We start from the raw sequence: 922,746 nt of genomic DNA, 5'->3' as shown, positions 1-922,746 counted from the left end.
GACATCAATGCGGCCAGTGAATTGCTGGCGAGTCGGTGCCTGAACGAATTGGTCACGGCGCAGTTGTTGCCGAGCCTGTAAGGGCCTCATCGCGAGCGAGCTCGCTCCCACACTTATTTGGGGTACACCCTGACCCTTGTGGGAGCGAGCTTGCTCGCGATTCGATTTTGAATGCGACGAGGAAACCGGGATGAAAACCCTCTGGCAAAACTGCCACGCCGCCACCATGGCCCAGGGCGTCTACTCGATCATCGAAGACGCCGCCATCGTTACCCTGGGCGAGCACATCCAATGGATCGGCCCGCGTGCCGAATTGCCGACGGGTGACTACCCGGCGGTCAACGACCTCAAGGGCGCCTGGGTCACCCCGGGGCTGATCGACTGTCACACCCACACGGTATTTGGCGGCAACCGTAGCGGTGAGTTCGAGCAGCGCCTGCAAGGCGTCAGCTATGCGCAGATCGCCGCAGCCGGTGGCGGCATCGCCAGCACGGTGCGCGCCACCCGCGCCGCCAGTGAAGACGAACTGTTCGCCAGCGCCGCCAAACGCCTGGGAAACCTGATGCGCGACGGCGTGACCACGGTGGAAATCAAATCCGGCTACGGCCTGGATCTGGCCAGCGAGCGCAAGATCCTGCGGGTCATCCGCCGCCTCGGCGCCGAGTTGCCGGTCAGCGTGCGCAGCACCTGCCTGGCGGCCCACGCCTTGCCACCGGAATACAAGGATCGCGCCGACGACTACATCGAGCACATCTGCACCGAGATGCTTCCGGCCCTGGCGGCCGAAGGACTGGTGGATGCGGTGGATGCCTTTTGCGAATACCTGGCGTTTTCCCCGGCGCAGGTCGAGCGGGTGTTTATCACCGCGCAACAACTGGGGCTGCCAGTGAAGCTGCACGCCGAGCAGTTGTCGTCGCTGCACGGTTCAAGCCTGGCGGCGCGTTACCAGGCGCTGTCGGCCGATCACCTGGAATTCATGACCGAGGACGATGCCAAAGCCATGGCCGAATCCGGCACCGTGGCAGTGCTGTTGCCGGGCGCGTTTTATTTCCTGCGCGAAACCCAATTGCCGCCCATGGAAGCCCTGCGCAAGCACGGTGTGAAAATCGCCGTGGCCAGCGACCTCAACCCCGGCACCTCGCCGGCGTTGTCGTTGCGCCTGATGTTGAACATGGCCTGCACCTGTTTCCGGATGACCCCGGAAGAAGCCCTGGCGGGGGCGACGATTCATGCGGCCCAGGCCTTGGGCATGGCTGACACCCACGGTTCGCTGGAAGCCGGCAAGGTCGCGGATTTTGTCGCCTGGCACATCGACCGCCCGGCCGACCTGGCGTACTGGCTCGGTGGCGATCTGGAAAAACGCGTCGTGCGCCACGGCGTGGAAATCGATTGAGGAGAATGGTTGTGGAGAAGGTCCTGAATTTCAAGCAAGGGCGCGTGCCGCTGTTGATCAGCATGCCTCACGCCGGCCTGCGCCTGACCCCGGCGGTACAGGCCGGGTTGATCCCCGAGGCCCAGAGCCTGCCAGACACCGACTGGCACATCCCAAGGCTCTACGAGTTCGCCGCCGAACTGGGCGCCAGCACCCTGGCCGCGGAGTACTCGCGGTTCGTCGTCGACCTGAACCGCCCCTCCGATGACAAGCCGATGTACGTCGGCGCCACCACCGGTTTGTACCCGGCGACGCTGTTCGATGGCGTGCCGCTGTTTCGCGAAGGGCTGGAACCGTCGGCCGAGGAGCGGGCGATGTATCTGCAACAGGTCTGGATGCCTTACCACCAGGCGCTGCAGCAGGAACTGGCGCGGCTCAAGGCCGAGTTTGGCTATGCCTTGCTGTTCGATGCCCATTCGATCCGTTCGGTGATCCCGCACCTGTTCGACGGCAAGCTGCCGGACTTCAACCTCGGCACGTTCAACGGTGCCAGTTGCGACCCGACCCCGGCCAGCCAGCTCGAAGCCATCTGCGCCCGTCACGGTCAGTTCACTCACGTGCTCAACGGGCGGTTCAAGGGCGGACACATCACCCGGCACTACGGCAACCCGGCCGAAGACATCCACGCGGTGCAACTGGAACTGTGCCAGAGCACCTATATGGAAGAGTTCGAACCGTTCAACTATCGCGCTGATTTGGCGGCGCCGACTCAGGTGGTGCTCAGGGAATTGCTGGAAGGCTTCCTGGCGTGGGGACGGCAGGCTTACAAGAAATAAAGATCTAGCCATGACTTCTGTGGCGAGGGGACTTATCTGTGGGAGCAAAGCTTGCTCGCGATACAGGCGCCGCTGTTTCAGAGAGACCGCGTTGTTTTCATCGCGGGCAAGCCTTGCTCCCACAGTCTCCCTCGCCACAAGTTTATGTACTCTGGTTCCTTGGAATGGGAACTGTCGCCATTGTGCAAAACCGAGTCGCCACAGTTCATCTTCAGCCCCTCGGCGCTGCGTAATGTTTTGGGCACGGTGCAGCAAGACACCGACCTACAATAATCCGCTGCCGCACGAGACCTTCCCGATGAAAAGACTGTTCAAACGCTGTCTGTCGATCCTCTGCGGTACCACCCTCTTGAGCGTCGGGGCGATGGCCGCCGAGCCGGCGTCGTGCCAGACCGTGCGCATGGGCGTGGTCAACTGGACTGACGTGATCGCCACCAGCGGCATGGCCGATGTGTTGCTCACCGGGCTGGGCTACGACAGCAAGCAGACCAGCGCCGTGCAGCAGATCATCTTCGCCGGCATCCGCGATAAGCGTCTCGATATTTTCCTGGGCTACTGGAAGCCGGCGATGGACAAGAACATCGCGCCGTTCCTGGCGGCCAACCAAGTGAAGGTATTGGACAAGCCGAGCCTGGCCGACGCCCAGGCCACCCTGGCTGTTCCAGATTACGTGGCGGCGGCGGGGCTCAAGACCTTCGCCGACATTGCCCGGTTCAAGGATCAACTGGGCGGCAAGATCTACGGGATCGAGCCGGGCAGCGGTGCCAACACCACCATCAAGACCCTGATTGAAACCAACCACTTCGGCCTGAAGGACTTCAAGCTGATCGAATCCGGCGAGGCGGGCATGCTGGCCGCGGTGCAACGGGCGGTGAATCGCAAGGAGTTCGTGGTCTTCGTCGGCTGGACCCCACACCCGATGAACATCAACATGAACATCACCTACCTGACCGGCAGCGAGGATGTCTATGGCCCGAACGAAGGCGCCGCGACCGTCTCCACCGTCACCGCGCCGGACTATGCCCAGCGCTGCCCGAACGTGAACCGCTTGCTGGAAAACCTCACTTTCACCGCCGCCCAGGAAAGCCAGTTGATGGTGCCGATCATGGAGCGCAAGACGCCCCAGGACGTCGCCCGGCAATGGTTGCGCGATCATCCCGAGGATTTGCAGAAGTGGCTGGCCGGAGTCACCAGCTTCGACGGCAAGGATGGCGTGGCGGCGGTGCAGGCCAGTCTCAAGAATTGACCTGCCTGGCTGTGGCGGGGTGATTTATCTGTGGTGGCTCCCACATTTCAATAGGTGGTGTTCTTCATGGCCTCATATCCACTCTCAGAACAGATGTCAGCCTTCATCGACAGAATCCTGAGCTTCACCAGCCCGGACGACAGCCTCGCCAGTTCGCGCCAGGGCTACAGCCAAATGTGCCGGGCGTTCACCCCGGCATGCCCGCCAACACTGGCCATCGAGGATTTCGAGTTGGCCGGTGTGGCTGCGCGCGCCTATCACCCACGGGGCGCCGCGCCACCCACCGGCTGGCCGTGCATCCTTTATCTGCACGGCGGTGGTTGGGTGGTGGGGGACCTGGACTCCCATGACTTCATCTGCATGGAGCTGGCGGCTGCCCTTGGTGCGCTGGTGGTGGCGGTGGATTATCGGCTGGCCCCAGAGCATCCGTTTCCAGCCGGGTTGGACGATTGCCTCGCCGTGTGGCGTCATCTGGCAGCCGCGCCCTTTGCCATCGACCCGCGTCGCCGGCTGGTGGTCGGAGACAGTGCCGGCGGCAATCTCGCCGCTGCGTTATGCCTGGCCTTGCGTGATGCCGGGCAAGCGCTGCCCCGGGCCCAGGTGCTGATCTATCCGGCGCTCGGTGGCCTGGCAACGCTACCCTCGCGCCGCGAATGTGCCGACGCGCCGCTGTTGAGCAGCAGCGATCTGGACAGTTATCACACCCTCTACCTGAACGGCGCCCAACCGTCCCTCCTCGCCATGCCGTTGCTCGCCGATCATCTGGACGGTCTTCCACCAGCGCTGATTGTCGTTGCGCAATGGGACCCGCTGCGCGACGACGGTGTCCTTTATAGCGAGCGGCTGAACGCCGCAGGGGTAGCCTCTGTGTTGTACATGGGCGAAGGGTTGGTCCACGGCTGCCTGCGCGGTCGGGGGCAGGTGCCGGAGGTCGATCGGCTGTATCGCACGCTGCTGGCGTACCTGGCTGACATGCTTTGACTGCGCAGGGGACATGCTCATTAAGGTAATTCGGGTTTATGATGCCGGACGGCAGACTAAATAGACGTCCCTACAGGGATGACTCGACCCCTTACGGAGCGCGCAATGCAGACTTTGTACCCGCAGATCAAACCCCATGCCCGGCACGATCTGGCTGTCGATGACACCCACACGCTCTATGTCGATGAAAGCGGTTCCCCGGAAGGCCTGCCGGTGGTGTTCATTCACGGCGGCCCGGGTGCTGGCTGCGATGCACAGAGCCGCCGCTACTTCGATCCGAACCTGTACCGCATCGTCACTTTCGACCAGCGCGGCTGCGGTCGGTCCACCCCCCATGCGAGCCTTGAGAACAACACCACCTGGGATCTGGTCGAAGACCTGGAGCGCATCCGCAAGCACCTGGGTATCGAGAAGTGGGTGCTGTTTGGCGGTTCCTGGGGCTCGACCCTGGCCCTGGCCTACGCCCAGACTCATCCAGAGCGGGTACACGGCTTGATCCTGCGTGGGATCTTTCTCTGCCGCCCGCAGGAAATCGAATGGTTCTACCAGGCCGGCGCCAGTCGCCTGTTCCCCGACTATTGGCAGGACTACATCGCACCGATCCCGTTGGACGAGCGCGACGACCTGCTCAGCGCTTTCCACAAGCGCCTGACCGGCAACGATCAGATCGCCCAGATGCACGCGGCCAAGGCCTGGTCCACCTGGGAAGGTCGCACCGCGACCCTGCGTCCGAACCCACTGGTGGTCGATCGCTTCTCCGAGCCGCAGCGGGCGCTGTCGATCGCCCGGATCGAATGCCACTACTTCACCAACAACGCTTTCCTCGAACCCAACCAGTTGATTCGCGACATGGGCAAGATCGCCCATTTGCCGGGCGTCATCGTGCATGGCCGCTACGACGTCATCTGCCCGCTGGACAATGCCTGGGAGCTGCATCAGAACTGGCCCAACAGCGAACTGCAGGTGATTCGCGACGCTGGTCACGCCGCTTCGGAGCCGGGGATCACCGACGCACTGGTTCGCGCCGCTGCGCAAATGGCCCGGCGCCTGCTCGACCTGCCGCCTGAAGAAGCATGAAGGGGCTGTTGCAACGAGTTCGCTGCGCGCGGGTCGAAGTATCAGGCGAGATCATTGGCGCCGTGGATCAGGGCTTGCTGGTGTTGGTGGCTGTCGAGCCCGGGGATACCCGGGCCAGCGCCGACAAACTCCTGCATAAGCTGCTTAACTATCGAGTGTTCAGCGACGCCGACGGCAAGATGAACCTGTCCCTGGCGGATGTCGGTGGTGGGTTGCTGCTGGTGTCGCAGTTCACCTTGGCGGCCGACACCAAAAGTGGTTTGCGCCCGAGTTTTTCGACAGCCGCACCTCCGGCCCTGGGAGAAGAGTTGTTCAACTATTTGCTCACCCAGGCGAAACAGGTGCATGGCACTGTGGCATCAGGTAGATTCGGCGCCGACATGCAAGTGCATTTGGTCAATGATGGCCCGGTAACCTTCCTGTTACAGGTCTGAAAGCGTTTGAAACATCTTTTCGGGCCTGTTTCGAGGCAAAACTGGGAGTTTTCTCGATAAATACTTTGCTACCCCTGATGCGTTGTCACGCGGGCTACTAGATAATCGCGCGCTACGGGGGATCAGCGTTCGCTGGTCCATTTGACTTAGGTAGAGACTTGTCCTGGACCGTTTGGGGAATCATTTTGTCCCATCGGAGTCGGAACAATGCTCGCCAACTTGGCAAGAGTGGTCCGCAGGAACGGTTTTTCAGTGCCGTTACCGTGCAGATACTTTATCTGGCCGTTGGTTTTTTGATCAGTTTTCGGCGAGGGTTGCTCGTGATTGTTAGTCCCTGTAATGCACCAAAAATGACTGCCAAACGGTTGAGAAGCGCCCTGGTAACGGGCTCGGCTCTGTTGTGCCTGTTCGGCGCGGGCCAACTGTGGGCATTCAGCCTGGATGATGTATCGGCGAAGGCTCAAGAACTGGCCGGGCAAAAATACGAAGCCCCGCGCAGTAATCTGCCGAACGAATTCCGCGAAATGAAATTCGCTGACTATCAAAAAATCCGTTTCCGCACCGAAAAAGCCGAATGGGCCGACCAGAAGACACCGTTCAGGCTGTCCTTCTATCACCAGGGTATGCATTTCGACACACCGGTGAAGATCAACGAAATCACCGCGACCACCGTCGAAGAGATCAAGTACGACCCGTCGCGCTTTGATTTCGACGATGTGAAATTCGATCCCAAGGCCACTGAACAGCTGGGTTACGCGGGTTTTCGCGTGTTGTACCCGATCAACAAGGCTGACAAGCAGGACGAGATCATGACCATGCTGGGCGCGAGTTATTTCCGCGTCATTGGCAAGGGCCAGACCTACGGTTTGTCCGCCCGCGGCATGGCCATCGACACCGCGTTGCCATCGGGTGAAGAATTCCCGCGCTTTCGCGAGTTCTGGATCCAACGTCCGAAGCCGACCGACAAGCACCTGGTGATCTTCGCCCTGCTGGATTCGCCACGCGCCACTGGCGCTTATCGCCTGACCTTGCGTCCGGGCACCGACACCGTGGTCGACGTGAAGTCGCGCATGTTCCTGCGTGACCGCGTGACCAAGCTGGGTGTGGCTCCATTGACCAGCATGTACCTGTTCGGCGCCAACCAACCGTCCAAAGTGCTGAACTACCGTCGCGAACTGCACGACTCCAGTGGCCTGTCGATCCATGCCGGTAACGGCGAGTGGATCTGGCGTCCGCTGAACAACCCGAAACACCTGGCCGTGAGCAACTTCTCGGTAGAAAACCCGCGTGGTTTCGGCCTGTTGCAACGTGGGCGCGACTTCAGCCATTACGAAGACCTGGACGACCGCTACGACAAGCGTCCAAGTGCCTGGATCGAACCGAAAGGCGATTGGGGCAAGGGCTCCGTGGACCTGGTAGAGATTCCGACCGCCGACGAAACCAACGACAATATCGTTGCCTTCTGGAGCCCGGAAAAACTGCCTGAGCCAGGCCAGCCGCTGGACTTCAGCTATCGCCTGCACTGGACCCTCGACGAAGCCAGCCTGCACTCGCCGGACAGCGCCTGGGTCCAGCAGACCCTGCGTTCCACCGGTGACGTGAAACAGTCCAACCTGATCCGTCAGCCGGACGGCAGCGTGGCCTACCTGGTGGATTTCGAAGGTCCGTCCCTGCAAGCCCTGCCGGAAGACGCCGATGTGCGTAGCCAGGTAAGCGTCGGCGAAAACGGCGAGATCGTCGAGAATAGCGTGCGCTACAACCCTGAAACCAAGGGCTGGCGCTTGACCCTGCGGTTGAAGATCAAGGATTCGAAACAGGCCACCGAAATGCGTGCGGCGCTGGTCCGTCCATTGACGCCTGTCGAAGCCCCGGCCACCGCGCACTCCGTGACCACGACCCTGGCCAAGGCCGACAAAGTCGCCCGCCAGCAGACCGAAAAAGAGCTCGCGAACGAAAAAGCGAAAGACGAAGCCAAGGCCGTCAAGGCGGCAGACGCCGCTGTTGAACCGACCCCAACCCAGCAGGAACCGGAACCGACTGAACAAGTCTTGACCGAGACCTGGAGCTATCAGTTGCCAGCCGATGAGTAATACTTCAGTACAGCCAGAGACGCTCAGCGAGTACCTGGCCCATTTGCCCATGACCGACGAGCAGCGCGCCGAACTGGCGGGCTGCAAGTCCTTCAGCGAATTGCACGAACGCCTGTCGTCTTCGACCTTCGACGAGCCCGCCGAGGCGGCGCACGCCTCGGTGGGCCGCCGGCTGACCCTGAGCACCGCCGAAGAGCTCGAAGACGCCGAGATGCTGGGGCTCGACACCAGCGGTCGGGTGTGCCTGAAAGCCACGCCGCCGATTCGTCGGACCAAGGTCGTACCGGAGCCATGGCGCACCAATATCCTGGTGCGTGGCTGGCGGCGCCTGACCGGTCGTACCAACCCGCCGAAGCCGCCCAAGGATGAGCGCGTGCTGCCGCATGCACGCTGGCGTACCGTGGGCTCGACCCGTCGCTACATCCTGCTGATATTGATGCTCGGCCAGACCATCGTCGCTGGCTGGTACATGAAAGGCATCATGCCGTACCAGGGCTGGTCGTTCGTGGACCTGGAAGAAGTCCTGCACCAACCGCTGTTGCAGACCGCCACGCAAGTGCTGCCGTATGCGCTGCAAACCAGCATCCTGATTCTGTTCGGGATCCTGTTCTGCTGGGTCTCGGCAGGTTTCTGGACAGCGTTGATGGGCTTTCTCGAATTGCTCACCGGTCACGACAAGTACCGCATTTCCGGTGCCAGCGCCGGCAACGAGCCAATTCCCAAGGACGCCCGCACAGCGCTGGTGATGCCGATCTGCAACGAAGACGTGCCACGGGTATTCGCCGGTTTGCGCGCAACCTTCGAGTCGGTGGCCGCCACCGGTGATCTGGATCGTTTCGACTTCTTCGTGCTCAGCGACAGTAACGAAACCGATATCTGCGTGGCCGAACAACAGGCCTGGCTTGACGTCTGCCGTGAAGCCGGTGGCTTCGGCAAGATCTTCTATCGCCGCCGTCGCCGTCGCGTGAAGCGCAAGAGCGGCAACCTCGACGACTTCTGCCGTCGTTGGGGCAGCGACTACAAGTACATGGTCGTGCTCGACGCCGACAGCGTCATGAGCGGTACGTGCCTGACCAGCCTGGTGCGCCTGATGGAAGCCACGCCGGACGCCGGCATCATCCAGACCGCGCCACGGGCCTCGGGCATGGACACGCTGTATGCGCGCATGCAGCAGTTCGCCACCCGGGTATACGGTCCGCTGTTCACCGCCGGCCTGCACTTCTGGCAGTTGGGTGAATCCCACTACTGGGGCCACAACGCGATCATTCGCATGAAACCGTTCATCGAGCACTGCGCCCTGGCGCCGCTGCCCGGTAAAGGCGCGTTCGCCGGTGCCATCCTGTCCCACGACTTCGTCGAAGCTGCGCTGATGCGTCGTGCCGGTTGGGGCGTGTGGATTGCCTATGACTTGCCGGGCAGCTACGAAGAGCTGCCGCCGAACCTGCTGGACGAACTCAAGCGTGACCGTCGCTGGTGCCACGGCAACCTGATGAATTTCCGGCTGTTCCTGGTCAAGGGCATGCACCCGGTGCACCGTGCGGTGTTCCTGACCGGCGTGATGTCCTACCTGTCGGCGCCGCTGTGGTTCTTCTTCCTGGTGCTCTCCACGGCGCTGCTGGCGGTGAACACATTGATGGAGCCGCAGTACTTCCTCGAGCCGCGCCAGCTCTATCCGTTGTGGCCACAATGGCACCCGGAAAAAGCCATCGCCCTGTTCTCCACCACCATCGTGCTGCTGTTCCTGCCCAAGCTGCTGAGTATCGTGTTGATCTGGGCCAAGGGCGCGAAGGAGTTCGGTGGCAAGTTCAAGGTGACGCTGTCGATGCTCCTGGAGATGCTGTTCTCCATGCTGCTGGCGCCGGTGCGGATGATTTTCCACACCCGTTTCGTGCTTGCCGCATTCCTGGGCTGGGCTGCAACCTGGAACTCGCCACAACGTGACGACGACTCCACGCCATGGAGCGAAGCGGTCAAGCGCCACGGTCCGCAAACCTTGCTGGGCTTCTTCTGGGCCTTGCTGGTGATCTGGCTGAACCCGAGCTTCCTGTGGTGGCTGGTGCCGATTGTCGGTTCGCTGATGCTGTCGATTCCGGTATCGGTGATTTCCAGCCGCGTGGGCCTGGGCTTGAAGTCCCGTGATGAAAGCCTGTTCCTGATCCCTGAGGAATACGCACCGCCACAGGAACTGCTGTCGACGGATCAGTACACCCATGAAAACCGTTGGCATGCGCTCAAAGACGGTTTCATCCGGGCGGTGGTCGATCCGCAACAGAACGCCTTGGCGTATGCGTTGGCAACCTCGCGTCACGGCAAGGCCGAGCCGATCGAATGGCTGCGGGTCGAACGTGTTCGTCACGCCTTGAAGGCCGGCCCTGCCGGTCTCAGCAACGCCGAGCGACTGGCTCTGCTGAGCGACCCGGTGGCCCTGTCCCGCCTGCATGAGCAGGTCTGGAGCGAGGGTCATCCCGAGTGGCTGGCGGCGTGGCGCGAATCGATCAACGCTGATCCTCATGCTCCGTTGTTACCGCTTCAGCCGTTGAGCGCACAGCCTCAAGTGGCCTGATACTGATACGCAAAAAGCCCCGCTTCTGGAAGGAAGCGGGGCTTTTTGTTGGGCGCTATTTCAGTATTTGAACGCTGCCCGTGGCGAGGTCAGGACTGTGTATTGACGTTGTCCAGTACCCGATTCGCCAACAAACCACTCAGCTCGATCAGTTGTTGAATACCAAGGGCAATATGGCGTCGCGAGCCTTTCAGGTCGAATGCAAGGTCGCTGACCATGGCATTGGCTGAGGCCAGGTTTTCGCTGAGGTTGGCCAACAGGCTTTCGGTGTCGATGCCGTCGACGACGGTGAAGAGCTGGCCCGGCGGCTGTTTATCTTCGGGGTTGGGCTGTTTGGGCTTCAGGTAGTAATCGAGCGCGCGGTCGGTGGCTTCCTGGAGTTTCTTGGGGTCGGTTTCTGGTTCTGGTGGATTGGGTGTGACCTTGTGCATGGTTGACGCTCCTTGATTGATGGAGCCGCCAGACATCGCTGCTAAACGAAAAGGGTGGCGACTGTGCGCGGGTTAGCAGACCAGGAATCAAGGAACCCGGCGCACCGAAGTGCCCCACGCACAGCCGCCATAAAGCGGACCTGCGTGCCTTGATATTGTGCCGAGCTGCTAAACCCGATCGCTGAACTGACAGCGACCCGCAAACGTTAGAGCCCAGGGCCAAGGCGCACAAGCCGGCGGATTCTGGCGTAGTTGTAGGCAATGGCGCAAGGCTGTGTAGCCCTGTGCTGAAGGGCTGATCTTTGTATGTATATCCGTTATTTAGGTAACGGCTGCTTATGGTTCCGCTCTTACAGCGGGTCACTTTCGAAAAGCCCGGAAGCCGGCCCAGTCGAAAGTAACCAAAGCGCTTATGCCCCACCACTTGGTGCCTCGCTTAGGCTCGGCATGCCCTCACTCCGGCATTGCTCCGTGGGCCCGCCGCGAAGGGCCATCCATGGCCCAGCGCGGCTATCCCGGCATCCATGCCGGGATGCCCACTCCACAATGCCTGCGTTCGGCCAGCGTGGTTAACGGGGCGCCGAGATCAACGTCCACCGCGAGGCGGCCTAGTAGCCGACCTGGCTCTCCCGGTCGTACACCCATCAGATCTGTTTGAGCCGGACCTGTGGGAGCAAAGCTTGCTCGCGAGGCGGCCTTGCAGCCGGCCTATTTCTTCCGGTCGTACTCCGATCCCATTGTTGGAGCGAGCTTGCTCGCGAAGGCGGCAGCACATTCAGCATTGATGCAAGCAGACCACCGCCATCGCGAGCAAGCTCGGCTCCCACAGGGATCGGCGGTGGACGCTGATTTTATAAACGACCAAAAACCTATGTGGGAGCGAGCTTGCTCGCGAAAGCGGCAGCACATTCAGCATGGATGCAAGCAGACCCACCGCCATCGCGAGCAAGCTCGGCTCCCACAGGGATCGGCGGTGGACACTGATCTTATAAACGACCAAAAACCTATGTGGGAGCGAGCTTGCTCGCGAAAGCGGCAGCACATTCAGCATTGATGCAAGCAGACCCACCGCCATCGCGAGCAAGCTCGGCTCCCACAGGGATCGGCGGTGGACACTGATCTTATAAACGACCAAAAACCTATGTGGGAGCGAGCTTGCTCGCGAAAGCGGCGGCACATTCAGCATTGATGCAAGCAGACCCACCGCCATCGCGAGCAAGCTCGGCTCCCACAGGGATCGGCGGTGGACGCTGATTTTATAAACGACCAAAAACCTATGTGGGAGCGAGCTTGCTCGCGAAGGCGGCGGCACATTCAGCATTGATGCAAGCAGACCCAGCGCCATCGCGAGCAAGCTCGGCTCCCACAGGGATCGGCGGTGGACACTGATCTTATAAACGACCAAAAACCTATGTGGGAGCGAGCTTGCTCGCGAAGGCGGCGGGGCAGTCAGTATTGATGTTGCCTGACAGACCGCTATCGCGAGCAAGCTTTGCTCCCACAGATCTAACGGGTGTACGACCGGGAGAGCCAGGTCGGCTGTTAGGCCGCCTCGTGGTGGACGTTGATCTCGGGTGCCCCGTTAACCACGATGGCCGAACGCAGGCATGCCGAGCCTAGGCGAGGCACCGCGTGGTGGGGCAAAAGCGCTTTGGTTACTTTCGACTGGGCCGGCTTCCGGGCTTTTCGAAAGTGACCCGCTGTAAGAGCGGAACCCTAAGCCGCCGTTACCGAAGAAACGGATATTCACACAACCCTAACACCACACCAGGTCAAACCCGGAACCGCCCCACCAACGTCTGCAAATGCACCCCCAACCGCGCCAATTCAGCGCTCGAAGCGGCAGTCTCTTCACTGGACGACGCCGTTTGCTCTGACACATCACGCACATTCAGCACGCTACGGTTGATCTCCTCCGCCACAGCACTCTGCTGCTCCGCCGCAGCGGCGATCTGCTGGTTCATCGCCTGGATCGCCGAGACGGTACGGGTGATGTTTTCCAACGACCCGCCGGCGCGACGGGTCAGCTCGACGCTGCTGTCAGTCAGGCTGCGGCTGTTGTCCAGGGTCGCCGCGACCTGTTCAGTACCCGATTGCAGGCCAAGGATCAGCTCTTCGATTTCTTCGGTGGACTTCTGGGTACGCTGGGCCAGGCTGCGGACTTCATCGGCGACTACCGCAAACCCACGCCCGGCTTCACCGGCCCGGGCTGCCTCGATGGCGGCGTTGAGGGCCAGCAGGTTGGTTTGCTGGGCGACGGACTTGATCACATCCAGCACACTGCCGATCTTGTCGCTTTCTCGCTTCAGCTCGCCCATGGCGGTGGTGGAATTACCCACTTCGAGTGCCAGGCGCTCGATCTGGGCAATCGCTTCGCCGACGACTTTATCGCCCTCGCGTGCCTGGGCATCGGCGGCGGCGGCCGCTTCGGAGGCCTCTTCGGCGTTGCTGGCCACTTCCTGCACCGTGGCGGTCATTTCGTGCATGGCGGTGGCGACCTGGTCGGTTTCCGCTTTCTGGCTGTTGACCCCGGCGCTGGTCTGCTCGGTGACGGACGAGAGCTGTTCGGCGGCGCTGGCGATCTGCGTGACGCCGTCGCTGATGCCACCGATCAATTGCCGTAGACCCACGGTCATGTTCTGCATGGCGCGCTGTAGCTGGCCCAGTTCGTCGCGGCGCTCGGAGGTGAGGTTGTGAGTCAGGTCACCTGCCGCCACACGTTCGGCGATCTTGAGGGTCTGGCCCAGAGGGCCGACGATCTGCCGGGTGATGACCAGGGCAGCGACGACACCGAACAGCAAAGCGAGCACGGCAGCCGCTACCAGGAAGGTCTTGGCCTCGGTTGCGTCACGGTCGCGCACGGCGGTCTGGGAGACGGTCAGTTTTTGGCTGGCATCGATCAATACGTCGCCTTGATCTGCCATGCGCTTGAGTGCCGCGGCGTTGTCGATCTGGGAGTCGCGGAACTGGCTGACCGCTGAGCGATAGACATTGATCGAGTCGCTGGCCTGTTGCAGGTTGGCTGCATGTTCTTCAGGCAATTGCTCTGGCAAACGTGCGAGAAGTTTGAGGGCATTGTCGACGGCCTCAAGGGCCGGTTGCTGGGCTTCGCTCTTGCCGCTGTAGGTGTAGCCGCGAACCTGATAGCGCGCTTGCTGGACCGCCTTGCTCAGGGTCACGATGCTGTTGAACTGGGCGACGCTGTCGCCTTGCAGCAACGACTTCTCTACTTCAGCGACGCGAGCCACGGCATTGTCTGCACTGGCACCGAGTTTGCTGCGGGCATCTTCTCGGCTGGCGGTAGCGCGCGTCATCTCGGCGAAGGCTTTTTTGTACTCGGCCACGGCGGCCAATTGTTTATCGATCAGGGCTACATCGGCCGGTTGCTCGATCAGTTGACGGGCGGTCTTCAGCCCGGCGTCGAGTTTGCCAATCAGGTCGTTGACTTGCTGGGGGCCGTTCTCGCCCCGCGAGGTATCGTAGTTCATGCGTGCCAGGCGCAAGTCCTTGGTCAAATCGTTCAGGCTGGCAATGAACCCCAGCTTGTCGCCACGGCTGATCACGTTACCCAGGCCGGTCCAGCCCGTGAAGGCGATTATCACGGTCAGGAACAGCACCAGGCCGAAGCCGAAACCGAGTTTGCGATTAACGCCTACATTACCTAGCCATCGGAACATGCTGTTACTCCCTGCAGCGCTGAGTTTATGTGCTGGGAGCTATATCGACCGGTTGGAAGGGATCTGTAGAGAATAGATGTCACAGTAGTGGCCGCGTCGCTCCCAAGCGGGAGCAATCTCTGGCCACGGGTTTTATACCTGCCCTCTGGTTAGACCTTGAAGCGACCTACCAGTGTCTGCAAATGAACCCCCAACCGTGCCAGTTCGGCGCTGGAGGCGGCGGTTTCTTCGCTGGAGGAAGCGGTTTGTTCGGAGACATCGCGAACGTTCACGACGCTGCGGTTGATCTCTTCGGCCACGGCGCTCTGCTGCTCGGCCGCAGCGGCGATCTGTTGGTTCATCGACTGGATCGCCGAGACCGTACGGGTGATGTTTTCCAGAGAACCACCGGCACGGCGGGTCAGCTCGACGCTGCTGTCGGTCAGGTTGCGGCTGTTGTCCAGGGTGGTCGCGACCTGTTCGGTGCCCGATTGCAGGCCCAGGATCAGCTCTTCGATTTCTTCGGTGGACTTCTGGGTACGCTGGGCCAGGCTGCGGACTTCATCGGCGACTACCGCAAACCCACGCCCGGCTTCACCGGCCCGGGCTGCCTCGATGGCGGCATTGAGGGCCAGCAGGTTGGTTTGCTGGGCCACGGACTTGATCACGTCCAGCACGCTGCCGATCTTGTCGCTCTCGCGCTTGAGGTGGCCCATGGCTTCGGTGGAGTTGCCCACTTCCTTGGACAGGCGTTCGATCTGGGCGATGGCTTCGCCGACCACTTTTTCGCCTTCGCGAGCCTGCTGGTCAGCGGCAACTGCCGCTTCGGAGGCTTCCTCGGCATTGCGCGCCACTTCCTGCACGGTGGCGGTCATTTCGTGCATCGCAGTGGCGACCTGATCGGTTTCCACTTTCTGGCTGTTGACCCCGGCGCTGGTCTGCTCGGTGACGGCCGAGAGCTGTTCGGCGGCGCTGGCGATTTGCGTGACGCCGTCGCTGATACCCCCGATCAGTTGCCGCAGGCTGATCACCATTCGCTGCAGGCTGCCTTGCAGTTGACCCATGTCGTCGCGGCGGGTGACCACCAGGTTATGGCTCAAGTCGCCGGAGGCGACACGTTCGAGGGCCACCAGGGTCTGTTGCAGTGGTGCGACGATCTGCCGGGTGATGATCCAGGCAGCCAGCAGGCCAAATGCCAGTGCCAGGATGGTGACGATGATCAGCGTTTCTTTCGCTTGAGCCGTTTCCTGGTCGCGTTTCTCGATCTGCGAAGTCGTCAATTGATTATTCAGGGCGTCCAAACGGGTATCTTGATCGGCCATTTTCTTGAGGGCCGAGGCGCTGGCGACCTGTGAGTCGCGGAACTGGCTGACGGCAGCGCGATAAGCCTTCATCGATTCAGAAGCTTGTTGCAGGTTGGCGGCGTGTTCCGGCAGTTTGCCCGGCAGGCTTTCGAGGTTTTTCAATACGTTATCGATGGCCTCCAATGCTGGTTGCTCGGCATCGGCCTTGCCGCTGTAGGTGTAGCCGCGGACTTGGTAGCGGGCTTGCTGGATGGCTTTGCTCAGGCTGACCACACTGTCAAATTGAGCGACGCTGTCGCCTTGGCGCACGGCATTTTCGACTTCGGTCACCTTGGCTACGGCGTTGTCGGCGTTGGCGCCAAGCTTGGAGCGGGCCGATTCGCGATTCTGCGTCGCCTGGGTCAGGTCGACAAAGGCGCGTTTGTACTCATCGAGGATAGCCAGCTGCTGATTGAGCAACTCCTGGTCTGCCGGGCGTATAAACCGTTTGAGGGCCGCTTGTACGCTTTCTTGAAGCTTGCCTACGAACTCATTGACGACTGCTGGCCCTTGTTCGCCGCGCCGCATCTCATAGTCGAGACTGGCGATTCGCAAATCCTTGGCCAACTCATTGAGGCTGGCAATGGACGCCTGTTTATCCGCGCGGCTGATCACGCTGCTCAGGCTGTTCCAGCCCGCGAAGGTGCTCAGGAGAGTCATGAGCAGCACCAGGCCAAAACCGAAACCCAGTTTGCGATTGACACTTACGTTTCCCAGCTTTTCGGTTAGCCAACTGAACATGCTGATACTCCCTCGAACCTTATATAGGCCTTATGAAAAGAGTATCGACCATCTGACCGGGATCTGTAGAAAATAGGCGGGGGTATATCCGTAGCGAGGGCGCTTGTCCGCGCTCGGCGGCGAAGTCGTTGCCAGTCCGAACGCGGTTGATGGCCGATTCGCACCCACGCGGGAGCAAGGCCCTTTGCCACGGAGGCTGTACTCGCCGCTTTTTCGGCGTTTAGACTTTGAAGCGTCCCACCAGTGTCTGCAAATGAACCCCCAGTCGCGCCAGTTCGGCGCTGGAAGCGGCGGTTTCTTCGCTGGAGGAAGCGGTTTGTTCGGAGACATCGCGAACGTTCACTACGCTGCGGTTGATCTCTTCGGCCACGGCGCTCTGTTGCTCGGCCGCAGCGGCGATCTGCTGGTTCATCGACTGGATCGCCGAGACCGTGCGGGTGATGTTTTCCAGTGAGCCGCCGGCACGACGGGTCAGTTCGACGCTGCTGTCGGTCAGGTTGCGGCTGTTGTCCAGGGTGGTGGCGACCTGTTCGGTGCCCGATTGCAGGTTGCCGATCAGTGCTTCGATTTCTTCGGTGGACTTCTGGGTACGTTGGGCCAGGCCACGAACCTCGTCGGCCACTACTGCGAAACCACGCCCGGCTTCACCGGCACGGGCCGCCTCGATGGCCGCATTGAGGGCCAGCAGGTTGGTTTGCTGGGCCACGGACTTGATCACGTCCAGCACGCTGCCGATCTTGTCGCTCTCGCGCTTGAGATGACCCATGGCTTCGGTGGAATTGCCCATTTCCTTGGACAGGCGTTCGATTTGGGCGATGGCTTCACCCACCACTTTTTCGCCTTCGCGAGCCTGCTGGTCCGCGGCGACCGTCGCTTCGCAGGCTTCCTCGGCGTTACGCGCCACTTCCTGCACCGTGGCGGTCATTTCGTGCATGGCGGTGGCGACCTGATCGGTTTCCACTTTCTGTTTGTTGACCCCGGCGCTGGTCTGCTCGGTGACGGCCGAGAGCTGTTCGGCGGCGCTGGCGATTTGCGTGACGCTGTCGCTGATGCCGCCGATCAATTGCCGCAGGCCCACGGTCATGCTTTGCATGGTGCGCTGTAGCTGGCCCAGTTCGTCGCGGCGCTCTGAGGTGAGGTTGTGGGTCAAGTCGCCTGCGGCCACGTATTCGGCAACCTTGAGAGTCTGGTCCAGCGGGGCGACGATCTGCCGGGTGATCGCCAGCGCCGCGATCAAGCCGAACAGAAGGGCCAGTGCGGCGGCCGTTACCAGGACAGTCTCGGCCTGGGCAGCTTCATGATTGCGCACGCTCGTCTGGGACACTGTGAGATTTCTACTGGCCTCGCGTAGCACGACCCCCAGGTCGGACATGCGCTTGATGGCGGCCGCGCTTGCGGTCTGGGCGTCACGGAACTGGCTGACGGTTGCATGATAGGTCTTGAACGATTCGCCGGCCTGCCGCAGCTTGGCGGCGTGTTCTTCTGGCAGTTGGGCCGCAAGACTGTCGAGGATTTTCAAAGCGTTATCGATGGCATCCTGCGCGGGTTGCTCGGCGGCCGCCTGGCCACTGTAGGTGTAGCCGCGAACCTGATAACGAGCCTGCTGGATGGCCTTGCCCAAGGTCACCACACTGTTGAATTGTGTCACGCTATCGCCTTGCAGCAGGGCATTTTCAATGTCGGAGACACGGGTCACGGCGTTATCGGCGCTGGCGCCCAATTTGCTGCGGGCATCCTCACGGCTGGCGGTAGCGCGGATCAAATCGGCGACGGCAGTTCTGTACTCGGCGACGGCCGCCAGTTGCTTGTCGATGATCGCCACGTCGACCGGTTGCTCGATCGATTGGCGCGCGGTCCGTAGTCCAGGCTCCAATTTACCGAGGAGATCATTAAGGTCACCTGGGCCTTTCTCGCCGCGTGTCGCGTCGTAATCCATGCGCGCGGAGCGCAGGTCCTTGGTCACGTCATTCAGGCTGGCGATGAGCTCCAGCGTGTCGCCGTGGCCAATCACCTTACGCAGGCCGGTCCAGCCAGTGAAGGCGATCATTACGGTCAAGAAGAGTACCAAGCCGAAACCGAAGCCGAGTTTGCGATTAACGCCTACGTTACCTAGCCATCGGAACATGCTGATACTCCCTTGAAGGGCGGAACTGCCTTTCATAGTAGCTGTATCGACACATTGTGGGAGGAACTGGAGAAATGAGTTAAATGAGCTTGGGACACGGTGGCAAGCGACAGAGGATCAGAACAGTCGTGCAAGCAGCGCCGTCACCGCAGTCTCGACCCGCAGGATCCGCTCGCCCAGTTGCACCGGTTGCAGGCCGGCCTTGGCCAACAGGTCGATCTCGTAGGGAATCCAGCCGCCTTCCGGGCCGATGGCCAGTGTCACCGGTTCTGTCAGCGCGCGAGGGCAGGGTGGGTAGTTGCCAGGGTGACCGACCAGGCCCAAGGTGCCGTCGGTCATGGCCGGCAGGCGGTCTTCGACGAAGGGCTTGAAGCGTTTTTCGATAATGATTTCCGGCAGCACGCTGTCCCGGGCTTGTTCCAGGCCCAGGATCAGTTGCTCGCGGATGGCCTCGGGTTCGAGAAACGGCGTCTGCCAAAAGCTCTTTTCCACGCGATAGCTGTTGACCAGCACCACGCGCGGCACGCCCATGGTGGCGACGGTCTGGAACACCCGCCGAAGCATTTTCGGACGTGGCAGGGCGAGCACCAGGGTCAGCGGCAACTTGGCCGGTGGAGGCTGGTCGAGGGTCACTTGCAGTTCGGCCTCGCGGGCTTCCAGGCGCAGCACCTGGGCGGTGCCCATCAGCCCCCCGATGCGCCCGACGCGCAGGCTGTCACCGACGGCGCTGCGATGGACTTCCTGCATGTGGGTCAACCGGCGATCGCTCAGGACCACGCGGTCAGGCCCGATGAAGTCGGCCTCTTCGAGCAGCAGCAGGTTCACGCTTGGGTCGCTGGCGGCTGGTCGTTGTGGTCATCGACCGGTTGTTCCTCGGGCTCTTCTTCCCGGCGCTTGCGCACCAGGCCACCGAACAGGATGCCGATCTCGAACAGTAGCCACATCGGCACCGCGAGCAGGGTCTGGGAGAAGATGTCCGGCGGGGTCAGGATCATGCCGACCACGAAGCAGCCGATGATCACGTAGGGGCGGATCTTCTTCAAATAGGCCACGTCGACCACGCCAATCCACACCAGCAGCACCACGGCCACGGGGATTTCGAACGCCACGCCGAAGGCGAAGAACAGCGTCATGACGAAATCCAGGTAGCTGCTGATGTCGGTCATCATTTCCACGCCCGCCGGGGTGGCGGCGGCGAAGAACTTGAAGATCAGCGGGAACACCAGGTAATAGGCGAAGGCCATGCCGGTGTAGAACAGCAGGATACTGGACACCAGCAGCGGCACGGCGATGCGCTTTTCATGCTTGTACAGACCCGGTGCGATGAAGCCCCAGATCTGGTGCAGGATCACCGGAATCGCCAGGAACAGCGAGACCATCATCGTCAGCTTCAGAGGCGTCAGGAACGGCGACGACACGTCGGTGGCGATCATTGTCGCGCCTACCGGCAGGTACTGGCGCAGTGGCGTGGAGACGAAGGTGTAGATCTGCTGGGTGAAGGAAAACAGCCCGGCGAAGATAATGAAAATCGCCGCGACGCAACGCAGCAGACGGGTGCGCAACTCGGTGAGGTGCGATACCAGCGGCATCGGCTGGTCGTTCTCTGGGATATCGCTCATGGGGCTCGCGGCGGCAAAGTAGGGTCGTTAGGCGCAGGGACAGCAGGGGGCGCTGTATCCGCTGCCGTCGGTGTCACTGGCGCCGGTTCTGTCACTGACCTCGCACCATCCACCGGCGCCTGGGGCGCAATCGTCGGTTCGGCCACGGGCGGAACCGGCGTCGGTTCCTGTTGGGTCGGCGTGAAGATTTTCCGCGCTTCCTGCTCCAGGGACAGAATATGTTCGTTGTGAAGTTGCCGACGGATGTCGTCGGCACCGATCTCACGTTCAACTTCCTGTTTGATCGCATTGAAGCTGCGCTTCAGGCGGCCGATCCACAGACCGGCGGTGCGCGCAGCACCCGGCAGGCGCTCGGGGCCCAGTACCAGAAGGGCGACGAGGCCGACGAGCAGCAGTTCAGTGAAGCTGATCCCAAACATTAGTCAGTGCTCACGAGTCTTTGCGGACGGGCTCTTCGACTTTCTGGGCCTGCACGTCGATGGTGTGCGGCGCATTCACAGGCTGGCTGGCCTGGGGGTGTACCGGTTGGGTCGGCTGCGCGGGTTGGCCAGGAGCCGCCGACGGGTCGGCCGGTTTTTCGTCATCGTTCATGGCCTTGCGAAAGCCCTTGATCGACTCACCGACATCGGTGCCGAGGTTTTTCAGTTTCTTGGTACCGAACACCAGCACCACGACGACCAGGATGACGATCCAGTGTTTCCAGTCAAAAATACCCATGGAGCTATTCCTCTCAAAAGTTGATCAGGCGGACGGGCGCGAGGCTTTCTCGACGTGCCCGGACAGACCGAAGCGACGGTCCAGTTCATCCAGTACGGCCTGCGGATGCTGCCCCAGTTGGGCCAGCATGACCAGGCTGTGGAACCACAGGTCGGCGGTCTCGTAGATCACGTCGCTGCAATCGCCACTGATGGCGGCGTCCTTGGCGGCGATGATGGTCTCGACCGACTCTTCGCCGACTTTCTCCAGAATCTTGTTCAAGCCCTTGTGGTACAGGCTGGCGACATAGGAGCTGTCGGCCGCGGCGCCCTTGCGCTCTTCCAGCACCTGGGCCAGGCGGGTCAGGGTGTCACTCATGGGTATGTCCTGAATAAATGGCATGCGGGTCCTTGAGCACCGGGTCGACGGTTTTCCAGTCGCCGTTCTCGAAGACGCGATAGAAGCAGCTTTGACGGCCGGTGTGGCAGGCAATCTCACCGACTTGCTCGACCATCAGGATGATGACGTCGCCGTCGCAGTCCAGGCGCATCTCATGCAGGTGCTGCACGTGCCCGGACTCTTCACCTTTGCGCCACAGCTTGCCACGGGAACGTGACCAATAGATGGCGCGGTTCTCGGCGGCGGTCAGGGCCAGCGCTTCGCGGTTCATCCAGGCCATCATCAATACGCGCCCGGTCTTGTGGTCCTGGGCGATGGCCGGCACCAGGCCGTCAGCGTCCCATTTGATCTCGTCCTGCCAGTTTTTCATCTTTGACTCCGACCATGGGCCGCGCACCTGACGTCGGCGGGCCCAGCGTTGAAACAGTGTGCCAGTGCGAACCGGTGCTGGCTATCGGCGAACGACCAGATACAGACCGACCACCATCATGATACCGGCGGGCCAGTGACCCAGTTGGCTCAGCGGCCCGCCGGTCGCCAGCACTGCGCCGCCTCCCAGGTGAGCGGCGCCCAGCAGGCGCAACAGCCAGTCGTCCTTGCGTCGGTGCCACGGGGGCGCCGGGTCGTGGGCGTGGGGCTGGGACATGCGTTCGAGCAGGTCGCGGGTCATGTTGGCCAGGTGCGGGAGCTGCTCGAACTGGCTCTGCACGTTGCCCAGCAAGGTTTTGGGACTGACGCGCTCGCGCATCCAGCGTTCGAGGAACGGCTGGGCGGTGTTCCACAGGTCGAGCTCCGGGTACAACTGGCGGCCGAGGCCTTCGATGTTCAACAGGGTTTTCTGCAGCAGCACCAGCTGTGGCTGGACTTCCATGTTGAAGCGCCGCGCGGTCTGGAACAGGCGCATCAGTACCTGGCCGAAGGAAATATCTTTTAACGGTTTTTCGAAGATCGGTTCGCACACGGTGCGGATCGCCGCTTCGAACTCGTTGAGCTTGGTCTCGGCCGGCACCCAGCCCGAATCGATGTGCAGTTGCGCGACGCGACGGTAGTCACGCTTGAAGAAGGCGAACAGGTTGCGGGCCAGATAGTCCTGGTCTTCTGGTGTCAGGCTACCGACGATGCCGCAGTCGATGGCGATGTACTGCGGGCTCCACGGCTGCACCGTGCTGACGAAGATGTTGCCCGGGTGCATGTCGGCATGGAAGAAGCTGTCGCGAAACACCTGGGTGAAGAAGATTTCCACGCCGCGTTCGGCGAGCATCTTCATGTCGGTGCGCTGGTCGGCCAGGGTCGCCAGGTCGGTGACCTGGATGCCGTAGATGCGCTCCATCACCAATACTTTCGGCCGGCACCAGTCCCAATAGACTTGCGGCACATACAGCAGCGGCGAACCTTCGAAGTTGCGGCGCAGCTGGCTGGCGTTGGCGGCCTCGCGCAGCAGGTCGAGTTCGTCGTAGATGGTTTTCTCGTAGTCCTGGACCACGTCCACCGGGTGCAGCAGGCGGGCATCGGCCGACAACCGCTCGGCGGCGCGGGCGAGGATGAACAGCCACGCCAGGTCCTGGGCAATGATCGGCTTGAGGCCCGGGCGGATGACCTTGACCACCACTTCTTCGCCGCTCTTGAGTTGTGCGGCGTGAACCTGGGCGACGGAGGCCGAGGCCAGGGGCTCGACGTCGAAGCGGCTGAAGACTTCGCTGATCTTCTTGCCCAGTTGTTCCTCGATCAGCGCCACCGACACCTTGGAATCGAACGGCGGCACGCGGTCTTGCAGGCGCATCAGTTCATCGGCGATGTCTTCGGGCAACAGGTCGCGACGGGTCGAAAGGATCTGCCCGAACTTGATGAAAATCGGCCCCAGGTCCTGCAAGGCCAGGCGCAAGCGCGCACCGCGACTCAGGTCCAGCGTTCGCCGGGGAAACCAGCGCCACGGCAGCACGAAGCGCAGGGCCAGGAGAAACCAGGGCAGCGGCAGGGCGAACAGCAGGTCATCGAGGCGGTAGCGGATCACGACGCGCTGGATGCGCAACAAACGGCGGACGGCAAGCAGCTTCATGCGTTATCGCTTGGTTTCAAGGGATCGGGAAAGGCGCTCGAAACGCGCCTCGAGACGTTCCAGGTCAAGTTTGATCTGGTCCAGTTCATTAAAACGGGCTTGTGCTTCGCGTTGGCCTACGAGGGTACGCGATTCTTCGGCCAGGTATTCACTCAGATTCTGCCCCAGGCTGGCGAACCCCTGCCGATACCAGCGGCTGCGGCTGCGCAAATGGCCGCTGAGCAATTGGGTCGCCACCGGACCGATCCAGCGGGACACTTCGTATTCCCAGTCCAGCTCCAGGTCCTGGAGAATCGCCGCCAGCTCCAGCAGTACGCCGCTGTCGCCGTCGAGCTCCACGTCGGGGCTGTGCAGCACCGCGGTCTTGTCCTTGCCCAGGACCAGGTTCAGCAGGCTCGACGCCGGGGCGCGCAGCGTGCAGTCGGCCTCGGCCTCCCAATGCGCGGCGAGCATCAGGCCTTCGTCGCTGGGCAGGATGAACAACCGCCGCGCCGGGCTGCGACAGTCCACGGCAATCACCTTGCCACTCAAGTGCGCCAGGCGCGCGAGCGCCGTGCTGTCCAGGCGCAGCACCCGGTTGAGGCCGAGTTCGACGCTGGCGAGTAGGCCGGTGAGCAGCATCAGGGTTTGATACCGCGGTGCAGGGCGACGATGCCTGCGGTCATGTTGTGGTAGGTCACGCGGTCGAAACCGGCCTCGACCATCATCGACTTCAGGGTTTCCTGGTTCGGGTGCATGCGGATCGATTCGGCCAGGTAGCGATAGCTTTCCGAGTCGTTGGTGATCAGCTTGCCCATCAGCGGCATGAAGGCGAACGAGTAGGCGTCATAGGCCTTGGACATCAGCGCGTTGGTGGGCTTGGAGAACTCCAGCACCAGCAGGCGGCCACCGGGCTTGAGCACCCGCAGCATCGAGCGCAGGGCATCTTCCTTGTGGGTGACGTTGCGCAGGCCGAAGGCGATGGTCACGCAGTCGAAATGGTTGTCGGGGAACGGCAGCTTTTCAGCGTCGGCCTGGACGAACTCGACGTTGCCGGCCACACCCAGGTCCAGCAGGCGATCGCGACCGACCTTGAGCATGGATTCGTTGATGTCGGCCAGGACCACCTGGCCGGTCGGCCCGACGATGTGGGAAAACTTCTTCGTCAGGTCGCCCGTGCCGCCGGCGATGTCCAGCACGCGATTGCCGCTGCGCACGCCCGACAGTTCGATCGCGAAACGCTTCCACAGGCGGTGCATGCCGCCCGAGAGCAAGTCGTTCATCAAGTCATACTTGGCGGCTACGGAGTGGAAAACCTCAGCGACTTTTTCCGCTTTCTGGCTTTCCGGCACGTTCTTGAAGCCGAAGTGAGTGGTGGGTTCGGCATCGCTGCCTTTGCGCTGATCAGTCATATCGCGGTCACCAAAAAAGAATGCGGGACATTCTAATCCCGGTGGAGGGCTTTGTCTTGGCAAGGCTGAAGGTAAGATGGGCTACCGCCGGGACGTTTTGACGCAGCCAGGGTCTGAAACGTTCAGGCAAGTCCCGATAAAACAGGAGTCACCCGATGGCCCGTATAACTGTTGAGCGTGCCCATGGCCTGGGCAAGGAAGTGGCGCGAGAGAAAGCCGACAAGCTGGCGCAGAAGTTGTCCGACAGCTATGGCCTGGAGCCGCAGTGGGAGGGCGACACCCTGAAACTCAAGCGTTCCGGGGTAAAGGGCGAAGTGCATGTGGGCGACGACTCGATCCGCGTCGACGTGGAGCTGGGCATGTTGATGTCGGCCATGAGCGGCACGATCAAGACGGAAATCGAAAAGGCGTTGGATAAGGCGTTGGCTTGATTGATTGAAAGGGTGGGTGGAATGCATGACTCAAGTTCACCACCTGTCCACCTGTGGGAGCGAGCTTGCTCGCGATAGCGGCGAGTCATTCAACATCAATGTTGCTGGTCCACCGCAATCGCGAGCAAGCTCGCTCCCACATGGGAAGTCATCGCCCTCAGGTTTTGTGTCAGTTGTTAGGGTGCCCTTTCTAATTATTCTCACTACTTTGTGCCTGAGCCCGTCCATGTGCGGGCAGTTCCTCAAACCTTTTTTCGAGTGAGGTGCACCATGGCCAAAGTTATTCTGAAGAAAAAAACCGACGTTGAATCTTCCACGCTCAGCGACGTGAAAACGTATGCGCGCAAGATCTGGCTGGCGGGCCTGGGCGCCTACACGAAGGTCGGCCAGGAAGGCAGCGAGTACTTTCAGGAGTTGGTAAAGGCTGGCGAAGTTATTGAAACCAAAGGCAAAAAGAAAATTGCCGGAAAACTTGAAGCGGCCAACAGCGAATTGATTGAAGCCAAGAGCGACGTCAATACTTTCAAGGCCCGGGTTGAAGTACAACTCGATAAAGTCGAGAAGGTATTCGATGCCCGTGTTGCAAGTGCCTTGAATCGTATCGGCATTCCGTCTAAACATGACGTTGAGACACTCTCTGCTAAGCTCGATGAGCTGACAGCATTGCTCGAACGTGTCGCGCGTAAACATTAAGGAGAACGGGATGGCTGGCAAAAAAATCACAGAAAAAGAGGGCAGCTCGTGGGCCGGGAAGATTGAAAAGTATTCCCGCAAAATCTGGCTTGCTGGTTTAGGCGTGTACTCGAAGATCGACACTGACGGCAGCAAGCTCTTCGAGTCCCTGGTTAAGGACGGCGAAAAGGCCGAAAAACTCACCAAGACGGCAGTCGGCAAACAAGTCGATGCAGCCAAGGACTCTGCCGAGTCCGCCAAGTCGCGAATCGGCGGCGTGAAGGATCGTGCACTGGGCAAATGGGACGAACTGGAAGGGGCTTTCGACAAGCGCCTGAACAGTGCGATCTCGCGCCTGGGTGTGCCGAGCCGTAATGAAGTCAAGGCACTGCACAGCAAGGTCGACACCCTGACCAAGCAGATCGAAAAACTCACCGGCGCCAAGGTCGCACCGGTGGCGACCAAGACTGCAGCGGCCAAGCCGGCTGCTAAAACGGCGGCCAAGCCACTGGTCAAGGCTGCGGCGAAACCCGCTGCCAAACCTGCGGCGAAAGCAGCGGCCAAGCCCGCGGCTAAAACTGCTGCGGCCAAGCCTGCTGCCAAGGCGGCGGCCAAACCGGTAGCGGCCAAACCTGCGGTCAAAGCGGCAGCCAAGCCTGCGGCCAAACCCGCGGTTAAAACGGCAGCTGCCAAACCGGCAGCGAAACCCGCCGCCAAGCCTGCGGCAAAAGCGGCGGCCAAACCTGCTACGGCGAAAAAACCGGCCGTGAAAAAACCGGCCGCGCCGAAAGCCGCTGCACCGAAGGCGCCGACCGCAGCCGCCAAACCGGCGACCCCGACGAGCCCGGCGAACTCCGCCGCCGCTCCGACCCCGGTCGCCACGCCAACTCCAGCGCCGGCTCCATCGACGCCTACCACCCAGTCCTGATTCTGCGGGACATGCAAAAACGCCCGGCCTGTGAAGGTCGGGCGCTCGTTCCCACGCTCCCGCGTGGGAATGCCTCCGGGGACGCTCTGCGTTCCGCTGTTTGGGACGCGGAGCGTCCCGGGCTGCATCCCCACGCGGAGCGTGGGGAGGAGCGTCACACTGGGTTACTCGTGTTCTTCCAGGTAGCGCAACGCCAGTTGCTCAGTCGCGACCTTGGTCGCGGGCGGCAGGTGTGGGGCCACCAGCATCATGATCTGGTAGACCACCAGCCGAACCTCGCCCTCGCGGTCCAGGATCCGCTGGTAGTCCAGGGAGAACAGCAAGGTCATGGTGATCTGCTCCACCAGTTGCCCCAGGGCCTGGGTATCGCTGATCAGCAATCCCTGGGCCTTGAGCTGTGCCAGCAGTGAGGCGAGGGTGCGCTTCAGGGCATTGAGCAACTGACGGATGCCCTTGGCCAGCTTCGGCAGGCGCCCGGCCAGGTTCGACAGGTCCTGGAACAGAAAGCGGTACTGCGCCAGGCGCTCGACGATCAAGTGCAGGAACAGCCAGTAGTCTTCCGGCGCCAACTGCACGTCCGCCGGAGGGTCCAGCAGCGGCGCCAGTTCGCCCTGGAATCGCTCGAACAGCCCGAGGATCAGCGGTTCCTTGCCATGAAAGTGGTAATAGAGGTTGCCCGGGCTGATGCCCATTTCGTTGGCAATTTCCATGGTGGAGACGTTCGGTTCGCCCTTTTCGTTGAACAATTGCAGGGCACATTCAAGGATGCGGTCGCGGGTTTTCATCCGGTCTTCTTAATGATCAAGTCATGCCACGGCCAATCGCCTGGCCGTGGGGTAAGGCCTTCAGCGCACGCGAACATAGGTGCCGGGAGCTGCGTCCAGAGGCGGGTAGTTCGCATTGCCCAAGGTCATCTGGGTTTCGTGCTGGGCGCCGGAACGCTCCTGGATCCAGCCCAGCCATGGGGTCCACCAACTGCCTTCGACGTGCTTGGCGTCGTAGTACCAGGCCCGTGGGTCGCTGCTCAATTTTGCGCTTTCGATGAAGTTGGCCTTGGGGTTGCCCGGCGGGTTGAGGATGCTCTGGACATGGCCGCTGTTGGAAAGCACGAAGCGTTTTTCGCCACCCAGCAACAGGGTCGAGCGATACACCGCGTCCCACGGCGTGATGTGGTCATTGATGCCGCCCACACTGAAGCTGTCTACCGTCACCTTCTGCAGGTCGATGGGCGTGCCGCACACTTCCAGGCCGCCGGGATGGGTCAGCGGGTTGTGCTTGAAGAAGTCCAGCAGGTCGCCGTGGTAAGCCGCCGGCAGGCGGGTGCAGTCGTTGTTCCAGTAGAGGATGTCGAAGGCCGGCGGCTCCTTGCCCAGCAGGTAGTTGTTGATGAAGTAAGTCCAGATCAGATCGTTGGGGCGCATCCAGGCGAACACCCGGGCCAGGTCGCGGCCATCGAGGATGCCTTTCTGATAGGAGCGGCGCTTGGCGGCTTCGAGGGTCTGCTCGTCGATGAACAGCGAGGCCTGGCTGTCGATCTGGCTGTCCAGCAGGCTCACCAGGTACGTGGCACTGGCGACCCGACGCAACTGGCGCTTGGCTTGCAGGTGGCCTTGCAGGGCGGCGATGGTCATGCCCCCGGCACAGGCACCCATCAGGTTGACCTCGCGGGCGCCGGTGATCGCCCGGCAGACGTTCATGGCTTCTTCCACGGCCTCGACATAGCTGGACAGGCCCCATTCTCGGTGGCGTACGTCGGGGTTGCGCCAACTGATGATGAAGACCTGCAAACCGTTTTTCAGGGCGTACTGGACGAAGCTGTTGGAAGGGCTCAGGTCGAAAATGTAGAACTTGTTGATCTGCGGCGGCACGATCAGCAACGGCTTGGCGTATTGCTTTTCACTCATGGACCGGTACTGGATCAGCTCGAGCAATTCGTTGCGAAACACCACCGCGCCGGGAGTGGTCGCCAGGGTCTTGCCGACTTCAAAGGCATGGGGGGTGACTTGTCGCGGCAACCCATCGTTGTGCAGCAGGTCGTCCACCAGATGGCTGAGGCCTCGAACCAGGCTGGTGCCGCCGGAGTTGAACAGTTCCTTGACCGCCAGCGGGTTGAGCAAGGTGTTGGACGGCGAAACGGCGTCGTTGAGCAGGGCGAAGGCGAAGTGGGCGCGGGCGCGGTCATCCTGGCTCATGGTGCTTTCGTCGATCCAACTCGTCACCTGTTTCTGCCAGCTCAGGTAGGCCTGCAGGCTGCGGCGGTAGAACGGATTGAGCTGCCAGGTGGGGTCGGCGAAACGCTGGTCGTTGGGGTTGGTGGGGTGCAGGGTCTCGCCCAGCAGCACTCGGCCCAGTTGACCGCCCAGCTTCAACGCGTGCCGGGCACTGTGCACCGGGTTGCGCAAGCCGTGTACGGCAACGCTGCGCAAGGTGGACAGCAGGTCCCTGCCACGCAGGCCGGTGACCGCACTTTGTGCGTTGATGAAGCTGGCAGGGGCGGGCATGGAACCCTTCGCCGGTTTGTCGCGCATGAGTCAACTCCTTCGTCATCAGGCTAAAAACAAACACACCGAACCAGACAACATAGTCGCTGTTTCGGGTCGCTGCGCGGTCCGGCGTCCTGCCAGGCGCTAATGGGCGGTTTCAGCCGCCCAGTGGTGAGGGGTGCGGATGCATCACCGCACGCTGACGTTCTTCCTCCAGGAATTTCATGATGATCGGCGCCACCGCCTCGGCCCGAGTGATCAGGAACAGATGGCCGTCATCGATGATGTGCAATTGGGCGTTGGGAATGCGCCAGGCCAGCATGCGCATGTTGATCAGCGGGATCAGCGGGTCGTCGTCGCCGGCCAGCACCAGGGTCGGCTGGTGGATCTTGTGCAGCCAGTGGATGCTGGTCCAGCCCAGCCCGGCGAACAGTTGCCAGTAATAACCGAGCTTGCCCGCCGAACGAACCTTGGCCGCATGGCTGGCCGCCAGGCTCGGGTCGCGACGGAACGAACCGCCGTAGATCAGCGGTGCGATACGCATCACATGGGACGGTTGAATGTAGCGCCGGGGGCTGGCCATCATCCACAGCACCTTTGGTTTGCCCGGCACCATCACCGCCCCGGCCGCCGTGGCCGCCAGCACCAGCTTCTTGCAGCGCTCGGGGTAGTCATAGGCAAACTGCTGGGCCAGGGCGCCCCCCCAAGACACGCCGATCACATTGACCTGCCCGTAGTCCAGGTAATCGAGCATTCGCGCGGTGAGTTTGGCCAGGCCAGGAAAGCGATACGGCCGGTTGGGCGTCGATGAACCGCCGACACCGGGTACGTCAAAGGCGATGACTTCCAGATCCGGGTCCAGGGCCTGGATGAACGGGAACACCAGCTCGAGGTTGGCGCCGATGCCGTTGAAAATCAGCAGCGGCGTCAAGTGAGGCTTGCCGGGACGTACCGCGGTGCGCAAGGTCTGGCCATCCAGATCGACGGTACGGAAGATGTACGGTTGCGGCATGCTTCAAGCCCTGTGGGTTGGGTCGCTGTCTTTCATTTTTCCCCTATCCCCTGTGGGAGCGAGCTTGCTCGCGATTGCGATGTGTCAGCACATACAGGTGTTGAATGTGCCGCCGTCATCGCGAGCAAGCTCGCTCCCACATTGGATCCGCTGTGAACATGAGTTTTATGTTCGTCGGCGGTGCGGGCCTTGCATTAATGTCGGCTGGCGGGATGTATTCGTGAGCAAGCCCACTCCCGCGCCAGACGAGTTGCATCCATTACCGCTCATGCACATAAGTGCCGGGCGCCGCTTCACCGGCCGGGTAGGCCTTGTTGCCCAGCACGGTCGGGGCTTTTTTCAGTTTGCCCGAGCGCTCGGCCTGCCAGGCCTGCCAATGCAACCACCAGGAGTCGGTGTGCTTGGTTGAATTCTCCTGCCAGTCCTCGGCCTTGGCCGGCATGTCATCACTGGTCATGTAGCGCGACTTGGGGTTGCCTGGTGGGTTGAGGATGCTCTGGATATGCCCGCTGCTCGACAGCACGAACTCCACCTTGCCGCCAAACAGCTGCGCCGACTTGTAGCAGGACTTCCATGGCGTGATGTGGTCGTTGGTGCCGGCCAGGGAGTAGATGTCGGCGGTGACCTGCTTGAGATCGATGGGCGTGCCGCACACTTCCAGTGCATTGGGACGGATCAGTGGATTGTTCTTGAACATTTCGATGAGGTCGCCGTGGAACGCCGCCGGCAGCCGCGTGGTGTCGTTGTTCCAGAACAGGATGTCGAACACGGGCGGCTCGTTGCCCAACAGGTAATTGTTGACCCAGTAGTTCCAGATCAAGTCGTTGGGGCGCATCCAGGCGAACACCTTGGCCATGTCGCGACCTTCGAGTACACCGGCCTGGTAGGAGTGGCGCTTGGCCGCTTCCAGGGTCTGCTCGTCGACGAACAGCGCCACGTCGGTGTCCAGGGTGGTGTCGAGCACGCTGACCAGCAGGGTCAGCGCATTGACCTTTTTCTCTCCGAGGGCGGCGTAATGGCCCAGCAGCGCGGTGCAGGTGATGCCGCCCGAGCAGGCGCCAAGCATGTTTATGTCCTTGCTGCCGGTGATGGCCGTGACCACGTCCACCGCCTCCTTGAGCGCCTCGATGTAGGTCGACAGGCCCCACTCGCGCTGCTCCTTGGTGGGGTTGCGCCAACTGATGACGAAGGTCTGGACGTTGCTGCGCAGGCAGAAGCGCGCCAGGCTCTTGTCCGGGCTCAGGTCGAATACGTAGAACTTGTTGATCTGTGGCGGCACCACCAGCAGCGGTCGCTCGTGGACCTGCTCGGTGATGGGCCGGTACTGGATCAGCTCCAGCACGTCGTTGCGAAACACCACGGCGCCTTCGGTCACGCCCAGGCTCTTGCCGACTTCGAACGCGCCCATGTTGACCTGGCTCGGCATCCCGCCGTTGTGCACCAGGTCCTTGGCCAGGTGGGACAGGCCATCCAACAGGCTCTTGCCGCCGGTTTCGAAGAAGCGCTTGACTGCCGCCGGGTTGGCCGCCGAGTTGGTCGGGGCCATGGCTTCGGTCATCAGGTTGATCACGAAATGCCCACGGCTGATGTCCGCGGGCGAGAGGTTGCTGTCGTCAATCCAGGCGTGCAGCTCCTTGCGCCACGCCAGGTAGGTTTGCAGGTAACGTTTGTAGAGGGGGTTCTGGCTCCATGCCGGGTCAGCAAAGCGACGGTCGTCGCCGGCCGGTTGCAGTTCGGATTTGCCGAACAGGACATTCTTGAGTTCGACGCCGAAATGGGCGACGTGCTTGACGCTGTGCAGCGGTTGTTTGATGGCCTGGGTCAGCACCATGCGGGCAGAGGCCAGCAGATCTTTTCTGCGCAAGCCGACGACGGGATTCAACCCCAGGGTATTTTCCGAGGCTTGATACTTCAGGTCATCGTTGTTCTTGTTGCTCATCTACGACGCTCCATTGTCCTTCAGACGAGTACCCGGATCGTGTGCCGCAAGCCACACAGCCAATACCAGGTACGCTGCTCGGGTGACCGTTAATTCCGCATCGAGGGCCAATGAGGAAACGTATGCCAGGAACTCGGCGGTTCCTTTGCAGGGAACTTGCCAGCTCCATTGGTTACCCGAGTTTAATTTTTTTCGCAAGCAGGCCAGTCATTGACGTTGCCGCGCGGGCATTCAAGCAGATGAGTCTAGAAAATTCGCCCTAAAGCGCCAGCCCTTGAGCTAGAGCATCAGCCTGACGACGGACTCGTTCGGATCGCGGGTTTTTCCGGCGGCCTTGAGTTCGCCAAGATAATCGTTCCACAAGTCTTCCTGACGCACCGCCAGCTGGTAGAGATAGTCCCAGGTGAACAGCCCGCTGTCGTGGCCGTCGTCGAAGGTCAGTTTCAGTGCGTACTGGCCGGCCGGTTCGACCTTTGTCAGGGCAACGTTGAGCTTGCCATATTGCAGGATGGGTTTGCCGTGGCCCTGGACCTCGGCGGAAGGCGAGTGCACCCGCAGGAACTCGGCGGGCAGGTGATACTCCTCGTCCGGCGCGTATTTGAGCGTCAGGGTCCTGGAGGCTTTGTGCAGGTTGATGGCGGTGGGGAGTTTGGTCATGGCCTGTGATCCGTCTCGGAAGGATGCCTTGATCTGCAAAAACGACACGGTCCATGTGGGAGCGAGCTTGCTCGCGATAGCGGTTCGACAGTCAACACATGGGTTGAATGTTATGCCGCCATCGCGAGCAAGCTCGCTCCCACAGGTCCCGGGAAACCTGTCAGTGATTTACAGGATATACCGCGACAGGTCTTCGTTCTGCGCCAGCTCGCCCAGGTGACTGTTGACGTACTCGGCGTCGATGAGGATCGGCGCTTCGTTGTGGGCGCTCGCCAGGTCGCCGGCGCTGAACGAGACTTCCTCGAGCAGGCGTTCGAGCAGCGTGTGCAGGCGACGGGCACCGATGTTCTCGGTTTTCTCGTTGACCTGCCAGGCAATCTGGGCCAGGCGCTTGATGCCTTCCGGGGTGAACTCGATGTTCAGGCCTTCGGTCTTGAGCAGCGCGCAATACTGTTCGGTCAGGGAGGCGTGGGGCTCGCTGAGGATGCGTTCGAAGTCTTCCGGCGTCAGCGCCTTGAGCTCGACACGGATCGGCAGGCGACCCTGCAGCTCCGGCACCAGGTCGCTCGGCTTGCTCAGGTGGAACGCCCCGGAGGCGATGAACAGGATGTGGTCGGTCTTGACCATGCCCAGCTTGGTGTTGACCGTGCAGCCTTCGATCAGCGGCAGCAGGTCGCGTTGTACACCTTCGCGGGACACATCGGCACCGCCGACATTGCCGCGCTTGGCGACCTTGTCGATTTCGTCGATGAACACGATGCCATGCTGCTCGACTGCCTCCAGCGCCTTGGCCTTCAACTCTTCTTCGTTGACCAGGCGACCGGCTTCCTCATCGCGCACCAGTTTCAGCGCTTCCTTGACCTTGAGCTTGCGGTTTTTCTTCTTGCCCTTGCCCATGTTGGCGAACAGGCTCTGCAGCTGGTTGGTCATCTCTTCCATGCCTGGCGGCGCGGAAATATCGACGCCGGCCATTTCGGCCACTTCGATCTCGATTTCCTTGTCGTCCAGCTGGCCTTCGCGCAGGCGCTTGCGGAACAGTTGACGGGTGTTGGAGTCCTGGGTCGCGGCGGCGTCGGCGTTGAAGCCCATGCGCGCCGGTGGCAGCAGGGCGTCGAGGATGCGCTCTTCGGCGGCGTCTTCGGCGCGATGGCGGACCTTGGTGATTTCCTGTTCGCGCAGCAGCTTGATGGCGGCATCGGCCAGATCACGGATGATCGACTCGACGTCGCGGCCGACATAGCCGACTTCGGTGAACTTGGTGGCTTCGACCTTGATGAACGGCGCGTTGGCGAGTTTGGCCAGGCGACGGGCGATCTCGGTTTTACCGACACCGGTCGGGCCGATCATCAGGATGTTCTTGGGGGTCACTTCGACGCGCAGTTCTTCGGGCAGTTGCATCCGGCGCCAGCGGTTACGCAGGGCGATGGCGACGGCGCGCTTGGCATCGTCCTGGCCGATGATATGGCGGTTGAGTTCGTGGACGATTTCGCGGGGAGTCATGGACATAATAATGGGTGGTCCTCAAGCAAGAATGGGCCGTGGCGTGGTTCGCCTGGACAGGCTTATTCCGCGAGGTCCTGCTCCTCAATGGTCTGGGTGTGGTTGGTGAAGACGCAGATGTCGCCGGCAATGCCCAGGGCTGTCTCGACGATCTCACGGGCCGACAGGTCGGTTTTTTTCAGCAGGGCGCTGGCCGCAGCCTGGGCGTAGGCTCCGCCGGAACCCATGGCGATCAGGCCATCCTCGGGCTCAACGACGTCGCCGTTGCCGGTGATAATCAGGGAGGCGTCCTTGTTGGCGACCGCGAGCATGGCTTCGAGGCGGCTCAGGGAGCGGTCGGTACGCCATTCCTTGGCCAGTTCCACGGCGGCACGGACCAGATGACCCTGGTGCTTCTCAAGCTGGCCTTCGAAACGTTCGAACAAGGTGAAGGCGTCGGCAGTGGCCCCGGCGAAACCGGCGATGACTTCGCCGTGATACAGGCGGCGGACTTTCTTCGCGTTGCCTTTCATCACGGTGTTGCCCAGTGAAACCTGGCCGTCGCCGCCCATGACGACTTTGCCATGACGGCGGACTGAAACGATGGTGGTCAAGGGAGAGTCTCCACGCAGCGGGGCGAAAATGCCCGGATGGAACTCATATGGGGGTGGCGCGGGGTTTTTCAACTGCGGGGGTGCAGAGGGGACGAGCGGCCCCCCGATGATCGTTCCCATGCTCCGCGTGGGAACGCCTCAAGGGACGCTCCGCGTCCAGTGACGCGGAGCGTCACGGGCTGCATTTCCACGCAGAGCATGGGAACGATCGGTGTGCCTAGCGGCTCTGGCGTTGTTGTAACAACAGATTGCTGAAACCGCTGCCAGCCAGTTGCTTCTGGGCCTTGGTCAGTTCCTCGCGGTTGCTGAACGGCCCGACCAGTACCCGGTACCAGGTTTCGTCCTTCACGGTGCCGGACTCCACCGACACGGACTGGCCCAGCAGAATGATCTGCGCCCGGACCTTGTCGGCGTCGGCTTCCTTGCGGAACGAACCGGCCTGCAGGAAGAACTTCGTCACCGGCGCGGCTTTCTGCACCGGAGGGGCCGGCGGTGGCGTGATGCCGGCCAGGGCCGCCTGGGCGCGAGCGGTGTCGATCTTCGCCGCTTCGGCCGGGGTCACCGGCGTGGTGGGCACTTGCGGCGTCGGCAGGGTTTTCTCCGGCACGGCATCGGGCGGCACGATGACTTCCGATTCCGGCAGCAAGGTGTAGAAGTCGTACTTCGGCTTCACCGGTTGCGTCGGGCTCGGCGGGGTCTTGTTGGCCTCGGCGATCCGCGTGGCTTTCTGCTGCTCTTGCCGGACGCGCTTGACGTCATCGCCCTGGCCCGGCTCCAGCTTCATCAGAAACACAATGAAAGCGCCGACGGTCAGGCCGATGGCCATCCACAACCAGCCCGGAATCGGTTTTTTGGCTGGAGGCTGGTAACGACTGGCGCCGCGTTTGGGTGCAGGTTTTTTCTTGGCGGCCAACTTACATGCGCTCCAGGGTTTCCAGGCCCAGCAGTTCCAGGCCTTGCTTGAGCGTACGCCCGGTCAGCGCGGCGAGGCGCAGGCGGCTCTGCATTTGCTCTGGGGTTTGCGCGTTGAGGATCGGGCAGTTCTCGTAGAAGCTGGAGAACAGGCCAGCGACATCGTACAGGTAGGCGCACAGGGTGTGCGGCGTGCCCTTGTCGGCGACGTTATTCAACACTTCACCGAACTGCGCCAGCTTCGCCGCCAGCTCCTGTTCGTGAGGGGCCTCAAGCACAATCTGGCCGTCCACTTCATTGAAGCTCTTGCCGAGCTTGCGGAACACTCCCGCCACGCGGGTGTAGGCGTACAGCAGGTACGGCGCGGTGTTGCCTTCGAAGTTGAGCATCAGGTCGAAGTTGAAGCTGTAGTCGCTGGTGCGGTGCTTGGACAGGTCGGCGTATTTCACCGCGTCGATGCCCACGACCTTGGCGATCTTGCGCAGTTCGTCCTCGGCCAGCTCGGGGTTCTTGCCCTTGACCAGGGTGTAGGCGCGGTCCTGGGCTTCGGTCAGCAGGTCGATCAGCTTCACCGTGCCGCCATCGCGGGTCTTGAACGGGCGGCCGTCGGCGCCGTTCATGGTGCCGAAGCCCATGTGCTCCATCTCCATTGGACGGGTCACGAAACCGGCCAGGCGCGCGACTTCGAACACTTGCTGGAAGTGCAGGGTCTGGCGCTGGTCGACGAAGTACAGCACCCGATCGGCCTTGAGCACGCTGTTACGGTAGCGCACGGCTGCCAGGTCGGTGGTGGCGTAGAGGTAGCCACCGTCGGCCTTGACGATGATCACCGGCAGCGGCTCGCCATCGGCGGTCTTGAACTGGTCGAGGAACACGCACTGGGCGCCGTTGCTTTCCACCAGCATGCCCTTGGCCTTGAGGTCGTTGACCACGTTGATCAGGTCGTCGTTGTAGGCGCTTTCGCCCATCACGTCGGCCATGGTCAATTTGACGTTCAGCAACTCGTAGATTTTCTGGCAGTGGGACAGGGAGATATCCTTGAACTTGCTCCACAGCGCCAGGCACTCGGCATCGCCGGCCTGCAGCTTGACCACCAGGCCCCGGGCGCGGTCGGCGAACTCGGGCGAATCGTCGAAGCGTTGCTTGGCGGCGCGGTAGAAGTTCTCCAGGTCCGACAATTCGTCGCTGGTAATGGGGTTTTCCTGCAGGTAGGCCATCAGCATGCCGAACTGGGTGCCCCAGTCGCCCACGTGGTTCTGGCGGATCACGGTGTCGCCGAGAAACTCCAGGACCCGGGCCACACCGTCGCCGATGATGGTCGAGCGCAGGTGGCCGACGTGCATTTCCTTGGCCAGGTTGGGGGCCGAGAGGTCGACCACGGTGCGCTGCAACGGACCGGCCTTGCGTACGCCAATGCGCTCGTCAGCCAGGGCCGCGTCCAGGCGCGAAGCCAGGGCCTGGGTGTTCTGGAAGAAGTTGATGAACCCGGGGCCGGCAATGTCGGCCTTGCTGACGTTCTCGTCGGTCGGCAGGGCGGCGATGATTTTCTCCGCCAGGTCCCGTGGCTTCATGCCGGCCGGCTTGGCGAGCATCATCGCGATGTTGCTGGCGAAGTCGCCGTGGGTCTTGTCGCGAGTGTTTTCGACCTGAATCGCCGGCGACAGGCCTTCTGGCAGCACACCTTCAGTGACGAGTTGGGCGATGGCTTGCTGGATGAGCTGGCGAATGGTGTCTTTCATGGTCTTCTCTTTCAACCGCAGGCGCGGCGGCGCTTCGATGCGCTGGTGGAAAAACTGGGCATTATCCGTGGCGAAGACGGGCTTGCCAACTGTAGCGGGTCGGTTGGGGATGTGTGGTGACTATTCTTGGCAGTCTGGATGTACACAATCCCCTGTGGGAGCGAGCTTGCTCGCGATGGCGGTGGTTCAGTGACGGAGATGTCGACTGTGCAGTCGCTATCGCGAGCAAGCTCGCTCCCACAGGGGGGCGGGCTTGTGATCCATTCAATACAAATCCACCGGATCCACATCCAGCGACCAGCGCACCGCCCGCCCGCTGGGCATCTGTTCCAGCACCAGCAGCCAGGCGCTCAGCAGTCGATGCAGCGGCGCCCGGGCATTGGCCTGTAATAAAAGCTGCGCGCGATAGCGCCCGGCCCGCCGTTCCATCGGCGCCGGCACCGGGCCCAGGAGTTCGATGCCGGTGAGGTTCTGCTCCGCCAGCAAGCGCTCTGCCTCGCTGCAGGCCTCATCGAGAAAGCCTTCGGCCTGCCCCGGCTTGTGGGCTTCGGCCCGCAACAACGCCAGGTGGGCAAAAGGTGGCAGGCCGGCGCTGCGGCGTTCGCTCAAGGCCTGTTCGGCGAAGGCGAAATAACCTTGTTCGGTCAGTTGGATCAGCAACGGGTGATCGGCCAGGTGGGTCTGGATGATCACTTTGCCCGGCTCCTCGGCCCGCCCGGCCCGGCCTGCGACCTGGACGATCAACTGCGCCATGCGCTCGCTGGCGCGGAAGTCACCGGAAAACAGTCCGCCATCGGCGTCGAGGATCGACACCAGCGTGACCCGTGGGAAGTGGTGTCCCTTGGCGAGCATCTGCGTGCCCACCAGGATGCACGGCTGGCCCTTCTGGATCGTGGCGAACAACTGGTTCATCGCGTCCTTGCGCGAAGTGCTGTCGCGATCCACCCGCAGTACCGGGTAATCGGGGAACAGGATGCCCAGCCGTTCTTCTGCGCGTTCGGTGCCGGCGCCGACCGGGCGCAAGTCCACTTTGCCGCACTGCGGGCAGTGCCTTGGCACGCGCTCGACGTGGCCACAATGGTGGCAACGCAGCTCGCCATGGCGTTGATGCACGGTCATCCGCGCATCGCAGCGTTCGCAGCCGGACATCCAGCCGCAGTCGTGGCACAACAGCGTCGGAGCGAAACCGCGGCGATTGAGGAACACCAGGACCTGTTGCCCGGCAGCCAGGGTCTGGCCGATGGCTTGCTGCATCGGTCCCGAAATACCGCTGTCCAGCGGGCGACTTTTCACGTCCAGGCGCAGGAAACGCGGTTGCTTGGCGCCGCCGGCCCGCTCATTGAGGCGCAGCAGGCCGTAGCGGCCGGTATAGGCGTTGTGCAGGCTTTCCAGCGATGGCGTGGCCGAGCCGAGGACGATCGGGATGTTTTCCTGGCGGGCGCGCACCAATGCCAGGTCGCGGGCGTGATAGCGCAGGCCTTCTTGCTGTTTATAAGAACCGTCGTGTTCTTCGTCGATGATGATAAGGCCAGGGTTCTTCATCGGAGTGAACAGGGCCGACCGGGTGCCGATGATGATGTCGGCCTCGCCGTCACGGGCGGCGAGCCAGGCTTCCAGGCGTTCGCGGTCGTTGACCGCCGAGTGCACCAGGGCGATCCGGGCGTTGAAGCGCTGTTCGAAGCGCGCCAGGGTTTGTGGGCCGAGGTTGATTTCCGGAATCAGTACCAGCGCCTGCTTGCCGGCCTCCAGGGTCTGGCGGATCAGTTGCAGGTAGACCTCGGTCTTGCCGCTGCCGGTGACACCTGCCAGCAGAAAGGCGTGATAACTGTCGAAACCTGCGCGAATCGCTTCGCAAGCGGCCCGCTGTTCGGCGTTGAGCGGCAGTTCCGGCTGGGCCAGCCAATGTTCATGGCGGGCGCCGGGGGCGTGCCTGCGCACTTCCACCTGAACCAGGTCCTTGGCCAGCAACAGGTCGAGGCTGTCCTTGCTGAGCATCAGTTTGCTCAACAATTGATGCGCCACGCCGTGGGGATGTTGGGCCAGGGTCGCCAAGGCCTCGCGCTGGCGCGGGGCGCGGGCGATGCGTGGATCGTCCAGCGAGGCGCCGGGCGCCACCGACCAGAACCGCTCCTGGCGCGCCTCGGCCGGTTCGCCCTGGCGCAGCAGCACCGGCAGCGCCCAACTCAGGGTGTCGCCGAGGCTGTGCTGGTAATACTGGGACGTCCACAGGCACAACTTGAACAGCGCGGCGGGCAGTGGTGGCGTGGCATCGAGCAGGGCCAGGGCTGGTTTGAGCTTGTCGACCGGGACCTCGCTGTGGTCGGTGACCTCCACCAGGATACCGATCATCTCCCGCCGGCCGAACGGCACCCGCAGGCGCATGCCCGGGTGCAACTGGGCGCGCAGGACCCCGGCCGGGGCGCGGTAGTCGAACAGGCGGCGCAGGGGCGAAGGCAGGGCGAGGCGCAGGATGGCGTCGGGCACGCGGGGGATCTCGATAGGCGGACAAATTCGCAAGGCTGAGCACGATTCAATGTGGGAGCGAGCTTGCTCGCGATGGCGGTGGTTCAGTGACGGTGATGTCGACTGTGCTGTCGCAATCGCGAGCAAGCTCGCTCCCACAGGGATTGTGCTTGAGGCCGGGAGCCTAGCAGACGGTTGGTACAAGTCATAGCTTGCGTGATTGATGTTGTCTGGTAGAATCCGCGGCCTAATTACGTGCGGTATTCAACAATAGTGTTGGGTGGCGGCACGCTAGCCTGAGGAAAACAGCATGAAAACCGATATCCATCCGGAATACCCAGTAATTGCCGTAACCTGCAGCTGCGGCAACAAGTTCGAAACGCGTTCGACCTACGGCAAAGCCCTGGCGATCGACGTTTGCAACGAATGCCACCCGTTCTACACCGGCAAGCAAAAGACTCTGGATACCGGCGGCCGTGTTCAGAAGTTCGCCGATCGTTTCGGTGCTTTCGGCAAAGTTACTCCAAAAGCCTGAGGCTGATCATTTTGGATGGTCGTCTCGACCGCTCCAGACTGATGAAAAAGGCGCCCCTTGTGGGCGCCTTTTTTGTGTCTGCGATTTGGCTCTGTGGCGCCCAGGCGTCCTGTCCTTCGCCGGGTAACCTGCCCCAGGTGGCGGTGCAACGGGTGGTGGATGGCGATACCTTGTACTTGGAGGATGGCCGGCGCATTCGGATGATTGGGCTCAATAGTCCGGAACTGGGCAAGCGAGGCCGCGCCGACGAACCATTCGCCGTGGCGGCGCGTCAGCGACTCGAGGCCTTGGTAGCCGCCAGCGATGGTCGAGTGGGCGTGTTGCCTGGCAAGGATGATCGGGATGATTACGGTCGCACGCTGGCCCATGTCTACAACGCCCAGGGCGAGAACCTCGAGGAGCGTTTGATTGCCGAGGGGCTGGGGTTTCTGGTGGCGGTCGCGCCGAACGTCGACCTGGTCAGTTGTCAGCAAGTGGCCGAACGTCATGCGCGGCAAGCTGGATCCGGTCTCTGGAAAAAATCGCCCGTCGTGCGAGCGGAGCAAATCAATGCGCCCGGTTTCGTGCTGATGAGCGCACGTGTCGAAAACGTACAGCGCAATCGCGGTGGCATCTGGATTGAATTGCAGGGGTCGGTTGTCTTGCACATTGCACCTGGTGTGCAGAGGCGCTTCGACGCCTCGGCCCTGAAGCGGCTAAAGGGCCGAAAAATCGAGGCCCGTGGCTGGGTCGTCGACCGCGCCCGGCGTGGTGGCCACAAGGCCGGGCAGGCGCGATGGATGTTGCCGCTGACCGATCCAGCCATGCTGCAAACGGTCTTGTAAGAAAAAATTGTAGACATTTTATCAATGGATTGTATGCATGTGACCCTTGTGTTTCGCGGCTCTTGGCCCAAAGTCGTAGGGCAGGGCGCTTGACAGCAGTGACTGGTCAGTCTTGTGGGGACTTTGCGAGGCGCGTATCCTCGGCGGTCCGTCTGTCCAACACAGTAAAAAGCGGAATGCCCACATGTCTGATCTGAAAACTGCCGCTCTCGAATATCACGCTAATCCTCGTCCAGGGAAGCTGAGTGTCGAGCTCACCAAGGCCACCGCTACTGCTCGCGATTTGTCGCTGGCCTACAGCCCCGGCGTAGCCGAACCAGTCCGCGAAATCGCTCGCGACCCTGAACTGGCCTACAAATACACCGGTAAAGGCAACCTGGTTGCAGTCATTTCCGATGGCACCGCGATTCTCGGCCTGGGTAACCTCGGCCCATTGGCTTCCAAGCCAGTCATGGAAGGCAAGGGCGTTCTGTTCAAGCGCTTCGCCGGTATCGACGTATTCGACATCGAAGTCGATTCCGAGAGCCCGCAAGCCTTCATCGACACCGTCAAGCGCATCTCCATCACTTTCGGCGGCATCAACCTGGAAGACATCAAGGCACCAGAGTGCTTCGAGATCGAGCGCGCCCTGATCGAACAGTGCGACATTCCGGTATTCCACGATGACCAGCACGGCACCGCGATCGTCACCGCGGCCGGCATGATCAACGCCCTGGAAATCGCCGGCAAGACCCTGCCGGAAGCCAAGATCGTCTGCCTCGGCGCTGGCGCTGCGGCCATCTCCTGCATGAAGTTGCTGGTGAGCATGGGTGCCAAGATCGAAAACATCTTCATGGTTGACCGTACCGGCGTGATCCACTCCGGCCGTGACGACCTGAACCAGTACAAGGCCGTGTTTGCCCACACGACCGAGAAGCGCTCCCTGGTGGACGCGCTGGACGGTGCCGACGTGTTTGTTGGCCTGTCGGGTCCGAACCTGCTGAGCGCGGAAAACCTGCTGCGCATGGCGCCGAACCCAATCGTGTTCGCTTGCTCGAACCCGGATCCGGAAATCGCCCCGGAACTGGCTCACGCAACTCGTAACGACGTGATCATGGCCACCGGCCGTTCGGACTACCCGAACCAGGTCAACAACGTACTGGGCTTCCCGTTCATCTTCCGCGGTGCCCTGGACGTTCGCGCCAAGCGCATCAACGAAGAAATGAAAGTCGCGGCCGCCAACGCCCTGCGCGAACTGGCCAAGCTGCCGGTGCCTCAGGAAGTGTGCGACGCCTACGGCGGCATCAAGCTGGAATTCGGTCGTGAGTACATCATCCCGAAACCAATGGACGCCCGCCTGATCACCCTGATCTCCGACGCCGTGGCCAAGGCCGCCATCGAGACTGGCGTGGCCACCCTGCCGTATCCGAAGAACTACCCGCTCAAGAGCGTGGATGATGTGTTCAACGGCTAAGCCGTTGTAGCGCTTCAAAAAAAGCCCCGGCTCCTGTGAGTCGGGGCTTTTTTGTGCCTGCCGGTTTTGTGTGACCACTGCAGAATCCCTGTGGGAGCGAGCTTGCTCGCGATTACGGTCGGGCATTCAACATCGATGCAAGCTGAGCTGCCGCCATCGCGAGCAAGCTCGGCTCCCACAGGGATGTATGTTGATCGTTCCCACGCTCCGCGTGGGAATGTAGCCTGGGACGCTCCGCGTTCCATCAAGAGCCGAACGCGGAGCGTCCGTAGAGGCATTCCCACGCGGAGCGTGGGAACGATCAACACAAAAAAAGCCCCGCACTTCTTCCGAAGGCGGGGCTTTTGGGGTGGGGCCCGGTCAGAACAGATCGATCGGCGCCGCCTCGTCCGCCGGCAGCGGGCTACCCGGTGCGACGCCGTTGCCCAGCTCGTTGGCCGACGGTGGCGTGTCTTCGCTCTTGAACAGTTCGAAGTACGCACCCGGGGTGCCCGGTGTAGCGGCGCGGCCACTGACCGGGTCGACCCGCAGGCTGAGGATGCCTTCCGGTTCCGGCTGGGTGTGAGGCGGTTTGTCCTTGAGGGCGGCGCCCATGTAGCTCATCCAGATCGGCAACGCCACGGTGCCGCCGAACTCGCGGCGACCCAGGCTTTCGGGTTGGTCGAAACCGGTCCAGACGGTGGTCACGTAGTCGGCGTTGTAGCCGGAGAACCAGGCATCCTTGGATTCGTTGGTGGTACCGGTCTTGCCCGCCAGGTCCGTGCGACCCAGGGCCAGGGCGCGCCGGCCGGTGCCGAGCTTGATCACGTCCTGCAGCATGCTGTTGAGGATGTAGGTGGTACGGCCATCGACAATGCGTTCCGCGATGGCGGGCGCCTGGGGCAGGCCCGGGGCCGTGGTGGCTTCGCCCGGTGTCGCATTGACCGTGAACGTCTCGGTGGATGGTGCGGCGACGCCATCGCTGGCCTGCTCGCCCGTAGGGACGCGTGGCGGGTTGGCGACGAACAGCGTCTCGCCGTTGCGGCTTTCGATCTTGTCGATGATGTACGGGGTGATCTTGTACCCGCCGTTGGCGAACGTACTCCAGCCGGTGGCGATTTCCATCGGCGTCAAGGTCGCGGTGCCGAGGGCCAGGGACAGGTTGCGTGGCAGGTCCTGCTTGTTGAAGCCGAACTTGCTGATGTAGTCGATGGTGCGGTCCACGCCCAATGCCTGCAGCAGGCGGATCGAGACCAGGTTGCGGGATTTGTACAGCGCCTCACGCAAGCGAATCGGGCCGAGGAACGTATTGGTGTCGTTCTTCGGTCGCCAGACTTTGTCCAGGTATTCATCGACGAACACGATCGGTGCGTCGTTCACCAGGCTGGCGGCGGTGTAGCCGTTATCCAGGGCGGCGCTGTAGACGAACGGCTTGAAGCTCGAGCCCGGCTGGCGCTTGGCCTGCAACGCGCGGTTGTAGTTGCTTTGCTCAAAGGCGAAGCCACCGACCAGCGAACGGATGGCACCGTCCTGCGGGTCGAGGGACACCAGGGCGCCCTGGGCGGCTGGGATCTGGCTGAACTTGAGGCTGTTGTCCGCCTGGCGCTGGACACGGATCAAGTCACCGACCTGGGCAACGTCGGACGGTTGCCGTGGGTTGGCGCCCATGCTGTTGGTATTGAGGAACGGCCGGGCCCACTTCATGGTGTCCCAGGCCACGTGTTCCTCCAGCTCGCCGTTACGGGTCAGCACCTTGATGCCGTCCTTGTCCACCGACGTGACAATCGCCGGCTCCAGGCTGCTGATGGTGCGCTGCTTGGTCAGCTCCAGGGCCCAGGCTTCCTTGGTCTTGCCCGGCAGGCGTGATTCAGGGCCACGGTAGCCGTGGCGCTGGTCGTAGGTCATCAGGCCCTCGTGCAGCGCGGTGTTGGCCATTTCCTGCAAGTTGCTCGGCACCGTGGTGGTCACGCGGAAACCTTCGGTGTAAGCGTCGCTGCCATAGCGCCCGACCATCTCGGCACGGGCCATCTCGGCGATATACGGGGCGTTCACTTCCGGGGTTGGTACGTGATAGCTGGCGTTCAGCGGTTCATTGATCGCGGCGGTGTAGTCGGCCTCGCTGATCTTGCCGAGCTTGTACATGCGCCCCAGGATCCAGTCGCGACGTTCCTTGCTGCGTGCCGGGTTGGCCAGCGGGTTGAAGCGCGAGGGTGCCTTGGGCAGGCCGGCGATCATCGCCATCTGCGCCAGGCTCACGTCGCGGATCGACTTGCCGTAATACACCTGCGCCGCCGCCTCGATGCCGTAGGCGCGGTTGCCCAGGTAAATCTTGTTCACGTACAGCTCGAGGATTTCATCCTTGGTCAGCTGCCGCTCGATTTGCAGGGCCAGGAGGATCTCGGTGGTCTTGCGCGAGAAGCTGCGCTCGCTGGTCAGGAAGAAGTTCTTGGCCACCTGCATGGTGATGGTGCTGCCGCCGGACTGGATGTGCCCGCTCTTGACCAGTTGGCTGGCGGCGCGCATCAGGCTGCCCGGGTCGACGCCGTAGTGATTGGCGAAGTTATCGTCTTCAGCACTTAGTAACGCATTGATGAAATTGGGGGGAATGTCGGCGAAACGGATCGGCGTGCGGCGCATTTCGCCAAATTCGGCGATCAACTTGTTGTCGCTGCTGTATACCCGCAAAGGAATCTGCAACTGAATACTTCTCAGCGCCTCCACGGACGGCAATCCCGGACTAAGGTAAAGAAAGGCACCGCTCAGGCCCAAGAGCAGTCCGCAGAAAACGGCGACGATGGACCATCCGAAAAATTTCAGCAGACGAATCAAGGCTTTTGGATATCCAGGCAAAGAATGAAAAAGGCGCCAGGTGCAGGGATGGACCCGTGCTTGCAACAAAGCGAAAAAAAACGCTGGGCATTATAAGCATTTTTTTTCGTCGGGAATGCCATCCGGACGTCCGTCGGACCGGTGTGATTGAACGCAATGCATATTAGAGAGTCCGTAACTCACGGATAGTCATAGGGAATTGGTAGTGCTACGACTCTTCAATAAAAAAGCCCATGCGCTTCTGGGGATCGACATCAGTTCGACGTCGGTGAAGCTGCTGGAGTTGAGCCGCCAGGGCGATCGATACCGCGTCGAGTCCTACGCGGTCGAACCGTTGCCAGCCAACGCCGTGGTCGAGAAGAACATCGCCGAGCTCGAAGGGGTGGGGCAGGCGTTGTCGCGCCTGTTGGCCAAGGCCAAGACGCCCTTGCGTAGCGTGGCGGTGGCGGTGGCGGGTTCGGCGGTGATCACCAAGACCATCGAGATGGACGCCGGCCTGTCCGACGATGACATGGAAAACCAGCTCAAGATCGAGGCCGATCAATACATCCCCTATCCCCTGGATGAGGTGGCCATCGATTTCGAAGTGATGGGTGTTTCGCCACGCAGTGCCGAGCGCGTCGAAGTGCTGCTGGCGGCGTGCCGCAAGGAAAACGTCGAGGTCCGCGAGGCCGCATTGGCGCTCGCCGGGCTGACGGCCCGGGTGGTCGATGTGGAGGCTTATGCGCTGGAGCGTGCTTTTGGCCTGCTCGCAACGCAACTGGCTGCCTCCCAGGAACGGCTGACGGTGGCGGTTGTCGACATCGGCGCCACCATGACCACCCTCAGCGTGCTGCACAACGGGCGCATCATCTATACCCGCGAACAGTTGTTTGGCGGCCGCCAACTGACCGAGGAAATTCAGCGTCGCTATGGCCTGACACCCGAGCAGGCTGGCCAGGCAAAGAAGCAGGGTGGCCTGCCGGACGACTATCTCAGCGAAGTGCTGCAACCTTTTCGCGAGGCCCTGGTACAGCAGGTCTCGCGGTCCTTGCAGTTCTTCTTCGCCTCGGGCCAGTACAGTGCGGTGGACCACATTCTGCTGGCCGGGGGCACGGCTTCGGTCGCCGGCCTGGATCGGCTGATCGAGCAGCGCCTGGGCACGCCGACCCAGGTAGCCAACCCGTTTACCAACATGGCCCTGAGCAGCAAGGTCAATGCCGGCGCCCTGGCCGGTGATGCGCCGGCACTGATGATTGCCTGTGGGCTGGCCCTCAGGAGTTTCGACTGATGGCGCGGATCAACCTGCTTCCCTGGCGCGAAGAGTTGCGTGAAGAGCGGCGCAAACGCTTTTTGCTGGCCTTGGTGGGTGTGCTGGTCGGTGCGGTCGGCGTGGTCCTGGTCGCGGTCCGGTACTTCGACAGCGCCATCGACCACCAGGTCGCTCGCAATAGCCATCTCTCCGAGCAGATCGCCGTGCTGGACGAACGCATCAAGCAGATCAGCGAATTGAAGGCCCGTCGCCAGCAATTGCTGGAGCGCATGCGCATCATCCAGGACTTGCAAGGTAACCGGCCGGTCAGCGGGCGCATCTTCGACCAATTGGTGCGGACACTGCCGGACGGGGTGTATTTCACCGAAGTGAAGATGGAAGACCGGACGCTCTCGATCAAGGGGGCCGCGGAATCGAACAACCGGGTCTCGGACCTGATGCGCAACCTGGACTCGTCGGACCTGTTCGACACGCCCAGCCTGACGGAGGTCAAGGCCACCACCGCTGGGCAGCTCGACCAGGCCAATGTCTTCCAGCTGACGGTTCGCCAGACCCGTCCGGCCGATGCGGAGGACGCCCAATGAAACCGGGGGAGTGGTTCGACGCACTGCGCAAGATCGATCTCAGTGACCTGGACACCAACAACATCGGTTCCTGGCCCGCGCCGATCAAATGGCTGGCGGGGGTCCTGCTGGTGGTCCTGGTGCTGGGGCTGGGCTATAACTTTGCCTTGAGTGACCTGGAGAACCAGTTGCAGCAGGTGCGCGAGGAAGAAAACACCCTCAAGGCGCAATTCGCGGGCAAGGCCCACATGGCCGCGAACCTGGAGCGCTACACCGAGCAGATGAAACAGATGGAAACGTCTTTTGGTGTGCTGTTGCGGCAATTGCCCAGCGATACCGAAGTGCCGGGCCTGCTGGAGGACATTACTCGCACCGGCCTGGGCAGCGGCCTGGAGTTCGAGGAAATCAAGCTGCTGCCGGAGGTCACCCAGCCGTTCTACATCGAGTTGCCGATCCAGATCACCGTGACCGGCGGCTACCATGACCTGGCGACGTTCGTCAGTGGGGTGGCGGGGCTGCCGCGGATTGTCACGCTGCACGACTTCGAGATCGCACCGATGGAGCCCGAGGCTGGCGCGAAGCTGCGCATGAGCATCCAGGCCAAGACCTACCGGTACAACGAGCAGGAGGCGCAACCATGAGGCCGGTGTGTCGCATCTGCCTGCTGGCAGGCCTGGTCGCGCTGGCGGGTTGCGGTAACGACAACGGTTTCAGTGATTTGGACGCCTACATGAACGAAGTGCGCCTGCGGCCACCCGGCAAGATCGAGCCGACGCCGACGTTCAGACCCTACGAAACCTTTACCTACAGTGCCGCCAACCTGCGCAGCCCGTTTTCCCGGCAGGTCCGGGTGGACCAGGCCGAACGGCAGCGGGGCTCGCGCAACGTCCGGCCCGACCCGAACCGGGTCAAACAGTATCTGGAAGGCTTCAACATCGAGCAGTTTGAAATGGTCGGTACGATCTCCAACGTCAGTGGCTCCTTCGCGCTCCTGCGGGGCGCGGGCGGGGTGCATCGGCTCAAGGTCGGTGACTATCTGGGGCGCAACGACGGGCGGATCGTCAACATCAGTGCCACCCAGGTCGATGTGGTCGAAATCGTTCCCGATGGCGAGGGTGCCTGGCTGGAGCGACCACGGACCATTCCTTTGAAAGAGCATTCATAGTGGAACTCGAACAATGAACAGGTTTTTTTCAGCCCTCGGTATTTCGCTATGGATAGCGCTGTTGTCGCCGATGGTTCTCGGGGCCAGCCTGAAGACGTTGGATGTGGCGGCGTTGCCGGGGGACCGTGTCGAGTTGAAGCTCTCCTTCGACGGGCCGCCGCCGCCACCGCGGGGCTACACCACCGAACAACCGGCGCGGATTGCACTGGACCTGCCGGGCGTGACCAATCAACTTTCCAGCAAGCGCCGCGACCTGGGCGGGGGCAATGCACGCAGCGCCACTGTGGTCGAGGCTGGGGATCGTACTCGGTTGATCATCGGCCTTACCCAACTGGCGCCGTATGACACCCGGATCGAAGGTAACTACCTGTTCGTGGTGGTTGGCAAGGGCGTAGCCCCGAAGACCGCCGCCCCGAAGAACTCCACCACCCAGCCCCCCCGCCCGGCGGTTGCCAGCGCTGCGCCTGCGAGGGCCAGTGCGCCGGTGGGCAAGGCGATCCGAGGAGTGGATTTCCAGCGCGGGACCCAGGGCGAAGGCAATGTCGTGATCGACCTGTCTGACCCGTCCATCGCCCCGGATATCCAGGAGCGCGAAGGCAAGATCATCCTCAATTTCGCCAGGACCCAGTTGCCCGAGCCGCTGCGGGTGCGCCTGGACGTCAAGGACTTCGCCACCCCGGTGCAATTCGTCAATGCCAGCGCCGGCAGCGACCGGGCGACCATCAGCATCGAACCCAGCGGCACCTTCGACTACTCGACCTACCAGACCGACAACAAGCTCACCGTCAGCGTCCGGCCCATGACCGTCGACGACCTGCAAAAACGCAACGCCGACCGCGCGGCCTACAGTGGCGAGAAGCTCTCGCTCAACTTCCAGGACATCGAGGTGCGTTCGGTCCTGCAACTGATTGCCGATTTTACCAACCTGAACCTCGTGGCCAGCGACACGGTGCAGGGTGGCATCACCCTGCGGTTGCAGAATGTGCCCTGGGACCAGGCGCTCGACCTGGTGCTCAAGACCAAGGGGTTGGACAAGCGCAAGGTCGGCAACGTGCTGTTGGTGGCTCCGGCCGATGAAATTGCCGCCCGTGAGCGCCAGGAACTGGAGTCGCAGAAGCAGATTGCCGACCTGGCGCCGCTGCGGCGTGAGCTGTTGCAGGTCAACTATGCGAAGGCGGCGGACATCGCCAAGTTGTTCCAGTCGGTGACCAGTGCCGAGGCCAAGGCCGATGAGCGCGGCACGATCACGGTCGATGAGCGAACCAACAACATCATTGCCTACCAGACCCAGGACCGCCTCGACGAACTGCGCCGGATCGTGGCGCAACTGGATATTCCGGTGCGCCAGGTGATGATCGAAGCGCGAATTGTCGAAGCTAACGTCGACTACGATAAAAGCCTGGGCGTGCGCTGGGGCGGTTCGGTACAGAACCAGGGCAACTGGAACTCCTCCGGGGTCACCAACGGCACTTCCACCACCATTGGCACCCCGGGCAGCACCAGCACCAACCAACCGTTCGTCGACCTGGGCACCTCGGGCAACACCTCGGGCATCGGCATCGCGTTCATCACCGACAACGTATTGCTGGACCTTGAGCTGACGGCCATGGAGAAAACCGGCAACGGGGAGATCGTCTCCCAGCCCAAGGTGGTGACGTCCGACAAGGAGACGGCAAAGATCCTCAAGGGCACGGAAATTCCTTATCAGGAAGCCAGCTCCAGTGGCGCTACGTCGGTGTCGTTCAAGGAGGCTTCGCTGTCGCTGGAGGTGACCCCGCAGATCACCCCGGACAACCGCATCATCATGGAGGTCAAGGTCACCAAGGATGAACCGGACTACCTGAACAAGGTGCAGGATGTGCCGCCGATCAAGAAAAACGAGGTCAACGCCAAGGTCCTGGTCAATGACGGCGAGACCATTGTGATTGGCGGGGTTTTCTCAAATACTCAGAGCAAGGTTGTAGATAAGGTGCCATTTCTTGGCGATGTGCCGTATCTTGGCCGCCTTTTCCGGCGTGATGTGGTTTCGGAGAAAAAATCCGAGCTGCTGGTGTTCCTCACTCCGCGTATCATGAATAACCAGGCGATTGCTGTGAGTCGTTGATTCTGTGCGAAATTTGATTCTTGTTGGGCCGATGGGCGCTGGAAAAAGCACCATCGGCCGTTTGCTGGCCAAAGAGCTGCGCCTGCCGTTCAAAGATTCCGACAAGGAAATTGAATTGCGCACGGGTGCCAATATCCCATGGATTTTCGACAAGGAAGGCGAACCGGGCTTTCGTGACCGTGAGCAGGCGATGATCGCCGAGCTGTGCGCGTTCGATGGCGTGGTGCTCGCCACCGGTGGCGGCGCGGTGATGCGCGAAGCCAATCGTCGGGCGCTGCATGCCGGCGGACGAGTGGTCTATCTGCATGCTTCTGTCGAGCAGCAGGTGGGTCGCACCGCTCGGGATCGCAACCGCCCGTTGTTGCGCACCGCCGACCCGGCCAAGACCCTGCGCGACCTCCTGGAGCTGCGTGATCCGCTGTATCGGGAGATCGCCGACCTGGTGGTGGAAACCGACGAGCGGCCGCCGCGGATGGTGGTGCTGGACATTCTCGATCGCCTTCAGCAACTGCCTCCCCGTTAATGCGCCTGGCGAAATGCGCTATTCTCGACGTCCCGTCATGGCCCGCCTGGGGCGTGGCGGATGGCCATTAACTGGCGTCAGAACAAGCACCGTGGACTTTCGTTAATTGCAGGCAGGACGCCTGATTCCATCTTCACTGTGGGGACACATGCAGACACTTAAGGTCGACCTGGGCGAGCGCAGCTACCCGATTCATATTGGCGAAGGCTTGCTGGACCAGCCCGAACTGCTGGCGCCGCATATCGCCGGGCGGCAGGTGGCGATCATTTCCAATGAAACCGTCGCGCCCCTGTATCTGGAACGTCTGACCCGCAGCCTGTCGGCCTTCTCGGTCATTTCCGTGGTATTGCCCGACGGCGAAGCCTTCAAGAACTGGGAAACCCTGCAACTTATTTTCGATGGTCTGCTGACTGCGCGCCACGATCGCCGCACCACGGTGGTTGCCTTGGGTGGCGGTGTGATCGGCGACATGGCCGGTTTTGCAGCCGCCTGCTATCAGCGCGGCGTCGATTTCATCCAGATCCCCACCACGCTGCTGTCGCAGGTCGACTCGTCGGTGGGCGGCAAGACCGGGATCAACCATCCGCTGGGCAAGAACATGGTCGGTGCTTTCTATCAGCCCAACGTAGTGCTGATCGACACCGCCACCCTCAATACCTTGCCGGCCCGCGAACTGTCTGCGGGGCTGGCGGAAGTCATCAAGTACGGGCTGATCTGCGACGAGCCGTTCCTGGGCTGGCTCGAGGAGAACGTCGACCGCCTGCGGGCACTGGATCAAGTGGCCCTGACCTACGCCATCGAACGCTCCTGCGCCGCCAAGGCTGCCGTGGTGGGGGCCGATGAGCGTGAGTCGGGGGTGCGCGCCACCCTCAATTTGGGGCACACCTTCGGCCATGCCATCGAAACCCACATGGGCTATGGTGTCTGGCTGCACGGTGAAGCGGTTGCGGCCGGTACGGTCATGGCCCTGGAGATGTCTGCGCGCCTGGGCTGGATCAACGAACAGGAGCGTGATCGCGGTATTCGTCTGTTCCAGCGCGCCGGGTTGCCGGTGGTTCCGCCCGAGGAAATGAGCGAGGCGGATTTTCTTGAACACATGGCAATCGACAAAAAAGTGATCGACGGTCGTCTGCGTCTGGTGCTGCTGCGCCACATGGGCGAAGCGGTGGTGACCGACGATTATCCGAAAGAAGTTCTACAGGCCACGCTGGGAGCGGACTACCGCGCCCTGGCTCAGCTTAAAGGTTAATAAGATCCGATGACTAGTTTGCATGCCGACGAGGCTTTCCTCGGCCATTTCCAATTGAGTCATGACCCTTTTGCACCGCGGGTCCCGGGCTTCAAGTTCTTTCCTGCACAGCGCAAGCCGGTACTGGGCCAGTTGCATCACCTGGCGCGCTACAGCCAGTTGCTGCTGGTGGTCACCGGTCCCCAGGGCAGCGGCAAGACCTTGCTGCGCCAGGCGCTGGTGGCCAGCACCAACAAGCAGTCCGTGCAAAGCGTGGTGGTATCGGCCCGTGGCGCCGGCGATGCAGCCGGTATATTGCGTCAGGTGGCCCAGGCGCTGAACGTCGCGCAGGCCGAAGTCGGTGCAATTCTCGATCAGATCGTGCAACTGGCGCTGACCGGGCAGGAAGTCTATCTGCTGGTGGACGATGCCGAGCAACTCGACGAGTCGGCCCTCGAGGCCCTGCTGGCCTTGGCGGCCGGTGCGCCGGAGGGTCGCCCTCATGTGTTCCTGTTCGGCGAGTCGTCGCTGATCGCTGATCTGGACCAATTGAATCTTGAGGAAGAGCGCTTCCACGTCATCGAGCTGGCGCCCTACACCGAGGAAGAAACGCGTGAATACCTGGCCCAGCGTCTTGAGGGTGCGGGCCGGGGTATCGAACTTTTTACCGCCGATCAGATCTCTGAGATTCACGAAAGCGCCGACGGTTGGCCTGGCAACATCAACCAGGTCGCCCGCGATGCTCTGATCGAAGTCATGATTGCCAGCCGCTCAGCGGTGAAGCGTCCAAGTATGGGGTTCAACATGCCGAAGAAACACGTATTGGCAATTTCCGCCGTCGTCGTGGTCGCGGTTGCCGCCGCCTGGCTGATGCCGGGTCGCACCAAGGCACCCACCACGGGTGCCCCTGCCAACGAACAGGCTCAACTGCCTCTCGGCCAGGGGACGCCGCAACCCAACGGTGGTGCGCCGGCAGTGGAATTCGCCGGCAACACCCAGCCGATGCCACTGCCGCTGGTCGGCCAGTCGCAACCGGTCATGCGCGGTCCGCTGGCTGAAGCGGCCGGTGGCATCACCGAAGGCGACGACGGCGCAGCGCCACCGGTCGACGACAGCAGCGACGTGCCGCCGACCGTGACCACCACCGCACCGCCTGTGGGCGTGCCCGCCGGTCCTGCCCCGACGCCTGCCCCGGCCGCCAAGCCGACTCCGGCGCCCACCCAGGTGGCCACCGCCAAGCCTGCCCCGGTTCCAACGCCTGCCAAGCCGGCGGCGCCAGCACCCGCACCCGCAGCCAAGCCTGCTGCTCCGGCCAAGGCCACGGGCGGTAGCTGGTACGCTGGCCAGGCACCGGGCAACTACGTAGTGCAGATCCTCGGCACCAGTTCCGAAGCCGCGGCACAGAACTTCGTCAAGGAGCAGGGCGGCGAGTACCGCTATTTCAAGAAAGTCCTCAATGGCAAGCCGCTGTATGTCATCACCTATGGCAGCTTTGCCAACCGTGATGCAGCCGTTTCCGCCATCAAGGCCTTGCCAGCGAAGGTTCAGGCTGGTAAACCTTGGCCTCGCACTGTCGCCAGCGTCCAACAGGAACTGGCAGCAACTCGCTGAAGATTCGGCGGCCTTACCCAGGCCGCCTCTCCCGGCAACCTCAAAATTTCCGCAGGGGCGGGCGACCTTTCAGGCCGCGCGCCTTGTGGTGTCTGCGTCACAGTAGTGTTTGAGTCGTAGCGGTCGAACCCAAAAAAGTTTTGACTAGCACAGCATATAGCTTTAAACCTTTCACAAATGCGACATGGATTTGCGACAGTTCGTCGTCAAATTTGTGAGCCTCTGTGTCGGTGTGTACAATGACCTCCCTTTTGCCCCCGCAAAGCTGGCGTACGTTCGGCGCGGCATGCAACTGGTTGAATTGAAAAGAAATTTGCCTCGATTAGAGGCAGCCTGGTGAGAAAGTGTCTATGAAAGCAGGTCTGTACCAACCAGATGAATTCAAGGATAACTGCGGTTTCGGCCTGATAGCTCATATGCAGGGCGAGCCCAGCCACACCCTTTTGCAAACGGCCATTGAGGCCCTGACCTGCATGACCCACCGTGGTGGGATCAACGCCGACGGCAAGACCGGCGACGGTTGTGGCTTGCTGATTCAAAAACCCGACGAGTTCCTGCGTGCCATTGCCCAGGAAACGTTTGGCGTGACCCTGCCCAAGCAGTACGCCGTGGGCATGGTGTTCTTCAACCAGGATCCGGTGAAGGCCCAAGCGGCTCGCGAGAACATGAATCGCGAGATCCTGGCCGCCGGCCTGCAACTGGTAGGCTGGCGCAAAGTGCCGATCGACACCAGTGTCCTCGGCCGTCTGGCGCTCGAGCGCCTGCCGCAGATCGAACAGGTGTTCATCGCCGGCGAAGGCCTGAGCGACCAGGACATGTCGATCAAGCTGTTCAGTTCCCGTCGTCGTTCGTCCGTGGCCAATGCCGCCGACACCGATCACTACATCTGCAGCTTTTCCCACAAGACCATTATCTACAAAGGCCTGATGATGCCGGCGGACCTCACCGCCTTCTATCCGGACCTGAGCGACGAGCGCCTGAAAACCGCGATCTGCGTGTTCCACCAGCGCTTCTCCACCAACACCCTGCCGAAATGGCCGCTGGCCCAGCCATTCCGCTTCCTCGCCCACAACGGCGAGATCAACACCATCACCGGCAACCGCAACTGGGCCGTGGCCCGTCGCACCAAGTTCGCCAACGACCTGATGCCCGACCTTGAAGAACTCGGCCCGCTGGTCAACCGCGTGGGCTCGGACTCCTCGAGCATGGACAACATGCTGGAACTGATGGTGACCGGTGGTATCGACCTGTTCCGTGGTGTGCGCATGCTCGTGCCGCCAGCATGGCAGAACGTCGAGACCATGGACCCGGACCTGCGCGCCTTCTACGAATACAACTCCATGCACATGGAACCGTGGGATGGCCCGGCCGGTATCGTCATGACCGACGGTCGCTACGCTGTGTGCCTGCTGGACCGTAACGGCCTGCGTCCGGCGCGTTGGGTCACCACCACCAACGGGTTCATCACCCTGGCGTCGGAAATCGGCGTCTGGAACTATCAGCCTGAAGACGTCGTCGCCAAGGGCCGCGTAGGCCCGGGCCAGATCTTTGCCGTGGACACCGAGACCGGCCAGATCCTCGACACCGACGCCATCGACAACCGCCTCAAGTCCCGTCATCCGTACAAACAATGGCTGCGCAAGAATGCCCTGCGCATCCAGGCGACCATGGAAGACAACGACCACGGCTCGGCGTTCTACGACGTCGACCAGCTCAAGCAGTACATGAAGATGTACCAGGTGACGTTCGAAGAGCGTGACCAGGTGCTGCGTCCGCTCGGCGAGCAGGGTTACGAAGCGGTCGGCTCCATGGGTGATGACACGCCGATGGCCGTGCTGTCGCAGCGCGTGCGCACGCCGTACGACTATTTCCGCCAGCAGTTCGCCCAGGTGACCAACCCACCGATCGACCCACTGCGCGAAGCGATCGTGATGTCCCTGGAAATCTGCCTCGGTGCCGAGCGCAACATTTTCCAGGAGTCGCCGGAACACGCCTCGCGGGTGATCCTCAGCTCGCCGGTCATTTCCCCGGCCAAGTGGCGCTCGTTGACCAACCTCGACCGCCCAGGCTTTGCGCGCCAGGTCATCGACCTGAACTACGACGAAAGCGTCGGCCTGGAAGCGGCGATCCGCAACGTTGCCGATCAGGCTGAAGAAGCCGCGCGCGCCGGTCGTACCCAGATCGTGCTGAGCGACCGTCACATCGCGCCGGGCAAGCTGCCGATCCATGCCTCGCTGGCCACCGGCGCGGTGCACCATCGCCTGACCGAAAAAGGCCTGCGCTGCGACTCCAACATCCTGGTGGAAACCGCCACCGCCCGCGATCCGCATCACTTCGCGGTGCTGATCGGTTTCGGTGCCTCGGCGGTGTATCCGTTCCTGGCCTATGAAGTGCTGGGCGACCTGATCCGTACCGGTGAAGTGCTGGGCGACCTCTACGAGGTGTTCAAGAACTACCGCAAGGGCATCACCAAGGGCCTGCTCAAGATCCTGTCGAAGATGGGTATCTCGACCATCGCCTCGTACCGTGGCGCGCAACTGTTCGAGGCCATCGGCCTGTCGGAAGAAGTCTGCGAGCTGAGCTTCCGTGGCGTGCCGAGCCGCATCAAAGGTGCGCGTTTCGTCGACATCGAAGCCGAACAGAAAGCCCTGGCTGCCGAAGCCTGGAGCCCGCGCAAGCCGATCCAGCAAGGCGGCCTGTTGAAGTTCGTCCATGGTGGCGAGTACCACGCCTATAACCCGGACGTGGTCAGCACCTTGCAAGCCGCCGTGCAGCAGGGCGACTACAGCAAGTTCAAGGAATACACCTCGCTGGTGGACAACCGTCCGGTGTCGATGATTCGCGACCTGCTCAAGGTCAAGACCCTCGACACGCCGCTGGACATCAGTGAAATAGAGCCGCTGGAATCGGTGCTCAAGCGCTTCGATTCGGCCGGTATTTCCCTGGGCGCCTTGTCCCCGGAAGCCCACGAAGCCCTGGCCGAAGCCATGAACCGCCTCGGTGCGCGTTCCAACTCCGGTGAAGGCGGCGAAGACCCGGCGCGCTACGGCACCATCAAGAGTTCGAAAATCAAGCAGGTGGCAACCGGCCGCTTCGGTGTGACGCCGGAATACCTGGTCAACGCTGAAGTGCTGCAGATCAAGGTTGCCCAGGGCGCCAAGCCCGGCGAAGGCGGCCAGTTGCCCGGCGGCAAGGTCAACGGCCTGATCGCCAAGCTGCGCTACGCGGTACCTGGCGTGACCCTGATCTCGCCACCGCCGCACCACGACATCTACTCGATCGAAGACTTGTCGCAACTGATCTTCGACCTCAAGCAGGTGAACCCGAAGGCGCTGGTCTCGGTGAAACTGGTGGCGGAAGCGGGCGTTGGCACCATCGCGGCCGGCGTGGCCAAGGCCTATGCCGACCTGATCACCATCTCCGGCTACGACGGCGGCACCGGCGCATCGCCGCTGACCTCGATCAAGTACGCTGGCGCGCCGTGGGAACTGGGCCTGGCTGAAACCCACCAGACCCTGCGCGGCAACGATTTGCGCGGCAAGGTCCGGGTGCAGACCGACGGTGGCCTGAAAACCGGCCTGGACGTGATCAAGGCCGCCATCCTCGGCGCCGAGAGCTTCGGCTTCGGTACCGCGCCGATGATCGCCCTGGGCTGCAAATACCTGCGCATCTGCCACCTGAACAACTGCGCCACCGGCGTGGCGACCCAGAACGACAAGCTGCGCAAGGACCACTACATCGGTACCGTCGACATGGTGGTGAACTTCTTCACCTACGTGGCCGAAGAGACCCGTGAGTGGCTGGCGAAGCTGGGCGTGCGCTCGCTTGAAGAGCTGATCGGCCGTACCGATCTGCTGGAAGTGATCGAAGGCCAGACCGCCAAGCAGCAACACCTGGACCTGACCCCGTTGTTGGGCAGCGATCTCATTCCGGCAGACAAGCCACAGTTCTGCCAGGTCGACCGCAACCCGCCGTTCGACAAGGGGGAGCTGGCCGAGAAGATGGTCGACATGGCCGCTGCGGCGATCAACGACCTGAGCGGTGCCGAGTTCGACCTGGACATCTGCAACTGCGACCGTTCCATCGGCGCTCGGATCTCCGGCGAAATCGCGCGCAAGCACGGCAACCAGGGCATGGCCAAGGCGCCGGTCACCTTCCGCTTCAAAGGCACCGCAGGCCAGAGCTTCGGCGTCTGGAACGCCGGTGGCCTGAACATGTACCTGGAAGGCGATGCCAACGACTACGTGGGCAAGGGCATGACCGGTGGCAAGCTGGTCATCGTTCCGCCCAAGGGCAGCGTCTACAAGACCCAGGACAGTGCCATCATCGGCAACACCTGCCTCTACGGCGCCACGGGCGGCAAGCTGTTCGCCGCCGGCACCGCAGGCGAGCGTTTTGCCGTGCGTAACTCCGGGGCCCACACTGTGGTGGAAGGCACCGGCGATCACTGCTGCGAGTACATGACCGGTGGTTTTGTCTGCGTGCTGGGCAAGACCGGTTATAACTTCGGCTCTGGCATGACCGGCGGTTTCGCCTACGTGCTCGACCAGGACAACACCTTCGTTGACCGGGTCAACCACGAACTGGTGGAAATCCAGCGGATCAGCGGCGAGGCGATGGAAGCCTATCGCAGCCACCTGCAAAACGTGCTGAACGAGTACGTCGCGGAAACCGACAGCGAGTGGGGTCGTGAACTCGCCGAGAACCTCGATGACTACTTGCGCCGTTTCTGGCTGGTCAAGCCCAAGGCTGCCAACCTGAAATCGTTGCTTTCCAGCACTCGTGCCAACCCGCAGTGATATGCGCCTGAAGAGTTTGATGAGGTTTTAACAATGGCTGAACGTCTGAATAACGACTTCCAGTTCATCGATGTCGGGCGCAAGGATCCGAAGAAGAAACTGTTGCGTCAACGCAAGAAAGAGTTCGTGGAAATCTACGAACCTTTCAAACCCCAGCAGTCGGCCGACCAGGCCCACCGCTGCCTGGGCTGCGGTAATCCGTATTGCGAGTGGAAGTGCCCGGTGCACAACTTCATTCCCAACTGGCTGAAACTGGTGGCCGAGGGCAACATCCTCCAGGCCGCCGAGCTGTCCCACCAGACCAACACCCTGCCGGAAGTCTGCGGCCGGGTGTGCCCGCAGGATCGTCTGTGCGAAGGTGCGTGCACCCTCAACGACGGTTTTGGCGCGGTGACCATCGGTTCGGTGGAGAAGTACATCACCGACACCGCGTTTGCCATGGGCTGGCGTCCGGACATGTCCAAGGTCAAGCCGACCGGCAAGCGCGTGGCGATCATCGGTGCCGGCCCGGCGGGCCTGGGCTGTGCCGATGTGCTGGTGCGTGGTGGCGTGACCCCGGTGGTGTTCGACAAGAACCCGGAAATCGGCGGTCTGCTGACCTTTGGCATTCCCGAGTTCAAGCTGGAAAAGACTGTGCTGAGCAATCGTCGCGAAGTCTTCACCGGCATGGGCATCGAGTTCCGCCTGAACACCGAGGTGGGCAAGGACGTGACCATGGAGCAACTGCTCGAAGAATACGATGCGGTATTCATGGGCATGGGCACCTACACCTACATGAAGGGCGGCTTTGCCGGTGAGGACCTGCCAGGCGTCTACGACGCACTCGACTTCCTGATCGCCAACGTCAACCGCAACCTGGGCTTTGAAAAGTCGCCGGAAGATTTCGTCGACATGAAAGGCAAGAAGGTCGTGGTACTCGGCGGTGGCGACACGGCGATGGACTGCAACCGCACCTCGATTCGCCAGGGCGCCAAGTCGGTGACCTGTGCCTACCGTCGTGACGAAGCCAACATGCCCGGTTCGCGTAAAGAGGTGAAGAACGCCAAGGAAGAAGGCGTGAAGTTCCTCTACAACCGCCAACCGATCGCCATTGTCGGTGAAGACAAGGTCGAAGGCGTGAAGGTGGTCGAGACCCGTCTCGGCGAACCGGACGCCCGTGGCCGCCGCAGCCCCGAGCCGATTCCCGGTTCCGAAGAGATCATCCCGGCCGACGCCGTGGTCATCGCCTTCGGCTTCCGCCCAAGCCCGGCGCCGTGGTTCGAGCAGTTCAGCATCCAGACCGATAGCCAGGGCCGCGTCGTGGCCCCAGAGCAGGGCCAGTACAAGCACCAGACCAGCAACCCGAAGATCTTCGCCGGTGGCGACATGGTCCGGGGTTCCGACCTGGTGGTGACGGCGATCTTCGAAGGCCGCAATGCGGCGGAAGGGATCCTGGATTACCTGCAAGTCTGATCAAGCGACACAAAAACCTGTGGGCGAGCTTTGTGGGAGCAAAGCTTGCTCGCGATCCAGGCGCCTCGGTACTCAAGAGACCGCGGTGTCTTCATCGCGGGCAAGCCTTGCTCCCACAAAAAAAGCTCCCACAGTTGTTTTGTGGTGCTGCTGAACTTCATTGCACCGCGACAAATTGCCCCGATAGATAAAAGGCACGGCTCTTGCCGTGCCTTTTGCCTCGCGCTCTGAGAAAATGCCCGCACTTTTTTTCCGGATGCCGACATGACTGCCCTGAAGAACGACCGTTTCCTTCGCGCCCTGCTCAAGCAACCCGTAGACGTCACCCCGGTGTGGATGATGCGCCAGGCTGGTCGCTACCTGCCGGAGTACCGCGCCAGCCGCGCCAAGGCCGGTGACTTCATGAGCCTGTGCATGAACCCCCAGTTCGCCTGCGAAGTGACGATGCAGCCGCTGGATCGGTATCCGCAGCTGGACGCGGCCATCCTGTTCTCCGACATCCTGACTATTCCCGATGCCATGGGCCAAGGCCTGTACTTCGAGACCGGCGAAGGCCCGCGCTTCAAGAAAGTCATCAGCACCCTGGCCGACATCGAGGCCCTGCCGATCCCAGATCCGCAGAAAGACCTGGGCTACGTCATGGACGCAGTCAGCACCATTCGCCGCGAGCTCAATGGTCGTGTGCCGCTGATCGGTTTCTCTGGCAGCCCATGGACCCTGGCCACCTACATGGTCGAAGGCGGCTCGTCGAAGGACTTTCGCAAGACCAAGGCAATGCTCTACGACAACCCGCAGGCCATGCACCTGTTGCTGGACAAACTGGCCCAGTCGGTCACGTCCTACCTCAACGGCCAGATCCTGGCCGGTGCGCAAGCGGTACAGATCTTCGACACCTGGGGCGGCAACCTGTCGGCGGCGGCGTACCAGGAATTCTCCCTGGCCTACATGCGCAAGATCGTCAGCGGCCTGATCCGCGAGCACGAGGGGCGCAAAGTCCCGGTGATCCTGTTCACCAAGAACGGTGGCCTGTGGCTGGAAAGCATCGCCGATGTCGGCGCCGACGCCCTGGGCCTGGATTGGACCTGCGACATTGGCAACGCTCGCGAGCGCGTCGGTCACAAGGTCGCCCTGCAAGGCAACATGGACCCGACCGTGCTCTACGCCAAGCCTGACGCCATTCGTGCTGAAGTCGGGCGTATCCTGGCCAGCTATGGCAGCGGCAGCGGCCACGTGTTCAACCTAGGCCATGGCATTACCCCGGAAGTCGACCCCGAACACGCCGGTGCCTTCCTGCGGGCGGTGCATGAGTTGTCGGCGCAATATCACGTCTGATTGCAACCCTGTCACCCAGCCTGTCCGGCCTCGTGTCGGACAGGCTTTTTATTGCCCGGTCGTTGATGTTTCCGGCGCCTGCGCCACCCAGCGGGAGCAAGTTCCCTCGCCACAAAGGGTCCACGCTGTCCCTGGTTGGGTCGTGAAGTCGTGATGGCTTAAACCTGCACATTCCCCGGCAGCAACGGTAATTTCGCCAGCTTCACCGCCACCCACAATGCGACCACCAGCAAGCCACCGATGAACAAGCCGACACCGTTCCACCCGCCCAGGTGCCAGGCCACACCGCCCGCCGTACCCGCAACGCTGGATCCGGCGTAATAGCTGAACAGATAAAGTGACGAAGCCTGGCCCTTGGCCTTGAGGGCGCGGCGGCCGATCCAACTGCTGGCGACCGAGTGGGCGCCGAAGAAACCGAAGGTGAACACCAGCATGCCCAGCACTACCAGCCACAGCGGGGTGGCCATGGTCAGCGTGAGGCCGGCCAGCATCAGTGCAATGGTCGCCCAGAGCATTTTGCGTCGGCCGAGCCTGTCCGCCAGTGCACCGACTTTTGCCGAGCTGTAGATGCCCGACAGGTACACCACCGACAGCAACCCGACAAAGGCCTGGTCCAAGTGATAAGGCTCGGCCAGCAGGCGGTAGCCGATGTAGTTGAACAGCGTCACGAACGCGCCCATCAATACGAAAGCTTCAAGAAACAGCAGCGGCAAGCCGGCGTCGCGAAAGTGCATGGTGAAGCCGTCCAGCAGGCTGCGCGGGTGCAGCGAACGAGGACGGAAGTTGCGTGACTCAGGCAGGATTCTCCAGAACACCGCTGCCGCGATCAGCGCCAGGCCGCCAATCACCAGCATCGCGGTGTGCCAGCTGACAAAGTCGATCAAGACCCCGGTGATCAGGCGTCCGCACATGCCGCCGATGGCGTTGCCGGCGATGTACAACCCCATCGCCAGGCCGATGTGCTTGGGATGGATTTCTTCGCTCAAATACGTCATCGCGACCGCTGCCAACCCGCTCAACGACAGCCCCACCAAGGCACGTAGCAGCAATACACCCTGCCAGGTCGGCATCATGGCGCTGGCAATCGTACACGCCGAGGCGGCGAACAGCGCCGCGACCATCACCGGCTTGCGTCCGATGCGGTCGGAAATCGGGCCGGTGATCAACAGGCCGATGGCGAGCAGGCCGGTCGCCACCGACAGGATCAGGCTGCTCTGCGCCGCGTTGATGGAAAATTCCTTGGACAACAGCGGCATCATCGGTTGCACGCAATACAGCAGGGCAAAGGTCGCAAAGCCACCGCTGAACAGCGCCAGCACCGTGCGCATGAACATCGGCGTGCCCTTCTCGATATAGATGTCCTTGAGTTCGGCGACGACATCATCCTGCACACGCGGCGGGATTTCATGGGTCAGTGGAGCGACAGCAGTTTTCACGGTGGACCTCGCAAGGGCACGTTCTGGCAGGCAATGAAAAAAGCATATAGCCGGCTAATGATTCTATCCAATATATTGTTCGACCTGTTTAAGACGTTATACGACCTATTGGATTGCCCATGGAATTGCGACACCTGCGTTACTTCATCGCCGTTGCCGAAGAACTGCATTTCGGCCGTGCCGCGCTGGCCCTGGGCATCTCCCAGCCGCCCTTGAGCCAGCAGATCCAGGCGCTGGAGCAGGAGATTGGCGCACGGTTGTTCGAGCGTACCAATCGTCGGGTCGAATTGAGCGAGGCCGGACGGTTGTTCCTTGAAGAAGCGCGACGGGTATTGGTCCAGGTCGATAAAGCCGCCGACATCGCCCGCCGCGCCCAACTGGGGGAGTTGGGCGAGCTGAAAATCGGCTTCACCTCCTCGGCGCCTTTCAACTCCACCATCCCCCAGGCGATTTTTTCATTCCGGCAACGCTTCCCTGCGGTGCACCTGAACCTGCGGGAAATGAGCAGTACCCAAGTGGCCGACGCACTGGTGGACGAAGAGATCGAGGTGGGCATCATGCGACCCTTGCCGTTGCCCGATTCCTTGGCGGAAATCGAACTCAGCCGCGAACCGCTGGTAGCCGTGCTCAGTGCCAAGCATCCCCTGGCCCAGGGCAATGAAGATGGACTGTTCCTCTCGGCCTTGGCCCAGGAGCCGTTCGTGTTCTTCCCCCGCAGCTACGGCAGCGGCCTCTACGCCCAGCTCCTGAACCTGGCCCGCGACGCCGGCTTCAGCCCGCACTTCGCCCAGGAAGCCGGCGAAGCCATGACCATCATCGGCTTGGTGGCGGCGGGGCTGGGTGTCTCGGTATTGCCGGCGTCTTACCAGCGCATGCGTATCGATGGGGTGGTCTATAGACCGCTACTCGATCCTGCGGCGGTGTCGGCGGTGTGGCTGGTCCAGCGCAAGGACCAGCGTTCGCCGATGGCGGCGGCGTTTGTGGCGTTGTTGACTGGCAATACCGAGTAGCGGGTCAAGCGGAAAAACGCCTGTGGGAGCGAGCTTGATCGCGATGCAGATATTGGATGTGCCGACGCCATCGCGAGCAAGCTCGCTCCCACCCTTGATCGTCGGTGGTCGCAGAACCTTCAATCACCGCAAATCTCCTGTGGGAGCGAGCTTGCTCGCGATAGCGGTGCATCAGCCACCAAAGATGTTGGACGTGCCTACGCCTTCTGGGCTCTCTATCTCAATCCCCCCAGACGGTCGCCGGTTTGTTTACGTGATAATTATAGAAACCCTGGAGTGTCCACGTATCGCCCTGGCGTTCGAACGCGGCGCGCCACAAGCCCCGGCCACCTCCTGGAACCAGTCGAGCCATGTCGTACCAGTAATACTGATTGATTTTCTTCGTCGTCACCCTGCCAGCACAAATGTCATCCATGATTTCTACTACTTTCGCCCTGGCTGTTTCAGGGAAGTTATCGTAGGACATTTGCGTGTCCGCCAGTGGGCTGGTATCGACCGTGAACTTGTCGGCCGCAGGCGACGGAACCGCTGAAGTAGGTGGGGTGGTTGGAGGTCGGGTGCCGGTCACTCTATTTGTCCGGGCCTGTGTCACGACCTCGATGTCGAACGCGTCATAGCGGGATAAGTTTCGGGTAAATTTTGTAATCTCCTCTTCGGTAACAACCATCATCCTGCGTTGCGACTTGCCTTTGTTGGCGATGATGTAAGGGATTTCATATTGCCTGATTTCTGTCAGTAGCCCGAGTCTGTTTCTGCGGCGCATTTCCGTACTGAAGGCATTGATGAATTTTATTTTGTATTCGTCTTGGCGTTCGGGGGCGTTGACGTATCTTCTCCTGGCGGCCTCTACATCCGGGCCGCTCCCTGGGAACAGCGGCTCCAGCTCGTCGAGGAGTTTGGCTTGTGCGACCTCCAATATTTCGGTGTGGGTGTCTGCAATATTACGGACGGCGTCTCGCTTTTTTCCTCGTTCAGGGGTGATCGCTAGAAATACAGCCCCGGTAACGTTATCTGGCAATATGGTGATGGCCGTATTGAACTCACCTCGGTGATTGAACAGCTTTGGACCAAGTATTTCTATCTTGTCAAATATCAGTATTTGTTGGGCGGCTGTAAGGTTGAAGCCATCACCTCTTGATTCGATGACTTTGGTCGCAGTATCGACGTGCATCCATATGTTGATTTTATGCTTCAAGTTTGCGTGGGGAATTACCTGCGTTTGATAGAGAGAGGTTATTTGTGCGCGATAAGAATCCAAGTCTCGCATGCCAACATCCTCCATGCTCTCATGGAGTATTCGTACAGCCAGCTCATCAGGCATTGAATCAACAAGATTCTTTACGGTGTTGACCAATTCAACGGAGGGCCTGCGTTGGTCCGCCAAAGCACCTTCCAGCAATATGTTGCATCGCTTCTGTTGCAGGGTCTCTGGAGACCGGCCGATCAGGCTCTGTAATGCCCCGCCACCCAACAACCGGTTTTGCGCTTCAACCTGCCATCCGCCATTTCTCCAGGTCACCGTCCGCTGGTTCGTACGGTTGTTAGGCGCGTAGATAATCCGTTCGCCTCCCTGAATCGCCGATTTGTAGAAGTACTTTCCTATGGTCAGGTAACCCTGCCCGCTGGTGTCCCTGTACCGATTGCGGCCATCGGGGATCAACCCCTTGCTGTCAAAGCCCCTGAGGTGAAAAGGCTCCAACTCCGGATCCGGCATGCGGGGCAGGGAGGACAGCGCCGGGCGTGCCTGATGACGCCTTGCACGCGCCATGATCAGATCCTGCCCGGCTTCGGCGATGACCTCGCCCAGTCCGCTGATAAAATCACGTGTCCACTGGCTGAAGTGACCGTCTTCGACATCGATTGCCGCCACCGCCGTCCCTCCGGCCATCGTTGGCAGGATCGCACGTCCCAGTATTCCGCCCAGCCGGCCCGCAGGTGCCATCGACATCGCCCCGGTCAACAACATGACGCCGTTTCTGCGCCCCTCCCGCGCGGCTGCGCTGTCGCGTTCGGCGTTGGTCACCGTCAACATGTCCGCGGTTTTCATCGCGTGGGTTATTTGCGTTTCATACAGTGCTTGGAGCAAGTTCCCTCCAACCACGGGCGAGGAGATTTTCGTCGCAAAGTCGTTCTGTGCCCTGGTCCTCGCCCAGACGAAAGCCGACTGTGTGACTTTTCTTATCTTCTCCTCGAACGTCAGCTTTTCCGAGGCCGGCACCATACTGGCAAGCTGTACGGCCTGCTCCAGCAGCGGCAGTTGCGAAATGAGCCAGCGGGTCATTTGTGGCGTGGCAGTGAGCGTCTGCGCCAAGGTGCTTTCCAACGTTCGACCGCTGGCCGCATCCACGTCCCTGAACACCTTGCCGTCCGGTGCTCCCGGCGTGTACAGCGTCAGCGACGGGCGGCTCGACACGGTTTTCACCCCAAACGCCAGTATCGACCTGAGCACGCTGTTGCCCCACTGCAGTTGACGGACCACCACGTCGTGCCCGTTGACCTTGGCGCGCCGATCCGGTGTCGGACTGTCCAACGCTGCCAGCACCAGGTTCAGTCCGATACTGTCCTTGTCGTGCCTCAGGTCGCCCGAGATATGGGCGGTCCACGCCTGGGCCCGTATCTGTTGCGCTTTCAGGGTCATCCATTGCGCTTGTGATTGGCGGGCGGCGAGTTGCACATCGGTCGCCAGCCGGGTGCCGATGTCTGCCCGCTCGATGGTCTCTATAATCTGCGCAAAGCTCAGCGGCCCGACGACGCTAGGCTGAGCGGCGTTGCGTTCGTCCTGGGTCAGGTTGGACATCGCCCACTCGGTCATGGAACGGCGGTCATCCATGACCCCCCTCACGCCACCTTGCGAAACCCCGGACCCGAACGGTGAGGCGCCCGTTGGTGCATGCGGGTCAGTCAGTTGTTTTCTGATACTCAGCGACACATCTTCAGGGTCGGCTGGCGGGTATTTCTCCCCGATGAAGCCGGCGAGCAGGCGACGGGTCCGCTCCCGAAGCGCCTGCGCGGTGGCCAGCGTCACCGGGTCCGCTGGGGGCGGTGTATCGACCAGGCTGCTGTGCAGGGCCTGCGCCGCCCGCCACCATGCCAGGCGGTCGTCACCGGTGATGTGGGGGAGGTCGTGCAGCCAGTCATTCAAGTTTTTCAGGTTCAGCCGCAGCTCGCGCTCGTCCATGGCGCCCGCCAGGTCCAGCTTATCGCCGATGTCCGCCGCGGCATCCAGCCTGCTCACCCAGGCGGCGATTTCCTCTTCCTCGGTCGGGCCGTTCAACAAGGTATTGCTCACGGCTGCTTTCTGCACCGCCCGCAAATCGCTGACCAAATGAACAAGGAAATTCCCTGCTATGGGTGCGGTGTCCAACCGGTCCTCAACGTTATCGTCCTCCATCAGGCTGGCCTTCAGTTCCGTCAGGCTGCCATGCACCTCCAGCGGATGACCCGGACGGTACAGCACGGCGTCCGCCGAATGATCGGTATGGTCGGGCCGTGTCAGCACGACGGCACCCGGCACCGGCAGGCTGAATCCCCAACCTTGGAGAGTGAGGCTCAGGTTGAAAACCCCGGGTCTGGTGGCCTGCGCCGCCAGATGGTCTGTCACTGCCTTGTGCATTGCCTGGCTCAGCGTTGTATCCAGCAAATGAAGATCTGCTTGTACCTGCAGTTGCGTGCCCAGTTCTTCCGCCAGCCAGTCACCGACGTTGCGGCCTCGGGTGAAATCGGCCGGTTTACTCCAGAAGTCATCCAGGACCCGCGCCAGCAGCCGTTCATAAGACGCTGGCGTGGTGTTCAGCAGGCGTTTGATTTCCTCCTTTGCTTCACGACTGTTCAGGGCGCTGGGCACTTGGGTGAGGTTGTCTTTCGTCACGACAACCTCGAGGTTGTCGATTTCGAGGAAAAACTCACGGGTATTCATCTGGCCGGCAGCGGCGCGCCAGAAAAGGGTCTCGAGGAAAACGATATCTTTCACTGTCCGCCGGGACATCGGCCCGTTGGGGACGCGTTCCGATGGGGCGATAGGCTCCTCTTGCAGCGTGCACACCGACAATGTTTCGACGGCCATGGTGCCCGCCAAGGCGGGGAAGGTTCTTTTGAACCAGTAGTCCAGATGCTGTCTCGTGGCCGTCGAGGGCCAGGGAACGGCACTGTTCAAGCGGATCATGTGCTGCTGCGAGGTCGTGAGCCGGCTTGTCAGTAGGACGCTGGCGTCAGTGACGCTATCGGCCTGCGGAAGGTTGAAAGACGGTATGGGGGCGGTATCTTCCTGCATGTGCTCTTCCTGAGAGTTTTTCGGAAGGGCAACCTATTGAAGGCAGGCGACGATAGGGTGGTAGATAGATACCGCACATACAAAGGAAGGTGCTGTTCGAGCGCCTGTGACAAAGCGAATTTGACTGATTGTTTATTGTGCAAGAAAGGTCAGGATCGCGTCGCGGGTAGCCTGCGGTTGTTCTTCCAATACCCAATGTCCGGTATTGACCAGTATTAATGAGTGCGGTTGCGTAGCAATGTGCAAGGCCTGCTCGGCCAAGGTTTTACCTCTCGAATTGTCGCCGCCGATGGTGAGCAGCGGAACCGTCAACTTATTCTGGGCAAAAGCCAGGTTGTCTTTCACATCATGCTCTACCCAGGCCGAATAAAGCTTGAATGCCGCCTCCATGCGCCCAGGTCGGGAGTAGTCCTCCACCAGCGCCTGGCGCACCTCTTCACGTACCGTACCGTTGCCCGCGAAGACAAAATTATCAAAAAACATGTCCAGGTAGGTTTTCTCCTGCCTCTGGATCATGGACAGGGCCGTTTTACCAAAAAAGCGAAAGTGCCATTTACTTGCCACGCCCGCTTCAATATTGCCGTTGTAAGCGGTTTCCCATCCAGGGATGCCAGGAATGAATCCATCCATCAAGATGATATGTTTGGTTTCATCGGGGTAAAGCGCGCCGTAGGCATAGGCAATGATTAAACCCATGTCGTGACCAATAATATCGACCTGCTTGATGTTCAGGAGGGTTACCAGTTCGTGTAAATCATGCGCCATGCTTTTTTTGTCATAGCCACCTGTTGAAATATCAGTTTCGCCAGCACCGCGATAATCAGGAACGATCGGGGTAAAACCAGCACGCACCAATGGCCCCATCAACGTCTCCCAGCTGCGCCAACTTCCCGGAAACCCATGCACCAGCAAAACCGGGTGTTCGCCATTACCGCTTATAAGATAGTGAAGGCGAATGCCATTCACCTGCGCATAGGCGCGGGTAAATAGCACACCGTCCACAACAATGCCGCCTTGTTCCACGGAGGGCGATGTGGCGTGGCGTTGAGAAGACACGGCTGTGACGCCTGACCAGGCGATCGTATTCATCAATTTTTTATCCATTTCTGAAACCGGGTTTAAACATCTGAAAATGGAAAGGCAATTTTCAAGTGGTTAAAGCCTGATGGGATCCGGAACCCCACCGATACTGTCGAAGATGACAGTTCCGACAAACGGCAAAACAGAATTGGACTGTCAGACTCTTCTTGGCTGTAGGAAAGCGCGCATTTTCTTTTCCGAAATTTCCTGTTCGCTCCTAATACCGTACTGCCGGGATTGCGACTTGCTAGCGCTGCAACGTCTTATTCATTGCTCCGAAATTCGTCCGGCTTAGCGTTCCAAAGGCCAACGGATAACGTCCCTTGAACAGGAGCCTTAGTAATGAATGAACCCTTGCAGTCCCCATACACCAACGAAGTCTCTGCTGAATACCTCCGCCATTTGGACGACTTGTACGTGGAGCAACGGCAACTCGACGATTACAGCGAAGAAGTCGTGGCATGGATTAATCGACAAAAGGCGCACGTCCAAGCTCATCCTCCCATCGCTATTTACCGAGTGGCCACCGAGGGCAGCCAGACGCGTAACGGCGGAACGATCCAGCAAGTGTCATCGTCGTTGACGTTCACCCTGGATAATGGCTGGAAAGTACGAGCTGCGCAGAAAGGCGATCAGGTTGTGTATGCCGATGGCACCACGGCACGGATCATAACCGCCGCCGGGGAAGCCAACAGCAACATCGCACTGGTCGGCAGCCGCCTGAGCAATGGCGACGAGATCATCAATACACTTCAGAGACGTTTCCTGATCATCGTGCGTGAAGGTGTGCCGATGGCAGAGGATTTTTTGCCTGCTCTCAGGCTGGCGTATGTTCATCGCCTGCACTCGAATGCGATGAAGGAGAACATCCAATGAACGAGGGTTACTTCATCGGTCAGGGTGACAAGACCACGTGCGGTGGGAAAGTGCTGGATGGCGACGGCAAGGTGAACATGTTTGGCCTGCAGCATGCCCGCGAAGATGACCGCGTCTCTTGTGGTAAAGACGGGAACACCTATCAGATCAGGGGCGGTATAGGGCACATGGTCAGCCATGGCAGGCATATGGCCGGCACCCTGGATAGCCACAGTACCTGCCCCTGCAAAGCACGACTGATCCCCTCGGTATTCTGGGTCACCTACAAAAATGCAGACCCCGCACCGCAAGCCAGCCGAGTCGCTCAACTGGCTTAATGACCTGTGGGAGCGAGCCTGCTCGCGATGACGGCGGCACAGCCAACATCACCGGTACTGACCCACCGCTATCGAACCCTGCAGGAACTGCCGAAGGCTCGGGCCGCGTTCGGACGATCTCTTGATCTTTCGCTTGGGACTCAAGTGTCTGGGAAAGATCGCAGCCTCGTTGCACTCGACAGCTCCTACACAGTTCCTATATCCCAGCGGGGACTTCAAAAGGTGCTTTTTATTGCACCTTCGCCAAATCCCCCTTTCAACGCAACACCCGCCATGATCGCGCCGGCGTGGCATTCGTAGGTGGTGGAGTCCTTGCGTTCGTTGCTCTTGTAGAAGCTGACGATGTTGGTGACGGCATTGGCGCCGGCGTTCTTGGCGGCTTGGTGCAGGCTGATCAGGGCCGATTGCAGGACCCATTCGCAGGCTACTTCATCGGATTTGTTGAAGGCGTTGGTTTTCTTGTTGGTCACCGCCCCTGGGCTGATCACGGTGATGTTGCCGGCCGGTTTGTTACCCGCCAGGTAGAACTTCACGCTGCCGTCGATCTTGCCGGTGCGGATGGCTTCGGCGACGACTTTGTCGAACGGCAGGAACAGCGCGGTATCACGGGCCTGGCTGAGGCTTGGCAGGGTGCTGAGCAACAGGGCGGCGGTCACGGCGATTTTCTTCAACGACATCATGGTCTCCTTGACGAGGGGTAACAGGGTTTTGAATCCGATTCAGTGCCAGCGGCGGAAAATCAGCGAGGTGTTGACCCCACCAAAGGCGAAGTTGTTGTTCATCACGTATTCGTTGCTCATCGACCTGAACTCGTTACGCAGGTAATCGAGCTTGCCGCATTGGGGATCAACCTCATCGAGGTTGAAGGTGTGCACGTAGAGGTCGCGGTTCATCATTTCGATGCTGAACCAGGACTCCAGCGCGCCGCAGGCACCCAGGGTGTGACCGAGGAAACTCTTCTGCGAGCTGATGGGCATGTGTTCGCCAAACAGGCTGCTGGTGGCCAGGGTTTCGGCGATGTCACCTTGTTCGGTGGCGGTGCCGTGGCCGTTGACGTAGCCGATGGCCGAGGGTTCGAGGCCGGCATCTTCCAGGGCCAGTTCCATGGCCCGGCGCATGGTGAGCAGTTCGGGGCGGGTGGCGTGCTGGCCGTCGGCGTTGCTGCCAAAGCCGACGATCTCGGCATGGATCCGTGCGCCGCGTGCCAACGCATGTTCCAGTTCTTCAAGCACGAGCATGCCGGCGCCTTCACCGATCACCAGGCCGTCGCGGTCCTTGTCGTAGGGGCGCGGGCTGGTTTGCGGTGCTTCGTTTTTCAGGCTGGTGGCGTAGAGCGCATCGAACACCATCGCTTCGGTCGGGCACAGCTCTTCGGCGCCACCGGCAAGCATCAACGGCAGGCGCCCGAATTTGATGGCCTCGTAGGCATAGCCGATGCCATGGCTGCCGCTGGTGCAGGCGCTGGAGGTGGGGATCAGGCGCCCGGTCAAGCCGAAGAAGATGCTGATGTTGGCCGCCGTGGTGTGGGGCATCATTCGCACGTAGGAGTTGGCGTTCAACCCTTCGGCCACGCTGTTGAGCAGCATGTTGCCAAAGGCCTTGATCTCGTCGGTGCTGCCGGTGGACGAACCGCAGGACACGCCCATGCGCCCGTCCTTGATCGATTCGTCGCCCAGCAGGCCGGCGTCGGCCAGGGCCTGTTCCGCCGACGCGACCGCCAGGCGCGAAACCCGGCCCATGCTGCGCAGTTGCTTGCGGGTCCAGTGGGCCGGGACCTGGAAGTCGTCGATGGGCCCGGCCAGGCGGGTGTTCAGTTCGGTGAAACGGTCCCACTCATTCATGCGCCGGATGCCGCTGCGGTTGGCGGCGAAGTTGGCGGCGATGGTTTCCCAGTCGCTGCCTATGGAGGTGATACCGGCCATGCCGGTGACGACGACGCGCTTCATCAGCACAAGCCTCCGTTGACGGCCAGGACCTGCCGGGTGATGTAGCCGGCTTCGGCGGACATCAGGAAGTTCACCGCACCCGCCACTTCTTCCGGGGTGCCCATGCGCTGGGCGGGGATCATTTTCATCAGTTCTTCCACGGGTACGTTTTCATCGAGCATGGCGGTGTCGATCAGGCCTGGCGCGACGCAATTGACGGTGATCTTGCGCTTGCCCAGCTCGATTGCCAACGCCTTGGCCGCGCCGATCAACCCGGCCTTCGAGGCGCTGTAGTTGACCTGGCCGCGATTGCCGATCAGCCCGGAAACCGAGGTGATGCAGACGATCCTCCCGGCGGCGCGACGACGGATCATCGGCATCATCACCGGATGCAGCACGTTATAGAAACCGTCGAGGTTGGTGCGCATCACCACATCCCAGTCGTCTTCGCTCAGGGCCGGGAAGGCACCATCGCGGGTCAGGCCAGCGTTGAGCACCACGCCGTAATAGGCGCCGTGGGTTTCGACATCGGCTTCGAGAATGGCCTTGCACGCGGCCCGGTCGGCCACGTCGAATTGCAGCACCCGGGCGTTGCGGCCCAGGGCCTGGATTTGCGCCTGGACCGTCTCGGCCTCGGCGCGGCCGCTGCGGCAGTGCAGCACGATGTCGTGCCCGGCCCGGGCCAGGCGCAGGGCGATGGCGCGGCCGATGCCACGGCTGGAGCCGGTGACCAATACGGATTCAGTCATGACGGGTTTCCTGTTGCGGACGGTTCATGAAGGTAATGGGCGGCCTGGGGCGGACGGAATACGTTGAGCCGGGCCGTGGCATGGATGCCGGGGGCGTGGATGTGGCATTCGAACACGCCCATGCCGTTGTCGTCTTCCAGGGAGCGCACGCCGTGGATGGTCAGCTCGACGCCGGCGGGAAAACACTCGACGTTGCATTCGAACTTGCGGGTGCCGAGCAAAAAGCCCAGGGCCACGGCATCACCCCGTTGGCGTGCATGGCAACCGGCAAAGGCGGCGACGCTTTGGGCCATCAGCTCGATGCCGACCCAGGCCGGCAGCGCGCCATCGTCGCGGCTGAACAAACCGCCGGGCTTGACGGTGACATGGGTATGGATCTGTTCGTCATCGAACGACAGGATCCGGTCGATGAGGATCATGTCGCCGGCATGGGGCAGCAGTTCGGCGAGCGGCCAGTCAATCATGGGGCGTCTCCGATAATCAGGCTGACGTTGTTGCCGCCGAATGCAAATGAATTGCTCATCAGGCGGCGCGGGGTGGTCGGGTTCAGGTGGGTGCCGGCGGTGACCCAGTCCAGCGCTGGCAGGGCCGGATCGGCCTGGCCGTCCCAGACATGCGGCGGCAGGGCCAGGGCGGTATTTTCTGCGCTCAGGGCCAACCAGCAGAATGCCGCTTCCAGTGCCCCGGCCGCGCCGAGAGTATGGCCGGTCATGGGCTTGGTGGACGAGCAGGGCACGCCCGCTGGAAACAGCCCGGCCACCGCCTGGCTTTCCATGGCGTCATTGTGTTGCGTGGCGGTGCCGTGCAGGTTCAGGTAGTCGATCTGGCTGGCCTCGAGGCCAGCGCAACGCAGGGCTTTTTCCATAGCCTGGCGGGCGCCGCGACCGTTGGGTTCAGGTGCGGAAATATGGTGGGCATCGGAACTGGCGCCGTCGCCGAGCAAGGCAATCGGTATCCCGTCGCCTGGCGTCTTGCTCATGAGGAACAGCACGGCTGCTTCGCCAATGTTGATGCCGCTGCGGTTCACCGAAAACGGATTGCAGCGTTCGTTCGACACCGCTTCCAGTGCGGAAAAACCGTTGAGGGTCAGTTTGCACAGGCTGTCCACGCCACCGCACAGCACGGCATCGCACAGGCCCAGGTCCAGCAGGCGCCGGGCGCTCATCAAGGCGCGGGCGCTGGAGGTGCAAGCCGTGGAAATCACGTAGGACGGACCGCTCAGGCCGAGCCAGTCGGAAAGAAAGTTGGCCGGCGCGCTGAGTTCCTGTTGCTGGTAGTCGTAGCCGTCGGGGAAGTGTTGCTCGCGCAGGTAATGGGCAATGCCCTGGCTGGCCTCATCGATCCCCGAAGTGCTGGTGCCCAACACGATGCCGATGCGGGCGCGACCGTAGGCCTGGATGGCCTGGTCGATCTCGGCGCGAATCTGCAGCCCGGCTTCCAGCAGCAGCTGATTGTTGCGGCTGCGGTGCGCCAACAGGGTTGGGGGGATGGGGGCGAGTTCACCCGGCACCGCGGCAACCGGTAATGCACGTTCGGCGACCCAGCCGTCCTTGATACGAACGCCCGAACAGTCGCCGGCAAACAGGTTGTGCGCGACGGTGTGCTTGTCGCGGCCCAGGGCACAGATCACCCCGAGGGCATTCAAATAGGCGGTCATGGGGCGTTCTCGGTCAACGGTGTGATGCGGTAGCGGGGGCCTTGGGGCAGGCTCATTTCAAAATCCAGCGGCTGCGTGTAGCGCACCTGCCAGCGGGAATCGAGGGTCCGTTGCGACGCTTGTTGCCGGGCGGTCGGGTAGTTGCCCGGCAGTTCGGCTTCGGGGGTCAGGGCGAACAACAGCGCGGCGAACAACTCCCGGGCTTCGGCATTGGGCGGCAGCAGACCGTCGGCCTGCCACTGGCCAGCGACCAGGCGCTGGCGGGCCACGGGAATGCCCAGCGGGTCCATCATCGACCAACGGATGCCGGCGTCTTCGCGCTGGATCACCAGCAGCCAGTCCTGGCGTTGGCCGGCCAATGTCCGCTCGATGTGCAGTTGCATCGGCAAGGCCAGGGTTGGCGTGCGCTCGGGCAGCGGCGCATGGCTGGCGCAGGCACTGAGCAGCAACAGGCAGCCGACAAGCAGGGCACGAATCATCCGATGGCCCCTTCGACGGGCTTGCGAGCCACCACATTGACCAGGGTTTCCTCGCGCTCGCCGAACGGTTTGGCGCGGCGCAGGCCAAAACGCTCCAGCAAGCCGAAGTCCTTGGCGCGGCTCCACCACAGGTACGGGTAGGAGACGTTGCGGGCTTCGAACTGGAAGCCTTGCTCGCGGATCATCTCCAGGTACTGCGCGGCACTTTTCTGTACGTGCATGGGATGGCGGAACAGCCAGCGAATCACCCAGGTGTCGATGTAGGCTTCGGTGGATTCGGCGAACATCAAATAGCCGCCGGGCTTGAGTACGCGATAGAACTCGGCGAGGGCTTTCTCCTGCTCCACCAGGTGATGGAAGGTCTGGTGGCAGAACAACAGGTCGACGCTGGCATCGGGCACCGCCAAGGTCGCGCAGTCGCTGCCGATCAGTTCCACGGCCATGCCTTGGCGTGCGGCTTCCTCCCGGCTCAGGTCCAGGCTGTGAGGGTCGGCATCCACGCCGATCAGGCGCTGTGGCGCGAACACCTGGCGCAGGTACTGGAATGATTTGCCCTGACCGCAGCCAGCGTCGAGCAGCACCGGGTTGCTCGGCAGCGGGGTGCTGAACAGGCTGCACAGGTCGTTGATCGCCACGCGCAACACATGGTGCTGCCAGGTGTGGCTGCGCAGGAACCAGAAGCCGAAGCGGGTCTCTTCGACGTAGTTGTCGCTCAGGTAGCTCATGGTTGCTGACTCATGGCGCCGGGCTCGCGCAGATTTCCGAGAGCATGCGCAGGCGCCGCTTGGGTTCGCTGACAAACGGATTGCGCTGATCCCAGGCGTAGCCTGCCAGGATCGAGCTGATCATGCGGCGGATGTCGTCCGAACCTTCGGTGTAGAAAATCACGTCCTGGAAGGTACCGGCGTACCAGCCCTCGACATAGCAGCGGAAGGTGTCGACGCCGCGCTTGAGCGGCTCGGCGAACTCGCTTTGCCAATCCACGCTTTCACCTTGCAACTGCCGGTGGAGCACAGCGGCGGCCATGCTCGCCGAGCGCATGGCAATGGTCACGCCGGAGGAAAACACCGGGTCGAGGAATTCCGCAGCGTTGCCCAGCAGGGCGAAGCCTTGGCCGTGCAGGGTCTTGACGTTGGCCGAGTAGCCGCCGATGGTCCGCGCCGGGGTATCCCACACGGCGTTCTGCAGCACGCCGGCCAGGCTTGGGGTTTCATCGATGAAACTGCGCAGGCAGGCATCGAGGTCGTCGGTGCGGCCGGCGAAATGTTCCGCCGCCGCGACCACGCCCACCGAGCAGCGCCCGCCGCTGAACGGAATGGTCCAGAACCACACGTCGCGTTTGCTCGGGTGGGTGGTGATCAGGATCTTTTCTCGATCGAACGCCGGGGCGTCGATGCGATCCTCGATGTGCGTGAACACCGCCTGGCGCACCGGGAAATTCGACGGTGCTTCAAGGTCCAGCAGGCGCGGCAGAACACGGCCATAGCCGCTGGCATCGAGCACGAAGTCGGCCTCGACGCAGTACTCGCTGCCATCTTCGCGCTGCACGCCCAGTTGGGGCTTGGCGAGGCTGAAGTCGGCGCTGGTGATCGCTTGGCCGTAGCGGATCTCCACGCCTTGCAGGGCGGCCTGGTCGGCCAGCAACTTGTCGAAGTCGGCGCGTTGTACCTGGAAGGTCGTGGGTTTGCCATTGCTGAAGGTATCGCCGAAATCGAAGGCGCTGTAGCGCTCGCCCCAGGCAAATGCGGCGCCGTTCTTGCGCTGGAACCCGGCGGCATTCACCGCGTCGAGCATGCCGGCTTCTTCGACGAAATCCAGGCAATGGGACAACAGGCTCTCACCGATGGAGAACCGGGGGAAATGCTGGCGCTCGATGACCAGCACATCGTGGCCCTTGCGCTTGAGCAACGCGGCGGCGATGGCGCCGGAAGGGCCTGCGCCGATGATGACGACCTGTCGACGTTCCATTTCAACTGTTGGCACTGGAGCTCCTGGCCGGGACGGCAATCGAGGGAATACGGTGGAAACCGGTCACGGCCGGCAGTAATGTGGCGATCAGTCCCATCAGCATCAGCGTGAAATACAACGCTGGGCTGATGAGCTGTTGTTGCAAGAGCAGATTGAGGAAGACGATTTCACTCAAGCCGCGAATGTTCAGCAGGACACTTTCACGCCAGCGACTGGCGCCGGCGAATGACGCGGCGGCCCAACCCAGGCCCAGCCAGTTGCCCAGCATTTTGCTGGCAATGGGCAACAGCAGCAACGCCGTCAATTGCACCCAGTCGAGGCTGCTCATGGCGCTGTGGACGTCGATCTGCACAATGCCGAACGTGAGGATCAGCGGGATCGCCAGGTATGTCTGCAAGCCCTGCATCCAGGTGATATTGAGCGGCAGCCTCAAGGGCACTTTGAGCGCGGCCATGCACAGCAGATAACCAATGCCGACGATCAGTGCATTGAGCCGGTAGTGCTCGGCCACCACCAGCAGGGCAAAGAACACACCGCTGTACAACAATGGCTGGCGCAGGCCAACCAGGCGCAACAGCAATGGCACACAGGCGCCGGCCAACGGCAACAGCAGGCTGCCCAGGTGGAGGCTGCCCTGGGCCAGGCCGAACAGGCTCCAGCAGGCCAGGTCGATCAGGATCGCCGTTTGCACCAGTCGCCGGGTGGCGGCGGGTGGGTAGTCGATGTGACGCAGGTACAGGTACAGCACCGGGATCGCCGTGATCGCAAACAGCAGTCCCACCGCCAGGGAGCTGATCCAGGGCTGGGGCGGCAGCAGCCAGAACGCTGTCGCCAGACCGCAGGCGAATGGAACGACGAAGCTTGGCAGGGCGATTTTCACGCTCTGGCGGTCCAGGCGCAGGTCGATCACGTCGCTGAGGATGTGCCCCAGCAACAGCGCGAACGCGAGGCTGTAGAGGTTCTTCAGCCACACCGGCGATACCAGTTGTACGCCGCTGAGTTGCCAGCCCGGTTCGATCCAGAAATACATCAGCAGCGGCAGGCCGAAGGTCGCCAGCAGCAACTGGCTGACAATCGGGATCAACCCGAAGCGAGCGCCCAGGCGTGTGGCGACTGCGAACAGCCCCAGGGCCATGAGCCAGAACAGCAGGGTCATCATTGGGCGGGCTCCGCGACCGTCGCCGCGTGGGCTTGATGTCCGGCCCACGGCGCCAACATGAAGCTGAAGGCCAGCCCCAGGCTCACCGCCAGGCCGAAGTTGCTCACCGCCGGTGTACTGGACAGCGCCAGCAGGCCGAACGACAGCCAGGTGGTGACCGCCGCCAGGAACGTGCCCAGCAGACTCACGGCGGCACCGCCGATCTGCTCGCGCATCAGGATCGCGTAGTCGACGCCGATGGCCGTCACCAGCAACAGGCCGAACAGGCTGAACAAGGTCAGTGGCTGCCCCAGCCAGCCTAGGCTCGCCAGGCTGCACAGTGCGGCCAGCAACGGCAATGCCACGATGCGCAAGGCGCCGCCGACACCAAACGGCCAGATCAGCACCAGCACAATCAGCACGCAGGAGGCCAGTTTCAACTCGGCGGCGCTGACCTGCGTGGCGGCGAAGACTCGGTTCAGGTCGCCCAGGCGATCCACCAGTTGTACGCCTGGCAGATCCACCGCTTGTACCCGCAGCAGCGTCGCATCGTTCAAACCTTGCAAGCTGACCACCGCCGCGACGCCTTGCGCTGTTGGTCCGAGCCAGAGTGTGCGATACGGCTCGGCCAACGGACCGACCAGCGCGGCGTCAATGTCGGTCACTGGCAGGGCCTGTAATTGCGCCAGCTCTGCTTGTAGCGCAGCGACCGGGACGCCCAGGTCCAGCAGCGGTTGCCAGAAGGCTGGCAAGCGGGCCAGGGCCTCACGCACTTTCTGCTGTTCGGCTGGCGGGCTGACCAGTTGGTTCAGCGACAGGTAGCCCTGGAGCTTTTCCAGGCCGATCAACTGATCCAGCCGCTCGTTGAGGGCGGTCTGGCGCTCCAGCAGTTGGGATTGATCGTCGGCGCGGATCAGGAAAAACTGACTGGTGGGCTGGAAACCGGTGATGCGCGCGATGTCGCGGGCTTCGTCGGTAAGGTGCTGGGGCGTGCCGATCCACTGGCGGATGTCGTTTTTCGTGGTCAGGTGCCAGAGCCCACCCGCGCAGAACGTCAGCAACAACATCAGCAGGACCGGCGTGCGTACCCGTTTCAGCAGGGCTTCACGGGCCTTGAGCAGGTATTGGCAGACCTGGAGCGGCCATTGGGCGGGGCGCAACTCTGCGCCCTTGAGCAGCGCCGGCAGCAGGCAGACGGCGCTCAGGTAGGCGCCCACCAGCCCGGCGGCGGAAAATATCGCGATCTGGGTCAGGGCCGGGAACGGCGTCCAGGCCAGGGCCAGGTAGCCGATGCAGGTGGTCACAAGGCTCAGGCTCAGCCCCGGCAGGGTCAGGCGCAAGGCCGGCCAGCTGCGCCAGGGCTTCAGGCTCCAGCTCTTGGACAGGTAGTGCAGCGGGTAATCCACGGCTACGCCAATCAGGCTGGAACCCAGGACCAGGGTCATGACATGCATGCGGCCAAACAAGGCCACGCAGGCCACCGCGCCAAACAGCACGCCCACCAGCACCGGCACGAACGCCAGCCATACGCGCAGGCGCCGGAAGGCCAGCAACAGCAGCAGCAAGATGCCGACGGTCGCGCCACCGCCGACCCAGGTGATTTCCCGCGATGCCTGTTGCTGGCCGCTGGCGGCGTACAGCAGGCCGCTGGCCGCCAGCAGTTGACCTTGGGCCTGGCTCGCCTGGTCGCGACTGCGTTGCAGCAGCTCGGCCACTTGCAGCGGCAGATTCATGTCGAAGGCGTTGCCCTGGGCGCGGGCCCGCAGCATCACCCAGCTTTTACCGTCGGCATCGGCGACCAACGCACCGCTGCCGATGTCGAACTTTATCGCGCCGCGCTGTGGCTGGCTGTTCTGGATGCGCCCGGTCAGGCCCAGCCAGTCGTCCTGGTTCGGCACCAGGCTGAAGCCGCTGAACGGATCGAACAGGGCCTGCACCCGTTGTTGGATGAACGCCTGGGGCTGCTCGATCAATTGCTGGCGGTCCGCCGCCGAGAGCATCGCCAGCCGCCCGGTGAGCAATTGCGCGCGCAGCGCCGGCAAGTCGGCCTGCAACGTCCATTGCACCTTGTCGAACAGACCGCTGGCCTGCCATTGCTCGCCGAGTGTTTGCGCCAGGGCGATGGCTTGCTGGCGATCGGTGTGACCGACCAGCACCAGCATCTCGCGATTGAGCGGCTCCTGCATGCGTTGTTCGGCGATGAGCTCCAGGGCATCGGGCGACGTGCCCGGCACCAGTTCCATGAGATTGGCCGACAGCGGCGCGCCGTTACGCCATTGCCAACCGGCGAGCGCGAGCACTGCCAGCAGCAGGATCAGGAACAGCCGGGGCAGCATCCGTTCACTCGGCAAAATCATGTTGCTCCGCTTCGCTCAAGGGTTGTGCGCTGTTGCTGTCCTGCATGCGCAGCACGGTACTGTCGCCTTGGGTTTCCAGCAGTTCGATGCGCTGCACCAGTTCGCCGCCGTCGATGTTGATCTGGTTGAAAACCTGTTTGAGCAGCACCGAGCGCGGGGTCAGGGTGAGCTTCCATTGTTGCGGCTCGCCCGACAGGCTCAGTTCGAAATCCCGTTGCAGGCCTGTGCTGTCTCCTTGCAATACCGCCAGGAACAAGCGGTTCTGCTCGGCGCCGGCGCTCTTGTTCGGCAGCATCTGCCAGGCGTTACCGTCTCGCCGGGCGATGCCCTGGGCGGTGATGCGGTAGTCCTGTTGCAGCGGGGTTTGCAGCAGCCACAGCAGCCCGTGGTTTTTCGCCAGCACGAAGCGTCCCTTGCTGGTGAGGGGCTGGGGCAGGGCGCGCAGGTGCTTTTCCTGGATGAACTGCCCGTGGATCACTTCCGGGCGGGCCAGTTGATCGCTCAACTGTTGCAAGTCGAACGCCTGGGCCACGGGTGCCAGGCAGCACAGCAACAGCCAGGCTGACAGGCGCTTCATGGCAGTTTCCTTTCCACGGCTTCGACAAAGACCCGGGGCGAGGCCAGCAGCATTTCGCGACTGGCGAGGTCCACGGCCACTTGCACCGAACTGGCACGGGTCAAGCGGTCGCCGGTGGTTGCGTCGCTGATCAGGTAATTGATCTTCAGCCGGTTTTCCCACTCCACCAGGCTGGCGCGCACGGTCAGGGCCTGGCCGAACATGGCGCTGCGCACGTAGCGCAGTTGCAGGTCGATGATCGGCCATGCGTGGCCGGATTCGAGCATGTCGTTGTAGTTGTGGCCGATCAGGTCGAGCAAGGCGCAGCGGGCCACTTCCAGGTATTTGACATAGTGGCCGTGCCAGACCACGTTCATCGAATCGACATCGAAAAATGGCACCACGACCTGCGTGTCGACGTGCAAGACACCTTGGTTACGCATGCAGCCTCCAGTGTTGGTTGGCGATGCGTTGCAGGCACAGGCGCAGTTCACCTTCCAGGGCGCGGTCCTCGATCACTGGCGGGAAATCCTCGGCCAGTTGCTCGTGCATGGCGGCCAGGGCCGGCGGCAGTGGGCGGGCGTCTTCGGCACGGCTGCGCAGCCACACGCCCTGGTTGGCCGCCAGCAAGGTGGCGGCGGCGACTTGTTCGGTCAGCTCCAGTACGCGGATGGCGTCGCGGGCGGCGATGGTGCCCATGCTCACCTTGTCCTGGTTGTGGCACTCGGTGGAACGCGAGAACACGCTGGCCGGCATGGTGTTTTTCAGGGCTTCGGCGGTCCAGGCACTGGTGCCGATCTGCACGGCCTTGAAGCCATGGTTGAGCATCGCCCGGTCGGCGCTGGCGCCGGAGAGGTTGCTTGGCAGGCCATGGTTGTAGCGCTCGTCCACCAGCAGCGCGAGCTGGCGGTCCAGCAAGTCGGCGACGTTGGCCACCAGGTTCTTCAGGCTGTCCATGGCGAAGGCGATATGTCCGCCGTAGAAATGCCCGCCGTGCAGCACGCGCTCGGCTTCGGCGTCGATGATCGGGTTGTCGTTGGCACTGTTGAGTTCGGTTTCGATGAACGCGCGCAGCCAACCCAGGCTGTCGGCCAATACCCCAAGCACATGGGGCGCGCAGCGCAGGGAATAGCGGTCCTGCAGGCGATGCAGCGGCGCGGTTGGGGCGTCGATCGCCAGGTCCTTGCGCAGCCATGCGGCGACTTGCATCTGCCCCGGGTGTGGCTTGGCGGCGAACAGGCGTTCGTCGAAGTGTTCCGGGTTGCCTTGCAGGGCGACGACGTTCAGCGCGGTGATGCGCGTCGCCAGTTGCAGCAGGTAGTCGGCGCGGGCGAAGGCCAGGCAGGCCAGGCCGGTCATCACGGCGGTGCCGTTCATCAGCGCCAGGGCCTCCTTGGGCCGCAGCACCAGCGGGGTCCAGCCCAGTTCGCGGTGCACATCGGCGGCCAGGCGCCGTTCGCCACGGAACATCACTTCCCGCTCGCCCGACAGCGTGGCGGCAACGTAGGACAGCGGCGTCAGGTCGCCGCTGGCGCCCACCGAGCCTTCTTCCGGAATCAGCGGCAGGATGTCGTGTTCGAGAAAGGCCTGGAGCCGTTCCAGCAGTTCCACCCGCACCCCCGACACGCCGTGGCACAGCGACTGCAGACGCGCCGCCAGCACCGCACGGGTGGCCTGGGCGTCGAGCAGCTTGCCCAGGCCGCAGCCGTGGAACGTGTACAGGTGACGCGGCAGGGCCTCGACGTGGTGCAACGGCACGGCCACCACGCAGGAGTCGCCGTAACCGGTGGTCACGCCGTAGATAACGCCTTCCTTGTCCAGCAAGGAATCGAGAAATTGCGCACCCTTGGCGATGCGCTGGCGGAACGCCGGATCATCCTGCAACTGCGTCGGTGCCTGACGGTTGGCCAGGGCCAGCACATCTTCGATGCGCAAGGGGCGTTCGCCGAAGGTTACCGGCTCAAGAGTGGGCATCGTCATCGGTCTTCCAGAAAGGGTAAAAGTTGAACCACTGTTGGGGGGCCTGGAGGCAGTATTGCGCCAGGCGCTCGGCGTAGCGGCCGGCCCAGTGGGCGATCACTTGCTCGCGGTCGTTGCGTTTCCACACCACGGCATCGGCGAAAGGTTCGAGGGTGACGCGATAGCGCCCCTCGTGCTTGAGGCACATCAGCAGGTTGACCGGGCATTTCAGCAGGCCGGCCAGTAGCCAGGGGCCCTGGGGAAAGGCGGCCGGGCGTCCCATGAAATCCACGGTCACGCTGCGCCCGCCGTGCAGCGGTACACGGTCGCCGGCAATTGCCAGCCACTCGCCGCGCTCCAGGCGTTCGCTCAACTGCAACATGATCACCGGGTCCAGCTCGCTGACCTGGATCAGCCGCAGATGCGTGGCACCGGCTTCGCCCAGCAAACGGTTGAACTGCTCGGCGTGCTTGGTGTGCACCAGCACGTTCATGGTCACTTTCTCGCCCAGCTCGGCCAGGGCCCGGCACATCTCCAGGTTGCCCAGGTGCGCGCCCACCAGCATTTGCCCACGGGTGTCTCGCAAATGATTGCGCAGCAGCGCCTTATCGACGATTTCGATCTGGTCGATGCTCAGCTTGCCGTTCCAGACGTCGAGCTTGTCCAGCAGGGAGTCGGCAAACGCCATGAACTGCCCGAACACCCGCCAGCGGGTCGGGCGCAGCTCGGGACGTGCGCTCCAGTCGGCCAGGCGCTGCTGATATTGCCGGGCCGCCTGACGGGCACTGCGGCCGAAAATGAAGAAGTACAGGACGATGCCGTACAGCACCGGGGTCAGCAAGCGCCGGCCGAGCACCTTGGCGGCGACTGCGGTGAGTTTCATCAGCCAGAAACTGCCGCGCTCCTGGCGGTCGGCCCAATGTTGCTTGTCTTGCTGAAGGCTCATGCCCGCCACCGTCGCCAGAGAATCAGGGGAAAGCGCACGAGCATGCCGAAGAACAACCGGGTGTGCATGCTGGAAATCAGCACGTTGTCGTGGAACAGGCGAAAGTGCGAGACCCCGTCCTGGGGGTAATGGACCCGCGTGTGCAGCCAGTGCATCGGCTGATTGCGCCAGGCCAGGCGCACGAGGATGTCCGAATCGAAATCCATGCGCTTGCCGATATTGGCCGAGTCGATCAGCGCCAGGGTCGGTGCCAGCGGATAGACCCGAAAGCCACACATGGAGTCGCGGATTTGCAAGGACAGGCTGTTGATCCAGACCATCACGTGGGTCAGGTAGCGCGCGTACAGGCGACCTTTCGGCACGCTGGCGTCGTAGCGCGGATAACCACAGATCACCGCGTCCGGGTGGGCACGGGATTGTTCGATGAAGACTTTCACGTCGCCTAGATCGTGCTGCCCGTCGGCGTCCACCTGCAAGGCGTGGCTGAAACCCAGGCGCGAAGCCTCGCGTAGGCCGGTCATTACCGCGCCGCCCTTGCCCTGGTTGACCGCCAGCCTGACCAGATGAACCCGCTCGCCCTCGGCCAGCCGATCGAGCACGGCGGCACACGCCGGGCTGCTGGCGTCATCCACCAGCACGCAGGGCAGGCCGTTGGCGAGCAACGCCTGGACCACCGCCGAGATGGCGGTTTCGTGGTTGTAGACCGGTATGACGGCGCAGGGGTTATGCATGCTCATCCCTTTCCCCCAGCACAATCCGCCCGCTGGAGCAGGCCGCCGTGTCATTGCGGTAGGCGAAGTACAGCTTGCCGCGCTCGCGGTCGAAGCGCAGGTGCAGTTGGATTTCATCGCCGGGGCGCACCAGTTGCTGGAATTTCAGCACTTCCATGCCGACGAACCGGGGCGGCAGATCCAGCAATTGGCGGCCCAGGCTCAAGGCCCAATCGACCTGCACCACGCCCGGCAGTACCGGCGCGGTGGGGAAGTGACCGCTGAAGTACGCCAGGTCTGGCGGTACGACCAGCTGCAGGCTCCACTCACCGTCGGTTTCGACGCGTTCCAACACTTCGGGAGCCTTGGGCCGTGGCGCCATCAGCAGCGCCTCGACCTCGGCCTGGGGCAGCTTGCCCTGGGCGTTGAGCGGCAACTGCCGCAACCAGCGCCAGCGCCGTGGCAGGGCGAGGGGTTCGCAATGTTCGCTCAGGCGCCGGCGCAGGCCTTCGGTAACGGCGCGCCGGCCCTGGTTGCGCAAGGCACGCAGGCCGACGTCGCTCAGCACCAGCAGCGCGCCGAGGGAGGCACGATTCTCCTGCACCACCCCCAGCCGCGCTTCGCTGACCCAGTCGTGGGCCGCCAGCGCTTGTTCGAGCATCGGCAGGGAGATGCGTTTTTCTTCGAGCTTGACGATACGGTCCAGTCGCCCGAGCAACTCGAAGCGCCCATCTTCGGCGATTCGTGCCGCGTCGGCGGTGTGTTCCACATGCCCGGTCGGCAGATAGGGCGAGGCGATCAGCAAGGCGCCGTCGCTGTCCTGGCTCAGTTCGACGTCGGCAAAGGGTTGCCACAATCCGCTGCCCTGGCGCCAGGCGATGCCGCCGGTTTCCGAACTGCCGAAAATTTCCGTCGGCCATTGCCCCAGGCGCTGCTGCAAGCTTTGCGCTGCCTCGGGGGGCAAGGCACCGCCAGAGGAGAACACCCGGCGCACGCTGCTCAAGGCCGGCCAATCGAGGTTGTCGCCCATGCGCTTGAGCAGTGCCGGGCTGGCGACCCAGGCGAAGGTCGGTTGTTCGCGGCTGGCGCGTTGCAGGTCTTCCGGGAAGGCCAATTGCCGACGCACGAACGCACGCCCGGCGCACAGCGGCCACAGCACCCGGAACAGCAACCCGTAGATGTGCTGGGTAGCAACGCTGCCGATCATGCAGGCCGGGCCCAGGTCGGCGCCCCACAGGTGCTCCAGGGCCTGGACCTCGTTGCTTAACTGGCGCAGGGTTTTCTCGATGCGCTTGGGCTCGCCGCTGGAGCCGGATGTGCACAGGCTCAGCCAGCAGTGATCGAGGTCCAGTTCGGCAGCGTCCATCGGCGCTTGTTGCAGGTCGCCGGGATGTGTATCGCCGGGCTGGTCGGTCAGCCACAGGTCCACGTCCGCCGCCCAGCGCTGGCGTGTCTGCGCTTGCAGGTCGGCGGGAAGCAGGACCCGGACCCCGGCGCGCCAGGCACCGAGCAGGGCGACGACGAGGTCGGCGGCATCTTCCAGATGCACCGCCACATGCCGCACCCCCCGAGCTTGCAGGCCAGCCGCCAGGCGCAACGCCGCGTCCCGCAGTTGCGAGTGATTCAGCGCCGGATCGACCGCAACGGCGCGTTCCGGCTGAGCCTTGAGCAGCACCTGCTCAAGTGTTATCCAATTCATGGGCGGCCTCTTACCCGTTGTCGTATGAGCCATTCAATGGCAAACAGCAGCCCCATCAATCCGTAGGAAATCAGGCCGGTGTACAACATCCACCAGCTCAGCGGCGCCCAGAGGGTCAGGGCGGCGGCGAGCAAACCGTTACATAGGAAAAACACACTCCAGGCCACCGTGACCTGGCGCGTATACACCACCGCCTTGGCCGGCAGCTGCGGTTCGCGCAGGCGGGCCAGGCGTTCGATCATCGGCGGGCCGTATTTCAGGCTCAGCACGAACAACCCGAGCATGAACGCGCTGATCAGCACCGGGTACCAGCGCAGCAGGAGCGGGCTGTCGAACAGCGCGAGCAATATACAGAACACGATTGCCGTGGCCGCCATCCAGCGGCTGCCGGTCCCACCCTTGCCAAGCAACGCCCGGGCCAGCCACAGGCTGCCCAGCAGCAGCCCGAACTGCCACGGGGCGAAGTGCTCCATGCCGAAATACACCGCAAAGGGGTAGAGCAGGCCCGCCAGCAGCAAGCCGAGGCCAATCAGCCGGGTCATGCGGCCGGTTGAACCAGTCGATAAACTGCCTCGACCACGTCATTGACGGTGCGCACCGACTTGAATTCTTCGGCGGCGATTTTCTTGCCGGTCTGGCGCTTGATGTGGTCGATCAGGTCGACCGCGTCGATGCTGTCGATTTCCAGGTCCTGGTACAGGTTCGATTCCAGCGTCACACGCTCAGGGTCCAGCTCGAAAAGCTCGACCAGAGCATCGCGCAGGGTGTGGAAAATATCGTCACGAGTTTGCATGATCCGGTCTCAGGGGCGTTTTGCAGTGACGAAGGCCGCAAGGCTTGCCACATTGCTGAAATGGTTACGGGTGTCCTTGGCGTCGGCGTCTATCTTGATGCCGTACTCCTTCTGGATCGCCAGGCCTAGTTCCAGGGCATCCACCGAGTCCAGGCCCAGGCCTTCGCCGAACAGAGTCTGGTGGTCGCCGATGTCGTCGATGCCGATGTCTTCCAGGCCGAGGGCGTCGATGATCAGCTGTTTGATGTCACGGTGCAGATCGCTCATCTTCGGCGAGCTCCTTGATGTAATGGTGATGCAAAAAATCGTTGAGCCTGCGCGAAGCCTGGGGAGGCGGGCCGAGCGCGGCGAACGCCTGTGGGTCTATATCGGCCCCGACGTGAAAACTGAAGTGCACGCGGCGCTGAGGGATGCGATACCAGGGTTCAGCCTTGGTCAGTGTCGTGGGGCAGACCTTGATCGTGACGGGTGTGAGGATTTTCGCACCCCGCAGGGCGATGGCCGCCGCCCCCCGATGAAAGGCCGGCACCTGGCCTGGCTGGGTGCGCGTCCCTTCGGGGAAGACGATCAGCGTCTGGCCCTCTTGCAGGGCGTCGCTGGCGGCATCGAGCATGTCCATGCTGCCGTCGTTGCTGATGTATTGGGTCGAATGCAGCGGGCCCCGGGTAAAGGGGTTGTCCCAGAGGCTTTGCTTGACCACGCAGTTGGCGTCGCGCACCAGCCCGATCAGGAACACCACGTCGATCAGCGACGGGTGGTTGGCAATGATCATCTGCCCGGGGCGCCCGAGTCGTTCGGCGCCATCGATCTGATAGGTGAGCACGCCGGTGCGGGCCATGAACCGGATAAAGAACCAGAACAACCGCCCGACCGTGCGGCGCGCCCTTAGGCGGTGGGCCTGGGCATCGCCGGGCCACCAGGCCAGCAGCGGGAACACCAGCAAACGCAGGCACAGCCCGCCCAGCCCGAACAGGACGAAGCTTGCGGCGGTCGCGATCAGGCGCCAGTAATAGGCGTCGCGATGTTTACCCGTCACCGGTTGCGTTGCCAGGTCCATACACGATTCTTCCAGGCATGTTGGCAGGTGGTTTTGTCGTCCAGCAGCGTACGCAATAGATCCAGGGCATGGGGCCAGTCGCTGCCCGGTGATTGGCCGGCCTGCGCGCACAGGTCCAGTTGCCAGTCATCGCCCGGGGTCAGCAGCAGGCCCATGGCATAGGGAAACGGCACGTCATCGACCCACGGTGCATAGACTTGCGGAGGTTGTTCTTCGGTGATCACCAGCAGCACCGCAGGCGATCCTTCGTTCAACAGCGCGACGGCCTCCAGCACGCCGTGTTCCAGGCCGTCGCCAGTGGCGGCCAGGGCGGTCATTTCGCTGGTTTCGCCGCGCATGATCGACCACAGGCCAATCACCGCGTTGTGCACCGACAGACTGAATTGGGTCGGCGACAAAGGCTGGTCGGCTGCCAGGTCCTTGAGAATCTCAAAAGTGCGCGGGGTTTCGCCGTGGCGGGAAATAAAGACCAACGGTAGGTCCGGCCGGCCCTCGGCCAGCGGCCAGCCAACACTGAAGGCCATCCGCGCCAGGCGGCTGAGGCGCCGGCGCTGCATGGCCGGCAGGAACGAAACGTCAGGGGCGGCATCGCTGGCCGGCAATACGACCGGCTGTCGGCTCCATGCCTGCCAATCGTCCACGCTTTCGAGCCCAGGGGCCCATGCGCGCCATTGGGCGATATTGAAATTGATCACAAAAATTCATCCCACCCCTGCGGGCTTTTATTGTCACGGTTCAGTGGCTTGACCCGCGTCCATCCCTGCATGGTCTTGAGACCCAAGTGGCGCGCATTATCCCGGTGCGACTGGCTTGTAGCAAATATTGGTTACATTTTGCCCAACGAAATGTACGAGTTGGTCCGATCAAGGCCAGGCTTGGACCATTGTCGCGATCGTCATGAGCCTGTCTGTCGGTTGTTTCTGTCACGGTCTGGTCGAATTGACGCCTGAATCGTTGGAAAAGCCACTGTTGCTTGTAGTCCTTCTACGCAGAAGGTAGCTAAGCGGTGTCGTCGCCTACTACACTCGGGAATCTTTGATACACGGAGGTTTTGACATGCGGCGTGTGGTGTTCAATCAGAAAGGTGGCGTGGGCAAATCCAGTATCGCCTGCAATCTGGCGGCAGTGAGCGCCAGCGAAGGCTATCGCACGCTGTTGGTGGACCTGGATGCCCAGGCCAACTCCACTCAATACCTGACTGGTTTGACCGGCGATGACATTCCCATGGGCATTGCCGACTTCTTCAAGCAAACCCTGTCGTCCGGGCCGTTCTCGAAAAAGAACAAGGTGGATATCTACGAAACGCCGTTCGACAACCTGCACGTGATCACCGCCACGGCGGAGCTGACGGATCTGCAGCCCAAGCTTGAGGCCAAGCACAAGATCAACAAGCTGCGCAAACTGCTTGAAGAGCTGGAGGAAGATTACGACCGGATTTACCTGGACACCCCTCCCGCACTGAATTTCTATGCGGTTTCAGCATTGATCGCCGCCGATCGGGTACTGATCCCCTTCGACTGCGACAGCTTCTCCAGACAGGCGCTGTATGGCCTGCTGGCGGAAATCGAAGAGCTCAAGGACGACCATAACGAAGGCCTGGAAGTCGAAGGCATCGTGGTCAACCAGTTCCAGGCCCGGGCCAGCCTGCCGCAGCAGATTCTCGACGAACTGATCGCCGAAGGGCTGCCGGTATTGCCGGTGTACCTGAGCAGTTCGGTGCGCATGCGCGAATCCCACCAGGCCAGCCTGCCGCTGATCCACCTCGACCCACGGCACAAGCTGACCTTGCAGTTCATGGAGCTGCATAGCCTGCTGGAAAGCGCCTGATCTGGCCTGTGTAAACCAATGTGGGAGCAACTGTGTGGGAGCAAAGCCCGCTCCCGCATGAGCGACTTGATTCAAATCCCCTGGCTGCGCAGCCAAGCCATCAACTGCGGCAACGGCAACGCCCCACTCTGGCGTGCCACTTCCCGGCCGTCCTTGAACAGGATCAGGCTGGGAATCGAGCGGATTCCCAACTGCGCCGATAATTGCTGGTTGGCCTCGCTGTCGAGCTTGGCCAAGCGGCATTTGCCCGCCAGCTGCGCAGTGGCTTGTTCGAACACGGGCGCGAAGGACTTGCACGGCCCACACCAATCGGCCCATACATCCACCAGCAATGGCAGGTCGCCTTTGATCTGGCTGGCGTAGTCGCCTTGCTTGAGTTCGAAAGGCTTGTTCAATAACACCTGGGCCTTGCAGCGCCCGCACTTGGGCTGGTCGCCCAGGCGTTCGGCGGGTATGCGATTGAGCCCGTTGCAATGGGGGCAGGGGATCAGCATCAGGTCAGTCTCCAGAAAATCATTTGCACAGATTGAACACTATATAGAAACCACCACAAAAACCCCTGTGGGAGCGAGCTTGCTCCGGGCGGCGATCCGACGATGGCGGTGTATCAGTCAATTGCATCGACTGTCAGACCGCTATCGTCGGATCGCCGCCCGGAGCAAGCTCGCTCCCACAGGGGTAAATCGGTGTGGCTGTTATTTGGCGTTGGTCAGCGTGTTGTAGCTGGTCATCAGGTTGCGGTAGTCCGGGATGTGGTTGGAGAACAAGGTCGCCAGCCCTTCCACGTCGTTGCGCCAGTCGCGGTGCAGTTCACAAGCCAGGCCGAACCAGGTCATCAACTGAGCACCCGAGGACGACATGCGGTCCCAGGCCGATTGACGGGTCAGTTCGTTGAACGTGCCGGACGCATCGGTAACCACGAACACGTCGAAACCTTCGGCCAGGGCCGACAGTGCCGGGAAGGCCACGCAGACTTCAGTAACCACACCAGCGATGATCAGTTGCTTCTTGCCGGTGGCCTTGATGGCCTTGACGAAATCTTCGTTGTCCCAGGCGTTGATCTGGCCGGGGCGAGCGATGTACGGCGCGTCCGGGAACAGGCTCTTGAGCTCGGGCATCAACGGGCCGTTGGGGCCGGTTTCGAAGCTGGTGGTGAGGATGGTCGGCAGCTGGAAGTACTTCGCCAGATCGGCCAGGGCCAGCACGTTGTTCTTGAAACGGTCCGGGTCGATGTCGCGCACCAGGGACAGCAGGCCGGCTTGATGGTCCACCAGCAGGACGGCGGCGTTATCTTTGTCGAGACGGTTGTAGGAAGTGGTCATGGCGTAGTCCTCATTAAGTTTTGGTTGCCGAAGGTGTCGGCGTGGTTAAGGTTTTCAATGTCGGTGTAGCGATGTTCGGTGACTCATCCGGTCGAAGCGCCCCGGCTTCAACCCGTGTTGCGTTTCGATGGGTGTAGATTAAAACTGGCACCTTTGATGCGCTAGACTGCAAAAATCCGCCTTAGCGTTCTATTTGGAGAACGATCATCGAAGACCTCAACACGCTTTACTACTTCACCCAGGTGGTCGAGCACCGTGGGTTCGCCGCTGCGGGCCGGGCGCTGGACATGCCAAAGTCCAAGCTCAGCCGGCGTATCGCCCAGTTGGAAGATCGGCTCGGGGTACGCTTGCTCCATCGCACCAGCCGCCACTGCACATTGACGGAGATCGGCCAGGCCTATTATCAGCGCTGCCTGGCGATGCGGGTCGAAGCCGAGAGTGCAGCGGAAGTGATCGAGCGCAATCGCTCCGAGCCCCAAGGGCTGGTGCGCATCAGTTGCCCGACGGCACTGCTCAACAGTTGGGTCGGGCCGATGCTGACCCGCTATATGCTCAAGTATCCGCGGGTGGAGTTGTTCATCGAGAGCACCAACCGCCGGGTGGACCTGATCCATGAAGGGTTCGATATCGCCTTGCGGGTACGCTTTCCGCCGCTGGAAAACACCGACATGGTCATGAAAGTGCTGAGCAACAGTACCCAGTGCCTGGTGGGCAGTCCGGCTTACCTGGAACGCTTGTCTTCACCGGCTTCCCCGGCAGACCTCAACGGCTTGCCCAGCGTGCATTGGGGCGCGGCGCAGCGTGAATACCAGTGGGAATTGTTCGGCCCGGACGGCACCCGTGCGCTGATCCGCCATGAACCGCGCATGGTCACCGACGACCTGCTCGCCCTGCGTCACGCCGTGCTGGCCGGCATTGGCATTGCCCATCTGCCCACCGTGGTGGTCCGCGAAGACATAGCGGCCGGCCGGCTGGTGGAGCTGGTGCCGGGCTGGACACCCAAGTGCGGGATCGTCCATGCGATCTTTGCTTCACGACGCGGGTTGCTGCCGTCGGTGCGTACGCTGATTGATTTTCTGGCCGAGGAATTCAGTCAGAGTGATATGGCGTAGGGCAGACTCCCTTGAGTGAGCGTGCTTCTGTGGGAGCTGAGCTTGCTCGCGATGAACGATAACGCGGTCTTCCGGTAGGTCGAGGGTGCCTTCATCGCGAGCAAGCTCAGCTCCCACAGGCTGTTCACCGACCTTCCTTCCGGGGTTCGCCAAAGTTATCCAAGGCTGCCATTCATCAGGTGCGCCGCACTGAAAAGGTGTCACGGCCTCAAAAAGACACCACGTATCTGTTTGCAGACTCAGGAGGTCCCATGAGCCATCCTCAAGACCCAGCCACTCCCCAGGCAGTGGACAACCCCAACGACGACGGCTTCGTCCTCGGCACCGCCGGTCGCGACGAAGACCCCAACGCCGCCCCTTCTTATGCCATCGATCGCCGCCACGACCGGGACGAACTGACCCCTGAAGACGCCCGCGGCATGCCCGGCTATCCCGAGGAAAAGCCAGCGGCCAAACCCAAGGAGAAGGGGGTTGAAGAGGCAGAGCCGGGGATCGAGACGCCTGAGCAGGGGAACGATAAGGTTGGATGAGCAGGACTCATATCTGCTCACATTTCTTACCGAGGCCTAAAGCTTTTGGCGATTAGGCTGGAAACCAGCAAGAGCTAACCATTTGTCTAACTGGCGCTATCGCAATTTGCGATGCGCCAGATTTGTGTTTAACTTCCCCATAGCAAAATGCGATAAGGACGTTGCATGCATGTGATCACTGAGAAACGCATTTGGGAGGCCAAGGATAAATGGCCACATTCAGCGAATGCGTTGGATCAATGGTATCGGCTGATCAAGCGCAATAGTCCGGCTGATTTCGCGGCGATGAAATCCATATTTCCGGCAACCGATAAGGTCGGTCCGCTGCATGTGTTTGACATCGGTGGAAACAAGTTGCGGCTGATTGCGGTGATTCGATACCGAGCGCAGCGTCTGTATATCAAATGCGTGCTTGACCATCGGGAATACGACAGAGGCAAGTGGAAGGAGGAAAAGGGATGAGTGCACTGATCGAACAAGTCGCCGCCCATTGGGAGTTTGTGTCGCCCCTGCTGCGTAAGCCCAGGAGCGAAGAGGATTACGACCGGTTGGTTGCAGCGCTCGATGAATTGTTGGAGTTGGTTGGCGAAGAAGAAGCCCATCCGCTGATGAGCCTGGTGGACATCATCGGTGAATGGATCGAGGCCTGGGATCATCAACACCGGCCGATGCCCAAGGCCACTGGTGTTGAGGCGCTTCGTTATCTGATGCGCGAACACGGTTTGAGCCAGAGCGATTTGCCGGGCATAGGCGCCCAGTCGGTGGTATCGGAGATATTGAGCGGCAAGCGCCAGCTCAATTTAAGGCAGATCCGCTGGTTGGCGGAGCGCTTCGGCGTATCGGTTGAGACCTTTATTTGATGGCTTGGCGCGGCGCACTAACTGCGGCGAGGGAGCTTGCTCCCGCGCCACAGGGGGAGGCGCTATGTCGGCTGGCGGGGCTCGACATTGTCCAGTACCCGGTTCGCCAATAAGTTGCTCAGTTCGATCAACTGCTGAACGCCCATGGCAACGTGCCGCCTGGAGCCTTTCAGATCGAATGCCAGGTCACTGATCATGGCGTTGGCCGAAGCCAGGTTTTCGCTGAGATTGGCGAGCAAGGTTTCGGTGTCGACGCCATTGACGACGGTGAACAGTTGGCTTGGATCAGCCTCGGGTTTGCTGGGTTTTGGGTTGAGGTAGTAGTCGAGGACGCGGTTAGCCGTTTCGTCGAATTCTTTTGAGTTTGGGTGGCCTGGATCGGTATCTGGCGGGTTGGGGGTTGCTTTGAACATGGTGAATCTCCGTGATTGGTTGAGCCACCACGACCTATCGCTAAACAAGTAAAGGTGGCGGCTGTACGCAGGTTAGCGATCCGGGTCACAGAAACCCCGGGTAGACCAGAAGGTCTCCCACGCACAGCCACCATTAAGCGAGTTGCAGACGTAAAGGACTGCAATCGAGACTGGGCATTGTTGCGTCTGTGTTGAGTCGGATCGCTAAACCCGATCGCTGATTTTCAGCGACGGGGAAACGATAAAGCCCGACCCCAAGGCGCACAAGCCGGCGGATTCTGGCGTAGTTGTAGGCAATGGCGCAAGGCGGCGTAGCCTGCTCCTGAATGGTCCTACATCGAAATAAACGTGGTGATCGTCACGGGGAGTGGATTGGCTTCATGTGCAAGTGCTGGACTGAGAAGTCTGTGGTGAATTGAAGATCGCCATCGCGAGCAAGCTCGCTGCCACAGGGGTTGGTTGTTGTCGCAAATATCGCGATAACACGGTTCCCAATGTGGGAGCGAGCTTGCTCGCGATGACTGTCGTTCAGACAACCCTGAACCTTTGGCGAGGGAGGGTTACGACGAGCAACTGATTTCCAGATGCTTGCCCCACTCCGGCGGACGTTGCGCATAGCTGTCCATGCCGGGTTGTTCCTCGAACGGCTTGCTCAGCACCGTGTGCAGGCGGCGGACTTCTTCGTAGTCGCCGGATTCGGCAGCGTCGATGGCTTTCTGCGCCAGGTAGTTGCGCAGCACATACAGCGGGTTCACCGCGTGCATGCGGGCGCGGCGCTGGTCTTGATCGATAGCGCCCTCGCGGTTGACGCGGGCGATATACAGCTCGCCCCAGGCATCGAATCCCTTGAGGTCGACGAAGTCATCGCGCAGGCTGGCGACGGCTTGTTCGGGCGCCTGGTCGCCCAGCCGGCGGAAGAACAGGCTGTAGTCGACGCCGCTGTTCTGCATCAGTTGCAGCAGGCGTTCCAGCAGTTTCTGGTCATCTTCCTCGGCGCTGGTCAGGCCGAGGCGGCGGCGCATCAGGTCCAGGTAGTGGGCCTGGTACAGCGGCAAGTACAGGCCAAGGGTCTCACGCAGGGCTTCGACGCTGATGAGCGGCGTCAAGGCCTGGGCCAGGGCGCTGAGGTTCCACTGGCCGATGGGCACCTGGTTGCTGAACGAGTAGCGGCCCTGGTCATCGGAGTGGTTGCAGATGAAGTTGGCGTCGAAGTCGTCGAGGAAGGCGAATGGCCCGAAGTCGAAGGTGATGCCCAGGATCGACATGTTGTCGGTGTTCATCACGCCGTGGCAGAAACCGTAGGCCTGCCATTTGGCAATCAGCTCGGCGTTGCGCTCGACGATCTCGCGGAACATCGCCAGGTACGGCTCCGGTTGTTCACGGCACTCGGCAAAGTGCAGGTTCAACACGTGCTCGGCGAGGGTCGCATGCAGCTCGGGTTTCTTGGTGTAGTAGAAGTATTCGAAATGCCCGAAGCGTATGTGGCTGGGTGCCAGGCGCAGCACCATGGCGGCGCGCTCCTGCTTTTCGCGCCACACCGGGGTGTCGGAGCCGATCACGCACAAGGCGCGGGTGGTGGGGATGCCCAGGGCGTGCAGGGCTTCGGAGGCGAGGAACTCGCGAATTGAGGAGCGCAGCACCGCGCGCCCGTCGCCCATCCGTGAGAACGGCGTCTGGCCGGCGCCCTTGAGGTGCAGGTCCCAGTGTTCGCCGGCCTCGTTGTACACCTCGTCCAGCAGCAGCCCCCGGCCATCGCCCAGTTGCGGGTTGTAGTGACCGAACTGATGTCCCGAATACACCATCGCCCGTGGCTCGGTTTCGGCCCAGAGCTTGTGGCCGCCAAAGATCTCGGCAAACAGCGGTGCCTCGGCTTCCACCGGGTCCAGGTCCAGCAGCGCCATGGCCGCCGGGCTGGCGACGACCAGTCGCGGATTGTCGATGGGCTCGGGCAGCACGTGGGTCGATAAACCGTCGCCCAGGCGGGCGAAGCGGTTATCGAAGGTCAAGGTTTCCAGCGTTTTCATGGCCGTCTCCGGCGCGCCGCCTTCAGGCAGCGCGCATCAGTCGAGTGTGTCTTGCGGCGGCTCGGGCACCGGTTTGATGTTGGCTACGGTCGAGGGCACGGGCGTGAGGGTCTTCTTATCAGGCTCGGCGGGCACCAGTTTGTATTCCTGGCCTTGCAGATTCTTCAGATAGATTTCCATCTGCCGGAAGGAGATGTTGATGTGCTCCTTCTTGAACTCACGGTTGATGAACCGGTTGATCTCGTCCAGTACCGGGTTGCGGTCGCCGAGGTCGCGCACGTGCATGCGCAGCTCATGGTCCAGGGTGCTTTCACCGAAGTTGAGGAAGTACACGATCGGTTCCGGTTCCTTCAGCACACGTGGGTTCTCGCGGGCGGCCTTGAGCAGCAATTCGCGCACCCGGTCCAGGTCCGAACCGTAGTCCACGCCCAGTTTCAGGGTTACCCGGGTGACGGTGTCGGTCAGCGACCAGTTGATCAGTTGCCCGGTGATGAAGGTCTTGTTCGGGACGATGATGTCCTTGCGGTCGAAGTCGGTGATGGTGGTCGCCCGAATGCGGATCTTGCTGACCGTGCCCGACAGGTTGCCGATGGTGATGGTGTCGCCGATGCGCACCGGACGCTCGAACAGGATCATGATGCCGGAGATGAAGTTGGCGAAGATCTCCTGCATGCCGAAGCCCAGGCCCACCGACAGCGCGGCCACCAGCCATTGCAGTTTGTCCCAGCTCACGCCCAGGGTGGACAGGGTGGTGACGAAACCGACGCCGGCGATCACATAGGACAGCAGCGTGGTGGTGGCATAGGCACTGCCCTGGGCCAGGTTCAGTTTCGACAGCACGAACACTTCCAGCAGGCCCGGCAGGTTGCGCGCCAGGGCGAAGGTGATGCCGATGATGATCAGCGCCCCGAGCATGTCACCGATGCTGATGGGCACCATGCTCATGTTCGCGCCAGTGCCGCTGGTGTATTCGTAGAGGGTGATGTTGTCCAGGTACGAGAACACGCTGATCAGGTCCGACCAGACCCAGTACAGCGCGGCGATGAAACCGCCCAGCAGCGCCAGGCGAATCAGGCGCAGGGACTGCTCGTTGACCTTTTCGATGTCCAGGGTCGGTTCCTCGACCACCGCTTCGCCGTCGCCGGCCTCCTTGGCGGCCTGGCGCTTGGCCAGGGCACGCTGGTAGGCCAGGCGCCGCGCCGCGACCGACAGGCCGCGGACGAAGGTGGCTTCGATCACCAGCCAGAACATCAGCAGGTACAGGGTGTTGATCAACCGGTCGCTGAGCTTCAGCGCGGTGTAGTAGTAGCCGAAGCACACCGCGACGAACAGCGCGATCGGCAGCGCGGTGAACAGCACCCCGACCGCCTTGCGGAACAGCGAAGTGTTCTTGTGCGTCGGGCTGCTCAGCAGCAGACGGCTGAGCAGCCACGCCATCAACGCGTAGCAGGTCAGCACCACTGGCATGCCCAGCACGTCGTCGGCCAGGGCCGAGGGTTGCAGTTCGGCCACGGCTACCACGGCCACCAGCGCCAGCACCACCAGCCCGAGGCGGCGGATCCAGCCCTGGAGGAATTCGACCTGGGGTTTCTCCCAGCGGAAATGCAATTCGGCCACGCCGCCGGGGGCCAGCACTCGATAGGCCGTGTAGAACACCAGCCAGGCTTGGCCGATCTGCAGCAGCGCCGCGCCGAGGTTGGCGTTCTGGCCACGAGCGTCGATCTGCAGGGCGTAGCCGCACAGGGCCAGCGCCAACGCCAACGGCATCGCCAGGAGGATATTGATCAGGATCGCCTGGGGCGTGTGCCACTGGCTGTCGCGCTTGAAGTGGCCAACGTCCTGGTGAACCTTGTTCAGTCGAGCATAGAGACTCTTGCGCCGCCACAGTAGCGCGCCGATCAGCAGTGCCAGGGGCAGGAACAGCAACGGCCGTTGGGTCAGGCCATCGGCCAGTTCACTGAGGCTCGAGGCCCAGGGCAGTGAGTCGACCTGTTTCTCCAGGCGCAGCGGCACGCCGCGCATCCAGTCGAAATCCAGCGGTTTGTTGCTGGGGATCCAGAACATCTGCTCTTCAAGGGTCGCCCGCAGGTTCTGGGCGGTGCTGAGCAGTTGTTTCTGGTTGAGTTGCAAGGTGATGGATTCGTTGAGCACTGCGCTCAATTCGCGATTCAGGCGTTCCAGCAGGTCGACGCGGGTCAGTGCCAGTTCCAGCAAGGTCTTGCGCAGTTGCGGTGTGGCTTGTTCCGACGGCTGGGAGGCCAGCAGGCTGTCGACATAGGCGCTGGGATTGTTCAGCAGCTCGCGCTGTTGGCTGACTTCGAACTGGTACAGGCGGATGTCGGCGATCTGGTCGGCCAGGTTCTGGTCCATCTTCAGGCGCGGCAGGGTCTGGCGTTGCTTATAGAGAATCTTGGAGAGCAGCAGGCTGCCCTTGAGCACGCTGATCTGCTCGTCCAGGGCGGCGTCGGTCTGGGTGACGCTGTCCAGCAGTTGCTTGGTCTGCAGGTTCTGCTGGGTGACCTCGTTGAGGCGGTCGGTGCTCTTGAGCAGGTAGTCGGAGAGCTTCAGGTTGGCCGCGCTTTCGGTCGCCAGCAGGCTGCTGCCACCGGCCTTCTGGGCTTCGATGGATTGCTGGGTCACCGTCTCCTGGGACTGGGCCAGGCGCTTTTGGTTGATCAGGTTTTGCAGGTCCTGGATTTCCTGTTCCATGCGGGCGATTTTTTCCATCAACAAGTCGTGCTGACTGTTGCCCAAGTCCTGCAGTTGGCTGTTGCCGGCCAGCTCCTGGCGCCGCAGTGGAATCAGCGCATTGAGCGCCGCCAGCTCGGCGTTGAGCTGGTCGCGCTGCTCGGCGCTCAGGGTTTTGCCAGCGTCCCTGCCCGCCTTGAGGGTGGCGTTGATCTGTTGGATGCGGCTCTGGCTGTTGGAAATCTCCGCCTGGGCCCGCTCGGGGCGGGTCTGGGCGGTGATGACCAGGCTGTTGGCGTCGGCCAGGGCTTTTTGCAGGTCACCCTGCTGGGTGGAGCGATCCGTGAGCATTTGCTCGAGCTGGGGAATCGGCAGGTTGGCGTAGCGTTGCGCCACCGGCACCACCGTGGTGCCCTTGAGCCGCGCCAGTTCGCGCTGGTTCTCGATGTTCTGCTTGGGCGCAGTGGCCAGTTGCTGTTTGAGCGCCTGCAGCTTCTGTTCGTAGTCGGCCTTGTTGCTGAGCTGGGTCAGCGTGTTCTGCAAGATCGCCTGCAGGGCTTTCTGCTCGGCTTCCGGCAGTTTGCGGTCGGCGATTTTGTCCAGGCTGGACTGCACTGAAGCGCTGGCGGGAAGGTCAGCGGCTTGCAGTGTGCAGACGGAGAGACTCAGGCCCAGCAGGGCGATGGCGAAAAAGGAGCGCAGGGTAGGCATAAAGACCGGTCGAGCAAGTGAGAGTGGGAGCAGTTTAGAGGAACAAGCCGGGACCCGGGCGACTTCCTTCGGGGAATCTGACGCCCACTTTGGCGATCTTGTTCCCGTCCATGACCGCGACGGTCCACAGGGTGTTGTTCCAATCCACCTGGTCGCCGACTACCGGCGCACCGCCGACTTTCTGGGCGATGAAGCGGCCCAGGGACATGTCGGGATCGATGCCGTCCAGTTTCAGTCCGTACAGCGCCGCAACCGCAGCCAGCTGGGCGTCTCCTTCGAGTACGAAGTCGCCGAAGAAACGCAGATCCAGGCCCCGTTGCGGCGCCTGGCTGAACAGTTTTCCCAGGGCCGGCAAGTCGTGTTCATGGCCGATAACACACAGTAAATCACCGACTTCCAGCACGGTACTACCCGACGGATGGAGCAATTGCTGGCCACGGAACAGGGCGGCGATGCGCGTGCCGTTCGGCATTTTCAGGTCCCGCAGGGGCGAGCCGATGCACCATTTTTCCGCGCCCAGGCGATAGATGAACAACTCCCACTCGCTGGTGACATGGACTTCCAGCGCCGCCCGGGAAATCGGCAGCGGCTCGGGCGGGACGGTCACGTGCAGCAACTTGGCGACCCACGGCAGGCTGGTGCCCTGCACCAACAGCGAGACCAGCACGATAAAGAACGCCAGGTTGAAATAGAGCTGGGCGTGGGGCAGGCCAGCCATCAACGGGAACACCGCCAGGATGATCGGCACCGCGCCGCGCAGGCCGACCCAGGAGATAAAAGCTTTTTCGCGACCGTGGAACGCCTTGAATGGCAGCAGGCCGACCACGACCGACAACGGACGTGCAAACAGAATCATCCACAATGCCAGGCCCAGGGCGGGCAGGGCGATGGGCAGCAGGTCGTGGGGGGTGACCAGCAACCCCAGCACCAGGAACATGCCGATCTGTGCCAGCCAGGCCATGCCATCGAGCATATGCAGGATGCCGTGGCGACTGCGCACCGGGCGGTTGCCGATCACCAGGCCGCACAGATACACCGCCAGGAAGCCGCTGCCGTGCAGGGCGTTGGTCAAGGCGAATACCGCCAGGCCGCCGCTGATGACCAGGATCGGGTACAGGCCGTTGGCCAGGTTGATGCGATTGACCAGTTGCAGCATCAGCCAGCCGCCGCCCAGGCCAAGCACCGCGCCGATGCCAAACTCGCGCACCAGATGCCCCAGCAGGCTCCAATGCAGGCCGGTTTCGCCGCTGGCGAGCATACCGATCAGGGTAACGGTCAGGAACACCGCCATGGGGTCGTTGCTGCCGGACTCGATCTCGAGGGTGGCGCTGACCCGTTCGTTCAGGCCCTTGCCGCCCAGCAGCGAGAACACCGCCGCGGCATCGGTGGAACCGACGATGGCGCCGATCAGCAGCCCCTGGATCAGGTTCAGGTTGAACAGCCACGCCGCCGCCAGGCCTGTCAGCCCGGTGGTGATCAATACACCGACGGTGGCCAGCGACAACGCCGGCCACAGTGCGACGCGAAAGCTCGACACCCGCGTGCGCAAGCCACCGTCCAACAGGATGACCGCTAATGCGAGGTTGCCGACCAGGTAGGCCGTGGCGTAGTTGTCGAAAAGAATACCGGCGCCGTCGACACCGGCCACCATGCCCACGGCCAGGATGATCACCAGGATCGGGATGCCCAGGCGGGACGAAAGAGAACTCACCAGAATGCTCGCACCTACCAGCAACGCGCCGATCAAGAACAGGCTGTTGATGGTCGTCGCAGTCAAAGGCGTTACTCCGGGAAAACTGAAGGGCGGGCACAGGCTGACCATGCAGTCTGCGTGCCAGCGATTCTAACCTGTTGAAATGTGATGCTGTCAAAAAAGGTTGGGAGGGAGGGGAGCTGATCGGTCCCACGCTCTGCGCGGGAATGCCTCAACGGACGCTTCGCGTTCGGCTTTAGGAACGCGGAGCGTCCCCGGCTGCATTCCCACGCGGAGCGTGGGAACGATCATCAGGGGTTAAAGGCTGAACCGCCCAACCATGCTGTTCAGATCCACGGCCAGGCGCGACAGTTCGGCACTGGCGGCGCTGGTCTGGTTGGCGCCGGTGGCCGATTGCACCGACAGGTCGCGGATGTTCACCAGGTTACGGTCCACTTCACGGGCCACCTGGGCCTGTTCTTCGGCGGCACTGGCGATCACCAGGTTGCGTTCGTTGATCTCGACGATGGCGGTGTTGATCGTGTCCAGGGACATGCCGGCACCGCGGGCGATGTTTAGCGTCGACTCCGCGCGTTCGGTGCTGTTGCGCATCGAATCCACAGCGTGTTCGGTGCCACTCTGAATGCTGCCGATCATGCGCTCGATCTCGCTGGTCGACTGTTGGGTGCGGTGGGCCAGGGCGCGGACTTCGTCGGCGACCACGGCAAAACCACGACCAGCCTCACCGGCACGGGCGGCTTCGATGGCGGCGTTCAGCGCCAACAGGTTGGTCTGGTCGGCCAGGCCGCGGATCACGTCCAGCACCTTGCCGATGTCACGGGACTCATCGGCCAGGTTGCCGATCAAGGCGGCAGTGCTTTGCACATCGGCGCTCATGCGTTCGATGGCGCTGACGGTTTCCTGTACCAGATCGCGACCATCGCCTGCGGAGGTGGTGGCGTTTTTCGAGGCTTCGGAGGTGCTCACCGCATTGCGCGCGACTTCTTCCACGGCGCTGGTCATTTCGTTGACCGCGGTGGCGGCCTGCTCGATTTCGTTGTTCTGCTGGGTCAGGCCACGAGCACTTTCGTCGGTGACGGCATTGAGCTCTTCGGCCGCCGACGCAAGCTGTGTGGCCGACCCTGAGATCCGCTGCAAGGTGTCGCGCAGTTTTTCCTGCATGGTCGACATCGCCCGCAGCAGGCGACCGGCTTCGTCGCTGCCATCGACGACAATCGGGCGGGTCAGGTTGCCCTTGGCGATTTCCTCGGCGGCATCCAGCGCGTTGGCAATCGGCTTGGTGATGCTGTTGGTCAGCAGCCAGGCGAACAGTAGGGTCAGGCCGGTGGCGATGACCAGCAGTGTGACAACCCAATTGAAGGCTCTTGAATATTGTTGCTCTGCACCCCGATTGAAAGCGTCGGCTTGTTGGTTATTGATCTCCAGCAGGCGGCCGAGTACCGCGTTGACGGCTTCGGAGTTGCTCAACAGCTCGGTGTTGAGCAGAGCCCGCAGATCTTCGATCTGATTGTTGCGCGACAGGGTTTTCATCCGATCTTCAAGCTGACGGTATTGCCCCAGCAGTTGCACGTATTGATCGTAGGCGGCCCGTTCTTCCGGGGCGCTGATCAGCTTTTCATAGGCAGCCTGGGCCGCGCGGATCTGCTGGTTGCGCTGCTCGAACAGATCGTAGGTTTTCTGCTGGATGTCCGGTTCGCGGTTGGTCAACAAGCGATAGGACAGCACCCGCAGGCGCAGGGTGAGCTGCGTGAACTCATCCAGGGCCTTGATGCTGGGCACGCTGTTGCGGGCGATGCTTTCGCCAGATGCGCGGATGGTGCTCATCTGGGTCAGGGCAAATACCCCAAGGGCGAGCATCAGGGCGCCGATCAGGGCAAACCCCAGGAATGCCCGAGGCGCGATGTTCATATTACGTAGGGACATGGAAAGTACCGGAAGTAGACGCGTCCGTGCGGGGCTGTGACTGCTGTTCCCTGACTTATCGGTCATACGACTAAAGTCTTGAGTGACATGCGTGCTTTTGTCACAGAGCAAAGGTGGCGGTGCGACGAAGGGTCGGAACCAGATTCCCCATTCGCAGTCTCTAAAACTCGCCGCAAAGCCCTGCCAGCCCGTAAAGCGTGGCATTGGCAGTGACTTTTCTTTATCGTACGCGCCCCTTGAAAAAGCCTGGAAATCAATATGTTGGAAACATCCCTCAGCCAGCTGGAGCAACTGGTCAATGACCTGGTGCAACAGAACCGTCACCTCACCGGCCTGAACGAAACCCTGGGCGCGGAGCTTGCCAAGGTCAAGGATGAAAACGAAAGCCTGCAACTGAGCCTGATGGAACAGGAAGAACTGCACGGCACCACCGCCGCCCGCATCCAGGCCCTGATCGAGCGCGCCAGCGCCGGGCCTGTCAGCGCATGAAGCACGGCGCCGATGGGGTGACAGTCATCTCGATCCTGGGAGAGGACTATTCAATCAAGGCGCCGGCCGGGCAGGAACAGGCCCTGCTGGACGCCGCGTCGATGCTCAAGGCCGCACTGGCCGACACGAAAAGGAAATACCCGACGCTGATCGGTGATCGCCTGTTGGTATTGGCGGCCATGAACTTGTGTTCGCAGCAGATGGATATGCAGAAACAACATCAAGCGGAACTCGACCGTTACCAAGAGCAAGTCAGCGCCACGGTCGATGTGATTGCCAAGACGATCCAGCAGGCCTGAAACCGCCAGTTAGGGTTGACTGTGGGAGCGAGCTTGCTCGCGAAGGCGGTATGTCAGTTGCAATTGATTTGCCTGATCCACCGCCTTCGCGAGCAAGCCCGCTTGTGGATGGTGGTGAACGCAGATGTCGTGTTCACTTGGAACCCCCTGTGGGAGCGAGCCTGCTCGCGATGGGATTCAGCCCCGCTGCATGATCCGGCTCAGAACCACTCATCCCGCATCCCCAGGCACGTATCATCCCGCGCCTCAAGAATCGCCAGCTCATGATGACAACCCGGCACTTCCCAGGTCAGGAAGTAGCGCGCCGCTTGCAGCTTGCCTTTATAGAAATCGCTATCTGCGGTATTCCCCTTGGCCAGGCCTTCCTCGGCACGAATCGCCTGTTCCAGCCAGCGCCAGCCGATCACCATGTGCCCAAACACCTTCAGGTACAGCGCCGAGTTGGCGAGGCTGCTGTTGACCTTGCCCTGGGCCAGGTCCGTCAGCAGGCCGAGGGTAACCGTTTGCAGGCGCGCCACCAGCGCTTCCAGCGGCTGGCGCAACGGTGTCAGTGATGCGTGCGCCTGGGCGCGTTCAGTGGTGTCGGCCACCAGGCGGATCAATTGCTTGAGCCCGGCACCGCCGTTCTGCGCCAGTTTGCGCCCCAGCAGGTCCAGGGACTGGATGCCGTGGGTGCCTTCATGGATCGGGTTCAGGCGGTTGTCGCGGTAATACTGCTCCACCGGGTATTCGCGGGTGTAGCCGTGGCCCCCCAGAATCTGGATCGCCAGCTCGTTGGCCTTCAGGCAGAACTCCGAGGGCCAGGATTTGACGATAGGGGTCAGCAAATCCAGCAGCTCATGGGCGCGCCGACGCTCGGCTTCGCTTTCCAGGGTGGTGGTGTCGTCGAACAAGCGCGCGGCGTACAGGCCCAGGTCAAACGAGCCTTCAACGTAGGCCTTCTGGGTCAGCAGCATGCGGCGCACGTCGGCGTGCTGGATGATCGCCACGGGGGTGGTGGTCGGGTCCTTGCTGTCGGGCACCCGGCCCTGCGGGCGTTCGCGGGCGTATTCCAGGGAATACAGGTAGCCGGCGTAACCCAGCATCACCGCACCCATGCCGACGCCGATCCGCGCCTCGTTCATCATCTGGAACATATAGCTAAGGCCGTGGTGCGGTTTGCCTACGAGGTAACCGACACATTCGCCGTTGTCGCCGAAGTTCAGCGCGGTGGAGGTGGTGCCGCGCCAGCCCATTTTGTGGAACAGCCCGGCCAACAATACGTCGTTACGCTGGCCGAGACTGCCGTCGTCGTTGACCAGGAACTTGGGCGCGATAAACAGCGAAATGCCCTTCACGCCCGGCGGCGCGTCCGGCAGTTTCGCCAGGACCATGTGCACGATGTTTTCCGACAACGGATGATCGCCGCCGGAAATAAAGATCTTGTTGCCCTTGAGTCGATAGGTGCCGTCGGATGCAGGCTCCGCGCGCGTACGAATATCCGACAGCGAAGAGCCTGCATGGGGCTCGGTCAGGGCCATGGTGCCGAAGAAACGGCCGTCGATCATCGGTTGCAGGAAGCGTTGCTTCTGCTCCTCGCTGCCGAAGCTTTCGATCAGGTTCGCCGCGCCCATGGTCAGGAACGGATAAGAGGTCGAGGCGGCGTTGGCCGATTGGAAATGCGCGAAGCAGGCCTGGGACAGCAACGTCGGCAGTTGCATGCCGCCCGCCTCGAAGCTGCGTGCCGCGTTGAGAAAACCCGCCTCGAGGAAGGCATCCACCGCCGGTTTTACCTCGGGAATCAGAATCGCCTCGCCGTTCTCGTAGCGCGGTTCGTTTTCATCGTTCTTGCGGTTGTGCGGCGCGAAAAATTTCTCGGCGATGCTGCGGGCCGTACCGATGGCGGCGTCGAAGGTTTCGCGATTGTGCTCGGCAAACCGCTCGCGCTGAGTCAGGCCCTCGGCATCGAGGACTTCATACAGCTCGAAAGCCAGATTGCGGGAACTGAGCAGCGTCTCGGACATGGCGGCTTACCTTTTTTTGGGATGGGCCGAGTCTAGGCGTGCTGATAAAGGCTGAACAGGATGATTGATGACAGTGATGCAGAGGTGCGGGCGACACTAATCCCAATGTGGGGCTTTGTGGGAGCAAGGCTTGCCCGCGATGAAAACGCCGCGGTCTCTTGAGGGCCGCAGCGCCTGGATCGCGAGCAAGCCTTGCTCCCACAAAGCTCGCTCCCACAGGGACTTTCTACTACCAGGCACCCATTGCAGGTGCCTGGTTTGCAGCGGTTTAGCCGATAGTCATCAGGCTGGCATTACCACCCGCAGCGGCGGTGTTGACGCTCAAGGCTCGCTCGATCACCAGACGCTCCAGCGCCACGCTGGTTTCGCCCTGGGACAGGCCGTGGACCCCGACGATGGCGCCGGCACGCTTGGCTACCTGCTGGCAGACGCTGCGCAGTTGATCCGAATCGCCGTGGTGCAGGACCGCGTCGAACAGCACCTCGTCCTTGTTCCAGTCGGCAACCCGTTGTATGCGTGCCTGAATCTCCTTCGGCAAGCGTGCGAACAAGGCTTTGCTGGTGTCGGTTTCCGGCCACACGGCCGAGCCGCCCACGGCCAGTACGGCCGCCAGTTGCGTCAGCAGGTCGCCTTCCACGTCGGCCAGGCACAACACGTGCTCGCGCGGCAGGATGGCGTAGCTGTTGCGCTCGCCAGTCGGGCCGGTCAGGGTCCGGGTAATACCGCTCTGCGACTGGGCCGCGAACTGCACGCACAGGGCGCTCAGCTCGGCGAGCTTCTGGCTGTCGGCCCAGGCTTGCAGTGCGGTCAGCGGTTTGCTCATGGCGTCGCGTAAACGCAGGTCTGGCGCTGTCAGGGCGTCGCCACGGACGAAGGATTGCTGGATCGCATCGGTAGGACGTGTCGACAGCAGGCGGTACAGGTACAGCGGACCACCGGCCTTGGGACCGGTGCCCGACAGGCCTTCGCCGCCAAACGGCTGCACGCCGACCACAGCACCGACAATGTTGCGGTTCACGTAGACGTTGCCCGCATGCACATTGTCGATGACCTTGGCGATGGTCTCGTCGATGCGCGTGTGCACGCCCAGGGTCAGGCCGTAGCCGGAAGCGTTGATCTGGTTGATCAACTGATCCAGTTCCTTGCGCTTGTAGCGCACCACGTGCAACACCGGGCCGAAGATTTCGCGCTGCAGCTCGTCGAAGCTTTCCAGCTCGATCAGGGTTGGCATGACAAAGGTGCCGCGCTTGCATTCGTCGCTGTCGGCGATTGCCATCTGGTACACGGTGCGACCTTTGTCGCGCATGGCCTGGATGTGTTTCTCGATGCCGGCCTTGGCTTCGGCGTCGATCACCGGGCCGATGTCCACGGACAGGCGCTCAGGGTTGCCGAGGCGCGATTCGGCCATGGCGCCCTTGAGCATTTCGATGACGCGGTCGGCGGAATCTTCCTGCAGGCACAGGACCCGCAGGGCCGAGCAACGCTGGCCGGCACTGTCGAAGGCCGACGACACCACGTCGATGACCACTTGTTCGGTCAGCGCCGAGGAGTCGACGATCATGGCGTTCTGGCCGCCGGTTTCGGCGATCAGCGGGATCGGACGGCCCTGGTTGTCCAGGCGACCGGCGATGTTGCGTTGCAGCAGGCGAGCGACTTCGGTGGAGCCGGTGAACATTACGCCTTTGACCCGCTCGTCACCCACCAGGCGGGCGCCGACGGTTTCGCCGCGACCCGGCAGCAGTTGCAGCACGCCTTCCGGAATGCCGGCTTCGAGCATCAGGCGCACAGCCTGGGCAGCCACCAATGGCGTCTGCTCGGCGGGCTTGGCCAAGACCGGGTTGCCGGCGGCCAGGGCAGCGGCGACCTGGCCGCTGAAAATCGCCAGCGGGAAGTTCCAGGGGCTGATGCAGACCACTGGGCCCAGTGGGCGGTGGGCATCGTTGGTGAAATCGTTGCGCGCCTGCACCGCGTAGTAGCGCAGGAAATCCACGGCTTCACGCACTTCAGCAATGGCGTTGGCGAAGGTCTTGCCGGCTTCGCGGGCCAGCAGGCCCATCAGCGGCTGGATCTCGCCTTCCATCAGGTCAGCGGCACGCTCGAGGATCGCAGCGCGTTCGGCTGGTGGCGTGGCTTGCCAGATCGGCGCGGCGTTGAGAGCGCACTGGATGGCGTTATCAACGTCGCTGATCGTGGCTTCCTGTACATGGCCGACCACGTCGCGGTGATCGGACGGGTTCAGTACGGGGGCCGGGGTTTCTTCGCTGGCAGCGCAACCGAGCATCGGCACGGCTTTCCAATCGTTATGGGCAGTGGCAAGCAGGGCGCAGGACAGCGACGCCAAACGATGTTCGTTGGCCAGGTCGATGCCGCTGGAGTTGGCACGGTCGCTGCCATACAGGTCGCGCGGCAGTGGGATGCGCGGGTGCGGCAGGCCGAAACCGCCTTCCAGCGTTGCCATTTGCTCGATGCTGGCCACTGGATCGGCCACCAGCTCCTGAATCGAGATGGACTGGTCGGCGATACGGTTGACGAACGAAGTGTTCGCGCCGTTTTCCAGCAGGCGACGTACCAGGTACGCCAGCAGTGTTTCGTGAGTGCCGACCGGAGCGTACACACGGCACGGACGGTTCAGTTTGCCTTCGGAAACCTTGCCTACAACCTGTTCGTACAGTGGTTCACCCATGCCGTGCAGGCACTGGAATTCGTACTGGCCCGGATAATAGTTCTGACCGGCGATGTGGTAGATGGCTGCCAGGGTATGGGCGTTGTGCGTGGCGAACTGCGGGTAGATGACTTCCGGCACCGACAGCAACTTGCGGGCGCAAGCGATGTAGGACACGTCGGTGTACACCTTGCGGGTATAGACCGGATAGCCTTCCAGGCCTTCGACCTGGGCGCGCTTGATCTCGCTGTCCCAGTACGCGCCTTTTACCAGGCGAATCATCAACCGGTGGCGGCTACGGCGGGCCAGGTCGATGACGTAGTCGATCACGTATGGGCAACGCTTCTGGTAGGCCTGGATCACGAAACCGATGCCGTTCCAGCCGGTCAGTTGCGGCTCGAAGCACAGACGCTCCAGCAGATCCAGCGACAGCTCAAGGCGGTCGGCTTCTTCGGCGTCGATGTTCAGGCCGATGTCGTATTGCTTGGCCAGCAGGGTCAGCGACAGCAGGCGCGGGTACAGCTCGTCCATGACGCGCTCGTACTGGGCACGGCTGTAACGTGGGTGCAGGGCGGACAGCTTGATGGAAATGCCCGGGCCTTCATAAATCCCGCGACCATGGGACGCTTTGCCGATCGAATGGATGGCTTGTTCGTACGAGGCCAGGTACTTCTGCGCATCATGTTCGGTGAGTGCGGCTTCACCCAGCATGTCGTAGGAATAGCGGAAGCCTTTGGCTTCGAACTTGCTCGCGTTGGCCAGGGCCTCGGCGATGGTTTCGCCGGTGACGAACTGCTCGCCCATCAGGCGCATGGCCATGTCGACGCCCTTGCGGATCATCGGCTCGCCGCTCTTGCCGATGATGCGGCTCAGGGAGGAGGTCAGGCCCGCTTCGTTATGGGTGGCGACCAGTTTGCCGGTCAGCAGCAGGCCCCAAGTGGCGGCGTTGACGAACAGCGACGGGCTGTTGCCCAAGTGCGGCTGCCAGTTGCCGGTGCTGATCTTGTCGCGGATCAGCGCGTCACGGGTGCCTTTGTCCGGGATGCGCAGCAGTGCCTCAGCCAGGCACATCAGTGCTACACCTTCCTGGGACGACAGGGAAAATTCCTGCAGCAAACCCTGAACGATACCGGCACGGCCGCCGGCACTTTTCTGATTACGCAGTTTTTCCGCAATCGAAGCAGCCAGCTTATTGGTGGCTTCGGTCATTTGCGCCGGCAGGCGGGCCTGCTCGATCAGCATCGGCACCACTTCGGGTTCCGGGCGACGGTAGGCGGCAGTGATGGAGGCGCGCAGGACCGATTGCGGCAGGATGCTCTCGGCAAATTCGAGGAAGCACTGGTGAGCATGGTCGACCTGTACATCGCCGGCATCATCGCTGTCGGTGCGAGGTGAACCGTTCAGCTCGGTCAGGGTTGCACCACCCTCGAGTTTTTCCAGGTAATTGAAAATTGCCTGCTTGATCAGCCAGTGCGGCGTGCGATCAATCGAGGTTGCGGCCGCCTTGAGGCGTTCGCGGGTCGGGTCATCGAGTTTGACCCCAAGGGTGGTGGTAGCCATATTTTTATCCTCATGTTTACCACGTATCGCGTGGCATCAGCTGGCGGCAAGATTAGCTGTGGGATGATTGAGGTGCAACCGGGTGCAACCCTTTTTTTCTCGAAATGACAGACAGCTCATCCGGAAGCAAATGTTGCCCCGTAAATCCTGCACCGGCTTAGTGCTTTAGCTTCTAGCTGAGCGCTGGGAACTGCACTAAAAGGGAGCAAAAAACACAGATTTTGCGATAAAACCGATCAGGTGCAACTTATTCGAGCGAAACTGGTTGCACCTTATTTGATTTGTTGAATAGCATTCGCGGCCAAGGTGCAACCGGTTAAAAACCGAGGGGCATCGGCTGATGGCTTTCCTGGGGAAACATCAGTCATAAATTCGCGGGACTGCAAATCGTCGCTACAACGTCTGTGTTGTCGACGCTTTAAACTGCCACCGCTACATAAAAACAAAGCCAGGGCGTAACTCATGAGTGTAAGTAATCCCACCTTGATCACTTTCGTGATCTACATCGCAGCCATGGTCCTGATCGGTCTGATGGCTTACCGCTCCACCAACAACCTTTCCGATTACATCCTGGGCGGTCGTAGCCTGGGCAGCGTCGTGACGGCACTGTCTGCCGGTGCTTCCGACATGAGCGGCTGGTTGTTGATGGGTTTGCCCGGTGCAATCTACATGTCCGGCCTGTCGGAAAGCTGGATCGCCATCGGCCTGATCGCCGGTGCCTACCTGAACTGGTTGTTCGTGGCTGGTCGCCTGCGGGTACAGACCGAGCACAACGGTGACGCACTGACGCTGCCGGACTACTTCTCCAGCCGTTTCGAAGACAAGAGCGGCGTGCTGCGGATCATCTCTGCTGTGGTGATCCTGGTGTTCTTCACCATCTACTGCGCTTCCGGCATCGTGGCCGGCGCCCGTCTGTTCGAAAGCACCTTCGGCATGTCCTATGAGACCGCGCTGTGGGCCGGTGCTGCAGCGACCATCGCCTACACTTTCGTCGGTGGTTTCCTGGCCGTGAGCTGGACCGACACCGTACAAGCCACCCTGATGATCTTTGCGTTGATCCTCACGCCGATCATTGTGCTGCTGGCTACCGGTGGTGTGGACACCACGTTCCTGGCCATTGAAGCAAAAGATCCTACTTCGTTCGATATGCTGAAAAACACCACCTTCATCGGCGTGATCTCGCTGATGGGCTGGGGCCTGGGTTACTTCGGGCAACCGCACATCCTGGCGCGCTTCATGGCGGCGGATTCGGTCAAGTCAATCGCCAAGGCGCGGCGCATTTCCATGACCTGGATGATCCTCTGCCTGGGCGGCACCGTGGCTGTCGGCTTCTTCGGTATCGCTTACTTCTCGGCACACCCAGACGTGGCTGGTCCGGTGACCGAAAACCCTGAGCGCGTATTCATCGAGCTGGCGAAGATCCTGTTCAACCCATGGGTTGCCGGTGTGTTGCTGTCGGCGATCCTGGCGGCGGTCATGAGTACCCTGAGCTGCCAGTTGCTGGTGTGCTCCAGCGCCCTGACCGAAGACTTCTACAAGACTTTCCTGCGCAAGGGCGCTTCCCAGTTGGAACTGGTCTGGGTCGGCCGCGCCATGGTGCTGTTGGTGGCGTTGATCGCCATCGCCCTGGCCGCCAACCCGGAAAACCGTGTGCTGGGCCTGGTGAGCTACGCCTGGGCCGGTTTCGGTGCCGCCTTCGGCCCGGTTGTCCTGATCTCCGTGATCTGGAAGAACATGACCCGCAATGGCGCGCTCGCCGGCATCCTGGTGGGTGCGATCACCGTGATCGTCTGGAAGCATTTCGCCTTGCTGGGCCTGTACGAAATCATCCCGGGCTTCATCTTCGCCAGCCTGGCCATCTACATTGTCAGCAAGATGGGCTCGCCTACCGCGGGTATGCTGCAGCGCTTCGACGCGGCGGAAAAAGATTTTCGCCTGAACCAGTAAGGCCTTCGGCGCGGCCTTGATGGCTCGCAGGGCGACTTGCATAAAAACGGCCCGTCTCCAATGGAGGCGGGCCGTTTTTTTTCATGGGCTCAGTCCGGGTTGGCGTCAGGCTGGTTGAGAAAGATCAACACGCCCAGGATCGCCATGTAGAACCTGAACGCAGCGTCCTGGCCATTCCAGATTTCTGATTGCCACATCAGGAACCACTCGCCACCGACGACCATGAAACCAAAGAACCAGACGAAGAAGCCCACCGTCAGGCCGGCAACGGCCCAGCGCTTGGCGCGGGAGAAAACCGCGGCCTCGGCCTGGCGTGCCAGCCACAGTTCCAGTGCTCCGTAGCCCAGCAACCCGGCCGTCATCGCTTCGCCGAGGATAATCAGCCAATAGGCCCCGTGCCACATCCACGGTTGATCGATGGCTCGATACCGGGCGGCATTGTCGGGAAAGGTGGTATCCATACTCAGTACGTGATGGACGAAATTGAAGTTGGAGCTGTAGTCCGTGATGTTATTGAACACGGTCAGGAAGGCGAATGCGGCGAGCGCCAGGGTCATTGCGATCTTTGCGTAACGTGTCGTCATCTCGTGCGTCCTTTGCTTTTTTGCGACCAGCGCACGTTATCACGGCTGTCACGGCGCCAAGATCCGTCGTGTTGCAGGAAACGGCTGATTCATTCGTGGGACGGTTGCGGTTGGCTACGATGCCACGAATGTCTATCGGAAAATGCATCACGTCTTGCCGCTTTTGGCTCATCGGCTGTAAGGCAAATCTGTTTTTCCTGACCTCCAATCCACTTCCCCTATCGCTCGTGCAGAATCGCCCGCTTCCATTTCGCAGAGGCACATCGGATGTTCCCGCCTGCCAACCAACCGCGTTTCACGCTGACGCTCGACAGCGGGCCGAATGAACTCAAGGTGCTCGAGTTCAAGGGTAAGGAAGCCATCAGCCAGCCCTATCGCTTTGACCTGGAACTGGTCAGCGAGCGGTCTGACCTGGCGCTGGAAGAGCTCCTGCATCGCCAGGCATTTCTAGGGTTCGATGATTGGGGCAGTGGCGTACACGGTCAGGTCCATAGCGTGGCCCAGGGGGATTCGGGCAAACGCCTGACCCGTTATCAGATCAGCCTGGTGCCTCGCCTGGCCTACTTGCGCCATCGCATCAACCAGCGGATTTTCCAGCAACTGAGCGTGCCCGATATCGTCGCCCAGGTGTTGAAGGAACACGGGATCCTGGCGAATGCCTGCCAGTTCACGCTTGGCGGGCAATACCCCGAGCGTGAGTATTGTGTGCAGTATGGCGAAAGCGACCTGGCCTTCATCGAGCGGATCTGCGCCGAAGTCGGCATCCATTATCACTTCAGGCATCGCCCTGACGGTCATCTGCTGGTGTTCGGTGACGACCAGACGGTGTTTCCCCGCCTGCCTGAGTCGACGCTGTACCTGCCGGACAGCGGCATGGCCGCCGACGAACCGGCCATCAAGCGCCTGGCGGTGCGGCTCCAGACCCGTACCACTGCCGTGACGTTGCGCGATTACGACTTCCGCAGGCCCGGCTTGTTACTGCAAACCCAACTCGACAATCGACAGCGCCCTGTGCTCGAGGACTATCACTATCCCGGTGGTTTCTGTACCCGTGACGACGGCAAGCATCTGACCCGACGCGCCCTTGAGCGCCACGGCGCCGACCACTGCGTGGCAGAAGGCGGCAGCGATGAAAGCGCCCTGGTCAGCGGACACTTCATGCGGATCAAGGAACATCCGCGGGAACCGTGGAATGATCTCTGGCTCCTGACGCAGATCGACCATCATGGCCGCCAACCGCAGGTGCTGGAAGAAACGGCCGGCGCCGGCCCGGATGAATTCCAGGGCTATAAAAACACCTTTCTCGCCACGCCCTGGGACGTGTTCTTTCGGCCACCCCTGAATCACGAAAAGCCCCGTGCCCATGGTTATCAGTCGGCGGTGGTGACCGGGCCGGTGGACAGCGAGATCCATTGCGATGAATTCGGCCGGGTCAAGGTGCAACTGGTCTGGGATCGCGACGGTCAATGCGACGAGCATTCCAGCTGCTGGCTGCGCGTGGCCTCCGGTTGGGCCCACGATCGCTATGGCGCAGTGATGATCCCCCGGGTCGGGATGGAAGTCCTGGTGGGGTTCATCGATGGCGACGTGGACAAGCCATTGGTCGTCGGGTGCCTGCCCAACGGCGCCAACCCGGTGCCGCTGGACCTGCCTGCGGACAAGACCCGCAGCGTGTTGCGCAGCCAGAGCAGCCCGGGCGGGGGAGGCTACAACGAATTGCGCATCGAGGATCGCAAGGGCGCCGAGGAGATCTACCTGCGGGCCCAGCGCAACTGGACCCAGCATGTGCTGCATGACCAGCAGGTGCAGGTCGATCACGAGCGCAGCATCGTTGTCGCCGGTACGGCACGGCACGAGCTCAAGGCCGATGAGCAGCGCCTTACCCATGGTCAACGCCGGGCAGAAGTGCGGCAGGACGATCATCTGCTGGTGAGCGGCGAGCGGCATATTCGTGTCACCAGCCAGGTCCTGAGTGCCAGCCAGCAGTTTCATGTCAGCGCCGGCCAGCAAGTGGTCTTGGACGCGGGCGCGAGCGTGACCCTTCAGGCCGGCGGCCATTGGATCAACATCGGCGCTGGCGGGATTTCCAGTAGTGTACCCATCGAGGTCGGTGGTGCGCCGATGGCGGTCATGAGCGCGGCGTCCGGCTCTCCAGGCGGCGCCGAGAAGCTGGTCGCTGCGACGGCGCCTGCGCTTTCCCTTGCGCAGATCCTCAGTTTCCAAGGTTCGGCGCCGTTCTGCGAGGAGTGTGAGCGTTGCAGAAACGGTGCCTGCGCAGCGCCGCCGGTCTTTCATAAACCCGTCGATCTCCGGGGGCGTGCATGAACAGCGATCAATCTCCTCGCGCCTGGCTTGAAGATCACCCCTTGCAGGCCTCCGAGCAACTTTTCGCCATTTTCAGCAATGCCAGTAGCGCCGGGGCGTTGTCGGCCTGGAGGCGCTCGATGAACTCGACAGCCAGCCCGATCTGGGCCGATACACCGTACACCGAGTGGCAGGCGGTCATGCCCTATGTAGGGCTGGTCAGCGCAGACAGTGAGTTGCTTGATTGGATCGCCGCCACCGACGCCCTCGATTGGGGCTGGCTGGCGGTTTCGTGTGTGAGCCAGGAAACCCTTGCGGAACACTTGCGAGGGCTCACACAGGTGCTGTTGCCCGATGGCAAGCCGGTCTTCCTGCGTTTTTGGGATGGGCGGTTCATGCGGCCTATCCTGCAATCGACGGCGGTGGAGGCCGGGCAGCTCTTGCCGGTCATCAAGCGCTGCCTGATCAACGGGCAATCCCTTGAAGTCGTGGGAAATGCCCAGCGGCCGGCCCAGGCTTTTCCCTGGTGGCAAGTTCCCGTCGTGCTGTTGGACGCAATGGCCGAGGGCCCGACGGACTGTCTGCTGGACAACGTGCTCACTTGGCTGGGTGAAGAGCATCCGCATGTGTTCGAGCGGGTCGACGGCAGCGTCCTACGCTGCAAGATTGCCCACTTTCTTGAGCGATCGGCGGCGGTTGAGGCGAAAATGGCGCCATTGCAGGCGTATTTGCTGCGAGAGCTGGGCTGATGACGGCCTGTCCGCCGGGCTGCGAACCCCTGACGTCCGACGCGCTTCAAGGTAAACTCGTCGCCCTTCGCAGGAGCCGCCATGAATTATCGCCACGCCTTCCACGCCGGCAATCACGCCGATGTGTTCAAACACCTGACCTTGACCCGCCTCATCGCATTGATGTCGCGCAAGGAGCAGCCCTTCGCCTACCTCGATACCCATGCAGGTATCGGGTTGTACGACTTGCAGGGTGACCAGGCCAACCGTACCGGTGAGTACCTGGAAGGCATTGCGCGGTTGTGGGGCGAGAGCGATCTGCCGCCGCTGACCGCCGATTACATGAAGGTGCTGCACGAGATGAACCCGGACGGGCAGTTGCGCTACTACCCGGGCTCGCCGGAGTTGGCGCGGCGCCTGACCCGTTCGCAGGACCGTGTGCTGCTCAATGAGAAACACCCTGAAGACGGCGTGTTGCTCAAGGACAACATGAAAGGCGACCGTCGCGTGGCGGTCCACCTGGGTGAGGGCTGGCATGTGCCGCGGGCGCTGCTGCCGGTGGCAGAAAAGCGTGCCCTGATGCTGATCGATCCGCCTTTCGAACAGCTGGACGAGATGCAGCGCTGCGCCGCCTCCCTCAAGGAGGCCATTGGCCGGATGCGCCAGACGGTGGCGGCGATCTGGTACCCGGTGAAGGACCAGCGGATGTTGCGCCGCTTCTACCAGGACCTGGCCGGCACGGGCGCGCCGAAGCTGTTGCGGGTGGAACTGTTGGTGCACCCATTGGCGACGCCCAACAGCCTGAACGGCTCCGGCCTGGCGATTGCCAACCCGCCGTGGGGGCTGGAGGAAGAGTTGCATGAACTGCTGCCGTGGCTGTCGAAAAAGCTGGGGCAGACCCAGGGTGGGTGGCAGATGGATTGGTTGATCGCTGAGAGCTGAGTTTACTGGCGCCTGGAAGGGCGCTATCGCGAGCAAGCTCGCTCCCACACTGGATCTGAGGCGTACGCACGAATTGTGTACGCCGCCAGATCCGTGGGAGCGAGCTTGCTCGCGAAGCTTTTCAGGGCCCGACAGTCAGATCGGGCAGGTCACGCCCGTACCGCCAATCCCGCAATAGCCTTCAGGGTTTTTCGCCAGGTACTGCTGGTGGTAGGCCTCGGCGAAATAAAACGTCGGTGCTTCTTCGATTTCGGTCGTGATGGTGCCTTTGCCTGCCTTGGTCAACTCGGCCTGGAATACTTGCTCGCTGTGTTTGGCCGCCGCCAGTTGAGCCGGGTTGGTGGCATAGATCACCGAACGGTACTGGGTACCAATGTCATTCCCCTGGCGCATGCCCTGGGTCGGGTTATGCAGTTCCCAGAACATTTTCAGAAGCTGCTCGTAACTGACTTTTGCCGGTTCATAGACCACCAGTACCACTTCACTGTGGCCGGTCAGACCCGAACAGACTTCTTCATACGTCGGGTTCGGCGTGAAGCCGCCGGCGTAACCCACCGCTGTACTGACCACGCCTTCGCGCTGCCAGAACTTGCGCTCTGCACCCCAGAAGCAGCCGAGGCCGAAGATCGCGAAATCCACGTCCATGGCAAACGGGCCCAGCAGCGGCGCGTCGTGGACGAAGTGTCTTTCCGGCACGGTCATTGGGGTTTCACGGCCAGGCAGGGCTTGTTCTTGAGTAGGGAGCACGTTTTTGTTCACCAGGATTTCCGAGCGCAAGACCATCATCAGTCCTCTCAGTCAGATTGAGTTGAGCGAAATAGACCGTCAGTGTGCCCAATGCCGATTCGTTAAGAAAGCGACAACCGTGGCGAGGGGATGGACGTAGGGGGGGCTACGTCCGTCAGACGAGCGGCCCGCGGGGGTAGCGCTTGAGCTTTTCGATCAGTTCGGCGCCGGGGATCGGTCGGTCGAACAGGTAGCCCTGGCCGACATCACAGCGGTGGCGCCGCAGAAACGCCAGTTGCTGGGCGGTTTCGATGCCTTCGGCCACGACCTTGAGTTTCAGGTTGTGGGCCATGGCGATCACCGCCGAGGTGATTTCCATGTCGTCCTGGTTGTCCGGGATTTCGTGGATGAAGCTGCGATCGATCTTGATGATGTCGATCGGGAATTTCTTCAGGTAACTGAGCGACGAATAACCGGTGCCGAAGTCGTCCATGGCCAGGGTCAACCCCAGGCGCTTGAGCTGGTCGAGCTGCAAGTGGGTGTCTTCGGTGGCTTCCAGCAACAGGCCTTCGGTCAGCTCCAGTTCCAGCAGCCGGGCCGGCAATTGTTCCTCCTTGAGGATGCTGGCGATGGAGGCGACCAGGTCCGGGTCGGAAAACTGCTTGGGTGACAGATTGATCGCCACTTGCAGGTTACCCAGGCCGGCTGCGGTCAGCTGTTTGCTCATGCGGCAAGCCTGGCGGGCGATCCATTTGCCGATGGGAATGATCAGGCCGGTTTCTTCGGCCACGCTGATGAACTGGTCCGGGCGGATCATGCCCTTTTCCGGATGGTTCCAGCGCAGCAACGCCTCCATGCCCAGCAGGCGACCGCTGCGCAGGCACAACTTGGGCTGGTAGAACACGTCCAGTTCGTTCTGGGTCAAGGCGCGGCGCAGGTTGTTTTCCACGAACAGCTTGTAGCTGGCCTCGGCATTCAGTGCTTCGGTGAACACCTGGACCTGGTGCTTGCCGTTGGCCTTGGCCTTGTGCAGGGCGAGGCCGGCGTTGCGCATCAGGGTCTGCGGATCGCGGCCGTGCAGCGGCGCGCAGGCCAGGCCGACGGAGCCGGTCACGCTGATCAACTGGTTATCGACGAACATCGGCTTGTCGAGGGTCATCAGCAACTGACTGGCGATCTGCTGCCCGGCTTCCAGGCTGGTGTCGTCCAGCAGGACCGCGAATTCGTTACTGGCGAATCGCGCCAGGCTGCCGCTGGGGCTCAAGCTGTTGCGCAGGCGCCGGGCCAGGCTGATCAGCAGTTTGTCACCGGTCTGGTGGCCGAGGCTGTCGTTGATCCGCTTGAAGTTGTCGATGTCCACCAGCAGCAAGCTGATGGGCGAATCACTGTCCCGGGCGAAGCGTTCATCGAGGTTGCGAATGAACGCCGGACGATTGCCCAGGTTGGTCAGGTTGTCGGTGTACGCCAGGCGCTCGATGCGCTGCTGGGCCAGCTTGGTCTGGGTGATGTCTTCGTAGATGCCGATGTAGTGGGTCAGCTCGCGGTTATCGCCGTAGACCTTGGAAATCGACAACTGGCCCCAGTAGGGCTCCAGGTTCTTGCGCCGACTCTTGAACTCACCCTGCCAACTGTTGCTCTGGGCCAGCGCCGAGGGTGCGTCGAACAGCAGCTCGCTGAGATTCTCCAGGGCTGGCAGTTCGGAGAGGCGCTGGCCGTGGACCTCCTCGGTGGTGTACTGGGTGATCGCGGTGAAGCTCGGGTTGACGTATTCCACCACACCGTCGCAATTGACCAGCAGGAACGCGTTGGCGCTCTGTTCCACGGCGCGCTGGAACAAGTGCAGGGCGCTGGTGGCGGTGCGTCGGTTGTGGTTGTTGATGACCTGGGCGAACTGGTCCGCCAGCTCGCCGGCAAAGGCGATTTCATCCGACTGCCAGGCGCGGGTGACGCCCACTTGCTCCAGGCACAGCACGCCCACCACCTGGCCGTCGATACGCACGCTGGCGTCGAGAATGGCATTGACGTCACGGGCGCGCAGGCTCTCGGCCATTTCCCGGGTGCGCGGGTCGCGCATCGCATTGTGGGCGTCAATGGCGCGGCAGGTCTGCAGCGCCTCCATGTAGTCGGGAAAGTCGTTGGCATCGATCACCGCAGGCAGGAAATACGCCTGGGACGCGCGGTTGTAGGCGGAAATCGGTACCAGTTTGCCATCGTCCAGGTTCCAGAGGCTGGCGCAGTCGATCTGGTAAATGTCGCAGGCGCTGCGGGTGATGAGTTCGGCGGCTTCGAGCAGGGAGTTGTTGGCGCTGTAGCGTTGACGGGTCAGCAGCAGGATCAGGTCCTGTTGGGCGCGTACCCGGTCCAGGTGCTGGAGTTGCTCTTGCTGGGCGCGCTGGTTCAGTTCCAGGGCTATCTGCAGGCGTGAATTCTGGGTTTCCAGGTCCAGGGCCGGCATAGAGGGTTCGCCCTGCAAAAAATTGTCCACCGCCAGCAGGTAGCCGCGCAACAGATGACGATTGTGTTGCTTATAGGCTTCACCCGTCTCCAGCACGTTCATCGGGCCCTTGGCGGTGTGGAGCGTGTAGCGAATCTGGTAATGCGCGGCCTGGGCCAATTGTTGCTGGATGGCGTCGTGCAACTGATAGCGTGCTTCGGGTTCCATCAAGCTGGCGTAGGGCGAACTGACCAGCGAGCACAGCTCTACCGCCGGCAGGCCGAAGTATCGCTCGCAGTTGGGATCGAGGAACAACAGCGCCCAGCTTGCTTCATTCAGCCGTTCGAAACGCAGCATACCGAGCCGCGAGGGCACCGGTAACTGCGTCACTACCTCGGCCGCCATACGGCTGGCGGCATCGGGTTGGCTTTTCATGGGGAAACTCGCTTCGAAAATGCTGATCGCGCCGGGCTGACGCCCTCGTTATTACGGATTGGCGCAAGGTTGCATCATTGCGGCACTGGCTGACAAGAGACATGAAGGCCAAGTGCTATAAACCTTTTATCGGCCGACGAGAGGATTTCTCCAGTCGCCGACCGATCAGAGGGCGTGGAAGATCATTGCAGTGGGATATCGACGGTCTGCAAAGGGTTGCCGTCCCGGTCGTGGAAGGTGACTTGAAGGCTCTGGGCCGTGACCTGCAGATGGGCGAAGTTGTCCTGGCTCACCACTTTGCTGGTCAGTTCATAGCGGTACTCACCGCTTTGGGTGCGGGCCATGGGCCAGTGGAAAATAAAATCCGAGGCTTTCGCAAAAGGCAGCAGTTTGCTGTTGTAGAACGGCGAGGAAACCACGGTGTTGACCTCGAAATCAGGATCCTCGCTGTGACGCAGGCGGCTGGTCATGGAGCCGTGGACATCGCCCGAGACGAAAACCACGTTTTTGATCCGATGGCGACGTATGGTTTCCAGCAGGCGCAGGCGTTGTTCCGGGAAGGCCTGCCAGGCGTCACCGTCATCGTGCTTGCTGTCAGGGAAGAACATGACGCTGGTCACGACGAGTTTGACCCGGGCGGGGCTGTCGATGAGCCATTGGAGCAGGGACTGTTCCTGCTCCTCGTCGAGGATGCGCCGGTCATTCGCCGACAGGTTGCGTTGTGTCCGGCTGTCGGTGACGAACCATTGGATATCGCCGTGGGTGAAGATGTACCAGTAGCGGGTTAACGACTTGTTCAATGTCCCGTCGCTCGACAGTTCATGGGCGGGTCCGTGGCTGGCCTGATAAAGCCCATAAGCGGCCATCGCATTGGCGTATAGAACATCGTCGTTAGCGGTTTTCCTGGCAGGCCAGTTGTCTTCGATCTCATGGTCGTCAAGGATCATGTAGGTCGGGATGCCGGACATCAGTTTCCGGATATGTGGCTGGCTAAATACCGATCGGTATCTGAAAAGGATGTTCTGATAGGTTTGGTCCGGTCCGATGACATTCAGGTCATCCAGATAAACCTGGTCGCCGGTCATCAATATCGCGCTGATCGGTGGGTCGGCCTGCGCCACGATGCGGTTGATGCCGGCAAAGGTGCGGTCCCCAAGCCCCGGTAGCAACGGGGTGCCGGCGGCAATTCGCAAGTAGCGGCAAGAGCCCACGATATAAGCGCGTGGTACGTCGGTTTTGCTGGCCGGCGTGCGTAAGCAGTAGGTGTTCCCGGGCCATTGCAGCGGCAGTTCCTGGGCGGTTTCCACGGTATGGGTCGGGCTCAAGGGGCTGAACCAGCCGGCCTGGTACTCGTAGGCGGTATCGGGTTGAAGGCCTTTCAACACGATGACATCGGACATGTCGCGGTAGGCCTTCAAATGGACAAAATGCCCTTTCGACCAGCGTGTATCGCCTTGGCGCCGGTGGCGAATACCGGCGAATACCCGGTTGTTGCCGCGATCGCCGCGCAGGAATATCCGGGCGTGGTCCGTTGTCGTGTGGCCGACGATGGGGCCAACGGTAGGTTTGAACATATTCGAATCCATTCGAAGTTTTAGTAATGGGGGCAAGCATCAAGTTGCCTTGGCGGTCTTGATGCTAAAGCCCGGCGCACCATAAATATCGATAGGGAAGGGGGCGCAAGTTGTGGGTAATGACTAACAGGGGGTGTAGTCATTTAAAACTTGCGGGGTAGGAAAATGCCGGGGTTGCCTGACAGACCGCCATCGCGAGCAGGCTCGCTCCCACAGGGGGAGAGGTGCAAGTTTAAAGTGCTGTGCAGCGCCAGAAATCTATTGTGGGAGCGAGCCTGCTCGCGATGGGGCCGGCACAGCCAACATCCATGCACCTGACCTGAATTCCAGGCAAAAAAAAGCCCCGCCAAACGGACGGGGTTGAGGTACGAGCGTGGCGCTCGGAAAACAGTGCTCCGAATGGCCCTCCGCAAGGGAGGGCCGCCCGGTGTTACAGCAGGATGGTGCGGATGTCGCCCAGCAGGTCGCTCAGACGCTTGGTGAAGCGTGCAGCGGCGGCGCCGTTGATCACACGGTGATCGTAGGACAGCGACAGTGGCAGCATCAGCTTCGGCTGGAAGGCTTTACCGTCCCAGACTGGCTGGATGGTGGCCTTGGAAACACCCAGGATCGCCACTTCCGGCGCGTTGACGATCGGCGTGAAGCCGGTGCCGCCAATGTGGCCGAGACTGGAGATGGTGAAGCAGGCGCCTTGCATGTCGTCGGCGGTGAGCTTCTTGTTCCGGGCTTTTTCGGCCAGGGCAGCGGCTTCGGCAGCCAGTTGCAGCAGGCTCTTCTGGTCGACGTTGCGGATGACCGGTACAAGCAGACCTTCCGGGGTGTCGACGGCAAAGCCGATGTGCACGTATTTCTTGCGGATCACAGCCTTGCCACTCGGGGCCAGGGAGGCGTTGAAGTCCGGCAATTCCTTGAGCAGGTGCGCACAGGCCTTGAGCAGCAGCGGCAGCACGGTCAGCTTGACGCCGGCCTTTTCCGCCACGGCCTTCTGCGCAACGCGGAAAGCTTCCAGCTCGGTGATGTCGGCCTGGTCGAACTGAGTCACGTGCGGAATGTTCAGCCAGCTGCGATGCAGGCTCGACGCGCCGATCTGCATCAGGCGAGTCATGGCCACTTCTTCGGTTTCGCCGAAGCGGCTGAAGTCCACCGCCGGGATCGGCGGAATGCCTGCGCCGCCAGCGGCGCCTTCGGCCGGTGCGTTCTTGGCCTTCTGCATCATGGCCTTGACGTAGGCTTGCACGTCTTCTTTCAGCACGCGACCGTGAGGGCCGCTTGGGCCGACGGCGGACAACTCGACACCGAATTCACGGGCCAGCTGACGCACCGCAGGGCCGGCGTGCACCTTGGCACCGCTTGGCGCAGGCGCGGCGACCGGGGCTGGGGCAGCCTCGGCCTTGGCGGCAGGCGCGGCGGCTGGAGCCGGGGCCGCTTCGGCCTTGGCAGCAGGTGCAGCGGCTTGCGCGGGTGCGGCAGGTGCCGCAGCGCCAGCGACCTTGAGCTTCAGGATCAGGTCACCGGTGCCGACTTCGTCTTCCAGCTTGATCTCGACGCTTTCCACCACACCGGCGGCTGGCGATGGGATTTCCATGCTGGCCTTGTCGGATTCCAGGGTGATCAGCGACTGGTCGGCTTCGACGGTGTCGCCAACCTTGACCAGCACTTCGATGATCTTGGCCTTGCCCGACGAGCCGATGTCCGGGACATGAATGTCCTGGACCGTGGCAGCGGCAGGCGCAGCAGCCGGCGCGGGAGCCGCTTCGGCAGCCGGTGCGGCGGCAGGCTTTTCAGCCGCGGCCGGGGCAGCAGGGGCGGGCGCTTCAGGCGCCGCAGCGGCGCCCTCGACTTCCAGCTCCAGCAGTTCGTCGCCTTCTTTCAGGCGGTCGCCCAGCTTCACTTTCAGGCTCTTGATGACACCGGCCTTCGGCGCAGGCACTTCCATGCTGGCCTTGTCCGATTCAAGCGTCAGGATGCTCTGGTCGGCTTCGATACGGTCGCCGACCTTCACAAACAGTTCAATTACTTCACCTTCACCGCTGCCGATGTCAGGTACGCGAATGAGTTCGCTCACGAAAATTCTCCTCAGCAGTCCAGTGGGTTGCGTTTTTCCGGATCGATGCCGAACTTGGCGATGGCTTCGGCCACCACTTTAGGTTCGATATCGCCACGGTCAGCCAGGGCTTCCAGGGCTGCCAACACAACGAACTTACGGTCGACTTCGAAGAAGTGACGCAGCTTCTTGCGGCTGTCGCTACGGCCGAAGCCGTCGGTGCCCAGCACTTTGAATTCCTTGGAAGGAACCCACTGGCGGATCTGCTCGGCGAACAGCTTCATGTAGTCGGTGGACGCGATGACCGGACCTTTGCGGCCGTTCAGGCATTCTTCGACGTAGCTCAGCTTTGGCTTCTGGCCTGGGTGCAAGCGGTTGCTGCGCTCTACGGCCAGGCCGTCGCGACGCAGTTCGTTGAAGCTGGTGACGCTCCAGACGTCGGCGCCGACGTTGAACTCTTCACGCAGGATCTTCGCGGCCTCACGCACTTCGCGCAGGATGGTGCCCGAGCCCATCAGTTGGACGTGGTGCGCCGCTTCGCGGGTGTCTTCCTCGAGCAGGTACATGCCCTTGACGATGCCTGCCTCGACACCGGCCGGCATGGCTGGCTGCTGGTAGGACTCGTTCATCACGGTGATGTAGTAGAAGACGTCCTGTTGCTCTTCGGTCATCTTCTTCATGCCGTCCTGGATGATCACCGCCAGCTCGTAGCCGTAGGTCGGATCATAGGTGCGGCAGTTCGGGATGGTCCCGGCCAGCATGTGGCTGTGGCCGTCTTCGTGCTGCAGGCCTTCACCGTTGAGCGTGGTCCGGCCCGCGGTACCGCCGATCAGGAAGCCGCGGGTACGGCTGTCGCCGGCCGCCCAGGCCAGGTCGCCGATACGCTGGAAGCCGAACATCGAGTAGAAGATGTAGAACGGCAGCATCGGCTGGTTGTGGCTGGAGTACGAAGTACCGGCGGCAATGAAGGAGCTCATGGCGCCAGCTTCGTTGATGCCTTCTTCGAGGATCTGGCCCTTCTTGTCTTCGCGGTAGAACATCACCTGGTCTTTATCGACTGGCTCGTAGAGCTGGCCGACGGACGAGTAGATGCCCAACTGACGGAACATGCCTTCCATACCGAAGGTACGGGCTTCGTCCGGGATGATCGGAACGATGCGCTGGCCAATTTCCTTGTCCTTGACCAGTTGCGCGAGGATCCGCACGAAGGCCATGGTGGTGGAGATTTCACGGTCGCCCGAGCCGTCCAGGATCGCCTTGAGGGTTTCCAGTGGCGGGGTCGGAACGCTGAAGCTCTTGGCGCGACGCTGCGGCACGAAACCGCCCAGTGCGGCACGGCGCTCGGCCAGGTAACGGGCTTCGGCGCTGCCTTCTTCGGGCTTGAAGAACGGCAGGTTTTCCAGCTCGCTGTCCTTGACCGGAATGTCGAAGCGGTCGCGGAACAACTTCAGGCTGTCGACATCGACTTTCTTGGTGTTGTGCGCGGTGTTCTTCGCTTCGCCGGCGCCGGTGCCATAACCCTTGATGGTCTTGGCCAGGATGACGGTTGGCTGCTCTTTGTGGTTGACCGCCTGGTGGTACGCCGCGTAGACCTTGTACGGGTCGTGGCCGCCACGGTTGAGCTTCCAGATCTCGTCGTCGGACAAGTCGGCAACCATGGCCTTGAGTTCAGGCGAGTTGAAGAAGTGCTCGCGGACGAACGCGCCGTCCTTGGCCTTGTAGTTCTGGTATTCGCCGTCGATGACTTCGTCCATGCGGCGTTGCAGGATGCCGTCGACGTCCTTGGCCAGCAGTGGGTCCCAGAAACGGCCCCAGATGACTTTGTTGACGTTCCATTGGGCGCCACGGAACACGCCTTCGAGTTCCTGGATGATCTTGGCGTTGCCGCGAACCGGGCCGTCGAGGCGCTGCAGGTTGCAGTTGATGACGAAGATCAGGTTGTCCAGTTTCTCGCGGCCGGCCAGGGAGATTGCGCCCAGGGATTCCGGCTCGTCGCACTCGCCGTCACCCATGAAGCACCAGACTTTCTGCTTGCCAGGCTGGATGAAGCCACGGGCTTCCAGGTACTTCATGAAGCGTGCCTGGTAGATCGCCTGGATCGGGCCCAGGCCCATGGAAACGGTCGGGAACTGCCAGAAGTCCGGCATCAGCCAAGGGTGCGGGTACGAAGACAGGCCGTTGCCGTCCACTTCCTGGCGGAAGTTGTTCATCTGGTCTTCGGAAATACGGCCTTCCATGAACGCACGGGCGTAGACGCCTGGCGATGCGTGACCCTGGAAGTAGATCAGGTCGCCGCCGTGTTCGTCGGTCGGGGCCTGGAAGAAGTAGTTGAAGCCGATGTCATACAGCGTCGCGCTGGAGGCGAAGCTGGAGATGTGACCGCCCAGGTCAGAATCTTTCAGGTTGGTACGCATGACCATGGCCAACGCGTTCCAGCGTACCAGCGAGCGAATGCGGCGTTCCATGAACAGGTCGCCAGGCATGCGTGCTTCGTGGGTAACGGGGATCGTGTTGCGGTACGGCGTGGTGATGGCGTAGGGCAGTTGCGAACCGCTGCGGGTTGCGAGTTCGCCCATACGGGTCATCAGATAATGAGCACGGTCTTCGCCTTCTTTGTCGAGAACCGATTCCAGGGCGTCCAGCCATTCCTGGGTTTCGACGGGATCGAGGTCTTGCATGGCTTGCTCCAGGGCGGAAAGGCTACCAGAATCGGTTGCCTGAGTTTGCGACTGGCCTTGTGGGCAGACGATATAAATTCTTGGATTGCCGAAGGTTGTTTCGGCGGCGTGTAGTTTTACTACAAATCGTCGGCCGTTTCAGCCTTTCGAATGTATAGACGAGTAGTAAAACTACACATGAGCGGCTTATGGCCCCTCGTTTCGTTGTGAGAATAATCGTTACTGTTGGTCTTTAGCCAACTCGAACAGGTAAAAACTTGATGCCGGCTGCCAATAAAATCAGATTTTCAGCTATTTATCATCTTTGTTCGACAGTCGATCAGGTAGTGTCTTTCGAAAAAACACTACATCCAGCCTTCCCCGCGCCGATCAAGGATAGACCATGAGCCTGCCCTCGCTTGCCCCAATACCGGAAACGGTGCCGGCCATTCTCCAGTCATTGGTCAGTCGTGCCGAGCAGTCGTTCCGTGCGGTGGTCGCCTTGTTCGACGACGATCACGGGCTATCGGCCTGGACCCCGCAGCGCTGGGAGGCGTTCAACCGTATTGCCGCCGCCAGCGACTTTGTCATCGAGCAGAGTCTCCGTGACCCGGTGATGCTGCTGGAGCTGGTGCGCAGCGGCGAACTGGACCGCAGCCTGGCGCCCGGAGAAATGTGCGCGCAGATCGGTGCCGCCGTGCAGGCCGCCGAGACTGAAGAAGAACTGGGCCGCGTCCTGCGCCGCCAGCGCACCCGCCAGCAGGTACGGATCATCTGGCGCGACCTGACCCGCCAGGCCGACCTGGTCCAGACCTGCCGCGACCTCTCGGACATGGCCGACACCTGCATCGACCAGGCGTATCAATGGTTGTACCAGCGCCTCAGCCAGCAATTCGGCGTACCCACCGGACGGCGCAGCGGCGAGCCGCAGCAGATGGTCATCCTGGGCATGGGCAAGCTGGGTGCCGTGGAGCTGAACCTGTCGTCGGACATCGACCTGATCTTCGCCTACCCCGAGGGCGGCGAAACCGTTGGCGTCAAGCGACCGCTGGATAACCAGGAGTTTTTCATCCGTGTCGGCCAGCGCCTGATCAAGGCCCTGGACCCTATGACCGTCGACGGTTTTGTGTTCCGCGTCGACATGCGCCTGCGCCCCTACGGCTCGGCCGGGGCTCTGGTGCTGAGCTTCAATGCCCTGGAGCAGTATTACCAGGACCAGGGCCGCGACTGGGAACGCTACGCCATGATCAAGGCGCGTGTGGTGGCGGGAGACCAGGTGGCGGGTGCGCAATTGCTCGACATGCTGCGCCCGTTCGTCTATCGCCGTTACCTGGATTTTTCCGCCATCGAAGCGCTGCGCACCATGAAACAACTGATCCAGCAGGAGGTGCGGCGCAAGGGCATGGCCGACAACATCAAGCTGGGCTCAGGCGGCATTCGTGAGGTGGAGTTCATTGCCCAGGCGTTCCAGTTGATCCATGGCGGCCGCGACCTGAGCTTGCAGCAGCGTCCGCTGCTCAAGGTGCTGGGGACCCTGGAAGGCCAGGGCTATCTGCCGGCCAAGGTGATCGACGAGCTGCGCCAGGGTTATGAGTTCCTGCGTTATACCGAACATGCGATCCAGGCGATTGCCGACCGCCAGACCCAGATGTTGCCGGACAACCCGCAGGACCAGGCGCGCATTGCGTTCATGCTGGGGTTTGCCGACTGGTCGGCCTTTCACGAGCAATTGATGTACTGGCGGGGGCGTGTGGCCTGGCATTTCGGCCAGGTCATCGCCGACCCTGATGAAGAGGCGGGTGGCGAAAGCGAAGTGGTGGTGGGTGGCGAATGGTTGCCATTGTGGGAAGACAGCCAGGATGAAGAGGCGGCGTGTCGTCAGTTGGAAGAGGGCGGCTTCGTCGATGCACCCAAAGCCCTCAAGGCCTTGGCCGCCCTGCGCGGCAGTCCGCAACTGCGCGCCATGCAGCGCCTGGGGCGCGAGCGTCTGGACGCCTTCATCCCACGTCTGCTGGCCCAGGCCGTGGAACATGCCGATCCGGACCTGGTGCTGGAGCGGGTGCTGCCTTTGGTGGAGGCGGTGGCCCGCCGTTCGGCCTACCTGGTGCTGTTGACGGAAAACCCCGGCGCCCTGCGTCGTTTGCTGACGTTGTGCGCGGCGAGCCCGTGGATTGCCGAACAAATCACCCGTTTCCCCTTGCTGCTCGATGAATTGCTCAATGAGGGCCGGCTGTTCAAGCCGCCCTTGGCGCCGGAGTTGGCGGCGGAGTTGCGAGAGCGCCTGACGCGCATCCCCGAGGATGACCTTGAGCAACAAATGGAGGCGCTGCGGCATTTCAAGCTGGCGCACCGCCTGCGGGTGGCCGCCTCGGAAATCGCCGGCAGCCTGCCGCTGATGAAAGTCAGCGATTACCTGACCTGGCTGGCCGAGGCGATTCTCGAACAAGTGCTGGCCCTGGCCTGGCGCCAGACGGCCGCCAAGCACGGCGTGCCATTGCGCACCGATGGCAGCTTGTGCGATCCGGGCTTCATTATTGTCGGTTATGGGAAAGTCGGCGGCCTGGAATTGGGGCATGGTTCCGACCTGGACCTGGTGTTCATCCACGATGGCGATCCTCAGGCGGAAACCGACGGCCCTAAACCCATCGACGGTGCACAGTTCTTCACCCGGCTCGGCCAGCGGATCATTCACCTGCTGACTGCCCAGACCAACTCCGGGCAGCTGTATGAAGTGGATATGCGCCTGCGGCCATCCGGGGCGTCGGGGTTGCTGGTCAGTTCACTCGGGGCGTTTGCCCGTTACCAGGAGAACGAAGCCTGGACCTGGGAGCATCAGGCGTTGGTGCGGGCGCGGGTGTTGGTGGGCAGCCAGGACGTGGGCCAGGCGTTCGAGAAGGTCCGCGCCCAGGTGTTGGGACGCAAGCGTGACTTGCCGACCCTGCGTCAGGAGGTCAGCGAGATGCGTGCCAAGATGCGCGACAACCTTGGCAGCAAGGCCACCGCCGCCGGGACCGCGCCGAATGCCTTCGAGGCGACGGCGCCCTTCGACCTCAAGCAGGATGCCGGAGGTATCGTCGATATTGAATTTATGGTGCAATACGCGGCCCTGGCGTGGTCCGAGGAACACCCGTCGCTGGTGCGCTACACCGATAACATCCGCATTCTGGACGGGTTGCAGGAGGTCGGGCTGATGCCGGCCGAAGATGCCACGCTGTTGCGCGAAGCCTACAAAGCCTACCGCTCCGCCGCCCACCGCCAGGCCTTGCAGAAAGATGCCGGGGTGATCGCAGGCGACCAGTTCGTGGATGAGCGTCGGCAGGTACTGCGGATCTGGCGGAAGCTGGGGCTGAGCTGAAGATTTGAATGTGGGAGCGAGCTTGCTCGCGATGACGGAGTGTCAGGCGACATTGATGTTGAGTGTGCCGGCCTCATCGCGAGCAAGCTCGCTCCCACAGTGGATTTGCGGTGTTGCACCGTGCTGAAGACATATACAGACCCATTGTGGGAGCGAGCTTGCTCGCGATAGCGGAGTGTCAGGCAACATTGATGCTGGATGTGCCGGCCTCTTCGCGAGCAAGCCCGCTTCCACAGTAGATGGGTGGTGTGTTGTAGATTAGGGCAACAGGCAACGACCTAAGCCACAGTGATTCTCGAGGCGGGGAGGCGTAGGCCTCCCCGTATCGTTTTTGGAAAGCACATGAATATTCTGATCGTTGGGCCCAGCTGGGTCGGTGACATGGTGATGGCGCAGACACTGTTCCAGTGTCTGAAGCAGCGTCATCCGCAGTGCGAAATCGACGTCCTGGCCCCCGAGTGGAGCCGGCCGATCCTTGAGCGCATGCCCGAGGTACGCAAGGCCTTGAGCTTCCCGCTCGGCCACGGCGTGCTGGAGCTGGCGACCCGCCGACGCATTGGCAAATCCCTGGCCGGTCAGTACGACCAGGCGATCCTGTTGCCCAATTCGTTGAAATCGGCACTGGTGCCGTTCTTCGCTGGCATCCCCAAGCGCACCGGCTGGCGTGGCGAGTTTCGCTACGGCCTGCTCAACGACGTGCGCACGCTGGACAAAGAACGTTATCCGCTGATGATCGAGCGCTTCATGGCCCTGGCCTGCGAGCCTGGGACCGAGTTGCCCAAGCCGTATCCACGACCGAGCCTGCAGATCGACCCGGTGACCCGCGAAGCAGCGCTGGCCAAGTTCGGCCTGAGCCTGGACCGTCCGGTATTGGCCCTGTGTCCGGGCGCCGAGTTCGGTGAGTCCAAGCGCTGGCCGGCCGAGCATTACGCCCAGGTTGCCGAGGCGAAGATTCGCGAAGGCTGGCAGGTCTGGCTGTTCGGCTCGAAAAAGATCACCCGGTGGGGGAAGACATCCGCTCGCGGCTGATCCCGGGCCTTCGGGAAGAGTCGGTAAACCTCAGCGGCGACACCTCCCTGGCCGAGGCCATCGACCTGCTGTCCTGCGCCGATTCGGTGGTCTCCAACGACTCCGGCCTGATGCACGTGGCCGCGGCCCTGAACCGCCCATTGGTGGCGGTCTACGGTTCCACCTCGCCGGGCTTTACGCCACCGCTGGCCGACAAGGTCGAAGTCGTGCGCCTGGGCATCGAGTGCAGTCCGTGCTTCGACCGCACCTGTCGCTTCGGTCATTACAATTGCTTGCGCCAGCTCATGCCGTCGTCGGTGAACGAGGCCCTGGAGCGTCTGCAGGGCACACCCGTGGAGGTTCGGTAACTTGCGGGTATTGCTGATCAAGACCTCTTCGCTGGGGGATGTGGTCCACACCTTGCCGGCGCTGACCGACGCGGCGCGGGCGATTCCTGGCATCAAGTTCGATTGGGTGGTGGAAGAAGGCTTCGCCGAAATCCCCACCTGGCACCCGGCCGTGGGCAAAGTCATTCCGGTAGCGATCCGTCGCTGGCGCAAGAACCTCTGGCAAACCATCAAGAGTGGCGAATGGCGACGCTTCAAGCAGAGCGTGCGCGCCGAAAAGTACGACCTGGTCATCGACGCCCAGGGCCTGCTGAAAAGTGCCTGGCTGACCCGTTACGTCAAGGCCCCGGTGGCCGGTCTGGATAAAAATTCGGCGCGTGAGCCCCTGGCGGCGCGCTTTTATTCTCGGCGCCTGGCGGTGGCTCGCGGTCAGCATGCGGTCGAGCGCGTACGGCAGCTATTTGCCCTGGCGCTGGGCTATGACTTGCCGCAGACGCTAGGTAGCTATGGCCTCAACGTCGACCGATTGGTGGAATTGCCACGCCCCTATCCCTACGTGGTGTTCCTGCACGGCACGACCTGGGAGTCCAAGCATTGGCCCGAGCTCTACTGGCGCCAGCTCACCGAACGCATGGGGCAGTTCGGCGTGGTGGTAAAACTGCCGTGGGGCAACCCCGCCGAGAAGGCCCGGGCCGAACGCATCGCCAACGGGTTGCGCAACGCCCTGGTGCTGCCGAAGCTGAACCTCGGCGGGATGGGCAAGGTACTTGCCGGTGCCCAGGCCTGCGTGGCGGTGGACACCGGTCTCGGTCATCTGGCCGCAGCCCTGGACGTACCGACCATTTCGCTGCTCGGCCCGACCAATCCGGTGCTGACCGGCGCCTACGGCAAGGGCCAGATTCACCTTGCCAGTGATTTCCCTTGTGCGCCGTGCATGCAGAAACAATGCACTTACCCGCCGACTGTCGAAGATGCCCGGCGGTTTGACCTGAAACGCGAGCAGCCCCTGTGCTTCACGCGTCTGAACCCCGAGCGTGTTGCCAGCCACCTGAGCACGTTATTGGCTGAGGAGCCGCGCTGATGCAATTGGCTTTTGTCCTTTATAAGTACTTCCCCTTCGGTGGCCTGCAGCGTGACTTCATGCGCATCGCCCTGGAGTGCCAGCGACGCGGTCACCAGATCCGCGTCTACACGCTGATCTGGGAAGGCGACGTGCCGCCCGGCTTCGAAGTGCTGGTGGCGCCGGTCAAGGCGCTGTTCAATCATCGCCGCAACGAGAAGCTCAGTGCATGGATGGAGGCCGACCTGGCCAAGCGCCCGGTGGACCGTTTGATCGGCTTCAACAAAATGCCCGGCCTGGACGTGTACTACGCCGCCGACGGCTGCTTCGAAGACAAGGCGCAGAACCTGCGCAATTCGCTGTACCGGCGCTGGGGCCGCTACCGGCATTTCGCCGAGTACGAGCGGGCAGTGTTCGCCAAGGATGCCAAGACCGACGTGCTGATGATTTCCGAAGTCCAGCAGCCACTGTTCATCAAGCACTACGGCACGCCGCTTGAGCGCTTTCACCTGCTGCCGCCGGGTATCGCCCAGGATCGGCGTCGGCCCGCCGACGCCGACCAGATCCGCGCGGCGTTCCGGGCCGAATTCGAGCTGGCCGATGACGACCTGCTGCTGGTGCAGATCGGTTCCGGGTTCAAGACCAAGGGCGTGGATCGCAGTCTCAAGGCCCTGGCCGCGCTGCCCGCCGAATTGAGAAAACGCACTCGGCTGTTTGTAATCGGCCAGGACGACCCCAAGGTATTCCAACTGCAGAGCGCCGCACTGGGGCTCGGTGACAACGTGCGGTTCCTCAAGGGCCGCAGTGACATCCCGCGTTTCCTGCTGGGCGCCGACCTGTTGATCCATCCGGCGTACAACGAGAACACCGGCACCGTACTGCTCGAAGCGCTGGTGGCCGGGTTGCCGGTGCTGGTCAGCGCGGTGTGTGGGTACGCCCATTACATCGCGGAGGCCGACAGTGGCCTGGTGCTGGACGAGCCGTTTGAACAAGCGCAACTCACCGAGTACCTAGGTCGCATGTTGAACGATGCCGATGCCCGGGCGGCCTGGAGCCGCAACGGTCTGGCCTTCGCCGAGACGGCCGACCTCTACAGCATGCCGCAGCACGCGGCCGATGTGATTTTGGCGGAGCACGCACAATGAAGTTGATGCTGGCCGAACCGTTCAAGAGCCTTTGGGCCGGGGGCGATGCGTTCGCCGAAGTCGAGGCGCTCAAGGGCGAGGTCTATCGCGAACTGGAAGCCCGGCGCACCTTGCGCACGGAGGTGGACGGTCGTGGATTTTTCGTGAAGATCCATCGCGGCATCGGTTGGGGCGAGATCTTCAAGAACCTGTTCACCGCCAAGCTGCCGGTACTCGGCGCAGGTCAGGAATGGAAAGCGATCCAGCGTTTGCAGGAAGTCGGCGTGCCGACCATGACCGCTGTTGCGTACGGCGAGAAGGGCAGCAACCCGGCAGACCAGCACTCGTTCATCGTCACCGAAGAGCTGGCGCCGACCGTCAGCCTCGAAGACTTCAGCATCGACTGGGTCAAGCAGCCGCCGCAACCGGCACTCAAGCGTGCCCTGATCGCCGAAGTGGCGCGCATGACCGGCATGATGCACCGCGCCGGGGTCAACCATCGTGACTGCTACATCTGCCACTTCCTGCTGCACACCGACAAGCCGGTGACACCTGCCGATTTCAAACTTTCGGTGATCGACCTGCACCGCGCCCAGACCCGTCCAGCCATTACCACTCGCTGGCGCAACAAGGACCTGGCGGCGCTGTATTTCTCGGCGTTGGACATCGGCCTGACCCGCCGCGACAAGCTGCGTTTCCTCAAGGGCTATTTCCAGCAGCCATTGCGCCGGATCCTCGCCGAAGAGGCGTCGTTGCTGGCCTGGCTCGAAGGCAAGGCCAACAAGCTGTATGCCCGCAAGCAGCGATACGGGGACGCGCTCTGATGTCAGGCTGGAAACTGGAACCGGCCTACGCCGATCTGGCGCAGGATTTCGGCAGCCTCGAGGCGGTGTTCGCGTTACAAGGGGAGCGTTTGACCCGTGATCCGTTGTCGGAGGTGATCCGGGTGCAGCGCAACGGCGTGAATTACTACGTCAAGCGCTACGTCGGGGCCGGCAAAGGCTTGCGGCGTTACCTGGGCAAACCCCGGGTCAAGTCCGAATGGCAGAACCTCAAGCGCTTCGCCAAATGGGGCATTCCCACCGCCGAAGTCGTGGGCTGGGGCTTGGAGCGAAGCGGCGCGACCTATGCCCGTGGCGCGATGATCACCCGCGAACTGCCGCATACCGAAGACCTCTCGGCCCTGGCCGAGCGTCGCGATCCAAGGCTGGCCGACCGCGCCTGGGTCGAAGACGTGAGCCGGCAACTGGCCGGTTACACACGGACCATGCACGCCCACCGTTTCACCCATAACGACCTGAAGTGGCGCAACCTGCTGGTCGATGACCAGGCGAAGCTGTTCCTGATCGACTGCCCGAACGGCGACTTCTGGCGCGGCTTCTGGCTCAAGTACCGTATCACCAAGGATTTGGCATGCCTGGACAAGGTGGCCAAGTATCACTTGTCGGCCACGCAGCGCCTGCGGTTCTACCTGCAATATCGCCAGCGCGACCGGCTCGATGCGTGTGACAAGAAACGCATCCGTCACGTGGTGAGATTTTTCGAGGGGCGTGAATGACTGATTTTCTGGCCGCTGAAGACCAGGCGTTGTTGCAACGTCATGGCCTGGACAGCTTCGAGGCCTTGTGGGCGCGGCAACTGGACGCGGTGGACGAACCCAACACCTCGGGTGACGGTTGGAGCAGTGTGTTCCGGTTGGACCTGGAGGGGCAGGGTTATTACCTCAAGCGCCAGAGCAATTACCTGACCCGGACTTTGTCCCATCCGTTTGGCGAGCCAAGCTTCTCCCGGGAGTTTCGCAACATCAGCCGCTATCGCCAGCTGGGCATTCCGGCCCTGCAAGCGGTGTTCTATGGTCAGCGCAAGGTGAACGGCGAGGTGCGGGCGGTCCTGCTGACCCGTGCCCTGGACGGCTGGGATGACCTGGATTCACTGGTGCAGCGTTGGTCGAGCCTGATGGCGGCGCAGCGCACCACCATCCTCAACGCCTGCGGTTTGCTGGCGCGGCGCCTGCACGGCATGCATCAGGTGCACGGTTGCTTCTATCCAAAACACATCTTCCTGCAAGCCACCGCCGACGGCTATCAGGCGCAATTGATCGACCTGGAAAAGACCCGGCCGCTGTTGTTCGGCCTGCGTGATCGGGTCAAGGACCTGGAGCCTTTGCTGCGGCGCGCCTCCGTCTGGAGTGAGGCCGATGTGCGCCAGTTGCTGTCCAGTTATCTGGACCGGCCGCTCGACAGTGGGCAGGTCGACCGCTGGATGACCCGTCTGAACGCTCGGCGCAGCCACAAGGAAGCCCGTTGATGCATCTGTCCGAATTGAAGAATGCCGGCCGCAGCCCCAGCCTGCCCATGAGCCTGGAACTGGCCGATGCCGCCGGCCCGGCGAAGTTGCAACTGCTTTCGCTGTTACGGGTGTTGCCGGGGCAACGTTACGTCGGCGCGGGCGTCTGGCGTGGCCGGCCGGTATTGGCCAAATTATTGGTGGGCAACAAGGCCGCCCGGCATTTCCAGCGGGAGCTGCAAGGCGTTCGCCTGCTGGCAGAGCAGGGGCTGACCACGCCGTTGTTGCTGGCCGATGGACTGAAAGAGGGTGAAGGCGGCTGGTTGTTGTTCGAATTGCTCGAAGACGCCGAGAGCCTGGGGGATGCCTGGAAACAGGTCGAACACCTGCCATTGCTGGCTGACGAGCAGACGGCGGTGCTGGCCGAAGCCCTGGGCGCTATCGCGCAATTGCACAGCAAAGGCCTGTGGCAGGAAGACCTGCACCTGGACAATCTGCTGCGTCACGACGGCAAACTCTATTTGATCGACGGCGCCGGCATCCGCGCTGAAACCCCAGGGCAGCCGCTGTCGCGGCAGAAAGTATTGGAGAACCTTGGGGTGTTTTTCGCCCAGCTTCCCAAAGCCCTCCAGCCGTTCAATGAAGAACTGTTGGTGTATTACCTGCTGGGCAACGCCGAACACGCGCTGCCCATGGAAGCGCTGCAAAAACAGATCGACAAGGTGCAAGCCTGGCGCCTCAAGGATTTCCTCGCGAAAGTCGGGCGCGAGTGCAGCCTGTTCAGCGTGCAACGCGGGGCGTTTGGCTTGCGGGCGATCCGCCGTGATGAAGAAGCGGCCATGATGCCGGTGCTGGAGCAGGCCGATGCATTGCTCGACCAGGGCCACCTGTACAAGACCGGCGGCGCGGCCAGTGTCGGCAAAATCGAGGCGAACGGTCGCACCTTGGTGATCAAGCGCTACAACATCAAGAACTTCGCCCATTGGCTCAAGCGCTTCTGGCGCCCGAGTCGCGCCTGGCATTCCTGGCGCGAAGGCCATCGCCTGGCCTTTCTTGGCATCGCTACGCCCAAGCCCCTGGCGCTGCTGGAAAAGCGTTTTCTGTGGCTGCGCCGCGGCGCTTACCTGGTCACCGAATACCTGGCGGGGCCGGATATCATCGAGCGCTTCGGCCCTTACGTGCAAAACGGTGACGCCCCCGAGACGGAATTGCTGGCCCTGGATCGCATGTTCGCCGACCTCATCCGTGAACGTATCAGCCACGGCGACTTCAAGGGCCACAACCTGTTCTGGCAGCACGACCGCTGGGCGCTGATCGACCTCGACTCGATGTGCCAACACCGCACCCACGCCAGCTTCGCCCAGGCCTACGCCCGGGATCGCGCGCGGTTCATGCGCAATTGGCCGCAGGACAGTGCACTGTATCGGGTGATTGATCAGCGGGTGCCCAAAACAGTCGATAGCGCCTCGTCCACCCTATGAACCACAAGTGAAGACCCTGCTGTTCAGTTGAGGTCGCCGATGCGCCCTCGCCACGGACTGCATGGACCTTCAGGTCGAGAAGAGGGGCGGATTCAAGTGTGAAATGCGCTGCCGCCTTCGCGGCGGGCCCACGGAGCAATGCCTTCGTTCGGGCACACCGAGCCTAGGCGAGGTGCCGAGTGTTGGGGGCAGAAGCGTTTTGCTTACTTTTGACTGGGCCGGCTTCCGGGCTTCTCAAAAGTGACCCGCCGTAAGAGCGGAATCGTAAGCCGCCGTTACCGAAGAACCGGATATACACCCCATCTCACCCCCACCCCATTCCGGCCAAAAAATACCATCGCAAGGCACTTCAATGTATTTCAAAAAATGTAGGAGTCTTCTACTTCATGAAAATCAAAGATCTACAGTAAAAGAATAGTACCCGTTCCCTCCGTCGCGCTGAGTCAATCTTTGGTAGGGGCTGTTGGGGTCCCATTGAACGGTTTTAACGTCATAAGCGGTAAGTTGCACCCATAAGTTATAGTATCCCGCTTTAATTCTTACTGTTCCGTCCCCATGATTTTGCACTTCAAAACTAATCGCCGAGCTGCCGTCTGCGGCGCCTCGTGATGACATTACACCCCCGTCACCTGTGGTGGCCAATAGAAAGCCGTCCGGATTGATGAGATGAGTTGAGCCGTCACTCGAGGGTTGTATCATAAATAGTTGCGCCCGATGGCCGGGCTCATAGGTACGAGATTCGGTTCCGTTAGCGCCAATGGTGATCGCGTAAGTGGTCATGAGTGTGCATCCCTGGTTTATCCATGAAGTATTACGCGTTCAATTGCATTGGTTTTTTAAAGGGCTCGCTACTGTCAATGTTGACAGTGGCGACAAGCGGTTGCATGAGTTATATAGATAGTTGTTGGTGTTGTTTCGTTGATTCTTTGGCTCTATTTTTTTGTATGCCCAGCTCTATCTGTCGGAATGGATCATCTGGCCGTATAGGCTGTTTTTTATTTGTCTTTTACGGATGTTCAGATACTGCATGGGGGGCAGGCATCGCTCGTTGTCGAAAGTGTGTACAAGCGTTTACGTGCCCACAAAACACGACCGGTCGATGTGTCCAAGGTTAAAAATCTTTAGCGCCGTGAGCGTCAATGAGTGCCCGAGCGACAGTGCTCAACAAGCTCCCACTCACTGCTAGAGGTTTAAGGGCGCTTTTAAGCTATAATCCCGCCCTTTAGCTGCCCCGTGCCCCAGGTGCGCGGCACATCAATTTTTCGAGGCGCTTGTCGCCCGTATGCAGACATAAGAGGCTAGACCCTGTGGCATTGACGATTCTTGGCCTGTCCGGCGCCCTTAGCCATGATCCTTCCGCAGCGCTGTACATTGACGGCAAGCTGATCGCGGCGGCCGAGGAAGAGCGCTTCGTACGCGATAAACATGCAAAGAACCGCATGCCCTACGAATCGGCGAAGTTCTGCCTGGAGCAGGCCGGCATCAAGCCTTCCGACGTCGATGTGGTGGCGATCCCCTTCGCCCCGATCAGCCTGTTCGGCGAGGCGCGCTGGCACTACGCCAAGCGCTACTGGTATGCCCCGGATCGGGCCCTCGACGCGATCCTGATGGGCAACCGCCGCTACAAGCGCTATCGCCGCAAGATCGTCTGGTGCCTGGAGCAACTGGGCTTCGATCCGAAAAAGATCAAGATCGAGCCGGTCGAGCATCACCTGGCCCACGCCTCCAGCGCCTACCACTGCTCGGGCTTCCAGGAGAAAACCGCAATCCTGGGCATCGACGGCAAGGGCGAATACGCCACGACCTTCTTTGGCTATGGCGAAAACGGCAAGATCCACAAGATCAAGGAATTCTTCGACCCGGACTCCCTGGGCGGCCTGTACGGCGCGATCACCGAGTTCCTGGGCTTTGAGATGCTCGACGGTGAGTTCAAGGTCATGGGCATGGCGCCCTACGGTGATGCCACCAAGTACGATTTCTCGCGCCTGGCTTCTTTTGAAAACGGCGAGCTGGTGATCAACACCGACTACGCCAACGTGATCGGCCTGCGTCGCTATAAAGAGAAGGGCAAGGGTTTCTACTTCTCGCCGAAGCTGATCGAATGGCTCGGCCCGAAACGTGAAGGCGACATCGCCGACGAGCCGTACATTCACTACGCGGCGAGCATGCAAGCGCTGTTCGAGAAGCTCGCGTTGCAAATGATCGACCACTACCTGGGCGACGTGCTCAAGGAAACCGGCAAGCTGGCTTTCGCTGGCGGCTGCGCGTTGAACGTCAAGTTGAACCAGAAAATCATCGCCCGTGACGACGTCAAGGAGCTGTTCGTGCAACCGGCTTCCGGCGACGCCGGTACTGCCGTGGGTGCGGCGGCTTATGTGTCCCATGCCCGTGGCGTGCCGGTAGAGAAGATGGAACACGTCTACCTCGGCCCGGCCTACAGCAACGAAGACGTGATCGCTGCGTGCGCCCGTCATCCGAGCAAGCCTGCGTGGCGCAAGATCGACAACACACCTGAGCGCATCGCCAAGATCATGGTCGACGGCAACCCGGTGGCCTGGTTCCAGGGGCGCATGGAGTTTGGCCCGCGCGCCTTGGGCGGTCGTTCGATCATCGGTTGCCCAAGCGCCAGCGGCGTGGCCGATCGGATCAACGAGCAGATCAAGTTCCGCGAACGCTGGAGGCCTTTCTGCCCCTCGATGCTCGACACCGTTGCGCCGCAGATGATCAAGGTCGACCACCCGGCGCCATTCATGACCTTCACCTTCGAGGTGGCCGAAGAATGGAAAACCCGCGTGCCTGAAGTCGTCCATGAAGACGGCACTTCCCGGGCCCAGGTGCTCAAACGCGAATACAACCCGCGTTACTACGACATGATGAAGGCCCTGGAAGTCCTGACCGGCAACGGCGTGTCGTTGAACACCTCGCTCAACCGTCGTGGCGAACCGATGATCTGTTCGCCGACCGACGCGCTGAACATGTTCTTCGGTTCCGACCTGCAGTACCTGATCATGGAAGACATCCTGGTGGTCAAAGACGGCGTGGACGCTTATGACACGCTCGGCTGAGCGACATGTGCTGCAGTTCTGCCACGGTTATGACGGGCCGTTCCTGGACTGCGCCCGTCAGTACGCCAGCCTGTTCGCGGGCACTGGCTATCGCGTGACCACGGTGTTTCTCACCGGGGCGGCGGATGCGCAAGTCGCCTCCGCTTGTGCCTCGGACGAGGTGCTGTTCATGGAGTACAGCTCCAGTGCCATTCGTGGCCTGAAGCTGGGCGCCATTGGCGATCTGCGCAAGATTGCCGCCTCACGCAATTTCAGTTTCTGCATTGCCCATCGCTTCAAGCCGATCTACATCGCCCTGCTCGGCACCCGCTTGCCGGTGATTGGCGTGCATCATGCCTTCGGTGACTATCAACGGCGTACCCGCCGGCTGTTCGCCCAGTTTTTTCGTAAACGCCTGAGCCTGCTCGGGGTTTCCGATGCGGTGCGTGACGACATGCGCCGCTGCCTGTCGAAATGGCCGGCTGCCCGGATCCAGACGCTCTACAACCGCATCGACCTCGACGCCACACAGGCCAGCCTGGTCTCCCGCGAGGAGGCACGACAGACCCTGGGGCTGGATGCGCACGCCTGGATTGTCGGCAATGTCGGCCGTCTGCACCCGGACAAGGACCAGGTCACGCTGTTGCGCGGTTTTGCTGCGGCGCTGAAGTATTTACCGGCCAACAGTCAGCTGGCGATTCTTGGCAAGGGCCGCCTGGAGCAGGACCTCCGGGCATTGGCGCTGGAATTGGGCATCGCCGATCGCGTGCTGTTGCTCGGCCAGGTGCCCGAGGCGCGCCGTTATTTCCGCGCGTTTGATGTGTTTGCCCTGAGTTCCGACCATGAGCCGTTTGGCATGGTGCTGCTCGAAGCCATGGCCGCCGGTGTACCGTTGCTGGCCACTGCTTGCGGTGGTGCCAAGGAAGTGGTCGAAGGCGTCGGCATCCTGTTTCCGCTTGGTGACGCCGAGCACATGGCTCAGGGGCTGCAACACCTGGCGGCCATGGACGATCTGCAGCGTCGCCAATGCGCCGAGCTGATGCTCGACCGCTTGCGCGAGCGCTTCTCGGATCGCGCCGTACGCGAGGCATTCTGGCGTTTGCCCCAAGTCATCGAACTGGCGCCGAGGGCCTGAATGTTCAATCGATTCCAAGGCTGGCGTGAGCGCGGCTGGACAGCCGTAGACGCGTCGATTTATGCCCAGGCCTGGCAGCGTTTTGGCGGCAGTGTGGCGACTCATCCCCTGGTGGTCGAGCGCCTGGCGGCCCTGGCCGGGATTCCCGTGCGTTATCTGGCGTTCGAGCAGGACGGTGAACTCAAGGCGGCCATACCGACCTGGGGCCGCGACCTGGCGTTGTCCAAGGACGTGCTCAAGCGCAGCGGCAAGAAGGGCTTGTTCGACCTGGGTAATGCCGAGCTGATCCTGCCGGCGGCGCCCGATGCACAAGCCCCTTTGCGTCATCGCGGGCGTTACCTGTCGGCCCTCAACGAGGGGCGCTTCAGTGGCTTGAAGTTGCAGCAGGAACAATTGGCCATGGCCCGCACGCCAGAAGAGCTATCCAAGAAGTTTCGCTACAACCAGCGCCGTGAGCTGCGCTTGCTGGAAGAGGCGGGCGGGGTGGTGCGGCCGGTCGGCGAATTTTCCAGTGCCGAGCTGGCTTCGATCTACTGCGACCTGTTCCTGCGTCGCTGGGGCTTTGCGGCCACCGGTGCCGAGCGCATGGGCGAGGTGATCGAGTTGCTGCGCGAATGGCTGATCGGTTCGGTGATCTTCCTCAACGATGCGCCGATTGCCATCCAGTTGGTGTATCGCGTCGAAGCGTCCGAGTGGATCAGCGTCGAGTACATAAACGGTGGCGTCGACCCACAGACTCGCGAATTCAGCCCCGGCAGTGTGTTGAGTTTTCTCAACACCCAAAGCGCCTGGGAACATGCCCGTGCCGCTGGCAAGCCGTTGCGTTTTTCGTTCGGTCGGGCGGACCGGGAATACAAGGACCGTTGGTGCAACCCCGTGCCGGTGTTTACCGTATGAACCCACCGATCAGTCGCAAGCAACAGTTGCTCAAGCGCCACCGTCGCAACAAGCGCGTGGGGCTGCTGCTCGCCCTCATCGTGCTGGTCTTGCTGGGGGTGGCAGTGGCCTGGTGGTTGCCCCTGGTGCTGGCGGTGCTGGGATGGATCGCCCATGAGGCGTGGTTCGCCGATCACCTGTTCTATTCGCCCAGGGATGATTACCAGTACAGCTTCCCGCCGTTCACCCAGCAACCCAAGGTGCACCTCAATGCCGGGCGGCTGCGGCTGGACGAAGGCGTGATTCTGGACGATGGCGCGACGTTGATTCTCGCGTTGCGGGTCAAGAGCACCTGGCTGGGGCGCTTCATCGATCCGGTTGTCGAATTGTTGGGCGGTGAAAGGGACCTGCAAACTTTCGAGCGCGGGGTCAACGGCCTGCGCTATCTCAATCTCAGCGAGCAGGGCCCGGCGTTGTCCCGAGGTGAGCTGCGCCTGCGCGGGCGCCATTGCCGTTTGCTGGGCGAGCCGACGCTATGGTCCTTCACGTCGCCGCAAGTGCAGCGCCAGCGGGTGATGGTCATCGCTCCCCATGCCGACGATGCGGAGCTGGCCGCCTACGGCTTGTACAGCCAGGCTGACGAAGCCTGGATCGTCACGCTGACCGCCGGTGAAATCGAAGCCGAACATTATCGACAGATGGGCTTGGATCGCGTTGAAGCTGCGCGGCTCAAGGGCCGTTTGCGCGCCTGGGACAGCATTGCCGTACCGCGTTGGGCGGGAGTGCCTGAAGCGCATTGTGTGCAGTTGGGTTACTTCTGCCTGCAACTGGCCGCCATGCAAGCGGCGCCGAGCCACCCCCAAGGTTCTCGCGAGGCTGACCTGAGCGATACCCGGCTGTTCCGCCAGTTGAACCCGTTCCTGCTGCCCGGCGATGCCGACGGCGCGCCGACCTGGAACAACCTGCTGGCAGACCTGCGCGAACTGCTGCTCAAGGCGCGTCCCGAGGTCATTGTGTTGCCGCATCCAACCCTTGATCCGCACCCCGACCATCTCTGCGCCCATCATGCCGTCCTGCAAGCCCTCGAAGGCCTGGAGTGGCAGCCGACCACGCTGTTGGGCTACGCCAATCACTTGCACGACAACGACCGTTGGCCTATGGGGAATGCGGGAGCGGGCATTGCGTTGCCGCCGTATTTCGATCCGGCCCTGCCAATGCATCCTGTCAGCCTGCCACTGGCAGTGCCTGGACAGCGCGACAAGGCCATGGCGCTGGGCATGATGCACGATCTGCAACCGCGTGCGCCGTTCAAGCGTCGTCTGCGCCGTGGCCTCCAGCGCCTGCTGGCCGGGCGCGCCTGCTCAGCGTATGGCGAGAACGAATTTTTTCGCAAGGCTGTACGTCGCCATGAATTGTTCTGGCGGCTGTAAGGGCCCTAGGCGGGGCGTCTTTGCGCTGCGGCGCAAAAAGGCCCCCGGTTATTTATCAAGTCGTTCGGTGCCGCAAGGAAGACGATGAAAGTTCTATTTCTGGTGCAGAAAGAACAGCGGGCCATCCTGGACCGACTCTACGAAGGCGTGGCCGCTCATTGCGAGTGCGACTTGCGCTGGCTCGACAGCAAGGAACAACGCAACCTGCGGGGATACTTCCGCCGCCATGTGGACGTCTCGCGTTATGATCGGATCGTATTTTTCCTGCGTTTCAAGCAGGAGATCCGCCAGGCCGGCTTCATCCGCACGATCCCCAACCTGGTGATCCTCGAGCACGATGCCTACCAGAATTACATCCCGTGCAAATACACCGGCAAATTCAGTGCGCATTACCGGCGCCTGCCGTGGGTGCGGGTGATCAGTTCCGGCTTCATGGTGGCCGAACGTCTGCGTGGCGAAGGTTTCGATGCGGTTTTCGTGCCCAAAGGCTACGATCAATCGTTATTGCAGGATCGGGGTCGTGAGCGGGACATCGAGCTGGCCTTCGTTGGTAGCACCAACAGTGTTGCCTATAGCGGTCGCAAGGCGCTGCTGGATGAGCTGGGACGCGTTGAACCGCTGGTCGTGACCCGGACCAAGTCCGGTGAAGAGTATTGCGAGACTCTGAACCGTATCCGCTTTTTCGTCAGTGCCGACGTGGGCATGGGCGAGTTCATGATCAAGAATTTCGAAGCCATGGCCTGCGGCTGTGTCCTGTTGGCGTTTGACCAGGGCATCGACGAGGCGCGTGCGTTGGGGTTGCAGGACATGCACAACGTGGTGTTGTACCGTGACATCCCGCAACTCCAGGAAAAGCTTTCCCGGCTGCGTGCCGACTCCGAGCTGGCGCGTAGAGTGGCGCACAACGGCCAGGAGCTGGCGCTGGAACAGTTCAGTTTCGCGCGCATCGGGCAGAAGATCGTTGAAGCACTGGAGCCGCCCTTGCGGCCTCGGGCTCCGTTGAGTTTGCTGGAGACATTGCGCCTGAAGCTGGGCGTTTGACACGAACCGTTCAGTCATCCGATTCAGGGATGGCGTTTGACTAGATGGTATTTCAGTGCAGTTTTCCGACGAGAGTGACATTACCCTGGTGGTAACCAGTTGCGGCCGGTTCGATCTGCTCAAGCGGACCCTGGAGAGCTTCGACCGCTTCAATACCGCGCCGATTCGTGAAGTCTTCATTACGGAAGATGCCGGTGACGAAGGCGTATATGCCGCCATTCCCGCTCACTGGAAGGACCGCACGAGGGTTTTTGTCAATCGGCCGAAGTTGGGGCAGTTGGCCTCGATCGACCTGGCGTACGAGCATGTCAAGACGCCTTATGTCTTTCACTGCGAGGATGACTGGGAGTTCTATCGTCCGGCCTTCGTGGAGGATTCGCACACGATCCTGGAGCTGCGGCCGGATATTCTCCAAGTGTGGTTGCGCAACTATGTCTACGACTTGTCCGTACACAGCCCCTACATTCACCTCGGCGAACGTGACGTCATTGGTGGCGTGCCCTGTTATCCGTTGATTTCAGACAAGCCCGAATGGCAAAGCTTTTCTCTCAACCCAGGCCTGCGACGGTTGAAAGAGTATGGCCTCTGCGCACCCTTTGCCGGTTTCGGTGGCGAAAAGGCTCTGTCTATGCGCTATGCCCAGCTGAACTTGACGGCGGTTGCGCTGGAAGGGGATGCTATTTTGCACACCGGATTCGGGGTTCATGTAGAAGTGCCCGTGGAGCGCGAGCGAAAGGCACGCCGAAAGCGCCGCGAGCAGGTCAAGTTGTCCTTGGTTTTCTTGCTCGGAGTCTGCATCGGCTGGCTTATCAACTATTAATGCCGCCAAGCACGGATCCTGGTCCGCGATAAAAGGTTTGCTGCTCGATGAGCATTATCAATGTCATGTGGGCGGGCGGTTCGCCGTTCGCTTCGGTACACAAGGTTCATAATCAGATTCTCTCGCGGATGGAGCCTGCGATGCCTGTCAAGACATGGCTCTTGCAGGGGGAGGCGGCTGCGTGTCGGGTTGATGTCGGGGCGGCGCTTGAGTGGAATATGACCTCAGCCCAGCTCAAGGGCCGACATGTCTGGCGCCTGCTCAAGCCCTTGATGCACAGCCGTTTCCGCCAGGCATTTCTCGAAAGCGATGCCCGTGTAGTGTTGCTTGATGGCGTTGGCGTGGCGCGTACCTTGTTGCCGGTCCTCGAGGATCTGCCGCAGATCCGCGTGGTGGTGATTTTCCATGGTGCGACACGACTCAATCCCGCGGGCCGTGAACTGTTGCGTGGCTTCCCAGCTTCACGCCTGACCCTGGCCGCGGTCTCCGAGACCCTGGCGATGTCGCTCCAGGATGAGTTGGGCATCCAGGTAAGGGCGCTGCGTAGCGCGTTCGATCCGGCAGCCTTCCAGTCTGCACTGTTGTCTCGCGAAGAGGCACGTGCCCGTTTGGGATTGCCTGGCACAGAGGCGCGGGTTTTTGGCGCCGTAGGTCGGTTGGTGGACAGCAAGGGATTCGCCAGTTTGCTGGAGGCGTTTGGCCGGGCCGCGGCCAGCCATTCCGACTGGCGCCTGGTGATTGTTGGCGAGGGGCCGAGACGCGAGGCGTTGCAAGCGCGGATCGCCCAGCCGGATCTGGTCGACAAGGTATTGCTGACGGGGCATCTGGAAGATGTCGCGAAGCTCTACAGGGCGTTTGATTGGGTGCTGATCCCGTCCCTGGACGAGGGCCTCGGGTTGATTCTCCAGGAGGCTGTCCTGGCTGGTGTCCCGGTGCTGGCCAGCGAACTTGCGGTCTTTCGTGAGCAGTTGGGCGACACTGGTTGGTACGCTCCGCTCAACGATGAAGGGCGCTGGAGCGAGGCGATCGGGCGGGCGGCACAGGCGCCGGCCAGTGCGGTCGCGGAGGCCCAGTACCAGGCGCTGGCACCTGACAAGGCCTGGTCGAGTTTCAGTCAGACCGCCCGGCAGTTGATCTCAGGCAGTCAATAGGGCACTTTCCAATGCCTGCATTGGAAAGCTCCCGTTCAGGTTCTCCCTGGCAATATAACGAGCGAAATGTTGCAAGTTTCGGCGTGCCAGGTAGCGTGGCAGCGGCGAGCGCAGGAAGCGCATGTCAGCCACATCGATCAACCCAAGTTTATTTTCAGGCGTGACGACGATGTTGCCCAGGTGCAGTGAGCGGAAATAAATGCCGCTGGCGTGCAGGCTGCGGATCAACTCGACCAGCGCAGGAAGGGTATGCTGCCAGCTGAAATTTTCCTGACTCGATAATTGGCGCAGGGTTTTTCCCGGAAGAGGTCGATACAGTACGGCGGTCATGCCGGGCTTCTGCAATTTGTAGACGGCCAGCACTTCGAGGGTCGGTACACCGAGCTTCTGCAGGCGGGCTGCATTATTGATGAATCGCGTTGAATAGGGCTTTAGAAGGGCCGAAGAAAAAAACCGTTTGCGGCGAAACAGCTTGAGGATATTGCCATCCTGCAGCAGATAGACTTTTGGGCCGTAGCTGTCGGCCTCCAGAATGCTGGCGCCTTCAATCAATTGATTCAGGGCGGCTTGGGGAAGCCGTGAGGATTGCATCGTAGGGAAACCTTGTTGAAAGAACCGGTGCCGTGGCGGGCCATGATGCCCAAAAGTTTTTGTTTTCACCATGCCGGTTTGGCAGGTACACCGTTTAGGAGCGATAGATGCAGGCGACACGTTGGGCGCAGGGGTGGATGGCCTTTGGCTTGTTATGGTTTTTGCTGGCGATAGCCCTGGCGCCGACGAACAAAGTCTATCAGCAGGGGTTGGTTGCATTCGCCTGGTTGCCGGTAATCCTCCTCGCGTGGCCTGCCCGGCATCGGCTGTTGGAGTTGTGGCGCGCCCAAAGGGTGATCTACACGGCATTGCTGGCGTTGATGCTCTGGGCGTTGGTCACATTGTTGTGGGCCGAGGTGGCAGAGCCTACCCGTGAAGCCAAGCGACTGCTCTACATCCTGGTGTTCCTGATGTTTTTCCCGATCTTTGCCGACGGCCAGCCCGAGCGTGTGATTCGTATCATGCAATGGGGTGGCCTGGGGCTCGCGCTGACGGCCTTGATGGCCATCGTCCATTTCTACGGGTATGCGAACCATCGCTGGGATGCTCGCCTGGAAGGGCTGGGGGAATTGTCCCATCCGATCCTCGGCGGCTACGTGATCGGATTGGCGGCTATCTGGTTGCTGCACTGGATGCCGCGTCATATCGGGCTGCAAGTGCTTTGGGCGGTAGCGCTGGGCGTGTTGGCCGTCTTCGTGGTCGCGAGCCAGAGCCGCGGAGCTGCACTGGCCTTGCTGCTTAGCGTGCTGGCCATGCCAATTTACTGTCGGGACCAGCGTGCCCGGATTATCGCCGCCATGGCCCTGGTGCTGGCGATGCTGACCTTCTGGCTGCTCGAGCCGTTGGTCATGGCGCGCGGTGCTTCCTATCGTCCCGAGATTTTCATGTCGAGCCTGCACATGATTGCCGAACGCCCATGGGGCGGTCTTGGCTTGGCGGCCGACTACCGGATTACCAGTCACGGTATCAAGTTCGATCATGCCCACAATCTGTTCAGCCACGTCACCATCCAACTCGGGCTGCCGGGGTTGTTGTTGTGGTGCATCGTCTGGTTCGCCGTGTTGCGCGAAGCCTGGCGTGCCCGTGACAGCCTGCTGGGCCGGGGCGTGCTTGGTATGTGGGTGTTTTCGTTCCTGGCGATGCAGTTCGACGCTGCGAGCCTGACCGGAACCCCCCGCGCAGAATGGTTCATTACCTGGTTGCCGATTGGCCTGGCCGGCGTTTTGACCTGGGCGCGGGCCAATTCCGGTGGCTGTGATAAAATTCCGCGTTCTTCCTAACCAGTGAGCCCGACGATGAGTGACGCACCGCCCAAAGCGGAACAGGATTCCAGCCTGAAGATCTATTTTCGGTTGCTGGGATACGTCAAACCCTACGCGGGCATTTTCCTGCTGAGTATCGTGGGTTTCGTGATATTTGCTTCGACCCAGCCCATGTTGGCCGGGATTCTCAAATATTTCGTCGACGGCTTGAGCAACCCCGATGCGGTGCTCTTTCCCAACGTGCCGTATCTCAAAGACTTGAAATTGCTGATGGCAGTGCCGCTGCTGATCGTCCTGATCGCTGCCTGGCAGGGTCTGGGGTCGTTCCTGGGCAACTATTACCTGGCCAAGGTTTCCCTGGGGCTGGTGCACGACCTGCGGGTCGAGTTGTTCAAGAAGTTGCTGGTGCTGCCAAATCGCTATTTCGACACCCACAATTCCGGCCACCTGATTTCCCGGATCACCTTCAACGTGACCATGGTCACCGGTGCCGCCACCGATGCCATCAAGGTGGTGATCCGCGAAGGTCTCTCCGTGGTCTTCCTCTTTGCCTACCTTGTGTGGATGAACTGGAAGCTGACCCTGGTGATGTTGGCGATCCTGCCGCTGATCGCGGTCATGGTCAGCAGCACCAGCAAGAAATTCCGCAAGCAGAGCAAAAAGATCCAGGTGGCCATGGGCGACGTGACCCACGTTGCTTCCGAGACCATCCAGGGCTACCGCGTGGTGCGCAGCTTCGGCGGCGAGGCCTATGAAGAGCAACGTTTTACCAACGCCAGCCAGGGCAATACCGACAAGCAATTGCGCATGACTCGCACCGGCGCGGTCTATACGCCGATGCTGCAACTGGTGATCTACACCGCCATGGCCGCCCTGATGTTCCTGGTGCTGTTCCTGCGCGGCGACGCGACGGCGGGTGACCTTGTGGCCTACATCACGGCCGCTGGTTTGCTGCCCAAGCCGATTCGGCAGCTTTCGGAAGTCAGCTCCACCATCCAGAAAGGCGTGGCCGGTGCCGAAAGCATCTTCGAACAACTGGATGTCGAGCCGGAGGTCGACAGTGGGACGGTCGAGCAGGAGCGGGTCAGCGGTCGTCTCGATGTGCGCAACCTGAGCTTTACCTACCCCGGCGCTGATCGCGAGGTGCTCAAGGACATCAGCTTCACCGCGGCACCCGGGCAGATGATTGCACTGGTGGGCCGTTCGGGCAGCGGCAAGTCGACCCTGGCGAGCCTTATCCCGCGCTTCTATCACCATGAGGTCGGCCAGATCCTGCTCGACGACGTGGAAATCGAAGACTACCGCCTGCGCAACCTGCGTCGTCATGTCGCCCAGGTGACCCAGCATGTCACGCTGTTCAATGACACGGTGGCCAACAATATCGCCTACGGCGACCTGGCCGGTGCGCCACGGGCGGATATTGAAAAGGCGGCCCGGGATGCCTATGCCATGGACTTCATTGAGCAATTGCCCAATGGCCTGGACACCGAGGTGGGCGAAAACGGCGTACTGCTGTCCGGCGGCCAGCGCCAGCGCCTGGCCATTGCAAGGGCGTTGTTGAAGAACGCGCCGCTGCTGATCCTCGACGAGGCCACCTCGGCGCTGGACACCGAGTCCGAACGGCATATCCAGGCCGCGCTGGACCAGGTCATGAAAGGTCGTACGACCCTGGTCATCGCGCATCGTCTGTCGACCATCGAAAAAGCCGACATGATCCTGGTGATGGACCAGGGCCGTATCGTTGAGCGGGGTTCCCATGGCGAACTCCTGGCGCAGAATGGCTACTACTCGCGTCTTCATGCCATGGGACTGGACGCCCCTGCCCAGAATATCGCCTGAGTTCGGACACCAGGTTGTGATAGCTGTGTGCTTGGGCCGGTGATGTTGAATGTGCCTGTGTCATCGCGAGCAGGCCCCGCCCCACAGGGTTTGTATCGAAATCCTTACCTGCCTTGACCAACCCACAATAAATCTGCGCCCCGTGACTGCTAAAATCTGGCCACAGGATTTTCCTGGACCAACTTCAATCATCGAGGGGGCCATCCCTCTCGCGCGGGGACGTGCATGCTGCAACGTTATCTGTGGAAGCTACTGCCCAAATCGCAGCGCTCCTTTCTGTTGGGGCGCCTGTCGGTTGTCGATCGGCAGGTCGTGAACAAATCGATGTCGGCCAATTGCCGTTTCCCCGAAGCTTTCGCCCAGCGCGGCTGCCTGTTCATCCATGTGCCCAAATGCGCCGGCAGCAGTATTTGCGTGGGGCTTTTCGACGGCTACAGCCCGGGCCACCTGCCGTTGTATTGGTACGAAGAGCAGTTCGCGCGGCAGTACGCCGCCAGTTTCAAGTTTGCCTTTGTTCGTGATCCGCTGGAACGTGCATATTCGGCCTATGCTTTTCTGCGGGGCAACACGTTGGGGTTGCGCGATCATGCGGCTCAGAAACTGGTCGGCCAATACCGCGACTTCGATGATTTCGTTGCGCGCTGGCTGCACCCGGAGAACATCACCCGGCAATTGCATTTCGCTGCCCAGACAGATTTCCTCACCGATTCCCTCGGCCATCTGGCGATGGACTTCATCGGTTATCAGGAGTACCTGGACAGGGACTATGAGCGGGTGTGCGAGCATCTGGGACTGGCTGCGACGTTGCCCCATGTGAACCGCACCCAGCAGCGCGCTACGGTGCCGGTAAGGGAAATCTGCTCGGTACGGACCCGTCGGCTGGTACGGCGGGTGTACCAACGTGACTACGAGATGCTTGGTTATGAATGAAACGTCAAAGGTATCGATGCAACAGATTCAGATTCGTCCTTGTACGCAGGCGCTCACGTCCGAGGATCGGGCCGCCATCAAAGCCCAGCGCCCCCGCTGCGTCTGGCTGACCGGGCTGTCGGGGGCGGGCAAGTCGACGCTGGCCAATGCCCTGGAAGTGCAGCTCAACCAGATGGGGCTGCACACCGCCCTGCTCGACGGCGACAACCTGCGCCAGGGGTTGTGCCGGGGCCTGGGCATGGATGCCGAGGCCCGCAAGGAAAATATCCGCCGCATTGCCGAGGTGGCGCGCTTGATGGTCGACGCCGGCCTGATCGTCATCGTTGCGGCCATTTCGCCGTTTCGTGCTGACCGGGAAGCGGCCCGACAGCTGTTCCCCGAGGGCACCTTCGTGGAGGTTTATGTGAGTACCCCTTTCGACGTCTGTGCCCAGCGTGACCCAAAGGGGTTGTACCGCGAGGCCCGTGCCGGGCGGATCAAGAACTTCACCGGGCTCGACAGTCCCTACGAGGCGCCGCTTGCGCCGGACTGTGAGATCAACACCAGTGAGGTGGAGCTGGCCCAGGCTTGTTCGCGACTATCGGCGTTGCTGCAAATCTGATCGAGCACACATCCTGGCTTCGCGTTGCAGCCATGGACAAGCCTTCGTTCGCCCTGTGCTAATATCCCCGCCCTGTTCATTTTGTATGTGGGATGCTCCATGAAGTTGTCCATGCCGCGATTCGATCAAGCCCCTGTATTGGTGGTCGGCGATGTCATGCTCGACCGCTATTGGCATGGCGGTACCTCACGGATTTCCCCTGAGGCGCCGGTACCGGTGGTCAAGGTCGAGCACATCGAGGATCGCCCCGGTGGTGCCGCCAACGTTGCCCTGAACATCGCCGCCCTCGGCGCTCCGGCTTCCCTGGTGGGCGTGACCGGCGACGACGAGGCTGCCGACAGCCTGACCAACAGCCTCAAGGGCGCGGGCGTGCGTGCGATATTCCAGCGCATTGCGCACCAGCCGACCATCGTCAAGCTGCGGGTCATGAGCCGTCACCAACAACTGCTGCGCATCGACTTCGAAGAACCTTTCGCCACCGATCCGCTGGCCCTCGGTGCCGAGGTCGACAACCTGCTTGAAGGCATCAAGGTGCTGGTGTTGTCGGACTACGGCAAAGGCGCGTTGAAAAACCACCAGTCGCTGATCCAGGCCGCGCGTGCCCGTGGCATTCCGGTCCTGGCCGATCCCAAGGGCAAGGATTTCTCCATCTACCGTGGTGCCAGCCTGATCACGCCGAATCTCAGTGAATTCGAAACCATCGTTGGTGGTTGTGCCGATGAGCACGAACTGGTGAGCAAAGGCGCGCAACTGATGCAAGACCTCGACCTCGGCGCCTTGCTGGTGACCCGTGGCGAGCATGGCATGACCCTGTTGCGCCCCGATCACCCTGCGTTGCACCTGCCGGCCCGTGCCCGTGAAGTGTTCGACGTGACGGGCGCTGGCGACACCGTGATTTCCACCCTGGCCGCGGCGATTGCTGCCGGCGAGGAATTGCCCCATGCGGTCGCCCTGGCGAACCTGGCGGCAGGCATTGTCGTCGGCAAGCTCGGCACGGCGGCTATCAGCGCCCCCGAGTTGCGTCGCGCCATCCAGCGCGAGGAAGGCTCCGAGCGCGGCGTTCTGGGCCTGGAGCAACTGCTGCTGGCCGTTGACGACGCCCGTGCCCACAATGAACGAATCGTCTTCACCAACGGCTGCTTCGACATTCTGCACGCGGGCCACGTGACCTACCTCGAGCAGGCCAGGGCCCAGGGCGATCGCCTGATCGTGGCGGTCAATGACGATGCGTCCGTGAGCCGTCTCAAAGGGCCTGGGCGTCCGATCAACAGCGTCGACCGGCGCATGGCGGTCCTGGCCGGCCTGGGCGCGGTGGACTGGGTGATCAGCTTCAGCGAGGGCACGCCGGAAAACCTGCTGCGCCAGGTCAAGCCGGATGTGCTGGTCAAGGGCGGGGACTACGGGATTGATCAGGTCGTGGGTGCGGACATCGTCACCGCCTACGGCGGCACCGTGAAGGTGTTGGGGCTGGTGGAAAACAGCTCGACGACGGCGATTGTGGAAAAGATCCGCAATCACTGAGCTGTTTCACGGTCGAGCGGACCTCTGTGGTTGGGGAGCTTTTGTGGCGAGGGGATTTAGCGAAACGTCGCACCGCCCCGCGGGGATAAATTCCCTCGCCACAGTTCTATATCTGGAACATTTGCCCAATTGCTGTAACTAGCGAGCCGCCTTGCGCGGCACGATCTTCTTGAGCAATTGCCGGGCCTTGCCCTTGAGTCGGGTCAGGCCTGACTCCTTGCCCGGTGGCGTCAGCCCTTGTTGGCGCAGCCAGTCCTTCCAGCGAATCCGCTCGTCTCGCACCAGCCAGCCGTCCTGCTTGGCAAAGCTCTCCGCCAGGTAGAGCCCGCGCGTGCTGGCCGGGTACAGCTGGTCCTTTTTCAAGGTATACAGCTCGGGCATGGGTTGGCCGTCCTGTAGCGGCATCAAGTAAAGATCAGGTCGCTTGCGGTCCAGGCGCGCGACCAACTGGTCGCCTTCCAGACGCTCATCGACGTGAAACAGGCTCAGGGACTTGGCTTCCTTGGGCACATCCAGGCGCAAGTCATAAATCAGTTGCAGCGATGCCGTCGGCAGGTGCACGTAGGCCCGTGGTCGCTCGATCAGTTGCAGGTTGGCGCTGCGCACCGGGCGGGCCGAGCCCGAGAGTGGCGTCAGCCGAAACGGCAAGGCTTCGCGGTAATGCAGGGCCGTGGCGTAGGGGGCCGGCAGCCAGGTGTCGTTGAAACGCCCTCCGAGCCAGCCTTCCGGGGTTTCCAGCAGGCATTCTTCGGCAATTTCGCTGATGGCGGTGAGCAGCGGCAGGTTCAGCTCGTGGGCCGGGACGTAGCCGGAAATCAGCTTGAGCACCACATCGCCGCGATCCTGCCGACGTTGGCGCACCAGTACCCAATAGTCGCGGTTCTGCCAATGCAGGGTCAGGCGCACGGATACGCCCAGGTTTGCCAACTCCAGGGAAAAACGCTCGGTATCGGCCACGGCTACCGGGCGGCGGCGCTGCAGGGTCTGGGCGAAATTCAGCGGCATCCCGACGCTCTGGTAAGTCAGGCCTTCGGGTGTCGCTTCGACGAACAGGGGCAGGGTCTTGAAGTTGCTGGGATTCTTTCTGATGAGCGTACGCGGCATGTCGGCTCCTTCCTTAAGGCCGCGTAGGGCGGCGTCAGTTTTTACGCAGGACCTTGGCTACGGTCGCGACGTTATGGGCGAGGTGCAGCGGATTGATGGTGCCGACAATAGCACTGGCGACACCAGGATGCTCAAACAACAGTTCGAAGCTGGCGCGAACCGGGTCTACCCCGGGGCTCAGGCAGACGTGACCACTGGCCAGGGCTTTCTTCACCAGGATCGCTTTGCCGTGTTCGCTGGCGTAGTCAATGACAGCCTTTTCGTTTCGTTCGTTCAGATTGTAGGTGACCATCGCACAATCGCCTTGCTCCAGGGCTTTCAAGCCACCGTCGACGGTCTTGCCGGAAAAACCGAAGCCGCCGATCTTGCCCTCGCGCTTGAGCGCCGCCAGGGTCGGGTAGACCTCGCTGTCGTTGAGGATCGCCAGGTCGTTGCCATCCGAATGTACCAGGACCAGGTCGATATAGTCGGTTTCCAGGCGCTTGAGGCTGCGTTCCACCGAAAATCGGGTATGGGCGGCACTGAAGTCGTGGCGCGATTGGCCGTTGCTGAATTCTTCGCCGACCTTGCTGACAATCACCCAGTCCTGGCGTTGGCCGCGCAGCAGCGGGCCGAGGCGCTCTTCGCTGCGGCCATAGGCCGGCGCGGTGTCGATCAGGTTGATACCCAGGTCGCGCGCCAGTTTGAGCAACATGCGCGCTTCGTCGTCATCGGGGATCTGAAAGCCGTTGGGGTATTTGACGCCTTGGTCGCGACCGAGCTTGACGGTGCCCAGGCCCAGGGGGGAGACCCGCGGGCCGTCATGGCCCAGGGGGCGATAGAGGTCATGCAGGGTCGGTTGGCTCATGGCAGCAGTTGCTCCCAGGCAGGGACGCCCATGGGCGGCTTCGGCAGGTCCGGCAGTGGGGCCGGGTGGCTTGGCTGGATACCATCGCGTTGCAGGGCATTGACCACCCGATCGGCGAAGTCCGGCGCCAGGGCCAATTTAGTCGGCCAGCCCACCAGCAGGCGATCCTGTTCGGCGAGGAAGGCGTTGTCCGGGCGGGTCAGGCCTGACTGCAACGGTTCGGCGCGGTCAACCCGCAGCGTGGCCCAGTGCGCGGTGCTCAGGTCAATCCAAGGCAACAATTGGCCGAGTTCTTTCTGGGCGGCGGCGATCTGCGCGGCAGGCTCGCGGGTCACGCCATCACCTTCGGCCAGATCGCCACCCACGTACCAGACCCATTGGCCATCGGCCGCCGGGTGGGTGGTCACGGTGACGCGCGGCTTCGGTCCGCCGCCCAGACAATGGGCGTAGAGGGGCTTGAGGCTGGGGCCCTTGACCAGGACCATGTGCAACGGTCGGCGCTGCATGGCTGGCTGGTCCAGGCCCAGGGCGCTGAGCAGGTCGGCGGTGCCGCCCCCGGCGCTGAGGACAATGCGCTGGGCACGAATCTCGCGGCCATCGACCTTGAGTCCGATCAGCTCGCCACCTTCGCGCAGCGGTTCGATGTGCTGCCCGGCCAGCAAGCTGTCGCCGGCCAGTTCCGCCAGGCGCGCGATCACGCTCGGCACGTCCACCACCAGCTCGGCCAGGCGATAGACCTTGCCCTTGAAGCGCTTGTCTTGCAGGGCCGGTGGCAACTGATCGCCCTTGACCTGATCGACCCGCCCGCGCACGGCCTTGCTGGCAAAGAAACTGGTGAGGTTGCCGGCCAGGGTGCCGGGGGACCAGAGGTAATGGGCATCGGACAGCATGCGCACGCCGGACAGGTCCAGCTCACCTTCACCTTTCAGGGCCTCACGCCAGCGACGCGGCATGTCGGCGATGGCTTCCGAGGCACCGGTCAGGGCGCCGTGCAGGGCGTACTTGGCGCCGCCATGGATGATGCCCTGGGATTTGACACTCTGCCCGCCGCCGAGGCTGGCGCTTTCCACCAGCACGGTCGAAAAACCCTGGCGACGCAGGCGTGCATTCAGCCAGAGGCCGGCGACGCCTGCGCCGACAATCAGAATGTCGGTGGAAATAACGGATGGCATGAGCGACCTCAATGTTCAAGACGAGGGCGCAGTATACAGACTCGATGCAGAGGGAATTTGTTGGCGATCAACCTGTGGGAGCAAAGCTTGCTCGCGATACAGGCAACTCGATTTCTTCAAGACCGCAGAGCCGTCATCGCGGGCAAGCCTTGCTCCCACACAAGCCTTGTTCCCATAGTTTCTGACTCTTGTTAGTGCCCGGCAGTCTTGGAAAAGAGTTGGATCACGACAACCCCGAGAACAATCAACGCCATCCCCAGCATCGCCGGCACGTCCAGTTTCTGCCCGTAGATGAACAGCGCCGCCACACTGACCATGACGATCCCCAGCCCGGCCCAGACCGCATAGGCCACGCCCACCGGTACGGTGCGCACCACCAGCGTCAGCATCCAGAATGCGGTGCCGTAGCCGACGATGACCAGCAGCAAAGGCAGAGGTGTGCTCAGGCCCTTGATCGCTTTCATTGAAACGGTGGCGATGACTTCGGCGCAGATGGCGATGGCCAGGTAGTAGTAGGCGTTCATGAGCGGTTCCTCTTCGACGGTTGCGTCTTTCGATGGGGCCATTCTAGAGATGGGGCAGATGCGGTAAAGTCATTACCTATCTGTAATGGAGATAGGTTGAGCCATGAACGTACAGTGGAACCTGGAGCAATTGCGGCTATTTGTCGGGGTCGCCGAGAAACGTTCGTTTTCAGCCGTGGCCCGGGATCAGCGCAAGGCCCAATCGGCCATCAGCAGTGCGATTGCGTTGCTGGAGACGGATTTGGGCGTGAGCCTGTTCGAGCGCAGCAGCGGTCGTCAGCCCAGGCTCACCGACGCTGGCGAAGCCTTGCTTGAAGAGGCCAGGGAAGTGCTGCGTCAGTGCGAGCGTCTCAATGGCCGGGCCCTGGCCCTGATGCGCGGGCAGGAAGCGTCGCTGCGCCTGGCCCAGGACGAAGCCATGCCCTATCAGCCGGTCATCGACAGCCTGGCGGCCCTGGCCGAGCAATTCCCCACCCTCGAAGTGCAACTGGCCAGCGCCGCCCAAGGCGATGTGGCGCGCAAACTGGTGGAGCGCCGCGCCGACCTCGGCTTGCTGTTCTATCACGACCAGATCCCCGAGGCGCTGGAGCGCCGGGTGCTGGGCAGCGTCGAGATGGTGACGGTGTGCGGCAGGGGCCACCCACTGGCGAACCATGCTTATGTGACCTGCCGGGAAATGGCCCGGCATCGCCAGTTGTTGATGGCGACCCAGTCCAGTGTCTATCCCGGCAGTGAGCAGGCCAGCCCGCAGGTCTGGCGGGCCGACAGTTTCTATGTGCTGGCCGAATGGCTGAGGAGTGGCCTGGGCTGGGCCTGGTTGCCTCGGCATGTGGTGCAATACCCGGCGTACCTGGGCGACATGGTCGAACTCAGCAGCGAATGGACCCCGCCGGCCCTGGTGGTGGAACTGGTCTGGCGCCGCGACGAACCCCTGGGCCCGGCCGCGCGTTGGCTGGCGGAACGTTTTGCCGTGCAGTTGCAGGCGATTGGCTGAAAAACCGATAAACTCCGCCGCCATGAACAGAACTCTCTATAGCGCGTTGTTTTACCTGGGGCTGCCACTGGTAGCGATTCGGCTGTGGTTGCGGGCCCGCAAGGCGCCGGCTTATGCCCGGCGCATTGGCGAGCGGTTCTCCTGGGGGCTGCCGGTCATGGTGCCGGGGGGCATCTGGGTTCACGCGGTGTCGGTGGGCGAGAGCATCGCCGCCGCGCCAATGATCCGCGCCTTGCTGCAACGTTATCCACAGCTGCCGATCACCGTCACTTGCATGACGCCCACCGGTTCTGAGCGGATCCAGGCGTTGTTCGCCAACGAGCCGCGCATCCAGCATTGCTATTTGCCTTACGACTTGCCCTGCGCCGCCAAGCGTTTTCTTGACCGGGTCCAACCGTCCCTGGCGGTGATCATGGAAACCGAACTGTGGCCCAACCACATTCACCAGTGCGCCAGGCGCGGCATTCCCGTGGCCCTGGCCAACGCGCGGTTGTCGGAGCGCTCGGCGCGGGGCTATGGGCGCTTTCCCAAGCTCACCCGGCCCATGCTCGCCGAGATGAGCCTGTTCGCCGTCCAGACCGAAGCCGAAGCCGAGCGTTTTCGCCAGTTGGGCGCCCGGGCGGAAACCGTCGAGGTCACCGGTTCCATCAAGTTCGACCTGACCATCGCCGCGCAACTGCTCGAAGACGCCAGCGCCTTGCGCCGCCAGTGGCAGGCAACCGAGCGCCCGGTGTGGATCGCCGCCAGTACCCATGAAGGCGAGGACGAAGTGGTGCTGGCCGCCCACCGTCGGTTGCTCGAGAGTTATCCCGATGCGTTGCTGATCCTGGTGCCGCGTCATCCCGAGCGCTTCGACGCAGTGCACCAACTGTGTGTAAGCGAAGGGTTGGCCACGGTGCGGCGCTCCAGCGGACAGCCAGTGACCGCGCAGGCTTCGGTGTTGCTTGGTGACACCATGGGTGAACTGCTGTTTCTCTACGCGTTGGCCGACAGCGCGTTTGTCGGTGGCAGCCTGGTGCCCAACGGTGGGCACAACCTGCTCGAGCCGGCGGCACTGGCGAAACCGGTGCTCAGCGGGCCGCACTTGTTCAACTTCCTCGAAATAGCCGCGCAACTGCGCGCTGCCGGTGCGCTGGCGGAAGTGGACGATGCCGAAAGCCTGGCCCTGGCGGTACAGCGCCTGTTCGAACTGCCCCGCGATGCCCAGCGTATGGCTGAGGCGGGGTTGAAGGTGATGCGCCGCAACCAGGGTGCGTTGCAGCGGTTGCTGGAGGGGTTGGGGCGGTTGCTCGCCAGACAGTGATCGTTCCCACGCAGAGCGTGGGAACGATCGGCACTTGATTACTGCGCCGGCCGTGAGCGCAATTGCGCCGCTGCCGCCTGGGCCAGGTCCGGCGGCAGGAAGTCGCGGTCCGGGTTGTAGTCGGGCTTGAGGTAGCGCGACAGGTCCTGCAAGTCCGCTGGGCTCAACGTCCCGGCTGCCTGCTTGAGACGCAGGTTGTCGAGGATGTAGTCGTAGCGGGCGTTGTTGTAGTTGCGCACCGAGGTGTACAGCTGACGCTGGGCGTCGAGCACGTCGACGATGTTGCGGGTGCCCACCTGGTAGCCGATTTCCGTGGCTTCCACCGCGCTCTGGTTGGAGATGATCGACTGGCGTCGGGCCTGGACCTGTTCCACGTCGGTGTTTACCGCGCGGTGCAGGTTACGGGTGTTTTCCACCACCTGCCGGCGCAGGCCTTCGCGTTGCTGCTCGGTCTGGGTGAGCTGCGAGTAGGACTCACGCACTTGGGAGCTGGTCAGTCCGCCGCTGTAGATCGGGATGCTCAGTTGCAGGCCGATGGTGCGTTGCTCGGCATCGCCGCCATAACGCTGGCCTGTGGGGTTCGGGTTGGTGAAACCGAGGCCGTCGTTGTCGCCTTTTTTGTACTGGGCTATCGCATCGAGGGTCGGCGCATGGCCAGCCTTGCGTTGGCGCAGGGTGTCCTCGGCGGCATCGACGGCGTAGTTGCTGGCCAGCAGGTTCAGGTTCTGCTTGGCTGCCGTGTCGACCCAGGCCTTGGCATCGTTCGGCGTTGGCGGCAGGATCGGCAGGGTGTGGACGATGCCCTGGAGCGAGTTGTACTGGCGGTTGGTCAGGGTGATCAAGGCTTCGAAGGCATCGTCGACCTGGCGCTGGGCGAGGATCCGGTTGGCCCGGGCAGTGTCGTAGCTGGCCTGGGATTGCAGCACGTCGGTCTTGTCCGACAGGCCTACGTCGAAGCGTTCGTTGGATTGGTCGAGCTGGCGCTTGAACGCGGCCTCCTCGGCCTTGGTCGAGGCCAGGTTGTCCTGGCTGCGCAGCACGTTGAAGTAGCTCTCGGCGCTTTGCAGGATCATGTTCTGTTCAGTGGCCGACAGTTGCAGCGACGCTTGTTCGTCGACGGACTTTGCCGCCTGGAGCTGGAACCAGCGGTCGGCGCGGAAAATCGGCTGGGACAGCGTCGCCTGGTAAACCGTGGAGCTGCGGGTGGCGGTCATCGCCGGCTGGTCAAGCTCGGTACGCGTGTTGTTCAGGTCGGCGCCGGCCGAAAGGTTGGGCAACAACCCGGCGCGAGCCTGGGGTACCACTTCCTTCTGGGCGCCATACTGGGCGCGGGCCGCGGCCAGGTCGGCGTTGTTGTCCACCGCTTCCTGATACACGCTCACCAGATCGGTTTTGGTGGTCAGGGGCGCTTCGGCAGCCCATGCCATTGCGTTGGACGCACAAGACACGGCAAGGGCCAGTGAAAGTTTGCGCAGCATGAGGCTATCCCTGCTTTATAAAATGAGAGTTCACGAATGAGAGTGCGCATATCGATGTGCGCGGCGTAGCGAGTGTAGTTGCGCCTGCGCGCGGCAACAATCCTGTATATGCGCCATTCATCACGCCTTTTGCCCTGGTGATGGCGTTCTCTCGTGGTTGTGTCTAGACTGGCCGGGTTCTTGTCGGGGTGCCTTGCTATGAGGCTGAGATCGAATAATTTCGGATCCCGTTGAACCTGATCAGGTTAGCGCCTGCGTAGGGAACAAGATTTCTCGTCACCCGGCGAGTCCTCTTGTGCTTCGTCCGGGATGTTGTTCGACCATCGACTTTCGATCTTCGAACATGCTCGAGCAGCAAGCACAGCGTCCGCACTTTCGTGCTGGGACGCGTCCATTCGTTACAGGTTCGCTCCGACAAAAATCCACTGCCTGGATGTGTGTCTGGAGAGCCCGTGATGACGACAAAATCAAAAAACGCGACCAACCTGAGTGAATCGGCCCAGGTCGATCAGCAATCGGTTCAGCCCTTTACCCGCTCGCAAAAAATCTATGTCCAGGGCAGCCGCCCGGATATCCGCGTGCCCATGCGCGAAATCAGCCTCGACGTGACCCCCACCGACTTCGGCGGCGAAATCAACGCGCCGGTCGTGGTGTACGACACCTCGGGCCCCTACACCGACCCGAACGTGATCATCGACGTGCGCAAAGGCCTGGCCGATGTGCGCTCTTCGTGGATCGAAGCCCGTGGCGACACCGAGCGCCTGGCGGGCCTGAGCTCCAGCTTCGGCCAGGAACGCCTGGCCGATCCCGAGCTGACCAAGCTACGCTTCGCCCACGTGAACAACCCGCGTCGCGCCAAGCCGGGTGCCAACGTCAGCCAGATGCACTACGCGCGCAAAGGCATCATCACCGCCGAGATGGAATACGTCGCCATCCGCGAAAACATGAAGCTGGAAGTCGCCCGCGCCGCTGGCCTGCTGGACCAGCAACACGCCGGCCACAGCTTCGGCGCCAGCGTGCCGAAAGTCATTACCCCGGAATTCGTGCGTGACGAAATCGCCCGTGGTCGCGCGATCATCCCGGCCAACATCAACCACACCGAACTGGAACCGATGATCATCGGCCGTAACTTCCTGGTGAAGATCAACGGCAACATCGGCAACAGCGCGTTGGGTTCGTCCATCGAAGAAGAAGTGGCGAAGCTGACCTGGGGCATCCGTTGGGGTTCGGACACGGTCATGGACCTGTCCACCGGCAAGCACATCCATGAAACCCGCGAGTGGATCATCCGCAACTCGCCGGTACCGATCGGCACTGTGCCAATCTACCAGGCCCTGGAAAAAGTCGGCGGCGCGGCCGAAGACCTGACTTGGGAGCTGTTTCGCGACACGCTGATCGAACAGGCCGAGCAGGGCGTCGATTACTTCACCATCCACGCCGGCGTGTTGCTGCGCTATGTGCCGATGACCGCCAAGCGCGTCACCGGTATCGTCAGCCGTGGTGGTTCGATCATGGCCAAGTGGTGCCTGGCGCACCACAAAGAGAACTTCCTCTACACCCACTTCGAAGACATCTGCGAAATCATGAAGGCCTACGACGTCAGCTTCTCGCTGGGCGATGGCCTGCGTCCGGGCTCGATTGCCGACGCCAACGACGAAGCGCAGTTCGGTGAGCTGGAAACCCTCGGCGAGCTGACCAAGATCGCCTGGAAGCACGACGTGCAATGCATGATCGAAGGCCCCGGCCACGTGCCGATGCAACTGATCAAAGAGAACATGGACAAGCAGCTCGAGTGCTGCGACGAGGCGCCGTTCTACACCCTCGGCCCGCTGACCACCGACATTGCGCCGGGCTACGACCACATCACCTCCGGCATCGGTGCGGCGATGATCGGCTGGTTCGGTTGCGCGATGCTCTGCTACGTCACGCCGAAGGAACACCTCGGCTTGCCGAACAAGGATGACGTGAAGACCGGGATCATCACCTACAAGATTGCTGCCCACGCCGCCGACCTTGCCAAGGGCCACCCGGGCGCGCAGATCCGTGACAACGCCTTGAGCAAGGCGCGTTTCGAGTTCCGTTGGGAGGACCAGTTCAACCTCGGCCTGGACCCGGACACCGCCCGCTCGTACCACGACGAAACCCTGCCGAAGGACTCGGCCAAGGTCGCGCATTTCTGCTCGATGTGCGGGCCGAAGTTCTGCTCGATGAAAATCACCCAGGAAGTGCGCGAGTACGCGGCCAACCAACGCATCGAGGCTGTGGACGTGGACGTTGCCCAGGGCTTGGCGGAGCAGGCAGAGCGGTTCAAGAAGGAAGGTAGTCAGCTTTACAAGAAAGTCTGATTTGAGCTGATGGGGGCGGTGTTTTCACCGCCCCCTCGCGAGCAAGCTCGCTCCCACAGTGGGTTTCTGTTGTTCACAAGATTTGTGTTCGCAGCAGGCCCCCTGTGGGAGCGAGCTTGCTCGCGATAGCGGCCCCCAAAACAACAAATATCCCTCTGAGACAACAACCCTTGAACATCCAACCCAGCACCTACTCCCCAGACACCGCAGTCCCCCTGGACAAGCGCGTCTTCGGCGCCCGCGATCTGTTTTCCCTGTGGTTCTCCCTGGGCATCGGCCTGATGGTCTTGCAGGTCGGCGCCTTGCTCGCGCCGGGCCTGGGCTTGAGCGGTTCGTTGCTGGCGATTTTCCTCGGCACACTGGTGGGCGTCCTGCTGCTGGCGGCCGTCGGCGTGATCGGCAGCGACACCGGCCTGTCGGCCATGGCGGCCCTCAAGCTCAGCCTTGGCGGCAAGGGCGCGAGTGTGCCGGCGGTGTTGAACCTGCTGCAGCTGATCGGCTGGGGCTCGTTCGAAATCATCGTCATGCGTGATGCCGCCAGCCTGCTCGGTGCCCGAGCCTTCAGCGAAGGCAGCCTGGGCTCCAACCCACTGCTGTGGGCGCTGTTCTTCGGCGCCCTGGCGACCCTGCTCGCGGTCAGCGGGCCGTTGACGTTCGTGCGCAAGGTCCTGCGCAAGTGGGGCATCTGGCTGCTGCTGGCGGCGTGTATCTGGTTGACCTGGAATCTGTTTGCCAAGGCCGACCTGGCAGCGCTGTGGGCCCAGGCGGGCGACGGCTCGATGCCGTTGGCGGTGGGGTTTGATATCGCCATTGCGATGCCGCTGTCGTGGTTGCCGCTGATCGCCGACTACTCGCGTTTCGGCAAACGCGCCAAAAATGTGTTTGGCGGCACCGCGTTGGGGTTTTTCATCGGTAACTTCTGGCTGATGAGCCTGGGCGTGGCCTACACCCTGGCGTTCGCGCCAAGCGGTGAAGTCAATGCGCTGCTGCTGGCCCTGGCGGGCGCCGGGTTGGGCATTCCGTTGCTGCTGATTCTGCTGGATGAGTCGGAAAACGCCTTCGCCGACATTCACTCGGCGGCGGTCTCCAGTGGCATGTTGTCGGGGCTGAAGGTCGAGCACCTGGCCTTGGCGATCGGCGTACTCTGCACCTTGATCGCCTGCTTCGCGCCGTTGGCGCAATACCAGAACTTCCTGTTGCTGATCGGCTCGGTGTTCGCACCGCTGTTCGGCGTGGTGCTGGTGGACCACTTCATCCTGCGCAAACGCAGCAGCCAAGTGGTGTCAGCCGCGTTGCGCTGGTCGGCCCTGTTGGCCTGGTTGGGTGGGGTGAGCACTTATCACTTGCTGGCCAACTTCTATCCGGACATCGGCGCAACCCTGCCGTCGCTGATCCTGGCAGGGTTGCTGCAACTGTTGCTGGGCCGGGCTTTCAGCTACGGCCGGGGAACAGCTCGGGCTTGAGGATGCCATTGAGGCGAGGGTAAGCGATCTTCAATTCGATGTGGCCCAGGGCGTATGGCGCGATGGTGCTCACTTCGTACTTGAGGATCACCCCGCCGTAGGTCAACGCCACGTGTGGGGTTTTCTGGAAGGACCACTGTTTCAGGAACTCGGGTTCCTGATCCAGCTTGGTGCTGATCAGCCAACTGTTGTGGGCGACCTGGGCGGCTTTCCAGAACGCTTCTTCCTGGCCCGGCAGCAGCATGTCCGACAGTGTCAGCACCTTGTGTTGCTGGCGCGAATAGTTGATGAAGCCACGGCCCGGCGTACCGTGGGCGCCGCCGGTGTCCAGGTAGCTGGACAATTCGATGATCACCAGGCCGTCATGTTGCTCACGTACCTTGGCCTGCAAATAGCTGCTGTTGCGGGGCGCGGCGTTGCGCAGGAACTGCTCGCGATAAGCGGCAAGCGTCGGCGCAACCGGGGCGTCCGGGGTGGTGCGGGTCATTTGCAGCAGGCGTTTTTCGACGATGCCGTCCAGGGCCGGCTCGGTGGGGAAGTGCAGGGTATCGATGTTCACCAACGGGCAGTCGGCACTGGCGCAACCTTGTTGCAGTTGTTCCGAGGCATCGCGGGTGGTTTCCAGCGGTGCGCGGTAGTTGGGTTGGAACAGGCTTTGGCAAGCGCCCAGGGTCAGGGCAATGGCGGCCACGGAGGCAGTTTTGAAAAGCGACATGGGCGTCCTTCATGGAACAGGGAAAGGCGAAAAGTTACCCGCTTCGACTGCCAGCAGGACAATCAGTTCGCCACTAAGCTCATTAGAGTTCTTTCACCTTCTGCCGTCCATCCCGATGAGTGGAAAGGGGCTGCATCAAAGGGTACGGGCGCGTTAGGATGGCGCGAAGCCGAGGTTGGAACCTCGTATTGATCCATTGCACACGAGGATTGTCATGACCGATTTCGCCAACGCCGCACCGAGCACCGTGGACATCGTCAAGCGCGAGAGCTGCTTCCAGGGTTTCTACAAACTCGACCGTGTGCACTTGCGTCACGAATTGTTTGCCGGTGGCATGAGCCGCGAAATCAGCCGTGAATTGTTCGTGCGCCATGACGCGGTGTGCGTGTTGCCCTACGACCCGCAGCGCGATGAAGTGGTGTTGATCGAGCAGTTTCGCGTCGGCGCCATGGACAAGATCGCCAACCCTTGGCTGGTGGAATTGGTGGCCGGCCTGATCGACAAGGACGAACAACCGGAAGAAGTTGCTCATCGTGAAGCGCAGGAGGAAGCTGGGCTTGCCTTCGCTGCGCTTTGGCCGATGACCAAGTATTTTCCATCCCCGGGCGGCAGCGATGAATTCGTCCATTTGTACCTGGGGCGTTGCGACAGCACGGGGGCGGGCGGGCTGCATGGCCTGGTGGAAGAGGCGGAAGATATCCGCGTCAAGGTCTGGTCTTTCGAAGATGCCCTGCAAGCTGTGCGCGACGGACAAATCTGCAATGCACCGAGCATCATCGCCCTGCAATGGCTGGCCTTGAACCGCGAGGAAGTGAGGGGGCTATGGTCCTGAACAAGCTGCGCGATCGCTATCGCGTCGATCTGGTGGGGTTGCAGGCCGCCTGCGAGGCCAACTACGCCCGCCTGATGCGCTTGTTGCCGGACATGCGCAACGATCCGGCGCCGCGGCGTATCGCCGTGACCCACGGCGACCAGATGCTGGGCGTGCTGGCTCTGGAAGTGTTGCAGACTTGCCCCTACACCACCACGCTGCAGGTGCGCCAGGAGCACAGCCTGCCCTGGCTGCCGGTGCCGCAGCTGGAGGTCCAGGTCTATCACGATGCGCGCATGGCCGAAGTCGTCAGCGCCGAACATGCACGACGCTTTCGCGGCATCTATCCTTACCCCAATGCGTCAATGCACCAGCCGGATGAAAAAGCCCAGTTGAACCTGTTCCTGGGCGAGTGGCTGAGTCATTGCCTGGCGCTGGGCCACGAGTTCGAAGTCGTTCGGTAGTTGTGAACCGGTTCCGGTTCGCGGGTTTCCCCTTTCGATCATCCCCCAGCATAATTGCGGCTTCATGCAACGGCGTGACTGCGCCTGGGAGAGAGCGATTTGCCGAGCGTATCCAGCTTGACCACTGCCGATGCGGCGTTGCTGGTCCAACTGTCTGACAGCCATTTGTTCGCCGAGGCCGATGCCTCGTTGCTGGGCATGAATACCCGTGACAGTTTGCGGGCGGTCATCGATTTGGTGCTCAAGCAGCAGCCGGACATTGATCTGATGCTCGCCACCGGGGATCTGTCCCAGGACGGCACGCTGGAGTCCTACGCGGCGTTTCGGCAATTGACTGCGCGAGTCGATGCGCCGGCGCGGTGGATTCCCGGCAACCATGATGAGCCGCAGGTGATGCTTGAGGCGGCGGTCAATAGCACGTTGCTCGATCCGGTGGTGGACATTGGCAACTGGCGGGTGACGATGCTGGATTCCGCCGTGCCTGGTTCGGTGCCGGGTTTTTTGGCCGAGGAGCAGTTGATTCTGTTGGCCAATGCCTTGAGCGAGGCGCCGGAGCGGCATCACTTGGTGTGCCTGCATCATCATCCTGTGTCGATTGGGTGTGTGTGGATGGAGCCGATTGGGTTGCGTAATCCTGAGGCGCTGTTTGCGGTGTTGGATCGGTTTCCCCAGGTGCGGGCGGTGTTGTGGGGGCATGTGCATCAGGAGGTTGACCGGATGCGCGAGGGGGTTCGTTTGTTGGCTTCGCCTTCGACCTGTATTCAGTTTGAGCCGGGGAGTGAGGATTTTGCGGTGGGCTCGCAGGCGCCGGGGTATCGGTGGTTGCGGTTGTTGCCGGATGGGCGGTTGGAGACAGGGGTTGAGCGGGTGGTTGGGTTTGCGTTTACCCCCGACTATGGCTCCAACGGGTACTGAGGACGAGGCGGCCTGACAGCCGGCCTGTCTCTCCCGGGTGTACATCTTTCAGATCTGTGGGAGCAAAGCTTGCTCGCGATGGCGGCCTGACTGAGTACATATCCATTGCTGCGGTAACGGCCGCTTAGGGTTCCGCCCTGACGGCGGCTCACTTTTGAAAAGCGCAAAAGTAACCAAAACGCTTCTGCCCCACCACTCGGCACCTCGCTAAGGCTCGGTGTGCCCTCACTCCGGCATTGCTCCGTGGGCCCGCCGCGAAGGGCCATCCATGGCCCAGCGCGGCTATCCCGGCATCCATGCCGGGATGCCCACTGCGCAATGCCTGCGTTCGGCCATCGTGGTTAACGGGGCGCCCGAGATCAACGTCCACGCCGAGGCGGCCTAGTAGTCGACCTGGCTCTTCCGGTCGTACACCCATCAGATCTGTTTGAGCAGGACCTGTGGGAGCAAAGCTTGCTCGCGAGGCGGCCTGATAGCCGACCTAGCTCTTCCGGTCGTACTCCTATCCCATTGTGGGAGCGAGCCTGCTCGCGAATGCGGCGGCACATTCAGCATGGATGCAAGCAGACCCACCGCTATCGCGAGCAAGCTCGGCTCCCACAGGGATCGGCGGTGGACACTGATCTTATAAACAACCAAAAACCTGTGTGGGAGCGAGCTTGCTCGCGATGGCGGCCTGACAGCCGACCAGGATTGTGGGAATGGTCGGACACACTTCCTGGTTCAAGCAGATTTTTCCGACGAGCTCTGGCGGTTGCCGGGTGGGAAGGGCTATCGCTAGTCTTTTCCCGTCGCTGCAAATTCAGCGACCGGGCCTGGAAACCCGAAAGTAGAAGGGCGTTATTTCAATCCTAGTGGAGCGCCAACATGTCTGAAGATAACTCTGGGCCAACAAAAAAAGATTCCATTTCTCCCGAAGCCAGCCAGATTCCCCCGATACTCGATGAAGCCGCCAAGCGCGCCATCGACCTCTATCTCGACCCCAAACCTCAAGCCAAAAAGAAAAAGCCCTCAGGTCAACTGTTCACCGTCGTGGACGGCGTCGACACCGAAAGCCTGCTGGCCAACCTCAGCGAAACCCTGGCCTCAGCCGATGCCATGGTCAGTGACTTTGCCTTCGACCTGAAAGGCTCGCGACGCCATGTTGCCCTTGGCATTCAGCAACTGATCGAGCTGGGCGCTTTATTGGCGAATCGGATGCTGGACAACGTCAATACACAACCCTGACCACTCCGCGCGCAGAAGCGAGCAAGCTCGCTCCCACAATGGGATCTGAGTACGACCGGGAGAGCCAGGTCGGCTGTCAGGCCGCCTCGCGAGCAAGCTTTGCTCCCACAGGTCCTGCTCAAACAAGTCTGACGGGTGTACGACCGGGAGAGCCAGGTCGGCTACTAGGCCGCCTCGCGGTGGACGTTGATCTCGGACGCCCCGTTAACCACGATGGCCGAACGCAGGCATTGTGCAGTGGGCAACCCGGCATGGATGCCGGGTTAGCCGCGCTGGGCCATGGATGGCCCTTCGCGGCGGCCCACGGAGCAATGCCGGAGTGAGGGCATGCCGAGCCTAGGCGAGGCACCGAGTGGTGGGGCAGGAGCGTTTTGCTTACTTTTGCGCTTTTCAAAAGTGAGCCGCCGTCAGGGCGGAACCCTAAGTGGCCGTTACCGCAGCAATGGATATGCACCCGGTCAACAAAATCCTGCCCGGCTGTCAGGCCGCCATCGCGAGCAGGCTCGCTCCCACAGTTTGATCAAAGTACAACTGGGAGAACCTGGTCGGACACCAAACCGCCATCGCGAGCAAGCTCGCTCCCACAGTTGATCGGAGTACAATCGGGGAAACAGGTCGGCTACAAGGCCGCCTCGCGAGCAAGCTTTGCTCCCACAGGTGCTGTGATCGACGATTCATAGGCGGCGACAACACGGTCAAATCCCCCCAACCACCGCAATCTCCCTGTAAACTCCGGCCTTTGCCCAACACCCAGGGAGTCGGCAATGTCGGGTTCGATCCTTTATATCCATGGCTTCAACAGCGCCCCAGCGTCGACCAAAGCCTGTCAGCTGGTCGACGTGATGGCACGCCTGGGCCTGAGCGACCAGTTGCAGGTGCCCGCCTTGCATCACCACCCCCGCCAGGCCATCGGTCAGTTGGAGCAGGCGATTACAGAACTGGGGCGCCCGCTGCTGGTCGGCAGCTCGCTCGGCGGCTACTATGCGACTCACTTGGCCGAGCGCCACGGCCTCAAGGCCCTGTTGGTCAACCCTGCCGTCAGCCCGCATCGGATGTTCGACGGTTACCTGGGCACGCAGAAGAATTTGTACACAGATGAAACCTGGGAATTGACCCACGACCACGTCACGGCCCTGGCCGAACTGCAAGTGCCGGCGCCCCGGGATCCGCAGCGGTTTCAGGTATGGTTGCAAACCGGTGACGAAACGCTGGATTATCGCCACGCCCAACAGTATTACCGCGCCTGTGCCTTGCGCATCCAGGCCGGCGGCGACCACAGTTTCCAAGGGTTTGCCCAGCAGTTGCCGGCGCTGTTGAGTTTTGCCGGCATTGGCGCCGATTTGTACCAGGCGATCGACTTCACGTCGCTGTGAGCCCATCGCCCCTTTTTCATTGAACACTGACGACGAGACCCCATGGCCACTCCCAGCGCTAGCTCTTATAACGCAGACGCCATCGAAGTCCTCTCGGGCCTCGACCCGGTGCGCAAGCGCCCCGGCATGTACACCGACACCAGTCGGCCGAACCACCTCGCCCAGGAAGTCATCGACAACAGTGTCGACGAAGCCTTGGCCGGGCACGCTCGTTCGGTGCAGGTCATCCTGCACGCCGATCACTCGCTGGAAGTCAGCGATGATGGCCGCGGCATGCCGGTGGACATTCACCCCGAAGAGGGTGTGTCGGGCGTCGAGCTGATCCTCACCAAGCTCCACGCCGGCGGCAAGTTTTCCAACAAGAACTACCAGTTCTCCGGCGGTCTGCACGGGGTGGGTATTTCCGTGGTCAACGCCTTGTCGACCCAGGTGCGGGTGCGGGTCAAGCGTGACGGCAACGAATACCAGATGACCTTCGCCGACGGCTACAAGGCCACCGAGCTGGAAGTGGTCGGCACCGTCGGCAAGCGCAACACCGGGACCAGCGTGTATTTCGCTCCGGACCCGAAGTATTTCGATTCGCCGAAGTTTTCCGTCAGCCGCCTCAAGCATGTGCTCAAGGCCAAGGCCGTGTTGTGCCCGGGGTTGCTGGTCAGTTTCGAGGACAAGGCCACTGGCGAGAAAGTCGAGTGGCATTACGAAGACGGCTTGCGTTCTTACCTGGTGGACGCGGTCAACGATTTCGAGCGCCTGCCCAACGAGCCGTTTTGCGGCAGCCTGGCCGGTAACAAGGAAGCCGTGGACTGGGCGCTGTTATGGCTGCCCGAAGGCGGCGAAAGCGTTCAGGAAAGCTACGTCAACCTGATCCCCACGGCCCAGGGCGGCACCCACGTCAACGGCCTGCGTCAAGGCTTGCTCGATGCCATGCGCGAGTTCTGCGAGTTCCGCAATCTGCTGCCCCGTGGCGTGAAGCTGGCGCCGGAAGACGTCTGGGAACGCATCGCCTTCGTGCTATCGATGAAGATGCAGGAGCCGCAGTTCTCCGGCCAGACCAAGGAGCGCCTGTCGTCCCGCGAAGCAGCGGCGTTTGTCTCCGGGGTGGTCAAGGACGCGTTCAGCCTGTGGCTCAACGCCAACCCGGAAACCGGCCTGGCCCTGGCCGAGCTGGCAATCAATAACGCCGGCCGTCGTCTCAAGGCCAGCAAGAAGGTCGAGCGCAAGCGCATCACCCAGGGCCCGGCATTGCCGGGCAAGCTCGCCGATTGCGCCGGGCAGGACCCGATGCGTTCCGAGCTGTTCCTGGTGGAAGGTGACTCCGCCGGCGGCTCGGCCAAGCAGGCGCGGGACAAGGAGTTCCAGGCGATCCTGCCGCTGCGGGGCAAGATCCTCAACACCTGGGAAGTGGACGGCAGCGAAGTGCTGGCCAGCCAGGAAGTGCATAACATCGCGGTGGCCATCGGTGTCGACCCGGGCGCCGCGGATATGAGCCAGCTGCGCTACGGCAAGATCTGCATCCTCGCCGACGCCGACTCCGACGGCCTGCACATCGCCACGTTGCTCTGCGCTTTGTTCGTCCAGCATTTCCGCCCGCTGGTGGACGCCGGTCACGTTTATGTGGCGATGCCGCCGCTGTACCGCATCGACCTGGGCAAGGAAATCTACTACGCCCTGGATGAAGCCGAGCGCGACGGCATTCTGGATCGCCTGGTGGCCGAGAAGAAACGCGGCAAGCCGCAGGTCACTCGATTCAAAGGCCTGGGCGAGATGAACCCGCCGCAACTGCGTGAAACCACCATGGACCCGAACACCCGTCGTCTGGTGCAGTTGACCCTGGATGATTTCGAAGCGACCTCGGAGATGATGGACATGTTGCTGGCGAAGAAACGCGCCGGCGATCGCAAGTCCTGGCTCGAATCCAAAGGGGACCTGGCCGAGGTGCTGGCCTGATGCGCAACGGTTTCGCCCTGGCATTGTTGCTGTGGGCGGGGGTTGTGGTCGCAGGGCCTGCACCGGAGCTGAAGTTGCTGTCCGAGCATGCCGTCGATGGCATGCGCGGCGGCAATCTGTCCGGGTTGGCGCTGTGCGGCAGCGAAATGTGGACAGTATCTGATCGCGACGACGATCGGATCTATCGCCTCGCGCCCTCCGAGTCTCCGCTCTGGCAAGCCGAGGTGGTTGAAATCGAGGTGCCGGCGGTTCCCGACAGCGGTTTGCCCTGGGGTTTGAAGTCCCGAACCTGGGCAGCGTCGTTCCTGCGCGGTGGCGAGCTGGATTTCGAAGGCATCAGCTGCGACAGCGCTGGCAATCGCTATGTGGTCAGCGAGTCCCAAGCCGCCGTGTTGCAGGTACCGCCTGTTGGGCCGGCGTCGTGGTTGAAAATTGCACCAACAATGATCCGCCAGGCCCGCGCCAGCGGCATGTTGTTGCATTTCAATGCGCTATTCGAAGGCTTGGCGGTCAACCCGGCCGGTGACCAACTGTGGTTGGCGGCCGAGCGTGAGCGTCGCGGGCTTTTGTTGGTCAAGCGTCAGCAAACGGTGTGGGACTGCGATGGCAACTGTGTGTTGCTGAGCGAAGCGGGGCTGGAGATGCAGCCGGCGCAGTTCCCCAAGGCCAAGGCGGTTTCGCGGGATTTTGCTGATTTGTCATTGTTCAATGGCAAGCTGTTTACCCTGGAGCGCAACGCCTTTCAGATCTGCCGGCGTGACCCGCAGACCGCCCAAGTGGAGCGGTGCTGGTCGTTCGCCGCCGAGGCGTTGCAGGACGGTCGGCGTTATTCCCAGGATTATGGGCTGGCCGAAGCGTTGGTGGTGGACACCGAGGGCGCCTGGATCGGCCTGGACAACAACGACGGTGCTCGCGCCGACGGCGAAACGCGGCCGATCATCTGGCGCTTCGCCGCGCCGGACGGTGGCTGGGGCGCCTCGCCATGAGTCAGTCGCCGCCGGGCAGGCGTGCTGGCCGGGTGTTGATGATATTGGCCTGGTGCGCGGCGCTGTTCCTGGCAACGCGGTTTTTTGCTCAATGGGAGCAGCGCCAGCAAAACCCCAATGCCCAGGTGTATTCGCAAAGAGGCGAAGGGTTTATCGAGGTGAAGTTGGTCGGCAATAGACAGGGCCATTTCGTCGCCAGCGGCCAGATCAACGGTCAGCCGGTGGATTTCATGCTCGACACGGGCGCCACCGATGTGGCGATTCCGGTGGAGTTGGCCGAGCGCCTCAAGCTGGAAAAAGGTTTCGGCGTGACGTTGAGTACCGCCAACGGTTTGAGCGAGGGCTATCGCACCCGCATCGACCGGTTGCAATTGGGTGACATCGTGTTGCGCGATGTCCGTGCCCTGGTGGCGCCAGGCCTGGGTGGCACGCAAGTGCTGCTGGGCATGAGCGCCCTGAACAAACTTGAATTTACCCAGCGCGACGGCACCATGCTGCTGCGCCAGACAACGAACTGATGAGGCCCGCATGAGCGACATTCTTGCAGACAGCTTAGACGGCGTAGAACGCCGATCGCTGGCTGACTTCACCGAAAATGCCTACCTCAATTACTCCATGTACGTGATCATGGACCGTGCCTTGCCGCACATCGGCGATGGTTTGAAGCCGGTTCAGCGGCGGATCATCTATGCCATGAGTGAACTGGGGCTGGATGCGGATTCCAAGCACAAGAAATCGGCGCGTACCGTCGGTGACGTGCTCGGTAAGTTCCACCCCCACGGCGACTCGGCCTGCTATGAAGCCATGGTGCTGATGGCCCAGCCATTCAGCTATCGCTACACGCTGGTGGACGGGCAGGGTAACTGGGGGGCGCCGGACGATCCCAAGTCTTTCGCGGCCATGCGTTACACCGAGGCGCGGTTGTCGCGCTATTCCGAAGTGCTGCTCAGCGAGCTGGGCCAGGGCACCGCGGACTGGGGGCCGAACTTCGACGGCACCCTCGATGAACCCCTGGTTTTGCCAGCGCGTTTGCCGAATATTCTCCTCAATGGCACCACCGGCATTGCCGTGGGCATGGCCACCGACGTGCCGCCTCACAACCTGCGGGAAGTGGCCACGGCGTGCGTGCGTCTGCTGGACGAGCCCAAAGCCACGGTGGAACAACTCTGCGAGCACATCCAGGGCCCGGACTATCCGACCGAAGCGGAAATCATCACCCCGCGTGCCGACCTGCTGAAAATCTATGAGACCGGCCGTGGTTCGGTGCGCATGCGCGCCGTGTATCACGTTGAAGACGGCGACATCATTGTCACGGCGCTGCCGCACCAGGTTTCCGGGGCCAAGGTCTTGGAGCAAATTGCCGCGATGATGCAGGCAAAACCGTCGAAAGCACCGCAAGTGGCTGACTTGCGCGACGAATCCGACCACGAAAACCCGTGCCGCATCGTGATCATCCCGGTCAACAGCCGAGTCGACCACGACGCGCTGATGCAGCACCTGTTCGCCAGCACCGACCTGGAGTCCAGCTACCGGGTCAACATCAACATCATCGGCCTGGACGGCAAGCCGCAGTTGAAAAACCTGCGGGCATTGCTGGTGGAGTGGCTGGAGTTCCGGGTCAAGACCGTGCGTCGGCGCCTGCAATTCCGCCTGGACAAGGTCGAGCGTCGCCTGCACCTGTTGGACGGTTTGCTGATCGCCTACCTCAACCTGGATGAAGTGATCCACATCATCCGTACCGAGGAGCACCCCAAGGCCAGCCTGATCGCCCGTTTTGCCCTGAGTGAAATCCAGGCCGACTACATCCTCGACACCCGCCTGCGGCAGTTGGCGCGGTTGGAAGAGATGAAGCTGCGTGCCGAACAGGATGAACTCCTCAAGGAACAGGCCAAGCTGCAAGCCTTGCTGGGCAGCGAAGCCAAGCTCAAGAAACTGGTGCGCACCGAACTGCTCAAGGACGCCGAAACCTACGGCGACGACCGTCGCTCGCCAATCGTCGAGCGTGCCGAAGCCAAGGCGCTGAGCGAGCACGATCTGCTGCCGAACGAGAAAGTGACCGTCGTACTGTCAGAAAAAGGTTGGGTGCGTTCCGCCAAAGGTCATGATATTGACGCGACGGGGCTTTCCTACAAGGCCGGGGACGGCTTCAAGGCCTTGGCGGCCGGGCGTTCCAACCAGTTTGCGGTGTTCGTTGACTCCACCGGGCGCAGCTATTCGGTGCCGGCCCACACCCTGCCGTCGGCTCGTGGCCAGGGCGAACCGCTGACCGGTCGTTTGACGCCGCCGCCGGGTGCAACTTTTGAATGCGTGCTGATGCCTGATGATGATGGACTGTACGTAATTGCATCGGACGCGGGCTACGGGTTCGTGGTCAAGGGCGAGGATCTGCAAGCCAAGAACAAGGCGGGCAAGGCGTTGTTGAGCCTGCCGAACAACGCCAAGGTGATTGCGCCGCGGCCGGTGGCCGATCGGGAGAGCAACTGGCTGGCTTCGGTCACCACCGAAGGCCGGTTGCTGGTGTTCAAGATCAGCGATCTGCCACAGCTGGGTAAAGGCAAGGGCAACAAGATTATTGGGATTTCCGGCGAACGGGTTGCCAGTCGTGAGGAATATGTCACGGATATTGCAGTGTTGCCGGAAGGCGCCACGCTTGTGCTACAGGCAGGCAAGCGCACGCTTTCGTTAAAGGCGGACGATCTTGAGCATTACAAGGGTGAACGTGGTCGGCGGGGCAACAAGCTCCCAAGGGGGTTTCAGCGAGTCGATGCGCTGCTCGTCGAAAACCTCAATTAGGCGTACTAGAGGGCTCGGTCTGCGATTAAATGCCGCAGATCGATACTTTCGCGCTGGAGTCGGCGCGCATATTCACGGATGATAGGCCCTTTCAAGCGCCGGCGTGGCCGAGCGTTCTTCATAATGACCGAGTATTTTTTCACTGTGGTAAGCCTTGTGGCTGCCACCTGGACGGAACGATGACTGCTCTGCGCCTCCCTATTTTGTGGCTCGCCGGCCTGCTTGGCCTGGCGGGCTGCAGCATGAACCAGCCGGTGTCGCTGTACCAACTGGACAGCGGAACCCCGGCCCAGCCTGCGCAAAGCACAGGCATGGCTGTATTGCTGGGGCCGGTCCTGATCGCCGACTACCTGCAACGCGAAACCTTATTGCAACGCCAACCGGACGGCAGCCTGCAGGCCGCCACTGACGGTCGTTGGGCTGGCAGCCTGTCTTCCGACATCGATCAGTTGCTGCTGCGCCAGGTCGCCGGGCATCTGGACAGCCAGCGTGTAGTGCTGGCACCCGCGACCCAAGGCTTCACCCCGGATGTACAGGTGCTGCTGTCGATTACCCGCCTGGACTCGGGTAAAGCCCAGCCGGCAGTGCTCGATGCCCAATGGCGGTTGATCGACCGTCGTGGCAAGGTGCGTGAGAACCGCATCGTTCATCTGCAAGAGCAACATGCCGGCACCACGGCGGCACAGGTCCAGGCCCAGGGCGTGCTCCTGCAACGCCTGGCCGAACAGCTGTCCGTGTCGCTCAAGCCCCTGGCCAACCAGCCACCTGTCGCAGAAGTCCCACGCAAGGCCGCTCCCGCCCCGGCCAAGCCGGTAGAAAAGGATAAGGACAAGATCCCCATGGCCTTGCCGATTCGTACGGACATGGAAGTGTTCAGGTTCTGACGCCAGGACTGGATGCAAAACAAAGCCCGCGTTGAAGCGGGCTTTGTTGTTTCTGCCGGTTGGGTTTTCCGGTGCCTGTACCGGCCTCATCGCGAGCAAGCTCGCTCCCACAGGAGGATCCTGCAGCCACATATCCAATGTGGGAGCGAGCTTGCTCGCGATGGCGGCGCTAAAGGCAACAAAAAAGCCCGCAGACAATCACTCATCTGCGGGCTTCGTCATTTCAAGTCCTGAGGCTCAGGCCTGGCGCTCATGCATCCGCGCCAACTGCCGCTCCAGCATTGATGGATAAGGTTCCATCAAGCGTTCCACGCAGCACGCGCCTTCGGGGCTGGCGATGGGGCGGATGCGAGCGCGCTGGCGGATCAGGGCGTCATCGTTGATCTTGCGCTCCACCAGCAGCAGGTTGCGGCTGTGTTGCGACAGTGCCAGGGCGTCCTGGGCGGTTTCGGTCAGCAGCAGGTCGATCTGGCTCAGGCCAAACAAGCCATCGCCCAGGGTCAGGCCCAATTGTAGTTGCAGGGTGATGCCGCTGTCGGCGACTTCGATCTGCAACTGGTGGCCCAAGGCGCGCAGCAACTCACCGCAGCAAATGGCGTTGGTCAGGTAGTCGTCACCGCTGTCTTCGGTGTGAAACAGCATTAGCGTGCTGCCATCGTTCAGGGTGTGCAGTTCGCCCTGATAGAGCGATGCGGCCTGGTCGAGGCAGTCGCGGTAGCGCTCGAGCAATTCCTTCAGGCGCGCCTGGGGCAGGCGGCGCAGTTGGTCCTGGGCGCCCAGTTGCACGGCCAGTACGGCACTGTGCTGGGGCAGGTTCGAGGCGACTGGCCTGACGACCGGTTGAGGTGTTCCATCGACTGACTCGTCCCGCAGGTCGGCAAACGCGTCGTCGTCTTCATCGTCTTCAACCGTGCGTACCACGTGGCGTGGAGCCGGTTTGGAAGCAGGCATTGGCTGGCTTTCATCGAAGCCCGGGTCGCGCAGGTTACGCACTTCGAAGCCCGGCTCGGCATCGTCGTCGTCCACGTAGTCGATGTCTTCAGGTTCCGGCACGGGCTCAGGCTCCGGCGCGAAGCTGGCGTGCAGTTGCCGGGCCAGATCGCCGATTTCGTCCTGGCGCTGGGTGGCTGGCGTGTGTTCGTCGATGTCCCGCAGCCAGACGCGCAATTGCAACAGCGGCGTGGAGATGTGCCGCCCCAGGCGCAGGCTCAAGGCCAGTGCCAGTGCCAGCAGGATCGCGCTGAGGATACCCATGCTTTGCAGGCTGATGGTCATCGGTTGCTGGAACTGGTCCATGTCCAGGCTGATGCGCAGCTGCCCGGCGGTCACGTCCTGGAAGGTGATCTTGCTCTGGTACATGCCGCCGGACTCGCCCAGCAGGCCTGGCTTGGGACGCTGGCCGGCCTCGGCGAGGATGCGGTTGTCCACGCTGTAGATGGCGGCGTGGGCCACCAGTTTGTTCTTGGTCAGGTTGTTGAGCAGCACGTTGAGGCTGAGGATGTCGTTGGACACCAGCAGCTCGGTGGCGGACGTGGCGGTCTGGGTGGTCAGGCTTTCACCCAGGGCGTCGGCCTGCTCGTGCATCGCCTGCTTGAACTGCAAGCCCATCACGCAGGCGTAGATGACCAGGGCCAGGGCGACCAAGATCACGTTATGGCTGGCAATGCGCAATGCTATCGGCACACGACGGTGACGCAGTGCACGGAAGATCAGCAGGAAGAAGTTGTCGGTTTTGACTGGCGTGGGCCGGTTCACTGAGCTCGGCTCTTTGTCCGTGAAATTGACGCGCAGTATAGCGACAGCCCCATGACCGGCAAAGCACTGGCGGTGCCCGATGGTCACTGAATGTGGGTAGAATGCGGTTTTTTTCCACCTGCGGGGGTGCGCCTTGCGCGAAATCGTCCTGATAAACATCACTGGCAGCGACCGTCCGGGTCTGACTGCGGCCATTACCGGCGTTCTGGCCCAGGGTGGTGTGAACATTCTCGACATCGGTCAGGCGGTGATCCACGACACGTTGTCGTTCGGCATCCTGGTTGAAATCCCGGACGCCGAACAAGGCAAGTCGGTGCTCAAGGACATCCTGTTCACCGCCTACAAGCTCGACCAACAGGTGCGCTTCACCCCGGTGTCCGAGGACGATTACCGACATTGGGTGGCCGGCCAGGGCAAGAAGCGCCACATCGTTACCCTGTTGACCCGCAAGGTTACCGCCGAGCAGTTGCAGCGTGTCAGTTCGATCACCGCCAAATATGACCTGAACATCGACCATATCGACCGATTGTCCGGGCGCATGCCGCTGGACACCCCGGACGACAAGGGCAAGGGTTGCATCGAGTTTTCGGTGCGCGGCGAGCCGGCGGATCCCCAGGCGTTGCGTGCCGAGTTCCTCAGCGTGGCCCAGGAACTGAACGTCGACATCGCCTTCCAGGAAGATTCGCTGTTCCGCCGTAACCGCCGCCTGGCGGTGTTCGACATGGACTCGACGCTGATCGAAGCCGAAGTCATCGACGAACTGGCCAAGGCGGCCGGCGTGGGCGACAAGGTCTCGGCCATCACTGAGCGAGCCATGGCTGGCGAATTGGATTTTCGCGCCAGCTTCAAGGAGCGCCTGGCGCTGCTCAAGGGGCTGGACGTCAGCGTGCTGGATTCCATTGGAGCTTCGCTGCGCCTGACCGAAGGCGCCGAGACGCTGTTCGCCGAACTCAAGCGCCTGGGCTACAAGACCGCCATCCTGTCCGGCGGCTTCACCTACTTCGCCAAGCAGCTGCAGGCCAAGCTCGGCATCGACTACGTGTTCGCCAACGAACTGGAAGTGGTGGATGGCAAGGTGACCGGCGTGGCCGTCGAGCCGATCGTCGATGCCCAGCGCAAGGCGGACCTGCTGCGTGAACTGGCAGAAAAAGAAGGCCTGCGCCTGGAACAGACCATCGCCGTGGGCGACGGTGCCAACGACTTGCCGATGCTGGCGATAGCGGGCCTGGGCGTGGCGTTTCGCGCCAAGCCGCTGGTCAAGCAATCGGCCAGGCAGGCGATTTCAACCTTGGGGCTGGATGGGGTGTTGTACCTGTTGGGCTTCAGGGATCGTGACGGGCAGCTCTGAGTCTGTCGCAATCTTTGTGGCGAGGAGATCTAGCTGTGGGAGCAAGGCTTGCCCGCGATAAACGATAACGCGGTCTATAAAAGAACCGCGGTGCCAGCATCGCGAGCAAGCTTTGCTCCCACAGAGAATTCTCTCTTCACAAAGGGTTACGCGTTGGCTGCCTACAGTGACTTCCACAACGAATCAAAATTCCCTTCTTGTTCGCCGCCATCCCCGTTGGTGGTTGAGTCTTCCGGGTGATAAGCAAACTGATTGAAGCTGTGGGTGCTGGTGACCCGGCGGTCGAGGCCGGCGCGGCGTTCCTGGCCGTTGGTATTGATCAGCACGTGCTGGCCCTCCTGGAACGGCAGGCGCGGGGCGATCATGGTGGGGGGGAGATCAATGGCGCTGATCTCGGGGAGTAACAGCCCGCGCAGGTAGTGACCGTGCTCATTTTCTTCCCGGACCAGTTGCAGCCCGCAAGGCTGGGCATGCGGTGCGACCAGCTCGATGCCCATTTGCATGGCGCCGTTGCGCACTTGTCGGATCCAGCGCACCACGGCAACGCTCCAGGCTTGGTCGCTGGTGTCCCGGATGCCGATCATTTCCCCGGCTTGCAGTTGTTCCGGCACTTCCTTGGGCCAGCCGAGGCAGTAGCCGCCGGGGCTGTGGTTGATGATTGGCAGGTCGTAGGTGGGGAAGTGATGCTGGTTGTCGGAGCTGGTGCCATCGTCATCGGCCGGGTTGACCGGGTACTCGATTTCTTCATAGGGCAGCAGGTCGCTGTCGCCGGCGGGGGCGGCGTCGAACGCTTGCTTCCAAGTGTCGCTTGTCTTGCTTGGCGAGGCTTCGAAGCGGGCCTTGCGGGTGCCGGGGCTTTTCAGTATCTCGTTGAAAGAGCGCTCGCCGCCGAGGTAGTAGTGCAGCGCGCTCATGCCCACGCACAGGGTCAGCGCGCCGTTGCCCTCGGTGCGCTGGAAGCTGCGTTCGGCCGCTTCGCCCCAGGCGGCTTGCAGGTGATGCAAGGTGTCGACGCTCATGCCGCCCGGTACTGGCAGGCTATGCTCGGCGGGTTGTTCCAGGTGCGTGGCGATTGCGCGCACCAGGGGCTGTGGATCGAAGCCCTGCAAGGTCGGCTGCTGTTCTGCGCGGAACTTGGAGCGGTAGCGTGGCCCGACATCCAGCTCCGGAGCGACCGCGAACAGGCTGGCAGCGCTGGAGGTGGGATCGAGCTTGACCCACTGACTCCAGGACTCCAGCGCCTGGGTCAGCCACCCGATTTGGCTCTGGCGCAGCTGATTGCTGCGTGACGCTCCCAGCAACAAGGCAACGACATAGGTCTGTTCGGGGTTCAATTGATGAACCTGGCTCGCCAGTTCGTCACTCACGCTCAGGTGCTGCAACCGGTGCAGGCAGGCGATCCGGTACAACTGATGCAAATCGAGCCACAGTCCTTCAGGCACTGGGCTGTACAACTGACTGGCGCGCAGCAGCGGGCCATTGAGGGCATGCATCGCCCGTTGCAGCGCGGTGCTCAGCAAACGGGCCCGGTCCTTGGTGTATTTCGACGCGATACGCGCCACGATCTGTTTGTAGCCCATCGCCAGCTGGGTTTGCAGCGCCTGGCACAGATTGACGATCTTGCGCGAGCGTTCATCCAGCACGATGGCCTGTTGCAGGAAGTGCCGCTCCAGGTGCTTGCAGACGTAATACACCTCGGGCCGCAGCAGCTCGAGCAGTTGCAGGCGATTGTCGCTGGGCGTGAGCAGTTGATTGAGTTCGCCAAGGGCTTGGTACAAAAGGCGAGCTGTTTCGCCGATGTTGGCCTTGGGCAGGTTGGCGATCCAGCGCTTGAGGTCCCGTGGCGTGGCGTCGCAGAACGACAAGCGTGCTTGCGTCGGGGTCATGACGCGCAATAGCTGGAGAGGGCTGGTCTCATTCATGCCGTGTACGGGCTCCGGCGGGAAATAAACGTGATGTTTCCAACTCTAGCAGTTGTGGCTGAAAGAAGTGCCCTATCTATTTGGATACCTGTGGGAGCGAGCTTGCTCGCGATGGCGATGTATCAGTCGCATCGGTATCGACTGTCCTGGCGTCATCGCGAGCAAGCTCGCTCCCACAGGGGATGATTTTGTACTCAGGCCTTTGGCAGTGCCAGGCCCTGGCCCATCTGTACGGGCGAACCGGCCACCAGGCCTTCGGCCCATTTCACCTGGTCCGGACCGAACAGCACGATGGCTGTCGAACCCAGCTTGAAACGACCCAGTTCGGCGCCTTTTTCCAGATGAATCGGCGCGCGGGCGGCTTCGTCATAACGGAAGGTTTTCAGCTGGCGCTTGGGTGGAGTGACCAGTCCGGCCCAGACGGTTTCGATGGACGCTACGATCATCGCGCCCACCAGCACCACGGCCATCGGCCCGCGTTCGGTGTCGAAAATGCACGCCACGCGCTCGTTGCGGGCGAACAGCTCCGGAACGTTTTCGGCGGTGGTCTGGTTGACCGAGAAAATCCGCCCAGGGATGTAGACCATCTCCCGCAGGGTGCCGGCCAGTGGCATGTGCACGCGGTGATAGTCCTTGGGGGAGAGGTAGATGGTGGCGAAATCGCCGCCCATGAACGGCGCCGCGTTGGCCGCATCACCGCCGAGCAGCTCCAGCACGCTGAAGCTGTGGCCCTTGGCCTGGAAGACCCGGCCGTGCTCGATCGGGCCGAGCTGGCTGACGGCACCGTCGGCGGGGCTGAGGATCGCGCCCGGGGTATCGTCCAGCGGGCGTGCGCCGTCTTTCAGGGCGCGGGTGAAGAAGGCGTTGAAGTGCTCGTAGGCAGTCAGGTCTTCCACCAGTGCCTGGGACATGTCCACTTGGTAGCGCTTGGCAAACCATGCGGTGAAGGCGTTCTTGAACCAGCGCACGCGGCATTCGGCAATGCAGCCGGCCAACCGCGACAGCAGGTGGTGGGGCAGCAGGTATTGAGTGAGGATGAACAAACGGTTTTTCATTAACTGTCCTTAAGAACCTTCAAAGCTCGATGGGTGTGTCAGGGTGGTTGCCCCATTCACCCCAGGAACCGGCATAGCCTTTGACTCGTGGATAACCGAGCGCCTTGGCCACCAGGTAGGTGAAGCCGGAGCGGTGGTGAGTCTGGCAGTGGGTGATGATTTCTTTGTCAGGCGTGATGCCCAATTGTTCGAGGATTTGCGGCATGTCCTTGCGGATGCGCAGGTTGCGCGCTTGGTCCATGCCGGCAGTCCATTCGAAATTGACCGCGCCGGGAATGTGTCCGCCTCGGGCTGCGACGACTTTCTCGCCGGAATACTCCAGCGGGCCGCGAGCGTCCCAGATCGCCAGGTCGGCAGCACCGAGGCGGCTTTGCAGGTACTCGCGGGTGGCGGTGGGGGCTTCGTGCAGCGTCAGGCTGACCGGGCCTGCGACGGGCGCAGGCACTTCGACGGACACCGGCAGGCCTTCGTCCAGCCACGACAGCAAGCCGCCGTCGAGGTAGTGGTAGTTTGAATGGCCGATCACGTCCAGCAGCCAGATAAACCGCCCGGCCCAGCCGCCGCCTTCATCGTCATAGACCACGTAGACCGCATCGGGGTTGTGTCCGAGCTCGCCGAACAGGGCTTCGAGGTCGGCTTTGGCCGGCAGCAGGCCCGGCGCCGGCGGTTGACCGAGCTGGGTACGCTTGGGGTCGACGAAGCGTGCGCCAGGGATATGGCCGGTGCTGTAGCGGGCGGCGCTGGTCAGGTCCACCAGAATCAGTTCGCGGGCGTCGAGGCGCGGCAGCAGCTCGCTCGGCTCGATCACCAGCGGCAAGCCAGAGAAGTCAGGCATGTGAGGTCTCCAGGGGCGCAAAGGGAAAAGATTGTAGCAAGTTCAGCGGCCGCGGTTGGTAAAGGTATGCAGGGCCCGTTCGATGCATTGCACGGTTTTGCCGAAGGCTTGTACGGTCACGTCCGAGAACGGCCCGCCGCCCTGGTCCACCACCACCAGCATGATTACCCGGCCATTGCAGGTCAGCGAGCGCAGCAGCAGGTGCTCCCCGCGGAACAGGCTGCGCAGGCCCGGTGGCAGCAGCGCCGAAAACTGCGCGTTGTTGTCCGGGTTCAGGCGAACCTGGGCCTGCTGGGCCAGCAACCGCTGTACTATTTTGCTCTGGCTGATGGTAAAGCTCATGGCCGCGGCTTCTTTGGGCAGGCCGGCGGTCTGGTGTACGCGCACGCTGGTCTGGTTGCGGTCGGCCATCAGGATCATCACCCGGCGCATGCCGCAGGCCACCAACACGTCCCGTGCCGAGGTGGTCAGGTGCATGGCATTGCTGAAGGGGCTCGGTTCCACCAGCAGTGCGGAACATTGCTTGCGCCACTGGCTCAGGTCCTCGGCGCTGGGTGGGGGGGCAGGTAGCAAGCCGGGGTGGATGCGACGGCTGCCCCAGGGCCAGAGCAACGCCACGGCCGGATGCCAGAGGTCTGGCATGGCGTCATGACGGGCGCTGGTGACGGCTTGTTGGTGCAGCTGTTGCTGAACCTCATCCATCGGCATCTGCAGGTACAAACTGGTGAGGTATTGCCAGCGAGCACTGTGGGGGCCGTCCCAGGCCTGTTGCGCTGAGAGTGCCAGGCCGTTGGCCAGCAACACGGTGTTGGCCGGTTGATTGAGCCAGCGCCGCAGGGTTGGGTCGTCGTCCAGGCGATTCTGCTGGCGCAGCGGGTGCTCGCTGTCCCGGGCGATGCGCAGAACCTGCACCAGCTCGCGGCGTTCATTGAGCAGCAGGCGATAACCTTGCGTCACCCAGATCGGCAGGCGCCAGGTCTCTGCCAGCGCCAGGCAGATTTTCATCAGGCTGACGCCGAACAATTCGCGCTCTACCTTGCGCGCGGGCTCGCCTTTGTGGACGACCCGCAATTCCCACTCCCCCAGCAACCGCGGGTGAGTCAGGGCCAGTGGCCAGAGCGGCGAGAGAAACAACAGGCTGCCCCAGTGAATGTCCTGCCACAGTCGCGCCAGGCGGCTGGCAAAAAAGCCATTGGCCTGCTGCGTGGCGTGTTGGCTGATCAATTGCAGCTGGCGCAAGGCGATGGGGATTTCGTGCCCTGGCAACGACGGCAGACGAGCGAGCAGTTCCTCGGTACGCTTGAGACCGAGGCGGTTGATGGCCACTTCGAGATTTTCCGCAGGTTCCGCAAGGCTGCCATGGGTGTGATGGTTGGCCTCGCGGATAACGCTCAGGGCCAGCGCGGGGCTGTCCTGCATCAATTCGGCGATGTCACGCAACGAGCGGCGGCTGTCGGCAATGGCCTTGCAGACCAGGTCATGGCTGGCCTGGGGCACCGGCAGGTGCACGCCATCGAGCAGCTTCACCCAGCCTTCGAGGGTGGTCGGTCGTGGCGTTGGAACCTTCGTTTCGTTAGTCATGGCTGGACGTGATCATCGTATGAATTCTCTACGCCCGGAACGGGGCAAATTGGCTTTTCGCCAGAACAGCCTATAGTCTGGCGCAGTTTTGCCGATAAGTAGAAGAAGAGATTTTTCAGCTTCCGAATATGACCTTGAACCCGACTTAAATAAGTACTTTCTATCTATGGCTAAAATTATCGGCATCATCGTCGTGTTCGCGAGCGTGCTCGGCGGATACGTGCTTTCCCATGGCAAGATTGCCGCCCTGATCCAACCTTTCGAGGTGATGATCATCGGTGGCGCGGCCCTCGGTGCATTCCTGCAGGCCAACCCCGGCTACATGACGATGCACGTGCTCAAGAAATCCCTGGGCATGTTCAGTTCGCGTTTCAGCCACACCTTCTACCTCGAAGTGCTGGGCCTGATCTACGAGATCCTCAACAAGAGCCGCCGTGAAGGCATGATGGCGATCGAAGGCGATATCGAAGACGCTGCCGCCAGCCCGATTTTCGCCAAGTACCCTGCGGTACTCAAGGACGCTCGCATGACGGCGTTCATTTGTGATTACCTGCGCATCATGTCGTCCGGCAACATGGCGCCCCATGAACTCGAAGGCCTCTTCGACATGGAGCTGTACAGCCTCAAGGAAGATCTGGAGCATCCATCCCACGCGGTCACCGGTATCGCCGACGCCATGCCTGGCTTCGGTATCGTCGCGGCGGTATTGGGTATCGTGGTGACCATGGCGTCCCTGGGCGACGGCGACCAGAAGTCCATCGGCTTGCACGTTGGTGCGGCACTGGTGGGTACCTTCTTCGGTATTTTGGCCGCATACGGTTTCTTCGGCCCGCTGGCCCACTCCCTGGCCCACGACGCCAAGGAAGAACTCAACGTCTACGAAGCCATCAAGGCTTCCCTGGTGGCCTCGGCCTCCGGCATGCCGCCATCGCTGGCGGTGGAGTTCGGTCGCAAGGTCCTGTACCCGGCGCACCGTCCAAGCTTCGCCGAGCTGGAACAAGCGGTTCGCGGTCGTTAGTGCTTTGCTTTGCAAATACGTTCCTTTTTTGGCGAGTGGCTGTTGCTGCCAGACAAGGCGCCGCGACGAGTCATAGCCCGCTATGGCGAGGAGCGGCAACGCCGTATGGCAGCAACAGGCACCGTCAAAATGGAACAGTATTTGTGAAGCAGAGCACCTAGGTCATGGAAAATAACCAGCCGATTATAATCAAGCGCGTCAAGCGCATCGCCGCGGGGCATCACGGGGGCGCCTGGAAAATCGCCTTCGCCGACTTCGCGACGGCGATGATGGCGTTCTTCCTGGTGCTGTGGCTGCTGTCCACGGCAACCCCGGAACAGAAGATCGCCATCGCCGGTTACTTCAAGGACCCGGTCGGTTTTACTGAAAGCGGCACGCCTTACATCATCGACCTGGGCGGATCACCGACCCTGGCACCGGATACGACCCTCAACCCCGAAGTCAAATCCCAGCCCCAGCCCGACAAGGTGACGACGGACACCGAGCAGGTCGAAGGCATGGCCGAGCAGATCGAGCGCGAACGCCTGGAATTGTTGCTGCAGGAATTGCAGAACAAGGTCGAAGAGAACCCGCAACTGCAGAAATTCAAGGACCAGATCCTGTTCGAGATCACGCCGAACGGCTTGCGCATCCAGATCATGGACGCCGAGAACCGGCCGATGTTCGACTCGGGTAGTGCGCGCCTGAAACCTTATTTCGAAGACATCCTGCTGGCCATGGCCGACACCATCAAGGCGGTGCCGAACAAGATCAGCATCAGCGGTCATACCGATGCCAAGCCCTACGTCGGCAAAGGTGATTTCGGCAACTGGGAGCTGTCCGCCAACCGTGCCAACGCGGCACGTCGCGCCCTGGTGGCTGGCAGTTATCCGGACGAGCAGGTGGCGCGGGTGGTGGGTTACGCATCCTCGGCGTTGTTCGATCGCAAGGACCCGTTCAACCCGGTCAACCGACGTATCGATATCGTGGTGTTGACCAAGAAGGCCCAGCAAGCCATCGAAGGTTCGCAAACCGATGACCCTGCACCGGATCCGGCCCAGGGCCTGGGCGCGCCGGGTGAAGTGCCGGCCACGCCTGGGGCTGCGGTTGATCCGAACGCCTTGCCAGCGGATCAGCAACCCGTGCCGGCCCATGAGCTGCGCGAACGCCTGAACCTGTTCGACGCGGCGCCCAAGCCGGTCGAGCCGCCGGCACAGTGACCCACAAAAAAAGCCGACATCATTGTCGGCTTTTTTGTCTGATCGTTCCCATGCTCTGCGTGGGAATGTCGCCCGGGACGCAGAGCGTCCCTTGTGACGCAGAGCGTCACCGGATGCGTTACCACGCAGAGCGTGGGAACGATTTTCCAACCGGGGTCAGTAACTGCTTTCCGGCAGGCTGGCGATGATCGAGCGGTAGCTGTTCATCCGCTGCTGATGCACGCGACCTTCTTCCAGCGCCTTGAGCAGGGCACACCCGGGCTCGCGGTCGTGCTTGCAGTCGCGGAAGCGGCAGGTGCCGATCAGCTCATTGAACTCGATGAACCCGGCTTCCACATCGGCCCGGCTGACGTGGCCCAGGCCGAACTCGCGGATGCCCGGTGAGTCGATCAATTCACCGCCGCCGGGGAAGTGGAACAGCCGCGCGGTGGTGGTGGTGTGGGTGCCCTGGCCGGACAGCTCGGACAACGGCCCGACGCGCGTCTCGACGTCCGGCAGCAGGCTGTTGACCAGCGATGACTTGCCGACGCCGGACTGGCCGACGAACACACTGATGCGCCCGTCCAGTTGCTGTTGCAATTGCTCCATGCCGTTGCCGTGGTGGGCCGAGACTTCCAGCACCGGGTAACCCAGATCCCGATAGACCGACAGCAGGGCGTTCAGCGCCGGGGCGTTGTGCTCGTCGATCAGGTCGAATTTGTTGAGCAGCAACAACGGACGGATGCCGGCGTGTTCGGCGGCCACCAGATAACGGTCGATCAGGTTGGCGTGGGGTTCGGGCAGCGGGGCGAACACGATGACGATCATGTCGACGTTGGCGGCCACGGGCTTGAGCTGGCCCCGGCTGTCTGGACGGCACAGTTCGGTGTGGCGCGGCAATTGCGCGACGATCACGCCGATGCCCTGGTTGCCGGCACGCCAGACGACCTGATCGCCCGTCACCAGCGCCGGCAGGTTGGCGCGCAAGTGGCAGCGGAACACTTGGCCGGCCAGTTCGCCTTCCCGGGCCTCGACCTCGACCTGCACGCCGAAGTGGGCGATCACCAGGCCAGTCTGTTCAGGGCCCAGGTCGCCACCCTCCAGGGCTTCGACAGCACTGGATTCGCGTTTGGCGGCGCGGGCGGCGCGCTCGCCCTGGATCTTTTCGATGCGCCAGTTTTGACGACGATTGAGTTGGCGTTTGGCCATGGGTGTTCCGTATGAAGAAATGCAGCGAATAGGGTAAAACGGCCGCGAGTTTAGCACGCCCAAGGGGCGGCCTAGGCTAAACTGCGTGGCTACGCCGAGGAGCTTCCCTATGCAAAACCCGCAGAACCTGATCTGGATCGACCTGGAAATGACCGGTCTGAACCCGGACACCGACGTCATCATCGAAATGGCCACCATCGTCACCGACAGCGACCTCAACACCTTGGCCGAAGGCCCGGTCATCGCGATCCATCACAGCGACGAGATCCTGGCCGGCATGGACGAGTGGAACACTCGCCAGCACGGCGGCTCGGGCCTGACCCAGCGGGTGCGCGAGAGCAAGATCAGCATGGCCGAGGCCGAAGCCCAGACCATCGCCTTCCTGGAGCAGTGGGTGCCCAAGGGCAAGTCGCCGATCTGCGGCAACAGCATCTGCCAGGATCGTCGCTTCCTGTACACCCACATGAAATCCCTGGAAAGCTACTTCCACTACCGCAACCTGGACGTCTCCACCCTCAAGGAACTGGCCGCCCGCTGGGCACCGCAAGTACGCGACAGTTTCCAGAAGGGCGGCAGCCACCTGGCCCTGGACGACATCCGCGAGTCCATTGCCGAGTTGCAGCATTACCGTAAGCACTTCATCAAGTTCTGATTGAAGCGCACGGCGCTCTTGTGGCGCGGGGATTTGTGGGAGCAAAGCTTGCTCGCGAAACAGGCGACTCGGTCCCTGGAAGACCGCATCGCCTTCATCGCGGGCAAGCCTTGCTCCCACGGATATCCTGACCACAGATTCCTTGTTTGGCTTGGTCGATGGCTGCCCTCTTTTGGTGCCTGCCCGAAATGGCTAGACTGCGCGCCTTCTCGTAAGGACCGCCATCATGTTGCTGATGCTTTATCTGATCGCCATCACCGCTGAAGCCATGACTGGCGCCTTGTCTGCCGGGCGTCGGGGTATGGACTGGTTCGGCGTGGTGCTGATCGCCTGTGTCACGGCGCTGGGTGGCGGTTCGGTGCGTGACGTGCTGCTCGGGCATTACCCGCTCACGTGGGTCAAGCACCCCGAATATCTGGTGCTGACCACTGCCGCAGCGATGTTGACGGTGTTCCTGGCGCGCTGGATGCGCCATCTGCGTTCATTGTTCCTGGTGCTCGACGCCGCGGGGCTGGTGGCGTTCACCCTGATCGGCTGCATGACGGCCCTGGAAATGGGCCATGGCATGCTGGTGGCGTCGGTCAGCGGAGTGATCACTGGGGTGTTCGGCGGCATTCTGCGGGACATCTTCTGCAACGATATTCCGTTGATCTTCCGTCGGGAGCTCTACGCCAGCGTTTCGTTTGCCGCTGCGTGGTGTTATCTGCTGTGCGTCTTCCTGCAACTGCCAAGCGAACAGGCGATCCTCATCACTTTGTTCGGCGGTTTCCTGCTGCGGCTCCTGGCGATCCGTTTTCACTGGGAAATGCCGAAGTTCGTCTACAACGACGAGGCTTGACGCTCGGCATGTTGCCGCAACGCCCACTCCACGTGCTCGCGCACCAGCTCCGACGGGTAGTCGCGCCGCGCCTCCAGCGCTTGCAGCACGGGAATCGTTGACGGCGCATTACCCAGGCCCACTGCCAGGTTGCGCAGCCAGCGCTCGTAACCGGCGCGGCGCAGCGGCGAGCCTTCGGTGCTGCTCAGGAACGTCGTTTCGTCCCACATGAACAGCTCGGCCAGCCCGGCATTGTCCAGGTTGTGCCGTGGCTTGAAGTCGCTTTCCCCGGACGGCCGGGCGAAGCGGTTCCATGGGCAGACGATCTGGCAGTCATCGCAGCCGAACACCCGGTTGCCGATCAACGGCCGCAGTTCTTCGGGGATGGCGCTTTTCAGCTCGATGGTCAGGTAGGAAATGCAGCGGCGGGCATCGAGTACGTAGGGCCCGACGAAGGCATTCGTAGGACAGATGTCCAGGCACGCGGTGCATTTTCCGCAATGTTCGCTGGCATGGGGTGGATCCACCGGTAGCGGCAGGTCGACAAACAGCTCGCTCAGGAAGAAATAGCTGCCGGCCTTGCGGTTCAACACCAGGGTGTTTTTACCGATCCAGCCCAGGCCGGCCTGTTCGGCGATGGCTTTTTCCAGGACCGGTGCGCTGTCGACGAAGGCGCGATAACCAAAGGGACCGATCACCGCCTGAATTTTTTCTGCCAGTTGCTGCACACGTTTACGGATCAATTTGTGGTAATCGCGGCCCAATGCATAACGCGAGACGTAGGCTTTCTCCGGTTGGCCGAGCATCTGCGCCATGTGCGTGTCGCCCGACAGGTAGTCCATGCGCAGGGAAACCACCCGTAGCGTACCCGGCACCAGTTCCTCGGGATGCGAGCGTTTGCTGCCGTGGGCGCCCATGTAGTCCATTTCGCCATGGTAGCCGGCATCGAGCCAGCGTTGCAGGTGTTGCTCATGCTCGGCAAGGTCCAGGCCGCTGATGCCGACCTGCTGGAAGCCCAGCTCGCGGCCCCACTCCTTGATGGATTGGGCGAGGGCGGGGAGGTCTGTGGGAATGGCAGGCATGAGGCGAGAGAAACCCAGAGCTGAGATGCGTATAATTCTGCCAGACATCGGAGCCCGAAGACGCATGCCGCACACTAAAGATGATTTTCCCGACGCGCTGTACAGCGCCGCGCAGGTCCGGGCCCTCGACGCACAACTGATCGCGGCCGGCACCACCGGTTTCGAATTGATGCAGCGCGCCGCCCGCGCCACCTGGCGAGCGATCGTCCGGCGCTGGCCTGACGCCCAGGAGCTGACGGTGCTGGCCGGGCATGGCAACAACGCTGGCGATGGCTACCTGGTCGCGACCCTGGCCCGGCGCGCCGGCTGGTCGGTGCGGGTGCTGACGGTGGGCGAACCCCGGCGCTTGCAGGGTGACGCCGCCAATGCCCACGCCGAGGCGGTGGCGGTGGGCGTGCCGATGGAGCCGTGGTCGGATGAGGCTGAATTGCGCGGTGTGTTGCTGGATGCGCTGCTCGGTACGGGCTTGAGTGGTGATGTGCGCGAGCCTTATGTGCGGGCTATCGATACGATCAATGTCAGCGGTCTGCCGGTCGCAGCGGTGGATATCCCCTCGGGGTTGTGCGCCGACACCGGTCGGGTACTGGGCACGGCAGTGGTGGCCGACCTCACCGTGACCTTTATTGGCTTGAAGCTTGGTCTGTTTACCGGCGAAGCGGCGGACCGGGTCGGTGAACTGGTGTTCAACGACCTGCACGCCGATCCAGATATTGTTGACGCGGCACCGGCCAGTGCCCGATTGCTCTCACCCCATAATCTGCCACGTCTGACGCCTCGCGCCGCCACGTCCCACAAAGGCAAGTTCGGTCACGTGCTGTTGATTGGTGGCGACCGGGGCTTTGGCGGCGCGATCCAGATGAGCGCCGAAAGCGCCCTGCGCTGCGGCGCGGGGATGGTTTCGATGGCGACCCGCAGCGAGCATGTATCCGCCGCGCTGACGCGTTTGCCGGAAGTGATGGTGCAAGGCACCCATTCGGCGAACCAATTGATGGGCTTGCTCCAGCAGGCCAGCGTGCTGGTGGTCGGGCCGGGCCTGGGCCAGGCCGCGTGGGGGCGCAGCCTGTTGTCGGCGGCGGCCAATGCGCCGCTGCCGCAAGTATGGGATGCCGATGCGCTGAACCTGCTGAGCAGCGGCGAGGTTCGCTTGCCTGAACAGTGTGTCATCACCCCGCACCCGGGCGAGGCGGCGCGATTGTTGGAGTTATCCACAGCCCAGGTGCAGGCCGACCGTCCGGCGGCGGCCCATGCATTGAGCCTGAAATACACCGCCACGGTGATCCTCAAGGGCGCCGGCAGCCTGATTGCCAGCCCGGACGGTCGCCTGGCGGTTTGCAGTCAGGGTCATCCGGCCATGGCCACGGCAGGCCTGGGGGATGTGCTGGCCGGCGTGGTCGGCGCCTTGCTGGCCCAGGGCATGGAGGGGTTCGAGGCCGCGTGCCTGGCGGTCTGGCTGCATGCCAACGCAGGTGCCCAGGCCGGTCGCTCGGGGCGGGGGCTGGCGGCCACCGATCTGATTCCGGCCATTCGTCAGTTGTTGGAGGAGCATTCACCGTGTCTGAAGTAACCCTGTACGTGGCGGACGAACAAGCCATGACACAATTTGGCGCCCGCATCGCGCAGATCACCGCCGGCCACGGCCTGATTTTTCTCGAAGGCGACCTCGGCGCGGGAAAAACCACTCTGTCCCGTGGCATCATTCGCGGCCTCGGGCACGTCGGCTCCGTCAAGAGCCCTACGTTCACCCTGGTCGAGCCCTACGAGATCGGCGACATTCGCGCCTTCCATTTCGACCTGTATCGACTGGTGGATCCTGAAGAGCTGGAATTCCTCGGTATCCGCGATTATTTCGAAGATGACGCCTTGTGCCTGATCGAATGGCCCCAGAAGGGTGCAGGCTTTTTGCCAAAGCCCGACCTGACCATTACCATTGGCGCGCAGAACGGCGGGCGTTCGCTGAAACTGACGCCGCAAGGCTCGCGTGGCGAGTCGTGGTGTGCCGCTTTGGCATTGGAAAACTAATTGATGATGGGGTTTGGTATGCGCTTTCGCGCGGTGGTTGCTGTCGTAGGACTGTTGCTTACGGCACTGGCCGTCGATGCTGTGGCCGAGACAAAGGTCAACAGCGTTCGCCTCTGGCGGGCGCCGGACAACACACGGCTGGTGTTCGACCTGACGGGCCCGGTGCAGCACAGCGTATTCACCCTGACCGCCCCGGATCGCCTGGTGATCGACATCAACGGTGCGTCCCTGGGCGCGCCATTGAACGTGGCGACCGCCAACACGCCGATTACCGCGATGCGCTCGGCCCAGCGTACGCCGACCGACCTGCGGGTGGTCATCGACCTGAAAAAAGCCGTGACCCCGAAAAGCTTCACCCTGGCCCCCAATGCCCAATACGGCAACCGGCTGGTGGTGGACCTGTTCGACAACCCGGCCGATGCGGCGCCACCTCCGCCGCCGCCGACCAATGTCGCCACGGTACCGGCAGTGCCGGTGACCCCGACCGAACCTGCGCTCAAGCTGCCACCGGCGCCGGCCGGCAAGCGCGACATCATCGTGGTGATCGACGCCGGTCACGGCGGCGAAGACCCGGGCGCCTCGGGCTCGCGCGGGCAGCGGGAAAAAGACGTGGTGCTGTCCATCGCCCGCGAATTGCAGCGCCAGGTCAACGGCATGAAAGGCTTCCGCGCCGAACTGACCCGTACTGGCGACTACTTCATCCCCTTGCGCGGACGTACCGAAATCGCTCGCAAGAAAGGCGCCGATCTGTTCGTCTCCATTCACGCCGACGCCGCACCTTCGGCGGCGGCGTTCGGGGCCTCGGTGTTTGCCCTGTCCGACCGCGGTGCCACGTCCGAGACCGCCCGTTGGCTGGCCGACAGCGAAAACCGTTCCGACCTGATCGGCGGTGCCGGCAACGTCAGTCTCGACGACAAGGACCGGATGCTCGCCGGTGTATTGCTCGATTTGTCGATGACAGCCTCGTTGACCTCCAGCCTGAACGTCGGCCAGAAAGTCCTGAGCAACATCGGTCGCGTCACGCCGCTGCACAAGCAGCGCGTCGAGCAGGCCGGGTTCATGGTGCTCAAGTCGCCGGATATCCCGTCGATCCTGGTGGAAACCGGCTTCATCTCCAACGCCAACGAAGCGTCCAAGCTGTCGTCTTCCAACCACCAGCAGGCGCTGGCCCGTTCCATCAGCAGCGGCGTGCGGCAGTTCTTCCAGCAGAACCCACCGCCAGGCACTTACATTGCCTGGCTGCGCGACTCCGGCAAGATCGCCCAGGGCCCGCGGGACCATAGGGTCAGCCCCGGCGAAACCCTGGCGATGATCGCCGTGCGTTACCAGGTGTCGCCCGCGACCTTGCGCAGCGCCAACAACCTCAAGAGCGACGAGCTCAAGATCGGCCAGACCCTGACCATTCCCGGCAATGACGTGGCGGTCCAGCAATGAGTGATGAAGTGATCGGCAGCAACGCTCGCATCGAACTGCTCAGCCCCCGGCTGGCGAACCAGATCGCCGCCGGTGAAGTGGTCGAGCGCCCGGCGTCGGTCATCAAGGAACTGCTGGAAAACAGCCTCGACTCCGGAGCCAAGCGCATCGACGTGGATGTCGAGCAGGGCGGCGTCAAGCTGCTGCGGGTCCGCGATGACGGTGGCGGTATTTCTTCCGACGACCTGCCGCTGGCCCTGGCGCGTCACGCCACCAGCAAGATCCGCGACCTGGAAGACCTCGAGCGGGTCATGAGCCTGGGGTTTCGGGGCGAGGCGCTGGCATCCATCAGTTCGGTGTCGCGCCTGACCCTCACCTCCCGCGCCCGCGACGCCGAGCAGGCCTGGCAGGTCGAGACCGAGGGCCGGGACATGGCTTCCCGTGTGCAGCCTGCGGCTCATCCGGTCGGCACCTCGGTGGAAGTGCGCGACCTGTTCTTCAACACCCCGGCCCGACGCAAATTCCTCAAGGCCGAGAAGACTGAATTCGATCATCTGCAAGAAGTCATCAAGCGCCTGGCCCTGGCGCGTTTTGACGTAGCGTTCCATTTGCGCCACAACGGCAAGACCATCCTCAGCCTGCACGAGGCCCACGATGATGCGGCCCGCGCCCGCCGTGTCGGCGCGGTGTGCGGCGCAGGTTTCCTGGAGCAGGCATTGCCCATCGAGGTGGAGCGCAATGGCCTGCACCTGTGGGGTTGGGTCGGGTTGCCGACCTTCTCGCGCAGTCAGGCGGACTTGCAGTATTTCTACGTGAACGGTCGGGCGGTACGCGACAAGCTGGTGGCCCACGCGGTGCGCCAGGCGTATCGCGATGTGCTGTTCAATGGCCGGCATCCGACCTTCGTGCTGTTTTTCGAAGTCGATCCGGCCGTGGTGGACGTCAACGTGCACCCGACCAAGCATGAGGTGCGTTTCCGTGACGGGCGCATGGTCCACGATTTTCTCTACGGCACCTTGCACCGCGCCTTGGGCGATGTGCGCCCGGAAGATCAACTGGCGGCGCCGGCGGCGGTGGGCGGCATGGTCCGGCCAACGGGGTTGGAAGCTGGCGAATTCGGGCCCCAGGGCGAAATGCGCCTGGCGGCCAATGCACTGCTGGAGCAGCCCCAGCCTCAGCCGAGCTACAACACGGCCGGGAGCGGTGCCGGCAGCGGCTATCAGTATCAATATACCCCGCGTCCGCAATCCAACGTACCGGCAGCCGAGGCCCAGGCGGCCTATCGCGAGTTCTTCAAACCCTTGCCGGAAGCCGGAGCCGCGGCGATGCCCGACGGCCAGGGCGATATCCCGCCGCTGGGCTATGCCCTGGCGCAACTCAAAGGCATTTATATCCTCTCGGAAAATGCCCAGGGCCTGGTCCTGGTGGACATGCACGCCGCTCATGAGCGGATCATGTACGAGCGGCTGAAAATCGCCATGGCCAGCGAAGGCTTGAGCGGCCAGCCGCTGTTGGTGCCCGAATCCCTGGCGGTCAGCCAGCGCGAAGCCGATTGCGCCGAAGAACATGTGGCCTGGTTCCAGCGCCTGGGCTTCGAATTGCAGCGTCTGGGCCCGGAAACCCTGGCGATCCGTCAGATCCCGGCCTTGTTGAAGCAGGCCGAGGCCAATCGCCTGGTCAGCGACGTGCTGGCGGACTTGATGGAATACGGCACCAGCGACCGGATCCAGGCGCACCTGAACGAACTGCTCGGCACCATGGCCTGCCACGGCGCGATCCGCGCCAACCGGCGCCTGGCCCTGCCGGAGATGAACGGCCTGCTACGGGACATGGAAAACACCGAGCGCAGCGGTCAATGCAACCATGGCCGGCCGACCTGGACCCAACTGGGCCTGGACGACCTGGACAAACTGTTCCTGCGCGGTCGTTGATGAGCCAGTTGCCACCCGCGATTTTCCTGATGGGACCGACCGCCGCCGGCAAGACCGACCTGGCCATCGAATTGACCAAGGTCCTGCCCTGCGAGTTGATCAGTGTCGATTCGGCCCTGGTCTACCGGGGCATGGACATCGGCACCGCCAAGCCGTCGAAAGAACTGCTGGCCGAATTTCCCCATCGCCTGATCGACATCCTCGACCCGGCCGAGGCTTATTCGGCGGCCGATTTCCGCCGTGACGCGCTCCAGGCCATGGCCGAGATCACCGCGCGGGGCAAGATTCCGCTGCTGGTGGGTGGCACGATGCTGTATTACAAGGCCTTGGTCGACGGGTTGGCGGACATGCCGGCAGCCGATCCCGAAGTACGCGCGCAGATTGAAGAAGAGGCCGCGCGCCTTGGCTGGCAAGCCCTGCACGAGCAATTGGCGATCATCGATCCGGAATCGGCGGCGCGTATTCACCCCAATGACCCGCAGCGGCTCAGTCGGGCCCTGGAGGTTTATCGGGTCAGCGGCCAGAGCATGACGGCCCTGCGCCAGCGACAATCTGCGCAAAGTACTGAAGCAGCCGCTTCGGGACTGCAACAATTGCCCTATACTGTCGCGAATCTGGCCATCGCTCCGGCGAACCGGCAAGTGCTGCATCGGCGAATTGAACAAAGATTCACATTAATGTTGGAACAGGGGTTCATAGACGAGGTCGTAGCCCTGCGTGAGCGAAGTGACCTGCATGCCGGGTTGCCGTCTATACGTGCGGTAGGTTATCGACAAGTCTGGGATTACCTGGACGGCAAGCTGACGTCAGCCGAGATGCAGGAGCGTGGGATCATTGCCACGCGCCAATTGGCGAAACGCCAGTTCACCTGGCTGCGCAGCTGGACTGACTTGCATTGGCTCGACAGTCTCGATTGCGACAATCTGCCACGCGCCTTGAAATACCTTGGGACCATCTCCATATTGAGCTGAGTCCTTGCAATTGCCGTCTATCCTTGGGGGTGTGACGGCCCAAGCCATCTGATTCCGATTTTTATTATTGATCCTTAAAGGAGTGCGGCACATGTCAAAAGGGCATTCGCTACAAGACCCTTACTTGAACACTTTACGTAAAGAGAAAGTTGGGGTGTCCATCTATCTGGTCAACGGGATCAAACTGCAAGGCACGATCGAGTCTTTCGACCAGTTCGTCATCCTTCTGAAAAACACCGTCAGCCAAATGGTCTACAAACACGCGATCTCGACAGTCGTGCCAGTTCGTCCAATTCGTCTGCCTAGCGCAACCGAATCCGAAGGCGGTGACGCTGAACCGGGTAACGCCTGATAGGAGCCTCCTTTGTTCTTTGAGCGCCACGGTGGTGGTGAACGGGCCATTCTCGTTCACTTGGATGGACAGGACCCTGAGGCGCGCGAAGATCCGCAGGAGTTTCAGGAATTGGCACTTTCGGCTGGCGCCGAGACCGTCGCGTTTTTCAACGTGCCGCGTCATCGGCCAACCGCCAAGTTCCTGATCGGCAGTGGCAAGGTCGAGGAGTTGCGCGACCTGGTCAAGGCCGAACAGGTCGATCTGGTGATTTTCAATCACATCCTCACGCCCAGTCAGGAACGTAACCTCGAACGTGTCTTCGAGTGTCGCGTGATCGACCGTACGGGGCTGATTCTCGATATTTTCGCCCAGCGCGCCCGCACCCATGAGGGCAAGCTCCAGGTCGAACTGGCCCAGCTTGAGCACATGAGTACGCGGCTGGTTCGCGGCTGGACTCACCTTGAGCGGCAGAAGGGCGGTATCGGCCTGCGCGGCCCGGGTGAAACCCAGCTGGAAACCGACCGGCGCCTGTTGCGGGTGCGCCTGCGCCAGATCAAGGGGCGGCTGGAAAAGGTCCGTAGCCAGCGCGAGCAGTCGCGACGCGGCCGCAAGCGCGCGGATATCCCGACGGTTTCACTGGTGGGTTATACCAACGCCGGCAAATCGACCCTGTTCAATAATGTCACCCAATCCGACGTCTACGCCGCCGACCAATTGTTCGCCACGCTCGACCCGACCCTGCGCCGGCTCGACCTGGACGACCTGGGGCCGATCGTGCTGGCCGACACCGTGGGCTTCATCCGTCACCTGCCGCACAAGCTGGTCGAGGCTTTCCGGGCTACGCTCGAAGAGTCGAGCAACTCCGACCTGCTGCTGCACGTGATCGATGCCGCCGAACCGGACCGCATGCTGCAGATCGAGCAGGTGATGGTGGTGCTGGGCGAGATCGGGGCCCAGGACTTGCCGATCCTCGAGGTATACAACAAACTCGATTTGCTCGAAGGCGTGGAGCCGCAGATCCAGCGCGATGCCGACGGCAAGCCGCAACGGGTCTGGCTGTCGGCCCGCGATGGCACCGGCCTGGACCTGCTCAAGCAGGCGGTGGCCGAGCTGTTGGGCAACGATCTGTTTGTTGGCACCCTGAAGTTGCCGCAACGTTTCGCCCGGCTGCGAGCTCAGTTCTTTGAGCTGGGGGCCGTGCAAAAAGAAGAACACGACGACGAAGGCGTCTGCCTGCTGGCTGTTCGCCTGCCTCGGGCGGAGCTCAATCGGCTGGTCAGCCGCGAAGGGCTGCAACCGATGGAATTCATCGAGCAACACACTTTGCAATAAAAGCCTGAGAAAGCTGTGTCAGGCATTCTGTAGCATTGGTCGGCGCGCCGTGGGTGCGTCTTTGCTTTATCAGATGGAGAGCGCTATGGCTTGGAATGAGCCGGGTGGCAACTCGAATAATCAGGATCCTTGGGGTGGCAAGCGTCGTAACAACGGCGACCGCAAGGGGCCGCCGGATCTCGACGAGGCCTTCCGAAAGCTGCAGGAAAGCCTGAACGGTTTGTTCGGTGGTGGTAAAAAACGCGGTGACGAGGGTGGCGGTCGTCCGGGCAAGGGCGGCGGTTTCGGCCTGCTCGGCATCGGTCTGGTCGTGCTGGCGGCTGTCTGGCTGTACAGCGCGGTCTATGTCGTGGACGAGCAGGAGCAGGCCGTGGTGCTGCGCTTCGGCAAGTACTACGAGACGGTTGGGCCGGGCCTGAATATCTATTTCCCGCCGATCGACCAGAAGTACCTGGAAAACGTCACGCGTGAGCGGGCGTACACCAAGCAGGGCCAGATGCTGACCGAAGACGAGAACATCGTCGAAGTGCCGCTGACCGTGCAATACAAGATCACCAACCTGCAGGACTTCGTGCTGAACGTCGACCAGCCGGAAACCAGCCTGCAGCACGCGACCGAAAGTGCCTTGCGCCATGTGGTGGGTTCCACCGCCATGGACCAGGTGCTGACCGAAGGTCGTGAACTGATGGCCAGCGAAATCAAGGAGCGCCTGCAGCGGTTCCTCGATACCTATCGCACCGGTATCACCGTCACCCAGGTCAACGTCCAGAGCGCGGCAGCCCCGCGTGAGGTCCAGGAAGCCTTCGACGACGTGATCCGTGCCCGTGAAGACGAGCAGCGTTCGCGCAACCAGGCCGAAACCTATGCCAACGGCGTCGTGCCGGAAGCCCGTGGTCAGGCCCAGCGCATCATCGAGGATGCCAACGGTTACCGTGACGAAGTGGTCTCCCGTGCCAAGGGTGAGGCTGATCGCTTCACCAAGCTGGTGGCCGAATATCGCAAGGCTCCAGAAGTCACCCGCGAGCGTCTGTACCTGGACACCATGCAGGAAGTCTTCAGCAACACCAGCAAGGTCCTCGTGACCGGCAACAAGAACGGCCAGAGCAATCTGCTGTACCTGCCGCTGGACAAGATGGTCGAGAGCGGGCGCAACACCAGCGCGCCGGCGACCAGTTCGGCGGCCGCCAGCAATGAAGCCAACGCTCGTGCGGCGGCGGACCTGCAGCAACAGCAAGCACGTACCAGGGAGAGTCGCTGATGAGCAATAAATCGCTGATCGCCCTTATTGTCGGTGTCGTCGTGGCGATCGCTGCCTGGAACTGCTTCTACATCGTGGCTCAGACCGAGCGTGCGGTGTTGCTGCAATTCGGTCGCGTGGTCCAGGCTGATGTCCAGCCGGGGCTGCATGTGAAGGTGCCGTACGTCAACAAGGTGCGCAAGTTCGACGGCCGCCTGATGACGCTGGATGCGCCGACGCAACGCTTCCTGACGCTGGAAAAGAAAGCCGTGATGGTGGATGCCTATGCCAAGTGGCGCGTGAAGGATGCCGAGCGCTTCTACACCGCGACCTCGGGCCTGAAGCAGATCGCCGACGAGCGCCTGTCCCGTCGTCTGGAGTCGGGCCTGCGTGACCAGTTCGGTAAGCGCACGCTGCATGAAGTGGTGTCCGGCGAGCGTGATGCGCTCATGGCCGACATCACCCGTTCGCTGAACACGATGGCGGAAAAAGAGCTGGGTATCGAAGTGGTCGATGTCCGGGTCAAGGCCATCGACCTGCCGAAGGAAGTGAACCGCAGCGTATTCGAGCGGATGAGCACCGAGCGTGAGCGTGAAGCCCGCGAGCACCGCGCCAAGGGTAACGAACTGGCCGAAGGCATCCGTGCCGACGCCGATCGTCAACGCCGTGTGCTGCTGGCCGAAGCCTATCGTGAATCGGAAGAGGTCCGTGGTGATGGTGATGCCCAGGCCGCTGCGATCTACTCCAAGGCTTATGGCCAGGATCAGGAGTTCTACGGGTTCTACCGTAGCCTGCGTGCCTACCGCGAAAGCTTTGCGAACAAATCCGACGTCATGGTCCTGGACCCAAGCAGTGACTTCTTCCGCTACCTGGAAAAGGCCAAGCCTTGATGCGGCGTTGACCTGAGGCACTCCGCCTGGCGGCTAAAGCGTCGGGCGGGGTGATCCTTTGGGAAAACGTGTGTATGATGCGGCAGCCGGGAAATTCCCGGCTTTTTTGCGTCTGCACGTTCGATTGCGGTTCACAGGTGCAGGCGTCGAGTTGGACGACTCGACAGGTTTTTCGAGGGAAGTGCTGGGCGAGGCCGATTGCTGGCCATTCGTCACGTCGCTCTTGCGCGTTTTTTGCCTAGGATGCGCGCCTGGCGCAGGCATTTTCTGCTTCACTCAAGGCCAGCCCGAAAGCTGGCCGCCCGGACCATAGGGGAATGGCGTAATGGCAACGGTAGACCGCTGGCTGCTGCCAGATGGCATCGAAGAAGTACTGCCACCGGAAGCTGCGCGTATCGAAGTAGCGCGTCGGCAGGTGTTGGATCTGTTCCAGAGTTGGGGTTACGAGTTCGTCGTCACCCCGCATATCGAGTACCTGGAATCCCTGCTCACCGGCGCGGGCCAGGACCTGGACCTGCGCACCTTCAAGGTTATCGACCCGCAGTCGGGCCGGCAGATGGGCTTTCGTGCCGACATCACGCCGCAAGTGGCGCGCATCGACGCCCACACCCTGCGCCGTGAAGGTCCGAGCCGCCTGTGCTACGCCGGCAGTGTGCTGCATGCCCAGCCGCGTGCCTTGTCGTCTTCGCGCAGCCCGATCCAGTTGGGCGCCGAGTTGTATGGCGACGCCAGCCCGAGCAGCGACGTAGAAGTCATCAGCCTGATGTTGGCCATGCTGCAACTGGCTGACGTGCCGGATGTCCACATGGACCTGGGGCATGTCGGCATCTATCGCGGCCTGGCCCGTGCGGCCGGTTTGTCCGGCGAAGTGGAGCAACAGCTGTTCGATGCCCTGCAGCGCAAGGCCATCGACGAAGTCATCAGCCTGACCGAGGGCCTGCCGACCGATCTGTCGGACATGCTGCGGGCGCTGGTGGGCCTGTGTGGCGGACGTGAAGTATTGGCCGCTGCCCGTGAACGCCTGGCTCATGCGCCGGCGCCTGTGTTGGCGGCGCTGGACGACTTGCTGGCGATTGCCGAGCGTCTGTCGGTGCGTTTCCCCGAGTTGCCGTTGTATTTCGACCTGGGTGAGTTGCGCGGTTATCACTACCACACGGGTGTCGTGTTCGCCGTGTTCGTCCCGGGCGTGGGCCAGTCCATCGCACAGGGCGGCCGTTATGACGACATCGGTGCCGACTTTGGTCGTGCCCGTCCGGCGACCGGTTTCTCTACCGATTTGAAAACCCTGGTGACCCTGGGGCGTGCTGAAGTCGAGCTACCGTCTGGCGGTATCTGGATGCCTGACAGTACGGATGCGGCACTCTGGCAAGCAGTCTGCCAGTTGCGCAGTGAGGGTCAGCGTGTCGTCCAGGCCTTGCCTGGGCAACCTTTGGCCGCCGCCCGTGAAGCGGACTGCGACCGGCAATTGATTCAGCAGAACGGGCTTTGGCAAGTATTGCCGCTGGCTTCTTGAGTTTTCCTGCCGGCTGCGGCCGGCACCAAGTTTGCGCGAATGAGGACAAGTGTTATGGGTAAGAATGTCGTAGTCCTGGGCACCCAGTGGGGTGATGAGGGCAAAGGCAAGATCGTTGATCTGCTGACCGAACATGCTGCCGCCGTAGTGCGCTACCAGGGTGGCCACAACGCAGGTCACACCTTGGTGATCGACGGTGAAAAAACCGTTCTGCACCTGATTCCGTCGGGCGTACTGCGCGAAGGCGTCCAATGCCTGATCGGCAACGGTGTGGTGGTTGCTCCCGACGCCTTGCTGCGGGAAATCATCAAGCTGGAAGAAAAAGGCGTACCGGTGCGCGAGCGCCTGCGTATCAGCCCGTCCTGCCCGCTGATCCTGTCCTATCACGTCGCGCTGGACCAGGCCCGTGAAAAGGCCCGTGGCGAGCTGAAGATCGGCACCACCGGTCGCGGCATCGGCCCGGCCTACGAAGATAAAGTAGCCCGTCGTGGCCTGCGCATCGGTGACCTGTTCCACCGTGAGCGTTTCGCCGCCAAGCTGGGCGAGTTGCTGGACTACCACAACTTTGTCCTGGTCAATTACTACAAAGAACCAGCCATCGACTTCCAGAAAACCCTGGACGAGTGCATGGAGTACGCCGAGCTGCTCAAGCCGATGATGCTCGACGTCACTGCCGAGCTGCACGAGCTGCGTCGCGCAGGCAAGGACATCATGTTCGAAGGTGCCCAGGGTTCGTTGCTGGACATCGACCACGGTACCTACCCGTACGTCACCAGCTCCAACACCACCGCCGGCGGCATCGCCACCGGTTCGGGTTTCGGTCCGATGTACCTGGACTACATCCTGGGTATCACCAAGGCCTACACCACTCGCGTGGGTTCGGGTCCGTTCCCGACTGAGCTGTTCGACGACGTCGGCGCCTTCCTGGCCAAGCGTGGCCATGAGTTCGGTGCTACCACCGGCCGTGCCCGTCGTTGTGGCTGGTTCGATGCCGTCATCCTGCGTCGCGCCATCGACGTCAACAGCATCTCGGGCCTGTGCCTGACCAAGCTGGACGTGCTGGACGGCCTGGAAACCATCAACATCTGCGTGGGCTACAAGAACCAGGACGGCGCCGTCATCGACGCACCGACCGACGCCGACAGCTACATCGGCCTGGAGCCGGTGTACGAGCAGATGCCGGGCTGGACCGAATCGACCGTGGGCGCCAAGACCCTGGAAGAGCTGCCATTGGCGGCCCGCAACTACATCAAGCGCGTCGAAGAGTTGGTCGGTGCGCCGATCGACATTATTTCGACGGGGCCGGACCGCAACGAAACCATCGTTCTGCGTCACCCGTTTGCCTGATAAGTCGTTGATGTAAAAAACAAAGGCCCCTCGTTTGGGGCCTTTGTCGTATCTGCCTGCCGAACGGCACGACCTTTGCTATGCATCGTTAACAATAAGTACTTCTTTGAAGTGCCATCAATTTAATGGCGTTTAGTAGAGGGATTCCCCTGTGTCGGCCGTTCTCTCACTGTTACAAAGCCGTCTATTGCGGCCTGTGTTCGTTACCCTGGGTATCGCCCTTTTGGTGCAAGTGCTCGTGGCCGTCGCGCTGACCCGAAGCACGGTCACCGCGCTGGAGGCCGACCTAGGGGGCCGGCTGGGGGTGGATAGTCAGAAATTGTCTGGCGAACTGGAGCAGGCCGGACGCGAGGTCACTTCAAGCCTGGACAGTTTGTCTGCCAGCACTCGTCAGCGCCTCACCGCCGGTTTGTCGACGCGCCTGAAGGACGAGCAGGCGCAGTTGCGCACGACACTCGAGAAATCGCTCAAGGATTCCGCCAACGATATGGCGCAACTCCTGGCCTCGGTCGCGCCACGCGCCATGTGGGACAGCGACATACCGACCCTTTCCGAATTCGCCCGCCGGGCCCAGCGCAACCCCAATGTGTTGTTCGTTATTTATGACGACGCCAGTGGTGAGCACCTGACTCGCTACCTGAACCGGGAAAACCCGATCAACAAGGCGCTGCTGGAGAAAGGCAAGGGCGAGCGAGCATTGGATAAAGTGCTGGATGCGGCGAAGAGCGACCCCTCGGTGTATTACCTTGAAGCCTCGATCAGCCCCAACGGCGTAGAGATTGGCAAAGTATTGATGGGCGTTTCCACGGCTTCCGTTGAAGCTGACCTGAAGGCGCTGGACCAACGCTTCTTGGCCTTGATCGCCAGCAGCGACCAGTTGGTCGGTGACAGCCTCAAGGGGGCGGCGGCCGACAGCGCCACCGCCATGCGCGGTCGTCTGGAGTCGGCCCAGGCCACCGCCACACAGATGCAGACCAATACCTCTAGCACTGTGCAGGAAGCCGCAGGCACCTTGCGCTGGCGCATCGGCCTGGGCCTGGCGCTGGTGGGCTTCGGCGTGCTGGTGCTGCTGGCCGTGGTGCTGGGGCGTCGGGTGGTCAATCGCTTGAAGTTGCTGATCGCGGCCATGAACGACTTGGCGGCGGGCGAGGGTGACCTGACCAAGCGTGTGCAAATCAACAGCAAGGACGAAATCGGCGACATGGCCTCAGCGGTCAACCGCTTTGTGGATAAGTTGCAACCCATCGTGCGCGAGGCGGGCGATGTGGCCCAGCGTACCGGTGTGGAAATCGGTGCGATGACCTTGCGCAACTCCGGTGCCGACGCGGCGGCCGGGATGCAGCGTGATGAGGTGGCCGAGAGCCTGCGTGCGCTGTCGCAAATGGCGGATGAGGCTCAATCGGAAAGCCAGGCGATGCAGGCGGCTTTGCAGCAGGTGGTGGAGATCCGCCAGGCCACCGATGAAAACACTCGCACTTCGGCCAAGGTCAGTAGCTTGATCGAGGCGTTGGCCGGGCAGGTAGACACCGGGGCGAAAGTGATCGAGCGGCTGGCGCAGCAGAGCGAACAGATCGAAGTGGTGCTGACGGTGATTCACGGCATCGCCGAGCAGACTAACTTGTTGGCCTTGAACGCGGCCATCGAGGCGGCGCGGGCCGGGGAGACCGGGCGCGGGTTTGCCGTGGTGGCGGATGAGGTGCGGGCCCTGGCGAGCAAGACCCAAAGCTCAACGGGCGATATCCAGGCGCATATCGTGGCCTTGCAGCAGGGGGCTCGCGAGGCGGTGGCCGCTATCGGCCAGGCCGGGCGCCAGGCCAGCGAAGGCTTGTTGGTGCTGCGAGACAGTGCGCGGTTGCAGCAGTCGGTGCAGGCATCCGTGGAGCAGGTGCATGCGGCCATCGGCCTGGCGACTCAGGCAGCGGCTCATCAGGCCCAGGGTGCGCAAGCGGTGCGCGGGCGGGTGGAAACCATCCATGCCCAGGCCGAGAAGGCGGCCCAGGCCGTGGTCGAGACCACCGCCAGCGGCAAGGTGCTCGACAACCTGGCGGCGCAGTTGAAGGCAAGCCTGGGGCAGTTCCGGGCCTGATCAGGCTGCTAGGCTGGCCTCATCGCGAGCAAGCTCGCTCCCACAGGTGATTTTTAGTGGATACAGATTTTGTGTCCGGCATGAATCCCTTGTGAGAGCGAGCTTGCTCGCGATAGCGATGTCAGCGGCTCAGATATATTCCCAGAGGCCAGAAACGCAAAAACCCGCTTTCGCGGGTTTTTGTGAGATTCAAGGCCGTAACCTTGAAGCTTGAATTGGTGCCCAGAAGAAGACTCGAACTTCCACGACCTTGCGGTCACCAGCACCTGAAGCTGGCGTGTCTACCAATTTCACCATCTGGGCAGCATCTTCAGCGTTGCCGCTGTTGATGTGGCGCACTATACGGAGCGCATTTTGATCTGTAAACCCCTGTTTTTGTTTTAGTAATTGCCAAACGCAATTGCAGGGGCAAAAATGCAAAAACCCGCTTTCGCGGGTTTTTGTTGAGCATGCAGGTCATTGACCTGTTGCTCGAAATTGGTGCCCAGAAGAAGACTCGAACTTCCACGACCTTGCGGTCACCAGCACCTGAAGCTGGCGTGTCTACCAATTTCACCATCTGGGCAATATCGACATCGTGTGTACGTCGTCGATGGCGCGCACTATACGGAGCGTCTTTTTAACTGTAAACCCCTCCTGAGAAAAAAACCGCTAAATTTCACGAGCGGTGCTTTTCCGGGCTTCCAAGGCGGGCCAAATGACTTTAGAAAAGCGATCGGATGCTTGAAATTTCCCGTTTCATTAAGCCTATGCCAAACTAACCCGCATATAGACAAGGTGAAAACTCTCTAATGGCCGATTGGCAGTCCCTCGATCCCGAGGCCGCTCGTGAAGCGGAAAAATATGAAAACCCTATTCCTAGCCGCGAACTGATCCTGGCGCATCTCGCCGATCGGGGGTCGCCTGCTAGCCGCGAGCAGTTGGTCGAAGAGTTCGGTCTGACCACCGAGGACCAACTCGAAGCCCTGCGCCGCCGTCTGCGCGCCATGGAGCGCGACGCTCAACTGATCTACACCCGGCGCGGCACCTATGCGCCGGTGGACAAGCTCGACCTGATCCTGGGCCGCATCGCCGGTCACCGTGACGGCTTCGGTTTCCTGATCCCGGACGACGGCAGCGACGACCTGTTCATGAGCCCGGCGCAAATGCGCCTGGTGTTCGACGGTGACCGGGCCCTGGCCCGTGTTTCCGGCCTGGACCGTCGTGGTCGCCGTGAGGGCGTGATCGTCGAAGTGGTGTCCCGTGCCCACGAGTCCATCGTCGGCCGTTACTTCGAAGAAGGCGGTATCGGTTTTGTTGTGCCGGATAACCCGAAGGTCCAGCAGGAGGTGCTGATTACCCCGGGCCGTAATGGCGCCGCCAAGGTGGGTCAGTTCGTCGAGGTGAAAATCACCCACTGGCCAACTGCGCGCTTCCAGCCACAGGGCGATATCGTTGAAGTGGTCGGCAACTACATGGCGCCGGGCATGGAGATCGACGTCGCGCTGCGCACCTACGACATCCCTCACGTCTGGCCCGAGGCTGTGCTCAAGGAAGCCGCCAAGCTCAAGCCGGAAGTTGAAGAGAAAGATAAAGAAAAACGCATCGACCTGCGCCATCTGCCGTTCGTCACCATCGACGGCGAAGATGCCCGCGACTTCGACGATGCGGTCTACTGCGAAGCCAAGCCTGGCAAGCTGCGCCTGTTCTCCGGCGGCTGGAAGTTGTTCGTCGCGATTGCCGACGTGTCCAGCTACGTGAAGATCGGTTCGGCCCTGGATAACGAAGCCCAGGTGCGCGGCAACTCCGTGTATTTCCCTGAGCGCGTGATCCCGATGCTGCCTGAGCAGTTGTCCAACGGGCTGTGCTCGCTGAATCCGAAAGTCGACCGTTTGGCCATGGTGTGCGAGATGACCATCTCCAAGACCGGCGAAATGACCGACTACCAATTCTACGAAGCGGTGATCCACTCCCAGGCGCGCCTGACCTACAACAAGGTCAGCACCATCCTGGAAACGCCGAAGACCAGTGAAGCCAAGACCCTGCGTACCGAATACGCTGGCGTGGTGCCGCATCTCAAGCAGCTGTACTCGCTGTACAAGGTATTGCTGGGTGCCCGTCACGTGCGTGGCGCAATCGATTTCGAGACCCAGGAAACCCGGATTGTCTTCGGTTCCGAGCGCAAGATCGCCGCAATCACCCCGACGACCCGTAACGATGCGCACAAGCTGATCGAAGAGTGCATGCTGGCGGCCAACGTGGCCACCGCGGAATTCCTCAAGAAGCACGAGATTCCTGCGTTGTACCGCGTGCACGACGGCCCGCCGCCGGAGCGTCTGGAAAAGCTGCGCGCCTTCCTCGGCGAGCTCGGCCTGTCCCTGCACAAAGGCAAGGACGGCCCGACGCCGAAGGACTACCAGGCACTGCTGGCCAGCATCAAGGACCGTCCGGATTACCATGTGATCCAGACCGTGATGCTGCGCTCCCTGAGCCAGGCGGTGTACAGCGCCGACAACCAGGGTCACTTTGGCCTGAATTACGAGGCGTACACCCACTTCACCTCGCCGATCCGCCGTTACCCGGACCTGCTCACGCACCGCGCGATCCGCAGCGTGATCCATTCCAAGCAGAACACCCCGCACGTCAAGCGCGCCGGTGCCATGACCATTCCGAAGGCACGGATCTATCCGTACGACGAAGCGGCCCTGGAACAGTTGGGCGAGCAGTGCTCCATGAGCGAGCGCCGCGCCGACGAAGCCACTCGCGACGTGGTGAACTGGCTCAAGTGCGAGTTCATGAAAGACCGCGTGGGCGAGTCGTTCCCGGGTGTGATCACTGCAGTGACCGGCTTCGGTTTGTTTGTCGAGCTGACCGACATCTACGTCGAGGGCTTGGTGCACGTCACCGCCTTGCCGGGTGATTACTACCACTTCGATCCTGTGCACCACCGCCTGGCGGGCGAGCGCACCGGTCGCAGCTTCCGTCTGGGCGACACCGTGGAAGTGCAGGTCATGCGCGTCGACCTCGATGAGCGCAAGATCGACTTCGGAATGTCTGACAAGCCCGCCGAAGCACCGACTGGCCGTAAAAAGCGTGGCAACGAGACCGCAGCGCCTGCGACCAAAGGTAAGGGTAAAGGTGCTCCTGCAAAAACCGCGGAGCCTGAGCCAGCCAGGGCCGGTCGCCGTTCGTCTGTCAAGGATAAGGCTCCCGAGGCCTACCGCCCCAGCGACGCTGCGGCGAAAAACGCCGAACTGCGCAAGAGCCGCGAGTTGAAGCAGCAGTTGCTCAACGAAGCCAAAAGCGGTGGTAAAGCGGCGTCTGGGGGAAAGTCCCACGGGGCGGAAAAACCGTCGAGCAAGCCAAGTAAACACCGTAAAGGCCCGCCAAAAGCGGGTTCGGCCCCCGCGAAAAGCGGCGGGTCGCGCAAACCTAAGGCCAAGTCATGAGTCTGGAAAAAATCTACGGCGTGCACGCCGTAGAAGCACTGCTGCGTCACCACCCTAAACGTGTCAAGCAAGTATGGTTGGCGGAAGGTCGCAGCGAGCCGCGTGTGCAGGCGCTGGTCGAACTGGCCACCCAAAACAAGGTTGCCATCGGCCAGGCCGAGCGTCGTGAAATGGACGTGTGGGTCGAAGGCGTTCACCAGGGTGTGGTTGCGGACGTAAGCCCGAGCCAGGTCTGGGGCGAGGCGATGCTCGACGAACTGCTCGATCGCACCGAAGGCGCGCCCCTGCTGCTGGTGCTGGACGGCGTGACCGACCCGCATAACCTCGGCGCCTGCCTGCGTTCGGCGGATGCGGCGGGTGCGTTGGCGGTGATCGTGCCTAAAGACAAGTCGGCAACCTTGACGCCGGCTGTGCGTAAGGTCGCCTGCGGCGCGGCGGAAGTGATTCCACTGGTGGCGGTGACCAACCTGGCGCGTACCCTGGAAAAACTCCAGCAGCGCGGCTTGTGGGTGGTTGGCACGGCGGGTGAGGCCGAGGTCAGCATTTATGACCAGGACCTGACGGGCCCGACGATCCTGATCATGGGCGCCGAAGGCAAGGGCATGCGCCGCCTGACCCGCGAGCACTGCGATTACCTGGTCAAGCTGCCGATGGCCGGCAGCGTCAGTAGCCTCAACGTTTCGGTCGCGACCGGCGTGTGCCTGTTCGAAGCGCTGCGCCAGCGCAGCGTCAAGGCTTCCGCCAAAAAATCCTGAGCCAGACGCGTATCAAATGTGGGAGCGAGCTTGCTCGCGATGACGGTGTATCAGTGCCAGAAATGTCGACTGGCACGCCGCTATCGCGAGCAAGCTCGCTCCCACAGTGTTTTGTGTGGGGCAGGATCGGCGGTTGTTCAAATAATCACCAATTGCCTTGCACCTCCCTCGACCCTTCTCTACAATTGCGCCCCTTGCTGTGATGGCAGGCACTCATGTGTCTAGCGTCCACAAGTCCATAAGTGTCATTCACTCCTTGTCTGACCGTTTTTGAGCGGCAGGCTACAACCCGTAAGGAGCATTCATGCGTCATTACGAAATCATCTTTTTGGTCCACCCGGATCAAAGCGAGCAAGTCGGCGGCATGGTTGAGCGTTACACCAAGCTGATCGAAGAAGACGGCGGCAAAATCCACCGTCTGGAAGATTGGGGCCGTCGTCAACTGGCCTACGCAATCAACAATGTTCACAAGGCTCACTACGTGATGCTGAACGTTGAGTGCACTGGCAAGGCCCTGGCCGAGCTGGAAGACAACTTCCGCTACAACGATGCAGTGATCCGTAACCTGGTCATCCGTCGCGAAGAAGCCGTCACCGGCCAATCCGAGATGCTCAAGGCTGAAGAAAACCGCAGTGAGCGCCGTGAGCGTCGCGACCGTCCTGAGCACTCTGACAGCGCCGATGGCGATGACAGCGATAGCGACAGCGACAACAGCGATAACGCTGACGAGTAATCCACGGACCTTTTAAGGAGCCAATCACATGGCACGTTTCTTCCGTCGTCGTAAATTCTGCCGCTTCACCGCTGAAGACGTGAAAGAGATCGATTACAAAGATCTCAACACTCTGAAAGCCTACGTATCCGAGACCGGCAAAATCGTTCCAAGCCGTATCACCGGTACCAAAGCTCGTTATCAGCGTCAGCTGGCCACCGCTATCAAGCGCGCCCGCTTCCTGGCCCTGCTGGCCTACACCGACAGCCACGGCCGCTGAGACCGGGCAGTCGACGAGTAGTAAGGGATTGAATGCATGCGCGCCTTAGCTGACTTCATCATGCGGGGACGTGTGCAGGCCACGTTGGTTGTGGCCGGATCCGCGGCATTGCCGCTGTTGTTCTGGTTGAGTGCCGCCGCTGGGTGCCTTGTGCTCCTGCGGCGCGGTTCGGACGCCTTGAGCGTCCTGGGTATCGGGTTATTGTCAGCGTTGGTGAGCTGGTATTTCCTGAAGGACCCGACAACACTCCTGGTGTTGCTCGGGGCCGGTGGCCTGGCGTTGGTTCTGCGCGCCGGTCATACCTGGAACCGCGTGCTGCTGTGCAGCGTGGCCGTGGGGTTGTTGTGTGCGGTGAGCCTGGGAACTGTCTTCAGTTCCTTCATCGAGTCACTGGCGCAGACGTTCGAAGACGTCCTGCCGCTGGCGATGGGTGGGGTCTACGAGACATTCTCGGCAGACCAGAAGGCGCTTTTCACCGCTATGAGCGCTCCGCTGCTGATCATTTCGATAGCGTTATCGTCGCAGATCTTTAGCGTGCTGTGCCTGATTCTTGGGCGCTATTGGCAGGCGTCGTTGTATAACCCCGGTGGTTTCGGTCGCGAATTTCGCGCCATCCGATTCCCCAAAAGCGTGGCGCTGTCACTACTGGCCGTCATGTGTGTGGCTCCGTTTTTCGGGCTGCATGCACTGATCCTGTCGCCGTTGTGCAGTGTACCGCTGGTCTTCGCCGGCCTGGCCCTGATTCATGGGCTGGTGGCGCAGAAACGACTGGCCACGTTCTGGCTGGTGGGGATGTACGTGACGTTGTTGCCTTTCATGCACTTGCTCGGTCCGTTGCTCGTGGTCATGGCCATCGTCGACAGCCTGATTGATTTTCGCGGTCGTATGGCGCCGAAAGACGCCGACAACGCGAACGGTGAAGGTTAAAAGTTAGAGGATTTTCACATGCAACTGATCCTTCTGGAAAAAGTCACCAACCTGGGCAACCTGGGTGACAAAGTAAACGTTAAGGCCGGTTACGGTCGTAACTACCTGCTGCCTTACGGCAAAGCCACCGCTGCGACCGCTGCCAACCTGGCTGCGTTCGAAGAGCGTCGTGCTGAGCTGGAAAAAGCTGCCGCAGACCGTAAAACCTCGGCTGAAAGCCGTGCTGCCCAACTGGCCGAGCTGGAAGTGACCATCACTGCCACCGCTGGCGACGAAGGCAAGCTGTTCGGTTCGATCGGTACTCACGACATCGCTGACGCACTGACCGCCTCCGGCGTTGAAGTTGCGAAAAGTGAAGTTCGTCTGCCGAACGGCACCATCCGCAACGTAGGCGAATTCGACGTAGCCGTGCACCTGCACGCCGAAGTTGAAGCCACCGTACGCGTTGTCGTGGTAGCAGCCTAAGCAACACCTGTCGGTTGGCACCCTCGGGTGCTTGCCGGTAACATCGGGCACGATCCTGTTTACAGGTCGTGCCCTTTGTCTTTCTGCAATTCCTGATTTTCATAACCAGAAGTGGCCATGAACGAAATCACCGCTCCCGAGCAATACGATCTGCAAACCGCTGCCCTGAAGGTGCCTCCGCATTCCATCGAGGCCGAACAGGCCGTGCTCGGTGGTCTGATGCTGGACAACAACGCCTGGGAACGCGTGCTCGATCAAGTCTCCGATGGCGATTTCTACCGGCATGACCACCGGCTGATTTTCCGTGCGATCGCCAAGCTGGCCGATCAGAACATGCCGATCGACGTCGTGACCCTGGCCGAGCAATTGGACAAGGAAGGGCAGACGTCTCAGGTCGGTGGCCTCGGTTACCTGGGCGAACTGGCGAAAAACACGCCGTCGGTCGCCAACATCAAGGCTTACGCGCAGATCGTGCGCGAGCGGGCGACCTTGCGCCAATTGATCGGCATCAGCACCGAAATCGCCGACAGCGCCTTCAACCCGGAAGGCCGCACCGCCGCCGAGATCCTTGACGAAGCCGAACGGCAGATCTTCCAGATCGCCGAGGCCCGCCCGAAAACCGGCGGCCCGGTCAGCGTCAACGACCTGTTGACCAAGGCGATCGACCGTATCGACACCTTGTTCAATACTGACAACGCCATCACCGGCCTGTCCACCGGCTACACCGACCTCGACGAGAAGACCAGCGGCCTGCAGCCGTCCGATCTGATTATCGTCGCCGGCCGTCCGTCCATGGGGAAAACCACCTTTGCGATGAACCTGGTGGAAAACGCCGTGCTGCGCAGCGAAAAGGCTGTCCTGGTGTACTCCCTCGAGATGCCAGGCGAATCGCTGATCATGCGTATGCTCTCGTCTCTGGGGCGTATCGACCAGACCAAGGTTCGTTCCGGCCAACTGGAAGACGACGACTGGCCGCGCCTCACCTCGGCGGTCAACCTGCTCAACGACCGCAAGCTGTTCATCGACGATACGGCTGGTATCAGCCCATCGGAAATGCGCGCCCGGACCCGTCGCCTGGTGCGTGAGCACGGTGAGGTAGGGTTGATCATGATCGACTACCTGCAACTGATGCAGATCCCCGGTTCCAGCGGCGACAACCGGACCAACGAGATTTCCGAAATCTCCCGTTCCCTCAAGGCCCTGGCCAAGGAATTCAACTGCCCGGTGGTGGCTCTTTCCCAGTTGAACCGCTCCTTGGAACAGCGCCCCAACAAGCGTCCGGTGAACTCCGACTTGCGGGAATCCGGAGCGATCGAGCAGGACGCCGACGTCATCATGTTCGTGTATCGCGACGAGGTGTATCACCCCGAGACGGAGCACAAGGGCATCGCCGAAATCATCATCGGCAAGCAGCGGAACGGCCCGATCGGCTTCATCCGCCTGGCGTTCATCGGTAAATACACCCGGTTCGAGAACCTGGCGCCGGGTAGCTACAATTTTGATGACGACGAGTAAGCTCTTCATCGTCTGATCCGGCCTCATCGTCGGAACGCCGCCCGGAGCAGGCTCGCTCCCACCTTGGAATACATTCCTCTGTGGGAGCGAGCTTGCTCGCGAAAGGTGCGCCACCAATTTCCGACCATAGCCGTCGGAATTGGTTATTTTTTGTGCTATATTCCGCGCCCGCGATTTTTCATCTTTTATACCGGTTATCGACATGCAAGCAGCCAAGCCGTTATTTGACTATCCCAAGTACTGGGCCGAATGTTTCGGTCCGGCGCCATTCCTGCCCATGAGCAGGGAGGAGATGGATCAGCTCGGCTGGGATTCGTGCGACATCATCATCGTGACCGGTGATGCCTACGTCGATCACCCGTCGTTCGGCATGGCGATCATTGGCCGTTTGCTGGAAGCCCAGGGCTTTCGCGTCGGGATCATTGCCCAGCCGAACTGGCAGTCCAAAGACGACTTCATGAAGCTTGGCGAGCCCAACCTGTTTTTCGGTGTCGCGGCCGGCAACATGGACTCGATGATCAACCGCTACACCGCCGACAAGAAAATTCGCTCCGATGACGCCTACACCCCGGGCGGCATGGCGGGCAAACGGCCGGACCGCGCGAGCCTGGTCTACAGCCAGCGCTGCAAGGAAGCCTACAAACATGTGCCGATCGTGCTGGGTGGCATCGAAGCGTCGCTGCGCCGTATCGCTCACTACGATTACTGGCAGGACCGTGTCCGCAACTCGATCCTGATCGACGCCTGCGCCGACATCCTGCTCTACGGCAATGCCGAGCGGGCGATTGTCGAAGTCGCCCAGCGCCTGTCCTACGGCCACAAGATCGAAGACATCACCGACGTGCGCGGCACGGCCTTCATCCGTCGTGATACGCCGAAAGACTGGTACGAAGTCGACTCCACGCGCATCGACCGTCCGGGCAAGATCGACAAGATCATCAACCCGTATGTGAACACCCAGGACACGCAAGCCTGCGCCATCGAGCAGGAGAAGGGTCCGGTCGAGGACCCGAGCGAAGCCAAGGTCGTGCAGATCCTGGCGAGCCCGAAAATGACCCGCGACAAGACCGTGATCCGTCTGCCATCGGTGGAGAAGGTTCGTGGCGACGCGGTGCTCTACGCTCACGCCAACCGCGTGCTTCACCTGGAAACCAACCCAGGCAATGCCCGCGCCCTGGTGCAGAAGCACGGCGAAGTCGACGTCTGGTTCAACCCGCCACCCATTCCGATGACCACCGAAGAAATGGACTACGTGTTTGGCATGCCTTACGCACGCGTCCCCCATCCGGCGTATGGCAAGGAGAAGATCCCGGCCTACGAGATGATCCGTTTCTCGGTGAACATCATGCGTGGCTGCTTCGGTGGCTGCACGTTCTGCTCGATCACCGAGCACGAAGGCCGGATCATCCAGAACCGTTCCGAAGAGTCGATCATTCGCGAGATCGAAGAGATCCGCGACAAGGTCCCGGGTTTCACCGGCGTCATTTCCGACCTCGGCGGCCCGACCGCGAACATGTATCGCATTGCCTGCAAGAGCCCGGAAATCGAATCCGCGTGCCGCAAGCCGTCGTGCGTGTTCCCCGGCATCTGCCCGAACCTGAACACTGACCATTCTTCGTTGATCCAGCTGTACCGCAGCGCCCGGGCCTTGCCTGGGGTGAAGAAGATCCTGATTGCCTCTGGCCTGCGTTACGACCTGGCGGTCGAGTCGCCGGAATATGTCAAGGAGCTGGTGACCCACCACGTCGGCGGTTACCTGAAGATCGCTCCGGAGCACACCGAGGAAGGCCCGCTCAACCAGATGATGAAGCCGGGCATCGGCAGCTATGACAAATTCAAGCGGATGTTCGAGAAGTACACCAAGGAAGCCGGGAAAGAGCAGTACCTGATTCCGTACTTCATCGCCGCCCACCCGGGCACCACCGACGAAGACATGATGAACCTGGCGCTGTGGCTCAAGGGCAATGGTTTCCGCGCCGATCAGGTGCAGGCGTTCTATCCGTCGCCAATGGCCACGGCGACCGCCATGTACCACTCGGGCAAGAACCCGCTGCGCAAGGTCACCTACAAGAGCGACGCGGTGACCATCGTCAAGAGCGAGGAGCAGCGCCGCCTGCACAAGGCCTTCCTGCGCTATCACGACCCCAAGGGCTGGCCGATGCTGCGCGAAGCGCTGACCCGCATGGGCCGCGCCGACCTGATCGGGCCGGGCAAGAACCAATTGATTCCGTTGCACCAGCCGGCCACCGACAGCTACCAGAGCGCCCGTCGCAAGAACTCGACGCCAGCCGGCAGCCACAAGGTAGGCAAGGAAACCACCAAGATCCTGACCCAGCACACCGGCCTGCCACCGCGCGCCAGCGATGGCGGCAACCCATGGGACAAGCGCGAGCAGGCCAAGGCTGCGGCATTCGCCCGCAACCAGCAGGCCGCCAAGGAACGCAAGGACGCCGCCAAGGGCAAAGGACCGAAACCGGCGCGCAAGCCTGTCGTGCCGCGCTGATCGCCCTGCCACCTCGCAAAACGCCAGCCTAAGTGCTGGCGTTTTGCTTTCTGGCGGCGGTGCTGGCCGTTTGTTATCGTGGCGCCCGCCAATGTCAGTCAATTAAGTGCAGTCAAGCTGGACACAGCCCTTGTGGCGAGGGAGCTTGCTCCCGCTCGGCGGCGAAGCCGTCGTAAACCGGCTGGCACGGTCTGTCTGGGAAAGCTGCATGGGTTTGTTTGGGGCTGCTCCCTCGCCACAGGGTTCAGTGTGGATAAAGTCTCACCCTCCGATTCTCAAGGACGATTCATATGAGCACTCCGTTACCCGGCATCGGCATGGACAACAGCATCTCCCAGTTGATGGCCCGTCGCCGCATAGAAAGTCAAATCAACCTGCCACGGTTGTTCGCCGCCATTGATGCCGATCCAAGCATCGTCGGCGCGGGTGTGGTGTATATCGATGCTGAGTTCAATGTATTGACTTTGCGTGAGTTCAAGCCGATTTGCAGCATCAAGCCTAAACGGATCATCTTGCGCGAGGCGCAGAAATATATAGCGCCGGAGCAATTTGCCCAGCAGGTACAGAGCAATCCACGTGAGTCGCGTCTAGTTATTGAGGCGGTGAACACGACACTTTCTTGTGCGGGAGCGGTAATCAGTTGGGTCGTGATTGCCAGTGGAACCATCCTGGTCCCTTTCAGTGCCGGAGCCAGTGGTGTGATGGTGGCAATTGCCTGGACAGCTGCGGGAGCGAGCAGCCTCCAGTGCGTCAATGGACTTGTTCGCACCAGCCTCGAAGTTGCCAGCCCCCAAACGAATGACTGGCTGGACAGTGAGGCATGGTATCAAAACGCCTCAATAGGCTTGGATGCCGCTTCGTTGGTCGGCGTGGGGGCCTCTGCTTTGACGACAATCAAAATGGTCAGGGTTGCCAAGGCTTCGACCGGTAAAACTCTGCGCGAGGTCCTGCGGGGCTTGAACCGACAGGAGAGGGCTAAGCTGACCAAGGAATTGTTGAGTATCAATGATCCTCGTTTGACGTCAAAAATGCTCAAGTTGAAGCAACTTGCCGGTGAGTTACCCAAGCGCTTCACGGCCGCCGAACTCAAGCACGGCACTATTACCCAAATCAAGGATTCGCTTGGCGCAGCTATCGGGCTGAGCGGGAGCGCCCTATCAGGCAATGTCAAGACTATCGCTATTGGTCTGTACGAAGAGCTTGATGAATGAACAACGAACTTACACTTCGAGGCTTCTTCCAAAGGCATTTTCTTGGGTTTATTGCCGGTATCTTCGCGGCTTACATTTCAATTGCCTTGGCTATCTCACTGGCTTTCATAACCTATTTTCGATCATTGCCCCTAGCTGAAAGCGGCGTTTACATCATGCTGGGGGGCGCAGCGGTTACGCTGTTAGTGGCGCACGGTAACCTGATGGTCCTTTGGGGGCGACCGCGCTGGGTATGGTTGTTGGTTGGGGTATTCGTCTCCTGCCTGGTATTTGTCCTTCCGATGGTTGGTTACGCCCCTCATCGGGCGCTCTACGCTATGGCGGTATTATTCCCGGTGCTTGGCCTGTTGCTGCTGCAAAGCCAAAGGCAACGGGATATGCGTGACAAACTTGTCGCTATCCGCAGAAAGCGGGAGGCTCTGCGTGGCCCTCGATCATGAATGCGTAACGCTGCAAGCGTTTCGCTCCGTCAGGGCGTGCGCTGTCGTTGATGGCTTTAAGGAGATTGCGCCATGATCGGTGGTGGATCGCTGAAGCCATTCCTCGCCCGTTATTTTCCGGTTTTCATGGGGACGATCCTGCTGGGCTGCTTTTCCGGGCCCACGCTGCTTGTGTTGGCCGGGACCACTTATTGGCGTGCCCTGGAGCCGTCAGCCAGGACCGACTATGTCGGGCTCGGCACTTTGGCCCTGGTGATCGTTCTGGTCTTGGGCAACCTCTTGATCGCTCGCGGGCGCGCCTGGGCGGTCTGGTGGGTGGCGGGGTATTTCCTGGCCTGCCTGGCGGCGGTGCTGCCGACGTTCGCTTATCGACCGCATCAGGGTGTGTACCTATTCGCGGTGTTGTTGCCGCTGCTGGGGCTCTTGCTGCTCAACAGCAAGCGCCATCGGGAGATGCGCAGCAAACTCGTCGACATCCGCCGCCAACGCGCGCTGATCATCCAGGCCGCCAAGGCATCACGCCCGCGTCGCTGAGTCGATTTGCGCTGTCGGCGCCGCATTTATGTGCATTGCTTTGCAGATGAATTCGGGCAGCGCGCGTTTTTAGTGCTCTACTGCCTTGAGTAGACAAAGAAAGTGTCCGGCCTGCCTGCATGGCATAAGTCTTGCGCCGCTTTCGATAACGCCCAGGCTCGCAGGAGGCACGTCGTGTCGATTCATGTCGCATTGCATCACGTCACGCATTACCGCTACGACCGCGCCGTCGAGCTCGGCCCGCAGATCGTTCGCCTGCGCCCGGCGGCCCACAGCCGCACGCGGATTCTTTCCTATTCGCTGAAGGTTTCGCCCGAGCAGCATTTCATCAACTGGCAGCAGGACCCCCAGGGCAACTACCTGGCGCGGCTGGTGTTTCCCGAGAAAACCCGGGAGATGCGCATCGAAGTCGATCTGCTGGCGGAAATGGCGGTGTTCAATCCGTTCGACTTCTTTCTCGAGCCCTACGCCGAAAAGATCCCGTTCGCCTACGCGGCCGACGAGCGCAAGGAGTTGGCGCCTTACCTGGAAACCCTGCCGCTGACGCCGAAATTCCAGGCCTATCTGGACGGCATCGACCGCACGCCGTTGCCTGCGGTGGATTTTTTGGTGGCGCTCAACCAGCGCCTGAGCGAAGACATCAACTACCTGATTCGCATGGAGCCGGGCGTGCAGACCCCGGAGCACACCCTTGAGCACGCATCCGGCTCTTGCCGCGACTCGGCCTGGCTGTTGGTGCAGCTGTTGCGCAACCTTGGCTTGGCCGCGCGTTTCGTTTCCGGTTACCTGATCCAGTTGACTGCCGATGTGAAAAGCCTTGATGGCCCGTCCGGCACCGACGTGGACTTCACCGACCTGCATGCCTGGTGCGAGGTCTACCTGCCCGGTGCTGGCTGGATCGGCCTGGATGCGACATCCGGGTTGTTCGCCGGTGAAGGCCACATCCCGTTGGCCTGTAGTCCCGATCCGTCCTCGGCGGCCCCGATCAGTGGCTTGGTGGAGCCTTGCGAGTGTGAGTTCAGCCACGAAATGTCCGTCGAGCGGGTCTGGGAAGCACCGCGGGTGACCAAGCCTTACACCGACGCACAGTGGCTGGCGATCCAGGCACTGGGGCGCCAGATCGATGCCGACCTGTTGGAAGGCGACGTGCGCCTGACCATGGGGGGCGAACCGACCTTTGTCTCCATCGATGACCCGGATGGCGCCGAGTGGAACACCGCGGCACTCGGGCCGGACAAGCGCCGGCTCTCCGCCGAGCTGTTCCAGCGCATGCGCAAGCACTATGCGCCCAAGGGGCTGGTGCATTTCGGCCAGGGCAAGTGGTACCCCGGCGAGCAATTGCCGCGCTGGTCGCTCAATTGCTATTGGCGGCGCGACGGGGTGCCGATCTGGCACAACAGCGCGTTGATCGCCGATGAGCAGGAGGACTACGGCGCCGATGGCGAACTGGCCGGACGTTTCCTGGCGAGCGTTGCCGAGCGTTTGAAAATTCCTGCGCGCTTCGTGTTTCCGGCCTACGAAGACAACTTCTATTACCTCTGGCGCGAAGGTGCATTGCCTTCGAATGTCACGGCCGAGGACCCACGCCTGGAGGACGCCCTGGAGCGTGCACGGTTGCGCAAGGTCTTCAACCAAGGCCTGGACAAGGTCATCGGCCAGGTCCTGCCGCTGGCCCGCACCGCCAAGGGCGATCAATGGCAAAGCGGTCGCTGGTACCTGCGTGACAGTCACTGCCGCCTGGTGCCGGGGGATTCGCCCCTGGGCTATCGCTTGCCACTGGCGTCCCAGCCTTGGGTGACGGCGGCCGAGTACCCGTTCATCCACCCCACCGACCCGAACCAGGACTTGCCCGTGCTGCCCGGCACCGAGCAACTGGCGCGTCACGGCGAGCCGGCGACCGAGCAGGAGCATGTCCCGGAGATCGACAAATCCGCCGACTGGCTGACCCGCACGGCTTTCTGCGCCGAGGCCCGCGAAGGTCGGCTGTACCTGTTCATGCCGCCACTGGAGCGGGTCGAGGATTACCTGGAACTGGTCAGCGCCATCGAGGCGACGGCTGAGGAGCTGCACTGTCCGGTGCTGTTGGAGGGCTACGAGCCGCCGAGCGACCCGCGCCTGGGCAATTTCCGCATCACCCCCGACCCCGGTGTGATCGAGGTCAACGTGCAGCCTTCGGCGACCTGGGATGAGTTGGTCGAGCGCACTGAATTTTTATACGAAGAAGCGCGACAGACCCGGCTGACCACCGAGAAATTCATGATCGATGGCCGGCACACAGGCACCGGCGGCGGTAACCATTTCGTACTGGGTGGCGCGACACCGGCTGACTCTCCGTTTCTGCGGCGTCCCGACCTGCTGCGCAGCCTGATCAGTTACTGGCATAACCATCCGTCGTTGTCCTACCTGTTTTCCGGATTGTTCATCGGCCCGACCTCCCAGGCACCTCGCGTGGACGAGGCGCGCAACGACGCGTTGTACGAGCTGGAAATCGCTTTCGCGCAAATGCCACAGCCCGGCGAGGAATGCCCGCCGTGGTTGGTCGATCGCCTGTTGCGCAACCTGTTGATCGACGTGACCGGCAATACCCACCGTGCCGAATTCTGCATAGACAAGCTCTATTCGCCGGACGGCGCCACCGGGCGTCTCGGCCTGTTGGAGTTGCGTGCTTTCGAGATGCCACCCCACGCCCGCATGAGCCTGGCCCAGCAATTACTGCTGCGGGCGCTGGTGGCGCGGTTCTGGCGCGAGCCTTATGCGCCGGCGAAACTGGCGCGCTGGGGCACCGAGCTGCATGACCGGTTCCTGTTGCCGCACTTTATCGAGCAGGATTTTGCCGACGTCATCCATGAGCTGAATGCCGCCGGCTACCCGCTGCGGGCCGAGTGGTTCGCTGCGCACCTGGAGTTCCGCTTCCCCAAGGTGGGCGATTACGCGGTCAGCGGTATCGAGCTGCAATTGCGCCAGGCCCTCGAGCCTTGGCATGTGCTGGGGGAAGAGGGCGCGGTGGGCGGCACCGTGCGTTATGTGGATTCCTCCCTGGAGCGCTTGCAGGTCAAGCTCAGCGGCCTGGCGCCGCAACGCTACCTGCTGACCTGCAATGGCGTACCGGTGCCTTTGCAACCCACCGGCCGGGTCGGCGAGTTCGTCGCCGGGGTGCGTTTCCGCGCCTGGCAACCGGCCAACTGCCTGCAACCGACCATCCCGGTGCATGCGCCGCTGGTCTTCGATTTGCTCGACACCTGGATGCAACGTTCCGTGGGCGGCTGCCAGTATCACGTGGCCCATCCGGGCGGGCGTAACTACGACAGCTTGCCGGTGAATGCCAACGAGGCCGAAAGCCGGCGGATGGCGCGTTTCTTCCGTATCGGACATACGCCAGGGAAACTTCCGATACCCAGCCTGGCCATGGATGACGAGTTTCCGCTCACACTCGATCTGCGACGCTTTCCAGGGGCTTCAATGTAGGAGCTGTGTAGGAGCTGTCGAGTGCAACGAGGCTGCGATCTTTCCCCGGACACTTGAGTCCCAAGCGAAAGATCAAAAGATCGCAGCCTCCGGCAGCTCCTACAGGGCACGACCCAGCGTCTGGTCACACTCTTCCACCTATCCGGGCGTCATGCGCTTGCGCTAGTCTCACCTTTTATTGCCGTCTGCCGAGCTTTCCATGCCTGACCTGCTTGACCGTTACCCGCTGACGACGGGCACCTATCACGAACTGTTGGACGACAACGGTGCGGTGCGTCCGCACTGGCGGCGGTTGTTCGATCAGTTGCAGCGCAGCACGCCGGCTCACCTGATCCAGCGTCAGGCGCTGCTGGCTCGGCAGATCCAGGAAAACGGTGTCACCTATAACGTCTACGCCGATCCGAAGGGCGCCGACCGGCCGTGGGAGCTGGACCTGCTGCCCCACGTGATCGACCCGCAGGAATGGAAACATCTGTCGGCCGGGATCGCCCAGCGTGCGCGGCTGCTCAATGCGGTTCTGGCCGACCTGTATGGGCCACAGCGGCTGATCAGCGAAGGGCTGCTGCCGGCGGAGCTGGTATTCGGGCACAACAATTTTCTTTGGCCCTGCCAGGGCATTGCCCCACCGGATGGCAGCTTCCTGCACTTGTATGCGGTGGATCTGGCGCGCACGCCCGATGGCCGATGGTGGGTCACGGCGGATCGGACCCAGGCGCCTTCGGGGGCCGGTTATGCGCTGGAAAATCGCATGATCGTTTCCCGCGCGTTCCCCGAGCTGTATCGCGACCTGAGGGTGCGCCACCTGTCCGGGTTCTTCCGCACCTTGCAGGAAACCCTGGCACGACAGGCGCCCAGCGACGGTGAGTCGCCACTGGTGGTGCTGTTGACGCCGGGGCGGTTCAACGAAAGTTATTTCGAGCATCTTTATCTGGCACGCCAGCTTGGCTATCCGCTGGTGGAGGGGGGCGACCTGACCGTGCGGGACGCCACGGTCTACCTCAAGACCCTCAGCGGCCTGCGCCGGGTTCACGCCATCATGCGCCGGCTCGACGACGATTTCTGCGATCCCCTGGAGCTGCGTACCGATTCAGCCCTCGGCGTGCCGGGACTGCTGGAAGCGGTGCGCCAGGGCCGTGTGCTGGTGGCCAATGCCTTGGGCAGCGGCGTGCTGGAGTCACCGGGCCTGTTGGGGTTCCTGCCGAAGATCAACCAGTATCTGTTCGGCGAGGAATTGATACTACCGTCCATCGCCACCTGGTGGTGCGGTGAGCCGCCGGTGCTGGCCCAGGCCCTGGAAAAGCTGCCGCAACTGTTGATCAAGCCGGCGTTTCCTTCCCAAAGCTTCACCCCGGTGTTCGGCCGGGACCTGAACGAGGCGCAGCGCGGCCAACTGGCGGCGCGCATGCAGGCTCGGCCCTATGCCTATGTCGCCCAGGAGCTGGCGCAACTGTCCCAGGCCCCGGTCTGGCAGGCCGAAGACGGGCACATCCAGCCTCGGGCCATTGGCATGCGCGTGTATGCCGTGTCCGGGAAGGATGATTATCGGGTGCTGTCGGGTGGCCTGACCCGCGTGGCTGCCGAGGCCGACGCCGAAGTGGTGTCGATGCAGCGCGGCGGCGCCAGCAAGGACACTTGGGTGTTGGGCGAGCAGGCCCCCGGTGGTGAACAATGGACGGCCCAGCGAACCGTAGGCGTCCACGACCTGGTTCGACGCGATCCGTACCTGCCGTCGCGGGTGGTGGAAAACCTGTTCTGGTTCGGCCGTTACTGCGAACGCTGCGACGACAGCGCGCGGCTGCTGCGGATCATGTTGGGGCGTTACGTCGATGGCGACGACCCGCAGGCCCTGCAGTCGGCGGTGTCCCTGGGCGAAAGCCTGATGCTGCTGCCTGAGGAGGGCGAGCTGCACGAGCGTTTGCTGGCGGCGCTGTTGGGGGACGACTGGTCGTTCAGCCTGCGCTCCAACCTGCAGCGCTTGCAGTGGGCGGCCTCGCAGGTTCGCGGCAAGCTGTCCCGGGAGAACTGGCAGGCGCTGGTGGAGTTGCAGCGCGAAGCGATGGAGCTGGAAACCGAGGAACCGGATTTCGGTGAGTTGCTGGATTTCCTCAATCGGCTGGTGATGTCCCTGGCGGCGTTGTCCGGATTTGCCTTGGACGACATGACCCGCGACGAGGGCTGGCGCTTCTTGATGATTGGCCGGCGCCTGGAACGCTTGCAGTTCCTCAGCAGCAGCCTGGCGGCGTTTTTGCGCAGCGATGCAGTGTTCGACCAGGCTGGGCTTGAGTGGCTGCTGGAACTGGGCAACAGCAGCATCACCTACCGGTCGCGCTACCTGGCGGTGGCGCAACTGATCCCGGTGCTGGATCTGTTGTTGCTGGACGAACAGAACCCCCACGCGGTGCTTTTCCAGTTAAAGCTGGTGGCCCGCACGCTCAAACGCCTGAACGACGATTTTGGCGCACCGAAGGAAACGGCCTTGCCAGAATTGGTGACGCGTCTTTCTCGCTTTGACTTGCGTTGCCTGGAAAATCCCCTGTTTGGTGAGGCCAGCCTGCGCGCAGCACTTGATGGGCTGGCCGACCTATTGCAGGAAGTGGCCGATGTCGGTGGCCAGGTATCCGATCGCCTGGCCTTGCGTCATTTCGCCCACGTCGATGACGTCAGCCAACGCACGGTGTCCGTCTGATGAGCGCTCGTTACCAGATCCTCCACGACACCCATTACCACTATGACAGCCCGGTGTCCCTGGCCCAGCAGCTTGCCCATCTGTGGCCGCGCGCCTGTGACTGGCAGCGTTGCACCGAACAGCAGTTGCTGATCAGCCCGGAGCCGACGACCCGTCGCGATGAGCAGGATGTGTTCGGCAACCCGCTGACCCGCCTGGCCTTCGAACGCCCCCACGACGAGCTGCTGGTCAATGCTCGCCTCAGCGTTGAGGTGCTGTCTCGCCCCGCGCTGGACTTCAACCTGTCCCCGGCCTGGGAGTCGACCTGCAACGCGCTGACCTACAGCGGCCGGCCACTGGCGGCGCCATTGCTGGAGGCGTGCCGTTTTCGTTTCGAGTCGCCGTATGTGCACCTCAAGCGCAGCTTCGTCGAGTTTTCCGAAAGTTGCTTCCCGCCGGGGCGACCGTTGATGGTTGGCGTGCGGGCGCTGATGGAAAAGATTTTCGATGAGTTCACCTTCGATGCCGAGGCCACCCAGGTGGCCACGCCGCTGGTGGAGGTGCTGGAGCGGCGGCGGGGCGTGTGCCAGGACTTCGCCCACTTGATGCTGGCCTGCGTGCGTTCTCGCGGGCTGGCGGCGCGTTACGTCAGTGGCTACCTGCTGACCCAGCCGCCACCCGGCCAACCAAGGCTGATTGGCGCCGATGCGTCCCATGCCTGGGTCTCGGTGTATTGCCCGGTATTGGGTTGGGTGGACTTCGACCCGACCAACAACGTCCAGCCGGCCTTGGAACACATCACGCTGGCCTGGGGCCGGGATTTTTCCGATGTGTCGCCGTTGCGGGGAGTGATCCTGGGCGGCGGCAATCATGATCCCGAGGTACGGGTGACGGTGATGCCGCTGGAGTCATGATCGCTGTGTGGAAAATGTGGGAGCAAGCTCGGCTCCCACAGATTGTGTGTCCTATGGATGATGAGGTTTTCCCATGTTCCCGGTTTCCATCAAAGGCGTGCTGCAATCCCCCGAAGGCCTGGTCGTGCTGATGCTCAACGAACGGGACGAATGGGAACTGCCAGGTGGACGGATCGAGCTGGGCGAAACGGCGCCGCAGTGCCTGGCACGGGAGATCGATGAGGAGCTGGCGGTTGAGGTAAGTGTGGGGGAGCCGCTGGATTCGTACTTGTTCGAGGTCATTCCCGGCAAGCATGTCTTCATCTCCACGTACCGCTGCCAGTTGCTGGGCGGTTTCGTGCCGATGATCAGCCATGAGCACAAGCAGATCGGGTTGTTCGAGCCTGGCCAATTGCCGGCCAATCTACCTGCAGGCTATCGCCTGTCGATTATCAAGGCGCTGGGATTGTGAGGGCCGGCAGTGGGACTGCCGGCCCTGGACACAGAACCGGGGGGCCGGATCGAATCATCGGGCCCAGGGGGTATCAGGCGTCGGGCGCCTGATCTTTCGGTGCATCAACATCATCTTCTGCCGCCACTTCGCCTTCGGCATCCGGGGTCAGTGCGGCTTCTTCTTCAGCTGTGGCTTTCTTGCGCTGCAGCTTTTCCTCTTTCTTCTGCTCCTTGGCCAAGTCTCTTTGACGTTTGGCGAAGGAATAATTGGGTTTGGCCATGGGCGATCCTCTGGGGTCGAAGGTGAGGTTGAGCGGCGCATATTCTGCCCTGTATCGGGGCCGAGCCGTTAGCTGGGTTTTTGTTCGGCCCACTTTGGCTGCACTGACGGTTGCCATTCGTCCAGCGCATCGAGCAGGTTCTGCGCTGATTCGCTCACTTGCAGCATGTCACGATGGGGCGCGCGCACGAAGCCTTCGCCGACGATATGATCGAGAAAACCGGTGAGCTTGCTGTAGAAACCGTTCACTTCCAGCAGCCCCAGCGGTTTGCCGTGGTAGCCGAGCTGGCCCCAGGTCCAGACTTCGAACAACTCCTCCAGCGTGCCGAGGCCGCCGGGCAGGGCGATGAAGGCATCGCTGAGTTCGGCCATGCGTGCCTTGCGGGCGTGCATGCCGTCCACCACTTCCAGGCGGGTCAGGCCGCTGTGGCCGATTTCCTTGTCCTTGAGGCTTTGCGGGATGATGCCGACGACCTCGCCGCCGGCCGCCAGGGCCGCGTCAGCGACGATCCCCATCAGGCCGACGGCACCGCCGCCGTAGACCAGGGTCAATTTTCGTTCCGCCAATGCCCGGCCCAGGGCCTGCGCCGCTTCACGATACGCTGGATCGGTGCCGGTGCTGGCGCCGCAAAATACACAAACAGACGCGATGGACATGCTTTACTCCATGATCAGTAACCGACCCAGAGTAAAGCCTGGTCTTGGTCGCGCAAAGCGATTAAACCTCGCGTTGAGGTTTTTCGTAGGTGCCACTGGCGCCGCAGGCGTAGGCGGCGAGCAAGCTGCATAACAGGCTGTTGACGTTCATGATGGGCGCTCCCGAGAGGTGGTGAGGCCGATCATAGAGCGGTGTCATCCCTCTGGCTGGTTGATTGTGTCCATCAGGCTGATAGCCTTAAGTTGTATACAATCTTTGATTCAGGTCATAGGAACTTGTCTGAAATTCAGGCAGTCTTCCCCTTTGACGGATTTTTGTTAACCATGCCTTGGAGATTCACGATGTTTGCCAAACTTGTTGCAGTATCTCTGTTGACGCTGGCCAGCAGCCAACTGATGGCAGCGGAGTGCAAGACCACCATCGACTCGACCGACCAGATGTCCTTCAACACCAAGGCCATCGAGATCGACAAGAGCTGCAAGACGTTCACCGTAGAATTGACGCATTCGGGCAGTTTGCCGAAAAACGTCATGGGCCATAACTGGGTGCTGAGCAAAGAGGCTGACATGCAGCCGATCGCCACCGATGGCCTGGGCGCTGGCATCGACAAGAATTACCTGAAGGAAGGTGATACTCGCATCATCGCCCACACCAAGGTCATCGGAGCCGGGGAAAAAGACTCGGTGACCTTCGACGTGTCTAAACTGACTGCCGGTGAGGCATACGGTTTCTTCTGCTCGTTCCCGGGCCACATCTCGATGATGAAAGGCACCGTTACCCTGAAATAATCAGCTTCAGGCACAAAAAAGCGGCGCTTCTTTCAGAAATGGGAAGCGCCGTTTTTTTGGGTTTTTTTCGGTGGGTGTCTGGTTGTTTTGGGGTGTATATCCGTTTTTTGCGTAACGGATATACACACCAACCCACGCCTCTCAGCCAAGCCCGCTCCCACGGTGATTACCCGTTACGGAGCGTAAGGCATCACCCGCTTGTGCTCAGTCTTGCGATAAGTTTCGCAAATGATCCTGAACGCCTCGTCCCGCACAGGCTCGCCGTGCAGGAACGCATCGATCTCGGCATAGGTCACGCCGTGGGAGGCTTCGTCCGGCTTGCCTGGGGACAGGTCCTCAAGGTCGGCCGTGGGGATTTTTTCCACCAGCGACTCCGGCGCACCAAAGTCACGGGCAATGGCCCGGACCTGGTTTTTCACCAGGCCACTCAACGGCGCCAGGTCGCAGGCGCCATCACCGAACTTGGTGAAGAAACCCATCACCGCTTCGGCGGCATGGTCGGTGCCGATCACCAGGCCGTGCTCGGTGCCCGCGATGGTGTATTGCGCCACCATGCGCATCCGCGCCTTGGTATTGCCCAGCACGAAATCCCGCGAGACCGCTGCCTTGCCTTCGAACGCCGCGACTTGATCGGCCAAGGCCTTGACCGCCGGGCCGATGTTGACGGTATGGCGCTCGTCCGGGTCGATGAAGTCCACACAGGCTTGGGCTTCATGCTCGTCGAACTGGGTTTCGTACGGCAGGCGCACGGCGATGAACTTGTAGGCGGCGTTACCGGTTTTCTCCCGCAGTTCGCGCATGGCACGTTGGGCCAGCAGCCCGGCGGTCAACGAGTCAACGCCACCGCTGATGCCCAGCACGAGGGACTTGAGTCCGGAGTTGACCAGGCAATCCTGAATAAAGCTCACCCGACGGGCGATTTCGGCCTTGAGGGCCGCGTCATCGGTGAACGGCGGCTGGACCTTGAGCTGTTCAGCAATCTCACGCTGTACGGCTTGCATGAATTCACTCCTTGCTTGATGTGTCAGAAAGGGCGGCAGGTACTTGGAAAACATGTCGCATGTAGGCGACGAAATTCGGGTCTTTGCAGTGGGTCTTGCCGGGCTCGTCTGAAATCTTGGCCACGGGTTGCCCGTCACAGCTGATCATTTTAAGCACGATGCTCATCGGCTCTACACCTGGAATGTCACACGTCAGGTTGGTGCCAATACCGAAGCTGACATTAATGCGACCACGCAATGCCCGAAAAATCTCCAGGCATTTGGGCAATGTCAGGCTATCGGAGAACACCAGGGTCTTGCTCATCGGGTCGATGCCGAGCTTGTGATAGTGGGCAATGGCTTTTTCGGCCCAGATCACCGGGTCGCCCGAGTCATGGCGCAAACCGTCGAACAGCTTGGCGAAGAACAGATCGAAATCCTTGAGGAAGGCGTCCATGGTGATGCAATCGGTCAGGGCGATCCCCAGCAGGCCCCGGTACTCGCGCACCCAGCAATCGAGGGCGGCGATCTGACTGTCGATCAGTCGCGGGCCCAGTTGCTGGTGGGCCATGATCCACTCATGGGCCATGGTGCCCAGGGGCTTCATGTCCAGTTCCCGGGACAGGTGCACGTTACTGGTGCCGACGAAGCGCCCGGGGAAATCGTGCTTGAGCACGTTGACCACTTCTTCCTGGACGCGGAAGGAAAAACGACGACGGGTGCCGAAGTCCGCGACTTGCAGTTCGGACAGTTCTTCGGCGCTGGCGTTGGCGCTCAGCCAGTCGAACTTGCGATAAAGCTGTTCCCGCGCCTGTTCCAGGACGATTTCACGATAGCGATAACGATTGCGTACCTCGCTGACGATGGCCAGCAGCGGCACTTCGAACAGAATGACGTGCAGCCACGGCCCGCGCAGGCGGATGAACAACTCGCCGTTTTCGATACCGGTGTGCACGTAGCGCAGGTTGAAGCGAAACAGGCCCAGGAAACGCAGGAAGTCCGGCTTCATAAAGCTGATGCGCTCCAGGAAACCCAACTGGTCGGCGCTCAGGCTCAACTCGGCCAGGCGCTCGATCTGAAAGCGGATCTCCGCCAGGTACGGGCGCAGGTCTTCGCTGTTGCGGCAGCGAAATTCCCATTCGACTTCGACGTTGGGGTAGTTGTGCAACACCGCCTGCATCATCGTCAGTTTGTAGAAGTCGGTGTCGAGCAGGTTCTGCACGATACGATCGGCAAATACGCTCTCGCTCATAGGGTTCTCCAGACAGGCCGCAGCCGTGGGCAGCGAGGTTCGGCGGTTTGTAGTGAAAGGGCTAGTGGCGCATAACCGTGGTGGGTATTGCCAGTGTTTTGTGTCAGCTGCCGCTATTGCGGTGCATCCGGGTTGTCGATCTGCTCCAGCATCCACTCCACAAAAAGCCGCACCTTGGGCACTTCCGCCGAATGTTCCGGATAGGCCAGGTAATAGGCATTGGTGCTGGGCATCGCGTGTTGCCAGGGGATGACCAGTTTGCCGTCGGCCAGTTCTTCTTCCACCAGAAACCGCGGCAGCAGGGCGACGCCGCAGCCGACCTGGGCGGCGCGGATGCACATGTAGAAAGTTTCGAAACGCGGCCCGTGGTAGCTGTGTTCGGTGTGATAGCCCTGATTGTCGAACCAATCGTGCCAGGCCTGGGGCCGTGAGGCGTTTTGCAGCAGCACCAGCTCGGCCAGTTGGGTCGGGTCGGTGAAGGGCTGGTCAGGCAGGCTGCCGGGCGCGCAGACCGGTACCAGTTCTTCGCCAAACAGCTTCAGGGATTCGGTGCCGGGGCGCGAGCCTTGGCCGAAATAGAACGCCAGGTCGCTGCGCCCTTGCAGCAAATCGTCGGCCTCCTGCTCGCTGCACAGATCCAGATGAATCTTCGGATGCCGCAATCGCCAGCCCTTCAAGCGTGGGACCAACCAGCGGGCGCCGAAGGTCGGGGGCGTGGAAACGCGCAGGACTTCGGTGTCGCCGCCGTAGGAGCGCAGGTAATGGGTAGACATTTCCACCTGCGTGAGGATTTTTCGCACTTCCCCCAGGTACAAATCACCGGCTGGCGTCAGCTGCAAGCGTCGGCGCACGCGCCGGAACAGCAAGTGCTGCAGCAACTCTTCCAGTTGCGCGACCTGTTTGCTGACGGCGCTCTGGGTCAGGTTCAGCTCTTCGGCGGCACGGGTGAAGCTCAAGTGGCGGGTCACCGCTTCGAAGCATTGCAGCGCCGTGATCGACGGCAAGTAGCGTTTATTGAGCATGATGAGGCCTTATTTCTTGTGGCTCTGCTTATCCGGTCATGGCCAGCATGAATAAACGGAATGATATCTCGCTTAAAGGTCGTTTGTTGGCAAGTCTCGAGCCAGCTACAACTACAGGTCTGATCAGTCGCATTCGTCCGGCTGCCAATCCTTTGTCTTTCGTGTGAGGAAATTTTCCATGGTTGCTGCATTGCTTGATCGCTTGGGCGTCGACTCGGCCCTGTACCAGAACGGCACACAACCGGTGCATTCGCCCATCGATGGCAGCCGTATCGGCGCCGTGAACTGGGAAGGCGCGGCTGAAGTCGAGCAGCAGGTCAGTCGTGCCGAACACGCCTTCGACCTGTGGCGCCAGGTGCCGGCCCCGCGTCGCGGCGAGCTGGTGCGTCAATTTGGCGACCTGTTGCGTGAATACAAGGCCGACCTTGGCGAGCTGGTGTCGTGGGAAGCCGGCAAGATCACCCAGGAAGGCCTGGGTGAAGTGCAAGAGATGATCGACATCTGCGACTTCGCCGTCGGCCTGTCTCGCCAGCTGTACGGCCTGACCATCGCCTCCGAGCGTCCGGGCCACCACATGCGTGAGTCCTGGCATCCGCTGGGCGTGGTCGGGGTGATCAGTGCCTTCAACTTCCCCGTGGCGGTCTGGGCCTGGAACACCACGCTGGCCCTGGTGTGCGGCAACGCGGTGATCTGGAAACCGTCGGAAAAGACCCCGCTCACCGCCCTGGCGTGCCAGGCGCTGTTCGAGCGCGTGCTGAAGAACTTCAGCGATGCACCGCCGTACCTGAGCCAGGTGATCATTGGTGGTCGCGATGCCGGTGAAGCGCTGGTGGATGACCCGCGCGTGGCCTTGATCAGCGCCACCGGCAGCACCCGCATGGGCCGCGAAGTGGCGCCGAAAGTCGCCGCGCGTTTCGCCCGCAGCATTCTGGAACTGGGCGGCAACAACGCCATGATCCTGGCCCCGAGCGCCGATCTGGACATGGCCGTGCGCGCCATCCTGTTCAGCGCCGTCGGCACCGCCGGCCAGCGTTGCACCACCCTGCGCCGGCTGATTGCCCATGAATCGGTGAAGGATGAAATCGTCACCCGCCTCAAGGCCGCCTATTCGAAAGTGCGCATCGGCCATCCGCTGGAAGGCAACCTGGTCGGGCCGCTGATCGACAAGCACAGCTTCGACAGCATGCAGGATGCGCTGGAGCAGGCCTTGAGCGAAGGCGGGCGAGTCTTTGGTGGCAAGCGCCAGCTTGAAGACCAGTTCCCGAATGCCTATTACGTCTCGCCAGCCATCGTCGAGATGCCCGAGCAGAGCGATGTGGTGCGCCACGAAACCTTCGCACCGATCCTGTACGTGGTCGGCTACAAGGACTTTGCCGAGGCCTTGCACCTGAACAACTCCGTGCCCCAGGGCCTGTCGTCCTGCATCTTCACCACCGACGTGCGTGAAGCCGAGCAATTCATGTCGGCCGTGGGCAGCGACTGCGGCATCGCCAACGTCAACATCGGCCCGAGCGGCGCGGAGATCGGCGGCGCATTCGGGGGCGAAAAAGAAACCGGTGGCGGTCGCGAATCCGGCTCCGACGCCTGGCGCGGCTACATGCGCCGCCAGACCAACACCGTGAACTACTCGCTGGAGTTGCCATTGGCGCAGGGGATTACCTTCGACTGAGGTCGAGTCAACAAAGTCCCCTGTGGGAGCGAGCTTGCTCGCGATAGCGGTCTGTCAGTCACATAGTTATTGAATGTGCCGCCGCCATCGCGAGCTAGCTCGCTCCCACAATGAATTTGTGTGTAGTGGTTAGGTTTCTTTTTCGGAGTCTGGCAATGCCGTTACGCGAAGAATGTCTGTGGGAAAAACTGACGCCGCAAAGGCCTGAAAATAGCGCGCTCACCGGCGAAGTCACGGCTGACGTCTGTGTGATCGGCGCGGGTTTTACCGGGCTGTCGGCGGCGGTGCATTTGCTCGAGCAAGGCAAACGCGTGGTTGTGCTGGAAGCTCATCGGGCCGGGCACGGCGGATCGGGGCGTAACGTCGGGTTAGTCAACGCCGGCCTGTGGATCCCGCCGGATGACATCGAGGCCGGGTTCGGCGAGGCGGTGGGCAGCCAGCTCAATCGCATGCTGGGGGCGGCGCCGGCCCTGGTGTTCAGCCTCATCGATAAATACAACATCGATTGCCAACTGCGCCGCGAAGGCACCCTGCACATGGCTCATAACGCCCGGGGCGAGGCCGACCTGCGCAGTCGCGAAGAGCAATGGAAGCGCCGTGGTGCCCCGGTGGAATTGCTCACCGGCCAGGCCTGTGTCGATGCCACCGGCACGTCGAAAATCGCCGCGGCACTGCTCGACCATCGTGCCGGCACGCTCAACCCGATGGCCTACACCAGCGGGTTGGCCAAGGCGGCCACGGACCTTGGCGGCCAGTTGTTCGACCACTCGCCGGTGACACGCCTGGAACGCCAAGGCCAGCGCTGGTCGGTGCAGACCGCCCAGGGTTCGGTGCTGGCCGAGCAGGTGGTGATCGCCTCCAACGCCTACACCGAGGGCGACTGGACCGAACTGCGGCGCAATTTCTTCCCCGGTTATTACTATCAGGTCGCCTCGGTCCCGCTGACCGACGAGGCCGCCCGCCGCATTCTGCCGGGCGGGCAGGGCTCGTGGGATACCCGCCAGGTATTGAGCAGCATCCGCCGGGACAAGGATGGCCGTTTGCTGCTGGGCAGCCTGGGCAATGGCAACCGCAAGCCGACCTGGTTCCTCAAGGCCTGGGCCGACCGGGTGCAGCAGCACTATTTTCCTTACCTCAAGTCGGTGGAGTGGGAGTGCACCTGGACCGGTTGCATTGCCTTCACCCCCGATCACCTGATGCGTCTGTTCGAGCCCGCTCCCGGGCTGGTGGCCGTTACCGGCTACAACGGTCGGGGCGTGACCACCGGCACGGTGGTCGGCAAGGCGTTCGCCGATTACCTGTGTCACGGTAATGCCCAGGCCCTGCCGATCCCGTTCGCACCCATGCAGCCATTGGCCGGGGTGGGATTGCGCAGTTGCCTGTATGAGGCGGGCTTTTCCCTGTATCACGCGGGCCAGTGCCTGCGGATCGTCATTTGAGTGTTGAAAATTGTTGCTGGAAGCCGCGTTTTCCGGCGTAGCGTCTAGCCTGTTATGGTGCGGGTTGTAGCAATCGCGCACCGACAGTGTGCAGTTCGGTGACGTGGGTTGTTACACAGTGGTTGCACGCCGTTTCGTGCGATGGTTGCAATGATGGCTCACGGAGGGTTTTACCCATTTAAATAAAAGGTTGCACCTCGTGCGGTTTAGACGGTTGCACGCCCTATGAAAAAGGGCTCGAAACAGTCGAAATAACAATAAAGCAGCGACTTTTTTCAGAATAAAAAACCGATGGCACGGCCCTTGCTCTGAGCTTTTCAGTGAAATGAAGTCGCAGTGCCAACTAAAAAAAACCTTGGAGCACCACCTCATGTCCCAGACGTTTTACAAGAAAGGTTTCCTGGCCCTCGCAGTGGCAACTGCGTTGGGTGTTTCTGCGTTTGCTCAAGCTGATGTGAAATTTGGTGTGGCGGGGCCGATGACCGGCGCCAACGCTGCATTTGGCGAGCAGTACATGAAGGGTGCCCAGGCGGCAGCCGATGCCATCAACAAGGCAGGTGGCGTCAACGGTGAGAAGATCGTACTGGTCGCTGGCGACGACGCCTGCGAACCCAAGCAGGCCGTGGCCGTGGCCAACCGCCTGGTTGACCAGGACAAGGTGATCGGCGTGGTCGGGCACTTCTGCTCGTCCAACACCATCCCGGCCTCGGAGGTCTACGACGAAGCCGGCATCATCGCCATTACCCCGGGCTCCACCAACCCTGCAGTCACCGAGCGCGGCCTGAACGCCATGTTCCGCATGTGCGGTCGTGACGACCAGCAGGGCATCGTGGCGGGCGACTACATCGTCGACGTGCTCAAGGGCAAGAAAGTGGCCGTGCTGCACGACAAGGACACCTACGGCCAAGGCCTGGCGGATGCCACCAAGGCACAACTGGCCAAGCGTGGCGTGAAGGAGGTGCTGTACGAAGGCCTGACCCGCGGCGAGAAAGACTTCAGCGCCGTGGTGACCAAGATCCGTGCGGCGGGTGCCGACGTGGTCTACTTCGGTGGCCTGCATCCGGAAGCCGGCCCGCTGGTTCGCCAGTTGCGCGAGCAAGGCCTCAAGGACGTGAAGTTCATGTCTGACGATGGCATCGTCACCGACGAACTGGTCACCACCGCCGGCGGCGCGCAATACGTCGATGGCGTGTACATGACCTTTGGCGCCGACCCGCGCCTGCTGCCAGACAGCAAGGCCGTGGTTGAAGAGTTCCGCAAGAACGGCACCGAGCCTGAAGGCTACACCCTGTACGCCTACGCTTCGGTCCAGGCCCTGGCCGCCGGCTTCAATGGCGCCAAGTCCAATAAGGGCGAAGACGCGGCCAAGTGGCTCAAGGCCAACTCGGTCCAGACCGTGATGGGCAAGAAGGAATGGGACACCAAGGGCGACTTGAAAGTCTCCGACTACGTGGTTTACCAGTGGGACAAGGACGGCAAGTATCACCAGCTGGAAAAACAGAAGTAAGGGCCGAAGCGACCGTCCACGCCTTCTTTGGAACCGGGCAAGCCCCGGCTTCCAAGGGCCGCGCGTCGGTCGTGGCTGACATTGCTCCGACGTAAATCTGTATTTTCCTTAGAAGAACCGCACATCCCAGGGTGTGCAGGTTCTCACTGCGTGAGATTGCGTTATGGATGGTATTTTCCTGCAGCAACTGATCAATGGCCTGACCCTCGGGTCGGTCTATGGTCTGATCGCCATCGGCTACACAATGGTCTACGGCATCATCGGCATGATCAACTTCGCCCACGGCGAGGTTTACATGATTTCCGCTTACCTCGCGGCAATCAGTCTGGCTCTGCTGGCTTACTTCGGTATTGAATCCTTTCCGCTTATGATCCTCGGCACCCTCGTGTTCACGGTCGTGGTCACCGGAGTATATGGCTGGGTCATCGAACGCGTCGCCTATAAACCCCTGCGCAACTCAACCCGGCTGGCACCGCTGATCAGTGCCATCGGCATCTCGCTGATCCTGCAGAACTACGCGCAGATCAGCCAGGGCGCCCGCCAACAGGGAGTCCCGACACTGCTTGAAGGCGCCATGCGCGTCGATATCGGCAGCGGTTTCGTCCAGCTCACCTACACCAAGATTTTCATCCTGATCGCCGCGTTCGCCGGGATGGGCTTGCTGACCTACATCATCAAGTACACCAAGCTCGGACGCATGTGCCGCGCCACCCAGCAAGACCGCAAGATGGCCTCGATCCTGGGGATCAACACCGACCGGGTGATTTCCTACGTGTTCATCATCGGTGCGGCGATGGCGGCCCTGGCCGGCGTGCTGATCACCATGAACTACGGTACGTTCGACTTCTATGCCGGCTTCATCATCGGCATCAAGGCGTTCACCGCGGCGGTACTTGGCGGCATCGGCTCCCTGCCTGGGGCGATGCTCGGCGGGATCATCCTCGGCATCTCCGAGTCGCTGTTCTCCGGTCTGATCAACTCTGACTACAAAGACGTGTTCAGTTTCTCGCTGCTGGTGCTGATTCTGATTTTCCGTCCCCAAGGCCTGTTGGGTCGCCCACTCGTGGCGAAGGTATAAGTATGTCTGCTGCCAATAAATCGATTGATATCAAAAAGAGCGTCATCGACGCGATCCTGGCCGGCCTGATCTCGCTGATCGTGTTCGGGCCGATCGTCGGCGTGGTGCTCGACGGCTACAGCTTCAACCTGCAACCGGCTCGCGTTGGCTGGCTGGTGGCGATCGTGATGATCGGGCGCTTTGCCTTGAGCCTGTTCCTGCAAACCCCCAAGGGGCTGAAGATTCTCCAGGGTTTCGAGAGTACCGGCTCCGGCGTGCATGTGCTGCCACCGGACTACAAGTCGCGCCTGCGCTGGGTCATCCCGGCGTTGATCGTGATTGCCATCGTGTTTCCGTTCTTCGCCAACAAATACGTACTCACTGTGGTCATCCTCGGGCTGATCTATGTGCTGTTGGGCCTGGGCCTGAACATCGTTGTCGGCCTGGCGGGGCTGCTCGACCTGGGTTACGTGGCGTTCTACGCCATCGGTGCCTATGGCCTGGCGCTGGGCTATCAATACCTGGGGCTGGGGTTCTGGACGGTACTGCCACTGGCGGCCATCGCGGCGGCGATGGCGGGGTGCATATTGGGCTTCCCGGTGTTGCGAATGCACGGTGACTACCTGGCCATCGTGACCCTGGGTTTTGGCGAGATCATTCGCCTGATACTCAACAACTGGCTGTCGTTCACCGGCGGGCCGAATGGCATGCCCGTGCCGTCGCCGACCTTTTTCGGCCTGGAGTTTGGTCGAAGGGCCAAGGATGGTGGGGTGCCGTTCCATGAGTTCTTCGGCATCGACTACAACCCCAATATCAAATTCCTGTTCATCTACATCGTGCTGTTCATCACGGTACTGCTGGTGCTCTATATCAAGCATCGCCTGACCCGCATGCCAGTCGGGCGTGCCTGGGAAGCCCTGCGCGAGGATGAAATCGCCTGCCGCTCCATGGGCCTGAACCATGTGCTGGTCAAGCTCTCGGCCTTCACCATTGGCGCCTCCACAGCGGGCCTGGCAGGGGTGTTCTTTGCCAGTTACCAGGGCTTCGTCAACCCGTCTTCGTTCACCTTCTTCGAGTCGGCGCTGATCCTGGCCATCGTGGTGCTGGGCGGCATGGGCTCGACGGTCGGCGTGGTGATTGCCGCCTTCGTACTCACTGTGGCGCCGGAGCTGCTGCGCAGTTTCTCCGAATACCGGGTGCTGCTGTTCGGCGTATTGATGGTGTTGATGATGATCTGGCGTCCGCGCGGCCTGATCCGTATCAGCCGTACCGGGGTGACGCCGCGCAAGGGGGTAGCGCCATGAGCGAAGTCGTACTCAAAGTTGAAAACCTGATGATGCAGTTCGGTGGCATCAGGGCCCTCAGCGACGTCAGCCTGCAAGTCAAACGCAACTCGATCTTTGCCCTGATCGGCCCCAATGGTGCGGGCAAGACCACGGTGTTCAACTGCCTGACCGGTTTCTACAAGGCCACGGGCGGGAAGATCGAACTCAACGTGCGTGGCGAGCAAACCAACGTCATCAAGCTGTTGGGCGAGGCGTTTCGCCCGACTGATTTCGTGTCGCCGAAGTCCTTCGCCAGCCGGCTGTACTACAAGATGTTTGGCGGCACCCACCTGGTGAACCGCGCCGGCCTGGCGCGCACCTTCCAGAACATTCGCCTGTTCAAGGAAATGTCGGTGCTGGAAAACCTGCTGGTGGCCCAGCACATGTGGGTCAACCGCAGCATGGTGGCGGGTATCCTCAACACCAAGGGCTACCGCAAGGCCGAAAGCGACGCCCTGGACCATGCCTTCTACTGGCTGGAAGTGGTGGACCTGGTGGATTGCGCCAACCGCCTGGCGGGCGAGCTTTCCTACGGTCAGCAACGCCGCCTGGAAATCGCCCGGGCCATGTGCACGCGCCCGCAGATCATCTGCCTCGACGAACCGGCCGCCGGCCTCAACCCTCAGGAAACCGAAGCGCTGAGCGCGATGATCCGGCTGCTGCGCGACGAGCATGATCTGACCGTGGTGCTGATCGAACACGACATGGGCATGGTAATGAGCATTTCCGACCACATCGTGGTGCTGGACCACGGCAACGTGATCGCCGAGGGCGGTCCGGAGGCGATTCGCAACGATCCGAAGGTGATCGCGGCCTACCTGGGTGCCGATGAAGAGGAACTGGTATGAGTGGACCTATCCTCGAGCTCAAGGAGCTGGACGTGTTCTACGGGCCGATCCAGGCCCTGAAAAAAGTCTCGATGCACATTGGCGAAGGTGAAACCGTGAGCCTGATCGGCTCCAACGGTGCCGGCAAGTCCACGTTGCTCATGTCGATCTTCGGCCAGCCGCGTGCAGCAGGCGGGCAGATCATCTACCAGGGTGTGGACATCACCCACAAGTCGTCCCATTACATCGCCTCCCATGGCATCGCGCAGTCGCCGGAAGGGCGGCGGGTATTCCCGGACATGACCGTCGAGGAAAACCTGCTGATGGGCACCATCCCCATCGGTGACAAGCACGCCAGTGAAGACATGCAGCGCATGTTCGAGCTGTTTCCACGGCTCAAGGAGCGCCGCAACCAGCGGGCCATGACCATGTCCGGCGGCGAGCAGCAGATGCTCGCCATTGCCCGGGCATTGATGAGCCGGCCAAAGTTGTTGCTGCTCGATGAGCCGAGCCTGGGGCTGGCGCCTATCGTGGTGAAGCAGATCTTCGCCACCCTGCGTGAACTGGCGTCCACCGGGATGACCATCTTCCTGGTGGAGCAGAACGCCAACCATGCCCTCAAGCTGTCGGACCGGGCCTATGTGATGGTCAACGGTGAAATCCGCCTGACCGGCACGGGCAAGGAGCTGCTCGCCAACGAGGAAGTGCGCAACGCGTACCTGGGCGGGCATTGAGGCGGTTGTTGCAATGAAAAAAACCGGCGAGTGATCGCCGGTTTTTTTATCCCTCCAAAACACCACCAACCCCTGTGGGAGCGAGCTTGCTCGCGAAAGCGGTGGGTCAGTCGACACGCCATGTGGCTGATACACCGCCTTCGCGAGCAAGCTCGCTCCCACAGGTTTTTTATGCGTTTTTGCAATTGTGGACAACAATCCTGAGCCCCTGCGAAACCGCGACATAAAGTCGCCGCAAACAGTTGTTTTGTCACGGTTTTGACTTGTCCCCGTTTGCTGTGGAGCTGGCTGTGGGTAACGTGGGAGTAGCTGGCTGCGAGCCTTTGAATACGTGGCTTCCAGGGCTGTGGTCGTTTTTTGATCAGGCGTTTTTGCTCAAGCGGGAGTGGCGGCTGTCAACACTTTTATGAGCGCTGCAATGGGCTCGAAAATCGGTGGGCAAGCCTGTGGATAAGTCTGTGATTAAACTCTGGAAAGACCGCGCTGAGCACCGTCGTTACTGGCTTGGAGCCATCGCCCATCTCGCGTTGGCTTATAGCAGATAACTTGCGCTGCACAACCTCACTTGCAGGGTCAAGCGAAAAAATTTTCCAAATACCCCGCAAAGCCTTATGCACAGCGGCTTGCAGGTTTTGCACTTGCCCCCGATTACTGTGGACGTGCCTGTGGATAAGGTGCGGGCAACCGGCTGCGGCCCTTGTTTGGCAAGGCCTGGCGTTGATTGGTTGTTTTATGAGCAGTCGTGGGGCAAAAGCCGTGTGCAAGTCTTGCCCCTACCGTGCCAGGGCGGGCATGCTGTGGGCCGATTTCCATTTAATGGCTGTTGAAGTTCAAACAAGGAGAACACGATGTCTGACACCCTGTTTATTACCGGCGCGACGTCCGGTTTTGGTGAAGCCTGTGCCCGTCGTTTTGCCGAGGCCGGTTGGAAACTGGTGCTGACCGGTCGTCGTGAAGAGCGCCTCAATGCCCTCTGTGCCGAGCTGTCGAAGCAGACTGAAGTCCATGGCTTGGTATTGGACGTGCGTGATCGCAAGGCCATGGAAGAGGCAATCGCCAACCTGCCGCCATCCTTCGCCAAATTGCGCGGGCTGATCAACAACGCCGGCCTGGCCCTGGGCGTCGACCCTGCACCCAAGTGCGACCTCGATGACTGGGACACCATGGTCGACACCAATGTGAAAGGCCTGATCTACAGCACTCGCCTGCTGTTGCCGCGCCTGATCGCCCACGGCCGTGGGGCCGGGATCGTCAACCTGGGCTCCATCGCCGGCAACTACCCGTACCCGGGCAGCCACGTGTATGGCGCGAGCAAGGCGTTCGTCAAACAGTTCTCCCTGAACCTGCGTTGCGACCTGCAAGGCACGGGCGTGCGGGTGAGCAATATTGAGCCGGGCCTGTGCGAGAGCGAGTTCTCCCTGGTGCGCTTCGGTGGCGACCAGGAGCGCTACAACGCGACCTACGCCGGCGCCGAGCCGATCCAGCCACAGGACATCGCCGATACGATTTTCTGGGTGCTCAATGCGCCAGCGCACATCAACATCAACAGCCTGGAGCTGATGCCGGTGAGCCAGACCTGGGCCGGGTTTGCCATTGAGCGCAACAAAACATAAGACCGCGATAGCGGTTTGCCAATCAGCCTAGATAATCGGCCAGCCCGCGATAGCAGGTCAGCAGGTGATACGGCGTGGTGGACGGCATGTCCCGGCGGCTGACGATGCCGTCGGCGTCCAGGCATTCGTTCCAGCCCTTGGCATGCAGGAAATGCTGCTGCAGCGCCTGCAATTGACGCAGCAGCAACCCTTGGCTGCCCGGGCGCAAGCTGAGTGCCCGCAAGTATTCCGCCTGGGCCCAGATGCGTTGGGTGGCATCGCGTGGGCCTGCCTGGGACCCCAAGGCCAGCATTGCACACACAGCGCCGGAGTCCGGGGCGACGCCGCGCTGTTCGGTATGGCCGAAGCTGTGTTCCAGGGCTGTGTGCAACTTGCCGTTGCGCAACAGGGGCGATGAGGCCAGCAAGTAATACCATTCGAACTGGTGTCCCGGTTCGAACCAGTTATCCACAGCCTTGAGCGGCTTCTCCATCATCACGCGTTGCTGCGGCTCGATGAACTGTTTGGACATCCCGTCGCAAAGGCTCAGCAACGCCTGGCGGACGTTGGCGTCTTCGCGGACCGACAGGGTGGCGAGGAACGCTTCGGCCAGGTGCATCAAGGGGTTCTGCAACGGGCCGGATCCGGTCGTCGACCAGTCGCGCTTGAGGCTGGCTTCGTAGAGCCCATCTGCGCTGGCAAAGCGCTGGGCAATGACCTCCAGGCTCGCGTTGAGCACCGATTCCACCAGTGGTTCGCGGACCTTGCCCCAGTAATGGGCGCAGGCGAACAGGATAAAGGCGTGGGTGTAGAGGTCTTTGCCGGTGTCCAGCGGCGCGCCTTGCGGGTCGATGCTGTAGAACCAGCCGCCGTGTTCGGCATCGTGGAAATGACGCTGCAGCGAGCGGAACAGTGCACTGGCTCGCTCCTCGGCCTGGGGCACTTCGCCGATCAGGCTGGCGAACACATACAACTGCCGCGCACAGGCCATGGCGCGGTAACGCTGGGGTGGCAGCGGCACATGCTCGGCATCCAGGGATTCATAGGGCAACGCCAGTTCGGCATTCCAGCCCGGGCCTTGCCACATCGGCACGATCACGTCGTGAAAATGCTGACGCACCGTTGCAAACAGGGCAGTCAATTCAGGCTGGGGAGCGGGGCGGGAAGCATGAGGCATTGGCGGATGTCGTCACGGCTGGGGGCGATTGCGCGACATGGTAGCAGAGTGACCGACTTCAGAGAGATCGCGCCTGCAAGTCCGTCATCGCGAGCAAGCTCGCTCCCACAGGGGGCGGTGTACACCGATTAAAGTGTGGAAGCAGGCTGGCTCCCACGGGGGGCGGTGTACTCGATCAAACTGTGGGAGCGAGCTTGCTCGCGATAGCGGCCTGGCAGGCGCTAAAGAATCAGCCCGCCAGCAACCAGACCCCAGCCGCCGCCGAAGCTGCCCCGGCCAATCGAACCAATGGCGCCGCCGCTCGTGGCAACACCCGCACCAGGGCAAACCCGGCGCCATGCAACGCCGCCGTGGCCGCGACGAACCCTGCCGCATAGGCCCACGGGCTCGACATGTCCGGCAGTTCCAAGCCATGGGCCACGCCATGGAACAGCGCAAACAGTGCCGTCGCACCGACTGCCAGGCTCAACGGCGGACGCACCGCCAGTGCCACCGCCAGGCCCAGGGCGAGTACCGAGGCGGCGATCCCGCTTTCCAACGCTGGCAGGTCCAGGCCTTCAAAACCCAGCAGGCCGCCGAGCAGCATCGTACCGACGAAGGTGCATGGCAGCGCCCAGCGCGCGGCACCTTGTTGTTGTGCGGCCCACAAACCGACCGCCAGCATCGCCAGCAAGTGGTCGAGCCCGCCGATAGGGTGGCCGAGGCCGGCGATCAGGCCATTGTCGCCATGGCCGGGATGGGCGAAGGCCAGGGCTGGGGTCAGCAGCAGGGCGAGGGCGCCGAGAATGCGTTTGAAGGTCATCGATAAGCTTCCTTGTGGTCAGTCGGAAAAAATCAGGCGGCGGTCAGCAGGCCCTGGCGCTCGATGAACGCAATGATGTCGTCCAGGCCCTGGCCGGTCTTCTGGTTGCTGAACACGAAGGGCTTGCCGTTGCGCATCCGCCGGGTGTCGCTGTCCATCATTTCCAGGGACGCCCCCACCAGCGGTGCCAGGTCGATTTTATTGATCACCAGCAAGTCGGATTTGCAGATGCCCGGCCCGCCCTTGCGCGGCAGCTTGTCACCGGCCGAGACGTCGATCACATAGATGGTCAGGTCCGACAGCTCCGGGCTGAAGGTCGCCGACAGGTTGTCGCCGCCCGACTCCACCAGAATCAGGTCCAAGCCCGGGAAGCGCCGGTTCAACTGGTCCACCGCCTCCAGGTTGATCGACGCATCTTCGCGAATCGCCGTGTGCGGGCAGCCACCGGTTTCCACGCCGATGATCCGCTCCGGCGCCAGGGCCTCGTTGCGCACCAGGAAGTCGGCGTCTTCGCGGGTATAGATGTCGTTGGTGACCACTGCCAGGTTGTAGCGTTCACGTAGAGCCAGGCACAGGGCCAGGGTCAGGGCGGTCTTGCCGGAACCTACCGGGCCGCCGATACCGACGCGCAGAGGTTGTGTATTCATGAGTGTCTCCTAGGAACGGAACAGGCGGCTGTACTGGCGCTCATGGGCCATGCACGCCAGGGACAGGCCAAAGGCGGCGCTGCCGTAATGGTCGGGGTCGATGTTCGAGGCGTCGTGCTGGGTCTGTTGCAGCAGCGGCAGCAGTTCGCTGGTCAGGCGCTGGGCGGCTTGCTGGCCCAGGGGTAGGGTTTTCATCAGCACCGCCAGTTGGTTTTCCAGCCAGCTCCACAGCCAGGCGGCAAGAGCGTCCCGGGGGGCGATATGCCAGGCGCGCGCCGCCAGAGCCCAGCACAGCGCCAGGTGCGGCTCGCTGCGTTGTTGGAGACTGAGCTGTTCGAGAAAACCGCGCGCGGCACCGTCGAGTTCCGGCAGGCCGGCAAGCAGTTGTTGCAACGAGTAGCCCATCTGCCGGCTCTCCTGATACAGCTCACGGGTTTCCCGGCTGGCGCGATGTTCTTCGCAATGCAGCAGCAGGGCGTCCCAATCGTCAGCGGCGGCTGCGCTGCAGTGCGCCAGCAATAAGGGCGCTTCGAAGCGCGCCAGGTTCAGCAGCAGTTGATCGCTGATCCAGCGACGGGCGTCATCGGGATTCTTCACCTGGCCGTTGTCCACCGCCATCTCCAGCCCCTGGGAATAGCTGTAGCCGCCAATCGGCAACTGCGGGCTGGCCAGACGCAGCAGCGCCCAGGCCGGGTTCATGTACGCACGCCAAACTGATGCAGGCGCGGCGCGTAGTTGAAATCTTCGTCGCCGTGCCGGGAGTGATGGTGACCGCCGCCATAGGCGCCATGTTCCGGCTGGAACGGGGCTTCGATAGGTTCGGCGCGGGCGCCCAGTTGTTCGAGCATCGCCTTGAGCACGTAATCGTCCAGCAGGCGCAACCAGCCATCGCCCACTTGCAGGGCGACATGGCGATTGCCCAGGTGATAGGCGGCGCGGGTCAGTTCGAAGGCGTTGGCGCAGGTGACATGCAGCAGTTGTTCGGCGCGGGCGCAAACGCGCACGATGCGCCCGTCTTCAGCTTGCAGGCATTCGCCGTCGTACAGCGGCGGCTGGCCTCGCTCCAGGAACAACCCCACGTCTTCACCCTCGGCACTGAAACAGCGCAGGCGGCTTTTGCTGCGGGCGTCAAAGGTCAGGTGCAGCTCGGCGTCCCAGCGCGGTTGAGTGTCGATTCTGCGATGAATCACCAGCATCGGAGTGCTTCCAGCAATGAACAGTGCTGTGTTTAGAGCAAGGGGCTTGCCAACCGAAAGAGATGTAGGAAATAGCTGGGGATGGCGTTTCAGGATGGGGCGGGTTGCGTCCCATATTGGTGCGAGATTGGCTATCGCGCACCATTTTGCGGCTTGCACAAAAAACCTGTTGGAGCGGGGTTATTCGGTACTGCCCAGCCCTTGCCAATGCTTGAGGCCAATAAAGATGAACCGCAGTTGCTGGGTAATCTTCGCCTGGGGCGTGAGGTGTTCGGGGAGGGCTTGGGCGGGTGGGTCGATGATGTCCGGCAGGGTGGCGAACACGCTTTTGACGATGAGATCGGCCATCACGCCCAGGGCTGCCAGGTCCAGGTGCTGCAACTTGGGCATCAAGGCCAGGTCGGCTGCCAGGTCCGAGCTGATGTCTTCGCGCAGTTGGGCGATGGCCTGGCGCACCGGGAGGGAGCCGCCGTATTGCTCGCGGGCCAGGAACAGGAACTGCGATCGGTTGGCCTGCACCACATCGAGAAAGATCCGCACCGACGCGTCGATAATGCCGCCCATGACGAATTCGTTGTGGCGTACCAGGCGGATGGTTTCGCGAAAGGTCTGGCCGACTTCGCTGACCAGTGCCAGGCCCAGTTGGTCCATGTCGTCGAAGTGCCGGTAGAACCCGGTGGGCACGATGCCGGCTGTCCGGGCGACTTCCCGCAGGCTCAGGCTGCCGAACCCCCGGCCGCACTCCATCAAATGGCGGGCTGCGTCCATCAGGGCAATTCGGGTCTGTTGTTTCTGTTCGGCGCGGGGCAGCATCGCAAGGCTGGCTTCTGATTCACGGGAGCGACGCACTCTAGCAAATCGGCTTTGCCGACGTCGAACGGTAGAGAGGGATCAGGCGGGGAAAACGAGGGGTTTGAAAAGTCAAAAGCCCGATTGCAGGAATCGGGCTTTTTTCAGGGCCGCCATGCTTCAGCTCACTTCGCCGTTGCGTTCAATCACGCGATCACCACCGCCTTCGGCAAGGGTCTCGCCCAGTTTGGTGCGGGAAGAGCCGTCTTCAGCAAGAGTCTGGCCAGGGGTACGGTCAGAACCGTCTGCGGCAAGGGTCTGGCCAGGGGTACGGTCAGAACCGTCTGCGGCAAGGGTCTGGCCAGGGGTGCGGTCAGAACCGTCTGCGGCCAAGGTATCACTCTGTTTGGTACGGTCATAACCGTCCTCAGCGAGACCTTTTTCTTCCAGTTTGTCACGACCACCTTCGGCAACAGTCTGGCTGTAGACAGAATGGCTGTCCTTGACCTGTGGCGTGGCTTGTTCGGAAGCTGGCAATGCAAAGGCAGTCGAGGCCAGCAGTGAAAGGGACAGGCTCATCAGTAATTGGCGTTTCATGATCGTTGCTCCTTGGGAGGGCGATAAAGTGGGTACGAGGGCAATGCTACTCTCGATAAGTCGATATAAAAGTTCATAAACGCAATGGTAATAATCAACGGAATTGATTGTTCTGGGCGAAGGCTCTAGAACGGGCGTTTCCGAGGTGTGGTTTTGCACCGAGGTGGGTATTTTGTACCCATCTCCGCCTCGCAAATGTGCGGACGCGGTAACGGTTTGTTGGCTGATCGGTCAGGATTGTTGCTTTTTTTTTTGTGCCGTTCATCGGCACCTGTGGGCCGCTTTACCAGTCCAACCCTTCATAACGAACCGACTGCAGGGTCGTGTTCCCAGTGGCGTCGCGGTTGCGGACGCTGACTTGTCATCAGGAGCCTTGTGCATGACGCGCACCTCGAAAATCCTCGCCTGGAGCTTTGCCAGCCTTGTTGTCCTGCTGGCCGTGCTGGTCCTGGTCATCGCCTTCTTCGACTGGAACCGCATCAAGCCCATGCTCAATGCCAAGGTTTCCGAGGAGTTGCATCGCCCCTTTGCCATTAACGGCAACCTGGCGGTGGCCTGGCAGCGTGAGCCGGAGGAAGGGGGCTGGCGAGCCTGGTTGCCGTGGCCCCATGTGGTGGCCGAGGACTTGAGCCTGGGCAACCCGGAGTGGTCGAAAACTCCGCAAATGGTCACGCTAAAACGTGTTGAGTTGCGCGTGTCGCCCTTGGCCTTGCTGGCCCGGCGGGTAGCGATTCCGCGCATCGACCTGACGGAGCCCGACGCCAACCTGCAACGTCTGGCTGATGGGCGCGCCAACTGGACCTTCCAGTTCGATCCGAAAGACCCGGACACCGAGCCGTCCAGCTGGGTGGTGGACATCGGTGCCATCGGCTTCGACAAAGGCCACGTCACCCTTGACGACCAGACGCTCAAGACCCGGCTCGACCTGTTGATCGACCCGTTGGGCAAACCCATCCCGTTCAGCGATATCGTCGGTGACAAGGCTGCCAAAAAAGCCCAGGACCAGGGCGCGATACCGCAGGACTACGCGTTCGCCTTCAAGGTCGACGGGCAGTATCATGGGCAAGCCCTGGCCGGCTCCGGCAAGGTTGGTGGTTTGCTGGCATTGCAGGATGCGTCACGACCCTTTCCGCTCCAGGCCCAGGCGAAGATCGCCGAGACCCGCGTCGAACTGGCCGGCACCCTCACCGACCCGATGAACCTCGGGGCCCTGGACTTGCGCTTGAAACTGGCTGGCAACAGCCTGGCCCATCTCTACCCGCTGACAGGCGTGACCCTGCCGGATTCGCCGCCTTATGCCACCGATGGCCGCTTGATTGCCAAGCTGCATGAGCCGGGTGGGGCGCTGTTTCGCTATGAGGCGTTCAACGGCAAGATCGGCGACAGCGATATCCATGGCGACCTGGCCTATGTCGCCAGCCAGCCTCGGCCGAAACTCAGTGGCGCGCTGGTCTCCAATCAACTGCTGTTCAGTGATCTGGCGCCGCTGATCGGTGCTGACTCCAATACCGAGCAAAAAGCCCGGGGCGGCGCCAGCAAGCAGCCGACCGGCAAGGTCTTGCCCGTGGAAGAGTTTCGCACCGAGCGCTGGAGCGTGATGGACGCCGATGTGGAGTTCACCGGCAAGCGCATCGTCCATAGCGAGCAGTTGCCGTTCACCGACCTTTACACCCATCTGGTGCTCAACGATGGGCAGTTGAGCCTCGAGCCCCTGCGCTTCGGCGTAGCCGGTGGCCGCCTCGATGCGCAGATCCGCCTCAACGGCCATACCCAGCCCCTTGAGGGCCAGGCCAAGCTGACGGCGCGCGGTTTCAAGCTCAAGCAGCTGTTCCCCGGTTTTGAGCCGATGAAAACCAGCTTCGGCGAATTGAACGGCGATGCCGATATCACCGGGCGCGGCAATTCGGTGGCGGCGTTGCTGGGCACCTCCAATGGCACGTTGAAAATGCTCATCAACGATGGCGCCATCAGTCGTGAGCTGATGGAGCTGGCAGGGCTGAACGTCGGCAACTACGTGGTGGGAAAAATCTTTGGCGACAAGGAAGTGAAGATCAACTGCGCGGCGGCGGACTTCGACATCAAGACGGGCCTGGCGACCACGCGCCTGTTCGTGTTCGACACCGAGAACGCGATCATCTACATCGACGGCACGGCGAACATGGCAAATGAACAGCTGGACCTGACCATCACCCCCGAGTCCAAGGGCTGGCGCCTGATTTCCCTGCGCTCGCCGTTGTACGTCCGCGGCCCGTTCGCCAAGCCCGCCGCCGGGGTCAAGGCGGTGCCGCTGATGCTGCGCGGCGCCGGGATGGTGGCGTTGGGTGTGATCGCTGCACCGGCCGCCGGCCTGCTCGCGCTGGTAGCGCCAAGCGGCGGTGAGCCGAACCAGTGCGCGCCGCTGCTGGAGCAGATGAAGGCGGGCAAGGCGCCGGTGACGGTCAAGCCGACCCGGTAGCCGAGCCTTGCAATGATACTGCCGGCCCCATCGCGAGCAGGCTCGCTCCCACATTCGACCGAGTTTCTTCAGGAAGAGTGCGGTCCCCTGTGGGAGCGAGCCTGCTCGCGATGGCGGTACTAGAGATCAGCCAGGATATCGGCCATGTCATCGGCATGCTCTTCTTCCTGGGCCAGGATGTCTTCGAAGATGCGCCGGGTGGTTGGGTCTTTTTCGCCGATGTACTGGATGATTTCCCGATAGCTGTCGATGGCGATCCGCTCGGCCACCAGGTCCTCGTACACCATTTCCTTGAGGGTGTTGCCCGCCACGTACTGGGCGTGGGAATTGCGGGTCAACAGGTCGGGGTTGAACTCCGGCTCGCCGCCCAATTGCACGATGCGTTCGGCGAGTTTGTCGGCGTGTTCGGCTTCCTGGTTCGCGTGCTCGAGGAATTCACTGGCCGCCACGCTGGCCTTGAGGCCGGTGGCCATGAAGTAGTGGCGCTTGTAGCGCAGCACGCAGACCAGTTCGGTGGCCAGCGCTTCGTTGAGCAGGCGGACAACTTCCTGCCGATCGGCGCCGTAGCCTTCGGTCACTGCGCCGTTCTGCACGTTCTGCCGTGCACGTTCGCGCAGGGTGGTTACATCGGATAAGTGCATGTCGCTCATCTCGTTCTCCTGGAGGCTGATCCGGTGGGAGCGTCACGCTCTGATGGCGCGATCACTCTAAGTCTGAGTGACACGGTCCTGAAAAAGTTTTACCGAGTTTTTCAGCGCATAGCCGGACAGCCGGGCTTCCTCCCCTAGCCACTGGAAGAACGCCCGTACCGGCGGATGGCGTTCGCGGCCCGGGACGCACAGGGCGCTGTAGCCGGCGCCATTGACCTGGACGTCCGGGCGATAGCCCACCAGCAAGCCGCTGGCGATGCTTTCAGAGGCCAGGATATTGCTCGCCAGCACCAGGCCCTGCCCGGCAATCGCCGCTTGCAAGGCGTAATGCTCCTCGTCGTACTCGCGCATGCATGGCTGCCGGGTGAGCCAGTTCTCCCCGGCCTGGGCGCACCAGGCATCCCAGCCGTGGGCGTACAGCTTGGAGTTGTGCCAATGCACGCTGATCAGCGTCGGCACCTGCCGTGCCGCCAGGGCCACCTGTTCAGGCGAGCCATAGACCCCGAAGCTTTCATCGAACAGGCACATGCCGTACAGGTTCGGGTAGGCGTCCAGGCTGTAGCGCACCACCAGGTCGACGCTGGCGTCCTGGTGCAGGTCGATCACTTCGCAGTGGGTGTCCAGGCGCACGTTGATGTTCGGGTGACGCGCATAAAAACGTCCCAGGCGAGGCACCAGCCACAGGGCGGCAAACGCTGCGGTGGTGGACAGTGTCAGGTGGCTGTTGCTGCGTTGCGGGCGCAGGGTGTCGACGCTTTGCGCCACCTCCAGCAATGCCCCGTGCAGGCTGTGGAACAAGCGTTGCCCGCCGTCGGTGAGGCGTACCTGGCGTGGCAGGCGCTCGAACAGCACCAGCCCCAGCCAGGTCTCCAGGGATCGAATCTGATGGGAGACCGCCGTAGGCGTCACCGACAGCTCCGCCGCAGCCGCCTTGAAACTGAGCAGCCGCGCGGCTGCCTCGAAGGCACGCAGGGCGTTGAGCGGCAGGTTGGCGAACATTCTAATTCTCCTGAAATGCGATGGATGAAATTAACTCATCCAGATGAACTAACGCTCATTTGTCCGCCAGCGGCGACGAGCTTCAAGCTGCAAGGCACAAGCAGTGTTGATTGTAGCCGCATAAAAGGAGATTCAGATGAGTAAGATTCTTGTGGTACATGGCAGTCCCCGTGGCGAGCGCTCTCATTCCCGGCGCTTGGCCGAGGCCTTCGTTTCGGCGTGGCAGGCTGACCATCCGCAATCCCAATTGACCCGCCGCGAAGTCGGGCGGGCAGTGATTGCGCCGGTCAACGAAGCGTTCATCGCTGCGGCGTTCTACCCCGAGCCTCAGGCTCGACCGTTGATCATGCAAGCGGACCTGGCCCTGAGCGATGCCTTGGTCGAGGAGTTGCAAGCCCATGACCGATTGGTGATCTCCGCGCCGATGCACAACTTCAGCGTGCCCAGCGGCGTGAAGGCCTGGATCGACCAGATCGTGCGCATCGGGCTGACGTTCAACCACAGCCTGGATAACGGCGTGTCGCACTACGAGCCGCTGTTGCTGGGCAAGAAGGCGCTGATCGTGACCAGTCGCGGCGATTTCGGTTTCGGCCCCGGCGGCCAGCTGGAAAGCATGAACCACGCCGACACGCTGTTGCGCACCGTCCTGGGGTTTATCGGCATCACCGATGTGACGGTGGTGGCGGCCGAAGGCGAGGAGTCGGCCGAGCGCAGCTTTGCGTTGTCCTGCGCCGAGGCCGAGGAGCGTTTGCTGGCGCTGGCGCGGACTTTTTGAAAAAGGGCTGCTGCACAGCCTAACGGGAGCAAGCTCCCTCGCCACGGATTCATCTGGGTGTCATAGACTGGTCATCATCGGTACCGATGCTGAGCCCTCTTGATCACAAGGATGTCGCCATGTCGCAACGCTGCGCCACTCGTTATCCGCTGGTACTGGTCCCGGGCATGCTCGGGTTCATACGCCTGGTGTTGTATCCGTACTGGTATGGGATCGTCTCGGCGTTGCGTCGCGGCGGGGCCGTGGTCGTGGCGGTGAAGGTTTCGCCGCTGCATTCTTCCGAGGTGCGCGGCGAGCAATTGCTGGCGCGGATCGAGGAGGTCCTGCGGCAAACCGGTGCGCAGAAAGTCAACCTGATCGGCCACAGCCAGGGCAGCCTCACCGCCCGCTATGCAGCCGCCAAACGCCCGGACCTGGTGGCGTCGGTCACGTCGGTGGCCGGCACCAACCACGGCTCCGAGCTGGCGGATTACCTGCAAGCCCATTACCCCGCCGACAGTGCCAAGGGGCGCGTGCTCAGTGCCGTGCTGCGCCTGATCAACGCCCTGATGAGCCTGCTGGAAACCGGTTATCGCGGGCCCAAGCTGCCGGTGGACATTCATGCGTCCCATGCCTCCCTGACCACCGCCGGGGTAGCGCTGTTCAACCAACGTTATCCACAGGGCTTGCCGCAAACCTGGGGCGGGAATGGACCGGAAGAGGTCAATGGCGTGCGTTATTACTCGTGGTCCGGCACCTTGCAGCCGGGCAAGACCGACAAGGGGCGCAACCTGTTCGACGGCACCAACCGCAGCTGCCGTTTATTTGCGCGTACGTTTGTGAGGGAAGCGGGGCAATGCGACGGCATGGTCGGACGCTACAGCTCGCACCTGGGCACCGTCATCGGCGATGACTATCCGCTGGACCACTTCGATATCGTCAACCAATCGCTGGGGTTGGTGGGCAAGGGGGCCGAGCCGATCCGGTTGTTTGTCGAGCATGCCGAGCGGTTGAAGGCTGCCGGGGTGTAACCCGCTGGACCGCGTTATCGTTCATCGCGAGCAAGCTCGCTCCCACATTGATGGTGTACACACTCCCTGTGGGAGCGAGCTTGCTCGCGATGGCGGTAGCTCAGGCACAGAGGAGCAACCTGGTGAAGGTGTAACAGGCTTTGTCTACACTGCACCTCATCGCCACACCCTCGTGTGGCAGCCAGGAGAAACATCATGAAGATGCTGCGTGTCCCTTTGTTGATGATCGGTTTGCTACTGTGTTCCCAGGGCTTCGCCGCGACGGCGCAGCAGACCAAGATGACCACCTGCAACGTCGACGCCACCGCCAAGGCGCTCAAGGGCGACGAGCGCAAGGCCTTCATGAGCACCTGTCTCAAGGCTACCGCCGCACCGAGCACCCCGCAGGAGCGTATGAAAACCTGCAATGCCACGGCCACCACCCAGGCGTTGAAGGGCGATGCTCGCAAGGCGTTCATGAGTGAGTGCCTGAAGAAAAAATAAGCAGAGGATTTTCTGAAGCCTGTGCCGACGATAGGGTCGGCACAGCCACCGAAAAAAAACCCTGAACTGCGACCAAGGTCGGCCGATACAATCCTAGTGCTGCTAGTGGAAGGCTGGCAGACTGCCGATCCTTTCACGCCGTTTTGTCCTGAGGCTGTATGCCAACGTTTTCTCAGCGTCATGTATTGTTGGTGATCAGTTGGGTGATCATTTTTGGTGGGCTGTTGCTGGTGCTGCCGCTGCGCCTGTTGCCGAGCCTGCTGGCCGGGCTGCTGGTGTTCGAACTGGTCAACATGCTCACCCCGCAGCTGCAGCGACTGATCGAAGGCCGCCGCGCTCGCTGGTTGGCGGTAGCGTTGCTGGGCACGCTGGTGGTCAGTGTGCTGACGTTGATCTTCGCCGGCGCTTTCAGTTTCCTGCTGCATGAAGCGGAAAACCCGGGCGCGTCCCTGGACAAGTTCATGACCGTGGTCGACCGTGCCCGTGGGCAATTGCCGCCGTTCATCGACGCTTACCTGCCGGCCAGCGCTGCCGAGTTCCGGGTGGCGATCGGTGATTGGGTGAGCAAGCACCTGAGCGACCTGCAACTGGTGGGCAAGGACGCGGCCCATATGTTCGTGACGCTGCTGATCGGCATGGTGCTGGGGGCTATCGTTGCCCTGCAGCGCATCCCCGACCTGACCAAGCGCAAGCCCCTGGCCGCCGCGCTGTTCGATCGCCTGAACCTGCTGGTCAAGGCGTTTCGCAACATCGTCTTCGCCCAGATCAAGATTTCCCTGCTCAACACCTTCTTCACCGGGATTTTCCTGGCGGTGGTGCTGCCGCTGTTCGGCATCAAGCTACCGCTGACCAAGACCCTGATCGTGATGACCTTCCTGCTGGGGCTGCTACCGGTCATCGGCAACCTGATGTCCAACACACTGATCACCATTGTCGGCCTGTCGCTGTCGATCTGGGTGGCGGTGGCGGCGCTGGGTTACCTGATCGTGATCCACAAGCTCGAATACTTCCTCAACGCCCGCATCGTCGGCGGGCAGATCAGCGCCAAGTCCTGGGAATTGCTCATGGCGATGCTGGTGTTCGAAGCCGCATTCGGCCTGCCGGGGGTGGTGGCGGGGCCGATTTATTATGCGTATCTCAAGAGTGAGTTGAAGCAGGTGGGGATGGTCTGATCCGGTAGGCGTCGCCTGTTCTGACGTCATCGCGAGCAGAACTGGATCAGACCTGTGTGCCGTACCGCTTCATCGCCTCGATCGCCAACCCGCTGCCGATACTGCCGAAGATATTGCCTTCCACATGCCGCGCCTGGGGCAGCATCGCCGAGACGCTGTTGCGCAGCGCCGGGATGCCGCTGGAACCGCCGGTAAAGAACACCGTGTCCACCTGATCGACCCGCACGTTGGCATCGCTGAGCAACTGCGTGACGCTGCCGCGCACTCGCTCCAGCAAGCCGTCGATGGCCGACTCGAACAGTGCCCGACTCAGGTCCACGCTCAGGCCCGGCTCGATCCGGTCCAGGAGCAAATGGCGCTGGTCGGCGTGGGTCAGCTCGATCTTGGTTTCTTCCACTTCCATCGCCAGCCAGTGCCCGGCGCGCTGTTCGATCAGTTTGAACAGCCGGTCGATGCCGCCAGTGTCTTCGATGTCGTAGCGCATGCTGCCCAGGGCGAGGGTGGATTTTTGCGAGTACACCGCGTTGATGGTGTGCCAGGTCGCCAGGTTCATGTGGTGACTGGTGGGCATGTAGGCACCACTCTTCATGCGGCTGCCGTAGCCGAACAGCGGCATCAGGCCGGCCAGCGAGAGCTGCTTGTCGAAATCGGTCCCGCCGATGTGCACGCCACCGGTGGCGAGGATGTCGTCGTGGCGGTTGTTGTGGGTGCGGCGCTCGGGGGACAGGCGCACCAGGGAGAAGTCCGAAGTACCGCCGCCGATGTCGACGATCAGCACCAGTTCTTCTTTCTCGATGGTCGATTCATAGTCGAATGCCGCCGCGATAGGTTCGTACTGGAACGAAACCTCCTTGAAACCGATGGCGCGGGCGACGTCGACCAAAGTGTTTTCCGCTTCCTGGTCGGCCATTTCATCGTCGTCGACGAAAAACACCGGGCGCCCCAGCACCACTTCTTCGAATTCCCGACCGGCGGTGGCTTCGGCGCGTTTCTTCAACTGGCCGATGAACAGCCCCAGCAGATCCTTGAACGGCATGGCCGTGCCCAACACGCTGGTGTCGTGCTTGATCAGCTTGGAGCCCAGCAGGCTCTTGAGCGAGCGCATCAGCCGGCCTTCGTAGCCTTCCAGGTATTCGTGCAGGGCCAGGCGGCCATACACCGGGCGACGTTCCTCGAGATTGAAAAAGACCACCGAAGGCAGGGTGATCTTGTCGTCCTCCAGCGCGATCAACGTTTCCATGCCGGGGCGCAGCCAGCCGACAGTGGAGTTGGACGTGCCAAAGTCGATGCCGCAGGCACGGGCCGGGGATGCGTTTTTCATGTCTTTCGGGTTCCAGTTGAAAAAACGGCCGCGCAGTGTATGTCAGTGTGGCGCGGATTCGAAGGCCGGTTATCTGCTAATTCGCAAACACCGGCCTTGAAAGACTGGCTTATACCCCCAAACTTGCTGGCATGGGCCTGGTAGCACACGGCGGTACAAGAACCGCCACCGGCTGCCGATAAACTTCTGACGCGCCGCCCGGTCACAAACCTTGAGATTGGTCAAACTCCGGGGCTTGTACCACGAGCATGCTGTGCATGGCGGTGCTATATCGATAACGGATGGTGATCCTTCAATGGACTTCAAAGACTATTACAAGATCCTGGGTGTCGAGCCGACGGCCGACGACGCCACGATCAAGGCCGCCTATCGCAAACTGGCGCGCAAGTACCACCCGGATGTGAGCAAGGAAAAGGACGCCGAGACCAAATTCAAGGACGTCTCCGAAGCCTATGAAGCGCTGAAAAGCGCCGACAAGCGCGCCGAATACGACGAACTGCGCCGCTACGGCCAGCACGGCCAGCCGTTCCAGGGACCACCGGGCTGGCAGAGCCGTGGTGGTTTTGGCGGCCAGGACACCGGGGACTTCTCGGACTTCTTCAGTTCGATCTTCGGCAATCGCGGGCCGGGTTTCGGTGGTGGGCAGTCAGGTCGCAGTGCCGGCCGTCGAGGACAAGACGTGGAAATGGAATTACCGATCTTCCTGGAAGAGACCCTGTCGAGCGAGTCGAAAAAGGTCAGCTTCCAGGTGCCGCAGTACAACGCGGCCGGCCAGCATGTGAGCAACACCAGTAAAAGCCTGAACGTGAAGATTCCGCTGGGGGTGACCGACGGCGAACGCATCCGCCTCAAGGGCCAGGGGGCGCCGGGTATCGGTGGCGGTGCCAATGGCGATTTGTACCTGACCATTCGTTTCGCGCCGCACCCCAAGTTCGACGTCGAAGGCCAGGACCTGATCATCACCTTGCCCCTGGCGCCGTGGGAACTGGCGCTGGGCACGGAAGTGGCGGTGCCGACCCTCACCGGCAAGATCAACCTCAAGGTCCCGGCCGGCAGCCAGAACGGCCAGCGCATGCGCGCCAAGGGCCACGGCCTGCGCAACAAGGCCGGCGAGCGCGGCTACCTGTTCGTGCAGCTCAAGGCCGTGATGCCAAAGACTGGCGATGAGGCGGTCAAGGCGTTGTGGGCGGAACTGGCGAAGAAAGCCGCGTTCGATCCGCGGGAGAACTTCTGAATACATCGCATGTGGGAGCAAGGCTTGCCCGCGATGAATGCAACTCGATCTCCAGGAGTTGAGGCGCCTCTGTCGCGAGCAAGCTTTGCTCCCACAGATTGGGTGTTCACAAGGGTAGACGGGGCTAGACTCGACAGTTAAAGCATTGGGAGAAGCAGACCATGAGCAACCCGATCATTGAACTGAATCTGAGGGAGTTCTGCGAGGCCGCTTCGTTGGCGGACATCCATGTCATCGAAATCGTCGAGCATGGGATCCTCGAGCCCGAAGGCACGGTGCCGACAGACTGGCGTTTCACCGATTACGAACTGCTCCTGGCCAAGCGTGCCGCCAAGCTGCATCACGACCTGGACCTGGAGTGGGAAGGCGTCGCCCTGGCCCTGGATTTGCTGGAAGAGGTCCAACAGTTGCGCACCGAGAATCGCCGGCTGCGACAGCAATTGAAACGCTGGGTGGGATAACGGCGGCGGGTCATATCCCGTCGAAAATAGATAGATAGCGATAACCATAAATAGTTACCGCATCCAGCGCTGTGGCACTGAGTAGGCTCGGGTTTTCCAACAACAAGGATGACCCGATATGCCAGAACCGATTCTTGGCCCTGTGCGCCCGGAAAGCCGCGGCATGCACTTGGACCTGCTCAAGACCCGAATTCCCGGCTGGTACAGCGGCGCTATCGTGCAACGCCAGCAGGAACTGAGCGACCATGTGCTGGACCTTCCAGATTGGTACGTGAAGGCCTCCCACGAAACCAGGGCCCGCCTCAAGCACAGTCACGCCCGCTACCGCGAAACCCTGAACCAGATCGACAATGTGCTGGGCAATGTCCAGGACATTCGCGCCTTTGCGGAGCCGTTGCTCAACCAGGCGATCCAGGATGAGTTCAAGCGCACGCAGAACGTCAATCAGGTTTATTTCGTCCGCAAGTACGGGCGCCAGGCGCGCGGTGATTTTTTTGGCGCGTTGGTGCTCGACAGCGAGGGCAGCCATTTCGATCGCTACGAATACCACGGCACTTCGTTGCTGGAGGCCGCGCTGGCCAATTTCGACGCCGACGAAGAGCGCAAGCCTGGCTGTGACGACTGCAGCCTCATTACTACGGTGCGGCCGTTTTATACGGGCGAGGTTGTTCCGGCCATCAACGCCTTTCGCGCCGGGGCGTTGCCGATCACGCCCGAGGCTTTTGCCAGGCTGTGCCGCAAGCTGGACCTGGGGCGCCGCTATCAGGAACACATCAACGCCATCGTACGGCCGATCGACCACGAGGCGCGTGGCCAGTTGGATCGCCAACTGCGCGCGCATCACCAAGAGGGATTGGCGCTTTGTGTCGAGGTCGCCTGGGCCAAGGGCGACATCAGCCTGGCCGCTTATCGAATGTTGCAGCAGGTGGTCAGCGACCAGCGTGAGGTCATGCTCGATGGGCGGGCGGTGACGTTCACCTCATTGAGCATTTTCGGCATCGGCTTGGTTGGCCCGGTACTGATCGGGCCCGACCGGGAGAGCAGTCGGCGGGTGGAACGGGTGGTGGCCTACCTGCCGGGCGATCCTGAGCAACCCCTCAAGGAATATGCGTCCAGCGGCGAATTCATGGTCGATCTGCGCCGGCGTTTGCATCGCGTCGCCTACCGGCGCTTCTTCAGCCGCTTTGTACCGTTGCGCCAATTGGGCGGATTTTTCCAGCGGTTCAACCGCCTCTATCAGCCCGGCGCGCCAGCGGATGATCAGGCCGATTACCCGCTCAAGTCGAAATTACCGGTACTGCCCATGGAGACGTCCTCCCTGCCTGACCCCTTGTGGGAATCGCTGCGTCTCAGGCAGATCCAGAAGATCCAGGTCGATGCCCGGGCGGTGGCGGTGCCCACCGGTGATGAAGACAAAAAAAACCGTCTGGCGCGGCTGGACAGTTACCTGGATGCCGTGATCGATGTCTTCAACCTGGCAGCGTTCGTGGTGCCAGGGCTTGGGCCGCTGATGCTGACGGTGGGCGCTGTGCAGATGTTCAACGAAGCGTTCGAGGGCATCGAAGCGTTCGAGCGCGGCGAGACCCGGGAAATGTGGGCGCATTTCTCCAGCGTGGCCCTCAACACGGCATTCGTCGCCACCGGTGCGGCGGTGCTACCGCACATTCAGTGGTCGAGCACGGTGGAGCAGTTGGAACCGGTCCAACTGGCCAATGGCGATTCACGCCTCTGGCGCCCCGACATGGTGCCTTACCGGAGTACGCTGGAGCCGCCGGCGACCTTGGTCCCGGATACTCAAGGGCTGTACCGGGTCGAGGGTCGAGACGTTGTGTCGTTGGACGACCAGAATTACCAGGTGCAACAGGACCCGACGACCCAGCGCTATCGCATTCGTCATCCTTCCCGCGGGCCGGACGCCTATCAGCCTGGGCTGACGGACAACGGTAGCGGTGCCTGGAGCCATGAACTGGAACGGCCGCGCAGTTGGGAAGGGGCTACGCTGATGCGCCGGCTCGGCCATTGCGTCAAGAGGTTCAGCGACGCAGAGCTGGAGCAGATCCGTACGGCCAGTGGCACCAGCGAGCAGGTGTTGCGGCGGCTGCATGTCGAGGGTGAACCGATGCCGGCCTTGCTGGCCGACACGATCAAGCGCTTCGACCTGTGCCGGCAAGTCGACGATTTCATCGGGCAACTGCAAAGCGAAGATCCGCTGCAGTATGAACACGCCGATCCGATGACCCAGTTGCATCTACTCACGGGCTACGGTCCGTGGCCAAAAGGGCTCAAGCTCAAAGTGGTCGACGGCGGGGGCAGGACGCTTTGGGAGTACGTTCGCCCATCGGAAGAAGGGGACCGGGTTCGCGACGTCATCATCCCCGAGAGGAAAGTCCGCACACCCTGGGTGTTGAAGAATCTGATCGAGACGGTGGACGCTGCGGGGGGCGATCTGTTGGCGGGCACGAGCCCGGCAATTGCGAAAACCAATATGGACGCTCGGATCCAGCAGCTGCGCAAGACACTCGCCGCCGTGGTGGTGCGGGAAAAAATGCACGTGTTCAACGATTACTACGCCAAGGAAGACGTGTCGAGCGAGCCGCGTGCAGCACTGATCAAGTCGCGGTTTCCCTCGGTTCCAGCGGCGGCCATCGAACAGGTGGTGGCGTTTGCCAACCCGGCCGAGCAACAGCAAATGGCCGCTTGGGACTTCGCGGATACGACCCAGACCAAACCCATTCCACTGCGTATCGCCGAAGAGCTGCGGGACTACCAGCGAGCGCTGCGTTTGAACCGGGCCTACGAAGGGCTCTATCGCGAGGCGTTGGTTACGGCCGACACCCCCCGACTGGTGTTGGCGACCTTGAAGAGCTTGCCCGGATGGAACGACGCGGTGCGCATCGAGCTGCGCGACGAGGTGTTTTCAGGCGCCTTGATCGACAGCGTCGGCGCCCAGGACGCAATGCAGACCAAGGTCGTGGTCAAGGACGGTGAGCGCTACAAGGCCTTCGACGACAACGGCAATGAACTGAGCCACTGGGATAGCCTCTACGATGCCGTGCAGCATGCGCTCCCCGATGCGGAGCGGCGGGCCATGGGCCGCCCTTCGGTTAATCACGGCGCCCTCTTGCAGAAGGCTGTCGGTGCAACACCATTGAGTCGAGCTTCGCTGGCGAAGCACCTGCAGATGCAACCGCGCAAGTCATCCTTCAAATCACCGATGCGCCTGGCCTCGGGCAAGGTTGGCTACCCCATGAGTGGCGTGCGGGGGGTGTTGGGCCTGGGGCGGTCACCCGAGCGTCGGGTGCTGGACTTGTACCCGGATTATACGAGCGAGCAAGTCCAGGCCTTGTTGCGGTCCCTGGGAGATGAGGCCGTTCCCGAGCTCAAGCGACGCAAAGTCGAGCTGGATACGCTGATCCGCGATCTGGATCGCTGGGCCAGCACCCCCGTATGGTTTGATGCGGGTAATGATCGTGCCGAGCAATTGCTGCCGGCGATCAAGCGGGGTGCGGCTAATCGAATCGAATGGTGCTGGCGACGCCAAGGCCCGATCGTTGCGGCGGTGGATGGCAGCAGGGGCGGCTATGAGCTTAATCTGAGCGGGGTGGCGTTAGGGACGCTGCCAGGCCTGTCGGCCGACTTCAGCCATGTGGTCTCGCTGAAGCTGCGTAGCATGTACTTGGCCGAACCCTCCTGCGACACGTTCCTCAAGAGCTTCTCCGCGCTCCGTCGGCTGGACTTGTCGTTCAACAGACTGAACGATCTTCCCCCTTCGGTGGAATTGATGGAGGGGTTGACCCGGCTGCACTTGGCGATGAATGAAATCACCCTGTCAGCGCGCAGCATTCAGATCCTTGAAGGGCGTACCCAGCTGAAAATCCTCGACCTGAAATGGAACCCCCTGGGCCAATTACCGGATTTCAGCCGGTTGCCCGACCTGCGTGGGCTGAATCTGAACGGTACCGATATCAGCACTTGGCCGACTGGCCTGCGCGACCTGCCGCTGGAAGAACTCGATTTGCGCAACAACGAGCTGACCGAAGTACCGACCGAACTGACGGATCCACCGGCCGAGCGTGCTCACGCCACGGCACGGGTCAATGGCGTGACCTTCGTGCAGAACAATCCACTGAACGAGGCGACCCAGCAGCGCTTGCGTGATTATTGGGCGAACCTCGCAACGTCGCATCCCGAATGGGTGACCTTTCGTTCGCCTGGCGCGTTTGAACATGTCCCAGGGGGAAGGCTATCGGATGTGGATCGATGGCTGCTAGACCTGCCCAGGGAGCAACAGCAGGACAAAAATACACTGTGGCGGAGCCTGGAGGCTGAAACGCAGTCCAGGGAGTTTTTTCAGCTGTTGAACCGATTGGCCGGCTCTTACCAGGACGTGGAAAATTATCCGGACCTCCAGGCGCGTGTCTGGCAGATGCTTGAAGCGATCAGGGACTCCACCGACTTGCGCCGTGAGCTGTTCGACCTGGCTGGCGCGCAGGCGTGTGAGGATCGCGCCGCGTTGTCCTTCAGCTACCTGGAAATCAAATTGATGATCCACAACGCCAAGGCCCTGACGGTGGGAGAACAGGAGGCTGTGGCGCTGATCCGGCTGGCCAAGGGGCTGTTTCGCCTCGATGAGGTGGAGCGTATTGCCCTGCAGGATATCCAGCAGCGGCGTGACACGATCAATGCCCGTGAGGATCTCACCGCCGCGCAAAAGAACCGGCTCATCAGGCAGATCGAAGAGGTGGAGGTGCGCCTGGCCTATCGTGTCGGTCTCAAGAGTCGACTGGAACTGCCGGGACAGCCCAAGGGTGGGCGCTTTATCCAGATGGCCGGCGTTACGGCAGAGATGCTCAATGCGGCGGCGGCCGAGATCCTGGCGCTGGATGATTCACCGAAGCAATTGCAGTCGCTGGTTGGCCGGGACTTCTGGATCGATTACGTGAAGCAAAAACGCGCGAGCCTTTTCCAGGCGATGAATGATGGCCTCATCGCCAATCAGCTTGCGCTGGATGAGGCGAAAGCGGCCGGAACCCTGGAGGAGCCTGACTATGTCAGCCAATCCGAGACACTGGGCTTGCAACACAAGGTCAAGGAAGCGGAACTTATCCAGTTATTGACCGAAGAGGAGCTGGACGCCCTGGTGGAAAGCACGGACCTGTAAGACGACCCCGAAAAAATGTGGGAGCGAGCTTGCTCGCGATAGCGGTGGTTCAGCTTGCATACGTGTTGAATGTGCCGCCGCCATCGCGAGCAAGCTCGCTCCCACAGGATCAAAACAGGAAATAGCGCTGCGCCATCGGCAGCACTTCAGCCGGTTCGCACCACAGCAACACGCCGTCGGCCTTGACCTGGTAGGTCTGTGGGTCAACGTCGATGCTCGGCAGGTAGTCGTTGTGGATCAGGTCGGTCTTCTGCACGTCGCGGCAGCCTTTGACCACGGCGATTTTCTTCTTCAGCCCAAGCTGTTCCGGCAACCCGGCGTCGGCGGCGGCCTGGCTGATGAAGGTCAGGCTGGTGGCATGCCGTGAGCCGCCGTAGCTTGCGAACATCGGCCGGTAGTGCACCGGTTGTGGCGTCGGGATCGAGGCGTTGGCGTCACCCATCAGGCTGGCGGCAATCGCCCCGCCCTTGAGGATCAACGTCGGCTTGACGCCGAAGAACGCCGGGCGCCACAGCACCAGGTCGGCCCACTTGCCCACTTCGATGGAACCCACTTCATGGCTGATGCCGTGGGTGATCGCCGGGTTGATGGTGTACTTGGCGATGTAGCGCTTGATGCGGAAGTTGTCGTTGCCTTCGCCGTCGCCGGGCAGGGCGCCGCGTTGCTTCTTCATCTTGTCGGCGGTCTGCCAGGTGCGCGTGATGACTTCGCCGACGCGGCCCATGGCCTGGCTGTCGGAGCTGATCATCGAGAACGCGCCGAGGTCGTGGAGAATGTCTTCGGCGGCGATGGTCTCGCGGCGGATGCGGCTTTCGGCGAAGGCCACGTCTTCGGCAATGCTCGGGTCCAGGTGATGGCAGACCATCAGCATGTCCAGGTGTTCGTCGATGGTGTTGCGGGTGAACGGCCGGGTCGGGTTGGTGGAACTGGGCAGCACGTTGGCGAAGCCACAGGCCTTGATGATGTCCGGCGCGTGACCACCACCGGCGCCTTCGGTGTGGTAGGTGTGGATGGTGCGGCCCTTGAAGGCGGCGAGGGTGGTTTCGACGAAGCCCGATTCGTTGAGGGTGTCGGTGTGGATCGCCACCTGCACGTCGTACTGGTCGGCCACGCTCAAGCAGTTGTCGATGGCTGCTGGTGTGGTGCCCCAGTCTTCGTGCAGCTTCAGGCCGATGGCGCCGGCCTTGACCTGCTCGATCAACGGCTCCGGCAGGCTGGCGTTGCCCTTGCCGGTGAAGCCGATGTTCATCGGGAAGGCGTCGGCGGCCTGGAGCATGCGCGCCAGGTGCCATGGGCCGGAGGTGCAGGTGGTGGCGTTGGTCCCGGTGGCGGGACCGGTGCCGCCGCCGATCATGGTGGTGACGCCGCTCATCAGCGCTTCTTCGATCTGCTGGGGACAGATGAAATGGATGTGGGTGTCGATGCCGCCGGCAGTGAGGATCATGCCTTCGCCGGCGATCACTTCGGTGCTGGCGCCGATGGCGATGGTCACGTCGGGCTGGATGTCCGGGTTGCCGGCCTTGCCGACGGCCGCGATGCGTCCGTCCTTGAGGCCGACATCGGCCTTGACGATGCCCCAGTGGTCGATGATCAGCGCGTTGGTGATCAAGGTGTCGACGACCTCGGCGGCCAGCAGCTGGCTTTGGCCCATGCCGTCGCGAATCACCTTGCCGCCGCCGAATTTCACTTCTTCGCCGTAGGTGGTGAAGTCTTTTTCCACTTCGATCCACAACTCGGTGTCGGCCAGGCGGACCTTGTCACCGACGGTGGGGCCGAACATGTCGGCGTAGGCTTGTCTCGAAATCTTCATGTGCTCGCCTTGAAACTCAATTGATAGTAAGGCCGTTCGCTGCGCTCACTTTTCGCGAGCAGGCTCGCTCCCACAGTTGACCGCATTCCCCTGTGGGAGCGAGCCTGCTCGCGAAGGGGCCAACGCAAATGCCGTGACCTAAAGGTTGCCCATGACCCGCCCGGCAAACCCGAACACCCGGCGATGCCCGGCCAGGTCCACCAGTTCCACCTCGCGGCTCTGGCCCGGTTCGAAGCGCACCGCGGTGCCGGCCGGGATGTTCAGGCGCATGCCACGGCTGGCGGCGCGGTCGAAGGTCAGGGCGTCGTTGGTTTCGAAAAAGTGATAGTGCGAACCGACCTGGATCGGCCGGTCGCCGCTGTTGGCGACGTTCAGCGTGAGCGTGCGGCGGCCGACGTTGAGTTCGATGTCGCCAGGCTGGACCTGGTATTGCCCTGGAATCATTGCGGTTGCCCCAAAGTCTTGTAGTAAATGGCGGTCGGTGTGTAGGTCCCGTCCGGGCTCTGGCAGTAGTCGGGCAGTTCGCCGACGCGGGTGTAGCCCATGGCCCGGTAGAACGCCTCGGCCTCGGAGCCGGCCTCGGTGTCGAGGTACAGCAGGCCGCGCTTGTGCTGACGGGCGCCGAGTTCCAGGGCACTCATCAATTGCTGGCCCAGGCCACGACGGCGGGCCTCGCCGCGGACCAGCAGCTTCTGCACTTCGGCGCGATTGAGTCCGTTGGGCTTCTGGCACAGGGCAAGCTGGACGCTGGCCTGCACCTGTTCATCCTTGACCACCACCCACAGCAGCAGGTGGCCCTGGTTGAGGCTGGCCTGGACCTCGTCGAAATAGGCGCGGGCCTGGACGGCATCGAGATCGGCCATGAACCCCACGCTGGCGCCGTACCCGACGGCGTCGAGCAACAGATCGATCAGGCCCTGGCGATAATGCGCAAAGCTTTCAGCGTGGACTCGACGTAACTGGGCGGGGTTCATAGGCATCACTCCTTGTCGAAGACGGGCGGTTGCGCCCCGGGATTGAGGACCAACTGCATGAAAGTCAGATCCAGCCAGCGGCCGAACTTGGTACCCACCTGGGGCATCTGCCCGGTGGTGACGAAACCGGCGCGCTCGTGCAGTCGAATCGAGGCGACGTTGCCGCTCTCGATGGCGGCGACCATCACGTGTTTGCCGCAGGCCCTGGCGCGCTCGATCAGTGCGCTCATCAACAACGGGCCGAGGCCATTGCCGCGCTGGTCGCTACGTACGTAGACCGAATGCTCCACGGTGTGCCGGAAACCATCGAAAGGCCGCCAGTCGCCGAATGAAGCGTAGCCGAGCACGTTCTCCTCGGCGTCGACCACCACCAGCACCGGATAGCCTTGGGATTGTCGTGTACTGAACCACGCCTGGCGATTGCCCAGGTCCACTGACTGTTCGTTCCAGATCGCGGTGGTGTTCAGTACCGCGTCGTTGTAGATATCGCGGATCGCTGGCAGGTCCGGGTGTTGGGCGTCACGAACGTGGTGAGTCATTGCGTGGCCTCAGGCGATGGGCTGGTGGACGGTGACCAGTTTGGTGCCGTCGGGAAACGTCGCCTCGACCTGGATCTCGGGGATCATTTCCGGGATGCCTTCCATCACCTGTTCGCGACTCAGCAGCGTGGTGCCGTAGTGCATCAGCTCGGCGACGGTCTGGCCGTCACGGGCGCCTTCGAGCAGGGCCGCGGAAATATAGGCCATGGCCTCCGGGTAGTTGAGCTTCAGGCCACGGGCCAACCGTCGTTCGGCGACGAGGCCGGCGGTGAAGATCAACAGCTTGTCTTTTTCGCGTGGGGTCAGGTCCATGTGCAATCCATAAAGGCAGATAAAAAATTTTCGCGGTAAACCCATTCCACTGTGGGAGGAGCCTGTGGGAGCTAAATCTGTGGGAGCAAAGCTTGCTCGCGATAGCAGCGCCTCGGTCGATCAGAAGGACCGCGTTATCGTTCATCGCGAGCAAGCTTTGCTCCCACAGAGTTTCATTGCTTCCACTCCATTGCTCCCACAGAAAAACAGATTCATGTGCTCCAGATCCGGGGTGGCACGGCCTCTCTTCCAAGCAATGCAGGCCTGAGCAAGCGCCACAACTCAATCAACCACCCGCGCGCCAGCAACGCCTCGCTCGCCAGGCAGCGGGCCACGACCAGGCCGGGCAATTGGGTCAGGTCGCCACGTACGTCATGGCCCAGGGATCGGCACTGCTCCAACAGCTCGCTGTCGATCTCGCCGGTCACCAATAACGTGGCAAACACTGGATCGCCGCCCAGCCCGATGGGTGAGTCGAGCAACCCATCACCGCCCACAATGCGCTGGCGCTCGTGCCACAGCAACTGGCCGTCGCGGCGAATGTCCAACCGTGACTGGAAATGCCCCAGGTCGAACCGCTCGCCGCTGGCCGGTCGGCCGAGGGCAACCATGTCCCAGTAGAACAGGCACCCGTCGCCCTGCAGGTCGATGCAGGTGCTGAGTTCGGCCTGGGCCGCGCTGAAGACGATGGTCTCCTGGGGCAGCCATTCCAGGGTCGCGCCGGGAGCCACGCTCAGGGTCAATTGCTGATACGCAGGACCCGCGGCGCGATACCACTTGGCCGCGCCGGGGCTGGTCAACTGCGCCCAGGCGCCCGGGCCGACGTGGGCCGAGATGTCCAGTCGGTCACCGCCGGCAATCCCGCCGGGCGGGTGGACAATGATGTGCTGGCACACCTCAGGGCCTTCGGCATACAAGTGCTTCTGCACCCGCAGCGGGCCTTTATGACGGCGCTGTACCGGACGCGTGCAATCGCCGAATCGGGCGTAACCCAGTTCCAGCTCGGCATGCCAGCTGGGGGTGAAGATGGCCGAAGGCGCCAATGAACAGACAGGTAGATTCATGATTTCTGATTATCTTCAGGACGCTACAGACTAGATCGTAACCAGCCCGCGCACACCCTCGGCTTCCATATTTTCTCCGCGCCCCTGCTGCACGATCTCGCCCCGGGACATCACCAGGTACTGATCTGCCAGCTCGGCGGCGAAGTCGTAGAACTGCTCCACCAGCAAAATCGCCATGTCGCCCCGGGCCGCCAGTTTCTTGATCACCGCTCCGATCTCCTTGATCACCGAGGGCTGGATGCCTTCGGTGGGCTCGTCGAGAATCAGCAGGCGTGGACGGCTGGCCAGGGCCCGGCCAATGGCGAGCTGCTGTTGCTGGCCGCCGGACAAATCACCGCCACGGCGTTGTTTCATCTGCAGCAGCACCGGGAACAATTCGTAGATGAATGCCGGCACTTCCTTGGCTTCGGAGCCGGGAAAGCGCGACAGGCCCATCAGCAGGTTTTCTTCCACCGTCAGCCGCCCGAAAATCTCCCGGCCCTGGGGCACGTAGGCGATGCCGGCATGCACTCGTTGGTGTGGCTTGAACGTGGTGATGGCTTTGCCTTCCCAATTCACCGCGCCTTCCTTGGCCGGCAACAGGCCCATCAGGCATTTGAGCAGGGTGGTCTTGCCCACGCCGTTACGCCCCAACAGGCAAGTCACCTCGCCGACCTTGGCGTCGAACGACAGGCCGCGCAGGATGTGGCTACCGCCGTAGTACTGGTGCAGTTTGTCGACTTGCAGCATGTCTTGAATTCCCCTCAAGTCCTCTGTGGGAGCAAAGCTTGCTCCCACAGGGAACAGTGTTTGCAGGTCTACCGACCGAGATACACCTCGATCACCCGCTCATTTTCCTGCACCTGTTCCAGCGACCCTTCGGCCAGCACGCTGCCCTGGTGCAACACGGTGACGTGGTCGGCAATCGCGCCGACGAAGCCCATGTCGTGTTCCACCACCATCAGCGAATGCTTGCCCGCCAAGGACTTGAACAGCTCGGCGGTGAACTCGGTCTCGGCGTCGGTCATGCCCGCCACCGGCTCGTCGAGCAGCAGCAATTGCGGGTCTTGTACCAGCAGCATGCCGATCTCCAGGAACTGCTTCTGCCCGTGGGACAGCAGCCCGGCAGCGCGGTTGACCGAGGTCGTGAGACGAATGGTCTCGAGTACTTCGCCGATGCGATCGTGCTGCTCGCCGCTCAGTTTCGCCCGCAGGCTGGCCCACACCGATTTGTCGGTCTTGAGCGCCAGCTCCAGGTTCTCGAACACGCTCAACGCTTCGAACACCGTGGGCTTCTGGAACTTGCGACCGATGCCGGCCTGGGCGATCGCCACTTCGCTCATGCTGGTCAGGTCCAGGGTTTCGCCGAACCAGGCCTTGCCATGGCTGGGGCGGGTCTTGCCGGTGATCACGTCCATCAGCGTGGTCTTGCCGGCGCCGTTGGGGCCGATGATGCAGCGCAATTCGCCGACGCCGATGTACAGGTTCAAATCGTTCAAGGCCTTGAAGCCGTCGAAACTGACGCTGATGTCTTCCAGGGTCAGGATGGTGCCGTGGCGGGTGTTCAGGCCCTGGCCGGCTGCTTGGCCGAGGCCGATGGCGTCGCGGCTGCTGCCGGCGTCCTGGCTGGGTTGCGGTGGAAAGAAGGCGGGTTCGAGCATGAATTCGGCACTCGCTGTGATTCTCATTGTTCACCTCTTTTCTTCAGCAGACCGATCACGCCCTTGGGCAGATACAGGGTCACGACGATGAACAGCGCACCGAGGAAAAACAGCCAGTACTCAGGAAACGCCACGGTGAACCAGCTCTTCATGCCGTTGACCACCCCGGCGCCCAGCAGCGGCCCGATCAGCGTGCCACGCCCGCCGAGGGCGACCCACACGGCGGCCTCAATGGAGTTGGTCGGCGACATTTCGCTGGGGTTGATGATGCCCACCTGCGGCACGTACAACGCCCCGGCCAGGCCGCACAACACCGCGCTCAACACCCAGACGAACAGCTTGAAACCACGGGGATCGTAGCCGCAGAACATCAGGCGGTTTTCCGCGTCACGCAGGGCGGTCAGCACCCGGCCAAACTTGCTGCGGGCCAGGCGCCAGCCGATGAACAGGCTCGCCACCAGCAACAACACCGTGGCGAAAAACAGCACCGCCCGGGTGCCCGGCTCGGTGATGCCAAAGCCCAGGATCGAGCGGAAATTGGTGAAGCCGTTGTTGCCGCCAAACCCGGTTTCGTTGCGGAAAAACAGCAGCATCCCGGCGAAGGTCAGGGCCTGGGTCATGATCGAGAAATACACGCCCTTGATCCGCGAACGGAAGGCAAAAAAGCCGAACACCAGCGCCAGCAAACCCGGCGCCAGTACCACCAGGCACATCGCCCAGAGGAAACTGTCGGTGCCGGCCCAGTACCAGGGCAACTCGGTCCACGACAAGAAGGTCATGAACGCCGGCAAGCCATCGCCGGCGGCCTGGCGCATCAGGTACATGCCCATGGCGTAGCCGCCCAGGGCGAAGAACAGGCCGTGGCCCAGGGAGAGCAAGCCGGCATAACCCCAGACCAGGTCCAGGGCCAGGGCGACGATGGCGTAGCAGAGAATCTTGCCCACCAGGGTCAGGGTATACGCCGAGACGTGCAGCGGGTTGTCTGCCGCCAGCAGCGACAGCAGCGGCAGGCTCAACAGCACGGCCAGGATCACCGCGCCGACGGCGAGGGTAACTTTGGGACCGGCCTTTTGCGTGGCCGTGAGCATCAGGGGCTGGTTCATCAGTCGATTACCCGTCCTTTGAGCGCGAAGAGGCCTTGCGGACGCTTCTGGATGAACAGAATGATCAGCGCGAGGATCAGGATCTTGCCGAGCACGGCGCCGATCTGCGGTTCGAGGATCTTGTTGGCGATGCCGAGGCCGAACGCAGCGGACACGCTACCGGCCAACTGGCCGACGCCGCCGAGCACCACCACCAGGAACGAGTCGATGATGTAGCTCTGGCCCAGGTCCGGACCGACGTTGCCGATCTGGCTCAGGGCCACGCCACCGAGCCCGGCGATGCCCGAGCCGAGGCCGAAGGCAAGCATGTCCACGCGGCCGGTGTGCACGCCACAGCAGGCGGCCATGTTGCGGTTCTGGGTCACCGCGCGCACGTTCAGGCCCAGGCGCGTCTTGTTCAGCAGCAGCCAGGTCAGCACCACCACGAACAGTGCGAAGGCGATGATGACGATGCGGTTGTACGGCAGCACCAGGTTCGGCAATACCTGAATCCCACCCGAGAGCCAGGCCGGGTTGGCAACTTCGACGTTCTGCGCGCCGAACACCAGGCGCACCAGTTGGATCAGCATCAGGCTGATGCCCCAGGTGGCGAGCAGGGTTTCCAGCGGCCGCCCGTAGAGGTGGCGAATCACCGTGCGCTCCAGGGCCATGCCGATGGCGGCGGTAATGAAAAATGCCACCGGCAGGGCGATCAGCGGATAGAACTCGATGGCGTTCGGGGCGAAGCGCTGGAACAGCATCTGCACCACATAAGTGGAGTAGGCACCCAGCATCAGCATCTCGCCGTGGGCCATGTTGATCACCCCCAGCAGGCCGAAGGTGATGGCCAGGCCGAGGGCGGCGAGCAGCAGGATCGAGCCCAGGGACATGCCGCTGAAGGCTTGGCCCAGCAATTCGCCCACCAGGAGTTTGCGTTTGACCTGGCTGAGGCTGGTTTCAGCCGCGGTGCGCACAGCGGCATCGGTTTCGACGCCGGGTTCGAGCAAACCTTCCAGGCGCGTGCGGGCCAGCGGATCGCCGGTTTCCCCCAGCAGCCGGACGGCGGCCAGGCGCACACTCGGGTTGGCATCCACCAGTTGCAGGTTCGCCAGGGCCAGACTCAGAGCAGCATGCACATCTTCGTCCTGCTCGCCGGCCAGTTGCCGATCGAGAAACGCCAGTTGCGCCGGGCGCGCGCTTTTTTGCAGTTGCTGCGCCGCGCCCAGGCGTACGCGGGCATCGACGGCGAGCAGTTGATGACTGGCGAGGGCGGTTTCGATCAGCCCGCGCAAGCGGTTGTTCAGGCGCAGGGTCTTGGGTTGGCCGTCGACGGTCAACTGGCCCTGTTGCAGGGCATTGATCAGTTCGACGCGCTCAGGCTCCGGCTGCGCGGCCCAGCTTTCCAGGAGTTTGGCCTGCTGGGTCGGGTTGGCGGCGACGAAGTCTTCGGCTTCCCCGGCGTGGGCGGCCATTGGTAGCAGCAAACATGCTAGGAGGAACAAACGATAAAGGGACATAGCTACGTCCTGTAAGGCGACGACGGACCCTGTGGGAGCAAAGCTTGCTCGCGATGGCGGTGTGTCTGGATGACCGCGATCGCGAGCAAGCTTTGCTCCCACAGAGTTAGGGGCTTGTTCCCAGGCTCAGTTGCTCTTCACCGCATAGTCAGGCTTCTTGTCGTTGCCGGCGATGAACGGGCTCCACGGTTGCGCGCGGATCGGGCCTTCGGTCTGCCAGACCACGTTGAACTGACCGTCGGCCTGGATCTCGCCGATCATCACTGGCTTGTGCAGGTGATGGTTGGTCTTGTCCATGGTCAGGGTGTAGCCCGACGGTGCGGCGAAGGTCTGGCCGGCCAGGGCTTCGCGGACTTTGTCGACGTCGGTGGACTTGGCTTTTTCCACGGCTTGCGCCCACATGTGGATGCCGACGTAGGTGGCTTCCATCGGGTCGTTGGTCACTGCTTTGTCGGCGCCTGGCAGGTTCTTGGCCTTGGCGTAGGCTTTCCATGAATCAACGAATTTCTTGTTCGCCGGGTTATCCACGGATTCGAAGTAGTTCCACGCCGCCAGGTTGCCTACCAGTGGCTTGGTGTCGATGCCGCGCAGTTCCTCTTCGCCCACCGAGAACGCCACGACCGGTACGTCGGTGGCTTTCAGGCCCTGGTTCGCCAGTTCTTTATAGAACGGCACGTTGGAGTCGCCGTTGACCGTGGAAATGACTGCGGTCTTGCCACCGGCCGAGAACTTCTTGATGTTGGCCACGATGGTCTGGTAATCGCTGTGGCCGAACGGGGTGTAGACCTCTTCGATGTCCTTGTCCGCCACACCTTTGGAATGCAGGAACGAGCGCAGGATCTTGTTGGTGGTGCGCGGGTAGACGTAGTCGGTGCCCAGCAGGAAATAACGCTTGGCACTGCCGCCTTCTTCGCTCATCAGGTATTCCACCGCCGGAATCGCCTGCTGGTTCGGCGCTGCGCCGGTGTAGAACACGTTTGGCGACATCTCTTCGCCTTCGTACTGCACCGGGTAGAACAGCAGCCCATTGAGCTCTTCGAACACCGGCAGCACGGATTTACGCGACACCGACGTCCAGCAGCCGAACACCACGGCGACCTTGTCCTGGGTCAGCAACTGCCGACCCTTTTCGGCGAACAGCGGCCAGTTCGACGCCGGGTCCACGACCACCGCTTCAAGCTTCTTGCCGTTCACACCACCCTTGGCGTTGATCTCATCAATGGTCATCAGCGCCATGTCCTTGAGGGACGTCTCGGAGATCGCCATGGTGCCGGACAGCGAATGCAGGATGCCGACCTTGATGGTCTCGGCGGCCTGGACGGTCCAGGCCATGCCCATCGCGGCAATGCTTGCCGAGAGTGTAAAAACCTTGATCAAGCTACGACGCTTCATTGTGCGATCTCCATGGACTTATGAATTTTTTTGAGGGCAGATGCAAACGCTGAAAGCGCTTTTGCAAGGGGTGTGCCCGGTCGGGGGAAGGCTTTGAAATGCGGGGGTAGGGCGGCTGGAAAGGAGAGTGATGCACCATGAGCGAACGCGTCATGGGTGCTGGTGCGAAGAGGTGCGCCACATTGGGGCGAGAGAATTGCGATGCCCCTGTGGGAGCGAGCTTGCTCGCGATAGGGGAGTGTCAGTCACCGCTAATTTGACTGATCCATCGCCATCGCGAGCAAGCTCGCTCCCACAGGTGATTTTTGTGATCAGGAAAAGACGCCGCTCAGCGACGCCGCATGAGTCCGATGAAAAACAATCCGCCGATAGCGGCTGTCGCGACCCCAATCGGCAAGTCTTCCGGCGCGATCAACGTCCGCGCCGCCACGTCCACCCACACCAGGAACAGGCTGCCGAGCAACACGCAGGCCGGCAGCAACCGACGATGCTCGGCGCCCACCAGGCGCCGGGCAATGTGCGGGACCATCAGCCCGACAAAACCAATCGAGCCGCTGATGGACACCAGCACGCCGGTCATCAGCGAGGCGATCAAGAAGATCCACAACCGCACCTTCGCCGCGTTCAGGCCCAGGGTCACGGCGGTCTGTTCGCCGGCCATCAGCGCGTTCAGCGGCCGGGCCATGCCCAGCAGCAACACCAGTCCCAGCACCACACTGGCCGCCGGCACCGCCAGCAGTTCCCAGCGGGCCAGGCCCAGGCCGCCGAGCATCCAGAACATCACTGCCGAACTGGCGCGATGGTCACCGAGGAACAACAACAGATTGGCCGCCGCCATCATCACGAAGGACACCGCCACGCCGCACAACAACAGCCGATCACTTTCCAGGCGGCCCTGCCGGGCAGCAATGGTCAGCACCAGCAGCATGCTAAGCAGCGCACCGATGAACGCCGCCAGCGGCAGGGTCAGCAGGCCGACAATCTCGCCGACATGCAGCACCACGATGACCGCTCCCAGCGTCGCGCCGGACGTGACGCCCAGCAGGTGCGGATCGGCCAGCGGGTTGCGCGTGACCGCTTGCAGCACCGCACCGATCAACGCCAACCCGGCGCCGACCAAGGCACCGAGCAGCAGCCGCGGGACGCGGATCAGCCAGACGATATGCTCCTGGCCGGGCGTCCAATGGACGTCACCCACCCCGAAGGCCTTGTTCAGCAGGATGTCCCAGACCACGGCCACCGGCACCCGCGCCGGCCCGAAGCCCAGGGACACCACGCACGACACCAACAGCAGTGCGCCGAGGACCATCAGCAGGGCGCCGTAGCGACGACCGTTCATTGGCTGTGAAAACCCCGCGCCAGGGTTTGCACCGCCAGCACGTTATCGATGCCCGGCGTGGCCTGCACGTAAGGGATCACGATGAAGCGCCGTTGCTGGATCGCCTCTACCGATTGCAGGGCCGGGTTATTCAACAGGAATTGCTGTTTCTGCTCGGCGCTGACTTCGCCGTAGTCGACGATCACGATGACCTGCGGGTTGCGCTCGACCACGTTCTCCCAGTTCACCCGGGTCCAACTGGTTTCCACGTCATCGAGGATATTGCGCCCACCGGCTGCGTCGATCAGGGCCTGGGGCATGCCCAGGCGCCCGGAGGTCATGGCGCGGTCTTCGCCGCTGTCGTACAGGAACACCCGCGGTTGCTGGGTGGGCAGGTGCTTGCGCACTTCGGCCACCTGGGCCTGCATCGTGGCGATCAGCGCGTTGGCGCGATCCTGCACGTCGAAGATCTTCCCGAGGTTGCGCAGGTCGTTGTAGGTGTCCTCCAGCGAGGCCGCCGGACGCTTCATCACGAACGCGCAGGATTCGGTCAGTTCGTAGACATTGATGCCCAGCGGTTCCAGAGTCTGCGGGGTCAGGTCGCCGCCCACCCGCATGCCGTAGTCCCAACCGGCGAAGAAGAAATCGACGTTGGCATTGAGCAGGTTTTCCACCGAAGGGTATTTGGCGGCCAGTTCCGGCAGGCCATCGAGGATCTTCGCCATCTCGGGCGTCACCGATTTCCAGCCGCTGATGCCGCTGTAGCCGACCATGTGCGGCTTGAGGCCCAGGGCGAGCATCATCTGGGTCATGTTGATGTCATGGCTGACAGCGTGCCGAGGTGCCTCGTTGAACACCACCTGACGATTGCAGCTCTGGATCGTCAACGGGTAGTGGGTGGCTTCGGCCAAGGCGTGGGCACTGCCCAGCAGCAGGGGCAGCAACAGCAGGGAACGCAAGGTCATGGTTGGGTTATCCAGGTGATTCGTGGGTAGCCGGACAGCGGGTGTTCATCCACCAGGGCTTCGATGCCGAACACCTCGCGCAACAGCTTGACGCTGAGGACGTCCTTGGGCGTACCGCTGGCGACGATGCGCCCGTGTTCGATCACGTACAGGCGGTCGCAGAAGGCGGCGGCCAGGTTCAGGTCGTGGAGGCTGGCGAGGGTGCCGATGCCCAGGCCCTTGATCAGTTGCAGCAATTGCAATTGATAGTGGGGGTCGAGGTGATTGGTCGGCTCGTCGAGGATCAGTAACTGCGGTTGCTGGGCCAGGGCCCGGGCGAGGATCACCCGTTGCTTCTCACCGCCCGAGAGGGTGGCGAATGCATGGTCGCCAAAGCCTGCGAGCCCGGCCGATTCCAGTGCCTGGCGCACCAGCCGGCGGTCGTCGTGATTGTCGCCGTCGAACAGACCTTTGTGGGGCGTGCGGCCCATGGCGACCACTTCCTCGACCGTCAGGCCGAAGGCGTCGGGAAACTCCTGCAGGACCACGGCGATGCGTTGGGCGCACCAGCGCGAGGACTGTTTCCAGACGTTGTGATGCTCGAGTTTCACCTCGCCATGTTCCGGCCGGCTGAAGCGATAGGCGCAGCGCAACAGGCTGGTCTTGCCACTGCCGTTGGGCCCGATCAACCCGACAAACTCCCCGGCCGCCACCTGCAACGTCACGTCACGCAGCTGGAACTGGTGATGACAATGGCCATGGCCCAGGGGCGTCCAGGCGAGGTGGGAGAGGGTTAGGGAGGTCATGCATTCACTCAAGTTTTGGATCGGACCCCCAATCCCTTGTGGGAGCGAGCTTGCTCGCGATAGCGGTGTGTCAGCCGATAGAGATGTGACTGACCGACTACAATCGCGAGCAAGCTCGCTCCCACAAGGGATGGTGTTCACATTTTGGAAAGCGGGCGTGATTGTAGAGGTTTCGCGCCGCCTTCCGTTAACGCACTGTCTTCAGCTTGAAGATGAAGCAATCTCAGGCTGGCGATTGAAGCGGGTGACGAGGCGATCCAGCAACCACACCACCACCAGCGACGCCGCCACCAACGGAAACACCACCGCCAGGGCCAGCATGATGAACACCCCGGCCTTCCAGGTCGGCAGGTCGTGACGCAGCGGCGGTACGCCGAACTTGCCCGCTGGCCGGCGCTTCCACCAGATCACCATGCCACTCACGGCGCTGAGCAGGATCATCAGGCAAATCAGCAGCACGATGATCTGGTTCAGCGGGCCGAACATCTTGCCTTCGTGCAGCATTACCCCGGTTTCGGTGGCGCGGGCCACGACGCCGTAGTGCTCCCAGCGCACATCGGCCAGGACCTTGCCGGTGTATTGGTCCACGTGCAGGGTGGCGTCGTTGCGCGGGTCGTCGGCAAACACGGCGACGGTGAACACGCCGGTGGACGTGGTCGGCAGGGTGATGCTGTAGCCGGGCGTGACCTGGCGTTCGGTGGCGATATCCTGCACCGCTTGCAGGCTGACGGTCGGGGCGGCGGGGCCTTCGTGCATGCCGCCGTGGCCCATGTGCTCGGCATGGTCGCCGGACATCGGCATCGGGGTATTTTCCACGGCCCAGGGCACGGTTTGACGATGGGCGTTGTTGAGGCTGCCGGCCTCGACGTCGGACTTGGGCACGTCATTCCACATCGCCGCCGGGAAGCGGTTCCAGAGGTTGGCGTATTGTTTGCCCCAGAAGCCGGTCCAGGTCATGCCGCTGAGCAGCATCACCAGCAGCAATGCAGCGCCCCAGAAACCGACGACCACGTGCAGGTCACGCCAGAACAGCCGCCCGCGCGCGCTCCAGCGCGGCCACAGCACTCCGGCTGATGATTGCCCGCGCGGCCACCACAGGTACAGCCCGGACACCACCAACACCACGCCCCAACCAGCGGCCATTTCCACCAACCGGTCACCAACGGTGCCGATCAGCAGTTCGCCGTGAATGGCCCGGGCCATGGCTTGCAGGTTGTTCTTTGCATCCTGCTCGCCGAGGACATCGCCGTGGTATGGGTCGATGAACACATTCAGTTCCCGGCCCTGGTCGATCACCACGAATTGCGCGCTGCGTTCGGCATTGACCGGTGGCAGGTACTGTTTGACCTGGCCTTGGGGGTAGGCCTGGCGGACCTGCTTGAGCAGGTCGTCCGCCGCCAGGGTGTGATGCCCGGCCGGCACGTTCAGCAGGCTGCCATACATCAGTGGATCGAGTTGCGGCTTGAACAGGTAAATGATCCCGGTCAGGGCCAGCATCACCATGAACGGCGCCACGAACAGCCCGGCATAAAAATGCCAGCGCCAGGCCAGGTTGTAGAAATTGGGTTTCGGTTGGCTCATCGGAAAGCGCTCCGCAGGGCAAATTGGGTTGTTATGTTTTTGTCGGTTGCTGCGCAACCGATCGCGGGCAAGCCTTGCTCCCACAGGTATTCCCATTGCTGAGGGAGCACAATTTGTCCCGCAGCCATGACAAATACTGTGGGAGCAAGGCTTGCCCGCGATGCTTTTAGAAACTCATATCCACCTTGGTCCAGAGCGTGCGCCCCGGTTCGTTGATGGCTTGCGGGTCGCTCGCCGGATAGCCGAACCCGGCGTTGCCGGCCAGGTTCAAGTGCTCGGCGTAGGCTTTGCCGAACAGGTTGTCGACGCCGCTGCTGACCTTCCAGTGCTTGTTGATGCGGTAGGCACCGTTGAGCGAGAACACGCCGAAGCCGGAGCTTTTGCCGTAGTCCTTGCCGACCACGTTGCCCTTGTTCTCGTCGACCCGGTGCTGCGCCGCCACCACCCGCCACAGGGCGCCGGCGCTCCAGCGATCTTCGCTGTAGGTCAGGCCCAGGCGTGCGTCCAGCGGCGGCATTTGCGCCAGGGCGCTGCCGTCGCTGCTGTTCTTGCCCCAGGCATAGGCCAGGGTGGCGTCGGCTTTCCAGCGCTCGCTCAGCTTGTAGGCCGCACCCAATTCACCACCCATGATCCGTGCATCGATGTTCTCGGCCCGCGAGGTGGTGCCCATCATCCCAGGGGTGTAATCGAACAGGATGTAGTCGCGCACCTGCCCGACATAACCCGATGCCCAGGCTTCGAGGGTTTCGGTCTTGTACTGCAGGCCGAAGTCGAGCTGGGTGGTTTTCTCCGGCTTGATCGCGTCGAAGGCATTCAGTGAACCGCTGGGGCCGACGTTCGTCGAGAACAGCTCCCAGTAGTCCGGGAAGCGTTGTGCGTGACCCACGCCTGCATAGAGGGTGGTGGGGCTGTCGTCCAGGTCGTGTTCGTAGCGGACGAAACCGCTGGGCAGCGTGTCGGCACGGGTGTCATCGGCGGTGGGGTTGGGCCGGGCCGACATGCCGGAACCGATGCTCTGGCGGTAGTCCTTGGCCGAGGCACGGTCGAGCCGGGCGCCGGTGATCACCCTGTCGCGGTCGGCGGCGTACCAGGTCAGTTCGCCGAACACCCCGTAATTGTGGAAATCGGCGTCCTTGCTGTACGGCAGGTCCTTGTAGGTATCCACGCCCATGCTGCTGCGTTGGCGATGCTCGTTGGTCTGCGCGTCCAGGCCGCTGATCAACTGCACATCGGCCCAGCGCCAGGTGGCCTTGATGCGGGCGCCGAGGGTGCGGCGGTCGACGTTGGAGGCCATGGGCCCGGCCATCATCCCGGTGCCGGACGGCGTGCGCAGCGTGTAGTTGTCCATCACGTGGTCGGCGTAGTTGTAGTAGACCTGGGCCTCGACCTTGTCCAGCACCTCGCCGATGTTCGAACGCTCGAAACGCAGCCCGAGGCTTTCACGCTTGAACTGCGAGCCGTCCATGCCGCGCCCGGCGTAGCGTGCTTCACCGTCGCCCTTGCCGGCGGTCAGCTCCAGCAGGGTATCGGCGTCCGGCGTCCAGCCGAGGGTGACGTCGCCATTCCACTTGTCATAGCGCGACGGCATAGTGTCGTTATTGCCGTCGCGGTAATCGTCCGAATGCGCGGTGTTGCCGATCACCCGTACATACCCCTGCGGCCCACCGGCGGCGGCATCCACCACTTTGTCGAAACGGCCGTTGGAGCCGGCCAGCACACTGGCATTGACCCGGGTGCCGAGTTCGCCGAACTGTTCCGGCTCGCGCTCGAACAGCACGGTCCCGGCCGATGCGCCGGGGCCCCAGAGCACGGTTTGTGGGCCTTTGATGACGGTGAGCTTGTCGTAGGTTTCTGGCGATATGTAGGACGTCGGTGCGTCCATCCGACCCGGGCAAGCACCCAACAGCATGCTGCCGTTGGTGAGGATGTTCAGCCGCGAGCCGAACATGCCGCGCAACACCGGGTCGCCATTGGTGCCGCCGTTGCGTACCAGGGCGAAGCCCGGAATGGTCTTGAGGTAGTCGCCGCCGTCACTGGCCGGCACCGGTTGGCGCGGGTCCTTGGGGTTGGTGACGACGGTCAGGGGTGAACTGGGGGCGATGGCGGTGATGACCGTCGGGCTCAGTTCTTCGACCTGATTGTCGTGATGCTCGTGCTCATCGGCGAGTACGAGTGGAGTGAGCAGCAGGCCGCACAGGGCGGCGATGGTCTGGCGTAAACGAACCCGTGGTTCGTTCAGGGAGCAGCGAACCTGGGCAGCGCCCAAAGCGATGTCAGCAGAAAACCTGGACATGATGATTCCATCGAACAGACGTAGACGACACGGTCGGGCAGCATGAAGCTGTCTTGTACGACCGGGGTGAGGTAAGTGTCGGGTTTACGCGTCGAGGGGCGGTGCGCGGGTGCGGGCACCCGGGAAGAACGCTGGCCGGGCATGGGCCAGGCGTGGGGAAAGGCTGGTGTAGGTGTTGGTGTGGGGTGTGTCGAAGACCGCGAAGGTGTGACCGCCAGGCAGTGCGGGGCAATTGAACAGCAGGCTGCAATAGCCGCATTTTTCCCACAACGCATGGTGCTCGCTCTGGGGCGGGCAGTGTTCGGCTGCCGGCGCTTCGTGCGCCGACATGTCCATGCTCATCTCCATGTTCATGTCCATGGACACAGGCATGGACATGCCCTGACCCATCGGCATCGACTGGGAAATCAGCGGGCCGATAAAGATCATCAGCATGGCGAACAGGCTGATCCAACTGCCGCGGGTCAGGCTCATGGGCTGACGGCGGGGCATGGACGGCCTGGCGCGAAGTGGTTGCACGGGCGGCTACGTCTACTGGGCGTGCATGTGTGTCTTGGTGCCGTCGGGGGCTTTTTTCTGCACCGCAACGTCGACCGTGACATTCCCGGCTTTTTCGAAATGCAGGGTCATGGCAAAGCGTTTGCCATCGCTGAGCAGGCTGCGGTCCTTCAGGTCCAGCAGCATCACGTGATACGCCATCGGCGCGAAGGTGACGGTCGCACCGGGGGCGATATCCACGACAGGCACCGGTTGCATCTTCATCAGGTCGTTTTGCATCACATGCTCATGGAGCTCGGCCTTGCCGGCGATCGGCGAGTCGACGCTGAGCAGCTTGTCGGCGGTCGTGCCGCCGTTGTGGATCACGAAATACGCGGCCACGGTCGGTGCGTTGGGCGGCAACTCCTGGGACCACGGATGGGCGATCTCAAGCTCGCCCACCTTGTACTGGTGAGCGTGGGCGAAGCCGACGGGAAGCAATAGGGCAGCCAGCAGGATAAGTCTGTTCAACATGGCAATTCTCCGGAACGATTCAGGGCGCAGTTTTATGCGGGAAGAATCAGACCAGAGGCGAGGCGCGGGGATTGAGGCTGGGCCACTGCTGGCGTGGCGTGGGGCTGTCGAGCTTCGAATGGACTGCACTGCGATGGGCCAGCTGTGCATCCAGATACAACTGCGGAACATGCCCGGCGAGCGCCACCAAAGGCGCTGAGCCTGAGCAGCACCAGCAATGCTGCATCGTTGAGTGATTGTCTTTCTGTTGCGTGCTTTGTTCGAGTTTGCCCAGGGAAATCGCCAGCATCTTCGTGCCGCTGGAGGAGCAGAAACTGCCCCACAGCAGTTGCTCGGCTGGCGAATTGGCCTGCGCATTCGCCATCGTGCCACCGCTGCCGGAAAGCGGCATGGCAAGCATGTTGAACAGCACTGCGAAGCAGGCGATCCAGGCAAATGCAAGCCGTTGTCGGGACATGGGGCAATCCGCTCGATGGGCGATCAGGTGGCGGTATTTAGCCTGATCGGGGTTGAGAAGTAAAAAGGCCACGTGCGGTATAGGGTCGCAGGGCTGGTGTTAACAGTAGCAACAGATCTTCAAGTGAGTGCTTTTGTGGCGAGGGAGCAAGTTCCCTCGTCGTGTGTTTTTGATCAATCGGTATTCAATCACTCCAATACAGGAGGGAAGGGAACCTCTGTCAAATGGCCGTCGCATGTAACCTCAAGCCCAAAGCTTTCATGACTTTCATGATAGTTGTGAACTCTGGATTGCCCGTACTCCCCAGTGCTTTGTAAAGACTCTCTCGCCCCAGGCCCGCATCACGAGCAATCTGCGTCATGCCCTTTGCCCTGGCAATATCGTTAAGAGCTGCTCGAACCAGTACGCCGTCACCCGCATCCTCTTCAAAACAGGCATCCAGATAAGCGGCCATTTCCTCAGGCGTCTTGAGGTAAGTGGCTGCATCGAAACGTGTGAATTCTTCAGTCATGATTCACTCCTCATTACCCATGGTTTGCGCCATTTGAACAGCGCGTGCGATATCCCGTTTCTGAGTCGATTTGTCACCTCCCACAAGCAGCAAATAAAGCACGGAGCCTTGACGGGAGAAGTACACTCTGTAGCCCGGACCCGAGTGAATACGCATCTCATACACTGCGTTACCCACCGGTTCGCAATCACCAAAATTTCCATGCTCTGCCGATCGGAGCCTAGCAATGATGCGAGCTTTCCCAGCAATGTCCTTCAGCCCGTTAAGCCAGCTTGAGAATACTCGGGACTGTTCAAATTCGATCATTCGGATCGTATTCCTTGGGATACACATTGGCAAGCAGCACTTTCCTCGGCACGAGACGGGTCGCTCATGCTTAATGACTGCCAGGTGCTGCGGTGGGTATTAAGGAGCGGAACTATAGAATCGAACGTCTTGGACGAAAAAGCCGGCTTCGTCTTGAAAACTTGTCAGAAATGTCGCGCGAATGTGCTGAATTCAGAACCCGTTTTGTACGGATAAAGCGTCCAGCATTTCATTGATCGCTCCAAACTCCCGATCCACCCCCGCCAACACCGGCCGCTTCAACACCAACACCGGCACCCCCCGCTCCCGCGCCACCTCCAGTTTCGGCTCGGTGGCCGTGCTGCCGCTGTTCTTGCTCACCAGCACATCGATCTGTCGCCGTTCGAACAGCTCGCGCTCGCCCTCGATGTGAAACGGCCCACGAGCTCCAATGACTTCGCAGCGCTCATTACCGGGGTAAGCGTCCAGGGCACGCAAGGTCCAGAATTGCTCGGGCGGAATTTCATGCAGATGTTGCAGGGGTTCGCGACCTAGGGTGAAGAGGGGGCGGTGGAAGGGTTGCAGGGCCTGGATCAGTTCGGCCCAGTCGGCCACTTCGCGCCAGTCATCGCCGGCCTGGGGCTGCCATGCCGGGCGGCGCAGGGCCCAGCAGGGGATAGCGCAGGCGCGGGCTGCCTGGGCGGCGTTGTGGCTGATTTGTGCTGCGTAGGGGTGGGTGGCGTCCAGCAGCAGGTCGATGCCCTCGGCGCGGATGAATTGCGCCAACCCTTCGGCGCCGCCGTAGCCGCCGACGCGCACCTGGCAGGTCAGGTCGATGGGAATGCGACCGATGCCGGCCAGGCTGTAGATGTGCTGGGGCCCGAGGGTGCGGGCGATGGCCAGGGCTTCGGTGACGCCGCCGAGCAGCAGGATGCGTTTCATTTCAAGGCTCTTCATGACAAGGCTCCCGCGTGGCCGACAATCCCGCCTTGGCGGTCGATGGCGAAGACTTCGACCTGGACCTGGGCCGGCACCACGCTGCGGGCGAAGGCCAACGCGTGCTCGCACACCGCGTCGCCGAGGGCGATGCCGGCGGCGCTGGCCATTGCCAGGGCTTGCTGGCTGGTGTTGGCCGCGCGGATGCCTTGCTGCAACGCCTCATCGGCACCGATGGCAGCGGCCCACTCGGCCAGTTGTGGCAGGTCGATGCTCGAGTGACGGCTGTGCAGGTCCATGTGGCCGGCGGCGAGTTTGCTGATTTTGCCAAAGCCGCCGCAAAGGCTGAGCTTTTCCACGGGGACCTTGCGCACATGTTTGAGCACGGCGCCGACGAAGTCGCCCATTTCGATCAGGGCGATTTCCGGCAGGTTGTAGACCCGGCGCATGGTGTCTTCACTGGCGTTGCCGGTGCAGGCGGCGATGTGCAGGTAACCGTTGGTTTTTGCCACGTCGATACCCTGGTGGATCGAGGCAATGTAGGCCGCGCAGGAGAACGGCCGGACGATACCGCTGGTGCCGAGGATCGACAGGCCGCCAAGAATTCCCAGGCGTGGATTCATGGTTTTCAGCGCCAGGGCTTCGCCGCCCTCGACGTTGACCGTGACTTCGAAACCACCGGCGTAACTGCTTTCCTCGGCCAGCCGACCCAGGTGGTCGTTGATCATTTTGCGCGGCACCGGGTTGATCGCCGGTTCACCGACGTTCAGCACCAACCCCGGTCGCGTCACCGTGCCGACGCCGCGACCCGCGACGAAACGTACACCGGGCTCGGCGATCAAGCGCACCTGGGAAAACAACAGGGCACCGTGGGTTACGTCCGGGTCATCGCCCGCGTCCTTGATTGTCCCGGCTTCGGCGCCTTGTTCGGTCAGCCGGCAGAACTCCAGGCGCATCTGCACTTGCTTGCCCTTGGGCAGTACGATTTCCACGGCATCGGCTTCGGTGCCGCGCAGCAGTAATCGAGCGGCCGCCAGGCTGGTGGCCGTGGCGCAACTGCCGGTGGTCAGGCCGCTGCGCAGGGGGGCGGGTTGTTCGGCGGTTTCGTCACGCATCGAGAGGCTTGACCAGGTCGAGCAAGGTGATCGGCAAGGCCTGGCGCCAGGTGTCGAACTCGCCCAAGGGCTGGGCCTGGGCGATGTGGATGCGGGTCAGCTCACCGCCGTGACGTTCGCGCCAGTGCATCAGGGTCGTTTCGCTTTGCAGGGTCACGGCGTTGGCGACGAGTCGACCGCCGGGTTTGAGTTGGGCCCAGCAGGCCTCGAGCACGCCTTCGCGGGTGACGCCGCCGCCGATGAACACCGCGTCCGGCCGCTCCAGGTTCTCCAGCGCCTGGGGGGCTTTGCCGCGAATCAGTTGCAGGCCAGGCACGCCGAGGGTGTCGCAGTTGCGTTCGATCAAGCCTTGGCGGCCTTCGTCGGCTTCGATGGCCAGGGCCCGGCAACTGGGGTGGGCGCGCATCCATTCGATGCCGATGGAGCCGCTGCCGGCGCCGACATCCCAGAGCAGTTCGCCGGGCATCGGGGCGAGGCGTGCGAGGGTGATGGCGCGCACGTCGCGTTTGGTCAACTGGCCGTCATGCTCGAAAGCGGTGTCCGGCAAACCGGCCAGGCGTGACAAGCGCGGTGTCGACGGTTCGGCCCGGCATTCGATGGCGATCAGGTTCAGGTCGGCGACGGTGTCATCGGACCATTGCGCGGCGCAACCGTCGATCCGACGTTCTGCCGCACCGCCCAAATGCTCCAGCACGGTCATGGTGCTCGGGCCGAATCCCCGCTCGCGCAATAACGTCGCCACGGCGGCGGGACTGTGGCGATCGTTGCTCAGCAGCAACAGCCTGACACCGGTGGATAGGTGGACATTGAGCGCCGCCAGGGGCCGGGCCACCAACGACAGCGTGACCACATCTTGCAACGGCCAGCCCATGCGTGCCGCCGCCAGCGAACAGGAGGAGGGCGCGGGGATGACCAGCATCTGATCACTCGGCACCTGTTTCGCCAGGCTGGCACCCACGCCGTAGAACATCGGATCGCCGCTGGCCAGCACGCACACCGGCTCACCCTGCCGAGCAAGCAGCGGTTCCAGGGAGAACGGGCTGGGCCACAGCTCCCGTTGGCCGCGGATGCACAGCGGCAGCAGATCCAACTGACGCTGCGCGCCAACGATCCGCGAGGCACCGAGCAGCGCGCGGCGAGCAACCTTGCCCAGGCCCTTGAAGCCCTCTTCGCCGATGCCCACTACGGTCAGCCAGGGTGTCATCTCTGTTCCTCGAATAGATCTGTTTGATCGGCGGGCCTGTTTCCCCGCGAACCGGGTCGCCATCATACCGTGCCCCGGCGGATCAGGCGCCTGGCGCAACATCATCTTCACAGCCAGACCGCTATCGCGAGCAAGCTCGCTCCCACAGTTTGGAATGGGGGCGTTCGGAAATTGTGTGTCCGCCGTCAGCAATCCGACCGGCAAGCTTTTCATGACCCCCGGCAAAGCAGGCATAATGGCGGTCCTTCGCCGATGTGGCGTTTCTTATTTGTCGGTTTTCCCTTGAACGAACGTCCATCCTCCAGCGTCGTACGCCCCTCCGGTTGCCCGGGGTTGCTGCGTGTCGTCCAGGCGCTGGACGGTGGGATCTGTCGGATCAAGCTCGATGGCGGTGCCATCCAGGCGGATCAGGCCGAAGTCGTGGCGTCGGTGGCCGAGCGGTTCGCCGGGGGCGTGATCGAGGCGACCAACCGGGCCAACCTGCAAATCCGTGGGATCGGTCCCGGGCACGACGCGCTGATCCAGCCATTGCTGGCCGCCGGGCTTGGCCCGCGCAAGCCGGCCGGCGATGACGTGCGCAACCTGATGCTCAGCCCCGCGGCCGGGATCGATCGGCAGATGCTGTTCGACACCCGGCCGTTGGCGGCGCAGATCCTCTTCACCCTGCAAACCCACGAACGCTTCCCTGAGTTGTCGGCCAAGTTCGCCGTGCAACTGGACGGTGGCGAAGCGTTGGCGATGCTCGAACATCACCACGACCTGTGGCTGTCGGCCCTGGTCCGTGATGGCGAGCCTTGGCTGGCCTTCGGCTTGGCCGGTTCCCCATTGGATAAACCGGCGGGCAGGGTGCCCCTGGCCCAGGGGCATGCCTTGGTGATGGCGGTGCTGGAGCTGTTCCTCGACCTGGCTCGCCCGGACCAGATCCGCATGCGCCACTTGCTGGCTGAAATTCCCACCGATGAATTCATGAGCCGATTGGCCCGCCGCGTGCCGCTGCAAGCTTGCCTGGATTGGCAGCGGGACGGCTCCATCGACGGACTGCACATCGGCGTTCATCCCCAGCACGACGACCGCGTCTACGTCGGCGCGGCGGCGCCTCTTGGTCGACTCGACGCCCGCATGCTGCGGGGGGCGGCGCAATTGGCGCGGGAGAAGGGCGACGCAAGCCTTCGTTTCACCCCTTGGCAAAGCCTGCTGCTGCCCAACGTGCGCAGCGAGGACGCCGACGAAGTGCTGGCGCGGCTTGAGGGGTTGGGCCTGTTGTGCTCGGTCGATCAGCCCCTGGCACAACTCATTGCCTGCACCGGCTCCAGTGGCTGCGGTAAAGCCCTGGCCGACACCAAGGCCGACGCCCACCAACTGGCCGAGCTGCTGCAACGCCAGGGCCAGACCCTGAAAGTCCATCTGTCGGGCTGCCCGCGTTCCTGCGCGGCAGCCCATATCGCGCCCGCCACCCTGCTGGCGGTCGCCCCCGGTCGTTACGACCTGTATTTTCGCGATGCCACGCTGCCGGGTTTCGGCGCGTTGCAGGCACACAATCTGACTATTGAAGCGCTCGGCCACTGGCTCGACGCTCGCCCCCGGAGCCCCCTTGATGCTTGATTACATCCGCGACGGTCAGGAGATCTATCGCAACTCCTTCGCGATCATCCGCGCCGAAGCCAACCTGGCGCGCATTCCGGCCGACCTGGAAAAACTCGCGGTGCGGGTGATCCACGCCTGCGGCATGGTCGAGGCCATCGATGGCTTGCAGTTTTCCGAGGGCGCGGGCACGGCCGGGCGCCAGGCGCTGGCCGCCGGGGCGCCGATCCTGTGCGATGCGCGGATGGTCTCCGAAGGCGTGACCCGGGCTCGCCTGCCGGCCAACAATCCGGTGATTTGCACCTTGCGCGACGAAAGCGTGCCGACATTGGCCCGGGAGCTGGGCAACACCCGTTCGGCGGCGGCGCTGGAGCTGTGGCGCCCGCACCTGGAAGGCAGCGTCGTGGTCATCGGCAACGCGCCGACCGCGCTGTTCTACCTGCTGGAGATGCTCGATGCCGGCGCGCCGAAACCGGCACTGATCCTCGGTTTCCCGGTGGGCTTCGTCGGCGCCGCCGAGTCCAAGGCGATGCTGGCGGCCAACAGCCGCGGCGTGCCGTTCGTGATCATGCAAGGCCGCCTGGGCGGTAGCGCCATGGCCGCCGCCGCCGTCAACGCCCTCGCTACGGAGATTGAATGATGCAGCAGCCTGGACGTCTGATCGGCCTCGGCGTGGGCCCCGGTGACCCGGAACTGATTACGGTCAAGGCCCTGCGCCTGCTGCGCGAATCGCCCGTGGTGGCGTACTTCGTCGCCAAGGGCAAGAAGGGCAACGCCTTCGGCATCATCGAGGCCCATTTGCAGGACGCGCAAACCTTGCTGCCGCTGGTCTACCCGGTCACCACCGAAGCGCTGCCGGCGCCGCTTTCCTATGAACAGGTGATCGCCGACTTCTACGACACCGCCGCCGAACAGTTGGCCGTGCACCTGGATGCCGGTCGTGATGTGGCGGTGATCTGCGAGGGCGATCCGTTCTTCTACGGCTCCTACATGTACCTGCACGATCGCCTGGCCGAGCGCTATGAGGCCGAGGTCATTCCCGGTGTGTGCTCGATGCTGGGCGGGGCCTCGGTGCTCGGTGCGCCGCTGGTCTATCGCAACCAGAGCCTGTCGGTGCTCTCCGGCGTCTTGCCCCACGACGATCTCAAGCGTCGCCTGGCCGACGCCGATGCGGCGGTGATCATGAAGCTGGGGCGCAATTTCCCCAAGGTTCGCCAAGTGCTTCAGGAATTGGGCATGGACGGACGGGCGCTGTATGTCGAACGGGCGACCATGGCCAACCAGAAAATCGTGCCATTGGATGAAGTCGAGCCGATGTCTTCGCCGTACTTTTCGCTGATCATCGTCCCGGGCGAACGGTGGCAGGGTTGATGACTTCTACCGCGCCTGCCATCGTCATCCTCGGCCCGGGCAGCCTCGCCACGGCCCGGCGGATCCAGCAACGCTATCCCGACGCCTTGATCCACGGCCTGGCCGCAAGGGTCGAGGGCGCGGATCGCCAATACCTCGAGTTCGGCGCGACGTTGCGCGAGCTATACCAACAGAACACACCGATCATCGCCCTGTGCGCGGCCGGCATCGTCATCCGCACCCTGGCGCCGCTATTGCTGGAAAAAGGCGCCGAGCCGCCGGTACTGGCGGTGGCCGAGGATGGCAGCGCCGTGGTGCCGCTGCTGGGCGGTCTGGGCGGGGTCAACGTCATGGCCCGGGACATCGCGGCAACGCTGCAAGTGGCGCCGGCGATCACCACCAGCGGCGAATTGCGTTTCGGCACCTGCCTGCTCAATCCGCCAAGCGGCTACAGCCTCGGCGACCTGGAGCAGGGCAAGCGCTTCGTCTCCGACCTGTTGGCCGGTGAACCGGTGCGCATCGAAGGCGCGGCGCCATGGCTGGATCAGGCGCAGTTGCCGCAAGATCCGCAGGCGCGGCGCACGATCCGCGTCGGCTATGCCGAGCGTGAGGCGAGCACTCACGAACTGCTGATTTATCCGCGCAGTGTCGCGGTGGTGGTGAGCGCCGAGGTGGCTGATCTGCCGGGTGCCATTCGTGCCGCTTTGCAGCAAGCGAAAGTAGCGCTTCAGAGTCTGGCGTGCCTGGTGGCGGCGGATACGCTGATGGCCAGTGTGGCCTTGCGTGAAGCGGCGCTGGAACTCAGGGTGGCGCTGCGCTTTGTGGCGATTACCGGCGACGCCGCCACCTTGGCGCGCAGTTCGGTGCCGGCGGCGAACATCCTTTCGGCGACGGGCAACCTGGCCATCGCCGTTGCCGCGCAACCCTTGGAGGTGGCCAAAATCGGTCGCCCGCGCGGACGCCTGGCGGTGATCGGCCTGGGGCCGGGCGCGGCCGAACTGATGGTGCCGGCGGTGAAAGCCGAACTAGCGCGGGCCACCGATGTGCTCGGCTACGAAACCTATGTGCGCATGGCCGGCCCGTTTCGCGACGATCAAGTGCTGCACTGCACCGACAACCGCGAAGAAATGCAGCGTGCGCGACACGCCTTTGAATTGGCAGCGCAAGGCCGTTCGGTGATCGTGGTGTCGTCCGGCGACCCGGGTGTATTCGCCATGGCGGCGGCGGTGCTTGAAGCGTTGCACGAGTCCAGCGATCCAGCCTGGCATCAGGTTGACCTGGAGATCCTGCCCGGTGTGTCCGCCTCCCTCGCCACCGCCGCCCAGGCCGGTGCGCCGTTGGGGCATGACTTCTGCGTGATGTCGCTGTCGGACAATCTCAAGCCATGGTCGATCATCGAGAAGCGCCTGGATCTGGCGGCCGAAGCCGACCTGGCGTTGGCTTTCTACAACCCGATTTCCCGTGCGCGGCCATGGCAATTGGGGCGTGCGCTGGAGATCGTCGGCCAGCACCGCACGCCGGAGACGCCGGTGGTGTTGGGGCGTGACATCGGTCGTCCGGGCCAGACCCTGCGTGTCACCACGTTGGGGCAACTCACGGCCGAGCAGGTGGATATGCGCACCATGGTCCTGATCGGCTCCTCCACGACCTGTGTGTTCCCGCGCGCATCGGGTGGAAACTGGGTGTATACGCCACGCTGGTATGGGGCCAAACCTGCCTGAACCGCGACATTGAGGGCATGGTTTTTGTGGCGAGGGGATAAATCCCCTCGCCACAAAAACCATGCAGACTTGAAGTGAACGGGAGTCTTTTTTTGTTTGTCGTTCGTATAAATAAAAGAGCAAGCAGTTATCTTGATCCTCCTTTGAAATGCATTGAAAGCCTTCCCGTTTGAATTGCCGGATTTTAAGCGTTAGTTTGCGTGCCTGATAAGTTTCCGGTGTGCGCTTGTCAGTGCTTGGTATAGGCTTCAGTTGTCGCCAAGTTAAAAAATATCAATGGAATTAACGTTCGCCAGAGCACCTTCTGGCGACAATGCTTTTATATGCCTGTTCTTTTTCTAGCGGACAGGCCGGGAGTGTCTTTTTTATGCAGGAAGCAAACGTCCAGACGCGTGATGGTGCGCTCGGATTCATCAGCCTTTTCAAACTGGCCGACCTCGAAAGGGCACTGTTGCCCTACAAAAACAATGAACAATATGACGCGGTCATCCGTTATTACTTTGCCTGTATCGGTATGCCGGACTCCCACAGGCTGCTCGAGCCGCTGGGGCTCTTGAAACAGACGCTCGCCCAGGTCCTGGGCAACCGCAGGGTGAAGCGCAGCCTGGAGGGGCGTATGTCCGGCCCTGGCGAGACAGCGATGGATTTGCCGCGAATCTATGACAAAGTCGAACGTCATGAAGCACGCCTTCAGTTCAGCACCGAACAGATGAAGCGAGTGCCAACGGAGGTGCCCAAGACGTTGCACTTTGTCTGGCTCGGCGGCGGACTTGGCAACATTCAGCGCGACTATCTAAATGTGTGGAAAGAAGTGTTGGCCAGGCAGGGTTATAGCCTGAATCTCTGGTATGACAGCGATGCACTACTGGCCTGGCAAACCAACAGGTTGATTGTCGAAGCCGCCAAGGCCGATGTTTTTCTACAAGGGGTTGATGAGCGTATCTCCGAAGTTGAATTGGGCGGCTTATACAACGAGCGGACCATTGTTCTGAAACAACAGATGCATGCACATATCAGTGCGGCAGTGGCGGGCGGAGGGTCAGCCGACGAGGCCCGAATGGATTTATTGTCCCGCGCCTACGGCCAGGATGTGCAAGTACTGCGCAAACAGTTGGAAGACAATCGTCGCAGTGTCTTGGATATGGACGGTTTCAAGTTGCGTGATATCGCGGCAGGGGACGTTTCGTTGCAGTTGCAGGATGTCTATGAGCGGGAGATGTGTTTGCGCGGCAATATGGCGGCGGCCTCTGATGTTGTGCGCGCCGAGGTCCTGTATGCCGAAGGCGGTAGCTATACCGATGTCGACCACCTTCCGCCGTTGTCGCAAACCCTCGGCGCTGTTGATATCAGCGGTTTTGACCGTAATGCCCGCCTTGGAGTCCTGCAACTGCTGCTGAACAACAACCCCGAATGGATGCCGGGGCGCCAGGCCTCTTCCAGCCATTACACACACATTGGCACCGAGCATTTTCCAGCGCTGCAAGCCTTCGCGCAAAGCTGGCCAAGCCTGAGCGAGGTCTTCGCGCAACCGGCGGATCGGCTTGCGCGTCCCTTCGCGCTGCGGGCCTTGGCCATGCAGCAATCGTTATCCAATGCGTTTCTGATGGCCCATCCGGGCTGTGCGGTCCTCAACAGTGTGATCGAGCGTTTGCGCGCCAACTACGCGTTGATCGATGCTTCGACCCGGTTGGCCGCTCAGCGCGATATTGCGTTGAGTGATGTTGCTGGCATGTTGAGGCTGGTGGAGGAAGTGTTCGAAAAAGCCAATGGACCGCTGACTGGACTGTCGATGGAAGACGTGCCGAGAGCGATAGCGCTGATTGCGGCCATTGCGACCCACTTTGGCGATGGTATTCGGTTCGAAAGCGAGGGCACCATTTACCTGACGGGCCCCGGCGCCATGCGCGATGGCATGGTCGACTATGCGAAAGCGCACTTGAGCGCCGCCATTGCCGAGAGCCTGAGCAAAGAGGCGGCCATTGCGCCCAATGGGACGGTGAACGGTGCCACCGAAGAGGAGCAGGATCACTCCTGGAAAGAAAATGAAACCGATCACGAGAAATGGGTCAGCAACGAACAGACGAGTTGGCGTGAGGGGCAGTACTCCACGCGCTACAGCGGTGATATGGCGCAGTTGCTCAAGCACTCGACCATCGAGTTCCAACAGGGCTGGCCGCTGATCGAAGGGCGAGCGGTGCTGCTGACCGATGTGTTGGAGCAATTGGCCGAGAGGCTCGGCGAGCCGTTCATCGAGGCGATGAGTCAGGGGCATGACGGTGAAATCCGCTTCGAGAAACCACTGCCGCTGAGTTTCGATGATCGCCAGCGTATCCGGCATCAGGCTGCCGATGCGCTGGTTCCGGTGTTCCTGAGCGATGCAAGGATGCAAAGCCTGGGGATCGATGAAGTGCTGAGCGATATCGCCAGTGGCGCCCGCCGTCTCATCGAAGCCAGCCCTTTGCAAAGGGTTTCGCTGGGCCTGTTGCTAGGCTTGGATGCGCTGGATAACCAGCGTTTCAACGCGGCCACCAGTGAGCTGGAGAACCTGGCCAACAGCGTTGCCGAGCAGGGCGTGTCCGGCCGTTATGCAGTCATCGAGCGGCAATTGTTCAAGCGCAAGGCGGCCGGATTCATGAACGGTCTGTCGAGCGATCCGGCGTATGCGCCGATGCCGGCCGACAGCACGCTGGACCTGAAGAAAGCGGCCTTGAAAGAGGCGCGAACGCTGTTCCAGTGGGGCCGCCATGTTGCACGGATCCAGAAAGCGGCGACCCTTGAACATCGTGTCCAGATCGTTGAACGCTCCGCGCAGGTGCTGGATGGCTTCGGTCACAACGGCGTCCAGATGGTCCCCCAGGATTTGCTGCTCGGCAGCGATGGCGAGACGATTGGTGGGCGTTGCTATCCGTTGGCGCTGGCGATGAGCGCGGCGCTGGCCCAGGGCGATGTAGCCTCCGGGCAGTTGCGCGAGCGTTTCTTCCTGACGGTGCTCGAACCCGGGCAAGCCGACTCCCAGGCCTTTCTGCAAACCCTGGAAGCCCTGCGAGACGTGTCGCTGGGTGACGTTGGCACGCGGCTTGGCCAGGCCGACCTGGATCAGGTCACGGCCGCACTCGAAAGACACGCCGCCCCCCGTACGCTGATGCTCAACTCGGACAACCATTCGATGCTGGTGGCCAAGACCGTCAGCGGGGAACGCGCCACCTATCATTTTTTCGACCCGAACTTTGGCCTGTGCAAATTCGACCATCCGGACGGGCTGCAACGTGCGCTGGAGCACTTTTTCCAGACCGAGGGCATGGCCCGCTATTACGCTGCCTATGGTTCTGAAGCGCGACCGCAATTCGATCTGATCGACCTGCACAGCGCCAAGATCTCGGCCTTGGAGCTTTCTGACGGATTCACGGTGGAGCACCTGCTCAAGCCCGATCCTTTGCCAGGAAAACCGGAGCTTGCGATTCGCCAGCGCCTGAACCGTGCCTACGGAAGGTCCCTGGTCGACAATTCGCACCTGGGCAGTAGCTTGCTGGCGTTGGACAGCCATTGGTGGGGTCAGCAGATCGCCCAGGCAACGGTCGATTTGCAGGCGCTGCATGACTCGCCGAAGCCGCTGGTGCCCTTGTTCGATACGCTGGAGATCACGCCCGAAGGCCAATACCGAGTGAGCCTGATCGATCCCGCGCAACCGCAACGGCAGGTCCGCGTGCTCAGTGACGATCATCGCCTGTTACGCATCAAGAACTGGCTGTCGGAACAGTTTTCGACCCTGGCGCGCCAACCTGTGCAGAGCGGTGGTGTCGTGGATCCGACCGAGGCCGGCAGCGTCCATACCCTAAACGCTGGCTTCACCATCCAGGCCTTGATGAACGCCTTGCGCGGGCGCGAAGGGGATGACCGAACGTTGACCACCGCCGTGCGCCTGCATGCCTACGTCAACTATGCGCAGTTGGTGCACGGCAATGTCATGGACGTGACGGGGTTGGTACAGTTGGCCCGTACCGCCCTGGCGGAAGAACGGCTCATTGCCCGCACGTGTGCGCCGGTCGTTGGCCAGGCGCTGGGGCATGCGGCTAACGAGGGCGTCGGCGCGGTGTTGGGGCTGGCCAATGTCGGCTTTGATATCTATCAACTGAAGACGGCGCGAACCGGCATCGAGAAAGCGCAATTCGGTACCCAGCTGACATTCGACTCTGCCAGCCTGGCCTTGACGGCGGGCGGCGTTGGCGCGGGGTTGGCCGGGGCGTCGACCGCCGCGGCGGTGCTCGGCGGTGCGGGTGTGATTCTTGGTGGGGTGGCGGTCGGGGTGGCCGCCCTGGCCCAGGGGTTCGCCAGCATCGCGCGGCAGGCGCGGGACGTCGGTCAGTTTTTCGATGAGCTGGAGCAGGCCTATCGTGGTGACGGCTACCACTACGATCACACGCTGGCCGCGTGGGTGGCACGGCCTTCACTGATCGTCAGAAGCATGGACCTGGAGGAGGGGACGTTGCAGCTCGACAGTCCAAAGCTGTATCCCCTGCATGATCATTTCGGTGTGCCGGGCTTCGATCCCGATGAGGCTCGGGCGATCGACATCCGTCGGGAACTGGGGCTGCCCGGACGGATCGGATTCGTCCCGCCGGCAGGACAACCCATCGTGCTGCCCTGCACGCCGCAAACCACTTACGGCTATGAATACAAGGCGCTGCCCTTCGCCCGCTGGCGCCATGATCGCGGCTTCGACACGGCCCGGCGGCTGGAGAAAAGGCAAGCGGACGGGACCTGGCTGTTTTTGTTCTCGTTCTATTCGTTTCCGTCCGACTACATTCTCAATCGCCTGAGTCCGGTGTACGGCGAAACGGTCATCCGGGTGTACCTGGATGCGGTAGAGCGGACACTGGTGGTTCCCGTGATGCCAGAAGCCTGGCAAGGAAAGTTGTCCTATTGGCTCCGAGGGGCCGACTCGCGTTGTACCGTGACGCTCAATCCCGGGGTCGATATCAGCCTTGTTTCACCGAACCTCATGTATTGCCGCTGGGTGTTGCAGGCCACCTGGGCCAATGACCAGGATATCCGGATCGAGCCTTCCGGCGAGCTGTACATCGGCACCGTTCATGTGAGCCGTGTCGGCCAGCAGGAGGTGCTGATTCGCACGGCCGACCAGCTGTTCAGAGTCCCCCAGGGTAAACGCCAGCTGGACATCCTCGAACAGACGGCGCCGGAAGGGCTCGATGAGCAGGCGCTGCTTGACCACCACAAGAGCCTGGCGCGCGAGCATCGATTGGCGCTGCCGTATACGCCGGTCCATCACTATCTGATCCCGTTCGAAGATCCCCGGCAACCGCGCTACACCACGGCCTGGTATGACGCGGGCGCAGACCGCTTCCTCTACATTCGTGACGACATGGAGGTGCTCGGCGAGCCGCAGCTGTCGCTCGTCCTGGGGGCGTCTGCCTATTTCTACGATCCCGACGGGTTCCAGATCTGGCAGACGGATTGCGCCACGGGTTTGCTCAAGTGTCGCTACCTTTTGCTGCTTCAAGAGGGGCAAGGCACGATTCGCAGGCTGGAAGCGGATGCGCAAGGGGTGATTCATGTCGTGCAGGAATACGTCCTCGACAACCAAACCGTCCGGCAATATCGCTACCTGATTCATGACGGGCAATTGCTATTGAGTTCCGTCACCTACGACACGGCGCCGCAACTGCAGGCGCTGCTGTTGACCAGCGATACCCTGGCCGGGTGGTCGTCCGTGCTGGGCGACTTTCTGCGGCTGCCCCTCGGGCCTTCGCATAACGGGGCGACGACCGTCGATTGGCAGCCGGCTTCGTACGTTTCGATCTGCTGGACGATTGCGCCCGATTCCCGAGACCTGGCATGGGTACGCCGCAGCGATCGACGTCTGATCCTGGCGCCACCCGCCAGGCATCATTTCCGTGGCTGGGATAACTCGATCAAGAACCTGGACGGGCTGATGCTATTGCCCATGGCCGACGACAGCGAGGTGTTCTTCGTTTACCAGCGAGTCACCGCCAACCAGACGCTCTGCCGACTGCAACGCAGCGTGAACGACGGCAAGGCGCAATGGACCCAGCTATGGGTGCAGCCGGAGGGGCTCAAGCAGATCCTGGCCGTCGACGGGGGTATGTGGCGCTCGATGAAAACGGGCTGTTTTTCAACCTGGGCGCGCAAGAAACGTTGCAGTTTGCCGGCGTGAGCGAACAGTGGCTCAAGGGGCGTAGTCGGTGGTGGCAGGCGCTTGAGCCGTTGGCCAAGCGCTACCCGGGCAGGGATTTTGCCATTGCCGGTCTGCGCAATGTCGCTGGTGACGGCAACCTGTGTGCCTGGTACGTGAATAACCGCTTGCTGTTGTGCGATCCGGGACTCGACAAGGAAGTTCGCTTGCTCGGCATGACGCCCGATAATCAGTCGGTCTGGCTGTTCGATCGGTCGAGTGGTGAAGTATTGAGCCAGGCATTCTTCGACCCGCAGCGGCTTGACCAGGCTTTCGGCGCCGGCTCGCAATTGCTGGCGGGCGACAGCCTGCCGGCGTATCAGCGGGAGTGGGCGAGCTGGCGCTTCGCCGATGTCACGCTCGAAGGCAGCGGCTTGCGCGGGATAAGCGTGGACGGCCTGTCGCTGGCGCTGCGTCATCAGGAAGCGGGGACCATCACTGGGGTCAATCACGACTGGGTGAGCGCCCAGGGCGAACACCTGATCGAAGCTCTCCAGCGGTTGCTGGAGCAAGCGCAGCATGCCGAGTTCGTGTCGGTGGAATCCGAGCCTGGGAGCCTGCAATGGTATGACGTGCAAAGTGCCCGGCTGCTGCGGGTGACCGGCAAGAACCTGCCCAGGAACTTTACCCTGCTCGGCACTCAGGCTCAGGTCAACGTGCTGCTGCACAAGCATCAGGATGGGCGGGTGCTCATCTATCCCGACAAGCGCAGCATCGGGCCGTTCGATTATGTCCAGCGCAACGCCCAGGTGCTGGTCGTCGAAGGGGCGAAGGTCGGCCGCGATCTCCTGCCGCTGATCCCCGATGAGGTCAATACGTTGATTCTGCGCTTGGGCCAGGGCGCGGTGACGTGTCATTTGACGAAGAAGGAGTGGCTGAAACTGGACTCGGTCATTGTCGACTGTCGACATGCCCTGGATGAACCACCCGCCATGGCAAGCACATTGATCTGGGCATTCGATGAGCCTGGAAAACTCGTGTTCGAGATCGTCCAGGCGCATCTGGTCATTGTCGATCCGGACAGTGAACACTGCCTGATCCTGCGTGATGTGTGTTCCGCCGACCCGCTCTTGCGCGGTGAAATATGCCTGGGCTTCAACGCTGCGCATGCCCGCCCGGTGTCGACATTCGTGGCACGGCTACGGGACCTGGGTGGGGTTGGCAGTGCAACCCTGAAAGAGCTGCTGGCGCCGGCGCCGGTCGAAGGCCAGGTGGTCCCCCTTCAGGGCACCAGGTAGCCCTTCACCCCGGTAAAAATGATCTGCGCCGCCAAGGCGCAGACAAACAACCCCATCAGGCGGCTGACGATCTGCAAGCCCTGGTCGCCCAGGATCCGTTCGATACGGCTGGACAGGTAGAGCACGACGCCGACGGTGAAGCTCGCCAGGGCGATGCTGATGATGGCCATGAGTTTGTCGTCCCAGTGCGGCTGGCTCACGCCCATCACCAGCAGGGCACCGATGGTGCCGGGGCCGACGGTCAATGGAATGGTCAGCGGGACGATGGTCACGTCCTGCTGCACGTTGTCGGTCTGTACGGCCGACTTGCCCTGGGCCATGCCCAGTGCCGAAATGAACAGCACACTGCCGGCGCCGATACGGAAGGCGTCCACGGTGATGCCGAACACGCTGAAAATCACCCGCCCGAACAAATAGAGCAACACGCTGGAGACCAGCGTCGCGGTCGCGACTTTCCAGGCCAGGCGGCGTTGTTCCTTGCGCGAATAGCCGCGAGTCAGCCCGATAAAACACGACAGCACGAAGAAGGGGCTATAGAGCACCAGCATCTTGAGGTACACGCTGAATAGCACGTGGAGCATGGTTCAGACTCATTGCGAAAGACATCGCCGGAGTCTATCAGCCTCTGAATCGACTGTCGGCATTTGATTGGTTGAAGTGGAAGGAGTGGTGTTTTATTCGAGCGTTTTTTTTTGACTTTATTTGATGGCTGTTAATGGGCGGTTTTATTTTGAAGTTACAAGTAGAGAGTTGTTGAGTCTGGTTCGGTTGATTAATGTGGCTCTGCAAGTCATGGAGTGGCTTGCTTAATAATTTAAGGAATAAGTGATGAGTTTTGAAATGTGTGATAGCGCTGTAGCCGCCTGTGTGGCGCGGTTGGAAAGTTATGATATTTACCCTGATGTCAGTCCTCGTTCGTTGTATGTGGGCGATGTTGAGCCACCGGCGAAGGGATCGGTTGTCGGTGAAGGCATCCTGGCGTTCGCCGGTGGTCTTTCTCCACAGCATCAAGAGGATGCGCAGCATGCTTTTCTCTTTGCTTCCCTGGTCGCCAACAGGCAATACCCTCTCGAATCCCAAGGACGAGAGTGGTACTACAAGTTTGTTGAAGTCATGACGAACGCCGGTTGGGTCGCTACGCAGCGCTTCTATGATGACCTGAGCGTCGGCGGTAACACCGTGCGGATGGACAAGCTGGTGTTGGACATCCTCGCCTCCGTAGTGTCGGGTATTGCCCTTGGAAGCGCGACTTCGGCGTTGCTGTTGAAGGTCGCCGACAGTGCAATCACTGCCTTGCAGAAGAAGGAAGAGACCCTGACCCTTTTTGAGCGAAACCTGTTGGAACATGGGGTGGGCGGAATGGCAGCGGGTACCTGTGTCGAAATTGACGGTGAAGTCAGCATGATGCTTGGCACCGTGCGCTTTATCCGGCGCAACAGCGCAACCCAGGTCTTGTTTGCGGATTGGAGCAGTCGCGAAGTGAAGTTGTATAAAGGTGAGTCGGTTTTTCGAAAAGTTCCAAGTATTGTCGAGCGAACTCGAGACATCATTATTGGGCGGCTGGGTAATCATGCCGTAAGCAAGATCGAAGAGTACGAAATCTAAGTTCTGTTTCAATGAGGCAATCGACTATCGGTTGCCTTTTTTTAGAAGGAGTCAGGTATGGATAAGGAATATTCGGTTTTTGTTAACGCTGCGGCGATTGTTTTAGCGCCCTGCGCACTACGGCGCACGGAAGTTGACGACCTGATGAATTCGGTCTTGCTCGCACAACTGGTTGCTAATAAGAGTCTGCAGCGTGCACCTGCGGTTGATTGGTACGCCACTTATTTGGAGGTCTTGAGTGTCGCCTGGATATCAGCTGCCAAAAGGCGAAAGGATCTGCAGCCGCAAAAAGAAGATACCCATTCGCCATTGGAGTGGGTGGCGGCCATCCCCTTGGATGATCAGGTGGATCAGCAACAGCGGATCATGGCGGTGATGGAGCGTATCGCAGCGTTACCCGGCTCGCTGCCTGCGATGGGGATTGTGCGCAAGCATGTGCAAAAACAATACGAGCCTGACGCGGCACAGAGCCCGTCATCTTCCAGCCCCGTGCGCTTGCTGGTGATCGTGGCGCAAAGCCCTGTTTCGATGGCTGGTGTCTATTTGCAATTCAACACAGCGAAAGTGATCGAGGCCAATCCTTGGAGGCAGTGCTTTGATGGCAAAGACATCGACGGTTGTGTGACGGCACGTTATTTCCGCACGCAACTGAGCGAAACATTGTTCGCGCCTGCCCGTGAGGTTATCGCCCGTAGGGTCGCGGCTGCCGTGGGTGACAACATTGTCGATATCACCAAGGCTATCGATGATTCAGGTGTTCTTCCTGCCGAAGAGGTCTGCAGATGAGGGGGCCGATTCCATCTGCCGCAGTCGTTGGCGGCAGTGTCGTTTCGTTCGCCGCCGGTCTACCTGCGTCCCATCGGGAAGATGTGTACTTGAGCACGATGTATGCGCAACGGGCCACCTGGTCAGCCTATCGCGACGGGTTGTCCGGTCACTGGTTCGACTATTTTTGCAGCCAGCTCAGATTCCTGGGCTGGGACGTACCGCGCCCGCAGACGCTGTCGACCATTGAAGGTCCGATGGGGGTGGGAGCGACACAACATATCGAGGCTCGTCTTGGCGAAGCTTTTCACGCCCCGGCCAGTGGTGCGTTGGTGGCATTGGAGAGCAATCCCAAAGCGCTGGAGCTGTTCGAATCAACCAGCCTGTCGCGCGACACAGGCATTTTCCAGATGATGCCCTGTGTGCCGAACGGCACCCATCGAATTGAAATGGGCGTTTATCACTGCCAGTTCCAGCTGCGTCGACAGGCGTCTCGATTCTTGTTCATCGAGCGAGGCGACTGGGTGCGCAACAGCGTCGAGCAAATGACCGTCATCAACTTCAATACGCTGTACTACGCCACCTTCAGGGAAAAGGTAAAACGTTCAGTGCTGTCCCAAGCGTCCACCTACCTCAGTGCCCTGGAACTCTGAAGCGTGTTTGCTCGCAGGCTTGGATCGGTTCAATAAGTCGATGCAGTCGGTTTTTGCTGATCGCGCTGGGCCACCCAGTGCTCGATCAGCTCACGCAGCTGCGACAGCTCCACCGGCTTGGCCATGTGACCGTCCATCCCGGCCTGGCGGGCGCGTTCCTTGTGCTCGGCCAGGATGTGCGCGGTGAGCGCCACCACGGGGGTGCGGGTGCGCTGGTTACCCATTTCCCAGGCACGCAATTGCTGGGTGGCGGAAAACCCATCGAGGATCGGCATTTCGCAGTCCATCAGGACCAGGTCGTAACGCTGCTCCTTCATGGCCTTGAGGGCTTCTTCGCCGTTGCTGGCGGTGTCGGGTTGCAGGTTGAGCTTGCCGAGCATGCCGCGGATGACCTTGGTGGAGATGCTGTTGTCCTCGGCCACCAGGATGCGGAAATCGCTCGGCACCTTCACCGGAATGGGAGGGCCGGCGTTTACCTGCACATTCGTTGCCTGGCCCCGGTTGCGCTGGTTCAGCTCGTCCGCCAGGGTGGTCTTGAGGGTATAACCGGCCACCGGTTTGGCGAGGATGCGCTTGACCCCGCTGTTGCGCGCCACGATCTTGCTCGGCGCGTTGCTGATACCGGTGAGCATGATCAACAGGATGTCGTGGTTCAGGCTCGGGTCTTCCTTGATCTTGGCCGCCAGTTGCATGCCGGTCATGCCCGGCATGTTCTGGTCCAGCAACACCACGTCGAAATAATCGCGCAGGTGCGCCTTGGTGCGCAGCAGCGCCAGGGCTTCCTTGCCCGATGGCACCGCACTGACGTTCAGGCCCCAGGCGCTGCACTGTTGCACCAGTACTTTGCGGCAGGTGTCGTTGTCGTCGACGATCAATACCCGCGCCCCTTGCAGCGGGCCATCGAGGTCGGAAGTTGGATGTTCGAGGCGATCCGGGTCCAGCGGCAAGGTCAGCCACAAGGTACTACCCTGGTTGCTACCGCTTTTGATACCGAATTCTCCGTGCATCAGGATGATCAACTGACGGGCGATGACCAGGCCCAGGTTGCCCCCCAGGCGCGTGGCCGACAGGAAATTCTTGCTGTGCAGTTCGGCGTGCATCAGCGTGTCGCGCTCTTCGGCGTCCATCGGCGTCCCGCTGTCCTGCACGGCGATGCGCAGGCGCGGCTGATTGCTGCGCTCGTCGAGGGCGACGACGATCAGCACTTCGCCCTCGTCGGTTTTCTTCAGGGCGTTTTCCAGCAGGCTCAGCAGCGCCTGGCGCAGCCGCGTAGGGTCACCGCTGATCACGCGCGGCACCTGGGGCTGGATGAAGCTGATCAGCTCGACATTCTGCTGTTCGGCCTTGGCACGGAAGATACTCAGGCAATCCTCGATCAGGGCATTGAGGTCGAACTGCACGTCGTCCAGTTCGATCTGCCCGGATTCGAGCCGGGAGATGTCGAGGATCTCGTTGATCAGGGTCAGCAGCTCATTGCCGGCGCTGTGGATCGTCTGCACATAGTCGCGTTGCTTGACCGACAGCGGCGTACCCAGCAGCAGCTCGGTCATGCCCAGCACGCCGTTCATCGGGGTGCGGATCTCGTGGCTGATCTTGGCCAGGAACTCGGCCTTGGCATTGATCTCGGCATTGCTCGCCGCCAGGTCGCGGCTGATGCTGAACCGGCTTTCGTTGATCGAGCGCTGGCGCTCGCCCAGGGCGACACTCATCAACAGGCCGCTGATGCAGATGAAGATCAGCAGGGTGATGATCAGGCCTTGGGGAGGAACCTCCGTGAGCCCTTGCAGTGCCGGGAGGATGATCAGCGTGCCCAGGTTGAAGACCAGCATGGCCGCGACGAACAGCCGGGCCGGGCGGTAGCCCTTTTGCCAATGCCAGGCGCTGACGAGCAGCATGCTCAGGCCGGCCAGGGCCACGAGGGCGTAGGTCATGATATTGAGCGGCAGCGTGTTGACGAACAACAGCAACAGGCTGCACAGCATGACGAGCACGATGTCCCCCAGTAGCAGCCGATTCAACGGGTGCGGCCCCAGGGGCGCAAAGAAACGGTAGGCGAACATCAGGCCGCAGGGCGCCGTCAGCAACAAGGCAAGGTAGGCCCCGGGCGTCTGGACGGCTGGCCAGTCGGGCAGCCAGGGCCCGGCCAGGTTCAGCAACAGCACCAGGCTGAGCATCAGCAACCCTTCACAGGCTGCCAGCCACAGGCAACTGCGTGAACGGGTGTAGGCATAGCGGGTGAGGTTGTGCAGGACCAGCATGGCGATGCAGCCGAACAGCAACCCGTAGATCAGCGTCTGGTTCTGATCGGCCGCAGCCACGACTGCCGATTGCAAGGTGATGTAGGGGCGCAGTTCATGGCGCGAGGACAGTCGCAGGTAGACGTCCAGCGATTTGTCGCTGCGTGGAAGGGGCAGCATGAAATCGCTGCTGGGTACCACCGGTTCGGTATGCGGCGTGGCATTGCCGCTGATTTGTTGGTCAACCAGGGCATCGCCGTCCAGCACATAGAGGTTCAGGCGTGACAGGTCGGGGGCGAAGATGCGCAGGATCTGTTCATGCCGGTCGGGGGCCAGGCGGAAACGCAACCACAATGCCCCGCCGGGCTCGGCGGCCTTGAGGCGGTCCAGGTCGATGGGGCTGAATTGATTGGTGTAGCGGGCAGAACGGATGTCGCTCAGTGTGAGGTCGCCCTGTTCGTCGAGCAATACCGCCCAGCCACTGCCTGGCGCGGCCTGGGCCGGGAGCATGCAGAGCATCGTCAGCAGGGTGACGGTAAGGCCTATGGCAATCCTGAGCCAGCGCACGGCGAAATCCCTTCGTAGGTTGATGCCAGATTATAACTATGCGCGGCGCCGGAACAGTCAGGCAAGGGCCGTAGACCCTTGCCTGGCTGAATGGCTGGGTTATTCCAGATTTTCGCCACGCTCGCGGGCAATGGCGCGGTAGCCAATGTCCTTGCGGTAGAAGCAACCTTCCCAGTCGATCTCGGCGGCAAGCTTGTAGGCCTGCTGCTGAGCTTCGTCGACACTGGCGCCCATGGCGGTGGCGCACAGCACACGACCACCGGCGGTGACCACTTGCCCATCCTTCAACGCCGTGCCTGCATGGAAGACCTTGCCTTCCAGGCGGGCCGCGGCGTCCAGGCCCTGGATCGCGCTACCTTTGGCGTAGTCGCCTGGGTAACCGCCAGCCGCCAATACGACACCGACGCTTGGGCGCGGATCCCACTGGGCTTCGACCTTGTCCAGTGCCTGGGCCAGTGCGGCCTCGACCAGCAGGACCAGGCTCGATTGCAGGCGCAGCATTACCGGCTGAGTCTCAGGATCGCCGAAACGGCAGTTGAATTCGATGACTTTTGGGTTACCAGCCTTGTCGATCATTAGGCCGGCATAGAGGAAACCGGTGTAGACGTTGCCTTCTTCGGCCATGCCACGCACGGTCGGCCAGATCACCAGGTCCATGACGCGCTGGTGCACTTGGGCAGTCACCACCGGGGCCGGGGAGTAGGCGCCCATGCCGCCGGTGTTCGGGCCGCTGTCGCCGTCGCCGACACGCTTGTGGTCCTGGCTGGTGGCCATTGGCAGGACGTTCTTGCCATCGACCATGACGATGAAGCTGGCTTCCTCGCCGTCGAGGAACTCTTCGATCACCACGCGGGAACCGGCGTCACCGAAGGCATTGCCGGCGAGCATGTCGCGCACGGCGTCTTCGGCTTCGGCCAGGGTCATGGCAACGATCACGCCTTTACCGGCCGCGAGGCCGTCGGCCTTGATCACGATCGGTGCGCCTTTCTCGCGCAGGTACGCCAGGGCCGGTTCGATTTCGGTGAAGTTCTGGTAGTCGGCGGTCGGGATCTTGTGACGCGCCAGGAAATCCTTGGTGAACGCTTTCGAGCCTTCCAACTGCGCGGCACCGGCAGTCGGGCCGAAGCAGTCCAGGCCACGGGCGCGGAACAGATCGACCACGCCGGCGACCAGCGGCACTTCCGGGCCGACGATGGTCAGCGAGACGTTCTTCTCGGCGAAGTCGGCCAGTTGCTCCAGGGCCAGCACGTCGATGGCGACGTTTTCGCATTTGGCTTCGATGGCGGTGCCGGCATTGCCCGGCGCCACGAAAACCTTCTGCACACGTGGATCCTGGGCTACTTTCCAGGCCAGGGCGTGTTCGCGGCCACCGCTGCCAATGATCAAAACATTCATTTCAAAAACCTCGGATGACGCTGATTCTGGATGCAGCGCTAAAGCTGCCTTTCTGTGGGAGCGAGCTTGTGTGGGAGCAAGGCTTGCCCGCGATAGCATCACCTCGGTTTGCCTGATGGACCGAGTTGCCTGCATCGCGGGCAAGCCTTGCTCCCACACCAACCCAGCTCCCACAGTGGGTCGGTGTATCAGTGACGGAAGTGACGCATGCCCGTAAAGACCATTGCGATGCCGGCCTCGTCAGCGGCAGCAATCACTTCATTGTCACGCATCGAACCACCCGGCTGGATCACGGCGGTGATGCCGACCTTCGCCGCGTTGTCGATGCCGTCGCGGAACGGGAAGAACGCATCGGAGGCCATGACCGCGCCCTGTACCTGCAAGCCGGCGTGTTCAGCCTTGATGGCTGCGATGCGGGCCGAGTTCACACGGCTCATCTGGCCTGCGCCGACACCGATGGTCTGGCGGTTCTTGGCGTAGACGATGGCGTTGGATTTTACGTACTTGGCGACTTTCCAGGCGAAGATCAGGTCGTTGATTTCCTGCTCGCTCGGGGCGCGCTTGGTCACCACTTTCAGGTCTTCGCTGCCGATCATGCCAATGTCGCGGCTCTGGACCAGCAGGCCGCCATTGACGCGCTTGTAGTCCCAGGCCGGCGCACGGTCGGCCGACCATTGGCCGCAGGCCAGCAGGCGGACGTTGGCCTTGGCGGCAACGATGGCGCGGGCTTCTTCGGTGACCGAAGGGGCGATGATCACTTCGACGAACTGACGCTCGACGATGGCCTTGGCGGTCGCGGCGTCCAGTTCACGGTTGAAGGCGATGATGCCGCCGAAAGCCGATTCGGTATCGGTGGCGTAGGCCAGTTCGTAGGCCTGGCGGATACCGCCCTCGGCGTCCGGGCTTACGGCCACGCCGCACGGGTTGGCGTGCTTGACGATCACGCAGGCGGGCTTGACGAAGCTCTTCACGCATTCCAGCGCGGCGTCGGTGTCGGCCACGTTGTTGAACGACAGTTCCTTGCCTTGCAGCTGGGTGGCGGTGGCAATGCCGACTTCGGCGGGCTTGGCTTCCACGTAGAACGCCGCGCTCTGGTGCGGGTTCTCGCCGTAGCGCATTTCCTGGGCCTTGACGAACTGGGTGTTGAAGGTGCGCGGGAATTCGCTGCGGCCTTCGGTCGACAGGGTTTCAGCGGCCTGGTTCACGGTGCCCATGTAGTTGGCGATCATGCCGTCGTAGGCGGCGGTGTGTTCGAAGGCCTTGAGCATCAGGTCGAAACGCTGGGCGTAGGTCAGGCCACCGGCCTTGAGGTTTTCCAATACGCTGGCGTAGTCGCTGGCGTTGACCACGATGGCCACGTCCTTGTGGTTCTTGGCCGCCGAGCGGACCATGGTCGGGCCGCCGATGTCGATGTTCTCGATGGCGGTCGGCAGGTCGCAGCCGGGCTTGTTGATGGTGGCTTCGAACGGGTAGAGGTTGACCGCTACCAGGTCGATCGGCTTGATGCCGTGTTCGTTCATGATGGCGTCGTCGATGCCGCGACGGCCCAGGATCCCGCCGTGGATTTTCGGGTGCAGGGTCTTGACCCGACCGTCCATCATTTCTGCAAAACCGGTGTAGTCCGCGACTTCCACTGCGGCGACGCCGTTGTCCTGCAGCAGCTTGAAGGTCCCGCCGGTGGAGAGAATCTCGACGCCCAGCTGTTGCAGCTCGCGGGCGAATTCGAGGATCCCGGTCTTGTCGGAGACGCTGATCAAGGCGCGGCGGATCGGCAGGCGGGTGGTCTGGTCGGTCATTTCAATTTCCATCAAAAGCAAGGGAAGTCAGCAAAAAAGGCGACCGTTTTTTACGCGGGCGCCTTTCTGGTTTGATTGAATGCTTACAGCAGATCGTACTGCTTGAGTTTCTTGCGCAGGGTGCCGCGGTTCAGGCCCAGCAGCTCACTGGCTTTGGTCTGGTTGCCCTTGACGTAGTTCATCACGCTTTCGAGCAGAGGCGCCTCGACTTCGGAAAGCACCAGGTTGTACACATCCGTGACGGCAGCGCCCTCAAGGTGGGCGAAATAATTGTGCAGCGCCTTCTCGACACTCCCGCGAAGGGTCTGGCCTTCTTCGCTGGGCGTATTGAGGTGCTGTTTCAAATTCACGTTGTCGCTCACGGGTGTTGTTCCACTCACTAAAGTCTCGGTCATCATCGTCATGCGGCCACCCCTTCGTCCCCTGTCAGGCTCTTGTAACGCTCAGCGAAGAACGCCTGAACGTCGGCGCATTGTGCTTGCGTACCATCCAAACGATTGAAACGGGCGCGAAACTCCCTGGCGCCCGGCAGGGTTGCGAGATACCAGCCCACATGCTTGCGAGCAATGCGTACACCCATGACTTCTCCGTAGAAGGCATGTAGCGCGGCCAGATGCTCTAGCAGAATACGTTCCACCTCGGACAACTGCGGCGCCGCGAGCTTTTCGCCCGTGCGCAGGAAGTGTTCGATCTCACGAAAAATCCATGGCCGCCCCTGGGCGGCCCGGCCGATCAACAGGCCATCGGCACCGGTCGCGTCCAGCACGTACCGGGCCTTCTCGGGCGAATCGACGTCGCCATTGGCAAACACCGGAATCGACACCGCCTGCTTGATCGCGGCGATGGTGTCGTACTCGGCTTCGCCGGTGTACAGGTCGGCACGGGTGCGTCCATGGACCGCCAGCGCCGTGATGCCCGCCTGTTCGGCGATCTTCGCCACCACCAGGCCATTCTTGTTCTCCCGGTCCCAGCCGGTGCGTATCTTCAGGGTCACCGGCACATCCACTGCGGCGACGACCGCCTGCAGGATCTCGGTGACCAGCGCTTCATCTTTCAACAGTGCCGAGCCTGCGGCCTTGTTGCAGACCTTCTTCGCCGGGCAGCCCATGTTGATGTCGATGATCTGCGCCCCCAGCTCGACGTTCGCCCGGGCCGCCTCCGCCAGCATCTGTGCATCGCCACCGGCGATCTGTACCGAGCGGGGCTCGGGATCACCTTCGTGGATCATGCGCAGACGCGATTTGCGGGTGTTCCACAAACTCATGTCGCTGGTGACCATTTCCGAAACCACCAGACCAGCGCCCAGTCGTTTGCACAGCTGACGAAAGGGCTGGTCGGTGACCCCCGCCATAGGGGCGAGAATCAGGCCGTTCTGCAATGTATATGGGCCGATGCGTACCGCCGACATAGGACTTCCCTGAAGTGGGGCCGGATCATGAGACTTCGAAAAAGGGTTGGCATGATACCCGCTCTCGATGACTGGATAAAGATCGAATTGGATAAAATCTGAACAGCTATTTTGTTATCGCCAGCGGTTTGGTCTGGGTGGGGTCAGTCAGAAAGCTGCCGTCAATTGGCCGACCCTGGTCGGCTTCATTCAGGGGAATGGAAGCTCAGACTGTAGTTCACCGCTTTGGGGCCAGGGTCCAGGATATCCAGCGCGATGTGAATGGGCGTCTGGGGCGGCATTTCGCCGCGGTCCTCGAGGTCGCCACCCAGGTACTCGCCGGGCTTGAAGCGACGGCTGGCGATCAGGTGTCCGTTGAGGTCGGCAAAACGCAGCTCCAGCAACGGAAAAGGTTGGGAGAAGGGCGCACGGTTGTAGATGATCGCGTCCACCACCAGGGCTCCGCTGAACTCCGGATGGCTGCGAACCACCAGGTTGCTGCTCTTGATCTTGGCGATGTCGACCTTGGACGGTACTTCGCAGCCGATGGTCGGACAGATTTGCAGGAACCACGGCCGGTACTGGTCCTGGCGGGCCAGTTCTTCGAAATGGTAGGCGATGTACTGGCCGCCCAGGGCCGCGCTGGCGAGCAGTATCAACAGGCCCCACAACAAGCGTCGGCCCCAGGGCGAGCGGCGTTTGCGCCAGTCCAGTTGCAGCGGGTCGTCGTCCAGGTCGTGGAGGGCTTCGGCGCGTATCCCCGGCTCCTGGCGCTCCCGTGACTTGCGCAATGGCGCCAGTTGCTCGGGTTCGTCGTCGTGGTCGTCGGTGGCAGACAGGCGCTCGAGGTGTTCGTCGGGCTCGTCGTCCGGCGCCAGGTGGAGCGGTGCGACCGGTTCGTCGTCCGATTCCAGTGGTTCAAGGGCCAGGGACAGGGACGGCTCGGTGCGCGGTGGCCGGGCCGGTTCATGGGGTTCGAACGGTTCGATGGGGTCCTGGAGGACGGCTTCGGCGCGCTCGCTGGAAGATTCGCTGTACAGGCTGTCGGGCCAGGCTTGCTGTTCGCTGGAGAGCGAGTCGCGTTGCGCGCTGAGGTTGTCTTCCCGGCGCCGGCCGGTATTGCCTGGCGCGCGATTGTCGCGCCGCTCCAGGCGCGCCAGCTCCTTGTCCAGGTCATCCAGATCCAGCTCGGCGGCGCTCCATTGTTTCTGGCTGATCGCCCGGGGTGGGGCTTCGACCGCAGGTTTGGCAGTCGGCGCGACGGCAGGCGCCGGTTGCTTGGCAGTGCGTTGTTCCAGCAACTGTCGTGCGGCATTGAACACTTGCAGGCACGAGCCGCAACGAACCACCCCGCGTGCCACGCTCAATTGAGCATGGCTGACGCGAAAACGGGTATGGCAATGCGGGCACTGGGTGACGAAGCTGTCAGTCATGCGGCAATCCGGTGGATACAGGCGCTCATTCTAGCGCCGACGTCCGGTGATGCGCACCCAGCCATCGCGATTGGCGATCGGGTCCAGGTCAAAGTCTGCGGCATAAGCGGCGGCGACTTCTTCACCCTGTTCAGCCAAGATGCCCGACAGCGCCAGGCGTCCGCCCGGCTTGACCAGGCTCGACAGTTGCGGCGCCAGGGACACCAGCGGGCCGGCGAGGATGTTGGCCACCAGCACGTCGGCCTGGACCTGTGGCAAGTCCTGCGGCAAGTACAGTGGGAACAGGGCTTCGGCAATGTTGTTGCGCCCGGCGTTGTCGCGGGAAGCTTCCAGGGCCTGGACGTCGATGTCGGTGCCGACGGCTTCCCGGGCACCCAGCAGGAGCGCGGCAATCGCCAGGATCCCCGAGCCGCAGCCGAAGTCGAGTACGTTGTAGCCCTTCAGGTCCTGGCCGTCGAGCCATTCCAGGCACAGTGCGGTGGTCGGGTGGGTGCCGGTGCCGAACGCCAGGCCCGGGTCCAGCAGCAGGTTGACCGCGTCCGGCTCTGGCGCGGCGTGCCAGCTCGGGACAATCCACAGGCGCTGGCCGAAACGCATCGGCTGGAAATTGTCCATCCAGCTGCGTTCCCAGTCCTGGTCCTCGATCACTTCGCTGTGATGCTCGGGCAGCGGGCTGCCGGTCAGCAGCTCGAGATGGGCCAGTACGCTGGCCGCCTCGGTGCCGCCTTCGAACAGGGCCAGCAGGTGGGTATGGGACCACAGCGGGGTGGTGTTGAGCTCCGGCTCGAAGATCGGCTGGTCTTCGGCGTCCATGAAGGTTACCGATACGGCGCCTACTTCAAGAAACGCGTCTTCGTAGGTTTCGGCTTGTTCCGGGCTGATGGCCAGACGTACTTGCAGCCAAGGCATGGCGGGCACCTTTGGAAAAAAATCTACAGGGGGCAGCGCAGGGCTGCAAAGGCGCGCAGTGTACGCCAGGTCGCGGGCAAAGTGGATAAGCGAGTCTCGCGCCGTCCGGGTGGGTGTTTCGATATATATATGTATGCCATGGGCGTATCGCCGGGCGGATAAGGTGCCGGTCCACACAGCAGGGAGGAATGTGAATGGACATCACTGCCGAACGGCAAAGCAACATGGTGCGCACGGGGCCGGTCTCTTCCCCGCAGGCGGCGACTGCACAAATGACCCTGGAGAAGTTGACGCGTTGGCAGGTGATTATCGACGCGCGACTGCAAACCCAGATGAGTTTGCTGGAGGTGCTGGAAGAGTACCTGCTGGTCGAGCTGCGCACCCACTATCACCAAGGCAACATCGATCCGCACTTCATCGACACCCTGCTCGACACGGTGTTGCAGCGCATGATCGACCAGGCGCCTGTGGTTTATGACGAAGCGCAGGACTTGCCCTACCGTTGGCCCGAAGGGGGAGACCTGGGGTTTGCTCCCGAGCGCCGGGAGTGCGTTGCCCAGGCGGTGGAAAGCGCGGCGTCGAGGTTTGTCAGTCACTACAAGGATTATCTGCGGCGGCATTGGCGAATGGTGTCGCAGGATGTCTCGCTCGAAGCACTGGTCAGGCAAAAGCTTGACGAGCATCGGGTCGCGGTCGACGGGCTTTTCCAGCCTGGCCGTCTGGCCGGCATGGACGTCGATCAGTTGCGAGAGCAGATCGAAGAACTCCAGGACGCCTGGTGCCAGACGAGTCGCTTGACGGCGTTGGCAACAACCCGTGAGCGGCGGGATCTTGGAGCGGTCGCGCGATTGCAGTTGCCGCATTGGCTGCGAGGGTTGAGCAATCCAGATCGTGAACGGCTACGGGCTTTTGAAAACCAGACCGTGCTGGCGCAGGCACAAGTCGATGAACTGGTCGATGGCCTGGGTTCGCTGCGGGCCTTCGCTCTGCAATTGGCCAGGGACTATGTCAGGGATGAATTGGACATGCTGGTCGAGCCTGACAGCATTCGCGTGCAGTTACAGTGGCGAACGGTGATGGGCCAGCCGGTGCACACCTACAGCCTGAGTGAGCTGGTGGCGGTAGGCCCGGTACGACCGGACGCGGTGTCGGTGTTCCTGGTGGAAAATGGCGGCATGCTGCGTAACCAGTCCCTTTCGCCAGCCTTCATCGGTCGATTGTTGGCAGACGTCGATGCGCCTGCCGGGTACCTGCAAGCACTGGCCGACCGATATGAACGAGCGGACCTTAAAGAGGCCATGTTCGATTGGTTTTTGGCGCGGCTGCAGCACAGTGCATTTATCGCGCGTTGCGCGGGCCAGTTGTCGGCGACCGGTCATGACTCGCTCAGTGCCCTATGGGAGAGCGACGTTGCGACGCCAACCGCCAGCGTGTGGCGTGTCGCCGACCTTGTGCTTCCCAATGGCCTGAAGTGTGCCGATCTTCTTCTGTTCTACCGCGAAGATGTGGGCGACGACGTCAGCGGTCTGCTGCTGTATGCCCCGGGCAAACCCGATGGCCATGAGTGGGTCGAATTGACCTCGCTTCGGGCGTTGAGCGGGGAGGTCGGTGCCTGGACCCAACATGAAGCTGGTCGCGAGTATCTGCTGCAGCAACTCTCTGTGATCGATCAAGGGCGGGCCCGGGAATACTTTGCCGGCGTGGCGCAGAAACCTGCCTCGTGGGACCTGGGCAGAGACCTCAGGGGAGCGGTCAGCGATTTCAGGGCTGGTCTTCGCAACGCGGTCTTGACCGGCCTGGCCAATAACCTGATGCAGGTGGAGCTGAACGAGTCGCCTCGCTGGTACTCGGCGCTGCCGCTTGAGTCTCGGCGCAACATCAGCGGCTTGAACCAGGAGTTTCTGGTTCAGCGGCAGGTGTTCGATGAGCAGATGGTCGACTATGAAGTCTTCATCGACTTCGCCAAGCGCACCTTCGCCCATTTGATTGCGCCGTACCTGCGCAGCAAAGGGGTGCTTGAAGCGGTCGATCCAGCCACCGTGCTCATCGACTACAGCACAGGGCTGGCAACCGAGAAAAAAACCGCCAGCCTGTTGGACCTGGCCATTTTTGGATACGAGCACAGCTCGGATATCGACGACCCCGCAAAAGGCGTGCGTTCTTCTGTCGGGCAGGACTTGAAGCAGGTTCGCAGCGCCGAATTGGCGTCGTACATTCGCGTGGCTTACCTGGGGGAACGATATGCCAAGCACATCCGCGCCACCTTTCTCGATGCCAAGGACCCTGAGTATCTGAAACGCCGCGAGGCATGCCGCTACATGCTGTTGGCCCGGATGGATCGCGACCTGCGTGTGGCCCATGGCAAGTCGATGTTGAACACCGACGAATTCCAGTGGCTCACCCGGCAAGTCACGCTGCTAAGCGATGGGAGGCCGGTGAGCAGCGCCACGCACCCCAGCGCCGCCGTGACGCGCGAAGGCGTGATCAAGTTGACCGTCGGCGGTCATGTCGTGCAAGGGGTCTACGTTTTCACCTACTTCGACCCTAAGGTTTTTTACTGGTTGTATACACCCGACGCTCCGGACGGGATCCTGTTTCGCAAGTACCTGGACTTCTCCGGGAGCATCGCGGCGCAACTGCATCATTACGTACTGGAGCGGATCGCACTGAGCGCGCGAGCCTCTGCAGGACGTTCGCTGGTGGCTTTGGCGAGCGGGAGCGCGCGGGTCGATACAGTGCGCGAATTCAATCGGGTCATGGACATCAGCGCTGAATTCGATGCCTGCATCGAGCGCGCTGTCACCGATGTGGAGGACATCACCACAAGCCGTGCCGAAATGATCAGGGATCAGGTGTTCAAAGGGTTGATCTTCGCGGCGGCTCCTGTGTGCATGGTCTACCCCCCGTTTGCCTTGTTGCTGGACATTGGCTTGGTGGCTGTCAGCGCCGGGCAGGCAGTCGAGGCGCATGGGCAGGGCGACACGGAAGGCGCGCTTGGCCACTGGCTGGTCGCGACCTGGGGGACGCTGTTCGCCACGCTCGGTGCCACAAGCATGGCCAGGCTGCTAGGACGTGCGGCCAGGAACCTGAAGCTCGCGGTGAAACCTCTGTCATTGTCCGCTCAACGCTTGAGGCGCGCGACATCGGGCATCGTCAAAGAAGCCGGGCCGGTGATCCCACCCATACGCCTGAAGCCGCAGCAGGCGGTCAGCAGAGTACCGGAGCACTTGCAGCCGGTGACCGAAGAGGGGATTTTTTTGGCACCTATCGCAACCCACCCAGCGCAACGCAACCGCGAAGCGCCCACTACATACGGAGCAGGGGGCGGTACTACCAGGTGATGGAGGATCCCTACTTCGGCGGGTTGTGCCTGGTGGATGCCAGGCGTCCCGGCGCGTTGTACAAGCTGCCCATCCGCAGGCTGGCGAATGGCAAATGGACCCATAACAAGGTCGGCTTGAGAGGCGGCAATGACCATGTGCGCAACCTTGGGCGAGTAGGGGAGTTGCGGGAAGCGTTTCCCGGGCATGTCCTCCCGGACGCGACGAGGGGCGCGTTGCAGGGCGAGGCTGTGGTGGCAAGGTTCAGCGAGGCGGCGGACAACTATCTGTTCTCGCTGAATGCGCAAACGTGCGTGATCGCTTCGTTGTACAACCCTGCCACCAGGATCGGGGCGGTCATTCATTTCGATCACAATATCCGTGCGCTGATCGAGCGCAGCGTCCGGGATGTGACGCGGCGCCTGGGGGGATCGCCCAAGGATATTCGTGCCACGCTGGTGGGTGGGGATTGGCTGACGGGGGCTGACATTGGCGAGCCGGTCCGGTTGGTGATGAGGCGCCAGGGTCTGCAACCCACCTGGGATCACTGGTCGTATTCTTCCTGCTTCGGGAATAACTATGGTGTTGCGCTGGATCTGCGCAGTGGTATCACCTCTGTGTTCAAGACCTCGCAGAGTCAGGTCGAACGCTACTACGTACCCGTGCTGGCGAGGGCGAAGCGGGGTTCTGATCCGGTATCGGTACGTGCGCGGGTTCATGACGCGCTTGCGCAGCGAACCTTTGGTGGCCAATGCCAACGGCGCCGTTCGCACCCATCAGGGCCGGTCGGCGACTGCGGCGCAACTTGCCTTGCAGGAATTCTCTACGGTGATGCTGGGCTGATGCCGTTGCCCGCATCGTGAGCGACAGGCAAAAAAAGACCCCGGCCAATGGACCGGGGTCTTTTTACATCACTTGAAGCATCAGTGCTGGTTGCCCAGCTTGTGTTCCAGGTAATGGATGTTGACGCCACCTTTGCAGAAGCCTTCGTCACGTACGAGGTCGCGGTGCAGCGGGATGTTGGTCTTGATCCCGTCGACCACGATTTCGTCCAGCGCATTGCGCATGCGCGCCATGGCTTCGTCACGGGTCGCCCCGTAGGTGATCAGCTTGCCGATCAACGAATCGTAGTTCGGTGGAACGGCATAACCGCTGTACAGGTGCGAATCGACGCGAACGCCATTGCCGCCCGGGGCATGGAAATGCTTGACCGTGCCTGGGCTTGGCATGAAGGTTTTCGGGTCTTCGGCGTTGATCCGGCATTCCAGCGCGTGACCGCGGATGACCACGTCATCCTGGGTGAACGACAGCTTGTTGCCGGCGGCGATGCTGAGCATCTCCTTGACGATGTCGATACCGGTGACCATTTCCGAAACCGGGTGCTCCACCTGAACACGGGTGTTCATTTCGATGAAGTAGAAACGACCGTTCTCGTACAGGAACTCGAAGGTACCGGCGCCGCGATAGCCGATGTCGATGCAGGCCTTGACGCAACGCGCCAGGACTTCCTCGCGAGCCTGCTCGTCGATGCCCGGTGCCGGCGCTTCTTCGAGGACCTTCTGGTGACGACGTTGCAGCGAGCAATCGCGGTCGCCCAGATGGATTGCGTGGCCCTGGCCGTCGGACAGTACCTGGACTTCGACGTGACGTGGGTTGGTCAGGAATTTTTCCAGGTAGACCATCGGGTTGCCGAACGCCGCGCCAGCTTCGGAGCGGGTCAGTTTCGCCGAGGAGATCAGGTCTTCTTCCTTGTGTACCACGCGCATGCCGCGACCACCGCCGCCGCCAGCGGCCTTGATGATCACCGGATAACCGACTTCGCGACCGATGCGCAAAGCGGTTTCTTCGTCTTCAGGCAGTGGGCCGTCGGAACCCGGAACGGTCGGCACACCCGCCGCGATCATGGCGTGCTTGGCCGAGACCTTGTCGCCCATCAGGCGGATGGTGTCGGCTTTCGGGCCAATGAAGGCAAAACCGGAATTTTCGACCTGTTCGGCGAAGTCGGCGTTTTCCGCCAGGAAGCCGTAGCCAGGGTGAATGGCGGTAGCGCCGGTCACTTCGGCAGCGGCGATGATCGCCGGGATGTGCAGGTAGGAGTGCGCAGCCGACGCCGGACCGATGCAGACGGATTCGTCCGCCAGGCCCAGGTGCATCAGTTCTTTGTCGGCCTTGGAGTAAACGGCGACGGTCTTGATGCCCATCTCTTTGCAGGCACGCAGAATCCGCAGGGCGATCTCACCGCGGTTAGCGATCAGAACTTTTTCCAACTTCGCAGTCATCAAAGGCTCTCCGCGGTTCAAACGATGGTGAACAGCGGTTGGTCGTACTCAACCGGCTGGCCGTCTTCGACGAGGATGGACTCGATCACACCGCTGGTTTCAGCTTCGATGTGGTTCATCATCTTCATGGCTTCGACGATGCACAGGGTGTCGCCTTTCTTCACGGTCTGGCCGACTTCAACGAAGGACGGCGAGGATGGCGAAGACTTGCGATAGAACGTGCCCACCATTGGCGAACGGGCGACAGTGCCGTTGAGCGCTGGCGCAGCCGGTGCGGCTGGCGCTGCTGCTGCAACCGGGGCTGCTGCTGGAGCAGGCGCGGCGGCTGGAGCATGCATCGGTGCCGGTGCATAGAACTGCTGAGCCGGGGTCTTGCTGTGGCGGCTGATGCGTACGGACTCTTCGCCTTCCTTGATCTCAAGCTCGTCGATGCCGGACTCTTCCAGCAATTCGATCAATTTCTTAACTTTACGGATATCCATGAATCATCAACTCCCAAGGGTCGGTCAGGGGCGTTTAACGCTTGTTGTTCAAGCTGTTGCCTGTTTTTCAAGCTGCTCTAGGGCGGCCTCCAGGGCCAGCCGGTAACCGCTGGCGCCAAGGCCGCAGATCACTCCCACCGCTACATCCGAGAAGTAGGAGTGATGGCGGAAAGGTTCGCGTTTGTGCACGTTGGACAAATGCACTTCGATGAATGGGATGCTCACCGCCAGCAGCGCGTCACGTAATGCGACGCTTGTGTGTGTAAAAGCTGCTGGATTGATCAAAATGAAATCCACGCCTTCGCCACGTGCGGCATGGATACGGTCGATCAATTCATATTCGGCATTGCTTTGCAGATAGAGCAAATGATGGCCGGCGGTGCGGGCCCGCTGCTCCAGGTCCTGGTTGATCTGCGCCAGTGTCACGGCGCCGTAGACGCCCGGCTCGCGGGTGCCCAGCAGGTTCAGGTTGGGTCCGTGCAGGACCAATAGGGTCGCCATCTGCTGTTCCTTGTTATCTGTGAGCAGGTATCAGAACCTGGCGACTATGCCGCAAAGCCTTTGTGACTGTCCAGTTCTCTGCAATAGCCAGCACGATGACCGATGTTTGCGCGAAATTTGTGACCCAGGTCCCTGATCCGGTCATACGGTTGGAGCCGAGCCCCTGTGGGAGCGAGCCTGCTCGCGATGACGGCGGCCCATTCAACATCAATGCAAGCTGACCCAGCACTATCGCGAGCAGGCTCGCTCCCACACTGGATCTGAGGTCTAAACCCGAAACGCCTGTACTGCCGTATGCAACCGCCCGCCCAGTACCAACAGGTTGTCGCCTTGTTCGCGCCCCTGGCCGATGCGCAGCAGGTTGTCTCCGCCCAGTTGGTGAATCCGCTCGCTGTGATCGCGGATTTCGCTGACGGCGCCGCTTTGTTGGGCGGTGACGTCGGCGATGCGTACCGCCGTATCGGAGATGGTCTGGATGGCACCGACGATCTCATCCAGCGCGCCATCAGCCGCTTGCGCCTGGTTGGCGGTGGCTTCGGCGTGTTCGACCTGGGCGCGCATGCCGTCCACCGATTGGCGCGCGGCCTGTTGCAAGCCGGCGATCAGCGTCTGGATTTCGGCGGTGGCGCCGGCCGTGCGTTGGGCCAGGGAGCGGACTTCCTCGGCCACCACCGCGAAGCCCCGGCCCATTTCCCCGGCGCGGGCGGCTTCGATGGCAGCGTTGAGGGCCAGCAGGTTGGTCTGGTCGGCAATCGAGCGAATCACCGTCAACACGCCGCCGATGGTGGCGGACTCCTCGGCCAGTTGTTCGATCATCTGCGCGTTGCCTTGTACTTCTCCCACTAACGCATGCAAGCCTGTAAGGCTCAGGCCGATGACTTTCTGTCCTTGCTCCACCGCCTGCCCGGCGCTGCGGCTGGCGTCTGCGGCCTGGCTGGCATCACCGGCCACTTGCTGGATCGTCGCTTCCAGTTCGCTGAGGGAATCGCGGATCAGCGCCGTGTCGCCAGCCTGATGCTCGGCGCCACTGTGCAGCTCGCCGCTCAGTTCGGCCAGGGTTCGGCTGCTACCCGCGACCTGTTCGGCGTTTACTCGAATGGTGCCCACCAGGTCCACCAGGTAAGCGCGCAGGCGATTGAGCGAAGCCTCGATATCTTGCAATTCGCGGTTGCTGGCGCCCACGTGGATATCACGGCTGAAGTCGCCCTCGGCCCAGGTCGACAGGGCTGGAGCCAGGTGCGTCAAGGTGCGGGCCAGGCGCCGCTGCAAGGTGTCGATGAGCAGCGCAATCAGCAGGATCAAGCCAATCATCACCCCCTGGATCAAGCGAACCTCTCCCTGGATCTGCCCATGCTGGGCACGTACCGCCGGCTCCATGGCATCGATCGCCTGTTGCACGTCGGCGATTTTCAGGTGCGTGGCGCTGCTCAGTTCAGTGCGTTTCTGGATCAGTTCACGGGTGCGGGCCAATTCTGCCGGGTAGCGGCCGAGCAGGCTGTTGAGTTCGCGCTTGAGGGCGATGCCGGCATCTTCGGCGGCGGTTTTTTCCTGGGTTTCCAAACCCATCAGCGCGGCGAAATCATCGCTGCCCGATTCGCTGCTGGCGGTGACGCCCAGCAGGGGCAGGCTGTCGAGGTGTTCGGCCTCCACACGGATGCTCGCCAGTTCCCGCTCGACGTCGGCGGCCAATTCGCTACGGCCACTGCTGACCAGTTTGTCCCGGGCGAGGGATAGGCGGCCCAGGTGCTGTGACGCGGCAAACAGCGCGGGCAAGTAGGCCGGGGCGCCATTGGCGTATTGGGCCAGTTGGTCGAGGCTGGCACTCAGTTCACGCTCGGCCTGCAGCAGCAAGGCCTGCGGATCGCCGGCCAGTTTGCCGGCGGCCAGCAGATCGGTCTTGCTGAAGCTATCGAGGTTCGACAGGCTCGGGCGCAGGGGCTTGGCCAGTGCCGGGGGAAATTGATCGAGGTCTTTTTGCAGGGTCTCCAGGGCCTGGGTGGCAGCACTCAGGCGCAAGGCGTCGCCGCTGGCCAGGTAGTCCTCGATATTGCGCGCCACTTCGCTCTGGAACTGCCGCGACAATCCCAGGTAGCGCTCCATCAGCAGATAGGGGCGCTCCAGGGCAATCTGCGACCACCACAGCGTGACCCCAAGGCCCAGGCACACGGCAACTAAAAGAAGGGTGTTGAGATTGGTCAGCAACTTCAGGCGCATTAAAGGTCTACCAGGGGCAGAATCGTAAGTGCCTGAAGTTATTGCGTTTGCGTTACAGGTTTATGACCGAATCGGTCGATTCCGATGAAAAGGTGGCACTTTGCTTTGATTGGCGGGCGCTCTGCACCCGGTTGCGCCCGGCGTGCTTGGCGCGGTACAGCGCTTCGTCCGCCTGGCTGGCCATCATCAGGCTGTCGAAGTCATCGCTCATCTCCACTACACCGGCGCTGAAGGTACACCACAAGTCATGGGGCTGGGCCGGGTAGTGGATTTCGGCAAAGCGCTGGCGAATTTCATCCAGCACTTTGCAGGCGGCGTCGATGTCGGTGTCGGGCATGACGATGGCGAACTCTTCGCCGCCGTAACGGCCGATGAAGTCGGTCTTGCGCAGGCGCTGCTTGAGAAACAGCGCCAGGCTCTTGATCACCCGGTCCCCCATGGGGTGGCCGTGGCTGTCATTGACCCGTTTGAAATGGTCGATGTCGAGCATGGCGAAGCTCAGGGGCTTGCCTTCGCGGCGGGCGCGGAAGCTGCAGTCCTCGAGCAGTTGCAGGATATGGGTGTGGTTGTAGAGCCCGGTGAGGCTGTCGCGCACCATCCGCGCCTTGAGGTTGCGCGCCCGGGCGGCACGGTTGCGCACCGTGGTGATCAGGTGCCGGGGCTTGATCGGTTTGGTCAGGAAGTCGTCGCCACCTTCGCTCATGGCGTCGAGTTGCTTGTCCAGGTCGTCTTCGGCGGACAGGTAGATGATCGGCACGCTGACGTAGCGGTCGTTGTGGCGTATCACCTTGGCCAGTTCCGTGCCGGTGCAGGCGGGCATATACATGTCGAGGATGATCAGGTCGGGCTGGAAGTCCGCCAGTTCGGCCATGGCCTGGATCGGCTCGATCAGCGTGCGGGTGATGATGCCGGCGCTGTTGAGCAGGCGTTCGGTGTGCATGGCCTGGGCACGGGAGTCGTCGATGATCAGCACTTTGTACGGATCGTACTGGGCAACGCAGGTCAGCACTTCGATCTTTTCCAGCAGGCTCGAGGCTTCGAGGGTGCCGGTGAGAAATTCCTGCCCACCGGCGCGCACCGCGGCCAGGCGTGTCGGCGTGTCGGTTTCCATCAAACTGAAGAACAACAGTGGCAGCGGTTGCTCCAGGCCTTCCTGGGCTTCGGCGGCCAGTTTCAGGCCGGCGCCGGGGCCGCTGAAATCCACATCCATGACGATCGCCGCCGGCAGGCGCTCGACCATCGAGGCGCGGAACGCCACGACACTGTTCAGCGCCTGGGCGCTGAGGCCGAAGAACTCCAACTGCTTGGCCAGGCGCTCGGCGCGGTCATGGTCCTGCAGCAACACGTAGATGGGTTTGCGCAGCGGCGGCAGGAAGGTTTGTTCGAGCTGGTCGCCATGGCGCAGGCCAGTACGAGACAAGCGCTGCATCAGGCGGTTGATTTCGGTGATCAGGTGGCTGCTCAGGCGCCCGCGATTGGCGTCCACCGCTTGCAGCGACTGGCTGATGCCTTGGGCCAGTTGGGAGTGTTCGGGCTGTTCGAAGCGCTCGGCAAAGCGCAGCAGGCGCAGGTTGGCTTCGCTGAGCTCCGACAGGTCGGTGCTTGACCACTCACTGCGTTGCAGGCGCTGCCAAATCTCCAGGATCTGACGAGCCTGATGAATTACCCGCTGGGCAAAGTGGTGCTTGAGGCGCTCACGGCTGGGGTCTTCTGGCTCGGTCATATCCTGACTACTAGTTAGGGTGCATGCTGAGATCGACTGGTGGCTCTATGCTAGCACCTCTTTTCCTTCGCATGAGTGTCATACGTCAATATTCTGTCCAGTCGCGAAATTCAGTTTGTGACTGACCGGTCTCGTAGGCCGATGGCAACGCTTCCTTTATAGTGCTGTTCGATTGCCCTGTCGCGCCCGGCATGATTGGCGCCGCATTATCGCGTTTCAAATCAGGCACGATGGCGTAGGGTTGTGGTCGAACCGAGAACTCAAGTGATTGAAGGGATATCACCATGCTGGACTGGAAAAATCGCGCGGGCAGCGCGCCTGAACGTGCCGCCGAGCCGAAATCGGACACCCGCAGCTACCTGGGTGGGCTTTTTTTCAGCCGCGCACTGGCGACGCTGATCGGCCTTTACCTGCTGGTGACCATTGCCGTCGGCTGGTATTGGAGCCAGGAGCCCGCGCTGTTCCCTGTGCAGCAGAACGCCCAGGCCGCAGCGGAGAAAGATGGCCGGCAGATGGTGGTGGGCTACACCACGGTCGAGACGCTCAAGACGGTGGCCGGAACCCTGCTGAGCAAGCCGGGTGGCTACATCTCCAACGACCGCTTCCCGCCTGGCCTGTGGATGGACAACATGCCGAGCTGGGAATACGGCGTGCTGGTGCAGGTCCGCGACCTGAGCCGCGCCCTGCGCAAGGACTTCGCCCGTTCCCAGTCGCAGTCCGCCGAGGACGCCGACCTGGCCAAGGCCGAGCCGCGCTTCAACTTCGACAACCGCAGTTGGGTGCTGCCCTCCAGCGAGTCTGAATACCAGGAGGGCATCAATTCCCTGAGTCGCTACCAGGCGCGCCTGTCCGACCCGAGCCAGAAAAGCGCACTGTTCTACGCCCGCGCCGACAACCTGAACAACTGGCTGGGGGATGTCGGCACTCGCCTGGGTTCGTTGTCCCAGCGCCTGTCGGCCAGCGTTGGCCGGGTCAAGCTCAACACCTCGCTGAAAACCGAAGTCCCGGCCCCGGGCCAGGTACCACAGGTGGATGAAGAGGTAGTCGAGACCCCGTGGCTGCAAATCGATAACGTGTTCTATGAAGCTCGTGGCCAGGCGTGGGCGTTGTCGCACCTGCTGCGCGCCATCGAAGTGGACTTCGCCGATGTCCTGGCGAAAAAGAACGCCACGGTCAGCGTGCGGCAGATCATTCGTGAACTGGAAGCGTCCCAGGAACCGGTCTGGAGCCCGATGATCCTCAACGGCAGCGGCTTCGGTGTATTGGCGAACCACTCGCTGGTCATGGCCAACTACATTTCCCGAGCCAACGCAGCGGTCATCGACTTGCGGCAACTGCTGAACCAGGGTTGATTCATGAGCGAAAGCCCCCGGGAGGTCGCTCATCGAGTGGCCTCGGATGCCGAGCTGATTGCGTGGGTCGATGAGCACGACAATCTGCTCGGCAGCGTGGTGCGCTCAGAGCTGCGTGAGCGTGGCCTGATCGGACGCGGCACCTACATCATGCTGTTCAATTCGTCCGGTGAGCTGTGTGTACATCGGCGCACCCTGAGCAAGGCCATCTACCCAGGTTTCTGGGACGTGGCGGCGGGGGGCATGGTGCAGGCCGATGAGACCTACGCCGAATCGGCTGCCCGTGAGCTGGCGGAAGAGTTGGGCGTGAGCGGCGTGGAACTGACCGCCCACGACCATTTCTATTTCGAAGACCCTGGCAGTCGCCTGTGGTGCTCGGCGTTCTCGGCGGTATGGGACGGCCCGTTGGTCCTGCAGCCCGAAGAAGTCCTCGAGGCGCGTTTCCTGCCCCTCGAGCAGGTGCTCGATGAAATCCAGCGCAAGCCTTACTGCCCGGACTCCCTGGCGGCGCTTGAACGCTATTTGCGCGTCCATGGCAGCGGCGTCGCAAAGAAGCTATAAATTGGCGCTGATTGGCCCTTAGCAAGTCGGCTTTTTGCCGTTACACTGCGCGACTTTTCAAGCTGAACCGTGTCTGCGGTCCAGTAGCGCTGCCCCTGCCTGAGTGGGGTTTCGCGGTCGAGGCATGTTCCCCCTCGACCAGTCTTTGTCCTCCCGAGAGGATTGCCGGTGGCCAAAAAAGCCGCATCCTTCGCCGCCCTGGGCGGCCTGGTATTTTCTACCGACGCCGGTCGTCATTGTCCTGATTGCCGTCAGCCGGTGGATGCCTGCATCTGCAAACAGACCGCCATCCCTGCCGGTGACGGCATTGCGCGCGTGCGCCGTGAAAGCAAAGGTCGCGGCGGCAAGACGGTGACCACGATCACTGGCGTGCCGTTGGCCGAAGACGCGCTCAAGGAGCTGGCCACCACGTTGAAGAAGCGCTGTGGCACCGGTGGTGCGTTGAAAGACGGCATCATCGAGATCCAGGGCGATCACGTCGAGCTGCTGCTGGCGGAACTGGTCAAGCACGGCTTCAAGGCAAAGAAATCCGGCGGCTAGCAGCCTCTGTGAAAACCACCCTCGGCTTGACCCGAACCCAACGTTCGAGGTCGCCCGCATGGTTTTCACAGAGCCTGTTCTGAACGGGTTTCTAAACTCATCGCTGGGAGCAGGGTCTACCTTGCTAACAGGCAATTCGTCATTTTCACTCTCTAGACTGCCCCAGCCTCCGACCGGATGGTGCATTTTGACTTCTTTATAGGGGACTTCGATGTCCGTACGACGCACACGCAAAGACGATGGCAGCCAATGGACAGTTGCGGACAGCCGCAGTGTTTACGGGATTCGCCATTGGGGGGCCGGGTATTTCGCGATCAATGAAGCCGGTCGCGTCGAAGTCCGTCCGAACGGTCCCGACAGCTCGCCCATCGACCTGTTCGAGCAAGTCGACCAGTTGCGCCAGAGCGGCCTGTCGCTGCCCTTGCTGGTGCGCTTCCCCGATATCCTGCAAGACCGTGTGCGCCAGCTCACCGGCGCCTTCGACAGCAACATCGCGCGCCTGGAATACCAGAGCAAGTACACCGCGCTCTACCCGATCAAGGTCAACCAGCAGGAAGCGGTGATCGAGAACATCATCGCCACCCAGAACGTCTCCATCGGCCTGGAAGCCGGTTCCAAGCCGGAGCTGCTGGCGGTCCTGGCCCTGGCGCCGAAGGGCGGCACCATCGTCTGCAACGGCTACAAGGACCGCGAATTCATCCGTCTGGCGCTGATGGGCCAGAAGCTCGGTCACAACGTCTTCATCGTTATCGAGAAAGAGTCCGAAGTCGGCCTGGTGATCGAAGAGGCGGCAACGCTCAAGGTCAAGCCGCAGGTCGGCTTGCGCGTGCGCCTGTCGTCCCTGGCGTCGAGCAAGTGGGCCGATACCGGTGGCGAGAAGTCCAAGTTCGGCTTGTCGGCCGCGCAACTGCTGTCGGTGGTCGAGCGCTTCCGGGCTGCCGGCCTGGACCAGGGTATTCGCCTGCTGCACTTCCACATGGGCTCGCAGATCGCCAACCTGGCGGACTACCAGCACGGCTTCAAGGAAGCGATCCGTTACTACGGTGAGCTGCGCAACCTCGGCCTGCCGGTGGATCACATCGACGTCGGCGGTGGCTTGGGTGTGGACTACGACGGCACGCACTCGCGCAATGCCAGTTCGATCAACTACGACATGGACGATTACGCCGGTGTCGTGGTCGGCATGCTCAAGGAGTTCTGCGATGCCCAGAGCCTGCCGCATCCGAACATCTTCTCCGAAAGCGGCCGCTCGCTGACCGCTCACCACGCCATGCTGGTGGTGCAGGTGACCGACGTCGAGAAACACAACGACGACGTGCCGGCGATCGACAACAAGCAGGAACTGCCGGAAACCGTGCAATGGCTGGTCGACCTGCTGGGCCCGACCGATATCGAGATGGTCACCGAGACTTACTGGCGCGCCACCCACTACATGAGCGACGTGGCGACCCAATATGCCGACGGCAAGCTGACCCTGGCCGAAAAAGCCTTGGCCGAGCAGTGCTACTTTGCGGTGTGCCGTCGCCTGCACAACTCGTTGAAGGCGCGCCAGCGCTCGCACCGCCAGGTGCTGGATGAGCTCAACGACAAGTTGGCCGACAAATACATCTGCAACTTCTCGGTGTTCCAGAGCCTGCCGGACACCTGGGCCATCGGCCAGGTGTTGCCGATCCTGCCGCTGCATCGCCTGGACGAAGAGCCGCTGCGCCGCGCCGTGCTACAAGACCTGACCTGTGACTCCGACGGCAAGATCAAGCAGTACGTCGACGAGCAGAGCATCGAGACCAGCCTGCCGGTTCACGCACTCAAGCCGGATGAAGACTATCTGCTGGGCATCTTCCTGGTGGGCGCCTACCAGGAAATCCTCGGTGACATGCACAACCTGTTCGGTGACACCGACTCGGTGAACATCTACCAGAACGCCGATGGCAGCGTGTACCACGCCGGTATCGAAACCCACGACACCATCGAGGACATGCTGCGCTACGTGCACCTGTCGCCGGAGGAGTTGATGACTCACTACCGCGACAAGTGCGCCAGCGCCCGCATCAGCGCCGCTGAACGTACCCAGTTCCTCGATGCCTTGCGCCTGGGGCTGACGCGTTCGTCCTATCTGTCTTCCTGATAGAACCCTGTGGCGGGAGCAAGCTCCCTCGCCACAGGTTTATTTAACTGATCGGCAATGCCCTCCCGGGCTGTCAGAAAATGCACCGCACGCTGCGGGTTTTTTCGGACAGTCCCGGAGGGCGTTTTTATTTGTGCCGTCGTTATTTCTGAACGTCGGTGCATTTAACCGGCGATGTCCTTATTTCGTGTAGTCCCTTTCCTAACTTGTACTTGGCCCCTCTACTCGGCCATGGCTCTCGGCGAGAATCCCCGACCGCCCCTCCTGTAGAGAAACGCCGATGTCCGATCCAGCCAGCGAACCAGCCTTTCGTCTGGAGATAGCCGGTCTGCCCGAGCCTGTTGACGTCGTGGCTTTCACGGGTAGCGAAGCGATCAGCGAACCCTTCGTCTATGAAGCACAGCTGTTGTTGCGCGACGCGGACCTGGACCTGGCGGGCCTGTTGTACCGCAGCGTCTGGTTGAGTTTCGGGACCCCAGGCCGAGGCATTCATGGGCAGCTTCATGAGTTGGTCCAACACCGTCATGGCGCCGGCTGCCGGGTGCGTATCGGGCCGAAGCTGGCCTGTCTGGCGCAGCGTTTCAGCCAGCGGGTCTTCAGCGCCCGTTCGGTGCCGCAGATCATTCGCCAGGTGCTCAAGGCCCATGGCATCAGTGGCCGCAGTCTGTGCCTGGACTTGAGTGGCGATTATCCGCTGCAGGATTTCTGTACCCAGTATCGAGAGTCGGACCTGCAGTTCCTGCAGCGCCTATGCGCCCAGGCGGGTATCCACTTTCATTTCGAACACACTCGGGACGGGCATTGCCTGGTGTTCGCTGATAATCCGCACAGTTTTCCCCCAGGCGGTAAGGCGGGTTATGCGGACGACGAGCCGATTGCCGCGGTGCGCTCCTTCAGCGTGCAAACCGATGTGTCGGGGGCGCAGGTCGCCCAGGGCCGCAGCGATTTGATGAACCTGCAGAGTGGTCAGGTGCTGACGCTGACGGCCCATCCGTTTGCCGGCTGGAACCGGCGCTGGCTGCTGACGAAGGTCGAGCATCGCGCACAGGCGGGGGTGTACGGCAATCATTTCAAGGCGATTCCCCGGGGCGTGCTGTTCGTGCCGGACGAGGTCCCTGCAAAACCACGCATGGTGAGCCGGCAACGTGGCTGGGTCGTGGCGGTGGATGAACCGCCGGAGCTGGGAGCGGGGCGCGTGGCGGTGCAGTTTGACTGGGTCTACCAGGGCGAAGGTTCCAGCCCCAGTCATTGCTGGCTGCCTTTGGCGCCCGAACTGGCCATGGGCGGGGCGGACGCCTTGAGTGACGGCACCGAGGTGCTGGTGAGCTTTATCGAAGGCGATCCGGATCGGCCATTGATCAGTGCATTTCTGAATGCGCCTGCCCCAGTAGAGGTTGTGGATGAATCATCCACAGGCGAAACATATGGGCCGTCGGTTGCCGATCCGCGCCTGTTGTCCGCAATCCGGGACGCCGAGCCGCTGATCTTGTTGTGCTTGTTGCCCGAAGGCGGGCCTTTCAACCCCTGCGCCCAGCCACTGTGCACCTGCCGTATGCTCATGCGGCGCGGTGCGGGCATTGCTCGATGAACGCCGCGGCCCTGTCTGGATCAACGCCGCAATGGCTGCTGCTCGACGTACCGAGTGCGCCTGGCGCTGGGCGGCTTGTGCGCGCGCAGTTCGCCAAGGCCCGGTGCTTTGCCTTGTTTGAAAACACCGAGCTGCATGGGCTGCGAGAGCACGGTCCGCTGTTGGTGGATTTGCGCCATTCGCCTGCGCTGGTCAGCCTCTGTCATCTGGACCCACGTTCCTGGCCGGGGCTGTTGTTGGTCAGCCCATCGCCCGCTGCGCAATTGCTGGCGCATCTGCGACGCATGCTGACGGTGACCCTGGGCCTGCATCACAAAGCGTTGTTGAGCTATTACAACCCGCACATCGCCAGCTACTTCTTCGACGGTTGCGACCCTCGGGAGCTCAGTTGTTGGCTGGGGCCGATCAGTTTGTTGCGCTGGTTTGGCGGCACCTGGGCCGACCGGGCGATCGGCAGCCAGGGTTGGCAACAACTGTCCAACCCGGGGCTGTCGGTGGCGGCGCTGGAGAAGGAGCACGGCCTCAGCGACCGACAACAGGGCCAGTTGCAACGATGCCTGCTGGAGCATCACGCCTGGCAATGGTCCCGTGCTACCGGATGTGATTACCAGCGGCTCTGGGGGAATTTGCAGCAGGGCCTGGCGCTGGGGTTTACCGAGCGGGCGGTGCTCGATGACTGGCTGTGGCTGCGCCTGCAATACCCCGATGCGCGGCCAGTATCTGGCCTGGTGGGCGGTTCGCAGCGCGAGCGGTTCGAGCATCTGCGTCGGCGGTGGCAGGGCCGCCAGGATTGAGCGTTAGTGGGCAGATGCGCCGAGCCAGCGATCGTGTCGCTGCAAGTACCAGGCGAAAGCACCGAGGGTCAGGCTGCGCAGGGCCATGAACAGCAGGAAGGTGATCCACAGCCCATGGTTGCCCAACCCTTGCAGCGCCCAGGCGATGGGCAGCACCAGCAGCAGGGTCAGTAGCATGCCGTTGCGCATTTCCCGGGCACGGGTGGCGCCGATGAACAGTCCGTCGAGCAAGTAACTCCAGACCGCAATCAGTGGCAGGGCTGCCAGGTATGGCAGGTAGTGATAAGCGGTGGCGCGCACGTCGGGAATGTTGGTCTGCATGTCGATGAACAGGTGGCCGACGAGCAGGAACAGCAGTGCAAAGCCCAGGCTGGCAATCAACGACCAGCCGCACGCCACCACCAGCGAGCGACGCAGGGCCAGGCGGTCGCGGGCGCCAATGGCATGACCGCACAGCGCTTCGACGGCATGGGCCAGGCCGTCCAGGGCATGGGCTGTCAGCAACAGGCCGTTGAGCAGCAGGGCATTGGCCGCGACGGTCGCATCCCCCAGGCGTGCGCCTTGCACGGTGATCAGGAAAAACACCGCTTGCAGCGCCAGGCTGCGGATGAAAATGTCCCGGTTCACCGCCAGCAACGGGCGCCAGCTGTGCCACAGTCCCAGGGCGGCCCAGGCGATTTGCCCGGGCCAGGCGCGCAGTGTGTTGCGGGCCAGGGCCAGGCCGACCAGCGCGCCGGTCCACTCGGCGATTACCGACGCCCGGGCCGAGCCGGTCACGCCCCAGTCCAGGCCGATCACGAACCACAGGTTCAGGGCGATGTTGACCAGGTTGGTTACCAGCAGGATCGCCAGCGGGGCCCGGGCATTCTGGGCGCCGAGGAACCAGCCTACCAGCGCATAGCTGGCCAGCGCCGCCGGCAAGCCGAAGAGTCGGGTGTGGAAGAAGTCACGGGTCAACTGGTTGAGCTCGGCGGACGGCTGCATGAAGTGCAACGCCACGTCGCTCAATGGCACGCCGACGGCACCGAGCAGTACCGCCAACCCCATCGCCAACAGCAGTCCTTGCAACAACACTTGTCGCAACGCCGCCCCGTCACCACGTCCGGCGGCCTGGGCGGCGAACCCGGTGGTGCCCATGCGCAAGAAGCCCATGGCCCACGCCAGTACCGTATACAAACTCGCCCCGACCGCCACGGCGCCCAACTGATGAGCATGGGGCAAATGGCCGATGACGGTGCTGTCCACCAAGGCCACCAGCGGTACGGAAATGTTCGAGAGAATCATCGGCGCAGCCAGCGCCCAGACCCGGCGATGGGTAAGGCGGTCGCGCCAGTCGGTGGTCAGGTTGGACATGCGGGCTCCTTGATGGAGCGCGATTGTAGCGGGTTCTCGCATTGATCGTTCCCACGCTCCGCGTGTGAATGCCCCTAGGGACGCTCTGCGTTCGATCTCAAGAAAATCTGTGGGAGCAAGGCTTGCCCGCGATGAAGATGACGCGGTCTTTCAGGGAACCGAGGCGCCTGTATCGCGAGCAAGCTTTGCTCCCACCCAGTGCTCTGGGCCCTAGTGAATGATCCAACTCAACAACCACAACCCCAGCACCAGCCAGATGATGCCCATGACGATCGAGGCCCGCATGAACGCGCGGATCGCCGAGTAGAGCAGCATCAGCCCGAGGATCAGCGCGATGATGCTGATGATCGAGGTGTCCATGCCCAGGGTGCGTGATAGCCCATCGACGAAGTTGCCGCCAGCATTGGCCAGGGTGTTGAACAAGCCGCTGAGCAGGTCGACGATGAAACGGATCACCGAACCGAGCGCCTGGCCGAGCCATTCGAAAAAGCTTTCTACCTGCATATGTGCATCCTGATGGGAGGGGATCCGAGCTGAGCCGTTGGCTCCTGATTGTAGGAGCTGTGGCGGCCGAGTTGGTTCGATTATGGGGCAAACCGTCGCTTCGTACCGAGACTCTTGCCTTCCCTGGTCATCCCCCTGAAGCTATGCGCATTCAGGAGAACCCGATGAACCTTGTTGAACTGACCGAACGCCTGCATGCCATTCGTGACCGTAACGATTGGCGGCAATTCCACAGCCCGAAAAACCTCGCCATGGCCGCCAGTGTGGAAATGGCCGAACTGGTGGAGATTTTCCAGTGGCTGACCGAGGACCAGTCGCGCCAGTTGCCGGCGGACAAACTGGCCCACGCCGGGCAGGAGGTCGGTGACATCGTGTTGTACCTGTTGCTGCTTTGCAGCGAACTGGGCCTGGACATGGACGCCGTGGTGCGCAGCAAGCTCGCCGACAGCGAACGGCGGTTCGGCCAATGAGCGACCGTCATTTCGATCAGCTCGCCACGCGCTTTGCGGAAAAAATCTACGGCGGGGCCAAGGGTGCGATCCGCCTGGCGGTGCTTCAGGCCGATCTGCTGGAAAGCTTGCCACAGCGTCCGTTGCGCGTGCTGGACATCGGCGCGGGCCTGGGCCACATGTCGTTGTGGCTGGCCGAGCGCGGTCACCAGGTGACCCTGGCCGAGCCGGCCGAGCCCATGCTCGAAGGCGCCCGCCAGCGCTTTGCCGAGGCGGGCCAGAGCGCCACGTTCATCCAGGCACCGTGGCAGGACCTGCTCGGCCAGCTCACCGAGCCTTACGACCTGGTGTTGTGTCACGCGGTGCTGGAGTGGCTGGCTGAGCCCTATGCGATCCTGCCGGTGCTGCATCAACTCACAGTCCCGGGCGGCTGGCTGTCCCTGGCGTTCTACAACCGCGACGCGCTGGTCTATCGCAACCTGCTCAAGGGGCATTTTCGCAAGTTGCGCAAAAACGACATGGCCGGCGAAAAACAGAGCCTGACGCCGCAACAACCCCTTGATCCGCGAGAATTGGCGGCGCAACTTGAAGGCCTGTGGCAGGTCGAAAACCAGAGTGGTGTGCGGGTTTTCCATGACTACATGCCGGTGGAGTTCCAGGGCCGCGTGGAGCTTGCGCAGTTGCTGGAAATGGAACTGGCCCACCGTCGCCATCCGGCGTTTGCCGGGTTGGGACGTTATCTGCACTGGATCTGCCGTTCAGTGTGACCGGAGAGCGAAATGAAAGGTCGTTCAGGGTTGTTGATGCTGTGTCTGGGACTGGCGGCTTGCCAGGGCAGCAACCCCTATGTCGCCACGTCCAATCCGCTGCCGCCGGCGCCGCCCGAGGCCGCCACGGTGTTTGACCGCAGTGCTTATCCTGCGCCGCCCCGTGACTACGGGCGCTACCGCAGTTGGGCCTGGCGCGACGGGCGCCTGCCGTCGGGTACCGCCTGGGCGGATTCGGCCCAGGTGGCCGAAGCGGTGAGCAATGCCCTGGACCAGCGTGGCCTGCGCCCGCTGCATGACAACCGTCCCGCCGACCTGTTCGTCAGCGCCGACCTGCGCCTGGAAACCCGCGTGCGCCAGGTCCGGGATGACTACGATGCCGGCTACTACGGCGGCTATAACCGTTATGACCGCTATGGTCCGGGTTATGGCATGTACCATCCGGTGCCGATGGTGCGCACGTATCAGGAGCAGGTCGTGGTGGTGCGGGTAGACCTGTTCGATGCCCGTACGGGGCAACCGGTGTGGAGCGCCAGCGCCGAGACCGGCCAGCGGGGCAGTCAGAGCGAGCGCACCGATGCCATTCGTGCGGCGGTGGAAAAAGCCATGTCGGCGTATCCTCCAAGTTGATTACGCAACGGAGATAAACCATGTTTCGCCGTCTTGCTCTACTGGCCTTCACCCTGTTGCTGGGCGCTTGTGCCTCTAACCAGGTCAACCATGACTTCGACACCAGCCGCGATTTCGCGGCGTATCGCAGTTGGAGCTGGAAAGAGCCGGCGCTGCAATATCGCCCCGATGACCCTCGCATCAAGAGCGACCTGACCGAACAGCGGATCCGCCAGGCGGTTGCCGATCAACTCGACCAGCGCGGCCTGCGTCCGGCGGCTGGCGGGCATGGCGATGTACTGGTCCAGGCCTATTTGATCGTCGAGGACCGCCAGCAGCAGATCACCACCAACTACGGCGGCGGCGGTTGGGGCGGCCCTTGGAATGGCTATTGGGGCGGACCGATGTACAACGAAACCCGCAACATCAGCTACAAGGTCGCCACCGTGCAGATCGACCTGCTCGATGGCAAGGACGGCAAGCTGGTGTGGCGTGGCAGTGACGAACAACTGCTCAGCAACTCCCCCAACCCGACTGACCGCAACACGGCCGTGCGCGAGACGGTGGGACGGATCCTGTCCAACTACCCGCCGCGTTGACCACGACGTATTCAAGATGGATGTGAGCTGACCCACCGCCATCGCGAGCAAGCTCGCTCCCACAGGGATTTTGTGGCGGCCACCTGTTCTGTGAACACCCCGGAACAAACTGTGGGAGCGAGCTTGCTCGCGATGACGGCAATACATTCAACCTGGATGTAAGCAGACCCACCGCCTTCGCGAGCAGGCTCGCTCCCACAGGGGAAGGGTGTGGAGACCATCATGGTGCTCAGGCAACCGGCCGCCACTCTCCTACCATATGCTCCAAACCCCCAGCCCCTACCAGTTGCAGTTGCCCACTGGACCCCTCCGCGCTCGACAGCAGTATCACCTCACTGGGCAGGCGCACCGGTTTCTTGAAGGTCACATCGATCTCGATGTTGGCCTCGGGCAGGTGGTCATCCAGCGCCGCCAAGGTCCGGGCCTTGTTCCACAGGCCATGGGCGATGGCGGTGGGGAAGCCGAACAACCGGGCGCTGATGCCGCTCAGGTGAATCGGGTTGTAGTCGCCGGACACCTTGGCGTATTGCCGGCCGATGTCCGTTGGTGCGGTCCAGCGTGCGACTTCAATCAAGGACAGGCTGGCCTGCGGCGAGTCCTCCACGAGTGCCCCGTCGAGCTGGACGCCTTTGCACAGCATCTGGCTCTGGGCCTCCCATAGCGGCCCCAACTGATCATCGAGGCGGGTCACCAGGTCGAATACCACGCCCTTGGGGTGGGCTTGAAGATTCTCGACATTGACGCTGGCCCGCACCTGGCCAACCCCGCCCATGGGCCGCAATACACGAATGCGGTTGCTCAAGTGGATCAGCCCCAGCAGTGGGAATGGAAAATTCCGTGCGGTGAGCAATTGCATTTGCAGGGCAAACGCCAAGACGTGGGGATAGGTCGACGGCAGCAGTCCGTTATCGACGAAACCGCAGACTTTGCGATAGGCCGCCAGGCGTTGCGGGTCGACTTGAAGCACTTGACGCAGTCCTTCCTCGGGCAGGGTCGTTCCGGTGACCTTGCGCCGTGTCACCGCTTTCCAGTAAAGCCCGGACATGGAGGACGGGCTGCTGACTTCCTGCCATTGGATCGTCATGGTCACGCTCCCAGAAGGCTTTGCCCGCATACCCGCAGCGCCTGCCCGGTCACGGCGCCCGTGCCCGGTTGCGCGAGCCAGGCCACGGCTTCGGCGACATCCTGGGGCAGGCCGCCCTGGCCCAGGGAGCTCATGCGCCGCCCGGCTTCGCGCAAGGCGAAGGGGATGTCGGCGGTCATGCGGGTTTCAATGAAGCCCGGCGCCACGGCGTTGATGCTGATACCGCGTGGCTGCAGCACCGGCGCCCAGGCCTGAGCCAGGCCGATCAGTCCGGCCTTGCTCGCCGCATAGTTGGTCTGCCCACGGTTGCCGGCAATGCCGCTGATGGACGCCAGTAGAATCACCCGGCCATTGTCGCGCAGGGTGCCGCTGTCGAGCAGGGCCTTGGTCAGCACTTGCGGGGCGTTGAGGTTGACGGCCAGCACTGCGTCCCAGAATTCCGGGGTCATGTTGGCGAGGGTCTTGTCCCGGGTGATGCCGGCGTTGTGCACCACGATATCCACGCCGTCGGGGAGGTGCCCGATCAACTGTGCGGCGGCGTCTTCGGCGCAGATATCCAGCGTGACGCTGCGTCCGCTCAGGCGTGCCGCCAGGGCGTCGAGGTCGGTCTTGGCTTGCGGGACGTCCAGGAGGATCACGTCGGCGCCATCGCGGGCCAGGGTTTCGGCGATGGAGGCGCCGATCCCGCGGGCTGCGCCAGTGACCAGCGCCTTGAGCCCCGTGAGCGGTCGGGTCCAGTCCTGGACCTGGGTGTCACAGGCGTTGAGACGAATGACCTGCCCGGAGATGAAGGCGCTCTTGGGCGACAGGAAAAACCGCAGCGCACCTTCCAGCTGGGCTTCGGCGCCGTCGCCGACGTACAGCAGTTGCAGCGTCCCGCCGTGGCGCAGCTCTTTGGCCAGGGAACGGCTGAAACCCTCCAGCGCTCGCTGGGCACTGGCGGCGAACGGGTCGGCAAGTTTTTCCGGTGCGCGACCGAGGATGACGACATGGGCGCTGTGGTCGAGGTTTTTCATCAGCGGCTGGAAAAATTCCCGCAGCTGCTTGAGCTGGTCGGCCTGCACCAAATGGCTGGCGTCGTACACCACCGCCTTGATTTTCGGGCCATGGCCGGGGATCCATTCGGTGGCCAGGGTCGGTTCGCCGCCGTAGATGAAGATGGTATCGGTCAGGCGCTTGGCAAACGTACCGATCTGCTCGGTCAACGGCCCGCCGCCCAGTAGCAATGCGCCTTCGATCGGCCGCAGGCGCCCGGCCTGCCAGCGTTCCAGGCGTACCGGCGATGGCAGGCCGAGGGACCCGACCATGCGCCGGCCAATGGGCGAGTTGGCAAAGTCGATATAACGGTCAGACATGGAACACACTCCGGCTGATGAGGTTCCAAGTGTGGACCATGATTGGCAATCAGTCGTTCGATTGGCGAGATAAAGCCTAAGCTTGAGCGGGAGCGCTTTTTCCAGGGCACCGCCCCCCTGTGGGAGCAAAGTTTGCTCGCGATGCAGACACCGCGTTTTTTCAGGTACGTCGCGTCATCGTTCATCGCGAGCAAGCTTTGCTCCCACAGGGTGCGGTTGAGTGTTCTTAGTGCATTAGACCTACAGGGGAGTTCTTCATGACACAACTACGCCGCGTCGCGATCATCGGTGGTAACCGCATTCCGTTCGCCCGCTCCAACGGGGCCTATGCCACCGCCAGCAACCAGGCGATGTTGACGGCAGCCCTCGAGGGGCTGATCGAACGCTACAGCCTGCATGGCTTGCACATCGGTGAAGTGGCTGCCGGTGCGGTGCTCAAGCACTCCCGCGATATGAACATGACCCGCGAATGCGTGCTTGGCTCGCGGCTGTCACCGATGACGCCGGCCTATGACGTACAACAGGCCTGTGGCACCGGATTGGAGACAGTGCTGCTGGTGGCCAACAAGATTGCCCTGGGGCAGATCGACAGCGGCATTGCCGGCGGCGTCGACACCACCTCGGATGCGCCGATCGCGGTCAATGAAGGGCTGCGCAGGATCCTGCTGCAAGCCAATCGCGCCAAGACCACCGCGGACAAGATCAAGACCTTCCTGCAACTGCGTCCCCAGCACCTGGTCCCCGACCTGCCGCGCATCAACGAACCGCGCACCGGCCTGAACATGGGTGAGCATTGCGAGTTGATGGCCCAGACCTGGCAGATCCCCCGGGAGGCGCAAGACCAACTGGCCCTGGAAAGCCATCAGAAAATGGCCGCGTCCTATGCCGAAGGTTGGCAGAACGACTTGATGACACCGTTCCTTGGCCTGACCCGGGACAACAACCTGCGCCCGGACCTGACCCCGGAAAAACTCGCCTCCCTCAAGCCGGCCTTCGAAAAAAGCGCCAAGGGCACGATGACCGCTGGTAATTCCACGCCATTGACCGATGGCGCTTCGTTGGTGCTGCTGGGCAGCGAAGAGTGGGCCAAGGCCCGAGGCCTGCCGATTCTGGCGTATCTGCGCGACGGTGAAACGGCGGCGGTGGATTTCGTCAATGGCGCCGAAGGGCTGTTGATGGCCCCGGTCTACGCCGTGCCGCGATTGCTGGCGCGCAACGGTTTGACCTTGCAGGACTTTGATTACTACGAGATCCATGAAGCGTTCGCCGCCCAGGTGTTGTGCACATTGAAGGCCTGGGAAGACCCGGACTACTGCAAGACCCGCCTGGGGCTCGACGCACCGCTAGGGTCCATCGACCGCAGCCGGTTGAACGTCAAGGGCAGTTCCCTGGCCGCCGGGCACCCGTTTGCCGCCACGGGCGGGCGCATTGTCGCCAACCTCGCCAAGTTGCTCGATGCCGCCGGGCGAGGTCGCGGCTTGATTTCCATCTGCGCCGCAGCGGGCCAGGGGGTGACGGCGATTATCGAGCGCTGAGGACGGCGCCGTCCTGGCGGGACGCCAGTTCCCGGTGATGGCTGGCGTAGCGCTCGGCGAGGATCGAGCAGACGATCAACTGCAGCGGGTGATAGATCATGATCGGCAGCAGGATCAGCCCCAGGCCGGGATGGTTGCCAAAAATCAACGCCGCCATGGGCACCCCGGCGGCGAGGGATTTCTTGCTGGCACAGAACACCGCGGCAACTTCATCGGCGCTGCGCAATTGCAGGGCGCGGGCGGTACGGGTGGTCGCCCACAAGATGATCGCCAGCAGCACGGCACTACCAAGCACTGCGCTCAATAGCACGCCGTGGCCTTGCTGTTGCCAGATGCCGGACACCATCGAGTTGCAGAACGCGGCATAGACCAGCAGCAGGATCACCAGTTTGTCGATGATGCTGGTGTAGCGCTTGTACCTGCCGAAAAAGCCAGCCAACCAACGCCGCAGGAACTGCCCCAGCACCAGTGGCAGCAGCAACATCATGCACAGGTCGAGCAAGGTGGACCCCAGGTCGATGCCACCGGCGCCGCTGCCGACCACGAAACTGACCAGCAACGGTGTCAGGAAAATCCCCAGTACGCTGGACAGGCTCGCGTTGAGAATCGCCGCCGGCACGTTACCGCCGGCACTGCCGGTCAGCGCCACCGAGGAAGAAATGGTCGAGGGCAGGGCGCACAGGTAGAAGAACCCCAGCATCAACAGCGCCGGCACGTGGCTGCCGACTAGCCAGTGGCTGATCAGCCAGAGCAACGGAAACACGCCAAAGGTGAAACCCTGCACCATCACGTGCAGGCGGATGTTCTTCAAACCGTGGCGGATCTGTTCGCCGGACAGGTTGACCCCGTGCAGGAAGAACACCACGAAGATGCCGATGTTGACCACCCATTCGGCATGCATGGCACCGCCCGTGGCACCAAAGGTTGGAAAGAAGTACGCCAGCAGCGTGGCGAGCAACATGCCGCACAGGAACCAGTCGGTCACCATGCGTTTGAGGTGTCTGAGGATATGCATAGGGCACCGCAAGTTGTAAGAAAAGTCGACTTAGCCTAACGTCGTCCCTACCAGTCGTCTTGCGACATAAGGCCAATCAATGCCGCCTAACGGACACCAACAGCTCGAACGCCGCATCCCCGACCTGGCGCAATTGCCGAGGCCGCTGTACGCCCGTGCCGAAAGTTTGAGCGCCGGTTCCTGGACGCAAGCCCATCGTCATGACTGGGTGCAGTTTTCCTACGCCATCAGCGGTGTTCTCGGCGTACACACCGCAGCGGGTAGCTTCTTTGCCCCGCCACAACGGGGCATCTGGATCCCGGCCGATCTGGAACACCATGTGGTGACCTCCACCCGAGCGGAAATGCGCAGCTTGTATGTGCATCGTCACGCCTGCCCCTGGGCCGATGAACGCTGTCGGGTGCTGGAAGTCACGCCACTGGCCCGCGAGTTGATCAAGGTGTTCTGTCAACTTCCGGTCGATTACCCGCAAGGCGACACCCAGGAGCAACGGTTGGTGCAGGTGTTGCTGGACCAGTTGGCGACTTTGCCGGAGGTGGGATTCTCCCTGCCGCTGCCGCGACATGCCCGTCTGTTGGGGCTGTGTAACGAGGTGATCGAACAGCCTGAGCAGAGCGTTACCTTGCACGCCTGGGCTGAGCGCCTGGGCACGTCGGAAAAAACCCTGATGCGCCTGTTCCAGCGCGAGACCGGCCTGAGCTTTCGCGCCTGGCGCCAGCGCATGCGCTTGTTGTCGTCCCTGGGCTCGCTGGAGCAGGGCGACAGCGTCACCAGCGCTGCGTTGTCCTGCGGATATGATTCAACGTCCGCGTTCATTGCGGCGTTCAAGGGGATGTTCGGGTTTACGCCGGGGGAACTGTTCAAGCATTGAGTCGTCGCACTCTCCTACAGCCGACGGTAGACATGACTGTCAGCTCTTGTCGCAAATGCCCGGGCATTCAGTTAGCAATGCCAGGTTCGGTCTCGGCTATGATTCGGCTCGGTCGATTGATCCGGCACATTGTGTGCATCACAGGTTCATAGGTCGGCAACCCCTCCCCGTGGAGGAAGGATTGCCGTATAACGACTGTCATTCGCGTGTTTGGTAATAAAGGACCCACAATAAAAGCTGATGAAGACTCCAAAACGCATTGAACCCCTGATCGAGGACGGTCTGGTCGACGAGGTGCTGCGCCCACTCATGAGTGGTAAAGAAGCAGCTGTTTATGTGGTGCGCTGCGGTAACGAGCTACGTTGCGCGAAGGTCTACAAGGAGGCGAACAAGCGAAGTTTTCGTCAGGCGGCCGAATATCAGGAAGGCCGCAAGGTCCGCAACAGCCGTCAGGCCCGGGCCATGGCCAAGGGCTCGAAGTTCGGGCGCAAGGAAACCGAGGACGCCTGGCAGAATGCTGAAGTGGCGGCGCTGTTCCGCTTGGCTGGCGCGGGTGTGCGCGTGCCCAAGCCGTACGACTTCCTTGAAGGCGTGCTGCTGATGGAGTTGGTGGCCGACGAGTATGGCGATGCGGCACCGCGTCTGAACGACGTGGTGCTGGAGCCGGACCAGGCCCGTGAATATCACGCCTATCTGATTTCCCAGATCGTGCTGATGCTGTGTACCGGTCTGGTGCACGGCGACCTGTCGGAGTTCAACGTCCTGCTCACGCCAACCGGGCCGGTGATCATCGACCTGCCGCAGGCCGTGGATGCTGCGGGTAACAACCATGCCTTCAGCATGCTGGAGCGGGACGTGGGCAACATGGCGTCCTACTTCGGCCGGTTCGCTCCGGAGCTCAAGCGCACCAAGTACGCGAAGGAAATGTGGGCGCTGTATGAAGCCGGCACCTTGCACCCGGCCAGCGTGCTGACCGGCGAGTTCGACGAGCCGGAAGAGCTGGCGGATGTCGGCGGGATCATGCGCGAGATCGAAGCCGCGCGCCTGGACGAGGAACGCCGCCAGGCCGTACGCGCCGCTGACGATGCCCCGCCCGGCAAGACCGAAGAACCACCACCGCCATGGATGCAATGATCGGTTGAACAGAAACCCGGCCAAGGCCGGGTCTTTTGTGGGCACTCCAAAATCCCATACCCACCGCAGTCCCCTGTGGGAGCCTGCTCGCGATAGCGGTGGGTCAGCTTGCATCGATGCTGAATGTACGGCCGTCATCGCGAGCAGGCTCGCTCCCACAGTTTTACTTCGGCTGGCAACACCCCGACGCCAGTTCCTTGAGGATCGGGCAGTCCGGGCGGTGGTCGCCGTGGCAGTGTTCCACCAGATCCTGGAGGGTGTCGCGAAGCTCGGCCAGTTCGCGGATTTTCTGGTTCAGTTCTTCGATGTGCTGGCGGGCCAGGGCCTTGACGTCGGCGCTGGCGCGTTGGCGGTCTTGCCAGAGGGTCAGCAGTTTGCCGACTTCTTCCAGGGAGAATCCCAGGTCGCGGGAGCGCTTGATAAACGCCAGGGTGTGCAGGTCATCGGCGCCGTAGATCCGGTAGCCGCTGTCAGTACGATGGGCGGCCTTGAGCAGGCCGATGGACTCGTAATAGCGGATCATCTTCGCGCTCAGGCCGCTCTGGCGGGCCGCTTGGCCGATGTTCATCGCTTGTCCTCCAGCTGCTTGGGTGTCCAGAACTTCAACAGTAACGCGTTGCTCACCACGCTGACGCTCGATAGTGCCATGGCCGCGCCGGCCAGCACCGGGTTGAGAAAACCGAACGCCGCCAGGGGGATGCCGATCAAGTTATAGACGAACGCCCAGAACAGGTTCTGGCGGATCTTGGCGTAGGTCTTGCGGCTGATGTCCAGCGCCGCCGGCACCAGTCGCGGATCGCCGCGCATGAGGGTGATGCCCGCGGCATGCATCGCCACGTCGGTGCCGCCGCCCATGGCAATGCCGATATCGGCGGCGGCCAGGGCGGGGGCGTCGTTGATGCCGTCGCCCACCATCGCCACCACCGAATGGCGCTTCAACTGTTGGACGATGGCGGATTTATCCGCTGGCAATACCTCGGCATGGACATTGGAGATCCCCAGCGCCTGGGCCACCACTCGGGCGCTGCCTTGGTTGTCGCCGGTGAGCAAGTGGCTGGCGATGTGCTGTTCATTCAAGGCCTGTACGGCGGCGAGGGCGCCGGGCTTGAGCGTGTCACCGAAGGCGAACAGGCCCAGCACCCGAGGCGTCGCGCCTTGTTCGATCAGCCAGGACAACGTGCGGCCTTCGGTTTCCCAAGCCAGTGCCGACTCGGCCAGCGAACCGGGCTCCAGGCCCAGTTCGTCCAGCAGGCGTCGATTGCCCAGGGCCAGGCGGCGCCCGTCGAGGCTGCCGGCGATACCGCGTCCAGCCAGGGACTGGCTGTCGCTGACATCCGCCACGTCCAGGCCGCGCTCGGCGCAGGTGTCCAACACGGCTTTGGCAAGAGGGTGCTCACTGCCGCGTTGCAGGGCGCCAGCCATTTTCAGCAGCGCGTCTTCATCTCCCTCCAGAGCCGTCAAGTGGGCGATACGCGGCGTGCCGGAGGTCAGGGTGCCAGTCTTGTCGAACACCACGGTGTCGACTTCATGGGCGCGCTCCAGGGCCTCGGCGTCCTTGATCAGAATCCCATGGCGCGCGGCCACGCCGGTGCCGGCCATGATCGCCGTGGGCGTCGCCAGGCCCAGGGCGCAGGGACAGGCAATCACCAGCACGGCGACGGCGTTGATCAGCGCGGTTTCCAACGGCGCGCCGTACAACCACCAGCCGATCAACGTCGCCAGGGCCAGCACCAGCACCACCGGTACGAAGACCTGGCTGACTTTATCCACCAGTTTCTGGATCGGGGCCTTGGCGGCCTGGGCGTCTTCTACCAGGCGGATGATGCGCGCCAGGACGGTTTCGGTACCCAGGGCCAGCGTGCGTACCAGCAGCCGGCCTTCGCCGTTGATGGCGCCGCCAGTGACTTTGTCGCCGGGCTGCTTGGGCACCGGCAGGCTTTCGCCGCTGATCAGCGCTTCGTCGGCATGGCTCTGGCCTTCCAGTACTTCGCCGTCCACCGGGAAGCGTTCGCCGGGCTTGACCAGCACCAGGTCATTCAAGCGCAGGGCGCTGATGGCAACGTCCCGCTCCTGGCCATCGATCACCTGGATCGCCCGTTCCGGGCGCAAGGCTTCGAGGGCGCGGATGGCGCTGGCGGTTTGTCGCTTGGCGCGGCTTTCCAGGTATTTGCCGAGCAGTACCAGGGCAATCACTACGGCCGAGGCTTCGAAGTACAGGTGCGGCATGCCGCCAGGGCGGGCGATCACCCATTCATAAAGGCTCAAGCCGTAGCCGGCGCTGGTGCCCAGGGCCACCAGCAGGTCCATGTTCCCGGCACCGGCACGCACGGCCTTGAAGGCGGCGACGTAGAAACGCGCACCGAAGATGAATTGCACCGGCGTGGCCAGGGCGAACTGCACCCAGGCCGGGAGCATCCAGTGCACGCCGAACGGCTGCAGCAGCATCGGCAGCACCAGCGGCACGGACAGCGCAATCGCCAGCACCAATATCAGGCGTTCACGGTTCAGACGGTTGGCCTGCGTGTCAGTGGGTTGTTCGGTCTGCCAGACTGTGGCGTCGTAGCCGGCGCGCTTGACCGCATCGATCAGGGATTGCGGATCCACCTGGCCGAGCAGTTCGAGGTGGGCCCGCTCATTGGCAAGGTTGACGCTGACGCTGTTCACACCGTCGACCTTGCCCAGGGCGCGTTCGACCCGGCCGACACAGGAGGCGCAGGTCATCCCTTCAATGTTCAGCTCCAGGGTTTGCACGGGGACGCTATAGCCGGCCTGTTCGACGGCCTGCATCAAGGCCGGCAGGCTGCCTTCGGGGGCCTGCACGCGCGCCAGTTCAGTCGCCAGGTTCACACTGACGGCGCGGGTGCCGGTGACTTTGCTCAAGGCCCGCTCGACCCGCCCGGCGCAGCTGGCGCAGGTCATGCCGGCAATCGGTAGATCGAACGTGGTGGATTCAGACATCGGTCAGGCTCCCTGTAGTGAATGACTACAGGATCAACCTTGCCATGTTGGCAAGGTCAAGCGCTAATCCAAAAAGCGATGTCGACTCCTAATATGGGATCTGGCTCTGTGGGAGCAAGGCTTGCCCGCGATGAAAGCACCGCAGCTTTCTGAATGACCGCGGCGCCTGGATCGCGGGCAAGCTTTGCTCCCACAAAGCTTGCCCACAGGGGCAAGAGGAGTGTCAGTAACCGAGCCCGGCCTGCTTGAGGTACATGCCTTGTTCATTCATGGCGATGCGGAACTTCAGAATGTCACCAGCCCTGAGCGTGATGTTCTGCGACCCTGGCGCGAGCATGCCCGGGTTGCACCCCGGTGCCTGGCCTGGCAGCAACTTCAGGCGCAAGGAAAACTGGCCCGGCGGCAGATTGAACGAGGTGCTTTGCTCCTGGAACAGCCTGGCCGAGAGCTGATCCTGGATGTAGATGCCGATTTCGCAACTGGTCGCCACTTCCAGGCGCTCGCGAGAAATGATCAACACGCCATAGTCTTCGCTGGCGGCCGGTGCCTGGGGCGCCACCGCTGAAAAACCGAGCATGCAAAACAGGCTGAACGCTGACCAGCGCATGGCTGAACCTCCGGTGTTAAATCCTTGATGTGTGCAGCTTGGCTGAGCGCGATGCCGATTGCCAGCCCGGCAGTTTTCGTCAGAACTTGACCTTGCCATGATGGCAAGCTTGAGACTGCTGGCAACCTCAATTCCAAGGAGTCATCTCATGCAAACTTTCAATGTTCAGGGCATGTCCTGTGGTCATTGCGTCAAGGCCATCACCCAGGCTGTCCAGGCCAAGGACCCGACGGCCGATGTGCAAGTCGACCTGGGTGCCAAGACTGTCCAGGTCCAGAGTTCGTTGCCGGCCGATGCTGTGCTCGCGGCCATCAAGGAGGAGGGCTATGAGGCCAGCCCTGCTTGAAGTTTTTTAATCGTTAGCGACCTACCGGAATGTTCAAGAGCGTCCGGCACGGCTAGACTGTCGGGCTGTCGAACGACGCCTGAGCTGGACGCCCGATGAACCTCCGTACGATTCTGATTCTTGGCGCCTTGAGCGCTTTCGGTCCCTTGGCGATCGACTTCTACCTGCCTGCCTTTCCGGCGATGGCCACGGCCTTCGGCACCGACGAAAAACACATCCAGCTGACCCTGGCGGCCTATTTCCTCGGCTTGTCCATCGGGCAACTGGCCTATGGGCCGGTGGCGGATCGCTTCGGACGGCGCATTCCATTGTTGACCGGCGTCGGTTTGTTCACGTTGGCGTCCCTGGCCTGCGCCTACGCGCCGAACCTCGAATGGCTGATCGGCGCCCGCTTCGTCCAGGCCCTGGGTGGATGCGCCGGGATGGTGATCTCGCGGGCGGTGGTCAGCGACAAATGCGACGCGGTGGGTTCGGCCAAGGTGTTTTCACAGTTGATGCTGGTGATGGGCCTGGCGCCGATTCTCGCGCCGATGCTGGGCGGGTTGCTGGTGAACCTGCATGGCTGGCAATCGATCTTCATTGCCCTGACCGTGTTCAGTGCATTGGCGTCAACGGCTGTGGCCTTGTGGCTGCCGGAAAGCTTGCCGGACTATGTGCCTCGGCAACCGTTGTCGGGGGCGTTGCGCCAATATGGCCGGTTGTTGACCGACGCTGTCTTCCTCGGCCATGCGCTGACGGGGGGCATCGCTATCGCTGGGATGTTTGCCTACATCGCCGGTTCGCCTTTTGTCTTCATCAAGCTCTACGGGGTACCGGCCGAACATTTCGGTTGGCTGTTCGGCACCAACGCGGCGGGCTTCACCCTGGTTGCCCAGGTCAACGCCCGGCTGCTGTCCAAGCGCGGCCCGGCGTTCCTGCTGAGCCGCGCGGTATGGGTCTACCTGGGCGCTGGGCTGAGCCTGCTGGCCGTCAGTTCATTGCAACCTGCGCACTTGTGGCCGCTGTTGGTTCCGCTGTTTGTCTGCATCGCCAGCCTGGGGTGCATCCTTCCCAACGCCTCGGCTTGCGCCATGAATGGGCAGGGTGCCCGGGCCGGCAGTGCTTCGGCGATGCTGGGATGCCTGCAGTTTTCCGTGGCCGCCGGGGCAGCCTCGTTGGTGGCGGCGCTGCATGACGGCACCGCCGTGCCAATGGCGCTGGTCATCAGCCTTTGCGGGCTGTTGGTGGTGAGCGCAGCGATGCTGACCCGTCGCCTGCAAAATGCCCGGGCGCTGGCCCAGGCCAGTCGCGAGGGTTGACTCAGCCGGCCGCGCGCTGCTGTTGTTCGGGGAAATGATGGGGCGCGAGGATCCGCGCTTGCAGGGTGTTGGCGAAGGTCTGGGCTTCGGCCTCGGTACGGAAGGTGACGACGTGCTGGTCAAGGCGCACTTGCCATTGGGATTTTGCCACTTCTTTTATCAGGATCTTCATTGCTGACCTCCTCACGAAAAGATTGCGTTGCAAAGGCCTCGAGTGTAGACCCGAATGCGATCGCAATTGTGACAAGGATCAATTCTCGGACTGACGGTGCAGTTCCAGATTGATGCAACACCTGTGGGAGCGAGCTTGCTCGCGATAGCGGTAGACCCGCCGACATCAATGTTGCCTGACCTGGCCCCATCGCGAGCAAGCTCGCTCCCACAGGATTGTTTGCAGGGCGACTGCCCAGTGCTGTCAGAAACCCTCGAGCACAATCTTGCCCTTGGACTTGCCACTTTCCAGCAAGGCATGCGCCCGGCGCAGGTTCTCGGCATTGATGGTGCCGAAATGCTCGCCTACCGTGGTCTTCAGGGTGCCAGCGTCGATCAGGGCGGCCACGCGGTTGAGCAGTTTGTGCTGTTCAAGCATGTCGGCCGTCTCGAACAGCGAGCGGGTGTACATGAATTCCCAATGCAACGACAGGCTCTTGCGCTTGAGCTTGGTCACGTCCAGCGCCTTGGGATCGTCGATCAGCGCCAGTTTGCCTTGGGGCGCGAGCGCTTCGACCAACTGGTCCAGATGCTGGTCGGTCTGGGTCAGGCTGGCGACGTGAGTCACTTGGGGTTGGCCTGCTTCTTTCAACACTTCACTCAATGGTTGGCTGTGGTCGATCACCAGGTCGGCTCCCAGGTTGCGCACCCAGTCCTGGGTCTGCGCACGGGACGCGGTGCCAATCACCTTCAGCCCGGTGAGCTGGCTGGCCAGTTGCGTCAGGATCGAACCCACGCCGCCCGCAGCGCCGACGATCAACAGGCTCTGGCCCAGGTCGTCCTCGCCTTCCCGGATTTGCAGGCGCTCGAACAACAATTCCCAGGCGGTAATGGCCGTCAGCGGCAGCGCCGCCGCTTCGGCGAAACCGAGGGTCTTGGGCATGTGACCGACGATGCGCTCATCCACCACGTGCAGCTCGCTGTTACCGCCGGCCCGGGCAATGGAGCCGGCATAAAACACCTTGTCCCCGGCCTTGAACAGCGTGACCTCGCTGCCCACTGCCTTGACCACGCCGGCCACGTCCCAGCCCAGCACCTTGGCTACGCCGTCTTCGGGCTGGACGTTCTGGCGGACCTTGGTGTCCACCGGGTTGACCGAGATGGCCTTGACCTCCACCAGCAGGTCCCTGGGGCCGGCGACCGGTTCTGGTAGCACGATGTCCTGGAGCGATTGCGGGTCGGTGATGGGCAACGAGTGGTAGTAGGCGATGGCTTTCATGAAGCAGCTCCGTGAGATGAGTTCGATGAAGGTCATGGTTAGCTATTTATCGCCGAGATAAAACCGGCTAAAAGAATAGGCTCTTTCAATAATTCTTTGATAATGGAGTCGTCATGCTTCGCTTCGATGACTTGCAGTTGTTTGTCCGGGCGGCGGACCTGGGCAGTCTTTCGGCTGCGGCCAGGGGCATGGATCTGTCGGCGGCGGTGGCCAGTGCCGCGTTGAAACGGATCGAGCAGCACCTCGGCGCGCGGCTGTTGGCCCGTTCCACCCGTAGCTTGCGCCTGACGGCCGAAGGCGAGGGCTTTCTCGAATATGCCCGTGCCGCATTGAGCAGCCTTGACGAAGGCCGGCGGTTGTTGACCAGTGGCCAGGATCAGGTCAGTGGGGTGTTGCAGTTGTCCGCGCCGTCGGACTTGGGACGCAACCTGCTGCTGCCCTGGCTGGACGCGTTCCAGCGCGAGCACCCCGGGCTGACGGTGCGGCTGTTGCTGGGCGATCGCATGGCCGATCTGTTCAAGCAGCCGGTGGACATCGCCTTGCGTTATGGCGAGCCGGAAGATTCGAGCCTGGTCGCCCTGCCCATTGCCGCGGATAACCGCCGGGTGTTGTGCGCATCGCCGGACTATCTGGCTCGCCAGGGTGAACCCCATCAGTTGGAACAACTGGCCCAGCACAACTGCCTGTTGTACATGCTTGGCAGTCGGGTCCATGACCGATGGGGTTTTCATGACGGTAAACGGGAAGTGAGCCTTACCGTCAGTGGCGACCGCTTCAGTGACGACGCCGATGTGGTGCGGCGCTGGGCGGTGGCGGGTGCCGGGATTGCCTACAAATCGTGGCTGGATGTGTCCACCGACGTGCTGGCCGGGCGCTTGAAAATCCTCTTGCCGCACCTGCGATGCGAACGCGCGCCCCTCAATCTGCTGTGTGCCCATCGGGCGCAATTGAGCAAGCCCATCAACCTTTTGCGGGACATGCTCCAGGTCCGCTGCGGTGAGTTGACGGCTCGTTTTCCTCTCTCGACGGGGGCCGGCCATTAGTCGCGGGCAAATAGAGAATTTTCCCTCAGGAACAATCGCCTCCAAAGGTTTCCGGAGGACAGGAAAGCTCGACCGCCCCGCTTATACTAGCGGCCGCCTGCGCCAGAGCAGTAGACGAATGATTCAACAGGGAGTGAATACATGGAACATGCACCTTGCATCAGCCAGATCGCCGCGCTGCTGGCTGACCCCAAGCGCAGCGCAATGATGTGGGCCTTGATGGACGGCACGGCCCGCCAGGCCGAGGAGTTGGCGTTGCTCGCCGGGTTGTCGCCGTCCTCGGCCAACGCGCATCTGGGACGCCTGTCCTCCGGAGGCCTGTTGAAAGTCGAAGCCCGCGGCCGCAAGCGGTTTTTCCGCCTGGCAGCACCTGAAATCGGCGCTGCCGTCGAAGCGCTGGCCAGCGCGACGCTGGTCAGTACGCCGCGGCAGATCCCGGATATCTTCAAGCGCCGAGTCATGCCGACCAAAGCGCCGTCGGCTCCCGCGTCGTTGATGCGGGCCAGGCTTTGCGACGATCACCTGGGGGGCACCCTGGCGGCGGACCTGTATCAGCGCCTGCTGGACGCCGGGTGGATCGAGCAGTTCGAGCCGCGGGTGATCGTCACCCACAAAGGCTCCAATCAGTTGGCCGAACGTGGCCTGTTCATCCAGGCCCTGGCCCATCGCAACGCCCGCATTGCCTGTGCCTGCCCGGACTGGAGCGAGCGTCGTCCACACCTGGGGGGCGCGCTGGGGGCGGCCCTGCTGCAACTGTTCATGCAGTCGGGTTGGCTGAGCTTGCCCAACGATTCGCGAGCCCTGCAGGTGACGATGCTCGGCCAGCAGGAAATCCACCGGTTCGCCCGGCAGGACGCGGTGGAGATGGCAATCTAGGAAACGCTCCTGGCGCGTCGCTCTGGGCTGTCGGCAGGTCGTATTCAGCAATAGCCACCTGCAAGGTTCGCGCACACTCGGTCCGGGGAATTATCGGATTGGGGAGGCAGCATGGACACTCACGGCTACAGCGCGGCGGAACGATTGGAACGGTTACCCATCAGCGGTTACCACCGGGTCATCTTCATCATCATCGCCCTGGCGTTTTTCTTTGACTCCATGGACCTGGCGATGATGACGTTCCTGTTGGGGTCGATCAAAGCCGAGTTTGGCCTGAGCACCGCCCAGGCCGGTTTGCTCGCCAGCTCGAGTTTCTTCGGCATGGTGGTGGGGGCGTCGCTGTCGGGCATGCTGGCCGATCGTTTCGGGCGCAAGCCGGTGTTCCAGTGGAGCATCGTGTTGTGGGGCATTGCCAGTTACTTGTGCTCCACGGCCCAGGACATCGAGACCTTGACGCTGTTTCGCATCCTGCTGGGCATCGGCATGGGCATGGAGTTTCCGATTGCCCAGTCGATGCTTTCGGAACTGATCCCGGCCAAACGTCGGGGCCGCTACATCGCCTTGATGGACGGCTTCTGGCCGCTGGGTTTCGTGGCGGCGGGGGTGCTGTCGTATTTCCTGCTGCCGGTGGTCGGCTGGCGCGACATCTTTCTGGTGCTGGCGGTGCCGGCAGTGTTTGTCCTGGCGATTCGTTTCTTCATTCCCGAGTCACCGCGCTGGCTGGAACAGGCCGGTCGGGGTGACGAAGCGGACGCGGTGCTCAAGCGAATCGAAGACAAGGTCCGGACCTCGCTGGGGCATCAGAACCTGCCGGAGCCGATCCGTTTGCCAAGGGTTGAGAGTACGCCGGGCAGTTTCTTTTCCGCCTTGGCGCAGATCTGGTCACCGCTGTATCGCCAGCGCACGATGATGATCTGGAGCGTCTGGTTCTTTGCCTTGCTCGGTTTCTACGGCCTGACCTCCTGGCTCAGCGCGTTGTTGCAGCAGTCGGGGTTCGCGGTGACCCAGTCGGTGTATTACACCGTGCTGATTTCCCTGGGCGGGATTCCCGGCTTCTTGATGGCGGCCTGGCTGGTGGAGCGCTGGGGGCGTAAACCGGTGTGCGTCATCACGCTGCTGGGTGGCGGGGCGATGGCATTTCTGTATGGGCAGAGCGCGGTGTTTGGCGGCAACGTCGGCCTGTTGATCGGCACCGGGTTGCTGATGCAGTTTTTCCTGTTCGGCATGTGGGCGGTGCTCTACACCTACACGCCGGAGCTGTACCCCACCTCGGCCCGGGCTACGGGCTCGGGCTTTGCTTCGGCGGTGGGACGCGTCGGTTCGTTGCTCGGCCCGCTGGTAACCGGGCTGGTATTCCCCATCACCGGCCAGGGTGGCGTGTTCGCCCTGGGCGCGCTGTGCTTCGCCGTGGCGGCAGGGGTGGTCTGGTTGTTCGGGATGGAGACGCGGGGCAAGACGTTGGAGGAGTTGAGCGAAGCGACCGTCACCGATTAACACCATCTCCCTTGTGGGAGCGAGCTTGCTCGCGATAGCGATCCGACATTCAACATCGATGTTGACTGACACTCCGCCTTCGCGAGCAAGCTCGCTCCCATAGGGATTTCGGTGAGGCTTAAGGTTTTACCAGGCGCGCATCCAGGCTGTTCTGGGCCAGGCGCTTGGCCTGGTCCTGGGTCATGCCCAGATGGGTATACAGCGCGTGGAAGTTCTCGGTGACGTAGCCGCCGAAGTACGCCGGGTCATCGGAGTTCACCGTCACTTTCACGCCGCGCTCGAGCATGTCGAGGATGTTGTGCTGCGACATGTCGTCGAACACGCACAGCTTGGTGTTGGACAACGGGCACACCGTCAACGGAATCTGCTCGTCGATGATCCGCTGCATCAGGCGCTCATCTTCAATGGCTCGCACACCATGGTCGATGCGCTGGATCTTCAGCAGGTCCAAGGCTTCCCAGATGTACTCGGGCGGGCCTTCTTCACCGGCGTGGGCGACGGTCAGGAAGCCTTCGTTGCGCGCACGGTCGAATACGCGCTGGAACTTGCTCGGTGGATGGCCCATTTCCGAACTGTCCAGTCCCACGGCCACGAAGGCCTCGCGGAACGGCAGCGCCTGGTCGAGGGTTTTCTCGGCTTGTTCTTCGCTCAGGTGGCGCAGGAAACTCAGGATCAGGCCGCTGGTGATGCCCAGTTGCTGCTCACCGTCCTTGAGGGCGGCGGCGATGCCGTTGAGTACCACTTCGAACGGGATGCCACGGTCGGTGTGGGTCTGCGGGTCGAAGAACGGTTCGGTATGGATCACGTTCTGCGCCTTGCAACGCAACAGGTAGGCCCAGGTCAGGTCGTAGAAATCCTGGGAGGTGCGCAGCACATCGGCGCCCTGGTAATACAGGTCGAGGAATTCCTGCAGGTTGTTGAAGGCATAGGCCTTGCGCAGGGTCTCGACGTCGCTCCACGGCAGGGCAATTTTGTTGCGTTCGGCCAGGGCGAACAGCAGCTCGGGCTCCAGCGAGCCTTCCAGGTGCAGGTGCAGTTCAGCCTTGGGCAGGGCGTTCAGCCAGTCGTACATGGTCTTTTCTCATCAGCGAATCGATGGCGGGCATTCTACAGGCGCTGGCCGCATTGTCGGGTAAAACCTGACCGGCTGATCCACTACACGGCGAGCGACTCACGCCGGTAAGCATAGGTGTCGGCGAAGCGCGACAGCAGGAATTCGGCGCAGGTAGTCGTTGGGTACTTTGGCGGGTGGGCGTCATCCTGGCAACCGGGCAGGCATTGGATCAGCGTGTCGGGGTGCGGCTCGGCAAAGAACGGCATCGAGTACCGGTCCACTCCCAGCGGGCTGATCACCCGATGCGGCGTGGACAGGTAACGGTCGTTGCTCCAGCGCGCCATCATGTCACCGAGGTTGACCACGAAGGTGCCGTCGATGGGCGGCGCGTCGACCCACTGGCCGTCGACGTTGCGCACTTGCAGGCCGCCGGCGGCGTCCTGATAGAGCAGGGTGATGCAACCATAATCGGTATGGGCGCCAGCACCTTGCTGCTCGGCGCTACTGGCGGTGTCGCGGGGCGGGTAGTGGATCAGGCGCAGTACGCTGACCGGCTCGTTGAAGCGCGTGTCGAAAAAGTCCCGTTCGATACCCAGGGCAAGGGTCATGGCCCGCAGCAGGGTTTGCGCAAGCGCTTGCATGTCTCGGTAATGCTGCTCCATCAAGCTTTCCCAGCCAATCAGGTCCGGGTGGCGGTTGGGGCCACGCAGGGGTTTTTCCGCCAGCACGTCGGGGTGATCGGCCGGCAAGTGCAGGCCCATGTCGAAGGTTTCTTTCAGGTCGCTGGGCTTGGTCGGGTCCAATTGTTCGGTGGCGACGGCGCCATAGCCGCGGTGATGGCGGGTCTGGGTGATGTCGATCTTGAGTTTTTCTTCGACGGGCAGGGCGAAGAAGCGGTGGGCGCTGTCCAGCACCTCGGCGATGCGCGCCGGGCTGATGGGATGACCCTTGATGTAGAAAAAGCCCCATTGACGGCAGGCGCGGTCGATCTGCTTGGCGACGGTTTGCCAGGCGCCGGGGTCATCGCCGTAGAGTGGGCTGATGTCGATGATGGGAAGGCTGTTCATACTGCTTTCCTGACTTGAGATAGGAACCCCATGTGGGAGCGAGCTTGCTCGCGATCGCGGTGGGTCAGCCAATATAGATATTGAAGGTCAGTCCGCAATCGCGAGCAAGCTCGCTCCCACAGGGGTTTGGGTTGGTCTTGGGTTATTTGGGAATCTCAGCCTTCATGCCTTCGACGTAATAATTCATCGACGCCAGTTCCGCGTTGGTGGCGCTCACGCCCGCCGGGATTTTCTCGACGCCGGCCTGGTCCTTGATCGGGCCGGTGAACGGGTGGAAGGCGCCGCTCTCGATGTCGGCGATGATCTGCTCGGCTTCGCTCTTGACCGCTGCCGGCACCAGGTCGCTGATCGGCAGTTTCACCGTGCCTTCCTTCAGGCCGCCCCAGTAGTCCTGGGATTTCCAGCTGTGGTCGAGCACGCTTTGGGTCGCCTGGATGTAATGCGGGCCCCAGTCGTTGACTATGGACGTCAGCACCGCCTTGGGACCGAAGTGGGCCATGTCCGAAGCGTAGCCCACCGCATAGACGCCGCGTCGCTCGGCGGCCTGGATCGGCGCCGGGCTGTCGGTGTGCTGGAACACCACGTCCACGCCCTGGTCGATCAGCGCGTTGGCGGCGTCGGCTTCCTTGCCCGGGTCGAACCAAGAGTTGACCCATACCACTTTGATCTCGCTGCCGGGGTTGTACTTGTTCAGGGCCAATTGGATGGCGTTGATGTCGCGGATGACTTCCGGGATCGGGAAGGAGGCGACGTAGCCGATCTTCTTGGTCTTGGTCATCTTGGCCGCGAGGAAACCACCGACGTAGCGACCTTCGTAGGTGCGAGCCAGGTACGTGCCCAGGTTCTTGTCCTGCTTGTAGCCGGTGGCGTGTTCGAAGATCACCTTGGGAAATTGCTTGGCGACCTTGAGCGTCGGGTTCATGTAGCCGAAGGAGGTGGTGAAGATCAGGTCGTACTTGTCCTTGGCCATGTTGCGGATCACCCGCTCGGCGTCGGCACCCTCCGGCACGTTTTCCACGTAGTTGGTGGTGATCTGCTCACCGAATTTCGCCGCCAGCTCCTTGCGCCCTTGCTCATGCTGATAGGTCCAGCCGTGGTCGCCGATCGGGCCGATGTAGACGAAGCCGACCTTCAGCGGGTCGGCGGCACTGGCATTCAGGCCGGCGCCCAGGCCGACGGCGGCGACGACGGCGCAAAGCAACTTCTTCAAGGGGCGTTTGTGCATGAACTCGAACTCCATTTTGTTGTGAGGTTGGCTGTGCAGCACCAATGCAAAATGCTGACCAACAAGACAACAAAATCTGCGACACCTTGATGCCGTCATCGCGGGCAAGCCTTGCTCCCACAAGTGCAAGGCCAAACAATGTGGAATAAGGCCTTGCCCCAGCAGATGGGCAGCCCAACCTCATGGGAGGGCAAGCTCGCTTCACAAGTGCGACGCAATATCTGTGGGAGCAAGGCTTGCCCGCGATGAGGCTCATGAGAACAATAAAGGTGCACCCTGCCTGCAGACGCCATCCCCTGGTGCATCACACCGAACGAAACGTTCACCGCCTCCTATAGTCAGTAACTCATGACCCCGCCCACGGTGACAGGCCCGCGATGCTCACTTTGCTCAAGCAAGAAAAACTGCTGTTGCTGGCGCTGATCGCCGCGTGTATCGCCTATCCGCTGGAGCACTGGCTGCTGGGCAGCGGGCAAGTGGTGGCGTTGGCTGGCGGCCTGGTCCTGATCTGTTTCATCGTCGCGGCGTCCATGCGCGTGGCCCATCACGCCGAACTGCTGGCGGAAAAGGTCGGTGATCCTTACGGCACCATGATTCTGACGCTGTCGGCGGTACTGGTGGAGGTGGTGATCCTGGCGATCATGATGAGCAACGAGGCTTCGTCGACGTTGGTGCGGGACACGATCTACTCGGCGGTGATGCTCGACATCAACGGCATCCTCGGGCTCGCGGCGCTGATGGGCGGGATCAAGCATGGCGAGCAGGCTTACAACGACGATTCGGCGCGCACTTACAGCGTGATGATTCTCACCGCCATGGGGGTATCGATGGTGGTGCCGGAGTTCATTCCCCGCGAGAGCTGGAAAATGTATTCGGCCTTTACCATCGGCGCGATGATCGTGCTGTACACCTTGTTCCTGCGCATGCAGGTCGGGCCTCACAGTTACTTCTTCAGCTACAGCTATCCAGAAAAACGCCGCAAGAAAGAGCCGGTGGAAAACGAGCCGGAACCCATCAGCCTGACGCTTTCCATCGGCGCGTTGGTGTTTGGCGTGGTGGTGATCGGCGCCCTGGCCGAAGTCATGTCCAAGGCCCTCGACCTGGGGTTGGAAGGCTCGGGTGCGCCGCCGGTGGTCACGGCGATCCTGGTGGCCGCCATCTCCGCCGCACCGGAAATCCTCACCGCCCTGCGCGCGGCCCTCGCCAATCGCATGCAGTCGGTGGTGAACATCGCGCTGGGCGCTTCGCTGTCCACCGTGATCCTGACCGTGCCGGTGATGGAGGCCATGGCCCTCTACACCGGCCAGCCGTTCCAGATGGCAATGACCCCGGTGCAGACGGTGATGATCTTCATCACCCTGATCGTCAGCGCGATCAACCTCAACGACGGCGAAACCAATGCCATCGAAGGCATGACCCATTTTGTGTTGTTTGCGACGTTCATCATGTTGTCCCTGCTGGGCCTCTAAGCTCAACACCGTCCCCCTGTGGGAGCGAGCTTGCTCGCGATAGCACCAGATCAATCAACATCGATGTTGAATGTCAGGCCGCTATCGCGAGCAAGCTCGCTCCCACAGGGGATTTGGGTTGAGTCAGGTGCCTGCGATCAGTTCCCGCGCCGCCTGGCTGTGGTCAGCAATCAAGCCCTTCAAGTCCAACCCCTCGACCTGCCCGTCGATGACCCGCCATTGCCCACCGATCATCACCCGATCCGCCCGATCCGCGCCGCACAGCAGCAGTGCGGAAATCGGATCGTGGCTGCCGGAGAAACGCAGCTCATCGAGCTTGAATAGCGCCAGGTCGGCCTGCTTGCCCACCGCCAACTCACCGATATCACTGCGCCCGAGCAGTTGCGCCGAGCCCCGGGTCGCCCAGCCCAGCACGCGCTCCGGCGTGATCGCTTGCGCGCCGTAGCGCAGGCGCTGGATGTACAGCGCCTGGCGGGTTTCGAGGATCATGTTCGAGGCATCGTTGGATGCCGAACCGTCTACCCCCAGGCCCACGGGAGCGCCGGCGGCGGTCAGGTCCAGGGTCGGGCAAATGCCCGAGGCCAGGCGCATGTTCGAACTCGGGCAGTGACAGATACCGGTGCCGGCGGCGCCGAGACGGGCGATTTCATCCGGGTTGAAATGAATGCCGTGGGCCAGCCAGGTACGCGGGCCAAGCCAGCCGACGCTGTCCAGGTAATCCACGGTGCGCAGGCCGAAGCGTTGCAGGCAAAACGCTTCTTCATCGAGGGTTTCGGCCAGGTGCGTGTGCAGGCGTACGTCGAGTTTTTCCGCCAGCTCGGCGCTGGCGCTCATGATCTGCGGCGTGACCGAAAACGGTGAGCAGGGCGCCAGGGCAATCTGGATCTGCGCGCCGTCGCCGCGCTCGTGGTACTCGGCGATCAAGCGCTGGCTGTCGTCGAGAATCACTTGGCCCTGCTGCACGGTCTGCTGCGGCGGCAAGCCACCGTCGGCCTCGCCCAGGCTCATGGAACCGCGGGTCAGCATCGCGCGCATGCCCAGTTCACGAACACTCTGCACTTGCACGTCGATGGCATTTTCCAGGCCTTCGGGAAACAGGTAATGGTGGTCGGCCGCGGTGGTGCAGCCCGACAGCAGCAACTCGGCCAAGGCCACTTTGCTGGCCAGGGCAAGTTTTTCCGGGGTCAGCCGCGCCCACACAGGGTAGAGGGTCGTCAGCCAGGGAAACAACGGCTGGTTCACCACTGGCGCCCAGGCACGGGTCAGGGTCTGGTAGAAATGATGGTGGGTATTGATCAACCCCGGCAGGATCACATGCTCGCGCGCATCGAAGATGTCGTCACAGGGCTGGGCGGGTTGCTGGCCGGCGCTTAGCAGTTCGACGATCACACCGTCCTGCAGGACGAGGCCGCCACGGGCATCGAGGTCGTTGGCCGTGAAAATGGCGAAGGGATTTTTTAACCAGGTACGGGTCGCAGGCATGGTGGCCGGCTCCTCTGAAAGTGGGTTCAGGTTAGCCAGCTCAGTGATGCCCTGTCTGCTGATCCAGGGTCGCCGTGGGGGGCGAGGGTCGGAGTTTACTCAGGTTGCCGGACACATTTCCAGTGCCCAACTCAGGTTCCTATTAGGAGAGGGCTTGGTGGGAGTGAGCTTGCTCGCGATGGCAGTCTCACATCCAACATCGATGTCGACTGACCTGCCGCCATCGCGAGCAAGCTCGCTCCCACAGGGGATTAGCGGAGTTACCAAGGGATTGTTTCGCCCCGGTAGTTGACGAAATGATGCCCACCCTTGCCGGAAAAGGCATCGACCTGGTCGATCAGCCCGCGAGTGCTGGTCTCGACATCGATGTCCGCTCCTTCGCCGCCCATGTCGGTCTTCACCCAGCCCGGGTGCAGCGACAGCACGGTCAGTGACTGCTCGCCCAGTTGGCTGACAAAGCTATTGGTCATGGAGTTGAGCGCCGCCTTGCTGGCCTTGTACAGCGCCAGTTCCGGCGCGTCGGGCATGGTCACGCTGCCCAGCACCGAACTCATGAAGGCGAGCACGCCGCTGCCGTCGCGGATCTGGCCAACGAAGCGTTGGGCCAGGTTGATCGGCGCCACCGCGTTGGTGAAGAACAACTGGCCGACTTCGGCCAGCGTCGCACCGCCCGGGCTCTGGTTGTCCGGGCCCTTGACGCCGGCATTGACGAACAACAGATCGAAGGTCTCGCCCTTGAGCTGTTGGCTCAGGGCGATGACCGCTTGCTGGTCGTCCATGTCGAGTTTTTCGATCCGCACCGGGCCCAGCGCCTTCAAAGCCTCTGCGTTCTGCGGGTTGCGCACGGTGGCGGTCACGTTCCAGCCATCGCTGAGCAGCGTCTTCACCAGACCGAGGCCCAGGCCCCGGGAGGCGCCGATGATCAATGCGTTTCTTGCCGAATTCATGAGAGGCATCCTTGAAAGAAAAAGGTCATGGATTTAATGGACAGCGTTGTCCGAGCCGTTGTTTCAGCTCGTGACGCAACGCGTCGAGTTCGGTGATGCGGGTTTCGATCAGGTTCAGTTTGTCTTGCAGCAATTGCGTCACGGCGCAGTCCGGGTCGGGGGCGTTCCACAGGGCGGCGACGCTGGCGCCGATCTCGCCCAGGGTAAAGCCCAGGCGCTGGGCTGTCTTGATATAGAGCACCAGTTGGACCACGTCGGCGGGGTAGTCGCGATAGCCGTTGGCGCTGCGCGTCGCCGCGATCAGGCCCCGCTGCTCGTAGAAGCGCAGTGTGTCTCGACTGACGGCGCAGGCCTGGGCTAATTCACCGATGCGCATTGTGGAACTCCAGAGGACTTGACCTTGGAGCATACCCCAGGCTTTAGCCTTTTCGCTCCCCAATTATCTGGAGCAAAGTGTATGTGGACTTCGATGCAATACCGCCGGGTGGTGCTTGGCAGCGCCTGGTACGACCTGATCGTGTCGGCCGCGCTGGTCACGCCGTGGAGCTTTGCGGCACTGCATGGCGTGTTGGTGAGCATGACTCAGCTATTTGACCTGCCTGGGGACCTGCCGCCATTTGCGCCGGCGCATGTGTTGATGGTGAATTTGATGGGCTCGATTGTCTGCGTGTGGGCGGTGCTGCGGATTCGGGATCCGCAGGCGCTGTACGGGCGTTATGACGCGACGGGGCGGTTTCTGTTTTCGGCCTGGATGCTGTATGCGCTGCTTCATGGGGCCAGTGCGGTGTTGTGGGTTTTCCTGTTTTTCGAGGTGGTGTGGGGCTTGGTTCAGGTGTTGCCTGTTCGGGACTCATCGCGAGCAAGCTCGCTCCCACAGGGGGCCTGAGTCGAGCCTGCCGGCCGTGTGTGGGAGCGAGCTTGCTCGCGATAGAGGCGCCGCGGTCTATCTCAGTGCCCCGCCTGCCAAGGCTGCCCCAGGGACACCGGCGCATACAGCCGGGTGCGCACGGCGTCCCGGGACAACAGCACCAGCACCACAATGGTCGCGGCATACGGCAGCATCGCCAGCAGACTCGATGGAATCGCCAGGCCCAGCCCCTGGGCCACCAGGTGCAGGATGCTGGCGAGGCCGAACAGGTAGGCGCCCAGCAGCAGGCGCCACACCCGCCAACTGGCGAACACCACCAGCGCCAGGGCGATCCAGCCGCGTCCGGCGCTCATGTTCTCGGCCCACATCGGCGTGTAGGCCAGCGACAGATAGGCGCCGGCCAACCCGGCCATGGCGCCGCCAAACAGTACCGCCAGGGTCCTCACCCGCAACACCGGCAGGCCCATGGCACTGGCGGCATCGGGATTTTCCCCGACGGCCTGGATGATCAACCCGACGCGGCTTTTCACTATCATCCACGCCACCAGGGTAAACAGGGCGAAGGACAGGTAAACCAGCAGATCCTGGGCAAACAGCATCCGCCCGATCAGTGGAATGTCACTCAAGTAAGGAATCGCCAGCGGCTCGAATCCCGCCAGCGGTTTGCCGACCCAGGCCGCTCCGACAAAGCTCGACAGGCCCACACCGAAAATCGTCAGCGCCAGCCCGGTGGCCACCTGATTGGCGTTGAATACCAGCGCCACCAGCGCGAACAACGCCGACAACAGCATGCCGGCAGCCATCGCCAGCAGCACGCCGAGCCACAGGTTGCCGCTGTTGAATGCGACGATAAAACCGATCACCGCACCGAACAGCATCATGCCTTCCTGGCCCAGGTTGAGGACGCCGCTTTTTTCGCAGACCAATTCACCCAGGGCCACCAGCAGCAACGGCGTACCGCAGCGGACCATGGCGTAGAAAATATTGCTCAACAGGTCGATATCCATCACAGCGCTCCTGCCTGTACGGCGGTGGTTCGGGTGCGGCGGGCCCAGCGCAGGTTGAGGCGTGGCCGGTACAGAATCAGCACGTCGCAGGCCAACAGGAAAAACAGCATCATTCCCTGGAACAGTTGGGTGATTGCCTGGGGAAGGTTCAGCGACATCTGCGCGCTCTCGCCGCCGATGTACAGCAGGGCCATCAACAGGCTGGCAAACAGAATGCCAATGGGATTGAGCCGCCCCAGGAAGGCCACGGTAATTGCCGCATAGCCGTAGCCCGGCGACACCTGCGGCACCAGTTGACCGATCGGCCCGGTCACTTCGCAGACGCCGGCCAGCCCGGCCAGTGCCCCGCTGATCAACAACGCCAGCCACACCAACGGTTTCTGGCGAAAACCGGCGAAACCGGCGGCGCGGGCATCGAGGCCCAGTACCTTGATCTGAAAGCCAACGAAGCTTTTTTGCAGCAAAACCCACACCGCCACCAGTGCCAGCAGGGCGAAATACAGCCCGGCGTGGACCCGGCCGTCCTCCAGCAGCAACGGCAGGCGACTGGCCTCGCCGAACATCGCCGACTCGGGGAAGTTGAAACCCGCCGGGTCTTTCAACGGTCCGTGAACGCAAAACAGCAACAGGTTCAGGGCGATGTAATTGAGCATGATGCTGGTGAGGATTTCATTGGCATTGAAGCGCGTGCGCAGCCACGCCGTGAGCCCGGCCCAGGCGGCACCGGCCAGGGTGCCGGTCAGCAGGATCAGCACCAGTGCCCAGCGGCTTTGCATGTCGATGATATTCACCGCCAAGGCGCTGCCGGCCAGGGCGCCGAGCAGCAGTTGGCCTTCAGCTCCGATGTTCCAGATTCGCGCCTGATAGGCCACGGCCAGGCCGAGGGCACACAGCAGGATCGGCAGGGTCTTGACCAGCCACTCGGACACGCCGTACAGATCGCTGATCGGGGCGATCAACAGGGTGTACAGCGTTTGCAGCGGATCGTGCCCCAGGGCGATGAACAGCAGCGAGCCACAGGCCAGGGTCAACACGGCGGCCAGTAGCGGCGAGCACCAGAGCATCAGGCGCGATTGCTGGCCGCGAGGTTCGAGAGAAAGCAGCATGTAGAACTCCGTTTAGACCGGTGCGGGGGCAGGGGATTGAGGGGCGTCGAACTGGCCGGCCATCCAGCCGCCGACGTCACTGAGCCGGGTCTCGACGGTGGGCCTCAAGGCCGACAGACGCCCGCCGCACAAGGCGCCGAGGCGGTCGCTGATCTGGAACAGTTCGTCGAGGTCTTCGGAGATCACCAGAATCGCCGCGCCTGCATCGCGCAGGGTAATCAGGGCGCGATGGATGGTCGCGGCCGCGCCGACGTCCACGCCCCAGGTCGGGTGAGCGGCCACCAGCAGCTTCGGCTGTTGCAGGATTTCCCGGCCGAGAATGAATTTCTGCAGGTTGCCTCCCGAGAGGCTGCGCGCCGGGGTTCTGGTGTCGGGTGTCTTCACGCCAAAGCGGCGGATGATCTCTTCGGCCAAGTGTTCGACCTTGCTGCGGCGAATCAGTCCGTGGCTGACCAGGCCCTGTTGGAACGCACTGAGCAAGGCGTTATCCGCCAGGCTCAATTGCGGCACGGCGCCGTGGCCCAGGCGCTCGGCGGGGACAAAGGCCAGCCCGAGCCGGCGACGGGCGTCGGGGCGCAGATGAGCCACGGGTTGCCCGTCGAATCGGATCGTTTCGCCTTGCAGGCGGGCAAGCGGAGTTTCTCCGCTGAGCAACGCCAGCCATTCATCCTGACCGTTGCCCGCCACCCCGGCGATGCCGACGATTTCGCCGCTGCGCACCTCCAGGTCAATCTCCCGCAACGAGCAGCCGAACGGGTCCGGGTTGTGCCAGGACAGCTTGTTGATTTGCAGGAAGGCTTTGTCTGCGTTGACCTTGGGGTAGTCCGTGATCAGTCCGGCCGCTTCGCCAACCATCAGTTGCGCCAACTCCCGGTCCGAGCAGTGCGCCGGCGTGCAATGCCCCGACACCCGCCCGCCGCGCAGCACCGTGGCGCTGTGGCACAACGCTCGCACTTCCCCGAGCTTGTGGCTGATAAACAGGATGCTGCAACCCTCGCTCGCCAGGCGGCGCAGGGTCACGAACAGTTCTTCGGCTTCAACGGGCGTGAGCACCGAGGTCGGCTCGTCGAGAATCAGCAGGCGAATGTCTTGCATCAGGCAGCGAATGATCTCCACCCGTTGCCGCTCGCCAATCGACAGGCTGTGGACCAGCCGCTGCGGCTCCAGCGCCATGCCGTAGCGCCGGGAAACCTCGCGGATCCGGGGTTCCAGCTGCGCCGGCGTACCGGCTGCCGCGCCCATTGCCAGGGCAATGTTCTGCGCAACGGTGAGGGTTTCGAACAGCGAGAAATGCTGGAATACCATGCCGATTCCCAGGCCGCGGGCCTGGGCCGGGTTGCGCAGGTTGACGCGCTGGCCTTGCCAGATCACCTCGCCCGAATCGGCAGGGGTGACGCCGTAGATAATCTTCATCAGGGTGCTTTTACCCGCACCGTTTTCCCCGAGCAGGGCGTGGATCTCCCCGGGTTGGATGCTCAGGTCGATGGCGTCGTTGGCCAGGCAACCGGGGTAGCGTTTGCTGATGTTGCGCAATTGCAGGCGCGCGATGGAATCGGGGTTGGACATGACAGGCTCGGGCCGATGGACAGGAATGCCTGTGGATAAAGCAATTTCCTGGCCATCAGGTCAGGAAATTGCCTCGACCCGCGTCGCCAAGGCTTTCTGCACGTGGGCTGGGCATCTGCCGCAGGAAAATTCTGCACCGGCTTGGAGCGCGCAGGTTTTGCGCAGGCATCGGTTTGCCCTGAAATGGGTGGTTAAAAATTGAGCAAGCGGCTGCGAGCCATGCCCTTCTTGGGGTGGCAGGAGCCATGAACGGGTTATCCACAGGTTGCTCCACAGTTATTGTGTGCAAGCGGGAAACTCGGGCATAAGCACTGCGGGGCTTTCTTCTAAAGGTGATAAACCGCCGCAAGCGTTTGTTTAGTGGATGGATTTGTCTGTTCGGCGGGACTTTGGCTGAAAAATGAGCAACCCTCTGAAACCCGCATGACAGAAGGGTTACAGAGGGATGTGCTCAGGTTATCCACAGTCGGGTACACAGTGGATGTGGGCAAGTTGAACGATTGCGAGGCGCCCTGAAAGGTCGCAGGTTGATCTCAACGTGCCAGCAGAATCCGGCCACGGCTCAGGTCCGCCAGGTGCGTTTGCAAGGTTTCGATCTGCGCTTCGCCCACGGCCAGTTGAAGATCGACGCCATTGGCCGTAAAGCGCTCTTCATTGACCAACCCGGCGCATTCGGCGACGCGCAGTTTCACCAGGGCCAGTTCGGCGAACCCGCAGGAACAGCGCAGCGCCACGCGACTGATCAATTCGATTTTCTCGGCGTTTTGCAGGCATTTGTTCGCGCCGCCGCCATAAGCCCGGGCCAGCCCGCCCGTGCCCAGTTGAATCCCGCCGTACCAGCGAATCACCAGCACCGCGACCTGATCGCAGGCTTGTGCTTCGATCGCGGCCAGGATTGGCCGCCCGGCGGTGCCTCCCGGTTCGCCATCGTCGTTGCTGCGGTATTGGTCGCCGAGTTTCCAGGCCCAGCAATTGTGCGAGGCATTCAGGTCGCTGTGCTGGTCGATAAAGGCCTGGGCGTCGGCGGGGCTGGTGATGGGCGCGGCGAACGTGATGAAGCGGCTTTTGCGAATTTCTTCGCGGTGTTCGCAAAAGCCGGCAAGGGTAAAGGGCATGGCGATCTTAGAGGGCAGGTGTCAGGCCGCAGCCTTTGAGAATGATGCGGATCAGGTTGTCGCCAGCCTCGACCATGTCCTGCTTGGTCAACTTGCTGCGCCCGGTCACGCGACAGATCTGGGTGGCGAAGTCGGCGTAATGCTGGGTGCTGCCCCATAACAGGAAAATGAGGTGAACCGGGTCGATCGGGTCCATCTTGCCGGCATCGATCCAGGCCTGGAATACGGCCGCCCGACCATTGAACCAGGCGCGATAATCCTGGTTGAAATACTCGGTCAGGCATTCGCCACCGCTGATCACTTCCATGGCAAACAATCGCGATGCCTGGGGTTGGCGACGAGAGAACTCCATCTTGGCGCGGATATAGCGGGTCAGGGCTTCGGCCGGATCATCCTCGGCTGTGAGGGTATTGAAGGTGCTGTCCCACAATTCGATGATGTTGCTCAGCACCGCCACGTACAAACCGAGTTTATTGGTGAAGTAATAATGCAGATTTGCCTTGGGCAGCCCGGCCTTCAGGGCGATGGCATTCATGCTGGTGCCTTTGAACCCGTGACGGGCGAATTCATCTTCGGCAGCCTTGAGAATCGTCTCTTCGTTCTTTTGACGAATGCGACTGGTGGGCTTGCCACCGTGGGCAGGGACTTCAAAGGTCATGGGCGTTTCCGGGCTGGGTCTGTGGGCAAGCAAGTGCGTTGATAGCGCACCGGCATCGATCCGACAAGTGCCATCACACTAAAAGCCTGACTAAACACCTGTGGGAGCGAGCTTGCTCGCGATAGCAGTGGAACCGTCACATCTTTATTGACTGAATATCCGCTATCGCGAGCAAAAGGGTTAACGGGTGGCCGCCAGGCTTTCGAGAAAACTCTCCAGCACCAGGTGAGGCCGACGCCCCTTGCGCGTGACCGACGCCAGGCTCAGGTCATAGAACCGTGCGGAGGGCTTCAGGGCGCGCAGCCGACCTTGCTGGACCCAGAGGCTGGCGTAATGATCGGGCAGGTAACCGATGTAGCGTCCGGTGAGGATCAGGAACGCCATGCCTTCGCGGTCCGATGCGCTCGCGGTGCAATTGAGCGCCTGGTAATGGGCCTGTATTTCGGCAGGCAGGCGGAAGGTTGGCGCGATGGCGTCCTGGCTGTTGAGGCGAGCGTCCTCAAGTTGCTGGTCATCGACATAAAACAGCGGATGCCCGACCGCGCAGTACAGCAGTGATCGTTCACTGTACAGCGGTTGATATTCCAGCCCGGACAGGGCACTGGCCTGGGGGACTACGCCAACATGCAGGCGCCCGTCGAGCACGCCTTGCTCGACTTCGTTGGGGGCGATCATGCGAATCTGGATCTGCACGTCGGGCCCGCGTTCTTTCAATTGCGCCAAGGCGTGGGTGATGCGCATGTGGGGCAGGGTGACCAGGTTGTCGGTCAGGCCGATGGTCAATTCACCGCGCAAATGCTGGTGCAGGCCGTTGACCTCGGTGCGAAAGCTTTCCAGTGCGCTCAATAGCTGCAACGCCGATTGATACACCTCGCGACCTTCCTCGGTCAGGGAAAAGCCCGCGCGCCCACGCTGGCAGAGGCGCAGGCCGAGGCGTTGCTCTAGATCGCTCATCTGCTGGCTGATGGCCGAGCGGCCGATGCCAAGCACGGTTTCTGCGGCGGAAAATCCACCACATTCCACTACGCTGCGGAAAATGCGCAGCAGGCGAATATCAAAGTCGCTGACCTGGGCCAGTGGATCGGGACGACGAGCGCTCATAGTTTAGTGATCCACAGACTGAAGGTTACAAAAGTTGGATTTCACCGACTTTATCGACGTGGCAACTTAGCTGCAAGAACGCTTTCGATTCCCTGTCGCTTATGACCTGCGAGGTTTTGTCGATGAACATGCCCGAACACGCTGCCGGTTCCCTGGCCAGCCAGCTCAAGCTGGATGCCCACTGGATGCCTTACACCGCCAACCGCAATTTCCAGCGCGATCCGCGCCTGATCGTCGCTGCCGAAGGCAGTTGGCTGGTGGATGACAAGGGGCGCAAGGTGTACGACTCGCTGTCGGGCCTGTGGACATGTGGCGCCGGGCACACCCGCAAGGAAATCCAGGAAGCGGTCGCCAAGCAACTGGGCACCCTCGATTACTCGCCGGGGTTCCAGTACGGCCATCCGCTGTCGTTCCAACTGGCGGAAAAAATCACCAGTCTGACCCCGGGCAATCTCAATCATGTGTTCTTTACCGACTCCGGCTCCGAGTGCGCCGATACCGCGGTGAAGATGGTCCGCGCCTACTGGCGTCTCAAGGGCCAGGCGACCAAGACCAAGATGATTGGTCGTGCCCGTGGCTATCACGGCGTGAACATCGCCGGCACCAGCCTCGGCGGTGTCAACGGCAACCGCAAGCTGTTCGGCCAAGCCATGATGGACGTCGACCATTTGCCTCACACCTTGCTGGCCAGCAATGCCTATTCCCGTGGCATGCCGAAAGAGGGTGGCATCGCCTTGGCCGATGAGCTGCTGAAGTTGATCGAGCTGCACGATGCTTCCAACATCGCTGCGGTATTCGTCGAACCGATGGCGGGGTCGGCTGGCGTGCTGGTGCCGCCAGAGGGTTACCTCAAGCGCCTGCGGGAAATCTGCGACCAGCACAGCATTCTCCTGGTGTTCGACGAAGTGATCACCGGTTTCGGCCGCACCGGTTCGATGTTCGGTGCCGACAGCTTTGGCGTGACCCCGGACCTGATGTGCATCGCCAAGCAAGTCACCAATGGCGCGATCCCCATGGGTGCGGTGATTGCCAGCTCCGAGATCTACCAGACGTTCATGAACCAGCCGACGCCCGAGTACGCGGTGGAATTTCCCCACGGCTACACCTACTCGGCGCACCCGGTGGCCTGCGCAGCTGGCCTGGCGGCGCTTGACCTGTTGCAGAAGGAAAACCTGGTGCAGAGCGTGGCCGAGATCGCCCCGCATTTCGAGAATGCACTGCACGGCTTGAAGGGCGCGAAAAACGTCATCGACATTCGCAACTATGGCCTGGCCGGCGCGATCCAGATCGCCGGGCGCGACGGCGACGCAATCGTGCGTCCGTTCGAGGCCGGCATGGCGTTGTGGAAAGCCGGGTTCTATGTGCGGTTTGGCGGCGACACCCTGCAGTTCGGTCCAACGTTCAACAGCAAGCCGCAGGATCTGGATCGCCTGTTCGATGCGGTCGGTGAAGTGCTGAACAAGCTCGACTGATACGTCCTTCTATATAGCTTTCGATAACGGGCGTCCGGTCACGGGCGCCTGTGGATAAATTCTGGAGTCCCCATGAGCCTAATCCCGCATTTGATCAATGGCGAACTGCTGAGCGACAGCGCTCGCACCGCCGATGTGTTCAACCCATCTACTGGCCAGGCCATCCATAAAGTGCCGTTGGCTGATCGCGCAACCATCCAGCAGGCCATCGACGCCGCGAAGGCGGCTTTCCCGGCCTGGCGTAATACACCGGCGGCCAAGCGCGCGCAGGTGATGTTTCGTTTCAAGCAATTGCTGGAGCAGAACGAATCGCGCATCGCGCAGTTGATCAGTGAAGAACACGGCAAGACGTTGGAAGACGCGGCCGGTGAGCTCAAGCGCGGCATCGAAAACGTCGAGTTTGCCTGCGCGGCACCAGAAATTCTGAAAGGCGAATACAGCCGTAACGTAGGACCGAACATCGACGCATGGTCAGACTTCCAGCCTCTGGGTGTGGTAGCTGGTATTACACCGTTCAACTTTCCGGCGATGGTGCCGCTGTGGATGTATCCGCTGGCGATCGTCTGCGGTAACTGCTTCATCCTCAAACCGTCCGAGCGTGACCCGAGTTCGACGCTGCTGATCGCACAGCTGTTGTTGGAAGCCGGTTTGCCCAAGGGCGTATTGAGCGTGGTGCACGGCGACAAGGCTGCGGTGGACGCGCTGATCGAAGCGCCAGAAGTGAAGGCGCTGAGTTTTGTCGGTTCAACGCCGATTGCCGAATACATCTATGCCGAGGGCACTCGGCGCGGCAAACGCGTCCAGGCGTTGGGTGGGGCGAAGAACCATGCGGTGCTGATGCCGGACGCGGACCTGGACAATGCCGTCAGCGCACTGATGGGTGCGGCGTACGGTTCGTGCGGTGAACGCTGCATGGCGATTTCGGTAGCGGTGTGTGTCGGCGACCAGGTGGCGGATGCGCTGGTGGCCAAGCTGGTGCCGCAGATCAAGGCGTTGAAGATTGGCGCAGGTACGTCCTGTGGGCTGGACATGGGGCCGTTGGTGACGGGGCAGCATCGCGACAAGGTCAGCGGCTATATAGAAGACGGTGTGGCGGCGGGTGCTTCGCTGGTGGTCGATGGCCGTGGCTTGAGTGTGACCGGGCATGAGGAAGGTTTCTTCCTGGGTGGCTGCCTGTTTGATCGCGTGACACCTGAGATGCGCATCTATAAGGAAGAGATCTTCGGGCCGGTGCTGTGCATCGTCCGGGTCAATAGCCTGGAAGAGGCGATGCAGTTGATCAACGATCACGAGTATGGCAACGGCACCTGCATCTTCACTCGTGATGGCGAGGCGGCGCGGTTGTTCTGCGATGAGATCGAAGTCGGCATGGTGGGCGTCAACGTTCCATTGCCGGTGCCGGTTGCCTATCACAGCTTTGGTGGTTGGAAGCGCTCGCTGTTCGGTGACCTGCACGCCTACGGCCCGGACGGCGTGCGTTTCTATACCCGTCGCAAGGCCATTACCCAGCGCTGGCCGCAGCGTGCCAGCCATGAGGCTTCGCAGTTCGCTTTCCCCAGCTTGTAACCGGTAAACACAGAGGCCGGCGCCCTTGGGCGCCGGCCTCTGTGTTTACGGGGCTTTTTGACTGATGTGACAGAATTATGAAAATAGGTGTTGACGGCAGATTCTGGAAGTCTATAATTCGCCCCACTTCCGGCGCAGTCGGAACGGAAAACTCCTTGAGATTCAATGAGTTAAGTAAGTTTCGAAGGTGTTGGGCTTCAGTTCATCGAAGCACGGAAGGAGCAGGTAGAGCGGTGTTGTTTGGCTCTATCAGCGGTTCGATCTTCTCGGTCGAAAGCGGTGAAAAAGAGGTGTTGACAGCAGCGAGTAACGCTGTAGAATTCGCCTCCCGCTAACGAGAGATCGGAAGCGCAAGTGGTTGAAGTTGCAAAGGAAACTTTGAAAACTTCTGAAAATAACCGCTTGACAGATACACGGGGCGCTGTAGAATGCGCGCCTCGGTTGAGACGAAAGACTCAGCCAACCGCTCTTTAACAACTGAATCAAGCAATTCGTGTGGGTGCTTGTGGAGTCAGACTGCTAGTCAACAGATTATCAGCATCACAAGTTACTCCGCGAGAAATCAAAGATGTAACCAACGATTGCTGAGCCAAGTTTAGGGTTTTCTCAAAACCCAAAGATGTTTGAACTGAAGAGTTTGATCATGGCTCAGATTGAACGCTGGCGGCAGGCCTAACACATGCAAGTCGAGCGGTAGAGAGGTGCTTGCACCTCTTGAGAGCGGCGGACGGGTGAGTAATGCCTAGGAATCTGCCTGGTAGTGGGGGATAACGCTCGGAAACGGACGCTAATACCGCATACGTCCTACGGGAGAAAGCAGGGGACCTTCGGGCCTTGCGCTATCAGATGAGCCTAGGTCGGATTAGCTAGTTGGTGGGGTAATGGCTCACCAAGGCGACGATCCGTAACTGGTCTGAGAGGATGATCAGTCACACTGGAACTGAGACACGGTCCAGACTCCTACGGGAGGCAGCAGTGGGGAATATTGGACAATGGGCGAAAGCCTGATCCAGCCATGCCGCGTGTGTGAAGAAGGTCTTCGGATTGTAAAGCACTTTAAGTTGGGAGGAAGGGCATTAACCTAATACGTTAGTGTTTTGACGTTACCGACAGAATAAGCACCGGCTAACTCTGTGCCAGCAGCCGCGGTAATACAGAGGGTGCAAGCGTTAATCGGAATTACTGGGCGTAAAGCGCGCGTAGGTGGTTCGTTAAGTTGGATGTGAAATCCCCGGGCTCAACCTGGGAACTGCATTCAAAACTGTCGAGCTAGAGTATGGTAGAGGGTGGTGGAATTTCCTGTGTAGCGGTGAAATGCGTAGATATAGGAAGGAACACCAGTGGCGAAGGCGACCACCTGGACTGATACTGACACTGAGGTGCGAAAGCGTGGGGAGCAAACAGGATTAGATACCCTGGTAGTCCACGCCGTAAACGATGTCAACTAGCCGTTGGGAGCCTTGAGCTCTTAGTGGCGCAGCTAACGCATTAAGTTGACCGCCTGGGGAGTACGGCCGCAAGGTTAAAACTCAAATGAATTGACGGGGGCCCGCACAAGCGGTGGAGCATGTGGTTTAATTCGAAGCAACGCGAAGAACCTTACCAGGCCTTGACATCCAATGAACTTTCCAGAGATGGATTGGTGCCTTCGGGAACATTGAGACAGGTGCTGCATGGCTGTCGTCAGCTCGTGTCGTGAGATGTTGGGTTAAGTCCCGTAACGAGCGCAACCCTTGTCCTTAGTTACCAGCACGTTATGGTGGGCACTCTAAGGAGACTGCCGGTGACAAACCGGAGGAAGGTGGGGATGACGTCAAGTCATCATGGCCCTTACGGCCTGGGCTACACACGTGCTACAATGGTCGGTACAGAGGGTTGCCAAGCCGCGAGGTGGAGCTAATCCCACAAAACCGATCGTAGTCCGGATCGCAGTCTGCAACTCGACTGCGTGAAGTCGGAATCGCTAGTAATCGCGAATCAGAATGTCGCGGTGAATACGTTCCCGGGCCTTGTACACACCGCCCGTCACACCATGGGAGTGGGTTGCACCAGAAGTAGCTAGTCTAACCTTCGGGAGGACGGTTACCACGGTGTGATTCATGACTGGGGTGAAGTCGTAACAAGGTAGCCGTAGGGGAACCTGCGGCTGGATCACCTCCTTAATCGACGACCGCAGCTGCTTCATGAGCTCCCACACGAATTGCTTGATTCATTGAAGAAGACGATAGAAGCAGCTTTAAGCTCCAAGCTGATAGCTCATAGCTAACAGTTACAAGCTCGAAATTGGGTCTGTAGCTCAGTTGGTTAGAGCGCACCCCTGATAAGGGTGAGGTCGGCAGTTCGAATCTGCCCAGACCCACCAATTTTGTAATGGGGCCATAGCTCAGCTGGGAGAGCGCCTGCCTTGCACGCAGGAGGTCAGCGGTTCGATCCCGCTTGGCTCCACCATAAACTGCTTCTGAAAGCTTAGAAATGAGCATTCCATCAAAGTGATGGTGAATGTTGATTTCTAGTCTTTTGATTAGATCGTTCTTTAAAAATTTGGGTATGTGATAGAAAGATAGACTGAACGTTACTTTCACTGGTAACGGATCAGGCTAAGGTAAAATTTGTGAGTTGCTCTCATGAGCAAGATCGAATTTTCGGCGAATGTCGTCTTCACAGTATAACCAGATTGCTTGGGGTTATATGGTCAAGTGAAGAAGCGCATACGGTGGATGCCTTGGCAGTCAGAGGCGATGAAAGACGTGGTAGCCTGCGAAAAGCTTCGGGGAGTCGGCAAACAGACTTTGATCCGGAGATGTCTGAATGGGGGAACCCAGCCATCATAAGATGGTTATCTTGTACTGAATACATAGGTGCAAGAGGCGAACCAGGGGAACTGAAACATCTAAGTACCCTGAGGAAAAGAAATCAACCGAGATTCCCTTAGTAGTGGCGAGCGAACGGGGACTAGCCCTTAAGCTTCTTTGATTTTAGCGGAACGCTCTGGAAAGTGCGGCCATAGTGGGTGATAGCCCTGTACGCGAAAGGATCTTAGAAGTGAAATCGAGTAGGACGGAGCACGAGAAACTTTGTCTGAATATGGGGGGACCATCCTCCAAGGCTAAATACTACTGACTGACCGATAGTGAACTAGTACCGTGAGGGAAAGGCGAAAAGAACCCCGGAGAGGGGAGTGAAATAGATCCTGAAACCGTATGCGTACAAGCAGTGGGAGCCCACTTTGTTGGGTGACTGCGTACCTTTTGTATAATGGGTCAGCGACTTATTTTCAGTGGCGAGCTTAACCGAATAGGGGAGGCGTAGCGAAAGCGAGTCTTAATAGGGCGTCTAGTCGCTGGGAATAGACCCGAAACCGGGCGATCTATCCATGGGCAGGTTGAAGGTTGGGTAACACTAACTGGAGGACCGAACCGACTACCGTTGAAAAGTTAGCGGATGACCTGTGGATCGGAGTGAAAGGCTAATCAAGCTCGGAGATAGCTGGTTCTCCTCGAAAGCTATTTAGGTAGCGCCTCATGTATCACTGTAGGGGGTAGAGCACTGTTTCGGCTAGGGGGTCATCCCGACTTACCAAACCGATGCAAACTCCGAATACCTACAAGTGCCGAGCATGGGAGACACACGGCGGGTGCTAACGTCCGTCGTGAAAAGGGAAACAACCCAGACCGTCAGCTAAGGTCCCAAAGTTATGGTTAAGTGGGAAACGATGTGGGAAGGCTTAGACAGCTAGGAGGTTGGCTTAGAAGCAGCCACCCTTTAAAGAAAGCGTAATAGCTCACTAGTCGAGTCGGCCTGCGCGGAAGATGTAACGGGGCTCAAACCATACACCGAAGCTACGGGTATCACGTAAGTGATGCGGTAGAGGAGCGTTCTGTAAGCCTGTGAAGGTGAGTTGAGAAGCTTGCTGGAGGTATCAGAAGTGCGAATGCTGACATGAGTAACGACAATGGGTGTGAAAAACACCCACGCCGAAAGACCAAGGTTTCCTGCGCAACGTTAATCGACGCAGGGTTAGTCGGTCCCTAAGGCGAGGCTGAAAAGCGTAGTCGATGGAAAACAGGTTAATATTCCTGTACTTCTGGTTATTGCGATGGAGGGACGGAGAAGGCTAGGCCAGCTTGGCGTTGGTTGTCCAAGTTTAAGGTGGTAGGCTGGAATCTTAGGTAAATCCGGGATTCCAAGGCCGAGAGCTGATGACGAGTTACCCTTTGGGTGACGAAGTGGTTGATGCCATGCTTCCAAGAAAAGCTTCTAAGCTTCAGGTAACCAGGAACCGTACCCCAAACCGACACAGGTGGTTGGGTAGAGAATACCAAGGCGCTTGAGAGAACTCGGGTGAAGGAACTAGGCAAAATGGCACCGTAACTTCGGGAGAAGGTGCGCCGGTGAGGGTGAAGCACTTGCTGCGTAAGCCCACGCCGGTCGAAGATACCAGGCCGCTGCGACTGTTTATTAAAAACACAGCACTCTGCAAACACGAAAGTGGACGTATAGGGTGTGACGCCTGCCCGGTGCCGGAAGGTTAATTGATGGGGTTAGCTAACGCGAAGCTCTTGATCGAAGCCCCGGTAAACGGCGGCCGTAACTATAACGGTCCTAAGGTAGCGAAATTCCTTGTCGGGTAAGTTCCGACCTGCACGAATGGCGTAACGATGGCGGCGCTGTCTCCACCCGAGACTCAGTGAAATTGAAATCGCTGTGAAGATGCAGTGTATCCGCGGCTAGACGGAAAGACCCCGTGAACCTTTACTATAGCTTTGCACTGGACTTTGAATTTGCTTGTGTAGGATAGGTGGGAGGCTTTGAAGCGTGGACGCCAGTTCGCGTGGAGCCATCCTTGAAATACCACCCTGGCAACTTTGAGGTTCTAACTCAGGTCCGTTATCCGGATCGAGGACAGTGTATGGTGGGTAGTTTGACTGGGGCGGTCTCCTCCTAAAGAGTAACGGAGGAGTACGAAGGTGCGCTCAGACCGGTCGGAAATCGGTCGTAGAGTATAAAGGCAAAAGCGCGCTTGACTGCGAGACAGACACGTCGAGCAGGTACGAAAGTAGGTCTTAGTGATCCGGTGGTTCTGTATGGAAGGGCCATCGCTCAACGGATAAAAGGTACTCCGGGGATAACAGGCTGATACCGCCCAAGAGTTCATATCGACGGCGGTGTTTGGCACCTCGATGTCGGCTCATCACATCCTGGGGCTGAAGCCGGTCCCAAGGGTATGGCTGTTCGCCATTTAAAGTGGTACGCGAGCTGGGTTTAGAACGTCGTGAGACAGTTCGGTCCCTATCTGCCGTGGACGTTTGAGATTTGAGAGGGGCTGCTCCTAGTACGAGAGGACCGGAGTGGACGAACCTCTGGTGTTCCGGTTGTCACGCCAGTGGCATTGCCGGGTAGCTATGTTCGGGAAAGATAACCGCTGAAAGCATCTAAGCGGGAAACTTGCCTCAAGATGAGATCTCACTGGGACCTTGAGTCCCCTGAAGGGCCGTCGAAGACTACGACGTTGATAGGCAGGGTGTGTAAGCGCTGTGAGGCGTTGAGCTAACCTGTACTAATTGCCCGTGAGGCTTGACCATATAACACCCAAGCAATTTGTAACTCCAAGCCCAAGGCAAAGAGACCAGATTGCGGTGTGTGAAGACGAAACGAACCGAAAGTTCGAATCTCACAAAACACCGAAGCTATCACATACCCAATTTGCTGAAGCGAGGCCAACTGGCCACGACTCAGTACCCGAATTTCTTGACGACCATAGAGCATTGGAACCACCTGATCCCATCCCGAACTCAGCAGTGAAACGATGCATCGCCGATGGTAGTGTGGGGTTTCCCCATGTGAGAGTAGGTCATCGTCAAGATTAAATTCCGAAACCCCTATCTGCTGATGCAGGTAGGGGTTTTGTTTTGCCCGCGGGAAAGTTCTTACGACAAGCGCGGAAAGCTCCCGGCTGTCACAACCCCCCGACAGTGCTAAGGTTCTGCCCCTAGCTTTTGCATTTTCAAGGATGCCTTTCATGCCGGACGCAACGTCCCTTAACCCAGCTTTCATGGTGGTTCACGGGAATCGCCTTGATGAATTGCGCAGCCTGGTAATCAGCTTGATGCGGCGCTATCCGCTGGCCCCCCTTGAAAATGAAATCGCCCTGGTACAGAGCAACGGCATTGCCCAATGGCTCAAGCTCGCGCTGGCTGAAGACCCGGAAGACGATGATTCCGGCGGCTGCGGTATTGCGGCTGCCATTGATGTGCAACTGCCGGGCAGTTTCATGTGGCAACTTTATCGAACAGTCCTGGGACGCGACGAAATTCCGGCCAAGTCCCTGCTGGATAAGGCTCCGTTAACCTGGCGCCTGATGCGTCTGCTGCCGCAGTTGATCGAGCAGCCTCATTTCGAACCTCTGCGACGATTCCTTACCCAAGACACCGACTTGCGCAAGCGCTATCAACTGTCCGAGCGTCTTGCCGATCTGTTCGACCAGTACCAGGTCTACCGGGCCGACTGGCTTGAGGATTGGGCGGAAGGTCGACACCAGACCAGAAATGTCCGAGGTGAAATCAAGCCGCTTGCACCGGCAAATTGCTGGCAAGCGGAGCTGTGGCGAGCCTTGCTGCTGGATGTGGGAGAGCAAGGCATGGCGCAAAGCCGTGCCGGCGTTCATCAGCGCTACATCGAGCGTATCAACAGCCTGGAAGTCGCTCCGAAAGGCCTGCCCGCACGGGTCATCGTGTTTGGTATTTCGTCGTTGCCTGCCCAGGTACTGGAGGCGCTCGCCGGCCTTTCCCGGTTCAGCCAGGTTCTGCTCTGCGTGCATAACCCGTGTCGCCATCATTGGGCGGACATCGTCGCCGACAAGGATTTGCTGCGTCACCAATACAAGCGCCAGGCACGCAAGGCTGGCATGCCCGTCGTCCTCGATCCGCAAACCCTGCATCAACATGCCCATCCGTTATTGGCCGCCTGGGGCAAGCAAGGGCGCGACTATATCAACCTGCTCGACAGCTACGATGACCCGAACAGCTATCGCTCGGTATTTCGCGATGGGCGAATCGACCTGTTCACCGATGGGACCCCCACGACCCTTCTCAGCCAGTTGCAGGATGACATCCTGGAGCTGCGCCCCCTGGACGAAACCCGGGAACACTGGCCTGTCGTCGATACAGAGCGAGACGGCTCGATTCGCTTTCATGTGGCCCATGGCGCCCAGCGTGAAGTCGAAATTCTCCACGACCAATTGCTGGCCCACTTCAGTGCGGATCCGACCCTGCGCCCACGGGATATCATCGTCATGGTCCCGGACATCGACAGTTATGCACCGCACATTCGCGCAGTGTTCGGCCAGCTCGACAGGAGCGACCCGCGGTTCATTCCCTTCACGCTGACCGACCAGGGCCAGCGTGGACGTGATCCACTGCTGATCGCCGTCGAGCATTTGCTCAAGCTGCCGGACAGTCGTTTCCCGGTCAGCGAAATCCTCGATCTGCTGGATGTCCCGGCGTTACGCGAACGGTTTGGCATCGATGAGGCCGACCTGCCGACACTGCACCGCTGGATCGAAGGAGCAGGCATTCGCTGGGGGATGAGCGCCGAACACCGTGCCGGGTTGGGTCTGCCTGCCGAGCTTGAGCAGAACAGTTGGCATTTCGGCTTGCGTCGCATGTTGCTGGGGTATGCCGTCGGCAGTTCGAGCGCTTATGAGGGCATTGAGCCCTATGACGAAATCGGGGGCCTGGATGCGGCGTTGATCGGTCCCCTGGTTGCTTTGCTGGATGCCCTGGAAGTTGCCCATCAGGAACTCACCCGGCCGGCATCGCCGCAGCAATGGGGTTCACGCCTGCAAGATCTGATGCAGCTGTTTTTCCAGGCAAGCAACGAGCATGACGACTATTTGCTGGCCCAACTCGAAGACTTGCGTGAAACCTGGCTGGAAACCTGTGAGTCGGTGGGGCTGCACGATGAATTGCCGCTGACGGTGGTGCGAGAGGCGTGGTTGGCCGGACTGGATCAGGGGCGACTGTCCCAGCGTTTCCTGGCCGGCGCAGTCAACTTCTGTACCTTGATGCCGATGCGCGCGATCCCCTTCAAGCTGGTGTGCCTGCTGGGAATGAATGATGGTGATTACCCACGAGCCCAGCCGCCGTTGGACTTCGACCTGATGGGCGGCGATTATCGTCCGGGTGATCGTTCCCGCCGTGAGGACGACCGCTACCTGCTGTTGGAAGCGCTGCTTTCTGCTCGGGAAAAGCTGTACATCAGTTGGGTGGGGCGCAGTATTCGCGACAACAGCGAGCGCCCGGCATCGGTGTTGATCGGCCAACTGCGCGATCATCTCGCCAGTGGCTGGCGGTTGGCAGATGACGGCAAGCCTCTTCTCGATGCCCTGACCCAGGAGCATCCGTTGCAACCGTTCAGTGCACGTTATTTCCATCAAGGTGACGAACTGTTCAGTTACGCCAGCGAATGGCGGATGCTCCATGGCGCTTGCGATCAAACCGATAAAAACCGGATGCTGGAGCCCTATGTTCAGGAAGAGCCCTTGGGCCTCGGGCAGTTGCAGGACTTCCTGCGCAATCCTGTCCGCCATTTCTTCAGTCAGCGGTTGAAGGTGTTCTTCGAGGCCATCGAAGCGCCTTTGGCCGATGACGAACCTTTTGTGCTCGATGCGCTGCAACGCTACAGCCTGAGTGACAGTCTGCTCGAGGCCGCCCTGGTGCGCCTGGACCAGCCGGATCTTGCCCTCACCGCCCACGCCAAAAGACTGCAGAACAGTGGTCTGTTACCCATGGCCGGTTTCGGTGAGTGCATGCAGCGTGAATTGATTGAACCCCTGCCGGATCTGCTCCAGCGTTACCAACAGCTTCTGGCGTTATGGCCGACACCGTCGGTCAGCGCTGTGCCAGTCAGCCTGCAATTGCAGGGAGTGAATGTCGAGGGCTGGCTCAGTGGTTTGCATCAGCGTTCCGACGGTGCGGTCCTCGCCATCACGGCCATACCCAACAGCATTGGCTCCACCAAGACCCGTAAGTGGCATCGCTTGATACGGCCTTGGGTCAACCATCTCGTGGCCTGCGCTAATGGCTTGTCGTTGACGACGGCGCTGGTGGCCAGTGATGACAGCTTGCTGCTGGCACCTTTTGACGAGCCTGTCGCACAAAGGCTACTGGGCGACATGCTGCTGGCTTGGCAGACCGGTATGCGCCAGCCGCTACCAATCGCGGTGAAGACGGCTTTCGCCTGGCTCGGCCAGACTGATCCGGACAAGGCCGAAGCGGCGGCTCGCAAAGCCTATGAGGGCGATGGACAGACGTTTGAAGGCGAACGGCGGGAAAGTCCGGCGTTGGCTCGACAGTTTCCTGATTTCGATGCCTTGATGGCTGACGAAACATTCCCCGATTGGTGCGATGCGCTTTACCGGCCGTTGCTCGAAGCCCCATGGCGTTCATTGGTCGGCGAGGAAGCCCGTTCATGAGTCGACAGACACCATTGGCCCTGGCTTTCCCGCTACGTGGCAGCCAACTGATCGAGGCCAGCGCCGGTACCGGCAAGACCTTCACCATCTCGGCGTTGTACCTGCGTCTGGTGCTGGGGCATGGTGATTCGGCGTCCGGCTTTGGCCGCGAGTTGCTTCCACCGCAAATCCTGGTAGTGACCTTCACGGACGCTGCCACCAAAGAGTTGCGTGAACGAATTCGCACCCGTCTGGCCGAAGCCGCGCGTTTCTTCCGCGACGAAATTCCCGCCCCGGATTCGCTGATCGCTGCGTTGCGCGATGAGTTCAACGCTGACCAATGGCCTGGCTGCGCGAACCGGCTGGACATCGCTGCGCAGTGGATGGACGAAGCGGCCGTCTCGACCATCCACAGTTGGTGCCAGCGCATGTTGCGTGAGCACGCCTTCGACAGCGGTAGCTTGTTCACCCAGACCTTGGAAACCGACCACAGCGAATTGCTGGGCGAGGTGCTGCGCGATTATTGGCGGTTGTTCTGCTATTCGATGCAAGGCGAGGCGCTGAACTGGGTGCGTACCCATTGGGGAGGGCCTGCTGCGCTGTTGCCGCGGGTACGAGGCTTGTTTTCCAGCGAGCGTGGCGATGGTGACGGGCTTGAGCCTGCCGAACTCATCGCCGCGGCCTTGCAGGAGCGCAGTGCCGCCTTGCTCGATCTCAAGGCGCCGTGGCGGCAATGGGCGGTGGAACTGTTGCAGATCTGCCAGCAAGGCGTGGCCAGCAAGTCTGTCGACGGGCGCAAGATGCAGGCGCGTTACTTCGAACCGTGGTTTCAGAAAATCACTGCCTGGGTCGATGACGAAAGCCTTGAGCTGTTGGACATCGGCACCGGGTTCTCGCGGTTGACGCCCGAGGGCATGGCCGAAGCCTGGAAAGGTGAAGTGCCCAACCATCCCGGGCTGGACGCCATGGCCAGTCTCAAGGCCAGCCTGGATGCGTTGCCCACGCCAGATGCCGCCGTATTGCAGCATGCCGCGCAATGGGTCGGGGCGCGCTTCGAGGCAGAGAAGCGTCGCCGCGCCGAGATGGGCTTCGATGACATGCTGCTGCGCCTCGACGCGGCCCTGCAGGCCGACGGAGGCGAGCGTCTGGCGAGCCTGATTCGCGAGCAGTTTCCGGTAGCGCTGATCGATGAGTTCCAGGACACCGACCCGGTTCAATACCGGATCTTCGAAAGCATCTACCGTATCGAAGATAACGACCCCGGGACCGGACTTTTCCTGATCGGCGATCCGAAGCAGGCGATCTACGCGTTTCGCGGTGCCGACATCTATACCTACCTGCGCGCTCGCGAAGCCACTGCTGGCAGGCTGCACACGCTGGGCACGAATTTCCGTTCCAGCCATGCCATGGTCGGTGCGGTAAACCATGTTTTCCAGAATGCCGAGTCCCGCCCGAAGGGGCGTGGGGCCTTTCTGTTCCGTGAACCTTCGGGCGAGAACCCGGTGCCGTTCCTGTCCGTTGAATCCCAGGGACGCAAGGAGTCCTTGCGGGTCGCAGGGCAGGTGGTCGCGGCGCTGAACATCTGGCACCTGTCGTCGGAGCAGCCGCTTTCCGGTGCGGTGTATCGACAATCCATGGCGGCCGCTTGCGCCAGTGAGATCACGGCGTTGCTCAACGGCGGCCAGTCGGGACGCGACGGCTTCACGGTCGATGGAAAAGTGCTGCGAGGCGTGCGCCCGGCAGATATCGCCATCCTGGTGCGCGATGGTAAAGAAGCGCAGGCGGTGCGAGACGCGTTGTCCGCGCGAGGCGTGCGCAGTGTCTATCTGTCCGACAAGGATTCGGTCTTTGCCTCGCAGGAAGCGCGTGATTTGCTTGTCTGGCTCAAGGCCTGTGCCGAGCCGGATGCCGAACGACCGCTACGGGCGGCCCTGGCCAGCATCACGTTGAATCTGTCGCTGACGGAACTGGAGCGTCTCAATCAGGATGAGCTGGCCTGGGAAGCCCGGGTCATGCAATTCCGCGGTTATCGTACGGTCTGGCGCAGCCAGGGCGTGCTGCCGATGTTGCGGCGCCTGCTGCATGATTTCGAACTGCCCCAGGCCTTGATGGTGCGCAGCGATGGCGAGCGGGTGCTGACCAACTTGTTGCACCTTTGCGAACTGTTGCAGCAGGCAGCCGGTGAACTGGATGGCGAACAAGCCTTGATCCGGCATTTGTCCGAGCACCTGGCCTTGTCCGGGCAGGCGGGAGAAGAGCAGATCCTGCGCCTGGAAAGCGATGAGCAACTGGTCAAGGTGGTCACGATCCACAAGTCCAAGGGCCTCGAATATCCGTTGGTCTTCTTGCCCTTCATCTGCTCGACGAAACTGGTGGACGGCAGTCGACTGCCATTGCACTACCACGATGAGGCCAACAAGGCGCAGATCAGCCTCAAGCCCACTGCCGAATTGATCGCCAAGGCCGATGACGAGCGTCTGGCTGAGGATCTGCGGCTTCTCTACGTGGCTCTGACCCGTGCACAACATGCCTGCTGGCTAGGTGTCGCGGATCTCAAGCGGGGCAGCAACAATCGCTCGATCCTCCATGTGTCCGCGCTGGGGTATCTATTGGGCGGTGGTGCACCGCTGACCGAGTCGGTGGAGTTGAGGCGTTGGCTGGAAGACCTGCAACAAGGCAGCGACGCGGTGAGCTACCAGCCAATGCCCGAAGCCACCGACGAGCACTACCGGCCCCCGCGCAACGAAGCCGTGTTGCTTGAGCCCTTGGTGCCCTTGCGAAAAGCCAGCGAGAACTGGTGGATCGCGTCCTACAGTGCCTTACGCATCAGCGAAAGCCTGAGCGAAGGCAGCGATACCGCGCCAGAGAGTCCGCAGGCCCAGAAACTGTTCGACGATGAACGACTGGATCCGGACGCTCCCAGGGAGACTATCGCTATCGGTGGCGACATCCACCGCTTTCCCCGTGGTCCCAATCCCGGCACTTTCCTGCATGGCCTGCTGGAGTGGGCCGCAGGGGAGGGCTTTTCATCGGCGCCAGCGGATATCGAGGATGCCATTGCCCGACGCTGCAATCGCCGAGGCTGGAAAGGCTGGATCACCACGCTGAGCGATTGGCTGCAGCACCTGATCAAGATGCCCATGCACGTCGGCAATGACCAGGCGCCAGTGGTGCTCGAAGAACTGAGCCAATTCCAGGTCGAGATGGAGTTCTGGTTCGCCAGTCATAAGGTCGATGTGCAAAAACTCGACCAGCTGGTTTGCCGGTTCACCCATGGCGGTGTGGCCCGCGTCGCGGCGGAGCCGGTGCTGCTCAACGGCATGTTCAAGGGCTTCATCGATTTGACGTTCGAGCACGACGGTCGGTACTACGTGGCCGATTACAAATCCAACTGGCTGGGTGTCGATGACATGGCCTACACCGTACCGGCCATGGAACAGTCGATCCTGGACCATCGCTACGACCTGCAATACGTGCTGTACCTGTTGGCCCTGCATCGCCAGCTCAAGGCACGGCTCCCCGATTACGACTACGACCGGCATGTCGGCGGCGCGTTGTACCTGTTCCTTCGCGGAACCCGCTCAGCCAGTCAGGGTGTGTATTTCGTCAAGCCGCCACGGGCATTGATCGAACAATTGGATCGTCTGTTCCAAGGGGCGCCCGAACCCAAGGCCGAGCCGGCGTGGGTACAGGGAGAATTGCTATGAGTCGTTCTTTTGCCGACCTGCTGCCCAAGTCGTCCGACGACGAAAGCCTGGTGGAGTTGGCGCCCTTGAGCCGTGCGCAGGACCTGCTGTTGTTACTGACGCGCTGGGTCGAGCGCGGCTGGTTGCGCGCCCTGGACAAGGCCTTCGTGGCGTTCCTCCATGAACTGGCACCCGACGATGATCCATTGGTCCTGCTCGCCGCTGCGTTGACCAGTCATCAACTGGGTCACGGGCATGTTTGCCTGGATGTGTTCGAGACCCTCAAGGAACCGGATTTTGCTCTGTCCCTGCCTCCCGAGGGTGACCTGCAGACGGGTGTGATGCTGCTGCCATCGCAAATATTGGCGACACTGGACGGCGTCCATTGGTGCAAGGTTCTGGCGTCCAGTCGTCTGGTGGCCCTGGCCGTGGATGGGAGCGAAGAGGCGCAGCAACGTCCGTTGGTGCTGTCTGGCAAACGTCTTTATCTGCGCCGCTACTGGGGTTATGAACGGCGGATCGATGAAGCGTTGCGTCAACGGCTTATCGAGCATGAAGCGGCGCCCGGCGACCTGCGCGAGCGTTTGGACGGGTTGTTCGGGCCGGCCAATGCCAGCGGCCCGATCGATTGGCAGAAACTGGCCTGCGCGCTGGCAACCCGCGGGGCCTTCAGCATCGTGACCGGCGGCCCGGGCACCGGCAAGACCACGACCGTTGTGCGCCTGCTGGCCCTGCTCCAGGCACCGGCCGTCGAGGCCGGGAAGCCGCTGCGGATTCGCCTGGCCGCGCCCACTGGCAAGGCGGCGGCGCGCCTGACCGAGTCCATCAGCCAGCAGGTCCGAACCCTGGATGTGGACGACGCGGTGCGCGAACGGATTCCCTGCGACGTCACGACAGTCCATCGTTTGCTGGGCAGCCGCCCTGGCACCCGGCATTTTCGCCACCATGCAGGCAATCGCTTGCCACTGGATGTGTTGGTGGTCGATGAAGCGTCGATGATCGACCTGGAGATGATGGCCAATCTGCTGGATGCTCTGCCGGCCCATGCACGGTTGGTATTGCTGGGGGACAAGGACCAGTTGGCCTCTGTAGAGGCCGGTGCGGTGCTCGGGGATTTGTGTCGAGACGCCGAGGAGGGCTGGTACAGCCCCCGGACCCGAGCCTGGCTTGAGTCGGTCAGCGGTGAAAACCTGGCGGCCGGTGACCTGCAACAGGACCTCGACGGCACTCATCCCCTGGCACAGCAAGTGGTCATGCTCAGGCATTCCCGGCGCTTCGGCGAAGGCAGCGGGATCGGTCAGCTGGCTCGTTGGGTCAACCAGCAGCAGCCTGAAAAAGCCCGTCAGTTGCTGGAGCAAGGGCAGCATGCCGATCTGTCTTCCCTGAAGTTGGCGAATGAACACGACACGAAACTGGAGAAGCTGTTACTCGACGGCAAGCCAGATGGGTCCCAGGGGTATCGGCATTACCTGAACCTGCTACGGCAGCGACGCCCGGCCATTTCTCGCCCGCTGGAAGACCGTTGCTGGACCGATTGGGCCCGGGAAGTCCTGGCGGCCTTCGACGAATTCCAATTGCTTTGCGCGGTGCGCAAAGGTCCGTGGGGCGTCGAAGGACTGAACCTGCGAATCACCGCCGCCTTGCTCAAGGCACGCCTTATCGATAGCGATCATCAGTGGTACGAAGGACGCCCGGTGCTGATGACCCGCAACGACTATGGGCTGGGGCTGATGAACGGCGATATCGGTATCGCCCTCAAGTTGCCCGAGCGTGACGGGCCTGATGCTGGAAAACAGGTTCTGCGGGTCGCTTTCCCGCGCAACGACGGTCAGGGCGGTGTGCGTTTCGTCCTGCCCAGCCGCCTGAATGATGTGGAAACCGTGTATGCCATGACGGTGCACAAATCCCAGGGCTCGGAATTCACCCATACCGCGTTGATCCTCCCGGATGCGCTGAACCCGGTATTGACCAAGGAGTTGGTGTACACCGCCATTACCCGGGGCAAGCAATGGTTCAGCCTGATAGAGCCGCGAGCGGGGGTGTTTGAGGAGGCGGTGCGGCGCAAGGTCAAGCGCTTGAGCGGGCTGATGTTGGAACTGGAGGGTGATGACTGAATGATCAGCTTTCGTGATTCAATGCTGGAGTCACGATTTTGGCTGTTTTCTGTCAGATATGTCCGTAGGGCGCCGGCTCGCTGGCTTTTTGGCACTGTGCTATCGTTCCGACACTTATCGTATTACCTAGAGATTTTCCATGAAAGTGGCGGTTCGGGAGGCTGTGCGCAGCAAGGACTGGGGGCATTATCTGCTTGCCGGTCTTCTGTGGTTGCTGTCGCCTATGGTGCTTGCCGAAGACCCGTCCTCCACGAGTCGGGCTGAACAGCGGGCCGAATCGGTCACTCAAGTCGTCTTGGGCATTCTCAGCTACGCGCGCTGGCCAGTAGAGCCTGCGCAGTTGCAACTGTGCATCGTCGGCCCGACTCAATACACCGACGACCTGGTCAAGGGCACCACTCAGGCCACCGGTCGACCGGTGACCGTGCAGCGATTGCTGGCCGATCACCCCAACATCGCCACGGACTGCAACGCCGTCTACATCGGCAGGCTGACCAGCGACGAGCGTACTCGTCTGTTTGACTCCCTGATCGGCAAGCCCGTGTTGAGCATCAGCGAAGGCGGTGACCAGTGCACCGTGGGGAGCCTGTTCTGTCTGCGGGTCGGTGATGAGCAGGTATCGTTCGAGGTCAACCTCGACTCGGTAGCGCGCAGTGGCGTGCGTATCCATCCCAGCGTTCTGCAGCTTTCCCGTCGCAGGCCGGCAGTACCATGAGCCTGTCCAAATCGCGGGTCCGTCCCACCCTGGGCTCGGTCATCGGGCGCGGCCACCTGATTGTCGCGTTGGTGGCGATCACCATGGCCAGTGTTTCCCTGACGTTGCTGGGTGTGCTTGCGTTGCGGGTCTACGCCGATCACAACCTGCACCTGATCGCCCGCTCGATCAACTACACCGTGGAAGCGGCCGTGGTATTCGATGACGCGGCGGCGGCCACCGAGGCGCTGGCGTTGATTGCCTCCACCGAGGAGGTCGCCGATGCCCAAGTGTTCAATGAGCACGGCCGCCTGTTGGCGCGCTGGAAACGTCCGGATACCGGTTTATTGTCGGAACTGGAAATGCACATTGCCAAGGCGTTTTTGGAAAAGCCCATCAGTCTGCCGATCGTTCATCAAGGGCGGAACATCGGCAGCATTCTATTGGCAGGGCATGGCGGCAGCCTGTTGCGCTTTTTGCTCAGCGGTCTGGCGGGGATCATTTTGTGCACGGCGGTGAGTGCCTGGGTAGCGTTGTACCTGGCGCGACGTCAGCTGCGGGCGATCACCGGACCATTGCGCAGCCTGGCCGAAGTGGCCCACGCGGCACGCAGCGAGCGGGCCCTGGATCGGCGCGTGCCGCCGGCCGCCATCGCCGAACTGGATAACCTGGCCAATGACTTCAATGCACTGCTCGACGAACTGGAGTCCTGGCAGACTCACCTGCAAAGCGAAAACGAAACCCTGGCACACCAGGCCAGTCACGACAGCTTGACCGGCTTGCCGAACCGGGCGTTTTTCGAGGGCCGGCTGATCCGCGCCTTGCGCAACGCCAGCAAGCTCAACGAGCAAGTGGCCGTGTTGTACCTCGACAGCGACCGGTTCAAGGGCATCAACGACAATTTCGGTCATGCTGCCGGTGACGCGGTGCTGACGGCCGTGGCGACCCGGGTGCGGGCACAGTTGCGTGAAGACGACTTGGTCGCACGCCTGGGAGGCGATGAATTCGCCGTGCTGCTGGCACCTCTGCACAAGGCCGAGGACGCCGAGCGGATCGCTGAAAAAATCATCGCCAGCATGGAAATGCCGATTCAACTGCCTGGCAATGCTTCAGTGCTGACGTCCCTCAGTATCGGCATTGCCGTTTACCCCGATGATGGTGCGACACCGGGCACCCTTCTCCATGCCGCCGATGCGGCGATGTACCAAGCCAAACGCCTCGCCCGAGGCGGTCAACATACGGCGGAGTCGGATCACTCCGTCGCTGATCTTCAAACCAGGAGCTGACTCGTGCGTTCATATCCTTCATTTTCCCTGCGCTGGTTCGCGGCGTTTTTGTTGCTGGCCGTCCTGGCCATGAGCGGTTGCCAGACGGCACCGCAGAAGGGCCTGACCCCGGCGCAAATCGCCGTACTCAAGCAACAAGGGTTCGAATTGACTGACGATGGCTGGGCGTTCGGCCTGTCGGGCAAGGTCCTGTTCGGCAGCGACGTGGAAAACCTCAACCCGGCCAGCACCGAAATCGTCGAGCGTATCGGCAAGGCACTGCTGGGGGCGGGAATCCAGCGGGTACGCGTCGATGGTCATACCGACGCATCGGGCTCCCAGGCCTACAACGAACAACTGTCGATGCGGCGGGCCGCCAGCGTGAGCAAGGTGCTGACAGCCGTTGGCATGCGCGAAGAGAACGTCCAACTGCGCGGCCTGGGCAGCAGCAAACCAGTCGCCTCCAACGACACCGCCAGCGGCCGCACCGAAAACCGCCGTGTCGCCATTGTGGTCATCGCCGACTAGTCGGCGAACACCATCTCCCGGCTGTCGCCCATCAGCAGTGGCTGGTTCTGTTCAGTCACTTCGCGAATGTAATCCCACAACAACGTAATCCGCTTCAGCTTCCTCAGGTCCTCCCGGCAGTACATCCAGAACTGCCGGGTGACGGTGATGTCCTCCGGCAGGACCGGCAACAGCCGTGGGTCCTGGGCGGCGAGGAAGCAGGGCAGGATTGCCAGCGAGCGTCCTTGCTGCGCTGCCACGAATTGCGCGATCACGCTGGTGCTGCGCAGGTGGGCATTGGCGCCGGGTAGTACGTTGGCCAGGTAGAGCAACTCGGAACTGAACGCCAGGTCATCCACGTAGCTGATGAACGAGTGCTTGCTCAAGTCGGCCGGGCGCCGGATGGGTGGGTGGTTGTCCAGGTATTGCTGGGTGGCATAGAGCTGCAGCCGGTAGTCGCACAATTTGCAGCATACATATGGGCCATGTTCGGGGCGTTCGAGGGCGATGACGATGTCGGCTTCGCGCTTGGAGAGGCTGATGAAGTGCGGCAGCGGGAGGATGTCTACCGAAATGGCCGGGTAGGCGTCGACGAAGTGGCTCAGTTGCGGGGTGATGAAGAAGCTGCCGAAGCCTTCGGTGCAGCCCATGCGCACGTGGCCGGACAACGCGACGCCAGAGCCTGAAACCTGCTCGCAGGCCATGTGCAGGGTGCTTTCGATCGATTCGGCGTAACCCAGCAGGCGTTGGCCTTCGGCCGTCAGGACAAAACCGTTGGTCCGGGATTTCTCGAACAGCAGCGTGCCCAACGAGGCTTCCAGCGAGCTGATGCGTCGCGACACCGTGGTGTAGTCGACGGCCAGGCGCTTGGCGGCAGTGCTGGCCTTGCGGGTGCGGGCCACTTCGAGGAAAAACTTGAGGTCGTCCCAATTCAGCGACCCCAGGGAGGTGATGTTTTTTTGCATGTTGGACCGGCTTTTATGTGCATTCTTATTAGAAGTTTGCACATCTATACTCCAAAAACCGTCTCATCACCAAGGTGTCTATGTACCTTGGTCCCAGCGCTCTCTATAAGAACAATCCCGGAGGCCAGCATGAACGTTTCCCTTACGCCCAGCGACACCACCCTGCAAACCGTCAGACTGTTGATCGATGGCGAGTGGGTTGAATCCCAATCCAGCGAATGGCACGACATCGTCAACCCGGCCACCCAGCAGGTGTTGGCAAAGGTTCCGTTCGCCACGGCCTCGGAAGTCGATGCCGCCATCGCCGCTGCCCAGCGTGCTTTCCAGACCTGGAAACTGACGCCCATCGGCGCGCGGATGCGCATCATGCTCAAGCTCCAGGCATTGATCCGCGAGCACTCCAAGCGCATCGCCGCGGTGCTCAGCGCCGAACAGGGCAAGACCATCGCTGATGCCGAGGGCGATATTTTCCGTGGCCTGGAAGTGGTCGAGCACGCCTGTTCCATCGGCACCCTGCAGATGGGTGAATTTGCCGAGAACGTCGCCGGTGGCGTTGATACCTACACGCTGCGCCAGCCGATTGGTGTGTGCGCGGGCATTACCCCGTTCAACTTCCCGGCAATGATTCCGCTGTGGATGTTCCCGATGGCCATCGCCTGCGGCAATACCTTTGTGCTCAAGCCATCGGAACAGGATCCGCTTTCGACCATGCTTCTGGTGGAACTGGCTATCGAGGCCGGCGTGCCGGCGGGTGTGCTCAATGTGGTGCACGGCGGCAAGGACGTGGTGGACGCGCTCTGCACCCACAAGGACATCAAGGCGGTTTCGTTCGTCGGTTCGACGGCGGTCGGCACCCACGTGTATGACCTGGCGGGTCGTCACGGCAAGCGCGTGCAGTCGATGATGGGCGCCAAGAACCACGCGGTGGTGTTGCCCGATGCCAATCGTGAGCAAACCCTCAACGCCTTGGTCGGCGCCGGTTTCGGCGCGGCGGGCCAGCGTTGCATGGCCACCTCCGTGGTGGTGCTGGTGGGCGCGGCCAAGCAGTGGTTGCCGGAGCTCAAGGCCTTGGCACAGAAGCTCAAGGTCAATGCCGGCAGCGAGCCGGGCACTGACGTCGGCCCGGTGATTTCCAAGCGCGCCAAGGCGCGGATCCTCGAATTGATCGAGAGTGGCGTGCAGCAAGGGGCGAAGCTGGAGCTCGATGGTCGTGGCATCAGCGTGCCGGGCTTCGAGCAGGGCAATTTCGTCGGCCCGACCCTGTTTTCCGGCGTGACCACCGACATGCGTATCTACACCGAAGAAATCTTCGGCCCTGTGCTGGTGGTGCTGGAAGTCGACACCCTGGATCAGGCGATTGCCCTGGTCAACGCCAACCCATTCGGCAACGGCACTGGCCTGTTCACCCAGAGCGGTGCGGCGGCGCGCAAATTCCAGAGTGAAATCGACGTCGGCCAGGTGGGCATCAACATTCCGATCCCGGTGCCGGTGCCGTTCTTCAGCTTCACCGGTTCCCGCGGTTCGAAACTCGGCGACCTCGGTCCGTACGGCAAACAAGTGGTGCAGTTCTACACTCAGACCAAGACCGTGACCGCGCGCTGGTTCGATGATGACAGCGTCAATGACGGTGTGAACACCACCATCAATTTGCGTTAAGGAGCCGGACATGAACATCGCATTTATCGGCCTGGGCAACATGGGCGCCCCCATGGCGCGCAACCTGCTCAAGGCTGGCCATTCGCTGAACTTGTTCGACCTGAACCAGACGGTGCTGGCTGAACTGGCGGCGTTGGGCGGCACGATCAGCGCCTCGCCTCGCGACGCGGCCCAGGGCACTGCGCTGGTGATCACCATGCTGCCGGCCGCCGCTCATGTGCGCAGTGTCTGGCTGGGTGAAGACGGTGTGCTGGCTGGCATCGCCGCCGGCACACCGGCGGTGGATTGCAGCACCATCGATCCACAAACTGCCCGCGACGTGGCGGCTGCCGCGGCGAAACAAGGGGTGGCGATGGCCGATGCGCCGGTCTCGGGCGGCACCGGCGGTGCGGCGGCGGGCACGTTGACCTTCATGGTTGGTGCCTCGGCCGAGTTGTTCGCCACCTTGCAACCGGTGTTGGCGCAAATGGGCCGTAACATCGTGCACTGTGGCGAAGTCGGCACCGGGCAGATCGCCAAGATCTGCAACAACCTGCTGCTGGGGATTTCCATGGTGGGCGTCAGCGAAGCCATGGCGTTGGGCGATGCCTTGGGGATCGACACCCAGGTGTTGGCCGGCATCATCAACAGTTCAACGGGCCGTTGCTGGAGTTCGGACACCTACAACCCATGGCCCGGCGTGATCGAAACGGCACCGGCGTCCCGTGGCTACACGGGGGGCTTTGGCGCCGACCTGATGCTCAAGGACCTGGGCCTGGCGACCGAAGCCGCGCGGCAGGCCCATCAGCCGGTGGTGCTGGGGGCGGTGGCGCAGCAGTTGTATCAGGCGATGAGCCAGCGGGGCGAGGGCGGCAAGGACTTTTCGGCGATTGTTAACAGCTATCGCAAGCCGCAGTAAGAGCGACGATATCGACGGGCTTTTGTGGCAAGGGCAATTATCTGTGGGAGCAAGGCTTGCTCCGTCGCCACAGAGGCTGCGCAATCTACAAAGTTGTTTTCCGAGAGACCACGTCGGGTGGTCTCTCGGTTTTTTGTTTCAGGCAAAGACGAAATATTTGCGCACGGTCTCGACCACTTCCCACGTGCCTTTCATGCCTGGCTCGACGACGAAGATGTCACCGGCGCGCAGATGGATCGGCGCCATGCCGTCCGGGGTGATGATGCAGTAGCCCTCCTGGAAATGGCAGTACTCCCACTTCACGTAATCCACACGCCATTTGCCGGGTGTGCAGATCCAGGTGCCCATGATCTTGCTGCCGTCTTCGCTGGTGTAGGCGTTGAGGTTGACGGTGTGCGGGTCGCCTTCGAGTTTTTCCCATTTGCAGGCGTCGAGTACGGGCAGCGGATGGGTGTCGCGCAGGACGGTGATGGGTGCGGTCATGTGAGCTCCGAAAGGGGCAGAAGAGAACAGGCACCCTAACGCGCGGCATGAGCGGGTAGATGTCTGTGGTCGACACCGGGCTATCCAGAAGCGCGCATCAATCGGCCAGATGCCGAGCCAGGGCCGTGGCGTAGGCCGGCAAACCGTCGAAGTTGCGGGCGCACAGCAGCAACGCCCGGTGCGCCCAGGCTTCTTGCAACGTGACACATTGATACGAAGGCTCGGGTGGGCGCCGGTCGATGGTAGCCTTCGGCACGATGGCAATGCCTGCACCATGGGCCACCATGCGAATCATCCCGTCGAAACCATCGGCACGAATGCGCACTTGCATGCGTGAGCCGATGTGCAGGGCCTGCTCTTCCAGGTGGATCGCCAAGGCGCTGGATGCGTTCAGGCCGACATAATCGTGGCTGAGGGTCTCGCTGAAACGTACGGCGCGACCGTCAGCCAGGGGGTGTCCGGTCGGTAGGATCAATACCAGTGGATCGTCGCGAAAAGGCCAGGTCTGAAGGCCCTCGGTGTCCACTGCGTCGGAAACGATCCCCAGGTCCGCCGCGCCTTGGCGCAGCGCATGGGTGATCCGAGAGCTGGGCAATTCCTGCAGGTCAATGTCGAGGTTGGGATGGGCCTGGAGAAAGCCGGCCAGCAGCTCGGGCAGGTATTCGGTCATGGCGCTGGTGTTGCACAGCAGCCGCACCCGGCCTTTGACGCCCTTGGCGTATTCGGCCAGGTCCTGTTGCAGGCGTTCGGCCTGTTGCAGCAGGATCCGGGCGTGCTCGGCCAGGGCTTTGCCCGCGGGAGTGGGCGTTACACCACGCCGCCCCCGTTCAAGCAGGTCGATGCCCAGGGACGCTTCCATGGCTCGCACTCGTGCGCTGGCCGCGGCCAGGGACAAATGGCTGCGAGCCGCACCGGCGGTGATGTTGCCGGTGTCGAGAATGTTCAGGTAGAGGCGCAGGTCGGTGAGGTCGAAGTGCATGGGCGGGGATCCTGTCTCAAGTGCTGTGGCGCCTGGTTTATCGTCATCGCGAGCAAGCTCGCTCCCACATGGGATTGCATTTCAACTGTGGGAGCGAGCTGGCTCGCGATGGCGTCGGCCGCATCAGCGAGTTCACAGCCTCTTGCCGCAAGAGAGGCAGTCTCAGTATATGACAGATTTTAAAGCCGAGGCCTCGGGTGCAGGATACCCCCATGGACACACTCATCGCTTTCTATCAAAACCTCGGCCTGGCCCTTTCCCTGCTGGTTATCGGCACCTTCCTGCTGGCCGGCACCATCAAGGGTGTGATCGGCCTTGGCCTGCCGACCATCTCCATGGGCTTGCTTGGGTTGGCTATGGCTCCGGCGCAGGCTGCGGCGCTGCTCATCATCCCAGCGACCCTGACCAATCTCTGGCAACTGGCGTTTGGCGGTCATCTGCAAGCCCTGCTCCGGCGACTGTGGCCGCTGTTGCTGGCGATTTTCATTGGCACCGGGCTCGGTACGCTGTGGCTCGGCATGACGGGCGGGGCCTGGGTGGTGCGGGCCTTGGGCGCGGCGCTAGTGCTGTATGCGCTGAGCGGGTTATTGCTGCCAACGCTGCGGGTCGGCGCCCGTGTCGAGCCGTGGATCGCTCCGCTCTGCGGGCTGCTCACCGGCCTCATCACTTGCGCCACTGGCGTATTCGTCATTCCGGCGGTGCCCTATCTGCAAGCGCTGGGCCTGAGCAAGGACGAACTGGTACAGGCCTTGGGCCTGTCATTCACCGTTTCTACCCTGGCCCTGGCCGCCGGCCTGTTGTGGCGCGGCGCACTGGGCGGGGGCGAATTGAGCGCTTCGTTGCTGGCGCTGGCACCGGCGCTGCTGGGGATGTGGCTGGGGCAATGGTTGCGCCAGCGGATCAGCGCCGTGTTGTTCAAGCGGGTGTTTTTCATCGGCCTCGGCGTGCTCGGCGGCCATCTGCTGATCAGCGGCTAGCCGAGGACGGGCTGAGCATGTCGACGCGGCGGATTTCGAAGTCTCGCTCCAGATAATCCATGCGTTGTTCGAAGAACTGCTGCATGTGCGGCAGGTTCGAGTGCACCTCCAGGTGCGCCTGGGATGCCCAGATCTCATAGAAGATAAACAGCGTCGGATCCTGCTGGTCCCGCAGCATGTGATATTCGACGCAGCCGGGCTCGGCACGGCTTGGCTCGACGTAGGCGCGGAACAACGCTTCGAAGGCTTCGGCTTTTTCCGGACGGGTCTTGGCGTGCAGGATGAAACCGTGCAGTTCGCTCATCGAGGTGGCTCCTGAGATAAAAGAGGTCTCGAAGTCTAAGGCAATAATCGGCCGTTCATTTGTGCGTATAGGTCAAATCAGTTTTGCCGTCGGGTGGCTTATTCCCCATGAAGCTCATCGTTATTCTGCCGCCATCATTTTCAACCTTTCCATGCGGCGGCCTTTGCCGGCCCATGCCGTGGAACCCGATGAGATTCCCCATGAAAAAAGTCCTGTTGCTCAATGGCGGCAAACAATTCGCTCACTCCGACGGTCGCTACAACGCCACCCTCCACGACACGGCGCTCAGCGTGTTGGACCGTGGTGGTTTTGATGTGAAAACCACTTTCATCGACGGCGGCTACGACATCAAGGAAGAAGTCGCCAAGTTCCTGTGGGCCGACGTGATCATTTACCAGATGCCGGGTTGGTGGATGGGCGCACCCTGGACCGTGAAGAAATACATCGACGAAGTCTTCACCGAAGGCCACGGCAGCCTCTACGCCAGCGACGGCCGGACCCGTTCCGATGCCTCGCAGAAATACGGCAGCGGTGGCCTGGTCCAGGGCAAGCAGTACATGTTGTCGCTGACCTGGAACGCTCCGCAGCAAGCCTTCGACGACCCGACCGACTTCTTCGAGGCCAAGGGCGTGGACGCGGTGTACTTCCCGTTCCACAAGACCAATCAGTTCCTCGGCATGACCGGCCTGCCGACCTTCCTGTGCGTGGATGTGATGAAGCGCCCGAACATCGAAGAAGATGTGGAGCGGTATGAGCGGCATTTGGTTGAGGTGTTCGGTCTGAAGGTGTGACCTTTCTTTTGCTGCGCATCCCGATACTATCCTGTGGCGGGTGGGTGAACCTGCACTGTGGGAGCAAAGCTTGCTCGCGAAACAGACACCTCGATTCCCGAAAGACCGCGGCGTCTTCATCGCGAGCAAGCTTTGCTCCCACATAGCGAGGATAAATCCCCTCGCCACAAGAGAGATCAGTCGACAGGGGGATACGTGAAAGCCAGATCCGACGAATTGCAGATTTTCGTCTGCGTGATCGAGTGCGGATCCATCTCCGCCGCCGCCGAGCAGGTCGGGCAGACGCCGTCGGCGGTCAGCCGCACGTTGTCGCGGCTGGAGGCCAAGCTCGATACCACGCTGATCAACCGCACCACGCGGCGCATGGACCTGACCGAGGAGGGCAAGTATTTCTTTGAGCAGGCCAAAGGCATCCTCGACCAGATGGATGAGCTGGAAGAGCGCCTGTCATCCCGCCAGAAAAATCCTGCAGGCCGGTTACGGATCAACGCGGCCTCGCCGTTCATGCTGCATGCCATCGTTCCACACATCGACGAGTTCCGCAGGCGTTACCCGGACATCCAGCTCGAACTCAACAGCAACGACTTGATCATCGACCTGCTGGAGCAAAGCACCGACATCGCCATCCGCATCGGCACCCTCACCGACTCGACGCTCCACGCCCGCGCCCTGGGTTGCAGCCCGTTGCACATCCTGGCCAGCCCCGCTTATCTGAAGCAGCACGGCACGCCGTCAAGCGTCGCCGAGCTGGCAGGCCATGCGCTGCTGGGGTTTGCCCAGAACGAGGGACTCAACCAGTGGCCGCTGCGCCACGTACACGGTGATCGTTGGCTGATCCAGCCAGCCATCAGCGCGTCCAGTGGCGAGACCGTGCGCCACTTGGCGCTGCAGGGGCAGGGCATTGCCTGCCTGTCGGACTTCATGACCCGCGAAGACATCCGTGCCGGTCGGCTGAAGGTGCTGCTGGCCGATGCCAACAGTGGATATCGCCAGCCGATCAATGCCGTGTACTACCGCAACTCGCAATTGGCCTTGCGGATCCAGTGCTTCCTGGACTTCATCCAGGACAAGCTCGCCGGCTACGCCTCGCGGGAATTCAAGGGCTGATTCGTGACTTCAAGGCAAGAGTGATTTGGGCAATGTGGACTGTTTCGTCAGGGATGGGGCCTCGATACTTGCGCCATCACTGATCTGGCCAAGGAGTTTGTCCATGAACGTATTTGTCACCGGCGCTGCCGGTTTTATCGGCGGTTCCATCGCCACCGGCCTGGTACGCGCCGGGCATCGAGTCATCGGTCTGGTGCGCAGCGCCGAACAGGCGAACGAACTGACGGCGCTGGGCATCGAGCCGGTTATCGGCACCCTCGAAGACAGCGCGCTGCTGACCGAGCAGGCCCGTGCCGCCGATGCGGTGATCAATGCCGCCAGCAGCGACCACCGCGGTGCGGTCCAAGCGTTGATCGAAGGGCTCAAGGGCTCGAACAAAGTGCTGCTGCACACCAGCGGTTCGAGCATCGTCGGCGACGCTTCGGGCGGTCGTTCCAGCGATGCGATCTACTACGAAAATGACCTGCCGGCGCCCACCGCCGACAAGGCTGCCCGTGTCGCCATTGACAACCTGGTCCTGGATGCGGCGAAGCAAGGCGTGAACTCGGCGGTGATCTGCAACACCTTGATCTATGGCCACAGCCTGGGCGTCAAGCGTGACAGCGTGCAACTGCCGCGCCTGCTCAAGCAGGCCGGTAAAAGTGGCGTGGTGCGGCATGTCGGGCCGGGACAGAACATCTGGTCCAATGTGCACATCGAGGACGTGGTCGAGTTGTACAAACTGGCCCTGACCCGCAACCAGCCGGGCACCTTCTACTTCGTCGAAAGCGGCGAAGCCTCGTTCATCGACATGACCACCGCCATTGCCCGGGAGTTGAACCTTGGCGAACCGCAGGACTGGTCATTGGCCGATGCCGAAGCGGAGTGGGGTTACGAAATGGCCAACTATGGCCTGGGTTCCAACAGCCGTGTACGAGGCAAGAACGCCCGTGAGCTGCTGGGTTGGACGCCGAAGCGGACCTCGGTGCTAGAGTGGATTCTTGATGAGATGGTGTGAGTGACACCGGTAGTGCCAGCAAAATAAGCACCCCTGTGGGAGCGAGCTTGCTCGCGATGGCGTCGTGTCAGTCAGTGTTGGAGTGGGCTGACCCACCGCTATCGCGAGCAAGCTCGCTCCCACAGGGTGTGTGTTGGCATGTCGTCAGTCGTGGTGCACGCCCGCGCGCTTGAGCATTTGCTTGCAGCGCTCGGACAGGTGGAACACACGCAGGTGCTTGCCGGCTTTGCTGTAGCGTTCGCGCAGGGTCTTGAGTGCGGCGACGGCCGAGTAGTCGACGAAGCTCAAATGCCGGCAGTCCAGGGTGACCTGGGCCGGGTCATTGGCCGGGTCGAACTGGTTGAGGAACGGCGTCGTCGAGGCGAAGAACAGCGTGCCGTGCAGGCGATAGAGTTTGCTGCCGTCGGCTTCCTGGTGCGTGTCGGCGTACAGCTCCCGGGCCTGTTGCCAGGCGAAGTTGAGCGCCGCGATGACGATGCCGCAGAGCACGGCCACGGCCAGGTCGGTGAACACCGTAATGACGGTCACCGCGATGATCACCAACACATCATTCTTCGGCACCTTGTTGATCACCCGCAGCGAGGCCCAGGCGAAGGTCTGCTGTGCAACCACGAACATCACGCCCACCAGCGCAGCCAGCGGGATGCGCTCGATCAGCGGCGACAGGAACAACACGAACAGCAACACCATCACCCCGGCCACCACGCCCGATAAGCGTCCGCGCCCACCCGAGCTGAGGTTGATCACCGTCTGGCCGATCATGGCGCAACCGCCCATGCCGCCGAACAGCCCGGAGGCGATATTGGCTGCGCCCAGCGCCACGCATTCACGGTCCGGATAACCGCGGCTCTGGGTGATTTCATCCGTCAGGTTCAGGGTCAGCAGGGTTTCCAGCAAACCGACCATCGCCATGATCACCGCGTAGGGCACGACGATCTGCAGGGTCTCCAGGTTCCAGGGAAGATCGGGCCAGGCGAAAGCGGGCAAGCCGCCGGCGATATGGGCCATGTCGCCCAGCGTTCGGGTGGACAGGCCGAGCAGGTAGACCGCCAGGCCGACACCGAGGATCGCCACCAGGGCCGGCGGCACGCTGCGGGTCAGGCGTGGCAGCAGGTAGACGATGGCCATGGTCAGTGCCACCAGGCCGGCCATCAGATACAGCGGATCGCCGCTGAGCCAGGTTTCACCCTGCTTGAAATGCTCCAGTTGGGCGAGCGCAATGACAATCGCCAGGCCGTTGACGAAGCCGAGCATCACCGGGTGCGGGACCATGCGCACCAGCTTGCCCAACCGCAACAGCCCGAAGGCCATCATGATCAGCCCGCCCAGCAGCACGGTGGCCAACAGGTATTGCACGCCGTGCTGCACCACCAGCGCGATGATGACCACGGCCATCGACCCCGCCGCCCCCGACACCATGCCTGGTCGACCGCCGAACAACGCGGTCAGCGTGCAGATGATGAACGCGCCGTAGAGCCCCATCAGCGGGTTGAGGTGGGCCACCAGGGCGAAGGCGATGCATTCGGGGAGCAAGGCGAAAGAAGTGGTGAGGCCGGCGAGGGCGTCGGCGCGAAGACGTGCTGATTTCATGATTTACCTGACTGGGCGCCGGTGGAGAGTCGGCTGCCGGGGAGTGGTGCAAAAAACAGGTGCGGATGGTACGGAATTGAGTGCGGGGCGGCCAGCCGTTGGTCGGTTGTGTTGATCGTTCCCACGCGGGAGCGTGGGAGCGATCAACAAGTCAGGGCGATGAAAGTCTTGCGCTGAATTTTCATCAACGCCGTGTCGCGATGTCCGTCAGCGACAAATTTTATCTGTGCGCGAAAATTACTTTCAGTGGGTTTGAAGATTATTCGTCGAAATGATTTATGAGTTTCACAACACATCGACGTGACCCCATTCGAGGAGTAACGCATGGCCCCTGCTTTCGGTTATTGGCTACTGGTCTACGCGGCCATCGCGATCATTGCGCTGATCGTGCTGATCGCCCGTTATCGGCTCAATCCGTTCATTGTGATTACCCTGGTGTCCATTGGCCTGGCGCTGCTGGCCGGGATGCCGCCGTCGGGTGTGGTGGGGGCGTACGAGGCGGGTGTCGGCAAGACGCTGGGGCACATCGCGCTGGTGGTGGCCTTGGGCACGATGCTCGGCAAAATGATGGCCGAATCTGGCGGCGCCGAGCGGATGGCGCAGACGCTGATCGAACGCTTCGGCGAGCGCAACGCCCACTGGGCAATGGTGTGCATCGCCTTCCTGGTCGGGCTGCCGTTGTTCTTCGAAGTCGGTTTTGTGCTGCTGGTGCCCATCGCCTTCACCATCGCCCGGCGTGTGGGCGTGTCGATCCTGATGGTGGGGCTGCCGATGGTCGCCGGGCTGTCGGTGGTGCATGCGCTGGTGCCGCCGCATCCGGCGGCGATGCTGGCGGTGCAGGCGTTCCAGGCTTCGGTGGGGCAAACCTTGTTGTACGCGATCCTGATCGGCATTCCCACGGCGATCATCGCCGGCCCGCTGTACGCCAAATTCATCGTGCCGCGCATCCAGCTGCCGGCTGAAAACCCGTTGGAGCGACAATTCCTCGACCGTGAGCCGCGCGCAAACCTGCCGGGTTTCGGCGTGACCTTGGGGACGATTCTGCTGCCGGTGATCCTGATGCTGATCGGCGGCTGGGCCAACCTGATTTCCACCCCGGGCAGCGGTTTCAATCAATTCCTGCTGTTCATCGGCAACTCGGTGATTGCCTTGCTGCTGGCGACCATCCTCAGCTTCTGGACCCTTGGCCTGGCCCAGGGCTTCAACCGTGAGTCGATCCTCAAATTCACCAACGAATGCCTGGCACCGACGGCCAGCATCACTTTGCTGGTGGGCGCTGGCGGCGGTTTGAACCGGATCCTGGTGGACGCCGGGGTCACGCAACAGATCGTGGGCCTGGCCCAGGAGTTCCAGCTGTCACCGCTGGTCATGGGCTGGCTGTTTGCCGCACTGATGCGCGTCGCCACGGGGTCGGCCACCGTGGCAATGACCACGGCATCCGGCATCGTCGCGCCTGTGGCGATTGGCCTGGGTTATCCCCACCCCGAACTGTTGGTGCTGGCGACCGGCGCCGGGTCGGTTATCTTTTCCCACGTCAACGACGGCGGCTTCTGGCTGATCAAGGAATACTTCAATATGACCGTCGCGCAAACCTTCAAGACCTGGACCGTGCTCGAAACGCTGATCTCCGTGGTCGCGTTCGCCTTGACCCTCGGGCTTTCACGCTTGCTTTGAGCGCAACGCCACCCAACAGGAGCCGCCATGGACATCCTCTACCAGATCCGCTCCCGCCAGGATTCCTTCAGCGCCGGCGAAGGCAGAATCGCCCGGCTGATGCTCGACGACGTAGGCTTTGCCGCCTCTGCCAGCCTCGAGGAACTGGCCCAACGGGCGGAAGTCAGCAGCGCTACGCTGTCGCGCTTCGCCCGCACCGTCGGGTGCCGCGACCTGCGGGACTTGCGCCTGCAACTGGCCCAGGCCAGCGGTGTCGGCAGCCGTTTCCTCGACCCGGCTGGCGCGCCTGAGCAATCGGCGTTTTATGGACAGATCGTTGGCGATATCGAGGCGACCCTGCGCCAGCATTTGTCGGCGTTCGAAGAGTCGCGGTTCGGCGATGCGGTGCGGATGATCGGCAAGGCGCGGATGATCCATGCGTTCGGCCTCGGTGGCTGGTCGGCGCTGTGCGGTGAGGAATTGCAGGTGCGCCTGGTGCGTTTCGGCTACCCGATTGCCGCCTGTCGCGACTCGGTGATGATGCGCATCACGGCCACTTCGTTGAGCGACCAACATCTGCTCATTGCCTGTTCGCTTACAGGTATCACGCCGGAGCTGTTGAGCGCGGTCGAACTGGCTCGCAGCTACGGTGCGGCGATCCTGGCCATCACTCGCGCCGACTCGCCACTGGCCCAATTGGCCGACTGCGTGCTGCCCCTGCAAGGCGCCGAAACCTCGTTCATCTACAAACCCACGGCGGCACGCTACGGCATGCTGCTGGCCATCGACGTGCTCGCCACCGAGCTGGCGCTGGCCCACCCCGAAGACAATCAAGAGCGCCTGCGGCGGGTCAAACTCGCCCTGGACGATTACCGCGGCGGCGACGATCACTTGCCGCTGGGAGACTGACATGCTGTACGACACGCTTATCCGCAATGCGCTGGTCATCGATGGCAGCGACACGCCTGGCTACCGCGCCGACGTCGCCATTCGCGCCGGTCGCATCGAACGCATCGGCGACTTGCGCGATGCCCGCGCGGTTGAAGACATCGACGCCGCCGGCCGCGTGCTCGCGCCAGGCTTCATCGATGTGCATACCCACGACGACACGGTGGTCATTCGCCAACCGCAGATGCTGCCCAAGCTCAGCCAGGGCGTGACCACCGTCATCGTCGGCAACTGCGGCATCAGCGCTTCGCCGGTGAGCCTGCGAGGCGATCCTCCGGACCCGATGAACCTGCTCGGCACGGCCCAGGCGTTCGCCTACCCGCGCTTTACGGATTATCGCGCAGCCGTAGAGGCCGCCACACCGGCGGTCAACGTGGCTGCGTTGGTCGGGCACACGGCGTTGCGCAGCAATCACATGGACGATTTGTTGCGCACGGCCTCGGTGGGAGAAATCGCCGCCATGCGTCGGCAATTGCGCGAAAGCCTGGAGGCCGGTGCGCTGGGTTTGTCCACCGGACTGGCCTACGCCAATGCGTTTTCGGCGTCCACCGACGAAGTCATGCAACTGACCGAAGAGTTGGCCGCGTTCGGTGCGGTCTACACCACCCACCTGCGCAGCGAATTCGAACCGGTGCTTGAAGCCATGGACGAGGCCTTCCAGATTGGCCGGCACGCCCAAAGCCCGGTGATCATTTCCCACCTCAAATGCGCGGGCGCCGGTAATTGGGGACGAAGCCCGCAGGTGCTCGCGGCGTTGGAAACCGCAGCGAAATCCCACCCGGTCGGCTGTGATTGCTACCCCTATGCGGCCAGCTCCTCGACCCTGGATCTCAAACAGGTGACCGATGCCCATCGCATCACCATCACCTGGTCGACAGCGCATCCGCACATGGGCGGTCGCGACCTGGCCGACATCGCCAACGAATGGAACTTGTCGCTGCTGGAGGCGGCCCGGCGCCTGCAACCGGCCGGCGCGGTGTACTACGGCATGGACGAGGGCGACGTACGACGGATCCTCGCCCATCCGTTGTCCATGGTCGGCTCCGACGGTTTGCCCGAAGACCCGTTTCCCCATCCGCGCTTGTGGGGCGCTTTCCCACGGGTACTGGGACATTTCAGTCGTGACGTCGGGCTTTTTCCGTTGCACACCGCCGTGCACAAAATGACCGGCCTTTCTGCGGCGCGCTTTGGCTTGAAGCACCGGGGTGAAATTCGTGAAGGGCATTGGGCGGACCTGGTGTTGTTCAATCCCCAAACCATTCGCGACGTGGCTGATTTCAACGAACCCCAACGGGCTGCCGACGGTATCGATGGCGTGTGGGTCAATGGTGTCTTGAGCTATCGCGAAGGGCAGGCAAACGGGCGACGGGAAGGTCGATTCCTGGCGCGCGAAGGCGATCTGCGCCAGGGATTCAGTCCATCGGGCAGCGTTTGATGGCGTGTAAGCGGCTGAAATAACGTTAATTGGCGCCACAATAATGGCACTGCGACACTCAAGAAGCCGGGTTCAAGGCCGAAGCATTGAGGTCAACCCATCTACACTGGGTATTTTCAGCCAGGGAGCAACCCATGAGCTTCGGTAAAACCACCCCAATCCTGCGGATCTTCGATGAAGCCAAGGCGTTGGCGTTCTATGTCGACTTCCTGGGCTTTACCGTCGATTGGCAACATCGCTTCGGTGACGACTTCCCGCTGTACCTGCAAGTCTCCCGCGGCGACTGCGTGCTGCATCTGTCCGAGCACCATGGCGATTGCACACCGGGCTCGGCGTTGCGGATCGAGACCGATGAATTGGAAGCGTTCCAGCAGCAATTGCTGGCCAAGCAATACCGCTACGCCCACCCCCAGATCCAGGCCATGCCCTGGGGTAGCCAGGACATGGCGATCAGTGATCCGTTCGGGAATCGGTTGGTGTTTACCAATGCGATTAATGTCTAGAGCCAGATACCCATGTTCTTTCCGGGCCGTGCTCCAGGTTCAGGGCATGGCTGTTTCAACGTCTCGGCTCGTTATTTGATTTCCGATACATGAAAGTTGTACACCAAATAGTCCCTGGGGTTGCGGCCGGTCGAGATACGGACGTTTTCGGGAATGATGCCGCTGCAGTTGAAGCAGGCAACAAATGGCTCCGGCTGGGTCAACTGCCCCGTCAGTTTTTCGGTGAACAGCGTCGTATCCGAAAGCACCCGTTCAGCTTGGCCCGGATACAGCGCTACAACTGAGTTCAACACGCCAACTTCTCCATGGGCTCCCGGTCCTCCGGCTCGTATGGGAATGATTGCGTTGCAGGCATCGATATGCTTTTCGATGAGCTCGCGGGTCGGGCCTTGCAGTTCATACAGGTTGTCGATTGTCCTGCTCAGCGTTGGGTCGAGCTTCAGCGCTTCAGGGTCGACTTGAAATTGATGGTTTGGGTCTTTTTTCCGGTCGCGGTAATTGTCGGCCAAGTGTTCGATGTAATCAGGCGTATTGCTGATCTTGTAGCTGCCGAAGTTCAAGTAGAACTTCTCGCTGGTGGCGGAGCCGTCGTAATCCTGGTCTACCCCGCGATATCCCGTTGGGCCGGATCTGGGCGCTGGCAGGTTGTAATGCTCGTTGAGGACCATATCGTTATCGCCCGTGCGGTCCTGAATAACGCCATAGGCGTGAACGACCAGTTCCTTGCGCTTTGTCTTGCTGAAGCTGGGGCTGCTATCGAAACCTTCTCCATGCATTTGCGCGGATTGTTTCGTACGCTTTGTCGGCGGGGGCAACATCATTTTTTTCGAGCGTTCGTGACCATCGCGCTGGGTCCATTCGAATGGGTCAATGTCCCGCCCTTGAGCGTCAACGAGCACCAGCCCTTGATGGTCGACGAATCGCAGCGGGTTATTCCCGACCATGCAATACAGGTTCAACCCGTCCACCGCTCCCGCCGGATCCGGGCTGATCCAGCGTTGCAGCCAGGGTGCGTAATACCGGTGTCCGTAGTAATACAAGCCGCTGGCATCGCGCTCCTTGCCGCAATAGCGAAGGGTCCGATAATCGGCTTCCACGGCCGAGCGGGAGGCTATCCAGGCAGTCCCTCCAAAGGGCAGGTAGCTTTCCTGGCTGATCAGAGCGGCCTGGTCGTCGAGTTCCAGTGAGCTGGAGCCCAGATGATCGTCCAGGCTGTAGCGCATCTGATTGGCGGCAATGCCAGAGGGGCGGCCTTCAGTCCAATGCAAGTAACGCACGTTGCAACGGCCGGCTTGCAGGTTGATGACTTCCAGGCGCTCGCCATGACGGGTGCGAATCTCGAGGCCCGGCAAGTAACGGACTTCTCGAGTCTGCGTCGTTGATGAGGTGTAGGTGGTTTGTATCTTGCGCACCCGCAGGCCGCTGCTGTCGTAGCCATAGCGTTCAATGTCAGGGAGACGGTCTTCGCGCTGGACCAGTAACACGCTGTCGAGTTGATTGCGGCTGTTCCATTGCAACACCCGACCAAGGTCCAGGCTCTGTTGGTTACCGTTGGCATCGAAGTCCATTGCCGTGGCGGGCATCGAGTGGCCTGTGCGCCAGGACAGGAGCCGATTGCTTGTGGCAGCGATGTTCAGTGTCCGGGTGTAGTGGTTGCCTTCGCGAGCATGGCGCAGTTTGGTCAGGTTGCCTCCGGCGTCGTATTCATAGTGCTCGGTAAAGTTGAACAGCTGCCCGGGGTCGACCGGTGTCTTGCTGAGCGCCGCAACGCTCAATCCCGCCGCTTCACGGCCCGTCGCGCGGATCAACTGGTAGAGGCTGTCGTAGGCGAATGTGCTGATGGCTTCGACCCGCTGGTTATGGCCGAACCGCGCAGGTTGGACCTTGTCCTCGATTCGCGTCACGTTGCCCACCGCGTCGTAGCTGTAGTGCAGGTCTTGCAAGGTGCGGCCAGAGACCGATGCGCAGAACGAGGTCAGTCGACCATTGGCTGGATCGAAAACGGCGCGGCTGATGACACCATTGCCGAGGGTCTGGGATTCAACCTGGCCAAACGCGTTGTAGACGAAATCCTCCACGATGGTTTTTTCGGTGGCCGTGTTGTTTATTTTCAAACTCACGGACATCAGTTGGCCTGCAACATCAAACGCGTAACGCTGCTGATGCTGGGCTGCATCGGACTGTTGGATGGGCTGTGCGAGGGCGTCATAGCGCCAACTCGTCTTGTGGCCTTTTCCCTCTTCAAGCAGTGAGTCGCGGTCTTTCTCATCGGCAGGCCAGTCGGGTGGCGTGATGTCAGCCAGCAAGTGCCTGGTCTGACTGAGCGGCTTGCCACAAAGCGCATGTTCGTCGATGAGCAAGGTGCCGGCGCTGTCATCGTGACGGATGAGCGCACCGCAGAGGTTGCGCGTCGCCGCCTCTGGCGAACTGTCGCCGTAGCGCAGGCACTCGACTCTGCGCGGGGCTTGTCCTGCTGCTCGCTCCAGTACTGCCGTCGGCCTGAGTTGGTTGTCGTAGGTCGTTCGCCAATGCTGTTCGTTTTGCTCCCAGCGGTGCACGATCTGCCCGGCATCGCCAGGCAGGTTCAGTCGCCAGCCGGCGTCGACACTGTTCACCAGCAGAGCCTTGCCGGACAGACTGTAGACGGTGACCAGATTGGCGTCGGTTGCCGTGGCAAACAGGCGAGGGTCTCGCTGCGCAACCTGTCGTCCGGCCAGGTCATGGTCTCGCTGGGTGATACGCGCCTGGGCGGGCTCATCCATTTGGCATCGATGGTAAGCGACGTGCCGTACCGGCAGGCCTCGGCTGTCGATGGCGTTGACCGTGGGTGTCTTGCGATGAAGGCGTACGTTCATGCCGCACCTCCTGCGGTCGAGGGATATTCGGTCATGACGTCTTCCAGCGTGTCGTTCTCGTCCTCGTCCACGCTGTACCAGGGGTGGCGGGTAAGTCGTCGCAGATAGCAAAGGCCGTCTCGTTTGGCGAGACGGGTGTGGGTCGCACGCCCCAGCGCGTCGTAGAACTGCTGGTCGTAGTGGCCGAACTGCCGCAAGGACGCATCGTTGATGTAGCGATGCTGATCGGCAAAGTAAGGGCGGTAGATGCGGATCGCCAAGCCCTTGCTGTTGTATTCCACTCGTTCGCTGATGCGCCAGCGGGTGGCTGCGATCTGCTCCTGCGGTTTGCCGTCCTTGAGCGTCAGTTCACCGTTGGCGTCCACGACGTAGGCCATGCCCGACTCCACCCATTGCTTGCTTTGCAAGGTGCGACCAAAGCCGTCGAAGCACGTCACGGTGACGCGGATTTGCTTCTGGTGATCATCGGGGTAACGATCGGCAACCAGCGTGGTGATGTGCATCGGCTCACGTACCGAGGCGTGAAGTTCACCTTTCAGTTTTTCATCGTCGACAGAAAGTACCAAGAGGTTCGACAGTCGGGTTCGAGCCGAAGCGCAGATATGCCCGGTGGGGAGCAGGTCACGGTTTGCCACACAGCGCGCGAGCCAGTCGGCGTCCATCAATGCCGCCTTCGATACGCGACCCATCCAACTGAAGGGGGCGTAATAGGTGGCCGTGGCGGCCTGCTGTAGAGCCTCCCTGCGCGATTGGATGGCTTCTGCCGGGTCTTTGAAGAGCGCTCGGTCGAACTGCTCGAGCGGTTTGAAACCCACACGGGTGGCGTTCTCGTCGCCATAAACGCTGGTGGCCAACACTTGGCCGAACGCGTCCGCGAGGCATTCCTGTACGTTACCGTTGGGGTCGGTAATGCTCACGGGCAAAAGTGAGCGGTAATCGTAGCGGGCCCGAGTGGTACAGCCATCGGGCAGCTGTAACGCGGTGACAAAGCAGTTGTACGTGTCATAGCTGATCTCGGTCACGCCGTGGCTGCTGCTCGGCTGTATCCCCTTGGCGTTATGGAAACCCTCCAGCCCGGCATAGGTCGTGAAGCCACTTTTGACTGACCAGAGGGTTCTTGATGGCGTGCTCGCGGGAAGAAAGTCGGCCATGCGATGGTAGCCACATCGTTCAAGCAGTCTTCCCTTGGGGCGAGAGCTCGGTGGCAATAGTTGAAAGGCTTGCAGGGAGACTTCGTCCAGCTCGGCGGTTTCCAGATGATCGACCAGGGCCTCGAAATGAGCGACGCCGTCCGGCAAGGTTTCTGCGCGGGTGCTGTCTTTGTAGCGTTGTACGCAAAGGCCGGTCAGGACGCCCTGGGTCATCCAGGCCGTTTCCTTGCTGAGCCCGATGAACTTTTCATACGTCAGGTCTTGTGGGGTCAAGCCTTCGGCCTCGGGTGCCTTGGGTCGTTTCCAGGCGTTGGTGCGTTGACGATAGGGCAGGCCCAGTCGCCATCCTTGAGAGGCTTGCAGATGGATGAACTCGGCGCGGGTTTCGCTCAAGTAGTAGAACTGTTGCGCCGGATCATGAGCGTCTCGCCACCATTGTTGCTGGTCAACATCGCTGAAGGGCGGGGTATCGCTGGCGGTTTTGCGTCGAGCGTAATGGACGTTCACGCTGTGAGTCAGGGCGCCGTAGCGGTCATGCTGCAAGTTGAGGGTGTGCTGGCACTGTGGGTCGTCGCTCAGACCTTCGTACAGGAAACTGATGGACTCAAGCAGCAAGGGCAGCAGGCGCGCATAACGCCGATCACCTTCGGGCGCTTGTAGCAGACGTACCCGGTAACGGTTTTCCTGGACCGAATACAACTGGCGGCGTTTATCCCTTGTGTAGGTCTCGCAGCGCAGTAAATGGCCACTCAGGGCGCGGCACATTTCAAGGGTGGTCGCTGCGTCTGGCGGATCAATCAGTACGTCGCTATTGCTGCCAGCATCGTATTGGCACAGCAACGCCTTGCCCAGCGCCACGGCTGCCCGGTCAGCGTCGTGATAGCCGGTTCGGGCCATGTCCACCGACTGTCCGGTATGAAACCAGCTTTTTTCAAGCAGGGTGCGGTGAAACCTGGTGAGTCAGCATCGTCGGGATGGGCTTCGTTGTCGGTTTGCAGCAGCAAGCCGAAGCCGCGAAATTCCCGTTCGATGCCATCGTAATAACCCTGGCGATAGGAGAATCTCTGGCTCAGGCGATTACCGCTGATCTCATCCATCTGGGTCTGGCGCGACACCAGGTGCAGAGGCAACGGCAGATGACAGGCAAGGGGGGCGCGGGCTTTTACTCTTGCCGCCTTTTCGTCCAGCCATTCCTGGGCCGAGCTGCGGTAGGTGATGCTGTGGGCGGCGCCCATATTGTTGTGGGTGCCGGTCAGCAGATACGGTTTTTCACGAACAAAGTCGTAGCGCCAATGTTGCGCCGGGGTCAGGTACGGCACGCTCAGTATCAGGCTGGAGCAGCCGAGCCCTTGCAGGTCGGCGATGTTCACCTGGCATAAGCGGTCGTAGCGCAGGCCTTCCGGCCAGGGCAGCGCAACCGCAGGCGCGAAGCCGTTGCCACAGCGGTTCATGAAGACCAGTGCTTGATCCGCTTGCAGGTAGATCAGGTCGGTGGCACCGGAACCATCCAGGTCCGCAAAACGGATGCGCGAGGCATCGAAGGTCTGGTGGGCAAGGCCCGGAAAGTCCAACACGATGCCTTTGCCGAAACGTCCGCGACCCAGGTTTGGCCAACACTTCACTTCGTTGTGACGAATGCGCACCAGATGCTGTTGGCCGCTGCCGAGCAGATCACTGAACGCCACCAGCTCGGAGGGTGACGCGGTGAGTACCGGCAAGGCATCGTCATCGCCGTCGTGAGGGACTTCTCGGGCCGCGGCGAAGCCCTTTTCGCGCTGATTGGCATACAGGCGAATGCTGCGTGGGCCTATCAAGGCCAGGTCGCCGAGCCCTTCGCCCATCAGGTCGGCCAGTTGCCCTTGTGGATGGAAAAATTCTGCAGGGAACGCGTGAAACACAGCGAAATCCGACCAGCTTCGATCAGCGCCGAGGGAAAAAAACCGTTGAGCCCCGGTTGGGCAACGACCCAGTCCAGCCGACCATCGCCGGTGAGGTCGCCTAGCGTCTGGCGCAGCGGCTTTGCCGTATCGGCGACGGGGATGCCGGGCAGCGCTTGCCACTGCTCGTAATCCACTTCGTCCGTCTTGGTTTTGGTTCGAATGGGTTCGCGGTAATACCAGCCTGCGTCGCTTTGATAGAGCACACCGGGCAAACCTTCACCGTACAGATCCACCAGTTGAAAACCCAGGTCGCCGCTCAAGCCTGGCATGTCTTGGAAACGTTGCCAGGCGGGAGGATCTGGCAAGCGCTTGAACTCGCTGTAGCTGAACTCGAGGGGAGGGCGGTTCTGCGCCATTGCGCGATCGTCGAACGCCTGATCATGGGCTGTGCTCAGGAGGTGATATCCCAACGGCGTCTGGCGGTAATCAAGCAGCAGGCGACGAACGAGGGCGGGGGCGGCGCCCAGTTCCTCGGGAAAATAGTGGAACACCAACACCTGGCGACACAGGCGCTCGGTGCGTAGTTCAAAACCGTAGGCAAAGGTGGAAAAAACATCGCTACGGGGTTGCCATCGCTGGCCTTCATAGCGCGGTCGCTGGTCGTACCCGGTGCTTCGTTCGCCATAGTCGAACACCAATTCGAAATGCCATTGCACAGCCGTGGGTTGACTCACTTTCCACAGGTAGAGGTCGGCGTCGGCCTTGAAATTGCCATAGCGCACATGGCTCAAATAGCGTTGGGCCGACGTATCCCCCGTGTATTGATAAAGAATGTGCTCGCCGCGAGTGTTCAGGCTTTCCTCCAGCAGCCATTCACCGACACGGCTTGCTTGCTGGGGATCTGCCCGGCGCGACTGGGGATTCTTGCCGAACAGATGGAGGCTGCCATCGGCACCGTGCACGAGCCAGAAACCTGGTTTGTCGTTGTTCGACGACCAATGTTCAATCCGGTCGAAGCCGCTTTCGACTCTTGGAAAATGGCGCGTCACTGTGTAGGTCGTGCCCAGGGCCAGCGTGTTGTAGCGATCGATGAGGGTTGAACGGATGACGCCGTTTGCGTCGCGTTCGGGCAACCAGACCACACCGCTGGGGCCGATGATTTCGTCATCCTCGGCATAAGCCGGGACGCCCTTGTTGGTGCGTCGTGCCACGCAGGGTAACGACAGTCCCCAGCCGATACCGAACACGCTGTTGCCGACCGAGCTGTCGTAACGCAGAGACAAGTGCGGAGCAAAACCGCGCCCTGGCGAAATCGGCAACGCAATCTCGTAGGACGCGGTGCCGTGGGCGCCGACGTTTCCCCAACCTTTGCCGATGCTCTGGATGGCGCCGCCGCCCTTGGGCAGGGTCGGCGCGGTAACCGGCAATGCGGGTTGCTCGTTCATTGCGCACCCCCGGCGGCCCTGGCCGTATAGCTCACGTGCACGATGACGTCGCTCAGCGATTCCAACAGGTCTTTTTGTGCCTGAGGATTGGGGAAGGTCAGTTGCCACGTGGAGACAGCACCGGTGTATTCGAACGGCAGGTAGCGTTCATCGTTGAAGTTCAGGGTGAACAAGCCGTTGTCGTCGACACCAGTGGAAAGGGCGATCTGTTGGTTGGCGCGCCGGTCCTCCATGACCTGTCGCGGGTCATCAGGGGCCATGAACACTTTGCTGGAGGTCTGGGTCAGCGTGGCCCGGATGTTTTCATAAGGAGCGACGACGACCGGCAGGGAAACGCCGATGGTTTTGATCCGCCGCAGGTAATGTTTCTGATCCTTGTAATCAGCGTCGAACAGTTCGTGGGGCAGCTCGAACGTGCATTGGCCTTTCTTCAGGTCGGCATGCATGTCCAGCCATGGCTTGTTGATCGTCGAGGTTGGGGTCTGGTTCTTCAATTGACGCAGTGAAATCGTCTTGCGGATCTCCAACTCTCGCTCGCTACAGCGCAGATAGCTGGCCTGCATGTTCAACAGGCTGAGTTTCAATTGCTCGCCTGCTCCTAGCCCTCGATAGGTGGTATTCCATGCGCCGGGTTGGATGAATCGCGTCGCGAAATCGGCAATTTCGTATTGCCAGCAGGTCTCGGCGGCGAGGCACAGGGCGAGCGTTGTGTCGTAGGCCTGGCGGTAGAACTGCGCGAGCCGGCTGTTCAGCCATTGATACAGTTGCGTCTTTGTAAAGCGCTTGCTGAGAAAGTCGTAGTGGGACTTGGCTTGGCTCAGGCCGGTTTCAGCCAGGTGTAACTGCAGGCGGGTGGCGGTTTGCTGCTCGTTGAAGTGCGCCAGTTGGGCGTCGATCTGCGCAAGTTCGAGCTGCGCCTGGTTGTGTCCCTGTATCCATTCATCCCGGCGGCGATTGAACGACTCCGTGCGGTCGATGTTTTCTGCGGCCATACGGCTGGTAATGGCGGCGCTGTGGGCTGATGCGCTGGCAGAGAGCATCGGACCTTCCCAGCGGCTGCCGCCAAAGGAGAAGCCGGCAATGTTCGGAATCACCATCAGGCCCCCTGCCGCGATCTGGCACGCCGTTGCCACGATCTCGGCCGTGCCACTGGCCAGTTGAAACTGGGTGGCCAGTCTCTCGTTTGGACTGACGTCCTTTTCCAGCAACATTTTGTAGTGGTCGATTCGGCCCTGGACAATCGCCTGGCTGGCCAGCAGCGCCTGGTATTGCTGACGGTCGATGTTCAAGGCCTGGCGTTGCAGGTCGACCGAGATTTTCGCCAGGTCCCACGCTTGCTGCTGCTGTAGCTCCTGCAACTGGGCCTGTTCTTTGTGCTCGATCAGCGACAACAGCGAAGCGCCAAATTGGCTGAGGCTTTCCACTGCACTCAACGCCTGGCTGTGCATGATCGAGAACCGATAGTGTGGGATCGATGCACTCGGCAGCCCTCGAACCGTATTGTCGGAAGTATTCAGTACAGGGCTACCGAGCAACGCGCGAGGGCCCAGCGGCACTGTAAATACCGGCAGATGCAGCGGCTTGCCGGCAATGTCGAGGTTGTGCCGCAAGTTGTACAGGCGGCTTTCAGCGATGTCCCAGCACTGGAGCAACTGCGGGTTGAACGGCAGACGCAAGTGCGGGCTGTCGATGGCTGGCCAGGACGCGTGCAGACTGCCCCCGCGAACGGGCAATGAGGGCTGGGAGCGGGCGAGTGATCGTTCAAATGTGCGTAAGTCGTCACTGGTGGTTTCGCCCAGCGTTTGCAGGCTGAGGCTTACCCAATGATCGACCGATTGAACGGTCGGACGTGGCCCCAACAGATCCAGCACCCGCACGTACCACAGCTTTGCCTCGCTGAGGCCGTCTGGGGTCAGTTGGCGGTAGGCGGCGTCACCTCGATTGATCAGGATGTCCAGGTACAGGAAGTACAGCGCCTTGCGAAAGTGCACCGGATGACTGAGCGCGATCTGATGAGGGTCGTGGGGCACCCGGTCGGCATACGAAGGCGTGGTGCTATCGATTAAAGAAACGGCCCTCCAGCAATTTTTCTGGCCGCGACCTGGATCGAAGAGGCGACGCAACCAGCGTTCGGCCTCTTCATAGCGCTGTTCGGCGTTCAAGCGCTGGGCAACCAGCCATGGCACGTAGAGGAACAGTTCGGTGAAGTAACGACCGTAAGGGCCGTGGAAGTCCATCCTGTCGTGAGTGCTGTCTGGTATGGCGGGTTCCGGCAGGTGTTGTGTGGACCAGACGAACAGCTTATCCAAACCGTTCTCGGTACGGCGGATCAGTTCTGCGGCGAAGGTGGTGTTCAACCTGATCGGTTGGCGCGCTTTGCCGCGCCGGGCGGATTCGGAAAAGTCGATAAATTGGACAATGCCCTGGCCGCGTATCGATTGTTCAGTAATTTTTATAGGAGAGTCAGTCAGGGGGAGGACAAAAAGGGTCGCAGGCAGAAAGGCACCGATTCTATCGTTCTCATGGACGACCTCAAGGTCGAGGGTTGCTTTGGTTTGAATACGTTGATCGTTAGAGTCAAAAAGCCTTTTTCGGAGCTCTTTATCGAGGTGTTTCAGTTCTATTTCCGCTTTTTCTGGAGGTGATTTTGACAAGTAAGGTTGGACGCTAAGGTCTTTGTTAATGCGAGTGGTTCCAAGAAAAATGCAGTTGTCGGCTGATGCCGGTTGCGTGTTGGCCTTGGCCCCCAAAGCCAGGAAAAGGAGGTCTTGCGAGGCGTTGCGATGATGCTCTGCAACGGTACACAGCAATGGCTTGATAGCATTGATGTTCTTGCCGTGAAGGGCTTTGTCGTCGCAGTAACCCAGCAAGCCAACTCGCGGCGTACTCCAGCTTCCATCCTGTTTTCTGAAGCAAAAACTCAAGCGTAATAGCGGATGACTGGTGCCTGATTGCCCGGTGGAGGCATGAGCAGAGTCAATGCTGAAAGCCTGCGAATCTTGCTGTATGCATTCTGCCCATACGATAAACAGACGGTTGTTGAACCAGACGGGGCGGATCGAGTGTTCAACCGCGTTTTCGGGAATGGGCACATCGGCCTTTTCCCAAGCCGACCAGGCAAAAGGGGCCGGCTGATCGATGGCTGGACGTTGCGCCATGTCCAGCGAGCGCCAGAAATAAGTATTCTCCGATCGTGATTTGGCAATGAAATAGTAAGTGCTGTTGGCAAAGTCTTCGCCGTCGATGTAGCCGTTGAGAATATTCAGGTTGGCGATTTCTTCGAATCGGGTCAGGTAGGCCATGACCGCCGATTGAACCGCATCGGCCTGGATCCGGCTCTGGTTGAGGTCGTTTTCCAATTGCTGGAAGTTGCCGCTCTTGTTATTCCTCAGGGCCGGGTCCAGGTAACTTGCGGGGAAATACAGCAGCTTTTGATGAGCCGCCCAGATGGGGTACTGATGTATCTCGTTGCGCCACGTCTGCAGGTGCTCGGGCGTGATGCTTGCCTGGTCGTAGCCAGGCTCCATATTCATCAGGATGCGATTGATGTATTGCTGAAGGCTGGCGATGGCGCACGCCACAGGCGTGGTGGGCACATCCTGGCTGACCAGTACGTCCAGTAGCCAATATTCATAGAGGTCCTGGGCCGTCCTGAGCCGCACCGTCCCGGTCGGGCCATCGTCGGGCGCTACTTTGTCCAGATAGAGCGCCAACTGTGCATCGCGCAGGCTTTCATCCAGCTGCTTTTTCATGGCAACGGTCATATTCAATCCTTGAATAAAAAAATGTACGCCTCAATGGCACGCAGCGATCAGCCCTTCACCGACGATTTTCCAGTCCTGTGTCAGGCTGTCGCTATTGAGTGCGGCGGCCTTGAGCAGCTGGTTTGCCGACAGGCCTGTGCTCAAGCAACACGCCTGGCAACGCATGACCCAATCCACGGCTTGCATGGTGGTGGCGCGTTTGGGCGTCAGCAGCGCGGTCAGGCAACTCACTTGCTCGGTGCTCCAGCCCAGCAGGTGGGCCAGCAGGCCGTTGACTGTCTCTGCTGAATGTTGCGGTAGGTCTTGGTTGGCGAGTTGCAAGTAATGCAACAGGTTTTCTTCTGACTGCGCCTGATGGCGCGCGCAATAATTGAACCGTTCGAGCAAATACAGCGTTTGAGGTGTAAGCGTTCCTGAACTGTTCGAGGCTAACCGCGTGGGATGATCCATTAACACCTGTAGCGTGCTGCTGCTCAGATGCAATTTCTGGCAGGCGTCAGCGGTGCGAAGCACGTGCGCCAGCAATGGCGGTGTTTTGCCGACAGTGGTCATGATGGCCTGGACTATTTCCGTGGCATTCGTGCCGGCCATTTTCATCACGCTGGGAAGATATTCGGCGGACACGTCGGCCTTGTCGTGCAGCAGTGTTTCTACCAGGCGTTGAGGATCGTTGGTGGATTGTGTGTGCTCCCGAAGTGCGGCCAATCGCTTTTCCAGGTTCTGATCCAACGGCAAGTCATGCCTGGCACTCTCGAACAGGCGACACCACTGCAACACATCGAGATCGTTTTGCTTGAGCCAGTCCAGGGCCCAATCCATCGCCATCAGTACGTCGAGAATGTCAGGGCCGGTGGTGGTCAGCGCTCCGGTCACCAGCGCCCGACAGAACGTATCCCCTCCCAGTAACCGGGCCAGTTCCGTGCACGCCAGCGGCGACAGGCCAAACATCCGGGCGATACGGGCCTGGCGGTAGAGTGAGGAGACTGTAGGCAAATCCTTTTTTAGCGCCAGGTACTTCCCGGTCTGTTTCACCAGCAACAACAACGCGTCTTCCGTGAGGGCGAGTCCCAGGCCCGCGCCGAGATAGCTGAGGGTTTCAAGATCCGCGGGATCGAGGTCCGTCGCTTGCTTTTCCCATGCCGGGCTTTTCAGTAAACGGGTGCGATTGAATACTTGGTCGAACAACGGAACACGTTCTGCGCAAGCGCAGGTCGGCATTTCGTGCACCAGCGAGGCAAACTCCTCAGGGGTGATGCCATGGCGCCGCTTCATGTACTGATAGACCCCAAGCGCGCGCAAGGTGTTGGCGCTGAGTGTCATTGCGGTGTTGCCTTCCGAATGCAGGCTATTGACGATCAGCGTATCCAGTTCGGCAAAGGCAATACCGGTCCATCGTTGCAGTCGGACCATGCGCTGCATGCGGTCGAAACGTTCGTAGGACTTGTTGCCAAACCCTCGCTGGTTCGTTCTGGTTTCAAGCACCAACGCGGGGGCGGTGTCGGGGCCGTTGATGTAAGCGGCGCCCTGGAGGTTACGCGTCGGGGGCCGGTTATGGGGCGAGATGCAAGGGCTGTATCGGCCATGCGCCAGTAGCTGCTCAACCTGTTCCGTCGTCAGCCCGGTGCGCTCCTTGAAGAATGTGAAATCACCCAGGCGCTCGACATCTTCAGTGCCATAGGCTTTTTTCAAGGCATCGAAATCGGAGGTCGAAGCGAGCGGTGCGAGCAAGAGTGCCTGTTGCGCCGGACTGAGCCCTGAAAGCAGTTTTTGCGCTTCGACAGGCGATTGCAAAACGTGTCCATACGTTGAGCCTTGCTGGCAAAACGGCAATTTCAGGCTGATCCGATAATTGACTTCACCCAGGGCGGGTTTACCTGCACCCAAGCCAAGCAGGCATTGGTGGTGGTGAAGATCATAGGGCAGTGAAAAGGGATAGTGTGCGTCGGCCAAGGCCTGGTGGACGGTTGTGCCGTCATCGAGACTGGCCTCGATATGGCTGCGCAACGTGTCGTTGACGATGTTGAGCATCGGGCGTGCAACCAAGGCACTGTGTGGGTCGAGCATCAGAGTGTTGAGGTCCGGTCGACGTTTCTCCAGGGGGATCTTGCGGGCGTGGGTGGAGCTGTTTTCCAACTGCCTGGCAAACAGGTACAGCGCACGCAGGTAGGCCACGGGCGAGTCGATCGCGGCGATGTCACCGTCCTTGCAAAACCGATCCCAGTTTTCCTGGAACAGTGCTTGATAGCTGATCGGCCCGGATGTCGGGTCTGAGTCCAGGCTGCGTCGCACACGGAGCTTGGTGTCGCTGGAGCAGAGTTGATGCTCCAGGTACAAGCGGCTGATCTGCCGGGCGTGGCTCGACGCATTGTCGTAGGCCTGCCCGGCATCTGCATCGCAGTGCTTGACGAGCGCCTGGGCGAACTGCGTCTTGCCCAGGCGCAGGATGTCGAATACCGACGTCAGTCCCATTCGCTGCAGGGCGGTCTTGAAATCGGTTTTGGCAATGCCCTCGTCCATTGGCGGGGCAACGAGCTTGTGCAACAGAGAGTCGTTGTCTGCGTCCATGTAGGTGCCTCTCCTGTTCGAACGGAATGTTCTTGTCAGGAGAAAACCGTACAGCAGTACGCAAAAAAAGACGGTAGGACGTGGTCGGGAGATGTGTACGAAAGGGCGATTCGTGGGGCTGCGCTGATGCAAACCCTGTGGGAGCGAGCTTGCTCGCGATGGCTTCGGATCAGTCAGCATTGAAGTTGACTGACCCACCGCCTTCGCGAGCAAGCTCGCTACCACAGTGGGCGGACGTTAGACGCGGAAGTGGCTGACCAGCATCTGCAACTGATTACCCAACCGTGCCAGTTCCACGCTGGAAGCGGCGGTTTCTTCGCTGGCGGCGGCGGTCTGTTCGGACACGTCGCGCACGTTGATGATGCTGCGGCTGATCTCCTCGGCCACGGCGCTTTGCTGCTCGGCGGCCGCGGCGATCTGCTGGTTCATCGACTGGATGTTCGACACCGTGCGGGTGATGTTTTCCAGTGACACGCCGGCCTTGCGGGTCAGGGCCACGCTGCTGTCGGTGAGGCTGCGGCTGTTGTTCATTACGGCCGCCACTTGTTGCGTGCCGTTCTGCAGCCCGGCCACCAGGCCTTCGATTTCTTCGGTGGATTTCTGCGTGCGCTGGGCCAGGCCGCGGACTTCGTCGGCCACCACGGCAAAACCACGTCCGGCTTCACCGGCGCGTGCCGCTTCGATGGCCGCGTTGAGCGCCAGCAGGTTGGTCTGCTCGGCTACGGCCTTGATCACGTCCATGACGCTGCCGATCTTGTCGCTTTCCTGTTGCAGCACGGTCATGGCGTCGGTGGAACGCACCACCTCGCTGGCCAGGCGTTCGATCTGGGCGATGGCTTCGCTGACCACTTGGTCGCCGGCACGGGCTTCGCCGTCGGCGGCGGCTGCGGCTTGGGAGGCCTCTTCGGCGTTGCGGGCCACTTCCTGCACCGTGGCGGTCATTTCGTGCATGGCGGTCGCGACCTGATCGGTCTCGACTTTCTGGCTGTTGACCCCGGCGCTGGTCTGCTCGGTCACGGCGGACAGTTCTTCGGCGGCGCTGGCGATCTGGGTCACGCCATCGCGGATGCCGCTGATCAGGTCGCGCAGGGTCACCCCCATGCGCGCGATGCCTTGTTGCAGCACGCCCAGTTCATCGCGGCGAGTGACGATGACCGTGTGCGACAGGTCGCCACCGGCAATGCGCTCGACCACGGCCAGGGTATCGCGCAGCGGGCCGGTGATCTGGCGAGTGATGATCACGGCTGCAATGACGCCAACCAGCAGCGCCAACAGGGTGCTGACCAGTTGCAGGGTGCGCGCCTGGGCACTTTCGGCGTCGCGGCGGTCGAGTTGGATCTGGTACAGCTGTTCGCTCAGCGTCACGATTGACGCGCCCTGGTCGGTCATTTCCTTGCGTGCCTGTACCGCGTCGGTGGTGGCCAGCTTGAAGGCCTGTACGGCGCTGCGGTATTGGGCCAGGGCGTTTTCCAGTTGGCGCAGTTCATCCTGGCGGGTACTGGAGAAATGCTCGTTCAGCGGCTTGAGCGAGGCGATGGCGGCGTCCAGCTGGGTGACGGCCTTGCGTTCGGTGTCGGCGTTGCTGTTGGCGGTGTAGCCGCGCACTTCATAGCGGGCCAGCATGAAGTCCTGCTTGGCCTGGGTGATGGCCTGGAACTGGGCGAAACGCTCGTCGCCGGCGCCCATTTTCCGCACGTCCGAATCCAGGGTCTCGATCAGCTTATAGGCGATCTCGGCGTTAGCGCCCATGGCATCGCGGGCGGTGTTGCCCGTGCGGTAGGCGCTGCGCATTTTGTTCAGGGACACCTGGTAGGCGCTGATGACCGCGCTCTGCTCCTTGAGCAACTTGACGTTTTCCGGGCTCTTGAAGCTGCTGAGCAGGGCGTTCTGTTGTGCCACGAAACCATCGAGGGTGGTCTGCACGTTTTGGGCGGCGGTCTCGTCACCGTTGGTCAGCATGTATTGCAGGCGCGTGACTCGAAGCTTGGTCAGGCCGGCGTTGAGCTGGGTGATGTCGCTCATCCAGTTGCTGCGGTCGATCAGCCCGCCCAGGCTGGTCCAACTGGTCAGGGCCAGCAGGCAGGTCAGTACCAGCACCAGGCCGAAGCCCAGGCCCAATTTCATGTTGACGCTAATGTTGCCAAACCAGCGGTTCATCAAATTCCTCCAGGAACGTTGTGCTGCTTGATCGTCGGTACGCTGGAAGATTGTTGTTGTTAAGAGCCAGCAAGAGCATGTAACCGGGCTGTATCGGCGAGGGGGCCTGGATCTAAAGCTTTTTTTCACATCTGTTTCACCGACTGCCTACGTCGGCCTCTCTACTGTCGCGCCAACGAATGACTGGGTGGATGCCGTTGGGGCGGCTTGATGTGGAACTGAGACTGAGCCTTTTCGGCCTGAGGCGCTCGATCAATACGCGCCGCTTTGCCCGTTACCGAAACGCTTTGGTCGTGCTGGCTTCGGCGCTGCTGGTCATCCCGTTGACCCTCTGGCTGCTCAGCCCGGCGGCGATACCGGACCTGGCCCACGGCAACGTCGCCGGCGCCCGGGCCTTGGCCGCTGGCTGGGCCAAGGGCGAGATGATCGTGCTGGTGCGTCATGTCGAGCGTTGCGATCACTCCAAGGCCGCGTGCCTGAATGATCGCGAAGGCATCACTGACCGGGCCCGTGCCGTTGCGGTGGAGTTGGGCGCGCGGTTCGAGCAACTGGGCCTGGGCAACGCCGACCTCTACAACAGCCCTCTGGTGCGTGCAGTCCAGACGGCGGGCTACATGTTCAACAAGGTGAGTGCTGGTGATGACTGGCTGAGCAATTGCCGCCACGACCTTCTGCGCAATGCCCTGGCCCACAAGGTCGCCGGGCGCAATCTGATCCTGGTCACCCACAGCGAATGCATGCAGGCATTGGAAACCACGCTCCAGCGGCCTACCTCGACGTTTGGCTACGGCGCTTCGCTGTTCGTCTCCACCGCCCAGCCACAAGCCCCGCAGTTGCTCGGTTTTATCGAAGCCTCTGACTGGCGCTCGGTGGCGTTTCAGTAAATTTTCCCACGATTAGGACCGCCCATGCTGACGTCTGCTCGCGCCCGTTTCTACGGGCTCAATCTCGGAATTCCCCTGGTCTGCGCCGCGGTGGTGTTCTTGCTGTTCGACTTGACCCGCATCGACATCGCCTTCAGCAATTTATTCTATGACCCAGTGCACCAGGTCTTTCCGTTGGAGCACGTGCGGCTGTTCGAGAAAATCACCCATAAATGGGCCAGGATCATCCCGAACTGGACCGGCGAGGCGGCGATTATCGGGGCGCTGCTGTCGTTTGTCTGGACGGTCTTCCAGCCGCAAAAGCGCCCGGGATTACTTCGCTTGTTGGAGAAAACCCGGTTGGCCGCACCGTTGCGTTTTACGCACAAACATCGGCGCGATTTTCTCTACGTGGTCTTCGCCTTTTCCCTCAGCACCGGGGTAATCCATTATCTCAAGGGCCACACCAGTGTGTACTGCCCGGTGGAAACCACCCAATACGCCGGCAAGATCGAGCACAAGGAATGGTTCCAGAATTTCGACCTGCTGAAAGTCGCCGGTGACGGTCGCTGCTGGCCCGGCGGTCATGCGTCCGGCGGCTTCACGATGCTGGCGCTGTATTTCGTCGCCCGCCGCTACCGCTGGCGTCATTCGAAAGCCTTGATGCACGGAGCGCTGGTCTTGGGGTTTGTCTACGGAACGACACGGGTCCTGCAGGGCTGGCATTACATGTCACACACGTTCTGGGCGGGGATTTTTGTCTGGTTGAGTTGTTTGCTGATGGCGTTGCTGTTTTATGGGCGGGCGGCCTTGGAGCAGCCAGTGTTGAAACCACAGCGAGCGACGGCAACGGCTGCCTTGCCTGCGTCGGGCAGCGCACATTCGTCAGCCTGAATGCAGGGCAAAAAAAAGCCCGCTGGGAGAGCGGGCTAAAACCTTAGTTTCTTGAATGAGCGAGGCGACTGTACCCAATCACGCGGGGGCGTGGGGTGAAGAAAAGTTCATGAGGTCGCCTCCTTGCACGACCTCATGCCTGCGGACTCTTCTCACCGCAGATCAAACCGATCCAGGTTCATCACCTTGACCCACGCCGCGATGAAGTCCTTGACGAACTGCTCTTGCGCATCCGGGCTGGCATAGACTTCGGCCAAGGCCCGTAGCTGGGCGTTGGAGCCGAAGACCAGATCGACACGGGTGCCGGTCCATTTGACCTGGCCGGTCTTGCGATCGCGGGCCTCGAAGGTTTCCTGGGTGTCGGAAAGGGGTTTCCATTCCACGCCCGTGTCGAGCAGGTTGACGAAAAAGTCGTTGGTCAACGTCCCGGGCCGTTGGGTAAAGACACCGTGCGCAGTGTGGCCAGCGTTGGTGTCCAGTACCCGCAGACCGCCGATCAATGCCGTCATTTGCGGGGCGCTGAGGGTCAGCAGTTGGGCCTTGTCGATCAGCAACGCCTCGGCGGACACGCGGTACCGGCCCTTGAGGTAGTTGCGAAAGCCATCGGCGATAGGCTCGAGGAAACCGAACGACTCGACGTCCGTCTGCTCCTGGCTCGCGTCCATGCGTCCCGGCGCGAACGGTACCGTCACGCTGAGCCCGGCATTTTTCGCGGCTTGTTCAATACCGGCGCTGCCGGCCAGCACGATCAGGTCTGCCAGGGAAATTTTCTTGCCGTCGGATTGGGCGGCGTTGAACTCGCCCCGAACCTTGTCGAGGGTCGCCAGCACCTGGGCCAGTTGCTCTGGCTGGTTGGCCGGCCAATCTTTCTGCGGGGCCAGGCGCAGGCGGCCACCGTTGGCGCCGCCGCGTTTGTCGGAACCACGGAAGGTGGAAGCCGCGGCCCATGCTGTAGACACAAGCTGTGAAACCGTGAGGCCCGAGGCCAGTAGCTTGCCTTTGAGGGCGGCGATGTCACTGTCGTTGACCAGCGGATGATCGACCGCCGGGATAGGGTCTTGCCACAGCAGTTCTTCGTTGGGCAGTTCCGGGCCGAGGTAGCGTGAGAGCGGGCCCATGTCGCGGTGGATCAGCTTGAACCAGGCGCGGGCAAAGGCGTCGGACAACTGGTCCGGGTTTTCCAGGAAGCGCCGGGATATTTTTTCGTAGATCGGGTCGAAGCGCAGCGCCAGGTCGGTGGTCAGCATCGTGGGGTTACGCCGTTTGGACGGGTCATGGGCATCGGGGATGATGCCCGCGCCTGCCCCGTTTTTCGGCGTCCATTGGTGCGCGCCTGCCGGGCTCTTGGTCAGTTCCCACTCGAAGCCGAACAGGTTCTCCAGGTAGTTATTGCTCCAACGAGTGGGGGTGGTGGTCCAGGTGACTTCCAGGCCACTGGTGATGGTGTCGGGCCCCTTGCCGGTGCCGAAGGTGCTCTTCCAGCCCAGGCCTTGCAGCTCCAGGCCAGCGGCTTCGGGCTCGGCGCCGACATTGTCCGCAGGGCCTGCGCCGTGGGTCTTGCCGAAGGCGTGGCCGCCGGCAATCAACGCCACGGTTTCTTCGTCGTTCATGGCCATGCGGGCGAAGGTTTCGCGGATGTCCACCCCAGCGGCGACCGGGTCCGGCTGACCCTCGGGGCCTTCCGGGTTGACGTAGATCAGCCCCATCTGCACGGCGGCCAGCGGGTTCTCCAGGTTGCGTCCATCGTCAGTGCGGCTTTCTTCGTTGCCAGGCTCGGCCACCAGTTGGCCTTCGCCGGGGTCTTGCATGGCGGCTTTGTCGGGCTTGCCGTAGCGAACATCGCCCCCCAGCCATTTGTTTTCCGAACCCCAGTAGACGTCCTCATCCGGCTCCCAGACATCGGCGCGGCCACCGGAAAAACCGAAGGTCTTGAAGCCCATGGATTCCAGCGCGACGTTGCCGGTGAGGACGATCAGGTCGGCCCAGGAGATATAGCGGCCATACTTCTGCTTGATCGGCCACAGCAGCCGACGCGCCTTGTCGAGGCTGACGTTGTCTGGCCAGCTGTTGAGCGGTGCAAACCGCTGCTGGCCGGAACCCGCGCCACCGCGCCCATCACCGGTGCGGTAGGTGCCTGCACTGTGCCAGGCCATGCGGACAAACAGCGGTCCATAGTGGCCGAAGTCTGCCGGCCACCAGTCTTGCGAGTCGGTCATCAGTGCATTCAGGTCTTGTTTCAGGGCCTGGAAGTCCAGGCGCTTGAACGCTTGGGCATAGTCGAAATCCTCGCCCATGGGGTCGGACAGCGAGGAGTGCTGGTGCAGGATCTTCAGATTCAGCTGGTTCGGCCACCAGTCGCGGTTCGTCGTACCACTGCCAGCGGCGTGATTGAACGGGCATTTCGATTCGTTTGCCATGAGAAGCTACCTTTGGTCGTATTCATCCAGCTATCCAGCCCGGCCGGGCTTCGAATAGCGACAGGCGAAATAAATGACACAGGGCGCAGGGCTCACAGTTCGCTCAACTGATCATGTGCGGCCACACGGCAACGCGCGAGAGGTCTGGTTACCCATTCGCTGGCCCACGGCAAGCCCAGTACGGTTCTGAACGCTTCGTATCTCTTTGTCAGGTTTCACGGGCCGGATTGCACCAGCCTGAATTCAGGCTAGTCCTCCTTTGCCAGATAGCTAATAGGCGCAGTATTAACGGTTGATAGGGATAATCTTTTATCGAAGCCAAGCGGCGAGGCAGATGATATGAATGGCGCCTGCCGTGACGGACCCAACAATGAACAAATGCCCGCGCAGCACGGCCTTCCACGAAGCCGGCCATGCCCTGGCTTTCTGGTGGAACGGCCAACCGATAAAACGCATCACCGTGCGTACCAAGGCTGAAGCCTGCACGGGTCCTCTGTTCGACCTGCGCGGCAACCCTCAATACGCAGAAGGGTGGGTGGAAGCGGACTACCTTGTCCCGCGCCCGGCATTCGACGCCCCGGGGATCGCTGAATTCCTGCCCTCGATGGTCGATGCCATTGAACGTGACCTGCTCCATTGCTTCGCGGGGCCAGTGGCCGAAGCAGTCTACCGGCACCGCCGGTCCGACCGGTTGATCAGGGGCAGCGGCCGCGGTGACCTGGACCGGGGACACGAATTGATCAGCCTGCTGCCACCGCGCAAATTGCTCGACGCCCAATCCCAGGCCATCGCCCGCTGCAGTTGCCTGGTGCACCGTTACTGGCCGGCTGTCAGCGCCGTTGCGGGCTTTCTGCAAGAACGCGGCACGGTTGAGGGGAGCGCCGTCACAGCGCTGCTGTGCGAGATGACCGGGGAGCGGCCGATGTTGCTTGGCCATCAAGTGGCAAGCCTCGATTCGTGATCAAGGCGTGCCACTGGCCCTATCCGACTCGGATGAAGCCACTACTCGCTAGCGCTTCACTGTTTCCTCAAGAGAGAAGCGTCCCAGTGGGTTTTGTTGGAAGTGCTCGATGTTCTTGCGCGAAATATTGATGTACGGGCTGTAGTAGAGATCGATCCAGTTGACGTCCTGCTTGGCGATCACCTGAAGGTCGGTATACATCTGCTTGCGCTTGGTCGGGTCCACTTCTACCCGCGCGGCCGCGACCAGATCCTTGACCTTGTCGTTCTTGTAGCGGGTCATGTAATTCATGTTGGTGTCATGTCCCAGCACGAATGTGGTCTTCTGGTCCGGGTCGAGGATGTCGTTGGTCCAGTACATCACGGACAGATCGTAATCGCCGTCGATCAACATTTGCCAACTCTGGGTTGGGTCGACTTTCTGCAAGGTGGCTGTCACGCCGACCGCTGCGAGCTGTTGCTGGACCAGCACGGCGATCTGCTCGTCGGCTTCATTGCCCGCATTGACTACATAGTTGAGCTTCAGGCCTGAGGCGCCTGCATCCGCCAGCATTTTCTTGGCTTTTTCCGGATCGTACGGGCGCTGCAGATTATCGGCATAGTGATAAAGCGCGCCTTTAGGAATGTAGGAATAAGCCACCTGGCCATGGCCGAATGTCACGGTATCGACCAGGGATTTTTTGTTGATCGCAAGGTCCAGGGCCTGGCGTACTTCAGGCTTGCCCAGCAGTCCGTGCGCATGGTTGATCAGCAGATGATCCTCGCGGGTGGAGGGATCCATGTGTACGACCAGGTTGGGATCCTTCTTCAGGGTTTCGACGCGCGAGAAGGGCACGAAGATCGCCGAATCCAGTTCACCGGCCTGTACCTTCAACATCCGCGTATTGTCATCGGGGATGGAGATCCATTCCACGCCATCCAGGCTCACCTTGTCGGCCTGCCAGAAGTTGGGGTTCTTCTCCAGCACCACGCGATCGCCGCGTAGCCACTCCTTGACGATAAAGGCGCCAGAGGCAACGGGGTCCTGGGCATAGGCTTCCTCACCCATTTTCTCCATGGCCTTTTGCGACAGGATGGAGACGTTGGGCAACGCCAGCTGCGCGAGGAAGGGCACTGAAGGGCTCGTGAGTGTCACCACCAGAGTCTGCGGGTCGGGTGCCTGGGCCTTGTCGATAATCTTGTAGGAGTCGCTCCACAGCGACCCTTTGTTGTCGCGAATGCGCAACAGACTGAACGCTGCATCGCTGGCGGTAATCGGTGAGCCGTCGGAGAACTTGGCCGAGCGTAGTTTGAAGGTATAGGTCAGGCCATCGTCGGAAACCTGCCAGCTTTCGGCCAGCCCCGGTACCAGCTTGGTGCCGGTGTTGTCGACGCGCACCAACACGTCGTAGACATTGGAGAACACCCAGTTATCACGGTTCTGCGCGCTTTTGATCGGGTCGAACGTCGTACTTTCTTCACGGCAACCGATGGTCAGCACGCCTGCTGCCTGGGCGACACCGGCCGCCAGTGTGCAAACGGTCAACGTCGCGGCGGTCAGCAACTTCAAATGTTTCGATCGCATGGTCAAACTCCCTATTGATGAATGTTTTTTAGAGCAATGGCTCTCCGAGCACACAGCTATAACGATGTCCATTGATGTCATGGATGGGGGGCGGCGTTTTCGCGCAGATGGGTTGTGCATACCGGCAGCGCGGGTGAAAAGCGCAGCCGGATGGAAGGTTCAGGGGGCTGGGTGGCTCGCCAGGCAGGGGGTCGCCCAGCAACGGTCGAGTCGGGTCGATGTGTGGAATGGACTGGATCAGCGCGACGGTATAAGGATGCCGAGGGCTGCTGAACACGGCCTCCGTGGGGCCTTGCTCGACGATCTCGCCGAGGTACATCACGGCGACCCGATCACATAACCGCCGAACGATCGCCAGGTCGTGAGCAATGAACAGAATCGCCAGGTTCATGCGCTGTCGCAGTTCCAGCAGCAGGTTGATGATCTGTCCCTGGATGGAAACGTCCAGCGCGGCCACGCATTCATCGGCGATGATCAACCGCGGCTCGATGGCCAGTGCCCGAGCGATCCCCACACGCTGGCATTGACCGCCACTCAATGAACCTGGCTTGCGGTGGGCCAGCTCCGGTCGCAGGCCGACCAGGTTCAGCAGTTCATCGACCCGCTGGCGAATCAGCGGTGCAGGGATCGCACAGCGCACTCGCAACACTTCAGCCAGGGTGTCGCCGATGCTCATTCGCGGATTGAGGGCGGTATAAGGATCCTGGAAAATCATCGCGGTTTCGTGGCGCAGTCGCTCGATGTCGATCCGCTTGCCTTGAGCCATATCCACGCCATCGAACAGGATTTGTCCGGCGCTGACCTCAGTGAGGCGCAAGATGGCCCGACCCAGGGTGCTCTTGCCGCTGCCCGACTCACCCACCAACCCAAGCACCTCCCCGGTGGCCAGACTCAGCGACACACCGTTGACGGCTTTCACCCATTGCCGGTTGATTCCGAACGGACCACTGCCAGGGGCGGCGAAGCGCACCTGTAGATCCTTAACGTGCAGCAGGGTCATGACGAAGCTCCCACCGGCAGCGGGTAATGGCAGGCGACTCGGTGTGCCTCGGTCGTGATTTGCATCTGTGGCAACAGCCGCGTGCACTGGCTGCCCTGCTGAAGGCAGCGTGGATTGAAGCGGCAACCGGTGGGCAGCGCATCCAGCAGAGGAGGCTGGCCGGCGATGGTCTTGAGCATGGCATGGCCGGCGCTGGTCGCCGGTTGGCAGTCGATCAGGGCCGCCGTATAGGGATGTCTTGGATGAGCCAGCAAATCAAGCTTGTTGCCGTGCTCGCAGAGCCGACCGGCGTACATCACCGCGATGGAATCACAGGTCTGGGCGACGATCCCCAGGTCGTGGGTGATCATGATGATTGACAGCCCACGCTGGTCGCGCAAATCCAGGAGCAGGCGCAGGATCTGTGCCTGTACCGTGACATCCAGGGCGGTGGTCGGCTCATCGGCGATCAGCACCTGGGGGTTGCAACCCAACGCCACGGCGATCATGGCACGTTGACGCATGCCACCGGAAAACTCATGGGGATAACTGTCGACCCGCCTTAGCGGATCGGGAATGCCCACCTGGCGTAACACATCAATGGCCTTCGCCCGTGCTTCACGTTTGGACGCCCCCTGATGCAGGCGTATGCCCTCGCCGATCTGTTCGCCGATACGCATCAACGGGTCAAGATGACTGCCGGGATTCTGAAAAATCATCCCCAGCCGCCGACCCCGTATGCCCCGCATGCCGGCTTCATCCAGCGACAGCAGGTCCTCACCGGCAAGGCGCACGGCCTTGCCCTGGACGCGGAGGTTTGCAGAGGGCAGCAAGCGCATCAAGGCCCGGCAGGCCATCGTCTTGCCTGAGCCGCTTTCACCCACCAGACCGAGGATTTCGCCTTCGGCCAAGTCAAATGACACACGATCCACCAGCGTGACTTCGCCCTCACCGTGGCCGGCGATCACGCTGAGGTCCTCGACGTGCAACACCGGTGTGCTCATGGGCGCTCTCCGAGGTGCTCGGCGACACCGTCGGCCAGCAGACTGAAGCCCATGGCCAGGGTGACGATCGCCAGTCCCGGGAAGGTGCAGATCCACCAGGCGTTGGTGATAAAACTCTGGCCCTCGGCGACCATCGTGCCCCACTCGGCGGTGGGTGGCTGGACCCCCAGGCCGAGGTAGCTGACCGCCGCCCCATTGAGCAGTACCAGCACCGCGTCGGACATGGCAAACACGATCGAACCGAACATGGCATTGGGCAACAGGTGCCGAAACAGAATGCGTCCATGACCGAAGCCCAGGCTTTTCGCCGCCAAGGCGAAATCGCTTTCCTTGAGTACCAGAATCTGCGAACGGATCAGCCGTGCATAGGACACCCAACCCACCAAAGCCATCGCAATATAAAAGCTGCCCAGGCCGGGGCCGAGGATGGCCATGATTGCCAACATCAGCACCAGGAAGGGGAAGGCCAGAATAATATCGATCAGGCGCATGCAGATCGTGTCGAACCGGCCACCGATATAGCCGGCCAAGGCGCCGACGCAAGTGCCGATCAAGAATGGGAAAACCACCCCGATCACGGAAATCTGCAAGTCGATGCGTGCGCCCCAGATCACTCGGGAAAGAACGTCGCGGCCGAAATTGTCCGTGCCGAACGGATGGGCCAGGCTCGGCCCCAGCAGGCGGATATCGGTGTTCTGGGCAATCGGATCGAAGGGCGCGACCCAGGGTGCGAAGAGTGCGAGCAACAGCCAGCCAAACAGAATCGCCAGGCCCAGCACGGTGGCCAGGCGCCGGTTGCGCAAGCCCAAACGCAGCGCAAGACGCCAGGTGGGACTGAGGGCCTGGCCGCTCATCGCATGTTCACCCGCGGATCGATCATCACAGTCAGCACATCGGCGAGGAAATTGACCGTGACGGTGGCGAGGGCCAGCACCATGGCCACGCCTTGGACCACCATGTAGTCGCGGGTAAAGATGCCGCGTACCAGCAATTGGCCGATGCCGGGAATGGCAAACAGACTTTCGATGACCACCGTGCCGCTGATCAACCAGCCGATGTTCACCGCCAGCAGGTTGACCGCCGGTACCAGGGAGTTGGGCAGCACATGCCGACGAAATATCGCCCGCTCGGACAAGCCCCGGGCCCGTGCGGCAGTGGCATGATCGGCTTGTAGCTCCATGAGCATGCTGGCGCGCAGATTGCGCACCAGCACGGCGGAGAGCGCCAAGGCAATGGTCAGGCACGGCAAGACCATGTGATGCAGTTTGTCCCACCCTGTACGTCCATAGCCTGAGACCGGGAACAGCCCTAACTGCACACTGAGCAGCAGGATCAACATGATGCCTAGCCAGAACGCCGGCATGCCGAGCCCTGCCGTGGTGAACAGGCGAATCAGGTGATCCTGCCAACCGCCCTTGTTGCGCGCCGCCACCGTTGCCAGTGGCACGGCAATCAGCAGCGCCAGCAGTACGCTGCCGAGCACCAGGAACAGGGTAGGCTCAATGCGGGTACTGATCAGCTTCAAGGCATCGACTTTGTAGAGCAGCGATTGGCCGAGATCGCCTTTGAGCAGGTTCTTGAGAAAGTAGAAGTACTGCATCCACAAGGGCTGGTCGAGACCGTACTGGGCACGAATTCTGATCAGCGCCTCCGGCGTGCTGCGCGAACCCAGCAGGGCCCGGGCGGGGTCCCCGGGGATTGAGCGCACGAGCACAAAGGTGATCATGCTGATGCCAAACAGCACCGGCAATAGCTGTAGCGGGCGCGACAGTATGAAACGGTAGCGCGCCAGGTTCATGGGCTAGTTCCGATGGCGGTGCAGAAAATCCAGCAGGACTGGGAAATAGGCGTGGGGCTCTTCGTAGAAGGGCATGTGGCTGCTGTTGGGGAACACATTCAGTTGTACATCCTTGAGCGCCATTTTCATGCGCATTGCACAGGCTGGCGTCAGTTCATCATGTTGACCGGTGGTGATCAGCACGGGCATTTCGAAGCCGGCCATCTGCTCGATGCGATTCCAGTCCTTGAGATTGCCGGTATAGAGAAATTCGTTGGGGCCCTGCATGGTCATGTAGGGCCCCATGTTCCAGTCGCCCAGGGAACGTGTCACCGGCGCTGGCCACTCGTCCAGACGGCAGACATGGCGATAGTTGAGCAGGGTGATGGCCGCCTGGTATTGCGGATGATCCAGGGTGCCCATGGCTTCATGGCGCTGCATCATCGCGACGGTCTCACTGCCCAGGGCGGCCCGCAGACGCTCCAGCTCCAGGGACAGGTGAGGGATATCGCCCGCGGTATTTTCCAGGATCAGGGTTTTCAGCGCTTGGGGATGATGAATGGCGTACTCGATCGCCAGCCAGCCACCCCAGGAGTGCCCCAGCAGGTGCACTTTGCCCAGGTCGAGGGCTTGGCGGATGGTCTCTACCTCCGCCACATAACGGGTGATGTCCCACAGGGATTCGTCAGTGGGCCTGGCCGAGGCGCCGGTTCCCAACTGATCGAAAGCGATGATCCGCAAGCCCTTTTCCTTGAGCCAGCCATGGCTGTCACGCAGATAATCGCAAGGCAATCCCGGGCCGCCATTGAGGCACAACAGCACCTCGTCGCCGTCGCCAAAGCCATAGGCCACCAGAGGATGACCATCGACTTCCACGTCGTACCGCTGGTCTGGCTCGATCTCACGCCACATCATTGCTCTCCTGCTCAGGTACCGCCCGTTGGCTAAACCTTACCGAGGAAGCTACGCGCCCATAAGCTAGCAATTCTTATAGGTTTGATCTGGCATTCCCTCGCTCAGGCGTGGCATTCTACTTGCACGATTTCAGGATTGAAATTAATAAGGGAGCTGAATGGATGCAGGCCAAGCTGTCTGACTTCAATACCCGTCTTTTGTCTGGCAGGAGCCTGGACGAACAGATGGATAACACCCTGGGGATGGTCCAGGCGTTAGGCTTTGAAGCCTTGGTGTACGACTACAGTCCGGTGCCACTGGATCATGATGGGGCACTGATCACCCCGACTGTGCTGAAGTTGCGCAATACTCCCCGTGATTGGCACTCGCTCTGGTGTGAAGAAGGTTATTACCAGATCGACCCCGTCCAGCATCTGGCAATCAATGCCATATCTCCTTTTGTCTGGTCCTATCGACCGGAGGCCGACACGGTGCTGCAGCCGTTCATCGGCCAGAGTCATGCACCGGTCGTGAGCTACCTGCAGGATTCGCGCATGACCTGCGGCGTGACGGTGCCGATGCATTTGCCCAAAGGCGGCTTTGCGACATTGACCGGGCTGCGCGCCGATACGAAGGGGAGCACCCTGCAGGATGTCCGGCAAACGCTGGGCGACTTCAGCCTGATTTCCCATGCCCTGCAAGAGGCGGCTTTTCCGCTGCTCGGCAAGGAAGCCCGCGCATGCCCGGTTCGCCTGACCAAACGCGAGCGTGAGTGCTTGAGATTGGCCGCTGAAGGCTTGACGGCGGCGGACATCGCCAGGCAACTGAATCGTTCCTTGGCCACCATCACCCTCCACCTGACTTCTGCAATGCATAAGCTCGGCGCCAGGAACCGGGTCCAGGCCGTGGTCAGGGCAGTGCATTATCGGTTGCTCGATAGCTGAAATCGGGCAAAAACCTATCTGTTTCTCTAGTTATTCCGCCGGTCAGTCCCCGGTATCGTGTGCCGCAGGATTCCTAGGGAGCGGCACGAAATGGATTTTCCCGTAACGCACGAAGGCTTTGCGCCTTTTGGTCCGTATCAGACCTGGTATCGCATCACTGGCGATTTCAGCAGTGGCCGTACGCCGCTGCTGATCCTGCATGGCGGCCCGGGCTGCACACACGATTATGTCGATGCCTTCAAGGATATAGCCACCAGTGGCTATCCGGTGATTCATTACGACCAACTGGGCAATGGGCGTTCCACCCATCTTCCGGAAAAAGACCCCTCGTTCTGGAACGTGGCGCTCTTTCTCGATGAGTTGGAGAACCTGCTGGATCATCTGGGCATTCGCGACAATTACGCACTGTTGGGGCAATCCTGGGGCGGCATGTTGGCCAGCGAACATGCGGTGCTCCAGCCCGCGGGCTTGCGCGGGTTGATCATCGCCAACTCCCCGGCGGACATGTCCACTTGGCTCCTTGAAGTCAATCGCTTGCGCCAGCTTCTACCCATTGAGGTGCAGCAAACACTGCTCAAGCACGAGCGGGCTGGAACCTTGACGTCTGCCGAGTATTTTGAGGCCGCTCGGGTTTTCTACGATCGCCATGTCTGCCGTGTCACGCCCTGGCCCGATGAAGTCGCCCGTACTTTTGCCCAGATCGATGCCGATCCTACGGTTTATCACGCCATGAATGGCCCCACTGAATTCCATGTGATCGGCAGCATGAAGGACTGGTCCATCACTGATCGCTTGCCGCGGATCAGCGTGCCGACCCTGCTGGTTTCAGGCCGATACGATGAGGCGACGCCGTTGGTGGTCAAACCCTATGTGGATCATGTTCCCGACATTCGCTGGGCGTTGTTCGAACACTCCAGCCATATGCCCCATATCGAGGAGCGGATGGCTTGCATGGGAACGGTGGTGAGTTTCCTGGATGAGTGTTTGTAGGCGTCTGCGCAATCTGAGCCGTCGTTTTTGTTGTGTTTCTCGACGCGTCCTGTGAGACGCGTCTCTTTTTTGAGTGGAAAATTCCCGCTCTCTTGAACCGAAAGCGATATGCAGGGTCTGGTGTGCGCGCTTTGCTGTGCATGCCTGCTGTCATTTCTGTATCGAGGGATCGAACATGTCCGTATTTGCCTTAGGGACGAGGCTAGTTGTTGCGTCGCTGTGTTTTTTGGCGATGAACATTGCTGTCGCCGCGCCAACCCCCGGCGACACGGATCTGATCCGTGAACGTCAGGACCGGCTGCTCGAAGAGCAGCGCCGACGCCTTGAAGAACTCAAGGACCTGCCCGGCAAGGAAGCGAAGCCGGCCCAGCCCACGGCCCCTGTCGATACCCGTTGCTTCCCGATCAAGACCATCGAGCTCAAGGGCGCCGATGCTTTGTCCGATGCGGAGCGCGAACGCCTGCTCAAGCCCTACATCGGCCAATGCCTGGGCGTGCCGCAGCTGAACGAGCTGCTCAAAGTCATTACCGACCATTATCTCGACAAAGGCCTAGTCACCAGTCGCGCCTATTTGCCGCAACAGGACCTGTCCAGCGGTCACCTGCAAGTGCTGGTCGTTGAGGGCCGCCTGGAAGGCTTGAAAGGTGCCGAGAACAGTAAGCTGTCGGATCGCGAGTTGGCGATGGCGTTTCCCGGCAAGACCGGCGACTTGGTCAACTTGCGGGAGATCGAGCAGATGGTCGATCAACTGAACCGTTTGCCGTCCAACCGTGCACAAATGGAACTGACCCCGGGGCAAAACATCGGCGGCAGTGAAGTGCGGGTCAATAACACCCCACAAAAACCTTGGCGCGCCGGCCTGTCACGGCATAACGATGGGCAGAAAAGCACGGGCGAGCAGCAATGGGGCGCCTCCCTGGACTGGGACAGCCCCCTGGGTCTGGCTGACCAATTGGCCCTGCGCGGCGGCCACGATGCCGTCAGCGATCACCAGAAAACCTCGCGCAACGGCATGCTCTATTACAACCTGCCGTTTGGCTGGTGGAACCTGAGCTACACCTACAGCCAGAGCGAGTACCGCGCGCTGGGCCAGGCCAACGGCTTCAATTTCAAGCAGAGCGGCGACAGCCAGAACCATCAGCTGCGCCTGGAGCGTGTGGTCCATCGCGACGCGGTGAGCAAGACTTCCCTCAATACTGGCCTGGCGTACTTGCGTACCAACAACTTCATCGAAGACAGCAAGCTCGCCGAGAGCAGCAATCGCATCAGCGAGGCGCAGTTCGGCATCAACCATGGCCGGCGAGTGGGCAATGCCTTCGTCAACCTCGACTTGGGCCTGCAACAAGGTATCGGTGCCCTCGATGCCCAGGGCGATCATGAGCCGGGCCCTGGAGTGCCAGATGCGCGCTATCGCAAATACACCGCGACCCTCAGCTATTTGCAGCCCTTCATGCTGGGCGGCGAGTCCTTCAGCTTCAGCAGCCTGATGACCGGCCAGCGTAGCGAAGACGTGCTGTTCAGCCCCCAGCGCATGAGCCTGGGCGGCCTGTCGTCGATTCGTGGCTACAAGGACCAGACATTGTCCGGCGACAGCGGCGGCTACTGGCGCAACGACTTGCGTTGGAGCCGCCCGGTGACCCTGGAATGGCTGCGCCCGGTATTCGCCGAATACGGCACCAGCCTCGGTTATGACCAGGGCGTGATTAGCGGTAATCGCTACAACGGCGATCAGCACGGGCGCATGTCGAGCAACTCGCTGGAGTTGTTCGCCCGCGGTGAGCATCTGAGCGCCAGCGTCACCTTCGCCCATTCCCTGGAACGTCCGGATGCCCTGACCGAGCGCGAAGCGCCGATCTACTTCCGCGTGGATGTATCCATCTAATTTCTGCTGTAACGAGACCTGTTCATGGACGACCGCCAATACGCCTTCCTGGCCCGCCAGCCTTCTGCTGCCCTGCAAACCCGCGACGCCTTCTGGGGCATGCCCAAGCGCGGCCTGGCGTTCCTGTTGGCCAACGTCATGTTCTGGCAACCGATGTGGGCCCAGGCGGACGGCATCGTGGTCAGCGCCCCGGGCACCAGCCTCGGCCAGGCCGGCAATGGCGTGCCGGTGGTCAACATCGCCAAGCCCAACGGCAGCGGCCTGTCCCACAACCAGTTCAAGGACTACAACGTCGGCAGCAACGGCGTGATCCTCAACAACGCCACCAACGCCGCCCAGTCCACGCAACTGGGTGGGATCATCCTCGGCAACCCGAACCTCCAGGGCACGGCCGCGAAGGTCATCCTCAACGAAGTCAACGGCGGCAACCCGAGCCAATTGCGCGGCTACACCGAAGTGGCGGGGCAGTCGGCCCATGTCATCGTCGCCAACCCCTACGGCATCACCTGCAATGGCTGCGGGTTTATCAATACCCCAAAGGCGACCCTGACCACGGGCAAGCCGATCATCGAAAACGGCCAGGTGGGTCGCTATCAGGTGGACCAGGGCAGCGTCGCCATTGAAGGCGCGGGCCTGAACGCGAACAACGTCGACCGCTTCGAAATCATTACTCGCAGCGCCAAGATCAACGCCGAGATCCAGGCCAAGAACCTGACCATCGTGGCCGGGCGCAACGACGTTAATGCCAATACCCTGAACGCCACTGCCCGGGCCGATGATGGCAGTGCGAAACCGGAGCTGGCGATCGACTCTTCGGCGCTGGGTGGTATGTACGCTGGCGCGATCAAACTGGTGGGGACCGAGGCCGGGGTTGGGGTGAAGCTGGACGGCAAGATGGTTGCCAGTGGGGGGGATATTCAGCTGGATGCCAATGGGCATTTGAGTCTGGCGCAGACGGCGGCTGCCGGTGCCGTCGACATCGACGCCAAAAGCTTGGAAACCCGCGGCCAGGTGTACGCCGGTAGCCGACTGAGGGTGAAGACCCAGGGCGACCTGACCAGCCAGAACAACCTGGTGGCGCGCGACAGCATTCACCTCGAGAGCGGTGGCACGCTGAGCAACAACGGCATTATCGAAGCCGGGGTCAACGCCGATAACAGCCGCAATACCACGGGTGATGTCACCCTCACCGCCAAGCAGTTGAACAACGCTGGCAAAACCGTCATCGCCAGTCGCGACCTGAATGTCACCACCACCGCAGCGTTGAACAACCAGGGCGGCACGCTCAGTGGGCAGGGCAAGACCACCGTCACCGGCAACGTTGTGGATAACCGCAATAAAGGCCGGATCCTGGGTAACACCGAACTGCACCTGAGCGCCGATCAAGTCCTCAACAGCCAGGGCGGCCTGATCAATAGCCAGGGCCTGCTGACGGCCAACCTGGGCCATTTGGAAAACAATGCAGGTGAACTGTCGAGCCTGAACAGCGCGACCCTGGTCCTCGACAGCCTGGACAACCTGACCGGCCTGGTCATGGCCGGTAAAAATCTCGACATCACTAACACCGGCGCGATCAATAACCGGGGCGGCGAACTGTCCAGCCAAGGCGTCATGACCGTGCGCACCGCCAGCCTGGACAACAGCAACAAAGGCACCGTCGCCGCCAATGGCAAGTTGCTGGTCAGCGCCACCGGCGCGGTCAACAACGCCGATAAAGGCCTGCTCGCCAGCCGTGCTGCCGAGGTCGAGCTCGATGCCGCCAGCCTGAATAACGCCAAGGGCACGCTGCAAGGCGAGGGCCTGGTCACCGTGGATGTATCCGGCGACATCGATAACCAGGGCGGCAGCATCATCGCCAAGGACGCCAAGCTGAGTGTCTTCGCCACCAACCTGGACAACCGTGGCGGCGTGCTGTCCAGCGTCAAGGCCGCGCTGGAGGCGCGCACCATCGGCGTGCTGAAAAATGGCTATGACGTGAATCGCCAGGGCGGCACGATCCAGGCTCAAGGACTCAGCATCCGAGCCTTGGCTGGGCTGTTCAACGACGGCGGACGCATCGCTGCGCAAGCCGGCGATGTCGTGGTCACCAACGCGACGGCGGATATCAACAATCGCAACGGCGGGATATACGCCACGGGCAAGGTCTGGATCTCTGGCCGGGACATGGACAACAGCGGCGGCGGGCAGGTCAGCGCCAGTGGTATCGACTTTGACCTTTCGGGTGCGCTGAACAACAACGCCGGCATCATCGAAAGCCAGGACAGCCAGGACATTCTGGCCGCCAGCCTGAGCAACCAGAAAGGCCAACTGCGCACCCTGGGCCAGAACAGCACCACGGTGTTCAAGATCGGTGGTCTGTTCGATAACAACGACGGCACCCTGGAAACCGCCAGTAATGACGTGGGCTTCAACACCGGCAGCGTCCAGAACGTGGGTGGCAAGCTGCTGCACACTGGCCTGGGATTGTTCGGCATCAGCCAAGCCAACCTGGGGCAGGCCGGTGGTCAGCTGGTGACTTACGGCAACCTGACGGTGACGGCTGATCGCTGGACCAACAACACGGCGATCCAGGCCGGGCACCTGGTCCTGAATGTCGACCAATTGACCCAGACCGCTACCGGCCAACTGCTCAGTACCGACAGCATGGTGGGCCGCGGCAGCAACTGGCGGGTTGACGGCCTGATCGGCAGCGATGGGGCGATCGACCTGCAACTGACCGGCGCCTATACAGGCAACGGCCGCTTGAGCAGTCTCGGCACCTTGGGCCTCAAGGCCGCGCTGATCAGTCTGGAGCAAAACGGCAGTATCGCTGGCGGTGGCAACACAACCGTCGTGGTCGATGGCGTCCTCAACAGCTACGGTCGCCTGACCTCGGCGGCGGGCCTGAGCGTCACGGCCGCCACGCTCAACAACTACGGCACGTTGGGCAGTGCCGGCGCGCTCGGCGTATCGACCGACGACCTGCTCAACGAGCACGGATTGATCTTCAGCGGCGGCAACACCAGCCTGCGCGTCAATAGCCTGACCAACCGCTATGCCGATATCTACAGCCTGGGTGATCTGAGCATCGATCGCGACGGCCTCGGCACGCGTGCCAGCCGCATTCTCAACAGCTCCGGCTCGCTGCAGAGCGACGGCAACATGCGCCTGGCGGCCAGCACGATCGACAACGTCCGCGAGATCTTGACCACCAACGATGCAGGCATCTACACCGCCTCGATCAGGGAAGTGGCCTGCGTCCCAGGTGATTGCGACGGTCCCAAGCAAAACCACGTCTGGCAGATCATCCAGCGCGATAAGTTCGAAGTCACCGCGGCCAGCGCTGCCTCCAGCATCACCACCGGCGGCAACCTGAATATCCAGGGCGACACCCTGACCAACCGGAGCAGCAGCATCGGCGTCGGCGGTGCATTGACCGCCAACCTCGTCAGCCTGAACAACATCGGCATCGAGACTGGCGAGACCGAAACCTCGCGCACCTTCAGGTCCCAACGCACGCGCCACCCGAGTGGCTGGCGCGTCGCCGCGAATGACTTCACCAACAAATATTGGCTGCAGAGCCCGGGCTACAACGCCAACGACCTGGGTGGCCTTGAAGCAGCGATGAGCCGCTTCATCGGTATGACCGAGCGTGAGCTGCTGGAGTTTCGCACCCAGACCAGTACTACCGATAACCAGACCTATGCCGCGATTATCCAGGCCGGTGGTGCCGTCGACATTCCTACCCAGGGCGACCTCAACAGCGGCGTCGTGCGTGGCGGCTACAACTACGTTGGCGCCGGCCCGCGCACCGACACCCAGGCTGACAACGCCTTCTCGACCCGCATCAGCGTCAATCGGCAACTACCCCCGAACCTGACCCAGCAACAAGTCGATCCGCTGACCTTGCCGGGGTTTGACTTGCCCACCGGGCAAAACGGCCTGTTCCGCATGAGCGGCGACGGCTCGGCCACGCCAACCCAGAGCACGGGCTTGACGCAAGTGCGTGGCCTGCCAGACCGTTCGTTCCAGGCCAACCCGCAAAAATACCTGATCGAGACCAATCCGGCGCTGACCGACATGCGCCGGTTCATGAGCTCCGATTACCTGCTGACGAACCTGGGCTACGACCCCGACGTTGCCGCCAAGCGTTTGGGCGACGGCTTCTACGAACAACGCCTGATCCAACAGGCGGTGATTGCCCGCACCGGCCAACGCTTCCTTGACGGCCAGAACTCCGACGACGGCATGTTCAAGTACCTGATGAACAACGCCATCGCCAGCAAGGACAGTCTCAACCTGTCCCTGGGCGTGAGCCTGACCGCCGAACAGGTTGCGGCCCTGACCCATGACATCGTCTGGATGGAAAACCGGACGGTGAATAATCAACAGGTGCTGGTGCCGGTGCTTTATCTGGCCCAGGCCAATAATCGTCTGGCGCCGAATGGTGCGCTGATTCAGGGCTCAGACGTCAGCCTGATTGCGGGTAAGAACCTGAACAATGCGGGCACCTTGCGTGCGTCCAGCAACCTGAGGGCGACGGCGGGCGACAGCTTGGTCAACAGTGGGTTGATGGAAGCGGGTGGTCGGCTGGATGCGTTGGCGAGTAATAACCTGACTAACAGGGCTGGCGGGGTTATTGCTGGGCGGGATGTCAGTGTTGTTGCCGTGGCGGGTGATTTGACCAATGAGCGAACCATCACTCGGCATGCCAGCAGCACTGGCTACAAGACTGAGCAACGCGAATTTGCCGACAGTGCGGCGCGGATTGAGGCGAGTCATGACCTGAACGCGGGTGCTGGGCGGGATATCGCCAATGTTGGTGGTGTGCTCAAGAGTGGTAATGACACCACATTGCGCGCTGCCCGAAATATGAACATCACCGCCGCCGAGCAATCGGACAGCAATACGCGGGGGGCCAATCATGGTGATTCGAACATCATCCAGCATGGTTCCAGTGTAACCGTAGGGCGTGATCTTCAGGCCGCTGCGGGCGGTGACCTCAACGTGATCGCCAGCCAGGTCGAAGCCAAGCGGAACTTGGCCATTGTCGCTACCAAGAACTTGACCTTGGGGCCCGCGGCGAATGAACAGCATTCGTATGGCCAGAGCAAGAAGGTCAAGAGCATCGAGGATCATGTCCAGCAGGTGTCCACCACGCTCAAGGCGGGCGGGGATGCGACGCTGAGCGCGGGGCAGGATCTCACGCTGGTAGCGAGTACGGTCAACGCGGGGAATGAGGCGTACCTGGTGGCGGGTAACAACCTCGCCCTGAAGGCTGCTGCGGATCAGGACTATAGCTTCTACAGCAAGACCAAGAAGTCTTCTTCCGGGAAGAAATTCCGGCTGGATGAAACGGACAGCACCACCCAGGTGGGCAGCCTGGTCAGTTCCGGTGGCGACAGTACGCTGGTGGCGGGTGAAAACCTGCTGTTGGCAGGTAGCGCCGTGACTTCCGAGAAAGGCGCGACGAAATTGGTCGCAAGCAAGGACGTACAGATTCTTGCCGTGACCGACTCCGACAGCGCCCGCCATGAGCGCAAGGAAAGCAAAAGCAGTTGGGGCGGGTTCAAGTCGAGCAAAGTCCAGGACAAGGTCGACGAGAAACGCACGACTGCCGTGGGCAGCATGGTCTCAGGCGAGACGGTCACCGTCGCGGGCGGCCAAGATGTGAAAGTGACGGGCTCGTCCCTGGTCAGTACCGGTGATTTGGCGGTCCAGGCCGGGCGCGACCTGACCATCGATGCGGCGCAGAACACCTTTTCGCGCACCGATATGCACAAGGAAAAGAATCGCGACCTGACAGGTGTGCTGACCGGTAACAAGCTGGGCCTGGATGACATGACGGGCAATCAGCATCTGTTTATCAACAGTCAGAAGCACAACGGCACGGCTACAGAAACCACGCTTACCGGCAGCACAGTTGGCTCCAGTGCCGGCAATGTAACGCTTACGGCTGGGCGTGAGTTGAGTGTGGTGGCCAGTGATTTGGTCAGTACCAAGGACACCAACCTCTCGGGTTCCAACGTCACCTTGGCTGCCGGTATGGAAAGTGCCAGCCAGAGCAGCACGGACAAATCCAGCGGTCTCGCCGTAGGGCGCGTGGTGGGTGGGGCGATTGTCGATACGGTGAAGAGCATCCGGGACAACGCGAAGGCTGCGCGGAACGCCGATGATGGTCGTCTGAAAGCCGTGAAGGGGGCACAAGCCCTGATGGCGCTCAACGGCATGGGCGATCGGGTTGACGATCTTGCTGCGGCCGCCAGTGGCAGCCCAAATAGTAGTGGTGCCGTGTTCAAGGTCGGGACGGAGCTGGCCAGTACCCACAGCAAGAGCACTATGCAATACGACAGCACCACCGCCAAGCAGACCACCGTCAACAGCGGCGGCAGCCTGCTGATCGTTGCGTCGGGCCAGGCTGCCGGGACCGCCGGGGATATCCGTGTTCTCGGTAGTAAGCTGAAGGCGGCCGATACGCTGCTGCTGGCCAAGAACGACATCACGTTCGAGAGTGCACAAAACACCGAAGATCGTGAGAACCATAGCAGCAACAACAAGACCGCCATCGGGGCCAGCTTCAACATCGGCTCGCAGAACGGTTTCACCCTCGACCTGGGTGCCCAGCTCGCCAAAGGCAAGGGGAGCGGTCACGACGTCACACAGGTCAACAGCACCCTGGATACGGGCTCGCTGAAACTGCAGAGCGGAAATGACACGACCCTGGCTGGCGCACAGATCCATGCCGACAGCATCCAGGCATTGGTTGGCGGTGACCTGAACATCGCTTCGCGGCAAGACACGTCCGAGCACAAGAACAAGCAAACCAGCGGCGGCTTTGGCGCCAGCATCTGTGTACCGCCGTTCTGTTACGGCGAAACGGTGACGGCGACCGCCAACATCGCCGCTAGCAACATGAACAGCAAGTACGAGGCGGTGACTGATCAAAGCGGTCTGTTCGCCGGCAAGGACGGCTACAACATCACCGTGGGCAAGAACACCGTGCTGCAAGGCTCGGTGATTGCCAGCGAGGCCACGGCCGATAAGAACAGCTTGAGCACGGACAGGCTGATCGTCAGTGACATCAAGAACGTCAGTGAGATCAAGAGCCAGTCTGCGGGCTTCAACGTCTCTTATGGCAGTGGTTATGGCGACTTGAAGCCAGGTACCACCTTTGGTGGCAGCGTTCCGCTGTCGCTCAAGGATTCCGACCACAGCACCACGCGCAGTGCTGTCAGCGAAGGCACGATCACGGTCCGCAATGCGGCAGGGGCCAATGATCTTGTGGGGCTGAGCCGGGACACCGACAACGCCAATTCGCGGTTGGACCGTCCAGATGAAAAGGCAATGGAGGAGCGGATCGAGCTGATCCAAAGCACCGTTGCCTTATCCAAGACGGTCATCTCCGAAGTCGCCAGTACGCAGCAACAGGCTGCTAGTGAAAGAGCTCGAAACGCTTCGACCGAGCAAGAACGCAATGCTGCAATCGCCGATGCCAAGAGCTGGGACGTGGGCGGTGACAAACGTTTCATGGCTGATATTGCCGCGGGCTTGATTGCGGCGGGTCTGGGCAGCGTTGGGGGCACCACGGCGGTGGGGCTGGTGGCGAACACCACGGCCGCCGACACGTATAAGAAAATTGGCGATTACGCCGACCAACAGTTGGCAGAGGCGACGCGCCAGAAAGACAAAACGCTTCAGGCCACATGGGGCGAGGGCGGTGCTGCGCGCGTCTTGCTCCACAGCCTGGCCGGCGCTGCGCAAGGCTTATCCAGCGGCACGGCCGCCGGGGGCGCGCTGAGCGCGGGAGCCTCGGCGACAATCATGCCGGCCATGGACAAAGTGCTTAAAGACGGCGGTATCGGTATCGACAGCCGGGATGCCTTTAATGCCTTGCTGGCAGCAGGTTTGGGGGCGGCGGTAGGCAAAGGCGGCATCGCACAGGCGAGCGGCGCGACCATTGCGAGCAACGTAGAAAAATACAACCGCCAGGCCCACCCCACCGAAGCTCGCTTGATTGAGCAGCAAGCACCGATGCTGGCTACCCGCCTGGGCATCACCCAGGCCGAGGCCGAGCAGCAGATGGCGCGGGCGTTTGCGTTTTATACCGATGCAGATTGGAACAAGAAGATTGGTGGGACTGATAGTCAGTTTGATGACGTGACATTGGAATATCTGGGGGCGGCGTTAGCACCGTTGGCTGGACGGTATGCTGTCAACGATGCATCCGGGGATGTACCTAAGTTTGCCGATGATACAAAAAATTATACGGCTGATGAAACAAAGGAGCTGCTTCAGAATTATCGTAATAATCATCCTGGCTCATTCAATGATCCCTTGGAGAATGGCGAATATCTAGTTAATGGGAACCTGTTTGGATATCCGAACCCAGATGTCATTGCGCAAACTAGGTACTATGATAAAAACTTACGTGTTGGCGGACCGACCTTGGGTCAGGCCGGCTTGGGTTTGATTGCCTTTGGCGCCGGAGTTGGGGCAGGCTTCTACGACGCTGGAAAAGGTCTACTCGTGCTCGGGAACGGGCTTTGGAACGACTTCCCCGGAACCAGCTCTCAAGTTGCAAATGGAACGCTTGGGTTTTTGGCTGGGGCTGATTGGGACAGTTCACGAGAAAAAAGTAATCAGACAAAGCTACTTGGCTATCTCGCCGGCTTGCAAGGAGGATCGACAGCCTATGACGAGCTGCTAGGGAAGCAGGCTGCGGAAGATTCGCTTCTGTTGATTCCGGCGGGGCGGATTGGTGGCCTTAGCCAAGATCTGGCTCTCGTGTATCGAGGTGCTGAGAAAGGGGCGGAAAATTTCGGTGCAAAAGCGACAATTGGGGCCGTCGATACAGCCTCAGTGGAGATGGGGCCTTTTGTACCTCAACTCAGTCGGTATGAAGACAGAATTAAATTAACACCAGTCAACGGAGGGGCGTGGTCAGGAGTTAGAGGCGAATCAAACTTTGTGTTCGATAATCCAGAGTTAAAGACTATCTTGCCTGATGGTATCTCATACAAAAATGGCTACCCAGATTTCTCTCCAGTTGCAGTTCAAGAGGTAAGACTTCCTGGCTTGATATCTACAAATCGAGACTCTAACTTTCGCGCTGCTAACCAGATGCTGGCGAGTGAGTTGGGAGTTAAAGAAGCGGATGTGGTTCGGTTCATGAGAGAACAGAAATATACATGGCATGAGGTTGAAGATATGCGGACACTACAGTTGGTGCCATCGTTTATCCATACTGGAAAGGTTGGCTCTATGGATTTTGGTGTAAAATATGGTCACCTGGGAGGGGTCGCTGAGAGAACTTTGTTGGAGACGCTTAAAAAATGATTGGTAAATCAGATAAAGATTTTGGTGAGTTACACTTTGACGGGGCTTGGACAGGAGTATGTGAAATATTAATTTTTGGAAGGGCGTATGAGGTGATGCTTGTTGTTCAAACTTTTGATGGTGCTTCTATCTCTGAAGATCAGAGGCTTGCGTTTAGAGAGTTTAATTTAAATAAAACTGCTATTTCTTCGGATGTAGAGAAAGCAGTGTTTGGCTATTACCTTTGTAGGGTTGATGAATACCGAGAGAGCTTTGATGCTGATGAGGCTGAAATAAAAGCACCCAAGGTCAATGCGATTGATGATATGCAGGATTTGGTTTCTCTGAGGTGTATTAAGGTGATGTCTCCTTTTGATGCAGGATCGCGTCAAATTGGTTTTATTTTTGACGCGACCTTCGACCCTCAGCTTGGCCTGGGTGTTCTAATTACTAACGGTTCCGTGGAGACCGTAGATACGCAGGATATCTTGCTAGGTTGATGTTCTAAGGTGCAAAAGCGACAAAAAAAAGGGGACAGATTTATTTTTTTGCTAAGTACTTAAATAAATCTGTCCCCTTTTTTCATTTTTCTTTTTTAAGCGTCAATGATGCGCTTGGAGCATTCATGAAGAAAACAACGCTGCTAATTTTTGGCTTGATTCTGACGTTATCCGGCTGCAAATCCAACGTCCGGGACTCTTCTCCTAACCTGCTTCGCGACGGTATCCAATTCCAGCAGAAAAAGGTTGTCGTCGATGCGCAGCACGCCAAGGTGATCATGAGAGCGACGGGCAATGTCGTCCCTGTGGAATTTGCAATCAGGCGAGCGACGGACCCAGACCAGCGTATGGATGTGCAGGGGACAGTGGTGGATTCCGGTCGCGGCAAAGTGTTCGGCTGGATTGCCAAACTCAACGAAACGGCCCACAGCGCGACCTTGAAGCATTTCCCTCAGTTGGAAGTGCAAGCTGATCCCGATCAGCCATTCGAGGTATCGGGTTACGCCACTGGCGAAAGTATCAACCGCGGCTATCGTTGCGGTCCGATCAGCACCATTTTCACACCGGAGAAGGGTAAGGTTTATCTGGCGGAACTCCAGTTTGTGGGTGGAGGCTGTGAACTGCATGCCTATGACATCACGCAGCCTCAGGAGCGTATTCCTGTCGTAGATAGCGCGCAAAGCGGTGGCTTCGCCAACGCTGTCCCGGGCTGCAAGTCGGCAACGGCCTCGGTGAATAATCAGCCGGTCACAACACAGTTTTGCATCAAGTCCATCATGCTCCAGCCTTCGCAGTATCGCGTTAGCGTCAACGACCAGACTGTTTTCAGCGGTACCGATTACGAGCGCGTTGCTTTCGTAAAAACCGTTAAGGAAGGGGCCGTAACCGGTGGTTGCAATGAAATGATCGAGGCGCAGGCGGGCACTACTCAAAAGCCTGTCGCCTTTAAAGACCTGCCAGCTGATTTAGTAGCGGGCTGCCACATTACTGCGGACGCTGAGGGCAGAGCCCAACCGTTTAGTAAAGATGAAGCCTGTGACAAGGTGTTCTACAAGGCCATGATGCCTGTTTTAGGCAAGGTAGTACCCGTCGAGGTGGCACGGCAATGTGTCGTCAGAATAGGGGGGCAGACAGTATTTGAGGACCGTTTCAGTTTCTGACTTAAGATTTGAGATGCGTTTATATGAGGATGTGGTCCTCCATAATATTTTCATTTGTTTTCGTTGCTAATTCTGTATCTATATACCTAAGTAGTAGTAATTCATGTGGAAAAAAGGGGGCGGATTTATTTGCTTGCTCAGTTATTAAATAAATCCGTCCCCTTTTTCATATACGGCTGATGAAACAAAGGAGCTGCTTCAGAATTATCGTAATAATCATCCTGGCTCATTCAATGATCCCTTGGAGAATGGCGAATATCTAGTTAATGGGAGCCTGTTTGGATATCCGAACTTAGATGTCGATGCGCAAACTAGGTACTATGATAAAAACTTACGTGTTGGCGGACCGACCTGGGGTCAGGTCGGCTCGAGTTTGATTGCCTTTGGCGCCGGATTTGGGGCAGGCTTCTACGACGCTGGAAAAGGTCTACTCGTGCTCGGGAGCGGGCTTTGGAACGACTTCCCCGGAACCAGCTCTCAAGTTGCAAATGAAACGCTTGGGTTTTTGGCTGGGGCTGATTGGGACAGTTCACGAGAAAAAAGTAATCAGACAAAGCTACTTGGCTATCTCGCCGGCTTGCAAGGAGGATCGACAGCCTATGACGAGCTGCTAGGGAAGCAGGCTGCGGAAGATTCGCTTCTGTTGATTCCGGCGGGGCGGATTGGTGGCCTTAGCCAAGATCTGGTTCTCGTGTATCGAGGTGCTGAGAAAGGGGCGGAAAATTTCGTCTACAAAGAGTCAGGACATCTCCTCAGTGATGCCGCGTTGCGAGCGTATTATGAAACTGGCTCCATTGAGGGCGCTTATGCATCGTCAAAGGCGTCACATCAAGAGTGGTTAAAAATTTGGGGGACTGAAAATCAGTATGCTCAAGCTCACGGTGCTTTTGGGCTGGAACTGCCAGCGTCGTTTAATCTGGAGAGAACTCTTATCTCGGTTACGACTAACCCTGAAATGGCCAAATTTTTTGCTGGCACTGGTGAGGTTTATAGTGGATATGTACCCCGTTCGTGGCTGATTGAGCAGAGTTTGTCAGGTGCTGGAGAGAGCGAATTTTTGCTAAAGCATGGCTCTGATCTTCTGAAACCAATAGCTCCAACTGGAAAATAAATTTCTGAAGAGGTCTATGTGAAAGAATATACAGAGTTGGTGGTTGATGGTCAGCTTGTAATTGCTCCCAGTGTCAGTGAATGGGAGGAGATCTTGAAAATAGGCAAATATAAAGATGGAACTATCTTCAATGGCAATCTTGAAATTATTGTGCGCAATATGCTTGATTTTGTATCTGGGCGCGACGGTGAATTCTGTTTGGGGCTGCATTTAACTAAATCGTTGAAACCTTGGGTGCCATTACATTTATATCGTATGGGTGAACGATGGCAGCGAGTGCTCATTGAACGGGTGGCTTGCGATCAATGTAATTGGGTTGGGAAAGTTGCTAATCCCTCAGATCCAACTTTATATTTCGGAGTTGATGGTGAGTTGGGAGTTGCTTATAAGGCATTATCGCTTCCTCGCTGTAATTGCCCGAAGTGTGGAGTGGCGCTACCTCGGATAGCTGTGTGGGTCGAAGATATTGAAACAGGGCAGGAGTAATTTTGTTGCAGGTACAGAGGATCGAAAGGGGACGATCGAAAGGGGACAGATTTATTTTATAAAAAAAGGGGACAAAAAAGGGGGCAGATTTATTTTGTGAAATGCAGAGGGGCACAAAAAGGGGACAGATTTGAATGGCACTTACTTAACCTTCTTCGGGTGTCCATTCTTCCTGACCTCAGTCCTTGCTGATCGACGTGTTTTCATCAACATGGGGTAAGGCTTGGGTCTTCGTTTTATCGCGCGCGGCTCAATCCTGCCAGGACGCTTTCCGACCCGTTTCAGGGCAATCAGCGCAAGCAGATTCAGCAGCCGATCCTCTTGCTCCTGAGCCCCGTACTGCCTCAACGCTAGGCACAGCTGAAGGCTATGCTTGAAGCTCAGTTCGCGAGGCAGACAGTCGGCTAGCAGAGCTGATTGCGCCATGAGCCTCCGTATCAGGTTGTGGGCCAGCAAGTAGATCCACAACTCTTTGACGGCCATGCTCGGTGTCTTGCAGCTCAGAGCTTCAAGCCCCAGCGTAGTCTTGAGGTTGCGCAGATCCAACTCCACATGCCATCGGTCCTTGAACAGTGATTTGAGGGCAGCTTTTGGCACCTGCTGTGCACAATTCAAAGTGGTGACCAGGGTTTTTCCACCGGCCTTCAACTCACGTACTGTCAGCGTTTCAGGTGCCTCGTCGTAATAGGCCTGACTCATCCAGGACGGCTTTGCCTTGGGCTTTTTCAACTCAACCAAATGATCTTCCGACCCCAAGGACTTTCCCAACTGAAAGTCCGTGCTACGCCGTCGAGCGCCGTATTGTTCGAACACCCCGTCCACGCCTCGATGTTGCAATTCACACAACAAAAAGTAGGTTGCGTAGTAGGCATCGCCCAGCACAATGTCACCTCGTTCCAAGGTATCGAGCATGGTTCTGAGCAGCGTCTGCTCATCACCGCCTTTACCACGAAAACGTCCCAACGAGGCATCCAAAACAGCGCCGCTGGCGAGGCAAACGATTCCCACCAACCGGCAGATGGGAAAGCCCAGTCCGGCCTTCTGCCTACGAGATTGCGGATAGGCCTCTTGGTTCGCCGGCGTATCCGGCAGGGTGACCGTAGTGCCATCGACGAGGCGCACTGGTCGCCCCATCCAACGCCATGCTGACGGAGCCCGGTTGCTCATCGATGACCCCGTGGAGCGCAACAAGGTTGAAACCATCTCCACCGGCAACCGCGTTCTGGCTTTGCAGTAAGCACCGGTATGAACGCTGTTGGGTTTCAATCCTTCGCAGGAGCGTTTGATAGACAAATCATTCACGGCATTCTGACAGGAGCGATCGGCGCTCATCGCCTGGGACAAAAACATGGACAGTGTTTCGGTCGGCGGGAATAGCCGCTGACGATGCTTGGGTATCGACGACTCGATACCCCGCAATAGCTCTGGATCGGTGAGCAGCTTGAAGAAAGCATGGGCATTGCTGTTCGTGGCGTGCTGGCGCATACGGTGCTGTTGATGTCGGACGATTTGGCGTCTACGATTCACTCGGGCTGTGTCCTTGCTTGATCGGTGTGTGTTCGCAACTATCACCGTAGACCAAGGCCAGCCTTTTTTAATTTTTTGCAGCCGTATCAGCTAGTTAGCCGTTAAGTAAGTGCCATTCAAATCCGTCCCCTTTTCTGTAGTCCCCTTTTTCTGTAGGAGGGGGTGCAAAAGAAATTGGAACGATTACTACCAGAACAACAAAGAACACCACTCGACTGGGTGGTGAGGCTGGTGAGCCGGGAGTAAAAATAACCTATAAAGATGGTACGGAATTCGATATGGCTAGTACTCGAGTTAAAGAAACAGAAGCCAACCCTTATGTACCTGGAGCAACACGTCCGATTAGATATGAAGACGCTCTAGATAATAAAGGCATCAAACGAGCTCCTACTCAGCAGGAGCTGGACTGGTTTAACAGCATTAAGTGGTAGGTGGGCTATGATTGATTCGAAAATCGGAGAGAGAGTGATGGTGTCTATTCATTCGGAGTATGGGCCGTTCATTAGAGTTTCAACATATGATGATGCAGGCGCACTAGAGGATTTGTTGGACGAAAAATATTTCGTGCTATATTGGAAGTCGGCACCCCCTGAACTGGTCGGTGATGGAGGGAATGAATATTATTTTGGGAATGCTGCGGATCCTGTGAAACTACAGTTTATTTTGGACTCAATTATTTTGTGATTGAACTGTTGGCTCAAAAGGGACAGAGAAGGTTCCAGGTTTTGGCGAAGTAGATGACTTCTTTGCATCACAATCGGCTAATCTCAACACAAAGCTGGGAACAAAGATTGGTAAAGGTCGCTTGCCGTATGAAAAGAGTAAGGACGGTGTAGAGCAAGCTAAGGCAACGGTAAAAGAAACCTTAAATAATGTTACGTCTGTGAGCCCAGTAATCCCTGGCTCAGTTGTTCGAGGAAATTATGATCTTGTTCATGTATATGGCTCGAAAATCAATAGCACTGTGAGTTTGAGAGTGTTGCCAAATGGCAAGTATGAATTCGATACATTGATTCCTGAGAAGTCATCAAAGTTTTGAGGTGGGGGTTTTATGTTGATTAATGAGTCTTTGCGTGAGATCAGGTTTCGCTCGTTTTATATTGGAGGGGATCTGGTGTGTGAGGTCTTGGTGTTATTTTTTAATATGTCAATCTCAGGATGGGTATCGCTAACGGTTGGTGAAGGTGTATCAGAGTTTACGTTGCTAGCATCAAGCCCGGATTTGCGTGGTCTGACAGAGATTGACGACGAGTTTGCGTATCCGATTAGGTCGTTAAATGGTTTGGATAAGTTTCTAGGGTGAGAGGTTTTAGCCGTATACGAATACAGGCTTGAGGGGGTGGATGAAGGTTGTGTTGGAGTGTACTTTGATTTTGGCGAGTGCGGGCTTAGTGTTGTTGAATTCGATGAGTGTCTGGAAGTTATAGAGGGTGTAATGCAGTACTCGGATGGTGAGGTCTCTCTTGTTAGGGTGGATGTGCGTTGTTGAATAATAATAGACGCAGAAATCTATACTGCTAATTCGAACCTTGAAGGGCCATTGATGCGACACGATGTTGTTTTACGCTTTGTAGTGATGACTTTATTCTGCTTCACACTGACGGGCTGCATTCATTACGAACATAAAAGCGCAGAAGGAAAACCCTGGGGCGAAGTCGCGACAATTCGGCAGTTCGACAAGCATCTGTCGATAGACGAGATCGATGACGATACGTCGCTATATTGGCTAGCCCGCCAAACCGAGTATCGACTCGGCGCAGGAAGGCATAAACTTTCCGTTAAGTACGCTATTGGAACCGGATACTCACGTCCAATTGAAATGACCGTGGATTTGGTCGGTGGCCGTACCTATGGGCTTTATGGCGTTTCTTCGATGAAATGGTGGTATTACGAAGTTCGTGATGTCGAGACAGGGCGTTCCGCGAAAGTTATAGAGCCGGCGGTCACAACGACGCCTTCTGAATCAGCCGGGCAGGCGGTCCAATAATATTATCGTGTAAAGGGCGTTTGCTCTCTGTCGGTTGGCGTAGCCGTTGGCGATGAATAGCGAGGGCTGCTTCGCAGCCCAGCGGGAGCAAGCTCCCTCGCCACAGAAGCCGGATTGTTGATCGCTCGCCCATGACGCAGTTTTATTTTGCTATCCCTTTCTTTTGTGGTTACAGCGGGCACCACGGGTCTTCCCCCTTCGCGCTTTCCAGAATCTTCGGAAAGTTTCGCTCAAAGGCCCAGCCTGAGGCCACGGCAGTCATGGTGGTTTTGCAGGCGGGGTTCTTTTCCGAGACGATCACGTTCATATAGAACTGGCTGCCGTAGATTGTCGGCGCCCATAGCACCATGTCGCTTCTGTCGGCATTGCTGTCGACTTTCAATTGGATGGTATTGACGAGTCTCCCACCCGTTGTGAGCTCGGTCACTTGCGGGTGAAAGCAGTGGTTCAGGTAGCCTTGCACCCGCTCTTCGACCACCGCCCGCTCTTGCGTCAGGCAGTACTCGGGGCTGGTTACGCCAGTGTTCAGCAGCTCGTCCTTCGTATACGGATGCAGTGAGCAGCCGCTCAATAGCAGAAAAACGATCCCTGTAAATTTCTTGTACAAAACTCATGCTCCATCTGAAAAAGGAAATATTTTCCATCTATTTAAGAGGTGGATGGCCGTGTGGCTGGATAGGTGACTGGCCCAAGGGCCGTCAGCTTGTCTATCGTGAACGTGCTCATCAACACTTTGATGAGTACACCGATGGTGGCGTTCAGCGCGGCGATGCAGAGGGCAAACATCACCTCAGTGATCATCCATCAGTGGCCATGGAGCGACTTCCAGGACATGAACTCCGATGGTCGTAACCCGTAGCGTGCGAGCACCCCTTCGTGCAGTCGACGGAGTTCTTCGACGATCAGTGCTTGCACCTCCGGCTGCTCTCTTTCCGAAACATATTCCGCTACCGAGCGTTGAATACAGAACAACGGGTCAAGCTCTGGGTGAGTGACGATTTCCCGAATGGTCTTCTTGATGAGGTCTCGCCATGCCAGGCGTAAAGGGTCCGGCTCCGCAAGGTCTTGCTTGATTGCCAGATATTCCTGTGTTGAGCGTTCGTAGGCCCAGATATACAGGTCGCGAAGCAGCTCTACACGGGTCATTTCGTACACGCCCAATGTGGCTTGGCTGTAGGCCTGCTCCGGTACATCCAGAAAGGTCAGCGGACAAAGGTTGGCCCGGAACAAAGGGAGATTCGCTGCCAGTCGGGAGGTGCGTTTATTGATGTCGGCAAAAGGCTGCAAATAGGGCAGGTGCACCATCATGAAGAAAGACTGCTCGAACGGATCAGCGATCTGATTGGCTTTGCCAAGCAGGACGTCCAGTGCATCTTCAATTTGCTGTGGCGTTGAGAGCGGGCGATAGGTACTTTTCCCGATGTCGACGGCGTGCTGGCGAATTCGGCCCTCGTCTGCTGGGTTGGGCAGCAGGTTTTCGGCCAAGGCGCTATGCAGGTTCATCAATGTGTAGCGGTTGAACTCGGCACTCTCGATGTTCTCGACCAAAAGCTCGATAGCTGTCTTATGGTTCAAGATCATCTGCGTTTCTATAGCGGCCTTGCCCTGTGCTGCCTTACCTTGCTCGATGAGTTGTCGTGTGTCGAGCCGTGAGTAGGTGTTCCCTTCCAGATGGCTTGATGCCCACGACAGATCAATCAACAAGCGATTCAGGACCGCCCGGCTGTAAGTGCCTGCTGGCTCCGTCGCATCTGCGGTTTTGCCCATCCTGTGCAATTGGCGCCGCAACGACTCAGGTAAGTACCCTGTCTCGTTAGGACGATAGGCGTCCAGAAAGTCACGTTGGTAGCCCACCGGCTTGCGCGCTTCTGTGGGCTGGTTGATATAGGCGAGTATGTCCCGGCTGTCTGCAGATAATGGAATGAAGGCGGGGAAGGCATCGGTGTCAGTATTCAGGGCGTGGGTTTCGGCCTGGTGTTCTATTGCGAAATAACGTCGTGCCCTGCCTTCTCCCTGTGCAGTGATTTGGCTGCTTTCGACCAGGTTTGCAAGGATGCGCTGCGCCGTTCGCCGGGCGATTTCCGGGTGCTTGGTCAAAAGCTCTGAGAGGCTCGCCCCGCTCCTGGATGCCAGGATACTGTTCAGTATGTCGGTGGTCGAAGGCATGGTTATGTTGGCGCTGTTAGAGAAGATTTGGCGCGATTATGGCGCAGTTCTCAGAATCGCGCCATTTTGGATTGAAAATGTGGCGCAGTTCTTAACGAACTGCGCCACAGCTCATCGGAGTAGATAGATGTAGTTGCTCCCGACGGTGGGGGCTACGTTATGGCCATAGTCGCCCGTCTTCACTTACTCCGCCGCCTGCGCCCGCAATCGCCTGCCAATCACATCCATCACATCACACCCGTCGCGCAGCGCTATCGTCAGCATTTTGCAAAAGTCGGAAAGCACCAACGTGTCGGAACTGATCTCTGAACGGAACGCGATATTTTCCAGCAGTTGGGTCACGGTTCGGATGCGGTAGTCAGCGGTTTCGAAGAGGACATCAAGCGGGGCTTCGGTGTCGATCAGCAGGGTAGCGGGGGTGCAGTCGACGCCGGTGATGGGCATGTATCGATTCATGAGTTGTAACCTCGTTTTAAGTGAGAGCTACCAACTAATCGTCGCCAAACGAATGGTGGCAGCTGTACGCAGGTTGGCGAACCGGAACGAGGTACCGGCAGACCCGGAGATCTCCCGCGTACAACTGCCATTGTGGTGGCAGTATCACTGATGCGGGGACGCCTGCAAACAAGCAGATCGCTCTCGCACCTCGTTGCCGGGTCGCCAAACCCGAGTCGCCATTGGGGCGACGAGGAACTATAGGCCGCCCCGCTCAAGCGCCACAAGACACCGCTTTCCGAGCTTCATGTAGGAGCTTTGGCCTTTCTGTGGCGGTATTTCCCTACATCGCTTTGTGGCTATCAACAAGGTCGAAACCAGCCGTCCATTAGGCACATCCTCATGGCTAGAGAGAGGACTGTGGCGAGGGAGCTTGCTCCCGCTGGGCTGCGCAGCGGCCCCGAGATTTTGCGGTCGCTGCGCAACCGAGCGGGAGCAAGCTCCCTCGCCACAGGGTGAAAGCATATGGCGCTACCCAGCCCTGACAGCCTCTTTAGCAAGACTCCTTTTTATGCTTCCCTAACAGTCTTATCTCCCTTCAATCCCTCGCGCAGACTCCTAGACCGTGCACACCCCCAACCGCAACGCTCTGATCACCCAGCTCGCCGCCAACCCCGATGACACCACCACGCGCGCATCGCTCTATCGCGATCTGCTCGATACCGGGGAGGCATCACTGGAAGGTTTGCGCATCGCGGCAGGCCTGTGCGATCCGGCTGCCAACGTGCTGATGGTTCAACTGAACGACACACCCCATACAAACCGCCCCGGCCCTTTGCTGCCGCAACTGCGCGGCCTGCCGGTCGACCATCTGGAGTTGGACAACGCCGAGCCGCAGTGGTGTGACGCCCTGGCCGGGCTGCCCTTGCGCACGTTGGTGCTCAACAGCCCGAGGTTTATCTGCGGCCCGGAAACGTGGCAGCGTTTGCCCGCCAATGCCCTCGAAACCTTGGAGGTCAGTAATTTTTCCCGCGACGATAACGCCAATTGCCTCCCGTCGCCCGCACGCTTGCGCCGGCTGAAATTGCAAACCTACGGCGAAGACTTCGACGACAGTTTCCTCCGTCAACTGAGCGACAGCCCGTTGCAGGAATTGTCGTTGAACCGTTGCGATGAGATGACCGACGACGGCCTTCCTGCACTGTCGCGCCTCAAGCTGCGCTCCCTGACCTTGCAGCGCGTGGGCGAGCTGACGTCTCGTGGCATGGCGCACTTGGCAAGTCATCCCCTTGAGCAGTTGTCCCTCAGTGGCAGCGGCGCGATCCTCGACGATCCGTCCTGGCTTGGCGACCTGACGGGGTTGCGCTCGTTGAGTCTGGATGACTGTTATGCAAGCGAGAGCGTGTTGCAGGCGATTCGGGGGCTGCCCCTGGAAAAGCTTTCGCTGCACTCTGCGTTCATCTGCGAAGACGATCTTGAAGTGCTGGAGGGAATGCCGCTCATGGAGCTGGACCTCAAGTGTCTACGCCAAGTGATCGAACGGCTCGACGTGCTGCACGAGTTTCCGCTCAAGCGATTGGGACTCTCCGATGTGCAGGGCGTCTGCGCCAGTACGTTGAGTGATCTGCGCGGGTTGGCGTTGGAGTCCCTGGACCTGTCCTTGAACGACATCACGTGGAAGGAGCTGGAACAACTCGCTGGCCTGCCGCTGAAGCGGCTCAATCTGAGTTTTTGCCAGGACGTCGACGGTAAGGTCTTGCGCAAACTCGTCGAGTTGGGATTGCCATTGGAGCAACTTGAAATAAGTGGCCTGAACCTGCGCGATGCCGACCTGGCGTGTTTGCGGGACCTGCCCCTGCAGCGCCTGGGTTTGTATGACAGCCCTTGGCTGACTGACGCCGGGGTGGCCCATCTCGCAGGTATGCCGCTGCGGGACCTGACGCTTGGGGCTGATCCAGGGGAATCGCGGATCACGTCGGCCGTGGTGCCTGTGTTGGAGCAACTGCCGCTGCAAACACTGTGGTTGCCCAACTGCGCCGGGATCGATGCAAACGGTTGGGATCGTTTGGCCAGGTTGCCAGCCCACGTGACCGGTCCGGGAATCTGACGCGCTGATAGGAATAGGCAATGCCCCAAGGCAAACCGGCATAGGTGGGCCATTTTTCGATCGTTACCATGGCCTCCTGTTTATCCATTGGAGTTCACCATGCACGACAGAAAAACCCTCTTCATCACCGGCGTGAGCAGCGGCTTGGGCAACGCCCTGGCGCAAGAGGCGCTTGCAGCGGGCCACCGTGTCATCGGCACCGTACGCAGTGAGGCGGCGTTGCAGGCCTTCGAAGCGCTCTCCACGGAACGTGCCCATGGCGTGATTCTGGATGTCACCGAGTTCGACCGAATCGATAGCGCAGTAGCGGAGATCGAAGCCGCTCACGGCCCGGTCGATGTGCTGGTCAACAATGCCGGCTACGGTCATGAAGGCATCTTCGAAGAATCGCCGCTGGAGGAGATGCGTCGCCAGTTCGACGTCAATGTGTTTGGCGCGGTGGCGGTGACCAAGGCCTTCGTGCCGTATTTTCGCCAGCGCCGTGCCGGTCATATTCTCAATATCACCTCCATGGGCGGCACGATTACGATGCCGGGCATTTCCTATTACTGCGCGAGCAAGTTTGCCCTCGAAGGCCTCTCCGATACGCTGAGCAAGGAGCTGCTACCGTTCAACATCTTCGTGACCGCGGTCGCGCCGGGCTCGTTTCGCACCGACTGGGCGGGGCGTTCGATGCAGCGCACGGCGCGGAGCATTGCCGACTACGACGCCAGTTTCGATCCGATACGTAAAGCGCGCGTGGAGAAAAGCGGCAAGCAACTGGGCGCCCCTCGGAAAGCGGCGCAAGCGATGTTGCAGATCATTGCCAGCCCGACGCCACCCGCGCATTTGCTGTTGGGCAGCGATGCACTGAACCTGGTGCGCGACAAACTCAGTCGTGCGGCCAGTGAGATCGATCAATGGGAAGCGCTGAGCCGTTCGACCGACGGTTGAGCAGCCAGCAAAGGGGCATCAATGACTCAGGCCTCAAACACCTCGCGCATGGTGCAGTTGATGGAACAGCTTGCGCCGGTCGAGGGCTACAACCTCAGCGCGCTGGAGGACATCCGTTTTCTGCGTTCGAACCGGCCGCTGACGCGCACGCCGGTGTTGTATGAGCCCGGTATCGTGATCCTGTGCCAGGGGCGCAAGCGCGGTTATCTGGGGGAGGACGTCTACGTGTATGACGCCCAGCACTATCTGGTGGTGTCTGTCCCTGTTCCATTCACCATGGAGACCGACGCCACCGAAGCTGAGCCCATGCTGGCGGTCTACATGCGCCTCGACTTACAGCTGGCCAGCGAGTTGATGCTGCAAGTCGACGAGACCCTCGGCCCCAGTGATGCCCAACCCAAAGGCATGTACGCCTCGCCCATGGACGATTTGCTGCGCAGCTCGACGCTGCGTCTGCTGGAAGCCATGAGTCGCCCGGGTGAAGCGCAAATACTGGGGCCGTCGCTGGTACGGGAAATCTACTACCGGATCCTGACCGGCGAGCAGGGCGGCTCGATGCGCGCCGCGCTCAGTCGCCAGGGGCACTTCGGCAAGATCACCCGGGCGATCCGCAAGATCCACAGCTGCTACCACGAGCATCTGGACGTCGAAACGCTCGCTCACGAAGCCAGCATGAGCATCCCCAACTTTCACCTGCACTTTCGCAGCGTGACGGACTCCACGCCCATGCAGTACTTGAAATCGACACGCCTGCACCAGGCGCGCTTATTGATGCTGCGCAACACCATGAGCGCCTCGACGGCGGCGTTCAACGTCGGCTACGAAAGCGCCTCGCAATTCAGCCGCGAGTTCAAGCGGATGTTCGGGCGAACGCCTCAGGCGGAGATTGAATGGATGAAGGCGACTTATGCGTTGCCGGCACCTGCTGAGCCGTCTGTTTATGTTTCGTCGCATTAGGGGTGGGCTGGATCCTGCTAGAGCTTAAATTGTTCAAATATTTATAGTTTGAGCATAAATAACCAAGGTGTTAAATTTTATTGGTTATTTTTTGTTGTTTTATCCTTTTGTTGATGTGAAAACGCAATTTGCATCAAGTTATGTTCATTTATGATTGGATCCAATGTTCGGTGGCGTCAGATGCCGAGCCTGCCCACCTATGGACGTATCAAAAGGATAAGCGCCATGATGCTGAAGGATCCTTCCCGCAAATATCGACATTTCACCACCGTGGATCTGCCGGACCGCACATGGCCCGGCCGGGTCCAGTCCGTTGCGCCCAGCTGGTGTAGCGTCGATATGCGCGATGGCAATCAGGCCTTGATCGAGCCGATGAATGCCGAACGCAAGCGTCGTTTCTTCGACCTGTTGGTCAAGGTCGGTTTCAAGGAAATCGAAGTAGGCTTTCCAGCCGCTTCGCAGACCGATTTCGATTACGTGCGCGAACTTATCGAAACCGGTGCGATTCCCGATGACGTGACGATTCAGGTCATGACGCAAGCCCGCAGCCATCTCATCGAGCGCACGTTTGAGGCATTGAAGGGCGCTCCCCGCGCTATCGTGCATGTGTACAACGCGACCGCACCGGTGTTTCGAGACGTGGTATTCGGTGTTGACCGCGCCGGGTGCATGGATATTGCCACCCAGGCCACTCGCGAAATCAAACAGCACATGGACAACAATCCCGAGACGCAGTGGACGTTCCAGTATTCCCCCGAGACCTTTTGTTTCACCGAGTTGGATTTTGCATTGCAAGTCTGCGAGGCGGTGACGGATGTCTTTGCACCAACGCCTTCCAACAAGATGATCCTGAACCTGCCGACTACCGTCGAAGTCTCCACGGCCAATGTCTTCGCCGATCAGATCGAATGGTTCTGCCGGCATTTCAGCCGTCGTGACAGCGTGATCATCAGCGTCCATCCGCACAATGACCGGGGCACCGGGGTTTCCACCGCCGAGCAGGCCTGCCTGGCCGGTGCCGAACGGGTCGAGGGCACGCTGTTCGGTAACGGCGAGCGAACCGGCAATGTCGATATCCTCACCCTGGCCATGAATCTCTACACCAGCGGTATCGATCCGCAGCTGGATTTCTCGGACATCATCCACGTCCAGCGCGAGGTGGAATACTGTAATCAGCTGCCCACGCATCCTCGCCATCCTTACGCGGGCGAGCTGGTGTTCACGGCCTTTTCAGGGTCCCATCAGGACGCGATCAAGAAAGGGTTTGCAGTGCGCCAGGCCAATCCCGATGGCTTCTGGGAAGTGCCTTATCTGCCTATTGATCCGGCGGATATGGGGCGCAGTTATGAGGCGGTCATCCGCGTCAATAGCCAATCGGGCAAAGGCGGCGTGGCCTATCTGCTTGAACAGCATGGGGTCGTGATGCCGCGCCGGTTGCAGATGGAGTTCAGCAACCTGGTCCAGCAAGAGGCGGATGGATCGGGCCAGGAGATCAGTAGCGAGATGATCCTTGCGTGCTTTACCCGGCACTATCTGGAGGAGGGCAATCCCTACACATTGTTGCAGCCTAAATTGGTCAGTGAAGGCGCTGTGACTTACCTGGAGGGCGTGCTCGACATGGGGGGCACCAAGTTCGACCTCAGCGGTGAGGGCAACGGTCCGCTGGCGGCGCTGGTCGATGCATTTGCCCAGCGTGGCATTCACTTCGATATCGCCGATTATCATGAGCACGCTGCTCGCGATGGGGCTCAGGCCGAAGCACTTGCCTATGTCGAGATTCGCGTGAATAACCGGCTGCTATTTGGCGCCGCGCGCGACGGCAGTAGTTTGCTGGCGTCCCTCAAGGCGGTGACAAGCGCCGTCAATCACGCATCGCGCCTGGGGCTGCTCAGCGTGATGAACGCTGGGGTGCCTTGCTGAGATGGCTGCGTGTACAGCCCTGGCGACGTTGGCCGGTAACTACGGTCATGGGGACATAGTGGCTTCACATCGGCATGCCGAAGGGCAACTGGTGTATGCCATCAATGGCGTGATGTCGGTCTCGGTGGCCGGTACGACGTGGGTCGTTCCCTCCGGCCATACTCTTGGGTTGGAGACGCGCAGGGGCGGGAGCAGGCGTGGGAGAGTTTTGGTATGGCACAAAAAAAGACGTCCGTGGACGTCTTTAGATGAAGCCGGGGTAATCTGAACTTGGCTTTTATCTTATTGTTTTTAATGAATAATATTCTTTTATTTTTTTAGTTGGAATACCAATTGGAATACCTTCGAAATAGCATGTTACCAGACCGCCCGCTTGCACTTGAGCGAGTATAACAATTGGCGCAGGGATCGCTGTGATAGCGTGTGCTGACATGGCCAAAACCTACAAGGCTACGTCACTTACATAGTGGTTCTCCCGAACTGAGATGAGTATCCGATGACTCGCAGAGTCACGGAGTTGTGATGGATGCCGAGTGCCCAAATTCATCCTGCCCTGGATTGCCGGTCTCGCCTATTTTTCCATGCAGCAACCTCACCCTTCGGCAAACTTCGCTGCGCCAGACTAGCCACGCCTGCAACACACGCCTGACCAGACTCTGCGGCAATAAAAAACCTATGCGACACCTGGCGAATTACAGCTGGCGCCGGGCTGCTACCCAGAAAAGGCTGCATCTGATCGACAGTCAAGCGTCCCCCCGCTCGCAACGATGATGCTTAGTCCAGGCCGCGATCTAGTGGTAACAGCCAAAACTCCGTGCGCAAACGCAGCCACCACACGCTGGCCCTATTGCCGAGTTGATCACTCATCTGCCCCATGTTTCGACTCAATGAGGCCCAGCACAATGAGCTGGCCGAGGCTAAAAACGTGATCAGTTGTCGCCAGCACGGTCGCCACGGTTTTGTCCCGAGCAAAAACGAGATACAAGGCCTTTCGCCACTATCGTCGCGGCGATGAGAAGTACATACAGCTCATTCAGGAAATCGTTCGTCAAGCTCGGGAACCCCTATGCAACCATGGACTAAAGGGATTTCATGAGTTGCTAACGCGTGCGAGCGCTCTGAGCAAAATCACTGGGCATGCTGCTCACGTGAAATTTGGTAATCATTAACAACAAGTTTACAAACTTACCCAAGCAGTCCGGCGAAAGTCAGCATCAAGCTCGGACACAACTGAATGGATGTGGCGTCTGCTTACAGCGAAAGCAGTAAACGACTAGACTAATCGGCATGGAGCTGTTTCTGATTAGCGGCCTCCCCAGTTCAACAGCCAGCCCTACTACGATACACCTGGCAAGCGATTGCTTCGCAAAAAACTGTTCTGCAACGGCGGAACCGCAACCATGCATGTATAATGACAAAGAAAAATGTATATAGACCGGTTCCTCTCAATGGGAATCAAAAAACGCGCGGGTCCAGCTAAATACCGCTGTTAACTGACTTTAGAGTAACCGCACTTAAAACTTACCTTAATTATAAATTTAAATCAGACTAAACTCACATCAGATAACCATGAATAGTCAGCAACAGAAACATGAACCGCGCAGCGCTTAGCTCCTGCAAACTCAGACTCATCTGACAGCTCTGCTTTGATCGCGGCCACCTGGTCATCAAACATTTTTTTTGCAACCAGATTTTGAATAGATCTACCCCACAAAATGTAATAAGTGTTAGCGGTTTTTAGTCGCTGCAAAATGTCATCTATATATCTTGCCCTTTTGGCTTTGGTCTCTTTTTTATTCAGATGATATAGCCATACTGTCATGTTAACCCTTTTTACATCATGATCAGTCACGCTACTCAGATACTTTGAGCAGGATGGGGTTCCATCTGTATCGAACCATAGCAATTTGACATCGCTAATTGAGCATGGATCTAGAGCTAGAATAGCTTCCATACAAGTTGAAAAAGGTGTTCCTACTTCAGAGCGTTTACCAACAACAGGAAAAAAATCCCACTTGCCACCATTAGTGTCTTTATCTACTCTTCGTTGATTAGAGTGCATTGAAGATAAACGATAATTTTCATAATCAAATGCTAGCCACCAATAACCATCAAATATACTTTTTGATACAGTGAATTTTTCATCAACCTCCTTCACTTTCCCTTTAGGTCGAAAGTGGTCGACGTTCGGATCTGCCCCCTCTAGCATTAATTCAGAATACCAACATTTATTTCCTACGACCTTTCGAAGAGCTGTTAATAAAGAATCGTCTCCCCAGGTTTTAAGTCTGTTGGCGTCAATAAAGTCGGATCTATCCTCCTTCGGCTTTTTGAGCAATATCGTAGTTAAGTCCTTCGCACTATCTACCCATGCTTGTGGAACTTTAACTTTCGCTGGATCAATAAATATCATTGCCCATCACCTATAAAAGATCTTGTATAAAGCATCGAAGCTAAACGCTCTACGGCTAAAACTTTTTTATCTATACTTTCATCCGATGAGACTATTTTTTCTAGAGATAGTTGATAAGCGTCTCGGGCGATATCCCTATATGGGTCGGGAGATCCATTCGCCATTTCCACCGCTGGAACCAAGCTTCTCAACCGTCGAATATGCCTGACGCGATGTTCGTTGCTGTCTAAGACAGAAATTTCATAAATTCTTTTTAATACCTTCAGGCTGAAAGAATCGAGTTGACTCGGTAATCCATAGAGCGGACTAGTTAGTACTCCTGCAACACCCATTCCTCTAGGGCTTTCTTCGGGAATAAATGCTCTTATTTGGCCTCCTGCACTTCTTGAGAGTACCCTGATTTCTTCTCGAAGAAGGCCAGCAACTAGTAATGGATGATGCGTTGCTAGGATAGTGTGACTGTCGCGGTGAATCCCTCCAATCCTCCTGAGATGCTGTAAGTAATCTACACCCCACATCGGATTTAAGTGAGTGTCAGGCTCGTCCAATATATAGAGGGATGCCTCATTGCGCGTAAAACGCATCAATCCGAGAACGGTAAGTAGTTGCTGCTCGCCCTCGCTCAACTGTCGGGTATGAATCGGCAATTTAGATCCTTTAACTTTTACTCTAACTCTAAAATCCTCAATTAGATCACTCAATCGCATAGTGTCGAGTGCTTGAAAAAGTGCTCGCGGCTCCCTACCGTACTCTTGAGCCAATGACCTTAAAGAGTTGATGTCCGGGAGATAAAGATAAAGAAGCTCGCGCTTTCCGAGTCTTCTAAGGTCGCGCTTCCCTGAAAGTGTGCGAGAAAATGGAACTAAGGAGTACTTCTGAATTCGCTCCAGTAGATCTCGCACTGGGCCTTTTGCACCCCAGAAATCGCTAGCTTTCGAGTCTTTTTTTGCCCAGTATGGTTTCCGGACGACTAGAAGTGCAGAGTCAAATCCTTCGATCCTAGGGTGTCGCTTTAAAAAGTCGACAACTAACTTATCATCTGAAAAGTAAAAAGCCAGTAGTGCGAACAAGCCATGTACTGGCCGAGCACAAATAAAGCGCCTAAGATTTAAAACTTGAGGTGAGGAAGTTAGCTCTGTAGAGACCAAAGTTTCATCTAACGCTTTCCTATCATGTTTCAAAAATAATTCTTCAAAGCGATCACTTACGCCGGAGTAATACCCTACTACATACCTAGGTGTCCAACTTGCTCTTAACTCCGCAAGTGAAACCAATTTACCATCTAGTTCGCTCTTGGGGTGCTTTCCTTGCTCAGAAACAACCCGTACGCTTCGACCATAAATGGTGTATATCATCATGTATGCGAAGGCAGAAACCTCATTTAAATCGATATTGATAAATACAGTAATTATTGCCTCTAATAAATTGCTCTTGGCGGCACCATTTTGACCGATTACCACAGTCACCTCACGGTCAGCATCGAAATCAAGTTTAAGGCCGTCAAGATTTTTCCAAACACTACGAACCTCGAATGAATTAATTCGCATTATTGCTCCTTGAAATAATTTTATCTTTCCCTGTTGGTACAAGAAGCGATCCGAGATTACGCCCCTCTCTCAGCAAATCAAAGAATTTTTCTATATCGGAAATTCCCGATTCATGCAAAAGTTTTGCAGGCGTGGCCTCACCACCAAGTAGTTCTAAAATGTTTAAGAGTTCGTCTACACTTTCTACTACTTTGAAAGATGTTGTTTTAGTATGCGGACTTGCTAATCTATGGGGTGTAGGATTTTTCACTAGTACATTTTCATCCCTCACCAAGGGGGTCTCATCTGCGCTAGTTACTAATTCAGCCCGCTGGCCAATGACGTCTTGCACTACTGACTTAAGAAATCTTTGTTTTTCTTCATCTCGAGTAATAATTTGTTCTTCAAGCTGATTGCAAATTTCTGTCAAGTGATCAACTTTTTTGATAATTCTACTCTGTTCATCAATCGAAGGAAGCGGCACAGGAATTCTGTTCATGTTTTTTTGATTAAGCTTGGGTTGAGCAGACCCAGTAACGTAAGGAGCAAGATCTATTGAGTTTATGTAAATTTCTAAATACTTAAGAAGTGTTTCTGACTCGGCATCCAACACATGCGCATGATTATTAACCCAATAGTTCCCTCTTGCTATGAACGCAATAGGACTGGAGCGGCTTAACAAATTCGCACCATCCTCTCCAATTAAAAGAAGAGGTTTATCAAAAATATAATTATCAACCTTGTCAATGACGCCAGAGGCGCCATAGTAGTCGTAGATTTTTGATAACTCATTCCTGTTTTCTTTCGAAACAGGCACACGTTCGCCGTCTCGAGAAACTACTACTTCTCCAAAACTTTTCCATGTCCAATGAGAGGGTGTATAAAAATGTGCGACTCGGGACTCTGGTGAACTGTCATTATGCGCCGAGTCATTGAGCGCTTTGGAAAAGTTTTCTCTGTATTCCTTAATTCTTTGTAGAAGAAAAGATACAGGTTCATCAGAATCCTGTTCTCTTGTCAGTTCGCCTCGAACCGCCATGCATAAAATTATTTTCTTAATAATTTTAATATGCTTTACTGTTGTGACAAATCTATTCAAGTTTGAAATTGACGACAGGCTTTCTTTCAGGTGAGCCAGATTTGAATCATTATTTTTTTCATTTTGCGATATTATTTGTTGATATATCGAAAATAAAAGTGCATCAGCGGTTTCTTCTTTTTTTATCTTTGCTAGCTGCAATTCATTACAGGATTGTAGAAGTGACTTAACCGTATTGACTATTTGAATCTGCTCATCAATAGGCGGGACGGGAAAAACCTGGTTTTCAAACTCATCGAACTTGAGACTTTGAACCGTGGTTCCGGTCTTTACAAGGTGTTCCAAAACATATTCAGTCATGCCTCTGAGCATCAACTGAATATAGTTTTCCATATCGGCTACAAAAGGTCGTAATACTTTTATATCCTGATTAACTGTCGCGTATTCCTTCAGTATCGCTACAGGTAATGTCCTTTTTAGAATCCCACTTCTTGCAACTATGACTATGCTATTTGGGGGGTACATTTGTAAACTTGTTTCTGATACCGCCAGTCTTGTTATTTTTAATTCCGAGCTGAAAAGCTCATCTGACTTAATATCTTTTGGCGAGAACCAATTAACATTCCCATCCCAATACTCGCTCTTAGCTTTCGATGGCGTCATTCCACCGCTCAAGGTTCCGATATCCTTCAGTCGCATCCACCGCCAGTGACTAGGGATAGGGAAAGGTGAATTATCACTGCCTTTTAAATTTTGCTCAGGCCATTCGCTAGGTGTTAACTGGTCAACCGAAAAAGCGCCTCGAACAGCAAGTTCAAAAATCAATTGCTTTAAACGAGGAAGCGCGCCAGGAACGTCAAGAAGTTTTTCTATATTTTCTAAAAAATACTTTGCATTCATTTGCCAAGTGCTTCCATAAGGGCGGATTTTAGTTTCTCACTTAACAAGAGCACTCTATGTTCTTCGATTTCAAGAGCTTTAAGTATTGAATAAGGAGACGCCGAAGTATTCTTTATGGATATTTTTCTAAAATCTAAATTGAATCCCCTTTGCTCAATTTCAGCATAAGTAACTCGCCATGAAACGTCGCTTTCGACTCGACCCTCTCTATTTGGCCCACCCCACCAGACCTCACACTCATGAAAATCTTCAAGCCTTATAGGCTTGGTCATAGAGTATGCTTTTTTTCCAGCGGGGACACGATGTTCATAAAACCAAACATCTTCCGTCTTTTTACCATTCTCAAAAAATAAGATATTCGTACCAATCGACGCATATGGTCGAAAAACACTGTTGGGAAGTCTAACTATCGTGTGCAAGTTGCACGTACTCAATAGCTTCTCTTTTATTCTAGATTTGTTACCTTCGCCAGCTAAAAAGCCGTCAGGTAAGACGACGGCTGCCCGACCGTTAGTCTTCAACAGCTTCAAAATCAAGATCATAAATAGATCTGCTGTTTCCTTGCTCCTGAGGAGCGAAGGAAAGTTGTTTTCTATTCCATCTTCAATTCGACCTCCAAAAGGAGGATTGGAAAGTATTACATCTACCTTACTACTGGAGGTATACGATTCGAGCTCTCGGGAAAGCGAATTTCCGTGGGTAACAAAAGAAGGGTCTTCCACACCATGCAAAAGCATATTAGTCGTGCAGAGCATATGAGGTAGTTGCTTGAGCTCAACAGCTCTCAGCGACTTCATCAGTAACTCTTCATCTTCATGATTTTTCACATGAGCTTCTCTAACACTTTTTATAGCGCAAGTTAGGAAACCACCCGTCCCACATGACGGATCAAGGATAATTTCACCTAATCTTGGTGCTATACGCCCAACCATAAATGCAGTTACAGCACGAGGCGTATAAAATTCTCCTGAATTGCCAGCGGCCTGCAAGTCGTTCAAGAGTTGCTCGTAGATTTCGCCGAAGTGTTTTCGTTCAGATAACTCCCCGAGATTTATTCCACTGATTTTATTTATTACTTGGCGCATTAATGAGCCGGATTTCATGTAGTTGTGTACGTCGCTTAGGACAGACTCAACCACCTCTTTACGGCGCAACGATTTTCCTGTGATAGGAAGATTCTTAAGTCCAGGAAGTAACTCTAGGTTCACAAAGCTTATTAGCTCTTCACCAGTTACAGTATTCTTATTTTCAGCCCAATTTCTCCATTTGAACTTATCCGGTACGGGGGAACGGTATCGAGGCCGAAGGGATTCAAGTTTTCGATCTTGATCATCAATTATTTTTAGAAATAACATCCAACTCAACTGCGACAGGCGCTGCGCATCACCGTCCACCCCTGAATCTTGACGCATAATATCTTGAATGGATTTGACAATATTTCGAGCTGACATAAAAACTTTCCAAGGGTGAGGAATTTGTTGCCGCAGTTAAGATGTGCACCTTCAAGCTCGGTACCCTAAGCTCGAAACACCAACCGCATCCAGACCGAAGCCCAGGAAAGGCGATTGTAGCAACCAATTGATGTTAAAGCCGCTACGGACACACTCAAGAATCTCCGTCGCTGCGATTTTTATGTATCTGTTCATAATCAAGATCACAAATTAGTCATCATAGCCACAAAAAGAATAAAAAAGCCAATTTATATTCAATTTGGATATATGTCTGGATTGAAGATTGTTGACGCCTACGTCGAATTGACCCAAATGCTAAGGCAAGAATGACCCTTCTTCAAATCTGCACGGACCCAGCACCGATAATGATTTGCGATGAGTCAGATTGGGTAAATGAAATCTCGGCAACTGGGTCAATTCGGCGTCAATACGCTGGGGACTATTACTCAAAAAATCCTCCTTTTACCCAAAATAGATGGCCGATTCAAAGGAAATTTTATAGATAAGTCTGGGAAAATATAAGCGGATTCAACGTCGGAAAGACGCGTATACCGTTGTGCATGACTTCAGCGATGTGATGATTTTCGGTATCGGGAGCCTTAAAGAAGGCTATCACCGAGAACTATATCGAATTTACGAAAAGCTTGATCATGTCTTGGGATATGATCTGGCTAGTTTAGCAGTCCATAAAAATATAAAGTATTTTCTATAACGGTGATTTAACCCCATGGGGCCAAGTCGCGGTAATGAACAATCGAAAACTGGTTCGTCTGGGGGCTGGGAAAATGACTGATTTCTTCACGAGCACATGGGCGTTCATCGCGGTGCTGCCTGTAGGCGCATGGGGCGTGATTGGCGCTTTACTCGCTGCTCTTATTACGGCACGGGTTAGCCTTTGGAATACGCGCAGAACGCTTGAGGTTCAAGGCAGATCGCTAGACGTCCAGCGTCTAACGAATGCGCGTTCAGCGTCAACCTTCATTGCAGACAAGCGTCAAAAATGGATAGATGACCTGCGCAATGACGCGTCCAAATACCTGTCGCTGTCTTTAGAAACCGCGGACGCATGGAAGCAGCTCTACTGGAAATGTGGGAGTGAATACGACGAGAACCCAAATAGTAATCCCTTGGATATACTCAAGACGTGCGAGGCTTTGCGCATCAGCTTTCTCAGTGAGAATGCTACGCGTGATAGCGAGCACCACCAGCTTTACATGCGCATCATTTTGCGCTTGAATAACGATGAAACTGCCCATCAGGAACTAACTTCTACGCTGGTTCAGTTGCGCACGCAGATGGCTGCTCTTGCGAACGCCGCACTCAAAGGGCATTACTCCAATCAGGAACTGCTCGATTCCATAGCGGCGACTCTGAGCTTAGCTGCGCAAAATACCAAGATCATCCTTAAGGAAGAATGGCAACGCCTTAAACGTGAGGTGGCAGACCCCGATAGGTTGATACACGAAATTCTCTCGGTCCCCGAGCCTAAAGTGATAGTTGCGGAAGCTACGCCGCGTGGCATCTCGACGGGCGTCGCTTCATCGTTATCTTTAGACGTTCCACAACAGATAAAGTCCAATGGTTGATATATGCCAGCTGAGGAAGACTGGCTGAGCCTAAGAATTCACAGAAAATTTGTGCAGCCTTAACGGCAAATTCTTTAATGAAGCCCCGGTGCGCGGGGCTCACTGAGATAATCTTTTCTAGTTATTCAGTGCTAGGCACCTTAAAGGTGATAGCGCTTTCTACGTTAATAAGATGCACCTTGTCTCCTTTTTCATTCCAGACTGGGCTATTCAACTGCCAGTGAAAATAGTTTGCAGGATCCCCTTGCTTTGTTTTTCCCTTTCTATTTGTCCCAACTCTTGTGCGCAGGAAAATATAATCGTTCTGTTTTACTTCCCAGCTGGGGAAAATGAAAACATGGCGATGCACATTGCTGGTGCTGCCATCACTCTTAAATGTTTCATCAAAAATCATGTAACTCTTGAGATTACAGTCCTTTAAGGCTCGAATGACAACAACCTCTTTCGTTTCATCACCTTGCGCTCTCACTTCACCAATTTTTAAATCCATTATAAATTCTCTTCCTATACAATATTTCGCCATATCTAGGCAGAATGCCATCATAGATCCTAGGCTAGCTGGAAGAGGGCGCGAAGGGAAGGTGTTTTTGGATCCTAAATTGGAATGTCTAGGACATCAGGTAAGGGAGGCATAACAGCCACAGTGTGGTTGTCAGCGGAGAAGTACAGGCTTTTGAAAGTTTCTTTTTCTTCGCTACCATTACCGGCTCTTGCGCGTGTGAATTAATTAACAATGCAGGGCATCAGACTCACGGAATAGCGCCCGACGTATTTCTTCTTTCGTCAATTTCGTATTCATACCTTTCTCAGAAGGGCAGTATGTAAAGTTACCGGTTCTGTCAGCGTGGCCAAAATTTTTAGTAAAGAGTGGCTGTGTCAGACCTTGAACGGTAGCGCTGCCAGATACCGGCGAGCAATAGCGGCTAGCTGGTAGCTTGCACACGGACGCAGAGCTTATTGATAATGCATGCTTGTGTTGTCGCGGCTTCACATTTACGCTTTGCTCCGTCGTGGTCAATCCCACGACCGGGTGTCGCAACCTGAATCGAAACCAAGGCGCGGTATGTGCCATATCGCACAGTTATCACTTCAAGTGGTAGCTGCTGCTTTTCTATGGCGCACCGTGCAGGGCAGGCTCCTGCCTGGCCGGGTTCCTTGGTTTCCGGTTTGCGACCCCTGTACGGTGTGCCACCCATTCGTGTCGCAACGGTGGATGGCATTCCTTAATCCAAACCAAGGAGATAAGGAAAATGGCATGTCCCCCTTTTAAGCTCGTGCGCCGCCTTGGCGATTTGATTCAAGCTGAAAATCATTTCGGAGGATTGCGCGATGTTTGATCTTTCGCTTCTAATCGGCCTCCCCAAACCCGATACCATCGACACTGCATCGCTTAGTCCTGAAGGTGCCGCAATTAAACTACGGCAGGCTGCCACTCTTCGACTAAATGGAGCCCAGAGTATTCTGCTTCATTTTCCTCAAGACGTTGAGCTGGCAGTAGAGCTGTTAGATGACGCCGCTGTGTTGTACGACAAAGCGTTCCGGAGTTTGGCTGGCATCCCAGCTCAAAGCGTTCATCAACAGATCCATGAGTATGTCTCTGTCCCACCTGCTGAAGGCTCACCTGCGATCCAAACCCCGTGGGGCGATGAGTTCGCTCCGGCAATAAAGGCGGGCGTTCGTTGCGCAGAGACTTGGCTTGAAGGCTCATCATTACCATTATGGTGGGTGCTGTCTCAGAATCGAAAACGTCATCGTCCAGGTGATCCACAAGAGGCATTTGAAGCAGGCTTTCTGCTGCGGTTGCAGCAGACATTGATCATGCGACGTGAGGCAGTCACCTCCCAATCTACCCGCTTTGATGCCTGAGTCTGTAATTGACGTTTAAGATTTGCTTTTCCCGCCAAACCCTCCGATCAAGCGATCTTTGATCGCGCCGATCGGAGGGTTCATTCGGTTTTTCTCGCAGCGACCTCGCTCTACCCTCCCGTCTTCAAATTTGATTAGCACCGCGTTTGCTTTCCCCCGTCAGTAATTCCCTGCAACCTTTATCAAACGCAGCGCCATTTCAGTGTATGTGCGAATCTTTTCGTTGGGCATGGATGTAGGTGTGGCGACAGCGGCGACGCCGGCGACAACCCACGTAGAACATGGCCTGGAGCATGGCGACAAAACCGGCGACAGTCGCCACTTTCTGAGCACTTCGGCAGTGACGCTTGACCGCTTTTTCGAGTGGGTATAAAAATTGGCGCACGGATCGCTGTCGTTGACAGCACCTGCCCAGGTAGCCAGAACCTTTAAGGCTACGCCACTTACGTGGTGGTTCTTCCGAAGTGCGATTAGCGTCCGGCGGCTCGCACGGTCACTCCCCAAGAGTGATGGATGCCTACTCGACTGATCTGTCCATTGCGGCAGACGATGGACCTACCTCGCTGCGTTGCAGCAACCTCTCCTCTCGGCACACCTCGCTGCGCCAAACCGCGCCCGTCTCTTTCTTCTGTAAAGAGACGGGCGCTCGTACCACTGCTGCAAGCCACGTCGTACAGGGCATTGCCGCAACTCTCCTCGTGACAATCGGCCTGACAAATCCGATTCGTCGCCATCCGCAACGACACAGGCACCGGTGACGCAGCCAATGGAAAGGCTGCCCCTGACTGACAGTCAGGCATGCCCCAGGTGTCTAGATCTTTGCCTTCTCCCACCCATGATCTCCAGGCGCCGAACTCGTCAGCCGGCACAGCCTCCACCCGCCCGCATCTTCGGATGCGTCTAAGGAGGCCAGATTCATGGGTTTATGCCCTTGCTCCCGGTCGTAAGGAGCCGTTCGTTCCGCGTCAGTGAACACCTCACAGGCCGCAGGGGCCTTGATCCCTGATAACACTCAACAGCCGTGGCGGGACTACGTGAGGACAACCAGTAATGATCGAGGAGAGGGCCCATGCAGCAGTTAGATCCGAAGCTTGAACTACCACGACCACCTCGACCGTTGATTGAGTCGAACCCCGTACCCCAGCCTTATCCGGTGCAGGCACTGGGTGGGATTCTTGGGCCTGCGGTTGAGCGCATGGCCGACGTCATCGGCGTGCCCCAAGCACTGGCCGCGCAATCGGTGTTGGCCGCCTCGGCCCTGGCCACTCAAGGTCATGCGGGCTTACAACTCGACGGGAGACATTATCCCCTGTCGTTGTACCTGATCACGGTGGCTGCGTCCGGTGATCGCAAGACCGCGTCAGACCGATCCGCACTGCTGCCAGCGCGCCAATGGGAGCGTCAGCAGTGGCAACACTATCGTGAGCAGCTCTCTCGGTACCGTGCCGCACAGCGACAAGCGCAGCGTATCAATCCTGCCGATCCCGCCCCCACAAACAGCGTACCGCTCGAAGCGGAGCCTTCGGCCCCTCGGCTGATCACCACCGACCCGACTATCGAGGCCCTGATCAAGGGGCTCTGCCATGACTTGCCGAGCATGGGGCTGTTCTGTGACGAGGGCGGACAATTCCTTGGCAGCAGCACCATGAGTCGGGACAACCGTTTGAAAGCGGTCACGACCTTGTCGTCACTCTGGGACGGTAGCCCGATTGATCGTGCTCGCTCTATGGCAGGCGAAAGCCTAAGAGCCTATGACCGACGCCTGAGCCTGCACCTGATGCTGCAACCGTATTTGGCCATGCAGTTACTCAGTGACCCGTTGCTGCAGGGCCAAGGCATTCTAGGGCGCTGCTTGATGACCTGGCCCACCAGTCTAGCCGGGCAACGTAGCTACCAGGCTGTCGACTTGTCCAAAGACGCCGCCCTCAAGCGCTATCATCACCGCCTTTCGGCTCTGTTTTATCAGCCTTGGTCACTTTCCGCTGACGGAGCCTTGCAGCTGTCAAAGCTGAGCCTCAGTCCGCTGGCGCGTCGTCGCTGGATTGATTTGCATGATGCTATCGAAGCTCAGCTGGGGGAGTTTGGCGAGCTGGCCAGCGTGCGGCCCAGCGGATCAAAGGCTGCCGATAACCTGCTGCGCATCGCCGGCATTCTTGCAGTCTTGGAGGAGAGCAGCGTCGTGGAGGTCGACCATATCCAACGGGCCTCCGCTTTAGTCGGCTACTACCTCACCGAGATCCAGCGCCTGACTGAGCAGGAGCCAGTGTGTCGAGTAAAAGAAGAGGCAGACCGGCTGCTGCGATGGCTACAGGTCAAAGATTGGAAGCGTTTCAGTATTCGTGAATTGAATCGCAACGGTCCCCGCTTTGCCCGCAAAAGCAGTCGTCATGCCGCCAAGCTGCTGGTCGAGTTGATTGATCATCAGTGGTTGATCACCGATGGCCACACCTTCGAGGTGCGCCATGTTTAATCTTGATGAAGCGCTACGCAACCATCTGGCTCAGCGTCAAAAAAAGGAGCCCCAAGCACGATTTGTCGCCGCTACTGTCGCCACTTTGTCGCCACGCTCAAAGCCAGGCAGGACAAGGGTTGTCGCCACTGTCGCCGGTGTCACCACTACCCACAAAACTATTGCCTCGACGACAGCCATCATCCAATGGTTGGAAGAGCAGGGCGCGCATCTCTACGTCGCCAACAACACGCTTTGTTTCCGTCCGACTGATTGGGCCCAGTTCGCTATTGTGAGTGCACACTGGCAAGCCCTTCTACATGAGGTTGCTGTAGTCAATCAGGAACAGAAAAATGGCTCGCGTCGGTAAGCGATCTGGGCGCAATTTTGGCTTCGGTCGCCAGCTCAGCTATGCCGGACCGCAAGCACTGAAAGATCTATTTGGCGATGGCCATTTTGCTACCGTCAAAGCCCATAGCGATCGGTGGCAGACCTTCGTGAATTGGTGTCGATCCGATGAGGGTCCGGGACTCAATGACGCGCGACATATCGACCGTGAGATCCTCATGCGGTACGCCACGTATGTGCGTGAGCAGGTTGATCAGGGCAACATCAGCATTGCCACCGCGCAGAACCGACTGTCCAGCGTGAACCGAACGATGGCTGCGCTGCGCGGTGATCAGTACGTCAAAATCTCCAGTCCGAGCAAGGCGCTGGGTCTGCAGCGCTCAAGCGTACGGGGGGAGGCACCGCAAGGCCAAGATCGTGCTCAGATAGAATTGATCGCACGCGCGCTGTCAGAGCGAAGTCAACGAGTGGCCGCAATTGTGCATCTGGCCCGGGAGGCTGGTATGCGTCTGCGTGAAGCGATCTTGGCGGACCTGCCCCGACTGCAACGTGAGGCGCGGCAACTGGGCAAGATCAACATCCAAGACGGCACCAAAGGCGGCCGATCAGGCGCGTCAGCACCACGTTGGATTCCGGTTACTGATCAAATCCGTGGCGCCTTGGAGAGGGCCTGGGAGGCTTCGCCCAGTCGCAGTCGGAACCTGCTGGCCCCCAACGAGAGCTACAAAGAGTTTGTGCAATCAGTTGTGCGGCCGGCACGGGACCTCCTGCATGAACATGGATTGAAAGGCTTTCATGAGCTGCGGGCGGCTTATGCCTGTGAGCGCTATGAGCAGATGACCGGCTTTCCTGCACCTGTAAATGGCGTTCGTGTTCATCGCGAAGATCGAGAGCTTGATCTGCGGGCGCGACAGCAGATCAGCCACGAGTTGGGGCATAACCGCATCGATGTGGTGAGTGCCTACATCGGAGGTCGGCGATGACTTCTGAGTTCGACATAGCGTTGTTTTTGCGCCCCGTACTCAAGGGTGCGCATGCCACGCAGCAGCGGCACATCAGGCAAGCAGAAAGGATGCACGAGGTGATTCGTGAGCGCTGGGGTTGCGCGACTCCCTGGTCCTGGAGAGAAAAGCACGTGAGATGGTTTCTGGCGCACTACCTGCGATGCTCAGCTCCAGCTACCGTCTACTACTACGAGTTAACAGCAGGGTTGATCCGCCGTAGAAAGGCAAAAGCCGTGGTTGTCTGATTGGCCTTTAAGCGTGAGCCCCTGAGCATGGGAATGCGGAGCCTTCCCATGCTCAGGGGCTTGGCCGAAGAAGCGCTGGCAAGCTCCACTACACGGATGGTGTGAACTGTCGCCGTGATGTCAGCGTATCGGCACCACCTTGCGGTCCCTGGTTTGATTGATGGCCGACGCTGACAGGCTGCCGGTAGCCGCTTTCTGGATATGTTCACTCCACCAGGCCATCATCGGACGCCGGCGTTCGATGTAATCCGCCCGGTTGTAGGCGCTTCGAACTTCGTCTTTATCGACATGCGCCAGCGCGACTTCGATTAGTTCCGGATCCCATCCATGCTCATTCAGAATTGTGCTGGCCATGGAACGCATGCCGTGGCTGACTAAGCGGTCCTGAAAGCCCATTCGTTTCAATGCCATGTTGGCTGTCTGGCTATTCGCGTGGGTGCGCGGATTTCTATCTGACGGGAACACATATTCCCTGTGGCCGCTATGGGGCTTAAGCGTCTCCAATAACGAGAGTGCATGTTCGGTCAGCGGGATTGTGTGCGGACGACGCTTTTTCATTCGCTCCGGAGGGATGGTCCAGATGCGTTTTTCGAAGTCTATGTCTTCCCATCGGGTAGTCGCCGCTTCGGCAGGGCGGGTCATAGTGTGTAGCTGCCATTCGATCAGGCAGCGGGTCGTCCGCTTGATGCTGGCGTTCGCGATTTCCATCATGAGCTCCGGAAGCTCATCTGGTGGTAGCGCTGCCATGTTCTCTTTCTTAGGTTTCTTGAACACCGCTCGAATGCCGCTGAGAGGGTTGGCAAAGATCATTCCGGAATTGACCCCGTAGGTCATGATCTCGTTAAGGCGCTGGCTCACTCGCTTAACTGTCTCGAGGCTGCCTTTGGCCTCAATCGGACGAAGGAGCTTGATGACCATTGGGGCGCTGACTTCGGAGAGAGGCGTTGATTTCATGCTCGGAAAAACATGCAGTGTGAGGGAGCGCCAAATGTCTTCGGCATACGCCGGCGTGACGGAATCCTTCTTCAGCTCGAACCAGGCGGTGGCCACGTTCTCGAAGGTGTGTTCCGTTTCCGCTCGTTTGGCTTCCTGTAGCTCATTGCGCTGAGCTTTTGGATCGATGCCCTGTGCAAGCAGCTCTCTGGCCTCAACGGTTTTCTTCCTCGCTTGCGCAAGAGAAACCTCGGGATAAGAGCCGAGTGCCATGTTGATTCGATTTTTGGTGACGGGATGCCGGTAGTTGAAATTCCACTGCATCGAGCGATTGACCCTGACTCGCAGTTGGAGCCCGTCGCCATCCGTGAGGACGTAATCCTTGTCTTTCGGTTTGACCGCCTTGAGCTGGCGGTCGGAGAGGCGGGTGGTTTGAGCGCACATGAGAAGTACTCCATGACACCTTTTGGTATTCCCAAGATTAGCGCCGGGGAGCTGGGAATACCATTGGGAATACCAAACTGCCTGGAACTCAAAAAGCCTGGAAAGCCTCACGTGGCCCTGAAACTCCCGTATTTACTGGATTTCAGGCACAAAAAAAGACGTCCGTGGACGTCTTTAGATGATCAAGTGGTGGAGCCGGGGGGATTTGAACCCCCGTCCGCCAGTACTCCGCTGTCGGTACTACATGCGTAGCCGTGTCTATTAAGTTAACCCTCAGCGACCCGACGGGCAGGGTGCTTTGGGCGAGTTGTGTAAGTTTTAGCCGCTTCGTCCACAACGTACTGCACGGCGATTCCGTTCTATATGACAATCATTTTGGGTTTACGGACATCCCCTAATGATTGCTGGACCCGAAGGTACCAGAAGCTCAGGATCTAAGGCTGCTTACGCAGCGATAGCGAATTCCTGGCCGTAGTTTTCGTCATTGGCAACTATAGAAGTTGCAACAGTGGATTTACGAGTTCTGTTACCAACTCGGCATGCACCTAAAGTTTCGCAACCGGCGTCGAATCCTAAACGGCCCCGAACCTGTCGCTCCATGAAGCTGGAGGAGCGGCAGGCATTTGCAGTGTACGCCAATCCGCGTCTGAGGCCAACCCGAAGGTTGGCCGGATGCGACATTACTGCTGATCGCCTTTGGTTTTGTTCTGCACTTTCTGAAGAGCTTGGGTGGTCAGCGAGATGCATTCCTTCGTGCCTTGCTCGGTACCTTTGGCCTTGGCAGCGGTGGCCTGTTGGACAGTGGCATCGATGTCAGATTTCATGCTTTCACTCATTTGCTCGCTGCTGACCTTGGCGTCCTTGATTTTTTGCAGATTGATCTGGCAAAGGTCTGCCTGGCTATCTGCAAACACCGGAGAGGCCAACATCGCAGCGGAAATGAACAAGCCAGCAAGTGCGGTGCGCTTCATGTGTATCTCCTTGAACGTATGGTCTCGGTGCCGCTGGATGGTGGCGGCCAGGCCGAGTCAGTGGATGGCCCAGCGCAGCCGGGCCTATTCAAGTGACTACAGCGACGCGCAGGAATTCGATTTTTCTTCGAGTCCCCTGGCAAGGTCTTCACCGCTGACGGGCTTGGAGCGGGTGACACGGTCCACCAGATACACCAGCCCGTGGTAGTCAATTGCGCCGTGTTGGGTAAGACCGATCTCACAGGTGCGGCTGGTGGAAATCCCTTCGCTGCAATGCTGTACCGCGTCCTTCAGTGAGCGCAGCGAGTGGGCGTTCAGCTCTGGCGTGGAGAAGCCCTTGTCGCCGGCGAAACCGCAACAATGGATGCCTTCCGGGATGACCACGTTTTTACTGCACTTGCGCGCCAGGTCGATCAGCGCCTGGCTTTCGCCAAGGTGCTGCGTGCTGCACGTGACGTGCACGGCGATGGGCGCCTCCTGGGGAATGAAGTCGAGCCGATCCATCAAGTGGGTACGGATGAAGCGCACCGGGTCATACAGGTCCAGGCGCACGTCGCCAAGGTCTTGGACTAGCCGCAATGTGCAGGGGCTGGTGTCACAGTAGATGGGGTCGAGCCCGCCGCGACTGGCGTGCAGCAGGGCGCCGATCAGTTCCTGGCGCTTGTGCTCGGCCTGTTCGGCGTAGCCTTTGGAGGCAAAGGGTTGGCCGCAGCAGAGGCTGTCCACATTGTCTGGAAAGACCACCTGATAACCGGCCTTTTCCAGCAGGCCGCGGGTCTTGTCGTACAGCGACATCTGCTCCTTGTCCGCTGCCGCCGGGCCCATGACCCGCGACACGCACGCCGCCAGGTACACGACTCTCGGCCGTTCGTCCGACACGGCGGGGCTGAAACGGATGGCCTTTTCCGGCTGGGGCATGGCGTTGGTCCACTGTGGGACCTGGCCTTTGGACAGCCGCGTCAACGAGGCCGACAGTTTCGCCAGGCGGGGCGCGCCCAGCAGCATGCGCGCACCGTTGGCGACGTGGAGGGCGAAGCGTGCGCCTTGCAATGTGGTGGCGAAATTTCCTTCAATCCAGTTGGCGGTTTTCGTCTTTGTTGCGTCACGGCTGCGCAGTTTTTTCACCAGTTCGCCGGTATTGATGCCTACCGGGCAACGTTGTGCACACAGGCCCGTGGCGGCACAGGTATCGATGCCCTGGTATTGGTAGGCACGCTCCAGTTCGGTGGTGTCCGTGCCGGCGCGTTTCTTGGCTTGGATATCTCGCCAGATCACGATGCGCTGGCGCGGGCTCAAGGTCAGGTCCTTGGACGGACACACCGGCTCGCAGAAACCGCACTCGATGCACTTATCCACAATCTCATCGGCGGCCGGCAGCGGTTTGAGGTGTTTGAGGTGGATCTGCGGGTCTTCGCTGAGCACCACGTCCGGGTTGAGGATGCCGTTGGGATCGAGCAGGCGTTTGAGCTGCCACATCAATTGATAGGCGTCACTGCCCCATTCCAGTTCGACGAACGGTGCCATGTTGCGCCCGGTGCCGTGTTCGGCTTTCAGCGAGCCGCCGAACTCCACCGCCACCAACTGCGCCACGTCATCCATGAACGCCTGGTAGCGTGCGACTTCTTCAGGGTTGTTGAAGCCTTGGGTGAAGACGAAGTGCAGATTGCCTTCCAGCGCGTGTCCGAAAAGGATCGCTTCGTCGTAGTGATGTTTGTCGAACAACTCGATCAGGCGGTTTACGCCAATGGCCAGTTGTTCCACCGGAAAGGTCACGTCTTCGATGATCACCGTGGTCCCGGTTTTGCGCACCGCACCCACGGCCGGGAAGGTGTCTTTGCGGATCGCCCAGAGCCGGGCGTTTTCCCTTGGGTCCTCGGTAAAGTCGACCTGTTTTTCCACCGGGAAACCGGCCAGCGAGGCCATGATCCGGGCCAGTTGCTCTTGCAGTAAAGATGAAGAGGCAGCGCGGGATTCGATCAGCAAGGCGCAGGCATTGATCGACAGATGCTGTACGAAATCCGGCATGCCCGGTTTGTCCTGCACCGAGCGCAGGCTGCGGCGGTCCAGCAGCTCCACGGCCGAGACTGGCTGGCTTTTCAGCACGGTGACGGCGTTGCAGCAGGTTTCCACATCGGGAAAGACGATCAGGGCCGAGGCTTTGTGAGGGTGGTCGATGACGGTGTTGTAGGTCACCGCGCTGATGAAACCGAGAGTGCCTTCGGAGCCGACCAGCAGGTGGCTCAAGATATCCACAGGCTCATCGAAGTCCACCAGGGCATTGAGTGACAGGCCGGTGGTATTTTTCAGACGATATTTATGCCGAATTCGCGCAGCTAATTCAGTGTTGGCGCGGGTCTCGCGGCCCAGAGTCGCGAGGCGTTCCAGCAGTTCGCCATGGCTTGTACGAAAAGCCGCCACGCTGCTGTCGTCTTCGGTATCCAGGCGCGTGCCGTCGGCCAGTACCAGGCGAATGCCGGCCAGGGTGTGATAGGTGTTCTGCGCCGTGCCGCAGCACATGCCGCTGGCGTTGTTGGCGACGATGCCGCCGATTTTGCAGGCGTTGATCGACGCCGGATCTGGGCCGATCTTGCGCCCGAACGGCGCCAGCCAGGCGTTGGCCTGGGCGCCGATCACGCCGGGCTGCAAACGGATCTGCGTGCCCTGTTCACGAATCTCGCGCCCGTTCCAGTTATCCCCGAGCACAATCAGCACCGAGTCGCTGATGGCTTGCCCGGACAGGCTGGTGCCGGCGGCGCGGAACGTGACTGGAACCTGGTCGCGTTGGGCCAGTTTCAGCAGGGCAATCACTTCATCTTCGGATTCGACGCGTACCACCAGTTTCGGAATCAGCCGATAGAAACTGGCGTCGGTGCCGAAGGCCAAAGTCGACAGCGGATCGTCGAAACGGCGTTTCTGCGGGATCAGTTGTTGGACGTCGTGTAGGAAAGGGGCCGGAAGGGTCATTGGTCCTCCAGAATCAAAACCACCAGATCCTTCGGACCATGGGCGCCATAGGCCAGGACTTGCTCGATGTCGGCGGTTTTCGACGGGCCCGATACCAGCAGGGCGTTGGTGGGCATGCCTTGGGCCCACTCGAATTCCTGCTGCACTTCATAGAAGTTGTCACGTATCTCGCTGGCCTTGAGCAAGGCGAAATGCACCGGTGGCACCAGGCTCATCAGTCGCGGCTCTTCCCGGGTTGGCCAGAGAATCAGGCTGCCGGTGGCGGCGATGGCGCCGAGGGTGCCGGTCAGGCTGGCGGGGGTGTCATTGAACAACTCGGCTTTCCACTCTTCTACCGGGCGGTCGTAGGCCTTGAGGGTTGGCAGGTCCGGATTGTTCGCCCAGAACTGTGTGATTTTTTCCCCATGCGCGGTGGTCGGGGCGATGAGCAGGCTCGGCAATTGACGGTCGCGCAGCAATTGCGCGAGCAGGGTCGGCCAGCCTTCGTCGGACGTCAGGTGGATTTCGGTGTGCACCGCCTCCATCAATTTGCGCAGTTGTGGGATGCGCTCCTCGGGCGCATAGCGGTAGGTCTGCGTCACCAGCTCGACGTCGAAGTTGTCGGTAACGGGCGTGGCGCCGGTCAGGCTTTTACGCAGCTTGGCGAGGATATTGTCCTTGGCGCTCATCGGCGGTCTCCCTGCTGGTTCAGGTGTTCGCGGGCCAGGTCATGCAATGAGCGGGCGGCGGGTTTGGGGGCGCTGTGGTTCTGGGTCCATGGCCCGACGTTGTTGGGCGTCAGGGCGCGCAGGCGCGTGGCGAGGAACCCGAACAGCCGATACAACCGTGGCGAACTGTTGAGTCGAGCCCAGGCGTTCCAGATGAAGCGTTCCTTGGGCGAGTATTTGCTGCCCTGGCCGCGCATCACCTGATGGGGGCTGTCCGGCGCCTTGACGTTTTCTTCCCGCAGCCGCCGCAGCAAAGCCGGGATCGGAATCTTCACCGGACACACTTCACCGCAGGCACCGCACAGCGAAGAGGCGCTCGGATGGTCCGGCACCTTGGCCAGGCCGACCATGTGCGGCGTGATGATTTTTCCGATAGGTCCCGGGTAAACCTCGCCGTAGGCATGACCGCCGATTCGGGTATAGACCGGGCAATGATTCATACAGGCGCCACAGCGGATGCAGTTCAGCGTCTGGCGCAATTCGCTGTCGGCAAACGCCTGGCTGCGACCGTTGTCGAGCAGGACCAGATGGACTTCCCGGGGGCCGTCCAGTTCGTCAGGCTTGCGCGGGCCGGAGATCATGTTGACGTAGGTGGTGATCGGCTGGCCAAGGGCCGAGCGGGTCAGCAGCGACAGCAGCGGCACGACGTCGCGCAGGTTCTCGACGACTTTTTCGATGCCGGTCACGGCAATGTGCACCGGCGGCACGGTGGTGGACATCCGCCCGTTGCCTTCGTTTTCCACCAGCAGCAGCGTGCCGGTTTCAGCGACGGCGAAGTTGACGCCGGAGACGCCGATGTCGGCCTCGAAGAATTTCTGCCGCAATACCTTGCGACCGATCTGAATGAGTTGGTCAACGTCCTTGGTGTACTCCACGCCGAGTTTGTCGTGGAACAAGGACGCGACCTGACCGGCATTCTTGTGGATCGCCGGCATAATGATGTGTGAAGGCTTCTCGTGGTCGAGCTGGACGATGTATTCCCCCATGTCGGACTCAAGACATTCAATGTCCCGAGCCTCGAGGAAATGGTTCATCTCCATCTCTTCGCTGACCATCGATTTGCCCTTGATCACTTGCCGCGCCTCGTGAGCGCGGATGATCGAGAGGACGATGCCATTGGCTTCGTCCACCGTTTCCGCCCAGTGCACGTTCACACCGTTGCGGGTCAGGTTGCTTTCAAGTTGCTCGAGCAGGTCGGGCAGCTTCGATAACGCACGGGCGCGGACGGCATTGCCCAGCACACGCAGGTGTTCTCTTTCGTGGGCATCGCTGAAGGACGTTGCCCGCTTGGTCATCAGTGAATCCATCGCGCTGCGAAAGTTGTTTCGCAGTTGCGTGTCGGCCAGGGCCTTGTGGGCTCGGGCGCGAAAATCTTCCTGCACCTCAACGGTCGGAATCAGCGTCGGCGTGCTCATGCGACACCTCCGCTACGCTGCCAGAGGAAGCTCGCCAGGTGCTGGCCGCGTAACGCCTCCTGCTGTTTTTCCAGTGCGCCGTTGATGTTCATCAGGCAGCCACAATCGGCACTGATGACCTTGTGCGCGCCGGATTCCTTCAGCGCTCGGGTCTTGTCGGCCACCATCGCGCCGGAAATATCCGGCATGCGAACGCTGAACGTCCCACCAAAGCCACAGCATTCGCTTTCGTGGCTGTGGTCGACTCGTTCCACATTGCGCAACTGCGCCAACAACGCGCGGCCGTGCAGGTGGGTGTTCATTTCACGCCGTGCTGAGCAGGACGTGTGCAGCGCAACCTTCACCGGCTCACCGCTGTCGTTCAACTGCACCTTGCAGACAAACAGCAGGAATTCAGCCAGTTCATAGGTCCGGGCCGCCAGGGCCTGGACCTGTTTGAGCGTGTCGGGCTCATCCTTGAACAGGTCGGCGTAATGCTCGCGCAGCATGCCGGCGCAGGAGCCCGAAGGCACCACCACCGGATAGTCTTCGGCAAACAAGGCCAACTGCGCCCGTGCCACCGTCCGCGCCTGCTCGGTGTAGCCCGAGGTGTAGGCCGGTTGGCCGCAGCAGCTTTGCCCTTGCGGGTAGACCACCCGGACTCCTTCGCGCTCCAGCAGATGAATCGCATCCATCCCGGCTTCGGGATAGAACAGGTCCACCACGCAAGTGCCGAACAGGTAGACCCTTTGCGGTTTCTCGCTGGGGTACTGCCGAGGCTCGGGCAATGGCGGGGCGACACGGGTCGCGTTCGGCACGGCGTTGTAAAAAAGCTCGCTCATCAGGCGTGTCTCCGGGTGGTCCCGGTTATCCGTCCGCTGAGGCTGCTGAATATAGACAGGAAATCTTTCAGCAGCCTTGCAGACCCGGTGGTGAATAGCAGACGCCGAATCACGGTTCGGCGTCGGTTTTTTCAGTATTGCGTGTAGGACTTAATGAACCAGCATGCCGGTAAACCAGTAGGCCTGGGCCAACGTGATCAGGCCGACAATCGTTGCAAAGAATAGGCTGTGTTTGAGGGTGAAACGGAACAGATCCGATTCCTTGCCCACCAGCCCGGTCGCCGCGCAGGCCACCGCGATCGATTGTGGCGAAATCATCTTGCCGGTCACGCCGCCGCTGGTGTTGGCCGCGACGAGCAAGGTGTCATTGACGCCGAGCTGGTGCGCGGTGGTGGCTTGCAGCGAGCTGAACAGGGCGTTGGACGACGTATCGGAACCGGTCAGGAACACACCCAGCCAACCCAGGAACGGCGAGAAGAACGGGAACGCCGCGCCCGTGCCGGCCAGCACCAGGGCCATGGTCGACGACATGCCCGAGTAGTTGGTGACGAACGCGAATGCCAACACCATGCCGATGGACAGGATCGGCCAGCGCAGCTCGAAAAGCGTCTCTTTAAAAGTGGTAAGACCAGTTTTGATATTGATCTTCAGCACCAGCATCGAGATCAATGCGGAGAAGAAAATCGCCGTGCCGGTGGCGGAAATCGGATCAAGCTTGAACACGGCCGGAATGGCAGTGGGGTTGATCACGATGGGCGCGACCTTGATCACCATCTGGTCCAGGTGCGGGATGGCGAAGTTGAACACCCAGCCGTACATCGAGCCGCCAGCGGCGAACATCGCCTTGAACGGCTTGAGGGTCCAGATCGTCACCAATACGGTCAGGATCAGGAACGGCGACCAGGCCTTGATGATTTCCCCCAGGCTGTAGGGCGAAGCGACGGTGCTGCGCGGTTGGCTGAAACCACCGGCGCTGGCGGTGACCGTGGTGCTGGAGGTGGCGCCGGCAATCTGGGCGCCAGCGGTACGCTTGGGCTGCCAGACTTTCAGGAACAGCGTCAGGGAAATCAGGCTGGCCAGGGCGGAGGTGATGTCCGGCAGTTCCGGGCCAATGAAGTTGGAGGTGAAGTACTGGGTGATGGCGAAGCTCAGGCCTGCCACCAGTGCTGCTGGCCAGGTTTCCCGCACGCCGCGCAGGCCGTCCATCATGAACACCAGCCAGAACGGCACGAACAGCGACAGCAATGGCAGCTGGCGACCGGTCATGGCGCCGATCTTGAAGGCGTCGATCCCGGTGACCTGACCGGCCACGATGATCGGAATGCCCAACGCACCGAACGCGACCGGGGCGGTGTTGGCGATCAGGCACAGGCCGGCGGCGTACAGGGGATTGAAGCCCAGGCCGACCAGCAGGGCGGCAGTGATCGCCACCGGGGCACCGAAACCGGCGGCACCTTCCAAAAATGCGCCGAAGCAAAAGCCGATCAACAGCACTTGCAGGCGTTGGTCATCGGTAATCGACAGCACCGAGCTGCGAATCACCTCGAACTGGCCGCTCTTGACTGTCAGTTTGTAGAGGAATACGGCGGCGACGATGATCCAGGCGATGGGCCACAGACCGTAGGCAAAACCATAGCCGGCGGCTGCGAAGGCCATGTCGGCGGGCATATTGAAAGCGAAAATCGCCACGGCAATCGCCAGGGCCAGGGTGATGCTGCCGGCCACATGCCCCTTGAGGCGAAACACCGCCAGGGCCAGGAAGAAAAATACGATGGGAATGACGGCCGCGAGTGCGGACAAGCCGAGGCTGCCGAGCGGGCTGTAGAGCTGTTGCCAGGTTTGCATAATGGGTGGGCCCCTAATTGTTGTTGGTCAGGCACTGCCAGCGGGTTTGGTTAATTGGTAATACCAATTTACAATCGCTGTTGGCTAGGGTAAAAGCCTTGGTTGTCATGTGTCAATTTGCCGCCCTGAAACTTTCGTCGAATAAGCGGTGCAGAGCGCATCTGATCCGGTTGTGCAAAACGGCTTTGATGGGTGTGGACAAGGCCCGGATGGTCCAGAATAGAGAGCCCGGCGAGCCGTCGGGATCGTGGAGAATTGAGTTATGGGGTTTGATCAGATTCGTCAGCGCCGTTTGTCTGACGATATTGTCGAGCGGCTTGAAGGCATGATCCTTGAGGGCACGCTCAAGTCCGGTGAGCGGCTGCCGGCCGAGCGGACCCTGGCTGAGCAGTTCGGTGTGTCACGCCCTTCGTTGCGCGAGGCGATCCAGAAGCTGGCGGCCAAAGGCTTGTTGGTCAGTCGCCAGGGCGGCGGCAACTATGTGGTGGAGTCGCTGGGCTCGACGTTCAGTGATCCACTGCTGCAATTGTTGGAAAGCAATCCCGAAGCGCAGCGCGACTTGCTTGAGTTTCGTCACACCCTGGAAGCTTCCTGTGCTTATTACGCGGCGCAGCGGGCCACGGATGTAGACCGCGAGCGGCTGACGGCGGCATTCGACGAGCTGCAGGACTGTTACTCGCGTCACGAAGAGGTGAGCCGGGCGGAGGAGGGCGCGGCGGATGCCCGGTTTCACTTGGCGATTGCCGAGGCCAGTCATAACGCGGTGTTGCTGCATACCATCCGCGGCTTGTTCGACCTGCTCAAGCGCAATGTGGTGACCAACATCGGCGGCATGTACAAGCAACGCAGTGAAACCCGCGACATGTTGATCAGCCAGCACCGGGAGTTGTACCAGGCGATCATGGGCGGGCACGCCGAACAGGCGCGGGAAGTGTCAAGCCGGCACATCTTGTATGTGCAGGAGGTTCTGGAAGAGGTGCGTCAGGAAGTGCAGCGCGTGGCGCGGGCGGAGCGGCGTAAAGGGATGTAATCGCGCCTGTGGACCCTGTGGGAGCGAGCTTGCTCGCGAAAGCGGTCTGTCTGACACATCGCTGCCGGATGTGTCGACGCCATCGCGAGCAAGCTCGGCTCCCACAGTTGATCCCGGGCTAGTCTTCCTTGCCCTTGTTGCGCACCGCGCGCTGCAGCTCGCGGCCGGCATCGCGTTCGCGTTCGGTATCGCGCTTGTCGTATTCCTTCTTGCCCTTGCCCAGGGCAATCTCGCACTTGATCAAGTGCTTGCTCCAGTACAACGACGTGCAGACGCAGGTGTAACCCTTCTGCTGCACGGAGGCGAAGAGTTTTTCCAGCTCGCGCTTGTTGAGCAGCAGCTTGCGCGAGCGCGTCGGGTCGGCGATCACGTGGGTGCTGGCGGTGGTCAGTGGCGTGAAATGGCTGCCCAGCAGCCAAGCCTCGCCGTCCTTGAGCAGCACGTAGCTGTCGACCAGTTGCGCCTTGCCGGCACGCAGGCTCTTTACTTCCCAGCCGGCCAGGACCATGCCAGCCTCGAAACGTTGTTCGATGAAGTAATCGTGTCGCGCCTTTTTATTTTGCGCGATGGTCCCTGTGGGGTGTTTCTTCTGTTTAGCCATAGGGGCGGCATTATAGGCAGTTGCGTGCGTGTCGGCTACGGTGAAGCAGCGTGCTTGAGCACGTTGAGTGAATCCCGGACAATGCGGCCTCTTTTTTGAATGCTTGGGCGTGATCACGATGTCGACAGACAAGGTTTCTGTCCACGGCAGTTGGGCTAGCCGCTGGGTTTTTATATTCGCTGCAACCGGTTCTGCGGTGGGGTTGGGCAGTATCTGGAAATTCCCCTACATGGTCGGCGTCTACGGTGGCGGTGCCTTCGTACTGATGTTCCTGGCGTGCATTGCGCTGATCGGCGCGCCGGTAATGCTGGCCGAAACCCTGATCGGTCGTCGGGCCCGGCAAAGCCCGGCCAATGCCTTGAAGGTGTTGGCGGTGGCGGCGGGGCACTCGCCCAAGTGGTCGTGGGGCGCCTTCGCCGGGATGATCACGGCGCTGTTGATTCTGTCTTTCTATAGCGTGGTCGGCGGTTGGTCGCTGGACTACATCATCGACATGGGGCGTGGGGATTTTCAGGGTGTGACGCCTGATCAGGTAGGCGCCTACTTCGGCAATGTGATTGCCGATCCCTGGAGGCTGACCCTCTGGCACACGATTTTCATGGTGCTCTCGGCGGTGGTGATTGCCCGGGGAGTGGTTGCCGGGCTTGAGCGCAGCCTGCGGATCATGATGCCGTTGCTGTTCGTGATGATCCTGGTGCTGCTGGGCTACAGCATGACCACCGGGCATTTCATGGAAGGCGTGCATTTCATGTTCGACTTCCAGCCGGAGAAAGTCCTGGATGGCCTGCTGCCGGCCATGGGGCATGCGTTTTTCTCCCTGAGCGTCGGGGTCGGTTCGATCATGATCTATGGCGCCTACATGCCCAAGAATGCATCCCTGACCCGGACCGTTGTCGGTGTCGCGCTGTTGGATACCTTCGTGTCACTGTTGGCGGGGGTGGCATTGTTTCCGATTGTGTTCGCCGCCGGCCTGAACCCCAGTGAGGGGCCGGGGCTGATGTTTGTCAGCCTGCCTTTTGCCTTCGGCAGCATGGCGTTCGGCCAAGTGATGGGCGTGGTGTTCTTTCTCCTGGTGGCCATCGCAGCCTGGAGTTCGGCCATCTCCCTGTTGGAACCCATGGTGGCTTACCTGGTTGAACGGACCCGGCTCAGCCGCGCCTGGGTAACCTTCTGGTTGGCCTTCACCTGCTGGTTTGTCGGCCTGGGCACGGTGTTTTCCTTCAATATATGGAAGCAAGCGAAGTTTTTCGTGAACGAAGACGGGCTGTTCCATCTCTACCAATGGGGCGCAACCGGAGGGCTGGATTTCTTCGGCGTGATTGATTTCTTCACCTCACGGATCATGCTGCCATTGGGTGGTTTGTGTTTCGTAGTGTTTGCAGGATGGATCATGGGGCGTGAAGCGGTGCGTGATGAATTGTCGCTGCGCAGCCCGGTATTGTTTGGTTTGAGCCTGTTCTTGATGCGCTACGTGGCGCCCATCGGCATTCTTGTAGTGTTTGCCGCCCAGCTGTGGAAGTGACGCTTACATGACGACACATATTCAACGCTCGGCCTTGCTGCCCTACCCGGCGCAGGCGCTGTATGACCTGGTCAACGATGTGGCGAGCTACCCGCAGTTCTTGCCGTGGTGCTCGTCGGCCGAGGTGCTGGAGAGCTCTGAAACCCATATGCGCGCCAGCCTCCACATTGCCAAGAGCGGCTTGAGCCAGCGCTTCGTCACGCGCAATACGCTGGTGCCGGGGCAGTCCATCGAGATGAATCTGGAAGAAGGGCCTTTCAACCAGCTCCACGGTGTCTGGGTGTTCAAGCCGCTGGGTGAAAAGGCCTGCAAGATCAGCCTGGACCTATCGTTCGACTACGCCGGTCCTCTGGTGCGGGCGACGTTGGGGCCGCTGTTCAATCAGGCCGCCAATACCCTGGTCGATGCGTTCTGCCAACGGGCCAAGCAGAATGCAGAGTTCAAGCGTTGATTGAGATAGAAGTGGTGTACGCCTCGGCGGAGCGTCAGGTCTTGCGCACTTGCGTGGTGCAAGAGGGCGCGAGTGTTCGCGCCGCACTGGCGGCATCGGGCATTGCCGATGTGTTTCCGGAGCTGGATCTGGCGACTTGCCCGGTGGGGATTTTTGGCAAGCTGGTTGCCGATCCAGAGCATCAGGTGGTGCAGGCGGCCGATCGACTGGAGATCTATCGCCCGTTGTTGGCCGATCCAAAGGAAATTCGTCGCTTGCGCGCGGCGAAGGCTGCCCAGGCACGCCAATCGGAGCAATAACCTGGCTTGAATGGCAGGCAATAAAAAACCCGGCATGCCGGGTTTTTTTATGTCGCAATTTATTGCGGCGAGGTGTCCAGGGGTTCTGGCGTCGGCACGGGTACGGTCTCGACTTTGTCCACGTCCTTCTGGATCTGGTCCAGCAACGAACCAGGCTTGGCCGGTTTTTCCGGTTTCGGCTGTTCGGCCTTCTGGGTCGGGTCAGTAACGGTGTTGTCGCTGTCCTTGCCCAAGATGGCCTCGTCACGGCTCACGCCAGGCATGAAATCGCCCGACAGGCTGACGAGTTGGTCGTTGGGGCTAAAGATAACGCTGATGCGTTCCTGCTGGCGCTCACCGCCGCCTGGCTGCAAGCTGTACAGGTAATCCCAGCGATCGGCATGGAACGTGTCGGTCAGCAGGGGGTTACCCATGATAAACCGTACTTGCCGGCGGGTCATTCCCGGGCGCAACTGGTCTATCATGTCCTGCGTGACGACATTGCCCTGCTGGATGTCGATTTTGTAAACCCCGGGGAATGAACAACCGGCGAGTGCGAGCAGTCCCACAAAGGTGAAACTGGTTAGCAAGAGCTTGGTGTTTTGCATCGGTGGGCGACTTCCACTATCTTGGCTGGGACAACGTAAACGCCGATCATACCCGCATTAAGAGAAGCTGCGAAGCAGCATCGCGAGAAAGCTGACCATGGTTGAAAATAGCGAACTACGCAAAGCCGGCCTCAAAGTGACCCTGCCACGGGTCAAGATTCTACAAATGCTCGATTCCGCCGAGCAACGCCACATGAGTGCTGAAGATGTCTATAAGGCGCTTATGGAGGCTGGTGAGGACGTCGGTCTGGCCACGGTTTACCGTGTTCTGACCCAGTTCGAGGCAGCTGGCTTGGTGGTGCGGCACAACTTCGACGGAGGCCATGCGGTCTTCGAACTGGACGACGGCAAGCATCACGACCATATGGTCAACGTCGAGACGAGCGAAGTGATCGAATTCTTCGACGAAGAAATCGAGCGGCTGCAGAAAGCAATCGTCGACAAGTATGGCTTCGAGATGGTTGATCACAATCTCGTGCTGTACGTACGCAAGAAAAAGTAAGCATGTCGCGCGGACTATTACGGTTCGTGAAACGAACGAAGGCGACCCCAGGGTCGCCTTCGTGCTGTCTGCCGTTCTCAGATTTTCGCGGTAACGACCATTTTTTTCGCGTGGGCCAGGGATTCCTTGGTGAGGTCGATGCCCCCGAGCATTCGCGCCACTTCTTCCACACGCTCGTTTTTGTTGAGTTTGGACACGGCGGTGCGAGTGGCATCCTCGCCGCGTACCTTGTGCACAAATAGATGCTGGTGTCCCTGGGCGGCGACCTGGGGTAGGTGAGTCACCGTCAGCACCTGGCCGCGTTCCCCCAGCCGGCGCAGCAACTGGCCGACAATTTCCGCGGTTGGGCCACCGATGCCCACGTCAACTTCGTCGAATACCAGCGTTGGCACGCGAGAGGTCTGCGCGGTGATGACCTGGATGGCCAGGCTGATTCGTGACAGCTCGCCGCCGGACGCGACTTTGGCCAGGGCCTTGAGCGGTTGCCCGGGGTTGGCGCTGACCAGCAGTTCCACTTGCTCCAGGCCATTGGGCTGGAGCTCGTCGCCAGCGTTGGGGCGCAATTCGATGGTGAAGCGTCCGCCCGGCATGCCCAGGCGCTGGATTTCCTGTTCCACGGCGCTGGCCAGCCCTGTTGCGGCGTGCTGCCGCAGTCCGCTGAGCTCCTTGGCCTTTTCCTGGTAATGACGGGCGTAAGAAGCCAGTTCGTCCCCCAGGCGCTCGATGGACTCATCGTTGGCGTTCAGGGTTTCCAGTTCTTCCAGCAGGCGCTGCTGAAGTTCGGCAACATCGGTCGGCTGGATGCGATGCTTGCGCGCCAGTGTATAGATAGTGTCCAGGCGCTCTTCCAGGTACTGCAGGCGGGCCGGGTCGGCATCGAAATGATCGAGGAACCGATTCAGCTCCCCTACGGCTTCTTCGACCTGGATCTGCGCACTCGTCAGCAGGTTGGTCGCTTCGTTCAGGGCGCCCACCGAATTGTTCACGCTGGAGAGTCGGTTCAAGCTCGCTGTCAGTGCATTGAGCACATTGCCTGAATCGCTCTCGCTGCATTGTTCGACCACTTGCCGGCAAATGCCCAGCAGGGTTTCGGCGTTGGTCAGGTTCTTGTGTTCCTGCTCCAGCTCTTCCAGTTCATTTTCACCCAGGGCCAGGTTCTCCAGCTCTTCGAGCTGGTAGCTCAATAACTGGTGACGGGCACGCTGTTCGTCGCCGGAATTGGAGAGTCGATCCAGTTCCTGGCGGGTCTGACGCCAGCGTTGGGCCGCCAGTTGGACCTGTCGGGCCAGATCGGTGGCGCCAGCGTATTCATCCAGCAAGCGGCGATGGGTGTCGGTCTTGAGCAGGGATTGGTGTTCATGCTGGCTGTGAATGTCGATCAGCAGCTCGCCGAGGGCCTTGAGGTCGCCCAAGGGGCAGGGCGTGCCGTTGATGTAGCCTCGGGAGCGGCCTTCAGCGGTGATGACTCGGCGCAGGATGCACAAACCGTCGGTGTCCAGGTCGCGTTCGGCCAGCCAGGCGCTGGCCTCGGGGATGTCGACCAGGTCGAATGTCGCCAGGATGTCGGCCTTGTCCGCTCCGGGGCGCACCACGCCACTGTCGGCGCGGTCGCCCAGCGTCAGGCCCAGGGCATCGAGCATGATCGACTTGCCTGCGCCGGTTTCACCGGTGATCACGCTCATGCCTCGATCAAGTTCGAGGTCGAGGTGTTCGACGATGGCGTAGTTGTGTACGGACAGGTGCACCAGCATAAGGCCGCTCCCAGGCTTTAGGTCTGGTTATTTATACAGTGTTTTGTTTTGGCCTGACAATGCCCACGCTTAGCTCGATTTGCTTGGACAAATGATTTTCTTAGCGCTGCGGGGAATGGTTATGCAGCTGCTTTTTGTAAGGTTAATTCGTCAGATGGCCCTTGAAGCTGCAAAACCCGACCCCATATACCGGGGCAGAAGCGCGAGTTGAGCTCGCGGACGAAGTTGAGAGGAGAAATCTATGGCTGACGAACAGACGCAGGACACGCAAAATCTAGACGCCAATCAGGCTTCCCAGGATTCCGGTGAAGACCTGGCGGCACGTGTACAAGTGCTCGAGGAGCAACTGGCCGGTGCGCAGGATCAGGCGTTGCGTGTAGCAGCCGACCTGCAGAATGTCCGCCGTCGCGCCGAGCAAGATGTAGAGAAGGCTCATAAATTCGCCTTGGAGCGTTTCGCCGGCGACCTGCTGCCGATCATCGACAGCCTGGAGCGTGGCCTGGAGCTGTCCAACCCGGATGACGAAAACATCCGTCCGATGCGTGAAGGCATCGAGCTGACCCTGAAGATGTTCCAGGACACCCTCAAGCGTTATCAGCTCGAAACCCTTGATCCGCATGGCGAACCCTTCAACGCCGAGCACCACCAGGCCATGGCGATGCAGGAAAGTGCCGACGTCGAGCCAAACAGTGTGCTGAAGGTTTTCCAGAAGGGCTATCTGCTCAATGGTCGCCTGCTGCGCCCGGCCATGGTCGTGGTCAGCAAGACGCCAGCGCCGGTTTCGCCTTCTATTGATGAGCAGGCTTGAAATCGGTCGTAGCGGCCCCATCTATATGTCAAGCGTTTAAGTGCTACCGCAGTTAGCCACCACTGCTGCGGCAACAAAATCCAAGTTCCGGGAGAGTTAACATGGGCAAGATTATCGGTATCGACCTGGGGACGACCAACTCGTGCGTCTCCGTGCTGGAAAACGGCAAGGCCAAAGTCATCGAAAACGCTGAAGGCGCGCGTACCACGCCGTCGATCATCGCTTACGCCAATGATGGCGAGATTCTGGTTGGCCAGTCGGCCAAGCGTCAGGCAGTGACCAATCCGCATAACACCCTGTACGCGGTGAAGCGTCTGATCGGTCGCAAGTTCGACGAAGAAGTCGTCCAGAAAGACATCAAGATGGTTCCTTACAAAATCGCCAAGGCTGACAACGGCGACGCCTGGGTTGAAGTGAACGGCCAGAAAATGGCGCCGCCACAGATCTCGGCTGAAATCCTCAAGAAAATGAAGAAAACCGCCGAAGATTACCTCGGCGAAGCGGTGACTGAGGCGGTCATTACTGTTCCTGCCTATTTCAACGACAGCCAGCGCCAGGCGACCAAAGATGCCGGCCGCATCGCGGGCCTGGACGTAAAACGTATCATCAACGAACCGACTGCGGCCGCTCTGGCCTACGGTATGGACAAGGCCAAGGGCGATCACACCGTGATCGTTTACGACCTGGGTGGCGGTACCTTCGACGTCTCCGTGATCGAGATCGCTGAAGTCGACGGCGAGCACCAGTTCGAAGTGCTGGCAACCAACGGTGACACGTTCCTCGGTGGTGAAGACTTCGACATCCGCCTGATCGACTACCTCGTCGACGAGTTCAAGAAAGAAAGCGGCATGAACCTCAAGGGTGACCCGCTGGCCATGCAGCGCCTGAAAGAAGCCGCTGAAAAAGCCAAGATCGAACTGTCCTCGAGCCAGTCGACCGACGTGAACCTGCCGTACATCACTGCAGATGCCACAGGTCCTAAGCACCTGAACGTAAAAATCTCCCGCGCCAAGCTCGAAGCGCTGGTGGAAGACCTGGTTCAGCGCACCATCGAACCTTGCCGCATCGCCATGAAAGACGCCGGTATCGACGTTGGTTCGATCAACGACGTGATCCTGGTTGGCGGTCAGACTCGTATGCCACTGGTTCAGAAGCTGGTCACCGATTTCTTCGGTAAAGAGGCACGTAAAGACGTCAACCCTGACGAAGCTGTTGCCATGGGTGCTGCTATCCAGGGCGCGGTGTTGGCTGGTGACGTGAAAGACGTTCTGCTGCTCGACGTCAGCCCGCTGACGCTGGGTATCGAAACCATGGGCGGCGTAATGACCGCGCTGATCGAGAAAAACACCACGATTCCTACCAAGAAATCGCAAGTGTTCTCGACTGCCGATGACAACCAGGGCGCAGTGACCATTCACGTACTGCAAGGTGAGCGTAAGCAAGCCGCACAGAACAAGTCCCTGGGCAAGTTCGACCTGGCCGAGATTCCACCAGCACCACGTGGCGTGCCACAAATCGAAGTGACCTTCGACATCGACGCCAACGGCATCCTGCACGTCGGCGCGAAAGACAAGGCCACTGGCAAGACCCAGTCGATCGTGATCAAGGCCAACTCCGGTCTGTCCGAGGAAGAAATTCAGCAGATGGTTCGCGATGCTGAAGTCAACGCCGAGGAAGACCGCAAGTTCGAAGAGCTGGCCAGCGCTCGCAACCAGGGCGATGCCTTGGTGCACTCGACTCGCAAAATGATCGCTGATGCTGGCGAAAAAGTGACCGCGGAAGAGAAAGCTGCCATCGAAGCGGCCGTGGTTGCCCTGGAAGCTGCCGTCAAAGGCGACGACAAGGCCGCCATCGAAGCGAAGATCGAAGAGCTGTCCAAGGTCTCCGCGCCAGTGGCTCAGAAGATGTACGCCGAACAGGCTCAGCCTGCAGAAGGCGCGGCTGCGCAGGGCGAATCGGCCGAGAAAGCCGACGACGTCGTTGACGCCGAGTTCGAAGAAGTGAAAGACCACAAGTAATCGCTTGTTGGTCGGCCGGTTGACTGCATTTGTGCGGTGGCTGGTAGGATGTCGCCGCGCGGGAGCTTGCTCCCGCGTTGGCGTGTCTGGAGCCAATGAATTTTTACAGCATGCGACAACGCTCGGATGCTGGCGGTGCGTTCGGGAATGCTCCTGCTTTCCGGCGATGGGCACTGCGTTTTGGCCGGGGCCCTGGCTGAAATATTTAAAGACCAGGATCGTTGATGAATTGACGTGAGTTGGGTCCGGGCCTGTATTGGGGCTCAACGAGTTTGGCAAGGTTCAGGAGAGGTTTGCCGGACGTCCTATAAGAGTGCAAAGACTAATGGCAAAGCGTGACTTTTACGAAGTATTGGGTGTCGAGCGGGGGGCCAGCGAGGCAGACCTGAAAAAGGCCTATCGTCGCCTGGCGATGAAGCACCACCCGGACCGTAACCCCGGCGATAAAGCGTCGGAAGAGATGTTCAAGGAGGCCAACGAGGCCTACGAAGTACTGTCCGATTCGAGCAAGCGCGCGGCTTACGACCAGTACGGTCATGCCGGCGTCGACCCAAGCATGGGTGGCGGCGGTGCCGGTTTCGGCGGTCAGAACTTTTCCGATATTTTCGGTGATGTGTTCAGCGATTTCTTCGGTGGCGGTCGCGGCGGTGCCCGTGGCGGCGCCCAGCGTGGCAGCGATTTGCGCTACACGCTGGAGTTGAACCTGGAAGAGGCGGTGCGCGGTACTACCGTCAATATCCGCGTTCCAACGCTGGTCAATTGCAAGCCGTGCGATGGCTCGGGTGCCAAGAAGGGCTCCTCGCCCGTTACGTGCCCAACCTGCGGCGGCATCGGCCAGGTCCGCATGCAGCAGGGCTTCTTCTCGGTGCAGCAGACCTGCCCGCGTTGCCATGGCCAAGGCAAGATCATTTCCGATCCGTGCGACTCCTGCCACGGTGAAGGGCGTGTCGAAGAGTACAAGACGCTGTCGGTCAAAGTGCCGGCCGGTGTCGACACCGGTGACCGCATTCGCCTGTCCGGCGAAGGCGAGGCGGGTGCCCAGGGCGGCCCGACTGGTGACCTGTATGTGGTCATCAACGTGCGCGAGCATGCGATTTTCCAGCGCGACGGCAAGCACCTGTTCTGCGAAGTGCCGATCAGCTTCGTCGATGCGGCCTTGGGTGGTGAGCTTGAGATCCCGACCCTCGACGGTCGCGTCAAGCTGAAAATCCCCGAGGGCACGCAGACCGGCAAGCAGTTCCGGATTCGTGGCAAAGGCGTCGCGCCAGTGCGTGGCGGCGGTGCGGGCGACCTGATGTGCCGTGTGGCGGTGGAGACTCCGGTCAATCTGGGTCGGCGTCAGCGTGAGCTGTTGGAAGAATTCCGCAACTCGTTGGCGGATGACAACAGCCACTCCCCGAAAACCACTGGTTGGTTCGAAGGCGTGAAGCGCTTCTTCGGCGACCTGTAAGGAGTTCGCATGCGACGTATAGCTGTGATGGGCGCTGCGGGGCGCATGGGCAAGGCGCTGGTCGAGGCGGTGCAGCAACGCTCGCCGCTTTCCGGCCTGACGGCGGCCATCGTTCGGCCCGACAGTACGCTGGTAGGCGCCGATGCGGGCGAGTTGGCCTCGTTGGGGCGTATCGGCGTGCCGATGTCCGGCGGCCTGGAGAAAGTGCTCGACGAGTTCGATGTGCTGATCGATTTCACCCTGCCGGAAGTGATGCTGAAAAATCTCGCGATCTGCCGCAAGCACGGCAAGGCCATGGTGATCGGTACGACGGGGCTGGACGCTGCGCAAAAGCAATTGCTGGCCGATGCGGGCAAGGACATTCCGATCGTGTTCGCCGCGAATTTCAGCGTGGGCGTGAACCTGTCGCTGAAGCTGCTGGACATGGCTGCCCGGGTCTTGGGTGACGATGCGGATATCGAAATCATCGAGGCGCATCACCGGCACAAGATCGACGCGCCTTCGGGAACGGCCTTGCGCATGGGTGAGGTGATTGCCGATGCGCTGGGTCGCGATCTGCAGGAAGTGGCCGTGTATGGGCGCCAGGGGCACACCGGCGCGCGTGAGCGCAGCACCATCGGTTTCGCCACTGTGCGCGGCGGTGATGTGGTGGGCGACCACACCGTGCTGTTCGCCACTGAGGGTGAGCGCCTGGAGATCACCCACAAGGCGTCGAGCCGGATGACTTTCGCCAAGGGTGCTGTACGTGCCGCGCTGTGGCTGGATGGCCGCGAGCCTGGTTTGTACGACATGCAGGACGTTCTCGACCTGCGTTGATGCCCTTAAGTGCGGGGTTCAGGTTATACTGAGCCCCGTTTTACACCGCTTCGCGACGGCCTGTCGCATTCCCCTGCCTTTAAGGCTCATTAGCGGTGGACCAAAAATGCCTTTTTCTGTAAGCTACAGCTTTAGTGTGTCCACTAAAAGCGCGCAGAATAATTCAGTGAACAAGCGGGGTGACGTGTCCATACGTCACTCCGCTTTTTTACAACCTGCGATCGCCCTTTCAGGCTTTATTTACGGGAGGTCTTCTTGACTAAGCCAGCCATACTCGCCCTTGCTGATGGCAGCATTTTTCGCGGCGAAGCCATTGGAGCCGACGGTCAGACCGTTGGTGAGGTGGTGTTTAACACCGCAATGACCGGCTATCAGGAAATTCTTACCGATCCTTCCTACGCCCAACAAATCGTTACCCTGACTTACCCGCACATCGGCAACACCGGCACCACGCCGGAAGACGCCGAGTCTGATCGTGTCTGGTCCGCCGGCCTGGTCATCCGTGACTTGCCGCTGGTGGCGAGCAACTGGCGTAACACGATGTCCCTGTCCGATTACCTGAAAGCCAACAACGTTGTGGCGATTGCCGGTATCGACACCCGTCGCCTGACCCGCATCCTTCGGGAAAAAGGCGCACAAAACGGCTGCATCATGGCCGGCGACAACATTTCCGAAGAAGCCGCCATCGCCGCTGCCCAGGGCTTCCCTGGCCTCAAGGGCATGGACCTGGCGAAAGTCGTCAGCACCAAGAAGCAGTACGAATGGCGCTCCACGGTCTGGGACCTGAAGACCGACAGTCACGCGACGATCGAGGCTTCCGAGCTGCCTTACCACGTGGTGGCCTACGACTACGGCGTCAAGCTGAACATCCTGCGCATGCTGGTCGAGCGTGGTTGCCGCGTCACCGTGGTGCCGGCCCAAACCCCGGCCGCCGACGTCCTGGCCCTCAAGCCCGATGGCGTGTTCCTGTCCAACGGCCCGGGTGACCCTGAGCCTTGCGACTACGCGATCCAGGCGATCAAGGACGTGCTGGAAACCGAGATCCCGGTATTCGGTATCTGCCTCGGTCACCAGTTGCTGGCCCTCGCTTCGGGCGCCAAGACCTTGAAGATGGGTCACGGCCACCACGGTGCCAACCACCCCGTGCAGGACCTGGATACCGGCGTGGTGATGATCACCAGCCAGAACCACGGTTTCGCGGTGGACGAAGCCACCCTGCCGGTCAACGTGCGCGCGATTCACAAGTCGCTGTTCGACGGCACGCTGCAAGGTATCGAGCGTACCGACAAGAGCGCGTTCAGCTTCCAGGGCCACCCTGAAGCCAGCCCGGGCCCGAACGATGTGGCGCCGCTGTTCGATCGCTTCATCAATGAGATGGCCAAGCGACGCTGACTGCGTGAAGCCCGAAGGCGGCCCCGAATACGGCGGCCCCTTCGGGCGCTACAAAGATTGTTCGACGGCCTAGCCGACTGACCTGCGGATTTGAGTGACAAACCCATGCCAAAACGTACAGACATAAAAAGCATCCTGATTCTCGGCGCTGGCCCGATCGTGATCGGCCAGGCCTGCGAATTCGACTACTCCGGCGCCCAGGCCTGTAAAGCCCTGCGCGAAGAGGGCTACCGCGTCATTCTGGTGAACTCCAACCCGGCCACCATCATGACCGACCCGGCCATGGCCGACGCCACCTACATCGAGCCGATCAAGTGGCAGACCGTTGCCAAGATCATCGAGAAGGAACGCCCGGACGCGCTGCTGCCGACCATGGGTGGCCAGACCGCGCTGAACTGCGCCCTGGACCTGGAGCGCGAAGGCGTCCTGGAGAAGTTCGGTGTGGAAATGATCGGCGCCAACGCCGACACCATCGACAAGGCCGAAGATCGTTCGCGCTTCGACAAGGCGATGAAATCCATCGGCCTGGACTGCCCACGCTCGGGCATCGCCCACAGCATGGAAGAGGCCAACGCCGTCCTGGAACGCCTTGGCTTCCCCTGCATCATCCGTCCGTCCTTCACCATGGGCGGCACCGGTGGCGGCATCGCCTACAACCGTGAAGAATTCGAAGAAATCTGCGCCCGTGGTCTCGACTTGTCGCCGACCAAGGAACTGCTGATCGACGAATCCCTGATCGGCTGGAAAGAATATGAAATGGAAGTTGTCCGCGACAAAAAGGACAACTGCATCATCGTCTGCTCCATCGAGAACTTCGACCCGATGGGCGTGCACACCGGTGACTCGATCACCGTCGCACCAGCCCAGACCCTGACCGACAAGGAATACCAGATCCTGCGTAACGCCTCCCTGGCGGTACTGCGCGAGATCGGCGTGGAAACCGGCGGCTCCAACGTCCAGTTCGGCATCTGCCCGAACACCGGTCGCATGGTGGTCATCGAGATGAACCCGCGGGTATCCCGTTCGTCGGCCCTGGCTTCCAAGGCCACTGGTTTCCCGATTGCCAAGGTCGCTGCCAAGCTGGCCGTGGGCTACACCCTGGACGAGCTGTCGAACGACATCACCGGCGGCAAGACCCCGGCGTCCTTCGAACCGTCCATCGACTACGTCGTCACCAAGCTGCCACGCTTTGCCTTCGAGAAGTTCGCCAAGGCTGACGCCCGCCTGACCACCCAAATGAAGTCGGTCGGTGAAGTCATGGCCATCGGCCGGACCTTCCAGGAGTCCTTGCAGAAAGCCCTTCGCGGCCTGGAAGTGGGCGTCTGCGGTCTCGATCCGAAGCTGGACCTGGCCGACCCGGAAAGCATGAGCGTGCTCAAGCGCGAGCTGACCGTGCCGGGCGCCGAGCGTATCTGGTACGTGGCCGACGCCTTCCGTGCCGGCATGACCGTCGAGCAGATCTTCGGCATGAACATGATCGACCCTTGGTTCCTGGTGCAGATCGAAGATCTGATTAAGGAAGAAGAGAAGGTCAAGACCCTGGGCATGTCCAGCATCGACCGCGACATGATGTTCCGCCTCAAGCGCAAAGGCTTCTCCGATATGCGCCTGGCCAAGTTGCTGGGTGTGACCGAGAAGAGCCTGCGTGCGCATCGCCACAAGTTGGAAGTGTTCCCGGTCTACAAGCGCGTCGACACCTGCGCGGCCGAGTTCGCCACCGATACCGCCTACCTGTACTCCACGTACGAAGAAGAGTGCGAAGCCGCGCCATCGACGCGCGACAAGATCATGATCCTGGGTGGCGGTCCTAACCGGATCGGCCAGGGCATCGAGTTCGACTACTGCTGCGTACACGCGGCACTGGCCCTGCGCGACGACGGTTACGAGACCATTATGGTCAACTGCAACCCGGAAACCGTGTCCACCGACTACGACACCTCCGATCGCCTGTACTTCGAGCCAGTGACCCTGGAAGACGTGCTGGAAATTGTCCGCGTCGAGAAGCCGAAAGGCGTGATTGTCCAGTACGGCGGCCAGACTCCGCTGAAACTGGCGCGCGCCCTTGAAGCCGCTGGCGTGCCGATCATCGGCACCAGCCCGGATGCGATCGACCGCGCCGAAGACCGTGAGCGTTTCCAGCAGATGGTCGAGCGCCTGAACCTGCGCCAGCCGCCAAACGCCACCGTGCGCAGCGAAGACGAAGCGATTCGTGCCGCCGCCAAGATCGGTTATCCGCTGGTGGTGCGTCCGTCCTATGTACTGGGCGGCCGTGCGATGGAAATCGTCTATCAAGAAGACGAGCTCAAGCGCTACCTGCGTGAAGCGGTCCAGGTCTCCAACGACAGCCCGGTGCTGCTGGATCACTTCCTCAACTGCGCCATCGAAATGGACGTGGATGCGGTCAGCGACGGCAAGGACGTGGTGATTGGCGCGATCATGCAGCACATCGAACAAGCGGGCGTTCACTCCGGTGACTCCGCTTGCTCGCTGCCGCCTTACTCGCTGCCGGCGCACATCCAGGACGAGATGCGCGAGCAGGTCAAGAAAATGGCCCTGGAACTGGGCGTTATCGGCCTGATGAACGTGCAACTGGCCCTGCAGGGCGAAGACATCTACGTCATCGAAGTCAATCCGCGCGCTTCCCGGACGGTGCCGTTCGTCTCCAAGTGCATCGGTGTTTCCCTGGCGATGATCGCTGCCCGGGTCATGGCTGGCAAAACCCTGAAGGAACTGAATTTCACCAAGGAAATCATTCCGAACTTCTACAGCGTGAAAGAGGCGGTGTTCCCGTTCGCCAAGTTCCCTGGCGTCGACCCGATCCTCGGTCCTGAGATGAAGTCCACCGGTGAAGTGATGGGTGTGGGCGATACCTTCGGTGAAGCCTTCGCCAAGGCCCAGATGGGCGCCAGCGAAGTGCTGCCGACTGGCGGCACGGCGTTCATCAGCGTGCGTGATGACGACAAGCCACTGGTTGCAGGCGTAGCCCGTGATCTGATCAACTTGGGCTTCGAAGTGGTCGCCACTGCCGGTACTGCCAGGCTGATCGAAGCGGCAGGCCTGAAAGTGCGCCGCGTGAACAAGGTGACCGAGGGGCGTCCGCACGTGGTCGACATGATCAAGAATGACGAAGTCACGCTGATCATCAACACCACCGAAGGTCGTCAGTCGATCGCCGATTCCTACTCCATTCGTCGCAATGCGCTGCAGCACAAGATCTACTGCACCACGACCATTGCTGCGGGCGAAGCGATCTGCGAAGCGCTCAAGTTCGGTCCCGAGAAGACCGTGCGTCGCTTGCAGGATCTACATGCAGGATTGAAGGCATGAGCATAACCAAGTACCCGATGACAGTTCAGGGCGCGAAGGCTCTGGAAGAAGAACACGCTTTCCTGACCAAGGTCGAGCGCCCGCGCTTGAGCCAGGCTATTGGTGAAGCGCGTGAGCTGGGCGATCTCAAGGAGAACGCCGAATACCACGCTGCCCGAGAGGAGCAGGGGATGGTCGAGGCGCGTGTCCGTGATATCGAAGGTCGCATGCAGAATGCTGTGATCATCGATGTCACGACGATCCCGCACACTGGCAAGGTGATCTTTGGCACTACCGTGGAAATCGCCAACGTCGAGACCGATGAAAGCGTCACTTACCAGATCGTTGGTGAGGACGAGGCAGACATCAAGCTCGGCAAGATCTCCGTTGGTTCGCCCATCGCTCGCGCCTTGATTGCCAAGGAAGAGGGCGATGTGGTGGTGGTGAAGACGCCAGGTGGTGTCATCGAGTATGAGATTGTCGAAGTCCGTCACATCTGAACGAAGGCGCCCGCTGCGAGCGGGCGCCATGATCTGGCAGCTCACCCAGATGTTGTGGGTGGGCGGCGTCTGGTTGTTGCACATCGGTTTGCTGCCGGTGCTGGGTCGAGTCGGCCTGGCACCGCTGCTCATCGATGAAATCGCAGGCATGCTGACGGCGCTGCTGGTGGGTTTTTCCGCGGCGTGCGTAATGTTTCAGGCTTTGGTGCTGGTTCAGGCCGAGGGCCTTGCCAGTCTATGGCGCGACATTCGTGGGCAATTGTTGCTCATGTCGTTGTACGCGTGCGGGATGTTCTTCGCGGTGCGTCTCGGCTGGCCGGATGCGAGCCAGTGGCAGGCATTCAGTTACCTGGTGCTGGGTTTTTCCGGATTGGTGCTGGTGTTGCAACCGGTTCCCGGGTGGAGCGGCAGGGTGTGCGAGGCACACCCTTGACCCTTTGACATCACTTGAAGCGGTGAACGTTCGACAGTTGCTTGTTGACGCTGAAATTCTTGCGATAAATCAGCGCCATCTTGCCGATGACCTGTACCAGGTCTGCCTTGCCGGTCTTGCACAGTTCGGCAACGGCAGCCAGGCGGGCTTCGCGGTCGAGGATGTTGAGCTTGATCTTGATCAGTTCGTGATCGCTCAAGGCGCGTTCCAGTTCGGCGAGTACACCTTCAGTCAAACCGTTGTCAGCCACAGTCAAAACCGGTTTCAGATGGTGGCCAATGGATTTGTATTGTTTCTTCTGCTCTTGAGTGAGCGGCATAATCTGACCCCTGCGTCTGATCTTGTAAAAAGCGGCGGCCAGTTTACCCGAGCAAGTCCGGGACCGCCCACTTAATCACGACCCGTTTTATTTTTGAGGTGGCCCGTGGCCCGTTCCAAGACAAGTCTTAAATGGCTGCAAGAGCATTTCAACGACCCATTCGTGAAAATGGCGCAAAAAGACGGGTATCGTTCCCGTGCCAGCTACAAGCTGCTGGAGATTCAGGAAAGAGACCGTTTGATCCGTCCAGGCATGAGCGTGATCGACTTGGGCGCCGCCCCGGGTGGCTGGTCCCAAGTGACCAGTCGTCTGATTGGTGGGCAAGGCACGCTGATAGCTTCCGATATCCTGGAAATGGACAGCATTCCGGATGTGACCTTCATTCAGGGCGACTTTACCGAGGACGCCGTACTGGCGCAGATCCTTGAGGCGGTTGGAAAAAACGAGGTGGACCTTGTGATTTCCGATATGGCCCCCAATATGAGTGGATTGGCATCTGTTGATATGCCGCGATCGATGTTCCTGTGCGAGTTGGCACTGGATCTTGCGACTCGGGTGTTGAAGCCAGGTGGTGATTTTTTGATCAAGGTCTTCCAGGGTGAAGGCTTCGACGAATACCACAAAAGCGTGCGCAAGCAGTTCGAGAAGGTCACGACGCGCAAGCCGAAATCATCGCGTGATCGCTCCCGTGAGCAGTACCTGCTGGGCCGTGGTTTCCGTGGTCGCAGTGAGGAATAAGAGGTTTTTCGACCGGGGCGATAGGTTTTTCGTATTTCGTCCCGTGAGCATTAGCGAATATTGTGTAGAAAGTGTTTCACAAAGGGTTACAGACGGCGCCTGCCAGAGTCGTAGGTAATGTAGTAAGTTAGGCCGGTGAATATCATGCGAAGCGCGCGCCAGTAGCGGAGCTTGCTTCAGAGGGTAGTTAATTGAACGATATGGCAAAGAATCTGATCCTGTGGTTGATCATCGCCGCTGTCCTTGTGACCGTGATGAACAACTTCTCCAGCCCTAACGAGCCGCAGACCCTCAACTATTCCGACTTCATCCAGCAGGTCAAGGATGGCAAGGTCGAGCGCGTAGCCGTTGATGGCTATGTGATTACCGGTAAGCGCACCGATGGCGACAGCTTCAAGACCATTCGTCCGGCAATCCAGGACAATGGCCTGATTGGCGACCTGGTGGACAACCATGTCGTGGTCGAAGGCAAGCAGCCTGAGCAGCAAAGCATCTGGACCCAGCTCCTGGTCGCCAGCTTCCCGATCCTGGTGATCATCGCCGTGTTCATGTTCTTCATGCGCCAGATGCAGGGCGGCGGTGGAGGCAAGGGCGGGCCGATGAGCTTTGGCAAGAGCAAGGCCCGGCTGCTTTCCGAAGACCAGGTGAAAACCACCCTGGCCGACGTCGCGGGTTGCGACGAAGCCAAGGAAGAGGTCGGCGAGCTGGTTGAGTTCCTGCGTGATCCGGGCAAGTTCCAACGCCTGGGCGGCCGTATCCCGCGTGGCGTACTGATGGTGGGCCCGCCAGGTACTGGTAAAACCTTGCTGGCCAAGGCGATTGCCGGTGAAGCCAAGGTGCCGTTCTTTACGATTTCCGGTTCCGACTTCGTCGAGATGTTCGTCGGCGTGGGCGCCAGTCGTGTTCGCGACATGTTCGAGCAGGCCAAGAAACACGCGCCATGCATCATCTTCATCGACGAAATCGACGCCGTCGGTCGCCACCGTGGTGCCGGCATGGGTGGCGGTCACGATGAGCGTGAACAGACCCTCAACCAGTTGCTGGTCGAGATGGACGGTTTCGAAATGAACGACGGCATCATCGTGATTGCCGCCACCAACCGTCCTGACGTACTCGACCCCGCGCTGTTGCGTCCAGGTCGTTTCGACCGCCAGGTCGTGGTGGGGCTGCCGGACATTCGTGGTCGCGAGCAGATCCTCAAGGTTCATATGCGCAAGGTGCCAATGGGTGACGACGTCGCCCCGGCAGTCATCGCGCGTGGTACGCCAGGCTTTTCCGGTGCCGACCTTGCGAACCTGGTCAACGAAGCGTCGCTGTTCGCTGCTCGCACCGGCAAGCGTGTCGTGGAAATGAAGGAATTCGAGCTGGCCAAGGACAAGATCATGATGGGCGCAGAGCGCAAATCCATGGTCATGTCGGAGAAAGAAAAGCAGAACACTGCATATCACGAGGCGGGTCACGCGATCGTCGGTCGTGTCGTGCCTGAGCATGATCCGGTCTACAAGGTCTCGATCATTCCACGCGGTCGTGCCCTGGGCGTGACCATGTTCCTGCCGGAAGAGGATCGCTACAGCCTGTCCAAGCGTGCATTGATCAGCCAGATCTGTTCGTTGTACGGCGGCCGTATCGCCGAAGAGATGACGCTGGGCTTCGACGGTGTGACCACTGGGGCGTCCAACGACATCATGCGGGCCAGTCAGATCGCCCGGAATATGGTCACCAAGTGGGGCCTGTCCGAGAAGTTGGGGCCGCTGATGTATGCCGAAGAAGAGGGGGAGGTATTCCTCGGTCGTGGTGGCGGTGGCCAGCATGCAAGCTTCTCTGGCGAAACGGCCAAGCTGATCGATTCCGAAGTGCGCAGCATCATCGACCAGTGCTACGGCACAGCCCGGCAGATTCTCACGGACAACCGTGACAAGCTCGATGCCATGGCCGATGCCCTGATGAAGTACGAAACCATCGATGCCGAGCAGATCGACGACATCATGGCGGGTCGTGTACCTCGCGAGCCTCGTGACTGGTCGGGTGGTACTGGCACCTCCGGTACACCTCCGGCTGTACAGGGTGAGCGTCCGGAAACACCGATTGGCGGCCCGGCCGCTGATGTCTAAGGCTTGAAATGACTTCTGTTCTGTCCTCGACCCGGTTGCCTTGCGGCAACCGGGTTCTTGATTTGGCCTGTGCGCATGTCATGGGCATTCTCAATGTCACGCCTGATTCCTTTTCCGATGGTGGTCGATTCAGCCAGCTCGATGCTGCGCTGCGGCATGCCGAGGCCATGGTGGCTGCGGGCGCAACGCTGATCGATGTGGGTGGTGAATCGACCCGGCCGGGCGCACGTGCGGTCTCGCCTACTGAAGAGCTGGAGCGAGTGGCGCCGATTGTCGAGCGCATCCATCGCGAACTTGATGTCATTATCTCTGTCGATACGTCCACGCCTGCGGTCATGCGTGAGACTGCGCGGCTGGGGGCGGGCCTGATCAATGACGTTCGGTCCTTGCGGCGCGATGGTGCCTTGGATGCGGCGGCGGCCACCGGGTTGCCGGTGTGCCTGATGCATATGCTCGGCGAGCCGGGGACCATGCAGAATGACCCGCACTATGATGATGTGACCAGGGAGGTAGGTGAATTCCTTGTGGAGCGTCTGGACCAGTGCGCCGCCGCGGGCATCCCCGCCGAGCGGATCATTCTTGACCCCGGGTTCGGCTTTGCCAAGACCCTGGCTCACAACCTGAGCCTGTTCAAGCATATGGAAGCCTTGCATGCCCTGGGGCGGCCCCTGTTGGTTGGGGTCTCGCGAAAGAGCATGATAGGTAATGCCTTGGGCCGCCCGGTAGGTGAGCGCCTGTATGGCGGTCTCGCCCTTGCGGCCTTGGCCCTTGCCAAAGGTGCGCGCATATTGCGCGTGCACGATGTAGCCGAAACGATGGATGTCGTGCGGATGATCGCAGCTGTGGATTCAGCCGAATAAGAATGACGGAGCACTTATGAGCAAGAAATATTTTGGCACCGACGGTATTCGTGGTCGGGTCGGCGAATACCCTATTACCCCTGATTTCATGCTCAAGCTCGGCTGGGCGGCCGGTATGGCGTTCCGCAAAATGGGCGCGTGCAAGGTGCTGGTCGGCAAGGACACGCGAATTTCCGGCTACATGTTCGAATCGGCACTCGAAGCCGGCCTGACATCAGCGGGTGCCGATGTGATGCTGCTGGGCCCGATGCCGACGCCAGCCATTGCCTACCTGACGCGTACGTTCCAGGCGCAGGCGGGCATCGTGATCAGTGCCTCGCACAACCCTCATGATGACAACGGCATCAAGTTCTTCTCCGGCCAGGGGACCAAGCTGCCGGATGATATCGAGCTGATGATCGAAGAGCTGCTGGACACGCCGATGACTGTGGTTGAGTCGAGCAAGATCGGCAAAGTGTCGCGGATCAACGATGCGTCGGGTCGCTACATCGAGTTCTGCAAAGGCAGTGTGCCGACCGGTACCAGTTTTTCCGGCCTGAAAATCGTCGTCGATTGCGCCCACGGGGCAACCTATAAAGTTGCGCCGAGCGTCTTTCGCGAGCTGGGCGCCGAGGTGGTGGTGCTTTCCGCCCAGCCTAATGGTCTGAACATCAACCATAACTGTGGCTCCACCCATACCGAGGCATTGCAGGCTGCGGTGCTGGCTGAGCATGCCGATCTCGGGATCGCCTTCGATGGCGACGGTGATCGGGTCCTGATGGTCGATCACACCGGTACGGTTGTCGATGGTGACGAGCTGCTGTTCATCATTGCCCGTGACCTGCATGGGCGCGGCAAGCTGCAGGGCGGTGTGGTCGGTACGTTGATGAGCAACCTCGGGCTTGAGCTGGCCCTGGCGGACCTGGATATCCCGTTCGTGCGGGCTAACGTGGGTGACCGCTACGTGATCTCGGAGCTGCAGGAACGCAACTGGATGGTCGGGGGCGAGAACTCCGGCCACATCGTGTGCTTTGACCATACCACCACGGGTGATGCGATCATTGCGGCGCTGCAAGTGCTGATGGCACTCAAGGCGCGTAACGAAGGGCTCGCACAGTCGCGCCAGGCATTGCGCAAATGCCCGCAAGTGTTGATCAACGTGCGTTTCGGCGGTGGTGTAAATCCTCTCGAGCATGCGAAGGTCAAGCAGGCCAGTGAGCGTGTGACAGAGGCGATGGCGGGGCGTGGACGCGTGTTGTTGCGCAAGTCTGGCACAGAGCCTTTGGTGCGCGTCATGGTCGAAGGAGAGGATGAAGCGCAAGTTCGCGGTTATGCCGAAGAGCTGGCAAAGCTGGTTACTGAAGTTTCTGCCTGAATTCGGCTTGCCAGTCATGAATCGGTTGGGTAACATCTGCGCCCACTTTGACCGACGAGGTACAGCATGCGTCGCCCTATGGTAGCTGGTAACTGGAAGATGCACGGTACCCGCGCCAGCGTCGCTGAGCTGATCAATGGCCTTCGTCATCTGGCCTTGCCTAGCGGTGTTGATGTCGCGGTATTCCCGCCTTGCCTGTATATCAACCAAGTGGTTGATGGCTTGAAAGGCAAATCGATTTCGGTCGGTGCGCAGAATTCTGCGGTGGAATCCATGCAAGGTGCGCTGACCGGCGAGATTGCGCCGAGTCAGTTGGTGGACGCAGGTTGCTCCCTGGTCCTGGTCGGGCACTCCGAGCGTCGCCAGATCATGGGCGAGCAGGACAAGACCTTGATCCGCAAGTTTGCTGCGGCCCAGGCCTGTGGTCTGATTCCGGTGTTGTGCGTAGGGGAGACTCTCGAGCAGCGTGAAGCCGGCAAGACCCTTGAGGTTGTCGGGCGTCAGCTGGGCAGCATCATCGAAGATCTGGGTGTCGGTGCTTTTGCAAAGGCAGTCATTGCTTACGAGCCAGTCTGGGCCATTGGCACCGGGCTGACTGCTTCGCCGCAACAGGCGCAGGATGTGCACGCAGCCATCCGTGCACAGTTGGCGGCAGAGAATTCTGAAGTGGCACGAGGTGTGCGGCTTCTATACGGCGGCAGCGTGAAGGCGGCCAATGCGGCCGAACTGTTCGGCATGCCGGATATCGATGGGGGGCTCATTGGTGGAGCGTCCCTGAATGCAGATGAGTTCGGTGCGATTTGTCGCGCCGCGGGAAACTGAAAAAATGCTGGAAACAGTCGTAGTCGTTTTTCATCTGCTGGGTGCACTGGGCGTAGTTGCTCTGGTATTGCTGCAGCAGGGTAAAGGTGCGGATGCTGGTGCGTCTTTCGGTGCAGGTGCTTCAAATACTGTGTTCGGAAGCCAAGGTTCCTCTACCTTTCTTAGTAAGTTTACTGCTATACTTGCCGCCGGTTTCTTCATGACCAGCTTAGGGTTAGGTTACTTTGCTAAAGAGAAAGCTCATGAGCTGACTCAAGTAGGTTTGCCAAACCCAGCGGTACTGGAAGCGCCAAAGCAACAGCCGGCTTCTGATGATGTCCCGGTGCTTCAAGAGCAAAAGTCGGCCAACCCGGCGACTGACGTACCTCCAGCTCAAGAGCAGAAGTAAGAAGGTTTCAAACGCTGTATTGCCGAGGTGGTGGAATTGGTAGACACGCAACCTTGAGGTGGTTGTGCCCATAGGGTGTAGGGGTTCGAGTCCCCTTCTCGGTACCAATTATCAGGAGAGCCCGCGATTGCGGGCTTTCTTGTAGGTGGAAGGGTTACATTGACCCTGTAAAGGATCGGTCGTATACTTCCGCCCCAGCTTTGTCGCGGGATGGAGCAGTCTGGTAGCTCGTCGGGCTCATAACCCGAAGGTCGTCGGTTCAAATCCGGCTCCCGCAACCAGTTTCAGGGGCCCCTTCCAAGGGGCTTTTTGTTAGCTGGACACTTTATAACGCCGCTGTTCGACGGCGTTTCAGGGATGGGCGATTCGCCCATTTTTTTTTATTTGCACAGCATGCACAAACATGCACGAGGGGGTTCAGGTGTCGAGCAAGCTAGAACAGTTGCAGGCCTTGTTGGCCCCGGTGGTCGTGGCCCTTGGCTATGAATGCTGGGGTATTGAGTTCTCGGCTCAAGGTCGCCACTCACTGTTGCGCGTTTATATCGATAAGGAAGGCGGCGTGTTGGTGGATGATTGCGCCATCGTCAGCCGTCAGATCAGCGGTGTACTGGATGTTGAAGATCCAATCACCTCCGAATACACCCTTGAAGTTTCCTCGCCTGGCATGGAGCGCCCCCTGTTCACACTTGAACAGTTCGCTTCGTTTGCCGGTGAACAAGTGAAGATCAAGCTGCGCTCGCCTTTCGAAGGTCGACGCAACTTCCAAGGCCTTCTGCGCGGTGTAGAAGAGCAGGACGTCGTGGTGCAGGTAGATGACCATGAGTTCCTGTTGCCGATCGATATGATCGACAAGGCCAACATTATTCCCAGTTTTGACTGATACGTGCCAGATACTGCGGATCCCGCGGATCCAATGGCTTGCGAAAGGCGAGGCGTACGATGAGCAAAGAAGTACTGCTGGTTGTTGAGTCGGTATCCAATGAAAAGGGCGTACCGGCTAACGTTATTTTTGAAGCGCTGGAGCTGGCTCTGGCCACTGCTACCAAGAAGCGGTTTGAAGACGAAGTTGATTTGCGTGTGGAAATCAATCGCCACACCGGTGCCTACGAGACTTTCCGTCGCTGGACGGTAGTCGAGGAAGCCGACCTGGACGATCCGGCTATCGAAACCTGGCCGAGCAAGGTTGCAGAAACGCACCCGGGCGCCAAGGTTGGTGATGTAGTAGAAGAAAAAATCGAGTCCATCGAGTTCGGTCGCATCGCTGCACAGACTGCCAAGCAGGTCATTGTGCAGAAAGTTCGCGAAGCCGAGCGCGCGCAAGTCGTCGACGCTTATCGCGAGCGCCTGGGGGAAATCATCTCCGGCACCGTGAAAAAAGTGACCCGCGACAATGTGATCGTCGACCTGGGCAACAACGCCGAAGCGTTGCTGGCTCGCGAAGACATCATCTCTCGCGAAACTTTCCGGGTTGGCGTGCGTTTGCGTGCGCTGCTCAAGGAAATCCGCACCGAGAACCGCGGCCCGCAGCTGATCCTGTCGCGTACCGCGCCGGAAATGCTGATCGAGTTGTTCCGCATCGAAGTGCCGGAAATTGCTGAAGGCCTGATCGAAGTCATGGCCGCCTCCCGTGATCCGGGATCGCGTGCCAAGATCGCGGTCCGCTCCAAGGACAAGCGCATCGACCCGCAAGGTGCCTGCATCGGCATGCGTGGTTCGCGTGTCCAGGCCGTATCCGGCGAGTTGGGCGGCGAGCGCGTGGACATCGTCCTGTGGGACGACAACCCGGCGCAGTTCGTGATCAATGCCATGTCGCCCGCTGAAGTGGCGGCAATTATCGTCGACGAAGATGCCCACGCCATGGACATCGCCGTTGGCGCAGACAATCTGGCTCAGGCCATCGGTCGCGGTGGTCAGAACGTGCGTCTGGCCAGCCAGTTGACTGGCTGGACCCTGAACGTGATGACCGAATCGGACATCCAGGCTAAACAGCAAGCTGAAACCGGCGACATCCTGCGCAACTTCATCGACGAGCTTGAAGTCGATGAAGAGCTGGCGCAGGTGCTGGTGGATGAAGGCTTTACCAGCCTGGAAGAGATTGCCTACGTACCGGTGGAGGAAATGCTCAACATCGACGGCTTTGACGAGGAGATCGTCAACGAGCTTCGCGCTCGGGCCAAGGATCGTTTGTTGACCAAAGCCATCGCTACTGAGGAAAAGCTGGCAGACGCCCATCCGGCCGAAGACCTGCTCTCGCTTGAGGGCATGGACAAGGATTTGGCGATGGAACTGGCGGTGCGCGGCGTAATTACCCGCGAAGACCTGGCCGAGCAGTCTATTGACGATCTGCTCGACATCGACGGCATTGACGATGATCGTGCCGGCAAGTTGATCATGGCCGCCCGAGCCCACTGGTTCGAGTAATTAGGCGCGGCCTGAGGAGAGAAGTGCATGACGCAAGTCACGGTGAAACAACTGGCCGATGAGGTCAAAACACCGGTAGAGCGCCTGTTGCAGCAGATGCGTGAGGCAGGTCTGCCGCACACCGCCGCCGAGGAACATGTGACCGACAGTGAGAAGCAGTCCCTGCTGACTCACCTGAAGAGCAGTCACAAGGCGAAAGTGGAAGAACCGCGCAAGATCACTCTGCAGCGTAAAACCACCAGCACCCTGCGTGTTGCCGGTAGCAAAAGCATCAGCGTTGAAGTACGCAAGAAGAAAGTCTTCGTACAGCGCAGCCCGGAAGAAATCGAAGCCGAGCGCAAACGCGAACAGGAAGAACGTCGCGCAGTAGAAAATGCTGCTCGTCAGAAGGCTGAAGAAGAAGCCAAGCGTCGCGCCGAAGAAGAAGCGCGTCGCCAGCCTGCTGCTGCGCAAGCCGCTCCGGTAGAAGCCGTCGAGGCTGTTGCCCCGGTAGCCGAACCTGTGCGCGAAGCCGCTCCAGTCGTGGCTGCGGCTGCGGCTCCGGCCGATACTCGCAAGCGCGACGAACAGCGTCGTCCGGACAAACCACGTGCCGACGACAACCGTCGTGGCAGTGGCGATGGCGAGCGCAAGAACGCTCCTCATCGTGCTTCGGTCAAGGAAAAGGCGCCAGCGCCACGCGTTGCGCCACGTACCACCGATGAGGAAAGCGATGGCTTCCGTCGCGGCGGTCGCGGCAAGGCCAAGCTGAAGAAGCGCAACGCCCACGGTTTCCAGAGCCCTACCGGCCCTGTCGTGCGTGAAGTGAAGATCGGCGAGACCATCACTGTGGGCGATCTGGCCCAGCAGATGTCGGTCAAGGCTGCTGAAATCATCAAGTTCATGTTCAAGCTGGGTACGCCAGCCACCATCAACCAGGTACTGGACCAGGAAACTGCCCAACTGGTTGCTGAAGAGCTGGGCCACAAAGTGACCCTGGTCAGCGACACCGCCCTGGAAGATTCCCTGGCCGAGTCCCTGAAGTTTGAAGGTGAGGCGGTTTCCCGTGCTCCGGTTGTGACCGTCATGGGTCACGTTGACCACGGTAAAACGTCCCTGCTCGACTATATTCGTCGTGCGAAGGTTGCGGCAGGTGAGGCTGGCGGCATTACCCAGCACATCGGCGCCTACCACGTTGAAACCGACCGCGGCATGGTGACGTTCCTCGACACCCCAGGTCACGCCGCGTTTACCGCGATGCGTGCTCGTGGTGCCAAGGCGACCGACATCGTGATCCTGGTGGTTGCAGCGGACGACGGCGTGATGCCGCAAACCATCGAAGCCGTTCAGCATGCCAAGGCAGCTGGCGTGCCGCTGGTGGTTGCGGTGAACAAGATCGACAAGCCGGGCGCCGATCTCGATCGCATCCGCAGCGAACTGTCGGTCCACGGCGTGACCTCTGAAGAGTGGGGTGGCGACACTCCATTCGTTCCGGTCTCGGCGAAGATGGGTACCGGCGTTGACGAACTGCTCGAAGCCGTTCTGTTGCAAGCCGAGGTTCTGGAACTGACCGCTACGCCTTCGGCTCCTGGCCGTGGTGTGGTCGTTGAATCGCGTCTCGACAAGGGCCGTGGCCCGGTTGCGACCGTCCTGGTTCAAGACGGTACCCTGCGTCAAGGCGACATGGTGCTGGTCGGTTCGAACTACGGCCGTGTACGTGCCATGCTCGACGAGAACGGCAAGTCCATCAAGGAAGCAGGTCCCGCTATCCCGGTCGAGATTCTCGGCCTGGACGGCACCCCGGATGCTGGCGACGAGATGAGCGTTGTGGCTGACGAGAAGAAAGCCCGTGAAGTGGCTCTGTTCCGTCAAGGCAAGTTCCGCGAAGTCAAACTGGCTCGTGCTCACGCTGGCAAGCTGGAAAACATCTTCGAGAACATGGGGCAGGAAGAGAAGAAGACGCTCAACATCGTCCTCAAATCCGACGTCCGTGGTTCGCTGGAAGCGTTGAACGGCGCCTTGAATGGCCTGGGTAACGACGAAGTGCAAGTGCGTGTGGTCGGTGGCGGTGTCGGTGGTATCACCGAATCCGACGCCAACCTGGCACTGGCCTCCAACGCTGTACTGTTCGGCTTCAACGTGCGTGCCGATGCCGGCGCTCGCAAGATCGTCGAGCAGGAAGGCCTGGATATGCGTTACTACAACGTAATCTACGACATCATCGAAGACGTCAAGAAAGCGTTGACCGGTATGCTGGGCAGCGACGTCCGGGAGAACATCCTGGGTGTGGCCGAAGTTCGCGATGTGTTCCGTTCGCCGAAGTTTGGTGCCATCGCCGGTTGCATGGTGATCGAGGGTGTTGTTCACCGTAACCGTCCGATCCGTGTACTGCGTGAAGACATCGTGATCTTCGAAGGCGAGCTGGAATCCCTGCGCCGCTTCAAGGATGACGCTTCCGAAGTACGTGCCGGCATGGAATGCGGTATTGGCGTCAAGAGCTACAACGACGTCAAGGTCGGCGACAAGATCGAAGTCTTCGAGAAGGTCCAGGTTGCTCGCAGCCTCTGACTCGCGCACTTCAAGAGCTGCACCGGGTAGCCGCATGAACATGCGCTGCTTCGTTGGCGGACTCTAAACGCAACGCCCGGTCTGGCTTTTGCCAGGCCGGGCGTTTGCCGCTTTCAGACCTCGCGGGTTTCACCGTGGGGCAGTAACAGGTAACAAGACATGGCAAAAGAATACAGCCGTACCCAACGAATCGGCGATCAGATGCAGCGTGAGCTGGCCCAACTGATCCGTCGCGAAGTCAAAGACCCGCGCGTCGGCCTGGTCACCATTACCGCAGTGGAAGTCAGTCGTGACGTCGGTCATGCCAAGATTTTCATCACCGTGATGGGCCAGGACAGCGCCGAAGAAATCGCCCAGAGCATCAAGGTGCTCAACTCGGCCGCTGGCTTCCTGCGTATGCAGCTGGCTCGGGAAATGAAGCTGCGCAGCGTCCCACAGCTGCACTTCCACTACGACGAAAGCGTCGTGCGTGGTGCGCATCTGTCGGCCCTGATCGAACGCGCCGTGGCTGAAGACAGCCAGCATCCGGTTGCGGCTGAACCCGAAGACACCAAGGAGTAATCGGTGGCTCAGGTCAAACGTATCCGTCGTAACGTCAGCGGTATCATCCTGCTCGACAAGCCGCTGGGGTTCACGTCCAACGCGGCGTTGCAGAAGGTTCGCTGGCTGCTCAATGCCGAAAAGGCCGGGCATACCGGTAGCCTCGATCCGCTGGCCACCGGCGTGCTGCCGCTGTGCTTTGGCGAGGCGACCAAGTTTTCCCAGTACCTGCTCGATTCCGACAAGGGCTATGAAACCCTGGCGCAACTGGGCAAGACCACCACCACGGCGGATGCCGAAGGTGAGGTTTTGCTCGAGCGCCCGGTGACCGTTGGTCAGGCTGATATCGAAGCCGTGCTGCCAGCTTTTCGTGGGCAAATCAGTCAGATACCGCCGATGTACTCGGCTCTGAAGCGTGATGGCCAGCCCTTGTATAAACTGGCCCGGGCAGGCGAAGTAGTGGAGCGTGAGCCGCGTTCTGTTACTATTGCGCGCTTGGAATTGCTGGCCTTTGACGGTGATACTGCGCGGCTGGCCGTGGATTGCAGCAAGGGCACCTATATCCGGACCCTGGTGGAGGATATTGGTGAACAGCTCGGCTGTGGCGCGTACGTGGCAGAATTGCGACGGACCCAGGCCGGGCCTTTCACGTTGGCCCAGACGGTCACGCTGGAAGAGCTTGAAGCGGTACATGCCGAAGGCGGCAACGAAGCGGTCGACCGTTTCCTGATGCCATCGGACAGCGGGTTGCTGGATTGGCCGCTGTTGCAGTTCTCGGAACACAGTGCGTTCTACTGGCTCAACGGCCAGCCGGTACGTGCCCCGGATGCGCCGAAGTTCGGCATGGTCCGGGTGCAGGATCACAACGGTCGCTTCATCGGTATCGGTGAAGTGAGCGAAGACGGGCGTATTGCGCCGCGTCGACTGATTCGGTCGGAATGACCGGAACCAGCCTGTGTAACAGCAGGTTGGCGAGTGTGGCTGTTAACAGGCACGGTCACTACTCATTTATAGATACAGGGATTTGTCCCTGGCCTGTTGAAGCTGTTTCCTTGAAACAGTTTCCTGACTAAAAGGATTGCCTCATGGCTCTCGACGTTCAAGAAAAAGCTCAAATCGTAGCTGACTACCAGCAAGCTGTTGGTGACACTGGTTCGCCAGAAGTGCAAGTTGCACTGCTGACCCACAACATCAACAAACTGCAAGGTCACTTCAAGGCCAACGGTAAAGATCACCACTCCCGTCGTGGTCTGATCCGCATGGTAAACCAGCGTCGTAAGCTGCTGGACTACCTGAAAGGCAAGGACGTGAGCCGTTACAGCGCTCTGATCGCTCGCCTGGGTCTGCGTCGCTAATCAGCGATTGCGCTAGAGGTTGGTGGTCTGTCGTACGTCAGTGGGTTTCCCGCTGGCGCATGGCAGGCTCCCAGCCTCAAGTTTTATCTGGATACACGTTTACCCTGGACAGGCGTCGGGCCGATTCCCGCCATTGCCCAAGAATTTCGCAAGAAGACAAGTTCCCCAAGAGCCACAAAGAAGGTAGGACACCGTGAACCCGGTAATCAAAAAATTCCAGTTCGGTCAGTCGACCGTTACCCTCGAGACTGGCCGTATCGCCCGTCAGGCCTCCGGCGCAGTGCTGGTCACCGTTGACGACGACGTCAGCGTATTGGTGACCGTTGTCGGTGCCAAGCAAGCCGATCCAGGCAAGGGCTTCTTCCCTCTGTCTGTTCACTACCAGGAAAAGACTTACGCTGCCGGTAAGATCCCTGGCGGTTTCTTCAAGCGCGAAGGCCGTCCTTCCGAGAAAGAAACCCTGACTTCCCGACTGATCGACCGTCCGATCCGTCCGCTGTTCCCAGAAGGCTTCATGAACGAAGTGCAGGTTGTCTGCACCGTCGTCTCCACCAGCAAGAAAACCGATCCGGACATCGCTGCGATGATCGGTACCTCGGCTGCCCTGGCGATCTCCGGCATTCCTTTCGATGGCCCGATCGGTGCTGCCCGCGTTGCGTTCCACGAAAGCACCGGCTACCTGCTGAACCCGACCTACGAGCAACTGAAGGCTTCGAGCCTGGACATGGTCGTGGCCGGTACTTCCGAAGCCGTGCTGATGGTTGAATCCGAAGCCAAAGAGCTGACCGAAGACCAGATGCTGGGCGCCGTGCTGTTCGCCCACGACGAGTTCCAGGTGGTGATCAACGCCGTCAAGGAACTGGCCGCCGAAGCCGCCAAGCCAACCTGGACCTGGGCTCCGCAAGCCGAAGCCACCGAGCTGCTGGGCGCGATCCGTGCCGAGTTCGGCGAAGCGATCTCCCAGGCCTACACCATCACCGTCAAGGCCGACCGTTATGCGCGCCTGGGCGAGTTGAAAGACCAGGTCGTTGCCAAGCTGTCCGGCGAAGAAGGCCAGCCATCGGCCAGCGACGTCAAGGCCGCTTTCGGTGAAATCGAATACCGCACCGTTCGCGAAAACATCGTCAACGGCAAGCCGCGTATCGACGGTCGCGACACCCGTACCGTACGTCCGCTGAACATCGAAGTCGGCGTTCTGCCAAAGACCCACGGTTCGGCACTGTTCACCCGTGGCGAAACCCAGGCGCTGGTCGTTGCAACACTGGGCACCGCCCGTGACGCGCAACTGCTGGACACCCTGGAAGGCGAGAAGAAAGACCCGTTCATGCTGCACTACAACTTCCCTCCGTTCTCGGTGGGCGAGTGTGGTCGCATGGGTGGCGCCGGTCGCCGCGAAATCGGTCACGGCCGTCTGGCCCGTCGTTCGGTCCAGGCCATGCTGCCTGCCGCTGACGTGTTCCCGTACACCATCCGCGTGGTATCGGAAATCACCGAGTCCAACGGTTCGAGCTCGATGGCTTCGGTCTGCGGCGCTTCCCTGGCCCTGATGGACGCCGGTGTGCCGATGAAGGCTCCGGTTGCCGGTATCGCCATGGGTCTGGTCAAAGAGGGCGAGAAATTCGCCGTCCTGACCGACATCCTGGGTGACGAAGATCACTTGGGCGACATGGACTTCAAAGTGGCCGGTACCGCCAAAGGCGTCACCGCACTGCAGATGGACATCAAGATCAAGGGCATCACCGAAGAGATCATGGAAATCGCCCTGGGCCAGGCCCTGGAAGCGCGCCTGAACATCCTCGGTCAGATGAACCAGATCATCGGTCAGTCCCGTACCGAACTGTCGGAAAACGCTCCGACCATGATCGCGATGAAAATCGACACCGACAAAATCCGTGATGTCATCGGTAAAGGCGGCGCGACCATCCGTGCTATCTGTGAAGAAACCAAGGCTTCGATCGACATCGAAGACGACGGTTCGATCAAGATCTTCGGCGAAACCAAGGAAGCGGCAGAAGCAGCACGCCAGCGCGTCCTGGGTATCACCGCAGAAGCCGAGATCGGCAAGATCTACGTCGGCAAGGTTGAGCGCATCGTCGACTTCGGCGCGTTCGTCAACATCCTGCCGGGCAAGGACGGTCTGGTTCACATCTCCATGCTGAGCGATGCTCGCGTCGAGAAAGTGACCGACATCCTCAAAGAAGGCCAGGAAGTGGAAGTGCTGGTACTGGACGTGGACAACCGCGGCCGTATCAAGCTGTCCATCAAGGACGTCGCAGCAGCCAAGGCATCGGGCGTTTAATCACCCCTTCGCCTGACCGCTGAACAAGCAAACGCCCCGACTGGTTCGGGGCGTTTTGCTGTGTGGTGAAAATCCCTGTGTCGCGGGTTGCCTGGCCACAGGGGACGATGCTAGGTTTAGCCACCGCCCGTGTAGCTCAGTCGGTAGAGCAGCGCACTCGTAACGCGAAGGTCGCAGGTTCGATTCCTGTCTCGGGCACCATTCCCCTCGTTATTTCACTTTCCTGCTCAGATCCTCGACCGTGCGTTTGAGCTGATCCATCTCGCGATCCTGATCGCTGAGCTCCCGTTTCAGGGATGAAATCTCGCTGTTGCTCGAACTCGAACTGGAGCCGCTATTGCGCTTGAGTTCTTCCACTTGCTTGCCCAGATCGTTCAGGTCGCGTTCCTGTTCCTTGGTGGTGCGCTTGAGCTCGTCGATTTCCTTGCTGCTGGAGGTGGAGCTGGAGCCACTGTTGCGCTTGAGTTCTTCGATCTGACGGGCCTGCTCGCTGAGGACGCGTTTCTGGTTTTCCAGTTCGTCAGCATTGTTCTTTACGGTTTTTGGCAGGTTTTCCAAGGCGCTGACGCTGACATTGGTCTTGACGAGTACGTACTTATCAAATCGGTCATAACGAAGGGCAGGAATAGCGTCGTCGGAAGACGGCCCATCAGAGGAGACTTCAACAGCTGCTTGGGCAACGCCGACCAAAGTCAGGCTGCCGAGCAGCAAGGCCGCGGTAGCAAGCCGAGTCAACGAACGTTTCGAAAAGCTGCGCATCACTGGGGTTCCTTGTGAAGTGCCGGCATGGCACATGGCTATGACTGGTTATTTTGACAGATGTTCCCAAGCTCCCCTGGTTTCTCAGGCGCATGTTTTTTTGTGGGATAGATGTAAAGAACCGTGTAAATCGTCGGCAAAACGTCCTATATTCAGTGCCTGCATGTGCATCGCCCAGCAGTTTTCAGATGATCCCCGAATGGTTCTGAAGGCCAGATAAACCGGGCTTCACACGGTTTTTTTGCGTCAGAGAGATCCTTGATGATCCAGATCCATCTTCCATTCCCCAGATCAACGAGAACGCCATGACTGTTAAAGAATTGACCCAGGAAGCCAGGCACGAAGAAGCGCTGAAGAAGTACGTGTTGGATGCGCCCCAGTTGCTGGAAGAGATCAAGGACTTGTCTGCCGACGATCAAAAAGACCAGATCCAATGGGCGTTCGAGGACGAGGCCGAGGCCCAGGGTCTGCAGCCTTGGGAGTTGACGCTCAAGTACACCAGCACACCTGAAGAATTCGAGACGCAGCGCCTTGCGTTGCACAAGGAAGCGGCCGAGGTGCTGGGTGTGGAATGGGATGAGTACTGCGAGATGAACAATCTGGTGGTCTGAAAAAAAACGCCAGCCTTGAAGGCTGGCGTTTTTTGTTGTCAGAGGCTCAAGCGCATCGACAGATCCACTGCCTTCACATCCTTGGTCATCGCGCCGATCGAGATGTAGTCCACCCCGGTCTCGGCAATCGGGCGCAACGTGCTTTCGTTGATCCCGCCGCTGGCTTCCAGCTTCGCCTTGCCGCCATTGAGGCGTACGGCTTCACGCATGTCGTCCAGGCTCAGTTCGTCGAGCATGATGATGTCGGCGTTGGCCGCCAGCGCTTCCTTCAATTCCGCCAGGCTTTCCACTTCGACTTCCACCGGTTTGCCCGGTGCGATCTTGTGGGCGGCCGCGATGGCCTGGGCGATCCCGCCGCAGGCGGCGATGTGGTTTTCCTTGATCAGGAAGGCATCGTACAGGCCGATGCGGTGGTTGTGGCAGCCACCGCAGGTGACCGCGTACTTCTGGGCCAGGCGCAGCCCCGGCAGGGTCTTGCGGGTGTCCAGCAGCTTGACCTGGGTACCGGCGACAAAGTCGGCCAGGTAACGGGCCCGCGTGGCAACGCCGGAAAGCATTTGCAGGAAGTTCAGCGCGCTGCGTTCGCCGGTCAGCAGCGAGCGGGCCGGGCCTTCCAGGTGGAACAGCGCTTGATCGGGGTTGACCCGGTCGCCGTCGCGCACTTGCCAATGCACCGCGACACGCGGGTCCAGTTGCCGGAACACGGTGTCGACCCAGGCCGTGCCACTGATGATCGCCGCGTCGCGGGTAATGATGGTGGCCTTGGCCAGGCGTTCGGCGGGGATCAGTTGCGCGGTGATGTCGCCGCTGCCGATGTCTTCAAGCAACGCACGGCGCACGTTGGCTTCGATTTCGGCGGTCAGATCGGCGAGACGTAGATTCGGCATAACGGGCTCCACAAACAAAGTGGCCTGATTATAGGGTGTCGAAACCTGCATTTGGTCGCGTCCTCGCAACATTTCCTCATTTCCCGGGTCACTTATTGCGCCGTATTTCGAGATGGATCACAGAGTGTGCTGGTACGACAGGGTTGTTTTATCCGATAATCCGCCTTTCGATTGACGTCATAGCTTTGACGTTGCGAGCCGCAGAAAGCCGTTTCAGGAGGCCAGGATGCACAACGACGGGAATGTAGTGCCTTTGCACAAGGTCGCTACCGATCAGGCGAATCCTTCGCCGCTCGCCCGCCTGCCTGTGATTCTGCTTCAGGTTCGCGACAAGGCCGCCCAGCAGTTGCGCCTGGGCTTGCAGGGGCTGTTCGATAACGCCGACGACACCTTGTTTGAAATGGCCGACCGGGCACGCGACGACGTCGAGCAAAACCTGTACTTCGAGGCCATGCGGGACCTGCGCCTGAAGCGTAAAAGCATCGAACGTGAATTTATCGAGCAGTTTTTCGAGACCTTCGTCAGCCTCGCCCAATACGACCTGACCCATACCAGCTTGGTGCCAGACAGCCCAATCCAGCGCTCCCAGGACGACCAGGAGCGGCAACTGGCGGTCGAGGCGATGGTCACTCGGGTGCTCAGACGCGATGGTGTGTCGCTGGAACAACTGACGGCCCGACTCAGTGTGCTGCTGGCCCGCCCGCTGGCCAATCAGCACAATCCCTTGAGTCCGGCATTGCTGTGCGAAAAGTTCCTGCAGGCCGGGCGCAACCTGGGCGTGGGAATCAAGGTCAAGCTGATCCTGCTCAAGCTGTTTGAGCGTTATGTGCTCAGCGATTGCGACCAACTCTATACCGAGGCCAACCAGTTGCTGGCCGCTACAGGCATCCTGCCAGAGCTCAAGGTTACGCTGGCGCGCCGGGCGTCGGATCGCACCGAGGATAACCCCAGGCCCGCCGCCGAGATGGCCGCCAAGCCCAGCGATGCCGAGGTCGATGACAGCGTGCAGGAAGTGTTCGCCGCCTTGCAGAAACTGTTGATGCAGGTGCGTGGCACTGTGGCGCCGACCCTGGAACCCAGCGCACCGCCCCAGCCGATTTCAACCCGTGACCTGCTGCGGCTGCTCTCTCATTTGCAGCAATACGTGCCGGCACCTACCGTTTACGACGAGTTCGATTTGCGTAGCCAGCTCGAACAGCTGTTGACCCGGGTCAGCGTCAGGAGTGGCAAGTCTCGCGTGGTCGAAGGCGCCGATGAAGACGTGATCAACCTGATCTCGATGATGTTCGAATTCATCCTCGACGATCACAACCTGCCAGACTCCTTCAAGGCCCTGATCGGCCGCCTGCAAATCCCGATGCTCAAGGTCGCGGTGCAGGACAAGAGTTTCTTCAGCCGTGGCAATCATCCGGCCCGGCGACTGCTTAACGAAATTGCGGCCGCGGCCATGGGCTGGGGTGATTGCGACGATCATCAGCGCGACAGCCTCTACCTGCGCATCGAACAGGTGGTGCAGCGCTTGTTGAATGATTTTGTCGATGACCCGGCGATTTTCTCCGAGCTGCTGGCCGACTTTCTGGCCTTCACCAGTGACGAGCGGCGCCGCAGTGAGCTGCTCGAACAGCGCATCCGCGATGCCGAAGAGGGCCGGGCCAAGGCCGAACTGGCGCGCCAGCGCGTCGAAGGGGCGCTGAACCAGGTGATGTTGGGCAAAGTCCTGCCGCAAGCCGTGGTGGAGTTCGTGCAACACGCCTGGAGCCAGGTGTTGCTGCTGACGTGCTTCAAGCATGGCAAGTATTCCGCCGAGTGGCAGGCCGACGTCTTGACCCTGGAGCAATTGATCTGGAGCGTCCAGCCTCACGACGAACCCGATGCCGGCCTGCGTTTGCTGGCGATAGTGCCCGAACTGCTCAAGGCCCTGCGTGAAGGCTTGAGTCGCTCGGCGTTCGACCCGTTCGCCACCAGCGAGTTTTTCAGTGAGCTGGAAGCCCTGCATGTGCAGGCGCTCGAACGCACGGGCCAAGCGACGGAACAGGCCCAGTCGTTCGATTCGTCGGCCATGGTCGAGGTGCTGGAAAAAATCGTCTTGCGGCCCCCTCAAAAGTCGGCGGGGGAGAGCGTGGCGGTGCATTTGCCGGCCGATGACGTTGGGCTGCTGCAGGTCGACCAGTTGCACCTGGGAAGCTGGGTCGAGTTCCAGGAGGACGATGACAACACCTTGCGTTGCAAGCTGGCGGCGATCATCGAGGCCACCGGCAAATATGTCTTCGTCAATCGCACCGGCCTCAAGGTACTGGAGCACAGCCGCACCAGCCTGGCCCTGGAGTTTCGCCGTGGCGCGGCGCGGCTGTTGGACGACACCCTGTTGTTCGACCGCGCGCTGGAGTCGGTGCTGGGCAATCTGCGCCAGCTCAATCGCGGCAAGTGATCGCGCAGCCCGGTCCGATCACGGCATACTGGCGGCATTCACCGTCGTCATCGAAGGAACCTGTATGCATTTGGACTCCGCGAGCGGTTGGTGCGAGGGGATACGTCATTGCCCATCGCCCAACTTCAATGCGCGCCCCGAAGGCGAAATCTCCCTGCTGGTGATCCACAACATCAGCCTGCCACCGGCACAATTCGCCACGGGCAAGGTGCAGGAATTCTTCCAGAATCGTCTGGATGTCACGGAACATCCCTACTTTGTCGGTATCGCCGACCTGCGCGTCTCTGCGCATTTTCTGATCGAGCGTGACGGCGCCGTGACCCAGTTTGTCTCTTGTCTGGATCGTGCGTGGCATGCGGGTGTCTCGTGCTTCGAGGGGCGTGAGACCTGTAACGATTTTTCCCTGGGCATCGAGCTTGAGGGCACGGATGATCTGCCGTTCACCGATGCGCAATATGCCGCGTTGGTGGACCTGACCCGGCAGTTGCAAGCGGCGTTCAGGGCGATCACTGTGCAGCGTATCTGCGGGCACAGCGACATCGCACCGGGGCGCAAGACCGATCCGGGACCGGCATTCGACTGGGTGCGCTATCGCGCGGCCCTGACAGAAGGGGAAGGACAATGAGTTTTCTGGTGTTGCTGCTGGCCGTCTGGATCGAGAAGTTCTCGGCCTTGCGCCAGCGGGTCCAGCGCGACGGCGGTTGGCTGCACGAGCTGAGCAAGCTCGAGGCGAGCCCACGTTGGGTCAACCGACCCTGGCTGGTGCTGACGGTGATGGTTTTGCTGCCCGTGGCGCTGCTGGCGTTGCTGCTGTGGGTGCTGGAGCCGGTGGCCTACGGTCTGTTGGCGCTGCCGGTGCATTTGCTGGTGGTGATTTACAGCCTGGGGCGCGGTGATCTGCTGGCCGGCCTCGGGCCGTTTCGCGACGCGTGGCGTCGGGAAGACCTGCAAGCGGCGGCCCATGTCGCCAAGCGCGACCTGGACATTGAAGCCGATGACGGTGAGCAGTTGCTGGAGCGGGTCCAGGGGCATTTGTTGTGGCAGGCCTACCAGAGCTTCTTCGCGGTGATTTTCTGGTACTTCGTGTTGGGCCCGGTCGCCGCCCTGAGTTATCGACTGCTGGCGCTGGCCGCCGAGCACAGCCAGAACCCCGGCGTGGCCGAGCGGGCCGCGCAAATGCGCCATGCCTTCGATTGGGTGCCGGTGCGGTTGCTGGCGGCGAGCTTCGCCCTGGTGGGCAATTTCGTCGCGGTCAGCCGGGTCATGCTGCATGAGCTGCTGAACTGGAACATCAGCGCCGCCGACCTTATCGACAAGGTCGGCCTGGTGGCAGGCGAGATCCCCCGGCCCGTCGCCGGACCGGACGGTATCAACAGCCTGGACCGTCTCTGGGAACTGCTGCTGCGTGCGGCGCTGCTCTGGTATGCCGGGTTTGCGTTGTGGACGGTGTTGGCCTGAAAGCAACCAACACATTTCCTTGTGGCGAGGGATACGGTGGGAGCAAGGCTTGCCCGCGATACAAGCGATGCGGTCTTTCAGAAATCGAGGCGCCTGCATCGCGGGCAAGCCTTGCTCCCACAGATAAATCCCCCTCCCACAGCTGAACCGTGTCAGTCCTTCTCGTTAACCTTAAGTTACAAATCTCCCCGCCGATTTAGGCTATACAGGGACAGCGCCCGAATAGTGGCTTTCTGCTGTCTCCGTGCGCGAACTCATAACAATAAGAACACTACCGGGAGACTTCCTTGTGAAGAGTTTGCTCTGGCCCGCCGTCGCGCTGATGAACCGCCTGAGCTTCGGCATGAAGTTCAGCCTGATCAGCGTGCTGTTCCTGTTGCCAATGCTGGTAACCAACTTCTTTCTGGTGCGCGATTCCTATCGGGAATTCCAGGGCACGCAAGTGGAGCTGCAAAGCCTCGACCTGCTGGGCAGCAGCCTGACCCTGCGCCGGGACCTGGAAACCCTGAATAACCTGGTGCAGATCAACGCCAGCCTGGGCCAGTCCGGCAAGGCCGGTGATGTCGAAGCGAAGATCGGCAGCCTGGAACAACAGGTCCTCGTGCGGCTGCAAGGCATGACTCCCGTGGCCATCGAGCCAGAGCAGGTCAGTGCCTTCGAGGCCAAGCGCGACGAAATGATCGGAGCTTTCAAGGCCCAGCAGGCCGAAAGCTCGCTGCAGAGCAAAAGTGCGCTGATCGGCAAGTTGCTCAACAGCGCCCAGATGTTCGGCCAGCTCATCGCCAGCCAGGCGGGGCTGAGCCGCGACAACCAGAGCGACATCCGTCAGCTTAGCGAGTTGATCATCGGCACGACCCCCAAGGTCACCCAGATTCTCGGCGAAGGCCGGGCGCTGGGCGCGTCCTCGTTGGGGCTGGGGTTTCTCAACTCGGCGTCGAGCACCCGCTTCGACGAGTTGCTGGCGCAGATCGAAAAGCTCCAGGGCGAATATGACTTGAAACTGCAGGATGCCTTGGGTTCCAGCAAGGCCGCCGGGCAGGCCCTTGCCGATCAGGCCAATGGCAGCAAGAGCACCCTCAAGAAGGCCAGTGAACTGATTGAAGAGCAGGTAGTGATGGCCGACACGCTCGATGCGCCGTGGCCGGCATTTTATGAGCAAGTCAGTGGCCTGATGGAGCAGACCTATCGGCTGAACGAGGCGACCCAGGGCTTCCTGGGTGTGCAGTTGCAGCAGCGTCTGGAGCAGAACCGCAGCCACATGGTGCTGCAAGCCGTGGCGCTGGTGCTGGTGTTCCTGTTGATTTTTTACCTGTACGCCGGTTTCTACGCCTCGACCCGCACCACGCTCCAGCACCTGGGCCAGATGATGGACAAGGTGGCGGCGGGGGACATGACGGTCAATTTTGTTGCCTGCAGCAAGGATGAGCTGGGCGAATTGGGTGAAGTGTTCAACGGTACGGTGGCGAAGATCCATGACCTGATCGAACAGGTCGGTCGCACCGTCGCCGAAGTCGAACGCCAGGCCGGGCAGGTGGAAACGGTATCGGCCCAGAGCAACCAGGCCGTCGCCGGCCAGCGCAGCCAGATCGAACTGGTGGCCACGGCGATGAACCAGATGTCGGCCACGGCCCAGGAGGTTGCCCGCAGTGCCGCTGCAGCTGTGAGCAGTGCCCACAGCGTGAACGACGAAACCCTCAGTGGGCGCGGGTTGGTGGAATCCCAGCAGGGCAGCATCGCCCGCTTGGCCAGCGAGATCGACCAGTCCGTGCAGGTGATCAATCAACTGGCGACCGACAGCCAGGCCATCAGTCGCGTGCTGGATGTGATCAAGAGCATCGCCGAGCAGACCAATCTGCTGGCCCTCAATGCCGCCATTGAAGCGGCCCGGGCCGGTGAGCAGGGGCGCGGCTTTGCGGTGGTGGCCGATGAGGTGCGGACCCTGGCCAAGCGAACCCAGCAATCGACCGAAGAAATCGAAGCGATGATCACCCGTCTGCATGGTGGTGTCGGCGCTGCGGTCAAGGCGATGGGCACCAGCCATGAGATGGCCAGTGGCACGGTCAGCCAATCGGAAAAGGTCCAGCAGGCCCTGGAGAATATCCTCGGCGCCGTCGGCATGATCGTCGACCAGAACCAGCAGATCGCCGCCGCGGTAGAGCAGCAGACGGCGGTGGCCCATGACATCGACCAGAACATCGTCGAGATCAACCGCGCCGGCGAACGCACCGCCGAAGGTGCCCACCAGACCGAAGACGCCAGCCGCGAATTGTCTGCCCAGGTGGTGCAGCTCAAGCAGTTGATCAATGCGTTTCGGGTGTGATTCCCAGGGCCCACCACCGATCCAATGTGGGAGCGAGCTTGCTCGCGATAGCGGAGTGTCAGGCAACCTATTTGTCGACTGATGGGACGCTATCGCGAGCAAGCTCGCTCCCACAAGGGATCACCAGTTGAACAGTCGGCGCGCGTTGGCCGTGCTGGCCTCGGCCAGTTGCTCGGCGCTGATCGCCATGATCCCGGCCAACGCCTCACAAATCGCCGGCAAATGCGCCGGGCTGTTCCGTTGGCCGGGGAACATCGCCGGGGCCATGTCCGGGGAATCGGTTTCCAGCACCACCGCGTCCAGCGGCAATTTCGCCAGCACCCGGTGCATGCGCAAGGCCTGGGGCCAGGTCGCGGCGCCGCCCAGGCCGAGCTTGAAGCCGAGCTTGATGTACTCGCGGGCCTCTTCAAAACTGCCGGCGAAGGCGTGGATGATTCCTGCGCGTTTGGGGCCCATGCGCTTGAGCGTTGCGATCACGTCGGCATGGCTGCGGCGTACATGGATCAGCGCCGGCAGCTCGAACTCCACCGCCAGTTGCAGTTGTGCTTCAAACAGCGCCTGCTGGCGTTCGCGGTCCAGGGTCGGGATGTAGTAATCCAGGCCGATTTCCCCCACCGCACACAATTGCCGGTGTCCGGCCAGGCGGCTCAGCCACTCGCGCAGTAGCGCCACGTCGTCGGGTCGGTGCTGATCGAGATACACCGGGTGCAGGCCCAGTGCGGCATGCAGGTCCGGGTCGCTTTGCACCAGGTCCCAGACCCGCTGCCAGTTGTCCCGGTACACGCCCAGTACCACCATTTGCCGCACGCCCACGGCGCGGCTTTCGGCCAGCAGTGCCGGGCGGTCCGCGTCAAAGTCTGGAAAATCCAGGTGGGTATGGGTATCGATCAACTCCATGCATCAATCCTGAAGAAGCTTCAGCCCTGGTGAATACGCTGCTTGAACGTCCGCGCGATGGCCTGCACGCCTGGCTGGTAGTCATCGTTTTCGATGGCCGCCAGGGCCAGCTCCAAGGCTTTTTCGGCGATCAGTTGGTGCTGCTGGGACATGGCATTGACCGGTAGCGGCAGGAAGTCCAGCAACTGCGTGTCACCAAACGTGCCCAGGCGCAGCGGCCGCGACTTGAGCGGGAAATCGTGGAGGGCGTCGAACACCCCTTGCAGCAGCACGTAGGACGTGGTGATCAGCGCATCAGGCAGATGCCCCAGGCGTGCGAGCATTTCATCCATCAACTGGCGACCGCATTCACGGCTGAACGACTCGCCATGCTCGATCAGTACCTGGCCCTCGAACCCGGCCAAGGCTTCGCGAAAACCGGCGGTCCGTTCCTGGCTGATGCTCAACTCGGGACGAGCGCTGATCAGCGCGATTTGCCGAGGGTGGGTCTGCAGCAGGCTGCGCGTCAGTTGCAGGCTGGCCTGGCGGTCGTCGCTGATCACCGAGCAGAACCGCGCAGGGTCCATGACCCGGTCGATGGCGATGATCGGAATGCCCTTGGCCTGCAACTGCAGGTAGCTGTCGTCGCCGGCCGGCAGGCAACTGGCGACGATCAGCGCATCGCAGCGCCGGGCGCGGAACAACTGCAACAGTTGCCGTTCACTGTCGGGTGCGTCGTCGGAACTGGCGATCAGCAACTGGTAGCCCCGCGCTCGTGCCCCTTGTTCCAGCAGCTTGGCGATGCGTGCGTAACTGGGGTTTTCCAGGTCTGGCAGGATAAAACCCAGGGTGCGGGTGTGGCGACTGCGCAGCCCGGCGGCCTGGGGATTGGGCGTGAAGCCGTGTTCCAGGACCACCGCCCGCACCCGTTCGACGGTGGCGCTGCTGATGCGTTGCTGTTCGGCCTTGCCGTTGATGACATAGCTGGCGGTGGTCACGGACACACCGGCCAGTTGGGCAATATCACTGAGTTTCAACCCGGTTTTCCTTGTTTTTTCGAGTTAGCCCCGACAATAAGGGCCATCCTACCCGATTCAAGCCGACGGTCACCGTCCAAGCGCTTACGACAAGTTGCACTTCAAGGATGAGAGATTATCGAGTAACGTGCCAATCTTTCTAGATTAAACGTTTCAGCAAGCGTATTTTCAAGGCTAGCAGGATTTTTGGCCCTTCTGCCGTGATCACGCCAAAAATCATCCTGCAACGCTAAGCTGATTCATTCAAAACAATACCTGGCGCCAACCGGACGCCAAAAAGGAGAAAGCATGCTCGAGCTCACTCTAGAGCAGATATCCATGGCTCAGACGGCTGTGGATAAAGACGCTGCACTGCAACTGCTCGCCGACAAACTGGTGGCCGATGGCTTGGTGGCTGAGGGTTACCTCGCCGGCTTGCAGGCTCGCGAAGCCCAGGGCTCGACCTTTCTTGGCCAAGGTATTGCCATCCCCCATGGCACTCCGCAGACCCGCGACCTGGTTCATTCGACCGGTGTGCGCCTGCTGCAATTCCCCGAGGGTGTGGATTGGGGCGATGGTCAGATCGTCTACCTGGCGATCGGTATCGCGGCCAAGTCCGACGAACACCTGCGCCTGCTGCAACTGCTGACCCGCGCCCTCGGCGAGACCGACCTGGGCCAGGCCCTGCGCCGTGCCGGTTCCGCCGAAGCGTTGCTGAAGCTGCTGCAAGGCGCGCCGCAGGAGCTGGCGCTGGATGCCCAGATGATCGGCCTCGGTGTGTCGGCTGACGATTTTGAAGAACTGGTATGGCGCGGCGCCCGCTTGCTGCGCCAGGCCGATTGCGTGAGCAATGGCTTTGCCGGGGTGTTGCAGCAAGTCGATGCGCTGCCCCTGGGCGATGGCTTGTGGTGGCTGCACAGCGAACAGACCGTCAAGCGTCCGGGCCTGGCGTTCGTCACGCCGGACAAACCCATCCGCTACCTGGGTCAACCGTTGAGCGGGCTGTTCTGCCTCGCCAGCCTCGGCGAAGCTCACCAGGCCTTGCTGGAAAGACTCTGCGCCTTGCTGATCGAGGGTCGTGGCCACGAACTGGGTCGCGCCACCAGCAGCCGCAAGGTGCTGGAAGTGCTCGGCGGCGAATTGCCCGCCGACTGGCCCAGCGCGCGCATCGGCCTGGCCAATGCCCATGGCCTGCATGCACGCCCGGCGAAGATCCTCGCCCAGTTGGCGAAAAGCTTCGAAGGCGAGATCCGCGTGCGCATCGTCGATGGCCAGGACAGCGCCGTGTCGGCCAAGAGCCTGAGCAAACTGTTGAGCCTGGGCGCCCGTCGCGGCCAGGTCCTGGAGTTCATCGCCGAGCCGAGCATTGCCGCCGATGCGTTGCCGGCCCTGCTGGCGGCCATCGAAGAAGGCCTTGGCGAAGAAGTCGAACCGCTGCCGCCACCGAGTGCGCCGCGGGAAACCGTGATAGCCGAAGTGGCGACTGTCGTGTTGGCGCCCGAATCCGGCAGCCTGATCCAGGCCGTCGCCGCCGCCCCGGGCATCGCCATCGGCCCGGCCCACATCCAGGTATTGCAGGCCATCGATTACCCGTTGCGCGGTGAGTCGGCGGCCATCGAGCGCGAGCGCCTGCAAAACGCCTTGAGCCAGGTGCGCCGTGATATCCAAGGGTTGATTGAGCGCGCCAAGGCCAAGGCCATCCGCGAGATCTTCATCACCCACCAGGAAATGCTCGACGACCCGGAGCTGAGCGACGAAGTCGACACCCGCTTGAAGCTGGGCGAGAGTGCGCAAGCGGCGTGGATGGGGGTGGTTGAAGCCGCCGCGAAAGAACAGGAAGCCTTGCAGGACGCCTTGCTGGCCGAACGTGCCGCCGATCTGCGAGACGTCGGCCGTCGTGTGCTGGCGCAACTGTGCGGTGTCGAAACCCCGAACGAACCCGATCAACCCTACATCCTGGTGATGGACGAAGTCGGTCCGTCCGACGTGGCCCGCCTGGACCCGACGCGGGTGGCGGGGATTCTCACCGCCCGTGGCGGCGCCACCGCCCACAGCGCCATTGTTGCCCGGGCCTTGGGCATTCCAGCGCTGGTGGGTGCCGGTGCCGCGGTGTTGCTGCTGGCGCCGGGCACGTCCTTGTTGCTGGATGGCCAGCGCGGTCGCCTGCACGTGGACCCTGACGCCGCTACCTTGCAACGGGCAGCAGAGGAACGCGACACCCGCGAGCAGCGCCTCAAGGTCGCCGCCGAGCAGCGCCACGAACCGGCGCAGACCCGTGACGGTCATGCCGTGGAAGTGTTTGCCAACATCGGCGAAAGCGCTGGTGTTGCCAGCGCGGTGGAGCAGGGCGCCGAAGGCATTGGCCTGTTGCGCACCGAACTGATTTTCATGGCCCATACCCAGGCGCCGGACGAAGCGACCCAGGAAGCCGAATACCGCAAGGTGCTCGACGGTCTGGCCGGTCGACCGCTGGTGGTGCGCACCCTCGATGTCGGCGGCGACAAGCCGCTGCCGTACTGGCCGATCGCGAAAGAAGAAAACCCGTTCCTCGGCGTGCGCGGCATCCGCCTGACCTTGCAGCGTCCGCAGGTCATGGAAGCGCAACTGCGTGCCCTGTTGCGCTCGGCGGACAACCGTCCGTTGCGGATCATGTTCCCGATGGTGGGCAGCGTCGATGAATGGCGCCAGGCCCGGGACATGACCGAGCGCCTGCGCCAGGAAATCCCCGTGGCGGACCTGCAACTGGGGATCATGATCGAAGTGCCGTCCGCCGCGTTGCTGGCGCCGGTGCTCGCCAAGGAAGTCGATTTCTTCAGCGTCGGCACCAACGATCTGACGCAATACACCCTGGCGATCGACCGTGGTCACCCGACCCTTTCGGCCCAGGCCGATGGCCTGCACCCGGCGGTGCTGCAACTGATCGACATCACCGTGCGCGCTGCCCATGCCCATGGCAAATGGGTCGGTGTGTGTGGCGAACTGGCGGCCGACCCGCTGGCGGTGCCAGTGCTGGTGGGCCTGGGTGTGGACGAACTGAGTGTATCGGCCCGCAGCATTGCCGAGGTCAAGGCGCGGGTCCGCGAATTGAGCCTGGCGCAAGTACAAACCCTGGCCCAAGAGGCTTTGGCCGTGGGCAGCGCCGATGACGTGCGCGCATTAGTGGAGGCGCTGTAATGGCGAAGATTCTTACCCTGACCCTCAACCCGGCGCTCGACCTCACGGTGGAGTTGGCGCGCCTGGAGCCGGGGCAGGTCAACCGCAGCGACGCCATGCACGCCCACGCCGCCGGCAAGGGTGTGAACGTGGCTCAGGTGTTGGCCGATCTCGGCCATACGCTGACGGTCAGTGGTTTTCTGGGCGAAGACAATGCCCAGGTGTTCGAGACGCTGTTTGCCCAGCGTGGTTTTGTCGATGCTTTTATCCGTGTCCCCGGCGAAACTCGCAGCAATATCAAACTGGCCGAGCAGGACGGACGCATCACTGACCTCAACGGCCCCGGCCCGGTGGTTGATGAAGCCGCACAGCACGCCTTGCTTGCGCGTCTTGAGCAAATCGCCCCCGGTCACGACGTTGTCGTGGTGGCGGGCAGCTTGCCCCGGGGCGTCAGCCCGCAGTGGTTGCAGGCCTTGATCACGCGCTTGAAAACACTCGGCCTGAACGTGGCCCTCGACACCAGTGGCGAAGCCTTGCGCGTCGCCCTGGCGGCGGGGCCGTGGCTGATCAAGCCGAACACCGAGGAACTGGCCGACGCGCTGGGTTGCGAGGTGGTGAGCGAAGCGGCCCAGGCGCAAGCGGCGCAGCGCCTGCATGCCCAGGGCGTCGAACATGTGGTGATTTCCCACGGCGCCGATGGCGTGAACTGGTTCAGTGTCGGTACGGCGCTGCATGCTTCGCCACCCAAGGTCAGCGTCGCCAGCACCGTGGGTGCCGGGGATTCGCTGCTGGCGGGCATGCTGCACGGTCTGCTCAGCGCCGACACCCCGGAACAGACGCTGCGCACCGCCACGGCCATCGCCGCCATGGCGGTCACGCAGATCGGTTTTGGCATCCACGACACCGCGTTGCTGGCGTCGCTTGAACAGGGCGTGCGCGTGCGCCCCCTGACAGAACAATAAGAGGGTTAGCAAGAATGAAACTAGCCATTGTGACGGCCTGCCCCAACGGCATGGTCACCAGTGTGTTGTGCGCCCGCCTGCTGGACGCCGCGGCGCAGCGCCAGGGTTGGAGCACCAGTGTTGAAGTCCATGACACGGCCCACCCGGAAAGCCAGTTGTCGGCGGCGACCCTCGAAGCGGCCGAATGGGTCCTGCTGGTTGCCAGCGGCCCGATGGACATGTCGCGCTTCGTCGGCAAACGCCTGTTCCGCAGCACCCCGGCCCAGGCCCTGCAAGACGTCGATTCGGTGCTGCGTCGCGGCGCCGAAGAGGCCGAGGTTTTTCTCGCCTCGGATGTCGTGGAGGAGGTACCTGCGGTGTCGACCGAGCGTGCGCCGCGCCTGGTTGCCATCACCGCATGCCCAACGGGCGTTGCTCATACCTTCATGGCCGCCGAAGCATTGCAGCAGGCAGCGAAGAAGCTCGGCTACGACCTGCAAGTGGAAACCCAGGGTTCGGTCGGTGCGCGCAATCCGTTGAGCGCCGAGGCCATCGCCGAGGCGGACGTGGTGCTGCTGGCGACTGACATCGAGGTCGCCACCGAGCGTTTTGCCGGCAAGAAGATCTACCGCTGCAGCACGGGCATCGCCTTGAAACAGGCCGAAGCGACGCTGAACAAAGCGCTGGTCGAAGGTCGTCAGGAAAGCGCGTCGAGCGGTGCCAGCGCCCCGGCCAAATCGGAGAAGACCGGCGTCTACAAGCACCTGCTGACGGGCGTGTCGTTCATGCTGCCGATGGTGGTGGCCGGTGGTCTGTTGATCGCCTTGTCGTTTGTGTTCGGCATTACCGCCTTCAAGGAGCCCGGCACGCTGGCGGCCGCGCTGATGCAGATCGGCGGCGACACCGCGTTCAAATTGATGGTGCCGCTGCTGGCTGGCTACATCGCCTATTCCATCGCCGACCGTCCGGGCCTGGCGCCGGGGATGATCGGCGGGATGCTGGCGAGCACCCTGGGCGCCGGTTTCATTGGCGGGATCATCGCCGGTTTCCTGGCCGGTTACGTGGCCAAGGCGATCAACCGCTACGCGCGCCTGCCCCAGAGCCTGGAAGCGCTCAAGCCGATCCTGATCATCCCGCTGCTGGCGAGCCTGGTCACCGGCCTGGTGATGATCTACATCGTCGGCAAACCGGTGGCGGGCATGCTCGAAGGCCTGACTCATTTCCTCGACAGCATGGGCACCACCAACGCGATTCTGCTGGGCGTGCTGCTGGGGGCGATGATGTGTGTCGACCTCGGTGGGCCGATCAACAAGGCCGCCTACGCGTTTTCGGTGGGACTGCTGGCTTCCCAGAGTTATGCACCGATGGCCGCGACCATGGCCGCCGGCATGGTGCCGCCGATTGGCCTGGGTATCGCCACCTTCATCGCCCGGCGCAAATTCGCCCAGACCGAGCGCGAGGCCGGTAAAGCCGCGCTGGTGCTGGGGCTGTGCTTCATCTCCGAAGGGGCGATTCCGTTCGCGGCCAAGGACCCGCTGCGGGTGATCCCGGCCAGCATCGCCGGCGGCGCGCTGACCGGTGCGCTGTCGATGTACTTCGGCTGCAAGCTCATGGCCCCCCACGGCGGCCTGTTCGTGATGCTGATCCCCAACGCCATCAACCATGCATTGTTGTACCTGCTGGCGATCGTGGCGGGGAGCCTGCTGACGGGGGTGGCGTATGCGCTGCTCAAGCGGCCGGAAGTGGTGGAGATGGCGTTGGAGCCGGCCAAGGCCTGATCACTGCTGTGCCTACTGTGGGAGCGAGCCTGCTCGCGATAACGGAGTGTCAGACAGCCTGTTTGTCGACTGATACACCGCTTTCGCGATCAGGCTCGCTCCCACATTTCGTTCTGCTGAGTTCATGAGGTCCTGTCACACCCACTTCACAGAGCCATGCTTAAGTTTCCCCATTTCAAGGGAGAACACCATGAGCGAATTCGACCTGGGCCGCCGTCGTGTGATGCAAGCCGTGGGGGCGGGGTTGTTGTTGCCGGGGCTGGCGCCGGCGGTGATGGCTTCGGTCAAGGATCGGCCGGTGCTCACCGACGGTGTGCAGTCTGGCGACTTGCAGGGCGACCGGGCGATGATCTGGAGCCGCAGCGACCGTCCGGCGCGGATGGTGGTGGAGTGGGACACCCGCAGCAAGTTCAGCAATCCCCGCCGCTTCGTCTCGCCCATGGTCGACGCCCGCAGCGATTTCACTGCCCGGGTCGAACTCACCGGGCTGCCCCGCGACCAGGCGATTTTCTACCGGGTGCATTTCGAAGACGCCCAGAGCGGTGTCGCCAGCGAACCCTGGCTGGGTCACCTGCGCAGCGTGCCGCAGTTCAAGCGCAACATCCGTTTTGTCTGGAGCGGCGATACCGTCGGCCAGGGCTTCGGCATCAACCCGGACATCGGCGGCATGCGCATCTACGAAGCCATGCGCCTGCGTCTGCCGGATTTCTTTATCCACAGCGGCGACACCATCTACGCCGACGGCCCGGTGCCGGCGCAAATCACCACCGAGGGTGGACGCATCTGGCGCAACCTCACCACCGAAGCCAAGAGCAAGGTCGCCGAGACCCTGGATGAGTATCGCGGCAACTATCGCTACAACCTGATGGACGAAAACGTTCGTCGCTTCAACGCCGAAGTGCCGCAGATCTGGCAGTGGGACGACCATGAGGTGGTCAACAACTGGTCGCCGGGCAAGCAACTGGACGAGCGCTACCAGACCAAGGATATCCACAGCCTCGTGGGGCGCGCGCGACAAGCCTGGCTGGAATACGCGCCGATGCGTCTGCAGAAGGCCGACGGCGGCGGACGGATCTACCGCAAGCTCGGTTACGGGCCGCTGCTGGATGTGTTCGTGCTGGACATGCGCAGCTACCGCGAAGCCAACGACGCCAACCTCGGCGCGGCCAAGCCGTTCCTGGGGCGTGAGCAGTTGAATTGGCTCAAGCGTGAATTGAAGCAATCCCGTGCCCAATGGAAAGTCATCGCCGCCGACATGCCCATCGGCCTCGGTGTGCCGGATGGCGAGGTCAGCCCCGGCGTGCCGCGCTGGGAAGCGGTCGCCAACGGTGACCCGGGCGCGGCCCAGGGGCGTGAACTGGAGATCGCCGAACTGCTCGGCTACCTGCGCAAGCATCAGGTGCGCAACTACGTCTGGCTCACCGCCGATGTCCACTATTGCGCCGCCCATCATTACCATCCTGAACAAGCCGCGTTCCAGGATTTCGAACCGTTCTGGGAGTTTGTCGCCGGGCCGTTGAACGCCGGCAGCTTCGGGCCCAATGCCCTGGACAAGACCTTCGGCCCCGAAGTGGTGTTCCAGAAAGCTCCGCCGGCCCAGAACACCTCGCCGTTTGCCGGGTATCAGTTCTTTGGCGAGGTGAACATCGACGGGCCAAGCGGGGAGATGAGCGTGGTGCTGCGGGATCTGGAAGGTGTGGCGGTGTTCGAGAAGAAGTTGCAGCCGGTTTGACTGTCAGTCGCGCCAGGAACCTCTGTGGGAAAAGCCACTGTGGGAGCAAAGCTTGCTCGCGATAACGGTACATCTGTCAATAAATGGCTGGCTGACAGTCCGCTATCGCGAGCAAGCTTTGCTCCCACAAGGGGTACTTAAGATGGGTGTCTGTCAGTAGACATCCCGTCGATACCGCCCCTGCTCGATCAGCCGCTCCACTTCCTCGCGCCCCAGCACGTTGTTGAGCACATGATCCACCCCGGATGCCATGCCCTGCAAGCTGCCGCAGACATAGATCACCGCGCCGTCGGCCAGCCATTGCTTGAGCAGCGCGGCCGATTCCAGCAGGCGGTCCTGGACGTAGACTTTCTGCTTCTGATCCCGGGAGAAGGCCAGGTCAAGGCGTTCCAGGTCGCCTGAGGTCACCCATTCCTGCAACTCATCGCGGCAGTGGAAATCGTGTTCGCGGTTGCGCTCGCCAAACAGCAGCCAGTTGCGCTGCATGCCCTCGGTGACGCGTGCCTTGAGCAGGCTGCGCAGGCCGGCCAGACCAGTGCCGTTGCCCAGCAGTATCATCGGCACACCTTGGGCCGGCAGATGGAAGCTGCTGTTGCGGCGCAGCCGCAGGCTGACGGCGCTGCCCAGTGGTGCGTGTTCGGTCAGCCAGCCGGAACCGACGCCCAGGCTGCCGTCGGCGTGACGTTCCTGGCGCACGATCAGCTCCAGCATACCGTCGGCCGGGATCGAGGCGATGGAGTACTCGCGTATCGCCAGCGGTGCCAGGGCATCCACCAGCGCCTGGGCATGCAGGCCGACCAGATGGGCGCGGTTTTCCGGCAGTTGTCGGGTCGCCAGGGCCTGGTCGAGGCTCTGGGACAGGCCATCGACTTGCACGCGCGCGTGGCCGGAGAGGCCGAGCCCGTCGAGGAAATGCTCGATGGCCAGCAGGTCATTGCGCGGCAGGATTTCCACCAGGTCACCGGCTAGCCAACTGCTCGGGCCGGGGGCGGTGAGGCCCAGCAGGTATACGCCCGAGCCGCTGCTGTCGGGGTTGAGCAGGGTGCGCTGGCTGAGGGTCCAGTTTTCGAAGCTTGGTGCCTGCCAAGTGTCCAGCGGGGCTTGGCCGGTCAGCTCTGCCAATTGTTGTTGCCAGTGCCGCAGGGCGTAAGGATCGCCGCTGTCGACTTCCACCGGCGCGAACAGGGTCTTGCCGCCGTGTTCCGCCAGCCAGGCGTGCAGGCGCCGGGCGAAGCCGCAGAAGTGTTCATATTGCCGGTCGCCCAGGCCCAGCACCGAATACTGCAGGCGCTCCAGGCTCAGGGCCTGGCCCAGCACCTTGCGTTCGAAACCGCGGGCACTGTCCGGCCCTTCGCCGTCGCCAAAGGTGCTGACGACAAACAGCGCATGGGTGGCGTCGTTCAGGTCCTGCTCACGCACACCGGCCAGTGGCTGGACCTTCACGGGCAAGCCGGCGGCCTGGAGTTGACCGGCGGTCTGCCAGGCCAGTCGCTCGGCGAAACCGCTTTGGCTGGCGAAGCCGATCAGCCAGGCCGGGGCATTGCCCGGGTTGGCGATAATGGCCTGGCGGGCGTTTCTGACGTGGCGTTTCTTGCGGCGGCGGTCCAGGTACAGCAACCAGCCGGTGATGAAGAACAGCGGCATGGTCAGCGCGGCGACGGTCACCAGGATCCGTCCGACGAGGCCGAAGTAACTGCCGACATGCAAGGCATAGACACTGGTCAGCAACTGCGCCTTGAGGCTCTTGTCGCTGTAGCGGCTGTGCCGGCTGATGACGCCGGTGGCCGGGTCGAGGGTGAGCTGGTTCAGCGCCCGGTCGTGGGGCGAGTTTTTCAGCAGGTAGAACACCGTCGCCGGCTGCCCGGCCACGGGCGGCATGCGCACGTTATAGGCCGACAGCCCCGGGCCGGCGGCGCTGTAGATGCTGCTCCACATGGCCCGGTAATCGGCCGCGGGAAGTGGACCGCTCGGCGCCGGGCCGCGATTGCGCACCCGTTCCTCTTTCGGTGAATCGGAGAGCAGGCGGGTCACGCCTTTGTTGTACCACTCGTAGGACCAGGTCAGCCCGGTCAGCGCCGCCAGCAGATAGAACGCCAGGCACCAGGTGCCCGCCACCGAGTGCAGGTCCCAATTGAAGCTCCGGCCTTTTTTCCCCCAGTCGAGGGTCAGCCAGGCGCGCCAGTTTTTCCATTGGCGCGGCCAACGCAGGTACAGCCCGGACAGGCAGAAAAACACCAGGATCAGCGTACAGGCACCGGTGATTTGCCGACCGACATCATCCAGGGTCAGGACGCGGTGCAACCTGAGCATCAAGCCGAAGAAGTCCTGGCCCGTCACATCGCCCATGAACTGGGCGTTGTAAGGGTTGAAATAGCGCATGGCGCCACGTTTTTCCCCAGGAGGCGCCGCAAAGATCACCCGCGCGGCGTTGCCGCTGTCGGTCTCGACCCAGAGCATGGCGACGGTCTTGCCGGAGGTGGCCTCGATCTGTTCCACCAACTCGGCGGGCGGCAGGACGCCGGCCGGCTGCTTCTCGACCATCAGCACCTGTGGATTCAAGGCCCGCAGGATTTCATCCTGGAACGACACCACCGCCCCGGTAACGCCCATCAACGCCAGGACCAGCCCGGCACTGATGCCGAAAAACCAGTGCAACTGGAACAGGGATTTCTTCAACACGTCGCTCGCCTTGTTCATTTACTGTTCATCACGGCGTGCATTATGCCGTGTGTTATCGAGAAGCATTCATAAACACACTCAAAAGGCCTGATCATTTGCATGAGCGGGCCTTTTGCCCGCCGCCGACGACGAAATCCTGTGGGAGCGAGCTTGCTCGCGAAGAGGCCGGCACATCCAACATCTTCATCGACTGGGACACCGCTATCGCGAGCAAGCTCGCTCCCACATTGGATCTTCAGTAGACACAATATTTGTGTGCATCCAGAGCCCCCCAGTGGGAGCGAGCTTGCTCGCGAAGGGGTCGGCACATCCAATATCTTCATTGACTGGAACACCGCTTTCGCGAGCAAGCTCGCTCCCACAGGGGAAACGCGGTCTCATCGAGAGCCAGGTCGGCTGTTAGGCCGCCTCGTGGTGGACGTTGATCTCGGCGCCCCGTTAACCACGCTGGCTGAACGGAGGCGTTGTGGAGTGGGCAACCCGGCATGGATGCCGGGTTAGCCGGCCATGGATGGCCCTTCGCGGCGGCCCACGGAGCAATGCCTTCGTTCAGGCACACCGAGCCTAGGCGAGGTGCCGAGTGGTGGGGCATACAGCGTTTTGCTTACTTTTGCGCTTCTCAAAAGTGAGCCGCTGTAAGAGCGGAACCGCCTGCGGCCGTTACCGCAGCAACGGATATACACACCAACCCATCCAAAAAAAACGGTGCTTCCCATTTCTGAAAGAAGCACCGTTTTTAACTGAACAACCTTACGCGACAGGGCGAGAACTATAGGGTTCAAGCCCCAAACACATCACACGTAAAACGATTTCAGCGGCGGAAAGCCATTGAATTCCACCGCGCTATAGCTAGTGGTATAGGCCCCGGTCGACAGCCAATACAGACGATCCCCAATAGCCAGGTTCAACGGCAACCCGTACTTGTAGTTCTCATACATGATGTCGGCGCTGTCACAGGTAGGACCGGCGATGACCACTTCTTCCATCTCGCCTTTCTTCTCGGTCCAGATCGGAAACTTGATGGCTTCGTCCATGGTTTCGATCAGGCCGGAGAACTTGCCCACATCCGTGTACACCCAACGCTCGACGGCGGTACGGGACTTGCGCGCCACCAGCACCACTTCGCTGACCAGGATACCCGCGTTGGCGATCAACGAACGGCCCGGCTCCAGGATGATTTCCGGCAGGTCGTCGCCGAAGTCTTCCTTGAGGAAACGGATGATTTCCTCGGCGTATGTTTCCAGGCTATTGGTGCGGGTGATGTAGTTGGCCGGGAAGCCACCACCCATGTTGATCAGCTTCAGGACGATGCCGTCTTCTTCCTTCAGACGCTCGAAGATCACCTTGACCTTGGCGATCGCCGCGTCCCAGACGCTGATGTCGCGCTGTTGCGAGCCGACGTGGAACGAAATGCCGTACGGCACCAGGCCCAGGTCGCGGGCCAGGATCAGCAGGTCCATGGCCATGTCGGTCTGGCAGCCGAACTTGCGCGACAACGGCCAGTCAGCGGTGGTCGAGCCTTCGGTGAGGATCCGTACATAGACTTTCGAGCCCGGCGCGGCCTTGGCGATGTTGCGCAGGTCGGCTTCGGAGTCGGTGGCATACAAGCGCACGCCCTTCTCGTAGAAGTAGCGAATGTCGCGGGATTTCTTGATGGTGTTGCCGTAGCTGATCCGGTCCGGGCCGACGCCACGGCTCATGACCTTGTCCAGCTCATAGATCGAGGCGATGTCGAAGTTCGAGCCTTTATCCTTGAGCAGGTCGATGATTTCCACCGCCGGGTTGGCCTTGACGGCGTAGTAGACCTTGGCGAACTCGAAACCGGCGCGCAGGTCGTCATAGGCCTGGGAGATCATCGCGGTGTCGATCACCACGAACGGGGTTTCCTGCTTGTCGGCGAACGCTTTCATTTTCTGGAAGGTTTCGCGCGCGAAATAATCTTCGACCTGGATCGACATACTTGGGACTCCTACTGGCAAACATCAGGATCAATGGGTGTGAGGGCAAGCAGCCCTCGTGAACGTCCTCCGTATCCCCACTTTGGTTCGCCTACTTCCCAAGGCATGTCGCCGAAAGCAAAAAGGCCACGGGATGCGTGATTCCCTTGGCCTTGCTGTCTCGTCGTCAGTACTTGAGCCGGATGGATCGTTTCCAGCATGGACGTTCGGCGCGAACTTTAGGGCGTGAGGGGCCTGAGATCAACTAAAAATGTCGCGTTTTTGCACACATCCGTCGTGCGGCCCGCGACAGCTCATGATGTAACCGACCTGCGTGACAGATTGATGTTCCCTTGGATTGGTTTTTCAAGGCGGCTGATGATCGTTCCCACGCTCTGCGTGGGCATGCAGCCCGGGACGCTCCGCGTCCCCAGAGCCGAACGCGGAGCGTCCGTGGAGGCGTTCCCACGCAGAGCGTGGGAACGATCAGTCAAAGGCTGCTGTGCTCGATCAGGCCAACGCAGTCTCGGCCGGCGAGACAATGCTGGTCTTGCCCCCGCGAGAGCGTCCGGAGCTCAGGTACTCGGCAATCGATTCCTGGGTCACTTCCCCGAGGAACACCCGCTCGGCATCCATCACCGGCAGCCACGAGCGGTTGAACTCGTACATGCGCGACAGCAGGATCCGCAGGTGTTCGTCATACGCGGCAGTGGCGTTGAATTCGCGCAGGTATTGTCCGCAGGTGCCGGTCTGGCGGTACAGGTCGCGACGGCGCACATACCCCAGGGCCTTGTTCTCGGCACAGGTGACCACCACGTAGCGACGGTCATGTTCGTCCATCAACTCCAGTGCCTCACCCACTGGCGTCTCGGGGCTGACCGACGGGGCGTTGTCCGCCGCGTCTTCGGCCTTGACCAGCAACAGGCGCTTGAGCGTGCTGTCCTGGCCGACGAAGCTGCTGACGAACTCGTCGGCCGGATGGGCCAGCAGTGTGTCCGGGTGATCGAACTGGACCAGCTTGCCAGCGCGGAAGATCGCAATCTTGTCCCCCAGCTTGATCGCTTCGTCGATGTCGTGGCTGACCATGATCACGGTCTTGTTCAACGCCCGCTGCATCTCGAAGAACTCATTCTGGATCATCTCGCGGTTGATCGGGTCCACCGCGCCGAAGGGTTCGTCCATCAGCAGCAGCGGCGCATCGGCCGCCAGGGCCCGGATCACGCCGATCCGTTGCTGCTGGCCGCCGGACAGTTCACGGGGGTAGCGATGCAGGTATTGCTTGGGTTCGAGCTTGATCATGCTCATCAGCTCGCGGGCGCGGTCGTGGCATTTCTGCTTGTCCCAGCCGAGCAGGCGCGGGACCACGGTGATGTTTTCCTCGATGGTCATGTTCGGGAACAGGCCGATCTGCTGGATCACATAGCCGATGTTGCGGCGCAGGGTCACTTCGTCCAGGCCGGTGGTGTCTTCACCGTTGATCAACACCTTGCCGGAGGTGGGCGGGATCAGGCGATTGATCATCTTCAGCGTGGTGCTTTTGCCACAGCCCGACGGCCCGAGGAATACGCAGATCTCGCCTTCGTTGACGGTCAGGTTCACCGAGTCCACGGCTTTCACATCCTTGCCGTTGCTCTTGAAGGTTTTGCTGAGGTTTTGAAGTTCGATCATTTCAGTAATCCTTTTGGGGTCAGCGAGCGTTGCAGCCATTGCAGAAGCAGGTCGGCGAAGATGGCCAGGAGACTGACCAGCACGGCGCCGACGATCAGCATCGACATGTCGCTGCGGCTGATGGAAGCGAGGATGAGCACGCCCAGGCCACCGGCGCCGATGGTGGCGGCGATGGTCATGACGCCGATGTTCATGACCACGGCGGTGCGCACGCCGGCCAGGATCACCGGCACGGCGATGGGCAGTTCGACCATGCGCAGGCGCTGGCCGAAGGTCATGCCGATGCCACGGGCGGCCTCACGGATGCCCGGTTCGACGCCGGTCAAGGCCAGGTAGGTGTTGCGCATGATCGGCAACAGCGAATAGAGAAACACTGCGGTGATCGCTGGCATTGGGCCCAGGCCTTGGCCGAACTTGGAGTAGAACGGCAACAGCAGGCCGAACAGCGCAATCGACGGAATCGTCAGCAGCACCGTGGCGCTGGCCTGCAATGGGCCGGCGAGCGTCGGGAAGCGGGTCATGAAGATGCCCAGCGGCACACCGACGACAATGGCCAGGGTCACGGCGATGCCCACCAGGGTGATGTGCTGCCAGGTCAGGTGCAGTACCAGCGGCCAGTCCAGATGGGAAAAGGCGTCAAGAAAATCCATGGCTTTTCCTCCAGGTCATTGGGTTGAGAGCAGCGAATGCTGGCGCAGGAAATCAGCGGCAACGGTGGAAGGGCTTTCATGGTTGACGTCCACGCGGGCGTTGAGCTGGCGCATGGTCGCGTCGTCGAACAGCTCGGCCAGGGGCTTGAGCTGCGCGGCCAGTTGCGGGTGCGCGTCGAGGTATGCCTGGCGCACCACTGGTGCGGCGGTGTAGTCGGGGAAGTAATGCTTGTCGTCTTCCAGCAACTTCAGCTTGAACGCGTTCAACCGGCCGTCGGTGGTGTACACCAGACCGGCGAACACCTGGCCGTTGCGCAGGGCGGTGTAGACCAGCCCCGCGTCCATCTGCCGGATGTTCTTGCGGGTCAGGTTCATGCCGTACTGCTCGACCATGCCCGCCAGGCCGTCGGAGCGGTTGGCGAACTCGGTGTCCAGGGCCACCAGATGATTGTCATCGGCTTCGGCCTGCAGCACCGTGTTCAACTGGCTGATGCTGTTGATCTGCGGGTACTGGCGGGCGATTTTTTCCGGCAGGGCCAGGGCGTAGGTGTTGCTGAATTTCGACGGTGTCAGCCAGACCAGGCCTTTTTTCGCGTCGAGTTCTTTCACCCGGGCGTAGGACTGGGCGCTGTCGAGTTTTTCCGTGACGTGGTTGTAGGCCACCAGCGACACGCCGGTGTATTCCCAGAGCATGTCCAGTTGCCCGGTTTCATGGGCGCTGCGGGCCAGGTTGCTGCCCAGGCCGCCGGTGATCTGCGCGTCGTAGCCCTTGCTGCGCAGGTATTGCGCGGTGATTTCCGCCAGCAGCGTCTGTTCGGTGAACACTCGGGCGCCAAGGCGGATCAACGGTTTTTCAGCGGCTTGGGCGAATCCTGCGAACAGCAGGACGCAGCCCAGTATCAAGCTCAACTTCTTCATAAACGATTTCCTTTATCCAGCCGGCTTATGACGGTCGCAGACCGCGTTCCAGCCAGAGGCGGCTGGCCATTGTCACCAGGCCGTCGAGCAGCAGCGCCAGCAGGGCGGTGCAGGCCGCGCCGAGCAACAGCTGCGGCTGGTTGTTCAAGGCGATGCCGGGGAAGATCAGGCTGCCGAGACTGTTGGCGCCGATCAGGAACGCCAGGGGCGCGGTGCCGACGTTGATCGCCAGTGCTACGCGCACGCCACCGACGATGATCGGCACGGCGTTGGGCAACTCGACTTTCCACAGCACCTGGCGCGGGGTCATGCCGATGCCGACGGCGGCTTCCTTGAGGGAGCCCTGGACGTTTTTCAGGCCTTCATAGGTATTGCGCACAATGGGCAACAGTGAGGCGAGGAACAGAGCGAAGATGGCAGGACCGCTACCGATGCCCAGGATGCCCAGGGCGATGGCCAGCACGGCCAGGGGCGGCACGGTGTTGCCGATGTTGAACACTTGCATGAAGCGTTCGGCGCGCCCGACCATGCCGGGGCGGCTGAGGGCGATGCCGGCGGGAATGCCCACGAGCAGGGCCGCCAGCATGGAGGCCAGTACCAGCAGCAGGTGCGCTTGCAGGTAGAACAGCAGATCGTCGTGGTAGCGTTGGATCGTATCGATGCCGATCCAGTGGACCAACAGGGCCAGGAGCGCGACGACGACCGCCCCCCCGATAAGCCCTTTGCCATAGCGGATAGCCACAGGCGGACTCCTTTGTCTTTCAGTCGGCGCACGCTTTCCCGGGCGGCAAACCATCACTGGTTGCCGGGAAAACGTTCGCGAGAAGCAGCTCTTTTCCATGCCGGTAAAACGGCAGGTAAATCGAGCCATGAGCGCAGCCTCGTCAGGCTAACTTGCTGATTTTTCAGACCCTGACGAATAGCCGTAACAGGGTGGTGGACGCCTCCACGCTGCTAAAGGTTCCCATGCCGGGGAAGATCTGGCCACCCTGGATGTGCTCAACGGTTCGGTTCCTGGCACAAGTTGAGCTATAATCGCCGCCCTTTTTTGAATCACCTGCCAGGCGATTTCCCATGACCAACCAGGCCGCCGAAGTCGCGAAACGCCGCACTTTCGCCATTATTTCCCACCCCGATGCCGGTAAGACCACCATCACCGAGAAGCTCTTGCTGATGGGCAAGGCGATTGCGGTCGCCGGCACGGTGAAATCTCGCAAATCCGACCGCCATGCCACCTCCGACTGGATGGAAATGGAAAAGCAACGGGGTATTTCCATTACCACGTCGGTCATGCAGTTCCCGTATCGCGATCACATGATCAACCTGCTCGACACCCCGGGCCACGAAGACTTCTCCGAAGACACCTACCGCACCCTGACGGCAGTGGACTCGGCGCTGATGGTCCTCGACGGCGGTAAAGGCGTCGAGCCACGGACCATCGCGCTGATGGACGTCTGCCGTCTGCGGGACACGCCGATTGTCAGCTTCATCAACAAACTCGACCGCGACATCCGCGACCCGATCGAACTGCTCGACGAGATCGAAGCAGTCCTGAAGATCAAGGCCGCGCCGATCACCTGGCCGATCGGTTGCTACCGCGACTTCAAGGGCGTGTACCACCTGGCCGACGACTACATCATCGTCTACACCGCCGGTCACGGGCACGAGCGCACCGACGTCAAGATCATCGAGAAGCTCGACTCCGACGAGGCGCGCGCGCACCTGGGCGACGAGTACGATCGTTTCGTCGAGCAACTGGAACTGGTGCAGGGCGCCTGCCATGAGTTCAATCAGCAGGAGTTCCTCGACGGTCAACTGACCCCGGTGTTCTTCGGTACCGCCCTGGGCAACTTCGGTGTGGACCATGTGCTCGACGCCGTGGTCGATTGGGCCCCGCGCCCGCTGGCCCGTGTCGCCAACGAGCGCACCGTGGAGCCGGTGGAAGAGAAGTTCTCCGGCTTCGTGTTCAAGATCCAGGCGAACATGGACCCCAAGCACCGCGACCGTATCGCCTTCATGCGCATCTGCTCCGGCAAATACGAAAAGGGCATGAAGATGCGCCACGTGCGCACCGGCAAGGACGTGCGCATCGGCGACGCCTTGACGTTCTTCTCCTCGGAACGCGAGCAACTGGAAGAGGCCTTCGCCGGTGACATCATCGGCCTGCACAACCACGGCACCATCCAGATCGGCGACACCTTCACCGAAGGCGAAACCCTGGGCTTCACCGGCATCCCGCACTTCGCCCCGGAACTGTTCCGCCGCGTACGCCTGAAGGATCCGCTCAAGTCCAAGCAACTGCGCCAGGGTCTCCAGCAACTGGCCGAAGAGGGCGCCACCCAGGTGTTCTTCCCGACCCGCAGCAATGACATCATCCTCGGTGCCGTCGGTGTGCTGCAGTTCGACGTCGTCGCCAGCCGCTTGAAAGAGGAATACAAGGTCGAGTGCTCCTACGAGCCGATCACCGTGTACTCCGCTCGTTGGATCGAATGCGGCGACAAAAAGAAACTCGAGGAATTCTCCAACAAGGCCGTGGAAAACCTCGCGCTGGACGGCGGCGGTCACCTGACCTACCTGGCCCCGACCCGAGTCAACCTGGCACTGATGGATGAGCGCTGGCCGGACGTGAAATTCCGCGCGACGCGTGAGCATCACTAAGCGCTGAGTGTTGAAACCGAAACCCCGTTGCGAAAGCTGCGGGGTTTTTTATGGCTTGTCCCGTGTCCTGAACATGAATAATTCACTGTGGGAGCGAGCTTGCTCGCGATAGCGGTGGGTCAGCTTGCCCGGATGTTGGATGTACCGCCGCCATCGCGGGCAAGCCTTGCTCCCACACTGGATCTTCAGTGGACAAGAAACTTGTGTTCGGCACAGTTTCCTCTGTGGGAGCAAAGCTTGCTCGCGATAGCGGTGGGTCAGCTTGCATTGATGTTGGATGTACCGGCCTCTTCGCGGGCAAGCCCGCTCCCACACTGGATCTTCAGTGGACAAGAAACTTGTGTTCGGCACAGTTCCCTCTGTGGGAGCAAAGCTTGCTCGCGATAGCGGCGTGTCAGCTGGAATTGATGTTGGATATGCCGGCCTCTTCGCGGGCGAGCCTTGCTCCCACACTGGATCTTCAGTGGACAAGAAACTTGTGCTCGGCACAGTTCCCTCTGTGGGAGCAAAGCTTGCTCGCGATAGCGGTGGGTCAGCTTGCCTGGATGTTGGATGTGCCGGCCTCTTCGCGGGCAAGCCTTGCTCCCACACTGGATCTTCAGTGGACAAGAAACTTGTGTTTGGCACAGTTTCCTCTGTGGGAGCAAAGCTTGCTCGCGATGGCGGTGGGTCGGCTTGCCTGGATATTGGATGTACCGGCCTCTTCGCGGGCAAGCCCGCTCCCACACTGGATCTTCAGTGGGCAAGAAATTTATGTTTGGCACAGTTTCCTCTGTGGGAGCAAAGCTTGCTCGCGATAGCGGTGGGTCGGCTTGCCTGGATATTGGATGTGCCGGCCTCTTCGCGGGCAAGCCTTGCTCCCACACTGGATCTTCAGTGGACAAGAAACTTGTGTTCGGCACAGATCCCTCTGTGGGAGCGAGCTTGCTCGCGATAGCGGTGGGTCAGCTTGCATTGATGTTGGATGTACCGGCCTCTTCGCGGGCAAGCCCGCTCCCACACTGGATCTTCAGTGGACAAGAAACTTGTGTTTGGCACAGTTTCCTCTGTGGGAGCAAAGCTTGCTCGCGATAGCGGTGGGTCAGCTTGCCTGGATGTTGGATGTGCCGGCCTCTTCGCGGGCAAGCCTTGCTCCCACACTGGATCTTCAGTGGGCAAGAAACTTGTGCTCGGCACAGTTCCCTCTGTGGGAGCAAAGCTTGCTCGCGATAGTGGTGGGTCAGCTTGCCTGGATGTTGGATGTACCGGCCTCTTCGCGGGCAAGCCCGCTCCCACACTGGATCTTCAATGGGCAAGAAACTTGTGTTCGGCACAGTTCCCTCTGTGGGAGCAAAGCTTGCTCGCGATAGCGGTGGGTCAGCTTGCATTGATGTTGGATGTACCGGCCTCTTCACGGGCAAGCCCGCTCCCACATAGGTTCCTGGCGTTAGTAGGTTTGGAGATAACGCTTATTCGAAACCAATCTGTCGGGCTATGGCATTTCTGTCTGTTCTGGAGCGTCCTATCTGGTGAACCGGCCTGTTCAGAACTAGATTTTCTTGAGCGCCGTCAGGTCCCGGCTTTATCCGGAAAAGAAGGAATTGGCTATGAACAAGCTGCTACGCATGATGTTTTTGCTGAAGGTCTTGGTGATGCTGTCCCTGGGCTCCACCGCCGCTTGGGCGGAATGCGATGAGCACGAGCAGCACGCATCGAGTGGCTCGGTGGCGCAGGGTGAGTTGATGTTTGCTGCGTCCGATTCGGATGCCGGTGATCCGGATAATGGCGAGGACGATGATGGCGCGCCAATCGATACGCCGGACGGTGACGAAGATGAAAATGAAGAGGGTGATAGCCAGACGTAGGTCTCTAACCTAAAGAAAACCCCTCCAGCCCAACTGATACTCAGTCGGGACTGGAGGGGTTTTTCATGCCTGATGCATTACCCAGTGCATGGGTTGAACCTGTGGATGATCAGGCCTTGCTCATGCCGCGCCATCGAGGAACTGCTCGGCGTAGTGACACGCCACCAGGCGGTTATCGAGCGGCCGCAACGCCGGTTCTTCGGTCTTACAGCGCTCGGTGGCGTACGGGCAGCGCTTGTGGAAGGCGCAGCCGGATGGTGGGTTGAGCGGGTTGGGCAGTTCGCCGACGATCTTGATCTTCGGCTTGTTCGGGTCCGGGTGGATGGTCGGGGTGGCCGACAGCAGCGCCTGGGTGTACGGGTGCAGCGGGCGGCTGTAGATGGACTCGTTGGGGCCCATTTCCACCGGGCGACCGAGGTACATCACCATCACGTCGTCAGCCACGTGCTGCACCACCGCCAGGTTGTGGGAAATGAACACGTAGGCGGTGTTGAATTCCTGCTGCAGGTCCATGAACAGGTTCAGCACCTGGGCCTGGATCGACACGTCCAGCGCCGACGTCGGTTCGTCCGCCACCAGCACCTTGGGTTGCAGCATCATGGCGCGGGCCAGGGCGATGCGTTGGCGCTGGCCGCCGGAGAACATGTGCGGGTAGCGCTGGTAATGCTCGGGGCGCAAGCCCACCTGCTTCATCATCGCCTGGACTTTCTCCCGCCGCTCGGTGGCCGACAGGTTGGTGTTGATGAGCAACGGCTCGGCCAGTTGATCACCGATCTTCTGCCGTGGATTGAGTGACGCATAAGGGCTCTGGAAGACCATCTGCACGTCTTTGCGCAATTGCTTGCGTTCGGCCTTGTTGGCGCCGGTCACTTCCTGGCCAGCGATTTTCAAGGAGCCGGAGGACGGTTCTTCGATCAGCGTCAGGGCCCGGGCGAGGGTGGATTTGCCGCAACCGGATTCACCCACCACGGCCAGGGTCTTGCCGGCTTCCAGTTCGAATGACACACCGTTGAGGGCGCGCACGGTCGCATGGCCCTTGAACATGCCACGGGACACTTCGTAATGACGGGTCAGGTCACGGGCGGTAAGTACGACGGCCATCACGCCACCTCCTGGTTCAACGGGTAGAAGCAGCGGGCGAGGCTGTTGGATTTCGGATCGAGGGCGGGGCGTTGTTGACGGCAGTTGTCCTGCACGTACGGACAGCGCGGCGACAGCAGGCAACCTTGCGGACGGTCATAGCGACCGGGCACGATGCCGGGCAAGGTCGCCAGGCGCTCGGCGCCCATGCTGTGCTCGGGAATCGCCGCCAGCAGCGCTTCGCTGTAGGGGTGGGCCGGAATGTCGAACAACTGCGGCACTTGGCCCACTTCTACGGCCTGGCCGGCGTACATCACGCACACGCGCTGGGCGGTTTCAGCCACCACGGCCAGGTCGTGCGTGATCAGCACCAGGCCCATGTCCTGCTCTTTTTGCAGGGCCAGCAGCAGGTCCATGATCTGTGCCTGGATGGTCACGTCCAAGGCGGTGGTCGGTTCATCGGCGATCAGCAGTTTCGGCTCGCCGGCAATCGCCATGGCAATTGCCACGCGCTGGCTCATGCCGCCGGATAGTTGATGCGGGTAGGCGTCCATGCGGCTGGCGGCGCCGGGGATCTCAACTTTTTCCAGCAATTCGATGGCGCGCTTGCGAGCGGCCTTACCGGACATTTTCAGGTGCAGGCGCAGCACTTCTTCGATCTGGAAACCCACGGTGTAGCTGGGGTTGAGGGCGGTCATCGGGTCCTGGAAGACCATCGCCAGGTCCTTGCCGACGATCTGCCGGCGCTGGCGGTTGCTCAGCTTGAGCATGTTCTTGCCATCGAAGTTCAGCGCATCGGCGGTGACGATGCCGGGGTGCTCGATCAGCCCCATCAGCGCCATCATGGTCACGGATTTACCCGAGCCCGATTCGCCGACGATGGCCAGGACTTCGCCTTTTTCCACGCTCAGGTCGAGGCCGTCGACCACCGGCACAGCGGTGGCGTCGCCGAAGCGAACGTTGAGATTCTTGATTTCTAGCAGTGACATGGGAATCTCCTCAGGCGGCATTCTTGAGTTTCGGGTCCAGCGCATCGCGCAGCCCGTCGCCCATCAGGTTGATTGCCAGCACGCTGAGCAAAATGGTCAAGCCAGGCAGGCTCACGACCCACCAGGCGCGTTCGATGTAGTCGCGGGCCGAGGCCAGCATGGTGCCCCACTCCGGGGTGGGCGGCTGCACGCCGAGGCCGAGGAAGCCCAGGGCGGCGGCGTCGAGGATGGCCGAGGAAAAGCTCAGCGTCGCCTGGACGATCAGCGGTGCCATGCAGTTGGGCAGCACGGTGATGAACATCAGGCGCGGCAGGCCGGCACCGGCCAGGCGGGCGGCGGTCACGTAGTCGCGGTTCAGTTCGCCCATCACGGCGGCGCGGGTCAGGCGCACGTAGGACGGCAGCGAGACGATGGCGATGGCGATCACGGTGTTGATCAGGCCAGGGCCGAGGATGGCGACGATCGCCACGGCCAGCAGCAGCGAAGGCAGGGCGAGCATGATGTCCATCAGGCGCATGATGGTCGGGCCGAGGATGCGCGGGAAAAAGCCGGCGAACAGCCCCAGCAGGATGCCTGGGATCAGCGACATCACCACCGACGACAAACCGATCAGCAGCGACAGGCGCGAACCCTGGATCAGGCGCGACAGCAAATCGCGGCCCAGCTCGTCGGTGCCCAGCAGGAACTGGATCTGCCCGCCTTCAAGCCAGGCCGGTGGCGTCAGCAGGAAGTCGCGGTATTGCTCGCTTGGGTCGTGGGGCGCGACCCACGGCGCGAAGAGCGCGCAGAACACCACCAGGATCATGAACAGCAGCCCGGCCACGGCGCCCTTGTTGCGGGAAAACGCCTGCCAGAATTCTTTGTACGGGGACGGGTACAGCAGGCTTTGATCGACTGCTACCGCGGTAGTTGGAGTACTCATGGTTTTGATCTCAGCGCTGGTGACGGATGCGTGGGTTGGCAAAGCCGTAGAGGATGTCCACGACGAAGTTGACCAGAATCACCAGGCAGGCGATTAACAGGATGCCGTTCTGCACCACGGGATAGTCCCGGGCGCCGATGGCTTCGATCAGCCACTTGCCGATGCCCGGCCAGGAGAAGATCGTTTCGGTCAGGACCGCACCGGCCAGCAGCGTGCCGACTTGCAGGCCGACCACGGTCAGCACCGGGATCAGCGCGTTGCGCAGGCCATGCACGAACACCACGCGCGACGGCGACAGGCCCTTGGCGCGGGCGGTGCGGATGTAGTCTTCACGCAGCACTTCGAGCATCGAAGAACGGGTCATGCGGGCGATCACCGCCAGCGGAATGGTGCCCAGCACGATGGCCGGCAGGATCAGGTGGTGCAGGGCATCGAGGAACGCGCCCGGCTCGTCGGCCAGCAGCGTGTCGATCAGCATGAAGCCGGTTTTCGGCTCGATGTCGTAGAGCAGGTCGATCCGTCCCGACACCGGCGTCCAGCCCAGGGACACCGAGAAGAACATGATCAGGATCAGGCCCCACCAGAAGATCGGCATCGAATACCCCGCCAGGGAGATGCCCATCACCCCATGGTCGAACAGGGATCCTCGCTTGAGTGCCGCGATCACCCCGGCCAGCAGGCCCAGGATACCGGCGAACAACAGGGCGGCCATGGACAGTTCCAGGGTCGCGGGAAACAGTGAGCTGAACTCGGTCCATACGCTTTCACGGGTACGCAGCGATTCGCCGAGGTCGCCGTGGGCCAGTTTGCCGATGTAGTCCAGGTACTGGGCATACAGCGGTTTGTTGAGGCCAAGGCGTTCCATTGCCTGTGCATGCATTTCGGGATCGACCCGACGTTCGCCCATCATCACTTCCACGGGGTCGCCGGGGATCATGCGAATCAACGCGAAGGTCAGCAAGGTGATGCCGAAGAACGTGGGGATCAGTAATCCCAGTCGGCGGGCAATAAAACTAAACATCTTCAGGTGTACCTCATCAGCCGGTTAGGCATGCCCGGCAATCCCTGGGTTAGGGTTGCCGGGCGTCTTCTTATCTACTTCACCTGGGTGGTGGCGAAGTTGTTGGTGGTGAGCGGGCTAATCACATAGCCCTCTACGTTGTTGCGCATTGCGGTGAACATGCGGGTGTGGGCCATGCTGATCCACGGTTGGTCCTGGTTGAAAATCACCTGGGCCTGTTCATAGAGCTTGGCGCGCTCCTCGGGGTTCACGGTGGCGCGTGCCTGGTCGATCAGTGCCTGGAATTTCTCGCTGCACCAGCGCGCGTAGTTTTCGCCGTTCTTGGCTGCCTCGCAACTGAGCATAGGCGTCAGGAAGTTATCCGGGTCGCCGTTGTCGCCCGCCCATCCGGCGGAAACCATGTCGTGTTCGCCGTTTTTCGCGCGCTTGAGCATTTCGCCCCATTCCATCACGCGGATGTCGACCTTGATCCCGACCTTCGCCAGGTCCGCCTGCATCATCTGCGCGCCGAGCATCGGGTTGGGGTTGGTCGGGCCGCCGCCGTTGCGGGTGAACAGGGTGAACACGGTGCCTTCCGGCACGCCGGCTTCCTTGAGCAACTGGCGGGCTTTGTCCAGGTCGCGGGTCGGGTTTTTCAGATCGTGGTTGAAGCCCAGCAGGGTCGGCGGGTACGGGTTGACCGCCACGGTGGCGTTGCCCTTGCCGAACAGCGCGTTGACGTAGGCTTCCTTGTCGAAGGCCAGGTCGATGGCTTTGCGCACCCGCACGTCGCTCATGTATTTGTGGCTGGTATTCAGGGCGGTGTAGGAGACGGTCATCGCGTCCAGCTCGGTGACCTTCAGGTTCGGGTCTTTCTTGATGCTGGGGATGTCATCGGGTTTGGGGTACAGCGCGATCTGGCACTCGTTGGTCTTGAGCTTCTGCATGCGCACGTTGTTGTCGGTGGCGATGGCCAGTACCAGCGCATCGGCCGGTGGCTTGCCACGGAAGTAGTCCGGGTTGGCCTTGAAGCGAACCTGGGCGTCCTTGTTGTAGCGCTGGAAGACGAACGGCCCGGTGCCGACCGGCTTGCTGTTGAGGTCGCCGGCCTTGCCTGCCTTGAGCAACTGGTCGGCGTATTCGGCCGGGTAGATCGAGGAGAAGGCCATGGCGATGTCGGCCAGGAACGGCGCTTCGCGGCGGGTCAGGCTGAACTTGACCGTGTGCTCGTCGACTTTCTCGACGCTTTTGAGCAGTTCCTTGAAGCCCATGCTTTCGAAGTAGGGGAAGCCCACGCTCGACAGTTTGTGCCACGGGTGGTTCGGGTCCAGCTGGCGCTGGAAGCTCCAGACCACGTCGTCGGCGTTCATGTCGCGGGTCGGCTTGAAGTAGTCGGTGGTGTGGAACTTGACGCCCTTGCGCAGGTGGAAGGTGTACGTCAGGCCATCGTCACTGATGTCCCAGGATTCGGCCAGGGCCGGAATCACCTCGGTGGTGCCGGGCTTGAAGTCGGCCAGGCGATTGAAAATGGTTTCCGCCACGGCATCGGCGGTGACTGCAGTCGTGTACTGGACCATGTCGAAGCCTTCCGGACTGGCTTCTGTGCAAACCACCAAGGGTTTGGCCGTGGCGCCAACGGCGACGCTCAGCAATGCGGCGGCGATGGCGGCGCGTAGGGGAATCATGTTCATCGTCAATCCTCTGCAATCGGGTCAATGGCAAAAGACCGGGCGGGCGACCTTGTGAGTCGACCGCCCGGTGGCAGTTTAGAGAATGTTGAACGGGATGGTGGTGACCAGGCGGAACTCGTTGAGGCTGCCGTCGGCCTGGTTTTCGCTGGCGCGGTGTGCGGTGTAGGTCGCACGGATCGCGGTGGCTTTCAGTGGGCCGCTCTGTACGGCATAGGATGCGCCGATGCCGTATTCGTAATGGTGTTCACCGTCCATCGACTGCACGCTGGCATATTCGCCACCTTTGTAATGAGTACCGTCGATGCCCCAGCCGCGCGCCTGGTAGATGTTGAACTTCAGCCCCGGCACACCATATTCGGCCATGTTCAGGCCGTAGGCGATCTGGAAGGATTTTTCGTTCGGGCCGTTGAAGTCCGACAGCAGGGAGTTGGCCAGGTAGATGCCGTTGGTTTCGTGCAGGTAGTCGAAGTACTCGTTACCGTTCACTTCCTGGTACGAGAAGGTCAGGCTGTGAGCTTGGTGCGTCAGGCCAAACGATAGGGAGTAGGTGTCGTTGTCAATGTCACCCAGGACGGCTTTGCCTTCGTCCACGGTTTTGTAGTAGTTCAGACCCGTGGTCAGGCTTAGCACGGAGCTGTCACCCAAAACATGGCTAGCGCCGAAGTAGTATTGGTTCCACATGTCCTCGGCCTGAGTTGCCCACAGACTGGTGGTCAGGCTGGCGAGAGGTTGGTAACTGATGCCGGCGGTGTATACGTGATCGATTTCAACAAGGTGATCAGCATATTCTGCACGGAACTTACGCTGGCTTTCCTCTGTACGTGGGGAGTTTCTATCGAACGTGGCCAGGTCGAATGACAGATTTTCCAGCTCTTCGCTATGCAGGCTCACACCTTGGAAGCTGGAGGGCAGAGCACGGTTGCCGATCACATCGACCATTGGGCTGCTGAAATTCTGCCGTCCCGCGGTGAGGGTGGTGTTAGAAATACGGGCCTTAACGTTTGCCAGACCCAATTTGCTCCATTGGTCCTGAGCGTCGCCGCCATTCTCAGTCAGGGTGCGGTTGTTGCCTCGGCCGCCAACACCTGGAATTGGAGCTCCGCCATTCCCGGATGCGAGGTTCTTTCGGTCTCGCTCCAGGGCGATGGCATTGTAGGCGGCTACCTCGGTGCTGAAGCCTACCGTGCCCTCAGTGAAACCCGAGTTGTACTTGATGATAGTGCCCTGCAGCCAGTTGATACGGCGGTCGGTTTGACGCGTTTCACCGTTTTGACGGTAGGACAGTTTGGCACCACGCTTGAATTGCTCATTGGCGTACCAGTTACGGGTGGACCCCGTCACCGATTGGCCTTCGATGAAACCTTTGGCTTCGCTTTGCTCGCTAGTGGTCTTGAGGGTCACCGGGGTGACCGCCTGGCTTTGGGATTCTGCAAACGCCGTTGCGCTAATGCTGCTGATGGCCAAGGCCAGTATCGCGGTGCTGCTCAGTTTCATCGGTAACGCTCCTTTCTTTCTTTTTTATGCCGATCTTTTTGGGTGATTCGGCTATCGGTTTACAACTCATTCACAGCTGGCAAACGTTTGCTGGGTGCCTGATTGGCGAATTACGGCAAGACGTCGGCGTGGGGCTTCCAAAGGAAGCCCGCGCTGTGTGGCTAACGGTTATGGGTTCAGGCTGACGCCCGAAAAGACATTGCGACCGAAGGGGCTGACTTTGAACCCTTCGACTTTGGCACTCAGCGGCTGGTTGACCGTCGAGTGGGCAACAGGGGTGATCGGCACTTGCTGTTTGAGCAACTGCTGGGCCTGTTTGTAGAGCACGGTGCGCTGGTCGCGGTCGGTGACGACCTTGGCCTGCTTGATCAGCTTGTCGTAGTCCTGGTCACACCACATGGAGTAGTTGTTGCCACCAATGGCATCGCAGCTGTACAGCGTGCCCAGCCAGTTGTCCGGATCCCCGTTGTCACCGGTCCAACCGATCAGGCTGATGTCGTGCTCGCCGTTCTTGGTGCGCTTGATGTACTCGCCCCATTCGTAGCTGACGATCTTCACCTTCAGGCCGATCTTCGCCCAGTCGGCCTGGAGCATCTCGGCCATCAGCTTGGCGTTGGGGTTGTACGGGCGTTGCACGGGCATGGCCCAGAGGGTGATTTCGGTGCCTTCCTTGACGCCGGCGGCCTTGAGCAATTCCTTGGCTTTTTCCGGGTTGTAGGGAGCGTCCTTGATGGTGTCGTCGTAGGACCACTGCGTTGGCGGCATGGCGTTCTGCGCCAGTTGCCCCGCGCCCTGGTACACGGCATTGAGAATGCCTTGCTTGTTCACCGCCATGTCCAGCGCCTGGCGCACTTCGACCTGGTCGAACGGCTTGTGGCGGGTGTTATAGGCGATGTAGCCCAGGTTGAAGCCCGGTTTTTCGATCAGTTGCAGCTTGGGGTCGTTCTTCAAGGCCGGCACGTCGGCGGGACGTGGATGCAGGGTGATCTGGCATTCGTTGGCCTTGAGCTTCTGCACCCGCACCGAGGCGTCGGTGTTGATGGAGAAGATCAGGTTGTTCAGTTTCACCCGTTCCGGCGCCCAGTACTGCTTGTTGGCGACGTAGCGGATGTTGGAGTCTTTCTGGTAGCTCTTGAACTCGAACGGCCCGGTGCCGATCGGCTTCTGGTTGATGTCGCTCGGTTTGCCGCTCTTGAGCAACTGGTCGGCGTATTCGGCCGACAGGATCGCGGCGAAGCTCATGGCGATGTTCTGGATGAACGCGGCGTCCACGCTGTTGAGGGTCATGACCACGGTCAGTGGCCCGGTCGCTTCTACCTTGGCGATGTTCTTGTTCAGGCTCATGCCGTTGAAGTAGGGGAACTCGGTGGGGTAGGCCTTGCGGAACGGATGCTGCGGGTCGAGCATGCGGTTGAAGGTGAACAACACGTCGTCGGCGTTGAAATCTCGGGTTGGCGTGAAGTAGTCGGTGGTGTGAAATTTCACGCCTTCGCGCAGGTGGAAGGTGTACTTCAAGCCGTCTTCGGAAATATCCCAGCTGGTCGCCAGGCCCGGGACGACGTTGGTCGCGCCTTTTTCGAACTCGGCCAGGCGGTTGTACAGCGGCTCGGCGGCATCGTTGTCGGTGGCCGTGGTGTATTGCGCGGTGTCGAAACCGGCGGGGCTGCCTTCGGAACAGAACACCAGGCTGCCGGCGGCGGCCTGGGCTGCGGATGTCGCGGCCAACAGGCCGGTGCCCAGCAATGCGGATAAAACCAAGGTATGGCGCATGACGCTCCCTCTCTCGTTCGGGGTGTTTTAACAGTGAACCGGTGTCCTTCCGGGGACAGGTCCGGGGCACTGAGCTCATTCCAATGCGTAGCGATGCCGCAGGGCTGGCAAATCGTCCAAGTGCCGACGGTATGAGCCGTAGGCCGGGCGGTAAATGCGTAATACCTGAAAGACTTGTGGGAAAAGGCGATACGTCCTAAACCAACTGCTGTGGTACGCAGTGCTTTTGGATGTAGGCGTTTTCCTGGGTCTTAGTCTCGGCAGATAAAGCAACGGCGACGTTGAGAACGCCGCCGTTGCCTGTCTTTATTTGCTGACGCTGACGCCGTAGAAGGAGTTCAAGCCAAAGGGGCTGATCTTGAAGTCCTGCACGTTGGCGCGCATGGGTTGATACACCGTCGAGTGAGCGATGGGTGTCATTGGCACAGCATCCTTGAGGACGTGTTGTGCCTGTTTGTACAGTTCGGTGCGTTTGGACTGGTCGGTGGTGCGCTTGGCTTCCTTGACCAGGCCGTCGAATTTCTTGTCGCACCATTTGGAGAAGTTGTTGCCGGCCAGCGAGTCGCAGCCGAACAGCACGTTGAGCCAGTTGTCCGGGTCACCGTTGTCACCGCTCCAGCCGATGATCATCGCCTGGTTCTCGCCGCCTTTGGAACGCTTGATGTACTCGCCCCATTCGTAGCTGACGATGTTGACGTTCAGGCCGATCTTCTTCCAGTCGGACTGCAGCATTTCAGCCATCAGCTTGGCGTTCGGGTTGTACGGACGCTGGACCGGCATCGCCCACAGGGTGATGTTGGTGCCTTCCTTGACGCCGGCTTCCTTGAGCAGCTCCTTGGCTTTCTCAGGGTCGTACTTGGCGTCCTTGATGGTGGTGTCGTAGGACCATTGGGTCGGTGGCATGGCGTTGACCGCCAGTTGGCCGGCGCCCTGGTAGACCGAGTCGATGATCTGCGGCTTGTTGACCGCCATGTCCAGCGCCTGGCGGACTTTCAGGTTGGCGAGCACGTTCGGCTCGTTGCTGCCCTTGATCTTGTCCATCACGTTATAGGCGATGTAGCCCAGGTTGAAACCCGCCTGGTCAGGCATCTTCAGTGTCTTGTCTTCCTTCAGGGCCTTGAGGTCGGCCGGGCGTGGGAAGAGGGTGATCTGGCATTCGTTTTTCTTGAGTTTCTGCATGCGCACCGACGGGTCGGTGGTGATGGCGAAGATCAGGTTGTCGATCTTCACGTCGTCAGGCTTCCAGTAGTCCTTGTTCCCGGTGTAGCGGATGTTGGAGTCTTTCTGGTAGCTCTTGAACACGAACGGGCCGGTGCCGACCGGCTTCTGGTTGATGTCGGGGGCCTTGCCTTCCTTGAGCAACTGGGCGGCGTATTCGGCGGACTGGATCGAGGCGAAGCTCATGGCCATGTTCTGGATGAACGCGGCGTCGACATCCTTGAGGGTGAACTTGACGGTGTGGTCGTCGACTTTATCGATCTTGGTGATGTTGGTGTCCATCCCCATGTCGGTGAAGTACGGGAATTCGGTCGGGTAGGCCTTACGGAACGGGTCGTCCTTGTTGATCATCCGATTGAAGGTGAACAGCACGTCGTCGGCGTTGAATTCACGGGTCGGCTTGAAGTACGGGGTGGTATGGAACTTGACGCCTTCACGCAGGTGGAAGGTGTAGGTCAGGCCGTCCTCGGAAATGTCCCACTTGGTCGCCAGGCCAGGAATCACAGCGGTGCCGCCGCGTTCGAACTGGGTCAGGCGGTTGAACATGGTCTCTGCAGAGGCGTCGAAGTCGGTTCCGGTGGTGTACTGACCCGGGTCAAAACCGGCCGGGCTCCCTTCGGAGCAGAACACCAGGTTAGTCGCGGCTTGGGCGAAAGGTGCGCTGGCTAATAAGCTTGCGCCGACTAAAAACGGAATGACCGCTTGTTTAAGCATGTTGGCCTCATGATTTGTTGTCATTTTTGGATTTGAGGGCGACCTCGTGAGTCGTCCTGCGGATACTTATGCAGGCCCCATACCCAATGCAAGATCCAGAGCGGTCACAAGTCCGAAACAGTGGCACGAACGTACCTTAATGTCGCATCTGTGTAACTTCCGGCGCATTTGATCGTTTGCGCGTGTTTTTTCGGGGCAAATCGCGCCCTTTCCCGGTGCGCCGCAGGGCTGTAGCGCACCGGAAATGGGCAGGTGTTACTTCTTCAAACCCACGCCGTAGAAGGGTGTGAGGCCGAATGGGCTGAGTTTGAAATCCACCACCTGCCTGTTTATCGGCTGAAATACCGTGGAGTTGGCGATCGGGGTGATCGGGACCTGTTGCTTGAGGATTTTCTGCGCTTGTTGATACAAATCGATCCGTTTCTGGCGGTCTGTCGAGACCTTGGCCTGCTGGATCAAGCGGTCATACGCCGGGTCGCACCACTTGGCGTAGTTGCTGCCCTTGACTGCCGCGCAGCTATACAGCACCCCCAGCCAGTTGTCGGGGTCGCCGTTGTCACCGGTCCAGCCGTAGATCATTGCATCATGTTCGCCATTTTTTGCACGCTTGATGTACTCGCCCCATTCATAGCTGACGATGTTGGCCTTGATGCCGATCTTGGCCCAATCCTGCTGGATCATCTGTGCAGACATTCGCGCATTGGGGTTGGACGCGCGCTGCACCGTCATCGCCCATAAATCGAGGGTGGTACCGGGCGCAACCCCGGCTTCCTTGAGTAGCGCCTTGGCCTTGGTCACGTCGTGGGGCGCGTCCTGGATGCTCGGGTCGAACGACCACTGGGCCGGTGGCAAGGCGTTCTGCGCCAGCTGCCCGGCGCTCTGGTACACGGCCTTGATAATCGCCGGCTTGTCGATGGCCATGTCCAGCGCCTGGCGGACCTTGAGCTGGTCCAGGGGCGGGTGCGTCACGTTGTAGGCCAGGAAACCCAGGTTGAAACCCGGCTGCTTGAGCACTTGCAGGTTCGGATCCTGTTCGATCACCTCGATGTCGGCCGGGCGTGGGTAGCCACTGACCTGGCATTCACCGCGCTTGAGTTTTTGCAGGCGCACGGCGGCGTCCGGGGTGATGGAGAAAATCAGGTTGTCGAGCTTCACGTCCTCGGGTTTCCAGTACGCGGTGTTGGCGGTGTAGCGGATCTGCGAGTCCTTCTGGTAGCGCTTGAACACGAACGGCCCGGTGCCGACGGGCTTTTGGTTAAGGTCGCCGGCCTTGCCTTCCTTCAACAACTGAGCCGCGTATTCGGCTGACTGCACGGAGGCGAAACTCATCGCCAGGTTTTGCACGAAGGCGGCGTCGACGTTGTTCAGGTTGAAACGCACGGTGTGCTCATCGACTTTCTCGACGCTTTTGATCGTGGTGTTCAGGCCCATGTCGGTGAAGTACGGCGATTCGGTGGGGTAGGCCTGGCGGAACGGGTGTTGTGGGTCGAGTAGGCGCTGGAAGGTGAACAGCACGTCGTCGGCGTTGAAGTCGCGGGTGGGGGTGAAGGTGTCGGTGGTGTGGAATTTCACGCCGTCGCGCAGGTGGAAGGTGTAGGCCAGGCCATCGGGCGACACGTTCCAGCTTGTGGCTAATCCGGGTTCGACCTCGGTGCCGCCGCGCTTGAATTGGGTGAGGCGGTTGAAGACGGTTTCGGCCGAGGCGTCGAAGTCGGTGCCGCTGGTGTATTGGCTGGGGTCGAATCCGGCGGGGCTGGCTTCGGAGCAGTAGACCAGGGTGGTGGCGGCTTGGGCCAATGGCGCTGCGCTGATCAACGCGAATGCGAGCAAGAGGGGTTTTAAAGTGGTTCTGTCCATGAAATCCCTTGGGGCGTGACGAAGGTTTTTCCGAAGACTAGCGGTTGGGACAAGGGTGTAGGAAATATCCAAAAGTAAGGGGCACCCCTGGGTTTGGGCATACCTGAATTTTTCAGCAATATTTAATTGACGCCGGAATAATGGCTATCTAGTATCGCGCCACTATTTTGATATTGCTTTCTGGGTGGAGGATGACGAGCGTCTTCCTTGCCTTGGGGACGAGGTCGCGCCTGGCTTTCCGGCCACCGACCTCGCACGGATGACCTTCTTAAATTGCGCTGCAACGAGACCCGATCATGGACGACCGCCAACACGCCTTCCTGGCCCGCCAACCTTCTGCTGCCCTGAAAAACCGTGAGCGGTTTCTCGGCATGCCCAAGCGCGGCCTGGCGTTCCTGTTGGCCAACGTCATGTTCTGGCAACCCATGTGGGCCCAGGCCGACGGCATCGTGGTCAGCGCACCGGGCACCGGCCTGGATCGGGCGGGCAACGGCGTGCCCATCGTCAACATCGCCAAGCCCAACGGCAACGGCTTGTCCCACAACCAGTTCACCGATTACAACGTCGGCAGCAACGGCGTGATCCTCAACAACGCCACGTCCCGCACCCAGTCCACACAGTTAGGCGGGATCATCCTCGGCAACCCGAACCTCCAGGGTTCAGCCGCCACCACCATCCTCAACGAGGTCAACGGCGGCAACCCCAGCCAGTTGCGCGGCTACACCGAAGTGGCGGGGCAGTCGGCCCACGTCATCGTCGCCAACCCGTATGGCATCACCTGCAATGGCTGCGGATTCATTAACAGCCCGAAAGTGACCCTGAGCACCGGCAAACCGATCGTGGAAAACGGCCAGTTGAACCGCTACCAAGTGGATCAGGGCAGCGTCGCGATTGAAGGCGCGGGCCTCAATGCCAACAATGTCGATCATTTTGAAATCATCACCCGCAGCGCCAAGATCAACGCCGAGATCCAGGCCAAGAACCTGGCCATCGTGGCCGGTCGCAACGACGTCAACGCCGACACCCTCAACGCCACCGCCCGTGCCGACGACGGCAGCGCCAAACCGCAACTGGCCATCGACTCCTCGGCCCTGGGCGGCATGTACGCAGGCGCTATCAAGCTGGTGGGCACCGAAGCCGGCGTTGGCGTGAAGCTGGACGGCAAACTCATCGCCAGTGGTGGTGATATTCAGCTCGATGCCATGGGTCACTTGAGCCTGGCCGAGACCTCGGCCAGCGGCGCCATCAACGTCAAGGCCGCCAGCCTCGACGCCCAAGGGGCGGTCTACGCCGGCACCAGCCTGAACGCCCAGACCCAAGGCAACCTGAGCAACCAGCAAACCCTCGCGGCGCGGGACGGCATCACGCTGAATGCGGGTGGGCAACTGAGCAATAACGGGATTATTGAAGCGGGGGTCAATGCTGACACTACGCGCAATGCGACGGGTGATGTGAGCCTCACGGCGCAGACGCTCAATAACAACGGCAAGAGCGTGATCGCGAGTCGGAATCTGACGGTCAACGTCGCACAGACTTTGAGCAACCAAGGCGGGACGCTCAACGGATCAGCCGCCGTAATCAACGTCGGAACGTTGGATAACCGCAATACCGGACGCGTTCTGAGCAACAACACCTTGAACCTCAACGCCGGTCAGGTCCTGAACAATAGCGGTGTCATCAGCAGCGGTAATATCGGTGGTAACGTCGGGCAGCTCATTAACAGGAACGGCGAACTCTCCAGCCAAACCAATACCGTACTGACGGTCACGTCGCTGGATAACGTCTCAGGCTTGATGACGGCTGGGCGTCTCCTGGATCTCACCGCGCTCGTCACGATCAATAACAGCAACGGCAAGATCGGCGCAAAACAGGCTCTGGCCGTTCGGGCGCAGCAGCTCGACAACAGTCAGCAGGGTCAGCTGACCAGTGAGGGAGCGCTGACCACCCGTGTCGGCGCTCAGCTCAACAATCAGAAAGGCCTGATCCAGGCCAATGGTGCGATGGATCTGCAAGCCACTCGCTTGGATAACCGCACCGGCAAAATTTCCAGCCTCAATACCCTGGCCATCAACAGCGCCAGTGTCGATAACCGTGGAGGACTCATTCGCGCCGATCAGGCCGCGAAACTGTTGATCGATGAACTGGACAACCGAGCCAAGGGCCGCGTCGAAAGCAAGGCCGCGTTGGCGTTCGAAGGTAACTCGCTGGATAACAGTGATGGGGGGCTGCTCACTTCGACAGGGGCGATGAACCTGAAGGCCAAAGAAGTGGCGAACGATGCCGGGCGGATTTCCGGCAAGGGCGATATCGAAGCGACCGTCGACACCTTGAACCAACAGGGCGGCGAGCTGGTGGCCGAGGGCAATTTGCTCTTGACCGGTAAGCGTCTGGACAACCGCCAGGATGGCTTGGTTGGATCACTCAAGACGCTGACAATGAACGTCGATCAAATCGACAATCGCGGTGGCTCGCTGTCCAGCCAACTGGATCTGCACATCCAGGGCACTCGCATGGACAACAGTGAGGGCGGCAAGGTGTTGTCCGATACCACGCTGGGCCTGAAGGTCGAGCAGATCATCAACGCCACCAATGGTCTGATCTTCAGCAAAGGTGCGAGCACGCTTAGCGGCGTCGGACTGAGCAATATCGGCGGACGGATTGTCACCCAGGGCAGCCTGGGGCTGAACTTCGATGGCACCCTCGACAACCAGCTAGGCCTGCTCAGCAGTGAAGGTCAAATGACTTTAAACGCTGGCCGCCTCGACAATCGCCTTGGCAAATTGTCGAGCCTTGAGGCGATGGCACTCACATCCGTCGGCGCAGTGTTTAACCAGGGCGGCCTGATCGCATCGCAAAAAGGCCTGGCGTTCAACAGCGCCAGCCTCGACAACAGTGACCAGGGCCTCATCAGCGCGAAGGCCAATTCAACACTGACCACCGGTGAATTGAAGAATCGTCAGGGCGGCAGTCTCGCCACCGACGGCACGCTATTGCTAACAGCGGCGCATCTCGACAACTCGGGTGGGAAAATCGGTAGCCAACAACAGCTTCAGGTGTCGGTCACCTCGTTGGAGCAGGATGGCGGCGAGCTTTTCAGCAACAGCGACCTGACCCTGGATCTCAACCATGGTCTGCTGAACAACCAGCGCGGCAATCTTCATACACCGGGTCAATTGCTTCTTAAAAATCTCAATGAGGTGAACAATAGCGGTGGGGAAATTTCCGGCGCAAAAGCCTGGCGCATCAATGCGCAGAGCCTGAACAACGATGGCGGAAAATTACTGAGCAATGAAAAGCTCACCTTCGTCATCGATCAGGCACTCAGCAACATAAAAGGATTGATCGCCTCCGCCGGCCTCGACAGCCGCAGCACCACTCTGAACAACGCTAACGGTGACATTCGTAGTCGTGGAGATGTCGATCTCACCATCGCCAGTTTTTTTGACAATCAGGCAGGCGTGGTCATCGCTGATAACGGTCTCACGATCAAAGCGGCCGAGTTGGATAACCGCCAAGAGGGCTTGGTGGGTGCGACAAAAGCACTGGCGCTGACCGTTGATCGTCTCGATAACCGCACCGGCGAACTGTCGAGCAAGGCCGACGTGACCCTGACGGGGGCCTGGCTTGATAACAGCGACAGCGGCTACATCCTGGCTGGCGGAAACCTTGCCTTGACCGTGGGGCAGATCATCAACCGCAACAAGGGGCTCGTGTCCGGCGACACGGGGCTGACGCTGACGGGGAAAACGCTGGAAAACAGCGGCAGGCTCATCACTCAGCGTGACCTTGCGATCAATCTCTCCTCGGATCTGAACAATGATCAAGGCGGCCTCCTCAGCGAAGGCTTGCTAACGATCAATGCCCAAAGCCTGAGCAACAACGGCGGCACAGCCTCCAGCGCCAAGGCCTTGGCTATCGAAACCCGCGATACCGTCAGTAACCGGGCCGGCCAACTGCTGACCGACACGACGCTCACGATCACCAGCAGTGCGCTGGACAACCAGTACAAAGGCACCCTGAGCAGCAAGGGCAAACTGAACATCACCACCGGTGCGCTGAACAATAGCCAAGGCAGTATGTATTCCGGCGACCAGTTGGAAATAAGCGCCGGTCAGGTGACTAATGCCGCTGGTAGCTTAGGCGCTGCCAATTCGTTGGTGGCCACTATCCAGGGTCTCGATCAGCAGGGCGGTCAGTTGTTCAGCAAGGGCAACTTGAGTGTCGACTTGAACGGTGGCGGGCTAAATAACCAGGGCGGCTTCATCGGTGCGCCGGGCCAGTTGTTGCTGAAAAATCTAGGTGAGGTAAACAACCGCGGCGGTGAAATTTCCAGCGACCTGGCTTTCGATCTGGTCGCCAAATCGCTGGACAACAGCGGCGGACAGTTGCTCAGCAATCAAAAGCTCACCCTGACTATCGACAACGCGCTGACGTCGGTGAAAGGCAAGATCGCGGCTGCCGCGCTGCAAATCCGCGCAGCCAGCCTGGATAACAGCGGTGGCGGTGTATTGCTCAGTGACAGCGATCTTGGCGTGACCGTTAGTGGATTGCTAACTAACGACAAAGGCACGATCAAGGCTGAGCAACAACTGAATCTCGACAGCATCAGTCTGAGCAACGTCGGCGGCACGCTGTTGGGCGGCTCGGGCATCGACATTGATCTGGGGCCGGCAACGGGAGATCTGGATAATCGCAATGGTTTGATCAACACCAAAGGCGTGTTGAACATCGCTCATCTGCGTGACCTCAATAACCGGATAGGCGAAATCTCCAGCGTCAACAGCTATAGCCTGACCGGTCACCGCCTGGATAACCGCGGCGGTAACCTGATCAGTAATGATCGATTAAGCCTCACCGCCGTCGAAATGAAAAACCAAGGCGGCTTGGTGTCCGGCTGGAATGGGCTGACGGTCGGCGGCGGCTCGCTCGATAACAGTCAGGAAGGTACGGTTTCCAGTTTGCTCGGTAACCTGACCATTGACCTCAGCGGCGCGTTGATCAACCACAGCAAAGGCGGTCTGGCGGGTAAGGGCGAGCTGAGCATCACGGCGGCCAGCCTCGACAATAGCAGCGGTATCGTGACCAGCGGCGGCAAACAGACGCTGACTTTCGCCGGTGGCACCCTTACCAACACCTTGGGCGGCCTGATCGAAAGCGGTGACACCCTGAATATCCGTGCGGCCGGTTTGGATAATACATCTGGCCGTGTCACCGCCAGCAAAGCCTTGGCCTTCACGGGGTCTGAACTGAATAACACCAGCGGCAGCCTGGTGGGGGCAGACAGCGTCACCCTCGACTTGCTTGGTGCCCTGACGAACGTCAATGGCGCACTTGGCAGTACCGGCCCACTGGTCATCAAGCGCGCCAGTGGCGTCGATAACCAGGGCGGCCAGTTGATCAGCCAGTCCCTATTGAGCTTGCTGACTTCTGGCGACTTGAACAACAGCAAAAGCGGGACAGTTTCGGCCATCGGCCAATTGAATCTCACCGTTGGCGGCATTGCTCATAACAATGCCGATGGCCTGATTTCCAGTCGTGACGCTGACGTGACCCTTACCGCCGCGGGATTGAACAATGCCAATGGCGCGGTGCAGAGCTACAGCGCCCTGAGCGTGAACGCGGGTAACGGCGCCATCGACAACCAGGGCGGTAAAATCATCGCCCAGACCGGCGACTTGAACCTTACTGCCGCCAGCCTCGACAGTCGGAGCGGCGTGCTGTCCAGTTTGAAGGGCCTGTTAAAAACTCGCCTGACCGGAGTGCTACGCAACGGCCAGGGCGGCAAGCTCGAAGGCAGCCGCCTTGACCTGCGAGCATTGGGCGGCATTTACACTGACGCCGGCCGTATCGCGGCCAACACTGGCGACATCCTGCTCGATGCGGGTGCTAATGTTTTGGACAATGGCGGCGGCGGAATCTACGCCAAGGGACGGGTGAGTGTCGCGGCCGGGTCGCTGAACAATAACGCCGGTCAAATCAGCGGTAGCAATATCGAACTTGGCGTCAATGGCAGCCTTACCAACAATGGCGGCCTGGTAGAAAGCGCCACCACTCTGGCAGTGCGAGCCGCCAATCTCGACAACCAGGGTGGGAAGTTGCGGGCGTTGGGTAACAGCGGCAAGACCGATTTTCAGATCGGTAGCTTGTTCGATAACCGTAACGGTCTGCTGGAATCCGCCAATACGGACCTTACCCTCGCAGCACCGAGCTTGCTCAACGCAGGAGGGACCGTCACACACGTTGGCCAGGGTGAGTTCGGCATTTCCACGGCCAACGTCATGAATGCCGGTGGTTCGTTATTGACCCGGGGTGGGTTGACGCTGAACGCAAGCAGTTGGACCAACAGCAGCGTGATCCAGGCCGGACGCCTGACGGTCAACGTCAACAACTTCACCCAGACTGCCAGCGGACAATTGTTAGCCGCGAACCAACTTGTGGGCAAAGGGGGAAACTGGATTAACGACGGGTTGATTGCCAGCGATGGTGGCCTGGATATCCAGTTGACTGGCGGCTACAGCGGCAATGGTCGCGTGAGCAGCCTGGGCAATTTGACGTTGAAAGCAGCACAACTCGGTTTGACGAGCGTTTCGAGCATCGGCTCAGGTGGACTCGGCACCATCAACGTGGATGGTTTGCTGAATAACGTCGGTGGTCGCCTGACGTCCAATGGCGACTTGATACTCAACGCTGGAGCGGTGAGCAACACCGGTACGCTCGGCGCCGCCCAGGAACTCACGATCAAGACGGCCAGCCTGGCCAATAACACTGGGCTGATCTTCAGCCGTGGCAACATGAATCTCTTCGCCAACGACCTCACCAACCAGACTGGCGATATTTACAGCATTGGCAATCTGACGATCGCTGGAAGGGATGGTGGTCGTGCCAATAACGTCAACAACCTCGCCGCATCTATTAATGTTGATGGTGATTTTTCGTTATCGGCGAATAGTTTCAACAATAAAACCGAAGGCGTGGTTGGCGAAGAGAAATTCATCTCCGGCGACATCACGTTCGATGGGGCGGGAACGTTCTATGTTAACGAGAGCTTTGAGTCGACATCGACTATTTCCGGTCCGCAAGCGTCTCTCACCGTAGCCGGTAACTTGACCGGAAACGTCGGAGCCTTCACCAATACCGCATCGCTGATTTCTGCGGGCAAAAATATCAAGCTTGATGTCGATACCTTCGATAATTTTGGACTTCAGTCTGGCAGCTTCACCCGTTCACGAATCTACAAACTGGGTGGATTGCCTGGTAAGCGAATAAGTTGGATTAGTGAAGATCTGCAACGTTACGCCGATCAAAACTCAAGAAATCAATATGATTACATCATAAGTTGGCATGAGCCGGACAAGGGCGGAACGCATTGGGATTACGCCGTGCTTAGCCAACAAAAGCTCAACACAGTCAACACCAAGTTCGGAATTGGCTCTGAAGTCGCGATACCTACCCAAATCTTGTCTGGCGAGCTGAAAAAAGATGACCGTATTTTCACCAACGGCGGCGGCAGCGTTTCGTCCATCGTGCAGGCTGGACAAGCTGTAGAAATCAACGCTAAAACCACCATCAACAACGGTAACCTCAACCCCTACACCAACTTTGATGGCACGGCCAAGGCCTCGGCTGATACAGGCGTCAACAGCGCCGTCAAACCGACCATCGTGTTCTTGAACCCGCAATTGCCACCGGACTTGGCTCAACAGCAAGTCAACCCGCTGGCGCTGCCAGGCTTCACCCTGCCGGTAGGCAACAATGGCCTGTTCCGCCTCAACGGGAAGGGCGCAAGCGAGCAGGGGAATGTGCCAGGCGAAGGCCGAACCATTGGTTCGGTTGCCGGCACGACCGCCGAGCGCTCTGTCGAGTATCCAGCGAGACCCGCCACTGCTTTGCAGTTCGATCAGAACAATCCAGTTGCAATAAACAAGCGCGACCTGATCCTGGCCGCTCGTCCGTCGTTGAACCTTGACGACAAGGCAGCCCTGATCAATGTCAACGCGAGCGCCAGCGATGGCCCGGTGGGCGTGCTGTTGCCCAATCGTGACAAGGGCGCGTTCGACGTGCCGCGCGTCCAGGGGCTTCCCGACACCAGCGTGCGCTCCAACCCGCAAAAATACCTGATCGAAACCAACCCGGCGCTGACCGACCTCAAGCAGTTCATGAGTTCGGACTACCTGCTGGACAAACTGGGTTACGACCCGGACACCAGCGCCAAGCGTCTTGGCGATGGCCTGTTCGAACAGCGGTTGGTGCAACAAGCGGTAGTCGCCCGCACCGGCCAGCGCTGGATTGATGGCCAGACCTCTGACGAAGCGATGTTCAAATATCTGATGAACAACGCTGTGGCCAGCAAGGAGCAGCTCAACCTGTCCTTGGGTGTGACCTTGACCTCCCAGCAAGTGGCGGCCTTGACGCATGACATCGTCTGGCTCGAAGAGCATGAGGTGAATGGAGAGAAAGTGCTGGTGCCGGTGCTGTACATGGCCCAGGCCAACAATCGCCTGGCACCCAACGGTGCGTTGGTCCAGGGCGGTGATGTAACCCTGATTGCCGGTGCGGATCTAAACAACGCCGGCACGCTACGAGCTTCGAACAATCTATCGGCCGAAGCGGGCAACAACCTCACCAATAGCGGTTTGATCGAGGCCGGCGAGCGTCTGACGCTCAAGGCTGGTAACAACATCATCAACAGTGGCGGAGGTATTATTTCCGGCCGTGACGTCAGCTTGACCGCCACCAAAGGCGACGTGATCAATCAGCGGGACGTATATGGTTTTGACACCAACTACGGCGGGACGCTTCAGCACCGGGATGTCTTGAACAGCGCCGCGCGGATCGAGGCGGCCAATGATCTGAAGATCGATGCAGGGCGCAACATCAACAATATTGGTGGGGTATTGCGAAGCGGGGAAGACCTCAAGCTAATCGCTGGCCAGGATGTGAATATCACCTCGGTTCAGGATCGTCGCACGGACGCTCGTGGCAGCAACTTCCTCAACCAGACCATTACCCAACATGCAGCCGAAGTGACTTCCGGACGGGACCTGTCGATCAGTGCCGACCGTGATGTCGCGGTTGTCGCCAGTCGATTGGATGCCAAGCGTGATCTCATCGTCGATTCCGGTAATGACATTGTCATCACCTCGGCCGCCAACGAAAGCGATTACGTCTCGCGCAGCAAAAGACGGGCGAATGAAACGCATAGCATCACCCAGCAGTCGTCGGTATTAAATGCAGGCCGCGACATCGCACTGAATGCGGGTAATGACCTCGGCATCATCGCTAGCCGGATCAAGGCCACGGATGATGTCAGCCTGAATGCCGATCAAGACGTCGTCATCGCCTCCGCGCAAGACGAGGCTTCCTCTTATTACTACAAGAAGAAGAAAGGTTCGTTCGGACGTAGCAAAACGACTGAGAGGCAAAGTTACAGCAGTACTAATGTGGCGTCTGTCATCGAGGCAGGAAGAGATCTCACCGTCAATACAGCTATGGACGGAGACGGCAACGTCAGTCTGAATGGTGGGCGAAATGTCACGGTCATGGGCAGCGAATTGAAGGCTGGGAGTGACTTGATCGTCGGCGCCACCAATGACGTGGCGGTGCTCTCCGCTACCGAAGAAAGCGGGGCATACAGTAAAAAGACAAAGACTGGTTTGTTTGGCCTGTCCAAAAGTGGCAAGAGCCAACTGCAAACCAATGTGACTCAAGTGGGCAGCGAGCTGAGCGCTGCTAACGATGTAGTCCTCGTTGCCGGCCATGACATCGCAATGCAGGCCAGTGAAATCACCGCGAAAAACAATGCTGAGCTGCACGCCGGTCTGATCGATAAAACAGGCGATATCGATCTCACCGCAGCAGATGACAGGGCTTATAGCCGAACCGAGGAATACAAGAAAAAGGTTGGCCTGTCCCTCAAGGACACGGTCGGTCTGTTCGCCGGTACGCCGGGGGCGGGGGCGGATATCACCCTGAGTTCATCGCAGAAAAAAGGCCGAGAAGTTGTCAGCAGCACCAGCGTGGGGAGTCAGATCAACGCAGGGAACGATGCCGTACTGGACGCGGCCCGAGACATCAATATCGTTGGCAGCGGCGTCAGCGCCGGCCGAAATGCGACGCTTGATGCCGGACGTGACGTGAACATACTCGCAGGTACCAATCAGCGCAGAAGCAATGAATGGAAAACTGATAAAAGCTACGGCATCAAGCAGGACGTCGACAACAACGGTTACACCACGTTCGTCGGCAATGAAACGATCAAGAAAGGCCGTGATACCGACGGCAATACGGCGGCAGGTAGCCTTGTCGAAGCAGGGCATGATGTACGGATTGATGCCAAACGCGATATCAATCAACTGGGGTCCGACCTCCAGGCTGACAATGACATCAAGTTGAAAGCGGCACGCGACATCAACATCCTTGCCGTCAACGAGCGCAATCAAGTTACCACCACTGAAAGTGTAAAGCGTAACGGCACCACGACTACTGTCGCCTATAACATAGGAAATACGATAGATGCCCTGGGCGGAACGGGTAAAGGCGAAGATGGCGTCAGTAAAACATCGAGCGTTTTGAAAACCGTTGATGCCCTCGATCAATTCTTCAGCGGTCCTAAATTCGATGGACACATCGGCGGTTCAAGTACCAGCCAGAGCCAGACCCAAACATCGGTGAGCAATCGTTCTTCCAGTCTTTCGGCAGGCAACGACATCAGCCTTGAGGCTGGTAATGATGTGAGCGCAAGTGGCGGCCGGCTCGACGCCGGGCGTGATATCAACGTGAGTGGGCGCAATATCACACTCGACGTGGCTCACGGTGCGCAAAGTACAGATAGTCATCAAACCCAAAGCAAAGGCGGTGTGAAGGGCGGAACCACCGGTGGCTTCAAACTGGGCGTAGGTCTGAGCGCCGCCGGCGGCGAAGATGAGTCGATGCAGGGCACGTCCACCGCGACGCGGCTCAATGCCGGCGGTGATATCAACCTGGACGCCAAAAATGACCTGACCTTGATTGGTACCGAGGCGACTGCCGAGCGGGATATCAAGCTCAAGGCAGGCAACGACCTGAAAATTTTGTCTGCACAGAATGCCTCTAGCAGTGATAGCAATCGACGCAGCTGGGGCGCCGAAGGCGGCCTCATCCTCGGGCAAGACGGTATCGGTGTTTATGGCAGCGCCAACATCGGCCTGGGTAACCTTGAGCGCGAAGGAGTCCAGCAACAGGAGGCGTACCTCTACGCCGGTAACCAACTGAACTTCGAAAGTGCTCGCGACACCACCGTCGCCGGTGCCACCCTGCGTGGAGATGAAGTCATCGGCGATGTCGGTCGCAACCTCACCGTAACTTCCGTACCGAATACGGGCAAAGCCGAGGGTAAAGAGTTCGACGCCAGCCTCACGGTGGCGGTGAGTTATGGCGTCACCGTCAGCGGCTCGGTGGGCTACGGCCAGACCAACGGCAAAACCAATTGGGTCGAGAACCAGACCGTCATCAGCGGCGCGAACAAAGTCGATATTCGCACAGAGAACCACACCCAACTGGACGGGGCGGTATTGGCGGCGGACAACGGCAATCTGAAACTCGATACCGGTACCCTGGCCTCTCGCGATATCACCGGTAAAGACAATGAGCATGGCTATTACCTTAATGTCGGCGGTAGCTACAACATGGGCAGCGGCTCGCAAGCCGATAAGCCCAACAAAGGTATGGAGGGTAAGGAAAAGAACAGCTGGTCGGTCGAGGGTTACAACTACAACAAGGACCGTGAACAGATTCTTCGTGCCACGGTGGGAGAAGGCGAGATTGTGGTGCGTGACGACAAGGTCACGGGTGCCGACTCAACCGCCGGGCTAAATCGGGATGTAAGCAAGGCGTACGAGGTGACTCGGGATGAGGAGCATCGGACGGAACTGTATGCGTCCAGTACTTCTGTCGACGCTGTACTCAATCCGAAAAAGACACTCGATAGATGGGAAAAAAGCGTTGAAAACTACGGCGAAAACAGTCTTGAGTCGTTAAATGTTTTAACGGACCTGCTTTTCGGTGCGGCGAATATTGCGGTGGGCAATAGTTTTGACGATGCAAACAAAGTCACTGTCGTCCGAGCCTTTAAACGGCAGTTAGGCAGTCGTGATGCCGAGCGTAGGGAAGCAGCCGCGGGCGATGCATTACGCGGCATTACTAAAGGTGCTGAAACGGCTGAGGTGCAGGCCCTTGCTAAAAAGATAGCCGATATTGCAGGTCAAAATCCCGATCAGGCGTACGGGATGTTGGTGTTGCTTCAGCGGTTACAGAACCCTCATCCTGAAGTATCGAGTTTCGTACCAATACCCCTGCTGGCCGGCGGTGCCGTTGCTGCTTTAGGGGCGGCGTTGGTGTCAACTGAAAGCTCGCCACAAAACCAAGAAAACATGCGGGTGGCGGCGAATTCAGTCATATCATCTCTAGATGAGGCAGGTTACACCGGGCAACAACAGTTGAGCTTGTCGGCAGAGTTGTGGTTGTTTATTTTTAAAACTACTTTTCCGGTCCATTTGCTTGATCCTAAATATGGTTTACTGGATTTTCCGGCAGAAAATAACGACTCGCTTCATCCTGTTAGCGCGGGTGGGTCCATCGTACTGCCTTCAGGGCCTAATAGTACCGGGGGGAGTACGATCGAGAGTAACGGTGGCTGGAGCACCACTTCGCCTGCGGTGGATGGGGACTTGTCACCCGGGAATATGTATAGCAGCCCAGTGGATTACGACCATATTATTGGAGCGGACTATAAAACGAACGGCACACCTACCGGTGGTCATACTTTGTTGAATGGTGACGTGAGGATAGTGCCGGGGACTCAAACGGCACCTGATCCCTACGGCGTCTACGAGGCTACCGTCGAAGTACCTGACCTAAGAAATCCAGGACAGTGGATTGTGAAGCCCGCTAATAATGAGGTGAATACTATGTTTCCTGCTGCTTGGGATAAGGAAAGGCTGGTTCATGAAGTGGATGCCGCGTGGAACAGTCCTCGTAAAGTAGTTACGGGTACAATGTGGCGATCTGTAACACCGTCGGGAGTGTCGGTTCAAGGGTATATTTCACCCAGAACAACAGTCTATCCTGTGTACAAGCCTTAAATGTGAGGGACGTAACGTGGAATTGAAGTTTTATCATGCGGCAATGGGATTCCATCCGGTAGCTGGAGATGTATTTCATCCGGTAGCCGAAGTTACTCCAGGACAGGAAAATATGGAGCGCTATGAGCTTTATATCTGTAGTGTCCTTGGTGCTATCGCCCAAACCCCGAAACGTTGTGACCAGTTACTGGCCTATCTCGCTTCGGTTGAAGAGGGTTCGCAGGAGTCGACAAGTATAGGGGGAAATGATGTCCTATTAAACATGGACGCCTCAGGTGTACAGGTTGATATTTTGGTCAACGAAGAATGGACCGGTCAGCCAGAAAGCAGGTTTACCTTGCAAGAGTGGCGCAAGATCTTAGAAAAATGGAAGTACCTTCTAGAACTGCCCAAAGGTTCTGATGAGGTCGTTATAGTGAAATTGCCGTAGGCGGAGGACGAGCAGAATGAGTTTCGAGTTGGTGGGTTTTGGTGATTTTGGTTCGGCGCATCCCGGCATGCACCGTCGCCCATCGAGAGCGGTATTGGGCAGTGAAAATTCGGCGAACTCTTGAGGAAGAAGGATGCGACTCATAGACGCTTCAGGTCGAGGACGCTTCATGAGGACGCCGATGAGGAGCAACTCTTATTTTCTACTGGTCTAAAAGACGGGAAAGCACATTGGCGAGTTTTATTTTGATTCGGTGACTGTCCCTGACTCAAGGTGGAAGGCTAGAGAGCATGATTTGAGGGGTAAGTAATGAACGGTATTAAATTAGTCGATAGTTTGGCTCCAGCGATAAGCCGAGGGCAGATATTCCGACTCCCTGCCCGTTGGCCGTATGAAGAAATTGTAGATTTTATGGTTCTTGATATTCCCGATGAACAATATGGGCATTCTATTGCCGTTGCCTCAGGTAATAAGTCGGGGCTTTTAGTGGTGTGTCTGCCAGTTGAAAGTTGCTTGCCTCAAACACGCGGGCTTTCAAGGGAGTGGATAGTAAAAAACTGGGCTAAATGGGTGTACCCCGACTGCCCTGTTGAAAATGTTTACTTGTTCGATCGGGCGGAGGTCCCATCTGATTTGACAGAGCGTTAATTGGTTTTGATTGTTGGGGTGGGAAGGTCGATGTTCCTTGATCATCTAAACCCCCGACTCGAACACCGGTACCTACTATTTCTGCACTTATGCGCTGACCGTCAATGATCTGTATGTGCAGGGAGGGGACGCCAAGGCTCTAAAATATGTCGAAATCGCTCACGTGGATCTATCAGCGCTCAGAACAGCTTTCGCACTAGCCAGCTCCAGCTAACCGAGGACGGCGTCAGTTGGCGCTGAGCGCGTCAATTGATGAGGGTGGTTATATTGATTCAGCGGCCACGGAGCGTTTGTTCGAAGCGATTAAAAATAAAGGTGTATCGGTGGTGAAAAGCGAAGGCATTATCAATCCACCCGCACCGCCTTCGCCGATGATCATTCCAATAATTATTAAGAGATAGTGACCTGCAATGATAAGCAGGGAACCATCGCGATGATGGCCTAAATGAGATGATGGCTAAGCCGGGATCTGCGCAACTATCCAGGAGACGTCGTCATCGACATGGATGGGATCAAGCATCTCGACTTCCAGTAATCGGGCCTGCGTCACATCGCTTAAGTCAGCCCAAAAGCCATCAGTTGCAAAAACCAGTTTTTCACCTTCAATGATCGTCCTTGTGACTATCTCGGGATCTGGTTTATTCCGTGCTTTGAAACACCGGTTTATTCGGTGTCGGCCTGGATCTGCTGCCAATTGTCTATGGTTACGATCGCGCTTCCAGTTGGCAAGACAGTGAGGTGCTGTGAACCAGGTGACCGGGCTGTTTGAAGAAGCTATGCCAGCGCAGCAGTCGCCTTCGTAAGCGATTGTGAGGAGCCCTGCAGCGGCTACACCGACCAGATAGCTCGCTGATCCTGCGAAGGTTGTCGAAAAAAGCCGGTCGTGTACGTCATTCAATATCTCCTTGAGTAACGCCGCCGCTTCTTCATGGCTGTTATCCGAACAACCCTGCGCGACTTTCTCGCAATACAGTGTGAGTATTTGGTTGACCAGCGCCTGTGCGAGCAGGCCACTGCCTGGTCTTGACGTGCCGTCCACGACGACAAACAGCCCTCGTGCTCCGTCGAACCTTGCTCCTACAGCGTCTCGGTTCTCATCTCTTGCCCGACCTTTAATAGACCTGGCTGAGTGGATCATTGGATGTCGCCCAACTGTTTCAGGCGCTGATAAATCAGTTTGTCTCGGCCTGGGTTTGCGCTGACGGAATGGAAGCTTTGTATTACATAATCCAGTGAATTGAGTGCCAGCAGCCCGGTGATGCCGGTCGCAATATACGTTCGTAGTGCCTGATCTGCCTGGCTAACCTCCTCTAGCAAACTCTCTCGGCCGTCTACAACGAGAACGATATCCTCGACATCTTTATGGTAGGCATCGCCGTTGCCGCGGCCTTTGAATGCTTCGAGCTTTGTCGCGACAAAGTAGGCGGGTTTGAAAATTTTGATCGCAATCCCGCAGGGCAGGGTGAGCGTGTCTGCGTTCGCCAGGCCATCCACAAACCAGCGGTTTTCATAGCCGAGCACCTCTTTCACTGAGGGCATCACGTCGACAATCACATCGTTGAACTTGAACCTGCATGTTACGTCGCTGTACTCGGCGGTAATCTTGAAACCCTTATCGGCCAAGCGCTCTGTCAGTCTTTGCCAGTCAGCGATGCCACCTAGCTCAATCACCAAGTCAACGTCGTCAGTGCTGCGGATATCGTCCAGCACAATCTCGTCAGTGCACAGAAGCCAGGTGGTCGAGCCGCCAACGAAGGCGACCTCTTTTAAAAGCTCGTCGCTCAACCCTTGCGCGACGGCGCTCAATATCTCGTAATTGTGATCAGAGGCGATGCTCAAAGACCCATCCCTTTTTTAAGCAGTTGGATGGCGACGCTGGTTTCGCGAGGTCCGCCCAACCGTATTGAGTCAACCAAGGCCAAGTAGTGATAGAGGGTCCGATCGTTCTTCACGGCCTCAGGCACTGTCTTGTAGATCGGCTCGACGGTCTGGCCACGCTCGGTGCCGTGCGGGTCCGGCCAGACATGAATATTTCCTCCTGCGCTTTTGAGGTGTTTGGAAAGCACCGGAGATGCAAACCCGGTTGGAATTCCTCGTGCCAGGGCGCCAGGCTTGACGGGGAAAAAGTACTTCAATGCGTGTTCGGTGATCTTTAAAAGAGCAGGGCGGTTCACTTTGGGCAAGGACGTTTCATAGTCGTTTGTCACCAGTCCAGCCTCCCGGCACCGGGCGATCGAGTTTGATATTTCACTTTTGCTCAAGCCCAAGGATTCAGCCAGGGCCCTGAGGGTGTAGCGGTCTTCCCATTTGGCTGCGGTCCTTTTCTGGGGGGCGTCATCGTCGGCGTCCCAACCTTCCCACTGGAACGAGTCTGCGTCGATGATGCGTTTTATGGCGACCTCTAAGTTGTCCCAGGATCTTTCAGGCGGCGGGGAGGTGATGAATCTGGGTTCAGGGCTGTAGTCATCCGGCAGCAAGTCAATCTGGGATAAGCCGCCCCACGCCACTGTTTGGCTGCCCGTCGGAGACACTTCCTCCTGTGCGTGAAGGCTCGCCATTTTGTACATGAGCAAAATATCTTGACTTTTCACGGCGGTTAAATCTCTGCTTGTCCACATTCCATAATATGTGGACAAGTGTTGCTCGATGTTTTTTATGATGTCAAATATTATTTTAGGGCGAGAAGCGGAAAAGTAACCAAAACGCTACATGCCCCCACTGCTCGGCACTTCGCCTAGGCTCGGTGTGCCCGAGCGCAGGCATGGTTAACGGGGCGCTCGAGATCAACGTCCACCGCGAGGAGGCCTTATAGCCGACCTGGCTCTCCTGGTCGTACACCCATCAGATTTGTTTGAGCAGGACCTGTGGGAGCAAAGCTTGCTCGCGAGGCGGCCTTACAGCCGGCCTGTTTCTTCGGCTGTCCCCAATCAAAATTGTGGGAGCGAGCTTGCTCGCGATGAGGCCAGCAAGCTCAACATCCATGTGACTGAACCACCGCCATCGCGAGCAAGCTCGCTCCCACAGGAGAAACGCGGTCTCACCAAGAGCCAGGTCGGCTACTAGGCCGCCTCGCGGTGGACGTTGATCTCGGGCGCCCCGTTAACCACGATGGCCGAACGCAGGCATTGATCCGTGGGCACCTCGGCATGGATGCCGAGGTAGCCGCGCTGGGCCATGGATGGCCCTTCGCGGCGGCCCACGGAGCAATGCCGGAGTGAGGGCACACCGAGCCTAAGCGAGGTGCCGAGTGGTGGGGCAGAAGCGCTTTGGTTACTTTCGCGCTTTTCGAAAGTGACCCGCCGTAATTAGATGGACTCGCCCACGCCGAGGCGTCAATGCGCCGCGGTGGCAGTCTAAGAAGCCAACGACAGCGAGGGCGAGTCCATGAAAAAGAATACGACGCTTAAACAGTCCCTGTCTTCAACCGATCTGTCGACCTGTACGACAGTGGCAGTCGATCTAGCCAAGCAGGTATTTCAGGTCGTAGGCGAAGATGCTCTTGGCCAGGTGCTTTATGAAGAACGCATCAAGTCGCGTGAGTCCTTCCACGCATTCTTGCGCAAGCTGCCGGCAAACATCGTTGTACTGATGGAAACCGGCCCCGGCGCTCAAGCATGGGCACGACAGCTGCAGGCGCAGGGTAATCTGGCGCGAGTTCTTCCGGCGCAGCTGGTGGCCGACCACCGCAGTGGCGCAAAAAATGATCGCAACGATGCGCTGGCCATTTTACGGGCGGGACGGGACACCAAAATCACAGCGGTGCCCATCAAAAGTGCTGCAGCACTGGCCATGCAGGCATTACACCGTGCCCGGCAGGGTTATGTGCGTCGGCGTACAGCTACGAGTAACCAGATGCGCGGGCTATTGATGGAACACGGTGTTGCCTTGGCACAAGGTGATGTTGCTATCAGTCAAACCCTACCTCGGATACTGGAGGATGCCACCCAACCATTGCCAGACATATTGCGCGAACTCATCGACGAGCTGCTGGGCGAATGGCGCCAGTTAGGCGAGCGGATCAACGTATTGACCGGTCGCCTGGAGATCGCTGCGAACCAGGATCAAACCGCCAGACGGTTAATGACGGTACGCGGTGTCGGTCCGATCATCGCCACAGCGATGCTAGCCAAGCAGACCGAACCCGAACGTTTTGCCGATGCACGCCAGTTCGCCGCCTACTTTGGCATGGTGCCCGATCAGAACAGCAGTGGGCAGAAGGTTCGCCTGGGCAAGATGAGCAAACGAGGCGATGGTTACATACGTAGCCTGATGGTTCAGGGTGCTCACGCCGTATTGAGGCACCTACGTCCTGATTCTGAGCAGCCCGACGATCGTCGCTTGCAACGTTGGCTGAGTCGGCTAGGACGTAAGGAAGCGGCGGTACGACTAGCGAATCGCAACCTACGAATCATCTGGGTGCTGCTACAGAATGACCAGACTTATCACAGCCAACCGGCCTAAGGCCGGCCGGCTGCGACAAGTTACAGATCACCAGAGTTCTGCCACCGGGGCGTAAAGCGCTCCAGCCCCTGCTAGAAAACATTGACCCCAGGTCAGACCGTCGCGGAACGATGCCTGCGCCCTTACCGGCCTTCGAGGCCTGAACGTAATCGGCATACCGCGAGCTCAACCAATGTTGGCCAGAAGCCAAAGATGGGCTTCCTCGAATAGGCCTTATACATAGATGCAGCCGGGTAGCAGTGTTGAAAAGCGGGTAGACAGTGGAGGCGAGTCCATACATAAGGACGGAACCATTAGTCGCCGTCATCAAAAAAACGGATATACACACAACGCTGAAAAGGGCCGCTTCGCAGCCCAGCGGGAGCAAGCTCCCTCGCCACGGCGGTTGCAGCGCCAGGAGGTGTGATGAGTCATTCATTTGTGTCGGAAGGATCACCTGCCACGAAACGAAACATCCCACAGCTTTTTAGGGTTGCCGCTCGGAAGTGGGCTCTCTAACCTTTGGACGTCGCTGCCATTCAGCGACCGGGTGTGGAAACCTGAACCTTTTAACAGTGCATGGCTGAACATCGTGTTGCCGACGTCTCATTTCGTCTGCAAACTGCGTCTTGGCGGCTGTGCGTGGGCAGACTTCGGTCTGGCCGGGTCCTGTTAACCGGTATTTCCACCCCGCGTACCGCTGCCACCTATTGTCGCGTGGAAACGACACAAGGATGGCTCCAATTTTATACAGGAGTATTACATATGGATAAGTCAGTCCCCGACCCACCCTTCAACAAAACCAACCCCCTTTCCGGTTTCGACGCCATCGAAGACCTACTCAAAGACCGCGCCGCCGCCGAGCGAGCCCTCAATCATTACCTCAACCCAAAGCCTCCAGAGCCAAGCACCGACCAGCGCATCGACAGCCTGTTTTCCGTCACCGCCAAGGCCGACGCCGACACACTACTGACCAGCACCTCCGAAACCCTGGCCTCCATCAAGGCCATGGCCGAGGACCTGGCTTTCGAAGTAGAGGGCACGCGGCGCAGCGTGGCGTTGGGGATTCATCAGTTGGTGGAGTTGTGCCAGTTGCTGGTGGACAAGGCGTTGGATCAGCTTGAAGCGCCAGTCAGCCCAGCACCTTAGTCATGATCGTTCCCACGCTCCGCGTGGGAATGCCTCCACGGACGCTCCGCGTTCGGCTTTGGAAAGGGACGCAGAGCGTCCCGGGCTGCATTCCCACGCGGAGCGTGGGAACGATCGGGCGGGTTACTGCATCAACACCTCAACCACCCCATCCGCCGTCATCGTCACCTGGCTGGTGCCCGCTTCAACTTCCGGCGTCACCGACTCAGCATCCATGGACGCGGCTTTCATCATCATCTGCGGGCGCATGTACGGTTGTGGATAACCGTTGGTATTGAAGTTCAGGTTGACGATTTTGTAACCCTTGCCGCCCAGGGCGTCGGTGGCCAGTTGGGCGCGGGCCTTGAAGGCGTTGACGGCGTCCTTGAGCAGGGCGTCTTCGCTGGTTTTGCGGGTGGCGGTGGCGATGGCGAAGTCCATGCCGGCCATTTTCATGTCACCCAGCAGTTCGCCGGTGAGTTTGGACAGGGCGGCGAAGTCGGCGCTTTCCAGGCGCAGTTCCGCGCGCTCACGCCAGCCGGTGATTTTCCCGCCTTTGTTGTCGTAGATCGGGTAGCTGTTGCGGCTGCCCTGGCGCAGATTGATGTCCTTGACCTCTTTGGCCTGGCCGATGGCTTTGTTCAGCGTGGTGCTGACGGCGGCGGCGAGTTTGGCCGGGTCGGTGTTCTGCTCCTCGGTGTAGAGGGTGACGATCATCAGGTCGCGGGCCACTTCCTGGCTGGCTTCGGCGCGCAGGGAAATCTGGTTGTAGTGCAGCTCATCGGCGGCCAGGGCCGGCAGGCTGGCGGCGGTGCCGAGGCTGAGGGCGAGCAGGGCGGCGGGGCGACGGAACGTGTGCATGAAAGCTCCTTGGGATGGTGCGCAGGGGTGAGGTCCGGGCCTGCGTGAACGTTAAGACTCTAGCTTTTATGGGTGGGTTCGCACAGTTACAACTTCTATACAGATGTGCATGAGTCCAATTGACAGGGGGTGTGTCATTTCGAGGCTGTGGCGCTTTGCCGCATATCTGCCGCTGCAAGCCGCGCCTTGGTTATACTCCGTGCGATTCGCCTGGAGCGCTCATCAGGAGAGCTCATGCTCGCCCCTTTGCAAATGACATCCGCCTCTCGCCAGAACCTCTGGCGCCTGACATTCATCCGCATCCTGGTCCTGGCGGCCCAGGCCGGCTCGGTGGGGCTCGCCTATTGGTTCAACCTGCTGCCGCTGCCCTGGCTGCAATTGGCGATCACCCTGGTCTGTTCCAGCGTGCTCTGCGCGCTGACGGCGATTCGCCTGCGCACCTCGTGGCCGGTAACTGAGCTGGAATACGCCGTACAGCTGGCCGGCGACCTGTTTATCCACAGCGCGCTGCTGTATTTCTCCGGCGGTTCCACCAACCCTTTCGTCTCTTATTACCTGGTGCCGCTGACCATCGCCGCGGTGACGTTGCCGTGGCGCTTTTCGTTGATCCTGTCTGGTATCGCCCTGGCGCTGTACACCTTGCTGCTGGCGCGGTTCTACCCGCTGGAAACCTTCCCCATCGCCCGGGAAAACCTGCAGATCTACGGCATGTGGCTGAGTTTCGCCCTGGCCGCGGCGGTCATCACGTTTTTTGCCGCGCGCATGGCCGAGGAGCTGCGTCGCCAGGAAGAATTGCGGGCCATCCGCCGTGAAGAGGGCCTGCGCGACGAGCAATTGCTGGCCGTGGCGACCCAGGCCGCTGGCGCCGCCCATGAGTTGGGCACGCCGCTGGCGACCATGAGTGTGCTGCTCAAGGAGATGCGCCAGGATCACCACGACCCGGCGTTGCAGGAGGACCTCAGCGTGCTGCAGGACCAGGTCAAGCTGTGCAAGGAGACCCTGCAGTACCTGGTGCGCGCCGCCGAGGCCAATCGTCGGCTGGCCATCGACATGCAAGATGTCACCGACTGGCTCGATGAGGCGTTGAACCGCTGGCACCTGATGCGCCCGGAAGCCAGTTATCGCTTCCAGCGCCTGGGCCAGGGCCCGGTGCCACGCATGGCACCGCCGCCGGACCTGACCCAGGCGCTGCTGAACCTGCTGAACAACGCCGCCGACGCTTGCCCCGAAGGGCTGGAAGTGGCGTTGGACTGGAATGCCTATGAGCTGACCATCAGTATTCGCGACCACGGCGCCGGTGTGCCGCTGGCGATTGCCGAGCAGATCGGCAAGCCGTTCTATACCACCAAGGGCAAAGGTTTCGGCCTGGGCCTGTTTTTGAGCAAAGCCAGCGTGACACGCGCCGGCGGCTCGGTGAAACTCTACCCCCATGAGGAAGGCGGCACGCTCACCGAGCTGCGCCTGCCCCATGCCGACCGAGGAGACGAAACATGAGTGACGAGATCCAAGTCGACGGCGAAGAGCTGCCGCACCTGTTGCTGGTAGATGACGACGCCACGTTTACCCGCGTCATGGCCCGCGCCATGTCCCGCCGCGGTTTTCGCGTCAGCACCGCAGGTTCTGCCGAAGAAGGCCTGACCATTGCCCAGGCCGATCTGCCGGACTACGCCGCCCTGGACCTGAAAATGGACGGCGATTCGGGCTTGGTACTGCTGCCCAAGCTGCTGGAGCTGGATCCGGAGATGCGCGTGGTGATCCTCACCGGTTATTCGAGCATCGCCACCGCAGTCGAGGCTATCAAGCGCGGTGCCTGCAATTACCTGTGCAAACCGGCGGACGCCGATGATGTACTGGCGGCGCTGTTGTCCGAGCACGCTGACCTCGACACCCTGGTGCCGGAAAACCCCATGTCGGTGGATCGCCTGCAATGGGAGCACATCCAGCGGGTGCTGACCGAACACGAAGGCAATATCTCCGCCACGGCTCGCGCCTTGGGCATGCACCGGCGGACTTTGCAGCGCAAATTGCAAAAGCGTCCCGTGCGTCGCTGAACCTGCGCTGAACAGGTGTTGTCCACCCCCGCGACACATCGGGTCGTTGCTCTATATGATCGGCCCGAGTCTGTTCTTTTTTTATAGAGCCTTAACCATGAATCAGAACGCTGAATATTCCGCGGTCAATGACGCGGTGCGCGGGCAGTTTTTCCGCCGTGTCTGGCAAATGACCACGCCGTACTGGCGCAGTGAGGAGAAGGGCAAGGCCTGGACGCTGTTGATCGCCGTCATCGCACTCTCGCTGTTCAGCGTGGCGATCTCGGTGTGGATCAACAGTTGGTACAAGGATTTCTACAACGCCCTGCAAGAGAAGGACAGCGCGGCGTTCTGGCAGTTGATCCTGTATTTCTGCGGCATCGCGGCGGTGGCGATCCTGGGCGCGGTATACCGCTTGTACCTCACGCAGATGCTCACCATCCGCTGGCGGGCCTGGCTCACCGAGCAGCATTTCGCCCGCTGGCTCGGTGACAAGAATTACTACCGGCTGGAGCAGGGCGGTTATACCGATAACCCGGACCAGCGGATTTCCGAAGACCTCAACAGTTTCACTACCAACACCCTGAGCCTGGGCTTGGGATTGCTGCGCACTGTGGTCAGCCTGGTGTCGTTCTCGATCATTTTGTGGGGCGTGTCAGGCAGCATCGAAGTGTTCGGCTACACCATCCCGGGCTACATGTTCTGGTGCGCGCTGGTGTATGCGGCGGTGGGCAGTTGGCTGACGCACTTGATCGGCCGACGCCTGATCGGTCTGAACAACAACCAGCAACGCTTCGAAGCCGACCTGCGTTTTTCCATGGTACGGGTGCGTGAAAACGCCGAGAGCATTGCGCTGTACAACGGTGAACCGAACGAGAACCGTCGCCTGAGCGGGCGTTTCGGCCTGGTCTGGCATAATTTCTGGGACATCATGCGAGTGTCCAAGCGCCTGACGTTCTTCACCTCCGGCTACGGCCAGATCGCGATCATCTTCCCGTTCATCGTCGCTGCACCGCGCTACTTTGCCGGCAAGATCCAGCTGGGCGAGCTCATGCAGATCAACTCGGCGTTCGGCAATGTGCAGGAGAATTTCAGCTGGTTCATCAGTGCTTATGCCGACCTCGCCGCGTGGCGCGCCACCTGCGATCGTCTGCTGAGTTTCCGCCAGGCCATGAGCGACAACGAAGACCGTGTGCCGGCCATCGATGTGCAAAACCAGGGCGATGGGTTGAAGGTTCATCACTTGGGGCTGGACCTGGCCGACGGTCGCCATCTGCTCGATAACGCCGACATGACCGTGGAGCCGGGCGAACGGGTGATGCTCAGTGGCCGTTCAGGCAGCGGCAAATCGACCCTGCTGCGGGCGATGGGGCATTTGTGGCCGGCAGGGCACGGGACGATCCGGCTTCCGGCCGCGCGTTACCTGTTCCTGCCGCAGAAGCCTTATCTACCGATTGGCAGCCTGCGTGAGGTATTGAGTTATCCACAGGCCGGCGATATCTATCCCAACGAACGTTATGCCCAGGTGCTGGAAACCTGCCGCCTGCCGCACCTGATCCCGCGGCTGGATGAAAGCAACCACTGGCAGCGCATGCTCTCGCCCGGCGAGCAACAACGCCTGGCCTTTGCCCGCGCATTGCTTTATGCACCGCAATGGTTGTACATGGACGAAGCCACGTCGGCGATGGACGAAGAAGACGAGGCGACGCTGTACCAGGCGTTGATCGACCAGTTGCCGGGCCTGAGCATTGTCAGCGTCGGCCACCGAAGCAGTTTGAAACGTTTCCATCCGCGACATGTGCGTATCGAAAATGGCCAACTGGTGGAGCGCACCGTGACAGCATAAACACCCAAAACCTGTGGGAGCGAGCTTGCTCGCGATAGCGGTGTATCAGTTGATATTGATGTGGCTGACCCACCGCCATCGCGAGCAAGCTCGCTCCCTCAGGGGGTTTGTGGTGAGCCGGATGCAAATGCACGCAACCGCTCTAGTGTGGGAGCGAGCCTGCTCGCGATGGAGGCGACGCGGTTCCTGTCCAAGACTCATCGCTGCACCCACGGTGATCGTACAACCACGTTGCGCTATGATGTTGCCATTCAGCCGTTTACCGAGACACAACCCCATGGAAAACCCGATCGAAGTACCACGCTTTCCCCGCAAGCGCCGCAGCCTGGCGCAGGAGCTGGTGACGGTGTTGACCGAGCAGATTCGCGACGGCCTGCTCAAGCGTGGCGATAAATTGCCCACCGAGTCGGCGATCATGGAAGCCCATGGCGTCAGCCGTACCGTGGTGCGCGAGGCGATTTCCCGTTTGCAGGCGGCCGGCCAGGTGGAAACCCGCCATGGCATCGGCACTTTCGTGCTGGACACGCCGAGCCCGAGCGGTTTTCGCATCGACCCGGCCACCGTGGTCACCTTGCGTGACGTGCTGGCGATCCTGGAGTTGCGCATCAGCCTGGAAGTGGAATCCGCCGGGCTGGCGGCGCAGCGCCGCAGCGACGAGCAACTGGCCGCCATGCGCGCCGCCCTCGACGCCTTGAACGAAAGCGCCGCCCACGCCAGCGATGCGGTGGCCTCGGACTTCGCCTTCCACCTGGAAATCGCCCTGTCCACCGGCAACCGCTACTTCACCGACATCATGACTCACCTGGGTACCAGCATCATTCCGCGTACCCGGGTGAACTCGGCGCGTTTGGCCCACGATGACCAGCAGCGCTACATGAACCGCCTGAGCCGCGAGCACGAGGAGATCTACGACGCCATCGCCCGCCAGGACTCCGAGGCGGCCCGTGCGGCCATGCGTTTGCATCTGACCAACAGCCGCGAGCGGCTGCGCCAGGCCCATGAAGAGGCGCAGGCGCAGGGCTAGCTGCTGTCAGTTGAGATGAGGTGAGTCACTGTTCCTGTGGCGAGGGGATTTATCCCCGCTGGGTTGCGCAGCAACCCCTTGAGGCGACAATTCATTCAATCAGACACGCCGGGGTGTCGGTTTCAGGGCTGCTGCGCACCCCAGCGGGATAAATCCCCTCGCCACACAGATACTGCGTTGCTGCTCGCTTACCAGCCGACAAACGCAAGGAGATGGCTACTACGCCTTGATCCGCAACATTTGCGGCTCGGATATATCGGGATCCCAGCTCTCGTAGCTAACCTCGTAACGAAGCTCAACCAATTTGTCGATGTAAGCTGTCAAGTCGGCATTGGTTAGCGTCATTGTCACATCCTTGCAGGGCGTACCTTCCTCGCCCTCGGTCAGCGGTGTAAACGCACCTACCGGAGTTGGAGACGTCGAGCCGACGCCCAGAGTCAGTCGGGCGTTCGAGTACGGTTCAAAAGCTGCATCCGGAATCTTCACGCTCAACGTCTTTACCTTTGACAAGCTGATCGTGACTTCCCCAGTGGCTGGAAAGTCCTTGAGCGTCGGTTTTGCATAGCTCTTCGCCATGATGTCACTCCCTGTGAGGCAGCCCTGATCGTTGCGTACGGGCGACTCACTTAAAAGATTGAGAAAAGGACTACAGCCGGGCATGACACGGCCATGCCTGGGTTATGCCCCCTTGTCGTGACGACGCCTACTGACAGAGTTGACAGTGGCGATGAGCGGTCCTAGTGCTCGGTCGGCAACTTTTATCTGTCTTTTCCATCCTGCTCAAAGGCCCGATTTACAAGGTCCTGCGACAAGCGCCTCAACCTCGACACCCGACAAAAGACGAAATGCAGTTGACGTTCATATTTTAAGTTGTACGATGACCTACAACTTCACGTGAAGCTGAACCGTTTCCTACAACACATCATTTTGCGTCCAGGGTGTTCGAATAATGAATCCACAAGAACTGAAGTCCATCCTCTCGTCTGGCCTGCTGTCGTTCCCGGTCACCGATTTCACTGCTCAAGGCGATTTCAATCGCGACAGCTACATCAAGCGCCTCGAGTGGCTGGCCCCGTATGGCGCCTCTGCATTGTTCGCAGCGGGCGGCACCGGTGAATTCTTCTCCCTGGCCGCCAGCGAGTATTCCCAGGTCATCAAGACCGCCGTCGATACCTGCGCCACCAGCGTGCCAATTCTTGCCGGTGTTGGCGGTGCCACTCGCCAGGCCATCGAATACGCTCAAGAAGCCGAGCGTCTGGGTGCCAAGGGTCTGTTGCTGTTGCCGCATTACCTGACCGAAGCCAGCCAGGACGGTGTTGCCGCTCACGTTGAAGCCGTGTGCAAATCGGTGAAGATCGGCGTGGTGGTGTACAACCGCAACGTCTGCCGCCTGAATGCCACTTTGCTGGAACAACTGGCCGAGCGCTGCCCGAACCTGATCGGCTACAAGGATGGCCTGGGCGATATCGAACTGATGGTGTCGATCCGTCGCCGCCTCGGCGATCGCTTCAGCTACCTGGGCGGGCTGCCGACCGCTGAAGTCTATGCCGCGGCCTACAAGGCCCTGGGCGTGCCGGTCTACTCCTCGGCGGTGTTCAACTTCATTCCGAAAACCGCGATGGATTTCTACCACGCCATTGCCCGCGACGATCACGAAACCGTCGGCAAGATCATCGACGACTTCTTCCTGCCATACCTGGACATCCGCAACCGCAAGGCCGGTTACGCAGTGAGCATCGTCAAGGCCGGCGCGAAGATCGTGGGCTATGACGCAGGTCCTGTGCGCACGCCGCTGACCGACCTGTTGCCAGAAGAATACGAAGCACTGGCCGCGCTGATCGACAAGCAAGGCAAGCAGTAACAGACCCGATAAGGCCGCTGAGCAATCAGCGGCTTTTTGCGTATGGCTTGATCGCTCCCACGCATCGCGTGGGAATGCAGCCAGGGACGCTCTGCGTTCCTAGACAGCTTTTGTAGAAGGAGTAGCTCCGTGGCAGATTCAAAGCGTTTCGATAACTACATCAACGGTCAGTGGGTGGCCGGTGCTGACTATTGCACCAACATCAACCCGTCTGACTTGTCCGATGTCATCGGTGAATACGCCAAGGCTGACGCAGCGCAAGTCAATGCCGCCATCGAAGCCGCGCGCGCCGCGTTCCCGGCCTGGTCGACCTCGGGCATCCAGGCCCGTCATGATGCGCTGGACAAAGTCGGCAGCGAAATCCTCGCCCGCCGTGAAGAACTTGGCCAACTGCTGGCCCGGGAAGAGGGCAAGACCCTGCCCGAAGCCATCGGTGAAGTGACCCGAGCCGGTAACATTTTCAAGTTCTTCGCCGGTGAATGCCTGCGCCTGTCGGGTGATTACGTGCCGTCGGTGCGCCCAGGCGTCAACGTTGAAGTCACCCGTGAAGCCCTCGGTGTGGTCGGCCTGATCACCCCGTGGAACTTCCCGATCGCCATTCCCGCGTGGAAAATTGCCCCGGCCCTGGCCTACGGCAACTGCGTGGTGATCAAACCCGCCGAGTTGGTACCGGGCTGCGCCTGGGCCCTGGCCGAGATCATTTCCCGCGCCGGTTTCCCGGCCGGTGCGTTCAACCTGGTGATGGGCAGCGGCCGTGTGGTCGGCGAAGTCCTGGTCAACAGCCCGAAAGTCGACGGCATCAGCTTTACCGGTTCGGTGGGCGTGGGGCGGCAGATCGCCGTCAACTGCGTGTCGCGCCAGGCCAAGGTGCAGTTGGAAATGGGCGGCAAGAACCCGCAGATCATCCTCGACGACGCCGACCTCAAGCAGGCCGTCGAACTGGCGGTGCAGAGTGCGTTCTACTCCACCGGCCAGCGCTGCACGGCCTCGAGTCGCCTGATCGTCACCGCCGGCATCCATGACAAGTTCGTCGAGGCCATGGCCGAGCGCATGCAGTCGATCAAGGTTGGCCATGCATTGAAGGCCGGCACCGATATCGGTCCGGTGGTTTCCGAAGCCCAGCTCAGCCAGGACTTGAAGTACATCGACATCGGCCAGAGCGAAGGTGCTCGGTTGGTCAGTGGCGGTGGCCTGGTGACGTGCGACACGGAAGGTTACTTCCTGGCGCCGACCCTGTTCGCCGACAGCGAAGCCTCGATGCGCATCAGCCGCGAAGAGATCTTCGGCCCGGTGGCCAACGTCGTGCGCGTGGCCGACTACGATGCGGCGCTGGCGATGGCCAACGACACCGAGTTCGGTCTGTCCGCCGGTATCGCCACCACCTCGTTGAAGTATGCCAACCACTTCAAGCGCCATTCCCAGGCGGGCATGGTGATGGTCAACCTGCCGACGGCTGGCGTGGATTACCACGTGCCGTTCGGCGGACGCAAAGGCTCGTCCTATGGTTCGCGTGAGCAAGGTCGCTACGCGCAAGAGTTCTACACCGTGGTGAAGACCTCTTACATCGGTTCGTAAACGCAACACCGGCCGGGGCTGGATTTCCAGCCCCGGTCGTACAATCTGCTGACCCGCATAAAAATAAATAGTGGGAGTACCTCTACATGCAAGCGACCAAGCCGACTCACGTCCGCTATTTGATCCTGCTCATGCTGTTCCTGGTGACGACGATCAACTATGCCGACCGCGCTACTATCGCCATCGCAGGCTCCAGCCTGCAAAAAGACCTCGGCATCGACGCCGTCACCCTCGGTTATATCTTCTCCGCTTTCGGTTGGGCCTACGTGGCCGGGCAGATTCCTGGCGGCTGGCTACTCGACCGTTTCGGCTCGAAAAAAATCTATGCCTTGAGCATTTTCACCTGGTCGCTGTTCACCGTGCTGCAAGGCTATGTCGGTGAATTCGGCATGTCCACGGCCGTGGTTGCACTGTTCATGCTGCGCTTTATGGTCGGTCTGGCCGAGGCGCCGTCCTTCCCGGGCAACGCACGTATCGTCGCCGCCTGGTTCCCCACCGCAGAACGCGGCACCGCCTCGGCGATTTTCAACTCGGCGCAATACTTCGCCACGGTGCTGTTCGCGCCGCTGATGGGTTGGATCGTCTATCGCTTCGGCTGGCAGCATGTGTTCATCGTGATGGGCGTGATCGGCATCGTGTTCTCGCTGATCTGGCTGAAAGTGATCCACAGCCCGCGTCAGCACCCGATGATCAACGAGGCCGAGTTCAATCACATCGCCGCCAATGGTGCGATGGTCGATATGGACCAGGACAAGGGCAAGGACAAGAAAACCGACGGTCCGAAGTGGGATTACATCCGCCAACTGCTGACCAACCGCATGATGCTCGGCGTTTACCTGGGCCAGTACTGCATCAACGGCATCACCTACTTCTTCCTGACCTGGTTCCCGGTATACCTGGTGCAGGAACGCGGCATGACCATCCTCAAGGCCGGTTTCATCGCGTCCTTGCCAGCGATCTGCGGTTTCATCGGCGGCGTCCTCGGCGGGGTGATTTCCGATTACCTGCTGCGCAAGGGCCACTCGCTGACCTTCGCCCGCAAGGCACCGATCATCGCCGGCCTGCTGGTGTCCAGCAGCATCGTGGCGTGCAACTACGTCGACATCGAATGGATGGTGGTGGGCTTCATGGCCCTGGCCTTCTTCGGTAAAGGCGTCGGCGCACTGGGCTGGGCCGTGGTCTCCGATACGTCGCCAAAACAGATCGCCGGCTTGAGCGGTGGCCTGTTCAACACCTTCGGCAACCTGGCATCGATCACCACGCCAATCGTCATCGGCTACATCATCAGCGCCACCGGTTCGTTCAAATGGGCGCTGGTGTTTGTCGGTTGCAACGCGCTGGTGGCGGTGTTCAGCTACCTGGTCATTGTGGGGCCGATCAAGCGTGTCGTGCTCAAGGAACCAACGGCCAAGGATGCCGACATCTCCAGCCTGTCTGAAGCAAAATCCTGAAGGAGCGGCGTCAATGCAACTGATTGAACATGCCGATTCGCCGCGTTACATCCGCTTGCATGAGCGGGACAACGTAGTGATCGTCGTCAATGACCAGGGTGTACCGGCCGGGACCGAGTTCCCGGACGGCCTGGTCACTGTGGACTTTGTGCCGCAGAGCCACAAGGTCACCCTGGTGGACATTCCCGAGGGAGGCGAGGTGATTCGCTATGGCCAGGTCATCGGCTATGCGCTGCAACCGATCCCTCGTGGCAGCTGGGTCAAGGAAGACCAGTTGCGCATGCCGACCGCGCCGCCGCTGGACAGCCTGCCGCTGTCCACTGATGTGCCGGTGGCCGATGCGCCGCTGGAGGGCTACACCTTCGAGGGTTATCGCAACGCCGACGGTACCGTCGGCACGCGCAATATCCTGGGCATCACCACCACGGTGCAGTGCGTGACCGGGGTGCTGGACCATGCAGTCAAGCGCATCAAGGACGAGTTGCTGCCCAAGTACCCGAACGTCGATGACGTGGTGGCGCTGACCCACAGCTACGGCTGCGGCGTGGCGATCACTGCCACCGATGCCTACATCCCGATCCGTACCGTGCGCAACCTGGCACGTAACCCGAACCTGGGGGGCGAGGCGCTGGTGATCAGCCTGGGTTGCGAGAAATTGCAGGCCGGGCAGGTGATGCATGAGGGCGACAGCTCGGTGGACCTCAGCGAGCCTTGGTTGTATCGCTTGCAGGATTCCAGTCACGGTTTCACCGAAATGATCGAGCAGATCATGGAACTGGCCGAGACCCGCCTGAAGAAACTCGACCAGCGCCGCCGCGAAACCGTACCGGCTTCGGAGCTGATCCTGGGCATGCAATGTGGTGGCAGCGATGCGTTTTCAGGCATCACCGCCAACCCGGCGCTGGGCTACGCCTCGGACCTGCTGCTACGGGCCGGGGCGACGGTGATGTTCTCCGAGGTCACCGAAGTGCGCGATGCGATCTACTTGCTGACCTCTCGGGCACAAACCCAGGAGGTCGCCCAGGAACTGGTGCGTGAAATGGACTGGTACGACCGCTACCTGGCCAAGGGCGAGGCCGATCGCAGTGCCAACACCACGCCGGGCAACAAGAAGGGCGGGCTGTCGAACATCGTCGAAAAATCCCTGGGCTCGATCGTCAAATCCGGCAGCAGCGCGATCAATGGCGTGCTGGGTCCGGGCGAGCGCTTCAAGCAAAAGGGCCTGATCTTCTGCGCCACGCCGGCCAGTGACTTTGTCTGCGGTACGTTGCAACTGGCGGCGGGGATGAACCTGCACGTGTTCACCACCGGTCGTGGCACGCCGTACGGCTTGGCGATGGCTCCGGTGGTGAAGGTCTCGACCCGCACCGAACTGGCCCAACGCTGGCCGGACCTGATCGACATCGACGCCGGCCGGATCGCCACCGGACGCGCGACCATCGAAGAGTTGGGTTGGGAGCTGTTCCACTACTACCTGGACGTGGCCAGCGGCAAGAAACAGACCTGGGCCGAGCGGCACAAGTTGTACAACGACATCACGTTGTTCAACCCTGCACCGATCACCTGATGATTTCGTGATCGCCGGAGATTGATCGTTCCCACGTTCCGCGTGGGAATGCCTCTGCGGACGCTCCGCGTTCGGATCTTGGGACGCGGAGCGTCCCTGGCTGCATTCCCACGCAGAGCGTGGGAACGATCAGTGGGAAAGTGGCTTATCATTAGCCACCTAACGACACCCTCTCAAGGTCCCCCGGCATGCTGGCAATTTTCCTCGAAACCCTGAACATCACCGCGCCGGTGTTTGCCATGCTGTTTTTGGGGGTGTTGCTCAAGCGCATCAACTGGATCAACGATAACTTCATCCACATCGCCTCGTCCCTGGTGTTCAACGTCACCATGCCGGCGCTGTTGTTTCTCGGCATCCTCCATGCCGACCTGCATGCGGCGTTGCAGCCCGACCTGCTGATCTATTTCTCCGTCGCCACCCTGGCAAGTTTCGCCATGGCCTGGGGCTGGGCGATCTGGCGCTGCCCGCGCGAGGATCGCGGTATCTATACCCAGGGTGCGTTTCGCGGCAACAACGGGGTCATTGGCCTGGCGCTGGCGGCGAGCATGTATGGCGACTACGGGATTTCCCTGGGGGCGATTCTCGCGGCGCTGGTGATCCTGTTCTACAACACCTTGTCGACCATCGTGCTGGCGGTCTACAGCCCGGTGATCAAGTCTGACCCGTGGAGCATCTGCAAGAGTGTGATCAGCAACCCGCTGATCATCAGCGTGATCGTCGCCGCGCCGTTCGCCTATTGGCACATCGGCCTGCCAAACTGGTTCGAGACCTCGGCCAAATACCTGTCGCAAATGACCTTGCCCCTGGCGTTGATCTGCATTGGCGGCACGCTGTCGCTGGCGGCCTTGCGCAAGAGCGGCAAGATGGCCCTGAGTTCGAGCCTGGTGAAGATGGTCGGGCTGCCGCTGCTGGCCACTCTCGGTGCGTGGCTCTGGGGCTTTCGCGGGGCGGAGTTGGGGATCCTGTTCCTGTACTTCGGCAGCCCCACCGCCGCCGCCAGTTACGTCATGGCCCGGGCGGCCGATGGCAACCATGAACTGGCGGCGGCGATCATCGTCATCACCACGCTGATGGCGGCGATTACCACCAACCTGGGGATCTTTGTGTTGCAGTGGGGTGGGTGGATCTAGCCTTGGGTTTGCGCTGTTCTTGAGGTCCAAATCGCGAGCAGGCTCGCTCCCACAGGTGTATCGCAATCATCTGTGGGAGCGAGCTTGCTCGCGATAGCGATCCAATGGTCACTCAGGTTTCTGATAGCTATCGATCACTTCCTGCGCCGCCCGAAACGCGTCGATCGCCGCCGGCACGCCCGCGTATACCGCGCAATGCAGCAATGCCTCTCGAATCTCTTCCACCGTGCAGCCATTATTCAGCGCGCCGCGCACATGGCCTTTGAGTTCCTGCGGGCACTTGAGGGCGGTGAGGGCCGCCAGGGTGATCAGGCTGCGGGTCTTCAGCGGCAGGCCTTCGCGGCTCCAGACGCTGCCCCAGGCATGTTCGTTGACGAAGTCCTGCAATGGCTGGGTGAACTCGGTGGCGTTGCCCAGGGCGCGGTCGACGAATGTGTCGCCCATGACCTGGCGACGCATGTCCAGGCCGGTCTTTGGAATGTCGGTCATGACAAATCCCTCTTGTGGTGTTGGCGGCGCCAGGCGCGCAGGGAGGTGAACAGTAAAAACGCGAGCAGGGCTGGCAGCACATAAAACAGCATCAGCCGTTCCAGTTGGCCGGCCAGGGGCATGCCGGTGGTGAAGGACATCACGTGCAGCCCATAGGCCAGGTACAACCCCAGCAACAGCAGGCCCTCGGCGCGGGTGACACGATAACCGGAATAGAACACCGGCAGGCACAGCACCGCCACGCCGAGCATCACCGGCAGGTCGAAATCCAGGGCATTCGGTGAGACCGACAGTGGCGTGGGGGCGGCGAGGGCGGTTATCCCCAATACCCCGAGCAGGTTGAACAGGTTGCTGCCGATGACGTTACCCACCGCAATGTCCCGTTGGCCGCGCAGGGCGGCGATCAACGAGGTGGCGAGCTCCGGCAGCGAGGTGCTGACGGCGACGATGGTCAGGCCGATGATGCGCTCCGAAAGCCCCAGGTCCGTCGCCACTTCCACCGCCGCGCCCAGCAACAGGTGCCCGGCGAAAATCAGCATTGCCAAGCCCAGCACGATCATCGCCAGGCTCCTGGGCCACGACCCCTGGGTCACCTCCATACCCACCGTGTGCGGCCGTCCCGAGTGCCGCGACTGACGCAACAACAGGCCCAGGTACACCGCCAGGCCCACCAGCAGCCATACTCCGTCCAGCCGGGTCAGTTCCTCATTCCAGGCCAGCACGAACACCAGCAGGCTGGCACCGATCATCAACGGAATGTCCAGGCGCACCAATTGGCGCGAGACGCGCAATGGAATGATCAGCGCCGACAGCCCGAGGGTGACGAGGATGTTGAAGATGCTGCTGCCGATCACGCTGCCCACGGCGATGTCGGCGTTTTGCGCCAGGGTTGCCTGCAGGCTGACGGCCATTTGTGGGGCGCTGCTGCCGAACGCGACGACGCTCAGGCCGATGATCAGTGGTCGTACCTGCAAGCGTGCCGCCAGGCCCACGGCGGCGCGCACCAGCAGTTCGGCGCCGCCGATCAGCAACAGCAGGGCGCCGAACAATTCGATCAGGCTGAGCAGCGGTAGGGCGGTGAGTAGGGAAATGGCCGGGCTCCGTCTATCAATCGTCGAGGGCTTGCACGCGCACGCGTGCGGTGCCGCTGCGCAACATGCCCAGTTGCTCGGCGGCTTCGCGGGACACGTCGATCAAGCGGCCTCGGGAGTATGGGCCACGGTCGTTGATGCGCACCACTACGCTGTCATTGTTGCTCAGGTTGGTGACTTTCACCCGGGTGCCGAACGGCAACTGGCGATGGGCGGCGGTCAGGCTGTGCTGGTCGAAACGCTCGCCGCTGGCGGTGCGCTTGCCGTGGTGCCTGGCACCGTAATAAGAGGCGACGCCGGTCTGGTCGTAGCCGTGTGGATCGACCGTCCCGCTCTGGCTGGCGCAACCGGCCAACAGGGACAGCAGGGCGCAGGCGCCGAGGAGACGCTTCATTCGATGACCCCATGATCGTTCCCACGCTCTGCGTGGGAATGCAGCCCGTGACGCTCTGCGTCACAAAAAGCGGACGCGGAGCGTCCAGTGAGGCGTTCCCACGCGGAGCGTGGGAACGATCACCGTCGATAAGTCAGCCCTCGAGCTTGCTTTTGAGCAGTTCGTTGACCTGTTGCGGGTTGGCCTTGCCCTTGGAGGCTTTCATGGCCTGGCCGACGAAGAAGCCGAACATCTTGCCGCGCTTGGCTTCGTCTGCCGCACGGTACTGTTCGACCTGCTCGGCGTTGGCCGCGAGCATTTCATCGAGCACGGCGGAAATGGCGCCGGTATCGGTGACCTGCTTCAAGCCGCGCTTCTCGATGATCTCGTCGGCGCTGCCCTCGCCATTGGCCATGGCTTCGAACACCATCTTGGCGATCTTGCCGGAAATGGTGTTGTCCTTGATCCGCACCAGCATGCCGCCCAGTTGCTCGGCCGAGACCGGCGACTGGTCGATTTCCAGGCCTTGTTTGTTCAACAGGCTGCCCAGTTCCACCATCACCCAGTTGGCCGCCAGCTTGGCGTCGCCGCCGATGCTCACGACTTTCTCGAAGTAATCGGCCTGTTCGCGACTGGTGGCCAGGACGTTGGCGTCATAGCTCGACAGCCCGAATTGCGCCTGGAAGCGCTCGCGTTTTTGCGGCGGCAGTTCCGGCAGGGTGGCGCGCACCTCGTCGAGGAACGAGTTCTCGATAACCACCGGCAGCAGGTCCGGGTCGGGGAAGTAACGGTAGTCGTTGGCTTCTTCCTTGCTGCGCATCGGACGGGTCTCGTCCTTGTTCGGGTCGTACAGGCGGGTCTGCTGGATGACCTTGCCACCGTCCTCGATCAGTTCGATCTGGCGCTGGATCTCGCTGTTGATCGCCTTCTCGATGAAGCGGAACGAGTTGACGTTCTTGATCTCGCAGCGGGTGCCGAATTCGACCTGGCCCTTGGGCCGGATCGACACGTTGCAGTCGCAGCGCAGCGAGCCTTCGGCCATGTTGCCGTCGCAGATGCCCAGGTAGCGCACCAATGCGTGGATCGCCTTGACGTAGGCCACGGCTTCCTTGGCGCTGCGCATGTCCGGCTCGGAAACGATTTCCAGCAGCGGCGTGCCGGCACGGTTCAGGTCGATGCCGGTGGCGCCGTTGAATTCTTCGTGCAGGCTCTTGCCGGCGTCTTCTTCCAGGTGCGCCCGGGTGATGCCGACGCGTTTGACCGTGCCGTCTTCCAGGGCGATGTCCAGGTGGCCCTTGCCAACGATCGGCAATTCCATCTGGCTGATCTGGTAACCCTTGGGCAGGTCCGGGTAGAAGTAGTTCTTGCGGGCGAACACGTTGTGCTGGCCGATCTCGGCGTCAATCGCCAGGCCGAACATCACCGCCATGCGCACTGCTTCGGCGTTGAGCACCGGCAGTACGCCGGGCATGCCCAGGTCGACCAGGCTGGCCTGGGTGTTGGGCTCGGAGCCGAACGTGGTGGAGCTACCGGAAAAGATTTTCGACCGGGTGGTGAGCTGGGTATGAATCTCCAGCCCGATCACGACTTCCCATTGCATGTGTTTCTCCTCAGAAGCCGGTTGGGGTGCGGGTGTGCCAGTCAGTGTTCAACTGATACTGGTGGGCAACGTTCAACAGGCGGCCTTCCTGGAAATACGGCGCGAGCAACTGCACGCCCACTGGCAGGCCATCGACGAAACCGGCCGGCATGGACAGGCCCGGCAAGCCGGCGAGGTTCGCGGTGATGGTGTAGACGTCTTCCAGGTACTCGGCGACCGGGTCACTGTTCTTGGCACCGAGTTTCCAGGCCGGGTTCGGCGTGGTTGGACCGAGGATGATGTCGACCTCGTTGAAGGCGGCCATGAAGTCGTTCTTCACCAGGCGGCGGATTTTCTGCGCCTTGAGGTAGTAGGCGTCGTAGTAGCCGGCGGACAGCGCGTAGGCGCCGACCATGATCCGGCGCTGCACTTCGGCACCGAAGCCTTCGCCACGGGAGCGCTTGTACAGGTCGATCAGGTTTTCCGGGTTCTCGCAGCGATAGCCGAAGCGCACGCCGTCGAAACGCGACAGGTTCGAGGACGCTTCCGCCGGGGCGATCACGTAGTACGCCGGAATCGCGTGCTGCATGTTCGGCAGGCTGATTTCCTTGATGACCGCACCGAGCTTCTCCAGCTCCTTGACGCTGTTGTGGACCAGTTCGGCGATGCGTGGGTCGAGGCCGGCGCTGAAGTACTCCTTCGGCACACCGATGCGCAGGCCCTGCAGCGAGCCGTTGAGGCTGGCGCTGTAGTCCGGCACTGGCTCATCGATGCTGGTGGAGTCGTTCGGGTCGAAGCCGGCCATGCCTTGCAGCAGGATTGCGCAGTCTTCGGCGGTGCGGGCCAGCGGGCCACCCTGGTCGAGGCTGGAGGCGTAGGCGATCATGCCCCAGCGCGAGACACGGCCGTAGGTCGGCTTGAGGCCTGTGAGGTTGGTGAACGCCGCCGGTTGGCGAATCGAGCCGCCGGTGTCGGTGGCGGTGGCGGCCGGCAACAGGCGTGCGGCCACGGCGGCGGCGGAACCACCGGACGAGCCGCCCGGTACGTGTTCCAGGTTCCACGGGTTTTTCACCGCGCCGTAGTAGCTCGACTCGTTGGCCGAGCCCATGGCGAATTCGTCCATGTTGGTCTTGCCCAGGGTCACGGTGCCGGCGGCGGCCAGCTTGGCGACCACGGTGGCATCGTACGGCGCCTTGAAGTTGTCGAGCATCTTCGAGCCGCAGCTGGTGCGGATGCCCTGGGTGCAGAACAAGTCCTTGTGGGCGATCGGCGCACCGAGCAGGGCGCCGGTTTCACCGTTGGCGCGCCGGGCGTCGGCGGCCTTGGCCTGGCTCAGGGCCAGCTCCTGGGTGAGGCTGATGAAGCTGTTGAGCTGCGGATCGAGCTGGGCGATGCGCGCCAGCAGGACCTGGGTCAGCTCTTCGGAAGAAAACTTTTTATCGGCGAGTCCGCGGGCGATCTCGGCCAGGGTCATGTGATGCATGAGAGGCTCTTTCCCTTTAGTCGATGACTTTCGGAACCAGGTACAGGCCGTTTTCGACCGCTGGTGCGATGGACTGGTAGGCCTCGCGGTGATTGGACTCGGTCACGACGTCGGCGCGCAGGCGCTGGCTGGCTTCCAGTGGGTGTGCCAGTGGTTCGATACCGTCGGTATTGACCGCCTGCATCTCGTCGACCAGCCCCAGAATGCTGTTCAGGGCAGAAGTGATGTGTGGAAGATCGGCTTCATTGAGGCCCAGACAGGCCAGATGAGCGATTTTTTCCACGTCGGAGCGTTCAAGCGCCATGGGATTCTCCAGTGGAAAACAAAACGGACGTAGTCTGTCCGTGTGTTAGATTGTCGGAACACTACCGCATTTCTACGGTCTTACGGCCGCGATTTCGGGGTTTGGTGCACAGAAAAGCGGCCAATTTAACATATTGGCGCCTTGCCCAAAATCCCTGTCGTTGTTAGAGTTTGCCGCACTTTTTTACCCACGCGTTGCCTAGGGTCCCTTTCCCATGTTCAAGAAACTGCGTGGCATGTTTTCCAGCGATCTTTCCATTGACCTGGGCACTGCCAACACCCTTATTTACGTGCGCGAGCGCGGTATCGTCCTGAATGAACCCTCGGTCGTGGCCATCCGCACCCACGGTAACCAGAAAAGTGTCGTGGCTGTCGGTACGGAAGCCAAGCGCATGCTGGGCCGTACACCGGGCAACATCGCGGCCATTCGCCCAATGAAGGACGGCGTGATCGCCGACTTCAGCGTCTGCGAAAAGATGCTGCAGTACTTCATCAACAAGGTTCACGAAAACAGCTTCCTGCAGCCCAGCCCTCGTGTGCTGATCTGCGTTCCATGCAAGTCCACCCAGGTAGAGCGACGCGCTATCCGTGAATCGGCCCTCGGCGCCGGTGCCCGTGAAGTGTTCCTGATCGAAGAGCCAATGGCTGCTGCCATCGGTGCCGGCCTGCCGGTGGAAGAGGCCCGCGGCTCGATGGTCGTCGACATCGGTGGTGGTACCACTGAAATCGCGCTGATCTCCCTCAACGGTGTGGTCTACGCCGAATCCGTACGTGTGGGCGGCGACCGTTTCGACGAAGCGATCATCACTTATGTGCGTCGCAACTACGGCAGCCTGATCGGCGAATCCACCGCCGAGCGCATCAAGCAGGAAATCGGCACGGCCTATCCGGGCGGTGAAGTGCGTGAAGTCGACGTGCGCGGTCGCAACCTGGCCGAAGGCGTTCCACGGGCCTTTACCCTCAACTCCAACGAAGTGCTCGAAGCGCTGCAAGAATCGTTGGCGACCATCGTCCAGGCCGTCAAGAGCGCCCTGGAGCAGTCTCCGCCGGAGCTGGCGTCGGACATCGCCGAGCGCGGCCTGGTGCTGACCGGTGGTGGCGCGCTGCTGCGTGACCTCGACAAGCTGCTGGCCCAGGAAACCGGGCTGCCGGTGATCGTTGCCGAAGACCCGTTGACCTGCGTTGCCCGCGGCGGTGGCCGTGCATTGGAAATGATGGACAAGCACACCATGGACCTGCTCTCCAGCGAATAAGTTGGCTGGATCGTCTATGTTGTTCGCTCCCGGGCAGCACTTTGCAGTGCTGCCCGTTGGCGTTTATCTTCTGTCATTCGTATCCAGGCCGGTTTGATGCCGTATGAATAAAGAAAACATTTGCCTGGGAGGAGCGGCCTATTAAACCGCTTTTCGCCAAAGGCCCCTCATTGGGTGTGCGCCTGCTGGTGCTGACCGTGCTCTCGGTCGCGCTGATGGTGGTCGATGCCCGCTTCACGCTGCTCAAGCCTGTACGCAGCCAGATGTCGCTGGTGTTGATGGAGTCCTACTGGATCACCGACCTGCCGCAGCGCTTGTGGCAAGGTGTGGCCAGCCAGTTTGGCAGCCGCACCGAGCTGGTCGCCGAAAACGAAAAACTCAAGACCGAAAACCTGCTGTTGCAGGGGCGCATGCAGAAGCTGGCGGCCCTCACCGAGCAGAACGTGCGGCTGCGCGAGTTGCTCAACTCTTCGGCGCTGGTCAACGAGAAAGTCGAAGTGGCCGAGTTGATCGGCATGGACCCCAACCCCTTCACCCACCGCATCATCATCAACAAGGGGGAGCGCGATGGCGTGGTCCTCGGCCAGCCGGTGCTCGACGCCCGGGGCCTGATGGGCCAGGTGGTGGAGTTGATGCCCTACACCTCCCGCGTGCTGCTGCTGACCGATACCACCCACAGCATTCCCGTGCAGGTCAATCGCAACGGCTTGCGCGCGATTGCCAGCGGCACCGGCAACCCGGAACGCCTGGAACTGCGGCATGTGGCCGATACCGCCGATATCAAGGAAGGCGACCTGCTGGTCAGCTCCGGTCTTGGCCAGCGCTTCCCCGCCGGTTATCCGGTGGCAACGGTCAAGGAAGTCATCCATGACTCCGGCCAGCCGTTTGCCATCGTTCGCGCGGTGCCGACGGCTGCATTGAATCGCAGCCGCTACCTGCTGCTGGTATTCAGCGACAACCGTACGCCTGAAGAGCGTGCCAACGACGCCGCCGTGGCCCAGGAAGCCCAGGACCGCCAGGGCGGCGAATCGGCCGCCCCAGCGACAGCAGCGCCTGCGCCGGTCCCTGCCACGGTGCCAAAACCAGCAGTGCCTGCACCTGCGACGGCGGCTCCGGCCACCACGCCGGCGGCCACCGCACCTGTCGCGCCCGCTGTGAAACCGACCCGCTCGGCCACCCACGCGCCCGCCGCGCAGCCTGCTCAGCCAGCCCGGCCCGCCGCCAAACCGCCAGCCTCCACGCCGGCCACCGCGCCAGCCCCCAGGGGAGCACGAGAAGAATGAGCAGTACCCAATCCGGTAACGGCTGGATGGTCTGGCTGACCTTCGCCATCGGCCTGTTGCTCAGCGTTTCGCCGCTGCCGCAGTTCATGGAAATCCTGCGCCCACTGTGGCTGGCCCTGTTGCTGGCCTTCTGGGCGCTGGCCTTGCCGCACAAGGTCGGCATGGTCACCGCCTGGTGCCTGGGCCTGGCCGAGGACGTGCTTTACGGCACGTTGCTGGGACAGAACGCGCTGATCCTGACGCTGATCACCTTCCTGGTGCTGTCGTTGCAACAACGCCTGCGGATGTTCCCCATGTGGCAGCAGTGCCTGGTGATCCTGGTGATCTTCGGCCTGGCGCAACTGGTGCAATTGTGGCTCAGCGCGCTGACCGGCAACCGCCAGCCGACCCTGGCATTGGTGTTGCCAGCCCTGGTCAGCGCCTTGCTCTGGCCCTGGGTCAGCTTCGGTTTGCGTGGCCTGCGCCTGCGTTTCAAAATCAACTGATTCGGTCAGGCATTGGCCTTGATAGGGAGATGTCTTGATGAAACCGCTTTACCTCGCCTCAGGCTCGCCGCGTCGGCGTGAACTGCTCACGCAGATCGGCGTGCCCTTTACCGCCATCGGCGCGGACATCGACGAAACTCCCCTGTACCACGAAACCCCTTCGACCTATGTCGAGCGCCTGGCGCGCGGCAAGGCCGAGGCGGGTCGGCGAGCCCTGGACGCCGGCGTGGATGGCTGCGTGCTGGGCGCCGATACGGCTGTGGTACTGGACGGACGAATTCTCGGCAAACCCGTGGACCAGGCCAACTCCATGACGATGCTCTTGAGCCTGTCCGATCGCGAACATGAAGTATTGACCGCCATTGCCCTACTGGATGGGCAGCGTTGCCAATCCCGCGTTGTGCGCAGCCTGGTGCGTTTTCGTTCGATCACGGAACAGGAAGCGGCGGCCTACTGGGCCAGCGGTGAACCCCGGGACAAGGCCGGTGGCTATGGTATTCAAGGGCTGGGCGCGGTGTTCGTCGCCGGGCTTGAAGGCAGTTATTCAGCCGTCGTTGGCCTGCCGCTGTGCGAAACCGCAGAACTACTGGGCCATTTCGGCATACCCTGTTGGCAAACTTTGAACGCGCGCTGAGCGCCGTCTGACTTGATGCGGCCATAATCGTGAACATGCCTGAACGAGACCCTGCCATGAGTGAAGAGATCCTGATCAACATCACGCCGATGGAATCGCGCGTGGCGGTGGTTGAAAACGGTGTTCTGCAAGAGGTCCACGTCGAGCGCACGCAAAAGCGTGGCATCGTCGGCAATATCTACAAAGGCAAGGTGGTACGGGTGCTGCCGGGCATGCAGGCGGCCTTCGTCGACATCGGCCTGGACCGCGCGGCATTCATCCACGCGTCGGAAATTTCCATGCGCGAAGGGCCGGCCGTGGAGAGCATCAGCGCGCTGGTGCATGAAGGCCAGAGCCTGGTGGTGCAGGTCACCAAGGACCCCATCGGCTCCAAGGGGGCGCGCCTGACCACGCAACTGTCGATTCCGTCGCGCTACCTGGTGTACATGCCGCGCACCGCCCATGTCGGCATTTCCCTGAAGATCGAAGACGAAGCCGAGCGCGAGCGCCTCAAGCAGGTGGTCAGCGACTGCGTGGAAAAAGAAGGTATCAAGGAAGCCGGTGGGTTCATCCTGCGCACCGCCGCCGAAGGGGCCGGGGCCGATGAGATCCTCATGGACATCCGCTACCTGCGCAGGCTTTGGGACCAGATCGCAGCGCAGATCAAGACCATCGCCACCCCCAGCGTGATCTACGAAGACCTGGGCCTGGCGCTGCGGACCTTGCGCGACCTGGTCAGCCCCAAGATCGAAAAAATCCGCATCGACTCCCGGGAAACCTTCCAGAAAACCACGCAGTTCGTCGCCGAACTGATGCCGGAAATCGCCGACCGCCTCGAGCATTACCCTGGCGAACGGCCAATTTTCGACCTGTACGGCGTCGAAGATGAAATCCAGAAAGCCCTGGAGCGCAAGGTGCCGCTCAAGTCCGGCGGCTACCTGGTGGTGGACCCGGCCGAGGCCATGAGCACCATCGATGTCAACACCGGGGCGTTCGTCGGCCATCGCAACCTGGAAGAAACCATCTTCAAGACCAACCTGGAAGCCGCCACCGCCATCGCCCGGCAACTGCGCCTGCGCAACCTGGGTGGGATCATCATCATCGACTTCATCGACATGGAAGATGAAGAGCACCAGCGCCAGGTGCTGCGGACCCTGGAAAAACAACTCGAACGCGACCATGCCAAGACCAACATCATCGGTATCACCGAGCTGGGCCTGGTGCAGATGACCCGCAAGCGCACCCGCGAAAGCCTCGAACAGGTACTGTGCGAGCCGTGCAGCAGTTGCCAGGGCCGTGGCAAGCTCAAGACCCCGGAAACCGTGTGTTACGAAATCTTCCGGGAAATCCTCCGGGAGGCGCGCGCCTACCAGGCGACTGGCTATAGAGTGTTGGCGAACCAGAAAGTGGTGGATCGCCTGCTCGACGAGGAGTCAGGCAATGTCGCGGAGCTGGAAGCGTTTATCGGACGCACGATTCGCTTCCAGGTGGAAACCATGTATTCCCAGGAACAATACGACGTGGTGTTGCTCTGAAGAGCTTCGGAAGCGGCGGGCCCGCGGATTTGATTGTCTTTGCCAGGGGAGCCCACTGACATGGAGCGTCTGACACGTATTTTGGCGGCGCTGACTCGCTGGGGGCTGGGGCTGTGTGCGCTGCTGCTGGTGTTGCTGGCGTTGTACGTCAGCCTCGGTCGTGAGCTGGTCCCGCTGGTGGCCGAATACCGCGCCGAGGTCGAGACCCGGGCCAGCGCTGCCTTGGGCATGCCTGTGCACATTGGAAGTCTCGACGGTAGCTGGAGCGCCCTGGCGCCAATCCTGGCAGCGCGCGACGTGGTGGTCGGCGAAGGCCCCAACGCCTTGCACCTGGACCAGGTGCGAGCCGTGCCTGACCTGTGGGACAGCCTGCTGGCACGTCAGGTGCGCATTGCCCACCTGGAAGTCAGCGGCCTGAAGATCAGCCTCAAGGAAGGCGCCGACGGCAAATGGGCCCTGGAAGGCCTGCCGGTGAAGGACGACCAGCCCCTCGATCCGCAGCAATTGCTCGAACGCATGCAGGTGGTTTCCAAGTTCTCGCTGCTCGACAGCCAGGTGACTTTGCAACCTGTCGAGCAACCACCGCTGACCCTCACCTACGTCGGTTTGAGCCTGCGCACCGGCGCCACCCGCCAACGGCTGGACGTGCGCTTGACCCTGCCTGACGGTCAGCCCGTGGCGATCAACCTGCGCACCCGTATCCGCGCCAGTGATTGGAAGAATGGCCAGGCCGATGCGTACCTGAGCCTGCCGCAAAGCGACTGGTCCAAATGGCTGCCCAAACGCCTGACCCAGCAATGGAGTTTTCCCCGGATCAAGGCCGGTGGCGAGTTCTGGCTGAGTTGGGGGGACGGTACGGTGCAAAGCGCGGCCATGCGCTTGAACGCTCCTGACATCCTGGGTGCCTACGCCGAGCGCAAGCCGGTGCAGATCCATAACCTGGCGCTCAATGGATATTTCCAGCGTGGCGACCAGGGATTTACCGCGACCTTCGATTCCCTGGCGATGAACCTTGGCGAAACCCGCTGGGAATCGCGCCTGCAACTGCAACAGAGTGCTGCCACCGAAAAGGCCGAGGAGCGCTGGCACCTGCAGGCCGACCGCCTCGACTTGACCCCCCTGACGCCTTTGCTCAATGCCCTGGCACCGTTGCCCGAAGGCCTGGCGACGACCATCGACCGTCTCAAGGTGACCGGTGGCCTGCGCAACGTGCTGCTGGACTACCGGCCGCAGAACACTGGTGACCAGAAAATCAGCTTCGCCACCAACCTGGACACCGTGGGCTTTGATGCCTATCGCGGCGCCCCGGCTGCGCGCAACGTATCGGGGAGCCTGAGCGGCGACCTCGGTGGCGGCGAGCTGCGCATGGACAGCAAGGATTTTTCCTTGCACCTGGACCCGATTTTCGCCAAGCCCTGGCAGTACCTGCAGGCCAACGCCCGGTTGACCTGGAAGCTCGACAAGCAAGGCTTCACCCTGATCGCGCCGTATTTGAAGGTGCTGGGCGAGGAGGGCCGGATTGCCGGCGACTTCCTGATCCGCCTGCATTTCGACCACAGCCAGGAAGACTACATGGACCTGCGGGTCGGCCTGGTGGACGGTGACGGACGCTATACCGCCAAGTACCTGCCAGCGGTCCTCAGCCCGGCGCTGGATGAGTGGCTGCGCACGGCCATCGTCAAGGGCGCGGTGGACGAAGGCTTTTTCCAGTATCAAGGCTCGCTCAATCACGGTGCCGAGGATGCGGCGCGCAGCATCAGCCTGTTTTTCAAGGTGCATGACGCCGAATTGGCGTTCCAGCCGGGCTGGCCTTCGGTCAGCAAGGTCAGCGGCGATGTCTTCGTCGAAGACAGTGGCGTGCGCATCTTCGCCAGCCAGGGACAATTGCTCGATACCCAGGTCAAGGATGTTTCGGTGAACATTCCCCATGTACCCAGCGGGCAGAGTGTTCATCTGTTTCTGGACGGCGGGTTCGCTGGAGGACTGGGCGACGGTCTGAAAATCCTCCAGACCGCGCCGATCGGGACCGCCGAGACATTCGCCGGCTGGGAGGGCGAGGGCGACCTGCAAGGCAGTGTGAAGCTCGACATTCCCCTGGTCAAAGGCGAGCAACCGAAGATCCTGGTGGACTTCGCCACCGACAAGGCCCGTCTCAAGCTCAGCGAGCCGGTATTGGAACTGACCCAACTCAAGGGCGATTTCCGCTTCGACAGCAACAAGGGCTTGAGCGGCAAGGGCATCAGTGCCCGGGCATTCGACCGGCCCGTGACCGCGCAGATTTTCGCCGAGGGCCGCGCCGGAGCGCTCAACACACGGGTCGCGGCGTCCGGGCAGGTGGAGATCAAGAAACTCACCAGTTGGCTGAATGTCACCCAGCCGTTGCCGGTATCCGGTGTCGTGCCCTACCAGTTGCAAGTGATCCTCGACGGCGCCGACAGCCAATTGTCGGTCAGTTCCAACCTCAAGGGCGTGGCGGTGGACCTGCCAGCACCCTTTGGCAAGACCGCCGATGTCGGGCGCGACACGGTGTTTCGCATGACCCTGCAAGGGCCGGAGCGTCGTTACTGGGTCAATTATGGCGACCTGGCCAGTTTCACTTACGCCGCGCCGAGCGGGAAAATCGCCGACGGTCGTGGCGAATTATTGCTGGGTACCGGCGATGCCGTTCTGCCCGGGGCCAAGGGGCTGCGACTGCGTGGCAAACTGTCGGAACTGGACGTAAGTCCCTGGCAGGATCTGGTGAACAAGTACGCGGGCCAGGATCCGGGCGGCAGTGCCAAGCAACTGCTCAACAGCGTCGATCTGACCATCGGCAAGCTCACTGCCATGGGCACGACCCTGGACCAGGCGTCTGTGCAATTGGACCGCAAGCCGGACGCCTGGGCCTTGCGGCTGGACAGCCAGCAGGCCAAGGGCAATGTCAGCCTGCCGGACGCAAAGGCCGCCCCGATTGGTATCAAGCTCGATTATGTGCGCCTGCCGGCCACAGACCCGACGGTCCAAGCGGATGAAAACTCTCCGGACCCGTTGGCGTCGGTTGATCCCGGCAAAATCCCGGCCATGGATATTGCCATCGACAAACTGTTCCAGGGCCCTGATCTCATCGGTGCGTGGTCGCTGAAAGTGCGACCGACCGCCAAGGGCATCGCGTTGAACGATCTGGACATGGGCCTCAAGGGCATGGTGTTGAACGGCAGTGGTGGTTGGGAAGGCACGCCCGGTTCCACCAGCAGTTGGTACAAGGGCCGTATCGGCGGCAAGAACCTGGGCGACGTGCTCAAGGGCTGGGGTTATGCCCCGAGCGTGACCAGCCAGACATTTCGCCTGGATGTCGACGGCCGCTGGCCCGGCTCGCCGGCGTGGGTCGCCACCAAGCGTTTTTCCGGCAGCCTCGACGCGTCGCTGAGCAAAGGCCAGTTTGTCGAAGTGGAAGGCAGCGCCCAGGCGTTGCGGGTTTTTGGCCTGCTGAACTTCAACTCCATCGGTCGACGCTTGCGCCTGGACTTCTCCGACCTGTTCGGCAAGGGCCTGAGCTACGACCGGGTCAAGGGACTGTTGGTGGCGAGCGACGGTGTGTACGTGACCCGCGAACCCATTACCCTGACCGGGCCGTCGAGCAACCTGGAGCTCAACGGTACGCTGGACATGGTGGCCGATCGGGTCGACGCCAAGCTGCTGGTGACGCTGCCGGTGACCAATAACCTGCCGATCGCCGCGTTGATCGTTGGCGCACCGGCGGTGGGTGGGGCGCTGTTTCTGATCGACAAACTGATCGGTGACCGCGTGGCGCGCTTTGCCAGCGTAAGATACGACGTCAAGGGGCCGTGGAAAGAGCCGAAGATCACCTTCGACAAGCCGTTTTGACAGTTCGACGCCAACTCCCTTGTGGGAGGGGGCCTGTGGGAGCAAAGCTTGCTCGCGATTACGGTGTATCAGTCAGCCTATATGTTGGATGTACCTGCCTCATCGCGAGCAAGCTTTGCTCCCACTGCCGCCTTGGGCGAGGATAGAAAAGAGGGAGGAGCCATGCCAGTCGCAGTGATTCAAATGGTCAGCCAAAGCGATGTGCTCGCCAACCTGGCTCGTGCCCGTGTGCTGCTGGAGCAGGCTGCCGCAGGCGGTGCCAGGCTGGCCGTGCTGCCGGAGAATTTCGCCGCGATGGGACGGCGGGACATTGCCGATATCGGTCGAGCCGAAGCCTTTGGTCAGGGACCGATCCTGCCCTGGTTGAAACAGGTCGCCCGAGACCTCAAATTATGGATTGTGGCCGGCACGTTGCCGTTGCCACCGGTGGACCAGCCCGAGGCCAGGTCCCATGCCTGTTCGTTGCTGGTCGACGATCAGGGGCAGATCGTGGCGCGCTACGACAAGCTGCACCTGTTCGATGTGGATGTGGCGGACAATCGCGGGCGCTACCGCGAGTCGGATGACTATGCTTATGGCGCTAACGTGGTGGTTGCCGATACCCCCGTGGGCCGGGTGGGCCTGACGGTCTGTTATGACTTGCGGTTCCCGGAGCTCTACAGCGAGCTGCGGGCTGCCGGGGCCGAACTGATCACGGCGCCGTCAGCGTTTACCGCGGTGACCGGTGCGGCCCATTGGGAGGTGCTGATTCGCTCCCGGGCCATCGAGACCCAGTGCTACATGCTGGCGGCCGCCCAGGGCGGCGTGCATCCGGGGCCGCGGGAAACCTTTGGCCATGCCGCGATTGTCGACCCGTGGGGCCGTATGCTGGCACAACAGGATCAAGGCGAGGCCGTGCTGCTGGCCGAGCGCGACAGCAGTGAACAGGCGTCCATCCGGGCGCGCATGCCGGTGGCCAGCCATCGGCGCTTTTTCTCGCAGGGCGCTCGACAGCGGCCTGTCCAAGACGACGAATTCAAGGCGTAAATCATATGAGCGGGTTGTTGTCCTCAGTCAGTGAACACCTTCTAGCCCCCGGCGGCGTGACCCTCGAAAGCCTGCAAGGCGTGCTAGGCGACCTGGCCGGCCCGGGCATCGATGCGGCCGACCTGTATTTCCAGGGGCAGATCTCCGAGTCCTGGTCCTTGGAAGACGGCATCGTCAAGGAAGGCAGTTTCAACCTCGACCAGGGCGTGGGCGTGCGCGCCCAGTCCGGGGAAAAGACCGGTTTTGCCTACAGCAACGCCATCACCCTCGAAGCCCTCGGCGCTGCTGCCCGTGCGGCCCGCTCGATCTCCCGCGCCGGGCAGAACGGCACGGTCCAGGCGTTCAGCAGCCAGGACGTGGCGCAGTTGTATGCGCCGGATAACCCGTTGGAAGTCATGAGCCGCGCCGAAAAAGTCGAGCTGCTCAAGCGCATCGACGTCGCCACCCGTGCCCTCGACCCGCGCATCCAGCAAGTGTCGGTCAGCATGGCCGGGGTCTGGGAACGGATCCTGGTGGCGTCCACCGACGGCGGCCTGGCGGCGGACGTGCGGCCGCTGGTGCGGTTCAACGTCAGCGTGATCGTCGAGCAGAACGGTCGCCGTGAGCGCGGCGGCCATGGCGGTGGCGGGCGCACCGACTACCGTTATTTCCTCAGCGAAGACCGCGCCATGGGCTACGCCCGCGAAGCGTTGCGTCAGGCGCTGGTCAACCTGGAGGCCATTCCGGCCCCGGCCGGTACGTTGCCGGTGGTGCTGGGGTCCGGTTGGTCCGGCGTGCTGCTGCACGAAGCAGTCGGCCACGGCCTGGAAGGCGATTTCAACCGCAAGGGCAGCTCGGCCTACAGTGGGCGCATGGGGGAAATGGTCGCCTCGAAACTCTGCACCATTGTCGATGACGGCACCCTGGCCGGGCGTCGTGGCTCCCTGAGCGTCGACGATGAAGGCACCCCGACCGAATGCACCACGCTGATCGAGAACGGCGTGCTCAAGGGCTACATGCAGGACAAGCTCAACGCCAGGCTGATGGGCGTGGCCCGCACTGGCAACGGTCGCCGTGAATCCTACGCGCACCTGCCGATGCCGCGCATGACCAACACCTACATGCTGGGTGGTCAAAGCGATCCGGCGGAAATCATCGCCTCGGTGAAAAAAGGCATCTATTGCGCCAACCTCGGCGGCGGCCAGGTGGACATCACCAGCGGCAAGTTCGTGTTCTCCACCAGCGAGGCCTACCTGATCGAAGACGGCAAGATCACCGCACCGGTCAAGGGCGCGACCCTGATCGGCAACGGGCCGGAGGCGATGAGCAAGGTGTCGATGGTCGGTAACGACCTGGCGCTGGACAGCGGTGTGGGCACGTGCGGCAAGGATGGGCAATCGGTGCCAGTGGGCGTCGGCCAGCCGACCCTGAAGATCGATGCGATTACCGTGGGTGGCACGGGCGCATGACCGGAGCATCGGGTGGAGTGCAAGGGCCTCCACCCGTGGGCGTTACTCAGCGCAGGCCGCGTTGGGTTTCGTCCAGCTCACGGATGTACTTGAAGATTTTACGGCTCGAGGCCGGTGGCTTGTTCTGTGCCAGTTCGTGCTGGGCCTGACGGATCAGGGAGCGCAATTGCTGACGGTCAGCCTCCGGGTAGTCGATGACGAATTTTTCCAGCACGCCGTCGTCGCCTGCGATCAAGCGATCGCGCCAGCGCTCCAGGTTGTGGAAACGTTCGTTGTACTGCCGGGTGGAGGCATCGAGTTGATCGAGCAGGACCAGGATGGCGTCAGTGTCCTGATCGCGCATCAGTTTGCCGATGAATTGCAGGTGCCGTTTACGCGCGATATTCGCGGTGTGCTTGGGCGCATCGGCCAGGGCCCGGCGCAAGGCGTCGGTCAAAGGCAGTTTGGCCAGCAAGTCAGGCTTGAGTGTTGTCAGGCGCTCGCCGAGGTCAACCAGAGCATGCAGCTCGCGTTTGACCTGGGATTTGCTTTTTTCACCCTCGTAGAGGGAGTCGTCGTAAGAATCAACCATGGTGGCAGTCCGCAAAGAAACGCCGCCATGATAACCAGTCGGGGGCCGCTTGTCCGGCCCGGTCGCTCGAAGGCCAAGGGTTTGTACGAAAAGTCGCCGAGCGGCGATCAGGCAAGGCGAAAACAGGCGAGGAAGCGGAGTTTACTGGTTGTAAATGAGCATTCCGAGCCTGTTTTCAACGCAGCATGATCGTCGCGCAGGCACTTTACGTACAAAGCCTTAACCGAAAGAAGAATTTGAGTGGAGAACACCATGAGTGCAGTTCAAAGCGTCGGCCCGCAGGCATTGCCGGCACTGCAGGAACAAGTCGAGCAGATCCTCGCCGAAGCCAAGCGCCAGGGCGCCAGTGCCTGTGAAGTGGCGGTGTCCCTGGAACAGGGCCTGTCGACATCGGTGCGCCAGCGTGAGGTGGAAACCGTCGAATTCAATCGCGACCAGGGCTTTGGCATCACCTTGTACGTGGGCCAGCGCAAGGGCTCGGCCAGCACTTCGGCGAGCGGCCCGGAGGCCATTCGCGAAACCGTCGCCGCGGCACTGGCGATTGCCCAGCACACCTCCGAAGACGAAGCCTCGGGCCTGGCCGATGCCGCGCTGATGTGCAAGGAACTGCGCGACTTCGACCTGTTCCACGCCTGGGACATCACCCCCGAGCAGGCCATCGAACAGGCACTGCGTTGCGAAGCCGCGGCATTCGAGGCCGACAGTCGGATCAAGAATGCCGACGGCACGACGCTCAATACCCACCAGGGCTGCCGGGTCTACGGCAACAGTCACGGTTTCATCGGCGGTTATGCATCGACCCGCCACAGTCTCAGTTGCGTGATGATCGCTGAGGCGAACGGCCAGATGCAGCGTGATTACTGGTACGACGTGAACCGCCAGGGCACCCTGCTGGCGGACCCGGTGAGCATTGGCCAGAAAGCCGCGCAACGGGCGGCCAGCCGCCTGGGCGCGCGGCCGGTGCCGACCTGCGAAGTGCCGGTGCTGTTTTCGGCCGAGCTGGCCGGTGGCCTGTTCGGCAGCTTCCTGTCGGCGGTGTCCGGCGGCAACCTGTACCGCAAGTCGTCGTTCCTCGAGGGCGCGCTGGGCCAGAAACTGTTCCCGGAATGGATGACCATCGACGAGCGTCCGCACCTGATGCAGGCCATGGGCAGCTCGGCGTTCGATGGCGACGGCCTGGCCACCTACGCCAAACCGTTCGTGGAAAACGGCGAGTTGGTGTCCTACATCCTCGGCACCTATTCGGGCCGCAAGCTCGGTATGCCGAGCACCGCCAATGCCGGTGGCGTGCATAACCTGTTCGTGACCCATGGCGAAGAAGACCAGGCGGCCCTGCTGCGGCGCATGGGGCGGGGCCTGCTGGTGACCGAACTGATGGGCCACGGCCTGAACATGGTTACCGGGGACTATTCCCGTGGCGCGGCGGGTTTCTGGGTCGAGAACGGCGAGATCCAGTTCCCGGTCCAGGAAGTGACCATCGCCGGGAACATGCGTGACATGTTCAAGCAGATCGTGGCCGTGGGCAACGATCTGGAACTGCGCAGCAACATCCGCACCGGTTCGGTGTTGGTCGAGCGGATGACCGTGGCGGGTAGCTAACGCTCACCGCTTGAAAAAGGCGCGTCACCCGTTGGGGTGACGCGCCTTTTTTGTGTCCGCAGAATTCTTTTGTGGCGAGGGGATTTATCCCCGCTGGGGCGCAAAGCGCCCCCCAAAATCTGACCCCGCGTTGTGTCTTGTTAATTGTCGAGGGCTGCTTCACGCCCAACGGGGATAGATCCCCTCGCCACAATGTGATCTTCATTAGACTTGTGTTGCTTCTTATTATCATCTAATAATGAATCTCATTCGCCGAGTGAGCCCCGGTCATGAGTTCTGCCCTGCACGAACAACCCTACCTTGAAAGCTGGCGCTGGATGAGCCGCCAGATCCGTTGCGCGATGAACCCGGACGAGCCGCGGTTGATCGAGCACTACCTGGCCGAGGGCCGCTATCTGGCCTGCTGCACCGTCACTTCGCCATGGATGATCTCCGAGACCGCGTTCCGGCTGCTGCTCGATACCGCCTCGGATGTCGCGCTGCCCTGGCATTGGCGCAATCTCTGCCTCGACCAGGCCTGGCGCCCTCTGCGTGAGCTCGAACAACAATCACTGTGCCGCTGCCGCCTCAAGCGCTGGCAGAGCCACGCCTGGGCGCTGGCGACCTGCGCCCTGGAGCCGTCGATTCCTCTTATTGAACTGGTGCAAGGATCTCCCGATGAGTAATACCCGTATCGAACGCGACAGCATGGGCGAGCTGCAAGTCCCGGTGGATGCCCTCTATGGCGCCCAGACCCAGCGCGCAGTGGATAACTTTCCGGTCAGTGGCCAGCGTATGCCGGCACAGTTCATCCGCGCCCTGATCCTGGCCAAGGCTGCTGCCGCCCGGGCCAACGTAGAGCTGGAACAAATCAGCGCAGCCCAGGGCAAGGCCATCGTCGATGCGTCCCTGGGGCTGCTCGAAGGCCGTTTCATGGACCATTTCCCAGTGGATATCTTCCAGACCGGCTCCGGCACCAGCTCCAACATGAACGCCAACGAAGTGATCGCCACCCTCGCCAGTCGTCTGCTGGGGGAAACGGTCAATCCGAACGACCACGTCAATTGCGGTCAGAGCAGCAACGACATCATCCCCACCAGCATTCATGTCAGCGCGGCGCTGGCCTTGCATGAGCAGCTGCTGCCGGCGCTGTCGCACCTGGTGCAGGTGATCGAGCGCAAGGCCGAAGAGGTCCACCCATTCATCAAGACGGGTCGCACCCATCTGATGGATGCCATGCCGGTGCGCCTGAGCCAGGTGCTCGACGGTTGGGCGCAGCAGCTCAAGGCCAATATCGGCCACTTGCAGGATTTGCTGCCGAGCCTGCAATCCCTGGCCCAAGGCGGTACGGCGGTCGGCACCGGGGTCAATGCCCATCCACGTTTCGCCGAGCTGTTCAGCCAACAACTGACGCAATTGACCCAGGTGCAATTCACCCCGGGCAAGAATCTGTTCGCGCTGATTGGCTCCCAGGACACCGCCGTAGCGGTTTCCGGACAGCTCAAGACCACCGCCGTGTCGCTGATGAAAATCGCCAACGACCTGCGCTGGATGAATTCCGGGCCGCTGGCAGGCCTGGGCGAGATCGAGCTCGAAGGCTTGCAACCGGGCTCCTCGATCATGCCCGGCAAGGTCAACCCGGTCATTCCTGAAGCCACCGCGATGGTGGCGGCCCAAGTGATTGGCAACGACACGGTGATCACTATCGCCGGTCAATCGGGCAACTTCGAATTGAACGTGATGCTACCGATCATCGCCCAGAACCTGCTGAGCAGCATCGCCTTGATGTCCACCGCCAGCCGCTTGCTGGCGGACAAGGCTATCGCCACCTTCAAGGTCAACGAGGCACGGCTCAAGGAAGCGTTGTCGCGCAACCCGATCCTGGTGACCGCGCTCAATCCCATCATCGGTTACCAGAAGGCCGCTGAAATCGCCAAGAAGGCTTACCAGCAAGGCCGGCCGGTCATCGATGTCGCCCTGGAGCACACCGACCTGACACGCAGCGAACTCGAAGTCCTGCTGGACCCGGAGAAGCTCACCGCTGGCGGCGTGTAACCCCGACACCTGTGTGGAGGACTCATCATGGAACACTGGAAACGTACGATCGAACGGGCCAATCGCTGTTTCATGCTGGGCGAACTGGTAGACGCCCGCGAAGCCTACCTGCAAGCCCTGGCGCTGGCCCTGGTGCTGTTCGAGCGTTGGGCGGATGCCGACGAAGCCGTGGCCGCGTGCGTCGTCTCCCATCACAACCTGGCAGACCTGCACTTGCGCCTGAACCAGCCGGAGGAGAGCGCCGAGTATTTGTGCGCGATCCACCAACGGTTGTTGCAGACGATGCAGGACGAACGCCTGGCACCGGCCCTGCGCACCGCCGCACTGCGTCAGAGCCACAAGACCTATGTCGAACTGCTGAGTTTCATCAGCGAGCACGGTGAATACCCACGGACCCAACGCCTGCTGCACTGCAATGCCGCTACGCCCCGGCAGCGCAATGCCCCTCTTCATCATGGAGCTCATTGAACATGGCTTTTACCTTGCCTGCATTGCCCTACGCCTACGACGCCCTGGAACCGCACATCGATGCGCAAACCATGGAGATCCACTACACCAAGCATCACCAGACCTACATCAATAACCTCAACGCAGCGGTGGACGGCACCGAATACGCCGGGTGGCCTGTCGAAAAACTGGTGTCCAGTGTCGAGCAGTTGCCGGCAAGCCTGCAGGCCGCAGTGATCAACCAGGGCGGTGGTCATGCCAACCATTCGCTGTTCTGGGAAGTGATGACGCCCCGGGGCGGCGGCCAGCCCGATGGCGCCCTGGCGGCAGCGATCGAAGCGCAACTGGGCGGTATCGAGGGTTTCAAGGAAGCCTTCACCAAGGCAGCGCTGAGCCGTTTCGGCAGCGGCTGGGCCTGGTTGAGCGTGACCCCGCAAAAGACCCTGGTGGTGGAAAGCAGCGGCAACCAGGACAGCCCGCTGATGAAGGGCAACACGCCGATTCTTGGCCTGGACGTCTGGGAGCACGCCTATTACCTGCGCTACCAGAACCGCCGTCCGGAATACATCAGCGCCTTCTACAACGTGATCAACTGGCCCGAGGTCGCCCGGCGCTACCAGGTTGCGCTGACTTCGAGTCCTTCATGAAAGCAACCCAAGGCTGACTATGGATACTCAAACACTGGCGATTGGAAGCGGACGGATGTTCCGCTATGCCTTGGGGTCGTTGTTGCTGTTGGCCGGGATGACATTGTTGGTAGCCAAGGGCCTGGCATGGCTGGACCTGGAGCCCAGGCTGCTGCGGGCGCTCGAGGGCGGCGGGCTCTGCGCCTTGGGCACCGCGCTGGGGGCCGTGCCGGTGCTGGTCATCCGGCGCATGCCCCAGGCCGTCAGCGATTCGCTGCTGGGCTTCGGTGCCGGGGTGATGCTTGCGGCCACGGCGTTTTCGCTGATCGTGCCGGGCATTGCTGCGGCCGAGCAGTTGGGACTGACGCCTTGGGCGGCCAGCGGCCTCATCAGTTTCGGCATTCTATTGGGCGCGTTCGGGCTGTATCTGGTGGACCGCAAGATCTGCGCCTGTCCCGAAAGGTTGGTCGCGGCGCCAGGTCGTCCGATCATTGCGCCGCGAATCTGGTTGTTTGTGTTTGCCATCATTGCCCACAACATTCCCGAAGGCATGGCAGTGGGAGTGTCGGCGGGCGGCGGCATGCCGGATGCCGACAGCCTGGCGATGGGCATCGCCTTGCAGGATGTACCCGAAGGGCTGGTGATCGCGCTGGTGCTGGCTACGGCGGGGATGTCGCGGGCCAAGGCGTTCCTGATTGGCGCGGCGTCAGGGCTGGTCGAACCAGTGTTCGCGCTGCTGTGCGCCTGGTTGGTGAGCCTGGCCGAGATGCTCTTACCCCTGGGGCTCGCGCTGGCGGCTGGGGCGATGTTGCTGGTGGTGACTCACGAGGTCATTCCCGAATCCCGTCGCAATGGTCACGAGAAACTGGCGAGCCTGGGCCTGTTGGTGGGGTTTTGTCTGATGATGGTGCTGGATACGGCGTTGGCGTGACAAACGGCAGGCATTTAGGGTGATGTGATTTATCTGTGGCGAGGGAATCTGTGGGAGCAAAGCTTGCTCGCGATCCAGGCACCTCGGTTTTCTGAGTTACCGAGTCGCCTTCATCGCGAGCAAGCTTTGCTCCCACAAATGAATTCCCTTGCCACAATAAATCCGCCTTGGGATTTGGTCAGTTATTCGCCTTCGTCGAAGTATCTGTTGATCAGATCCACCAGGGCATCCATCGCCTCCTGTGCCTGTTCACCTTCGGTGTGCAGGTGGATCTTGGTGCCCTTGCCAGCGGCGAGCATCATCATCGCCATGATGCTTTTACCGTCGACCGCAGTCTCGGGTGTGCGGCCAACCCTGATGGTGGTGTCCTTGAACTGGCCTGCGACTCCGACGAACTTGGCCGACGCTCGGGCATGCAAACCCAGCTTGTTGATGATTTCAATTTCCTGAGCAGGCATCGCGATGTGAATCCTTTAGCTGAGGTCGCGGTGGCGAACCTGGACGTTCTTCAGGGATTGTTGCAGGAGTTGACCCAGGCGTTCGGTCAGGTAGACGGAGCGGTGATGGCCGCCGGTACAACCGATGGCGATCGTGACATAGGCACGGTTGCTCGCGGCAAAGCGGGGCAGCCATTTGAGCAGGTAGCTGGAGATGTCCTGGTACATTTCCTCGACATCCGGCTGGGCGGCCAGGTAGTCGATCACCGGTTGATCAAGCCCGGACTGCTCACGCAATTCCGGTTTCCAATAAGGATTGGGCAGGCAGCGCACATCGAACACCAGGTCGGCGTCTATGGGCATGCCACGCTTGAAACCGAACGACTCCACCAGGAACGCCGTGCCTGGCTCGGGTTGGTTGAGCAGGCGCAGCTTGATCGTGTCACGCAACTGATACAGGTTCAGATGCGTGGTGTTGACCTTCAGGTCCGCCAGGTCGGCGATCGGCCCCAGTAGCAGGCTTTCATCCTCGATGGCTTCGGCCAGGGAGCGGTTGGCATTGCTCAGTGGGTGGCGCCGGCGGGTTTCGGAGAAACGCTTGAGCAGTGTCTCTTCATCGGCATCCAGGTACAGCACGTCGCACTGGATATGCCGGCTGCGCACTTCCTCGAGCAGTTCAGGAAAACGCGACAGGTGGCTTGGCAGGTTGCGCGCATCGATGGACACCGCCACCAGCGGCTGCGCCAGCTCGGTGTGGATCAGGGCGCGCTCGGCCAGTTCCGGCAGCAGGCCGGCGGGCAAATTGTCGATGCAATAGTAGCCGCTGTCCTCAAGCACGTTGAGGGCCGTGCTTTTACCGGAGCCGGAGCGGCCACTGACAATGATCATGCGCATTTTTAATGACCGTTCTGCTCGTCCAGGACAACCTGGTACAACGCTTCATTGCTCGGTGCGCTGCGCAGTTTTTCGCGCACTTCCTTGCGGTCCAGCATGCTGGCAATCTGGCGCAGCAGCTCGAGGTGCGCATCGGTCGCCGCTTCCGGGACCAGCAATACAAACAGCAGGTCCACCGGGGCGCCGTCGATGGCGTCGAAATCTATAGCGGTTTCAAGGTGCAACAGCGCGCTGATCGGCGCGGCACAACCCTTGAGACGGCAGTGGGGAATGGCGATGCCGTTGCCAAAACCGGTGGAACCGAGTTTTTCACGGGCAACCAATGCCTCGAAGACGTCCTGCATTTCCAGATCCGGTACCTCGCGGTGGATCAGGTTGGCAATGTGTTCGAGGGCTTTCTTCTTACTGCCGCCCGGCGCGTTCACCTGGGAACGGCCGGGGGTCAGGATGGTTTCTAGTCGGATCATGGATTGGGGGGTTAACGACCGGTTGCGCCCTGGAGGAGGCTCTGGGTCTTTTCCTTATGCTTTTTGAGTTGGCGATCCAGCTTGTCGGTCAGCAGGTCAATCGCGGCATACATGTCTGTGTGCTCTGCGTTGGCAACCACTTCTCCGCCGGGGATATGCAGCGTGGCTTCGATTTTCTGCAGCAGCTTCTCGACGTTCATCGTGACTTGCACGTTGGTGATCTTGTCGAAATGCCTCTCCAATCGGTCGAGCTTTTCGCCGATGTAGGTGCGCAGGGGTTCGGTCACTTCCAGTTGGTGTCCACTGATGTTGACTTGCATACAGCTTCTCCTTCGTTGCCAGTGCATAAAGCGGCAGGCAGAAATGCCTGCCACTGGAACGCTGTGGCGTGGCCTGTTACATCAACCGCTTGCGTTCGCTCGAAGGCGCGATCCCGAGGGATTCGCGGTATTTGGCGACGGTACGGCGGGCCACCTGAATGCCTTGTGCCTCCAGTAAACCAGCGATCTTGCTGTCACTCAACGGCTTTTTCTGATTTTCCGCGGCCACCAGTTTTTTGATGATCGCGCGGATGGCCGTGGACGAGCATTCGCCGCCTTCGGAGGTGCTGACATGGCTGGAGAAAAAATATTTCAATTCATAGATACCCCGAGGGGTATGCATGAATTTCTGGGTGGTTACCCGGGAAATCGTCGACTCGTGCATACCCACTGCCTCGGCAATGTCATGCAGGACCAACGGTTTCATCGCTTCATCGCCGTACTCCAGGAAGCCGCGCTGATGCTCGACGATCTGGGTGGCAACTTTCATCAGGGTTTCGTTGCGGCTTTGCAGGCTCTTGATGAACCAGCGGGCTTCCTGCAACTGGTTGCGCATGAAGGTGTTGTCGGCGCTGGTGTCGGCGCGCTTCACAAAGCCGGCGTACTGGGCGTTGACCCGCAGCTTGGGCACCGACTCCTGGTTGAGCTCCACCAGCCAGCGATCATTGTGCTTGCGCACGATCACGTCGGGGACCACATATTCGGGCTCGGTGGATTCGATCTGCGAGCCGGGGCGCGGGTTGAGGCTCTGCACCAGTTCGATGACCTGGCGCAGCTCATCTTCCTTGAGCTTCATGCGGCGCATCAGTTGGCTGTAGTCGCGGCCGCCCAACAGGTCGATGTAATCGGTGACCAGTCGCTTGGCTTCGGCCAGCCATGGTGTCTTGGCGGACAACTGGCGCAGTTGCAGCAACAGGCACTCGCCCAGGTTGCGGGCACCGATGCCGGCCGGTTCGAACTGCTGGATGCGATGCAGGACGGCTTCGATCTCGTCCAGCTCGATGTCGAGCTCGGGATCGAAGGCTTCCAGGATTTCTTCGAGGGTCTCGTCCAGGTAGCCCTGGTTGTTGATGCAATCGATCAGGGTCACGGCGATCAGGCGATCGGTGTCGGACATCGGCGCCAGGTTCAACTGCCACAGCAGGTGGCTTTGCAGGCTTTCGCCAGCAGAGGTACGGGTGGTGAAGTCCCACTCGTCGTCATCGCTGCTCGGCAGGCTGCTGGCGCTGGTCTGGTAGACGTCTTCCCAGGCCGTGTCCACAGGCAGTTCGTTGGGGATGCGTTCGTTCCATTCGCCATCCTCGAGGTTGTCCACCGTCGGGGCGGTTTCCTGGTAGGCCGGTTCCGGGATTTCGGTGTTGGTCTTCTGCTCGACGTTGTCGGCCAGCGGATCGGTGTTGTCGAAGTCGTCGCCTTCTTCCTGGCGTTCGAGCATCGGATTGGACTCCAGGGCCTCCTGGATTTCCTGTTGCAGGTCCAGGGTCGACAATTGGAGCAGGCGGATGGCCTGTTGCAGCTGCGGTGTCATCGTCAGCTGCTGGCCCATTCTCAAGACTAGCGATGGTTTCATGGCAGGGGCTTAACACCTTATTCGCCGGCGCACATGCGCCATCCACTACAGGGCGCCGAGGCGCCAAACTTAAGCAAATTATATGCCTGAAACTGAAGTGTTTGCCTAGAGCGTCGCCATAATAAAATTAAACGACGCTCGGACAATTCGCCAGACACTTGTGCTTACAGGCGGAACTCATGGCCCAGATACACTTCCTTGACCAGGTCATTGGCCAGGATGGCTGCGGAGTCGCCTTCGGCGATCAGCTGGCCGTCGTTGACAATGTAGGCGGTTTCACAGATATCCAGCGTCTCGCGCACGTTGTGGTCGGTGATCAGCACGCCGATCCCCTTGGCCTTGAGGTGATGGATGATCTGCTTGATGTCGCCTACCGAGATCGGGTCCACGCCGGCGAACGGTTCGTCGAGCAGGATGAACTTCGGTGCGGTGGCCAGGGCGCGGGCGATTTCCACGCGCCGCCGCTCGCCGCCGGACAGGCTCATGCCCAGGTTGTCGCGAATGTGGCTGATGTGGAATTCCTGCAGCAGGCTTTCCAGCTCCTGGCGACGACCGGCCTTGTCGAGTTCCTTGCGGGTCTCGAGGATCGCCATGATGTTGTCGGCAACCGACAGTTTGCGGAAGATCGACGCTTCTTGCGGCAAATAGCCGATACCTGCCTTCGCCCGGCCGTGCATTGGCTGGTGGCTGACGTCCACGTCGTCGATCAGCACGCGACCCTGATCGGCCTGGACCAGGCCGACGATCATGTAGAAGCAGGTGGTCTTGCCCGCGCCGTTGGGGCCGAGCAGGCCGACGATCTGGCCGCTGTCGATGGACAGGCTGACATCACGCACGACTTGACGGCTCTTGTAGCTCTTGGCCAGGTGCTGAGCTTTCAGAGTTGCCATTACTGGGCCTTCTGCTCGTCGGTTTTCTTTTTCGGTTGGATCACCATGTCGATCCGCGGACGCGACTCGGTCACCTTGCTGCCGGTGGCGCGACCGGCGCTGGCCAGCTTCTTGACTGTGTCGTAGACGATTTTCTCGCCCTGGGTGACGTTGTTGTCCTTGTCGACGACCTTGGCGCGGTCGATCAGGACCACGCGATCCTGGGAGGCGTGGTACTGGATGGTTACCCCATAGCCCTGCACTGGCTTGGTATCGCCTGCGGTTTGCAGTTGCTCGAAATAGGCCAGGTTACCCACCGAGGTCACCACGTCGATGTCGCCGGACGGGGTGCGGGTGATGGTCACGGTATTGCCGGTGACCTTCATCGAGCCCTGGGTGATGATCACGTCGCCTTTATAGGTGGCAACGCCATTCTTGTCGTCGAGCTGGGCGTCGTCGGCCTGGATGCGGATAGGTTGGTCGCGGTCGTTGGGAAGAGCCCAGGCGCTCGCGCTTCCCAGTGCTGCGCCCAGACTGAGCAAAATAGGGAGGGTTTTAGCGAGCTTCATACTGTCCTCTTACGTTCGATAGCAGGTGTATCCTGCTTTCCTTCAAATACGCTTTCATTCCCGTGCCGGTCGATACACCCCCGGCGCCGTCGATTCTAACGGGTTGCTCGGTCTGCGCATATTCTTGCTGTGGGAACACGGTCATGCGCGTGCTGGTGATGATGGTCGTACGGTTTTTTTCGTCGGTTCGGGCGACGCGCACCGAGTCGATCAGTTCCACTTCGGTGCCGCCGGAATTGACTTCGGCGTGCTCGCTCTGCACGTGCCACGGAAACTCGGTGCCGCGGAACATGTTCAGATCGGGCTTGGTAACCAGCGTAATGTCAGTGGCTTTTACGTGGTCGACCTTGTCGGACGTCATCTCGTATTGCACCTTGCCGTCGGGCAGGTACTGCAGGGTATGCGTGTTGGTCGCGTACCAGTCGATCTTTTCCTCGACCTGGGCCGCAGGCTGGTCGAGAAACCGTTCGGGGCTGATGTTCCAGTAGCCCACCGCAGCAAAAATCGCCGCGATACAGCCGAACACCACGATGGTGCGAATCTTCTTGCTCAGCATAAATGGCTCACAGGTACGCGGCGTTGGCCGCTTCGAGGCGGCCCTGGGCGCGCAGGATCAGTTCACAGAATTCGCGGGCCGCACCTTCGCCGCCTCGCGCCGTGGTGACGCCGTGGGCATGCTCGCGGACGAAACTGGCCGCGTTGGCGACTGCCATGCCCAGGCCGACCCGGCGAATCACCGGCAGGTCTGGCAAGTCGTCACCGAGGTAGGCCACCTGTTCATAGCTTAGGTTGAGTTGACCGAGAAGCTCGTCCAGCACCACCAGTTTGTCTTCGCGCCCCTGGTAAAGGTGCGGGATGCCGAGGTTCTTCGCGCGCCGCTCGACCACCGGGGTCTTGCGGCCGCTGATGATAGCGGTCTGCACGCCGGCGGCCATCAACATCTTGATGCCTTGGCCGTCGAGGGTGTTGAACGTCTTGAACTCGCTGCCGTCTTCGAGGAAGTACAGGCGACCGTCGGTCAGCACGCCGTCCACGTCGAAAACCGCCAGCTTGATGGCTTGGCCACGTTGCAACAGGTCTGTGTTCATTTACATGACTCCCGCACGCAGCAGATCGTGCATGTTCAGGGCGCCCACCGGACGGTCTTCGTCGTCGACGACCACCAGGGCGCTGATCTTGTGGTCTTCCATGATTTTCAGGGCCTCGGCGGCGAGCATCTCGGCGCGGGCGGTCTTGCCGTGGGGCGTCATGACTTGCTCGATGGTGGCACTGTGGATGTCGATGGTGCGGTCCAGGGTGCGGCGCAGATCGCCGTCGGTGAAGATCCCGGCGAGCTTGCCGTCGACCTCCAGGACCACCGTCATGCCCAGCCCCTTGCGGGTCATTTCCATGAGCGCGTCCTTGAGCAGCGTGCCGCGCAGCACTTGTGGCAACTCCTGGCCAGCGTGCATTACGTTTTCGACTTTCAGCAGCAGGCGACGGCCGAGGGCGCCACCGGGATGGGAAAAGGCGAAATCTTCCGCGGTGAAGCCCCGGGCTTCCAGCAGCGCCACGGCCAGGGCGTCGCCCATGACCAGGGCAGCGGTGGTGGAGGAGGTCGGTGCCAGGTTCAGCGGGCAGGCTTCGTGTTCGACATGAACATTGAGGTTCACTTCGGCAGCCTTGGCCAGCGGCGAGTCCGGGTTGCCGGTCATGCTGATCAACTGGATGCCCAAGCGCTTGATCAGCGGCAGCAGCGTGATGATCTCATTGGTGGAGCCGGAGTTGGACAGGGCCAGGATGACGTCGTCCCGGGTGATCATGCCCATGTCCCCGTGGCTGGCTTCGGCCGGATGGACAAAAAAGGCCGTGGTGCCGGTGCTGGCGAGGGTGGCTGCGATCTTGTTGCCGATGTGCCCGGACTTGCCCATGCCGACCACGACCACGCGGCCTTTGCTGGCCAGAATCATCTCGCAGGCGCGTACGAAATCAGCGTCGATATGGGGCAGCAAGCCTTGCACGGCTTCGAGCTCGAGGCGGATGGTACGTTGTGCCGATTGAATCAGGTCGCTGGATTGGCTCATGTCAGAAATCGTATAGCCCGATGAAAAGGCGGCGATTATAGCGGCAATGAACAATTCCCTCACGTAAGTTCGTCATGCTTTGTTCGAGGGGCCGCAAGGTTCGACATAAAATGTGGCTTTTTACCTTAAACCAGGCTTAACAGGCGGGGCGTTGGCCTTGGGCGCTTGGCTGTTGCAGTGATATAGTTCGCCGCCGGTTCGTGTGCCCGGCGGTACCGGCGCTTGTCGGCTGCCCTGGGCATTCGAATGTGAGGCTGCATCGCAAGGAGTTTAGATGAGTGCCGACAACGCCTACGCGGTCGAGCTGAAGGGACTGTCCTTCAAGCGAGGGACGCGCAGCATTTTCAATGACATCGATATTCGCATTCCGCGCGGCAAGGTCACCGGCATCATGGGGCCTTCCGGGTGTGGCAAGACCACGCTGCTGCGGCTGATCGGGGCACAATTGCGCCCCAGCGCCGGCGAAGTCTGGGTCAATGGTCAGAACCTTCCCGAGTTGTCTCGCAGTGACCTGTTCGATGCGCGCAAGCACATGGGTGTGCTGTTCCAGAGTGGTGCGCTGTTTACCGATCTCGATGTGTTCGAGAACGTGGCGTTCCCGCTGCGGGTCCATACCGAGCTGCCGGAAGAGATGATCCGCGACATCGTCCTGCTCAAGTTGCAGGCCGTTGGGCTGCGGGGCGCCCTCGACCTGATGCCCGACGAGCTGTCCGGCGGCATGAAGCGCCGGGTCGCGTTGGCGCGGGCGATTGCCCTCGATCCGAAGATCCTCATGTACGACGAGCCCTTCGTCGGCCAGGACCCGATCGCCATGGGCGTGCTCGTGCGCCTGATCCGCCTGCTCAACGATGCGCTGGGCATCACCAGCATCGTGGTCTCCCACGACCTGGCCGAAACCGCGAGCATTGCCGACTACATCTATGTGGTTGGCGATAGCCAGGTGCTGGGGCAGGGCACGCCCCAGGAACTGGCGGATTCGGACAATCCGCGCATCCGCCAATTCATGAAGGGTGATCCGGACGGGCCGGTGGCGTTCCATTTTCCGGCCACGGATTACCGTACCGATCTGCTGGGGAAGCGCTGATGCGCAAGAAATCACTATTGGAAAGAATTCGCCTGTTCGGCCGTTCCGGCATCGATGTGGTGGCGGTACTGGGCCGTTCCTCGCTGTTCCTGATGCACGCCTTGCTCGGTCGCAACTCCACCGGCGGTGGTTTCGGCCTGCTGGTCAAGCAGTTGCACTCGGTGGGCGTGATGTCCCTGGTGATCATCGTGGTCTCCGGGATCTTCATCGGCATGGTCCTGGCGCTGCAAGGCTTCAGCATTTTGTCCAGCTATGGCTCGGAGCAGGCGGTCGGGCAGATGGTTGCGTTGACGCTGCTGCGTGAGCTCGGTCCCGTGGTAACGGCGCTGCTGTTCGCGGGGCGTGCGGGTTCGGCGCTGACCGCCGAAATCGGTAACATGAAGTCCACCGAGCAGTTGTCCAGCCTGGAAATGATCGGTGTCGACCCGCTCAAGTACATCATCGCCCCGCGCTTGTGGGCCGGTTTCATTTCCCTGCCGGTGCTGGCGATGATTTTCAGCGTCGTGGGGATCTGGGGCGGCTCGTGGGTGGCGGTAGACTGGCTGGGCGTCTATGAAGGTTCCTACTGGTCGAACATGCAAAACAGCGTCGACTTCCTCGACGATGTCCTCAATGGCGTGATCAAAAGTGCCGTATTCGCTTTCGTCGTGACCTGGATCGCCGTGTTTCAAGGCTATGACTGTGAGCCCACGTCAGAGGGGATCAGCCGTGCCACAACCAAGACCGTGGTGTACGCCTCGCTGGCGGTCCTGGGCCTTGACTTTATTCTGACCGCCTTGATGTTTGGAGATTTCTGATGCAAAACCGCACCCTGGAAATCGGTGTCGGCCTTTTCTTGCTGGCTGGCATCCTGGCTTTGCTGCTGCTGGCCCTGCGGGTCAGTGGGCTGGCGCCGACGGCAAGCACCGATACTTATAAACTTTATGCAAACTTTGACAATATCGCCGGTTTGACGGTCAGAGCCAAAGTGACCATGGCCGGTGTCACCATCGGCAAGGTCACGGCAATCGATCTGAATCGCGAGGATTTCACCGGTCGGGTGACGCTGCAGTTGGAAAAACGCGTGGATAACCTGCCGACTGATTCCACTGCATCTATCCTCACGGCTGGGCTGCTGGGTGAGAAGTACATTGGCATCAGCGTGGGTGGGGAAGATACCGTGCTCAAGGACGGTGGCGTTATCCACGACACGCAATCATCCCTGGTGCTCGAGGACCTGATCGGTAAATTCCTGCTCAATACCGTTAGCAAAGACGCCAAATGAGGAGCTTTTGAATGATCTCTATCTTGCGACGTGGCTTGTTGGTGCTGCTCGCCGCGCTGCCGTTGATGGCTAACGCCGTGGCTGCGCCTTCGGCCCATGACATCATCCAGGACACGACGACCCGGCTGTTGGCGGACCTTTCCGCCAACAAAGAGAAATACAAGCAGGACCCCAGCGCGTTCTATGACGCACTGAACGGCATTGTCGGCCCCGTGGTGGACGCCGATGGCATCTCCAAGAGCATCATGACCGTCAAGTACTCGCGCAAGGCCAGCCCGGCGCAGATGACCCGGTTCCAGGAGAACTTCAAGCGCAGCCTGATGCAGTTCTATGGCAACGCCTTGCTTGAATACAACAACCAGGGCATCACCGTTTCGCCGGCCAAGGACGAAAGCGGCACCCGCACCAGCGTCGACATGCAGGTCAAAGGCAACAACGGCGCGATCTATCCTGTGTCCTACACACTCGAGAAAATCAACGACGAGTGGAAGGTGCGCAACGTGATCATCAATGGCATCAACATCGGCAAGCTGTTCCGTGATCAGTTCGCCGACGCGATGCAGCGCAATGGCAACGACCTGGACAAGACCATCAACGGTTGGGCCGGTGAGGTCGCCAAGGCCAAGGAAGTGGCCGAAGATGCCAAAGAGAAGCAGGCACAATGATCGAGTCGGTGAGTGAGTCCGCCGTTCGTCTGGGTGAGGCTGGCGTGCTGATGCTCAGCGGCGTGCTGGATTACCGCACCGGCCCGGCCCTGCGCAAGGAGGGCCAGGCACTGATCAAGTCCGTCAGTGCCGCCGAGGTGGTCATTGACTGCTCGGCGGTGCAGAAGTCCAGCAGCGTCGGCCTGTCGCTGCTGCTGTGCTTCATGCGGGACGCCAAGGCTGCCGGCAAAACGTGGAGCATCCGTGGGATGCCCGAAGACATGCGCGAAATAGCCCAGGTCAGCGAACTGACCGAGTTGTTGGCGCACCCCTGACCCACATTGTTGGAAAAGTCCCCCCGTCAGAGTCCTGCTTCGCGGGGTTCGCAGGCGCGGGGCTTTTTTGTATGATGTGCGACCCGCGCGCACAGGGCGCCGATTGAGGTTGAGCATGCAGGCTGTAGAAGTGAAGAGCTTCCTAGAAGGAAAGCTGCCTGGTACGCAGGTGGAAGTTGAAGGCGAAGGCTGCAACTTCCAGTTGAACGTGATCAGCGATGAACTGGCGACGTTGAGCCCAGTGAAGCGTCAGCAGAGCATCTATGCCCATTTGAACCCATGGATCGCCGATGGCAGCATCCACGCGGTCACGATGAAATTTTTCAGCCGCGCGGCCTGGGCCGAGCGCACCTGAGCCCAAGGGCCTCGAGATTCTTATGGATAAACTGATTATTACCGGCGGCGTTCGTCTTGATGGCGAAATCCGTATTTCCGGGGCAAAGAACTCCGCCCTGCCGATCCTCGCCGCGACCCTGCTGTGCGATGGCCCGGTGACCGTGGCCAACCTGCCGCACCTGCACGACATCACCACGATGATCGAGCTGTTCGGCCGCATGGGCATTGAGCCTGTGATCGACGAGAAGCTCAGCGTCGAAATCGACCCACGCACCATCAAGACCTTGATCGCCCCGTACGAACTGGTTAAGACCATGCGTGCGTCGATCCTGGTACTGGGTCCGATGGTCGCCCGTTTCGGTGAAGCCGAAGTCGCCTTGCCTGGCGGTTGCGCCATTGGCTCGCGTCCGGTGGACCTGCACATCCGCGGCCTGGAAGCCATGGGCGCGGTGATCGACGTCGAAGGCGGCTACATCAAGGCCAAGGCGCCGGAGGGCGGTTTGCGCGGCGCGCACTTCTTCTTCGATACCGTCAGCGTGACCGGCACCGAGAACATCATGATGGCCGCCGCACTGGCCAAGGGCCGCAGCGTGCTGCAAAACGCCGCGCGCGAGCCTGAAGTGGTCGACCTGGCGAACTTTCTGATCGCCATGGGCGCCAAGATCAGCGGCGCTGGCACCGATACCATCACCATCGATGGCGTCGAGCGCCTGCATTCGGCCACCTACAAAGTGATGCCGGACCGGATCGAAACCGGCACCTACCTGGTGGCCGCTGCGGTCACCGGTGGTCGCGTCAAGGTCAAGGATACCGATCCGACCATCCTTGAAGCCGTCCTGGAGAAACTCAAGGAAGCCGGTGCCGAAGTCACCTGCGGCGAAGACTGGATCGAAGTGAACATGCACGGCAAGCGGCCAAAAGCCGTCAACGTGCGGACCGCTCCGTACCCGGCGTTCCCGACCGACATGCAGGCGCAGTTCATCTCCCTCAACGCCATTGCCGAAGGCACGGGCGCTGTGATCGAGACGATCTTCGAAAACCGTTTCATGCACGTCTACGAACTGCACCGCATGGGCGCCAAGATCCAGGTCGAAGGCAACACGGCCATTGTTACCGGCACCGAGAAGCTCAAGGGCGCGCCAGTGATGGCCACCGACCTGCGGGCCTCGGCCAGCCTGGTCATCTCGGCCCTGGTTGCCGAAGGCGATACCCTGATCGATCGCATCTACCACATCGACCGTGGCTATGAGTGCATCGAAGAAAAACTGCAGATGCTCGGCGCCAAGATCCGCCGCGTACCGGGCTAATTGGAAAGTGACTGCGCGGCGATCAGGCAAGGCGAAAACAGGCGAGGAAGCGGAGTTGACTGATTGTCAATGAGCATTCCGAGCCTGTTTTCACGCAGTATGATCGTCGCGCAGGCACTTTCCGTGGGCACAAGGATGTGTCCGTTGATTTTGTTTCACATCGAGGGTGTTTGCACCCTCGATGTGTGTCCGGCGCCGCTTGCGACCGGGCATGAGTACCTTGATAAGGACTGACGTTTCCCATGTTGACCATCGCACTGTCCAAGGGCCGCATCCTTGACGACACCCTGCCGCTTCTGGCTGAAGCGGGCATCGTGCCGACCGAGAATCCGGACAAAAGCCGCAAGCTGATCATCCCCACGACCCAGGCCGACGTGCGCTTGCTGATCGTGCGTGCCACCGATGTGCCGACCTACGTGGAACATGGCGCCGCCGACCTGGGCGTTGCCGGCAAGGACGTTCTGATGGAATACGGCGGCCAGGGCCTGTACGAGCCCCTGGACCTGCAGATCGCCCGCTGCAAGCTGATGACCGCTGGTAGAGTTGGCGCGCCGGAGCCCAAGGGGCGTTTGCGCGTGGCGACCAAGTTCGTCAATATTGCCAAGCGTTATTACGCCGAGCAGGGCCGTCAGGTCGATATCATCAAGTTGTACGGTTCGATGGAGCTGGCGCCGCTGATCGGCCTGGCGGACAAGATCATCGACGTGGTCGACACCGGCAACACCCTGCGGGCCAATGGCCTGGAACCCCAGGATTTCATCGCCGACATCACCTCCCGGCTGATCGTCAACAAGGCTTCGATGAAAATGCAGCACGCCCGTATCCAGGCTCTGATCGATACCCTGCGCAAGGCAGTGGAATCGCGACACCGCGGCTGATTCACCTGCGCGACCTTGAGTCGCGCCCGTCTATCCGTGTCATAGCCAATTTTCTCAGGTGCCCACGCGAATGGACTGGTAGCTTAGGGCGCCTGAGCATTTGCCATTAATGAGGCCCTCGCTATGACCGCTCCCACTTCGATTCGCCGACTCAACGCTGCCGACCCGGATTTCGCACATCATCTGGATCATCTGCTGAGCTGGGAAAGCGTGTCTGACGACTCGGTCAATCAGCGGGTGCTGGACATCATCAAGGCTGTGCGCGAGCGTGGCGATGCTGCCCTGGTGGAATTCACCCAGAAGTTCGACGGCCTGCAAGTGGCGTCCATGGCCGACCTGATCCTGCCGCGCGAGCGCCTGGAACTGGCCCTGACCCGGATCACCGTGCCCCAGCGCGAAGCCTTGGAAAAGGCCGCGTCCCGGGTGCGCGACTATCACGAAAGGCAGAAACAGGACTCCTGGAGCTACACCGAAGCCGACGGCACGGTGCTGGGACAGAAGGTCACGCCGCTGGACCGCGCCGGCCTGTACGTGCCGGGCGGCAAGGCGTCCTATCCGTCCTCGGTGCTGATGAACGCCATCCCGGCCAAGGTCGCCGGCGTGACCGAAGTGGTCATGGTCGTCCCGACCCCGCGCGGTGAAATCAACGAACTGGTGCTGGCCGCCGCCTGCATCGCCGGTGTGGACCGGGTGTTCACCATCGGCGGTGCCCAGGCCGTGGCTGCGCTGGCCTATGGCACCGAAAGCGTGCCGCGGGTCGACAAGGTGGTCGGGCCGGGCAACATCTATGTCGCCACCGCCAAGCGCCACGTGTTTGGCCAGGTTGGCATCGACATGATCGCCGGCCCTTCGGAAATCCTCGTGGTGTGCGACGGCCAGACCGACCCGGACTGGATCGCCATGGACCTGTTTTCCCAGGCTGAGCACGACGAAGACGCCCAGGCGATCCTGGTCAGCCCGGACGCCGAGTTCCTCGACAAGGTCGCGGCCAGCATCGACAAGCTGCTGCCGACCATGGACCGCGCCGAGATCATCAATACGTCGATCAATGGCCGTGGCGCGCTGATCAAGGTCCGCGACATGGAGCAGGCCATCGAAGTCGCCAACCGTATCGCGCCGGAACACCTGGAATTGTCGGTCGCCGACCCGCAGGCCTGGTTGCCGCAGATCCGTCACGCCGGTGCGATCTTCATGGGACGCCACACCAGTGAGGCCCTGGGTGACTACTGCGCAGGCCCCAACCACGTGCTGCCGACTTCCGGTACCGCGCGCTTCTCGTCGCCGCTGGGGGTGTATGACTTCCAGAAACGTTCGTCGATCATCTTCTGCTCTGAGCAGGGCGCCTCCGAACTGGGCAAGACCGCTTCGGTGCTGGCCCGTGGCGAATCGCTGAGCGCCCACGCGCGCAGTGCCGAGTACCGCATTCTTGATGAGCCATCCATTGACGAGCCATCCGTTGAACGGCAGGGGAACTGAAATGAGTAAATTCTGGAGCCCGTTCGTCAAGAACCTGGTGCCCTACGTGCCGGGTGAACAGCCGAAGCTGACCCGGCTGGTCAAGCTCAATACCAACGAGAACCCCTACGGCCCATCGCCCAAGGCCTTGGCGGCCATGCAGACCGAGTTGAACGACAACCTGCGCCTGTACCCGGATCCCAACAGTGACCTGCTGAAAGGCGCCGTGGCCCGATATTACGGCGTGCAGAGCAACCAGGTGTTCCTGGGTAATGGCTCGGATGAAGTGCTGGCGCACATTTTTCACGGCCTGTTGCAGCACGACCAGCCGCTGTTGTTCCCGGACATCAGCTACAGCTTCTATCCCGTGTATTGCGGACTGTACGGCATCCAGTTCGATGCGGTGCCGCTGGATGAGCAATTCCGGATCGACCCGGCAGACTACGCCAAACCCAATGGCGGGATCATTTTCCCCAACCCGAACGCGCCGACCGGCTGCCTGCTGGCGCTGGAAGCGGTCGAGCAGATCCTCAAGGCCAGCCCGGATTCGGTGGTGGTGGTCGACGAGGCCTATATCGACTTCGGCGGCGAGACGGCCATCAGCCTGGTGGATCGCTATCCGAACCTGCTGGTGACCCAGACCCTGTCCAAGTCCCGCTCCCTGGCGGGGCTGCGCGTGGGCCTGGCGGTGGGCCATCCGGACCTGATCGAAGCGCTGGAGCGGATCAAGAACAGCTTCAACTCCTATCCGCTGGATCGCCTGGCGAATGTCGGCGGCGCGGCGGCGTTCGACGACCGCGAGCATTTCGACCGGACCTGCCAGTTGGTCATCGAGCACCGTGAATGGGTCGTGGCCCAACTGCAAGCCAAGGGCTTTGAAGTGCTGCCCTCTGCGGCCAACTTCATCTTCGCCCGCCACCCTCGGCACGATGCGGCAGGGTTGGCGGCGAAACTGCGGGAGCAGGGGGTGATCGTGCGGCACTTCAAACAGGAGCGGATTGCCCAGTTCCTGCGGATCAGCATCGGCACACCGGAGCAGAACCAAGCGCTGGTAGAAGCCCTCGGCGAACTCTAAACCCCTGCATTGAACCTGTGGGAGTCTGTGGGAGCAAAGCTTGCTCGCGATAGCGGTTTTGTTGTCCGTGACGACGCCATCGCGAGCAAGCTTTGCTCCCACAGTTGTTCTGCTGCGTTCACAAATCGGCATGCCACCGCCCATCCCCCTGTGGGAGCGAGCTTGCTCGCGATGGGGCCTTTGGATCAGACCCTGAACTGATTGATCAACCGCCGCTGCTGCTCCGCCAGTTTGGTCAACCCGGCGCTGGCCGCGCTGGACTCGTCGGCGCCGCTGGCGATCTGGGTGTTCATGTCGTTGATCACCGACACGGCCTGGGTGATCGTTTCCAGGGCCTGGGCCGCTTTCGCCGCATGCTGCACGCTTTCGTCGGTACGGTTCTGGCTGTCTTCCATCACCCGCACCACATCCCGAGTGCCTTGTTGCAATTGTTGGATCATCGTCTGGATTTCTTCGGTCGCCTGCTGCGTCTTTTGCGCCAGGTTGCGCACTTCATCGGCGACTACCGCGAAACCACGGCCCTGTTCACCGGCCCGGGCGGCTTCGATGGCGGCGTTGAGGGCCAGCAGGTTGGTCTGCTCGGCGATCCCGCGGATGGCGGTGAGGATCGCGTTGATGTTCTCGCTGTCCTTGGCCAGGGTCTGCACCACGCCCACCGCCTTGCCGATTTCCACGGTCAGGGCACCGATGGAGGTGGCGGTGTCCCGCACGATCTGCATGCCCTGGCTGGCAGCCTGGTCTGCATGGCTGGCGGCCTGGGCGGCTTGGGTCGCGTTGCGGGCCACGTCCTGGGCGGTGGCGGTCATTTCGTGCACGGCAGTGGCGACCTGATCGATCTCCGACATCTGCTTGTGCACACCCAGCGGGCGTTGGTCTCGCCGATGCCGAATGGCATGTACACCTCGATATGCCCGTGTTCTTCGTCGATGTCATAGCGCACTTCGCCGTCGTACAACTTGCCATCGGCGGCCACGAGCATGTCCTGGATGAAGTTCACTGACAGGTCGGCGCCGACGATGCCCTGGAACTTGCCATCGATCATGATCGGTTCGATGAACGAGGCGAGCATGTGCGTGGGTGTCGCAAATGAACTGTGTAGGGTCTGTCCGAAAAATCTGTAATCCCTCGTTCTGTATCTGGCGCCGATACAAATCAAGGCCTAGGATACGCCCACGTTTCCAGGGAGCTTCTTTTACATGAACAAGACATTGATGGTGAGTGCTCTGAGCGCGGCTCTGCTGCTCACCGGTTGCCAGTCGGTCAATACCACCAGCGGCGGAGCCGTGGGCGTGGAACGCAAGCAGTACATGTTCAGCATGCTGTCGACCGATGAGGTCAACCAGATGTACGCCCAGTCCTACCAGAAAACCATGGGTGAGGCGAAAGCCCAGGGCGCGCTGGACAAGACCAGTAACGATGCCAAGCGCATCCAGGTCATTGCCGACCGCTTGATCGCCCAGGCACCTGTGTTCCGCCCGGATTCGGCGCAGTGGAACTGGGAAGTGAACCTGATCAAGAGCGATGAGCTCAACGCCAATTGCGGTCCTGGCGGCAAGATCATGTTCTACACCGGCCTGATCGACCAGTTGAAGCTGACCGACGCTGAAATCGCCGCGATCATGGGCCACGAAATCGCCCACGCCCTGCGCGAGCACGGGCGCGAAGCGATGTCCAAGGCCTATGGCATCGAGATGGCCAAGCAGGGCGCTGGCGCCTTGTTCGGCCTGGGCCAGGACAGCCTGGCGTTGGCCGACACCGTCGCCAACTACGGCATGACCTTGCCCAACAGCCGCGGCAACGAGAACGAAGCCGACCTGATCGGCCTCGAACTGGCCGCCCGCGCCGGCTACGACCCGAACGCGGCGATCACCTTGTGGAACAAGATGGCCAAGGCCTCGGAAGGCGCACCGCCGGAGTTCATGAGCACCCACCCGTCCTCGAGCAGCCGTATCGCTTCGTTGCAGGCGGCGATTCCGAAGGTGATGCCGCTTTATCAGCAGGCCAAGAAGTAAGCATCGTTGTGGGAGCAAAGCTTGCTCGCGACAGGGGCGACGCAGACTTCAATCGGACCGCGTCATCGTTTATCGCGAGCAAGCTATGCTCCCACGGCTATCCTCTGCCCAAGGTGTGACACAGGGTCAAACCCACCCACTACTCTGCATCGCCTTGTACACCGCCACGATCGCCAGGACGAAGAATGCCGAGGCGGCCAGGCGACGGATCAGGGTCAGGGGCAGCTTCTCGGCGGCGAAATTGCCCGCCAGGACCACCGGCACGTTGGCAATCAACATGCCCACGGTGGTGCCGATGATTACCAACCACAACTCCGGGTATTGCGCGGCGAGCATTACTGTGGCGATCTGCGTCTTGTCGCCGATTTCCGCCAGGAAGAACGCAATCAGCGTGGTCAGGAACGGTCCGAACTTGCGGGCCGTGTTTGCTTCCTCATCGTCCAGTTTGTCCGGGACCAGGGTCCACAGCGCCGTGGCCGTGAAGCTTGCCGCCAGTATCCAGTGCAACACCGCATTGGAGAAAAATCCGCTGACCCAGGCCCCTACCGCCCCGGCGGCGGCGTGGTTGGCGAGTGTTGCGGCAATGATGCCGGCGATGATCGGCCAGGGTTTTCGAAAGCGAGCGGCCAGTATAAGCGCGAGCAATTGCGTCTTGTCGCCGATTTCGGCCAGCGCAACGATAGCAGTAGGTACGAGGAGTGAGTCCAGCATCAGGAATTCCTAAAGGGGCGGGTCGACACGGCTATGACACGTACAGCCTTCCCGCCCCGGGTAAGGTGTGCGTGTCATAGGTCTTGTCAAACCCAGCGACCATCTGCGTGGACGCTTGGGCCGCATACGCCATGGTCTGCTGACCAAGTATGTTGACGTATGCCGGGCGAGCATGGCGCTCGCGGGAGACTACTCCCCTAGGACGGAGCGGATTCTGCCTAGGCAAATCCGATTGAGCAAGTGCTGTTGCCTAAAAGATTTCAACCGCGCTTGGCCCGATAGATGCGAAAGCCCTGGCCTTCGGCCTTGATGGCGCAGACGCCCAGATGCTCCTCGATCAGTGGCTGGTATTTGAGGAAGCTATTGGCAACAAGCCGCAGTTCGCCGCCGTTTTTCAGATGTTTGGCTGCTTTTCGCAGCAGGTTTTCCGTGGCGTGGTAATCGGTATGCACGCCGACATGGAACGGTGGGTTGCTCAGGATCGCGCTCAAGCCCATCGGTGCGGCGTCGATGCCGTCACCGGTCAGCACGTCGGCCTCCAGGCCGTTGGCGGCCAGGGTCAGGCGACTGCTGGCGGCGGCAAATGCGTCCACGTCCAACAGGGTGACGGTGTTGTGCGGATAGCGCCGCTTGACCGCCGCCCCCAGCACCCCGGCACCGCAGCCGAAGTCCAGCAAATGCCCGCTGGGCAGTTTATCCAGGTGTTCCAACAGCAGCGCACTGCCGCGGTCCAGGCGACCGTGGCTGAACACCCCCGGCAGGCTGATGACCTTCAACGGGCCTTCGGCCAGGGGTAATTCGTAGGTCTGGGCCAGGCTTTCCAGTGGCGTGGCCTCGGGCGCGTTGGCGACGGTGACCTGCCACAGTTGGCAATGCCGCGCGCTGTCGAGCTTGCGTGGCTTGCCGAACGGGTTGAGCTGTTTGGACGCGCCTTCGATGCCGCTGCGTTTTTCCCCCACAAGGTACACCTCGCGACCGGCCAGGCGCGCCGCCACGGCATTGAGGATGTAGTCGGTCAGGTCCTTGGCCTTGGGCAGGAACACCACGGCTGTGTCGAACCCACGCTCGGGTACGTTCACGCCAAAGTGGCTGCGCTCGGGGAAGCGAGCCTCCAGCGCTGCCTGATCTCCAGCATGCCAGCACCAGCCATGGGCCTCGGGCAAACGGCCGAGCAGGTCATCGGCGGGCAGGCCGGCCAACAACACCGAGCCCTGGAATAACTCGGCCTGACGAAGCAGTACTTCACTGCGCGGATCCATGGTCTGCTCCTTGAAAAAAGTGCGGCAGTTTATCAACTGACGACACGCCGCGCTGTACCGCTGAAAAAGCCCTGGGCGTTTTCGCTCATTTGCCCGACGATCCGTTGCCGCGCCTCGCGGCTGCCCCAGGCGTTATGTGGCGTGACGATCAACCGTGGAATATCGCCGGCCAGCAGCGGGTTGCCTTGGGCCGGCGGCTCCACGCTGAGCACGTCGGTGGCGGCGCCCCCCAAGTGACCGCTGCGCAGGGCTTCGGCCAGGGCCTGTTCGTCAATCAGGCCGCCACGGGCAGTGTTGACCACGAATGCACCGGGCTTGAGCTGCGCCAGTTCGCGGGCGCCGATGAAGTTCCGGGTGTGCTCGTTGAGCGGGCAGTGCAGGGTCAACGCATCGACTTGCGGCAACAACTGTTCCAGCGGCAAGCGGTCGGGGCGGGCCGGGCGCCCGGGGATCTGCCCCAGCAGCACACGCATGCCAAAGGCTTCGGCCAGCCGCCCGACGGCACTGCCCAATTCACCATGGCCCAGCAAGCCCAGGGTCTTGCCTTCCAGTTCGACAATCGGATAGTCCAGCAGGCAGAACTGCGAAGCCTGTTGCCAGCGACCGTCACCCACCGCTTTTTGATAATCGGCCAGGCGCGTCGCCAGGTTCAGCAACAGCATGATCGTATGTTGGGCCACTGACGGTGTGCCATAGCCCTGGCAATTGCACACGGTGATGCCGTGGCTGCGGGCGGCGGCCAGGTCGACATTGTTGGTGCCGGTGGCGCTGATCAGGATCAGCTTCAGTTCGGGGCTGGCCGCCATGGCCTGTGCATCGATCACGATCTTGTTGGTGATCGCCACGGTGGCGCCCTTGAGCCGCTCGATGACCTGGTCCGGCGTGGTCCGGGCGAACAGTTGCAGGTCGCTGAAGCAGTTGCGCAGCGGGCCCAGGTCCAGATCGCCGAGGTCCAGGGAAGGGTGGTCGAGGAAGACTGCGCGGGCGGTGTTCGTCATCAGCTGTACCTTTTATGTGAAGAACCGAAGGCGTAATGTGGCGAGCCTATCAGATGTGTGTGGGAGCAAGCTTTGCTCCCACACAGCCCCCTCACTGCACAGTTGATGTTTGTTTCGAGATTGCGTTAGCCAAGGAGCTCCACCATGTACCTCACCGAATTCCTCACCGTCGCCCTGATCCACCTGTTGGCCGTTGCCAGCCCCGGGCCGGATTTTGCCGTGGTGGTGCGTGAAAGCGTGACCCATGGCCGGCGTGCCGGGACCTGGACGGCGCTGGGCGTCGGCACGGCGATTTTCCTGCATGTGGGGTACTCGCTGTTGGGTATCGGCCTGATCGTGTCGCAATCGATCGTGCTGTTCAACGCGCTGAAATGGGCCGCCGCCGCGTATCTGCTGTACATCGGCTTCAAGGCACTGCGGGCACAACCGGCCAAGCCCGCCGAGGACAACCTGCACAAGGAGGCCGGTGAACGTACCCCTCGCGGCGCGTTCACCTCGGGCTTCGTCACCAATGGCCTGAATCCCAAGGCCACCCTGTTTTTCCTGTCGCTGTTCACCGTGGTGATCAACCCACACACCCCACTGGCTGTCCAGGCCGGTTACGGCGTGTATCTGGCGGTTGCGACGGCTGCCTGGTTCTGCCTGGTGGCGCTGCTGTTCAGCCAGCAACGGGTGCGCGCCGGTTTTGCGCGCATGGGCCACTGGTTCGACCGGACCATGGGTGCGGTGCTTATCGCCATTGGGGTGAAGCTGGCGTTTACCGAGGCGCATTGACCGTTTCGCCTTTCCTGCGATCGCACCCACGCGAATGTGGAGCGATCAATGCCGTTGGCGGACGTAATCCATGAAGGCGTCGATGTTGTCATTGCATAGCAGTGGCGACACCGCCTTGACTTCCGCCATCGGCCACTCCCACCAGGCCGACTCAAGCAGGGCCTGACGCACGGGTTCCTCGAAGCGCCAGCGAATGAACCGGCACGGGTTGCCACCCACCATGGCATAAGGCTCGACATCGCGTGTCACTACCGCTCCGGCCGCGACCACGGCACCATGGCCGATGGTCACGCCCGACAGGATCATTGCTTCAGCGCAGATCCAGCAGTCGCTGCCAATCACCACGTCGCCCTTGGTCGGATTGCTGTCGGGAATGTCCCGGGCTTCGTCGATCATCAATGGAAATGGAAACGTGCTGACCCAGTCGGTACGATGTCCACCGCCTAAAAGGATCTTCACCCCTTGGGCGATCGACGTGTAAGAGCCTATCCTGAGCGTCGTGTCATTGCCGAACTCAATCACCTCGGGAATGCCATAAGTGCCCACCCCGACCTGGTATTTCGGATAGCGCAGACGGATTTTTTCCGGCGCCCTTTCGAGTTTCTCCAGGCGCTTGAGGTGCTTTCGCTCCTTTCGTTCCTTGAGTTTCTGCAAGAACTTCATGATCGGAACCTTGTCATCGGCAATTGCAAGACCAGTCGCTTGAGGCGCTTGAAACTGGTCTTGTTCCAGTGACGCCACGGGATGCTGCGCAACAGTTGCCAGGCTTCTTTCCGGTCCTCGACTACGGCGTACTTCAGCGCTTTGTGCACCAGCACCGTGCGGGCCAACTCGTAGGCGGGGTGGTCCCGATAGGGCTCGATGGCCTGCAAGTCCGACTTGAGCATCAAGCGGTATTTCCTTGATAGGTTATTGGGGTGGCGTCGATAGCGCGTGACGCTGATCGGTAATTCATGGATTTCATAGCCCAGGCGGGCGATCCGCAGGGTGATCTGGAAATCCTGGACCCGCAGCAACGGATCATAAAAACCGGCGTGCTGCAGGGTGCTCATGCGATACAGGGCCGTGGGTGCGCCGATGACCGTGGCGTCGCGCAGCAGATCATCGAAGGTATACACCTGGATGTGATCGCGCCGTTGCTCCTTGATAGTCCGGCCTTCGCTGTCCATGTAGATGACCAGCGCGCCGACGAAGCCCACCTGCGGATGCTCGTCCAGGTATTGGGCACGGACCCGGATCGAGTGGGGCAACATCACATCGTCAAGGTCCGGGGTTGCTACATAAGTGCCCTTGGCATGCTTCAGCCCGTGGTTGAGTGCCGCACTGACGCCCTGGTTCTCCTGAGAGTAGAGCTGGAAATCGTAGGTTTGCTGCAACTGCCGGAGCATGGCGAGGCTGTTGTCGGTGGAGCCGTCGTCCACCACGATGACCTCAAGGTGCCGGTAATCCTGGGCAAAGATGCTGTGGATCGCTTCTTCCAGGTATTTCCCGGCGTTGTAGCAAGGGGCCACGATCGACACAAGCGGCGCACCCTGAGGCTCGGTGGCCTGGGAAGAGGCCGGTTCGTTGTTCATTATTCTCTGCCCAAAAGTGGTGGCATGCTGGAAACCTGCCAGGGCATTTTTCCCACTGGCTTTTGTAACTAGCGTGATACCTATGCTCGCTGTTGGATCCCGATCTGACAAGGTTTGGCTCCACAAGGCTTGCGAAACCTGGTGCGGGATGGCCCAAGGCTAGTATTTACGTGCCAATCAAATCATTCCTTCGGCTGATTTGATCAGTGTATAAGCGCTCTAGAGTGCTTACTTCCAGCCAAGACCGTGCAGTCAGAAAAGGGACTCTTATGTTGCAGACTCGCGTTATTCCTCCAGCCGAAGGCGCCTATCAATACCCGCTGCTGATCAAGCGGCTGCTGATGTCCGGCACGCGTTACGAGAAAACCCGCGAGATCATCTACCGTGACCAGTTGCGCTACAGCTATCCGACGCTGATAGAGCGGGTCGCGCGCCTGGCCAACGTGTTGACCGAGGCGGGGGTCAAGGCCGGCGATACCGTGGCGGTGATGGACTGGGACAGCCATCGCTACCTGGAGTGCATGTTCGCGATCCCGATGATCGGTGCGGTGATCCACACCATCAATGTGCGCCTGTCACCGGAACAGATCCTCTACACCATGAACCACGCCGAGGACCGCTTCGTGCTGGTCAACAGCGAGTTCGTCGGCTTGTACCAGGCGATTGCCGGGCACCTGACCACGGTGGACAAGACCCTGCTGCTGACCGACCTGCCGGAGAAAACCGCCGACCTGCCGAACCTGGTGGGTGAATACGAGCAACTGCTGGCCGCCGCCGCCCCCACCTACGAGTTCCAGGATTTCGACGAAAACTCCGTCGCCACCACGTTCTATACCACCGGCACCACGGGCAACCCCAAGGGCGTGTACTTCACCCATCGGCAACTGGTGCTGCACACCATGGGCGTGGCGACCATCATGGGGTCTATCGACAGCGTGCGGCTGCTGGGCACCAACGACGTGTACATGCCCATCACGCCGATGTTCCATGTCCACGCCTGGGGCCTGCCCTATGTCGCGACCATGCTCGGGCTCAAGCAGGTTTACCCGGGGCGCTACGACCCCGAATTCCTGGTCCAGTTGTGGCGCAAGGAAAAGGTCACCTTTTCCCATTGCGTGCCGACCATCCTGCAAATGGTCCTCAACGCCAAAGGGGCCCAGGACACCGATTTCGGCGGTTGGAAAATCGTCATCGGTGGCAGTGCCCTGAATCGCAGCCTCTACGAAGCGGCCAAGGCCCGGGGTATCCAGCTCACCGCTGCCTACGGCATGTCGGAAACCGGCCCGCTGGTGTCCTGCGCCCACCTCAACGATGAACTGATGGCCGGCAGCGAAGACGAACGCACCACCTACCGGATCAAGGCCGGTGTGCCGGGCCCGCTGGTGGAGGCGGCGATCGTCGACACCGAAGGGCGCTTCCTGCCGGCCGACGGCGAGACCCAGGGCGAACTGGTGCTGCGCGCGCCGTGGCTCACCGAGGGCTATTTCAACGAGCCGCAGAAGGGCGCCGAGCTCTGGGCCGGCGGCTGGCTGCACACTGGTGACGTCGCCACGCTCGACAACATGGGCTTCATCGACATCCGTGACCGCATCAAGGATGTGATCAAGACCGGTGGCGAATGGATCTCCTCCCTGGACCTGGAAGATCTCATCAGCCGTCACGCGGCGGTACGCGAAGTAGCAGTGGTCGGCATTCCCGATCCGCAGTGGGGTGAGCGGCCGTTTGCCCTGCTGGTGATTCGCGAAGGGCATCAGATCGGGGCTCGCGAACTCAAGGAACACCTCAAGCCGTTCGTCGAGCTGGGCCACTTGAGCAAGTGGGCGATCCCGAGCCAGATCGCCCTTGTTACGGAAATTCCCAAGACCAGCGTCGGCAAGCTCGACAAGAAGCGCATCCGCGTCGACATCACCGAATGGCAGAGCAACAACAGCACCTTCCTGTCCACGCTTTAGGCCTTTTTGCCGTGCCCGAAAGGGCACGGCAGCCCCACCAAGCAAGCGCTTGCCTTGTCAAACCGAAAATTTCAGCCATCCTTGCCGTGCCGACATCTGTCGGCCTGGCGAAAGGACTGTTCCAGAGTGGTTGAGGGCTGCAAATCACACTTTAGAGGGATCAAGCCGTACTACCTGCTGGCTATAGTCCGCTCACGGATTCTCAGGAACGGGGCGCACGCACGAAAGGGCGATGCGACTTCGACGGATGTCGGGACGCTGCCGATCCCAGCCATCGAGGTGTTCTTGAAATGTCCACTGCCATAACAATAATGCACATGGAGTAGCGTCGATGACCTCAGCAACCACGTTCTGGCGCCGGGCAAAACTGCCTCTGGCGGTCAGTCTCGCCTCTTCGCTCGCCGGGCCAGCATTCGGCGTCAGTTTCAACATCGGTGAAATCGAAGGCCAGTTCGACTCGTCCCTGTCGGTCGGCGCGAGCTGGTCCACGGCCAACGCCAACAAGGACCTGATCGGTGTCAACAATGGCGGCAAGGGCTTGTCGCAGACCTCCGATGACGGCCACTTGAACTTCAAGCGAGGGGAAACCTTCTCGAAGATATTCAAGGGCATCCATGACCTGGAACTGAAGTACGGCGATACCGGCGTGTTCGTGCGCGGCAAGTACTGGTACGACTTCGAACTCAAGGATGAAAACCGCCTGTACAAGGACATCAGCGACAACAACCGCAAGGAAGGCGCCAAGTCCTCCGGCGGGCAGATCCTCGATGCATTCGTCTACCACAACTACGCCATCGCCGATCAGCCGGGTTCGGTCCGCCTGGGCAAACAGGTGGTCAGCTGGGGTGAAAGTACCTTCATCCAGGGCGGCATCAACTCCATCAACCCGGTCGACGTGTCCGCCTTCCGTCGCCCTGGTGCCGAGGTCAAGGAAGGCCTGATCCCGGTCAACATGTTCTACGTCTCCCAGAGCCTGACCGACAACCTGTCGGCCGAGGCTTTCTACCAGTTGGAGTGGGACCAGACCGTGGTGGATAACTGCGGTACGTTCTTCTCCCAGCCGGATGTGATTGCCGATGGGTGTACCGATAACCTGCGGGTGCTGAACAAGCGTTCGGCCGTTCCGCTGCCGGGAGTCGTTCTCCCGCTATTGGCGGGCCAGGGCGTCGATATCAACGAAGAAGGCGTGCTGGTACGTCGTGGCCCGGACCGCGATGCCCGCGACAGCGGCCAGTGGGGCGCGTCCCTGAAGTACATGTTCGAGCCGCTGGACACCGAGTTCGGTGCCTACTTCATGAACTACCACAGCCGTGCGCCGATTTTCAGTGCCCAGGGGGCTGCGCAGCAGTTCTATACCGCGGGACCAATCGCGGCACTGCGTCCTCTGATCGTGGCAGGTAACTCCAACTACTTCGTCGAATACCCGGAAGATATCCGTCTCTATGGCCTGAGTTTCTCCACGACACTGCCTACCGGCACGGCGTGGAGCGGTGAGATCAGCTATCGTCCGAATGCGCCAGTGCAACTGAGCACCACTGACATTCTCTTCGCCGGTGTGACGCCGCTTCCCGGTTTTGGCAATGCATCGGTGCTTCAGGGCACTCCAGGCCAAGACCTGCATGGTTATCGCCGTAAAGAGATCACTCAGTTCCAGACCACGTTCACTCACTTCCTGGACCAGGTCATGGGCGCCAGTCGCCTGACCCTGGTGGGCGAAGTCGGGGTGACCCATGTCGGTGGCCTGGAAAGCAAATCCGACGCTCGCTACGGCCGCGATCCGGTGTTCGGGCCGGGTGAGCTGCCCAACGGCTTCTGTAACTCGCTCAATACCTCTACTGCGGCGGGGGGCGGCCAGACCATCAACGACGTGAACAGCAATTGCAACAACGACGGCTTCACCACCGCCACCTCCTGGGGCTACCGTGCGCGTGCCATCTGGGAATACCCGGACGTCTTCGCTGGCGTGAACCTCAAGCCCAACGTGGCCTGGTCCCATGACGTCAAAGGCTACTCGCCAGGCCCTGGCGGCAACTTCGAAGAAGGCCGCAAAGCCGTCAGCCTCGGGCTGGATGCCGAGTACCAGAACACCTACAACGCCAGCCTGGCCTACACCAACTTCTTTGGTGGCGACTTCAGTACCGTGGACGATCGTGACTTCCTGGCGCTCAGCGTCGGCGTGACCTTCTAAGCACCGAATTTCAGGACGACACACTATGAAAATAACAAAGAATCTGTTGCAGGCCGGTGTTCTGGGGCTCTCCCTGCTGGCCGCCAGCGTCATGGCGGCAGTGCCTGCGGCCGAGGCCGATAAACTCGGCAAGAGCCTGACGCCGATGGGCGCCGAGATGGCCGGCAATGCCGACGGCTCGATCTCGGCCTGGAAACCCATGGCCAAGAATGCCGGTTCCGTGGACAGCAAGGGCTTCCTCGCCGATCCATACGCCAGTGAAAAACCGCTGTTCACCATCACCGCGCAGAACGTCGACCAGTACAAGGACAAGCTCGCGCCGGGCCAGTACGCGATGTTCAAGCGTTACCCGGAAACCTTCAAGATGCCGGTCTATCCGACCCATCGCGGTGCCACCGTGCCGGACGAGGTGTTCGCCTCCATCAAGAAAAACGCGGTCAACACCAAGCTGGTCTCCGGCGGCAACGGCCTGGAGAACTTCGAGACGGCCGTGCCGTTCCCGATTCCCCAGAGCGGCGTGGAAGTCATCTGGAACCACATCACCCGCTATCGTGGCGGCAGCGTGACGCGCCTGGTCACCCAGGCCACCCCACAGCCCAACGGTTCGTACAGCCTGGTGTACTTCCGCGACCAGTTCGTGTTCCGCGACAAGATGAAGGACTTCGATCCGGCCAACCCCGGCAACATCCTGTTCTACTTCAAGCAGCAAGTGACCGCGCCGGCGCGCCTGGCCGGTGGCGTGCTGTTGGTGCACGAAACCCTTGACCAAGTGAAGGAGCCGCGTTCGGCGTGGGTCTACAACGCCGGCCAGCGCCGTGTGCGCCGTGCCCCGCAAGTGTCCTACGACGGCCCGGGTACCGCCGCCGACGGCCTGCGTACCTCCGACAACCTGGACATGTACAACGGCGCGCCGGACCGCTACGACTGGAAGCTGGAAGGCAAGAAAGAGCTGTACATCGCCTCCAACAGCTACAAGATCGATTCGCCGCAACTCAAGTACGCCGACATCCTCAAGGCCGGCCACATCAACCAGGACCTGGCACGCTACGAGCTGCGTCGTGTCTGGCACGTGACCGCGACGCTGAAGGAAGGCCAGCGCCACATCTACGCCAAGCGTGACTTCTTCATCGATGAAGACACCTGGCAAGCTGCGGTGATCGACCACTACGACGGCCGTGGCCAACTGTGGCGCGTGGCCGAGGCTCATGCCGAGAACTACTACGACAAGCAAGTGCCGTGGTACGCCCTGGAAACCCTCTACGACCTGCAGTCCGGCCGCTACCTGGCACTGGGCATGAAGAACGAAGAGAAATCGGCCTACGATTTCGGCTTCACCGCCACCACCGCCGATTTCACCCCGAATGCCCTGCGCCAGGACGGCATCCGCTAAACCGCTTTACCCGAGGCCGCATCCTCGAAGAAACGCCCCGACTGGTTCGGGGCTTTTTTTTGCCCAACACAAATCTCCTCGCCACAAAAGCGGCGCCTTCAAGGGCAATCACTTTTGTAGTCTTTTTGTAGCCATTTGTAGCACTCCCTTCAATACCTCATCGTTTACCGCTAGTCTGCGGACATCTGCAACGCCGCCACCCGCATTCCAACAAGAGCCGGCCATGACTGATTTGTCTTCACTTCCGGATTCTGCCCGCGCAGCCATCGCGGTACAGGACGGGCGTTTCTACCGCCCGCCCTTGCCCGACGGCCATGTCGTGCGGCCGCGGTTGTGCGAACGCTTGAGTGCAGGGCTCGGAGGCAGGTTGCTGTTGGTCAGTGCCCCGGCGGGGTTCGGTAAAAGCTCCCTGGCGGTGGAGTTCTGCCAGAGCCTGCCGGCCCATTGGCAAAGCCTCTGGCTGGGGCTCAGTGCCCGGGACAACGATCCCGGCCGCTTCCTGGAGCGGTTGCTCGAAGGGCTCCAGGCTTTTTTCCCGCAACTGGGCGGTCGCGCCCTGGGGCTGCTGAAAATGCGCCAGCGTCATCAACCCTTTGCCTTCGAAGAATGGCTCGATGGCCTGTTGGACGAACTGTCCACGCACTTATCGCCCCATGAGCCCTTGCTACTGGTGCTCGACGATTACCACTTGGCCCAAAGCCCGGTGCTGGACCGCTGCCTGCAATTTTTCCTCAATCACCTACCCGACGGGTTGCTGGTCCTCGTCACCAGCCGCCAGCGCCCGGACTGGCATTTGGCGCGCCTGCGCCTGTCGCGGCAACTGCTCGAACTCAATGAACAGGACCTGCGCCTGACCCATGACGAAGCCTTGACCCTGCTCCAGCACCACAGCAGTTCGTTGCGCGGTGAGGCGCTGGAAAATCTTATCCAGCGCAGCGAAGGTTGGGTGGCCGGGCTGCGTTTCTGGTTGCTTGCCGCCTCCGAAGCCGGTACCGAAGGCCTGCTGCCCCAGGCCTTGCACGGCGGCGAAGGGCTGATTCGCGATTATCTGCTCGAAGAGGTCATCGACTGCCTGCCCGCCGAGGTGCAGGCATTTCTCTACGACACGGCCCCTCAGGAACGCTTTTGCAGCGAACTGTGCGACGCCGTGCGCGAGGCCCATGACAGCGCCGAAATCCTGCGTTACCTGGCGGCCCACCAGGTGTTCCTGGTGCCGCTGGACGAGCACGGCCATTGGTACCGATACCACCACCTGTTCTCCGACCTGCTGCGCAGTCGTCCCAGCGCACCGGCCATGGTCCCGGCGGCTACCCTGCACCTGCGAGCCTGCCGCTGGTTCAACGCTCAGGGCCTGATCGACGAAGCTGTGGAGCAGGCGCTGCGGGCCGGGCATCTGGACGTGGCGGCGAACCTGGTGCAGAACCTCTCGGAGGAGCAACTGCTGGCCGAGCAGAACGTCGGCATGTTGCTGCGCTGGAAAATGGACTTGCCCGACAGCCTGCTCATCAGCACCCCGCGGCTGATCGTGCTCTACAGCTGGGCGTTGGGGCTGGCCTGCCAGTTGGACGCTGCCGAAGAGCTGGCGGCGCACTTGAGTCGTTTCCTGCCGGCTCCCTCGGCCACAGCGCAAAAATCCATGCTCGCCCAATGGCTGGCCCTGAGCGGGATCGTCGCCCGTGGCCGGGGCGACCGCGAGACCACCGTGCGGTATTGCAGCGAAGCTTTGGAGAGCCTGCCGCAAAAACGCTACGGCCAGCGCCTGATGTGCCTGTCCACACTGTCGAACCTGGCGATTGCCGACGGCGACCTGTGGCGCGCCCGGAACCTGAACCGCGATTCCCTGGAGCTGGCGCAGCGGGTCGGTAATCCACTGTTCGAGGCCCTGGCCCATTACGATCGTGCCCGGGTCCTGCAGGCACGGGGAGAGATCCTGCGGGCGCTGGATGAAGTGCACCAGGGCCTGCAACGTTTGCACAAGCTGTCGCCCCAGCGGCTTTATGCGGTACGGGCGCGCTTGATCATGTACGAAGGTTTTTTGCTGACCTTGCGCATGCAGCCCCAGGCCGGCCTTGCGCGGCTGCAGGCGGGCCTCACCGAGGCCCGTGCCTGCCGCGACATCAGCGTGCTGATCGGCCATTGCGTGATCGCGCGTATCGAAGGCTACAGCGGCGAGTTCGCCCGGGCCTTCGCCGAACTGGCGGAAGCCGAGCGCCTGATGCATATCTGGGATGTTCCGCCGATCTACTATCTGGCGATGATCACCCTGGTCAAGTGCGAACTCTGGTTGGCCCAGGGCCGCACCGACCTGGCCGAAGCCTGGTTGGCCCGGCTGGGCCAGACCTACACGGGCGAACGGGCCGCCGCACCACCGGAATTCCACCCGCAACTGCCGCTGCATGTCGAGTTGCAACAGGCGGTGCTGGAGTCCATCCGGGGCCAACCTATACTCGCGCAAGGGCGGCTCGATGCCTTGCTTGAACACGGTCAGCAGAGTGGCCGGCAGATGCTCAGCGTGATGGCGCTCAACCAGAAAGTCGCCTTGCTGCTGAGCATCGGGCGTGAACCCGAAGCCCGTCGCACCCTGGCCCAGGCTTTCGAAGCCGCCAGCGGCGGGGTATTGCAGCCTTTCGAGTGGTTGTTCGGCGAGCACCGTGAATGGTTGCGCGAACAGCTGCTGCAGGCACCGCCCAGTACCTTGCGCGAGCACCTGCTCGAACGCCTGCCCTCGACGGTGGCCCAGCCTGCCGACCCAGCGGCGCCGGTCGAAACCCTCAGCAGTCGCGAGCGGGCGGTGTTGCAGTTGATTGCCCAAGGCTGCTCGAACCAGGAAATCAGCGAGCAGTTGTTTATCTCGCTGCACACCGTCAAGACCCACGCCAGCCACATCAACAGCAAACTCGGCGTCGAGCGCCGCACCCAGGCGGTGGCGCGGGCGAAGGCGTTGGGGTTGTTGGGTTGAGCGAGATTTTGGGAGCGGTGAGAACCCCCTGTGGCGAGGGAGCAAGCTCCCTCGCCACAAAGGCTTTGACAAGGAATCCTTCGATGTTGCCCCGCTACAAAACCATCCAATCCCCCGTCGGCCAACTGATCCTCGTCGCCCGGGAGACACGGCTGGCGGCCATCCTCTGGGAAAACGAGCGGCTCAATCGGGTGCGGCTGGGGCCTTTGGAGGAGGACACCCAGCACCCGGTCCTCAAGGAAACCGAGCGTCAGTTGCTGGAATACTTCGCCGGCCAGCGCCGTCGTTTCGAGCTGAAGCTGGACTTCGCAGGGACTGATTTCCAGATCCGCGTCTGGCAAGCCCTGTTGACCATCCCCTTCGGCGAAACCCGCAGCTACCGCGACATCGCCATCCAGATTGGCCAACCGACGGCGGTTCGGGCGGTTGGCGCCGCCAATGGCCGCAACCCCATCTCGATCATCGCCCCATGCCACCGCGTCATCGGCAGCTCCGGCAGCCTTACCGGCTTCGCTGGCGGCCTGGCGGCGAAGCAGCTGCTGCTCAGCCTTGAAGGTCAGCAGAGCCTGCAATTGGCGTTCTGACCTGCCGACTTCCCTGTGGGAGCGACCTTGCTCGCGATAGCGGAGTGTCAGCTTGCGAAAATACTGATCATGCCGCCGTCATCGCGAGCAAGCTCGCTCCCACAGGTGTTTTTGCATCCGCTCCCACAGGTTTCAGGCTGGTGGGGATTTGGGAGGCCGCATGCGCGTCGGCGGTTGGCCGTTGGCGTTGTGCTGGTAGATCTTCGTGGGCTGGCCCTGTTCATTGAAGAACACCTGGCCAATGCCTGCGCTGTTCCACAGCCGCTCACCGGCTTCGGCGTGTTCCGGGGTGTGGGGGACGATGCGCATGCTGCGGCGCTTGGTGAACCAATTCAAGGGCGAGCGCGGCGAGTAGAGCCAGCGGTTCAGGCGGTCGAACCATTCCAGCAGCGCAGGGGGAAATTCATTCTTGATGCCGCTGCTGGTGATCTGCCAGATGCGTGGGCCACCCTTGCGGTGCGGGATCAATACTTCGTAAACGAAGGAATAATGCACGTCCCCGGACAGCACCACGTAATTACCGGGCGTACGCGAGTGGCGGAAAATATTCAGGATCACCTGGGCAGCACCGCGATGGGCCATCCAGTTTTCCGCGTCCACCAGCAGCGGATAACCGCACCAACTGAACACCCGCTGCACAGTCTCGATCAGCTTCACACCGAAGATCGGCGCCGGTGAGACGATGATCGCCGACGGGTGATCCAACAACTCCTGCTGCAACTCGCTCAGGGCTTCCCAATCCAGCAGGCCGGAAGGCTGCTTGGGGTTGTTCTCGCTGCGCCAGCGGCGGGTGCGGGTGTCGAGCACCACCAGGGCCGGGGTGCTCGGCAGCACGTAATGCCATTGCTGGAAAGCCAGCAGGGTGTCGATCAGTTGGTCCTGGGGTTCGCTGTCGAGGTAACGGTCCCGGGCGGTGTCGCTCAGGGCCAAGGTTTGCGGGAGCACGTCAGCGAAGGCATCCGGGTTGTTGCCCCAGCCCTGGCAGAGCATGTAGGCGATCAACGCATTGCCGATGATGCGTTTGGAGAACGGATGGCCGTAGGCCGTTTCCTCCCACTGCGCAGACAGGTTCCAGTCATCGGTAATGTCGTGGTCGTCGAAAATCATCAGGCACGACAGGTGCGCAAACACCCGCGCCACACCGCCCAGCCCGGTCTTGAACGCATCGATGCGCTGCTGTTCCAGGTCGTAGCGCTGGCGCCGTTCGACGGTCAGTTCGGGCGGCTGCACCGTGATCAACGTCCAAGGCACGGGCGACCACACCAGCAGGTACATCGCCATGACCTCGGCGAAGGTCACCAGGTGATTGTCGGCGCTGCTGCTGGTGAAAATCGGCTTGCGGGCCCCGCCGAAAAATCGCTCGCGCAGGGTTTCGTTGCTCTCAAGTGCCGGCAACAAATCGGCACGATGGTAATAACTGGCCGGGTGCTGATAGAGCTTGGCGCTGTCTTCCACCACGGCACCGTCCAGGCATTCCTCGAACAGCCCCAAGCGTTCGATCAGCGCATGAATCGCCCGCAACATGGGCCCGGCGACATCGTCGGCATAGACCTGGTCGCCGCTCATCATCAGCAATGCCGGGCGCTGCTCCGGGGTTTGCGCCAGCAGCCGGTCGACGCAGAGCAGGCCGTCGTTGGCTGGGTAGTGGGGTTTGCGGCAAGAGCCGTGGACCAGTTGCTCGATGCGCGAATGCAACATGAAATTCGGGCACGGAGCGCCGTCATACAGCAGATGCGGCGCCCATTCGGCGATGGGCGCGCCGTCCACCAGCAAGTCGTAGTCAATCGTCACGTCCCGGGGCAGGGGGCTGTCGAGCCGTACATCGATCAGGTGTACAAAAGCCTGCTGCCCCACCGGCACCACGGTGCAGCACGTCGCATCCAGTGCACGATCGCCCACGCCGGCCACGCGCAACGTCAACGCCAATGCTCGCGTACCCAACAGCCACATCACCAGCCGCGAGGGCTCCAGCCGTCGCAACAGTGGGCCGACCAGGACGGCGGGCAGGGCGGTGGTATCGGCGGTGGACGGCAGCATTCGCGAGTAAAAGCTCTGTTCAGGGAGAGGCGGGGATCATAACGCAATGTGCCGGGTTGCTGGGGACGGTGGATTCAACGTGGATGACCGCTTTTGTGACGAGGGAGCCTGCTCCCTCGTCACAGGGCCGTGCTATACCTTGTTACATCACTGGGCCTTGTTGGAAGCCTCAGCCGCCTTGATCAGGTCCGGCCCGATCTCCTGTTCAAACTGCGCCCACACCGGCTTCATTTTTTCGCGCCAGGCATTACGCTGCTCCGGTGTGAGAGTAATGATCTCGGTGGTCTTGGCGTCCAGCACATGCTGCTTGTCCTGCTGGTTGAATCGCTCCGCTTCCTTGTTGGCGTAATCGGTGGACTCGACCACGATCTTGTCCAGTTCGCTGCGGATATCCGGCGGCAGGCCGTTCCAGAAGTCCGAGGTGGTGATCAGCATGTAGTCGAGTATGCCGTGGTTGGACTCGGTGACGTATTTCTGCACTTCATTGAGTTTCTGGTTGTAGAAGTTCGAATAGGTGTTTTCCGTGCCGTTGACCAGACCGGTGCGCAAAGCCTGGTACACCACCGAGAAGATCATCGGTTGCGCCTTGGCGCCCACGGCCTGGAACTGTTCCTGCAGCACCGCGGAGGTCTGTATCCGGAACGCCAGGCCGCGGGCATCCTCGGGGGTGCGCAGCGGCTTGTTGGCCGATAGCTGCTTCATGCCGTTGTGCCAATAGGCAAGGCCGGTGATGTTCTTGCTTTCCATGGACTTGAGCAGCTTCTGGCCCTCGGGGCTGCGCTGGAAACGGTCCACGGCGGCGATGTCGTTGAACAGGAAGGGCAAGTCGAACAACTGCACCGACTTGGTGTACTGATCGAACTTGGCCAGCGACCGCGCAATGATCTGCACTTCCCCGAGGAGCAAGGCTTCCAGCTCCTTGTCATCGCCATACAGCGTGGAGTTTGGGTACACCTCCACCTTCACTTTGCCCGCCAGTCGTTCATCCGCGAGCTTCTTGAACATCAACGCGCCCTGGCCCTTGGGCGTTTGTTCGGCCACGACATGGGAAAACTTGATCACGATCGGTTCTGCCGCCGTGGCCGTGCCCAATGCACTGAAGGCCAGGGTACAGGCGAGCGTTATCCACATAGGTTTGAGCATTGCCGGATTTCCTTATGCATGTGTCGACGGTGCATTAACCACACCAGGAGCTGCACCTGCGGAGTGATGAGCCAGTGCCTTCGCTCCGCAGGTCTGTGTTCGGTTGGGCTTAACTCATCCCCAACCAGTTCGGTAGCACCAGCGAGATCCACGGCACATAGGTAATCAGCACCAGGAACGCCAGCAGAATCATCAACCATGGCATGGCGGCGCGGATGGTGGCGGGCAGGGACATGCCGGTCACCGCCGAGGTGACGAACAGGTTCAATCCCACCGGTGGCGTGATCAGGCCGATCTCCAGGTTCACCACCATGATGATGCCCAGGTGGATCGGGTCGATGCCCAGCTTCATGGCGATGGGGAACAGAATCGGCGCCAGGATCAGGATGATCGCCGAAGGCTCCATGAACGCGCCCGCGACCAGCAGTACGATGTTCACCACCAGCAGGAAGGTCACCGGCGTCAACCCGGCATCGATCACCCATGCGGTGATTTGCTGCGGCAGTTGCTCGGTGGTCAGTACGTGGGCGAAGAGCATGGCGTTGGCGATGATGAACATCAGCATGATGCTCAGCTTGGCCGACTCCAGCAGCACTTTCGGCGTCTCACGGAACGTCAGGTCCTTGTAGACGAACAACGCAATGAACGCCGAATACACCGCCGCCACCGCCGCTGCTTCGGTGGGGGTGAACATCCCGGAGTAAATCCCGCCGAGGATGATGAACATCAGCAGCAGGCCCCAGATGGCCTTGCGCGCGGTGGTCAACCATTCACGGAACGTTGCCCGGGGCAGGGCTGGCAGGTTCTTCTTCACGGCGACGATGTAGATCGCCACCATCAATGAAATTCCCAGCAGCAGGCCCGGCACGACACCGGCCATGAACAACTTGCCCACCGAGGTTTCGGTCGCCGCGGCATACACCACCATCACGATCGAGGGCGGAATCAGGATGCCCAGGGTCCCCGCGTTGCACACGATGCCTGCGCCAAACGCCTGTGGATAACCCGAGCGCACCATCCCGGCAATGGCGATGGAACCGACCGCTGCCACTGTCGCGGGGCTTGAGCCCGACAACGCCGCAAACAGCATGCAAGCCAGCACCGCCGCAATCGCCAGGCCGCCACGGATATGCCCGACGCAGGCGTTGGCAAAGTCGATCAGCCGTCGTGCCACACCGCCGGTAGTCATGAACGCACCGGCCAGCAGGAAGAACGGAATCGCCAGCAACGTGTAGTGCTCGGACGTTTCGAACAGCTTGATCGCCAGTGAGCGCACCGAGTCGGGGCTGAAGAAAATGATGGTCAGCGAACCGGCCAACCCCAGCGATATGGCAATGGGCACGCCGATGAACATCAGCACGAACAGCGCTATGAACAGGAAGGCAATGGTCATGGCTTGTCTTCCTCATGTTCGGTCAATTTGATGGCTTCGGCCGCTTCATCGGCCAGGCCCAGACCGGTCTGGCGGTTGCGCAGGATCCGTACGAGAATTTCCGCGAAACGGATAAACACCAGGGCAAAACCGACTGGCACGATCAACCCGACATGCCACTGCATGATGCCGAAATGGCCGAGATCCTCGGCGCCGATCTGGGCAATCATCAACGTGTTGATCCATTCGAAACTCGCCACCGCCAGCAGCCCGGCATAGCCAAGGCAGCACAGGCAAGCAATGACGCCGATGAAGCGCTGCACCGGTTTGCTCGCCAGTTTCACCAGCGCATCGACGCCGATGTGCCCGGCCGTGCGCACGCCGTACGACAACCCGAAAAAGATCAGCCAGCCAAACAGGGCCTTGGTCAGCGAATTGCTCCAGGTCATTGCCTGGGCCATGGACATGATGCTGTCGCCCGCGGCGAACAGCGGCTCGCTGGCGGCTGACCAGTGGTCGCCAAGGCTGTAGAACACGCTGTAGAGGTTGTTGAGCACCACGTAGACGAATGTAACCAGCGTCATGGCGGCCAGAAGGAAGGCGATGAAACCTTCCTCGAAGTGTTCCCAAATGCGCCGAAGGGCGTTCATGGACGACATCTCCTGTAGGGGACGACTGGCCGGTGCTACCAGGACAGCGGCACCGGCCAACCCATCACTGGGCCTTGTTGGAGGCTTCGGCGGCTTTGATCAGGTCAGTGCCGATATCATCTTCGAACTTACTCCAGACGGGCTTCATCTTGTCGCGCCATGCGTTACGCTCTTCAGGCGTGAGGGTCATGATCTCGGTGGTCTTGGCGTCGAGGATGCGTTGCTTGTCGTGCTGGTTCAGCTGTGCCGCTTCCTGGTTTACATGGGTGGTGACTTGCGCGACGATCTTTTCCAGTTCGCTGCGAATATCCGGCGGCAGGCCGTTCCAGAAGGTGGTGTTGGTGATCAGCATGTAGTCGAGTACACCGTGGTTGGATTCGGTGATGTACTTCTGCACTTCATGCAACTTCTGGCTGTAGATGTTCGAGTAGGGGTTTTCCGCACCGTTGACCACGCCGGTCTGCAAGCCCTGATAAACCTCGGCGAAACTCATCTTGCGCGGGTTGGCGTTCACCGCCTTGAATTGCTCTTCCAGTACCGCCGATGCCTGTACGCGGAACTTCAGGCCACGAGCATCCTTGGGTTCACGCAGGGGTTTGTTCGCCGACAGCTGCTTCATGCCGTTGTGCCAATAAGCCAGGCCGGTGATGTTCTTGCTTTCCATGGATTTGAGCAGCTTCTGGCCTTCAGGGCTCAACTGGAAACGGTCCACGGCGGAGATATCATCGAACAGGAACGGCAAGTCAAACAACTGTACGGTCTTGGTGTATTGCTCGAACTTGGCCAGTGACGGCGCGATCATCTGCACGTCGCCCAATAGCAGGGCTTCCATTTCCTTGCCATCGCCGAACAGTGAAGAGTTGGGGTAGACCTCGACCTTCACTTTGCCTGGCAACCGTTCTTCCACGAGTTTCTTGAACAGCAGCGCGCCTTGGCCTTTTGGTGTTTGTTCGGCGACCACATGGGAGAACTTGATCACCACCGGATCTGCCGCCATGGCCGTGCTCATCGCACTAAGGGCCAATGTGCAAGCGAGCGCTTTCCAGATAGGTTTGAACATTACGGGCTTTCCTCTTGTTTTTAGTATTTTCGTGCGGGCTCATTCAAAACACAGCGCACGGCGGAACAGTGATGAGTCTAGGCAGAAAAACAACTTGTCGGGGACGGTTAACGGGAAAACTGTCATTCGGAGGTACGTCTCGACAGGTTGCGCTAGAGCCTTCCTTGCGCCGGGCTGAAACATCACAAACGGTGATTTCGAAAGGTTTCAGCCAATAACCGTGCCTGGGACAGGAAACCGTAAAGGGTCGGTGATGGCTACTGGCTTTCAATCTTGCGCCAGCGCTTATTGGATCCATGGTGCGAGCAGGTCTGCTAGGCTATTCGTCCAGGATAAAAACCTCATGGAGAGGGCAGAATGTTTACATTCGACACGTTGTGGAAAAGCCATCCGCAGATATTTGGTGATGCCGCGCCTTGCAGAACCAATGGAGCCAAGAACTTCAGTGACCAATGCGCGATCAACCTCGGCGTGGCCCTGCGTCGCGCTGGTGCAGACATGAGTCAGCTCAAAAGCGTGCGACATTGCTGGCAACACCCCAAGAGCGACGGGCACATATTGGCCGCCGAAGAGCTCGCCAAGGCCTTGAGCCGCGCCAAGATTCCTGGCTTGCAGGCCATGAAGACCATTAAAAGCGAAGAATTCGAAGAGACCCTGAGCGGGCAGCAGGGCGTTATTTTCTTCAAGGACTTCTGGCGTCGGGCAAACGAAACCACGACCAACCGCAGCGGCGATCACATCGACCTGTGGAATGGCCGTCGCCTGACGGATTGGCTGAGCTACCCACGTATACAAATGGGTTTTTCGATCGAAGGCACGTTCTCGGACTTTCACGATTCCAAGGACATCTGGTTCTGGAAAGTCATATGAACGTCATCAAGGAAACTTTGTTTGTTCTCCTGATCATCGTGTTGGCGGTCGGTACATTTAATTTGGCATTCATGGCCGTTGGTAGTTATTTCGGGCCGTTCTATGAGAGCGAAGCAGACCAGAGCCGCAACTTTGCGATCTGGTTGTTTGGCAATGTCGGGGTGGTGGTCGTGGCTGCGACGGTGGGCATTGTCTGGAGTCGACGGCGCAAACCTCGAATCTAGCCAGGCAGCCAAAGTCAGCACAAAATCTGTGACAGGGAGTCCACCCTCCGCAGCCACCGCCTCCCACAGTTTTTGATTGCGGCTGTTCACAAGTTCGGCGTCCGCCAGAGATCCCTGTGGGAGCGAGCCTGCTCGCGATGACGGCGGCACAGTCAGCATCACCGCCGCTGACACACCTCTATCGCGAGCAAGCTCGCTCCCACAGTTTTGATCCCTGGTGTTCACGAATTCTGCGCTCACCACAGCCCCCCTGTGGGAGCGAGCTTGCTCGCGATGCCGGCGGCACAGCCAACATCACCGTCTCAGACAGACCGCTATCGCGAGCAAGCTCGCTCCACAGTCGCGCATCTCCTGGCCCACGTCTTCAGCCTTCAAGGCACTACGTCGTCTGCGGCAAGTGGTCTCACTTCGCGCTGTGTGGTATGACGACATTTTAAGATTTTTCTCGTGGAAATAACCTCTTCTCCGCGAAAAACCTCGTTCATGCGCAGGTTTTATTGCATTTGAGGGGTTGACAGTCCACCAGGAACGTCAGAATAATCCGCATCGTTGTATGACGACATACAAATAAACAATAACAACATTGGTGTTCCTCCCCATGAGAATCACAGGCGTTCACGTCGACGTTTTTTCCACCCCTTCGCGCCGTGCCCAGGACAGCGCCGGCCATGCCCATCCCGGCGATGAGGTCATGATCAAGATGGCTTTGCTGCGAATCGGTTGCGACGATGGCTCCGAGGGCTATGCCTTCGGCCCGCCTGAGTTGATTCGTCCGCACATCATCGAGTCCTTCGTGCGCAAAGTGCTGATCGGTCGCGACCCGATGGATCGCGAGAGCATCTGGCAAGACCTGGCACACTGGCAGCGCGGCAGTGCCGGGCAGTTCACCGACCGGGCGCTGGCGCTGGTGGAGCAAGCCTTGTGGGACTTGGCCGGGCGTGCGCTCAAGCTGCCGGTGCACAAGTTGATTGGCGGCTATCGTGACAAGGTTCCGGCGTACGGCTCGACGATGTGCGGCGACGATTTGCCGGGTGGGTTGTCGACGCCGGACGAGTACGCTCAGTTCGCCGAGAAGCTGGTCCAGCGCGGCTACAAGGCCATCAAGTTGCACACCTGGATGCCGCCGATTTCCTTCGCCCCCAACCCGCAGATGGACATCCAGGCCTGCGCCGCCGTGCGTGAGGCGGTCGGCCCCAACATCGCGTTGATGCTCGACGGTTACCACTGGTACAGCCGCATGGACGCGCTGACCATCGGCAAGGCACTGCAGGAACTGAATTTTGCCTGGTTCGAAGAACCGATGATGGAAGACTCGGCCGAGTCCTATGCCTGGCTGGCGGCCAACCTGGATATTCCAGTGCTGGGCCCGGAAAGCATCGCCGGCAAGTTTCACAGCCGCGCCAGTTGGGTCACCCACAAGTCCTGTGACATCCTGCGTGCCGGCGTGGCCGGGGTCGGTGGTATCGGGCCGTGCCTGAAGGTGGCGCACTTGGCTGAGTCGTTCGGCATGGATTGCGAAGTCCACGGCAATGGCGCGGCGAACCTGGCGGTGGTCGGTGCCATCAGCAACTGTCGTTGGTACGAGCGTGGCCTGCTGCACCCGTTCCTCGACTATGAAGAAGTCCCGGCGCACCTCAACAGCATCGTCGACCCGATGGATGCCAACGGTTTTGTGCATCTCTCCGATCGGCCAGGGTTGGGCGAAGACATCAACTTCGCGTATATCGAGGCCAACACCCTGTCTCGACATTGATCCTGTTCCACGCCTGAGGCTGATGGCTGCCCGGGCGACAAAGTCTTTATAAATATAAGAAAGGACTGAACCATGAATCTCTGGCCCAAGCGCCTGACCAGGCTGCTATGTGTCGCCGTGGCCCTGTGCGCAGTGCAGGTGCCCGTCAGCCTGGCCCAAGGCGAAACGCCCCCCGACCAATTGGTGGTGGGCATGAGCATGATCAACCTGCTGTCTCTGGACCCCGCTGCGGCCACCGGCCTGGAGGTCGCCGAAGTCAACGCCAACGTCTATGACATGCTCCTGGAGCAGGACGCGGCGCAGCCGGACACGCTGATTCCGGCCCTGGCGAAAACCTGGGAAGTCAGCCCCGACCGCATGCGCCTGACGTTCCAGTTGCGCGACGACGTGCGTTTTCACTCCGGTGCGCCACTGACCGCGCAAGACGTCGCCTGGTCATTGCAACGGGTGGTCACCCTCAACCGCGCCCTGGCTTCAACCTGGAAAGCCTACGGCTTCACCGCCGACAACGTCGTCAAACTGATGCGTGCCGAAGGGCCGCACACCTTTGTCATGGAGCTGCCCCGCATTACCGACCCGATGCTGGTGCTCAATACCCTGGCGACCTCTCCCAGTGCCTTCATCATCGATCGCTCGGTCGCCTTGCAACATCAGGTCGGCGACGACCAGGGCGCCGCATGGCTGGCGACGCACACGGCCGGGTCCGGCGCGTTCAAGCTCGACATCTGGCGGGCCAACGACGTGATCCTGATGAGTCGTCATGACGACTATTGGCGCGGCCCCGCGAAGTTGCGCCGGGTGATCATGCGCAACATGACCGAGTCCCAGGCACTGCGCCTGATGGTCGAGCGCGGTGACCTGGACGTCGCCCGGGGCATGGCCGCCACCGACATCAAGGCGCTGGGCAAGGTCGATGAAGTGCGCATCCAGAGCATCGCACGGGGCACGCTGTATTACGTGGCGATGAGCATGCAGCAACCGTTGTTCCAAGACATCCGCGTGCGCCAGGCCATCCGCCTGCTGATCGACTACCAGGGCATCAACGATGTGGTGATGCCGCACTACGGCGTGATCAATCAGCGGCCGTTGCAGTTGGGACTGCCTGCACGCCTGGAGGATCCGGGCTATCGCCTGGACGTGGCCGAGGCCAAGCGCCTGCTGGCGGCGGCCGGACATGCCGAAGGCTTCAAGGTGACCATCCGTTCGCTGACCGATCCGCCGTTCATCAACATCGCCACCAGCCTGCAAGCGACACTGGCCCAGGCGGGCATCCAGGCGACGATCATCACCGGCACCGGCAACCAGATCTATGGGGCGATGCGCGACCGCCAGTTCGACATCCTCGTCGGTCGTGGCGGCGGCGGGGCGGAGCGTCATCCGCACTCGAGCCTGCGGGCCCTGGTGTACAACCCGGACAACCGCACCGAAGCCAAGCTGAGCAACTTCCAGGGCTGGCGCACCTCGTTTTTCAACCCGCAGCTCAATCAATTGATCGAGCAAGCCGAGCGCGAGCGTGACCCCGAGCACCAGCGCGAAATCTACGCGCAGATCCAGACCCTCTACGACCAACAGGCCGGGGCGATCATGCCGGTCTCACAGATGGTGGACGAAGTGGTGATCCATGCGGATGTGCGCAACTACATTGGCCACACCGCCGCCACCACGCGTCTTCGGGACGTCTACAAGCAGCGCTGAAATCGACGGCCACAGGGCCAAGGCAGGAATGAACATGTCGACTGCATCCTTTTCAATCTGGACCACCCGGGCCGCTTCGGCGACCCGACGCGGCGGCTCGGTGGCGGTGACGTTGCTGGGGTTGCTGCTACTGACTTTTTTCATCGGACGAGTGATGCCCCTGGACCCGGTGCTGGCCATCGTCGGCCCGGACGCCGACGCCTCGGCCTACGCCCAGGTGTACAAAGAGCTGGGCCTGGACAAACCGTTGTGGACCCAGTTCGCGATCTACCTCGGCGACCTGTTGCACGGTGATTTCGGCATGGCCTTGCTGACCGGCAACCCGGTCATCACCGACATCGCCCGGGTCTTCCCGGCTACGTTGGAACTGGCGACCCTGGCCATTCTGTTCGGCGTGTTGGCGGGCCTGCCGCTGGGTGTCTACGCCGCGACTCATCAGGGACGTGCCGGTGACCATATCGCGCGTCTGATTACCCTGTTCGGTTATTCCACACCGATTTTCTGGATCGGCATGATGGCTTTCCTGGTGTTCTACGCCTGGCTGGGTTGGGCCGGTGGCGTCGGGCGCATCGGCCTGGCCTATGACGGGCTGATCCCGAGACACACCGGGCTGTTGTTGATCGACACCGCCTGGTCCGGCGACTGGGAGGCCTTTCGCAGTGCGTTGCGCCACATCCTGCTGCCGGCGGTAATCCTCAGCTTCAACTCGGTCGCCTACATCAGCCGCATGACCCGCAGCTTCATGCTCGAGCAGCTGTCCCAGGAATACATCATCACCGCCCGGGTCAAGGGTTTGTCCCAGCGACGCATCGTCTGGGGTCATGCGTTCGGCAACATCCGCGTGCAGTTGCTGACCATCGTCGCGCTGGCCTACGGCGGCCTGCTGGAGGGCGCGGTGCTGATCGAAACCGTGTTCGCCTGGCCGGGCTTCGGCCAGTACCTGACCAGCAGTTTGCTGCTCGGTGACATGAACGCGGTGATGGCCTGCGTGCTGTTGATCGGCCTCATCTTCGTGACGCTGAACCTGATCAGCGACGCGCTGTACAAGATCTTCGACCCGAGGACTCGCTAATGAACCTGCCCCTGGCTTCCAGCGCACCCGCCGCCGCGCTGCCCGCTTCCAGTACCGCAGCGATGGCCGCCAGCGCCTTGCGCCTGCTGCGTTTCCTGCTGCGCAACCCGATGACCTTCGCCGGCCTGGTCGTTGTCTCGACCCTGATGCTGGTCGCGGCTTTTGCTCCCTGGATCGCCGGCCACGATCCGTTGCTGCAGAACCTCGCCGGCGCGTTGCAGGCACCCAGTAGCGCGCACTGGTTCGGCACTGACGAATACGGTCGCGATGTGTTCGCCCGGCTCGTGTATGGCTCGCGCATCACCTTGTACATCGTCTTGCTGGTGACGGTGATTGTCGGCCCCATCGGCCTGCTGGTCGGCACGGTTTCCGGTTACTTCGGTGGCTGGGTCGACAGCCTGTTCATGCGCATCACCGACATATTCATCTCGTTCCCCAGCCTGGTCCTGGCGCTGGCGTTCATCGCCGCCCTCGGCCCGGGGCTGGAGCACGCAGTAATCGCCATCGCACTCACCGCATGGCCGCCGATTGCCCGACTTGCCCGCGCCGAAACACTGCCGTTGCGCAACGCCGACTTCGTCGTCGCGGTACAGCTCCAGGGTGCATCCAGTACCCGGGTCATCCTGCGGCACATCATTCCAATGTGCCTGTCGTCGGTGATCATCCGCCTGACCATGAACATGGCGAGCATCATCCTCACCGCCGCCGCCCTGGGCTTTCTCGGTCTCGGCGCCCAGGCACCGTTGCCGGAGTGGGGCGCGATGATCTCCACCGGGCGGCGCTACATGCTCGAAAGCTGGTGGCTGGTGGCGGCGCCCGGTGCGGCAATCATGCTGGTCAGCCTGGCTTTCAACCTGTTGGGCGACGGCTTGCGCGACGTCCTTGACCCCCGCAGCCAATCCTGAGGACAGCCCCATGACTGAGATAAAACTTGCGGTACAGGACTTGTGCGTGGAGTTTCGCAACGCCGGCAAAACCTCCCTGGCGGTGCGTGACGTGTCGTTCACCCTGGGCCGGGAAAAACTCGCCATCGTTGGTGAATCCGGCTCGGGCAAATCCACCGTCGGCCGCAGCCTTTTGCGTCTGCATCCGCCGACCGCGCGGGTCACCGCCAAGACGTTGCGCTTCGCCGACATCGACCTGTTGGCCGCCAGCGAAAAGCAGATCCAGGCGATTCGCGGCGCGCGCATGTCGATGATCATGCAAGACCCAAAGTACTCGCTGAACCCCGTGGTGCGGGTCGGCGAACAAATCGCCGAGGCCTATCTGGCCCATCACAAAGTGCCCCATCGCGAGGCCCGCGAACGCGCCCTGGACATGCTCGCCAAGGTGCACATTCGCGACCCTCGGCGGGTCTATGAACTGTACCCCCACGAGGTCTCGGGCGGCATGGGCCAGCGGATCATGATCGCCATGATGGTGATCACCGATCCCCAGGTGATCATCGCCGACGAACCGACTTCGGCGCTGGACGTGTCGGTGCGCCGCCAGGTGCTCAACGTGCTGGAAGAGTTGGTCAGCGAGCGTGACCTGGGGCTGATTTTCATCAGTCACGATTTGAATCTGGTGCGGCATTTCTGTGACCGCGTGCTGGTGATGTACGCCGGTCGCGTGGTCGAGTCGATTGCCGCCGCCGACCTGGGTAACGCCACCCATCCTTACACCCAGGGCCTGTTGGCCGCATTGCCGAGCCTGGACCATCCACGCGCCACGCTGCCGGTGCTGCAGCGCGACCCACACTGGTTGAATGCTTGAGGAGCCTGTCATGAGCATGATTGAAATCGCCGGCCTGAACCTCAGTTTTGGCTCCGGCGCGGCACTGAACGCGGTACTGCACGACGTCGATTTGAGTGTCGCCGAAGGCGAGGCATTCGGCCTGGTGGGGGAGTCCGGTTCGGGCAAGACCACCGTGCTGCGCTGCCTGGCCGGGCAGTACCAGCATTGGAACGGACAACTGCGGGTCGCAGGGCAAGCCGTGACCCGCAACCTGCCGCTGAATCACTACCGCACCGTGCAGATGGTGTTCCAGGACCCGTATGCCTCGTTGCATCCGCGCTACACCGTCGATGCCGCGTTGCAGGAACCGCTGCGCATCCACGGCATCGACGGGCGTGCGCAGAAGGTCAGCGAGATCCTGCGCAAGGTCGGCTTGAACGACAGCTTCCGCTTTCGTTATCCGCACCAGTTGTCCGGCGGTCAGCGCCAACGGGTGGCGATTGCCCGTGCGCTGATCCTGCGTCCCCGGGTGCTGTTGCTGGACGAGCCGACCTCGGCGCTGGATGTCTCGGTGCAGGCGGAGATCCTCAACCTGCTGGCCGACTTGCGTCGCCAGGAAGGGCTGACCTACCTGATGGTCACCCATGATCTGGCGGTGGTGGCGCACCTGTGTGATCGGCTGGCAGTGATGCAGCAGGGCAGGGTGGTGGAGACGCTCGACAGTCACCTGCTGGCGAGCGACGGCGCTGTCCATGCGTACACCCGTTTGCTGGTGCAAGCCAGTCGCGACATACAGCGTGTACCCATCGCTGTCTGAGTTTTTTAACTGACGAGTTGTACTTGTTTTAACCCGTAAAAGACGTTGAGCCCCAGGTATCAATGCCGCGCACGCGCTCGCCTGTGATTTGGCGTTTACCCCAACTAACTATTAAACCAACAAGAATAAAAAACATGAAAAAGTCCCTCGTAGTTCTGTCCATCGCTTCGTTGTTCACGTCGGTTGTTGCACAGGCCGATACCGGTTATATCAACGTACGCCATCAATATGCGGAACAGTCGCGCATGCATGCCGACCGCGCCAAGTTCGGCATGCGGCTGGACAACGGCATTGGGTTGGAAGGTGAACTCAAATACAAGACCGCCGGTGATCGCGAAGACGTCGCCTTCGACAACACCGTTGGCAGCGGCCATGAATTCACCGTCAACTACCAGCACAAGATCGATGACCGCTGGACGCTGACGCCCTCGTTCGCCATGGAGAGCGATGAGGAATCCACCACCTACAAATTGGGCATGCGCCTGGGCTACAAGATCACCAAGGAACTGAGCATCGCCGGTCGCTACCGCTACGATTCGTCCAAGCTGGACCGTGACAAGGTTGATCATGACGTGCCGGACAACGGCCAGGACGATCAGAAAATCAATCGCTACGACGTCTACGTCAACTACGCCGATCAAGGGCCGTGGGCTTATGAGTATCAACTGACGTACTTCGATGCCAACTACATCCGTTATAACGGCGGCACCGATGACTATGAACAGAATGCCGTGGTCAAGTACAAGTGGGATAAGCGCTGGGCACCGTTCTTTGAAGTGGGCGATATCAAGGTCAACTCGGTCGACAGTGATCGCCAACTGCGCCTGCGGGTCGGCATTCAATACAACTTTTTCTAAGTTGTGGTAGCACTGGGATCAACTTGTGGGAGCCGAGCGTTCACAGATCAGGCGTTCACCATAGATCCCCTGTGGGAGCTGAGCTTGCTCGCGATGGCGGTGTGTCTGTGCCAATGATGTTGGATGTATCGCCGTCATCGCGAGCAAGCTCGGCTCCCACACTGGTTTTCGAGCGTTCACAGATCAGGCGCTCACCCTAGATCCCCTGTGGGAGCTGAGCTCGCTCGCGATAGCGGTCTGCCTGTGCCAATGATGTTGAATGTCTCGCCGTCATCGCGAGCAAGCTCGGCTCCCACACTGGTTTTCGAGCGTTCACAGATCAGGCGCTCACCATAGCTCCTCTGTGGGAGCTGAGCTCGCTCGCGATAGCGGTCTGCCTGTGCCGATGATGTTGAATGTCTCGCCGTCATCGCGAGCAAGCTCGGCTCCCACACTGGTTTTCGAGCGTTCACAGATCAGGCGCTCACCATAGCTCCTCTGTGGGAGCTGAGCTCGCTCGCGATAGCGGTCTGCCTGTGCCGATGATGTTGAATGTATCGCCGTCATCGCGAGCAAGCTCGGCTCCCACACTGGTTTTCGAGCGTTCACAGATCAGGCGCTCACCATAGCTCCTCTGTGGGAGCTGAGCTCGCTCGCGATAGCGGTCTGCCTGTGCCAATGATGTTGAATGTATCGCCGTCATCGCGAGCAAGCTCGGCTCCCACACTGATTTTCGAGCGTTCACAGATCAGGCGCTCACCATAGCTCCCCTGTGGGAGCTGAGCTCGCTCGCGATAGCGGTCTGCCTGTGCCGATGATGTTGAATGTATCGCCGTCATCGCGAGCAAGCTCGGCTCCCACACTGGTTTTCGAGCGTTCACAGATCAGGCGCTCACCATAGCTCCCCTGTGGGAGCTGAGCTCGCTCGCGATAGCGGTCTGTCTGTGCCGATGATGTTGGATGTATCGCCGTCATCGCGAGCAAGCTCGGCTCCCACACTGGTTTTCGAGCGTTCACAGATCAGGCGCTCACCATAGCTCCCCTGTGGGAGCCGAGCTTGCTCGCGATAGCGGTCTGCCTGTGCCGATGATGTTGGATGTATCGCCGTCATCGCGAGCAAGCTCGGCTCCCACAGAAGGGGTGTGGGTTATTCGTTGTAGAACGCCTGGCGTTGTTGGGTTTCACACAGGCGCATGCGGCTGTTGCTCAAATGCAGGTACATGGCCGCCCGCGCTGCATCGATGTTCCCACTGACGATCGCGTCGAAAATCTGCTGGTGTTCGGCGTTGATCCCCTGAAGATAAGCACTTCGATCACTTTGCCCGGAGTAGGCAGAGTTCATGCGCGTACGCGGGATCAGCTTCGTGCCCAGGTGCTTCATGATGTCGATCAGGTAGTAATTGCCGGCGGCCTTGGCGATTTTCAGATGGAACTGGAAATCGGCATTGATGGTGGTGCCGGATTTTTCCGGGCCTTGCAGCAACGCCTCCAGGGCCTGGGCCAGTTCGGCCAGGGCTTCAGGCGTTGCGCGCTCGGCGGCCATGCCAGCGGCCTGGACTTCCAGGCTCAGGCGAAACTCCAACAGGTTGAGCACATCCGACAACGTCGCAATCGTCGCCGGCCCCAAGGTGAAGCCCTCCGGCGCCGGCATGTCGAGGACAAAGGTGCCGACGCCATGCCGCGTCTCCACCAACCCCGCCGCCTGCAAGCGCGACAGCGCCTCACGCACCACCGAACGACTGACGCCTTCGGCCTCCATGATATGCACTTCGGTGGGGAGCTTTTCGCCGCACTTGAGAATGCCATCGCGCATGCGCTGGGCAAAGCGGTCGACCAGGGTTTCGGCGAGGCGGCGCGGCTTGTTCAGTGGAGATAACGCTTGATCCGTCATCGGCTTGCTCTTGAGTGATCAGCGGGCATTATAGTGCGTTTCGCCGCGAGGTCGCGGCTATAATGCCGCGATCGTCTGGCTTTAATGGATAGGTGCAATGGACCGTGTCACACCCGATCGACGCCTGAGCATGACTCAGCAACTGGTGGTCGACCTGACGCAGCAGATACTGGCCGGCGAACTGCCCGCGGGCAGCAAACTGCCGACCGAACAGGTCATCATCAAGGAACGCGGCGTCAGTCGGACGGTGGTTCGCGAAGCCATGTCGCGGCTCCAGGCCGAAGGCTTGGTGGAGACGCGCCACGGCATTGGCACCTTCGTGGTCGACACCGCTCGCCCGGGGGATTTCCAGGGCAGCAAGCACGTCAAGGGCGGCGCCTACGATGCGTTGGCCGTCATCGAACTGCGCCTGAGCCTGGAAGTTGAAGCGGCCGGCATTGCCGCGCAACGGGCCACGCCGGAGCAACTGGTGGCGATGCGTGAAGCGCTGGATGCAGCGAGTGCCTTTAGCGCAACGGATGACGAAAGCGCACGGGTCGATTTCGCGTTTCATCTGCAGATTGCCCAGTGCACAGGCAACAGTTTTTTCATCGACGCCATGGCCCATGTGGGCAATAGCCTGATCGCGGTCGTGCAACAGGCCGGGCCGGCGGTGACGGGTGAAAATCGGGCGTCGGTGGTGCGTGAGCGCGAGCAGGTCTACGCGGCGTTGGCGCGGCGTGATGCCGAAGCGGCGCGGGCGTCGATGCGTTTGCACTTGATCAATATGCTGCAGCGGGTTCGGGGTGTGGTCGAGTCGACGGCGCAATAACCTCCCACCGCAGAACCCTGTGGGAGCGAGCCTGCTCGCGATGACGGTGGCCCATTCGCTTGCTAGTTGCGCTTCCAGCACTCCGCAAACCGCGCACATACCCCGTAACGCTCATCCATCTGCGCCATCCTCTCCAGGTGATGACCTACCGCTTCGACCGTCACCCCATTCCCGATCCGGAAGTACTCCACCATCATCGCGACGTCCAGGTCGATCTCGGCTTTTTCCGGCTTGGCATTGGCGGTTTTGGGCAACGCCCACTGTTCCAACTGCTCATCCTTCAACTGCCGCAGGCGCGTCTGGTATTCGTCCTTGAAGCGTTCCATCGAGTGCGCCTTGTTCTGAGCCATATCATCGCCAAACGTCTTCAGGTTTTCCCGGTACAGCGTCCAGTAGTCAGCCGGCAGGTCGAAGCCGAGCTTGGCCTTGCGTTCGCTGATCAGGGTGTCCAGCTTCTCTGGCGAATAACTCTCGACTTTTTCCTTGGCCGGATCGGTCTTCACCGTGACGACCAGGCTTTTATCGATGACCCGGCTCATCAGCTCCAGGCGATGGGGCGTGTCCGGGTAGGTCTTGGGGAACAGCGCATTGCGACCGGCGCAGGCGGGAAAGTCTTTTTTCAGGATCGGGATCGGTGTGCGCACGTCCTTGCCGTCGACCCGTTGCAAGCGTTGCAACTGAGTCAGGCAGAAGTTCTTCTCGGACTTGAACGTCACCTCGTATTCGGCATTGGCCTCGGGCGTAAAGTTGAAGCCCTTGCCGCACACGGCATAACCGCTGTTCATGTTGGTGCGCAGGTGAATCTGCTCACCCGGCTTGAGCTTGACCTCCAAATAACCCCTGGCATCCTTGGGCGCCGGAACGCTCATCCCCACCCGCCGCGCGGTATCGCTCAGCAGCATATTGTTGAGAATGCCGGTGGTTTGCCCGTCGCAATGGGCCGCGTCGAAATAATCCAGCGTGGCGTTGCTGGTATTGGCGACGAACCGCAACTTGGCGGCGTCCGGTTCGATGGCATCGGGGTAACTGCCATTGACGCTGCAACCGCCGAGCAATACAAACAACGCGGACAATGCTAATAACGGGGCAGGACGGCGAGGCAGGGCGAGCATGGGTCATCCTTGAAGGATCGATAAAGTTGGCGAATGCTACTGAAGTGCCACTATTGCGTCCATCACCTGCCGCAGGGCTGTAGGCAATACTATTTTCTTCTCGACAAGGACTTATCGATGATCGACTTCAACAACAAAGGCTTCTTCAAGCTCAAGCAAAACGACGAATATGCCGAGCGCGTCACGGCGCTGCTGCTGGACGGTGAACAGGTCATCGACGCTTACAAATCGATGCGCGACGGTGTGGTCTTCACCAACAAACGCATCATCGCGGTGAACGTGCAAGGCATCACCGGCAGCAAAAAAGACTTCACTTCCTTACCCTACAAAAACATCGTCGCCTACTCGGTCGAAACCTCCGGCACCTTCGACCTGGACTCTGAACTGGAGATCTACTTTTCATCCCTGGGCAAAGTGAAATTCGAATTCACCGGCAAGACCGGCATTGTGGAAATATCCAAGGTAATCTCCAAACACCTCCTGACCTGATCGGCAAACTCAGTATCCACCGCCAACCCCCTGTGGAACGCTCGCCAGTTGCTGCTCAAGGCTCCAACGCCGGCCCCTTCAACTCGATCTGGTTGCCGTCCGGATCGAAGCAGTAGATCGACCAACCCTTGCCCTCCGCGCCATAGCGCTTCTGCGCTTTCTCAACCTCCAGGCCAGCTGAAGCCAGATGCGCGAGGAGGGCTTGTTCATCAAACGGCTCGATACGCAGGCAGAGGTGATCGACGTTGTGCCCTTGCTTCCCGGCCGCCGGCCCGCCCTGGCGACCGAGAGGCCCGTCGACGGCTACCAGGTCAATCATCGAAACACCGGTGCCCAGATGAATCATGCCAAGATCGTCCCGGCGCTTCTTGAGCTCGCAACCAAGCACCGACGTGTAGAAAGCGAGGCTGCGCTCGATGTCTTTTACGCGCAGGACGATGTGGTCAATACGTTGAATCGTGAAGTTCTTCATACGGGCCTCATGTGCTCAGTGATGGACGCTACGGGTTACTTCACCTTAGCTAACCGTGCTGGAATGTCATCGCAGAATTCACCGCGCCTGTCGACCCGTGGTCGGTATCCTGCTGGTTAAAGTTAACCGACATGAAGTCGATAGTGTCTTTCTGGAAGAGTGCGCACCCATCAGTGCCTCTCGTTATTGTTTAATTTGGAATGACAGGGATAGGGCAATGGAGCAAGGAGTCGGTACAACGGAAGGGAAACAGAAACCTGTCTCATTCCAACAGGATATCTACGCGGCTCTCAAATTGATGGCCGAGCACTGGGGTCTGATAGGAAGTTTGGGGGCCTTACTCAGTGCGGTGGTCAGCTTCGGGATCTTGATGACCTATGCAAAGGCGATCAACCGCATCGACCTTTTACCCTTGGTGTTCGACAAACAGCTCTCCGCATTGCTTCCGTGGATGGGGATGGTGGCCTTTGTCCTGTTTCTTTACATGGTGGTGATGGGCGTCACCACGATGTTTTACGCATTAGCCGTGTCTATGTTCAACCAAACGCCGAACCTCAGACCGACGGTTGCCAGGTTCTTTTTCTGGGCGGCGGTGGTTGGATCATTGATCATCGTCACCTTCGCGTTTCAGGGCCCCAAGGTTGACCATCGCATTGTCGCTTGCGTGATTGTTCTAGGCATGAGCGCTGTCATGGGGGTGTCGTTGAAATCGAAAAAATTCCGAATGGCCCTGGAATTGGTGTCCCTCTTCAATAACCTGAAAGGGCTTGGGGTTTGGTGGCATCAGGCTGGCGTGTTCCTGTTTGCCTACTTCGTTTTGATGGTTGCCGTTTTCGCTGCTGTCTACCCGATGTTGATCTTGCTGAAGTCCTACACCGGCAAAGACACCCCGGAAGCCATCACGACACTGATGATCATTTCCATGGTGGCGGTGGTCCTCTTGTTCTTGCCGGCCCTGATCTTTTTTGTGAGCAAAAAACACATCGTTACGCGGGGACTATTGTCGGTCGGATCGGCGTTGCTGGTGACCTTGGCCGTTGTCGCCACGTATCCGGGCGCAAGTTCTACCGTAGTGTTCAAGGCCGCCGGGATGATGGGCGTGCGCGAGACGAACCCGGTCAAATATCGGTTGTTGAAGAACTTCGAGGCCAAAGACTTTGATCTGGCGAGCTGGGGAGAGGTGGAGGTGAGCCGGGATCTTCCGGTTGTGAAAGCCTTCCCGCTCTTCTCGCTTGGTGACGTCCTGCTGCTTTGCCCCAGTGGTTTGAGTGGCAAACGATTGGGCGAATGGCCGGAACATTCACATGCCTGCATCCTCACCCAGCGCAGTGATGTCGTGATACTGCCTGATGCGGTAGTTGTGCCTAAGCAAGCGTAGGGTCGACAAGCACTTCAGAATAAAGCGCCCGGCCGAATCTCCAGTGGGTTGGTTAGGCAGAGTTGCCAATCAAGGACGTAGAGATGCCAATTACCGAAGAACAGGCAAATGCAATCGGGCGATTTTATGCGTCGGTTGACGAGCTGAAAAACCAGAACATCGTGCGCTCGGACAAGTATCTCGGCGACATCGCCGAGTTCCTGGCTATGTCAGCATTTGGTATGGCGCTCGCTGAAAGCCAGCGTCAAGAAGGTTACGATGGTTACATCGGCAACAAGAAAGTCCAAGTCAAATATAGCGGTGGTCGCAGCACAACCGTCGATTGCGGTGATCCCGGTACCTACGATGAACTCATCATCATTCTTGGCCCTGGAAGTGTGCTGCGTCCCGAAGGGATGACCGACCCATACCTTTATTACCGGATACCTGGCGAAGTGGTGCGTCAGCGTGTGCCGCATGGTGATGGCAAGATTCGCTTCAGCATTGGCAATCTGCCCCAGGCTCACCGAGTGCTTATTACCCATTCAGGAACAACGGTGGAAGAAGGGGGATCCGGGAGGTGATCACGCCTTCCCGCAGAGCTGATTTGTCACAGAAGCTCACGGCGTTTGGCGAGGTCATCGATCTGGTTAAACCTGAGGTTGCCATCCCCGCACTCAAGCCGAACGAAGCCATGATCGACCTGGCGCTCAAGCAGGCATCGAGCATTGCCGTGCTCGCGATGTTCGAGCCCGCCATTACTTCGATGATGCCACCATCTGGCTCAACACAGCCTGCCGTTGATTCAATTCGCGGCACCGGCTGGCGTCACCAAAGGCATTGCTGCTTTACAGGGCAAGGAAGACGAGTTCGCAACGGACTGCTCCAGAGTGTTCGCTAGGGCAGGGTATCGCACGTTAATTTCAGTCGGAACGTGCACAGATGGGGAGGAGCGTCTACTTTCCGTCCACGAGATGGCGTTTTGCCCTCTGACGTAGATGTTCAGCGTTTCATCAGGTTTGGAGTCAGCACCATGCCCAAAAAGCGAGTTCTTCTGGTCGGTCTTGTCACGTGCATGGTCGCTGGGTGTGTAGCGCCTCCTTCACCCGCCGTTCGGGCCTTTGGTGACAACAAGTTTTGGATGACGCTCGAGGACATGCCTTACGTCATCGGGAGTACGAAGGAGCGCATTGTCGTGCCCAAGGGCTTCGTCACTGACTATGCGTCAATCCCGCAAACGCTGTGGTCATTAGGGCTCTCGCAACATGGTCAATACAGCCGTGCGGCTCTGATCCATGATTATCTTTATTGGTCTCAAGGCTGCAAGCGCGAACAAGCTGACAGGTTACTGGTTCTCGCCATGAAGGAAAGTAAGGTCGGACAGTTCGATGAGTTTCTGGTCTATCAAGGGGTCAACCTTGGTGGGGGTGGCCCCTGGAATGACAATGCGAAAGAGCGAAAGGCGAACCTGCCACGGGTGGTACCTGAACGGTACTTGAAACCGTCGGATCCGAACGTAACTTGGCCAACGTATAGAGCCATGCTCGTGGAGCAAGGTGTGAAAGACCCCTCATTTAAACAAGACCCTTCATATTGCAGATACGGCGACTCCACCAAGGTGCCATAAAGGGCTAACGTCAGTATTTAATGGCTTCTAACAGGTTTTTTACACACTATCAATATGTCTGATAGCGTGCGAAAAATCTGATTCAAGCGAGACTGAAAGCTTCTTGAATGGTCTTGATCAAACGGTCGCCGTTCACACCTTTGTAGGCTTGGGGATTTGACGCGAGCTCAGCGGGTACTTGATTTAGAAACGCCTTCAAATCGAGCGCCAATCGTTCAGGTAGCTGGGCCATTCCTTCAGTCAGACCGACAGCCAGTACGATCACATCCCTGAAGTGCTTTTTGATATCGCGACTGTCCACGGCAATGCCTTGTTCAAGCAGCGCCTTCTTGTTCAGCCACGCATGGGCCTTGAGGGGAACGAGCCGATCAGCACCGATGTGGCTGATCTCCTGGGTGTGATCGACGCCGGCCAGGAGAAAGGCGTAGTACTCATCATCAAGAATGATCGCAGACAGGCTGGCGGCTTGCTCCTCAACGGGGACCTTGGTCATTCTGGCCGCTTCTTCATGCTCCAGGCCATCCGGCACTCGGGAAAACAGCTCGACCTGAACGGGAAAGGATTTGTCCTCAGGATTCTGGAAACGATAAAAAACCGGCGAGTCCCCACTGCTGTCACCATTCTGGCGGATGGCATAGCCGCCGTCCTTGATGAACTTCCAGAACTGCCCGACGAACGCACGATCCAGTGCCTCGACGACCAGGACGATATCCAGATCCTTGGTCAGTCGAAACTCTGCGCCCAGTTCCTCCATGGCAATTGAAGCGGCCACCCCGCCGATCAGAACGTAGCTGTCCTGGAAGTCCCTGAAATATTCTCGAAACCGGTCTACACCCACTACCATTTCACGTTCTCCATCATTTCATCGAGACACATTTGCACGCGCTCGTCATGGTCATCCTTGAGGCTCAGACAGAGCGAAAAGGGGTCTACCGTCCTCGTGGCGATGTTGCTGCGTGGTGGTTCATAACTCCAAAACTGAATGCAGCATGCGGCGTGGTTTGGCGGTACTTCGAGGTAGGGCGCGGTGGTCTCGAGTTTCGACTTGGCTGTTTTCGACGTTGAGCCCCAAGCTCCGAATTCTTCCCCGTAGGCTGCATTCTTTTCAGTTTGAGCAAGCTCCCGGACATGCTCGAACTGCGCTGCGGTCATTGCAAAGCAAGGGACTTTTGGGCCGGCGAGAAGACTCATTTCAGCCAGGGCCGTTTCTCCGGCCAGCAACATTGGGGTGTCGTCAAAAACCTGAGGAATTGCATTGAGCCAAAGTGTTTTTTTGACCGGCGTGCGCATGGATTCCTTGGCCATCTCCCAAGTCTGCTTGGGGGACAAGTGAAACAGGATCGCGGCCTCACCCATTTCCTTTCCAGGCTTAACAATGTCCAAGTCGGTCAGTTCCTTGATTGCTCTGCTGACGGTCATTTTCGCGTAGGTAAAGGACTTCTCGAAGGTAGCGCGAGAGGTCAGGAGCTGGTGGTGCCATCCCTTGATCAGGAATTGAATCAGCATGGCTTGGGTGGCGGGGCTCAGGACCTGAGGTTTTTCCAGGCGCTGGCGGTAATACTCACGCAAGTCCATGCCAAAGGCCGGAAGGAAAAGCTGATTGCCCGGCACGATGAACTGGACGCCTTTCTCCACCAGCCGCTTGCGGTCATAACTCGGAAGCGTGTCTGTGACGAAAATCATCAAGTCGCCGGTCTCGGGCAGCTTTTTATATGCCTGAAAGTTGTGGATGGCCTGAATATGCTTGGCGACATCCGCAACGCTGGCTTCACGCTGTGGACGTTCCTTGAGAATGAGGCAGCCGGACCCGAAGATTTCCGTGACGAAAAATTCGTAGCGGTCACGCAACGCATACGGAAGGATCTTGACGTGCTCCCACGGTTTTAAGCGCAGCTTCAGGCCCAGCACGTTCTCTACGTAGACTTTGAGCTCGATCAGATCACGCCTTTCGGGGAGATCGTGGTCTTGGTGGGAGGCGGGCATAGCCATTCTTCCGTATCAGGATTTCAGCACGGTATCAGAGGTTTTGATAGCGTGCAAAATTCTTGATCTTTCTAGATGGATATTGGTTTCTGACCTCACGCCTCAATGGGGTTGCTACGCTGGTACTGCCAAGATTTGGAACCGGCCACCAACGGACCCAAAACCATGAAAAAACAACACCAGGAAAACCTTCTCCAAACTTTGAAAGCCCGCTTCGAACAAAACCCCCATCGCCACCCGGGTATCCCATGGGCCGACGTCCAGGCCAGGTTGGAAGGCAACCTTAACGTCCTGAAATCCCTTCAGGCCATGGAAGCCACCGGCGGCGAGCCAGACGTGATCGGTCTCGACCCGAAGACCGGCGTTGTCACCTTCTGCGATTGCGCCAAAGAAAGCCCGACCGGTCGCAGAAGCCTCTGCTACGACCGCGCGGCCCTGGACGCTCGCAAGGAGAACAAGCCAACGGGCAGCGCGGTTGAAATAGCCGAAGCGATGGGCATCGCCCTGTTGACGGAAGACCAGTACCGAGCGCTGCAGGAACTGGGGGAATTCGATGCCAAGACTTCCAGCTGGCTGGCAACCCCCCCTGAGCTTCGCGCCCTCGGCGGGGCGATTTTCGGTGACTTTCGTTATGGCCGGGTGTTCGTTTACCACAATGGCGTGCAGTCGTATTACGCGGCGCGAGGGTTTCGCGGGTTGCTGCGGGTTTGAGCCCTCAAAAACACCGCTAACCCCGTGGCGAGGGAGCAAGCTCCCTCGCCACGGGGTTAGCGTACGGTCGAAGGAAATGCAGCAGAAGCCCCTCACTCAAAAACCAAAACCTCACCCCCCTTGGCCTCAACCATCTCACTGAACACCGGCAACCGCGCGACAAACTCCGTCTCGAACGCCAGATACCGATCCTGCGCCGCCAAGTAACGAATCTCCGGCTTCACCCGCGCAATATCCTTGGAAGACAGCTTCACCACCTCATGGCTGCGCTGATTCCAGAACCAGGCCAGGGTGTGTGTGCCAAACGTATTGCTGCTGTAATTCCACACCCACCAATCCCCATGCCCCCGGGACACATGAAGCTGCCCGTGAAACGTGCGCAAGGTAATGACCTGCTTGGGCTGCGTGACGAGCAGGCGCGTGTCCTGGCGCAGTTCGCTGCCGAAACCATCCAATGTCGCCTTTGTCGCAGTGCCAGTCATGAAGTTGAGGCGCCACGCCAACAGCACCGTCTCCTGATAACCCGAGTGCTCGACGTTCTGCCGCGCGCCTTCGCTGAACAGCAGGATCTCGTCACCCCCCAGGTACGCGGTTGAGGCCCGCAGCTTATAGGCCTCAGCGGGCATCGGTTTGGCGACGATGGCCTGGTGCGGCGGGTCTTGATTCCAGACCCAGCACTTCGGGCCGTTGTGCTGCATGAACAGTAAACGGCGAGGGCCGATGGGCAGGATTGTCAGTTCATCCGCGTACTCGAAAATCACCTCGCTGCTGTCCGCCGTGATCCGCCAGATCCGCGTCACATGCTCGGGTTCGTAAATACGCTGGCGTTCGAATATCTCCGAGCCCACCACCACGCAGGGCTGTTCAAACTCCGGCCACTGCTCCCCGGCAGGCCCGAACGTCGCGATCTCATCACCTTGCCGAACTTCGTATTGATAACGGTCATCCGCACTGTAATCGCCGCGTACGACCCGACGTTTCCACAGGCTGCGCTGGGCATCGGCATCGATGAGCTGCAAGTCCGCGCCGTCCACGCCATCGGTCCGGTGTTCGAGCATGTCCTGCTCGGTGGGCGGCCACTGGTTGTAATCGATCAGGAAGCACAACCACTGGTCTTCGTCCTGCTCGGTGATGGCGGCCCAACCGTTGCGGTAGTTGTATTCATGCACATAGGTGGCGCCGGGATAGTCATGGACTTCCTGCAGCCACTTCACCTTGCCGCGCTTGGGTTTGACCTGTTTGCGTTCGACGGCGGCGGGCTCCGGCGAAGCGATCAAACTCGCCGTGAACCCCACCTCGCCGCGCTGGCCTTGCCAGTGCTTGGCAAACGCCTCACGCTGATCGGCCCGGACAATCACCGGCCGATAATCATCGCCACCGGCATCCAGGTTCCACAAGTCATACCCCTGACCCGCCAACACCGGCGCCAGCGCCTCGAAGCAGACCTCGGGCATCTCGTTGGACAGCTCATCCAACAACGCCTCGAACCCCGGGCCGGCAAACACACCGATGTCGGGATAGTAATGCTGCAACAGCCCGAGCAAGTCGCTGCCCGGTGTTTTCCAATCGATATGAACCAATGGATCAAATGGCGATGGCGTCACGGCTGTCTTCCTTGTGGTTTCTCTGCGCGCCATCTTAGCCGCACGCCGCCGAACTTAAGCAAACCAATTACCCCGTGGAGAGCTCTGTGCAGTGCATTGATTGTTCCCACACTCTGCGTCACCTCGCAGAAGCGGAACGCGGAGCGTCCCTGGCGGCGTTCCCACGCGGAGCGTGAGGAACGATCTTCCACCGCCGCCGCACCCTGATCGTGCCCACGCTCTGCGTGGGCATGCATCCCGTGACGCTCTGCGTCACCTCGCAGAAGCGGAACGCGGAGCGTCCCTGGCGGCGTTCCCATGCGGGAGCGGGGGAACGATCAACTCAAAGCTCCGGAAACTCAGAAAAATAACAAACCGGCGAACTCCCCTCCGCCCGTTTCTCCACCTCATCCTCCAACCACTGCGCCAACACCACCGCATTATTCTCAACCGTCGACTTGGCCGCATACACCAACGTCAGCGTCCCATCCCGCGCAATATCCACCAGCTTCCACCAATGCTCTGGCCGCGCCGCCAGCTCACGCCGATACGCCACGCTGAACTCGGCAAACGAAACCGCCCCCGCCTTGAACGCCTTGCGCAACTCATGGGAAGGCCCGACCTCCGGCAGCCACTGCGCAATCGCCAACGCATCCTTGCGGCAATTGCGCGGCCACAAGCGGTCCACCAGAACCCGTACGCCATCCTCGGCGCTGGCTGTTTCATAGGCGCGTTTGCACTGGATCATCAAAGCCTGCCTGTCGAAGTAGGATCGCCTCAGCATAGCGGCCATGGACATATCGGCGCCTTCAAGTCTTCGCCGCACCTGCCGCTATTGGTGTAACGATTTTTACCGATCCATCGATTTTGCGTTGCGATACCGTTGCTTTCCGGCAATTAATTGGCAAACGCACGATAAGAGAACGTAGCGAATGGACGACGGACGATACGAAAGGCGGGCGGCTCTGGAGGCAAGCGCGGCGGTGTCGTCCGAGCCGCCGCATATTCTGCTGATCGACGACGTCCCGGAGGATATCCGTGCGACGCTCATCTTGCTCAAGGCCCAACCCTGGCGCATTTCCCTGGCCAGCGATGCTCACCAGGGTTATCAGCGGGCACTGGCCTTGCGTCCGGATTTGATCGTGCTGGACGTGCACATGCCGCACATGAACGGTTTCAGCCTGTGCCGGCTGTTGCGCGAGGCGCCGTCGACCCGGCACACGCCCATCCTGTTCCTGTCGTCGGCCAACAGCTCCATCGAACGCCTGGAAGGGCTCACCGTGGGCGGGGTGGATTACATCCCCAAGTCCTGCGCACCCGAGGAAGTGCTGGCGCGTATCAAGATCCACCTGCAATTGACCTGGCGCGCGCCGCCCACCCACCAACAGAACCCGGCGGATCCGGAGCCGGAAGGCGATGAGATCGTCCTGCGCGCCGCGATGCGGTTGATCGAAGACCACCTCGATGACATGCCGTCCCTGGTCCAACTGGCGCAAAAAGTCGGCACTCACGAGAAACGTCTCTCGCGAATCTTTCGCGAGCACCTGGGGCTGACCGTGTTCGCCTACATTCGCGACGCACGACTGCGGCGCGGCCAGGATCTGCTTTCCGAAAGCGCCATGAGCGTGCAAGACGTTGCCGAACTGGTGGGCTTTCGCAACGCCTGCAACTTCACCACGGCCTTCCGCCAGCGAATCGGCATGACGCCCAGCCAGTTTCGCCAGCAAGCCCTGGGCATCACCGAAACCGAGTTGGCCGGGCGCGCCTGATGCGGCTCCTACAGGTTTTATTGCTGACGATAGCGTTGTTATCCACAGGCTTGCTGCGCGCCGCGCCTGTGGATATCTGCCGGGCTGACCACCTGGACCTGATGCCCGCGATGCAAATTTTCGAGGACACCCAGGCCAGCCTGAGCCTGGAAGAAGTCACTCAACTACCCAACACGTATTTCAAGCACGTGACCCCAGGCTGGCCGACCCAAGGCTACAGCCGCTCCGCCTTCTGGTTGAAAGTGCAGCTCAGCAACTCAAGTACTGCGGCGTGTTCGCGCCTGCTGGTGGTCGGCGCGCCGCGCCTGGAAGACATCCGCGTCTATCAACCGGGTCAGGATGCCCATGCCGGCGGCGCCTATCCCTTGGCCGAATGGCCGCAGCCGGCGACACGTCAGCCGGCGTTCCCGGTCTCGCTGGCGGCAGGGGAGAGCGCCACGCTGTTCATCCGCGTGGCGAGCAATTTCCAGATGTTGCTGGAGCCGGAACTGTGGTCCGAACCGGCGCTGCTGCGCAGTCAGCAACAGACTTACCTGAGCGACGGACTCACCCTCGGTATTGTCCTGCTGGTGGTCCCGTTCGGTTTCATCGTCGGCTGGATCCTGCGCTCCCAACTGCTGACCGTGAACGCGGGCGCGATATTTAGCTACATCCTGCTGACCTGCATCCTCAACGGCTACCTGATCTATTGGCCCACCGCACTCGGCTGGACACGCGAGCTGCTGACCTGCGCCAGCGCGTTCTCGTTCGTACTCTTCCTGGCCTACATACGCGTCCTGTTGCAGGTTGCCCGTCTGCCCGGAATCATCGGCTGGAGCTATTGGGTGCCGCTGCTGGGCTGCATCCTCGGCCGACTCTGGTGGCTGAAGATCGATCCAGTCCAAGGCGCGCAGATCGTCCAGATATCCTTGATGAGTTTCTATGGCGTACTGCTTGCCACGCTGTTCATGGCTTGGCGCGCACGACTGAGCTACAACTGGATGGCCTGGCTGGTGCCGGCGCTGTTGCTTGGGCAATTGCTAATGCGGCTGTTCTTCCCCCAGGAGCAATTGCCCTGGCAGTCGCCGCAAAGCAAATACAGCCTATCGTCCACCCTGGCGGGCGTGGCGTTGCTGGTGTGTACGTTGATCATGGAAGTCGCCCGCAGTCGCAACCGTGAAAAAAACGCCCTGTCCACCCTCGACCTACAACGCCAAGCCGAACAGGAACGCCTGGAAAGCACCGTGGCCCTGCGCACGTCGCAGTTGCGCGAATCCCTGGCGGCGCGCAGTGCGTTGATGGCGCGGATCAGCCACGACCTGCGCTCGCCGCTGGTACGCATCATCGACTACGCGCGGCTGCTGCACGCCGGCCCCAACCGCGACTATCAAGCCACCATCGAGCGCAACGCCCGCCAGCAACTGGAGCTGATCGACGAGATGCTCGAGTTCTCCCATGGCGAGCTGGAGCAGATGCAATTGACCCTCGCACCGGGTTATCTGTACGGCTTCCTCAACGAGATCGCAGACGAAGCGGGCTTTCTCGCCGCACGCCAGGGCAACACCTTTGAGGCGGTGCTGGCGGATGACCTGCCGCCACTGGTAGAGGCCGATTTCAAACGCCTTCGGCAGATCCTCATGAACCTCCTGGCGAACGCGGCGAAATTCACTCGCAACGGCCAGATCCGTTTCGAAGTGAGCGCTTCTTCAGGTGCGAGCACCAATACCGTGGAACTGCGCTTCAGCGTGATCGACACCGGCATCGGCATCGACCCGCAGGAATTCGAACAACTCCTGCAACCATTCCGCCGCGGCCGCAATGCCCAGCGCTACGAAGGCAGCGGGCTGGGCCTGTCCATCGTCACGCAACTGCTGGAGCGCATGGACAGCCGCCTCGAACCCCAAACCACAGGGCAGGGCAGCCACTTCAGTTTTCGCCTGCAACTGAACTGCGCTCAAGAACACGACCTGGAAAACGGCATCGTCGACAACAACGCCACGCCATTTGACGGCCAGGGCAAACACGTCCTGCTGGTGGACGACATCGAACAAAACAGCGAATGGCTCTACGACCTGCTGGCCGGTTACGGCTTCGACGTGAGCATGGCGGCGAACGGCGAAGACGCCTTGGCCTGCCTGGCTGAACAATCGATTGACCTGCTGATCAGCGACCAGATGATGCCCGGCATGGACGGCTGGGAACTGCTGCGCCAAGTGCGCGACGGTCCGCGCGATCTACCCGTGATGCTTTATTCCGCAGTGCCGCCACGCAGACCGGAGAACTATCCACAGGACCTGGCCTTCGACGCAGTACTGCTCAAGCCCGCCGACAGCCGCGAATTGCTGGCGTGCGTCAAGGCTCTGGCCTGCGCGGACACGGCGGGTCCGGCGATGGCTCGGGAGCAATAGCGTGCAGGGTTGGGGTTACCGACTGCTTTTGCTCGGCAGCCTTTCGACGTTGCCCTGGGCGAAGGTCCAGGCCGAACAAACGGTGCCCAGCGTCCTCACGCTCGACGAAACCACCGTCACCGCCCGCCGCCGCGAAGAAGATCCGCAAAACGTACCGATCCCGATCAACGTCCTCTACGGCGATCAACTGGACGAGGCCGGCCTGCACCGGCTGCAAGACATTCAACAACGCGTGCCGGGCCTGATAGTGTCCGGCCACGACGCCCGCTACGCCGGCTTCGGCCTGCGCGGCTTCGGCGCGACCGCCTACAACGATGGCCTGGAAGGCAGCGTCGGCACCTACGTCGATGGCGTCTATCAGGCGCGCCAGGGCATGGCCTTCACCGAGTTGATGGACATCGAACGCATCGAAGTTTTGCGCGGGCCCCAAGGCACCTTGTTCGGCAAGAACACCACCGCCGGCGCGCTGAACATCGTCACCCGCCAACCGACCTTCCAGCCCGAAGCCAACCTCGAAGCCAGCTACGGTGAGCGTGGCCTGCGGGAATATCGCGGGACGGTTTCCGGGCCACTGCAAGACGACGTGCTGGCCGGGCGACTCAACGTTTTCGACAGCGCCTCCGATGGCGCCGTGGAAAACCTGCAAGACGGCAGCCGCCTCGGCGATGCTGACAGCCAAGGCCTGCGCGGCCAATTGCTGTGGACGCCGAACCCGGACTTCAGCGCCCGCCTGATCGCCGACTATGCCGAGCAAAACGAAGCCGGCAACGTCCTGCTGGTCAATCATTACGGCGAGCAAACCCGCAAACGCGCCAAGTTCCTCGGCTATCCACTGACCGAGCCCGACCCCTACAAACGCGAGTCCCGCATCGACGCGCCGGGCCATCCGCAAACCCTGCAGAACGGCGTCTCACTGGAGTTGAACTGGGACCTCGACGAGGCAATGCGCTTCACCAGCATCACCGCCTACCGCGACTGGGACTACCGCGCCACCCGCGACAGCGACAGCACCGCGCTGTCGGTGATCCAGTCCGAAACCGAGCTGGGCCACCGGCAGTTCAGCCAGGAATGGCGCCTGTCCGGCACAGCCGGCTCGTCCGTCGACTACGTCGCCGGCCTTTACTACCTGCGCCAGCAGCTCGACCGGCAGATCGACGCCGAGTTCGGCAAGGACGCCGCGCCCTGGTTCGTCGGCGATCAACTGGAGCAACTGAAGAAACTGGGCATCAACATCACCGATCCGAGCCAGGTGCCGGCCATGCTGCTGGACGGCGCCCGGCAACGGTATGACGGCGAGCAGAAGGGCGACAGCCGGGCGATTTTCGGCCAGCTCTCCTGGCGCCCGATTGACCCGCTGGAACTCACCGGCGGCCTGCGCTACAGCCAGGAGCGCAAGGACGGCTGGATCTCCCGCGACGTCAGCAACCTCGCCCCGCTGACCGGTTTGCCCCCGGTGTTCCAGGCCGGTGGGCAATTGCTGCGCGACATTGCCCTCGGTGGTGCTTATCACCGCGAAAATTCGATTGAAGAACACAACGTCTCCAGCCTCCTCAGCGCCAGCTACCGTTTCAGCGAGGCGGTGATGGGCTACGTCAGCTGGTCGCGGGGCTACAAGGCCGGCGGCATCAACTTCGACGTGGTCGGCCCGTTCACCGCGCCGACCTTCGAACCGGAGCGCGCTACGTCGTTGGAACTGGGCATGAAAACGCGGTTCTGGGATGAACGCGCGCTGCTCGACCTCGCCGTCTACCAGACCGACGTCGACAACTACCAAGCGCTCACCTACAGCCCGCCGACGTCGCTGTTCGCACCACCGCTGCGGGACAACCTGATCAACGTCGGCAAAGTCCGTCTGCGCGGCATCGAACTCGATTCCGCCTGGCAACTCACCCCCCAACTCACCGGGCGCCTGGGTGTGGCCTGGAGCGATGCGCGCTACCGCAGCTTCCCCAACGCCCCGTGCCCACCGGCCTCGGGTCAATGGACCTGCGACCTCAGCGGCGAGCGCCTCTACAACGCGCCGGAATGGACCCTCAGCAGCGGCCTCGACCACACCCACCCGCTGTCCTACGGCTTGGAAGCCTTCAGCGGCATCGACTACAGCTTCCGCACCGGCTACTCCGGCACCCTCGAAGGCGGCGAAGGCAGCGATCAACCCAGCTACGGCCTCACCAATTTGCGCCTGGGCCTGCGCAGCCAGGACCGCGCCTGGGAAGTCGAAGGCTGGGTGCGCAACGTCTTCGACCGAAACTACATCACCGCCGTCTATTCACTGCTCGGCACCGGCGACTACGGCGTCATAACCGGCAGCGAACGCACCCTCGGCACCACCGTCAGACTTCGTTATTGACCGAAATAAACCGCGTCGGACAAAACGCCAAACGATTACCGCCAGCCTTTTTCGACAGGTACATGGCCTGATCCGCCTTACTGATCAGCCCATCCACCTCATGCCCATGCTCAGGGTAAAACGCCACCCCGATACTCGCGGCAATCTCCACCGTTTGCGCACCAATCAAAATCGGCGCATTCGCCGCCGCCAGCATCCGCTTGAGCAACGGCTCGCTGTCCTCCACCGCCTGCAACCCCACCAGCCCCGCGACAAACTCATCGCCACCCAACCGCGCCAACGTATCCCCTTCACGCAACGTCGCATTGATCCGCGCCGCAACAATCTGCAACACCCGGTCCCCCCAGTCATGCCCATAACTGTCGTTCAGCGCCTTGAACCCATCCAGATCAATAAACGCAATCGCCACCTTCTGCTGATAAATACGCGCCTTGCCCAACGCCTGACGCATCCGCTCGGCCAACAACAACCGATTGGGCAACTGCGTGAGCGCGTCATACCGGGCATCGCGCTCCAGCAACTGCAGACGCTGCTTCATCTGCGTCATGTCGCTGAACAGCGCCACGTAGTGCTGAACATTGCCGTGACGGTCATGCACCGCACTGATGCTGATCCGCGACGTCATCTCCCGGCCATCCTTGTGGTTGCTCTGAATCTCACCGGACCAATGCCCGTGGAAATCCAATGCGTTTTTCATTGGCGCGTAAAAAGCGGTGAGGCGGCGGACCATACGGTGGGAGTTCAACTCGCGGCCTTCTATCTCTTCTTGTCCGTAGCCGGTGAGGCGGGTGAAGGCCTCGTTCACGGTGATGACCCGGCCGAAGGGGTCGACAAGGATGATGCCTTCGCGGGCGTGGCTGAACACGGTGGCGGCCAGTTCTGGGCACACGGTGTTGAGGCGACGGTCCAGCGTGGCTTCGTCACGGGTGGCCGGCCATATGTTGGAATCGAAGCCTTGCTGGGCCAGGTAGGCGGCCAGGGATGACAGCGCTCGGTGCAGCCGGGTCAGGGCATGCGTGGCGAGCCTGGAGTTGAGGCAATAGCTCCGGATGAAGGTGCGTAGGGTCATGGGGGGGACACGGTGCTCGGTTGCAACGCTGGGGTGTGTGAAGCGGGGATTATCGACGCGGGGGATTGGAGGGGCGTTTGCTGGAGCGGATGGGAGCTTTGCGGGAAGGGATGGAGTGGAAAGATTTTCGGGGCGTTACTGCGCACCATAGCGACTTACAGTGCGCAGGTTTTATCAAGGCCTTGCGTCAAGCGGGAGTCAGCGAAGTCGTAGGGTTTTCACCACGGCTTCGCCTTGTGAGCCACCAGGCCAACAGAGATCGACAGATGCCGAGGCTCCACCCGCTACGTGGAATATTGCAAAGTTCTTATCTTCCGAGTGACTGAAAAGGTGCTCGAAATAGATGGAATCATGACCGTTGATCTTTCCAGAATTTGCGATCCCGGTTCCGGCGAACTGCCCGGCGGGCATTCGGGAAATAGCGCTGGAGGTCACCTGATAAATACTGGCTTTACGATATTTATCATGACTCAGTCGAAACGCAGCGGCACAGTGAACATCGCCACTGATGAACACCAATGTCTTGCCGCTTTTGTCCAGCGCTGGAAAGATGGAATCCAGCAGGATGTTTCGCTCTGCATGGTTGCTGCTATGGTCCCACTCATCCATGCAATCATCTTTGGCGGAGTCAAGCCAGGATCCAGCCGTCAAGAGCACCGATTTCCAGTGAACGAATGGCACCGGGCTAACCACAAATAACAAGGGAGAGGATGAGTTCGCGCTACTTTTCAACCATCCTTGGAATCGTTCGATTTGTTTTGTGCCGAGAAGAAAGTTCTTCTTTTCCGGGGTTTCGACGTCGTGATGTCCACGCATGTCAAGCATATAAAATGGAATGCCGCCTTTTTCAAAACCGTAATCCCAGATACAGGTCTCTGGTTTTTTCAAGGAGCCTTTGGAAACGCCAGTCTCGGGATTGTGACTGTGCGCATATTCAAAATAAGCCGTCCGCGCAGCCGTCCACATTGAGTTAACCAATTTTCTATCTATTACCTTGTCATCGCGTTCGAAATACCTGGAAATTATTGCGATTCGCTCTTCGTCGGTACGAGAACCCCAGCCATCCATGATTTCATGATCATCCCACATCATGTATTGCGGGTATTTGGAGAACGCTTCCTGGAGGTGTGGAAATTTCCAATACACTCGATAGTACCAGCGATACAGATTGAGCAGGTACGCGTCGAGCTTTTTAAGGTCAAGCTTACCTTTTGTGGAACACTCTGCGATCAAGTCGTCCTTGTTGTCTTTCAACCACTCCCAGATGTCAGGAAAGTGCTTGCTTTCCTGGCAATCAACATACACCTGATCGCCACCCCCTATAGCGAATCTGGCGTTTGAAACATCCATTTTTTCCAGAAAAAGAGGCCAGGCGCCATAACTTCCATTTGCGTTGAACGGATCATGGCAACTATAGAATCCAAAGCTGAAATCAAGCATCTCGTCTGCCATGGTCCGGAAGGCGAGTGACTTATGACAACCGATTTCGGTCCTGCGAAAGGTTTCCGTACCGTCCGTCTCGTCGGTCATTAAATAGTAGAAATAAGTCGTGTCTTGATCCAGGCCCTGAAGGTCGAAGGTATGGGTCAGATCATCTTCCCAGCTGAATGCATATGAGTCATAAGCACAGTTATACGGTTTCAAAAACTCGGCCAGCGGTTTGCCATCCAGCTTTACCAAATCGCCTTCGATTGCATTCTTTGACCAAACCAAACTCCAGTTTCCTGGTGTATAGACGCGAATCCAAATGCGTGCAGACTGGGTGGTGACGTGTCCGATAATACTTGCACTTTGTAGTTTGGAAACGTCGTACTCATTATTTCTAGGGTCGACCAAGGCCATGGGGAATTCCTTTGTCCGAGCATAGTTATCTCAGAACAGGAGATGAGTCCGGTTCGGATGCTTACGTCCCTCCGGCAGGATCTACAGCGAAGGATTCAAATCCAATCAGGATGGAGGCATTGTGAATATAGCCGTACCGCTTCGCTTGTCGAATCGACTCGCCTGTTTTTGGCGATAATTGAAAGTGTTGACGGCGTGCTGTTAAGTAAATGAAACACTTGGCAGGATAACGATCCGTTGAACCCTGCTTATCGACAGGCCGACAGCAACGAACGGGCCGTGGCCTCTATAAAAACTCAAGTTGCCCGGTCGCTCGCCGATAGGTTGCGCAGCAATCCCGTTCGAAGGACCGGAGCATGTTTTACCCGCGAAGCTGAAAAAGACCACCTGTATAACCGAATCGTCCTGCTTACCGTTGCTTGCTGTGTACTGCTATTTCTAGCCTCCCTGGCAAAACACTCAGGGTCCATTTATGGGGCCATTCGGTGGAGCGCTGTCGAGGTAAACGGCACCGTGACGCAACTGGAAAGCATCCCGATGAATGAAAACGGCATCATCATTCGTTACCAATATGCCGACGGTGATCAGCAAGTCCATGAAGACGAATACGTGGACCAACGCTATAACGAACATGATCATTACGAGGTAGGGGGGGACGTTCCCCTGCTGTATTCACGTTGGTTTCCCCAAATCAGCAGCATCGCCACCGAGCTACACACTTATCGCGCCAGCTTCTTCGTCATGGCTGGCGGGGTATTGCTAACATTGGTGTTCTTCGGAATTTCCTTCATGACGTTCGGTCGCATTTACCGCATGAAAGAAGAAGACCGCTTCTATTGAGCGGTCTGGCAACAACCGCTCAGGCAAACCGGAGTGCTGCGAGCCTCCCCATGGATAAGGAGTTATGGATGACCGCTGTCTCGACACTCAAGCAGTACTCGATAAAAAGCTGGGCCGCGATCGTGGCGATTGTTGGCTTGTTGGCCGGGTTCCCCAGCATTTCATCCTGGTTGGCCGAAATGAGGGCCGACTACTACAAAAGCCACTTCATTGGTCGTTGGACCGAAGCGTTCAGCTATCCCAACGGCGACGGCATGAAGTTCGAGTTCAAGGGCACCATCGAATACTTCGCCAACAATCATTACAACGTCAGCGGCGTCGTCGCGCTGGTTGGGACAGAGCCTTCGAAGCCGTTCAGGCTCGAATACAGCGCCAATGGCGCCGGCACCTGGAGCGCAGACAGCGAAAACCTGTCGTTCACGCTGCAGCAGATGAAGACGTTACCCAAGACCTACTCGGTTGACGGCAAAGATATTTCGCCTTTGACAGTGGCGCAATTTATCGGCCCCAGCATGCCCAACCTCAGTGATATCTACCCCGAAGGGGGATCGGGGCAGGCGCGCATCAAGGAGGTGGATAAGAACAGGATGGTCCTGGAGCAAATGGATCTTGAGGGCAGGCCCTTTATCGTGACTGCGGATCGTCAGGTAGCAGGGCAATCCGAGCCGTAGCTTTACCATTTGCGAAAAGCGCACCGGCTGAGACAGAATCCCGCCTTCACAGACTCGATAAGGATGCGAGCATTGAAGTTTGAAACAGGCCAATTTTCTGGCAACCATGGAATTATCTTCAGCGTATCGCGCTTCACCCTGTCAGCCGATGAGCGGGGTAGCCTCAGAACACTGCACTTTGGCGAAGCGAAATCCGCCCACTATGAAGTGAGCAACCAGGTGGTGGAGCTCTACGACAAAATGCTCGCCAAGGATTTACCCTGCCAAATGATGATCGGGATTTCAAAACCCCTGACCCGGCAACAAGGTGATTTACTCAACGCCCAACGAATGAGTATCGCCAACCTCACCACTGGCGTTTTCGCCACGGCGGCCGGCAAATTAATGCCCGGCGCAGCCCTTCCTGTGGGATGGGCGGTCCGCGAGTTCACACTGGGCAAGTTGCCGACCTATCACGCCGGTGATGTCATCGTTAGCCTGGATGCACAAGTTAGCGGTGGCATAGGTCCGCAACGCTCCGGATCCTCCATGATCATCAAGGCTCAAGGAGGTTAGGACTATGAGCGAATATGGCCTGTACGCCTTGGCATACGCGGTGTTCCTGCTGCTGTTCTTCTATATGAAATCCTACGACCTCAGGAAATGGCTCGGCATAACCCTGCTTGCGCTGGGATTCGCGAGTATTTTTGCGCTGCCATCCTTCATCTCGGGCTTTGATGTGGGTATCGCTTCAACCAGTGCTATTGCTATCGGTGCGGCACTGTTTTTTAGCCGAGCACGGTATGTGGCGTGAGTCTGTATTTCTCTTTGATTGACCACTCACTCCGTGGCTACCAGCTGTCTCGATAGTCGAAAGCAATCTGATAGTCGTAGCGGCTCGAATCAATTGAGTGTTGAAAGTGAGGCTGGAGGGTTTTTACCCATTCTTGGGGGACATCAAACCCTCCGTTATTTACATTGTTTTCGACTGGAATCCCTAGGGCTTCAATGACAAAGCCGTCATCACCCAAGTCTTCGGAATACTCCTCCCCCTCGTAGGATTCGGTTCCGATGTAATACTCCAGCCCGTCGGGAAATTTATATCTAGAACTTTTTCTATTTTTCTGAGCTGCTCCTCTGTTATCTCCAGTTCTCCTGGTTCAACTTCGTTGGAGGGCTTGGCTTCAGTTATTTGCGCCAGCGCTTCATTTTGTTTGGTGTCCTTTATATAAGTCTCGAGCTGTAATGAGTCGTCATTTTTGTCGTCTGGGTAAAAGCCTGTTATTGAGAAATAAGGCATGATATTCCTCTTTTAATGTTTTTCTCGAGGTTAGTTGCTGCTGGTTAAAAAAAGCAACAGGTTTCGGGGTAGCTCTATTGAGCACGCTTCTTCCAATGCTGCAATTTGAGACGTGCTCAACTCATAATCGTAAAAATAGCTTTCCTCTTTGGTCCAGTTCATTATTTTTGCTAGAGCCTGAGTGTCAATGCAGAGCTCTTTTTCGAACGAGGCAAAGTCGTCACCGTCAATTACGCCCATTATTTTGTGTTTCATGGTTCTATCCACCTCGTTGGGTTGGCGGGTTTGGTTTGGGCTCCCGTAATATGGTCGAATTCGCCCAAGTGTTTTCCTCGCTTGTTATATTTTTCTACGGCGCCATGCTGGAAATCCCATTCATATATGAATTTCTCATTATCCTTCCAGCGAGGACGCAACCCTCCTCCTTTCATGCGGGTTTTGGGTGGCGCCCATTTGGCACTTGGAAAAGCAGGTAAAAAATCTGGTTTCGGGTGGTAGTCATGATGAGCCGTACTCACCACAACATAAACCGGCCGAACCCCCGAGTCCGCCGGAAACACCAGAATGAAATCCTTGTACTCCGGCGGATAGATCGGATTGACGATGATGCTGTCGGCCATCGGCGTCGGCGGGTAGATCCAAATAGGCGGTGCCTGGGGCGCAGCTTCCAGGGCAGGAATGCCGAGGGTGTCAGCCGGATTGGTAGCCGGCGTCCAGATCAGCTCGATTCCATCACCCAGGTCGGCGATGAACTGATCGGCTCGCGACGTGAACTGGACAACGTCGACCATTTCCCAGTCGCGATTCTGGCCGGTGTAGAAGCCGTAACCCTTGAGACTGCCGTCGGCCTGCTGCTCGACGCTCAGGCGCATGCGGCTGCGGGCCTGCTTGAGGTCGCGTAGCTGGTCTTCGCTGTAAAGCGCGCTGTCGCCCAGGTTGGAAGGCCAGAGCAGGGCAACGATGCCTGTCAGCAGGGCCGCGCCGACGGTGCCGCCGGCAGCTGCAGCCGAGGAAGTCGCCGAACCACCCAGCGCGAGCCTGCCCAAGGTAACGGGAGCCGTACCCGCACCGATCCGCTTGAGGGGGATCGTGCCGGATGGATCGGCGCTCCTGCCACCAAGCCACATGAGTTCGCCGTACTGCTTGACCAGATCTGCCGGGACGTAGCCATTGGGGTTGCTGTAATCGATGATGCCGTTGGGGAGCTTGCAGCTCTTGGCAAACACGCTCCCGGTTACGCTGAATACGGGCTTTTTATCCACCGTGGCCCAGCGCTCTCGTTCATAGGTTGCCTGCCGGGCAAGCATGGCTTCGTAAGCCAACTGCCGGGCTTCGCGCTGGGCCAGTTCGCTGGCGGTCATGTCCCGATAAGTGACGTGATGCCCGTCGCCGCCGGGCGGGTTTCGGACCTGGGGGATGTCTTTTTTGCGTGTCGCCACGTAGTGAATCTCGTCCGCTAAATGCAGCGCAGACGCTAACGCGGGAAGAGAGGGGCGCGATGTAGGAGGTTTCTTGAAGTGGTTGTTCCGGTTTCCTCAAAACAGGTAGGGCTGGCTATGAGGGGCCGGAACAATTTGAAGTGTCAGATGGGGCTGTCAGTCATTGGGCAACCGCAACTCGCGAGCCGACGTCGCCTTGCGCCTTTGCCTACAACTACGCCAGAATCCACCGGCTTGTTCGCCTTGGGTTGCGTCGGTAGTTTGAGACCTGTCACTGCTCATCAGTGATCGGGTTTAGCAGCTCGTGGTGAAACAGGTTATGCAAGGCGTCATCCAGTCGGGACTCCCATCCTGCACTTGATGGTGGCTGTGCGCAGGGCGTCCCCGGACGCGCCGGCTTCTTGTTTCCCCGGTCTGCTAACCTGCGTACAGCTGCCTCCCATCGTTTAGCAGCGAGTGGGTGATGGCTCCAATGACAGGAAGCAAGATAATGGCAAAAGATACTCCGAATCCTCCTGATACGAACGAACACGTCTCCGGTGCTCAGTCTGCCCGCAACAAGAAAATCGACGACGCTGCCACGCGAGCGTTGGATTACTACCTGAAACCCAAGCCTAAGAGCGAAACGTCTGACAAGACCGATTCCATTTTACGGATTGATCCGAGTGTGGATTCTGAGTGTTTGCTTGCGAATCTCAGTGAGAATTTGGCCTCGGCGAACGCGATGATCAGTGATTTGGCGTTTGATCTGGATGGGTCGAGGCGGCGTGTTGCGATGGGGATTTTGCAGGTGATTGAGGTGAGTGAGTTGTTGGCAAATCGGGCTTTGGATATTGTTGAGGTGAGGTAGGGGCAGCAGCGCTACATGCCGCCCGGATCGGAAAAAGGTCTTGCCTAGCAAGGCCTTTTTTTGTGCCCGAGGGAGACTGTAGGGTTCCATATATTCTGTGGCTTGCAGGCAGATTTTACAGTAGGGGATACAAGCAGGGATACAAGGTTGTAAGCGCTGGTAGCGCGCAGATTTTGTCGACCTACACGACCTGGTAACCATGCGGGCCTTCCGACTGGCCGCTGAAAGCTGCTCCAGGAAGAACCCCATCTTACCGAATGAGAACACCCTTTCATGCAGGTGAATGGACAGACTACTAGCGAGGAACTAGTGTTTTGGTGCACTAGGTGAAAATAGGAAATCGCTCATCAATATTTTTTGCACCAGCTAGGAAAGGAGATTCACACGATAAAACTGAAGTTTCCCCAAGCCGATTCTGCTGTGCTTTTTTCTGGAGGTTTAGATTCAACGGTTCTACTTCATTTGGTAAAAGCGAGGGTGACAAAGGCTCGCGTAGCAGCTTTCTTTCAGGATTTTGGGCAGGAGTCAGCTCAGCGACAGCGGTCCTTTGTGCAGTCTACATGCAATAGATTAGGTGTTCCGCTGCATGTTTTAGATGCTCCACATCTTGTCGATGTTGTTCTTGGTACAGAAGGCCCACCACATATAATGCAGACGGAACATGCAGTTGGAGGTGTTCATATAATGGGCTCTGTCGGTGGAAAAATTCTGGCAGCGACCATTGCTATTCGCTTGGGATATACAAATATTTACCACGGATTGACTAGTTCGGACTCGCTGCGATGGCCAGGTATTGACCAATTAGCACGCTTGAAGGCTGAGAATGCTCTTATTAATGCCGCTAGCTCTAAGTCAATTGCAGTGTCCTCAGAGCCTTTTTTAGAAAATGGGTTGACCGATAGCGATGTAGTTGCGCTGGGTATTTCTGAGAGGGTAGATGTAAGTTCAACTTGGAGTTGCTTGTGGGGTAGTAGGTTTCACTGTGGGCAATGTGCATCTTGCTTAAAGAGAATAGGTGTTTTTAAAAATCTAAATATTTCGGATAAGACGGTATACCTTTCTACCCAAGAAGACTTCAGTACGGCGTTTCTTATGCCTAAGTCTGCAGTCAAACGTAGTCGTACCAAAAAAATATAGCTTGGCATGTCGCGGCTGGAGTTCCTGAATCGCCCATCCGGAAACACAAGACCTGTCCCCTGTAAAATTTTTAAAGGTGGTGTGCGGCCCGCGCCACCGATCTGCTTGACGCAAGCCTGTTTGGTCTGTCCTGCCGTGTTACTGAAGTCAGCTGTTTGAGACCGCCGGGGCCCCTGGGTAATAGGTTGTGACACGGGGTCGGAAACCCGCGGGATCTTGGTAGCGACAGAGATTGCAGCTTACTGAAATTTCAACGTTGAAATTGAAAGGATCCTGACGAAAAAAGGGGATCGTTACCGCAACGGTAAAGGTGAGCCATTGTGTTGTTGATAGCGAACGGTTGAAGCCGGTCAACCTTGGGGATGGTGTCAACCACGTCAACCTGTCAACCGACGTAGAAAGCTCAGTCGCTAACAAGATGCTGCGGGTTCTTTGCCCCGTACCCATTCGAAATGCCCAGGGTCCCCGGCGAGCTACCAAGCGATAGGGCAAATGCAAAGGTGAACCACCAGTTCACCAGGTTCACCTGTTCACTAAGCTGTGCACTTTTTCGCTAACACGATCACGCGGGTTTCCGACCCCGTGTCTCCTCAATATCGTCAGGGACCCTAGCAATTTCTGTTTTTTCCCGGTGCGATGATTGATCACCTATCCAAAGGAGTCATGAAGATGTTCGCTCGCTGACGGCATTCCCATGCTAGGGGGCGGGGGAGCTGTTAAAGGAGTGTTACAGAGGTTACAAGTGTAACGGATATACATAACGATATGATTTTATTCGGTTTTTTCTCCGTTACATCATGCTAGCAGCAAGTCTGTTTCGAGTGTTACGCAAGTTTATGTGTTACGCCTCGATAGACATGTTTCGATTGCAAGCTGTCGGCCAAAGCGGATGTTTAGGAAAGGCAAGAAATGACCCGAACCAGCCTGTGGAGAAGGCAGCACCTAGCCGACCACAGCCTATCGCAATGCCGTGGCTAGCTTCCAGGAAGCGGCTCGATGGCCGCATAAACACGCGGTATGAGACTGAACCAGACTAACCACAACGACGCATAGACAGACTGCTGGCAAAACGATAGTGTCGATCTCTCGCAATACCTTCAAACTGGAGGAATGGATATGGATCTCTTAGACATTAAACTAGAGAATTGTTACGGGATACAAAAGCTCGACGCAACACTCACGTTTAAAGGAAGTGCGAAGGTTCCAGCTGGTTCTGTTTTCTCTGTATACGCACCAAACGGTTTCATGAAGACTTCGCTAGCGCGAACTTTTCTGGATGTCCAAGAGGGACGGGACAGTCAAGATCTGATATTTCCCGAGCGTCCAACCAGCAGATTAATTACTTCTGCCCCAGCTACGCCGATCACTCCTGAGTCCTTATTTGTTATAAAACCATACGTTGAACGATATGCCGGGGTGGGGACTTCAACTCTTCTAGTAAACCAAAAGTTAAGGGATGAATACGAAGAGGCCGTTCGAAATATCGAATCCACTCAAGAAAGTCTCTTGAAGACGCTGAAGGAAATCTCAGGCTGGCCAGGAAAAGCATCGCCAGCCAATGAAATTAAAGATATCTTTCAATTTAAAAACCCGTATGACTTTTTTGCAGATCTAGCTGACAGCTTAGATGGTGATACTCGATTTTCGGACTTGGCATATGCCGAAATATTTAATGATAAGACAATCGCGGCGTTCAAGGCTGGGACTTTGCACGAGCAACTTCAAGAATATATGTCGAAGTATCAAGAGTTGGTTGAGAAATCTCCATTGCTCAGCAAAAAGTTCAATCATACCGGAGCGACCGATGTCTCCAAAAACCTTCAAAGCAACGGTTTTTTTGATGCGCACCACACCCTTAATATTTCAAATGGTGGCGAAAAGTTAGAGGTCGCCTCAGCGAAAGAATTGGAGGACCTTGTTGTTGCAGAGAAACATAGAATTTTAGGTGATAAAGAGCTATCCGCAAAATTTGAAGCCGTAGATAAGCAGCTTCAAAAAAACTCGGAGCTCAAGAAGTTTCGCGAGTATTTAACTGTGCATCCGGAAATTTTAGCCGAGCTTGGGGATTTTAACGGATTCAGGAAAAAGCTGTGGAATTCCTATTTTAATTCCGTCAAACCCGCTTTGATTTTATTTGCTGCGGCCTATGTTTCAGCAAAGGATATAATCGCAGAGACGGCACATCAAGCGGAGGCAGAAAAGACGAAGTGGGCTGCCGTCGTTACCCAGTTCAATGAAAGATTTTACGTGCCGTTTAAGTTGATCGTTCAAAATCAACAAGATGTTATTCTCAAGGGGGAAACTCCGAAAGTCGCTTTTGAATTTCAGGATGAACAAGGAACGTGTGGCGTAGAAGAGGAGAAACTTCTTCAGGTTCTCAGTCAAGGGGAAAAGCGTGCTTTATATATACTCAACGTGTTGTTTGAGATTCAAGCGCGGCGTGAGTCAAATCAACAGACATTGTTAATTATTGACGATATAGCAGATTCGTTTGATTATAAAAATAAATACGCAATAATTGAATACTTTAACGAAATTGCAAAAATTCCATTTTTTAGACTGGTTTTTTTAACGCATAATTTCGATTTTCATCGAACGATTAGTAGCAGGCTTCAAATTGCTAGGAGTCGGAGGTTATTTGCTAAAAAAACTCAGGGGGCTCTGGCTTTTGTAGAGGAAAAATATCAGAAAAATCCTTTCACGACGTGGAAAGGTAGCCTAGCAACAAACCCGGCCTTTCTTGTAGCAAGTATCCCATTCGTGCGCAATTTAGCTGAATACTGCCATGGTATTACGAGTCCGCACTATCTTATGCTTACGTCGCTGTTGCACGTCAAGGCAGATAGCGCGACACTGACCATCGGAGATTTAGAAGCATCATTCAAAGCTACATTGCTGGATCAGGCCAATCTGTCACTTCCCAATCCGGCGACCTCTGTCATGCAGCTTATTTACGATGAGGCAGAAGCTTTAGCCGTTAAGGCGGATGATGATGCTGAGTTGGAATCCAAGGTGATTTTATCAATCGGAATTCGGCTCAAAGCTGAAGAGTTTATGATTTCAAAAATCAATGATTCAAAGTTTGTCAATGACATCAGCAGTAACCAGACTTTTGAGCTATATAGTAAGTTTTCTTTGATGTTTCCTGGAGCCGGCGACCAAATAATGGTGCTATCTCAGGTCAACCTCATGACCCCGGAAAATATCCATTTGAATTCGTTTATGTATGAGCCCATTTTGGATATGTCGGCGCTGCATCTCTACGATTTATATGGCAAAGTTAAAACTCTGATTTGAGGTGGGTGTGAATAGTCACCCAATATCCGTCGAATGTTTAGCTGGCTTGCGCGATCTATATTGATTGCTACTTAGCGCATGGTCTCTTGGTCAAAAATATTAGGAGTCATATGAATTCTGAAGAGCTTGAATCGGTGCGGCAAGCCGCGTTGCGCGCTCTCGGACCAATTCGTCCCACCGACTCAAAAACGAAAGCGGACAAAAACTTTTTACTGAATGGAAAGAAAACAGAAGCAGGGAGGCAGTTGCCACCATACTATCTTGTGTATTTTCTTTTGGTTGATCTTTTAGGCTTCAGAAACCTTGGCCGATTTGAAAAAATTGATTGGTCAGTGCCAATAGACTTTAATGGACAAGCATATCTAGTTGAGCATGGTAAATTCGGATTAAGTCTTTTTGCACATGATCCTGAAAAGGAGGAGGCTGCAACAAAAAAAATCGTAGCGCGTATCAACAAAGCGGTGAAATCGGCTCGGCACTATTTTGACTTTCTTGCTTTGCAAGCCGTTGAACAATCTAAGATCAATGTTAAAAATAATAGTATTCCACTACGCGATCGGTACGACTTTTTAAGAAGTGAATACGATTCTAAGCTGGGCGAAATCAAGCTTTTGGATGAAGAGTACGCATTCGATGTAAAGCAACGAAAACTGCCATTTGGAATGTATCTTTTTTTTCCATCCTATAGCAAAAAAGAAGAAGCAAATTGGTTGGCTATCTCAGCTATTGAAGCATTTTTTAGTTGGACAGAGCATGTGATGATTCACGTCGCCATACTCGGAGGAGTAGTGAGTTCTGCAAGAGAAGTTGCAGACCTTGCTGCAGATGACTGGCCAAAAAAATTTAAGGCTGCTTTTAACCTCAAGGATCCAACAGAGAAAATTTTATTTGACCGCGCTTTGTCACTACGACAGGATCTTAGGAATTTCATTGCTCATGGAGCATTTGGAAAGCAAGGAGAAGCGTTTTCTTTTCACTCTACCGCAGGAGCTGTACCGGTCCTTCTTCCACATAAACGAGGCAGTAAAAAATTCTCCCTAAGTGAACAACTTGATTTTGACACACATGCAGCATTCGATGTAGTCGAGGATTTTACAAGTTTACTGTGGGCCGGAGATCGTGCCCCAGCTCGTCTTTATGTGCAAGAAAGTCGCTTGCCGACGATATTGACGTTTGCTGCTGATGGGACGTATACGACTGCAATGGTATCGTTGGAGTCCATGAAAGAGTTTATCGATCAGTTAACCTACCAGGTCGATCAAGCAGCTAATATGGATTGGTGAAGCGTAAAATTTTATCTGGTTGCTATTTTGCAAGTACGAACAAACTAGGTTGGACAAAAATGCTCGTGCGCAGCGTCCGCTTTTAGCCGTTTTCTGCCTCTCACCAAGGACAGCAAACGGCCAGTAGCAATTATTAAGTAAGTGGTGGAGTAATACATCTACGTCTTTGGCACCTGAATTACTTTGCCACTCCGAACGTGTTCCCATTTTTCAATCCGGAAGATCTCCAACCCTCGAGATCCATCCATGACGAACACCTCTATCTCTGTATCCGCGAGAGGCTTAAACAATTTAGCGTAATCAACATTATCATACGAGGCTGTGCCAATGCTGCCATTAGCTGATATGCAAATAGCAGGATAGAGTAGTCCTCTTTTGTACATGCCATCGATTCCCTGCTTGAGCGTATCCCAGTCGACATGCATTGGCGGTAACTCCTCATATAAATGAGTTATTGCTGGAATGGTTAAGTCTGCAATGAAAAATGTATCTTTTATTGCGTGGCATAGTTGATCAATATCTATATGTGAAAAATCTAGGTTCCCACTTTTTAATTTGGTCGAGGATGTGTCGAGTATTTTCAATACGTTTTCGGTGTGCCTAAGCTTCTCAGTTTCATTGTATGACTGATTTTCGAGAGAGTTTTCAAGTATGAATTTCATTGTCAGTTTTAAGTTTTTTAACGTCTCATCTTCAGTTGGTAAGGCTCTAAAGTTAGATGGCCGCAGATCCTCTGCAGTAATAGCGTGTGAAAGGTTTAAACCTAGGTAGAAAAATTTGACGTGGAGACTGTCAGATTGGAGAATTTCAAGCGTGACCCATTCTATAAATGGATCGTGGTCGATTTCATGATCTACGTCGGGAGAAATTTTGATTGGCGATGTCGGGGCAGCTATAGTTTTCGCAGTTCGATAGAGGATAGAGATTTCATCCATATAGCTCTCTAACGTCGAAAAATTCCAAAACATAGCAGCCTCTATATTTTTTGGCCGTTTCGGAGAGTTTCGAGCTACATAGCGTAAGTAGTTATCATGGCCTAGAGCAAGGCCTAAACGAAAAGCGTCTGAAGGTCGAACAAAACCGTCTCCGCAAAACGTAGGTTCGAATAAGTTACGGATCAACCACAAACCTGTAGTAGGGTATCGCCAGTCGGTCATTCCAGGGGTGAATAGTGCTGAGCGCGCGTTCTGCACAGCCGGATTGTTTATGTAATCTCTAGCGTAGTCTCCCGGCAACCCCCAAAATTCAACAAAGGTAGGTAAGCCTCGATCTTTTAACAGGTGTCTCGTTATATCCCATGCAAAATAACCACCGAATTCAACGTTGTCGAATATATCTAAACGGGGTTCAACAATTTTCGTTATTAGATCATCTAAAGATGAAATTCCTGACTCGACACCGTGCTTTTCTTTGTAGCTTTCGATTTGCCTAACCAAATGTCCATCGCGAGATGTTATCTGGCCGGAAGAAAGCATGTTATCAAAGAAAGCCAAAGGACTAACCGCACAAAATATAATTTGATAACCCTTTTCGTTGTAAGGGCCCAGATCCGTAGTGACGATAGCAAAGCCATGTAGGCCAATCCTGTCTGCTTCTCTGGCAAAAAAACCTAACAAAAGGTCTAAACGATAAGCAGTTTCCGATTCTTCCATAGACGGATTTGCTTCGAAAGACACAGTAAAGCTCGCGACGCTCTCGGGCGGAAAAAATGCGTTACCTGTTATGCTCCATGAGTTTAAGTTATGAATTTTGAACGTAAAATTGGGGTTGTCTGTGTTAACCTTTAAGCATAATAAATTCTTGTTTGCCCATGAAATCGCACTCCCTGCAGCGTGCTCTAGCAATACAGACCACTCTGTTGATACTAAGACGAAAGTTAAGTCATAACTTGAAAGGAAGGGAAGAAGGTTTTTTATTTCATGCTCGTATGCGAGCAATTCGGTCAATGCTTGACGTTCAGTCTGAGTTGATTTTTTTATTTCGAATATGATGATCTGTTGGCTTTCAGGGTTTATGCATACCAAGTCTGGACGTAATATTTGATTTGACTGAGTTGAGACGTTATTGTCAGATGTCAAGACTTCTAGGTTTTCAATGGATCGTAATGTATTGTCTGTGGCGGAGGCGTATTTTCTTCGGATGTATTCATCTATGGAGAATGCTGGAAGTAGATTTTCGTCGATATTTGTCAGATTTTTTATTCGCTGAATATCTTCGAAGTCTATTGCTTTGTAAAACTCTCCATTTCGTATCAGTCGTTCTAGTTCTATGTGGATCAATTCTTCTGTGAACATGGTGGGCCCGTTGTCTTGAAAGTAGTTATCTTTAGTAGCACAAGGTTAGCTATAGCGCTAATTTTGGTACGAAAACATCTCATCGCCTTAAGCAGCGGGGGTTGATTAGGCGCTGAAGGCCCCCCTCGTGGTGATGGCAGCGACCTATTCAGGATTTGCAGAATGAGCGGCAACAGCAAAGCGGCCCTGATTTCCTAGACATCCGGCTGGTTAGTTTTAAGCGGGAAGTGCTAGGACTGACCGACTGCTTCTGGCCGAGGCTGTGTAAAAACGTTCTAGGACAAGTTCAGCGGTCAAAACCAGAACGAAAATTGCGTTCCTAACGCAAACTTTAGGTCAGCTGACTAACCAAGCACAGGCAGATTTTACGTAGCAACGCAGACTTCAAAACGGCGCCTGTGTTTTTACACAGCCCGGGCCGAAAGCTGTCTTTTAAATCAATGTGAGGGGTGGGACTGACCAGTTAAACCTGTAGGCTCAGTCAACTACCGAAAGAGCAGGCAGCGGAATCCGGCTAAGTCCTCCACCGCACTCTAGCTTCGGCGCTTCAATTGCTGATCGATGAGGCTCAGCTCTGCTTTGATCGCGTTTGCGGTGAGGTTCTGTATCGCTGTGCTTTTCCCCCAGCGAGAGCCCATGAGCTTGAGCAGGCTGCTCAGATGGGTTTTCCTTGCCTTCAGCGTTTCGGTACGACTGGGGCTGTTCTGCATGGCAGTGTTCATAGTGCTGATCCTTGGGCAGTGTTTAAACAGCCCACACACGTGGGCTGTTTCAGGTGGGGCAGGTCGCTACAAAGCCAGCACGTCTTGCACCTTGTACCGCACTGAGCGCTCCGACAGGTCACTCCAGTCCCAACTGCTGAAATTTTCGCCTTGCTCTGGAACGTTGAGCTTGAGCAGCGCAACAGGATCCCGGTCGATCATTCGACGCGCCGCGCAAAGTTGCCCGCCAACATCAAGTAATGCCTGAGCCGCCTCATTCCACTTCTCTTCAAGCACCGCGTTTGCGAGGTGCAGCGCCTTGTTCTCAATTTTTTGATGTTCTTGCTGCGCTTCAGCGATGTGCTGATCGATGGTGGTCAGCTCTTGTTCCAGAGCGCTGATCATCAGTTGCTGACGGCGGTTTTGTTCGGCTACCGCCGCGAGGTTTTTGGCGGCTTTTTGAGCATCAGCGTTAGCGGTCTTCTCGCCATCGGTGTCGCCCCACGCGACAGCCTGGGCATAGGCCGTCGCCGCTTCTGTCTCGGCCTGACGTGCCTTCGCCATTTCGTCTGTGGCTTGCTGACGGATTTCATTCAGGCGGGTGCTGACACTCTGCCGCTTTTCGTTGAGCTCGTGCTCATCGGCTTTCCACGTCGCCATGGCGTCGCGGTAGCCCGCCATCAGGGTTTCGTGATTGGCAATGTTTTCGCGTCGAACAATTTTTTGATTTAACTGATTGATTTCAAAGTCCAGTGAATCACATTTTCTTTTCCGGTCGGCGTACTGATCCTGCACGTCCCGCTCCCGGCCTCGCTGGATAGACTCGGGGGCGGCTAGAGCGGTCTCATAGTGCAAGAGTTCGGCTCGCAGGCGTTCCACTTCGGAGGTCAGTCGTTCACGGCGGTCTTTCAGTTTTTGGATGTCGTTCATTGTTTCGTCTCTGTGTAATTCGATTGGGTTGGGTTGAGCGGCTGGCGAGGCCGGGAATGAGCCGGCGCTACCTCGATTAGAGGGATGCCGTCAGGCAGCCCGAGCCTCGCTCTCATCCGTTCCCGGTATCGTCTTCACGATGTGGCAGCGTTGCGGGCCTAAACCGGGCAACCGGACCAAACTCGATGCCTTGCCGTCGCTATCAGGTTCCAGTACACCCCGGTGCAGCAGCTCCTTGTTCACGGCATTGATGTTCATGCCCCGAAATATCTCGGATCGCCATGCCTCGGGCAGCACGTAGTAAGTGTGGGTGGTGTGCATGGTGTCGCCCATGCCGTGCTCCAGGGTCTTGCGAAAGCCCAGGCGGTCGATGGTGCGCGGCCCGTGCTCATCGATCTTCGCGGCGGCGGTCTCCCAGCGCGTGAAGCGGCTTTCACCAAAGCGCTCGATGATCTGGCGCAGGCGGGCCAAAATCGCATCACCTTCAAGGTTTCCGGCGCCGCCACGCTCATTCAGCCACGCGCTCAGGCATACGCGTGCGGCCGTGGTTGCGGTGCCGTCGGGCCAGCCAGTGATACCGAGCGCGGTGGCCTGCTCTCCGGCTGCTGCGGCTAGACCAAAGCGTGCAGCGGCTCGATGCGCCTGCCCGCTAGCCGATGCGGGGAGGGCTTTGGCGACGAAGCCTTCCAGAGTTCGCCGGAGGATGGTGGACCATCCGTGCATTTTCCCGGGCTCGCATAGGGCCGCCAGGAACGCGGTGAGGGGCGTGCCGTAGTATTTGGCTACGCGAGCCTTGAGCGCGTCAGAGAGGGCCGCTGCGTCGTCGAAGCCACTCAACACGTCGAACATGCCGAGGCCTCTACTGGCGTCCGCCGGTACGGCGAGCATGCGCACTTCCATGCCGGCTTTCAGCTCCTTGTTTGCCTCGGCCATGTGCTGCACCAACGTCTTCTCGCCCGTCGAGAGAAACAGCAAGCGCCAGTCCTGTAGCTGTCGGCCTGCTTGTCCTCGATCATTGGCGCGAGCCTTACCGGTGCCATTGCCCAGCATGTACACCGTTTCGCCGATGATGCGCGGGTCGCACATGCCGATTTCATCCAGCACGAGGAGTTGAGTGGAGTTAGGGGCAGATGTATTTCTCCTGACCCCCCGGCATTTCGAATCGATAGCTACTACCGACCACCCAACCGCAGCTATCCAACACCGCCCACGCTAGCCACAACCCCAATTCACGCTTACCATTTCTCCAACTCGTACTACCGCGGCTGCTGAACCCGGTACTCACGAGGAAATGACCATGAAAAGAACCCGTAGCTGGAGACGCGCACAGTCCCGCAAACACGGTGGGTGCGAAGCGATTAGTCCGCAGGACTTCAAGCCAGAAAAGAACTGGAAGCTGATCTACACCCGTGCCGATAAGCTGCACCGGGCGCGTCAGCTCGGTATGAGTTATCCCATTTGCACGACTCGCCAACTGTTGGATCAAGAGTGACCAATCTCCTGTTCGTTTGCAGTCGTAACCAATGGCGTAGTCCTACCGGGGAGGCGATCTGGCGTCGGCGTCCTGGTTTCGGGGCTCGTTCGGCGGGCACCAGCCCGAATGCACGCAAGCCTATCGGCCCAGCGGATATCCGTTGGGCCGATGTCATTTTTGTAATGGAGCGCAAGCACGAGCATCGTCTACGGGCAGAGTACGCCCGGCTGCTTGAATACAAGCGGCTGTATGTTCTGGATATTCCCGATGACTATCGCTTCATGGATCCTGAGCTGGTGGACATGCTTGAGCGAGCGGTGACGTCGTACCTGTGTAATTTGAGCATTTAGGGCAATCTCCACGAGCGGCCCTCTCCTAATGGCTAGGCGAAACGATCAGGCTGACAGGTAACTCACCTGCAATTTCCGATAGCTCCGTTTGCAATGCCACAGAGTTTTTAACAAGGCCGCGAGGGTCATAAACGAAGAAAATGATTGCATGGCATTCGGGATGGGCCCGGTAGCGTGCGATATCCAGAATAAGCTCGTCGGCTAGCGATCTTGCAGTCATACCATCGCGCGTCATCTTGAGCTCCAGAAAGAGCCCATGTTCAGGCAGGAGGAAGTCTGCGCGGGTGGCGCCTGCTGCCATGCTCGGGGACGGCTCTTCAGGTTTTACATTGTCAAACTGCAATCTTAGCAATGCATTGACCAGGAACTGGACGTCGTATTCATCGTCGAGCTGAATTCCCTTTCGGCTGCGTGGGCGGTGTTCCAGATCTTTCGCAAAACGATGAAAACGCAGCAGCATGCGCTCGATGATCTGATCGGCTTGCTCTACGGTTGCGGGTAGCACAGGCGTATCAAGGGAGAAGTGATCTTGTAATATCTGTTCTTCAAGCCGGCGTTGCGCTTTTGGTGGTCCTTGGAAAATTGCGCAGGTTGCTATCCCGATCAGAAGCAATTCGATGGTCAGAAACAAAACCAGATAGCCTATAGCGACTGTAACTTTGTACTGGCCATCAAGCTTGTATTTACTGCCTCCTCCCTGCCTAGGCTCGTCTCGTGGTACCAGTTTCAGGTTAAAAGTGACCATTACCCCGCCAATTCGGTGAACGCCCTGTAAACCATGTAGCGAATCCAGGCCAATCTCCCCCCGGTTATAGAGGTCGAGCAGAGCAAAAATCTCCTGGGTTGCCTGCTGATACTCCTCGCTATTGATCACCTCAAGCACTGCGGGATTGGTAACGCCCGAGTCCTCAAAGCGAGGGGCTATCCATGAGCAGTATGTGAGTATGGGCATCAACGTCAGTATCGTGAACCCGACCTTGGCGAACATGCGCCAGCGTCGATTCTCCATCACTAACTCACCCAGAGTGTCGTACTCTTTGCTTCTATCAAACAGTGCAGAGATCCATTTCAGCAAAGCGTTCTTCTCCAATATGTTCGGTTGCGCCAGGCGCGCATTATGTGGGAGAAGAAACTGACTTTTCCCCCAACGCCCCACAGGTTCACTGGATATCTTTCAGGTAATCCCTAAGTTTGAGAAGCGGACCCTGAAGCTCCTCCATCGTCTGGGTAGCGCCAAATTCAGTCGCCAACCGCCCCAGTTCCCGCCCCAAAATCGTATTCCTGCCCCCAATTGCCTCCAGTGCCAAGTCCAGGCAGCGCTGCACTTTCGCCTGAATACCTTGAATATCCTCCCTACGCACCAACAACCCAAAAACCTCCCGATCACAACCCCCCATCAACGGATCATCCCGCAGAATCGGGCTGTGACCCTCTGTCTCATAAGCCAGCTTGAGGGAGTAAAGAGCGACCGTTTCCAGCAGCAATTCCATGGGGTGAAATCCTTGGTGATTGGGTGAGGAGGGTGGGGTGATGGTTTATGCCTTGGCGGTGGCAACTCGGAGTATCGGTGAGGGTGGTGACTGCTTTGTGAGCGCTTCGCGCTCAAGCGGGAGCAAGCTCCCTCGCCACAGGTTCTTCTCCTACCACCGGTTCTTCCTTGTCCCCAGGTTCTTCCTCACCATGGGGTTGGGTATTTGGGGCCGCTTCGCGACCCAGCGGGGATAAATCCCCTCGCCACAAAAGCGGATCGGGGTTTGGCTTGGATCTGCTTGGGCCCCGGCCAAACCACTTTCCGGCAGACGAAAAAAAAGACCTTGAATTTCAAGGTCTTTCTTTAAGATGGTGCCCCGAGGGAGACTCGAACTCCCACTCCTTTCGAAAACGGATTTTGAATCCGCCGCGTCTACCAATTCCGCCATCAGGGCTCAATGGCGGCGAAGTATAGAGAGGTGCCTACCGTTGGTCAATCACGTTTCATGGTGAATTTTTGATATTTCCGCTAGACTTTCCGGCCCTGCTAGACGAACCCCATCATGCGTGTTGCTGACTTTACCTTCGAACTCCCGGATTCGCTGATCGCTCGCCACCCTCTGGCCGAGCGTCGCGCCAGTCGACTGTTGACCCTGGACGGGGTCAGCGGTGCCATGGCTCACCGTCAATTCACTGATTTGCTTGAGCATTTGCGCCCGGGCGATTTGATGGTGTTCAACAATACCCGTGTCATTCCCGCGCGTTTGTTTGGCCAGAAAGCCTCCGGCGGCAAGCTGGAGATTCTGGTGGAGCGGGTGCTGGACAGCCACCGCGTGCTGGCCCATGTGCGGTCGAGCAAGTCGCCCAAGCCCGGTTCGTCGATCTTGATCGACGGCGGCGGTGAGGCGCGGATGGTGGCGCGGCATGATGCGTTGTTCGAGCTGGAATTTGCCGAAGAGGTGTTGCCGCTGCTCGACCGTGTCGGGCACATGCCGTTGCCTCCTTATATAGACCGCCCGGACGAAGGTTCGGACCGCGAGCGTTATCAGACCGTGTACGCCGAGCGCCTGGGGGCGGTGGCGGCGCCGACGGCGGGGCTGCATTTTGATCAGCCGTTGCTGGAGGCCATTGCGTCCAAGGGCGTGGAGACGGCGTTCGTGACGCTGCACGTCGGCGCTGGCACGTTCCAGCCGGTGCGCGTCGAGCGTATCGAAGACCACCACATGCACAACGAATGGCTGGAAGTCAGCCAGGAAGTGGTCGATGCCGTGGCGGCCTGTCGCGCGCGCGGCGGGCGGGTGGTGGCGGTGGGGACCACCAGCGTGCGCTCCCTGGAAAGCGCCGCGCGCGATGGCGTGCTCAAGCCGTTCAGTGGCGACACCGATATCTTTATCTACCCGGGCCGGCCGTTTCATGTGGTCGATGCCCTGGTCACCAACTTTCATTTGCCTGAATCCACGCTGTTGATGCTGGTTTCGGCGTTCGCCGGTTATCCCGAAGCCATGGCCGCCTACAAGGCCGCCGTCGAGCATGGATACCGCTTTTTCAGCTACGGTGATGCGATGTTCATCACCCGTAACCCCGCGCCACGCGGACCCGAGGAAACAGTATGAGTCGCACCTGTCGCATGTCCTTCGAGTTGCTCGCCACCGATGGCAAGGCTCGTCGCGGTCGTCTGACCTTCCCCCGCGGTACCGTGGAAACCCCCGCGTTCATGCCGGTGGGCACCTACGGCACGGTCAAGGGCATGCTGCCGCGTGACATCGAGGCGATTGGCGCGGAGATCATCCTCGGTAACACCTTCCACCTGTGGCTGCGCCCGGGCATGGAAGTGATCAAGGCCCACGGCGACTTGCACGATTTCATGCAGTGGAAAGGCCCGATCCTGACCGACTCCGGCGGCTTCCAGGTGTTCAGCCTGGGCGCGATGCGCAAGATCAAGGAGGAGGGCGTGACCTTCGCTTCTCCGGTGGACGGTTCCAAGGTGTTCATGGGGCCGGAAGAGTCGATGCAGGTGCAACGCGACCTGGGCTCGGACATCGTGATGATCTTCGACGAATGCACGCCGTACCCGGCCGATGAAGACGTGGCGCGGGTGTCCATGGAGCTGTCGTTGCGCTGGGCCCAGCGGTCGAAGAACGCCCATGGCGATAATACCGCCGCGCTGTTCGGCATCGTCCAGGGCGGCATGCACCGCGACCTGCGCATGCGCTCGCTCGAAGGCCTGGACAAGATCGGCTTCGACGGCCTGGCGATTGGCGGCCTGTCGGTGGGCGAGCCCAAGCAAGAGATGATCAAGGTGCTCGATTACCTGCCGGGTGAAATGCCCGCTGACAAACCTCGTTACCTTATGGGCGTTGGCAAACCGGAAGATCTGGTTGAGGGTGTGCGCCGCGGTGTGGACATGTTCGATTGCGTGATGCCAACCCGTAATGCCCGCAATGGGCATCTGTTCATCGACACTGGTGTGCTGAAGATCCGTAACGCGTTTCATCGCCATGATAATTCGCCGCTGGATCCGACGTGCGATTGCTACACCTGCCAGAACTTCTCTCGCGCTTATCTGCATCATTTGGACAAGTGCGGCGAAATGCTCGGCAGTATGCTCAATACCATCCACAATTTGCGCCATTACCAGGTGCTTATGGCTGGTTTGCGCGAGGCTATTCAACAGGGTACATTGGCCGCCTTTGTCGAGGCCTTCTATGCCAAGCGCGGGTTGCCTGTACCGCCCTTGGACTGAGTTTTCCGATCCCTAGATTCAATACTTGCAACTGGAGTGCTAAATGAGCTTTTTTATCTCTAATGCCATGGCTGACGCGGCTGCACCTGCTGCTGCCGGCCCTATGGGCGGCGGTTTCGAGTGGATTTTCCTGGTCGGCTTCCTGGTCATCTTCTACCTGATGATCTGGCGCCCACAGGCCAAGCGCGCCAAAGAGCAGAAGAACCTGCTGAGCAACTTGCAGAAGGGCGATGAAGTGGTCACCACCGGCGGTATCGCTGGCAAGATCACCAAAGTGGCTGATGACTTCGTGGTTCTGGAAGTGTCCGACACTGTTGAAATGAAGTTCCAGAAGGGCGCTATCGCGGCCACGCTGCCAAAGGGCACGCTGAAAGCGATCTAAGTAACAACTTCTATTCAATCGACGGGGCGCGCAAGGCGCCCCGCGTCATAAGCGGGCGGCGTGATGCTGAACAAATACCCTCTGTGGAAATATGTACTGATCCTGGCGGTGCTGGCGGTCGGTCTGATTTATTCCGCTCCCAATCTATACCCGGATGACCCGGCCATTCAGGTCAGTGGCGCAAGCACTGCGCTGCAGGTCACCCAGGCCGATCTGGACCGTGCGAGCGCTGCGCTCAAAGCGTCCAATATCGAGGTCAAGGCTGCGTCCATCGCCGAAAACGGCAAGGGCGGCCTGTTGCGTCTGGCCAAGGCCGAAGACCAACTGCCAGCCAAGGACGTGGTGCGCAAGGCGTTGGGCGACGATTACGTTGTGGCCCTGAACCTGGCCCAGACCACCCCGCAATGGCTGCGCAAGCTCGGCGCGCATCCGATGAAGCTGGGTCTGGACTTGTCCGGCGGTGTGCACTTCCTGCTGGAAGTGGACATGGAAAAAGCCCTCGACGCGCGACTGAAAGTCTACGAAGGCGACGTCAAGAGCTTGCTGCGTAAAGAGCGCGTGCGTTATCGCAGCCTGCCGCAACTCGACGGTGCCATTCAGTTGGGCTTCAGCGATACCGATACCCGCGAGCAGGCCCGTAGCCTGATCCGCAAGAACTTCAATGATTTCGACGTTGTGCCGGCCGACCTCAATGGTCAGCCAGTGCTGCGTCTGGCGATGACCCCGGCCAAGCTGGCGGAAATCCGCGAATACTCCATCAAGCAGAACTTGACCACGGTGCGTAACCGCGTCAACGAGCTGGGTGTGGCCGAGCCGATCGTGCAGCGCCAGGGCGCCAACCGCATCGTCGTTGAGCTGCCAGGCGTGCAGGACACTGCCGAAGCCAAGCGTATCCTCGGCAAGACCGCCAACCTGGAATTCCGTCTGGCCGCTGAGCCGGGTGCTTCCAAGGCGACTTCCGAGAGCTTCGAGTTCCGTGAGGGCAACCGTCCGGCGGCGCAGATCGAGCGTGGCCTGATCATCACCGGTGACCAGGTGACTGACGCCAAGGCGGGCTTCGACGAGCAGGGTCGCCCACAGGTGAACATTCGCCTCGACGGCCATGGCGGCGAACTGATGAGCCGCGCTACGCGCAGCAACGTCGGTCGCAGCATGGCGGTGATCTTCATCGAGCAGAAGCCGACCACCACTTACACCAAGCAAGTGGTCAACGGCGTCGAGAAAGACGTCGCGGTGCAGACCTTCAAGGAAGAGAAGAAGATCATCAGCCTGGCGACCATCCAGTCGCCACTGGGCAGCCAGTTCCGCATCACCGGCCTGAACGGCCAGGGTGAATCCTCGGAACTGGCCCTGCTGCTGCGTGCCGGTGGTCTGGCCGCGCCAATGTACTTCGCTGAAGAGCGCACCATTGGCCCGAGCCTGGGTGCCGACAACATCACCAAGGGTATCGATGCTTCGCTGTGGGGCATGCTGTTCGTGTCGCTGTTCATCATCGCCATCTACCGCTTCTTCGGCATCATCGCCACCGTCGCGCTGGCAGTGAACATGGTGATGCTGCTGGCCTTGATGTCGCTGCTGGGGGCCACGCTGACCCTGCCGGGTATCGCCGGTATCGTGTTGACCATGGGTATGGCGGTGGACGCCAACGTGCTGATCTTCTCGCGGATACGTGAAGAGATCGCTGCGGGCATGACGATTCAACGGGCAATCAACGAAGGCTTCGGCCGGGCATTCACCGCGATTCTCGACGCCAACCTGACCACGTTGCTGGTCGGCGGGATTCTCTTCGCCATGGGCACCGGCCCGGTCAAGGGCTTCGCAGTGACCATGTCCCTCGGGATCTTTACCTCGATGTTCACAGCCATCATGGTGACCCGCGCAATGGTCAACCTGATCTTTGGCGGTCGTGACTTCAAGAAGTTGTGGATTTAAGGGGCTGCCATGTTACGTACAATCAACTTCATGGGCGTTCGCAACGTTGCGTTCGGCGTCACATTGTTCCTTACCGTACTGGCGTTGTTCAGCTGGTTCCACAAGGGCCTGAACTACGGCCTGGACTTCACCGGCGGTACGCTCATCGAGCTGACCTACGAGCGTCCGGCCGACGTCACCAAGGTACGTGAGCAGTTGGTGACCTCGGGCTACAGCGATGCCATCGTGCAGAGCTTTGGTGCGACCACCGACCTGCTGGTGCGTATGCCGGGTGCAGACCCGCAGTTGGGTCACCAGGTGGCTGAAGCCTTGCAGAAGGCCGGCGGTGACAACCCGGCCCAGGTCAAGCGTGTCGAGTTCGTTGGCCCGCAAGTGGGTGAAGAGCTGCGCGACCAGGGCGGCCTCGGCATGCTCATGGCCCTGGGCGGCATCCTGCTCTACCTGGCCTTCCGCTTTCAGTGGAAGTTCGCGGTAGGCGCGATTGTCTCGCTGATCCACGACGTGATCGTGACCGTGGGCATCCTGTCGTTCTTCCAGATCACCTTCGACCTGACGGTGCTGGCGGCGGTGCTGGCGATCATCGGTTACTCGCTCAACGACACCATCGTGGTGTTCGACCGGGTGCGTGAGAACTTCCGTGTGCTGCGCAAGGCCTCGCTGATCGAGAACATCAACATCTCGACCACCCAGACCCTGCTGCGGACCATGGCGACGTCGATCTCCACCTTGCTGGCGATTGCTGCGCTGTTGTTCTTTGGTGGCGACAACTTGTTCGGTTTCTCCATCGCGCTGTTCATCGGCGTGTTGGCGGGTACTTACTCGTCGATCTACATCGCCAACGTGGTGCTGATCTGGCTGAACCTGAGCACCGAGGACCTGATTCCTCCGGCTGCTGCTGAAACGGAAGTGGACGACCGCCCGTAAGGCTCCGGTTTCCATCCGTCACCACTGAAAAGGCGCGAGTTGAACTCGCGCCTTTTTTTGTGCTCCAAGGCTGGGAGAAGCGCGGATTAATCCGCTTGTGATGGTCAGGAGGTTCAAGTGAACAAATCGATGCTGGTTGGTGCGGTATTGGGTGCTGTCGGTGTAACAGCCGGTGGTGCGGTCGCCACCTACAGCTTGGTAAAAAGTGGCCCTGAGTATGCGCAAGTATTGGCCGTGGAGCCGGTCAATACCCAAATCAAGACCCCGCGTGAAGTGTGCAAGGACGTCACCGTGACTCGGCAGAAGCCAGTCCAGGACCAGCACCAGATCGCCGGTACCGTCCTGGGCGCCGTAGCCGGTGGCCTGCTGGGCAACCAGATCGGCGGCGGCACCGGTAAGAAGATCGCCACCGTGGCGGGTGCGGCCGGTGGTGGTTATGCCGGTAACAAGATTCAGGAAGGCATGCAGGAGCGCGACACCTACACCACCACCCAGACTCGCTGCAACACGGTCAATGACATCAGCGACAAGGTTGTAGGCTACGACGTTCGCTACATGCTCGACGGCAAAGAAGGCAAAGTCCGCATGGACCGCGACCCGGGCAACCAGATCCCGGTGAACAAGGAAGGCCAACTGATCCTGGGCCAGAACGAACCGGCTCAGTGATCCAACCGCTATGAAAGAAGCACCCTTCGGGGTGCTTTTTTTTCGCCCGCATTTACTACTCCACCTCAAACCCCCTGTGGGAGCGAGCTTGCTCGCGATAGCGGTGGTTAAGCTTGCGTGGATGTCTGATGTTGTAACCGATCGTTCCCACGCTCTGCGTGGGCATGCATCCCGTGACGCTCTGCGTCACCTTCCAGAAGCGGAACGCGGAGCGTCCCTGGCGGCATTCCCACGCGGAGCGTGAGGAACGATCGGCGTATGAGGCAGGCATAAAAAAAGCACCCCGAAGGGTGCTTTTTTGTAGCCGGTTGCTTAGCGCTTCAGCGAAGCCGGCAGGTGCGGCTGGATGGCGGTGAGCACAGCCTTGAAGCATTTGGTGTTGCCGGCAACGATGTGGCCTTTTTCAAGGAAGTCGTGGCCGCCGGTGAAGTCGCTCACCAAACCACCGGCTTCCTGGATCAGCAGGGCGCCAGCAGCCATGTCCCATTCGGACAGGCCCGATTCCCAGAACGCATCGAAACGGCCAGCGGCCACATAAGCCAGGTCCAGGCTCGCAGCGCCGGCGCGGCGGATGCCGGCGGTCTGGCCGACCAGGGCGCGGAACATGCCCAGGTAGTTGTCCAGGTTGTCCATCTGGTCATCGCGGAACGGGAAGCCGGTACCCAGCAGGGCGCCGTCCAGGCTGGTGCGGCCGCTGACGCGCAGGCGACGACCGTTCAGTTGGGCGCCACGGCCACGGCTGGCGGTGAATTCTTCCTGGCGAACCGGGTCCAGCACGACGGCGTGTTCCAGGCGACCACGGTATTTGCAGGCGATGCTGACAGCGAAGTGAGGAATGCCGCGCAGGAAGTTGGTGGTGCCGTCCAGCGGATCGATGATCCACAGGTACTCTTCGCCTTCGATGCCAGTACCGGCGTGCATGCCGGTCTCTTCACCGAGGATGGAGTGGTTCGGGTAAGCCTTGCGCAGGGCGTCGACGATCTTTTGCTCGGCGGCGCGATCAACCTCGGACACGTAGTCCTTGGCGTCTTTTTCATCGACCTTGATGGTATCCAGGCGCTCGATGGAGCGGAAGATCAGTTCACTGGCGCTGCGGGCGGCGCGCAGCGCGATATTCAGCATGGGCTGCATGGATGTGTCACCTAAGGTTGTTAAAGAAAGCCGCGCATTCTATCAGAAAGTTTTCTCAGGAGAAGGTTGGTGTTCGCTTTCATAGCTTAACGGTAGGTGCTTATGTAAGATTTGCTCCCTTTATCGTGTTCGAGAGCGCCTCCCTTGTTGCAGAACATTCGTGTCGTCCTGGTCAATACCAGCCATCCGGGTAACATCGGCGGAGCTGCGCGGGCCATGAAGAACATGGGCCTGTCGCGCCTGGTGCTGGTCGAACCGCGCTTGTTTCCCCATCACGAAGCTGACGCCCGGGCCTCTGGCGCTGGTGACATCCTCGCCAACGCGCAGGTCGTCGCTACTCTGGAAGACGCCCTGGTGGGATGCAACCTGGTGCTCGGCACCAGCGCCCGCGACCGGCGTATCCCCTGGCCACTGCTCGACCCCCGCGAATGCGGCACCAAAGTGGTCGAGGAAGCCGCGCAAGGCTTTGAGATTGCCCTGGTGTTCGGCCGTGAAGACTCCGGCCTGACCAACGACGAGCTGCAGCGATGTCACTTTCACGTGCATATCCCTTCCGACCCCGAGTTCAGTTCCTTGAACCTGGGGGCGGCGGTGCAGGTGTTGAGCTATGAAGTGCGCATGGCTTGGCTGGCAGCCGAAGGCAAGCCCAGCAAAATCGAAAAAACCGAGGTCACGTCGCCGCGCAGTGAGACACTGGCGACCATGGACGAACTGGAACGGTTCTATGAACACCTGGAACAGACCCTGGTGGACATCGAGTTCCTCGACCCGGAAAAGCCGCGACACTTGATGGCGCGCCTGCGTCGGTTGTACGGACGAAGCTCGGTCAGCCGGGCGGAGATGAATATATTGCGCGGCATCCTCACGGAAACCCAGAAAGCGGCCCGTGGCGAGCTGATTAAGCGGAAGAAATAAAATGTTCGAACGTTTGCGTGAAGATATCCAAAGTGTTTTCCATCGTGACCCGGCGGCGCGCAATGCCTTTGAAGTGCTGACCTGCTACCCGGGGATGCACGCGATCTGGATCCACCGCCTGTCCGGCGCCTTGTGGAACATGGGCTGGAAGTGGCTGGCGCGGCTGGTCTCGAACTTCGGCCGCTGGCTGACCGGGATCGAGATCCACCCGGGCGCCAAGGTCGGTCGCCGGTTCTTCATCGACCACGGCATGGGCATCGTCATCGGCGAAACCGCCGAGATCGGCGACGACGTGACGCTGTACCAGGGCGTGACACTCGGCGGCACCAGCTGGAACAAAGGCAAACGCCACCCGACCCTGGAAGACGGCGTGGTAGTGGGTGCCGGCGCCAAGGTGCTCGGGCCGTTCACGGTTGGGGCGGGGGCGAAAGTCGGCTCCAATGCCGTGGTCACCAAGGCCGTGCCGCCTGGCGCGACCGTGGTGGGCATCCCTGGGCGGATCATCGTCAAGTCCGATGACGAGCAGGACGCCCGCCGCAAGGCCATGGCCGAGAAGATCGGTTTCGACGCCTACGGTGTCGGCGAAGACATGCCCGACCCGGTCGCCCGCGCCATCAACCAGTTGCTCGATCACCTGCAGGCCGTCGATGGGCGCCTGGAGGGGATGTGCGGCGCCCTGAAGGACCTGGGCAGTAATTACTGTGCCAAGGACCTGCCTGAACTGCGCGAGGAAGATTTTGCGTGTGTGAAGGACAAGGATGAGACCCAGGCCAGCTGAAACCCTACTGGCCTCATCGCGAGCAAGCTCGCTCCCACAGGGGGCTTTGGTGGATGCACAATTCGTGTACGCCGCAGATCCCATGTGGGAGCGAGCTTGCTCGCGATAAACGATAACGCGGTATCACTGGTCGCCGCCGGCCAGCCTTTGCTATGATGCGCGCGCTCTTTCGCGGGTAAACCTGAGTAAAGCACTAGGTCTTATACTTGACTTAAATACTCGGGAATTGCATACTCGCCCCCATTCCGAACTCCGTGGTAATTGTCCATGCGACTGACTACAAAAGGCCGATACGCCGTGACCGCAATGCTGGATCTGGCATTGCATGCGCAGCACGGGCCGGTGTCCCTGGCCGATATCTCCGAGCGCCAGGGCATTTCCCTGTCTTATCTTGAACAGCTGTTCGCCAAGCTGCGCCGTAGCAACCTGGTTTCCAGCGTTCGCGGCCCCGGCGGCGGCTACCAGCTGTCGCGCGACATGCAGGGCATCCAGGTCGCCCAGGTGATCGATGCGGTGAACGAATCGGTCGATGCGACCAAATGCCAGGGCCTTGGCGACTGCCATGGCGGCGATACTTGCCTGACCCACCACTTGTGGTGCGATCTCAGCCTGCAGATTCACGAATTTCTAAGCGGTATCAGCTTGGCTGACCTTGTAACTCGTCGTGAGGTGCAAGAAGTAGCCCAGCGTCAGGACCAGCGTCGTTGCAATAGCAAGGCGCCGCACCTGGACAAGATTGAAGCGTCCGCCGTCGAATGACTGCCGCAGAGCACGCGGAACGCCAGCCAGCCTGATTTAGGAGAGAGTCCATGAAATTGCCGATTTACCTTGATTACTCAGCGACCACCCCGGTTGACCCGCGTGTTGCGCAAAAAATGAGTGAATGCCTGCTGGTCGACGGAAACTTCGGTAACCCGGCGTCCCGTTCCCACGTGTTCGGCTGGAAGGCCGAAGAGTCGGTCGAAAACGCCCGTCGCCAGGTCGCTGACCTGGTCAACGCCGACCCGCGTGAAATCGTCTGGACCTCCGGTGCCACTGAATCCGACAACCTGGCAATCAAGGGCGTCGCGCATTTCTATCACACCAAGGGCAAGCACCTGATCACCTCCAAGATCGAGCACAAGGCTGTCCTGGACACCATGCGCCAACTGGAGCGTGAAGGCTTCGAAGTCACCTACATCGAGCCAGGTGAAGACGGCATCATCACTCCAGCCATGGTCGAAGCCGCCCTGCGCGACGACACCATCCTGGTTTCGATCATGCACGTGAACAACGAAATCGGCACCGTCAACGACATCGCGGCCATCGGCGAGCTGACCCGTTCCAAGGGCATCCTGTTCCACGTCGACGCGGCCCAGTCCACCGGCAAGGTCGACATCGACCTGTCCAAGCTGAAAGTCGACCTGATGTCGTTCTCGGCCCACAAGACCTACGGCCCTAAAGGCATTGGCGCGCTGTACGTCAGCCGCAAGCCGCGTGTTCGCCTCGAAGCGACCATGCACGGCGGCGGTCACGAGCGTGGCATGCGTTCCGGCACCCTGGCGACCCACCAGATCGTCGGCATGGGCGAAGCCTTCCGTGTAGCCAAGGAAGACATGGCTGCCGAGAACGTGCGCATCAAGGCCCTGAGCGACCGCTTCTTCAAGCAGGTCGAGGACCTCGAAGAACTCTACGTCAACGGCAGCATGACCGCCCGCGTACCGCACAACCTGAACCTGAGCTTCAACTATGTTGAAGGCGAGTCGCTGATCATGGCGCTCAAGGATCTGGCCGTGTCGTCCGGTTCGGCCTGCACCTCGGCATCGCTCGAGCCTTCGTACGTACTGCGCGCCCTGGGCCGCAACGACGAACTGGCCCACAGCTCGATCCGCTTCACCTTCGGCCGCTTCACCACCGAAGAAGAAATCGATTACGCCGCGCAGAAAGTCTGCGAGGCCGTTACCAAGCTGCGCGCTCTGTCGCCGCTGTGGGACATGTACAAAGACGGCGTCGACATTTCGAAAATCGAGTGGGCGGCGCACTGAAGAAGTCGCCACCAGAGCGACTCACTGATGAGGATTAAAGCAAATGGCATATAGCGAAAAGGTCATCGACCACTACGAGAACCCGCGCAACGTCGGCAAGATGGACGCGCAGGATCCTGATGTCGGCACCGGCATGGTCGGCGCCCCAGCGTGCGGCGACGTCATGCGCCTGCAGATCAAGGTCAACGAGCAAGGCATCATCGAAGATGCCAAGTTCAAGACCTACGGCTGCGGTTCCGCGATCGCGTCCAGCTCCCTGGCCACCGAGTGGATGAAGGGCAAGACCCTTGATGAAGCCGAAACCATCAAGAACACCCAGCTGGCCGAAGAACTGGCCCTGCCGCCAGTGAAGATCCACTGCTCGGTACTCGCCGAAGACGCCATCAAGGCCGCCGTTCGCGATTACAAGCAGAAGAAAGGCTTGATCTGATCCGCGTTACGGTAAGGAGTTTTCCATGGCTATCCAGATGACAGAAGCGGCAGCTAACCATATCCAGCGCTCACTTGCGGGGCGCGGCAAGGGCGAGGGTATCCGCCTGGGTGTTCGCACCACGGGCTGTTCTGGCCTCGCCTATGTACTGGAATTCGTCGACGAAGTGGGCGAAGACGATCAGGTGTTCGAGAGTCATGGTCAGAAAGTGATCATCGACCCGAAAAGCCTGACGTACCTGGACGGCACCGAACTGGATTTCGTCAAGGAAGGGTTGAACGAAGGCTTCAAGTTCAACAACCCCAACGTGCGCGGTGAATGTGGCTGCGGCGAAAGCTTCAACATCTGAGGCAGCTTGTGGGTACTCCTTGTCATTTTGCGTTGTTCCAGATGCAGCCTGCGTTCCAGCTGGATCTCGACCAGTTGTCCGCGCGTTATCTGGAATTGGCCCGTGGTGTCCACCCGGACCGCTTTGCTGACGCCTCCGAAGCCGAGCAGCGCCGGGCGCTTGAGCAGTCTGCGAACCTCAACGAGGCGTACCAGACACTCAAGAGTCCAGCCAAGCGCGCGCGTTACCTGCTCGCCATCAGCGGCCATGAGTTGCCGCTGGAGGTCACGGTCCACGATCCCGAGTTTCTTTTGCAGCAGATGCAATGGCGCGAAGAGCTCGAAGACCTGCAGGACAGCGCCGACCTGGCCGGTGTCGCGGTATTCAAGCGCCGCTTGAAAGACGCCCAGCACACATTGAACGAAAGCTTCGCAGCCTGCTGGAACGATGCCGCGCAGCGCGAACAGGCCGAACGCCTGATGCGGCGCATGCAGTTCCTCGACAAGCTCACCTACGAAGTGCGCCAGCTCGAAGAGCGCCTCGACGATTAACCCAGTGCCGCTCCGGTCGCACGCCTGATTACAGATAAGTCCTGATTACGATGGCCCTACTGCAGATCGCCGAACCCGGCCAAAGTCCACAACCGCACCAGCGTCGCCTGGCTGTCGGGATCGACTTGGGTACCACCAATTCCCTGGTCGCTGCCTTGCGCAGCGGTCTTTCCGAACCGCTGGCCGATGAGCAGGGGCAGGTGATCCTGCCGTCCGCCGTGCGCTATCACGCCGATCACGTCGAAGTGGGCGAGTCGGCCAAGCTGGCCGCCGCCACCGATCCGTTGAACACCATCGTCTCGGTCAAACGCTTGATGGGCCGTGGTCTGTCCGACGTCAAGCAACTGGGCGACCAACTGCCGTACCGCTTCGTCGGCGGTGAATCCCACATGCCGTTCATCGAAACCGTACAGGGCCCGAAAAGCCCGGTAGAGGTTTCCGCCGACATCCTCAAGGTCCTGCGCCAGCGCGCCGAAGCGGCACTGGGCGGTGAATTGGTGGGCGCGGTCATTACCGTCCCGGCTTATTTCGACGATGCCCAGCGCCAAGCCACCAAGGATGCCGCCAAGCTTGCCGGCCTGAACGTGCTGCGCCTGCTCAACGAGCCGACGGCCGCTGCGGTGGCGTATGGCCTGGACCGGCATGCCGAAGGCCTGGTCGCCATCTACGACTTGGGTGGCGGTACTTTCGATATTTCGATCCTGCGCCTGACTGGCGGTGTCTTCGAAGTCCTGGCCACCGGCGGCGACAGCGCCCTGGGCGGCGATGACTTCGACCACGCCATCGCCGGCTGGATCATCGAGCAAGCCGGTTTGTCCGCTGACCTCGACCCGGGTGCGCAACGCCATCTGCTGCAAACCGCCTGCGCCGCCAAGGAAGCCTTGACCGACGCCGCCACGGTTGAAGTCGCTTATGGCGACTGGAAAGCCGCGCTGACCCGCGAAGCCTTCGATGCCCTGATCGAACCCATGGTCGCCCGCAGCCTCAAGGCCTGCCGCCGTGCCGTGCGCGATTCCGGCGTAGAGCTCGAAGACGTCAAGGCCGTGGTCATGGTCGGTGGTTCGACCCGCGTGCCTCGAGTTCGCGAAGCCGTGGCCGAGGCCTTTGGCCGCCAGCCGCTGACTGAAATCGACCCGGACCAGGTGGTTGCCATCGGCGCCGCGATCCAGGCCGATACCCTGGCCGGCAACAAGCGCGATGGCGGCGAACTGCTGCTGCTCGACGTGATTCCGTTGTCCCTGGGCCTGGAGACCATGGGTGGCCTGATGGAGAAGGTGATTCCGCGTAACACCACCATCCCCGTTGCCCGCGCCCAGGACTTCACCACCTATAAAGACGGCCAGTCGGCCATGATGGTCCACGTGCTGCAAGGCGAGCGTGAGCTGATCAGCGACTGCCGCTCCCTGGCTCGCTTCGAATTGCGTGGCATCCCACCGATGGTGGCGGGTGCGGCGAAGATCCGCGTGACCTTCCAGGTCGATGCCGACGGCTTGCTCAATGTCTCCGCCCGCGAACTGGGTTCGGGCGTGGAGGCGAGCATCCAGGTCAAGCCGTCCTATGGCCTGACCGACGGCGAAATCGCCAAGATGCTCAAGGATTCCTTCCAGCATGCCAGCGACGACAAAGTCGCCCGTGTGCTGCGCGAGCAGCAGGTCGACGCCCAGCGCCTGATCGAAGCCGTGCAAGGTGCCCTTGAGGCTGACGGCGACCGTTTGTTGGATGCCGAAGAGCGCATGGTCATCGAGCTGCAGATGCAGGAATTGTCCGAATTGATCAAAGGCACCGATGGCTATGCCATCGAGCAGCAGACCAAGCGTCTGTCGCACGTCACCGACGCCTTTGCTGCCCGCCGCCTGGACTCGACGGTGAAAGCCGCCCTGGCGGGGCGCAACCTGAATGAAATCGAGGAATAACTGATGCCGCAGATCATTTTTCTGCCACACGCCGAGCATTGCCCGGACGGTATGGTGGTAGAGGCCGAAACCGGCAAGTCCATTCTTGAAGTGGCCCACGACAACCACATCGAGATCGAGAGCGCCTGCGGCGGTGTCTGTGCCTGCACCACGTGCCATTGCATCATTCGCGAAGGTTTCGACTCGCTGAATGAGGCTGATGAGCTGGAAGAAGACTACCTTGATAGGGCCTGGGGCCTGGAACCGACGTCGCGCCTGACCTGTCAGGCCAAGGTCGGTACCGAAGACCTGGTGGTCGAAATCCCGAAATATTCGCTTAACCATGCGGCCGAAGCGCCGCACTGATGGTGACACTGTCATGAGCTATGGTTGGAATGATGTACAACGCATCGCAGAAGAACTGGCCGAAGCCAAGCCGGACGTGGATCCGCTGAAGGTCAATTTCGTCGATCTGCAGCACTGGATCATGGAGCTTCCCGGTTTCGACAGCACCTCTGGCCGTTGTGGCGAGAAGGTCTTGGAAGCGGTCCAGGCGCTCTGGATCGAAGAAATCGACTGATCGACCTGGCAGGTTAGGCAATACCCCTGAACCCGCGTATAATTCGCGGGTTTAATTTTTCGCAAATTACCGTTTCTGGAGTTACACCATGGCTGTTCAACGTACTTTCTCCATCATCAAGCCTGACGCCGTTGCTAAAAACGTGATCGGCAAGATCGTTACCCGCTTCGAAGACGCTGGCCTGCGCGTTGTAGCTTCGAAAATGAAGCAGCTGTCCAAAGCCGAAGCCGAAGGCTTCTACGCTGAGCACAGCGAGCGCGGTTTCTTCGGTGAGCTGGTTGCTTTCATGACTTCCGGTCCGGTTGTCGTTCAGGTGCTGGAAGGCGAAAACGCTATCGCTCGCAACCGTGAGTTGATGGGCGCTACCAACCCTAAAGAAGCTGCTGCCGGCACCATCCGTGCTGACTTCGCCGAGTCCATCGACGCCAACGCCGTTCACGGTTCGGACTCCGAAGCCGCTGCTGCTCGCGAAATCGCTTACTTTTTCGCTGCTACTGAAGTAACCGCTCGCTAAGCATTGGCTTGAGAGTGAAGGTGAATCCATGACTACATCGACTGTTAAAACCAATCTGCTGGGGCTGACCCAGCCGGAAATGGAGAAATTCTTCGACTCGATCGGGGAGAAGCGTTTCCGTGCCGGTCAGGTGATGAAATGGATTCACCACTTTGGCGTCGACGACTTCGACGCCATGACGAATGTCGGCAAGGCCCTGCGCGAAAAGCTCAAGGCTGTTGCCGAGATTCGCGGCCCCGAAGTGGTCAGCCAGGACATTTCCAGCGACGGCACCCGCAAGTGGGTGGTGCGCGTGGCGTCCGGCAGCTGCGTCGAGACCGTCTACATTCCCCAGGGCAAACGCGGCACCTTGTGCGTTTCGTCCCAGGCAGGCTGTGCCCTGGACTGCAGTTTCTGCTCCACCGGCAAGCAAGGCTTCAATAGCAACCTCACCGCCGCCGAAGTGATCGGCCAGGTGTGGATTGCCAACAAATCCTTTGGCAGCGTCCCGGCGACCGTCGACCGTGCCATCACCAACGTGGTGATGATGGGCATGGGTGAGCCGCTGCTGAACTTCGACAACGTCGTTTCCGCCATGCACCTGATGATGGACGACCTGGGCTACGGCATCTCCAAGCGCCGCGTGACCCTGTCCACTTCCGGCGTGGTGCCGATGATCGATGAGCTGGCCAAGCACATCGACGTCTCCCTGGCGTTGTCGCTGCACGCACCCAATGACGCATTGCGTAATCAATTGGTGCCGATCAACAAGAAATATCCGCTTAAGATGCTGCTCGAGTCGTGCCAGCGCTACATGTCGTCCCTGGGCGAAAAGCGCGTGCTGACCATCGAGTACACACTGCTCAAGGATGTGAACGACAAGGTCGAACACGCGGTCGAGATGATCGAGCTGCTCAAGAACATCCCGTGCAAGATCAACCTGATTCCGTTCAACCCGTTCCCGCATTCCGGTTACGAGCGTCCGAGCAACAACGCGATTCGTCGCTTCCAGGATCAGCTTCACCACGCTGGCTTCAACGTCACCGTGCGCACCACCCGCGGCGAAGACATCGACGCCGCCTGTGGCCAATTGGTAGGACAGGTGCTGGATCGCACCCGTCGCAGCGAACGCTACATTGCCGTGCGTGAGTTGAACGCCGCGGACGATGCGGTGCAAAACGCTGCGAACAGTCACTAAGAGAGGAACTCTATGTCCCTGCGCTTCGCGCTCGTTTTGCTGTTGGCCGGCCTTTGTTCCGGTTGTGTCCTGTCGGGTGACTACAACCCGATGAGGACCAGCAAAGGGCGCGACGAGGCGCGTGTGGCCTACGTGCAACTGGGCATTGGCTACCTGCAGCAGGGCATGACCGAACGGGCCAAGGTGCCGCTCAAGAAAGCCCTGGAGCTGGACGATTCCGACCCGGACGCCAACGCGGCCCTGGCGCTGGTGTTCCAGGCCGAGATGGAGCCGGAGCTGGCCGACCAGCATTTTCGCAAGGCGCTGTCTGCCCGCCCGCAAGACGCCCGGATCCTGAACAACTACGGCAGCTTTCTTTTCGAGCAGAAACGCTACAAGGACGCCTACGAGCGCTTCGAGCAGGCTGCCGCCGACACCCTTTACCCTGAGCGTTCGCGGGTTTTCGAAAACCTCGGCATGACGGCCGCGCAGCTGGGCCAGCGTGACCTGGCCCGCCAGCAGCTGGAAAAGGCGCTGCGGCTCAACCGCCAGCAACCGCGGGCGCTGCTGGAAATGGCTGAGTTGTCCTACGAAGACAGGCATTATGTGCCCGCGCGTGACTACTACGAGCGTTTTAGCCTGCTGAGCGAGCAAAATGCACGTAGTCTATTGCTCGGCGTTCGGCTGGCACATGTGTTTGAAGATCGCGACAAGGCTGCAAGTTACGGCCTGCAACTCAAAAGACTCTATCCCGGTACGCCGGAATATCAGCAATACCTGTCGGAGCAATGATGAAAGCGGCGCATCCCGAAGTTGTAGCAGCGACTCGCGTAAATCCTGGTGAGACCCTGCGTCAAGCCCGCGAAAGCAATGGTTGGTCGCTGGCCGAAGTGGCCCTCAAGCTCAATCTCACCGTGGCCTCCTTGGGCAATCTGGAAGCGGGCGCGTTCGACAAGCTGCCTGGGCATACCTTCGCCCGCGGCTATATCCGCGCCTATGCCAAGTTGCTCGGCATGGACCAGACCGTGCTGGTCCAGCAATTCGATCAATACACCGGTTCCGATGCCCAGGGCAGCAACGTGCACAGCCTGGGTCGCATCGAGGAGCCGGTTCGCGTTTCCCACACCATTTTGCGAATCGTCAGCCTGTTGCTGCTGATCGCGGTGATTGGTGGCGGTTTTGTCTGGTGGCAGGATCAGGCTTCCTTGCGCAACAAGGAGCCGGTCGCCATGAACCCTGAGCACGTTGAGGTCGAAGGCGCCGACGGCACCACCCAGATCCATCCGCTGGACGAGCCGGAAGACCAGGCTGTCGTCGAAGGCCAGGCCGAAGGCGAAACCGCCCTGGCGTTGCCACAGGGCCAGGACGCCGCCGATGCCGAAGCGGGTGCCGAGCCGGCTGTTCCAGCCCCTGTGCCAGCTGCACCAACAGCGCCGACTGCACCGATTGCCACCGCCCCTGCCGCACCGAGCACGCCAGCGCCAACCGCGGCTGCGCCTGCGACCCACGCGGCTCCAGCCGCGCCAGTTGTTCCGGCAGCTCCGGCGGCCCCGACCCCGGCTCCAGCGGCAGGTGAAGGCCAGGTACAGATTCAGTTTGTCGCCGACTGCTGGACGCAGATCACCGATGGCAACGGCAAGGTGTTGTTCAGTGGCCTCAAGCGCAAGGGCGACAGCACCGCCATCAACGGCAAGCCACCCTTTGCCGTACGCCTGGGTTATGCCCGTGGCGCGCAGGTCAGCTACAACGGCCAGCCGGTCGACATCGCTCCGTTCACCAGTGGCGAGACCGCTCGCCTGAAGTTGGGTCAATAAGTCATGCACGGCGAATCTCCAATCAAGCGTCGCGAATCCCGAAAAATCTGGGTCGGCAACGTGCCCGTGGGCGGCGATGCGCCTATCGCTGTGCAGAGCATGACCAACAGCGACACCAATGACGTGGCCGCCACGGTCGCCCAGATCAACCGCCTGGAAGCCGCCGGTGTCGACATCGTGCGGGTATCGGTGCCGGACATGGACGCCGCCGAGGCGTTCGGCAAGATCAAGCAACTGGTCAAGGTGCCCTTGGTGGCCGACATCCACTTCGACTACCGCATCGCCTTGCGTGTTGCCGAGCTGGGTGTGGATTGCCTGCGCATCAACCCGGGCAACATCGGTCGCGAAGACCGTGTCCGTGCCGTGGTGGATGCCGCCCGCGACCGGGGCATCCCGATCCGCATCGGCGTGAACGCCGGTTCCCTGGAAAAAGACCTGCAAAAGAAATACGGCGAACCGACCCCGGCGGCACTGGTGGAGTCGGCCCTGCGCCACGTCGAGCACCTCGAACGCCTGAATTTCCAGGACTTCAAGGTCAGTGTGAAGGCGTCCGACGTGTTCATGGCCGTCGAAGCCTACCGCCTGCTGGCCAAGGAAATCGTCCAGCCGCTGCACCTGGGCATCACCGAAGCCGGTGGGTTGCGTTCGGGCACGGTGAAATCCGCCGTCGGCCTCGGTATGCTGCTCGCCGAAGGGATTGGCGATACCATCCGCATCTCGTTGGCGGCTGACCCGGTCGAGGAAGTGAAAGTCGGCTACGACATTCTCAAGTCCCTGCACCTGCGTTCCCGTGGCATCAACTTCATCGCCTGCCCGAGCTGCTCGCGGCAGAATTTCGATGTGGTCAAGACCATGAACGAGCTGGAAGGGCGCCTTGAAGACCTGCTGGTGCCGCTGGATGTCGCGGTGATCGGTTGCGTGGTCAACGGGCCGGGCGAAGCCAAGGAGGCCCATATCGGCCTGACTGGCGGTACACCGAACCTGATTTACATCGACGGCAAGCCGTCGCAGAAACTGACGAATGACAATCTGGTGGATGAGCTGGAACGGCTGATCCGCCAGAAAGCGGCCGAAAAGGTCGAAGCCGACGCAGCGGTCATCGCGCGCGGTTAAGTCGAAAGATTAAGGAATACACGTGAGCAAGTCCCTGCAAGCCATTCGTGGCATGAACGACATCCTGCCCGAGCAGACGCCGCTGTGGCGCTATTTCGAGGGCACCGTGGCGCGTCTGCTGGATAACTACGGCTATCGGCAGATCCGCATGCCGATCGTCGAGTTCACCGAGCTGTTCAAGCGCTCCATCGGTGAAGTGACCGACATCGTCGAAAAAGAGATGTACACCTTCGACGACCGCAACGGCGATTCCCTGACCCTGCGCCCCGAAGGCACGGCGGCCTGCGTGCGTGCGGTGCTCGAGCACGGCATCACCGGCGGCGGTCAGGTACAGAAACTCTGGTACGTCGGCCCGATGTTCCGTCACGAGCGTCCGCAGAAAGGCCGTTATCGCCAGTTCCACCAGATTGGCCTGGAGGTGTTCAACCTCGAGGGTCCGGACATCGATGCCGAGCTGATCGTCATGACCTGGCGCCTGTGGGGCGAGCTGGGGCTTCGCGATGCGGTCAAGCTTGAGCTCAACAGCCTGGGCACCAGCGAGTCCCGTGGCCGCTACCGTGAAGCGTTGGTGGAGTTTCTTTCCGCCCACCTGGACAAGCTCGACGAAGACAGCCAGCGCCGTCTGAAGACCAACCCGCTGCGTGTGCTCGACACCAAGAATGCCGAGACCCAAGCGGTCCTGGTCGACGCGCCGAAAATGGCCGACTACCTCGACGACGAATCCCGTGCACACTTCGAAGGGCTGAAGGCGCGCCTCGACGCCGTGGGCATTCCTTACGTGATCAACCCCAAGTTGGTCCGTGGCCTGGACTACTACAGCAAGACCGTCTTCGAGTGGGTCACCGACAAACTCGGCGCCCAGGGCACCGTGTGTGCCGGCGGCCGCTACGACGGGCTGGTTGAGCAGATGGGCGGCAAGCCGACCCCGGGCGTGGGCTTTGCCATGGGCATCGAGCGCCTGGTGCTGATGCTTGAAGCCTTGGACAAGGTCCCGGAAGAACTGTCCCGTCAGGTCGACGTCTACCTGTGCGCCTTTGGCGAGGCCGCCGAGCTGGCAGCCCTGTCGTTGAGCGAGCGGATCCGCGACCAGTTGCCCAACCTGCGCCTGCAGATCAACGCCGGTGCTGGCAGCTTCAAGAGCCAATTCAAGAAGGCCGACAAGAGCGGTGCGCTGTACGCACTGATCCTCGGTGACGACGAACTGGCCCAACAAGTGGTAGGTTTCAAACCCCTGCGTGGCCAGGGCGAACAACAAAGCATTGCCTGGGATGCGCTTGCTGCACACCTGGCCACCTGCGTCGTGCAGGGTTGAAGCTGTCAAACAGCCGATTTAGCGATTAAGGAGTATTGGGGTGTCGAGTACCGAAGATGAACAGCTGGCGGATTTGAAGGACTGGTGGACGCGCAACGGCAAGCCGCTGGTCACTGGCGGCCTGTTGGCGCTGGTCATCGTGTTCGGCTGGCAGGCCTACCAGAAATACCAGAGCAACCAGTCGCAAGGCGCCTCGGTGCTCTACCAGCAATTGCTGGAAACCACCCTGACCCCGGACGGCAAGCCTGACGCGGCCCGCGTGGCGGACCTGGCCGGCAAGCTGGACAAGGAATTCGGCGGCACCGCCTACGCCCAATACGGTCGCCTGTTCGTGGCCAAGGTGGCGGTGGACAGCGGCAAGCTGGACGACGCGGCCACCGAGCTCAAGGGTATCGTCGACAAACCGGCCAACCCGACCCTGGGCGAAGTGGCGCGTCAGCGCCTGGCGCAGGTGCTGGCGGCACAGAACAAGGCCGAAGACGCCTTGAAGCTGCTCGACGGTGATGCCGACAAGGCATTCCTGGCGACCCGCGAAGAACTCAAGGGCGACCTGCTGGTACAGCTGGGCCGTGCCGATGAGGCCCATGCGGCCTACCAAAAAGCCAAGGCTGCGCTGTCGGATGAAGCCGCAGTCGGTGGCCTGCAAATCAAGCTGGACGACCTGGCCAAAGGGGATGCGTGACGTGATCCGTTGGAAACATGCAGCATTGCTGGCTCTGGCCATTCTGGCCGCGGGTTGCAGCAGCAACAGCAAGAAAGAACTGCCTCCGGCCGAACTGACCGACTTCAAAGAAGAAGTCGTGCTGCAGAAGCAGTGGAGCCGTTCCATCGGCGATGGCCAGGGCGAAACCTACAACATGCTGGTGCCGGCCATTGACGGCGACACCATCTATGCAGGTGATGTCACGGGCGTGGTGATGGCGATGGACCGCACCAACGGCGACGTCAAATGGAAGAAAGATCTTGAACTGCCTGTTTCCGGCGCCGTTGGCGTGGGTTACGGCCTGGTCATGATCGGCACGCTCAAGGGCGAGATCGTCGCCCTGGACGCGAGCAGCGGTGAAGAGAAATGGCGCGCCCGCGTGACCAGTGAAGTGCTCGCACCGCCGGCCACCAACGGTGACGTGGTGGTGGTCCAGACCCAGGACGACCGTCTGATCGGCCTGGATGCCGCGACCGGCAACCAACGCTGGTTGTACGACAGCACCCCGGCGGTACTGACCCTGCGCGGCACCAGCGCGCCAGTCGTCACCAACCGCCTGGCGGTGGCTGGTTTGTCGACCGGTAAAGTGGTGGCCCTGGATATTTCCAACGGCGTGCCGGTCTGGGAACAGCGCGTAGCGATCCCGCAAGGTCGTTCGGAGCTGGAGCGTGTGGTCGACATCGACGGCGGCTTGCTGCTGTCTGGCGGCACACTGTACGTCGCCAGCTACCAGGGCCGCGTTGCAGCATTGGACCTGGAAAGCGGTCGTCCGCTGTGGCAGCGCGATGCGTCCAGCTACGCCGGTGTCGCCCAAGGCTTTGGCAGCGTCTACGTGAGCCTGTCCTCGGGCACCGTCGAAGGTGTTGACGAGCGTTCCACCACCGCCTTGTGGAGCAACGACTCCCTGGCCCGTCGTCAACTGTCGGCCCCGGAAGTGTTCTCCAGCTACGTCGCAGTGGGTGACCTGGAAGGTTACCTGCACCTGCTCAGCCAGGTGGACGGTCGTTTCGTCGGCCGTGAGCGCATCGACAGCGACGGCCTGCGTGCCCGTCCGCTGGTGGTGGGCAACATGATCTATGTGTATGGCAACAGCGGCAAACTGGAAGCCCTGACCATCAAGTAAGACTATGCTTGGGGCTAATCCCCCAAGCGGCCTTGTTCACAAGGTTTGCAGGGCTTGCACAGACTGCCCCGAGCACCAGCCGCTGCCTCGCAGCGGCTTTTGTATTTTCTGAAATAACGAAGTGGAGAGCCGCATGGTTCCCGTAATCGCCCTGGTGGGCCGACCGAACGTCGGCAAGTCCACCTTGTTCAACCGCCTGACCAGGACTCGCGACGCCATTGTCGGCGACTTGTCCGGTCTGACCCGTGATCGCCAATACGGTGAGGCCAAGTGGCAAGGGCGTACCTATATTCTGGTCGACACCGGCGGCATCTCCGGTGATGAACACGGCATGGACGAAAAAATGGCCGAGCAGTCGCTGCTCGCCATTGAAGAAGCCGATGTGGTGCTGTTCCTGGTAGACGCCAAGGCCGGTTTTACCGCCGCCGACCAGATGATCGCCGAGCATTTGCGCAAGCGTAACAAGCGTTCCTACGTGGTCGCCAACAAGGTCGACAATATCGACCCGGACATGGCCCGCGCCGAATTCGCACCGTTGGGCATGGGCCAGGCGATCCCGATCGCCGGCGCCCACGGTCGTGGCATCACCCAGATGCTGGAAATCGCTCTGGAGAGTTTCCCGAAAGACGACGTGGAAGAGCCGGAAGAGGGCGAGGAAGAGATCGTTGCCGAAGGCGAGGAAGCCAAGCGCATTCCTGGCCCGAGCGAAAAGGACGGGATCAAGATCGCCATCATCGGCCGCCCGAACGTGGGCAAGTCGACGCTGGTCAACCGCATGCTCGGCGAAGACCGGGTCATCGTCTACGACCAGCCCGGCACCACCCGCGACAGCATCTACATTCCCTTCGAGCGTAACGAAGAGAAGTACACGCTGATCGACACCGCCGGTGTGCGCAAGCGCGGCAAGATCCACGAAGAAGTAGAAAAGTTCTCCGTGGTCAAGACCCTGCAGGCGATCAAAGACGCCAACGTGGTGATCTTCGTGATGGACGCCCGCGAAGGCGTGGTCGATCACGACTTGAACCTGCTGGGGTTCGCCCTGGAAGCCGGTCGTGCGTTGGTCATCGCGATCAACAAGTGGGACGGCATGACGCCGAGCGAACGGGATTTCGTGAAGATCGAATTGCAGCGTCGCCTGTTCTTCGTCGACTTCGCCGATATCCACTTCATCTCGGCTCTGCACGGCACGGGCGTGGGCAACCTCTACGCTTCGGTGCAGAACTCGTTCAAGTCGGCGGTGACCCGCTGGCCGACCAACCGCCTGACCCAGATCCTCGAAGATGCGGTAGGCGAGCACGCGCCACCGATGGTCAACAACCGTCGGATCAAGCTGCGCTACGCCCACTTGGGCGGCGCCAACCCGCCGATTATCGTGATCCACGGTAACCAGATCGAGAAGGTGCCCAAGTCGTACGTTCGTTACCTGGAGAACACCTACCGTCGCGTCCTGAAGCTGGTCGGCACGCCGATCCGCATCGAGTTCAAGGGCGGCGAGAACCCGTACGAAGGCAACAAGAACACGCTCACCGACCGCCAGGTCAACAAGAAGCGCCGCTTGATGTCGCACCACAAGAAGGCCGACAAGAAGCGCCGCGACAAGCGCTGATCCAGTCTGGATCTGGATCTGGATCTGGATCTGGGATCTGGACCTGTGGACCTATGGAACTGTGGGAGCAAGGCTTGGCCTCACAGTCTTGCCTACCACAGCTCTGGCTCCCACAGGGCATGAGTCTTCAGCATGAGAAGGGTGCCCTGGGTGGCGCCCTTTTTCATGCCCGGCGATTGGGCTATCCTCGAGCTCTCCCGCGCCGCACCAGAGCCGGGTGCAGAGCAGGGACCCTCCATGATCACCAGCAAGTTGCCGAATGTCGGCATCACTATTTTCACCCAGATGTCCCAGCTCGCCGCGCAGACGGGCGCGCTGAACCTGTCCCAGGGCTTTCCCGATTTCGATGGCCCGCAGGCCCTGCGCGATGCGGTCGGCCGGCACATTGCCCAAGGCCATAACCAGTATTCGCCCATGACCGGCCTGCCGGCGCTGCGCCAGCAAATCGCGGCGAAGATCGCCCGCAGCTACGGCGCCAGTGTCGATGCCGATCAGGAAGTCACCGTGACCCCAGGCGCGACCCAGGCGATTTTCTGTGCCATTGCGGCGGTGGTCCACAGCGGCGACGAAGTGATCGTCTTCGACCCCAGCTACGACAGCTACGAGCCCGCCGTGCTATTGGCCGGGGGGCGTTGCGTGCACGTGCCATTGGGCCTGGATGATTTCGCCATCGACTTCGAGAAGCTCGGCGAAGCCCTGAGCCCGCGTACACGCATGATCATCCTCAACTCGCCGCACAACCCCAGCGGCGCCCTGATCAGCCGCGCCGAACTGGATCAATTGGCGACGCTGATTCGCGACCGTGACATCTACCTGGTCAGCGACGAGGTCTACGAACACCTGGTGTTCGATGGCGTCGCCCACGCCAGTGTCCTGGCCCATGAAGAGCTATACCGCCGCGCCTTCGTGGTCAGTTCGTTCGGCAAGACCTACCACGTCACCGGCTGGAAAACCGGCTACGTGGTGGCGCCAGCGGCCCTGACGGCGGAACTGCGCAAGGTGCACCAGTACGTCAGCTTCTGCGGCGTGACGCCCTTGCAGTACGCCCTGGCCGACTATATGGCCGAGCATCCGGAACACGTCGATGAGCTGCCGGACTTCTACCAGGCCAAGCGCGACCTGTTCTGCGATTTGCTGGCCCCGTCGCGGTTCAGCTTCAAGCGCGTGACCGGCACTTATTTCCAGTTGGTGGACTATTCGCAGATTCGCCCGGACCTGAATGACGTCGACATGGCGGTGTGGATGACCCGCGAGCATGGCGTGGCGACGATTCCGATCTCGGTGTTCTACCAGCACCCACCACAAGGCCAGCGCCTGGTGCGCCTGTGCTTTGCCAAACGCGAGGAGACGCTGCGCGAAGCGGCGCAAAAGCTATGCGTGATTTGAGTACATTGCCAGACCTCGACATTGCCCTGGTCCAGACCACCCTGGCCTGGCACGACCGCCGGGCCAACCTGGAACATTTCGAAGCGCTGCTTGAGCAGGCGCGCGGGGCTGACCTGATCATCCTGCCGGAGATGTTCACCACCGGTTTCTCCATGGAATCCGAGGCCCTGGCGGAGCCGGAGAACGGCCCGACGCGCCAATGGCTCAAGGCCCAGGCTGCGAAGCTGGACGCGGTGATCACCGGCAGTGTGATCATCCAGGCCGCTGACGGCAGCCATCGCAATCGCCTGCTCTGGGCGCGGCCGGATGGAGAGGTGCTGCATTACGACAAGCGCCATCTGTTTCGCATGGCGGGGGAGCACAACCACTACACCCCGGGGGAGCGACAGGTGCTGTTCGAACTCAAGGGCTGGCGGATTCGTCCGCTGATTTGCTACGACCTGCGCTTCCCGGTCTGGAGCCGCGACGCCGAGGACACCGACCTGCTGCTGTACACCGCCAACTGGCCCGGGGCGCGGCGTCTGCACTGGAATCGGCTGTTGCCGGCCCGGGCGATCGAGAACCTGTGCTACGTGGCGGCGGTAAACCGTGTTGGCACCGACGGCAAGGGCTTCGCCTACACCGGTGACAGCCAGGTGCTGGATTTCCAGGGCGAGAGCTTGCTCAGCGCCGGCGAGGCGGATGGTGTGTTCAAGGTGTGCTTGAACGCAGCGGACCTGGCGGCGTATCGCACGCGGTTTCCGGCGAACCTGGATGCCGACTCGTTCGAATTCATCTAACTGAAACGTTTCAACCCTTCAGGAACGGTGTTGCGTGCCGATAACCGGTCAGCCAAGGAGAAGTCCCTATGACCAGTATCAGCGCAACCACCGTCAACCCTTATCCATTGTCAGCCCCTAAAGTCTCCATCCGTGGGGCTGAAGAAGAGAAAGCGGTCAGTCCAGTGGCATCGACTGACAGCAGCGAAGACAAAGACAAGAAATTGGAAGTCGACACCAGCGGCGCGAATATCGCAGGTGCGGGTGGCAGCAGCGGCAGCGGCGATGTCATCGAACAACTGAAGAAGCAGATCGAACAGACCGAGAAGTTGCTGGCCGAACAGCAAGCCCAGCTAGCTCGGGTGCAAAAAAGCCGGGCTGATGAGGAGCAGAAAGCTCAGGAAACCATGGCGATCCAGACTCAGATCATGGCGACCCAAGCCACATTGCAGACCCTGCAGGCCGCTCTGTTGCAGGCAATGACTGTCTCGATCGATACCCATGCCTGACATTTTGGTTGTCTGACAGACCGCCATCGCGAGCAAGCTCGCTCCCACAGGTGGGCAGCGCCGCTATCCAAATGTGGGAGCGAGCTTGCTCGCGATGAGGCCCTACCAGACCACACAAAACCATCAGCCAAACAAAAAGGCCCCAGGGTTCACACCCCGGGGCCTTTTTGATTTTTCAGCGACCGATCAGGCCGCTTTGGCTTCCGGCTGGCTCAGGGAACGGTTCAGTGCGCTGAACAGCGCCTTGAAGCTGGCAGTGGTGATGTTTTCATCGATGCCCACGCCGTGCACCGCACGCTCGCCGTTGACCCGCAGTTCGATGTACGCCGCCGCCTTGGCATTGGTGCCGGCGCCGATGGCGTGTTCGTTGTAGTCCATGATCTCCACCGGAATTGGCAGGCCGGCCACCAGGGCTTCCAGCGCGCCGTTGCCCTTGCCGCGCCAGTGCAGGTTGGTCTCGCCCTGGCCCTTGCTCGCCACTTCCACTTCCACGGCGCTGTTGCCGTTTTCTTCCTGCAGGCGATGGCTGACCAGCGCGTACGGGGTGTTGGCTTGCAGGTATTCACGCTGCAGCAGGGCGTGGATCTGCTGGGCAGTCATTTCCAGGCCCAGACGATCGGTTTCGCGCTGTACCACCTGGCTGAACTCGATCTGCATGCGACGCGGCAGGCTGATGCCGTATTCCTGTTCCAGCAGGTAGGCGATGCCGCCCTTGCCCGACTGACTGTTGACGCGAATCACCGCCTCGTAGCTGCGGCCAATGTCGGCCGGGTCGATCGGCAGGTAAGGCACTTCCCACAGACCGTCCGATTTCTGCTGGGCGAAGCCCTTGCGGATGGCGTCCTGGTGCGAGCCGGAGAACGCGGTGTGGACCAGGTCGCCAACGTACGGATGACGCGGGTGTACCGGGATCTGGTTGCATTCCTCGACCACTTTGCGCACGCCGTCGATGTCGGAGAAGTCCAGCTCAGGGTTGATACCCTGGGTGTAGAGGTTCAGCGCCACGGTCACCAGGTCGACGTTACCGGTGCGTTCGCCGTTGCCGAACAGGCAGCCTTCGACACGGTCGGCGCCGGCCATCAGGCCCAGCTCGGTAGCGGCTACGCCGGTGCCACGGTCGTTGTGGGTGTGCAGGCTGATGAGCACGCTGTCACGACGGGTGATGTTGCGGTGGAACCACTCGATCTGGTCGGCGTAGATGTTCGGCGTGGCGACTTCCACGGTAGCGGGCAGGTTGAGGATCACCTTGCGCTCTGGCGTCGGATTCCAGACTTCGATCACCGCGTCGCAGACTTCCTTGGCGAACTCCAGCTCAGTGGCGCTGAAAGTCTCTGGCGAGTATTCGAACTGCCATTGGGTTTCCGGTTGCTGCGCGGCGTATTTGACGAACAGCTTGGCCGCGTTCACCGCGATTTCCTTCACGCCTTCCTTGTCCTGGTTGAACACGATGCGGCGGAACGACGGGCAGGTGGCGTTGTACAGGTGAACGATGGCCTTTTTCGCGCCGCGCAGGGATTCGAACGTACGGGCGATCAGGTCTTCACGGGCCTGGGTCAGCACCTGGATGGTGGTGTCGTCCGGGATGTGGCCTTCTTCGATGAGGGTACGCACGAAGTCGAAGTCGGTCTGCGAAGCGGCTGGGAACGAAGCTTCGATTTCCTTCACGCCCACCGCGACGAGGGTTTTCCAGAAGCGCAGCTTCTTGACCGCGTCCATCGGCTCGATCAGCGACTGGTTGCCGTCGCGCAGGTCGGAGCTGCACCAGATCGGCGCGGCGGTGATGGTCTTCGACGGCCAAGTGCGATCCGGCAGGTTGATGGTCGGGAAGGCGCGGTATTTGGAAGACGGGTCTTTGAGCATGCTCATGGGGAAATCCTTATTGTCGTGGCCGGAAAAAGGCGGCCTGCCGGTGGTTCGATGGGGGTGGCTTCACAGCCGGGACGAGGTGCCGCGATTCAGCCCGGCAGTCGTGCGCTGACGAGGCACAGGCTGCGGTGCTGGCGAAGCTGAATGAGGGTGTGAGAGGTTTTCATGCCTTCAACCCTAACCGCGTGAGGAGAGGATCGCAAGCAGTCGGAAAAAATTGAGATAAGTTCTGCTTTTAGGCGGGTTTGCGAGATTTAATCGCGTGAATATGAGGTATTTGTAGTTTTATTGCGTCGATGCTTGTCACTCGGCAATCCATGACGAAGAGTTGCGATGCCGCTGGCCCTTTCGCGAGCAAGCCCGCTCCCACAGGGGAATGTTGGCGATCTCAAAATCAACGCTGTACCTGTGCAAGCGGGCTTGCTCGCGAAGAGGCCAGTGGCCTCACCGAAAATATTCAGGGTTGAAACGCCCCGATAAAAATCGCCGGATCCACCCGCGCATCGTTCAGGCTGATGTTCCAGTGCATGTGCGGCCCCGTCGCGCGGCCGGTGGCGCCGACCTTGCCCACCACGGTGCCCCGGGCCAGTTGCTGGCCGACCTTCACGTCGATCTTCGACATGTGGCAGAACATGCTGATGAAGCCCTGGCCATGGTCGACGAACACGGTGTTGCCATTGAAGAAGTAGTTGCCGGTGAGGATCACCTTGCCGGCGGCCGGGGTCTTGATCGGCGTGCCGGCGGGCACGGCGAAGTCCAGGCCGGCGTGGGGGTTGCGCTCTTCGCCGTTGAAGAAGCGGCGCACGCCGAACTTGCTCGACAGCGGGCCGTCGACCGGTTTGTCCAGCAGCAGGTTGCTGGGGATGTTCGGGCTGAAGCTGCGATAAGCCTTCAGTTGCACCGCCAGCTCGGCGTCGATGCGCTTGAGGTCCGCCGGGTTCGGGTTGACCTGGCGCTTATTCTTCAGGGTGATGTGTTGCTCGGGGTACTTCTTGTAGCCGACCACGAACGGCTGGGTGCCGCCGCCACTGCTGATTTGCTGCGTGCCGGGCTGGACCGTCAGCGGGATGCCGACAATCGCCAGCCAGTTGTCCTGTTCCTTGACCACCAGCACCGGCTTGCCCTGGTAACTGGCTTTCGGTGCCTTGGCGGCGCTGCCCAGGTCCACCACGGCCACGCCGCCGGGCACTGGTTTGTTCAGCAGGCGGGTGATGTAACTGTCGGCGTGGGCGTTGAAGGTCAGGCACAGCAAGAGCAAGGGGGCGAGATATCGCGGCATGAATCAATCCAGTAAAGAAAGGGTGACCGGCGTCAGGTGATTGTCTTCGACCCGTACCAGCAATTCGCCTTCGCCGAGCTTGGCGGTCAGGCGCTGGCCGGTCTGGGTTTGCCCGGCACTGCGGATCGCCTGGCCGCGTTCGTCGAGCAAAATGCTGTAGCCGCGGCCGAGGGTCGCCAGGGGGCTGACAATGTGCAGCGTCTGCATCTGGTTGTGCAATTGCACGCGGCGCGTCTTGAGGCCTTCGCGCATGGCCCGGGGCAGGCGTTCGGCCAGGCTGTCCAGGCGCTGGCGCAGCAATGCCAGTTGTCGGCCCGGGTGTTGCCCGGCCAGGCGGGTTTCCAGGCGGATCAGGCGTTCGCGGCGGGTATTGAGGCTGCGCTCGAACGCCCGGCGCATGCGCATGTCCAGGTCGTCGAGGCGCTGGGCTTGCTGGCGCAGGCGTTCGCCGGGGTGACGCAGGCGTCGGGTGAGGCCTTCGAGACGCAGTTGATCGCGCATCAGCCGGTCACGCATGCGCATCACCAGCCGGCGATGCAGGCTTTCGACCCGACGCACCAGGTCGCCGGCATCCGGGGCCAGCAGTTCGGCGGCGGCGGACGGGGTCGGGGCGCGTACGTCGGCGACGAAATCGCTGATGGACACGTCGGTCTCATGGCCCACGGCGCTGACGATCGGCGTGACGCAGGCATCCACCGCCCGGGCCACGGCTTCTTCGTTGAAGCACCACAAGTCTTCCAGCGAACCGCCGCCCCGGGCCAGGATCAGCGCATCGAAACCACGGGCGTCGGCCAGCTTCAGGGCGCGGACGATTTGTGCGGTGGCTTCGCGGCCTTGCACGGCAGTGGGAATCAGGGTCAGGGCAATCTGCGGCGCGCGGCGGCGGAATACGCTGATGATGTCGCGGATCACCGCTCCCGTGGGTGAACTGATAATGCCGATGCGTTGCGGATGGGCCGGCAACGGCACCTTGCGCTCGGCGCTGAACAGGCCTTCGGCGCTGAGCTTTTCCTTCAAGGCATCGAAGGCCAGGCGCAGTGCGCCATCGCCGGCCGGCTCGACGGTGTCGAGGATCAGTTGATAGTCGCCACGGCCTTCGAACAGCGAGACCTTGCCGCGCACTTTCACCGCCAGCCCGTCCTTCAAGGCCTGGCGCACCCGCGCGGCATTCTGCCGGAACAGCGCGCAACGCACTTGGGCGCCACTGTCCTTGAGGGTGAAGTACACATGGCCGGAAGCCGGACGGGCGAGGTTGGAGATTTCGCCCTCGACCCAGATGTTGCTGAACACGTCTTCGAGCAACACCCGCGCACGGCCGTTGAGCTGGCTGACAGTCAGGACCTCGCGGTCCAGGCCCAGTCGGGCAAAGGGATCTTTAATCATGGGCGGCATGATAAGGGGATTCGCCGGTGGTGTGCAGACAATTAGACCGGGTTGCCTGCATCGCGAGCAAGCTCGCTCCTACAGGAGATCTATGTCGCACTGAAGATCAAATGTGGGAGCGAGCCTGCTCGCGATAGCGATAGGCCAATCACCACAAATGCTGGAAGTAACCCCCCGCATCTGGCTAAAGTCGCCGCTTTCGCCATCAAGGAAGTACCGGATGAGTCTTCTCCCATGGTTGGGCCAATGGGCATTTGCCCCCACGCAATGGCTGGTGATCGGCGCGGCCATTGCCTTGGCCTACATCGTCTTCGGCATCGCCGGGTTCGGCACGGCGCTGGTGGCCGCGCCTATCCTGCTGCTGTTCATGCCCCTGTCGAAAATCGTCCCGCTGCTGGTCTTGCTGGATTTCGTCGCAGCCTTCGGCAACTTGCTGCCGTCGCGCCGGGACGTGTCCCGGCCGGAGCTGCTGCGGTTGTTGCCGTGCATGGCGCTGGGCTGCACCCTCGGGGTGATTTTCCTGCTCAACCTCAAGTCCGACCTGTTGCTGCTGCTGATGGGGGTGTTCATCAGTTGCTATGCGATCTACAGCCTGCTGATCAAGACCCGGCCGACGCAGTTGTCATCGCTGTGGGCGGTTCCGATGGGCACGGTGGGCGGGATGTTCGGCGCGTTGTTTGGCAGTGGCGGCTTTTTATATGCCATCTACCTGAACAGTCGCTTGCCCAAGGACCCGGCCCGAGCCACGCAAAGTGCCCTGATCAGTTGCAGCACCGTGGTGCGCCTGAGTCTGTTTATCGTGGCCGGGGTCTATGCCGAGCTACCCTTGTTGGTACTGGCGCTGTGTTTGTTGCCGGCCATGGCGCTGGGGTTGTGGGTAGGGCGTCGCTTGACCATGAAGATGTCGCGAGAGGCATTCGTGCAGCTGGTCACCTGGCTGGTGCTTGCCAGCGGCCTCGCGTTGATCGGGCGCTACCTGAGTGCTTGACCTGGCCCCGCCAGGGATTAAGCTGCCGGCCTTTGATCAGACCCTGCCAGGGAAACAGCCAGGCCTCGCCATGAACTCGCAAAGCATCATCGTTCCGAAAATTTCCACCCTGCCGGTCCACGAGCCTCGGGCCCGGGCGATCGTGCGCTGGCTGGTGCGCAAGAATATCGTCGAAGAACAACTGACCACCTGCGGGCGCACCGGCAATCGCATGGCCCACGCCATCGCCCCTGGAGCCCGCGAGGTGGTCCTGCATCCCGAAGCCTTGCCGTTCGGTGAAGCGATCAATGGCCTGGAGATCATCACCAAGCGCTGCATTTATACACCGGCCAAGGGCTTTCTCGAAGAAGCCGGTTGCGCCGAGTGCCGCAAGGAAGTCGGCGAAGCGCTGTTCGAAAGCCTGGAAGACTGGATGCCGGCGCGCACCGACAACTTCACTTGCCCAGAATGCGCTCATGAAGACGACATCAACGGCTTCCTGTTCCTGCAGCCCTGCGGTTTTTCCAACCTGGGGTTCATCTTCAACAATTGGCTGGAGGCGGGGTTCAAGCAGGACTTTCTCGATGAATTCGCCGATTGGCTCGATCAGCCGGTGAGTTGGGTGAAGGTGGAGTTGTAAGGACACCGATGAGCGAGTGTGGGAGCGAGCTTGCTCGCGATGGCGTCGGGTCAGTTGGTGCGGTGTTGACTGATACGCCGCCATCGCGAGCAAGCTCGCTCCCACAGGGAATGTGTTGGCAATCGGGCAGTGATTTAGCCCGTCAATCAGCCCGGCAATAATAGACAGAGTTTTACATTGAGCCAGACGGGGTCCATGAGTATAATGGCGCGCTTCCATTTTCCCGCTCGGGAGCCCCCGCGATGCTGCGTATCAGCCAAGAAGCTCTGACCTTCGACGACATTCTCCTAGTGCCCGGTTATTCCGAAGTACTGCCTAACGAAGTCAGTCTCAAAACCCGTCTCACCCGTGGCATCGAACTGAATATCCCCCTGGTTTCCGCCGCCATGGACACCGTGACCGAAGCCCGTCTGGCCATTGCCATGGCCCAGGAAGGCGGTATCGGTATCATCCACAAGAACATGACCATCGAACAGCAGGCCGCCGAAGTGCGCAAGGTCAAGCGGTTCGAGGCAGGCGTGGTCAAGGATCCGATCACCATCGAGGCTGACGCCACGGTCCGGGATCTGTTCGAACTGACCCGCATGCACAACATCTCCGGCGTTCCGGTGCTGCACGATGGCGACCTGGTCGGCATCGTCACCTCCCGCGACGTGCGTTTCGAGAATCGCCTGGATGCCACCGTCCGCCAAGTGATGACGCCTAAAGAGCGCCTGGTCACGGTCAAGGAAGGCACCAACAAGGACGAAGTCCGCGAGTTGCTGCACAAGCACCGCATCGAGCGCGTGCTGATCGTCGACGACAAATTCGCCCTCAAGGGCATGATGACCGTCAACGACATCGAAAAAGCCAAGGCCTACCCGCTGGCGAGCAAGGACGACCAAGGTCGTCTGCGCGTCGGCGCTGCGGTCGGCACCGGCAAGGACACCGGTGACCGTGTCGCCGCCCTGGTCAGTGCCGGTGTTGACGTGGTAGTGGTCGACACCGCCCACGGCCACTCCAAAGGCGTGATCGACCGTGTTCGCTGGGTCAAGCAGAACTTCCCTGAAGTGCAGGTGATCGGCGGCAACATCGCCACCGGCGCTGCCGCCAAGGCCCTGGCCGAAGCCGGCGCCGACGCGGTCAAGGTCGGTATCGGCCCAGGCTCGATCTGCACCACCCGCATCGTTGCCGGTGTCGGCGTGCCGCAGATCAGCGCCATCGCCAACGTCGCCGCCGCCCTTGAAGGCACTGGCGTGCCGTTGATCGCCGACGGCGGTATCCGGTTCTCCGGTGACCTGTCCAAGGCCATCGTGGCCGGTGCCTCCTGCGTGATGATGGGTTCGATGTTCGCCGGTACCGAAGAAGCTCCGGGCGAGATCGAGCTGTTCCAGGGCCGTAGCTACAAGGCTTATCGCGGCATGGGTTCGCTGGGCGCCATGTCCCAGGCCCAGGGCTCTTCCGACCGTTACTTCCAGGACTCCTCCGCGGGTGCCGAGAAGCTGGTGCCGGAAGGCATCGAAGGTCGCGTGCCGTACAAAGGCACCCTGAGCGCCATCATCCATCAACTGATGGGCGGCCTGCGTTCTTCCATGGGCTACACCGGCAGCGCCAACATCGAAGAGATGCGCACCAAGCCGGAATTCGTGCGTATCACCGGCGCTGGCATGGCCGAGTCCCATGTCCACGACGTGCAGATCACCAAGGAAGCGCCAAACTACCGCGTAGGTTAAGGCTTCCAGCAAAACGTTAATCACCGGGGCTGTTCATTCAGCCCCGAGTTGTTTCTGATTCACTACATGAGAATGAGTCATGGCCCTCGACATTCACGCTCACCGCATCCTGATCCTCGACTTCGGTTCCCAGTACACTCAGCTGATCGCCCGCCGCGTGCGTGAAATCGGCGTGTACTGCGAATTGCATCCGTTCGACATGGATGATGAAGCGATTCGCGAATTCGCGCCTAAAGGCGTCATCCTCGCCGGCGGCCCCGAGTCCGTGCACGAAGCCGACAGCCCGCGCTGCCCGCAAGCCGTGTTCGACCTGGGCGTGCCCGTCTTCGGTATCTGCTACGGCATGCAGACCATGGCTGAACAGCTGGGCGGCAAGGTCGAAGGTTCGGACCTGCGTGAGTTCGGTTATGCCCGCGTTGACGTAGTCGGCAAGAGCCGCCTGTTGGACGGCATAGAGGACCACGTCGACGCCGACGGCCTGTTCGGCCTGGACGTGTGGATGAGCCACGGTGACAAGGTCACCAGGATGCCGGAAGACTTCCACATCCTGGCCAGCACCCCGAGCTGCCCGATTGCCGGCATGTTCAACGATGATCGCCGTTACTACGGCGTGCAGTTCCACCCTGAAGTGACCCACACCAAGCAGGGCGGCCGCATCCTTTCGCGCTTCATCCTCGACATCTGCGAGTGCGAAGCCCTGTGGACCCCGTCGAAAATCGCTGAAGATGCCATCGCCCAGGTGCGCGCCCAGGTTGGCACCGACAACGTGCTGCTGGGCCTGTCTGGCGGTGTCGATTCCTCGGTGGTTGCCGCGCTGCTGCACAAGGCCATTGGCGACCAACTGACCTGCGTCTTCGTTGACAACGGCCTGCTGCGCCTGCACGAAGGCGAGCAAGTGATGGCCATGTTCGCCGAGAACATGGGCGTCAAAGTGATCCGCGCCAACGCCGAAGAGCAGTTCCTGAACAACCTGGCCGGCGAGTCCGACCCGGAGAAGAAGCGCAAGATCATCGGCCGCACCTTCATCGACGTGTTCGATGCCCAGTCCAACAAGCTGGACAACATCAAGTACCTGGCCCAGGGCACCATCTACCCCGACGTGATCGAGTCGGCCGGCGCCAAGAGCGGCAAGGCCCACGTGATCAAGTCCCACCACAACGTCGGTGGCCTGCCGGAAGAGATGAACCTCAAGCTGGTCGAGCCGTTGCGCGAACTGTTCAAGGACGAAGTGCGTCGCCTCGGCCTGGAGCTGGGCCTGCCGTACGACATGGTCTACCGTCACCCATTCCCGGGCCCGGGCCTGGGCGTGCGGATCCTCGGTGAAGTGAAGAAGGAATACGCCGACCTGCTGCGTCGCGCCGACCACATCTTCATCGAAGAACTGCGCAAGGCCGACTGGTACCACAAGGTCAGCCAGGCGTTCGTGGTGTTCCAGCCAGTGAAATCGGTGGGCGTGGTCGGCGATGGCCGTCGTTACGCCTGGGTCGTGGCCCTGCGTGCCGTGGAAACCATCGACTTCATGACCGCGCGCTGGGCACACCTGCCGTACGAGCTGCTGGAAACCGTTTCCGGGCGCATCATCAATGAAATCGAAGGTATCTCGCGCGTGACGTATGACGTGTCGAGCAAGCCGCCGGCGACGATTGAGTGGGAGTGAGGTTTGTCTGCACGCTCTGTTCCCTGTTCGGTAGAGTAGTGCCGACAGGGTATCGATAGCGCTTTTCTGCGCAGAGGCAGTTACGGTCTGGGGCGGTTTTGATTCAGCGACGCCAGGCGCTTACGGGCTTTACCCTCAGCCTGAAACAACAAAACCCGCATTGGCGGGTTTTGTTGTTTCAGGCGAAGGCGTTGATCAGAAGTCGTAACGCACGTTCGCAGTGAAGGTGTCTGCGTTGAAACCACTGCTGGTCAGGTAGTTGTACGTCCCTCCCACGCTCCACGCGCTCATGCGGTAGTTCGCGCCCAGTCCCAGCTCGTAGCTGTCGCGTGCCGGTGTTGCGCCTGTGGTGGTGAACGGGGTACCGCCGAGCACGAAGGTGGAGGTGGTGCCGGCCTTGTCGCCGATGAAATCGTGCCAGGCCATCAGCTTGGCTTCCGGTTCCAGGCTGCCCACACCTACGTCAAAAGCGGCCGCCAGACGAGCGCCCAGGCCCATTTCGCCGATTTCATAGCGCTGGCTGCCGACGTTGAGGGCGGCTGAGCTACCTTTTTCACGGTACGAATCCATCGATACGTTGGCATAGCGCGCACCGATCTGTGGCTCCAGCAGCCACTGCTTGTCGAGATGGAATGTATAGCCAGCCAGTGCGTTGACGCCGAAGATCTCACTGTCGTAGTCAGCCTTGGCGCGGGTACCGGCGATGTAGCGTTTGGACTCGTTGTCGTTCCAGCCATACATCAGCGAGGTATCGACAAAGAAGTTGTCACGGGACCAGTTGCCGTACAGGGTCAGTGCATGGCCGCTGACGTCGGTTTTGTTGCCCTGGTCGGATTTGACGTCGCTGGTCAGGTAGCTGTAAGCCAAGCCTACAGTGGTATCTGCATTGAGCTTGCCGTCAGCACCCACGGCGATGCCGTTGGTGTTGGCGTCATAGCCGTCGATACCGTGGCGGCGGTCCTGGTTGGCATCGCTGGACAGCGCTTGCAGCCATACACCTTGTTCTGCCAGGACGTCACCAGAGGACAGACCGCTACGCGCTTTGCTGGCGCGGTGGTTGATGGCACCTGCGACCAGGTTCTGACTGTTGGTGGCGGCGTTGATCGCCCCACGGCTGACGTCCGGGGTCAGTGTTTCGGCAAGTTTGGCCAGGTCTTCACTGGTGGCGGCGTTGGCGAAACGCTGGAATACCGGGTCGCTTTCGTCCAGCTGGCCCATGACCGTATTCTTGAACGGATTGATGGCGTTCACCGCGTTGCGCGAACCACGGGCACCCAGCAGGTCTTGCGTGATCACCTCATCACTGCGGGTGGCAACCAGTGCTTTTACGTCCTGGCCTTCAATACCGAAATTTCTCACCTCAAGCAGCGCCGAGGAGGAGACCACGGACAGGTTCTGCGGTTCTTCCCAAGTGCCAGAGTTGATGAGGGTGTAGCGGGTGCCCTGGGCCGAGGTGCGGAAGTCGTCGGAGCGAGCCTGCAGTTCGATCTGGCTGCCTGGAGAGAAGTAGGTATTGCCGGTGACTTTCAGGATCGGCGTGTTGGGCTGTGTGTTGTTATCCAGCAGCAGGCGCAAGCGCGCAGTTTCGCTGTCCATGTCGAGGTCGCCCGCAATCGTAGTCTGCGGACGAAGCAGAGTCAGGCGACCATCGCCGATATCGACGTAACCGGCGCGGATGGTCGAGCCATCGAACATCGCGTCCCCTTGCACCAGCACACCACTGAGGCCCAGCACGTCACCCTTTACTTGCCCTCCTTGCCAGTAAAAATACGAGAAAGATGCATTGTCGTCCGCCAGAATCGCTGCGGTACCGCCCTCGATCAGGCCATTTGTCTGCGTGATGGAGAACATATTGCCGGGGGGGGCCAGGCTGAGAAAATGGATACCGACTCCGTCGGCGGAGATAGTTCCGCTGTTGTTGATATCACTCTTGAAGGGGGCACCTGTCATCTGACCGGTAAAGTGAGCGTTCTCGATCTCGATCCCCGCAGAGTCGATGCCGCGAGCGGTGATAGTGCCCGAGTTATTGATGCGCGCCTGGGTCGAGGTGATCATCATGCCATTGGCATTTTCGCCAGTCACAGTGATGTTGCCGTTGTTGTTCACTTCACCGGCGATATTCGCCAGATACAGGTCCAGCCCCATGGCGCCGTTGCCGCTCACCGTAATGTCGCCATTATTGACCAGATCGCCAGCGACGGTGGAATTGAGGGTCATGGAGATACCGGCCGGGATGTCGCTGGGGTTCGCAGCCGTCAGGTTGATTTTGCCCTGGTTGACCAGGTTGCCCGCCAGGGTCACGTCGGTCAACTCTACACCAGCGTTTTGCGACGTCCCGGTGAAGGTGGCGTTATTGAAAACATCATCGGAGCTGCTGTAAGCCCCTGTGCTCAGGTCGTGGTTGAGGTCGAGTGCGGGGGCGGCATGGACCGTGGCAGTGGTAGCCGCGACGGACAGCGCCAACAACGAGCGGCGCAGGTGGGAAATGTTCAAGGCAGTATCCTTACAGGGCAGAAACTGACAGGGAACAACCCACGCGTCAGCGTCCGTTTTAGGCATCCCTGCCAGCTTGTCAGTGAAGTGCTGATTCAAGCGCGGGCAAATTTACACGATGCTTGTAGGACAATTCATCATAAAAAGAATCAATGACGAAGAAAAAGCTGAAAAATGCGACGCTACAGTTGTTTTTTGCGGCTTTACGGGATTATTCAACAATAAGCGGAACTTCAGGGTCGCCGTTGCGGTCCCGCCCGGGCCAGGCACTAGGGGAAATGGTATTCGGATGTTTTTAAACGGACCTGCCCACCCTTAATCTGAGGATTCTCATGTGCCAACGGAATTCTAACCCATTGGTTCCATGTCGCTTCCCAGCCCTTATCATGGCTTGCTCCTGATACATGGACGCATTGGGAGAGGGGCGAGCCAAGCGCCTGTTGGTACCTATCAGCCAAACTACCTGGAATAATCTGGTCTGCTTCTGCGATGAGATGACGCTGGGGTAATAAGGCGAGTCGATTACGAAAGTCCAGCGGATCCAGTGAACCGTCGAGTGGCGACAGTCCTTTCATCGTCGCCCATAGACGAGGACTGAGATTGCCAGCAAGGGTTTGCACCTGGGTAACATCATTGCGCTGCGCCGCTAACAATAATGCGAGAGCGGCGCCACCTGAATACCCCACCAGTTCGAACTCCCTGTTGCCATATCGCTGTTTTAATTGGTCCAGCGCCTGGCTGAGGCGGGTGACCACTTCCTGGGAGAATCGTCGATTGGTCCAGAGTGCTGATTGACAGTTTGCGGCCACGACGAACTGGCAGGGGCGTGCCAGGTACGCATTCGGTGTCGGATCATCGACCGCCAGCCGTGGCACTAACAGATTGTGCGGGCTCGGATCCAGGCTGGGTTGAGTGGCCGTCGCCCAGGAATGGCCATCGCCTTCCAGATAGACACGCAGGCGAGTTATCTTTTCTGTAGTTTGCGGCGCAAGTATGAGAAGGGGGAAGGCGTGTCCCGGCAGGACCTCCAATTGTCGGCCGTGCTCTTCAGCCAGTTGTTGCAGTGCCTCGCGCGGCGATTGGCAGGCGATGAGAAGCGCGCTGATCATCACCATCCAGATTTTATAGAAGCAGGCCGATGTCCGGCGACAGGGAAAGCATCTACTCATCGTATGTCACAACACGTCTTGGCAATGGGTGAAATTGTCTGGTGATGACAGAGTAGCGATGATTGGGCATCCGGCACTCATCGGCAGTCACTAGCATGAAACACCCTGAAGCCCGCTGGATTGCGGGCTTTTTTGTTTTTGGGTTCAGGCAGTTTCTAGGGCAAAGCGTCGCGTTTGGCGAAGATGCTCGCCATTTGCTCCGCATTCTCGGTCCCCCAAGTACATAGCGGGACGATTGCCTCGGCCAGGCTGCGACCGAGCGGAGTCAGTGCGTAGTCCACGCGCGGCGGCACCTCCTTGTAGTCGGTCCGCGCCAGCACGTGATCGGCTTCCAGGTCTTTCAACTGCTGGATCAGCACCTTGTCGCTGACGCCGGGGATCAAGCGCTTGAGCTCGCCGTAGCGCTTCGGGCCGTCGCGCAGAAAAAACAGGACCAGCGGTTTCCACTTGCCCGAGATGATGCGAAGCGTGGCGTTGAGCCCGCAGCCGGTGTCGCAGATTTCAGTAGATTGGGTCATTTTTTGGATACTTACCAAAAGGTGCATACTTGTCCTTAGGTTATCAGGGCTGCATCCTCGTTCTCAAGCAAACAGTTCCCTGCTTGCATATCACTCCAACGAAGGATGCACGACATGACCAGACTGAATGGAAAGACTGCGGTGATCACTGGCGGCGCTACCGGCATCGGCCGCGCCGCAGCAAAGCGCTTCATCGAGGAGGGCGCGTTTGTCTTTATCTTCGGCCGCCGACAGGAAGCGCTTGACGCCGCTGTGGCTGAGCTTGGGCCCAATGCCCGTGCGGTGAAGGGCTCGGTCTCCGACCAGGCCGACCTCGACCGACTCTACGCGGCGGTGAAGGCCGAGCGCGGAACCCTCGACGTCGTCTTCGCCAATGCCGGGGCGGGAAGCCCGCTTGCCCTTGGCGAGATCACCGCTGAGCACATCGACGAAATCTTCGAGACGAATGTGAAGGGCTTGATATTCACGGTGCAGAAGGTCCTGCCGCTGATGGGCGAGGGCGGTTCGATCATCCTGACCGGATCCAGTGCGGGCACCACGGGCGCCCCGGCATTCAGCGTCTACAGCGCGAGCAAGGCGGCAGTGCGCAATCTGGCGCGGACCTGGGCAGAGGACCTGAAGGGCAGCGGCATCCGAGTGAACGTGCTGTCGCCTGGGCCGACGGCGACCGAACTGGCGAAGGCGGCGCTGGGTGAGGACGGCATGAAGGTCTTCGCCTCGATGAATCCGCTCCAGCGTATGGCCGATCCGGCGGAGATCGGAGCGGTGGCCGCCTTTCTTGCATCGCCGGACAGCAGCTTCATGACCGCCAGCGAGGTCGCCGTCGACGGTGGCCTGGCGCAAATCTGACTCGTTGCGCCCGGGCGGTCACTCGGTTCGATCATTCGGAGCCCGTAGGGCGTGGTAAACCTGAGGAAAATATATGAGCTACGCAATTATTGGCTTCGGCAAGATCGGCCAGGCGCTCGCCAAGGCGTTCGCCCGAAGCGGCATCGAAGTCTGCGTTGCAACCACTCGCGAGCCGGAAAGCTTTGCCGCCGATGCGGCCGCGATCGGCCCCGAGATCATTCCCCAAACATTGGCGCAAGCCGTCAAGGTGGACGTTATCTTTTTGGCCGTCCGTTTCGAGTCGCACCGGGATGTCGCCAGGGCGCTTCCGACCTGGGAGGGCAAGACCCTCATCGATGTGACCAATGCCTACGGCGTGTCCCCTGAGGAGCTTAGAGGGCAACCGTCCTCCAAGGTCGTCGCGCAGACCTTCGTCGGTGCAAGACTGGTCAAGGGCTTCAACCATTTGGCCGCTGCCGTGCTTGGCCAGGATCCGGCCGTACAGGGTGGCAGGCGCGTCGTATTCCTGGCGAGCGACGATGACGATGCCGCAGCGGAGGTTGGCGCGCTTGCGGAAAATCTCGGTTTTTCGCCGATCAAGCTGGGCGGGCTTTCGGAAGGTGGGCTGCTTGTGCAGGCTCGCGGCAATAGCTGGGGTCAACTGATCTTCAAGGACTTGGTCAAGTTCGACTGATAAATCGTGAACGCAACCGTGGCGAGGGAGCGTGCTCTCTCGCCACAGCGTGGCTGTGTCACCAGGCGGTTCAGTCATCTTTCGCTACGATTCCCCGCCTCAACGGGCGTCGAGAAATACTTATCATCGAACGGCGAGATCCAAACGGGAGCTTCGCCGGCATGCCTCGCGAAACGCTGTCGCATAACGATGCTGAGGAACAGAACAATGGAATATACCTTTACCTTGAAATATCAGTTTGTTGAAGATAACCGTGACTCGGATGAGCTGGTCGAGCGATTGGGTGAAGCTGGCTGCGACGATGCTCTGGTAGGCATTGGTCAGTCTGGTCGGCTGGCGCTTGAATACACTCGTGATGCTCCAGATGCGGCGAAGGCAGTGCTTAGCGCTCTGGGTGACGTCCGTCGCGCGGTGCCGTCGGCCAAACTGATGCATTCGTGACGCAGTGGGCAACCAACGTCCCAACGGAAACTACGGCTTAGTCGAATCATTGAAGCATGTCGTCGCCGCCATTCAGGGCACCGCCGACTTCACCGCCGCGCCACATCCGAAAAATAAAACTTGTCCAGCGTATGCCGCGATTCGGTGTACTCGAACTGCCGGCCGTCCTGAAGAAAGGTCTGGTTACTCACCACGATCACATGGCTCTGGCCGTCGAGGTCCAGGTGTTGCTGGTCGTCCTTGCCGCAGCGGACTGCTTCGATAGTGCGCTGGGCGTAGGCGATTTGCAGGTGCAGGGTCTGTTCGATGAAGGCGTAGATCGACTGCACGGCGATGTCGCGGGTCAGGCCGGGGATCACGTCGCTGACGAAGTGGTTGATGTCCAGGATCACGCGCTTGCCGTCGATTCGCCGGACCCGCTTGATGCGGGTGATCGGGCTCCCGGCGGGGGCCTTGATGTGTTCGAGCAGCGCTCCTTCCAACGGCAACTGGCTGAACTCGACCACTTCGGTACTGACATCGTTGCCCAGGCGCGGGTAGGTCTCCTGGAAGCTGACGATGCCGCCGAGCTGGAATTCGATGGGCTGGGTCGACAGCACGAAGGTGCCCTTGCCATGGATCTTCTGGGCGAAGCCGCGCTCCTGGAGTTGTTCGATGGCCTTGCGCACCGTGCCACGGCTGGCCTGATAGCTGTCCATCAGTTCGGTTTCGGAGGGCAGACGAGCGCCTCGCTCCAGGCGTTCGGTGGTAATGCTGGTCAGCAGATCGTTGTAGATCTGGTTGTATTTGCTCATGGAGAGGGCTCTGTACCGCGCTGTTCACCGGGGCGGAACCTTACGGGCCAAGAGGGGGAGTTGTCCATTCGGCTGTCGTCATTTGACGACAGGAGCGTAGGACGTTTCCCGGTTTTCGGAGGCTTATCATAAACAAAAACAAAACTCGTCTGTACGAGTTGTTGATTTAACTCGTACAGACGAGTAATTTCTCTTCCACGTGCTGTCGACTCTCAATAACAAGAATGACGCGGAAGAAAAAAGCATGAGCCACGATTACTCCAAAATCGCCAGCGAGCTGCTGCAAAGCTTGGGTGGCGTCGACAATATCGAGCAGGCTGCCCATTGCGTGACGCGCCTGCGCCTGTCCCTCAAGGACGCGGCCCGGGTGGACAGTGCCACGCTGAACCAGATCGACCTGGTCAAGGGTTCGTTTTTTACCGGTGGCCTGTTCCAGGTGGTCATCGGCCCGGGCGAGGTGGAAAAGGTCTATGCCGCCCTGCGCGAGCTGACGGGCCTGGCCGCCGCGACCATTGCCGACGTCAAGCGCCAGGGCGCGCAGAAGGGCAACGGCATGCAGCGCCTGGTGCGGGTACTGTCCGATGTCTTCATGCCCATCCTGCCTGCGCTGGTGATCGCCGGCCTGCTGATGGGCGTCAACAACCTGTTGGGCGCCAAGGGCATGTTCATTGCCGGGCAGACGTTGCTCGATGCCTATCCGAACCTGGATGGCGTCTGGAGCCTGATCAACCTCATGGCCAATACCTCCTTCGTCTTTCTCCCGGCCCTGGTGGGCTGGTCGGCGGCCAAGCGTTTCGGCGGCAGTGAGATCCTTGGCATCGTGCTGGGCCTGATGCTCGTCCACCCGGACCTGCTCAACGCCTGGAACTACGGCAAGGCCGTGGCGGGGCTGGAAGGCCAGAGCCTGCCGTACTTCGACATCTTCGGCTGGTTCCGGATCGAGAAAGTCGGCTACCAGGGGCAGATCCTGCCGATCCTGCTGGCGGCCTATGTCATGAGCGTGATCGAGCGATGGTTGCGGGCCAGGGTGCCCAACGCCATCCAGTTGCTCGTGATCCCCATCACCACCATCGTAATCACCGGTGTACTGGCCCTTGCCATCATCGGTCCGGTCACCCGGCACCTGGGCATCCTGATTACCGAAGGCATGGTGGCGCTGTTCGACCTGGCGCCGGTGATTGGCGGGGCGATTTTCGGCCTGCTCTATGCGCCGCTGGTGGTGACCGGCATGCACCACATGTTCCTGGCGGTGGACCTGCAATTGATCTCGACCCAGGGTGGCACCTTCATCTGGCCGATGATCGTCATGTCCAACCTGGCCCAGGGCAGCGCGGCGCTGGCGGTGTTCTACATGACCCGTAATGCGCGGGACAAGAGCATGGCGTCCACGTCGGCGATTTCCGCTTATTTCGGCATCACCGAGCCGGCAATGTTCGGCGTCAACCTGCGCTACAAATTCCCTTTCTATTGCGCGCTGGCCGGCTCGGCCCTGGGCTGCATTTTCCTGTCGCTGAACAAGATCAAGGCCTCGGCGATTGGCGTCGGGGGCCTGCCGGGTTTCATTTCGATCGTGCCCGATTACATACCGATGTTCGTGGTCGGCATGGTCATCGCCATGAGCGTGCCCTTTGCCCTGACCTGCGCGTTGAGCATGAAGATCGTCCGGCCAGGGTATCGGGTGGCCTGACACCTGTGGGAGCCGGGCTTGCCCGCGATAAGGCCCGCAGGGCCAGTACCAAACAGAACGAAGGAATTTCGCCATGCAAGACTGGCAACGCTCAGTGATCTACCAGATTTATCCAAAAAGTTTCTACAGCCATGGCGGCCAGGCCACCGGTGATTTGCGAGGGGTGGTGGACAAGCTCGACTACCTGCACTGGCTGGGTGTGGATTTCCTGTGGCTGACACCGTTCCTGCGTTCGCCGCAACGGGACAACGGCTATGACATCAGCGACTACTACGCCATCGACCCCAGCTACGGCACCATGGCCGATTGCGAATTATTGATTACCGAAGCGAGCAAGCGCGGTATCAAGCTGATGCTCGACATCGTGGTCAATCACACCTCCATCGAGCATCCCTGGTTCCAGGCCGCCCGCAGCAGCCTCGACAACCCGTACCGCGATTTCTATATCTGGCGGGACCAGCCGAACAACTGGGAATCCAAGTTCGGCGGCTCGGCCTGGGAGTACGAAGCGCAGACCGGCCAGTATTACCTGCACCTGTTCGACCACACCCAGGCCGACCTGAACTGGGACAACCCCCAGGTGCGCGCCGAAGTGTTCAAGATGATGCGTTTCTGGCGGGACAAGGGGGTGGGGGGCTTTCGTCTCGATGTGATCAACCTGATCTCCAAGCCGGCCGACTTCCCTGACGATCATACCGATGGCCGGCGTTTTTATACCGACGGTCCCAACGTGCATCGCTACCTGCAGGAAATGCATCGGGAAGTCTTCGAGGGGTTCGACCTGATCAACGTCGGCGAGATGTCGTCCACCAGCCTTGAACACTGTGTTCGTTATTCGTGTCCGGCGTCCCGTGAACTGTCGATGACGTTCAATTTCCATCACTTGAAGGTGGACTACCCGAACCTGCAAAAGTGGGTGCGGGCCGACTTCGATTTTCTCGAACTCAAACGCATCCTGTCCGACTGGCAAGTCGGCATGCAGGCCGGTGACGGTTGGAATGCGCTGTTCTGGTGTAACCATGACCAGCCGCGGGTGGTGTCGCGGTTCGGTGATGACGGCGAGTACCGCGAGCCTTCGGCGAAGATGCTCGCCACGGCGTTGCACTTTCTCCAGGGCACCCCGTTCGTGTACCAGGGCGAGGAGTTGGGGATGACCAATCCGGGCTTCGAGCACATCGAGCAGTATCGCGATGTGGAAACCCTGAACATCTATCGTCTCAAGCGCAACGCCGGGGTGTCGGAGGCCGACGCCATGGCGCCGATCATGCAGAAATCCCGTGACAACGGGCGCACGCCGATGCAGTGGAATGCCGGGCCGAACGCGGGTTTCAGCCGGGCCGAACCCTGGATCGGCGTGCCCGCCAACGCCGCGTTCATCAACGTCGAGCAGCAACAGCAAGACCCGACCTCGGTGCTGCATTACTACCGTCAATTGATCGCCCTGCGCCGCAGCGAAGCCTTGATCCAGGACGGCGTCTACCGCCTGCTATTGCCCGAACATCCACACGTGTGGGCGTACCTGCGCGAAGGGCAAGGCGAGCGCCTGTTGGTGGTCAGCCATTTTTCTGGAGGCGACTGCGAGGTGGAACTGCCCGAAGGGGTCCTCACCCATGATACGAAACAACGCTGGGTGATCGGCAACTACGAGGCCGGCGAACACCGATACCGACGGCTGCGCTTGCGGCCTTACGAGTCGTTTGTGTTGCACCTGAGCGACTGAATAAAAACTTCCCCCTGACCCAGGCAATGCCTGACAGCGAACACGTTGCGCCAGACGCATCGTGGGCCCTTTGCCGTCAGCCAAATGGCGGCTAAGGGGGGGAAGTCATGGAGCAAAAAAAACAATAAGAAATAATGGAGAGGCATATGAAAACAATAATAAACCGTGGCCTTGCCGCGTCCTGTATCTGCCTGGCGCTGCCGTTCCCGGTTCAGGCCCTGGAGTTTTCCGGTTATCTGCGCAGCGGCGTCGGCAGCGCGACCAATGGCCGTTCACAATCCTGCTTCCAGTTGCCCGGGGCGCAGACTAAATATCGGTTGGGCAATGAATGCGAGCAGTACGGGGAACTGGAACTGCGCCAGGATCTTTTCACCCTCGACGATGGCTCGGTGTTGAGCGTGGACGGCATGGCGTCGCTGTACAACCGCTATGACCGCACGCCGACTTTCCAGGGTGAAAACGGCTCGGCACGCATGCCGCAGATGTATGCCCAATGGTCGAACATGCCCAGCCTGAACGGCGGGTCGCTGTGGGCCGGTCGGCGTTACTACAAACGTAACGACATCCATATCTCGGATTTCTACTACTGGAACCAGAGTGCTACCGGTGGCGGGATCGAGGACGTGCTGATCGGCGGGTTGAAATACAGCTACGCCTTCTCGCGCAAGGACAACCTCTACCAGAAAGACCCGGTCAACCGGCATGACTTCAACGTCGCCGGTTTCAAGGCCAACCCCGGTGGCGAGTTGGAGTTTGGCCTGAGCTTCATCGACCGGGCGGACCGTCGCGACGCCCATCGCGGCTGGGCCTTGACCGCCCAGCATGTGCAACAGGACTTCCTGGGTGGGAAGAATAAACTGGCCTTGCAATATGGCGAGGGGCCCGGCACCGGGCTGGGTTATACCGGCGACACTGGATTGGACGACAGCAACAAGAGTTATCGTCTGGTGGAGTTTTTCGATTGGCAGGTCACGCCACGTTTCGGCGGGCAGGTGCAAGCGGTGTACCAGAAGGACATCCGCCCCGATGATGCTGACCAGGACTGGCTGTCGTTGGGGGTTCGCCCGGCATACGCCATCACCGATCAGTTCAAGCTGGTGGCCGAACTGGGCCATGACCAGGTTCAGGCCAGCGATGGAACTCGCAAGCTGAGCAAATTCACCTTTGCGCCCACCTGGTCGCCCAAGGGCCCGGAATTCTGGGCTCGCCCGGAAATACGCCTCTACTACACCTACGCCAGTTGGAACGAGGCGGCCAAGCGTGCTGCCAATGAACTGGCAGCCGGTTCGGCGCTGTCGGACACCGGTGTATTTGGCGGTGCGCGGCATGGTTCCAACGTGGGCCTGCAAGTCGAATACTGGTGGAAATGACCCGTCTAGCGCGGGTCGCTGATCTCTGCGTGCTCGCGATGCCAAAAAGAACAGACAGCAGCAGGTGAGGTCTCATGAACACAACGCAACCTTTGCAATTGCTCGCACCGCTGTCCGGGGTCTTGATGCCCTTGGACAGCGTGCCGGATCCAGTCTTCTCCAGCCGAGTAGTGGGGGATGGCATCTGCATCGATCCGACCTCGCAGACCCTTTGCGCACCGCTGTCCGGTGTCATCGGCACGCTTCAGGACAGCGCCCATGCGGTGAGTGTTACCGCTGATAACGGCGTCCAGGTGCTGATGCATATTGGCCTGGACACGGTCAATCTGGCGGGCAAGGGGTTCACCTCGCGGGTGACCATGGGGCAACGGGTCGAGGCCGGCCAGCCGCTGATCGATTTCGATGCCGATTACATCGCCCTGCATGCGCGCAGCCTGTTGACGCTGATGCTGGTGGTCAGCGGTGAACCCTTCAGCCTGCTCGGGGACGGGGCGAGCTGTATCGAGAGTGGTGCTCCGTTGTTGCGTGTGTGCCCAGCGGAACAGGGGCCTGTCGACGAGGCGCAGCAGGGCTCGGTGCTGTTTTCCAAGCCGCTGATCGTGCCCAATGAAAGTGGCCTGCATGCCCGTCCTGCCGCGGTGTTCGCCCAGGTGGCCAAGGGGTTTGATGCCAATATCCAACTGCATAAGCAGCAAGCCGGCGCCAATGCCAAATCACTGGTCGCGATCATGGCGTTGCAGACGGCCAAGGGCGACAGTGTGCAGATCAGCGCCGCCGGCCCTCAGGCCGGACAGGCCATCGAAGCGTTGGAACATTTGCTGTTGTCGGGGTGCGGCGAAACGGTGCAAGCGCCGCTGACGCCGGCGCCGACCGTCACCGACGAGCCATCGATACCTGGCCGGCTGCGGGGTGTCTGTGCGTCGCCCGGTTCGGCGTTTGGTGAAGTGGTCCAGGTCGCCTCCCAAGTGTTGGAAATCGAGGAGAAGGGGGCCGGCATCGAGGTTGAGCAGGCCGCCCTGGATCAAGGGCTGGAGCAAGCGACGCAAGCCTTGAAGGCGTTGCAGGACGAGGCGGCGGGCAGCGTTCAGGCGCAGATTTTTCGCGCCCATCAAGAGTTGCTGGAAGACCCCACCTTGCTGGAGCAGGCCCAAGCCTTGATCACCGAGGGCAAGAGCGCGGCATTCGCCTGGAGGACCGCTACCGAGGCGAGCGCTGCGCTGTTCCAGCAATTGGGTAGCGCTTTGCTGGCCGAGCGCGCAGCGGACCTGGCCGACGTCGGGCAACGGGTGCTCAAGCTGATCCTGGGGGTTCAGGACAACGCCTGGAACCTGCCCGAACGGGCGATCCTGGTGGCCGAGCAACTGACGCCCTCCCAGACCGCCAGCCTCGACACTTCACGCATCGCCGGTTTCGTCACCGTGGGTGGCGGCGCCACCAGCCATGTCGCGATCCTCGCCCGTGCGCTGGGCCTGCCCTCGCTGTGTGGCGTGGCGCACTCCGTGTTGGCCCTGGAGAACGGTACCCGGGTGTTGCTGGACGCCGACAATGGCAAACTGCACGTGAACCCGGATCAAGCCCTGGTCGAGCAATTCCAGGCCACTCGTGACCGGCAGCACGAGCGGCATCAGCGTGACCTCGAACAATCGGCCCTGGCGGCTCGCACCCTTGATGGTCATCGAGTCGAGGTCAGTGCCAATGTCGGGTCGCTGCGGGACGTGGAGCAGGCCATGAGCCTGGGCGGCGAAGGTGTCGGGCTGTTGCGCTCCGAACTGCTTTACCTGGATCGCGCACACCCTCCTGGCCATGACGAGCAAGCGGCCCTGTACAGCGCCGTCGCCCGGACCCTGGGGCCGGAGCGCAATCTGGTGGTACGTACCCTGGATGTGGGCGGGGACAAACCGCTGGCCTATGTGCCGATGGCTCATGAGGCCAATCCATTCCTCGGCATGCGCGGTATTCGCCTGTGCCTGGAGCGCCCCCAGTTGTTGCGTGAACAGTTCCGGGCCATTCTCGCCTGTTCGGGGCTGGCGCGGCTGCACATCATGCTGCCCATGGTCACGCAACTGGCAGAGCTGCGCCTTGCGCGACAGATGCTGGACGAAGAGGTCCGCCATCTGGGACTCAAACAGGCGCCGAAGCTGGGCATCATGATCGAAGTGCCGGCGGCGGCGCTGATGGCTGACCTGTTTGCCCCAGAAGTCGATTTCTTCTCCATCGGCACCAACGACCTGACCCAATACACCCTGGCCATGGACCGTGATCACCCACGCCTGGCCAGCCAGGCCGACAGCCTGCATCCCTCTGTGTTGCGCCTGATCGCCCGTACGGCCGAGGCCGCCCGTGCCCATGGCAAATGGGTCGGGGTGTGTGGTGCGCTGGCATCGGAACCCCTGGCGGTGCCGGTGTTGCTGGGGTTGGGCGTGGATGAGCTATCGGTCAGTGTGCCGCTGATTCCAGCGATCAAGGCCAGCGTGCGTGAATGGAACCTTAGCGAGTGCCGTACGCTGGCCCAACAGGCCCTGGGCCAGGAAAGCGCCGAGCAGGTGCGTGACCTCCTGCGTACTCATTCATCCACGGCCACCCCGGCCACCCTGGCCATGGAGCATTGAACATGTTAGACAAACTGCAACAGGCATTCTGGAAAGCCCTGACCCCGGACCTGGTGCCGGAAGAGCCCAAGCGACCGGCCTCGGTAGATGGGCTGGCGCCGGCCATCATCGCTGCGTTGGGCGGTGCGGAAAACCTCAAGACCCATCAGCCCGTGGCACTGACGCGGCTGCGGGTGGAACTGCGGGATGTGGCGCGGATCGATCAGATGGGCTTGAGTGCCGCCGGTGTGGCAGGCGTGATGACGCTGGACAACGGTGTGGTGCATCTGATCACTGGCTTGCGAGGCTGAACCGAAGCTGGCACACCGCGAAAACGATTCTGGGGCTGCTGCGCAGCCCAACGGGATAAATCCCCTCGCCACGGGGGAACGATCGACGCCCAGGCTCTGCACAAAGTCGGGTTTTAAATTGTGCTTAAATGCCAACTTCCCCATCGTTGCTCTTGGCTTGTCCACGTTTGTCCGTCGCTCTCTGCAAGTGAATGCGCAAAGCTGTCGGCCGCTCACAACAAGACTGCAAACTTCCATCCCAAGAACACCGTGCCGACAAACTCAGAAACGGTGTCACTGCCCTTATGTTCAAACGCATCCTGTCCGCTCTGAGCGGCAAGAAATCCAGCACGTCGACACCGGTTTCTTCCGCGCACACTGACGCGCCACCGCCCCAGCCGGACGAGAGTGAGTTGATCACGGTCTACGACAGCTACGGCCGTGAGATGCAGATCACCCGCAACGAGTGGCGCAACAATGTCTTCCTGCCAAACCTGCGAGAGAAATGGAATTCTGCCGACGAACTCTACAGCCTGATTATCTCGGGTTTGAATGATGGTTTTGTCGCTGACTTGATCCCGGCCGCGGCACAACTGGTCGAGATCGACAGCAATCCCGAGCGCAGCCATGTCATCCAGGGCATTGTGCTGCTGGAGAACGGCCAACTCGCTGCCGCCGAGAACGCGCTGCGCACGGGGATGGCGAAAGTGGGCGCGACAGGCACCTTGCTGACCAACCTGGCCAAGGTCTTCAGCGACCGAGGCGAGCAGGCGCTTGCCGACGAAACGCTTTGGCACGCGGTTCAAGCCGACCCGAATCAAGAGAATGGCCTGTTGTGGTGGGCGGCCATTCAGCGGGAAAAGGCCGGCGAGGCGGGTTATCTCGAGGCGCTGCGTACCGTGGCTGCGTTGCCCGGCAGTTGGCGTGCGCCCTTGTGGTTGGCGCGTCATTGCCTGGAACAGAAGGACGTCGAATCGGCACGTGTGTTTTACACGCAGGTGCTGACGGCGGGCACGTTCGACGGCAGCGCGCTGATGATGATCTCGGGCGACTTGGGTAACAACGGCCAGATTCCACTGATCATCGAGTTGGTCGAGCCCGCCTACGATGAGCACAAACACGACCCCATGGCCGGTATCAACTTGCTGCGCGCCTATCAGGAACTTGGCCAAGCGGCCGAAGGCGAGGCGCTGCTCGCCCGCCTGTATGCCCTGGGTTTTGCGCCGATCAAAAGCCAGCTCGACCAGTTTGCCCAAGCCTTCCAGCAAATGCACAAGCAGGACGCCCAAGGCGTGCCGGTGGATCCTGAAAGCCTGCAGTTCGCGACGTTGGCATTGAGCCAGCCGATCTGGCACTACGGTTTGCGCAACGCCGATTGGTTCTTCGCGCAGAAACTGGAAGGGGCATCGGAAATCGGTTTCTTCGCGCTGTCCAAAAGCACAGACGGGGCAGAACGCGCCGAATCGCAACGGGAGGATGAACTGGGACGCTTCTCGCGCGCGATTCCTCTATACCTGGCCGAAGCCGTGCACTACTGGAGCGACCATGTAGGCACTTGCTATATCCAAATCGTGGAAGGCGGCGGCCCGGTGCTATCGGGGTGTGAGGCCGACGGCCAAGCGCTTTTCGATATCGTGCCGCCGACGATGAAGTCCTTCATCACCGGCGAGATCGGCTGTTCGGGTGAGGGTGATCAAGCCCAATGGCAGCTTTCCCTGAGCCTCTGGGACTGCGCGACCCGCACCAGGCAAACTACCGAAAGCGGCAGCGCGGTGAAGGCTGATATCGGTGCGCTGGTACTCGACCTTGAGCAGCGCTTGCTTGCGCGCATTGGCCTGAGGCGCGAGACGCCCGTGGATTCGTTCTACCTGCATCCCACCGCCGAGGTCCTGCCGGTCTACCTGACCGAACTGGGCCAGGCCTTCATGTTGACGCTGCTGGCGAACGGCCGCATGCCTAAATCCGCGATGTGGGGGGAGCGTGCCATGCTCGATTGGCCGCTCAACATGGCCCTTCATTGGCCCACGGTGGAAGTCGCCAAGCTGATGTACATCTCCGGGCTGGGTAAGGCCCACGATTACCAGTCGGACGTACTCGCCGAATACAAGGAGCGCAGCCTGCAGTGGCTGCGCGAGTTGGAGCAGGCGGGCAACCCTGCATCGCGCTTGGCGCCGTTGATATGGAAGGTGTTCGGTATGCAGGTGGAGCTACAGGCTTACCTGCGCCACCTGCCTGACGATACCAGTGCTGCGCACAAGGCCTGGCTGGAGCGGGTGAGCGAGGCTGGATGATCGACAAGTCGCTCGGAGACGGCCCAGGCGACTGACGGCATGGGTTGGCCGGTGTGCATTACAGGCGCGTTCTATACTCCTGGCACCCATTACGGCGACAGCCACGCCGCAACAAGGAGCCAGCCATGAACGACACCCAACGACTCGCCGCCTTGCGCATGGTTTTGATCGTTGTCGGCCTGATCGCCATCTTCGCGTTCTGGCCGCTGATGAACCTGTGGCCGTCTGGCTGGGCGTGGCACAGCGGCCATTCCCACTATCCGCTGATGATTGCCGGAATCTACGCCACCCTCGGTGTGTTCCTGCTGATGGCGTCGCGCGATCCGATGAAACACCTGAGCCTGATCTGGTTCACGGTATGGTCGAGCATCGTGCACGGCGCGATCATGGCCGTGCAGTCCTTCGACGTCGAGATGGATGGGACCCGGCATATGGGGCATTTACTCGGCGATGTGCCGGCGCTGTTCATTGCCGCGGCGGCGCTGGCTTTTTTCATGCCACGCGGTAACCCGACGCACTAGCGGCTTCGAGTGGGGCGATGGTGCTCTCTTCCGGATCTCGAGCATTTCGGCACAATTGTCGAGCGTTTCGGCACACTGACCATTTGGCGTTCAACCTAGACTCTGGCTTCATTTTCAGCCTCAAACGGAGTCGCGATGAACATCAGATCAATCCTGCCTGCACTTTCCTTGGCTGTGACATTCAGTGGATACGCCGCCGACTTTTCACTGTCCAGCCAGGACATTGCCGACAATCGCCCATTGACCCAGCGGGAAGTGTTTCAAGGCTTCGGTTGCGAAGGCGGCAACACCTCGCCGCAGCTTTCCTGGATAAACGCCCCCACCGGCACTAAAAGCTACGCGATCACGGTCTACGATCCCGATGCGCCGACGGGGAGCGGTTGGTGGCATTGGACGGTCTTTAACCTGCCCGCTTCTGTCCATAGCCTGCCAAGAGGGGCAGGGCCAAGTTTGCCTGCCGGTGCAGTTCAAGGGCGAACTGACTTTGGTCAATCCGAGTTTGGCGGCGCCTGTCCTCCAGTAGGGGATAAACCCCATCGCTATCAATTCACCGTATGGGCATTGAAAGTCGATAAGCTAGCGCTCGACAACCAGGCCAGCGGGGCGTTGGTAGGGTACATGCTCAATGCCAACGCCTTGGCCAAAGCGACCATTACTTCAACTTACGGACGTTAAACACGATGCACCCTTGTGAGGGCATACAGCACCGGGAGAGCATTATCGATGCGTGTGTCATTCGGGCGCGCCAGCCCCTGACCTTGTCAAGGGTGCCGGTGTTCGTGACGACTTTGTGTCGAGTGCGCCAAGGGGAAAAGCTGTTGCAGTGGGATGGCCGGGAGATGCGCGCCGGGCCGCAACATCTGATACTGATGCCGGCCGGGCGCGAGTTGGGTCTCTCAAACCTGCCCGGTCCCCAGGGTCACTACATCGCCGATGCGGTGACCTTTCCCGCCTCGACATTGCGCAGCTTCAGCAGCCGTTATAGCCAGCAGATCATGAGCCGTCGCGGTGTACTGAAGAGCGATCTATGCGTCCGCCTGGACAGGCACACGACCCAGGCATGGGATCAGTTGCTGACTGCCATCAGGGATGACGCCCCCCAGGTATTACGCACACATTATGGGGAAGCGGTTCTCCTGGGCCTGTGCCTTGGCGGCCAACTCGGCCCCTTGCTGATGGGGCGCAACGATCCACTTTGCGAGCGTGTGCAGCAGTTGGTAATGGGCAGCCCGGAGAGAGACTGGACGGTGGCGGACGTCGCACAACACCTGAACCTGGGGGAGTCGACGTTGCGTCGCCAGTTGGCGAATGAGGAGGACAGTTTCCGCAATATTCTGGAGGGCGTTCGATTGGCGACCGCGTTGCAATGGCTGCAGACCACTTCTCGGCCGATCGGTGAAATTGCCGGGGCCTGTGGTTACGCCTCGGCCTCACGTTTTGCAGTGCGCTTCCGCTCACGCTATGGGCTGTCGCCACGTGAATTGCGGGACGGGATTTAAGCTTTCCGGAGGTCACCTTTGGAACACAGGGGTGGTACCAACATCAAGCGCCCGAGATGTCGAAACCCTGAAAGTTGAGCTGATAGGGACTGAGAAGACCTGTGGATAATTTCTATAGGTTTTTTCATTTTTGCAGCCCTTACCGTTTCTCATCTGCGGGTGTATCGTATTCGCCTTTTGCGGGCCCAACGGTTCGCCGCGGATTCAATAGGTGGTTGCGTTCATGTCCTTTACCCGTCGCCAAATACTCGGTGGCCTGGCCGGTCTTGTTGTCGTTGGCGTGGGTGCGGGAGGTGCGTCACGGTATTGGTTGGGCAAGCGCGCCGATGCCGAGGCCGGTCATGACTATGAATTGATCGCCGCACCGCTGGACGTCGAGCTGGTAGCCGGGCACAAGACCCAGGCCTGGGCGTTTGGCCCCTCGGCGCCGGGCACCGAGCTGCGAGTGCGCCAGGGCGAATGGTTGCGGGTACGCTTCATCAATCACCTGCCGGTCGCCACCACCATTCATTGGCACGGGATCCGTTTGCCGCTGGAGATGGACGGCGTGCCGTACGTCTCGCAATTGCCGGTGCTGCCGGGCGAGTATTTCGATTACAAGTTCCGTGTGCCAGACGCCGGCAGCTATTGGTATCACCCTCACGTCAACAGCAGCGAAGAGCTTGGGCGTGGGCTGGTGGGACCGTTGATCATCGAAGAGCGTGAGCCCACCGGCTTCAAATACGAGCAGACCCTGAGTCTCAAGAGCTGGCATGTGGACGAGCAGGGCGAGTTCGTCGCATTCAGCATTCCCCGTGAAGCGGCGCGTGGTGGCACGGCCGGCCGGCTGGCGACCATCAACGGCGTGGCGCAAGCGGTGATTGACCTGCCGGCCGGGCAGATCACCCGGTTGCGCTTGCTCAACCTGGACAACACCCTGACGTATCGCATCAACATCCCAGGCGTAGAAGCGCAGATCTATGCGCTGGACGGCAACCCCATCGAACCGCGCCCGTTGGGCAAGGAATACTGGCTCGGCCCGGGCATGCGCATTTGCCTGGCGATCAAGGCACCGCCAGCCGGTGAAGAGTTGTCGTTGCGCAATGGCCCGGTGCGCCTGGGCACCCTGCGTTCGGTGCCTAACAGTGACGCGCCGAGCCAATGGCCGCCGGCGCTGCCGCCCAACCCGGTGTCGGAGCCGGACCTGGCCAATGCGGAAAAACTCAACTTCAATTTCGAATGGGTCGGCTCGGTGTCGGTCAATGTCGACAATGGCAAGCCGCCGAGCCTGTGGCAGATCAACGGCAAGGCCTGGGACATCACCGACAAGACCTGCGCCGACCGGCCGATCGCCACGCTGAAGAAAGGCCAGAGCTACATTTTCGAATTGAAGAACATGACCCAGTACCAGCACCCGATCCATTTGCACGGCATGAGTTTCAAGGTTATCGCGTCGAACCGGCACAAGGTCGTGCCGTATTTCACCGACACTTACCTGCTGGGCAAGAACGAGCGGGCGCAGGTGGCGCTGGTGGCGGATAATCCAGGCGTGTGGATGTTCCACTGCCATGTGATCGACCACATGGAAACCGGCCTGATGGCCGCCATCGAGGTGGCTTGATGCGCCAGATTCGCCCTGCCAGGATCATCGACCGCAGCCGTGACCAGGACTTCATGCGCGAAGCCTTGGCCCTCGCCGCACAAGGCGCAGTCCTGGGCGAAGTGCCGGTGGGCGCAGTGCTGGTGCAGGACGGCGAGATCATCGGGCGCGGCTTCAACTGCCCCATCAGCGGCCACGACCCCAGTGCCCATGCGGAAATGGTCGCCATCCGCGCCGCCGCCCAGGCGGTGAGCAACTATCGCCTGCCCGGCAGCACGCTGTATGTGACACTGGAACCGTGCAGCATGTGCGCCGGCCTGATCGTCCATTCGCGTATCGCCCGGGTCGTCTACGGCGCCCTGGAGCCCAAGGCTGGCATCGTGCAGAGCCAGGGGCAGTTCTTCAGCCAGGGTTTCCTGAACCATCGGGTGATGTTCGAGGGCGGGGTGTTGGCCGAGGAATGCAGCACGGTGTTGAGTGAGTTCTTCAAGGCCCGAAGAGCCAAGCCCTCAGACTGACACCGTCCCCCCTGTGGGAGTGAACCTTTGTGGGAGCAAGGGCTTGCTCCCACAAAGGAGTTTTGTGGTGCTTGGGCGATTTACTTGCGCGCCACAATCACCGCCCGCATCGGCGCCGGCAGCCCTTCGATGGTTTTGCTGTGGTCGGCGGGGTCGAGGAAGTCGCTCAGCGACTGATACTTCATCCACTCGGTACTGCGCTGTTCCTCTACGGTGGTCAGGCTCACGTCCACGCAACGCACATCGCTGAACCCGGCGCGGCGCAGCCAGCGCTCCAGGGCCGGGACCGACGGCAGGAACCACACGTTGCGCATCTGCGCGTAGCGGTCCTCGGGCACCAGCACCTGGTGTTCGTCGCCCTCGATCACCAGGGTTTCCAGCACCAGTTCGCCGCCCTTGACCAGGCAGTCCTTCAAGGCCAGCAGGTGCTCGATCGGCGAGCGCCGGTGGTAGAACACGCCCATGGAGAACACCGTGTCGAAACCTTCCAGCTCCGCTGGCAGGGCCTCGAACGGGAACGGCAGGTGCCAGGCGTTGGGCTGCGACAGGTAGCGCTGCACCGCCTGGAACTGGCAGAAGAACAGCCAGTTGGGGTCGACGCCGATCACCGTGTCAGCTCCGGCGCCGAGCATTCGCCACATGTAATAGCCGTTGCCGCAGCCCACATCGAGGATGCGCTTGCCTTTCAGGTCCAGGTGCGGGGCCACCCGTGACCACTTCCAGTCCGAGCGCCATTCGGTGTCCACGTGCACGCCAAACAGGTCGAAAGGTCCTTTGCGCCATGGCGACAGGCCCATCAACGCGGTACGCATTTGCGCACGGGTTTCGTCGGAACACTCGGTGTCGAGCGTCAGGCCGTTCAGCAGGTCGACCGTGGTGGGTTGCAAGGCCGGTAGCGCATCGAGTGCGCTTTGCCAACGCTCCAGATCGCCATGGCCCTTTTCCATCTTGTTGTCGAGTTGCGTCTGCAGCGTCGCGGCCCAATCGGCCAGGGGCGTGCCGGCCAGATGGCGGGCGAGGGGGGACAGATCAATCATGGCAGGGCAATCAACGAGGCGAAGTTAAGACACTGGAACCACGGCACGACTTTCGAGAACCCGGCCGCCAGCAGGCGTTCGCGGTGTTCTTCGAGGCTGTCGGGCTTCATGACGTTTTCGATGGCGCTGCGTTTCTGGGCAATTTCCAGCTCGCTATAGCCGTTGGCGCGCTTGAACGCCACGTGCAGGTCGGTGAGCAGGGCGTGTTCCTCGGCATCGTTGAAACGCAACTTTTCCGACAGGATCAGGGCGCCACCGGGCAGCAAGGACTGGCGAATGCGGCTCAACAGCGCGGTGCGCTGGTCCGGCGCGATGAATTGCAGGGTGAAGTTCAGTGCCACCACCGAGGCCGGCTGGAACGTCAGGGCGAGGATGTCGCCTTCGATCACTTCCACCGGCAGCAGCTCCTGGAACATCGAGTCCTGGCCGTTGAGGTATTCGCGGCAGCGCTCGACCATGGCCGCCGAGTTATCCACAGCGATTACCCGGCAACCGTCGGTGCGCACGTGGCGGCGCAGGGCCTGGGTCACGGCGCCCAGGGACGAGCCCAGGTCGTAGAGCACGCTATTGGGCTGGGCGAATTGCGCGGCGAGCACGCCGAGGTTTTCGACGATGGTCGGGTAGCCCGGCACCGAACGCTTGATCATGTCCGGAAACACCCTCACCACGTCCTCGTTGAAGGCGAAGTCCGGCACTTGGGCCAGGGGTTGGGCGAATAGGCGATCGGGGTCTTTGCTCACGGCGGTTCCAGCGGCATGGGTGGTGAAAAGGCCGGCATTTTAACCAAAAAAACTGTGGGAGCGAGCTTTGTGGGAGCAAGCCTTGCTCCCACAGACCTTGCTCCCACATTTATCTTTGTTCAGTGCCGCTTTTGGATAAACGCCGACGCCGTAATCCCCCATTGGCCCAGCCAATAACTGACGATGATCAGGTAAGGCGCGGCATGGAAGGGCTGCACGAACCGGTTGATGCCGATCAGGCTGTCGGAGAACACAAACGCCAGTGCCCCGGCGGCGGCCAGCCAGGCCGAGCGTTTCGGCACGCCGCTGCCCAGCCGCGCCAACGCTCGCCAAAGCATGGCGCTGATGGCCAGGCCGTAGACAATCACCGGCACCAGCAACGGCCCGAGGCCGTTCGAGACCAGAATCCCCAATAGCACCGCGCCGATGCCCAAGGCCAGGGCCAATGGCAGCAGTGCCGGGCGGCGGCAGTCGCTGAGGTAGGCTTTCAGGTAGGCCAGGTGCGCCAGCAGAAACGCGCCGAGGCCGAACACGAACAGATCCCCCGGCCAGGCCAGCAACACATCACCCACCAGCGAAAAAATCAGCCCGAGGCTGATCCAGCGCCGATAGTCACTGGGCGGCGCATCGTGCAGCCAGCCGAGCAGGGCCAGGACCGGCATGGGCTTGACCAGCAGGCACAAGAGTGTGGCGTGCACGCTCAGGCCGTACAGGTAGGTGGCTGCGCCCATCAGTGCAAGGATCAGCCAGCCCACGGTCAATTCACCGAAATGGCGCAGTCAAAGGTTTCCACGGGCGGCACTTCCGGGGCCCAGGGCTGTTGATAAGTCAGGCGCAAGCGCCCGGTGCCGGTACTGAACGCTTGGAAGCGCCAGGTCGAGACACCCGCGGCGCCAACAATGCCGGCGTCTTCAGGATTGCGATAAACCTCCGGACCCAAGCCTTTGAGCACGCCACCGGCCGAATCCTGGATCGCCCAGCGATAACCGGTGGTGGGGTTGCTGGGCAAGCTCAGGATCAGGTTCTGCCCGTTATTGAGCCTTACCGGGCACTGGCTCAGTTTTTCCACGGTCACGTTGTTGCCGGTTTGCGTGGCGCAGGCGCTCAGCAGGGCGAGGCTGAGGGGGACGAGCAGGCGGGTGAGGGACATAAGGGTGGTGGCTCCGGCATTTACGACGAACGGCGAGCATAACCGAAGATGCTACTGGGTGTGTCAGCTGGGCATATGTTGTTGCTGATGCCGCTATCGCGAGCAAGCTCGCTCCCACAGGGGATTTGTGGTGTTCACAGCATTTGTGATCCACACCAAACCCTGTGGGAGCGAGCTTGCTCGCGATGAGGCCGGTACAAGCCGCTAGAGGAACATCAGAACAACACCTTGGCCACATCCGCAAACCGCTTGGCAAAGTGCACCGTAACGCCTTCCTTGAGGTAGTCCGGCAGTTCTTCGAAGTTGCCCCGGTTGGCTTCCGGCAGGATCAGCTCGTTGATTTTCTGCCGCCGCGCCGCGATGACCTTCTCGCGCACCCCGCCAATCGGCAGGACGTGCCCGGTGAGGGTCAGTTCGCCGGTCATGGCCACGCCTTTTTTCGGCGGCTGGTTGCGGGCCAGGGACAGCAAGGCGCTGGCCATGGTCACGCCGGCGCTCGGTCCGTCCTTGGGCGTGGCGCCTTCCGGGACGTGCAGGTGAACGAAGGCCTCGTCAAAGAACTTCGGATCGCCACCAAATTGCTTCAGGTGCGAACTGACATAGCTATGGGCGATTTCCGCCGACTCCTTCATCACGTCCCCCAGTTGCCCGGTCAGCTTGAAGCCGCGATTGAGGGTGTGGATGCGCGTCGCCTCGATCGGCAAGGTCGCGCCGCCCATGCTGGTCCAGGCCAGGCCGGTGATCACGCCGATGCCGGACAACACCTGCTCGTTGCGAAATACCGGTTTGCCCAGGGAGGCTTCGAGGTCCTTCGGCCCGAGCTTGATCACGGCCTTGGGGTCGTCGATCAGCTTCATCACCGCCTTGCGCACCAGTTTGCCCAGCTGTTTCTCCAGCTGTCGCACCCCGGCTTCACGGGCATAACCGTCGATCAGGGCCTTGAGGGCGTTGTCGTTGATACTCAGGCTGCCCTTGGACACGCCAGCCTTGGCCAGTTGCTTGGGCCACAAGTGACGCTTGGCGATGGCGACTTTTTCTTCGGTGATGTAGCCCGACAGGCGGATCACTTCCATCCGGTCCAGCAGCGGGCCGGGGATCGAGTCCAGGGTGTTGGCGGTGCAGACGAAGAGCACTTTCGACAGGTCCAGGCGCAGGTCCAGGTAGTGGTCGAGGAATTCGACGTTCTGCTCCGGGTCGAGGGTCTCCAGCAGGGCCGAGGCCGGGTCGCCCTGGTAGCTCTGGCCCATCTTGTCGATCTCGTCGAGCATGATCACCGGGTTCATCACTTCGACATCTTTCAGCGCCTGCACCAGCTTGCCCGGCTGGGCGCCGATGTAGGTGCGCCGATGGCCCTTGATCTCGGCTTCGTCGCGCATGCCGCCGAGGCTGAAGCGGTAGAACGGCCGCCCCAGGGATTCGGCGATGGATTTGCCGACGCTGGTCTTGCCCACGCCCGGCGGGCCGACCAGCAGTACGATGGAGCCGCTGATCTCGCCTTTGTAGGCGCCGACGGCGAGGAACTCCAGGATGCGGTCCTTGATGTCGTCCAGGCCGGCGTGGTGCTGGTCGAGCACCTTGCGCGCGTGCTTGAGGTCAAGCTTGTCCTGGCCATACACGCCCCACGGCACCGAGGTTGCCCAATCCAGGTAATTGCGGGTGACGGCATATTCCGGCGAACCGGTTTCCAGGATCGAGAGTTTGTTCATTTCCTCTTCGATGCGCTTCTGTGCCTGGGCCGGCAGCACCTTGCCTTCGAGCCGCTGCTCGAACTGTTCGATATCGGCGCTGCGGTCGTCCTTGGTCAGCCCCAGCTCCTGCTGGATGACCTTGAGCTGCTCCTTGAGGAAGAACTCGCGCTGATGTTCGCCGATCTTGTTGTTGACCTCGGCGGAAATCTCTTTCTGCAGCCGCGCCACTTCGACTTCCTTGCGCAGCATCGGCAGGACTTTTTCCATGCGCTTGAGCATGGGCACGCAGTCGAGCACTTCCTGCAGCTCATTGCCGGTAGCGGAGGTGAGCGCAGCGGCAAAGTCGGTCAGTGGCGAAGGGTCGTTGGGGCTGAAGCGGTTGAGGTAGTTCTTCAGCTCTTCGCTGTACAGCGGGTTGAGCGGCAGCAGTTCCTTGATCGCGTTGATCAGCGCCATGCCGTAGGCCTTGACCTCGTCGGTCGGCTCACTCGGCTGGTGTGGATATTCGACTTCCACCAGGTACGGTGGGCGATGGTGCTTGAGCCAGGTGCGGATACGCACGCGGGTCAGGCCCTGGGCGACGAATTGCAGTTTGCCGCCTTCCCGGCTGGCGTGGTGCACCTTCACCAGCGTGCCATACAGCGGCAGTTTCGAGGTGTCGAAATGACGCGGGTCTTCCTGGGGCGAGTCCATGAAGAACAGCGCCAGGGAGTGATGGTCGGACTTGGCCACCAGCTCCAGGGTCTCGGCCCACGGTTCTTCGTTGACGATGACCGGCAACACCTGGGCTGGGAAGAACGGACGATTGTGGATCGGGATGATGTAGACCTTGTCCGGCAAGTTCTGGCCAGGCAGGGCCAGGCCGGTGCCGGAGGAGGTGTGTTCGATGTGTTCGGAGTCAGCGTATTCGTTGGTGGCTTCGGTAGAGTGCTGGTCGCTCATGGGGCACCTGCGCAATGGAGTATGGGTCTTAGATGGGGCAGGTGGGGGGTGGTTTCAATGGCGGGTGATTGTTAGCGGTTATTTCATTGACCGGTTTTGCCCCGTAGGAACTGCCGAGCGAAGCCAGGCTGCGATCTTTCCCCTGACGCTTGAATCTCAAGCGAAAGCTCAAAAGATCGCAGCCAGCAGCCGCGCCTGCGGGTTCGCGTCAGGCAACCCGGTTCAAGTCGTTATGACGCGTTTCCTTCAAGCACAGCACGGCGATCACGCTGAGCAGCGCGGCCGCTGAAACGTAGCCCCCGACATAACTCAAACCACCCATTGCCACCAGTTTCTGGGCGAAGAACGGCGCGGCCGAGGCGCCGACGATGCCGCCCAGGTTGTAGGCCGCCGAGGCGCCGGTGTAGCGCACGTGGGTGGGAAACAGTTCCGGCAGCAAGGCGCCCATGGGGGCGAAGGTCACGCCCATCAGGAACAGCTCGATGCACAGGAACAGCGCCACGCCGCCGGTCGAGCCGTGGGTCAGCAAAGGTTCCATGAGGAAACCCGAGGCAATCGCCAACACGCCGCCGACGATCAGCACCGGTTTGCGCCCGTAGCGGTCGCTGGCCCAGGCCGACAGGGGCGTAGCGGCGGCCATGAACAGCACGGCAAAGCACAGCAGGCCCAGGAAGGTCTCGCGGCTGTAGCCGAGGGTGGACACGCCGTAGCTCAGGGAAAACACCGTCGAGATATAGAACAGCGCGTAACACACCACCATCGCCGCCGCGCCCAGCAAGGTTGGCGCCCAGTACTGGCTGAACAGCTCGACCAACGGCACTTTCACCCGCTCCTGGCGGGCCATGGCATTGGCGAACACCGGGGTTTCATGGAGCTTGAGTCGAACATAGAGGCCGACGATCACCAGTACTGCACTGAGCAGGAACGGAATCCGCCAACCCCAGGCGCGAAATTGCTCATCGTCCAGGCTCATGGCCAGGGTCAGGAACAGCCCGTTGGCCGCCAGGAAGCCGATGGAGGGCCCCAGTTGGGGGAACATGCCGAACCAGGCGCGCTTGCCCTTGGGCGCGTTCTCGGTGGCGAGCAGCGCCGCGCCGCCCCATTCACCGCCCAACCCCAGGCCCTGGCCGAAACGCAGCACGCACAGCAGGATCGGCGCCCAGGCGCCAATGCTGGCGTAGCCGGGCAGCACGCCGATGAGGGTGGTGCACACGCCCATCAGCAGCAGGGACGCCACCAGCGTCGACTTGCGCCCGATCCGGTCGCCGAAATGGCCGAACAGCGCAGAGCCCAGCGGGCGGGCAAGGAAGGCGATGCCGAACGTCAGGAAGGACGACAGCATCTGTGCCGTGCCTGAGGTTTGCGGGAAGAACACCGGCCCGATCACCAGGGCCGCAGCCGTGGCGTAGACGTAGAAATCGTAGAACTCGATGGCGGTGCCGATGAAACTCGCGGTGGCCACGCGTGTGGTCGAGTTTGTCGGCTGGGCAGACACAGCCTCGTTGCAGGTAGCGGTCGTCATGCGGTTATCCCTGACAGTCATGTGCTCCATTGGAGCGAATTATTATGGTCGAACACCCAGGGATATGGGCGGGTATCCTTTCGCTGTTTCGGGTAGGAACAGTCGCAGGACTGATGCGGATTTTGCCGATGAACCGGCTGGGTGCGGGTAAGCACGAGGTTCGGGCGGGGCTGGGTAAGCGGATTGAGTATAGGAAGGAGGCTAACGATTCAACAAGTGAGCTGGCCCACAATATTGAAGCGTGCGCTGGGCTTTTTGTGGCGAGGGGATAAATCCCCTCGGCACAACTGTGTTTTACCTTGAGCCTGGGGGGATTCAGGAAGCCGTGGGCACCGAACTGTTATGCCACGCCAGCACCTGGCTGACACGGTTGTCCACGGTCTCGATGATTTCCAGTCGATAACGACCGATCTTCAGGCACACCGGGCTTTCGGGGATGGTTTCCAGGGCTTCGGTCACCAGCCCGTTGAGGGTCTTGGGGCCGTCGCAAGGCAGATGCCAGCCCAGGGTCCTGTTCAGTTCGCGGATCGACGCCGCGCCATCGATCATCAGGCGACCATCGGGCTGGGGGTGCACGTGCGGGTTGTCGAGGCTGTGCTCGCTTTCGAATTCACCGACGATTTCTTCGAGGATGTCTTCCAGGGTGACGATGCCCAGCACTTCGCCGTATTCGTCCACCACCATGCCCAGGCGCCGCTGTTGCTTGTGGAAATTCAGCAATTGCAGTTGCAGTGGCGTGCTTTCAGGGACGAAGTAAGGTTCGTGGGAGGCGGCCAGTAGCGCTTCCTGGGTCAGGCTCGCATCCGCCAGCAAATGACGGATCTGGCGCGTGTTGAGCACCGCTTCGACCTGGTTGATGTCGCTGTGGAACACCGGCAGGCGGGTGCGACGGTTCAGGCGCAGCTGTTCGATGATCTCGCCGATGGGGTCGTCGAGGTTGATTCCGTCGACCTCGCTGCGGGGCACGAGGATATCGTTGACGGTGATGTTGTCCAGGGCATGGATGCCGGAAATCGGATGCAGTCGGCTGTTGCCGTGCTCAGATTCGTGTTCGCTGCGCGGTGGCGCGGGCATCTCGTCGTCGCTCTGCTGCACCATGCTGGCTTTGCGCGCAAAGGGGCGCAGCAACAATTGGCTGGCACCATTCAACAGCCAGGCAAACGGATAGAGGATCTTCAACGGTATGCCAAGCAAGGCGTTGCCCAGCGCCAACACCGCTTCGGGCTTGCGGGTGGCCAAAGTGCGCGGCAGGTAGTCGGCAAACACCAGCAGGGCGGCGCTGGTGCCGAGCCAGGCCACCCAAGGGCCGTTTTCCAGCCAGGTAAAAATCGCCAGCAAGGTGCCGATGACCACGGCCAGGGTGCGACAGAGGGTATTGCACAGGATCAGGCTGGCCAGCGGGAATGTCAGCGTTGCCAGCGGTTTGTCACTGGCGCGTGAGGCCGTGCGCTGGGCCAGCAGGTGTTGCTGGGCGGCTTCGATGGCGGTGAACAGGGCCGACCAGAGGATCAACACCACCAGCACGGCAAGCAGCGGCGCCACGGGCAACGTATCCATCAGGGCCGTCCGTCACACATGCAGGATGTATTCGCGAACCAGCTTGCTGCCGAAGTACGCGAGCATCAGCAGGCAGAAACCGGCCAGGGTCCAGCGAATCGCCTTGTGGCCGCGCCAGCCGAGGCGGTTGCGGCCCCACAGCAGCACGCTGAAGACTATCCAGGCCAGGCAGGCCAGCAGGGTCTTGTGCACCAGGTGCTGGGCGAACAGGTTCTCGACGAACAGCCAGCCGGAAATCAGCGACAGCGACAGCAGGCTCCAGCCGGCCCAGAGGAAGCCGAACAGCAGGCTTTCCATGGTTTGCAATGGCGGGAAGTTGCGAATCAGCCCGGACGGGTGCTTGTTTTTGAGCTGGTGGTCCTGCACCAGCAGCAGCAAGGCCTGGAACACTGCGATGGTGAACAGGCCGTAGGCAAGGATCGACAGCAGGATGTGGGCAAGGATGCCCGGCTCTTCGTCGATGATCTGCACCGTGCCCGACGGCGCGAATTGCGCCAGCAGCACCGTGGCCAGCCCCAGCGGAAACAGCAGCACCAGCAGGTTTTCCACCGGGATGCGCGAGCAGGCCAGCAGCGTCAGGGCGATCACGGCGACGGCGATCAGGCTGGCGGCGTTGAAAAAGTCCAGGCCCAGGCCGATCGGCGTCATCAGGTGGGTATAAAGGCTGGCCGCGTGGCCGAGCACCGCCAGCACGCCAAGCGTGACCAGCAGGCGTTTGTTCGCCTTGGCACCGGTGGCCAGGCGGGTGCCTTGATAGAGGGTCGCAGCGGCATAAAGGCAGGCGGCGGCGAGCGTGGCAAGCAAGCTGGGTGACAAGGGGAGCATAAATCCTGTTAGGCAAGCCCGAAAGGCGCTGAGTTTGGCATAGAACCCCCTCCGCACGAAAGACCACAGCAACTGACAGTAAGGTGTACGTAGCCCGCTTCTTCGCTATAATCCGCGACCTGCCCACGCCGCAGGCTCGCCGAGCACATTTTTCACGGTCTGGGCCGCCATTATCCCGGTCTCATCTGGGCCTGAAAGGATCGCGCATGTTTGAAAACCTAACCGACCGTCTCTCGCAGACGCTGCGCCATGTCACCGGCAAGGCGAAACTGACCGAGGACAACATCAAAGACACCCTGCGCGAAGTGCGCATGGCGTTGCTCGAAGCCGACGTCGCCCTGCCGGTGGTCAAGGACTTCGTCAATTCGGTCAAGGAACGCGCCGTCGGCACCGAGGTGTCGCGCAGCCTGACACCGGGCCAGGCGTTCGTGAAGATCGTCCAGGCCGAACTCGAAAGCCTGATGGGCGCCGCCAACGAAGACCTGAACCTGAGCGCCGTACCGCCAGCAGTCGTGCTGATGGCTGGTCTGCAGGGCGCGGGCAAGACCACGACAGCCGGCAAGCTGGCGCGCTTCCTTAAAGAGCGCAAGAAGAAGTCGGTGATGGTGGTGTCGGCGGACATCTACCGTCCGGCGGCGATCAAGCAACTGGAAACCCTGGCCAACGACATCGGCGTGACGTTCTTCCCGTCCGACCTGAGCCAGAAGCCGGTGGACATCGCCCAGGCGGCTATTAAAGAAGCAAAACTGAAATTCATCGACGTGGTCATCGTCGATACCGCCGGTCGCCTGCACATCGATGAAGAAATGATGGGCGAGATCAAGGCGCTGCATGCCGCGATCAACCCGGTGGAAACCCTGTTCGTGGTCGATGCCATGACCGGCCAGGACGCGGCCAACACCGCCAAGGCGTTCGGTGATGCACTGCCGTTGACCGGCGTGATCCTGACCAAGGTCGACGGTGACGCCCGTGGCGGTGCCGCGCTGTCGGTACGCGCCATCACCGGCAAGCCGATCAAGTTCATCGGTATGGGCGAGAAGAGCGAAGCGCTCGAGCCGTTCCACCCCGAGCGTATCGCTTCGCGCATCCTCGGCATGGGCGACGTGCTCAGCCTGATCGAGCAGGCCGAACAGACCCTCGACAAGGACAAGGCCGACAAACTGGCCAAGAAGCTGAAGAAGGGCAAGGGCTTCGACCTCGAAGACTTCCGCGACCAGCTGCAACAAATGAAGAACATGGGCGGCCTTGGCGGCCTCATGGACAAACTGCCGAACATCGGTGGCGTGAACCTGGCGCAGATGGGCAATGCCCAGGGTGCGGCTGAAAAGCAGTTCAAGCAGATGGAAGCCATCATCAACTCCATGACCCCGGCCGAGCGCCGCGACCCTGAGCTGATCAGCGGTTCGCGCAAACGCCGTATCGCCATGGGTTCCGGCACCCAGGTGCAGGACATCGGTCGCTTGATCAAGCAGCACAAGCAGATGCAGAAGATGATGAAGAAATTCTCCGCCAAGGGCGGAATGGCCAAGATGATGCGCGGCATGGGCGGTATGTTGCCCGGCGGCGGCATGCCGAAAATGTAAAGAATCTGCGCCGGCTGTCATGTCGGCGTTGCCCCGCACGGATGCGGGGATCTCCAGCAAACCCGCGCTACGCGGGAGCTGACTTGCCGTTTTTCATGACGGCTCTATGGCAAATCTTGATCGCATGGCGCCAGGCGCCGGAAAAAGACATTTGCAAAAGTCCGGATATTCCTTAGAATATGCGGCCTTTCGGGCACCTATGCCCGCTGTGCATTTAGATTTGCAGCACCGACTACAGGAACGATGTTCACATGCTAACAATCCGTCTTGCCCTTGGCGGCTCCAAAAAGCGCCCGTTTTACCACCTGACCGTAACCGACAGCCGCAACCCGCGTGACGGTTCCCACAAGGAACAGGTTGGTTTCTTCAACCCTGTTGCCCGTGGTCAGGAAGTACGTCTGTCCGTGAACCAAGAGCGCGTAGCCTACTGGCTGAGCGTTGGTGCACAACCTTCTGAGCGCGTTGCTCAGTTGTTGAAGGAATCGGCTAAGGCTGCGGCCTGAGCAATATGAACGCGACGCCAAAAGATGCTGATGATTTGATCGTTGTCGGCAAGATCTACTCTGTACATGGCGTTCGCGGCGAAGTGAAGGTGTATTCCTTTACTGATCCGATCAAGAACCTGTTGGACTACAAAACCTGGACGCTCAAGCGCGAAGGTAGCGTGAAACAGGTGGAGCTGGTCAGCGGACGCGGGAACGACAAGTTCCTGGTCGCGAAGCTCAAGGATCTCGATGATCGTGAAGAAGCGCGTCTTCTGGCCGGTTATGAGATCTGCGTGCCGCGCAACCTGTTCCCTGAGCTGACCGACGGCGAGTACTACTGGTACCAGCTGGTGGGTCTGAAGGTCATCGACCACCTCGGGCAATTGCTCGGGAAAATCGATCACCTGCTCGAGACTGGTTCGAACGATGTCATGGTGGTCAAGCCTTGCGTCGGCAGCCTGGATGATCGCGAACGCCTGTTGCCCTATACCGAGCAATGCGTGTTGGCCGTCGACCTTGCCGCAGGCGAGATGAAGGTGGAATGGGATGCGGATTTCTAAACGTGGCTAACTTGCGCGTTGAAGTCATCACATTGTTTCCCGAGATGTTTTCCGCCATCAGCGAGTACGGCATAACCAGCCGCGCGGTGAAACAGGAGCTGTTGCAGCTCACCTGTTGGAATCCGCGGGACTACACCACGGATCGACATCACACTGTGGACGATCGCCCGTTTGGCGGTGGTCCGGGCATGGTGATGAAGATCAAGCCCCTGGAAGATGCGCTGGTTCAGGCCAGGACGGCAGCCGGGGAGGGTGCGAAGGTGATCTACCTGTCGCCCCAAGGCCGCCAACTGACTCAGTCGGCGGTACGCGAGCTGGCGAATTCGGATGCATTGATCCTGATTGCCGGCCGTTATGAAGGCATTGACGAGCGTTTCATTGAAGCTCATGTCGATGAAGAGTGGTCGATTGGCGACTATGTTCTGTCTGGCGGCGAGCTGCCGGCGATGGTCCTGATCGATGCGGTTACACGACTGCTGCCTGGAGCTTTAGGGCATGCAGATTCCGCTGAGGAAGATTCCTTTACGGATGGTCTGCTGGATTGCCCGCACTACACCCGACCGGAGGTGTATGCGGATCAGCGTGTTCCCGACGTGTTGCTAAGTGGCAACCACGCGCACATCCGGCGTTGGCGTTTACAGCAGTCCCTTGGTCGGACCTATGAACGACGCGCCGATCTTCTGGAAAGCCGCTCGCTTTCTGGAGAAGAGAAGAAGCTGCTCGAGGAATACATCCGCGAGCGGGACGATAGTTAACAACGTATCGATGGTGAGTCCGACGACTTGCCTTAGGAGCACAGCATGACTAACAAAATCATCCTTGCACTCGAAGCAGAGCAGATGACCAAAGAAATCCCTACCTTTGCCCCAGGCGACACCATTGTCGTTCAGGTGAAAGTGAAGGAAGGCGACCGTTCCCGTCTGCAAGCGTTCGAAGGCGTCGTTATCGCCAAGCGTAACCGTGGCGTGAACAGTGCATTCACCGTTCGTAAAATCTCCAACGGTGTTGGCGTAGAGCGTACTTTCCAGACCTACAGCCCGCAAATCGACAGCATGGCTGTCAAGCGTCGCGGTGACGTACGTAAAGCCAAGCTGTACTACCTGCGTGACCTGTCGGGTAAAGCAGCTCGCATCAAGGAAAAACTGGCTTAAGTCCAGCTTCCGATGCAAAAAAAGCAGCCTGCGGGCTGCTTTTTTGTTGCCTGCGATTTGCTCTTTGAGCACCCTGCATAGCTTCATTTGCCATTTTGATGCTGTGTGTGCCCGCATCCTTCAAGAGTTTTTATGCCAGCCATCGATCATCCGCTGATAGACCAGTTTCTCGACGCCCTGTGGCTGGAGAAGGGCCTGTCCGATAACACCCGCGATGCCTATCGCAGTGACCTGGCGCTGTTCAACGGTTGGCTGCAGGAAAACCACCTGGAACTGATCAATGCCGGCCGGGAGCTGATCCTCGATCACTTGGCATGGCGCCTGGAGCAGAACTACAAACCGCGCTCGACGGCTCGGTTTCTCTCCGGCCTGCGTGGGTTCTATCGCTATTTGCTGCGGGAAAAGCTGATCGCGGTGGACCCGACCTTGCGCGTGGAAATGCCGCAATTGGGACGTCCATTGCCCAAGTCCCTCTCGGAAGCCGATGTGGAAGCGCTGCTGGCGGCGCCCGACCTCAGCGAAGCCATCGGTCAGCGCGACCGGGCCATGCTGGAAGTCTTGTACGCCTGCGGCCTGCGGGTCACCGAGTTGATCAGCTTGACGCTGGAGCAGGTCAACCTGCGCCAGGGCGTGCTGCGGGTGATGGGCAAAGGCAGCAAGGAGCGCCTGGTGCCGATGGGTGAGGAAGCGATCGTCTGGGTCGAGCGCTACATGCGCGATGCCCGCCACGAACTGCTGGGCGGGCGCCCCAGCGACGTGCTGTTCCCCAGCCTGCGCGGCGAGCAGATGACCCGCCAGACCTTTTGGCACCGCATCAAGCACCAGGCCAAGGTGGCCGGGATCAACAAATCCCTCTCGCCCCACACCCTGCGCCATGCCTTCGCCACGCACCTGCTCAACCACGGCGCCGACCTGCGGGTGGTACAGATGCTGCTCGGCCATAGCGACCTGTCCACCACCCAGATCTACACCCACGTCGCCCGGGCGCGGCTGCAGGACCTGCATGCCAAACACCATCCGCGCGGCTGAAACCTGCCGCGATGTTGTCAGTGCTGCCGCCATCGCGAGCAAGCTCGCTCCCACAGGGATTGGGTGGTGGATGCGCAATTGCTGTCTTGCACCGACCAAAGTGTGGGAGCGAGCTTGCTCGCGATGGCTGTGTGTCAGCCAGCATTGATCTTCAAAGCGTCTTGCATCAGCGGCATTCGGTCACGCGGGCCTTATGTGGTAGGCTTTCCCGGTTTGCACAGTGGGCGGTTGGAACCCGAATCTGCGGGTCGGCGTTTCCCGTCTCATTTGTTCGCCTCAGGAGTCCCCATGCGTTTGATCCAGATGTTCACCGCCGCCGCTATTGCGCTGGCCAGTACCTTTGCCATCGCCGACGACGCGGCCGACAAGGCTATCCGCAAGAGCCTGGAAAACCTTCAGCTCGAAGTGCCGATCGAAACCATCTCGGCCAGCCCCATGGCCGGCCTGTATGAGGTCAAGCTCAAGGGCAGCCGCGTGCTTTACGCCAGCGCCGACGGTCAGTACATCGTCCAGGGCAACCTGTTCGAGCTCAAGGACGGCAAGCCGGTCAATCTCACCGAGATGACCGAGCGCCAGGGCATTTCCAAGTTGATCAACGGCATTCCAGTCGCTGAAACCGTGGTCTATCCGGCGATTGGCGAAACCAAGTCGCACATCACCGTGTTCACTGACACCACCTGCCCGTATTGCCACAAGCTGCACGCCGAAGTACCGGAGCTGAACAAGCGCGGCATCGAAGTGCGCTATGTTGCGTTCCCGCGCCAGGGCCTGGGCTCGCCGGGCGATGAGCAGTTGCAGGCGGTCTGGTGCTCCAAGGACAAGAAAGCGGCCATGGACAAAATGGTCGATGGCAAGGAAATCAAGGCCGCCAAGTGCGAGAACCCGGTTTCCAAGCAGTTCGCCCTTGGCCAGTCCATTGGTGTGAACGGCACGCCGGCCATCGTTTTGGCCGACGGCCAGGTGATTCCGGGCTACCAGCCGGCGCCACAAGTCGCCAAACTGGCCCTGGGCGCAAAATGATCATGGGCGATCCGCTTCTGAAGATCACGGCTCGGCGAAAACCTTCGTCGGGCCGTTAAACACAAAGTCGCGTTGCTGCGCGGCTGTATTTCACGGCCGACCTTGCGTCGGCCGTTTCATGGGGAGTCAAGAGTGAATCCGGTCAAAGTAGGCATCTGTGGGTTAGGTACCGTCGGTGGCGGCACCTTCAACGTACTTCAGCGCAACGCCGAGGAAATTGCTCGTCGTGCCGGGCGTGGGATCGAAGTGGCACAAATTGCCATGCGCACGCCAAAGCCTCAGTTCCAGACGACCGGTATTGCGATTACCAACGATGTCTTCGAAGTGGCCACGAACCCTGAGATCGACATCGTCATAGAGCTGGTCGGCGGCTACACCGTTGCCCGTGAGCTGGTACTCAAGGCCATCGAGAATGGCAAGCATGTGGTCACCGCGAACAAGGCGCTTATCGCTGTTCACGGTAATGAAATTTTCGCCAAGGCCCGCGAGAAGGGCGTGATCGTGGCTTTCGAAGCCGCCGTGGCCGGTGGCATCCCGGTGATCAAGGCGATCCGCGAAGGCCTGTCGGCCAACCGCATCAACTGGGTCGCGGGGATCATCAACGGCACCGGCAACTTCATCCTCACCGAGATGCGCGAGAAGGGTCGCACCTTCGAAGACGTGCTCGCCGAAGCCCAGGCCCTGGGCTACGCAGAGGCTGATCCGACGTTCGACGTGGAAGGCATCGACGCAGCGCACAAGCTGACGATCCTGGCCTCCATTGCGTTCGGCATTCCGTTGCAGTTCGACAAGGCCTACACCGAAGGCATCACCAAGCTGACCACCGCTGACGTGAACTACGCCGAAGCCTTGGGCTATCGCATCAAGCACCTGGGCGTGGCACGCAGCACCGCCAATGGCATCGAGCTGCGCGTGCACCCGACCTTGATCCCGGCCGATCGCCTGATCGCCAACGTCAACGGCGTGATGAACGCGGTGATGGTCAACGGCGACGCCTCCGGCTCGACGCTGTTCTACGGCGCCGGTGCGGGCATGGAGCCGACTGCCTCTTCGGTGATCGCCGACCTGGTGGACGTGGTTCGCGCCATGACCTCGGACCCGGAAAACCGTGTGCCGCACCTGGCCTTCCAGCCAGACTCGCTGTCGGCTCACCCGATTCTTCCGATCGAGGCATGCGAAAGCTCCTACTACCTGCGCATCCAGGCCAAGGACCATCCAGGTGTGCTGGCCCAAGTGGCGAGCATCCTTTCGGAACGCGGCATCAACATCGAGTCGATCATGCAGAAGGAAGTCGAGGAACACGATGGCCTGGTGCCGATGATCCTGCTGACCCACCGTGTGGTCGAGCAGCGCATCAACGACGCGATTGCGGCGCTGGAAGCGCTCCAGGGTGTCGTTGGCCCGGTGGTCCGTATCCGCGTCGAACATTTGAATTAATTTAGCGGCAAGCGGTAAGTTGCAGGCTGCGAACGAAGGCAAACTTGCCTTTGAGTGTGTCGCCTGCAGCTTCAACGCTTGAAGCCCAAACCGAAGGTTTGCCCCATGCGCTATATCAGCACCCGCGGCCAGGCACCGGCCCTGAATTTCGAAGATGTCCTCCTGGCCGGCCTGGCCACGGACGGCGGTCTCTATGTGCCGGAAAACCTGCCGCGCTTCACCCAGGAAGAAATCGCTTCCTGGGCCTGCCTGCCGTATCACGAGCTGGCGTTCCGGGTCATGCGCCCGTTCGTCACCGGCAGCATCCCGGACGCCGATTTCAAGAAAATCCTCGAAGAGACCTATGGCGTCTTTTCCCACAACGCCATCGCACCGCTGCGTCAGCTCAACGGGAACGAATGGGTCATGGAGCTGTTCCACGGTCCCACCCTGGCGTTCAAGGACTTCGCCCTGCAGTTGCTCGGTCGCCTGCTGGACTACGTGCTGCAAAAGCGTGGCGAGCGTGTGGTGATCGTCGGTGCGACTTCTGGCGACACCGGTTCGGCGGCCATCGAAGGCTGCAAGCATTGCGAGAACGTCGACATTTTCATCCTGCACCCGCACAACCGGGTCTCGGAAGTGCAACGTCGGCAGATGACGACGATTTTCGGCGATAACATCCACAACATCGCCATCGAAGGCAACTTCGATGACTGCCAGGAAATGGTCAAGGCCAGTTTCGCCGACCAGAGTTTCCTCAAGGGCACGCGGCTGGTGGCGGTAAACTCGATCAACTGGGCGCGGATCATGGCCCAGATCGTTTATTACTTCCATGCGGCCCTGCAATTGGGCGGCCCAGCTCGCTCCGTATCGTTCTCGGTACCGACCGGCAACTTCGGCGATATCTTCGCCGGCTACCTGGCGCGCAACATGGGCCTGCCGATCAATCAATTGATCGTCGCCACCAACCGCAACGACATCCTGCACCGCTTCATGAGCGGCAACCAGTACGTCAAGGAAACCCTGCACGCCACCCTGTCGCCGTCGATGGATATCATGGTGTCGTCGAACTTCGAACGCCTGCTGTTCGACCTGCACGGTCGCAATGGTGCGGCGATTGCCGGCCTGATGGACAGCTTCCGCCAGGGCGGCGGTTTCAGCGTCGAGCCTGAGCGCTGGACCGAAGCCCGCAAGTTGTTCGACTCCCTGGCCGTGGACGATGAGCAGACTTGCGAAACCATCGCCGAGGTGTTCGAGCAGAGCGGTGAGTTGCTCGATCCGCACACGGCCATCGGTGTCAGGGCCGCTCGTGAGTGCCGTCGTAGCCTGGACATCCCGATGGTGATCCTGGGCACGGCGCATCCGGTCAAGTTCCCGGAAGCCGTGGAGAAAGCCGGTGTAGGAAAAGCGCTTGAACTACCTGCACATCTTTCTGATTTGTTTGAGCGAGATGAGCGTTGCACCGTGTTGCCCAACGACTTGAAGGCTGTGCAGGCCTTTGTCAGCCAGCATGGCAACCGCGGCAAGCCGCTCTGAGCGCGTAAACCTGTCACATTTTGAAGCCCGTCTCCTGACGGGCTTTCTTGTTTCTGCATGCCAAACTGGTCGGGTTTTCGCCCTTGGAGGAACGGGCGAGTCATCTCGAAGGAAATGCAGATGTCGTTTTTTAGCAAAGGCAAGCCAGCCTTGGGCTGGGTAATGGGCCTGGCCCTGATGTACTGGGCGCAAGGGGGCAATGCGGCGCAGTTGGCGGCTTTCGAAACGCCGCCCTTCAATCCTGGTGAGCGGCTGGTATTGGATGCGCAGGAATTGAAGTGGGTCAAGGAGAACCCTCGCGTCATCGTGGCCACTATGCAGTTTCCGTTGTACCTGTTCAAGGATGAACTGGGGCAGTGGAGCGGCCTGAACCACGACATTCTCCAGCGCATTACGCAAATGACGGGCCTCGAGTTCGTGCATCGGGAGTCGTTCTCCCCCGGCGAGTTGCTGACGCTGCTGGAAAACAGCGAAGCCGACATGACGACCCTCCTGGCGATGAATGACGAACGCAGGGATTTCCTGAGTTTCAGCCATGCATTTGGTGGCTCGGGCTGGGTATTTGTTGGCCGTGACGGAGAGTCGATCCTCCATTCGCTGGAGCAGCTGGAAGGGAAGGTCCTGGCGTTGCCGGCGCGGCATGCCTTGGAAGCGGAGATCAGGCGCGACTACCCGGCCATCAAATTGCGCACGACCAAGACCTATGGCGAAGCGCGGGCATTGGTCGAGAGCCGGGAAGCCTATGCCACCATCGAAAATGAAACCGGGGTGCATCTCTATCCGGCGGGTCAATTGCAAGTAGGCAGGGGCCTGGAGGGCAAGTGGGAACCCGATTACCTCGCGGTACGCCAAGACCTGACCGTGCTGCTGGGTATCTTGAATAAAGCGCTGGAAGCCTTCCCGGCCAAGGACATGCGCGCGCTGCGTTCCAAATGGGTGGCCGGTATCACACCCGTCCGGGCGCCATCGATCTGGGAGCGGGTGTCCCGCTGGGGTTACTGGTGCGTGGTCGTGGTCGTGGTGTTCGGCCTCCTGTCCCTGCTATGGAACCGCCGCCTGCAGATACAGATCGACCAGCGCCTCAAGGCCGAGGCGATCCTCAAGGACCAGTTGATGCTCCAGCGGGCCTTGATGGATGCCATTCCCGACCCGATTTTCATCCGGGATCTGGAAGGGCGCCTGATCATGTGCAACAAAAGCTACGAGGACCAGTTTGCGACCCGCTTCGAAAAGCTGCGGGGCACGCGGCTGACAGATTCGGCGGCATTCCCACCGGCCACCGCCGAGTTGCTCCATGGGGAGGTGATGGAGCAATTGCGCACCGGCCAGCCTCGGTTCGTCGACCGGCAATTGATGTTCAGCAGCGGCTTGCGGGAAATCTATCATTGGTCGGTGCCCTTCTATGGAGCCGACGGGCAGTTGCGCGGCATTCTGGGGGGCTGGACCGATGCCGGGCGTCGGTGGCGCCGTTGTGACAAGTTGATGGCCTGACGCCGACCGTCACCACGCCAAGGCTTCAAGAAAAGGCTGTTGTTTGCCTGTCATATTGGGCGCGCATGCTCGGTTGAACAGGTTGAAGGCGTGCCGGTTCGGTGCGCTGACGAACTTTCTGCTGCGGCTCACGGTCACTTACTGTGAACATGCAGTTGTTTTCGGACTATTGAAGGGTGAGCGAATGGAAAGTATCAGCCTATTGCTGGGTGAGGCTTTGAGCCCGTATCAGGTCACGCTGACTCCCTCCGGCGCCAAGGGCGAATGCCTGGTGACGCTGAAGAATGCCTCCGGGGCCATCATGGTCGAGCGAGTGTTCAATCAGGCCCAATTGACCGACAAGCGTCAGTTGACGGATGTGGTCGATGGCCTGCATCGCGATGTGCTGATTGCCGAGGGGCGCCTGGAGCCCTGTGTGATTGCGGCGCTGCGCAATCTGGCGCGCGACAAGGTCATGGTCGGGGCGAATTGACTGGGGTTTTGTGGGAACCTTCCTACGTTCTGATGAGTCAGACTCTTTACCAACAAGAGCGAGCATTGTGCTCCGGTGCTTGTCGCTTGTTGTACGGACCATGAGTGGTCACGTTTAACCCCGAGTCGTCTCCCCACTTCTCGGGGTTTCTTTTTGCCTGGCTTTTGTGGTTTTAGCGTGGTTTGTCAGGTGTTGGCGCCGTTGTGGGAGCAAAGCTTGCTCGCGAGGCGGCCCGACAGCCGGCCTGATTCTCCCGGATGAAACCAAGTTTAATGTGGGAGCGAGCTTGCTCGCGATAGCGGTGTGCCAGTCAACATCAAGTCGACTGAACGGACGCTATCGCGAGCAAGCTCGCTCCCACAGTTTGATCTTCGGTGACTGGCCCCTACAGAGTGTCAAATGGCGCCGTCGGTGCGCAGCTTGGCGATCTGCTGTGCATCGTAGCCAAGTTCGCCGAGCACTTGTGCGTTGTGTTCACCCAGCGCCGGCCCGACCCATTCGGAGGTGCCCGGGGTGTCGGAGAGTTTCGGTACGATCCCCGGCATCTTGAATGCCTTGCCGTCGGGCAACTTGGCCTGCAGGAACATTTCACGGGCCAGGAACTGCGGGTCGCTGAACATATCCTCGGCGCTGAAGATCCGACTGGCCGGCACTCCGGCCTGGTTCAGTTGGTCGATAACGCTGTCGAGCGGCAGCGAGTTGACCCAGCGATCGATGACGCCGTACAGCTCGTCACGGCGGCTGTCACGGCCATCGTTGCTGGCCAGTTGTGGGTCATTGGCCAGGTCGTCACGGCCGATGATCTGCATGAAGCGCTTGAAGATCGCGTCGCCGTTGGCCCCAATCTGCACGTGCTTGCCGTCAGCGCTGGTGTGGATGGACGAGGGGGTGATGCCGGGCATGATATTGCCGGTGCGCTCGCGGATGAAGCCGAACACGTCGAACTCCGGCACCATGCTTTCCATCATGGCGAAAATCGCCTCGTACAAGGCCACGTCCACCACTTGCCCGGTTCCGCCATTGATCTCGCGGTGACGCAGGGCCATCAATGCGCCGATCACGCCCCAGAGCGCGGCGATGGAGTCGCCGATGGAAATCCCGGTGCGCACCGGCGGGCGGTCTTCGAAGCCGGTGATGTAGCGCAGGCCGCCCATGGACTCGCCCACCGCACCAAACCCCGGTTGATCTTTCATCGGCCCGGTCTGGCCGAAGCCCGAAAGCCGCACCATCACCAGTTTCGGGTTCAGTGCGTGCAATACATCCCAGCCCAGGCCGAGCTTTTCCAGTACGCCGGGGCGGAAATTCTCGATCAGGATATCGGCTTCGCCAATCAGTTTTTTCAGGATCGCCAGGCCTTCAGGGTGCTTGAGGTTCAAGGTCAGGGACTTCTTGTTGCGAGCCTGGACGAACCACCACAGCGAGGTGCCTTCGTACAGCTTGCGCCACTTGCGCAGGGGGTCGCCGCCGTCGGGCGATTCGACCTTGATGACTTCGGCACCGAATTCACCGCAGATGCGCGAGGCGAAGGGCCCGGCGATCAAGGTGCCGAGTTCGATGACTTTGACACCGGCAAGGGGTTTGGCAGTAAGCGACATGACAGATCCTGTAGGACAAAGGCAGAACGAATAGAGCGTTTTATCATAGGCCAAGGTCAGTCGCCGCAGGTTGATGGTCGGCAATTCGTGGATTGCCCGCGTCATCGGTTAGACTTGCCGCCTTTCCTCGTATCAAGAAGCCCGTTCATGGCCCAGCCGTCCACGACTTACAAGTTTGAACTGAACCTCACCGATCTCGACCGCAATGTGTATGAGAATGTGAAGCAGACAATCGCCCGCCACCCTTCGGAAACCGAAGAGCGCATGACCGTGCGTCTGCTGGCCTACGCGTTCTGGTACAACGAGCTGCTGGCGTTTGGTCGTGGTCTGTCAGACGTCGACGAGCCTGCGCTGTGGGAAAAAAGCCTGGATGACCGTGTGCTGCACTGGATCGAAGTCGGCCAGCCGGATGCCGATCGCCTGACCTGGTGCTCGCGCCGGACCGAGCGCACCAGCCTGCTGGCTTACGGCAGCCTGCGGGTCTGGGAAGGCAAGGTGATCCCGGCGGTCAAGAACCTGAAAAACGTCAACATCGCCGCGGTGCCCCAGGAAGTGCTAGAAACCCTGGCCCAGGACATGCCCCGGGTGATCAAGTGGGATGTGATGATCAGCGAGGGCACGATTTTCGTGACCGACGACCGTGGCCAGCATGAAGTCCAGCTGCAATGGTTGCTGGGCGAGCGTGGTTGAGCCATTGACCCGGTATTGAATGAGCCATTGTGGGAGCGAGCTCTCCTTGCCACAATCTTCACGATTTCCAGAGAAAACTTTGTCACCCCATGCGCATAGAACCCCGCCAACTGCCCGACACCCTGCCATTCCTCGGTGACCTGCCGCCCCTGTTGACCCGCCTGTACGCAGCGCGTGGCGTGCAGTCCGAGGCTGAACTGGACAAGAGTCTGGCGCGCTTGATTCCCTTCCAGCAGCTCAAGGGGATCGACGCCGCGGTGGATCTGCTGGTGACGGCGCTGGAGCAACGCCAGCGCATCCTGATCGTGGGCGACTTCGATGCCGATGGCGCGACCGCCAGCACCGTGGGCATGCTCGGGCTGCGCCTGCTCGGTGCGGCCCATGTCGATTACCTGGTGCCCAATCGCTTCGAATATGGCTACGGGCTGACCCCGGAAATCGTCGAAGTCGCCCTGGCTCGCGAACCGCAGTTGCTGATCACTGTGGATAACGGTATTTCCAGCGTGGAAGGCGTGGCGGCGGCGAAAGCGGCGGGACTTCAGGTGCTGGTCACCGACCACCACTTGCCCGGCCTCGAGCTGCCGGCAGCCGATGCCATTGTCAATCCGAACCAGCCGGGCTGCGAGTTTCCGAGCAAGGCCTTGGCCGGTGTCGGCGTCATTTTTTATGTGCTGATGGCCCTGCGGGCGCGTCTGCGCAGCCTGGGCTGGTATGCCAGCACACCTCAGCCGAACATCGGCGAATTGCTCGACCTGGTGGCCCTGGGCAGCGTGGCCGACGTGGTGCCCCTGGACGCGAATAACCGGATCCTGGTGCACCAGGGCCTGGAACGGATTCGCGCCGGACGTGCCCGGCCCGGCATCAAGGCAATCCTGGAAGTGGCCAAGCGCGATGCTTCACGGATTACCTCCACCGACCTTGGTTTTATCCTCGGGCCGCGTCTGAATGCGGCAGGGCGCCTGGACGACATGAGCCTGGGCATCGAATGCCTGTTCACCGACGATCCGGCCCTGGCGCGGGAGATGGCGGCGCAACTGGACGGCATGAACCAGGACCGCAAGTCCATCGAGCAGGGCATGCAGCGCGAAGCCCTGGCCCAGCTCAAGGACCTGCCGGTGGAGTCGATGCCATTCGGTTTGTGCCTGTTCGATCCGCAGTGGCACCAAGGGGTCATCGGCATTCTCGCCTCGCGGATGAAAGAGCGCTATTTTCGTCCGACCATTGCTTTTGCCGATGCCGGGGACGGCTTGCTCAAGGGCTCGGGTCGCTCGGTGCCAGGCTTTCACATTCGCGATGCGCTGAGCGTGGTGGCGGCGCAGCATCCCACCCTGATCAGCAAGTACGGCGGTCACGCCATGGCGGCGGGGCTGACGCTGCCGGAGGCTAATTTTCCGTTGTTCGCCGAAGCGTTCGACGCGGAAGTGCGCCGGCAATTGCGCGAAGAAGACCTGACCGGCCGGCTATTGTCGGATGGCACCCTGGCGGTGGAGGAGTTCCACCTGGAACTGGCCCGGGCACTGCGCCACGCCGGCCCCTGGGGCCAGCATTTTCCTGAGCCGATGTTCCACGGCCTGTTCCAGTTGGTCGAACAGCGCGTGGTGGGCGAACGGCACCTGAAGGTCATCCTCAAGAGCGAGTGCGGTTCGGTGAAGCTCGATGGCATCGCCTTTGGCATCGACCGCGAGATCTGGCCCAACCCTACGGTGCGCTGGGTGGAACTGGCCTACAAGCTCGACCTCAACGAGTTCCGCGGCCAGGAAACGGTGCAGTTGATGATTGCCCATATCGAGCCGCGGTAGTCGATACGCCGTCGGCCTTTGTGGCGAGGGTCGCCTTAAGTGAACTGCAGTGCGCCACACCGTCGGTTTTTAAGTTCTGAACCCTCCGTCCTTGCGGGTTGTCGACTAGGCTCTAAGCACTGCTTGATAGCCCTTGTGACGTCTTGTCGAATTTTTTGCCCGCGGGGGCGGGTGTTGCACCTTTTGTCACTCGTCGACTTTTCAAACAGAACCCTGGAGCCTGCCCACTGATTCGAGAGGTGCCCCATGAGTCTGCTGCTGGAACCCTATACCCTTCGCCAATTGACCCTGCCCAATCGCATCGCGGTATCGCCGATGTGCCAGTATTCGAGCACCGATGGCCTGGCCAACGATTGGCATCTGGTGCATTTGGGCAGCCGTGCCGTGGGCGGTGCCGGCCTGGTGTTCACCGAAGCCACCGCCGTCACCGCCGACGGTCGCATCACTGCCCAGGACCTGGGGCTGTGGAATGATGAACAGATCGAACCCTTGCAACGCATCACCCGGTTCATCACCGCCCAAGGGGCCGTGCCGGGCATACAACTGGCCCATGCCGGACGCAAGGCCAGCACCTGGCGACCCTGGCTGGGCAAGCATGGCAGCGTAAAACCGGCGGACGGCGGCTGGGTTCCGGTCGGCCCGTCGCCGATTGCCTTCGACCCGCAACACACCCCGCCGGTGCAGTTGGACGAAGGACAGATCGCCGGTGTGATCCAGGCCTTCGTGGATTCGGCCAAGCGCGCCCTCACGGCCGGCTTCAAAGTGGTCGAGGTCCACGCGGCCCATGGTTATCTGCTGCATCAGTTCCTGTCGCCGTTGAGCAATCAGCGCCGCGATCAATACGGCGGCTCGTTCGAGAATCGCATCCGCCTGGTGCTGCAAGTCACCGAGGCGGTGCGGGCCGTATGGCCTGAAGAGCTGCCGGTGTTCGTTCGCGTCTCCGCCACCGATTGGGTCGAGGACGGGTGGAACCCGGACGAAACCGTGGAGCTGGCGCGGCGATTCAGGGCCCTGGGGGTGGATTTGATCGACGTGTCATCGGGTGGCACGGCCGCCAATGCGGAAATCCCCACCGGCCCGGGTTACCAGACGCGCTTTGCCGAGCGAGTGCGCAAGGAGTCGGAAATCGCCACCGGCACCGTCGGCATGATCACCGAACCGGCCCAGGCCGAACACATCCTGCGCACCTGCCAGGCCGATATCATCTTCCTGGCCCGCGAATTGTTGCGCGATCCGTACTGGGCCCTGCATGCCGATGATGACCTGGGCGGCCGCAAGGCCACGTGGCCGGCGCAGTACCAGCGGGCAACGCATCGGGACCAGCCGATTCATGAGTCGGATTTGCGCGATTGAGTGCTTGGTAAAACAAAAAGCCCCGGTCGTCATTGGCCGGGGCTTTTTGTTTGTTTGAAAAAAATTGGTGCTTGTACCGGCCTCATCGCGAGCAGGCTCGCTCCCACAGTGGATCTGTTGTGTGGCGTGGATAGCGTTCACAACAAGGCTCAATGTGGGAGCGAGCCTGCTCGCGAAGGCGTCATCCCTGACGCAGCAGGGCTCAGGGATATTTGCGCTTATCCGGCGCTGGCGGGAAGTACTGGTACAACCAGGTCTCGCTCAAGGTGCGGTCCTTGGTGCGAATGAACAGGCGCATCTGCACCGGCTCCACACTGTCGTCGGTCGGGTACCAGTCGAAGGTGATGCGGTAGCCCTTGATTGCATCCATCACCAGCACGTTGAAGTCTTTCACTTCACCGTGGGAACAGGTCACCACCGGTTCGATGCCGGTGCCCGGCGGCAGTTGGTCGAGGCCGCCGCCGCTGAAGTCCACGGCAAAACGACGGGCCCAGACGGTCGGGTAATGCTCGCCCGGGGCCCAGCCTTCGATGAAACCGCCCATGCCTGAGCGGGTGGCGTCGACGTGGGCCAGGTCCGTGCTGACTGGCGGCAGCGCGCTCCAGTAGAGCTTGTAGCCATAGTTCAGCGAGTCGCCGGCGGCCACCGGTTTTTTCGGCGTCCAGAACGCGACAATGTTGTCCAGGGTTTCGCCGGTGGTAGGAATCTCCAGCAGGTCGACCGAGCCTTCGCCCCAGGCCGTCGTCGGTTCGACCCACAGGCTTGGGCGCTTGCTGTACCAGTCCACGGTGTCCTGGTAGCTGGCAAAGTCGTGGTCGGTCTGTACCAGGCCGAAACCTTTCGGGTCCTTGTCGGCGAAGGCGTTGAATTGCAGGGTGGCGGGGTTGTTCAACGGACGGCACACCCATTCGCCATTGCCGCGCCACATGGCCAGCCGGTCGGAATCGTGGATTTGCGGGTGAATGGTGTCGCACATGCGCCGTTCGACGGTGCCACAGCTGAACATGCTGGTCATGGGCGCGATACCCAGTTGATCGATGGCGGTACGGGCATTGATGTGCGCGTCGATCTCCATCACCACCCGGGTCGGCTGGCAATCGATGTCAAACCGATAGGCACCGGTGGCGCTGGGGGAGTCGAGCAGGGCATAGACCACGAACCGGGTGCTGTTCTTTTCCGGGGTTTCGAACCAGAACTTGGTGAAGTCCGGGAACTCCTCACGCTTCTTCGCATAGGTGTCGATGGCCAGGCCGCGGGCTGACAGCCCGTACTGGCCGCTGGCATCCACGGCGCGGAAGTAGCTGGCCCCCAGAAACGAAACGATGTCGTGCCGGTCCAGCTCCGGCGCCTTGAAGACGCGGAAGCCGGCGAAACCCAGGTCACCCTTCAATTGCGCGGTGTTGACCGTGGTTTTCTGATAGTTGAACAGTTCCGGGCGGAAGTGCACCTCACGGGCCATACGCGTCTTCGGATCGACGCTGTACATGCGCACCGGCTGCTTGAAGCCCATGCCAACATGGAAGAACTGCGCGTCCAGTTGCCTCCCGTCGAGGTCATTCCACAGCGAGTGGTTGACGTCGTACTGGATGGCGTTGAACTGCAACGGCGACATCTGGGCCAAGGTTTCTGGCAGGACTTGCTTGGTGTCGACATAGCGGCTCTCGGCCAGCCGCCGGGCTTGATCTTTCAAACCGTTGAAGTCGAAAGGACGGGCTTCGCCGTCGGCGGTCTGATCGGCGGCCCAGGCGCGTGCGGCCATGAGTCCGGAGGCCGATAGCCCAGTGTAGGCGGCGAAGGCCATGGAGGCCTTGAGCAGATTCCTGCGGTGCATAAATACAACCTTTCTCGAAACAGTCCCGAGCCGATCCTGGCAACAGAGACTGATAAGGGAGTTCGGACATGCCATTGGCCAAACGCGACGAACGTTAGAACAGATGCCTGAGAGCTGGATCGGTTCACCGAGGGGCAAAATCATAGGGGAAATAAGGGCTTTGAGAGAAAGGAAAGCATGGCTTGGTCAAATTTTCTTACAGTTATTTCTTTTTTTATGTCGATTCCGACTTTTTTTGACTAATTACTCTAAAACTCCCTTTTCACGCTTTGAATCCTCCCTATTCTTTAGCGTGATAGGCGATCTGGCCCGGATTCAGACGGCGCTATCAGGTCAACCTCGACGTAAAGAAGGACAACTCATGACAAAAATACAGGGCATTACCGAAATGCTGGGGATCTTTCCAGGCCTGACCAACCCGCGCAGGACACGCCGGCTCAGCCTGGAAGAATTGAGACTGGTGGAGCGCTATCGGGAGTTGTCGGAAAACGACCGCATCGCCATGCGCTATCTGGTGGATGCGATGCGCAGTGTTTCGCGGTTTTGAAGCGTGGCGCAGGTGAGCGGCCGGGGCGGGGAGCACCGGCCTACATCACTCCACCGACCAGTCCTGGAGGCGTTCGGTGCGCTGGTGCAGTATCCGCAGGACCTGCAGTTGTCCATGCTTGAGCCGGTAGGGGGCTACGAATGGGTGGCGCGTCAGTACCAGCTCTCGAATATCAGGAGCGACTGACGGACGCCCCGAGCCGGGAAAGCGTTGCAGTTGGCGCAGTGTCTCCAGGATGGCGCTGATGACATCATCGGCGCCTTCTGCACCGATGGCGCTTTGGTAATGTTCGTGGATCGAGTCGAGGTCACTCTGTGCTTTGTCGGTCAGTACGATGCTCGGCACGTTTTGCCCACTTAGCCTTCACGGCGTCCAGATCGGTCAGGTTTCCAGCGTCGGCATCGGCTATGCCTTCGCTGATGGCTTGCAGATGCCAGGATTCGGCCTCCACATATCGGACCAATGCACGCTTGAGGTGATACTGACGGTCGCGGTCGGTGGCGGCAGCCAGCAAGTCCAGCTGTTGGGCCAGACCTTCTTCCACACGAAAGGACAAAACGGGCGAGGCCATGGCTGATCTCCAGGGTGTATACGTTGTAGACACCCTAGGTGCTGCCAGGATTTCCGTCAACCGGCGAGCGTGCACCGATCGACGAAAACCTTAGCAGGACGAACGCAGGGCAAGCGCAGGCATGTGTTGCCAAGGTTGTCTTGTCGTCAATGCTTGAACATCACATGCCGCACTACCGTGTAATCCTCCAGTCCATACATGGACATGTCCTTGCCATAGCCGGAACGTTTCTGACCGCCATGGGGCATTTCGCTGACGAGCATGAAGTGGGTATTCACCCAGGTGCAGCCATATTGCAGGCGTGCCGACAGACGATGGGCTCGGCCGATGTCGGCGGTCCATACCGATGAGGCCAGGCCGTAGTCCGAATCGTTGGCCCACGCCAGCACTTGTGCCTCGTCGAGGAACGGCGTGACGGACACCACAGGCCCGAAGACTTCCCGACGGACGATTTCGTCATCCTGCTGGGCGTCGGCCAACACCGTCGGCTCGAAGAAGAACCCGTTGCCGTCCACGGCCTTACCGCCGGTGATCAGGCGAATATGCGGCTGGGCAATGGCTCGTTCGACAAAACCGGCCACGCGGTCGCGGTGCTGGGCGGTGATCAGTGGGCCCATCTCGGTGTCTGGCGCGGTTTGCGTGCCGTACTTGATACTGCCCACCGCGGCGCCGAGCTTCTCGACGAACTGGTCGTAGATGCCTTGCTGGGCATAGATGCGGCAGGCGGCGGTGCAGTCCTGGCCGGCGTTGTAGAAACCGAAGGTACGGATGCCTTCCACGGCCGCGTCAATGTCGGCGTCGTCGAAAATGATCACCGGGGCCTTGCCGCCCAGCTCCATATGCATGCGCTTGACGCTGTCGGACGTGCTGGAAATGATGTTCGAGCCGGTGGCGATGGAGCCGGTCAGCGACACCATGCGCACTTTCGGGTGGGTGACCAGCGGGTTGCCGACGGTTTGCCCACGACCGAATATCACGTTGAGCACGCCTGCTGGGAAAATTTCCGACGCCAGTTCTGCCAGGCGCAGCGCGGTCAGCGGAGTCTGCTCCGATGGCTTGAGCACCACGGTATTACCGGCGGCCAGGGCCGGGGCGATTTTCCAGGCGACCATCATCAACGGGTAGTTCCACGGCGCGATGGAGGCGATGACGCCCACCGGGTCGCGGCGGATCATCGAGGTATGCCCCGGCAGGTATTCACCGCCCGCCGAACCACTCATGCAGCGGCTGGCGCCGGCAAAGAAACGGAACACGTCAGCAATCGCCGGGATCTCGTCATTCAGTGCGGCGCTCAAGGGTTTGCCGCAGTTGTCCGACTCCAGCTTCGCCAGTTCCTCGCCGTGGGCTTCGATGGCATCGGCCAGCTTGAGCAGCAACAGCGAACGGTCCTTGGGCGGCACTTGCGACCAAGACTCGAAGGCGGTGTCGGCGGCGCGCACGGCGGCATCGACCTGGGCCTCGCTGGCTTCATTGATTTCCACCAGCACCCGGCCCAGCGCCGGGTTGAACACCGCTTGGCCAGGGCCTTCGCCGTTCACCAGGTGGCCGTTGATCAGCAGTTTGGTTTGCATAGCATTGTCCTCATCGAAGCAGTCTTGTGTCTGCTGGAACCGATCCCTGTGGGAGCGAGCTTGCTCGCGATAACGGTCTTACAGTCGACATCTGTGTTGAATATTTGTCAGTCATCGCGAGCAAGCTCGCTCCCACAAAAAGCCCTTCTACTTCCCGCCGCTACCGGCCACGCTCTCACCGCCTCGGGTCAGGTAATACGCGCCCAATATAGGCAACATCGTGACCATCATCACCAGCATTGCCACCACGTTGGTCACTGGTACATCGCGAGGGCGGCTGAGTTGGTTGAGCAGCCACAGCGGCAGCGTGCGTTCGTGGCCGGCGGTGAAGGTGGTGACGATGATCTCGTCGAATGACAGCGCAAACGCCAGCATCCCGCCGGCCAGCAACGCCGAGCCGAGGTTGGGCAAGATGATGTAGCGAAAGGTCTGCCAACCGTCGGCCCCCAGGTCCATCGAAGCCTCGATCAGGCTGTGGGAGGTACGGCGCAGGCGGGCGATGACGTTGTTGTAGACGATCACCACGCAGAACGTTGCATGGCCCACGACGATGGTGAACATGCCGGGCTCGATGCCAAGGGTCTTGAAGGTCGCCAGCAGCGCAATGCCGGTGATGATGCCCGGCAAGGCAATCGGCAGGATCAGCATCAGCGAAATGCCTTGCTTGCCGAAGAAATCCCGACGGTACAGCGCCGCCGAGGCCAGGGTGCCAAGCACCATGGCGATCAGCGTGGCGATGGCTGCGATCTGCAACGACAGCTTGATCGCCTCCAGCACATCCGGGCGCGCGAAGGCGACGCTGAACCACTTCAGGGTCAGGCCCTTGGGCGGGAAGCTGAACGCGGCGTCCTCGGTATTGAAGGCGTAGAGGAAGATGATCAGGATCGGGAAATGCAGGAACACCAGCCCGCCCCACGCCGCGATCCGCAAGCCCCACGAGGCCCGGTCTTGAGAGTCAGAGTGCATCGAAAGCCCCCAGGCGCTTGACGATAGACAGGTAGATGGCGATCAGCACGATGGGCACCAGGGTGAACGCCGCGGCCATGGGCATGTTGCCGATGGCGCCTTGCTGGGCGTAGACCATGCTGCCGACGAAGTAGCCCGGCGGGCCCACCAGTTGCGGCACGATGAAATCCCCCAGGGTCAGCGAGAAGGTGAAGATCGAGCCGGCGGCGATGCCGGGGATCGACAGTGGCAGGATCACCTGCATGAACGTCTGGTGTGGCCTGGCGCCCAGGTCTGCCGAGGCTTGCAGCAGCGATGGCGGCAGACGCTCCAGGGACGCCTGGATCGGCAGGATCATGAACGGCAGCCAGATGTAGACGAATACCAGAAAACGCCCCAGGTGTGAGGTGGACAAGGTGCTGCCACCCACGCCCGGGATTCCCAGCACGAACTGCAACACCGGCCCCAGGCCCAGGTGCTGGACGAACCACTGCGCCACGCCACCCTTGGCCAGCAGCAGCGTCCAGGCATAGGCCTTGACGATATAGCTGGCCCACATCGGCAGCATCACCGCGATGTAGAAAAACGCCTTGGTCTTGCCACTGGTGTAGCGCGCCATGTAGTAGGCAATCGGGAATGCGACGATGGCGCTGGCGATGGACACCGCTATCGCCATGCTCAGGGTGCGCAAAATGATGTCGAAGTTCGACGGCTGGAACAGCGCCGCGAAATTCGCCAGGGTCAGGTCCGGCGTGACCGCCATGGTGAAGTCGTCGAAGGTGTAGAAACCCTGCCACAGCAAGGTCAGCAGCGAGCCCAGGTAGATCGCGCCGAACCAGATCAGCGGTGGCACCAGCAACATCGACAGGTACAGGTTGGGGCGCCGGTACAGCAGGTTGGAAAATCGTCGCAACGGTGAACCGGGTGTGGGCGTTTGAGCGATGGCCAAGGTGTTCATCTCACACCTCGCCACTGACAGTGTCGTGCAGCGCGACCATCGCCTCCCGCGCCCAGCGTACGCTCAGGTGCTGGCCGGTCTGGTGCTGGGCTGTGTTGTCGAGCCACTGGGTGTTGGCCTGGCTGAGGTTCAGGGTCTGGCCGTTGGCAAGTTTCAACTCGTAGCGTGTGGCGCTGCCCTGGTACTGGATGTCGTGCAGCAGGCCGTGGACTTCGATCTCACCACTGGCCAACGGACCTTCGGCGAAACGCACGTGTTCCGGGCGAATCGAGAACGGTTGTGGATAACCGATCAGTTCCCGGGCCAGCTCGCCACGGATCACGTTGGAGGTGCCGACGAATTCGGCGACGAAGGTGGTCGCCGGTTTCATGTACAGGTTGCGTGGGGTATCGACTTGTTCGATGCGGCCCTTGTTGAACACCGCCACGCGGTCGGACATCGACAGCGCTTCGGTCTGGTCGTGGGTGACGAAAATGAAGGTGATGCCCAACTGGCGTTGCAGCTTCTTCAATTCGCCCTGCATTTGCTCACGCAGCTTCAGGTCGAGGGCGCCCAAGGGTTCATCGAGCAGCAACACCCGCGGGCGATTGACCAGCGCGCGGGCCAAGGCCACGCGTTGGCGCTGGCCGCCGGAGAGCTGCACCGGCTTGCGTTCGCCGTAGCCGCCCAGGGCAACCATCTCCAGCGCTTCGTCAGCGCGCTGGATGCGCTCGGCCTTGGCGACGCCTTTGACTTTCAGACCGTAGGCCACGTTGTCGCGCACGTTCATATGGGGGAAGAGGGCGTAATCCTGGAACACCGTGTTGACGTCCCGTTGGTACGGCGCAAGCCCGGTGGCCTCTTCGCCGTGGATGCGGATCGATCCGGCACTGGGTTGTTCGAACCCGGCGATCAGTCGCAGGCAGGTGGTCTTGCCCGAACCGGACGGGCCCAGCATGGAAAAGAACTCGCCGTCCTGGATGTCGATGCAAACCCGGTCAACGGCCTTCACATCGCCGAACTGACGGGATACCTGGGTGAATTGGACTGCAAGCGTCATGGTGCGGGGCTCCAAAAAGTGCGACTTCTATTGGATCGTGGGTGGGTTGCCGTGCACCAGACCTGTGAGAGCAACGCTATGGGAGCAAAGCTTGCTCGCGATACAGGCGCCTCGGTTCCCCAGGAGACCGCATCATCTTCATCGCGGGCAAGCCTTGCTCCCACACAGTGAACTACACCGACTGATTGGGCTTAGCGCCCGCCCATGATCGCAATGTAGTCCTGGGTCCAGCGGCTGTACGGCACGAACTTGCCGCCCTCGGCCTGTGGGGTTTTCCAGAAGGCGATCTTGTCGAACTGATCGAAACCGTTGGTCTTGCAGCCTTCGGCGCCCAGCAGTTCGCTGCCCTTGCACGCCGCGGGCACCGCCGGCAACGAGCCGAACCACGCCGCCACGTCACCCTGGACTTTCGGTTGCAGCGACCAGTCCATCCACTTGTACGCGCAGTTGGGGTGCTTGGCCTCGGCGTGCAACATCGTGGTGTCGGCCCAGCCGGTGGCGCCTTCTTTCGGAATGGTCGAGGCGATCGGTTGCTTCTCGTTCATCAGGCCGTTGACCTGATATGGCCAGGCGCCGGAGGCCACCACGCCTTCGTTCTTGAAATCGCTCATCTGCACGGTGGTGTCGTGCCAGTAGCGGTGGATCAGCGGCTGCTGGGCCCGCAGCAATTCCAACACGGCCTTGTACTGGGCTTCGTCGAGTTGGTATGGGTCCTTGATGCCCAGCTCAGGCTTGGCGGTCTTGAGGTAGAGCGCCGCGTCGGCGATGTAGATCGGGCCATCGTAGGCTTGCACGCGGCCTTTGTTCGGCTTGCCGTCGGGCAGGTTCTGGGCGCTGAACAGCACGCTCCAACTGGCGGGCGCCTGCTTGAACACGTCGGTGTTGTACATCAGCACGTTCGGGCCCCACTGGTACGGGGTGCCGTAGGTCTGCTGGTTGACCACGTACCACGGTGCATCCTTGAGGCGCGGGTCGAGGTTTTTCCAGTTGGGGATCAGCGCGGTGTTGATCGGCTGCACGCGCTTGCCGGCAATCAGCCGCAACGAGGCGTCGCCCGAGGCGGTGACCAGGTCGTAGCCGCCCTTGGTCATCAGGCTGACCATTTCGTCGGACGTAGCAGCAGTTTTCACATTGACCTTGCAACCGGTTTCCTTCTCGAAACCGGTGACCCAATCGTAGGCCTTGTCGCTTTCGCCGCGTTCGATGTAACCCGGCCAGGCGACGATATCCAGTTGGCCCTCACCGGCGCCAACGGCCTTGAGCGGTTCGGCGGCCTGGAGGCTGACGCTGGTCAGCAGCGCCGTGGTGATTGCACTGAGCAATACGGTCTTGTGCGCGTACATGGAAATCCCTCTTGCTTTAATTATGGTCGGGGCAGTGTTCGAACAGGGTGAAGCGCCATGGATGGCCTGTTATTAGAGTAGTGCTGTTATCTACAGATGCTGGCCGTGGCGGGCCATGATGTGGCGCACCACGCTGTAGTCCTGGAGCGAATCGCTGGATAGGTCTTTGCCGTAGCCCGAACGTTTCAGGCCGCCGTGGGGCATTTCGCTGACCAGCATGAAATGGCTGTTGATCCAGGTGCAGCCGTATTGCAGCCGCGCCGCCACTTGCATGGCCTTGTCGAGGTTCTGGGTCCATACCGAAGAAGCCAGGCCGTATTCGGAATCGTTGGCCCAGTCCACCGCCTGGCTGAGTTCGTCGAAGCGGGTCACGGTGACGACCGGGCCGAACACTTCGCGCTGGACGATTTCATCGCTTTGCTTGCAGCCGGCCAGCAGCGTGGGTTGGTAGTAGAAACCGGCGCCGGAATGCACCGCCGCGCCGGTAATGCGTTCGATGTGTGGCTGGCCGAGGGCGCGCTCGACAAAACTGGCGACCCGGTCGCGCTGGCGGGTGCTGATCAGCGGGCCGATCTCATTGTCGGCGTCGCGCTTGCCGGCAAAGCGCAGGCTGCTGACCGCCGCGCCGAGTTCGGCCACCAGGCGGTCGTGAATCGCGCCTTGGGCGTAGATCCGACACGCCGCCGTGCAATCCTGCCCGGCGTTGTAATAACCATAGGTGCGCACGCCTTCGACCACGGCCTGGATGTCGGCGTCGTTGCACACGATCACCGGCGCCTTGCCGCCCAGTTCCAGGTGCGTGCGCTTGAGGGTTTTCGCCGCTGCCTGGAGGATCTTCTGCCCGGTGACGATATCGCCGGTCAACGAGACCATGCGCACTTTGGGATGGCTGACCAGATGGCTGCCCACACCTTCGCCGCCCCCGCAGAGGATGTTGATCACGCCCCGTGGCAGGATCTGGGCCAGTGTCGGCGCCAGGGCCAGGATCGACAGCGGTGTGTGTTCCGACGGCTTGAACACCAGCGTATTACCGGCAGCCAGGGCCGGGGCGATTTTCCACGCGGCCATCATGATCGGGTAATTCCACGGTGCAATGGACGCCACCACGCCAATCGGGTCGCGGCGCACCATGCTGGTGTAGCCGGGCAGGTATTCGCCACTGAGCTGGCCGGTCTGGCAGCGCACGGCGCCAGCGAAGAAACGGAATACATCCACCGTCGCACTGAGGTCGTCCTGGCGCGCCAGGTGCAGCGGCTTGCCGCAGTTCAGGGATTCGAGGCGGGCCAGCTCATCGGCGTTCTTTTCGATGGCGCTGGCGATGTCCAGTAGCAGGTTAGAGCGTTGTTGCGGTGTGGTGCGCGACCAGCCGTCGAAGGCCTGGTGGGCGGCGAGGATCGCGGCTTCGACCTGCTCGGTACTGGCCTCGGCGATGTGAGCCACCACTTCGCCAGTGGCCGGGTTGAGGATCGGCTCGACAATGCCTTCACCGGGAACCAGTTCCCCGTCGATCAGCAACGCGGTGCACAACGGGGTTTGCGTACCAGCCATTTTTATAGGTCTCAGTTGAAACAAAGAACCTGTGGGAGCGAGCTTGCTCGCGATAGCGGTTTGTCAGTCGAATCTATGTTGCCTGACCCACCGCTATCGCGAGCAAGCTCGCTCCCACAGGAAAGAGGCGTGCAGTCAGATTAGTGCTCAGATCCGAGGCCGACAAATTCGAAATACTCAAGGCTGTATTCGATTAAATAGATGGCTTTCGTCCGCCATGGGGTTGTTCCCGGGCGACGGCCAGGAACGGGTCGACCGACGCCGGTCGCGCCGTGCCCCGGCGCCAGGCCAGGCCGACGTCGAGGGTCTGGTTGAGGTCGGCAATCGGTCGCGCTTCGATGATGTCGCCTTCCAGCGACCAAGGGCGGTAGGTCATGTCCGGCTGGATCGACACCCCCAAGCCTGCCGCCACCAGGCTGCGCACCGCTTCGGTCGAGGCGGTGCGCAGGGTGACCCTGGGTTGCAGACCGGCACCGCGCCACAGGCGCTGGGCGTTGCGGTCCATTTCATCGACGTTCAGCTGGATCAGCGGCTCGCGGGCCACGTCGGCCAGGTTGATGCTGTCGTGTTCCAGCAGCGGGTGCTGCGCTGGCAGCCACAAACGGTGTGGTGAATGCGTCAGCACTTCGGTCTGCAAGGCGTGGCGGTCTTCCAGGTTGGACAGGATCAACACCCCGACGTCGATTTCGCCGCTGACCAGCAAATGCTCGATATACGGCCGCTCGTCCTCCATCACCCGGATCTCCACGTTGGGATAGGCGCGCTGGAAACGGGTCAGCAGGTCCGCCAGGTAATAGCCGGCGACCAGGCTGGTGACGCCGATGGTGACCTGGCCGGCGACCTGGTCGGTGCTCTGTTGCAGGCTGCGCTTGGCGTTGTCGACGGTGGCCAGGATCAAATGGGCCTGGCGCAGGAATTGATGACCCTGATGGGTCAGGGTCATGCCCTTGGCGTGGCGGTTGAACAGGCTGACGCCGATTTCCTGCTCCAGTTGCTGGATGGCCAGGGTCAAGGTCGACTGGGAAATGAACGCCGTTTGCGCAGCGGCAGAGATGGAGCCGGTTTCGGCCACGGCGATGAAATGGCGGATCTGGCGCAGGGTCATCATGGTCGAATATCCGGTGGGCGGTTTTATCGATGTACTGGAGTGTATATCGTTTTTTTAGAATGGAAGGGGAGTGTGTCTTGGAATGAGCCAGGCAACATCTGGAAGCAATCTCGCCAACGGCGCCGGGGCACTTTCGATCTAGGCTGGTGGCCTTACGTTGACCCGAAATGTGGAGACAACAAATGAACACCCGTGGATTGCTCGATCAGCTTCTCAAGTCCGGCCAGGAAATGTTGCAGAACAAGGCTGGCGGGTCCCAAGGCAAGTCCTCCGGCGGTCTGGGCGGTTTGCTCGGCGGCTCCGGCAACCTTGGCGGGATGCTTTCCGGTGCGGGCGGCGGCGCTCTGGCCGCCGGGGCCATGGGCCTGTTGCTGGGCAACAAGAAAGCCCGCAGCTTCGGTGGCAAGGCCCTGGCCTATGGTGGTCTCGCGGCCTTGGGCGTGATCGCCTACAAGGCCTACGGCAATTGGCAGGCCCAGCAAGGCACCGCGCCGAAAACCGAACCGCAGACCCTCGACCGCGTGCCCCCGGCGCAGGTCGAGCAGCACAGCCAGGCGATCCTCAAGGCGCTGGTGGCGGCGGCCAAGGCCGACGGCCATGTGGACGAGCGCGAGCGGCAGTTGATCGAAGGCGAATTCACCAAGCTCGACAACGACCAGGAACTGCAACACTGGCTGCACGCCGAACTCAACAAGCCCCTGGACCCCACCGACGTCGCCCGCGCTGCCAGCACCCCGGAAATGGCAGCGGAAATGTACATCGCCAGCGTGATGCTGGTGGACGAGGAAAACTTCATGGAGAAGTCCTACCTCGATGAACTGGCGCGCCAACTCAAGCTGGAGCCGGGGCTAAAGGTGGAGTTGGAGAAACAGGTGCGCCAGGCGACTGTATAGATCAGTCCCACCTCATTCCCTGTGGGAGCGAGCTTGCTCGCGATGGGGTTCGGTCAGTCACAGCCGCGTGGTCTGACACGCCGCTATCGCGAGCAAGCTCGCTCCCACGGGGGCATTGCTCATCTTGAGAAAACTACGAGCCTCGCCTTCGTCAAAAATCCCCTCAAACCGCCATACAGGCCCGGTGCCGCCCTCGGCTATACTCCCCAGCATTTCAAATGCCCGAGGTTTTACCGTGAAGAATTGGACATTGCGCCAACGCATCCTGGCGAGTTTTGCGGTGATCATCGCCATCATGCTGTTGATGGTGGTTGTCTCGTATTCACGGTTGTTGAAGATCGAGGACAGTGAAGAAAACGTCCGGGTCGATGCGGTGCCAGGGGTGTATTACAGCTCCATGATTCGCGGTGGCTGGGTTGACAGCTACGTCTTGACCCAACAAATCGTCGGCCTTTCGGGCAACCGGGAAATCACCGCTGAGGATAAGGCCCGCTACCAGGGCTTCGAGCAGCACCTGCGCGAAGAGATGCAGAACTATCAAAAACTGATCCAGAACCCCGCCGACCAAGCCTCTTTCGACGAGTTCGAGGCCAATCACCTGGCGTTCAACCAGGCCATGGCAAAGGTCCTGGACTTGTACCAGCGCAAGGACTACGAAGGGGCGCGGCAGGCTTTGGACAAAGAGCTGACGCCAGAATGGATCGGCGGCCGCGGGCATTTGAATCACATCATCGAGCGCAATCGTGAGCTGGCGGAAAACGCCACCCAGACCATCGGCGATGCGGTAACGGCGGCCAAGGTCGCCATGGGCCTGTCGTTCCTGGTCGCGTTGATCGTCGCCGTACTCTGTGGCCTGCTGTTGATGCGGGCGATCATGGGACCGATGAACCGCATCGTCGAGATCCTCGAGATCATGCGCAGCGGCGACCTGAGCGGGCGCCTGAACCTGGCGCGCAAAGACGAATTCGGTGCAGTGGAAACCGGCTTCAACGACATGATGGCCGAGCTGACCTCACTGGTGTCCCAGGCCCAACGCTCCTCCGTGCAGGTCACCACCTCGGTGACCGAGATCGCCGCCACCTCGCGCCAGCAACAGGCCACGGCCACCGAAACCGCCGCCACCACCACCGAGATCGGCGCGACGTCCCGGGAAATCGCCGCCACCTCCCGAGACCTGGTGCGCACCATGACCGAAGTGTCCACCGCCGCCGACCAGGCTTCGGTGGCCGCCGGCTCCGGTCAGCAAGGCCTGGCGCGCATGGAGGAAACCATGCATTCGGTGATGGGCGCCGCCGACCTGGTGAACGCCAAGCTGGCGATCCTCAACGAGAAGGCCGGCAACATCAACCAGGTGGTGGTGACCATCGTCAAAGTGGCCGACCAGACCAACCTGTTGTCCCTCAACGCGGCCATCGAGGCCGAAAAGGCCGGCGAGTACGGTCGTGGTTTCGCCGTGGTCGCCACTGAAGTACGACGCTTGGCTGACCAGACCGCCGTAGCGACCTATGACATCGAGCAGATGGTGCGCGAGATCCAGTCCGCGGTATCGGCCGGGGTGATGGGCATGGACAAGTTTTCCGAAGAAGTGCGTCGAGGCATGGCCGAAGTGCAGCAGGTGGGTGAGCAACTGTCGCAGATCATCCATCAGGTCCAGGCCCTGGCGCCGCGGGTGTTGATGGTCAACGAAGGCATGCAGGCCCAGGCCACCGGTGCCGAGCAGATCAACCACGCCCTGGTGCAGTTGGGCGATGCCAGCAGCCAGACCGTGGATTCCCTGCGCCAGGCCAGTTCCGCCATCGACGAGCTGAGCCAGGTAGCCGTAGGGCTGCGCAGCGGCGTCTCGCGTTTCAAAGTCTGATGAGCGAACTCGAGACCCGGCGTGGCGCTGCACCGACGGCCCGCCAGTCGTTGTTCCTGGTGTTCTGCATCGGCAACGAACGTTACGCCCTGCAGGCCATCGATGTGGTGGAAGTGCTGCCGCGCCTGCCCCTCAAGCCGATTGCCCGGGCGCCGTCCTGGGTGGCGGGGGTGTTTGCCTGGCGTGGCACGGTGGTGCCGGTGATCGACCTGTGCGCCCTGACCTTTGGCCAGAGCGCACAGGCCCGGACCAGTACGCGACTGGTGCTGGTGCGCTATCAGGGCGACGCGCAACAAACGGGACAGGTGCTGGGCCTGATCCTGGAACAGGCGACCGACACCGTGCGCTGTGACCCGGCCGATTTCAAACCCTATGGCCTGGACAACCGGCAGGCGCCGTACCTCGGCCCGGTGCGCGAAGATGCCCACGGGTTGCTGCAATGGGTGCGGGTCAATGACCTGCTCGATGAATCCGTTCGGGCGCTGCTGTTTCCTGCGCCGCCGCTGAACCTCGACGACCTCGAGGCAACGCCATGAACAACGACCAGCGTTTTTTCGATTTTCTCAAGGAGCGCATCGGCCTGGATGTGACCTCCGTCGGCACCGCGATCATTGAGCGTGCCGTGCGCCAACGCATCATTGCCGTGCCCGGGCGAACCGCCGATGAGTACTGGCAAGGCCTGCAGCATTCGGCCCAGGAGCAGCAAGCGCTGATCGAAGCGGTGATCGTCCCGGAGACCTGGTTCTTCCGCTACCCCGAATCCTTCGCGACCCTCGCCAGGCTGGCCGTCAAGCGCCTGGCCGAGATCAAGCACCTGCGCGCGCTGCGTATCCTCAGCTTGCCGTGTTCCACCGGCGAAGAACCTTATTCGATTGCCATGGCCTTGCTCGACGCAGGCCTGGGGCCACATCAGTTCAAGGTGGACGGCCTGGACGTCAGCCCGCTGTCGGTGGCGCGGGCCAAGGAAGCGCGTTACGGCAGGAATTCCTTCCGTGGCGCGGAGCTGGGTTTTCGCGAGCGTTACTTCGACGCCGAAGACGAGGGCTACCGCCTCAGCGAGCGGGTGCGCGAACAGGTGCGTTTGCAAGTGGGCAACCTGCTGGATCCGGCTTTGTTGGCGAACGAGGCACCTTACGACTTTGTGTTCTGTCGCAACCTGTTGATCTATTTCGACCAGCCGACCCAGCAGCAGGTGTTCGAGGTGCTCAAGCGCCTGACCCATCAGGACGGTGTGCTGTTTATCGGCCCCGCCGAGGGCAGCTTGCTCGGCCGACTGGGCATGCGCTCGATCGGGGTCGCCCAATCGTTCGCCTTCAGCCGCCAGGGGGCACCCGAGCCGCAACCGTTACCGGCCTTGATGCCGACCCCGCTGCCGGTTCGTCAGCCTCCGCCCCGTGTCGTTGCGCCGGTGATTCGGCCGCGACCGTTTGCGGCGAGCGTGACGCCGATTGTCGAGCCCAAAAGCAGCGACGCCGCGACCTTGCTGGCCAATATCGCTGCCCTGGCCAACGGTGGTAAAAGCGCCGAGGCCCGCGTGGCTTGCGAAGCCTACTTGCGCAGCCACGCGCCAAACGCCCAGGTGTTCTATTGGTTGGGCCTGCTCAGCGACATGGCTGGCAGCGCGCTTGAAGCCCAGGGTTTTTATCGCAAGGCGCTTTATCTTGAACCGCAACACGCCGAGGCCCTGGTGCATCTGGCGGCGCTGCTGGCTTCCCAGGGAGACGCGGCCGGAGCCCGTCGATTGCAGGAACGCGCCGCCCGTAGCGGGCGCGCGGCAGACAGTGAGCACAAACGATGAGCGGTTCGGCTTCTTATTCCGTCACCCATGACGATGCTCAGGCTATCGACGACTGCTGGAATCGCATCGGGGTGCATGGCGACAAATCCTGTCCTTTGCTGGTCGAGCATATCCATTGCCGCAATTGCTCGGTGTATTCGGCGGCCGCCACCCGGCTGCTCGACCGTTATGCCTTGCCGCAGGATCAGCGGGATCTGTCCCTTGCCCCCGCGGACACCGATGTGGTCACGCGCTCGCTGCTGATGTTCCGCCTCGGCGAGGAATGGCTGGGCCTGACGACGCGCAGCCTGGTGGAAGTGGCGCCATTGCAGCCGATCCATTCCTTGCCCCACCAGCGCTCGCGGGCCTTGTTGGGCGTGGCGAATGTACGCGGGGCGCTGGTGGCCTGCCTGTCGCTGGTGGAGCTGTTGGACCTGGAGCCCGGCGCGGCGGTGGTTTCCGGCGCACGGGTGATGCCGCGCATGTTGATTGTCGCGGCCAAGGGCGGGCCGGTGGTGGTGCCGGTGGATGAGGTGGACGGCATCCACGCCATCGATGAGCGCATCCTGGCGAGCGCTTCGCAATCGACGGGCAAGTACACCCGTGGTGTGCTGCCCTTCAAGGGCCGCAGCCTGCGCTGGCTGGATGAAGAACAACTGCTGTCCGCCGTGGCTCGGAGCCTGTCATGACCCCTGATCAGATGCGCGACGCCTCGTTGCTGGAGCTGTTCAGCCTGGAAGCCGAAGCCCAGGTCCAGGTGTTGAGTGCCGGCCTGCTGGCCCTGGAGCGCGATCCGACCCAGGCCGATTACCTGGAGTCGTGCATGCGCGCGGCGCATTCCCTCAAGGGTGCGGCACGCATAGTCGGGGTGGACGCCGGGGTTAGCGTGGCCCATGTGATGGAAGATTGCCTGGTCAGCGCCCAGGAGCGGCGCCTGGTGCTGGGCGCTGAACACATCGATGCCTTGCTGCAAGGTACTGACCTGCTGACGCGCATCGCCACCCCGGGCAACAGCGTCGGCGCCCCGGACATCGACGCCTATGTGGCGTTGATGGGGCGTCTGCTTGATCCCAACGCGCCACAGGCCCCGGCAGTGGTCTTACCAAGCGTCGAGACACCGGTCGAGCCGCTACGCATCGAGCTGCCGGAAGTGGAACCGCTCCCGGCAACGGAGCCGGCCCCCAAGCGCAAACGGGTCACCGAAGGCGGCGAGCGGGTCTTGCGGGTCACGGCCGAACGCCTCAACAGCTTGCTCGATCTGTCGAGCAAGTCCCTGGTGGAGACCCAGCGCCTCAAGCCCTGGCTGGCGACGATGCAGCGGCTCAAGCGCCAGCAAAGCAGCGGTTTGCGCGCCCTTGAAGAGCTGAACGTGCACCTCAAGGACCATGCCCTGAGCCTGCAAGCCCAGGAAGCCCTTGGCGATGCTCGCCGTTTGCTCGCCGAAACCCAGCAATTGCTGGCGCAGAAAACCGCCGAGCTGGATGAATTCGCCTGGCAGGCCAGTCAGCGGGCGCAGGTGCTGTATGACACGGCGCTGGCCTGTCGCATGCGCCCGTTCGCCGATGTGCTTTCGGGTCAGGCACGCATGGTCCGTGACCTGGGCCGCAGCCTGGGCAAACAGGTGCGCCTGGAGATTGAAGGCGAGAAGACCCAGGTCGACCGCGATGTGCTGGAAAAGCTCGAAGCGCCGCTGACGCATTTGCTGCGCAATGCCGTGGACCATGGCATCGAATCCCCGGAGCAACGAATACTGGCCGGCAAGCCCGCCGAAGGCCTGATCCGCCTGCGGGCTTCCCATCAGGCTGGCCTGTTGGTGCTGGAGCTGGCGGACGACGGCGCCGGGGTGGACCTGGAACGGGTGCGCCGCAGCATCGTCGAGCGTGGCCTTTCCCCTGAGCAAACCGCCGCCAGCCTCAGCGAGGAGGAACTGCTGACCTTCCTGTTCCTGCCCGGTTTCAGCCTGCGCGACAAGGTCACCGAAGTGTCCGGGCGCGGCGTCGGCCTGGACGCGGTCCAGCACATGGTCCGGCAGTTGCGCGGTGCGGTGGTGCTGGAGCAGACGGCGGGCGAGGGCAGTCGTTTCCATCTTGAGGTGCCGCTGACGCTGTCGGTGGTGCGCAGCCTGGTGGTGGAAGTCGGCGATGAAGCGTACGCCTTTCCCCTGGCCCACATCGAACGCATGTGCGACCTGGCGCCGGAAGACATCGTCCAGGTCGAAGGTCGCCAGCATTTCTGGCACGAGGGCCGGCATATCGGGCTGGTCGCCGCCAGCCAATTGCTCAATCGCCCGGCGACGCAAGGCAGCAGCCAGACCCTCAAGGTCGTGGTGATCCGCGAGCGCGAGACGATCTACGGCGTGGCGGTGGAGCGCTTCATTGGCGAGCGGACCCTGGTGGTCCTGCCCCTGGACGAACGCCTGGGCAAGGTCCAGGACATTTCCGCCGGGGCCTTGCTCGACGATGGCTCAGTGGTGTTGATTGTCGATGTCGAAGACCTGTTGCGTTCGGTGGACAAGTTGCTCGATACCGGACGCCTGGAGCGCATCGCCCGGCAGAACCAGGCCCAGGCCCCGCGCAAGCGGATCCTGGTGGTGGACGATTCCCTCACCGTGCGCGAGCTGCAACGCAAGTTGTTGCTCAATCGCGGCTACGACGTGGCAGTGGCGGTGGATGGCATGGACGGTTGGAACGCCTTGCGTTCGGAGGATTTCGACTTGCTGATCACCGACATCGACATGCCGCGCATGGACGGCATTGAGTTGGTGTCGCTGCTGCGGCGTGACAACCGCTTGCAATCGCTGCCGGTGATGGTGGTGTCCTACAAGGACCGCGAAGAGGATCGCCGCCGTGGCCTGGACGCTGGCGCCGACTATTATCTGGCCAAGGCGAGCTTCCACGACGACGCCTTGCTCGACGCCGTGGTCGAATTGATCGGAGGGGCCCGCGCTTGAAGATCGCCATCGTCAATGACATGCCCCTGGCAGTCGAGGCCCTGCGCCGCGCCCTGGCGTTCGAGCCGGCGCATCAACTGGTCTGGGTGGCCGCCAACGGCGCCGAGGCGGTGCAACGCTGCGCCGAATACACCCCGGACCTGATCCTCATGGACTTGTTCATGCCGATCATGGATGGCGTGGAGGCCACCCGAAGGATCATGGCCGACAGTCCCTGCGCTGTTGTGATCGTCACCGGTGACAGCCAGCAGAACGTCCACCGGGTGTTCGAGGCTATGGGCCATGGCGCGCTGGATGTGGTCGATACCCCGGCCCTGGGCGTCGGTAACCCGGCAGATGCGGCGGCGCCGTTGCTGCGCAAGATCACCAACATCGGCTGGCTGATCGGTGAGCGCAACAAGCGTGAACGACCGGTGCCGACGGCGCAGCGTGCGGCAGTGTCGCGCAAGAGCCTGGTGGCCATCGGGTCGTCGGCGGGCGGTCCGGCGGCGCTGGAGGTGCTGCTCAAGGCGCTGCCGCGTAACTTTGCCCCGGCCATCGTGCTGGTCCAGCATGTGGACGAGGTGTTTGCCGCGGGCATGGCCGAGTGGCTGGGCAGTGTCTCGGGCCACACGGTGCGCCTGGCCCGGCACGGCGAGACGCCGCAGAGCGGCACGGTGTTGCTGGCCGGGACCAACCATCATCTGCGTTTGTTGAAGGACGGTACCCTGGCCTACACCGCCGAGCCGGTGAACGAGATCTACCGGCCCTCCATCGACGTGTTTTTTGAAAGTGTCGCCCAGTACTGGAGCGGTGACGCGGTGGGCGTATTGCTCACCGGCATGGGTCGCGACGGTGCACAAGGGCTTAAGCTCCTGCGCGAACAGGGCTATGTGACCATCGCCCAGGACCAGCGCAGCAGTGCGGTGTACGGGATGCCCAAAGCGGCGGCCGCCATCGACGCCGCCGCCCATATTCTCGCCCTGGACGCTATCGCGCCTCGGCTGTTGGAGATTTTTACCCCATGAAGAACCCCGCCAGTGTTGCCCCAGGGCGTACTCAGGTAAGCCACCATGAATGATCTGCAGCTAGACGATTTCAAGCGCGATGAGAACGCGGCCATGGTCTTGCTCATCGACGATCAGGCGATGATCGGCGAGGCGGTGCGGCGCGGGCTATCGAACGAAGACAACATCGACTTCCATTTCTGCTCCGATCCTCACCAGGCCATCGCCCATGCGGTTCGCATCAAGCCGACGGTGATTCTCCAGGACCTGGTGATGCCCGGCCTGGATGGCCTGAGCCTGGTGCGCGAGTACCGTAACCATCCGGCCACCCGCGATATCCCGATCATTGTCCTGTCCACCAAGGAGGACCCGCTGGTCAAGAGCGCGGCGTTCGCCGCCGGCGCCAACGACTACCTGGTCAAGTTGCCGGACAACATCGAACTGGTGGCACGCATCCGCTATCACTCGCGTTCCTACATGATGCTGTTGCAACGCGACGCGGCCTATCGGGCACTGCGAGTCAGCCAGCAGCAACTGCTCGACACCAATCTGGTGCTGCAACGCTTGATGAACTCCGACGGCCTGACCGGGTTGTCCAATCGTCGGCACTTCGACGAATACCTGGAGTTGGAATGGCGCAGGGCGATGCGCGACCAGAGCCAACTGTCGCTGCTGATGATCGATGTGGACTACTTCAAGTCCTACAACGACAACTTCGGTCACCTGGAGGGTGATGAAGCCTTGCGCAAGGTTGCCACGGCGATCCGCGATGCGTGCAGCCGTCCATCCGACTTGCCGGCCCGCTACGGCGGCGAGGAGTTCGCCCTGGTCCTGCCCGGCACCTCGCCGGGCGGCGCCCGGCTGATGGCCGAGAAACTGCGCCAGGGCGTCGTCTCCCTGAAAATCCCCCACGCCACGCCCGACGGCGGCGAGAACCTGACCATCAGCATCGGCGTCTCGACCTTCACCCCCCAGCAGGGTAGCGATTGCCGGCAACTGATCTCGGCGGCGGACAAGGGGTTATACCTGGCCAAGCACAATGGGCGTAATCGGGTGGGGGTTGAATAAATCCCTGCTTGGCGAAGAGGCTTTTTGTGGTGAGGGGGATTGTGCTGATCAATCCCTGAACCTCATTACCCCTAAAGCCGCCAGGCGGGCTGCCGCTGGCGCTTGATTACGTTATACTCGCCGGCTTTCAAAAGTTCGCCAACGAGTGCTGCCCGCCATGGAAATCAACCCGATCCTTAACACCATCAAGGACCTGTCCGAGCGCTCCGAAACTATTCGGGGGTATCTTTGACTACGATCAAAAGCATGAGCGTCTGACCGAAGTCAATCGCGAGCTTGAAGATCCGAATGTCTGGAACAACCCTTCGTACGCCCAGGAACTGGGCCGCGAGCGTTCTGCGCTGGCGCAGATCGTCGAGACCCTGGACGAGTTGTCCAGCGGCCTGGCCGATTGCCGCGACCTGCTGGACATGGCTGTCGAAGAGAACGATGAGGGCGCGGTCGGCGATGTCGTCGCCGAGCTGACACGCCTCGACGAGAACCTCGCCAAGCTGGAATTCCGTCGCATGTTCAGCGGCGAGATGGACATGAACAACGCCTACCTGGACATCCAGGCCGGCTCCGGCGGCACCGAAGCCCAGGACTGGGCCAACATCCTGCTGCGCATGTACCTGCGCTGGGCTGACAAACGCGGTTTCGACGCCACCATCATGGAACTGTCGGCCGGTGAAGTCGCCGGGATCAAGGGCGCCACCGTGCACATCAAGGGCGAATACGCCTTTGGCTGGCTGCGGACCGAGATCGGCGTGCACCGCCTGGTGCGCAAGAGCCCGTTCGACTCCGGCAACCGCCGCCACACCTCGTTCTCGGCCGTATTCGTTTCGCCGGAAATCGATGACAACATCGAGATCGAGATCAACCCGGCGGACTTGCGCATCGACACCTACCGTTCCTCCGGGGCCGGTGGCCAGCACGTTAACACCACCGACTCGGCCGTACGGATTACCCACGTACCGACCAACACCGTGGTCAGCTGCCAGAACGAGCGTTCCCAGCACGCCAACAAAGACACCGCGATGAAGATGCTCCGGGCTCGCCTGTACGAGCAGGAAGTGCAGAAGCGCAACGCGGCGTCCCAGGCGCTGGAAGACACCAAGTCGGACATCGGCTGGGGTCACCAGATCCGTTCGTACGTGCTCGATGCCTCGCGGATCAAGGATCTGCGGACCAGCATCGAACGCAGCGATTGCGACAAGGTGCTCGATGGCGATATCGATGAATACCTGATCGCCAGCCTCAAACAAGGGCTGTAACGCGACACCCATGCGGCGGGCAGACATGCTTCCATCAAGGAGCATGACTCGCCCGCAAACTCCGGCCCGGGGCCGGGGGCAACGAACCTGTGATGGAATCCTTAAAGACATGAGCGACCTAGAACTCGACCCGCAAGCCCTGCAACAGGAAGAAAACTCCCTGATCGCCCTGCGCAAGGAAAAGCTTGCTGCCGAGCGCGCCAAGGGCCAGGCCTTCCCCAACGACTTCCGCCGCGACGCCTACTGCGACGTCTTGCAGAAGCAGTATGCGGACAAGACCAAGGAAGAGCTGGCCGAGGCGGCGATTCCAGTCAAGGTGGCCGGTCGTATCGTGCTCGATCGTGGTTCGTTCATGGTGATCCAGGACATGACCGGGCGCCTCCAGGTCTACGTCAACCGCAAGACCCTGCCGGAAGAAACCCTGGCCGCCGTCAAGACCTGGGACCTGGGCGACATCATTGCCGCCGAAGGCACCCTGGCCCGTTCCGGCAAGGGCGACCTGTACGTCGAGATGACCAGCGTGCGCCTGCTGACCAAGTCCCTGCGCCCGCTGCCGGACAAGCACCACGGCCTGACCGACACAGAGCAGCGCTATCGCCAGCGCTATGTCGACCTGATCGTCAACGAAGACGTGCGCCAGACGTTCCGCGTGCGCTCGCAAGTCATCGCCCACATCCGCAGCTTCCTGATGAAGCGTGACTTCCTGGAAGTCGAGACGCCGATGCTGCAGACCATCCCTGGCGGTGCGGCGGCCAAGCCGTTCGAAACCCACCACAACGCCCTGGACATGGAAATGTTCCTGCGTATCGCGCCGGAGCTGTACCTCAAGCGTCTGGTTGTGGGTGGCTTCGAAAAGGTCTTCGAGATCAACCGCAACTTCCGTAACGAAGGCGTTTCGACCCGGCACAACCCCGAGTTCACCATGCTCGAGTTCTACCAGGCCTACGCCGACTACGAAGACAACATGGACCTGACCGAGGAACTGTTCCGCGAGCTGGCCCAGCTTGTTCTCGGGACGACCGACGTGCCGTACGGCGACAAGGTGTTCCACTTCGGCGAGCCGTTCGTGCGCCTGTCGGTGTTCGACTCGATCCTCAAGTACAACCCTGAACTGACTGCCGATGATTTGAACGACATCGAGAAGGCCCGCGCCATCGCCAAGAAGGCCGGCGCCAAGGTGCTCGGCTTCGAAGGCCTGGGCAAGCTGCAAGTGATGATTTTCGAGGAGCTGGTCGAGCACAAGCTGGAACAGCCGCACTTCATCACCCAGTACCCGTTCGAAGTGTCGCCGCTGGCCCGTCGCAACGACGAGAACCCAAGCGTGACCGATCGTTTCGAGCTGTTCATCGGTGGCCGTGAAATCGCCAACGCCTATTCCGAGCTCAACGATGCAGAAGACCAGGCCGAGCGTTTCATGGCCCAGGTGGCTGACAAGGACGCCGGCGACGACGAAGCCATGCACTACGATGCCGACTTCGTGCGTGCCCTGGAGTACGGCATGCCGCCGACCGCTGGCGAAGGCATCGGTATCGATCGCCTGGTGATGTTGTTGACCAACTCACCGTCGATCCGGGATGTGATTCTCTTCCCGCACATGCGGCCTCAAGCGTAAGTGCTTCAACTAAAAAAGCCGCCTGGAAGGGCGGCTTTTTATTGCCTGTCTGGTACAAACGTATCAATTGGTTACTTTTTCAAAGAGCGAGGAAGACCTGTCGTGAATCGTGCAATGGCTTCAGAAGGTGCAGCGGGCGTCGCCACGGCTGTCGCTGAAAGTGTTAAGTACCAGGGCCGCAAGGCCAGCCGACAGGGCAGTGAGCAGCGTCGCCAGGAGATTCTCGACGCGGCCATGCGCATTGTGGTGCGCGACGGCGTGCGAGCCGTGCGTCACCGCGCCGTGGCCGCCGAAGCGGGCGTGCCGCTGTCGGCCACCACGTATTATTTCAAGGACATCGATGACTTGCTCACCGATACCTTCGCCCAGTATGTGGAACGCAGCGCGGCGTTCATGGCCAAGCTGTGGACCAACAACGAAGGCCTGCTGCGGGAAATGGTCGCTTACGGTGACGGCAGCGCCCAATCGCGCTCGCAGCTGGCGGACGACATTGCCCGGATGACCGCCGACTACGTGCAACACCAATTGGACAGTCGCCGTGAATACCTGATGGCCGAACAGGCCTTCCGCCAGGAAGCGCTGCTCAACCCGCGCCTGGCGGTGTTGGTGCGTTCCCACCAGCAGATTTTGCTGCACGGCACCTGTCAGTTTTTCCAGGTATTGGGCTCCCGTGAGCCGCAACAGGATGCCAAAGTGTTGACGGCGATTATCGGACGGATGGAATATCAGGGCTTGCTCAATGGCGCCGAGCCGGTAGCCGATGAAGATATGCTCGGCATCCTGACCCGCTACATGCACCTGGTACTGGCGTCGGTGTAACCCCGAACTGATCGTTCCCACGCTCCGCGTGGGAATGAATCCTGTGACGCTCTGCGTCACAGTGGACGCGGAGCGTCCATGGCTGCATTCCCACGCAGAGCGTGGGAACGATCAACGCGTTGTGTGCCATAGGGAGTTCAAATGAAAGCCTGGCGTGCCGTTGTACTGGCCGTGTCGTTGCTGCTGCTCAGTGGTTGCCTGGTGTCGTTCAAGACGCCGTTGCCTGACAGCGAAGCGGCGCCCGAAGGCCTGCTCGGTCACTGGACCAGCACCAATGCCTGGGGTGAGCCGTTGAACCTGGAGCTGACGAAGGTCGGCAAGCACCGCTACCAGGCCATCAGCTACTTCAGGGGCAGGCCCCATGAGCGCGAAGCCATCCCGCTGACTGTTTCCCGTCATGGCAGCCGCTGGTACGTGTCAGCCAAGGTGCCGGCCCGGTTTGGCGGCCATTATTTGATCGCCGGTTTCGAGTTGACCGACAAGCAAGAATTGGTGGTCTACAACCTGGACCTGGATCAGATCAACCAGGCCATCGCCCAGAAACGCCTCAGCGGCCAGCCGAACCAGAGCGAGGAAGGCGATGGTGTGCTAGTGGACAGCGACATGAACAAGGTTTTCAGTTACCTCGACGACCCGGCCAATTCCGATGTGTTCTCGGAGGCCGTGCGCTACCAGCGGCTGGTCAAATCCCAATAACAGCAACAAGCGGACGTTTTTTCACAGGAGTTCCGGGTGGACGATTACCAGCAGACGATACGCACCTTGTCCGATCGCATTGTGCTGGCGCAAACGCCGATTCGCATCCTCGACGCGGTGAAGTGGGACGAGAACATCCGCAAGGGCTTTCTCAAGGCCAAGGGCAAGGAAATGCCCGCGGTGGATCGCGACTATTACCTCAACCGGCCACTGTCCTTCGATTCGAGCAAGGTGAAGCTGGAGTTCCAGAACATCGAGCGCGACATCACCCGCCAGCTTGGGCAGTTCAACCCGGTTGGCCAGATCATGCGCCGCATGTGCAAGGAATACCGCATGGTGGTGCGCATGCTCGAGGCGCGTGGCACCGAGGATTTCGGGTTGATCTCCCAGGAGCTCTATGGCGCCGCCTCCGATGCTTTCCACGCCGGCGACCCGACCCTGGCCGACCTGGGCCTGATGCTCTCCGATTACCTGAACAACATCGATGGCCGTGGCGACCTCAAGGACGAGCCGAAAGTCCTCAGCGCCAAGGAAGCCGTCAGCCTGCTGCAACACCGCCTCAACCGGGTGTTTGGCGAAGCCGAGGAAACCATCCGGGTGTTCGAGTCCGATGGCATCGTGGCCGACGCAGCGGCGGGCGCGGACTACATCAAGATCCGCACCGATGCGATGTTCAACGAGCGCGACGTACGAGCGCTGGAAGTCCACGAAGGGTTGGTGCACGTCGGCACCACCCTCAACGGCCTCAACCAGCCGATCTGCACCTTCCTGTCCAAGGGCCCACCCTCGTCCACGGTGACTCAGGAAGGCCTGGCGATCCTGATGGAAATCATCACCTTCGCCTCCTACCCGAGCCGCCTGCGCAAACTGACCAACCGCACCCGGGCCATTCACATGGTGGAGGAGGGCGCCGATTTCCTGCAGGTCTTCGAGTTCTTCCGCGAGCAGGGTTTTGAAATGGCCGAAAGTTACGGCAACGCCAGTCGGGTTTTCCGAGGGTCGGTGCCGACGGGGCTGCCATTCACCAAAGACTTGTCCTACCTCAAAGGCTTCATCATGGTTTACAACTACATTCAGTTGGCCGTGCGCAAGGGCAAGCTGGAACAGGTGCCGCTGCTGTTCTGCGGCAAGACCACCCTCGAGGACATGCGCACGTTGCGGCAACTGGTGGACGAAGGCCTGGTCGTACCGCCCAAGTACCTGCCCGAGCAGTTCCGCGACATGAACGCCCTGTCGGCCTGGATGTGTTTCTCCAACTTCCTGAACCACCTGAGCCTGGACCGGATCGAAGCGGATTATTCCAATATCCTCTAATCGCACCACCAATCCCTGTGGGAGCGAGCTTGCTCGCGATAGCGTCAGCACAGTCAGTACGGCTGTGACTGACCCGCCGCTATCGCGAGCGAGCTCGCTCCCACAGGGGGACTGCGTTTACTTCTGACTTGCGAGGCTTCACCGGATGCGAACCCTCGGCATCATTTGCCTGCTGCTGGCCCTGAGCGGTTGCAGCTCCCTGCTGTTCTACCCCGAGCACGGCCTGCCGTTCACCCCGGAGCGGGCCAGGCTCGAATACCGCGACGTCACCCTGACCACCGCCGACGGTCTCAAGCTCCACGGCTGGTGGCTGCCGGTCAAACCGGGTGTGGAGGTCAAGGGCACGGTCCTGCATTTGCACGGCAACGGTGGCAACCTGGCCTGGCACCTGGGCGGGAGCTGGTGGTTGCCGGAGCAGGGCTACCAGGTGTTGATGGTCGACTACCGGGGTTATGGCCTGTCCGAAGGCGAGCCGAGCCTGCCGGCGATTTACCAGGACATTGACGCCGCGTTCCAATGGCTCGACCAGGCGCCCGAGGTGCAGGGCAAGCCTCTGGTGCTGCTCGGCCAGAGCCTGGGCGGTGCGCTGGCGGTGCATTACCTGGTCGAGCACCCGCAGCGCCAACGGCAGCTCAAGGCCCTGGTGCTCGATGGCGTGCCTGCCAGCTATCGTGACGTCGGCCGGTTTGCCCTGAGCACCTCGTGGTTGACCTGGCCGTTCCAGGTGCCATTGTCCTGGCTGGTACCGGACGGTGACAGCGCGATCAGTTCCGTGGCGCAATTGAATGGCGTGCCGAAATTGATCTACCACAGCCTGGACGACCCCATCGTGCCCCTTTCCAATGGCATCCGCCTGTATCAAGCTGCGCCGCCGCCGCGGGTCTTGCAGTTGACACGCGGCGGCCATGTGCAGACATTCGCCGACCCAACCTGGCGCACCGTGATGCTGCGCTACCTCGACGACCCCCAGCACTTCGACGGCCTGCGCCGCCTGGGCGAGGTCCCGAATTACCCGAAATCACCCGTTGAATCACCAGAGAGTCCGCAATGAGCGAAGAACGTAACGCCATCCCCCTGATCATCACCGGTATCTGCAGCATCCTCGGCACCGTTGCGACGCTGTGGTACTACGGCTACCTGCACTTCGCCAAGCCCGAGGACGCGTTGCTGCTCAACCAGTTCACCATGCTCAAGACCGTACCGGGCGAGGACTACAAGGTTTCCCTGGAGCCGGCCCCCCAGGTCGCCCAATGCATCGATGGTGTGCTGGTGTTGTTCGACACCGAGCAGAAAGGCCTGACCGGCGTGCTGATCAACGAGAAGAAACGCGCGGTGCGCTGCATGGGCCAGGAAACGCCGCAGAAGCTTCAGCCATAAGCGAGACCCCTGTGGGAGCGAGCTTGCTCGCGATAGCGGTGGTTCAGCAGCATAAATAGTGCCTGACACGCCGCCATCGCGAGCAAGCTCGCTCCCACAGGGGTTGTGTACAGCCAAACCTATTCGGCCATGAAAAAAGCCCCGCCTGACTAGAAATCAGGCGGGGCTTTTTTGTTGCTCTCAGCCGATCAGTTGGCGCTCATGGTCGAACGTGGGGCCACTGGCTGGTTGTCGTTGGAGATGGTCACTTCCACGCGCCGGTTCATGGCACGGCCCGAGACGCTGGTGTTGTCAGCCACCGGGAATTCCTTGCCGTAGCCCTGGGTCACGATGCGAGCCGGGTCGACGCCCATCTTCACCAGCGCGAGTTGCACAGAGCTGGCGCGGCGCTCGGACAGGGACTGGTTATAGGAATCCGAACCGGTGCTGTCGGTGTAGCCTTCGATGATCACCTTGCGGTCCGGGTTTTCCTGGAGGAACTGCGCCAGTTTGCTCACATTCGTCATGCCGCTGGCGCGCAGGTCGGACTTGTTGGTGGCGAACAGCACGTCGCCGAAGGTCACCAGCGTACCGCGTTCGGTCTGCTTGGCGTTGAGGCTGTCCTGCAGTTGCTTGATCTGCGCATTACGCGCATCGAGCAGGGCACGGGCACGTTCGTCACCGGCGTTTTTCAGCTCGGCTTCGGCGTTGCGCAGGGCGATGGTCTGCTTGGCCACTTCGACGCGCTGGTTGGTCAGGTAGGCCAACTGGTCGACCTTGGCTTCGTCTTCCTTGTCCATGTAGGCCTTGTCAGCCTTGGCCAGGAAGTCGGCGGCGTCCTTGGTTTCCAATGCAGCCACTTTGGTCGCCGCTGGATCAGCCTGCAGGCCGTTGTAGTTGGTCCGTGCCTGTTCCAGGTTCGCGTTAGGGTCGTGGGAGCAAGCGGCCAGGGCTACGCAGGCAGCGAGCAGGGCGGGCATCATCAAGTGTTTGTGCATCATAGTCTGTCGTCCTTTTATCAATGAGAAGTACGTCGTGGCGTGAACGGCTTACTGAACCTTGTTCATGCCTTCCTGACGCAGTTCCTGAACCCCTTTCTGAGAGTCCTTGAGTGCTTGTTCGGCCTTGGCGGCCTGAGCCTTGCGCTCGGCGACGCGGGCGTCCCACTCGGCCTGTTCGGCCAGACGCTTGGCTTCGTCGTATTTCTTGTCATGCATGGCGATTTCGGCCTGCTTGAGTTTGTCCTGGGCCGATTTCATTTCCACAGCCGCGAATTCGGTACCGCCGGCGCTGACGGCGCTATTGACCGCCGATTGGGTCACCGCGTACTGCTCCGAAGGTGGATTACCGGCGCAACCGGCGAGAATGAAGCTGCTACCGATCGCCAGGGCAGCCAACTTCAAGCCGCGCAGGCCAGTGGACGAGGGTTTGGCAGTGCAGGTATTCATAGGCTTCAACTCCATTGGAAAACTCCTGAAAAAACTACAAATCCATGCTGGGACCGAAGCCGTGACGTCTGGTTTGGTGCTGGCGCCAAGGCGCGTTTATTTAAACAACCGTTCCAGTATGGTTACTCGGTGTGACCCGAGGCGTTTTTCAAAAGTTCAGCGAAGATGGCCATTCGCCAAAAGAATTACTGACTGATCGGTCAGTCGCAGAAAAGCTGAACTTTCAAGGCGCGCAGCGGTATTCCGGCGCGGGTGGGAAAGCATCGCGCCGGAAAGTCGCAACCAGGAATGAAAGCGGTCAGTGTTTGGATTTGTCGTTCTGCGAGGAAAGTTCGTGCAGATGCCGCCGGGACAAGGCGAGGAATCGCGGGGTCGGACCCACGTCTTCGTACAGCGGGTCGCCTTCTTCATCGGTCGCGACGACTTGCGAACCCTTGATGTAGGGGAAGCTTGCTTCCAGCTCTTCCAGTGCCGCCCCGATCAGCTCGCCGAGCAGCTCCTCGGGCTGGCGCTTGGGGTACATGTCGCAGATCGCCGCCAGCCGTGCGGCGGCTTCCACGTCCAGATGAATCGTGTAGCCAGTCTGGGTCAGACGGCCCTTGGCGTTTTCTTCCCAATGCTGGGCAAGCTCACGAATTTTCATGATGACCTCAATAAGCCTGCTCGTGGCAGGCGCGGTGAGTGACAAGCCGTGGTGTGGCTTAATCATGAGACTAGCTTTGTCCTGCAAGGTTTAAAGTCCCTTCGTCGCTTGTCAGAAACGGTGGGCATCGGCACTCTCTAATCCAAGAGCTGTCCGGACTTTTTTGCTGGAGAAATGCTGATGACCGATATCGATGCACGCTTGCGCGAAGACGTTCACCTGCTCGGTGAGCTATTGGGCAACACCATCCGTGAACAATACGGGGACACGTTTCTCGACAAGATCGAGCAGATCCGCAAGGGTGCCAAGGCTGATCGACGCGGTTCCGTGGACGCCGAACTCAGCGCCAGCCTCAACCAGTTGAGCGAGGACGAACTGCTGCCGGTGGCGCGGGCGTTCAACCAGTTTCTCAACCTGGCCAACATCGCCGAGCAATACCAACTTATCCACCGCCGCGAAGAATCGCAGCCGGAACCCTTCGAGGCGCGGGTGTTGCCCGAGTTGCTCGCCCGGTTGCGGGCCGAAGGCCATGGCGCAGAGGCCCTGGCCCGGCAATTGGGGCGGCTGGAGATCGAATTGGTCCTCACGGCCCACCCCACGGAAGTGGCTCGCCGTACGCTGATCCAGAAATACGACGCCATTGCCGCGCAATTGGCCGCCCAGGATCACCGCGACCTGACCAGCGCCGAGCGCGCGCAGATTCACGAACGCCTGCAACGCTTGATCGCCGAAGCCTGGCACACCGAAGAAATCCGCCGCACCCGGCCGACCCCGGTGGACGAGGCCAAGTGGGGGTTCGCGGTAATCGAGCACTCGCTGTGGCAGGCCATTCCCAATTACCTGCGCAAGGCTGACCAGGCGCTGCATGCCGCCACCGGCTTGCGCCTGCCGCTGGAGGCCGCGCCGATCCGTTTTGCCTCGTGGATGGGCGGCGACCGTGACGGCAACCCGAATGTCACCGCCGCCGTGACCCGCGAGGTGCTGTTGCTGGCGCGGTGGATGGCGGCGGACCTGTACCTGCGTGACGTCGATCAACTGGCGGCCGAGCTGTCGATGCAACACGCCAGCGAGGCCTTGCGTGCCCAGGCCGGCGACAGCGCCGAACCTTATCGCGCCGTGCTCAAGCAACTGCGTGAACGCCTGCGCGCCACCCGCAACTGGGCCCACGCCTCCCTGAGCGCCGCCACGCCGCCAAGCGCCGATGTGTTGCAGCACAACCGCGAGCTGCTGGACCCCCTGGAGCTGTGCTACCACTCGTTGCACGAATGCGGCATGGGCGTGATTGCCGACGGGCCGCTGCTAGATTGCCTGCGCCGGGCAGTGACCTTCGGCCTGTTCCTGGTGCGCCTCGACGTGCGCCAGGACTCGACGCGCCATACCGCTGCCATGACGGAAATAACCGACTACCTGGGCCTGGGGCGCTATGAGGATTGGAACGAGGAGCAGCGCATCAGCTTCTTGCTGGCGGAACTGAGCAACCGGCGTCCGCTGCTGCCGGCCCATTTCAAGCCATCGGCTGACACGGCGGAAGTTTTGGCGACGTGCCGGGAAGTGGCTGCGGCGCCAGCGGCATCCCTGGGTTCCTACGTGATCTCCATGGCCGGTGCGGCTTCCGATGTCCTCGCGGTGCAGCTGTTATTGAAGGACGCCGGCGTGTTGCGGCCAATGCGGGTGGTGCCGCTGTTCGAGACCCTGGCCGACCTGGACAACGCCGGGCCGGTGATCGAGCGGCTGTTGCTGCTGCCCGGCTATCGCTCGCGGCTGCAAGGTCCTCAGGAAGTGATGATCGGCTATTCCGATTCGGCCAAGGACGCCGGGACCACCGCGGCGGCCTGGGCGCAGTATCGGGCCCAGGAGCGGTTGGTGGACATCTGCCGCGAGCAGCAAGTCGAACTGCTGTTGTTCCATGGTCGCGGCGGCACCGTGGGCCGTGGTGGTGGTCCGGCGCACGCGGCGATCCTGTCCCAGCCGCCGGGTTCGGTGGCCGGGCGTTTCCGTACCACTGAGCAAGGTGAAATGATTCGTTTCAAATTCGGCCTGCCGGACATCGCCGAACAGAACCTCAACCTTTATCTCGCTGCGGTGCTTGAAGCTACGCTGCTGCCACCGCCGCCGCCCACGCCGCAGTGGCGGCACCTGATGGACGAACTGGCGGCCGATGGCGTCAAGGCCTACCGCGCCGTGGTGCGGGAAAACCCGCAATTTGTCGAGTACTTCCGCCAGTCCACCCCCGAGCAGGAACTGGGGCGCCTGCCCCTGGGCAGCCGTCCGGCCAAGCGTCGGGCCGGTGGCATCGAAAGCCTGCGGGCTATCCCGTGGATCTTCGGCTGGACCCAGACCCGCCTGATGCTGCCGGCCTGGCTCGGCTGGGAAACCGCACTGAGCAAGGCCCTGGAGCGTGGCGAAGGTGAGTTGCTGGGGCAGATGCGCGACCAATGGCCGTTCTTCCGGACCCGCATCGACATGCTGGAGATGGTGCTGGCCAAGGCCGACGCCGATATTGCCCGCTCCTACGACGAGCGTTTGGTGGAACCTGGGCTGCTGCCTTTGGGTGCGCATTTACGCGACCTATTGTCGCAGGCCTGCTCGGTGGTCCTTGGGTTGACCGGTCAGTCGCAGCTACTGGCACATAGCCCAGCCACGCTGGAATTCATTCGTCTGCGCAACACTTACCTTGACCCGCTGCACCTGTTGCAGGCCGAACTGTTGGCGCGCTCGCGGCAGCAGGATGTAGCCCAGGGCAGCCCCGTGGAACAGGCGTTGCTGGTGTCTGTGGCGGGGATTGCCGCCGGTTTGCGCAATACCGGCTAAGGTTAGGCAGCGCACCGAAACGGCTCGCCCGGCGTTCCCGGGCGTTGTCCGTCGGGGGAGGGAACAGGTTGGCCAGGCGACAGTTCGTTGCCCGGTTGCGACTCTCGCCACCCCCTCCGAAGGTCGTATCGGGCGCGGGTTCCTCCGACTTTCGGCGGCTTGTGTGGGTCGGGCCTGCTGTGTATCTTGATCAGCCTTTGGCCGTTTGGGCGGTCACGATCCTGTTTTTCGAAGATTGGCCCCACGAGGCGAATCCGAGCGTTTTACATAAAAAAATTGAGGAGCACATCGATGCGCGTCATTCTGCTGGGAGCTCCCGGGGCCGGTAAAGGTACTCAGGCAAAGTTCATCACCGAAAAATTCGGTATCCCGCAAATTTCCACTGGCGACATGCTGCGTGCCGCAGTCAAGGCGGGCACCGAGCTGGGCGTCAAGGCCAAGAGCATCATGGATGCCGGCGGCCTGGTGTCGGATGACCTGATCATCGCCCTGGTCAAGGATCGTATCGCTCAAGCCGATTGCGCCAACGGCTTCCTGTTCGACGGCTTCCCACGCACCATTCCCCAGGCTGAAGCCCTGGTGACTGCCGGTGTTGAGCTCGATCACGTGGTCGAAATCGCGGTCGACGACGAAGAGATCGTCCAGCGCATTGCCGGTCGTCGTGTCCACGAGCCGTCCGGCCGTGTCTACCACACCGTCTACAACCCGCCGAAAGTCGCGGGCAAGGACGACGTCACCGGTGAAGAGCTGGTGCAGCGCAAGGACGACACCGAAGAAACCGTGCGTCATCGCCTGTCGGTCTACCATTCCCAGACCAAGCCGCTGGTGGCGTTCTACCAGAATCTGTCGGCTGCCCAGGGCAAGCCGAAGTACAGCCACATCCCGGGCGTTGGCACGGTCGATGCGATCACCGGCAAGGTGCTCGAAGCGCTGAGCTGAAAAGTCTGATCAGTTGCATCAACTACGGCCCGCTTGCGGGCCGTAGTTGTTTATACTGGCGCACTTTTTTCCACCTGATTTACGGACACATCGATGAGCACCTTGCTGGCCCTGGACACCGCGACTGAAGCTTGCTCCGTTGCCTTGCTGCACGACGGCAAGGTCACGAGCCATTACGAGGTGATCCCGCGCCTGCATGCGCAGAAGCTGTTGCCGATGATCCAGAAACTGCTGAGCGATGCCGGGACGACCTTGCAGGCAGTGGACGCGATTGCCTTCGGTCGCGGGCCGGGGGCTTTTACCGGCGTGCGCATCGCCATCGGCGTGGTGCAAGGACTGGCGTTTGCCTTGGAGCGGCCGGTGTTGCCGGTGTCGAACCTGGCGGTGCTGGCCCAGCGCGCTTTACGCGAACAAGGCGCCCGCCAAGTCGCAGCGGCCATCGATGCGCGCATGGACGAGGTGTACTGGGGCTGCTATCGCGAAACCGACGGCGAGATGCGTCTGGTGGGTGCCGAAGCGGTATTGCCGCCCGAAGCGGCGGCGTTGCCGAGCGGGGCCGACGGTGATTGGTTCGGTGCCGGTACCGGCTGGGGCTACGGCGAGCGCATCGCCGTCAGCCTGACCGGCCAGGACGCCACCTTGCTGCCTCACGCCGAAGACCTGCTGGCCCTGGCGCGCTTCGCCTGGGCCCGTGGTGAAGCCATCCCGGCCGATGATGCGCAACCCGTTTACCTGCGGGACAAAGTCGCAACGCCAAAATCCGAGCGATAAACCCAGCCTCCAGAAGCGGAACGCGGAGCGTCCCTGGCGGCATTCCCACGCGGAGCGTGAGGAACGATCTTCCACCGCCACCGCAGCCTGATCGTTCCCACGCTCTGCGTGGTAATGCATCCCGTGACGCTCTGCGTCACCTTCCAGAAGCGGAACGCGGAGCGTCCCTGGCGGCATTCCCACGCGGAGTGTGAGGAACGATCTTCCACCGCCGCCGCAGCCTGATCGTTCCCACGCTCTGCGTGGTAATGCATCCCGTGACGCTCTGCGTCACCTTCCAGAAGCGGAACGCGGAGCGTCCCTGGCGGCATTCCCACGTGGAGTGTGAGGAACGATCAAAAGTCATTCCTCTTCTCAAAGTTATTTACGCCCCCAAAAGTCACACCCGATATTGCCAGTCGTCACTTTTTCAGCCCGTTTTTAAACCTTTTGGGCTTTATGTGTTCTAGTTATCACTTGCGCATTTGCGCGGCTGCGAAAGTGCCGCTAAATTGCCATCATTGATACCGAGCATTCTGTTATGCGTATAGACGGCTTTTCATCCCAGTCCTATCCCATCAAGCGCAAGCCTCGTGCAGGCAAAATCGCTGAGCAAGAATCCTTCGATGATGATATCGATGGCGAACTGGAGTTCCCGTCTGAAGAGCAATTGGCCGCCCGTGCCGCCAAAGCCTCCGCGCAACGCCTGAGCAATCTTCCCGCCCGCCAGCAAGACATGCTCTATCACCGTGCAATGAGCCGCAGTGTCGCCACGGCCCTGGCGAGCTACCTGAGCACCGCCGGTTTCGTCGATTGGGATATGGAAGTGCTGGGACTCGATCTCTACATCTGATGGTCTTGCCTTACTACCTGGGCTGCCCTTCCTGGAGCGAAAACGCCTGGCGTGATTATCTTTATCCCCAGGACGCCAAAAGCACCGACTTCCTGAATCTCTATTCCCAAGTGTTCAATGCCGTGGAAGGCAATACGACCTTCTACGCCAGCCCGTCTGCGGCCACGGTCCAGCGCTGGGCCGAAATCATGCCCGAGCACTTTCGCTTCACCGCCAAGTTTCCCGGTGACATCAGCCACAACGGCGACTTGCGCGAGCGCCTGACGGCCACCGAAACCTTCCTGCAACTGCTCAGTCCCTTGGGTGAGCGCGTCTCGCCGTACTGGCTGCAACTGTCCAAGGCCTTCACCCCGAATCGGTTGCCGGAACTGGCGGGGTTCATCGACGCCTTGCGGCGCCCCTTGGCCGTGGAGGTCCGTCACGATGAGTTCTTCGCCAAGGGCGATGCCGAACGGCGCCTCAATCGCCTGTTGCTCGATCGTGGTGTCGAACGCATCTGTCTCGATCCCCGGGCCTTGTTCAGTTGCACCTCGCTTGATCCTGCGGTGCTCCACGCGCAATCGAAAAAGCCCCGCGTGCCGCCCCGGCCTGCGGCGTTCACCCAATGTCCGCAAGTGCGCTTCATCGGCCATCCGTTGCTGGAAGCCAATGAACCGTTCCTGACGCCGTGGGTGGAGAAAATCGCCGGATGGATCGAAGAGGGGCGCACGCCCTATATCTTCCTGCACACCGCCGACAACCTGCTGGCGGCCAAACTCGCGCAACGCTTCCACACTCGCCTGATGAGTCGTTTGCCTGGCTTGCCGGCCCTGCCTGAGCTATATAGAGAGCCCGCCGCCGAGCAACTGGGTTTGCTCTGAGGCCCATTCCTTCTCTGCTCAGGAGCGAACTACATGGATGCGCAAACTCGTCGAGCCCAGGCGTTCAAGGCCTTGCACGAACGTGAAGGGGCTTTTGTCATTCCCAACCCGTGGGATGCCGGTTCCGCCAAGATGCTGGCCAGCCTCGGCTTTGAAACCCTGGCGACCACCAGCGCCGGCCACGCCTTTTCCTTGGGCCGGCCCGATGGCGCGCTGGGCCTGGAGGACACGCTGGCCAATGTGCGGGCGATTGTGGCGGCCACCGACCTGCCCGTGGCTGTAGACCTGGAGAACGGTTTTGCCGATGCCCCCGACGATTGCGCGCGTAACCTGCTCCGTGCGGCGCAGGCCGGTGCGGTGGGTGGTTCGATCGAAGATGCCACGGGGCGCGAAGACAGCCCGATCTATTGCTTCGACCATGCCGTGGCGCGGGTCAAGGCCGCCGCCGACGCGGTGCGCAGCCTGCCGTATCCCTTCCTGCTGACGGCCCGGGCGGAGAACTTCCTGCACGGCAATCCGGACCTGGACGACACCATTCGCCGCTTGAAGGCTTTCGCAGACGCAGGTGCCGACGTGTTGTACGCCCCGGGGCTGAGCAGCGCCGAGCAAGTGCTTGCAGTGGTGCGGGCCGTGGCGCCGAAACCGGTGAATGTGCTGATGTCCGGGGCGCTGGACCTGACTGTCGCGCAGTTGAGCGAGTTGGGCGTCAAGCGCATCAGCGTCGGATCGGCGTTGGCCCTGGCCGCGCTTGGCGAGTTCTTCCGCGCCGCCGAGGAAATCCAGCAGCAGGGCACGTTCACCTTCACGCGCCGCTCGATGCCGTTCAAGCAGGCCAACCAATTATTCAAGGGTTGATGCCCGAGGCAACATCGTGCGGTTTTTGAAAGTTCTTGCAGTCGTGGCACTGCTCGTTGGCGTCGCAGTGCTGGGGGTATGGCGCGGCTGGGTGGCGGTGCCGCCCCAATGGAATCCCTGGGCGCCCCTGGACGTCAATCTTGTGCCGAACCTGCTGACCCGTTTCAAGCTCATGGCCCTGCGCAACGACCCACAGCTGTGCGACCAGGCCCTCGCCACGTCGGGGCTGCGCACCGCTCGCCAGGCTGACAGCGGTGCCAATACCGATTGCCCGCTGACCAACGTACTGAGGGTGCAGGGCGGTGAGGTAGCGCTGAGCAGCAGTTTCCTCGCCAGTTGTCCGCTGGCCGTGGCTTTCGCGCTGTTCGAGCGCCATGGGTTGCAGCCGGCGGCAGCGGCGGTCTATGGGCAGAAAGTGACGCGAGTCGATCACCTCGGCAGTTTCGCCTGTCGCAACATGTACGGTCGTGAGAACGGCTCGCGTAGCCAGCACGCCACTGCCAGTGCGCTGGACATCGCCGGGTTTCGCCTGGCCGATGGGCGCACGGTCAGCGTGCTCAAGGACTGGCCCAAGGACAATGCCGATGCGCGCTTTCTACGTCAGGCCCGCGACGGTGCCTGCGATATGTTCAGTGTGGTCTTGAGCCCGGATTACAACGCGGCGCACCGCAACCATTTTCATCTGGATGTGGGGCCTTGGTGGATCTGTCGCTGATTTAAGCGGCGATGCGCAGGTTCTGCAGCACGATCGGACGTGCCCAGCGGGTGTCGAAGTCCAGTTGTTTCTGCTGCGCCACCAATTCCTCTTCCGGGAAGGGCGGGAACGGCTTGTCCAGCAGGTCGAGTTCGAACTCGGCAATCGGCAGGTGCAGTGGGCGCGGTTGCGGTGCAGGGCCGGGCTCCGGCAGTGGTTGGCCGGCGGTGAGGACGAGTGGGCGAACCCAATTGCTTTCGAAGGTCTGCTGTTTTTGCTGGGCGGCAATTTCTTCCGCTGGGAAAGGCGGGAACGGCTTGTCCAGCAGGTCGAGTTCGAATTCAGCGATGGGCAGGAACAGCGGCTCAGGCGGCTTGACCGGTGTTTCGGTCACTTCGCAGGTGCGCTGGCTGACGATGTGCTCCAGCAGTTCGGCGCCGAGGGTCGGTTCAACCGCTTCATCGAGGGCCACTGGCTGGTAGCTGCCAGGTGCCGGTGCGTTATCACCCAGTTGATCGGCCAGGGCCCGGGCAAAAAAATCCTGCCACAGGTGACTGACGCCGCTCAGCGCTTGGGTGTTACGCAGGCTGTAATCGCCGTAAGGGGAGATAACGCCTATCGATGTGGATTGAATGCCTGACATTTTTCTCGGTCGACGCTCAGCTCTGGCAAAATGCCGTTCACCGTTGTTATCGGCCGTTTTTGCCGATCCTTAATTTTTTGAGCATGTTTCCATGAGTGAGCAACCCGCGGCCTGCCGCATCCATGTCGAGGCCCTGGCCCCGGCCTTCCAACCGCAGGCCGAGCACTGGGCCGAGCGGCTTGGCCTGCCTTTGCAAGTGGACGATGGCGAGTTTGCCTTGCAGATCGGCGAGCAGGGATTGCAGTTGCAGCAACTGGGCCCGGACGCGCCAGGACCGGTGCGGGTGGACTTTGTCGAGGGCGGAGCAGCCCATCGGCGTTTGTACGGTGGCGGCAGCGGCCAGATGATCGCCAAGGCGGTCGGTATCGCCCAAGGTGTGCGTCCGCGGGTGCTGGATGCCACGGCCGGGTTGGGCAAGGATGCGTTTGTGCTGGCCAGCCTGGGCTGCGAAATGAGCCTGATCGAGCGTCAACCGTTGATTGGGGCCCTGCTGGAGGATGGCCTGGCCCGCGCGGCGGAGGATTTCGACGTGGCGCCGATCGTGGCGCGCATGCGTTTGCTCAAGGGCAATTCCATCGAAGTGATGCGCAACTGGGAAGGCGAACCGCCCCAGGTGATCTACCTGGACCCGATGTTTCCCCACCGGGAGAAAACCGCCCTGGTGAAGAAGGAAATGCGCCTGTTCCGCCCTCTGGTGGGCGATGACCCGGACGCCCCGGCGCTGCTCGCTGCGGCCCTGGCCCTGGCGTCCCACCGGGTAGTGGTCAAGCGCCCACGCAAGGCTCCGTGCATCGAAGGGCCGAAGCCGAGTCATGGGCTCGATGGCAAATCCAGTCGCTACGATATCTACCCGAAGAAAGCGCTCAAGGCCTGAGACCGAGGCGCCTGCATCGCGAGCAAGCTCGCTCCCACAGGGGGCGGTGGTGGGCGCAGTTTTTGTGAGTGCTCTCGATCAAACTGTGGGAGCGGGCTTGCTCGCGAAAGCGGTGGGTCAGTCGGTGAAGGTGTTGAATATGCCGCCGCCTTCGCGAGCAGGCTCGCTTGCACATTGGATCTGTGTGTTCATCAAACCCCTGTGGGAGCGAGCTTGCTCGCGATGGGGCCCTTCCAGCCAGCGAAAGGCTATCGGTCGAGCTAAGGCCGATAAGCCCGCATAAACAACTCCACCACTTCCTGCACATGGGCCTCGGCCGCTTCAGGTTCCAGTGGCGCGCCGCAGCCATACAACAGGCGGAAGTTCGCTGCGCCCTTGATCAGGCAGAAGAAATGCTCGGCGGCGTTGCGCGGTTTGTCGATGCTCAGGGCGCCGTGCTGGTTGACCTTGGTCAGCAGGCGTTCCATGCCTGAGAGTATCCGTTGCGGGCCGGCTTCGAAGAAAATCGACGACAGCTTCGGGTCCTGGCTACCCAAGGCCATGATCAACCGATGCAGATTCAGCGATTCGTCGCTGTTGATCAGTTGGTTGAAACCGCGAGCGATGTTCAACAACACATTTTCGATCGGAACGCCGTCAGGCCATTCAAAAAAAAGCGTTGGTACCTGTTCCTCACACTTGGCGATCACGGCGGAGGAAAATAGCGTCTCCTTGTCCTTGAAATGGCTGTAGACCGTAAGTTTCGACACGCCCGCCTCAGTGGCGACGGCGTCCATACTGGTGCTGGCATAACCCAGATGCATGAACAGTTTCTTCGCCGCGTCGAGAATGGCCTGGCGCTTGGCCAAGTCCTTGGGACGGCCGGGGCCGGAAGGGATTGGAGGATTGTTCGACATTTCTTCGCTTTAATACTGGACTGGTGAGTTTGCTATTAATAACATACTCGCCAGTATAATTATTCCAAGCACCATTAGCGAAAGGTCACTCGCCATGTTCCGCTATGCCTTGCCCCTCGCCGTGCCAGTCACCCTGGCTTTTTTATTGTCTGCGTGCGGTCATGACGAGCCGGTCCCGGTCGCCGTGCGCCCGGCCCTGGTGGTGAAACCACAACCTTCAACCCAGGCGATGGACAGTTACCCCGGTGAAGTGCGAGCACGGTTCGAGCCCGACCTGGCCTTTCGCATTGGCGGCAAGGTGAGCCGACGACTGGTCGAAGAGGGCCAGCGGGTCAAGGCCAATCAACCACTGGCCGAACTCGATCCCGAAGATGTGCGCCTGCAACTGGAGGCCTCCCGTGCCCAGGTCGCTGCCGCCGAGGCCAACCTGAATCTGGTGCGCGCCGAGCGTGACCGCTACAAAACCTTGATGGAACGGCAGATGGTCAGCCGCTCCCAGTACGACAATGCCGAAAACCTTTACCGCTCCGGCACCGCGCGGCTCAAGCAGATCAAGGCCGAGTTCGACGTCGCCAACAACCAGGCCAGCTATTCGGTGCTGCGTGCGCCTCAGGATGGCGTGGTTGCGCGGCGTTCGGTGGAGGTCGGGCAGGTGGTGGCGGCCGGTCAAACGGTGTTCACCCTGGCGACCGACGGCGAGCGTGAAGTGCTGATCAGCCTGCCGGAACAGGGTTTTGGCCGGTTCAAGATCGGCCAGCCGGTTTCGGTCGAACTGTGGAGCCAGCCCGACCAGCGTTTCAGCGGACGTATTCGCGAGCTCTCGCCGGCCGCCGACCCCAAGTCCCGTACCTTCGCCGCCCGTGTGGCCTTCACCGCTGGCAGTGTCCCGGCCGAGCTGGGCCAGAGCGCCCGGGTGTTTATCCAGACTGCCGACAAGGTGCCGCTGTCGGTGCCCTTGTCGGCCCTGACGGCTGAAAATGGCGCGACGTACGTTTGGGTGGTCAACGCCAACAACACCCTGAAAAAAGTCCCGGTGCGGGTCGGCGCCTTCGGCGAAAAGACCGTTCCGGTGCTTGAAGGCCTCAACCCAGATGACTGGGTGGTGGCGGCCGGCGTGCATGTGCTCCTCGACGGCCAGCAGGTGCGGCCGGTGGATCGCTCCAACCGCGTGGTCAACCTGACGGCCAAGGAGTAATCCCCGATGGGTTTCAATCTTTCCGAATGGGCGCTGCGCAACCGCCAGATTGTACTGTTCCTGATGCTGTTGCTGGCGATCGTTGGCGCGCTTTCCTACACCAAGCTCGGCCAGAGCGAAGACCCACCGTTCACCTTCAAGGCCATGGTCATCCGCACCAACTGGCCGGGCGCCACGGCCGAGGAAGTCTCGCGTCAGGTCACTGAGCGCATTGAAAAGAAGCTGATGGAAACCGGCGATTACGAACGGATCGTCTCGTTCTCCCGTCCGGGCGAGTCCCAGGTGACCTTCGTGGCCCGCGACTCCCTGCATTCGGTGCAGATTCCCGAGCTGTGGTACCAGATACGCAAGAAGATCAGTGACATCCGCCACACCTTGCCGCCGGGTATCCAAGGGCCATTTTTCAACGATGAATTCGGCACCACCTTCGGCAACATCTATGCGCTGACCGGTGACGGCTTCGACTACGCCGTGCTCAAGGACTACGCCGATCGCGTCCAGATCCAGCTGCAACGGGTCAAGGACGTGGGCAAGGTCGAGCTGCTCGGTTTGCAGGACGAGAAGATCTGGATCGAGCTGTCGAACGTCAAGCTGGCGACCCTCGGCCTGCCCTTGGCGGCGGTCCAGCAGGCTCTGGAAGAGCAGAACGCCGTATCGACCGCCGGCTTCTTCGAAACCGGCAGCGAGCGATTGCAGCTACGGGTTTCCGGGAATTTTCAGTCCGTGGAAGAGATCCGCAACTTCCCGATCCGGGTTGCCGATCGTACGTTCCGCATCAGCGATCTGGCCGATGTGCGCCGGGGGTTCAACGATCCACCGGCGCCACGCATGCGTTTCATGGGCGAAGACGCCATTGGCCTGGCCGTGGCCATGAAGGAAGGTGGTGACATCCTGGTGTTGGGCAAGGCCCTCGAGGTCGATTTTGCCCGGATCCAGAACACGCTCCCGGCCGGCATGCAATTGCGCAAGGTGTCGGACCAACCGGCGGCGGTGAAGACCGGGGTTGGTGAGTTCGTCCAGGTGCTGGTGGAAGCTCTGACGATTGTGTTGCTGGTGAGCTTCTTCTCCTTGGGGCTGCGCACTGGGATGGTGGTGGCCCTGGCGATCCCGCTGGTGCTGGCAATGACGTTTGCCGCGATGTATTACCTGGGTATCGGCCTGCACAAGATTTCCCTCGGTGCGCTGGTATTGGCACTGGGGCTGCTGGTGGACGACGCGATCATCGCGGTGGAGATGATGGCGATCAAGATGGAGCAGGGCTTCGACCGGATCAAGGCCGCCAGTTTCGCGTGGACCAGCACGGCATTCCCGATGCTCACCGGTACGTTGATCACCGCGGCTGGCTTCCTGCCAATCGCCACTGCGCAATCGGGCACCGGCGAATACACCCGTTCGATTTTCCAGGTCGTGACCCTGGCGCTGCTGGCGTCCTGGGTGGCTGCCGTGGTGTTCGTGCCTTACCTGGGGGAAAAGCTCCTGCCGGACCTGGCGAAAATTCACGCGGCCAAACATGGCACGGCTGACGGCCAGACCGACCCGTACGGCACGCCGTTCTATCAGCGTGTCCGGCGGATGGTGGAGTGGTGCGTGCGTCGTCGCAAAACCGTCATCATCCTGACCGTGCTGTTGTTCGTCGGCTCGGTGGTGTTGTTCCGTTTCGTGCCGCAGCAGTTCTTCCCGGCATCGGGGCGGCTGGAACTGATGGTCGACCTGAAGCTGCAGGAAGGCGCCTCCCTGAGCAACACCGCCGAGCAGGTCAAGCGCCTTGAAGCGCTGCTCAAGGACCACGTGGGCATCGACAATTACGTGGCCTACGTCGGCACCGGTTCGCCGCGTTTCTACCTGCCGCTGGATCAACAATTGCCAGCGTCCAGCTTCGCCCAGTTCGTGGTGCTGGCCAAGACCATCGAAGACCGCGAGCCTTTGCGCAGTTGGTTGATCTCGACCCTGAACGAACAATTCCCGACCCTGCGCTCGCGGGTCACCCGTCTGGAAAACGGCCCTCCAGTCGGCTACCCGGTGCAGTTCCGCGTCACGGGCGAACACATCGAAAAGGTTCGCGCCCTGGCGCGCAAAGTGGCGGAGAAAGTTCGCGAAAACCCTTACGTGACCAATGTGCACCTGGACTGGGAAGAGCCGAGCAAGGTGGTGTACCTGAACGTCGACCAGGACCGCGCCCGAGCCCTGGGCGTGAGCACGGCCAACCTGGCGAGTTTCCTGCGCAGCTCCCTCACTGGCTCCAGCGTCAGTCAGTATCGGGAAGACAACGAGCTGATCGAAATCCTGCTGCGTGGCACGGTGCATGAGCGCACCGAACTGTCGTTGCTGCCGAGCCTGGCGGTGCCGACCGACAACGGCAAGAGCGTTGCCCTGTCGCAGGTCGCGACCCTGGAATACGGTTTCGAAGAAGGCGTGATCTGGCACCGCAACCGCCTGCCGAGCGTGACCGTACGGGCCGATATCTATGGCAAGGAACAACCGGCGACCTTGGTGCAGCAGATCTTCCCGACCCTGGACCCGATTCGTGCAGAACTGCCGGACGGATACCTGCTGGAGGTGGGCGGTACGGTAGAGGATTCGGCCCGCGGCCAGAAATCGGTGAACGCCGGGGTGCCGTTGTTCATCGTGGTGGTGCTGACCTTGCTGATGCTGCAACTGCGCAGTTTCTCACGCACCGTCATGGTGTTTCTCACCGCACCGCTGGGGTTGATCGGTGTCACGCTGTTCCTGTTGATGTTCCGCCAGCCGTTTGGTTTCGTCGCCATGCTCGGCACGATCGCGCTGTCGGGGATGATCATGCGCAACTCGGTGATCCTGGTGGACCAGATCGAACAGGACATCAAGGCGGGGCTGTCGCCCTGGCAGGCGATCATCGAAGCGACGGTACGCCGCTTCCGCCCGATTGTGCTCACCGCGCTGGCGGCGGTGCTGGCGATGATCCCGCTGTCACGCAGCCTGTTCTTCGGCCCGATGGCCGTGGCGATAATGGGCGGGTTGATTGTGGCGACGGCGTTGACGCTGTTGTTCCTGCCGGCGTTGTATGCGGCGTGGTTCAGGGTCAAGAAAACCTGAGGCGTTCAGAGGCCAGAACAGATCCAATGTGGGAGCGAGCTTGCTCGCGATAGCGGTGTAACAGTCAACCAAGATGTTGAAGCCAATACCGCCATCGCGAGCAAGCTCGCTCCCACAGTTGTTTCGGATTGAGACTCAGAGCGTACCGAAAACCTTCTTCGCCAAGCTGGTCGCCGCAGCCGCCGGGTTCTGGCGAATGGTGGCTTCCTGCTTGCCGATCATCTCGAACAACCCGTCCAGCGCCTGCTCGGTCACGTAGTTTTCGATGTTGGCGCTCTTGGCGTCCAGCACGCCGAAGGTCGCGGCCTGGCCGGCGAAGGCATTGTATTTCTGCGCCAGGCCGACCTTGTCGGTGGCTTGCTTGACGATGGGCAGGAACTTGGCGCGGATCTGCTCGCGGCTGCTCTTGTTCAGGTATTGCGTGGCGGAGTCTTGGCCGCCGCTGAGAATGCCCTTGGCATCGTCCACGCTCATGTTCTTCACGGCATTGACCAGGATCGGCTGGGCCTGGACCACCGCGGCTTCGGCGGCCTGGTTCATGCTGGTTTCCAGTTGATCGACCTGATCACCCATGCCGAAGGCTTTCATCTTGCTGGCGACTTTGCCGAGCTTGCCTGGCAGTTCGATCTTCACATCCGGGTTGTTGCTGAAGCCGCCGGGTGTGCCCAGTTGCTTGACCGCTACCTGCGCGCCTTGGGTCAAGGCGTCCTTGAGTCCGCCCGTGGCGTCTTTTTGCGACAGGTCGCCCAGGGACAGGGCCATGGCATTGGCGCAGATCAGCAGGCCAGCGCACAGGCCAGTAAAACGGAGGGTTGAGCGAAGCATGATGGCGTCCTTGATGAAAGTTGGAAAAAAGAATCAGCGTGCGGCGTTGACGCGGATCCTCAACGGCTGCGGATCCTTGCCATCGAGTTGCACGGCGTGTTGTTCAGTGGTGATGAACATCAACTGGCCGTCCACTTCGATGCGGGCGCTCACGGCATAACGATGCCCGGGCTTGACCTGGGCCGGATCATAACTGAGGTGGAACGGCAGCGGGACCTGGCCTTTGATCGGGCCGCTCTGCTCATCGAGTACCACCGCAGGGGCGTCGGCCAGGGAAACGTCCTGCAGGCTCACGCTCAAGGTAGCGTTGGGCGGCAGGGCAATGCGTTGCAGATAGAAGACTTCGCCATCGAGGGACGCGGAGGGTGGGGTTGTCGATTGGCAAGCGGCCAGTAGCGTCATGGATGCAAGCAGAGCGAGTTTTTTCATTGGAAGCACCTGGCTCATTGACGCCAGCCACGCGGGCGTCAATGAGCATTTAGCGGATTTGCGTCCAAGCATCCATTCGTAACGTCGCGGTTCAGGAACCGAACGCGGGCGCTTGAACAGTTTCAGCCAGCGATGCTGGCGCCAGGCTCAGCAGGATGTCAACGTGTTGATTGCCGCCATCCCAGGTGAAGGCCTGTTCGGTTTCAAGAAAAAGCGCGGTGTCACCTTCGTACGCTTGTGCCTTGACCGAGAGTTCCTCCCCTACGGGCGTCGTCTTGGGGTCGAGGAGAAAGCGATATTGCCAAGGCTGCTGGGCCACTGGCTCCTTAGGCGCCATGTTGGAACCCTGGCCACCGCTGGCGCTGATCTGAGCGCCGGCAGTATTTTGCACACTGACTTCGGTGCGAGCGGCTTCCGGGAGTTGAAAGCCTTCGGGCAGTTGCAGGGTTAACGTGATGATGTTCATGCTGAATTCCTTTTCAGTACGTCGACATTGACGTGAGCCCATCCTAAAGGTCTGCTCCAAAGTTCTCTGTAGGTCTTTTCTTGGTTTGACGTCGCCTTAGCCGCTGCGCAGCGTCGGAGTAAGCTGGTTGACTGTCCCATCAACTCACCGCAAGCGCTCCATGCTTCTCGGTGAGTGATCGACAACCTTCAACTGTCGGGGCTGATGGCGACCTCTGCGGCATCTTCACTGCGATGCAGCGCCACCTGGCGGATCGACAGGCGAATTTCCGCCGGCAGCACTCGCTTGGCCGCGCCTTCGGCCAGTTCGCCCAGCAGTTCGTGGTAGCTGAGTTTGCCGGCCTCGTCGCGGCGCAGTACGTCGAGGTCGAGCATGGTCTGGATGAAGTGGCGGAACAGGCTCTTGTCGAAGAACTCCGGCGCATTCAGGCCATGCAGGATCGACAGGCGCTGGGCCATGACGGTGCAGAGGTCTTCCAGTTCTTCGGCGCTGATGGTGTTCTGGCCGCTGTTGAGCAGCAGCGAAACAGTCATGTAGAAGCGCTGCAAGGTCTGGGCGATGCTTTTTGACAGCAGGGTCAGCAGCACGAAGTGCCGCGAACTCGGCGCCGGACGCAGGTACAGGTCATTTTCGAAACGCAGCAGGCCCTGTTCGACGAATGCTTCGAGCCACTGGTCGACCACGCCATCCAGTTCTTCCAGCGACCAGCGAATGAACAGCTCCGATTGCAGGTACGGGTACAACGCATGGGTGTAGCGCAGGATCTGCTCGCGGCTCATGCGCGAGCTGCTCTGGAAGAAGCTCGCCAGCAACGCCGGCAGGGCGAAGATGTGCAGGACGTTGTTGCGGTAGTAGGTCATCAGTACCGCGTTCTGCTCATCCAGGTACAGAATCTTGCCCAGGGCATCGCTCTGTTCCGACAGCAGGTCCATGCCTTTTACATGTTCGATCAGCGCCCGGCCATCGCCTTCGGGCAGGGTGGTGTGGGGCGAGTACGGGACCTTGCGCAGCAACGCCAGGTACAGGTCGAGCACCCGGGCCATGGCGCGGTCGTCCAGGGCCAGGCGGCTGGTGGACAGCAGCGCCAGGGCGACGAGGTTGACCGGGTTGATCGCCGCGGCTTCGTTCAGGTGCCGGGCTACGCGCTCGCCGAGGCGGTTGGTGGTCGCGTTGAGCCAGGCCGGTTTGAATTGCGGGCCCAGTTCCTGTTGGCGCCAATCCGGTTGTTCGCCGTCGAGGAATTCCGCCAGCTTGATCGGTTCGCCGAAGTTCACCGCCACCTGGCCGAAGCGTTGCTTGAGGGCGCCGATGACCTTGAAGATGTCGAAGATCGATTCCTTTTTCTTGCTGGCCCCGCGCAGTTCGCCCAGGTAGGTGCGGCCTTCCAGTACGCGCTCATAACCGATGTAGACCGGCACGAACACGATGGGCATGCGCGACGAGCGCAGGAAGCTGCGCAGGGTGATGGCGAGCATGCCGGTCTTGGGTTGCAGCATGCGCCCGGTGCGCGAACGCCCGCCCTCGACGAAGTACTCCACCGGAAAACCTTTGGTGAACAGCGTGTGCAGGTATTCGTTGAACACGGCGGTGTAGAGCGGGTTGCCCTTGAAGGTGCGACGCATGAAAAACGCCCCGCCACGGCGCAGCAGGCCGCCGATCACCGGCATGTTGAGGTTGATGCCGGCGGCGATGTGCGGTGGCGTCAGGCCGTTGCGAAACAGCAGGTACGACAGCAGCAGGTAGTCGATGTGGCTGCGGTGGCACGGCACGTAGATGACTTCGTGGCCTTGGGCGACGTTCTGCACGCCTTCGATGTGGTTGACCTTGATGCCGTCGTAGATCTTGTTCCAGAACCAGCTCAGCACCACTTCCAGGAAACGGATCGCGGTGTAGGTGTAGTCCGAGGCGATCTCGTTGCCGTAGCGCAGGGCCTGGGCCTTGGCTTTCTCGGCGGAGATTTTTTCCCGCTCGGCTTCCTCGGCAATCGCCTGCTTGACCAGCGGCTGGTTCAACAGACCCTTGACCAGGTTGCGTCGGTGGGAAATGTCGGGGCCGATGACCGCTGCTTTCAGATTGCGGAAGTGCACCCGCAGGATCCGCTGGGCCATGCGCACGGTGCGTTCGTGGCCCTTGTCGTGTTCGATCAGCTCGCGCAGGTGGATCGGCGCGGAAAATTGCACGCGGGTCTTGCGCCCCAGAATCATGATGCTCAACAGGCGGCGCAGGCGCCCGGTGACGGCCCAACTGTCGGCGAACAACAGCTTCCAGGGGCTGGATTCGCTGTCGGGCGACTGCCCCCAGAACACGCTGACCGGGATGATCTGGGCGTCTTCGGCGGCATTGTGGGTCAAGGCGTTGACCAGCCGAGTCAGGGTGGGCGGCGCACCGCGCTTGTCCTGGCGGCCGATCCAGTCCGGCGCTGGCGTCAGGTAGAAAAACGCCGCCGGTTCCAGCAGGTTGCCCACCGAGACCGGCAGCACCGGACGGGGCAGGCCGGCCTTGGTGCATTCGGTGTCGAGCACCGCCAGGTCGGTGAGCGAAGGATCTTGCAGGACGTAGAACACCGGACGACTGCGGTCGAGGTTGAGGGTGAAGGACGACTGGTTGATCGTCTCTGAGCGAACCCAGAGGTACAACAGTCGGCGCAGGGTGCCAAACACAAGACGGCGGAACGGGGAGCGGGTCATACGGCTTCTGCATGAGTGAATGGGATGGGGCGGGCGCCAGTGTGCCGGATTCGCCGAAAATCGGCAAAAAAGCGCCGAAGTAAAGTCAGTTGAGAGTTTTCTCGTGTGTCATATACTCGGCCAGTGACTGCCACGGCCTCCCTTATGGATGGCCGGAGGGTGGCTAAAGTTCGTACGGCTTTGCCTTTTGCGGTTGGGCGGGAAAAGCCGACTCAAAAAATAAAAATGGGAGTGAGCATCATGGCAGCACGGGAAACCGGCAGTGTGAAGTGGTTCAACGACGCGAAGGGCTACGGCTTCATCCAGCGTGAAGGCGGGGCGGATGTGTTCGTGCACTACCGCGCCATCCGCGGCGAAGGCCACCGTTCACTGACCGAAGGCCAGCAGGTCGAGTACGCGGTCGTGGAAGGGCAGAAGGGCTTGCAGGCTGAGGATGTGGTGGGGTTGTAACCCGCATTCACTGCCTACACAAAACCATTGTGGGAGCGAGCTTGCTCGCGATAGCGGTGTGTCAGTCACTTCTAATCTGGCTGATCTACCGCTATCGCGAGCAAGCTCGCTCCCACATTGGCTCTTCGGTGGGCTGGAAGTCAGCGTCACGCCGTCTTCCAGGTAATCTCTTCTTCCCCATCGGCGCTGATGCGAATCCAGCGATCCGCCGACTCCTCGCCTTCTTCCTCGACCCATGACCCAGGCGCGCAGCGCACTTCGACATTCAGTGCGGCGAAGGCGGCGCGGGCGCAGGCGATGTCGTCTTCCCACGGGGTCTGGTCACTTTCCAGGTACAGGCTGTTCCATTTGCCCACGGCCTTGGGCAGCCAGGTCACCGGGATGTTGCCGGCCTTGCACTTGTAGGTCTGGCCTTTCTGCACCCAGTCGCTGCACGGGCCCAGGGCCTGGCCGAGCCAGGCGGCGATGGCCTTGTGGTCGACGTCGGCGTCTTTGAGGTAAATCTCGATATCGGGTTGGCGCATGGATGTCCTCGCTGCGGTCTTGAAAAATCCATTCGCGGATTTAACGGGGCCCGAGCGGTTGCCCGGGACCGGAATCAAAAGGTTATTGAAGAACGAAATAATCGTAGCGCATCGACACCGTGACCTGGAACGGCTCGGCCTGCTCGATCACGCTGGCACGGCGTTCGGCACTGGCGCGCCAGCCGTGGGGCGTCATGGCCAGCAGGTTGGCGCGGTCCTGGCCACTGTCGAGGGTCAGCTTGAATTCGAGGGTTTCGCTGTGATCCAGCACCATGCCCGGCGGCACCAGGGCCAGGTGCTTGTCGTCGGTGTACTCGCGCACTTCGTCGTACAGGCGCTCGCGCAACTCCATCAAGTGGCCGGCGGTGGGGCCGACTTTCATCAGGCCGCCGCCGGGGCTGAGCAAGCGCTTGGCCTCCTGCCAGTCCAGCGGGCTGAACACGCTGGCCAGGAACTGGCAGCAGCCGTCCGCCAGCGGCACCCGGGCCATGCTGGCGATCAACCAGGTCAGCTGCGGGTTGCGTTTGCAGGCGCGCTTGACCGCCTCGCGGGAAATGTCCAGGGCATAGCCATCGGCGTTGGGCAACGCTTCGGCGATCTGCGCGGTGTAGTAGCCCTCGCCACAGCCGATGTCCAGCCAGCGCCCGGGCGCGCGTTCGGCGGCCAGTTCCGCCAGGCGCCGGGCGACCGGGGCGTAATGCCCGGCGTTGAGGAAGTCGCGGCGGGCTTCGACCATCGCCTGGTTGTCACCGGGGTCGCGGCTGTTCTTGTGCTGCACCGGCAGCAGGTTCAGGTAACCCTGCCGCGCGCGGTCGAAGCGGTGGCCGGCCGGGCACACCACGCCGTTGTCCACCGCGTTCAGCGGTTCACTGCAGATCGGGCAGGCGAGCATCAGGCGAGCAACTTGATCAGCGTCTTGTAGTAGATCTCGGTCAGCACATCGAGATCGGCGGCCAGCACGCGTTCGTTGACCTGGTGGATGGTCGCGTTGACCGGCCCCAGTTCCACCACTTGCGTGCCCATGGTGGCGATGAAGCGCCCGTCGGACGTGCCGCCGCTGGTGGACGCCTGGGTCTCGCGCCCGGTGACGTCCTTGATGCTCGACGATACGGCGTCGAGCAGCGCACCGGGTTCGGTGAGGAACGGCAGGCCGGACAGCGCCCAGTCGATGTGCCAATCCAGCTGATGCTTGTCGAGAATGTCGGCAACGCGCTGTTGCAGGCCTTCGACGGTGGATTCGGTGGAGAAGCGGAAGTTGAACACCGCCACCAGGTCACCGGGGATCACGTTGGTCGCACCGGTGCCGGAATTGAGGTTGGATATCTGGAAACTGGTCGGCGGGAAGAAGTCGTTGCCGTGGTCCCAATGCTCGGCGGCCAGTTCAGCCAAGGCGGGCGCGGCCAGGTGGATCGGGTTCTTCGCCAGGTGTGGATAAGCCACGTGGCCTTGCTTGCCGCGCACGGTCAACTTCGCGCCGAGGGAACCGCGCCGGCCATTCTTGACCACATCGCCCACCAACGTGGTGCTCGACGGTTCGCCGACGATGCACCAGTCCAGTCGTTCCTGACGGGCCTTGAGACGCTCGACCACGGCTTTGGTGCCGTGGTGGGCCGGGCCTTCTTCATCGCTGGTGATCAGGAAGGTCAGCGAGCCCTTGTGGTCCGGGTAGTCGGAGACGAACCGTTCGGCCGCCACGACCATCGCCGCCAGGCTGCCTTTCATGTCTGCCGCGCCACGGCCGCAGAGCATGCCCTGTTCGTCGATGACCGCATCGAACGGGTCGAGCTGCCAGGCCTGCACCGGACCGGTCGGCACCACGTCGGTGTGCCCGGCGAAGCACAGCACCGGACCGTCATGCTTGCCATGGCTGGCCCAGAAGTTATCCACATCCTCGATACGCATCGGTTCGAGCGTAAAGCCCGCGTTGCCCAGGCGCTGCATCATCAGTTTCTGGCAATCGGCATCCACCGGCGTCACGGACGGACGGCGGATCAGGTCGCAGGCGAGTTGCAGGGTCGGCGAGAGGTCGGCGTGGGCCGTCATGAAAGCTCCGGGAATATAGTGTGAACGCAAGGCTTATGCAGGCGCGGGCTGGCTCGCGCAAAATGGCGGTTATCTTATAGCAAAACGACCACCATGGGCCCCTGGTGCGGGACAGGTGGAGCACAAAACCTGTGGGAGCAAGCTCGCTCCCACAGAGGTTTTGCTTAAATTGCCGAGACAAAGCCCTATAATGCGCGCCGGTTTTTGGGGTAATGGTCATGAGTACAGAAGATCCACGGTTTGCCGGTATCGCCCGTTTGTATGGCATCGAAGGCCTGGAGCGCCTGCGGGCGGCCCATGTGGCGATTGTCGGGGTTGGCGGTGTCGGCTCCTGGGCGGCGGAAGCCATTGCCCGTTGCGGCGTGGGCGAGATCTCGCTGTTTGACCTGGACGATGTCTGCGTCAGCAACGCCAACCGTCAGTTACACGCCCTGGACAGTACCGTCGGCAAACCCAAGGTGGAGGTGATGGCCGAGCGGCTGCGCGGGATCAACCCCGACTGCACCGTGCACGCGGTGGCCGACTTCGTCACCCGCGACACCATGGCCGAATACATCACGCCGAACATCGATTGCGTGATCGACTGCATCGACAGCGTCAACGCCAAGGCTGCGCTGATCGCCTGGTGCAAGCGCCGCAAGATCCAGATCATCACCACCGGCGGCGCGGGCGGGCAGATCGACCCGACGCTGATCCAGGTTTGCGACTTGAACCGTACGTTCAACGATCCGCTGGCCTCCAAGGTGCGCTCCACCTTGCGCCGCGACTACGGCTTTTCCCGCACCGTGACCCGTCACTACAGCGTGCCTTGCGTGTTCTCCACCGAACAACTGCGCTACCCGAAACCGGACGGCAGCATTTGCTTGCAGAAGAGTTTTGTCGGCGACGGCGTCAAGCTCGACTGCGCTGGCGGGTTCGGTGCGGTGATGATGGTGACGGCGACGTTCGGCATGGTCGCGGCGACCAAGGCTGTGGATAAGATCGTGGCGGGCGTGCGGCGGCCGGCGGACAGGGTCAAGCCTCAGGTTTGAGCACTGGAGCTGATGCCCTCATCGCGAGCAGGCTCGCTCCCACATTGGATCTCAAGGAACACAAATTTTGTGTACGACACGGATCCCCTGTGGGAGCGAGCCTGCTCGCGATGGCGATCATTCAGTCAGCTCAAGCATCCGCTTCAACACTGCATTCAAGCCATTGCTACGCGACGGCGACAACTGCCGCGACAATCCCAACTGATTGAACCAGCCCGGCAAATCCACCTGCTGCAACTCTTCAGCGGACAATCCGTTGACCCGCGCCAACAGCAACGCCACCAGCCCACGGATCAACCGCGCATCGCTGCTGGCGCAAAACTGCCAATGCCCGTCGTGCAACTGACCCACCAGCCACACCTGGCTTTCACAGCCGTGGACGAGGTTGGCCTCGCACTTGTCTTCGTCGCTCAGGGGCGGCAGGTGCTCGCCCCATTGCATCAGCAGTCGGGCGCGTTGTTCCCAACCTGACGCGTCCTGGAAAATCTGCAGCGCGGTGGCGGCCTCGGCGGGCAGGTTCATCGGAGCATCTCCAGGGCCTGGTCCAGCGCCTCGAAGAAACGCTCGAGATCAGCGGAGTCGTTGTACAGCGCCAGCGACACCCGAATCGCCCCCGACAGATTCAAATGCTTGAACAACGGCATTGCGCAGTGATGCCCGGCGCGCACCGCGATGCCTTGCTCGGTCAGCAGGTGGGCCAGGTCGGCGTTGTGAATGCCTTCGACCACGAAGCTGACCAGCGCCAGGCGCGGGTTGCCCACCAGGCGAACGCCGTTGCGGGCCAACAGGCCATGGAGCAGGTAGTCATGCAGCGCTGCCTCATGCTCGATGACCGCCTGCGGGTCGAGGTCGGACAGGTAATCCAGGGTCGCCCCCAGGCCGATCACGCTGGCAATCGGCGGCGTGCCCGCTTCGAAACCCAGCGGCGCCGGGCGGAAGCTGGCGCTGTGGTAATCGGCCTGTTGCACCATTTCGCCGCCGAACTGCCAATGACGCAAGTTGCCGAGGGCTTCGGTACGGCCAAACAGCACGCCCAGCCCATCGGGGCCGTAGAGTTTGTGGCTGGAAAACACGTAAAAGTCGCAACCCAGCGCCTCCACGTCGTGGCGACCGTGAACCACGCCTTGGGCGCCATCGATCACCGTCAGCGCGCCCTGGGCCTTGGCCAGCGCCAGCAGCGCCGGCACCGGCTGCCAGGCCCCGAGCACATTGGATAACTGGCTCACCGCCAGCAAGCGCGTACGCGGGCCGATCAGTTCGGCGGCGGCGCCAGGGTCGATCACCCCGTCGGCATCCAGTGGCAACACCACCAGGGTCAATGAACGGCGTTCGGCCAGTTGCTGCCACGGCAGCAGGTTGGCGTGGTGTTCCAGGGCGCTGATGACGATCTCATCGCCCGGGTTGAATAGATATTCCAGCCCATAGGCCAGTAGGTTCAGCGCCGAAGTGGCGCCGTGGGTGAAGACTACTTGTCCGCAGTTTCCGGCATTGAGCCACTGCGAAACCTTGAGGCGGCTGTCCTCGAACGCCTGTGTGGCATGGGCGCCCGGCAAATGTTGCGCACGGTGCACGTTGGCCGCGCCATTGACGTAGTAATGCGTCAGGGCATCCAGCAGTGCTTGGGGTTTTTGCGTGGTGGCGGCGCTGTCCAGGTAGGTCTGGCCTTGCCGTTGCAGGGCGGCGATGGCCGGGAAATCGGCACGCCAGGGGGATTGGATCAACATGCTTTCGGGCCCTGCTCGAATGACGCCGGACCCTGTGGGAGCGGGCTTTTTTTGTGGGAGCCAAGCTTGGCTCCCACAAAAAGGCTCGCTCCCACAGGTGGTGGTGTGAAGCTTAGTTGTGGGCGTGCAGCGCTTCGTTCAGCTCGATGGCCGATTTGTGCGTCTTGCATTCCACCGCACCGGTCTCGGAGTTGCGGCGGAACAACAGGTCAGGCTGGCCGGCCAGGTCGCGGGCCTTGACCACTTTGACCAGTTGGTTGTTTTCGTCCAGCAGCTTCACTTTGGTGCCGGCGGTCACGTACAGGCCCGACTCCACGGTGTTGCGGTCGCCCAGTGGGATACCGATACCGGCGTTGGCGCCGATCAGGCAGCCTTCGCCGACCTTGATCACGATGTTGCCGCCGCCCGACAGGGTGCCCATGGTCGAGCAACCGCCGCCCAGGTCCGAGCCCTTGCCGACGAATACGCCCGCCGAAACACGGCCTTCGATCATGCCCGGGCCTTCGGTGCCAGCGTTGAAGTTGACGAAACCTTCGTGCATCACGGTGGTGCCTTCGCCCACGTAGGCGCCCAGGCGGACCCGTGCGGCATCGGCGATACGCACGCCGGCCGGAACCACGTAGTCGGTCATTTTCGGGAACTTGTCCACCGAGAACACTTCCAGCAGCTCGCCACGCAGGCGGGCTTCGAGCTGATGCTCAGCCAGTTCGCTCAAGTCGATCGCGCCCTGGCTGGTCCAGGCCACGTTCGGCAGCAGCGGGAAGATGCCGGCCAGGTTCAGGCCATGAGGCTTGACCAGGCGATGGGACAGCAGGTGCAGCTTGAGGTAGGCCTCAGGGGTGGAAGACAGTTGGGCGTCTTCGGCCAGCAGCGTGGCGACCAGCGGCTTGTGGCTTTCGGCCAGGCGGGTCAGCAGCGCGGCTTGCGCGGCATCGACACCCTTGAGTGCTTCTGCCAGTTGCGAGGCCTGGGCGGTGGTGAAGGTGATGGCCTGGTTGCCTTCGCTGTAGCCGAGAATCGGCGCGATGGCTGCGACGATGTCAGCCGACGGGTTGAGCAGCGGCTGTGCGTAGAACACTTCCAGCCAGGCGCCTTGACGGTTTTGAGTGCCGACACCGAAGGCCAGGCTGAACAGGGTAGTGGACATGAAATTACCTCTACAAATGGACTGGGCAGGCTTACTTGATCTCTGCCGCATAAATATCTGGCTTGAAGCCAATCAGGGTTCGGTCACCGAGGTCAAGAACCGGGCGCTTGATCATCGAGGGTTGGGCGAGCATCAGTTCGATGGCTTTCGGCTGGTCGAGATCGGCTTTGCGTTCGTCGTCGAGTTTGCGAAAGGTCGTACCGGCACGATTCAACACCACTTGCCAGCCATGCTCGTTGCACCATTGGGTCAGGTGCTCACGGTCGATGCCTGCAGTTTTGTAATCGTGAAAGTCATAGCGCACCGCGTGCTCATCGAGCCAGGTACGCGCTTTTTTCATCGTATCGCAGGCTTTGATGCCGAAAAGGTGCAACGTTTTGCTTGAATCGGTCAAGGAACTGCCCCCTTTGCAGGTGCTGAAAATAAAAGGTGAAGGATTATGCCATGACCGGACGGTTTCGCGACGGTCCAGATCGGTATGCACTCAAACCTGTGGGAGCGAGCTTGCTCGCGATACAGACGACACGGTTCAACTGCAAGACCGGGCCACCGTTCATCGCGAGCAAGCTTTGCTCCCACAGGCTCATTGCCACAGGGCAGGGCTGCGACATAGGTACAACGGCCAGACCCATGCTAAGCGGCTAATATGGCACTTCAACGGCAAGCTGTTGCCGGATGTGTGTTGCTGTCATTGGAAAACCGTCATGCAAAGCGCCTATACCGTCCTGATCCTGTTAATGCTGGTGGGCGTGTCGCGCCTGATCGGGCGGTTGATCCCCCTGCCGTTGCCCCTGGTGCAGATCGGCGCCGGTGCCTTGTTGGCCTGGCCGTCCCTGGGCCTGCACGTAGCTCTCGATCCCGAACTGTTCCTGTTTCTCTTCTTGCCTCCGCTGCTGTTTTCCGATGGCTGGCGCATGCCCAAGCGCGAGTTGTGGCGCCTGCGAGGGCCGATCCTGACGCTGGCGGTGGGGCTGGTGTTGTTCACGGTGGTGGGTGCCGGTTATTTCATTCATTGGCTGCTGCCGAGTATCCCGCTGCCGGTGGCCTTCGCCCTGGCTGCCGTGCTGTCGCCTACCGACGCGGTGGCGGTGTCGGCGATTACCCGGGACCGCTTGCCCGCGCCGCTGATGCACGTGCTGCAGGGCGAGGCGCTGATGAACGATGCGTCGGGCCTGGTGACCTTCAAGTTCGCCTTGGCCGCGGCGATCACCGGCGTGTTTTCCCTGGCGAATGCCAGCCTGACCTTCGTCCTGGTGGCGGTTGGCGGCCTGTTGGTGGGCGTGGGCTTGAGCTGGCTGGTGGGGCGTCTGCGGGCCTGGATGATTGCTCGGGGTTGGGACGACCCGGCCACCCACGTGGTGTTCATGCTGCTGCTGCCGTTCGCGGCCTATGTGCTGGCCGAACGCTTGGGCGCTTCGGGCATTCTCTCGGCGGTGGCGGCGGGGATGATGCAGAGTTGGCTCGACCTGCTGCCGCGCCAGACCGGTACGCGGCTGCTCAATCGCAGCGTCTGGTCGCTGCTGGAATTCGCCTTCAACGGCTTGATCTTCCTGCTGCTGGGCCTGCAATTACCGGACATCATCAAGGCAGTGACCAGCCACGAGACGACGCTGTGGCCAACGCTGTTCTACCGCTGCCTGGATGTGGTGGCGATTTTCCTGGTGTTGCTAGTGCTGCGATTTGTCTGGGTGCAAAGCACCTGGCGCCTGTCCGGGCTGTTGCGGCGCTGGCGCGGTGAGCGCGAACTGACCCTGGTGCCGACCGCACGCTCCTGCTGGTTGCTGACCTTCGGCGGAGTGCGCGGCGCGGTGACACTGGCGGGAGTGCTGTCGGTGCCGTTGCTGTTGGCCGCGGGTGAGCAGTTTCCCGAGCGCGACTTGCTGATCTTCATTGCCGCCGGGGTGATTCTGTTGTCGTTGATTGCGGCCTGCATCGCCTTGCCATTGCTGCTGCGGGGCATCGAGAGGAGCCCCGACGACAAACGTCGTACCGAAGTGCGTGATGCCTGGCGCAAAACCGCTGAAGCGGCGATTCATGCACTGGAAGTGGAGGAGCCGACCGAAGCGACCAGTACGCCGGATGCGGCCCAGGCGGCGCTGGCGACCGAGGTCAAGGCGCGGCTGATGTCTGAGTATCGCCATCAGTTGGAGGTGTTCAACGACTCCGCCGAAGCCCAGGCGCTGGCGTTCGAAATGGACCTGCTGGAACGCCGGCTGCGCTTGAAGGCCTATCGGGCGCAGCGGTTGGAGTTGTATCGCCTCAGTCGTCATCATCAGATTGGGGATGATGTGTTGCGTGAGGTGCTGGGGGAGTTGGATTTGGCTGAGGCGAATTTGGGGTTGGGTAAATAACGGCAGGGTCAGAGCGGAAGGTAGGCCTTCACACCGGCGATTACGCCTTGCTTGTCTTCAGAGCCCAGGCGAGGAACGAAGTACTCTCGACCCTTGGATCGAGTCTTTCTGTGCAGCTTGTCCAGACGTTCAAAGCTCACGGTATAGATCATGTCGCACTTTACCCACAGTTCTTTGTAGCCATCGGACTGGAGGGGATTGCTGCGGAGCAGGTAGTGCCAGTCCTGCTGAGTCTGTGGCGTTGTGGAGGAAATCGGCACCACGGTACAGAGCTTGCGACTGTGTGTGGCAGTAGGGGAGATCACCACCACCTTGCGGATCTTCAGCATTTCAGGTGCAACAAAGCCCCGCGTGAAGTCGCAAAGAAGAACATCGCCTTGCTTGGGATGGTAATAAAGAGGCATTCCTTATCCTCATAAAAAAGCAAAGCCGCCCGAAGGCGGCTTCAATCGACACGCAGTTGAGCTTGCTTCGCCCTTTCTGCGCCGCTGGGTCAACCCCGAGAGGGACCCAGACTCCTGCCAACTCTCGCTGGTGACGGGGTCGATTATGGCTACCGGCAATAGCGAATTCAAGCCAGCTTGAACCCTCGTCACAGGGTTAAATGAGGTCTTTCGGTGTACAACTTTAGCGAAATCAAAGGCTTGGCGTCTGCGGTACGTTTTATGTCTTTTCTTGTCTGAGCAGACAGATTGTCGTCTGTCAGACGCACCGAAGTTTCCGACAAGTTTTTAAGGTTGTCCGTCGGAAGCGAGGGCTCTAGCCTCTGGGTGTCGCTGCCAATTCAGCGACCGGACGTGAGAATCCGAACACCCACTATGCGCATAGGCGCCCGCCATATAAAGTGCAGGCGCGTTTCGTCCATGCATCATGTTATGGCGGCTGTGCGCGGGCATGTTTCGACATGGCCGGGTTCGGTGGTGTTGACCCGGATTCTCACCCCGCGTACGGCTGCCACTCTATAGGTCCGTGAGAAGACTTTGTGGTAGCTCCAACACCTTAGGAGCATCACATGATCAAAGAAACTCCAAATCCACCAAAACCTGCCTCCACTTTCCCCTACGGCGATTACGCACCCGAAAAGCTGCAAGAGGCCGCTGACCGTGTGCTGGATCATTACCTCAAACCTGGCGACAGCAAGTCAGAACCCAAACCCTCGGTACAATTATTCACTGTGGCTGACGGTATCGACACCGAAGTGTTGCTGGCCAACCTCAGCGAAACCCTGGCTTCGGCCAATGCAATGCTCAATGACCTTGCCTTCGATCAGGACGGATCGCGACGACATGTAGCATTGGGAGTGGCCCAGATGATTGAGTTGGGGATGTTGTTGGCGAACAAGTGCATGGACCGGGTAGAGCTTCGGACTTGATGTAATAGGTGCCGGCCTCATCGCGAGCAAGCTCGCTCCCACAGGGGGGCAGTGTCGATGGATCGTTCCCACGCTCTGCGTGGGAATGCCGCCAGGGACGCTCCGCGTTCCGCTTCAGGGAGGCGACGCAGAGCGTCACGGGATGCATTCCCACGCAGAGCGTGGGAACGATCGATGGGGGGATTAACCCCGACGCTGGATGAACGCGCGGATTCGCTCCGCCGCTTCCACGCATTCAGCCAGCGGCGCGACCAGGGCCATGCGCACGCGTCCGGCGCCTGGGTTGACGCCTTCCACTTCGCGGGACAGGTAGGAGCCCGGTACGACCGTCACGTGTTCCTGTTCGAACAGGTCCCGGCAGAACGTCGCATCGTCGCCCGCTACGTTCGGCCACAGGTAGAAGCTGCCATCGGGGCGTTGCACGTCCAGCACCGGGCTGAGGATCTCCAGCACCGCGTCGAATTTCTCCCGGTACAGCGCGCGGTTGGCGCGTACGTGCACTTCGTCGTTCCACGCGGCAATGCTCGCCAGTTGGGTCTGAACCGGCATCGCGCAGCCATGGTAGGTGCGGTACAGCAGGAAACCCTTGAGGATGTCCGCGTCGCCAGCGACGAAACCGGAACGCAGGCCCGGCAGGTTGGAGCGTTTGGACAGGCTGTGGAACACCACACAGCGCTTGAAATCCTTGCGACCGAGTTCGACGCAGGCGCTGAGCAGCCCCGGCGGTGGGGTTTGTTCGTCGAAGTACAGTTCGCTGTAGCACTCGTCCGCGGCGATGACGAAGTCATATTCGTCAGCCAGGGCGATGAGTTTCTTCAGTACATCCACCGGGATCAGCGCGCCGGTCGGGTTGCCAGGGGAGCACAGGAACAGGATCTGGCAGCGTTTCCAGATGTCCGGCGATACCGCATCGAAATCCGGATTGAAGCCGTTCGCGTCCAGGCACGGCAGGTAGTGCGGCTTGGCCCCGGCCAGGAACGCCGCGCCTTCGTAGATCTGATAGAACGGGTTCGGGCTGACCACCAGGGCGTCGTCGCCACGGTTGACTACGGTCTGGGTGAAAGCGAACAGGGCTTCACGGGTGCCATTGACCGGCAGCACATGGCGCGCCGGGTCCAGCCAGCCGTTTGGCACGTCGAAGCGGCGCTCGCACCAACCGGTGATGGCCTCACGCAACTCGGGGATGCCGAGGGTGGTCGGGTACACCGCCATCTTTTCCAGATTGCTGGCCAGGGCCTCAGCCACGAAGCTGGGCGAGCGATGCTTGGGTTCGCCGATGGACAGGGCGATCGGGCGTTTGTCCGGGTTGGGCGTGACGCTGCCAAGCAAGGCGCGGAGCTTTTCGAAAGGGTAGGGCTGGAGTTGGTTCAGAGCGTTGTTCATCAAGGGCCTCGTCAATGTGGGCGCGGTCCTTGTGGGAGCGAGCTTGCTCGCGATGGCGGTGAGTCAGGCAGCATCAATGCTGGATGCTCCGTCGCTATCGCGAGCAAGCTCGCTCCCACAGAGGGAGATTGTTCGTTCAGATGCTGATACGTGTCATGTGAGCATCGGGTTCCTGGTTGACGCTCAAATGCTGCACGATCGCTTCCTGCAAGCGGCTGCACAGCTGCGGATCGGACAGCGGCTGGTTATGTGCGTCGGTGATGAAGAAGACGTCTTCCACCCGTTCGCCGAGGGTGGCGATCTTGGCGTTTTGCAGCGACAGGTCGAACTCCAGGAAAATATGGCCGATCCGCGCCAGCAGGCCCGGGCGGTCCGGAGCGCTGAGCTCCAGCACGGTGACCTGGCGCTGGGCGTCGTTGTGGATCGTCACCTGGGGCGCGAAGGCGAAGTGCTTGAGCTGGCGCGGCACCCGGCGCTGGATGATGGTCGGGTAGTCCGCCGGGTTGCGCAGGGCTTCGGTCAGGCCGTCGCGGATCTGCTTGACCCGCGCCGGGTTATCGCCAATCGAGTCGCCGTCGGTGTCGAGCACGATGTAGGTGTCGAGGGTGAACTGGCTGCTGGAGGTAATGACCCGGGCGTCGTGAATGTTGAGGTTGAGCTGGTCCATCGCCGCCACGGTCACGGCGAAGAAGTCGTGCTGGTCCGGGGCGTAGATGAAGATCTGCGTGCCACCTTCGAACTCGCGCTGGGTGGTTTCTTTGATCAGCACCAGCGGCCCGCCATCGGCCGGTTGCTGGAGGATCGCGTCGCTGTGCCAGGCCACGTCGCCGGCGGTATGGCGCAGGAAATAGTCATCGCCCAGTTGCGACCAGAGCTGCTCGACGTCGTCCGGATCGGTGCCGCCGCGCACCAGGATGTCCAGGGCTGCGCTTTGGGTGCGACGGATCTGCTCTTCGCGGTCCACCGGGTTTTCCAGGCCGCGGCGCAAGGCGCGCTTGGTCTCGGTGTAGAGCTGGCGCAACAGGCTGGCGCGCCAGGAATTCCACAGGGTCGGATTGGTGGCGTTGATGTCGGCCACGGTCAGCACGTAGAGGTAATCCAGACGTGTTTCATCGCCGACGTTCTGGGCGAAGTCGTGGATCACCTGCGGGTCGGACAAGTCCTTGCGCTGGGCGGTGGTGGACATCATCAGGTGGTTCTGCACCAGCCAGACGATCAGCCGGCTGTCCCACAGGGGCAGTTGATGGCGCTGGCAGAACGCCTCGGCATCCACCGCACCAATCTCGGAGTGATCGCCTTGGCGGCCCTTGCCGATGTCGTGATACAGCCCTGCCATGTAGATCAGTTCGGGCTTGGGCAACTTGGCCATGAGCTTGCTGGCCAGCGGGAATTTTTCCGACACCTGGGTGTACTGCAGCTTACGCAGGTGCTTGATCAGGTTCAGGGTGTGGGCATCGACCGTGTAGATGTGGAACAGGTCATGTTGCATCTGCCCGACAATGAAGCCGAACTCCGGCAGATAACGCCCGAGGATCCCGTAGCGGTTCATGCGCCGCAGGTTGCGGTGCACGCCGATCTTGCACTTGAACAACTCGATGAACAGGCTGGTGTTGCGGATATCGTGGCGGAAATCTTCATCGATCAGATGACGGTTTTCCCGCAGCAGGCGAATGGTGTCGGCGCGTACACCCTTGATTTCCGGCTGCTGGGCCATGAGCACGAAGATTTCCAGCATGGCGAACGGCGTGCGGCGGAATACATTGGCGTTGCGCGCCTCGATGTAGCCGTCGTGCAGTTGGAAACGAGAGTTGATCGGCTGCGGCGGTTCTTCGTCTTCGGGGGCGAGGATGACTTCCTCGAAGTGCTGGATGATCAATTCGCTGAGCTGGGCAATGCTCATCACCACGCGGTAGTACTGCTGCATGAAGTTTTCGATGGTTTGCTTGGCATCCTGCCCTTCGAAACCCAACAGGCTGGCGATGGAGCGCTGATGGTCGAACAGCAGGCGGTCCTCGGAGCGCCCGGCCAGCATGTGCAGGGCGTAGCGGACCTTCCACAGAAATTCCTGGGACGAGGCCAGCAAGGCGTTTTCGCTTTCCACCAGGAAACCTTCACCGGCCAGGGCGCGCAGGTTCAGCGTGCCGTACTGGCGACGGGCGACCCACAGGATCGTCTGGATGTCCCGCAGCCCGCCGGGCGAGCCCTTGACGTTGGGCTCCAGGTTGTATTCGGTGTCGTTGTACTTGTGGTGGCGGGCCTTCTGCTCGGCGCGCTTGGCCAGGAAAAAGTCCTTGCTGGGCCACATGTGCGCCGTGCTGGTGACATCGAGCATGCGCTGGCGCAGGTGCTCGGGGCCGGCAATGGTGCGGCTTTCCATCAGGTTGGTGATCACCGTCAGGTCGGCGCGGGCCTCGTCGGCGCATTCCTGCACCGAACGCACGCTCTGGCCGACTTCCAGGCCGATGTCCCACAGCAGCGTCAGGAACCGTTCGATGGAGTCACGGAAAACTTCATGATCGGCGCTGTCGAGCAGGATCAGCAGATCGATGTCGGAGTAGGGGTGCAGTTCGCCGCGCCCGTAGCCGCCGACCGCGACCAGGGCGATGTCGGCATCCTCGCTCCAGTTGAACTGCTCCCAGGCCTTCTGCAGGATGTTATCGACGAACCAGGCACGGTCCTCTATCAGCCGCCGAATGTCCCGGCCATTGCGAAAGCGCTGGTCGAGCACTTCGTGGGCCTGGCGGATCGCCTTCTTGAACGCCGAGATGGGGCTTGCCTTCAGGGCCAGTTCAGCCTGGAACTGGCCGCGGTCGAAGAGTTCGGGATCCACCTGCGGCATTGAATGACTTTCCTTTCTATCTATATCTATAGGCTGGGTTCGGATCAGGCGGAAACGCGAGGGATGGTGTCATCGCTGCGCAGGGTGAAGATCTCGTATCCGGTCTCGGTGACCAGCAAGGTGTGTTCCCACTGGGCCGACAGCTTGCGATCCTTGGTGATGGCAGTCCAACCGTCGCCCAGCACCTTGGTGTCGGCGCGCCCCTGGTTGATCATCGGCTCGATGGTGAAGGTCATGCCCGCCTGCAGTTCCATGCCCGTGCCGGCACGGCCGTAGTGCAGGATCTGCGGTTCTTCGTGGAACACCTTGCCGATGCCATGGCCGCAGAACTCGCGAACCACCGAGAAGCCGTTTTTCTGCGCGTGCTTCTGGATCACTTCGCCGATATCCCCCAGGCGGCAGCCCGGCTTCACCAGTTCGATGGCCATGTACATGCATTCCTGGGTGACCTTGGACAGGCGCTGGGCCCACTCCGGCACGTTGCCGACATGGAACATGCGGCTGGTGTCGCCGTGAAAGCCGTCCTTGATGACGGTGACGTCGATGTTCAGGGTATCGCCATCCTTCAACGGTTTTTCGTTGGGGATGCCGTGGCAGACCACGTGGTTGATCGAGGTGCAGATCGACTTCGGGAAGCCTTTGTAGTTGAGCGGGGCCGGGATGGCTTTCTGCTCGTTGACGATGTAGTCATGGCAGATGCGGTCCAGCTCTTCGGTGGTCACGCCAGGCTTTACGTAGTCGGCGATCATCTCCAGCACATCGGCGGCGAGTTTGCCGGCGACACGCATTTTGGCGATGTCCTCGGGAGTCTTGAGGGTAACGGTCATACAGGCTCTCTCTGCGCCTGACGGCGCTGTTCAAAACGAAATGGGCGGCGGATGATGATTCACGTGGCCCTGAAAGAGACGATTCTAACAGACGATCAGCGCAAATCCGCGTCCACATGCATCGCTTCTCTCTATAAGGGTGTGCATCCATGGCCCATGAAAGGGCTGTGGGAGGGGCACTTCGCCAGGATTTCAGAATCCGTGTTCCGTTTTCGCCCTTGCTGTGGTATAAAATGCGCCGCTTTCCGGGGATGACCCCGTAAGCTTAAATCCACACACGTGTCGACACGATGACCTGGGTGCCTTTGGCTTTTATAGCCGCTGGTTGGTCATTGGGATACGTGGAGGCCAAACCCGACTTATCAAGGAACTATCATGTCCCAAGTCAACATGCGCGATATGCTGAAGGCCGGTGTGCACTTCGGTCACCAGACCCGTTACTGGAACCCGAAAATGGGCAAGTACATTTTCGGCGCGCGTAACAAGATCCACATTATCAACCTTGAAAAAACCCTGCCGATGTTCAACGAAGCACTGACCTTCGTAGAGCGCCTGGCCCAGGGCAAAAACAAGATTCTGTTCGTCGGCACCAAGCGTTCCGCTGGCAAGATCGTTGCTGAAGAAGCAGCACGTTGCGGTTCGCCGTACGTCGATCACCGCTGGTTGGGCGGCATGCTGACCAACTTCAAGACCATTCGCGCTTCCATCAAGCGTCTGCGTGACCTTGAAGTCCAGTCCGAAGACGGTACTTTCGCCAAGCTGACCAAGAAAGAAGCGCTGATGCGCACTCGCGATCTTGAGAAGCTGGACCGCTCCCTGGGCGGTATCAAGGACATGGGCGGTCTGCCTGACGCACTGTTCGTGATCGACGTTGATCACGAGCGCATCGCGATCACCGAAGCCAACAAGCTGGGTATCCCGGTCATCGGCGTTGTCGATACCAACAGCAGCCCGGAAGGCGTTGACTACATCATCCCAGGCAACGATGACGCCATCCGCGCCATCCAGCTGTACATGGGTTCGATGGCTGACGCTGTTATCCGTGGTCGCAACAACGTGAATGGCGGCACCGAAGTCTTCGCTGAAGAAGCTCCGGCAGCAGCCGCTGAGTAATTGACGCCCTGGCGTTGACTCAGTAAGCAAAAAGGGGGCTTGGCCCCCTTTTTGCCACCTCGAAAACCATTTGCCGCCAGCGCAGTGACCTGTTTGTAACCTGCCGCGGCCTATAAGCAGTGGTTTTCCAGGAAGAATTGATCGCCCGTTCGATCGGGTGGAATGGTTGAAAACCTATCCAAGAGGATTTTGAAATGGCAGAGATTACTGCAGCGTTGGTCAAAGAACTGCGCGAGCGTACCGGCGAAGGCATGATGGACTGCAAGAAAGCCTTGACCAAGGCTGGCGGCGACATCGAAAAAGCCATTGATGACATGCGTGCTTCGGGCGCCATCAAGGCTGCCAAGAAAGCGGGCAACGTTGCCGCTGAAGGCGCGATCGGCATCAAGGATGACGGTAAGGCTGCCGTTATCATCGAAGTCAACTCGCAGACTGACTTCCTGGCTCTGCAAGACGACTTCAAGGCATTCGTTGCTGCCAGCGTAGAAAAAGCATTCGCCGACAAACTGACCGACGCAGCTCCGCTGATCGCCGCTCAGGAATCGGCTCGTGAAGCCCTGGTTGCCAAAGTAGGCGAAAACGTCAACATCCGTCGTCTGGTTCGCGTCGAAGGTGATGTTGTCGGTTCCTACCTGCACGGCAACAAGATCGGCGTCGTTGTAGCCCTCAAAGGCGGCAGCATCGAGCTGGCCAAGGACATCGCGATGCACGTCGCTGCCAGCAACCCTGAGTTCCTGTTGCCGTCGGAAGTTTCCGCTGATGCCATCGAGCGCGAGAAAGCCGTGTTCATGCAGCTCAACGAAGACAAGATCAAAGGCAAACCAGCCGAAATCGTTGAAAAAATGGTTGCCGGTCGTATCACCAAGTTCCTGGCTGAAGCCAGCCTGGTTGAGCAGGCGTTCGTCAAGAACCCTGAAATCAAGGTCGGTGAACTGGCCAAGAAAGGCGGCGCTGAAATCGTTTCCTTCACCTACTTCAAAGTGGGCGAAGGCATCGAGAAGCCAGTAGACAACTTCGCTGAAGAAGTTGCTGCTCAGCTGGCTGCCAGCAAGCAATAAGACAGTTTTTATAACTGTCGCCCTGAAGAGGCTGCCCGCTCACGCGCGCAGCCTCTTTTCGGATGGGGATGCCGATTTTTATTGGTTTCCTGTCGGAACTGGCTTACAAAGCCGTGTTCCGATGGCGCTGTGTCAGCGTCAAGCTAGAGTGAACGCAGGCTGAAAACAGCTTGCAAAGAATTTTCGAAAATACGCCGCAGGAGAGATTCGCAATGGCTCAGCAGGGCAGTGGTTATCAGGCTCGCTATAAACGCATTCTACTCAAGCTTAGCGGCGAGGCCCTGATGGGCTCGGAAGAGTTCGGGATCGATCCGAAAGTGCTGGATCGCATGGCCCTGGAAGTCGGCCAGCTGGTCGGGATCGGCGTTCAGGTCGGCCTGGTCATCGGCGGCGGCAACCTGTTCCGCGGCGCAGCGCTGAGCGCGGCCGGCATGGATCGGGTCACGGGCGACCACATGGGCATGCTGGCCACTGTGATGAACGCCCTGGCTATGCGTGACGCGCTGGAGCGTGCCAATATCTCGGCCATCGTGATGTCGGCCATTTCCATGGTTGGCGTGACCGATCACTACGACCGCCGCAAAGCCATGCGCCACCTCAACTCCAAGGAAGTGGTGATTTTTGCCGCCGGTACCGGTAATCCGTTCTTCACCACGGATTCGGCCGCCTGCCTGCGAGCGATCGAGATCGATGCCGATGTCGTGCTCAAGGCAACCAAGGTCGATGGCGTCTATACCGCTGACCCGTTCAAGGACCCGCATGCCGAGAAGTTCGATCATCTGACCTACGATGAAGTGCTGGATCGCAAGCTGGGTGTAATGGATCTGACGGCTATCTGCCTGTGCCGCGACCACAAGATGCCGCTGCGCGTCTTTAACATGAACAAGCCCGGTGCCCTGCTGAATATCGTCCATGGCGGCGCCGAAGGAACACTGATCGAGGAAGTTCAACAATGATCAACGAAATCAAGAAAGACGCTGAACAGCGCATGCAGAAATCCCTGGAGTCCCTGGCGCACAACTTCGGTCGCATCCGCACCGGCCAGGCGCACCCGAGCATCCTTGAGGGCGTGATGGTGCCGTACTACGGCTCCGATACCCCGATCAAGCAAGTGGCCAACATCACCGTCAAGGACGCTCGCACCCTGCAGGTCGTGGCCTTTGAGCGCAACATGCTGGGCGCAGTCGACAAGGCCATCGGCAGTGCCGGTCTGAACCTGAACCCGACCAACCTGGGCGAGCTGCTGCTGATCTCCATGCCGGCCCTGACCGAGGAGACCCGCAAGGGCTTCACCAAGCAGGCTCGTGATGTGGCTGAAGACGCCCGTGTTGCCGTGCGCAACATCCGTCGTGATGCCAATAGCCAGCTCAAGGACCTGGTCAAGGAAAAGGAAATCAGCGAAGACGAAGAGCGTCGTGCCACTGGCGAGATCGACGACCTGACCAAGAAGTACGTGGCTAAGATCGACGCGGATTTGGCGCAGAAAGAAAAAGACCTGATGGCCGTATAAGGGTCTCGTTTTCATGGAAAAGACCAAACAGGCCGTGCCGTTCGCGGTGCCGCGCCACGTGGCGATCATCATGGACGGCAATAACCGCTGGGCCAAGAAACGCTTTATGCCTGGCGTTGCCGGGCACAAGGCGGGGGTCGACGCGGTTCGTGCGGTCATCGAGGTGTGCGCCGAGGCAGGGGTCGAGGTGCTGACCCTGTTCGCCTTCTCCAGTGAGAACTGGCAGCGTCCGGCCGATGAAGTCAGTGCCTTGATGGACTTGTTCCTCAAGGCCCTGCGTCGTGAGGCCAAGCGCCTCAACGAGAACAAGATCAGCCTGCGGATCATCGGTGATCGCTCGCGCTTCCATCCTGAATTGCAGGCTGCGATGCGCGAAGCCGAATCCGCGACGGCGGGCCCTGATCGGTTTGTCCTGCAGATCGCTGCCAACTATGGTGGTCAGTGGGACATTGCCCAGGCTGCCCAACGGCTGGCGCGGGAAGTCCAGGCCGGGCACTTGCGCCCGGAAGACATCACGCCGGAACTGTTGCAGACCTGCCTGGCGACCGGCGACCTGCCGTTGCCGGACCTGTGCATCCGTACCGGTGGCGAACATCGCATCAGCAACTTCCTGCTCTGGCAGTTGGCGTATGCCGAGTTGTACTTCTCCGACCTGTTCTGGCCGGACTTCAAACACGAAGCCATGCGCACCGCACTGGCCGATTTCGCTTCCCGTCAGCGTCGCTTCGGTAAAACGAGCGAGCAGATCGAAGCTGGAGCCCGGGTTTAATGCTTAAACAACGAATCATCACTGCCTTGATCCTGTTGCCCATCGCCCTGGGTGGTTTCTTCCTGCTTGAAGGCGCCAGTTTTGCGCTGTTCATCGGGCTGGTCGTGACCTTGGGTGCGTGGGAATGGGCGCGGCTGGCGGGTTTTCCTGCGCAGTCGGCGCGCGTGGCCTACGCGGCGGCCGTGGCGGCCATGCTGTTTATCATGTACGTGGTGCCTGGTCTCGCGCCTTGGGTGCTGGGCGCCGCAGTGCTGTGGTGGGCGACGGCGACCTTCCTGGTACTGACCTATCCGCAGACTACCCATCATTGGGCCAATGCGGCGACCAAGCTGGTGATCGGCCTGTTGATCCTGCTGCCGGCCTGGCAGGGGCTGATCTGGATCAAGCAAGGCCCGCTGGGCAACTGGCAAATCATGGCTGTGATGGTGCTGGTGTGGGGTGCCGACGTCGGCGCCTACTTCTCCGGCAAGGCCTTCGGCAAGCGCAAGCTGGCGCCGAAGGTCAGCCCTGGCAAGAGCTGGGAAGGGGTCTATGGTGGCCTGGCCTTGAGCCTGGTGATCACGACCGTGGTCGGCTTTGTGCGGGACTGGACCGTCGCGCAGTTGCTGATGGGCCTTATTGGCGCCGCCTTGATCGTATTTGTATCCGTGGTCGGCGACCTGACCGAAAGCATGTTCAAGCGTCAATCGGGGATCAAGGACAGCAGTAACCTGCTGCCCGGTCACGGTGGCGTGCTGGATCGCATCGACAGCCTTACTGCCGCGATCCCGATCTTTGCCGTGCTGTTGTGGATGGCGGCGTCGTGAGTCGCCCCCAGCAGATCACTGTTCTCGGCGCGACCGGTTCGATCGGCCTGAGTACGCTTGACGTCATCGGGCGGCATCCGGAGCGGTACCAGGTGTTCGCCCTCAGTGGCTTCACGCGCATGAGTGAATTGCTGGCCCTGTGCATACGCCACACGCCGCGGTTTGCCGTGGTGCCTGAGGCCACTGTGGCGCGGGCGCTGCAGGACGATCTGCGCGCCGCTGGTTTGCAAACCCGTGTGTTGGTGGGGGAGGAGGGCCTCTGCCAAGTGGCGTCCGACCCAGAAGTCGACGCCGTGATGGCGGCAATTGTCGGTGCGGCGGGCTTGCGTCCGACGCTGGCGGCGGTGGAAGCCGGCAAGAAGATCCTGCTGGCCAACAAGGAAGCGCTGGTGATGTCCGGCGCCCTGTTCATGCAGGCTGTGCGCAAAAGCGGTTCGGTGTTGCTGCCCATCGACAGCGAGCACAATGCGATTTTTCAATGCATGCCGCGGGATTTTTCCCGTGGCCTCGGCGCGGTGGGTGTCCGGCGGATTTTGCTGACAGCCTCCGGTGGTCCGTTCCGGCAGACGCCGCTGGAAGAATTGGTGCATGTTTCACCCGAGCAGGCCTGTGCGCACCCGAACTGGTCCATGGGGCGCAAGATTTCCGTGGATTCGGCCAGCATGATGAACAAGGGGCTGGAGCTGATCGAGGCCTGTTGGCTGTTCGATGCCAAGCCGTCCCAGGTCGAGGTGGTGATTCATCCCCAGAGCGTGATTCACTCCCTGGTGGACTACGTCGACGGTTCGGTGCTGGCCCAGTTGGGCAATCCGGACATGCGCACTCCGATCGCCAATGCCCTGGCCTGGCCAGAGCGCATCGATTCGGGTGTTGCGCCGCTGGACCTGTTCGCCATCGCTCGCCTGGACTTCCAGGCGCCCGATGAGCAGCGTTTCCCCTGCCTGCGCCTGGCGCGCCAGGCGGCCGAGGCGGGCGACAGTGCGCCGGCCATGCTTAACGCCGCCAATGAAGTGGCGGTTGCAGCGTTTCTCGATGGACGTGTCCGTTACCTCGAGATCGCGAGTATCATCGAGGAAGTCTTGAATCTCGAGGCCGTGGTTTCGGTCAATGACCTCGATACGGTATTTACGGCGGATGCCAGGGCTCGTGAATTGGCGGGCCAATGGCTGCGGCGCCACGGGCGTTGAAGCTGCGATACGTTAGCCAGGGTTGCCCTGGACAGGATTGCGGAGAAAACAGATGAGCGCGCTCTATATGATTGTCGGCACCCTGGTTGCCTTGGGGGTGTTGGTCACATTTCACGAATTCGGTCATTTCTGGGTCGCGCGGCGCTGTGGCGTCAAGGTCCTGCGTTTCTCCGTGGGCTTTGGCATGCCCTTGTTGCGCTGGCACGACAAGAAAGGCACCGAGTTCGTCGTAGCGGCCATCCCGCTGGGCGGCTACGTCAAGATGCTCGACGAGCGCGAAGGCGAAGTCCCGGCCGACCAGCTCGATCAATCCTTCAATCGAAAGACCGTCCGTCAGCGTATCGCCATCGTCGCCGCGGGGCCGATCGCCAACTTCCTGCTGGCCATGGTGTTTTTCTGGGGCCTGGCCATGCTGGGCAGCGAGCAGGTGCGTCCGGTCATTGGTGCGGTGGAGTCGGGTAGCGTTGCCGCCCGTGCCGGGCTGGGTGCCGGGCAGGAAATCGTCGCTATCGATGGCGAGCCGACCTCGGGCTGGGCGGCGGTCAATCTGCAACTGGTGCGTCGCCTGGGTGAGAGCGGCTCGTTGCAACTGATGGTGCGCGAGCAGGGCTCCACGGTGGATTCGCCTCGTGAACTGGTCTTGGATAAATGGCTCAAGGGCGCCGACGAGCCGGATCCGATCCGGTCCCTGGGGATCCGCCCATGGCGTCCGGCGATGCCGCCGATACTCGCCGAGCTCGATCCGAAAGGCCCGGCCCAGGCCGCTGGCTTGAAGACCGGCGATCGGTTGCTGGCGCTCGACGGCCAGCCGGTCAGCGACTGGCAGCAGGTGGTCGATTCGGTTCGCGTACGTCCTGATAGCAAGATTGTGCTGCGCATCGAGCGTGACGGTGCTCCAATCGATGTCCCGGTGACCCTGGCCGCCCGCGGCGAGAGCAAGGCGCCAACCGGTTATCTGGGGGCGGGTGTCAAGGCTGTGGACTGGCCGCCGGAAATGATTCGCGAGGTCAGTTTCGGCCCTGTGGCGGCGATTGGCGAGGGTGCGCGTCGTACCTGGACCATGAGTGTCCTGACGCTGGACTCGCTCAAGAAAATGTTGTTCGGCGAGCTCTCGGTAAAAAACTTGAGTGGACCGATAACCATTGCTAAAGTGGCGGGCGCTTCTGCCCAGTCGGGCGTTGCTGATTTCCTGAATTTCCTTGCTTATCTGAGCATTAGCCTGGGAGTTCTGAATTTGCTGCCCATCCCGGTACTGGATGGGGGGCATCTGCTGTTTTATCTGATCGAGTGGGCGCGTGGTCGTCCCTTGTCGGATCGGGTGCAGGGTTGGGGGATACAGATAGGTATCAGCTTGGTGGTCGGGGTCATGTTGCTTGCCCTCGTCAACGATCTGGGTCGTCTGTAACGCTTCGCTGAATTGCGAATCTGCCGCATTTTGCGGCAGTTTGTTTATTGCCAGTTGGAATAAGAAAGGACTTCATGAAACGTCTGCTGCTAACTGCGGTTCTCACCGTATTGATGATCGCCGAAGTTCACGCCGAGTCCTTCACTATCTCTGATATTCGCGTCAATGGCCTCCAGCGGGTCTCCGCGGGTAGCGTCTTTGGTGCCTTGCCGTTGAACGTCGGCGAGCAGGCGGATGATCGGCGCCTGGTGGAATCCACGCGTGCGCTGTTCAAGACCGGCTTCTTTCAAGATATCCAACTGGGCCGTGACGGCAATGTCCTGGTCATCACCGTTGTCGAGCGCCCGTCGGTCGCCAGTATCGAGATCGAAGGCAACAAGGCGATCTCCACTGAAGACCTGATGAAAGGCCTCAAGCAATCCGGCCTGGCCGAAGGCGAGATCTTCCAGCGCGCCACCCTCGAAGGTGTACGTAACGAGCTGCAACGCCAGTACGTTGCCCAGGGCCGCTACTCGGCTACCGTCGACACCGAAGTGGTGCCGCAGCCGCGCAACCGCGTCGGCCTGAAGGTCAACATCAACGAAGGCACCGTGGCGGCCATCCAGCACATCAACGTGGTGGGCAACACGGTTTTCCCTGACGAAGACCTGATCGACCTGTTCGAACTCAAGACCACCAACTGGCTGTCGTTCTTCAAGAACGACGACAAGTACGCCCGTGAAAAACTCTCCGGTGACCTGGAGCGCCTGCGTTCCTACTACCTGGACCGCGGCTACATCAACATGGACATCGCCTCGACCCAGGTGTCCATCACCCCGGACAAGAAGCACGTCTACATCACTGTCAACGTCAACGAAGGCGAGAAGTACACCGTTCGTGACGTCAAGCTCAGCGGCGACCTGAAAGTGCCTGAAGACCAGGTCAAGTCGCTGCTGCTGGTGCAGAAGGGCCAGGTGTTCTCGCGCAAGCTGATGACCACCACGTCCGAACTGATCACTCGTCGCCTGGGTAACGAGGGCTACACCTTCGCCAACGTCAACGGCGTGCCACAGCCGCACGATGAAGACCACACCGTCGACATCACCTTCGCCGTGGACCCGGGCAAGCGTGCCTACGTCAACCGCATCAACTTCCGTGGCAACACCAAGTCCGAAGACGAAGTGCTGCGCCGCGAAATGCGCCAGATGGAAGGCGGCTGGGCCTCGACCTACCTGATCGACCAGTCCAAGACCCGCCTGGAGCGCCTGGGCTTCTTCAAGGAAGTCAACGTCGAGACCCCGGCCGTACCGGGCGTCGATGACCAGGTCGATGTGAACTACAGCGTCGAAGAGCAGGCTTCCGGCTCGATCACCGCCAGCGTCGGTTTTGCCCAGAGTGCCGGCTTGATCCTCGGTGGCTCGATCACCCAGAACAACTTCCTGGGTACCGGTAACAAGGTCAGCATCGGCTTGACCCGCAGTGAGTACCAGACCCGCTACAACTTCGGTTACGTGGACCCCTACTGGACTGCAGATGGTGTGAGCCTGGGCTACAACGCCTTCTACCGCACCACCGACTATGACGAGCTCGATTCTGATATCTCCAGCTATGCGGTGGACAGCTACGGTGTCGGCGCCAACGTGGGTTATCCGATCAGCGAGACTTCGCGCCTGACGTTCGGTCTGACTGCCCAGCAGGACAAGATCAATACGGGCCTCTACACCGTTGATGAAATCTTCGACTTCGTGAACAGGGAAGGCGATAGCTACCTGAACTTCAAGGCGTCTGCCGGCTGGTCCGAGTCGACCCTGAACAAAGGCGTATTGGCGACCCGTGGGCATTCCCAGAGCCTGGTGCTTGAAACTACGACCCCTGGCAGTGACTTGTCGTTCTTCAAACTCGACTATCGTGGCCAACTGTTCCAGCCGTTGACCGACAACTACACCATGCGTCTGCATACCGAGCTGGGCTATGGTGACGGCTACGGTTCGACCGACGGCCTGCCCTTCTATGAGAACTACTATGCGGGTGGTTTCAACTCGGTCCGTGGCTTCAAGGACAGCACTCTCGGTCCTCGCAGTACGCCAAGTCGTGGTGTAAATAGCACGGGGAACGTTGGTACAGCACTGGACCCGGATCAGGATCCGCTGCCGTTCGGTGGCAACGTACTTATCCAAGGCGGCGTCGAGGTTCTATTTCCGATGCCGTTCGTCAAGGATCAGCGCTCCCTGCGTACATCGGTATTCTGGGATGTGGGTAACGTATTCGACTCCAAGTGCGAGACCACCACTAATACTAACGGCACCAAGTCCGACACGCAGTGCAACGACATCAGCCTGAGCAACATGGCCAGTTCCGTCGGCGTAGGCGTGACCTGGGTCACCGCGCTGGGTCCTTTGAGCTTCGCATTGGCGATGCCGATCAAGAAACCGGATGACGCTGAAACCCAAGTGTTCCAATTCTCCCTCGGCCAGACGTTCTAAGCGTCTGACCCATGACAACGACAATGGATTTTGTAGGAGTACATCGTGCGTAAGTTGACTCAATTGGTTCTCCTGGCGACCGTACTGGTCGCTGGTCCGGCTTTTGCCGACATGAAGATCGCCGTGCTGAATTATCAGATGGCCCTGCTGGAATCCGACGCGGCGAAGAAGTACGCCGTGGATGCCGAGAAGAAATTCGGCCCGCAACTGACCAAGCTCAAGGGCCTGGAAAGCAGCGCCAAGGGCATTCAGGATCGTCTGGTCGCCGGTGGCGACAAGATGGCCCAGGGCGAGCGCGAGCGTCTGGAGCTTGAATTCAAGCAAAAGGCCCGTGACTTCCAGTTCCAGTCCAAGGAGCTGAACGAAGCGAAAGCTGTTGCCGATCGCGAAATGCTCAAGCAACTCAAGCCGAAACTCGACAGCGCCGTGGAAGAAGTCATCAAGAAAGGTGGTTTTGACCTGGTGTTCGAGCGTGGCGCAGTGATCGATGTCAAGCCTCAATACGACATCACGCGCCAGGTGATCGAGCGCATGAATCAGCTGAAGTAATCCATGACCGCGACCATCAAGCTCGGCCAATTGGCCGAGTTCCTCGGTGCCACCCTGCGTGGCGACCCGGAGAAGGCAATTACTGGGCTAGCCACTTTGCAAGAGGCTGGCCCAGCTCAGTTGAGCTTTCTGGCAAATCCTCAATACCGCAAGTACCTGGCCGACAGCCGGGCAGCCGCGTTGTTGCTCAAGGCCGCTGATGCCGATGGGTTTGCCGGCGATGCCCTGATCGTGCCCGATCCGTACCTGGCGTATGCCCGCATTTCCCATCTGTTCGATCCCAAGCCGAAATCGGCTGCCGGTATTCATCCCAGCGCCGTGATCGCGGCAGATGCCGTGGTTGATCCCACGGCCAGCGTCGGCCCATTCGTGGTCGTCGAAAGCGCGGCCCGTATCGGTGCCGGCGTCACGCTGGGTGCCCATTGTGTCATTGGCGCACGCAGCGAGATCGGCGAAGGCGGTTGGCTGGCACCACGGGTCACCCTGTATCACGATGTGCGCATCGGCAAGCGGGTCGTGATTCAGTCTGGCGCAGTACTGGGCGGCGAAGGGTTCGGGTTTGCCAACGAGAAAGGCATCTGGCAGAAAATTGCCCAGATCGGCGGCGTCACCGTTGGTGATGACGTGGAGATTGGCGTCAACACCGCGATCGACCGTGGTGCCCTGGCCGACACGGTCATCGGCAATGGCGTCAAGCTCGACAACCAGATCCAGATCGCCCACAACGTCCAGGTCGGTGACCACACCGCCATGGCCGCCTGCGTGGGCATCTCCGGCAGCACCAAGATCGGCAAGCACTGCATGCTCGCCGGTGGCGTGGGGCTGGTGGGTCATATCGATATCTGTGACAACGTATTCCTGACCGGGATGACCATGGTGACCCACTCGATTACCGAGCCAGGTGCCTACTCTTCCGGTACGGCCATGCAGCCGGCAGCCGAATGGCGCAAGAGCGCGGCGCGTATCCGCCAGCTCGACGACATCGCGCGGCGCCTGAAGCAGGTGGAAAAGCGTGTAGGGGACGTGACCCCTGGCGGTAATGCTTCATCAGATGGCTGATACCATTTCCATATCAAGTGTGCACAGCCGTTAGGGCATCTTGATTTGCTAGCGGAGTGCGCGTCACTCGTGCGCTTCCAATCTTTACATAGGCTTCCCCCCGAAATGATGGACATCAACGAGATTCGCGAATACCTGCCTCACCGTTACCCGTTCCTGCTGGTGGATCGGGTGGTGGACCTGGACGTTGAAGGCAAGCGCATTCGCGCCTACAAGAATGTCAGCATCAACGAGCCGTTCTTCAATGGTCACTTCCCTGCGCATCCAATCATGCCGGGTGTATTGATCATCGAGGCAATGGCTCAGGCTGCCGGGATCCTTGGTTTCAAAATGCTCGACGTAAAACCTGCCGACGGCACGCTCTATTACTTCGTCGGTTCCGACAAGCTGCGTTTCCGCCAGCCAGTCACCCCGGGCGATCAGTTGATCCTCGAAGCCAAGTTCATCAGTTGCAAGCGCCAGATCTGGAAATTCGAATGCCAGGCTTCGGTCGACGGCAAGCCAGTCTGCTCCGCTGAAATCATCTGTGCGGAACGCAAACTATGAGTTTGATTGACCCTCGCGCAATCATCGATCCGACGGCCGTTCTGGCCGCCGATGTCGAGGTCGGCCCGTGGTCGATTGTCGGCGCAGGTGTGGAAATCGGCGAGGGTACGGTGATCGGTCCCCACGTAATTCTCAAGGGACCGACCCGGATTGGTCGGCACAATCGCATCTACCAGTTTTCTTCGGTAGGCGAGGACACGCCCGATCTCAAGTACAAAGGTGAAGAAACCCGTCTGGTCATCGGCGATCACAACGTGATCCGCGAAGGCGTGACGATTCACCGTGGCACCGTTCAGGATCGTTCCGAAACGACCCTGGGCGACCACAACCTGATCATGGCCTACGCGCACATCGGCCATGACAGCGTGATTGGCAACCATTGCATCCTGGTCAACAACACTGCACTGGCCGGTCATGTGCACGTGGACGATTGGGCGATCCTGTCCGGTTTCACCCTGGTGCACCAGTATTGCCATATCGGCGCCCACAGCTTCTCTGGCATGGGCACTGCCATCGGCAAGGATGTCCCGGCCTATGTCACGGTGTTCGGTAACCCGGCCGAAGCCCGCAGCATGAACTTCGAAGGCATGCGCCGTCGTGGCTTCAGCGAAGAGGCGATTACGGCGCTGCGTCGCGCCTACAAGGTCGTGTATCGCCAGGGCCTGACGGTCGAGCAGGCGCTCGCCGAATTGGCCGAGGCTTCGGCGCAACACCCGGAAGTCGCGATTTTCCGTGACTCCATCCAGTCTTCGACCCGCGGCATCACTCGCTGACCATGGCTAATTTGCGTATTGCACTGGTGGCGGGAGAGGCTTCCGGTGACATTCTGGGCGCCGGTCTGATGCGCGCGCTCAAGGTGCAGCATCCCGCTGTCGAATTCATTGGTGTTGGCGGGCCGTTGATGGAGGCCGAAGGCCTGGCGTCCTATTTCCCGATGGAACGCCTGTCGGTGATGGGCCTGGTGGAAGTACTCGGTCGCCTGCGCGAGCTGCTGGCCCGGCGCAAGAAGCTGATCCAGACCCTGATCGACGAAAAACCGGATGTGTTCATCGGCATCGATGCGCCGGATTTCACCCTCAATATCGAACTCAAGTTACGTCAGGCCGGTATCAAGACCGTGCATTACGTCAGCCCGTCGGTCTGGGCCTGGCGGCAGAAGCGGGTGCTCAAGATTCGCGAAGGTTGCGACCTGATGCTGACGCTGCTGCCGTTCGAAGCCCGGTTCTACGAAGAGAAGGGCGTGCCGGTGCGGTTTGTCGGGCACACCCTGGCCGATACCATTCCCCTGGAAGCCGACCGCGACGCGGCCCGCCAGGCGTTGGGCCTGCCCGAGGGGCCACTGGTGGCCTTGATGCCCGGCAGCCGGGGCGGCGAAGTGAGTCGCTTGGGCGGTCTGTTTTTCGACGCCGCCGAACGCCTTCGGGCGCTGCGACCCGGTGTACGTTTTGTCCTGCCGTGTGCCAGTGCGCAGCGTCGCGTCCAGTTGGAAGCGCTGCTGGTCGGCCGCGATTTGCCGGTGACACTGCTCGACGGTCGTTCCCACGAAGCGTTGGCGGCCTGCGATGCCGTGTTGATTGCTTCCGGCACTGCTACCCTTGAGGCGCTGTTGTATAAGCGCCCGATGGTGGTCGCCTATCGCCTGGCCCCGCTGACGTTCTGGATTCTCAAGCGCATGGTCAAGAGCCCCTACGTGTCCTTGCCGAACCTGTTGGCCCAGCGCTTGCTGGTGCCGGAGCTGTTGCAGGACGATGCGACCGCCGAGGCGCTGGCTACCACGCTGTCGCCCTTGATCGATGGCGGCGAGGAACAGACCCGGGGATTTGATGAAATCCATCGTACGTTGCGTCGTGATGCTTCCAACCAGGCGGCGGACGCGGTACTGACCCTGATTGGCGCAAAACCATGAGCAACTCAAAGCTACAGATGGGCCTGGACTTCAACCTGGTCGCCGAAGTGGAAGAACTGGTGGCCGGTGTCGATGAAGTGGGGCGTGGCCCGTTGTGCGGCGCGGTGGTGACGGCGGCGGTGATTCTTGATCCGAAGCGGCCGATCCTTGGCCTCAACGATTCGAAGAAACTCACTGAAGCCCGTCGCGAAAAGCTCTACGACGAGATCTGCGAGAAAGCCTTGAGCTGGTGCATCGCCCGGGCCGAAGTCGAAGAAATCGATGAACTCAATATCCTGCACGCCACCATGCTTGCCATGCAGCGTGCCGTGCAGGGCCTGCACATCACGCCGAAACTGGCGATGATCGATGGCAATCGCTGCCCGAAACTGTCGATGCGCGCCGAAGCGGTGATCCAGGGCGACGGCAAGGTGCCGGCCATCGCGGCGGCCTCGATTCTGGCGAAGGTCAGCCGTGACCGGGAAATGGCCGCTTTCGAATTGATTTACCCGGGCTATGGCATCGGCGGCCACAAGGGTTACCCGACCCCCGTTCATCTAGAAGCCCTGGCGCGCCTTGGGCCAACGCCGATCCATCGGCGTTCGTTCGCCCCGGTGCGGCTGGCTTATGAAGCTCGTGATGGCTTGATCGTGGGTAATCAGGCTACGGTCTCTTGATGCAGGCCTTTGTGGCGAGGGGATAAATCCCCTCGCCACAAAGGCAGTATTTGCCAGGCAGAAGACTCATGGCTGATGTTTTACCCAAGGCCCGGTACAATCCGGGCCTTGTTGTTTTCATGACTTAACGCAGGATCACTATGCCGGCTTCATTCGTTCATCTACGCCTGCACACTGAATACTCCCTGGTCGACGGTCTGGTGCGGATCAAGCCCCTGGTCAAGACCCTGGTGGGCATGAACATGCCTGCCGTGGCGGTCACCGACCAGAACAACATGTGTTCGCTGGTCAAGTTCTACAAGGCCGCCATGGGCGCCGGGATCAAGCCGATCTGTGGTGCCGACCTGTGGCTGTCGAACAAGGATCCGGACGCTCCGCTGAGCCGTATCAGCCTGTTGGTGATGAATGCCCTGGGTTATCGCAACCTCACCGAGCTGATCTCCCGTGGTTTTATCGACGGCCAGCGCAACGGCTCGATCATCATCGAGCGCGAGTGGGTGGCCGAGGCCAGCGAAGGGCTGATCATGCTGTCGGCGGCCAAGGAAGGTGAAATCGGTCTGGCGCTGCTCAGTGGCAACCCCGAGGAAGCCGAGACCCTGGCCCGTGACTGGATGTCGGTGTTCCCGGATCGCTTCTACATCGAAGTGCAGCGCACCAATCGTCCGAATGACGAAGAGCACCTGCACGCCGCCGTGGTCCTGGCCGACAAGATCGGCGCGCCGCTGGTGGCGACCAACGATGTGCGGTTCATCAAGCAGGACGATTTCGAAGCTCACGAAACCCGCGTTTGCATCGGTGAGGGCCGTGCCCTCGATGATCCGCGACGGTCGAAGAACTACAGCAACCAGCAATACCTCAAGAGCGCCGAGGAAATGGCCGAGTTGTTCAGTGACCTGCCCGAGGCGCTGGAAAACACCGTCGAGATCGCCAAGCGCTGCAACATCGACGTGAAGCTGGGCAAACACTTCCTGCCCAACTTCCCGATCCCCGATGGCATGACCATCGACGAGTATTTCCGCAAGGTGTCCTTCGACGGCCTTGAGGAGCGCCTCAGCGTCCTGTTGCCCAAGGACACCACCGAAGATTACGAAGCCAAGCGCCAGGTCTATGTCGACCGGTTGAATTTCGAGCTGGATATCATTATCCAGATGGGCTTTCCCGGCTATTTCCTGATCGTGATGGACTTTATCCAGTGGGCCAAGAACAACGGCGTGCCGGTGGGCCCAGGCCGTGGGTCGGGTGCCGGGTCGCTGGTGGCCTATGTGCAGAAGATCACCGACCTCGACCCGCTGGAATATGACCTGCTGTTCGAACGTTTCCTCAACCCGGAACGGGTATCCATGCCCGACTTCGACGTCGACTTCTGCATGGACGGTCGCGACCGGGTGATCGACTACGTGGCCGAGAAGTATGGCCGCAACGCGGTGAGCCAGATCATCACCTTCGGTTCCATGGCCGCCAAGGCTGTGGTGCGCGACGTGGCGCGGGTGCAGGGCAAGTCCTACGGCTTGGCGGATCGTCTGTCGAAGATGATTCCGTTCGAAGTCGGCATGACCCTGGAAAAAGCCTACGAGCAGGAAGAAATCCTGCGGGACTTCATCAAGGTCGATGAAGAAGCCGCGGAAATCTGGGAGATGGCCCGCAAGCTTGAAGGCGTGGTGCGTAACGTCGGCAAGCACGCCGGCGGCGTGGTGATCGCGCCGACCAAACTGACTGACTTCTCGCCGATCTATTGCGACGAAGAAGGCGACGGCCTGGTGACCCAGTTCGACAAGGATGACGTCGAGGCGGCGGGCCTGGTGAAGTTCGACTTCCTCGGCCTGCGCACCCTGACCATCATCGACTGGGCGCTGAAAACCATCAACCGTGACCGGGCCAAGGTCGGTGAAGAACCGCTGGACATCGCCTTCATCCCGCTGGATGACAAGCCGACCTACAGCCTGTTGCAAAAAGCCGAAACCACGGCGGTGTTCCAGCTTGAATCCCGGGGCATGAAGGAGCTGATCAAAAAGCTCAAGCCCGACTGCCTGGAAGACCTGATCGCACTGGTGGCCCTGTTCCGTCCGGGCCCGCTGCAATCGGGCATGGTGGATGACTTCATCAACCGTAAGCACGGCCGCGCCGAGCTGGCATACCCGCACTCGGACTATCAGTACGAAGGCTTGAAACCGGTGCTCGCACCGACCTACGGCATCATCCTGTATCAGGAACAGGTGATGCAGATTGCCCAGGTCATGGCCGGTTACACCCTCGGCGGCGCGGACATGCTGCGTCGGGCGATGGGTAAGAAAAAACCCGAGGAAATGGCCAAGCAACGCGGCGGTTTCATTGAGGGTTGCGCCACCAACGGCATCGACCCTGACCTGGCCGGTAACATTTTCGACCTGGTGGAAAAGTTCGCCGGCTACGGCTTCAACAAATCCCACTCCGCGGCCTATGGCCTGGTGTCGTACCAGACCGCGTGGCTGAAGGCGCACTACCCGGCGCCGTTCATGGCCGCGGTACTGTCGGCGGATATGCACAACACCGACAAGGTCGTGACCTTGATCGAAGAAGTGCGGACCATGAAGCTGCGCCTCGACGCACCGGACGTGAACGCTTCGGAGTTCAAGTTCACGGTGAACGACGAAGGCCGCATCATTTACGGCCTGGGCGCGATCAAGGGCGTGGGCGAGGGGCCGGTGGAAGCCATTACCGAAGCGCGCCAGGACGGGCCATTCAAGGACCTGTTCGATTTCTGCGCCCGGGTTGACCTCAAGCGCATCAACAAGCGCACCCTCGACGGATTGATCCGCAGTGGTGCCCTGGACCGGCTGGGACCTTACTTCCAGGATGAGCCCAAGGCCTACCAGGCCAACATCGACCGCAACCGCGCGGTGTTGCTGGCGGCGATGGAGGAGGCGATCAAGGCCGCCGAACAGACCGCCCGTACCCATGACAGCGGCCACGCCGACCTGTTTGGCGGGCTGTTCGTCGAAGAAGACGCCGATGTCTATGGCAACCATCGCAAGGCCAAGGAGCTGACCCTCAAGGAACGCCTCAAGGGTGAGAAAGACACCTTGGGCCTGTACCTCACCGGTCACCCGATCGACGAATACGAAGGCGAGATCCGCCGCTTCGCCCGTCAGCGCATCATCGACCTCAAGCCGGCACGCGACACGCAGACCGTCGCCGGCATGATCATCGCCCTGCGGGTGATGAAGAACAAAAAGGGCGACAAGATGGGCTTCATCACCCTCGACGACCGCTCCGGGCGCATCGAGGCCTCATTGTTCGCCGATGCGTTCCACTCGGCGCAGTCGCTGTTGCAGACTGACGCGATGGTGGTGGTGGAAGGCGAGGTCAGCAACGATGACTTTTCCGGTGGCCTGCGCCTGCGGGTCAAGCGGGTGATGAGCATGGAAGATGCCCGTACCAACCTGGCTGAAAGCCTGCGCCTGAAGTTGCAGACCCAGGATCTCAAGGGCGATCAGCTACGCTGGTTGGGCGAATTGTTCAAGCGCCATCGCGGTGCCTGCCCGATCACCATGGAGTATGTACGCCCCGACGCCAAGGCTGTGTTGCAGTTCGGCGAAGGCTGGCGGATCGATCCGGCGGATGCGTTGATTCAAGCCTTGCGTGACCAGTTCGGCAAAGACAACGTCTTCCTCCAATACCGTTGACGGCCAGGGGCCATTCTCGAAACCGAAATACCCCTGATCTCGACCCGAATTTTTAATCTCGACCTGAACGCGCCTCTCCCTTAAGGTAGGCGCGAATAGACAACCGGCCGGCCCAAGCTCTCTTGGACGTCGACCCAAGACGGACGCCTATGAACCCGAATTTTCTAGATTTCGAACAGCCGATCGCCGACCTGCAAGCCAAGATCGAAGAGTTGCGCTTGGTCGGTAATGACAATTCGCTGAATATCGGCGATGAAATCTCTCGTCTGCAGGACAAAAGTCGCACGCTGACCGAAGACATCTTCGGCAAGCTGACCAGCTGGCAGATCGCCCGCCTGGCGCGTCATCCACGTCGTCCCTATACCCTGGACTACATCGACCACATCTTCACCGAGTTCGATGAGCTGCATGGCGACCGCCACTTCTCCGACGACGCCGCGATCGTCGGCGGTGTCGCCCGCCTGGACGACCAGCCGGTGATGGTTATCGGTCATCAGAAAGGCCGTGAAGTGCGCGAGAAGGTGCGCCGCAACTTCGGCATGCCGCGTCCGGAAGGCTACCGCAAGGCCTGCCGCCTGATGGAAATGGCCGAGCGCTTCAAGATGCCGATCCTGACCTTCATCGACACGCCGGGCGCCTACCCGGGCATCGACGCCGAAGAGCGCAACCAGAGCGAGGCGATTGCCTGGAACCTGCGCGTCATGGCGCGCCTGAAAACCCCGATCATCGCCACTGTAATTGGCGAAGGTGGTTCCGGCGGTGCACTGGCCATCGGTGTCTGCGACCAGTTGAACATGCTGCAATATTCCACCTATGCGGTGATCTCGCCGGAAGGCTGCGCCTCGATCCTGTGGAAAACCGCCGAGAAGGCGCCGGATGCCGCTGAGGCCATGGGCATTACCGCCGAACGTCTCAAAGGCCTGGGCATCGTCGACAAAGTGATCAACGAGCCAGTCGGCGGCGCTCACCGCGACCCGGCTGCGGCTGCGGCACTGATCCGCGCCGAGCTGAGCTCGCAATTGTCGATGCTCAAGAAGTTCGACAACGAAGCGCTGCTGGCTCGTCGCTACGAGCGGTTGATGAGCTACGGCCTCTGATTCAGCGCTGTACCCCTGTGTGGGAGCGAGCTTGCTCGCGATGACGGGTTAACATTCAACAGATAAGTTGACTGAGATACCGCTATCGCGAGCAAGCTCGCTCCCACATTTGATTTGTGTGAAGGCAGTTGCGATGAATCAGCCCACGATTGATCTGCCAACCCGGCTCCTCAAACATATGCTCCCCTGGCGCAACGCCGCCACCTGGCGCATCGCCTTCTCCGGCGGCCTCGACTCCACCGTCCTGCTGCACCTGCTCGTAACCCTTTCGCAACGCCAACCCTTGCCCGCGCTGAGCGCTATTCATGTGCATCACGGCCTCCAGGCTGTAGCTGAGGCGTGGCCGGACCATTGTCGTTCGGTCTGCGCGGCCCTGGGCGTGCCGCTGGACGTGGTGACTGTGCATGTGCGCCCTGGCGCCAGTGTCGAGCGCGCCGCGCGGGAAGCGCGTTACGCGGCCTTTGTAGCGGCGATCCATAGCAATGAAGTGCTGCTTACCGCCCAGCATCGCGATGACCAGGCCGAAACCCTGCTGTTTCGCCTGCTAAGGGGAGCGGGGGTGAAGGGCTTGGCGGCGATGCCTCCGCAGCGTCCGTTGGGCCAAGGGCATTTGCTGCGGCCCTTGCTCGATGTGTCCCGTGTGGAGCTGGAAGCCTATGCGAGGCAGCAGGGCTTGAGCTGGATCGAAGACCCGTCCAACGACGACCATCGGTACGCGCGCAATTATCTGCGCCAGCGGGTTTTTCCAGTGTTGGCCGAGCAATGGCCCCAAGCTTCGACGACCCTGGCTCGCAGCGCTGCGCACATGGGTGAAGCCCAAACTTTGCTGGACGATTTGGCGCGGATCGACCTGGCCCAGGCCGCGACTCCGGGCGTGTTCGACTGGCTCGGGCTGCAATCCCTGGCGCTGGCGCCGTTGCGGGCCTTGTCGCCGGCCCGTCAGCGCAACGCTTTGAGCCACTGGCTGGCACGGATGACCCTGCTGCCCGATACCGATCACTGGTCGGGCTGGGACTCGTTGCGCGATGCCGCCGACGATGCCCGACCGATCTGGCGCCTGGCCGGTGGCGAGCTGCACCGGGCCGCCGGGCGGGTCTGGTGGTTATCCGACCACTGGCTATGTTCGCTGCCAGGCACCGTCGACTGGGCCGATCCGGCGGTTGCGCTGCGGCTGCCGGGCAATGGTCGGGTGGTGCTCGACGGCACGCCGCCTGCGGGGCCGCTCAGCGTGCGCTATCGTCAGGGCGGCGAGGTAATGGCGTTACAGGGTCGTGGTCACCGTGACCTCAAGCGTTTGCTCAATGAAAAGGCCGTGCCGGCGTTCGTTCGAGGTCGATTGCCGCTGCTCTATCAGGGCGAGCAATTGCTGGCGGTAGCCAATCTGGCCGGGCTCGATGCACAGCCTGATGGCCGTTGGCAATTGATCTGGACGCCAGGAAGCCAAGATCTGGGTTTGAGCTGAAAGGGGCTTTCCGGTAGACTACGCTCCCTTCTTGATACAACTTCTGTGGATTCGCCTGAATTGCAGGAGTTGCCGATTACCAAGCAGTCTTTGCTGGGCGATTCCAAAAAATGTGTAGCGAGCAACGTACCGGTGATTTCACTTCCGGTCTGTCCCAACGCGGCGGTTTTTTTGAAAGGTGCACTGTGATTAATGCAGGTGATCGGGGGCTTCGGCCTTCCTTCGCTTTCCCCGGCGGCTCGGACCGCTTTAACGCAGACTTCTAGGGTTTTTCATGACGCGCTACATATTCGTCACGGGCGGTGTTGTTTCTTCATTGGGGAAAGGCATTGCCTCGGCTTCATTGGCGGCCATCCTGGAGGCGCGGGGACTTAAGGTCACCATGCTCAAGCTGGACCCGTACATCAACGTTGACCCGGGCACCATGAGCCCGTTCCAGCACGGTGAAGTGTTCGTCACCCACGACGGCGCCGAGACCGACCTGGACCTGGGCCACTACGAGCGGTTCATCCGCACGACCATGACCCAGAACAACAACTTCACCACCGGCCGTGTCTACGAACACGTGCTGCGCAAGGAGCGGCGTGGTGACTACCTGGGCGCGACCATCCAGGTCATCCCGCACATCACCGACGAAATCAAGCGCCGCATCATCAAGGGTGCGGGCGATGCCGACGTGGCGATGGTCGAAATCGGCGGCACCGTGGGCGACATCGAGTCCCAGCCGTTCCTCGAGGCCATCCGCCAGTTGCGTTTCGAAATCGGCGCCAAGCGCGCGATGCTGATGCACCTGACACTGGTGCCGTACATCGCCACGGCCGGCGAAACCAAGACCAAGCCCACCCAGCACTCGGTCAAGGAACTGCGTTCCATCGGCCTGCAGCCGGACGTGCTGATCTGCCGCTCCGATCACCCGATCGACATCTCGTCGCGTCGCAAGATCGCCCAGTTCACCAACGTTGAAGAACGCGCGGTCATCGGCCTGGAAGACGCCGACACCATCTACAAGATCCCGGGGATCCTGCACTCCCAGGGCCTGGACGACTTCGTCGTCGAGCGCTTCGGCCTGCAATGCGCCAGCGCCGATCTGTCCGAATGGGAAGCCGTGGTCGATGCCAAGCTCAACCCTGAGCACGAAGTCACCATCGCCATGGTCGGCAAGTACATGGAACTGCTGGACGCCTACAAGTCGCTGATCGAGGCGATGAGTCACGCTGGCATCAGCAACCGTACCAAGGTCAACCTGCGCTACATCGATTCCGAAGACATCGAGAACCAGGGCACCGGCCTGCTCGAAGGCGCCGATGCGATCCTCGTGCCGGGCGGCTTCGGCCTGCGGGGCGTGGAAGGCAAGATCACTGCCGTGCAATACGCTCGCGAAAACAAGGTGCCTTACCTGGGTATCTGCCTGGGCATGCAAGTGGCGGTCATCGAGTTCGCCCGTAACGTGCTGGGCTGGAAAGACGCCAACTCCACCGAGTTCGATCGCGCCAGCGGCCATCCGGTCGTGGGCCTGATCACCGAGTGGGAAGATGCCACTGGTGCGGTGGAAGTGCGTACCGAAAGTTCGGACCTGGGCGGCACCATGCGTCTCGGTGCCCAGGAATGCCTGCTGGAAGCCGGTTCCAAGGTGCACGATTGCTACGCCAAGGATGTGATCGTCGAGCGTCACCGTCATCGCTATGAAGTGAACAACAACCTGCTGCCGCAGTTGATCGAAGCTGGCCTGAAAATCTCCGGTCGTTCCGGTGACGGCGCGCTGGTCGAAGTGGTCGAGGCCCCGGATCACCCATGGTTCGTCGCCTGCCAGTTCCACCCCGAGTTCACCTCGACGCCACGGGACGGTCATCCGCTGTTCAGCGGTTTCGTGAAGGCCGCTTTGGCTCAACACCAGAAAAAGGCATAAGACGATGGCCCAGAAGATCATTCGTGTCGGCGACATCGAGATTGCCAACGACAAGCCCATGGTGCTGTTTGGTGGCATGAACGTGCTGGAAAGCCGCGACATGGCGATGCAGGTCTGCGAGGAGTACGTGAAGGTCACCCAGAAGTTGGGTATCCCTTACGTGTTCAAGGCCAGCTTCGACAAGGCCAACCGTTCGTCCGTGACCTCCTACCGTGGCCCGGGCCTGGAAGAAGGCATGCGGATCTTCCAGGACATCAAGCAAGCCTTTGGCGTGCCGATCATCACCGACGTCCACGAGCCGGCCCAGGCCGCGGTCGTCGCCGAGGTCTGCGACATCATCCAGTTGCCGGCTTTCCTGTCGCGCCAGACCGACCTGGTGGTCGCGATGGCCAAGACCGGCGCGGTGATCAATATCAAGAAAGCCCAGTTCCTCGCGCCCCAGGAAATGAAACACATCCTGAGCAAGTGCGAAGAGGCTGGGAATGACCAGTTGATCCTCTGCGAGCGCGGTTCGAGCTTCGGTTACAACAACCTGGTAGTCGACATGCTCGGCTTCGGCATCATGAAGCAGTTCGAATACCCGGTATTCTTCGACGTGACGCACGCCTTGCAGATGCCGGGCGGTCGTTCCGACTCCGCTGGCGGTCGTCGCGCCCAGGTGACCGACCTGGCCAAGGCTGGCATCAGCCAGTCCCTGGCTGGCCTGTTCCTTGAAGCCCACCCGGATCCGGACAATGCCAAGTGCGACGGCCCTTGTGCCTTGCGCTTGAACAAGCTGGAACCTTTCCTGTCTCAGCTCAAGGCGTTGGACGAGCTGGTCAAGAGTTTTCCGACAATAGAAACCGCGTAACGCGGTTTTCTCCGGTAAAGTACCGCTCGATTATCGCTCTGGCCCGCTGGCCGCACTGCTCTTGTGGGAGCATGGCTTGCCAGCGATGGCGTCCTTGAGGCCCCCATCGCCGGCAAGCCGTGCTCCCACAGCGTTTTCGTCAACTTTGGAGTGTTTACAACAATGGCAAAAATCGTCGACATCAAAGGTCGTGAAGTTCTCGACTCCCGTGGCAACCCCACTGTTGAAGCGGACGTGCTTCTCGACAACGGTATCATCGGCAGCGCCTGCGCGCCGTCCGGTGCTTCCACTGGCTCGCGCGAAGCGCTGGAGCTGCGTGATGGCGACAAGAGCCGTTACCTGGGCAAGGGCGTGCTCAAAGCCGTCGCCAACATCAACGGTCCGATCCGCGAGCTGTTGCTGGGCAAGGATCCTGCCGACCAGAAAGCCCTCGATCACGCGATGATCAAGCTCGACGGTACCGAAAACAAAGCCACCCTGGGCGCCAACGCGATCCTCGCCGTGTCCCTGGCCGCTGCCAAGGCCGCTGCCCAGGACCAGGACCTGCCGCTGTACGCCCACATCGCCAACCTCAACGGTACCCCGGGTGTCTACTCGATGCCGGTGCCGATGATGAACATCATCAACGGCGGCGAGCATGCCGATAACAACGTCGACATCCAGGAATTCATGGTGCAGCCGGTTGGCGCCAAGACCTTCTCCGAAGGCCTGCGCATGGGCACCGAGATTTTCCATCACCTCAAGGCTGTGCTCAAAGCCCGTGGCCTGAGCACCGCGGTTGGCGACGAAGGCGGTTTCGCACCGAACCTGGCGTCCAACGAAGACGCGCTGAAAGTGATCTCCGAAGCCGTGGCCAATGCTGGCTACAAGCTGGGCACCGACGTGACCCTGGCCCTGGACTGCGCCGCCAGTGAATTCTACGAAGACGGCAAGTACAACCTGTCCGGCGAAGGCCAGGTGTTCACCGCCGAAGGTTTCGCTGACTACCTCAAGGGCCTGACCGAACGCTATCCGATCATCTCCATCGAAGACGGCCTGGACGAGTCCGACTGGGCTGGCTGGAAAATCCTCACCGACAAGATCGGCGAGAAAACCCAGCTGGTGGGTGACGACCTGTTCGTGACCAACACCAAGATCCTGAAAGAAGGCATCGACAAGAAGATCGCCAACTCGATCCTGATCAAGTTCAACCAGATCGGTACCCTGACCGAAACCCTGGAAGCCATCCAGATGGCCAAGGCGGCCGGCTACACCGCCGTGATCTCCCACCGCTCCGGTGAAACCGAAGACTCGACCATTGCCGACCTGGCCGTGGGCACTGCGGCAGGCCAGATCAAGACCGGTTCGCTGTGCCGTTCCGACCGCGTTTCCAAGTACAACCAGCTGCTGCGTATCGAAGAGCAGTTGAACGGCAAGGCCAAGTACAACGGTCGCGCCGAGTTTCGCGGTTAAGCGGTAAATGGTAAAAAGACAGCGGATTAGGTCGCAAAAGTCGCCATGGCGACGGTTTTGCCTCTAATCTGATGCCTTATCAAGCACAAGCCTGGGTTTTCCAGGCTTCGTGCTATCAGACGCTTCAAAGTTTGGCATGGCGGTCTTTTTTCACTGGATACCTGATATTCGATGCGCAGTCCCAATTGGTTGTTTCTTGTCTTGCTCCTGTTGCTGGCCGGCCTGCAGTACCGCCTGTGGGTGGGCAATGGCAGCTTGGCGCAAGTGGCCGACCTGACTCAGCAAATTGCCGACCAACACGCCGAGAACGAGGCGCTGCTTGAGCGTAATCGGGTGATGGACGCCGAAGTGACAGAGCTGAAAAAAGGCATGGAGACCGTTGAAGAACGGGCTCGACATGAACTGGGCATGGTCAAGGAGGGCGAAACCCTCTACCAGTTGGCCCAATGAGTATTCGTTTGCCGGCCTTCTGGGCCGTGATTCCTGCCGCGGGCGTTGGCGCTCGTATGGCCGCGGACCGTCCCAAGCAATACCTGCAGTTGGGCGGACGCACAATTCTTGAACACAGCCTCGGCTGTTTCCTCGATCATCCCACCGTCAAGGGCGTGGTGGTCAGCCTTGCACACGATGATCCTTACTGGCCGACCCTGGCCTGTGCCAACGACACACGCATCCAGCGCGTCGACGGTGGCGAGCAACGTTCGGATTCAGTGCTCAATGCCTTGCTGTACCTGCACGAGCAGGGCGCCGACGATCACGACTGGGTGCTGGTGCACGACGCCGCCCGGCCCAATCTGGCCCGGGATGATCTGGACACACTGCTCGGCGAGTTGGCGACCGATCCAGTCGGCGGCCTGCTGGCCGTCCCGGCGCGCGACACCCTCAAGCGCGTCGACAAACACGGCCGCGTGCTGGAGACCGTTGATCGCAGCGTGATCTGGCAAGCCTACACGCCACAGATGTTCCGCCTCGGCGCCTTGCATCGGGCCTTGGCCGACAGCCTGGTTGCAGATGCGCTGATTACCGACGAAGCGTCCGCCATGGAATGGGCGGGGCAGGCGCCGCGGCTGATCGAAGGGCGGGCCGATAACATCAAGGTCACCCGGCCGGAAGATCTGGAGTGGTTGCGCCAGCGCTGGGCAAATCGGCATTAAACCGGATATGTTTCCTCGTTAGATCTTCATCGTCTGGGCCGGCGCCATCGCGAGCAAGCTCGCTCCCACAGTGGGTTGGTGTGAACACTTGACCGTCATTCGACGATAACCCTGTGGGAGCGAGCTTGCTCGCGATGGCGTCACCCCCAGACGACAAAAAACCACTGTCATCCCCGATATTCCGGTCGCCCAGCCAGCCCTTCCTTCAAAAAATCCACCAACTTGCGCACCTTCGGCGACAGGTGCCGCTGCTGCGGGTACAACGCCCACACCGCCGTATTCGGTGGCTGATGAGCCTCCAGCAGCGAGATCAATGCACCGCTGTGCAAATGCTCCAATACGTAATAATCCGGCAGTTGGCACAACCCCACCCCTTGCAGCGCCGCGTCCAACACCGCTTGCCCACTGTTGCAGCGCCAGTTTCCCTGTACCCGTTGGGAAAATTCCCGCCCGTTCTGCTCCAGTTGCCAGACGTCGGAGCTGCCGATCAGGCAATTGTGGCGGCTCAGTTCCGACAAGCTATGGGGCCGCCCGTAGCGTTCCAGGTAAGAGGGTGAAGCGCACAGGTACATGCGCCGCGGTGCCAGGCGCGTGGCGACCAGGCGGGAGTCCTGCAGGCGACCCAGGCGAATCGCCAGGTCGAGGCCTTCGTGCACCAGGTCCAGAGGACGGTTGCTCAGCTCGATGTCTACCCGCAACTGCGGGTACAGCCCCATGAACCGCGTTACCAGAGGCACGATGAACCGTTCGCCATAGGCCACGGCGCAGGTCATGCGCAGCATGCCCTTGGGTTCGCTGGTGAGATCGCCCACCGCCCGCAGTGCTTCCTCGCGCCCGTCCTGCAGGCGTTGGCAATGCTGCAAAAATGTCTGGCCGGCCTCGGTCAGGGTGACCCGCCGGGTACTGCGGTAGAGCAAACGTGTCTGCAAACGCTCTTCAAGCCGTACGATTTGTCGGCTGATGTGGGAAGACGAAACCCCGAGACGTTCAGCGGCGGCGGTGAATTGACTGCATTCGGCCACGGCGACGAACTCGTCGATCCCTTCCCAGCGGTTATCGGACATGAAGGATTATCCCTGTACAGCAATAATGTTTTGCTTTTGGTTGGATTATTCATCGTCCGGCGGAGGATTACACTCCCGGTCTTGTTTTTATTTGCTGGAGAGTCCGGATGATCAAGTCGCGCGCTGCCGTTGCCTTCGAGGCCAAGAAACCCCTGGAAATCGTTGAAGTCGACGTCGCCATGCCCAAGGCGGGCGAAGTGCTGTTGCGCGTGGTGGCTTCCGGTGTCTGCCACACCGACGCCTATACCTTGTCGGGCGCCGATCCGGAAGGGATCTTCCCGTCGATCCTCGGTCACGAAGGCGGCGCGATTGTCGAAGCCATCGGCGAAGGCGTGACCTCGGTCGCGGTGGGCGACCATGTGATCCCGCTGTACACGCCGGAATGCGGTCAGTGCAAATTCTGTAAGTCAGGCAAGACCAACCTCTGCCAGGCGATTCGCGCCACCCAGGGCAAAGGCCTGATGCCGGACGGCACCTCGCGTTTTTCCTACAAGGGCGAGACGATTTTCCACTACATGGGCACCTCGACGTTCTCTGAGTACACCGTGCTGCCGGAAATCTCCGTCGCGAAGATTCAAAAAGAAGCCCCGCTGGAAAAGGTCTGCCTGCTGGGTTGCGGCGTCACCACCGGTATCGGCGCGGTCCTCAACACCGCCAAGGTCAAGCCGGGTGACACCGTGGCGATCTTCGGCCTGGGCGGCATCGGCCTGTCGGCAGTGATTGGCGCGGTGAAGGCCAAGGCTTCGCGCATCATCGCCATCGACATCAACCCGGCCAAGTTCGAAATCGCCAAGCAACTGGGTGCCACCGATTGCGTCAACCCGAAAGACTTCGACCGTCCGATCCAGGAAGTCATCGTCGATATGACTGACGGCGGCGTGGACTTTTCCTTCGAGTGCATCGGCAATGTCCAGTTGATGCGTGCCGCGCTGGAGTGCTGCCACAAAGGCTGGGGCGAGTCGGTGATCATCGGTGTGGCCGGCGCCGGCCAGGAAATCGCCACCCGCCCCTTCCAGTTGGTGACCGGGCGCGTCTGGCGCGGTTCGGCCTTTGGTGGCGTGCGCGGTCGCAGCGAGTTGCCAAGCTATGTGGCAATGGCCGAGACGGGCGAGATCCCGCTGGATACGTTCATTACCCACACCATGGGCCTGGAAGATATCAACAAGGCGTTCGACCTGATGCATGAAGGCAAGAGCATCCGCACCGTTATCCATTTCTGAGGTCGGTCATGAGTCTGGAAAACATCTCCTGCCAGAAAAGCTTCGGCGGCTGGCACAAACGTTACCGGCACCGTTCCGACGTGCTCGGTTGTGACATGGTGTTTGCCGTGTACCTGCCGCCGCAAGCCGAGCAGGGCGGCAAGTTGCCTGTCCTGTATTGGTTGTCCGGGCTGACCTGCACCGACGAGAACTTCATGCAAAAGGCCGGTGCCCAGCGCATGGCCGCCGAGTTGGGCCTGATCATCGTCGCGCCGGACACCAGCCCTCGTGGCGCCGACGTGCCGGGCGATCCGGACGGTGCCTGGGACTTCGGCCTGGGGGCGGGTTTTTATCTGAACGCCACGCAGGATCCGTGGGCACGGCACTATCGGATGCATGACTACGTGGTGCAGGAATTGCCGACACTCGTCGAAGCGCATTTCCCTGCCTCGGACAAACGCGGCATCAGTGGTCATTCCATGGGCGGTCATGGCGCGCTGGTCTGCGCCTTGCGCAACCCGGGGCGTTACCGCTCGGTGTCGGCCTTTTCGCCGATCAACAATCCGATGGATTGCCCATGGGGCCAGAAGGCTTTCTCTCGTTACCTGGGGGAAGACCGTTCGAAATGGCGTGAATGGGATGCCTGTGCATTGATTGCCGAGGCGCAGGAGAAGCTGCCACTGCTGGTGGACCAGGGTGATCGCGATGATTTCCTGACCAACCAGCTCAAGCCCGAAGCCCTGCAACAGGCGGCCAAGGCTGCCGACCATCCGCTGGAACTGCGCCTGCAACCGGGCTACGACCACAGCTATTTCTTCATCGCCAGCTTCATTGATGACCACTTGCAGCATCATGCGCGCGCTCTAAACGCCTAATGCAGGTAGAATCACGCCCTGACAAAAATCGGGGCGTTTTTTTATGCGTATTGGCCACGGCTACGATGTTCACCGTTTCGCTGAAGGCGATTTCATTACTCTGGGCGGCGTGCGGATCGCACACGGCTTCGGGCTGCTCGCGCATTCTGACGGTGATGTCCTGCTGCACGCCTTGAGCGATGCGTTGCTTGGCGCGGCTGCCCTGGGTGACATCGGCAAGCACTTCCCCGACACCGACCCGCAATTCAAGGGCGCCGACAGCCGCGTGCTGCTGCGCCATGTGGTCTCGCTCATCCACGCCAAGGGCTGGAAAGTCGGCAATGTCGATAACACCATCGTTGCCCAGGCCCCCAAGATGGCGCCGCACGTCGAAGCGATGCGCCAACTGATTGCCGAGGATCTTCAAGTTGAGTTGGACCAAGTGAACGTGAAAGCCACCACCACCGAGAAGCTTGGCTTCGTCGGTCGCGAAGAAGGCATTGCCGTCCACTCCGTTGCCTTGTTGCTGCGCCCATGACTGAACTGGAACTGTTGGGGCCGCGGGCCTACGGCGAACCGCTGGGCAGCGCGGTACTCAAGGCCACCGCTGAAGATTTCCAGGTCGATGAAGTGCTCGACATCCCGTTGACCGGCGATGGCGAGCACCTGTGGATCTGGGTTGAAAAACGTGGCTTGAACACCGAAGAAGCGGCCCGGCGAATCGCCAAGGCTGCCGGCGTGCCGTTGCGCACCGTCAGCTACGCGGGGCTCAAGGACCGTCAGGCCCTGACCCGCCAGTGGTTCAGCGTCCAATTGCCGGGCAAGGCCGATCCGGACCTGTCGGCGGCAGAGAACGACACGCTGAAAATCCTCAAGACCGCACGCCACAGGCGCAAGCTGCAACGCGGCGCGCACTCGGCCAATGGCTTTACCTTGCGCCTGACCCAATTCAAGGGCGACACTGGCGGCGATCGATGCGCGCCTGCAGCAGATTGTCCGCCAGGGTATCCCCAACTATTTTGGCGCCCAGCGTTTCGGCCATGACGGCGGCAATGTCGTCGATGCCCGGGCCTGGGCGACGCGCAAGGCGTTGCCGGAACAGCGCAATGTGCGCTCGCGGTTGTTGTCCACCGCCCGCAGTTTCCTGTTCAACCGGGTGCTGGCGGCGCGGGTCGCCGACGGAACTTGGCAAAAAGCCCAGGTTGGTGATTTGCTTGCCTTCACCGACAGCCGCAGTTTTTTTCCGGCCGGCGAGGCTGAGTGCAGCGACCCGCGCCTGGCCATTCTCGACCTGCACCCGACCGGGCCGCAGTGGGGCGAGGGACCTTCGCCTGCCGCTGGTGCGACGTTTGAGCTGGAACAAGCCATCGCCGCGGGCGAGGCCGATTTGCGGGACTGGTTGATAAACGCGGGAATGAGTCACGAACGTCGCATCCTGCGACTGCCCATTGGCGGGCTGTCGTGGCATTATCCCTCGCTGGACATTCTGCAACTGGAATTCGTCCTGCCGGCCGGATGTTTCGCCACTGTCTTGGTGCGCGAACTCGTCGATCTGGTGCCGGTGGGGCAGACGGACAGCCCATGCGTATTCTGATTTCTAACGACGACGGGGTGACTGCACCCGGTCTTGCCGCGCTTTATGCTGCGCTGGCGGATTTTGCCGAGTGCGTGGTCATCGCCCCGGACCAGGACAAAAGCGGCGCCAGCAGCTCGCTGACGCTCGACCGTCCGTTGCACCCCTGCTATCTGGATAACGGTTTCATCAGCCTCAACGGCACCCCGACCGATTGCGTGCACCTGGGCCTCAACGGCTTGCTGGAGCGTGAGCCGGACATGGTGGTGTCGGGTATCAACCTGGGCGCCAACCTGGGGGACGATGTGCTTTATTCCGGCACGGTTGCCGCCGCCCTGGAAGGTCGCTTTCTGGACAAGCCATCGTTTGCCTTTTCGTTTGTTTCGCGGCAGGTCGATAACTTGCCGACCGCCGCCTACTTCGCCCGTAAACTGGTCGAAGCCCACGGCGAGCTGGAGCTGCCGCCACGCACGGTGCTGAACGTGAATATCCCCAACCTGCCGCTCGATCACATCCGTGGCATCCAGCTCACTCGCCTGGGCCACCGTGCCCGCGCCGCCAAACCGATGCATGTCGTCGACCCGCGCGGCAAGGCCGGTTACTGGATCGCCGCCGCCGGTGATGCCGAGGACGGCGGGCCGGGCACTGATTTCCATGCGGTGATGCAAGGTTATGTCTCGATCACGCCGTTGCAGTTGGACCGTACCTTCAACGACGCCTTTCGAAATCTCGATGGCTGGCTGGAGGGGCTGCGCTGATGGCTCGTGAGCAAGACGATATGCTGCGCCGCGGAATCGGCATGACCTCCCAGCGCACCCGTGAACGACTGATCCAGCGTCTCTACGAAGAAGGTCTCTCCAACGCCCAGGTGTTGGAAGTCATTCGCCGCACGCCGCGCCATCTGTTCGTCGATGAAGCCCTGGCCCATCGCGCCTATGAAGACACGGCGTTGCCGATCGGCCACAACCAGACCATTTCCCAGCCATACATGGTGGCCCGCATGAGCGAGTTGCTGCTGGAGGCGGGGCCGCTGGACAAGGTGATGGAGATCGGTACCGGCTCGGGTTACCAGACGGCGGTGTTGTCGCAACTGGTCGAGCGGGTGTTTTCCGTAGAGCGGATCAAGGTACTGCAGGATCGCGCCAAGGAACGCCTGGTTGAGTTGAACCTGCGCAACGTGGTGTTTCGCTGGGGCGATGGCTGGGAGGGGTGGCCGGCCCTGGCGCCGTACAACGGCATCATCGTGACCGCGGTGGCCACCGATGTTCCCCAGGCCCTGCTGGATCAGCTTGCTCCCGGCGGGCGACTGGTGATTCCGGTAGGCGCCGGTGAAGTCCAGCAACTGATGCTGATCGTGCGTGAAGAACACGGTTTTTCGCGACACGTCCTGGGGGCGGTGCGGTTCGTGCCGTTACTCAATGGGCCGTTGGCCTGAGCATTTATAAACAGACGCTGAATTCCGTGGCCTGGCCTGTGTCTTACAGCGGCACCGATTTGCTGAACAGAGTCCAACGGCGTCGAGCAAACGTGTGCGGCGGCACATTGCGCTTCATTAATAGAGGCGCAGTCGTTGCCAGCTATATTTATATGAGTTCTGCCTGGATAGGCAGTTTCCAATTTTTCTGCCACCACAAAGGGAGCGGCGGGTGAGTCTCACAGTCATTGCGCAGCGTATGGGTATCACGAGCTTTCAGCGCCTGGTGACTGGCCTTGTCTTGAGCACTTTGCTGGTCGGATGTTCCAGTACGCCGTCGGGTAATGTCCGGGTTGTCGATCGCAACAACAGTGCAACACCTCAACGTCCTACAGTAACGACCGGCCAATATGTAGTCCGTCGCGGCGATACGCTGTTTTCCATCGCTTTCCGCTACGGCTGGGACTACAAAGCCCTTGCGGCGCGTAACAACATTCCTGCGCCTTATACGATTCACCCAGGTCAGACGATTCGCTTCGATGGCCGTAGCGGTTCAACGCCTACCGCAGTGGTTACGCAGTCGGGTTCGACGCCTTCTTCCTCGAGTAAAACCACGGTTATTCGCCGGCCGACGGGGGCTGAAGCGGCAACAGTACCGTCCGTCGCGAGCAAACCGACCCCCGTTCCGATGCCTCCGGCAGGCCCCGCCCCGACAGGCTGGGGATGGCCTTCTAGTGGCGTTCTCATTGGAAAATTCTCTTCAAACGGTAGTTTGAATAAAGGAATTGATATCGCCGGGGATTTGGGACAGCCTGTTTTAGCCGCGTCTGATGGCACGGTTGTGTACGCCGGGAGTGGTTTGAGGGGCTACGGCGAACTCGTGATCATCAAACACAGCGATACCTACGTCAGTGCCTACGGTCACAACCGCAGGCTGTTGGTTCGGGAGGGGCAGCAGGTCAAGGTCGGACAGACAATTGCCGAAATGGGATCAACGGGAACAGACCGGGTGAAACTGCATTTTGAGATTCGCCGACAAGGTAAACCAGTCGATCCGCTGCAATTCCTGCCACGGCGTTGATTTGATTGTCAGCCTGTTCCGTCACGTAGAGGGAACAGGCTCCAGCGTTGCCAAGGATAAAGGCGTCGCTTGAGCTTGAGGTCGAACTCACCAAAGGACTATAACAATGGCTCTCAGTAAAGAAGTGCCGGAGTTTGACATCGACGATGAGGTTCTCCTTATGGAGACCGGCATCGCTATGGATTCGATGTCGAATGATGAAGGGGCGACTCCACCTTCCGTTCGTGCCAAATCCAAACACTCCGCTTCGCTTAAACAACATAAGTACATCGATTACACCCGGGCGCTGGACGCCACTCAGCTGTACCTCAACGAAATCGGTTTTTCGCCACTGCTCTCCCCCGAGGAAGAAGTTCATTTTGCGCGGCTGTCGCAAAGTGGCGACCCGGCCGGTCGAAAACGCATGATTGAAAGCAACCTGCGCCTGGTGGTGAAAATCGCCCGACGCTATGTCAATCGTGGGCTTTCGCTGCTGGACCTGATCGAAGAGGGCAACCTGGGCCTGATTCGCGCCGTCGAGAAATTCGACCCCGAACGCGGCTTCCGTTTCTCGACCTACGCCACCTGGTGGATCCGCCAGACCATCGAACGGGCGATCATGAACCAGACCCGGACCATCCGGTTGCCGATTCATGTGGTCAAGGAGCTGAACGTCTATCTGCGGGCCGCCCGTGAGTTGACCCAAAAACTCGACCATGAACCTTCACCCGAAGAAATCGCCAACCTGCTGGAAAAACCGGTAGGTGAGGTCAAGCGCATGCTTGGGCTCAACGAGCGGGTCTCTTCGGTAGACGTCTCGCTGGGGCCGGACTCGGATAAGACCCTGCTGGATACCCTGACCGACGATCGTCCGACCGATCCGTGCGAGTTGCTCCAGGACGATGACTTGTCCCAGAGCATCGACCAGTGGCTTTCGGAACTTACGGACAAGCAACGGGAAGTGGTGATTCGCCGCTTCGGCTTGCGCGGTCATGAAAGCAGCACGCTTGAAGATGTGGGCCTGGAGATTGGTTTGACCCGTGAGCGGGTGAGGCAGATCCAGGTTGAAGGTCTCAAGCGCCTGCGAGAGATCCTGGAGAAGAACGGCTTGTCGAGCGAGTCGTTGTTTCAATAACCCAAGGCGAGTGCAGCAGAAAGGCCCTGATTGGCTGTGATGCTGTTCACTTGGAAAAAACGGTGCTTCTTTCAGAAATGGAAAGTGCCGTTTTTTTTGGCTTGGGTTTGGGGGTATATCCGTTTCTTCGGTCACGGCTACTTATGGTTCCGCCCTTACGGCGGGTCACTTTTGGACAGAGCCCCCCGTGTCAGCCTACCTGTCACCACTGTTGATCGACTCGATCATTCAAGGGGGCGAAGGGCCCACGGAGCAATGCCGGAGTGAGGGCACACCGAGCCTAGGCGAGTTGCCGAGTGGTGGGGCATGAGCGTTTTGCTTACTTTTGACTGGGTCGGCTTCCGGGCTTCTCAAAAAGTGAGCCGCGGTAAGAGCGGAACCGTAAGTGGCCGTTACCGAAGAAATGGATATACACCCCCCTCGTAAAAACTATAGATCATCATCATTACGACTGGTCTGGAACCTAAGCGTTTCTGAGGGGGCGTTTTCCAGTCCCGTTCTATTTGTAGTTTCAGCGTGTAAGCCTTTGCCTAGTGTTACGTAAGCGTTCAGTTCCTCATCGGCCGGACAGACCGCTATAAATACCGTGATCCTTTTGTATTTGACTGATTTATAACGAAAATTTGTTGATGAACGTAGCGTGACAGAGCAAGCCACCTGTATCAGTCGCGTTGCACTCGCCTGGGAAAATACTAATATCAGTCCTGTGTCGACGGACAGACACACCCGTCAAGGACGATGGGAAGGAAGGATATCGCAGGACGCGATTCATCAGGATGATGAAAAGGATTAAAGGGATTAGGGAAAAAATGTGGGCGGGTCAAACCGCCCCTTTTTTTGCCTGCGATTTCTTGACCCGAAAAAGCAAAAAGGCCCGCAAGGGGCCTTTTCCACGAAAGCAGCAACGATCAGCGTTCCAGATCCTTGAGCTTGCCTTCCTTGCCATCCCACTCTTCGGCGTCCGGCAGCGCATCTTTCTTCTCGGTGATGTTCGGCCAGATGTCCGCCAGTTCTGCGTTCAGCTCGATGAAGTTCTCCATGCCGGCCGGCACTTCGTCTTCCGAGAAAATGGCGTTCGCCGGGCATTCCGGTTCACACAGGGCGCAGTCGATGCACTCGTCCGGGTGAATGACCAGGAAATTCGGCCCTTCGTAAAAGCAGTCCACCGGACACACTTCTACGCAGTCGGTGTACTTGCACTTGATGCAGTTGTCGGTGACGACGAAGGTCATTTCTAATTCTCTCCTCAGGCGGCGGCAGCGAAGCCCCTTCACGGTAGGGTCGCCAGGTTCGGGAGCGATAGTCTGCGAACCAGGCTAATAGTCCGCAGCATCCCAAACCGCGCGCGATTCTAACAGCTTGAAAGCCTGTGTGTTAGATCCGTGTCTTCAATGTATAGAGTAAATCCAGTGCCCGACGAGGTGTCAGGTCGTCCAGATCGAGCTTGGCCAGTTCATCGAGTACCGGATGCGGCAGGCTGGCGAACAGGTCGCTTTGCTGCGGTGCGGCCGGTTTGCCTTTGGTCGGGCGCGGCGCTTCGTGGGGCAGGCTGGTGGTTTCCAGGCGGCTCAGGTGCTCGCGGGCACGGGTAATGACTTCACTTGGCACGCCGGCCAGTTGCGCCACCGCCAAGCCGTAGCTCTGGCTGGCCGGGCCGGGCAGCACGTGGTGCAGGAAGACGATGCGCTCGTTGTGCTCGGTGGCATTGAGGTGAACGTTGGCCACCAAAGGCTGGCTTTCCGGCAACACGGTGAGTTCGAAGTAATGGGTAGCGAACAGCGTGTAGGCCCGCAGGTGCGCGAGGCGCTCGGCCGCTGCCCAGGCCAGGGACAAGCCGTCGAAGGTGCTGGTGCCGCGTCCAACTTCGTCCATCAGCACCAGGCTGCGTTCGGTGGCGTTGTGCAGAATGTTCGCGGTTTCGCTCATTTCCACCATGAACGTCGAACGTCCACCGGCCAGGTCGTCGCTGGAACCGATCCGGGTGAAGATCCGGTCCACCAGGGACAATTCGCAACTGGCCGCCGGGACGAAACTACCAATATGGGCCAGCAGCACGATCAACGCGGTTTGGCGCATGTAGGTGGATTTACCGCCCATGTTCGGGCCGGTGATCACCAGCATGCGGGTGTTGTCGTCCAGGCTCAGGTCGTTGGCCACGAACGGCGTGGTCAGTACTTGCTCGACCACCGGGTGACGACCCTGGCTGATGCGCATGCACGGCTCACTGACGAAGCGCGGGCAATTGAGGTCCAGGTTCAGCGCGCGTTCGGCCAGGTTGCTCAGCACATCCAGCTCCGCCAGGGCGCCAGCAGTGTCCTGTAACGGCGGCAGTTGGCTGATCAGGTCTTCGAGCAACGCTTCATAGAGCATCTTTTCCCGGGCCAGGGCGCGGCTCTTGGCCGACAGCGCCTTGTCTTCGAACGCCTTGAGTTCCGGGGTGATGAAACGCTCGGCGCCCTTGAGGGTCTGGCGACGGACGTAGTCGGCCGGAGCCTGTTCGGCCTGCTTGCTCGGCAATTCGATGAAATAACCGTGGATGCGGTTGTAGCCGACCTTGAGGTTGGCAAGGCCGGTACGGGCTTTTTCTCGGGCTTCGAGGTCGATCAGGAACTGGCCGGCGTTCTCGCTCAGCGCTTGCAGCTCGTCGAGTTCGGCGTCGTAGCCGGTTTTCAGTACGCCACCGTCACGGATCACCGCCGGTGGGTTGTCGATAATGGCTTTTTCCAGCAGCGCGGCCAGCTCCGGGTAGGTGCTGGTGGTGCGCGCCAGTTGCTGCAGGTGCGGCGCTTCGAGGTCTGTCATCGCCACCTGCAGTTCGGGCAACGCGCCGAGGGCATCGCGCAGGCGCGCCAGGTCGCGGGGACGGGCGTTGCGCAAACCGATGCGGGCGAGGATCCGCTCGATGTCACCGATTTCCTTGAGCTGTGGTTGCAACTGCTCGAAGCGATAACGATCCAGCAGGCAGGTAATGGAGGACTGGCGCGCCAGCAGCACGGTCAAGTCCCGCAGCGGCCGATTCAACCAGCGTGTCAGCAGGCGGCTGCCCATGGCGGTCTGGCAGCGATCGACCACCGATTGCAAGGTGTTGTCGCGCCCGCCGGCCAGGTTGGTGTCCAGTTCCAGGTTGCGGCGGCTCGCGCCGTCCAGCACCACGGTGTCATCCAGGCGTTCGTGCCGCAGGCTGCGCAAGTGGGGCAGGGCGGTGCGCTGGGTTTCCTTGGCGTAGGCCAGCAGGCAACCGGCAGCGCCGATGGCCAGGGTCAGGTTCTCGCAACCGAAGCCCTTGAGGTCCTGGGTGGAAAACTGCTGGCAGAGACTTTTCAGCGCCGAGTCACGCTCAAAATCCCACGGCGCCCGACGACGCACGCCACGGCGTTTTTCTGCCGGCAGGTCTTTGGGCCAGTCATCAGGAATTAAAAGCTCTACTGGATTGACCCGTTCCAGTTCCGCCAGCAGGTTTTCCCAGCCCTTGATTTCCAGTACCGAGAAGTTACCGCTGGTGATGTCCAGCACCGCCAGGCCGAACAGGCGCTCGTCGCCCAGGACTGCGGCGATCAGGTTGTCCCGACGTTCGTCCAGCAAGGCTTCGTCACTGACCGTGCCCGGGGTGATGATCCGCACGACTTGGCGTTCCACGGGGCCTTTGCTGGTGGCCGGGTCGCCGACTTGTTCGCAGATCACCACGGATTCGCCGAGCTTGACCAGCTTCGCCAGGTAACCTTCTGCCGCGTGGTAAGGAATCCCGCACATCGGAATGGCCATGCCCGCCGATTGCCCACGTGCCGTCAGGGTGATGTCCAACAGCTTGGCGGCCTTCTTTGCGTCCTCGTAGAAGATTTCGTAGAAGTCGCCCATGCGGTAGAACATCAGCTGATCGGGGTGCTGGTTCTTCAGGCGCCAGTATTGCTGCATCATCGGCGTGTGGCTGGAGAGGTCGTTCACGGCGGTATTCATGGGTGTCAGGCAAGCTCGTTGAAAGGTGTGGGGCAAAAGGAGGGGCATTGGCCCGGCTTTTCCGCGATGGGCGCAAGGTTAACATGGGTGGTCTGTGCTACCCATATGTGAGTGGTTTTTGGGATTGGGGACTTATCCGTTTTTTCGGTAACGGCTGCTTAGGGTTCCGCCCTGACGGCGGCTCACTTTTGAAAAGCCCGGAAGCCGGCCCAGTCAAAAGTAAGCAAAACGCTTCTGCCCCACCACTTGGTGCCTCGCCTAGGCTCGGCATGCCTGAACGAAGGCATCGCTCCGTGGGCCCACTGCGCAATACCTTCGTTCAGCCAGCGTGGTTAACGGGGCGCCCGAGATCAACGTCCACCGCGAGGCGGCCTGATAGCCGACCTGGCTCTCCCGGTCGTACACCCATCAGAACTGTGGGAGCAAAGCTTGCTCGCGATGGCGGTGGCTCAGTCACATGGATGTTGGGTTTGCTGGCCTCATCGCGAGCAAGCTTTGCTCCCACAGGTGATCCTGGGTGTCCATGAGTTCTGTGTTCACTGCGGCCCATTGTGGGAGCGAGCCTGCTCGCGAAGGTGGCCTGACAGTCGGCCAGTCTCTCCGGCTATACCCGATCAATTGTGGGGAGCGAGCTTGCTCGCGATGACGGCAGCCAATACAACTTAGTTGTCACTGGACTACCGCTATCGCGAGCAAGCTCGCTCCCACAGTGATTACTCGGGCTTCTCTTAGGTCTCGGCTTGCATCATGGATGCCTACCTCACCTCAACCACATCCAACGCCCGATTCGCCAGCAACTGGCTCAGCTCGATCATTTGCTGGACCCCTAGCGCTATATTCCGTCGCGAGCCCTTCAGGTCGAATGCCAGGTCGCTGACCATGGCGTTGGCCGAGGCCAGGGTTTCGCTGAGGTTGGCGAGCAGGCATTCGGCGTCGATGTTGGGGGCGATGATGAAAAGGGTGTCGGGGGTGTCGCAGGTTTCTTTGTCGGCTTTCGGCTTGAGGTAATAGTCCAGGGCGCGGGTGGCCGCGTCGTCGAGTTTCTTGGCGTTGGCCGATTGGCTGCGGGAGACGTGATCGTCTGGGGGATTTGGAGTGTTCTTCGGCATTCTATGGATCCTTGAAGTTGAGCCACCACTCACTCGCGACTAAACGAGGGGCGGCAGCTGTACGCAGGTTAGTCGACCGGGGATCCAAGAAACCGGCGCGCCCGAGGGCGCCCTGCGCACAGCTACCATCAAGTGCAGGAATAGAAGTACCTGACTGAATGGAGCAATGAGCACCTTGGAATACCGAGCGACTAAACCCGATCACTGATGGGCAGTGACAGGATCAAAAGTACCGAGGGGCCCCAAGGCGCACAAGCCGGCGGATTCTGGCGTAGTTGTAGGCAGAGGCGCAAGGCAACGTAGCCTTGTGTTGCGCAGTTGAAGGACGCGATTGGAGTCTTTTCTTAGGGACGTGTAGGGCAAATCCCGGGTGGGGGAGTTTGGCTTTTGTAGGAGCTGGCGAAGCCTGCGATCTTTTGATCTTTCGCTTGAGATTCAAGTGTCTGGGGAAAGATCGCAGCCTCGTTGCACTCGACAGCTCCTACACATTGCATATTTATGCAAAACAGCATTTGTCTTCTGCGAAAAGAACAAGCACTATGCGCGTTATGCAAAAACGCAACGTTTCGACCGTATTAAGAGCATTGCTCGATCAGCACGGGATCTCCCCCACGGAGCTTCACCGGCGTACCGGCGTGCCTCAGTCCACCCTCTCGCGGATCCTCAGCGGCAAGATCGTCGATCCTTCGGATAAACACATCTCGAAGATCGCCGAATATTTTGCCGTGAGTACCGATCAGTTGCGCGGGCGCGCGGACGTTGTGCCCGCCGGCAATGCCCGCCGCGATGAGCCGCATTCCGAACTCAAGGACATAAGCCTGTGGGACGACGAAACACCCGTCGAAGAAGACGAAGTGTCGGTCCCTTTTCTGCGCGAGGTTGAATTGGCTGCTGGATCAGGAAGATTCGTCATCGAGGAAAGCGAGCGCTCAAGCCTGCGCTTTGGCAAGCGCAGCCTGCGCCATAACGGCGTGCAGTTCGACCAGGCCAAATGCGTGACGGTGCGCGGCAACAGTATGTTGCCGGTGCTGCGCGACGGGGCCACGGTTGGGGTGAACGCAGGCAAGTGTGGGATTGGCGACATCGTCGACGGTGACCTCTACGCCATCAATCACAACGGCCAATTGCGGGTGAAGCAGCTTTATCGCCTGCCCACTGGCATCCGCCTGCGCAGCTTCAACCGTGATGAGCATCCGGATGAGGACTACACCTTCCAGGAAATGCAGGACGAGCAAATCGTCATCCTCGGACACGTCTTCTGGTGGGGCATGTACGCCCGCTAACCCCTCCGCTGTCAGATAAAACCCGCCGTTGTGCGGGTTTTTTTTCGCCTCCTGAAAAGCCGCAACCCCCGTGTTCCCAAGGGTTTCATGCATTTGCGCATTGGTCGCGCATAAATAAATGCATTTACGCATTGACTGTATATGCATCGATGCATATTCTGTGTCCAAGCCGCTCGACAAAGCGGCTGGCAACGAGGCTCTTTAGTTCCACCAACAGGCAGCGATGAACCGGCCTTAACGGTTCAGAGGGTTGGCAACTGACCCGGGTGTGCAGCGTAAAGCACCAGAAGCAGTTATCCGGCGGGCAGGGACCGCGGTCGGAGGAACAATTTGAATGGATCCGTACCGCGCCAGTCGCGCCGAAAGATCAAGCGCATTACTGAAAAGCCTGGGCAACCGGGCTTTTTGGAATGCCTGTGCCGCGAGGCACTTCAAATTAAGTAAAGAGATTTCCATGCGCTCACTCGTGAAGGGTAAGGAGGTGTCCAGATAAAAACGTGTATCGACGTTCTCAAAAAAACCACTCGTTTAAAGGAAGAAAACTGATGAAAAAAGTGCTCAGCGTGCTGATCGCAGCCGTCCTGGCTACCCAGACCCTCCATGCGTTTGCTGAAACCTCACCTGTCGGTTCCTGGCAATTCGCTTACTACCACGTTCCGGGCGGTGGTTTTTATGCCAACCAAACGATCTGCTTCAAAGCGGACAATACCTGGTACTCGAGTTCGCAGGCCGGCTGGAAGGGCGCATGGTTCCAGAACGGGGACGATCTCCAATGGAATGGGAGTGTGCCAATGCCGGGTGCAGGGAGCGCCAACAATCTCGCGACCATTGCCATGGGTAAGTTAGCTGTCGCTGGTTCGATGTCGGGTAACTACGCGGAATGGGCCGCACCCAGTGCGCTACCGCTGTCTTGGGACAGGCACTACACCTACACCATGACTTACAAAGGCGCGACCTGCGCTGCGCCAAAGTGATGTCAGCCCCCAATTGCCTGACAAACGTTTGAACGCCGTTTCTAGCGACTTAATGGGTTTCACCGACCCGCATCTCATTCAACTTCAAACAACTTACCCGCCCAATCTTAATCACCCCCAGGAAACGAGACATGACAAACGAGCAACAAGCGTTGCTGGACATGCCGATCTGGCTGGTCATCGTGCTCGCCCTGGTGGGCGGGGTGTCCGGCGAGATGTGGCGCGCTGACAAGGAGGGGGCCCGTGGCTGGTCGTTATTGCGACGCCTGGCCTTGCGCTCAGGTGCCTGCGTGGTCTGCGGCGTATCGGCAACCATGCTTTTGTACGCCCTCGGCATGTCGATCTGGAGCGCCTGCGCCTTGGGTTGCCTGACCGCCATGGCTGGCGCCGATGTGGCGATCGGTCTTTACGAGCGCTGGGTCGCCAAGCGGCTCGGCGTTTGCGAAGTCCCTCCGCGGGACGTTCCTCCCGACCAGCAGTGAAGCGACAGCGCTGATTCATACCAACGGAGGCGATCAATGCCTGCCCTTATCGAAAAACCGTCGCAGTTGTGCTCGGCCATTGCCCAGACGCTGCGCGCCATTTATCCCGCCTTGAAAGTCGGCAGCCCCCAGGATTTCGATGGCACCGACGATCAACCCTGGGTGCTGATTGCCCTTGAGCGTGATGCGCCCGGTAACCGCGCCAATGACGGGCGTATCGCCCATGTCCTGACGGTTTCCTTGCAAGTGGTCATGGCCGTTCCAGGATGGGATGCCTGCGATCTGGCCGGGGAGTTGAAACACCTGGTCATGGATAACCGCTGGGGGCTATCGGGCGATCAATGCGACCTGCCCACGGAGCTCGATGGCCTGCCATCCACGTTCATTAACCCGGCGCGGGCGTACACCGCCTGGACCCTTTCCTTCAACCAAACCCTGTACTTGGGCCCGACGCTGTTGGAAGACCCGCTGGGCATCCCGAAGTTTGCCCGCACCTGGGAAGTGTCGAACATCGACGACCCGGACCAATACACCGCTCTCGAGGGCTGACCCATGTTTGATGCGCTGTTACGGATGCATCTGGGGCCGATCATCGAGCGTCTGGCGCAGATGGAAACCGAGCTGGAAGACATGCACCGGCGGGCGGAGAGTTTCTGTCGCATCGGCGTTTGCCAGGAAGTCGACGCGGCCAGCAACACCTGCAAAGTCAGCCATGGTGGACTGCTGACCCCGGCGATCCGCTTTTTCAACCCGAGCGCCGGGGCCCAGAGCGAGTCGCGGATTCCGTCCGTGGGTGAGCAATGCCTGTTGCTGAATCATGGCGGCGGCGAGAGCGGCGGACAGGCGGTGGCGTTGTTCGGCCTCAACGGCGGTCAGTTCCCGCCTGTCTCGACCCAGGCCTCGCTGACGCGGCGCCTCTATCAGGACGGTACGGAAAACGGCTACGACCACGCCAGCCATGTCCTGCACTGGCAAAACGGCCCGGCGACGTTCAGCGGTTCTCGCGAAGCCCTGCAGTTGAACATTGGCCTGTCGCGGCTGGCGATGACACCCGAGGCCATCGAATTGCAAGTCGGCGCCGTCGGCATTCGGCTCGACGCCTCCGGTGTGCACCTGAGCGGCCCGGTAGTGGATCACCAGGGACGCGTCATCAGTACCGCATAAGAGATTTCCTCATGATTGGAATCGATCGAAACACCGGCGCCATGGTCGACGACTGGCTGCAGTTCGTGCAGCGCGCCACCCGTGCATTGACCACGCCGTTGGGCACTCGCCAGAAGCGCCCGTTGTATGGCTGCGCACTCACGCAGTTGCTGGGGCAGAACCTCGGTGATGACCTGCTGATCCTTGCCCAGAGCCACGCGGCCCAAGCGTTCTACAACCCGGACAACGGCATCGATGATTTCGAGCCGCAGGTCATTGTCGCCAGCCGACAGGGGGCCGGGTTGCTGTTGCGTTTCGCAGGCACCTGGAAAAACCGCAAACAGACTTTCGAGGTGGTGACATGAGCATGTTGATACCCGGCCAGAACCAATTGGCCGAACCGGCCATCGTCACTGTCGAAGCGTTCGAGGACTTGCTCGCAGAGTTCAAGACCTTCGTGGTCGAGTACGTCGGCGCACGCTCTCCGGCAAGCGCGGCGAAGCTGGTGGACAGCCTCGAAAACGAAAGCGAACTGCTGACCCTGGCCCTTGAGGCGTTCTGTGTCCGGCTGCAAACCCACGAGCGTAAATACAACGCCCGCATCAAGCAGATGTTGGCGTGGTGGGCCACGGGCACCAACCTCGACGCTCGCCTCGCGGACATGGGCCTTGAGCGTCAGTTGCTCGATCCGGGCGACCCGGTGGCGTTCCCGCCCATCCCCCCGGTCTACGAGAGCGATGACGATGCGCGGTTGCGCTACTACCTGGCGCCCCATGCCCCGGCGGCCGGATCGCGCATGCAGTATCGGCGGGAGATTTTTACCCTGGGCGAACGTCCAGCGGTGAAGGTGGAAAACGGTTCGGCGGGCGTGGTGACAGTCACCTACACCTTCGACCCGGATGGTCATGCGGCGCAGGTCAAGGATGGCAACGGACGCCGCACCGCGCCGGGCGAAGTCACGGTCACGGTGCTGTCCCGTGACGGCGACGGCACGCCCGCCGAGGAACTGCTCGACGGTGTTCGCCAGCATTTCGCCCGGCCGGATGTACGCCCGGAAACGGACCTGGTCATCGTCCAGGCCGCGCAGATCAAACCTTACAAAATCCGCGTCGTGGCGAAGATCAATGCCGGCCCGGATTCAGGGTTGACCCAGGTTGCCGCCGAACAGCAGTTGCAGGCGTATGCCGAGGCGTGTCATCGCCTGGAAGGGCGGGTGGACCCCAGCTGGATCGACTACACGCTGCACAGCGCGGGCGCGGTTCAACTGCAGATTCTCGAACCGCTTGCGCCGATTGTGACGACGGCTTTTCAAGCCCCGTACTGCACGGGCATCGAAGTCGAGGTGGATACGTTATGAGTGACGACACGCCTCGCCCGAGCCTGCTGCCGGTCAACAGTTCGCCGCTGGAAAGGGCGCTTGATCTCGGTTTCGCACGGTTGCTCGAACGCATCGATCCGCCGTTTCCCGAGCTGATGAACCCGGCGACCACGCCCTTGGCGTTCCTGCCGTATCTCGCGGCGGATCGTGGGGTCAGTGAGTGGAATGCGGGAGCCAGTGACCTGGAAAAACGCCTGACCGTTTCTTTGTCCTGGCAAATCCAGCGTCAGGCGGGCACCCGTCAAGCCTTGAATCACGCCGTTGAATCATTGGGGTTCACGCCTCACGTCACCGCTTGGTACGAGCAGCAACCTCGTGCTCACCCCTACACCTTTGATGTACAGGCGATCATTGGCCAGGACTGGTCCAGCGGCGATCACAACCGCTTGATTCAGCGGATCAATGCGGCAAAGAGCGAGCGCGATCAAGCCACCATCACCCTGGTGCATCAAACGAGTGGCGGCCTGGCAGCGACGGCAGCGATGCATGGACCAATCAGCGACGGTGAGCTGTCTTTGTGCGGGGCATTGCCGCTACTTGAACTCGCTGCGCGACTTCCCGGTATTGGGATTTCCCAGCGCTACACCATTAACGATTACGACCTCAGGGCGCAGCCATGACAGAAGACATTACGCGCTTGGTTCGCTTCACTTCCGCCGGCCTGGCCGAAGTGTTGCAGGCAAAGAACCAAGGCTTGAAAGGTGAGATCACTCACATCGGTGCCGGCACCGCCCGCTACGATCCCAATGGGTCGGAAACGGCGCTTCGCAATGAGCGACAGCGTGTGCCAATCGTGGATTACGAAGATCTGGATCCAGGGCAACTGAGAATGGCCGCTCTGTTTGAGGGGCCGGATGAATATGAGATTGGCGAGTTCGGTTTCTATCTTTCCACCGGCACGCTGTTGGCGGTGTATTCGGTGACTGGAAAGCTGCTGACCTACAAAGCCGCTGCAGCGCGAGTATTGCAAAAGTTCACGCTGGATATATCACCGTTGCCGGCGCAAAGCGTCACGGTGGTGGTGGGGGCCGACAACCTGAACATCCTATTGAGTGAAGAAATCGCCACGTTGGCTACCGCCAATATCGACAACATGGCGCGGCACGTGGGCCTGATGTTTCGAGTGATGGCGCTCGAAGCCAAATAATCAAATAGTACAAGGAACCTGAATGTGAGTCTGGAAACCACTATCGCGTCGCTGGTATCGGCGGCCAACAACTTGACCACGGTGGTCAATGGAAAGATCGGCAGTATCAACACGACCATGGCCACGGCTTTGACCCAGTTCAATGAGTGGCGAAGCCTGAAGGATGTGGAAGGGGACCCAAGCGCCCTGGGCACGATTCGTCGCAACGTTTTGCAGGGACACGTCTTCGGGACTGGCGGCGTCTATGGCGCAACGGCACAGGGTGATTTTGTTTCCACCAACCTGGGTGCCAGTGCAAATGTGTACATGCATTTCAAAGTGCCGCTTAACATCAATGTTCATTCGGAGATGTTCTGGTTCAACATCAAGGGCTACAGCTACGGCACAGCCAAAATAATCGACGAAACGTTGGTGGGGTATTGCTATCAGCCCACTCGGGTTCTGCAAAGCGTCTCGACCTTTGGGAATATGACTCCTGCTGTCTATGCCGACACAAACGGCAATATCGTCATGCGAATTCTGATTCCCAACGTTTATTACACCACCGTGCGCATTGACACCATGCGCGTGGGCAATGGTCGGTTATTCAATCTTGGGGATTTGACCACCAGGTTGTCGCTGGCCGAAACCGTTGTTTTCAGCTAAGGAATGAACATGTCTGATCTGTCCAACAATGACACTCCCGAAAATCCAATCGCCGTACCGTCGCGTGAAATCGAATGGGCCGCCATTCGCACACGCCGCAACCAACTGCTGCGAGACACGGACTTCACCCAATTAGCGGACTTCCCCGCAACAGAAGCCCAGCTGGCCGAGATCAAGGCTTATCGTCAGGCCTTGCGAGACATCCCCGAAACGGATGCGGAGCCGTCCAGGCTGCTCTGGCCTGTACTGCCAGATTTCATCAAGTAGACCACGACCGCGAGAGCGGTTTTTTTCGCCCGCACCAAGCCCCGCCATGGGGCTTTTGTGTTTTTCGCATCTGGAGAGACCGTAGATGCCCATTCGTAAGCAATACACCGTGCTGCTGCCATTTCCTACCGGTGGCGGCCACTGGTCGAGCGCCGGCCAGAAACTGGAGCTGTTGGATGTCGAGGCCAGTGCCTTGCGCAGTGCCGGTCGTCTCGAGCTGACCAGCGTCCTGGATACGCAGCAACCGGCAGCTGACACGCAAGCCACCCCAACCACCAAGGCCTTGAAGGCCGCCACCAAAAAGGCTGAATAACCATGGCTGAGGTTTTGAACTTCGAGCACAACGGCATTACCGTCAATGCCACCGAATCTCCCGAGGCCATGGGTGGCCTGGGTGACAACGTCATCGGGCTGGTCGGCACCGCGCCGAATGCCAACCTGCTGATCCCGAAAAACACCCCGTTCCGCATCAACAGCTTCACCACCCAGGCCCAGTTGGACCCAACCGGTGCCGAAGCGGGGACGCTGTTCCAGGCGGTCTACCAGATCCTCAAAGTGGTCAAGGTGCCGGTCTACGTCGTCATCGTCGAAGAGGGCGCCACGCTGGCCGATACGCAGAACAACGTGATCGGCGGTATCGAAGCGCAGACCGGTCGCAAACTCGGCCTGGCGGCGTTGAGTGGGGTCGCTGAAGACCTGACCATCATCGGCGCGCCGGGCTTCACCGGCACCAAGGCGGTGGCCAGCGAGTTCGCCTCGTTCGGCAAGCGCATCAAGGCCCGTGTGGTGCTCGATGGCAAGGACGCCGCGGTCGCTGATCAAGTGACCTACAGCCAGGAACTGGGCGGCGCGGACCTCGGTTTCGACCGTTGCCTGGTGGTACACAACATGCCGGCGGTGTACTCCAAGGCCGCGAAGAAAAACGTCTTCCTGGCCCCGTCGAGCCTGGCCATCGCCGCCCTCGCCAAGGTCAAGCAATGGGAGAGCCCGGGCAACCAGGTCACCTACGCCGAAGACGTCTCGCGTACCGTCGAATACAACATTCTCGACACCTCCACCGAAGGCGATCTGCTCAACCGTTACGGCGTCAGCTACTACGCCCGGACCATCCTCGGCGGCTTCTCGCTGCTGGGCAACCGTTCCATCACCGGCAAGTTCATCAGCTACGTCGGCCTCGAAGATGCCATCAGCCGCAAGCTGGTGAAGGCCGGCCAGAAGGCCATGGCCAAGAACCTGACCAAGTCGTTCATGGACCAGGAGGTCAAGCGCATCAACGACTGGCTGCAGACCCTGGTCGCCGACGAAACCATCCCTGGCGGCAGCGTGTACCTGCATCCGGAATTGAACAGCGTCGAGAAGTACAAGAACGGCACCTGGTACGTGGTCATCGACTACGGCCGCTACGCGCCGAACGAACACATGATTTATCAACTCAATGCCCGCGATGAAATCATCGAGCAGTTCCTGGAGGACGTTCTCTAATGTTTACCAACCGCGTAAGACAGGCCATCGCGGCCACCCTGCAAGGCCTGCCGTTGTCGGCAACCGTGGAAGATTTCACCCCGCCGAAGATCGAATTCGAGATGGAAGAGATGCGCGGCGGCCGTTTCATTGGTGAGGAAATGGCCAAGGGCGGCAAGGTGCTGACGGCCAAGCTGACGCTGCAAGGTCTCGGCCCGGAAGTCATGCTGGCGCTGGGCGTGAGCGTGGGCGACGACATTCTGCTGAACGTGCGTGAAGCCGGCCAGGATCAGGATGGCAACACCTGGTTTACCTACCACACGGTGGGCGGCAAGTTGAAGTCCCTCGAGGAAACTCCGCTGAAAATGACCGAGAAGCCCAAGACCAACCTGGAGCTGTCCTGCCGCACCTACAACCGCCTGGAAAACGGCGTTCCGGTGATCGACATCGACGTGCGCACCCAGAAGTTCGTGCTCAACGGTGTCGACATTCTCGGTGATGCGCGCCGTGCGGTGTTGTTGCCCTAAGCCCTTACCGGCCGGCTAGATGCAATCCCTGTGGGAGCGAGCTTGCTCGCGATGGCGGCGGTTCATTCAGTATCAAGCTGTCTGACACCCCGCTATCGCGAGCAAGCTCGCTCCCACAGGATGTCCTCTGATTCACCAAGGAACCGATTTCATGTCCTGGATGCCTCCTACCCATGAGCTGTTGTCGCCGATCAACGGTGACGACGGCTCGCAGATCGAGCAGCTCCCACTCAAACCACTGTTCTACGCCGCGCAGAAAGAAGCCCTGGCCCGCGCTGGTGATGATGAAGACGACCAGTTCTTCGAGCTGGCCAAACTGGCCACCGGCCTGTCGATCAAGGAACTCGATCAGCTCAAGCGCCCGGACTACGTCAGCGTTGCGCAATACGTGCACGAAATGTCCACGCGTCCGGCGTCGTACTTTCTGGATGACCCACAGGCCGATCCCGACCAGGTGCAACTGCTGCAACCGCTCGACGTCGCGGGCCGCAGCCTGACCGCGCTGACCCTGGAAATGCCGGTGCTGCGTGCGACCAAGGCGATGAAAAAACTGAAGACGGCCAAGGAGCGCGCCGAGTTCATCACGGCCCATTGCACCGGCCTGATGATTCCCGATCTGGACCTGCTGACCGTGCCCGACTGGACACAACTTCAGGTGCGCATCGACGATTTTTTAAACAAACCGGCGGACTTCTTTCGGAGCGCGACATCGAAGTGATCCTCGATGTGGTGCCGCTCATTTACTCGGTAAGTGAGGCGGAAATCCTGGAATGGGACGCCGGCAAGGCCTTGCGCCGCTACGACATCGCGATCACTCGCCTTGGCGTGAAACAGGAGTAGAGCGGGATGGCGGACGATAGATATTCGCTCAAATACGCAGCCTTCAATGACAGTGGGTTGGCGTTCGGCAATACCAGCCTCACCAGTGGCGTGTCGGCACAAGGCGCGTTTGCCAGGGATCAACTGGCGAGCCTCGATCTGGCGCTGGAAACACTCGGGCTCAAGCTCGGCCTGCTGACCACGGCGATCGAGTCGCTGACCGTGAAGCTTTCGGCGCAACGATTGTTTTCTCAAACGATGGGCGCTGGCGCCAAGGGCGAGTCGGCCAATGAGTCAAAGGGTAAGTCGGGTGGCGGCATCGAACCACCGGTGCTGCTCAAACCCGCGATAGCGATGGATTCGGCCGTGGCCGATCTGAAGCAGGCCGGCCAACTCACGCCTCGCCAGATTGCAGAGATGGCAGAACCAACCCAGCGTATCGCCAGTGCGCCATTGGTGGCGGCCGGCGGGACCACGGCGGTTGAGTTAGTGAGGATGGAAAGTCTGGCGGCCAGGGCGGGAATCGGCAGCGACCTGCCCAATGCCTCGGACCGGCAATTGGCACTGTTGCGCTTCGCCAGTGATGCGGGCGTCACAGCATCGACGTTCAAAATGCCGGCCATGGAAGCCGCTGAAATGGTGCTCGGCTGGCGCACTTCCATGAAGCTCAGCGCAGAGAAAGCATTTGATCTGGCGGATGCAACCAACCACCTGAGCAAGATTCCCGGTGGTGCGAAAGCGAGTGAGATCGGCACAGTGCTGCAGCGTGACGGTGCGGCCGCGACCTCGGCGGGCCTGCAGCCTGCCCAAGCTGCGGCACTGACGGCGGCACTTCTCAATACCGGCGCGCAACAAGCTGAAGCGGGTGTGGCGCTCGACCACTTCACGACCGCTTTAGGCAAGGGCGATCAGGCCTCCGCGACCGAGCAAGCGGCCTGGAAGCAACTGGGGCTTGATCCCAAAGAGGTAGCGAGCGGCTTGCGTGACAAGAATGCCGCGCCGGGGACAGTGATGTCGGTCCTGGCGGCCTTGAACGCGCAGCCGGCCGAAAAACGCTCGACCCTGGCCTCTTCGCTGTTTGGCACTGGGGATGCGGCGGTACTGCGCATGTCGCAGAAACTCGACGATGTGAACGCGGCGTTCTGGCAGGTGAAAGACCCAGGCCAATACGCTACATCGCAACTGGGTAACAACGGTTCGGTGCGGCAGGACGCGTTGGCCCTGTCGAACACCCGGCAGGGCCAGCTGAACGTCCTCAACGCCCGCAGCGAGCGTTTGTCGCTGGCCACGGGAAATGCCCTGATGCCCTCGGCGGATACTTCGTTCCAGTGGCTGGGATCGCTGGCCGACGGCATGAGTGAGTTGGCGGAGTCCTCACCTAAAGCCGCCGCAGCTATCGTATTGATTGGCGCAGCGATCAAACCGCTGGTGGGCGCGTTGCTCAAGGCTGTAGGGGATGAGATGTCCAATCAGGTGGCCAAGCGGGTGTTAGGTAGGGCTGCTCCGCACCTTCCCGGCCGATTGGGTGAGGTGATCTCCGAAGACTTCAGAAATCCTCGTGTGAACAAGCTGGATACACGCAGTGCCAACCAGCGTCCCGAATCCACGAACAGGCCGAAAATACGTGTCAGTACACGAGGCTCACAGGGGGCCGCAAGGCGTTTTTCACTCGGGCCAACGGCCTCGTTACGCTCGATGACTCGCAGGGCGCCCGGCCCATTGAAAGTAGTCGGCGCCGTCGCTGATGTGGCCGAGGGTGTCCTTACCGGCGACAAACGAATGATGGGCGCAGGCTTGGGCGCCGCAGGTGGCGGCTGGGCAGGCGCTGCTGCGGGGTCTGCGGCCGGTGCCGCTTTGGGGAGTGTTGTTCCGGTGCTCGGCACTGCCATTGGTGGGCTGATTGGCGGACTGCTGGGCGGCTGGCTGGGGAGCGATGCCGGCGCGTCCCTGGGTGAGAAGCTCGTCGCCCCCGCCGACAGACTCGCCGCTCCAGAACAGGTCAGCAAGGACCTGGCCAGCACCCAGACAACCACGCAACAGAACACCATGACCGCAAACATCTACATCAACGGCCAGGACCAGGCCAGCGCGACTCAGTTGGCCAACCTGGTCGTGCAGCAGCTCTCGGGCCAATTCGGCTTGACGACCATGCCCGACTCACTCGCCATGCGCAGTGACGCGGCCCTGACCGACGGAGGTACGTGATGCGTCAGCAAATGGCACTTGGCAGTTTCATTTTCGGTCTGTCGAGAAACTTTGCGTACCACAGCCTGGTACGCACCTCGGACGGTGGCTGGAAGAGCATCGACATCCTCACCAGCAAACCCAAGTCCAGCCAGGTCGGCCAAGGCCTGCAAGGGCTGACGATCACCGGCAAGTCGATGTACGCGACCGCCATGGATCGCCTCGATGAGTTGCGCGCCTTGCAGGCGCAGCGCGTGCCCGTGCCGTTGGTTGACGGCATCGGTCGCAACTGGGGCTTGTGGCAGATCAACAAGGTGACGGAAACCCAGACCGAGATCATTGATGACGGTACGGCGATGGTGGTCGGCTGGGTGGTTGAATTGTCGGAGTTCGCCAATGCGTAGGGTTCGAAGTATCGCCGGTGATTCGGTGAGTCTGTTGCTGTACCGCGAGCTTGGGCGTTGTGACGATATCGTCGAGGAGGCGCTCTGGCTGCTCAATCCGGAGCTGGCCGAATGGGGCCCGGTATTGCCTGCGGGTGTCTGGGTGGTCCTGCCGGAAGTGGATCTCAAACCTGTTGCACCCACACCGGTTTCGGCCTGGGATTAAGGAGGCAACATGTCACTGGGTTTCACGCCTGCGGTGGAAATTTATGGTGCGAACGCCGCACTGCTCAACGAACGCCTGCTCAAGTGGGAGCATGTCGACGCGGCGGGTATCGAGTCCGATCAGCTGACGCTCACCATTAGCCTGGATGGGCTCGAAGGGTTGCCCAGCCTGGGCGGGAAGATCGGTCTGCGGGTCGGTTACCTGGAGTCGGGGCTGGTGGATAAAGGCGAGTTCGTCATCACCCGGCGCACACCGTTCCTGTTTCCGCTGCAACTCGTGCTGGTGGCCATGGCGGCGCCATTCAGTGCGACGGACCAGACCGGGTTCAAGCAGCGCCGATCCGTCAGTCATGGCCCGACCACACTGGGGGCGCTGTTTCGTCAGTTGACCTCCAGGCACGGGTTTTCCCCCCGTATGGCGCCGGACCTGTCGCTGATCAAAATCGAGCACATCGACCAGACCAACGAAACCGACATGGGTTTCCTCACGCGCCTGGCCCATCGTTATGACGCCGTCGCCAAGCCGATCAACGAGTTGTATGTGCTGGCTCGGCGCGGTCAGGCGAAGTCGTTGTCAGGCAAGGTCCTGCCCGAGATGAAACTGTCGGTGACGACGAATAATCGCCCGGGCGACCACGCCTTCATTTCGGCCAAGTTTGATGAAACCGCCCGGGCCAAGTACCAGGGTTGCAAGACCCGGTGGTGGGATGCGGCGGCCGGCGAGCTGCAGGTCGAGGAGAGCGGCATCGCGCCGTTCAAGACCCTGCGCCAGCGCTTCCAGAGCGCAGACGATGCCCGTGCCGCTGGAGAAGGCGAGGTACGCCGGATGGAGCGCGAAGCACTCAAGGTGACCATCGAGTGCCCTGGCAACCCGGGGCTGTCCGCCGAGGGCATCGTATTGCTGGATCCCACCTGGCCGGATTTCATGCGCGGTCGCTGGTCGATCGACAAGGTCACCGCCAGTGGCGACCGGGAAAAAAGCTACCGCTGCTTGATTCATGCAACCTGCCTGGATGCCAAGGCCTGACCCCACCACCTTCTGTGGGCGTTGCACATATCCAGCGCCCAACTGGGTCCCTCTGTGGGAGCGAGCTTGCTCGCGAAGATGCCAGTACATCCAACATCAATGTTGCCTGACCTACCGCTTTCGCGAGCAAGCCCGATCCCACAGGGATGACTCGCACCTTCAGATACTGGAGTCCCCCCATGAAGATCACGCCGATCCTCACGCAGTTGCGTGAGCAATGTCCGACGCTCGCCCATCGCGTGGCCGCAGGCTTTGACCTCGTCACGCTGCAAGCCGAGACCCCGCTGCAGACCCCCTGCGCCTATGTCCTGCCCACCGCCGACACTGCCAGCAAGAACGCGGCTCAGAACGTCACGCTGCAAGCGGTGCGTGATCGCTTCGATGCCGTGCTGGTGCTCGACGCCACTGATGCGACAAAAGCGCTGGACCTGTTGCACGACCTGCGGGCCGAACTGTGGCGCGCGCTGGTGGGGTTCAAGCCGGGCGCCGAGTACACCGGCATCGAGTACGACGGCAGCGAACTGGTTTCCATCAATAGCAGCCGTGTGTTGTACCGGCTGCACTTTTTCGCCGAGTTCCAGCTGGGCCGCAATCTGGCGAGCCAGCCTGCCGAAAGCTGGCACGAGCGTGAACTGGACGGCTTGTCGTCCTTTACCGGGGTCACCGTGCGGGTCGATGCCATCGATCCGGCGGACCCCAACCTGAAACGTCCCGGCCCCGACGGGCGCGTGGAACTGACTTTCTCTGGAGACGTAACCCCATGAGCAAACGCATCACCGTGCTGCCGGCCCCGGGCCGTACCGTGCCGGACCCGGAAGCGGGCGATCTGTTGCCCCTCGAAGGCCGTGAAGTGCCAGACAACGCCTGGTGGCGTCGACGTCTGGCCGATGGCGATATCACTACCAAAGCCGTGAAAGCGGCAAAACCACAGGGAGCCAAATAATGGCGATCGGATTCAGCAATATTCCCGCGGACATTCGTGTGCCGCTGTTCTACGCCGAAATGGACAACTCGGCCGCCAATAGCGCGTCATCGGCCATGCGCCGGTTGATCGTCGCCCAGGTCAACGACAACGTCGCCCCGGCGGAAGTCGGCAAACTGGTGCTGGTGTCCAGCGTCGCGCTGGCCAAGAACATTGGCGGGCAGGGCTCGATGCTCGCCTCGATGTACGAGACCTGGCGCAAGACCGACCCGCTCGGTGAAGTCTGGTGCCTGCCGCTGCACAACGTCGAAGGCGCCATTGCCCAGGGCGTGCTGACCTTCACCGGCGCCGCGACTGAAAGCGGTGTGCTCAACCTGTACGTTGGCGGTGTACGCGTCCAGGCCGCCATCGTCAACGGCGCCACTGCAGCCCAGGCCGCCTCTGCGCTGGCCTTGAAAATCAACGCGGCCGCCGACTTGCCGGTGACTGCTGCGGCCGCCGAAGGTGTCGTGACCCTGCGCGCCAAATGGACCGGTGACAGCGGCAACGACATCAGCCTGCAATTCAATCGCCTGGGCAAGAGCAATGGCGAAAACACCCCGGCGGGGCTGACCACCGCCATTACTGCGATGACGGGCGGCGCCGGTGTGCCGGACCAGACCGCTGCCGTTGCGGCCCTGGGTGACGAACCGTTCGAGTTCATCGCCATGCCCTGGTCCGATGTGGCGAGCCTCAACACCTGGCAAGCGGTCATGGACGACAACACCGGTCGCTGGTCCTGGGCCAAGCAGTTGTTCGGCCATGTCTACAGCGCCAAGCGCGGCACTATTGGCACCCTGGTTGCCGCCGGTCAGGCACGCAACGACCAGCACATGACCATCCAGGCCCTGGAACTGGGCGTACCGCAACCGTTCTGGGTCCAGGCCGCTGCGTTGGCTGCGCGCACGGCGGTGTTCATCTCCGCCGACGCCAGCCGTCCGACCCAGAGCGGCAGCCTGCCAGGCTTGGACCCGGCACCGGCCAGTGAACGTTTCACCCTGACCGAGCGCCAGTCGCTGCTCAATTACGGCATCGCGACCGCGTACTACGAAGGTGGCTACGTGCGAATCCAGCGTTCCATCACCACGTATCAGAAGAATGCCTTCGGCCAAGCTGACAACTCCTACCTGGACAGCGAAACCATGCACCAGTCGGCGTTCATCGTCCGTCGCCTGCAAAGCGTGATCACCAGCAAGTACGGTCGCCACAAACTGGCCGCCGACGGCACCCGTTTCGGCGCCGGCCAGCCCATCGTGACCCCGAGCACGATTCGCGGCGAGCTGATCGCTCAATACGCCAAGCTCGAACTGGAAGGCCATGTGGAAAACGCCGAGCTGTTCGCCGAGCACCTGGTGGTCGAGCGTGACAGCCAGGACCCGAGCCGGGTCAATGTGCTGTTCCCGCCGGACTACATCAACGGCCTGCGGGTGTTCGCGCTGCTCAACCAATTCCGCCTGCAATACGACGACGCCGCCTGAAGGTCGCGTCAATCGCATGAATTCAGCCCACTTCGCGTGGGCTTTTTATTGAAGGGAGAAACACCATGGGTCAACTGATTGCGGGCACCTGCTACGTCAAAGTGGACGGCGCTCAACTGACCATCAACGGTGGCTGCGAAGCGCCACTGATGTTCACCAAACGCGAAACCGTCGTACCGGGTTTCTACAAGGAAACCGACATCGCCCCGTCCTTCAAGGTGACGGCGCTGCACACCGCGGACTTCCCGCTCAAGCAACTGGTTGCGGGCACCGACATGACCGTCACCTGCGAATTCAACAACGGCAAGGTCTACGTGCTGGCCGGCGCCTACCTGGTGGAAGAGCCTGTGTCCAAGGGTGACGACGCCACCATCGAGCTGAAATTCGAAGGCATCAAGGGGACTTGGCAATGAGCGATGTCGTGACGCTGCGCGTGGCCATCGAGGCCCACGGTGAGCCGGTGAGCGAACTGACTCTGCGCCGTCCGACGGTGCAGGAAGTCCGGGCGATCAAGGCGCTGCCGTACAAGATCGACAAGAGCGAGGAGGTGAGCCTGGACATGGACGTCGCGGCCAAATACATCGCGGTGTGCGCCGGTATCCCGCCGTCCTCCGTCAACCAGTTGGACCTGGCTGACCTCAACGCCCTGAGCTGGGCCGTCGCGAGTTTTTTCATGAGTGCGGCGTCGCAGCCATCGGCGACCTGATCGCCGCCGCCTATGACCTGGCCTGGTTCTGGAAGGTTGACCCCGAACAGATGATGGCCAGGCCACTGGATGTGCTCCGCGAATCCCTGGAGCACGCGCAACGGATCAATGCGATGCAGCAGGTGCAGTGATGGCAGACACACAAACGGTAGAGAAAAAAGCGGTGCTGCTCACGGGCATCGATGAGCTGTCACCCAAGCTCGCAGGCCTTCGTGCGAAGGTCGCGAGTTTCAAGCAGAACCTCGACGCCACGGGCCTGGGCAGCCTGGATATTTCCGGTCTGCTGCCCAGTGGCGGCCTGGCCCAACCGTTTATGGACGGGCTCAAGTCGGCGCTGGCCTTCAAGGACGAAGCGGGCTCAGCGAGCGCGGCGGCCAGTGCCGTCCAGGCGCCTGATGCGCCCCGTGTAGCGGCACAGAACCTGGATGGATTGAAGACTTCCATCAGCAACGTGTCGGTGCAGTTCGGCTCGGCCCTGGGGCCTGCGGTCAACGCGGTGGCGGTCAGTTTGCAGCCCATGGTCAGCGGTGTGGCCCAGGTACTGCAGGACAACCCGCAACTGGTACAGGGCCTGGCAAATGGCGTCGTAGCGTTCAACGCGATCCAGATGGCGGTCAGCGGCGCAAGCCAGGCGTTCGAGGTGGTGAACCTGGCCTTGAAGATGAATCCCATCGGCTTGATTGCAATGGGCGTCGCCTTGGCGGCAGGAATGATCATCGCCCACTGGACGCCGATTTCGGCGTTCTTCGCCGGGCTCTGGCAGCGGCTTGCACCCATCGTGCTGCCGATGGTCGAGTTCTTCAAGACGATGTTCGCCTTCACCCCGATGGGGCTGGTGATCAGTAATTGGGGCCCGATCAGCAGCTTTTTTGGCGCGCTCTGGAATGTGATCGTGGCGGCGGCAACGCCGATCATCGGTTTCATGCAGACGCTGTTCGCCTGGTCACCCTTGGGTTTGATTGTTACCAATTGGACGCCCCTGACCGGGTTGTTCGCGGCGATCTGGGACCTGCTCAAGGCCTTGACCGTGCCGGTAATGGACGCTCTGAAAGGTCTGTTCGACTGGACGCCGCTGGGACTGATCATGGCCAACTGGGGCACGATCGGTGAAGTCTTCGCCGGGATCTGGGAGGGCATCCGCAATCAGGTGTCGATCATGCTGGCGGTATTCAGCGGCCTGTTCGATTGGTCACCCATTGAGGGCCTCACCCAGCAGTGGGGGCCGGTGGGCGAGTGGTTCAGCCAGTGGTGGAACGAGTTGCAGGAGGTGATCGCGCCGATCAAGGCGTTTTTCAACGGCGGCTTCGGCGAGATGATCACCTCGTTCACCGGCAAGGTCGAAGGCCTGACCGGGGCGCAGCGACAGACCAACGCCGAAGGCAAGGGAGAGCTGGCGCCGGCGTTTTTTGGCGGGGCCAGCGAGCAGCCTCCGGGCCTGTCCTCCAGCCTGGCGCCAGCGTCCGCCAACGGGCCAGCGAAAACCTCGCTGGCGCCGGGTGCGTTGCCACAAACCTCCAGTGCCCTGGTGCAACAAAGTGCTGCCAACAACCGCACGCAACTCGAAGGCGGCCTGACCGTGCGTTTCGAAAATGCCCCGGCCGGGTTGCGCGCCGATCCGCCCCAGACCAATCAACCGGCCCTGGCGGTGAGTTCGCGCATCGGCTATCGCTCACTTTCCACAGGAGGCTCCAATGAGCTGGCGTGATCGTTTGTTGCCGGCGTCGTTTCGTGGCGTCGGGTTCTGGGTCGATCAGGCGAAAACCCCGGTCGGCCACAAGGGCCAGTTGCATGAGTATCCACAGCGCGACCAGCCGTTTTTCGAAGGGCTCGGCCAGCAGGCGAAGATTCATGAGTTGACCGCGTTCATCGTCGGCCCCGATTGCCTGGAGCAGCGCGACAAGCTGCTCAAAGCTTTGGAGCAGGGCAGCGGCGAACTGGTGCATCCGTGGCTGGGGCGCATGCAGGTCAAGGTCGGCGAGTGCGACATGACCCAGACCCGCCAGGACGGTGGGCTGGTGACATTCGCCCTGAAGTTCTACCCCGACCAGCCGCTGCAATTCCCTTCCGCCGCGATCAATAGCCAGAAACTGCTGCTGGTCTCGGCCGACAGCTTCCTCGGTTCGGCGGTGCGGCGCTTTGAAGATGCCATGACGTTGATCAAGGCCGCGCGGATCGGTATCGCGGATCTGCGCAACAGCCTCAAGGACATCTACGGCGTGATCGAGCAGGAGCTCAAGCCGTTGATCGAGACCTATCGGCAACTCAGCGATCTGGTCAAGGCGGTGAAAGAGCTGCCCAAGGACGTGGTGGCCGAGTTCAAGGGATTGCTGGGGGACATCCGCGAGCTGAAGGACTTTGCCCGTGACGGCTATCGCGGCGTGATTGCCAGCGTGTCGCAACAGGTGGAGGCCATTCGCAAGGCCGACGCGCCCAAACTCACCACAGGCAAGGACACCACGGCGGCGGCCCAGGCCGTGGCCGATCTGGTGCAGGACACGCTGCTGGTGCAGGCCGCGCAATGGATTGCGGCGATGCCGGTGGCGGCGCCTGTGGTCAAGTTGGGCGCCACGCCGTCGGTGGCGCAACAGGCCGTGCAACCGGTCCAGCGCCGGGACGTGCCGGTGGCCGACGATGTGCTGGCCCTGCGCGATGCCCTTAACGATGCGATCTGGCAGGCCTCCCTCAAGGCTGATCCGGAGCACTACCAGGCGATGAACAACCTGCGCCAGCAAATGGCCGCGCACTTGACGGCGGTGGCGTCGTCGGGTGTCAGGCTGATCAACCTGTCGTTCAAGCAAAGCCTGCCAGCGCTGGTGGTGGCGTATCAGCAATTTGCCGATGCCACCCGGGTGACTGAAGTGACCCAGCGTAACGGCGTAGCCCATCCTGGTTTCCTGCCGCCCAATGACCTGAAAGTCTCCGGGGAGTAAGCCATGAACGAGCTCGACAACGCTGTCTCGCTTACCGTCGGCGGGCTGGATTACGGCGGCTGGAAAAGTGTGGAAATCAGTGCGGACCTGGAGCGTCAGTTCCGCACCTTCAAACTCGACATCACCTGGCAATGGCCGGGGCAGACGCAAGCAGTGCCGATCCGTCCGGGCGATGAATGCCAGGTGCGCATTGGTGCCGACCTGGTCCTCAGTGGTTATGTGTTCAAGGCACCGGTCAGCTATGACGGTCGGCAGATCAGCCTGAGCATTGAAGGCGGTTCCAAGACCCAGGATCTGGTGGACTGCGCGGCGATCAACCGCCCGACTCAATGGCGTGGGCAAACGGTGTTGAGCATCGTCCAGGCCCTGGCGTCGCAATACGGCGTGGGGGTCATCAGTGAAATCCCTGAAACCGCGCGGTTGAGCGAACACAGCATCGTACCGGGGGAAACGGTCTTTCAATCCATCGACCGTTTGCTGACGTTGTTCCGGGTGTTCTCCACTGATGACGCGCAAGGGCGCGTGCTACTGGCCAAACCCGGCAGCGGCGGACGGGCCAGTGATGTGCTGGAGTTGGGCAAGAACATTCTCTCCGGTAACGCACCGATGGACTACAGCCAGGTGTTCTCTGAATACCGGGTCATCGGCCAGCACAAGGGCAATGACCAGCAGAGCGGGGCGGCGGTGAGTGAAGTCTCCGGCACCGCCACGGACCTGAGCTTCAAGCGCAAGCGGGTGACAGTGATCAGCGAGAGCGCGCAGTTGACCTTCGAACTGGCCCAGCAACGGGCCGACTGGGAAAGCGCCATCCGCACCGGCAAGGCCCTGACCACCACCTACCGCGTGCAGGGCTGGCGCCAGGCCAATGGTGACTTGTGGCGGCATAACACCTTGGTGCGAGTGATCGACCCGGTGCTGGGGTTCGACGGTGACATGCTGATTTCCAAAGTGACGTACTCGCTGTCGGCACAAGGCTCCGTCACCACCCTGCAAGTCGCTCCGCCGCATACCTTCGACGCCAACCCGGTACCGCCAAAAACCTGAGCCCGGAACCGATGCCTGCCCACCACAGATCCCCTGTGGGAGCGAGCTTGCTCTCGAAAGCGGTGGGTCAGCTTGCATCGATGTTGGATGTGCTGCCGCCATCGCGAGCAGGCTCGCTCCCACAGTATTTCGAGACCGCCTCCAAGTTTCTGCCCACCCGCAAATCCCTTGTGGGAGCGGGCTTGCTCGCGAAAGCGGTGGGTCAGCTTGCATCGATGTTGGATGTGCTACCGCCATCGCGAGCAAGCTCGCTCCCACAGTATTTCGAGACCGTCTCCAAGTTTCTGCCCACCGCAAATCCCTTGTGGGAGCGAGCTTGCTCGCGATGGCGGCAGCGCAGCCAATAGAGGTGTTGATCCGAACACCGCGTTCAAGTCCCCGATTCTCAAGGAAACCTCAATGAGCCTACTGACCCGCCTCCTGGCGCGCGGCACTGTCGTGCTCGCCAATTCGGCCACCAAGTTGCAGTCGCTGCAAATGCGCCTCACCGCCGGCGAAGTGAACGACGACATGGAGCACTTCGAACCCTACGGCTTCACCAGCAACCCGTTGGCCGGTGCCGAGGGCATTGCCACGTTCCTGGGGGGTGACCGTTCCCATGCGGTGGTGCTGGTGGTCGCCGATCGCCGTTTTCGCCTCCAGGCCCTGGCCCCTGGTGAAGTGGCGCTCTACACCGACGAAGGCGACAAGCTCCACTTCAAGCGCGGTCGTGTCATCGACATCCAGACCGCAACCCTGAACATCCGCGCCAGCAGCGCGGTGAACATCGACAGCCCGGTCATCAACCACACCGGCAAGATCGTTTCCCAGGGCGACCAGATCGCCGGCGGCATCAGCCAGATCAAACACGTGCATGTCGGTGTACAGGCCGGCAACGGTCAGACCGGCGCGCCGGCGGGAGGTCAATGATGTTCATCAGCCAGAACCTGCACGCCGCGCTGACCCGCTCGGTGCTGATCAGCCTGTTCACCTGGCGCCGCGCCGCTGACGACGATGCCGTCGATGATGAAGAACGTTTCGGCTGGTGGGGCGACACCTTTCCGACCGTTGCCGACGACCGTATCGGCTCGCGGCTGTGGTTGTTGCGCCGGGTCAAGCTGACCCGCCAGACCCAACTCGACGCCGAATTTTATGCCCGCGAAGCCCTGCAATGGTTGATCGACGACGGCCATTGCAGCGCCATCGACATCATCAGCGAACGCCTCGACGCCCAGCGCCTGAACCTGCGCACGGTCCTGACCCTGGCTGACGGCGAGCGCCTGGACATCAACCCCGATAACAGTTGGCAGGTGACCTATGCCGTTTGAAACCCCTTCGCTGCCGGTGCTGATCAAGCGCGCCCAAAGCGACCTGGCCAGCGATTCGCTGCGCCAGTCCGATGCCCAAGTGCTGGCCCGCACCCTCGGTGGCGCCGCCTATGGCCTGTATGGCTACCTGGACTGGATCGCCGAGCAGATCCTGCCGGACAAGGCCGATGAATCCACCCTTGAACGCATCGCCGCCCTGCGCCTGAACCAGGCGCGCAAAGCGGCCCAGGTGGCCAGCGGCAGTGTCAGTTTCAGCGCTACCGCCGGCGCGGTACTGGATGTCGACACGCTGTTGCAATCCACCGATGGCCGCACATTCAAAGTGACCACTGCTCGCACTACCAGCAATGGCCTGAACAGCACCACCATCGCCGCGCTGGACGCTGGCAGCCTGGGCAACGCCGACGCCGGCCTGGTGCTGACGCCAGTCCAACCGATCCTCGGCATTGGCAGCAGCTTCACCGTGCTGGCGCCGGGGCTGACCGGCGGTGTTGCTCGGGAAAGCCTCGAATCGCTGCGGGCCCGGGTGATCCGCTCCTACCGCATCATCCCCCACGGCGGCTCGGCCCAGGACTATGAAACCTGGGCCCTGGAGTGCCCCGGCATTACCCGCGCCTGGTGTCGCGGCAGCTACCTGGGACCCGGCACTGTCGGCTTGTTCGTCATGCGTGACGACGATTTGCAGCCGATTCCCAATGCCGAGCAATTGGAAGAGGTGCGGGCCTATATCGAGCCCTTGCGCCCGGTGACCGCCGAGTTGCACGTGCTGGCGCCAACGCAGGTGCCGGTGAGCTACAGGCTGCGCATCACCCCGGACACCAGCGCCGTGCGCGCGGCCGTCGAGGCGCAACTGCGCGACCTGCACAACCGCGAAGCCGGCCTCGGCGAAACGCTGTTGCTAAGCCATATCACTGAAGCCATCAGCAGCGCTACCGGCGAAACCGACCACAAACTCTCCGCCCCCGTCGCCGATGTAGTCGCCGCCAGCAACCAGTTGCTGACGTTCGGAGGCTGCACATGGCTGGAATAAGAACCGCCGAACAGTACCAGGCCCAACTGCGCAGCCTGCTGCCCAGCGGCCCGGCGTGGGATCCGGAGCGCGTGCCGGAACTTGAGCAAGTGCTTGAAGGCATCGCCCAGGAGCTGGGCCGCCTCGACGCCCGTGCCGCCGACTTGCTCAACGAAATGGACCCGGCGGGAGTGAGTGAACTGGTGCCGGATTGGGAGCGGGTGATGAACCTGCCTGATCCGTGCCTGGGCGCCACACCGTTGTATGACGATCGTCGCTTGGCGGTGCGTCGGCGGTTGTTGGCGGTGGGCAGCCAGGCCATCGCTTATTACGTGGAAATCGCCAAGAGCCAGGGTTACCCCAACGCAACGATCACTGAACTGAAGGCCCCGCGCATGGGCCGCGAACGATTCGGCGAGGCTCACTTTGGCACTTGGCAGGCGCAATTCATGTGGACCCTCAACACCGGCGGTCGCCTGCTGTTGGGCCGACGTTTTGGCGCGAGCTATTGGGGAGAACGTTTTGGCGTCAACCCGGGCTCGGCTCTGGAGTGCCTGATCCACCGCAGTGCGCCGGCGCATACCAAGGTTCACATCAATTATGACTAGGGAGTAAACGGATGGATTATCCGAAGAGTGTGCCCAGCGCCGGGTTGGTGAATGGGAAGTTCGTGGATGAAAACCCATTGACCGGGACGCCGGGGTCGTTGATTCCGGCAGCTTGGGGAAATGGTGTAACGCAAGAGATTGTGAATGTCATCAAGGCGGGGGATCTGACCCCTGATGAAACCCAAAACGATCAACTGCTCGAGGCGATTCAGTCAGTTACCGCCAAGGGCTGGAACCAGGATATCGCGCTTCCGATCGCCGCTTTACCGCTGCCAACGATTGCAACGGCAGACGCCCGTCTGGCAGTAACGCCAACGGCACTATCAACCAGCGGCGGTCGCGTCTCGATTTCGGCGGGTGTGTACATCAGCATTGGACAAGAGGTGGTAAGTGGGCGGTTGGGTCGATCCCGTACTTACGTGACGACGGCCTGGAGCAGCGCCGATTTGTTGCCCAGCGCCAGCTATTTTCTTAGGGCGCAGGTCATAGGCGGCGCGCTGACGTTCTACATGCAGCGTGGAAGCCTGTATGACCTCTCGCCGGAATCGTTGAAGGGGACTGTCAACGGAGCGTCCGGCGGCGGGTTTGCATCCACGCCCCTGGACATGTGCCTGGCCTGGGTGATGACCGGGGCGCCGGGCTCCTTGCCGACGATTCGCACGATCTACAACCGTGCTCAATTGACCTGGACCCAAACTGTGAATGGCACGGGGGTGGTTTATCTGCCGCTGGATCCGCATGCACGTGCGGCGCGGCTTGTGGCGGGTAATCCAACACCCTCTCCGAGCGCCGTGACTTCGTTGGCGTTTGTTCAGGCCGGGTGGGTTGGGGGCAACTACAGCTATCTGTCACCCGCCTTACAAAGTATCGGCAACAATGCGGTGGGCTGGAGCGGCCCATACATGTGTGTGCTGTTCTCCAGTAACGTTGTCAACGACGTTACGGTTTCTACCGTCACAGCCAGCTTTGATCACTCTCAATCTCGCTCGCTTTGGCAGTGCTTTCAGGCCGAGCACACATTGGGCGCCACCAATGCCGATAGTGACGAACTGTTGCTGAGCATGGGAATCAAGGGGCACCAGGCGTTGACCGATTACAGCGTGGGTATCGGCGTCAATTTTACCAACGCAATCAATGTTCACCTGTCCTGGGAGCTGATCCGATGAAAGTCATTCAAGAACTGCACCAGTACGAAGATGGACTTCGCCCGCCTGCACCTTCTTCTGCCCATACCTGGGAGGACGGCACCTGGGTGCTGACTGAAGAGAATGCTGCTGAGCTGTTGCGCCAGGAAGCCGAACGCTTGTGCGCCAAGGTCGATGCCGCTGCTGACAGCGCACGTCGCACGCTGGCAGGTGATCCACTGCGCGCCCTGGAATACCAACAAGCCGCCCTGGAGGCGCAGGCCTTCAAGGATCAAGGCTACCCGAAAAAAGCCGTTCCACTGGCCGTTTCGGCGTGGGTTGTCAAAGGGCGCACAGCCAGGCAAGCGGCGGATCAGATTCTTGCCAAGGCTGCCGAATTCGAAGCGAACCTGCTGGCACTTCGCGAGCTGCGCCTCAAGGCCAAGACACAGATCCGCGCGCACATGGCCAAAGGCAAGGCGGATCTCGCCAGTCAAGCCGCTGATGACGTGCTCGCGACTATCCGAGCACTACCTCTTCACGCTTGAGCCCCGCCTCATAGAGAGAAATAGAACATGGATTATCCAAAAAGTGTTCCCAGCGTCGGGCTGGTGAACGGCCGGTTCGTGGATGAAAACCCCGTCGAAGGCACGCCGGGATCCTTGATTCCCGCCGTGTGGGGCAACAGCGTCACACAGGAGATTCTGGGGGTGATTTCCGGCGCCGACATGGCGCCATCCGAAGCGGACACCAATCAGCTTTTCAAGGCTGTTCAGAAGATCATCGGTACCACGACCCCTACACGCTCGGTGGTTACACGGCTGACCCTGTCGAAAGCGCTGACGGCAAATGAACTTGGTCTTGTATTGATTGACGCCAACGCCGGCGCCACCTCGATCGGGTTGCCCCCGGCCAACGTTGGGATGGGTGTTCGAGACGTCATCATTCGACGCTTGGACAACAGTGGCAATCGACTCGTGGTCCAGGCGGCCGGCACTGATCGAATCAAGTTCCACACCCATCTTTCGGCCGTTGGCTATCCGTTTCTGGTTTTGATGGGCAGTGGTGACTGGTGGCATTTGCGCAGTGACGGCGCCGGGAGTTGGTGGCCCATGGGAAGGTTTGACAACACGCCTTTGGGCCGTCCGACTTTTGAGACGACTATCCAACTGAGCCCGGGAGGTTACGGTGCGCTAAATGGCACGGTCATGAAGCGTGCTGAATGGCCTTGGCTCTGGGATCACGCCCAACAGTCAGGAATGCTCGGTACCGAGGCTACTCGGGAAGGCAATGAAGGCAAATGGAGTTCCGGTGATGGCGCACTCACGTTTCGTGCGCCGGAAGGGCGGGGAGAGTTTCTGCGGATCCTGGACGAAGGGCGCTCTGTGGATTCTGGACGGGCAATGGGGACCTTTCAACCCGGCACTGTTCACTCCCATGCGCTAGGGGCACAAGGGGCTGGTGCGGTTGGATCAAGATGGTCCGATAGCCTTTCCACAGTTGGTGCCAATACCCGCGAGGAAATCAAAATCATCGGAGATCTGGTAAACGGCGGTCCGACTTTCCCTGCCGGGACCACTTACCAGATGGATACGGCCAATACGCTGCTTTACTCTTTCAAATCCCGCCCGCGCAACATCGCCTATCCTGCGCGTATAAAACTAATCTGAGGTGTCTGTGTTTTATTATCTATTCGATAAAGCCGGCGCATTGTCCGGGCCCGTGGAGTTTTCCGTAACGCCGGGTATTGGCGTTCAGATCCCCAGTAATGCTGTTGGAATTTCGTTTGAGCTCCCCCCGCCTGAAAAGGGCCGTACGTGGGCCCTGGTGAATAATGTTCCTCGAGAGGTGGTTGATCATCGTGGTTTGGTTTATCGCAAGGAGGATGGCGGCCAGCAGATCTGGGGCGAACTTGGGGAGTTACCGGATGCGTTCACTAGGGAACCCTGGCCGGGCAATTACCATATCTGGAAAGACCCTACCTGGCAGTTCGACGCTGAGTCACAACTGAGCGACGTCAAGGCCCAGGTTTTCGCCGAACGGGATGCTCTTCTTCGCGATGCAGTTCTGCGTATAGCCCCCCTGCAATACGCCGAAGACATCGGCGACGCCAGCGACCAGGAACAACTGGCGCTGATGGAGTGGAAACTCTATAGCGTTGAATTGAATCGTATCCAGCATCAGATCGGTTTTCCTACCGATATCAACTGGCCTGTCATGCCTGAGCCTGCCGCTTAAGCAACCCACGGCAAAACATCAGAATTCCCTTAATTTATCGTGCCACTGCGCATTAACGGTGAGGCTTTATATCGCCTTCATTTTGATCGCTGGTCAATCAGGAGCGAAAAATTGGATTATCCAAAAAGTGTGCCCAGCGCAGGTCTGTCGAACGGCAGGTTCGTGGATGAGGATCCCTTGGCGGGTACGCCGGGTTCCTTGATTCCCGCTAGTTGGGGCAACGGTGTGACACAGGAATTGCTCAATGTCATTCAAGCAGCGGGGATAGTGCCGTCTGAAGCCCTCTATAACCAATTGCTCACAGCCTTGCGTGGCAGCGGATTGTTTCTTACCGCGCCGCTATTCGATAACAGCAGGGCCGTCGCAACGACTGAATACGTACTCCGCAGCGGGATGCAGTATGGCGGATTCGATGTTTACAACACCGGGACGACATTGACCCTATCGGATGTTGGCGGAGTTGTCAGTTTCGCCAGCAATACACCGGTTGCCGCGAGGCTGCCGGCTACAGCCGAAATCATACATGCCGCTACAGTAACAATTGTCAATGCGGGATCGGGCATCGTTACAGTTTCGACGGCATCCGCTGTTGATGTGCTATGCGCATCGAATGGTGCGCAGGGAACAATCACTATCGGTCTGGGCGAAACGGCGGAGTTCATCAAGCTCAATAACCAATGGCGTCTTATTGGCGGTACGGTGGCGTTGAAATATTCGGCTATGTCCACTTCGTCATTGCAGCCCAATGGCTGGAAGCGGACGCCCGATACAACGAGCCCGACCGGATATGTTATCGAGCAGTGGGGTGTTTCTTCCAGCGGGGCGGATGCCAACGGCGTTATCGTAACGTTTCCAATGTCCTTCCCTAACGCCGTTAGAAACATCGTAGTGACCGATGGAGGCCCTACCTGTGCGTCTTTTGGAGTCTCCACAGGCTCGCTGAGCCAGTTCAGACTTTATGGGCGGGACTACAATGGCGCCTATTCAAATTGGACGGGACTATGGCGAGCGATAGGTTATTGAAGGGGAGGTGAATATGTTGATTTATTACGCTCAATCCACGGGTGGGTTCTACAACTCTATCGATCACTCTGGCAGTCTTCCTGAAGACGCGATCAAGATCACCGATGAAGAATATCGAACCTTATTTGCCGCTCCCTTCCTGAACAAACGTATCGAGTCGGACGCCAAAGGTCGTCCGGTGCTCCTGGAGCTGTCCGTTAATGAGCTCACGGTACGAATGACCAATGAAAAGAATTGGCGTGATGCATCGCTCTCAGCAACCGACCGCCTCATAGCGAGAGATCGCGACGAAATGGACGACGGCGGCGGTACGACGCTGGATCAAACACAGTACACACAGCTCCAGGCTTATCGCCGGGCTCTGAGGGATTGGCCGCAGGATGAGCACTTTCCAGCCACTGAATATCGTCCGGTTGCGCCGTCCTGGCTGGCCGGACACCTTTGATCATGCACTTGCGATGACCTGAATATGGACCTTACGCAACAGCAACTCATCAACATCATGCCCAACGCCCGTGTCCAAGCGGGCGTTTTTATTTCCGCGCTGAACACCGCCATGTCGCGCCATCGTATCGACACACCCAAACGCATGGCCGCGTTCCTGGCCCAGGTCGGTCATGAGTCGGGACAATTGCGTTATGTACGCGAGCTGGGCGGTGAGCAATACCTGAGCAAATACGATACCGGAACCCTGGCCGTTCGCCTGGGCAACTCGCCCCAGGCTGACGGCGACGGGCAGAAGTATCGCGGCCGAGGACTGATCCAGATTACCGGCCATGACAATTACCTTCGCTGCAGTCAGGGGCTGTTCGGTGATGCACGTTTGCTGGCCTTGCCTGAGCTTCTTGAGCAGCCGCAATGGGCCACCGAGTCCGCTGCCTGGTTCTGGGAGCAGAACGGCTTGAACGAACTGGCCGACCGCGATCAGTTCAACACCATCACCCGCCGTATCAACGGCGGTTTGAACGGCTTGGAGGAGCGGCTGCAACTCTGGGCCCGGGCGAGGGCGGTGCTATGCCAACCTTCGACCTGATGCCTTTTTCGTCTCGCGCCCTGGGCATTGTGGTGTTGCTCGCGCTGCTGGCCGGCGGTTCGGCGATGCTCGCGTGGCAGTTCCAGGACTGGCGTTACGGACAGCAGTTGGCCCGACTCGCACAGTCCCAGGCCGAGACGCTTAATCAAATCACCCAAGCGGCCGCGACGCAGCAAAAGGCCGAGCAAGACAAACGCCTGGCCCTGGAACAACAACTCTCCACCAGCGAACAAACCCATTACCGAGCCTTGAACGATGCCCAACGTGACCAGGATCGCCTGCGCGATCGCCTTGCTACTGCCGATGTACGGCTGTCAGTCCTCCTCGACGCCGACGATGTTGCCACCGGTTGTGCAGTGCCTGCCGCCTCCCGCGCCAGCGGCCTGGATCATGGCGCCCCACGCGCCCGACTTGACCCGGCGCATGCTCAACGAATTATCGCCATCACCGATGCCGGTGATCGCGGACTGATTGCCTTGCAGGCCTGTCAGGCCTATATCAGAGCGCTGGGTCGGTAATCCCTCGAGCCTTGCAAGCTTCGAATGCTCGTGTACGGTAGGCCTCAATTGCGTGGAATCAGGAGAGCACCATGGACGACATTACCGAACTGGCCGCTGAATTGGGCAGGCACCTGCAGTTGCTCAATGCCCACGTCACCACGGCCGAATCCTGCACGGGCGGCGGGATTGCCGAGGCAATTACCCGGATTCCCGGGAGTTCGGCCTGGTTCGAGGCCGGTTATGTCACCTATTCCAATCGCCAGAAGACCCAGCAGCTGGATGTGCCGGCCGAATTGTTCGGGAAGGTGGGGGCGGTCAGCCGCGAGGTGGTCGAGGCCATGGTGCGAGGCGCCCAGCATAAAAGCCTGGCGCGTTTTGCCGTGGCGGTCAGCGGTGTAGCAGGGCCGGATGGAGGTTCACCGAATAAACCGGTGGGCACCGTATGGCTGGCCTGGGGCGTTGGCGAGACGGTGATCAGCGAACAGCGCTTCTTTGCAGGCAACCGCGACGAGGTCCGCCGACAAACGGTGAAGGCCGCGCTAGAGGGGCTGCTGCAACATGCCGCTGTAGAAATCTCAAATCAGGGGTAGGCGATCCTCAATCGCTGTGGAATAATACTGGCTACTTATACAGGTGTTGGCCGTCAGGCCTTATTGATTACGTGAGGACTTTAATGGACGACAACAAGAAGAAAGCCTTGGCTGCGGCCTTGGGTCAGATCGAACGTCAATTCGGCAAGGGTGCCGTAATGCGTATGGGCGATCAGGACCGTCAGGCTATTCCTTCCATCTCCACCGGCTCCCTGGGCCTGGACATTGCGCTTGGCATCGGCGGCCTGCCAAAAGGCCGAATCGTTGAAATCTACGGTCCTGAGTCTTCCGGTAAAACCACACTGACCCTGTCCGTGATCGCCCAGGCCCAAAAAGCCGGTGCGACCTGCGCCTTCGTCGATGCTGAACACGCCCTGGACCCGGAATACGCCGGCAAACTGGGGGTCAACGTCGACGACCTGCTGGTTTCCCAGCCGGACACCGGCGAACAGGCCCTGGAAATCACCGACATGCTGGTGCGTTCCAACGCGGTTGACGTGATCATCGTCGACTCCGTGGCGGCACTGGTTCCGAAGGCTGAAATCGAAGGTGAAATGGGCGACATGCACGTCGGCCTCCAGGCTCGCCTGATGTCCCAGGCCCTGCGCAAGATCACCGGTAACATCAAGAATGCCAACTGCCTGGTGATCTTCATCAACCAGATCCGTATGAAGATTGGCGTGATGTTCGGCAGCCCGGAAACCACCACCGGTGGTAACGCGCTGAAGTTCTACGCCTCGGTTCGCCTCGACATCCGCCGTACTGGCGCGGTGAAAGAAGGTGATGAGGTTGTCGGCAGCGAAACCCGCGTCAAGGTCGTGAAGAACAAGGTGGCTTCGCCGTTCCGTCAGGCCGAGTTCCAGATTCTTTACGGCAAGGGCATCTACCTCAATGGCGAGATGATCGACCTGGGCGTATTGCACGGTTTCGTCGAGAAGTCGGGCGCCTGGTATGCCTACAACGGTACCAAGATCGGTCAGGGCAAGGCCAACTCGGCCAAGTTCCTGGCGGATAACCCGGAAGTCGCCGCCGCCCTTGAGAAGCAACTGCGTGACAAGCTGTTGAGCCCGGTGGCAGACGTCAAGTCCGTGGCCAATCGCGAGACCGCTGACGACCTGGCTGACGCTGACATCTGATCGATTCGATGACCGTCGTACTCGATACCCTCGTCGCGGTGCGGCGAACAGCAATGGACCTGCTCGCCAGGCGCGAGCACGGTCGAGTCGAGCTGACGCGTAAGCTGCGTCAGCGCGGCGCTCCCGATGAGTTGATCGACACAGCCCTCGACCGTTTGACCGAAGAGGGCTTGCTGTCGGAGTCCCGTTACCTGGAAAGCTTTGTCTCCTATCGCGCTCGCTCCGGTTATGGTCCTTTGCGAATTCGTGAGGAACTGGGCCAGCGTGGTTTGCAACGCCCGGATATCGAACTTGCCTTGCGCGAAAGCGGTATCGATTGGCAGGAGCAACTGACGGACACCTGGCGCCGCAAGTTCTCAGGACATTTACCCATCGATGCACGGGAACGAGCCAAACAAGGGCGTTTCCTGGCGTATCGAGGCTACTCCATGGAAATGATCAACCGCTTGTTCAGCGGTCGCGGTATGGATGACTAAACAAAAACGGCCTGCTATTTCGATAGCAGGCCGTTTTTTATGGGCTCAGGTTACCTTGATCGGCTCCCATGTGAGGGGATGGGGTTTTTGGGCGGGCTGGGCCCAGTTTTCCGGCAGGTTGATGTAATCCACCAGCTCCCTCAAGCGACCGTGATCCCGAGCGTTGAAGGCAAACGCCAGTCGCGTCAGATGACTGAACTGGGCTTCGTCGTGCTCTTCACCGCTGTAGTCATGTTGATGAAAACAGTCATTCAGGCACAAATCGGCGAACTCTCTCTGCATCTGTTGCAGCGCTTGTTCATTTAGCTTGTGATTCATGCGGATCACGAACTGATGCTTGAGCCAGCGACTGGAGTGGAAGTTGCGGTAGAACCGGTTGATCTCTTCCACGGCCTCTTCGGCGTTGTATACCAGGCGCATCAGCTTCATGTCTGTGGGCAGGATGTAGCGGTTTTCCTCCAATTGCTCGCGGATAAAGTTCAGGGCGCCTTGCCAGAACTTGCCGCCCGGGACATCCAGCAGGACCACCGGCACCAGCGGGCTCTTGCCTGTCTGTACCAGCGTCAGGACTTCCAGCGCTTCATCAAGCGTGCCGAAACCGCCGGGGCAGAGCACCAGTGCGTCGGCCTCTTTGACGAAAAACAGTTTACGGGTGAAGAAGAAGTGGAACGGCAGCAGGTTCGGCGTGCCCTCGACGGTCGGATTTGCGTGTTGCTCGAAAGGCAGGGTGATATTGAATCCCAGGCTGTGGTCACGCCCTGCGCCTTCATGGGCGGCGGCCATGATGCCACCGCCGGCGCCGGTGATGACCATCATGTCCGAGCGGGCCAGTGCAGCCCCCAGCTCTCGGGCCAGGCCATACAGTGGATGTTCGATAGGCGTTCGGGCCGAGCCGAAGACCGTGACCTTGCGCCGGCCCTTGAACTGCTCGAGGGTACGGAAGGCGTGTTCCAGTTCCCTCAGGGCTTGTAGCGTGATCTTGGCATTCCAACGGTTGTGATCTTCCTGGGCCATGCGCAGCACAGTCAGGATCATGTCTCGGTAAATGGGGAGGTTGGGGCTGTTGGGGGAGACCAGGTTGAGTTGTTCTTCGACCTTGCGGGTGAGGTCGTGGCCGTGGTTCTCAAAATGACGACTGAGCAGGTCATTCGGTTTGTAAGGCATTCAGCTTCTCCTTCTTAACAGGACCCCGGCCCGGACGAGAGATTCATCGAGGCCACGACACTCCGTGTGTCGTTGTCAGCCCAGGCATCGGCCTGGAGGGTGACCTGGCTTGACGCGGTCTGCAGCAAGGCGACCAAGCCATCCAGCGGGTTCTGCTTTTCCCTTTGATAAAAACAATCACGCGCCAAGGTGTTGGCCGGGCAGCCTCTTTCTGCCCGATGAAAATACTATGGATACTTTTGAATCTAGACCGTCATGCCGATCTTTGCTGCCCTGATCATGGCGCTCAAAAGTGACCGTTGGCAACCGCTGATACATGCCCTGGACTATCGCACCGCTCGTCAGATCGCCGGCCGGGTGCGTGCCGCTCTGATTTACTGATAACAAGCGTGCCAATGCAATTTGACGCCCAGGGTTGGGTGCCACGTGATGGATTGAAGCGGATCGGGGCAGGGAGGCGGGAGAAATGACCAGGGTCACTCTGGAGCTCGACAGGCAGTTGTACTTGATGCTGTTGGAATCGGCACAGGCCAATCGGGTGAGTCTTGAGGAAGAATGCTGTCGTCGGCTGGGAGGGCGAGCATGGCGCTCGCGTTACTTGCAGGCGCTGGTGGCGGAGTTGCGCGCCGACGATGAGCAGCGGCGCGCAAGCTCAGGTTGATTACTTCTTCGTCTTGGCCGGTTTCGGGCAATCCGATTCCTGGAAGCGCTCGGTCGCGACTGGGCGGTTGGTCTTAACCTCGGTGAACTCGTAGCGCATGGTTGCGCCCTTGGCCATCAACTTGCGGAAACCTGGATTGGTGCACACCGTAGAGCCCAACTGGAAATACACAGCCTTGGGGTCTGCGCGCATTTTCTGGGCGTGACTGCTTTGCACGCTGAGGTGGTTGATCAGCTCGGTGCCTTCGACGGTATAACCCTGGTCGAGAATGTCTTCGTTGATCGCCCGCGGCGTACCGACGCTACTTTCCTTGGCGACGTTCTGCAGCATCTTGTTCAGTTCGAGTTCTTTCAGCGAAGCAGCCTGAGCGCTGAAGGACGTCGCCAGCAGAACGGCAACGGTAGGGACGATA

The 922,746-nt window shown here is 60.7% G+C and carries 779 protein-coding genes, 8 tRNA genes, 3 rRNA genes, 1 other RNA gene, 20 pseudogenes and 2 riboswitches (2 of these 813 cut by a window edge); of the genes and pseudogenes, 485 read left to right on the top strand and 326 right to left on the bottom strand.

Features of this window, described 5'->3' with window-relative positions:
- The 9 genes from hutH to mdoH all read left to right on the top strand — a co-directional run.
- Nucleotides 1-81, top strand: the end of a protein-coding gene (gene hutH / locus AB4O22_RS24665; protein ID WP_003196898.1) for a histidine ammonia-lyase. It extends 1,452 nt beyond the left edge of the window; the window shows 81 of its 1,533 coding nt (coding positions 1,453-1,533); the start codon falls outside the window, past its left edge; it ends in the stop codon at nt 79-81.
- A 109-nt stretch (nt 82-190) separates the two neighbouring features.
- Nucleotides 191-1,393, top strand: a complete 1,203-nt coding sequence (hutI, locus tag AB4O22_RS24660; RefSeq protein ID WP_460097355.1) for an imidazolonepropionase — start codon at nt 191-193, stop codon at nt 1,391-1,393.
- Nucleotides 1,394-1,404: 11 nt separating this feature from the next.
- Nucleotides 1,405-2,208, top strand: a complete 804-nt coding sequence (gene hutG / locus AB4O22_RS24655) for an N-formylglutamate deformylase (RefSeq protein WP_003196902.1) — start codon at nt 1,405-1,407, stop codon at nt 2,206-2,208.
- 298 nt (nt 2,209-2,506) lie between these two features.
- Nucleotides 2,507-3,454 carry a choline ABC transporter substrate-binding protein gene (locus AB4O22_RS24650; RefSeq protein ID WP_013692081.1) on the top strand — a complete coding sequence of 316 codons (948 nt, stop codon included), beginning with the start codon at nt 2,507-2,509 and terminating at the stop codon, nt 3,452-3,454.
- Between the two features lie 66 nt (nt 3,455-3,520).
- The gene (locus AB4O22_RS24645) at nt 3,521-4,435 is read left to right on the top strand and encodes an alpha/beta hydrolase (RefSeq protein ID WP_460097354.1); all 915 of its coding nucleotides are present in this window, start codon (nt 3,521-3,523) and stop codon (nt 4,433-4,435) included.
- Nucleotides 4,436-4,540: 105 nt separating this feature from the next.
- Entirely contained in the window at nt 4,541-5,512 is a 972-nt protein-coding gene (gene pip, locus AB4O22_RS24640; RefSeq protein ID WP_003196909.1) for a prolyl aminopeptidase, read from the top strand.
- Nucleotides 5,509-5,946 carry a D-aminoacyl-tRNA deacylase gene (gene dtd / locus AB4O22_RS24635; protein ID WP_003196911.1) on the top strand — a complete coding sequence of 146 codons (438 nt, stop codon included), beginning with the start codon at nt 5,509-5,511 and terminating at the stop codon, nt 5,944-5,946. Before pip ends, dtd begins: the two co-directional genes overlap by 4 nt.
- A 350-nt stretch (nt 5,947-6,296) precedes the next feature.
- Complete coding sequence (locus tag AB4O22_RS24630; RefSeq protein WP_209311659.1) at nt 6,297-8,036, top strand: glucan biosynthesis protein G; 1,740 nt, start codon at nt 6,297-6,299, stop codon at nt 8,034-8,036.
- Nucleotides 8,029-10,599 (top strand): glucans biosynthesis glucosyltransferase MdoH, encoded by a 2,571-nt coding sequence (gene mdoH, locus AB4O22_RS24625; protein WP_223471069.1) that lies wholly within the window; start codon nt 8,029-8,031, stop codon nt 10,597-10,599. The genes AB4O22_RS24630 and mdoH overlap by 8 nt, the downstream gene beginning before the upstream one ends.
- An 89-nt stretch (nt 10,600-10,688) precedes the next feature.
- Here the strand turns inward: mdoH and AB4O22_RS24620 are convergent, their stop codons facing one another.
- The 16 genes and pseudogenes from AB4O22_RS24620 to ubiE all read right to left on the bottom strand — a co-directional run bounded on the left by AB4O22_RS24620 (nt 10,689) and on the right by ubiE (nt 25,056).
- Nucleotides 10,689-11,030, bottom strand: coding sequence for a DUF6124 family protein (locus AB4O22_RS24620; RefSeq protein WP_013692083.1), 342 nt, complete (start codon nt 11,028-11,030; stop codon nt 10,689-10,691).
- Between the two features lie 1,772 nt (nt 11,031-12,802).
- The gene (locus tag AB4O22_RS24615; protein WP_373557686.1) at nt 12,803-13,666 is read right to left on the bottom strand and encodes a methyl-accepting chemotaxis protein; all 864 of its coding nucleotides are present in this window, start codon (nt 13,664-13,666) and stop codon (nt 12,803-12,805) included.
- Nucleotides 13,661-14,707: pseudogene (locus AB4O22_RS24610) on the bottom strand (methyl-accepting chemotaxis protein); the annotation flags it as partial. The gene AB4O22_RS24615 and the pseudogene AB4O22_RS24610, both read right to left, overlap by 6 nt.
- A gap of 149 nt (nt 14,708-14,856) precedes the next feature.
- Complete coding sequence (locus tag AB4O22_RS24605; protein WP_371856174.1) at nt 14,857-15,561, bottom strand: methyl-accepting chemotaxis protein; 705 nt, start codon at nt 15,559-15,561, stop codon at nt 14,857-14,859.
- Between the two features lie 198 nt (nt 15,562-15,759).
- Nucleotides 15,760-16,689, bottom strand: a pseudogene (locus AB4O22_RS24600) (methyl-accepting chemotaxis protein); the annotation flags it as partial.
- A 301-nt stretch (nt 16,690-16,990) separates the two neighbouring features.
- Nucleotides 16,991-17,704 carry a methyl-accepting chemotaxis protein gene (locus tag AB4O22_RS24595; protein ID WP_373557684.1) on the bottom strand — a complete coding sequence of 238 codons (714 nt, stop codon included), beginning with the start codon at nt 17,702-17,704 and terminating at the stop codon, nt 16,991-16,993.
- 144 nt (nt 17,705-17,848) lie between these two features.
- A pseudogene (locus tag AB4O22_RS24590) lies at nt 17,849-18,817 on the bottom strand (methyl-accepting chemotaxis protein); the annotation flags it as partial.
- A 195-nt stretch (nt 18,818-19,012) separates the two neighbouring features.
- Nucleotides 19,013-19,720: a 16S rRNA (uracil(1498)-N(3))-methyltransferase gene (locus AB4O22_RS24585; protein ID WP_003196923.1), complete on the bottom strand. Its 708-nt coding sequence runs from the start codon at nt 19,718-19,720 to the stop codon at nt 19,013-19,015.
- Nucleotides 19,717-20,514, bottom strand: coding sequence for a twin-arginine translocase subunit TatC (gene tatC / locus AB4O22_RS24580; protein ID WP_003196925.1), 798 nt, complete (start codon nt 20,512-20,514; stop codon nt 19,717-19,719). The genes AB4O22_RS24585 and tatC overlap by 4 nt, the downstream gene beginning before the upstream one ends.
- On the bottom strand, nt 20,511-20,933 hold the full coding sequence (gene tatB, locus AB4O22_RS24575) for a Sec-independent protein translocase protein TatB (protein ID WP_223471066.1): 423 nt from the start codon (nt 20,931-20,933) through the stop codon (nt 20,511-20,513). Before tatB ends, tatC begins: the two co-directional genes overlap by 4 nt.
- 10 nt (nt 20,934-20,943) lie before the next feature.
- A complete protein-coding gene (locus AB4O22_RS24570) occupies nt 20,944-21,231 on the bottom strand; it encodes a twin-arginine translocase TatA/TatE family subunit (protein WP_003196929.1) in 288 nt (95 codons plus the stop codon).
- 24 nt (nt 21,232-21,255) lie between these two features.
- Nucleotides 21,256-21,588, bottom strand: a complete 333-nt coding sequence (locus tag AB4O22_RS24565; RefSeq protein ID WP_003186671.1) for a phosphoribosyl-ATP diphosphatase — start codon at nt 21,586-21,588, stop codon at nt 21,256-21,258.
- On the bottom strand, nt 21,581-21,979 hold the full coding sequence (gene hisI / locus AB4O22_RS24560; protein WP_003196931.1) for a phosphoribosyl-AMP cyclohydrolase: 399 nt from the start codon (nt 21,977-21,979) through the stop codon (nt 21,581-21,583). Before hisI ends, AB4O22_RS24565 begins: the two co-directional genes overlap by 8 nt.
- A gap of 81 nt (nt 21,980-22,060) precedes the next feature.
- Nucleotides 22,061-23,665 (bottom strand): ubiquinone biosynthesis regulatory protein kinase UbiB, encoded by a 1,605-nt coding sequence (gene ubiB, locus AB4O22_RS24555; RefSeq protein ID WP_003196934.1) that lies wholly within the window; start codon nt 23,663-23,665, stop codon nt 22,061-22,063.
- Nucleotides 23,662-24,286 (bottom strand): annotated as a pseudogene (locus AB4O22_RS24550) (ubiquinone biosynthesis accessory factor UbiJ). The gene ubiB and the pseudogene AB4O22_RS24550 overlap by 4 nt, the downstream one beginning before the upstream one ends.
- Nucleotides 24,286-25,056, bottom strand: a complete 771-nt coding sequence (ubiE, locus tag AB4O22_RS24545) for a bifunctional demethylmenaquinone methyltransferase/2-methoxy-6-polyprenyl-1,4-benzoquinol methylase UbiE (protein ID WP_003196937.1) — start codon at nt 25,054-25,056, stop codon at nt 24,286-24,288. Before ubiE ends, AB4O22_RS24550 begins: the two are co-directional and overlap by 1 nt.
- 155 nt (nt 25,057-25,211) lie before the next feature.
- Between ubiE and AB4O22_RS24540 the strand changes: the two genes are divergently transcribed.
- From AB4O22_RS24540 to AB4O22_RS24530, 3 genes are all read left to right on the top strand, one after another.
- Nucleotides 25,212-25,487 (top strand): polyhydroxyalkanoic acid system family protein, encoded by a 276-nt coding sequence (locus tag AB4O22_RS24540; RefSeq protein ID WP_003196939.1) that lies wholly within the window; start codon nt 25,212-25,214, stop codon nt 25,485-25,487.
- Between the two features lie 270 nt (nt 25,488-25,757).
- Nucleotides 25,758-26,180 carry a phasin family protein gene (locus tag AB4O22_RS24535; RefSeq protein WP_003196940.1) on the top strand — a complete coding sequence of 141 codons (423 nt, stop codon included), beginning with the start codon at nt 25,758-25,760 and terminating at the stop codon, nt 26,178-26,180.
- A gap of 10 nt (nt 26,181-26,190) precedes the next feature.
- Entirely contained in the window at nt 26,191-27,087 is an 897-nt protein-coding gene (locus AB4O22_RS24530) for a phasin family protein (RefSeq protein WP_460097352.1), read from the top strand.
- 164 nt (nt 27,088-27,251) lie between these two features.
- Here the strand turns inward: AB4O22_RS24530 and AB4O22_RS24525 are convergent, their stop codons facing one another.
- The 10 genes from AB4O22_RS24525 to AB4O22_RS24480 all read right to left on the bottom strand — a co-directional run bounded on the left by AB4O22_RS24525 (nt 27,252) and on the right by AB4O22_RS24480 (nt 40,406).
- Nucleotides 27,252-27,872, bottom strand: coding sequence for a TetR/AcrR family transcriptional regulator (locus tag AB4O22_RS24525; protein ID WP_460097350.1), 621 nt, complete (start codon nt 27,870-27,872; stop codon nt 27,252-27,254).
- 60 nt (nt 27,873-27,932) lie between these two features.
- Nucleotides 27,933-29,615 (bottom strand): class II poly(R)-hydroxyalkanoic acid synthase, encoded by a 1,683-nt coding sequence (phaC, locus tag AB4O22_RS24520; RefSeq protein WP_003196946.1) that lies wholly within the window; start codon nt 29,613-29,615, stop codon nt 27,933-27,935.
- A gap of 112 nt (nt 29,616-29,727) precedes the next feature.
- Nucleotides 29,728-30,582 carry a poly(3-hydroxyalkanoate) depolymerase gene (gene phaZ / locus AB4O22_RS24515; RefSeq protein WP_003196948.1) on the bottom strand — a complete coding sequence of 285 codons (855 nt, stop codon included), beginning with the start codon at nt 30,580-30,582 and terminating at the stop codon, nt 29,728-29,730.
- 259 nt (nt 30,583-30,841) lie between these two features.
- The gene (gene phaC, locus AB4O22_RS24510; protein ID WP_223471062.1) at nt 30,842-32,521 is read right to left on the bottom strand and encodes a class II poly(R)-hydroxyalkanoic acid synthase; all 1,680 of its coding nucleotides are present in this window, start codon (nt 32,519-32,521) and stop codon (nt 30,842-30,844) included.
- A 279-nt stretch (nt 32,522-32,800) separates the two neighbouring features.
- The gene (locus tag AB4O22_RS24505) at nt 32,801-33,178 is read right to left on the bottom strand and encodes a gamma-butyrobetaine hydroxylase family protein (protein ID WP_223471060.1); all 378 of its coding nucleotides are present in this window, start codon (nt 33,176-33,178) and stop codon (nt 32,801-32,803) included.
- A gap of 168 nt (nt 33,179-33,346) precedes the next feature.
- Nucleotides 33,347-34,684 (bottom strand): ATP-dependent protease ATPase subunit HslU, encoded by a 1,338-nt coding sequence (hslU, locus tag AB4O22_RS24500; RefSeq protein WP_003196955.1) that lies wholly within the window; start codon nt 34,682-34,684, stop codon nt 33,347-33,349.
- 56 nt (nt 34,685-34,740) lie between these two features.
- Nucleotides 34,741-35,271, bottom strand: a complete 531-nt coding sequence (gene hslV / locus AB4O22_RS24495; RefSeq protein ID WP_003196958.1) for an ATP-dependent protease subunit HslV — start codon at nt 35,269-35,271, stop codon at nt 34,741-34,743.
- 217 nt (nt 35,272-35,488) lie between these two features.
- A complete protein-coding gene (locus AB4O22_RS24490; RefSeq protein WP_003196959.1) occupies nt 35,489-36,184 on the bottom strand; it encodes an SPOR domain-containing protein in 696 nt (231 codons plus the stop codon).
- Between the two features lies 1 nt (nt 36,185).
- Complete coding sequence (argS, locus tag AB4O22_RS24485; protein WP_460097348.1) at nt 36,186-37,922, bottom strand: arginine--tRNA ligase; 1,737 nt, start codon at nt 37,920-37,922, stop codon at nt 36,186-36,188.
- A gap of 264 nt (nt 37,923-38,186) precedes the next feature.
- Nucleotides 38,187-40,406 (bottom strand): primosomal protein N', encoded by a 2,220-nt coding sequence (locus AB4O22_RS24480; RefSeq protein ID WP_003196963.1) that lies wholly within the window; start codon nt 40,404-40,406, stop codon nt 38,187-38,189.
- A 289-nt stretch (nt 40,407-40,695) separates the two neighbouring features.
- Here AB4O22_RS24480 and rpmE point away from each other — a divergent pair, with 289 nt between their 5' ends.
- From rpmE to AB4O22_RS24465, 3 genes are all read left to right on the top strand, one after another.
- Nucleotides 40,696-40,920, top strand: coding sequence for a 50S ribosomal protein L31 (gene rpmE, locus AB4O22_RS24475; protein WP_003196965.1), 225 nt, complete (start codon nt 40,696-40,698; stop codon nt 40,918-40,920).
- 41 nt (nt 40,921-40,961) lie between these two features.
- On the top strand, nt 40,962-41,744 hold the full coding sequence (locus AB4O22_RS24470; protein ID WP_032833087.1) for a thermonuclease family protein: 783 nt from the start codon (nt 40,962-40,964) through the stop codon (nt 41,742-41,744).
- Nucleotides 41,745-41,928: 184 nt separating this feature from the next.
- Nucleotides 41,929-43,197, top strand: coding sequence for a malic enzyme-like NAD(P)-binding protein (locus tag AB4O22_RS24465; protein ID WP_460105897.1), 1,269 nt, complete (start codon nt 41,929-41,931; stop codon nt 43,195-43,197).
- A gap of 360 nt (nt 43,198-43,557) precedes the next feature.
- Here AB4O22_RS24465 and AB4O22_RS24460 read toward each other — a convergent pair whose 3' ends face one another.
- Nucleotides 43,558-46,002, bottom strand: a complete 2,445-nt coding sequence (locus AB4O22_RS24460; protein ID WP_411740620.1) for a penicillin-binding protein 1A — start codon at nt 46,000-46,002, stop codon at nt 43,558-43,560.
- Nucleotides 46,003-46,210: 208 nt separating this feature from the next.
- Here AB4O22_RS24460 and AB4O22_RS24455 point away from each other — a divergent pair, with 208 nt between their 5' ends.
- The 11 genes from AB4O22_RS24455 to hemE all read left to right on the top strand — a co-directional run bounded on the left by AB4O22_RS24455 (nt 46,211) and on the right by hemE (nt 62,034).
- Complete coding sequence (locus tag AB4O22_RS24455) at nt 46,211-47,275, top strand: pilus assembly protein PilM (protein ID WP_003196973.1); 1,065 nt, start codon at nt 46,211-46,213, stop codon at nt 47,273-47,275.
- On the top strand, nt 47,275-47,841 hold the full coding sequence (locus AB4O22_RS24450) for a PilN domain-containing protein (RefSeq protein ID WP_460097346.1): 567 nt from the start codon (nt 47,275-47,277) through the stop codon (nt 47,839-47,841). Before AB4O22_RS24455 ends, AB4O22_RS24450 begins: the two co-directional genes overlap by 1 nt.
- On the top strand, nt 47,838-48,461 hold the full coding sequence (gene pilO / locus AB4O22_RS24445; RefSeq protein WP_003196977.1) for a type 4a pilus biogenesis protein PilO: 624 nt from the start codon (nt 47,838-47,840) through the stop codon (nt 48,459-48,461). The genes AB4O22_RS24450 and pilO overlap by 4 nt, the downstream gene beginning before the upstream one ends.
- Nucleotides 48,458-48,985, top strand: coding sequence for a pilus assembly protein PilP (locus AB4O22_RS24440; RefSeq protein WP_003196979.1), 528 nt, complete (start codon nt 48,458-48,460; stop codon nt 48,983-48,985). Before pilO ends, AB4O22_RS24440 begins: the two co-directional genes overlap by 4 nt.
- Nucleotides 48,986-48,998: 13 nt before the next feature.
- Nucleotides 48,999-51,089 (top strand): type IV pilus secretin PilQ, encoded by a 2,091-nt coding sequence (gene pilQ, locus AB4O22_RS24435; RefSeq protein ID WP_460097345.1) that lies wholly within the window; start codon nt 48,999-49,001, stop codon nt 51,087-51,089.
- 4 nt (nt 51,090-51,093) lie between these two features.
- The gene (aroK, locus tag AB4O22_RS24430) at nt 51,094-51,612 is read left to right on the top strand and encodes a shikimate kinase AroK (protein ID WP_003196983.1); all 519 of its coding nucleotides are present in this window, start codon (nt 51,094-51,096) and stop codon (nt 51,610-51,612) included.
- Nucleotides 51,613-51,760: 148 nt separating this feature from the next.
- Nucleotides 51,761-52,861: a 3-dehydroquinate synthase gene (gene aroB / locus AB4O22_RS24425; protein WP_223471052.1), complete on the top strand. Its 1,101-nt coding sequence runs from the start codon at nt 51,761-51,763 to the stop codon at nt 52,859-52,861.
- A gap of 9 nt (nt 52,862-52,870) precedes the next feature.
- Entirely contained in the window at nt 52,871-54,451 is a 1,581-nt protein-coding gene (locus AB4O22_RS24420; RefSeq protein ID WP_003196987.1) for an AAA family ATPase, read from the top strand.
- A 350-nt stretch (nt 54,452-54,801) separates the two neighbouring features.
- On the top strand, nt 54,802-59,250 hold the full coding sequence (gene gltB, locus AB4O22_RS24415) for a glutamate synthase large subunit (protein ID WP_223471050.1): 4,449 nt from the start codon (nt 54,802-54,804) through the stop codon (nt 59,248-59,250).
- A 33-nt stretch (nt 59,251-59,283) separates the two neighbouring features.
- The gene (locus AB4O22_RS24410; protein WP_003196992.1) at nt 59,284-60,702 is read left to right on the top strand and encodes an FAD-dependent oxidoreductase; all 1,419 of its coding nucleotides are present in this window, start codon (nt 59,284-59,286) and stop codon (nt 60,700-60,702) included.
- A gap of 264 nt (nt 60,703-60,966) precedes the next feature.
- Nucleotides 60,967-62,034: a uroporphyrinogen decarboxylase gene (gene hemE, locus AB4O22_RS24405; protein WP_223471049.1), complete on the top strand. Its 1,068-nt coding sequence runs from the start codon at nt 60,967-60,969 to the stop codon at nt 62,032-62,034.
- Nucleotides 62,035-62,192: 158 nt separating this feature from the next.
- Here the strand turns inward: hemE and AB4O22_RS24400 are convergent, their stop codons facing one another.
- Entirely contained in the window at nt 62,193-63,449 is a 1,257-nt protein-coding gene (locus tag AB4O22_RS24400) for an MFS transporter (RefSeq protein WP_411740619.1), read from the bottom strand.
- 140 nt (nt 63,450-63,589) lie between these two features.
- Between AB4O22_RS24400 and AB4O22_RS24395 the strand changes: the two genes are divergently transcribed.
- The gene (locus AB4O22_RS24395; protein ID WP_460097344.1) at nt 63,590-64,480 is read left to right on the top strand and encodes a LysR family transcriptional regulator; all 891 of its coding nucleotides are present in this window, start codon (nt 63,590-63,592) and stop codon (nt 64,478-64,480) included.
- A 220-nt stretch (nt 64,481-64,700) separates the two neighbouring features.
- Here AB4O22_RS24395 and AB4O22_RS24390 read toward each other — a convergent pair whose 3' ends face one another.
- Together AB4O22_RS24390 and AB4O22_RS24385 are read right to left on the bottom strand one after the other, a co-directional pair.
- Nucleotides 64,701-68,750 (bottom strand): dermonecrotic toxin domain-containing protein, encoded by a 4,050-nt coding sequence (locus AB4O22_RS24390; RefSeq protein WP_460105902.1) that lies wholly within the window; start codon nt 68,748-68,750, stop codon nt 64,701-64,703.
- Nucleotides 68,751-68,882: 132 nt separating this feature from the next.
- Nucleotides 68,883-69,854 (bottom strand): alpha/beta fold hydrolase, encoded by a 972-nt coding sequence (locus AB4O22_RS24385; RefSeq protein ID WP_460105903.1) that lies wholly within the window; start codon nt 69,852-69,854, stop codon nt 68,883-68,885.
- A gap of 318 nt (nt 69,855-70,172) precedes the next feature.
- Here AB4O22_RS24385 and AB4O22_RS24380 point away from each other — a divergent pair, with 318 nt between their 5' ends.
- Together AB4O22_RS24380 and AB4O22_RS24375 are read left to right on the top strand one after the other, a co-directional pair.
- Nucleotides 70,173-70,706, top strand: a complete 534-nt coding sequence (locus AB4O22_RS24380) for a hypothetical protein (protein ID WP_460097341.1) — start codon at nt 70,173-70,175, stop codon at nt 70,704-70,706.
- A complete protein-coding gene (locus AB4O22_RS24375; RefSeq protein ID WP_223471042.1) occupies nt 70,703-71,023 on the top strand; it encodes a PAAR domain-containing protein in 321 nt (106 codons plus the stop codon). The genes AB4O22_RS24380 and AB4O22_RS24375 overlap by 4 nt, the downstream gene beginning before the upstream one ends.
- 229 nt (nt 71,024-71,252) lie before the next feature.
- On the opposite strand, the pseudogene AB4O22_RS24370 reads toward AB4O22_RS24375, so the two are convergent.
- From AB4O22_RS24370 to AB4O22_RS24270, 21 genes and pseudogenes are all read right to left on the bottom strand, one after another.
- Nucleotides 71,253-71,700, bottom strand: a pseudogene (locus AB4O22_RS24370) (excinuclease).
- Between the two features lie 42 nt (nt 71,701-71,742).
- Entirely contained in the window at nt 71,743-72,969 is a 1,227-nt protein-coding gene (locus AB4O22_RS24365; RefSeq protein WP_223471038.1) for a beta-ketoacyl-ACP synthase, read from the bottom strand.
- Nucleotides 72,969-73,697: a 3-oxoacyl-ACP reductase FabG gene (fabG, locus tag AB4O22_RS24360; RefSeq protein ID WP_223471036.1), complete on the bottom strand. Its 729-nt coding sequence runs from the start codon at nt 73,695-73,697 to the stop codon at nt 72,969-72,971. Before fabG ends, AB4O22_RS24365 begins: the two co-directional genes overlap by 1 nt.
- Nucleotides 73,694-74,161: an ApeP family dehydratase gene (locus AB4O22_RS24355; RefSeq protein WP_214511531.1), complete on the bottom strand. Its 468-nt coding sequence runs from the start codon at nt 74,159-74,161 to the stop codon at nt 73,694-73,696. The genes fabG and AB4O22_RS24355 overlap by 4 nt, the downstream gene beginning before the upstream one ends.
- Nucleotides 74,158-75,354, bottom strand: a complete 1,197-nt coding sequence (locus AB4O22_RS24350; protein WP_460097338.1) for a beta-ketoacyl-[acyl-carrier-protein] synthase family protein — start codon at nt 75,352-75,354, stop codon at nt 74,158-74,160. Before AB4O22_RS24350 ends, AB4O22_RS24355 begins: the two co-directional genes overlap by 4 nt.
- Entirely contained in the window at nt 75,351-75,833 is a 483-nt protein-coding gene (locus AB4O22_RS24345; RefSeq protein WP_003197018.1) for a DUF3261 domain-containing protein, read from the bottom strand. The genes AB4O22_RS24350 and AB4O22_RS24345 overlap by 4 nt, the downstream gene beginning before the upstream one ends.
- Nucleotides 75,830-76,558, bottom strand: a complete 729-nt coding sequence (locus AB4O22_RS24340) for a class I SAM-dependent methyltransferase (RefSeq protein ID WP_460097336.1) — start codon at nt 76,556-76,558, stop codon at nt 75,830-75,832. The genes AB4O22_RS24345 and AB4O22_RS24340 overlap by 4 nt, the downstream gene beginning before the upstream one ends.
- Before the next feature lie 10 nt (nt 76,559-76,568).
- The gene (locus AB4O22_RS24335) at nt 76,569-77,816 is read right to left on the bottom strand and encodes an NAD(P)/FAD-dependent oxidoreductase (RefSeq protein WP_460097334.1); all 1,248 of its coding nucleotides are present in this window, start codon (nt 77,814-77,816) and stop codon (nt 76,569-76,571) included.
- The gene (locus AB4O22_RS24330) at nt 77,803-78,960 is read right to left on the bottom strand and encodes a sodium:proton antiporter (protein WP_223471028.1); all 1,158 of its coding nucleotides are present in this window, start codon (nt 78,958-78,960) and stop codon (nt 77,803-77,805) included. The genes AB4O22_RS24335 and AB4O22_RS24330 overlap by 14 nt, the downstream gene beginning before the upstream one ends.
- Nucleotides 78,957-81,296: an MMPL family transporter gene (locus tag AB4O22_RS24325; protein ID WP_223471026.1), complete on the bottom strand. Its 2,340-nt coding sequence runs from the start codon at nt 81,294-81,296 to the stop codon at nt 78,957-78,959. Before AB4O22_RS24325 ends, AB4O22_RS24330 begins: the two co-directional genes overlap by 4 nt.
- A complete protein-coding gene (locus tag AB4O22_RS24320; protein WP_003197028.1) occupies nt 81,280-81,873 on the bottom strand; it encodes an outer membrane lipoprotein carrier protein LolA in 594 nt (197 codons plus the stop codon). The genes AB4O22_RS24325 and AB4O22_RS24320 overlap by 17 nt, the downstream gene beginning before the upstream one ends.
- Nucleotides 81,870-82,295 (bottom strand): acyl-CoA thioesterase, encoded by a 426-nt coding sequence (locus AB4O22_RS24315; RefSeq protein WP_003197029.1) that lies wholly within the window; start codon nt 82,293-82,295, stop codon nt 81,870-81,872. Before AB4O22_RS24315 ends, AB4O22_RS24320 begins: the two co-directional genes overlap by 4 nt.
- The gene (locus AB4O22_RS24310; protein WP_038859600.1) at nt 82,288-83,832 is read right to left on the bottom strand and encodes an HAL/PAL/TAL family ammonia-lyase; all 1,545 of its coding nucleotides are present in this window, start codon (nt 83,830-83,832) and stop codon (nt 82,288-82,290) included. The genes AB4O22_RS24315 and AB4O22_RS24310 overlap by 8 nt, the downstream gene beginning before the upstream one ends.
- On the bottom strand, nt 83,813-84,757 hold the full coding sequence (locus AB4O22_RS24305) for an LpxL/LpxP family acyltransferase (RefSeq protein WP_223471024.1): 945 nt from the start codon (nt 84,755-84,757) through the stop codon (nt 83,813-83,815). Before AB4O22_RS24305 ends, AB4O22_RS24310 begins: the two co-directional genes overlap by 20 nt.
- Nucleotides 84,754-85,488: a glycosyltransferase family 2 protein gene (locus tag AB4O22_RS24300; protein ID WP_013692101.1), complete on the bottom strand. Its 735-nt coding sequence runs from the start codon at nt 85,486-85,488 to the stop codon at nt 84,754-84,756. Before AB4O22_RS24300 ends, AB4O22_RS24305 begins: the two co-directional genes overlap by 4 nt.
- On the bottom strand, nt 85,481-87,166 hold the full coding sequence (locus AB4O22_RS24295) for an AMP-binding protein (RefSeq protein ID WP_460097332.1): 1,686 nt from the start codon (nt 87,164-87,166) through the stop codon (nt 85,481-85,483). Before AB4O22_RS24295 ends, AB4O22_RS24300 begins: the two co-directional genes overlap by 8 nt.
- Nucleotides 87,163-87,708 carry a COG4648 family protein gene (locus AB4O22_RS24290; protein ID WP_223471020.1) on the bottom strand — a complete coding sequence of 182 codons (546 nt, stop codon included), beginning with the start codon at nt 87,706-87,708 and terminating at the stop codon, nt 87,163-87,165. Before AB4O22_RS24290 ends, AB4O22_RS24295 begins: the two co-directional genes overlap by 4 nt.
- Nucleotides 87,705-87,959 carry an acyl carrier protein gene (locus AB4O22_RS24285; RefSeq protein WP_003197040.1) on the bottom strand — a complete coding sequence of 85 codons (255 nt, stop codon included), beginning with the start codon at nt 87,957-87,959 and terminating at the stop codon, nt 87,705-87,707. Before AB4O22_RS24285 ends, AB4O22_RS24290 begins: the two co-directional genes overlap by 4 nt.
- A gap of 9 nt (nt 87,960-87,968) precedes the next feature.
- Entirely contained in the window at nt 87,969-88,226 is a 258-nt protein-coding gene (locus AB4O22_RS24280; protein ID WP_014336216.1) for a phosphopantetheine-binding protein, read from the bottom strand.
- A complete protein-coding gene (locus AB4O22_RS24275; protein WP_460097330.1) occupies nt 88,207-89,016 on the bottom strand; it encodes a lysophospholipid acyltransferase family protein in 810 nt (269 codons plus the stop codon). Before AB4O22_RS24275 ends, AB4O22_RS24280 begins: the two co-directional genes overlap by 20 nt.
- Nucleotides 88,992-89,717 (bottom strand): beta-ketoacyl synthase chain length factor, encoded by a 726-nt coding sequence (locus AB4O22_RS24270; protein ID WP_027911932.1) that lies wholly within the window; start codon nt 89,715-89,717, stop codon nt 88,992-88,994. Before AB4O22_RS24270 ends, AB4O22_RS24275 begins: the two co-directional genes overlap by 25 nt.
- Nucleotides 89,718-90,072: 355 nt before the next feature.
- On the opposite strand from AB4O22_RS24270, the gene AB4O22_RS24265 reads away from it, so the two are divergent.
- Nucleotides 90,073-90,843: a ParA family protein gene (locus tag AB4O22_RS24265; RefSeq protein WP_003197050.1), complete on the top strand. Its 771-nt coding sequence runs from the start codon at nt 90,073-90,075 to the stop codon at nt 90,841-90,843.
- A gap of 71 nt (nt 90,844-90,914) precedes the next feature.
- Here the strand turns inward: AB4O22_RS24265 and trxC are convergent, their stop codons facing one another.
- Both trxC and ycaC read right to left on the bottom strand, forming a co-directional pair.
- Nucleotides 90,915-91,337, bottom strand: a complete 423-nt coding sequence (gene trxC, locus AB4O22_RS24260; protein WP_223471018.1) for a thioredoxin TrxC — start codon at nt 91,335-91,337, stop codon at nt 90,915-90,917.
- Nucleotides 91,338-91,538: 201 nt separating this feature from the next.
- Nucleotides 91,539-92,165, bottom strand: coding sequence for an isochorismate family cysteine hydrolase YcaC (gene ycaC / locus AB4O22_RS24255; protein ID WP_003197053.1), 627 nt, complete (start codon nt 92,163-92,165; stop codon nt 91,539-91,541).
- 206 nt (nt 92,166-92,371) lie between these two features.
- Between ycaC and AB4O22_RS24250 the strand changes: the two genes are divergently transcribed.
- From AB4O22_RS24250 to AB4O22_RS24235, 4 genes are all read left to right on the top strand, one after another.
- Nucleotides 92,372-93,277, top strand: coding sequence for a LysR family transcriptional regulator (locus AB4O22_RS24250; protein WP_193384111.1), 906 nt, complete (start codon nt 92,372-92,374; stop codon nt 93,275-93,277).
- A gap of 251 nt (nt 93,278-93,528) precedes the next feature.
- On the top strand, nt 93,529-93,807 hold the full coding sequence (locus AB4O22_RS24245; protein WP_013692104.1) for a hypothetical protein: 279 nt from the start codon (nt 93,529-93,531) through the stop codon (nt 93,805-93,807).
- 165 nt (nt 93,808-93,972) lie between these two features.
- A complete protein-coding gene (locus AB4O22_RS24240; protein ID WP_003197059.1) occupies nt 93,973-94,269 on the top strand; it encodes a type II toxin-antitoxin system HigB family toxin in 297 nt (98 codons plus the stop codon).
- Nucleotides 94,266-94,667: a helix-turn-helix domain-containing protein gene (locus AB4O22_RS24235; protein WP_003197061.1), complete on the top strand. Its 402-nt coding sequence runs from the start codon at nt 94,266-94,268 to the stop codon at nt 94,665-94,667. The genes AB4O22_RS24240 and AB4O22_RS24235 overlap by 4 nt, the downstream gene beginning before the upstream one ends.
- A gap of 62 nt (nt 94,668-94,729) precedes the next feature.
- Here AB4O22_RS24235 and AB4O22_RS24230 read toward each other — a convergent pair whose 3' ends face one another.
- From AB4O22_RS24230 to AB4O22_RS24205, 6 genes and pseudogenes are all read right to left on the bottom strand, one after another.
- Nucleotides 94,730-95,080, bottom strand: coding sequence for a DUF6124 family protein (locus AB4O22_RS24230; RefSeq protein ID WP_460097329.1), 351 nt, complete (start codon nt 95,078-95,080; stop codon nt 94,730-94,732).
- Nucleotides 95,081-95,640: 560 nt separating this feature from the next.
- The gene (gene selO, locus AB4O22_RS24225; protein WP_460097327.1) at nt 95,641-97,104 is read right to left on the bottom strand and encodes a protein adenylyltransferase SelO; all 1,464 of its coding nucleotides are present in this window, start codon (nt 97,102-97,104) and stop codon (nt 95,641-95,643) included.
- 36 nt (nt 97,105-97,140) lie between these two features.
- Nucleotides 97,141-100,503 carry a mechanosensitive channel MscK gene (gene mscK, locus AB4O22_RS24220; protein ID WP_460097326.1) on the bottom strand — a complete coding sequence of 1,121 codons (3,363 nt, stop codon included), beginning with the start codon at nt 100,501-100,503 and terminating at the stop codon, nt 97,141-97,143.
- 34 nt (nt 100,504-100,537) lie between these two features.
- Entirely contained in the window at nt 100,538-102,280 is a 1,743-nt protein-coding gene (locus AB4O22_RS24215) for a potassium/proton antiporter (RefSeq protein WP_013692106.1), read from the bottom strand.
- A 234-nt stretch (nt 102,281-102,514) separates the two neighbouring features.
- Entirely contained in the window at nt 102,515-103,219 is a 705-nt protein-coding gene (locus tag AB4O22_RS24210; protein WP_371856175.1) for a methyl-accepting chemotaxis protein, read from the bottom strand.
- 198 nt (nt 103,220-103,417) lie between these two features.
- Nucleotides 103,418-104,125 (bottom strand): annotated as a pseudogene (locus tag AB4O22_RS24205) (MCP four helix bundle domain-containing protein); the annotation flags it as partial.
- Nucleotides 104,126-104,398: 273 nt separating this feature from the next.
- Between AB4O22_RS24205 and AB4O22_RS24200 the strand changes: the two are divergent.
- Nucleotides 104,399-104,629, top strand: a complete 231-nt coding sequence (locus AB4O22_RS24200; RefSeq protein ID WP_003197071.1) for a hypothetical protein — start codon at nt 104,399-104,401, stop codon at nt 104,627-104,629.
- Nucleotides 104,626-104,928: a cell division protein ZapA gene (locus AB4O22_RS24195; RefSeq protein WP_460097325.1), complete on the top strand. Its 303-nt coding sequence runs from the start codon at nt 104,626-104,628 to the stop codon at nt 104,926-104,928. The genes AB4O22_RS24200 and AB4O22_RS24195 overlap by 4 nt, the downstream gene beginning before the upstream one ends.
- Before the next feature lie 200 nt (nt 104,929-105,128).
- On the opposite strand, the gene AB4O22_RS24190 is transcribed toward AB4O22_RS24195, so the two are convergent.
- Nucleotides 105,129-106,931, bottom strand: coding sequence for an acyl-CoA dehydrogenase (locus tag AB4O22_RS24190; RefSeq protein WP_460097324.1), 1,803 nt, complete (start codon nt 106,929-106,931; stop codon nt 105,129-105,131).
- 268 nt (nt 106,932-107,199) lie between these two features.
- On the bottom strand, nt 107,200-111,153 hold the full coding sequence (gene putA / locus AB4O22_RS24185) for a trifunctional transcriptional regulator/proline dehydrogenase/L-glutamate gamma-semialdehyde dehydrogenase (protein ID WP_460097323.1): 3,954 nt from the start codon (nt 111,151-111,153) through the stop codon (nt 107,200-107,202).
- Nucleotides 111,154-111,615: 462 nt separating this feature from the next.
- On the opposite strand from putA, the gene putP reads away from it, so the two are divergent.
- Entirely contained in the window at nt 111,616-113,100 is a 1,485-nt protein-coding gene (gene putP / locus AB4O22_RS24180; RefSeq protein ID WP_460097322.1) for a sodium/proline symporter PutP, read from the top strand.
- Nucleotides 113,101-113,189: 89 nt separating this feature from the next.
- On the opposite strand, the gene AB4O22_RS24175 is transcribed toward putP, so the two are convergent.
- Entirely contained in the window at nt 113,190-113,684 is a 495-nt protein-coding gene (locus AB4O22_RS24175) for a DUF2165 family protein (RefSeq protein WP_223471011.1), read from the bottom strand.
- 267 nt (nt 113,685-113,951) lie between these two features.
- Between AB4O22_RS24175 and AB4O22_RS24170 the strand changes: the two genes are divergently transcribed.
- The 3 genes from AB4O22_RS24170 to AB4O22_RS24160 all read left to right on the top strand — a co-directional run bounded on the left by AB4O22_RS24170 (nt 113,952) and on the right by AB4O22_RS24160 (nt 117,658).
- On the top strand, nt 113,952-116,009 hold the full coding sequence (locus tag AB4O22_RS24170) for a type VI secretion system Vgr family protein (protein WP_460097321.1): 2,058 nt from the start codon (nt 113,952-113,954) through the stop codon (nt 116,007-116,009).
- A complete protein-coding gene (locus AB4O22_RS24165) occupies nt 116,006-116,737 on the top strand; it encodes a DUF4123 domain-containing protein (RefSeq protein WP_223471007.1) in 732 nt (243 codons plus the stop codon). The genes AB4O22_RS24170 and AB4O22_RS24165 overlap by 4 nt, the downstream gene beginning before the upstream one ends.
- A gap of 81 nt (nt 116,738-116,818) precedes the next feature.
- Nucleotides 116,819-117,658, top strand: a complete 840-nt coding sequence (locus AB4O22_RS24160) for a 23S rRNA (adenine(2030)-N(6))-methyltransferase RlmJ (RefSeq protein ID WP_223471005.1) — start codon at nt 116,819-116,821, stop codon at nt 117,656-117,658.
- 135 nt (nt 117,659-117,793) lie between these two features.
- Here the strand turns inward: AB4O22_RS24160 and msrA are convergent, their stop codons facing one another.
- The 5 genes from msrA to aceE all read right to left on the bottom strand — a co-directional run bounded on the left by msrA (nt 117,794) and on the right by aceE (nt 127,549).
- A complete protein-coding gene (gene msrA, locus AB4O22_RS24155; protein ID WP_223471193.1) occupies nt 117,794-118,441 on the bottom strand; it encodes a peptide-methionine (S)-S-oxide reductase MsrA in 648 nt (215 codons plus the stop codon).
- A 118-nt stretch (nt 118,442-118,559) separates the two neighbouring features.
- Entirely contained in the window at nt 118,560-121,253 is a 2,694-nt protein-coding gene (locus tag AB4O22_RS24150) for a putative bifunctional diguanylate cyclase/phosphodiesterase (RefSeq protein WP_460097320.1), read from the bottom strand.
- A gap of 182 nt (nt 121,254-121,435) precedes the next feature.
- A complete protein-coding gene (locus AB4O22_RS24145; RefSeq protein ID WP_223471003.1) occupies nt 121,436-122,827 on the bottom strand; it encodes an alkaline phosphatase D family protein in 1,392 nt (463 codons plus the stop codon).
- A 430-nt stretch (nt 122,828-123,257) separates the two neighbouring features.
- Nucleotides 123,258-124,892 (bottom strand): dihydrolipoyllysine-residue acetyltransferase, encoded by a 1,635-nt coding sequence (gene aceF, locus AB4O22_RS24140; protein ID WP_223471001.1) that lies wholly within the window; start codon nt 124,890-124,892, stop codon nt 123,258-123,260.
- Between the two features lie 11 nt (nt 124,893-124,903).
- A complete protein-coding gene (gene aceE, locus AB4O22_RS24135; protein ID WP_003197095.1) occupies nt 124,904-127,549 on the bottom strand; it encodes a pyruvate dehydrogenase (acetyl-transferring), homodimeric type in 2,646 nt (881 codons plus the stop codon).
- Between the two features lie 382 nt (nt 127,550-127,931).
- Between aceE and glnE the strand changes: the two genes are divergently transcribed.
- The 8 genes and pseudogenes from glnE to AB4O22_RS24095 all read left to right on the top strand — a co-directional run bounded on the left by glnE (nt 127,932) and on the right by AB4O22_RS24095 (nt 138,189).
- Nucleotides 127,932-130,883 (top strand): bifunctional [glutamate--ammonia ligase]-adenylyl-L-tyrosine phosphorylase/[glutamate--ammonia-ligase] adenylyltransferase, encoded by a 2,952-nt coding sequence (gene glnE / locus AB4O22_RS24130; protein ID WP_223470999.1) that lies wholly within the window; start codon nt 127,932-127,934, stop codon nt 130,881-130,883.
- A 342-nt stretch (nt 130,884-131,225) separates the two neighbouring features.
- Nucleotides 131,226-132,259, top strand: a pseudogene (gene waaF, locus AB4O22_RS24125) (lipopolysaccharide heptosyltransferase II).
- A 1-nt stretch (nt 132,260) separates the two neighbouring features.
- The gene (gene waaC / locus AB4O22_RS24120) at nt 132,261-133,319 is read left to right on the top strand and encodes a lipopolysaccharide heptosyltransferase I (protein ID WP_223470996.1); all 1,059 of its coding nucleotides are present in this window, start codon (nt 132,261-132,263) and stop codon (nt 133,317-133,319) included.
- Entirely contained in the window at nt 133,319-134,443 is a 1,125-nt protein-coding gene (locus tag AB4O22_RS24115; RefSeq protein ID WP_223470995.1) for a glycosyltransferase family 4 protein, read from the top strand. Before waaC ends, AB4O22_RS24115 begins: the two co-directional genes overlap by 1 nt.
- A complete protein-coding gene (rfaP, locus tag AB4O22_RS24110) occupies nt 134,440-135,246 on the top strand; it encodes a lipopolysaccharide core heptose(I) kinase RfaP (protein ID WP_460097318.1) in 807 nt (268 codons plus the stop codon). The genes AB4O22_RS24115 and rfaP overlap by 4 nt, the downstream gene beginning before the upstream one ends.
- Nucleotides 135,246-135,980, top strand: coding sequence for a lipopolysaccharide kinase InaA family protein (locus AB4O22_RS24105; protein ID WP_223470994.1), 735 nt, complete (start codon nt 135,246-135,248; stop codon nt 135,978-135,980). The genes rfaP and AB4O22_RS24105 overlap by 1 nt, the downstream gene beginning before the upstream one ends.
- Complete coding sequence (locus AB4O22_RS24100; RefSeq protein WP_223470993.1) at nt 135,977-136,729, top strand: lipopolysaccharide kinase InaA family protein; 753 nt, start codon at nt 135,977-135,979, stop codon at nt 136,727-136,729. The genes AB4O22_RS24105 and AB4O22_RS24100 overlap by 4 nt, the downstream gene beginning before the upstream one ends.
- Nucleotides 136,729-138,189, top strand: a complete 1,461-nt coding sequence (locus tag AB4O22_RS24095) for a lipopolysaccharide kinase InaA family protein (protein WP_460097317.1) — start codon at nt 136,729-136,731, stop codon at nt 138,187-138,189. Before AB4O22_RS24100 ends, AB4O22_RS24095 begins: the two co-directional genes overlap by 1 nt.
- A gap of 393 nt (nt 138,190-138,582) precedes the next feature.
- On the opposite strand, the gene AB4O22_RS24090 is transcribed toward AB4O22_RS24095, so the two are convergent.
- Nucleotides 138,583-138,969, bottom strand: a complete 387-nt coding sequence (locus AB4O22_RS24090; RefSeq protein ID WP_223470991.1) for a hypothetical protein — start codon at nt 138,967-138,969, stop codon at nt 138,583-138,585.
- 527 nt (nt 138,970-139,496) lie between these two features.
- Here AB4O22_RS24090 and AB4O22_RS24085 point away from each other — a divergent pair.
- The 7 genes from AB4O22_RS24085 to AB4O22_RS24055 all read left to right on the top strand — a co-directional run bounded on the left by AB4O22_RS24085 (nt 139,497) and on the right by AB4O22_RS24055 (nt 147,686).
- Nucleotides 139,497-141,254, top strand: a complete 1,758-nt coding sequence (locus tag AB4O22_RS24085; protein WP_003197115.1) for a carbamoyltransferase family protein — start codon at nt 139,497-139,499, stop codon at nt 141,252-141,254.
- On the top strand, nt 141,238-142,368 hold the full coding sequence (locus AB4O22_RS24080; RefSeq protein WP_460097315.1) for a glycosyltransferase: 1,131 nt from the start codon (nt 141,238-141,240) through the stop codon (nt 142,366-142,368). Before AB4O22_RS24085 ends, AB4O22_RS24080 begins: the two co-directional genes overlap by 17 nt.
- Nucleotides 142,369-143,265 carry an antimicrobial resistance protein Mig-14 gene (locus AB4O22_RS24075; protein WP_223470988.1) on the top strand — a complete coding sequence of 299 codons (897 nt, stop codon included), beginning with the start codon at nt 142,369-142,371 and terminating at the stop codon, nt 143,263-143,265.
- 8 nt (nt 143,266-143,273) lie between these two features.
- A complete protein-coding gene (locus AB4O22_RS24070; RefSeq protein WP_460097754.1) occupies nt 143,274-144,674 on the top strand; it encodes a PIG-L deacetylase family protein in 1,401 nt (466 codons plus the stop codon).
- An 84-nt stretch (nt 144,675-144,758) separates the two neighbouring features.
- Entirely contained in the window at nt 144,759-145,715 is a 957-nt protein-coding gene (locus AB4O22_RS24065) for a glycosyltransferase family protein (RefSeq protein ID WP_223470986.1), read from the top strand.
- A gap of 55 nt (nt 145,716-145,770) precedes the next feature.
- Nucleotides 145,771-146,535 (top strand): glycosyltransferase family 2 protein, encoded by a 765-nt coding sequence (locus AB4O22_RS24060; RefSeq protein ID WP_223470985.1) that lies wholly within the window; start codon nt 145,771-145,773, stop codon nt 146,533-146,535.
- Between the two features lie 47 nt (nt 146,536-146,582).
- Nucleotides 146,583-147,686, top strand: coding sequence for a glycosyltransferase (locus AB4O22_RS24055; RefSeq protein ID WP_223470984.1), 1,104 nt, complete (start codon nt 146,583-146,585; stop codon nt 147,684-147,686).
- On the opposite strand, the gene AB4O22_RS24050 is transcribed toward AB4O22_RS24055, so the two are convergent.
- Entirely contained in the window at nt 147,672-148,277 is a 606-nt protein-coding gene (locus AB4O22_RS24050) for a BUD32 family EKC/KEOPS complex subunit (protein ID WP_223470983.1), read from the bottom strand. The genes AB4O22_RS24055 and AB4O22_RS24050 overlap by 15 nt on opposite strands.
- A gap of 107 nt (nt 148,278-148,384) precedes the next feature.
- Between AB4O22_RS24050 and AB4O22_RS24045 the strand changes: the two genes are divergently transcribed.
- From AB4O22_RS24045 to hldE, 5 genes are all read left to right on the top strand, one after another.
- Nucleotides 148,385-149,557 (top strand): O-antigen ligase family protein, encoded by a 1,173-nt coding sequence (locus AB4O22_RS24045; protein ID WP_223470982.1) that lies wholly within the window; start codon nt 148,385-148,387, stop codon nt 149,555-149,557.
- A 15-nt stretch (nt 149,558-149,572) separates the two neighbouring features.
- Nucleotides 149,573-151,378 carry a lipid A export permease/ATP-binding protein MsbA gene (gene msbA / locus AB4O22_RS24040; protein WP_460097312.1) on the top strand — a complete coding sequence of 602 codons (1,806 nt, stop codon included), beginning with the start codon at nt 149,573-149,575 and terminating at the stop codon, nt 151,376-151,378.
- A gap of 225 nt (nt 151,379-151,603) precedes the next feature.
- A complete protein-coding gene (locus AB4O22_RS24035; protein WP_460097311.1) occupies nt 151,604-152,308 on the top strand; it encodes a sulfotransferase family 2 domain-containing protein in 705 nt (234 codons plus the stop codon).
- Nucleotides 152,301-152,909, top strand: a complete 609-nt coding sequence (gene cysC / locus AB4O22_RS24030; RefSeq protein ID WP_460097309.1) for an adenylyl-sulfate kinase — start codon at nt 152,301-152,303, stop codon at nt 152,907-152,909. The genes AB4O22_RS24035 and cysC overlap by 8 nt, the downstream gene beginning before the upstream one ends.
- A 99-nt stretch (nt 152,910-153,008) precedes the next feature.
- On the top strand, nt 153,009-154,430 hold the full coding sequence (gene hldE, locus AB4O22_RS24025) for a bifunctional D-glycero-beta-D-manno-heptose-7-phosphate kinase/D-glycero-beta-D-manno-heptose 1-phosphate adenylyltransferase HldE (protein ID WP_223470978.1): 1,422 nt from the start codon (nt 153,009-153,011) through the stop codon (nt 154,428-154,430).
- A gap of 138 nt (nt 154,431-154,568) precedes the next feature.
- Here the strand turns inward: hldE and AB4O22_RS24020 are convergent, their stop codons facing one another.
- From AB4O22_RS24020 to AB4O22_RS24005, 4 genes are all read right to left on the bottom strand, one after another.
- Nucleotides 154,569-155,534, bottom strand: a complete 966-nt coding sequence (locus AB4O22_RS24020; protein WP_092146669.1) for a metal ABC transporter ATPase — start codon at nt 155,532-155,534, stop codon at nt 154,569-154,571.
- A gap of 34 nt (nt 155,535-155,568) precedes the next feature.
- Complete coding sequence (locus tag AB4O22_RS24015; protein ID WP_223470976.1) at nt 155,569-156,381, bottom strand: aldo/keto reductase; 813 nt, start codon at nt 156,379-156,381, stop codon at nt 155,569-155,571.
- Entirely contained in the window at nt 156,378-157,553 is a 1,176-nt protein-coding gene (locus AB4O22_RS24010) for an NAD(P)/FAD-dependent oxidoreductase (protein ID WP_039013575.1), read from the bottom strand. Before AB4O22_RS24010 ends, AB4O22_RS24015 begins: the two co-directional genes overlap by 4 nt.
- A 191-nt stretch (nt 157,554-157,744) precedes the next feature.
- On the bottom strand, nt 157,745-158,077 hold the full coding sequence (locus AB4O22_RS24005; protein ID WP_003197153.1) for a DMT family transporter: 333 nt from the start codon (nt 158,075-158,077) through the stop codon (nt 157,745-157,747).
- Nucleotides 158,078-158,180: 103 nt separating this feature from the next.
- On the opposite strand from AB4O22_RS24005, the gene AB4O22_RS24000 reads away from it, so the two are divergent.
- Nucleotides 158,181-159,071 carry a LysR family transcriptional regulator gene (locus tag AB4O22_RS24000; RefSeq protein WP_003197154.1) on the top strand — a complete coding sequence of 297 codons (891 nt, stop codon included), beginning with the start codon at nt 158,181-158,183 and terminating at the stop codon, nt 159,069-159,071.
- Between the two features lie 22 nt (nt 159,072-159,093).
- The gene (waaA, locus tag AB4O22_RS23995) at nt 159,094-160,374 is read left to right on the top strand and encodes a lipid IV(A) 3-deoxy-D-manno-octulosonic acid transferase (protein ID WP_460097306.1); all 1,281 of its coding nucleotides are present in this window, start codon (nt 159,094-159,096) and stop codon (nt 160,372-160,374) included.
- 38 nt (nt 160,375-160,412) lie between these two features.
- On the opposite strand, the gene AB4O22_RS23990 is transcribed toward waaA, so the two are convergent.
- Nucleotides 160,413-161,852: a TolC family outer membrane protein gene (locus AB4O22_RS23990; protein WP_223470973.1), complete on the bottom strand. Its 1,440-nt coding sequence runs from the start codon at nt 161,850-161,852 to the stop codon at nt 160,413-160,415.
- A 174-nt stretch (nt 161,853-162,026) separates the two neighbouring features.
- Nucleotides 162,027-162,132, top strand: a riboswitch (TPP riboswitch).
- 175 nt (nt 162,133-162,307) lie between these two features.
- Between AB4O22_RS23990 and thiC the strand changes: the two genes are divergently transcribed.
- Together thiC and cytX are read left to right on the top strand one after the other, a co-directional pair.
- Nucleotides 162,308-164,197, top strand: coding sequence for a phosphomethylpyrimidine synthase ThiC (thiC, locus tag AB4O22_RS23985; protein WP_003197160.1), 1,890 nt, complete (start codon nt 162,308-162,310; stop codon nt 164,195-164,197).
- Between the two features lie 170 nt (nt 164,198-164,367).
- On the top strand, nt 164,368-165,660 hold the full coding sequence (gene cytX / locus AB4O22_RS23980) for a putative hydroxymethylpyrimidine transporter CytX (RefSeq protein WP_223470971.1): 1,293 nt from the start codon (nt 164,368-164,370) through the stop codon (nt 165,658-165,660).
- Here cytX and AB4O22_RS23975 read toward each other — a convergent pair.
- Nucleotides 165,629-166,375, bottom strand: a complete 747-nt coding sequence (locus tag AB4O22_RS23975) for a DUF3298 domain-containing protein (protein ID WP_367860247.1) — start codon at nt 166,373-166,375, stop codon at nt 165,629-165,631. The genes cytX and AB4O22_RS23975 overlap by 32 nt on opposite strands.
- A 214-nt stretch (nt 166,376-166,589) precedes the next feature.
- Here AB4O22_RS23975 and AB4O22_RS23970 point away from each other — a divergent pair, with 214 nt between their 5' ends.
- The 11 genes from AB4O22_RS23970 to AB4O22_RS23920 all read left to right on the top strand — a co-directional run bounded on the left by AB4O22_RS23970 (nt 166,590) and on the right by AB4O22_RS23920 (nt 177,775).
- Nucleotides 166,590-167,207, top strand: coding sequence for an NUDIX domain-containing protein (locus AB4O22_RS23970; RefSeq protein WP_003197169.1), 618 nt, complete (start codon nt 166,590-166,592; stop codon nt 167,205-167,207).
- A complete protein-coding gene (locus AB4O22_RS23965) occupies nt 167,198-167,650 on the top strand; it encodes a DUF1249 domain-containing protein (RefSeq protein WP_003186471.1) in 453 nt (150 codons plus the stop codon). The genes AB4O22_RS23970 and AB4O22_RS23965 overlap by 10 nt, the downstream gene beginning before the upstream one ends.
- 99 nt (nt 167,651-167,749) lie before the next feature.
- Nucleotides 167,750-168,565, top strand: coding sequence for a 3',5'-cyclic-AMP phosphodiesterase (gene cpdA, locus AB4O22_RS23960; RefSeq protein ID WP_460097304.1), 816 nt, complete (start codon nt 167,750-167,752; stop codon nt 168,563-168,565).
- A gap of 217 nt (nt 168,566-168,782) precedes the next feature.
- On the top strand, nt 168,783-168,950 hold the full coding sequence (locus AB4O22_RS23955; protein WP_460097838.1) for a nucleoid-structuring protein H-NS: 168 nt from the start codon (nt 168,783-168,785) through the stop codon (nt 168,948-168,950).
- A 482-nt stretch (nt 168,951-169,432) separates the two neighbouring features.
- On the top strand, nt 169,433-169,792 hold the full coding sequence (locus AB4O22_RS23950; protein ID WP_460097303.1) for a DUF6124 family protein: 360 nt from the start codon (nt 169,433-169,435) through the stop codon (nt 169,790-169,792).
- Nucleotides 169,793-170,556: 764 nt separating this feature from the next.
- Nucleotides 170,557-171,165: a YqiA/YcfP family alpha/beta fold hydrolase gene (locus AB4O22_RS23945; RefSeq protein WP_223470967.1), complete on the top strand. Its 609-nt coding sequence runs from the start codon at nt 170,557-170,559 to the stop codon at nt 171,163-171,165.
- Between the two features lie 42 nt (nt 171,166-171,207).
- A complete protein-coding gene (parE, locus tag AB4O22_RS23940; RefSeq protein ID WP_003197177.1) occupies nt 171,208-173,112 on the top strand; it encodes a DNA topoisomerase IV subunit B in 1,905 nt (634 codons plus the stop codon).
- A complete protein-coding gene (locus AB4O22_RS23935) occupies nt 173,112-174,098 on the top strand; it encodes an esterase-like activity of phytase family protein (protein WP_460097301.1) in 987 nt (328 codons plus the stop codon). The genes parE and AB4O22_RS23935 overlap by 1 nt, the downstream gene beginning before the upstream one ends.
- Nucleotides 174,095-174,616 carry a retropepsin-like aspartic protease family protein gene (locus tag AB4O22_RS23930; protein ID WP_003197180.1) on the top strand — a complete coding sequence of 174 codons (522 nt, stop codon included), beginning with the start codon at nt 174,095-174,097 and terminating at the stop codon, nt 174,614-174,616. Before AB4O22_RS23935 ends, AB4O22_RS23930 begins: the two co-directional genes overlap by 4 nt.
- 10 nt (nt 174,617-174,626) lie before the next feature.
- On the top strand, nt 174,627-176,891 hold the full coding sequence (parC, locus tag AB4O22_RS23925) for a DNA topoisomerase IV subunit A (protein ID WP_003197182.1): 2,265 nt from the start codon (nt 174,627-174,629) through the stop codon (nt 176,889-176,891).
- Between the two features lie 179 nt (nt 176,892-177,070).
- Nucleotides 177,071-177,775 carry a PqiC family protein gene (locus AB4O22_RS23920; RefSeq protein WP_003197185.1) on the top strand — a complete coding sequence of 235 codons (705 nt, stop codon included), beginning with the start codon at nt 177,071-177,073 and terminating at the stop codon, nt 177,773-177,775.
- A gap of 237 nt (nt 177,776-178,012) precedes the next feature.
- On the opposite strand, the gene AB4O22_RS23915 is transcribed toward AB4O22_RS23920, so the two are convergent.
- Nucleotides 178,013-179,530 (bottom strand): AhpA/YtjB family protein, encoded by a 1,518-nt coding sequence (locus AB4O22_RS23915; protein WP_038859402.1) that lies wholly within the window; start codon nt 179,528-179,530, stop codon nt 178,013-178,015.
- 133 nt (nt 179,531-179,663) lie between these two features.
- On the opposite strand from AB4O22_RS23915, the gene serB reads away from it, so the two are divergent.
- Nucleotides 179,664-180,878, top strand: a complete 1,215-nt coding sequence (gene serB / locus AB4O22_RS23910) for a phosphoserine phosphatase SerB (RefSeq protein WP_003197189.1) — start codon at nt 179,664-179,666, stop codon at nt 180,876-180,878.
- Nucleotides 180,879-181,039: 161 nt separating this feature from the next.
- Here serB and AB4O22_RS23905 read toward each other — a convergent pair whose 3' ends face one another.
- The 4 genes from AB4O22_RS23905 to AB4O22_RS23890 form a co-directional block, all read right to left on the bottom strand.
- On the bottom strand, nt 181,040-182,800 hold the full coding sequence (locus tag AB4O22_RS23905) for a molecular chaperone (RefSeq protein WP_223470962.1): 1,761 nt from the start codon (nt 182,798-182,800) through the stop codon (nt 181,040-181,042).
- A gap of 194 nt (nt 182,801-182,994) precedes the next feature.
- Nucleotides 182,995-183,855 (bottom strand): archaetidylserine decarboxylase, encoded by an 861-nt coding sequence (gene asd / locus AB4O22_RS23900; protein ID WP_003197192.1) that lies wholly within the window; start codon nt 183,853-183,855, stop codon nt 182,995-182,997.
- 19 nt (nt 183,856-183,874) lie between these two features.
- Nucleotides 183,875-184,690 carry a rhodanese-like domain-containing protein gene (locus tag AB4O22_RS23895; protein WP_212795480.1) on the bottom strand — a complete coding sequence of 272 codons (816 nt, stop codon included), beginning with the start codon at nt 184,688-184,690 and terminating at the stop codon, nt 183,875-183,877.
- Nucleotides 184,691-184,732: 42 nt separating this feature from the next.
- The gene (locus AB4O22_RS23890; RefSeq protein WP_003197196.1) at nt 184,733-186,271 is read right to left on the bottom strand and encodes an HDOD domain-containing protein; all 1,539 of its coding nucleotides are present in this window, start codon (nt 186,269-186,271) and stop codon (nt 184,733-184,735) included.
- 166 nt (nt 186,272-186,437) lie between these two features.
- Here AB4O22_RS23890 and motA point away from each other — a divergent pair, with 166 nt between their 5' ends.
- Together motA and motB are read left to right on the top strand one after the other, a co-directional pair.
- On the top strand, nt 186,438-187,289 hold the full coding sequence (motA, locus tag AB4O22_RS23885; protein WP_003197198.1) for a flagellar motor stator protein MotA: 852 nt from the start codon (nt 186,438-186,440) through the stop codon (nt 187,287-187,289).
- A gap of 164 nt (nt 187,290-187,453) precedes the next feature.
- Nucleotides 187,454-188,488 (top strand): flagellar motor protein MotB, encoded by a 1,035-nt coding sequence (motB, locus tag AB4O22_RS23880; protein ID WP_223470960.1) that lies wholly within the window; start codon nt 187,454-187,456, stop codon nt 188,486-188,488.
- A 156-nt stretch (nt 188,489-188,644) separates the two neighbouring features.
- Here the strand turns inward: motB and rsgA are convergent, their stop codons facing one another.
- A complete protein-coding gene (gene rsgA / locus AB4O22_RS23875; RefSeq protein WP_028237543.1) occupies nt 188,645-189,676 on the bottom strand; it encodes a small ribosomal subunit biogenesis GTPase RsgA in 1,032 nt (343 codons plus the stop codon).
- A gap of 109 nt (nt 189,677-189,785) precedes the next feature.
- Between rsgA and orn the strand changes: the two genes are divergently transcribed.
- Both orn and AB4O22_RS23865 read left to right on the top strand, forming a co-directional pair.
- The gene (gene orn / locus AB4O22_RS23870; protein ID WP_003197208.1) at nt 189,786-190,328 is read left to right on the top strand and encodes an oligoribonuclease; all 543 of its coding nucleotides are present in this window, start codon (nt 189,786-189,788) and stop codon (nt 190,326-190,328) included.
- Nucleotides 190,329-190,551: 223 nt separating this feature from the next.
- Nucleotides 190,552-191,166 (top strand): trimeric intracellular cation channel family protein, encoded by a 615-nt coding sequence (locus AB4O22_RS23865; RefSeq protein ID WP_172681391.1) that lies wholly within the window; start codon nt 190,552-190,554, stop codon nt 191,164-191,166.
- Here AB4O22_RS23865 and queG read toward each other — a convergent pair.
- Entirely contained in the window at nt 191,148-192,227 is a 1,080-nt protein-coding gene (queG, locus tag AB4O22_RS23860) for a tRNA epoxyqueuosine(34) reductase QueG (protein ID WP_003197215.1), read from the bottom strand. The genes AB4O22_RS23865 and queG overlap by 19 nt on opposite strands.
- Nucleotides 192,228-192,291: 64 nt before the next feature.
- Between queG and AB4O22_RS23855 the strand changes: the two genes are divergently transcribed.
- From AB4O22_RS23855 to AB4O22_RS23795, 13 genes and pseudogenes are all read left to right on the top strand, one after another.
- On the top strand, nt 192,292-193,791 hold the full coding sequence (locus tag AB4O22_RS23855; protein WP_460097300.1) for an NAD(P)H-hydrate dehydratase: 1,500 nt from the start codon (nt 192,292-192,294) through the stop codon (nt 193,789-193,791).
- Nucleotides 193,779-194,246, top strand: a complete 468-nt coding sequence (gene tsaE / locus AB4O22_RS23850; protein ID WP_003197219.1) for a tRNA (adenosine(37)-N6)-threonylcarbamoyltransferase complex ATPase subunit type 1 TsaE — start codon at nt 193,779-193,781, stop codon at nt 194,244-194,246. Before AB4O22_RS23855 ends, tsaE begins: the two co-directional genes overlap by 13 nt.
- Nucleotides 194,247-194,249: 3 nt before the next feature.
- Nucleotides 194,250-195,680 carry an N-acetylmuramoyl-L-alanine amidase gene (locus AB4O22_RS23845; protein WP_013692130.1) on the top strand — a complete coding sequence of 477 codons (1,431 nt, stop codon included), beginning with the start codon at nt 194,250-194,252 and terminating at the stop codon, nt 195,678-195,680.
- Nucleotides 195,677-197,590: a DNA mismatch repair endonuclease MutL gene (gene mutL, locus AB4O22_RS23840; RefSeq protein WP_223470955.1), complete on the top strand. Its 1,914-nt coding sequence runs from the start codon at nt 195,677-195,679 to the stop codon at nt 197,588-197,590. The genes AB4O22_RS23845 and mutL overlap by 4 nt, the downstream gene beginning before the upstream one ends.
- A complete protein-coding gene (miaA, locus tag AB4O22_RS23835) occupies nt 197,590-198,561 on the top strand; it encodes a tRNA (adenosine(37)-N6)-dimethylallyltransferase MiaA (RefSeq protein ID WP_018610076.1) in 972 nt (323 codons plus the stop codon). The genes mutL and miaA overlap by 1 nt, the downstream gene beginning before the upstream one ends.
- 91 nt (nt 198,562-198,652) lie before the next feature.
- The gene (hfq, locus tag AB4O22_RS23830; protein ID WP_003186419.1) at nt 198,653-198,913 is read left to right on the top strand and encodes an RNA chaperone Hfq; all 261 of its coding nucleotides are present in this window, start codon (nt 198,653-198,655) and stop codon (nt 198,911-198,913) included.
- Between the two features lie 12 nt (nt 198,914-198,925).
- Nucleotides 198,926-200,227: a ribosome rescue GTPase HflX gene (gene hflX, locus AB4O22_RS23825; protein WP_003197227.1), complete on the top strand. Its 1,302-nt coding sequence runs from the start codon at nt 198,926-198,928 to the stop codon at nt 200,225-200,227.
- Nucleotides 200,228-200,312: 85 nt separating this feature from the next.
- Nucleotides 200,313-201,485, top strand: coding sequence for an FtsH protease activity modulator HflK (gene hflK / locus AB4O22_RS23820; RefSeq protein WP_003197228.1), 1,173 nt, complete (start codon nt 200,313-200,315; stop codon nt 201,483-201,485).
- Entirely contained in the window at nt 201,485-202,354 is an 870-nt protein-coding gene (gene hflC, locus AB4O22_RS23815; protein WP_003197230.1) for a protease modulator HflC, read from the top strand. Before hflK ends, hflC begins: the two co-directional genes overlap by 1 nt.
- A 325-nt stretch (nt 202,355-202,679) precedes the next feature.
- Nucleotides 202,680-203,867, top strand: coding sequence for an ATP phosphoribosyltransferase regulatory subunit (locus AB4O22_RS23810; protein WP_223470951.1), 1,188 nt, complete (start codon nt 202,680-202,682; stop codon nt 203,865-203,867).
- Between the two features lie 54 nt (nt 203,868-203,921).
- Complete coding sequence (locus tag AB4O22_RS23805; protein ID WP_003197240.1) at nt 203,922-205,214, top strand: adenylosuccinate synthase; 1,293 nt, start codon at nt 203,922-203,924, stop codon at nt 205,212-205,214.
- Nucleotides 205,215-205,701: 487 nt separating this feature from the next.
- Nucleotides 205,702-206,442: pseudogene (locus AB4O22_RS23800) on the top strand (HAMP domain-containing protein); the annotation flags it as partial.
- Nucleotides 206,416-207,300 (top strand): methyl-accepting chemotaxis protein, encoded by an 885-nt coding sequence (locus tag AB4O22_RS23795; protein WP_394351213.1) that lies wholly within the window; start codon nt 206,416-206,418, stop codon nt 207,298-207,300. The pseudogene AB4O22_RS23800 and the gene AB4O22_RS23795, both read left to right, overlap by 27 nt.
- Before the next feature lie 216 nt (nt 207,301-207,516).
- On the opposite strand, the gene AB4O22_RS23790 is transcribed toward AB4O22_RS23795, so the two are convergent.
- Nucleotides 207,517-207,603, bottom strand: a tRNA-Leu gene (locus tag AB4O22_RS23790).
- 175 nt (nt 207,604-207,778) lie between these two features.
- Nucleotides 207,779-207,865, bottom strand: a tRNA-Leu gene (locus tag AB4O22_RS23785).
- 226 nt (nt 207,866-208,091) lie between these two features.
- Between AB4O22_RS23785 and rnr the strand changes: the two genes are divergently transcribed.
- From rnr to AB4O22_RS23710, 15 genes are all read left to right on the top strand, one after another.
- A complete protein-coding gene (rnr, locus tag AB4O22_RS23780) occupies nt 208,092-210,728 on the top strand; it encodes a ribonuclease R (protein WP_003197244.1) in 2,637 nt (878 codons plus the stop codon).
- Nucleotides 210,725-211,483, top strand: a complete 759-nt coding sequence (rlmB, locus tag AB4O22_RS23775) for a 23S rRNA (guanosine(2251)-2'-O)-methyltransferase RlmB (protein WP_013692133.1) — start codon at nt 210,725-210,727, stop codon at nt 211,481-211,483. The genes rnr and rlmB overlap by 4 nt, the downstream gene beginning before the upstream one ends.
- Nucleotides 211,484-211,787: 304 nt before the next feature.
- Complete coding sequence (gene rpsF, locus AB4O22_RS23770; RefSeq protein WP_003186395.1) at nt 211,788-212,216, top strand: 30S ribosomal protein S6; 429 nt, start codon at nt 211,788-211,790, stop codon at nt 212,214-212,216.
- A 28-nt stretch (nt 212,217-212,244) separates the two neighbouring features.
- Nucleotides 212,245-212,475, top strand: a complete 231-nt coding sequence (gene rpsR, locus AB4O22_RS23765) for a 30S ribosomal protein S18 (RefSeq protein WP_002551829.1) — start codon at nt 212,245-212,247, stop codon at nt 212,473-212,475.
- A gap of 36 nt (nt 212,476-212,511) precedes the next feature.
- On the top strand, nt 212,512-213,402 hold the full coding sequence (locus AB4O22_RS23760) for a YybS family protein (protein ID WP_223470947.1): 891 nt from the start codon (nt 212,512-212,514) through the stop codon (nt 213,400-213,402).
- A gap of 18 nt (nt 213,403-213,420) precedes the next feature.
- Nucleotides 213,421-213,867 carry a 50S ribosomal protein L9 gene (gene rplI / locus AB4O22_RS23755; RefSeq protein ID WP_003197251.1) on the top strand — a complete coding sequence of 149 codons (447 nt, stop codon included), beginning with the start codon at nt 213,421-213,423 and terminating at the stop codon, nt 213,865-213,867.
- Nucleotides 213,868-213,984: 117 nt separating this feature from the next.
- The gene (gene dnaB, locus AB4O22_RS23750) at nt 213,985-215,382 is read left to right on the top strand and encodes a replicative DNA helicase (protein WP_014336312.1); all 1,398 of its coding nucleotides are present in this window, start codon (nt 213,985-213,987) and stop codon (nt 215,380-215,382) included.
- A gap of 202 nt (nt 215,383-215,584) precedes the next feature.
- Complete coding sequence (locus tag AB4O22_RS23745; RefSeq protein WP_057448265.1) at nt 215,585-217,885, top strand: YgiQ family radical SAM protein; 2,301 nt, start codon at nt 215,585-215,587, stop codon at nt 217,883-217,885.
- A 290-nt stretch (nt 217,886-218,175) separates the two neighbouring features.
- Complete coding sequence (locus tag AB4O22_RS23740; RefSeq protein ID WP_223470945.1) at nt 218,176-219,096, top strand: NAD synthetase; 921 nt, start codon at nt 218,176-218,178, stop codon at nt 219,094-219,096.
- Nucleotides 219,093-219,536, top strand: a complete 444-nt coding sequence (locus tag AB4O22_RS23735; RefSeq protein WP_223470943.1) for a hypothetical protein — start codon at nt 219,093-219,095, stop codon at nt 219,534-219,536. The genes AB4O22_RS23740 and AB4O22_RS23735 overlap by 4 nt, the downstream gene beginning before the upstream one ends.
- Nucleotides 219,537-219,608: 72 nt before the next feature.
- Nucleotides 219,609-220,070: a hypothetical protein gene (locus tag AB4O22_RS23730; protein ID WP_460097298.1), complete on the top strand. Its 462-nt coding sequence runs from the start codon at nt 219,609-219,611 to the stop codon at nt 220,068-220,070.
- Nucleotides 220,071-220,244: 174 nt separating this feature from the next.
- Nucleotides 220,245-223,535: a transglutaminase family protein gene (locus AB4O22_RS23725; protein ID WP_223470940.1), complete on the top strand. Its 3,291-nt coding sequence runs from the start codon at nt 220,245-220,247 to the stop codon at nt 223,533-223,535.
- A gap of 199 nt (nt 223,536-223,734) precedes the next feature.
- On the top strand, nt 223,735-226,221 hold the full coding sequence (locus AB4O22_RS23720; protein ID WP_223470939.1) for a circularly permuted type 2 ATP-grasp protein: 2,487 nt from the start codon (nt 223,735-223,737) through the stop codon (nt 226,219-226,221).
- A complete protein-coding gene (locus AB4O22_RS23715) occupies nt 226,221-227,114 on the top strand; it encodes a transglutaminase family protein (RefSeq protein ID WP_223470938.1) in 894 nt (297 codons plus the stop codon). The genes AB4O22_RS23720 and AB4O22_RS23715 overlap by 1 nt, the downstream gene beginning before the upstream one ends.
- Nucleotides 227,115-227,187: 73 nt before the next feature.
- The gene (locus tag AB4O22_RS23710; RefSeq protein WP_003197272.1) at nt 227,188-227,565 is read left to right on the top strand and encodes an NUDIX hydrolase; all 378 of its coding nucleotides are present in this window, start codon (nt 227,188-227,190) and stop codon (nt 227,563-227,565) included.
- A 73-nt stretch (nt 227,566-227,638) separates the two neighbouring features.
- Here AB4O22_RS23710 and AB4O22_RS23705 read toward each other — a convergent pair whose 3' ends face one another.
- Together AB4O22_RS23705 and AB4O22_RS23700 are read right to left on the bottom strand one after the other, a co-directional pair.
- The gene (locus AB4O22_RS23705; RefSeq protein WP_003197274.1) at nt 227,639-227,827 is read right to left on the bottom strand and encodes a hypothetical protein; all 189 of its coding nucleotides are present in this window, start codon (nt 227,825-227,827) and stop codon (nt 227,639-227,641) included.
- A gap of 68 nt (nt 227,828-227,895) precedes the next feature.
- Complete coding sequence (locus AB4O22_RS23700) at nt 227,896-228,483, bottom strand: LOG family protein (RefSeq protein WP_214511439.1); 588 nt, start codon at nt 228,481-228,483, stop codon at nt 227,896-227,898.
- 342 nt (nt 228,484-228,825) lie between these two features.
- On the opposite strand from AB4O22_RS23700, the gene azu reads away from it, so the two are divergent.
- Nucleotides 228,826-229,272 (top strand): azurin, encoded by a 447-nt coding sequence (azu, locus tag AB4O22_RS23695; protein ID WP_460097296.1) that lies wholly within the window; start codon nt 228,826-228,828, stop codon nt 229,270-229,272.
- 173 nt (nt 229,273-229,445) lie between these two features.
- Here the strand turns inward: azu and nadE are convergent, their stop codons facing one another.
- The 3 genes from nadE to AB4O22_RS23680 form a co-directional block, all read right to left on the bottom strand.
- Nucleotides 229,446-230,273 (bottom strand): ammonia-dependent NAD(+) synthetase, encoded by an 828-nt coding sequence (nadE, locus tag AB4O22_RS23690; RefSeq protein ID WP_003197282.1) that lies wholly within the window; start codon nt 230,271-230,273, stop codon nt 229,446-229,448.
- A 4-nt stretch (nt 230,274-230,277) separates the two neighbouring features.
- On the bottom strand, nt 230,278-231,504 hold the full coding sequence (gene pncB, locus AB4O22_RS23685) for a nicotinate phosphoribosyltransferase (RefSeq protein ID WP_003197284.1): 1,227 nt from the start codon (nt 231,502-231,504) through the stop codon (nt 230,278-230,280).
- Between the two features lie 113 nt (nt 231,505-231,617).
- Entirely contained in the window at nt 231,618-232,526 is a 909-nt protein-coding gene (locus AB4O22_RS23680; RefSeq protein WP_223470937.1) for a LysR family transcriptional regulator, read from the bottom strand.
- A gap of 178 nt (nt 232,527-232,704) precedes the next feature.
- Here AB4O22_RS23680 and amaB point away from each other — a divergent pair, with 178 nt between their 5' ends.
- From amaB to AB4O22_RS23640, 8 genes are all read left to right on the top strand, one after another.
- Nucleotides 232,705-234,195 carry an L-piperidine-6-carboxylate dehydrogenase gene (amaB, locus tag AB4O22_RS23675; RefSeq protein ID WP_038857759.1) on the top strand — a complete coding sequence of 497 codons (1,491 nt, stop codon included), beginning with the start codon at nt 232,705-232,707 and terminating at the stop codon, nt 234,193-234,195.
- A gap of 155 nt (nt 234,196-234,350) precedes the next feature.
- Nucleotides 234,351-235,634: an L-pipecolate oxidase gene (gene amaA, locus AB4O22_RS23670; protein ID WP_223470936.1), complete on the top strand. Its 1,284-nt coding sequence runs from the start codon at nt 234,351-234,353 to the stop codon at nt 235,632-235,634.
- Between the two features lie 370 nt (nt 235,635-236,004).
- Nucleotides 236,005-237,141, top strand: a complete 1,137-nt coding sequence (locus AB4O22_RS23665) for an ABC transporter substrate-binding protein (RefSeq protein WP_003197293.1) — start codon at nt 236,005-236,007, stop codon at nt 237,139-237,141.
- 163 nt (nt 237,142-237,304) lie between these two features.
- Complete coding sequence (locus tag AB4O22_RS23660) at nt 237,305-238,219, top strand: ABC transporter permease subunit (protein ID WP_003197295.1); 915 nt, start codon at nt 237,305-237,307, stop codon at nt 238,217-238,219.
- A 2-nt stretch (nt 238,220-238,221) separates the two neighbouring features.
- The gene (gene livM / locus AB4O22_RS23655) at nt 238,222-239,502 is read left to right on the top strand and encodes a high-affinity branched-chain amino acid ABC transporter permease LivM (RefSeq protein WP_003197297.1); all 1,281 of its coding nucleotides are present in this window, start codon (nt 238,222-238,224) and stop codon (nt 239,500-239,502) included.
- Nucleotides 239,499-240,371, top strand: coding sequence for an ABC transporter ATP-binding protein (locus tag AB4O22_RS23650; RefSeq protein WP_003197298.1), 873 nt, complete (start codon nt 239,499-239,501; stop codon nt 240,369-240,371). The genes livM and AB4O22_RS23650 overlap by 4 nt, the downstream gene beginning before the upstream one ends.
- On the top strand, nt 240,368-241,084 hold the full coding sequence (locus tag AB4O22_RS23645) for an ABC transporter ATP-binding protein (RefSeq protein ID WP_003197300.1): 717 nt from the start codon (nt 240,368-240,370) through the stop codon (nt 241,082-241,084). The genes AB4O22_RS23650 and AB4O22_RS23645 overlap by 4 nt, the downstream gene beginning before the upstream one ends.
- A gap of 848 nt (nt 241,085-241,932) precedes the next feature.
- Complete coding sequence (locus AB4O22_RS23640; RefSeq protein ID WP_003197302.1) at nt 241,933-242,697, top strand: SDR family oxidoreductase; 765 nt, start codon at nt 241,933-241,935, stop codon at nt 242,695-242,697.
- Nucleotides 242,698-242,719: 22 nt separating this feature from the next.
- Here the strand turns inward: AB4O22_RS23640 and AB4O22_RS23635 are convergent, their stop codons facing one another.
- From AB4O22_RS23635 to AB4O22_RS23605, 7 genes are all read right to left on the bottom strand, one after another.
- Entirely contained in the window at nt 242,720-243,853 is a 1,134-nt protein-coding gene (locus tag AB4O22_RS23635; RefSeq protein ID WP_460097294.1) for an AGE family epimerase/isomerase, read from the bottom strand.
- Nucleotides 243,854-244,082: 229 nt separating this feature from the next.
- Complete coding sequence (locus AB4O22_RS23630) at nt 244,083-244,655, bottom strand: HupE/UreJ family protein (protein ID WP_003197307.1); 573 nt, start codon at nt 244,653-244,655, stop codon at nt 244,083-244,085.
- Between the two features lie 32 nt (nt 244,656-244,687).
- Nucleotides 244,688-245,302, bottom strand: a complete 615-nt coding sequence (gene ureG / locus AB4O22_RS23625; protein WP_003197309.1) for an urease accessory protein UreG — start codon at nt 245,300-245,302, stop codon at nt 244,688-244,690.
- A gap of 9 nt (nt 245,303-245,311) precedes the next feature.
- On the bottom strand, nt 245,312-246,001 hold the full coding sequence (locus tag AB4O22_RS23620) for an urease accessory protein UreF (RefSeq protein WP_223470934.1): 690 nt from the start codon (nt 245,999-246,001) through the stop codon (nt 245,312-245,314).
- On the bottom strand, nt 245,998-246,498 hold the full coding sequence (gene ureE / locus AB4O22_RS23615; RefSeq protein ID WP_018606250.1) for an urease accessory protein UreE: 501 nt from the start codon (nt 246,496-246,498) through the stop codon (nt 245,998-246,000). The genes AB4O22_RS23620 and ureE overlap by 4 nt, the downstream gene beginning before the upstream one ends.
- Before the next feature lie 180 nt (nt 246,499-246,678).
- A complete protein-coding gene (locus AB4O22_RS23610; RefSeq protein WP_014336338.1) occupies nt 246,679-247,311 on the bottom strand; it encodes a TetR family transcriptional regulator in 633 nt (210 codons plus the stop codon).
- Nucleotides 247,312-247,467: 156 nt separating this feature from the next.
- Nucleotides 247,468-247,884: a hypothetical protein gene (locus AB4O22_RS23605; RefSeq protein WP_460105910.1), complete on the bottom strand. Its 417-nt coding sequence runs from the start codon at nt 247,882-247,884 to the stop codon at nt 247,468-247,470.
- 379 nt (nt 247,885-248,263) lie between these two features.
- Here AB4O22_RS23605 and AB4O22_RS23600 point away from each other — a divergent pair, with 379 nt between their 5' ends.
- Nucleotides 248,264-250,339: an AsmA family protein gene (locus AB4O22_RS23600; protein WP_460097291.1), complete on the top strand. Its 2,076-nt coding sequence runs from the start codon at nt 248,264-248,266 to the stop codon at nt 250,337-250,339.
- 119 nt (nt 250,340-250,458) lie between these two features.
- Here the strand turns inward: AB4O22_RS23600 and AB4O22_RS23595 are convergent, their stop codons facing one another.
- Both AB4O22_RS23595 and AB4O22_RS23590 read right to left on the bottom strand, forming a co-directional pair.
- Nucleotides 250,459-250,989: a ferritin-like domain-containing protein gene (locus AB4O22_RS23595; RefSeq protein ID WP_003197320.1), complete on the bottom strand. Its 531-nt coding sequence runs from the start codon at nt 250,987-250,989 to the stop codon at nt 250,459-250,461.
- Nucleotides 250,990-251,046: 57 nt separating this feature from the next.
- On the bottom strand, nt 251,047-251,988 hold the full coding sequence (locus tag AB4O22_RS23590; protein ID WP_013692142.1) for a LysR substrate-binding domain-containing protein: 942 nt from the start codon (nt 251,986-251,988) through the stop codon (nt 251,047-251,049).
- A 136-nt stretch (nt 251,989-252,124) separates the two neighbouring features.
- On the opposite strand from AB4O22_RS23590, the gene AB4O22_RS23585 reads away from it, so the two are divergent.
- The 4 genes from AB4O22_RS23585 to AB4O22_RS23570 all read left to right on the top strand — a co-directional run bounded on the left by AB4O22_RS23585 (nt 252,125) and on the right by AB4O22_RS23570 (nt 255,428).
- Complete coding sequence (locus AB4O22_RS23585) at nt 252,125-252,763, top strand: FMN-dependent NADH-azoreductase (protein ID WP_013692143.1); 639 nt, start codon at nt 252,125-252,127, stop codon at nt 252,761-252,763.
- A 119-nt stretch (nt 252,764-252,882) separates the two neighbouring features.
- The gene (locus AB4O22_RS23580; RefSeq protein ID WP_003197326.1) at nt 252,883-253,773 is read left to right on the top strand and encodes an esterase/lipase family protein; all 891 of its coding nucleotides are present in this window, start codon (nt 252,883-252,885) and stop codon (nt 253,771-253,773) included.
- A 195-nt stretch (nt 253,774-253,968) separates the two neighbouring features.
- Nucleotides 253,969-254,256 (top strand): PsiF family protein, encoded by a 288-nt coding sequence (locus AB4O22_RS23575; protein ID WP_460097289.1) that lies wholly within the window; start codon nt 253,969-253,971, stop codon nt 254,254-254,256.
- Between the two features lie 158 nt (nt 254,257-254,414).
- Nucleotides 254,415-255,428: an AI-2E family transporter gene (locus AB4O22_RS23570; RefSeq protein WP_003197331.1), complete on the top strand. Its 1,014-nt coding sequence runs from the start codon at nt 254,415-254,417 to the stop codon at nt 255,426-255,428.
- A 46-nt stretch (nt 255,429-255,474) separates the two neighbouring features.
- Here AB4O22_RS23570 and AB4O22_RS23565 read toward each other — a convergent pair whose 3' ends face one another.
- A complete protein-coding gene (locus AB4O22_RS23565; protein WP_460097287.1) occupies nt 255,475-256,749 on the bottom strand; it encodes an Hsp70 family protein in 1,275 nt (424 codons plus the stop codon).
- A gap of 295 nt (nt 256,750-257,044) precedes the next feature.
- Here AB4O22_RS23565 and AB4O22_RS23560 point away from each other — a divergent pair, with 295 nt between their 5' ends.
- From AB4O22_RS23560 to AB4O22_RS23550, 3 genes are all read left to right on the top strand, one after another.
- On the top strand, nt 257,045-257,983 hold the full coding sequence (locus tag AB4O22_RS23560; RefSeq protein ID WP_003197335.1) for a DnaJ C-terminal domain-containing protein: 939 nt from the start codon (nt 257,045-257,047) through the stop codon (nt 257,981-257,983).
- 161 nt (nt 257,984-258,144) lie between these two features.
- The gene (locus tag AB4O22_RS23555; RefSeq protein WP_003197337.1) at nt 258,145-258,444 is read left to right on the top strand and encodes a chaperone modulator CbpM; all 300 of its coding nucleotides are present in this window, start codon (nt 258,145-258,147) and stop codon (nt 258,442-258,444) included.
- A gap of 118 nt (nt 258,445-258,562) precedes the next feature.
- Nucleotides 258,563-263,605 carry an NEL-type E3 ubiquitin ligase domain-containing protein gene (locus AB4O22_RS23550; protein ID WP_460105913.1) on the top strand — a complete coding sequence of 1,681 codons (5,043 nt, stop codon included), beginning with the start codon at nt 258,563-258,565 and terminating at the stop codon, nt 263,603-263,605.
- A gap of 109 nt (nt 263,606-263,714) precedes the next feature.
- Here AB4O22_RS23550 and ureC read toward each other — a convergent pair whose 3' ends face one another.
- The 24 genes from ureC to cbiE form a co-directional block, all read right to left on the bottom strand.
- A complete protein-coding gene (gene ureC, locus AB4O22_RS23545; protein WP_053161789.1) occupies nt 263,715-265,415 on the bottom strand; it encodes an urease subunit alpha in 1,701 nt (566 codons plus the stop codon).
- Between the two features lie 138 nt (nt 265,416-265,553).
- Entirely contained in the window at nt 265,554-265,859 is a 306-nt protein-coding gene (locus AB4O22_RS23540; RefSeq protein WP_003197343.1) for an urease subunit beta, read from the bottom strand.
- Nucleotides 265,856-266,389 (bottom strand): GNAT family N-acetyltransferase, encoded by a 534-nt coding sequence (locus AB4O22_RS23535; RefSeq protein WP_003197345.1) that lies wholly within the window; start codon nt 266,387-266,389, stop codon nt 265,856-265,858. Before AB4O22_RS23535 ends, AB4O22_RS23540 begins: the two co-directional genes overlap by 4 nt.
- 5 nt (nt 266,390-266,394) lie before the next feature.
- The gene (locus tag AB4O22_RS23530) at nt 266,395-266,928 is read right to left on the bottom strand and encodes a GNAT family N-acetyltransferase (RefSeq protein WP_003197348.1); all 534 of its coding nucleotides are present in this window, start codon (nt 266,926-266,928) and stop codon (nt 266,395-266,397) included.
- A gap of 9 nt (nt 266,929-266,937) precedes the next feature.
- Nucleotides 266,938-267,240 (bottom strand): urease subunit gamma, encoded by a 303-nt coding sequence (gene ureA / locus AB4O22_RS23525; protein ID WP_003197350.1) that lies wholly within the window; start codon nt 267,238-267,240, stop codon nt 266,938-266,940.
- 212 nt (nt 267,241-267,452) lie between these two features.
- Complete coding sequence (locus AB4O22_RS23520; protein ID WP_053161793.1) at nt 267,453-268,304, bottom strand: urease accessory protein UreD; 852 nt, start codon at nt 268,302-268,304, stop codon at nt 267,453-267,455.
- Between the two features lie 30 nt (nt 268,305-268,334).
- The gene (urtE, locus tag AB4O22_RS23515) at nt 268,335-269,033 is read right to left on the bottom strand and encodes an urea ABC transporter ATP-binding subunit UrtE (protein WP_003197354.1); all 699 of its coding nucleotides are present in this window, start codon (nt 269,031-269,033) and stop codon (nt 268,335-268,337) included.
- A gap of 68 nt (nt 269,034-269,101) precedes the next feature.
- The gene (gene urtD, locus AB4O22_RS23510) at nt 269,102-269,971 is read right to left on the bottom strand and encodes an urea ABC transporter ATP-binding protein UrtD (RefSeq protein WP_003197356.1); all 870 of its coding nucleotides are present in this window, start codon (nt 269,969-269,971) and stop codon (nt 269,102-269,104) included.
- A complete protein-coding gene (gene urtC, locus AB4O22_RS23505) occupies nt 269,968-271,047 on the bottom strand; it encodes an urea ABC transporter permease subunit UrtC (RefSeq protein ID WP_046064374.1) in 1,080 nt (359 codons plus the stop codon). The genes urtD and urtC overlap by 4 nt, the downstream gene beginning before the upstream one ends.
- On the bottom strand, nt 271,047-272,543 hold the full coding sequence (gene urtB, locus AB4O22_RS23500; protein WP_053161795.1) for an urea ABC transporter permease subunit UrtB: 1,497 nt from the start codon (nt 272,541-272,543) through the stop codon (nt 271,047-271,049). Before urtB ends, urtC begins: the two co-directional genes overlap by 1 nt.
- A 126-nt stretch (nt 272,544-272,669) precedes the next feature.
- Nucleotides 272,670-273,935 (bottom strand): urea ABC transporter substrate-binding protein, encoded by a 1,266-nt coding sequence (gene urtA, locus AB4O22_RS23495; protein WP_003197362.1) that lies wholly within the window; start codon nt 273,933-273,935, stop codon nt 272,670-272,672.
- Nucleotides 273,936-274,263: 328 nt separating this feature from the next.
- Nucleotides 274,264-275,274 (bottom strand): FecCD family ABC transporter permease, encoded by a 1,011-nt coding sequence (locus tag AB4O22_RS23490; protein WP_053161797.1) that lies wholly within the window; start codon nt 275,272-275,274, stop codon nt 274,264-274,266.
- Nucleotides 275,271-276,218: an ABC transporter substrate-binding protein gene (locus AB4O22_RS23485; protein ID WP_053161800.1), complete on the bottom strand. Its 948-nt coding sequence runs from the start codon at nt 276,216-276,218 to the stop codon at nt 275,271-275,273. Before AB4O22_RS23485 ends, AB4O22_RS23490 begins: the two co-directional genes overlap by 4 nt.
- Entirely contained in the window at nt 276,215-277,003 is a 789-nt protein-coding gene (locus tag AB4O22_RS23480; protein ID WP_223470812.1) for an ABC transporter ATP-binding protein, read from the bottom strand. Before AB4O22_RS23480 ends, AB4O22_RS23485 begins: the two co-directional genes overlap by 4 nt.
- A 201-nt stretch (nt 277,004-277,204) precedes the next feature.
- Nucleotides 277,205-278,584, bottom strand: coding sequence for a PepSY-associated TM helix domain-containing protein (locus AB4O22_RS23475; RefSeq protein ID WP_460097281.1), 1,380 nt, complete (start codon nt 278,582-278,584; stop codon nt 277,205-277,207).
- A gap of 166 nt (nt 278,585-278,750) precedes the next feature.
- On the bottom strand, nt 278,751-280,877 hold the full coding sequence (locus AB4O22_RS23470; protein WP_460097279.1) for a TonB-dependent copper receptor: 2,127 nt from the start codon (nt 280,875-280,877) through the stop codon (nt 278,751-278,753).
- Nucleotides 280,878-280,961: 84 nt separating this feature from the next.
- A complete protein-coding gene (locus tag AB4O22_RS23465; protein WP_460097753.1) occupies nt 280,962-281,351 on the bottom strand; it encodes a DUF2946 domain-containing protein in 390 nt (129 codons plus the stop codon).
- Between the two features lie 57 nt (nt 281,352-281,408).
- The gene (locus AB4O22_RS23460; protein ID WP_223470808.1) at nt 281,409-281,888 is read right to left on the bottom strand and encodes a copper chaperone PCu(A)C; all 480 of its coding nucleotides are present in this window, start codon (nt 281,886-281,888) and stop codon (nt 281,409-281,411) included.
- Nucleotides 281,889-281,934: 46 nt separating this feature from the next.
- Nucleotides 281,935-282,345: a DUF2946 domain-containing protein gene (locus AB4O22_RS23455; RefSeq protein ID WP_003197380.1), complete on the bottom strand. Its 411-nt coding sequence runs from the start codon at nt 282,343-282,345 to the stop codon at nt 281,935-281,937.
- Nucleotides 282,346-282,565: 220 nt separating this feature from the next.
- Nucleotides 282,566-282,856 carry an addiction module antidote protein gene (locus AB4O22_RS23450; protein WP_024617344.1) on the bottom strand — a complete coding sequence of 97 codons (291 nt, stop codon included), beginning with the start codon at nt 282,854-282,856 and terminating at the stop codon, nt 282,566-282,568.
- A gap of 3 nt (nt 282,857-282,859) precedes the next feature.
- Nucleotides 282,860-283,162: a type II toxin-antitoxin system RelE/ParE family toxin gene (locus AB4O22_RS23445; protein WP_024617343.1), complete on the bottom strand. Its 303-nt coding sequence runs from the start codon at nt 283,160-283,162 to the stop codon at nt 282,860-282,862.
- A 192-nt stretch (nt 283,163-283,354) separates the two neighbouring features.
- Nucleotides 283,355-284,083 carry a cobalt-precorrin-6A reductase gene (locus tag AB4O22_RS23440; protein ID WP_460097751.1) on the bottom strand — a complete coding sequence of 243 codons (729 nt, stop codon included), beginning with the start codon at nt 284,081-284,083 and terminating at the stop codon, nt 283,355-283,357.
- 11 nt (nt 284,084-284,094) lie between these two features.
- On the bottom strand, nt 284,095-285,192 hold the full coding sequence (locus AB4O22_RS23435; protein WP_013692152.1) for a cobalt-precorrin-5B (C(1))-methyltransferase: 1,098 nt from the start codon (nt 285,190-285,192) through the stop codon (nt 284,095-284,097).
- A complete protein-coding gene (cbiE, locus tag AB4O22_RS23430) occupies nt 285,185-286,396 on the bottom strand; it encodes a precorrin-6y C5,15-methyltransferase (decarboxylating) subunit CbiE (protein ID WP_460097278.1) in 1,212 nt (403 codons plus the stop codon). The genes AB4O22_RS23435 and cbiE overlap by 8 nt, the downstream gene beginning before the upstream one ends.
- Nucleotides 286,397-286,678: 282 nt before the next feature.
- Between cbiE and cobG the strand changes: the two genes are divergently transcribed.
- The 5 genes and pseudogenes from cobG to AB4O22_RS23405 all read left to right on the top strand — a co-directional run bounded on the left by cobG (nt 286,679) and on the right by AB4O22_RS23405 (nt 298,497).
- Nucleotides 286,679-287,998 (top strand): precorrin-3B synthase, encoded by a 1,320-nt coding sequence (cobG, locus tag AB4O22_RS23425; RefSeq protein ID WP_460105916.1) that lies wholly within the window; start codon nt 286,679-286,681, stop codon nt 287,996-287,998.
- Nucleotides 287,991-288,617 carry a precorrin-8X methylmutase gene (locus tag AB4O22_RS23420; protein ID WP_223470805.1) on the top strand — a complete coding sequence of 209 codons (627 nt, stop codon included), beginning with the start codon at nt 287,991-287,993 and terminating at the stop codon, nt 288,615-288,617. Before cobG ends, AB4O22_RS23420 begins: the two co-directional genes overlap by 8 nt.
- On the top strand, nt 288,617-289,348 hold the full coding sequence (locus AB4O22_RS23415; RefSeq protein ID WP_041475699.1) for a precorrin-2 C(20)-methyltransferase: 732 nt from the start codon (nt 288,617-288,619) through the stop codon (nt 289,346-289,348). The genes AB4O22_RS23420 and AB4O22_RS23415 overlap by 1 nt, the downstream gene beginning before the upstream one ends.
- Entirely contained in the window at nt 289,348-291,048 is a 1,701-nt protein-coding gene (cobJ, locus tag AB4O22_RS23410) for a precorrin-3B C(17)-methyltransferase (protein ID WP_460097275.1), read from the top strand. Before AB4O22_RS23415 ends, cobJ begins: the two co-directional genes overlap by 1 nt.
- 367 nt (nt 291,049-291,415) lie before the next feature.
- Nucleotides 291,416-298,497: pseudogene (locus AB4O22_RS23405) on the top strand (TcdA/TcdB catalytic glycosyltransferase domain-containing protein).
- On the opposite strand, the gene AB4O22_RS23400 reads toward AB4O22_RS23405, so the two are convergent.
- Entirely contained in the window at nt 298,482-299,078 is a 597-nt protein-coding gene (locus tag AB4O22_RS23400) for a MarC family protein (RefSeq protein WP_003186248.1), read from the bottom strand. The pseudogene AB4O22_RS23405 and the gene AB4O22_RS23400 overlap by 16 nt on opposite strands.
- 247 nt (nt 299,079-299,325) lie before the next feature.
- Here AB4O22_RS23400 and AB4O22_RS23395 point away from each other — a divergent pair, with 247 nt between their 5' ends.
- From AB4O22_RS23395 to AB4O22_RS23385, 3 genes are read left to right on the top strand one after another with little or no spacing between them, the layout of a single operon-like run.
- Entirely contained in the window at nt 299,326-300,102 is a 777-nt protein-coding gene (locus AB4O22_RS23395; RefSeq protein ID WP_460097272.1) for a hypothetical protein, read from the top strand.
- Nucleotides 300,103-300,159: 57 nt separating this feature from the next.
- Nucleotides 300,160-300,888, top strand: a complete 729-nt coding sequence (locus AB4O22_RS23390) for a hypothetical protein (RefSeq protein ID WP_460097271.1) — start codon at nt 300,160-300,162, stop codon at nt 300,886-300,888.
- A complete protein-coding gene (locus AB4O22_RS23385) occupies nt 300,885-301,520 on the top strand; it encodes a hypothetical protein (RefSeq protein WP_013692159.1) in 636 nt (211 codons plus the stop codon). The genes AB4O22_RS23390 and AB4O22_RS23385 overlap by 4 nt, the downstream gene beginning before the upstream one ends.
- Before the next feature lie 29 nt (nt 301,521-301,549).
- Here AB4O22_RS23385 and AB4O22_RS23380 read toward each other — a convergent pair whose 3' ends face one another.
- The 7 genes from AB4O22_RS23380 to prmA form a co-directional block, all read right to left on the bottom strand.
- A complete protein-coding gene (locus AB4O22_RS23380; protein ID WP_223470801.1) occupies nt 301,550-304,324 on the bottom strand; it encodes a hybrid sensor histidine kinase/response regulator in 2,775 nt (924 codons plus the stop codon).
- A gap of 99 nt (nt 304,325-304,423) precedes the next feature.
- Nucleotides 304,424-305,719: a phosphoribosylamine--glycine ligase gene (gene purD / locus AB4O22_RS23375; RefSeq protein WP_003197406.1), complete on the bottom strand. Its 1,296-nt coding sequence runs from the start codon at nt 305,717-305,719 to the stop codon at nt 304,424-304,426.
- 188 nt (nt 305,720-305,907) lie between these two features.
- The gene (gene purH, locus AB4O22_RS23370) at nt 305,908-307,515 is read right to left on the bottom strand and encodes a bifunctional phosphoribosylaminoimidazolecarboxamide formyltransferase/IMP cyclohydrolase (RefSeq protein WP_013692160.1); all 1,608 of its coding nucleotides are present in this window, start codon (nt 307,513-307,515) and stop codon (nt 305,908-305,910) included.
- A gap of 83 nt (nt 307,516-307,598) precedes the next feature.
- Nucleotides 307,599-307,919 carry a DNA-binding transcriptional regulator Fis gene (fis, locus tag AB4O22_RS23365; protein ID WP_003186237.1) on the bottom strand — a complete coding sequence of 107 codons (321 nt, stop codon included), beginning with the start codon at nt 307,917-307,919 and terminating at the stop codon, nt 307,599-307,601.
- Nucleotides 307,916-308,923, bottom strand: coding sequence for a tRNA dihydrouridine synthase DusB (dusB, locus tag AB4O22_RS23360; RefSeq protein ID WP_057448329.1), 1,008 nt, complete (start codon nt 308,921-308,923; stop codon nt 307,916-307,918). The genes fis and dusB overlap by 4 nt, the downstream gene beginning before the upstream one ends.
- 185 nt (nt 308,924-309,108) lie before the next feature.
- The gene (locus AB4O22_RS23355; protein ID WP_223470799.1) at nt 309,109-310,335 is read right to left on the bottom strand and encodes a DUF3426 domain-containing protein; all 1,227 of its coding nucleotides are present in this window, start codon (nt 310,333-310,335) and stop codon (nt 309,109-309,111) included.
- Between the two features lie 30 nt (nt 310,336-310,365).
- Nucleotides 310,366-311,244, bottom strand: a complete 879-nt coding sequence (gene prmA / locus AB4O22_RS23350) for a 50S ribosomal protein L11 methyltransferase (protein WP_223470798.1) — start codon at nt 311,242-311,244, stop codon at nt 310,366-310,368.
- 194 nt (nt 311,245-311,438) lie between these two features.
- On the opposite strand from prmA, the gene AB4O22_RS23345 reads away from it, so the two are divergent.
- Nucleotides 311,439-314,585: a type III effector 1 gene (locus tag AB4O22_RS23345; RefSeq protein WP_460097268.1), complete on the top strand. Its 3,147-nt coding sequence runs from the start codon at nt 311,439-311,441 to the stop codon at nt 314,583-314,585.
- Entirely contained in the window at nt 314,585-315,427 is an 843-nt protein-coding gene (locus AB4O22_RS23340; RefSeq protein ID WP_460097267.1) for a hypothetical protein, read from the top strand. Before AB4O22_RS23345 ends, AB4O22_RS23340 begins: the two co-directional genes overlap by 1 nt.
- A 60-nt stretch (nt 315,428-315,487) precedes the next feature.
- Here the strand turns inward: AB4O22_RS23340 and accC are convergent, their stop codons facing one another.
- The 5 genes from accC to AB4O22_RS23315 form a co-directional block, all read right to left on the bottom strand.
- The gene (gene accC, locus AB4O22_RS23335) at nt 315,488-316,843 is read right to left on the bottom strand and encodes an acetyl-CoA carboxylase biotin carboxylase subunit (RefSeq protein WP_003197421.1); all 1,356 of its coding nucleotides are present in this window, start codon (nt 316,841-316,843) and stop codon (nt 315,488-315,490) included.
- A gap of 17 nt (nt 316,844-316,860) precedes the next feature.
- On the bottom strand, nt 316,861-317,325 hold the full coding sequence (gene accB, locus AB4O22_RS23330) for an acetyl-CoA carboxylase biotin carboxyl carrier protein (protein WP_003197423.1): 465 nt from the start codon (nt 317,323-317,325) through the stop codon (nt 316,861-316,863).
- 48 nt (nt 317,326-317,373) lie between these two features.
- Entirely contained in the window at nt 317,374-317,826 is a 453-nt protein-coding gene (gene aroQ / locus AB4O22_RS23325; protein ID WP_003197425.1) for a type II 3-dehydroquinate dehydratase, read from the bottom strand.
- Between the two features lie 267 nt (nt 317,827-318,093).
- Nucleotides 318,094-319,137: a methyl-accepting chemotaxis protein gene (locus AB4O22_RS23320; protein ID WP_460158257.1), complete on the bottom strand. Its 1,044-nt coding sequence runs from the start codon at nt 319,135-319,137 to the stop codon at nt 318,094-318,096.
- 955 nt (nt 319,138-320,092) lie between these two features.
- Complete coding sequence (locus AB4O22_RS23315; protein WP_223470795.1) at nt 320,093-321,763, bottom strand: GGDEF domain-containing response regulator; 1,671 nt, start codon at nt 321,761-321,763, stop codon at nt 320,093-320,095.
- A 284-nt stretch (nt 321,764-322,047) separates the two neighbouring features.
- On the opposite strand from AB4O22_RS23315, the gene AB4O22_RS23310 reads away from it, so the two are divergent.
- The 6 genes from AB4O22_RS23310 (at nt 322,048) to AB4O22_RS23285 (ending at nt 328,723) form a co-directional block, all read left to right on the top strand.
- Entirely contained in the window at nt 322,048-323,115 is a 1,068-nt protein-coding gene (locus tag AB4O22_RS23310; RefSeq protein WP_003197431.1) for a DUF2333 family protein, read from the top strand.
- 3 nt (nt 323,116-323,118) lie between these two features.
- Nucleotides 323,119-323,676 carry an NUDIX hydrolase gene (locus AB4O22_RS23305; protein ID WP_003197433.1) on the top strand — a complete coding sequence of 186 codons (558 nt, stop codon included), beginning with the start codon at nt 323,119-323,121 and terminating at the stop codon, nt 323,674-323,676.
- Between the two features lie 168 nt (nt 323,677-323,844).
- Complete coding sequence (locus AB4O22_RS23300) at nt 323,845-324,216, top strand: translation initiation factor Sui1 (RefSeq protein WP_003197435.1); 372 nt, start codon at nt 323,845-323,847, stop codon at nt 324,214-324,216.
- Between the two features lie 211 nt (nt 324,217-324,427).
- Nucleotides 324,428-326,341 (top strand): arginine decarboxylase, encoded by a 1,914-nt coding sequence (speA, locus tag AB4O22_RS23295; RefSeq protein ID WP_003197437.1) that lies wholly within the window; start codon nt 324,428-324,430, stop codon nt 326,339-326,341.
- 280 nt (nt 326,342-326,621) lie between these two features.
- Nucleotides 326,622-327,929: a type VI secretion system Vgr family protein gene (locus tag AB4O22_RS23290; RefSeq protein ID WP_460097265.1), complete on the top strand. Its 1,308-nt coding sequence runs from the start codon at nt 326,622-326,624 to the stop codon at nt 327,927-327,929.
- Nucleotides 327,926-328,723: a DUF4123 domain-containing protein gene (locus AB4O22_RS23285; RefSeq protein WP_460097264.1), complete on the top strand. Its 798-nt coding sequence runs from the start codon at nt 327,926-327,928 to the stop codon at nt 328,721-328,723. The genes AB4O22_RS23290 and AB4O22_RS23285 overlap by 4 nt, the downstream gene beginning before the upstream one ends.
- Nucleotides 328,724-328,726: 3 nt before the next feature.
- Here AB4O22_RS23285 and AB4O22_RS23280 read toward each other — a convergent pair whose 3' ends face one another.
- Nucleotides 328,727-330,076: an MATE family efflux transporter gene (locus AB4O22_RS23280; RefSeq protein WP_223470789.1), complete on the bottom strand. Its 1,350-nt coding sequence runs from the start codon at nt 330,074-330,076 to the stop codon at nt 328,727-328,729.
- 210 nt (nt 330,077-330,286) lie between these two features.
- The gene (locus tag AB4O22_RS23275; protein WP_003197447.1) at nt 330,287-330,580 is read right to left on the bottom strand and encodes a hypothetical protein; all 294 of its coding nucleotides are present in this window, start codon (nt 330,578-330,580) and stop codon (nt 330,287-330,289) included.
- Nucleotides 330,581-330,744: 164 nt separating this feature from the next.
- On the opposite strand from AB4O22_RS23275, the gene AB4O22_RS23270 reads away from it, so the two are divergent.
- From AB4O22_RS23270 to AB4O22_RS23255, 4 genes are read left to right on the top strand one after another with little or no spacing between them, the layout of a single operon-like run.
- Nucleotides 330,745-331,050: a MazG-like family protein gene (locus AB4O22_RS23270; protein ID WP_003186192.1), complete on the top strand. Its 306-nt coding sequence runs from the start codon at nt 330,745-330,747 to the stop codon at nt 331,048-331,050.
- Nucleotides 331,047-331,796 (top strand): methyltransferase domain-containing protein, encoded by a 750-nt coding sequence (locus AB4O22_RS23265; protein WP_460097263.1) that lies wholly within the window; start codon nt 331,047-331,049, stop codon nt 331,794-331,796. The genes AB4O22_RS23270 and AB4O22_RS23265 overlap by 4 nt, the downstream gene beginning before the upstream one ends.
- Nucleotides 331,797-331,808: 12 nt before the next feature.
- Entirely contained in the window at nt 331,809-332,426 is a 618-nt protein-coding gene (locus AB4O22_RS23260; protein ID WP_014336399.1) for a DUF4136 domain-containing protein, read from the top strand.
- 20 nt (nt 332,427-332,446) lie between these two features.
- Nucleotides 332,447-333,004, top strand: coding sequence for a DUF4136 domain-containing protein (locus AB4O22_RS23255; RefSeq protein ID WP_003197453.1), 558 nt, complete (start codon nt 332,447-332,449; stop codon nt 333,002-333,004).
- 229 nt (nt 333,005-333,233) lie between these two features.
- Here AB4O22_RS23255 and AB4O22_RS23250 read toward each other — a convergent pair whose 3' ends face one another.
- Together AB4O22_RS23250 and AB4O22_RS23245 are read right to left on the bottom strand one after the other, a co-directional pair.
- Complete coding sequence (locus tag AB4O22_RS23250; protein WP_460097262.1) at nt 333,234-334,088, bottom strand: MaoC family dehydratase; 855 nt, start codon at nt 334,086-334,088, stop codon at nt 333,234-333,236.
- Between the two features lie 2 nt (nt 334,089-334,090).
- The gene (locus tag AB4O22_RS23245) at nt 334,091-335,443 is read right to left on the bottom strand and encodes a 3-oxoacyl-ACP reductase (protein ID WP_013692168.1); all 1,353 of its coding nucleotides are present in this window, start codon (nt 335,441-335,443) and stop codon (nt 334,091-334,093) included.
- Between the two features lie 257 nt (nt 335,444-335,700).
- On the opposite strand from AB4O22_RS23245, the gene AB4O22_RS23240 reads away from it, so the two are divergent.
- Nucleotides 335,701-336,978, top strand: coding sequence for an acetyl-CoA C-acetyltransferase (locus tag AB4O22_RS23240; protein ID WP_460097260.1), 1,278 nt, complete (start codon nt 335,701-335,703; stop codon nt 336,976-336,978).
- On the opposite strand, the gene AB4O22_RS23235 is transcribed toward AB4O22_RS23240, so the two are convergent.
- Nucleotides 336,965-337,993, bottom strand: coding sequence for a bile acid:sodium symporter family protein (locus AB4O22_RS23235; RefSeq protein ID WP_003197460.1), 1,029 nt, complete (start codon nt 337,991-337,993; stop codon nt 336,965-336,967). The genes AB4O22_RS23240 and AB4O22_RS23235 overlap by 14 nt on opposite strands.
- Before the next feature lie 79 nt (nt 337,994-338,072).
- Between AB4O22_RS23235 and AB4O22_RS23230 the strand changes: the two genes are divergently transcribed.
- Both AB4O22_RS23230 and AB4O22_RS23225 read left to right on the top strand, forming a co-directional pair.
- Entirely contained in the window at nt 338,073-338,864 is a 792-nt protein-coding gene (locus AB4O22_RS23230) for an AraC family transcriptional regulator (RefSeq protein ID WP_460097258.1), read from the top strand.
- A gap of 240 nt (nt 338,865-339,104) precedes the next feature.
- Complete coding sequence (locus AB4O22_RS23225) at nt 339,105-339,998, top strand: PA4780 family RIO1-like protein kinase (protein WP_003197464.1); 894 nt, start codon at nt 339,105-339,107, stop codon at nt 339,996-339,998.
- 163 nt (nt 339,999-340,161) lie between these two features.
- On the opposite strand, the gene cueR is transcribed toward AB4O22_RS23225, so the two are convergent.
- The 3 genes from cueR to AB4O22_RS23210 all read right to left on the bottom strand — a co-directional run bounded on the left by cueR (nt 340,162) and on the right by AB4O22_RS23210 (nt 343,563).
- Complete coding sequence (cueR, locus tag AB4O22_RS23220) at nt 340,162-340,566, bottom strand: Cu(I)-responsive transcriptional regulator (RefSeq protein WP_003197466.1); 405 nt, start codon at nt 340,564-340,566, stop codon at nt 340,162-340,164.
- Entirely contained in the window at nt 340,563-342,956 is a 2,394-nt protein-coding gene (locus AB4O22_RS23215) for a heavy metal translocating P-type ATPase (RefSeq protein ID WP_003197468.1), read from the bottom strand. The genes cueR and AB4O22_RS23215 overlap by 4 nt, the downstream gene beginning before the upstream one ends.
- A 223-nt stretch (nt 342,957-343,179) precedes the next feature.
- Nucleotides 343,180-343,563, bottom strand: a complete 384-nt coding sequence (locus tag AB4O22_RS23210; protein WP_223470781.1) for a hypothetical protein — start codon at nt 343,561-343,563, stop codon at nt 343,180-343,182.
- Nucleotides 343,564-343,711: 148 nt separating this feature from the next.
- On the opposite strand from AB4O22_RS23210, the gene AB4O22_RS23205 reads away from it, so the two are divergent.
- Together AB4O22_RS23205 and AB4O22_RS23200 are read left to right on the top strand one after the other, a co-directional pair.
- Nucleotides 343,712-343,909, top strand: a complete 198-nt coding sequence (locus AB4O22_RS23205) for a heavy-metal-associated domain-containing protein (RefSeq protein ID WP_223470780.1) — start codon at nt 343,712-343,714, stop codon at nt 343,907-343,909.
- 95 nt (nt 343,910-344,004) lie between these two features.
- Nucleotides 344,005-345,207, top strand: a complete 1,203-nt coding sequence (locus AB4O22_RS23200) for a multidrug effflux MFS transporter (RefSeq protein WP_460097256.1) — start codon at nt 344,005-344,007, stop codon at nt 345,205-345,207.
- A gap of 1 nt (nt 345,208) precedes the next feature.
- Here the strand turns inward: AB4O22_RS23200 and AB4O22_RS23195 are convergent, their stop codons facing one another.
- Nucleotides 345,209-345,379, bottom strand: coding sequence for a hypothetical protein (locus AB4O22_RS23195; protein ID WP_003197476.1), 171 nt, complete (start codon nt 345,377-345,379; stop codon nt 345,209-345,211).
- Between the two features lie 243 nt (nt 345,380-345,622).
- Nucleotides 345,623-346,636 (bottom strand): zinc-binding alcohol dehydrogenase family protein, encoded by a 1,014-nt coding sequence (locus tag AB4O22_RS23190; RefSeq protein WP_460097255.1) that lies wholly within the window; start codon nt 346,634-346,636, stop codon nt 345,623-345,625.
- 113 nt (nt 346,637-346,749) lie between these two features.
- Between AB4O22_RS23190 and AB4O22_RS23185 the strand changes: the two genes are divergently transcribed.
- The 3 genes from AB4O22_RS23185 to AB4O22_RS23175 all read left to right on the top strand — a co-directional run bounded on the left by AB4O22_RS23185 (nt 346,750) and on the right by AB4O22_RS23175 (nt 350,049).
- On the top strand, nt 346,750-347,679 hold the full coding sequence (locus tag AB4O22_RS23185; RefSeq protein ID WP_223470778.1) for a LysR family transcriptional regulator: 930 nt from the start codon (nt 346,750-346,752) through the stop codon (nt 347,677-347,679).
- Nucleotides 347,680-347,820: 141 nt separating this feature from the next.
- On the top strand, nt 347,821-348,555 hold the full coding sequence (locus tag AB4O22_RS23180) for an ArsR/SmtB family transcription factor (protein WP_223470777.1): 735 nt from the start codon (nt 347,821-347,823) through the stop codon (nt 348,553-348,555).
- A 111-nt stretch (nt 348,556-348,666) separates the two neighbouring features.
- Complete coding sequence (locus tag AB4O22_RS23175) at nt 348,667-350,049, top strand: MFS transporter (protein WP_013692173.1); 1,383 nt, start codon at nt 348,667-348,669, stop codon at nt 350,047-350,049.
- Between the two features lie 118 nt (nt 350,050-350,167).
- On the opposite strand, the gene AB4O22_RS23170 is transcribed toward AB4O22_RS23175, so the two are convergent.
- From AB4O22_RS23170 to AB4O22_RS23160, 3 genes are all read right to left on the bottom strand, one after another.
- A complete protein-coding gene (locus AB4O22_RS23170) occupies nt 350,168-351,121 on the bottom strand; it encodes an adenosine deaminase (RefSeq protein ID WP_223470773.1) in 954 nt (317 codons plus the stop codon).
- Nucleotides 351,122-351,204: 83 nt separating this feature from the next.
- The gene (locus AB4O22_RS23165) at nt 351,205-352,170 is read right to left on the bottom strand and encodes a 2-oxoglutarate and iron-dependent oxygenase domain-containing protein (protein WP_027911820.1); all 966 of its coding nucleotides are present in this window, start codon (nt 352,168-352,170) and stop codon (nt 351,205-351,207) included.
- A 142-nt stretch (nt 352,171-352,312) separates the two neighbouring features.
- The gene (locus AB4O22_RS23160) at nt 352,313-353,395 is read right to left on the bottom strand and encodes a BMP family ABC transporter substrate-binding protein (protein WP_223470771.1); all 1,083 of its coding nucleotides are present in this window, start codon (nt 353,393-353,395) and stop codon (nt 352,313-352,315) included.
- A gap of 377 nt (nt 353,396-353,772) precedes the next feature.
- On the opposite strand from AB4O22_RS23160, the gene AB4O22_RS23155 reads away from it, so the two are divergent.
- Nucleotides 353,773-354,864 carry a calcium:cation antiporter gene (locus AB4O22_RS23155; RefSeq protein WP_460097253.1) on the top strand — a complete coding sequence of 364 codons (1,092 nt, stop codon included), beginning with the start codon at nt 353,773-353,775 and terminating at the stop codon, nt 354,862-354,864.
- 123 nt (nt 354,865-354,987) lie between these two features.
- Here AB4O22_RS23155 and AB4O22_RS23150 read toward each other — a convergent pair whose 3' ends face one another.
- From AB4O22_RS23150 to AB4O22_RS23140, 3 genes are all read right to left on the bottom strand, one after another.
- Nucleotides 354,988-356,346: an 8-oxoguanine deaminase gene (locus tag AB4O22_RS23150; protein WP_223470769.1), complete on the bottom strand. Its 1,359-nt coding sequence runs from the start codon at nt 356,344-356,346 to the stop codon at nt 354,988-354,990.
- A 260-nt stretch (nt 356,347-356,606) separates the two neighbouring features.
- Nucleotides 356,607-357,293, bottom strand: coding sequence for an SDR family oxidoreductase (locus AB4O22_RS23145; protein WP_003197496.1), 687 nt, complete (start codon nt 357,291-357,293; stop codon nt 356,607-356,609).
- 25 nt (nt 357,294-357,318) lie between these two features.
- The gene (locus AB4O22_RS23140; RefSeq protein ID WP_003197497.1) at nt 357,319-357,669 is read right to left on the bottom strand and encodes a MerR family transcriptional regulator; all 351 of its coding nucleotides are present in this window, start codon (nt 357,667-357,669) and stop codon (nt 357,319-357,321) included.
- Between the two features lie 81 nt (nt 357,670-357,750).
- Between AB4O22_RS23140 and AB4O22_RS23135 the strand changes: the two genes are divergently transcribed.
- Nucleotides 357,751-358,179, top strand: coding sequence for a hypothetical protein (locus AB4O22_RS23135; RefSeq protein WP_223470767.1), 429 nt, complete (start codon nt 357,751-357,753; stop codon nt 358,177-358,179).
- 62 nt (nt 358,180-358,241) lie between these two features.
- Here the strand turns inward: AB4O22_RS23135 and AB4O22_RS23130 are convergent, their stop codons facing one another.
- Genes AB4O22_RS23130 through AB4O22_RS23120 form a run of 3 tightly spaced genes read right to left on the bottom strand, consistent with a single transcriptional unit; the run spans nt 358,242 to nt 361,840 of the window.
- The gene (locus AB4O22_RS23130) at nt 358,242-359,168 is read right to left on the bottom strand and encodes an ABC transporter permease (protein WP_223470765.1); all 927 of its coding nucleotides are present in this window, start codon (nt 359,166-359,168) and stop codon (nt 358,242-358,244) included.
- Nucleotides 359,168-360,274 (bottom strand): ABC transporter permease, encoded by a 1,107-nt coding sequence (locus tag AB4O22_RS23125; protein ID WP_223470763.1) that lies wholly within the window; start codon nt 360,272-360,274, stop codon nt 359,168-359,170. Before AB4O22_RS23125 ends, AB4O22_RS23130 begins: the two co-directional genes overlap by 1 nt.
- Before the next feature lie 12 nt (nt 360,275-360,286).
- On the bottom strand, nt 360,287-361,840 hold the full coding sequence (locus AB4O22_RS23120; RefSeq protein WP_223470761.1) for an ABC transporter ATP-binding protein: 1,554 nt from the start codon (nt 361,838-361,840) through the stop codon (nt 360,287-360,289).
- Between the two features lie 31 nt (nt 361,841-361,871).
- Here AB4O22_RS23120 and AB4O22_RS23115 point away from each other — a divergent pair, with 31 nt between their 5' ends.
- On the top strand, nt 361,872-362,042 hold the full coding sequence (locus AB4O22_RS23115; RefSeq protein ID WP_223470759.1) for a hypothetical protein: 171 nt from the start codon (nt 361,872-361,874) through the stop codon (nt 362,040-362,042).
- A gap of 331 nt (nt 362,043-362,373) precedes the next feature.
- Here the strand turns inward: AB4O22_RS23115 and AB4O22_RS23110 are convergent, their stop codons facing one another.
- The 3 genes from AB4O22_RS23110 to AB4O22_RS23100 form a co-directional block, all read right to left on the bottom strand.
- On the bottom strand, nt 362,374-362,955 hold the full coding sequence (locus AB4O22_RS23110; RefSeq protein WP_027911825.1) for an IMPACT family protein: 582 nt from the start codon (nt 362,953-362,955) through the stop codon (nt 362,374-362,376).
- Nucleotides 362,956-362,962: 7 nt separating this feature from the next.
- The gene (locus tag AB4O22_RS23105) at nt 362,963-363,613 is read right to left on the bottom strand and encodes a TetR/AcrR family transcriptional regulator (protein ID WP_003197514.1); all 651 of its coding nucleotides are present in this window, start codon (nt 363,611-363,613) and stop codon (nt 362,963-362,965) included.
- Between the two features lie 180 nt (nt 363,614-363,793).
- A complete protein-coding gene (locus AB4O22_RS23100; protein ID WP_003197516.1) occupies nt 363,794-364,714 on the bottom strand; it encodes a LysR family transcriptional regulator in 921 nt (306 codons plus the stop codon).
- Between the two features lie 122 nt (nt 364,715-364,836).
- On the opposite strand from AB4O22_RS23100, the gene aptA reads away from it, so the two are divergent.
- From aptA to AB4O22_RS23035, 13 genes are all read left to right on the top strand, one after another.
- Nucleotides 364,837-366,186 (top strand): omega-aminotransferase AptA, encoded by a 1,350-nt coding sequence (aptA, locus tag AB4O22_RS23095; RefSeq protein WP_003197518.1) that lies wholly within the window; start codon nt 364,837-364,839, stop codon nt 366,184-366,186.
- 72 nt (nt 366,187-366,258) lie between these two features.
- Nucleotides 366,259-367,752, top strand: a complete 1,494-nt coding sequence (locus AB4O22_RS23090) for a CoA-acylating methylmalonate-semialdehyde dehydrogenase (RefSeq protein ID WP_003197520.1) — start codon at nt 366,259-366,261, stop codon at nt 367,750-367,752.
- Between the two features lie 625 nt (nt 367,753-368,377).
- Nucleotides 368,378-369,914 (top strand): 16S ribosomal RNA (locus AB4O22_RS23085).
- Between the two features lie 123 nt (nt 369,915-370,037).
- Nucleotides 370,038-370,114: transfer RNA gene (locus AB4O22_RS23080), tRNA-Ile, on the top strand.
- Nucleotides 370,115-370,124: 10 nt separating this feature from the next.
- Nucleotides 370,125-370,200, top strand: a tRNA-Ala gene (locus AB4O22_RS23075).
- A 242-nt stretch (nt 370,201-370,442) separates the two neighbouring features.
- A 23S ribosomal RNA gene (locus tag AB4O22_RS23070) occupies nt 370,443-373,334 on the top strand.
- 165 nt (nt 373,335-373,499) lie between these two features.
- A 5S ribosomal RNA gene (gene rrf / locus AB4O22_RS23065) occupies nt 373,500-373,615 on the top strand.
- Together the 16S, 23S and 5S rRNA genes with 2 tRNA genes alongside form the textbook arrangement of a ribosomal RNA operon.
- 156 nt (nt 373,616-373,771) lie before the next feature.
- Nucleotides 373,772-377,224 carry an exodeoxyribonuclease V subunit gamma gene (gene recC, locus AB4O22_RS23060; RefSeq protein ID WP_460097250.1) on the top strand — a complete coding sequence of 1,151 codons (3,453 nt, stop codon included), beginning with the start codon at nt 373,772-373,774 and terminating at the stop codon, nt 377,222-377,224.
- Nucleotides 377,221-380,910: an exodeoxyribonuclease V subunit beta gene (gene recB / locus AB4O22_RS23055; protein ID WP_460097249.1), complete on the top strand. Its 3,690-nt coding sequence runs from the start codon at nt 377,221-377,223 to the stop codon at nt 380,908-380,910. The genes recC and recB overlap by 4 nt, the downstream gene beginning before the upstream one ends.
- Nucleotides 380,907-383,003: an exodeoxyribonuclease V subunit alpha gene (gene recD, locus AB4O22_RS23050; RefSeq protein WP_460097248.1), complete on the top strand. Its 2,097-nt coding sequence runs from the start codon at nt 380,907-380,909 to the stop codon at nt 383,001-383,003. The genes recB and recD overlap by 4 nt, the downstream gene beginning before the upstream one ends.
- A gap of 139 nt (nt 383,004-383,142) precedes the next feature.
- Nucleotides 383,143-383,718, top strand: coding sequence for a YfiR family protein (locus tag AB4O22_RS23045; RefSeq protein WP_013692183.1), 576 nt, complete (start codon nt 383,143-383,145; stop codon nt 383,716-383,718).
- Nucleotides 383,715-384,983, top strand: a complete 1,269-nt coding sequence (locus tag AB4O22_RS23040) for a diguanylate cyclase domain-containing protein (protein ID WP_003197529.1) — start codon at nt 383,715-383,717, stop codon at nt 384,981-384,983. Before AB4O22_RS23045 ends, AB4O22_RS23040 begins: the two co-directional genes overlap by 4 nt.
- A gap of 69 nt (nt 384,984-385,052) precedes the next feature.
- The gene (locus AB4O22_RS23035) at nt 385,053-385,490 is read left to right on the top strand and encodes an OmpA family protein (protein WP_223470346.1); all 438 of its coding nucleotides are present in this window, start codon (nt 385,053-385,055) and stop codon (nt 385,488-385,490) included.
- Here AB4O22_RS23035 and AB4O22_RS23030 read toward each other — a convergent pair.
- A complete protein-coding gene (locus tag AB4O22_RS23030) occupies nt 385,487-386,434 on the bottom strand; it encodes a LysR family transcriptional regulator (RefSeq protein WP_003197534.1) in 948 nt (315 codons plus the stop codon). The genes AB4O22_RS23035 and AB4O22_RS23030 overlap by 4 nt on opposite strands.
- A 129-nt stretch (nt 386,435-386,563) precedes the next feature.
- On the opposite strand from AB4O22_RS23030, the gene AB4O22_RS23025 reads away from it, so the two are divergent.
- Together AB4O22_RS23025 and mmsB are read left to right on the top strand one after the other, a co-directional pair.
- Nucleotides 386,564-388,090 carry a CoA-acylating methylmalonate-semialdehyde dehydrogenase gene (locus tag AB4O22_RS23025; RefSeq protein WP_003197536.1) on the top strand — a complete coding sequence of 509 codons (1,527 nt, stop codon included), beginning with the start codon at nt 386,564-386,566 and terminating at the stop codon, nt 388,088-388,090.
- Between the two features lie 10 nt (nt 388,091-388,100).
- Nucleotides 388,101-388,988 (top strand): 3-hydroxyisobutyrate dehydrogenase, encoded by an 888-nt coding sequence (gene mmsB, locus AB4O22_RS23020; RefSeq protein WP_003197538.1) that lies wholly within the window; start codon nt 388,101-388,103, stop codon nt 388,986-388,988.
- A 138-nt stretch (nt 388,989-389,126) separates the two neighbouring features.
- Here mmsB and AB4O22_RS23015 read toward each other — a convergent pair whose 3' ends face one another.
- Together AB4O22_RS23015 and AB4O22_RS23010 are read right to left on the bottom strand one after the other, a co-directional pair.
- A complete protein-coding gene (locus AB4O22_RS23015) occupies nt 389,127-389,471 on the bottom strand; it encodes a cupin domain-containing protein (RefSeq protein ID WP_003197542.1) in 345 nt (114 codons plus the stop codon).
- Between the two features lie 97 nt (nt 389,472-389,568).
- Complete coding sequence (locus tag AB4O22_RS23010) at nt 389,569-390,450, bottom strand: LysR substrate-binding domain-containing protein (RefSeq protein ID WP_258636650.1); 882 nt, start codon at nt 390,448-390,450, stop codon at nt 389,569-389,571.
- Nucleotides 390,451-390,662: 212 nt separating this feature from the next.
- Here AB4O22_RS23010 and AB4O22_RS23005 point away from each other — a divergent pair, with 212 nt between their 5' ends.
- Nucleotides 390,663-391,427 carry a sulfite exporter TauE/SafE family protein gene (locus AB4O22_RS23005; protein WP_363807430.1) on the top strand — a complete coding sequence of 255 codons (765 nt, stop codon included), beginning with the start codon at nt 390,663-390,665 and terminating at the stop codon, nt 391,425-391,427.
- Here AB4O22_RS23005 and AB4O22_RS23000 read toward each other — a convergent pair.
- Together AB4O22_RS23000 and AB4O22_RS22995 are read right to left on the bottom strand one after the other, a co-directional pair.
- Complete coding sequence (locus AB4O22_RS23000) at nt 391,417-391,731, bottom strand: putative quinol monooxygenase (RefSeq protein ID WP_003197548.1); 315 nt, start codon at nt 391,729-391,731, stop codon at nt 391,417-391,419. The genes AB4O22_RS23005 and AB4O22_RS23000 overlap by 11 nt on opposite strands.
- Before the next feature lie 55 nt (nt 391,732-391,786).
- The gene (locus AB4O22_RS22995; RefSeq protein ID WP_155252634.1) at nt 391,787-391,933 is read right to left on the bottom strand and encodes a hypothetical protein; all 147 of its coding nucleotides are present in this window, start codon (nt 391,931-391,933) and stop codon (nt 391,787-391,789) included.
- On the opposite strand from AB4O22_RS22995, the gene AB4O22_RS22990 reads away from it, so the two are divergent.
- The 3 genes from AB4O22_RS22990 to AB4O22_RS22980 all read left to right on the top strand — a co-directional run bounded on the left by AB4O22_RS22990 (nt 391,932) and on the right by AB4O22_RS22980 (nt 394,626).
- Complete coding sequence (locus AB4O22_RS22990) at nt 391,932-392,522, top strand: NAD(P)H-dependent oxidoreductase (RefSeq protein ID WP_460097246.1); 591 nt, start codon at nt 391,932-391,934, stop codon at nt 392,520-392,522. The two genes, AB4O22_RS22995 and AB4O22_RS22990, sit on opposite strands and share 2 nt — an antisense overlap.
- 195 nt (nt 392,523-392,717) lie before the next feature.
- Complete coding sequence (locus tag AB4O22_RS22985) at nt 392,718-393,629, top strand: LysR substrate-binding domain-containing protein (RefSeq protein WP_460097245.1); 912 nt, start codon at nt 392,718-392,720, stop codon at nt 393,627-393,629.
- Between the two features lie 103 nt (nt 393,630-393,732).
- Complete coding sequence (locus AB4O22_RS22980; RefSeq protein WP_223470256.1) at nt 393,733-394,626, top strand: NAD-dependent epimerase/dehydratase family protein; 894 nt, start codon at nt 393,733-393,735, stop codon at nt 394,624-394,626.
- 144 nt (nt 394,627-394,770) lie between these two features.
- Here AB4O22_RS22980 and AB4O22_RS22975 read toward each other — a convergent pair whose 3' ends face one another.
- Nucleotides 394,771-396,216, bottom strand: coding sequence for a SulP family inorganic anion transporter (locus AB4O22_RS22975; RefSeq protein WP_027912112.1), 1,446 nt, complete (start codon nt 396,214-396,216; stop codon nt 394,771-394,773).
- 324 nt (nt 396,217-396,540) lie between these two features.
- Between AB4O22_RS22975 and AB4O22_RS22970 the strand changes: the two genes are divergently transcribed.
- From AB4O22_RS22970 to AB4O22_RS22955, 4 genes are all read left to right on the top strand, one after another.
- Nucleotides 396,541-397,890, top strand: coding sequence for a GntT/GntP/DsdX family permease (locus AB4O22_RS22970; protein WP_013692187.1), 1,350 nt, complete (start codon nt 396,541-396,543; stop codon nt 397,888-397,890).
- 27 nt (nt 397,891-397,917) lie between these two features.
- On the top strand, nt 397,918-398,778 hold the full coding sequence (locus tag AB4O22_RS22965) for a MurR/RpiR family transcriptional regulator (RefSeq protein ID WP_223470258.1): 861 nt from the start codon (nt 397,918-397,920) through the stop codon (nt 398,776-398,778).
- Between the two features lies 1 nt (nt 398,779).
- The gene (locus AB4O22_RS22960; RefSeq protein ID WP_053161839.1) at nt 398,780-400,252 is read left to right on the top strand and encodes an N-acyl-D-amino-acid deacylase family protein; all 1,473 of its coding nucleotides are present in this window, start codon (nt 398,780-398,782) and stop codon (nt 400,250-400,252) included.
- A gap of 134 nt (nt 400,253-400,386) precedes the next feature.
- Nucleotides 400,387-400,755, top strand: coding sequence for a glyoxalase superfamily protein (locus AB4O22_RS22955; protein WP_003197565.1), 369 nt, complete (start codon nt 400,387-400,389; stop codon nt 400,753-400,755).
- Between the two features lie 71 nt (nt 400,756-400,826).
- Here the strand turns inward: AB4O22_RS22955 and AB4O22_RS22950 are convergent, their stop codons facing one another.
- The 6 genes and pseudogenes from AB4O22_RS22950 to AB4O22_RS22925 all read right to left on the bottom strand — a co-directional run.
- On the bottom strand, nt 400,827-403,610 hold the full coding sequence (locus tag AB4O22_RS22950) for an RHS repeat-associated core domain-containing protein (protein WP_460097244.1): 2,784 nt from the start codon (nt 403,608-403,610) through the stop codon (nt 400,827-400,829).
- Nucleotides 403,607-408,086, bottom strand: a pseudogene (locus AB4O22_RS22945) (SpvB/TcaC N-terminal domain-containing protein). The gene AB4O22_RS22950 and the pseudogene AB4O22_RS22945 overlap by 4 nt, the downstream one beginning before the upstream one ends.
- Nucleotides 408,083-411,850, bottom strand: a complete 3,768-nt coding sequence (locus AB4O22_RS22940; protein WP_460105926.1) for a Tc toxin subunit A-related protein — start codon at nt 411,848-411,850, stop codon at nt 408,083-408,085. Before AB4O22_RS22940 ends, AB4O22_RS22945 begins: the two are co-directional and overlap by 4 nt.
- Before the next feature lie 30 nt (nt 411,851-411,880).
- Entirely contained in the window at nt 411,881-414,415 is a 2,535-nt protein-coding gene (locus AB4O22_RS22935) for a Tc toxin subunit A (RefSeq protein ID WP_223470263.1), read from the bottom strand.
- A 237-nt stretch (nt 414,416-414,652) separates the two neighbouring features.
- Nucleotides 414,653-415,357: a methyl-accepting chemotaxis protein gene (locus AB4O22_RS22930; RefSeq protein ID WP_411740735.1), complete on the bottom strand. Its 705-nt coding sequence runs from the start codon at nt 415,355-415,357 to the stop codon at nt 414,653-414,655.
- A gap of 201 nt (nt 415,358-415,558) precedes the next feature.
- Nucleotides 415,559-416,437: pseudogene (locus tag AB4O22_RS22925) on the bottom strand (methyl-accepting chemotaxis protein); the annotation flags it as partial.
- Nucleotides 416,438-416,784: 347 nt separating this feature from the next.
- On the opposite strand from AB4O22_RS22925, the gene pmrG reads away from it, so the two are divergent.
- Nucleotides 416,785-417,456 carry a lipopolysaccharide core heptose(II)-phosphate phosphatase PmrG gene (gene pmrG, locus AB4O22_RS22920; protein ID WP_411740625.1) on the top strand — a complete coding sequence of 224 codons (672 nt, stop codon included), beginning with the start codon at nt 416,785-416,787 and terminating at the stop codon, nt 417,454-417,456.
- 24 nt (nt 417,457-417,480) lie between these two features.
- A complete protein-coding gene (locus AB4O22_RS22915) occupies nt 417,481-418,329 on the top strand; it encodes a phosphatase PAP2 family protein (protein ID WP_223470265.1) in 849 nt (282 codons plus the stop codon).
- 152 nt (nt 418,330-418,481) lie between these two features.
- Here AB4O22_RS22915 and katG read toward each other — a convergent pair whose 3' ends face one another.
- Nucleotides 418,482-420,746, bottom strand: coding sequence for a catalase/peroxidase HPI (katG, locus tag AB4O22_RS22910; RefSeq protein ID WP_460097238.1), 2,265 nt, complete (start codon nt 420,744-420,746; stop codon nt 418,482-418,484).
- 370 nt (nt 420,747-421,116) lie between these two features.
- Here katG and AB4O22_RS22905 point away from each other — a divergent pair, with 370 nt between their 5' ends.
- A complete protein-coding gene (locus AB4O22_RS22905; protein WP_053161853.1) occupies nt 421,117-421,707 on the top strand; it encodes a hypothetical protein in 591 nt (196 codons plus the stop codon).
- Nucleotides 421,708-421,755: 48 nt separating this feature from the next.
- Here the strand turns inward: AB4O22_RS22905 and AB4O22_RS22900 are convergent, their stop codons facing one another.
- From AB4O22_RS22900 to AB4O22_RS22875, 6 genes are read right to left on the bottom strand one after another with little or no spacing between them, the layout of a single operon-like run.
- Nucleotides 421,756-423,270, bottom strand: coding sequence for an ABC transporter substrate-binding protein (locus AB4O22_RS22900; RefSeq protein ID WP_053161855.1), 1,515 nt, complete (start codon nt 423,268-423,270; stop codon nt 421,756-421,758).
- Nucleotides 423,271-423,298: 28 nt separating this feature from the next.
- On the bottom strand, nt 423,299-424,270 hold the full coding sequence (locus AB4O22_RS22895) for an ABC transporter ATP-binding protein (protein WP_460097236.1): 972 nt from the start codon (nt 424,268-424,270) through the stop codon (nt 423,299-423,301).
- Complete coding sequence (locus AB4O22_RS22890) at nt 424,267-425,253, bottom strand: ABC transporter ATP-binding protein (protein WP_053161859.1); 987 nt, start codon at nt 425,251-425,253, stop codon at nt 424,267-424,269. The genes AB4O22_RS22895 and AB4O22_RS22890 overlap by 4 nt, the downstream gene beginning before the upstream one ends.
- On the bottom strand, nt 425,250-426,107 hold the full coding sequence (locus tag AB4O22_RS22885) for an ABC transporter permease (RefSeq protein ID WP_460097234.1): 858 nt from the start codon (nt 426,105-426,107) through the stop codon (nt 425,250-425,252). Before AB4O22_RS22885 ends, AB4O22_RS22890 begins: the two co-directional genes overlap by 4 nt.
- Nucleotides 426,104-427,051, bottom strand: a complete 948-nt coding sequence (locus tag AB4O22_RS22880; protein WP_003197591.1) for an ABC transporter permease — start codon at nt 427,049-427,051, stop codon at nt 426,104-426,106. Before AB4O22_RS22880 ends, AB4O22_RS22885 begins: the two co-directional genes overlap by 4 nt.
- Before the next feature lie 3 nt (nt 427,052-427,054).
- Nucleotides 427,055-427,942, bottom strand: a complete 888-nt coding sequence (locus AB4O22_RS22875) for a proline iminopeptidase-family hydrolase (protein ID WP_460097233.1) — start codon at nt 427,940-427,942, stop codon at nt 427,055-427,057.
- Between the two features lie 164 nt (nt 427,943-428,106).
- On the opposite strand from AB4O22_RS22875, the gene AB4O22_RS22870 reads away from it, so the two are divergent.
- From AB4O22_RS22870 to AB4O22_RS22835, 8 genes are all read left to right on the top strand, one after another.
- Complete coding sequence (locus tag AB4O22_RS22870; RefSeq protein WP_003197595.1) at nt 428,107-428,868, top strand: LuxR family transcriptional regulator; 762 nt, start codon at nt 428,107-428,109, stop codon at nt 428,866-428,868.
- Nucleotides 428,869-428,958: 90 nt separating this feature from the next.
- The gene (locus AB4O22_RS22865; protein ID WP_460097232.1) at nt 428,959-429,858 is read left to right on the top strand and encodes a proline iminopeptidase-family hydrolase; all 900 of its coding nucleotides are present in this window, start codon (nt 428,959-428,961) and stop codon (nt 429,856-429,858) included.
- A gap of 175 nt (nt 429,859-430,033) precedes the next feature.
- Entirely contained in the window at nt 430,034-431,740 is a 1,707-nt protein-coding gene (locus tag AB4O22_RS22860) for a ShlB/FhaC/HecB family hemolysin secretion/activation protein (RefSeq protein ID WP_317846353.1), read from the top strand.
- 24 nt (nt 431,741-431,764) lie between these two features.
- On the top strand, nt 431,765-441,055 hold the full coding sequence (locus tag AB4O22_RS22855) for a two-partner secretion domain-containing protein (protein ID WP_460097230.1): 9,291 nt from the start codon (nt 431,765-431,767) through the stop codon (nt 441,053-441,055).
- Entirely contained in the window at nt 441,052-441,534 is a 483-nt protein-coding gene (locus AB4O22_RS22850) for a DUF6985 domain-containing protein (protein WP_223470275.1), read from the top strand. Before AB4O22_RS22855 ends, AB4O22_RS22850 begins: the two co-directional genes overlap by 4 nt.
- A 125-nt stretch (nt 441,535-441,659) precedes the next feature.
- Entirely contained in the window at nt 441,660-442,694 is a 1,035-nt protein-coding gene (locus tag AB4O22_RS22845; protein WP_223470277.1) for a hypothetical protein, read from the top strand.
- A gap of 241 nt (nt 442,695-442,935) precedes the next feature.
- Complete coding sequence (locus AB4O22_RS22840) at nt 442,936-443,805, top strand: hypothetical protein (protein WP_223470279.1); 870 nt, start codon at nt 442,936-442,938, stop codon at nt 443,803-443,805.
- Nucleotides 443,806-443,823: 18 nt separating this feature from the next.
- Nucleotides 443,824-444,291 carry a hypothetical protein gene (locus AB4O22_RS22835; protein ID WP_223470281.1) on the top strand — a complete coding sequence of 156 codons (468 nt, stop codon included), beginning with the start codon at nt 443,824-443,826 and terminating at the stop codon, nt 444,289-444,291.
- A gap of 141 nt (nt 444,292-444,432) precedes the next feature.
- Here the strand turns inward: AB4O22_RS22835 and AB4O22_RS22830 are convergent, their stop codons facing one another.
- The gene (locus AB4O22_RS22830) at nt 444,433-445,818 is read right to left on the bottom strand and encodes an IS4 family transposase (RefSeq protein ID WP_223470283.1); all 1,386 of its coding nucleotides are present in this window, start codon (nt 445,816-445,818) and stop codon (nt 444,433-444,435) included.
- A gap of 438 nt (nt 445,819-446,256) precedes the next feature.
- On the opposite strand from AB4O22_RS22830, the gene AB4O22_RS22825 reads away from it, so the two are divergent.
- Complete coding sequence (locus tag AB4O22_RS22825; RefSeq protein ID WP_460097228.1) at nt 446,257-446,502, top strand: hypothetical protein; 246 nt, start codon at nt 446,257-446,259, stop codon at nt 446,500-446,502.
- 859 nt (nt 446,503-447,361) lie between these two features.
- The gene (locus AB4O22_RS22820; RefSeq protein ID WP_223470285.1) at nt 447,362-447,805 is read left to right on the top strand and encodes a hypothetical protein; all 444 of its coding nucleotides are present in this window, start codon (nt 447,362-447,364) and stop codon (nt 447,803-447,805) included.
- 169 nt (nt 447,806-447,974) lie between these two features.
- Here the strand turns inward: AB4O22_RS22820 and AB4O22_RS22815 are convergent, their stop codons facing one another.
- The 4 genes and pseudogenes from AB4O22_RS22815 to AB4O22_RS22800 form a co-directional block, all read right to left on the bottom strand.
- On the bottom strand, nt 447,975-448,412 hold the full coding sequence (locus AB4O22_RS22815) for a hypothetical protein (protein ID WP_122569095.1): 438 nt from the start codon (nt 448,410-448,412) through the stop codon (nt 447,975-447,977).
- A 74-nt stretch (nt 448,413-448,486) separates the two neighbouring features.
- Nucleotides 448,487-448,606, bottom strand: a pseudogene (locus AB4O22_RS22810) (DMT family transporter); the annotation flags it as partial.
- Between the two features lie 3 nt (nt 448,607-448,609).
- Nucleotides 448,610-449,971 (bottom strand): Fic family protein, encoded by a 1,362-nt coding sequence (locus AB4O22_RS22805; RefSeq protein ID WP_460097224.1) that lies wholly within the window; start codon nt 449,969-449,971, stop codon nt 448,610-448,612.
- A gap of 183 nt (nt 449,972-450,154) precedes the next feature.
- Nucleotides 450,155-450,427, bottom strand: a complete 273-nt coding sequence (locus tag AB4O22_RS22800) for a hypothetical protein (RefSeq protein ID WP_018612987.1) — start codon at nt 450,425-450,427, stop codon at nt 450,155-450,157.
- Nucleotides 450,428-451,031: 604 nt separating this feature from the next.
- Between AB4O22_RS22800 and AB4O22_RS22795 the strand changes: the two genes are divergently transcribed.
- The 5 genes and pseudogenes from AB4O22_RS22795 to AB4O22_RS22775 all read left to right on the top strand — a co-directional run.
- Nucleotides 451,032-452,513, top strand: a complete 1,482-nt coding sequence (locus AB4O22_RS22795; protein WP_460097222.1) for a leucine-rich repeat domain-containing protein — start codon at nt 451,032-451,034, stop codon at nt 452,511-452,513.
- 99 nt (nt 452,514-452,612) lie between these two features.
- Nucleotides 452,613-453,446: an oxidoreductase gene (locus AB4O22_RS22790; protein ID WP_460097221.1), complete on the top strand. Its 834-nt coding sequence runs from the start codon at nt 452,613-452,615 to the stop codon at nt 453,444-453,446.
- 21 nt (nt 453,447-453,467) lie between these two features.
- Nucleotides 453,468-454,403 carry an AraC family transcriptional regulator gene (locus tag AB4O22_RS22785; protein ID WP_460097220.1) on the top strand — a complete coding sequence of 312 codons (936 nt, stop codon included), beginning with the start codon at nt 453,468-453,470 and terminating at the stop codon, nt 454,401-454,403.
- 225 nt (nt 454,404-454,628) lie between these two features.
- On the top strand, nt 454,629-456,323 hold the full coding sequence (gene leuA / locus AB4O22_RS22780; RefSeq protein WP_460097219.1) for a 2-isopropylmalate synthase: 1,695 nt from the start codon (nt 454,629-454,631) through the stop codon (nt 456,321-456,323).
- Between the two features lies 1 nt (nt 456,324).
- A pseudogene (locus tag AB4O22_RS22775) lies at nt 456,325-456,489 on the top strand (cupin domain-containing protein); the annotation flags it as partial.
- Nucleotides 456,490-457,866: 1,377 nt separating this feature from the next.
- Here the strand turns inward: AB4O22_RS22775 and AB4O22_RS22770 are convergent.
- The 4 genes from AB4O22_RS22770 to AB4O22_RS22755 are packed head-to-tail and all read right to left on the bottom strand — an operon-like array spanning nt 457,867 to nt 463,652.
- Nucleotides 457,867-458,736, bottom strand: a complete 870-nt coding sequence (locus AB4O22_RS22770) for an HNH endonuclease family protein (RefSeq protein ID WP_460105937.1) — start codon at nt 458,734-458,736, stop codon at nt 457,867-457,869.
- Nucleotides 458,733-460,283, bottom strand: a complete 1,551-nt coding sequence (locus tag AB4O22_RS22765) for an AAA family ATPase (RefSeq protein ID WP_460105939.1) — start codon at nt 460,281-460,283, stop codon at nt 458,733-458,735. Before AB4O22_RS22765 ends, AB4O22_RS22770 begins: the two co-directional genes overlap by 4 nt.
- The gene (locus AB4O22_RS22760) at nt 460,273-462,201 is read right to left on the bottom strand and encodes a restriction endonuclease subunit S (RefSeq protein WP_460105942.1); all 1,929 of its coding nucleotides are present in this window, start codon (nt 462,199-462,201) and stop codon (nt 460,273-460,275) included. Before AB4O22_RS22760 ends, AB4O22_RS22765 begins: the two co-directional genes overlap by 11 nt.
- Nucleotides 462,198-463,652, bottom strand: coding sequence for a class I SAM-dependent DNA methyltransferase (locus AB4O22_RS22755; protein WP_460105945.1), 1,455 nt, complete (start codon nt 463,650-463,652; stop codon nt 462,198-462,200). Before AB4O22_RS22755 ends, AB4O22_RS22760 begins: the two co-directional genes overlap by 4 nt.
- Before the next feature lie 785 nt (nt 463,653-464,437).
- Here AB4O22_RS22755 and AB4O22_RS22750 point away from each other — a divergent pair.
- A complete protein-coding gene (locus tag AB4O22_RS22750) occupies nt 464,438-465,238 on the top strand; it encodes a hypothetical protein (protein ID WP_460106594.1) in 801 nt (266 codons plus the stop codon).
- Between the two features lie 121 nt (nt 465,239-465,359).
- On the opposite strand, the gene AB4O22_RS22745 is transcribed toward AB4O22_RS22750, so the two are convergent.
- A complete protein-coding gene (locus AB4O22_RS22745) occupies nt 465,360-465,728 on the bottom strand; it encodes a hypothetical protein (RefSeq protein WP_460105949.1) in 369 nt (122 codons plus the stop codon).
- Nucleotides 465,729-466,567: 839 nt separating this feature from the next.
- On the opposite strand from AB4O22_RS22745, the gene AB4O22_RS22740 reads away from it, so the two are divergent.
- The 5 genes from AB4O22_RS22740 to AB4O22_RS22720 all read left to right on the top strand — a co-directional run bounded on the left by AB4O22_RS22740 (nt 466,568) and on the right by AB4O22_RS22720 (nt 471,150).
- A complete protein-coding gene (locus tag AB4O22_RS22740) occupies nt 466,568-467,104 on the top strand; it encodes a LasR-specific antiactivator QslA (RefSeq protein WP_460105951.1) in 537 nt (178 codons plus the stop codon).
- Nucleotides 467,105-468,173: 1,069 nt separating this feature from the next.
- Nucleotides 468,174-469,574, top strand: coding sequence for a YfjI family protein (locus AB4O22_RS22735; RefSeq protein ID WP_460105954.1), 1,401 nt, complete (start codon nt 468,174-468,176; stop codon nt 469,572-469,574).
- The gene (locus tag AB4O22_RS22730; RefSeq protein ID WP_460105956.1) at nt 469,567-469,923 is read left to right on the top strand and encodes a hypothetical protein; all 357 of its coding nucleotides are present in this window, start codon (nt 469,567-469,569) and stop codon (nt 469,921-469,923) included. Before AB4O22_RS22735 ends, AB4O22_RS22730 begins: the two co-directional genes overlap by 8 nt.
- Complete coding sequence (locus AB4O22_RS22725) at nt 469,907-470,884, top strand: integrase domain-containing protein (protein WP_460105959.1); 978 nt, start codon at nt 469,907-469,909, stop codon at nt 470,882-470,884. Before AB4O22_RS22730 ends, AB4O22_RS22725 begins: the two co-directional genes overlap by 17 nt.
- On the top strand, nt 470,881-471,150 hold the full coding sequence (locus tag AB4O22_RS22720; protein WP_460105961.1) for a hypothetical protein: 270 nt from the start codon (nt 470,881-470,883) through the stop codon (nt 471,148-471,150). The genes AB4O22_RS22725 and AB4O22_RS22720 overlap by 4 nt, the downstream gene beginning before the upstream one ends.
- Before the next feature lie 120 nt (nt 471,151-471,270).
- Here AB4O22_RS22720 and AB4O22_RS22715 read toward each other — a convergent pair whose 3' ends face one another.
- The 8 genes from AB4O22_RS22715 to AB4O22_RS22680 all read right to left on the bottom strand — a co-directional run bounded on the left by AB4O22_RS22715 (nt 471,271) and on the right by AB4O22_RS22680 (nt 481,250).
- Nucleotides 471,271-472,527 (bottom strand): integrase domain-containing protein, encoded by a 1,257-nt coding sequence (locus AB4O22_RS22715; RefSeq protein ID WP_460105962.1) that lies wholly within the window; start codon nt 472,525-472,527, stop codon nt 471,271-471,273.
- A 187-nt stretch (nt 472,528-472,714) separates the two neighbouring features.
- Nucleotides 472,715-473,111, bottom strand: a transfer-messenger RNA (tmRNA) gene (gene ssrA / locus AB4O22_RS22710).
- A 96-nt stretch (nt 473,112-473,207) separates the two neighbouring features.
- Nucleotides 473,208-473,498 carry a hypothetical protein gene (locus AB4O22_RS22705; RefSeq protein ID WP_223470319.1) on the bottom strand — a complete coding sequence of 97 codons (291 nt, stop codon included), beginning with the start codon at nt 473,496-473,498 and terminating at the stop codon, nt 473,208-473,210.
- Between the two features lie 96 nt (nt 473,499-473,594).
- Nucleotides 473,595-476,462 (bottom strand): FAD-binding and (Fe-S)-binding domain-containing protein, encoded by a 2,868-nt coding sequence (locus AB4O22_RS22700; protein ID WP_460097199.1) that lies wholly within the window; start codon nt 476,460-476,462, stop codon nt 473,595-473,597.
- Entirely contained in the window at nt 476,459-477,130 is a 672-nt protein-coding gene (locus AB4O22_RS22695) for a LutC/YkgG family protein (protein ID WP_223470322.1), read from the bottom strand. Before AB4O22_RS22695 ends, AB4O22_RS22700 begins: the two co-directional genes overlap by 4 nt.
- Nucleotides 477,127-478,584, bottom strand: a complete 1,458-nt coding sequence (locus tag AB4O22_RS22690) for a LutB/LldF family L-lactate oxidation iron-sulfur protein (RefSeq protein ID WP_003197654.1) — start codon at nt 478,582-478,584, stop codon at nt 477,127-477,129. Before AB4O22_RS22690 ends, AB4O22_RS22695 begins: the two co-directional genes overlap by 4 nt.
- Nucleotides 478,581-479,405, bottom strand: a complete 825-nt coding sequence (locus AB4O22_RS22685; RefSeq protein WP_223470323.1) for a (Fe-S)-binding protein — start codon at nt 479,403-479,405, stop codon at nt 478,581-478,583. The genes AB4O22_RS22690 and AB4O22_RS22685 overlap by 4 nt, the downstream gene beginning before the upstream one ends.
- Nucleotides 479,406-479,555: 150 nt before the next feature.
- Entirely contained in the window at nt 479,556-481,250 is a 1,695-nt protein-coding gene (locus AB4O22_RS22680; RefSeq protein ID WP_460097198.1) for a lactate permease LctP family transporter, read from the bottom strand.
- Nucleotides 481,251-481,512: 262 nt separating this feature from the next.
- Here AB4O22_RS22680 and AB4O22_RS22675 point away from each other — a divergent pair, with 262 nt between their 5' ends.
- Entirely contained in the window at nt 481,513-482,280 is a 768-nt protein-coding gene (locus AB4O22_RS22675) for an FCD domain-containing protein (RefSeq protein ID WP_013692246.1), read from the top strand.
- A 118-nt stretch (nt 482,281-482,398) separates the two neighbouring features.
- Here the strand turns inward: AB4O22_RS22675 and smpB are convergent, their stop codons facing one another.
- The gene (smpB, locus tag AB4O22_RS22670) at nt 482,399-482,881 is read right to left on the bottom strand and encodes an SsrA-binding protein SmpB (protein WP_003197663.1); all 483 of its coding nucleotides are present in this window, start codon (nt 482,879-482,881) and stop codon (nt 482,399-482,401) included.
- Nucleotides 482,882-482,999: 118 nt separating this feature from the next.
- On the opposite strand from smpB, the gene AB4O22_RS22665 reads away from it, so the two are divergent.
- Genes AB4O22_RS22665 through AB4O22_RS22655 form a run of 3 tightly spaced genes read left to right on the top strand, consistent with a single transcriptional unit; the run spans nt 483,000 to nt 485,153 of the window.
- Complete coding sequence (locus AB4O22_RS22665; protein WP_003197664.1) at nt 483,000-484,403, top strand: sodium-dependent transporter; 1,404 nt, start codon at nt 483,000-483,002, stop codon at nt 484,401-484,403.
- A gap of 7 nt (nt 484,404-484,410) precedes the next feature.
- The gene (locus AB4O22_RS22660; protein WP_223470326.1) at nt 484,411-484,854 is read left to right on the top strand and encodes a type II toxin-antitoxin system RatA family toxin; all 444 of its coding nucleotides are present in this window, start codon (nt 484,411-484,413) and stop codon (nt 484,852-484,854) included.
- Nucleotides 484,851-485,153 carry an RnfH family protein gene (locus tag AB4O22_RS22655; RefSeq protein WP_100264279.1) on the top strand — a complete coding sequence of 101 codons (303 nt, stop codon included), beginning with the start codon at nt 484,851-484,853 and terminating at the stop codon, nt 485,151-485,153. The genes AB4O22_RS22660 and AB4O22_RS22655 overlap by 4 nt, the downstream gene beginning before the upstream one ends.
- 59 nt (nt 485,154-485,212) lie before the next feature.
- Here the strand turns inward: AB4O22_RS22655 and AB4O22_RS22650 are convergent, their stop codons facing one another.
- The gene (locus AB4O22_RS22650) at nt 485,213-485,740 is read right to left on the bottom strand and encodes an outer membrane protein assembly factor BamE (protein ID WP_072341055.1); all 528 of its coding nucleotides are present in this window, start codon (nt 485,738-485,740) and stop codon (nt 485,213-485,215) included.
- 97 nt (nt 485,741-485,837) lie between these two features.
- On the opposite strand from AB4O22_RS22650, the gene fur reads away from it, so the two are divergent.
- Nucleotides 485,838-486,242 carry a ferric iron uptake transcriptional regulator gene (gene fur / locus AB4O22_RS22645; protein WP_003197684.1) on the top strand — a complete coding sequence of 135 codons (405 nt, stop codon included), beginning with the start codon at nt 485,838-485,840 and terminating at the stop codon, nt 486,240-486,242.
- 77 nt (nt 486,243-486,319) lie between these two features.
- On the opposite strand, the gene recN is transcribed toward fur, so the two are convergent.
- Nucleotides 486,320-487,993: a DNA repair protein RecN gene (gene recN / locus AB4O22_RS22640; RefSeq protein WP_100264278.1), complete on the bottom strand. Its 1,674-nt coding sequence runs from the start codon at nt 487,991-487,993 to the stop codon at nt 486,320-486,322.
- Nucleotides 487,994-488,234: 241 nt separating this feature from the next.
- Between recN and grpE the strand changes: the two genes are divergently transcribed.
- From grpE to AB4O22_RS22600, 8 genes are all read left to right on the top strand, one after another.
- Nucleotides 488,235-488,801 (top strand): nucleotide exchange factor GrpE, encoded by a 567-nt coding sequence (gene grpE / locus AB4O22_RS22635; protein WP_013692249.1) that lies wholly within the window; start codon nt 488,235-488,237, stop codon nt 488,799-488,801.
- Nucleotides 488,802-488,902: 101 nt separating this feature from the next.
- Nucleotides 488,903-490,819 carry a molecular chaperone DnaK gene (dnaK, locus tag AB4O22_RS22630; RefSeq protein ID WP_003197691.1) on the top strand — a complete coding sequence of 639 codons (1,917 nt, stop codon included), beginning with the start codon at nt 488,903-488,905 and terminating at the stop codon, nt 490,817-490,819.
- Between the two features lie 325 nt (nt 490,820-491,144).
- The gene (gene dnaJ, locus AB4O22_RS22625) at nt 491,145-492,269 is read left to right on the top strand and encodes a molecular chaperone DnaJ (RefSeq protein ID WP_003197693.1); all 1,125 of its coding nucleotides are present in this window, start codon (nt 491,145-491,147) and stop codon (nt 492,267-492,269) included.
- A 9-nt stretch (nt 492,270-492,278) separates the two neighbouring features.
- On the top strand, nt 492,279-493,085 hold the full coding sequence (gene dapB / locus AB4O22_RS22620) for a 4-hydroxy-tetrahydrodipicolinate reductase (RefSeq protein ID WP_003197696.1): 807 nt from the start codon (nt 492,279-492,281) through the stop codon (nt 493,083-493,085).
- 255 nt (nt 493,086-493,340) lie between these two features.
- Complete coding sequence (carA, locus tag AB4O22_RS22615) at nt 493,341-494,477, top strand: glutamine-hydrolyzing carbamoyl-phosphate synthase small subunit (protein WP_223470327.1); 1,137 nt, start codon at nt 493,341-493,343, stop codon at nt 494,475-494,477.
- Nucleotides 494,478-494,582: 105 nt separating this feature from the next.
- Nucleotides 494,583-497,804 carry a carbamoyl-phosphate synthase large subunit gene (carB, locus tag AB4O22_RS22610; RefSeq protein ID WP_003197699.1) on the top strand — a complete coding sequence of 1,074 codons (3,222 nt, stop codon included), beginning with the start codon at nt 494,583-494,585 and terminating at the stop codon, nt 497,802-497,804.
- 2 nt (nt 497,805-497,806) lie between these two features.
- A complete protein-coding gene (gene greA, locus AB4O22_RS22605) occupies nt 497,807-498,283 on the top strand; it encodes a transcription elongation factor GreA (protein ID WP_027911987.1) in 477 nt (158 codons plus the stop codon).
- Between the two features lie 28 nt (nt 498,284-498,311).
- The gene (locus tag AB4O22_RS22600) at nt 498,312-498,716 is read left to right on the top strand and encodes a hypothetical protein (RefSeq protein WP_028237551.1); all 405 of its coding nucleotides are present in this window, start codon (nt 498,312-498,314) and stop codon (nt 498,714-498,716) included.
- 10 nt (nt 498,717-498,726) lie between these two features.
- Here AB4O22_RS22600 and AB4O22_RS22595 read toward each other — a convergent pair whose 3' ends face one another.
- Nucleotides 498,727-499,035 carry a YhbY family RNA-binding protein gene (locus tag AB4O22_RS22595; protein WP_003197704.1) on the bottom strand — a complete coding sequence of 103 codons (309 nt, stop codon included), beginning with the start codon at nt 499,033-499,035 and terminating at the stop codon, nt 498,727-498,729.
- Nucleotides 499,036-499,140: 105 nt separating this feature from the next.
- On the opposite strand from AB4O22_RS22595, the gene rlmE reads away from it, so the two are divergent.
- From rlmE to AB4O22_RS22515, 16 genes are all read left to right on the top strand, one after another.
- The gene (gene rlmE / locus AB4O22_RS22590) at nt 499,141-499,773 is read left to right on the top strand and encodes a 23S rRNA (uridine(2552)-2'-O)-methyltransferase RlmE (protein ID WP_003177853.1); all 633 of its coding nucleotides are present in this window, start codon (nt 499,141-499,143) and stop codon (nt 499,771-499,773) included.
- 200 nt (nt 499,774-499,973) lie between these two features.
- The gene (ftsH, locus tag AB4O22_RS22585) at nt 499,974-501,884 is read left to right on the top strand and encodes an ATP-dependent zinc metalloprotease FtsH (protein ID WP_013692252.1); all 1,911 of its coding nucleotides are present in this window, start codon (nt 499,974-499,976) and stop codon (nt 501,882-501,884) included.
- A gap of 8 nt (nt 501,885-501,892) precedes the next feature.
- Nucleotides 501,893-502,744: a dihydropteroate synthase gene (folP, locus tag AB4O22_RS22580; RefSeq protein WP_223470328.1), complete on the top strand. Its 852-nt coding sequence runs from the start codon at nt 501,893-501,895 to the stop codon at nt 502,742-502,744.
- A gap of 16 nt (nt 502,745-502,760) precedes the next feature.
- Nucleotides 502,761-504,098: a phosphoglucosamine mutase gene (gene glmM / locus AB4O22_RS22575; RefSeq protein ID WP_223470330.1), complete on the top strand. Its 1,338-nt coding sequence runs from the start codon at nt 502,761-502,763 to the stop codon at nt 504,096-504,098.
- Nucleotides 504,099-504,164: 66 nt separating this feature from the next.
- The gene (tpiA, locus tag AB4O22_RS22570) at nt 504,165-504,920 is read left to right on the top strand and encodes a triose-phosphate isomerase (protein ID WP_223470332.1); all 756 of its coding nucleotides are present in this window, start codon (nt 504,165-504,167) and stop codon (nt 504,918-504,920) included.
- 4 nt (nt 504,921-504,924) lie between these two features.
- Nucleotides 504,925-505,308: a preprotein translocase subunit SecG gene (secG, locus tag AB4O22_RS22565; protein WP_003197714.1), complete on the top strand. Its 384-nt coding sequence runs from the start codon at nt 504,925-504,927 to the stop codon at nt 505,306-505,308.
- A 21-nt stretch (nt 505,309-505,329) separates the two neighbouring features.
- Nucleotides 505,330-505,415: transfer RNA gene (locus AB4O22_RS22560), tRNA-Leu, on the top strand.
- Nucleotides 505,416-505,512: 97 nt separating this feature from the next.
- Nucleotides 505,513-505,589, top strand: a tRNA-Met gene (locus AB4O22_RS22555).
- A gap of 140 nt (nt 505,590-505,729) precedes the next feature.
- Complete coding sequence (gene rimP, locus AB4O22_RS22550) at nt 505,730-506,188, top strand: ribosome maturation factor RimP (protein ID WP_013692254.1); 459 nt, start codon at nt 505,730-505,732, stop codon at nt 506,186-506,188.
- A gap of 59 nt (nt 506,189-506,247) precedes the next feature.
- A complete protein-coding gene (nusA, locus tag AB4O22_RS22545; protein ID WP_003197716.1) occupies nt 506,248-507,729 on the top strand; it encodes a transcription termination factor NusA in 1,482 nt (493 codons plus the stop codon).
- 27 nt (nt 507,730-507,756) lie between these two features.
- Entirely contained in the window at nt 507,757-510,276 is a 2,520-nt protein-coding gene (infB, locus tag AB4O22_RS22540) for a translation initiation factor IF-2 (protein WP_003197719.1), read from the top strand.
- 159 nt (nt 510,277-510,435) lie between these two features.
- Entirely contained in the window at nt 510,436-510,837 is a 402-nt protein-coding gene (gene rbfA / locus AB4O22_RS22535; RefSeq protein WP_003177871.1) for a 30S ribosome-binding factor RbfA, read from the top strand.
- Between the two features lie 3 nt (nt 510,838-510,840).
- A complete protein-coding gene (gene truB, locus AB4O22_RS22530) occupies nt 510,841-511,758 on the top strand; it encodes a tRNA pseudouridine(55) synthase TruB (protein WP_223470335.1) in 918 nt (305 codons plus the stop codon).
- Between the two features lie 143 nt (nt 511,759-511,901).
- The gene (rpsO, locus tag AB4O22_RS22525; RefSeq protein ID WP_003197723.1) at nt 511,902-512,171 is read left to right on the top strand and encodes a 30S ribosomal protein S15; all 270 of its coding nucleotides are present in this window, start codon (nt 511,902-511,904) and stop codon (nt 512,169-512,171) included.
- A gap of 193 nt (nt 512,172-512,364) precedes the next feature.
- The gene (gene pnp / locus AB4O22_RS22520; protein WP_003197725.1) at nt 512,365-514,470 is read left to right on the top strand and encodes a polyribonucleotide nucleotidyltransferase; all 2,106 of its coding nucleotides are present in this window, start codon (nt 512,365-512,367) and stop codon (nt 514,468-514,470) included.
- A gap of 125 nt (nt 514,471-514,595) precedes the next feature.
- Nucleotides 514,596-514,671, top strand: a tRNA-Thr gene (locus AB4O22_RS22515).
- 9 nt (nt 514,672-514,680) lie between these two features.
- On the opposite strand, the gene AB4O22_RS22510 is transcribed toward AB4O22_RS22515, so the two are convergent.
- Nucleotides 514,681-515,229 carry a hypothetical protein gene (locus tag AB4O22_RS22510; protein WP_223470352.1) on the bottom strand — a complete coding sequence of 183 codons (549 nt, stop codon included), beginning with the start codon at nt 515,227-515,229 and terminating at the stop codon, nt 514,681-514,683.
- Nucleotides 515,230-515,534: 305 nt separating this feature from the next.
- On the opposite strand from AB4O22_RS22510, the gene AB4O22_RS22505 reads away from it, so the two are divergent.
- A complete protein-coding gene (locus AB4O22_RS22505) occupies nt 515,535-515,840 on the top strand; it encodes a DUF6388 family protein (protein ID WP_003197729.1) in 306 nt (101 codons plus the stop codon).
- A 38-nt stretch (nt 515,841-515,878) separates the two neighbouring features.
- Here AB4O22_RS22505 and nadC read toward each other — a convergent pair whose 3' ends face one another.
- Nucleotides 515,879-516,727 (bottom strand): carboxylating nicotinate-nucleotide diphosphorylase, encoded by an 849-nt coding sequence (gene nadC, locus AB4O22_RS22500; protein WP_223470337.1) that lies wholly within the window; start codon nt 516,725-516,727, stop codon nt 515,879-515,881.
- A gap of 226 nt (nt 516,728-516,953) precedes the next feature.
- Between nadC and AB4O22_RS22495 the strand changes: the two genes are divergently transcribed.
- The 5 genes and pseudogenes from AB4O22_RS22495 to AB4O22_RS22475 all read left to right on the top strand — a co-directional run.
- On the top strand, nt 516,954-519,155 hold the full coding sequence (locus tag AB4O22_RS22495) for a DUF1631 domain-containing protein (RefSeq protein WP_223470338.1): 2,202 nt from the start codon (nt 516,954-516,956) through the stop codon (nt 519,153-519,155).
- Between the two features lie 64 nt (nt 519,156-519,219).
- A complete protein-coding gene (gene ampD, locus AB4O22_RS22490; protein WP_223470339.1) occupies nt 519,220-519,780 on the top strand; it encodes a 1,6-anhydro-N-acetylmuramyl-L-alanine amidase AmpD in 561 nt (186 codons plus the stop codon).
- Nucleotides 519,777-520,613 (top strand): regulatory signaling modulator protein AmpE, encoded by an 837-nt coding sequence (gene ampE / locus AB4O22_RS22485; protein ID WP_223470340.1) that lies wholly within the window; start codon nt 519,777-519,779, stop codon nt 520,611-520,613. The genes ampD and ampE overlap by 4 nt, the downstream gene beginning before the upstream one ends.
- A 322-nt stretch (nt 520,614-520,935) precedes the next feature.
- Nucleotides 520,936-522,027, top strand: a pseudogene (locus AB4O22_RS22480) (methyl-accepting chemotaxis protein); the annotation flags it as partial.
- Between the two features lie 333 nt (nt 522,028-522,360).
- Nucleotides 522,361-522,933 (top strand): annotated as a pseudogene (locus AB4O22_RS22475) (methyl-accepting chemotaxis protein); the annotation flags it as partial.
- 120 nt (nt 522,934-523,053) lie between these two features.
- Here the strand turns inward: AB4O22_RS22475 and AB4O22_RS22470 are convergent.
- Together AB4O22_RS22470 and cra are read right to left on the bottom strand one after the other, a co-directional pair.
- Nucleotides 523,054-523,830, bottom strand: a complete 777-nt coding sequence (locus AB4O22_RS22470) for a TatD family hydrolase (protein WP_431092765.1) — start codon at nt 523,828-523,830, stop codon at nt 523,054-523,056.
- A 20-nt stretch (nt 523,831-523,850) separates the two neighbouring features.
- Nucleotides 523,851-524,846, bottom strand: a complete 996-nt coding sequence (gene cra, locus AB4O22_RS22465) for a catabolite repressor/activator (protein WP_003197741.1) — start codon at nt 524,844-524,846, stop codon at nt 523,851-523,853.
- A gap of 288 nt (nt 524,847-525,134) precedes the next feature.
- On the opposite strand from cra, the gene ptsP (AB4O22_RS22460) reads away from it, so the two are divergent.
- From ptsP (AB4O22_RS22460) to AB4O22_RS22445, 4 genes are all read left to right on the top strand, one after another.
- Complete coding sequence (gene ptsP / locus AB4O22_RS22460) at nt 525,135-527,999, top strand: phosphoenolpyruvate--protein phosphotransferase (RefSeq protein ID WP_003197742.1); 2,865 nt, start codon at nt 525,135-525,137, stop codon at nt 527,997-527,999.
- Entirely contained in the window at nt 527,999-528,940 is a 942-nt protein-coding gene (pfkB, locus tag AB4O22_RS22455; protein ID WP_003197744.1) for a 1-phosphofructokinase, read from the top strand. Before ptsP (AB4O22_RS22460) ends, pfkB begins: the two co-directional genes overlap by 1 nt.
- Nucleotides 528,941-528,954: 14 nt before the next feature.
- On the top strand, nt 528,955-530,697 hold the full coding sequence (locus tag AB4O22_RS22450; RefSeq protein ID WP_027911982.1) for a PTS fructose-like transporter subunit IIB: 1,743 nt from the start codon (nt 528,955-528,957) through the stop codon (nt 530,695-530,697).
- 190 nt (nt 530,698-530,887) lie between these two features.
- A complete protein-coding gene (locus AB4O22_RS22445) occupies nt 530,888-532,429 on the top strand; it encodes an alkaline phosphatase D family protein (RefSeq protein ID WP_003197749.1) in 1,542 nt (513 codons plus the stop codon).
- A gap of 153 nt (nt 532,430-532,582) precedes the next feature.
- Here AB4O22_RS22445 and AB4O22_RS22440 read toward each other — a convergent pair whose 3' ends face one another.
- The 6 genes from AB4O22_RS22440 to AB4O22_RS22415 form a co-directional block, all read right to left on the bottom strand.
- Nucleotides 532,583-535,108, bottom strand: coding sequence for a PepSY domain-containing protein (locus AB4O22_RS22440; RefSeq protein ID WP_212795856.1), 2,526 nt, complete (start codon nt 535,106-535,108; stop codon nt 532,583-532,585).
- A gap of 794 nt (nt 535,109-535,902) precedes the next feature.
- Nucleotides 535,903-537,066: a type III PLP-dependent enzyme gene (locus AB4O22_RS22435; RefSeq protein ID WP_003197753.1), complete on the bottom strand. Its 1,164-nt coding sequence runs from the start codon at nt 537,064-537,066 to the stop codon at nt 535,903-535,905.
- A gap of 489 nt (nt 537,067-537,555) precedes the next feature.
- Entirely contained in the window at nt 537,556-538,713 is a 1,158-nt protein-coding gene (locus AB4O22_RS22430) for an osmoprotectant ABC transporter ATP-binding protein OsmV (RefSeq protein WP_003197755.1), read from the bottom strand.
- A complete protein-coding gene (locus AB4O22_RS22425; protein WP_024616353.1) occupies nt 538,710-539,363 on the bottom strand; it encodes an ABC transporter permease in 654 nt (217 codons plus the stop codon). Before AB4O22_RS22425 ends, AB4O22_RS22430 begins: the two co-directional genes overlap by 4 nt.
- A 15-nt stretch (nt 539,364-539,378) precedes the next feature.
- A complete protein-coding gene (locus AB4O22_RS22420) occupies nt 539,379-540,281 on the bottom strand; it encodes a glycine betaine ABC transporter substrate-binding protein (protein WP_018611334.1) in 903 nt (300 codons plus the stop codon).
- Nucleotides 540,282-540,306: 25 nt separating this feature from the next.
- Nucleotides 540,307-541,023 carry an ABC transporter permease gene (locus AB4O22_RS22415; RefSeq protein ID WP_003197761.1) on the bottom strand — a complete coding sequence of 239 codons (717 nt, stop codon included), beginning with the start codon at nt 541,021-541,023 and terminating at the stop codon, nt 540,307-540,309.
- A gap of 332 nt (nt 541,024-541,355) precedes the next feature.
- Between AB4O22_RS22415 and AB4O22_RS22410 the strand changes: the two genes are divergently transcribed.
- Together AB4O22_RS22410 and AB4O22_RS22405 are read left to right on the top strand one after the other, a co-directional pair.
- Nucleotides 541,356-542,939 carry a peptide chain release factor 3 gene (locus AB4O22_RS22410; RefSeq protein ID WP_223472584.1) on the top strand — a complete coding sequence of 528 codons (1,584 nt, stop codon included), beginning with the start codon at nt 541,356-541,358 and terminating at the stop codon, nt 542,937-542,939.
- Between the two features lie 1,586 nt (nt 542,940-544,525).
- Complete coding sequence (locus AB4O22_RS22405; RefSeq protein ID WP_069971166.1) at nt 544,526-544,783, top strand: hypothetical protein; 258 nt, start codon at nt 544,526-544,528, stop codon at nt 544,781-544,783.
- Between the two features lie 120 nt (nt 544,784-544,903).
- On the opposite strand, the gene AB4O22_RS22400 is transcribed toward AB4O22_RS22405, so the two are convergent.
- The 9 genes from AB4O22_RS22400 to AB4O22_RS22360 form a co-directional block, all read right to left on the bottom strand.
- Nucleotides 544,904-545,884, bottom strand: coding sequence for a peptide ABC transporter ATP-binding protein (locus AB4O22_RS22400; RefSeq protein WP_253471598.1), 981 nt, complete (start codon nt 545,882-545,884; stop codon nt 544,904-544,906).
- Nucleotides 545,884-546,852, bottom strand: coding sequence for an ABC transporter ATP-binding protein (locus AB4O22_RS22395; protein WP_014336599.1), 969 nt, complete (start codon nt 546,850-546,852; stop codon nt 545,884-545,886). The genes AB4O22_RS22400 and AB4O22_RS22395 overlap by 1 nt, the downstream gene beginning before the upstream one ends.
- 10 nt (nt 546,853-546,862) lie before the next feature.
- Complete coding sequence (locus AB4O22_RS22390) at nt 546,863-547,774, bottom strand: ABC transporter permease subunit (RefSeq protein ID WP_038856857.1); 912 nt, start codon at nt 547,772-547,774, stop codon at nt 546,863-546,865.
- Nucleotides 547,775-547,784: 10 nt separating this feature from the next.
- On the bottom strand, nt 547,785-548,795 hold the full coding sequence (locus tag AB4O22_RS22385) for an ABC transporter permease subunit (protein ID WP_014336601.1): 1,011 nt from the start codon (nt 548,793-548,795) through the stop codon (nt 547,785-547,787).
- A gap of 74 nt (nt 548,796-548,869) precedes the next feature.
- Nucleotides 548,870-550,465: an ABC transporter substrate-binding protein gene (locus AB4O22_RS22380; protein ID WP_038856858.1), complete on the bottom strand. Its 1,596-nt coding sequence runs from the start codon at nt 550,463-550,465 to the stop codon at nt 548,870-548,872.
- A 75-nt stretch (nt 550,466-550,540) separates the two neighbouring features.
- Nucleotides 550,541-551,959 carry an OprD family porin gene (locus AB4O22_RS22375; RefSeq protein ID WP_038856860.1) on the bottom strand — a complete coding sequence of 473 codons (1,419 nt, stop codon included), beginning with the start codon at nt 551,957-551,959 and terminating at the stop codon, nt 550,541-550,543.
- Nucleotides 551,960-552,127: 168 nt separating this feature from the next.
- Nucleotides 552,128-553,729: an ABC transporter substrate-binding protein gene (locus AB4O22_RS22370; protein ID WP_123423128.1), complete on the bottom strand. Its 1,602-nt coding sequence runs from the start codon at nt 553,727-553,729 to the stop codon at nt 552,128-552,130.
- Between the two features lie 306 nt (nt 553,730-554,035).
- Complete coding sequence (locus tag AB4O22_RS22365; protein WP_123423127.1) at nt 554,036-555,661, bottom strand: ABC transporter substrate-binding protein; 1,626 nt, start codon at nt 555,659-555,661, stop codon at nt 554,036-554,038.
- A gap of 255 nt (nt 555,662-555,916) precedes the next feature.
- Nucleotides 555,917-557,518: an ABC transporter substrate-binding protein gene (locus AB4O22_RS22360; RefSeq protein ID WP_460097191.1), complete on the bottom strand. Its 1,602-nt coding sequence runs from the start codon at nt 557,516-557,518 to the stop codon at nt 555,917-555,919.
- Between the two features lie 296 nt (nt 557,519-557,814).
- Between AB4O22_RS22360 and AB4O22_RS22355 the strand changes: the two genes are divergently transcribed.
- The 4 genes from AB4O22_RS22355 (at nt 557,815) to AB4O22_RS22340 (ending at nt 572,115) form a co-directional block, all read left to right on the top strand.
- On the top strand, nt 557,815-570,636 hold the full coding sequence (locus AB4O22_RS22355) for a hemagglutinin repeat-containing protein (protein WP_460097189.1): 12,822 nt from the start codon (nt 557,815-557,817) through the stop codon (nt 570,634-570,636).
- A 16-nt stretch (nt 570,637-570,652) separates the two neighbouring features.
- The gene (locus AB4O22_RS22350; protein WP_460097187.1) at nt 570,653-571,066 is read left to right on the top strand and encodes a hypothetical protein; all 414 of its coding nucleotides are present in this window, start codon (nt 570,653-570,655) and stop codon (nt 571,064-571,066) included.
- Nucleotides 571,067-571,375: 309 nt separating this feature from the next.
- Entirely contained in the window at nt 571,376-571,714 is a 339-nt protein-coding gene (gene imm45, locus AB4O22_RS22345; protein ID WP_460097186.1) for an Imm45 family immunity protein, read from the top strand.
- 230 nt (nt 571,715-571,944) lie between these two features.
- Nucleotides 571,945-572,115 carry a hypothetical protein gene (locus tag AB4O22_RS22340; protein WP_460097184.1) on the top strand — a complete coding sequence of 57 codons (171 nt, stop codon included), beginning with the start codon at nt 571,945-571,947 and terminating at the stop codon, nt 572,113-572,115.
- A 56-nt stretch (nt 572,116-572,171) separates the two neighbouring features.
- Here AB4O22_RS22340 and AB4O22_RS22335 read toward each other — a convergent pair whose 3' ends face one another.
- The 4 genes from AB4O22_RS22335 to AB4O22_RS22320 all read right to left on the bottom strand — a co-directional run bounded on the left by AB4O22_RS22335 (nt 572,172) and on the right by AB4O22_RS22320 (nt 574,938).
- Complete coding sequence (locus AB4O22_RS22335; protein WP_460097183.1) at nt 572,172-572,852, bottom strand: PP2C family protein-serine/threonine phosphatase; 681 nt, start codon at nt 572,850-572,852, stop codon at nt 572,172-572,174.
- The gene (locus AB4O22_RS22330; RefSeq protein WP_460097182.1) at nt 572,849-573,553 is read right to left on the bottom strand and encodes a hypothetical protein; all 705 of its coding nucleotides are present in this window, start codon (nt 573,551-573,553) and stop codon (nt 572,849-572,851) included. Before AB4O22_RS22330 ends, AB4O22_RS22335 begins: the two co-directional genes overlap by 4 nt.
- Nucleotides 573,550-574,332, bottom strand: coding sequence for a MarR family transcriptional regulator (locus AB4O22_RS22325; protein ID WP_460097743.1), 783 nt, complete (start codon nt 574,330-574,332; stop codon nt 573,550-573,552). Before AB4O22_RS22325 ends, AB4O22_RS22330 begins: the two co-directional genes overlap by 4 nt.
- 441 nt (nt 574,333-574,773) lie before the next feature.
- The gene (locus AB4O22_RS22320) at nt 574,774-574,938 is read right to left on the bottom strand and encodes a hypothetical protein (protein WP_460106128.1); all 165 of its coding nucleotides are present in this window, start codon (nt 574,936-574,938) and stop codon (nt 574,774-574,776) included.
- A 205-nt stretch (nt 574,939-575,143) separates the two neighbouring features.
- On the opposite strand from AB4O22_RS22320, the gene AB4O22_RS22315 reads away from it, so the two are divergent.
- Together AB4O22_RS22315 and AB4O22_RS22310 are read left to right on the top strand one after the other, a co-directional pair.
- Nucleotides 575,144-576,175 carry an IS110 family RNA-guided transposase gene (locus tag AB4O22_RS22315; RefSeq protein ID WP_124356368.1) on the top strand — a complete coding sequence of 344 codons (1,032 nt, stop codon included), beginning with the start codon at nt 575,144-575,146 and terminating at the stop codon, nt 576,173-576,175.
- A 744-nt stretch (nt 576,176-576,919) separates the two neighbouring features.
- Nucleotides 576,920-577,303, top strand: coding sequence for a DUF6124 family protein (locus AB4O22_RS22310; RefSeq protein WP_460097181.1), 384 nt, complete (start codon nt 576,920-576,922; stop codon nt 577,301-577,303).
- A gap of 123 nt (nt 577,304-577,426) precedes the next feature.
- Here the strand turns inward: AB4O22_RS22310 and AB4O22_RS22305 are convergent, their stop codons facing one another.
- A complete protein-coding gene (locus tag AB4O22_RS22305; protein WP_003197790.1) occupies nt 577,427-578,143 on the bottom strand; it encodes an SIMPL domain-containing protein in 717 nt (238 codons plus the stop codon).
- A 234-nt stretch (nt 578,144-578,377) separates the two neighbouring features.
- Here AB4O22_RS22305 and AB4O22_RS22300 point away from each other — a divergent pair, with 234 nt between their 5' ends.
- The 4 genes from AB4O22_RS22300 to AB4O22_RS22285 all read left to right on the top strand — a co-directional run bounded on the left by AB4O22_RS22300 (nt 578,378) and on the right by AB4O22_RS22285 (nt 583,043).
- Nucleotides 578,378-579,637: an ATP-binding protein gene (locus AB4O22_RS22300; protein ID WP_003197792.1), complete on the top strand. Its 1,260-nt coding sequence runs from the start codon at nt 578,378-578,380 to the stop codon at nt 579,635-579,637.
- On the top strand, nt 579,634-580,194 hold the full coding sequence (locus tag AB4O22_RS22295) for a response regulator transcription factor (protein WP_003177957.1): 561 nt from the start codon (nt 579,634-579,636) through the stop codon (nt 580,192-580,194). The genes AB4O22_RS22300 and AB4O22_RS22295 overlap by 4 nt, the downstream gene beginning before the upstream one ends.
- 97 nt (nt 580,195-580,291) lie before the next feature.
- A complete protein-coding gene (locus tag AB4O22_RS22290) occupies nt 580,292-582,019 on the top strand; it encodes an ABC transporter ATP-binding protein/permease (protein ID WP_003197795.1) in 1,728 nt (575 codons plus the stop codon).
- 277 nt (nt 582,020-582,296) lie between these two features.
- The gene (locus AB4O22_RS22285; RefSeq protein ID WP_003197797.1) at nt 582,297-583,043 is read left to right on the top strand and encodes a FadR/GntR family transcriptional regulator; all 747 of its coding nucleotides are present in this window, start codon (nt 582,297-582,299) and stop codon (nt 583,041-583,043) included.
- Between the two features lie 219 nt (nt 583,044-583,262).
- Here the strand turns inward: AB4O22_RS22285 and AB4O22_RS22280 are convergent, their stop codons facing one another.
- Nucleotides 583,263-583,619: a hypothetical protein gene (locus AB4O22_RS22280; RefSeq protein ID WP_100264347.1), complete on the bottom strand. Its 357-nt coding sequence runs from the start codon at nt 583,617-583,619 to the stop codon at nt 583,263-583,265.
- Between the two features lie 373 nt (nt 583,620-583,992).
- Here AB4O22_RS22280 and kdgD point away from each other — a divergent pair, with 373 nt between their 5' ends.
- The 5 genes from kdgD to AB4O22_RS22255 all read left to right on the top strand — a co-directional run bounded on the left by kdgD (nt 583,993) and on the right by AB4O22_RS22255 (nt 590,627).
- Nucleotides 583,993-584,904: a 5-dehydro-4-deoxyglucarate dehydratase gene (kdgD, locus tag AB4O22_RS22275; protein ID WP_003177964.1), complete on the top strand. Its 912-nt coding sequence runs from the start codon at nt 583,993-583,995 to the stop codon at nt 584,902-584,904.
- Nucleotides 584,905-585,033: 129 nt separating this feature from the next.
- The gene (locus tag AB4O22_RS22270) at nt 585,034-586,479 is read left to right on the top strand and encodes an aldehyde dehydrogenase family protein (RefSeq protein ID WP_223471510.1); all 1,446 of its coding nucleotides are present in this window, start codon (nt 585,034-585,036) and stop codon (nt 586,477-586,479) included.
- An 86-nt stretch (nt 586,480-586,565) separates the two neighbouring features.
- The gene (locus AB4O22_RS22265; protein WP_003197804.1) at nt 586,566-587,930 is read left to right on the top strand and encodes an MFS transporter; all 1,365 of its coding nucleotides are present in this window, start codon (nt 586,566-586,568) and stop codon (nt 587,928-587,930) included.
- 13 nt (nt 587,931-587,943) lie between these two features.
- Nucleotides 587,944-589,497 carry a galactarate dehydratase gene (gene garD, locus AB4O22_RS22260; protein ID WP_003197806.1) on the top strand — a complete coding sequence of 518 codons (1,554 nt, stop codon included), beginning with the start codon at nt 587,944-587,946 and terminating at the stop codon, nt 589,495-589,497.
- 188 nt (nt 589,498-589,685) lie between these two features.
- Nucleotides 589,686-590,627 carry an AEC family transporter gene (locus AB4O22_RS22255; RefSeq protein WP_003197808.1) on the top strand — a complete coding sequence of 314 codons (942 nt, stop codon included), beginning with the start codon at nt 589,686-589,688 and terminating at the stop codon, nt 590,625-590,627.
- A gap of 108 nt (nt 590,628-590,735) precedes the next feature.
- Here the strand turns inward: AB4O22_RS22255 and AB4O22_RS22250 are convergent, their stop codons facing one another.
- The 6 genes from AB4O22_RS22250 to gatC form a co-directional block, all read right to left on the bottom strand.
- Nucleotides 590,736-591,116, bottom strand: coding sequence for a carboxymuconolactone decarboxylase family protein (locus AB4O22_RS22250; protein ID WP_223471508.1), 381 nt, complete (start codon nt 591,114-591,116; stop codon nt 590,736-590,738).
- On the bottom strand, nt 591,113-592,174 hold the full coding sequence (locus tag AB4O22_RS22245; protein ID WP_223471515.1) for a calcium/sodium antiporter: 1,062 nt from the start codon (nt 592,172-592,174) through the stop codon (nt 591,113-591,115). Before AB4O22_RS22245 ends, AB4O22_RS22250 begins: the two co-directional genes overlap by 4 nt.
- Before the next feature lie 49 nt (nt 592,175-592,223).
- Nucleotides 592,224-592,601, bottom strand: coding sequence for a septal ring lytic transglycosylase RlpA family protein (locus AB4O22_RS22240; protein ID WP_214511243.1), 378 nt, complete (start codon nt 592,599-592,601; stop codon nt 592,224-592,226).
- Between the two features lie 133 nt (nt 592,602-592,734).
- Entirely contained in the window at nt 592,735-594,180 is a 1,446-nt protein-coding gene (gatB, locus tag AB4O22_RS22235; RefSeq protein ID WP_003197813.1) for an Asp-tRNA(Asn)/Glu-tRNA(Gln) amidotransferase subunit GatB, read from the bottom strand.
- Nucleotides 594,181-594,190: 10 nt separating this feature from the next.
- A complete protein-coding gene (gene gatA, locus AB4O22_RS22230) occupies nt 594,191-595,642 on the bottom strand; it encodes an Asp-tRNA(Asn)/Glu-tRNA(Gln) amidotransferase subunit GatA (protein WP_003197814.1) in 1,452 nt (483 codons plus the stop codon).
- A 16-nt stretch (nt 595,643-595,658) separates the two neighbouring features.
- On the bottom strand, nt 595,659-595,946 hold the full coding sequence (gatC, locus tag AB4O22_RS22225) for an Asp-tRNA(Asn)/Glu-tRNA(Gln) amidotransferase subunit GatC (RefSeq protein WP_003197816.1): 288 nt from the start codon (nt 595,944-595,946) through the stop codon (nt 595,659-595,661).
- A gap of 214 nt (nt 595,947-596,160) precedes the next feature.
- Here gatC and mreB point away from each other — a divergent pair, with 214 nt between their 5' ends.
- From mreB to tldD, 8 genes are all read left to right on the top strand, one after another.
- Entirely contained in the window at nt 596,161-597,198 is a 1,038-nt protein-coding gene (gene mreB / locus AB4O22_RS22220; protein WP_002555108.1) for a rod shape-determining protein MreB, read from the top strand.
- A gap of 140 nt (nt 597,199-597,338) precedes the next feature.
- Complete coding sequence (mreC, locus tag AB4O22_RS22215; protein WP_460158256.1) at nt 597,339-598,481, top strand: rod shape-determining protein MreC; 1,143 nt, start codon at nt 597,339-597,341, stop codon at nt 598,479-598,481.
- The gene (mreD, locus tag AB4O22_RS22210; protein WP_003197820.1) at nt 598,478-598,966 is read left to right on the top strand and encodes a rod shape-determining protein MreD; all 489 of its coding nucleotides are present in this window, start codon (nt 598,478-598,480) and stop codon (nt 598,964-598,966) included. Before mreC ends, mreD begins: the two co-directional genes overlap by 4 nt.
- Before the next feature lie 37 nt (nt 598,967-599,003).
- Nucleotides 599,004-599,600: a Maf family protein gene (locus AB4O22_RS22205; protein ID WP_460097178.1), complete on the top strand. Its 597-nt coding sequence runs from the start codon at nt 599,004-599,006 to the stop codon at nt 599,598-599,600.
- A gap of 56 nt (nt 599,601-599,656) precedes the next feature.
- Nucleotides 599,657-601,114 (top strand): ribonuclease G, encoded by a 1,458-nt coding sequence (gene rng / locus AB4O22_RS22200; protein WP_018613976.1) that lies wholly within the window; start codon nt 599,657-599,659, stop codon nt 601,112-601,114.
- Between the two features lie 60 nt (nt 601,115-601,174).
- The gene (locus AB4O22_RS22195; RefSeq protein WP_460097177.1) at nt 601,175-604,978 is read left to right on the top strand and encodes a YhdP family protein; all 3,804 of its coding nucleotides are present in this window, start codon (nt 601,175-601,177) and stop codon (nt 604,976-604,978) included.
- Between the two features lie 162 nt (nt 604,979-605,140).
- Nucleotides 605,141-606,004, top strand: coding sequence for a carbon-nitrogen hydrolase family protein (locus AB4O22_RS22190; RefSeq protein WP_460097176.1), 864 nt, complete (start codon nt 605,141-605,143; stop codon nt 606,002-606,004).
- Nucleotides 606,005-606,009: 5 nt separating this feature from the next.
- A complete protein-coding gene (gene tldD / locus AB4O22_RS22185) occupies nt 606,010-607,452 on the top strand; it encodes a metalloprotease TldD (protein ID WP_003197828.1) in 1,443 nt (480 codons plus the stop codon).
- 46 nt (nt 607,453-607,498) lie between these two features.
- Here the strand turns inward: tldD and yjgA are convergent, their stop codons facing one another.
- On the bottom strand, nt 607,499-608,023 hold the full coding sequence (yjgA, locus tag AB4O22_RS22180) for a ribosome biogenesis factor YjgA (RefSeq protein WP_003197830.1): 525 nt from the start codon (nt 608,021-608,023) through the stop codon (nt 607,499-607,501).
- A 252-nt stretch (nt 608,024-608,275) separates the two neighbouring features.
- Here yjgA and pmbA point away from each other — a divergent pair, with 252 nt between their 5' ends.
- From pmbA to AB4O22_RS22150, 6 genes are all read left to right on the top strand, one after another.
- A complete protein-coding gene (pmbA, locus tag AB4O22_RS22175; RefSeq protein WP_223471504.1) occupies nt 608,276-609,622 on the top strand; it encodes a metalloprotease PmbA in 1,347 nt (448 codons plus the stop codon).
- A 269-nt stretch (nt 609,623-609,891) separates the two neighbouring features.
- Nucleotides 609,892-610,287, top strand: a complete 396-nt coding sequence (locus AB4O22_RS22170) for a FagA protein (RefSeq protein WP_223471503.1) — start codon at nt 609,892-609,894, stop codon at nt 610,285-610,287.
- The gene (locus AB4O22_RS22165) at nt 610,280-611,656 is read left to right on the top strand and encodes a class II fumarate hydratase (RefSeq protein WP_223471502.1); all 1,377 of its coding nucleotides are present in this window, start codon (nt 610,280-610,282) and stop codon (nt 611,654-611,656) included. The genes AB4O22_RS22170 and AB4O22_RS22165 overlap by 8 nt, the downstream gene beginning before the upstream one ends.
- Before the next feature lie 27 nt (nt 611,657-611,683).
- Nucleotides 611,684-612,124 (top strand): hypothetical protein, encoded by a 441-nt coding sequence (locus AB4O22_RS22160; RefSeq protein ID WP_223471501.1) that lies wholly within the window; start codon nt 611,684-611,686, stop codon nt 612,122-612,124.
- Between the two features lie 2 nt (nt 612,125-612,126).
- Nucleotides 612,127-612,750 carry a superoxide dismutase gene (locus tag AB4O22_RS22155; protein ID WP_460097174.1) on the top strand — a complete coding sequence of 208 codons (624 nt, stop codon included), beginning with the start codon at nt 612,127-612,129 and terminating at the stop codon, nt 612,748-612,750.
- A gap of 19 nt (nt 612,751-612,769) precedes the next feature.
- Nucleotides 612,770-613,660 (top strand): ZIP family metal transporter, encoded by an 891-nt coding sequence (locus AB4O22_RS22150; protein WP_460097172.1) that lies wholly within the window; start codon nt 612,770-612,772, stop codon nt 613,658-613,660.
- Nucleotides 613,661-613,842: 182 nt separating this feature from the next.
- Here the strand turns inward: AB4O22_RS22150 and AB4O22_RS22145 are convergent, their stop codons facing one another.
- From AB4O22_RS22145 to AB4O22_RS22100, 10 genes are all read right to left on the bottom strand, one after another.
- Nucleotides 613,843-614,118 carry an HPr family phosphocarrier protein gene (locus AB4O22_RS22145; protein ID WP_003197843.1) on the bottom strand — a complete coding sequence of 92 codons (276 nt, stop codon included), beginning with the start codon at nt 614,116-614,118 and terminating at the stop codon, nt 613,843-613,845.
- A 15-nt stretch (nt 614,119-614,133) separates the two neighbouring features.
- Nucleotides 614,134-614,991 carry an RNase adapter RapZ gene (gene rapZ, locus AB4O22_RS22140; RefSeq protein ID WP_460097171.1) on the bottom strand — a complete coding sequence of 286 codons (858 nt, stop codon included), beginning with the start codon at nt 614,989-614,991 and terminating at the stop codon, nt 614,134-614,136.
- A 2-nt stretch (nt 614,992-614,993) separates the two neighbouring features.
- Nucleotides 614,994-615,458 carry a PTS IIA-like nitrogen regulatory protein PtsN gene (gene ptsN, locus AB4O22_RS22135; RefSeq protein ID WP_003197847.1) on the bottom strand — a complete coding sequence of 155 codons (465 nt, stop codon included), beginning with the start codon at nt 615,456-615,458 and terminating at the stop codon, nt 614,994-614,996.
- 11 nt (nt 615,459-615,469) lie between these two features.
- Entirely contained in the window at nt 615,470-615,778 is a 309-nt protein-coding gene (gene hpf, locus AB4O22_RS22130) for a ribosome hibernation-promoting factor, HPF/YfiA family (RefSeq protein ID WP_003178005.1), read from the bottom strand.
- A gap of 76 nt (nt 615,779-615,854) precedes the next feature.
- Entirely contained in the window at nt 615,855-617,348 is a 1,494-nt protein-coding gene (locus AB4O22_RS22125) for an RNA polymerase factor sigma-54 (protein WP_003197849.1), read from the bottom strand.
- Nucleotides 617,349-617,512: 164 nt separating this feature from the next.
- On the bottom strand, nt 617,513-618,238 hold the full coding sequence (lptB, locus tag AB4O22_RS22120; protein ID WP_003197851.1) for an LPS export ABC transporter ATP-binding protein: 726 nt from the start codon (nt 618,236-618,238) through the stop codon (nt 617,513-617,515).
- Nucleotides 618,238-618,786: a lipopolysaccharide transport periplasmic protein LptA gene (gene lptA, locus AB4O22_RS22115; protein WP_223471499.1), complete on the bottom strand. Its 549-nt coding sequence runs from the start codon at nt 618,784-618,786 to the stop codon at nt 618,238-618,240. The genes lptB and lptA overlap by 1 nt, the downstream gene beginning before the upstream one ends.
- Complete coding sequence (gene lptC, locus AB4O22_RS22110) at nt 618,773-619,342, bottom strand: LPS export ABC transporter periplasmic protein LptC (RefSeq protein WP_003197854.1); 570 nt, start codon at nt 619,340-619,342, stop codon at nt 618,773-618,775. Before lptC ends, lptA begins: the two co-directional genes overlap by 14 nt.
- A 7-nt stretch (nt 619,343-619,349) precedes the next feature.
- On the bottom strand, nt 619,350-619,874 hold the full coding sequence (locus AB4O22_RS22105; protein ID WP_014336638.1) for a KdsC family phosphatase: 525 nt from the start codon (nt 619,872-619,874) through the stop codon (nt 619,350-619,352).
- Nucleotides 619,875-620,849 carry a KpsF/GutQ family sugar-phosphate isomerase gene (locus tag AB4O22_RS22100; RefSeq protein WP_038858725.1) on the bottom strand — a complete coding sequence of 325 codons (975 nt, stop codon included), beginning with the start codon at nt 620,847-620,849 and terminating at the stop codon, nt 619,875-619,877.
- A 274-nt stretch (nt 620,850-621,123) separates the two neighbouring features.
- Between AB4O22_RS22100 and AB4O22_RS22095 the strand changes: the two genes are divergently transcribed.
- From AB4O22_RS22095 to hisC, 10 genes are all read left to right on the top strand, one after another.
- On the top strand, nt 621,124-621,933 hold the full coding sequence (locus AB4O22_RS22095) for an ATP-binding cassette domain-containing protein (protein WP_003197859.1): 810 nt from the start codon (nt 621,124-621,126) through the stop codon (nt 621,931-621,933).
- Complete coding sequence (gene mlaE, locus AB4O22_RS22090) at nt 621,933-622,730, top strand: lipid asymmetry maintenance ABC transporter permease subunit MlaE (protein ID WP_046063856.1); 798 nt, start codon at nt 621,933-621,935, stop codon at nt 622,728-622,730. The genes AB4O22_RS22095 and mlaE overlap by 1 nt, the downstream gene beginning before the upstream one ends.
- Nucleotides 622,730-623,197, top strand: a complete 468-nt coding sequence (gene mlaD, locus AB4O22_RS22085) for an outer membrane lipid asymmetry maintenance protein MlaD (RefSeq protein WP_003178020.1) — start codon at nt 622,730-622,732, stop codon at nt 623,195-623,197. Before mlaE ends, mlaD begins: the two co-directional genes overlap by 1 nt.
- A gap of 11 nt (nt 623,198-623,208) precedes the next feature.
- Complete coding sequence (locus AB4O22_RS22080; protein ID WP_003197862.1) at nt 623,209-623,862, top strand: MlaC/ttg2D family ABC transporter substrate-binding protein; 654 nt, start codon at nt 623,209-623,211, stop codon at nt 623,860-623,862.
- Between the two features lie 8 nt (nt 623,863-623,870).
- On the top strand, nt 623,871-624,176 hold the full coding sequence (locus AB4O22_RS22075; protein WP_003197864.1) for an STAS domain-containing protein: 306 nt from the start codon (nt 623,871-623,873) through the stop codon (nt 624,174-624,176).
- 115 nt (nt 624,177-624,291) lie between these two features.
- Complete coding sequence (locus AB4O22_RS22070) at nt 624,292-624,531, top strand: BolA family protein (RefSeq protein WP_003197866.1); 240 nt, start codon at nt 624,292-624,294, stop codon at nt 624,529-624,531.
- 22 nt (nt 624,532-624,553) lie between these two features.
- On the top strand, nt 624,554-625,819 hold the full coding sequence (gene murA, locus AB4O22_RS22065) for a UDP-N-acetylglucosamine 1-carboxyvinyltransferase (protein WP_018614024.1): 1,266 nt from the start codon (nt 624,554-624,556) through the stop codon (nt 625,817-625,819).
- A gap of 242 nt (nt 625,820-626,061) precedes the next feature.
- Nucleotides 626,062-626,697, top strand: coding sequence for an ATP phosphoribosyltransferase (gene hisG / locus AB4O22_RS22060; protein WP_223471498.1), 636 nt, complete (start codon nt 626,062-626,064; stop codon nt 626,695-626,697).
- A gap of 123 nt (nt 626,698-626,820) precedes the next feature.
- Nucleotides 626,821-628,173: a histidinol dehydrogenase gene (gene hisD, locus AB4O22_RS22055; protein ID WP_223471497.1), complete on the top strand. Its 1,353-nt coding sequence runs from the start codon at nt 626,821-626,823 to the stop codon at nt 628,171-628,173.
- Between the two features lies 1 nt (nt 628,174).
- Nucleotides 628,175-629,227 (top strand): histidinol-phosphate transaminase, encoded by a 1,053-nt coding sequence (gene hisC, locus AB4O22_RS22050; protein WP_003197873.1) that lies wholly within the window; start codon nt 628,175-628,177, stop codon nt 629,225-629,227.
- A gap of 185 nt (nt 629,228-629,412) precedes the next feature.
- On the opposite strand, the gene AB4O22_RS22045 is transcribed toward hisC, so the two are convergent.
- On the bottom strand, nt 629,413-629,946 hold the full coding sequence (locus AB4O22_RS22045; protein WP_460097740.1) for a methyl-accepting chemotaxis protein: 534 nt from the start codon (nt 629,944-629,946) through the stop codon (nt 629,413-629,415).
- Nucleotides 629,947-630,029: 83 nt separating this feature from the next.
- Nucleotides 630,030-630,296 (bottom strand): hypothetical protein, encoded by a 267-nt coding sequence (locus AB4O22_RS22040; protein ID WP_223471496.1) that lies wholly within the window; start codon nt 630,294-630,296, stop codon nt 630,030-630,032.
- A gap of 127 nt (nt 630,297-630,423) precedes the next feature.
- On the opposite strand from AB4O22_RS22040, the gene AB4O22_RS22035 reads away from it, so the two are divergent.
- The gene (locus AB4O22_RS22035) at nt 630,424-631,239 is read left to right on the top strand and encodes a M48 family metallopeptidase (protein ID WP_003197877.1); all 816 of its coding nucleotides are present in this window, start codon (nt 630,424-630,426) and stop codon (nt 631,237-631,239) included.
- Between the two features lie 126 nt (nt 631,240-631,365).
- Here AB4O22_RS22035 and AB4O22_RS22030 read toward each other — a convergent pair whose 3' ends face one another.
- From AB4O22_RS22030 to AB4O22_RS22020, 3 genes are all read right to left on the bottom strand, one after another.
- The gene (locus tag AB4O22_RS22030) at nt 631,366-631,950 is read right to left on the bottom strand and encodes a TMEM165/GDT1 family protein (RefSeq protein WP_003197879.1); all 585 of its coding nucleotides are present in this window, start codon (nt 631,948-631,950) and stop codon (nt 631,366-631,368) included.
- 88 nt (nt 631,951-632,038) lie between these two features.
- Nucleotides 632,039-632,161, bottom strand: a riboswitch (yybP-ykoY riboswitch).
- Nucleotides 632,162-632,210: 49 nt separating this feature from the next.
- Nucleotides 632,211-633,209 carry a class I SAM-dependent methyltransferase gene (locus AB4O22_RS22025; RefSeq protein ID WP_223471495.1) on the bottom strand — a complete coding sequence of 333 codons (999 nt, stop codon included), beginning with the start codon at nt 633,207-633,209 and terminating at the stop codon, nt 632,211-632,213.
- A gap of 32 nt (nt 633,210-633,241) precedes the next feature.
- The gene (locus AB4O22_RS22020; RefSeq protein WP_460097167.1) at nt 633,242-634,207 is read right to left on the bottom strand and encodes a 2-hydroxyacid dehydrogenase; all 966 of its coding nucleotides are present in this window, start codon (nt 634,205-634,207) and stop codon (nt 633,242-633,244) included.
- A gap of 144 nt (nt 634,208-634,351) precedes the next feature.
- Here AB4O22_RS22020 and AB4O22_RS22015 point away from each other — a divergent pair, with 144 nt between their 5' ends.
- Nucleotides 634,352-634,981, top strand: a complete 630-nt coding sequence (locus AB4O22_RS22015; RefSeq protein ID WP_460097165.1) for a LysE family translocator — start codon at nt 634,352-634,354, stop codon at nt 634,979-634,981.
- A gap of 45 nt (nt 634,982-635,026) precedes the next feature.
- Here the strand turns inward: AB4O22_RS22015 and AB4O22_RS22010 are convergent, their stop codons facing one another.
- Together AB4O22_RS22010 and AB4O22_RS22005 are read right to left on the bottom strand one after the other, a co-directional pair.
- The gene (locus AB4O22_RS22010; RefSeq protein ID WP_223471492.1) at nt 635,027-635,644 is read right to left on the bottom strand and encodes a CatB-related O-acetyltransferase; all 618 of its coding nucleotides are present in this window, start codon (nt 635,642-635,644) and stop codon (nt 635,027-635,029) included.
- On the bottom strand, nt 635,641-636,555 hold the full coding sequence (locus tag AB4O22_RS22005; RefSeq protein WP_223471491.1) for a glycosyltransferase family 2 protein: 915 nt from the start codon (nt 636,553-636,555) through the stop codon (nt 635,641-635,643). Before AB4O22_RS22005 ends, AB4O22_RS22010 begins: the two co-directional genes overlap by 4 nt.
- Nucleotides 636,556-636,824: 269 nt before the next feature.
- Between AB4O22_RS22005 and AB4O22_RS22000 the strand changes: the two genes are divergently transcribed.
- From AB4O22_RS22000 to AB4O22_RS21980, 5 genes are all read left to right on the top strand, one after another.
- Complete coding sequence (locus AB4O22_RS22000; RefSeq protein WP_460097163.1) at nt 636,825-638,507, top strand: fatty acid--CoA ligase; 1,683 nt, start codon at nt 636,825-636,827, stop codon at nt 638,505-638,507.
- Nucleotides 638,508-638,838: 331 nt separating this feature from the next.
- Nucleotides 638,839-640,695 (top strand): DUF1302 domain-containing protein, encoded by a 1,857-nt coding sequence (locus AB4O22_RS21995; RefSeq protein ID WP_223471489.1) that lies wholly within the window; start codon nt 638,839-638,841, stop codon nt 640,693-640,695.
- Between the two features lie 25 nt (nt 640,696-640,720).
- The gene (locus AB4O22_RS21990) at nt 640,721-642,085 is read left to right on the top strand and encodes a DUF1329 domain-containing protein (RefSeq protein ID WP_003197892.1); all 1,365 of its coding nucleotides are present in this window, start codon (nt 640,721-640,723) and stop codon (nt 642,083-642,085) included.
- A 223-nt stretch (nt 642,086-642,308) separates the two neighbouring features.
- Complete coding sequence (locus tag AB4O22_RS21985) at nt 642,309-645,044, top strand: LuxR C-terminal-related transcriptional regulator (protein WP_223471488.1); 2,736 nt, start codon at nt 642,309-642,311, stop codon at nt 645,042-645,044.
- An 83-nt stretch (nt 645,045-645,127) separates the two neighbouring features.
- Nucleotides 645,128-645,628: a methylated-DNA--[protein]-cysteine S-methyltransferase gene (locus AB4O22_RS21980; protein ID WP_223471487.1), complete on the top strand. Its 501-nt coding sequence runs from the start codon at nt 645,128-645,130 to the stop codon at nt 645,626-645,628.
- 132 nt (nt 645,629-645,760) lie between these two features.
- Here AB4O22_RS21980 and AB4O22_RS21975 read toward each other — a convergent pair whose 3' ends face one another.
- The 5 genes from AB4O22_RS21975 to AB4O22_RS21955 all read right to left on the bottom strand — a co-directional run bounded on the left by AB4O22_RS21975 (nt 645,761) and on the right by AB4O22_RS21955 (nt 651,890).
- Entirely contained in the window at nt 645,761-647,665 is a 1,905-nt protein-coding gene (locus tag AB4O22_RS21975) for an alkaline phosphatase D family protein (protein ID WP_460097159.1), read from the bottom strand.
- A 147-nt stretch (nt 647,666-647,812) separates the two neighbouring features.
- A complete protein-coding gene (locus AB4O22_RS21970) occupies nt 647,813-648,808 on the bottom strand; it encodes a TRAP transporter substrate-binding protein (protein WP_460097158.1) in 996 nt (331 codons plus the stop codon).
- A 109-nt stretch (nt 648,809-648,917) separates the two neighbouring features.
- Nucleotides 648,918-650,201 (bottom strand): C4-dicarboxylate TRAP transporter large permease protein DctM, encoded by a 1,284-nt coding sequence (dctM, locus tag AB4O22_RS21965; RefSeq protein ID WP_043042554.1) that lies wholly within the window; start codon nt 650,199-650,201, stop codon nt 648,918-648,920.
- Complete coding sequence (locus AB4O22_RS21960) at nt 650,198-650,830, bottom strand: TRAP transporter small permease (protein ID WP_223471486.1); 633 nt, start codon at nt 650,828-650,830, stop codon at nt 650,198-650,200. Before AB4O22_RS21960 ends, dctM begins: the two co-directional genes overlap by 4 nt.
- Before the next feature lie 64 nt (nt 650,831-650,894).
- Nucleotides 650,895-651,890 carry a TRAP transporter substrate-binding protein gene (locus AB4O22_RS21955; RefSeq protein WP_411740629.1) on the bottom strand — a complete coding sequence of 332 codons (996 nt, stop codon included), beginning with the start codon at nt 651,888-651,890 and terminating at the stop codon, nt 650,895-650,897.
- A 357-nt stretch (nt 651,891-652,247) separates the two neighbouring features.
- Between AB4O22_RS21955 and AB4O22_RS21950 the strand changes: the two genes are divergently transcribed.
- From AB4O22_RS21950 to AB4O22_RS21910, 9 genes are all read left to right on the top strand, one after another.
- Nucleotides 652,248-652,760 carry a type VI secretion system amidase effector protein Tae4 gene (locus AB4O22_RS21950; protein ID WP_003197908.1) on the top strand — a complete coding sequence of 171 codons (513 nt, stop codon included), beginning with the start codon at nt 652,248-652,250 and terminating at the stop codon, nt 652,758-652,760.
- Nucleotides 652,757-652,984 carry a hypothetical protein gene (locus AB4O22_RS21945; RefSeq protein ID WP_003197910.1) on the top strand — a complete coding sequence of 76 codons (228 nt, stop codon included), beginning with the start codon at nt 652,757-652,759 and terminating at the stop codon, nt 652,982-652,984. The genes AB4O22_RS21950 and AB4O22_RS21945 overlap by 4 nt, the downstream gene beginning before the upstream one ends.
- 598 nt (nt 652,985-653,582) lie before the next feature.
- Nucleotides 653,583-654,737, top strand: coding sequence for a mandelate racemase family protein (locus AB4O22_RS21940; RefSeq protein ID WP_223471485.1), 1,155 nt, complete (start codon nt 653,583-653,585; stop codon nt 654,735-654,737).
- A gap of 72 nt (nt 654,738-654,809) precedes the next feature.
- Complete coding sequence (locus tag AB4O22_RS21935; protein ID WP_028237159.1) at nt 654,810-656,432, top strand: ABC transporter substrate-binding protein; 1,623 nt, start codon at nt 654,810-654,812, stop codon at nt 656,430-656,432.
- Nucleotides 656,433-656,466: 34 nt separating this feature from the next.
- The gene (locus AB4O22_RS21930; protein WP_013692286.1) at nt 656,467-657,504 is read left to right on the top strand and encodes an ABC transporter permease; all 1,038 of its coding nucleotides are present in this window, start codon (nt 656,467-656,469) and stop codon (nt 657,502-657,504) included.
- Nucleotides 657,504-658,409, top strand: a complete 906-nt coding sequence (locus AB4O22_RS21925; RefSeq protein WP_223524304.1) for an ABC transporter permease — start codon at nt 657,504-657,506, stop codon at nt 658,407-658,409. The genes AB4O22_RS21930 and AB4O22_RS21925 overlap by 1 nt, the downstream gene beginning before the upstream one ends.
- Nucleotides 658,410-658,419: 10 nt before the next feature.
- On the top strand, nt 658,420-659,259 hold the full coding sequence (locus tag AB4O22_RS21920; RefSeq protein ID WP_013692288.1) for an ABC transporter ATP-binding protein: 840 nt from the start codon (nt 658,420-658,422) through the stop codon (nt 659,257-659,259).
- Nucleotides 659,260-659,269: 10 nt separating this feature from the next.
- Nucleotides 659,270-660,037 (top strand): ABC transporter ATP-binding protein, encoded by a 768-nt coding sequence (locus tag AB4O22_RS21915; protein ID WP_028237158.1) that lies wholly within the window; start codon nt 659,270-659,272, stop codon nt 660,035-660,037.
- A 134-nt stretch (nt 660,038-660,171) separates the two neighbouring features.
- Nucleotides 660,172-660,894 carry an oligogalacturonate-specific porin KdgM family protein gene (locus tag AB4O22_RS21910; protein WP_013692290.1) on the top strand — a complete coding sequence of 241 codons (723 nt, stop codon included), beginning with the start codon at nt 660,172-660,174 and terminating at the stop codon, nt 660,892-660,894.
- Between the two features lie 1,126 nt (nt 660,895-662,020).
- Here AB4O22_RS21910 and AB4O22_RS21905 read toward each other — a convergent pair.
- Nucleotides 662,021-662,764 carry a FadR/GntR family transcriptional regulator gene (locus AB4O22_RS21905; RefSeq protein WP_460097155.1) on the bottom strand — a complete coding sequence of 248 codons (744 nt, stop codon included), beginning with the start codon at nt 662,762-662,764 and terminating at the stop codon, nt 662,021-662,023.
- A 97-nt stretch (nt 662,765-662,861) separates the two neighbouring features.
- Between AB4O22_RS21905 and AB4O22_RS21900 the strand changes: the two genes are divergently transcribed.
- Entirely contained in the window at nt 662,862-663,575 is a 714-nt protein-coding gene (locus tag AB4O22_RS21900; RefSeq protein ID WP_223472519.1) for a FadR/GntR family transcriptional regulator, read from the top strand.
- A 62-nt stretch (nt 663,576-663,637) separates the two neighbouring features.
- On the opposite strand, the gene AB4O22_RS21895 is transcribed toward AB4O22_RS21900, so the two are convergent.
- Nucleotides 663,638-664,687 (bottom strand): hypothetical protein, encoded by a 1,050-nt coding sequence (locus AB4O22_RS21895; RefSeq protein WP_013692293.1) that lies wholly within the window; start codon nt 664,685-664,687, stop codon nt 663,638-663,640.
- 117 nt (nt 664,688-664,804) lie between these two features.
- Here AB4O22_RS21895 and AB4O22_RS21890 point away from each other — a divergent pair, with 117 nt between their 5' ends.
- Entirely contained in the window at nt 664,805-665,176 is a 372-nt protein-coding gene (locus tag AB4O22_RS21890; RefSeq protein WP_013692294.1) for a PH domain-containing protein, read from the top strand.
- Nucleotides 665,177-665,231: 55 nt separating this feature from the next.
- On the opposite strand, the gene AB4O22_RS21885 is transcribed toward AB4O22_RS21890, so the two are convergent.
- Complete coding sequence (locus AB4O22_RS21885) at nt 665,232-665,648, bottom strand: VOC family protein (RefSeq protein WP_003197916.1); 417 nt, start codon at nt 665,646-665,648, stop codon at nt 665,232-665,234.
- Nucleotides 665,649-665,865: 217 nt separating this feature from the next.
- On the opposite strand from AB4O22_RS21885, the gene AB4O22_RS21880 reads away from it, so the two are divergent.
- The 4 genes and pseudogenes from AB4O22_RS21880 (at nt 665,866) to AB4O22_RS21865 (ending at nt 668,632) form a co-directional block, all read left to right on the top strand.
- Nucleotides 665,866-667,026 (top strand): hypothetical protein, encoded by a 1,161-nt coding sequence (locus tag AB4O22_RS21880; protein WP_223472520.1) that lies wholly within the window; start codon nt 665,866-665,868, stop codon nt 667,024-667,026.
- 83 nt (nt 667,027-667,109) lie between these two features.
- A complete protein-coding gene (locus AB4O22_RS21875; RefSeq protein ID WP_069971155.1) occupies nt 667,110-667,589 on the top strand; it encodes a DUF6998 domain-containing protein in 480 nt (159 codons plus the stop codon).
- Nucleotides 667,590-667,781: 192 nt separating this feature from the next.
- Nucleotides 667,782-667,903 (top strand): annotated as a pseudogene (locus AB4O22_RS21870) (isomerase); the annotation flags it as partial.
- Nucleotides 667,904-668,038: 135 nt separating this feature from the next.
- A complete protein-coding gene (locus AB4O22_RS21865; RefSeq protein WP_069971153.1) occupies nt 668,039-668,632 on the top strand; it encodes a DUF1353 domain-containing protein in 594 nt (197 codons plus the stop codon).
- Between the two features lie 82 nt (nt 668,633-668,714).
- Here the strand turns inward: AB4O22_RS21865 and AB4O22_RS21860 are convergent, their stop codons facing one another.
- A complete protein-coding gene (locus AB4O22_RS21860) occupies nt 668,715-669,476 on the bottom strand; it encodes a hypothetical protein (protein ID WP_053118569.1) in 762 nt (253 codons plus the stop codon).
- Entirely contained in the window at nt 669,470-670,615 is a 1,146-nt protein-coding gene (locus AB4O22_RS21855) for a hypothetical protein (RefSeq protein ID WP_460097152.1), read from the bottom strand. Before AB4O22_RS21855 ends, AB4O22_RS21860 begins: the two co-directional genes overlap by 7 nt.
- A gap of 165 nt (nt 670,616-670,780) precedes the next feature.
- On the opposite strand from AB4O22_RS21855, the gene AB4O22_RS21850 reads away from it, so the two are divergent.
- On the top strand, nt 670,781-671,326 hold the full coding sequence (locus AB4O22_RS21850; protein WP_460097150.1) for a DUF4256 domain-containing protein: 546 nt from the start codon (nt 670,781-670,783) through the stop codon (nt 671,324-671,326).
- Nucleotides 671,327-671,418: 92 nt separating this feature from the next.
- On the opposite strand, the gene AB4O22_RS21845 is transcribed toward AB4O22_RS21850, so the two are convergent.
- Nucleotides 671,419-672,930: a hypothetical protein gene (locus AB4O22_RS21845; protein ID WP_460097149.1), complete on the bottom strand. Its 1,512-nt coding sequence runs from the start codon at nt 672,928-672,930 to the stop codon at nt 671,419-671,421.
- A 322-nt stretch (nt 672,931-673,252) separates the two neighbouring features.
- Nucleotides 673,253-673,657 (bottom strand): DUF488 domain-containing protein, encoded by a 405-nt coding sequence (locus tag AB4O22_RS21840; RefSeq protein WP_460097738.1) that lies wholly within the window; start codon nt 673,655-673,657, stop codon nt 673,253-673,255.
- A gap of 184 nt (nt 673,658-673,841) precedes the next feature.
- On the opposite strand from AB4O22_RS21840, the gene AB4O22_RS21835 reads away from it, so the two are divergent.
- From AB4O22_RS21835 to AB4O22_RS21825, 3 genes are read left to right on the top strand one after another with little or no spacing between them, the layout of a single operon-like run.
- A complete protein-coding gene (locus AB4O22_RS21835) occupies nt 673,842-674,678 on the top strand; it encodes a response regulator transcription factor (RefSeq protein WP_258559839.1) in 837 nt (278 codons plus the stop codon).
- Nucleotides 674,678-677,065, top strand: coding sequence for a hybrid sensor histidine kinase/response regulator (locus AB4O22_RS21830; protein ID WP_460097148.1), 2,388 nt, complete (start codon nt 674,678-674,680; stop codon nt 677,063-677,065). Before AB4O22_RS21835 ends, AB4O22_RS21830 begins: the two co-directional genes overlap by 1 nt.
- A 1-nt stretch (nt 677,066) precedes the next feature.
- Nucleotides 677,067-679,415 (top strand): TonB-dependent receptor, encoded by a 2,349-nt coding sequence (locus AB4O22_RS21825; RefSeq protein WP_460097146.1) that lies wholly within the window; start codon nt 677,067-677,069, stop codon nt 679,413-679,415.
- Here the strand turns inward: AB4O22_RS21825 and AB4O22_RS21820 are convergent.
- Entirely contained in the window at nt 679,399-680,484 is a 1,086-nt protein-coding gene (locus AB4O22_RS21820) for a diguanylate cyclase domain-containing protein (protein ID WP_460097144.1), read from the bottom strand. The genes AB4O22_RS21825 and AB4O22_RS21820 overlap by 17 nt on opposite strands.
- Before the next feature lie 198 nt (nt 680,485-680,682).
- Nucleotides 680,683-682,326, bottom strand: coding sequence for an alkaline phosphatase D family protein (locus AB4O22_RS21815; RefSeq protein WP_431092751.1), 1,644 nt, complete (start codon nt 682,324-682,326; stop codon nt 680,683-680,685).
- A 237-nt stretch (nt 682,327-682,563) separates the two neighbouring features.
- Between AB4O22_RS21815 and AB4O22_RS21810 the strand changes: the two genes are divergently transcribed.
- From AB4O22_RS21810 to AB4O22_RS21795, 4 genes are all read left to right on the top strand, one after another.
- Nucleotides 682,564-683,166 carry a DUF3592 domain-containing protein gene (locus AB4O22_RS21810; protein WP_460097142.1) on the top strand — a complete coding sequence of 201 codons (603 nt, stop codon included), beginning with the start codon at nt 682,564-682,566 and terminating at the stop codon, nt 683,164-683,166.
- A 68-nt stretch (nt 683,167-683,234) separates the two neighbouring features.
- Entirely contained in the window at nt 683,235-683,837 is a 603-nt protein-coding gene (locus AB4O22_RS21805) for a hypothetical protein (RefSeq protein WP_460097140.1), read from the top strand.
- A gap of 72 nt (nt 683,838-683,909) precedes the next feature.
- Nucleotides 683,910-684,392 carry a hypothetical protein gene (locus AB4O22_RS21800; RefSeq protein ID WP_003197952.1) on the top strand — a complete coding sequence of 161 codons (483 nt, stop codon included), beginning with the start codon at nt 683,910-683,912 and terminating at the stop codon, nt 684,390-684,392.
- Between the two features lie 4 nt (nt 684,393-684,396).
- On the top strand, nt 684,397-684,630 hold the full coding sequence (locus tag AB4O22_RS21795; RefSeq protein ID WP_003197955.1) for a hypothetical protein: 234 nt from the start codon (nt 684,397-684,399) through the stop codon (nt 684,628-684,630).
- 37 nt (nt 684,631-684,667) lie between these two features.
- Here the strand turns inward: AB4O22_RS21795 and AB4O22_RS21790 are convergent, their stop codons facing one another.
- From AB4O22_RS21790 to AB4O22_RS21775, 4 genes are read right to left on the bottom strand one after another with little or no spacing between them, the layout of a single operon-like run.
- Nucleotides 684,668-684,847, bottom strand: coding sequence for a colicin E3-like toxin immunity protein (locus AB4O22_RS21790; protein WP_460097139.1), 180 nt, complete (start codon nt 684,845-684,847; stop codon nt 684,668-684,670).
- Nucleotides 684,814-685,116 (bottom strand): pyocin S6 family toxin immunity protein, encoded by a 303-nt coding sequence (locus AB4O22_RS21785; protein ID WP_460097137.1) that lies wholly within the window; start codon nt 685,114-685,116, stop codon nt 684,814-684,816. Before AB4O22_RS21785 ends, AB4O22_RS21790 begins: the two co-directional genes overlap by 34 nt.
- Before the next feature lie 30 nt (nt 685,117-685,146).
- Nucleotides 685,147-685,371, bottom strand: a complete 225-nt coding sequence (locus tag AB4O22_RS21780) for a hypothetical protein (RefSeq protein ID WP_027913117.1) — start codon at nt 685,369-685,371, stop codon at nt 685,147-685,149.
- Nucleotides 685,368-686,555, bottom strand: a complete 1,188-nt coding sequence (locus AB4O22_RS21775) for a colicin E3/pyocin S6 family cytotoxin (protein ID WP_460097135.1) — start codon at nt 686,553-686,555, stop codon at nt 685,368-685,370. The genes AB4O22_RS21780 and AB4O22_RS21775 overlap by 4 nt, the downstream gene beginning before the upstream one ends.
- A 490-nt stretch (nt 686,556-687,045) precedes the next feature.
- Here AB4O22_RS21775 and AB4O22_RS21770 point away from each other — a divergent pair, with 490 nt between their 5' ends.
- From AB4O22_RS21770 to AB4O22_RS21755, 4 genes are all read left to right on the top strand, one after another.
- Nucleotides 687,046-687,405 (top strand): DUF6124 family protein, encoded by a 360-nt coding sequence (locus AB4O22_RS21770; RefSeq protein ID WP_460097133.1) that lies wholly within the window; start codon nt 687,046-687,048, stop codon nt 687,403-687,405.
- A 357-nt stretch (nt 687,406-687,762) separates the two neighbouring features.
- Nucleotides 687,763-688,542 carry a 7-cyano-7-deazaguanine synthase gene (locus AB4O22_RS21765; RefSeq protein WP_460097131.1) on the top strand — a complete coding sequence of 260 codons (780 nt, stop codon included), beginning with the start codon at nt 687,763-687,765 and terminating at the stop codon, nt 688,540-688,542.
- A 1,116-nt stretch (nt 688,543-689,658) separates the two neighbouring features.
- Nucleotides 689,659-691,839: a hypothetical protein gene (locus AB4O22_RS21760; protein ID WP_460097129.1), complete on the top strand. Its 2,181-nt coding sequence runs from the start codon at nt 689,659-689,661 to the stop codon at nt 691,837-691,839.
- Nucleotides 691,840-691,949: 110 nt separating this feature from the next.
- Nucleotides 691,950-693,122, top strand: a complete 1,173-nt coding sequence (locus AB4O22_RS21755; protein ID WP_460097127.1) for a hypothetical protein — start codon at nt 691,950-691,952, stop codon at nt 693,120-693,122.
- Between the two features lie 158 nt (nt 693,123-693,280).
- Here AB4O22_RS21755 and AB4O22_RS21750 read toward each other — a convergent pair whose 3' ends face one another.
- The 4 genes and pseudogenes from AB4O22_RS21750 to AB4O22_RS21735 form a co-directional block, all read right to left on the bottom strand.
- Complete coding sequence (locus AB4O22_RS21750; RefSeq protein ID WP_460105980.1) at nt 693,281-695,416, bottom strand: hypothetical protein; 2,136 nt, start codon at nt 695,414-695,416, stop codon at nt 693,281-693,283.
- 533 nt (nt 695,417-695,949) lie between these two features.
- On the bottom strand, nt 695,950-696,138 hold the full coding sequence (locus AB4O22_RS21745; protein WP_460097123.1) for a hypothetical protein: 189 nt from the start codon (nt 696,136-696,138) through the stop codon (nt 695,950-695,952).
- A 66-nt stretch (nt 696,139-696,204) separates the two neighbouring features.
- Nucleotides 696,205-697,047, bottom strand: coding sequence for a chromosome segregation protein SMC (locus AB4O22_RS21740; RefSeq protein WP_460097121.1), 843 nt, complete (start codon nt 697,045-697,047; stop codon nt 696,205-696,207).
- A gap of 90 nt (nt 697,048-697,137) precedes the next feature.
- Nucleotides 697,138-698,166: pseudogene (locus AB4O22_RS21735) on the bottom strand (DUF927 domain-containing protein); the annotation flags it as partial.
- Between the two features lie 178 nt (nt 698,167-698,344).
- On the opposite strand from AB4O22_RS21735, the gene AB4O22_RS21730 reads away from it, so the two are divergent.
- Together AB4O22_RS21730 and AB4O22_RS21725 are read left to right on the top strand one after the other, a co-directional pair.
- Nucleotides 698,345-698,539 (top strand): hypothetical protein, encoded by a 195-nt coding sequence (locus tag AB4O22_RS21730; RefSeq protein ID WP_460097119.1) that lies wholly within the window; start codon nt 698,345-698,347, stop codon nt 698,537-698,539.
- Nucleotides 698,536-698,871: a low molecular weight protein tyrosine phosphatase family protein gene (locus AB4O22_RS21725; protein WP_123351257.1), complete on the top strand. Its 336-nt coding sequence runs from the start codon at nt 698,536-698,538 to the stop codon at nt 698,869-698,871. The genes AB4O22_RS21730 and AB4O22_RS21725 overlap by 4 nt, the downstream gene beginning before the upstream one ends.
- Before the next feature lie 25 nt (nt 698,872-698,896).
- Here AB4O22_RS21725 and AB4O22_RS21720 read toward each other — a convergent pair whose 3' ends face one another.
- The 3 genes from AB4O22_RS21720 to AB4O22_RS21710 form a co-directional block, all read right to left on the bottom strand.
- The gene (locus AB4O22_RS21720; RefSeq protein ID WP_123351258.1) at nt 698,897-699,946 is read right to left on the bottom strand and encodes a PD-(D/E)XK nuclease domain-containing protein; all 1,050 of its coding nucleotides are present in this window, start codon (nt 699,944-699,946) and stop codon (nt 698,897-698,899) included.
- 85 nt (nt 699,947-700,031) lie between these two features.
- Nucleotides 700,032-700,361 (bottom strand): hypothetical protein, encoded by a 330-nt coding sequence (locus AB4O22_RS21715; RefSeq protein ID WP_013692318.1) that lies wholly within the window; start codon nt 700,359-700,361, stop codon nt 700,032-700,034.
- A gap of 350 nt (nt 700,362-700,711) precedes the next feature.
- A tRNA-Leu gene (locus AB4O22_RS21710) sits at nt 700,712-700,796 on the bottom strand.
- Nucleotides 700,797-700,904: 108 nt separating this feature from the next.
- Here AB4O22_RS21710 and queA point away from each other — a divergent pair.
- The 6 genes from queA to AB4O22_RS21680 all read left to right on the top strand — a co-directional run bounded on the left by queA (nt 700,905) and on the right by AB4O22_RS21680 (nt 706,988).
- A complete protein-coding gene (gene queA / locus AB4O22_RS21705; protein ID WP_460097116.1) occupies nt 700,905-701,954 on the top strand; it encodes a tRNA preQ1(34) S-adenosylmethionine ribosyltransferase-isomerase QueA in 1,050 nt (349 codons plus the stop codon).
- A 14-nt stretch (nt 701,955-701,968) separates the two neighbouring features.
- Entirely contained in the window at nt 701,969-703,084 is a 1,116-nt protein-coding gene (gene tgt, locus AB4O22_RS21700; protein ID WP_180988349.1) for a tRNA guanosine(34) transglycosylase Tgt, read from the top strand.
- 43 nt (nt 703,085-703,127) lie between these two features.
- Entirely contained in the window at nt 703,128-703,466 is a 339-nt protein-coding gene (gene yajC, locus AB4O22_RS21695) for a preprotein translocase subunit YajC (RefSeq protein ID WP_003197982.1), read from the top strand.
- Between the two features lie 63 nt (nt 703,467-703,529).
- The gene (secD, locus tag AB4O22_RS21690) at nt 703,530-705,398 is read left to right on the top strand and encodes a protein translocase subunit SecD (protein WP_003197983.1); all 1,869 of its coding nucleotides are present in this window, start codon (nt 703,530-703,532) and stop codon (nt 705,396-705,398) included.
- A 9-nt stretch (nt 705,399-705,407) separates the two neighbouring features.
- Complete coding sequence (gene secF, locus AB4O22_RS21685) at nt 705,408-706,322, top strand: protein translocase subunit SecF (protein WP_003197985.1); 915 nt, start codon at nt 705,408-705,410, stop codon at nt 706,320-706,322.
- A 117-nt stretch (nt 706,323-706,439) separates the two neighbouring features.
- Nucleotides 706,440-706,988, top strand: coding sequence for a glycine zipper 2TM domain-containing protein (locus AB4O22_RS21680; protein WP_460097113.1), 549 nt, complete (start codon nt 706,440-706,442; stop codon nt 706,986-706,988).
- 312 nt (nt 706,989-707,300) lie between these two features.
- Here the strand turns inward: AB4O22_RS21680 and suhB are convergent, their stop codons facing one another.
- Nucleotides 707,301-708,119: a type III secretion system regulator SuhB gene (gene suhB / locus AB4O22_RS21675; RefSeq protein WP_003185165.1), complete on the bottom strand. Its 819-nt coding sequence runs from the start codon at nt 708,117-708,119 to the stop codon at nt 707,301-707,303.
- Between the two features lie 144 nt (nt 708,120-708,263).
- Between suhB and trmJ the strand changes: the two genes are divergently transcribed.
- From trmJ to AB4O22_RS21565, 22 genes are all read left to right on the top strand, one after another.
- Nucleotides 708,264-709,034, top strand: a complete 771-nt coding sequence (gene trmJ, locus AB4O22_RS21670) for a tRNA (cytosine(32)/uridine(32)-2'-O)-methyltransferase TrmJ (RefSeq protein ID WP_003197989.1) — start codon at nt 708,264-708,266, stop codon at nt 709,032-709,034.
- 1 nt (nt 709,035) lies between these two features.
- Entirely contained in the window at nt 709,036-709,812 is a 777-nt protein-coding gene (gene cysE / locus AB4O22_RS21665; RefSeq protein WP_003197992.1) for a serine O-acetyltransferase, read from the top strand.
- A 267-nt stretch (nt 709,813-710,079) separates the two neighbouring features.
- A complete protein-coding gene (gene iscR / locus AB4O22_RS21660; RefSeq protein WP_003185160.1) occupies nt 710,080-710,571 on the top strand; it encodes a Fe-S cluster assembly transcriptional regulator IscR in 492 nt (163 codons plus the stop codon).
- 50 nt (nt 710,572-710,621) lie between these two features.
- Nucleotides 710,622-711,836, top strand: a complete 1,215-nt coding sequence (locus tag AB4O22_RS21655; protein WP_003197994.1) for an IscS subfamily cysteine desulfurase — start codon at nt 710,622-710,624, stop codon at nt 711,834-711,836.
- Between the two features lie 43 nt (nt 711,837-711,879).
- A complete protein-coding gene (gene iscU / locus AB4O22_RS21650) occupies nt 711,880-712,266 on the top strand; it encodes a Fe-S cluster assembly scaffold IscU (RefSeq protein WP_003185157.1) in 387 nt (128 codons plus the stop codon).
- A 25-nt stretch (nt 712,267-712,291) separates the two neighbouring features.
- On the top strand, nt 712,292-712,615 hold the full coding sequence (gene iscA / locus AB4O22_RS21645) for an iron-sulfur cluster assembly protein IscA (RefSeq protein ID WP_003185155.1): 324 nt from the start codon (nt 712,292-712,294) through the stop codon (nt 712,613-712,615).
- Between the two features lie 8 nt (nt 712,616-712,623).
- Nucleotides 712,624-713,145: a co-chaperone HscB gene (gene hscB / locus AB4O22_RS21640; RefSeq protein ID WP_003197997.1), complete on the top strand. Its 522-nt coding sequence runs from the start codon at nt 712,624-712,626 to the stop codon at nt 713,143-713,145.
- Between the two features lie 50 nt (nt 713,146-713,195).
- Nucleotides 713,196-715,058, top strand: coding sequence for a Fe-S protein assembly chaperone HscA (hscA, locus tag AB4O22_RS21635; protein ID WP_013692321.1), 1,863 nt, complete (start codon nt 713,196-713,198; stop codon nt 715,056-715,058).
- A 3-nt stretch (nt 715,059-715,061) separates the two neighbouring features.
- Nucleotides 715,062-715,403 carry an ISC system 2Fe-2S type ferredoxin gene (gene fdx, locus AB4O22_RS21630; RefSeq protein WP_003198002.1) on the top strand — a complete coding sequence of 114 codons (342 nt, stop codon included), beginning with the start codon at nt 715,062-715,064 and terminating at the stop codon, nt 715,401-715,403.
- Between the two features lie 13 nt (nt 715,404-715,416).
- Nucleotides 715,417-715,617: a Fe-S cluster assembly protein IscX gene (iscX, locus tag AB4O22_RS21625; protein ID WP_003198004.1), complete on the top strand. Its 201-nt coding sequence runs from the start codon at nt 715,417-715,419 to the stop codon at nt 715,615-715,617.
- Between the two features lie 88 nt (nt 715,618-715,705).
- On the top strand, nt 715,706-716,131 hold the full coding sequence (gene ndk, locus AB4O22_RS21620) for a nucleoside-diphosphate kinase (RefSeq protein ID WP_003185145.1): 426 nt from the start codon (nt 715,706-715,708) through the stop codon (nt 716,129-716,131).
- Nucleotides 716,132-716,159: 28 nt separating this feature from the next.
- Nucleotides 716,160-717,308 (top strand): dual-specificity RNA methyltransferase RlmN, encoded by a 1,149-nt coding sequence (gene rlmN / locus AB4O22_RS21615; RefSeq protein ID WP_003198007.1) that lies wholly within the window; start codon nt 716,160-716,162, stop codon nt 717,306-717,308.
- Between the two features lie 12 nt (nt 717,309-717,320).
- The gene (pilW, locus tag AB4O22_RS21610; RefSeq protein WP_063322851.1) at nt 717,321-718,079 is read left to right on the top strand and encodes a type IV pilus biogenesis/stability protein PilW; all 759 of its coding nucleotides are present in this window, start codon (nt 717,321-717,323) and stop codon (nt 718,077-718,079) included.
- Nucleotides 718,079-719,101, top strand: coding sequence for a RodZ domain-containing protein (locus tag AB4O22_RS21605; RefSeq protein WP_460097110.1), 1,023 nt, complete (start codon nt 718,079-718,081; stop codon nt 719,099-719,101). The genes pilW and AB4O22_RS21605 overlap by 1 nt, the downstream gene beginning before the upstream one ends.
- Nucleotides 719,102-719,104: 3 nt before the next feature.
- Nucleotides 719,105-720,214 (top strand): flavodoxin-dependent (E)-4-hydroxy-3-methylbut-2-enyl-diphosphate synthase, encoded by a 1,110-nt coding sequence (gene ispG / locus AB4O22_RS21600; protein ID WP_003185136.1) that lies wholly within the window; start codon nt 719,105-719,107, stop codon nt 720,212-720,214.
- Nucleotides 720,215-720,236: 22 nt separating this feature from the next.
- Nucleotides 720,237-721,526: a histidine--tRNA ligase gene (gene hisS, locus AB4O22_RS21595; protein WP_014336698.1), complete on the top strand. Its 1,290-nt coding sequence runs from the start codon at nt 720,237-720,239 to the stop codon at nt 721,524-721,526.
- 40 nt (nt 721,527-721,566) lie between these two features.
- Nucleotides 721,567-722,208, top strand: a complete 642-nt coding sequence (locus AB4O22_RS21590) for a YfgM family protein (protein ID WP_003198017.1) — start codon at nt 721,567-721,569, stop codon at nt 722,206-722,208.
- Nucleotides 722,201-723,352, top strand: a complete 1,152-nt coding sequence (gene bamB, locus AB4O22_RS21585; protein ID WP_003198019.1) for an outer membrane protein assembly factor BamB — start codon at nt 722,201-722,203, stop codon at nt 723,350-723,352. Before AB4O22_RS21590 ends, bamB begins: the two co-directional genes overlap by 8 nt.
- Before the next feature lie 133 nt (nt 723,353-723,485).
- Nucleotides 723,486-724,958 carry a ribosome biogenesis GTPase Der gene (gene der / locus AB4O22_RS21580; protein ID WP_003198021.1) on the top strand — a complete coding sequence of 491 codons (1,473 nt, stop codon included), beginning with the start codon at nt 723,486-723,488 and terminating at the stop codon, nt 724,956-724,958.
- A 237-nt stretch (nt 724,959-725,195) separates the two neighbouring features.
- On the top strand, nt 725,196-726,344 hold the full coding sequence (locus tag AB4O22_RS21575) for a pyridoxal phosphate-dependent aminotransferase (protein WP_003198022.1): 1,149 nt from the start codon (nt 725,196-725,198) through the stop codon (nt 726,342-726,344).
- Nucleotides 726,332-727,123 carry an amidohydrolase gene (locus AB4O22_RS21570; RefSeq protein WP_028237236.1) on the top strand — a complete coding sequence of 264 codons (792 nt, stop codon included), beginning with the start codon at nt 726,332-726,334 and terminating at the stop codon, nt 727,121-727,123. Before AB4O22_RS21575 ends, AB4O22_RS21570 begins: the two co-directional genes overlap by 13 nt.
- A gap of 68 nt (nt 727,124-727,191) precedes the next feature.
- Nucleotides 727,192-727,611, top strand: coding sequence for a hypothetical protein (locus AB4O22_RS21565; protein ID WP_003198027.1), 420 nt, complete (start codon nt 727,192-727,194; stop codon nt 727,609-727,611).
- A 186-nt stretch (nt 727,612-727,797) separates the two neighbouring features.
- Here AB4O22_RS21565 and leuA (AB4O22_RS21560) read toward each other — a convergent pair whose 3' ends face one another.
- The 3 genes from leuA (AB4O22_RS21560) to xseA all read right to left on the bottom strand — a co-directional run bounded on the left by leuA (AB4O22_RS21560) (nt 727,798) and on the right by xseA (nt 732,139).
- On the bottom strand, nt 727,798-729,477 hold the full coding sequence (gene leuA, locus AB4O22_RS21560) for a 2-isopropylmalate synthase (RefSeq protein WP_003198029.1): 1,680 nt from the start codon (nt 729,475-729,477) through the stop codon (nt 727,798-727,800).
- 457 nt (nt 729,478-729,934) lie between these two features.
- The gene (locus AB4O22_RS21555; RefSeq protein WP_043042538.1) at nt 729,935-730,756 is read right to left on the bottom strand and encodes a peptidoglycan DD-metalloendopeptidase family protein; all 822 of its coding nucleotides are present in this window, start codon (nt 730,754-730,756) and stop codon (nt 729,935-729,937) included.
- A gap of 3 nt (nt 730,757-730,759) precedes the next feature.
- Entirely contained in the window at nt 730,760-732,139 is a 1,380-nt protein-coding gene (xseA, locus tag AB4O22_RS21550) for an exodeoxyribonuclease VII large subunit (RefSeq protein WP_024616421.1), read from the bottom strand.
- A gap of 220 nt (nt 732,140-732,359) precedes the next feature.
- Between xseA and AB4O22_RS21545 the strand changes: the two genes are divergently transcribed.
- From AB4O22_RS21545 to guaA, 4 genes are all read left to right on the top strand, one after another.
- On the top strand, nt 732,360-733,127 hold the full coding sequence (locus AB4O22_RS21545; protein ID WP_460097108.1) for a sulfite exporter TauE/SafE family protein: 768 nt from the start codon (nt 732,360-732,362) through the stop codon (nt 733,125-733,127).
- Nucleotides 733,128-733,197: 70 nt separating this feature from the next.
- Nucleotides 733,198-733,746, top strand: a complete 549-nt coding sequence (locus AB4O22_RS21540) for a sugar ABC transporter ATPase (RefSeq protein WP_214511323.1) — start codon at nt 733,198-733,200, stop codon at nt 733,744-733,746.
- Nucleotides 733,747-733,988: 242 nt separating this feature from the next.
- The gene (gene guaB, locus AB4O22_RS21535) at nt 733,989-735,458 is read left to right on the top strand and encodes an IMP dehydrogenase (RefSeq protein WP_024616424.1); all 1,470 of its coding nucleotides are present in this window, start codon (nt 733,989-733,991) and stop codon (nt 735,456-735,458) included.
- 79 nt (nt 735,459-735,537) lie between these two features.
- Entirely contained in the window at nt 735,538-737,115 is a 1,578-nt protein-coding gene (gene guaA, locus AB4O22_RS21530; protein ID WP_003198041.1) for a glutamine-hydrolyzing GMP synthase, read from the top strand.
- A 195-nt stretch (nt 737,116-737,310) separates the two neighbouring features.
- Here the strand turns inward: guaA and AB4O22_RS21525 are convergent, their stop codons facing one another.
- From AB4O22_RS21525 to AB4O22_RS21515, 3 genes are all read right to left on the bottom strand, one after another.
- Nucleotides 737,311-739,608, bottom strand: a complete 2,298-nt coding sequence (locus tag AB4O22_RS21525; RefSeq protein ID WP_460105985.1) for an autotransporter family protein — start codon at nt 739,606-739,608, stop codon at nt 737,311-737,313.
- A 269-nt stretch (nt 739,609-739,877) separates the two neighbouring features.
- Nucleotides 739,878-740,717: an alpha/beta hydrolase gene (locus AB4O22_RS21520; protein WP_223470871.1), complete on the bottom strand. Its 840-nt coding sequence runs from the start codon at nt 740,715-740,717 to the stop codon at nt 739,878-739,880.
- A gap of 215 nt (nt 740,718-740,932) precedes the next feature.
- Complete coding sequence (locus AB4O22_RS21515; protein ID WP_460097104.1) at nt 740,933-741,295, bottom strand: winged helix-turn-helix transcriptional regulator; 363 nt, start codon at nt 741,293-741,295, stop codon at nt 740,933-740,935.
- A 114-nt stretch (nt 741,296-741,409) separates the two neighbouring features.
- Between AB4O22_RS21515 and AB4O22_RS21510 the strand changes: the two genes are divergently transcribed.
- The 3 genes and pseudogenes from AB4O22_RS21510 to AB4O22_RS21500 form a co-directional block, all read left to right on the top strand.
- A complete protein-coding gene (locus tag AB4O22_RS21510) occupies nt 741,410-742,144 on the top strand; it encodes an SDR family NAD(P)-dependent oxidoreductase (RefSeq protein ID WP_460097102.1) in 735 nt (244 codons plus the stop codon).
- 73 nt (nt 742,145-742,217) lie between these two features.
- Entirely contained in the window at nt 742,218-742,817 is a 600-nt protein-coding gene (locus AB4O22_RS21505) for an NADPH-dependent F420 reductase (RefSeq protein ID WP_460097101.1), read from the top strand.
- A gap of 207 nt (nt 742,818-743,024) precedes the next feature.
- Nucleotides 743,025-743,249, top strand: a pseudogene (locus AB4O22_RS21500) (helix-turn-helix transcriptional regulator); the annotation flags it as partial.
- 98 nt (nt 743,250-743,347) lie between these two features.
- On the opposite strand, the gene treR reads toward AB4O22_RS21500, so the two are convergent.
- Nucleotides 743,348-744,052: a trehalose operon repressor gene (treR, locus tag AB4O22_RS21495; RefSeq protein ID WP_057448412.1), complete on the bottom strand. Its 705-nt coding sequence runs from the start codon at nt 744,050-744,052 to the stop codon at nt 743,348-743,350.
- A gap of 244 nt (nt 744,053-744,296) precedes the next feature.
- On the opposite strand from treR, the gene treP reads away from it, so the two are divergent.
- The 11 genes from treP to tadA all read left to right on the top strand — a co-directional run bounded on the left by treP (nt 744,297) and on the right by tadA (nt 758,115).
- Nucleotides 744,297-745,739 (top strand): PTS system trehalose-specific EIIBC component, encoded by a 1,443-nt coding sequence (gene treP / locus AB4O22_RS21490; protein WP_057448411.1) that lies wholly within the window; start codon nt 744,297-744,299, stop codon nt 745,737-745,739.
- A 73-nt stretch (nt 745,740-745,812) separates the two neighbouring features.
- A complete protein-coding gene (gene treC / locus AB4O22_RS21485; RefSeq protein ID WP_460097099.1) occupies nt 745,813-747,459 on the top strand; it encodes an alpha,alpha-phosphotrehalase in 1,647 nt (548 codons plus the stop codon).
- 146 nt (nt 747,460-747,605) lie between these two features.
- On the top strand, nt 747,606-748,829 hold the full coding sequence (locus tag AB4O22_RS21480; RefSeq protein WP_460097098.1) for a carbohydrate porin: 1,224 nt from the start codon (nt 747,606-747,608) through the stop codon (nt 748,827-748,829).
- A 74-nt stretch (nt 748,830-748,903) separates the two neighbouring features.
- Nucleotides 748,904-751,438, top strand: a complete 2,535-nt coding sequence (ptsP, locus tag AB4O22_RS21475; protein WP_460097096.1) for a phosphoenolpyruvate--protein phosphotransferase — start codon at nt 748,904-748,906, stop codon at nt 751,436-751,438.
- Between the two features lie 2 nt (nt 751,439-751,440).
- On the top strand, nt 751,441-751,728 hold the full coding sequence (locus tag AB4O22_RS21470) for a PTS transporter subunit EIIB (protein ID WP_460097095.1): 288 nt from the start codon (nt 751,441-751,443) through the stop codon (nt 751,726-751,728).
- A 284-nt stretch (nt 751,729-752,012) separates the two neighbouring features.
- The gene (locus AB4O22_RS21465; RefSeq protein WP_223470859.1) at nt 752,013-753,998 is read left to right on the top strand and encodes a tetratricopeptide repeat protein; all 1,986 of its coding nucleotides are present in this window, start codon (nt 752,013-752,015) and stop codon (nt 753,996-753,998) included.
- 125 nt (nt 753,999-754,123) lie between these two features.
- Nucleotides 754,124-754,519, top strand: a complete 396-nt coding sequence (locus tag AB4O22_RS21460; RefSeq protein ID WP_223470857.1) for a DUF6632 domain-containing protein — start codon at nt 754,124-754,126, stop codon at nt 754,517-754,519.
- A gap of 135 nt (nt 754,520-754,654) precedes the next feature.
- Nucleotides 754,655-755,194, top strand: a complete 540-nt coding sequence (locus tag AB4O22_RS21455; protein ID WP_053161926.1) for a kinase inhibitor — start codon at nt 754,655-754,657, stop codon at nt 755,192-755,194.
- Between the two features lie 5 nt (nt 755,195-755,199).
- The gene (locus tag AB4O22_RS21450) at nt 755,200-756,018 is read left to right on the top strand and encodes a helix-turn-helix transcriptional regulator (protein WP_460097093.1); all 819 of its coding nucleotides are present in this window, start codon (nt 755,200-755,202) and stop codon (nt 756,016-756,018) included.
- 223 nt (nt 756,019-756,241) lie between these two features.
- Entirely contained in the window at nt 756,242-757,618 is a 1,377-nt protein-coding gene (locus AB4O22_RS21445) for a multicopper oxidase family protein (protein ID WP_223470853.1), read from the top strand.
- Nucleotides 757,618-758,115 carry a tRNA adenosine(34) deaminase TadA gene (tadA, locus tag AB4O22_RS21440; protein ID WP_223470852.1) on the top strand — a complete coding sequence of 166 codons (498 nt, stop codon included), beginning with the start codon at nt 757,618-757,620 and terminating at the stop codon, nt 758,113-758,115. Before AB4O22_RS21445 ends, tadA begins: the two co-directional genes overlap by 1 nt.
- A gap of 80 nt (nt 758,116-758,195) precedes the next feature.
- Here the strand turns inward: tadA and cmoB are convergent, their stop codons facing one another.
- The 8 genes from cmoB to AB4O22_RS21400 all read right to left on the bottom strand — a co-directional run bounded on the left by cmoB (nt 758,196) and on the right by AB4O22_RS21400 (nt 767,576).
- Nucleotides 758,196-759,152 (bottom strand): tRNA 5-methoxyuridine(34)/uridine 5-oxyacetic acid(34) synthase CmoB, encoded by a 957-nt coding sequence (gene cmoB, locus AB4O22_RS21435; protein WP_460097091.1) that lies wholly within the window; start codon nt 759,150-759,152, stop codon nt 758,196-758,198.
- The gene (gene cmoA, locus AB4O22_RS21430) at nt 759,149-759,892 is read right to left on the bottom strand and encodes a carboxy-S-adenosyl-L-methionine synthase CmoA (protein WP_003198073.1); all 744 of its coding nucleotides are present in this window, start codon (nt 759,890-759,892) and stop codon (nt 759,149-759,151) included. The genes cmoB and cmoA overlap by 4 nt, the downstream gene beginning before the upstream one ends.
- A 119-nt stretch (nt 759,893-760,011) precedes the next feature.
- Nucleotides 760,012-760,647 (bottom strand): lysoplasmalogenase, encoded by a 636-nt coding sequence (locus AB4O22_RS21425; protein WP_003198074.1) that lies wholly within the window; start codon nt 760,645-760,647, stop codon nt 760,012-760,014.
- Nucleotides 760,648-760,649: 2 nt separating this feature from the next.
- Complete coding sequence (locus tag AB4O22_RS21420) at nt 760,650-761,042, bottom strand: protease inhibitor I42 family protein (RefSeq protein ID WP_003198077.1); 393 nt, start codon at nt 761,040-761,042, stop codon at nt 760,650-760,652.
- Between the two features lie 215 nt (nt 761,043-761,257).
- On the bottom strand, nt 761,258-763,672 hold the full coding sequence (gene lon, locus AB4O22_RS21415) for an endopeptidase La (RefSeq protein WP_305442851.1): 2,415 nt from the start codon (nt 763,670-763,672) through the stop codon (nt 761,258-761,260).
- Nucleotides 763,673-763,880: 208 nt separating this feature from the next.
- Entirely contained in the window at nt 763,881-765,194 is a 1,314-nt protein-coding gene (locus AB4O22_RS21410; RefSeq protein ID WP_003198081.1) for an MFS transporter, read from the bottom strand.
- A gap of 315 nt (nt 765,195-765,509) precedes the next feature.
- On the bottom strand, nt 765,510-766,751 hold the full coding sequence (locus AB4O22_RS21405) for a CNNM domain-containing protein (RefSeq protein WP_223470848.1): 1,242 nt from the start codon (nt 766,749-766,751) through the stop codon (nt 765,510-765,512).
- A gap of 12 nt (nt 766,752-766,763) precedes the next feature.
- Complete coding sequence (locus AB4O22_RS21400; RefSeq protein WP_003198083.1) at nt 766,764-767,576, bottom strand: cytochrome C assembly family protein; 813 nt, start codon at nt 767,574-767,576, stop codon at nt 766,764-766,766.
- A 206-nt stretch (nt 767,577-767,782) separates the two neighbouring features.
- On the opposite strand from AB4O22_RS21400, the gene ffh reads away from it, so the two are divergent.
- The 11 genes from ffh (at nt 767,783) to AB4O22_RS21345 (ending at nt 778,319) form a co-directional block, all read left to right on the top strand.
- Nucleotides 767,783-769,159 carry a signal recognition particle protein gene (gene ffh / locus AB4O22_RS21395; protein ID WP_003198085.1) on the top strand — a complete coding sequence of 459 codons (1,377 nt, stop codon included), beginning with the start codon at nt 767,783-767,785 and terminating at the stop codon, nt 769,157-769,159.
- A 251-nt stretch (nt 769,160-769,410) separates the two neighbouring features.
- Entirely contained in the window at nt 769,411-769,662 is a 252-nt protein-coding gene (rpsP, locus tag AB4O22_RS21390) for a 30S ribosomal protein S16 (protein WP_003198088.1), read from the top strand.
- Nucleotides 769,663-769,667: 5 nt separating this feature from the next.
- A complete protein-coding gene (gene rimM / locus AB4O22_RS21385; protein ID WP_003198090.1) occupies nt 769,668-770,204 on the top strand; it encodes a ribosome maturation factor RimM in 537 nt (178 codons plus the stop codon).
- Nucleotides 770,186-770,959 carry a tRNA (guanosine(37)-N1)-methyltransferase TrmD gene (trmD, locus tag AB4O22_RS21380; protein ID WP_170845966.1) on the top strand — a complete coding sequence of 258 codons (774 nt, stop codon included), beginning with the start codon at nt 770,186-770,188 and terminating at the stop codon, nt 770,957-770,959. Before rimM ends, trmD begins: the two co-directional genes overlap by 19 nt.
- A 45-nt stretch (nt 770,960-771,004) precedes the next feature.
- Nucleotides 771,005-771,355, top strand: a complete 351-nt coding sequence (gene rplS, locus AB4O22_RS21375) for a 50S ribosomal protein L19 (RefSeq protein ID WP_003175895.1) — start codon at nt 771,005-771,007, stop codon at nt 771,353-771,355.
- Between the two features lie 132 nt (nt 771,356-771,487).
- Complete coding sequence (gene xerD / locus AB4O22_RS21370) at nt 771,488-772,384, top strand: site-specific tyrosine recombinase XerD (protein WP_003198093.1); 897 nt, start codon at nt 771,488-771,490, stop codon at nt 772,382-772,384.
- 288 nt (nt 772,385-772,672) lie between these two features.
- On the top strand, nt 772,673-773,404 hold the full coding sequence (locus tag AB4O22_RS21365) for a DsbC family protein (RefSeq protein ID WP_063322825.1): 732 nt from the start codon (nt 772,673-772,675) through the stop codon (nt 773,402-773,404).
- A gap of 132 nt (nt 773,405-773,536) precedes the next feature.
- Nucleotides 773,537-774,841: a homoserine dehydrogenase gene (locus tag AB4O22_RS21360; protein ID WP_003198098.1), complete on the top strand. Its 1,305-nt coding sequence runs from the start codon at nt 773,537-773,539 to the stop codon at nt 774,839-774,841.
- A gap of 105 nt (nt 774,842-774,946) precedes the next feature.
- Nucleotides 774,947-776,356, top strand: a complete 1,410-nt coding sequence (gene thrC, locus AB4O22_RS21355; RefSeq protein WP_460097088.1) for a threonine synthase — start codon at nt 774,947-774,949, stop codon at nt 776,354-776,356.
- Nucleotides 776,357-776,476: 120 nt separating this feature from the next.
- A complete protein-coding gene (locus tag AB4O22_RS21350; RefSeq protein WP_460097087.1) occupies nt 776,477-777,847 on the top strand; it encodes a transporter substrate-binding domain-containing protein in 1,371 nt (456 codons plus the stop codon).
- A gap of 184 nt (nt 777,848-778,031) precedes the next feature.
- The gene (locus AB4O22_RS21345; protein ID WP_003198105.1) at nt 778,032-778,319 is read left to right on the top strand and encodes a DUF3509 domain-containing protein; all 288 of its coding nucleotides are present in this window, start codon (nt 778,032-778,034) and stop codon (nt 778,317-778,319) included.
- Between the two features lie 395 nt (nt 778,320-778,714).
- Here the strand turns inward: AB4O22_RS21345 and AB4O22_RS21340 are convergent, their stop codons facing one another.
- Nucleotides 778,715-779,914 (bottom strand): CaiB/BaiF CoA transferase family protein, encoded by a 1,200-nt coding sequence (locus AB4O22_RS21340; RefSeq protein WP_460097086.1) that lies wholly within the window; start codon nt 779,912-779,914, stop codon nt 778,715-778,717.
- A gap of 147 nt (nt 779,915-780,061) precedes the next feature.
- Between AB4O22_RS21340 and AB4O22_RS21335 the strand changes: the two genes are divergently transcribed.
- The 3 genes from AB4O22_RS21335 (at nt 780,062) to AB4O22_RS21325 (ending at nt 783,756) form a co-directional block, all read left to right on the top strand.
- Complete coding sequence (locus tag AB4O22_RS21335) at nt 780,062-780,604, top strand: YaeQ family protein (RefSeq protein WP_003198109.1); 543 nt, start codon at nt 780,062-780,064, stop codon at nt 780,602-780,604.
- Between the two features lie 89 nt (nt 780,605-780,693).
- Nucleotides 780,694-782,403: a single-stranded-DNA-specific exonuclease RecJ gene (recJ, locus tag AB4O22_RS21330; RefSeq protein WP_460097084.1), complete on the top strand. Its 1,710-nt coding sequence runs from the start codon at nt 780,694-780,696 to the stop codon at nt 782,401-782,403.
- 246 nt (nt 782,404-782,649) lie between these two features.
- Entirely contained in the window at nt 782,650-783,756 is a 1,107-nt protein-coding gene (locus tag AB4O22_RS21325; protein ID WP_214511341.1) for an NADH:flavin oxidoreductase/NADH oxidase, read from the top strand.
- Between the two features lie 202 nt (nt 783,757-783,958).
- Here the strand turns inward: AB4O22_RS21325 and AB4O22_RS21320 are convergent, their stop codons facing one another.
- On the bottom strand, nt 783,959-785,587 hold the full coding sequence (locus AB4O22_RS21320) for a glucan biosynthesis protein D (RefSeq protein ID WP_460097082.1): 1,629 nt from the start codon (nt 785,585-785,587) through the stop codon (nt 783,959-783,961).
- 361 nt (nt 785,588-785,948) lie between these two features.
- On the opposite strand from AB4O22_RS21320, the gene AB4O22_RS21315 reads away from it, so the two are divergent.
- Entirely contained in the window at nt 785,949-786,134 is a 186-nt protein-coding gene (locus AB4O22_RS21315; protein WP_003198116.1) for a hypothetical protein, read from the top strand.
- A 45-nt stretch (nt 786,135-786,179) separates the two neighbouring features.
- Here the strand turns inward: AB4O22_RS21315 and AB4O22_RS21310 are convergent, their stop codons facing one another.
- From AB4O22_RS21310 to AB4O22_RS21270, 9 genes are all read right to left on the bottom strand, one after another.
- The gene (locus AB4O22_RS21310) at nt 786,180-786,479 is read right to left on the bottom strand and encodes a type II toxin-antitoxin system RelE/ParE family toxin (protein ID WP_460097081.1); all 300 of its coding nucleotides are present in this window, start codon (nt 786,477-786,479) and stop codon (nt 786,180-786,182) included.
- On the bottom strand, nt 786,442-786,705 hold the full coding sequence (locus AB4O22_RS21305; RefSeq protein ID WP_003198119.1) for a CopG family ribbon-helix-helix protein: 264 nt from the start codon (nt 786,703-786,705) through the stop codon (nt 786,442-786,444). Before AB4O22_RS21305 ends, AB4O22_RS21310 begins: the two co-directional genes overlap by 38 nt.
- A 146-nt stretch (nt 786,706-786,851) precedes the next feature.
- Nucleotides 786,852-788,276, bottom strand: a complete 1,425-nt coding sequence (locus AB4O22_RS21300) for a gamma-aminobutyraldehyde dehydrogenase (RefSeq protein WP_460097079.1) — start codon at nt 788,274-788,276, stop codon at nt 786,852-786,854.
- 147 nt (nt 788,277-788,423) lie between these two features.
- Entirely contained in the window at nt 788,424-789,242 is an 819-nt protein-coding gene (locus tag AB4O22_RS21295) for an ABC transporter permease (protein WP_460097077.1), read from the bottom strand.
- Entirely contained in the window at nt 789,232-790,179 is a 948-nt protein-coding gene (locus AB4O22_RS21290) for an ABC transporter permease (protein ID WP_013692364.1), read from the bottom strand. The genes AB4O22_RS21295 and AB4O22_RS21290 overlap by 11 nt, the downstream gene beginning before the upstream one ends.
- A 1-nt stretch (nt 790,180) precedes the next feature.
- Nucleotides 790,181-791,218, bottom strand: a complete 1,038-nt coding sequence (locus tag AB4O22_RS21285; protein ID WP_460097075.1) for an ABC transporter ATP-binding protein — start codon at nt 791,216-791,218, stop codon at nt 790,181-790,183.
- A 191-nt stretch (nt 791,219-791,409) separates the two neighbouring features.
- Nucleotides 791,410-792,561 carry a putative ABC transporter substrate-binding protein YdcS gene (gene ydcS, locus AB4O22_RS21280; protein ID WP_003198128.1) on the bottom strand — a complete coding sequence of 384 codons (1,152 nt, stop codon included), beginning with the start codon at nt 792,559-792,561 and terminating at the stop codon, nt 791,410-791,412.
- Between the two features lie 90 nt (nt 792,562-792,651).
- Complete coding sequence (locus AB4O22_RS21275; RefSeq protein WP_003198130.1) at nt 792,652-794,109, bottom strand: gamma-aminobutyraldehyde dehydrogenase; 1,458 nt, start codon at nt 794,107-794,109, stop codon at nt 792,652-792,654.
- A gap of 193 nt (nt 794,110-794,302) precedes the next feature.
- A complete protein-coding gene (locus tag AB4O22_RS21270; protein WP_003198132.1) occupies nt 794,303-795,217 on the bottom strand; it encodes a LysR family transcriptional regulator in 915 nt (304 codons plus the stop codon).
- A 182-nt stretch (nt 795,218-795,399) separates the two neighbouring features.
- On the opposite strand from AB4O22_RS21270, the gene AB4O22_RS21265 reads away from it, so the two are divergent.
- The 15 genes from AB4O22_RS21265 (at nt 795,400) to AB4O22_RS21195 (ending at nt 811,820) form a co-directional block, all read left to right on the top strand.
- The gene (locus tag AB4O22_RS21265; RefSeq protein WP_003198134.1) at nt 795,400-796,110 is read left to right on the top strand and encodes a tellurite resistance TerB family protein; all 711 of its coding nucleotides are present in this window, start codon (nt 795,400-795,402) and stop codon (nt 796,108-796,110) included.
- Nucleotides 796,111-796,345: 235 nt separating this feature from the next.
- Complete coding sequence (locus AB4O22_RS21260; RefSeq protein WP_003198136.1) at nt 796,346-797,968, top strand: methyl-accepting chemotaxis protein; 1,623 nt, start codon at nt 796,346-796,348, stop codon at nt 797,966-797,968.
- Entirely contained in the window at nt 797,968-798,504 is a 537-nt protein-coding gene (locus AB4O22_RS21255) for a chemotaxis protein CheW (protein WP_223524206.1), read from the top strand. Before AB4O22_RS21260 ends, AB4O22_RS21255 begins: the two co-directional genes overlap by 1 nt.
- Nucleotides 798,501-799,766, top strand: coding sequence for a CheR family methyltransferase (locus AB4O22_RS21250; protein WP_003198140.1), 1,266 nt, complete (start codon nt 798,501-798,503; stop codon nt 799,764-799,766). Before AB4O22_RS21255 ends, AB4O22_RS21250 begins: the two co-directional genes overlap by 4 nt.
- Nucleotides 799,763-800,434: a chemotaxis protein CheW gene (locus AB4O22_RS21245; protein ID WP_028237035.1), complete on the top strand. Its 672-nt coding sequence runs from the start codon at nt 799,763-799,765 to the stop codon at nt 800,432-800,434. The genes AB4O22_RS21250 and AB4O22_RS21245 overlap by 4 nt, the downstream gene beginning before the upstream one ends.
- Nucleotides 800,431-802,695, top strand: a complete 2,265-nt coding sequence (locus AB4O22_RS21240) for a response regulator (protein WP_460097074.1) — start codon at nt 800,431-800,433, stop codon at nt 802,693-802,695. The genes AB4O22_RS21245 and AB4O22_RS21240 overlap by 4 nt, the downstream gene beginning before the upstream one ends.
- The gene (cheB, locus tag AB4O22_RS21235; protein ID WP_460097073.1) at nt 802,692-803,702 is read left to right on the top strand and encodes a chemotaxis-specific protein-glutamate methyltransferase CheB; all 1,011 of its coding nucleotides are present in this window, start codon (nt 802,692-802,694) and stop codon (nt 803,700-803,702) included. Before AB4O22_RS21240 ends, cheB begins: the two co-directional genes overlap by 4 nt.
- Nucleotides 803,703-803,747: 45 nt before the next feature.
- Nucleotides 803,748-804,749, top strand: a complete 1,002-nt coding sequence (locus tag AB4O22_RS21230) for a diguanylate cyclase domain-containing protein (protein ID WP_460097072.1) — start codon at nt 803,748-803,750, stop codon at nt 804,747-804,749.
- A gap of 157 nt (nt 804,750-804,906) precedes the next feature.
- Nucleotides 804,907-806,002 (top strand): peptide chain release factor 2 gene (gene prfB / locus AB4O22_RS21225; RefSeq protein ID WP_095963568.1). Its coding sequence is split into 2 segments (ribosomal slippage): nt 804,907-804,978 and nt 804,980-806,002, totalling 1,095 coding nucleotides; the frame shifts between segments, so codons are not numbered across the junction.
- Between the two features lie 109 nt (nt 806,003-806,111).
- Nucleotides 806,112-807,614, top strand: a complete 1,503-nt coding sequence (gene lysS / locus AB4O22_RS21220; protein WP_003198151.1) for a lysine--tRNA ligase — start codon at nt 806,112-806,114, stop codon at nt 807,612-807,614.
- A 102-nt stretch (nt 807,615-807,716) separates the two neighbouring features.
- Nucleotides 807,717-808,433 carry a TetR/AcrR family transcriptional regulator gene (locus AB4O22_RS21215; protein ID WP_223470828.1) on the top strand — a complete coding sequence of 239 codons (717 nt, stop codon included), beginning with the start codon at nt 807,717-807,719 and terminating at the stop codon, nt 808,431-808,433.
- A gap of 141 nt (nt 808,434-808,574) precedes the next feature.
- A complete protein-coding gene (locus AB4O22_RS21210; RefSeq protein ID WP_363808062.1) occupies nt 808,575-809,129 on the top strand; it encodes a hypothetical protein in 555 nt (184 codons plus the stop codon).
- Nucleotides 809,130-809,165: 36 nt separating this feature from the next.
- A complete protein-coding gene (locus tag AB4O22_RS21205) occupies nt 809,166-810,443 on the top strand; it encodes a flavohemoglobin expression-modulating QEGLA motif protein (protein WP_003185001.1) in 1,278 nt (425 codons plus the stop codon).
- 145 nt (nt 810,444-810,588) lie between these two features.
- Nucleotides 810,589-811,494, top strand: coding sequence for an alpha/beta hydrolase (locus AB4O22_RS21200; RefSeq protein ID WP_003198158.1), 906 nt, complete (start codon nt 810,589-810,591; stop codon nt 811,492-811,494).
- Nucleotides 811,491-811,820 carry a hypothetical protein gene (locus AB4O22_RS21195; RefSeq protein WP_003198160.1) on the top strand — a complete coding sequence of 110 codons (330 nt, stop codon included), beginning with the start codon at nt 811,491-811,493 and terminating at the stop codon, nt 811,818-811,820. Before AB4O22_RS21200 ends, AB4O22_RS21195 begins: the two co-directional genes overlap by 4 nt.
- Nucleotides 811,821-812,008: 188 nt before the next feature.
- On the opposite strand, the gene AB4O22_RS21190 is transcribed toward AB4O22_RS21195, so the two are convergent.
- The 3 genes from AB4O22_RS21190 to AB4O22_RS21180 form a co-directional block, all read right to left on the bottom strand.
- Nucleotides 812,009-812,797 (bottom strand): OmpA family protein, encoded by a 789-nt coding sequence (locus tag AB4O22_RS21190; protein WP_027913149.1) that lies wholly within the window; start codon nt 812,795-812,797, stop codon nt 812,009-812,011.
- 51 nt (nt 812,798-812,848) lie between these two features.
- Nucleotides 812,849-813,262 (bottom strand): DUF4398 domain-containing protein, encoded by a 414-nt coding sequence (locus AB4O22_RS21185; RefSeq protein ID WP_003198164.1) that lies wholly within the window; start codon nt 813,260-813,262, stop codon nt 812,849-812,851.
- 283 nt (nt 813,263-813,545) lie between these two features.
- Nucleotides 813,546-813,890 (bottom strand): hypothetical protein, encoded by a 345-nt coding sequence (locus tag AB4O22_RS21180; RefSeq protein ID WP_003198166.1) that lies wholly within the window; start codon nt 813,888-813,890, stop codon nt 813,546-813,548.
- Nucleotides 813,891-814,070: 180 nt separating this feature from the next.
- Here AB4O22_RS21180 and ppc point away from each other — a divergent pair, with 180 nt between their 5' ends.
- The 7 genes from ppc (at nt 814,071) to AB4O22_RS21145 (ending at nt 821,673) form a co-directional block, all read left to right on the top strand.
- Nucleotides 814,071-816,701 (top strand): phosphoenolpyruvate carboxylase, encoded by a 2,631-nt coding sequence (ppc, locus tag AB4O22_RS21175; RefSeq protein ID WP_027913150.1) that lies wholly within the window; start codon nt 814,071-814,073, stop codon nt 816,699-816,701.
- A 291-nt stretch (nt 816,702-816,992) separates the two neighbouring features.
- Nucleotides 816,993-817,640, top strand: coding sequence for an adenylate kinase (gene adk, locus AB4O22_RS21170; protein ID WP_003198170.1), 648 nt, complete (start codon nt 816,993-816,995; stop codon nt 817,638-817,640).
- A gap of 93 nt (nt 817,641-817,733) precedes the next feature.
- The gene (tsaB, locus tag AB4O22_RS21165; protein ID WP_223470822.1) at nt 817,734-818,411 is read left to right on the top strand and encodes a tRNA (adenosine(37)-N6)-threonylcarbamoyltransferase complex dimerization subunit type 1 TsaB; all 678 of its coding nucleotides are present in this window, start codon (nt 817,734-817,736) and stop codon (nt 818,409-818,411) included.
- Between the two features lie 520 nt (nt 818,412-818,931).
- Nucleotides 818,932-819,243, top strand: a complete 312-nt coding sequence (locus tag AB4O22_RS21160) for a hypothetical protein (protein ID WP_003198174.1) — start codon at nt 818,932-818,934, stop codon at nt 819,241-819,243.
- Nucleotides 819,243-820,103 (top strand): DUF72 domain-containing protein, encoded by an 861-nt coding sequence (locus AB4O22_RS21155; protein ID WP_223472608.1) that lies wholly within the window; start codon nt 819,243-819,245, stop codon nt 820,101-820,103. Before AB4O22_RS21160 ends, AB4O22_RS21155 begins: the two co-directional genes overlap by 1 nt.
- Nucleotides 820,104-820,136: 33 nt before the next feature.
- Nucleotides 820,137-820,958, top strand: a complete 822-nt coding sequence (locus AB4O22_RS21150; RefSeq protein WP_003198178.1) for an isocitrate lyase/PEP mutase family protein — start codon at nt 820,137-820,139, stop codon at nt 820,956-820,958.
- 16 nt (nt 820,959-820,974) lie between these two features.
- Nucleotides 820,975-821,673 (top strand): extensin-like domain-containing protein, encoded by a 699-nt coding sequence (locus tag AB4O22_RS21145; protein WP_223472606.1) that lies wholly within the window; start codon nt 820,975-820,977, stop codon nt 821,671-821,673.
- A 1-nt stretch (nt 821,674) separates the two neighbouring features.
- On the opposite strand, the gene AB4O22_RS21140 is transcribed toward AB4O22_RS21145, so the two are convergent.
- Complete coding sequence (locus tag AB4O22_RS21140) at nt 821,675-822,295, bottom strand: energy transducer TonB (RefSeq protein WP_223472605.1); 621 nt, start codon at nt 822,293-822,295, stop codon at nt 821,675-821,677.
- 91 nt (nt 822,296-822,386) lie between these two features.
- Between AB4O22_RS21140 and AB4O22_RS21135 the strand changes: the two genes are divergently transcribed.
- Nucleotides 822,387-823,169 (top strand): class I SAM-dependent methyltransferase, encoded by a 783-nt coding sequence (locus AB4O22_RS21135; protein WP_223472604.1) that lies wholly within the window; start codon nt 822,387-822,389, stop codon nt 823,167-823,169.
- Nucleotides 823,170-823,429: 260 nt separating this feature from the next.
- Here the strand turns inward: AB4O22_RS21135 and AB4O22_RS21130 are convergent, their stop codons facing one another.
- On the bottom strand, nt 823,430-824,065 hold the full coding sequence (locus tag AB4O22_RS21130) for a TetR/AcrR family transcriptional regulator (protein WP_003198185.1): 636 nt from the start codon (nt 824,063-824,065) through the stop codon (nt 823,430-823,432).
- Between the two features lie 94 nt (nt 824,066-824,159).
- Between AB4O22_RS21130 and AB4O22_RS21125 the strand changes: the two genes are divergently transcribed.
- Together AB4O22_RS21125 and AB4O22_RS21120 are read left to right on the top strand one after the other, a co-directional pair.
- A complete protein-coding gene (locus AB4O22_RS21125) occupies nt 824,160-825,260 on the top strand; it encodes an efflux RND transporter periplasmic adaptor subunit (RefSeq protein ID WP_003198187.1) in 1,101 nt (366 codons plus the stop codon).
- A 6-nt stretch (nt 825,261-825,266) separates the two neighbouring features.
- On the top strand, nt 825,267-828,332 hold the full coding sequence (locus AB4O22_RS21120) for an efflux RND transporter permease subunit (RefSeq protein ID WP_460097071.1): 3,066 nt from the start codon (nt 825,267-825,269) through the stop codon (nt 828,330-828,332).
- 135 nt (nt 828,333-828,467) lie between these two features.
- Here AB4O22_RS21120 and AB4O22_RS21115 read toward each other — a convergent pair whose 3' ends face one another.
- The 4 genes from AB4O22_RS21115 to plsB all read right to left on the bottom strand — a co-directional run bounded on the left by AB4O22_RS21115 (nt 828,468) and on the right by plsB (nt 832,739).
- The gene (locus AB4O22_RS21115) at nt 828,468-829,157 is read right to left on the bottom strand and encodes a DUF4197 domain-containing protein (RefSeq protein WP_223472600.1); all 690 of its coding nucleotides are present in this window, start codon (nt 829,155-829,157) and stop codon (nt 828,468-828,470) included.
- A gap of 33 nt (nt 829,158-829,190) precedes the next feature.
- Nucleotides 829,191-829,586, bottom strand: coding sequence for a YbaY family lipoprotein (locus AB4O22_RS21110; RefSeq protein ID WP_223472599.1), 396 nt, complete (start codon nt 829,584-829,586; stop codon nt 829,191-829,193).
- Between the two features lie 91 nt (nt 829,587-829,677).
- The gene (locus tag AB4O22_RS21105; RefSeq protein ID WP_223472598.1) at nt 829,678-830,052 is read right to left on the bottom strand and encodes a hypothetical protein; all 375 of its coding nucleotides are present in this window, start codon (nt 830,050-830,052) and stop codon (nt 829,678-829,680) included.
- Nucleotides 830,053-830,240: 188 nt separating this feature from the next.
- Entirely contained in the window at nt 830,241-832,739 is a 2,499-nt protein-coding gene (plsB, locus tag AB4O22_RS21100) for a glycerol-3-phosphate 1-O-acyltransferase PlsB (protein WP_003198195.1), read from the bottom strand.
- Between the two features lie 240 nt (nt 832,740-832,979).
- On the opposite strand from plsB, the gene AB4O22_RS21095 reads away from it, so the two are divergent.
- Nucleotides 832,980-833,189, top strand: coding sequence for a cold shock domain-containing protein (locus AB4O22_RS21095; protein ID WP_003198198.1), 210 nt, complete (start codon nt 832,980-832,982; stop codon nt 833,187-833,189).
- A gap of 146 nt (nt 833,190-833,335) precedes the next feature.
- Here AB4O22_RS21095 and AB4O22_RS21090 read toward each other — a convergent pair whose 3' ends face one another.
- The 3 genes from AB4O22_RS21090 to dapE all read right to left on the bottom strand — a co-directional run bounded on the left by AB4O22_RS21090 (nt 833,336) and on the right by dapE (nt 835,756).
- The gene (locus AB4O22_RS21090) at nt 833,336-833,713 is read right to left on the bottom strand and encodes a hypothetical protein (RefSeq protein ID WP_003198200.1); all 378 of its coding nucleotides are present in this window, start codon (nt 833,711-833,713) and stop codon (nt 833,336-833,338) included.
- An 82-nt stretch (nt 833,714-833,795) separates the two neighbouring features.
- Nucleotides 833,796-834,605: a putative RNA methyltransferase gene (locus AB4O22_RS21085; protein ID WP_003198202.1), complete on the bottom strand. Its 810-nt coding sequence runs from the start codon at nt 834,603-834,605 to the stop codon at nt 833,796-833,798.
- Nucleotides 834,605-835,756: a succinyl-diaminopimelate desuccinylase gene (gene dapE, locus AB4O22_RS21080; RefSeq protein WP_223472596.1), complete on the bottom strand. Its 1,152-nt coding sequence runs from the start codon at nt 835,754-835,756 to the stop codon at nt 834,605-834,607. Before dapE ends, AB4O22_RS21085 begins: the two co-directional genes overlap by 1 nt.
- A 218-nt stretch (nt 835,757-835,974) precedes the next feature.
- On the opposite strand from dapE, the gene tcdA reads away from it, so the two are divergent.
- Complete coding sequence (tcdA, locus tag AB4O22_RS21075) at nt 835,975-836,787, top strand: tRNA cyclic N6-threonylcarbamoyladenosine(37) synthase TcdA (protein ID WP_003198205.1); 813 nt, start codon at nt 835,975-835,977, stop codon at nt 836,785-836,787.
- A 117-nt stretch (nt 836,788-836,904) separates the two neighbouring features.
- Here the strand turns inward: tcdA and AB4O22_RS21070 are convergent, their stop codons facing one another.
- The 4 genes from AB4O22_RS21070 to AB4O22_RS21055 form a co-directional block, all read right to left on the bottom strand.
- Nucleotides 836,905-837,309 carry a SufE family protein gene (locus AB4O22_RS21070; protein ID WP_223472595.1) on the bottom strand — a complete coding sequence of 135 codons (405 nt, stop codon included), beginning with the start codon at nt 837,307-837,309 and terminating at the stop codon, nt 836,905-836,907.
- Complete coding sequence (locus tag AB4O22_RS21065) at nt 837,306-838,511, bottom strand: aminotransferase class V-fold PLP-dependent enzyme (RefSeq protein WP_223472594.1); 1,206 nt, start codon at nt 838,509-838,511, stop codon at nt 837,306-837,308. Before AB4O22_RS21065 ends, AB4O22_RS21070 begins: the two co-directional genes overlap by 4 nt.
- A 112-nt stretch (nt 838,512-838,623) precedes the next feature.
- Complete coding sequence (gene dapD / locus AB4O22_RS21060) at nt 838,624-839,658, bottom strand: 2,3,4,5-tetrahydropyridine-2,6-dicarboxylate N-succinyltransferase (RefSeq protein WP_003198211.1); 1,035 nt, start codon at nt 839,656-839,658, stop codon at nt 838,624-838,626.
- 31 nt (nt 839,659-839,689) lie between these two features.
- Nucleotides 839,690-839,998: an arsenate reductase gene (locus tag AB4O22_RS21055; RefSeq protein WP_460097736.1), complete on the bottom strand. Its 309-nt coding sequence runs from the start codon at nt 839,996-839,998 to the stop codon at nt 839,690-839,692.
- A gap of 364 nt (nt 839,999-840,362) precedes the next feature.
- On the opposite strand from AB4O22_RS21055, the gene AB4O22_RS21050 reads away from it, so the two are divergent.
- The gene (locus AB4O22_RS21050; protein ID WP_223472592.1) at nt 840,363-842,009 is read left to right on the top strand and encodes a Na+/H+ antiporter; all 1,647 of its coding nucleotides are present in this window, start codon (nt 840,363-840,365) and stop codon (nt 842,007-842,009) included.
- Between the two features lie 8 nt (nt 842,010-842,017).
- Here AB4O22_RS21050 and AB4O22_RS21045 read toward each other — a convergent pair whose 3' ends face one another.
- Nucleotides 842,018-842,413, bottom strand: a complete 396-nt coding sequence (locus AB4O22_RS21045) for a type II toxin-antitoxin system PemK/MazF family toxin (RefSeq protein WP_223472591.1) — start codon at nt 842,411-842,413, stop codon at nt 842,018-842,020.
- A gap of 608 nt (nt 842,414-843,021) precedes the next feature.
- Between AB4O22_RS21045 and AB4O22_RS21040 the strand changes: the two genes are divergently transcribed.
- A complete protein-coding gene (locus AB4O22_RS21040) occupies nt 843,022-843,381 on the top strand; it encodes a DUF6124 family protein (RefSeq protein WP_460097069.1) in 360 nt (119 codons plus the stop codon).
- A 183-nt stretch (nt 843,382-843,564) separates the two neighbouring features.
- Here AB4O22_RS21040 and dapC read toward each other — a convergent pair whose 3' ends face one another.
- The 3 genes from dapC to map form a co-directional block, all read right to left on the bottom strand.
- Nucleotides 843,565-844,764 carry a succinyldiaminopimelate transaminase gene (dapC, locus tag AB4O22_RS21035; protein ID WP_460097067.1) on the bottom strand — a complete coding sequence of 400 codons (1,200 nt, stop codon included), beginning with the start codon at nt 844,762-844,764 and terminating at the stop codon, nt 843,565-843,567.
- A gap of 136 nt (nt 844,765-844,900) precedes the next feature.
- Nucleotides 844,901-847,603 carry a [protein-PII] uridylyltransferase gene (locus AB4O22_RS21030; protein WP_460097065.1) on the bottom strand — a complete coding sequence of 901 codons (2,703 nt, stop codon included), beginning with the start codon at nt 847,601-847,603 and terminating at the stop codon, nt 844,901-844,903.
- A 44-nt stretch (nt 847,604-847,647) separates the two neighbouring features.
- On the bottom strand, nt 847,648-848,430 hold the full coding sequence (gene map / locus AB4O22_RS21025) for a type I methionyl aminopeptidase (RefSeq protein ID WP_003198229.1): 783 nt from the start codon (nt 848,428-848,430) through the stop codon (nt 847,648-847,650).
- 375 nt (nt 848,431-848,805) lie between these two features.
- Here map and rpsB point away from each other — a divergent pair, with 375 nt between their 5' ends.
- The 23 genes from rpsB to ispD all read left to right on the top strand — a co-directional run bounded on the left by rpsB (nt 848,806) and on the right by ispD (nt 875,039).
- The gene (gene rpsB / locus AB4O22_RS21020; protein ID WP_003198231.1) at nt 848,806-849,543 is read left to right on the top strand and encodes a 30S ribosomal protein S2; all 738 of its coding nucleotides are present in this window, start codon (nt 848,806-848,808) and stop codon (nt 849,541-849,543) included.
- Nucleotides 849,544-849,737: 194 nt separating this feature from the next.
- The gene (gene tsf / locus AB4O22_RS21015) at nt 849,738-850,601 is read left to right on the top strand and encodes a translation elongation factor Ts (protein ID WP_003198233.1); all 864 of its coding nucleotides are present in this window, start codon (nt 849,738-849,740) and stop codon (nt 850,599-850,601) included.
- A 212-nt stretch (nt 850,602-850,813) separates the two neighbouring features.
- A complete protein-coding gene (gene pyrH / locus AB4O22_RS21010; protein ID WP_003198235.1) occupies nt 850,814-851,557 on the top strand; it encodes a UMP kinase in 744 nt (247 codons plus the stop codon).
- Nucleotides 851,554-852,111 carry a ribosome recycling factor gene (gene frr / locus AB4O22_RS21005; protein ID WP_003198238.1) on the top strand — a complete coding sequence of 186 codons (558 nt, stop codon included), beginning with the start codon at nt 851,554-851,556 and terminating at the stop codon, nt 852,109-852,111. Before pyrH ends, frr begins: the two co-directional genes overlap by 4 nt.
- Before the next feature lie 13 nt (nt 852,112-852,124).
- A complete protein-coding gene (gene uppS / locus AB4O22_RS21000) occupies nt 852,125-852,880 on the top strand; it encodes a polyprenyl diphosphate synthase (protein ID WP_003198241.1) in 756 nt (251 codons plus the stop codon).
- Nucleotides 852,880-853,686: a phosphatidate cytidylyltransferase gene (locus AB4O22_RS20995; protein ID WP_223472588.1), complete on the top strand. Its 807-nt coding sequence runs from the start codon at nt 852,880-852,882 to the stop codon at nt 853,684-853,686. Before uppS ends, AB4O22_RS20995 begins: the two co-directional genes overlap by 1 nt.
- On the top strand, nt 853,683-854,873 hold the full coding sequence (ispC, locus tag AB4O22_RS20990) for a 1-deoxy-D-xylulose-5-phosphate reductoisomerase (protein WP_223472587.1): 1,191 nt from the start codon (nt 853,683-853,685) through the stop codon (nt 854,871-854,873). The genes AB4O22_RS20995 and ispC overlap by 4 nt, the downstream gene beginning before the upstream one ends.
- 52 nt (nt 854,874-854,925) lie before the next feature.
- Nucleotides 854,926-856,278 (top strand): RIP metalloprotease RseP, encoded by a 1,353-nt coding sequence (rseP, locus tag AB4O22_RS20985; protein ID WP_027913160.1) that lies wholly within the window; start codon nt 854,926-854,928, stop codon nt 856,276-856,278.
- Nucleotides 856,279-856,352: 74 nt separating this feature from the next.
- Nucleotides 856,353-858,740 carry an outer membrane protein assembly factor BamA gene (bamA, locus tag AB4O22_RS20980; protein ID WP_460097062.1) on the top strand — a complete coding sequence of 796 codons (2,388 nt, stop codon included), beginning with the start codon at nt 856,353-856,355 and terminating at the stop codon, nt 858,738-858,740.
- A gap of 45 nt (nt 858,741-858,785) precedes the next feature.
- The gene (locus AB4O22_RS20975) at nt 858,786-859,289 is read left to right on the top strand and encodes an OmpH/Skp family outer membrane protein (protein ID WP_003184901.1); all 504 of its coding nucleotides are present in this window, start codon (nt 858,786-858,788) and stop codon (nt 859,287-859,289) included.
- A 3-nt stretch (nt 859,290-859,292) separates the two neighbouring features.
- The gene (lpxD, locus tag AB4O22_RS20970; protein WP_057451692.1) at nt 859,293-860,348 is read left to right on the top strand and encodes a UDP-3-O-(3-hydroxymyristoyl)glucosamine N-acyltransferase; all 1,056 of its coding nucleotides are present in this window, start codon (nt 859,293-859,295) and stop codon (nt 860,346-860,348) included.
- 105 nt (nt 860,349-860,453) lie between these two features.
- The gene (gene fabZ / locus AB4O22_RS20965; RefSeq protein ID WP_003184897.1) at nt 860,454-860,894 is read left to right on the top strand and encodes a 3-hydroxyacyl-ACP dehydratase FabZ; all 441 of its coding nucleotides are present in this window, start codon (nt 860,454-860,456) and stop codon (nt 860,892-860,894) included.
- Entirely contained in the window at nt 860,891-861,667 is a 777-nt protein-coding gene (lpxA, locus tag AB4O22_RS20960; protein WP_003198252.1) for an acyl-ACP--UDP-N-acetylglucosamine O-acyltransferase, read from the top strand. The genes fabZ and lpxA overlap by 4 nt, the downstream gene beginning before the upstream one ends.
- A 2-nt stretch (nt 861,668-861,669) precedes the next feature.
- Complete coding sequence (lpxB, locus tag AB4O22_RS20955; protein WP_013692384.1) at nt 861,670-862,800, top strand: lipid-A-disaccharide synthase; 1,131 nt, start codon at nt 861,670-861,672, stop codon at nt 862,798-862,800.
- On the top strand, nt 862,797-863,456 hold the full coding sequence (rnhB, locus tag AB4O22_RS20950; RefSeq protein WP_028237208.1) for a ribonuclease HII: 660 nt from the start codon (nt 862,797-862,799) through the stop codon (nt 863,454-863,456). Before lpxB ends, rnhB begins: the two co-directional genes overlap by 4 nt.
- 140 nt (nt 863,457-863,596) lie before the next feature.
- On the top strand, nt 863,597-867,118 hold the full coding sequence (gene dnaE, locus AB4O22_RS20945) for a DNA polymerase III subunit alpha (RefSeq protein ID WP_223470239.1): 3,522 nt from the start codon (nt 863,597-863,599) through the stop codon (nt 867,116-867,118).
- A 149-nt stretch (nt 867,119-867,267) separates the two neighbouring features.
- Nucleotides 867,268-868,215 carry an acetyl-CoA carboxylase carboxyltransferase subunit alpha gene (locus tag AB4O22_RS20940; protein ID WP_003198261.1) on the top strand — a complete coding sequence of 316 codons (948 nt, stop codon included), beginning with the start codon at nt 867,268-867,270 and terminating at the stop codon, nt 868,213-868,215.
- 133 nt (nt 868,216-868,348) lie between these two features.
- The gene (gene tilS, locus AB4O22_RS20935; RefSeq protein ID WP_460097060.1) at nt 868,349-869,677 is read left to right on the top strand and encodes a tRNA lysidine(34) synthetase TilS; all 1,329 of its coding nucleotides are present in this window, start codon (nt 868,349-868,351) and stop codon (nt 869,675-869,677) included.
- A 274-nt stretch (nt 869,678-869,951) separates the two neighbouring features.
- A complete protein-coding gene (locus AB4O22_RS20930; protein ID WP_003198266.1) occupies nt 869,952-871,583 on the top strand; it encodes a CTP synthase in 1,632 nt (543 codons plus the stop codon).
- A gap of 4 nt (nt 871,584-871,587) precedes the next feature.
- Nucleotides 871,588-872,433, top strand: coding sequence for a 3-deoxy-8-phosphooctulonate synthase (kdsA, locus tag AB4O22_RS20925; protein ID WP_003198268.1), 846 nt, complete (start codon nt 871,588-871,590; stop codon nt 872,431-872,433).
- A gap of 162 nt (nt 872,434-872,595) precedes the next feature.
- Nucleotides 872,596-873,885, top strand: coding sequence for a phosphopyruvate hydratase (gene eno / locus AB4O22_RS20920; RefSeq protein WP_013692387.1), 1,290 nt, complete (start codon nt 872,596-872,598; stop codon nt 873,883-873,885).
- A 171-nt stretch (nt 873,886-874,056) separates the two neighbouring features.
- Entirely contained in the window at nt 874,057-874,335 is a 279-nt protein-coding gene (ftsB, locus tag AB4O22_RS20915) for a cell division protein FtsB (protein WP_003184873.1), read from the top strand.
- A complete protein-coding gene (ispD, locus tag AB4O22_RS20910; RefSeq protein ID WP_460097059.1) occupies nt 874,332-875,039 on the top strand; it encodes a 2-C-methyl-D-erythritol 4-phosphate cytidylyltransferase in 708 nt (235 codons plus the stop codon). The genes ftsB and ispD overlap by 4 nt, the downstream gene beginning before the upstream one ends.
- Nucleotides 875,040-875,206: 167 nt before the next feature.
- Here ispD and AB4O22_RS20905 read toward each other — a convergent pair whose 3' ends face one another.
- Complete coding sequence (locus tag AB4O22_RS20905; protein ID WP_003198274.1) at nt 875,207-876,103, bottom strand: LysR substrate-binding domain-containing protein; 897 nt, start codon at nt 876,101-876,103, stop codon at nt 875,207-875,209.
- Nucleotides 876,104-876,210: 107 nt separating this feature from the next.
- Here AB4O22_RS20905 and AB4O22_RS20900 point away from each other — a divergent pair, with 107 nt between their 5' ends.
- The 8 genes and pseudogenes from AB4O22_RS20900 (at nt 876,211) to rpoS (ending at nt 883,338) form a co-directional block, all read left to right on the top strand.
- Nucleotides 876,211-877,323 carry an S-(hydroxymethyl)glutathione dehydrogenase/class III alcohol dehydrogenase gene (locus tag AB4O22_RS20900; protein WP_003198276.1) on the top strand — a complete coding sequence of 371 codons (1,113 nt, stop codon included), beginning with the start codon at nt 876,211-876,213 and terminating at the stop codon, nt 877,321-877,323.
- Nucleotides 877,324-877,331: 8 nt separating this feature from the next.
- A complete protein-coding gene (gene fghA, locus AB4O22_RS20895; RefSeq protein WP_212795592.1) occupies nt 877,332-878,177 on the top strand; it encodes an S-formylglutathione hydrolase in 846 nt (281 codons plus the stop codon).
- 43 nt (nt 878,178-878,220) lie between these two features.
- Nucleotides 878,221-878,694: a 2-C-methyl-D-erythritol 2,4-cyclodiphosphate synthase gene (gene ispF / locus AB4O22_RS20890; RefSeq protein ID WP_460097058.1), complete on the top strand. Its 474-nt coding sequence runs from the start codon at nt 878,221-878,223 to the stop codon at nt 878,692-878,694.
- Nucleotides 878,691-879,750, top strand: a pseudogene (gene truD / locus AB4O22_RS20885) (tRNA pseudouridine(13) synthase TruD). Before ispF ends, truD begins: the two are co-directional and overlap by 4 nt.
- Complete coding sequence (surE, locus tag AB4O22_RS20880) at nt 879,738-880,487, top strand: 5'/3'-nucleotidase SurE (RefSeq protein WP_038856712.1); 750 nt, start codon at nt 879,738-879,740, stop codon at nt 880,485-880,487. Before truD ends, surE begins: the two are co-directional and overlap by 13 nt.
- 41 nt (nt 880,488-880,528) lie before the next feature.
- Nucleotides 880,529-881,164 carry a protein-L-isoaspartate(D-aspartate) O-methyltransferase gene (locus tag AB4O22_RS20875; protein WP_170862085.1) on the top strand — a complete coding sequence of 212 codons (636 nt, stop codon included), beginning with the start codon at nt 880,529-880,531 and terminating at the stop codon, nt 881,162-881,164.
- A 211-nt stretch (nt 881,165-881,375) separates the two neighbouring features.
- A complete protein-coding gene (locus AB4O22_RS20870) occupies nt 881,376-882,224 on the top strand; it encodes a peptidoglycan DD-metalloendopeptidase family protein (protein ID WP_100264191.1) in 849 nt (282 codons plus the stop codon).
- 106 nt (nt 882,225-882,330) lie between these two features.
- Nucleotides 882,331-883,338 carry an RNA polymerase sigma factor RpoS gene (gene rpoS / locus AB4O22_RS20865; RefSeq protein WP_003198289.1) on the top strand — a complete coding sequence of 336 codons (1,008 nt, stop codon included), beginning with the start codon at nt 882,331-882,333 and terminating at the stop codon, nt 883,336-883,338.
- Between the two features lie 908 nt (nt 883,339-884,246).
- On the opposite strand, the gene fdxA is transcribed toward rpoS, so the two are convergent.
- Both fdxA and mutS read right to left on the bottom strand, forming a co-directional pair.
- Nucleotides 884,247-884,570 carry a ferredoxin FdxA gene (fdxA, locus tag AB4O22_RS20860; RefSeq protein WP_003198291.1) on the bottom strand — a complete coding sequence of 108 codons (324 nt, stop codon included), beginning with the start codon at nt 884,568-884,570 and terminating at the stop codon, nt 884,247-884,249.
- Nucleotides 884,571-884,712: 142 nt separating this feature from the next.
- Entirely contained in the window at nt 884,713-887,280 is a 2,568-nt protein-coding gene (gene mutS / locus AB4O22_RS20855) for a DNA mismatch repair protein MutS (RefSeq protein ID WP_167331288.1), read from the bottom strand.
- Nucleotides 887,281-887,590: 310 nt separating this feature from the next.
- On the opposite strand from mutS, the pseudogene AB4O22_RS20850 reads away from it, so the two are divergent.
- Nucleotides 887,591-887,668: pseudogene (locus tag AB4O22_RS20850) on the top strand (nucleoid-structuring protein H-NS); the annotation flags it as partial.
- A gap of 379 nt (nt 887,669-888,047) precedes the next feature.
- Here the strand turns inward: AB4O22_RS20850 and AB4O22_RS20845 are convergent.
- Complete coding sequence (locus tag AB4O22_RS20845; protein WP_123351159.1) at nt 888,048-888,401, bottom strand: DUF6124 family protein; 354 nt, start codon at nt 888,399-888,401, stop codon at nt 888,048-888,050.
- 548 nt (nt 888,402-888,949) lie between these two features.
- Here AB4O22_RS20845 and AB4O22_RS20840 point away from each other — a divergent pair.
- The 42 genes from AB4O22_RS20840 (at nt 888,950) to recX (ending at nt 920,509) form a co-directional block, all read left to right on the top strand.
- The gene (locus AB4O22_RS20840; protein WP_003198297.1) at nt 888,950-889,684 is read left to right on the top strand and encodes a LexA family transcriptional regulator; all 735 of its coding nucleotides are present in this window, start codon (nt 888,950-888,952) and stop codon (nt 889,682-889,684) included.
- A gap of 545 nt (nt 889,685-890,229) precedes the next feature.
- Nucleotides 890,230-890,658 carry a hypothetical protein gene (locus AB4O22_RS20835; protein WP_027912171.1) on the top strand — a complete coding sequence of 143 codons (429 nt, stop codon included), beginning with the start codon at nt 890,230-890,232 and terminating at the stop codon, nt 890,656-890,658.
- A 131-nt stretch (nt 890,659-890,789) separates the two neighbouring features.
- Nucleotides 890,790-891,140: a phage holin family protein gene (locus AB4O22_RS20830; RefSeq protein ID WP_003198302.1), complete on the top strand. Its 351-nt coding sequence runs from the start codon at nt 890,790-890,792 to the stop codon at nt 891,138-891,140.
- Between the two features lie 36 nt (nt 891,141-891,176).
- Nucleotides 891,177-891,689: a hypothetical protein gene (locus tag AB4O22_RS20825; RefSeq protein WP_039010711.1), complete on the top strand. Its 513-nt coding sequence runs from the start codon at nt 891,177-891,179 to the stop codon at nt 891,687-891,689.
- A 3-nt stretch (nt 891,690-891,692) separates the two neighbouring features.
- Nucleotides 891,693-892,304: a phage baseplate assembly protein V gene (locus tag AB4O22_RS20820; RefSeq protein WP_223470228.1), complete on the top strand. Its 612-nt coding sequence runs from the start codon at nt 891,693-891,695 to the stop codon at nt 892,302-892,304.
- A gap of 11 nt (nt 892,305-892,315) precedes the next feature.
- Nucleotides 892,316-892,648, top strand: a complete 333-nt coding sequence (locus tag AB4O22_RS20815; protein ID WP_027912174.1) for a phage baseplate protein — start codon at nt 892,316-892,318, stop codon at nt 892,646-892,648.
- Nucleotides 892,645-893,640, top strand: coding sequence for a baseplate J/gp47 family protein (locus tag AB4O22_RS20810; protein ID WP_027912175.1), 996 nt, complete (start codon nt 892,645-892,647; stop codon nt 893,638-893,640). The genes AB4O22_RS20815 and AB4O22_RS20810 overlap by 4 nt, the downstream gene beginning before the upstream one ends.
- Nucleotides 893,637-894,281, top strand: coding sequence for a phage tail protein I (locus AB4O22_RS20805; RefSeq protein ID WP_223470224.1), 645 nt, complete (start codon nt 893,637-893,639; stop codon nt 894,279-894,281). The genes AB4O22_RS20810 and AB4O22_RS20805 overlap by 4 nt, the downstream gene beginning before the upstream one ends.
- Complete coding sequence (locus AB4O22_RS20800; protein WP_223470222.1) at nt 894,278-894,808, top strand: phage tail protein; 531 nt, start codon at nt 894,278-894,280, stop codon at nt 894,806-894,808. Before AB4O22_RS20805 ends, AB4O22_RS20800 begins: the two co-directional genes overlap by 4 nt.
- A 24-nt stretch (nt 894,809-894,832) precedes the next feature.
- Nucleotides 894,833-895,453 carry a hypothetical protein gene (locus tag AB4O22_RS20795; protein ID WP_460097056.1) on the top strand — a complete coding sequence of 207 codons (621 nt, stop codon included), beginning with the start codon at nt 894,833-894,835 and terminating at the stop codon, nt 895,451-895,453.
- Between the two features lie 9 nt (nt 895,454-895,462).
- A complete protein-coding gene (locus AB4O22_RS20790) occupies nt 895,463-895,720 on the top strand; it encodes a tail fiber assembly protein (protein WP_460097055.1) in 258 nt (85 codons plus the stop codon).
- Nucleotides 895,721-895,805: 85 nt separating this feature from the next.
- The gene (locus AB4O22_RS20785) at nt 895,806-896,033 is read left to right on the top strand and encodes a hypothetical protein (protein ID WP_223470217.1); all 228 of its coding nucleotides are present in this window, start codon (nt 895,806-895,808) and stop codon (nt 896,031-896,033) included.
- 2 nt (nt 896,034-896,035) lie between these two features.
- Complete coding sequence (locus tag AB4O22_RS20780) at nt 896,036-897,202, top strand: phage tail sheath protein (protein ID WP_014336823.1); 1,167 nt, start codon at nt 896,036-896,038, stop codon at nt 897,200-897,202.
- Nucleotides 897,202-897,708: a phage major tail tube protein gene (locus AB4O22_RS20775; RefSeq protein ID WP_038855980.1), complete on the top strand. Its 507-nt coding sequence runs from the start codon at nt 897,202-897,204 to the stop codon at nt 897,706-897,708. The genes AB4O22_RS20780 and AB4O22_RS20775 overlap by 1 nt, the downstream gene beginning before the upstream one ends.
- A gap of 151 nt (nt 897,709-897,859) precedes the next feature.
- Nucleotides 897,860-898,426, top strand: a complete 567-nt coding sequence (locus AB4O22_RS20770; protein ID WP_053161950.1) for a phage tail assembly protein — start codon at nt 897,860-897,862, stop codon at nt 898,424-898,426.
- A gap of 128 nt (nt 898,427-898,554) precedes the next feature.
- Nucleotides 898,555-900,732 carry a phage tail tape measure protein gene (locus tag AB4O22_RS20765; protein WP_223529213.1) on the top strand — a complete coding sequence of 726 codons (2,178 nt, stop codon included), beginning with the start codon at nt 898,555-898,557 and terminating at the stop codon, nt 900,730-900,732.
- Nucleotides 900,732-901,115, top strand: coding sequence for a phage tail protein (locus tag AB4O22_RS20760; RefSeq protein WP_460105991.1), 384 nt, complete (start codon nt 900,732-900,734; stop codon nt 901,113-901,115). The genes AB4O22_RS20765 and AB4O22_RS20760 overlap by 1 nt, the downstream gene beginning before the upstream one ends.
- Nucleotides 901,108-901,320, top strand: coding sequence for a tail protein X (locus tag AB4O22_RS20755; RefSeq protein ID WP_038857204.1), 213 nt, complete (start codon nt 901,108-901,110; stop codon nt 901,318-901,320). The genes AB4O22_RS20760 and AB4O22_RS20755 overlap by 8 nt, the downstream gene beginning before the upstream one ends.
- Before the next feature lie 9 nt (nt 901,321-901,329).
- Nucleotides 901,330-902,346: a contractile injection system protein, VgrG/Pvc8 family gene (locus AB4O22_RS20750; protein WP_038857201.1), complete on the top strand. Its 1,017-nt coding sequence runs from the start codon at nt 901,330-901,332 to the stop codon at nt 902,344-902,346.
- A 179-nt stretch (nt 902,347-902,525) separates the two neighbouring features.
- Nucleotides 902,526-903,110, top strand: coding sequence for a phage tail terminator protein (locus tag AB4O22_RS20745; RefSeq protein ID WP_038857199.1), 585 nt, complete (start codon nt 902,526-902,528; stop codon nt 903,108-903,110).
- Nucleotides 903,107-903,289 (top strand): DUF2635 domain-containing protein, encoded by a 183-nt coding sequence (locus AB4O22_RS20740; RefSeq protein ID WP_460097052.1) that lies wholly within the window; start codon nt 903,107-903,109, stop codon nt 903,287-903,289. The genes AB4O22_RS20745 and AB4O22_RS20740 overlap by 4 nt, the downstream gene beginning before the upstream one ends.
- A complete protein-coding gene (locus AB4O22_RS20735; RefSeq protein ID WP_038857195.1) occupies nt 903,289-904,785 on the top strand; it encodes a phage tail sheath subtilisin-like domain-containing protein in 1,497 nt (498 codons plus the stop codon). Before AB4O22_RS20740 ends, AB4O22_RS20735 begins: the two co-directional genes overlap by 1 nt.
- Before the next feature lie 65 nt (nt 904,786-904,850).
- On the top strand, nt 904,851-905,198 hold the full coding sequence (locus AB4O22_RS20730) for a phage tail tube protein (protein WP_003198314.1): 348 nt from the start codon (nt 904,851-904,853) through the stop codon (nt 905,196-905,198).
- Nucleotides 905,195-905,491 (top strand): phage tail assembly protein, encoded by a 297-nt coding sequence (locus AB4O22_RS20725; RefSeq protein WP_003198316.1) that lies wholly within the window; start codon nt 905,195-905,197, stop codon nt 905,489-905,491. The genes AB4O22_RS20730 and AB4O22_RS20725 overlap by 4 nt, the downstream gene beginning before the upstream one ends.
- A 130-nt stretch (nt 905,492-905,621) precedes the next feature.
- Nucleotides 905,622-907,196 carry a phage tail tape measure protein gene (locus AB4O22_RS20720; protein WP_415239224.1) on the top strand — a complete coding sequence of 525 codons (1,575 nt, stop codon included), beginning with the start codon at nt 905,622-905,624 and terminating at the stop codon, nt 907,194-907,196.
- Complete coding sequence (locus AB4O22_RS20715; RefSeq protein WP_038857192.1) at nt 907,183-908,421, top strand: DNA circularization protein; 1,239 nt, start codon at nt 907,183-907,185, stop codon at nt 908,419-908,421. Before AB4O22_RS20720 ends, AB4O22_RS20715 begins: the two co-directional genes overlap by 14 nt.
- Nucleotides 908,422-908,424: 3 nt before the next feature.
- A complete protein-coding gene (locus AB4O22_RS20710; RefSeq protein WP_028237199.1) occupies nt 908,425-909,465 on the top strand; it encodes a phage baseplate assembly protein in 1,041 nt (346 codons plus the stop codon).
- Between the two features lie 399 nt (nt 909,466-909,864).
- Complete coding sequence (locus AB4O22_RS20705; protein WP_028237198.1) at nt 909,865-910,374, top strand: phage baseplate assembly protein V; 510 nt, start codon at nt 909,865-909,867, stop codon at nt 910,372-910,374.
- Entirely contained in the window at nt 910,374-910,772 is a 399-nt protein-coding gene (locus AB4O22_RS20700) for a phage GP46 family protein (protein ID WP_028237197.1), read from the top strand. The genes AB4O22_RS20705 and AB4O22_RS20700 overlap by 1 nt, the downstream gene beginning before the upstream one ends.
- Nucleotides 910,762-911,802 carry a baseplate J/gp47 family protein gene (locus tag AB4O22_RS20695; protein ID WP_028237196.1) on the top strand — a complete coding sequence of 347 codons (1,041 nt, stop codon included), beginning with the start codon at nt 910,762-910,764 and terminating at the stop codon, nt 911,800-911,802. The genes AB4O22_RS20700 and AB4O22_RS20695 overlap by 11 nt, the downstream gene beginning before the upstream one ends.
- Nucleotides 911,790-912,389, top strand: a complete 600-nt coding sequence (locus AB4O22_RS20690; protein WP_460097050.1) for a YmfQ family protein — start codon at nt 911,790-911,792, stop codon at nt 912,387-912,389. The genes AB4O22_RS20695 and AB4O22_RS20690 overlap by 13 nt, the downstream gene beginning before the upstream one ends.
- A gap of 11 nt (nt 912,390-912,400) precedes the next feature.
- The gene (locus AB4O22_RS20685; protein WP_038858949.1) at nt 912,401-913,555 is read left to right on the top strand and encodes a hypothetical protein; all 1,155 of its coding nucleotides are present in this window, start codon (nt 912,401-912,403) and stop codon (nt 913,553-913,555) included.
- Nucleotides 913,552-914,061 (top strand): phage tail protein, encoded by a 510-nt coding sequence (locus AB4O22_RS20680; protein ID WP_460097048.1) that lies wholly within the window; start codon nt 913,552-913,554, stop codon nt 914,059-914,061. The genes AB4O22_RS20685 and AB4O22_RS20680 overlap by 4 nt, the downstream gene beginning before the upstream one ends.
- A gap of 27 nt (nt 914,062-914,088) precedes the next feature.
- Nucleotides 914,089-915,183, top strand: a complete 1,095-nt coding sequence (locus AB4O22_RS20675) for a phage tail protein (protein ID WP_069971121.1) — start codon at nt 914,089-914,091, stop codon at nt 915,181-915,183.
- Nucleotides 915,184-915,190: 7 nt separating this feature from the next.
- Nucleotides 915,191-915,751: a tail fiber assembly protein gene (locus AB4O22_RS20670; RefSeq protein ID WP_028237193.1), complete on the top strand. Its 561-nt coding sequence runs from the start codon at nt 915,191-915,193 to the stop codon at nt 915,749-915,751.
- Nucleotides 915,752-915,862: 111 nt separating this feature from the next.
- Nucleotides 915,863-916,774: a gp53-like domain-containing protein gene (locus AB4O22_RS20665; protein WP_223470205.1), complete on the top strand. Its 912-nt coding sequence runs from the start codon at nt 915,863-915,865 to the stop codon at nt 916,772-916,774.
- Between the two features lie 13 nt (nt 916,775-916,787).
- Nucleotides 916,788-917,219: a phage tail assembly chaperone gene (locus AB4O22_RS20660; protein WP_223470203.1), complete on the top strand. Its 432-nt coding sequence runs from the start codon at nt 916,788-916,790 to the stop codon at nt 917,217-917,219.
- Between the two features lie 24 nt (nt 917,220-917,243).
- Nucleotides 917,244-917,807, top strand: a complete 564-nt coding sequence (locus tag AB4O22_RS20655; RefSeq protein ID WP_223470201.1) for a glycoside hydrolase family 19 protein — start codon at nt 917,244-917,246, stop codon at nt 917,805-917,807.
- Complete coding sequence (locus tag AB4O22_RS20650) at nt 917,789-918,325, top strand: lysis system i-spanin subunit Rz (protein WP_060613440.1); 537 nt, start codon at nt 917,789-917,791, stop codon at nt 918,323-918,325. Before AB4O22_RS20655 ends, AB4O22_RS20650 begins: the two co-directional genes overlap by 19 nt.
- Nucleotides 918,326-918,396: 71 nt before the next feature.
- Nucleotides 918,397-918,897 (top strand): CinA family protein, encoded by a 501-nt coding sequence (locus AB4O22_RS20645; RefSeq protein ID WP_003198349.1) that lies wholly within the window; start codon nt 918,397-918,399, stop codon nt 918,895-918,897.
- Nucleotides 918,898-918,980: 83 nt separating this feature from the next.
- Nucleotides 918,981-920,033: a recombinase RecA gene (gene recA, locus AB4O22_RS20640; protein ID WP_003198351.1), complete on the top strand. Its 1,053-nt coding sequence runs from the start codon at nt 918,981-918,983 to the stop codon at nt 920,031-920,033.
- An 8-nt stretch (nt 920,034-920,041) separates the two neighbouring features.
- A complete protein-coding gene (gene recX, locus AB4O22_RS20635) occupies nt 920,042-920,509 on the top strand; it encodes a recombination regulator RecX (RefSeq protein WP_003198353.1) in 468 nt (155 codons plus the stop codon).
- Between the two features lie 45 nt (nt 920,510-920,554).
- Here recX and AB4O22_RS20630 read toward each other — a convergent pair whose 3' ends face one another.
- A complete protein-coding gene (locus AB4O22_RS20630; protein ID WP_003198355.1) occupies nt 920,555-921,673 on the bottom strand; it encodes an LOG family protein in 1,119 nt (372 codons plus the stop codon).
- Nucleotides 921,674-921,928: 255 nt separating this feature from the next.
- On the opposite strand from AB4O22_RS20630, the gene AB4O22_RS20625 reads away from it, so the two are divergent.
- Both AB4O22_RS20625 and AB4O22_RS20620 read left to right on the top strand, forming a co-directional pair.
- Nucleotides 921,929-922,054, top strand: a complete 126-nt coding sequence (locus AB4O22_RS20625) for a hypothetical protein (RefSeq protein ID WP_263292966.1) — start codon at nt 921,929-921,931, stop codon at nt 922,052-922,054.
- Nucleotides 922,055-922,139: 85 nt separating this feature from the next.
- Nucleotides 922,140-922,334 (top strand): hypothetical protein, encoded by a 195-nt coding sequence (locus AB4O22_RS20620; RefSeq protein WP_003198357.1) that lies wholly within the window; start codon nt 922,140-922,142, stop codon nt 922,332-922,334.
- Here the strand turns inward: AB4O22_RS20620 and AB4O22_RS20615 are convergent, their stop codons facing one another.
- Nucleotides 922,335-922,746, bottom strand: partial view of a quorum-sensing-regulated virulence factor family protein gene (locus AB4O22_RS20615; RefSeq protein ID WP_003198359.1) — the 3' portion only. Its footprint extends 11 nt past the window's final position; the window shows 412 of its 423 coding nt (coding positions 12-423); its start codon lies beyond the right edge, outside the window; its stop codon occupies nt 922,335-922,337.

It is taken from the genome of Pseudomonas sp. S3_B11 (genome assembly GCF_054667715.1).
This window is presented reverse-complemented; position numbering and strand designations above follow the sequence as displayed.

Excerpts from the sequence above, each read along its gene's own strand:
- AB4O22_RS22785 (WP_460097220.1), top strand. The coding sequence starts at position 453,468 with ATGACTCAGGCCTCAAACACCTCGCGCATGGTGCAGTTGATGGAACAG.
- AB4O22_RS24150 (WP_460097320.1), bottom strand. The coding sequence starts at position 121,253 with ATGAAAAGCCAACCCGATGCCGCCAGCCGTATGGCGGCCGAGGTAGTG.
- AB4O22_RS23810 (WP_223470951.1), top strand. The coding sequence starts at position 202,680 with ATGGCAACGGTAGACCGCTGGCTGCTGCCAGATGGCATCGAAGAAGTA.
- AB4O22_RS23145 (WP_003197496.1), bottom strand. The coding sequence starts at position 357,293 with ATGAATTCGGCAAGAAACGCATTGATCATCGGCGCCTCCCGGGGCCTG.
- AB4O22_RS21460 (WP_223470857.1), top strand. The coding sequence starts at position 754,124 with ATGAACGACACCCAACGACTCGCCGCCTTGCGCATGGTTTTGATCGTT.
- AB4O22_RS22805 (WP_460097224.1), bottom strand. The coding sequence starts at position 449,971 with ATGCCTTCGACCACCGACATACTGAACAGTATCCTGGCATCCAGGAGC.
- AB4O22_RS23210 (WP_223470781.1), bottom strand. The coding sequence starts at position 343,563 with ATGCGCTGGTCAGCGTTCAGCCTGTTTTGCATGCTCGGTTTTTCAGCG.
- leuA (WP_460097219.1), top strand. The coding sequence starts at position 454,629 with ATGATGCTGAAGGATCCTTCCCGCAAATATCGACATTTCACCACCGTG.
- AB4O22_RS22825 (WP_460097228.1), top strand. The coding sequence starts at position 446,257 with ATGATTGATTCGAAAATCGGAGAGAGAGTGATGGTGTCTATTCATTCG.
- ispG (WP_003185136.1), top strand. The coding sequence starts at position 719,105 with ATGCACGGCGAATCTCCAATCAAGCGTCGCGAATCCCGAAAAATCTGG.
- ureE (WP_018606250.1), bottom strand. The coding sequence starts at position 246,498 with ATGCTGGTGATTCATCGCAGAATCGACACTCAACCGCGCTGGGACGCC.
- AB4O22_RS24615 (WP_373557686.1), bottom strand. The coding sequence starts at position 13,666 with ATGACCGTGGGTCTACGGCAATTGATCGGTGGCATCAGCGACGGCGTC.
- AB4O22_RS22895 (WP_460097236.1), bottom strand. The coding sequence starts at position 424,270 with ATGACCCTGCTGCACGTTAAGGATCTACAGGTGCGCTTCGCCGCCCCT.
- AB4O22_RS24380 (WP_460097341.1), top strand. The coding sequence starts at position 70,173 with ATGAATGAACCCTTGCAGTCCCCATACACCAACGAAGTCTCTGCTGAA.
- AB4O22_RS21185 (WP_003198164.1), bottom strand. The coding sequence starts at position 813,262 with ATGGAGTTGAAGCCTATGAATACCTGCACTGCCAAACCCTCGTCCACT.
- AB4O22_RS24210 (WP_371856175.1), bottom strand. The coding sequence starts at position 103,219 with ATGACCAGCGCCGTGGAAGAAGTCGCGCGCAATGCGGTGAGCACCTCC.
- AB4O22_RS23965 (WP_003186471.1), top strand. The coding sequence starts at position 167,198 with ATGGTCCTGAACAAGCTGCGCGATCGCTATCGCGTCGATCTGGTGGGG.
- AB4O22_RS22255 (WP_003197808.1), top strand. The coding sequence starts at position 589,686 with ATGCTGGCAATTTTCCTCGAAACCCTGAACATCACCGCGCCGGTGTTT.
- AB4O22_RS24315 (WP_003197029.1), bottom strand. The coding sequence starts at position 82,295 with ATGCGTAACCAAGGTGTCTTGCACGTCGACACGCAGGTCGTGGTGCCA.
- AB4O22_RS22820 (WP_223470285.1), top strand. The coding sequence starts at position 447,362 with ATGCGACACGATGTTGTTTTACGCTTTGTAGTGATGACTTTATTCTGC.
- tldD (WP_003197828.1), top strand. The coding sequence starts at position 606,010 with ATGAGCGGGTTGTTGTCCTCAGTCAGTGAACACCTTCTAGCCCCCGGC.
- AB4O22_RS23455 (WP_003197380.1), bottom strand. The coding sequence starts at position 282,345 with ATGTCCCGACAACGGCTTGCATTTGCCTGGATCGCCTGCTTCGCAGTG.
- mutL (WP_223470955.1), top strand. The coding sequence starts at position 195,677 with ATGAGTGATGAAGTGATCGGCAGCAACGCTCGCATCGAACTGCTCAGC.
- AB4O22_RS20830 (WP_003198302.1), top strand. The coding sequence starts at position 890,790 with ATGACAAACGAGCAACAAGCGTTGCTGGACATGCCGATCTGGCTGGTC.
- AB4O22_RS22020 (WP_460097167.1), bottom strand. The coding sequence starts at position 634,207 with ATGACGAACACCGCCCGCGCAGTCTTCCTCGACCACCCTTCCCTGGAC.
- fabZ (WP_003184897.1), top strand. The coding sequence starts at position 860,454 with ATGATGGACATCAACGAGATTCGCGAATACCTGCCTCACCGTTACCCG.
- AB4O22_RS20845 (WP_123351159.1), bottom strand. The coding sequence starts at position 888,401 with ATGCCGAAGAACACTCCAAATCCCCCAGACGATCACGTCTCCCGCAGC.
- tatB (WP_223471066.1), bottom strand. The coding sequence starts at position 20,933 with ATGTTTGGGATCAGCTTCACTGAACTGCTGCTCGTCGGCCTCGTCGCC.
- AB4O22_RS23660 (WP_003197295.1), top strand. The coding sequence starts at position 237,305 with ATGGATGGTATTTTCCTGCAGCAACTGATCAATGGCCTGACCCTCGGG.
- AB4O22_RS23160 (WP_223470771.1), bottom strand. The coding sequence starts at position 353,395 with ATGCACAAACGCCCCTTGAAGAAGTTGCTTTGCGCCGTCGTCGCCGCC.
- mdoH (WP_223471069.1), top strand. The coding sequence starts at position 8,029 with ATGAGTAATACTTCAGTACAGCCAGAGACGCTCAGCGAGTACCTGGCC.
- tpiA (WP_223470332.1), top strand. The coding sequence starts at position 504,165 with ATGCGTCGCCCTATGGTAGCTGGTAACTGGAAGATGCACGGTACCCGC.
- smpB (WP_003197663.1), bottom strand. The coding sequence starts at position 482,881 with ATGGCTAAACAGAAGAAACACCCCACAGGGACCATCGCGCAAAATAAA.
- AB4O22_RS24190 (WP_460097324.1), bottom strand. The coding sequence starts at position 106,931 with ATGTCCGAGACGCTGCTCAGTTCCCGCAATCTGGCTTTCGAGCTGTAT.
- hflK (WP_003197228.1), top strand. The coding sequence starts at position 200,313 with ATGGCTTGGAATGAGCCGGGTGGCAACTCGAATAATCAGGATCCTTGG.
- AB4O22_RS21130 (WP_003198185.1), bottom strand. The coding sequence starts at position 824,065 with ATGTCGAACAATCCTCCAATCCCTTCCGGCCCCGGCCGTCCCAAGGAC.
- AB4O22_RS20900 (WP_003198276.1), top strand. The coding sequence starts at position 876,211 with ATGATCAAGTCGCGCGCTGCCGTTGCCTTCGAGGCCAAGAAACCCCTG.
- purD (WP_003197406.1), bottom strand. The coding sequence starts at position 305,719 with ATGAATGTTTTGATCATTGGCAGCGGTGGCCGCGAACACGCCCTGGCC.
- AB4O22_RS21960 (WP_223471486.1), bottom strand. The coding sequence starts at position 650,830 with ATGAACGCCCTTCGGCGCATTTGGGAACACTTCGAGGAAGGTTTCATC.
- AB4O22_RS23575 (WP_460097289.1), top strand. The coding sequence starts at position 253,969 with ATGAAGATGCTGCGTGTCCCTTTGTTGATGATCGGTTTGCTACTGTGT.
- lon (WP_305442851.1), bottom strand. The coding sequence starts at position 763,672 with ATGAGCGACCAGCACTCTACCGAAGCCACCAACGAATACGCTGACTCC.
- AB4O22_RS21240 (WP_460097074.1), top strand. The coding sequence starts at position 800,431 with ATGACCCCTGATCAGATGCGCGACGCCTCGTTGCTGGAGCTGTTCAGC.
- adk (WP_003198170.1), top strand. The coding sequence starts at position 816,993 with ATGCGCGTCATTCTGCTGGGAGCTCCCGGGGCCGGTAAAGGTACTCAG.
- aroQ (WP_003197425.1), bottom strand. The coding sequence starts at position 317,826 with ATGGCGACCCTATTGGTCCTGCACGGACCCAACCTGAACCTGCTGGGC.
- AB4O22_RS20650 (WP_060613440.1), top strand. The coding sequence starts at position 917,789 with ATGCCAACCTTCGACCTGATGCCTTTTTCGTCTCGCGCCCTGGGCATT.
- AB4O22_RS21350 (WP_460097087.1), top strand. The coding sequence starts at position 776,477 with ATGTCGTTTTTTAGCAAAGGCAAGCCAGCCTTGGGCTGGGTAATGGGC.
- lptA (WP_223471499.1), bottom strand. The coding sequence starts at position 618,786 with ATGAAGCTCGCTAAAACCCTCCCTATTTTGCTCAGTCTGGGCGCAGCA.
- AB4O22_RS22760 (WP_460105942.1), bottom strand. The coding sequence starts at position 462,201 with ATGAATGCAAAGTATTTTTTAGAAAATATAGAAAAACTTCTTGACGTT.
- AB4O22_RS23140 (WP_003197497.1), bottom strand. The coding sequence starts at position 357,669 with ATGCGCATCGGTGAATTAGCCCAGGCCTGCGCCGTCAGTCGAGACACA.
- AB4O22_RS24075 (WP_223470988.1), top strand. The coding sequence starts at position 142,369 with ATGTTCAATCGATTCCAAGGCTGGCGTGAGCGCGGCTGGACAGCCGTA.
- AB4O22_RS23640 (WP_003197302.1), top strand. The coding sequence starts at position 241,933 with ATGTCTGACACCCTGTTTATTACCGGCGCGACGTCCGGTTTTGGTGAA.
- msbA (WP_460097312.1), top strand. The coding sequence starts at position 149,573 with ATGAGTGACGCACCGCCCAAAGCGGAACAGGATTCCAGCCTGAAGATC.
- AB4O22_RS23390 (WP_460097271.1), top strand. The coding sequence starts at position 300,160 with ATGGATAAGGAATATTCGGTTTTTGTTAACGCTGCGGCGATTGTTTTA.
- AB4O22_RS23195 (WP_003197476.1), bottom strand. The coding sequence starts at position 345,379 with ATGAAGATCCTGATAAAAGAAGTGGCAAAATCCCAATGGCAAGTGCGC.
- AB4O22_RS21575 (WP_003198022.1), top strand. The coding sequence starts at position 725,196 with ATGATCACCAGCAAGTTGCCGAATGTCGGCATCACTATTTTCACCCAG.
- AB4O22_RS24330 (WP_223471028.1), bottom strand. The coding sequence starts at position 78,960 with ATGATGACCCTGCTGTTCTGGCTCATGGCCCTGGGGCTGTTCGCAGTC.
- tsaB (WP_223470822.1), top strand. The coding sequence starts at position 817,734 with ATGAGCACCTTGCTGGCCCTGGACACCGCGACTGAAGCTTGCTCCGTT.
- AB4O22_RS22725 (WP_460105959.1), top strand. The coding sequence starts at position 469,907 with ATGGCTCGCGTCGGTAAGCGATCTGGGCGCAATTTTGGCTTCGGTCGC.
- hflC (WP_003197230.1), top strand. The coding sequence starts at position 201,485 with ATGAGCAATAAATCGCTGATCGCCCTTATTGTCGGTGTCGTCGTGGCG.
- AB4O22_RS21420 (WP_003198077.1), bottom strand. The coding sequence starts at position 761,042 with ATGTCCCTCACCCGCCTGCTCGTCCCCCTCAGCCTCGCCCTGCTGAGC.
- AB4O22_RS24015 (WP_223470976.1), bottom strand. The coding sequence starts at position 156,381 with ATGAGCCAACCGACCCTGCATGACCTCTATCGCCCCCTGGGCCATGAC.
- AB4O22_RS21265 (WP_003198134.1), top strand. The coding sequence starts at position 795,400 with ATGAACACCCGTGGATTGCTCGATCAGCTTCTCAAGTCCGGCCAGGAA.
- AB4O22_RS21120 (WP_460097071.1), top strand. The coding sequence starts at position 825,267 with ATGGGTTTCAATCTTTCCGAATGGGCGCTGCGCAACCGCCAGATTGTA.
- pmbA (WP_223471504.1), top strand. The coding sequence starts at position 608,276 with ATGAGTGCAGTTCAAAGCGTCGGCCCGCAGGCATTGCCGGCACTGCAG.
- AB4O22_RS22385 (WP_014336601.1), bottom strand. The coding sequence starts at position 548,795 with ATGTTTAGTTTTATTGCCCGCCGACTGGGATTACTGATCCCCACGTTC.
- azu (WP_460097296.1), top strand. The coding sequence starts at position 228,826 with ATGTTTGCCAAACTTGTTGCAGTATCTCTGTTGACGCTGGCCAGCAGC.
- bamB (WP_003198019.1), top strand. The coding sequence starts at position 722,201 with ATGCGTGACGTGATCCGTTGGAAACATGCAGCATTGCTGGCTCTGGCC.
- pilO (WP_003196977.1), top strand. The coding sequence starts at position 47,838 with ATGAAACCGGGGGAGTGGTTCGACGCACTGCGCAAGATCGATCTCAGT.
- AB4O22_RS20715 (WP_038857192.1), top strand. The coding sequence starts at position 907,183 with ATGAGCTGGCGTGATCGTTTGTTGCCGGCGTCGTTTCGTGGCGTCGGG.
- AB4O22_RS24165 (WP_223471007.1), top strand. The coding sequence starts at position 116,006 with ATGAACAGCGATCAATCTCCTCGCGCCTGGCTTGAAGATCACCCCTTG.
- AB4O22_RS23735 (WP_223470943.1), top strand. The coding sequence starts at position 219,093 with ATGAACAACGAACTTACACTTCGAGGCTTCTTCCAAAGGCATTTTCTT.
- AB4O22_RS22720 (WP_460105961.1), top strand. The coding sequence starts at position 470,881 with ATGACTTCTGAGTTCGACATAGCGTTGTTTTTGCGCCCCGTACTCAAG.
- AB4O22_RS24175 (WP_223471011.1), bottom strand. The coding sequence starts at position 113,684 with ATGACGACACGTTACGCAAAGATCGCAATGACCCTGGCGCTCGCCGCA.
- AB4O22_RS21410 (WP_003198081.1), bottom strand. The coding sequence starts at position 765,194 with ATGACGACCGCTACCTGCAACGAGGCTGTGTCTGCCCAGCCGACAAAC.
- rfaP (WP_460097318.1), top strand. The coding sequence starts at position 134,440 with ATGAAGTTGATGCTGGCCGAACCGTTCAAGAGCCTTTGGGCCGGGGGC.
- AB4O22_RS21990 (WP_003197892.1), top strand. The coding sequence starts at position 640,721 with ATGAAAATAACAAAGAATCTGTTGCAGGCCGGTGTTCTGGGGCTCTCC.
- AB4O22_RS24535 (WP_003196940.1), top strand. The coding sequence starts at position 25,758 with ATGGCCAAAGTTATTCTGAAGAAAAAAACCGACGTTGAATCTTCCACG.
- gatC (WP_003197816.1), bottom strand. The coding sequence starts at position 595,946 with ATGGCGCTTGAACGCTCCGACGTGGAAAAAATCGCTCATCTGGCCTGT.
- AB4O22_RS23945 (WP_223470967.1), top strand. The coding sequence starts at position 170,557 with ATGTCGGGTTCGATCCTTTATATCCATGGCTTCAACAGCGCCCCAGCG.
- purH (WP_013692160.1), bottom strand. The coding sequence starts at position 307,515 with ATGACCGACCAGACCACCCGCCTGCCGATCCGCCGCGCCTTGATCAGC.
- AB4O22_RS21050 (WP_223472592.1), top strand. The coding sequence starts at position 840,363 with ATGCAAAGCGCCTATACCGTCCTGATCCTGTTAATGCTGGTGGGCGTG.
- AB4O22_RS24395 (WP_460097344.1), top strand. The coding sequence starts at position 63,590 with ATGGAATTGCGACACCTGCGTTACTTCATCGCCGTTGCCGAAGAACTG.
- AB4O22_RS23250 (WP_460097262.1), bottom strand. The coding sequence starts at position 334,088 with ATGACGATCCAATGGCAGGAAGTCAGCAGCCCGTCCTCCATGTCCGGG.
- AB4O22_RS20735 (WP_038857195.1), top strand. The coding sequence starts at position 903,289 with ATGGCGATCGGATTCAGCAATATTCCCGCGGACATTCGTGTGCCGCTG.
- AB4O22_RS23090 (WP_003197520.1), top strand. The coding sequence starts at position 366,259 with ATGAGCCTAATCCCGCATTTGATCAATGGCGAACTGCTGAGCGACAGC.
- AB4O22_RS21335 (WP_003198109.1), top strand. The coding sequence starts at position 780,062 with ATGGCCCAGCCGTCCACGACTTACAAGTTTGAACTGAACCTCACCGAT.
- AB4O22_RS23100 (WP_003197516.1), bottom strand. The coding sequence starts at position 364,714 with ATGAGCGCTCGTCGTCCCGATCCACTGGCCCAGGTCAGCGACTTTGAT.
- secD (WP_003197983.1), top strand. The coding sequence starts at position 703,530 with ATGCTGAACAAATACCCTCTGTGGAAATATGTACTGATCCTGGCGGTG.
- recJ (WP_460097084.1), top strand. The coding sequence starts at position 780,694 with ATGCGCATAGAACCCCGCCAACTGCCCGACACCCTGCCATTCCTCGGT.
- AB4O22_RS24650 (WP_013692081.1), top strand. The coding sequence starts at position 2,507 with ATGAAAAGACTGTTCAAACGCTGTCTGTCGATCCTCTGCGGTACCACC.
- tsf (WP_003198233.1), top strand. The coding sequence starts at position 849,738 with ATGGCAGAGATTACTGCAGCGTTGGTCAAAGAACTGCGCGAGCGTACC.
- AB4O22_RS22205 (WP_460097178.1), top strand. The coding sequence starts at position 599,004 with ATGAAACCGCTTTACCTCGCCTCAGGCTCGCCGCGTCGGCGTGAACTG.
- AB4O22_RS22450 (WP_027911982.1), top strand. The coding sequence starts at position 528,955 with ATGAAACTAGCCATTGTGACGGCCTGCCCCAACGGCATGGTCACCAGT.
- AB4O22_RS21065 (WP_223472594.1), bottom strand. The coding sequence starts at position 838,511 with ATGTTGATCCAATCCCCCTGGCGTGCCGATTTCCCGGCCATCGCCGCC.
- AB4O22_RS24350 (WP_460097338.1), bottom strand. The coding sequence starts at position 75,354 with ATGACCGCCTATTTGAATGCCCTCGGGGTGATCTGTGCCCTGGGCCGC.
- AB4O22_RS21365 (WP_063322825.1), top strand. The coding sequence starts at position 772,673 with ATGCGTTTGATCCAGATGTTCACCGCCGCCGCTATTGCGCTGGCCAGT.
- cueR (WP_003197466.1), bottom strand. The coding sequence starts at position 340,566 with ATGAACATCGGCCAAGCGGCCCGCCAGAGCGGCCTGAGCGCGAAGATG.
- msrA (WP_223471193.1), bottom strand. The coding sequence starts at position 118,441 with ATGGTCTTGCGCTCGGAAATCCTGGTGAACAAAAACGTGCTCCCTACT.
- AB4O22_RS20655 (WP_223470201.1), top strand. The coding sequence starts at position 917,244 with ATGGACCTTACGCAACAGCAACTCATCAACATCATGCCCAACGCCCGT.
- phaC (WP_223471062.1), bottom strand. The coding sequence starts at position 32,521 with ATGAGCAACAAGAACAACGATGACCTGAAGTATCAAGCCTCGGAAAAT.
- gltB (WP_223471050.1), top strand. The coding sequence starts at position 54,802 with ATGAAAGCAGGTCTGTACCAACCAGATGAATTCAAGGATAACTGCGGT.
- AB4O22_RS24530 (WP_460097352.1), top strand. The coding sequence starts at position 26,191 with ATGGCTGGCAAAAAAATCACAGAAAAAGAGGGCAGCTCGTGGGCCGGG.
- cysC (WP_460097309.1), top strand. The coding sequence starts at position 152,301 with ATGAATGAAACGTCAAAGGTATCGATGCAACAGATTCAGATTCGTCCT.
- rpsF (WP_003186395.1), top strand. The coding sequence starts at position 211,788 with ATGCGTCATTACGAAATCATCTTTTTGGTCCACCCGGATCAAAGCGAG.
- AB4O22_RS21245 (WP_028237035.1), top strand. The coding sequence starts at position 799,763 with ATGAGCGGTTCGGCTTCTTATTCCGTCACCCATGACGATGCTCAGGCT.
- AB4O22_RS20810 (WP_027912175.1), top strand. The coding sequence starts at position 892,645 with ATGAGCATGTTGATACCCGGCCAGAACCAATTGGCCGAACCGGCCATC.
- AB4O22_RS24095 (WP_460097317.1), top strand. The coding sequence starts at position 136,729 with ATGCATCTGTCCGAATTGAAGAATGCCGGCCGCAGCCCCAGCCTGCCC.
- AB4O22_RS23200 (WP_460097256.1), top strand. The coding sequence starts at position 344,005 with ATGAACCTCCGTACGATTCTGATTCTTGGCGCCTTGAGCGCTTTCGGT.
- AB4O22_RS24065 (WP_223470986.1), top strand. The coding sequence starts at position 144,759 with ATGAAAGTTCTATTTCTGGTGCAGAAAGAACAGCGGGCCATCCTGGAC.
- AB4O22_RS23890 (WP_003197196.1), bottom strand. The coding sequence starts at position 186,271 with ATGACTAACGAAACGAAGGTTCCAACGCCACGACCGACCACCCTCGAA.
- hisG (WP_223471498.1), top strand. The coding sequence starts at position 626,062 with ATGTTGACCATCGCACTGTCCAAGGGCCGCATCCTTGACGACACCCTG.
- lptC (WP_003197854.1), bottom strand. The coding sequence starts at position 619,342 with ATGCTGAGCAAGAAGATTCGCACCATCGTGGTGTTCGGCTGTATCGCG.
- pncB (WP_003197284.1), bottom strand. The coding sequence starts at position 231,504 with ATGAGCGAGAGCGTATTTGCCGATCGTATCGTGCAGAACCTGCTCGAC.
- ampD (WP_223470339.1), top strand. The coding sequence starts at position 519,220 with ATGCATTTGGACTCCGCGAGCGGTTGGTGCGAGGGGATACGTCATTGC.
- yjgA (WP_003197830.1), bottom strand. The coding sequence starts at position 608,023 with ATGGTTGATTCTTACGACGACTCCCTCTACGAGGGTGAAAAAAGCAAA.
- AB4O22_RS22395 (WP_014336599.1), bottom strand. The coding sequence starts at position 546,852 with ATGTCACTGCTAGAAATCAAGAATCTCAACGTTCGCTTCGGCGACGCC.
- AB4O22_RS22105 (WP_014336638.1), bottom strand. The coding sequence starts at position 619,874 with ATGAACACAGACCTGTTGCAACGTGGCCAAGCCATCAAGCTGGCGGTT.
- AB4O22_RS24440 (WP_003196979.1), top strand. The coding sequence starts at position 48,458 with ATGAGGCCGGTGTGTCGCATCTGCCTGCTGGCAGGCCTGGTCGCGCTG.
- ptsN (WP_003197847.1), bottom strand. The coding sequence starts at position 615,458 with ATGATCCGACTAGAAACCATCCTGACCCCCGGCCGTTCCCAGGTGAAC.
- AB4O22_RS23135 (WP_223470767.1), top strand. The coding sequence starts at position 357,751 with ATGTGGACTTCGATGCAATACCGCCGGGTGGTGCTTGGCAGCGCCTGG.
- trxC (WP_223471018.1), bottom strand. The coding sequence starts at position 91,337 with ATGCTGATCCCCTGCCCCCATTGCAACGGGCTCAATCGCATACCCGCC.
- AB4O22_RS24090 (WP_223470991.1), bottom strand. The coding sequence starts at position 138,969 with ATGACCACTTACGCGATCACCATTGGCGCTAACGGAACCGAATCTCGT.
- hisI (WP_003196931.1), bottom strand. The coding sequence starts at position 21,979 with ATGAAAAACTGGCAGGACGAGATCAAATGGGACGCTGACGGCCTGGTG.
- kdsA (WP_003198268.1), top strand. The coding sequence starts at position 871,588 with ATGGCCCAGAAGATCATTCGTGTCGGCGACATCGAGATTGCCAACGAC.
- AB4O22_RS21955 (WP_411740629.1), bottom strand. The coding sequence starts at position 651,890 with ATGTTCAAACCTATCTGGAAAGCGCTCGCTTGCACATTGGCCCTTAGT.
- AB4O22_RS22740 (WP_460105951.1), top strand. The coding sequence starts at position 466,568 with ATGTTTGATCTTTCGCTTCTAATCGGCCTCCCCAAACCCGATACCATC.
- rnr (WP_003197244.1), top strand. The coding sequence starts at position 208,092 with ATGGCCGATTGGCAGTCCCTCGATCCCGAGGCCGCTCGTGAAGCGGAA.
- AB4O22_RS24355 (WP_214511531.1), bottom strand. The coding sequence starts at position 74,161 with ATGATTGACTGGCCGCTCGCCGAACTGCTGCCCCATGCCGGCGACATG.
- AB4O22_RS23000 (WP_003197548.1), bottom strand. The coding sequence starts at position 391,731 with ATGAGCGAACTGCACGGTTTCATCCTGCACGCCAAGACCCGTCCGGAA.
- AB4O22_RS23240 (WP_460097260.1), top strand. The coding sequence starts at position 335,701 with ATGACACAACTACGCCGCGTCGCGATCATCGGTGGTAACCGCATTCCG.
- recX (WP_003198353.1), top strand. The coding sequence starts at position 920,042 with ATGACCGTCGTACTCGATACCCTCGTCGCGGTGCGGCGAACAGCAATG.
- AB4O22_RS23230 (WP_460097258.1), top strand. The coding sequence starts at position 338,073 with ATGCCGCCTAACGGACACCAACAGCTCGAACGCCGCATCCCCGACCTG.
- AB4O22_RS23005 (WP_363807430.1), top strand. The coding sequence starts at position 390,663 with ATGGACACACTCATCGCTTTCTATCAAAACCTCGGCCTGGCCCTTTCC.
- AB4O22_RS23110 (WP_027911825.1), bottom strand. The coding sequence starts at position 362,955 with ATGCCCTTTACCCTTGCCGGCTTTTGCGAACACCGCGAAGAAATTCGC.
- AB4O22_RS24035 (WP_460097311.1), top strand. The coding sequence starts at position 151,604 with ATGCTGCAACGTTATCTGTGGAAGCTACTGCCCAAATCGCAGCGCTCC.
- AB4O22_RS21895 (WP_013692293.1), bottom strand. The coding sequence starts at position 664,687 with ATGCTCGCCCTGCCTCGCCGTCCTGCCCCGTTATTAGCATTGTCCGCG.
- AB4O22_RS22860 (WP_317846353.1), top strand. The coding sequence starts at position 430,034 with ATGTCCGTATTTGCCTTAGGGACGAGGCTAGTTGTTGCGTCGCTGTGT.
- AB4O22_RS22595 (WP_003197704.1), bottom strand. The coding sequence starts at position 499,035 with ATGCCGCTCACTCAAGAGCAGAAGAAACAATACAAATCCATTGGCCAC.
- dnaB (WP_014336312.1), top strand. The coding sequence starts at position 213,985 with ATGAACGAAATCACCGCTCCCGAGCAATACGATCTGCAAACCGCTGCC.
- AB4O22_RS20730 (WP_003198314.1), top strand. The coding sequence starts at position 904,851 with ATGGGTCAACTGATTGCGGGCACCTGCTACGTCAAAGTGGACGGCGCT.
- urtE (WP_003197354.1), bottom strand. The coding sequence starts at position 269,033 with ATGCTGCAAGTCGACAAACTGCACCAGTACTACGGCGGTAGCCACATC.
- AB4O22_RS23490 (WP_053161797.1), bottom strand. The coding sequence starts at position 275,274 with ATGAACGGTCGTCGCTACGGCGCCCTGCTGATGGTCCTCGGCGCACTG.
- AB4O22_RS23620 (WP_223470934.1), bottom strand. The coding sequence starts at position 246,001 with ATGAACCCGGCCTGGGCGCTGCTGCGTCTGGCCAGCCCGCAGTTGCCG.
- dnaK (WP_003197691.1), top strand. The coding sequence starts at position 488,903 with ATGGGCAAGATTATCGGTATCGACCTGGGGACGACCAACTCGTGCGTC.
- AB4O22_RS22170 (WP_223471503.1), top strand. The coding sequence starts at position 609,892 with ATGAGTTCTGCCCTGCACGAACAACCCTACCTTGAAAGCTGGCGCTGG.
- motA (WP_003197198.1), top strand. The coding sequence starts at position 186,438 with ATGGCTAAAATTATCGGCATCATCGTCGTGTTCGCGAGCGTGCTCGGC.
- AB4O22_RS21210 (WP_363808062.1), top strand. The coding sequence starts at position 808,575 with ATGAAAGCCTGGCGTGCCGTTGTACTGGCCGTGTCGTTGCTGCTGCTC.
- thrC (WP_460097088.1), top strand. The coding sequence starts at position 774,947 with ATGCGCTATATCAGCACCCGCGGCCAGGCACCGGCCCTGAATTTCGAA.
- AB4O22_RS23310 (WP_003197431.1), top strand. The coding sequence starts at position 322,048 with ATGCTGGACTGGAAAAATCGCGCGGGCAGCGCGCCTGAACGTGCCGCC.
- AB4O22_RS23485 (WP_053161800.1), bottom strand. The coding sequence starts at position 276,218 with ATGACCTTGCGTTCCCTGCTGTTGCTGCCCCTGCTGCTGGGCAGTGCC.
- lpxD (WP_057451692.1), top strand. The coding sequence starts at position 859,293 with ATGACCGCGACCATCAAGCTCGGCCAATTGGCCGAGTTCCTCGGTGCC.
- AB4O22_RS24310 (WP_038859600.1), bottom strand. The coding sequence starts at position 83,832 with ATGACGATGCCCACTCTTGAGCCGGTAACCTTCGGCGAACGCCCCTTG.
- AB4O22_RS22700 (WP_460097199.1), bottom strand. The coding sequence starts at position 476,462 with ATGACCCTTCCGGCCCCTTTCCTACACGACGTCCAACAACTGATCCCG.
- rlmN (WP_003198007.1), top strand. The coding sequence starts at position 716,160 with ATGACTACATCGACTGTTAAAACCAATCTGCTGGGGCTGACCCAGCCG.
- AB4O22_RS24105 (WP_223470994.1), top strand. The coding sequence starts at position 135,246 with ATGTCAGGCTGGAAACTGGAACCGGCCTACGCCGATCTGGCGCAGGAT.
- queG (WP_003197215.1), bottom strand. The coding sequence starts at position 192,227 with ATGCCTGCCATTCCCACAGACCTCCCCGCCCTCGCCCAATCCATCAAG.
- AB4O22_RS21230 (WP_460097072.1), top strand. The coding sequence starts at position 803,748 with ATGAATGATCTGCAGCTAGACGATTTCAAGCGCGATGAGAACGCGGCC.
- AB4O22_RS23340 (WP_460097267.1), top strand. The coding sequence starts at position 314,585 with ATGGAGGATCCCTACTTCGGCGGGTTGTGCCTGGTGGATGCCAGGCGT.
- AB4O22_RS21815 (WP_431092751.1), bottom strand. The coding sequence starts at position 682,326 with ATGGCCTTGGTCGACCCTAGAAATAATGAGTACGACGTTTCCAAACTA.
- AB4O22_RS24420 (WP_003196987.1), top strand. The coding sequence starts at position 52,871 with ATGACTAGTTTGCATGCCGACGAGGCTTTCCTCGGCCATTTCCAATTG.
- AB4O22_RS20690 (WP_460097050.1), top strand. The coding sequence starts at position 911,790 with ATGGCTGGAATAAGAACCGCCGAACAGTACCAGGCCCAACTGCGCAGC.
- AB4O22_RS21135 (WP_223472604.1), top strand. The coding sequence starts at position 822,387 with ATGAGTGAGCAACCCGCGGCCTGCCGCATCCATGTCGAGGCCCTGGCC.
- AB4O22_RS21880 (WP_223472520.1), top strand. The coding sequence starts at position 665,866 with ATGGAGCAAGGAGTCGGTACAACGGAAGGGAAACAGAAACCTGTCTCA.
- AB4O22_RS21345 (WP_003198105.1), top strand. The coding sequence starts at position 778,032 with ATGGAAAGTATCAGCCTATTGCTGGGTGAGGCTTTGAGCCCGTATCAG.
- AB4O22_RS23265 (WP_460097263.1), top strand. The coding sequence starts at position 331,047 with ATGAGCGACCGTCATTTCGATCAGCTCGCCACGCGCTTTGCGGAAAAA.
- AB4O22_RS21935 (WP_028237159.1), top strand. The coding sequence starts at position 654,810 with ATGAATCTCTGGCCCAAGCGCCTGACCAGGCTGCTATGTGTCGCCGTG.
- AB4O22_RS20620 (WP_003198357.1), top strand. The coding sequence starts at position 922,140 with ATGACCAGGGTCACTCTGGAGCTCGACAGGCAGTTGTACTTGATGCTG.
- AB4O22_RS23185 (WP_223470778.1), top strand. The coding sequence starts at position 346,750 with ATGCTTCGCTTCGATGACTTGCAGTTGTTTGTCCGGGCGGCGGACCTG.
- AB4O22_RS22855 (WP_460097230.1), top strand. The coding sequence starts at position 431,765 with ATGGACGACCGCCAATACGCCTTCCTGGCCCGCCAGCCTTCTGCTGCC.
- AB4O22_RS23665 (WP_003197293.1), top strand. The coding sequence starts at position 236,005 with ATGTCCCAGACGTTTTACAAGAAAGGTTTCCTGGCCCTCGCAGTGGCA.
- AB4O22_RS24525 (WP_460097350.1), bottom strand. The coding sequence starts at position 27,872 with ATGAAAACCCGCGACCGCATCCTTGAATGTGCCCTGCAATTGTTCAAC.
- AB4O22_RS23465 (WP_460097753.1), bottom strand. The coding sequence starts at position 281,351 with ATGAGCCTGACCCGCGGCAGTTGGATCAGCCTGTTCGCCATGCTGATG.
- AB4O22_RS22305 (WP_003197790.1), bottom strand. The coding sequence starts at position 578,143 with ATGCACACGTTCCGTCGCCCCGCCGCCCTGCTCGCCCTCAGCCTCGGC.
- AB4O22_RS21785 (WP_460097137.1), bottom strand. The coding sequence starts at position 685,116 with ATGCCTTATTTCTCAATAACAGGCTTTTACCCAGACGACAAAAATGAC.
- AB4O22_RS20750 (WP_038857201.1), top strand. The coding sequence starts at position 901,330 with ATGTCACTGGGTTTCACGCCTGCGGTGGAAATTTATGGTGCGAACGCC.
- rseP (WP_027913160.1), top strand. The coding sequence starts at position 854,926 with ATGAGCGCGCTCTATATGATTGTCGGCACCCTGGTTGCCTTGGGGGTG.
- AB4O22_RS20995 (WP_223472588.1), top strand. The coding sequence starts at position 852,880 with ATGCTTAAACAACGAATCATCACTGCCTTGATCCTGTTGCCCATCGCC.
- AB4O22_RS20680 (WP_460097048.1), top strand. The coding sequence starts at position 913,552 with ATGAAAGTCATTCAAGAACTGCACCAGTACGAAGATGGACTTCGCCCG.
- AB4O22_RS23520 (WP_053161793.1), bottom strand. The coding sequence starts at position 268,304 with ATGAATCTACCTGTCTGTTCATTGGCGCCTTCGGCCATCTTCACCCCC.
- AB4O22_RS22675 (WP_013692246.1), top strand. The coding sequence starts at position 481,513 with ATGGGGTTTGATCAGATTCGTCAGCGCCGTTTGTCTGACGATATTGTC.
- AB4O22_RS21545 (WP_460097108.1), top strand. The coding sequence starts at position 732,360 with ATGAGTCTTCTCCCATGGTTGGGCCAATGGGCATTTGCCCCCACGCAA.
- AB4O22_RS22100 (WP_038858725.1), bottom strand. The coding sequence starts at position 620,849 with ATGAGCCAATCCAGCGACCTGATTCAATCGGCACAACGTACCATCCGC.
- AB4O22_RS21470 (WP_460097095.1), top strand. The coding sequence starts at position 751,441 with ATGTTAGACAAACTGCAACAGGCATTCTGGAAAGCCCTGACCCCGGAC.
- AB4O22_RS21855 (WP_460097152.1), bottom strand. The coding sequence starts at position 670,615 with ATGCCCGCCTCCCACCAAGACCACGATCTCCCCGAAAGGCGTGATCTG.
- mreB (WP_002555108.1), top strand. The coding sequence starts at position 596,161 with ATGTTCAAGAAACTGCGTGGCATGTTTTCCAGCGATCTTTCCATTGAC.
- AB4O22_RS21300 (WP_460097079.1), bottom strand. The coding sequence starts at position 788,276 with ATGCAAACCAAACTGCTGATCAACGGCCACCTGGTGAACGGCGAAGGC.
- AB4O22_RS22750 (WP_460106594.1), top strand. The coding sequence starts at position 464,438 with ATGACTGATTTCTTCACGAGCACATGGGCGTTCATCGCGGTGCTGCCT.
- AB4O22_RS21180 (WP_003198166.1), bottom strand. The coding sequence starts at position 813,890 with ATGAAAATTCGTGAGCTTGCCCAGCATTGGGAAGAAAACGCCAAGGGC.
- AB4O22_RS21520 (WP_223470871.1), bottom strand. The coding sequence starts at position 740,717 with ATGATCAGCGCGCTTCTCATCGCCTGCCAATCGCCGCGCGAGGCACTG.
- AB4O22_RS24010 (WP_039013575.1), bottom strand. The coding sequence starts at position 157,553 with ATGCCATCCGTTATTTCCACCGACATTCTGATTGTCGGCGCAGGCGTC.
- AB4O22_RS23130 (WP_223470765.1), bottom strand. The coding sequence starts at position 359,168 with ATGGATATCGACCTGTTGAGCAATATTTTCTACGCCATGGTCCGCTGC.
- AB4O22_RS20725 (WP_003198316.1), top strand. The coding sequence starts at position 905,195 with ATGAGCGATGTCGTGACGCTGCGCGTGGCCATCGAGGCCCACGGTGAG.
- murA (WP_018614024.1), top strand. The coding sequence starts at position 624,554 with ATGGATAAACTGATTATTACCGGCGGCGTTCGTCTTGATGGCGAAATC.
- AB4O22_RS21340 (WP_460097086.1), bottom strand. The coding sequence starts at position 779,914 with ATGTCGCTTACTGCCAAACCCCTTGCCGGTGTCAAAGTCATCGAACTC.
- hemE (WP_223471049.1), top strand. The coding sequence starts at position 60,967 with ATGACTGCCCTGAAGAACGACCGTTTCCTTCGCGCCCTGCTCAAGCAA.
- mscK (WP_460097326.1), bottom strand. The coding sequence starts at position 100,503 with ATGCCTACCCTGCGCTCCTTTTTCGCCATCGCCCTGCTGGGCCTGAGT.
- AB4O22_RS23190 (WP_460097255.1), bottom strand. The coding sequence starts at position 346,636 with ATGAAAGCCATCGCCTACTACCACTCGTTGCCCATCACCGACCCGCAA.
- AB4O22_RS23045 (WP_013692183.1), top strand. The coding sequence starts at position 383,143 with ATGAAAGTGGCGGTTCGGGAGGCTGTGCGCAGCAAGGACTGGGGGCAT.
- accC (WP_003197421.1), bottom strand. The coding sequence starts at position 316,843 with ATGACTGCGAAGTTGGAAAAAGTTCTGATCGCTAACCGCGGTGAGATC.
- AB4O22_RS23930 (WP_003197180.1), top strand. The coding sequence starts at position 174,095 with ATGAGTCAGTCGCCGCCGGGCAGGCGTGCTGGCCGGGTGTTGATGATA.
- AB4O22_RS23705 (WP_003197274.1), bottom strand. The coding sequence starts at position 227,827 with ATGGCCAAACCCAATTATTCCTTCGCCAAACGTCAAAGAGACTTGGCC.
- kdgD (WP_003177964.1), top strand. The coding sequence starts at position 583,993 with ATGAATCCACAAGAACTGAAGTCCATCCTCTCGTCTGGCCTGCTGTCG.
- AB4O22_RS21920 (WP_013692288.1), top strand. The coding sequence starts at position 658,420 with ATGACTGAGATAAAACTTGCGGTACAGGACTTGTGCGTGGAGTTTCGC.
- AB4O22_RS24055 (WP_223470984.1), top strand. The coding sequence starts at position 146,583 with ATGAGCATTATCAATGTCATGTGGGCGGGCGGTTCGCCGTTCGCTTCG.
- AB4O22_RS21150 (WP_003198178.1), top strand. The coding sequence starts at position 820,137 with ATGGATGCGCAAACTCGTCGAGCCCAGGCGTTCAAGGCCTTGCACGAA.
- AB4O22_RS21400 (WP_003198083.1), bottom strand. The coding sequence starts at position 767,576 with ATGCTCCCCTTGTCACCCAGCTTGCTTGCCACGCTCGCCGCCGCCTGC.
- AB4O22_RS23720 (WP_223470939.1), top strand. The coding sequence starts at position 223,735 with ATGCCTGACCTGCTTGACCGTTACCCGCTGACGACGGGCACCTATCAC.
- AB4O22_RS20685 (WP_038858949.1), top strand. The coding sequence starts at position 912,401 with ATGGATTATCCGAAGAGTGTGCCCAGCGCCGGGTTGGTGAATGGGAAG.
- AB4O22_RS23475 (WP_460097281.1), bottom strand. The coding sequence starts at position 278,584 with ATGAGCCAACCGAAACCCAATTTCTACAACCTGGCCTGGCGCTGGCAT.
- pilQ (WP_460097345.1), top strand. The coding sequence starts at position 48,999 with ATGAACAGGTTTTTTTCAGCCCTCGGTATTTCGCTATGGATAGCGCTG.
- imm45 (WP_460097186.1), top strand. The coding sequence starts at position 571,376 with ATGAACGGTATTAAATTAGTCGATAGTTTGGCTCCAGCGATAAGCCGA.
- AB4O22_RS23305 (WP_003197433.1), top strand. The coding sequence starts at position 323,119 with ATGAGCGAAAGCCCCCGGGAGGTCGCTCATCGAGTGGCCTCGGATGCC.
- treP (WP_057448411.1), top strand. The coding sequence starts at position 744,297 with ATGAGCCACGATTACTCCAAAATCGCCAGCGAGCTGCTGCAAAGCTTG.
- nusA (WP_003197716.1), top strand. The coding sequence starts at position 506,248 with ATGAGCAAAGAAGTACTGCTGGTTGTTGAGTCGGTATCCAATGAAAAG.
- AB4O22_RS22360 (WP_460097191.1), bottom strand. The coding sequence starts at position 557,518 with ATGGACAGAACCACTTTAAAACCCCTCTTGCTCGCATTCGCGTTGATC.
- AB4O22_RS21305 (WP_003198119.1), bottom strand. The coding sequence starts at position 786,705 with ATGGCCTCGCCCGTTTTGTCCTTTCGTGTGGAAGAAGGTCTGGCCCAA.
- leuA (WP_003198029.1), bottom strand. The coding sequence starts at position 729,477 with ATGAGCATGCTCAAAGACCCGTCTTCCAAATACCGCGCCTTCCCGACC.
- rplI (WP_003197251.1), top strand. The coding sequence starts at position 213,421 with ATGCAACTGATCCTTCTGGAAAAAGTCACCAACCTGGGCAACCTGGGT.
- AB4O22_RS24295 (WP_460097332.1), bottom strand. The coding sequence starts at position 87,166 with ATGAATTGGATAACACTTGAGCAGGTGCTGCTCAAGGCTCAGCCGGAA.
- AB4O22_RS24305 (WP_223471024.1), bottom strand. The coding sequence starts at position 84,757 with ATGAGCCTTCAGCAAGACAAGCAACATTGGGCCGACCGCCAGGAGCGC.
- map (WP_003198229.1), bottom strand. The coding sequence starts at position 848,430 with ATGACCGTTACCCTCAAGACTCCCGAGGACATCGCCAAAATGCGTGTC.
- AB4O22_RS23040 (WP_003197529.1), top strand. The coding sequence starts at position 383,715 with ATGAGCCTGTCCAAATCGCGGGTCCGTCCCACCCTGGGCTCGGTCATC.
- ureG (WP_003197309.1), bottom strand. The coding sequence starts at position 245,302 with ATGAATACACAACCTCTGCGCGTCGGTATCGGCGGCCCGGTAGGTTCC.
- dusB (WP_057448329.1), bottom strand. The coding sequence starts at position 308,923 with ATGTCGGCGGTACGCATCGGCCCATATACATTGCAGAACGGCCTGATT.
- AB4O22_RS22365 (WP_123423127.1), bottom strand. The coding sequence starts at position 555,661 with ATGCTTAAACAAGCGGTCATTCCGTTTTTAGTCGGCGCAAGCTTATTA.
- urtA (WP_003197362.1), bottom strand. The coding sequence starts at position 273,935 with ATGAAGCGTCGTAGCTTGATCAAGGTTTTTACACTCTCGGCAAGCATT.
- AB4O22_RS23170 (WP_223470773.1), bottom strand. The coding sequence starts at position 351,121 with ATGTACGACTGGCTGAACGCCCTGCCCAAGGCTGAACTGCACCTGCAC.
- cysE (WP_003197992.1), top strand. The coding sequence starts at position 709,036 with ATGTTCGAACGTTTGCGTGAAGATATCCAAAGTGTTTTCCATCGTGAC.
- rng (WP_018613976.1), top strand. The coding sequence starts at position 599,657 with ATGAGTGAAGAGATCCTGATCAACATCACGCCGATGGAATCGCGCGTG.
- AB4O22_RS23855 (WP_460097300.1), top strand. The coding sequence starts at position 192,292 with ATGCCGCACACTAAAGATGATTTTCCCGACGCGCTGTACAGCGCCGCG.
- hfq (WP_003186419.1), top strand. The coding sequence starts at position 198,653 with ATGTCAAAAGGGCATTCGCTACAAGACCCTTACTTGAACACTTTACGT.
- rbfA (WP_003177871.1), top strand. The coding sequence starts at position 510,436 with ATGGCAAAAGAATACAGCCGTACCCAACGAATCGGCGATCAGATGCAG.
- glnE (WP_223470999.1), top strand. The coding sequence starts at position 127,932 with ATGAGCCTGCCCTCGCTTGCCCCAATACCGGAAACGGTGCCGGCCATT.
- AB4O22_RS23535 (WP_003197345.1), bottom strand. The coding sequence starts at position 266,389 with ATGAACCCCGCCCAGTTACGTCGAGTCCACGCTGAAAGCTTTGCGCAT.
- ureC (WP_053161789.1), bottom strand. The coding sequence starts at position 265,415 with ATGAAGATTTCGAGACAAGCCTACGCCGACATGTTCGGCCCCACCGTC.
- suhB (WP_003185165.1), bottom strand. The coding sequence starts at position 708,119 with ATGCAGCCCATGCTGAATATCGCGCTGCGCGCCGCCCGCAGCGCCAGT.
- AB4O22_RS23975 (WP_367860247.1), bottom strand. The coding sequence starts at position 166,375 with ATGTCGCTTTTCAAAACTGCCTCCGTGGCCGCCATTGCCCTGACCCTG.
- AB4O22_RS21780 (WP_027913117.1), bottom strand. The coding sequence starts at position 685,371 with ATGAAACACAAAATAATGGGCGTAATTGACGGTGACGACTTTGCCTCG.
- AB4O22_RS24565 (WP_003186671.1), bottom strand. The coding sequence starts at position 21,588 with ATGAGTGACACCCTGACCCGCCTGGCCCAGGTGCTGGAAGAGCGCAAG.
- hslU (WP_003196955.1), bottom strand. The coding sequence starts at position 34,684 with ATGTCCATGACTCCCCGCGAAATCGTCCACGAACTCAACCGCCATATC.
- rpoS (WP_003198289.1), top strand. The coding sequence starts at position 882,331 with ATGGCTCTCAGTAAAGAAGTGCCGGAGTTTGACATCGACGATGAGGTT.
- AB4O22_RS21110 (WP_223472599.1), bottom strand. The coding sequence starts at position 829,586 with ATGAAAAAACTCGCTCTGCTTGCATCCATGACGCTACTGGCCGCTTGC.
- AB4O22_RS23805 (WP_003197240.1), top strand. The coding sequence starts at position 203,922 with ATGGGTAAGAATGTCGTAGTCCTGGGCACCCAGTGGGGTGATGAGGGC.
- AB4O22_RS21930 (WP_013692286.1), top strand. The coding sequence starts at position 656,467 with ATGTCGACTGCATCCTTTTCAATCTGGACCACCCGGGCCGCTTCGGCG.
- AB4O22_RS24230 (WP_460097329.1), bottom strand. The coding sequence starts at position 95,080 with ATGTTCAAAGCAACCCCCAACCCGCCAGATACCGATCCAGGCCACCCA.
- AB4O22_RS23420 (WP_223470805.1), top strand. The coding sequence starts at position 287,991 with ATGCTTGATTACATCCGCGACGGTCAGGAGATCTATCGCAACTCCTTC.
- AB4O22_RS21070 (WP_223472595.1), bottom strand. The coding sequence starts at position 837,309 with ATGAACCTGCCCGCCGAGGCCGCCACCGCGCTGCAGATTTTCCAGGAC.
- AB4O22_RS23345 (WP_460097268.1), top strand. The coding sequence starts at position 311,439 with ATGGACATCACTGCCGAACGGCAAAGCAACATGGTGCGCACGGGGCCG.
- AB4O22_RS21830 (WP_460097148.1), top strand. The coding sequence starts at position 674,678 with ATGCGGCTCCTACAGGTTTTATTGCTGACGATAGCGTTGTTATCCACA.
- AB4O22_RS21985 (WP_223471488.1), top strand. The coding sequence starts at position 642,309 with ATGACTGATTTGTCTTCACTTCCGGATTCTGCCCGCGCAGCCATCGCG.
- AB4O22_RS22195 (WP_460097177.1), top strand. The coding sequence starts at position 601,175 with ATGGAGCGTCTGACACGTATTTTGGCGGCGCTGACTCGCTGGGGGCTG.
- AB4O22_RS24345 (WP_003197018.1), bottom strand. The coding sequence starts at position 75,833 with ATGATTCGTGCCCTGCTTGTCGGCTGCCTGTTGCTGCTCAGTGCCTGC.
- aroB (WP_223471052.1), top strand. The coding sequence starts at position 51,761 with ATGCAGACACTTAAGGTCGACCTGGGCGAGCGCAGCTACCCGATTCAT.
- glmM (WP_223470330.1), top strand. The coding sequence starts at position 502,761 with ATGAGCAAGAAATATTTTGGCACCGACGGTATTCGTGGTCGGGTCGGC.
- AB4O22_RS22420 (WP_018611334.1), bottom strand. The coding sequence starts at position 540,281 with ATGAAGAAGTTGAGCTTGATACTGGGCTGCGTCCTGCTGTTCGCAGGA.
- AB4O22_RS23845 (WP_013692130.1), top strand. The coding sequence starts at position 194,250 with ATGATGGGGTTTGGTATGCGCTTTCGCGCGGTGGTTGCTGTCGTAGGA.
- AB4O22_RS20660 (WP_223470203.1), top strand. The coding sequence starts at position 916,788 with ATGTTGATTTATTACGCTCAATCCACGGGTGGGTTCTACAACTCTATC.
- AB4O22_RS21730 (WP_460097119.1), top strand. The coding sequence starts at position 698,345 with ATGAAAAGAACCCGTAGCTGGAGACGCGCACAGTCCCGCAAACACGGT.
- AB4O22_RS22680 (WP_460097198.1), bottom strand. The coding sequence starts at position 481,250 with ATGCAAACCTGGCAACAGCTCTACAGCCCGCTCGGCAGCCTCGGCTTG.
- AB4O22_RS23180 (WP_223470777.1), top strand. The coding sequence starts at position 347,821 with ATGGAACATGCACCTTGCATCAGCCAGATCGCCGCGCTGCTGGCTGAC.
- AB4O22_RS22660 (WP_223470326.1), top strand. The coding sequence starts at position 484,411 with ATGACGACACATATTCAACGCTCGGCCTTGCTGCCCTACCCGGCGCAG.
- hisD (WP_223471497.1), top strand. The coding sequence starts at position 626,821 with ATGACCGCTCCCACTTCGATTCGCCGACTCAACGCTGCCGACCCGGAT.
- mmsB (WP_003197538.1), top strand. The coding sequence starts at position 388,101 with ATGAACATCGCATTTATCGGCCTGGGCAACATGGGCGCCCCCATGGCG.
- AB4O22_RS23285 (WP_460097264.1), top strand. The coding sequence starts at position 327,926 with ATGAACGCCGCGGCCCTGTCTGGATCAACGCCGCAATGGCTGCTGCTC.
- AB4O22_RS23585 (WP_013692143.1), top strand. The coding sequence starts at position 252,125 with ATGAGTAAGATTCTTGTGGTACATGGCAGTCCCCGTGGCGAGCGCTCT.
- AB4O22_RS23555 (WP_003197337.1), top strand. The coding sequence starts at position 258,145 with ATGAGCAACCCGATCATTGAACTGAATCTGAGGGAGTTCTGCGAGGCC.
- ispD (WP_460097059.1), top strand. The coding sequence starts at position 874,332 with ATGAGTATTCGTTTGCCGGCCTTCTGGGCCGTGATTCCTGCCGCGGGC.
- rpsP (WP_003198088.1), top strand. The coding sequence starts at position 769,411 with ATGCTAACAATCCGTCTTGCCCTTGGCGGCTCCAAAAAGCGCCCGTTT.
- ampE (WP_223470340.1), top strand. The coding sequence starts at position 519,777 with ATGAGTTTTCTGGTGTTGCTGCTGGCCGTCTGGATCGAGAAGTTCTCG.
- AB4O22_RS21055 (WP_460097736.1), bottom strand. The coding sequence starts at position 839,998 with ATGAAAAAAGCGCGTACCTGGCTCGATGAGCACGCGGTGCGCTATGAC.
- AB4O22_RS21770 (WP_460097133.1), top strand. The coding sequence starts at position 687,046 with ATGGCAAAAGATACTCCGAATCCTCCTGATACGAACGAACACGTCTCC.
- AB4O22_RS21320 (WP_460097082.1), bottom strand. The coding sequence starts at position 785,587 with ATGCACCGCAGGAATCTGCTCAAGGCCTCCATGGCCTTCGCCGCCTAC.
- AB4O22_RS20785 (WP_223470217.1), top strand. The coding sequence starts at position 895,806 with ATGCCCATTCGTAAGCAATACACCGTGCTGCTGCCATTTCCTACCGGT.
- AB4O22_RS23920 (WP_003197185.1), top strand. The coding sequence starts at position 177,071 with ATGACTGCTCTGCGCCTCCCTATTTTGTGGCTCGCCGGCCTGCTTGGC.
- xseA (WP_024616421.1), bottom strand. The coding sequence starts at position 732,139 with ATGATTAAAGATCCCTTTGCCCGACTGGGCCTGGACCGCGAGGTCCTG.
- rapZ (WP_460097171.1), bottom strand. The coding sequence starts at position 614,991 with ATGCGCATGATCATTGTCAGTGGCCGCTCCGGCTCCGGTAAAAGCACG.
- AB4O22_RS24235 (WP_003197061.1), top strand. The coding sequence starts at position 94,266 with ATGAGTGCACTGATCGAACAAGTCGCCGCCCATTGGGAGTTTGTGTCG.
- AB4O22_RS21160 (WP_003198174.1), top strand. The coding sequence starts at position 818,932 with ATGCGTATAGACGGCTTTTCATCCCAGTCCTATCCCATCAAGCGCAAG.
- AB4O22_RS22080 (WP_003197862.1), top strand. The coding sequence starts at position 623,209 with ATGATCTCTATCTTGCGACGTGGCTTGTTGGTGCTGCTCGCCGCGCTG.
- selO (WP_460097327.1), bottom strand. The coding sequence starts at position 97,104 with ATGAAAACGCTGGAAACCTTGACCTTCGATAACCGCTTCGCCCGCCTG.
- mlaD (WP_003178020.1), top strand. The coding sequence starts at position 622,730 with ATGCAAAACCGCACCCTGGAAATCGGTGTCGGCCTTTTCTTGCTGGCT.
- AB4O22_RS20800 (WP_223470222.1), top strand. The coding sequence starts at position 894,278 with ATGACAGAAGACATTACGCGCTTGGTTCGCTTCACTTCCGCCGGCCTG.
- rpsR (WP_002551829.1), top strand. The coding sequence starts at position 212,245 with ATGGCACGTTTCTTCCGTCGTCGTAAATTCTGCCGCTTCACCGCTGAA.
- AB4O22_RS23580 (WP_003197326.1), top strand. The coding sequence starts at position 252,883 with ATGTCGCAACGCTGCGCCACTCGTTATCCGCTGGTACTGGTCCCGGGC.
- AB4O22_RS23010 (WP_258636650.1), bottom strand. The coding sequence starts at position 390,450 with ATGCACTTCGACCTCACCGACCTGCGCCTCTACCTGAACATTCTCGAC.
- AB4O22_RS23590 (WP_013692142.1), bottom strand. The coding sequence starts at position 251,988 with ATGTTCGCCAACCTGCCGCTCAACGCCCTGCGTGCCTTCGAGGCAGCC.
- AB4O22_RS22800 (WP_018612987.1), bottom strand. The coding sequence starts at position 450,427 with ATGAATCGATACATGCCCATCACCGGCGTCGACTGCACCCCCGCTACC.
- AB4O22_RS23450 (WP_024617344.1), bottom strand. The coding sequence starts at position 282,856 with ATGACTGAAGAATTCACACGTTTCGATGCAGCCACTTACCTCAAGACG.
- AB4O22_RS21555 (WP_043042538.1), bottom strand. The coding sequence starts at position 730,756 with ATGCCGCGATATCTCGCCCCCTTGCTCTTGCTGTGCCTGACCTTCAAC.
- AB4O22_RS21755 (WP_460097127.1), top strand. The coding sequence starts at position 691,950 with ATGAATTCTGAAGAGCTTGAATCGGTGCGGCAAGCCGCGTTGCGCGCT.
- thiC (WP_003197160.1), top strand. The coding sequence starts at position 162,308 with ATGACGACAAAATCAAAAAACGCGACCAACCTGAGTGAATCGGCCCAG.
- AB4O22_RS21315 (WP_003198116.1), top strand. The coding sequence starts at position 785,949 with ATGACAAAAATACAGGGCATTACCGAAATGCTGGGGATCTTTCCAGGC.
- AB4O22_RS22735 (WP_460105954.1), top strand. The coding sequence starts at position 468,174 with ATGCAGCAGTTAGATCCGAAGCTTGAACTACCACGACCACCTCGACCG.
- AB4O22_RS21995 (WP_223471489.1), top strand. The coding sequence starts at position 638,839 with ATGACCTCAGCAACCACGTTCTGGCGCCGGGCAAAACTGCCTCTGGCG.
- treR (WP_057448412.1), bottom strand. The coding sequence starts at position 744,052 with ATGAGCAAATACAACCAGATCTACAACGATCTGCTGACCAGCATTACC.
- AB4O22_RS21195 (WP_003198160.1), top strand. The coding sequence starts at position 811,491 with ATGAGCGAAGAACGTAACGCCATCCCCCTGATCATCACCGGTATCTGC.
- AB4O22_RS23015 (WP_003197542.1), bottom strand. The coding sequence starts at position 389,471 with ATGACCGCACCCATCACCGTCCTGCGCGACACCCATCCGCTGCCCGTA.
- AB4O22_RS20710 (WP_028237199.1), top strand. The coding sequence starts at position 908,425 with ATGAACGAGCTCGACAACGCTGTCTCGCTTACCGTCGGCGGGCTGGAT.
- AB4O22_RS20720 (WP_415239224.1), top strand. The coding sequence starts at position 905,622 with ATGGCAGACACACAAACGGTAGAGAAAAAAGCGGTGCTGCTCACGGGC.
- AB4O22_RS22970 (WP_013692187.1), top strand. The coding sequence starts at position 396,541 with ATGGCCCCTGCTTTCGGTTATTGGCTACTGGTCTACGCGGCCATCGCG.
- AB4O22_RS21190 (WP_027913149.1), bottom strand. The coding sequence starts at position 812,797 with ATGCACAAACACTTGATGATGCCCGCCCTGCTCGCTGCCTGCGTAGCC.
- AB4O22_RS21125 (WP_003198187.1), top strand. The coding sequence starts at position 824,160 with ATGTTCCGCTATGCCTTGCCCCTCGCCGTGCCAGTCACCCTGGCTTTT.
- AB4O22_RS24375 (WP_223471042.1), top strand. The coding sequence starts at position 70,703 with ATGAACGAGGGTTACTTCATCGGTCAGGGTGACAAGACCACGTGCGGT.
- AB4O22_RS22730 (WP_460105956.1), top strand. The coding sequence starts at position 469,567 with ATGTTTAATCTTGATGAAGCGCTACGCAACCATCTGGCTCAGCGTCAA.
- AB4O22_RS20760 (WP_460105991.1), top strand. The coding sequence starts at position 900,732 with ATGCGTCAGCAAATGGCACTTGGCAGTTTCATTTTCGGTCTGTCGAGA.
- AB4O22_RS24080 (WP_460097315.1), top strand. The coding sequence starts at position 141,238 with ATGACACGCTCGGCTGAGCGACATGTGCTGCAGTTCTGCCACGGTTAT.
- AB4O22_RS21760 (WP_460097129.1), top strand. The coding sequence starts at position 689,659 with ATGGATCTCTTAGACATTAAACTAGAGAATTGTTACGGGATACAAAAG.
- AB4O22_RS21835 (WP_258559839.1), top strand. The coding sequence starts at position 673,842 with ATGGACGACGGACGATACGAAAGGCGGGCGGCTCTGGAGGCAAGCGCG.
- AB4O22_RS23175 (WP_013692173.1), top strand. The coding sequence starts at position 348,667 with ATGGACACTCACGGCTACAGCGCGGCGGAACGATTGGAACGGTTACCC.
- AB4O22_RS23025 (WP_003197536.1), top strand. The coding sequence starts at position 386,564 with ATGAACGTTTCCCTTACGCCCAGCGACACCACCCTGCAAACCGTCAGA.
- AB4O22_RS22935 (WP_223470263.1), bottom strand. The coding sequence starts at position 414,415 with ATGGACGCAGACAACGACTCTCTGTTGCACAAGCTCGTTGCCCCGCCA.
- cmoB (WP_460097091.1), bottom strand. The coding sequence starts at position 759,152 with ATGATTGATCTGTCCCCCCTCGCCCGCCATCTGGCCGGCACGCCCCTG.
- AB4O22_RS23260 (WP_014336399.1), top strand. The coding sequence starts at position 331,809 with ATGAAAGGTCGTTCAGGGTTGTTGATGCTGTGTCTGGGACTGGCGGCT.
- AB4O22_RS23150 (WP_223470769.1), bottom strand. The coding sequence starts at position 356,346 with ATGCCTGCGACCCGTACCTGGTTAAAAAATCCCTTCGCCATTTTCACG.
- dapC (WP_460097067.1), bottom strand. The coding sequence starts at position 844,764 with ATGAACAACGCTCTGAACCAACTCCAGCCCTACCCTTTCGAAAAGCTC.
- AB4O22_RS20675 (WP_069971121.1), top strand. The coding sequence starts at position 914,089 with ATGGATTATCCAAAAAGTGTTCCCAGCGTCGGGCTGGTGAACGGCCGG.
- AB4O22_RS21980 (WP_223471487.1), top strand. The coding sequence starts at position 645,128 with ATGTTGCCCCGCTACAAAACCATCCAATCCCCCGTCGGCCAACTGATC.
- AB4O22_RS21515 (WP_460097104.1), bottom strand. The coding sequence starts at position 741,295 with ATGACCCAATCTACTGAAATCTGCGACACCGGCTGCGGGCTCAACGCC.
- tcdA (WP_003198205.1), top strand. The coding sequence starts at position 835,975 with ATGAGTACAGAAGATCCACGGTTTGCCGGTATCGCCCGTTTGTATGGC.
- rplS (WP_003175895.1), top strand. The coding sequence starts at position 771,005 with ATGACTAACAAAATCATCCTTGCACTCGAAGCAGAGCAGATGACCAAA.
- AB4O22_RS21850 (WP_460097150.1), top strand. The coding sequence starts at position 670,781 with ATGAAAAAACAACACCAGGAAAACCTTCTCCAAACTTTGAAAGCCCGC.
- AB4O22_RS23715 (WP_223470938.1), top strand. The coding sequence starts at position 226,221 with ATGAGCGCTCGTTACCAGATCCTCCACGACACCCATTACCACTATGAC.
- AB4O22_RS23550 (WP_460105913.1), top strand. The coding sequence starts at position 258,563 with ATGCCAGAACCGATTCTTGGCCCTGTGCGCCCGGAAAGCCGCGGCATG.
- fghA (WP_212795592.1), top strand. The coding sequence starts at position 877,332 with ATGAGTCTGGAAAACATCTCCTGCCAGAAAAGCTTCGGCGGCTGGCAC.
- AB4O22_RS23315 (WP_223470795.1), bottom strand. The coding sequence starts at position 321,763 with ATGACCGAGCCAGAAGACCCCAGCCGTGAGCGCCTCAAGCACCACTTT.
- asd (WP_003197192.1), bottom strand. The coding sequence starts at position 183,855 with ATGAAAAACCGTTTGTTCATCCTCACTCAATACCTGCTGCCCCACCAC.
- rnhB (WP_028237208.1), top strand. The coding sequence starts at position 862,797 with ATGAGCAACTCAAAGCTACAGATGGGCCTGGACTTCAACCTGGTCGCC.
- rpsB (WP_003198231.1), top strand. The coding sequence starts at position 848,806 with ATGTCCCAAGTCAACATGCGCGATATGCTGAAGGCCGGTGTGCACTTC.
- AB4O22_RS21915 (WP_028237158.1), top strand. The coding sequence starts at position 659,270 with ATGAGCATGATTGAAATCGCCGGCCTGAACCTCAGTTTTGGCTCCGGC.
- AB4O22_RS22300 (WP_003197792.1), top strand. The coding sequence starts at position 578,378 with ATGCTCGCCCCTTTGCAAATGACATCCGCCTCTCGCCAGAACCTCTGG.
- AB4O22_RS22370 (WP_123423128.1), bottom strand. The coding sequence starts at position 553,729 with ATGCGCCATACCTTGGTTTTATCCGCATTGCTGGGCACCGGCCTGTTG.
- AB4O22_RS23355 (WP_223470799.1), bottom strand. The coding sequence starts at position 310,335 with ATGACTGACAGCTTCGTCACCCAGTGCCCGCATTGCCATACCCGTTTT.
- AB4O22_RS21910 (WP_013692290.1), top strand. The coding sequence starts at position 660,172 with ATGAAAAAGTCCCTCGTAGTTCTGTCCATCGCTTCGTTGTTCACGTCG.
- AB4O22_RS22310 (WP_460097181.1), top strand. The coding sequence starts at position 576,920 with ATGGATAAGTCAGTCCCCGACCCACCCTTCAACAAAACCAACCCCCTT.
- AB4O22_RS20805 (WP_223470224.1), top strand. The coding sequence starts at position 893,637 with ATGAGTGACGACACGCCTCGCCCGAGCCTGCTGCCGGTCAACAGTTCG.
- AB4O22_RS22930 (WP_411740735.1), bottom strand. The coding sequence starts at position 415,357 with ATGACCGCCACGGTGCAGGAAGTGGCCCGCAACGCCGAAGAGGCCTCC.
- AB4O22_RS23270 (WP_003186192.1), top strand. The coding sequence starts at position 330,745 with ATGAACCTTGTTGAACTGACCGAACGCCTGCATGCCATTCGTGACCGT.
- AB4O22_RS21155 (WP_223472608.1), top strand. The coding sequence starts at position 819,243 with ATGGTCTTGCCTTACTACCTGGGCTGCCCTTCCTGGAGCGAAAACGCC.
- urtC (WP_046064374.1), bottom strand. The coding sequence starts at position 271,047 with ATGAACCAGCCCCTGATGCTCACGGCCACGCAAAAGGCCGGTCCCAAA.
- AB4O22_RS21655 (WP_003197994.1), top strand. The coding sequence starts at position 710,622 with ATGAAATTGCCGATTTACCTTGATTACTCAGCGACCACCCCGGTTGAC.
- AB4O22_RS23125 (WP_223470763.1), bottom strand. The coding sequence starts at position 360,274 with ATGCTGCTTTCTCTCGAACCTCGCGGCCAGCAATCGCGCCTGATGCTC.
- AB4O22_RS24290 (WP_223471020.1), bottom strand. The coding sequence starts at position 87,708 with ATGACCCGGCTGATTGGCCTCGGCTTGCTGCTGGCGGGCCTGCTCTAC.
- AB4O22_RS22790 (WP_460097221.1), top strand. The coding sequence starts at position 452,613 with ATGCACGACAGAAAAACCCTCTTCATCACCGGCGTGAGCAGCGGCTTG.
- AB4O22_RS24280 (WP_014336216.1), bottom strand. The coding sequence starts at position 88,226 with ATGAGCGATCTGCACCGTGACATCAAACAGCTGATCATCGACGCCCTC.
- grpE (WP_013692249.1), top strand. The coding sequence starts at position 488,235 with ATGGCTGACGAACAGACGCAGGACACGCAAAATCTAGACGCCAATCAG.
- AB4O22_RS22400 (WP_253471598.1), bottom strand. The coding sequence starts at position 545,884 with ATGGCCGTCGTACTTACCGCCCGTGACCTGACCCGTCATTACGAAGTG.
- AB4O22_RS23680 (WP_223470937.1), bottom strand. The coding sequence starts at position 232,526 with ATGCTCAATAAACGCTACTTGCCGTCGATCACGGCGCTGCAATGCTTC.
- ydcS (WP_003198128.1), bottom strand. The coding sequence starts at position 792,561 with ATGTACGCGCACAAGACCGTATTGCTCAGTGCAATCACCACGGCGCTG.
- AB4O22_RS20645 (WP_003198349.1), top strand. The coding sequence starts at position 918,397 with ATGGACGACATTACCGAACTGGCCGCTGAATTGGGCAGGCACCTGCAG.
- AB4O22_RS23560 (WP_003197335.1), top strand. The coding sequence starts at position 257,045 with ATGGACTTCAAAGACTATTACAAGATCCTGGGTGTCGAGCCGACGGCC.
- fdx (WP_003198002.1), top strand. The coding sequence starts at position 715,062 with ATGCCGCAGATCATTTTTCTGCCACACGCCGAGCATTGCCCGGACGGT.
- infB (WP_003197719.1), top strand. The coding sequence starts at position 507,757 with ATGACGCAAGTCACGGTGAAACAACTGGCCGATGAGGTCAAAACACCG.
- AB4O22_RS23595 (WP_003197320.1), bottom strand. The coding sequence starts at position 250,989 with ATGAGCGACATGCACTTATCCGATGTAACCACCCTGCGCGAACGTGCA.
- AB4O22_RS21905 (WP_460097155.1), bottom strand. The coding sequence starts at position 662,764 with ATGACGGATCAAGCGTTATCTCCACTGAACAAGCCGCGCCGCCTCGCC.
- AB4O22_RS23610 (WP_014336338.1), bottom strand. The coding sequence starts at position 247,311 with ATGCTGCCCCGCGCCGAACAGAAACAACAGACCCGAATTGCCCTGATG.
- AB4O22_RS21105 (WP_223472598.1), bottom strand. The coding sequence starts at position 830,052 with ATGAACATCATCACGTTAACCCTGCAACTGCCCGAAGGCTTTCAACTC.
- AB4O22_RS22295 (WP_003177957.1), top strand. The coding sequence starts at position 579,634 with ATGAGTGACGAGATCCAAGTCGACGGCGAAGAGCTGCCGCACCTGTTG.
- AB4O22_RS20820 (WP_223470228.1), top strand. The coding sequence starts at position 891,693 with ATGTTTGATGCGCTGTTACGGATGCATCTGGGGCCGATCATCGAGCGT.
- putP (WP_460097322.1), top strand. The coding sequence starts at position 111,616 with ATGAGTGTAAGTAATCCCACCTTGATCACTTTCGTGATCTACATCGCA.
- AB4O22_RS24285 (WP_003197040.1), bottom strand. The coding sequence starts at position 87,959 with ATGCAAACTCGTGACGATATTTTCCACACCCTGCGCGATGCTCTGGTC.
- AB4O22_RS21450 (WP_460097093.1), top strand. The coding sequence starts at position 755,200 with ATGCACCCTTGTGAGGGCATACAGCACCGGGAGAGCATTATCGATGCG.
- rpsO (WP_003197723.1), top strand. The coding sequence starts at position 511,902 with ATGGCTCTCGACGTTCAAGAAAAAGCTCAAATCGTAGCTGACTACCAG.
- surE (WP_038856712.1), top strand. The coding sequence starts at position 879,738 with ATGCGTATTCTGATTTCTAACGACGACGGGGTGACTGCACCCGGTCTT.
- rlmB (WP_013692133.1), top strand. The coding sequence starts at position 210,725 with ATGAGTCTGGAAAAAATCTACGGCGTGCACGCCGTAGAAGCACTGCTG.
- livM (WP_003197297.1), top strand. The coding sequence starts at position 238,222 with ATGTCTGCTGCCAATAAATCGATTGATATCAAAAAGAGCGTCATCGAC.
- ptsP (WP_003197742.1), top strand. The coding sequence starts at position 525,135 with ATGCTCGAGCTCACTCTAGAGCAGATATCCATGGCTCAGACGGCTGTG.
- AB4O22_RS21140 (WP_223472605.1), bottom strand. The coding sequence starts at position 822,295 with ATGTCAGGCATTCAATCCACATCGATAGGCGTTATCTCCCCTTACGGC.
- AB4O22_RS20700 (WP_028237197.1), top strand. The coding sequence starts at position 910,374 with ATGTTCATCAGCCAGAACCTGCACGCCGCGCTGACCCGCTCGGTGCTG.
- AB4O22_RS23895 (WP_212795480.1), bottom strand. The coding sequence starts at position 184,690 with ATGCCTGACTTCTCTGGCTTGCCGCTGGTGATCGAGCCGAGCGAGCTG.
- AB4O22_RS23480 (WP_223470812.1), bottom strand. The coding sequence starts at position 277,003 with ATGACCTCCCTAACCCTCTCCCACCTCGCCTGGACGCCCCTGGGCCAT.
- AB4O22_RS22035 (WP_003197877.1), top strand. The coding sequence starts at position 630,424 with ATGAACAAGACATTGATGGTGAGTGCTCTGAGCGCGGCTCTGCTGCTC.
- AB4O22_RS21285 (WP_460097075.1), bottom strand. The coding sequence starts at position 791,218 with ATGACGCTTGCAGTCCAATTCACCCAGGTATCCCGTCAGTTCGGCGAT.
- gatA (WP_003197814.1), bottom strand. The coding sequence starts at position 595,642 with ATGCATCACATGACCCTGGCCGAGATCGCCCGCGGACTCGCCGATAAA.
- secF (WP_003197985.1), top strand. The coding sequence starts at position 705,408 with ATGTTACGTACAATCAACTTCATGGGCGTTCGCAACGTTGCGTTCGGC.
- pip (WP_003196909.1), top strand. The coding sequence starts at position 4,541 with ATGCAGACTTTGTACCCGCAGATCAAACCCCATGCCCGGCACGATCTG.
- cbiE (WP_460097278.1), bottom strand. The coding sequence starts at position 286,396 with ATGACACCCTGGCTGACCGTAGTGGGCATCGGCGAAGAGGGCTTCAAG.
- AB4O22_RS21940 (WP_223471485.1), top strand. The coding sequence starts at position 653,583 with ATGAGAATCACAGGCGTTCACGTCGACGTTTTTTCCACCCCTTCGCGC.
- AB4O22_RS21200 (WP_003198158.1), top strand. The coding sequence starts at position 810,589 with ATGCGAACCCTCGGCATCATTTGCCTGCTGCTGGCCCTGAGCGGTTGC.
- AB4O22_RS22510 (WP_223470352.1), bottom strand. The coding sequence starts at position 515,229 with ATGCGCAGCTTTTCGAAACGTTCGTTGACTCGGCTTGCTACCGCGGCC.
- guaB (WP_024616424.1), top strand. The coding sequence starts at position 733,989 with ATGCTGCGTATCAGCCAAGAAGCTCTGACCTTCGACGACATTCTCCTA.
- AB4O22_RS20825 (WP_039010711.1), top strand. The coding sequence starts at position 891,177 with ATGCCTGCCCTTATCGAAAAACCGTCGCAGTTGTGCTCGGCCATTGCC.
- AB4O22_RS23255 (WP_003197453.1), top strand. The coding sequence starts at position 332,447 with ATGTTTCGCCGTCTTGCTCTACTGGCCTTCACCCTGTTGCTGGGCGCT.
- AB4O22_RS24115 (WP_223470995.1), top strand. The coding sequence starts at position 133,319 with ATGCAATTGGCTTTTGTCCTTTATAAGTACTTCCCCTTCGGTGGCCTG.
- AB4O22_RS21715 (WP_013692318.1), bottom strand. The coding sequence starts at position 700,361 with ATGGAATTGCTGCTGGAAACGGTCGCTCTTTACTCCCTCAAGCTGGCT.
- AB4O22_RS22965 (WP_223470258.1), top strand. The coding sequence starts at position 397,918 with ATGGACATCCTCTACCAGATCCGCTCCCGCCAGGATTCCTTCAGCGCC.
- AB4O22_RS23385 (WP_013692159.1), top strand. The coding sequence starts at position 300,885 with ATGAGGGGGCCGATTCCATCTGCCGCAGTCGTTGGCGGCAGTGTCGTT.
- mreD (WP_003197820.1), top strand. The coding sequence starts at position 598,478 with ATGAGCAGTACCCAATCCGGTAACGGCTGGATGGTCTGGCTGACCTTC.
- AB4O22_RS21040 (WP_460097069.1), top strand. The coding sequence starts at position 843,022 with ATGATCAAAGAAACTCCAAATCCACCAAAACCTGCCTCCACTTTCCCC.
- AB4O22_RS23395 (WP_460097272.1), top strand. The coding sequence starts at position 299,326 with ATGAGTTTTGAAATGTGTGATAGCGCTGTAGCCGCCTGTGTGGCGCGG.
- AB4O22_RS21445 (WP_223470853.1), top strand. The coding sequence starts at position 756,242 with ATGTCCTTTACCCGTCGCCAAATACTCGGTGGCCTGGCCGGTCTTGTT.
- AB4O22_RS24620 (WP_013692083.1), bottom strand. The coding sequence starts at position 11,030 with ATGCACAAGGTCACACCCAATCCACCAGAACCAGAAACCGACCCCAAG.
- AB4O22_RS20770 (WP_053161950.1), top strand. The coding sequence starts at position 897,860 with ATGTCCTGGATGCCTCCTACCCATGAGCTGTTGTCGCCGATCAACGGT.
- AB4O22_RS22290 (WP_003197795.1), top strand. The coding sequence starts at position 580,292 with ATGAATCAGAACGCTGAATATTCCGCGGTCAATGACGCGGTGCGCGGG.
- AB4O22_RS24465 (WP_460105897.1), top strand. The coding sequence starts at position 41,929 with ATGTCTGATCTGAAAACTGCCGCTCTCGAATATCACGCTAATCCTCGT.
- AB4O22_RS23730 (WP_460097298.1), top strand. The coding sequence starts at position 219,609 with ATGATCGGTGGTGGATCGCTGAAGCCATTCCTCGCCCGTTATTTTCCG.
- uppS (WP_003198241.1), top strand. The coding sequence starts at position 852,125 with ATGGAAAAGACCAAACAGGCCGTGCCGTTCGCGGTGCCGCGCCACGTG.
- AB4O22_RS22505 (WP_003197729.1), top strand. The coding sequence starts at position 515,535 with ATGACTGTTAAAGAATTGACCCAGGAAGCCAGGCACGAAGAAGCGCTG.
- ubiE (WP_003196937.1), bottom strand. The coding sequence starts at position 25,056 with ATGACTGATCAGCGCAAAGGCAGCGATGCCGAACCCACCACTCACTTC.
- AB4O22_RS23415 (WP_041475699.1), top strand. The coding sequence starts at position 288,617 with ATGCAGCAGCCTGGACGTCTGATCGGCCTCGGCGTGGGCCCCGGTGAC.
- AB4O22_RS24240 (WP_003197059.1), top strand. The coding sequence starts at position 93,973 with ATGCATGTGATCACTGAGAAACGCATTTGGGAGGCCAAGGATAAATGG.
- AB4O22_RS22765 (WP_460105939.1), bottom strand. The coding sequence starts at position 460,283 with ATGCGAATTAATTCATTCGAGGTTCGTAGTGTTTGGAAAAATCTTGAC.
- ffh (WP_003198085.1), top strand. The coding sequence starts at position 767,783 with ATGTTTGAAAACCTAACCGACCGTCTCTCGCAGACGCTGCGCCATGTC.
- hscA (WP_013692321.1), top strand. The coding sequence starts at position 713,196 with ATGGCCCTACTGCAGATCGCCGAACCCGGCCAAAGTCCACAACCGCAC.
- AB4O22_RS23795 (WP_394351213.1), top strand. The coding sequence starts at position 206,416 with ATGGCCTCAGCGGTCAACCGCTTTGTGGATAAGTTGCAACCCATCGTG.
- AB4O22_RS22380 (WP_038856858.1), bottom strand. The coding sequence starts at position 550,465 with ATGAACATGATTCCCCTACGCGCCGCCATCGCCGCCGCATTGCTGAGC.
- AB4O22_RS22715 (WP_460105962.1), bottom strand. The coding sequence starts at position 472,527 with ATGTGCGCTCAAACCACCCGCCTCTCCGACCGCCAGCTCAAGGCGGTC.
- AB4O22_RS22390 (WP_038856857.1), bottom strand. The coding sequence starts at position 547,774 with ATGAGTACTCCAACTACCGCGGTAGCAGTCGATCAAAGCCTGCTGTAC.
- AB4O22_RS23225 (WP_003197464.1), top strand. The coding sequence starts at position 339,105 with ATGAAGACTCCAAAACGCATTGAACCCCTGATCGAGGACGGTCTGGTC.
- AB4O22_RS21095 (WP_003198198.1), top strand. The coding sequence starts at position 832,980 with ATGGCAGCACGGGAAACCGGCAGTGTGAAGTGGTTCAACGACGCGAAG.
- AB4O22_RS20940 (WP_003198261.1), top strand. The coding sequence starts at position 867,268 with ATGAACCCGAATTTTCTAGATTTCGAACAGCCGATCGCCGACCTGCAA.
- pfkB (WP_003197744.1), top strand. The coding sequence starts at position 527,999 with ATGGCGAAGATTCTTACCCTGACCCTCAACCCGGCGCTCGACCTCACG.
- hpf (WP_003178005.1), bottom strand. The coding sequence starts at position 615,778 with ATGCAAGTCAACATCAGTGGACACCAACTGGAAGTGACCGAACCCCTG.
- AB4O22_RS24340 (WP_460097336.1), bottom strand. The coding sequence starts at position 76,558 with ATGAGCTACCTGAGCGACAACTACGTCGAAGAGACCCGCTTCGGCTTC.
- AB4O22_RS22240 (WP_214511243.1), bottom strand. The coding sequence starts at position 592,601 with ATGAAGCGTCTCCTCGGCGCCTGCGCCCTGCTGTCCCTGTTGGCCGGT.
- rpmE (WP_003196965.1), top strand. The coding sequence starts at position 40,696 with ATGAAAACCGATATCCATCCGGAATACCCAGTAATTGCCGTAACCTGC.
- AB4O22_RS23445 (WP_024617343.1), bottom strand. The coding sequence starts at position 283,162 with ATGATCGAATTTGAACAGTCCCGAGTATTCTCAAGCTGGCTTAACGGG.
- AB4O22_RS21795 (WP_003197955.1), top strand. The coding sequence starts at position 684,397 with ATGAGCGAATATGGCCTGTACGCCTTGGCATACGCGGTGTTCCTGCTG.
- AB4O22_RS24200 (WP_003197071.1), top strand. The coding sequence starts at position 104,399 with ATGTTGGAAACATCCCTCAGCCAGCTGGAGCAACTGGTCAATGACCTG.
- AB4O22_RS23745 (WP_057448265.1), top strand. The coding sequence starts at position 215,585 with ATGCAAGCAGCCAAGCCGTTATTTGACTATCCCAAGTACTGGGCCGAA.
- iscA (WP_003185155.1), top strand. The coding sequence starts at position 712,292 with ATGGCTATCCAGATGACAGAAGCGGCAGCTAACCATATCCAGCGCTCA.
- AB4O22_RS23275 (WP_003197447.1), bottom strand. The coding sequence starts at position 330,580 with ATGCAGGTAGAAAGCTTTTTCGAATGGCTCGGCCAGGCGCTCGGTTCG.
- AB4O22_RS22940 (WP_460105926.1), bottom strand. The coding sequence starts at position 411,850 with ATGACCGTTGCCATGAAAAAGCAGCTGGATGAAAGCCTGCGCGATGCA.
- hisC (WP_003197873.1), top strand. The coding sequence starts at position 628,175 with ATGAGTAAATTCTGGAGCCCGTTCGTCAAGAACCTGGTGCCCTACGTG.
- frr (WP_003198238.1), top strand. The coding sequence starts at position 851,554 with ATGATCAACGAAATCAAGAAAGACGCTGAACAGCGCATGCAGAAATCC.
- AB4O22_RS21540 (WP_214511323.1), top strand. The coding sequence starts at position 733,198 with ATGAACTCGCAAAGCATCATCGTTCCGAAAATTTCCACCCTGCCGGTC.
- ftsB (WP_003184873.1), top strand. The coding sequence starts at position 874,057 with ATGCGCAGTCCCAATTGGTTGTTTCTTGTCTTGCTCCTGTTGCTGGCC.
- AB4O22_RS22470 (WP_431092765.1), bottom strand. The coding sequence starts at position 523,830 with ATGGAGTTGATCGATACCCATACCCACCTGGATTTTCCAGACTTTGAC.
- AB4O22_RS23600 (WP_460097291.1), top strand. The coding sequence starts at position 248,264 with ATGACGCGCACCTCGAAAATCCTCGCCTGGAGCTTTGCCAGCCTTGTT.
- AB4O22_RS21740 (WP_460097121.1), bottom strand. The coding sequence starts at position 697,047 with ATGAACGACATCCAAAAACTGAAAGACCGCCGTGAACGACTGACCTCC.
- AB4O22_RS22880 (WP_003197591.1), bottom strand. The coding sequence starts at position 427,051 with ATGAACCTGGCGCGCTACCGTTTCATACTGTCGCGCCCGCTACAGCTA.
- AB4O22_RS20705 (WP_028237198.1), top strand. The coding sequence starts at position 909,865 with ATGAGCCTACTGACCCGCCTCCTGGCGCGCGGCACTGTCGTGCTCGCC.
- AB4O22_RS22005 (WP_223471491.1), bottom strand. The coding sequence starts at position 636,555 with ATGAACAACGAACCGGCCTCTTCCCAGGCCACCGAGCCTCAGGGTGCG.
- AB4O22_RS22685 (WP_223470323.1), bottom strand. The coding sequence starts at position 479,405 with ATGAGCGAGCTTTTTTACAACGCCGTGCCGAACGCGACCCGTGTCGCC.
- AB4O22_RS23635 (WP_460097294.1), bottom strand. The coding sequence starts at position 243,853 with ATGCCTCATGCTTCCCGCCCCGCTCCCCAGCCTGAATTGACTGCCCTG.
- AB4O22_RS22845 (WP_223470277.1), top strand. The coding sequence starts at position 441,660 with ATGAAGAAAACAACGCTGCTAATTTTTGGCTTGATTCTGACGTTATCC.
- dapD (WP_003198211.1), bottom strand. The coding sequence starts at position 839,658 with ATGTCCACTACCCTGTTCAGCCTGGCCTTCGGTGTCGGCACTCAAAAC.
- AB4O22_RS23740 (WP_223470945.1), top strand. The coding sequence starts at position 218,176 with ATGAGCACTCCGTTACCCGGCATCGGCATGGACAACAGCATCTCCCAG.
- AB4O22_RS21085 (WP_003198202.1), bottom strand. The coding sequence starts at position 834,605 with ATGCTCGCCTGCCCGATCTGCAGTGAACCGCTGAACGCGGTGGACAAC.
- AB4O22_RS24595 (WP_373557684.1), bottom strand. The coding sequence starts at position 17,704 with ATGCACGAAATGACCGCCACGGTGCAGGAAGTGGCGCGTAACGCCGAG.
- AB4O22_RS24020 (WP_092146669.1), bottom strand. The coding sequence starts at position 155,534 with ATGCCGCGTACGCTCATCAGAAAGAATCCCAGCAACTTCAAGACCCTG.
- pyrH (WP_003198235.1), top strand. The coding sequence starts at position 850,814 with ATGGCTCAGCAGGGCAGTGGTTATCAGGCTCGCTATAAACGCATTCTA.
- folP (WP_223470328.1), top strand. The coding sequence starts at position 501,893 with ATGACTTCTGTTCTGTCCTCGACCCGGTTGCCTTGCGGCAACCGGGTT.
- AB4O22_RS22355 (WP_460097189.1), top strand. The coding sequence starts at position 557,815 with ATGGACGACCGCCAACACGCCTTCCTGGCCCGCCAACCTTCTGCTGCC.
- AB4O22_RS22955 (WP_003197565.1), top strand. The coding sequence starts at position 400,387 with ATGAGCTTCGGTAAAACCACCCCAATCCTGCGGATCTTCGATGAAGCC.
- AB4O22_RS24170 (WP_460097321.1), top strand. The coding sequence starts at position 113,952 with ATGTTCCCGCCTGCCAACCAACCGCGTTTCACGCTGACGCTCGACAGC.
- katG (WP_460097238.1), bottom strand. The coding sequence starts at position 420,746 with ATGGCAAACGAATCGAAATGCCCGTTCAATCACGCCGCTGGCAGTGGT.
- iscR (WP_003185160.1), top strand. The coding sequence starts at position 710,080 with ATGCGACTGACTACAAAAGGCCGATACGCCGTGACCGCAATGCTGGAT.
- AB4O22_RS20625 (WP_263292966.1), top strand. The coding sequence starts at position 921,929 with ATGCCGATCTTTGCTGCCCTGATCATGGCGCTCAAAAGTGACCGTTGG.
- nadE (WP_003197282.1), bottom strand. The coding sequence starts at position 230,273 with ATGCAAGCCGTACAGCGTGAGATTGCTGAACAGCTCAAGGTCCAGCCG.
- miaA (WP_018610076.1), top strand. The coding sequence starts at position 197,590 with ATGAGCCAGTTGCCACCCGCGATTTTCCTGATGGGACCGACCGCCGCC.
- AB4O22_RS21890 (WP_013692294.1), top strand. The coding sequence starts at position 664,805 with ATGATCGACTTCAACAACAAAGGCTTCTTCAAGCTCAAGCAAAACGAC.
- ureA (WP_003197350.1), bottom strand. The coding sequence starts at position 267,240 with ATGGACCTGACCCCACGCGAAAAAGACAAGCTGTTGATCTTCACCGCC.
- AB4O22_RS21865 (WP_069971153.1), top strand. The coding sequence starts at position 668,039 with ATGCCCAAAAAGCGAGTTCTTCTGGTCGGTCTTGTCACGTGCATGGTC.
- xerD (WP_003198093.1), top strand. The coding sequence starts at position 771,488 with ATGCCAGCCATCGATCATCCGCTGATAGACCAGTTTCTCGACGCCCTG.
- AB4O22_RS22430 (WP_003197755.1), bottom strand. The coding sequence starts at position 538,713 with ATGATCGAACTTCAAAACCTCAGCAAAACCTTCAAGAGCAACGGCAAG.
- AB4O22_RS21030 (WP_460097065.1), bottom strand. The coding sequence starts at position 847,603 with ATGCCGCAGGTGGATCCCGAACTCTTCGACCGCGGCCAGTTCCAGGCT.
- amaB (WP_038857759.1), top strand. The coding sequence starts at position 232,705 with ATGGTTGCTGCATTGCTTGATCGCTTGGGCGTCGACTCGGCCCTGTAC.
- AB4O22_RS23605 (WP_460105910.1), bottom strand. The coding sequence starts at position 247,884 with ATGAAACGCCAATTACTGATGAGCCTGTCCCTTTCACTGCTGGCCTCG.
- AB4O22_RS22690 (WP_003197654.1), bottom strand. The coding sequence starts at position 478,584 with ATGAGCACGCCGACGCTGATTCCGACCGTTGAGGTGCAGGAAGATTTT.
- AB4O22_RS24100 (WP_223470993.1), top strand. The coding sequence starts at position 135,977 with ATGACTGATTTTCTGGCCGCTGAAGACCAGGCGTTGTTGCAACGTCAT.
- AB4O22_RS24385 (WP_460105903.1), bottom strand. The coding sequence starts at position 69,854 with ATGGATAAAAAATTGATGAATACGATCGCCTGGTCAGGCGTCACAGCC.
- AB4O22_RS22435 (WP_003197753.1), bottom strand. The coding sequence starts at position 537,066 with ATGTCGATCCAGGTCGAAGATTATTTCGCGCGCGAAACCTTCCAGAAA.
- AB4O22_RS22160 (WP_223471501.1), top strand. The coding sequence starts at position 611,684 with ATGGAACACTGGAAACGTACGATCGAACGGGCCAATCGCTGTTTCATG.
- dnaE (WP_223470239.1), top strand. The coding sequence starts at position 863,597 with ATGCCGGCTTCATTCGTTCATCTACGCCTGCACACTGAATACTCCCTG.
- AB4O22_RS23400 (WP_003186248.1), bottom strand. The coding sequence starts at position 299,078 with ATGCTCCACGTGCTATTCAGCGTGTACCTCAAGATGCTGGTGCTCTAT.
- AB4O22_RS24265 (WP_003197050.1), top strand. The coding sequence starts at position 90,073 with ATGCGGCGTGTGGTGTTCAATCAGAAAGGTGGCGTGGGCAAATCCAGT.
- AB4O22_RS21290 (WP_013692364.1), bottom strand. The coding sequence starts at position 790,179 with ATGAACACCTTGGCCATCGCTCAAACGCCCACACCCGGTTCACCGTTG.
- AB4O22_RS24245 (WP_013692104.1), top strand. The coding sequence starts at position 93,529 with ATGAGCCATCCTCAAGACCCAGCCACTCCCCAGGCAGTGGACAACCCC.
- AB4O22_RS23320 (WP_460158257.1), bottom strand. The coding sequence starts at position 319,137 with ATGATTGGCTTGATCCTGCTGATTGCGCTGCTCATCGACACCTTGCAG.
- AB4O22_RS21820 (WP_460097144.1), bottom strand. The coding sequence starts at position 680,484 with ATGACCCTACGCACCTTCATCCGGAGCTATTGCCTCAACTCCAGGCTC.
- AB4O22_RS22960 (WP_053161839.1), top strand. The coding sequence starts at position 398,780 with ATGCTGTACGACACGCTTATCCGCAATGCGCTGGTCATCGATGGCAGC.
- AB4O22_RS22165 (WP_223471502.1), top strand. The coding sequence starts at position 610,280 with ATGAGTAATACCCGTATCGAACGCGACAGCATGGGCGAGCTGCAAGTC.
- AB4O22_RS24045 (WP_223470982.1), top strand. The coding sequence starts at position 148,385 with ATGCAGGCGACACGTTGGGCGCAGGGGTGGATGGCCTTTGGCTTGTTA.
- ubiB (WP_003196934.1), bottom strand. The coding sequence starts at position 23,665 with ATGAAGCTGCTTGCCGTCCGCCGTTTGTTGCGCATCCAGCGCGTCGTG.
- AB4O22_RS24325 (WP_223471026.1), bottom strand. The coding sequence starts at position 81,296 with ATGATTTTGCCGAGTGAACGGATGCTGCCCCGGCTGTTCCTGATCCTG.
- AB4O22_RS24540 (WP_003196939.1), top strand. The coding sequence starts at position 25,212 with ATGGCCCGTATAACTGTTGAGCGTGCCCATGGCCTGGGCAAGGAAGTG.
- AB4O22_RS23205 (WP_223470780.1), top strand. The coding sequence starts at position 343,712 with ATGCAAACTTTCAATGTTCAGGGCATGTCCTGTGGTCATTGCGTCAAG.
- AB4O22_RS22870 (WP_003197595.1), top strand. The coding sequence starts at position 428,107 with ATGCAGGCCAAGCTGTCTGACTTCAATACCCGTCTTTTGTCTGGCAGG.
- AB4O22_RS22190 (WP_460097176.1), top strand. The coding sequence starts at position 605,141 with ATGCCAGTCGCAGTGATTCAAATGGTCAGCCAAAGCGATGTGCTCGCC.
- amaA (WP_223470936.1), top strand. The coding sequence starts at position 234,351 with ATGCCGTTACGCGAAGAATGTCTGTGGGAAAAACTGACGCCGCAAAGG.
- AB4O22_RS22375 (WP_038856860.1), bottom strand. The coding sequence starts at position 551,959 with ATGAAACTGAGCAGCACCGCGATACTGGCCTTGGCCATCAGCAGCATT.
- accB (WP_003197423.1), bottom strand. The coding sequence starts at position 317,325 with ATGGATATCCGTAAAGTTAAGAAATTGATCGAATTGCTGGAAGAGTCC.
- AB4O22_RS20775 (WP_038855980.1), top strand. The coding sequence starts at position 897,202 with ATGTTTACCAACCGCGTAAGACAGGCCATCGCGGCCACCCTGCAAGGC.
- AB4O22_RS21510 (WP_460097102.1), top strand. The coding sequence starts at position 741,410 with ATGACCAGACTGAATGGAAAGACTGCGGTGATCACTGGCGGCGCTACC.
- AB4O22_RS20755 (WP_038857204.1), top strand. The coding sequence starts at position 901,108 with ATGCGTAGGGTTCGAAGTATCGCCGGTGATTCGGTGAGTCTGTTGCTG.
- AB4O22_RS23970 (WP_003197169.1), top strand. The coding sequence starts at position 166,590 with ATGACCGATTTCGCCAACGCCGCACCGAGCACCGTGGACATCGTCAAG.
- AB4O22_RS22150 (WP_460097172.1), top strand. The coding sequence starts at position 612,770 with ATGGATACTCAAACACTGGCGATTGGAAGCGGACGGATGTTCCGCTAT.
- dapE (WP_223472596.1), bottom strand. The coding sequence starts at position 835,756 with ATGACGGCCCACGCCGACCTCTCGCCGACCCTGCAACTCGCCTGCGAC.
- AB4O22_RS22445 (WP_003197749.1), top strand. The coding sequence starts at position 530,888 with ATGAGCGAATTCGACCTGGGCCGCCGTCGTGTGATGCAAGCCGTGGGG.
- AB4O22_RS22155 (WP_460097174.1), top strand. The coding sequence starts at position 612,127 with ATGGCTTTTACCTTGCCTGCATTGCCCTACGCCTACGACGCCCTGGAA.
- AB4O22_RS20815 (WP_027912174.1), top strand. The coding sequence starts at position 892,316 with ATGATTGGAATCGATCGAAACACCGGCGCCATGGTCGACGACTGGCTG.
- lptB (WP_003197851.1), bottom strand. The coding sequence starts at position 618,238 with ATGGCAACTCTGAAAGCTCAGCACCTGGCCAAGAGCTACAAGAGCCGT.
- AB4O22_RS22770 (WP_460105937.1), bottom strand. The coding sequence starts at position 458,736 with ATGATATTTATTGATCCAGCGAAAGTTAAAGTTCCACAAGCATGGGTA.
- ycaC (WP_003197053.1), bottom strand. The coding sequence starts at position 92,165 with ATGACCACTTCCTACAACCGTCTCGACAAAGATAACGCCGCCGTCCTG.
- trmD (WP_170845966.1), top strand. The coding sequence starts at position 770,186 with ATGGGATGCGGATTTCTAAACGTGGCTAACTTGCGCGTTGAAGTCATC.
- AB4O22_RS24320 (WP_003197028.1), bottom strand. The coding sequence starts at position 81,873 with ATGAAGCGCCTGTCAGCCTGGCTGTTGCTGTGCTGCCTGGCACCCGTG.
- AB4O22_RS22885 (WP_460097234.1), bottom strand. The coding sequence starts at position 426,107 with ATGAGCGGCCAGGCCCTCAGTCCCACCTGGCGTCTTGCGCTGCGTTTG.
- AB4O22_RS22890 (WP_053161859.1), bottom strand. The coding sequence starts at position 425,253 with ATGAGCACACCGGTGTTGCACGTCGAGGACCTCAGCGTGATCGCCGGC.
- AB4O22_RS23710 (WP_003197272.1), top strand. The coding sequence starts at position 227,188 with ATGTTCCCGGTTTCCATCAAAGGCGTGCTGCAATCCCCCGAAGGCCTG.
- hutI (WP_460097355.1), top strand. The coding sequence starts at position 191 with ATGAAAACCCTCTGGCAAAACTGCCACGCCGCCACCATGGCCCAGGGC.
- AB4O22_RS22695 (WP_223470322.1), bottom strand. The coding sequence starts at position 477,130 with ATGAGCGCCAAGGACAATATCCTCGCCAAGCTGCGTAAAAGCCTGACC.
- putA (WP_460097323.1), bottom strand. The coding sequence starts at position 111,153 with ATGGCTACCACCACCCTTGGGGTCAAACTCGATGACCCGACCCGCGAA.
- AB4O22_RS23235 (WP_003197460.1), bottom strand. The coding sequence starts at position 337,993 with ATGCATATCCTCAGACACCTCAAACGCATGGTGACCGACTGGTTCCTG.
- carB (WP_003197699.1), top strand. The coding sequence starts at position 494,583 with ATGCCAAAACGTACAGACATAAAAAGCATCCTGATTCTCGGCGCTGGC.
- AB4O22_RS22070 (WP_003197866.1), top strand. The coding sequence starts at position 624,292 with ATGCAGGCTGTAGAAGTGAAGAGCTTCCTAGAAGGAAAGCTGCCTGGT.
- iscU (WP_003185157.1), top strand. The coding sequence starts at position 711,880 with ATGGCATATAGCGAAAAGGTCATCGACCACTACGAGAACCCGCGCAAC.
- guaA (WP_003198041.1), top strand. The coding sequence starts at position 735,538 with ATGGCCCTCGACATTCACGCTCACCGCATCCTGATCCTCGACTTCGGT.
- AB4O22_RS22650 (WP_072341055.1), bottom strand. The coding sequence starts at position 485,740 with ATGCAAAACACCAAGCTCTTGCTAACCAGTTTCACCTTTGTGGGACTG.
- AB4O22_RS24275 (WP_460097330.1), bottom strand. The coding sequence starts at position 89,016 with ATGGACCTGGCAACGCAACCGGTGACGGGTAAACATCGCGACGCCTAT.
- AB4O22_RS21950 (WP_003197908.1), top strand. The coding sequence starts at position 652,248 with ATGTTTACATTCGACACGTTGTGGAAAAGCCATCCGCAGATATTTGGT.
- AB4O22_RS22125 (WP_003197849.1), bottom strand. The coding sequence starts at position 617,348 with ATGAAACCATCGCTAGTCTTGAGAATGGGCCAGCAGCTGACGATGACA.
- waaA (WP_460097306.1), top strand. The coding sequence starts at position 159,094 with ATGAACAGAACTCTCTATAGCGCGTTGTTTTACCTGGGGCTGCCACTG.
- ndk (WP_003185145.1), top strand. The coding sequence starts at position 715,706 with ATGGCTGTTCAACGTACTTTCTCCATCATCAAGCCTGACGCCGTTGCT.
- nadC (WP_223470337.1), bottom strand. The coding sequence starts at position 516,727 with ATGCCGAATCTACGTCTCGCCGATCTGACCGCCGAAATCGAAGCCAAC.
- AB4O22_RS23935 (WP_460097301.1), top strand. The coding sequence starts at position 173,112 with ATGCGCAACGGTTTCGCCCTGGCATTGTTGCTGTGGGCGGGGGTTGTG.
- phaZ (WP_003196948.1), bottom strand. The coding sequence starts at position 30,582 with ATGCCGCAACCGTACATCTTCCGTACCGTCGATCTGGATGGCCAGACC.
- bamA (WP_460097062.1), top strand. The coding sequence starts at position 856,353 with ATGAAACGTCTGCTGCTAACTGCGGTTCTCACCGTATTGATGATCGCC.
- recD (WP_460097248.1), top strand. The coding sequence starts at position 380,907 with ATGAGTCGTTCTTTTGCCGACCTGCTGCCCAAGTCGTCCGACGACGAA.
- AB4O22_RS23165 (WP_027911820.1), bottom strand. The coding sequence starts at position 352,170 with ATGAACAGCCTTCCCATCATCGACATCAGCCCACTCTACGGCGATGAC.
- AB4O22_RS21605 (WP_460097110.1), top strand. The coding sequence starts at position 718,079 with ATGAAAGCGGCGCATCCCGAAGTTGTAGCAGCGACTCGCGTAAATCCT.
- AB4O22_RS24365 (WP_223471038.1), bottom strand. The coding sequence starts at position 72,969 with ATGAAGCGCGTCGTCGTCACCGGCATGGCCGGTATCACCTCCATAGGC.
- AB4O22_RS21885 (WP_003197916.1), bottom strand. The coding sequence starts at position 665,648 with ATGAAGAACTTCACGATTCAACGTATTGACCACATCGTCCTGCGCGTA.
- AB4O22_RS21875 (WP_069971155.1), top strand. The coding sequence starts at position 667,110 with ATGCCAATTACCGAAGAACAGGCAAATGCAATCGGGCGATTTTATGCG.
- AB4O22_RS20930 (WP_003198266.1), top strand. The coding sequence starts at position 869,952 with ATGACGCGCTACATATTCGTCACGGGCGGTGTTGTTTCTTCATTGGGG.
- AB4O22_RS23570 (WP_003197331.1), top strand. The coding sequence starts at position 254,415 with ATGCCAACGTTTTCTCAGCGTCATGTATTGTTGGTGATCAGTTGGGTG.
- AB4O22_RS20840 (WP_003198297.1), top strand. The coding sequence starts at position 888,950 with ATGCAAAAACGCAACGTTTCGACCGTATTAAGAGCATTGCTCGATCAG.
- AB4O22_RS23950 (WP_460097303.1), top strand. The coding sequence starts at position 169,433 with ATGTCTGAAGATAACTCTGGGCCAACAAAAAAAGATTCCATTTCTCCC.
- AB4O22_RS21255 (WP_223524206.1), top strand. The coding sequence starts at position 797,968 with ATGAGCGAACTCGAGACCCGGCGTGGCGCTGCACCGACGGCCCGCCAG.
- AB4O22_RS22865 (WP_460097232.1), top strand. The coding sequence starts at position 428,959 with ATGGATTTTCCCGTAACGCACGAAGGCTTTGCGCCTTTTGGTCCGTAT.
- AB4O22_RS23760 (WP_223470947.1), top strand. The coding sequence starts at position 212,512 with ATGCGCGCCTTAGCTGACTTCATCATGCGGGGACGTGTGCAGGCCACG.
- AB4O22_RS24470 (WP_032833087.1), top strand. The coding sequence starts at position 40,962 with ATGAAAAAGGCGCCCCTTGTGGGCGCCTTTTTTGTGTCTGCGATTTGG.
- AB4O22_RS24005 (WP_003197153.1), bottom strand. The coding sequence starts at position 158,077 with ATGAACGCCTACTACTACCTGGCCATCGCCATCTGCGCCGAAGTCATC.
- lpxB (WP_013692384.1), top strand. The coding sequence starts at position 861,670 with ATGGCTAATTTGCGTATTGCACTGGTGGCGGGAGAGGCTTCCGGTGAC.
- speA (WP_003197437.1), top strand. The coding sequence starts at position 324,428 with ATGTCCGTACGACGCACACGCAAAGACGATGGCAGCCAATGGACAGTT.
- AB4O22_RS21325 (WP_214511341.1), top strand. The coding sequence starts at position 782,650 with ATGAGTCTGCTGCTGGAACCCTATACCCTTCGCCAATTGACCCTGCCC.
- parC (WP_003197182.1), top strand. The coding sequence starts at position 174,627 with ATGAGCGACATTCTTGCAGACAGCTTAGACGGCGTAGAACGCCGATCG.
- AB4O22_RS23460 (WP_223470808.1), bottom strand. The coding sequence starts at position 281,888 with ATGTTGAACAGACTTATCCTGCTGGCTGCCCTATTGCTTCCCGTCGGC.
- AB4O22_RS20765 (WP_223529213.1), top strand. The coding sequence starts at position 898,555 with ATGGCGGACGATAGATATTCGCTCAAATACGCAGCCTTCAATGACAGT.
- AB4O22_RS21480 (WP_460097098.1), top strand. The coding sequence starts at position 747,606 with ATGAAAACAATAATAAACCGTGGCCTTGCCGCGTCCTGTATCTGCCTG.
- AB4O22_RS23435 (WP_013692152.1), bottom strand. The coding sequence starts at position 285,192 with ATGCGTGACGAAACCGCCGAACAACCCGCCCCCCTGCGCAGCGGCCTG.
- AB4O22_RS20780 (WP_014336823.1), top strand. The coding sequence starts at position 896,036 with ATGGCTGAGGTTTTGAACTTCGAGCACAACGGCATTACCGTCAATGCC.
- AB4O22_RS23035 (WP_223470346.1), top strand. The coding sequence starts at position 385,053 with ATGAGCGGTTGCCAGACGGCACCGCAGAAGGGCCTGACCCCGGCGCAA.
- AB4O22_RS23565 (WP_460097287.1), bottom strand. The coding sequence starts at position 256,749 with ATGAAAAACGCATCCCCGGCCCGTGCCTGCGGCATCGACTTTGGCACG.
- AB4O22_RS20630 (WP_003198355.1), bottom strand. The coding sequence starts at position 921,673 with ATGCCTTACAAACCGAATGACCTGCTCAGTCGTCATTTTGAGAACCAC.
- tadA (WP_223470852.1), top strand. The coding sequence starts at position 757,618 with ATGCGCCAGATTCGCCCTGCCAGGATCATCGACCGCAGCCGTGACCAG.
- AB4O22_RS24000 (WP_003197154.1), top strand. The coding sequence starts at position 158,181 with ATGAACGTACAGTGGAACCTGGAGCAATTGCGGCTATTTGTCGGGGTC.
- fdxA (WP_003198291.1), bottom strand. The coding sequence starts at position 884,570 with ATGACCTTCGTCGTCACCGACAACTGCATCAAGTGCAAGTACACCGAC.
- AB4O22_RS23470 (WP_460097279.1), bottom strand. The coding sequence starts at position 280,877 with ATGTCCAGGTTTTCTGCTGACATCGCTTTGGGCGCTGCCCAGGTTCGC.
- dapB (WP_003197696.1), top strand. The coding sequence starts at position 492,279 with ATGCGACGTATAGCTGTGATGGGCGCTGCGGGGCGCATGGGCAAGGCG.
- AB4O22_RS24145 (WP_223471003.1), bottom strand. The coding sequence starts at position 122,827 with ATGTTCAAACCTACCGTTGGCCCCATCGTCGGCCACACGACAACGGAC.
- AB4O22_RS22025 (WP_223471495.1), bottom strand. The coding sequence starts at position 633,209 with ATGGATCCGCGCAGTGAAGTACTGCTTCGTCAGGCCGAGTTATTCCAG.
- AB4O22_RS21115 (WP_223472600.1), bottom strand. The coding sequence starts at position 829,157 with ATGCTTCGCTCAACCCTCCGTTTTACTGGCCTGTGCGCTGGCCTGCTG.
- dctM (WP_043042554.1), bottom strand. The coding sequence starts at position 650,201 with ATGACCATTGCCTTCCTGTTCATAGCGCTGTTCGTGCTGATGTTCATC.
- AB4O22_RS21745 (WP_460097123.1), bottom strand. The coding sequence starts at position 696,138 with ATGAACACTGCCATGCAGAACAGCCCCAGTCGTACCGAAACGCTGAAG.
- pilW (WP_063322851.1), top strand. The coding sequence starts at position 717,321 with ATGTCCCTGCGCTTCGCGCTCGTTTTGCTGTTGGCCGGCCTTTGTTCC.
- urtB (WP_053161795.1), bottom strand. The coding sequence starts at position 272,543 with ATGTCCCTTTATCGTTTGTTCCTCCTAGCATGTTTGCTGCTACCAATG.
- dnaJ (WP_003197693.1), top strand. The coding sequence starts at position 491,145 with ATGGCAAAGCGTGACTTTTACGAAGTATTGGGTGTCGAGCGGGGGGCC.
- AB4O22_RS22950 (WP_460097244.1), bottom strand. The coding sequence starts at position 403,610 with ATGAACGTACGCCTTCATCGCAAGACACCCACGGTCAACGCCATCGAC.
- AB4O22_RS22030 (WP_003197879.1), bottom strand. The coding sequence starts at position 631,950 with ATGCTGGACTCACTCCTCGTACCTACTGCTATCGTTGCGCTGGCCGAA.
- AB4O22_RS22285 (WP_003197797.1), top strand. The coding sequence starts at position 582,297 with ATGGAAAACCCGATCGAAGTACCACGCTTTCCCCGCAAGCGCCGCAGC.
- AB4O22_RS21565 (WP_003198027.1), top strand. The coding sequence starts at position 727,192 with ATGACCAGTATCAGCGCAACCACCGTCAACCCTTATCCATTGTCAGCC.
- lysS (WP_003198151.1), top strand. The coding sequence starts at position 806,112 with ATGAGCGACCTAGAACTCGACCCGCAAGCCCTGCAACAGGAAGAAAAC.
- AB4O22_RS23700 (WP_214511439.1), bottom strand. The coding sequence starts at position 228,483 with ATGTCCATCGCGTCTGTTTGTGTATTTTGCGGCGCCAGCACCGGCACC.
- AB4O22_RS21970 (WP_460097158.1), bottom strand. The coding sequence starts at position 648,808 with ATGCTCAAACCTATGTGGATAACGCTCGCCTGTACCCTGGCCTTCAGT.
- AB4O22_RS22265 (WP_003197804.1), top strand. The coding sequence starts at position 586,566 with ATGCAAGCGACCAAGCCGACTCACGTCCGCTATTTGATCCTGCTCATG.
- rsgA (WP_028237543.1), bottom strand. The coding sequence starts at position 189,676 with ATGGCCAAACGCCAACTCAATCGTCGTCAAAACTGGCGCATCGAAAAG.
- AB4O22_RS24645 (WP_460097354.1), top strand. The coding sequence starts at position 3,521 with ATGGCCTCATATCCACTCTCAGAACAGATGTCAGCCTTCATCGACAGA.
- AB4O22_RS21945 (WP_003197910.1), top strand. The coding sequence starts at position 652,757 with ATGAACGTCATCAAGGAAACTTTGTTTGTTCTCCTGATCATCGTGTTG.
- AB4O22_RS24605 (WP_371856174.1), bottom strand. The coding sequence starts at position 15,561 with ATGACCGCCACCGTGCAGGAAGTGGCGCGCAATGCCGAGGAAGCCTCC.
- AB4O22_RS20835 (WP_027912171.1), top strand. The coding sequence starts at position 890,230 with ATGAAAAAAGTGCTCAGCGTGCTGATCGCAGCCGTCCTGGCTACCCAG.
- AB4O22_RS21295 (WP_460097077.1), bottom strand. The coding sequence starts at position 789,242 with ATGCACTCTGACTCTCAAGACCGGGCCTCGTGGGGCTTGCGGATCGCG.
- AB4O22_RS23030 (WP_003197534.1), bottom strand. The coding sequence starts at position 386,434 with ATGCAAAAAAACATCACCTCCCTGGGGTCGCTGAATTGGGACGACCTC.
- AB4O22_RS22010 (WP_223471492.1), bottom strand. The coding sequence starts at position 635,644 with ATGAAGTTCTTGCAGAAACTCAAGGAACGAAAGGAGCGAAAGCACCTC.
- AB4O22_RS22980 (WP_223470256.1), top strand. The coding sequence starts at position 393,733 with ATGAACGTATTTGTCACCGGCGCTGCCGGTTTTATCGGCGGTTCCATC.
- ispF (WP_460097058.1), top strand. The coding sequence starts at position 878,221 with ATGCGTATTGGCCACGGCTACGATGTTCACCGTTTCGCTGAAGGCGAT.
- AB4O22_RS20745 (WP_038857199.1), top strand. The coding sequence starts at position 902,526 with ATGAAGATCACGCCGATCCTCACGCAGTTGCGTGAGCAATGTCCGACG.
- rimM (WP_003198090.1), top strand. The coding sequence starts at position 769,668 with ATGAACGCGACGCCAAAAGATGCTGATGATTTGATCGTTGTCGGCAAG.
- tgt (WP_180988349.1), top strand. The coding sequence starts at position 701,969 with ATGTCCTTCGAGTTGCTCGCCACCGATGGCAAGGCTCGTCGCGGTCGT.
- AB4O22_RS21925 (WP_223524304.1), top strand. The coding sequence starts at position 657,504 with ATGAACCTGCCCCTGGCTTCCAGCGCACCCGCCGCCGCGCTGCCCGCT.
- AB4O22_RS22095 (WP_003197859.1), top strand. The coding sequence starts at position 621,124 with ATGAGTGCCGACAACGCCTACGCGGTCGAGCTGAAGGGACTGTCCTTC.
- AB4O22_RS22040 (WP_223471496.1), bottom strand. The coding sequence starts at position 630,296 with ATGCTCGCCTCGTTCATCGAACCGATCATGATCGATGGCAAGTTCCAG.
- AB4O22_RS23245 (WP_013692168.1), bottom strand. The coding sequence starts at position 335,443 with ATGTCTGACCGTTATATCGACTTTGCCAACTCGCCCATTGGCCGGCGC.
- iscX (WP_003198004.1), top strand. The coding sequence starts at position 715,417 with ATGAGCTATGGTTGGAATGATGTACAACGCATCGCAGAAGAACTGGCC.
- mlaE (WP_046063856.1), top strand. The coding sequence starts at position 621,933 with ATGCGCAAGAAATCACTATTGGAAAGAATTCGCCTGTTCGGCCGTTCC.
- AB4O22_RS21900 (WP_223472519.1), top strand. The coding sequence starts at position 662,862 with ATGGACCGTGTCACACCCGATCGACGCCTGAGCATGACTCAGCAACTG.
- AB4O22_RS24300 (WP_013692101.1), bottom strand. The coding sequence starts at position 85,488 with ATGCATAACCCCTGCGCCGTCATACCGGTCTACAACCACGAAACCGCC.
- AB4O22_RS24195 (WP_460097325.1), top strand. The coding sequence starts at position 104,626 with ATGAAGCACGGCGCCGATGGGGTGACAGTCATCTCGATCCTGGGAGAG.
- recN (WP_100264278.1), bottom strand. The coding sequence starts at position 487,993 with ATGCTGGTGCACCTGTCCGTACACAACTACGCCATCGTCGAACACCTC.
- fis (WP_003186237.1), bottom strand. The coding sequence starts at position 307,919 with ATGACGATGATGACCGAGACTTTAGTGAGTGGAACAACACCCGTGAGC.
- AB4O22_RS23650 (WP_003197298.1), top strand. The coding sequence starts at position 239,499 with ATGAGCGAAGTCGTACTCAAAGTTGAAAACCTGATGATGCAGTTCGGT.
- AB4O22_RS23530 (WP_003197348.1), bottom strand. The coding sequence starts at position 266,928 with ATGACTCACCACGTTCGTGACGCCCAACACCCGGACCTGCCAGCGATC.
- AB4O22_RS23120 (WP_223470761.1), bottom strand. The coding sequence starts at position 361,840 with ATGTCCAACCCCGATTCCATCGCGCGCCTGCAATTGCGCAACATCAGC.
- AB4O22_RS23540 (WP_003197343.1), bottom strand. The coding sequence starts at position 265,859 with ATGATTCCAGGGCAATACCAGGTCCAGCCTGGCGACATCGAACTCAAC.
- AB4O22_RS22280 (WP_100264347.1), bottom strand. The coding sequence starts at position 583,619 with ATGGCGAAGAGCTATGCAAAACCGACGCTCAAGGACTTTCCAGCCACT.
- AB4O22_RS22600 (WP_028237551.1), top strand. The coding sequence starts at position 498,312 with ATGATCTGGCAGCTCACCCAGATGTTGTGGGTGGGCGGCGTCTGGTTG.
- AB4O22_RS22850 (WP_223470275.1), top strand. The coding sequence starts at position 441,052 with ATGATTGGTAAATCAGATAAAGATTTTGGTGAGTTACACTTTGACGGG.
- prmA (WP_223470798.1), bottom strand. The coding sequence starts at position 311,244 with ATGCCTTGGCTGCAAGTACGTCTGGCCATCAGCCCGGAACAAGCCGAA.
- tatC (WP_003196925.1), bottom strand. The coding sequence starts at position 20,514 with ATGAGCGATATCCCAGAGAACGACCAGCCGATGCCGCTGGTATCGCAC.
- AB4O22_RS22410 (WP_223472584.1), top strand. The coding sequence starts at position 541,356 with ATGACCAACCAGGCCGCCGAAGTCGCGAAACGCCGCACTTTCGCCATT.
- motB (WP_223470960.1), top strand. The coding sequence starts at position 187,454 with ATGGAAAATAACCAGCCGATTATAATCAAGCGCGTCAAGCGCATCGCC.
- phaC (WP_003196946.1), bottom strand. The coding sequence starts at position 29,615 with ATGCGCGACAAACCGGCGAAGGGTTCCATGCCCGCCCCTGCCAGCTTC.
- tilS (WP_460097060.1), top strand. The coding sequence starts at position 868,349 with ATGAATCAGCCCACGATTGATCTGCCAACCCGGCTCCTCAAACATATG.
- AB4O22_RS23290 (WP_460097265.1), top strand. The coding sequence starts at position 326,622 with ATGTCCGATCCAGCCAGCGAACCAGCCTTTCGTCTGGAGATAGCCGGT.
- AB4O22_RS24410 (WP_003196992.1), top strand. The coding sequence starts at position 59,284 with ATGGCTGAACGTCTGAATAACGACTTCCAGTTCATCGATGTCGGGCGC.
- AB4O22_RS20695 (WP_028237196.1), top strand. The coding sequence starts at position 910,762 with ATGCCGTTTGAAACCCCTTCGCTGCCGGTGCTGATCAAGCGCGCCCAA.
- AB4O22_RS21805 (WP_460097140.1), top strand. The coding sequence starts at position 683,235 with ATGACCGCTGTCTCGACACTCAAGCAGTACTCGATAAAAAGCTGGGCC.
- AB4O22_RS23630 (WP_003197307.1), bottom strand. The coding sequence starts at position 244,655 with ATGACCTTCAAACGCATTCTCGGCGCCCTCGCCCTGCTGCTGACCCCA.
- AB4O22_RS22755 (WP_460105945.1), bottom strand. The coding sequence starts at position 463,652 with ATGTCAGCTCGAAATATTGTCAAATCCATTCAAGATATTATGCGTCAA.
- AB4O22_RS21750 (WP_460105980.1), bottom strand. The coding sequence starts at position 695,416 with ATGTTCACAGAAGAATTGATCCACATAGAACTAGAACGACTGATACGA.
- AB4O22_RS21270 (WP_003198132.1), bottom strand. The coding sequence starts at position 795,217 with ATGATGACCCTGCGCCAGATCCGCCATTTCATCGCCGTGGCCGAAACC.
- treC (WP_460097099.1), top strand. The coding sequence starts at position 745,813 with ATGCAAGACTGGCAACGCTCAGTGATCTACCAGATTTATCCAAAAAGT.
- AB4O22_RS22045 (WP_460097740.1), bottom strand. The coding sequence starts at position 629,946 with ATGCAGATCGTGCGGGACACCGCCACCTCCATCGGTGCCCTGACCGTG.
- AB4O22_RS24505 (WP_223471060.1), bottom strand. The coding sequence starts at position 33,178 with ATGACCAAACTCCCCACCGCCATCAACCTGCACAAAGCCTCCAGGACC.
- recB (WP_460097249.1), top strand. The coding sequence starts at position 377,221 with ATGAGTCGACAGACACCATTGGCCCTGGCTTTCCCGCTACGTGGCAGC.
- AB4O22_RS23215 (WP_003197468.1), bottom strand. The coding sequence starts at position 342,956 with ATGTCTGAATCCACCACGTTCGATCTACCGATTGCCGGCATGACCTGC.
- AB4O22_RS22990 (WP_460097246.1), top strand. The coding sequence starts at position 391,932 with ATGAAAAAAGTCCTGTTGCTCAATGGCGGCAAACAATTCGCTCACTCC.
- aptA (WP_003197518.1), top strand. The coding sequence starts at position 364,837 with ATGAACATGCCCGAACACGCTGCCGGTTCCCTGGCCAGCCAGCTCAAG.
- AB4O22_RS22665 (WP_003197664.1), top strand. The coding sequence starts at position 483,000 with ATGTCGACAGACAAGGTTTCTGTCCACGGCAGTTGGGCTAGCCGCTGG.
- AB4O22_RS22915 (WP_223470265.1), top strand. The coding sequence starts at position 417,481 with ATGCTGACGTCTGCTCGCGCCCGTTTCTACGGGCTCAATCTCGGAATT.
- AB4O22_RS23645 (WP_003197300.1), top strand. The coding sequence starts at position 240,368 with ATGAGTGGACCTATCCTCGAGCTCAAGGAGCTGGACGTGTTCTACGGG.
- AB4O22_RS23905 (WP_223470962.1), bottom strand. The coding sequence starts at position 182,800 with ATGAATGAGACCAGCCCTCTCCAGCTATTGCGCGTCATGACCCCGACG.
- AB4O22_RS21090 (WP_003198200.1), bottom strand. The coding sequence starts at position 833,713 with ATGCGCCAACCCGATATCGAGATTTACCTCAAAGACGCCGACGTCGAC.
- parE (WP_003197177.1), top strand. The coding sequence starts at position 171,208 with ATGGCCACTCCCAGCGCTAGCTCTTATAACGCAGACGCCATCGAAGTC.
- orn (WP_003197208.1), top strand. The coding sequence starts at position 189,786 with ATGCAAAACCCGCAGAACCTGATCTGGATCGACCTGGAAATGACCGGT.
- AB4O22_RS22000 (WP_460097163.1), top strand. The coding sequence starts at position 636,825 with ATGTTGCAGACTCGCGTTATTCCTCCAGCCGAAGGCGCCTATCAATAC.
- AB4O22_RS23155 (WP_460097253.1), top strand. The coding sequence starts at position 353,773 with ATGCTCACTTTGCTCAAGCAAGAAAAACTGCTGTTGCTGGCGCTGATC.
- AB4O22_RS20875 (WP_170862085.1), top strand. The coding sequence starts at position 880,529 with ATGACCTCCCAGCGCACCCGTGAACGACTGATCCAGCGTCTCTACGAA.
- AB4O22_RS20790 (WP_460097055.1), top strand. The coding sequence starts at position 895,463 with ATGTCTGATCTGTCCAACAATGACACTCCCGAAAATCCAATCGCCGTA.
- fur (WP_003197684.1), top strand. The coding sequence starts at position 485,838 with ATGGTTGAAAATAGCGAACTACGCAAAGCCGGCCTCAAAGTGACCCTG.
- argS (WP_460097348.1), bottom strand. The coding sequence starts at position 37,922 with ATGAAAGACACCATTCGCCAGCTCATCCAGCAAGCCATCGCCCAACTC.
- AB4O22_RS24390 (WP_460105902.1), bottom strand. The coding sequence starts at position 68,750 with ATGCAGGAAGATACCGCCCCCATACCGTCTTTCAACCTTCCGCAGGCC.
- AB4O22_RS22250 (WP_223471508.1), bottom strand. The coding sequence starts at position 591,116 with ATGACCGACATTCCAAAGACCGGCCTGGACATGCGTCGCCAGGTCATG.
- queA (WP_460097116.1), top strand. The coding sequence starts at position 700,905 with ATGCGTGTTGCTGACTTTACCTTCGAACTCCCGGATTCGCTGATCGCT.
- gatB (WP_003197813.1), bottom strand. The coding sequence starts at position 594,180 with ATGCAATGGGAAGTCGTGATCGGGCTGGAGATTCATACCCAGCTCACC.
- AB4O22_RS24450 (WP_460097346.1), top strand. The coding sequence starts at position 47,275 with ATGGCGCGGATCAACCTGCTTCCCTGGCGCGAAGAGTTGCGTGAAGAG.
- AB4O22_RS21570 (WP_028237236.1), top strand. The coding sequence starts at position 726,332 with ATGCGTGATTTGAGTACATTGCCAGACCTCGACATTGCCCTGGTCCAG.
- AB4O22_RS22975 (WP_027912112.1), bottom strand. The coding sequence starts at position 396,216 with ATGAAATCAGCACGTCTTCGCGCCGACGCCCTCGCCGGCCTCACCACT.
- garD (WP_003197806.1), top strand. The coding sequence starts at position 587,944 with ATGCAACTGATTGAACATGCCGATTCGCCGCGTTACATCCGCTTGCAT.
- AB4O22_RS22875 (WP_460097233.1), bottom strand. The coding sequence starts at position 427,942 with ATGTGGCGTGAGATCGAGCCAGACCAGCGGTACGACGTGGAAGTCGAT.
- AB4O22_RS22905 (WP_053161853.1), top strand. The coding sequence starts at position 421,117 with ATGAACAAATGCCCGCGCAGCACGGCCTTCCACGAAGCCGGCCATGCC.
- AB4O22_RS24160 (WP_223471005.1), top strand. The coding sequence starts at position 116,819 with ATGAATTATCGCCACGCCTTCCACGCCGGCAATCACGCCGATGTGTTC.
- AB4O22_RS23990 (WP_223470973.1), bottom strand. The coding sequence starts at position 161,852 with ATGCTGCGCAAACTTTCACTGGCCCTTGCCGTGTCTTGTGCGTCCAAC.
- AB4O22_RS21505 (WP_460097101.1), top strand. The coding sequence starts at position 742,218 with ATGAGCTACGCAATTATTGGCTTCGGCAAGATCGGCCAGGCGCTCGCC.
- cobJ (WP_460097275.1), top strand. The coding sequence starts at position 289,348 with ATGACTTCTACCGCGCCTGCCATCGTCATCCTCGGCCCGGGCAGCCTC.
- AB4O22_RS21840 (WP_460097738.1), bottom strand. The coding sequence starts at position 673,657 with ATGATCCAGTGCAAACGCGCCTATGAAACAGCCAGCGCCGAGGATGGC.
- AB4O22_RS23280 (WP_223470789.1), bottom strand. The coding sequence starts at position 330,076 with ATGTCCAACCTGACCACCGACTGGCGCGACCGCCTTACCCATCGCCGG.
- AB4O22_RS24570 (WP_003196929.1), bottom strand. The coding sequence starts at position 21,231 with ATGGGTATTTTTGACTGGAAACACTGGATCGTCATCCTGGTCGTCGTG.
- AB4O22_RS22405 (WP_069971166.1), top strand. The coding sequence starts at position 544,526 with ATGAACAAGCTGCTACGCATGATGTTTTTGCTGAAGGTCTTGGTGATG.
- AB4O22_RS22145 (WP_003197843.1), bottom strand. The coding sequence starts at position 614,118 with ATGCCTGCTCAGGAAATTGAAATCATCAACAAGCTGGGTTTGCATGCC.
- AB4O22_RS22900 (WP_053161855.1), bottom strand. The coding sequence starts at position 423,270 with ATGCGATCGAAACATTTGAAGTTGCTGACCGCCGCGACGTTGACCGTT.
- secG (WP_003197714.1), top strand. The coding sequence starts at position 504,925 with ATGCTGGAAACAGTCGTAGTCGTTTTTCATCTGCTGGGTGCACTGGGC.
- ftsH (WP_013692252.1), top strand. The coding sequence starts at position 499,974 with ATGGCAAAGAATCTGATCCTGTGGTTGATCATCGCCGCTGTCCTTGTG.
- AB4O22_RS21975 (WP_460097159.1), bottom strand. The coding sequence starts at position 647,665 with ATGCTGCCGTCCACCGCCGATACCACCGCCCTGCCCGCCGTCCTGGTC.
- AB4O22_RS22425 (WP_024616353.1), bottom strand. The coding sequence starts at position 539,363 with ATGGATTTTCTTGACGCCTTTTCCCATCTGGACTGGCCGCTGGTACTG.
- AB4O22_RS21275 (WP_003198130.1), bottom strand. The coding sequence starts at position 794,109 with ATGGCTGGTACGCAAACCCCGTTGTGCACCGCGTTGCTGATCGACGGG.
- AB4O22_RS22745 (WP_460105949.1), bottom strand. The coding sequence starts at position 465,728 with ATGGATTTAAAAATTGGTGAAGTGAGAGCGCAAGGTGATGAAACGAAA.
- eno (WP_013692387.1), top strand. The coding sequence starts at position 872,596 with ATGGCAAAAATCGTCGACATCAAAGGTCGTGAAGTTCTCGACTCCCGT.
- fabG (WP_223471036.1), bottom strand. The coding sequence starts at position 73,697 with ATGACTGAATCCGTATTGGTCACCGGCTCCAGCCGTGGCATCGGCCGC.
- recC (WP_460097250.1), top strand. The coding sequence starts at position 373,772 with ATGCCGGACGCAACGTCCCTTAACCCAGCTTTCATGGTGGTTCACGGG.
- AB4O22_RS21405 (WP_223470848.1), bottom strand. The coding sequence starts at position 766,751 with ATGGATACGTTGCCCGTGGCGCCGCTGCTTGCCGTGCTGGTGGTGTTG.
- AB4O22_RS21465 (WP_223470859.1), top strand. The coding sequence starts at position 752,013 with ATGTTCAAACGCATCCTGTCCGCTCTGAGCGGCAAGAAATCCAGCACG.
- dtd (WP_003196911.1), top strand. The coding sequence starts at position 5,509 with ATGAAGGGGCTGTTGCAACGAGTTCGCTGCGCGCGGGTCGAAGTATCA.
- AB4O22_RS21455 (WP_053161926.1), top strand. The coding sequence starts at position 754,655 with ATGAACATCAGATCAATCCTGCCTGCACTTTCCTTGGCTGTGACATTC.
- AB4O22_RS22015 (WP_460097165.1), top strand. The coding sequence starts at position 634,352 with ATGTACCTCACCGAATTCCTCACCGTCGCCCTGATCCACCTGTTGGCC.
- AB4O22_RS23440 (WP_460097751.1), bottom strand. The coding sequence starts at position 284,083 with ATGAAACGCATCCTGCTGCTCGGCGGCGTCACCGAAGCCCTGGCCATC.
- urtD (WP_003197356.1), bottom strand. The coding sequence starts at position 269,971 with ATGAGAATCACAGCGAGTGCCGAATTCATGCTCGAACCCGCCTTCTTT.
- AB4O22_RS22335 (WP_460097183.1), bottom strand. The coding sequence starts at position 572,852 with ATGATCCACTCAGCCAGGTCTATTAAAGGTCGGGCAAGAGATGAGAAC.
- AB4O22_RS22325 (WP_460097743.1), bottom strand. The coding sequence starts at position 574,332 with ATGTGGACAAGCAGAGATTTAACCGCCGTGAAAAGTCAAGATATTTTG.
- AB4O22_RS22995 (WP_155252634.1), bottom strand. The coding sequence starts at position 391,933 with ATGGGGAATCTCATCGGGTTCCACGGCATGGGCCGGCAAAGGCCGCCG.
- recA (WP_003198351.1), top strand. The coding sequence starts at position 918,981 with ATGGACGACAACAAGAAGAAAGCCTTGGCTGCGGCCTTGGGTCAGATC.
- ppc (WP_027913150.1), top strand. The coding sequence starts at position 814,071 with ATGACCGATATCGATGCACGCTTGCGCGAAGACGTTCACCTGCTCGGT.
- lpxA (WP_003198252.1), top strand. The coding sequence starts at position 860,891 with ATGAGTTTGATTGACCCTCGCGCAATCATCGATCCGACGGCCGTTCTG.
- aceE (WP_003197095.1), bottom strand. The coding sequence starts at position 127,549 with ATGCAAGACCTCGATCCCGTCGAAACCCAGGAATGGCTGGACGCCCTG.
- AB4O22_RS24630 (WP_209311659.1), top strand. The coding sequence starts at position 6,297 with ATGACTGCCAAACGGTTGAGAAGCGCCCTGGTAACGGGCTCGGCTCTG.
- yajC (WP_003197982.1), top strand. The coding sequence starts at position 703,128 with ATGAGCTTTTTTATCTCTAATGCCATGGCTGACGCGGCTGCACCTGCT.
- AB4O22_RS24050 (WP_223470983.1), bottom strand. The coding sequence starts at position 148,277 with ATGCAATCCTCACGGCTTCCCCAAGCCGCCCTGAATCAATTGATTGAA.
- der (WP_003198021.1), top strand. The coding sequence starts at position 723,486 with ATGGTTCCCGTAATCGCCCTGGTGGGCCGACCGAACGTCGGCAAGTCC.
- AB4O22_RS21860 (WP_053118569.1), bottom strand. The coding sequence starts at position 669,476 with ATGGTAGTGGGTGTAGACCGGTTTCGAGAATATTTCAGGGACTTCCAG.
- AB4O22_RS21045 (WP_223472591.1), bottom strand. The coding sequence starts at position 842,413 with ATGCCTCTTTATTACCATCCCAAGCAAGGCGATGTTCTTCTTTGCGAC.
- AB4O22_RS22705 (WP_223470319.1), bottom strand. The coding sequence starts at position 473,498 with ATGAAGCGCACCGCACTTGCTGGCTTGTTCATTTCCGCTGCGATGTTG.
- hldE (WP_223470978.1), top strand. The coding sequence starts at position 153,009 with ATGAAGTTGTCCATGCCGCGATTCGATCAAGCCCCTGTATTGGTGGTC.
- AB4O22_RS21250 (WP_003198140.1), top strand. The coding sequence starts at position 798,501 with ATGAACAACGACCAGCGTTTTTTCGATTTTCTCAAGGAGCGCATCGGC.
- AB4O22_RS22495 (WP_223470338.1), top strand. The coding sequence starts at position 516,954 with ATGCACAACGACGGGAATGTAGTGCCTTTGCACAAGGTCGCTACCGAT.
- AB4O22_RS20905 (WP_003198274.1), bottom strand. The coding sequence starts at position 876,103 with ATGTCCGATAACCGCTGGGAAGGGATCGACGAGTTCGTCGCCGTGGCC.
- AB4O22_RS23105 (WP_003197514.1), bottom strand. The coding sequence starts at position 363,613 with ATGACCTTTGAAGTCCCTGCCCACGGTGGCAAGCCCACCAGTCGCATT.
- AB4O22_RS20740 (WP_460097052.1), top strand. The coding sequence starts at position 903,107 with ATGAGCAAACGCATCACCGTGCTGCCGGCCCCGGGCCGTACCGTGCCG.
- ptsP (WP_460097096.1), top strand. The coding sequence starts at position 748,904 with ATGAACACAACGCAACCTTTGCAATTGCTCGCACCGCTGTCCGGGGTC.
- plsB (WP_003198195.1), bottom strand. The coding sequence starts at position 832,739 with ATGACCCGCTCCCCGTTCCGCCGTCTTGTGTTTGGCACCCTGCGCCGA.